This is a genomic window from Neisseria sp. 27098_8_158, from assembly GCF_041433145.1.
GTDB classification, from domain to species: domain Bacteria; phylum Pseudomonadota; class Gammaproteobacteria; order Burkholderiales; family Neisseriaceae; genus Neisseria; species Neisseria subflava_E.
Genome location: NZ_JAPWAZ010000001.1, coordinates 1 through 918,142, shown reverse-complemented (window position 1 = coordinate 918,142; position 918,142 = coordinate 1). Strand labels below are relative to the sequence as shown.

Annotated in this window: 850 protein-coding genes, 25 tRNA genes, 2 other RNA genes and 15 pseudogenes (1 of these 892 cut by a window edge); 435 read left to right on the top strand and 457 right to left on the bottom strand. The window is 48.5% G+C overall.

Annotated features, from left to right (window positions below; genetic code table 11):
* The 7 genes from recN to O3681_RS04430 form a co-directional block, all read left to right on the top strand.
* A protein-coding gene (gene recN / locus O3681_RS04460) for a DNA repair protein RecN (protein ID WP_371459377.1) crosses the window boundary here: on the top strand, positions 1 to 1,609 show its 3' portion. The gene continues 53 nt to the left of window position 1, outside the view; the window shows 1,609 of its 1,662 coding nt (coding positions 54-1,662); the start codon falls outside the window, past its left edge; its stop codon occupies positions 1,607 to 1,609.
* A 115-nt stretch (positions 1,610 to 1,724) separates the two neighbouring features.
* Positions 1,725 to 2,681, top strand: a complete 957-nt coding sequence (gene gshB / locus O3681_RS04455) for a glutathione synthase (RefSeq protein WP_107723527.1) — start codon at positions 1,725 to 1,727, stop codon at positions 2,679 to 2,681.
* A 68-nt stretch (positions 2,682 to 2,749) separates the two neighbouring features.
* The gene (locus O3681_RS04450; RefSeq protein WP_107723526.1) at positions 2,750 to 3,133 is read left to right on the top strand and encodes a diacylglycerol kinase; all 384 of its coding nucleotides are present in this window, start codon (positions 2,750 to 2,752) and stop codon (positions 3,131 to 3,133) included.
* A gap of 131 nt (positions 3,134 to 3,264) precedes the next feature.
* Entirely contained in the window at positions 3,265 to 3,747 is a 483-nt protein-coding gene (locus tag O3681_RS04445; protein WP_049348010.1) for a copper chaperone PCu(A)C, read from the top strand.
* A 126-nt stretch (positions 3,748 to 3,873) separates the two neighbouring features.
* Positions 3,874 to 4,977, top strand: a complete 1,104-nt coding sequence (gene mnmA, locus O3681_RS04440) for a tRNA 2-thiouridine(34) synthase MnmA (RefSeq protein ID WP_107723525.1) — start codon at positions 3,874 to 3,876, stop codon at positions 4,975 to 4,977.
* Between the two features lie 93 nt (positions 4,978 to 5,070).
* Entirely contained in the window at positions 5,071 to 6,726 is a 1,656-nt protein-coding gene (locus O3681_RS04435; protein ID WP_107723524.1) for an AMP-binding protein, read from the top strand.
* A gap of 120 nt (positions 6,727 to 6,846) precedes the next feature.
* Positions 6,847 to 8,481: a CTP synthase gene (locus O3681_RS04430; protein WP_107723523.1), complete on the top strand. Its 1,635-nt coding sequence runs from the start codon at positions 6,847 to 6,849 to the stop codon at positions 8,479 to 8,481.
* A gap of 63 nt (positions 8,482 to 8,544) precedes the next feature.
* Here the strand turns inward: O3681_RS04430 and O3681_RS04425 are convergent, their stop codons facing one another.
* Complete coding sequence (locus O3681_RS04425; protein WP_371459376.1) at positions 8,545 to 9,291, bottom strand: carbonic anhydrase; 747 nt, start codon at positions 9,289 to 9,291, stop codon at positions 8,545 to 8,547.
* A gap of 388 nt (positions 9,292 to 9,679) precedes the next feature.
* Here O3681_RS04425 and O3681_RS04420 point away from each other — a divergent pair, with 388 nt between their 5' ends.
* Entirely contained in the window at positions 9,680 to 10,795 is a 1,116-nt protein-coding gene (locus O3681_RS04420; RefSeq protein WP_371459375.1) for a porin, read from the top strand.
* 62 nt (positions 10,796 to 10,857) lie between these two features.
* Here the strand turns inward: O3681_RS04420 and O3681_RS04415 are convergent, their stop codons facing one another.
* On the bottom strand, positions 10,858 to 11,469 hold the full coding sequence (locus tag O3681_RS04415) for a CNP1-like family protein (protein ID WP_371459475.1): 612 nt from the start codon (positions 11,467 to 11,469) through the stop codon (positions 10,858 to 10,860).
* 108 nt (positions 11,470 to 11,577) lie between these two features.
* Between O3681_RS04415 and O3681_RS04410 the strand changes: the two genes are divergently transcribed.
* From O3681_RS04410 to pyrC, 3 genes are all read left to right on the top strand, one after another.
* Positions 11,578 to 11,802 (top strand): sulfurtransferase TusA family protein, encoded by a 225-nt coding sequence (locus tag O3681_RS04410; protein ID WP_371459374.1) that lies wholly within the window; start codon positions 11,578 to 11,580, stop codon positions 11,800 to 11,802.
* A gap of 12 nt (positions 11,803 to 11,814) precedes the next feature.
* Positions 11,815 to 12,408, top strand: a complete 594-nt coding sequence (locus O3681_RS04405) for a hypothetical protein (RefSeq protein ID WP_371459373.1) — start codon at positions 11,815 to 11,817, stop codon at positions 12,406 to 12,408.
* Positions 12,409 to 12,505: 97 nt separating this feature from the next.
* A complete protein-coding gene (gene pyrC, locus O3681_RS04400; RefSeq protein ID WP_371459372.1) occupies positions 12,506 to 13,540 on the top strand; it encodes a dihydroorotase in 1,035 nt (344 codons plus the stop codon).
* A gap of 131 nt (positions 13,541 to 13,671) precedes the next feature.
* Here pyrC and O3681_RS04395 read toward each other — a convergent pair whose 3' ends face one another.
* Positions 13,672 to 14,235: an RBBP9/YdeN family alpha/beta hydrolase gene (locus O3681_RS04395; RefSeq protein ID WP_371459371.1), complete on the bottom strand. Its 564-nt coding sequence runs from the start codon at positions 14,233 to 14,235 to the stop codon at positions 13,672 to 13,674.
* 232 nt (positions 14,236 to 14,467) lie between these two features.
* A complete protein-coding gene (gene cysD / locus O3681_RS04390; RefSeq protein WP_107723672.1) occupies positions 14,468 to 15,400 on the bottom strand; it encodes a sulfate adenylyltransferase subunit CysD in 933 nt (310 codons plus the stop codon).
* 199 nt (positions 15,401 to 15,599) lie between these two features.
* Here cysD and O3681_RS04385 point away from each other — a divergent pair, with 199 nt between their 5' ends.
* Positions 15,600 to 16,226 (top strand): hemolysin III family protein, encoded by a 627-nt coding sequence (locus O3681_RS04385; RefSeq protein WP_049350640.1) that lies wholly within the window; start codon positions 15,600 to 15,602, stop codon positions 16,224 to 16,226.
* Between the two features lie 58 nt (positions 16,227 to 16,284).
* On the opposite strand, the gene O3681_RS04380 is transcribed toward O3681_RS04385, so the two are convergent.
* Entirely contained in the window at positions 16,285 to 17,715 is a 1,431-nt protein-coding gene (locus O3681_RS04380) for an alanine/glycine:cation symporter family protein (protein ID WP_371459370.1), read from the bottom strand.
* Positions 17,716 to 18,079: 364 nt separating this feature from the next.
* On the opposite strand from O3681_RS04380, the gene O3681_RS04375 reads away from it, so the two are divergent.
* Entirely contained in the window at positions 18,080 to 18,808 is a 729-nt protein-coding gene (locus O3681_RS04375; protein ID WP_003745951.1) for a YebC/PmpR family DNA-binding transcriptional regulator, read from the top strand.
* Between the two features lie 60 nt (positions 18,809 to 18,868).
* Here O3681_RS04375 and O3681_RS04370 read toward each other — a convergent pair whose 3' ends face one another.
* The 4 genes from O3681_RS04370 to tgt all read right to left on the bottom strand — a co-directional run bounded on the left by O3681_RS04370 (position 18,869) and on the right by tgt (position 22,296).
* Complete coding sequence (locus tag O3681_RS04370; protein ID WP_039864291.1) at positions 18,869 to 19,360, bottom strand: disulfide bond formation protein B; 492 nt, start codon at positions 19,358 to 19,360, stop codon at positions 18,869 to 18,871.
* A 205-nt stretch (positions 19,361 to 19,565) separates the two neighbouring features.
* Positions 19,566 to 19,964 (bottom strand): cytochrome c, encoded by a 399-nt coding sequence (locus O3681_RS04365; protein WP_371459369.1) that lies wholly within the window; start codon positions 19,962 to 19,964, stop codon positions 19,566 to 19,568.
* Between the two features lie 120 nt (positions 19,965 to 20,084).
* Positions 20,085 to 21,095 carry a ferrochelatase gene (gene hemH / locus O3681_RS04360; RefSeq protein ID WP_371459368.1) on the bottom strand — a complete coding sequence of 337 codons (1,011 nt, stop codon included), beginning with the start codon at positions 21,093 to 21,095 and terminating at the stop codon, positions 20,085 to 20,087.
* Between the two features lie 85 nt (positions 21,096 to 21,180).
* Positions 21,181 to 22,296 carry a tRNA guanosine(34) transglycosylase Tgt gene (gene tgt / locus O3681_RS04355; RefSeq protein WP_371459367.1) on the bottom strand — a complete coding sequence of 372 codons (1,116 nt, stop codon included), beginning with the start codon at positions 22,294 to 22,296 and terminating at the stop codon, positions 21,181 to 21,183.
* Positions 22,297 to 22,533: 237 nt separating this feature from the next.
* Between tgt and O3681_RS04350 the strand changes: the two genes are divergently transcribed.
* From O3681_RS04350 to accD, 11 genes are all read left to right on the top strand, one after another.
* Positions 22,534 to 22,610: transfer RNA gene (locus O3681_RS04350), tRNA-Val, on the top strand.
* Positions 22,611 to 22,662: 52 nt separating this feature from the next.
* Entirely contained in the window at positions 22,663 to 24,576 is a 1,914-nt protein-coding gene (gene thrS, locus O3681_RS04345) for a threonine--tRNA ligase (protein WP_070838676.1), read from the top strand.
* Between the two features lie 17 nt (positions 24,577 to 24,593).
* The gene (infC, locus tag O3681_RS04340) at positions 24,594 to 25,115 is read left to right on the top strand and encodes a translation initiation factor IF-3 (protein WP_079453755.1); all 522 of its coding nucleotides are present in this window, start codon (positions 24,594 to 24,596) and stop codon (positions 25,113 to 25,115) included.
* A gap of 143 nt (positions 25,116 to 25,258) precedes the next feature.
* On the top strand, positions 25,259 to 25,456 hold the full coding sequence (gene rpmI, locus O3681_RS04335; RefSeq protein ID WP_003675505.1) for a 50S ribosomal protein L35: 198 nt from the start codon (positions 25,259 to 25,261) through the stop codon (positions 25,454 to 25,456).
* 12 nt (positions 25,457 to 25,468) lie between these two features.
* The gene (rplT, locus tag O3681_RS04330) at positions 25,469 to 25,828 is read left to right on the top strand and encodes a 50S ribosomal protein L20 (protein WP_003675502.1); all 360 of its coding nucleotides are present in this window, start codon (positions 25,469 to 25,471) and stop codon (positions 25,826 to 25,828) included.
* Between the two features lie 248 nt (positions 25,829 to 26,076).
* Entirely contained in the window at positions 26,077 to 27,066 is a 990-nt protein-coding gene (gene pheS / locus O3681_RS04325; RefSeq protein ID WP_371459366.1) for a phenylalanine--tRNA ligase subunit alpha, read from the top strand.
* Between the two features lie 104 nt (positions 27,067 to 27,170).
* Complete coding sequence (gene pheT, locus O3681_RS04320; protein ID WP_371459365.1) at positions 27,171 to 29,534, top strand: phenylalanine--tRNA ligase subunit beta; 2,364 nt, start codon at positions 27,171 to 27,173, stop codon at positions 29,532 to 29,534.
* A 114-nt stretch (positions 29,535 to 29,648) separates the two neighbouring features.
* Entirely contained in the window at positions 29,649 to 29,951 is a 303-nt protein-coding gene (locus tag O3681_RS04315) for an integration host factor subunit alpha (protein WP_003680933.1), read from the top strand.
* A complete protein-coding gene (locus tag O3681_RS04310) occupies positions 29,935 to 30,282 on the top strand; it encodes a hypothetical protein (RefSeq protein WP_070645014.1) in 348 nt (115 codons plus the stop codon). The genes O3681_RS04315 and O3681_RS04310 overlap by 17 nt, the downstream gene beginning before the upstream one ends.
* Before the next feature lie 326 nt (positions 30,283 to 30,608).
* Positions 30,609 to 31,394 carry a tryptophan synthase subunit alpha gene (trpA, locus tag O3681_RS04305; RefSeq protein WP_128580875.1) on the top strand — a complete coding sequence of 262 codons (786 nt, stop codon included), beginning with the start codon at positions 30,609 to 30,611 and terminating at the stop codon, positions 31,392 to 31,394.
* Positions 31,395 to 31,469: 75 nt separating this feature from the next.
* Positions 31,470 to 32,336 carry an acetyl-CoA carboxylase, carboxyltransferase subunit beta gene (gene accD / locus O3681_RS04300; RefSeq protein ID WP_049331298.1) on the top strand — a complete coding sequence of 289 codons (867 nt, stop codon included), beginning with the start codon at positions 31,470 to 31,472 and terminating at the stop codon, positions 32,334 to 32,336.
* Between the two features lie 63 nt (positions 32,337 to 32,399).
* Here the strand turns inward: accD and O3681_RS04295 are convergent, their stop codons facing one another.
* The 6 genes from O3681_RS04295 to O3681_RS04270 all read right to left on the bottom strand — a co-directional run bounded on the left by O3681_RS04295 (position 32,400) and on the right by O3681_RS04270 (position 38,808).
* Positions 32,400 to 32,846: a GatB/YqeY domain-containing protein gene (locus O3681_RS04295; RefSeq protein ID WP_371459364.1), complete on the bottom strand. Its 447-nt coding sequence runs from the start codon at positions 32,844 to 32,846 to the stop codon at positions 32,400 to 32,402.
* 98 nt (positions 32,847 to 32,944) lie between these two features.
* Complete coding sequence (rpsU, locus tag O3681_RS04290) at positions 32,945 to 33,157, bottom strand: 30S ribosomal protein S21 (RefSeq protein ID WP_003680926.1); 213 nt, start codon at positions 33,155 to 33,157, stop codon at positions 32,945 to 32,947.
* Positions 33,158 to 33,434: 277 nt separating this feature from the next.
* Complete coding sequence (locus O3681_RS04285) at positions 33,435 to 35,282, bottom strand: transglycosylase SLT domain-containing protein (protein ID WP_371459363.1); 1,848 nt, start codon at positions 35,280 to 35,282, stop codon at positions 33,435 to 33,437.
* 178 nt (positions 35,283 to 35,460) lie between these two features.
* Positions 35,461 to 35,928 (bottom strand): FxsA family protein, encoded by a 468-nt coding sequence (locus tag O3681_RS04280; protein ID WP_199903851.1) that lies wholly within the window; start codon positions 35,926 to 35,928, stop codon positions 35,461 to 35,463.
* A gap of 167 nt (positions 35,929 to 36,095) precedes the next feature.
* Positions 36,096 to 37,613 carry a polyamine aminopropyltransferase gene (locus O3681_RS04275; RefSeq protein ID WP_308881585.1) on the bottom strand — a complete coding sequence of 506 codons (1,518 nt, stop codon included), beginning with the start codon at positions 37,611 to 37,613 and terminating at the stop codon, positions 36,096 to 36,098.
* Positions 37,614 to 37,737: 124 nt separating this feature from the next.
* Entirely contained in the window at positions 37,738 to 38,808 is a 1,071-nt protein-coding gene (locus tag O3681_RS04270; RefSeq protein WP_070826500.1) for a porin, read from the bottom strand.
* Between the two features lie 327 nt (positions 38,809 to 39,135).
* Between O3681_RS04270 and O3681_RS04265 the strand changes: the two genes are divergently transcribed.
* The 5 genes from O3681_RS04265 (at position 39,136) to O3681_RS04245 (ending at position 46,388) form a co-directional block, all read left to right on the top strand.
* On the top strand, positions 39,136 to 40,755 hold the full coding sequence (locus tag O3681_RS04265; RefSeq protein WP_070585784.1) for an ABC transporter substrate-binding protein: 1,620 nt from the start codon (positions 39,136 to 39,138) through the stop codon (positions 40,753 to 40,755).
* 73 nt (positions 40,756 to 40,828) lie between these two features.
* Positions 40,829 to 42,625 (top strand): aminopeptidase P family protein, encoded by a 1,797-nt coding sequence (locus O3681_RS04260; RefSeq protein ID WP_070585783.1) that lies wholly within the window; start codon positions 40,829 to 40,831, stop codon positions 42,623 to 42,625.
* A 232-nt stretch (positions 42,626 to 42,857) separates the two neighbouring features.
* On the top strand, positions 42,858 to 43,778 hold the full coding sequence (oppB, locus tag O3681_RS04255) for an oligopeptide ABC transporter permease OppB (protein WP_036490316.1): 921 nt from the start codon (positions 42,858 to 42,860) through the stop codon (positions 43,776 to 43,778).
* 72 nt (positions 43,779 to 43,850) lie between these two features.
* On the top strand, positions 43,851 to 44,759 hold the full coding sequence (gene oppC / locus O3681_RS04250) for an oligopeptide ABC transporter permease OppC (protein ID WP_003683112.1): 909 nt from the start codon (positions 43,851 to 43,853) through the stop codon (positions 44,757 to 44,759).
* Between the two features lie 24 nt (positions 44,760 to 44,783).
* Positions 44,784 to 46,388, top strand: coding sequence for an ABC transporter ATP-binding protein (locus tag O3681_RS04245; protein WP_371459362.1), 1,605 nt, complete (start codon positions 44,784 to 44,786; stop codon positions 46,386 to 46,388).
* An 84-nt stretch (positions 46,389 to 46,472) separates the two neighbouring features.
* Here the strand turns inward: O3681_RS04245 and O3681_RS04240 are convergent, their stop codons facing one another.
* The 3 genes from O3681_RS04240 to yaaA all read right to left on the bottom strand — a co-directional run bounded on the left by O3681_RS04240 (position 46,473) and on the right by yaaA (position 49,354).
* Positions 46,473 to 47,750 (bottom strand): O-acetylhomoserine aminocarboxypropyltransferase/cysteine synthase family protein, encoded by a 1,278-nt coding sequence (locus O3681_RS04240; protein WP_107723499.1) that lies wholly within the window; start codon positions 47,748 to 47,750, stop codon positions 46,473 to 46,475.
* A gap of 654 nt (positions 47,751 to 48,404) precedes the next feature.
* Positions 48,405 to 48,495, bottom strand: a tRNA-Ser gene (locus tag O3681_RS04235).
* Between the two features lie 79 nt (positions 48,496 to 48,574).
* Positions 48,575 to 49,354 (bottom strand): peroxide stress protein YaaA, encoded by a 780-nt coding sequence (yaaA, locus tag O3681_RS04230; protein ID WP_063068245.1) that lies wholly within the window; start codon positions 49,352 to 49,354, stop codon positions 48,575 to 48,577.
* Positions 49,355 to 49,524: 170 nt separating this feature from the next.
* Here yaaA and O3681_RS04225 point away from each other — a divergent pair, with 170 nt between their 5' ends.
* A complete protein-coding gene (locus tag O3681_RS04225) occupies positions 49,525 to 49,914 on the top strand; it encodes a RidA family protein (protein ID WP_063076412.1) in 390 nt (129 codons plus the stop codon).
* A 70-nt stretch (positions 49,915 to 49,984) separates the two neighbouring features.
* Positions 49,985 to 50,815 (top strand): symmetrical bis(5'-nucleosyl)-tetraphosphatase, encoded by an 831-nt coding sequence (locus O3681_RS04220; RefSeq protein WP_371459361.1) that lies wholly within the window; start codon positions 49,985 to 49,987, stop codon positions 50,813 to 50,815.
* Between the two features lie 53 nt (positions 50,816 to 50,868).
* Here the strand turns inward: O3681_RS04220 and O3681_RS04215 are convergent, their stop codons facing one another.
* Both O3681_RS04215 and O3681_RS04210 read right to left on the bottom strand, forming a co-directional pair.
* Positions 50,869 to 52,242 (bottom strand): FAD-binding oxidoreductase, encoded by a 1,374-nt coding sequence (locus O3681_RS04215; RefSeq protein WP_371459360.1) that lies wholly within the window; start codon positions 52,240 to 52,242, stop codon positions 50,869 to 50,871.
* Positions 52,243 to 52,337: 95 nt separating this feature from the next.
* Positions 52,338 to 52,592: a hypothetical protein gene (locus O3681_RS04210; protein ID WP_049335545.1), complete on the bottom strand. Its 255-nt coding sequence runs from the start codon at positions 52,590 to 52,592 to the stop codon at positions 52,338 to 52,340.
* A 509-nt stretch (positions 52,593 to 53,101) separates the two neighbouring features.
* On the opposite strand from O3681_RS04210, the gene O3681_RS04205 reads away from it, so the two are divergent.
* From O3681_RS04205 to O3681_RS04190, 4 genes are all read left to right on the top strand, one after another.
* Positions 53,102 to 53,584 (top strand): peptidylprolyl isomerase, encoded by a 483-nt coding sequence (locus O3681_RS04205; RefSeq protein ID WP_003683125.1) that lies wholly within the window; start codon positions 53,102 to 53,104, stop codon positions 53,582 to 53,584.
* Positions 53,585 to 53,801: 217 nt separating this feature from the next.
* Positions 53,802 to 58,088 carry a 1,4-alpha-glucan branching protein GlgB gene (gene glgB, locus O3681_RS04200; RefSeq protein ID WP_371459359.1) on the top strand — a complete coding sequence of 1,429 codons (4,287 nt, stop codon included), beginning with the start codon at positions 53,802 to 53,804 and terminating at the stop codon, positions 58,086 to 58,088.
* Between the two features lie 145 nt (positions 58,089 to 58,233).
* Positions 58,234 to 60,219, top strand: a complete 1,986-nt coding sequence (gene glgX, locus O3681_RS04195; protein WP_371459358.1) for a glycogen debranching protein GlgX — start codon at positions 58,234 to 58,236, stop codon at positions 60,217 to 60,219.
* Positions 60,220 to 60,533: 314 nt separating this feature from the next.
* Positions 60,534 to 63,014 carry a glycogen/starch/alpha-glucan phosphorylase gene (locus O3681_RS04190; protein WP_371459357.1) on the top strand — a complete coding sequence of 827 codons (2,481 nt, stop codon included), beginning with the start codon at positions 60,534 to 60,536 and terminating at the stop codon, positions 63,012 to 63,014.
* A gap of 153 nt (positions 63,015 to 63,167) precedes the next feature.
* Here the strand turns inward: O3681_RS04190 and ribBA are convergent, their stop codons facing one another.
* Positions 63,168 to 64,508: a bifunctional 3,4-dihydroxy-2-butanone-4-phosphate synthase/GTP cyclohydrolase II gene (gene ribBA / locus O3681_RS04185; RefSeq protein ID WP_371459356.1), complete on the bottom strand. Its 1,341-nt coding sequence runs from the start codon at positions 64,506 to 64,508 to the stop codon at positions 63,168 to 63,170.
* Between the two features lie 198 nt (positions 64,509 to 64,706).
* On the opposite strand from ribBA, the gene O3681_RS04180 reads away from it, so the two are divergent.
* On the top strand, positions 64,707 to 65,309 hold the full coding sequence (locus tag O3681_RS04180) for a DUF4230 domain-containing protein (protein ID WP_070826490.1): 603 nt from the start codon (positions 64,707 to 64,709) through the stop codon (positions 65,307 to 65,309).
* Positions 65,310 to 65,374: 65 nt separating this feature from the next.
* On the opposite strand, the gene O3681_RS04175 is transcribed toward O3681_RS04180, so the two are convergent.
* Both O3681_RS04175 and tsaE read right to left on the bottom strand, forming a co-directional pair.
* On the bottom strand, positions 65,375 to 66,622 hold the full coding sequence (locus O3681_RS04175; protein ID WP_371459355.1) for an N-acetylmuramoyl-L-alanine amidase: 1,248 nt from the start codon (positions 66,620 to 66,622) through the stop codon (positions 65,375 to 65,377).
* Positions 66,610 to 67,080 carry a tRNA (adenosine(37)-N6)-threonylcarbamoyltransferase complex ATPase subunit type 1 TsaE gene (tsaE, locus tag O3681_RS04170; protein ID WP_371459354.1) on the bottom strand — a complete coding sequence of 157 codons (471 nt, stop codon included), beginning with the start codon at positions 67,078 to 67,080 and terminating at the stop codon, positions 66,610 to 66,612. The genes O3681_RS04175 and tsaE overlap by 13 nt, the downstream gene beginning before the upstream one ends.
* Before the next feature lie 171 nt (positions 67,081 to 67,251).
* Between tsaE and pheA the strand changes: the two genes are divergently transcribed.
* From pheA to O3681_RS04145, 5 genes and pseudogenes are all read left to right on the top strand, one after another.
* Positions 67,252 to 68,340, top strand: a complete 1,089-nt coding sequence (gene pheA, locus O3681_RS04165; protein ID WP_049323519.1) for a prephenate dehydratase — start codon at positions 67,252 to 67,254, stop codon at positions 68,338 to 68,340.
* A 396-nt stretch (positions 68,341 to 68,736) separates the two neighbouring features.
* Positions 68,737 to 69,417: pseudogene (locus O3681_RS04160) on the top strand (RNA ligase RtcB family protein); the annotation flags it as partial.
* A 66-nt stretch (positions 69,418 to 69,483) separates the two neighbouring features.
* Positions 69,484 to 69,756 (top strand): GNAT family N-acetyltransferase, encoded by a 273-nt coding sequence (locus O3681_RS04155; protein WP_371459353.1) that lies wholly within the window; start codon positions 69,484 to 69,486, stop codon positions 69,754 to 69,756.
* Between the two features lie 88 nt (positions 69,757 to 69,844).
* Positions 69,845 to 70,042 carry a hypothetical protein gene (locus tag O3681_RS04150; RefSeq protein ID WP_371459352.1) on the top strand — a complete coding sequence of 66 codons (198 nt, stop codon included), beginning with the start codon at positions 69,845 to 69,847 and terminating at the stop codon, positions 70,040 to 70,042.
* Complete coding sequence (locus O3681_RS04145; RefSeq protein WP_371459351.1) at positions 69,976 to 70,182, top strand: hypothetical protein; 207 nt, start codon at positions 69,976 to 69,978, stop codon at positions 70,180 to 70,182. Before O3681_RS04150 ends, O3681_RS04145 begins: the two co-directional genes overlap by 67 nt.
* An 85-nt stretch (positions 70,183 to 70,267) precedes the next feature.
* On the opposite strand, the gene O3681_RS04140 is transcribed toward O3681_RS04145, so the two are convergent.
* From O3681_RS04140 to O3681_RS04115, 6 genes are all read right to left on the bottom strand, one after another.
* Positions 70,268 to 71,497, bottom strand: a complete 1,230-nt coding sequence (locus tag O3681_RS04140) for an HlyD family type I secretion periplasmic adaptor subunit (protein WP_101755394.1) — start codon at positions 71,495 to 71,497, stop codon at positions 70,268 to 70,270.
* 91 nt (positions 71,498 to 71,588) lie between these two features.
* Positions 71,589 to 73,799 carry a type I secretion system permease/ATPase gene (locus O3681_RS04135; RefSeq protein ID WP_371459350.1) on the bottom strand — a complete coding sequence of 737 codons (2,211 nt, stop codon included), beginning with the start codon at positions 73,797 to 73,799 and terminating at the stop codon, positions 71,589 to 71,591.
* A gap of 43 nt (positions 73,800 to 73,842) precedes the next feature.
* Complete coding sequence (locus O3681_RS04130; RefSeq protein WP_371459349.1) at positions 73,843 to 75,111, bottom strand: TolC family protein; 1,269 nt, start codon at positions 75,109 to 75,111, stop codon at positions 73,843 to 73,845.
* A 264-nt stretch (positions 75,112 to 75,375) separates the two neighbouring features.
* The gene (locus O3681_RS04125; RefSeq protein ID WP_371459348.1) at positions 75,376 to 76,635 is read right to left on the bottom strand and encodes an RsmB/NOP family class I SAM-dependent RNA methyltransferase; all 1,260 of its coding nucleotides are present in this window, start codon (positions 76,633 to 76,635) and stop codon (positions 75,376 to 75,378) included.
* 36 nt (positions 76,636 to 76,671) lie between these two features.
* Complete coding sequence (locus O3681_RS04120) at positions 76,672 to 77,541, bottom strand: DUF1853 family protein (RefSeq protein WP_371459347.1); 870 nt, start codon at positions 77,539 to 77,541, stop codon at positions 76,672 to 76,674.
* A gap of 39 nt (positions 77,542 to 77,580) precedes the next feature.
* The gene (locus tag O3681_RS04115) at positions 77,581 to 78,396 is read right to left on the bottom strand and encodes an RNA methyltransferase (RefSeq protein WP_371459346.1); all 816 of its coding nucleotides are present in this window, start codon (positions 78,394 to 78,396) and stop codon (positions 77,581 to 77,583) included.
* A 175-nt stretch (positions 78,397 to 78,571) separates the two neighbouring features.
* On the opposite strand from O3681_RS04115, the gene O3681_RS04110 reads away from it, so the two are divergent.
* The 6 genes from O3681_RS04110 to O3681_RS04085 all read left to right on the top strand — a co-directional run bounded on the left by O3681_RS04110 (position 78,572) and on the right by O3681_RS04085 (position 83,270).
* Entirely contained in the window at positions 78,572 to 79,357 is a 786-nt protein-coding gene (locus O3681_RS04110) for an inositol monophosphatase family protein (protein WP_070461469.1), read from the top strand.
* Between the two features lie 263 nt (positions 79,358 to 79,620).
* Positions 79,621 to 80,424, top strand: a complete 804-nt coding sequence (proB, locus tag O3681_RS04105) for a glutamate 5-kinase (protein WP_371459345.1) — start codon at positions 79,621 to 79,623, stop codon at positions 80,422 to 80,424.
* A 9-nt stretch (positions 80,425 to 80,433) separates the two neighbouring features.
* Positions 80,434 to 81,684 carry a glutamate-5-semialdehyde dehydrogenase gene (locus tag O3681_RS04100; RefSeq protein ID WP_371459344.1) on the top strand — a complete coding sequence of 417 codons (1,251 nt, stop codon included), beginning with the start codon at positions 80,434 to 80,436 and terminating at the stop codon, positions 81,682 to 81,684.
* 86 nt (positions 81,685 to 81,770) lie between these two features.
* Positions 81,771 to 82,082: a Grx4 family monothiol glutaredoxin gene (gene grxD, locus O3681_RS04095; protein ID WP_003681608.1), complete on the top strand. Its 312-nt coding sequence runs from the start codon at positions 81,771 to 81,773 to the stop codon at positions 82,080 to 82,082.
* Between the two features lie 146 nt (positions 82,083 to 82,228).
* Entirely contained in the window at positions 82,229 to 82,855 is a 627-nt protein-coding gene (gene upp, locus O3681_RS04090; RefSeq protein WP_003746048.1) for a uracil phosphoribosyltransferase, read from the top strand.
* 97 nt (positions 82,856 to 82,952) lie between these two features.
* The gene (locus tag O3681_RS04085; RefSeq protein ID WP_188213688.1) at positions 82,953 to 83,270 is read left to right on the top strand and encodes a DUF2322 family protein; all 318 of its coding nucleotides are present in this window, start codon (positions 82,953 to 82,955) and stop codon (positions 83,268 to 83,270) included.
* A 61-nt stretch (positions 83,271 to 83,331) separates the two neighbouring features.
* On the opposite strand, the gene trxA is transcribed toward O3681_RS04085, so the two are convergent.
* The 9 genes from trxA to O3681_RS04040 all read right to left on the bottom strand — a co-directional run bounded on the left by trxA (position 83,332) and on the right by O3681_RS04040 (position 91,574).
* Positions 83,332 to 83,664 carry a thioredoxin TrxA gene (gene trxA / locus O3681_RS04080; RefSeq protein ID WP_004520846.1) on the bottom strand — a complete coding sequence of 111 codons (333 nt, stop codon included), beginning with the start codon at positions 83,662 to 83,664 and terminating at the stop codon, positions 83,332 to 83,334.
* A 126-nt stretch (positions 83,665 to 83,790) separates the two neighbouring features.
* Positions 83,791 to 85,356 carry an ABC transporter ATP-binding protein gene (locus O3681_RS04075; RefSeq protein WP_371459343.1) on the bottom strand — a complete coding sequence of 522 codons (1,566 nt, stop codon included), beginning with the start codon at positions 85,354 to 85,356 and terminating at the stop codon, positions 83,791 to 83,793.
* 81 nt (positions 85,357 to 85,437) lie between these two features.
* Positions 85,438 to 86,991 carry a fatty acid--CoA ligase gene (locus O3681_RS04070; protein WP_371459342.1) on the bottom strand — a complete coding sequence of 518 codons (1,554 nt, stop codon included), beginning with the start codon at positions 86,989 to 86,991 and terminating at the stop codon, positions 85,438 to 85,440.
* A gap of 319 nt (positions 86,992 to 87,310) precedes the next feature.
* Positions 87,311 to 88,096 (bottom strand): TatD family hydrolase, encoded by a 786-nt coding sequence (locus O3681_RS04065; RefSeq protein ID WP_107723477.1) that lies wholly within the window; start codon positions 88,094 to 88,096, stop codon positions 87,311 to 87,313.
* A gap of 4 nt (positions 88,097 to 88,100) precedes the next feature.
* Positions 88,101 to 88,454, bottom strand: coding sequence for a PilZ domain-containing protein (locus O3681_RS04060; RefSeq protein ID WP_003682949.1), 354 nt, complete (start codon positions 88,452 to 88,454; stop codon positions 88,101 to 88,103).
* 10 nt (positions 88,455 to 88,464) lie between these two features.
* Positions 88,465 to 89,445, bottom strand: a complete 981-nt coding sequence (locus O3681_RS04055) for a DNA polymerase III subunit delta' (protein ID WP_107723476.1) — start codon at positions 89,443 to 89,445, stop codon at positions 88,465 to 88,467.
* Between the two features lie 322 nt (positions 89,446 to 89,767).
* Positions 89,768 to 91,084, bottom strand: a complete 1,317-nt coding sequence (locus O3681_RS04050) for an MFS transporter (protein WP_107723475.1) — start codon at positions 91,082 to 91,084, stop codon at positions 89,768 to 89,770.
* A complete protein-coding gene (gene ccoS, locus O3681_RS04045; RefSeq protein ID WP_003681462.1) occupies positions 91,081 to 91,269 on the bottom strand; it encodes a cbb3-type cytochrome oxidase assembly protein CcoS in 189 nt (62 codons plus the stop codon). Before ccoS ends, O3681_RS04050 begins: the two co-directional genes overlap by 4 nt.
* Positions 91,269 to 91,574 (bottom strand): hypothetical protein, encoded by a 306-nt coding sequence (locus O3681_RS04040; RefSeq protein ID WP_371459341.1) that lies wholly within the window; start codon positions 91,572 to 91,574, stop codon positions 91,269 to 91,271. Before O3681_RS04040 ends, ccoS begins: the two co-directional genes overlap by 1 nt.
* A 235-nt stretch (positions 91,575 to 91,809) precedes the next feature.
* Here O3681_RS04040 and O3681_RS04035 point away from each other — a divergent pair, with 235 nt between their 5' ends.
* Entirely contained in the window at positions 91,810 to 93,006 is a 1,197-nt protein-coding gene (locus O3681_RS04035) for an acetate kinase (protein ID WP_371459340.1), read from the top strand.
* A gap of 169 nt (positions 93,007 to 93,175) precedes the next feature.
* On the opposite strand, the gene O3681_RS04030 is transcribed toward O3681_RS04035, so the two are convergent.
* The 3 genes from O3681_RS04030 to O3681_RS04020 all read right to left on the bottom strand — a co-directional run bounded on the left by O3681_RS04030 (position 93,176) and on the right by O3681_RS04020 (position 98,192).
* The gene (locus O3681_RS04030; protein WP_036490205.1) at positions 93,176 to 94,441 is read right to left on the bottom strand and encodes a histidine-type phosphatase; all 1,266 of its coding nucleotides are present in this window, start codon (positions 94,439 to 94,441) and stop codon (positions 93,176 to 93,178) included.
* 141 nt (positions 94,442 to 94,582) lie between these two features.
* Entirely contained in the window at positions 94,583 to 97,345 is a 2,763-nt protein-coding gene (locus O3681_RS04025) for a TonB-dependent receptor domain-containing protein (protein ID WP_371459339.1), read from the bottom strand.
* Between the two features lie 385 nt (positions 97,346 to 97,730).
* Positions 97,731 to 98,192, bottom strand: a complete 462-nt coding sequence (locus tag O3681_RS04020) for a cytochrome c (protein WP_107810825.1) — start codon at positions 98,190 to 98,192, stop codon at positions 97,731 to 97,733.
* Positions 98,193 to 98,324: 132 nt separating this feature from the next.
* On the opposite strand from O3681_RS04020, the gene O3681_RS04015 reads away from it, so the two are divergent.
* From O3681_RS04015 to O3681_RS03990, 6 genes are all read left to right on the top strand, one after another.
* Positions 98,325 to 99,149, top strand: a complete 825-nt coding sequence (locus O3681_RS04015; RefSeq protein ID WP_070633432.1) for an SDR family oxidoreductase — start codon at positions 98,325 to 98,327, stop codon at positions 99,147 to 99,149.
* A gap of 113 nt (positions 99,150 to 99,262) precedes the next feature.
* Positions 99,263 to 99,736, top strand: a complete 474-nt coding sequence (locus O3681_RS04010) for a Fur family transcriptional regulator (RefSeq protein ID WP_049329244.1) — start codon at positions 99,263 to 99,265, stop codon at positions 99,734 to 99,736.
* Entirely contained in the window at positions 99,724 to 100,653 is a 930-nt protein-coding gene (locus O3681_RS04005) for a GTP-binding protein (RefSeq protein WP_371459338.1), read from the top strand. Before O3681_RS04010 ends, O3681_RS04005 begins: the two co-directional genes overlap by 13 nt.
* Before the next feature lie 98 nt (positions 100,654 to 100,751).
* Positions 100,752 to 101,807 (top strand): ABC transporter permease subunit, encoded by a 1,056-nt coding sequence (locus tag O3681_RS04000; protein ID WP_300481710.1) that lies wholly within the window; start codon positions 100,752 to 100,754, stop codon positions 101,805 to 101,807.
* 36 nt (positions 101,808 to 101,843) lie between these two features.
* Positions 101,844 to 102,884, top strand: a complete 1,041-nt coding sequence (locus O3681_RS03995; protein WP_371459337.1) for an ABC transporter permease — start codon at positions 101,844 to 101,846, stop codon at positions 102,882 to 102,884.
* A 112-nt stretch (positions 102,885 to 102,996) separates the two neighbouring features.
* Positions 102,997 to 103,677 (top strand): sulfite exporter TauE/SafE family protein, encoded by a 681-nt coding sequence (locus tag O3681_RS03990; protein ID WP_371459336.1) that lies wholly within the window; start codon positions 102,997 to 102,999, stop codon positions 103,675 to 103,677.
* Between the two features lie 85 nt (positions 103,678 to 103,762).
* Here O3681_RS03990 and O3681_RS03985 read toward each other — a convergent pair whose 3' ends face one another.
* The 3 genes from O3681_RS03985 to xseA all read right to left on the bottom strand — a co-directional run bounded on the left by O3681_RS03985 (position 103,763) and on the right by xseA (position 106,826).
* Positions 103,763 to 104,572 (bottom strand): sulfite exporter TauE/SafE family protein, encoded by an 810-nt coding sequence (locus O3681_RS03985; protein WP_371459335.1) that lies wholly within the window; start codon positions 104,570 to 104,572, stop codon positions 103,763 to 103,765.
* 1 nt (position 104,573) lies between these two features.
* On the bottom strand, positions 104,574 to 105,353 hold the full coding sequence (pssA, locus tag O3681_RS03980; protein WP_371459334.1) for a CDP-diacylglycerol--serine O-phosphatidyltransferase: 780 nt from the start codon (positions 105,351 to 105,353) through the stop codon (positions 104,574 to 104,576).
* A gap of 123 nt (positions 105,354 to 105,476) precedes the next feature.
* On the bottom strand, positions 105,477 to 106,826 hold the full coding sequence (gene xseA / locus O3681_RS03975; protein WP_371459333.1) for an exodeoxyribonuclease VII large subunit: 1,350 nt from the start codon (positions 106,824 to 106,826) through the stop codon (positions 105,477 to 105,479).
* A gap of 181 nt (positions 106,827 to 107,007) precedes the next feature.
* Here xseA and lpxK point away from each other — a divergent pair, with 181 nt between their 5' ends.
* From lpxK to adk, 7 genes are all read left to right on the top strand, one after another.
* On the top strand, positions 107,008 to 108,018 hold the full coding sequence (gene lpxK / locus O3681_RS03970) for a tetraacyldisaccharide 4'-kinase (protein WP_371459474.1): 1,011 nt from the start codon (positions 107,008 to 107,010) through the stop codon (positions 108,016 to 108,018).
* 64 nt (positions 108,019 to 108,082) lie between these two features.
* Positions 108,083 to 108,748 carry a hypothetical protein gene (locus tag O3681_RS03965; protein WP_296185476.1) on the top strand — a complete coding sequence of 222 codons (666 nt, stop codon included), beginning with the start codon at positions 108,083 to 108,085 and terminating at the stop codon, positions 108,746 to 108,748.
* A gap of 48 nt (positions 108,749 to 108,796) precedes the next feature.
* Entirely contained in the window at positions 108,797 to 109,372 is a 576-nt protein-coding gene (locus O3681_RS03960) for a DUF2059 domain-containing protein (protein ID WP_371459332.1), read from the top strand.
* 94 nt (positions 109,373 to 109,466) lie between these two features.
* Positions 109,467 to 109,649 carry a Trm112 family protein gene (locus O3681_RS03955; protein ID WP_002221286.1) on the top strand — a complete coding sequence of 61 codons (183 nt, stop codon included), beginning with the start codon at positions 109,467 to 109,469 and terminating at the stop codon, positions 109,647 to 109,649.
* A complete protein-coding gene (kdsB, locus tag O3681_RS03950) occupies positions 109,646 to 110,404 on the top strand; it encodes a 3-deoxy-manno-octulosonate cytidylyltransferase (RefSeq protein WP_070644928.1) in 759 nt (252 codons plus the stop codon). Before O3681_RS03955 ends, kdsB begins: the two co-directional genes overlap by 4 nt.
* Positions 110,405 to 110,425: 21 nt before the next feature.
* Positions 110,426 to 110,944 (top strand): 3-deoxy-manno-octulosonate cytidylyltransferase, encoded by a 519-nt coding sequence (locus O3681_RS03945; RefSeq protein WP_296186879.1) that lies wholly within the window; start codon positions 110,426 to 110,428, stop codon positions 110,942 to 110,944.
* A 71-nt stretch (positions 110,945 to 111,015) separates the two neighbouring features.
* Positions 111,016 to 111,663, top strand: coding sequence for an adenylate kinase (gene adk / locus O3681_RS03940; RefSeq protein WP_003746105.1), 648 nt, complete (start codon positions 111,016 to 111,018; stop codon positions 111,661 to 111,663).
* 74 nt (positions 111,664 to 111,737) lie between these two features.
* Here adk and O3681_RS03935 read toward each other — a convergent pair whose 3' ends face one another.
* Positions 111,738 to 112,100: a hypothetical protein gene (locus tag O3681_RS03935; protein WP_063076449.1), complete on the bottom strand. Its 363-nt coding sequence runs from the start codon at positions 112,098 to 112,100 to the stop codon at positions 111,738 to 111,740.
* A 110-nt stretch (positions 112,101 to 112,210) separates the two neighbouring features.
* Between O3681_RS03935 and O3681_RS03930 the strand changes: the two genes are divergently transcribed.
* The 4 genes from O3681_RS03930 to rfaD all read left to right on the top strand — a co-directional run bounded on the left by O3681_RS03930 (position 112,211) and on the right by rfaD (position 115,476).
* Complete coding sequence (locus O3681_RS03930) at positions 112,211 to 112,471, top strand: helix-turn-helix domain-containing protein (protein ID WP_070644922.1); 261 nt, start codon at positions 112,211 to 112,213, stop codon at positions 112,469 to 112,471.
* A gap of 101 nt (positions 112,472 to 112,572) precedes the next feature.
* Positions 112,573 to 113,313: an orotidine-5'-phosphate decarboxylase gene (gene pyrF / locus O3681_RS03925; protein WP_107867646.1), complete on the top strand. Its 741-nt coding sequence runs from the start codon at positions 112,573 to 112,575 to the stop codon at positions 113,311 to 113,313.
* A gap of 55 nt (positions 113,314 to 113,368) precedes the next feature.
* The gene (gene rfaE1 / locus O3681_RS03920) at positions 113,369 to 114,331 is read left to right on the top strand and encodes a D-glycero-beta-D-manno-heptose-7-phosphate kinase (RefSeq protein WP_107867645.1); all 963 of its coding nucleotides are present in this window, start codon (positions 113,369 to 113,371) and stop codon (positions 114,329 to 114,331) included.
* 140 nt (positions 114,332 to 114,471) lie between these two features.
* Positions 114,472 to 115,476 (top strand): ADP-glyceromanno-heptose 6-epimerase, encoded by a 1,005-nt coding sequence (gene rfaD, locus O3681_RS03915; RefSeq protein WP_371459331.1) that lies wholly within the window; start codon positions 114,472 to 114,474, stop codon positions 115,474 to 115,476.
* Positions 115,477 to 115,705: 229 nt separating this feature from the next.
* Here rfaD and O3681_RS03910 read toward each other — a convergent pair.
* The 11 genes and pseudogenes from O3681_RS03910 to ccoG all read right to left on the bottom strand — a co-directional run.
* Positions 115,706 to 116,001: pseudogene (locus tag O3681_RS03910) on the bottom strand (transposase); the annotation flags it as partial.
* 146 nt (positions 116,002 to 116,147) lie between these two features.
* Positions 116,148 to 116,237 (bottom strand) — tRNA-Leu (locus O3681_RS03905).
* 21 nt (positions 116,238 to 116,258) lie between these two features.
* Positions 116,259 to 116,336 (bottom strand) — tRNA-Cys (locus tag O3681_RS03900).
* Between the two features lie 10 nt (positions 116,337 to 116,346).
* Positions 116,347 to 116,420 (bottom strand) — tRNA-Cys (locus O3681_RS03895).
* A 31-nt stretch (positions 116,421 to 116,451) separates the two neighbouring features.
* A tRNA-Gly gene (locus O3681_RS03890) sits at positions 116,452 to 116,527 on the bottom strand.
* 21 nt (positions 116,528 to 116,548) lie between these two features.
* Positions 116,549 to 116,624: transfer RNA gene (locus O3681_RS03885), tRNA-Gly, on the bottom strand.
* A gap of 24 nt (positions 116,625 to 116,648) precedes the next feature.
* Positions 116,649 to 116,724, bottom strand: a tRNA-Gly gene (locus O3681_RS03880).
* A gap of 34 nt (positions 116,725 to 116,758) precedes the next feature.
* A tRNA-Gly gene (locus tag O3681_RS03875) sits at positions 116,759 to 116,834 on the bottom strand.
* A 93-nt stretch (positions 116,835 to 116,927) separates the two neighbouring features.
* Positions 116,928 to 117,488, bottom strand: a complete 561-nt coding sequence (pgsA, locus tag O3681_RS03870; protein ID WP_254324997.1) for a CDP-diacylglycerol--glycerol-3-phosphate 3-phosphatidyltransferase — start codon at positions 117,486 to 117,488, stop codon at positions 116,928 to 116,930.
* Positions 117,489 to 118,164: 676 nt separating this feature from the next.
* Complete coding sequence (locus O3681_RS03865) at positions 118,165 to 118,731, bottom strand: FixH family protein (protein ID WP_371459330.1); 567 nt, start codon at positions 118,729 to 118,731, stop codon at positions 118,165 to 118,167.
* Between the two features lie 3 nt (positions 118,732 to 118,734).
* A complete protein-coding gene (gene ccoG / locus O3681_RS03860) occupies positions 118,735 to 120,219 on the bottom strand; it encodes a cytochrome c oxidase accessory protein CcoG (RefSeq protein WP_371459329.1) in 1,485 nt (494 codons plus the stop codon).
* Between the two features lie 444 nt (positions 120,220 to 120,663).
* Here ccoG and tkt point away from each other — a divergent pair, with 444 nt between their 5' ends.
* The gene (gene tkt, locus O3681_RS03855) at positions 120,664 to 122,643 is read left to right on the top strand and encodes a transketolase (protein ID WP_371459328.1); all 1,980 of its coding nucleotides are present in this window, start codon (positions 120,664 to 120,666) and stop codon (positions 122,641 to 122,643) included.
* A gap of 196 nt (positions 122,644 to 122,839) precedes the next feature.
* On the opposite strand, the gene O3681_RS03850 is transcribed toward tkt, so the two are convergent.
* Positions 122,840 to 123,847, bottom strand: a complete 1,008-nt coding sequence (locus O3681_RS03850; protein ID WP_107723456.1) for an IS5 family transposase — start codon at positions 123,845 to 123,847, stop codon at positions 122,840 to 122,842.
* Positions 123,848 to 124,000: 153 nt separating this feature from the next.
* Positions 124,001 to 124,171, bottom strand: coding sequence for a YegP family protein (locus O3681_RS03845; protein WP_107723455.1), 171 nt, complete (start codon positions 124,169 to 124,171; stop codon positions 124,001 to 124,003).
* Between the two features lie 12 nt (positions 124,172 to 124,183).
* Here O3681_RS03845 and O3681_RS03840 point away from each other — a divergent pair, with 12 nt between their 5' ends.
* A complete protein-coding gene (locus O3681_RS03840; protein ID WP_107723454.1) occupies positions 124,184 to 124,402 on the top strand; it encodes a hypothetical protein in 219 nt (72 codons plus the stop codon).
* Positions 124,403 to 124,568: 166 nt separating this feature from the next.
* Here the strand turns inward: O3681_RS03840 and clpA are convergent, their stop codons facing one another.
* Positions 124,569 to 126,848, bottom strand: coding sequence for an ATP-dependent Clp protease ATP-binding subunit ClpA (gene clpA / locus O3681_RS03835; RefSeq protein WP_371459327.1), 2,280 nt, complete (start codon positions 126,846 to 126,848; stop codon positions 124,569 to 124,571).
* Positions 126,849 to 126,851: 3 nt separating this feature from the next.
* A complete protein-coding gene (gene clpS, locus O3681_RS03830) occupies positions 126,852 to 127,163 on the bottom strand; it encodes an ATP-dependent Clp protease adapter ClpS (protein WP_003679561.1) in 312 nt (103 codons plus the stop codon).
* Positions 127,164 to 127,420: 257 nt separating this feature from the next.
* Between clpS and O3681_RS03825 the strand changes: the two genes are divergently transcribed.
* The 4 genes from O3681_RS03825 to O3681_RS03810 all read left to right on the top strand — a co-directional run bounded on the left by O3681_RS03825 (position 127,421) and on the right by O3681_RS03810 (position 128,958).
* Entirely contained in the window at positions 127,421 to 127,624 is a 204-nt protein-coding gene (locus O3681_RS03825; protein ID WP_003682902.1) for a cold-shock protein, read from the top strand.
* A 75-nt stretch (positions 127,625 to 127,699) separates the two neighbouring features.
* The gene (locus O3681_RS03820; RefSeq protein ID WP_003679564.1) at positions 127,700 to 127,915 is read left to right on the top strand and encodes a hypothetical protein; all 216 of its coding nucleotides are present in this window, start codon (positions 127,700 to 127,702) and stop codon (positions 127,913 to 127,915) included.
* An 84-nt stretch (positions 127,916 to 127,999) separates the two neighbouring features.
* Positions 128,000 to 128,446 carry an SsrA-binding protein SmpB gene (gene smpB, locus O3681_RS03815; protein ID WP_003679566.1) on the top strand — a complete coding sequence of 149 codons (447 nt, stop codon included), beginning with the start codon at positions 128,000 to 128,002 and terminating at the stop codon, positions 128,444 to 128,446.
* A 71-nt stretch (positions 128,447 to 128,517) separates the two neighbouring features.
* Positions 128,518 to 128,958 (top strand): hypothetical protein, encoded by a 441-nt coding sequence (locus tag O3681_RS03810; RefSeq protein WP_371459326.1) that lies wholly within the window; start codon positions 128,518 to 128,520, stop codon positions 128,956 to 128,958.
* Positions 128,959 to 129,030: 72 nt separating this feature from the next.
* On the opposite strand, the gene O3681_RS03805 is transcribed toward O3681_RS03810, so the two are convergent.
* The 6 genes from O3681_RS03805 to O3681_RS03780 form a co-directional block, all read right to left on the bottom strand.
* On the bottom strand, positions 129,031 to 129,516 hold the full coding sequence (locus O3681_RS03805; RefSeq protein ID WP_070849676.1) for a DUF4189 domain-containing protein: 486 nt from the start codon (positions 129,514 to 129,516) through the stop codon (positions 129,031 to 129,033).
* A gap of 171 nt (positions 129,517 to 129,687) precedes the next feature.
* The gene (trxB, locus tag O3681_RS03800) at positions 129,688 to 130,638 is read right to left on the bottom strand and encodes a thioredoxin-disulfide reductase (protein ID WP_371459325.1); all 951 of its coding nucleotides are present in this window, start codon (positions 130,636 to 130,638) and stop codon (positions 129,688 to 129,690) included.
* 108 nt (positions 130,639 to 130,746) lie between these two features.
* Complete coding sequence (locus tag O3681_RS03795; protein WP_371459324.1) at positions 130,747 to 132,042, bottom strand: NAD(P)/FAD-dependent oxidoreductase; 1,296 nt, start codon at positions 132,040 to 132,042, stop codon at positions 130,747 to 130,749.
* Positions 132,043 to 132,190: 148 nt separating this feature from the next.
* Positions 132,191 to 133,078, bottom strand: coding sequence for an ABC transporter permease subunit (locus O3681_RS03790; protein WP_003679574.1), 888 nt, complete (start codon positions 133,076 to 133,078; stop codon positions 132,191 to 132,193).
* Complete coding sequence (locus O3681_RS03785; RefSeq protein WP_049335897.1) at positions 133,078 to 134,043, bottom strand: ABC transporter permease subunit; 966 nt, start codon at positions 134,041 to 134,043, stop codon at positions 133,078 to 133,080. The genes O3681_RS03790 and O3681_RS03785 overlap by 1 nt, the downstream gene beginning before the upstream one ends.
* A 15-nt stretch (positions 134,044 to 134,058) precedes the next feature.
* The gene (locus tag O3681_RS03780; protein WP_063076462.1) at positions 134,059 to 135,183 is read right to left on the bottom strand and encodes an ABC transporter ATP-binding protein; all 1,125 of its coding nucleotides are present in this window, start codon (positions 135,181 to 135,183) and stop codon (positions 134,059 to 134,061) included.
* A 476-nt stretch (positions 135,184 to 135,659) separates the two neighbouring features.
* Between O3681_RS03780 and radC the strand changes: the two genes are divergently transcribed.
* Positions 135,660 to 136,334, top strand: coding sequence for a DNA repair protein RadC (gene radC / locus O3681_RS03775; RefSeq protein ID WP_371459323.1), 675 nt, complete (start codon positions 135,660 to 135,662; stop codon positions 136,332 to 136,334).
* A 59-nt stretch (positions 136,335 to 136,393) separates the two neighbouring features.
* On the opposite strand, the gene O3681_RS03770 is transcribed toward radC, so the two are convergent.
* The 4 genes from O3681_RS03770 to O3681_RS03755 all read right to left on the bottom strand — a co-directional run bounded on the left by O3681_RS03770 (position 136,394) and on the right by O3681_RS03755 (position 141,222).
* A complete protein-coding gene (locus O3681_RS03770; protein WP_371459322.1) occupies positions 136,394 to 136,666 on the bottom strand; it encodes an NF038104 family lipoprotein in 273 nt (90 codons plus the stop codon).
* Positions 136,654 to 136,986, bottom strand: coding sequence for a hypothetical protein (locus tag O3681_RS03765; protein ID WP_003685466.1), 333 nt, complete (start codon positions 136,984 to 136,986; stop codon positions 136,654 to 136,656). The genes O3681_RS03770 and O3681_RS03765 overlap by 13 nt, the downstream gene beginning before the upstream one ends.
* 147 nt (positions 136,987 to 137,133) lie before the next feature.
* Positions 137,134 to 137,829, bottom strand: coding sequence for an aquaporin Z (gene aqpZ, locus O3681_RS03760; RefSeq protein ID WP_371459321.1), 696 nt, complete (start codon positions 137,827 to 137,829; stop codon positions 137,134 to 137,136).
* A gap of 339 nt (positions 137,830 to 138,168) precedes the next feature.
* A complete protein-coding gene (locus O3681_RS03755; protein WP_371459320.1) occupies positions 138,169 to 141,222 on the bottom strand; it encodes a DNA translocase FtsK in 3,054 nt (1,017 codons plus the stop codon).
* Between the two features lie 164 nt (positions 141,223 to 141,386).
* Here O3681_RS03755 and O3681_RS03750 point away from each other — a divergent pair, with 164 nt between their 5' ends.
* Positions 141,387 to 142,064: an energy-coupling factor ABC transporter permease gene (locus tag O3681_RS03750; RefSeq protein WP_371459473.1), complete on the top strand. Its 678-nt coding sequence runs from the start codon at positions 141,387 to 141,389 to the stop codon at positions 142,062 to 142,064.
* Positions 142,065 to 142,144: 80 nt separating this feature from the next.
* Positions 142,145 to 142,504 carry a CrcB family protein gene (locus tag O3681_RS03745; RefSeq protein ID WP_371459319.1) on the top strand — a complete coding sequence of 120 codons (360 nt, stop codon included), beginning with the start codon at positions 142,145 to 142,147 and terminating at the stop codon, positions 142,502 to 142,504.
* A 77-nt stretch (positions 142,505 to 142,581) separates the two neighbouring features.
* On the opposite strand, the gene O3681_RS03740 is transcribed toward O3681_RS03745, so the two are convergent.
* From O3681_RS03740 to ppx, 5 genes are all read right to left on the bottom strand, one after another.
* Positions 142,582 to 143,271 (bottom strand): suppressor of fused domain protein, encoded by a 690-nt coding sequence (locus tag O3681_RS03740; RefSeq protein WP_371459318.1) that lies wholly within the window; start codon positions 143,269 to 143,271, stop codon positions 142,582 to 142,584.
* 112 nt (positions 143,272 to 143,383) lie between these two features.
* Positions 143,384 to 144,010 carry an NAD(P)H-hydrate epimerase gene (locus O3681_RS03735; protein WP_371459317.1) on the bottom strand — a complete coding sequence of 209 codons (627 nt, stop codon included), beginning with the start codon at positions 144,008 to 144,010 and terminating at the stop codon, positions 143,384 to 143,386.
* A 22-nt stretch (positions 144,011 to 144,032) separates the two neighbouring features.
* Positions 144,033 to 144,947, bottom strand: coding sequence for a tRNA pseudouridine(55) synthase TruB (gene truB, locus O3681_RS03730; RefSeq protein WP_371459316.1), 915 nt, complete (start codon positions 144,945 to 144,947; stop codon positions 144,033 to 144,035).
* Between the two features lie 67 nt (positions 144,948 to 145,014).
* Complete coding sequence (gene rbfA / locus O3681_RS03725; RefSeq protein ID WP_003685554.1) at positions 145,015 to 145,386, bottom strand: 30S ribosome-binding factor RbfA; 372 nt, start codon at positions 145,384 to 145,386, stop codon at positions 145,015 to 145,017.
* Between the two features lie 87 nt (positions 145,387 to 145,473).
* Positions 145,474 to 146,982 carry an exopolyphosphatase gene (gene ppx, locus O3681_RS03720; protein WP_004520779.1) on the bottom strand — a complete coding sequence of 503 codons (1,509 nt, stop codon included), beginning with the start codon at positions 146,980 to 146,982 and terminating at the stop codon, positions 145,474 to 145,476.
* A gap of 173 nt (positions 146,983 to 147,155) precedes the next feature.
* Here ppx and O3681_RS03715 point away from each other — a divergent pair, with 173 nt between their 5' ends.
* The 8 genes from O3681_RS03715 (at position 147,156) to O3681_RS03680 (ending at position 155,277) form a co-directional block, all read left to right on the top strand.
* Positions 147,156 to 147,779 carry a lytic transglycosylase domain-containing protein gene (locus O3681_RS03715; RefSeq protein WP_070583298.1) on the top strand — a complete coding sequence of 208 codons (624 nt, stop codon included), beginning with the start codon at positions 147,156 to 147,158 and terminating at the stop codon, positions 147,777 to 147,779.
* Between the two features lie 202 nt (positions 147,780 to 147,981).
* Positions 147,982 to 149,364, top strand: a complete 1,383-nt coding sequence (locus tag O3681_RS03710) for an MFS transporter (RefSeq protein WP_371459315.1) — start codon at positions 147,982 to 147,984, stop codon at positions 149,362 to 149,364.
* A gap of 1 nt (position 149,365) precedes the next feature.
* Complete coding sequence (locus tag O3681_RS03705; RefSeq protein ID WP_049332709.1) at positions 149,366 to 149,893, top strand: single-stranded DNA-binding protein; 528 nt, start codon at positions 149,366 to 149,368, stop codon at positions 149,891 to 149,893.
* A 149-nt stretch (positions 149,894 to 150,042) separates the two neighbouring features.
* Positions 150,043 to 151,317 carry a tyrosine-type recombinase/integrase gene (locus O3681_RS03700; protein WP_371459314.1) on the top strand — a complete coding sequence of 425 codons (1,275 nt, stop codon included), beginning with the start codon at positions 150,043 to 150,045 and terminating at the stop codon, positions 151,315 to 151,317.
* On the top strand, positions 151,304 to 152,032 hold the full coding sequence (locus O3681_RS03695; RefSeq protein ID WP_371459313.1) for an integrase: 729 nt from the start codon (positions 151,304 to 151,306) through the stop codon (positions 152,030 to 152,032). Before O3681_RS03700 ends, O3681_RS03695 begins: the two co-directional genes overlap by 14 nt.
* 77 nt (positions 152,033 to 152,109) lie before the next feature.
* A complete protein-coding gene (locus O3681_RS03690; RefSeq protein ID WP_371459312.1) occupies positions 152,110 to 152,823 on the top strand; it encodes a tyrosine-type recombinase/integrase in 714 nt (237 codons plus the stop codon).
* 2 nt (positions 152,824 to 152,825) lie between these two features.
* Positions 152,826 to 154,865, top strand: a complete 2,040-nt coding sequence (locus tag O3681_RS03685; protein ID WP_371459311.1) for an integrase — start codon at positions 152,826 to 152,828, stop codon at positions 154,863 to 154,865.
* Between the two features lies 1 nt (position 154,866).
* Positions 154,867 to 155,277 (top strand): hypothetical protein, encoded by a 411-nt coding sequence (locus O3681_RS03680; protein WP_188213594.1) that lies wholly within the window; start codon positions 154,867 to 154,869, stop codon positions 155,275 to 155,277.
* Positions 155,278 to 155,729: 452 nt separating this feature from the next.
* Here O3681_RS03680 and O3681_RS03675 read toward each other — a convergent pair whose 3' ends face one another.
* The 4 genes from O3681_RS03675 to O3681_RS03660 are packed head-to-tail and all read right to left on the bottom strand — an operon-like array spanning position 155,730 to position 160,126.
* A complete protein-coding gene (locus O3681_RS03675; RefSeq protein ID WP_371459310.1) occupies positions 155,730 to 156,734 on the bottom strand; it encodes a CBASS cGAMP-activated phospholipase in 1,005 nt (334 codons plus the stop codon).
* Positions 156,718 to 158,421 carry a ThiF family adenylyltransferase gene (locus O3681_RS03670; RefSeq protein WP_282822677.1) on the bottom strand — a complete coding sequence of 568 codons (1,704 nt, stop codon included), beginning with the start codon at positions 158,419 to 158,421 and terminating at the stop codon, positions 156,718 to 156,720. Before O3681_RS03670 ends, O3681_RS03675 begins: the two co-directional genes overlap by 17 nt.
* Positions 158,418 to 158,915, bottom strand: a complete 498-nt coding sequence (locus tag O3681_RS03665) for a Mov34/MPN/PAD-1 family protein (RefSeq protein WP_371459309.1) — start codon at positions 158,913 to 158,915, stop codon at positions 158,418 to 158,420. The genes O3681_RS03670 and O3681_RS03665 overlap by 4 nt, the downstream gene beginning before the upstream one ends.
* Complete coding sequence (locus O3681_RS03660; protein WP_188213364.1) at positions 158,915 to 160,126, bottom strand: cyclic GMP-AMP synthase DncV-like nucleotidyltransferase; 1,212 nt, start codon at positions 160,124 to 160,126, stop codon at positions 158,915 to 158,917. The genes O3681_RS03665 and O3681_RS03660 overlap by 1 nt, the downstream gene beginning before the upstream one ends.
* Before the next feature lie 676 nt (positions 160,127 to 160,802).
* Between O3681_RS03660 and O3681_RS03655 the strand changes: the two genes are divergently transcribed.
* Entirely contained in the window at positions 160,803 to 161,810 is a 1,008-nt protein-coding gene (locus tag O3681_RS03655) for an IS5 family transposase (RefSeq protein ID WP_371459308.1), read from the top strand.
* 41 nt (positions 161,811 to 161,851) lie between these two features.
* On the opposite strand, the gene O3681_RS03650 is transcribed toward O3681_RS03655, so the two are convergent.
* Positions 161,852 to 162,160 (bottom strand): hypothetical protein, encoded by a 309-nt coding sequence (locus tag O3681_RS03650; RefSeq protein ID WP_371459307.1) that lies wholly within the window; start codon positions 162,158 to 162,160, stop codon positions 161,852 to 161,854.
* Between the two features lie 163 nt (positions 162,161 to 162,323).
* Positions 162,324 to 162,728 carry a helix-turn-helix domain-containing protein gene (locus O3681_RS03645; protein ID WP_371459306.1) on the bottom strand — a complete coding sequence of 135 codons (405 nt, stop codon included), beginning with the start codon at positions 162,726 to 162,728 and terminating at the stop codon, positions 162,324 to 162,326.
* 121 nt (positions 162,729 to 162,849) lie between these two features.
* Here O3681_RS03645 and O3681_RS03640 point away from each other — a divergent pair, with 121 nt between their 5' ends.
* Genes O3681_RS03640 through O3681_RS03625 form a run of 4 tightly spaced genes read left to right on the top strand, consistent with a single transcriptional unit; the run spans position 162,850 to position 165,528 of the window.
* A complete protein-coding gene (locus O3681_RS03640) occupies positions 162,850 to 163,764 on the top strand; it encodes a hypothetical protein (protein WP_371459305.1) in 915 nt (304 codons plus the stop codon).
* Between the two features lie 14 nt (positions 163,765 to 163,778).
* The gene (locus O3681_RS03635) at positions 163,779 to 164,366 is read left to right on the top strand and encodes a hypothetical protein (protein ID WP_016686429.1); all 588 of its coding nucleotides are present in this window, start codon (positions 163,779 to 163,781) and stop codon (positions 164,364 to 164,366) included.
* Between the two features lie 13 nt (positions 164,367 to 164,379).
* Positions 164,380 to 164,778: a hypothetical protein gene (locus O3681_RS03630; RefSeq protein WP_016686428.1), complete on the top strand. Its 399-nt coding sequence runs from the start codon at positions 164,380 to 164,382 to the stop codon at positions 164,776 to 164,778.
* A 24-nt stretch (positions 164,779 to 164,802) separates the two neighbouring features.
* The gene (locus O3681_RS03625; RefSeq protein ID WP_371459304.1) at positions 164,803 to 165,528 is read left to right on the top strand and encodes a hypothetical protein; all 726 of its coding nucleotides are present in this window, start codon (positions 164,803 to 164,805) and stop codon (positions 165,526 to 165,528) included.
* Between the two features lie 512 nt (positions 165,529 to 166,040).
* Here the strand turns inward: O3681_RS03625 and O3681_RS03620 are convergent.
* The 6 genes from O3681_RS03620 to argB form a co-directional block, all read right to left on the bottom strand.
* The gene (locus tag O3681_RS03620) at positions 166,041 to 166,748 is read right to left on the bottom strand and encodes an SIMPL domain-containing protein (RefSeq protein WP_371459303.1); all 708 of its coding nucleotides are present in this window, start codon (positions 166,746 to 166,748) and stop codon (positions 166,041 to 166,043) included.
* 111 nt (positions 166,749 to 166,859) lie between these two features.
* Complete coding sequence (locus O3681_RS03615) at positions 166,860 to 167,351, bottom strand: DUF1841 family protein (protein WP_101755106.1); 492 nt, start codon at positions 167,349 to 167,351, stop codon at positions 166,860 to 166,862.
* Between the two features lie 101 nt (positions 167,352 to 167,452).
* The gene (gene ftsB, locus O3681_RS03610) at positions 167,453 to 167,728 is read right to left on the bottom strand and encodes a cell division protein FtsB (protein ID WP_003679613.1); all 276 of its coding nucleotides are present in this window, start codon (positions 167,726 to 167,728) and stop codon (positions 167,453 to 167,455) included.
* Positions 167,729 to 167,751: 23 nt separating this feature from the next.
* Positions 167,752 to 169,038 carry a phosphopyruvate hydratase gene (gene eno / locus O3681_RS03605; RefSeq protein WP_371459302.1) on the bottom strand — a complete coding sequence of 429 codons (1,287 nt, stop codon included), beginning with the start codon at positions 169,036 to 169,038 and terminating at the stop codon, positions 167,752 to 167,754.
* A gap of 40 nt (positions 169,039 to 169,078) precedes the next feature.
* The gene (locus O3681_RS03600) at positions 169,079 to 169,237 is read right to left on the bottom strand and encodes a hypothetical protein (protein WP_371459301.1); all 159 of its coding nucleotides are present in this window, start codon (positions 169,235 to 169,237) and stop codon (positions 169,079 to 169,081) included.
* A 62-nt stretch (positions 169,238 to 169,299) separates the two neighbouring features.
* Positions 169,300 to 170,187 (bottom strand): acetylglutamate kinase, encoded by an 888-nt coding sequence (gene argB, locus O3681_RS03595; RefSeq protein WP_371459300.1) that lies wholly within the window; start codon positions 170,185 to 170,187, stop codon positions 169,300 to 169,302.
* Positions 170,188 to 170,361: 174 nt separating this feature from the next.
* Between argB and O3681_RS03590 the strand changes: the two genes are divergently transcribed.
* Both O3681_RS03590 and lgt read left to right on the top strand, forming a co-directional pair.
* Positions 170,362 to 171,492: a M14-type cytosolic carboxypeptidase gene (locus O3681_RS03590; RefSeq protein WP_371459299.1), complete on the top strand. Its 1,131-nt coding sequence runs from the start codon at positions 170,362 to 170,364 to the stop codon at positions 171,490 to 171,492.
* 74 nt (positions 171,493 to 171,566) lie between these two features.
* Positions 171,567 to 172,427 (top strand): prolipoprotein diacylglyceryl transferase, encoded by an 861-nt coding sequence (lgt, locus tag O3681_RS03585; protein ID WP_371459298.1) that lies wholly within the window; start codon positions 171,567 to 171,569, stop codon positions 172,425 to 172,427.
* Positions 172,428 to 172,504: 77 nt separating this feature from the next.
* Here lgt and trkA read toward each other — a convergent pair whose 3' ends face one another.
* The 5 genes from trkA to O3681_RS03560 all read right to left on the bottom strand — a co-directional run bounded on the left by trkA (position 172,505) and on the right by O3681_RS03560 (position 179,198).
* On the bottom strand, positions 172,505 to 173,917 hold the full coding sequence (gene trkA, locus O3681_RS03580; protein WP_371459297.1) for a Trk system potassium transporter TrkA: 1,413 nt from the start codon (positions 173,915 to 173,917) through the stop codon (positions 172,505 to 172,507).
* Positions 173,918 to 174,017: 100 nt separating this feature from the next.
* Positions 174,018 to 175,469 (bottom strand): DASS family sodium-coupled anion symporter, encoded by a 1,452-nt coding sequence (locus O3681_RS03575; protein WP_371459296.1) that lies wholly within the window; start codon positions 175,467 to 175,469, stop codon positions 174,018 to 174,020.
* Between the two features lie 212 nt (positions 175,470 to 175,681).
* Positions 175,682 to 176,935 carry an NADH-quinone oxidoreductase subunit F gene (locus tag O3681_RS03570; RefSeq protein WP_128580939.1) on the bottom strand — a complete coding sequence of 418 codons (1,254 nt, stop codon included), beginning with the start codon at positions 176,933 to 176,935 and terminating at the stop codon, positions 175,682 to 175,684.
* Positions 176,932 to 178,560, bottom strand: coding sequence for an FAD-binding protein (locus O3681_RS03565; RefSeq protein ID WP_371459295.1), 1,629 nt, complete (start codon positions 178,558 to 178,560; stop codon positions 176,932 to 176,934). Before O3681_RS03565 ends, O3681_RS03570 begins: the two co-directional genes overlap by 4 nt.
* Entirely contained in the window at positions 178,560 to 179,198 is a 639-nt protein-coding gene (locus tag O3681_RS03560) for a 2Fe-2S iron-sulfur cluster-binding protein (protein WP_070608671.1), read from the bottom strand. Before O3681_RS03560 ends, O3681_RS03565 begins: the two co-directional genes overlap by 1 nt.
* A gap of 852 nt (positions 179,199 to 180,050) precedes the next feature.
* On the opposite strand from O3681_RS03560, the gene O3681_RS03555 reads away from it, so the two are divergent.
* Entirely contained in the window at positions 180,051 to 181,574 is a 1,524-nt protein-coding gene (locus O3681_RS03555) for a fumarate hydratase (RefSeq protein WP_003746217.1), read from the top strand.
* 154 nt (positions 181,575 to 181,728) lie between these two features.
* Positions 181,729 to 181,805 (top strand) — tRNA-Pro (locus O3681_RS03550).
* Positions 181,806 to 181,959: 154 nt separating this feature from the next.
* Here the strand turns inward: O3681_RS03550 and O3681_RS03545 are convergent.
* Both O3681_RS03545 and yciA read right to left on the bottom strand, forming a co-directional pair.
* Positions 181,960 to 182,751, bottom strand: coding sequence for a formate/nitrite transporter family protein (locus O3681_RS03545; RefSeq protein ID WP_371459294.1), 792 nt, complete (start codon positions 182,749 to 182,751; stop codon positions 181,960 to 181,962).
* A gap of 246 nt (positions 182,752 to 182,997) precedes the next feature.
* Positions 182,998 to 183,432 carry an acyl-CoA thioester hydrolase YciA gene (yciA, locus tag O3681_RS03540; protein WP_063076484.1) on the bottom strand — a complete coding sequence of 145 codons (435 nt, stop codon included), beginning with the start codon at positions 183,430 to 183,432 and terminating at the stop codon, positions 182,998 to 183,000.
* Positions 183,433 to 183,556: 124 nt separating this feature from the next.
* Between yciA and pip the strand changes: the two genes are divergently transcribed.
* The 4 genes and pseudogenes from pip to fghA (O3681_RS03520) all read left to right on the top strand — a co-directional run bounded on the left by pip (position 183,557) and on the right by fghA (O3681_RS03520) (position 186,935).
* On the top strand, positions 183,557 to 184,486 hold the full coding sequence (gene pip / locus O3681_RS03535) for a prolyl aminopeptidase (protein WP_371459293.1): 930 nt from the start codon (positions 183,557 to 183,559) through the stop codon (positions 184,484 to 184,486).
* A 122-nt stretch (positions 184,487 to 184,608) separates the two neighbouring features.
* Positions 184,609 to 184,869 (top strand): annotated as a pseudogene (locus O3681_RS03530) (CRISPR-associated helicase/endonuclease Cas3); the annotation flags it as partial.
* A gap of 120 nt (positions 184,870 to 184,989) precedes the next feature.
* On the top strand, positions 184,990 to 186,099 hold the full coding sequence (locus O3681_RS03525) for an S-(hydroxymethyl)glutathione dehydrogenase/class III alcohol dehydrogenase (protein ID WP_196794543.1): 1,110 nt from the start codon (positions 184,990 to 184,992) through the stop codon (positions 186,097 to 186,099).
* A gap of 8 nt (positions 186,100 to 186,107) precedes the next feature.
* Positions 186,108 to 186,935 carry an S-formylglutathione hydrolase gene (gene fghA, locus O3681_RS03520; RefSeq protein ID WP_371459292.1) on the top strand — a complete coding sequence of 276 codons (828 nt, stop codon included), beginning with the start codon at positions 186,108 to 186,110 and terminating at the stop codon, positions 186,933 to 186,935.
* A 188-nt stretch (positions 186,936 to 187,123) separates the two neighbouring features.
* Here fghA (O3681_RS03520) and rtcR read toward each other — a convergent pair whose 3' ends face one another.
* A complete protein-coding gene (gene rtcR / locus O3681_RS03515; RefSeq protein WP_371459291.1) occupies positions 187,124 to 188,752 on the bottom strand; it encodes an RNA repair transcriptional activator RtcR in 1,629 nt (542 codons plus the stop codon).
* Between the two features lie 1,118 nt (positions 188,753 to 189,870).
* On the opposite strand from rtcR, the gene O3681_RS03510 reads away from it, so the two are divergent.
* The 3 genes from O3681_RS03510 to O3681_RS03500 all read left to right on the top strand — a co-directional run bounded on the left by O3681_RS03510 (position 189,871) and on the right by O3681_RS03500 (position 193,664).
* Positions 189,871 to 191,445 carry an RNA-binding protein gene (locus O3681_RS03510; RefSeq protein WP_371459290.1) on the top strand — a complete coding sequence of 525 codons (1,575 nt, stop codon included), beginning with the start codon at positions 189,871 to 189,873 and terminating at the stop codon, positions 191,443 to 191,445.
* A gap of 88 nt (positions 191,446 to 191,533) precedes the next feature.
* The gene (locus O3681_RS03505) at positions 191,534 to 193,012 is read left to right on the top strand and encodes an RNA ligase (protein WP_371459289.1); all 1,479 of its coding nucleotides are present in this window, start codon (positions 191,534 to 191,536) and stop codon (positions 193,010 to 193,012) included.
* Between the two features lie 91 nt (positions 193,013 to 193,103).
* Positions 193,104 to 193,664 carry a hypothetical protein gene (locus O3681_RS03500; protein WP_371459288.1) on the top strand — a complete coding sequence of 187 codons (561 nt, stop codon included), beginning with the start codon at positions 193,104 to 193,106 and terminating at the stop codon, positions 193,662 to 193,664.
* 76 nt (positions 193,665 to 193,740) lie between these two features.
* On the opposite strand, the gene O3681_RS03495 is transcribed toward O3681_RS03500, so the two are convergent.
* Positions 193,741 to 194,184 carry an RpiB/LacA/LacB family sugar-phosphate isomerase gene (locus O3681_RS03495; RefSeq protein WP_371459287.1) on the bottom strand — a complete coding sequence of 148 codons (444 nt, stop codon included), beginning with the start codon at positions 194,182 to 194,184 and terminating at the stop codon, positions 193,741 to 193,743.
* A gap of 86 nt (positions 194,185 to 194,270) precedes the next feature.
* Here O3681_RS03495 and O3681_RS03490 point away from each other — a divergent pair, with 86 nt between their 5' ends.
* The 4 genes from O3681_RS03490 to cysI all read left to right on the top strand — a co-directional run bounded on the left by O3681_RS03490 (position 194,271) and on the right by cysI (position 198,070).
* Positions 194,271 to 194,924 (top strand): phosphoesterase, encoded by a 654-nt coding sequence (locus O3681_RS03490; protein ID WP_371459286.1) that lies wholly within the window; start codon positions 194,271 to 194,273, stop codon positions 194,922 to 194,924.
* Between the two features lie 136 nt (positions 194,925 to 195,060).
* Positions 195,061 to 195,525 (top strand): dihydroneopterin triphosphate diphosphatase, encoded by a 465-nt coding sequence (nudB, locus tag O3681_RS03485; protein ID WP_070838221.1) that lies wholly within the window; start codon positions 195,061 to 195,063, stop codon positions 195,523 to 195,525.
* 84 nt (positions 195,526 to 195,609) lie between these two features.
* Positions 195,610 to 196,143 carry an inorganic diphosphatase gene (locus tag O3681_RS03480; protein WP_371459285.1) on the top strand — a complete coding sequence of 178 codons (534 nt, stop codon included), beginning with the start codon at positions 195,610 to 195,612 and terminating at the stop codon, positions 196,141 to 196,143.
* Between the two features lie 169 nt (positions 196,144 to 196,312).
* Positions 196,313 to 198,070: an assimilatory sulfite reductase (NADPH) hemoprotein subunit gene (cysI, locus tag O3681_RS03475; protein ID WP_371459284.1), complete on the top strand. Its 1,758-nt coding sequence runs from the start codon at positions 196,313 to 196,315 to the stop codon at positions 198,068 to 198,070.
* A 127-nt stretch (positions 198,071 to 198,197) separates the two neighbouring features.
* On the opposite strand, the gene O3681_RS03470 is transcribed toward cysI, so the two are convergent.
* The 6 genes from O3681_RS03470 to O3681_RS03445 all read right to left on the bottom strand — a co-directional run bounded on the left by O3681_RS03470 (position 198,198) and on the right by O3681_RS03445 (position 203,463).
* Entirely contained in the window at positions 198,198 to 198,770 is a 573-nt protein-coding gene (locus O3681_RS03470; protein ID WP_371459283.1) for a hypothetical protein, read from the bottom strand.
* Positions 198,771 to 198,860: 90 nt separating this feature from the next.
* Positions 198,861 to 199,367, bottom strand: coding sequence for a hypothetical protein (locus O3681_RS03465; protein ID WP_003685697.1), 507 nt, complete (start codon positions 199,365 to 199,367; stop codon positions 198,861 to 198,863).
* A 449-nt stretch (positions 199,368 to 199,816) separates the two neighbouring features.
* On the bottom strand, positions 199,817 to 201,607 hold the full coding sequence (locus O3681_RS03460) for an assimilatory sulfite reductase (NADPH) flavoprotein subunit (protein WP_371459282.1): 1,791 nt from the start codon (positions 201,605 to 201,607) through the stop codon (positions 199,817 to 199,819).
* A gap of 198 nt (positions 201,608 to 201,805) precedes the next feature.
* Positions 201,806 to 202,129, bottom strand: coding sequence for a multidrug efflux SMR transporter (locus tag O3681_RS03455; protein ID WP_004520006.1), 324 nt, complete (start codon positions 202,127 to 202,129; stop codon positions 201,806 to 201,808).
* A gap of 27 nt (positions 202,130 to 202,156) precedes the next feature.
* Positions 202,157 to 203,026 carry an ABC transporter six-transmembrane domain-containing protein gene (locus O3681_RS03450; protein ID WP_371459281.1) on the bottom strand — a complete coding sequence of 290 codons (870 nt, stop codon included), beginning with the start codon at positions 203,024 to 203,026 and terminating at the stop codon, positions 202,157 to 202,159.
* An 11-nt stretch (positions 203,027 to 203,037) separates the two neighbouring features.
* Positions 203,038 to 203,463 (bottom strand): MarR family winged helix-turn-helix transcriptional regulator, encoded by a 426-nt coding sequence (locus tag O3681_RS03445; protein ID WP_371459280.1) that lies wholly within the window; start codon positions 203,461 to 203,463, stop codon positions 203,038 to 203,040.
* A gap of 182 nt (positions 203,464 to 203,645) precedes the next feature.
* On the opposite strand from O3681_RS03445, the gene yddG reads away from it, so the two are divergent.
* Positions 203,646 to 204,560 carry an aromatic amino acid DMT transporter YddG gene (yddG, locus tag O3681_RS03440; protein ID WP_049344252.1) on the top strand — a complete coding sequence of 305 codons (915 nt, stop codon included), beginning with the start codon at positions 203,646 to 203,648 and terminating at the stop codon, positions 204,558 to 204,560.
* A gap of 129 nt (positions 204,561 to 204,689) precedes the next feature.
* Positions 204,690 to 206,000, top strand: a complete 1,311-nt coding sequence (locus tag O3681_RS03435) for a sulfate adenylyltransferase subunit 1 (RefSeq protein WP_101755150.1) — start codon at positions 204,690 to 204,692, stop codon at positions 205,998 to 206,000.
* 71 nt (positions 206,001 to 206,071) lie between these two features.
* Here the strand turns inward: O3681_RS03435 and glyA are convergent, their stop codons facing one another.
* Positions 206,072 to 207,322 (bottom strand): serine hydroxymethyltransferase, encoded by a 1,251-nt coding sequence (gene glyA, locus O3681_RS03430; RefSeq protein WP_070714100.1) that lies wholly within the window; start codon positions 207,320 to 207,322, stop codon positions 206,072 to 206,074.
* Between the two features lie 133 nt (positions 207,323 to 207,455).
* A complete protein-coding gene (locus O3681_RS03425; RefSeq protein WP_128582513.1) occupies positions 207,456 to 207,830 on the bottom strand; it encodes a hypothetical protein in 375 nt (124 codons plus the stop codon).
* 221 nt (positions 207,831 to 208,051) lie between these two features.
* Here O3681_RS03425 and O3681_RS03420 point away from each other — a divergent pair, with 221 nt between their 5' ends.
* The gene (locus O3681_RS03420) at positions 208,052 to 208,270 is read left to right on the top strand and encodes a YdcH family protein (RefSeq protein WP_128582514.1); all 219 of its coding nucleotides are present in this window, start codon (positions 208,052 to 208,054) and stop codon (positions 208,268 to 208,270) included.
* Between the two features lie 224 nt (positions 208,271 to 208,494).
* On the top strand, positions 208,495 to 210,696 hold the full coding sequence (locus tag O3681_RS03415; RefSeq protein ID WP_371459279.1) for a FepA family TonB-dependent siderophore receptor: 2,202 nt from the start codon (positions 208,495 to 208,497) through the stop codon (positions 210,694 to 210,696).
* A 179-nt stretch (positions 210,697 to 210,875) separates the two neighbouring features.
* Here the strand turns inward: O3681_RS03415 and O3681_RS03410 are convergent, their stop codons facing one another.
* The 4 genes from O3681_RS03410 to O3681_RS03395 all read right to left on the bottom strand — a co-directional run bounded on the left by O3681_RS03410 (position 210,876) and on the right by O3681_RS03395 (position 213,810).
* Positions 210,876 to 211,538 carry an NAD(P)H-dependent oxidoreductase gene (locus O3681_RS03410; RefSeq protein WP_371459278.1) on the bottom strand — a complete coding sequence of 221 codons (663 nt, stop codon included), beginning with the start codon at positions 211,536 to 211,538 and terminating at the stop codon, positions 210,876 to 210,878.
* A 245-nt stretch (positions 211,539 to 211,783) separates the two neighbouring features.
* Positions 211,784 to 213,181 (bottom strand): aspartate ammonia-lyase, encoded by a 1,398-nt coding sequence (gene aspA / locus O3681_RS03405; protein ID WP_063068699.1) that lies wholly within the window; start codon positions 213,179 to 213,181, stop codon positions 211,784 to 211,786.
* Between the two features lie 89 nt (positions 213,182 to 213,270).
* Entirely contained in the window at positions 213,271 to 213,471 is a 201-nt protein-coding gene (locus O3681_RS03400) for a hypothetical protein (RefSeq protein WP_003746297.1), read from the bottom strand.
* Between the two features lie 192 nt (positions 213,472 to 213,663).
* On the bottom strand, positions 213,664 to 213,810 hold the full coding sequence (locus O3681_RS03395; RefSeq protein ID WP_049336812.1) for a hypothetical protein: 147 nt from the start codon (positions 213,808 to 213,810) through the stop codon (positions 213,664 to 213,666).
* 295 nt (positions 213,811 to 214,105) lie between these two features.
* On the opposite strand from O3681_RS03395, the gene O3681_RS03390 reads away from it, so the two are divergent.
* From O3681_RS03390 to O3681_RS03380, 3 genes are all read left to right on the top strand, one after another.
* The gene (locus O3681_RS03390) at positions 214,106 to 214,798 is read left to right on the top strand and encodes a VIT family protein (protein WP_371459277.1); all 693 of its coding nucleotides are present in this window, start codon (positions 214,106 to 214,108) and stop codon (positions 214,796 to 214,798) included.
* 130 nt (positions 214,799 to 214,928) lie between these two features.
* The gene (mfd, locus tag O3681_RS03385; protein WP_371459276.1) at positions 214,929 to 218,333 is read left to right on the top strand and encodes a transcription-repair coupling factor; all 3,405 of its coding nucleotides are present in this window, start codon (positions 214,929 to 214,931) and stop codon (positions 218,331 to 218,333) included.
* A gap of 211 nt (positions 218,334 to 218,544) precedes the next feature.
* Positions 218,545 to 218,886, top strand: coding sequence for a hypothetical protein (locus O3681_RS03380; RefSeq protein ID WP_070764988.1), 342 nt, complete (start codon positions 218,545 to 218,547; stop codon positions 218,884 to 218,886).
* An 80-nt stretch (positions 218,887 to 218,966) separates the two neighbouring features.
* Here the strand turns inward: O3681_RS03380 and O3681_RS03375 are convergent, their stop codons facing one another.
* The 10 genes and pseudogenes from O3681_RS03375 to O3681_RS03330 form a co-directional block, all read right to left on the bottom strand.
* Positions 218,967 to 221,063, bottom strand: a complete 2,097-nt coding sequence (locus O3681_RS03375) for a TonB-dependent receptor plug domain-containing protein (RefSeq protein ID WP_371459275.1) — start codon at positions 221,061 to 221,063, stop codon at positions 218,967 to 218,969.
* A gap of 317 nt (positions 221,064 to 221,380) precedes the next feature.
* On the bottom strand, positions 221,381 to 222,874 hold the full coding sequence (cls, locus tag O3681_RS03370) for a cardiolipin synthase (RefSeq protein WP_371459274.1): 1,494 nt from the start codon (positions 222,872 to 222,874) through the stop codon (positions 221,381 to 221,383).
* Between the two features lie 143 nt (positions 222,875 to 223,017).
* The gene (hemE, locus tag O3681_RS03365) at positions 223,018 to 224,079 is read right to left on the bottom strand and encodes a uroporphyrinogen decarboxylase (RefSeq protein ID WP_371459273.1); all 1,062 of its coding nucleotides are present in this window, start codon (positions 224,077 to 224,079) and stop codon (positions 223,018 to 223,020) included.
* 135 nt (positions 224,080 to 224,214) lie between these two features.
* Positions 224,215 to 225,438: a heme biosynthesis protein HemY gene (locus O3681_RS03360; RefSeq protein WP_371459272.1), complete on the bottom strand. Its 1,224-nt coding sequence runs from the start codon at positions 225,436 to 225,438 to the stop codon at positions 224,215 to 224,217.
* Positions 225,435 to 226,706, bottom strand: a complete 1,272-nt coding sequence (locus tag O3681_RS03355; RefSeq protein WP_371459472.1) for a uroporphyrinogen-III C-methyltransferase — start codon at positions 226,704 to 226,706, stop codon at positions 225,435 to 225,437. The genes O3681_RS03360 and O3681_RS03355 overlap by 4 nt, the downstream gene beginning before the upstream one ends.
* Before the next feature lie 216 nt (positions 226,707 to 226,922).
* A pseudogene (locus O3681_RS03350) lies at positions 226,923 to 227,558 on the bottom strand (uroporphyrinogen-III synthase); the annotation flags it as partial.
* 72 nt (positions 227,559 to 227,630) lie between these two features.
* On the bottom strand, positions 227,631 to 228,407 hold the full coding sequence (locus tag O3681_RS03345) for a ferredoxin--NADP reductase (protein ID WP_101755163.1): 777 nt from the start codon (positions 228,405 to 228,407) through the stop codon (positions 227,631 to 227,633).
* 85 nt (positions 228,408 to 228,492) lie between these two features.
* The gene (msbA, locus tag O3681_RS03340) at positions 228,493 to 230,259 is read right to left on the bottom strand and encodes a lipid A export permease/ATP-binding protein MsbA (RefSeq protein WP_371459271.1); all 1,767 of its coding nucleotides are present in this window, start codon (positions 230,257 to 230,259) and stop codon (positions 228,493 to 228,495) included.
* A gap of 228 nt (positions 230,260 to 230,487) precedes the next feature.
* Positions 230,488 to 231,897 (bottom strand): threonine synthase, encoded by a 1,410-nt coding sequence (thrC, locus tag O3681_RS03335; protein WP_371459270.1) that lies wholly within the window; start codon positions 231,895 to 231,897, stop codon positions 230,488 to 230,490.
* Between the two features lie 86 nt (positions 231,898 to 231,983).
* Complete coding sequence (locus O3681_RS03330) at positions 231,984 to 232,358, bottom strand: hypothetical protein (RefSeq protein ID WP_371459269.1); 375 nt, start codon at positions 232,356 to 232,358, stop codon at positions 231,984 to 231,986.
* Between the two features lie 151 nt (positions 232,359 to 232,509).
* Between O3681_RS03330 and O3681_RS03325 the strand changes: the two genes are divergently transcribed.
* The 3 genes from O3681_RS03325 (at position 232,510) to O3681_RS03315 (ending at position 235,627) form a co-directional block, all read left to right on the top strand.
* Positions 232,510 to 233,817 carry a replication-associated recombination protein A gene (locus O3681_RS03325; protein WP_371459268.1) on the top strand — a complete coding sequence of 436 codons (1,308 nt, stop codon included), beginning with the start codon at positions 232,510 to 232,512 and terminating at the stop codon, positions 233,815 to 233,817.
* Between the two features lie 101 nt (positions 233,818 to 233,918).
* Positions 233,919 to 235,220 (top strand): hemolysin family protein, encoded by a 1,302-nt coding sequence (locus O3681_RS03320; protein WP_003679774.1) that lies wholly within the window; start codon positions 233,919 to 233,921, stop codon positions 235,218 to 235,220.
* A gap of 59 nt (positions 235,221 to 235,279) precedes the next feature.
* The gene (locus O3681_RS03315) at positions 235,280 to 235,627 is read left to right on the top strand and encodes an RNA ligase family protein (protein ID WP_371459267.1); all 348 of its coding nucleotides are present in this window, start codon (positions 235,280 to 235,282) and stop codon (positions 235,625 to 235,627) included.
* A gap of 389 nt (positions 235,628 to 236,016) precedes the next feature.
* Here the strand turns inward: O3681_RS03315 and O3681_RS03310 are convergent, their stop codons facing one another.
* Positions 236,017 to 236,337: a hypothetical protein gene (locus tag O3681_RS03310; RefSeq protein ID WP_005697953.1), complete on the bottom strand. Its 321-nt coding sequence runs from the start codon at positions 236,335 to 236,337 to the stop codon at positions 236,017 to 236,019.
* 750 nt (positions 236,338 to 237,087) lie between these two features.
* Between O3681_RS03310 and O3681_RS03305 the strand changes: the two are divergent.
* Positions 237,088 to 237,354: pseudogene (locus tag O3681_RS03305) on the top strand (IS30 family transposase); the annotation flags it as partial.
* Between the two features lie 101 nt (positions 237,355 to 237,455).
* Here O3681_RS03305 and O3681_RS03300 read toward each other — a convergent pair.
* From O3681_RS03300 to O3681_RS03250, 11 genes are all read right to left on the bottom strand, one after another.
* Entirely contained in the window at positions 237,456 to 237,761 is a 306-nt protein-coding gene (locus O3681_RS03300) for a hypothetical protein (protein WP_049332487.1), read from the bottom strand.
* Positions 237,762 to 237,787: 26 nt separating this feature from the next.
* Positions 237,788 to 238,678, bottom strand: coding sequence for an NAD(+) kinase (locus O3681_RS03295; RefSeq protein WP_036491160.1), 891 nt, complete (start codon positions 238,676 to 238,678; stop codon positions 237,788 to 237,790).
* Positions 238,679 to 238,705: 27 nt separating this feature from the next.
* Positions 238,706 to 239,278 (bottom strand): SCP2 domain-containing protein, encoded by a 573-nt coding sequence (locus O3681_RS03290; RefSeq protein WP_003685523.1) that lies wholly within the window; start codon positions 239,276 to 239,278, stop codon positions 238,706 to 238,708.
* A gap of 50 nt (positions 239,279 to 239,328) precedes the next feature.
* Positions 239,329 to 240,102, bottom strand: a complete 774-nt coding sequence (locus O3681_RS03285; protein ID WP_107723394.1) for an NAD(P)-dependent oxidoreductase — start codon at positions 240,100 to 240,102, stop codon at positions 239,329 to 239,331.
* A gap of 89 nt (positions 240,103 to 240,191) precedes the next feature.
* Positions 240,192 to 240,833, bottom strand: coding sequence for a TetR/AcrR family transcriptional regulator (locus O3681_RS03280; protein WP_004519965.1), 642 nt, complete (start codon positions 240,831 to 240,833; stop codon positions 240,192 to 240,194).
* 18 nt (positions 240,834 to 240,851) lie between these two features.
* On the bottom strand, positions 240,852 to 241,892 hold the full coding sequence (gene murB, locus O3681_RS03275; protein WP_371459266.1) for a UDP-N-acetylmuramate dehydrogenase: 1,041 nt from the start codon (positions 241,890 to 241,892) through the stop codon (positions 240,852 to 240,854).
* 70 nt (positions 241,893 to 241,962) lie between these two features.
* Positions 241,963 to 243,342, bottom strand: coding sequence for an MATE family efflux transporter (locus O3681_RS03270; protein WP_371459265.1), 1,380 nt, complete (start codon positions 243,340 to 243,342; stop codon positions 241,963 to 241,965).
* A gap of 103 nt (positions 243,343 to 243,445) precedes the next feature.
* Positions 243,446 to 243,883 (bottom strand): thioesterase family protein, encoded by a 438-nt coding sequence (locus tag O3681_RS03265; protein ID WP_004519960.1) that lies wholly within the window; start codon positions 243,881 to 243,883, stop codon positions 243,446 to 243,448.
* A gap of 27 nt (positions 243,884 to 243,910) precedes the next feature.
* Positions 243,911 to 244,840, bottom strand: a complete 930-nt coding sequence (locus O3681_RS03260; protein ID WP_371459264.1) for a glycosyl transferase family 2 — start codon at positions 244,838 to 244,840, stop codon at positions 243,911 to 243,913.
* 4 nt (positions 244,841 to 244,844) lie between these two features.
* Positions 244,845 to 245,570, bottom strand: coding sequence for a glycosyltransferase family 2 protein (locus tag O3681_RS03255; RefSeq protein ID WP_371459263.1), 726 nt, complete (start codon positions 245,568 to 245,570; stop codon positions 244,845 to 244,847).
* A 146-nt stretch (positions 245,571 to 245,716) separates the two neighbouring features.
* On the bottom strand, positions 245,717 to 247,483 hold the full coding sequence (locus tag O3681_RS03250; protein WP_371459262.1) for an ABC transporter ATP-binding protein/permease: 1,767 nt from the start codon (positions 247,481 to 247,483) through the stop codon (positions 245,717 to 245,719).
* Positions 247,484 to 247,715: 232 nt separating this feature from the next.
* On the opposite strand from O3681_RS03250, the gene O3681_RS03245 reads away from it, so the two are divergent.
* From O3681_RS03245 to O3681_RS03235, 3 genes are all read left to right on the top strand, one after another.
* The gene (locus O3681_RS03245; RefSeq protein ID WP_371459261.1) at positions 247,716 to 249,938 is read left to right on the top strand and encodes a TonB-dependent receptor; all 2,223 of its coding nucleotides are present in this window, start codon (positions 247,716 to 247,718) and stop codon (positions 249,936 to 249,938) included.
* 199 nt (positions 249,939 to 250,137) lie between these two features.
* Entirely contained in the window at positions 250,138 to 250,701 is a 564-nt protein-coding gene (locus tag O3681_RS03240) for a peptidylprolyl isomerase (protein ID WP_188211575.1), read from the top strand.
* A 122-nt stretch (positions 250,702 to 250,823) separates the two neighbouring features.
* On the top strand, positions 250,824 to 251,681 hold the full coding sequence (locus O3681_RS03235; RefSeq protein WP_371459260.1) for a folate-binding protein YgfZ: 858 nt from the start codon (positions 250,824 to 250,826) through the stop codon (positions 251,679 to 251,681).
* Positions 251,682 to 251,978: 297 nt separating this feature from the next.
* Here O3681_RS03235 and O3681_RS03230 read toward each other — a convergent pair whose 3' ends face one another.
* Positions 251,979 to 253,787 (bottom strand): DUF262 domain-containing protein, encoded by a 1,809-nt coding sequence (locus O3681_RS03230; protein WP_049359650.1) that lies wholly within the window; start codon positions 253,785 to 253,787, stop codon positions 251,979 to 251,981.
* 129 nt (positions 253,788 to 253,916) lie between these two features.
* Complete coding sequence (gene alaS / locus O3681_RS03225) at positions 253,917 to 256,811, bottom strand: alanine--tRNA ligase (RefSeq protein ID WP_107768994.1); 2,895 nt, start codon at positions 256,809 to 256,811, stop codon at positions 253,917 to 253,919.
* 251 nt (positions 256,812 to 257,062) lie between these two features.
* Here alaS and O3681_RS03220 point away from each other — a divergent pair, with 251 nt between their 5' ends.
* Positions 257,063 to 258,193, top strand: a complete 1,131-nt coding sequence (locus O3681_RS03220; RefSeq protein ID WP_371459259.1) for a polyamine ABC transporter substrate-binding protein — start codon at positions 257,063 to 257,065, stop codon at positions 258,191 to 258,193.
* A gap of 166 nt (positions 258,194 to 258,359) precedes the next feature.
* On the opposite strand, the gene ubiE is transcribed toward O3681_RS03220, so the two are convergent.
* The 7 genes from ubiE to ilvD form a co-directional block, all read right to left on the bottom strand.
* Entirely contained in the window at positions 258,360 to 259,097 is a 738-nt protein-coding gene (gene ubiE / locus O3681_RS03215; protein ID WP_137040673.1) for a bifunctional demethylmenaquinone methyltransferase/2-methoxy-6-polyprenyl-1,4-benzoquinol methylase UbiE, read from the bottom strand.
* Positions 259,098 to 259,126: 29 nt separating this feature from the next.
* A complete protein-coding gene (locus O3681_RS03210; protein WP_371459258.1) occupies positions 259,127 to 259,429 on the bottom strand; it encodes a ribonuclease Z in 303 nt (100 codons plus the stop codon).
* A gap of 82 nt (positions 259,430 to 259,511) precedes the next feature.
* The gene (locus tag O3681_RS03205; RefSeq protein WP_150537749.1) at positions 259,512 to 259,943 is read right to left on the bottom strand and encodes a gamma-butyrobetaine hydroxylase-like domain-containing protein; all 432 of its coding nucleotides are present in this window, start codon (positions 259,941 to 259,943) and stop codon (positions 259,512 to 259,514) included.
* A gap of 1 nt (position 259,944) precedes the next feature.
* A complete protein-coding gene (locus O3681_RS03200; RefSeq protein WP_063068666.1) occupies positions 259,945 to 260,178 on the bottom strand; it encodes a hypothetical protein in 234 nt (77 codons plus the stop codon).
* A gap of 76 nt (positions 260,179 to 260,254) precedes the next feature.
* Positions 260,255 to 261,544, bottom strand: coding sequence for a CAP domain-containing protein (locus O3681_RS03195; RefSeq protein ID WP_371459257.1), 1,290 nt, complete (start codon positions 261,542 to 261,544; stop codon positions 260,255 to 260,257).
* 68 nt (positions 261,545 to 261,612) lie between these two features.
* Positions 261,613 to 261,744 (bottom strand): hypothetical protein, encoded by a 132-nt coding sequence (locus O3681_RS03190; RefSeq protein WP_256388404.1) that lies wholly within the window; start codon positions 261,742 to 261,744, stop codon positions 261,613 to 261,615.
* Positions 261,745 to 261,813: 69 nt separating this feature from the next.
* On the bottom strand, positions 261,814 to 263,673 hold the full coding sequence (ilvD, locus tag O3681_RS03185) for a dihydroxy-acid dehydratase (protein WP_003746398.1): 1,860 nt from the start codon (positions 263,671 to 263,673) through the stop codon (positions 261,814 to 261,816).
* Between the two features lie 279 nt (positions 263,674 to 263,952).
* On the opposite strand from ilvD, the gene O3681_RS03180 reads away from it, so the two are divergent.
* On the top strand, positions 263,953 to 264,516 hold the full coding sequence (locus tag O3681_RS03180; RefSeq protein WP_070585678.1) for a YceI family protein: 564 nt from the start codon (positions 263,953 to 263,955) through the stop codon (positions 264,514 to 264,516).
* 97 nt (positions 264,517 to 264,613) lie between these two features.
* Here the strand turns inward: O3681_RS03180 and O3681_RS03175 are convergent, their stop codons facing one another.
* Positions 264,614 to 265,561, bottom strand: coding sequence for a bile acid:sodium symporter family protein (locus O3681_RS03175; protein ID WP_063068664.1), 948 nt, complete (start codon positions 265,559 to 265,561; stop codon positions 264,614 to 264,616).
* A 149-nt stretch (positions 265,562 to 265,710) separates the two neighbouring features.
* Complete coding sequence (locus O3681_RS03170; RefSeq protein ID WP_371459256.1) at positions 265,711 to 266,592, bottom strand: NAD(P)H-hydrate dehydratase; 882 nt, start codon at positions 266,590 to 266,592, stop codon at positions 265,711 to 265,713.
* Positions 266,593 to 266,645: 53 nt separating this feature from the next.
* On the opposite strand from O3681_RS03170, the gene O3681_RS03165 reads away from it, so the two are divergent.
* A complete protein-coding gene (locus O3681_RS03165; protein WP_371459255.1) occupies positions 266,646 to 267,302 on the top strand; it encodes a cytochrome b/b6 domain-containing protein in 657 nt (218 codons plus the stop codon).
* Between the two features lie 92 nt (positions 267,303 to 267,394).
* On the opposite strand, the gene O3681_RS03160 is transcribed toward O3681_RS03165, so the two are convergent.
* The 9 genes from O3681_RS03160 to O3681_RS03120 all read right to left on the bottom strand — a co-directional run bounded on the left by O3681_RS03160 (position 267,395) and on the right by O3681_RS03120 (position 274,288).
* Positions 267,395 to 268,483: a methyltransferase gene (locus O3681_RS03160; protein WP_070615448.1), complete on the bottom strand. Its 1,089-nt coding sequence runs from the start codon at positions 268,481 to 268,483 to the stop codon at positions 267,395 to 267,397.
* A 36-nt stretch (positions 268,484 to 268,519) separates the two neighbouring features.
* Positions 268,520 to 270,223 (bottom strand): AMP-binding protein, encoded by a 1,704-nt coding sequence (locus O3681_RS03155; protein ID WP_371459254.1) that lies wholly within the window; start codon positions 270,221 to 270,223, stop codon positions 268,520 to 268,522.
* Positions 270,224 to 270,238: 15 nt separating this feature from the next.
* A complete protein-coding gene (locus tag O3681_RS03150) occupies positions 270,239 to 270,994 on the bottom strand; it encodes a hypothetical protein (protein ID WP_371459253.1) in 756 nt (251 codons plus the stop codon).
* A gap of 39 nt (positions 270,995 to 271,033) precedes the next feature.
* Entirely contained in the window at positions 271,034 to 271,573 is a 540-nt protein-coding gene (locus O3681_RS03145; protein ID WP_371459252.1) for a hypothetical protein, read from the bottom strand.
* Positions 271,574 to 271,694: 121 nt separating this feature from the next.
* Positions 271,695 to 272,135: a hypothetical protein gene (locus tag O3681_RS03140; protein ID WP_128582558.1), complete on the bottom strand. Its 441-nt coding sequence runs from the start codon at positions 272,133 to 272,135 to the stop codon at positions 271,695 to 271,697.
* Positions 272,136 to 272,253: 118 nt separating this feature from the next.
* Entirely contained in the window at positions 272,254 to 272,502 is a 249-nt protein-coding gene (locus O3681_RS03135) for an acyl carrier protein (RefSeq protein ID WP_003680823.1), read from the bottom strand.
* A 12-nt stretch (positions 272,503 to 272,514) separates the two neighbouring features.
* On the bottom strand, positions 272,515 to 272,775 hold the full coding sequence (locus O3681_RS03130; protein WP_003680822.1) for a phosphopantetheine-binding protein: 261 nt from the start codon (positions 272,773 to 272,775) through the stop codon (positions 272,515 to 272,517).
* Entirely contained in the window at positions 272,772 to 273,530 is a 759-nt protein-coding gene (locus tag O3681_RS03125; protein WP_049344240.1) for a 1-acyl-sn-glycerol-3-phosphate acyltransferase, read from the bottom strand. The genes O3681_RS03130 and O3681_RS03125 overlap by 4 nt, the downstream gene beginning before the upstream one ends.
* A complete protein-coding gene (locus O3681_RS03120) occupies positions 273,527 to 274,288 on the bottom strand; it encodes a beta-ketoacyl synthase chain length factor (protein WP_300482612.1) in 762 nt (253 codons plus the stop codon). The genes O3681_RS03125 and O3681_RS03120 overlap by 4 nt, the downstream gene beginning before the upstream one ends.
* A gap of 110 nt (positions 274,289 to 274,398) precedes the next feature.
* On the opposite strand from O3681_RS03120, the gene O3681_RS03115 reads away from it, so the two are divergent.
* The 3 genes from O3681_RS03115 to O3681_RS03105 all read left to right on the top strand — a co-directional run bounded on the left by O3681_RS03115 (position 274,399) and on the right by O3681_RS03105 (position 276,910).
* Entirely contained in the window at positions 274,399 to 274,887 is a 489-nt protein-coding gene (locus O3681_RS03115) for a thioester dehydrase (protein ID WP_204787863.1), read from the top strand.
* 65 nt (positions 274,888 to 274,952) lie between these two features.
* Positions 274,953 to 275,681, top strand: a complete 729-nt coding sequence (gene fabG / locus O3681_RS03110) for a 3-oxoacyl-ACP reductase FabG (RefSeq protein ID WP_300482616.1) — start codon at positions 274,953 to 274,955, stop codon at positions 275,679 to 275,681.
* Positions 275,675 to 276,910, top strand: coding sequence for a beta-ketoacyl-ACP synthase (locus O3681_RS03105; RefSeq protein ID WP_300482618.1), 1,236 nt, complete (start codon positions 275,675 to 275,677; stop codon positions 276,908 to 276,910). Before fabG ends, O3681_RS03105 begins: the two co-directional genes overlap by 7 nt.
* A gap of 94 nt (positions 276,911 to 277,004) precedes the next feature.
* On the opposite strand, the gene O3681_RS03100 is transcribed toward O3681_RS03105, so the two are convergent.
* The 6 genes from O3681_RS03100 to rluD all read right to left on the bottom strand — a co-directional run bounded on the left by O3681_RS03100 (position 277,005) and on the right by rluD (position 281,765).
* On the bottom strand, positions 277,005 to 277,529 hold the full coding sequence (locus tag O3681_RS03100; protein WP_070608830.1) for an RDD family protein: 525 nt from the start codon (positions 277,527 to 277,529) through the stop codon (positions 277,005 to 277,007).
* 91 nt (positions 277,530 to 277,620) lie between these two features.
* Positions 277,621 to 278,040 (bottom strand): hypothetical protein, encoded by a 420-nt coding sequence (locus tag O3681_RS03095; RefSeq protein WP_107723365.1) that lies wholly within the window; start codon positions 278,038 to 278,040, stop codon positions 277,621 to 277,623.
* A 146-nt stretch (positions 278,041 to 278,186) separates the two neighbouring features.
* A complete protein-coding gene (holA, locus tag O3681_RS03090) occupies positions 278,187 to 279,188 on the bottom strand; it encodes a DNA polymerase III subunit delta (RefSeq protein WP_107723364.1) in 1,002 nt (333 codons plus the stop codon).
* Positions 279,188 to 279,667, bottom strand: a complete 480-nt coding sequence (gene lptE, locus O3681_RS03085; protein WP_003680809.1) for an LPS assembly lipoprotein LptE — start codon at positions 279,665 to 279,667, stop codon at positions 279,188 to 279,190. Before lptE ends, holA begins: the two co-directional genes overlap by 1 nt.
* Before the next feature lie 120 nt (positions 279,668 to 279,787).
* The gene (gene pgeF, locus O3681_RS03080; protein ID WP_107696894.1) at positions 279,788 to 280,558 is read right to left on the bottom strand and encodes a peptidoglycan editing factor PgeF; all 771 of its coding nucleotides are present in this window, start codon (positions 280,556 to 280,558) and stop codon (positions 279,788 to 279,790) included.
* An 82-nt stretch (positions 280,559 to 280,640) separates the two neighbouring features.
* Complete coding sequence (rluD, locus tag O3681_RS03075) at positions 280,641 to 281,765, bottom strand: 23S rRNA pseudouridine(1911/1915/1917) synthase RluD (RefSeq protein WP_371459251.1); 1,125 nt, start codon at positions 281,763 to 281,765, stop codon at positions 280,641 to 280,643.
* On the opposite strand from rluD, the gene O3681_RS03070 reads away from it, so the two are divergent.
* From O3681_RS03070 to pflA, 5 genes are all read left to right on the top strand, one after another.
* Complete coding sequence (locus O3681_RS03070) at positions 281,764 to 282,567, top strand: outer membrane protein assembly factor BamD (protein WP_003680807.1); 804 nt, start codon at positions 281,764 to 281,766, stop codon at positions 282,565 to 282,567. The two genes, rluD and O3681_RS03070, sit on opposite strands and share 2 nt — an antisense overlap.
* A gap of 321 nt (positions 282,568 to 282,888) precedes the next feature.
* Complete coding sequence (locus O3681_RS03065) at positions 282,889 to 284,046, top strand: ATP phosphoribosyltransferase regulatory subunit (protein ID WP_049322192.1); 1,158 nt, start codon at positions 282,889 to 282,891, stop codon at positions 284,044 to 284,046.
* Positions 284,047 to 284,089: 43 nt separating this feature from the next.
* Entirely contained in the window at positions 284,090 to 285,388 is a 1,299-nt protein-coding gene (locus O3681_RS03060; RefSeq protein ID WP_199903848.1) for an adenylosuccinate synthase, read from the top strand.
* Between the two features lie 302 nt (positions 285,389 to 285,690).
* Positions 285,691 to 287,976, top strand: a complete 2,286-nt coding sequence (gene pflB, locus O3681_RS03055; RefSeq protein WP_107723360.1) for a formate C-acetyltransferase — start codon at positions 285,691 to 285,693, stop codon at positions 287,974 to 287,976.
* A 139-nt stretch (positions 287,977 to 288,115) separates the two neighbouring features.
* A complete protein-coding gene (pflA, locus tag O3681_RS03050) occupies positions 288,116 to 288,922 on the top strand; it encodes a pyruvate formate lyase 1-activating protein (protein WP_107723667.1) in 807 nt (268 codons plus the stop codon).
* 65 nt (positions 288,923 to 288,987) lie between these two features.
* Here the strand turns inward: pflA and O3681_RS03045 are convergent, their stop codons facing one another.
* Positions 288,988 to 290,700, bottom strand: coding sequence for a proline--tRNA ligase (locus O3681_RS03045; protein WP_107723666.1), 1,713 nt, complete (start codon positions 290,698 to 290,700; stop codon positions 288,988 to 288,990).
* A 496-nt stretch (positions 290,701 to 291,196) separates the two neighbouring features.
* Between O3681_RS03045 and fghA (O3681_RS03040) the strand changes: the two genes are divergently transcribed.
* Positions 291,197 to 292,045, top strand: a complete 849-nt coding sequence (gene fghA, locus O3681_RS03040; RefSeq protein WP_371459250.1) for an S-formylglutathione hydrolase — start codon at positions 291,197 to 291,199, stop codon at positions 292,043 to 292,045.
* A 92-nt stretch (positions 292,046 to 292,137) separates the two neighbouring features.
* Here the strand turns inward: fghA (O3681_RS03040) and recA are convergent, their stop codons facing one another.
* Together recA and aroA are read right to left on the bottom strand one after the other, a co-directional pair.
* Entirely contained in the window at positions 292,138 to 293,184 is a 1,047-nt protein-coding gene (gene recA / locus O3681_RS03035; protein WP_003680794.1) for a recombinase RecA, read from the bottom strand.
* A gap of 147 nt (positions 293,185 to 293,331) precedes the next feature.
* Positions 293,332 to 294,624, bottom strand: coding sequence for a 3-phosphoshikimate 1-carboxyvinyltransferase (gene aroA / locus O3681_RS03030; RefSeq protein WP_371459249.1), 1,293 nt, complete (start codon positions 294,622 to 294,624; stop codon positions 293,332 to 293,334).
* 299 nt (positions 294,625 to 294,923) lie between these two features.
* On the opposite strand from aroA, the gene cysG reads away from it, so the two are divergent.
* Entirely contained in the window at positions 294,924 to 296,321 is a 1,398-nt protein-coding gene (gene cysG, locus O3681_RS03025; protein ID WP_371459248.1) for a siroheme synthase CysG, read from the top strand.
* Between the two features lie 52 nt (positions 296,322 to 296,373).
* On the opposite strand, the gene O3681_RS03020 is transcribed toward cysG, so the two are convergent.
* A complete protein-coding gene (locus tag O3681_RS03020) occupies positions 296,374 to 296,979 on the bottom strand; it encodes a CoA pyrophosphatase (RefSeq protein WP_150537772.1) in 606 nt (201 codons plus the stop codon).
* A 175-nt stretch (positions 296,980 to 297,154) separates the two neighbouring features.
* Here O3681_RS03020 and O3681_RS03015 point away from each other — a divergent pair, with 175 nt between their 5' ends.
* The 8 genes from O3681_RS03015 to O3681_RS02980 all read left to right on the top strand — a co-directional run bounded on the left by O3681_RS03015 (position 297,155) and on the right by O3681_RS02980 (position 302,567).
* Positions 297,155 to 299,017 (top strand): tetratricopeptide repeat protein, encoded by a 1,863-nt coding sequence (locus tag O3681_RS03015; protein WP_371459247.1) that lies wholly within the window; start codon positions 297,155 to 297,157, stop codon positions 299,015 to 299,017.
* A gap of 56 nt (positions 299,018 to 299,073) precedes the next feature.
* A complete protein-coding gene (lolB, locus tag O3681_RS03010; protein ID WP_371459246.1) occupies positions 299,074 to 299,658 on the top strand; it encodes a lipoprotein insertase outer membrane protein LolB in 585 nt (194 codons plus the stop codon).
* Entirely contained in the window at positions 299,640 to 300,515 is an 876-nt protein-coding gene (gene ispE / locus O3681_RS03005) for a 4-(cytidine 5'-diphospho)-2-C-methyl-D-erythritol kinase (RefSeq protein WP_107723353.1), read from the top strand. Before lolB ends, ispE begins: the two co-directional genes overlap by 19 nt.
* 5 nt (positions 300,516 to 300,520) lie before the next feature.
* Positions 300,521 to 300,596 (top strand) — tRNA-Gln (locus O3681_RS03000).
* A 10-nt stretch (positions 300,597 to 300,606) separates the two neighbouring features.
* Positions 300,607 to 300,682 (top strand) — tRNA-Gln (locus O3681_RS02995).
* Between the two features lie 11 nt (positions 300,683 to 300,693).
* Positions 300,694 to 300,769, top strand: a tRNA-Gln gene (locus tag O3681_RS02990).
* Between the two features lie 176 nt (positions 300,770 to 300,945).
* Complete coding sequence (locus tag O3681_RS02985) at positions 300,946 to 301,929, top strand: ribose-phosphate pyrophosphokinase (protein WP_107723665.1); 984 nt, start codon at positions 300,946 to 300,948, stop codon at positions 301,927 to 301,929.
* A 65-nt stretch (positions 301,930 to 301,994) separates the two neighbouring features.
* Entirely contained in the window at positions 301,995 to 302,567 is a 573-nt protein-coding gene (locus tag O3681_RS02980) for a 50S ribosomal protein L25/general stress protein Ctc (protein WP_063075835.1), read from the top strand.
* A 107-nt stretch (positions 302,568 to 302,674) separates the two neighbouring features.
* On the opposite strand, the gene hscB is transcribed toward O3681_RS02980, so the two are convergent.
* On the bottom strand, positions 302,675 to 303,175 hold the full coding sequence (hscB, locus tag O3681_RS02975; RefSeq protein WP_070814220.1) for a Fe-S protein assembly co-chaperone HscB: 501 nt from the start codon (positions 303,173 to 303,175) through the stop codon (positions 302,675 to 302,677).
* Positions 303,176 to 303,254: 79 nt separating this feature from the next.
* On the opposite strand from hscB, the pseudogene O3681_RS02970 reads away from it, so the two are divergent.
* Positions 303,255 to 303,477 (top strand): annotated as a pseudogene (locus O3681_RS02970) (alternative ribosome-rescue factor A).
* Here the strand turns inward: O3681_RS02970 and iscA are convergent.
* The 7 genes from iscA to iscR form a co-directional block, all read right to left on the bottom strand.
* A complete protein-coding gene (iscA, locus tag O3681_RS02965; protein WP_049330777.1) occupies positions 303,437 to 303,757 on the bottom strand; it encodes an iron-sulfur cluster assembly protein IscA in 321 nt (106 codons plus the stop codon). The pseudogene O3681_RS02970 and the gene iscA sit on opposite strands and share 41 nt — an antisense overlap.
* A gap of 69 nt (positions 303,758 to 303,826) precedes the next feature.
* A complete protein-coding gene (locus tag O3681_RS02960; protein ID WP_371459245.1) occupies positions 303,827 to 304,072 on the bottom strand; it encodes a recombinase RecA in 246 nt (81 codons plus the stop codon).
* Between the two features lie 107 nt (positions 304,073 to 304,179).
* On the bottom strand, positions 304,180 to 304,566 hold the full coding sequence (gene iscU / locus O3681_RS02955; protein ID WP_371459244.1) for a Fe-S cluster assembly scaffold IscU: 387 nt from the start codon (positions 304,564 to 304,566) through the stop codon (positions 304,180 to 304,182).
* 68 nt (positions 304,567 to 304,634) lie between these two features.
* A complete protein-coding gene (locus O3681_RS02950) occupies positions 304,635 to 304,763 on the bottom strand; it encodes a hypothetical protein (protein WP_371459243.1) in 129 nt (42 codons plus the stop codon).
* Positions 304,764 to 304,878: 115 nt separating this feature from the next.
* Entirely contained in the window at positions 304,879 to 305,145 is a 267-nt protein-coding gene (locus O3681_RS02945) for a hypothetical protein (RefSeq protein WP_371459242.1), read from the bottom strand.
* A gap of 417 nt (positions 305,146 to 305,562) precedes the next feature.
* Positions 305,563 to 306,777 (bottom strand): IscS subfamily cysteine desulfurase, encoded by a 1,215-nt coding sequence (locus tag O3681_RS02940; RefSeq protein ID WP_371459241.1) that lies wholly within the window; start codon positions 306,775 to 306,777, stop codon positions 305,563 to 305,565.
* Positions 306,778 to 306,828: 51 nt separating this feature from the next.
* Complete coding sequence (gene iscR, locus O3681_RS02935; RefSeq protein WP_003680774.1) at positions 306,829 to 307,275, bottom strand: Fe-S cluster assembly transcriptional regulator IscR; 447 nt, start codon at positions 307,273 to 307,275, stop codon at positions 306,829 to 306,831.
* Between the two features lie 359 nt (positions 307,276 to 307,634).
* Between iscR and O3681_RS02930 the strand changes: the two genes are divergently transcribed.
* Positions 307,635 to 308,807, top strand: a complete 1,173-nt coding sequence (locus tag O3681_RS02930) for an L-lactate dehydrogenase (RefSeq protein WP_371459240.1) — start codon at positions 307,635 to 307,637, stop codon at positions 308,805 to 308,807.
* Between the two features lie 61 nt (positions 308,808 to 308,868).
* On the opposite strand, the gene dsbD is transcribed toward O3681_RS02930, so the two are convergent.
* Positions 308,869 to 310,674, bottom strand: a complete 1,806-nt coding sequence (gene dsbD, locus O3681_RS02925) for a protein-disulfide reductase DsbD (RefSeq protein WP_371459471.1) — start codon at positions 310,672 to 310,674, stop codon at positions 308,869 to 308,871.
* A gap of 218 nt (positions 310,675 to 310,892) precedes the next feature.
* Entirely contained in the window at positions 310,893 to 311,666 is a 774-nt protein-coding gene (folE2, locus tag O3681_RS02920; protein ID WP_004519889.1) for a GTP cyclohydrolase FolE2, read from the bottom strand.
* A 178-nt stretch (positions 311,667 to 311,844) separates the two neighbouring features.
* Here folE2 and O3681_RS02915 point away from each other — a divergent pair, with 178 nt between their 5' ends.
* From O3681_RS02915 to O3681_RS02900, 4 genes are all read left to right on the top strand, one after another.
* Positions 311,845 to 313,002: a PLP-dependent aspartate aminotransferase family protein gene (locus O3681_RS02915; protein WP_371459239.1), complete on the top strand. Its 1,158-nt coding sequence runs from the start codon at positions 311,845 to 311,847 to the stop codon at positions 313,000 to 313,002.
* Between the two features lie 70 nt (positions 313,003 to 313,072).
* Positions 313,073 to 313,516 (top strand): META domain-containing protein, encoded by a 444-nt coding sequence (locus tag O3681_RS02910; RefSeq protein WP_371459238.1) that lies wholly within the window; start codon positions 313,073 to 313,075, stop codon positions 313,514 to 313,516.
* Positions 313,517 to 313,614: 98 nt separating this feature from the next.
* The gene (locus O3681_RS02905; protein ID WP_107723348.1) at positions 313,615 to 314,394 is read left to right on the top strand and encodes a ferredoxin--NADP reductase; all 780 of its coding nucleotides are present in this window, start codon (positions 313,615 to 313,617) and stop codon (positions 314,392 to 314,394) included.
* A gap of 77 nt (positions 314,395 to 314,471) precedes the next feature.
* The gene (locus O3681_RS02900) at positions 314,472 to 315,479 is read left to right on the top strand and encodes an adenosine deaminase (protein WP_107723347.1); all 1,008 of its coding nucleotides are present in this window, start codon (positions 314,472 to 314,474) and stop codon (positions 315,477 to 315,479) included.
* Between the two features lie 49 nt (positions 315,480 to 315,528).
* Here the strand turns inward: O3681_RS02900 and bioB are convergent, their stop codons facing one another.
* The gene (bioB, locus tag O3681_RS02895) at positions 315,529 to 316,581 is read right to left on the bottom strand and encodes a biotin synthase BioB (protein WP_004519884.1); all 1,053 of its coding nucleotides are present in this window, start codon (positions 316,579 to 316,581) and stop codon (positions 315,529 to 315,531) included.
* Between the two features lie 217 nt (positions 316,582 to 316,798).
* Here bioB and miaA point away from each other — a divergent pair, with 217 nt between their 5' ends.
* Genes miaA through hpnC form a run of 3 tightly spaced genes read left to right on the top strand, consistent with a single transcriptional unit; the run spans position 316,799 to position 319,334 of the window.
* On the top strand, positions 316,799 to 317,740 hold the full coding sequence (gene miaA, locus O3681_RS02890; protein ID WP_371459237.1) for a tRNA (adenosine(37)-N6)-dimethylallyltransferase MiaA: 942 nt from the start codon (positions 316,799 to 316,801) through the stop codon (positions 317,738 to 317,740).
* Positions 317,741 to 317,743: 3 nt separating this feature from the next.
* Entirely contained in the window at positions 317,744 to 318,466 is a 723-nt protein-coding gene (gene tadA, locus O3681_RS02885) for a tRNA adenosine(34) deaminase TadA (RefSeq protein WP_371459236.1), read from the top strand.
* Between the two features lie 52 nt (positions 318,467 to 318,518).
* Positions 318,519 to 319,334: a squalene synthase HpnC gene (hpnC, locus tag O3681_RS02880; RefSeq protein WP_107723344.1), complete on the top strand. Its 816-nt coding sequence runs from the start codon at positions 318,519 to 318,521 to the stop codon at positions 319,332 to 319,334.
* 48 nt (positions 319,335 to 319,382) lie between these two features.
* Here the strand turns inward: hpnC and htpX are convergent, their stop codons facing one another.
* The 6 genes from htpX to surE all read right to left on the bottom strand — a co-directional run bounded on the left by htpX (position 319,383) and on the right by surE (position 325,451).
* Positions 319,383 to 320,222, bottom strand: a complete 840-nt coding sequence (htpX, locus tag O3681_RS02875) for a protease HtpX (protein ID WP_371459235.1) — start codon at positions 320,220 to 320,222, stop codon at positions 319,383 to 319,385.
* Between the two features lie 189 nt (positions 320,223 to 320,411).
* Positions 320,412 to 321,320 carry an oxygen-dependent coproporphyrinogen oxidase gene (gene hemF / locus O3681_RS02870; RefSeq protein ID WP_107723342.1) on the bottom strand — a complete coding sequence of 303 codons (909 nt, stop codon included), beginning with the start codon at positions 321,318 to 321,320 and terminating at the stop codon, positions 320,412 to 320,414.
* Positions 321,321 to 321,517: 197 nt separating this feature from the next.
* The gene (locus tag O3681_RS02865; protein WP_107723664.1) at positions 321,518 to 322,051 is read right to left on the bottom strand and encodes a C40 family peptidase; all 534 of its coding nucleotides are present in this window, start codon (positions 322,049 to 322,051) and stop codon (positions 321,518 to 321,520) included.
* 43 nt (positions 322,052 to 322,094) lie between these two features.
* Positions 322,095 to 323,618 (bottom strand): phospholipase D family protein, encoded by a 1,524-nt coding sequence (locus tag O3681_RS02860; RefSeq protein WP_371459234.1) that lies wholly within the window; start codon positions 323,616 to 323,618, stop codon positions 322,095 to 322,097.
* 78 nt (positions 323,619 to 323,696) lie between these two features.
* Positions 323,697 to 324,602, bottom strand: a complete 906-nt coding sequence (locus tag O3681_RS02855) for a peptidoglycan DD-metalloendopeptidase family protein (protein WP_107723340.1) — start codon at positions 324,600 to 324,602, stop codon at positions 323,697 to 323,699.
* Between the two features lie 93 nt (positions 324,603 to 324,695).
* Positions 324,696 to 325,451, bottom strand: a complete 756-nt coding sequence (gene surE / locus O3681_RS02850; RefSeq protein WP_003686460.1) for a 5'/3'-nucleotidase SurE — start codon at positions 325,449 to 325,451, stop codon at positions 324,696 to 324,698.
* A 98-nt stretch (positions 325,452 to 325,549) separates the two neighbouring features.
* Here surE and O3681_RS02845 point away from each other — a divergent pair, with 98 nt between their 5' ends.
* A complete protein-coding gene (locus tag O3681_RS02845; RefSeq protein ID WP_107723339.1) occupies positions 325,550 to 325,888 on the top strand; it encodes a hypothetical protein in 339 nt (112 codons plus the stop codon).
* A gap of 55 nt (positions 325,889 to 325,943) precedes the next feature.
* Here O3681_RS02845 and O3681_RS02840 read toward each other — a convergent pair whose 3' ends face one another.
* Both O3681_RS02840 and O3681_RS02835 read right to left on the bottom strand, forming a co-directional pair.
* Positions 325,944 to 326,312, bottom strand: coding sequence for a rhodanese-like domain-containing protein (locus O3681_RS02840; RefSeq protein ID WP_150537792.1), 369 nt, complete (start codon positions 326,310 to 326,312; stop codon positions 325,944 to 325,946).
* Between the two features lie 112 nt (positions 326,313 to 326,424).
* Positions 326,425 to 326,760, bottom strand: a complete 336-nt coding sequence (locus O3681_RS02835; RefSeq protein WP_003686488.1) for a carboxymuconolactone decarboxylase family protein — start codon at positions 326,758 to 326,760, stop codon at positions 326,425 to 326,427.
* A 128-nt stretch (positions 326,761 to 326,888) separates the two neighbouring features.
* Here O3681_RS02835 and O3681_RS02830 point away from each other — a divergent pair, with 128 nt between their 5' ends.
* The gene (locus O3681_RS02830; RefSeq protein WP_107723337.1) at positions 326,889 to 327,845 is read left to right on the top strand and encodes a cupin domain-containing protein; all 957 of its coding nucleotides are present in this window, start codon (positions 326,889 to 326,891) and stop codon (positions 327,843 to 327,845) included.
* Between the two features lie 101 nt (positions 327,846 to 327,946).
* Here the strand turns inward: O3681_RS02830 and typA are convergent, their stop codons facing one another.
* Positions 327,947 to 329,758, bottom strand: coding sequence for a translational GTPase TypA (gene typA / locus O3681_RS02825; protein WP_107723336.1), 1,812 nt, complete (start codon positions 329,756 to 329,758; stop codon positions 327,947 to 327,949).
* A 418-nt stretch (positions 329,759 to 330,176) separates the two neighbouring features.
* Between typA and bfr (O3681_RS02820) the strand changes: the two genes are divergently transcribed.
* Positions 330,177 to 330,641 carry a bacterioferritin gene (bfr, locus tag O3681_RS02820; protein WP_004520304.1) on the top strand — a complete coding sequence of 155 codons (465 nt, stop codon included), beginning with the start codon at positions 330,177 to 330,179 and terminating at the stop codon, positions 330,639 to 330,641.
* A 29-nt stretch (positions 330,642 to 330,670) separates the two neighbouring features.
* On the top strand, positions 330,671 to 331,144 hold the full coding sequence (bfr, locus tag O3681_RS02815) for a bacterioferritin (RefSeq protein ID WP_107696846.1): 474 nt from the start codon (positions 330,671 to 330,673) through the stop codon (positions 331,142 to 331,144).
* A gap of 121 nt (positions 331,145 to 331,265) precedes the next feature.
* Here bfr (O3681_RS02815) and O3681_RS02810 read toward each other — a convergent pair whose 3' ends face one another.
* Complete coding sequence (locus tag O3681_RS02810) at positions 331,266 to 332,381, bottom strand: methyltransferase (protein WP_371459233.1); 1,116 nt, start codon at positions 332,379 to 332,381, stop codon at positions 331,266 to 331,268.
* Between the two features lie 226 nt (positions 332,382 to 332,607).
* Here O3681_RS02810 and O3681_RS02805 point away from each other — a divergent pair, with 226 nt between their 5' ends.
* Entirely contained in the window at positions 332,608 to 334,401 is a 1,794-nt protein-coding gene (locus O3681_RS02805; protein ID WP_101755233.1) for a 2-isopropylmalate synthase, read from the top strand.
* Positions 334,402 to 334,603: 202 nt separating this feature from the next.
* Here O3681_RS02805 and O3681_RS02800 read toward each other — a convergent pair whose 3' ends face one another.
* The 6 genes from O3681_RS02800 to O3681_RS02775 form a co-directional block, all read right to left on the bottom strand.
* Entirely contained in the window at positions 334,604 to 335,611 is a 1,008-nt protein-coding gene (locus O3681_RS02800) for an IS5 family transposase (protein ID WP_371459232.1), read from the bottom strand.
* Positions 335,612 to 335,694: 83 nt separating this feature from the next.
* Entirely contained in the window at positions 335,695 to 336,027 is a 333-nt protein-coding gene (locus O3681_RS02795) for a hypothetical protein (protein WP_107723332.1), read from the bottom strand.
* Between the two features lie 97 nt (positions 336,028 to 336,124).
* Entirely contained in the window at positions 336,125 to 336,610 is a 486-nt protein-coding gene (gene purE, locus O3681_RS02790; RefSeq protein ID WP_003686478.1) for a 5-(carboxyamino)imidazole ribonucleotide mutase, read from the bottom strand.
* 80 nt (positions 336,611 to 336,690) lie between these two features.
* A complete protein-coding gene (locus O3681_RS02785) occupies positions 336,691 to 337,446 on the bottom strand; it encodes a tol-pal system YbgF family protein (protein WP_371459231.1) in 756 nt (251 codons plus the stop codon).
* A 14-nt stretch (positions 337,447 to 337,460) separates the two neighbouring features.
* Positions 337,461 to 338,129 (bottom strand): class I SAM-dependent methyltransferase, encoded by a 669-nt coding sequence (locus O3681_RS02780; RefSeq protein WP_371459230.1) that lies wholly within the window; start codon positions 338,127 to 338,129, stop codon positions 337,461 to 337,463.
* A gap of 11 nt (positions 338,130 to 338,140) precedes the next feature.
* Entirely contained in the window at positions 338,141 to 338,326 is a 186-nt protein-coding gene (locus O3681_RS02775) for a DUF3460 family protein (RefSeq protein ID WP_003680728.1), read from the bottom strand.
* Between the two features lie 215 nt (positions 338,327 to 338,541).
* Between O3681_RS02775 and O3681_RS02770 the strand changes: the two genes are divergently transcribed.
* Positions 338,542 to 339,894, top strand: coding sequence for a polynucleotide adenylyltransferase PcnB (locus O3681_RS02770; RefSeq protein WP_371459229.1), 1,353 nt, complete (start codon positions 338,542 to 338,544; stop codon positions 339,892 to 339,894).
* Between the two features lie 114 nt (positions 339,895 to 340,008).
* On the opposite strand, the gene rpoD is transcribed toward O3681_RS02770, so the two are convergent.
* Together rpoD and dnaG are read right to left on the bottom strand one after the other, a co-directional pair.
* The gene (rpoD, locus tag O3681_RS02765; RefSeq protein WP_371459228.1) at positions 340,009 to 341,961 is read right to left on the bottom strand and encodes an RNA polymerase sigma factor RpoD; all 1,953 of its coding nucleotides are present in this window, start codon (positions 341,959 to 341,961) and stop codon (positions 340,009 to 340,011) included.
* A 194-nt stretch (positions 341,962 to 342,155) separates the two neighbouring features.
* On the bottom strand, positions 342,156 to 343,928 hold the full coding sequence (dnaG, locus tag O3681_RS02760) for a DNA primase (protein WP_107723327.1): 1,773 nt from the start codon (positions 343,926 to 343,928) through the stop codon (positions 342,156 to 342,158).
* Positions 343,929 to 344,257: 329 nt separating this feature from the next.
* Between dnaG and O3681_RS02755 the strand changes: the two genes are divergently transcribed.
* Positions 344,258 to 345,694 carry an NAD-dependent succinate-semialdehyde dehydrogenase gene (locus tag O3681_RS02755; RefSeq protein WP_107723326.1) on the top strand — a complete coding sequence of 479 codons (1,437 nt, stop codon included), beginning with the start codon at positions 344,258 to 344,260 and terminating at the stop codon, positions 345,692 to 345,694.
* A 369-nt stretch (positions 345,695 to 346,063) separates the two neighbouring features.
* Positions 346,064 to 346,276 carry a hypothetical protein gene (locus O3681_RS02750; RefSeq protein ID WP_371459227.1) on the top strand — a complete coding sequence of 71 codons (213 nt, stop codon included), beginning with the start codon at positions 346,064 to 346,066 and terminating at the stop codon, positions 346,274 to 346,276.
* 75 nt (positions 346,277 to 346,351) lie between these two features.
* On the opposite strand, the gene O3681_RS02745 is transcribed toward O3681_RS02750, so the two are convergent.
* Together O3681_RS02745 and O3681_RS02740 are read right to left on the bottom strand one after the other, a co-directional pair.
* Positions 346,352 to 347,338 (bottom strand): malate dehydrogenase, encoded by a 987-nt coding sequence (locus tag O3681_RS02745; protein ID WP_107723325.1) that lies wholly within the window; start codon positions 347,336 to 347,338, stop codon positions 346,352 to 346,354.
* Positions 347,339 to 347,459: 121 nt separating this feature from the next.
* Positions 347,460 to 348,434: a PhoH family protein gene (locus tag O3681_RS02740; RefSeq protein ID WP_003746557.1), complete on the bottom strand. Its 975-nt coding sequence runs from the start codon at positions 348,432 to 348,434 to the stop codon at positions 347,460 to 347,462.
* Positions 348,435 to 348,536: 102 nt separating this feature from the next.
* Here O3681_RS02740 and O3681_RS02735 point away from each other — a divergent pair, with 102 nt between their 5' ends.
* From O3681_RS02735 to rlmB, 3 genes are all read left to right on the top strand, one after another.
* Positions 348,537 to 349,247: an AzlC family ABC transporter permease gene (locus tag O3681_RS02735; protein WP_371459226.1), complete on the top strand. Its 711-nt coding sequence runs from the start codon at positions 348,537 to 348,539 to the stop codon at positions 349,245 to 349,247.
* Positions 349,244 to 349,552: an AzlD family protein gene (locus O3681_RS02730; protein WP_371459225.1), complete on the top strand. Its 309-nt coding sequence runs from the start codon at positions 349,244 to 349,246 to the stop codon at positions 349,550 to 349,552. The genes O3681_RS02735 and O3681_RS02730 overlap by 4 nt, the downstream gene beginning before the upstream one ends.
* 62 nt (positions 349,553 to 349,614) lie before the next feature.
* The gene (gene rlmB / locus O3681_RS02725) at positions 349,615 to 350,364 is read left to right on the top strand and encodes a 23S rRNA (guanosine(2251)-2'-O)-methyltransferase RlmB (protein WP_004520319.1); all 750 of its coding nucleotides are present in this window, start codon (positions 349,615 to 349,617) and stop codon (positions 350,362 to 350,364) included.
* Positions 350,365 to 350,416: 52 nt separating this feature from the next.
* Here rlmB and O3681_RS02720 read toward each other — a convergent pair whose 3' ends face one another.
* The 3 genes from O3681_RS02720 to pdxH form a co-directional block, all read right to left on the bottom strand.
* Entirely contained in the window at positions 350,417 to 352,009 is a 1,593-nt protein-coding gene (locus O3681_RS02720; protein WP_371459224.1) for a von Willebrand factor type A domain-containing protein, read from the bottom strand.
* 251 nt (positions 352,010 to 352,260) lie between these two features.
* A complete protein-coding gene (locus tag O3681_RS02715; RefSeq protein WP_070838034.1) occupies positions 352,261 to 353,319 on the bottom strand; it encodes a pseudouridine synthase in 1,059 nt (352 codons plus the stop codon).
* Positions 353,320 to 353,478: 159 nt separating this feature from the next.
* On the bottom strand, positions 353,479 to 354,111 hold the full coding sequence (pdxH, locus tag O3681_RS02710; protein WP_049335246.1) for a pyridoxamine 5'-phosphate oxidase: 633 nt from the start codon (positions 354,109 to 354,111) through the stop codon (positions 353,479 to 353,481).
* 110 nt (positions 354,112 to 354,221) lie between these two features.
* Here pdxH and dut point away from each other — a divergent pair, with 110 nt between their 5' ends.
* The 3 genes from dut to guaA all read left to right on the top strand — a co-directional run bounded on the left by dut (position 354,222) and on the right by guaA (position 356,901).
* Positions 354,222 to 354,674, top strand: a complete 453-nt coding sequence (gene dut / locus O3681_RS02705; RefSeq protein ID WP_003680707.1) for a dUTP diphosphatase — start codon at positions 354,222 to 354,224, stop codon at positions 354,672 to 354,674.
* A gap of 186 nt (positions 354,675 to 354,860) precedes the next feature.
* A complete protein-coding gene (locus O3681_RS02700; RefSeq protein ID WP_371459223.1) occupies positions 354,861 to 355,187 on the top strand; it encodes a hypothetical protein in 327 nt (108 codons plus the stop codon).
* Between the two features lie 148 nt (positions 355,188 to 355,335).
* Positions 355,336 to 356,901: a glutamine-hydrolyzing GMP synthase gene (guaA, locus tag O3681_RS02695; RefSeq protein WP_003686344.1), complete on the top strand. Its 1,566-nt coding sequence runs from the start codon at positions 355,336 to 355,338 to the stop codon at positions 356,899 to 356,901.
* 71 nt (positions 356,902 to 356,972) lie between these two features.
* Here guaA and gloB read toward each other — a convergent pair whose 3' ends face one another.
* Entirely contained in the window at positions 356,973 to 357,722 is a 750-nt protein-coding gene (gene gloB / locus O3681_RS02690) for a hydroxyacylglutathione hydrolase (RefSeq protein ID WP_150540489.1), read from the bottom strand.
* A 23-nt stretch (positions 357,723 to 357,745) separates the two neighbouring features.
* On the bottom strand, positions 357,746 to 358,831 hold the full coding sequence (locus O3681_RS02685) for a DUF4238 domain-containing protein (protein WP_150540488.1): 1,086 nt from the start codon (positions 358,829 to 358,831) through the stop codon (positions 357,746 to 357,748).
* A 310-nt stretch (positions 358,832 to 359,141) separates the two neighbouring features.
* On the opposite strand from O3681_RS02685, the gene O3681_RS02680 reads away from it, so the two are divergent.
* The gene (locus O3681_RS02680) at positions 359,142 to 359,582 is read left to right on the top strand and encodes a DUF6530 family protein (RefSeq protein ID WP_150540487.1); all 441 of its coding nucleotides are present in this window, start codon (positions 359,142 to 359,144) and stop codon (positions 359,580 to 359,582) included.
* Between the two features lie 154 nt (positions 359,583 to 359,736).
* Here the strand turns inward: O3681_RS02680 and purL are convergent, their stop codons facing one another.
* The 5 genes from purL to O3681_RS02655 form a co-directional block, all read right to left on the bottom strand.
* Positions 359,737 to 363,633: a phosphoribosylformylglycinamidine synthase gene (gene purL, locus O3681_RS02675; protein WP_371459222.1), complete on the bottom strand. Its 3,897-nt coding sequence runs from the start codon at positions 363,631 to 363,633 to the stop codon at positions 359,737 to 359,739.
* A 309-nt stretch (positions 363,634 to 363,942) separates the two neighbouring features.
* Complete coding sequence (gene rep, locus O3681_RS02670) at positions 363,943 to 365,943, bottom strand: DNA helicase Rep (protein ID WP_371459221.1); 2,001 nt, start codon at positions 365,941 to 365,943, stop codon at positions 363,943 to 363,945.
* A gap of 92 nt (positions 365,944 to 366,035) precedes the next feature.
* The gene (locus O3681_RS02665) at positions 366,036 to 366,971 is read right to left on the bottom strand and encodes a dihydroorotate oxidase (RefSeq protein ID WP_371459220.1); all 936 of its coding nucleotides are present in this window, start codon (positions 366,969 to 366,971) and stop codon (positions 366,036 to 366,038) included.
* A gap of 226 nt (positions 366,972 to 367,197) precedes the next feature.
* Positions 367,198 to 368,379, bottom strand: coding sequence for an acetylornithine/succinyldiaminopimelate transaminase (locus O3681_RS02660; RefSeq protein WP_371459219.1), 1,182 nt, complete (start codon positions 368,377 to 368,379; stop codon positions 367,198 to 367,200).
* Between the two features lie 112 nt (positions 368,380 to 368,491).
* Complete coding sequence (locus O3681_RS02655) at positions 368,492 to 369,436, bottom strand: class I SAM-dependent methyltransferase (protein ID WP_371459218.1); 945 nt, start codon at positions 369,434 to 369,436, stop codon at positions 368,492 to 368,494.
* A 337-nt stretch (positions 369,437 to 369,773) separates the two neighbouring features.
* Here O3681_RS02655 and O3681_RS02650 point away from each other — a divergent pair, with 337 nt between their 5' ends.
* Entirely contained in the window at positions 369,774 to 371,183 is a 1,410-nt protein-coding gene (locus tag O3681_RS02650) for a DEAD/DEAH box helicase (RefSeq protein ID WP_371459217.1), read from the top strand.
* 128 nt (positions 371,184 to 371,311) lie between these two features.
* Here the strand turns inward: O3681_RS02650 and leuB are convergent, their stop codons facing one another.
* From leuB to leuC, 8 genes are all read right to left on the bottom strand, one after another.
* Positions 371,312 to 372,382, bottom strand: a complete 1,071-nt coding sequence (gene leuB / locus O3681_RS02645; protein ID WP_371459216.1) for a 3-isopropylmalate dehydrogenase — start codon at positions 372,380 to 372,382, stop codon at positions 371,312 to 371,314.
* 66 nt (positions 372,383 to 372,448) lie between these two features.
* The gene (locus O3681_RS02640; RefSeq protein ID WP_371459215.1) at positions 372,449 to 373,312 is read right to left on the bottom strand and encodes a DUF1444 family protein; all 864 of its coding nucleotides are present in this window, start codon (positions 373,310 to 373,312) and stop codon (positions 372,449 to 372,451) included.
* 37 nt (positions 373,313 to 373,349) lie between these two features.
* Positions 373,350 to 373,811 (bottom strand): YhcH/YjgK/YiaL family protein, encoded by a 462-nt coding sequence (locus tag O3681_RS02635; protein WP_371459214.1) that lies wholly within the window; start codon positions 373,809 to 373,811, stop codon positions 373,350 to 373,352.
* A gap of 169 nt (positions 373,812 to 373,980) precedes the next feature.
* Entirely contained in the window at positions 373,981 to 374,577 is a 597-nt protein-coding gene (locus O3681_RS02630; RefSeq protein ID WP_371459213.1) for a DUF2625 domain-containing protein, read from the bottom strand.
* Between the two features lie 68 nt (positions 374,578 to 374,645).
* Positions 374,646 to 375,287: a 3-isopropylmalate dehydratase small subunit gene (gene leuD / locus O3681_RS02625; protein ID WP_003677355.1), complete on the bottom strand. Its 642-nt coding sequence runs from the start codon at positions 375,285 to 375,287 to the stop codon at positions 374,646 to 374,648.
* A gap of 48 nt (positions 375,288 to 375,335) precedes the next feature.
* Positions 375,336 to 375,701: a VOC family protein gene (locus O3681_RS02620; protein ID WP_049331002.1), complete on the bottom strand. Its 366-nt coding sequence runs from the start codon at positions 375,699 to 375,701 to the stop codon at positions 375,336 to 375,338.
* Between the two features lie 103 nt (positions 375,702 to 375,804).
* Positions 375,805 to 376,059: a hypothetical protein gene (locus O3681_RS02615; RefSeq protein ID WP_049331004.1), complete on the bottom strand. Its 255-nt coding sequence runs from the start codon at positions 376,057 to 376,059 to the stop codon at positions 375,805 to 375,807.
* A 124-nt stretch (positions 376,060 to 376,183) separates the two neighbouring features.
* Complete coding sequence (gene leuC / locus O3681_RS02610; protein ID WP_049343582.1) at positions 376,184 to 377,593, bottom strand: 3-isopropylmalate dehydratase large subunit; 1,410 nt, start codon at positions 377,591 to 377,593, stop codon at positions 376,184 to 376,186.
* Positions 377,594 to 377,855: 262 nt separating this feature from the next.
* On the opposite strand from leuC, the gene gshA reads away from it, so the two are divergent.
* From gshA to O3681_RS02565, 9 genes are all read left to right on the top strand, one after another.
* Positions 377,856 to 379,214, top strand: coding sequence for a glutamate--cysteine ligase (gene gshA, locus O3681_RS02605; protein ID WP_371459212.1), 1,359 nt, complete (start codon positions 377,856 to 377,858; stop codon positions 379,212 to 379,214).
* 103 nt (positions 379,215 to 379,317) lie between these two features.
* Entirely contained in the window at positions 379,318 to 380,388 is a 1,071-nt protein-coding gene (corA, locus tag O3681_RS02600; RefSeq protein WP_063067852.1) for a magnesium/cobalt transporter CorA, read from the top strand.
* Positions 380,389 to 380,502: 114 nt separating this feature from the next.
* On the top strand, positions 380,503 to 380,985 hold the full coding sequence (locus O3681_RS02595) for an acyl-CoA thioesterase (RefSeq protein ID WP_003686444.1): 483 nt from the start codon (positions 380,503 to 380,505) through the stop codon (positions 380,983 to 380,985).
* Between the two features lie 127 nt (positions 380,986 to 381,112).
* Entirely contained in the window at positions 381,113 to 383,884 is a 2,772-nt protein-coding gene (gene gyrA, locus O3681_RS02590) for a DNA gyrase subunit A (RefSeq protein ID WP_371459211.1), read from the top strand.
* A gap of 64 nt (positions 383,885 to 383,948) precedes the next feature.
* Complete coding sequence (uvrC, locus tag O3681_RS02585; protein ID WP_371459210.1) at positions 383,949 to 385,790, top strand: excinuclease ABC subunit UvrC; 1,842 nt, start codon at positions 383,949 to 383,951, stop codon at positions 385,788 to 385,790.
* A gap of 195 nt (positions 385,791 to 385,985) precedes the next feature.
* Entirely contained in the window at positions 385,986 to 386,465 is a 480-nt protein-coding gene (locus O3681_RS02580) for a hypothetical protein (protein WP_371459209.1), read from the top strand.
* Between the two features lie 161 nt (positions 386,466 to 386,626).
* On the top strand, positions 386,627 to 386,980 hold the full coding sequence (locus tag O3681_RS02575) for a hypothetical protein (protein WP_371459208.1): 354 nt from the start codon (positions 386,627 to 386,629) through the stop codon (positions 386,978 to 386,980).
* Between the two features lie 84 nt (positions 386,981 to 387,064).
* Positions 387,065 to 387,814, top strand: coding sequence for a type I 3-dehydroquinate dehydratase (aroD, locus tag O3681_RS02570; protein WP_371459207.1), 750 nt, complete (start codon positions 387,065 to 387,067; stop codon positions 387,812 to 387,814).
* A 134-nt stretch (positions 387,815 to 387,948) separates the two neighbouring features.
* Positions 387,949 to 388,518 carry an acetate uptake transporter family protein gene (locus tag O3681_RS02565; protein WP_063067856.1) on the top strand — a complete coding sequence of 190 codons (570 nt, stop codon included), beginning with the start codon at positions 387,949 to 387,951 and terminating at the stop codon, positions 388,516 to 388,518.
* A 76-nt stretch (positions 388,519 to 388,594) separates the two neighbouring features.
* Here O3681_RS02565 and yfaE read toward each other — a convergent pair whose 3' ends face one another.
* The 3 genes from yfaE to nrdA all read right to left on the bottom strand — a co-directional run bounded on the left by yfaE (position 388,595) and on the right by nrdA (position 392,694).
* Positions 388,595 to 388,894 (bottom strand): class I ribonucleotide reductase maintenance protein YfaE, encoded by a 300-nt coding sequence (gene yfaE, locus O3681_RS02560; protein ID WP_070589115.1) that lies wholly within the window; start codon positions 388,892 to 388,894, stop codon positions 388,595 to 388,597.
* Between the two features lie 105 nt (positions 388,895 to 388,999).
* Entirely contained in the window at positions 389,000 to 390,133 is a 1,134-nt protein-coding gene (gene nrdB / locus O3681_RS02555; RefSeq protein ID WP_004520359.1) for a class Ia ribonucleoside-diphosphate reductase subunit beta, read from the bottom strand.
* 281 nt (positions 390,134 to 390,414) lie between these two features.
* Entirely contained in the window at positions 390,415 to 392,694 is a 2,280-nt protein-coding gene (gene nrdA, locus O3681_RS02550; RefSeq protein ID WP_371459206.1) for a class 1a ribonucleoside-diphosphate reductase subunit alpha, read from the bottom strand.
* A 391-nt stretch (positions 392,695 to 393,085) separates the two neighbouring features.
* Here nrdA and O3681_RS02545 point away from each other — a divergent pair, with 391 nt between their 5' ends.
* On the top strand, positions 393,086 to 393,418 hold the full coding sequence (locus O3681_RS02545; protein WP_107737144.1) for a stress response protein: 333 nt from the start codon (positions 393,086 to 393,088) through the stop codon (positions 393,416 to 393,418).
* A 51-nt stretch (positions 393,419 to 393,469) separates the two neighbouring features.
* On the opposite strand, the gene O3681_RS02540 is transcribed toward O3681_RS02545, so the two are convergent.
* Positions 393,470 to 394,204: an epoxyqueuosine reductase QueH gene (locus O3681_RS02540; protein WP_101756277.1), complete on the bottom strand. Its 735-nt coding sequence runs from the start codon at positions 394,202 to 394,204 to the stop codon at positions 393,470 to 393,472.
* A 99-nt stretch (positions 394,205 to 394,303) separates the two neighbouring features.
* Entirely contained in the window at positions 394,304 to 395,761 is a 1,458-nt protein-coding gene (locus O3681_RS02535; RefSeq protein ID WP_371459205.1) for a patatin-like phospholipase family protein, read from the bottom strand.
* 139 nt (positions 395,762 to 395,900) lie between these two features.
* Here O3681_RS02535 and recO point away from each other — a divergent pair, with 139 nt between their 5' ends.
* The 10 genes from recO (at position 395,901) to O3681_RS02485 (ending at position 407,886) form a co-directional block, all read left to right on the top strand.
* A complete protein-coding gene (gene recO, locus O3681_RS02530) occupies positions 395,901 to 396,644 on the top strand; it encodes a DNA repair protein RecO (RefSeq protein ID WP_371459204.1) in 744 nt (247 codons plus the stop codon).
* A gap of 68 nt (positions 396,645 to 396,712) precedes the next feature.
* Positions 396,713 to 397,441, top strand: coding sequence for a pyridoxine 5'-phosphate synthase (pdxJ, locus tag O3681_RS02525; RefSeq protein ID WP_371459203.1), 729 nt, complete (start codon positions 396,713 to 396,715; stop codon positions 397,439 to 397,441).
* A gap of 88 nt (positions 397,442 to 397,529) precedes the next feature.
* Entirely contained in the window at positions 397,530 to 397,907 is a 378-nt protein-coding gene (gene acpS / locus O3681_RS02520; protein ID WP_003686416.1) for a holo-ACP synthase, read from the top strand.
* Between the two features lie 153 nt (positions 397,908 to 398,060).
* A complete protein-coding gene (locus O3681_RS02515) occupies positions 398,061 to 398,864 on the top strand; it encodes an NUDIX domain-containing protein (RefSeq protein WP_308881247.1) in 804 nt (267 codons plus the stop codon).
* A gap of 1 nt (position 398,865) precedes the next feature.
* A complete protein-coding gene (locus O3681_RS02510) occupies positions 398,866 to 399,288 on the top strand; it encodes a hypothetical protein (protein WP_107723294.1) in 423 nt (140 codons plus the stop codon).
* 763 nt (positions 399,289 to 400,051) lie between these two features.
* Positions 400,052 to 400,927, top strand: coding sequence for a methylisocitrate lyase (prpB, locus tag O3681_RS02505; RefSeq protein WP_039862334.1), 876 nt, complete (start codon positions 400,052 to 400,054; stop codon positions 400,925 to 400,927).
* An 84-nt stretch (positions 400,928 to 401,011) separates the two neighbouring features.
* On the top strand, positions 401,012 to 402,166 hold the full coding sequence (gene prpC / locus O3681_RS02500) for a 2-methylcitrate synthase (protein ID WP_063075771.1): 1,155 nt from the start codon (positions 401,012 to 401,014) through the stop codon (positions 402,164 to 402,166).
* Positions 402,167 to 402,567: 401 nt separating this feature from the next.
* Positions 402,568 to 405,174: a Fe/S-dependent 2-methylisocitrate dehydratase AcnD gene (gene acnD, locus O3681_RS02495; RefSeq protein WP_371459202.1), complete on the top strand. Its 2,607-nt coding sequence runs from the start codon at positions 402,568 to 402,570 to the stop codon at positions 405,172 to 405,174.
* Positions 405,175 to 405,291: 117 nt separating this feature from the next.
* Positions 405,292 to 406,461: a 2-methylaconitate cis-trans isomerase PrpF gene (prpF, locus tag O3681_RS02490; RefSeq protein ID WP_107723292.1), complete on the top strand. Its 1,170-nt coding sequence runs from the start codon at positions 405,292 to 405,294 to the stop codon at positions 406,459 to 406,461.
* 213 nt (positions 406,462 to 406,674) lie between these two features.
* Positions 406,675 to 407,886: an acetate kinase gene (locus O3681_RS02485; protein WP_070461921.1), complete on the top strand. Its 1,212-nt coding sequence runs from the start codon at positions 406,675 to 406,677 to the stop codon at positions 407,884 to 407,886.
* 74 nt (positions 407,887 to 407,960) lie between these two features.
* Here the strand turns inward: O3681_RS02485 and purM are convergent, their stop codons facing one another.
* Positions 407,961 to 408,995 carry a phosphoribosylformylglycinamidine cyclo-ligase gene (gene purM, locus O3681_RS02480; protein WP_003686290.1) on the bottom strand — a complete coding sequence of 345 codons (1,035 nt, stop codon included), beginning with the start codon at positions 408,993 to 408,995 and terminating at the stop codon, positions 407,961 to 407,963.
* Positions 408,996 to 409,198: 203 nt separating this feature from the next.
* Here purM and O3681_RS02475 point away from each other — a divergent pair, with 203 nt between their 5' ends.
* Together O3681_RS02475 and O3681_RS02470 are read left to right on the top strand one after the other, a co-directional pair.
* Positions 409,199 to 410,269 (top strand): AI-2E family transporter, encoded by a 1,071-nt coding sequence (locus O3681_RS02475; protein WP_070625529.1) that lies wholly within the window; start codon positions 409,199 to 409,201, stop codon positions 410,267 to 410,269.
* Positions 410,270 to 410,335: 66 nt separating this feature from the next.
* Positions 410,336 to 411,052 carry an S-methyl-5'-thioinosine phosphorylase gene (locus O3681_RS02470; protein ID WP_107723291.1) on the top strand — a complete coding sequence of 239 codons (717 nt, stop codon included), beginning with the start codon at positions 410,336 to 410,338 and terminating at the stop codon, positions 411,050 to 411,052.
* Between the two features lie 46 nt (positions 411,053 to 411,098).
* Here O3681_RS02470 and O3681_RS02465 read toward each other — a convergent pair whose 3' ends face one another.
* From O3681_RS02465 to O3681_RS02455, 3 genes are all read right to left on the bottom strand, one after another.
* On the bottom strand, positions 411,099 to 411,593 hold the full coding sequence (locus tag O3681_RS02465; RefSeq protein ID WP_049328665.1) for a hypothetical protein: 495 nt from the start codon (positions 411,591 to 411,593) through the stop codon (positions 411,099 to 411,101).
* 145 nt (positions 411,594 to 411,738) lie between these two features.
* Positions 411,739 to 412,173, bottom strand: a complete 435-nt coding sequence (locus O3681_RS02460) for a hypothetical protein (RefSeq protein ID WP_107723289.1) — start codon at positions 412,171 to 412,173, stop codon at positions 411,739 to 411,741.
* Positions 412,166 to 413,473: a homoserine dehydrogenase gene (locus O3681_RS02455; protein WP_049330891.1), complete on the bottom strand. Its 1,308-nt coding sequence runs from the start codon at positions 413,471 to 413,473 to the stop codon at positions 412,166 to 412,168. The genes O3681_RS02460 and O3681_RS02455 overlap by 8 nt, the downstream gene beginning before the upstream one ends.
* Positions 413,474 to 413,678: 205 nt before the next feature.
* Here O3681_RS02455 and O3681_RS02450 point away from each other — a divergent pair, with 205 nt between their 5' ends.
* From O3681_RS02450 to O3681_RS02440, 3 genes and pseudogenes are all read left to right on the top strand, one after another.
* Positions 413,679 to 414,053 (top strand): Mth938-like domain-containing protein, encoded by a 375-nt coding sequence (locus O3681_RS02450; RefSeq protein WP_371459201.1) that lies wholly within the window; start codon positions 413,679 to 413,681, stop codon positions 414,051 to 414,053.
* 234 nt (positions 414,054 to 414,287) lie between these two features.
* Positions 414,288 to 414,572 (top strand): annotated as a pseudogene (locus O3681_RS02445) (transposase); the annotation flags it as partial.
* A 347-nt stretch (positions 414,573 to 414,919) separates the two neighbouring features.
* Positions 414,920 to 416,644 carry a monovalent cation:proton antiporter-2 (CPA2) family protein gene (locus O3681_RS02440; protein WP_371459200.1) on the top strand — a complete coding sequence of 575 codons (1,725 nt, stop codon included), beginning with the start codon at positions 414,920 to 414,922 and terminating at the stop codon, positions 416,642 to 416,644.
* Between the two features lie 15 nt (positions 416,645 to 416,659).
* Here O3681_RS02440 and O3681_RS02435 read toward each other — a convergent pair whose 3' ends face one another.
* A complete protein-coding gene (locus O3681_RS02435; RefSeq protein WP_150537849.1) occupies positions 416,660 to 416,884 on the bottom strand; it encodes a hypothetical protein in 225 nt (74 codons plus the stop codon).
* A gap of 122 nt (positions 416,885 to 417,006) precedes the next feature.
* Between O3681_RS02435 and O3681_RS02430 the strand changes: the two are divergent.
* Positions 417,007 to 417,816 (top strand): annotated as a pseudogene (locus tag O3681_RS02430) (IS5 family transposase); the annotation flags it as partial.
* Between the two features lie 575 nt (positions 417,817 to 418,391).
* Here the strand turns inward: O3681_RS02430 and O3681_RS02425 are convergent.
* The 11 genes from O3681_RS02425 to O3681_RS02375 all read right to left on the bottom strand — a co-directional run bounded on the left by O3681_RS02425 (position 418,392) and on the right by O3681_RS02375 (position 426,891).
* Positions 418,392 to 418,526, bottom strand: coding sequence for a zinc-binding dehydrogenase (locus O3681_RS02425; protein WP_234394578.1), 135 nt, complete (start codon positions 418,524 to 418,526; stop codon positions 418,392 to 418,394).
* Between the two features lie 96 nt (positions 418,527 to 418,622).
* Positions 418,623 to 419,090 (bottom strand): hypothetical protein, encoded by a 468-nt coding sequence (locus tag O3681_RS02420; protein ID WP_199903846.1) that lies wholly within the window; start codon positions 419,088 to 419,090, stop codon positions 418,623 to 418,625.
* A complete protein-coding gene (locus tag O3681_RS02415) occupies positions 419,065 to 419,262 on the bottom strand; it encodes an alcohol dehydrogenase catalytic domain-containing protein (protein ID WP_371459199.1) in 198 nt (65 codons plus the stop codon). Before O3681_RS02415 ends, O3681_RS02420 begins: the two co-directional genes overlap by 26 nt.
* Positions 419,263 to 419,309: 47 nt before the next feature.
* The gene (locus tag O3681_RS02410; RefSeq protein WP_049343866.1) at positions 419,310 to 420,827 is read right to left on the bottom strand and encodes an ABC transporter permease/substrate-binding protein; all 1,518 of its coding nucleotides are present in this window, start codon (positions 420,825 to 420,827) and stop codon (positions 419,310 to 419,312) included.
* Positions 420,828 to 420,928: 101 nt separating this feature from the next.
* A complete protein-coding gene (locus O3681_RS02405) occupies positions 420,929 to 421,753 on the bottom strand; it encodes an ABC transporter ATP-binding protein (protein ID WP_049343868.1) in 825 nt (274 codons plus the stop codon).
* Positions 421,743 to 422,603: an SDR family oxidoreductase gene (locus O3681_RS02400; protein WP_049343870.1), complete on the bottom strand. Its 861-nt coding sequence runs from the start codon at positions 422,601 to 422,603 to the stop codon at positions 421,743 to 421,745. The genes O3681_RS02405 and O3681_RS02400 overlap by 11 nt, the downstream gene beginning before the upstream one ends.
* A 798-nt stretch (positions 422,604 to 423,401) precedes the next feature.
* Entirely contained in the window at positions 423,402 to 424,616 is a 1,215-nt protein-coding gene (locus O3681_RS02395) for an NADH:flavin oxidoreductase/NADH oxidase family protein (protein ID WP_371459198.1), read from the bottom strand.
* A gap of 73 nt (positions 424,617 to 424,689) precedes the next feature.
* The gene (locus O3681_RS02390; protein WP_314460872.1) at positions 424,690 to 425,001 is read right to left on the bottom strand and encodes a metalloregulator ArsR/SmtB family transcription factor; all 312 of its coding nucleotides are present in this window, start codon (positions 424,999 to 425,001) and stop codon (positions 424,690 to 424,692) included.
* A 266-nt stretch (positions 425,002 to 425,267) separates the two neighbouring features.
* The gene (locus O3681_RS02385) at positions 425,268 to 425,603 is read right to left on the bottom strand and encodes a thioredoxin family protein (RefSeq protein WP_371459197.1); all 336 of its coding nucleotides are present in this window, start codon (positions 425,601 to 425,603) and stop codon (positions 425,268 to 425,270) included.
* A gap of 92 nt (positions 425,604 to 425,695) precedes the next feature.
* Entirely contained in the window at positions 425,696 to 426,196 is a 501-nt protein-coding gene (locus O3681_RS02380) for an OsmC family protein (RefSeq protein WP_371459196.1), read from the bottom strand.
* Between the two features lie 116 nt (positions 426,197 to 426,312).
* A complete protein-coding gene (locus tag O3681_RS02375) occupies positions 426,313 to 426,891 on the bottom strand; it encodes an NAD(P)H-dependent oxidoreductase (RefSeq protein WP_107723279.1) in 579 nt (192 codons plus the stop codon).
* Between the two features lie 177 nt (positions 426,892 to 427,068).
* Here O3681_RS02375 and O3681_RS02370 point away from each other — a divergent pair, with 177 nt between their 5' ends.
* Positions 427,069 to 427,959, top strand: coding sequence for a LysR family transcriptional regulator (locus O3681_RS02370; RefSeq protein ID WP_371459195.1), 891 nt, complete (start codon positions 427,069 to 427,071; stop codon positions 427,957 to 427,959).
* 69 nt (positions 427,960 to 428,028) lie between these two features.
* Here the strand turns inward: O3681_RS02370 and O3681_RS02365 are convergent, their stop codons facing one another.
* The 4 genes and pseudogenes from O3681_RS02365 to O3681_RS02350 form a co-directional block, all read right to left on the bottom strand.
* Entirely contained in the window at positions 428,029 to 429,666 is a 1,638-nt protein-coding gene (locus O3681_RS02365) for an NAD-dependent malic enzyme (protein WP_371459194.1), read from the bottom strand.
* A 355-nt stretch (positions 429,667 to 430,021) separates the two neighbouring features.
* A complete protein-coding gene (locus O3681_RS02360; RefSeq protein ID WP_283132710.1) occupies positions 430,022 to 431,005 on the bottom strand; it encodes an alpha/beta hydrolase-fold protein in 984 nt (327 codons plus the stop codon).
* A gap of 29 nt (positions 431,006 to 431,034) precedes the next feature.
* Complete coding sequence (locus tag O3681_RS02355; protein WP_371459193.1) at positions 431,035 to 431,481, bottom strand: sel1 repeat family protein; 447 nt, start codon at positions 431,479 to 431,481, stop codon at positions 431,035 to 431,037.
* Positions 431,482 to 431,745: 264 nt separating this feature from the next.
* Positions 431,746 to 431,853, bottom strand: a pseudogene (locus O3681_RS02350) (LysR family transcriptional regulator); the annotation flags it as partial.
* 86 nt (positions 431,854 to 431,939) lie between these two features.
* On the opposite strand from O3681_RS02350, the gene O3681_RS02345 reads away from it, so the two are divergent.
* Complete coding sequence (locus O3681_RS02345) at positions 431,940 to 432,641, top strand: glutathione S-transferase family protein (protein ID WP_070873804.1); 702 nt, start codon at positions 431,940 to 431,942, stop codon at positions 432,639 to 432,641.
* Positions 432,642 to 432,795: 154 nt separating this feature from the next.
* On the opposite strand, the gene O3681_RS02340 is transcribed toward O3681_RS02345, so the two are convergent.
* From O3681_RS02340 to O3681_RS02315, 6 genes are all read right to left on the bottom strand, one after another.
* Positions 432,796 to 433,413, bottom strand: coding sequence for an NAD(P)H-binding protein (locus O3681_RS02340; protein ID WP_371459192.1), 618 nt, complete (start codon positions 433,411 to 433,413; stop codon positions 432,796 to 432,798).
* A gap of 91 nt (positions 433,414 to 433,504) precedes the next feature.
* Positions 433,505 to 435,325 carry a heme anaerobic degradation radical SAM methyltransferase ChuW/HutW gene (gene hutW / locus O3681_RS02335; protein WP_371459191.1) on the bottom strand — a complete coding sequence of 607 codons (1,821 nt, stop codon included), beginning with the start codon at positions 435,323 to 435,325 and terminating at the stop codon, positions 433,505 to 433,507.
* Between the two features lie 274 nt (positions 435,326 to 435,599).
* The gene (locus tag O3681_RS02330) at positions 435,600 to 436,325 is read right to left on the bottom strand and encodes an ABC transporter ATP-binding protein (RefSeq protein WP_371459190.1); all 726 of its coding nucleotides are present in this window, start codon (positions 436,323 to 436,325) and stop codon (positions 435,600 to 435,602) included.
* Between the two features lie 46 nt (positions 436,326 to 436,371).
* Positions 436,372 to 437,313 (bottom strand): FecCD family ABC transporter permease, encoded by a 942-nt coding sequence (locus O3681_RS02325; RefSeq protein ID WP_371459189.1) that lies wholly within the window; start codon positions 437,311 to 437,313, stop codon positions 436,372 to 436,374.
* A gap of 142 nt (positions 437,314 to 437,455) precedes the next feature.
* Positions 437,456 to 438,247 carry a hemin ABC transporter substrate-binding protein gene (locus O3681_RS02320; RefSeq protein ID WP_371459188.1) on the bottom strand — a complete coding sequence of 264 codons (792 nt, stop codon included), beginning with the start codon at positions 438,245 to 438,247 and terminating at the stop codon, positions 437,456 to 437,458.
* 72 nt (positions 438,248 to 438,319) lie between these two features.
* Positions 438,320 to 440,518, bottom strand: a complete 2,199-nt coding sequence (locus tag O3681_RS02315) for a TonB-dependent hemoglobin/transferrin/lactoferrin family receptor (protein ID WP_371459187.1) — start codon at positions 440,516 to 440,518, stop codon at positions 438,320 to 438,322.
* Between the two features lie 597 nt (positions 440,519 to 441,115).
* Between O3681_RS02315 and O3681_RS02310 the strand changes: the two are divergent.
* Positions 441,116 to 444,215: pseudogene (locus tag O3681_RS02310) on the top strand (TonB-dependent receptor domain-containing protein).
* A gap of 218 nt (positions 444,216 to 444,433) precedes the next feature.
* Here the strand turns inward: O3681_RS02310 and nadC are convergent.
* Together nadC and O3681_RS02300 are read right to left on the bottom strand one after the other, a co-directional pair.
* Positions 444,434 to 445,315 (bottom strand): carboxylating nicotinate-nucleotide diphosphorylase, encoded by an 882-nt coding sequence (gene nadC / locus O3681_RS02305; RefSeq protein WP_371459186.1) that lies wholly within the window; start codon positions 445,313 to 445,315, stop codon positions 444,434 to 444,436.
* Positions 445,316 to 445,390: 75 nt separating this feature from the next.
* Positions 445,391 to 446,329 carry a hypothetical protein gene (locus O3681_RS02300; protein WP_314513084.1) on the bottom strand — a complete coding sequence of 313 codons (939 nt, stop codon included), beginning with the start codon at positions 446,327 to 446,329 and terminating at the stop codon, positions 445,391 to 445,393.
* Between the two features lie 155 nt (positions 446,330 to 446,484).
* Between O3681_RS02300 and nadA the strand changes: the two genes are divergently transcribed.
* Entirely contained in the window at positions 446,485 to 447,597 is a 1,113-nt protein-coding gene (nadA, locus tag O3681_RS02295; RefSeq protein WP_371459185.1) for a quinolinate synthase NadA, read from the top strand.
* A 206-nt stretch (positions 447,598 to 447,803) separates the two neighbouring features.
* A complete protein-coding gene (nadB, locus tag O3681_RS02290; protein ID WP_371459184.1) occupies positions 447,804 to 449,312 on the top strand; it encodes an L-aspartate oxidase in 1,509 nt (502 codons plus the stop codon).
* Positions 449,313 to 449,564: 252 nt separating this feature from the next.
* Here nadB and O3681_RS02285 read toward each other — a convergent pair whose 3' ends face one another.
* Together O3681_RS02285 and O3681_RS02280 are read right to left on the bottom strand one after the other, a co-directional pair.
* Positions 449,565 to 450,239, bottom strand: a complete 675-nt coding sequence (locus tag O3681_RS02285) for a hypothetical protein (RefSeq protein ID WP_371459183.1) — start codon at positions 450,237 to 450,239, stop codon at positions 449,565 to 449,567.
* A 222-nt stretch (positions 450,240 to 450,461) separates the two neighbouring features.
* Positions 450,462 to 451,121: a hypothetical protein gene (locus O3681_RS02280; protein ID WP_234394576.1), complete on the bottom strand. Its 660-nt coding sequence runs from the start codon at positions 451,119 to 451,121 to the stop codon at positions 450,462 to 450,464.
* 493 nt (positions 451,122 to 451,614) lie between these two features.
* Here O3681_RS02280 and O3681_RS02275 point away from each other — a divergent pair, with 493 nt between their 5' ends.
* On the top strand, positions 451,615 to 453,558 hold the full coding sequence (locus tag O3681_RS02275; RefSeq protein WP_371459182.1) for a PEP/pyruvate-binding domain-containing protein: 1,944 nt from the start codon (positions 451,615 to 451,617) through the stop codon (positions 453,556 to 453,558).
* Positions 453,559 to 453,649: 91 nt separating this feature from the next.
* Complete coding sequence (locus O3681_RS02270) at positions 453,650 to 454,282, top strand: histidine phosphatase family protein (RefSeq protein WP_314590755.1); 633 nt, start codon at positions 453,650 to 453,652, stop codon at positions 454,280 to 454,282.
* Between the two features lie 56 nt (positions 454,283 to 454,338).
* Here the strand turns inward: O3681_RS02270 and O3681_RS02265 are convergent, their stop codons facing one another.
* Positions 454,339 to 454,917: an NAD(P)H-dependent oxidoreductase gene (locus O3681_RS02265; RefSeq protein ID WP_254346425.1), complete on the bottom strand. Its 579-nt coding sequence runs from the start codon at positions 454,915 to 454,917 to the stop codon at positions 454,339 to 454,341.
* A gap of 344 nt (positions 454,918 to 455,261) precedes the next feature.
* Positions 455,262 to 455,522, bottom strand: coding sequence for a hypothetical protein (locus O3681_RS02260; RefSeq protein ID WP_371459181.1), 261 nt, complete (start codon positions 455,520 to 455,522; stop codon positions 455,262 to 455,264).
* Between the two features lie 40 nt (positions 455,523 to 455,562).
* Here O3681_RS02260 and O3681_RS02255 point away from each other — a divergent pair, with 40 nt between their 5' ends.
* Positions 455,563 to 455,766: a hypothetical protein gene (locus tag O3681_RS02255; protein ID WP_371459180.1), complete on the top strand. Its 204-nt coding sequence runs from the start codon at positions 455,563 to 455,565 to the stop codon at positions 455,764 to 455,766.
* A 57-nt stretch (positions 455,767 to 455,823) separates the two neighbouring features.
* Here O3681_RS02255 and O3681_RS02250 read toward each other — a convergent pair whose 3' ends face one another.
* The gene (locus O3681_RS02250; protein WP_371459179.1) at positions 455,824 to 456,675 is read right to left on the bottom strand and encodes an MBL fold metallo-hydrolase; all 852 of its coding nucleotides are present in this window, start codon (positions 456,673 to 456,675) and stop codon (positions 455,824 to 455,826) included.
* A gap of 97 nt (positions 456,676 to 456,772) precedes the next feature.
* Here O3681_RS02250 and O3681_RS02245 point away from each other — a divergent pair, with 97 nt between their 5' ends.
* From O3681_RS02245 to O3681_RS02235, 3 genes are all read left to right on the top strand, one after another.
* Complete coding sequence (locus O3681_RS02245) at positions 456,773 to 457,759, top strand: GlxA family transcriptional regulator (RefSeq protein ID WP_109428280.1); 987 nt, start codon at positions 456,773 to 456,775, stop codon at positions 457,757 to 457,759.
* 357 nt (positions 457,760 to 458,116) lie between these two features.
* Entirely contained in the window at positions 458,117 to 458,782 is a 666-nt protein-coding gene (locus O3681_RS02240; RefSeq protein ID WP_371459178.1) for a ferric reductase-like transmembrane domain-containing protein, read from the top strand.
* Entirely contained in the window at positions 458,685 to 459,002 is a 318-nt protein-coding gene (locus O3681_RS02235; protein ID WP_234394571.1) for an FAD-binding oxidoreductase, read from the top strand. Before O3681_RS02240 ends, O3681_RS02235 begins: the two co-directional genes overlap by 98 nt.
* A 366-nt stretch (positions 459,003 to 459,368) precedes the next feature.
* Here O3681_RS02235 and virB11 read toward each other — a convergent pair whose 3' ends face one another.
* The 8 genes from virB11 to O3681_RS02195 form a co-directional block, all read right to left on the bottom strand.
* Positions 459,369 to 460,388: a P-type DNA transfer ATPase VirB11 gene (virB11, locus tag O3681_RS02230; RefSeq protein ID WP_049329383.1), complete on the bottom strand. Its 1,020-nt coding sequence runs from the start codon at positions 460,386 to 460,388 to the stop codon at positions 459,369 to 459,371.
* Between the two features lie 71 nt (positions 460,389 to 460,459).
* The gene (locus tag O3681_RS02225; RefSeq protein WP_371459177.1) at positions 460,460 to 462,139 is read right to left on the bottom strand and encodes a type I secretion protein; all 1,680 of its coding nucleotides are present in this window, start codon (positions 462,137 to 462,139) and stop codon (positions 460,460 to 460,462) included.
* A gap of 18 nt (positions 462,140 to 462,157) precedes the next feature.
* The gene (locus O3681_RS02220; RefSeq protein ID WP_371459176.1) at positions 462,158 to 462,799 is read right to left on the bottom strand and encodes a hypothetical protein; all 642 of its coding nucleotides are present in this window, start codon (positions 462,797 to 462,799) and stop codon (positions 462,158 to 462,160) included.
* A gap of 63 nt (positions 462,800 to 462,862) precedes the next feature.
* Positions 462,863 to 464,554 carry a type IV secretory system conjugative DNA transfer family protein gene (locus tag O3681_RS02215; RefSeq protein WP_371459175.1) on the bottom strand — a complete coding sequence of 564 codons (1,692 nt, stop codon included), beginning with the start codon at positions 464,552 to 464,554 and terminating at the stop codon, positions 462,863 to 462,865.
* A 348-nt stretch (positions 464,555 to 464,902) separates the two neighbouring features.
* Positions 464,903 to 466,051, bottom strand: coding sequence for a TrbI/VirB10 family protein (locus O3681_RS02210; RefSeq protein ID WP_371459174.1), 1,149 nt, complete (start codon positions 466,049 to 466,051; stop codon positions 464,903 to 464,905).
* 2 nt (positions 466,052 to 466,053) lie between these two features.
* Positions 466,054 to 466,779 (bottom strand): TrbG/VirB9 family P-type conjugative transfer protein, encoded by a 726-nt coding sequence (locus tag O3681_RS02205; RefSeq protein ID WP_371459173.1) that lies wholly within the window; start codon positions 466,777 to 466,779, stop codon positions 466,054 to 466,056.
* Positions 466,779 to 467,681 (bottom strand): virB8 family protein, encoded by a 903-nt coding sequence (locus O3681_RS02200; RefSeq protein ID WP_107723252.1) that lies wholly within the window; start codon positions 467,679 to 467,681, stop codon positions 466,779 to 466,781. The genes O3681_RS02205 and O3681_RS02200 overlap by 1 nt, the downstream gene beginning before the upstream one ends.
* 11 nt (positions 467,682 to 467,692) lie before the next feature.
* Positions 467,693 to 468,157, bottom strand: a complete 465-nt coding sequence (locus O3681_RS02195) for a hypothetical protein (protein WP_063075750.1) — start codon at positions 468,155 to 468,157, stop codon at positions 467,693 to 467,695.
* Between the two features lie 100 nt (positions 468,158 to 468,257).
* On the opposite strand from O3681_RS02195, the gene O3681_RS02190 reads away from it, so the two are divergent.
* From O3681_RS02190 to O3681_RS02125, 14 genes are all read left to right on the top strand, one after another.
* On the top strand, positions 468,258 to 468,965 hold the full coding sequence (locus O3681_RS02190; RefSeq protein ID WP_371459172.1) for a lytic transglycosylase domain-containing protein: 708 nt from the start codon (positions 468,258 to 468,260) through the stop codon (positions 468,963 to 468,965).
* A 46-nt stretch (positions 468,966 to 469,011) separates the two neighbouring features.
* Positions 469,012 to 469,401, top strand: a complete 390-nt coding sequence (locus tag O3681_RS02185; protein ID WP_314512421.1) for a TrbC/VirB2 family protein — start codon at positions 469,012 to 469,014, stop codon at positions 469,399 to 469,401.
* 9 nt (positions 469,402 to 469,410) lie between these two features.
* A complete protein-coding gene (locus O3681_RS02180; RefSeq protein ID WP_036472428.1) occupies positions 469,411 to 469,716 on the top strand; it encodes a type IV secretion system protein VirB3 in 306 nt (101 codons plus the stop codon).
* Entirely contained in the window at positions 469,713 to 472,229 is a 2,517-nt protein-coding gene (locus O3681_RS02175) for a VirB4 family type IV secretion/conjugal transfer ATPase (protein ID WP_371459171.1), read from the top strand. Before O3681_RS02180 ends, O3681_RS02175 begins: the two co-directional genes overlap by 4 nt.
* Positions 472,230 to 472,363: 134 nt before the next feature.
* Positions 472,364 to 473,131 carry a hypothetical protein gene (locus O3681_RS02170; RefSeq protein ID WP_371459170.1) on the top strand — a complete coding sequence of 256 codons (768 nt, stop codon included), beginning with the start codon at positions 472,364 to 472,366 and terminating at the stop codon, positions 473,129 to 473,131.
* Positions 473,132 to 473,225: 94 nt separating this feature from the next.
* On the top strand, positions 473,226 to 474,359 hold the full coding sequence (locus tag O3681_RS02165) for a type IV secretion system protein (protein WP_371459169.1): 1,134 nt from the start codon (positions 473,226 to 473,228) through the stop codon (positions 474,357 to 474,359).
* 42 nt (positions 474,360 to 474,401) lie between these two features.
* Positions 474,402 to 474,911, top strand: a complete 510-nt coding sequence (locus tag O3681_RS02160; RefSeq protein WP_314512428.1) for a DUF4189 domain-containing protein — start codon at positions 474,402 to 474,404, stop codon at positions 474,909 to 474,911.
* 80 nt (positions 474,912 to 474,991) lie between these two features.
* On the top strand, positions 474,992 to 475,300 hold the full coding sequence (locus O3681_RS02155; RefSeq protein WP_314512430.1) for a TrbM/KikA/MpfK family conjugal transfer protein: 309 nt from the start codon (positions 474,992 to 474,994) through the stop codon (positions 475,298 to 475,300).
* Between the two features lie 45 nt (positions 475,301 to 475,345).
* Positions 475,346 to 475,909, top strand: coding sequence for a type IV secretion system protein (locus tag O3681_RS02150; RefSeq protein WP_371459470.1), 564 nt, complete (start codon positions 475,346 to 475,348; stop codon positions 475,907 to 475,909).
* Positions 475,910 to 475,988: 79 nt separating this feature from the next.
* On the top strand, positions 475,989 to 476,522 hold the full coding sequence (locus O3681_RS02145) for a DUF4189 domain-containing protein (RefSeq protein WP_371459168.1): 534 nt from the start codon (positions 475,989 to 475,991) through the stop codon (positions 476,520 to 476,522).
* Positions 476,523 to 476,602: 80 nt separating this feature from the next.
* Positions 476,603 to 476,911 carry a TrbM/KikA/MpfK family conjugal transfer protein gene (locus O3681_RS02140; protein ID WP_107723239.1) on the top strand — a complete coding sequence of 103 codons (309 nt, stop codon included), beginning with the start codon at positions 476,603 to 476,605 and terminating at the stop codon, positions 476,909 to 476,911.
* A 46-nt stretch (positions 476,912 to 476,957) separates the two neighbouring features.
* Positions 476,958 to 477,524: a type IV secretion system protein gene (locus O3681_RS02135; RefSeq protein WP_371459469.1), complete on the top strand. Its 567-nt coding sequence runs from the start codon at positions 476,958 to 476,960 to the stop codon at positions 477,522 to 477,524.
* Positions 477,525 to 477,599: 75 nt separating this feature from the next.
* Positions 477,600 to 478,121: a DUF4189 domain-containing protein gene (locus O3681_RS02130; protein WP_371459167.1), complete on the top strand. Its 522-nt coding sequence runs from the start codon at positions 477,600 to 477,602 to the stop codon at positions 478,119 to 478,121.
* Between the two features lie 78 nt (positions 478,122 to 478,199).
* On the top strand, positions 478,200 to 478,508 hold the full coding sequence (locus tag O3681_RS02125; protein WP_063075743.1) for a TrbM/KikA/MpfK family conjugal transfer protein: 309 nt from the start codon (positions 478,200 to 478,202) through the stop codon (positions 478,506 to 478,508).
* A gap of 262 nt (positions 478,509 to 478,770) precedes the next feature.
* Here the strand turns inward: O3681_RS02125 and ygiD are convergent, their stop codons facing one another.
* The gene (ygiD, locus tag O3681_RS02120; protein ID WP_371459166.1) at positions 478,771 to 479,556 is read right to left on the bottom strand and encodes a 4,5-DOPA dioxygenase extradiol; all 786 of its coding nucleotides are present in this window, start codon (positions 479,554 to 479,556) and stop codon (positions 478,771 to 478,773) included.
* Between the two features lie 238 nt (positions 479,557 to 479,794).
* On the opposite strand from ygiD, the gene O3681_RS02115 reads away from it, so the two are divergent.
* The 4 genes from O3681_RS02115 (at position 479,795) to O3681_RS02100 (ending at position 482,333) form a co-directional block, all read left to right on the top strand.
* Positions 479,795 to 480,313 (top strand): GbsR/MarR family transcriptional regulator, encoded by a 519-nt coding sequence (locus tag O3681_RS02115; RefSeq protein ID WP_295848586.1) that lies wholly within the window; start codon positions 479,795 to 479,797, stop codon positions 480,311 to 480,313.
* A gap of 262 nt (positions 480,314 to 480,575) precedes the next feature.
* On the top strand, positions 480,576 to 480,965 hold the full coding sequence (locus O3681_RS02110; protein WP_371459165.1) for a DoxX-like family protein: 390 nt from the start codon (positions 480,576 to 480,578) through the stop codon (positions 480,963 to 480,965).
* Entirely contained in the window at positions 480,962 to 481,444 is a 483-nt protein-coding gene (locus tag O3681_RS02105; RefSeq protein WP_063075737.1) for a DUF2269 domain-containing protein, read from the top strand. The genes O3681_RS02110 and O3681_RS02105 overlap by 4 nt, the downstream gene beginning before the upstream one ends.
* Before the next feature lie 40 nt (positions 481,445 to 481,484).
* A complete protein-coding gene (locus O3681_RS02100) occupies positions 481,485 to 482,333 on the top strand; it encodes an NAD-dependent epimerase/dehydratase family protein (RefSeq protein WP_371459164.1) in 849 nt (282 codons plus the stop codon).
* Between the two features lie 128 nt (positions 482,334 to 482,461).
* Here the strand turns inward: O3681_RS02100 and mobA are convergent, their stop codons facing one another.
* On the bottom strand, positions 482,462 to 483,043 hold the full coding sequence (mobA, locus tag O3681_RS02095) for a molybdenum cofactor guanylyltransferase MobA (RefSeq protein WP_107857051.1): 582 nt from the start codon (positions 483,041 to 483,043) through the stop codon (positions 482,462 to 482,464).
* Positions 483,044 to 483,303: 260 nt separating this feature from the next.
* Between mobA and O3681_RS02090 the strand changes: the two genes are divergently transcribed.
* The 3 genes from O3681_RS02090 to trmB all read left to right on the top strand — a co-directional run bounded on the left by O3681_RS02090 (position 483,304) and on the right by trmB (position 486,571).
* Complete coding sequence (locus tag O3681_RS02090; RefSeq protein WP_371459163.1) at positions 483,304 to 485,064, top strand: histidine kinase; 1,761 nt, start codon at positions 483,304 to 483,306, stop codon at positions 485,062 to 485,064.
* Positions 485,061 to 485,717 (top strand): response regulator transcription factor, encoded by a 657-nt coding sequence (locus O3681_RS02085; RefSeq protein WP_004520571.1) that lies wholly within the window; start codon positions 485,061 to 485,063, stop codon positions 485,715 to 485,717. The genes O3681_RS02090 and O3681_RS02085 overlap by 4 nt, the downstream gene beginning before the upstream one ends.
* 137 nt (positions 485,718 to 485,854) lie before the next feature.
* Positions 485,855 to 486,571 carry a tRNA (guanosine(46)-N7)-methyltransferase TrmB gene (gene trmB, locus O3681_RS02080; protein ID WP_371459162.1) on the top strand — a complete coding sequence of 239 codons (717 nt, stop codon included), beginning with the start codon at positions 485,855 to 485,857 and terminating at the stop codon, positions 486,569 to 486,571.
* 59 nt (positions 486,572 to 486,630) lie between these two features.
* On the opposite strand, the gene ilvA is transcribed toward trmB, so the two are convergent.
* Complete coding sequence (gene ilvA / locus O3681_RS02075; protein ID WP_371459161.1) at positions 486,631 to 488,154, bottom strand: threonine ammonia-lyase, biosynthetic; 1,524 nt, start codon at positions 488,152 to 488,154, stop codon at positions 486,631 to 486,633.
* A 205-nt stretch (positions 488,155 to 488,359) separates the two neighbouring features.
* Between ilvA and O3681_RS02070 the strand changes: the two genes are divergently transcribed.
* Positions 488,360 to 489,577 carry a D-alanyl-D-alanine carboxypeptidase family protein gene (locus O3681_RS02070; RefSeq protein ID WP_107723228.1) on the top strand — a complete coding sequence of 406 codons (1,218 nt, stop codon included), beginning with the start codon at positions 488,360 to 488,362 and terminating at the stop codon, positions 489,575 to 489,577.
* A gap of 89 nt (positions 489,578 to 489,666) precedes the next feature.
* Here the strand turns inward: O3681_RS02070 and O3681_RS02065 are convergent, their stop codons facing one another.
* Both O3681_RS02065 and O3681_RS02060 read right to left on the bottom strand, forming a co-directional pair.
* Positions 489,667 to 492,291, bottom strand: coding sequence for a type 1 secretion protein (locus O3681_RS02065; RefSeq protein WP_371459160.1), 2,625 nt, complete (start codon positions 492,289 to 492,291; stop codon positions 489,667 to 489,669).
* 183 nt (positions 492,292 to 492,474) lie between these two features.
* On the bottom strand, positions 492,475 to 494,103 hold the full coding sequence (locus tag O3681_RS02060; RefSeq protein ID WP_063069000.1) for an ABC-F family ATPase: 1,629 nt from the start codon (positions 494,101 to 494,103) through the stop codon (positions 492,475 to 492,477).
* Positions 494,104 to 494,288: 185 nt separating this feature from the next.
* Between O3681_RS02060 and O3681_RS02055 the strand changes: the two genes are divergently transcribed.
* The 5 genes from O3681_RS02055 (at position 494,289) to O3681_RS02035 (ending at position 497,957) form a co-directional block, all read left to right on the top strand.
* Positions 494,289 to 494,483, top strand: coding sequence for a hypothetical protein (locus O3681_RS02055; protein WP_371459159.1), 195 nt, complete (start codon positions 494,289 to 494,291; stop codon positions 494,481 to 494,483).
* A gap of 11 nt (positions 494,484 to 494,494) precedes the next feature.
* The gene (locus tag O3681_RS02050; protein ID WP_371459158.1) at positions 494,495 to 494,944 is read left to right on the top strand and encodes a DUF4124 domain-containing protein; all 450 of its coding nucleotides are present in this window, start codon (positions 494,495 to 494,497) and stop codon (positions 494,942 to 494,944) included.
* 161 nt (positions 494,945 to 495,105) lie between these two features.
* A complete protein-coding gene (gene cysT / locus O3681_RS02045; RefSeq protein ID WP_003683475.1) occupies positions 495,106 to 495,942 on the top strand; it encodes a sulfate ABC transporter permease subunit CysT in 837 nt (278 codons plus the stop codon).
* Between the two features lie 84 nt (positions 495,943 to 496,026).
* Positions 496,027 to 496,887, top strand: a complete 861-nt coding sequence (cysW, locus tag O3681_RS02040) for a sulfate ABC transporter permease subunit CysW (RefSeq protein ID WP_314592917.1) — start codon at positions 496,027 to 496,029, stop codon at positions 496,885 to 496,887.
* Positions 496,884 to 497,957 (top strand): sulfate/molybdate ABC transporter ATP-binding protein, encoded by a 1,074-nt coding sequence (locus O3681_RS02035; RefSeq protein WP_371459157.1) that lies wholly within the window; start codon positions 496,884 to 496,886, stop codon positions 497,955 to 497,957. The genes cysW and O3681_RS02035 overlap by 4 nt, the downstream gene beginning before the upstream one ends.
* 54 nt (positions 497,958 to 498,011) lie before the next feature.
* On the opposite strand, the gene ung is transcribed toward O3681_RS02035, so the two are convergent.
* Positions 498,012 to 498,671, bottom strand: a complete 660-nt coding sequence (gene ung / locus O3681_RS02030; RefSeq protein WP_049336116.1) for a uracil-DNA glycosylase — start codon at positions 498,669 to 498,671, stop codon at positions 498,012 to 498,014.
* A 125-nt stretch (positions 498,672 to 498,796) separates the two neighbouring features.
* Here ung and O3681_RS02025 point away from each other — a divergent pair, with 125 nt between their 5' ends.
* From O3681_RS02025 to O3681_RS02000, 6 genes are all read left to right on the top strand, one after another.
* A complete protein-coding gene (locus O3681_RS02025) occupies positions 498,797 to 499,222 on the top strand; it encodes an NfeD family protein (protein ID WP_371459156.1) in 426 nt (141 codons plus the stop codon).
* 9 nt (positions 499,223 to 499,231) lie between these two features.
* The gene (locus O3681_RS02020) at positions 499,232 to 500,194 is read left to right on the top strand and encodes an SPFH domain-containing protein (RefSeq protein WP_039863787.1); all 963 of its coding nucleotides are present in this window, start codon (positions 499,232 to 499,234) and stop codon (positions 500,192 to 500,194) included.
* Positions 500,195 to 500,269: 75 nt separating this feature from the next.
* Positions 500,270 to 501,532 (top strand): multifunctional CCA addition/repair protein, encoded by a 1,263-nt coding sequence (locus tag O3681_RS02015; protein WP_371459155.1) that lies wholly within the window; start codon positions 500,270 to 500,272, stop codon positions 501,530 to 501,532.
* Positions 501,532 to 502,170 (top strand): hypothetical protein, encoded by a 639-nt coding sequence (locus O3681_RS02010; protein WP_300483958.1) that lies wholly within the window; start codon positions 501,532 to 501,534, stop codon positions 502,168 to 502,170. The genes O3681_RS02015 and O3681_RS02010 overlap by 1 nt, the downstream gene beginning before the upstream one ends.
* Positions 502,171 to 502,232: 62 nt before the next feature.
* Positions 502,233 to 502,544, top strand: coding sequence for a hypothetical protein (locus O3681_RS02005; protein ID WP_263336149.1), 312 nt, complete (start codon positions 502,233 to 502,235; stop codon positions 502,542 to 502,544).
* Positions 502,545 to 502,711: 167 nt separating this feature from the next.
* Positions 502,712 to 503,929, top strand: coding sequence for a uracil-xanthine permease family protein (locus tag O3681_RS02000; protein ID WP_371459154.1), 1,218 nt, complete (start codon positions 502,712 to 502,714; stop codon positions 503,927 to 503,929).
* A 117-nt stretch (positions 503,930 to 504,046) separates the two neighbouring features.
* On the opposite strand, the gene ffs is transcribed toward O3681_RS02000, so the two are convergent.
* Positions 504,047 to 504,143: signal recognition particle sRNA small type (gene ffs / locus O3681_RS01995), an RNA gene on the bottom strand.
* Positions 504,144 to 504,403: 260 nt separating this feature from the next.
* On the opposite strand from ffs, the gene O3681_RS01990 reads away from it, so the two are divergent.
* A complete protein-coding gene (locus O3681_RS01990) occupies positions 504,404 to 508,237 on the top strand; it encodes a DUF3683 domain-containing protein (protein WP_371459153.1) in 3,834 nt (1,277 codons plus the stop codon).
* A 187-nt stretch (positions 508,238 to 508,424) separates the two neighbouring features.
* On the opposite strand, the gene O3681_RS01985 is transcribed toward O3681_RS01990, so the two are convergent.
* The 3 genes from O3681_RS01985 to O3681_RS01975 are packed head-to-tail and all read right to left on the bottom strand — an operon-like array spanning position 508,425 to position 511,353.
* Positions 508,425 to 509,879: a LutB/LldF family L-lactate oxidation iron-sulfur protein gene (locus O3681_RS01985; protein WP_371459152.1), complete on the bottom strand. Its 1,455-nt coding sequence runs from the start codon at positions 509,877 to 509,879 to the stop codon at positions 508,425 to 508,427.
* Positions 509,876 to 510,577 (bottom strand): lactate utilization protein C, encoded by a 702-nt coding sequence (locus O3681_RS01980; RefSeq protein WP_101755456.1) that lies wholly within the window; start codon positions 510,575 to 510,577, stop codon positions 509,876 to 509,878. Before O3681_RS01980 ends, O3681_RS01985 begins: the two co-directional genes overlap by 4 nt.
* Positions 510,574 to 511,353 (bottom strand): (Fe-S)-binding protein, encoded by a 780-nt coding sequence (locus tag O3681_RS01975; protein ID WP_371459151.1) that lies wholly within the window; start codon positions 511,351 to 511,353, stop codon positions 510,574 to 510,576. The genes O3681_RS01980 and O3681_RS01975 overlap by 4 nt, the downstream gene beginning before the upstream one ends.
* 667 nt (positions 511,354 to 512,020) lie before the next feature.
* Here O3681_RS01975 and O3681_RS01970 point away from each other — a divergent pair.
* From O3681_RS01970 to clpP, 11 genes and pseudogenes are all read left to right on the top strand, one after another.
* Entirely contained in the window at positions 512,021 to 513,931 is a 1,911-nt protein-coding gene (locus tag O3681_RS01970) for an alpha-amylase family protein (protein ID WP_371459150.1), read from the top strand.
* Between the two features lie 154 nt (positions 513,932 to 514,085).
* Positions 514,086 to 514,910 carry an amino acid ABC transporter substrate-binding protein gene (locus tag O3681_RS01965; protein WP_036490794.1) on the top strand — a complete coding sequence of 275 codons (825 nt, stop codon included), beginning with the start codon at positions 514,086 to 514,088 and terminating at the stop codon, positions 514,908 to 514,910.
* The gene (locus O3681_RS01960) at positions 514,900 to 515,616 is read left to right on the top strand and encodes an amino acid ABC transporter permease (protein WP_083306189.1); all 717 of its coding nucleotides are present in this window, start codon (positions 514,900 to 514,902) and stop codon (positions 515,614 to 515,616) included. The genes O3681_RS01965 and O3681_RS01960 overlap by 11 nt, the downstream gene beginning before the upstream one ends.
* Positions 515,617 to 515,625: 9 nt before the next feature.
* Positions 515,626 to 516,393, top strand: coding sequence for an amino acid ABC transporter ATP-binding protein (locus O3681_RS01955; protein WP_004520600.1), 768 nt, complete (start codon positions 515,626 to 515,628; stop codon positions 516,391 to 516,393).
* Between the two features lie 169 nt (positions 516,394 to 516,562).
* Positions 516,563 to 518,482: an ATP-binding cassette domain-containing protein gene (locus tag O3681_RS01950; protein WP_371459149.1), complete on the top strand. Its 1,920-nt coding sequence runs from the start codon at positions 516,563 to 516,565 to the stop codon at positions 518,480 to 518,482.
* Positions 518,483 to 518,529: 47 nt separating this feature from the next.
* The gene (locus tag O3681_RS01945; RefSeq protein ID WP_371459148.1) at positions 518,530 to 518,883 is read left to right on the top strand and encodes a nucleolar protein; all 354 of its coding nucleotides are present in this window, start codon (positions 518,530 to 518,532) and stop codon (positions 518,881 to 518,883) included.
* A 36-nt stretch (positions 518,884 to 518,919) separates the two neighbouring features.
* Positions 518,920 to 519,468, top strand: a complete 549-nt coding sequence (locus O3681_RS01940) for a hypothetical protein (protein WP_371459147.1) — start codon at positions 518,920 to 518,922, stop codon at positions 519,466 to 519,468.
* Between the two features lie 188 nt (positions 519,469 to 519,656).
* Positions 519,657 to 520,359: pseudogene (locus tag O3681_RS01935) on the top strand (DNA translocase FtsK 4TM domain-containing protein); the annotation flags it as partial.
* Positions 520,360 to 520,460: 101 nt separating this feature from the next.
* A pseudogene (locus O3681_RS01930) lies at positions 520,461 to 522,101 on the top strand (DNA translocase FtsK); the annotation flags it as partial.
* Positions 522,102 to 522,293: 192 nt separating this feature from the next.
* A complete protein-coding gene (gene tig, locus O3681_RS01925) occupies positions 522,294 to 523,604 on the top strand; it encodes a trigger factor (RefSeq protein WP_371459146.1) in 1,311 nt (436 codons plus the stop codon).
* Positions 523,605 to 523,693: 89 nt separating this feature from the next.
* Positions 523,694 to 524,314: an ATP-dependent Clp endopeptidase proteolytic subunit ClpP gene (gene clpP / locus O3681_RS01920; RefSeq protein ID WP_049333839.1), complete on the top strand. Its 621-nt coding sequence runs from the start codon at positions 523,694 to 523,696 to the stop codon at positions 524,312 to 524,314.
* Between the two features lie 67 nt (positions 524,315 to 524,381).
* Here the strand turns inward: clpP and O3681_RS01915 are convergent, their stop codons facing one another.
* Positions 524,382 to 526,370, bottom strand: coding sequence for a site-specific recombinase (locus tag O3681_RS01915; protein WP_371459145.1), 1,989 nt, complete (start codon positions 526,368 to 526,370; stop codon positions 524,382 to 524,384).
* Positions 526,371 to 526,599: 229 nt separating this feature from the next.
* Positions 526,600 to 529,173, bottom strand: coding sequence for an ATP-dependent chaperone ClpB (clpB, locus tag O3681_RS01910; RefSeq protein WP_371459144.1), 2,574 nt, complete (start codon positions 529,171 to 529,173; stop codon positions 526,600 to 526,602).
* A 257-nt stretch (positions 529,174 to 529,430) separates the two neighbouring features.
* Here clpB and trpS point away from each other — a divergent pair, with 257 nt between their 5' ends.
* The 3 genes from trpS to tpx all read left to right on the top strand — a co-directional run bounded on the left by trpS (position 529,431) and on the right by tpx (position 531,598).
* Entirely contained in the window at positions 529,431 to 530,441 is a 1,011-nt protein-coding gene (gene trpS / locus O3681_RS01905) for a tryptophan--tRNA ligase (RefSeq protein WP_070460726.1), read from the top strand.
* Between the two features lie 80 nt (positions 530,442 to 530,521).
* Complete coding sequence (locus tag O3681_RS01900) at positions 530,522 to 531,061, top strand: hypothetical protein (protein ID WP_308881154.1); 540 nt, start codon at positions 530,522 to 530,524, stop codon at positions 531,059 to 531,061.
* Positions 531,062 to 531,103: 42 nt separating this feature from the next.
* Positions 531,104 to 531,598: a thiol peroxidase gene (gene tpx, locus O3681_RS01895; RefSeq protein ID WP_371459143.1), complete on the top strand. Its 495-nt coding sequence runs from the start codon at positions 531,104 to 531,106 to the stop codon at positions 531,596 to 531,598.
* 110 nt (positions 531,599 to 531,708) lie between these two features.
* Here tpx and ftsH read toward each other — a convergent pair whose 3' ends face one another.
* On the bottom strand, positions 531,709 to 533,670 hold the full coding sequence (gene ftsH, locus O3681_RS01890) for an ATP-dependent zinc metalloprotease FtsH (RefSeq protein WP_371459142.1): 1,962 nt from the start codon (positions 533,668 to 533,670) through the stop codon (positions 531,709 to 531,711).
* Positions 533,671 to 533,740: 70 nt separating this feature from the next.
* Positions 533,741 to 534,361: a 23S rRNA (uridine(2552)-2'-O)-methyltransferase RlmE gene (gene rlmE / locus O3681_RS01885; protein WP_371459141.1), complete on the bottom strand. Its 621-nt coding sequence runs from the start codon at positions 534,359 to 534,361 to the stop codon at positions 533,741 to 533,743.
* A 111-nt stretch (positions 534,362 to 534,472) separates the two neighbouring features.
* On the opposite strand from rlmE, the gene yhbY reads away from it, so the two are divergent.
* From yhbY to mpl, 7 genes are all read left to right on the top strand, one after another.
* Entirely contained in the window at positions 534,473 to 534,760 is a 288-nt protein-coding gene (gene yhbY / locus O3681_RS01880) for a ribosome assembly RNA-binding protein YhbY (protein ID WP_070608313.1), read from the top strand.
* A gap of 224 nt (positions 534,761 to 534,984) precedes the next feature.
* Positions 534,985 to 536,412 carry a tetratricopeptide repeat protein gene (locus O3681_RS01875; protein ID WP_308881153.1) on the top strand — a complete coding sequence of 476 codons (1,428 nt, stop codon included), beginning with the start codon at positions 534,985 to 534,987 and terminating at the stop codon, positions 536,410 to 536,412.
* Positions 536,413 to 537,033: 621 nt separating this feature from the next.
* The gene (aceE, locus tag O3681_RS01870; RefSeq protein WP_371459140.1) at positions 537,034 to 539,697 is read left to right on the top strand and encodes a pyruvate dehydrogenase (acetyl-transferring), homodimeric type; all 2,664 of its coding nucleotides are present in this window, start codon (positions 537,034 to 537,036) and stop codon (positions 539,695 to 539,697) included.
* Positions 539,698 to 539,845: 148 nt separating this feature from the next.
* Complete coding sequence (gene aceF, locus O3681_RS01865; protein WP_371459139.1) at positions 539,846 to 541,459, top strand: dihydrolipoyllysine-residue acetyltransferase; 1,614 nt, start codon at positions 539,846 to 539,848, stop codon at positions 541,457 to 541,459.
* Positions 541,460 to 541,536: 77 nt separating this feature from the next.
* Positions 541,537 to 543,321: a dihydrolipoyl dehydrogenase gene (gene lpdA, locus O3681_RS01860; RefSeq protein WP_371459138.1), complete on the top strand. Its 1,785-nt coding sequence runs from the start codon at positions 541,537 to 541,539 to the stop codon at positions 543,319 to 543,321.
* An 89-nt stretch (positions 543,322 to 543,410) separates the two neighbouring features.
* Positions 543,411 to 543,749: a P-II family nitrogen regulator gene (locus O3681_RS01855; RefSeq protein WP_070647098.1), complete on the top strand. Its 339-nt coding sequence runs from the start codon at positions 543,411 to 543,413 to the stop codon at positions 543,747 to 543,749.
* A gap of 412 nt (positions 543,750 to 544,161) precedes the next feature.
* Positions 544,162 to 545,550 (top strand): UDP-N-acetylmuramate:L-alanyl-gamma-D-glutamyl-meso-diaminopimelate ligase, encoded by a 1,389-nt coding sequence (gene mpl / locus O3681_RS01850; protein ID WP_371459137.1) that lies wholly within the window; start codon positions 544,162 to 544,164, stop codon positions 545,548 to 545,550.
* A 143-nt stretch (positions 545,551 to 545,693) separates the two neighbouring features.
* Here the strand turns inward: mpl and O3681_RS01845 are convergent, their stop codons facing one another.
* The 6 genes from O3681_RS01845 to lon form a co-directional block, all read right to left on the bottom strand.
* Positions 545,694 to 548,624 carry a class I SAM-dependent DNA methyltransferase gene (locus O3681_RS01845; protein ID WP_371459136.1) on the bottom strand — a complete coding sequence of 977 codons (2,931 nt, stop codon included), beginning with the start codon at positions 548,622 to 548,624 and terminating at the stop codon, positions 545,694 to 545,696.
* Between the two features lie 118 nt (positions 548,625 to 548,742).
* Positions 548,743 to 548,871, bottom strand: coding sequence for a FeoB-associated Cys-rich membrane protein (locus tag O3681_RS01840; protein ID WP_082156001.1), 129 nt, complete (start codon positions 548,869 to 548,871; stop codon positions 548,743 to 548,745).
* Positions 548,868 to 550,736 (bottom strand): ferrous iron transporter B, encoded by a 1,869-nt coding sequence (locus O3681_RS01835; protein WP_371459468.1) that lies wholly within the window; start codon positions 550,734 to 550,736, stop codon positions 548,868 to 548,870. Before O3681_RS01835 ends, O3681_RS01840 begins: the two co-directional genes overlap by 4 nt.
* Positions 550,737 to 550,763: 27 nt before the next feature.
* The gene (locus O3681_RS01830) at positions 550,764 to 551,033 is read right to left on the bottom strand and encodes a FeoA family protein (protein WP_070591254.1); all 270 of its coding nucleotides are present in this window, start codon (positions 551,031 to 551,033) and stop codon (positions 550,764 to 550,766) included.
* A 351-nt stretch (positions 551,034 to 551,384) separates the two neighbouring features.
* On the bottom strand, positions 551,385 to 551,654 hold the full coding sequence (locus O3681_RS01825; protein ID WP_003683413.1) for an HU family DNA-binding protein: 270 nt from the start codon (positions 551,652 to 551,654) through the stop codon (positions 551,385 to 551,387).
* Positions 551,655 to 551,839: 185 nt separating this feature from the next.
* Entirely contained in the window at positions 551,840 to 554,299 is a 2,460-nt protein-coding gene (lon, locus tag O3681_RS01820) for an endopeptidase La (protein WP_371459135.1), read from the bottom strand.
* Between the two features lie 213 nt (positions 554,300 to 554,512).
* Here lon and O3681_RS01815 point away from each other — a divergent pair, with 213 nt between their 5' ends.
* From O3681_RS01815 to O3681_RS01785, 7 genes are all read left to right on the top strand, one after another.
* On the top strand, positions 554,513 to 554,788 hold the full coding sequence (locus O3681_RS01815) for a YbeD family protein (RefSeq protein ID WP_049328369.1): 276 nt from the start codon (positions 554,513 to 554,515) through the stop codon (positions 554,786 to 554,788).
* Positions 554,788 to 555,390 (top strand): lipoyl(octanoyl) transferase LipB, encoded by a 603-nt coding sequence (lipB, locus tag O3681_RS01810; protein WP_049352317.1) that lies wholly within the window; start codon positions 554,788 to 554,790, stop codon positions 555,388 to 555,390. Before O3681_RS01815 ends, lipB begins: the two co-directional genes overlap by 1 nt.
* A 129-nt stretch (positions 555,391 to 555,519) precedes the next feature.
* Positions 555,520 to 556,503: a lipoyl synthase gene (lipA, locus tag O3681_RS01805; RefSeq protein WP_003683323.1), complete on the top strand. Its 984-nt coding sequence runs from the start codon at positions 555,520 to 555,522 to the stop codon at positions 556,501 to 556,503.
* 325 nt (positions 556,504 to 556,828) lie between these two features.
* The gene (locus tag O3681_RS01800) at positions 556,829 to 557,482 is read left to right on the top strand and encodes a hypothetical protein (RefSeq protein ID WP_107723198.1); all 654 of its coding nucleotides are present in this window, start codon (positions 556,829 to 556,831) and stop codon (positions 557,480 to 557,482) included.
* Positions 557,479 to 558,738, top strand: a complete 1,260-nt coding sequence (locus O3681_RS01795; RefSeq protein ID WP_107723197.1) for a lipase — start codon at positions 557,479 to 557,481, stop codon at positions 558,736 to 558,738. The genes O3681_RS01800 and O3681_RS01795 overlap by 4 nt, the downstream gene beginning before the upstream one ends.
* Before the next feature lie 9 nt (positions 558,739 to 558,747).
* On the top strand, positions 558,748 to 559,272 hold the full coding sequence (locus tag O3681_RS01790) for a hypothetical protein (protein ID WP_107723196.1): 525 nt from the start codon (positions 558,748 to 558,750) through the stop codon (positions 559,270 to 559,272).
* Between the two features lie 302 nt (positions 559,273 to 559,574).
* On the top strand, positions 559,575 to 560,105 hold the full coding sequence (locus tag O3681_RS01785; RefSeq protein ID WP_107723195.1) for a hypothetical protein: 531 nt from the start codon (positions 559,575 to 559,577) through the stop codon (positions 560,103 to 560,105).
* A 193-nt stretch (positions 560,106 to 560,298) separates the two neighbouring features.
* Here O3681_RS01785 and hemB read toward each other — a convergent pair whose 3' ends face one another.
* The 5 genes from hemB to ybaK form a co-directional block, all read right to left on the bottom strand.
* Positions 560,299 to 561,300, bottom strand: a complete 1,002-nt coding sequence (gene hemB / locus O3681_RS01780; protein ID WP_107723194.1) for a porphobilinogen synthase — start codon at positions 561,298 to 561,300, stop codon at positions 560,299 to 560,301.
* Positions 561,301 to 561,332: 32 nt separating this feature from the next.
* Entirely contained in the window at positions 561,333 to 562,043 is a 711-nt protein-coding gene (locus O3681_RS01775) for a hypothetical protein (RefSeq protein ID WP_107723193.1), read from the bottom strand.
* Between the two features lie 160 nt (positions 562,044 to 562,203).
* Positions 562,204 to 563,076, bottom strand: a complete 873-nt coding sequence (locus O3681_RS01770; RefSeq protein WP_107723192.1) for a DMT family transporter — start codon at positions 563,074 to 563,076, stop codon at positions 562,204 to 562,206.
* 3 nt (positions 563,077 to 563,079) lie between these two features.
* The gene (locus tag O3681_RS01765; RefSeq protein ID WP_371459134.1) at positions 563,080 to 563,667 is read right to left on the bottom strand and encodes a DnaJ domain-containing protein; all 588 of its coding nucleotides are present in this window, start codon (positions 563,665 to 563,667) and stop codon (positions 563,080 to 563,082) included.
* Positions 563,668 to 563,682: 15 nt separating this feature from the next.
* The gene (gene ybaK, locus O3681_RS01760) at positions 563,683 to 564,168 is read right to left on the bottom strand and encodes a Cys-tRNA(Pro) deacylase (RefSeq protein ID WP_107723190.1); all 486 of its coding nucleotides are present in this window, start codon (positions 564,166 to 564,168) and stop codon (positions 563,683 to 563,685) included.
* Positions 564,169 to 564,267: 99 nt separating this feature from the next.
* Here ybaK and O3681_RS01755 point away from each other — a divergent pair, with 99 nt between their 5' ends.
* Both O3681_RS01755 and ttcA read left to right on the top strand, forming a co-directional pair.
* Positions 564,268 to 564,621, top strand: a complete 354-nt coding sequence (locus O3681_RS01755; RefSeq protein WP_003683286.1) for a RidA family protein — start codon at positions 564,268 to 564,270, stop codon at positions 564,619 to 564,621.
* 128 nt (positions 564,622 to 564,749) lie between these two features.
* On the top strand, positions 564,750 to 565,709 hold the full coding sequence (gene ttcA, locus O3681_RS01750; RefSeq protein WP_004519719.1) for a tRNA 2-thiocytidine(32) synthetase TtcA: 960 nt from the start codon (positions 564,750 to 564,752) through the stop codon (positions 565,707 to 565,709).
* 90 nt (positions 565,710 to 565,799) lie between these two features.
* Here the strand turns inward: ttcA and O3681_RS01745 are convergent, their stop codons facing one another.
* Positions 565,800 to 566,420 carry a TetR/AcrR family transcriptional regulator gene (locus O3681_RS01745; protein ID WP_371459133.1) on the bottom strand — a complete coding sequence of 207 codons (621 nt, stop codon included), beginning with the start codon at positions 566,418 to 566,420 and terminating at the stop codon, positions 565,800 to 565,802.
* A 396-nt stretch (positions 566,421 to 566,816) separates the two neighbouring features.
* Here O3681_RS01745 and O3681_RS01740 point away from each other — a divergent pair.
* The 4 genes and pseudogenes from O3681_RS01740 (at position 566,817) to O3681_RS01725 (ending at position 571,314) form a co-directional block, all read left to right on the top strand.
* A pseudogene (locus tag O3681_RS01740) lies at positions 566,817 to 568,851 on the top strand (TonB-dependent receptor).
* A 96-nt stretch (positions 568,852 to 568,947) separates the two neighbouring features.
* On the top strand, positions 568,948 to 569,346 hold the full coding sequence (locus O3681_RS01735) for an extensin (protein WP_107723187.1): 399 nt from the start codon (positions 568,948 to 568,950) through the stop codon (positions 569,344 to 569,346).
* 100 nt (positions 569,347 to 569,446) lie between these two features.
* Positions 569,447 to 570,682 (top strand): MFS transporter, encoded by a 1,236-nt coding sequence (locus O3681_RS01730; protein WP_371459132.1) that lies wholly within the window; start codon positions 569,447 to 569,449, stop codon positions 570,680 to 570,682.
* A 143-nt stretch (positions 570,683 to 570,825) separates the two neighbouring features.
* Positions 570,826 to 571,314, top strand: a complete 489-nt coding sequence (locus O3681_RS01725; RefSeq protein WP_049333782.1) for a DUF456 domain-containing protein — start codon at positions 570,826 to 570,828, stop codon at positions 571,312 to 571,314.
* Positions 571,315 to 571,374: 60 nt separating this feature from the next.
* On the opposite strand, the gene O3681_RS01720 is transcribed toward O3681_RS01725, so the two are convergent.
* The 6 genes from O3681_RS01720 to O3681_RS01695 all read right to left on the bottom strand — a co-directional run bounded on the left by O3681_RS01720 (position 571,375) and on the right by O3681_RS01695 (position 576,725).
* The gene (locus O3681_RS01720) at positions 571,375 to 572,034 is read right to left on the bottom strand and encodes a UPF0149 family protein (RefSeq protein WP_371459131.1); all 660 of its coding nucleotides are present in this window, start codon (positions 572,032 to 572,034) and stop codon (positions 571,375 to 571,377) included.
* A gap of 34 nt (positions 572,035 to 572,068) precedes the next feature.
* The gene (locus O3681_RS01715; RefSeq protein WP_107723658.1) at positions 572,069 to 572,860 is read right to left on the bottom strand and encodes an RNA methyltransferase; all 792 of its coding nucleotides are present in this window, start codon (positions 572,858 to 572,860) and stop codon (positions 572,069 to 572,071) included.
* A gap of 118 nt (positions 572,861 to 572,978) precedes the next feature.
* Positions 572,979 to 573,527: an RseA family anti-sigma factor gene (locus O3681_RS01710; protein WP_371459130.1), complete on the bottom strand. Its 549-nt coding sequence runs from the start codon at positions 573,525 to 573,527 to the stop codon at positions 572,979 to 572,981.
* A gap of 5 nt (positions 573,528 to 573,532) precedes the next feature.
* Positions 573,533 to 574,132 carry an RNA polymerase sigma factor RpoE gene (gene rpoE / locus O3681_RS01705; protein ID WP_004519728.1) on the bottom strand — a complete coding sequence of 200 codons (600 nt, stop codon included), beginning with the start codon at positions 574,130 to 574,132 and terminating at the stop codon, positions 573,533 to 573,535.
* Positions 574,133 to 574,342: 210 nt separating this feature from the next.
* Positions 574,343 to 575,677 carry a tRNA lysidine(34) synthetase TilS gene (gene tilS / locus O3681_RS01700; RefSeq protein WP_371459129.1) on the bottom strand — a complete coding sequence of 445 codons (1,335 nt, stop codon included), beginning with the start codon at positions 575,675 to 575,677 and terminating at the stop codon, positions 574,343 to 574,345.
* Positions 575,678 to 575,765: 88 nt separating this feature from the next.
* Positions 575,766 to 576,725 (bottom strand): acetyl-CoA carboxylase carboxyltransferase subunit alpha, encoded by a 960-nt coding sequence (locus tag O3681_RS01695; protein WP_049333774.1) that lies wholly within the window; start codon positions 576,723 to 576,725, stop codon positions 575,766 to 575,768.
* Between the two features lie 204 nt (positions 576,726 to 576,929).
* Here O3681_RS01695 and O3681_RS01690 point away from each other — a divergent pair, with 204 nt between their 5' ends.
* On the top strand, positions 576,930 to 577,331 hold the full coding sequence (locus O3681_RS01690; protein ID WP_003679090.1) for an RNA-binding S4 domain-containing protein: 402 nt from the start codon (positions 576,930 to 576,932) through the stop codon (positions 577,329 to 577,331).
* Positions 577,332 to 577,425: 94 nt separating this feature from the next.
* Here O3681_RS01690 and O3681_RS01685 read toward each other — a convergent pair whose 3' ends face one another.
* The 4 genes from O3681_RS01685 to O3681_RS01670 all read right to left on the bottom strand — a co-directional run bounded on the left by O3681_RS01685 (position 577,426) and on the right by O3681_RS01670 (position 582,543).
* Entirely contained in the window at positions 577,426 to 578,544 is a 1,119-nt protein-coding gene (locus O3681_RS01685) for a hypothetical protein (protein WP_371459128.1), read from the bottom strand.
* A 176-nt stretch (positions 578,545 to 578,720) separates the two neighbouring features.
* Positions 578,721 to 580,484: an exodeoxyribonuclease V subunit alpha gene (gene recD / locus O3681_RS01680; RefSeq protein WP_371459127.1), complete on the bottom strand. Its 1,764-nt coding sequence runs from the start codon at positions 580,482 to 580,484 to the stop codon at positions 578,721 to 578,723.
* A gap of 132 nt (positions 580,485 to 580,616) precedes the next feature.
* Positions 580,617 to 581,300 carry a lipoprotein-releasing ABC transporter ATP-binding protein LolD gene (lolD, locus tag O3681_RS01675; RefSeq protein WP_003679081.1) on the bottom strand — a complete coding sequence of 228 codons (684 nt, stop codon included), beginning with the start codon at positions 581,298 to 581,300 and terminating at the stop codon, positions 580,617 to 580,619.
* Positions 581,293 to 582,543 (bottom strand): lipoprotein-releasing ABC transporter permease subunit, encoded by a 1,251-nt coding sequence (locus O3681_RS01670; RefSeq protein WP_003746931.1) that lies wholly within the window; start codon positions 582,541 to 582,543, stop codon positions 581,293 to 581,295. Before O3681_RS01670 ends, lolD begins: the two co-directional genes overlap by 8 nt.
* Before the next feature lie 214 nt (positions 582,544 to 582,757).
* On the opposite strand from O3681_RS01670, the gene O3681_RS01665 reads away from it, so the two are divergent.
* The gene (locus O3681_RS01665) at positions 582,758 to 583,045 is read left to right on the top strand and encodes a hypothetical protein (RefSeq protein ID WP_003683377.1); all 288 of its coding nucleotides are present in this window, start codon (positions 582,758 to 582,760) and stop codon (positions 583,043 to 583,045) included.
* A 62-nt stretch (positions 583,046 to 583,107) separates the two neighbouring features.
* On the opposite strand, the gene recR is transcribed toward O3681_RS01665, so the two are convergent.
* The 4 genes from recR to rnr all read right to left on the bottom strand — a co-directional run bounded on the left by recR (position 583,108) and on the right by rnr (position 588,720).
* The gene (gene recR / locus O3681_RS01660; protein WP_254346308.1) at positions 583,108 to 583,713 is read right to left on the bottom strand and encodes a recombination mediator RecR; all 606 of its coding nucleotides are present in this window, start codon (positions 583,711 to 583,713) and stop codon (positions 583,108 to 583,110) included.
* A gap of 82 nt (positions 583,714 to 583,795) precedes the next feature.
* The gene (locus O3681_RS01655; protein WP_371459126.1) at positions 583,796 to 585,649 is read right to left on the bottom strand and encodes a SurA N-terminal domain-containing protein; all 1,854 of its coding nucleotides are present in this window, start codon (positions 585,647 to 585,649) and stop codon (positions 583,796 to 583,798) included.
* 146 nt (positions 585,650 to 585,795) lie between these two features.
* Positions 585,796 to 586,143: an ArsC family reductase gene (locus tag O3681_RS01650; protein WP_107723177.1), complete on the bottom strand. Its 348-nt coding sequence runs from the start codon at positions 586,141 to 586,143 to the stop codon at positions 585,796 to 585,798.
* Between the two features lie 81 nt (positions 586,144 to 586,224).
* A complete protein-coding gene (gene rnr / locus O3681_RS01645) occupies positions 586,225 to 588,720 on the bottom strand; it encodes a ribonuclease R (RefSeq protein WP_371459125.1) in 2,496 nt (831 codons plus the stop codon).
* A 79-nt stretch (positions 588,721 to 588,799) separates the two neighbouring features.
* Between rnr and O3681_RS01640 the strand changes: the two genes are divergently transcribed.
* The 3 genes from O3681_RS01640 (at position 588,800) to O3681_RS01630 (ending at position 589,163) form a co-directional block, all read left to right on the top strand.
* Positions 588,800 to 588,886 (top strand) — tRNA-Leu (locus O3681_RS01640).
* Between the two features lie 38 nt (positions 588,887 to 588,924).
* Positions 588,925 to 589,011: transfer RNA gene (locus O3681_RS01635), tRNA-Leu, on the top strand.
* Positions 589,012 to 589,072: 61 nt separating this feature from the next.
* Positions 589,073 to 589,163, top strand: a tRNA-Ser gene (locus O3681_RS01630).
* 179 nt (positions 589,164 to 589,342) lie between these two features.
* On the opposite strand, the gene O3681_RS01625 is transcribed toward O3681_RS01630, so the two are convergent.
* From O3681_RS01625 to dnaQ, 5 genes are all read right to left on the bottom strand, one after another.
* Positions 589,343 to 590,086, bottom strand: coding sequence for a thermonuclease family protein (locus O3681_RS01625; protein WP_371459124.1), 744 nt, complete (start codon positions 590,084 to 590,086; stop codon positions 589,343 to 589,345).
* 73 nt (positions 590,087 to 590,159) lie between these two features.
* Positions 590,160 to 590,831, bottom strand: a complete 672-nt coding sequence (rpiA, locus tag O3681_RS01620; protein ID WP_003679072.1) for a ribose-5-phosphate isomerase RpiA — start codon at positions 590,829 to 590,831, stop codon at positions 590,160 to 590,162.
* A 43-nt stretch (positions 590,832 to 590,874) separates the two neighbouring features.
* On the bottom strand, positions 590,875 to 591,354 hold the full coding sequence (ispF, locus tag O3681_RS01615; RefSeq protein WP_107723174.1) for a 2-C-methyl-D-erythritol 2,4-cyclodiphosphate synthase: 480 nt from the start codon (positions 591,352 to 591,354) through the stop codon (positions 590,875 to 590,877).
* Positions 591,355 to 591,386: 32 nt separating this feature from the next.
* Positions 591,387 to 592,073, bottom strand: a complete 687-nt coding sequence (gene ispD, locus O3681_RS01610) for a 2-C-methyl-D-erythritol 4-phosphate cytidylyltransferase (protein WP_371459123.1) — start codon at positions 592,071 to 592,073, stop codon at positions 591,387 to 591,389.
* Positions 592,070 to 592,807 carry a DNA polymerase III subunit epsilon gene (dnaQ, locus tag O3681_RS01605; RefSeq protein ID WP_107723172.1) on the bottom strand — a complete coding sequence of 246 codons (738 nt, stop codon included), beginning with the start codon at positions 592,805 to 592,807 and terminating at the stop codon, positions 592,070 to 592,072. Before dnaQ ends, ispD begins: the two co-directional genes overlap by 4 nt.
* Positions 592,808 to 593,149: 342 nt before the next feature.
* Here dnaQ and O3681_RS01600 point away from each other — a divergent pair, with 342 nt between their 5' ends.
* From O3681_RS01600 to O3681_RS01590, 3 genes are all read left to right on the top strand, one after another.
* A complete protein-coding gene (locus tag O3681_RS01600; RefSeq protein ID WP_003683363.1) occupies positions 593,150 to 593,626 on the top strand; it encodes a hypothetical protein in 477 nt (158 codons plus the stop codon).
* A 146-nt stretch (positions 593,627 to 593,772) separates the two neighbouring features.
* Complete coding sequence (locus O3681_RS01595; protein WP_107723171.1) at positions 593,773 to 594,456, top strand: 16S rRNA pseudouridine(516) synthase; 684 nt, start codon at positions 593,773 to 593,775, stop codon at positions 594,454 to 594,456.
* 781 nt (positions 594,457 to 595,237) lie between these two features.
* Positions 595,238 to 596,602, top strand: coding sequence for a sodium-dependent transporter (locus tag O3681_RS01590; RefSeq protein ID WP_371459122.1), 1,365 nt, complete (start codon positions 595,238 to 595,240; stop codon positions 596,600 to 596,602).
* A 58-nt stretch (positions 596,603 to 596,660) separates the two neighbouring features.
* On the opposite strand, the gene dld is transcribed toward O3681_RS01590, so the two are convergent.
* The 4 genes from dld to O3681_RS01570 form a co-directional block, all read right to left on the bottom strand.
* A complete protein-coding gene (dld, locus tag O3681_RS01585; protein ID WP_371459121.1) occupies positions 596,661 to 598,352 on the bottom strand; it encodes a D-lactate dehydrogenase in 1,692 nt (563 codons plus the stop codon).
* A 166-nt stretch (positions 598,353 to 598,518) separates the two neighbouring features.
* The gene (gene pnp / locus O3681_RS01580) at positions 598,519 to 600,642 is read right to left on the bottom strand and encodes a polyribonucleotide nucleotidyltransferase (RefSeq protein WP_371459120.1); all 2,124 of its coding nucleotides are present in this window, start codon (positions 600,640 to 600,642) and stop codon (positions 598,519 to 598,521) included.
* A gap of 233 nt (positions 600,643 to 600,875) precedes the next feature.
* On the bottom strand, positions 600,876 to 601,739 hold the full coding sequence (locus O3681_RS01575) for a phosphoribosylaminoimidazolesuccinocarboxamide synthase (RefSeq protein WP_107723167.1): 864 nt from the start codon (positions 601,737 to 601,739) through the stop codon (positions 600,876 to 600,878).
* A gap of 163 nt (positions 601,740 to 601,902) precedes the next feature.
* Positions 601,903 to 603,357 (bottom strand): calcium-binding protein, encoded by a 1,455-nt coding sequence (locus O3681_RS01570; RefSeq protein ID WP_371459119.1) that lies wholly within the window; start codon positions 603,355 to 603,357, stop codon positions 601,903 to 601,905.
* 444 nt (positions 603,358 to 603,801) lie between these two features.
* Between O3681_RS01570 and rfbD the strand changes: the two genes are divergently transcribed.
* The 4 genes from rfbD (at position 603,802) to O3681_RS01550 (ending at position 610,027) form a co-directional block, all read left to right on the top strand.
* Complete coding sequence (gene rfbD / locus O3681_RS01565; protein WP_371459118.1) at positions 603,802 to 604,665, top strand: dTDP-4-dehydrorhamnose reductase; 864 nt, start codon at positions 603,802 to 603,804, stop codon at positions 604,663 to 604,665.
* Positions 604,666 to 604,816: 151 nt separating this feature from the next.
* Positions 604,817 to 607,675, top strand: coding sequence for an excinuclease ABC subunit UvrA (gene uvrA, locus O3681_RS01560; RefSeq protein ID WP_371459117.1), 2,859 nt, complete (start codon positions 604,817 to 604,819; stop codon positions 607,673 to 607,675).
* Between the two features lie 9 nt (positions 607,676 to 607,684).
* A complete protein-coding gene (locus tag O3681_RS01555) occupies positions 607,685 to 609,076 on the top strand; it encodes an AAA family ATPase (RefSeq protein WP_371459116.1) in 1,392 nt (463 codons plus the stop codon).
* A 12-nt stretch (positions 609,077 to 609,088) separates the two neighbouring features.
* A complete protein-coding gene (locus O3681_RS01550; protein ID WP_371459115.1) occupies positions 609,089 to 610,027 on the top strand; it encodes a DUF4435 domain-containing protein in 939 nt (312 codons plus the stop codon).
* Between the two features lie 207 nt (positions 610,028 to 610,234).
* On the opposite strand, the gene nrdD is transcribed toward O3681_RS01550, so the two are convergent.
* The 4 genes from nrdD to O3681_RS01530 form a co-directional block, all read right to left on the bottom strand.
* On the bottom strand, positions 610,235 to 612,016 hold the full coding sequence (nrdD, locus tag O3681_RS01545; protein WP_371459114.1) for an anaerobic ribonucleoside-triphosphate reductase: 1,782 nt from the start codon (positions 612,014 to 612,016) through the stop codon (positions 610,235 to 610,237).
* Positions 612,017 to 612,133: 117 nt separating this feature from the next.
* Entirely contained in the window at positions 612,134 to 612,643 is a 510-nt protein-coding gene (nrdG, locus tag O3681_RS01540) for an anaerobic ribonucleoside-triphosphate reductase activating protein (protein ID WP_219088627.1), read from the bottom strand.
* A gap of 287 nt (positions 612,644 to 612,930) precedes the next feature.
* Positions 612,931 to 614,073: a class I SAM-dependent RNA methyltransferase gene (locus tag O3681_RS01535; RefSeq protein WP_219088630.1), complete on the bottom strand. Its 1,143-nt coding sequence runs from the start codon at positions 614,071 to 614,073 to the stop codon at positions 612,931 to 612,933.
* Positions 614,074 to 614,190: 117 nt separating this feature from the next.
* A complete protein-coding gene (locus tag O3681_RS01530; RefSeq protein WP_036490659.1) occupies positions 614,191 to 615,582 on the bottom strand; it encodes a nucleobase:cation symporter-2 family protein in 1,392 nt (463 codons plus the stop codon).
* A 336-nt stretch (positions 615,583 to 615,918) separates the two neighbouring features.
* On the opposite strand from O3681_RS01530, the gene dapA reads away from it, so the two are divergent.
* The 7 genes from dapA to O3681_RS01495 all read left to right on the top strand — a co-directional run bounded on the left by dapA (position 615,919) and on the right by O3681_RS01495 (position 621,328).
* A complete protein-coding gene (gene dapA, locus O3681_RS01525) occupies positions 615,919 to 616,794 on the top strand; it encodes a 4-hydroxy-tetrahydrodipicolinate synthase (RefSeq protein ID WP_049344778.1) in 876 nt (291 codons plus the stop codon).
* Between the two features lie 81 nt (positions 616,795 to 616,875).
* The gene (gene bamC, locus O3681_RS01520; protein ID WP_049344777.1) at positions 616,876 to 618,006 is read left to right on the top strand and encodes an outer membrane protein assembly factor BamC; all 1,131 of its coding nucleotides are present in this window, start codon (positions 616,876 to 616,878) and stop codon (positions 618,004 to 618,006) included.
* Between the two features lie 122 nt (positions 618,007 to 618,128).
* A complete protein-coding gene (locus tag O3681_RS01515; protein WP_049344841.1) occupies positions 618,129 to 618,359 on the top strand; it encodes an NGO_0222 family membrane protein in 231 nt (76 codons plus the stop codon).
* 9 nt (positions 618,360 to 618,368) lie between these two features.
* Positions 618,369 to 618,962 carry an RdgB/HAM1 family non-canonical purine NTP pyrophosphatase gene (gene rdgB / locus O3681_RS01510; RefSeq protein ID WP_049344776.1) on the top strand — a complete coding sequence of 198 codons (594 nt, stop codon included), beginning with the start codon at positions 618,369 to 618,371 and terminating at the stop codon, positions 618,960 to 618,962.
* 53 nt (positions 618,963 to 619,015) lie between these two features.
* Positions 619,016 to 619,378, top strand: coding sequence for a thioredoxin (locus tag O3681_RS01505; protein WP_049344775.1), 363 nt, complete (start codon positions 619,016 to 619,018; stop codon positions 619,376 to 619,378).
* Positions 619,379 to 619,474: 96 nt separating this feature from the next.
* A complete protein-coding gene (gene hemW / locus O3681_RS01500; protein WP_049344774.1) occupies positions 619,475 to 620,650 on the top strand; it encodes a radical SAM family heme chaperone HemW in 1,176 nt (391 codons plus the stop codon).
* Positions 620,651 to 620,785: 135 nt separating this feature from the next.
* Positions 620,786 to 621,328 (top strand): opacity family porin, encoded by a 543-nt coding sequence (locus tag O3681_RS01495; RefSeq protein ID WP_049344773.1) that lies wholly within the window; start codon positions 620,786 to 620,788, stop codon positions 621,326 to 621,328.
* 111 nt (positions 621,329 to 621,439) lie between these two features.
* On the opposite strand, the gene O3681_RS01490 is transcribed toward O3681_RS01495, so the two are convergent.
* The 7 genes from O3681_RS01490 to ruvB all read right to left on the bottom strand — a co-directional run bounded on the left by O3681_RS01490 (position 621,440) and on the right by ruvB (position 626,599).
* Positions 621,440 to 621,808 carry a VanZ family protein gene (locus O3681_RS01490; RefSeq protein ID WP_049344772.1) on the bottom strand — a complete coding sequence of 123 codons (369 nt, stop codon included), beginning with the start codon at positions 621,806 to 621,808 and terminating at the stop codon, positions 621,440 to 621,442.
* Positions 621,805 to 622,014: a hypothetical protein gene (locus O3681_RS01485; protein WP_049344771.1), complete on the bottom strand. Its 210-nt coding sequence runs from the start codon at positions 622,012 to 622,014 to the stop codon at positions 621,805 to 621,807. The genes O3681_RS01490 and O3681_RS01485 overlap by 4 nt, the downstream gene beginning before the upstream one ends.
* A 103-nt stretch (positions 622,015 to 622,117) precedes the next feature.
* Positions 622,118 to 622,696: an aminoacyl-tRNA hydrolase gene (gene pth / locus O3681_RS01480; protein ID WP_049344770.1), complete on the bottom strand. Its 579-nt coding sequence runs from the start codon at positions 622,694 to 622,696 to the stop codon at positions 622,118 to 622,120.
* Between the two features lie 60 nt (positions 622,697 to 622,756).
* On the bottom strand, positions 622,757 to 623,023 hold the full coding sequence (locus O3681_RS01475) for an RnfH family protein (RefSeq protein ID WP_049344769.1): 267 nt from the start codon (positions 623,021 to 623,023) through the stop codon (positions 622,757 to 622,759).
* The gene (locus tag O3681_RS01470; protein ID WP_371459113.1) at positions 623,016 to 623,447 is read right to left on the bottom strand and encodes a type II toxin-antitoxin system RatA family toxin; all 432 of its coding nucleotides are present in this window, start codon (positions 623,445 to 623,447) and stop codon (positions 623,016 to 623,018) included. Before O3681_RS01470 ends, O3681_RS01475 begins: the two co-directional genes overlap by 8 nt.
* Before the next feature lie 90 nt (positions 623,448 to 623,537).
* Positions 623,538 to 625,445 carry an ATP-binding cassette domain-containing protein gene (locus O3681_RS01465; RefSeq protein ID WP_371459112.1) on the bottom strand — a complete coding sequence of 636 codons (1,908 nt, stop codon included), beginning with the start codon at positions 625,443 to 625,445 and terminating at the stop codon, positions 623,538 to 623,540.
* Between the two features lie 122 nt (positions 625,446 to 625,567).
* Positions 625,568 to 626,599: a Holliday junction branch migration DNA helicase RuvB gene (ruvB, locus tag O3681_RS01460; protein ID WP_049344766.1), complete on the bottom strand. Its 1,032-nt coding sequence runs from the start codon at positions 626,597 to 626,599 to the stop codon at positions 625,568 to 625,570.
* A gap of 216 nt (positions 626,600 to 626,815) precedes the next feature.
* Here ruvB and cmk point away from each other — a divergent pair, with 216 nt between their 5' ends.
* The 10 genes from cmk to O3681_RS01410 all read left to right on the top strand — a co-directional run bounded on the left by cmk (position 626,816) and on the right by O3681_RS01410 (position 636,609).
* A complete protein-coding gene (gene cmk, locus O3681_RS01455; protein WP_049344765.1) occupies positions 626,816 to 627,475 on the top strand; it encodes a (d)CMP kinase in 660 nt (219 codons plus the stop codon).
* Between the two features lie 155 nt (positions 627,476 to 627,630).
* Complete coding sequence (rpsA, locus tag O3681_RS01450) at positions 627,631 to 629,316, top strand: 30S ribosomal protein S1 (protein ID WP_003678994.1); 1,686 nt, start codon at positions 627,631 to 627,633, stop codon at positions 629,314 to 629,316.
* 10 nt (positions 629,317 to 629,326) lie between these two features.
* The gene (locus O3681_RS01445) at positions 629,327 to 629,641 is read left to right on the top strand and encodes an integration host factor subunit beta (protein WP_003678992.1); all 315 of its coding nucleotides are present in this window, start codon (positions 629,327 to 629,329) and stop codon (positions 629,639 to 629,641) included.
* A 259-nt stretch (positions 629,642 to 629,900) separates the two neighbouring features.
* Complete coding sequence (gene zapE, locus O3681_RS01440; protein ID WP_371459111.1) at positions 629,901 to 631,037, top strand: cell division protein ZapE; 1,137 nt, start codon at positions 629,901 to 629,903, stop codon at positions 631,035 to 631,037.
* Positions 631,038 to 631,131: 94 nt separating this feature from the next.
* Positions 631,132 to 631,557, top strand: a complete 426-nt coding sequence (gene ndk / locus O3681_RS01435; protein WP_004519785.1) for a nucleoside-diphosphate kinase — start codon at positions 631,132 to 631,134, stop codon at positions 631,555 to 631,557.
* Positions 631,558 to 631,725: 168 nt separating this feature from the next.
* Positions 631,726 to 632,814: a 23S rRNA (adenine(2503)-C(2))-methyltransferase RlmN gene (gene rlmN, locus O3681_RS01430; protein WP_003683577.1), complete on the top strand. Its 1,089-nt coding sequence runs from the start codon at positions 631,726 to 631,728 to the stop codon at positions 632,812 to 632,814.
* Positions 632,815 to 632,822: 8 nt separating this feature from the next.
* Positions 632,823 to 633,578: a type IV pilus biogenesis/stability protein PilW gene (pilW, locus tag O3681_RS01425; protein ID WP_063075505.1), complete on the top strand. Its 756-nt coding sequence runs from the start codon at positions 632,823 to 632,825 to the stop codon at positions 633,576 to 633,578.
* A complete protein-coding gene (locus tag O3681_RS01420; protein WP_308881117.1) occupies positions 633,579 to 634,463 on the top strand; it encodes a RodZ domain-containing protein in 885 nt (294 codons plus the stop codon).
* A 1-nt stretch (position 634,464) separates the two neighbouring features.
* On the top strand, positions 634,465 to 635,730 hold the full coding sequence (gene ispG / locus O3681_RS01415) for a flavodoxin-dependent (E)-4-hydroxy-3-methylbut-2-enyl-diphosphate synthase (RefSeq protein WP_070734804.1): 1,266 nt from the start codon (positions 634,465 to 634,467) through the stop codon (positions 635,728 to 635,730).
* 33 nt (positions 635,731 to 635,763) lie between these two features.
* The gene (locus O3681_RS01410; protein ID WP_107723144.1) at positions 635,764 to 636,609 is read left to right on the top strand and encodes a DUF817 domain-containing protein; all 846 of its coding nucleotides are present in this window, start codon (positions 635,764 to 635,766) and stop codon (positions 636,607 to 636,609) included.
* A gap of 58 nt (positions 636,610 to 636,667) precedes the next feature.
* Here O3681_RS01410 and O3681_RS01405 read toward each other — a convergent pair whose 3' ends face one another.
* Together O3681_RS01405 and O3681_RS01400 are read right to left on the bottom strand one after the other, a co-directional pair.
* Positions 636,668 to 638,209, bottom strand: coding sequence for an OFA family MFS transporter (locus O3681_RS01405; protein WP_107723143.1), 1,542 nt, complete (start codon positions 638,207 to 638,209; stop codon positions 636,668 to 636,670).
* A gap of 223 nt (positions 638,210 to 638,432) precedes the next feature.
* Positions 638,433 to 639,014 carry a superoxide dismutase gene (locus tag O3681_RS01400; RefSeq protein WP_371459110.1) on the bottom strand — a complete coding sequence of 194 codons (582 nt, stop codon included), beginning with the start codon at positions 639,012 to 639,014 and terminating at the stop codon, positions 638,433 to 638,435.
* A 154-nt stretch (positions 639,015 to 639,168) separates the two neighbouring features.
* On the opposite strand from O3681_RS01400, the gene dnaB reads away from it, so the two are divergent.
* From dnaB to O3681_RS01370, 6 genes are all read left to right on the top strand, one after another.
* A complete protein-coding gene (gene dnaB / locus O3681_RS01395) occupies positions 639,169 to 640,575 on the top strand; it encodes a replicative DNA helicase (RefSeq protein WP_036490624.1) in 1,407 nt (468 codons plus the stop codon).
* 156 nt (positions 640,576 to 640,731) lie between these two features.
* Positions 640,732 to 641,400, top strand: coding sequence for a Tfp pilus assembly protein FimT/FimU (locus O3681_RS01390; protein ID WP_107723141.1), 669 nt, complete (start codon positions 640,732 to 640,734; stop codon positions 641,398 to 641,400).
* A 12-nt stretch (positions 641,401 to 641,412) separates the two neighbouring features.
* Positions 641,413 to 642,060 carry a type IV pilus modification protein PilV gene (gene pilV / locus O3681_RS01385; RefSeq protein WP_199903842.1) on the top strand — a complete coding sequence of 216 codons (648 nt, stop codon included), beginning with the start codon at positions 641,413 to 641,415 and terminating at the stop codon, positions 642,058 to 642,060.
* Between the two features lie 2 nt (positions 642,061 to 642,062).
* Positions 642,063 to 642,998, top strand: coding sequence for a PilW family protein (locus O3681_RS01380; protein WP_371459109.1), 936 nt, complete (start codon positions 642,063 to 642,065; stop codon positions 642,996 to 642,998).
* The gene (locus tag O3681_RS01375) at positions 642,977 to 643,522 is read left to right on the top strand and encodes a PilX N-terminal domain-containing pilus assembly protein (protein ID WP_371459108.1); all 546 of its coding nucleotides are present in this window, start codon (positions 642,977 to 642,979) and stop codon (positions 643,520 to 643,522) included. The genes O3681_RS01380 and O3681_RS01375 overlap by 22 nt, the downstream gene beginning before the upstream one ends.
* Before the next feature lie 4 nt (positions 643,523 to 643,526).
* Entirely contained in the window at positions 643,527 to 644,015 is a 489-nt protein-coding gene (locus O3681_RS01370; RefSeq protein ID WP_371459107.1) for a PilX family type IV pilin, read from the top strand.
* Positions 644,016 to 644,067: 52 nt separating this feature from the next.
* Here O3681_RS01370 and O3681_RS01365 read toward each other — a convergent pair whose 3' ends face one another.
* Complete coding sequence (locus tag O3681_RS01365) at positions 644,068 to 644,688, bottom strand: Smr/MutS family protein (RefSeq protein WP_107769429.1); 621 nt, start codon at positions 644,686 to 644,688, stop codon at positions 644,068 to 644,070.
* A gap of 136 nt (positions 644,689 to 644,824) precedes the next feature.
* On the opposite strand from O3681_RS01365, the gene O3681_RS01360 reads away from it, so the two are divergent.
* From O3681_RS01360 to mutL, 6 genes are all read left to right on the top strand, one after another.
* On the top strand, positions 644,825 to 645,202 hold the full coding sequence (locus tag O3681_RS01360) for a hypothetical protein (protein ID WP_107769431.1): 378 nt from the start codon (positions 644,825 to 644,827) through the stop codon (positions 645,200 to 645,202).
* 135 nt (positions 645,203 to 645,337) lie between these two features.
* Entirely contained in the window at positions 645,338 to 646,813 is a 1,476-nt protein-coding gene (trpE, locus tag O3681_RS01355; RefSeq protein ID WP_371459106.1) for an anthranilate synthase component I, read from the top strand.
* A 43-nt stretch (positions 646,814 to 646,856) separates the two neighbouring features.
* Positions 646,857 to 647,426: an RNA 2'-phosphotransferase gene (locus tag O3681_RS01350; RefSeq protein ID WP_371459105.1), complete on the top strand. Its 570-nt coding sequence runs from the start codon at positions 646,857 to 646,859 to the stop codon at positions 647,424 to 647,426.
* A gap of 83 nt (positions 647,427 to 647,509) precedes the next feature.
* Complete coding sequence (locus O3681_RS01345) at positions 647,510 to 648,646, top strand: 5-(carboxyamino)imidazole ribonucleotide synthase (RefSeq protein WP_371459104.1); 1,137 nt, start codon at positions 647,510 to 647,512, stop codon at positions 648,644 to 648,646.
* A 71-nt stretch (positions 648,647 to 648,717) separates the two neighbouring features.
* Positions 648,718 to 649,200, top strand: coding sequence for a GNAT family N-acetyltransferase (locus O3681_RS01340; RefSeq protein ID WP_003678948.1), 483 nt, complete (start codon positions 648,718 to 648,720; stop codon positions 649,198 to 649,200).
* Positions 649,201 to 649,237: 37 nt separating this feature from the next.
* The gene (mutL, locus tag O3681_RS01335) at positions 649,238 to 651,214 is read left to right on the top strand and encodes a DNA mismatch repair endonuclease MutL (RefSeq protein ID WP_371459103.1); all 1,977 of its coding nucleotides are present in this window, start codon (positions 649,238 to 649,240) and stop codon (positions 651,212 to 651,214) included.
* A gap of 57 nt (positions 651,215 to 651,271) precedes the next feature.
* Here mutL and kdsA read toward each other — a convergent pair whose 3' ends face one another.
* From kdsA to O3681_RS01320, 3 genes are all read right to left on the bottom strand, one after another.
* Complete coding sequence (gene kdsA / locus O3681_RS01330) at positions 651,272 to 652,114, bottom strand: 3-deoxy-8-phosphooctulonate synthase (RefSeq protein WP_101755537.1); 843 nt, start codon at positions 652,112 to 652,114, stop codon at positions 651,272 to 651,274.
* A gap of 74 nt (positions 652,115 to 652,188) precedes the next feature.
* The gene (panD, locus tag O3681_RS01325; RefSeq protein ID WP_254346241.1) at positions 652,189 to 652,572 is read right to left on the bottom strand and encodes an aspartate 1-decarboxylase; all 384 of its coding nucleotides are present in this window, start codon (positions 652,570 to 652,572) and stop codon (positions 652,189 to 652,191) included.
* 78 nt (positions 652,573 to 652,650) lie between these two features.
* The gene (locus O3681_RS01320; RefSeq protein WP_070460882.1) at positions 652,651 to 654,192 is read right to left on the bottom strand and encodes a YdgA family protein; all 1,542 of its coding nucleotides are present in this window, start codon (positions 654,190 to 654,192) and stop codon (positions 652,651 to 652,653) included.
* Positions 654,193 to 654,367: 175 nt separating this feature from the next.
* Between O3681_RS01320 and O3681_RS01315 the strand changes: the two genes are divergently transcribed.
* Together O3681_RS01315 and trpD are read left to right on the top strand one after the other, a co-directional pair.
* Positions 654,368 to 654,958, top strand: a complete 591-nt coding sequence (locus O3681_RS01315) for an aminodeoxychorismate/anthranilate synthase component II (protein ID WP_003683598.1) — start codon at positions 654,368 to 654,370, stop codon at positions 654,956 to 654,958.
* A gap of 88 nt (positions 654,959 to 655,046) precedes the next feature.
* Positions 655,047 to 656,078 (top strand): anthranilate phosphoribosyltransferase, encoded by a 1,032-nt coding sequence (gene trpD, locus O3681_RS01310; RefSeq protein WP_371459102.1) that lies wholly within the window; start codon positions 655,047 to 655,049, stop codon positions 656,076 to 656,078.
* 64 nt (positions 656,079 to 656,142) lie between these two features.
* On the opposite strand, the gene O3681_RS01305 is transcribed toward trpD, so the two are convergent.
* The 6 genes from O3681_RS01305 to O3681_RS01280 form a co-directional block, all read right to left on the bottom strand.
* Positions 656,143 to 656,457: a CsbD family protein gene (locus tag O3681_RS01305; protein WP_371459101.1), complete on the bottom strand. Its 315-nt coding sequence runs from the start codon at positions 656,455 to 656,457 to the stop codon at positions 656,143 to 656,145.
* A gap of 120 nt (positions 656,458 to 656,577) precedes the next feature.
* Positions 656,578 to 657,144 carry an SGNH/GDSL hydrolase family protein gene (locus tag O3681_RS01300; RefSeq protein WP_371459100.1) on the bottom strand — a complete coding sequence of 189 codons (567 nt, stop codon included), beginning with the start codon at positions 657,142 to 657,144 and terminating at the stop codon, positions 656,578 to 656,580.
* Between the two features lie 122 nt (positions 657,145 to 657,266).
* The gene (locus O3681_RS01295) at positions 657,267 to 657,524 is read right to left on the bottom strand and encodes a hypothetical protein (RefSeq protein WP_371459467.1); all 258 of its coding nucleotides are present in this window, start codon (positions 657,522 to 657,524) and stop codon (positions 657,267 to 657,269) included.
* Between the two features lie 89 nt (positions 657,525 to 657,613).
* The gene (locus tag O3681_RS01290; protein WP_371459099.1) at positions 657,614 to 658,096 is read right to left on the bottom strand and encodes a sel1 repeat family protein; all 483 of its coding nucleotides are present in this window, start codon (positions 658,094 to 658,096) and stop codon (positions 657,614 to 657,616) included.
* A 71-nt stretch (positions 658,097 to 658,167) separates the two neighbouring features.
* Positions 658,168 to 660,330, bottom strand: coding sequence for a heavy metal translocating P-type ATPase (locus O3681_RS01285; RefSeq protein WP_371459098.1), 2,163 nt, complete (start codon positions 660,328 to 660,330; stop codon positions 658,168 to 658,170).
* Between the two features lie 99 nt (positions 660,331 to 660,429).
* Complete coding sequence (locus O3681_RS01280; RefSeq protein WP_003674677.1) at positions 660,430 to 660,639, bottom strand: heavy-metal-associated domain-containing protein; 210 nt, start codon at positions 660,637 to 660,639, stop codon at positions 660,430 to 660,432.
* A gap of 147 nt (positions 660,640 to 660,786) precedes the next feature.
* Here O3681_RS01280 and cueR point away from each other — a divergent pair, with 147 nt between their 5' ends.
* A complete protein-coding gene (cueR, locus tag O3681_RS01275) occupies positions 660,787 to 661,179 on the top strand; it encodes a Cu(I)-responsive transcriptional regulator (protein WP_004519824.1) in 393 nt (130 codons plus the stop codon).
* A 246-nt stretch (positions 661,180 to 661,425) separates the two neighbouring features.
* Here the strand turns inward: cueR and O3681_RS01270 are convergent, their stop codons facing one another.
* The gene (locus tag O3681_RS01270) at positions 661,426 to 661,635 is read right to left on the bottom strand and encodes a heavy-metal-associated domain-containing protein (RefSeq protein WP_004519826.1); all 210 of its coding nucleotides are present in this window, start codon (positions 661,633 to 661,635) and stop codon (positions 661,426 to 661,428) included.
* A 144-nt stretch (positions 661,636 to 661,779) separates the two neighbouring features.
* Between O3681_RS01270 and O3681_RS01265 the strand changes: the two genes are divergently transcribed.
* The 3 genes from O3681_RS01265 to O3681_RS01255 all read left to right on the top strand — a co-directional run bounded on the left by O3681_RS01265 (position 661,780) and on the right by O3681_RS01255 (position 665,261).
* On the top strand, positions 661,780 to 662,952 hold the full coding sequence (locus tag O3681_RS01265; RefSeq protein ID WP_371459097.1) for a sugar transporter: 1,173 nt from the start codon (positions 661,780 to 661,782) through the stop codon (positions 662,950 to 662,952).
* A gap of 265 nt (positions 662,953 to 663,217) precedes the next feature.
* Entirely contained in the window at positions 663,218 to 664,633 is a 1,416-nt protein-coding gene (locus O3681_RS01260) for a DASS family sodium-coupled anion symporter (RefSeq protein ID WP_371459096.1), read from the top strand.
* 118 nt (positions 664,634 to 664,751) lie between these two features.
* Entirely contained in the window at positions 664,752 to 665,261 is a 510-nt protein-coding gene (locus O3681_RS01255; RefSeq protein ID WP_049329669.1) for a peptidylprolyl isomerase, read from the top strand.
* Positions 665,262 to 665,337: 76 nt separating this feature from the next.
* Here O3681_RS01255 and O3681_RS01250 read toward each other — a convergent pair whose 3' ends face one another.
* Positions 665,338 to 665,835: a YbhB/YbcL family Raf kinase inhibitor-like protein gene (locus O3681_RS01250; protein WP_371459466.1), complete on the bottom strand. Its 498-nt coding sequence runs from the start codon at positions 665,833 to 665,835 to the stop codon at positions 665,338 to 665,340.
* Between the two features lie 186 nt (positions 665,836 to 666,021).
* Between O3681_RS01250 and O3681_RS01245 the strand changes: the two genes are divergently transcribed.
* Positions 666,022 to 666,861 carry a neutral zinc metallopeptidase gene (locus tag O3681_RS01245; RefSeq protein WP_371459095.1) on the top strand — a complete coding sequence of 280 codons (840 nt, stop codon included), beginning with the start codon at positions 666,022 to 666,024 and terminating at the stop codon, positions 666,859 to 666,861.
* Between the two features lie 121 nt (positions 666,862 to 666,982).
* Complete coding sequence (locus O3681_RS01240; RefSeq protein WP_371459094.1) at positions 666,983 to 668,365, top strand: phosphomannomutase/phosphoglucomutase; 1,383 nt, start codon at positions 666,983 to 666,985, stop codon at positions 668,363 to 668,365.
* A 105-nt stretch (positions 668,366 to 668,470) separates the two neighbouring features.
* On the opposite strand, the gene rpe is transcribed toward O3681_RS01240, so the two are convergent.
* A complete protein-coding gene (gene rpe, locus O3681_RS01235) occupies positions 668,471 to 669,151 on the bottom strand; it encodes a ribulose-phosphate 3-epimerase (protein ID WP_003678905.1) in 681 nt (226 codons plus the stop codon).
* Positions 669,152 to 669,428: 277 nt separating this feature from the next.
* Between rpe and O3681_RS01230 the strand changes: the two genes are divergently transcribed.
* Complete coding sequence (locus O3681_RS01230) at positions 669,429 to 669,857, top strand: Spy/CpxP family protein refolding chaperone (RefSeq protein ID WP_293207000.1); 429 nt, start codon at positions 669,429 to 669,431, stop codon at positions 669,855 to 669,857.
* A gap of 66 nt (positions 669,858 to 669,923) precedes the next feature.
* Here the strand turns inward: O3681_RS01230 and O3681_RS01225 are convergent, their stop codons facing one another.
* On the bottom strand, positions 669,924 to 670,790 hold the full coding sequence (locus O3681_RS01225) for an ATP-binding protein (RefSeq protein ID WP_049329674.1): 867 nt from the start codon (positions 670,788 to 670,790) through the stop codon (positions 669,924 to 669,926).
* Between the two features lie 16 nt (positions 670,791 to 670,806).
* Positions 670,807 to 671,421, bottom strand: coding sequence for a riboflavin synthase (locus tag O3681_RS01220; RefSeq protein WP_003683409.1), 615 nt, complete (start codon positions 671,419 to 671,421; stop codon positions 670,807 to 670,809).
* Between the two features lie 125 nt (positions 671,422 to 671,546).
* Here O3681_RS01220 and O3681_RS01215 point away from each other — a divergent pair, with 125 nt between their 5' ends.
* From O3681_RS01215 to O3681_RS01205, 3 genes are all read left to right on the top strand, one after another.
* Complete coding sequence (locus O3681_RS01215; protein ID WP_371459093.1) at positions 671,547 to 672,392, top strand: 23S rRNA (adenine(2030)-N(6))-methyltransferase RlmJ; 846 nt, start codon at positions 671,547 to 671,549, stop codon at positions 672,390 to 672,392.
* Positions 672,393 to 672,522: 130 nt separating this feature from the next.
* Entirely contained in the window at positions 672,523 to 672,876 is a 354-nt protein-coding gene (locus O3681_RS01210) for a hypothetical protein (RefSeq protein WP_371459092.1), read from the top strand.
* A 67-nt stretch (positions 672,877 to 672,943) separates the two neighbouring features.
* Positions 672,944 to 673,918 carry a class 1 fructose-bisphosphatase gene (locus tag O3681_RS01205; protein WP_107723115.1) on the top strand — a complete coding sequence of 325 codons (975 nt, stop codon included), beginning with the start codon at positions 672,944 to 672,946 and terminating at the stop codon, positions 673,916 to 673,918.
* Between the two features lie 143 nt (positions 673,919 to 674,061).
* On the opposite strand, the gene waaF is transcribed toward O3681_RS01205, so the two are convergent.
* The gene (gene waaF, locus O3681_RS01200; RefSeq protein WP_107723114.1) at positions 674,062 to 675,081 is read right to left on the bottom strand and encodes a lipopolysaccharide heptosyltransferase II; all 1,020 of its coding nucleotides are present in this window, start codon (positions 675,079 to 675,081) and stop codon (positions 674,062 to 674,064) included.
* 273 nt (positions 675,082 to 675,354) lie between these two features.
* Entirely contained in the window at positions 675,355 to 676,818 is a 1,464-nt protein-coding gene (gene guaB / locus O3681_RS01195) for an IMP dehydrogenase (RefSeq protein ID WP_107723113.1), read from the bottom strand.
* Positions 676,819 to 677,007: 189 nt separating this feature from the next.
* Here guaB and O3681_RS01190 point away from each other — a divergent pair, with 189 nt between their 5' ends.
* A complete protein-coding gene (locus O3681_RS01190) occupies positions 677,008 to 677,433 on the top strand; it encodes a DUF4124 domain-containing protein (RefSeq protein WP_049322303.1) in 426 nt (141 codons plus the stop codon).
* A gap of 69 nt (positions 677,434 to 677,502) precedes the next feature.
* On the opposite strand, the gene O3681_RS01185 is transcribed toward O3681_RS01190, so the two are convergent.
* Both O3681_RS01185 and O3681_RS01180 read right to left on the bottom strand, forming a co-directional pair.
* Positions 677,503 to 678,831 carry an anaerobic C4-dicarboxylate transporter family protein gene (locus tag O3681_RS01185; protein ID WP_371459465.1) on the bottom strand — a complete coding sequence of 443 codons (1,329 nt, stop codon included), beginning with the start codon at positions 678,829 to 678,831 and terminating at the stop codon, positions 677,503 to 677,505.
* 222 nt (positions 678,832 to 679,053) lie between these two features.
* Positions 679,054 to 680,628 carry a glycosyltransferase gene (locus O3681_RS01180; protein WP_371459091.1) on the bottom strand — a complete coding sequence of 525 codons (1,575 nt, stop codon included), beginning with the start codon at positions 680,626 to 680,628 and terminating at the stop codon, positions 679,054 to 679,056.
* A gap of 83 nt (positions 680,629 to 680,711) precedes the next feature.
* Between O3681_RS01180 and O3681_RS01175 the strand changes: the two genes are divergently transcribed.
* The gene (locus tag O3681_RS01175; protein ID WP_107723110.1) at positions 680,712 to 681,677 is read left to right on the top strand and encodes a tRNA-dihydrouridine synthase; all 966 of its coding nucleotides are present in this window, start codon (positions 680,712 to 680,714) and stop codon (positions 681,675 to 681,677) included.
* A gap of 41 nt (positions 681,678 to 681,718) precedes the next feature.
* Here the strand turns inward: O3681_RS01175 and O3681_RS01170 are convergent, their stop codons facing one another.
* The 3 genes from O3681_RS01170 to O3681_RS01160 form a co-directional block, all read right to left on the bottom strand.
* Positions 681,719 to 682,444: a hypothetical protein gene (locus tag O3681_RS01170; RefSeq protein WP_107723109.1), complete on the bottom strand. Its 726-nt coding sequence runs from the start codon at positions 682,442 to 682,444 to the stop codon at positions 681,719 to 681,721.
* A 157-nt stretch (positions 682,445 to 682,601) separates the two neighbouring features.
* The gene (dnrN, locus tag O3681_RS01165) at positions 682,602 to 683,075 is read right to left on the bottom strand and encodes an iron-sulfur cluster repair protein DnrN (protein WP_107697094.1); all 474 of its coding nucleotides are present in this window, start codon (positions 683,073 to 683,075) and stop codon (positions 682,602 to 682,604) included.
* A gap of 182 nt (positions 683,076 to 683,257) precedes the next feature.
* Entirely contained in the window at positions 683,258 to 684,190 is a 933-nt protein-coding gene (locus O3681_RS01160; protein ID WP_107723108.1) for an AEC family transporter, read from the bottom strand.
* Between the two features lie 177 nt (positions 684,191 to 684,367).
* Here O3681_RS01160 and O3681_RS01155 point away from each other — a divergent pair, with 177 nt between their 5' ends.
* Positions 684,368 to 685,123: a GNAT family N-acetyltransferase gene (locus O3681_RS01155; RefSeq protein WP_070625413.1), complete on the top strand. Its 756-nt coding sequence runs from the start codon at positions 684,368 to 684,370 to the stop codon at positions 685,121 to 685,123.
* Positions 685,124 to 685,181: 58 nt separating this feature from the next.
* The gene (locus O3681_RS01150; RefSeq protein ID WP_049322297.1) at positions 685,182 to 685,931 is read left to right on the top strand and encodes a 1-acyl-sn-glycerol-3-phosphate acyltransferase; all 750 of its coding nucleotides are present in this window, start codon (positions 685,182 to 685,184) and stop codon (positions 685,929 to 685,931) included.
* Positions 685,932 to 685,984: 53 nt separating this feature from the next.
* Here the strand turns inward: O3681_RS01150 and gloA are convergent, their stop codons facing one another.
* The gene (gene gloA, locus O3681_RS01145) at positions 685,985 to 686,398 is read right to left on the bottom strand and encodes a lactoylglutathione lyase (RefSeq protein WP_308881047.1); all 414 of its coding nucleotides are present in this window, start codon (positions 686,396 to 686,398) and stop codon (positions 685,985 to 685,987) included.
* A 204-nt stretch (positions 686,399 to 686,602) separates the two neighbouring features.
* On the opposite strand from gloA, the gene O3681_RS01140 reads away from it, so the two are divergent.
* Together O3681_RS01140 and O3681_RS01135 are read left to right on the top strand one after the other, a co-directional pair.
* Complete coding sequence (locus O3681_RS01140; protein ID WP_070460028.1) at positions 686,603 to 687,703, top strand: conjugal transfer protein; 1,101 nt, start codon at positions 686,603 to 686,605, stop codon at positions 687,701 to 687,703.
* Between the two features lie 86 nt (positions 687,704 to 687,789).
* Complete coding sequence (locus O3681_RS01135; RefSeq protein WP_070460025.1) at positions 687,790 to 688,254, top strand: low molecular weight protein-tyrosine-phosphatase; 465 nt, start codon at positions 687,790 to 687,792, stop codon at positions 688,252 to 688,254.
* A 94-nt stretch (positions 688,255 to 688,348) separates the two neighbouring features.
* Here the strand turns inward: O3681_RS01135 and metW are convergent, their stop codons facing one another.
* Both metW and O3681_RS01125 read right to left on the bottom strand, forming a co-directional pair.
* Positions 688,349 to 688,930: a methionine biosynthesis protein MetW gene (gene metW, locus O3681_RS01130; protein ID WP_049322294.1), complete on the bottom strand. Its 582-nt coding sequence runs from the start codon at positions 688,928 to 688,930 to the stop codon at positions 688,349 to 688,351.
* A complete protein-coding gene (locus O3681_RS01125) occupies positions 688,927 to 690,066 on the bottom strand; it encodes a homoserine O-acetyltransferase (protein WP_003747142.1) in 1,140 nt (379 codons plus the stop codon). Before O3681_RS01125 ends, metW begins: the two co-directional genes overlap by 4 nt.
* A 116-nt stretch (positions 690,067 to 690,182) precedes the next feature.
* Here O3681_RS01125 and O3681_RS01120 point away from each other — a divergent pair, with 116 nt between their 5' ends.
* Complete coding sequence (locus O3681_RS01120; RefSeq protein WP_070460022.1) at positions 690,183 to 690,383, top strand: hypothetical protein; 201 nt, start codon at positions 690,183 to 690,185, stop codon at positions 690,381 to 690,383.
* Positions 690,384 to 690,451: 68 nt separating this feature from the next.
* Here the strand turns inward: O3681_RS01120 and nadE are convergent, their stop codons facing one another.
* Positions 690,452 to 691,240, bottom strand: coding sequence for an NAD(+) synthase (gene nadE / locus O3681_RS01115; protein ID WP_107723104.1), 789 nt, complete (start codon positions 691,238 to 691,240; stop codon positions 690,452 to 690,454).
* 102 nt (positions 691,241 to 691,342) lie between these two features.
* Between nadE and O3681_RS01110 the strand changes: the two genes are divergently transcribed.
* From O3681_RS01110 to efp, 3 genes are read left to right on the top strand one after another with little or no spacing between them, the layout of a single operon-like run.
* A complete protein-coding gene (locus O3681_RS01110) occupies positions 691,343 to 691,621 on the top strand; it encodes a hypothetical protein (protein WP_107723103.1) in 279 nt (92 codons plus the stop codon).
* A 31-nt stretch (positions 691,622 to 691,652) separates the two neighbouring features.
* Positions 691,653 to 692,810: an elongation factor P maturation arginine rhamnosyltransferase EarP gene (gene earP, locus O3681_RS01105; RefSeq protein ID WP_371459090.1), complete on the top strand. Its 1,158-nt coding sequence runs from the start codon at positions 691,653 to 691,655 to the stop codon at positions 692,808 to 692,810.
* Between the two features lie 42 nt (positions 692,811 to 692,852).
* On the top strand, positions 692,853 to 693,413 hold the full coding sequence (gene efp, locus O3681_RS01100; RefSeq protein ID WP_070608205.1) for an elongation factor P: 561 nt from the start codon (positions 692,853 to 692,855) through the stop codon (positions 693,411 to 693,413).
* A 59-nt stretch (positions 693,414 to 693,472) separates the two neighbouring features.
* On the opposite strand, the gene O3681_RS01095 is transcribed toward efp, so the two are convergent.
* Positions 693,473 to 694,072 (bottom strand): phospholipid-binding protein MlaC, encoded by a 600-nt coding sequence (locus O3681_RS01095; RefSeq protein ID WP_039862173.1) that lies wholly within the window; start codon positions 694,070 to 694,072, stop codon positions 693,473 to 693,475.
* Between the two features lie 165 nt (positions 694,073 to 694,237).
* Between O3681_RS01095 and O3681_RS01090 the strand changes: the two genes are divergently transcribed.
* The 13 genes from O3681_RS01090 to O3681_RS01030 all read left to right on the top strand — a co-directional run bounded on the left by O3681_RS01090 (position 694,238) and on the right by O3681_RS01030 (position 703,897).
* A complete protein-coding gene (locus O3681_RS01090) occupies positions 694,238 to 694,453 on the top strand; it encodes a 4-oxalocrotonate tautomerase family protein (protein ID WP_107723101.1) in 216 nt (71 codons plus the stop codon).
* Between the two features lie 84 nt (positions 694,454 to 694,537).
* On the top strand, positions 694,538 to 695,752 hold the full coding sequence (locus O3681_RS01085; RefSeq protein WP_107723100.1) for a pyridoxal phosphate-dependent aminotransferase: 1,215 nt from the start codon (positions 694,538 to 694,540) through the stop codon (positions 695,750 to 695,752).
* A gap of 112 nt (positions 695,753 to 695,864) precedes the next feature.
* Positions 695,865 to 696,227, top strand: a transfer-messenger RNA (tmRNA) gene (gene ssrA, locus O3681_RS01080).
* Positions 696,228 to 696,505: 278 nt separating this feature from the next.
* A complete protein-coding gene (locus O3681_RS01075; RefSeq protein ID WP_371459089.1) occupies positions 696,506 to 697,729 on the top strand; it encodes a tyrosine-type recombinase/integrase in 1,224 nt (407 codons plus the stop codon).
* Positions 697,730 to 697,760: 31 nt separating this feature from the next.
* Positions 697,761 to 698,129: a type II toxin-antitoxin system RelE/ParE family toxin gene (locus tag O3681_RS01070; RefSeq protein WP_107723098.1), complete on the top strand. Its 369-nt coding sequence runs from the start codon at positions 697,761 to 697,763 to the stop codon at positions 698,127 to 698,129.
* Positions 698,126 to 698,437, top strand: coding sequence for a helix-turn-helix domain-containing protein (locus tag O3681_RS01065; protein WP_371459088.1), 312 nt, complete (start codon positions 698,126 to 698,128; stop codon positions 698,435 to 698,437). The genes O3681_RS01070 and O3681_RS01065 overlap by 4 nt, the downstream gene beginning before the upstream one ends.
* Positions 698,438 to 698,575: 138 nt before the next feature.
* Positions 698,576 to 699,256 (top strand): hypothetical protein, encoded by a 681-nt coding sequence (locus tag O3681_RS01060; RefSeq protein WP_371459087.1) that lies wholly within the window; start codon positions 698,576 to 698,578, stop codon positions 699,254 to 699,256.
* A gap of 173 nt (positions 699,257 to 699,429) precedes the next feature.
* Positions 699,430 to 699,660: an AlpA family transcriptional regulator gene (locus O3681_RS01055; protein WP_049344708.1), complete on the top strand. Its 231-nt coding sequence runs from the start codon at positions 699,430 to 699,432 to the stop codon at positions 699,658 to 699,660.
* Between the two features lie 124 nt (positions 699,661 to 699,784).
* Positions 699,785 to 700,042 (top strand): helix-turn-helix domain-containing protein, encoded by a 258-nt coding sequence (locus tag O3681_RS01050; protein ID WP_371459086.1) that lies wholly within the window; start codon positions 699,785 to 699,787, stop codon positions 700,040 to 700,042.
* Between the two features lie 282 nt (positions 700,043 to 700,324).
* A complete protein-coding gene (locus tag O3681_RS01045; protein ID WP_371459085.1) occupies positions 700,325 to 700,651 on the top strand; it encodes a hypothetical protein in 327 nt (108 codons plus the stop codon).
* Positions 700,652 to 700,851: 200 nt separating this feature from the next.
* On the top strand, positions 700,852 to 701,067 hold the full coding sequence (locus tag O3681_RS01040; protein WP_049351938.1) for a hypothetical protein: 216 nt from the start codon (positions 700,852 to 700,854) through the stop codon (positions 701,065 to 701,067).
* Complete coding sequence (locus O3681_RS01035) at positions 701,064 to 702,164, top strand: primase-helicase zinc-binding domain-containing protein (protein ID WP_107722977.1); 1,101 nt, start codon at positions 701,064 to 701,066, stop codon at positions 702,162 to 702,164. Before O3681_RS01040 ends, O3681_RS01035 begins: the two co-directional genes overlap by 4 nt.
* Positions 702,161 to 703,897, top strand: a complete 1,737-nt coding sequence (locus O3681_RS01030; protein ID WP_371459084.1) for a DUF927 domain-containing protein — start codon at positions 702,161 to 702,163, stop codon at positions 703,895 to 703,897. The genes O3681_RS01035 and O3681_RS01030 overlap by 4 nt, the downstream gene beginning before the upstream one ends.
* A 1,179-nt stretch (positions 703,898 to 705,076) precedes the next feature.
* On the opposite strand, the gene O3681_RS01025 is transcribed toward O3681_RS01030, so the two are convergent.
* From O3681_RS01025 to hda, 5 genes are all read right to left on the bottom strand, one after another.
* Positions 705,077 to 705,862: an endonuclease/exonuclease/phosphatase family protein gene (locus O3681_RS01025; RefSeq protein ID WP_371459083.1), complete on the bottom strand. Its 786-nt coding sequence runs from the start codon at positions 705,860 to 705,862 to the stop codon at positions 705,077 to 705,079.
* Positions 705,863 to 706,118: 256 nt separating this feature from the next.
* The gene (locus O3681_RS01020; protein ID WP_107723092.1) at positions 706,119 to 706,718 is read right to left on the bottom strand and encodes a uracil-DNA glycosylase family protein; all 600 of its coding nucleotides are present in this window, start codon (positions 706,716 to 706,718) and stop codon (positions 706,119 to 706,121) included.
* Positions 706,719 to 706,737: 19 nt separating this feature from the next.
* Positions 706,738 to 707,052 (bottom strand): TonB family protein, encoded by a 315-nt coding sequence (locus tag O3681_RS01015; protein ID WP_371459082.1) that lies wholly within the window; start codon positions 707,050 to 707,052, stop codon positions 706,738 to 706,740.
* Positions 707,053 to 707,111: 59 nt separating this feature from the next.
* Positions 707,112 to 707,780, bottom strand: coding sequence for an HAD family hydrolase (locus tag O3681_RS01010; RefSeq protein WP_371459081.1), 669 nt, complete (start codon positions 707,778 to 707,780; stop codon positions 707,112 to 707,114).
* A complete protein-coding gene (gene hda / locus O3681_RS01005; protein WP_371459080.1) occupies positions 707,777 to 708,445 on the bottom strand; it encodes a DnaA regulatory inactivator Hda in 669 nt (222 codons plus the stop codon). Before hda ends, O3681_RS01010 begins: the two co-directional genes overlap by 4 nt.
* Positions 708,446 to 708,675: 230 nt before the next feature.
* On the opposite strand from hda, the gene O3681_RS01000 reads away from it, so the two are divergent.
* From O3681_RS01000 to O3681_RS00985, 4 genes are read left to right on the top strand one after another with little or no spacing between them, the layout of a single operon-like run.
* Complete coding sequence (locus tag O3681_RS01000) at positions 708,676 to 709,314, top strand: DedA family protein (protein ID WP_371459079.1); 639 nt, start codon at positions 708,676 to 708,678, stop codon at positions 709,312 to 709,314.
* A gap of 46 nt (positions 709,315 to 709,360) precedes the next feature.
* The gene (locus tag O3681_RS00995; protein ID WP_371459078.1) at positions 709,361 to 710,797 is read left to right on the top strand and encodes an MBOAT family protein; all 1,437 of its coding nucleotides are present in this window, start codon (positions 709,361 to 709,363) and stop codon (positions 710,795 to 710,797) included.
* Between the two features lie 10 nt (positions 710,798 to 710,807).
* On the top strand, positions 710,808 to 711,836 hold the full coding sequence (gene patB, locus O3681_RS00990; RefSeq protein ID WP_107723088.1) for a peptidoglycan O-acetyltransferase PatB: 1,029 nt from the start codon (positions 710,808 to 710,810) through the stop codon (positions 711,834 to 711,836).
* The gene (locus O3681_RS00985) at positions 711,833 to 712,945 is read left to right on the top strand and encodes an SGNH/GDSL hydrolase family protein (RefSeq protein WP_107723087.1); all 1,113 of its coding nucleotides are present in this window, start codon (positions 711,833 to 711,835) and stop codon (positions 712,943 to 712,945) included. The genes patB and O3681_RS00985 overlap by 4 nt, the downstream gene beginning before the upstream one ends.
* A gap of 107 nt (positions 712,946 to 713,052) precedes the next feature.
* Here O3681_RS00985 and O3681_RS00980 read toward each other — a convergent pair whose 3' ends face one another.
* Entirely contained in the window at positions 713,053 to 713,643 is a 591-nt protein-coding gene (locus O3681_RS00980; protein ID WP_107723086.1) for a LemA family protein, read from the bottom strand.
* Positions 713,644 to 713,784: 141 nt separating this feature from the next.
* Complete coding sequence (locus tag O3681_RS00975) at positions 713,785 to 714,873, bottom strand: metallophosphoesterase (RefSeq protein ID WP_308881040.1); 1,089 nt, start codon at positions 714,871 to 714,873, stop codon at positions 713,785 to 713,787.
* Between the two features lie 103 nt (positions 714,874 to 714,976).
* Between O3681_RS00975 and O3681_RS00970 the strand changes: the two genes are divergently transcribed.
* From O3681_RS00970 to recB, 4 genes are all read left to right on the top strand, one after another.
* The gene (locus O3681_RS00970; protein WP_371459077.1) at positions 714,977 to 715,885 is read left to right on the top strand and encodes a Dyp-type peroxidase; all 909 of its coding nucleotides are present in this window, start codon (positions 714,977 to 714,979) and stop codon (positions 715,883 to 715,885) included.
* Between the two features lie 210 nt (positions 715,886 to 716,095).
* Complete coding sequence (locus O3681_RS00965) at positions 716,096 to 717,763, top strand: ShlB/FhaC/HecB family hemolysin secretion/activation protein (protein WP_371459076.1); 1,668 nt, start codon at positions 716,096 to 716,098, stop codon at positions 717,761 to 717,763.
* A gap of 255 nt (positions 717,764 to 718,018) precedes the next feature.
* Entirely contained in the window at positions 718,019 to 721,777 is a 3,759-nt protein-coding gene (locus O3681_RS00960; protein WP_371459075.1) for a beta strand repeat-containing protein, read from the top strand.
* 144 nt (positions 721,778 to 721,921) lie between these two features.
* On the top strand, positions 721,922 to 725,578 hold the full coding sequence (gene recB, locus O3681_RS00955; protein ID WP_371459074.1) for an exodeoxyribonuclease V subunit beta: 3,657 nt from the start codon (positions 721,922 to 721,924) through the stop codon (positions 725,576 to 725,578).
* Between the two features lie 59 nt (positions 725,579 to 725,637).
* On the opposite strand, the gene O3681_RS00950 is transcribed toward recB, so the two are convergent.
* The 3 genes from O3681_RS00950 to O3681_RS00940 all read right to left on the bottom strand — a co-directional run bounded on the left by O3681_RS00950 (position 725,638) and on the right by O3681_RS00940 (position 728,664).
* Positions 725,638 to 726,369, bottom strand: coding sequence for a phosphoadenylyl-sulfate reductase (locus O3681_RS00950; protein ID WP_308881036.1), 732 nt, complete (start codon positions 726,367 to 726,369; stop codon positions 725,638 to 725,640).
* 115 nt (positions 726,370 to 726,484) lie between these two features.
* Positions 726,485 to 727,543 carry a DNA polymerase IV gene (gene dinB, locus O3681_RS00945; protein WP_371459073.1) on the bottom strand — a complete coding sequence of 353 codons (1,059 nt, stop codon included), beginning with the start codon at positions 727,541 to 727,543 and terminating at the stop codon, positions 726,485 to 726,487.
* Between the two features lie 77 nt (positions 727,544 to 727,620).
* Positions 727,621 to 728,664 (bottom strand): sulfate ABC transporter substrate-binding protein, encoded by a 1,044-nt coding sequence (locus tag O3681_RS00940; protein ID WP_371459464.1) that lies wholly within the window; start codon positions 728,662 to 728,664, stop codon positions 727,621 to 727,623.
* A 252-nt stretch (positions 728,665 to 728,916) separates the two neighbouring features.
* On the opposite strand from O3681_RS00940, the gene O3681_RS00935 reads away from it, so the two are divergent.
* On the top strand, positions 728,917 to 729,753 hold the full coding sequence (locus tag O3681_RS00935; protein WP_371459072.1) for a DUF4198 domain-containing protein: 837 nt from the start codon (positions 728,917 to 728,919) through the stop codon (positions 729,751 to 729,753).
* A 43-nt stretch (positions 729,754 to 729,796) separates the two neighbouring features.
* Here O3681_RS00935 and O3681_RS00930 read toward each other — a convergent pair whose 3' ends face one another.
* From O3681_RS00930 to O3681_RS00900, 7 genes are all read right to left on the bottom strand, one after another.
* A complete protein-coding gene (locus O3681_RS00930; RefSeq protein WP_371459071.1) occupies positions 729,797 to 730,648 on the bottom strand; it encodes a DUF5672 family protein in 852 nt (283 codons plus the stop codon).
* A 37-nt stretch (positions 730,649 to 730,685) separates the two neighbouring features.
* Positions 730,686 to 733,286 (bottom strand): DNA mismatch repair protein MutS, encoded by a 2,601-nt coding sequence (gene mutS, locus O3681_RS00925; RefSeq protein WP_371459070.1) that lies wholly within the window; start codon positions 733,284 to 733,286, stop codon positions 730,686 to 730,688.
* A gap of 98 nt (positions 733,287 to 733,384) precedes the next feature.
* Positions 733,385 to 734,323 (bottom strand): DUF4424 family protein, encoded by a 939-nt coding sequence (locus O3681_RS00920; protein ID WP_371459069.1) that lies wholly within the window; start codon positions 734,321 to 734,323, stop codon positions 733,385 to 733,387.
* Positions 734,324 to 734,391: 68 nt separating this feature from the next.
* A complete protein-coding gene (gene panC, locus O3681_RS00915; protein WP_371459068.1) occupies positions 734,392 to 735,228 on the bottom strand; it encodes a pantoate--beta-alanine ligase in 837 nt (278 codons plus the stop codon).
* A 119-nt stretch (positions 735,229 to 735,347) separates the two neighbouring features.
* Positions 735,348 to 736,139, bottom strand: coding sequence for a 3-methyl-2-oxobutanoate hydroxymethyltransferase (gene panB, locus O3681_RS00910; protein WP_049333454.1), 792 nt, complete (start codon positions 736,137 to 736,139; stop codon positions 735,348 to 735,350).
* Positions 736,140 to 736,267: 128 nt separating this feature from the next.
* Positions 736,268 to 736,343: transfer RNA gene (locus O3681_RS00905), tRNA-Thr, on the bottom strand.
* A 36-nt stretch (positions 736,344 to 736,379) separates the two neighbouring features.
* A tRNA-Thr gene (locus tag O3681_RS00900) sits at positions 736,380 to 736,455 on the bottom strand.
* A 216-nt stretch (positions 736,456 to 736,671) separates the two neighbouring features.
* Here O3681_RS00900 and O3681_RS00895 point away from each other — a divergent pair.
* Complete coding sequence (locus tag O3681_RS00895) at positions 736,672 to 737,466, top strand: polyamine aminopropyltransferase (RefSeq protein ID WP_070592056.1); 795 nt, start codon at positions 736,672 to 736,674, stop codon at positions 737,464 to 737,466.
* 39 nt (positions 737,467 to 737,505) lie between these two features.
* Positions 737,506 to 738,144: an alpha/beta hydrolase gene (locus tag O3681_RS00890; RefSeq protein ID WP_107723071.1), complete on the top strand. Its 639-nt coding sequence runs from the start codon at positions 737,506 to 737,508 to the stop codon at positions 738,142 to 738,144.
* A gap of 129 nt (positions 738,145 to 738,273) precedes the next feature.
* Here the strand turns inward: O3681_RS00890 and O3681_RS00885 are convergent, their stop codons facing one another.
* Both O3681_RS00885 and folB read right to left on the bottom strand, forming a co-directional pair.
* Positions 738,274 to 738,810 (bottom strand): NUDIX hydrolase, encoded by a 537-nt coding sequence (locus O3681_RS00885; protein ID WP_371459067.1) that lies wholly within the window; start codon positions 738,808 to 738,810, stop codon positions 738,274 to 738,276.
* 73 nt (positions 738,811 to 738,883) lie between these two features.
* Positions 738,884 to 739,234 (bottom strand): dihydroneopterin aldolase, encoded by a 351-nt coding sequence (folB, locus tag O3681_RS00880; protein WP_049329397.1) that lies wholly within the window; start codon positions 739,232 to 739,234, stop codon positions 738,884 to 738,886.
* A 57-nt stretch (positions 739,235 to 739,291) separates the two neighbouring features.
* Between folB and plsY the strand changes: the two genes are divergently transcribed.
* Entirely contained in the window at positions 739,292 to 739,903 is a 612-nt protein-coding gene (gene plsY / locus O3681_RS00875; RefSeq protein ID WP_371459066.1) for a glycerol-3-phosphate 1-O-acyltransferase PlsY, read from the top strand.
* 79 nt (positions 739,904 to 739,982) lie between these two features.
* Here the strand turns inward: plsY and greB are convergent, their stop codons facing one another.
* From greB to O3681_RS00815, 12 genes are all read right to left on the bottom strand, one after another.
* Entirely contained in the window at positions 739,983 to 740,474 is a 492-nt protein-coding gene (greB, locus tag O3681_RS00870) for a transcription elongation factor GreB (RefSeq protein WP_003685038.1), read from the bottom strand.
* A 74-nt stretch (positions 740,475 to 740,548) separates the two neighbouring features.
* Complete coding sequence (purF, locus tag O3681_RS00865) at positions 740,549 to 742,093, bottom strand: amidophosphoribosyltransferase (protein ID WP_107723069.1); 1,545 nt, start codon at positions 742,091 to 742,093, stop codon at positions 740,549 to 740,551.
* A gap of 152 nt (positions 742,094 to 742,245) precedes the next feature.
* Positions 742,246 to 742,779 (bottom strand): CvpA family protein, encoded by a 534-nt coding sequence (locus O3681_RS00860; protein WP_107723068.1) that lies wholly within the window; start codon positions 742,777 to 742,779, stop codon positions 742,246 to 742,248.
* Complete coding sequence (ftsN, locus tag O3681_RS00855; RefSeq protein WP_107723067.1) at positions 742,772 to 743,932, bottom strand: cell division protein FtsN; 1,161 nt, start codon at positions 743,930 to 743,932, stop codon at positions 742,772 to 742,774. Before ftsN ends, O3681_RS00860 begins: the two co-directional genes overlap by 8 nt.
* A gap of 13 nt (positions 743,933 to 743,945) precedes the next feature.
* The gene (gene folC, locus O3681_RS00850) at positions 743,946 to 745,229 is read right to left on the bottom strand and encodes a bifunctional tetrahydrofolate synthase/dihydrofolate synthase (RefSeq protein ID WP_371459065.1); all 1,284 of its coding nucleotides are present in this window, start codon (positions 745,227 to 745,229) and stop codon (positions 743,946 to 743,948) included.
* A 38-nt stretch (positions 745,230 to 745,267) separates the two neighbouring features.
* Positions 745,268 to 745,720 carry a protein YgfX gene (locus O3681_RS00845; protein ID WP_371459064.1) on the bottom strand — a complete coding sequence of 151 codons (453 nt, stop codon included), beginning with the start codon at positions 745,718 to 745,720 and terminating at the stop codon, positions 745,268 to 745,270.
* Between the two features lie 4 nt (positions 745,721 to 745,724).
* Positions 745,725 to 746,084 (bottom strand): hypothetical protein, encoded by a 360-nt coding sequence (locus O3681_RS00840; RefSeq protein ID WP_003747228.1) that lies wholly within the window; start codon positions 746,082 to 746,084, stop codon positions 745,725 to 745,727.
* 63 nt (positions 746,085 to 746,147) lie between these two features.
* A complete protein-coding gene (locus O3681_RS00835; protein ID WP_003747231.1) occupies positions 746,148 to 746,876 on the bottom strand; it encodes an amino acid ABC transporter ATP-binding protein in 729 nt (242 codons plus the stop codon).
* A gap of 26 nt (positions 746,877 to 746,902) precedes the next feature.
* Positions 746,903 to 747,199 carry a hypothetical protein gene (locus O3681_RS00830; RefSeq protein WP_371459063.1) on the bottom strand — a complete coding sequence of 99 codons (297 nt, stop codon included), beginning with the start codon at positions 747,197 to 747,199 and terminating at the stop codon, positions 746,903 to 746,905.
* Between the two features lie 7 nt (positions 747,200 to 747,206).
* A complete protein-coding gene (gene rsmA / locus O3681_RS00825) occupies positions 747,207 to 747,986 on the bottom strand; it encodes a 16S rRNA (adenine(1518)-N(6)/adenine(1519)-N(6))-dimethyltransferase RsmA (RefSeq protein WP_036490462.1) in 780 nt (259 codons plus the stop codon).
* An 88-nt stretch (positions 747,987 to 748,074) separates the two neighbouring features.
* Positions 748,075 to 748,674 carry a nucleoside triphosphate pyrophosphatase gene (locus O3681_RS00820; protein ID WP_371459062.1) on the bottom strand — a complete coding sequence of 200 codons (600 nt, stop codon included), beginning with the start codon at positions 748,672 to 748,674 and terminating at the stop codon, positions 748,075 to 748,077.
* Between the two features lie 14 nt (positions 748,675 to 748,688).
* Positions 748,689 to 749,228: a gamma carbonic anhydrase family protein gene (locus O3681_RS00815; protein WP_049350611.1), complete on the bottom strand. Its 540-nt coding sequence runs from the start codon at positions 749,226 to 749,228 to the stop codon at positions 748,689 to 748,691.
* 237 nt (positions 749,229 to 749,465) lie between these two features.
* Between O3681_RS00815 and O3681_RS00810 the strand changes: the two genes are divergently transcribed.
* Positions 749,466 to 750,344: a DMT family transporter gene (locus tag O3681_RS00810; RefSeq protein ID WP_371459061.1), complete on the top strand. Its 879-nt coding sequence runs from the start codon at positions 749,466 to 749,468 to the stop codon at positions 750,342 to 750,344.
* 54 nt (positions 750,345 to 750,398) lie between these two features.
* On the opposite strand, the gene lepB is transcribed toward O3681_RS00810, so the two are convergent.
* The 3 genes from lepB to O3681_RS00795 form a co-directional block, all read right to left on the bottom strand.
* A complete protein-coding gene (gene lepB / locus O3681_RS00805) occupies positions 750,399 to 751,418 on the bottom strand; it encodes a signal peptidase I (RefSeq protein WP_049322907.1) in 1,020 nt (339 codons plus the stop codon).
* Positions 751,418 to 753,211: a translation elongation factor 4 gene (gene lepA, locus O3681_RS00800; protein ID WP_107723059.1), complete on the bottom strand. Its 1,794-nt coding sequence runs from the start codon at positions 753,209 to 753,211 to the stop codon at positions 751,418 to 751,420. The genes lepB and lepA overlap by 1 nt, the downstream gene beginning before the upstream one ends.
* Before the next feature lie 132 nt (positions 753,212 to 753,343).
* On the bottom strand, positions 753,344 to 754,045 hold the full coding sequence (locus O3681_RS00795) for a 5'-methylthioadenosine/adenosylhomocysteine nucleosidase (protein ID WP_107723058.1): 702 nt from the start codon (positions 754,043 to 754,045) through the stop codon (positions 753,344 to 753,346).
* A gap of 207 nt (positions 754,046 to 754,252) precedes the next feature.
* Here O3681_RS00795 and O3681_RS00790 point away from each other — a divergent pair, with 207 nt between their 5' ends.
* Entirely contained in the window at positions 754,253 to 755,383 is a 1,131-nt protein-coding gene (locus O3681_RS00790; RefSeq protein ID WP_107723057.1) for a PilT/PilU family type 4a pilus ATPase, read from the top strand.
* A gap of 73 nt (positions 755,384 to 755,456) precedes the next feature.
* Here the strand turns inward: O3681_RS00790 and O3681_RS00785 are convergent, their stop codons facing one another.
* From O3681_RS00785 to O3681_RS00765, 5 genes are all read right to left on the bottom strand, one after another.
* On the bottom strand, positions 755,457 to 756,863 hold the full coding sequence (locus tag O3681_RS00785) for a dihydrolipoyl dehydrogenase (protein ID WP_107723056.1): 1,407 nt from the start codon (positions 756,861 to 756,863) through the stop codon (positions 755,457 to 755,459).
* 252 nt (positions 756,864 to 757,115) lie between these two features.
* Positions 757,116 to 757,853 (bottom strand): redoxin family protein, encoded by a 738-nt coding sequence (locus tag O3681_RS00780; RefSeq protein ID WP_004520136.1) that lies wholly within the window; start codon positions 757,851 to 757,853, stop codon positions 757,116 to 757,118.
* Positions 757,854 to 758,041: 188 nt separating this feature from the next.
* The gene (locus O3681_RS00775) at positions 758,042 to 758,827 is read right to left on the bottom strand and encodes a 1-acylglycerol-3-phosphate O-acyltransferase (protein ID WP_371459060.1); all 786 of its coding nucleotides are present in this window, start codon (positions 758,825 to 758,827) and stop codon (positions 758,042 to 758,044) included.
* A gap of 64 nt (positions 758,828 to 758,891) precedes the next feature.
* Positions 758,892 to 759,719 carry a bifunctional DNA-formamidopyrimidine glycosylase/DNA-(apurinic or apyrimidinic site) lyase gene (gene mutM, locus O3681_RS00770; protein ID WP_371459463.1) on the bottom strand — a complete coding sequence of 276 codons (828 nt, stop codon included), beginning with the start codon at positions 759,717 to 759,719 and terminating at the stop codon, positions 758,892 to 758,894.
* A gap of 43 nt (positions 759,720 to 759,762) precedes the next feature.
* Entirely contained in the window at positions 759,763 to 760,422 is a 660-nt protein-coding gene (locus O3681_RS00765; RefSeq protein ID WP_371459059.1) for a class I SAM-dependent methyltransferase, read from the bottom strand.
* Positions 760,423 to 760,578: 156 nt separating this feature from the next.
* Between O3681_RS00765 and O3681_RS00760 the strand changes: the two genes are divergently transcribed.
* Positions 760,579 to 762,687 (top strand): LysM peptidoglycan-binding domain-containing protein, encoded by a 2,109-nt coding sequence (locus tag O3681_RS00760; protein WP_371459058.1) that lies wholly within the window; start codon positions 760,579 to 760,581, stop codon positions 762,685 to 762,687.
* Positions 762,688 to 762,922: 235 nt separating this feature from the next.
* On the opposite strand, the gene O3681_RS00755 is transcribed toward O3681_RS00760, so the two are convergent.
* From O3681_RS00755 to gatC, 5 genes are all read right to left on the bottom strand, one after another.
* Complete coding sequence (locus O3681_RS00755; protein WP_371459057.1) at positions 762,923 to 763,927, bottom strand: FAD-binding oxidoreductase; 1,005 nt, start codon at positions 763,925 to 763,927, stop codon at positions 762,923 to 762,925.
* Between the two features lie 79 nt (positions 763,928 to 764,006).
* On the bottom strand, positions 764,007 to 765,437 hold the full coding sequence (gatB, locus tag O3681_RS00750) for an Asp-tRNA(Asn)/Glu-tRNA(Gln) amidotransferase subunit GatB (RefSeq protein ID WP_371459056.1): 1,431 nt from the start codon (positions 765,435 to 765,437) through the stop codon (positions 764,007 to 764,009).
* A 99-nt stretch (positions 765,438 to 765,536) separates the two neighbouring features.
* Positions 765,537 to 766,157, bottom strand: coding sequence for a trimeric intracellular cation channel family protein (locus tag O3681_RS00745; protein ID WP_049331484.1), 621 nt, complete (start codon positions 766,155 to 766,157; stop codon positions 765,537 to 765,539).
* A 97-nt stretch (positions 766,158 to 766,254) separates the two neighbouring features.
* Entirely contained in the window at positions 766,255 to 767,703 is a 1,449-nt protein-coding gene (gene gatA, locus O3681_RS00740; RefSeq protein ID WP_308881008.1) for an Asp-tRNA(Asn)/Glu-tRNA(Gln) amidotransferase subunit GatA, read from the bottom strand.
* A 150-nt stretch (positions 767,704 to 767,853) separates the two neighbouring features.
* Positions 767,854 to 768,144 carry an Asp-tRNA(Asn)/Glu-tRNA(Gln) amidotransferase subunit GatC gene (gatC, locus tag O3681_RS00735; protein WP_107723049.1) on the bottom strand — a complete coding sequence of 97 codons (291 nt, stop codon included), beginning with the start codon at positions 768,142 to 768,144 and terminating at the stop codon, positions 767,854 to 767,856.
* A gap of 224 nt (positions 768,145 to 768,368) precedes the next feature.
* Here gatC and O3681_RS00730 point away from each other — a divergent pair, with 224 nt between their 5' ends.
* From O3681_RS00730 to O3681_RS00700, 7 genes are all read left to right on the top strand, one after another.
* Positions 768,369 to 769,406, top strand: a complete 1,038-nt coding sequence (locus O3681_RS00730) for a rod shape-determining protein (protein WP_039862245.1) — start codon at positions 768,369 to 768,371, stop codon at positions 769,404 to 769,406.
* Between the two features lie 11 nt (positions 769,407 to 769,417).
* On the top strand, positions 769,418 to 770,260 hold the full coding sequence (mreC, locus tag O3681_RS00725) for a rod shape-determining protein MreC (protein ID WP_371459055.1): 843 nt from the start codon (positions 769,418 to 769,420) through the stop codon (positions 770,258 to 770,260).
* 4 nt (positions 770,261 to 770,264) lie between these two features.
* Entirely contained in the window at positions 770,265 to 770,765 is a 501-nt protein-coding gene (gene mreD / locus O3681_RS00720) for a rod shape-determining protein MreD (protein WP_049336486.1), read from the top strand.
* A 4-nt stretch (positions 770,766 to 770,769) separates the two neighbouring features.
* The gene (mrdA, locus tag O3681_RS00715; protein ID WP_107723046.1) at positions 770,770 to 772,818 is read left to right on the top strand and encodes a penicillin-binding protein 2; all 2,049 of its coding nucleotides are present in this window, start codon (positions 770,770 to 770,772) and stop codon (positions 772,816 to 772,818) included.
* On the top strand, positions 772,811 to 773,962 hold the full coding sequence (rodA, locus tag O3681_RS00710) for a rod shape-determining protein RodA (protein ID WP_107723045.1): 1,152 nt from the start codon (positions 772,811 to 772,813) through the stop codon (positions 773,960 to 773,962). Before mrdA ends, rodA begins: the two co-directional genes overlap by 8 nt.
* Before the next feature lies 1 nt (position 773,963).
* On the top strand, positions 773,964 to 774,623 hold the full coding sequence (locus O3681_RS00705; protein ID WP_107723044.1) for a MarC family protein: 660 nt from the start codon (positions 773,964 to 773,966) through the stop codon (positions 774,621 to 774,623).
* Between the two features lie 79 nt (positions 774,624 to 774,702).
* Positions 774,703 to 776,046, top strand: a complete 1,344-nt coding sequence (locus O3681_RS00700; RefSeq protein WP_371459054.1) for an aldehyde dehydrogenase family protein — start codon at positions 774,703 to 774,705, stop codon at positions 776,044 to 776,046.
* Between the two features lie 300 nt (positions 776,047 to 776,346).
* Here the strand turns inward: O3681_RS00700 and O3681_RS00695 are convergent, their stop codons facing one another.
* The 3 genes from O3681_RS00695 to mltG all read right to left on the bottom strand — a co-directional run bounded on the left by O3681_RS00695 (position 776,347) and on the right by mltG (position 779,579).
* Positions 776,347 to 777,627, bottom strand: coding sequence for a malic enzyme-like NAD(P)-binding protein (locus tag O3681_RS00695; RefSeq protein WP_371459053.1), 1,281 nt, complete (start codon positions 777,625 to 777,627; stop codon positions 776,347 to 776,349).
* Positions 777,628 to 777,890: 263 nt separating this feature from the next.
* Complete coding sequence (tmk, locus tag O3681_RS00690; RefSeq protein ID WP_371459052.1) at positions 777,891 to 778,517, bottom strand: dTMP kinase; 627 nt, start codon at positions 778,515 to 778,517, stop codon at positions 777,891 to 777,893.
* Positions 778,518 to 778,583: 66 nt separating this feature from the next.
* Positions 778,584 to 779,579: an endolytic transglycosylase MltG gene (gene mltG, locus O3681_RS00685; protein WP_371459051.1), complete on the bottom strand. Its 996-nt coding sequence runs from the start codon at positions 779,577 to 779,579 to the stop codon at positions 778,584 to 778,586.
* A 115-nt stretch (positions 779,580 to 779,694) separates the two neighbouring features.
* Here mltG and ampD point away from each other — a divergent pair, with 115 nt between their 5' ends.
* The 4 genes from ampD (at position 779,695) to galU (ending at position 785,290) form a co-directional block, all read left to right on the top strand.
* Positions 779,695 to 780,261 carry a 1,6-anhydro-N-acetylmuramyl-L-alanine amidase AmpD gene (ampD, locus tag O3681_RS00680; RefSeq protein ID WP_371459050.1) on the top strand — a complete coding sequence of 189 codons (567 nt, stop codon included), beginning with the start codon at positions 779,695 to 779,697 and terminating at the stop codon, positions 780,259 to 780,261.
* 177 nt (positions 780,262 to 780,438) lie between these two features.
* Positions 780,439 to 781,707 (top strand): cell division protein ZipA C-terminal FtsZ-binding domain-containing protein, encoded by a 1,269-nt coding sequence (locus O3681_RS00675; RefSeq protein WP_371459049.1) that lies wholly within the window; start codon positions 780,439 to 780,441, stop codon positions 781,705 to 781,707.
* A 139-nt stretch (positions 781,708 to 781,846) separates the two neighbouring features.
* Positions 781,847 to 784,315, top strand: coding sequence for an NAD-dependent DNA ligase LigA (gene ligA, locus O3681_RS00670; protein WP_371459048.1), 2,469 nt, complete (start codon positions 781,847 to 781,849; stop codon positions 784,313 to 784,315).
* 111 nt (positions 784,316 to 784,426) lie between these two features.
* On the top strand, positions 784,427 to 785,290 hold the full coding sequence (gene galU / locus O3681_RS00665; RefSeq protein WP_293192763.1) for a UTP--glucose-1-phosphate uridylyltransferase GalU: 864 nt from the start codon (positions 784,427 to 784,429) through the stop codon (positions 785,288 to 785,290).
* 54 nt (positions 785,291 to 785,344) lie between these two features.
* Here galU and O3681_RS00660 read toward each other — a convergent pair whose 3' ends face one another.
* Positions 785,345 to 786,841, bottom strand: coding sequence for a TrkH family potassium uptake protein (locus O3681_RS00660; RefSeq protein ID WP_371459047.1), 1,497 nt, complete (start codon positions 786,839 to 786,841; stop codon positions 785,345 to 785,347).
* A 172-nt stretch (positions 786,842 to 787,013) separates the two neighbouring features.
* On the opposite strand from O3681_RS00660, the gene O3681_RS00655 reads away from it, so the two are divergent.
* From O3681_RS00655 to O3681_RS00645, 3 genes are all read left to right on the top strand, one after another.
* The gene (locus tag O3681_RS00655; protein ID WP_371459046.1) at positions 787,014 to 787,289 is read left to right on the top strand and encodes a type B 50S ribosomal protein L31; all 276 of its coding nucleotides are present in this window, start codon (positions 787,014 to 787,016) and stop codon (positions 787,287 to 787,289) included.
* On the top strand, positions 787,289 to 787,414 hold the full coding sequence (gene ykgO / locus O3681_RS00650; RefSeq protein WP_003685279.1) for a type B 50S ribosomal protein L36: 126 nt from the start codon (positions 787,289 to 787,291) through the stop codon (positions 787,412 to 787,414). The genes O3681_RS00655 and ykgO overlap by 1 nt, the downstream gene beginning before the upstream one ends.
* A 241-nt stretch (positions 787,415 to 787,655) precedes the next feature.
* Complete coding sequence (locus O3681_RS00645; protein ID WP_063075394.1) at positions 787,656 to 788,063, top strand: MliC family protein; 408 nt, start codon at positions 787,656 to 787,658, stop codon at positions 788,061 to 788,063.
* A gap of 229 nt (positions 788,064 to 788,292) precedes the next feature.
* Here the strand turns inward: O3681_RS00645 and O3681_RS00640 are convergent, their stop codons facing one another.
* The 4 genes from O3681_RS00640 to O3681_RS00625 form a co-directional block, all read right to left on the bottom strand.
* On the bottom strand, positions 788,293 to 788,667 hold the full coding sequence (locus tag O3681_RS00640) for a DUF5071 domain-containing protein (RefSeq protein WP_371459045.1): 375 nt from the start codon (positions 788,665 to 788,667) through the stop codon (positions 788,293 to 788,295).
* A gap of 304 nt (positions 788,668 to 788,971) precedes the next feature.
* On the bottom strand, positions 788,972 to 791,764 hold the full coding sequence (ileS, locus tag O3681_RS00635; RefSeq protein WP_371459044.1) for an isoleucine--tRNA ligase: 2,793 nt from the start codon (positions 791,762 to 791,764) through the stop codon (positions 788,972 to 788,974).
* Positions 791,765 to 791,902: 138 nt separating this feature from the next.
* Positions 791,903 to 792,829 (bottom strand): bifunctional riboflavin kinase/FAD synthetase, encoded by a 927-nt coding sequence (gene ribF / locus O3681_RS00630; protein WP_070461603.1) that lies wholly within the window; start codon positions 792,827 to 792,829, stop codon positions 791,903 to 791,905.
* A gap of 123 nt (positions 792,830 to 792,952) precedes the next feature.
* Positions 792,953 to 793,342 (bottom strand): hypothetical protein, encoded by a 390-nt coding sequence (locus O3681_RS00625; RefSeq protein ID WP_049331430.1) that lies wholly within the window; start codon positions 793,340 to 793,342, stop codon positions 792,953 to 792,955.
* A 161-nt stretch (positions 793,343 to 793,503) separates the two neighbouring features.
* Between O3681_RS00625 and O3681_RS00620 the strand changes: the two genes are divergently transcribed.
* The 4 genes from O3681_RS00620 (at position 793,504) to dapC (ending at position 798,099) form a co-directional block, all read left to right on the top strand.
* A complete protein-coding gene (locus O3681_RS00620; protein WP_371459462.1) occupies positions 793,504 to 794,379 on the top strand; it encodes a YoaK family protein in 876 nt (291 codons plus the stop codon).
* Between the two features lie 217 nt (positions 794,380 to 794,596).
* Positions 794,597 to 795,277 (top strand): OmpA family protein, encoded by a 681-nt coding sequence (locus O3681_RS00615; protein ID WP_004520099.1) that lies wholly within the window; start codon positions 794,597 to 794,599, stop codon positions 795,275 to 795,277.
* A gap of 340 nt (positions 795,278 to 795,617) precedes the next feature.
* Positions 795,618 to 796,790: an NAD(P)H-dependent flavin oxidoreductase gene (locus O3681_RS00610; RefSeq protein ID WP_371459043.1), complete on the top strand. Its 1,173-nt coding sequence runs from the start codon at positions 795,618 to 795,620 to the stop codon at positions 796,788 to 796,790.
* 121 nt (positions 796,791 to 796,911) lie between these two features.
* Positions 796,912 to 798,099: a succinyldiaminopimelate transaminase gene (gene dapC, locus O3681_RS00605; protein ID WP_371459042.1), complete on the top strand. Its 1,188-nt coding sequence runs from the start codon at positions 796,912 to 796,914 to the stop codon at positions 798,097 to 798,099.
* Between the two features lie 63 nt (positions 798,100 to 798,162).
* Here the strand turns inward: dapC and O3681_RS00600 are convergent, their stop codons facing one another.
* The 7 genes from O3681_RS00600 to O3681_RS00570 form a co-directional block, all read right to left on the bottom strand.
* A complete protein-coding gene (locus O3681_RS00600) occupies positions 798,163 to 798,333 on the bottom strand; it encodes a rubredoxin (RefSeq protein ID WP_003747315.1) in 171 nt (56 codons plus the stop codon).
* Between the two features lie 84 nt (positions 798,334 to 798,417).
* A complete protein-coding gene (locus O3681_RS00595) occupies positions 798,418 to 799,509 on the bottom strand; it encodes an acyl-CoA dehydrogenase family protein (protein WP_371459041.1) in 1,092 nt (363 codons plus the stop codon).
* A gap of 123 nt (positions 799,510 to 799,632) precedes the next feature.
* Positions 799,633 to 800,181: a carboxymuconolactone decarboxylase family protein gene (locus tag O3681_RS00590; protein WP_063068843.1), complete on the bottom strand. Its 549-nt coding sequence runs from the start codon at positions 800,179 to 800,181 to the stop codon at positions 799,633 to 799,635.
* Between the two features lie 149 nt (positions 800,182 to 800,330).
* Positions 800,331 to 800,753: a YidB family protein gene (locus O3681_RS00585; RefSeq protein ID WP_371459040.1), complete on the bottom strand. Its 423-nt coding sequence runs from the start codon at positions 800,751 to 800,753 to the stop codon at positions 800,331 to 800,333.
* A gap of 164 nt (positions 800,754 to 800,917) precedes the next feature.
* Entirely contained in the window at positions 800,918 to 801,373 is a 456-nt protein-coding gene (gene ruvX, locus O3681_RS00580; RefSeq protein ID WP_107723027.1) for a Holliday junction resolvase RuvX, read from the bottom strand.
* The gene (locus O3681_RS00575) at positions 801,366 to 801,914 is read right to left on the bottom strand and encodes a YqgE/AlgH family protein (RefSeq protein WP_004520085.1); all 549 of its coding nucleotides are present in this window, start codon (positions 801,912 to 801,914) and stop codon (positions 801,366 to 801,368) included. The genes ruvX and O3681_RS00575 overlap by 8 nt, the downstream gene beginning before the upstream one ends.
* A gap of 27 nt (positions 801,915 to 801,941) precedes the next feature.
* Positions 801,942 to 802,487: a CreA family protein gene (locus O3681_RS00570; RefSeq protein ID WP_049328632.1), complete on the bottom strand. Its 546-nt coding sequence runs from the start codon at positions 802,485 to 802,487 to the stop codon at positions 801,942 to 801,944.
* 173 nt (positions 802,488 to 802,660) lie between these two features.
* Between O3681_RS00570 and O3681_RS00565 the strand changes: the two genes are divergently transcribed.
* The 4 genes from O3681_RS00565 to O3681_RS00550 all read left to right on the top strand — a co-directional run bounded on the left by O3681_RS00565 (position 802,661) and on the right by O3681_RS00550 (position 808,685).
* Complete coding sequence (locus O3681_RS00565) at positions 802,661 to 804,568, top strand: peptidoglycan DD-metalloendopeptidase family protein (RefSeq protein WP_371459039.1); 1,908 nt, start codon at positions 802,661 to 802,663, stop codon at positions 804,566 to 804,568.
* A gap of 215 nt (positions 804,569 to 804,783) precedes the next feature.
* Entirely contained in the window at positions 804,784 to 806,256 is a 1,473-nt protein-coding gene (locus tag O3681_RS00560; RefSeq protein WP_004520081.1) for a S41 family peptidase, read from the top strand.
* 95 nt (positions 806,257 to 806,351) lie between these two features.
* Positions 806,352 to 807,728 carry a DNA repair protein RadA gene (radA, locus tag O3681_RS00555; protein ID WP_371459038.1) on the top strand — a complete coding sequence of 459 codons (1,377 nt, stop codon included), beginning with the start codon at positions 806,352 to 806,354 and terminating at the stop codon, positions 807,726 to 807,728.
* A gap of 150 nt (positions 807,729 to 807,878) precedes the next feature.
* A complete protein-coding gene (locus O3681_RS00550; RefSeq protein WP_371459037.1) occupies positions 807,879 to 808,685 on the top strand; it encodes a DUF4198 domain-containing protein in 807 nt (268 codons plus the stop codon).
* 99 nt (positions 808,686 to 808,784) lie between these two features.
* Here O3681_RS00550 and O3681_RS00545 read toward each other — a convergent pair whose 3' ends face one another.
* The 3 genes from O3681_RS00545 to O3681_RS00535 all read right to left on the bottom strand — a co-directional run bounded on the left by O3681_RS00545 (position 808,785) and on the right by O3681_RS00535 (position 810,131).
* Positions 808,785 to 809,279 carry a hypothetical protein gene (locus O3681_RS00545; protein ID WP_128581150.1) on the bottom strand — a complete coding sequence of 165 codons (495 nt, stop codon included), beginning with the start codon at positions 809,277 to 809,279 and terminating at the stop codon, positions 808,785 to 808,787.
* Between the two features lie 117 nt (positions 809,280 to 809,396).
* On the bottom strand, positions 809,397 to 809,957 hold the full coding sequence (locus O3681_RS00540) for a pseudouridine synthase (protein ID WP_371459036.1): 561 nt from the start codon (positions 809,955 to 809,957) through the stop codon (positions 809,397 to 809,399).
* Positions 809,958 to 810,038: 81 nt separating this feature from the next.
* A tRNA-Ser gene (locus O3681_RS00535) sits at positions 810,039 to 810,131 on the bottom strand.
* Positions 810,132 to 810,330: 199 nt separating this feature from the next.
* Between O3681_RS00535 and O3681_RS00530 the strand changes: the two genes are divergently transcribed.
* The 8 genes from O3681_RS00530 (at position 810,331) to O3681_RS00495 (ending at position 820,168) form a co-directional block, all read left to right on the top strand.
* Positions 810,331 to 810,843, top strand: a complete 513-nt coding sequence (locus tag O3681_RS00530; RefSeq protein WP_223168965.1) for a hypothetical protein — start codon at positions 810,331 to 810,333, stop codon at positions 810,841 to 810,843.
* 52 nt (positions 810,844 to 810,895) lie between these two features.
* Positions 810,896 to 811,513, top strand: coding sequence for a 4'-phosphopantetheinyl transferase superfamily protein (locus tag O3681_RS00525; RefSeq protein WP_371459035.1), 618 nt, complete (start codon positions 810,896 to 810,898; stop codon positions 811,511 to 811,513).
* 93 nt (positions 811,514 to 811,606) lie between these two features.
* The gene (locus O3681_RS00520; RefSeq protein ID WP_371459034.1) at positions 811,607 to 813,925 is read left to right on the top strand and encodes an MMPL family transporter; all 2,319 of its coding nucleotides are present in this window, start codon (positions 811,607 to 811,609) and stop codon (positions 813,923 to 813,925) included.
* A 135-nt stretch (positions 813,926 to 814,060) separates the two neighbouring features.
* Entirely contained in the window at positions 814,061 to 815,299 is a 1,239-nt protein-coding gene (locus tag O3681_RS00515; RefSeq protein WP_371459033.1) for an NAD(P)/FAD-dependent oxidoreductase, read from the top strand.
* 97 nt (positions 815,300 to 815,396) lie between these two features.
* Entirely contained in the window at positions 815,397 to 815,915 is a 519-nt protein-coding gene (locus O3681_RS00510; RefSeq protein ID WP_283121906.1) for a hypothetical protein, read from the top strand.
* A 3-nt stretch (positions 815,916 to 815,918) separates the two neighbouring features.
* On the top strand, positions 815,919 to 817,121 hold the full coding sequence (locus O3681_RS00505) for a beta-ketoacyl-ACP synthase (RefSeq protein ID WP_371459032.1): 1,203 nt from the start codon (positions 815,919 to 815,921) through the stop codon (positions 817,119 to 817,121).
* A 172-nt stretch (positions 817,122 to 817,293) separates the two neighbouring features.
* Entirely contained in the window at positions 817,294 to 819,516 is a 2,223-nt protein-coding gene (locus O3681_RS00500; RefSeq protein ID WP_371459031.1) for an NADP-dependent isocitrate dehydrogenase, read from the top strand.
* A gap of 58 nt (positions 819,517 to 819,574) precedes the next feature.
* Positions 819,575 to 820,168 carry an outer membrane lipoprotein carrier protein LolA gene (locus tag O3681_RS00495; protein WP_371459030.1) on the top strand — a complete coding sequence of 198 codons (594 nt, stop codon included), beginning with the start codon at positions 819,575 to 819,577 and terminating at the stop codon, positions 820,166 to 820,168.
* A 55-nt stretch (positions 820,169 to 820,223) separates the two neighbouring features.
* Here O3681_RS00495 and ylqF read toward each other — a convergent pair whose 3' ends face one another.
* The 17 genes from ylqF to O3681_RS00410 all read right to left on the bottom strand — a co-directional run bounded on the left by ylqF (position 820,224) and on the right by O3681_RS00410 (position 834,585).
* Positions 820,224 to 821,165 carry a ribosome biogenesis GTPase YlqF gene (gene ylqF, locus O3681_RS00490; protein ID WP_371459029.1) on the bottom strand — a complete coding sequence of 314 codons (942 nt, stop codon included), beginning with the start codon at positions 821,163 to 821,165 and terminating at the stop codon, positions 820,224 to 820,226.
* A gap of 93 nt (positions 821,166 to 821,258) precedes the next feature.
* Entirely contained in the window at positions 821,259 to 821,495 is a 237-nt protein-coding gene (locus O3681_RS00485) for a lipoprotein (RefSeq protein WP_003684875.1), read from the bottom strand.
* 34 nt (positions 821,496 to 821,529) lie between these two features.
* On the bottom strand, positions 821,530 to 822,384 hold the full coding sequence (gene rapZ, locus O3681_RS00480; protein WP_314597451.1) for an RNase adapter RapZ: 855 nt from the start codon (positions 822,382 to 822,384) through the stop codon (positions 821,530 to 821,532).
* Positions 822,365 to 823,327 carry an HPr(Ser) kinase/phosphatase gene (gene hprK, locus O3681_RS00475; RefSeq protein WP_371459028.1) on the bottom strand — a complete coding sequence of 321 codons (963 nt, stop codon included), beginning with the start codon at positions 823,325 to 823,327 and terminating at the stop codon, positions 822,365 to 822,367. Before hprK ends, rapZ begins: the two co-directional genes overlap by 20 nt.
* 3 nt (positions 823,328 to 823,330) lie before the next feature.
* Positions 823,331 to 823,780, bottom strand: a complete 450-nt coding sequence (gene ptsN / locus O3681_RS00470; protein ID WP_039862228.1) for a PTS IIA-like nitrogen regulatory protein PtsN — start codon at positions 823,778 to 823,780, stop codon at positions 823,331 to 823,333.
* 269 nt (positions 823,781 to 824,049) lie between these two features.
* Positions 824,050 to 824,970: a 4-hydroxybenzoate octaprenyltransferase gene (ubiA, locus tag O3681_RS00465; RefSeq protein ID WP_107723013.1), complete on the bottom strand. Its 921-nt coding sequence runs from the start codon at positions 824,968 to 824,970 to the stop codon at positions 824,050 to 824,052.
* 173 nt (positions 824,971 to 825,143) lie between these two features.
* The gene (locus O3681_RS00460) at positions 825,144 to 825,638 is read right to left on the bottom strand and encodes a chorismate lyase (protein WP_107723012.1); all 495 of its coding nucleotides are present in this window, start codon (positions 825,636 to 825,638) and stop codon (positions 825,144 to 825,146) included.
* The gene (gene bioD / locus O3681_RS00455; protein WP_107723011.1) at positions 825,628 to 826,284 is read right to left on the bottom strand and encodes a dethiobiotin synthase; all 657 of its coding nucleotides are present in this window, start codon (positions 826,282 to 826,284) and stop codon (positions 825,628 to 825,630) included. Before bioD ends, O3681_RS00460 begins: the two co-directional genes overlap by 11 nt.
* Positions 826,281 to 827,570, bottom strand: a complete 1,290-nt coding sequence (bioA, locus tag O3681_RS00450) for an adenosylmethionine--8-amino-7-oxononanoate transaminase (protein WP_107723653.1) — start codon at positions 827,568 to 827,570, stop codon at positions 826,281 to 826,283. The genes bioD and bioA overlap by 4 nt, the downstream gene beginning before the upstream one ends.
* A 52-nt stretch (positions 827,571 to 827,622) precedes the next feature.
* Positions 827,623 to 828,528 carry a DMT family transporter gene (locus tag O3681_RS00445; RefSeq protein ID WP_107723010.1) on the bottom strand — a complete coding sequence of 302 codons (906 nt, stop codon included), beginning with the start codon at positions 828,526 to 828,528 and terminating at the stop codon, positions 827,623 to 827,625.
* Positions 828,529 to 828,721: 193 nt separating this feature from the next.
* On the bottom strand, positions 828,722 to 829,924 hold the full coding sequence (gene trpB / locus O3681_RS00440) for a tryptophan synthase subunit beta (RefSeq protein WP_308186805.1): 1,203 nt from the start codon (positions 829,922 to 829,924) through the stop codon (positions 828,722 to 828,724).
* A 111-nt stretch (positions 829,925 to 830,035) separates the two neighbouring features.
* Positions 830,036 to 830,446, bottom strand: a complete 411-nt coding sequence (locus O3681_RS00435; protein ID WP_371459027.1) for a hypothetical protein — start codon at positions 830,444 to 830,446, stop codon at positions 830,036 to 830,038.
* 4 nt (positions 830,447 to 830,450) lie between these two features.
* Positions 830,451 to 831,053: a DNA glycosylase gene (locus O3681_RS00430; protein ID WP_371459026.1), complete on the bottom strand. Its 603-nt coding sequence runs from the start codon at positions 831,051 to 831,053 to the stop codon at positions 830,451 to 830,453.
* A gap of 36 nt (positions 831,054 to 831,089) precedes the next feature.
* Positions 831,090 to 831,710 (bottom strand): phosphoribosylanthranilate isomerase, encoded by a 621-nt coding sequence (locus tag O3681_RS00425; RefSeq protein ID WP_107723008.1) that lies wholly within the window; start codon positions 831,708 to 831,710, stop codon positions 831,090 to 831,092.
* A gap of 316 nt (positions 831,711 to 832,026) precedes the next feature.
* The gene (locus tag O3681_RS00420; RefSeq protein WP_371459025.1) at positions 832,027 to 834,252 is read right to left on the bottom strand and encodes a DNA internalization-related competence protein ComEC/Rec2; all 2,226 of its coding nucleotides are present in this window, start codon (positions 834,250 to 834,252) and stop codon (positions 832,027 to 832,029) included.
* Between the two features lie 169 nt (positions 834,253 to 834,421).
* A tRNA-Glu gene (locus tag O3681_RS00415) sits at positions 834,422 to 834,496 on the bottom strand.
* Between the two features lie 12 nt (positions 834,497 to 834,508).
* A tRNA-Arg gene (locus O3681_RS00410) sits at positions 834,509 to 834,585 on the bottom strand.
* Between the two features lie 115 nt (positions 834,586 to 834,700).
* Here O3681_RS00410 and O3681_RS00405 point away from each other — a divergent pair.
* Both O3681_RS00405 and O3681_RS00400 read left to right on the top strand, forming a co-directional pair.
* The gene (locus O3681_RS00405; RefSeq protein ID WP_371459024.1) at positions 834,701 to 836,092 is read left to right on the top strand and encodes an exonuclease domain-containing protein; all 1,392 of its coding nucleotides are present in this window, start codon (positions 834,701 to 834,703) and stop codon (positions 836,090 to 836,092) included.
* A gap of 197 nt (positions 836,093 to 836,289) precedes the next feature.
* Complete coding sequence (locus O3681_RS00400; RefSeq protein WP_371459023.1) at positions 836,290 to 837,081, top strand: Cof-type HAD-IIB family hydrolase; 792 nt, start codon at positions 836,290 to 836,292, stop codon at positions 837,079 to 837,081.
* Between the two features lie 67 nt (positions 837,082 to 837,148).
* On the opposite strand, the gene O3681_RS00395 is transcribed toward O3681_RS00400, so the two are convergent.
* The 4 genes from O3681_RS00395 to O3681_RS00380 all read right to left on the bottom strand — a co-directional run bounded on the left by O3681_RS00395 (position 837,149) and on the right by O3681_RS00380 (position 840,248).
* A complete protein-coding gene (locus O3681_RS00395) occupies positions 837,149 to 837,355 on the bottom strand; it encodes a DUF2788 domain-containing protein (protein WP_003747401.1) in 207 nt (68 codons plus the stop codon).
* A 90-nt stretch (positions 837,356 to 837,445) separates the two neighbouring features.
* Positions 837,446 to 838,615 (bottom strand): O-succinylhomoserine sulfhydrylase, encoded by a 1,170-nt coding sequence (metZ, locus tag O3681_RS00390; protein ID WP_371459022.1) that lies wholly within the window; start codon positions 838,613 to 838,615, stop codon positions 837,446 to 837,448.
* A gap of 144 nt (positions 838,616 to 838,759) precedes the next feature.
* The gene (locus tag O3681_RS00385; RefSeq protein WP_371459021.1) at positions 838,760 to 839,320 is read right to left on the bottom strand and encodes a DUF3465 domain-containing protein; all 561 of its coding nucleotides are present in this window, start codon (positions 839,318 to 839,320) and stop codon (positions 838,760 to 838,762) included.
* Positions 839,321 to 839,441: 121 nt separating this feature from the next.
* The gene (locus tag O3681_RS00380; RefSeq protein WP_371459020.1) at positions 839,442 to 840,248 is read right to left on the bottom strand and encodes a hypothetical protein; all 807 of its coding nucleotides are present in this window, start codon (positions 840,246 to 840,248) and stop codon (positions 839,442 to 839,444) included.
* Between the two features lie 165 nt (positions 840,249 to 840,413).
* Between O3681_RS00380 and O3681_RS00375 the strand changes: the two genes are divergently transcribed.
* The 3 genes from O3681_RS00375 (at position 840,414) to O3681_RS00365 (ending at position 841,923) form a co-directional block, all read left to right on the top strand.
* Positions 840,414 to 840,665 (top strand): hypothetical protein, encoded by a 252-nt coding sequence (locus O3681_RS00375; RefSeq protein WP_070588139.1) that lies wholly within the window; start codon positions 840,414 to 840,416, stop codon positions 840,663 to 840,665.
* A 76-nt stretch (positions 840,666 to 840,741) separates the two neighbouring features.
* On the top strand, positions 840,742 to 841,554 hold the full coding sequence (locus O3681_RS00370) for a basic amino acid ABC transporter substrate-binding protein (RefSeq protein ID WP_070837467.1): 813 nt from the start codon (positions 840,742 to 840,744) through the stop codon (positions 841,552 to 841,554).
* Positions 841,555 to 841,683: 129 nt separating this feature from the next.
* The gene (locus O3681_RS00365; RefSeq protein ID WP_371459019.1) at positions 841,684 to 841,923 is read left to right on the top strand and encodes a DUF333 domain-containing protein; all 240 of its coding nucleotides are present in this window, start codon (positions 841,684 to 841,686) and stop codon (positions 841,921 to 841,923) included.
* 65 nt (positions 841,924 to 841,988) lie between these two features.
* Here O3681_RS00365 and serS read toward each other — a convergent pair whose 3' ends face one another.
* Positions 841,989 to 843,284 (bottom strand): serine--tRNA ligase, encoded by a 1,296-nt coding sequence (serS, locus tag O3681_RS00360; RefSeq protein WP_371459018.1) that lies wholly within the window; start codon positions 843,282 to 843,284, stop codon positions 841,989 to 841,991.
* Positions 843,285 to 843,408: 124 nt separating this feature from the next.
* Positions 843,409 to 843,484: transfer RNA gene (locus O3681_RS00355), tRNA-Glu, on the bottom strand.
* A 133-nt stretch (positions 843,485 to 843,617) separates the two neighbouring features.
* Here O3681_RS00355 and O3681_RS00350 point away from each other — a divergent pair.
* From O3681_RS00350 to dcd, 4 genes are all read left to right on the top strand, one after another.
* Positions 843,618 to 844,517 (top strand): recombination-associated protein RdgC, encoded by a 900-nt coding sequence (locus O3681_RS00350; protein ID WP_004521096.1) that lies wholly within the window; start codon positions 843,618 to 843,620, stop codon positions 844,515 to 844,517.
* A gap of 78 nt (positions 844,518 to 844,595) precedes the next feature.
* Positions 844,596 to 845,378, top strand: a complete 783-nt coding sequence (locus O3681_RS00345) for an ADP-ribosylglycohydrolase family protein (RefSeq protein ID WP_371459461.1) — start codon at positions 844,596 to 844,598, stop codon at positions 845,376 to 845,378.
* Positions 845,379 to 845,400: 22 nt separating this feature from the next.
* Positions 845,401 to 845,832, top strand: coding sequence for a hypothetical protein (locus tag O3681_RS00340; protein WP_371459017.1), 432 nt, complete (start codon positions 845,401 to 845,403; stop codon positions 845,830 to 845,832).
* 126 nt (positions 845,833 to 845,958) lie between these two features.
* On the top strand, positions 845,959 to 846,525 hold the full coding sequence (gene dcd / locus O3681_RS00335; protein WP_003680541.1) for a dCTP deaminase: 567 nt from the start codon (positions 845,959 to 845,961) through the stop codon (positions 846,523 to 846,525).
* Between the two features lie 55 nt (positions 846,526 to 846,580).
* Here dcd and O3681_RS00330 read toward each other — a convergent pair whose 3' ends face one another.
* The gene (locus O3681_RS00330; RefSeq protein ID WP_036491303.1) at positions 846,581 to 847,402 is read right to left on the bottom strand and encodes a pyruvate, water dikinase regulatory protein; all 822 of its coding nucleotides are present in this window, start codon (positions 847,400 to 847,402) and stop codon (positions 846,581 to 846,583) included.
* Positions 847,403 to 847,819: 417 nt separating this feature from the next.
* Between O3681_RS00330 and ppsA the strand changes: the two genes are divergently transcribed.
* From ppsA to O3681_RS00305, 5 genes are all read left to right on the top strand, one after another.
* Positions 847,820 to 850,204 (top strand): phosphoenolpyruvate synthase, encoded by a 2,385-nt coding sequence (gene ppsA, locus O3681_RS00325; protein ID WP_371459016.1) that lies wholly within the window; start codon positions 847,820 to 847,822, stop codon positions 850,202 to 850,204.
* 270 nt (positions 850,205 to 850,474) lie between these two features.
* A complete protein-coding gene (locus O3681_RS00320; protein ID WP_254323124.1) occupies positions 850,475 to 851,179 on the top strand; it encodes a peptidoglycan DD-metalloendopeptidase family protein in 705 nt (234 codons plus the stop codon).
* Positions 851,180 to 851,351: 172 nt separating this feature from the next.
* On the top strand, positions 851,352 to 851,834 hold the full coding sequence (locus O3681_RS00315) for a hypothetical protein (RefSeq protein ID WP_295861757.1): 483 nt from the start codon (positions 851,352 to 851,354) through the stop codon (positions 851,832 to 851,834).
* A 205-nt stretch (positions 851,835 to 852,039) separates the two neighbouring features.
* Positions 852,040 to 852,999 (top strand): DnaJ C-terminal domain-containing protein, encoded by a 960-nt coding sequence (locus O3681_RS00310; protein ID WP_295861760.1) that lies wholly within the window; start codon positions 852,040 to 852,042, stop codon positions 852,997 to 852,999.
* Between the two features lie 15 nt (positions 853,000 to 853,014).
* Positions 853,015 to 853,305, top strand: a complete 291-nt coding sequence (locus tag O3681_RS00305; protein WP_311458310.1) for a chaperone modulator CbpM — start codon at positions 853,015 to 853,017, stop codon at positions 853,303 to 853,305.
* A gap of 117 nt (positions 853,306 to 853,422) precedes the next feature.
* Here the strand turns inward: O3681_RS00305 and O3681_RS00300 are convergent, their stop codons facing one another.
* Both O3681_RS00300 and O3681_RS00295 read right to left on the bottom strand, forming a co-directional pair.
* Positions 853,423 to 853,617, bottom strand: coding sequence for a YbdD/YjiX family protein (locus O3681_RS00300; RefSeq protein ID WP_371459015.1), 195 nt, complete (start codon positions 853,615 to 853,617; stop codon positions 853,423 to 853,425).
* Complete coding sequence (locus tag O3681_RS00295; RefSeq protein ID WP_371459014.1) at positions 853,607 to 855,688, bottom strand: carbon starvation CstA family protein; 2,082 nt, start codon at positions 855,686 to 855,688, stop codon at positions 853,607 to 853,609. The genes O3681_RS00300 and O3681_RS00295 overlap by 11 nt, the downstream gene beginning before the upstream one ends.
* A gap of 330 nt (positions 855,689 to 856,018) precedes the next feature.
* Here O3681_RS00295 and O3681_RS00290 point away from each other — a divergent pair, with 330 nt between their 5' ends.
* On the top strand, positions 856,019 to 856,762 hold the full coding sequence (locus O3681_RS00290) for a pseudouridine synthase (protein WP_004520512.1): 744 nt from the start codon (positions 856,019 to 856,021) through the stop codon (positions 856,760 to 856,762).
* A 60-nt stretch (positions 856,763 to 856,822) separates the two neighbouring features.
* On the opposite strand, the gene alr is transcribed toward O3681_RS00290, so the two are convergent.
* A complete protein-coding gene (gene alr, locus O3681_RS00285; protein ID WP_371459013.1) occupies positions 856,823 to 857,881 on the bottom strand; it encodes an alanine racemase in 1,059 nt (352 codons plus the stop codon).
* Positions 857,882 to 858,096: 215 nt separating this feature from the next.
* On the opposite strand from alr, the gene O3681_RS00280 reads away from it, so the two are divergent.
* Together O3681_RS00280 and O3681_RS00275 are read left to right on the top strand one after the other, a co-directional pair.
* Positions 858,097 to 858,558 carry a winged helix-turn-helix transcriptional regulator gene (locus O3681_RS00280; RefSeq protein WP_079453694.1) on the top strand — a complete coding sequence of 154 codons (462 nt, stop codon included), beginning with the start codon at positions 858,097 to 858,099 and terminating at the stop codon, positions 858,556 to 858,558.
* 573 nt (positions 858,559 to 859,131) lie between these two features.
* Positions 859,132 to 860,469, top strand: a complete 1,338-nt coding sequence (locus tag O3681_RS00275) for a GTPase/DUF3482 domain-containing protein (RefSeq protein WP_371459012.1) — start codon at positions 859,132 to 859,134, stop codon at positions 860,467 to 860,469.
* A gap of 74 nt (positions 860,470 to 860,543) precedes the next feature.
* Here O3681_RS00275 and O3681_RS00270 read toward each other — a convergent pair whose 3' ends face one another.
* From O3681_RS00270 to O3681_RS00260, 3 genes are read right to left on the bottom strand one after another with little or no spacing between them, the layout of a single operon-like run.
* Complete coding sequence (locus O3681_RS00270; RefSeq protein WP_371459011.1) at positions 860,544 to 861,950, bottom strand: efflux transporter outer membrane subunit; 1,407 nt, start codon at positions 861,948 to 861,950, stop codon at positions 860,544 to 860,546.
* A 56-nt stretch (positions 861,951 to 862,006) separates the two neighbouring features.
* Positions 862,007 to 865,219, bottom strand: a complete 3,213-nt coding sequence (locus O3681_RS00265) for an efflux RND transporter permease subunit (protein WP_070503823.1) — start codon at positions 865,217 to 865,219, stop codon at positions 862,007 to 862,009.
* 11 nt (positions 865,220 to 865,230) lie between these two features.
* Complete coding sequence (locus tag O3681_RS00260; protein ID WP_107831883.1) at positions 865,231 to 866,499, bottom strand: efflux RND transporter periplasmic adaptor subunit; 1,269 nt, start codon at positions 866,497 to 866,499, stop codon at positions 865,231 to 865,233.
* Between the two features lie 225 nt (positions 866,500 to 866,724).
* Between O3681_RS00260 and O3681_RS00255 the strand changes: the two genes are divergently transcribed.
* Entirely contained in the window at positions 866,725 to 867,360 is a 636-nt protein-coding gene (locus O3681_RS00255; protein ID WP_070583340.1) for a TetR family transcriptional regulator, read from the top strand.
* Positions 867,361 to 867,425: 65 nt separating this feature from the next.
* On the opposite strand, the gene ettA is transcribed toward O3681_RS00255, so the two are convergent.
* Complete coding sequence (gene ettA, locus O3681_RS00250) at positions 867,426 to 869,102, bottom strand: energy-dependent translational throttle protein EttA (protein ID WP_070711984.1); 1,677 nt, start codon at positions 869,100 to 869,102, stop codon at positions 867,426 to 867,428.
* Positions 869,103 to 869,443: 341 nt separating this feature from the next.
* Here ettA and O3681_RS00245 point away from each other — a divergent pair, with 341 nt between their 5' ends.
* The 4 genes from O3681_RS00245 to O3681_RS00230 all read left to right on the top strand — a co-directional run bounded on the left by O3681_RS00245 (position 869,444) and on the right by O3681_RS00230 (position 874,062).
* Positions 869,444 to 870,796: an SLC45 family MFS transporter gene (locus O3681_RS00245; RefSeq protein ID WP_070588154.1), complete on the top strand. Its 1,353-nt coding sequence runs from the start codon at positions 869,444 to 869,446 to the stop codon at positions 870,794 to 870,796.
* 74 nt (positions 870,797 to 870,870) lie between these two features.
* Complete coding sequence (locus O3681_RS00240; RefSeq protein ID WP_371459010.1) at positions 870,871 to 873,129, top strand: glycoside hydrolase family 65 protein; 2,259 nt, start codon at positions 870,871 to 870,873, stop codon at positions 873,127 to 873,129.
* Between the two features lie 12 nt (positions 873,130 to 873,141).
* On the top strand, positions 873,142 to 873,807 hold the full coding sequence (gene pgmB, locus O3681_RS00235; protein WP_371459009.1) for a beta-phosphoglucomutase: 666 nt from the start codon (positions 873,142 to 873,144) through the stop codon (positions 873,805 to 873,807).
* 105 nt (positions 873,808 to 873,912) lie between these two features.
* Entirely contained in the window at positions 873,913 to 874,062 is a 150-nt protein-coding gene (locus tag O3681_RS00230) for a hypothetical protein (protein ID WP_157686114.1), read from the top strand.
* Between the two features lie 254 nt (positions 874,063 to 874,316).
* Here the strand turns inward: O3681_RS00230 and O3681_RS00225 are convergent, their stop codons facing one another.
* Genes O3681_RS00225 through O3681_RS00215 form a run of 3 tightly spaced genes read right to left on the bottom strand, consistent with a single transcriptional unit; the run spans position 874,317 to position 874,961 of the window.
* Complete coding sequence (locus O3681_RS00225; protein ID WP_157686115.1) at positions 874,317 to 874,454, bottom strand: hypothetical protein; 138 nt, start codon at positions 874,452 to 874,454, stop codon at positions 874,317 to 874,319.
* 2 nt (positions 874,455 to 874,456) lie between these two features.
* Entirely contained in the window at positions 874,457 to 874,675 is a 219-nt protein-coding gene (locus O3681_RS00220) for a hypothetical protein (RefSeq protein ID WP_157686116.1), read from the bottom strand.
* Entirely contained in the window at positions 874,647 to 874,961 is a 315-nt protein-coding gene (locus tag O3681_RS00215) for a hypothetical protein (protein ID WP_198341516.1), read from the bottom strand. Before O3681_RS00215 ends, O3681_RS00220 begins: the two co-directional genes overlap by 29 nt.
* A gap of 66 nt (positions 874,962 to 875,027) precedes the next feature.
* On the opposite strand from O3681_RS00215, the gene O3681_RS00210 reads away from it, so the two are divergent.
* Positions 875,028 to 875,279 carry a helix-turn-helix domain-containing protein gene (locus O3681_RS00210; RefSeq protein ID WP_063068896.1) on the top strand — a complete coding sequence of 84 codons (252 nt, stop codon included), beginning with the start codon at positions 875,028 to 875,030 and terminating at the stop codon, positions 875,277 to 875,279.
* A gap of 67 nt (positions 875,280 to 875,346) precedes the next feature.
* Here the strand turns inward: O3681_RS00210 and O3681_RS00205 are convergent.
* From O3681_RS00205 to O3681_RS00195, 3 genes and pseudogenes are all read right to left on the bottom strand, one after another.
* A pseudogene (locus tag O3681_RS00205) lies at positions 875,347 to 875,538 on the bottom strand (UvrB/UvrC motif-containing protein); the annotation flags it as partial.
* A gap of 11 nt (positions 875,539 to 875,549) precedes the next feature.
* Complete coding sequence (murI, locus tag O3681_RS00200) at positions 875,550 to 876,359, bottom strand: glutamate racemase (RefSeq protein WP_049331752.1); 810 nt, start codon at positions 876,357 to 876,359, stop codon at positions 875,550 to 875,552.
* A 61-nt stretch (positions 876,360 to 876,420) separates the two neighbouring features.
* Positions 876,421 to 877,650: a multidrug effflux MFS transporter gene (locus O3681_RS00195; protein WP_371459008.1), complete on the bottom strand. Its 1,230-nt coding sequence runs from the start codon at positions 877,648 to 877,650 to the stop codon at positions 876,421 to 876,423.
* A gap of 240 nt (positions 877,651 to 877,890) precedes the next feature.
* On the opposite strand from O3681_RS00195, the gene O3681_RS00190 reads away from it, so the two are divergent.
* Positions 877,891 to 879,420 (top strand): helicase HerA-like domain-containing protein, encoded by a 1,530-nt coding sequence (locus tag O3681_RS00190; protein WP_371459007.1) that lies wholly within the window; start codon positions 877,891 to 877,893, stop codon positions 879,418 to 879,420.
* Positions 879,421 to 879,487: 67 nt separating this feature from the next.
* Here the strand turns inward: O3681_RS00190 and O3681_RS00185 are convergent, their stop codons facing one another.
* From O3681_RS00185 to O3681_RS00175, 3 genes are all read right to left on the bottom strand, one after another.
* Positions 879,488 to 880,843: a PFL family protein gene (locus O3681_RS00185; RefSeq protein ID WP_036493871.1), complete on the bottom strand. Its 1,356-nt coding sequence runs from the start codon at positions 880,841 to 880,843 to the stop codon at positions 879,488 to 879,490.
* A gap of 15 nt (positions 880,844 to 880,858) precedes the next feature.
* Positions 880,859 to 881,131 carry an ACT domain-containing protein gene (locus tag O3681_RS00180; RefSeq protein ID WP_003680574.1) on the bottom strand — a complete coding sequence of 91 codons (273 nt, stop codon included), beginning with the start codon at positions 881,129 to 881,131 and terminating at the stop codon, positions 880,859 to 880,861.
* Between the two features lie 107 nt (positions 881,132 to 881,238).
* Positions 881,239 to 882,378 (bottom strand): polyamine ABC transporter substrate-binding protein, encoded by a 1,140-nt coding sequence (locus O3681_RS00175; protein ID WP_371459006.1) that lies wholly within the window; start codon positions 882,376 to 882,378, stop codon positions 881,239 to 881,241.
* A gap of 328 nt (positions 882,379 to 882,706) precedes the next feature.
* Here O3681_RS00175 and O3681_RS00170 point away from each other — a divergent pair, with 328 nt between their 5' ends.
* Together O3681_RS00170 and parE are read left to right on the top strand one after the other, a co-directional pair.
* Positions 882,707 to 883,243: an RNA pyrophosphohydrolase gene (locus tag O3681_RS00170; protein ID WP_004520487.1), complete on the top strand. Its 537-nt coding sequence runs from the start codon at positions 882,707 to 882,709 to the stop codon at positions 883,241 to 883,243.
* 68 nt (positions 883,244 to 883,311) lie between these two features.
* Positions 883,312 to 885,297 carry a DNA topoisomerase IV subunit B gene (gene parE / locus O3681_RS00165; protein ID WP_070583358.1) on the top strand — a complete coding sequence of 662 codons (1,986 nt, stop codon included), beginning with the start codon at positions 883,312 to 883,314 and terminating at the stop codon, positions 885,295 to 885,297.
* 190 nt (positions 885,298 to 885,487) lie between these two features.
* Here parE and O3681_RS00160 read toward each other — a convergent pair.
* The 4 genes from O3681_RS00160 to O3681_RS00145 form a co-directional block, all read right to left on the bottom strand.
* Positions 885,488 to 885,564 (bottom strand) — tRNA-Asp (locus O3681_RS00160).
* A 33-nt stretch (positions 885,565 to 885,597) separates the two neighbouring features.
* A tRNA-Val gene (locus O3681_RS00155) sits at positions 885,598 to 885,673 on the bottom strand.
* A gap of 125 nt (positions 885,674 to 885,798) precedes the next feature.
* On the bottom strand, positions 885,799 to 886,392 hold the full coding sequence (gene ribA, locus O3681_RS00150; RefSeq protein WP_293195736.1) for a GTP cyclohydrolase II: 594 nt from the start codon (positions 886,390 to 886,392) through the stop codon (positions 885,799 to 885,801).
* On the bottom strand, positions 886,385 to 887,050 hold the full coding sequence (locus O3681_RS00145) for a hypothetical protein (protein WP_070583857.1): 666 nt from the start codon (positions 887,048 to 887,050) through the stop codon (positions 886,385 to 886,387). Before O3681_RS00145 ends, ribA begins: the two co-directional genes overlap by 8 nt.
* Positions 887,051 to 887,211: 161 nt before the next feature.
* Here O3681_RS00145 and O3681_RS00140 point away from each other — a divergent pair.
* The 12 genes from O3681_RS00140 (at position 887,212) to O3681_RS00085 (ending at position 897,543) form a co-directional block, all read left to right on the top strand.
* Positions 887,212 to 887,296 (top strand) — tRNA-Leu (locus O3681_RS00140).
* Positions 887,297 to 887,493: 197 nt separating this feature from the next.
* On the top strand, positions 887,494 to 888,735 hold the full coding sequence (locus O3681_RS00135; protein WP_107722981.1) for an integrase arm-type DNA-binding domain-containing protein: 1,242 nt from the start codon (positions 887,494 to 887,496) through the stop codon (positions 888,733 to 888,735).
* Between the two features lie 206 nt (positions 888,736 to 888,941).
* Positions 888,942 to 889,709, top strand: a complete 768-nt coding sequence (locus tag O3681_RS00130; protein ID WP_003744163.1) for a hypothetical protein — start codon at positions 888,942 to 888,944, stop codon at positions 889,707 to 889,709.
* A 99-nt stretch (positions 889,710 to 889,808) separates the two neighbouring features.
* Positions 889,809 to 890,024, top strand: coding sequence for an AlpA family transcriptional regulator (locus O3681_RS00125; RefSeq protein WP_039856255.1), 216 nt, complete (start codon positions 889,809 to 889,811; stop codon positions 890,022 to 890,024).
* Between the two features lie 64 nt (positions 890,025 to 890,088).
* Entirely contained in the window at positions 890,089 to 890,328 is a 240-nt protein-coding gene (locus O3681_RS00120) for a helix-turn-helix domain-containing protein (protein ID WP_371459005.1), read from the top strand.
* A 16-nt stretch (positions 890,329 to 890,344) separates the two neighbouring features.
* On the top strand, positions 890,345 to 891,043 hold the full coding sequence (locus O3681_RS00115) for a hypothetical protein (RefSeq protein WP_371459004.1): 699 nt from the start codon (positions 890,345 to 890,347) through the stop codon (positions 891,041 to 891,043).
* Positions 891,044 to 891,111: 68 nt separating this feature from the next.
* Positions 891,112 to 891,654 carry a terminase small subunit gene (locus O3681_RS00110; RefSeq protein ID WP_003744172.1) on the top strand — a complete coding sequence of 181 codons (543 nt, stop codon included), beginning with the start codon at positions 891,112 to 891,114 and terminating at the stop codon, positions 891,652 to 891,654.
* 288 nt (positions 891,655 to 891,942) lie between these two features.
* On the top strand, positions 891,943 to 892,194 hold the full coding sequence (locus O3681_RS00105) for a hypothetical protein (protein ID WP_003744175.1): 252 nt from the start codon (positions 891,943 to 891,945) through the stop codon (positions 892,192 to 892,194).
* 134 nt (positions 892,195 to 892,328) lie between these two features.
* Entirely contained in the window at positions 892,329 to 892,544 is a 216-nt protein-coding gene (locus O3681_RS00100; protein ID WP_070866127.1) for a PTS sugar transporter subunit IID, read from the top strand.
* Positions 892,541 to 893,641, top strand: a complete 1,101-nt coding sequence (locus tag O3681_RS00095; protein WP_371459003.1) for a primase-helicase zinc-binding domain-containing protein — start codon at positions 892,541 to 892,543, stop codon at positions 893,639 to 893,641. The genes O3681_RS00100 and O3681_RS00095 overlap by 4 nt, the downstream gene beginning before the upstream one ends.
* Positions 893,638 to 895,383 (top strand): DUF927 domain-containing protein, encoded by a 1,746-nt coding sequence (locus tag O3681_RS00090; RefSeq protein WP_371459002.1) that lies wholly within the window; start codon positions 893,638 to 893,640, stop codon positions 895,381 to 895,383. Before O3681_RS00095 ends, O3681_RS00090 begins: the two co-directional genes overlap by 4 nt.
* An 819-nt stretch (positions 895,384 to 896,202) precedes the next feature.
* Complete coding sequence (locus O3681_RS00085) at positions 896,203 to 897,543, top strand: DUF2868 domain-containing protein (RefSeq protein ID WP_371459001.1); 1,341 nt, start codon at positions 896,203 to 896,205, stop codon at positions 897,541 to 897,543.
* A 73-nt stretch (positions 897,544 to 897,616) separates the two neighbouring features.
* Here O3681_RS00085 and O3681_RS00080 read toward each other — a convergent pair whose 3' ends face one another.
* The 3 genes from O3681_RS00080 to grpE form a co-directional block, all read right to left on the bottom strand.
* The gene (locus O3681_RS00080; protein ID WP_254346928.1) at positions 897,617 to 897,835 is read right to left on the bottom strand and encodes a hypothetical protein; all 219 of its coding nucleotides are present in this window, start codon (positions 897,833 to 897,835) and stop codon (positions 897,617 to 897,619) included.
* Positions 897,836 to 898,102: 267 nt separating this feature from the next.
* Entirely contained in the window at positions 898,103 to 900,031 is a 1,929-nt protein-coding gene (gene dnaK, locus O3681_RS00075) for a molecular chaperone DnaK (protein WP_049348822.1), read from the bottom strand.
* Between the two features lie 302 nt (positions 900,032 to 900,333).
* Complete coding sequence (gene grpE, locus O3681_RS00070; protein ID WP_070711972.1) at positions 900,334 to 900,894, bottom strand: nucleotide exchange factor GrpE; 561 nt, start codon at positions 900,892 to 900,894, stop codon at positions 900,334 to 900,336.
* A 150-nt stretch (positions 900,895 to 901,044) separates the two neighbouring features.
* Between grpE and cysE the strand changes: the two genes are divergently transcribed.
* The gene (cysE, locus tag O3681_RS00065; protein ID WP_070583842.1) at positions 901,045 to 901,863 is read left to right on the top strand and encodes a serine O-acetyltransferase; all 819 of its coding nucleotides are present in this window, start codon (positions 901,045 to 901,047) and stop codon (positions 901,861 to 901,863) included.
* A 73-nt stretch (positions 901,864 to 901,936) separates the two neighbouring features.
* Here the strand turns inward: cysE and O3681_RS00060 are convergent, their stop codons facing one another.
* Positions 901,937 to 902,527 (bottom strand): tyrosine-protein phosphatase, encoded by a 591-nt coding sequence (locus tag O3681_RS00060; RefSeq protein WP_308880930.1) that lies wholly within the window; start codon positions 902,525 to 902,527, stop codon positions 901,937 to 901,939.
* Positions 902,528 to 902,652: 125 nt separating this feature from the next.
* Here O3681_RS00060 and mnmC point away from each other — a divergent pair, with 125 nt between their 5' ends.
* On the top strand, positions 902,653 to 904,278 hold the full coding sequence (gene mnmC, locus O3681_RS00055) for an FAD-dependent 5-carboxymethylaminomethyl-2-thiouridine(34) oxidoreductase MnmC (protein ID WP_371459000.1): 1,626 nt from the start codon (positions 902,653 to 902,655) through the stop codon (positions 904,276 to 904,278).
* Positions 904,279 to 904,341: 63 nt separating this feature from the next.
* Here the strand turns inward: mnmC and O3681_RS00050 are convergent, their stop codons facing one another.
* Positions 904,342 to 906,714, bottom strand: coding sequence for a TonB-dependent hemoglobin/transferrin/lactoferrin family receptor (locus O3681_RS00050; RefSeq protein WP_070765037.1), 2,373 nt, complete (start codon positions 906,712 to 906,714; stop codon positions 904,342 to 904,344).
* 174 nt (positions 906,715 to 906,888) lie between these two features.
* Positions 906,889 to 907,512 (bottom strand): biliverdin-producing heme oxygenase, encoded by a 624-nt coding sequence (locus O3681_RS00045; RefSeq protein WP_049329094.1) that lies wholly within the window; start codon positions 907,510 to 907,512, stop codon positions 906,889 to 906,891.
* Positions 907,513 to 907,915: 403 nt separating this feature from the next.
* On the opposite strand from O3681_RS00045, the gene O3681_RS00040 reads away from it, so the two are divergent.
* From O3681_RS00040 to O3681_RS00030, 3 genes are read left to right on the top strand one after another with little or no spacing between them, the layout of a single operon-like run.
* Positions 907,916 to 909,226: a PqiA/YebS family transporter subunit gene (locus O3681_RS00040; protein ID WP_371458999.1), complete on the top strand. Its 1,311-nt coding sequence runs from the start codon at positions 907,916 to 907,918 to the stop codon at positions 909,224 to 909,226.
* Positions 909,223 to 910,884: an intermembrane transport protein PqiB gene (gene pqiB, locus O3681_RS00035; RefSeq protein ID WP_107722966.1), complete on the top strand. Its 1,662-nt coding sequence runs from the start codon at positions 909,223 to 909,225 to the stop codon at positions 910,882 to 910,884. Before O3681_RS00040 ends, pqiB begins: the two co-directional genes overlap by 4 nt.
* Entirely contained in the window at positions 910,884 to 911,402 is a 519-nt protein-coding gene (locus tag O3681_RS00030; RefSeq protein ID WP_107722965.1) for a membrane integrity-associated transporter subunit PqiC, read from the top strand. The genes pqiB and O3681_RS00030 overlap by 1 nt, the downstream gene beginning before the upstream one ends.
* A 56-nt stretch (positions 911,403 to 911,458) precedes the next feature.
* On the opposite strand, the gene O3681_RS00025 is transcribed toward O3681_RS00030, so the two are convergent.
* Positions 911,459 to 912,169: a GrxB family glutaredoxin gene (locus O3681_RS00025; protein ID WP_107722964.1), complete on the bottom strand. Its 711-nt coding sequence runs from the start codon at positions 912,167 to 912,169 to the stop codon at positions 911,459 to 911,461.
* 88 nt (positions 912,170 to 912,257) lie between these two features.
* Here O3681_RS00025 and O3681_RS00020 point away from each other — a divergent pair, with 88 nt between their 5' ends.
* The 4 genes and pseudogenes from O3681_RS00020 to O3681_RS00005 form a co-directional block, all read left to right on the top strand.
* The gene (locus tag O3681_RS00020; RefSeq protein WP_107722963.1) at positions 912,258 to 914,471 is read left to right on the top strand and encodes a bifunctional (p)ppGpp synthetase/guanosine-3',5'-bis(diphosphate) 3'-pyrophosphohydrolase; all 2,214 of its coding nucleotides are present in this window, start codon (positions 912,258 to 912,260) and stop codon (positions 914,469 to 914,471) included.
* A 198-nt stretch (positions 914,472 to 914,669) separates the two neighbouring features.
* Positions 914,670 to 915,464, top strand: a complete 795-nt coding sequence (locus tag O3681_RS00015; RefSeq protein ID WP_107722961.1) for a formate/nitrite transporter family protein — start codon at positions 914,670 to 914,672, stop codon at positions 915,462 to 915,464.
* Between the two features lie 451 nt (positions 915,465 to 915,915).
* The gene (putP, locus tag O3681_RS00010; RefSeq protein WP_070607607.1) at positions 915,916 to 917,442 is read left to right on the top strand and encodes a sodium/proline symporter PutP; all 1,527 of its coding nucleotides are present in this window, start codon (positions 915,916 to 915,918) and stop codon (positions 917,440 to 917,442) included.
* A gap of 230 nt (positions 917,443 to 917,672) precedes the next feature.
* Positions 917,673 to 918,142, top strand: a pseudogene (locus tag O3681_RS00005) (bifunctional proline dehydrogenase/L-glutamate gamma-semialdehyde dehydrogenase PutA); the annotation flags it as partial.

Below are 918,142 nucleotides of genomic sequence, written 5' to 3'. Positions count from 1 at the left end.
TGATTTTCAAAACGGCTTTACCGTATTGACGGGCGAGACCGGCGCAGGCAAATCGATTACTCTGGATGCGATTGGCCTGTTGTTGGGCGATAAAGCCGATTACAGCCAAGTGCGCAGCGGCGCCAAGGAAGCGCAGTTGTCGGCTTTGTTCGACATCAGCGGTTTGCCTGAGCTGAAAGCGCAGCTGCAGGAGCAAGGCCTTTTGGAAGAAGATGCCGAAGAACTCAGCATCCGCCGTATTATCGATGCCAAGGGTAAAAGCCGCAGTTATATCAATAATCAGGCAGCAACATTGGCGCAGCTGAAAGCCATCGGCGAGCAGTTAATCGATATTCACGGACAAAATGCCCATCATTCGCTGAATCAAGAGTCTGCGCAACGCGAGTTGTTGGATGCGTTCGCCGGCAGCAAAGAGCAGGCAGACACAGTCAAGCAGCTTTATCAAAATTGGGTCAATGCAAAAAAGGCACTGCAAGAAGCGCAAGAGCAGGCAGAAACCATGGCCATCGAGCGCGAGCGTTTGGAATGGCAGTTTAATGAATTAAACCAATTGGAGCTCAAACCCAACGAATGGGAAACCTTAAGCCAAAGCCACGACAGTCTGGCACATTCAGCCGAGTTGCTGCAAACTGCCGAGCAGGTGGGCGACAGCATAGACGGAGACAACGGCATCCAACGTCAAATCTACCAATGCCAAAAACTGCTGGGCAATCTGCAAAACATTGAGCCGCGCTTTGCCGAGAGCCTGAATATGTTGGCAAGTATTGAAGCAGAATTGGGTGAAATCAGTGCTAATATGCGCGATGTGGCCGGTCGCAGCGATATCGATCCTAATGAATTGGCCGCACAAGAAAGTCGCATGGGCGAATTGATGAGCATGGCGCGCAAATACCGTATTGAGCCGGAAGAGTTGCCGCAAAAGTTGGCAGAAATCGATGAGCGCCTGCAAAACCTGCACGCGGCTGCCGATTTGGAAGCCTTGGAAAATACAGTCGCACGCAATCTTGCCGAATACCATGAGGCCGCGCATATTCTCTCTGCCATGCGTCATCAGGCAGCCGGTCGTTTGGGCGAAGAGACCACCGAGCATATGCAACATTTGGCCATGAAAGGTGCACGTTTTGACATCGTCTTGTTGCCGTCTTCGCCGACCGCACATGGTCTGGAACAGGTGCAATTCCAAGTGGCGGCGAATAAAGGTAATCCGTCCCGACCTTTGAATAAAGTGGCTTCCGGTGGCGAATTGGCGCGTATCAGCTTGGCTTTGCAAGTGGTTGCCAGCCAATACACGCAAGTGCCGACATTGATTTTTGATGAAGTGGATACCGGTATTGGTGGCGGTGTTGCTGAAATGGTCGGTAAAGCTTTGCGTGCCTTAGGTAAAAAACATCAAGTCTTGGCGGTAACCCATCTTCCTCAAGTCGCCTCTTGCGGTGAAAACCATTGGCAGGTGCGCAAGCATAGCGAAGGCGAACAAACTGTCAGCGAAATCAGCGTCTTGAACCATCATCAGCGCATTGAGGAAATCGCGCGTATGCTGGGTGGCGAAATCATTACCGATACCACACGCAGCCATGCCGCCGAACTCTTGCATTTAGCAGCTGCCTAAAAGCCTCAAGGCCGTCTGAAAATAGGATTCAGACGGCCTTTACTATATTTTGCCACCTTTTCAGGCAGGCAGAATACAAGGTATGATTATATCGTCTGTTTACAAGGAAATTTTGATGAAAGTCCTGTTTATCGCCGATCCGATGGCAAGTTTTAAAACCTATAAAGACACTACTTACGCCATGATGCGTGAAATGGCAAAGCGCGGTTGGCAGCTTTTTCATACCTTGAGTGGAGAATTGTCCGTCCGTGAAGGCTGGGTAGTGGCTCAGGCAGCGGCATTTGAGTTTGTCGGTGCGAAGAACGATGACGATCATGAATGGTTTAAAGCAGAGGTAAAAGTTCAGACGGCCTTGAAAGACTTCGATGCGGTCATTATGCGCACTGATCCGCCGTTTGATATGCAATATCTGTACGCGACCCAGTTTTTGACGTTGGCAGAGCAGCAGGGGGCAAAAGTATTTAACAGCGGGCAGGCAATGCGCGATTTCAATGAAAAATTGGCGATTTTGAACTTCAGCCAGTTTACCGCGCCGACTTTGGTTACCACACGTTCCGCCGATGTCCGTGCCTTTTTGAAAGAACACGGCGACATCATCATCAAACCGTTGGACGGCATGGGCGGTATGGGCATTTTCCGCCTAACCGAATCCGACCCCAATATCGGCAGTATTTTGGAAACCCTGATGCAGCTTGATTCACGCACCATCATGGCGCAACGTTATATTCCTGAAATCGTACATGGCGACAAGCGCATTCTGATTATCGGTGGGGAAGTTGTTCCGTATGCTTTGGCGCGTATTCCGCAAAACGGCGAAACGCGCGGCAACTTGGCTGCCGGCGGCCGCGGCGTGGCACAGGAATTGAGCGAGCGCGACCGTGAGATTGCAGAAACCCTTGCGCCTGAATTGAAGCGTCGCGGTATTTTGCTTGCCGGTTTGGATGTCATCGGCAGCAACCTGACCGAAGTCAATGTAACCAGCCCGACCGGCTTCCAAGAAATCATGAAGCAAAAAGATTTCGACGTTGCCGCCATGTTTGCAGATGCCGTAGCATCTTGGGCAAAACAATAAACCCAAAGGCCGTCTGAAAATTGACCCGACCGTTTCTTTTCAGACGGCCTTTTTATGTTGAGAATATGATGGAACCATCTTCCTACGCATCTGAAAAAAAAGGTAAAAACGGCATTAAGCGCATCATCAATGCGTTTGGTTATTCCAAAGACGGACTGGCTGCCGCGTATCGTTATGAAAGCGCATTTCGCCAAGTTTTTTGGCTGAACCTGATTTTAATTTTTTTGGCTTTGTTCCTTGGTTTCGGCCCGGTCACCAAAATGGTGCTTGTTGTCGCATCGTTTATTTCATTGATTACCGAATTGTTTAATACCGCCGTCGAAGCAGCCGTTGACCATACTTCTACTGAAAAACACGAGCTGGCCAAGCGTGCCAAAGATGCCGGCTCGGCCGCGCAATTGATGGCTTTGTTCATGTTATTTATTGTTTGGATTATTGCATTAACTGCTTAAAAATGTGGTAATATGGTAATTCGTTAGGATTAGATAGTATTAATTAATCTATATCAAAGTTTTCAGACGGCCTTTGGTTGTAAGATGAAGACTGTATATCCCAGCCATTTGGCAAACACAAGGAGCAAAACATGAAAAAATTAATGGCAACCCTGATTCTGGCAGGCTTGGCAACTTCCGTATCTGCAGCCGGTATCCATATTGAAGACGGTTGGGCCCGTGCTACTGTCGAAGGTATGAAAATGGGTGGCGCATTCATGAAAATCCAAAACGATGAAGCCAAACAAGACTTCTTGGTAGGCGGCAGCAGCCCTGTTGCAGAACGCGTTGAAGTACACACCCATATTAACGACAACGGTGTTATGCGTATGCGCGAAGTTAAAGGCGGCGTGCCTTTGGCTGCAAAAGGCGTAACCGAGCTGAAACCAGGCAGCTACCACGTTATGTTCATGGGTCTGAAAAAACAATTGAAAGAAGGCGAAAAAGTGCCTGTAACCCTGAAATTCAAAAACGCCAAACCTCAAACTGTCGAGCTGGAAGTAAAAACCGCACCACAATCCGGTATGGATCACGGTCACGACCACGGTGCTCACGGTGGCGCGCATCAGCACTAATTGCTTGAATTTGCATATAAAGGCCGTCTGAAAGTCATTGGGCTTTCAGACGGCCTTTTCTGTCGTCAAATCAAAATGTGCTAAAATCACGCTTTAAAAAATGCATTTGAAACCCACATTCCGCTCATGAATACTACCAACACACCAGCAAACATCATCGTCGGCCTTTCCGGCGGCGTCGATTCATCCGTTACCGCGGCCCTGCTCAAACAGCAAGGCCATCAAATCAGCGGCGTGTTCATGCAGAACTGGGAAGATGACGACAACGACGAATATTGCAGCATCAAACAAGATTCCTTTGATGCCATTGCCGTTGCCGATATCATCGGCATCGACATCGACATCGTCAATTTTGCCGCGCAATATAAAGACAACGTATTTGCCTATTTTCTCAAAGAATACAGCGCAGGCCGCACGCCAAACCCGGATGTCTTGTGCAATGCCGAAATTAAATTCAAATGCTTTTTGGACTATGCCATAGAGCAGGGCGCCGATACCATTGCCACCGGACACTATGCCCGAAAAGAAGTTCGCAACGGCGTGCATTACCTGCTCAAAGGCTTGGATCAAAACAAAGACCAAAGCTATTTCCTATACCGCCTCAAGCCTTTCCAACTCGAGCGCGCGATTTTTCCATTAGGCGAGTTGGAGAAGCCTGAAGTCCGCCGTCTTGCCGAAGAATTCAAATTACCGACCGCAACCAAAAAAGACAGTACCGGCATTTGCTTTATCGGCGAACGCCCGTTCCGCGAATTTCTGCAAAAATACCTGCCGACCAATAATGGCAAAATGGTTACCCCTGAAGGCAAAGTAGTCGGCGAACACGTCGGCTTGATGTTTTACACGTTGGGCCAACGCAAAGGCTTGGGTATCGGCGGCGCAGGCGAACCATGGTTTGTTGCGGCCAAGGATTTGACCAAAAACGAACTGATTGTCGTCCAAGGCCATGACCATCCTTTGCTTTATACGCAAAGCCTGATTATGAACGATTTGAGTTTCACATTGCCCGAACGCCCGAAAGAAGGCCGCTATACCTGCAAAACGCGCTACCGTATGGCTGACGCGCCTTGTACGTTGCGTTATTTAGATGATGAAACCATCGAGCTTGTCTTTGACGAGCCGCAGTGGGCAGTAACCCCAGGCCAATCTGCGGTACTGTACGACGGCGATGTGTGCTTGGGCGGCGGTATCATCATGTCCACCGACAAGCCTGTCATTATTACTGCTTAATAAAAGGGCCGTCTGAAAACGAAGCGGCAGATTGAATAAAGCCTTTCAGACGGCCTTGATTTCAAAAAACGACTAAAACAAAGACTGATCAATATGGAAAAACTCTGGCTCAAAAGCTACGAACAAGGCGTAAACCCTGAAATCGATATTTCTCAATACAGCTCCATCAGCGACGTATTCCGTCAAAGTGTTGAGAAATTCTCGGATAAACCTGCTTTTCAAAACATGGGCAAAACGCTGACTTATGCCGAAGTGGGCAAGTTGGCGACTGATTTTGCGTCTTACCTGCAAAACGTATTGAAACTGCCGCGCGGTGAGCGTGTGGCAATTATGATGCCGAACGTTTTGCAATATCCGATTGCACTTTTCGGTATTTTGCAGGCAGGTTTGGTGGCAGTGAATACGAATCCGCTTTATACGCCGCGCGAGTTGGAGCATCAGTTGAAAGACAGCGGCGCGACAACGATTGTCGTGTTGGAGAACTTTGCCAATACGCTGGAGCTGGTGTTGCCGCGTACGCAAATCAAACATGTGATTGTCGCGTCGGTCGGCGAGATGTTCGGCATGATTAAAGGCGCGTTGATGAACTTTGTCATCCGCAAAGTAAAAAAAATGGTGCCGGAATACCGCATTCCCAATACCGTGACTTTTCAGACGGCCTTGAAGCAAGGTGCGGCAAATGCGTTCAAACCAGTCGAGTTGACGCGCGACGATACTGCCTTGCTGCAATATACAGGCGGTACAACCGGTTTGGCGAAAGGCGCCGTCCTCAGTCACGGCAATATCTGCGCCAATATGTTGCAGGCAAAAGAATGGATTAAAAACAGCCTGCACGAAGGCAAAGAAACGGTTATTGCCGCGTTGCCGCTTTATCATATCTTTGCCTTGACGGTAAACCTGATGATCTTTGCGAATACCGGTTCTAAAATCATCCTGATTACCAATCCGCGCGATATGAAGGGGTTTATCGGTGAATTGAAAAAAGAACCGATTAGCGTGTTCATCGGTGTGAATACCCTGTTTAATGCGATGGTTAACCGTCCGGATTTCGCCGAAGTCGATTTTTCCCGTTTGAAGCTGACTTTGGGCGGCGGTATGGCAACGCAAAAAGCCGTAGCGGAAAAATGGAAAAAAATCACCGGTACGCCGATTGTGGAAGCTTACGGTTTGACCGAAGCCAGCCCAGGCGTATGTTGCAATCCTTTGAATATCGAGGCTTACAGCGGCGGTATCGGTTTGCCGGTTCCTTCGACTGAAGTCGAATTACGTGATGCGGACGGCAAAGAAGTGCCTATCGGACAGCCGGGCGAATTGTGGGTACGCGGTCCGCAAGTGATGAAAGGCTATTGGAACCGTCCTGAAGAAACCGCCAAAGCAATCGATGCACGCGGCTTTTTAGAGACCGGTGACATTGCCGTGATGGATGAAAAAGGCTGGCTGAAGCTGGTGGACCGCAAAAAAGATTTGATTGTGGTATCCGGTTTCAATGTATATCCGAACGAAATCGAAGAAGTGGTGGCCAGCAACGACAAAGTCTTGGAAGTTGCCTGTATCGGCGTGGCAAGCGAGAAAACCGGCGAAGCGATTAAGGTCTTCGTCGTACGCAAAGATCCGTCTTTGACCAAGGAAGAACTGATCGATTTCTGCCGTAAAGAGCTGACTGCTTATAAAGTGCCGAAAGACATCGAATTCCGCGACGAGTTGCCAAAATCCAACGTTGGCAAAATCCTGCGCCGCGAGTTGCGCTGATATATAGAATATGATAAGGCCGTCTGAAAACGCTGTTTTCAGACGGCCTGAAGCTTTTGCCGTTTGCCAGAATATGCTGCTTCAAGTTAAAATCACACATTCCAACATGGGTATCACATCATGACTAAATTCATTTTCGTAACCGGCGGCGTTGTATCTTCTTTGGGTAAAGGTATCGCCGCCGCTTCTATTGCTACTATTCTCGAGTCGCGTGGCTTGAACGTGACCATGCTTAAGCTTGACCCGTATATCAACGTTGACCCGGGTACCATGAGCCCGTTTCAACACGGCGAAGTATTCGTAACCGATGACGGCGCGGAAACCGACCTCGACCTCGGTCACTATGAGCGTTTCATCAACGCCACCATGACCCGCCGCAACAGCTTCAGTACCGGCCAAGTCTATGAAAACGTGATTGCCAAAGAGCGTCGCGGCGACTATTTGGGCGGTACTGTACAAGTGATTCCGCACATTACCGATGAAATCAAACGCCGTATCCATGAAGGCGCGGCCGGTTATGATGTGGCGATTGTCGAAATCGGCGGTACAGTCGGCGATATCGAATCTTTGCCTTTCTTGGAAGCTATCCGCCAAATGCGCAGCCAGCTCGGCCGCAACAATACATTGTTTGCCCACCTGAGCTATGTGCCTTACATCGCCGCTGCCGGCGAAATCAAAACCAAACCGACCCAGCATACCGTTAAAGAAATGTTGAGCATCGGTTTGCAACCGGATATCCTGATCTGCCGTATGGACAGAGAAATGCCTGCGGACGAGCGCCGTAAGATTGCTTTGTTCTGTAACGTTGAAGAACGTGCCATCGTGGGCAGCTACGATGTGGACAGCATTTACGAATGCCCAGAAATGCTGCACAACCAAGGCATCGACAGCATCATTACCGAGCAGCTCCAACTGAATGTCAAACAAGCCGATTTGACCGAATGGAAGAAAATCGTTCACGCGATTCAAAATCCGAAACATACCGTCAAAATTGCGATGGTCGGTAAATACGTTGATTTGACCGAGTCCTACAAATCATTGATCGAAGCCCTGAAACACGCTGGTATTCACACTGAAACCGACGTACAAATTACCTTTGTCGACAGCGAAAGCATCGAGAAGGGCAATGGCGACGTTTCCATGCTCAAAGACATGGACGCGATTTTGGTGCCGGGTGGCTTCGGTTCACGCGGCGTAGAAGGCAAAATTGCCGCCGTACGCTATGCGCGTGAAAACAACGTACCATACTTGGGCATCTGCTTGGGCATGCAAATTGCCCTGATCGAATACGCCCGCGATGTTGCAGGCTTGAAAGGTGCGAACTCTACCGAGTTTGACTTGAAATGCGCCGCGCCTGTCGTTGCCCTGATTGACGAATGGCAAACTGCCGATGGCAGCGTAGAAACCCGTGACGAATCTGCCGATTTGGGCGGCACCATGCGTCTGGGTGCACAAGAAGTTGACCTCAAACCGGGCAGCCTTGCCGCAAAAATCTACGGCAGCGAACATATCCGCGAACGCCATCGCCACCGCTACGAAGTTAACAACAACTATGTTCCTCAGTTGGAAAAAGCCGGTTTGGTCATCGGCGGCGTATCCTCAGGCCGCGAGCGTTTGGTTGAAACCATCGAATTGCCAAATCATCCTTGGTTCTTCGCGTGTCAGTTCCATCCGGAATTTACTTCCAATCCGCGCAAAGGCCATCCTTTGTTCAGTGCGTTTGTGAAAGCCGCGTTGGGTAACAAAAAAGCCTGATTGATGTGATTGAAAAAGCACCCGTTATCCGGGTGCTTTTTTGTTTTCAGACGGCCTTAGAAGTTATTTGTCTTCATTGACTTCGCGGTCGTTCAAAGGTTGTACGGGACGGTTGTTTTCGCCGCCGATAATGTCGCGCATGGCTTTAAACTGCGCCGCATCTGCCTGAACCGGAGTTTTTAAGACAACCCAAGTCACGTTTTCGCTGCAAGGCGGCGTTGTCAGGGAGCCTTTCAGTTGGAAGGACTTGCTATCTTTAGGCAGCAGGGCTTGGATATTCAAGTTTTTCAACGTTACGGATTCGCCTGCTTTCAGTTTTTTAGCAGTGAGTGCAGACAAGGCAGGGTTGTTTTTGCCCGGTTTAAATACAGAGCCGATGACCGCCAAAGTACCGTCTTCGGCTTGATGGACGAAATGCGCTTCCATCGGGAAATGTTTGCCTTTGAAAGTATGTTCGCTCGGCGTATGGAAGTGGAATTGTTTGAAGGTATAGGTTTTACCGTTAATCACGATGGTTTGGGCCTTGCCTTGCGGCGTGGCTTGAAGGGTATGGCCGTTATTTTCTACTTTGTAATCGGCGACGTTGTAACGGTATGCCAGTTGTTTGCCTTTTACTGCTTTTGTTGCGGAGAAGTCCACTGGGGATTGCTGTTTGCCTGTTTTGCAAACAGCAAAGTCTTCACTCAAATCACCCCAGTGTGCAGCATCGTTTTCACCTGTGTAAGACCAATGTGCATGATGGGTTTCGGCGGATACCGTTGCAGTAGAGACAGCCATTAGCAAAGATAAAAAGAGATGTTTGTTCAACATAAAGGCTCCTATTTATTTACATTAGGTAAAAGGAAAAATTTATACCAAGTAAATTATTGATATAAAAAAACTTCTTCATAAGAAGAAAGTTAATGATAGTGGCAATTTGGGAATGTTGGGTTGATATATGGCAAACATTTATCAAGCAATCATTTTTGATTAAATAATTTCAATAGGAGGGTTGGTTGTCCTTGTCGTGACTTTGAATGGGAGAGGCCATCTGAAATTTCTTTCAGACGGCCTGTTTTATTTAAAAATGTTGTAAAAAGTCTAAACTCTAATGAATAAAAGTGTCTATCAAGATGAAAATAGTTGTTTGTAACGTTGGAAAACATTAATATTGCTAAACGTGTTTTCACGAGATTTTAACTTTGTTTTGGAGAGAATAATGAAAAAATCGATTATCGCTTTGGTTATTGCCGGTTTGCCGCTGGCTGCATCTGCAGAAGTGATTCTGTATGGTCAAATCAAAAGCAGCGTGACCGTCGGTCAGGTCAAAATCAAAGGTGACGCAGGTTCTGAAACCAGCTCTACCGCAACCAGCATCAATGACAATACCTCCCGTATCGGTTTCAAAGGCAGCGAGAACTTGGGCGGCGATTTGAAAGCCATCTGGCAAGTTGAACAAAAAACGGCCATTACCGGCGGTTCCCAAGGTTTTGCCACTCGTGATTCCTTCATCGGCCTGCAAGGTAACTTCGGTAAGATTCGCGCCGGTAAACTCAGCAATATGCTGAACGAAATGGACACCATCGATCCATGGATGTACAAAACCAATGCCGCAGGCTTGGGCATCTTTACCCGTACCGGCAACCGTAACGCCGCTGTACGCTACGACAGCCCGGATTTCGGTGGATTCAAATTCAACGTGTCTTACGCACCGCGCGATAACCGCAATCCTTCAGACAAATACACGCACACCAAACCGGCTAAAGACCAATACACCGGCGGAGTGAGCTTCTCTAAAAACGGCTTTACCGCCAATGCGGCTTACGGCCACTACAACGGCGCGTACACCGACAAATCAGGCAAAGTCAAAGCGGCGCAAATCGCCAAAGTCGAAACTTATTACGATAAAGACAATCTCTTTGTCGGCGGCGGCGTACACTATGCCAAAGGCCATGAGACAGGCAACGAATATTTAGGCTATTTCACCGATGGTTTTAATGAGTACAAGGGTAGTGACATTACTGTCGATTCAGGCAAATCTGAAGCCGTGAAAGTAGTTGATGCAGCGGTAACTGTCGGCTACAAATTCGGCAACGTGACCCCACGCATTACTTACGCACATGGCTGGCCTGCCAAGGGCGTGAACAGCGGCGAGAAATTGGTGGATAAATTCGACCAAGTCGTTGTCGGCGGCCAATACACCTTCAGCAAACGCACCGGCATCAATGCCCAACTGGCGTATCTGAAAGTCGGCAACAAAACCCGTCTAACTGCAGCCAACAAAGGCGGCATTGAACAAAAAGCCGCTTCTGTGGGCCTGTATCACAAATTCTAAGCCGTCTTGAAAGACAAGGCCGTCTGAAAATTTCAGACGGCCTTTTTGTTGATTAAAGTGGTTTATTTGTCGTGGTTGGTCAGCGTTGTACCGTGACGGCCGCCGCGTTCTTTCAAACGTTGTACCAAGCCTTCGACCGTTGTCGGCATACCGTCGATACAGAATGCCTGATACAGGGCAGTGTGCAGGGCATCGTTGCGGCTGAACGCATTGCCGATCAGCTTCCAATCGCCTTTGCGCGGCTCGATCCAGCGGTGGTTTACTGTGTCGCCGTAAGCGAATACTTTGTAAGACGAACGCTTGTCGTTGCTGTAAGTAAAGGACGTTCGGGCGCAATAGAGGCCTTCGACGGAGAGGTTGTCGTAGCCTTTGTCGGAGCGCACGTTCAAGACGTAGCGGATGCTGTTGTCAGGCGCAGGCATGATTTGCAGGCTGCTGAGCAGGATTTGGGGCTGCTTGCCGTAGGTTTCGTTGACATAGAGGTCGAACCAATCGCCCGATTGGGTATCGGGCAGGGACGGCAACTCGGCTTTGTGTTCTTTAAACTCGCGTGCGGCAACTTCTTCAGGGCTTTCCTGATAACGCGTGTTGGTCAGCGTATCCTTTTGGCTGAAACCCAAAGCAAATGCTTGAGTCGCGGCAAGGCTGAGAGCGAGAAGGGCAAAACGGCGCATAGACAGCTCCAAAGTGAAAAACGGCTTTATTTTATGGGCTTGCAGGGTGGGGTGCAAGTAAGTGCGGTATAATTGACGTTAATTCTGATTAATATGACGAGTTTCATCATGAATACACAAACTCTGGATGTCATCGGTTTGAAATGCCCGCTGCCGATTTTGCGTGCCAAAAAAGCTTTGGCGCAAATGCAGGAGGGCGAAATGCTGACCGTATTGGCCACCGATGGCGGCGCGCCCGGCGATTTTGAAGCGTTTTGCCGTCAGACCGGACATGTTTTGTTGGAATCGAGCGAGGCCGACGGCGTGTTCAAGCTGGTGTTGAAACACAAATAAAGGCCGTCTGAAATGTCTAAAGCCGTCGCGTTGTCTGCCGCTGTATTGGCCGTCTGCCTCAGTGCATGCGGCAATGAAGGCGTTTCGCCGCAGAACGCTGCCGATTATGCCCAAAATGTAACCGACTTGTTCCGCCAAAGCTGCGTGGCCGCAGACGGCGATACCGCCCTTGTCGGCGAGTTTGCCAATGCCAACAAACTGGTTTTATTGTCGAAAAAAGATATTGCCGATTTGCCTGCCGGAATGATGGATTTGGAGGCATTAAGCATTTGGAAGAAAACGGAAAACGGAGCAGATTATTATTTGAGCCTGACTGAAGACAGTTGTAGCGTGCGTACGGCTAAAGCTGACGACCATCTGATTTTCAAACAATTTTTGGCTTTGGCAGAAAATCCGCCGCAAGGTTTGAACGCTGAGTTGCGTGCCGATAATTTGGCAGAAACCCCGTTGCCTATGCGTCAGATTTCCTACGCATGGCGCGCGTCCGGCAGTCCGAAAGAAACCTTGCTGACCGTCAAAACAACGTCGTCCGAGCATTTTCCGGTACAGGCTGTTTTTTATTTGACCCATCATTCTTACGACAATAAGGCCGCTGTTTTACCTTAGACCGGCTGACGATTGAAACATCAAATTAATAGAAACTGTTACCGCCGAATAAAGGCCGTCTGAAACATTATCAAACCAAACCACTCGAAAGTAAGCTATGCAAACCTTGACCATCATCCGCCCCGACGATATGCACTTACACCTGCGCGACGGTGACGCGCTCAAAGCCGTTGCCCCGTACACCGCCCGACAAATGGGCCGTGCGGTTATCATGCCCAACCTGAAGCCGCCCGTTGTCAGCGTTGCCGATGCTCAAGCATATAAAGAGCGCATTATGGCCGCCCTGCCTGAAGGCAGCGCCTTCCAGCCGTTGATGACGCTTTATTTGACCGACAACGCCACTCCCGAACTCGTGCGCGAAGCCAAGGCTGCCGGTATCGTGGCTTTCAAACTCTATCCAGCAGGCGCGACCACCAATTCCGATTCCGGCGTGACCGACTTGTTTAAGCTGATTCCCGTGTTGGAAGAAATGGCGAAACAGGGTATTTTGTTCTTGGTTCACGGCGAAGTGACCGATGCTGAAATTGATATTTTCGACCGCGAGGCCGCCTTTATCGAGCGTGTGATGAAGCCGGTTTTGGCGCAAGTGCCGAATCTTAAAGTCGTGTTTGAACACATCACTACTGCCGAAGCAGCCCGACTGGTATTGGAAGCCGGCGATAATGTGGCTGCGTCCGTGACGCCGCAACACTTGCTGCTCAACCGCAATGACCTTTTGGTCGGCGGCGTGCGTCCTCATCATTTCTGCCTGCCTGTACTCAAACGTGAAACCCACCGTCAGGCTTTGGTTGCCGCCGTTACCGGCGATAAGGCGCACAAATTCTTTCTCGGCACGGACTCTGCGCCACATGCCAAAACTGCCAAAGAAAATGCTTGCGGTTGCGCCGGTATGTTCAGCGCGATGACCGCCATCGAGCTTTATGCCGAAGTGTTTGAGAAAGCTGGCGCGTTGGACAAACTGGAAGCCTTTGCTTCTAAAAACGGCCCGCGTTTCTACGGTCTGCCTGAAAATTCCGATACCATCACATTGCTCAAACAAACGCAAACCGTACCTGCCAGCGTACCTTACGGCGATGGCGAGCTTGTACCGATGAGGGCCGGCGGCGAGATCGAATGGACGGTGCAATATTAAATTTGCCGTCAAGGAGACAATAAAAAACAACCTGCTTGAAAGGACAGGTTGTTTTTTATTGTCGTTCAGACGGCCTGTTATGGGGAAGGGAGGCTCACTAGGCCGTCTGAAAATCGGATTATATTGTGTGTTTATTCGGTCAACATGGGTTTCAACGCTTCCCAAGCCTGCGGCAGTTGGGTAAAGCCGTCCGAAGCCATCAAATGGCCGCCTTCGGGAATATGGGTAACAGGGCTTTTGAGTTTGGCCGCCATGTCCAAAGTCAGTTCGGGCGGAACATGGGTGTCGTTGTCGGAAACCAGACAGTGTTTGGGCATGTCGATTTTGCGCAGGATGTCGAAATCGGGGGACGCTGCTTTAATGTAGGCATCGAGTGCGGGCAGGGGAGACAACGTATCGGCAAAACCTGCGGCAAGCAGCAGACCGCCGATTTTTTGCGGCTGTTGGCGGCTGAGGAAGTGAAGGAGGGTAATGCAACCGAGGCTGTGGCCGACTAGGAAGGTATGGGCATCGGGCTTGCCGATGTGCTGGTCAAGGGTAAACTGCCACGCGGTCGTGCTTGGTTTGTCGGGATTGGGCATGGCGAGGGAGATTGCTTGTGCGCCGGTGCTTTTGACTTGGGCGCAAAGCCAGTCAAACCAGTTGCCGTGCGGATTGCCTTCAAAGCCATGTACGATATAAACGCGTCGATTCATGTTTTTCCTCCTTCAGACGGCCTGAGACTTTTGTCTAAATCTCTGCCTGTAAGCGTTCATTATACCATGTTTGTTTATGTTTTATTGTTTGTCGCTTGGTAAGGATTTTTAATTAAGCTTTTGTTGTTAAATGATATTTGCAAGAATAATAAAGCAAACAACACGGCAGGGGCGGATGGCTTTGCCGTGTTGTTCGGGTTTGAAATATATATGGGCCGTCTGGAAAACCGGTTTAGAAATAGCCTTGTTTTTTGCGCTCTTCCATTGCCGCTTCCGATACGCGGTCGTCCATGCGTGTGGCACTTCGTTCGGAAATGGTCGCGGCGGCGGTTTCGGCAATGATGTCTTCGGGCGTGGCGGCGGTGCTGGCGACCGGGCAGGTGCAGGAAATATCGCCGACGGTACGGAAGCGGACATCGCGGATTTGGGCAACTTCGCCTTCGCGTTTGGGGGTTAACGGGGTAACGGGAACGAGCAGGCCGTTGCGTTCGACAACTTCGCGCTTATGGGTGTAATAAATCGGCGGCAGGGCGAGTTTTTCGCGTGCGATGTATTGCCAGATGTCCAATTCCGTCCAGTTGGAAATCGGGAAAACGCGCATGTTTTCGCCTTGGAACAGGCGCGTATTGTAGAGCGACCATAATTCAGGACGCTGGTTTTTAGGATCCCATTGGCCGAACTCGTCGCGGAAAGAGAAGATGCGTTCTTTGGCACGCGCTTTTTCTTCATCGCGGCGCGCGCCGCCCATCAGCGCATCAAAGCCTTGTTCTTCGATGGTTTCAACCAGTGTAACGGCTTGGGCGGCGTTGCGCGAATCGGTTTCGCGGCGCAAGACGACGCTACCTTTGCGGATGGACTCTTCTACGCTACCGACCACAAGTTGTACGCCGGTGCGTGCGACCGTGTCGTCGCGGAACCGGATGACTTCGGGATAGTTGTGGCCGGTATCGACGTGCAGAAGTTTGAACGGCAGTTTCAGCGGGCGGCCTTCGATTTGGAAGGCTTTGACGGCAAGCGCCAGCAATACGACGGAGTCTTTACCGCCGGAAAACAGCAGGGCCGGGTTTTGGGCGTTGGCAATCACTTCGCGGATGATATAGATAGACTCGGCTTCGAGCCAGTCGAGGTGGTGGTTTTGGATGGACATTTTTTCTCTCTTTGCAATCTTGGCGATAGTCGATACTTTAGTGAGGCCGTCTGAAAAAGGGAAAGAATGGTTTGTTTGTTGCAAAGATGTTTTTGTTATATTGCAAGGCCGTGTTTTTCAGACGGCCTCTACGCTTTAACTTATTTTTAACCTGATTTCTCTGACGAAGCGCCTGTCTTCGCGTACACTTTGGTCATTTCATAAATGAGAATGGTTTATGTATCACGGCGAGAGATTTAATGCGTACAGCCATTTGGCCGGTTTCTTATTGGCAGTGGCGGCCTTGGTGCTGATGCTGGTGAAAGCGGTGGAATCGGCGGACGGCTATCGGATTGCCGGTGCACTGACTTACGGAGTCTGCCTGCTGCTTCTGTATTTGGGCTCAACCTTATACCACAGCATTCCGCAGCCGAAAGCCAAGGCGATTTTGCAAAAAGTCGATCATTGCATGATTTATCTTTTGATTGCAGGCAGCTATACGCCGTTTACGCTGATTACCCTTCAGGGCGGCTGGGGCTGGTCACTTTTCGGCGTGTCTTGGGGATTGGCTTTGCTGGGCATTGTTCAGGAGCTGACGATTGGGCGCAAAAGCGAGAAGCGGCTGCTGTCGATGGTGATTTATGTGTTGATGGGCTGGCTGATTGTGGTGGCGGTGTGGCCGCTGATACAGTCGCTTTCGGCCGGCGGGTTGTTTTGGCTGGTGTTGGGCGGCGTATTGTATAGCGTGGGGATTTATTGGTTTATCAACGATACGAAAATCCGCCACGGCCACGGTATCTGGCACTTGTTTGTCTTGGCAGGCAGTTTGACGCAATTTATCAGCATTTATTTTTATGTGTTGTAGTTTCAGACGGCCTGAAATAAAAAACCTCTCAGTTTGACTGAGAGGTTTTTGTTTGTCGTTAACCTGGGTTTTTGTCGTGGAATTCGTGGAATTCATAGTTGTAGGTCAGCTCTTTGCCGGCTTTGGTTTGCGCCAGATAATCGTCGTAAACCGCACGGATTTCCTTACGCAGCAGGAAGAGGGCGATTAAGTTCGGCAAGACCATAAAGCCGTTGAACATATCGGACATACTCCAAACCAAATCCACTTTGCCCAATGTACCCAATACGATGGCCACCAAAACCAGTGCGCGGTAGATGCCCAAGTGTTTGCCGCGGAACAGGAAGCGGATATTGGATTCACCGAAGTAGTACCAGCCGATGATGGTGGTAAAGGCGAAGAAGGTCAGACAGACGGCGAGCAGTTGCGAACCGAAACCCGGGAAGGCTTTGTTAAAAGCCAGTTGGGTAACTGCCGCGCCGGTTTCGCCGGACAAGTTGGCGTCGGTCAGCAGGATAATCAACGCGGTTGCCGTGCAGACCATCAGCGTATCGATAAAGATACCGATAAACGCGGCCATACCTTGTTGCACAGGGTGTTTGACGTTGGCGGTCGCATGAGCGTGCGGGGTCGAACCCATACCGGCTTCATTGGAAAACAGGCCGCGTGCCACGCCGAAGCGGACTGCCTCGCGCATACCGATACCGGCCGCACCACCCAATACCGCTTCAGGATTGAAGGCGGCGACAAAGATACTGTGGAACATCGGGATGATGTGGTCGGAGAATTTGAACAAGATAATCACGGCACACAAGATGTAAATTACCGCCATAAACGGCACGACAAATTGCGCGATACCGGCAATGCGGTTGATGCCGCCGATGATGATCAGGCCGGCGAATACCGCCAAAGCAATGCCGACTGCCATCGGCGGAATATTGAAAGCCAAATTCATGGCCGAAGCGATGGAGTTGGATTGGGTCGCGTTACCGATGAAGCCCAGCGCGATAATCAAGGCGATGGAGAAAAAGCCGGACAGGAAACGCGCCGCACCACGGCCGATTTTTGGGGTCAGGCCGTGCGTAATGTAAAACGCAGGGCCGCCGATGTATTTGCCGTGGCTGACCACGCGGTATTTTTGCGCCAAAACGGCTTCTGCAAAAATGGTAGACATGCCCAAAATGGCAGACAACCACATCCAAAAAATGGCACCCGGGCCACCGGCGGTAATTGCAGTGGCTACACCGGCAACGTTACCGGTACCGATTTGCGCGGAAATCGCTACGGCAAGCGCTTGAAATTGAGACAGGGATTTGCCTTCGTGGTCTTTGTCTTTTTTACTGAACAAGCCGCCGAAAACGGATTTGAAACCCGTCCCTAATTTGGTAATTTGCGGTGCGCCCAAGTACAGGGTAAAAAACAGGCCGATGCCGATTAAGGCATAAATCAGCAGGTAGTCCCAAAGAACCAGATTGACTGCACCCACCAGAGCAGACAATATTTCTTCCATAATAAAACCTTTAATAAAAACAATAAAAATAAAATGATACGGGTAACTACTCCCACTCATTTTTCGCGTTTGGCAACATCGGCGAGCAGGCCGTTTTGCCATTCGATACTGGTTAAGTTGTTAACAATTTTGACCGGTTTTGTCATCATACCGTAAACCTTCGTGAATTAAAACGAAAAACTGACAAAGGGTTGCTGCAAATGTGCTTCTTTATTTAAAAAAGGTTTTTTTGTTTTAGACGGCCTGTTTTTGCAAATGTTTGGGCCGTCTGAATATTTTGGGTAAAGGCAACTTATGATAAAATGCACGCCTTACAAATGAAGCAAATTCCGCCTCAACGCGTGAAAAAACGAAAGGAATCAATATGGCAGGCCATAGTAAGTGGGCAAATATCCAACACAAAAAAGCCCGACAAGATGCCAAACGCGGCAAAATCTTTACCCGTCTGATTAAAGAAATTACCGTTGCTGCCCGCATGGGCGGCGGCGACCCCGGCGCAAACCCGCGCCTGCGCCTGGCTTTGGAAAAAGCTGCTGAAAACAATATGCCTAAAGACAACGTGCAACGTGCCATCGATAAAGGTACGGGCAATCTGGAAGGCGTGGAATACATCGAGTTGCGTTACGAAGGCTACGGTATTGGCGGCGCAGCTTTGATGGTGGACTGTCTGACCGACAACAAAACCCGTACCGTTGCCGATGTGCGCCATGCGTTCACTAAAAACGGCGGTAACTTGGGTACCGACGGCTGCGTAGCGTTCAACTTCGTTCATCAAGGCTATTTGGTGTTTGAACCAGGTGTTGACGAAGATGCGCTGATGGAAGCGGCTTTGGAAGCCGGTGCGGAAGACGTCATCACCAACGACGACGGTTCCATCGAAGTGATTACCGCGCCGAACGACTGGGCAGGCGTGAAAGCGGCATTGGAAGCCGCAGGCTACAAATCTGTTGACGGTGACGTTACCATGCGCGCCCAAAACGAAACCGAGCTGAGCGGCGAAGATGCGGTTAAGATGCAAAAACTGATTGACGCATTGGAAGATTTGGACGACGTACAAGACGTTTACACTTCTGCCGTGTTGAATCTGGACTAAACAGTTTAAAGAACAAAAGGCCGTCTGAAATTTCAGACGGCCTTTTTATATCGAAACCAATCAGATTTTTCTGGTTTTCAACCAAGCCCAAAGTAGCAGCAATACCACGAAGCTGAAATACAAAATACTCCAAACCGGCAGGGCGACGCCGAATAGATAGTCCGGCTCGGCGCAGTTGCCAAAGCCGCGGACGATGGGTTCAAACCAATCGAACAAAGGCCAGTCGCGCAGGCGGAAAGTCCAAGGTGCGCCACAAGAAGGGGCGGTGCCGGGCGGCAGGCTTTGCAGCCAAATTTGATAGGCGGCGACACCTGCGCCGTAAACGGCCGGAGCGGCAATCAACAATGCCGAGAGCGAGCGGGCAAATTTGGAAGATTGAGAACTGAATGCTGTAACAATGGCCAACAGCCCGACAGCCAATACGCACAAGCGTTGCAGGATGCACAATACGCACGGGTTCATGCCCAAAACGTATTGGGAAATAAAGGAGCCGCAGGCGGCAAATATGGAGAGGACGACTAGAAATAAAACAGTCTTGCGGAAAAAGTTCATAACATAAAACCTTTCAGACGGCCTGGACGCAAAACAGCCGCTAAATAATGTTTACTTTAACACAAAACGCATATGCTTTTTTTGATTTGACGGTTTTTTGCGTATGTTTGTTGATATTGCGTAACTATAAATGTAGAAACAAAAATGTGTTCCATATCGAAAAGGCCGTCTGAAATATTCAGACGGCCCTTAGGGGAGAGACGTTTTATTTTTTCCCGTGAGATTTTTTGACATCTGCTTCAGTAATCGTACCGCCGCCATTATTGAAGGCGTTCATGATGTAAGTGGCAACGGCGGCGACATCGGCATCGTTGATGGCGGTAGAAGGCATGAAGCCGTTGTAGGATTTGCCGTTCACTTTAATTGGGCCGTTGATGCCTTTGGTCATACTTTGCAACAGCACTTGCGGTTTTTTATTGATATAGTTGGACTGGAATAAAGGCGGGAACATGGCACCCCGGCCTTCACCTTTTTTGCCGTGGCAGGCGGCGCAGTTGGTTTCGTAAATCTTTTGTCCTTTGCTCATCAGCGTGGCATCGGTGGCAAAAGCGGTTGGGATGCTGAGTGCGGTCAGAAGGAGCAGGATAGGGCGGAGTGCAGTCATGATGTGTTCCTTTTTGAGTAGTATTTTTGATGGCTACACGCTTGGTTTGCGTTTGAATAACTTGATGATAACGCTAAAGGCCGTCTGAAAGTGGATTTTTCAGACGGCCTTTGGTTTAGGTCAAATCCAGCCTTGCAGATTGGCCCGACTTAATTGTGCAAGTGCGGCAATCCAGTCGGCGGAATCGTTGAGGCAGGGGATGTAACGGTATTCTTTGCCGCCTGCGGCGTGGAATTGTTCGCGTCCCATAATGGCGATTTCTTCCATGGTTTCAAGGCAATCGGCCAGGAAGCCGGGGCAGAATACGTCGAGTTTGGTTGTGCCTTGTTTCGGCAGCTGATCAAACAGGGCTTGCGTGCTGGGCTTGATCCATTGGGATTTGCCAAACTGGCTTTGGAAAGAAACGATGTATTCTTGTTCGGACAAGCCCAATGCCTGCGCCAACAGTTTGGCGGTGTGGTGGCACTCGTCAGGATAAGGGTCGCCGTCGTCGTGATGCTTTTGCGGAATGCCGTGGAAGCTCAACATTAGTTTTTCGCCGCGTCCGTTTTGGGCCCAATAGGCTTCAATATGCTGCTTCATGGCTTGAATATAGGCGGCATCGTCGTAATAACGGGAGACGGTGCGGACGCTCATTTGGTTGCGTTGCAGCAATAACTCTTGAAATACTTTATCCAAAGCCGCGCCGGTAGAAGAACCGGCATATTGCGGATAGAGCGGAATGACCAGCAATTTGCCCACGCCTTGGGCTTTGAGTTCCGCCAAAACATCGGCAACGCTTGGGTTGCCGTAAGTCATGGCATGACGGACGATGACATCGGGCAAATGTTTGGCCAGGGCTTCTGCTTGGCGGCGTGTGTAAACCTCAAGCGGTGAACCTTCTTTAAACCAAACTTTTTCATAGGCATGCGCGCTTTTTTTTGGGCGAAAAGTCAATACCAAGCCGCGCAATATCGGTTGCCATAAGAGCTTGGGCAGTTCGACAACACGTTGATCGGACAGGAATTCTTTCAAGTAAGGCTTGACTGCGGCAGCAGTGGGCGCGTCAGGCGTGCCGAGGTTGAGCAGTAGGACGGCGGTACGGTTTTGTGCGGTGTAGGCTAAGGGAGGTTCGGTATGGAAACGGGACATGATTGTGCTTTATTAATGAAGAATATTGAGGCCGTCTGAAAAGCAGTTTGAATTAAAACCTGATTTCAGACGGCCTTTAAAAGGATTAATCCACACCACGGGCGCGGTTTTCATGGAATTGCGCCTGCCAATCGGCAAATTTGCCTTGTTCGATGGCTTCGCGCATTTCGGCCATGATGACTTGGTAGAAGTGCAGATTGTGTATGGTGTTGAGTTGTGCGCCCAAGATTTCGCCGACACGGTGCAGATGGTGCAGGTAGGAGCGGCTGAAATTCTGACAGGCGTAGCAGGTGCAGCTTTCGTCAATCGGACGCTTGTCGAGTTTGTGTTTGGCGTTTTTGATTTTCAAATCGCCAAAACGGGTAAACAGCCAGCCGTTACGCGCATTGCGGGTAGGCATGACGCAGTCGAACATATCCACGCCGTGTGCCACGCCGTACACTAAGTCTTCAGGCGTACCGACGCCCATTAAATAATGAGGTTTGTGTTCCGGCAGGATAGGGCCGACGGCGCGCAACATACGGTACATTTCGGGCTTAGGTTCGCCAACAGACAAGCCGCCGATGGCCAAGCCGGGGAAATCGAGCTCTTCCAAGCCTTTCAGCGACTCTTCGCGCAAATCTTCATGCATCGCGCCTTGTACAATGCCAAACAGCGCATTCGGGTTTTTCAGGTCTTCAAAAGCCTTTTTGCTTCGTTCCGCCCAGCGCAGGCTCATTTGCAGCGATTTTTGCGCTTGGCTGTGCGTTGCTTCTCCAGGGGTGCATTCGTCCAACTGCATCACGATGTCGGAATTCAACACGGTTTGGATTTTCATCGACACTTCGGGTGAGAGGAACAGTTTGTCGCCGTTGATCGGGCTTTGGAATGTGCAGCCTTCTTCGGTCAGCTTGCGCATGTCGGACAACGAGAATACTTGGAAACCGCCCGAGTCGGTCAAAATCGGCTTATCCCAGCCGATAAATTCGTGCAGGCCGCCGAATTGTTCGATGACTTCCAAACCGGGGCGTAGCCACAGATGGTAAGTGTTGCCTAAAATGATTTGTGCTTTGATGTCATGCAGGTTTTGCGGGTTCATTGCTTTGACCGAACCGTAAGTGCCGACAGGCATAAATACCGGCGTTTCGATTTTGCCGTGGTTCAGTTCCAAAGTGCCGCGTCGGGCATGACCGTCTTTCTTGTGTAAGGTAAATTTAAGCATAGTAATAATAGATTGGACGTTCGCGTGTGTGCGAAATGAAAGGGCAGATTATAAAGGATTTTTCGTTGGTTGACGGCTGGATTTTATCTTTGTCAAAGCAATGCTTCAGACGGCCTGAATAATGGAGGAAATAAAAAATGAGGTATAAATCAAACAAAAATATTCAGGCCGTCTGAAAAGTATTTACAGATGCTTGCAAAAGGGAACACGCTTCGTTACAATAAGCGACTTAGATGAAGGCACATAGCTCAGTTGGTTAGAGCACCACCTTGACATGGTGGGGGTCGTTGGTTCGAGTCCAATTGTGCCTACCAAATTTCCATAACGGCTTTATGCCGTTATTTTTTAATGTTTTGGAGCTTTCTGATGTTGAACATTACCTTGCCGGACGGTTCGGTCCGCCAATATGAATCACCCGTTACCGTGGCGCAAATTGCAGCGTCTATCGGTGCAGGTCTGGCAAAGGCAACGGTAGCGGGCAAGGTTAACGGTAAATTGGTGGATGCTTGCGATCCGATTACCGAAGATGCCCACGTTCAAATCATTACGCCTAAAGACAAAGAAGGCGTGGAAATTATCCGCCACTCCTGCGCGCACTTGGTCGGTCATGCGGTCAAGCAGCTCTACCCAGATGCAAAAATGGTTATCGGCCCGGTGATTGAAGACGGGTTCTATTATGATATCGCAACTGAAAAACCATTTACGCCTGATGATGTGGCCGCTATCGAGGCGCGCATGAAAGAATTGATTGCACAAGACTATGACGTCATTAAAGTGATGACGCCCCGTGCAGAAACCATCAAAATTTTCCAAGATCGCGGCGAAGAGTACAAATTGCGTCTGATTGAAGACATGCCTGAAGTGGAAGCAATGGGTATGTATCATCATCAGGAATACGTCGATATGTGCCGCGGTCCTCACGTTCCCAATACCCGTTTCTTGAAAAACTTCAAGCTGACCAAACTGGCAGGCGCATACTGGCGCGGCGACAGCAATAATGAAATGTTGCAACGTATTTACGGTACGGCTTGGGCAAGTAAAGACGAATTGAAAGCCTATATCCAACGCATCGAGGAAGCAGAAAAACGCGACCACCGTAAGCTGGGTAAACAATTGGATTTGTTCCACCTGCAAGATGAAGCGCCGGGTATGGTGTTCTGGCATCCTAAAGGCTGGGCTTTGTGGCAGGTGATTGAGCAGCATATGCGCAAAGAGTTGAATGCTGCCGGTTATAAAGAGGTGAAAACGCCTCAGATTATGGATAAAACCTTCTGGGAAAAATCCGGCCACTGGGAAAACTATAAAGACAATATGTTCGTGACCAGTTCCGAAAAACGCGAATACGCGGTTAAACCGATGAACTGTCCGGGTCATGTGCAAATTTTCAATAACGGCTTGCGCTCATATCGCGATTTGCCAATGCGTTTGGCTGAGTTCGGTTCTTGCCACCGCAATGAACCAAGCGGTGCATTGCATGGTCTGATGCGTGTTCGCGGTTTTGTGCAGGATGATGCGCACATCTTCTGTACCGAAGATCAAATCGTTGATGAAGCACGTGCATTCAATGAATTGCTGGTTCGCATTTATAAACAATTCGGCTTCCATGATGTTGCTGTGAAGTTGTCCCTCCGTCCTGAACAACGTGCAGGTTCTGACGAAGTTTGGGATAAGGCCGAACAAGGTCTGCGTGATGCATTGACCGCTTGCGGCGTGGAGTGGGAAGAATTGCCTGGCGAAGGCGCATTCTATGGTCCTAAGATTGAATACCATGTTAAAGATGCCTTGGGTCGCTCTTGGCAGTGCGGTACCCTGCAATTGGACTTCGTATTGCCAGAACGTTTAAATGCCGAATATGTAACTGAAAACAACGACCGTGCGCGTCCTGTAATGTTGCACCGTGCTATTTTGGGTTCGTTGGAGCGCTTCATCGGTATTCTGATTGAAAACCATGCAGGTTCATTCCCATTGTGGCTTGCGCCGGTTCAAATGGTGATTATGAATATCACTGAAAACCAAGCAGATTATTGTCGCGAAGTGGCTGCCAAATTGCAGGCTGCAGGCTTCCGTGTCGAATTGGATTTGCGTAACGAAAAAATCGGTTACAAAATCCGCGACAACAGCCAATACCGTTTCCCTTATCAAATCGTTGTCGGTGATAAAGAGAAACAAGAAAACAAAGTTGCGGTACGCCGCAAAGCAGAAGACTTGGGTTCTTTGAATGTAGATGATTTTATTGCGCAATTGCAGCAAGAAATCACTGACGCCCTCGTCAATCATTAATTTTTATAGGAGTATTCATCATCGCTCAAGAACGCGAAGCACGAATCAATGGTGAAATTACCGCCAAAGAAGTGCGATTAATCAGTGAGTCAGGCGATCAGCTTGGTGTCGTTTCAGTTCGTGAAGCTCTGGCTATGGCCGAAGAGCAAGATGTCGATTTGGTAGAAATTTCCCCGACTGCCAAACCGCCTGTATGCAAACTGATGGATTACGGTAAATACAAATACCAACAAGCCAAGAAGCGCGACGAAGCCAAGAAAAACCAAAAGCAGGTACAAATTAAGGAAATTAAATTCCGTCCGGGTACAGATGAAGGCGACTATCAAATCAAGATGCGCAACATCAACCGCTTCCTTGCCGATGGTGACAAAGTCAAAGTAACATTGCGTTTCCGCGGTCGTGAAATGGCCCACCAACAATTGGGTGCCCAACTGCTTGAGCGCGTAAAAGAAGATTTGGCAGAAGTAGCGCAAATCGAGTCCTTCCCTAAAATGGAAGGTCGTCAAATGGTGATGATGATTGCGCCTAAGAAAAAATAAAGCTATAATCCGAGGCTTATTTCGATTGCCGCTCGAAATAAGGTTTAATTAGCGGCAAAAACCGTGGTATTTTGGGTTTCAAGAGTTTGAAATTTATTTCAAAACCCCCTTATACCTTATCTAATAACGAATGGAGTTTTCCAATGCCTAAAATGAAAACCAAGTCTAGCGCGAAAAAACGCTTTAAAGTACTGGGTAACGGTGGTGTAAAACGCGGTCATGCGTTCAAAAGTCACATCCTGACCAAAAAAACCACTAAAACTAAACGTCAATTGCGCGGCACCGCTATGGTGGATTCACGCGATTTGGCTTCTGTTGCTAAAATGTTGCCCTACGCTTAAGGAGTTTAGAATATGCCACGCGTAAAACGCGGTGTTACCGCTCGTGCTCGTCACCAAAAAGTCTTCGCGTTAGCCAAAGGCTACCGCGGTCGTCGTAAAAACGTTTACCGTGTTGCCAAACAAGCGGTAATGAAAGCCGGTCAATACGCATACCGTGACCGTCGCCAACGCAAACGTCAATTCCGTCAACTGTGGATCGTTCGTATCAATGCAGGTGCCCGTGAAAATGGTCTGTCTTACAGCAAATTCATGAACGGCCTGAAACGCGCTGCTATCGAAATCGACCGCAAAGTATTGGCTGATTTGGCTGTATTCGACAAAGCTGCATTTGCACAATTGGTTGAAAAAGCTAAAGCTGCTTTGGCTGCTTAATTCGATAAGATTATTTAAAAAGGAAGCTTATGCTTCCTTTTTTCTTTTTTGGAAGAAACTCTATGTAGTTGATTTTCTTTCTTTAAACTCTATTTTTTTATACTGATTTGCGATAAAATAGGCCCCTCTTATCAAACGGATTGGCCGCACTAATACAAAAGGCCGTCTGAACAGGTTTGCAATCAAACCCAACAGACGGCTTTGTTGTTTCAGACGGCCTGCCATCAACAAACAGACGATAAACTACTATGGAAAATGTAAACCGTATCGTTACAGAAGGTATTGCCGCTATTGAAGCCGCGCAAGACTTCAATGCCTTAGAACAAATTAAAGCACGCTATCTTGGTAAAACCGGCGAATTGACCGGACTTTTGAAAACTTTGGGTCAAATGTCTCCTGAAGAGCGTAAAACCATAGGCGCGCACATCAACGAATGCAAAAATCAGTTTCAGACGGCCTTTAATGCCAAACGCGATGCCCTGAATGAAGCCAAGCTGCAAGCCCAATTGGCTGCAGAAGCCTTGGATATTACTTTGCCGGGCCGTGCACAAGAGCATGGTGGTTTGCATCCAGTTACTTTAACTTTGCAACGTGTGGTTGAGCTGTTTCACGGTATGGGTTTCGAAGTGGCGGACGGCCCTGAAATTGAAGACGATTTCCACAATTTCCAAGCCTTGAATATTCCTGCAAATCACCCTGCGCGTGCAATGCAAGATACCTTCTACGTTGAAAACGGCGACGTTTTACGTACACACACTTCGCCTATTCAAATCCGCTATATGCTCGACAAAAAAGAGCCGCCTATCCGCATTATTGCTCCCGGCCGCGTTTACCGTGTGGACAGTGATGCCACTCACTCGCCTATGTTCCATCAGGCCGAAGGTTTGTGGGTGGAAGAGGGTGTCACTTTTGCCGATTTGAAAGCAGTGTTTACTGACTTTATCCGTCGCTTCTTTGAACGCGATGACTTGCAAGTACGTTTCCGTCCGTCTTTCTTCCCGTTCACCGAGCCTTCTGCCGAAATCGACATCATGGGCGAAAACGGCAAATGGTTGGAAGTCGGCGGTTGCGGTATGGTACATCCTAACGTATTGAAAAATGTCAATATCAACTCTGAAAAATATACAGGTTTCGCTTTCGGTATCGGTCTCGACCGCTTTGCCATGTTGCGCTACAACGTCAATGACCTGCGCTTGTTCTTCGATAACGATTTGAACTTCTTGAAGCAGTTTAAATAAATTTCAGATGGTCTTTTGATAGGCCGTCTGAAAAAGTGAATAGATATTACTGATTTCGTCTGATAAAAATTTGTTTCAGACGGCCTGATAGTAGAGAAAATAATATGCAATTTCCTTATTCATGGCTGAAAACCCAAGCCAATCCTGATCTTTCTGCCGATAAACTGGAACATCTTTTGACCATGGCCGGTTTGGAAGTGGAAGAAATCGATACTGCCGCCCCTGCTTTCAGTGGCGTGGTTGTTGCCGAAGTAAAATCCGTTGAGAAACATCCTGATGCAGACCGTTTGAACGTTACCCAAGTTGATGCCGGTACGGGCGAGTTGGTTCAGATTGTTTGTGGTGCGCCGAATGTCAAGCCGGGCATTAAAGTGCCGTGTTCGCTGCCGGGTGCCGTTTTGCCGGGCAATTTCAAAATTAAGCCGACTAAAATGCGCGGCGTACCATCAAACGGTATGCTGTGTTCGACCAATGAACTGGGTTTGCCTGATGATGGTGTGGACGGTCTGCACATTCTGCCTGAAGATGCGCCTGTCGGTACCAATATCCGCGAATACTTGGATTTGGACGATACGCTGTTTACGTTGAAAATTACGCCTAACCGCGCTGATTGCTTGAGTGTTAAGGGTATCGCGCGTGAGGTTTCTGCCTTGACTCAATGTGCGTTTACACCTGTTGAAATTCAGACGGCCTCTATCGGCAGTGAGAAAAAACAGGCTGTCCGTATTGATGCACCGGCCGACTGCGGCCGTTTTATCAGCCGCATTATTGAAAATGTCAATGCGAAAGCGGCTACTCCCGATTGGATGAAACAACGTTTGGAACGCAGCGGTATCCGCAGCATTTCCGCATTGGTGGACATTGGTAACTATGTGATGCTGGAAATCGGTCAGCCTATGCATGTTTTCGATGCTGACAAGCTGTCAGGCAGTTTGATTGTCCGCCGTGCTCAAAATGGCGAGACTTTGGCGTGTCTGAACGAGAAGACGGTTACTTTGGCTGACAATACACTGGTGGTTGCTGATGAAAAAGGTGCGTTGAGCTTGGCCGGCTTGATGGGCGGCGAAGCAAGCGCGGTTTCTGATGAGACACAAAATATTGTGTTGGAAGCTGCTTGGTTTGCTCCGGAGATTATTGCCGGTAAATCCCGTCAATACGGTTTTGGTTCGGATTCTTCTTTCCGTTTTGAACGTGGAGTGGATTACCGCTTGCAAGCTGATGCCATTGAGCGTGCTACCGAATTGGTGTTGCAGATTTGTGGTGGCGCGGCCGGTGAAATGGTTGAGGCACAAGGAAAATTGCCTGAGGCAAAACAGGTTGAATTGCGTTTAGGCCGTCTGAAAACGGTATTGGGCGTTGAAATCCCTGCCGAGCAAGTTGAAATTATCTTGCAACACTTGGGTTTGCAGCCTGAGAAAACCGAAGAAGGCTTCCGTGTCACTTCTCCTAGCTTCCGTTTCGATATCGAGATCGAAGCCGATTTGATTGAAGAAATCGGCCGCGTTTACGGTTATGAAAATATTCCCGACGACTATACTTCAGGCCGTCTGAAAATGTTGGCATTGCCTGAAACCAAACGCCCGCGTTTTGCGGTTTATAACGAAATGGCGGCTCGCGGTTACCGCGAAGTGGTCAGCTATGCGTTTGTGGATGAGCAATGGGAGCAAGACTTTGCTGCCAATACCAATCCTATCCGCCTGCAAAATCCGTTGGCGGCGCAGTATGCCGTCATGCGTTCTACGCTTATCGGCGGTTTGGTGGAAGTTTTACAAAATAATTTGAACCGTAAGCAAAACCGTGTACGCGTGTTTGAAATTGCCCGCGTGTTCAGCAAAGATTCGGCTGATCAATTTGTTCAAAACGAACGTATCGGCGGTTTGTGGTATGGCTCCGTGTTGCCTGAGCAATGGAGCGAGAAAACACGCAACGTAGATTTTTACGATATGAAAGCTGATGTTGAGAGTCTTTTGAAAAACAAGGAAGTATCCTTTGTGAAGACCGAACATCCGGCATTGCATCCTGGTCGTGCCGCCAATATCGTTTCAGACGGCCAAGTAGTTGGTTTTGTTGGCGAGTTGCATCCGAAATGGCTGCAAAAATATGATTTGCCACAAGCGCCGCTGGTGTTTGAAATCGATATGGATGCGGTATTGGGTCGTGAGAAAACCCGTTATCAGTCCGTCTCCAAATTCCAACCTGCGCGCCGAGATTTGGCATTTGTAATGCCTGAAGCTGTAACGCATGATGATTTGTTAAATGCCCTGAAAGCGGCGGCGAACAAGCTGGTTCAAGAAATCAGCGTGTTTGACGTTTACCGCGGTACGGGCGTGCCTGAAGGCATGAAGAGCGTTGCCGTCAAAATCATTTTGCAAGATATGGAAAACACGCTGACAGATGAAGTCATCGAGCCTTTGGTTGCGAAAATGATTAAAGCGGCAGCCGAAAAAGACGCACAGCTTCGCGCTTAACATAAGATAAAAGTTGTCGCCAAAAATCACCAATAATATTTGATTTTTTGGTGAAGACTTGATTTTTAAAAGAATTTTGGTAATAATTGCACCAGTTTGAATGAAGGTAAACACATGACACTAACTAAAGCAGAATTGGCTGATATTTTGGTCGACAAAGTCAGCAACGTCACCAAGAATGATGCCAAAGAAATCGTCGAGCTCTTTTTTGAAGAAATTCGCAGCACTTTGGCGCGTGGCGAAGAAATTAAAATTTCCGGTTTCGGCAATTTCCAATTGCGCGACAAACCTCAACGCCCGGGTCGTAACCCTAAAACAGGTGAAGAAGTGCCGATTACCGCACGCCGTGTAGTAACTTTCCATGCCAGCCAAAAACTCAAAGGCATGGTGGAGCATTACTATGACAAACAACAATAATCCGGTTATTCCTGCCAAGCGTTATTTTACGTTGGATGAAATGTGCCAATTGTTGCAAATCAGCCCGGCTCAGTTTGCTCAATGGCAACATGAAAATAATGTTGTGATTGGATACGGTGGCGATCGATATACGCGCTCAGATGTAGTTAAGTTATTGAAACTGAAAGATACGTTTGAACCGTACATCGATACGTTCAGCCGTGGCGCTTTGGATGCAAACGGCAATCCTGCCGCCAATGCGGAAGAAGTCCGTCATGGTCTGATGCAGATTTTGTCTGATTTGGAGCGTCATCTTGGTTCTGAGCAACAAAACCACCATGTCGAGCTGTAATCGATAAGAAAATTGTGATCAAAAGTGCGAAGGCATACAAAGATTTGCATAATTGATTCTAATAAAGGCTGTTTGAATGATTTTCAGACGGCCTTTATTGTTTTATATTGCTTTCAAAATATCAGAATCTTGATTGCAAATGATTCTATGAAATAGCCGTAAATGTTATACTTAGCCTCTTGTTTGCCGATTGGGAAGAAACAGTCATTAGATAATGCGGATAGATACCGCCTTTTCATGGCAGACTGAGGTTTTTAAAACAAATGTAACGGCAGAATAAACAGGCTGACGGACAACATTCAAATCGATGAAATGGATAGCAGAAAATGAGCAGAATCCAACAAACTTTCTCAGCGCTCAATGGCGCAAAAGCACTGATTCCTTATATTACGGTGGGTGATCCCAGCCTTGAGACAACCTTGGCATTGATGCACAGCCTGGTGGCTAATGGTGCTGATATTTTGGAACTGGGTGTGCCGTTTTCTGACCCTATGGCGGATGGTCCGACCATTCAGCGTGCGGCCGAAAGGGCGTTGGCAAATCATGTTTCTTTGCACGACGTATTGGAAACAGTACGTTTGTTCCGCCAAACCAATGATAAAACGCCGATTGTGTTAATGGGCTATTTGAACCCAGTACATAAAATGGGTTATCAAGCGTTTGCACAAGCGGCTGCCGACGCGGGCGTAGATGGCGTGTTGACTGTAGATTCCCCGGTAGAAACCATTACCCCGCTGCATGACTCTTTGAAAGCGCAAGGTATTGATTGTATTTTCCTTATTGCGCCGACAACAACTGAAGAGCGTATTCAAACGATTGCCAAAGTAGCCGGCGGGTTTGTGTATTATGTATCGCTCAAAGGTGTAACCGGTGCTGCAAGTTTGGATACTGAAGAAGTTTCGCGTAAAATAGAGCTTTTGCGCAAATACATCGATATTCCGATTGGTGTCGGCTTCGGCATCAATAATGCGGAGAGTGCGCGTAAAATTGGTGCGGTAGCGGATGCCGTTATTGTCGGCAGCCGTATCGTCAAAGAGATTGAAAGCCACGCAGGTAGCGAGGCCGAAGCGGTAGGCGTGTTGGTTAAAGAGTTGAAAGACGCGATTCGCTAATATTTTTTATTCCATTATTTCAGACGGCCTTACGTTCAACAGGCCGTCTGAATTCTGAATTCCAAGGAGTCATTCATGAGCTGGCTAGATAAAATTCTTCCTCCGAAAATTAAAAACCGAAGCAGTTCGTCCAGCGTCCCTGAAGGCCTGTGGCACAAATGTCCGTCTTGTTCGGCAACGGTTTATTCAACCGAGTTGAAGCAAAACAGCGAAGTCTGCCCGAAATGTAATCACCACAATCCGCTTTCTGCGCGCGAACGTTTGAATCTACTTTTGGATGAAGAAGGCCGTGAAGAGATTGCAGCCAATATTAAACCGACCGACCCGCTGAAATTCAAAGACAGCAAAAAATATCCCGACCGCCTCGCGGCTGCGCGTAAAGCAACCGGCGAAGACGATGCTTTAGTCGTTATGAAAGGCACCATGAACGGCCTGCCTGTCGTGGTGGCTGCATTTGAATTCCGTTTTATCGGCGGCTCTATGGGTTCGGTCGTGGGTGAGCGTTTCGTTCAGGGGGTACGTCGTGCCGTTGCAGATAATTGTTCGTTTATTTGCGTGGCGGCTTCCGGTGGTGCGCGTATGCAGGAAGGGATTAACTCTTTGATGCAGATGACGAAGACCAGCGCGGCTTTGCATTTGCTGACTGAAAAACGTCTGCCGTTTATTTCCGTATTGACTGACCCGACCATGGGCGGCGTATCTGCCAGCTTTGCCTTCTTGGGTGATGTGGTTTTGGCAGAACCGAATGCGCTGATTGGTTTTGCCGGTCCGCGCGTTATTGAGCAGACTGTACGCGAAACCCTGCCAGAAGGTTTCCAACGTGCAGAATTCTTATTGGAGAAGGGCGCAATCGACCAAATCGTCGATCGCCGTTCCATGAAAAAACGTATCAGCGATTTGATTACTTTGTTGCGTCATGAAGGTAAAGTAACTGCTGCTTGATTGGCACAATAAGAAAGGCCGTCTGAAAATAATATTTCAGACGGCCTTTTTGATTATTGAGGATTAAGCAGTCAATGCGGTTTTCAAAACCTTGTTGACTTCGCCCATGTCGGCTTTTCCGGCCAGGCGGGTCTTCAATACGCCCATGACTTTGCCCATATCTGCCATACCTGATGCACCGGTTTCTGCAATGGCTGCTTCAACGACAGTCTTGATTTCTTCTGCGGACATCATTTGCGGCAGGTAGCGGTTGAGGATTTCGATTTCCGCATTTTCTTTGTCAGCCAAATCTTGACGACCGGCTTCGGTGTAGATTTTGGCGCTGTCTTTGCGCTGTTTTACCATTTTGGTCAGGATAGAGATGACTTTTGCGTCATCGGCTTCAGTGCGCTCATCTACTTCAAATTGTTTGATGGCGGCATTAATCAGGCGGATGGTGCTTAAAGACACTTGGTCTTTGGCACGCATGGCGGTTTTCATGTCTTCGGTTAATTGTGTTTTTAGGCTCATAATGTTCTCACTTTATATAAAAAGATGCCGTCTGAAAAACAAAACACACCGCAAAGCTGCCCTTGCGGTGTGTTGTTTATCACAGGGCAGGCCTGTAATTAGTACATTTTAGGAGGCAGTTGTTGGCTGCGCAGACGTTTTTGCAGACGTTTGGCTGCAGCAGCTTTTTTGCGTTTGCGTTCGGTAGTTGGTTTTTCGTACGCTTCACGGGCGCGCAGTTCGGTCAACAGACCGGTTTTTTCTACGGCACGTTTGAAACGACGCATGGCAACTTCAAATGGTTCATTCTCTTTAACACGAATAGCAGGCATTTTATTTCCTTTAAATTTTGTTCAATCAAACCGTTTTAAGAAATAGAGGACGGTTTGTCATAATGGGGGAGTTGTTGTATCGCTGGTTTGCCTAGGGCAGGGCGGGATACGCGCCGTGATGTAAACATCACCTCCTAACAAGTCGGCTTTTGCCGTGCAAGTGACCTTTGCGGTCAGAAACAATCGGACGATTATCTTATAAACCCGATAGTCTGTCAAGGTTGTAGGCCGTCTGAACGTTTGATTCTGTCTCACTTTTCAGACGGCCTATCGGGTATTAATAACGGCCGGGAACCGTACCCATACGTTGTTTCAACGAAGTTTGCGGCTCATTGAACAATGACGCGTAATAAGTCGCGTTGGTCATGACTTTTTTCACGTAGTCGCGGGTTTCGGTGAATGGGATGGTCTCGGCGTAGATGGCACCTTCCAAAGGCGAAGAAGCCTGCCAGTTGCGGGCGCGGCCGGGGCCGGCATTGTAGCCTGCGGTGGCCATCACTTCGTTATTTTGCAGGCGGCGTTTGGCATCTGCCATGTACCAAGTACCCATGCGGATGTTGCCGTCCATGGTGTAGAGTTCGCTGCTGCTCATGCCGATTTTGCCGGCGATTTCGCGGGCGGTCGCAGGCATGACCTGCATCAGGCCTTGTGCGCCGACGCTGGATTGTGCGCCCATGACAAAGCGGCTTTCTTGGCGAATCAAACCGTAAACCCATGCCGGGTCAATACCAGCCTGTGCGGCATAGTGGACGGTTAGGTCTTTAAACGGAGAGAGGTAGCGCAGTTTGTAGTTGAGTTTGTGGTCGGTACGGTCTGCGCTGTTGATTGCCATGTCGTAGAACTGGTTGTCAAAAGCAACTTGTGCGGCAGTCAGCAGGTTATCTTCGTTGAAGTCGCGGGTGGCAAAACGCCATTCCGCCTGTGCCTGACGGCGCATTTTGGAATCGCCGTTGCTTTGGCTGTTTTTAAACAGAACCAATGCGCGTTTGATGGCACCGTCTTCGCTCATGCGGCGGACGTCTCTGGCATCGGCATCGGAAACGTTGTTGCGCGTATTGATGCGGCGGCCCAGTTCTTCACCTGCCATTACGGCGTAGAAATTGCGGCCGGAAGCGGCGGCTTTTTCGTACATTTCTTTGGCTTGGCTACTTTTGCCTTGTGCGACAAAGCTGCGGCCCAGCCAATATTGCCATGTCGGGTCTTTTTGCAGTTTTTCAGGCATATGCTGAATCACGCTTGCCAATTCGTCCCAACGTTGCAGGCGCAAAGCGGCGCGTGCGTACCATTCCAATTGTTCGTCGGTCAGTTGCTTGCGGTCGGAAACGCGGCCGTAGTAGCTCAAAGCGGTCGGCATATTTTGGCTTTGTGCATGGTAGTGGCCCAATACGCCCCATGCGAAGCTGCGTTGTTCGCGGCTGAGGCCTGATTCCATGTCGGACAGGGTAGCGGCGGCAGAAGCGGATTTGCGTGCATCTTTGCCGATCACGCTCAACAGGCTGTATTCGGTCGCACCTTGCGCGCCACCTTCAAACGGGCTGCCCAATGCTGCGGCGAGGTTGCGTGCATCTGTGGTTTGACTGTTGCTCAACAAGCCGCGCACGCGACGCCATGCGTCGTTGGTGTTCAGACGGCCTGAAGCTGCCGCGCTTTCAACCAAGCGGGTACAGCCGGCAGGCAGTTTGCCGGTGACGCGAACCAGCTCGGCGGCTTTGCTGTAATTGCCGCTGCTCAAATCGGCATAACATTGCACTTCTTGTGCGACGCCGGCGGCGTTCAATTTGCTAAATTCTTGACGGAACAAATCCCATTGGCCGCGCGCGCCCAAGGTTTTCAGCCATTCGTTGCGGACATTTTCAGCCATTGCGCTGTCGCTGGCTTGGGATAAAAATTGTTGTACCCAAGCATCGTCGCCGCGTTTGGCGGCATCGATGGCGCTTTGGTATTGGCTGTAATCGGACAGGACTTTGGACTCGCTGTCGGTGCGGCGTGAAGGAATAGAAGTAGATTTAGGCTGAACGACGGTTTCGGTTTTCGAAGCAGTCGGTGTGTTTTGGGTGGCGCACGCCGATAAAACAGCGGCGGTAATCAAGCTGAGGGAGAGAGGGGAAAGACGTTGAACGTTCATTGGATACCGTGTCGTTTTTAGAATCAAAATAACTGCTTATTTTAAATGATTTATGCGGAATAACCGAATTACAAACCGATATTTACATTTTCAAAGCCTGGAGATGACTAAGGCCGTCTGAAATATGAAACACTTTTGAGGTATTTTTATTTCAGACGGCCTTTTATGAAGGAAGTCGTCAATCGGGTTTGTGTTCGATATAGTCTTGCGGCTTGTCGGCTTTGCTGGTGCGCGTAACCGTATATTCGCCTTCGATAATGTCTTCATCCTCTTTGGCGGAGCTGTAAGTCTGACGGCTTTGGAAAGACTGCGTAGAAGAAGCGGTCGCGTTGCCTCTAAACGGAATCAGCAAGAGCAGGGCGACGGCGGTTGAAATAAAGCCGGGACTGAGCAGGAAAACCGCGGCAGCAGTATAGCGAATCGGCCACAGCATCTGATAGAGGGAAATGTTTTGGCCGCTGCGGACGGCTGCACCTGCGAGTAAAAGGCCTGAGATGCCGGTATGGCGCAGCATAAAGATACCGCTGATAAAGCTGAGAGCCATCACAAACAGCGTCCAGCCGCCACCTATCCAGTCGGCAACCCAGACGATGGACATGATTTCCAAAAAGATTAAAACCAAAAAACCGATTCCAAAATACTGCATAAGTGTTTGTTCCTTCATTCAACGGATAGTGTCGATTGTGTTCTATCTAGATAAAGATAAACCTTATTTTTTCAAGCAAATGCTGTGTGAAAAAGGGTAAACGGGCGATGAGGCTGTCTGAACGGAGATTAAAAGAAGACAGATGTTTCAGACGACTTTTAGATATTCTATCGCATCACATTGTTCCAATCGCTTTCAAAATAACTGACGAGGATTTGGTTGTTCAAATAATTTGCTTCCACCTTGCGCCTTGCCATATCAGGCGGAAAGCGAAACATTTCGGCAACGGTCTGGGCATTGAGATAGCGGGTGGGTACGTCGAATTTTTGCGGAATGGGGAAATTTTGGTCAAACCCTGCCAACACAAATCCCCATTCGCCAAAGGAAGGGACGTAGACATGATAGGGTGCGGTATTCAACTTGGCCGCTTCGAGGGTGGCAACGACCGACCAGTAGGCGTTAGGGGCGAAATAAGGCGAAGTCGATTGCACAACAATCTTGCCCTGCGGCTCAAGATGGCGGGCAACGAGGCGGTACATAGGGACGGAGTAGAGTTTGCCCAGCGAGAAATTGGACGGGTCGGGCAGGTCGATGATGATAACGTCGAATTTTTCAGACGACCCTTCCAGCCATTTGGCGGCATCGTCGTTGACGACGTGCATTTTGGGATGGGACAGCGAGCCTTGGTTGAGGGCGCTTAAGGTGGCGGAAGTTCTAAAAGTGGCGGTCATGTCGGGGTCGAGGTCAACCAAAGTAACATTTTTGACCTGCGGATATTTTAAGACTTCGCGTGCCGCCAATCCGTCGCCGCCACCGAGAATCAGGACGCGCTCGGCGTTGGGAACCATCTGCATGGCAGGCAGGACAAGTGCTTCATGGTAACGGGCTTCGTCGCGTGAGGAGAATTGCAGGTTGCCGTTGATATAGAGGCGGGTGTCGTTTTTCCAGCGGGTAACGACCAGCCGCTGGTAGGGTGAGTGGCTTTGATAGACGACGGGGTCGCCAAAATAGCTTTGTTCAGCTTTGAAGGAAATACGGTCGGCGTAGACGAAGATGATGGCGAGGATGGACAAGACAATCAGCGCACGCAGGCGGATGGCGCGGTAACGGGGCAGTTCGGCTTTGAAGACGCGCGCGGTCAGATAGGCGACGGCGGCGTTGAAGATGCCAAACAACAAGGCGGAACGCGCCATGCCGAGTTTGGGGGCGAGCAGGAGCGGAAATAATAAGGAGACGGCAAGTGCGCCCAAGTAGTCGAAGGTCAATACTTTGGAAACGAGTTCTTTAAATTCCGCACCTTTTTGGTTTAACACGCGCATAACCAAAGGGATTTCCATGCCGACAACCATGCCGACAATCAGTACAAAAGCGTAGAGCAGGGTGCGGAACGGGGCGGCGGATAAACCGAAGGCCACAAATAATGCCAGCGCGGAAATGCCGCCGATGATGCCGACCAGAAGTTCGATTTCGATGAAGCGGTGCAACACGTCTTTATCTTTGATGTATTGGGTCAGGTGGGCACCGATACCCATTGAAAACAGATAAAGCCCGATGACGGAGGAAAACTGCAAAATACTGTCGCCCAAAAGATAGCTTGCGAGAGCGGCGATGATGAGCTCGTAAGCGAGGCCGCAGCTGGCGACGATAAAAACGGAGATGATGAGGGTGCGGTGGGCGTTCATGATGACGTTTTTGTTGCTTGAGTGTGGGCAATGTAATGATTTTTAAGGTGGGCTGCAAGTTTAATTATAGGATGTAGAAAAGGCCGTCTGAACAAATTGTTTCAGACGGCCTTTAATCTGTCAGGCATTAATAGCGGTGTTTGAATACCATGCCCACTGCGTAAGAAGATTTTTTCGGCAAATCTTCTTCGTATTTCGGATTGACGTTTTCTTTCAACCAGCCGGCACCGAGTGTGGCGGTTGTCCGTTTGGAGAAGCTGTAATCGGTGCTGACGGCGACGTGTTTGTAGTCTTCGCCGACAGAGCTTTTACCGTAGGCAAAGCCGATTTGAGGTTTGAAATTTCCTACTTTGTATGAGCCGGACACCATAAATTCTTTGGTGTTGTTGATTTCTTTGTCGTAAGAACCGGCTACGTTGCCTGCCGCATCTTTCCATACGCCCCAGCAGCTGAAGCCGTCGCAAGTATTTTTGGCGTATTGGAATGCGGCATCGACGGAGATTTTGTCTTTGCTGTATCCGGCCATGAATGCATGGGCTTGGAAGTCTTTGGTTTCGGTTGGAGAGTCGTTGGGTGCGTATTCGGCAGCGTAGTGCGCGTTAAAGCCGTTGTTGGGGTGGTAGTAGTCCACGCCCCAGCCGAAGACCCAGTCGCCGTCACGTTTTTTGTCCGGATTCCAGTCATTGTTGTTGCGCGCGGCATTGGAACCGGGGGAAACGTTGAATTTGAATTGGAAACCGTTTTTCCAAGGCGACTCATAAGCCATGGAAACACGGCGTTGGCCGAAGCGAGAAATTTTGCCGAACTCCAAAATCGGGCTGTTGGTGTCGAACGGGTTCAGATAAATGCTGTTCATGGGCGTACTGATGTAACCCATTTTGACGGTGCCAAGGTTTTTGTAGCTGTTGAGAGCGACGTATGAGTCGGCAGTACCCCAACCGCCCCAGCGGTCGGAATCGAAGTAAATAAAGGAGCCAAGTTGCCATTTCAGCCATAAGTCGTTGTTGAGTCGTACTTCATCGGAGAGATAAAGACTGGAACTTTTATCGGAAATGGTTGTATTGGTGACGCCGGTTTTATTGTTGTGTTCGACCTCGGTCATGATGTAGATGGTGCCGCTCATTTTAGGTTCGGCATGGGCGGCACTTAGGGAAGAGCCGATGAGGGCAGTGGCAATAAAGTAAGATAACTTCTTCATTTGATTCTCCTTTTTATGTCTTTTTCTTGCTTATGGCGAAAGAGTTCGGATAATCTTATTTGACAAAACACAAAAAATCAATACATTTGTAACTTATCGTAGGATAAATTGAAAAATAGTTTTCAGTTACGTATTTTTGTGTTAATTTGCCGACAATCTTAGACGGCTATTATTATTTCGATGGAATATATGGTTTAAAACACTATTTTCATGGTTTGAAATAGATGATTTAACTATGCTGGAAAACTTCTAAATAAATGTAGTTGAGTGTAGTTTGAATAATCAGGCCGTCTGAAAAAGAAGAATACCCAAAAGAAGGAATGAAATATGGCCGGAAAAACCTATCCACTGTTGGCTGCATCATTGGCTGCCGTATTCGCATTGTCAGCGTGCAGCCGCGATGTTAAGCCTGCTCCTGAGTTTAAGCGTACCGATTATGAGCGCGTGGTGGTCAGCAACGGTGTCGAGCCGGGTACGCTGGATCCTCAGATGAGCGGTGATATGGCGGCCGGTGCGATTATCCGTCAGTTGATGGATGGTTTGGTCGGTACGGATGCCGAAGGCAAAACCATTCCTGCTTTGGCGGAAAAATGGGAGAGCGAGGGCGAGCGTGTTTGGACCTTCCATCTGCGTGATGCCAAATGGAGCAATGGCGATCCGATTACTGCCGAAGATTTTGTATACAGCTTTCGCCGTCTTGCCGATCCGGCCACCGGCGCACCTTTCGGCAGCTATTTGGTCGATGCCCAAGTGGAAAATGCGGAAGATATATTAAACGGCAAAGCCAAGCCTGAGACATTGGGCGTCAAGGCGTTGGACGCGAAGACCCTGCAATTTACGTTGATTGCGCCTGTACCTTATTTCCCTGATATGCTGATTCAGCAATTCACTTTTCCAGTTCACCGCGCCACTGTTGAAAAATACGGCAACAAGTGGACGCAGCCCGGTCATTATGTTTCCAGTGGCGCTTATCTGTTAAAGGATTGGAAAGTCAACAGCCACATCAATATGGAACGCAATCCCAATTATTACGATAAAGACAAAGTAGCCATTCCGAAGGCGGTTTTCTTGTCAGGTAGCGGTGAATACAACCGTTATCGCGCCAATGAAATTGACGTAACTTACGGCATTCCCAGCGATCAGGTCAAAGTGGCGGATATTGAGTTTCCCGGCCAAGTAAGACGTACAACTTCTTTGTGCAGCTGGTATTTGGAGCCGAACCACGAAGCGGCGCCGTTTAACGATCCGCGTGTCCGCAAGGCGCTCAATATGCTGACGCGCCGCGACATCGTCGTCAAAGTGGGCGGCCGTGGCGATACGCCTGCGTTCCAATTGACGCCGCCGCAAATGCAGGGCGTGATTCCTGTTTATCCGGAGTGGAAAGAGTGGACGCCTGAAAAACGCATCGAAACCGCGCGCAAACTGTTGAACGAAGCAGGCTACAACGATGACCATCCGCTTGAGTTCGATATTTTGTACAGCACCAGCGAAGCATCCAAAAAACAAATTACTGCCGTGCAGTCGGTGTGGAAGGCCGCCATTCCGTTTATCCGTCCGACTTTGTCCAACGAGGAATGGAAAACTTATTTGGATACGCGCGCACAAGGCAATTTCAAGGTTTCGTTCAGCGGCTGGTGTTCCGATTTCAACGATCCGGCGGGCATGCTCAATATCTTGAAATCCAACAACTCAAACAATGCATTCCGCTACAAAAGCGCGGCGTTTGATACATTTATGAACAATACGCTGAAAGATGGTGTCAGCAAGGAAGCGCGCAGCCAGCTCTATGCCGATGCGGAGAAGCAGCTTCAAGAAGACGCTGCACTGATTCCGCTGTATCATCAGGTTGAAGTGCGTATGGTCAAACCCGATATTATCGGCTATTCCGACAAAGACCCTTTGCGGAACTACACGGTCAAGAGCTGGTCGTTCGCACCGAAAAAATAGATATTATAGACAGCACAAGTTTTCAGACGGCCTTGATGACAGAGGCCGTCTGAAACAACAGGAGACATAACACATGAAATCTGTACAACAACGTTTGTCCGCTTTACGCGAAGCCATGAAAAAACATGGCGTGGACGCGTTTGTCATTCCTTCCGCCGATCCGCACCTTTCCGAATACCTGCCCGAGCATTGGCAGGCACGCCGTGATTTTTCCGGCTTTACCGGTTCGGCCGGCACTTTGGTGGTAACCGCCGATAAAGCAGGCGTGTGGACGGATAGCCGCTATTGGGAACAGGCAGGCCAACAGCTTGCGCCAAACGGCATCGAGCTGCAAAAAATGGGCGTTGATGCGCCTTATACCGAATGGTTGGCACAAAATCTGCCCGAGGGCGCAGTCGTCGGCGCGCCTGCCGATATGTTCGCACTCAGCGGCGAGCGCGGTTTGAAACAGGCACTTGCCGCTAAAAACATCCGCCTCGAATATCCTGAAACTTTGTTGGACGAAGTGTGGGACGACCGTCCTGCATTGCCGACTCCGGAAATCTACGTTCACCATCCCGACTACGTTTCTGAAACTGCGGCCGAAAAACTGGCCCGTATCCGTACGGCCATGAAAGAGCAGGGCGCAGATGCACATTTGGTTTCATCTTTGGACGACATCGCTTGGATTACCAATCTGCGCGGCGATGATGTGCCGTTCAACCCCGTGTTCTTGTCCCATCTGTTTATCAGCCAAGACAAAGCCGTATTGTTTACCGATGCAAGCCGTCTGAAAGCCGAATCTGCCGAAGCCTTGAAAGCGGCAGGTTTTGAAGTATTGCCTTATGCACAAGCAGCGGACTATTTGGCAGACGTTAAGGGCGCATTGCTGATTGATCCGAACAAAACTGCCGTCGGCACTTTGCGCCGCCTGCCTGAAGACGTTCGTTTGATTGAAGCCATCCACCCAAGCACATTCTTCAAATCGGTTAAATCCGATGCCGACATCGCCCATATCCGCAATACCATGGCGGAAGACGGCGCGGCATTGTGCGGCTTCTTTGCCGAGTTTGAACAAATCTTGGCAGACGGCGGCGAATTGAGCGAGCTGGACATCGATGGCATGCTCTACAAACACCGCAGCCAACGCCCCAGCTTTATTTCGCCAAGTTTCGACACCATCGCCGGCTACAATGCCAATGCCGCCTTGCCTCATTACAGCGCGACACCGGAAAATAACAGCAAAATCAAAGGCGACGGTATGCTGCTGATTGACTCCGGCGGCCAATACTGGGGCGGTACGACCGACATCACGCGCGTGGTGCCTGTCGGCAATCCGAGTGCGGCCATGAAACGCGATTACACTTTGGTGTTGAAAGCGCATATTTCTCTGGCGGAGACCATTTTCCCTGAAAACATCAAAGGCCCGATGATTGATGCTATCTGCCGCAAATCGCTCTGGCAGGCGCAATGCGATTACGGTCACGGTACAGGTCATGGTGTGGGCTATTTCCTCAATGTGCATGAAGGCCCGCAAAGCATTGCCGTTGCCGCCGTGCCGCAACCGCATCACGCGATGAAGTCAGGCATGCTGACTTCCAACGAGCCGGGTCTTTACCGTCCGGGCAAGTGGGGTATCCGTATCGAAAGCCTGGTAATCAACCGTCCGGTTGAAAACCCAGAGGAAACCGAGTTCGGAAAATTCCTGTATTTTGAAACCGTTACCCTCTGCCCAATCGATACGCGCCTGATTGATACCAAACTGATGACCGGCAGCGAAATCGAATGGCTGAACCAATATCACGCCGAAGTGCGCCGCCGTCTCGAGCCTTTGACAGAAGGCGCGGCCAAAGCATGGCTGATCGAACGCACCGAACCTTTGGCGCGTTAATGTGAAAGGCCGTCTGAAACGGCGGATACAAAGTTTCAGACGGCCTTATAACAATAATTATCTAAAAACTAAAAAACCTTACCCGACTCCGAATAAAAACAATAACCCGGTCGGAATAGAGAGAGAAACCGGCGCGGCGACGTTACAGACGCCTGCTGCCATTCATCCGATTTCCGCTTCAGGTCAGCTTTGTTTTCACGAGTCCGGTATGTTCAGACAGGACAGCCTGATTATGTTGAAATTCATCATCAAACGGATATGTGCTTCCATCCCGACCATGCTGGTGTTGATTACCGTATCGTTTTTCCTGATGCGGCTCGCACCGGGCAGCCCGTTCACAGGCGAACGCAATCTGCCGCCTGCGGTCATGGCCAACATCGAAGCCAAATACCACCTCAATGATCCGATGTACCTCCAATATTTCCACTACCTCAAGCAGTTGGCGCAGGGGGATTTGGGACCGTCGTTCAAATATAAAGATTTCAGCGTTAATGAGTTGCTTGCCCAATCCCTGCCGGTATCGGCAGAACTTGGCTTCTACGCCTTTTTGATTGCCGCTATCTTCGGCATGTTTATCGGCATTATCGCCGCCTTAAAACAAAACAGCTGGCTGGATTATGCGCTGATGAGCGGTGCGATGACCGGTATTGTCGTTCCCAGCTTTGTGATGGCGCCGGTATTGGTGCTGGTGTTTGCCGTCAGACTGCAATGGCTGCCTGCCGGCGGCTGGAACGATGGCGCACTGATGAATCTGATTTTGCCCGTTGTTACTTTGTCCATCGGTTATGTGTCCAGTATTGCGCGGATTACGCGCGGCGCGATGATCGAAGTATTGAACAGCCCCTTTATCCGCACAGCACGCGCCAAAGGCCTGCCCATGAGCCGCATCATCCTGCGCCATGCGCTGCGTCCCGCCATGCTGCCGATTGTTTCTTTCTTAGGTCCGGCATTCGTCGGCATCATTACCGGCTCCATTGTGATTGAAAACGTGTTCGGTATTCCCGGCGTCGGACAATTGTTTGTCAACGGCGCGCTCAACCGCGACTACGGCATGATTTTGGGTTTGACGATTTTGGTGGGCATTATGACTATTTTGTTCAACGCCATCCTCGATATTCTGTATGCCATTATTGACCCGAAAATCCGTTATTAATCCCATTTGCGCAAAGGCCGTCTGAAACGTTCAGACGGCCTGAAGAAAGAATAAAAAGCGAGAGAGAACATTATGTTATTCAAAAAGAAGCAGACTCAGGCCCTTGCAGAGGCAGCAGAATACGCCCAAGTACACGGCAAAAGCCTGTGGAGCGACGCATGGCGGCGTTTTAAACAGAACAAAGCGGCGGTGTACAGCATTATCATCCTGTTGCTGATCAGTATTTTTGTGATTGTGGCACCATGGATTGTCCGCTACACCTACGACTTCACCGACTGGGACAATATGCAGATTCCGCCGTCCTTTTCTACTCATCACTATCTGGGTACGGATTTGCTCGGCCGCGATTTGCTGTCGCGTGCGGCAACCGGCGGACGTATTTCCTTGCTGGTCGGTGTGGCCGGCGCATTGGTGGCCGTTGTCATCGGTACGCTTTATGGCGCGATTGCCGGCTTTATCGGCGGTAAGCTCGATTCGCTGATGATGCGCTTTTTGGAAATTTTGAACGCGTTTCCGTTTATGTTTTTCGTCATTCTGCTGACCACGTTCTTCGGCCGCAACCTGCTTTTGATTTTTGCCGCCGTGGGTTTGGTGTCTTGGTTGGACGTGGCACGTATCGTGCGCGGTCAAACCTTGAGCTTGAAGCATAAAGAGTTTGTCGAAGCGGCGCGTGTGAGCGGCGTGGCAAAACGTAAAATCGTAACGCGCCACATTATTCCGAATGTTTTGGGCGTGGTGATGGTGTATGCCTCATTGTTGGTGCCGGGCATGATTATGTTTGAATCCTTCTTGAGCTTCTTGGGCTTGGGCGTGCAAGAGCCGATGACCAGTTGGGGTTCGATGTTGCAAGAAGGTGCGATTTCGATGGAAGCTGCACCATGGCAGCTGCTCGTGCCGAGTTTCTTCTTGGTAACCACTTTGTTCTGTTTCAACTTTATCGGCGACGGCCTGCGCGATGCGCTCGACCCGAAAGACCGCTAAACCGCAACCAAAAGGATAATCAAAATGACAAAACAGTTACTGGTTGTAGAAAATCTGGACATCGATTTTGAGCTGCATGAGAAAACCGTTCATGCCGTGCGTAATGTCAGCTTTAAAGTGGCAGAGGGCGAAACATTGGCTTTGGTCGGCGAGTCCGGATCGGGCAAGTCCGTAACCTCCATGTCCGTTATGCGCCTGTTGCCTGAGAAATTTGCCCGCTACGGTAAAGATTCGCGCATTACTTTTGACGGCATTTCCATCTTGGATGCCGATGAGAAAACCCTGCGTGATTTGCGCGGCAACCGCATCAGCGTGATTTTCCAAGAGCCGATGACCTCGCTCAATCCGTTTATGCGTATCGGTGCGCAACTGATTGAAGCGGCGCGTGTACACAATAAAAAGCTCAGCAAAAAAGAAGCAGGGCAGAAGGCATTGGCATTGCTGGAGCGTGTAGGCATTAAAGAAGCCGAACGCCGCATGAAGCAGTATCCGCATGAGTTTTCTGGAGGTCAGCTGCAACGTATTATGATTGCCATGGCGCTTATTAATGAACCTGACCTGCTGATTGCCGATGAGCCGACCACTGCTTTGGATGTGACCATTCAAGCTGAGATTCTCGATTTGCTCCACGATTTGCAACAGCAAATGGGCATGGCGATTATCTTCATTACCCACGATTTGGGTTTGGCGGAACACTATTCCAAAACCGTCTGCGTCATGCGTAACGGCGAAATTGTCGAGCGCGGCAAAATCAAAGAAGTATTTGCCTATCCGAAGCACGAATATACCGCTGAACTCATCAATGCCATTCCTAAAGGCATGAAAGAGCCGGAAGAAACCAGCGCCGGTGTGTTAATCGATGCCGACAATGTCAATGTTTCTTTCGTATTGAAGCAAAACTTTTTCGGCAAACCGCTCAAAACTTTTGACGCCGTCAAAGGCATCAGCCTCAAAATTAAAGAAGGCGAAACATTGGGCGTCGTCGGCGAGTCCGGTTCCGGCAAATCCACGCTGGGTAAAGCCGTCATGCAGATGCTGCCTTATACCGGCCATATCTCCTTTGAAGGCAAAGACCTGAAAAACTATACCGCCGAAGAAGCACGCCGTCTGAAATCGCAACGGCAAATTGTGTTCCAAGATCCGTTCGGTTCGCTTTCCCCACGCCTGACCGTTGGCGAAATTATTGGCGAAGGTTTGACGGTTCATCATCCTGAAATGACCAAAAAAGAACGTATCCAGCGTGTTTTGGAAGTCATGAAGGAAGTGTCCCTGCCGCTTGACGCGCTCAACCGTTATCCGCATGAATTCTCCGGCGGCCAGCGTCAACGTATCGCTATTGCACGCGCCGTTATCCTGCGCCCGAAATTCATTCTTTTGGACGAGCCGACCTCTGCGCTTGACCGCTCCGTACAATCCAAAGTGGTCGAGCTTTTGCGCGATTTGCAGAAGAAATACGGCCTGACTTATATGTTCATCAGTCATGATTTGTCTGTTGTGCGTGCCGTCAGCGACAATGTGATTGTGATGAAGCAGGGGGAAATGGTTGAGTACGGCAGCGCGGATCAGATTTTCCACCATCCGCAAAACGATTACACCAAACGTTTGATTAACGCCGCATTTGATTTGTAGAAAAGGAAAAGGCCGTCTGAAAAGAAGTTTTCAGACGGCCTTTTTAAGCGGAGGCTTTTTTCATCTAATTAGCGCTGCTATTGCCTATGCCTGTGCGGCATCCAATGCCTGTGCCAAGTCGGCAAGCAAATCGTCGATATGCTCGATACCCACGCTCAGGCGTACCATGTCGGGGCTGACGCCTGCTGCGGCGAGTTCTGCATCGTCAAGCTGGCGGTGGGTCGTTGTGGCAGGATGGGTAGCCAGCGATTTGGCATCGCCGATATTTACCAAGCGCAGGAAGAGTTGCAGTGCGTCGATAAATTTTGCACCGGCTTCGCGTCCGCCTTTAATGCCGAAACTCAGCAAACCGGAGGCTTTGCCGCCGTAGTCGCGGTCAATCAGAGCTTTATACGGACTGTCGGGCAGGGCAGGATAGTTCACCCATTCGACCTGCGGATGTTTCTTTAAGAATTCGGCTACTTTTAGGGCGTTTTCGCAATGACGTTCCATACGCAGGGCTAGGGTTTCTAAACCTTGCAGCAGTAAAAATGCGCTGTGCGGAGACAGGGCGGCACCGGTATTGCGCAGCGGGACGACGCGGGCACGGGCGATGTAGGCGGCCGCACCAAAATGTTCGCAGTAGTTTACGCCGTGGTAAGACGGATCAGGCCGATTGAAGGTTTTTTCAAAACGCGGATTGCCTGCCCATTGGAATTTACCGCCATCAATAATGGCACCGCCAATCGTTGTGCCGTGGCCGCCGATGTATTTGGTCAGGGATTGGATAACGATGTCGGCGCCGTGTTCGATCGGGCGGAATAATGTGGGCGTAGCGACGGTATTATCTACCATTAAAGGCAGACCTTGAGCGTGTGCGGCTTGGGCGAATGCTGGAATATCGACAACATTGATGGCGGGATTGCCGATAGATTCGCAATACACCAGTTTGGTGCGGCTGTCGGTATTGGCGGCGATTTCTTCTGGCTTGGCCGGATCAATAAAGCGTACTTCTATGCCTTGGCGCGGCAGGCTGTGGGCAAAGAAATTGTATGTGCCGCCGTAGAGGGTTTTGGTTGCAATGATGTTGTCGCCTGCTTCAACCAGGGTTTGAACGGCATAGGTAATTGCAGCCATACCGCTGGCGACAGCCAATGCGGCGATACCGCCTTCCAAACGGGCAACGCGCTCTTCCAAAACGGCAGTGGTCGGATTCATCATACGGGTGTAGATATTGCCCGCTACATCAAGGTTGAACAAGTCTGCGCCGTGTTGCGTGTTGTCGAAAGTGTAGGAAGTGGTTTGGTAAATGGGGACAGCAGCGGATTTGGTAGTCGGTTCGGATTGATAGCCTGCATGCAGGGCAATGGTTTCCCGTTTCATTTAAATATCCTTGTAGCGATTAAATAATGATAAATAGAGGCCAGCAGATTAGGATTTGAAGGGCAAACTTTACATAACGGAAAAGTTCGGTATGTAGCAGCATACAGCCTTTCCTATAAGAAAGATTACCCTGAGCGACACGCAACTGACCCAAGAAGAACGATATCACATTCGAGACCTGTCCTACCACCATACCATCATCGAATGACACTCCATCACGACACCGTTTGCCGCAACCTCCTCCAATATAAAAGCAACGGCGGTACTCTGTGGCAACAGCTCGGAATATGCAGCAAATCCTACTGCAAATGATAAGGAAGCACACGGACCTGAGGAAAAATGTACAATCGCGTCGGCATAGGAAAAGCCCAGCATGGTTGAGCAAAAATTCCGCATTGGTAATGGGTCGGCTGATACCATTGATGGCAAAGATTAGAAAAGCGAAGACCTTTGCAAAAATCCCCCCCAAAATTCCTAAATGTCTAGGTAGGACTTTAGGGATTTGGGGGAGTTTTAAAGGGATTAGGCCGTCTGAAACTGTGTTATAGAAAGTTTCAGACGGCCTTTACGGGATTCTTTGGATTTGAAAATAAAAAAAGACTTGAATCATCAAGTCTCGCATTTCATTTTTACTAGATAAAAAAATATCAAGAATGGCGGAAGCGGTGAGATTCGAACTCACGGAGGGCTATCAACCCTCGACGGTTTTCAAGACCGTTGCATTAAACCGCTCTGCCACGCTTCCATTCTTGAAGCCGTAATATTAATGGAACTTACGGCCTTTGCCAAGAGGTATTTTAGAAAAAATATCTAGGATTCTGTTTTTATTTGGATTGTTCTTCACGCATGAATACCCATTCGGCTTCGTTTGAAGCTGCCTCATTGAATGAATAGCCCTCGTAGTCGAAATTTTTGAGCATTTCAGGCTCGGTAATGCCGTGTTCTGCCGCGTAGCGTACCATCAAACCGCGCGCACGTTTGGCGTAGAAGCTGATGATTTTGTATTTGCCGTTTTTCTCATCTTTAAAAATCGGTGTAATCAGGCGTGCGTTGAGTTTTTGGGTGTTGACGGATTTGAAATATTCTTGTGAGGCGAGGTTGATTAAAACGTCGCTGTCTGCCTGCTTCAGCGTTTGGTTGAGCAGGTCGGTAATTTTATCGCCCCAAAATTCGTAGAGGTTTTTGCCGTGCGAGTTGGCAAAGGCTGTGCCCATTTCCAAGCGGTAGGGCTGCATCAAGTCGAGCGGGCGCAGTACGCCATATAGGCCGGAAAGTAGGCGGACGTGTTGTTGCAGGTAGTCGATTTGTTCCGGTTTGAATGTATCGGCGGCGATACCTTCATAGACGTCACCGTTGAACATAAATACGGCTTGTTTGGCGTTTTCAGGCGTAAACGGCGTGTGCCATACGGCATTGCGTTCGGCATTGAGCAGGGCGATTTTGTCGGAAACATGCATCAGCTCGGCGATTTGTTGAGGGGCAAGCTGGCGCAACTCCTGCATCAGGATTTCTGCTTCGGGCAGAAGGTCGGGCTGGGTAAAGCTGCTGACGGGGGAAGGGTCTTTTTCGTTGAGGTTTTTGGCTGGGGATAAGACAAAAAACATGATAATTTCGGCTTTGAAATGAATAATGTGTGGGATTGTAGGTTTAAAATTGAGGAAGAACAAGACGGGCTAAACGCATTAATTGAATGCTTTTATTGAAACGTATTTCTGTTGAAAGTAAAATTCGAAGCTTCCACCTGATTCTGACATTTCTACTTGAGGAGAATATTATGTCTAAAACCATTATCTATACCGACAAAGCCCCTGCCGCGATTGGCGCATACAGCCAAGCAGTCCGCGCAGGCGATACGGTTTATATGAGCGGTCAGATTCCTTTGGATCCGGCTACGATGACTGTGGTCGGCAATGGCGACTTCCGCGCAGAAGCAGTGCAAGTATTTAAAAACCTGCAAGCCGTAGCCGAAGCGGCTGGCGGTTCTTTGAATGATATCGTCAAACTCAATGCTTATTTGACCGATTTGGCCAACTTTGCCGTGTTCAATGAAGTGATGGCTGAATTTATCGAACAACCTTTCCCAGCGCGCGCAGCAGTTGGTGTGGCCAGCCTGCCTAAAGGCGTTCAGGTTGAAGCAGAGGCAGTATTGGTTTTAAATGCATAATTGATGTTTTCAGACGGCCTGGGCTGGGCTTGAGGCCGTCTGAAAATAATAACAATGGAAAACAATAATAATGGCACATTACGCAATCGGAGACATTCAAGGCTGTTTTGACGAGCTGACTTTGTTGCTTGCCAAAATCGGCTTTAATCATGGTACGGATACCCTTTGGCTGGTTGGCGATATTGTCAATCGCGGCCCGAAGTCCTTGGAAACCCTGAAATTTGCCAAAGAGCATGACAGTAGCGTGCAAATGGTTTTGGGCAATCATGATTTACATCTTTTGGCAGTCGGTTGCGGTGAAGGAACACTCAAGCGCAGTGATACGGTTAAGCCGATTTTAACCCATACCGATAGTCATGCCATGCTGGACTGGCTGCGTCATCAGCCGCTTTTGGTGCGCGGCGATAGACATGTGATGGTGCATGCCGGTATTTTGCCGCAATGGTCGGTTGATAAGGCTGAAAGCCTTGCCCGTGAAGCTGAGGCTGAATTGCAAGGTAAAAAATACAGGAAATTTTTTAGCAAAATGTACGGCAACAAGCCGACCGAGTGGACAGACGATTTGACAGGCTATGAGCGCCTACGCATGATTATCAACGTCTTTACCCGTATGCGTGCGCTGACGTACAAAGGCGAATTGGATTACGAATATAAATCCACTTTGAAAAAAATGCCGCTTTACCTGCGCCCTTGGTTTAAAGCACCCGATAGGCAGAATTTGGATTATATTACCGTGTTCGGACATTGGTCGTCATTGGGCTATGTTAATACTGATCAGGTCATCGCTTTGGATACTGGCGCGTTGTGGGGCGGAGAGCTGACAGCGGTCAATTTGGATACCAATGAAGTGATACAGGTACCGTCCTTGGGCGGATTGGATTGGAAAACGGCATTGAAATAGTTTGGATAAGATAAAAGGCCGTCTGAAATGTTTCAGACGGCCTTTTGTATTGGTTAATCCAAAGAAGGCAGGAGTTTGTCCGGATTCATAATGCCATAAGGGTCAAGCTGATTTTTGATGGCATGCATCAGAATGAGTTCTGCCTGCGTACGCACGCGGGGCAGCCAATGTTTTTTGATAATGCCTACGCCGTGTTCGGCGGCAATCGTGCCGTGGCAGGCAAGGATGTTTTCATAAACAATGGTATTGACGTCATCTTCGTATTGGTAGGCTTCGTTGCTCAATATGTTGGGCAGGAATGTATTGTAATGCAGGCTGCCGTCGCCTAAATGTCCGAAGCAGACAATTTGTATGCCGGGAAAGCGGGTTTCCAGGGCAGGGGCGCATTGGCGGACAAAGGCGGCTACTTGGGCGATAGGGACGGCGATGTCGTGTTTGATGCTGGTGCCGAGTTTTCGTTGGGAAGCGGAAATATTTTCACGCAAGGTCCATAAGTCGGAGCGCTCTTGCTCGGATTGCGCCAAGATGCTGTTTTCCCATCCGTTTTGATAGAGAAATTCGGCAAGCTTTTCATCCAGTCCGGCATCGGGAACGGAATCTGCAAGTTCAATCAAAATATGCCATTCCGCATCAGCAGGCTTTTTGAGTTGGCTGAATTCCGAAGATAAATCGAGGGCAAAGCGGCTGATCAGCTCGAAGCTGGTCAAGCGCTCGGCAAAATGGCCTTGTACCGCAGTTAAAAGCGAGACGGCGGATTCAATATCGTCTAAACCTACCCATGCGGTTGCTTTGGTTTTGGGCTGGGCAAAGAGTTTGAGTGTGGCGGCGGTAATGATGCCCAATGTTCCTTCGCTGCCGATAAAAAGATGGCGCAAGTCGTAGCCGGTTGTGTTTTTGTGCAGGGGCTGAAGGTGGGAAACCAGTTCGCCGTTTGGTAAAACGACTTCCAAACCCAATACCAAATCACGCATGCTGCCGTAACGCAAGACATTTAAACCGCCGGCATTACAGGCGATATTGCCGCCGATTTGGCAAGAGCCTTCGCTGGCAAGGCTGAGTGGAAACAGTCGTCCGGCTTCGGCTGCCGCCTTTTGAGCATTTTGCAAAATCACGCCAGCTTCAACCGTCATGCTGTTGTCGGCAAGGTTGATATCGTGGATGCGGTTGAGCTTGGAGAGGTTGAGCAGTACGCCCTCGGTGGTTACCGTTGCGCCGCATAATCCGGTATTGCCGCCTTGCGGGGTTACCCGGATGCGGTTTTCAAAACAGAAACGCATGATTTTCTGCACGCTCTCAACAGAGTTCGGCTGTAAGACAATATCCGGCGAAGAAACAAAGCGGCGGCGTTGGTCGTTTAACAAGGCCGGAGTGGCTTCGATGATTTCAGAGGCGGAAAGAAACTCAGCAAAACGGTCGTGAAGGTGCATGGTAGTCAGGAGGAAAAGTCGGGAAGGGGAGTGTGAGGAATGTAAAAAAGCAGGATACGCAATGGTATCCTGCTTTTCTTATATTCAAAAGAATATTATTTAGCAGCTTCAGAAGCAGCAGAAGCAGCGGCTTCAGTAGCAGATGCAGCAGCTTCAGTAGCAGAAGCAGCGGCTTCAGTAGCTTCGGTAGCAGCAGAAGCGGTAGCTTCAGTAGCAGATGCAGCAGCTTCAGTAGCAGAAGCAGCGGCTTCGGAAGCAGCAGAAGCAGCAGTTTCAGCAGCTTTATCAGCACCGCCACAAGCGGCCAAAGCTAAAGACAATAAAGCAGCAGCGAACAGAGATTTTTTCATTTTTAAGAACCTTTTTTAAATCGATTTAAACTAAAAATAGCCGTCAAACGGCCTGTACAGTAGAAATTCATTGCTGAATTTTTTAATATTATGCCCCACGGGATAGGTCAATGCAACGTTGCGTAACCGTTTGTTGGCTAAAATCAATACGAAAATAGTGAAAATAATGTAAATCATATTGGCGTGCGAAAAATCATCTGAAAATATTCATTATTAATGAAGATTTTAAAAATACATTGTATTCAATGAGTTGTGTATTTTTATTTGTTATAGGTTTTAAGGGTTTGGAATGTTTTTGCGTTTAGGGAAATTTTTGTAATTTAGCAACTTTGTGTTGTGAAAAAGCAACTTTTGTGGATTGGAATCATTCAATTTTGTTTTTTATATGGACTTTTTCGGTTTTGTTGTATTCGCCAAAAGGATTTGTTTAAGGTAAACCGATTGTTTAGTTACAGCTGTGATAGAATAGCCTGAACTTGACTTTATAAATATTGATTAAGGACGACATGATGTCTATTGTTAAAAATTCCGTAGTTTCCCTGCATTATGAAATGTACGATGCAAACAACCAGTTGTTGGACAAAACCGAAGAGCCGATTGCTTACCTGCATGGGGGTTATGACGGTATTTTCCCTTTGGTGGAAGAAGCGTTGCACGGCAAAAATGTAGGCGATACCGTTGAAGTGGCTTTGTCGCCTGATGATGCTTTCGGCGAACAAGATCCTGAGCTGGTGCGCATTGAAGATGTAAGTGTGTTCCCTGTTGAAGTTGAAGTCGGCATGATGTTTGAAGCCGATGATCCTGAAACAGGCGATGTATTGATTTATCGTGTAACCGATGTTGCCGACGGTAAAGCCGTAGTAGACGGCAACCATCCTTTGGCCGGTATGAAAGTATTGTTCAAAGCGACCGTTGAAGGTGTGCGCGATGCGACTGAGGAAGAAATTGCCCACGGTCACGTACATGGCCCGCACGGTCATCACCACCACTAATCAGGCTTAAAGCATGATGAAGGCCGTCTGAAAAGGAATGAAATCCTCCTTTTCAGACGGCCTTTAAGTTTTTACAAGACAGATAAATAGGAAATTTTGGCGCAGGTCAAATCAAACAGGGAAATATGGATTTTGTTAGAGACTACAATGAATTACATGTAACGGTACAACAAAATCTGTATTAAGATTCAGATATTGGTAAAACAGGCAGAATGCAATGAGTGAAACATTGGAGCAGCAGGCTGTAGAGGCCGGTATTGATTTAGGCTACCACGACATCAACGGTACATATCATGCGACCAAACCTGAAGTTTTGGAATCGATCGTTGCTATTTTGGACAAAAGCAAACCGGATTCAGACGGCCTTTATCTGAATACGATGGTCGCGCATGAAAACGGTGAAGAATCTTTACAGATGCCGTCTAAATTTCATGGTGCGGAAGCGGTCGTATTGATTAATGAGGCGGATGAGTGCCAGACCTTGACTTTGTATCCGGGCGACAACGATACGCTTTGGATTAAGCTGCCCCAACTGACTTGCGGTTATTACACTTTATCGGCCGAGACCGACGGTAAATGTTGCCTTGTACGTCTGATTGTTGCGCCTGAATCGGTTTATCAACCCAAACTGCTTGCCAATGGCGGACGGATGAATGGTTTGACCATGCATTTGTACAGCCTGCGTTCCGAGCGCAACTGGGGCATAGGCGACTTTACCGATTTGCTGAACCTGATGAAATATGCTGCAGAGAAAAAGCTGGATTTTGTCGGTATCAACCCTTTGCATGCCTTGTTTACCAGCAAGCCTGCCTTTGCCAGCCCGTATAGCCCTTCTTCGCGCGAATGGCTCAATCCGATTTACTTGGATATCGAGAAAGTCGGGGCGTTTACTTATAACGAACAACTGAAAAACTGGTTGGCACAACCAAAAATCCGTCAGCGTATCGCCGCTTTGCGTGTTACGGAAACGGTGACTTATACGGCGGTTTGGGCATGTAAGCGTGATGCGCTGCAGATGGCGTTTAACGCGTTTGAACAAGATACTTGCGAGGCTGCGGTAAATGAACGTGCTGCATTTGAAGCATTTGTATTAGAAAAAGGCAAGGCTTTGCAGGGCTTCGGTTTGTTTGAGGCTTTGGACCAGTATTACAGCCGTCCCGGACAAGTGGGTTGGCAGTCATGGCCGTCTGAATTTCATCAACCTGATGGCGAAGCAGTAGAAAAATTTGCGCTTAGTCATGAGCGTGAAATCCGTTTTTATATGTGGCTGCAATGGCTTTGTGCGAAGCAGTTGCAAGAAGTCAACCAAGCCGCTGCCGAATACGGTGTCAAACTCGGTATTTACGGCGATTTGGCGGTCGGCGTGGCGCGAGGCAGCGCGGATACTTGGTTAAACCGTCAAGATTATTGTATGGACGTATCGGTCGGTGCGCCGCCCGATCCTTTGGGGCCGACAGGGCAGAATTGGAATTTGCCGCCGCTTAATCCGTCGATGTTGAAACATACGGGCTATGAAAAGTTTGCCCATCTGTTGCGCGAAAACATGCGCCTGTATGGCGTGTTGCGGATTGACCATGTGATGGCATTGTGTCGTTTGTGGTGGGTTTTAAACGATAAAACAGCAGATTTCGGCGCATATGTGCATTACGATGCCGAAGTGACTTTCGCCATTTTGGCATTGGAAAGCCAGCGCAACCGTTGCGTCATTATCGGCGAGGATTTGGGAACGGTACCCGATCAAGCGCGTTATCTGCTCAATCGCTATCAAGTGTTCTCCTACAAAGTGATGTATTTCAGCAAGGGCTGGAACGGTTTCCAATTACCTGAAGAATACCCCGAGCAGGCGATTACGGTCATCAGTACCCACGATGTTGCGCCTTTGGCAGGTTATTGGATAGGCAAAGATTTGGATACGATGTTCAAACTCGGTACTTTGCCTGATGTAGCCGCTTTTCAGACGGCCTTGGACGAGCGCGAACACGATAAAGCCGATTTGCTGGATAAATTGAAAGAAACCGGCTGTCTGGGTGCAGACGTACAAATGCCGGCAAAAGCCGATGAAATCTTGCTGGGGGCTTTGCATAAATACGGCGCATTGAGCCGCAGCAAACTTTACGCCGTACAACTGGAAAACCTGCTGGGCGTCATCGACAATCTGAATGTCCCGGGTGTAACCGAAGGCTATCCGAACTGGGCGCAAAAAATGCCGGTTTCTTTGGAAGATTTCCTACAACACCGCCTCATGGGCGGCCAACTTGCCATTATTGACGAGGTACGCATGAAAACAAACAGCCAAATCAAGGCTTATCATGAACTTGACCAAATCGAGCGCGATACGGTCGAAAGCCTGTTTCTTGCCACCCACAGCGATTTGTTCGCTTATCTGGGACGACACCGCCTTGCAGAGGGCGATGAAGTAGTACGCGTTTTGATTCCCGGCGCAGTAAGCGTGGATATCGTGAACCGCCGCAGCGGCGAACTCATCGTGCCGTCTGAAAAAATTGATGAACGCGGTTTCTTTGTGGCCGTTTTGCCTGATGATGCGCCCGATTACGCTTTGAGTATCCGTTATACCGAAGATTCCGAGCCAGTGATTGAAGAAGACCCTTATCATTTCAGCTCTGCGTTGCAAGACATGGATTCCTGGCTGTTGGCCGAAGGCAAACACCTGCGTCCTTATGAGACTTTAGGCGCACATTTTGCCGAGTTGGACGGCGTGAAGGGCGTACGCTTTGCCGTATGGGCGCCCAATGCGCAACGCGTTTCCGTCATCGGCGAATTTAATAACTGGGATGGCCGCCGCCATGTGATGCGTTTCCATCGCGACAACGGCATTTGGGACATCTTTATTCCTGCAGTCAAACTCAATGCCCTCTACAAATTTGAAATCCGCGATGCCAACGGTAATGTACGTGAAAAAGCCGACCCGTATGCTTTCGGTGCGGAACTGCGTCCAACCACGGCATCTATCGTGCGCGGCTTGCCTGACGAAGTGGAAGAACCTGCTTTCCGCGCCTGTGCCAACGCCATTGATGCGCCTATCAGCATTTATGAAGTGCATTTGGGCTCGTGGAAACGCAATCCGGAAAACAATTTTTGGCTGACTTATGAAGAGTTGGCCAAAGAGCTGGTGGCATACGTCAAAGACATGGGCTTTACCCATATCGAGTTTTTGCCTGTTTCCGAATATCCGTTTGACGGCTCATGGGGCTATCAGGCAACCGGTTTGTATGCGCCGACCAGCCGTTTCGGTTCGCCGGAAGAATTGCGTGCATTGATTAAAGCCGCGCACGATGAGGGTATTAGCGTGATCCTTGACTGGGTGGTCGGCCATTTCCCAACCGACGACCACGGCCTGGCCAAATTCGACGGCACCGCGCTGTACGAACACGCCGATCCGCGCGAAGGCTACCACCAAGACTGGAACACCTTGATTTACAACTTCGGTAGAAACGAAGTGAAAAACTTCCTGCAAGGCAATGCTTTGTATTGGATAGAACGTTTCGGCTTTGACGGTATCCGCGTTGATGCGGTTGCTTCGATGATTTACCGCAACTATTCGCGCAAAGACGGCGAGTGGATTCCGAACCAATACGGCGGCCATGAAAACCTCGAAGCCATCGCTTTCCTGCGTGATACCAACACCATGTTGAAAGAGGAAGTTCCGGCTGCGACTGAAATCGCCGAAGAATCTACTTCGTTCGCCAATGTGACCCGCCAAGAAGGTTTGAACTTCAGCTTCAAATGGAATATGGGCTGGATGAACGATACTTTGCGTTACATGATGGAAGACCCCATCAACCGTAAATATCACCACAACAAAATGACTTTCGGCATGATGTACCAGTACAGCGAAAACTTCGTCCTGCCGCTTTCACACGATGAAGTCGTGCATGGCAAACGCTCGCTGCTCGGACGTATGCCCGGCGACTGCTGGCAACAATTCGCCAACCTACGCGCCTACTACGGCTTTATGTACGGCTTCCCCGGCAAAAAACTTTTGTTTATGGGCAATGAGTTTGCACAAGGTCGCGAGTGGAACTACAACGAAGGCTTGGATTGGTTCCTGCTGGAGCAAGAGGGCGGCTGGCACAAAGGCGTACAAGACTTCGTGCGCGAATTGAACCATGTCTATAAAGACAACGCGCCGCTTTACCAATTAGACCAATGGCCTGAAGGCTTTGAGTGGCTGGTTGCCGATGACGGCGACAATTCCGTATTCGTCTTCGAGCGCCGCGACCGCGAAGGCAACCGCGTTATCGTCATCAGCAACTTCACGCCAGTAGTACGCGAAGGCTACCGCTTTGGTGTGAATTCTGCCGGCGAATACCGCGAAATCCTCAATTCAGACGACCTGCATTACAAAGGCAGTGGCGTTTCTGCCGGCGCAACGGTGGAGACAGAAGAAGTTTGGTCGCATGGCAAACCAAATTCCCTGTCTGTTACCGTACCGCCGTTGGCAACCGTTTACCTGTATCAGGCGGCGGTCAAAGACGAAGCGTAAATCAACTTTGAGGGTGGGCATCATGCCTGCCCAATCAGCTGAAAATTAAAAGATAGTGACATCAATATGACTCAAGGCCGTCTGAAAGATTTTCAGACGGCCTTATATTGGACACGAAACCAAATACATACCAAGGAATCATTCTATGTCTGCCAAATCATGGCATATCGAGGAAGGCAAGCCTTATCCCATGGGCGCGACCCTGACAAGCAAGGGCGCGAATTTCACCTTGTTTTCCATCAATGCCGAAAAGGTCGAATTGTGTCTGTTTGATAAGGATAAAGAAACCCGTTTGGAGATGCCTTCGCGGCGCGGTTCGGTATTTTACGGATTTGTGCCGGACGTTAAGGCAGGGCAGCGATACGGTTTTCGCGTGTATGGACGTGAAAACGCAGAATACGGCTCATGTTTTAATCCCAACAAATTGCTGATTGACCCGTATTCCAAAAAAATTGACGGCAAACCAAGCTACCGTACCGCCGAAGAAATGGCATGGTTCAGGCCGGAAGATGAACGCGACAATGCCGCCGTTGCGCCGAAAAGCGTCGTGATCGGACGCAGCCGATTTAATTGGGCTAAAGATTGCCGTCCGGAAATACCATGGGGTAAAACCGTTATTTATGAAGCCCATGTCAAAGGGTTTACCAAGCAGTTCCCCGATTTGAAATATGCAGCTACTTATAAAGCCTTGAGTGATAAACGGGTTTTGGCTTATTTGCAAGAGTTGGGGGTAACGACGGTCGAGCTGCTGCCGATTCATTATCATCTGGACGAATACCATCTTCAGCAGATGGGCTTGAGCAATTATTGGGGCTACAACACTTACTCCCATTTTGCCGTTGAGCCGTCTTATGCCGACAATCCCGAGCGTGCGGCGGCGGAGTTTAAACAAGCGGTCAAAGCCCTGCATCAGGCTGGTTTGGAAGTGATTTTGGATGTCGTGTACAACCACACGGCAGAGCAGGATGACAAAGGCCCGATGCTGTGTCAGCGCGGTATCGACAACACCTTATGGTATTGGCACACCTCTTACGGCAGCTATGAAAACTGGTCGGGTTGCGGCAATACGCTCAATATTGTCCGGAGAGACGTTACCCGTTGGGCGGCAGACAGCCTGCGCTATTGGGCGGAAGAGTTTCATATCGACGGCTTCCGTTTCGACTTGGGAACCGTATTGGGACGCGAACCCGATTTCCAATCGTATGGCCGTTTTTTCCAAGTCCTGTATCAAGACCCGGTTTTGGCCGGTTTGAAGCTGATTGTCGAAGCATGGGACATCGGCGAGGGCGGCTATCACTTGGGTAATTTCCCGCAACCTTTTGCCGAATGGAACGGCCGTTTCCGCGATGATATGCGCGCGTTTTGGTCATGGGAAAGCGGCAATTTGGGCGCATTTGCCGAACGTTTGGCCGGGTCGTCCGATATTTTCAACCACAGCGGCCGCCATCCATCTGCCAGCATCAACTTCATCACTGCACACGACGGCTTCACTCTGCGCGATTTGGTCAGCTATAACGAAAAACACAACGAAGCCAACGGTGAAAACAACCGCGACGGGCATAATGAAAACATCAGCTACAACCACGGCGTAGAAGGCGAAACCGATGATGAAGAGGTTTTGCTCAACCGCGAATACACCTCCAAAGCGTTGCTTGCCTCCTTATTTTTATCCAACGGTACGCCCATGCTGTTGGCCGGCGATGAGTTCGGCAACAGTCAGCAAGGCAACAACAACAGCTACTGCCAAGATAATCCGATTACATGGTTGGATTGGCAAAATGAGTCCCATGTATTGCAAAATTACACTCAAGAGTTGATACGTGTTCGCAGCCAAATCAAGCTGCTGACAGATGATTGTTGGTGGGAAAAAGAGCGTGTGCAATGGCTCAATGCCGATAGCAGCCCGATGACCGAATATTGTTGGCACAACAGGGGCAGCAAGGCGATTCAGATTGTTTTGGACGATGAATGGCTGCTGTTGGTCAATGCCAAACGTAGTCGTCAGTTATTTAACCTGCCTCAAGGCAATTGGAAAATTTCTTGCGTACCATCTGAGAAATTTAATTACGAAGAATCAGGAAAATGTGTTGTTGAGCATATGGGAATTTGGATTTTACATAAAACAAATTAAATGAGAATTAAACTATTGGTTGATTAACTCTTTGATATTTTGTCAGTATTTTCTGATTTGCAGCTTAGTAATATAAATTGAAAATGCCAATAAGATGATGAATGGTTTAATTGTTAATTGAATGTTTTATAAAGAAAAATATATCCTTTTTTTGAATCTTTCCGCTATAATCTCCTTGGTTTGTAACAAATCTACGCACCATTCCTTTCAGACGGCCTGTTGCCGTTGTCAGGCCGTCTGAAAACCGAGTTTCGTTGTTTTTAATAAAACCATCAGGCGCGTTGTCCAGTGCCTCACGCTAGAGAAAGGCTTCCATGGCTAAGAAAAAACTCCCCATCTCCGGTTACGATTATGTAATGCCTAAACCGGACGCCGAAACCATCCGCAAGTCCATCGTTTACAAGCTGATTTTCATCTTGGGCGTAGATCCGAAGGAGGCAACTTCACACCAATGGCTCAACGCCGCCATGCTTGCCGCGCGTGACCTGATTGCGGAAGATTTCCTCAAAACACGCCGCGCCCACATCGACAACAGCAAACGCATGGTTTATTACCTGTCTATGGAATTCCTGCTCGGCCGTTCATTTGTCAACGCGCTGATTAACGAAGGCGTTTACGCCGAATTTGAAGAAGCATTCAAGCAACTGGGCAAAGAATTTGCCGATGTCTGCGAACAAGAAGAAGATCCAGGTTTGGGTAACGGCGGTTTGGGCCGTCTGGCCGCCTGCTTCCTCGACTCTTTGGCAACCCTGCGCATTCCGGCCATGGGCTACGGTATCCGTTACCAATACGGTATGTTCAAACAAGAAATCGTGGATGGCCAACAAGTTGAAAAACCCGATTTGTGGCTCGACCAAGATTTGGCATGGCAATTTGCCCGTCCGAACAAACAATATTCCGTCCGTTTCGGCGGTCAAGTATTGAACTTGGGTGACAAAAAAGAATGGCAGCCAAGCGAAGAAATTTCTGCTTGGGCATACGATGAAATCATTCCGGGCTACGGTGGCGAATGTGCCAACCCATTGCGCTTGTGGACTGCACACGCAGGCAACCTGTTTGACCTTGCCGACTTCAACCGAGGCGACTATGCTTCTGCCGTTCGCGCACAAAACAGCGACGAAAACATCTCACGCGTCCTGTATCCGAACGACTCTACCGACTCCGGCCGCGAATTGCGCCTGAAGCAAGAATACTTCTTGGTTTCCGCTTCCGTTCAAGACATTGTCGCCCGCCACAAATGCCGTTTCCCAAGCATCCACACTTTGGCAGACGAAGTCGCCATCCACTTGAACGACACCCATCCGGTGCTCGCTATTCCAGAATTGATGCGTATCCTGATTGACGAAGAGGGCATTGCATGGACTGAAGCATGGAATATGTGCTGTAAGATTTTCTCTTACACCAACCACACATTGATGAGCGAAGCCTTGGAAACTTGGCAGGTTGACCTGATGGGCCGTCTGCTGCCGCGCCACTTGGACATCATCTTTGAGATCAACGCCTACTTCCTCAATGCCTTACGCGCCATCGGCAACTTCGACGATGACTTTGTCCGCCGCGTATCCATTATTGACGAAACCCACGGCCGTCGCGTCCGCATGGCATGGCTTGCCGTGATCGGTTCGCACAAAGTCAACGGCGTGGCCAAAATCCACTCCGATTTGATGACCACATCCATCTTCGCCGACTTTGCCAAAGTGTTCCCAGAACGCTTTACCAACGTAACCAACGGCGTAACCCCGCGCCGCTGGATCAACATCGCCAACCCGGGCCTGACCAAATTCTTGGACAAACATCTGGGCGACGAAGACTGGCGTCTGCATTTGGACAACTTGACCAAGCTCAACGACAAAGTGGACGATGCCTCCGTACAGGCAGAATTCGGCGAAGTGAAAAAAGCCGCCAAAGAGCGCCTTGCCAAATACATTGAAACCGAGCTGGGCATCAAAGTTAATACCGATGCACTTTTCGATATCCAAATCAAACGTATCCACGAGTACAAACGTCAAGCATTGAACGTGATGCACATCGTCGACCGCTACAACAAAATCCTGGAAAACCCAGATTTCGATTGGCAGCCGCGCGTGTTCATCTTTGCCGGTAAAGCCGCATCCGCTTATTACATGGCGAAGAAAATCATCCGACTGATTAATGACGTCGCCAAAGTTATCAACAACGACACCCGTATCCGCGACTTGATTAAAGTTGTGTTCATCCCGAACTACAGCGTCAGCCTCGCCCAAATCATCATCCCAGCCGCTGATTTGCACGAACAAATCTCACTGGCGGGTACAGAAGCATCCGGTACCAGCAACATGAAATTCGCCCTTAACGGCGCGCTCTGCATGGGTACACTGGACGGCGCGAACGTTGAGATTTTGGAAAAAGTCGGCGCGGACAACTGCTATATCTTTGGTAACACCGTCGAGCAAGTCGAAGAAATCCGCCGCAATGGTTACGACCCGTTGAGCTATATCGAGCGAGACAGCGATCTACGCCGCGTCGTCAACCAAATCAGCCAAGGCACTTTCTCTCCGGAAGAGCCAAACCGCTACAACGACGTGTTGCAACCATACGGCGACTTCTATCAACTGATGGCCGATTTCCGCAGCTACATCGACACGCAATACAAAGCGGACGAACACTACCGCAACGTATCCGCATGGCGCAAATCAGCCTTGATCAACATCGCCAACATGGGCTTCTTCTCATCCGACCGCTCCATCGCCGACTACTGCCGCGATATTTGGTACATCAAACCATTGAGCGAAAAAGAACTGCCCAGCAAAAATTAAGCGTTGAGCAGATAGCGAAAGCCGATACATCGGAAAGGTGTATCGGCTTTTTTATATTCGCAGTTTTTGAGTTGGATAACAAACTTAAAAGGCCGTCTGAAAACTTTCAGACGGCCTTTTGTTTCATTTGCTTTGAGAGTTAATCAAGCAAGATTATTTTTCAGCTTCTTCAAAGCCGACGACTTCGAGGCCGAAGCCGGTGAGGCCGGTGAAGGATGACGGCTGGCCGAGGACGCGCAGTTTTTTGACGTTGAGGCCGGCGAGGATTTGTGCGCCTATGCCGTAGCTTTTGCTGTCCCATTTGTAGGCTTGGTTGGCGCCTTTGGGTAGGGTGCGGTCGAGCAGGGTGGCGCCGTCTTCAGTGCGGTGCAGGAGGATGACTACGCCACTTTCGGCTTGTTGGATGCGCTCAAGGGCTTTGGGCAGCGACCATGAGTGGCGCGGGTTGGTTTGGATGAAGTCCATGACGCTGAAGGGTTCGTGGACGCGGACGAGGGTTTCTTCTTCGGTGGAAGGTGTGCCTTTGACGAGGGCGAGGTGGGTTTCGCCGGAGAGTTTGTCGACGTAAACGTGTTGTTGGAACTCGCCCCATGGGGTTTGTACGGGTGAGTTGCCCATGTCTTCAAGCAGGCTTTCGGTACGGCTGCGGTATTCGATGAGGTCGGTAATGGTGCCGATTTTGAGATTGTGTTCTTCGGCGAACTTCATCAGTTCGGGCATACGCGCCATGGTGCCGTCGTCGTTGATGATTTCGCAGATGACGGCGGCGGGAATCAGGCCGTTCATTTGTGCCAGATCGACGCCGGCTTCTGTGTGTCCGGCGCGGACGAGTACGCCGCCTTTTTGGGCGCGCAGTGGGAAGATGTGGCCGGGTTGGACGATGTCTTCGGGTTTGGCGGATGGGGAAACGGCAGTTTGAATGGTCAGGGCACGGTCGGCGGCGGAAATACCGGTGGTAATGCCGTGGGCGGCTTCGATGGAGACGGTAAAGTTGGTGCCGTATTGCGCGCCGTTTTTCTGGGTCATCATGGGCAGGCCGAGTTTTTCGACCATTTCGCCGTCCATCGGCAGGCAGACCAGGCCGCGTGCGTTTTTGATCATGAAGTTGATGGCTTCGGGGGTAACGAATTGGGCGGCCATCAGCAAGTCGCCTTCGTTTTCGCGGTCTTCGGCATCGGTGATGATGACCATTTTGCCGGCTTTGATGTCTGCTAGGATTTCGGGAATGGTGGAGATGTGGGACATGGTATTTCTTTCTTGGCTGATGGTGGGGGCGTGGCGGTCTTGGTGGTCTTGATCCAACCACATGTCAGGCATATTGGCTGTTTGCTCGATTTTTCGGGCTTTTTTCTCGCCGAAAGATTTGTTTTTCAACAGGGCGGACAGCTCGCCTTGGTTGATAGAGATGGCTTGGGCAAACTTGGTCTGCTGGCCGTTGTGGTGTTGTGTTATCCATTGCCGCAGGTTGTGGCGGCGCAGGTCGGTGGTATTCATGATGAGATGAAATTGAATTGTGTGTAATGGATTGTAGTCTTATCTTTACCAAAAGGCAAACTTTGTTTGTTGAGATTTTTTATTACTTTTTGGTAATGAAATTTATTGTTTCAGACGGCCTGGGTATAGCTTGAAATTGACGGTTTTGGGAGAATATGGGGAATGTTTTGATGATTATTTTAACGGGGGGTGTTTGAAATGAAAATGTTTGGGCGCGGATTGGTCGTGCTGGTGTTGTGTGCGTTGACGGCTGCAGGCGGCTGGTTTTATGCCCTGCATGGTCAGAACGAAGAACATCAGGTTTTGTCCCGCGAGGGGGTTTTGATGCAGATTAAGCAGATGAACCGCTTGGAAAGTACGGCATTTTATATCGATACGATTATCCGTACGGAGAAAAAAGGGGATTGGCGCAGGCTGTGGCAGGATTCGCAAAGCGGTATTTTTATTGTGCGCGGTAAGGTGTTGGCCGGTTTGGATTTGGACAAGTTAGGCGCGGACAATGTCAATATTGTGGACGACAAGGTCTTAATCAGCCTGCCGGCGGTGGAAATTTTGAGCGTGGATTTGGAAAATATCGAAGTGTACGATATTCAGACCGGCTCGTTTAATTTGCTGCCTATGGATAAGTCGGTATTTAAGACGGTGCAGGAAGAGGCGAAACGGCAGGTATTGCAAAGCGCGTGCAAAGCTGAGATTTTGGAACATGCCAACCGTCAGGCGCAAACACAGTTGGAAAACCTGTTTGCATTGACGCAGACGAAGGTGTCGGTGTATCCGGCTGCGGTAGGGAAGTGCGGTTAAATAGATTGCTTGAAAAGATAAGGCCGTCTGAAAAATTTTCAGACGGCCTTTGTTTCTTATAGCCATTATCCGCGTCGTAAAACGGCGGTATTGATGTATTTTTGAATACCGGTGGCAATGGCTTGGGCGCATTGCTGGCGGAATGATTCGCTGCCGAGCAGCCGCTCTTCGGTAGGGTTGGAGAGGAAGGCGGTTTCCACCAAAATGGACGGAACATCCGGCGCGCGGAGGACGGCGAAGTTGGCTTCGTCAACGCGACCTTTGTGTAGTTGGTTGAGTTTGCCCAATTCGGTCAAGACGGAATGGCCGAGCTTGCGGCTGTCGCGCAGGGTTGCGGTTTGGGTCATGTCCAAAATCGTGTTGTCGACGTTGCGGTTGCCGCTGGATTGTACACCGCCGATGGCGTCGGCGTTGTTTTGGGTTTGGGCAAGGAATTTTGCCGCCGAGCTGGTTGCGCCTTTGGTATTGAGCATATATACGCCGGTACCGCGAGCGGACGGGCTGGTAAAGGCATCGGCGTGGATGGACACGAATACGTCGGCATTGCGTGCACGGCCTTTGGCAACGCGTACGCCCAATGGGATAAAGATGTCTTCGTTGCGCGTCATGAATACGTTGTAACCCAAGGCTTCGAGGCGTTTTTTGGTTTCGCGTGCGATGGAGAGTACAACGTTTTTCTCTTTGAGGCCGCTCGGGCCGATTGCGCCGGGGTCTTCACCGCCATGACCGGGATCGATCATAATCACGGGACGGCGGTTGCTGCCGCTGCCACGATTGTTTTTAGGGGCAGGGGTGTCATATGCGATATTGGTATTTTGACGTTGTTTGGGAACATTGCCGTTGAGCAAGGCCATCATCGGGTCGTTGGCATCTGCGCCGTGCGGATAGAGGTCGATAACCAAGCGGTTTCTGAAGTTGCCGACGGGGGCGAGTGCAAAGACTTGCGGATGGGTGCTTTGTTTGAGGTCGATGACGATACGCACGGTATTGGGCGTATTTTGACCGGCACGAATGCTGCGGATAAAAGGGTCGTTAGACAGCACTTTGCTGGAAATACCTTGCAGGACGCTGTTAATTTCCGCACCTTGAATATCCACGACCAACCGGCTGGGGTTGTCCAACATAAAATGTTGGTATTTCATCGAGTGGTTGCTTTCAAGGGTAACGCGTGTGTAGGCGTGCGCCGGCCAAATGCGGACGGCAAGGAATTGCGCAGGAGAGGCCGGTTTGGCCAATGCAGCACCAACAGGTGTGAGGGTGAGAAATAGTCCTGTGCCTTGACGGAGAATGTGTCTTCTAGTTAATTTGACCATGATTCTAAACTTTTTCGGCCTTGGTTTGTGTGGGCGGAAAAGGTGCAGGTTCTGCCCTTATCGGTGTACGTCAATGTAATGGTAATGTCTGCCGGAGGCGTGAATTCTCCACCTTGCTGCGGCCATTCGATGAGGCAGATGCTGTCGGGCGCAAACAAATCGTCCAAACCGGCATCTTCCCATTCCTCGGGCATGGTAAAGCGGTAGAGGTCGAAATGGTGGAGGGTGAATGTATCCAGCGGATAAGATTCGACAATGGTGTAAGTCGGGCTTTTGACTGCGCCCGTATGTCCCAGTCCGCGCAAAATCCCGCGTGTCAGCGTGGTTTTGCCTGCACCCAGTCCACCTTCAAGATAGATGGTCAGCGGAGCGGAAAGCTGCTTGCCCCATTCTTCACCCAGTTTCAGGGTTGCTTCTTCATCGGGCAGAAAACGGGTGTACAGTCCGTTTGAGTGCATGGAATAGGCCTTGTCGTTCAAAAGGCTTAATTATGATGGAATTGGCGGCGTTTGCAAACCTGATAGACGATAAAGTTAGATAAAGATAGTGTTGAGGCCGTCTGAAAACGGAATTCAGACGGCCTTTAATGTTAAAATCAAAATATCCCTCACAAAATTGCGAGACAGCTTATGCCTTTATCCATAGACGAACAATTATTGCCGCACCGCAATGCCATCGACAGCATCGATGCGGAAATCCTCCGTTTGCTCAACGAGCGCGCCGGGCATGCGCATGCTATCGGCGAATTGAAAGGGACAGGCGCGGTGTACCGTCCTGAACGGGAAGTAGCCGTTTTGCGCCGGATTCAGGATTTGAACCGCGGCCCTTTGCCTGATGAATCAGTTACTCGGCTGTTTCGCGAGATTATGAGCGAATGTTTGGCGGTGGAGCGTCCGCTGACGATTGCCTATTTAGGTCCGAAGGGAACATTTACCCAGCAAGCTGCCATCAAACATTTCGGTCACGCCGCACACACTATGGCGTGTACCACCATCGACAACTGCTTTAAACAAGTTGAAACGCGTCAAGCCGATTATTTGGTGGCGCCGGTAGAAAATTCGACCGAGGGTTCGGTAGGCCGTACTTTGGACTTGCTGGCTGTAACTGCTTTGAAAGCCTGTGGCGAAGTGGTTGTCCGCATTCATCACAATCTGCTGCGTAAAGACAGCCACGAAATCGGCGGCATTACCAAAGTTTTCGCCCATGCTCAAGCCTTGGCGCAATGCAACGACTGGCTCGGCCGCAATCTGCCCAATGCCGAACGTATCGCCGTAGCCAGCAATGCCGAAGCAGCGCGTCTGGTTGCCGAATCTGACAGCCCGAATGTGGCCGCCATTGCCGGACGTATTGCCGCGGAAATTTATCAGTTGAGCTTTGCTGCCGAGTGTATCGAAGACGAACCGAACAACACCACGCGCTTCTTGGTGATGGGACATCAAGAAACCGGCCGCAGCGGCAATGACAAAACTTCTTTGGTTGTATCCGCCCCCAACCGTGCCGGTGCCGTTACTTCGTTGTTGCAACCTTTCACCGAGTTGGGCATTTCCATGACCAAATTTGAAAGCCGCCCAAGCAAATCGGTTTTGTGGGAATACCTGTTCTTCATCGATATCGAAGGCCACCAAAGCGATGAAAATGTCCAAAAAGCCTTGCAGCTTTTGGGCGAACGCGCTTCCTTCGTGAAAGTTGTCGGTTCTTATCCGACCGTTGTTTTGTAAGGATTATTAGGCATCGAAGGCCGTCTGAAAAGTTTTCAGACGGCCTAAATTATGTTCTCAATAATTGCCATTTATGCAACATCATTGGCAGATTGATGTCAGTAAGTTTGCATGATTGGAAATGAACACTCTATAATCCGAACGTTTTTAATATTTTCATGCAAAGAAAGGAGCAAGCCATGACATGCAATACTTCAATCCGCTCAATCACATTCTTTGCAGCCCAAGCGTCGGTCTGACTTTCGGATAACGCTTTCGCATTCCATGTCGCCCGCTTCGGGCTGCTTTCCCTACGATTATCGGCTAGAAACCAGGCCGTCTGAACATTTCGCAGACGGTGGATATTTATTGTCATCAGTTGCCGGTTTCTATCCGTTTTAAAGAAAGCATAAACACATGGGCAATTATCCCCATCATATTCAAATTATTGCCGATTCAAATACATGGATTGAAGGCAACGCTGTCGCACAGCTCGAAACCACCGCCCGATTACCGCATATGCTACGCGTTGCCGGAATGCCGGATTTACACGCAGGGCGCGGTTATCCGGTTGGCGCGGCATTTTTCAGCGACCGTCATTTTTATCCTGCCCTGATTGGGAATGACATCGGTTGCGGCATGGCGTTTTGGCAGACCAATTTACGCGCAGCCAAACTCAAACCGGCCAAACTCGCCAAACAGCTGGGCAATATTGATACGCCGTTGGATAAAGACGAACAGGTCGATTTATTAGGCGACGCTGTCGATATGCGCCAATTTTCAGACGGCCTTGCCGTAGGTACGATTGGCGGCGGCAACCATTTTGCCGAGTTGCAAACCGTTGATACCGTTTATCGCGCCGATTTGCTTCCGCTCGATTTTGATGAAAACCATCTGCAACTGTTGGTGCATAGCGGTTCGCGAGGATTGGGCCAGCAGATTTTGCAACGCCATATTGCCGCCTTCGGGCATCAAGGTTTGGCGGAAGAGGGCGAAGCGGCGGCAGCCTACCTTGCCGAACACCAAGCAGCCCTGGAATTTGCCAGCCTTAACCGCCGTTTGATTGCGGCCAGAATGCTCGACCGTTGGCGCGCAGACAGTATTTTTGATATTTGCTATTAAACTTCGTATACTATGGATAGAAACGTTAAGGAGGATATTTAAATGGAATTTATTCATGAAGGAAAAGCGTTTAGACATTATAATGTAGCTGGAGAAATGGATGCGGAAATCACATACGCTTCTAAAGGAGAAGGAGTGATTGAAGCGAATCATACATTTGTAGATTCAAGCATACGCGGACAAGGAGTAGGACGCCAATTAGTGGACAAATTAGCAGACTTCGCAAGAGGTGAAAACTTAAAAATTCACCCAACGTGTCCGTATGTTGTTGCTTTATTCGAAAAAAGTACTGAATACGACGATGTTAAAATATAAAAAAAGTACTAATTCATATAAATAAATATTTAAATTCACAGTTTTTTCATAAAAAGGAACATGCCTGCTTGATGTCCATCATAATTTTTTGGAACAAACCGAGATTAACGGCACAACCGGTTGGCTGCACCGAAAAGGCGCAACGCCCACCGATAAAGGCTTGATCATGATACCCGGCTCGCGCGGCGATTACAGCTATCTGGTCCGACCTGCCGAAGATTGCCAAATTTCGTTGAATACGTCGAGAGCGAACGCAGCCAGCACGCCAATAAAAAATTGGCGGTAATGCTCTTGGCGCAAAAGCTGGCGGAGCATCATGCCGGACAGGCAGGAAGTTTTGCGCAGGAGCAGCACGCGCAACTCTATCAAGTTGAGCGCGGCAATCCGAAAAGGACGTTTGTCGGAGCTATTTTTAAGGAGAAATAATTTATCTGCCGGAGTAAGTAGGCATTTAAAACATAAACTAAAGGCCGTCTGAAAACTTTCAGACGGCCTTTTATCGTTTTATCGATTAGCGTTCGCTCAACGCTTGTTTCATACGCGTAATCGGTTTGATCAGGTATTGGAAGATGGTTTTTTCACCGGTTTTGATGTCCACCGTTGCAACCATGCCCGGAATAATCGGCATAGGTTTGCCGTTTTTGTCTTTCAGTGAGTTGTTTTCGGTTTGGACGAGAACGCGGTAATAGACTTGGTTCGGGTCGAGTTTCAAGTCATTGGCGCGGTTTTGCATGGAGTTGCTGACGGTATCGGCGCCGACGAGGGTAACTTTGCCTTCCAAACCGCCGTAGATGGAGTAGTCGTAGGCACTGACTTTAACCAATGCAGGTTGGCCTGCGCGGATAAAGGCGATGTCTTGCGGACGGATATAGGCTTCGACCAGCAGTTTGTCGTCAACCGGGACGATTTGCATGATGTCTTCACCTGCGTTCACAACGCCGCCGATGGTGGTGACTTTTATGCCTTTGACGATGCCGCGCATAGGCGCGCGGATTTGCGAGCGTTCAACCGGGTCGGCACGCATGGCAACGTTTTCTTTGGATTGCGCCAGCTCGGATTCGGCTTGCAAGAGTTCGTTGTTGGCATCGGCTTTGTAGCGGTTGCGGCGTTCGGAGATTTGGGTGGCTAAGTCTGCGGAATCGCGGCGCATTCTTAAGAGTTCGACTTCGGAAACCACGCCTTCGGCAACCATGGGGGCAGTAATGGCGATTTCGCGGTCAAGCGCGGCCTTGCTTTGGGAGAGGCCGCTGACGGCGTCGGTCATGGCTTGACGGCGTGCTTTGTAGGCGGCGATTTCGCGACGGCGAAGCTCGGGACCCACGCTGTCAGGGAAGGAGAGCTTGGTACCGTAGGCTTCTGCTTTAAGGCGGGCAACAGTAGCTTCGAGGTTTTCGACTTTGGCTTCGCTTTCACGCAAAACGGCGGAGCTGCGCGTGTCGTCGAGTTTCATCAGAATCTGATCTTTCTCGACCATATCGCCTTCTTTAACCATGATTTCGGTTACGATGCCGGGGTCAAGGCTTTGAATCACTTGCTCACGGCTGCTGGGAATGATATTGCCGTTGCCGCGGGTCACTTCTTCGACCGGGCTGTTGTAGGCCCAAATAACGAAGACAACCAGGAAAATGAAGAAAAGGATGATGACCCAAAATTGACCGCTGTGTTTTTCTTTTTGAAGGGCGGCATTGAGGTCGTTGATGAGGTGTAGGTCTTTGGATTTGACGTTGTTTTCGCGGCTCATAATCGTGTATCTTTATTGTGTTTGGTGGATTTTAACCATTAGGGCAGGCCGTCTGAAAGGGTAAGTAGGTTTCAGACGACGGCCTTTTGCTTTATTGTGCTGCCGATTGAGGGGCTGTGGCAGCTTGTTGTTGCTGCTGTTTGACTGCAGCAGCTTGTTGTTGTTTGACGTTGGCTGCTTTGGCCTGTTCGTTTTGCATGAGTTTTTGCAATACCAGGTCACGCGGGCCGTCCATCACGACTTTACCATTGTCCATCACAATGATGCGGTTGACGATTTGCAGCACTTGCGGACGGTGGGTCACCAAAAGCATGGTGCGGTTGCGACCCCATTGGGCGATGGCATTGAGCGCCATGCGTTCGGTAGCCTGGTCCAAGCTGGTGGTCGGCTCGTCCAGCAAGACGACTTTCGGGTTACGCAAGGTCATACGCGCTAGGGCAATGATTTGTTTTTGACCGCCGGATAAGCCCAAACCGTCTTCACCCAAAGGCATATCCAAACCGCGCGGATGGTTGCGGATGATTTTGTCGAGGCCGAAGCGGTTGAGCGCGGTCAGTAAGTCTTGGTCGGTAGAGTAGCTGCCGGTACGCGCCAAGTCCATGTTTTCACGCAATGTGCCGAGGAACAGGCGTGGCGATTGGCTCAACAGCAGGACTTGATCGCGCAGGAAGTTGGGGTCAAGTTGGCGCATATCGACGCCGTCAAGGGTAACGTTGCCTTTTTCAGTGTCGTACAGACCGCTGGCCAGTTTGAGCATGGTGCTTTTACCGCTGCCGATACGGCCCAAAATACCGACTTTTTCGCCCGGTTTGATGGTCAGGCGCAAATCTTCGACGGCGCTGTTGTTGTCGGCTTGATATTTGAACGATACGTTTTCAAAGGTAATATTGCCTTGAACGTTGTCCAAAGTAATGTATTTGCGTTCCGGATTGCGCTCGATAGGACGGGTAACGATGTCGTTTACGCCTTTGAGGGCAAGTTTGGCCTGTTGGAAGCGGGTAGCCAAACCGGCGATTTGTGCCAATGGCGCCAAGGCGCGACCGGACAGAATTACGGAGGCAATCAATGCACCCATGGTGATGCGTTCCGCATGGTTGTCGGCATGAATCAGATAGGTACCGACGACGACCAAAAAGACGGTATTGAGCTGCTGCATGGCAACGGCGAAGTTGACCATGAAGTTGCTGGTGTCTTTGACTTTGATGGAAGAAGCGGAAGTTTTGGCGGTGTATTCGTCCCAACGTTGTTGCGCCCAAGATGTGGCGTTGTTGGTTTTCAGGGTTTCGATGCCTTCGATGGCTTCAACGGCAAGGCCGGAGCGTTGCGAACCTTCTTTCATTGATTCGTTGATGTGGCGAGAGAGTGGGCGTTGTACGACAAAACCGACAATCACGACAATTGGAATGATGGTTAGGGGAACGAGTGCCAGTTTGCCGCCGACCATGGAAATCACGAAGATAAACAGCAACAGGAAAGGCAAGTCGACAATAGTCAACAAGCTGGCACTGGTCATAAACTCGCGCACGGCTTCAAATTCGCGCAGGTTGCTGGCGTATGAACCGGAAGATGCAGGACGGTCTGCCAAACGTAATGCCATCACGCGGCGGAACAGGGCGGAGCTGATGATCAGGTCGGCCTTTTTACCGGCAATATCGGTCAAATGACCGCGAATCATCTTGGCGGCAAACTCAAACAGAATCGCCAAGACTACGCCGATGCTCAATACCCACAAGGTTTCATAGGCTTGGTTGGGAATCACGCGGTCGTACACGTTCATCACATACAGGGAGCTGACGAGCGCAAGGAAGTTGATGATGATGGTGGCCAAGATGACTTGGTAGTAGTAGCTGCGGAAACGCCAAATAACTTTCCAAAACCATGCTTTGGGCAAATGGTATTCAGGCAGCTCCGAGCGCATATCGGTAGCCATTTTGGGTTTGATAAACCAGCAGTAGCCCAAATACAGGCCGGAGAGCTGCTCATGGCTGAGTTCCTGTTCCAAACCGTCGACTTGGCGGATATGGTATTTGCGCTCTTGGCCGGAGCCTTCGATTTGGGTGATGACCGCTGCTTCTTCGTTGTGCAGGATAATCATGACCGGCACGGCGAGCGAGGGAATGTCTTCCAGATTGCGTTTGGATAAGGTGTTTTCAAAGCCGTGGCTGCGCAGGACTTCGACAAGTGAGTGATAGTTGACCTTGAGCTTTTTGTCGCGCACGACTTCGGCGGACAAAGCGGCTTCGGATACGGGCGCACCCAAAAGGCGGGTCACTAAAACGATGTGTTCAATGATGGCTTTCATATTTTTTCGCGTAATGTTTTTGGTTTAACCGGCGGATATGGCTTTATTTTTGTGCCAAACCGACCCAAGCGGAGATTTTGGCCTGGGTATTTAAATAGTCGAGCGCCGCATCGCGGAAATCGTTGCGGGCGGCAACGTAATCCTGTTCGATAGAGGATAACTCGCTGTATGCGCTCAAAACGTCGGTCAGCGTACGTCGGGCGATTTTAAACTGCAATTCGTACACTTTGATGACTTCTTTTTGGGCGGCGATGTGTTGCGCCGTCAGCGCGGTACGCTGTTCGCTTTCTTGCATATCGATGGCGGAAGTTTGAACGCGTTCGTTCATGTCGCGCAGGATTTGTTCGGACTTGGCCTCTGCGGCAATCAATGATTTGGCATTGCGTTCCACATTGTGTCGTGCGGCAATATCCAGCACATTCCATGCAACGTTTAAATAAAGCTGTCTGGTGTTGCGCGTTGCACTGCCTTCCAAATTGAGGGCGGGCAGGCGTTCGGCTTTGGAGGCGTCCAAATCGGCACGGACGCTGTCGCGCTCGGCTAATTGCGCCTGATAGGACGGATTGTTGTTGCGGTTGGGGTTGTTGAAGCGTTCGCTGATGGATTTTGCCGTGTCGTTTTTAAACGGATCTTCCAAATCGTTGGCAGTCAGCTGGCGCGAGGTATAGCGGGACAGGCGGCTCAGTGCCAAATCCATGGTGCGGCGTTGTTGGGCAATGATGTTTGCCACTTGTAGTTGGCGTGCGCGCGCTTCAATCAGCTCGGAACGGCGGCCGGCATCATATTTGACGATGGTTTCCAAGTCTTTTAAGAGGTTGTTGTGGCGCGCTAAAGTCTGCTCGTTGAGGATCAGGGTTTCTTTTGCACGCAATGCGCTCAGATAGAGGCGGCCGATATCGCTGCCCAGCTGCTCTTGGCTTTCGGTGTATTTGTGTTGATAGTATTCTTCGCGGCTGCGGTCGCGGCGGACGGCGGCTTCAATCGCACCCCATGAGTAGATGTTCACGCTGCCGCGCACGCCGATACCGTCATCCATGTCGTTGCTGTTGTATTTATTGTGTTGCGCCAGCACTTTCGTGCCGGTCAGGGTAACGACAGGATAATGGCGTGCGCGCGTGGCTTTGGTCGTGCTTTGTGCTGCTTCTTGAGTGGCTTTGGCTTCACGCACAATCGGGTCGCTGATTAAAGCGTCCCTGAGGATGTCTTGCAGGCTGTATGCAGAGGCCGTCTGAAACGGCAGCAGACAGCAGGCGACGGCAACGGCCGATGACAATAAACGGGGCTTTGTGGGGGAAGAATAAATATGCGACATGATTTTTAACCAAATGATTTATATATTATCGTTGTCTGTATCGGGTATCGCCTGAGGCATGACCGGGCGAATTTTGAACGAGAACACATACATTTACAAAGCATAAAGCATTTTTTCCACCTTTTCACAATATTCTGATGAAAGGTCGAGATACATGCCTTAAAGTATATTATTGCAGAGCGCGACTATCGTATCTAATGATTTTAATGAAAAAAATCTATGAAAAAGGCCGTCTGAAAGGATTTCAGACGGCCTTTTTCAACCTTAATCCTTACGTTGCAATACAGCGGCAAAGAAGCCGTCGGTTTGGTGTTCTTCGGAGTTGAGGCGCAGGTATTTTCCGGTATCCAAATCAACCTTCAGGCTTTGCAGCAGTTCGGCGCAGTTGACGAGTTCAAATTCGGGATGTTCGGATAGGAAACGTTCGACTTGCAGCTCGTTTTCTTCCGGCAACACGCTGCAGGTGGCGTACACCAAGCGGCCTTGCGGTTTCACCAGTTTGGAGGCGGCATCGAGGATGCTGTGTTGCTGTTCCAAAAGGTTGGCCACGGTCTCGGCGGATTGGCGGTATTTTAGGTCGGGATTGCGGCGTAAAGTACCCAAACCGGAGCAGGGCGCATCCACCAACACACGGTCGGCTTTGCCTGCCAGTCGGGCGATACGGGTATCGTGTTCGCTGCTGATGCGTTCGGGGTGGATATTGGTCAGTCCGGCGCGGGTCATGCGCGGTTTGAGGTTGGCAAGGCGTTTTTCGGCGATGTCGAAGGCGTAGATTCTGCCTTTGTTGGCCATTTGCGCGCCGACAGCCAAGGTTTTACCGCCGGCACCGGCACAGAAATCGACAATGATTTCGCCGCGTTTTGCACCCACCAATAAGGCAAGCAGCTGGCTGCCTTCGTCTTGGACTTCCAGCGTGCCGTCCAAAAACAGTTCGTGTTTGTTAAGCGCGATTTTGTTTTTCAGGCGGATGCCCCAAGGCGAATAAGGCGTTACCTCTGCATCGGCACTTTCGGCTTGTAATAATGGCAACACTTTATCTCGTTTGCCTTTCAAGGTATTGACGCGGATGTCGAGCGGGGCAGGTTGGTTGATGCTGCGGCCGAAGGCGAGGATTTCTTCTTCGCTCCAATGCTGTTGCAGTTGTTCCACCAGCCATTGCGGCAATTCTGCGGCGGTATTCAGACCGTCTGAAAACTCGGTTTTACGGGCTTTCAAATTGCCGAGAAACTCTGTTTCTTCTTCATCAAGCAGGTCTTTGATTTGGCTGATGTTGGTGCTTCTGCCGAGAACCAGTGCGGCGAGAGCGGCTTTGCGCGGCTGCGCGTGCGGACGGCGCAGGGCGGTACTGATTTTTTGATAGTGGCGCAACGCAGCAAAGGCGGTTTCGGCGATTTCGTGGCGGTCTTGGCGGCCGAGCTTTTTGTGTTCGCGGAAATAGGCGGAGAGGACGGCATCGGAAGGCTGTTTGAAAGTCAGCATTTCAGCCAAAACTTTGGCGGTATGGTCGAGTTGTGCGGCGTTCATAATGTAATGGGTTTCTCTTAAAGTTAGTAAATGGTTTCAGACGGCCTTCATGATGCGTTCGATTTCATGCCAAAAGCCGTCCGGCCGTAATTCCAAAACGGCAATCAAGCCTTGGTCGATACGGCGGATTTCAGTTTCGTTTAATGTTTCGGTTTCGGCAACACGCGCAGGTGCAAGATAGGCCATGCGGTCGAGCAGATGGTAGCGGACTTCTTGGCGTTCAACCCCGTATTCCGCCCAATCTTGAATATAGATGCCGCGCCAGCCGTATGGATTAAGCGGCGGCTCAAAAGCATGGAAACCTTGTGGAAAAAAGCCGATGCCACGCACGATGGAAGCAGGGAGCGGATTTTCCGGCAGGCCTTGTGTGGCTAAGGTCGCTTTGCCTTGCGGCGTATGCAGCAGCTGGGATTGCTGCACCAGTTTGGCGGCTTTGTCCGTCAGCGTATCTTTAGGATTGAGGCCGCGCAGGTTCTGCACTTGGTCTCCGCCGTAGTATTTACACGCCAGCTCGATATGGTAGGGCTGTTGGTTGAGGGAAACGACAAAATCAGCGGCGCCTAAAGTTTGGCCGTCTGAAAAAACGGGCAGATTGTATGCATGCAGTTTGGCGTGCGGCGCGTTGGTAAACCAGAAAACCAGCAGCTCTTCGGCATAAATGCCGAGACGGTGGCCGAACGGGGCGCGTTGGGCAAGGTAATCCGTCAGCGGAGCGGGATCGGCGTCCAATGCCAACAGGTAGCGGAAACCGTGTTCCCCCAATAGTTCGCGCACGCTCAATTCGCAACCGCTTTGCCACAAAGGCGGCGCAGTCAGCAGCGAGGCGAGGTCGCGGACAGGTTGGCTGGTGAGTTTCCACCATAATGCGTCTAGGGCGTAATTCATGCTTATCCGAATATCAGTCATGCCGTCTGAAAAGCTGGAAACGTTTTCAGACGGCCTTAATTAGTCTTTTTTATGGATACGGTGGCTGACGGTATTGAAAAAACCGCGCAGGATGTCGATGTCTTCGGTTTGCGTGTTGGCGCGTCCGAACAGGCTCTGCATACGGCGCATCAGGCGCTCGCCGTTGCGGCGGTTGAAAAAGCCGATGTCGTTCATCACGCTTTCCATGTGGGCGACCATGCCTTTGATTTGCTCGTGGGTCGCGGCGTGGTCTTCTTGTTGCAGGTGGGTCATGGGCAAATCGGTTTGGCTGAAGATTTCGTAGCACACGACCTGCACGGCTTGGGCGAGGTTGAGCGAGAAATAGTCGGGATTGCCGTTGATGGTCATCAGTCGGTTGCAGGCTTGGACTTCTTCGATGCTCAAGCCGAAAGTCTCGTTGCCGAAGACCAGCGCCACTTTCTCGCCGCGGTTGGCGGCCTGCAGTAATTCGGGCACCAAATCGCGCGGCGTTTGCAACGGCGCAGTAATTTCGCGGCGGCGGCTGGTCAGGGCGCAGGCGATGGTGGTGTCGGCAAGGGCTTCGTCCAAAGAGGCGGCAATGGTGGCATTTTCCAAAACGTCTGCCGCGCCGGAAGCGAGGATGAAACTTTCTTCCGGTAATGTAAACGATTGCGGATGCTCCGGATCGAACACGGGCGGATTTTCCGTCATCGGCGTTGCCATCAGATTGGGGGCGACGATGGTCAATTTGTGCAGGCCCATTGTTTTCATGGCGCGCGCGGCGGAGCCGATATTGGCAGGATGGCTGGTGCGCGTGAGGATGATGCGGATGTTGTCCAGATAAGCGGGCAGGGCGGGTTTTTCGGAAGTCATGTTTTGTTTTCTGTTTGTACGGGAATCAGGTATAATGCGCCATCTTTTTGTTTTCAGACGGCCTTTTTCCATGCCGTCTGAAATGTTCTTTAACAGCATCGGAAACGATTAACAGCCTCTTGTGTGCCATGTTCAGCGCATTAGGGCGTATTTTACCTGAATTAGGAAGAAAACCATGAATCCGTTTTTAAATACCGCTTTCAAAGCCGCCCGTAAAGCAGGGCAAATGATGATTCGCGCCGCCGGCAATCTGGATGCCGTCAAAGTAGACAGTAAAGCATTCAACGACTTCGTTTCCGATGTTGACCGCAGCTCCGAAATGATTTTGGTGGAAGCGCTCAAAGAAGCCTATCCGCATCACAAAATCACTTGCGAAGAAGGCGGCTCCCACGGTAAAGCCACCGCCGAGTACGAATGGATTATCGACCCGCTCGACGGCACAACCAACTTTCTCCACGGCCATCCTCAATACGCTATCTCTATGGCACTCCTGCACAAAGGCGTGTTGCAAGAAGCTTTGGTGTACGCACCTGAGCGCAACGACGTGTACATGGCATCCCGCGGCAAAGGCGCGTTGCTCAACGACCGCCGCATCCGCGTTTCCAACCGCATCGAATTGAACCGCTGCCTGATCGGTACCGGCTTCCCTGTTGTCGATCAAAGCATGATGGACAAGTATCTGGCGATTTTGAAAGATTTCTTGGCCAAAACCGCCGGTGGCCGTCGTGAAGGCGCGGCTTCTTTGGATTTGTGTGCCGTTGCGGCCGGCCGTTTGGACGGTTTCTTCGAGTTCAACCTCAAACCTTGGGATATTGCCGCCGGTGCATTGATTGTCCAAGAAGCAGGCGGTATCGTTACCGATATGTCCGGTAATGAGGGCTGGTTGGAAAGCGGCGACATCGTTGCGGCCAATCCTAAAGTATTGGCGCAAATGCTGAAAATTATTTCTGAACACCAATAAGCGTTTATAGGGAACAGTCTGTATTTATCGTGGCAGGCCATGTTCTCAACAATCGGTAAAAGGCCGTCTGAAACCTGAAATAGGGTTTCAGACGGCCTTTTGTTTTATTGTTAACGGATTCGGATAAGAGCTGAAAATACGGCTTTTAAAGGAAGCATTTTTAATTTTGTCTGTATTTTCTATTGCTTCGCAGTTATGATGTGGATTAGCTTGGCTGAAATAATGCCGCGTGCAATCATAAAAATAGAAAGCAGAGGAGAATAATGAAACGAGATTTTGAAGCAGTAAAACGCATTGTCATTAAGATTGGAACCAGTTCTTTGGTGTTGCCAAACGGCAAAATTAATTTGGTAAAAATCGACCAACTGGCCTTTGTCATTTCCAGCTTAGTTAGTAAGGGCAAAGAAATTGTGCTGGTGTCTTCCGGCGCGATGGGCTTTGGGCTGAATGTCCTCAATATGGAAAAACGTCCGGCGGAAATGGCGCAGCAGCAGGCTGTTTCCAGCGTCGGCCAAGTGGCCATGATGAGCCTTTATTCGCAGATTTTTTCCCATTATCGGATGACGGTATCGCAAATCCTGCTGACGCGTGATGTGGTCGAATATCCGGAAAGTTTGGCAAACGTTACCAATGCTTTTGAATCCCTGCTTTCCATCGGCGTCATCCCTATTGTCAATGAGAACGACGCGGTCAGCGTGGACGAGATGGACCATGCGACCAAGTTTGGCGATAACGACCGTTTGTCGGCAGTTGTAGCGAAAATCGTTAAAGCCGATTTGCTGATTATGTTGTCCGATATCAACGGTTTGTTTGATAAAAATCCGGCTGTTCACGCCGATGCTAAGCTGCGCAGCCATGTTACCGATATTACCGAAGAAATTATTGCTTCTGCCGGCGGCTCGGGCAGTAAGTTTGGTACGGGCGGCATGCTCAGTAAGATAAAGAGTGCGCAGATGATGTTTGAACATCACGGGCAGATGGTGTTGATGAACAGCGCCAATCCGCGCGATATTCTTCAGGTTTTAGATGGCGCGCCTATCGGAACGTGGTTTGCACAAGAGAAATAGGGAGGTTTGATGAGCTATATCGAACAGTTGGGCAAGAATGCCCAAAAAGCCAGTAAAACGTTAATTAGTTTGGGAAGCGTGGAAAAAAACAATCTGCTGCGTCAGGTTGCGGCGGCTTTGGTTGAACAGGCTGAGATGATTTTGGCGGAAAATACCCGCGATTTGGCCGCTGCAAAAGAAAACGGCATTTCGGACATTATGCTCGACAGGCTGCGCTTGAATCATGAACGCATTAAAGGCATTGCGGAAGGCGTTGAGCAGGTTGCCGATTTGCAGGACCCGATTGGGCAGGTTGTCCGCGGCTATACTAATCTGGACGGTTTGAAGATTGTTCAGAAACGTGTGCCTTTGGGCGTGGTTGCCATGATTTTTGAAAGCCGCCCGAATGTTTCGGTCGATGCGTTTTCTCTGGCCTTTAAAACCGGCAATGCCATTATTTTGCGCGGCGGTCGCGATGCCATCCATTCCAATACCGCATTGATTGCCGTCATCAGGCAGACTTTGGTACAAGCGGGAATGGATGCCGATGTGGTGCAGCTGGTTGAGGATACCAGTCATGCCGCTGCCGAGGAATTGATGCAGGCAGTCGATTATATTGATGTGCTGATTCCGCGCGGCGGCGCGCGCTTGATTCAGACGGTGAAAGAGAAATCGAAAGTTCCCGTCATTGAAACCGGAGTCGGTAATTGCCATATTTATGTAGATGACAGTGCCGATTTGGAGATGGCGGTCGATATCGTCGTGAATGCCAAAACGCAGCGCCCAAGCGTGTGTAATGCCGCTGAATCTTTGGTTGTTCATGAAAAGATAGCGGAGGCGTTTTTGCCCAAACTGGAAGAAGCCGTTGCCAAAGTGCATCCGGTCGAATTTAGAGCCGATCAGGAAGCACTGCGTATGTTTAAAAATGCTGTTTTGGCAACCGAGGAAGATTACAGTACCGAGTTTCTTGACTATATTATGTCGGTCAAAATAGTGAAAACAGTGGAAGAAGCCGTCGATTGGATTAACGGCCACACGACGCATCACTCGGAAGCGATTGTGACCCAAAGCATTGCCCATGCCGAGTTTTTCCAAGAAAGCATTGATGCGGCGGCGGTTTATGTCAATGCGTCCACTCGGTTTACCGATGGCTTTGTGTTCGGATTGGGCGCGGAAATCGGGATTTCCACCCAAAAAATGCACGCCCGCGGCCCGATGGGTTTGGAAGCGCTGACTTCGACCAAGTTCTACATCAACGGCAACGGTCAGATCCGACGTTGAGAAACGCCCCCCAATTCCATCAATTTGCGTATAATGGCGGGAAATTTGATTTTCCCCGAACAACCGATTTAGTAAAAGGAATACACATGTCCTCTATCCACGATCAAATCAAAGAAGTCGTAACCACCCACCGCGTCGTATTGTTCATGAAAGGCACGAAGCAATTCCCGCAATGCGGCTTCTCTTCCCGTGCCGTACAAATCCTGAATGCGGCAGGTTGCACCGACTATGTGACTGTCAACGTATTGGAAAACGATGCCGTACGCCAAGGCATTAAAGAATACAGCGATTGGCCGACCATTCCTCAACTGTACGTTAATGGCGAATTTGTCGGCGGTTCTGACATTTTGATGGAAATGTACGAAGCCGGCGAACTGCAAGAATTGCTGAAAGCTTAATTATCCACAATATTCCGTAATGTAAAATTGTTGACAAAGGCCGTCTGAAACCCTGATTCAGACGGCCTTTCGCGTGAATACGCACTTTGCGCGCCATGCGAAAAAAAGTATAATCCCTCTCCATCAACGCAATTCGGAAAATCAACATGAACGTTACCGTTATCAACCACCCTTTAGTCCGCCACAAACTCACGCTGATGCGTGAAGCGGATTGCAGCACTTACAAATTCCGCACGCTTACCACCGAGTTGGCACGTCTGATGGCATATGAGGCCAGCCGTGATTTTGAAATTGAAAAATACATTATTGACGGCTGGTGCGGCTCTATTGAAGGCGACCGCATCAAAGGCAAAACGCTGACCGTCGTCCCGATTTTGCGTGCCGGTTTGGGTATGCTAGACGGCGTACTCGACCTGATTCCGACTGCCAAAATCAGCGTTGTCGGCTTGCAGCGCGATGAAGAAACGCTAAAACCGGTTTCTTATTTTGAAAAATTTGTCGACAGCATGGACGAACGTCCCGCGCTGATTATCGACCCAATGTTGGCGACCGGCGGCTCTATGGTTGCCACCATCGACCTTTTGAAAGCCAAAGGTTGCCGTAACATCAAAGCATTGGTATTGGTTGCCGCACCGGAAGGCGTGAAAGCCGTCAACGAGGCGCATCCTGATGTAACCATCTACACTGCCGCGCTCGACAGCCACTTGAACGAACACGGCTACATCATCCCAGGCTTGGGCGATGCCGGCGATAAGATTTTCGGTACACGTTAATTGAAATGTTTAAGGCCGTCTGAAAAGTGTCAAACATCAACTTTCAGACGGCCTTGTTATATGGTTTGCTTTAAAACCCACATCAGAAAGGACAATCATGAGCTTCCAAGATAATCTGGCCACCATGCCTGCCATCGACCATTTGAGCGGCTTGGATATTCTCGATAAAGAGGGCAATGTGGTTCATCACATTCCCAATGCACCCGGCAAACAAGGCTCGCTCAAGCTTTACCATGCTTTGGCGCAAGAGTTTGACGGCAAGCTGGACGCAGCGGCGGCAGAACGCGGCTTGGCATGGTTTGCCGAGCATGTTGCCGATGCCGAAGCCAATCCGGGCAAACATCCGAATATTGATTTGCTGTTTAAAGTGAAGGCTGAAAATGCCAGCCTGATTTTGAAACCATTGGCTGCTTAATGAATACAAAAAAAGCCGTCTGAAAATTGTTTTCAGACGGCCTTTTTATATGCTTAAAGCCTTAAGCGATAGAAGCTTCAACGAATGCAGTCAGTTGGCCTTTAGCCAATGCGCCGACTTTGGTTGCAACGTTTTTGCCGTTTTTGAACACCATCAGGGTAGGGATGCCGCGAACGCCGAATTTGGCAGGAGTGACTTCATTTTCGTCGATATTGATTTTAACGACTTTCAGACGGCCTTGGAATTCGGAGGCAATGTCGTCCAAGATTGGGGCGATCATTCTGCAAGGGCCGCACCATGGTGCCCAGAAGTCCAGCAATACAGGTACGTCGGATTTCAAAACGTCTTGTTCGAAGCTGGCATCGCTGGCGTGGATAATCAATTCGCTGCTCATGTTTGTTTCCTTTTAAATCGGGATTAATGAATATGTTGTTCAGAATAGTGGCAGACAGGGAAAATTTCAAGTGCCGCCACTAGGTAATAGTTTTTTTGAAATGCGCCTATCGTAATCTTTAAAGATTCAGACGGCCTCTTGAACCATGTGGCCGGAGTGTGCAATCAAATGGCGCGTGTAGTCGCTGCTTGGATTGGCAAACACGTTTTCACATTCGCCTTCTTCAACGATTTTACCGTCTTTCAACACCATCACGCGGTGGGAAATGGCGCGGATGACGGCGAGGTCGTGGCTGATGATGATGAAGGCGAGGCCGTATTCTTTTTGCAGGCCGCTGAGCAATTCAAGGATTTGTTGTTGCCATTGGACATCAAGCGCGCTGGTTGGTTCGTCCAAAACGAGGATTTTCGGGCGGACAATGATGGCGCGGGCGATGGCGAGGCGTTGGCGCTGGCCGCCGGAGAATGCGTGCGGATAGCGTTCGAGTGCGTCTTCGGGCAGGCCGACTTGTTTGAGGACTTCTTGAACGCGGCGGCGCATTTCTTCGCGCGGCATTTCAGGTTCGTGAACGCGCAAGGCTTCGGAAACGGTATCAAAGACGTTCATGCGCGGATTGAATGCGCCGAACGGGTCTTGGAACACCATTTGGATTTCGCGGCGCAATTCGTGTCGCCATGGCTCGCCGTTGATGTTCAGGCTGCCTTCGGAATCGATAAGGTGCATAACGGCTTTTGCCAGCGTGGTTTTGCCGCAGCCACTTTCGCCGATAATGCCCAATGTTTCCCCCGATTTGAGATCGAAAGAAACGGGGTTGAGAATGATTTTGTCGCGTTTTTTAAACCAGCCGTCTGATTCTTTGACGGAAAAGGCGATTTGTTCGGCCTTAAGGACGGTGGCAGGGTTTTCAGGCAATGGAGCCACTCGGCGCGTTGTGCCGGCGTTGAGCAACATTTTGGTGTATTCGTGCTGCGGATTGGCGAAGACTTCGTTTGCTTTGCCGGTTTCGAGGATGCGGCCGTTACGCATAACGGCGACATCATCGGCAAAACGGCGCACAAGGTTCAAGTCGTGCGTAATGTAGAGCATGGTCATGCCGTGTTCTTCCTGCAGGCGTGAGAGCAGGTCGAGAATTTGGGCTTGAACGGCAACGTCTAAAGCAGTGGTCGGTTCGTCGGCAATCAGGAGCTTGGGCTGGGCTGATACGGCCATGGCAATCATGGCGCGTTGGCGTTGGCCACCGGAAAGTTGGAAAGGATAGGCCTGGGCTTTTTGCTCGGGCTGGTGGATGCCGGTTTCGTCCAGGAGTTCGATAGCGCGCGCCCATGCCTGTTTTTTATCCAAACCCAAATGCAGGGACAGGACTTCGGCGATTTGTTCGCCGACGCGCATGACAGGGTTGAGGGCGGTCATGGGTTCTTGAAACACCATGCCGATTTCGCGGCCGCGCAGTTTTTGCAGGGCGCGTTCGGGCTGGGTCAGCAGATCGGTTCCGCAATATTTCAGACGGCCTTCAAAGCTAACCATCGGATTCAGGCGCATAATGCCTTGCGACAATACGGTTTTGCCGCTGCCACTCTCGCCGACCAATGCCAGTTTGCGGCCGGGTTGCAAGGTCAGGTTGATATCGTGCAGGACTTGCTTGCTCGGAAAGGAGCCGTTTAGGTTTTCGATTTCGAGTATCGGTGTCGTCATGGTTGTGGCCGTCTGAAAAGTTTGTTGATGACAGGTTTTCAGACGGCCTGCATGAATCAAGGGGCCGTCTGAAACAGCGGTTTAGTCTTGAAACTGTTCTTTGAGTTTGCGTTTTAACACTTTGCCGGTCGCATTGCGCGGCAGCTCGTCTTGGAAGATGATTTGTTTGGGGATTTTAAAGTTTGCCAACAGGCCGCGCAGGTGGCTGCGGACTTCGGCTTCTTCCAGTTTCATGCCTTCTTTGAGTTGGATAAAGGCAATGATTTCTTCATCGGCGTATTGGTCTTTCACGCCGATTACGGCGGCGGCTTCCACGGCTTCGAGTTTGTAGATGGCTTCTTCGATTTCACGCGGATAGACGTTTTGGCCTTTGGAGATAATCAGGTCTTTTTTGCGGTCAACGATGAAGATGAAGCCGTCTTCGTCTATGGTGACGAAGTCGCCGGTTTTCAGCCAACCGTTGACGATGGTTTCATCTGTGGCGTCAGGCATATTGAGGTAGCCCTGCATGACTGAGCCGCCTTTGATGATGAGTTCGCCCACTTCGCCGCGCGGCACTTCGATCAATTCGTCATCGACGGCTTTCACGGTCAAACCGGGCAGGGCGACACCGACGCTGGCGGTTTTTTGGCGCTCAGGCGTATTGACAGCAACAACGGGCGAGCATTCGCTCAAGCCGTAGCCTTCCAGTAATTTGGCACGCGGGAATTTGGCTTTGAAGTCGTCAATGGTTTGTCCGGCCAGAGGCGCGCCGCCGCTGATAAACAGGCGGACGCGGTTGAACCATCTGAAATACCAAGGAATTTTGGCTTTGCTCATGGCGGTGTAAATAGCCGGTACGCCGAGGAAAATGGTAGCGCGTTTGAGCAAAACCTGTTTCAACACGTTGGAGAACGGGAAGACGGATTTGACCAAAATAATCGAGCAGGCTTTGTATATCGGCAGCAAAACCATGGCGGTCAGCGTAAAGCTGTGGAACATGGGCAAGAAAACGACGAAGCGGTCTTTGCTTGAAATTTGGAAAATTTGTTCGATGCCCGAAAGGTTGGAAAACAGGTTGCTGTAACTGATTAATGCGCCTTTTGGGTGGCCAGTTGTGCCGGATGTATAGATAATGTGCGCCAAATCGTTGACGGACGGCTGACGGCTCAGATTCGGCTTGCCGGGGAATGTACGCGCGGCATCGAAATAGCTGTCATCGCCACTGGCGGCGTTGGTTTCACCAATCCAGATGATTTTATTGACTTTGGTTTTGGTTTTGATGTTTTTGAGTTCTTTGGCCAACGGCGCGGAGGCGAACATAAAGCGTGCGCCGCAGTCATTGAGGATATAGGAAAATTCTTCGCTTTTCAAAAAGACGTTGAGTGGGACGGCTACCGCGCCGATGGAAGTAATGGCGAAATAGGCGGCAATAAATTCGGGAGAGTTGGAAACGACAAGGGCGACCCTGTCGCCATATTGTACGCCTTGGTGTTGCAGATAGGCGGCGACGGTTTCTACTTCGCGTTTGAGGGAGGAATAGCTGATTTTTTCTTTGTCGTTGAAAATGACCGTGCCTTTACCGTTTTTTTGGCAGGCTGCAGTCAGCATAGCGTAAAAATTAGGGTGGGTGTGCATTTCGGAGTTTGTGTCCATATTGTGTCGATTGATGTACGGTTTCGATGAACCGTTTATTTCGAAGGATAGGTTTTACATCCTATCGGTAAAATAAGCAAGAGGCCGTCTGAAAATACTTTCAGACGGCCTTGAGCTTTGCTGGGCTTAGGAAAGCAATATTTTGAATTTAAACTTATTTATTGTGTTGATGAGAATATTCGCATTCTTCAAAAGTCTGCCGTTCGGAAGATAGCGCAAGCCAATTGCGTTTCTGTCTCAAGCCATTTTGAGTTTACTGCCGTGTTTGAGGCAGAACCCGGATGACGGGTAGGCAGAGCAGATGATAGAAGCTCTAGGCTTAACCGTTGTTCAGACGGCCATCGGGTACTTTCTTAAACAGGCGATAGAAATTGTCGCTGGTGTTTTGTGCCAATGTTTCCAAGCTCTCGCCGCGCAGATTGGCTAAGAACTCAGCCGTATAGCGGACGTAGGACGGCTCGTTTTGTTTGCCGCGCTTGGGAACCGGCGCGAGGAAGGGCGCATCGGTTTCTACCAAGATTCTGTCGGCAGGGACGTATTTGGCGGCTTCCTGTATCAGCGGTGCATTTTTAAACGTTACAATGCCGGAGAAGGAGATATACATGCCCAAATCCAAAGCGACTTTGGCAAAGGCGACGTCTTCAGAGAAGCAGTGAATCACGCCGGAGTTGGTGTGGCACTCTTTCAAAATCCGCAATGTGTCTTCGGCTGCATCACGCGTGTGGACGATAACGGGCAGGCCGCTTTCGTTGGCGGCTTGGATATGGTCGGCAAAGCGTTGATGTTGCCATGACAAATCGCCTTTGCACCAGTAATAGTCCAAACCGGTTTCGCCAATACCGACGATTTTCGGATGTTTGGCCGCTTCTACCATTTCGGCAATGGTAAATTCTTCCGCTTCTTGGCTGTCGGGATGTATGCCGATGGTGCAGTAGATATGGTCATTTGCCTGAGCAATGTCGAAGACTTCGGCAAAACTTTGTTTGCTGACGCTGATGGCAAGCGCCTGTTTGACGCTTTGCGCTTCCATATTGGCAAAGACTTCGGGTAGGCGGTCTTTTAAGCCGTCAAAGTTGAGATGGCAATGTGAGTCGATTAAATACATGGTATTACAGGGTAAAAGTAGTGCGGTCGCTGCGCAGGCGCGGGCCAAGCTCGGCTTCGATCAGGTTTTTTGCCTGCAGGCAGCTTTCGTGTTCGGAGAATGCAAGACCTACGCCTTTAGGGCGGTGAGCCGAAGTGCGCGCCGGATTGATCCAAACGACTTTGGTTGGCAGGAAACGTTTGGGATAGTCGGCGATTTCTACGGCCAAGAGGATGTCTTCGCCTAGGGAGAATACGTCATCGGTCGGTACGAACAGTCCGCCGTGTTCTAAAAACGGCATATAGCAGTTGTACAACAGATTGGGGTCTTTGAGTTGCAAAGCCAACATCTTCGCCGGAATGTCTTTTTTATTCATCATTGATTACCTGTTAGGGTTTGTTTTGCCAAAAATCTAAATATTCGATAAGCAGATACTCAAGCTGCATTTTAACACTCAAGGTATGGTATCCGTAAGGGTTGAGCGCGTTCAGACGGCCCAATAGGGCAAACAGCTTGCGTGAATCGGTTTTAGAGGCCGTCTGAAGCAGGGCTTGGGCATGGTGCGGATAATAAAGCGGCGTCATGCTTTGTTGTGCCAAGCCGACATCCATCAGCCACTTTTGCAGCCAGTCGATGAAAACGGCCAGCGGTTGTTTTTGTTTGTCGAACGCGGCGGCGTAGTCGAGTATAGCCAACAGGCGCGGTGCAGCTAACAGCGTCAGCAACTCTTCACGCAATGCGTCCAATTCGGGAGTCGGTGTAAATAAAGGCGCGCCGCTGTGGAATGCCAACAAGGCTTCGGCATTTTCCACGCCCTGTTGACGCAGGTATGCCGCAGCCTGCTCATGGGTAGGCGAGGGCAGCACCATCTGGCGGCAACGGCTTTTGATGGTGGGCAGGAGTTTGTCGCGCGCATGGGTAACGAGCAGGAAAACGACGTGTTGCGGCGGTTCTTCCAAAGCTTTCAACAAACCGTTTGCCGCCTGTGTATTCATGCTTTCCGCCGGATGTACCAATACCACGCGCAGGCCGCCTCGGACAGCGGTCAGGTAAATGTTTTCCACAATATCGCGCACGGCATCGATTTTGATTTGCAGGAGTTTGCGTCCCGTTGCCTCGCCTTCGGGCATTTCCGGCGTGAGTTCGTAAAAGTCGGGATGCGTGTTTTGGCTGAACAAATGGCACGAAGCGCACTCGCCGCAGGGTTCATGGCCGGACTTGGGCGATTCGCACAGCAATGCCTGCGCGACAAAGCGGGCAAACTCGGTTTTGCCGGTATTTTCTTTGCCGGTAAACAGCCAAGCGTTAGGTCGGTTTTGCCAATGGGCGGCGAGCTGTTGCCATTGGGTTTCATGCCATGGATAAATCATATCGTTTGGGAACTATTAGGTAGGTAGTTATTATACTCTCAGGCCGTCTGAAAAAGGTTTCAGACGGCCTTTAATAAACTGCCTAAAAATTAATCAAATATATTTTTGCTTTGAAATATCAATTGTTAAGTTTACTTATTCACAGCCTTTGCACATGCTTATTTAGGGGAAATGTGCATTTTGTTTGGCGGTAAAGTTGTGCTTAAAATTTAGGCAGATGTGTTTTTTAATGTTAAATCAGACAGTAATCTGATTTATGCACAAACTGTCCACGCGATTGAACAGTGAAAATGTGCATGGTGGGGAGACATTTCAGACGGCCTTATTTGCTGATTTTCAACAAAGCGGTCAAATCCCCGATAAATTTCGGTTCCCGTTTGATGAGGTAAACAATCAACGGAATATTACCTACGGCAACAATCAAATACAGCAGCGTGATGCTGTCGAACAACATCAGCAAAACCGCGCTCAAAATGGCAGCCGACACCATAAACACGCCGTTGATGATGTTGTTGGCGGCAACAGCATGGGCGCGGAAGGTTTCGCTGCTGGCAGTTTGCAGCCAAGTGTAGAGCGGTACGGAGAAGAAGCCGCCGAAAAAGCCGATGGCCGACATCACGAGCATAATCGGATACGCCTTGGCTTGCGATAAAAACCAAATAATGCCGTTTAATTCGGTAAAGCGTTGGCCTTGGGTCAGCCACACCAGCAATAATCCACAGACCGTCAGCCCCAGAGTGCCGATGGTAACCAAGCCCAAAATCAGGCGCTCATGGCTGAGTTTGGCGCATAACACCGAGCCGATGGCGATACCGATGGAGAACAGCGCCAACATCAGGTTGAACACATTATCGTTGCCGCCCAAATGGATTTGCGTGAACGTCGGTAGTTGGGTGGTATAAACCGAGCCGATAAACCAAAACCATGAAATACCGATGATGGACGTGAATACGGGACGATTGGCCGCCGCTTCACGAATCAGTGAATTCGTGCCTTTGATGATGTTCCATTCGATTTTTGTGTCCGGCATTTTAGCGGGTACAGACGGCATAAACAGGCTGGTCATCGTACCGCCGATGGCGACCAATAACACCAAACTGCCGACAATATACGGCGGAACACCTGCGACTGCGGTGCCCAAAATTTGGCCGAGCAAAATGGCGATAAACGTACCCGATTCAATCAGGCTGTTGCCCATAATCAGCTCTTTGTCGTTGAGGTAATCGGGCAAAATGGCATATTTCAGAGGGCCGAACAAAGTCGATTGCGTACCCATGCAAAACAGGCAGATTAAAAGCAAAGGCGCGGATTGAATATAGAAGCCATATGCTGCCACTGCCATAATGATGATTTCCAACAGCTTGATCCAGCGCGCTAAAACGGCTTTATCGAATTTGTTGCTCAGCTGTCCTGACAGTGCGGAAAACAGGAAGTAGGGCAGAATAAACAGCATTGCGCCCAAATTCAGCATTTGGCTGGGCGGCAGAAAGTCGTTTTTACCCAAACCGTAAAAACTGATCATCACGAATAATGCGGTTTTGAACATATTATCGTTCAACGCGCCCAAAAACTGCGTCCCAAAGAGCGGCGCAAAACGGCGGGTCGTGTGGAAATTCAGATTGTCTTTTTTAAGGCTCATTGTTTGGATTCTTTGTCTTCGTCTTTTTCGATCAGTTTTTCAGTGGAGTCGTCATCCATCAAAATGCGGTGCGCAGGTCCTTCAAGGTCGTCAAATTGTCCGTTTTTACCCGACCACCAGAAAAACCAACCGATGATAAAGGCCAAAATAATGCTGATGGGGACAAGGATAAACATACTTTCCATTACATCGCTCCGGTCAAATCGGTCAGGATAAAGGTTTTACCGCTGATGGTCAGGTATTCGTTGCGCAACGCACCGATATTTTTATCTTCAAAAAACAATTCGATACGGTCTTTGACCACGCGCCAGTATTGTGGGATATCGGTTTGCTCAAAAGGCGACAATACCGCTGCTTCGGCTGCGTCTTCGCTTTGCAGCTTGATTGCGAAGCGTCCGCTTTGCGGCGGATTTTGCGATTCATCATCTGCCAACATAATAAAAAATCCGGCGTGTTCGCCGTCTTGAGTGTGGATACTGAAATAATGCATATCGGGAAATCTTCAAAACCGCCGTCATTTTTTCAGACGGCCTAAAATAAAATTCCGTCCATTTTACATCAAATATTAAGTCAAGCAGCCGATTACATTTTTTGTTAGAATACGACGTTTACTTTGTTAATCTGTTCAGACCGCTACCCACTACGTCCCACAAGGGGTGCAACCCAGCCGGAGCAGCAGTAAGGCCCCGACAAAAAATGCCGTCTGAAACCTCAAGGAGCATAAAATGACACAAAAATTAATCTTGGTTTTGAACTGCGGCAGCTCTTCTCTCAAAGGTGCCGTATTGGATAACGACAGCGGCGAAGTATTGCTGAGCTGCCTGGCAGAAAAACTCAATCTGCCTGATGCCTACATCACCTTTAAATTCAACGGCGAAAAACATAAAGTCGACCTGTCTGCCAAGCCTGACCACACCGGCGCAGTTGAAGCCCTGATGGAAGAACTCAAAGCCCACGGTCTCGACAGCCGCATCGGCGCCATCGGTCACCGCGTCGTCAGCGGCGGCGAACTGTACAGCGAATCCATCCTCGTTGACGACGAAGTTATCGCTGGCATCGAAAAATGTATCCCGCTCGCTCCCCTGCACAACCCTGCGCACCTCTTGGGTCTGCGTGCCGCACAAAGCATCTTCAAAGGTCTGCCTAACGTTGTCGTATTCGACACCGCCTTCCACCAAACCATGCCGGAACATGCCTACACCTACGCTATTCCACATGAACTGTATGAAAAATACGGCTTGCGTCGTTACGGCGCGCACGGTACCAGCTACCGCTACGTTTCCGATGAAACCGCCCGTTTCCTCGGCAAAGACAAAAAAGACCTGCGCATGGTGATTGCCCACTTGGGTAACGGCGCATCTATTACCGCCGTCGCCAACGGCGAATCACGCGATACCAGCATGGGCCTGACCCCGCTGGAAGGTTTGGTAATGGGTACCCGCAGCGGCGACATCGATCCCGCAGTGTTCAGCTTCTTGGCTGAAAATGCCAACATGACCATCGCCCAAATCACCGAAATGCTGAACAAAAAATCAGGTCTGCTCGGTATTTCAGGTTTGTCCAATGACTGCCGTACCATCGAAGAAGAAGCTGCCAACGGCCACGCAGGTGCCAAACTGGCTCTAGAAATCTTCATCTACCGCTTGGCTAAATACATTGGCAGCATGACAGTAGCGGCAGGCGGTTTGGACGCATTGGTCTTCACCGGCGGTATCGGTGAAAACTCCGACATCATCCGCGAACGCGTATTGGGTTACTTGGGCTTCCTCGGTCTGCACATTGACCAAGAAGCCAACCTGAAAGCCCGCTTCGGCAATGCCGGTGTGATTACCACTACCGACAGCAAAGCTGTTGCCGTTGTGATTCCTACCAATGAAGAATTGATGATTGCACACGATACTGCCCGTCTGAGCGGCCTGTAATCCGTCATTATTGAAAACCTGCCCGAAAGGGCAGGTGTATAGATGAAGAAAATTTTGAGAATATATTGAGAAAAGCCGGTAAACATTACGTTTGCCGGCTTTTCCGTTTGATCCACTCGCAGTTTCTGCGAATTCTCTTTTAAGTATTTTTCATAGGGTTGCATGAATGCTATTTCTTACCGTTCTTAATACCCTCACTCAACACCTGTTGAAAACGCTCGTAATCACAAAAGCCCTTTTCATCTTTTTCACAGCCTTTGAGCGTTAAAGCTGTTTGGTTTGGTGGTGTCGCTAAACTTAATGGCGTGGTGTTAATCAGCTGTTCGGTAGATTGATACACATAATCCAACTTAAATTTGAGCTTACCACTTGGTTTGTGCTTCCATACTTCAAATAGCAGCTTGCCACCGATTGGGATATTTTCCAATGAACCATCTAATTCATAAGGCTCAACACCTAATGCAGCCAGCAGAGCGACGATATTAGAATCGTGTCCAACCAATAAGTTAATTTTATTTTCGCTATTTAGCTGCTGCTGAATAAATGCCAATAACGGATATGATGCATTTTGTGCTAACGCTTCATTGTTTTTAAATAAAGTGCGGTAATATTCGTTTTTAATTTCGTTAATTGCGCGCCATTTTTCTTGGCTATCCACACGACCGTTTGCAATTTCAGAATCAGGCTTACCCACATAATGTGCGAGCAATAATGCACTGACAATTTTCTTCCCGGTGCTGATAGAACCAGTAATCTTGACCGACTTGCCGTCTTTGATACTGTATTCACCGACTTTTCCACCTAAATCACATTCGCCTTTTTGCAAGCAGTTTGGTGAATTTTTATAATCGATGATTTCACTCAATAGCGCATAATTTGGCGCTAATTTTTGCTGTAAAGCGGTTAAATCAACGTTATTTTTTGCAGATTCAATCAAAGCTTGGCTTGGATTGTGCGCCTGCGTGTTAAAAATTGGATCTTTTTCTGAACCAATTTCACCGTGATGTTGCAGTTGAACATTACAGCCTGCAAAAGCTCCCGCCACAATGGCCTGACCTGTTGCAATGGTGCGTTGCACTCCATTCGCATAAGCGAAAATACCTTCACCCGATGCACAACGATCTGTCGTTAATAATCCTTTATCCGCAAGCCATTGTCCTAAATATTGGCCGAAATAGGTTTCTAGCACTGTCCCTTTTGCCGTGAGATAACCAGATGGCACATCCCATTTTGCCCACGCATACGGGGAATATTTCGCCATTTCTTGCGGATCTTTTTCCACTGGTGAACGCAATCCGTGTCGGCTGAAAATCAATACTTTCTCTAATTCATAATCAGAACTTGAGGAAGTTTGACCATTTTCTGTTGCAAACGCACTACTTGCTAAAGCTGAGCCAAGCAAAAGTGCGGTGAATTTTAGGGTTATTTTTTTCATATTCGATACCTAATCATTTAATGTTGAAATTGAGCTATAAAAATTCAAGGCATATTTGGTGCCGTAAACTAACACCATAAATACTGCAACAATATTGACTACCGCTTAATCAGTGCAATATTAAGATACTGATAGATAGGTTTAGAACTTATAACTGATGGTAAACAGCAAAGTCCTGCCTCGTGCGTAGTTGTTCAAAACGGAGCGTGTCGTACCGCCATATTTGCCATTGCATAAACCGTTGGCATCGCATTCGACTTCCTCATCATCTAAACCGCCTTTTCTTTCAAATACGCTGAAATAGCGCTGGGTTGCGGCATCATTTGCGGCATCCAAAGGATCGACATAGCGTTTATTGAACGCATTTTGAATGTCAAAACGAAGGATAAGGTTTTTCTTCGGTTCATAATTGGCATAGAAATCAAAAATCATCGGCTGTCTGTTGATGCTTTCTGTTTTTTTGATCACCCTTCTGCCCATTTGATGTGAAGAGTAGGTATTAGCACCGGTTGTACCGTCAACAAATTCCTCCTCAGTCGTCGCCCGTGTACTTTTGCCGTAATAGCGCATAATGCCGCCGATGGTCAATTTATTGCCCAACCATCGGGACCCTAATTCAAAACGGCCATAATCTCGGGGCAGGCGGGAAATTTTGCTTAAGCCGTAGCCTTGTTTGATTTGGTCTTCTTTAGAAGAATTACGGGGAGATTCGCTGGCATCGCTATAGTTAGTCGGCTGGTTGGTTTTTTGATATGCGTAAGACAGGGTTGTAAAAAAGCGGCCGAAATCATAGTTCATTTCCACTTCCAAACCATTTTTATGGACAGGTTTGGCATAGTTTCGATGCTGGATGGAGTATTGCAGGCCGGTACTGGTTACCCAGCTGGGTGCTTTATCCAAATCCCACCATTTGCCATAAACATTGTGGATATAGTTGTTGATCCTGCTGCGATAGGCGACCAGTTTGAAACCCAATACATCGTCCGGCTTGAAAATCCCTTTTTTGAAGGTATTGAAGCCTATTTGGTAAGTATTGGCCTGTTCCGGCTTGAGGGCGGTATTAACGCCCGAATCGCCGATTTGTGAAAAATACATTTCTTGAATATTCGGCATTCTATGCGTACGCGAATAGCTGATAAACGGCATAAAGTAGTCGTTGACATTGATGTTTAATGCCACCGAATGGTTTACCGCATGCTTTTTACCGGATTTGGTATAAACCGGTTCGTAAAGGTCGCAGCTTGGCGTGCAATGCTGTTTATAAATTTCAGAATCTTCTCCAAATGCTTTTTTAAAGTCTTCTTGGGTATTGAAGTAGTCGGTATATTCGCCTTTGTAGCGGTAGTTGACCATATTGGCGCTGTAATTCAATTGATAAATGCCTTTTTTCAAGGAAGTATCAAAATAGAACGTATTGAATTTTTGCTGGCCTGAAGGTTGCAATATGGTTGATTTCTGAGGAAATATTCCTTTGTCGCCTTTGAAGCGGCCTAAAAAGCTGTACAGGCCGGCATCTTGATCGGGGCCGTCGTAAAAAAGGCTCAGCTCTTCTGGAAAGCGGTTTTTACTGTATTGGTTTTTAAAGAAATTGAAACCGACAGTAGCTTTTAAATCTGTTTTTTTGGGAAGTTTGAAAGAAAAGCTGTTGTTGATATCCAAAAGATTGGCTGTGTTTTTGGTTTCCAAATAATCAAGCAGCCCCCATCCTGAAAAACGTGAGTTTTTCGGATATTTTTGTTTTCCCAAATTATGGGCGGCCAACACGTTTAAATCGACATAATCGCCAATGTTTAAATTGTAATTGGCTTGGTAGTTGCGGTTTTCTACTTTGCGGCTGCCGATACGGTTGTTCATGGTACGAAGCTGAAGGTCCAGCTTGTTGTTGTCGTTTTCGTATTCCACTTTGACCAAATGGCTGTTTGAGCGTTGTTGCAGGCTGGTCGGGTCGATTGGAGTCAGGTCCCATTGCGGTGCTAAATTCTCTTTCCAGCTTCTTTCCAAGTCATCGACATAATCTCTTTGCAAAACTTCAGGATCGTTATATTTTTTGGAGAAAGGGTAGTCCCAATAGCTTTTACCGACCGCATTGCGTTTGGAAAAGTCACGAACCCAGAGATTTTGTTCGTGGTCGAATTTCAATAAGTTGCTCTCAAAATATTCTTGTTTTTTACGGTCCAAATATTCCTCGCCAAAATTGCCGATACGCTGACCGCCGCCGCCTACTTTATAGTTTTGCTCGACATTACGGTGGCTGTAACCATATAACGCACCAAGGCGTGCGCCACTGTCAAACCATTTTTGTACTGCTCCGGTTGCCATAAAGTTGCTTTTGGTGCTGTTTGTACCGGTCAATCCTTTGGTCAAGAGGCCGAAGGTATTGTTTCCGTGTACCACATCGTCCACCCGTAAAGTACGGAAATTGGCTGTACCGGATAAGGTATTGATGCCGTTGGCACCCGAGAAACTGCCTTTTGTTACATCGACGCCGGCAATAAAATTGGGATCCAGTGCCGTACCGAATTGCGAGGAGCTGCCGCTGCGTCCGGCATCGGCAGAAGTGGAATAGAAGGTTTGGGTGACGCCGTCAACCATCGTATTGACACGTCCCAAACCGCTATCGCCACGGATATTGACTGCTAATACCCCCGATCCCTTGTCTTGTTGGGTGAAAACGCCGGGCATGCTCCGAACGATGGTATCGATGTTTTCGCTGGATTGATAAACGCGTTCACGCGAACTTTTGGCTTGGCCTTCGGTAAAAACTTTTTTCTCTTTGGCAATGTGTTTGCCTTTGACTTGAATTTCATCAAGCTCTTGAGTTGAAACCTCTTCTTCTGCGTGTGCGATACTGGTTATAGCCAGTAAAGATAATGTTAGTAGATTTAATTTGAAATTCGGATTCATGATAGTTACCTCAGAAACGAAGTTGCTACTGTATAACATATTATTAAACTTTACAAATATTTTGATAATGGTTTTTATTTGTTAAAAAATAAAGTAAAATTTTGTTTTATAAGATAATCCAAGCGCATATGATGAATCCGGCTGAAAAGATAAAGTAGGTCTGAATTTGAATTGGGTTGGTCGAGAAGAAGGGAGATTTAATTGAATTTAAATAGCCGGAATAAGAAAATTTGATTGCGATATGTGAACTGGGCCGTTGGTTTCAAATGAAACCGGTAAAAAACATGAAATGCAAAATATAAAGTTAATATAGAAAGATTTGAAGTCAGTTGAAGAAAAGGCCGTCTGAAAATGATATTTCAGACGGCCTTTATTGTTTTAAGCCTTATTCCGGACCGCGGAATGTGTCGTGGCAGGATTTACAGCTTGCACCGGTTTCGCCGTAAGCGGCTTTGATTTCTTCCAATTTGCCGGTTTGTGCGGCGGCGTTGAGTTTCTCAACTGCAGCGGCAAATTTTTCTTCTTCGGCTTTGAAGGTTGCCGTGTCTGTCCAGATGGCAGGCAGGGCGCGGCCGTTGCCTTGAGGGTCGGATTCAAACAAGGTGAACGGTTTTTTGCTGTTTTCGGCGAAGGTTGCGGCGGCTTGTTTGAATTTTTCTACGTCGTAAGGCTCTTCGTCTTTGACCATTTTGCCCATGCGGGTAAACTCGGGCATCATGGATTTGAATGCGGCCGTACGATCTTCGGAAATCGGGCCTTTAGGCTGGGAAGGCGCGCCGCTGCCGCCGCAGGCGGAAAGCGTAAGCACCACTGTTGCCAAAGCAACAGGGAGAAAACGGGTTTTCATATGGAGTGTGTCCTATTGTAATGATATGATTATCGTTAAATTTAAAATCAGCCGGCCAAACGCTCAGGCCGTCTGATAAGGCGTTATCATACCTTAAACCCAAGTCTGAAACGAGTATAGAAAGGAAACGATATGGCAATTTTGATTACCGGGGCATCGGCAGGATTTGGCGCGGCAATGTGCCGTACTTTTGTTGCGGCAGGCTATCATGTCATTGGCGCGGCACGGCGCGAAGACAAATTGCAGCAGTTGGCAGAGGAATTGGGCGAGCAGTTTTACCCTTTGGAAATGGATGTTTCGCGCACTGAGTCGATTCAAAACGCTTTGAACAGCCTGCCCGAGCATTTATCCGAAATCGATTGCCTGATCAACAATGCAGGTTTGGCTTTGGGTTTGGATTCTGCCGATAAAGCCGATTTTGGCGATTGGGAAACCATGATTCAAACCAATATCATCGGTCTGACTTTTCTAACCCGCCAGATTTTGCCGCAGATGGTAGCGCGCAAACAGGGCTATATCATCAATTTGGGTTCGATTGCCGGCAGTTATGCTTATTCCGGCAGTAATGTCTATGGTGCAACTAAGGCTTTTGTGCGCCAATTCAGTATGAACCTGCGCGCCGAATTGGCGGATAAAAACATCCGCATTACCAATATCGAACCGGGTTTGTGCGGCGATACCGAGTTTTCCAATGTCCGTTTCAAAGGCGACGATCAGCGTGCGGCCGAGGTTTATGAGAATGTCGAGTTTATCCAGCCGCAAGATATTGCCGATACCGCGTTGTGGCTCTATCAGCGTCCGGCGCGGATGAACGTCAATTCCATCGAAATCATGCCGGTTGCCCAGACCTTTGCAGGCATGAAAGTTTACCGCGATGAGCCTGCTCCGGTGAAGGAAGAAACGTTTGAAAAACAAAGCATGTCTTTGTTTGGAAAAATTAAATCTTGGTTTAAGTAATCGGCATCAGGCCGTCTGAACGTTTCAGACGGCCTCTTTGTTATCTGAAATTGAACAAACACGTTATAATGTAATTTTTTATTAACAAGGCCGTCTGAAAGGCTGTTTCAGTTATGAACGCAATCAAACAAAAAATCTTAGAACAAGCGCAGCGCGATGGCGTGCAGGTAACCGCATTGCGCGAGCAAGTGCTTGATATTGTTTTGAAACAAAGCGGCGTGATTAAAGCCTACAACGTTCTGTCGCAGATGCAGCAGCAAAGCGAGGGCGTGGTTGCGCCGCCGACGGCCTACCGCGCCCTTGATTTTTGGGCGGAGCAGGGCGTTTTGCACAAAGTGGCGGCGGTCAACGGCTATATTCTGTGCAGCCATGCGCAGCACGAGTGCAACGACCATTGCCATGACCACGAAGAAGCCGAAGCGCATCACAGCGCGTTTATTTTGGTTTGTACCGAATGCGGTACGGCAGATGAGCAGACCTTGAGCCAAGAATGGGCGGCATTGCGTGCAGGCGTGGCCGAAACCGGTTTCTCATTAAAAGAAGAACATGTTGTTTTAACAGGAATTTGTAAAAAATGTCAGAAGTAAAAAAGACTAAAGTCCACCTGATTTCAGGCTTCCTCGGAACAGGCAAAACCACCGCCCTTAAAAGTTTGATGGCGCAAAAAGACCCGAATGAAAAATGGGTCATCATCGTCAACGAATTTGGCGAAATCGGCATTGACGGCGCCGTCTTGAGCGACAACGGCATTCCCGTGGCAGAAATCGCCGGCGGCTGTTTGTGCTGTACTGCCGGTGCGCAAATGGGTACGACCGTACAAAAAATGCTGCGCGATGCCCAACCCGACCGCTTGATGATTGAAGCCAGCGGCCTGGCGCACGCCGCCAGCGTTATCGACGAACTGAAAGCCAAGCCGCTCGACAGTATGTTGGAAATCGGCGCCGTCTTTACTGTTGTCGATCCGCGCCAGTTTATTAATCCCGATTACGCGCAACAGGCTTTGTATAAAGACCAAATCGGCATTTGCGACGTATTAGTTGCCAGCAAAACCGACTTGTGCACGCCGGAGCAGCTGGCTGAGTTTCACGATAAAGCATCCAAGCTGTTCCCGCCCAAAGCCAAAGTGGTTGAAGTACAAAATGCGCAACTCGACATCCAATGGCTTGATATTCCCGTTGTCGAAAAATCGCGCTACCGTCTCAAAGCCCTGCCGGATAACACCATGGGCTTCCAGTCCCAAGGTTTCACTTTCCCTGCCGGGCGTGATTTCGACGGCGAAAAACTGACTGATTTCTTCAACGACCTGCCTAAATTGACAGACGGTCTCGTGCGCGCCAAAGGCGTATTCCAAGTGCTCGGTACATGGGTATGGCTGAACTGGGTGGACGGTCAATGGGGCGCAAACCAAGTTTCGTGGCGCCGTGACTCGCGCTTTGAGCTGATTGCCAAATCGTTTGATGCAGATTTGATTGAGAAGAAATTGCAGGAGGCGTTGGAGAAGTAAATCATCGTCCAAACGCTTATTAATCCATTACTATATGCCGTCTGAAGTCAGCAGTTTCAGACGGCCTTCAAATCAAAAAAATAGAGGAACACTTAACCATGTGGCGTTATATCTTTCATCGTTTGCTTCTTTTGATTCCCACGTTGTTGGGGATTTTGGCGATTACTTTCGCCGTGATTCAGTTTGTTCCCGGCGGTCCGGTGGAGCAGATGGTTCAGCAGCTGACGCAGGGTGCGGTTGGCGGTGAGACGGCGGGGCGCAGTATTCCCGGAACTCTGGCCAAAAACGGCAACCGCATCAGTGCGGAAGATTTGGCCGCGCTGAATGCTTTATACGGTTTCGACAAGCCGCCTGTGACACGTTTTGTCGATATGGTATGGAAATTCGCCCGTTTCGATTTGGGCGAGAGCTTTTTCCACCATCAAACTGTATTTGAGCTGGTGAAAGAGAAAATGCCGGTATCGATGAGTTTGGGTTTGTGGACGTTTTTCCTGACTTATTTGATATGTATTCCGTTGGGTATTGCCAAGGCGGTCAGGGATGGCAGCCGATTTGATACGGTTACGGGTATGATCATTTTGGTTGGCTATACCGTACCGCCGTTTGTCTTGGGTTTGGTGTTGCTGGTGTTGTTTGGCGGCGGCAGCTTTTTTGCCTGGTTCCCGCAGGGCGGCTTGGTCGGCGATGATTTCGATACGCTCTCTTGGGCGGGTAAAGTCAAAGATTATTTGTGGCATATGGCTTTGCCGATTACCGCTTCGGTAGCAGGCAACTTGGCGGTGATGACCGTATTGACGAAAAACGTGTTCCTTGAAGAAATCCGCCGTCAATATGTTTATACCGCGCGAGCCAAGGGCTTGCCTGAGAAACAGATTCTGTGGAAGCATATTTTCCGTAACGCCATGATTCCTCTGATTACCGGTTTTCCGGCCGCATTTATTGGCGCATTCTTTACTGGAAGCCTGTTGATTGAAACGCTGTTCTCGCTGGATGGTTTGGGTTTGCTGTCTTACGAGGCAGTGATGAAACGTGATTATCCTGTTGTAATGGGTACGCTGTATGTGTTCACGCTGATGGGGTTGCTGGCTAAATTGGTGTCGGATATTTCTTATTCATGGGTCGATCCGCGCATTCACTTTGGCGGACAGAAATAAGGCCGTCTGAAAATATCTTCAATCCATTATTAAAGAATGTTTCGAACCATGAAAAAGAAAAAATCTACTTCAAACCCTACTTGGCAAGCCTTTAAGCAGCATAAGCGCGGTTGGTTGGCTTTGCGGATTTTGGCCGTTTTGTTTGTCGTCACTTTGCTTGCGCCTTTGTGGAGTAACGACAAACCTTTGTGGATACGTTATCAGGGCGAGTATTTCTTCCCCTTGGTAAACGAATACAACGAAACCACATTTGGCGGCGATTTCGATACGCCTGCGGATTATCTGGATCCGCTTATCCGCCACAACATTACTTCAGACGGCAATTTTGCCCTTTACCTGCCCAATCCTTACGATGCCGATACCTTAAACGATTTTGATACGGCACCCGATCCGGCCAAACCGTCCGAACGGCATATCTTGGGAACGGACGACCGCGGCCGCGACCTGTTGGCGCGCTTGGTTTACGGTTTCCGTGATTCGCTGCTGTTTGCCTTGGTGTTGACCGTGGTGACTACCGTGATTGGCGTGATTGCAGGAGCGGTGCAGGGTTATTTCGGCGGTAAAACCGACCTTCTGATGCAGCGTTTTATCGAGGTTTGGGGCGGTATGCCGGAGCTGTACCTCTTGATTATCCTGTCTTCGTTCTTTAATCCGGGGTTGTTGATTTTGCTGGTGTTGCTGTCGCTTTTCGGCTGGATGGGCTTGTCCGACTATGTCCGCGCCGAGTTTTTGAAAAACCGTCAGACCGATTACGTTTTGGCGGCGCGCGCGATGGGCGTGGGCAACCGTGAAATCATGTGGCGCCATATCCTGCCCAATAGCTTGACGCCGGTATTGGCTTTCCTGCCTTTCCGTATTTCCGGTGCGGTACTTGCCCTGACCAGTTTGGACTTCCTGGGCTTGGGCGTACCTGCTTCACAGGCAAGTTTGGGCGAGTTGCTGGCGCAAGGCAAAGACAACTTGGACGCGTGGTGGATCGGTCTGTCTGCCGTTGCTACGCTGACAGTGATGCTGCTTTTGCTGGTCATGATCGGCGAAGGTTTGCGTCAGGCATTTGACGTACGCGCACGCAGTTAATTGCTTTTCTAAAGCGTGAAGAGGGGGTGGGTGGAAAAGCCTGTCCTGCATTCTCAAGGCCGTCTGAAAAGTTTCAGACGGCCTCATCCATTCGTTTGAATCATTAAAAACCATGAATCAAGAAATCACATTTCTTACTCTTTTTCTGCTCGGTTTTTTTGGCGGAACGCATTGCGTCGGTATGTGCGGCGGATTGAGCAGCGCATTCGCTTTGCAGCTGCCGCCACATTTAAACCGAATCGGGCTGATTGTATTGTTGAATTTGGGGCGCATCAGCAGCTATGTCGTCATTGGCCTTCTGGTCGGCTTGGTCGGACAGGTCGGCATTTCCTTGGACGATACGCGCGCGGTTCAAAACGGTTTGTATATTGCCGCCAATGTCTTGCTACTTTTGCTCGGTCTGTATCTTGCCGGCATTTCGACTGCCGCAACCAAAATCGAAGGCATCGGCAAACCGATCTGGAAACGCCTGAATCCTTTGCTGAACAAATTGCTGCCGATTAAATCGGTGCCTGCCTGTTTCGGCGTGGGCGTGCTTTGGGGCTGGCTGCCTTGCGGCTTGGTGTACAGCGCGTCTTTGTATGCCTTGGGCAGCGGCAATGCCTTGCATGGCGGGCTGTATATGCTGGCGTTTGCATTGGGGACATTGCCGAACCTGCTCGCGATGGGCATATTTGCAGCGCAGTTGAAAACCTTTCTGCAAAAACGCATGGTTCGTTTGTTTGCCGGACTGTTGGTGGCAGGATGGGCGATATGGCGCTTGGCTGTATTTGCGATAGGGCAAATCGGGTAAGGTAAAAAGGTTTTATTTAGTTTGTTGCTTTGCAATCAAAAAGGCCGTCTGAAAGATTTTCAGACGGCCTTTTTATAAGAGAGATTTAATGTATCAAATTCCAAGTCATCTTGGCGGCAATCAGCAGCAACATAATACCGAAGGCGATTTTGAGTTTTCGGGCGGGCAGCTTGTGAGCTGTTTTTACGCCGAGCGGCGCAAAGAGGATGGTGGCAACGCTCAATATGGCCACGGCCGGAAGATAGATAAAGCCTGCCGCGCCTTCAGGCAGGTTGGCAACATGTAAACCGTTGGCAAAATAGCCGATGGTGCCGGCAACTGCAATCGGCCATGCCAGACCTGAAGATGTGCCGATGGCGCGGTGCGCCGAAAAGTTGCAATACAGCAGAAATGGGACGGATAAAGAACCGCCGCCGATACCGACCCAACTCGAAGCAGCCCCAAAAAGCGTGCCGACGGCTGTCAGGCCGGGGAGGGCAGGCAGGGTGCGTGAAGGTGTGGGTTTGGAGTCGCGTAGGGTTTTGAGTGCGATAAGGGTAAGAAATGCAATAAAGAAAACCTGCAAAGCCAGCGTCGGCATATATTTTGCCGTTACTGCGCCGAGGAAGACGCCGAGTATCATGCCCGGCGTCATCCGGCGGACGGTCGCCCAATCAATGGCGTGCTTTTTATGTTGGGCGTACATACTGGAGAAGGTGGTAAACACCATTACGGCAAAGGAAGTGCCGATGGCAAGATGCTGGGCATAGGGGTGGTCGCCTATGCCTTGCAGTTGCAACGCCCATAAGACAACGGGAACAATCAACGTGCCGCCGCCTACGCCGAACAGTCCGGCAATAAAGCCCGCTGCACTGCCAACGGCGAGCAGGGCAAGGATGATGTCCCAAGACCACATTTCAGACGGCCTTGTCGTGTTTGTGTGTTTTATGGCGTTTTTTAAACCAACGGATGATTGCCATCACATAACCGGACAGGCTGTAACCGAGGAAAAATAGGAAGAGGACGAGCGAAGGCTCCCAATTGATCAAAAGCAGAATCAATACGGCTAACACCATGCCCATAAACGGCACTTGGCGGCGGATATTGATTTCTTTGAAGCTCCAAAACGGAATCTGCACAATCATGGAAATGCCGGCAAACAGGGTGATACCCAATGCCCACCAATGCACGTTGAGGAAACGCTCGACGCTGTGGTTGACCCAAATCAGGCCGACAATCAACGCAGCGGCGGTCGGGCTTGGAACGCCGATAAACCAACGTTTATCGACTTTGCCGATAAGTGTGTTGAACAGTGCCAAACGCAGGGCGGCGCAGGCGCAGTAGATAAAGGCGACGGAATAGCCGATTTTGCCAAACTGCCAAAGTTGCCATTTGTAGGCAATCAGGGCAGGCGCCACGCCGAAACTGACCATATCGGCAAGGCTGTCGAGCTGTTCGCCGAACGCGCTTTGGCTGTTGGTCAGCCGCGCAACGCGTCCGTCCATGCCGTCGAGTAGCATGGAAAGGAAAACTGCAATCGCCGCCGTTTCATAACGTCCGTGCATGGACTGGGTAATGGCGAAGAAGGCGCAAAACAGTGCGGCGATGGTAAAGGAATTGGGCAGCAGGTAAATGCTGTTTTTGCGGATGGAGTTGCGTGGAGGAATCGGATTTTCTGTATTTTGTGAGTTGTCCATAATGTTTCCGTATATGCTGCGGGTGCAGATAAGGCATTATACCGCATTGGCAGGTTAAGGATTTTTAAAAGCCAGTCGTAGTTTCACTTCAATCGCATAAAGTTTCAGACGGCCTTTATTTTGTCAGTCAAACAACTCGCCCTGCGCCTGCTCTTTGGTCACGCGTACATCGGTTTCGCCGTCGGCAAAAGTGATGTGCAGTTTTTGACCTTGTTTCAACGTATCGACATTGCGGATGACTTGTCCGCGCGTGTTTTTGACGACGGAGAAACCTCGCTCCAAAATATGCTGTGGCGATACGGCTTCGAGTAATGCGGCTTGGGCGGTCAGGCTTTGACGGCGGTGGGCAAGCAGCTGGCGGAAGGAATGCGACAAGGCCGTCTGAAAGCGGTCGATGTTGTGTTTGTAAACGGAAACATCAGGATGGCAATGTTTCAGAGTTTGGGTTTGGCGTTCAAAACGGGCGGTGTGGGCGCGGAGGTTTTGCGTCATCGAGTAAGACAGCGTTTGAGCCAGTTTGCTGATTGAAGCGCGTTGCTCGTCAAGTTTTTGGCGCGGATGACGGATTTGCCGCGCCAACCAGTCGAGTTTTTGGCTGGCATCGAAATATCGTTGCTCCAAAACAGTTTTCAGACGGCCTTGCGCTTGGGCTAGACGATGTAGCGATTCTTGGCGGTTGGGGCTGACCAATTCTGCCGCGCCGGTCGGTGTCGGTGCGCGCACGTCGGCAACAAAGTCGGCGAGCGTGAAATCGGTTTCGTGTCCTACGCCGCTGACGACCGGAATCGCGCAGGCTTCAATGGCGCGCACGACCGGTTCTTCGTTAAACGCCCACAAGTCTTCAATGCTGCCGCCGCCGCGACAGACAATCAATACGTCACACTCGGCGCGTTGCGAAGCGGTTTTAATCGCTTGGGCAATTTGCAATTCGCTGCCTGTGCCTTGAACGGGCGTTGGATAAACGATAACGGGGATTTCGGGCGCGCGGCGGTTTAAGGTGGTTACAACATCGCGCAATGCCGCCGCCGCCAGACTGGTAACGATGCCAATACATTGCGGACGGGCAGGTAACGGTTTTTTGCGTTCCGCCGAAAACGCACCCTCCGCCTGCAACTGCGCTTTCAATCGTTCATAGGCTTCGTAAAGCTGCCCCAAACCTTTGAGCCACACCTCATTTACGGTAATTTGAAATTCGCCCCGCGCTTCATAAATACTGATTTTTCCTGATACCTCGATATGGTCGCCTTCTTTCAAAGGCTTCGCCAAGCGCATGGCCGCACCCTTAAACATCGCGCAACGCACCTGAGCGCGGCTGTCTTTGAGCGAGAAGTAATAATGTCCGCTGGCGGCACGGGTCAGGTTGGATACTTCACCAGCAATCCACAAGCCTGCAAGATGGTCTTCCAGCAAAGCTTTGGCAAGGGCGTTGAGTTCGGATACGGAAATGGAGGAGGGCGCGAAAAGTTCGGACATTGCGAAACAGGAAAAATTTGGGAAAGCTGAATTATAAGGGTTTTAGGACGATTCGTTGTATTCGTTTTTATGAAACTTGCGCCCTTTGTTTTAATATTATCAAAGGCGCATGTTCAGACGGCCTTGCCTGGGCGGGCTTGTGTTATATTATCGTTTGATTTTCGCTTCAAAAGCCGTGCGTATGCCCAAACTCCACCAAATTATCGAACGCCATTGGCAATCCCCTAATCCGTTTTTGTCTTTGCTGTTAAAACCATTGTCTAAGCTGTTTGCCAAAATTACGGCAAAACGGCGCGATGATTTTGTTTCAGGCCGTCTGGAAAGCGGAAAATTGCCAGTGCCTGTGGTGGTGGTCGGCAATATCCATGCAGGCGGAACGGGGAAAACGCCGATTGTTGCCGCGTTGGTATCGGGTTTGCAGGAAAAGGGCGTTAAGGTCGGCATCATCAGCCGAGGTTATGGGCGCAAGAGTAAGGCGGTTCATGTATTGAATACAGCCAGCAGCGCGGCAGATGCAGGCGACGAGCCTTTATTGCTGTTTCGTCAAACTGGTGCGCCGACGGCAGTAGGCAGCAGCCGTGCAGAAGCAGGCAAGGCATTGCTTGCGGTGCATCCGGAGCTTGAATTGATTGTAGCCGACGACGGCTTGCAACATTATGCCTTGCAACGCGATATGGAAATTGCCGTCTTCCCGGCGGCAGATACTGGACGCACCAATTTGGATTTACTGCCCAACGGCAGCTTGCGCGAACCTTTGTCTCGGTTGGCTTCCGTTGATGCGGTCGTCGTCAGTGGCGGAAGAGCAGATACGGCATTTAGGCCGTCTGAAAATATGTTTGCCAGCCATATTGAAACAGGGCAGATTTACCATTTGAATAGGCCGTCTGAAAAATTGGATTTGGCGGGCTTGGAAAATCAAACCGTCGCCGCCGTCGCCGGTATCGCCAAGCCGGAGCGTTTTTTCAATACGTTGCAAAGCATGAATATTGCTTTAAAACAAACCGTTGCCTTGCCTGATCACGCTGATATTACGGCAGCGGATTTGCCGGACGTAGATGTGGTGATTATCACGGAAAAGGATGCGGTCAAATTTTCAGACGGCCACGGCCTGAATCATGTGTGGGTCTTGCCTGTTTATGCGATAATTGAGCCGGACTTGGCGGCGTTCGTATCCGCGAATGTTTCAATCTAAATGCTTATAGATGTTTCACAGATGTTTTAAAGATGATCTTCAAACTACGCGATAGGAGTAAATCATGAAGTTAAAATATTTGTTGGTTGCTTGCGCAGCTTTATTTGTATCCACCCAAAGCCTGGCTGCTAAACCAAGTGATGAATCTGCAATGAAATGGTTGGAGATTCAAGGGATAAGTAGTAATTATAGCGAGAAAGTGCAACGTTCTTTGGAGATGGTGAATAAAGAGGACAATGAGCGCTTGTTAACGATGACACCCAAAGCGCAAAAAGTGCAGATGAAGGCGGTCATCAGCCGTTATATGAAAAATATGCAAGACGATTTGAGCCACCCTGAGTTGAAAAAACAATGGTTGGATGAAGAAAAGCGTGCCGTACAGAAAGTATTTACACAAGAAGAAGTCGATGTACTCAACAGCTTCTTCTCTTCCCCTCGGGGCAAGGGTATTTTGAAAAAAATCAATCATCTCAGACAGCATGGCGGAGATATTAACAATGTGCTGAGCCAAGCAGACGTGGATAGCATAGTAAAAGTATTTGAGCATGGGGCCGGTAAGTCTGCATTTGAAAAGATGGAACGTTTCGACAAATTGAATGATGAGATTGTTGAAAAGACAATGAGCAACAACTATATCAACGCAAGCAAGAAATATACGCCCGCTTTTAAATCTCAAACGCGTGAGATTTTGTGTAAGGGCAATAAACATTCTTCGGAATGTGCCAAATAATGTTCAGGCCGTCTGAAAATATTGATATTTATTAAGTAGGTAGAAAAAATGAAATTAAAAACTTTATTGTTGCCTTTTGCTGCTTTGGCCTTGTGTGCCAATGCGTTTGCCGCTACACCTAGCGATGAGTCGCTGGAGCGTTTGTATCAAGTACAGAAGATGGATACTCTGTTAGACCAGTCTTTCCAAAGCATGGAGAGCATTGTGCTTTCCGATCCGAATGCACAGAAATTTTTGAAAGATGCGCCGGAAGACAAACGTCCGCAGTTGGAGGCGGTATTGAAAAAGTATGCAAACCAATCAATTGCCGAAATCAATACGCCGCAAGTGCGCGCCCAATTGCGTAAAGCGACTTTAGACGGCATGAAGACGGTTTATACGCAGGAAGAAGTCAACGCATTGATTGGCTTTTACAGCACGGCGGTAGGTCAATCGATAATGGACAAAACGCCGCGCTATCTTGAGGCAACGGTGAAACCTATGATGGACATCCTTGCCGGCAAATACACCCAATCTAACCAAAGCGCAAACCTGAGGCGCGAAATCCGCCAAATCATGTGCGAAGGCAAAAATCCTGCCCAAGCCTGCGCCAAACAGCATAACAAACCGGCACGGAAAAAATAATGCCGCTTGAGGTCGTCTGAAAACGAGCGAAGCAAGTTTCGCCAAAACGAGCGAAGCGAGCTTCGCTAAAACCATCAAACCCGAAAGAAACCCCATGGAAAAAAAATTCTTAGACATCCTCGTCTGCCCCGTTACCAAAGGCAGGCTGGAATATCATCAGGACAAACAGGAATTGTGGAGCCGTCAGGCGAAGCTGGCTTATCCGATTAAAGACGGCATCCCTTATATGCTGGAAAACGAAGCACGAGCGTTGAGCGAAGAGGAACTGAAAGCATGACCGAATTTGTCGTATTGATTCCGGCGCGGCTGGATTCATCGCGCCTGCCCGGAAAAGCCTTGGCGGACATCCACGGCAAACCGATGGTTGTACGCGTTGCCGAACAAGCAGCAAAAAGTGAGGCTGCGCGTGTTGTCGTTGCCACCGACCATCCCGATATTCAGACGGCCTGTCAGGCGCATGGTGTCGAAGTGGTCATGACTTCCAATCAACACGAAAGCGGTACAACGCGCCTTGCCGAAGCGGCCAATACGCTGAAACTGCCGCAACATCTGATTGTCGTGAACGTACAAGGCGACGAACCTTTAATCGATCCCGAACTCATCAACCGTACGGCTGAAGTTTTGGTTGAAAACAATGTACAAATGGCAACTGCCGCCCACGAATTGCACGATTTTGACGAGTTTATGAATCCTAACGTCGTCAAAGTCATCCTCGATAAAAACCGCAACGCCATCTATTTCAGCCGCGCCCCGATTCCTTATCCGCGCGATGTGATGCGTGCCGAAAAACGCGAATTGCCTTCCGAAACAGCTGTTTTGCGCCATATCGGCATTTATGCCTATCGTGCAGGTTTCTTGCAACGCTATTCGGAAATGGATGTTTCTCCTTTGGAAACCATCGAATCGCTGGAACAGTTGCGCGTCCTGTGGCACGGTTATCCGATTGCTGTTGAAATCACCCAAGAAGCGCCTGCTGCAGGTGTGGATACGCAGGAAGATTTGGACAGAGTGCGTGTTGCGTTTAAAGCTTAAGGCCGTCTGAAAGGAAAAGACATGAATGATTTCCGCCATTTGAGCCGTGAAGAACAAAAATTGCTTGCCGACGTGGCGAAGCTGGTAAGAGAAGACGAGCAAGAATTCAACTATGACATGCTGAAAATAGAAGCGCCGGAGCAGGCCAGCGGCGAGTTTTGGTTCCGCATGGCAGAAATGCTCAGCACTTTGCCGCCCAACCAGTCGTTGGACTTGCGTATGAACGGCGGACGCTTGACCGTTGCCGTATCGATTTTGTCGGTATTGCTGCAAGACAATCCGGATGTTCCGCAGCTTTGGGCACAAAAAATCATTGCGCTCAACTATTTGGCTCATGGTCATCAAACCCGTGCAATCGGTCTGGCGCAGCAGCCTGACAAAGCGGCCGAAGCCAATGAGGAAGAATATTTGGCGAAAGCCTTATCGCAAAACTTGCTTTCCACTTTGAAAGATGCGATAGAGCGATTCCCCGAAGACTCATGGTTTATCGAAATGCGCGACGATGCATGGAAGCATTTCGGCCCGAAAGAGGCCGTCTGAAGTTTTGAACGATAAACACAAGCCGTGTAAAATTATCTGAACATTAAATCCGTCAACCAAAAGGACTCATCATGAAAGTATTATTGTTGGGCGCACCAGGCGCCGGCAAAGGCACACAGGCTCAATTCATCACTGCTGCATTCGGCATTCCTCAAATCTCTACCGGCGACATGCTCCGCGCTGCCATCAAAGCAGGCACTCCGCTGGGTTTGGAAGCAAAAAAAATCATTGATGAAGGCGGTTTGGTACGCGACGACATCATTATCGGCATGGTTAAAGAGCGCATTGCCCAAGACGACTGCAAAAACGGTTTCCTGTTTGACGGTTTCCCACGCACATTGGCACAAGCCGAAGCCATGGTTGAAGCTGGTGTGGATTTGGATGCCGTGGTTGAAATCGATGTACCTGACAGCGTGATTGTCGACCGCATGAGCGGCCGCCGTGTGCATTTGGCTTCCGGCCGTACTTACCACGTTACCTACAATCCGCCTAAAGTCGAAGGCAAAGACGACGTTACCGGCGAAGATTTGATTCAACGCGACGACGATAAAGAAGAAACCGTGAAAAAACGCCTTGCCGTTTACCACGAGCAAACCGAAGTTTTGGTTGATTTCTACAGCAAACTGGAAGGCGAACACGCGCCGAAATACATCAAAGTTGACGGCACCCAAGCAGTAGAAGCCGTGAAAGCCGAAGTATTGAAAGGTTTGGGCAAATAAGTTTTGCCAAAGTAAAATCATGAGGCCGTCTGAAAAATACTTTCAGACGGCCTTTTCATATTATTGTATGTGGATCAACTGAATTTTTGTTCCAGTTCTTTTGCAAGAGTCCATCCTGCTGCTTCAAGTAATGCAACAGAAATAGTTGGTGCAACAACGCTGCCTAAGCCTGGAATTAATTTTGACAATTCTTTTGCTATTGTTTTTATGGGTTGTTTTAACATGGTATTTTTAATTGCAGCTATAGCCATTGCCTTGGCAGCCGCTTCGGTCATATTACCACCAAAAACAGCACAAAGGCTTGTGCACATAGTAGTCATTGTAACCATATCTGTAGCGATACCAAGTCCTGGTACGGGTATGGCGTTGCCTGCGGCAGCAGCAATTGCATGAGAATGAATAATTTTATGGCATTTTGATTCTTGGTCCGGTGTCATGGTTTTCTCACAATAGGTAAAGTATAAAATCATTAAATACTACGTTATTCGTAGTAAATAATCAAGAAAAATATACGAAATTCGTAACTTTGATTTTTAGGATAGAAGTTATGAGTTTACAAGAAATTTTTACAAGGCGATTTAAGGAAGCGAGAAAAGCAAAAAATTTGACGCAGGAGAAGCTGGGACTGGCGATAGGATTAGATGAGTTTGTGGCGAGTACGCGTATTAATCGCTATGAGAAAGGAAATCATCAGCCTGATTTAAATACTTTGCAGAAAATTGCTGAAGTATTGGAAGTTCCACCAGCCTTTTTTTTCAGTGATGATGAATTTTCTGTAAAAATTTTAGATTTATATAAGAATAATTAAGGTGTGTTGTGATGAAGCCGTCTGAAAAAATATTTTCAGACGGCCTTTGTGTACAAAAGCTGTTAAAATCGAAGCTATAACCGTTTATCCGCAGGCATCTTATGAATCCCTTGATCTCCGACTTCCAAACTCAGCAACAACGTACTCCCGTCATCGTCGCCCTTGATTTTGCCAACGAAAAAGATACGCTCGGATTTGTCCGCAATCTTGACCCGGCATTGTGTCAAATCAAAATCGGCAAAGAGCTGTTTACCGCAACCGGCCGTAATTTGGCAGAAAGCTTAATCAATCAAGGTTTCAAACTTTTCCTCGATTTGAAATACCACGATATTCCCCATACAGTCGCTCAAGCGTGCAAAGTTGCCGCCGATATGGGCGTTTGGATGGTCGATATGCACGCCTCCGGTGGCCGCCGTATGATGGAAGCCGCAGCAGAAGCCGTTGCCGGATATCAAACCAAGCCGCTTTTGATCGGCGTAACCGTGTTGACCAGCATGGAACAAAGCGACTTGGCAGAAATCGGTTTGAACATCGCCCCTGAAGAACAAGTCATCCGCTTGGCGAAACTGGCGCAAAGTTCAGGCTTGGACGGCGTGGTATGTTCCGCTCAAGAAGCCGCACCATTGCGCCGCGAATTGGGACAGGATTTTGTCTTGGTAACACCGGGCATCCGCTTGGACGTTGCCGGCAATAATGACGACCAACGCCGTATTATGACACCGGCCGAAGCATTGGCTGCCGGTTCAACCTATTTGGTAATGGGTCGTCCGGTAACCAAAGCTGCCGATCCGGTAGCCGTATTGCGTGAAGTGAACCGCGTGGTAAACCTTGAAGCAAACTGATTTTCAGGCGACCTTACAGGTTGAGGCCATCTGAAAAAAACACAACGGAGGCAATATGTCCACCAAGTTCCAACAAGAAACCCTAAAATCACGTTTTGCACAAGCCAAAGTCCTTGTCGTCGGCGATGTGATGCTCGACCGCTATTGGTTTGGTGATGTGTCCCGTATTTCTCCTGAGGCCCCTGTGCCGGTGGCGAAAATTTCCCGTATCGACCAACGCGCGGGTGGGGCGGCGAACGTTGCGCGCAATATCGCCTCATTGGGCGGTAAAGTAGGGCTGTTGTCCGTGACCGGCGATGATGAAGCTGCAGATGCGTTGGACGCATTGATGATGCAAGACGGCGTTTCTTCCTATCTGATGCGCGATAAGCAAATTGCGACTACTGTCAAATTGCGCGTTGTTGCCCGCAACCAGCAGCTTATCCGACTTGACTTTGAAGAATCTCCTCATCGTGAGGTGTTGGAACAAATCAAGCATCAATATCGAGAAGTGTTGCCTGAATACGATGCCATTATTTTTTCAGATTACGGCAAGGGCGGTTTGTCGCATATTTCCGATATGATTGATTGGGCGAAACAGGCCGGTAAACCCGTTTTAATCGATCCTAAAGGCGATGATTACGAGAAATATGCCGGCGCTACGCTGATTACGCCTAACCGTGCAGAGTTGAAAGAAGTGGTGGGCAGCTGGAAAAACGAAAACGATTTGACCGAGAAAGCCCAAAATCTGCGCCGCCATCTCGACTTGACCGCTATTTTGCTAACCCGAAGCGAAGAGGGTATGACCCTGTTCAATGAGGGTGAGCCGATTTATCAGCCTACACGGGCCCAAGAAGTCTATGATGTATCCGGTGCGGGCGATACCGTTATTGCCGGAGTGGGCTTAGGGTTGGCCGCTGGTTATACCATGCCCGAAGCGATGCACCTTGCTAATACGGCAGCGGGCGTTGTCGTGGCGAAACTTGGTACGGCGGTTTGCTCGTTTTCAGAGTTGAATAAGGCATTGGAAGAGCAATAATGATTGTTTCAGACGGCCTTAAAATTCTAAATGTCGTCTGAAAATAGAGTTGGAATATAATCCAGACAGACAAGTTTTTATTTTCAGACGGCATGATTTCTTCAAGGCCGTCTGAAAAATCAAAATAAAGGAAATTCATTATGACCATTATCGTAACAGGCGCGGCCGGCTTTATCGGCAGCAACATCGTCAAAGCACTTAACCAGCGCGGTATTACCGACATTGTTGCCGTCGACAATTTGAGTAAAGGCGAAAAATTTAAAAACCTTGCCGAGTGTGAAATTGCCCACTATCTCGATAAACACGAATTTATCCGCCAAGTGCGCGGCCATCTTCTGCCTTACGACGATATCGAAGCCGTTTTCCATCAAGGCGCATGTTCCGATACCATGAATCATGACGGCCTTTACATGATGGACAATAACTACCAATACACGCTTGATCTCTTGGACTGGTGTCAGGATGAACGTATTCCGTTCCTTTATGCTTCCAGCGCTGCCGTATATGGCAAGGGCGAAATCTTCCGAGAAGAGCGCGAACTGGAAAAACCGCTCAATGTATATGGCTACTCTAAATTCTTGTTTGACCAAGTATTGCGCCGCCGCATGAAAGAAGGCCTGACCGCCCAAGTCGTCGGCTTCCGCTACTTCAATGTTTACGGACAACAGGAGCAACACAAAGGCCGTATGGCATCCGTCGCCTTCCATCATTTCCACCAATACCGCGAGCATGGTTATGTCAACCTATTCGGTGCCAATGATGGCTACGGCAATGGCGAGCAAACACGCGACTTTGTCAGCGTAGAAGACGTTGCCAAAGTTAACCTTTACTTCTTCGATCATCCCGAGCTTTCAGGCATCTTCAATCTCGGTACAGGTCGTAGCCAACAGTTTAACGAACTTGCCGCCGCCACCGTCAACGCCTGCCGTACAGCCGAAGGCAAGCCTGAAATGAGTTTGAAAGAGTTGGTTGAAGAAGAGCTTATTCGCTATATCCCATTCCCCGATGCACTTAAAGGCAAATATCAGAGCTTTACTCAAGCGGATATTACCAAGCTGCGCGAAGCCGGGTATAAAGAAGAATTTTTGGATGTAAAACAAGGCGTCAGCCGTTACGTTAAATGGATGCTGGAGAACTTGGTTTAAGTCCTTCTGATTTGAATGATAAGGCCGTCTGAAAAAGGATTTTCAGACGGCCTTATCATTTTGGGAAATTTTAAAATGAGACCTTTGCAAAATTCCTTTTCCTTCCAGCAGCCGAAATCCAAACATAGATTTTCGGCTGTTCTCGCTCCAAGTATCCACTGATTCTACTCAACCCCCCTCCCTCTTTATTCTCCCCGGATACCCGATAATCAGGTATCCGGGCCGCCTTTTAGGTAATAACAGGCGCACTTAGCCTGTTAGCCGCTTTCAACAGGTTTAAACACATTGCCTTCAGATGGCTTTGTGCACTCACTTTAATCAGACCGAAATAGGCTACCCGAGTGTAGCGGGACTTACGGTGCAGCGTACCGAAGCTTTGTTCGACCACATAACGGGTCTTCGATAGATGTCGGTTACGTTTGGTTTACGCTTCCATCAGCGGACGGTTACGGTGGGCTTTGCGCATAATGCCGTCCAGCAAACGATGATTACCAGATGCTACCGGTCTTCCTCATTGTCATAGCCTGAGACCTTTGCACGAGCTTGTCACATTTGACACAAATGGCGCAAGTTAGACACAAATAAGGCACAAACAAAAAAGACAGCCTTACAAATAAGCTGTCAATTAGAAATTTGGAATATTAGGTTTTTCAATGAATTCAGATATTTATTGGTGCCCGGAGCCGGAATCGAACCGGCACGGCCGGTTTAGGGCCGACGGATTTTAAGTCCGTTGTGTCTACCTATTTCACCACCCGGGCGTAGACAGTAAATTGAGAAATTGGAGGCGGGGGCGCGGATTTGAACCGGCCTATATAAGGGTTGCACCCCTTATAGCATAAACACTCTGCCACCCCGCCATGAAAGGGATGGAGGCGAGAGTCGGAATCGAACCGGCGTAGACGGATTTGCAATCCGCTGCATAACCACTTTGCTATCTCGCCAAAACTACGTTTGAGTGTTGTAGTATGAAACTGGAGCGGGAAACGAGTCTCGAACTCGCGACCTCAACCTTGGCAAGGTTGCGCTCTACCAACTGAGCTATTCCCGCGTATTCGGATGCATGATTTAATGGAGCGGGAAACGAGTCTCGAACTCGCGACCTCAACCTTGGCAAGGTTGCGCTCTACCAACTGAGCTATTCCCGCATTTGAGTGCATCTGAAATTAAACTGGAGCGGGAAACGAGTCTCGAACTCGCGACCTCAACCTTGGCAAGGTTGCGCTCTACCAACTGAGCTATTCCCGCATATTGAAAAAGAACAATCAACAAGTAATCAGTATGGAGCGGGAAACGAGTCTCGAACTCGCGACCTCAACCTTGGCAAGGTTGCGCTCTACCAACTGAGCTATTCCCGCTCTGATATTTGTTGCTTCGTATATCGAAGAAGACGCAATTATTATGGATTTAATCGCGTGCGTCAAGTGTTTTGTTTTTATTTTTTAAAAAATTTATTTGAATTCTTTCCATGCCATTTTCAGGTAGTAGCACATTGACCAGATGGTCAATAAAGATGCTATAAACATCAATATGTTACCAATGAGATAGAAAGGGTCGTTATATTTGTCCGTGCCGATAAGCAAAAGGAAGATGGCGATCATTTGGGCAGTGGTTTTGAATTTGCCGATAGTGGCCACTGCAACGCTGCCGCGTTTGCCCATTTGTGCCATCCATTCGCGCAAGGCGGAAATGGTAATTTCCCGGCCGATAATAATCATGGCGAAGATGGCGTATGTTCTGCCAAGGCTGACGAGCAGGAGCAGGGCAACGGCAACCATGAGCTTGTCGGCAACGGGGTCGAGGAATGCACCGAAGTCGGAGGTTTGTTTCCAGCGGCGTGCTAAAAAGCCGTCAAACCAGTCTGTAATAGCGGCAAGTGCAAAGATGATGGCGGCTGTCCAGTTGACGGTTTGTGGTTGAATCCATGTGTTCGGTAAATAGAATAGGATGGTGAACACGGGGATTAATAGGACGCGCATCCAGGTAAGTAAAATAGGTATGTTCCAAGGCATGGTTTGGGATCTTTTGGATGATGTGTCGGGTTGTTTATTATAGCTTATTTGTTCACTCTGCTTTTTGAAGTGTTGTTTTTTTGCCGACAAGTATCTTGGGCATAGATTTTTGTCGTGTGGGTTGTGAAGAAAATCTGCTAAGGCCGTCTGAAAAATAGGCTGTTGCGGGGTGTAAATGTTTTGGGGTAGAAAAGTAGCTGCGAAATAGTGGGCAATAAGGTCTGCCTGCTGTTCGATATTTAATTGGTTGATGTGGGGTAAGGGGATGGGGTAGGCGTAAGCTTTGCGTTTTCTGTATCCGCCTTTGAGCATGATGAATAGGCCGGAAAGCCAAACTTTGTGACCGCGCTGGTGTTGCCAGACATGTGTCAGCTCATGAATCAGCCAAATTTTGTAGGCTATGCCGGCTTGAGTGAAATCTTCGGGGCAGTGTTTACGCGGAAAGTATATGTTTCCATTGGGCGCAATGGCGGTATTGGCGTTGGGTATAAGTGGAATGCCGCGATATATTTTGATGCGGTGGAAGTTTATGCTGTCCGCAAAAACTTGTTTTGCCATACGGACTTCATTTTCGGTCAGTCTGCGCCAATCGGAAAAAATCATATTTGGAAGGGAATATAAAAGGGTATGAAGATTTCAGGCCGTCTGAAAGGTTTCAGACGGCCTGGGTCGGGATTTATTGTTCTGTTGAAGCGGCTTGTTTGCCGTTGTCGAACAATTTGTCCATAGGCGTCAAGTTGACTGCATTGCCTTGGCTGACTATCCATTTGTTTTCAACACGCCATACGCCTGAGGCATCTTCAACGCGTAAGTACCAATGATTGGTTGGGCGTAAAGGTTTAAAGACGGCTTCGTATTCCATGCGGCCGTTTTGTGGTTCGGCTGTTACGGCGCGCAGCTTGACGGTTTGGTCATCGGCTTTGCGCGTTGGGTGCATCAACAATAGGTTTAATGGCTGTTTGGTATCGAATTGTCCGCTGACGAATACTTTGGCGGCATTCATATCCGGACTGATTAAGACCTGCACCTGAATTTGCCGTTTAACGGCTTCTTCATCGCGTTGAAGTTGGATTTCGATGTGTTTGCCGTCTTTGTAGTAATCGTCAGACACCAAGTCTGTCGTGTGTTCTTTTGCGACGAAGAACATGGAAACGCTGGCGATAACGACGAAGATGGGGCCGGCCATCAGCACCCAGGGCCAAATATGTTTGTACCAAGGTTTGATTTTGGGTTGTGGGGACACCGTTTATTCTCCGATAAAGGTTGCTTTTTCTTCTAAAGTAGTCGGTTTGGAGTCGGCAGAGCTGGTCTCGCGATAGATAAAGGTAAATTCAATCGGATGGCTGCCTTTGTCAGCGTATTCGGGAATGGTAGATACCTGTACCGGGATGGTAACGGTTTCCCGCGGCGCAATTTTAATACCGTTTTCAGGCAGGCCGGTCAGCGCGATTTCATCAAAGCCTTTGACGGTTGCGGTCATCAGTTGTTCGTTTTCACTATTGTTGATAATGCGCAGGTTATAGGCATTTTCCAACCAGCCTTGGCTGTTTTCGCGAACCATGACGCCACGATCTTTCAGGATATCGACTTCAACCATTTTTCGGGTGGAAATGCCGACCAGGAAGGCGATGATGACCACCAGGAGTACTGCGCCATAACCAGCTACGCGTGGACGTTTCAAGCGTTTTTTGATGTCGCTTTCAGGGTATTCGTGTTCCAATGCGCCTTCAGTCGTATAACGGATCAAGCCGCGCTCGTAGCCCATTTTGTCCATGATTTCATCGCAGGCATCGATACACGCCGCGCAGCCGATACATTGGTATTGCAAACCGTCTCGGATGTCGATACCGACGGGGCAGACTTGCACGCACATGGTGCAGTTGATGCAATCGCCCAAGCCGCTGTCTTCTTTGTTGGCGGTTTTCTTGCGTGCGCCGCGCGGTTCGCCGCGTTCGGTATCGTAAGAAATAATCAGCGTGTCTTTGTCAAACATTGCACTTTGGAAACGTGCATACGGACACATATGCAGACACACTTTTTCGCGCATGATGTGGGCGAAGAAGAAAGTCATGAATCCGTAAAATGCTGCGGCAAACATTGCGCCGCCGCCTGCTGCTCCGGTGAATAAATCGGGAATAAATTGGCGGATCGGGATAAACCAGCCTGCAAAAGTGATACCTGTCCATGCGCAGACAAGGAAAATCAGCAGGTATTTGGTGGCCTTAATGCGAATTTTAGTAAAGTTCCAAGGCGATTTTTCCAGTTTTAGGCGTTTGTTTCTATCGCCTTCGACTAAGTTGTCAATCCACAGCATAATTTCGGTGTAAACCGTTTGCGGGCAAGAGTAGCCGCACCACAAACGACCGGCAATGGTTGTCCACCAAAACAATCCGAATGCGCAAATCATCAGCAGCAAGGCAAGGTAAATCAAATCGCCCATACCCAGCGACAGTCCGAAAATGAAGAAATGACGGTCAGGGATATTGAATAAAACCGCCTGACGGCCGCTCCAGTTGAACCATGGAATAACGTAAAATACAAACTGGGTCGCCAATACGGCGGCGATACGCAGTTTGGCAAAGCGTCCTTCTGCCTTTTTAGGATGGATGCGTTCGCCTTCGGGATGGATTTGAATCACGCTGGATTTGGGTTTGGAAGGTTTGGGCGCAGTGGCTTTTGCTGTTTTTTCTGTTGAGGGTGTGGTGTTTTCAGCTTGGTTTTCTGGTGACATTTCAGTGTTCCTTGATGAAGTGCACACAAGCCTGTTGTCATGGTAGTAGTTTGATGTGAATATTTTCAGACGGCCTTTCGCGTGCATACAAATCATAACATTTGACTCTATTCAAAGCAAAAGAGGGACTTCGTCTTAACGATGGATTCCTTGTGGCCGTTTGATGTAGGGCCGTCTGAAAAGGGCAGTATTCAAAGGTTTACGAATCAGCCTGTATGCAAACTTATAGTGATTTGCTATTTACACGATAAAAATATATAAAGCACTGTTTCAAAACGAAATAACAGTTAATATCATCTATCCTGTTCGTTTCGGGCAACCGAGTGGAAACAGGCCGTCTGACAAAGCGAATATCAAAAGCTATCCTTGAAAGCACGGCTGATTCAGGCGATAATCGGCACACCTTTTTTCATATTTCCAATCTTGTCCAAGGAAGGTCAAACCATGTCTCAACTGGCAAACGCAATCCGTTTCCTCTCAGTCGATGCCGTACAAAAAGCCAACTCAGGCCACCCGGGTGCGCCTATGGGTATGGCGGAAATGGCAGAAGTGTTGTGGACGAAGTTCCTCAATCATAATCCGGCTAACCCGAAATTCTACAACCGCGACCGTTTTGTCCTCTCCAATGGTCATGCTTCCATGATTCTTTACAGCCTGTTGCACCTGACCGGCTACAACGTTTCTATTGATGATCTGAAAAATTTCCGCCAACTGCACAGTAAAACCCCCGGCCATCCTGAATATGGCTACACCGACGGCGTGGAAACAACGACCGGCCCATTGGGACAAGGTATTGCCAACGCTGTGGGCATGGCTTTGGCCGAAAAAATCTTGGCTGCTGAATTCAATAAAGACAGTTTGAACATCGTTGACCACCACACCTACGTCTTCATGGGCGACGGTTGTATGATGGAAGGCGTATCGCATGAAGCCTGTTCGCTTGCCGGTACTTTGGGCTTGGGCAAACTGATTGTTTTATATGATGACAACAATATTTCCATCGACGGTAAAGTGGACGGTTGGTTTACCGAAAATATTCCGCAACGCTTTGAAAGCTACGGCTGGCATGTGATTCCAAATGTAAACGGTCATGATACTGATGCCATTCAGACGGCCATTGAAGCGGCCAAAGCCGAAACCGGCAAACCTTCCCTGGTTTGCTGCAAAACCTTAATCGGCAAAGGCAGTGCCAACAAAGAAGGCAGCCATAAAACCCACGGTGCGCCTTTGGGTGCGGACGAGATCGAAGCCACGCGCAAACATTTGGGTTGGGCTTATCCTGCGTTTGAAATCCCTCAAGAAATCTATGCTGCATGGGATGCAAAAGAAAAAGGCGCGAAACTTGAGGCCGAATGGAACGAGCTCTTTGCTCAATATCAAGCCAAATACCCTGCCGAAGCCGCAGAATTCGTGCGCCGCATGGATAAAAAACTGCCGGAAAACTTCGATGCTTACGTTCAAGCTGCATTGAAAGAAGTGTGTGCCAAAGCAGAAACCATCGCCACTCGTAAAGCCAGCCAAAACAGTATCGAAATCTTGGCAAAAGAGCTGCCTGAATTGGTGGGCGGTTCTGCCGACTTGACCCCGTCCAATCTGACTGACTGGTCAAACAGCGTTTCCGTTACCCGAGAACACGGTGGCAACTACATTCACTACGGCGTGCGCGAGTTCGGTATGGGCGCAATCATGAATGGCCTTGCCCTGCATGGCGGTGTTAAACCATTCGGCGCGACTTTCCTGATGTTCAGCGAATATGAGCGTAATGCCTTGCGCATGGCTTCGCTGATGAAAATCAACCCTGTATTTGTGTTTACCCACGATTCCATCGGTTTGGGTGAAGACGGTCCGACCCACCAACCTATCGAGCAAACTGCCACTCTGCGCCTGATTCCAAATATGGATGTATGGCGTCCATGTGATACCGTTGAATCTTTGGTAGCGTGGTCTGAAGCCGTTAAAGCGGCCGATCATCCGTCCAGCCTGATTTTCAGCCGTCAAAACCTGAAATTCCAAGCGCGTGATGAGCAACAACTGAACGACATCAAACGCGGTGCTTATGTAATCAGCGAAGCTCAAGGTAATGCGCAAGCTATTGTAATTGCTACCGGTTCTGAAGTTGAATTGGCTCTGGAAGCACAAAAAGTATTGGCAGAACAAGGTATCGCCGTACGTGTCGTTTCCATGCCGTCTACCAATGTATTCGACCGCCAAGACGCCGCCTATAAAGCCGCCGTTCTGCCGGAAGGTTTGCCACGCGTAGCCGTAGAAGCCGGACATGCCGACGGTTGGTATAAATACGTCGGTTTGAACGGCGCCGTGGTCGGTATCAACCGCTTCGGCGAGTCTGCACCTGCTGACTTGCTGTTCAAAGAATTCGGCTTTACCGTAGACAATGTGGTTGCCACTGTTAAATCCGTTTTGTAAATCAGATTTTTGATTGAGATAAAAAGGCCGTCTGAAATTCAGACGGCCTGAGACCTTTGCAAAATTCCTTTCCTCCCGACAGCCGAGATCCAAACAAAGATTTTCGGCTGTTTTTGTTTCAAATATCCACTGATTCTACCCAAATTCCCCCTTAATCCCCCTTGGATACCTGATTAATCAGGTATCCGGCCACCTTTTAGGCAGCAACAGGCGCACTTAGCCTGTTAGCCGCTTTCAACAGGTTCAAACACATCGCCTTCAGGTAGCTTTGTGCACTCACTTTAATCAGTCCGAAATAGGCTGCCCGCGCATAGCGGAATTTACGGTGCAGCGTACCGAAACTTTGTTCGACCACATAATGGGTCTTCGACAAATATCGGTTGCGTTTGGTTTGCGCTTCCGACAGCGGATGTTTGCGGTGAGCTTTGCGCATAATGCCGTCCTGCAGTCGATGCTCTTCCAGATGTTGCCGGTTTTCCTCACTGTCATAGCCTTTGTCGGCATAGACGGTCGTACCTTTGGATAATCCTTCCAATAAAGGCGACAGGTGTTTGCACTCATGGGTATTGGCGGGGGTAATGTGCAGTTTCTCGATATAGCCTTCCTCATCGGTACGGGTATGTTGTTTGTAACCGAGTCTGTATAACCCGTTTTTCTTTATCCAACGGGCATCGCTGTCTTTACTCGGTGCGGTTTGGCCACTGACTTGTCCTTCTTCATCGACTTCTATGGCCTGGCGCTGTTTGCTGCCGGCGGTCTGGATAATGGTGGCGTCAACGACGGCGGTGGATGCTTTCTCTACTTTTAAGCCTTTTTCGGTCAGTTGGCGGTTGATCAGTTCCAGCAGTTCGGACAGCGTGTCATCTTGCGCCAGCCAGTTGCGGTAGCGGCATAAGGTGCTGTAATCGGGGATGCTCAGTTCGTCAAAACGGCAAAACAGGTTGAAATCGATGCGGGTGATGAGGCTGTGTTCGAGTTCGGGATCGGAGAGGCTGTGCCATTGTCCGAGCAGGACGGCTTTGAACATGGACAACAGGAGATAGGCGGGACGGCCGCGGTGGTCTCGGAGGTAACGGGTTTTTTGACGATTCAGGTATTGTTCGATCGGCTGCCAATCAATCACCTGATCCAACTTCAATAGCGGGAAATGGTCGATGTGTTTGGCAATCATGGCTTGTGCGGTTTGCTGAAAGAAAGTACTCATGAGAAATCCCCTAAATGTCTTGGAAGGAATTTAGGGGATTTGGGGGAATTTTGCAAAGGTCTCAAATTATTAGATATTTTGCTATTTATGACCACTATTCGGCGACTGACAAAAAAGCCCGCGTAGGGCGCGGGCTTAGGGTAAAAGCGGATTTTATACCTCTTTTACAGGGGTAGCGGCGGTAGTGCTTTTCACCAAATCGACTGCGTGCTGGCAGTTTTGCTTGCTGGTGTAGCCTTGGCCCTGAGCGATGATTTCATGGTTGGCTGCTTTCAAATGCCAACGGTATTCGCCTTTTGCGTCTTTATAGATTTCAAAATACATAAGGTTTCTCCTATGAATGAGTACATGTTTTCTTACCGCTTTGACGGCAAGTCCTGGTCATTGAGCATTTGGGCGGACGGCCCTGAAGAAGCCCGGGCAAAATTTCGGGCTGCACGGGAAAATGCGCAGTATGACGGCGAAGTTGTAACAAAGATTTATACATTTGTAAATATTTCGTGGGTTAAGAAGTTGTACAGACGGATAAAATATTTAATGGGTATCAAAGAATGACCTACCGTGAATTAGTTGAACGTCAGTTGGCTGTGCGCCATGCCGATTTGGAATTGGGCTTAAGCCGCTCCCGCGAACAAGAATAGATGAGAATTGGATGTTAATTACAAAAAAGGTCGTCTGAAAACGGAAATTTCGTTTTCAGACGACCTTTTGCCTTTATCCGTCAAACCGCTGCTGCTTCAGGTTTGGCTTTGTTTTTCTTGAATTTCAACACGGCTTCTTCTTTTGCCGCATCCCAGTCTATCAGCACGAAGCCACCTTCGGCGAGTTTACCGAACAGGAGTTCGTCGGCGAGCGGTTTGCGGATTTTTTCCTGAATCAGGCGGTTCATCGGGCGTGCGCCCATTTGCGGGTCGAAACCTTTTTCCACCAGATATTTGCGCAAGGCTGGTGTGAATTCGGCTTCGACTTTTTTGTCGAGGAGCTGGTGTTCGAGCTGGAGCAGGAATTTGTCCACGACTTTGACAATGATGGGTTCGGACAAGGGCGCAAACGGGATAATCGCGTCCAAGCGGTTGCGGAACTCGGGCGTGAAGAGTTTGTTGATTGCCTGCATTTCGTCGCCGCGCTCGCGTTTGGCGGTAAAGCCGAGGCTGGGTCGGCTGAGGCTTTCCGCACCTGCGTTGGTGGTCATAATCAGGATGACGTTGCGGAAATCGGCACTCTTACCGTTGTTGTCGGTCAGTTTGCCTGCGTCCATGACTTGCAGGAGGACGTTGAAAATGTCGGGGTGGGCTTTTTCGATTTCGTCCAAGAGCAATACGCAATGCGGATGTTTGTTAGCGGCTTCGGTCAAAAGGCCGCCTTGTTCAAAACCGACGTAGCCCGGCGGCGCGCCGATGAGGCGCGATACGGCATGGCGTTCCATGTATTCGGACATATCAAAGCGTTGCAGCGGTACGCCCATCGAGTAGGCAAGCTGTTTGGCGACTTCGGTTTTGCCGACGCCGGTCGGGCCGGAGAAGAGGAAGCTGCCTATCGGTTTGTCGGGTAGGGCAAGGCCGGAGCGCGACATTTTGACGGCGGAAACCAGCGCATCGATGGCATTTTCCTGACCGTAAACCATGTTTTTCAAATCGCGGCCGAGGAATTGCAACACTTGTTTGTCGTCGTGCGACACAGTTTTTTCTGGAATCCGCGCGACTTTGGCGATGACGGTTTCGATTTGCGCTTTACCGATGACTTTTTTCTGTTTGGATTTGGGCAGAATCCGTTGTGCCGCGCCTGCTTCGTCCATTACGTCAATGGCTTTGTCAGGCAGGAAACGTTCGTTGATGTAGCGTGCGGAGAGTTCGGCGGCGGCTTCAAGTGCACCTTGCGTATAGCGGACTTGGTGGAAATCTTCAAACATCGGTTTCAAGCCGCGCAGGATTTGAACGGTTTCGGAAACGGTGGGTTCGACCACGTCAATTTTTTGGAAACGGCGACTTAAGGCGTGGTCTTTGTCGAAAATGGTGCGGTATTCGTCGTAAGTAGTCGCTCCGATACAGCGCAATGAGCCTTTCGCTAATGCGGGTTTGAGCAGATTGGACGCGTCCATCGTGCCTCCGCTGGTGCTGCCCGCGCCGATGATGGTGTGGATTTCGTCGATAAACAAAATAGCGTGCGGGATTTTTTCGAGCTGTTTCAAGACGGATTTGACCCGTGCTTCAAAGTCGCCGCGGTATTTCGTGCCCGCCAACAGCGAACCCATATCCAGCGCGTACACTTCGGCTTCTTTCAGCGTGTCGGGAATGTCGCCGTTGACGATTTGGTGTGCTAAACCTTCCGCCAGCGCGGTTTTGCCTACGCCAGCTTCGCCGACCAAAAGCGGATTGTTTTTGCGGCGGCGGCACAGGATTTGCACCAGCCTTTCCATTTCGTGTTTGCGACCAATCAAAGGGTCGATACGGCCGGCTTTGACTTCGGCGTTGAGGTTGACGGTGTAGTCAGAAAGAGAGCCGGTTCTCTGTTCCGCTTCTTCTCCATCGCGTTCCAGGCCGTCTGAATCATTGCCGTCTTCGTCATCGGGCGAGCCATGGGCAATGCAACGCAAGACTTCAAAGCGCGTAATGGATTGCAATTTGAGGAAATAAACGGCATGGCTTTCGGATTCGCTCATCATGGCAACCAAAATATCCAAAGGCTCTACTGCGGCTTTTCCGGCAGACTGAGTATGCACCATCGCCCGTTGGATGACGCGTTGGAAGCCCAATGTCGGCTGGGTTTCGACCGTATCCAGAAGATGATCGGGAATTTGCGGCGTATTTTCAGCAACGCTTGCCGCAAGCTGCTCAGACAGGACTTTTAAATCCGCACCACACAGTTTCAAGACGTTCGGCACAGCCGCATCTTCTTCTATCAGCACCAAAAGCAGGTGTTCCAAGCTGATAAACTCATAACGAGCGTTGCGTGCTTCACGGTAGAGCAGTTGCAGGATGTGTTCCAATTCGGATGAAAGCATGGTTTAAACCTCTTCGACTATACATTTGAGCGGATGCCCTTCAGCTTTGGCGCGTTCCATGACCTGATGTTGCTTGGTCTGGGCAATATCGCGCGTGTAGGTGCCGCACAGGCCTTTGCCTTCGTGGTGCACCAGCAACATGACGGCCACGGCCTGTTCCTGTGCAAGCATAAAGACTTCGGTCAGGATTTCGACGACAAATTCCATGGTGGTGTAATCGTCGTTCAATAAAAATACGCCGTAACGTTTCGGCGGCTGGGTGTTGATATCGCTGAGCAGGGTATCGGATTGGTGGTCGGTATTCGGATGGTTCATAAGCTTAGATTTCAGTTTTCAGACGGCCTGTTTTAGAGTGCAAACCGTTTTCTGTTGTATTTCGGCAATTTTTTTCTATTTTCCCACTTTTTTGAAAACATAGCTTGACGTTTTGTCTTAACAAATGTAAAAAGACGGTTAAGCAGAAGTTGGCACTCGACCGCGTATGCAATACGTGGGAGAAACGCTGAACGTTTTAGTTTGCTGTATGCCTTATTTTGCTGATTTTGTTAATTTTTAAGTATAGGAAGTTTCTAATGGCAACCGGTATCGTAAAATGGTTTAACGACGCTAAAGGTTTTGGTTTCATCACTCCTGATGAAGGTGGCGAAGATTTGTTCGCTCACTTCTCAGCGATCAACATGGATGGTTTCAAAACCCTGAAAGAAGGTCAACGCGTATCTTTCGACGTAACCACCGGCCCTAAAGGCAAACAAGCTGCTAACATTCAAGCTGCTTAATCAAATGCGCGGCGTAAGCCGTAAAATCATGGCGGGGTTTCCCGCCATTTTTTATGGGCGTTCGGGTCAAAAATTATGAATCAAAATTCATCTTATCAAAATGCTTTAAACCAGTTAGACGAGCTTATCCGTCATTTTCGCAGCGAAGGCGAAGTCAGCTGCGCCGTTGCCGAGCGTGAAGATCAAATCTTGATCCGCCTTGCCGATTTGAAACTGGATTTGCGCCCTGAAGATGAAAAAGCCATTGCCGATATAGACCGCTTTTACCGTCGCCATGTTTTAAGCGAATAAACGTTTCAAAACCGTTTGCCGTTTTATTTTTTAAGCATGCCTGATAAAATAGGCCGTCTGAAAAGTTTGTAAAGAATCAGCACAATGAGTATTGCCAATAATAAAAAAGCCTTTCACGATTTCTTTATCGAAGACCAAATCGAAGCCGGTATAGTATTGGAGGGATGGGAAGTCAAAGCCATCCGCGCTGCACGCGTGCAATTAAAAGAAAGCTATATCTACTGGAAAAAAGACGCATTCTATTTGGTGGGCTGCCACATTACCGCGTTGCCCACTGCCTCGACACACGTCAAACCTGACCCTGTCCGTCCGCGTAAGTTGTTGTTGAAACAATCGGAAATTAATAAGTTAATCGGCAAAACCGAACGCGCCGGTTATACGATTGTGCCCTTAAACCTGCATTACACCCGCGGTAGAATCAAAGTGGAAATCGGTTTGGCCAAGGGTAAGAAACAGCATGACAAACGCCAAAGCCTGAAAGAAGCGGATTGGAAGCGTGAGAAGCAGCGTTTGATGAAAAACGTACGTTGATTTTTTCAGACGGCCTTTTGATAAAGGCCGTCTGAATATTTATTGTTTGAAAATTTTAAAAAGGAAAACAGATGAAAACCATGATTTTAGTGGCGGCTTCAGCCGTATTGTTGCTGGGCGCGTGTTCCACTACAGAACAAAGAGTGTTGAAACCTGAAGAGCTGACCAGCATCAAACATGTCTGCATCATTCAAAATGCAAAAGTAAGGCCGCATGATTTGGATCGTGCTTTGTCTAAAGCTTTGGCAAAACGTGGCATTGGCAGCACTATTGTGACAGCGGATAACCGCGGCAAACTGTATGATTCTTCTTGCCCGTATAACCTGCGTTACAAAACCAAAGGCAATAATGAAATCTTGCGTAAAGGCGTATTTGTGTTGAGAAGCACCAAGTACGCGGTTTCAACTGTCAGCTACTCTTTAAATGATGAAAATCACTTCCGAACCAACCCTGATTTGGTGAAACAGGCTGAAGGCGTTGTGGCCAAATTGTTGGAAAAAAACAGCAAATAAAAGCCAGAATAAAAAACCGGCTTGCCGTGATATGGAGAATATCGGGCAAGCCGGTTTTATTTTCAGACGGCCTTAAATGGATTTGATTTTTTCCCAAAGGGTTTTGACCGTACCTTGATAGTAGGTTTCGGAAGTGCAATAGACTGTTTCTAAAGCACATTGTCCTTGTGAGCCGTATTTTTTGATGCACTGGTTCAAGGCAATTTGATGCACGGTTTTGAAACGTGGGGAGGTAATGGCCACTACGTTTTGAGCAGTCAATTTGCCCATGGCTTTAGGGTAGGCAACAGCGATACAGGTGTTGTGCAGAGGGACAACTGTTTTACAGCCTGTTGCTTGGCCTGCGCTGATACCGGCTAAGGCATCTTGGCCTTTGCAGAATGTTTCGAGTTCGGCTGTCGCATCCAATTGAGTGGCATTTTCTTTGGTGGTTTTGATTTGCAGCGCTTCATTGCTGTCGGCAGGATTTTGCCACATGGCCAGGTAGCCGTAAGTATCGGCAGCCAGGGCGGCAGGAGTCAGTGCGCAAAGGATAAGTGTCGTTAGTGTTTTTTTCATGTTTGTTCCCTGTTTGTTGGGTATTTGTTGTTATTATAAAGCAAAAGTACTTATTTGATATAAATTTGCTTTTAAAATGAATATTTGAGTGTGGCAGATAGATTATAGGCCGTCTGAAATTTCAGACGGCCTTTTGATTATGTTTTAAATAATAGGGCGTAGCTTAGATGCTTATACGCTGTGGCGGTCGAGCCAACGTTCGGCATCAAGCGCGGCTTGGCAGCCGGAAGCTGCGCTGGTGATGGCTTGACGGTAGGTATGATCTTTGACGTCGCCTGCTGCCCATACGCCTTCGATATTGGTTGCGCCGACATTGTCGCCGGTACCACCCTTGGTTTTCAGGTAGCCGGTTTCATCCATATCGAGTTGGCCTTTGAAAATATCGGTGTTGGGTTTGTGGCCGATGGCGATGAAAACACCTTTTACAGCGATTTCTTCAGTGCTGCCGTCATTGTGTTTCAGGCGTGCACCGGTAACGCCGCTTTCGTCGCCCAAGATTTCGTCAACCGAGCTGTTGAGCTTGAGGATGATTTTGCCTTCTTCGACCCGTTGCATCAGCTTGTCCACCATGATTTTTTCGGCACGGAAGCTGTCGCGGCGGTGAATCAGGGTAACGGTGTTGGCGATATTGGCAAGGTAGAGTGCTTCTCCTACAGCGGTATTGCCACCGCCGACTACGGCAACATCTCGTTTTTTGTAGAAGAAACCATCGCAAGTTGCACAGGCGGAAACGCCTTTGCCAGCAAAGGTTTCTTCGCTTGGCAAACCTAAATATTTGGCGGATGCGCCGGTGGCAACGATGAGCGCATCGCAGGTGTATTCGCCCATATCGCCTTTGAGGGTGAAAGGACGGTTTTGCAAATCAACGGTGTGAATTTGGTCGAAAATCATTTCAGTACCGAAGCGTTCGGCATGAGCTTGGAAACGGGCCATCAGTTCCGGACCTTGTACGCCTTCTGCGTCGGCAGGCCAGTTGTCCACTTCGGTGGTGGTCATCAATTGTCCGCCTTGCTCAACGCCTGTAATGATCACAGGGTTGAGGTTGGCACGGGCGGCATAGACGGCGGCAGTATAGCCGGCAGGGCCGGAGCCGAGGATGATGAGTTTATGATGGTTGCTCATGATGGTTTCCTTGCTGATAAATGATTGAATTTTGTCGTATCTAAGCTTTCAGATGGCCTGAATTTTACTTGAATCTGCCGCTGTCTGAAATATGTTTGTTGCTTGGGTTTAGTGGCTGTCTTTCCATTGATAGTATTTTGAGCCGAGGAAAGAGCCGAGTTTGCGTAGGAAAGGCTGGGTAATGATGTTGCTGTGGCGCAGTTGCTCAAAAGGTTTCAGACGGCCGTCGTCTCCCATAATGGCTTCAGCAATCGCCAAACCGGCGATGCCGGTAATCGCCATGCCGTGTCCGGAATAGCCTTGGGCGTAGAAAACGGTAGGGGCGAGGCGGCCGAAATGTGGGGCGAGGTTGCGTGTAATGTCGCATTCGCCGCCCCAAGAATGCTCGATTCTGACGTCGGTAAGTTGCGGGAAAACTTTCAGCATGTCTTGGCGGACGAGTTTGGTCATGCGGTCTGGATCGTCGATAAACTCGTTGTCCTTTCCGCCAAAGAGCAGGCGACCGTCGGCGCTGAGGCGGTAGTAGTCGAGGACGTGGCGGTTGTCGCAGATGGCCATATTGTTGCGGATCAGGTCTTTGGCACGCTCGCCCAGAGGCTCGGTGGCGATGATAAAGGTACTGACTGCAATGGCTTTTTGTTCCAATATTTTGAATTTCGGGTGTAAACCGGCATAAGTATTGACGGCATAAACGAGGTTTTTGCACTCAACGCTGCCATTGGGCGTATGAACCAGCCAGCCGTTATCGCATGGCTCGATACGTGTCATCGGGGATTGCTCAAAAAGTTGTGCGCCTGCATCGGCTGCCACTTTGGCAATGCCTAAGGTGTAATTAAGCGGGTGTAAGTGGCCGGATAAAGGATCAAATTGCGCGCCTTGATACATATCACTGGCAAGTTGCTGCTTCAGCGTGGCTTTATCCCAAAGCTGGTAATGGCTTGCGCCATAATGTTTTTGGGCGTGTTCGTGCCATTGTTGCAATTCTTCCCAATGCTGAGGACGGACGGCGACGGTAGTGTAGCCGCGTTGCCAATCGCATTGGATGTTGTGTTTTTGAATGCGCGAGTCAACCAGTTCAACGGCTTGCAGGGATTGCTGCCAGAACCATTGTGCCTGTTCCAAGCCGACTTGTTTTTCGATTTCTTCCATGCCGCAGGCAAAGTCGCTGATGACTTGTCCGCCGCTGCGACCTGATGCGCCGAAACCGATACGGGCGGCTTCAAGTACGATGACTTCATGGCCGTTTTCGGCAAGCGGTAGGGCGGTGCATAAGCCGGACAGACCGCCGCCGATAACGCAGGTTTCAGTTTTCAGATGGCCTTCAAGCGTCGGATAAGACGGATGGGGATTGGCCGTGCTGACATAGTAGGAAGGAAGGTATTCTTTGAAGCTGGGATTGATCATGATTCGAGCTTTAGGTTGGTTTTCACTTCATTGAAATTGGTTTTCAGACGGCCTTAAATGTGGGCTTAGATTCAGGCCGTCTGAAAGGATAAGATGCAGTTAATAAAACAGGCTGTTCCGACACTTTATCGGACAGCCTGTCTGCATATTAGGCGGCTTTCTCGGCTGCCAATTTTTCTTGGCGGTAGGCTTCGGCAGCCTCGCGTTCCCGTTTGGTTGCCTGACGCATCATCCAGTAGTTGACGACAATCACCAGCGTACCGATGATACCGATCAGGATGGTTGCCAAAACGTTCATCTGAGGGTCAAGACCGAGTTTGATTTTGGAGAAAATTACTTGCGGCAATGTCGATGAACCCGGGCCTGACAGGAAAGAGGTAATTACCAAGTCGTCCAAAGACAGGGTAATGCCCAAGAGGAAGCCGGAAGCAATCGCAGGGGCAATCAACGGCAGGGTAATCACGAAGAAAATCTTCAGCGGACGGGCACCCAAGTCCATAGCGGCTTCTTCCAAGGATTGGTCCAATTCCACCAAGCGCGAACGGATAACGACGGTAATGTACGCCATGCAAAGCGTGGTGTGGCCGAGGAAGATGGTGAAGAAGCCACGATCGAAGTAGAGCGATTGCAGCAATTCACTGCCTTGCAGGAACATTTGCACCTGAATAATCAACAGCAGCATGGACAAACCGGTAATCACGTCAGGCATCACCATAGGCGCGGAAATCATACCGGCAAACAGGGTGCTGCCTCGGAAGCGTTTGATACGCGCCATGGCGTAACCAGCTAATGTGCCGAGTGCTACGGCGGCAAGCGACGAAACGATGGCGATACGCAATGATAGCCAGGCCGCTTCCAAGATGGTGTCGTTTTCCATCAATGCGCCGTACCATTTGGTTGAAAAACCGCCCCAAACGGTAACCAGTTTGGATTCATTGAAAGAATAGATGACCAAAACCACCAGCGGAATATAGAGGAATGCCAGCGAGAGCAGGAGCATCAGTTTCAAGAACCAGGATAATTTGGTTTTCTGCATTATTTGCCTCCTTCTTCCAATTCGCGGTTTTCATAGTGTTGGAACAGGGCAATCGGTACAACCAACAGGGCAACCATGACGACGGCGACGGCAGAAGCCAGCGGCCAGTTGTTTTGGTCGAAGAATGCCTGCCACAATACTTTACCGATCATCAGGTTTTCAGAACCGCCCACCAATTCAGGAATCACAAATTCGCCGACAGCCGGTACGAAGACCAGCATAGAGCCTGCGATGATGCCTGTTTTGGATAAAGGCAGGGTAATGGTAAAGAACGATTTGATCGGACCTGCGCCCAAGTCGGAAGCGGCTTCGAGCAGACGGTTATCCAGTTTTACCAATTGTGTGTACAGCGGCAAAATCATAAACGGCAAATAGGCGTAAACCATCACCAAATTCAGCGAAAAAGCATTGTAGAACAGGTCTAAAGGCTCGCTGATGATTCCGTATTTGATTAAGAAATTGTTGATGATGCCGTTGTGACCCAATAAGCCCATCCATGCGTAAACACGCAACAGGAAAGAGGTCCAGAAAGGCAGCATGATTGCCAACAGCAGGCCGTTGCGCGCAGCCGGATTGGCGCGTGAAATGGCATAAGCGGTCGGATAACCAATCAACAGGCAGATGATGGTCGTCGTCAGCGCAGTCTTAATCGAAGACCAGTAGGTCATCAAATAGATATTGCTGTTTTCACTGTCGCCAAACGGATTGAGCGTATTCCAAAAGTTTTGGAAGATGTCGGCGTAGTTCTGATAGCTGATGGCAATGTTCAGACGGCCTAAGTCTTCATCAATCGTGGTCAACGGCGTAAATGGCGGAATGGCGATTTCTTGTTCGGCAAAGCTGATTTTCAATACGATGGCGAACGGAATCAGAAACAGCACCAAGAGCCAGATATACGGCACGGCAATCACTGCACGCTGTCCAGGACGGCGAAACAGTTTCTTTTTCAGTTTTTTAAGGTCCATTGCATTTCCCTCAAATTAACTGTACAGAGGCGTAGGTTGGTTTTCAGGCCAGCTGATATAGACAGTCTCGTCCCAAGTCGGCGGAGTAATGTTGCGCACATACCAATAAGGTGCGGGAACTTGGCTCTTAACGACACGGCCGTTGGCGAGTTTGATGTGGTAAATCGCAAAGCTGCCCAGGTAGGCAATCTCTTTGACTGTACCTTGGGCCCAGTTGTGCGCGCCTAAGTGTTCCGGTTTTTCTTTGTGTAAATCAATGTCTTCAGGGCGGATGCTGATCCAAATTTCATGGTCGTTCGGAACGCCCAAACCGTGGTCGATGCGGACGTGGTTTTCCAAGCCATCACATTTGACGATGGAGAAATCGGCGCGGTCGTCAATAACGACGCCGTCAAAAATATTGGTTTCACCGATAAATTCAGCGGTAAAGCGACTGTTAGGGTAGTCGTACACATCGCTAGGTGTGCCGACTTGGCGCAATTGGCCGTCGGACATAATGGCGATACGGGTAGCCATCGTCATCGCTTCTTCTTGGTCGTGGGTAACCATGATACAGGTTACGCCGACTTGTTCCAGCGTGTTGACCAATTCCAGTTGGGTTTGTTGGCGCAGTTTTTTATCGAGTGCACCCAAAGGTTCGTCAAGCAGCAGGATTTTCGGACGTTTTGCCAGGCTGCGCGCCAAAGCGATACGTTGTTGCTGGCCGCCGGAAAGTTGGTGCGGCTTGCGTTTGGCGTATTTGGTCATTTGCACCAGGCGCAGCATTTCTTCGACGCGGGCATCGATTTCGCCTTTAGGCATTTTGTCTTGTTTCAGACCGAAAGCAATGTTTTGCTCAACGCTCATGTGCGGGAACAGGGCATAGCTTTGGAACATCATGTTGATTGGGCGCTCGTACGGAGCAAGCTTAGTAATGTCTTGACCGTCGAGAATGATTTTGCCCTGATTTGGGCTTTCCATGCCTGCCAACATGCGCAGCAGTGTGGATTTGCCACTGCCTGAGCTGCCCAAAAGGGCGAAGATTTCGTGTTGATAGATGTCCAAGTCGATGTTATCGACAGCGTAATTGTCACCAAACTTTTTCACCAAGCCTTGGATTTGCAAATAAGGTTTGGCTGAAGACGCAGTGGTTGCGGTCATAATGGCAATACTCCAAAAAGAAAGACGAGTACCGGCAAAACGGATTTTCGAATGGGTGATAAAAAGCTGTTTGATTGCTGGCGGGAGTCGGACGGAGGCCGTCTGAAACTCTTGTAAAGCGCACGGGCAGCGTGGATAGAAAGCAGTTTAAGCCTCAGCTTTTGCTCTCGGCAAGCTCAATATTATATTAGCCTAAGCCTCATAGGGGCAATATGAAAATGCTTGTAGCGGCTGATTTGAAACAAATAGGAAAGGAAAGGCAGGCAGGGGAACAGGATAGCAAAAATGGGTAACGTTGTTTTTCTGCACAAAAGGGTTTAATTTATATTTAAATGTCTTAAAAAATAATTCAAGATAGAATAAAATACGCAAATTGCATTAATTTTAATAAAATCGTGCGGATTGCGTTTTATATCGGGCGAGGCGGTTTTACTCGGAATTAAAACTAAATCCGCTATATAAATAAAAGGGAAAACATGAGTATCAAAGAATGGCCCGAAGGGGAGCGGCCACGCGAGAAGCTCTTGGCGCACGGTGTGGCAGCGTTGAGTGATGCGGAGTTGCTGGCGATTTTGCTGCGTGTCGGGACGCGCGGTATGAGCGCGGTTGATTTAGCGCGTTATTTGTTGAGTGAGTTTGGCAGCTTGGGGAAGCTGATGAGTGCGGATGCCAAAACACTCGCTGCTTATAAGGGCATGGGCTTGGCGAGTTATACTCAATTTGCAGTGGTCAAAGAAATCGGGCGGCGGATTTTGGGTGAAGATTTGCAGGAGCAGATTGTTCTGTCAAACCCGCAATCGGTTGCGGATTATCTGCGCCTGCATCTTGGGCATGAAAAAATCGAGGTCAGCGTTGCTTTGCTGCTCAACCGTCAAAATCAATTGATTGCGGTACGGGAATTGTCGCGCGGTACGGTGGCGGAAAACACGGTTTATATCCGTGAAATCGTCAAATTGGCATTGGATGAATACGCCGACAGTTTGATTTTGGCACACAATCATCCGGGCGGTTCGGTAAGGCCGTCTGAATCTGATGTGCAGTTTACAGAGCGTTTGAAACAGGCTTTAAGTTTGGTCGATATTACGCTGTTGGACCATTTTATCGTGACGGCAAAAGAAACCTGCTCTTTGCGCGAACAGGGCTATATGTAAGGATGAATGTTCAGACGGCCTCAGTAAGATTGGTTACCTTACTGAGGCCGTCTGAAGGATTATTGCGTTACTTCATCGGATGATTCTTCTTTGTGGATGATTTCTTCCGATTTTGGCTTTTCTTTGCTCTTTTCTTTTTCTTTGTCCTTGTCTTTTTTACTGTCAGGAATGGCGGCATCAATCACAGCCCCTGTTCCTTTGACAACCAATTTCCCGGCAGTCAGGACGGTTGTAGCAGCCAAATCAACAGCTGCACCTACAACGCAGCCGTTAAGCGTCAGGCAAAGGGCAAGTGCCGGAAGCAGGCGTTTTGTGCATCTCAATGACTGCATCCGCAGTGTCCTTCGTGATGATGGCCGCATCCGAGTGCTTCTTGCCAAGCATCATCATCGCCGTCAAATTCTTCAACTTCGTCAAATTCGCCGTTTTCTACCATGCTTACCAGCTCTTCCAAGCTTTCTGCGCCTTCTACCCAAAAGCAGGGAATATCGGGTGGTGTGTCGGGGGCAAGCAGGGCGGCTTGTTGGTCGTGCCAAGCAATCCAATAGCCGTTTTGTGTTTGTACGAATACGGCATCGGGATGGATAGTTTCATTTTCGGTATTGACCAGCATTCTGTCAGCGATATCGGTTTGAAAAGGTAAGGTTTGCATGATGGTTTGAGAATGTGAGAAAAGAAAGTATTGTAACATGGCAAAAACAAACGCACCGTCTGAGTCAGGCGGTGCGTTTGTGTCTCGGCAACTTGGGTGCGGTCAGTTTAGAGTGTCGGCCGCACCGTGAATATCATTCCGTCAGGATTATTTGTCGTCGTTAGCCAAAACGAAGCGGTAAATAGCCGCGCCAACTGCTGCGCCGGCAATAGGAGCCAACCAGAACAACCACAGTTGTTCAACAGCCCAGCCGCCTTGGAACAAGGCAACGCCGGTAGAACGTGCAGGGTTGACGGAAGTATTGGTTACAGGAATGCTGATTAAGTGAATCAGGGTCAGACCCAGGCCGATGGCGATAGGGGCAAAGCCAGCCGGAGCCAGTTTGTCGGTAGAACCCATGATGATGATCAGGAAGAATGCGGTCAGTACGAATTCGATCAGCAAAGCAGCCATCATGTCGTAACCGTTAGGAGAGTGCTCGCCGAAACCGTTGCTGGCAAAGCCGGAAGCAACAGCATCAAAACCGGTTTTACCTGAAGCAATCAGATACAGAACGCCCGCAGCGGCAATCGCACCGATAACTTGGGATACGATGTAAGGCAACAGGTCTTTACCGTTGAAACGGCCGCCGATGAAAAGGCCGACGGAAACGGCAGGGTTGAAGTGGCCGCCGGAAATGTGGCCGACGGCGTAAGCCATGGTCAGTACGGTCAAACCGAATGCCAACGATACACCGGTGAAGCCAATGCCAAGCTCAGGGTAGGCTGCTGCCAAAACTGCGCTGCCGCAGCCGCCGAATACTAGCCAGAATGTGCCGAAAAATTCTGCAAAATATTTTTTCATTTGTTTTTCCTCGTAAAGGGTGGGGGTGTTGCCGAAGGCATGAATCATAATAATATTGCTTCTAATCGAAAAACGGATTTACCTGTTTTTTCCGGTCTTGACAAAAGGCCGTCTGAAAATGGTGACGAATAGATAGGGATATATCTTGCAGGTCGAATTTTGTTTATTGAGGCTGGGTTTATTTAATAGCGAGGCAAATGCCGTTAATGGAAAAGCCTTTGGTTTTGTAGATAATATTATTTACAGATTATTTATTTAATTGGAATCTCTGAACCCATTATCTGATTTAAAAAGGCCGTCTGAAAAGTTTTCAGGCGGCCTTTTATTGATGGAGATAAGTTAATCTAAATGCTCGCTGCTTTGCGCCAAGATGGTGCGGTTGCCGTTGTTTTCCGCCGGGGAAACAATACCATCGGCTTCCATTTGTTCAATCAGGCGGGCGGCGCGGTTGTAGCCGATGCGCAGTTGGCGTTGGATATTGGAAATGCTGGCCTTACGCGATTTCAAGACAACGGAAACGGCTTCGTCATACATGGGGTCGAGGTCGCTGTCGTTGCTGCGGCTGATGCCGGTAAAGTCTTCGGTGGAACCGTTGCTCAAAATATCGTCGATATAGTCGGGTGCGCCAAATTGTTTCAGGTATTCCACTACACGGTGAACTTCATTGTCGGAGGCGAATGCGCCGTGTACACGTTGCGGATAGTTGGTACCGGGTAGCTGGAACAGCATATCGCCTTGGCCGAGCAGGTTTTCCGCGCCCATTTGGTCAAGAATCGTGCGGCTGTCGATTTTGCTGGACACTTGGAAGGCAATGCGTGTCGGAATATTAGCTTTAATCAGGCCGGTAATGACATCCACGCTTGGGCGTTGGGTGGCAAGAATCAAATGGATGCCGGCTGCGCGTGCTTTTTGGGCGAGGCGGGCAATCAGTTCTTCAATTTTCTTACCGGCGGTCATCATCAGGTCGGCAAATTCATCTACGATGACTACGATAAACGGCAGTTTTTCCAATGGCTCAGGGTCTTCAGGCGTGAGGCTGAACGGGCTGCCGATTTTTTCGCCACGAGCGGCGGCTTCGGCAATTTTTTGGTTGAAGCCGGCAAGGTTGCGCACGCCCATAAAGCTCATCAGGCGGTAGCGTTTTTCCATTTCGTTGACGCACCAGTTCAGAGCGTTTGCAGCCAGTTTCATATCAGTCACGACAGGGGCGAGCAGGTGCGGAATACCTTCGTAAATGCTCAGCTCCAGCATTTTCGGGTCAATCATAATCATGCGTACGTCTTCCGGCGTTGCTTTGAAGAGCATGGACAGAATCATGGCATTCACGCCTACGGATTTACCCGAACCGGTCGTGCCGGCAACCAGCAGATGCGGCGCTTTGGCCAAGTCGGTGACGACAGGCTGGCCGGTAATATCTTGGCCGAGGGCGAGGGTCAGTTTGGATTTGGATTCGGTAAACGCAGGCGAATTGAAGATTTCGCTCAGGCGGATCATTTGGCGTTTCGGATTAGGCAATTCCAAGCCCATGCAGGTTTTGCCGGGGATGGTTTCCACCACGCGGATGGAAGCCACGCCAAGCGAGCGCGCCAAGTCTTTTTCAAGGTTCAAAACAGCACTGCCGCGCACGCCGACATCAGGCTCAATCTCGTAGCGCGTAATGACCGGGCCGGAATAGGAGTCCATCACTTTGACTTTAACTTTGAACTCGGCTAGTTTTTCTTCGATGGTAATGCTGTTTTCCAGCAGCTGTTCTTCAGTTTGCGAGGCGCTTGGGTCAAACTGCGGCGGCAGGAGCAGGGCAGTGGTCGGTAGAAGCGCATCGGTCAGTGTTGCCGAAGTTGGAATAGCTATGCTTGGCGTACTCTCTTGAACGCTTGGTTCTACGCTTTGAACAGGTGTTTCAACGACTGTCTGTGTATATTCAGACGGCCTTGCGATTGTTTCAACAGATTCAACGGGTTCAATGGTTTCAACCGCTTGAATAGCTTCTGCTTCCGGTTGTACAGGAGCTTCCGGCTCAGCATCGAATTCTGTTTCTTCGACGGCAGATTCACTGATTAAATAATCGCGGATACTGCGTTCAGGTTGGTTGCTGACATGCGCATTGACTTGCGAATCAAAAATCGGCACTTGGATTTTATGTTCAAAAGCAGGCGCTTCGGGAATATCAATCGGCGCAATCGAGGTTTGGAAAACAGGCGGCTCGGGAATATCGGTTTTAGCCATAGGGACAACCGGTACGGCAGGCGGCTCGACTACGGTTGCGTTTGGTGCGGCAGGTCGGGAGATATAAGGGGATTTTTTAACAGGTGCAGCCGTTTTCGGACGGGACGGCGTTGCCGGTGCGGCAGGTTGTGGTGCAACAGCTTCCGTAGCAGCTTGTTTACGCGCCCATCTTTCGGCGGCCGCTTCGGTATGGCGAACTTGACGGCGCAGGCTGGCAGGACGGCTGATTTGTCCCAAGTTGGCCAGAATTTCGTCATTTTCGATGGTGCGCGGAGAGTAGTCGCGCAATGGGGCGACGGCCGCGGCCAGTTTGTGGCGAGCGGCGGTACGGCGGGCAAGGTTGTCGTGAATATCTTCCGCTTGGATTTCAGAAGGAAAAGCCTGCATGGAAGTATAGGGGAGTATGGCTTCTTTTTCGGCAGTTCTTAAGGCCGTCTGAACGGTTTCGATATGCGGCGCATTGGCTTCTGCCACGCGGACATTATTGGCGCGCGCCAAGGCACGCTCGCGTGTGCGGCGTAAAATAGGGTCGTTGTAGTCGATGATTTCCATACCTGTCATCGGCAGGGATGAAGCACGCAGCAATGGGGTTTCGACTTCGTCTTTGTAAATCGGCGCATTTTTCTCAGCCAAATGCTCGTTCCATTCTTCAACCGCTGCTTCATGCAGGGAACGGGTGGCTTCTTCTAATGTGATTTCTTCAAAATTGCTGTTTTGCACCAAAGACGGGCTGTATTCGGGCGTTTCCATTTGTGCAAACGGCGTAATTTTAGGAATACGTTCCGGTTTGGCAGGTTTGCGGGTTTTAGGCGCAATTTTGATTTCTTCTTCGGTCGTTGCGATGTGTTCCGACTCTTCGGCAACTGGCTCTGCTGCGTGCTTTTCTTCTGTTTCGGCGCGTTGCATTTTATTGTGTTCGAGCGCGGAAAGCAGGCGGATGCGGGCGATTTTATGGTTGTCGGCAGTGCGTTTGTTCATGCTGAACAAACGTTTCAGGCTGTCCAGTTGGCCGGAAAAACCGACCGAGCTGTCTTCTTCGTTTATTTCTTGTTCATCGCCACTGAGTCGAGCCAATTCTTGGCGCCACTTTTGCTCTTGTTTCTGGCGCCACCAGAACAAGCCGGCTATGACAGCCAGCAGAATTAAAGCCAATATTGTCCAAAGCATGCGTCCATCCCCTTAATTAAACGGCAAAGTCCGTTATTCTAACGCTTTTTTCGGGTAAACAAAACCAGACGAAACAAGCTTTAACGGCAAAGGCAGACAGGATTGTCAAAGCTATGGCTTGAGACGCGTATAATAGGCCGTCTGAACATTTTGCGGATGAGATGATGATTTTTCAAAACGGATGGTTTCCCGTTGGTGTCGTGATGGCGGCATGGCCTGTGTTGCTGGTGATTTTTGCTTTGTGTGCAAAGCAGGCATGGGTGTCGGTATCGCAGCATCGTTCCGCTTTTTTGGTGGCTGCCGTGATGTTGCCGCTGGCTTGGAGTTTGAATGCCTCCCCGGAAAGCGGACAACTGGCCGGCATGAGCTATCATTTGCTTGCTTTAAACCTGACGGCTTTAATGCTGGGCACCTCTGCCGCTTTCTGCCTTGGCGTTTTGCTGTTTTTTCCGTATTTGTGGCTTTGGGGCGATTGGCATATGTTCCCCATCAACGCCTTGTCCGTATTGCTTCCGCCTTTGTTGGTAAACTTGGGTTTCCGCCATTGGGTGTCGCGTTTGCCTGCCAATATCTTTATCTTTATTTTTCTGAATGGTTTTTGGGCCGCGGCGGTCGGTATGGTGTTTACCGGCGTAATTTTGGTCGGTTTATTGGACTGGGCGGATGTGTTTGATACGGCGGTATTGTGGAAAACCGCGTTTCCTGTTTTCTTCTTAATCGCTTGGGCAGAGGCATTTTTGAGCGGTATTTCAACAGCCATTTTTATCGCGCTCAAGCCGCAATGGATTTGTACTTTTGATGATGGCAGATATTTGAAATCTGCGCCTAAGATTTGGCAATAAGATATGAAGGCATCTTTGTGGGGTTTTCAGACGGCCTCATGACCGGATGGCCTGTTTTTGAATTGAATTTTTAACGTGTTATGTTTGCTTATATTTTTCCCATTGTTTGCGGCGCTGCCGTCGGGGCTGTATTGCGTTGGCTGTTTGGCTTGGTGCTGGTGTCTTCGGCGCCTTTTTCTATTAGTACATTGGCGGCAAACTGGCTGGGAGCGTTGCTGATCGGCGTATTGGCAGAACTCTTAACTGATCCGCAATGGCGTTTGCTTTGGATTACCGGCTTTCTCGGCAGCTTGACCACATTTTCAGGTTTTTCAGTGGAGATGGTGGGTTTGATGCAGGCGCAACGTTGGAGTATGGCTTTGATGGCAACCTGTCTGCATATTTTCGGTTCGTTTGGTTTGACGGCGCTGGGGATTAAATTGGCGCAGATTTGGAAGTAAACTGCTGTTTTTTATTTGAAATATAAAGCCAAATGCCGTCTGAAAATCTGTTTTCAGACGGCATTTGGCTTTATCAATTAGGGTTGTACATAGCTTTTTGTACGCGCTAAATCGGTAATCAACAGCGGATTGTCTTTGCGCATCATATCGATCAGCTTTTGGCAACGTTTGGTTGTTGGATCTTGCCAGAGCCAGTCAAGCTCGGGCTGGGTAAGGCCGACTATCTGCAGAAATTGAACTTCGCCGTTTGGCGTTTTGATAGCGGGCAGCTTGGGGTCTGGTGCGAAGGCTACGCCGACGATGGCGGTTTCTGTATCCATTCGGATAGGGCCGTTAGTTGAAGTAAAGTGGTAGGCTTCAAACCAGTTGCCGCTTTCAAAAACGTAACGGCCAAGGTTATTCATCATATTGACTGCCCAATAAGGCTCGTGTTTGGTGTTGTAGTCGGAATCTGGATCCTGATCGTAAGGGGGAGTGCGGAAGGTAAATTCAAATCCCCATTTACTGTAATCTGCACCGGCAAGTTCTGGATTAAAGTAAAGTTCGCTCATGCCGTAGGAAACAATATGGCGATGGAAGGTTTGCTCTTCGCAATCAAAAATGTCGCTATTGTCCAGTGGATCGGTGCCTCCCAACCAATATTTGATTATAGGACCATAGGAGCGTGGTTTGACATCACCATAAAGTGCTTTAAGCGCAGTATCGATGGCTTCCCAGCCGACAGCCTGATCTTCTTTAAAAGTTTGGCGGTATTCTTGTTCGTTCATTGTCTGTTTCCGTGTTGTTGATGATTGGCTTGTAAATTAATTGGCGTATTTCTTTTAGAATGTGTTGTTTCTAAAAATAAAGCGATTTAAATATGACATCTTATTTGCTTTTTTAATCAATGCCAATAGGCAAACAGACGGTTTCTTGACAATAGATTTTGCCGGACTCGCTTAAATGCGCCGGTTTGTAGGCGGCAAAGGTGTAGGTCAGGTCTGCGCGGAATGTATCGGGATCGGCTTCGGCGGTGTCGCAGTTGAGGCCGGTGGGGATATCAAGGGCGACTTTCAGGCCGTCTGAATGATTGAGTTGGCGGCAGAGGGCGGCGATTTCGGTTGGAAGTGCGCCGCTGAAGCCTGTGCCGAATATGCCTTCGATAATGATGTCGTAACCGTTTTTTAGACGGCCTTCCAGTTCTTGTACGGATATCAATTCAATATGGGGCAAACCGTTGAGGCGTTCTCGATTGGTTTGAGCCAAGGGGGAGAGGTTTTCTCCGAGTGAAAACAGAATATCGATGTGCCAACCTTGCGCCTGCATATATCTTGCCATGACTAAGCCGTCGCCGCCGTTGTTGCCTTTGCCGCAAACGATCAGGGCGCATCCGGCTTGAGGGTGACGCTGCATGAGGTCTTGGGCGGCAGAGCTGCCGGCGTTTTCCATCAGTTGGTCGAAGCTCGTGCCTTTATCGACGGCTGCTTGCTCGCGTTCGCGCATTTGGGCGGCGGTATAGACTTTCATGATCGGCTCTCTTTGCAGGAAGTTATTGGTCGGCGGTATTCATCAGGCGCAAGGCTTTCAGACGGCCTATTTCTTTTTGATATTCCACCAGCCCGATAAATGTGCCGTCTCGGCTGTACACACGGATAGGCTGCTCGGCGGAAATGTCGTCGCTGAACTGAGGACGTTGGCCGTGTTTAAGCATGGTAACGGCGTAGTCGTTTAGCTCCAGTTTGGGGAAATGTTGCACCAAGACATCGCAAGGCAGCAGCAGGGCATCGCGTTCGGCTTCGTCCAGTTCTGCCAAGGCCTCGAGCGTGTGGCTTTGGGCAATGGTAAATCCGGCGGTTTCGGTACGGCGCAGGGCGGTCAGGTGTGCGAATGTGCCGATGTGTTTGGCGATGTCTTCGCTGAGGGTACGGATATAAGTGCCCTTGCTGCAGCGTACGTCTATCATGGCTTTGGGTGCATCAAATTCAGTGATATTAATGGAGTAAATCGTAATATCGCGCGCTTTGCGTTCGATAACGATGCCTTTGCGTGCGTATTCGTACAGCGGCTTGCCTTCGTGTTTGAGGGCGGAAAACATGGGTGGAACTTGGCGGATATCGCCCGTTAAGGCTTGGCAGGCCGTCTGAAATTCGGACAATGAAATATCGGCGCGTGCGGTGGCGATGATTTCGCCTTCGGCATCGCCCGTGCTGCTGGCTTCGCCCAATTTCAGCGTGGCTGTATAGGCTTTGTCGGCATCAATCAGATATTGGGCGAACTTGGTCGCTTCGCCGAAACAAACAGGCAAAAGCCCCGTGGCCAAAGGATCGAGTACGCCGGTATGCCCGGCTTTTTCGGCACGGAACAAGCGCCGCGCTTTTTGCAGGGCGGTGTTGCTGGAAAGGCCTTCAGGTTTGTCGAGGAGAAGAACGCCGTTGACCGGGCGTTTGGTGGGTTTATTGGTCATATTAATTAGGGAATATTAATGTTCAGGCCGTCTGAAAGGATTCAGACGGCCTGTGTGTTTTAATCAATCAGTCTTCAACCGGTTTTTCCGCCGCCACTTGGTCGATCAGGCTGGAAATGCTCATGCCACGTTCGAGTGATTCGTCGTATTTGAAGTGCAACTCGGGCGTTTTGAAGAGTTTGATGCGTTTGGCCAATTCGCTGCGCAAATGGCCTTTGGCGTGTTCCAAAGCTTCTTCGGTAATGTCACGTGTGCTGTCGTCGAGGACGGTATAGAACACGGTTGCGTGGCTGTAATCGCGGGTTACTTCGACTTCGTTGATGGTGATGAAGCCTGCGCGCGGATCTTTCAGGCCGGTTCGGACGAGTTCGGCAAGCTCGCGCATGATTTGTTCTTTGACACGGTCTTGGCGGGCGTAGCCGCGTTGGGGTTTTCTCATGGTTTTCCTTGATGTATGGCAGGCTGTCGTTTTCAGATGGCCTGCGGTTTGGATTTTGAAAAGCTGCCTATTATAACGGAGCGCGGTTTATTGTGCTTGAACCGAGAAAGGCATATCGATTTTTTGCCATTGCGCGCTTTCGTAGTCCAGCGCATCGGCGATGAGGGGGTGTTGCTCCAGCCATTGGGCGTTGATGCGCAAGATGAAGCTGTGGTTGTTTTCATCGATGCGAAGCTGGGTTTGCGGCGGCAAATCAAGCGGCAGGCGCGAACGGCAGAAGAGGGCGGCCAGGCGCAGGGATAATACGGCACACCACATGATTTCGTTGTTGCCGATAATGTCTGCCATTTTCTTGAGGTCGCCGCGATGGCCGATAACCAGTTGCGCCAAAATGGTTTGCTCTTTGCGTGAGAAGCCCGGCATATCGGCGTTTTCGAGAATGTAGGCGGAGTGTTTGTGATAACCGGTATGGGCAATATCCAAGCCGATTTCATGCAGACGGCCTGCGCGGCTGAGGTATTGGTTCCACAGGGCAAGCTCTTGAACGGTTACGTTTTTGGCGTGGCACAGGCTGTTCATAAAGGCTTGCGCGGTATCGGCAACGCGTTTGGCTTGGTTGAGGCTGACGTGGTAACGTTTTTGGAACTCTGCCGTTGTCTGTTCGCGCATATCGACATTGAGGCTGCGGCCGATTAAGTCGTAGAACACGCCGTCGCGGAGGGCGGCTTCGGTAACGGTCATTTTGGTCAGCGAGAGTTCTTCAAAAGCGGCCATCATCACGGCCAATCCGCCTGCAAAAACTTCGATGCGTTCAGGTTTGAGGTTTTCAAATTTGGCTTTTTTAACCGAACCGGCTTCGATAATCCTATCGGCAAGATAACGCATGCCTTGGGCGGTAATGTCGGCTTCTTGCGGCAATTCGGCTGCCAAAACGTCGCGTATGGATTTTGCCGAACCGGACGTGCCGATGGCGAAATCCCAGCCGGTACGCTTCATCATTTTGCTGATGCGCTGAATTTCGATACGCGCGGCGGAAACGGCGGCTTGGAAATCTTTGGCGGTCACTTTGTTTTGGAAGAAGCGCATGCTGTACGTTACGCAGCCTAAAGGCAGGCTTTCTGTGGTCAGCGGTTGCAAATCCGAGCCGATGACAAATTCGGTCGAGCCGCCGCCAATGTCGATAACCAGCATTTTGTCGCCTTTGGGCGGCAGGGTATGCACTACGCCGGTGTAAATCAGACGCGCTTCTTCACGGCCGGCGATGACTTCGATGGGGAAACCCAGCGCCGCTTCGGCACGGGGTAGGAATTGGGCAATGTTTTTGGCGACGCGGAAAGTATTGGTTGCCACCACGCGCACGTTTTCAGGTTGGAATCCGCGCAGGCGTTCGCCGAATTTTGCCAAACATTCCAAGGCTTGTTCTTGAGAGGCTTCGCTCAGGTTTTTTTGTTCGTCCAAGCCGGCGGCAAAGCGAACCATTTGTTTGAACGAGTCGATGACTTTCAGCTGGCCGTTGTTGTTTTCACAAATTTGCAGGCGGAAACTGTTGGAACCCAAGTCGACGGAGGCTAAAACGTTGGCGGGAGTGGTGGTCATAAAAAATACCGGTTGATTAGAAAAACCTAAATGTTACTTGAGGCGGTATCACTTGACAATAAAAGGAATACAGCTCTTTGATTCTGCTCATAGATGTATTTTATAATGCTGATTTTAAGCCAATATATCAAAGGCCGTCTGAACTTTTCAGACGGCCTAAAAAGAGAAAACACATGAAATCGGAAAACCAAGATTCCTTATTTTTATCGCGCCGCCGTCTATTGCAAGTCGGAGGAGCCATGCTTTTGACACCTGCGACCGCATGGGCGGGGGCGCAACGTGAAGAAACGCTGGCCGATGATGTGGCTTCCGTGATGCGCAGTTCGATCAATAGTGCCAGCCCTGCGCGGCTGGTGTTTGCCGATTCAAGGGAAGGGGAGCGTTGGTTGGCGGCGATGTCTTCCCGATTGGCACGCTTTATTCCCGATGAGGGCGAGCGCCGCCGTTTGTTGATTAATATCCAATATGAAAGCAGTCGCGCCGGACTCAACACCCAAGTGATTTTGGGTTTGATTGAAGTGGAAAGTGCGTTTCGCCAATATGCCATCAGCGGCGTGGGTGCGCGCGGTTTGATGCAAGTGATGCCGTTTTGGAAAAATTATATCGGCAATCCGTCGCACAATCTTTTCGACATCCGCACCAATCTGCGCTACGGCTGCACCATTCTTCGCCATTACAATAATATCGAAAAAGGCAATATTGTCCGCGCGTTGGCAAGGTTTAACGGCAGCCTGGGCAGTAACAAATATCCAAATGCCGTGTTAGGCGCGTGGCGAAATAGATGGCAGTGGGGTTGATTCTGGATAAATGGGATAGGGTAGATGTTGCGTGATGTTGGTTTTCAGTTGAAACCGTTTTATACCGAGGAAGTAGGTTTGCGATAAACAGCTTGCGATTTGACCCCATGCAATTCCTTTGAATCCTGTATAATCAGAAAATCTGTTAATTCACACTTTCAGACGGCCTTTCGTAAACTTAAGGCCGTCTGAAACATTATTTATGGCAAGAGATAACCGCATTCAAATGTTTCCGCACGAGTGGCGTGCCAGTACCACACTTTCCGGCGTTTACGCACTGCGTATGTTGGGGATGTTTTTGGTGTTGCCTGTTTTGGCGATGTATGCCGCTTCGTTGCCCGGCGCAGAAAACAATAAAGCGCTGGTCGGCATGGCAATGGGTATTTACGGGCTGACACAGGCTTTGCTGCAGCTGCCTTTGGGCATGGCTTCTGATAAGTTCGGCCGTAAAAAAGTGATTTATGCCGGCTTGATTGTGTTTGCGGCGGGTAGTTTTTTGGCCGCAGTTGCCGACAGTCTGCAGATGTTGGTTGCCGCGCGTGCCATTCAAGGCGCGGGTGCCGTCAGTGCGGCGGTAACGGCTTTGCTGGCGGATTTGACCCGTAATGAAGTGCGGACGCGTGCGATGGCGATGATCGGCCTGAGTATCGGCTTGACCTTCTCCGTCAGCCTGGTGCTTGCGCCGATGATTGCCAGCTTTATCGGCGTATCCGGTCTGTTTGCGCTGACCGGTATTTTGACTGTAATCAGTATCGGCGTAGTTGCCTGGATGACGCCTGATCCTGAAGTGTCAAAAATGCACGAAGACACGCAGGCGCAGCCTTCGCGTATGGGCGAGGTATTGAAAAACCGCCAACTGCTCAATCTCGACTTCGGTATTTTTGCCTTGCATGCGGCGCAAATGGCTTTATTTACCGCGTTGCCGTTTGCCATGACGCAGTTGGGTTTGGAAAAAATCCATCACTGGCAAGTCTATCTGCCGTCAACCATTACCGGCCTGATTATTATGGTGCCGCTGATTATCGTCGGCGAAACGCGCAACAAACTCAAACAAGTGTTTATCCTTGGTATCGTCTGCATTGCCGCGGCGCAAATCGGTTTGCTGTTTGGAATGCACTCGGTATGGTTTATTACCGCTTATCTGATTGTTTACTTTATTGGTTTCAATGTATTGGAAGCCAGCCTGCCGTCTATGGTATCGAAAATCGCTCCGTCCGATTTGAAAGGCACGGCGATGGGCGTGTATAACACCATGCAGTCGGTCGGCTTGTTTGTCGGCGGCGCAACCGGTGGTTTATTGTTCCAAAAATACGGTTTTGTAGGCGTATTTGCCTTTTGTAGCGTATTGATGTTGCTGTGGCTGGTATTGGCAGTCATTTCGCCGGCACCAAAACCTGTCAAAAACCTCAGCTATCCGCTTAACGCCGAATGGCAACAAAATCTGGATTTGCTCTACCAAAAATTGACCGAAATTGAAGGCGTTGAAAGCATCAGCTTTAGCGCAGACAAGCAAACCATTTATATCAAGGCCTTGCAAAAAGGATTCGACCAAGAGGCCGCCGAAAAAATCATCACAGGAGTGTAAAATGTCATTGAATAAAGTTATCCTCATCGGCCGCCTCGGCCGCGACCCGGAAGTCCGCTATATGCCCAACGGCGAGGCCGTCTGTAACTTCAGCGTTGCCACCAGCGAAACGTGGAACGATCGCAACGGTCAACGCGTAGAACGTACCGAATGGCACAACATCACCATGTACCGCAAACTTGCCGAAATCGCCGGTCAATACCTGCGTAAGGGCAGCCAAGTGTACCTGGAAGGCCGTATCCAAAGCCGCAAATACCAAGGCAAAGATGGCATCGAGCGCACCGCTTACGACATTATCGCCAACGAAATGAAAATGCTCGGCGGCCGCAACGACAACAGCGGCGGCGCACCATACGATGACGGCTACAACCAAGGCGGTCATTCAAGCCAAAGCAGTTACCAACAAGCGCCACAGCAGCAATACCAATCAGCCCCGGCGCAAGAACCCCCAGCCGCCCCAGCCCGTCGTCCTGCCCCGGCACAACCGACCGCTCCGGTTGATGATATCGACGACGATATTCCCTTCTGAATTCTATATACTTGAATTTTGTAAAAAATAAATCATTAAAACCCAGAGAAACCTTATATAGCAAGGTTTCTCTTTTTTTACATTAATTTTGACACAATATCTTTAATTTGATAGTATTTATATATGAAATTTTTGTAAATTAAATAGATATGTATAGACTAGAAACAGTCCTTTTTTCAAATGGAGAACGTTTTCCTCTATTGGTTAATGAGAAAACTGGTATTCCTGATTTTTATTCTACCTTATGGGTAACTGTAGAACTACGTAATCAATCCGCAGTAAACACAATTAGAAATAAACTGGGAACTATACAATGGATAATGAATTGGGAAAAACGGAATAATCTTGTTATTAGTAATCTAATTCATAACAAAGTACTCTTAACAGAAAGCCAATTAGAATCCCTTATTCGACATATGAGAATAAATGTAAAAAAGCAAAAGAATGTAATCAATACAAAAAAAAGTGTGTTAATGAAAGGCGGGAGTCAATTTATTGATATTTATTCTTCAGTATCTCTTAGTCATCAATATAATAGACTAACAACGCTTTCAGAATACATATTATTTCTATCTAAAGTAATTAATGTATCTAACGAATATATCGAAAAATTGACGAAACTAATTAAGTTAATTAAAGAGTCAAGACCTAAAAATCATAAACCATTATCCATAGAAAGTGAGCTACCTGATGGAGTGTTAGATGAGTTTATGTCTATTGCGAACTTTTCTAATCCTAATAATCCATTTCAAGATATTGGAATCAGAAAAAGAAACCATTTAATGTTTATCTTATTAAAGGAATTAGGGATTAGAAGAGGAGAACTATTATCAATTCAAATCCCTTTTATTGATATAGGAACAGTTAAATCCTCAATCACAATTAGACGAACGCATGATGATAAATTTGACACAAGAAAGAAACAAGCTGTAAGTAAAACGAAAGAGAGACGTCTTCCTATTTCGCAGAAAATAGCTCAACTTATTGATGATTACATTATGAATTATCGTTCTAAAATTCCACAGGCAAATACACATCCATATTTATTTGTTACTCATCGAAAAGGAAAAACTCAAGGATGTCCAATTAGTACAAGTTCTTTTGATAATGTTATTGTACCAGCAATGAAAAAAGTAGATCCTAAGTTCTCTATCATTCACCCACATATTTTCCGTCATGAATGGAACTTAGATTTTTCACGAAAGGTGGATGAAAATAATCAAAATGTAAATCATGATTCTTCTCATAAAGATTTTATTTCTCCCGAAAAAGAAGCAAAGATGAGACAACATCTTATGGGACATACATCAGAAAAATCCGGGAATGTTTATAATCAACGTTATATTAGAGAAAAAGCAAACAAAATATTATTAGATCTTCAAATTGAGTTCCAAAAAAAAGTTGATAATTATGAGTCAGAATAAACGTTTTAGACAGTCAAGAGATGGGTATGCATTTGATGAAAATGAAAACTTTTGGCGTATAGGCAAAGACAAAACAATTAACTTTTCTCAACCCATATTAAATATAAATAAAAAAACATTAGACGGGTTTAGAAAAACATTAGCAATATATGCCGAAAAATACTCAAGTTATCACGTATCTCACATGTATCAACAGTTTCAACGATTAGTAATTTCAACTAATTTAGAAATAATTAATGTGTCAATAATCTTGGATTGGAAAAATAAACTAGGAAAAGAGCATGAATGGTATTTAGGAGCATTAAAGGGTTTTTTACTGTCATGGCATGAGTATGGCTATTATGGAGTTGATAAATCTGTTGTGTCGTTGCTAGAAAGCTTTACGTTGACTGGAAATGATAAAGGTAAATCGGTCATAATGAGATGCCCTTATACAGGAGCATTTACCGAAAATGAAATTTTGGCTTTAATGGCTGAACTAGCTAGACTTTGGAGAGAAGATCTTATTTCATTTGAAACATACGCATATATTCACTTACTTCAAGCTACAGCTAGAAGACCCATTCAAATACGCCATTTAAAATTTGAAGACCTAAGAAAGGAAATCTCTCAAGGAACATGGAATTATTTTCTACATATCCCTAGTGCAAAAAAAGAGGAGGATTATTTAGAGAAACGCTTAAAAAACTTGCTATCACAGAGGACTTATATTTAATTCTCCTAAACTTTATAGAATATCAATATAAGAAATTGCTTAGTCTGGTTGATGAAACCTTTATTTCTGGTTATAAAATGAAATTACCAGTGTTTATTGATTGGAGTTGTTTGAAGAAGAATATCAAAAATAGGAATTTTGATCTTTCATTATTAAACAAAGATATTTTTCATTATTCAGCTTCTTCATTGGAGCAAAATACATTACGAAAATTCTGTATACATCAAAAAGCTGTTTCAGAGCGAACAGGTGAAATCATTCATGTTAATGCAAGACGTTTTCGTCATACAAGGGGAACGAATCTAGGAAGAAAAGGAGTTGGAGCAACGATTATAGCAGAACTCCTAGATCACACAGATACACAGAACGTCAAAGTCTATACTGAAAATACAGCTGATACAGTGCAATACATTGATCGTGTTATAGGTGCTGAAATGGGAAAACTCGCTCAAGCCTTTACAGGTAAAATTATTTCTAACTTAAATGAAAGTGAGAGAGGGTACGATCCAACATCTTTAATAACCAATAACGGAATAGATACGATAGGTGCTTGTGGAACAAATGATTTTTGTATAACTGGCTATGAAACTTGTTATTTATGTCCTAAGTTTAGACCACTCATTGATGGCCCTCATCAACAAATCTTAAATAAGTTGTATGAAGAAAAGGAAGAACGTTTAAAACAAACTAAAAGTATAGATTATGCATCATCCAAAGATCGTATTATTTTAGCTGTTGAATATGTTGTTCAAGCTTGCAATGATATGAAAAGAACTATGGGAAGCCACTGATTATGAACAATCTAATTTTCACTCCAAAAGATAATAATCCTAAATCTAATTTAGAGCAATTTATTAATTTCAGTAAAAATCAGCTTACTATCTTTGGAAATGATTGCTGGGAAAACAACCAATGGAAAACAACATTCAGCATTTATCCAGTTCAGGTTCGTTTTTCCACAGAAAGAATTAAATCTACAGCTTATAAATATGAGCCATTAGCTGCACCATTCATTGAATTTGCCAAAGCCTATATTCGTTATACTTATTCTCTAAATCCCATTCGTAATTTAGCCAGACATATTGAATCTTTACGTATAGTTGAAATGGCTCTCTATAATATTAAAGGAAAGGCTGACATACTTCAGCTTGATTATTTAGTTATTCATGAAGTAGAAAATATCGTATCAAAAAAATATAAAAAAGGTACGGAATCAGTCAATAAATTAGGTTATCAAATTCAAAAATTATTTGATTTTTGTAGAGAAAATCGAATTACTCCTCAACTACCTTTATGGGAAAATCCATATAAACGTCCTAGAGATTTGACTATATTGCTAGATGAAAAAGGAAAAGAATACCGTTCAAGTAAAATGCCAACTGATGAAGAAATGATGCTGGTTGCTAAACTCTTTCATGATGCTCCCAATTTAGACAAAGAAACTGAATATTATACAGCTGTTATGGCTCTACTTATGGTCGCTCCATCTCGTTGTTCTGAGTTGATGTCTTTATCTGTCAATTGCTTAGAATGGGAGGATGATAGCTTGGGAAATAAGCAATTAGGTATTCGATGGATACCAGCAAAAAATGGTAAAGAGGGATTAAAGTGGGTTCCTAGCTGTATGCAAGATATTGTTGTTGAAGCGGTTAAGCGTTTAACAAATATAAGCTCCTTGGCAAGAGAAGCAGCTAAATTTGCAGAAGAAAATCCTAATATATTGATGTTATTTGATAAAGATCTTGCAACAGCCCATTCTTTATACAAAAAGCATTTGACTAAAAGTCAAATTGCTGAAGTGTTAGATATTGATTCCAAAAATAGCTGTAATACTAAATGGTTTAAAAATTTAATAAGTGAAAACTATGGAATTATAACTTATGAGATACTAGGGAAATTTTTGTATAAGAAATACACATCAAAATTTAATAATTGGCCTTATGTTGATAAACATAAAAGCGTGAAGGTTTCTGAGGCTTTGTTATTATTCAGAGAAAATGAATTTCATGATGATTTTTCCCCTAAACGTTTTTCTTTTGTGTTACCAACAGTGAACCAAATTAATGATAGATTTTGCTATTCAGAAACTCGTCCTAAAACATCATTATGGGAAAAACATTGTATAGGTACATCTAAAGGAGAATTTATAAGATTGCCATCACACAATGCAAGACATTGGTTAAGCACAAAAGCTGAACGAGGTGGAATGGATGAGTTAACTTTAGCTAACTGGGCAGGAAGAGCTAGAGTTGCAGATAACAAAGCTTATGATCACAGAACAGAAGAAGAAAAAAGCGAGTTGGCTCGAGATTTACTCATTTCGGAGGATATTTCAATATTAGATAAAATTCATTTAAATCTTCCTGTTACCTATGAAGACTTAGGAAAAGACAGAATCGGAATAGCAACCGTAACAGAAATAGGCATTTGCGAACACGATTATGCGATGTCTCCATGTTCTCGTCACGGTGATTGTGAAACATGTAAAGAGCTTGTTTGTATTAAGGGTTTAGAGTCTTCTTTAGGAATTTTAAAACAGCGCGAGATTCAACTAACAGAGCAATTAAGTAAAGCGAAAGAACACCATAGAATAGGTGTTTTTGGAGCAGATCGTTGGATAAGTAACCTAGGATGGAGATTAACACATATAAAAACTAAAATTAAGTTCTTAGAAAATAGTGAAATCCCAAATGGATCATTATTAAGAATTCCTGATGAGTACGACCCTTCTCCAGTTAAATTAGCTTTACAGGAAAAGGGAATGGATATAGATCTTCAAAAGCCTGAAACAGCTAGATTAGACGATGATTTATATAGACTAATGGAGTTATAGTATGCCAAAAATTCTTGTTACAGAAGAAAATTTAGAAGATATCATCATGATGATTAAGACTTGGGAAGATAAACTAACATGGGATTTACTTTGTTCTAAAGTTTCAGAATTATTGAATATTAAAAGCATTGAAAGACAATCGCTAGCTAATTACCCAGATATACAGGAAGCATTTAGCAAACAAAAACAAAAGCTTAAAGAAAAGGCAAAAGCTAATCCAGAACCGAATGTAACAATGGATTATCTGCAAAAGCAAGTTAAGAATTTAAAAGCTCAAGTACAACGTTTGGAAGAAATTAATGAGCGATATAAACAGCAATTTATTGTATGGCAATATAATGCATATATGCATGGTATGACAGAAGATAAGCTAAATAAGCCACTTATTGCAGTTAATAGACAGCATCGGTAATCAAATGGTCTTTTTGCAAAAAATTATCCTTTTCTTCTTGGAATTCTATCCTCCAATGTTACTGACGTCAATTTAGTTAATTTCGGGGCTAACCATTCTAATGGGTCGTCCATTAAGGAATAAACCACGGGCACGAACACTAGGCTCAACAAAGTTGAGGCGATTAAACCGCAGAGAATGTTGTTACTGTCGGCGCTCTAAATGCCGCACCTGCACCGCAGGTAAACACAGCGCCATTCTTGCTACCATCGCAATAGTGGTCATTAAAATCGAGCAGACGCGTTCCAAGCCTGATTGAATTAAGGCTTGATAGCGTGTCAGTCCTTGTTAGCGTTGTTCAACCACGAAGAATTCCACTAGTAAAACGGAGTTTTTAGTTACAATGCTCATTAACATCAAAATTCCGATGACAGAGTGCGTTTAAAGTGGCTATAGTGTGAATATAAACTCGACTATTGGTTTTTATATTTCCCTTCATAAAATACAGGTGGAATAGCTATTTCATTAAAAAATTCCAAAGCCTCGGAGTTTCCAAGTGCAACTTTTGAGGACCGGCTAGCATTTCCTTTAAGGATTTGTTTTGCCTTATTGGTGGCATCATCTAATCCAACATAGGGGGCTGAGCTGTGAGTTAAGTTTTCATCAATAACAACAAAATTATCCTTAATTCTGTGTTTGACCAACTGATTCATAAATAATTGTTGAGAACTGAGCGTAATATCAATAATGTTAGGAGCGGCTTTTCTAATATCTCCTTCCCCCCAGTCGGTCCAGCCACCTTTTTTATTGGTCTTTGGATTGATGGTTTTCTTAGATGATAATGTACCAATAGACAAGATTCTGACTTGATTTATAGGGTGTTTAAAAAAGATTTCAGCTTCGTGTAATCCAACCAAACTTGGGCTATTGGCAAACAATCCACCATCAATATATTCATTTTCTCCAATACGATGGCGTTTAAAATAAGTTGGTGCTGCCGAAGTTGCTAATGCCACATCAACAATCTTCTGTCTCCAATCTTGCTTAAATTTATCGTGATGAGCTGTTTTAAATGTAACAGGGAAGCCCGTTGTATAATCCACAGCAGGAATAACTACCGGATGTTTTAAATCACCAATTAAAGCATCATCAAACCAGTCGACTAAAATATTTTTTAAAATGGCTGAATTATATTTTGCCTTAAATATGCCAATCCAAGATTGTTTCTTAAAAATTTCTTGACCTTTATTATCAAATATTTTGGCAATTTCTTCAGCAGGAATTTCATAAGCCAATGCCAGTGCAATAATGCCACCAATCGAGGTGCCTGTAATTAAATTAAAATAATTAGCAATGCAATCGCTTGAATTTTGAGATTTTAAATGGTTTTCCAATTCTTTTAAAACTTCGGCTGTATATAAACCACGATAACCACCGCCAGATAATGACAGTATTTTAAAATCAGATTGATTTTGCATGTTTTTCTCCACAATAAGGACAGTTTTCATCTGCCATAATTACCATATCATTAATTTTTTCATCTTGATATTCAGAGTTGTAACGAGTTTGGTAATTATTTTTGACCATATCAGTTTCTAGCCATTCTAATATCATATTAATACCTAATGAACTTGCCATCATTCCACCAGATACAGCATAGGGTGTAAATGCTGAACAAGCACCAAATCGTTGTTCTTTGTTTAAATCTCTAATTGGTAAAGTATTTTCAGACAGACCATTACCAGATGTTCCTAAGCATTGAATACAACCGCCTTGATGATTTTGTAATTTAGCATCACGCCAAAAGCCTTGTACACATTCGCCATTACCAAAAATCCATAAATGTAATAAATTGGGGCGAAATTTTAATGGAATTTGTTGCACCAATTCATTGAGATATTCTTGCACTTCGATACTGCCTGTAGCATCGATAATTAAATCTACTGGATTATCCACAAAATATTGAAAGCTATAATTACCAATATTATCAAACTTGGTATTTAATTGTTTTAGTTGATTAAAAGCTTGCTTTTGTGCATATCCTTTAAATGCTTTAGATTTACTTTCACCAATATATTCCATACCTAATAAATGTCGCCCAACATTATCAACACTAAAAATGTCATTATCAATGATAGTAAATTCATCATCAATACCAGCACCGATTTTGATTAAGGAATCTGCAATATATCCACCAACAGCCCCTAATCCAACTTGAAAAACCTTTTTACCCAATAAACCATTTTGTGATTTTGATGGCAAATTTCTTAAAATACTAGCTTTAAAATCAATTAAGTTCACCGTATAAAAAACTACCTTTTGAGTCAAATATTGCTTATCAAGAAAATTTTTTAATACTTTATGTTGGTAATCATTCCATTCAAATGACAAGCCCATTAACTTATTTTCCCAATTTATCAAAATATTAATTGGTTCTTTCTTGTGTTTTTTATTGATATGATTTAGGTGTTCTTCTAATTTTTTGTAAGCGCAACTATCCCATTTTTGTATAAAATCTAAAAATGACTGAACAGTAACTTTACCATTTTTAAACAACTCTGAAAAATTTGGATTGTTTGAGTCATTGGTTTGCAAAACAAAAATATCATTTTTATTTTTTACGTCTAAAAAATTATATTTCTCTTCATTTTTAATAATGTACCAAGAATGCTTTTTATCATTGGTCAAATTACTCAATACAATAATCACTCCCAAGAAATCTTCTGAGTATTCTTGAATATATTGGCTTTTATCCAGCAATTTAGCAAAAAAAATTATCAAATATTGCTCAATTGTTAAAATAAATTTACTAAGTTCATTTCTTTGTATGGTTTGACTGTTTTCCATAAAATAGCAAATATAATACAACTGATTATCTAAATAAGAGATTTGTCTTTTTTGTAAATGCGGGATAGGTTGGGTAATATGTGGAAAAGCTTCTTGCAAGAGCAATAGTTGCTTTTCTGTTATATAGATTTTAGGGAACTCTAACAATGTTGAATTAGGAAAAATCAAAAAATATTCAATTTTTGTATCTCCTACAAGAATTTCTTTTTTATAACAAATGCTTTCATGATTTAATTGGCTATGTTTTAAATCATGAAATGAAATTGGCTCATATTGGTGATAAGATAATTTTTCAATGATTTTATTGCGGTGACTCATCGTTTTTTTAACATTAATTTTAAAAATACATTATTAATACGAATGCTTAACCAATCGTTGCAATGGGCTTCACTACTACAAATCCAAAATAAGTGAATATTTTTATCATAGTAGCTATTTGGGGGCAGTTTATCCCAACTTTCCAAATCGGTTTGGGATGGTTTTGGATGGATTTCTGGGTGTGTATGCCATTCACCTAAATAATGCCATTGATAATTGGATTGTTTATTTAATTTTTTCAATAAATTAAAATTATAACCAGCTGATTTTTGTGTACGAATACATAAAAAACGACTGAGTTTATCAAATGGTGTAGGCGTAGTAATCGCTTTAACCCAAAAAGCATTTTCCCACACCAATCCAACAATCAGACCTAGAGATTCAGGCTGCCTACCTTGCAGCTTTTGCCGATAAGCAGTTAATTGAGAGATAATGTGGTTGTCTATACGCACAACAAAATCACCATCAACTGCTTGCCATTCTGTATAACCCATCAGCCTTGTCTTAATGGGACTTGTTGAGTGATGTTTGATTGCGCTAATGGTGGTGTATCAAAAATGGATTGTGGAGAAGTTTCAATCAAATTTTCATCTTGTGGTATTCTATCACCCCATTCATTTGTGATGAAATTTAAGACTTTGGTTTTATCCGAATTATTTAAACTTGCCATAAAACTTTGATAGAGTGCATCAGCATATTGGCTGGCTTTAACTCTTTCATACTCTTCCATACGGTTAAAATCTTCACTTTCGTGTTCTTCAATGTTTTCATAAACATTGTCATTCAAAGCATTTGGCAATTTTTCTAAAACTGATAATAGTGCTAAGTCATCACGATATTGGTAATATTTATAATGCTTGCAGGCGATAATCATCAATAAAATAGAGCTTGGCTGAAAAGATTTATCTGCAAATTGCCAATCACGCCACGCCTTTAAATAACGGCAAATTGCTCGCAATTGCTGACCGTTATTTTCCAAAGACTTTAATTTATCGGCAAACCATTTACGAATCAGTTCGCAGTCGCTTTCTTGCCAAGTACCATCTCGCCTTGCCATATGAATCATTCGAATATTTTTATCCATTAAAGATTCTTCAGCAAATGATCTGATATTAAAATCTTCAAATGCCCACTCAGAATAATTTAAACTTTCATCAATAGCAGTCGTAGTGCCCAACGACACTTGTAATTCATTACGTTCTTCTAAACTGTCAAACATATCATCAGGAACAGCATAAAGAGGAATGTCCATATGGGCATTACTTCTGATTTTAATGCGAATACATGATGATGGTGCAGAAGTATCTAACTGCCATTTGTGTTGATAACATAAATCTTCCATCATCAATTCTACTTGCTCAAAGTAATTTTGGGCTTGTTCACTTGCACCAGCATCAGGATTAAAGCCTTCAAATGCACGAACAGGCAAATATACCCCATAATCAAAATCCATTTCTTGATCCTGTTTGGCCGGCAAATTGCAAGTGCCATACGCCCACGATCCTTGAATGCGAAATTTTGGGGCAATATTAGCAATTCCTTGTTGCTCCAAAAATTCCTTGATTTTGGTCTTTAAGTGGCTTTTAACATCTTTTTTAACCTGATTAAAAAAGTTTAAGTCCTGTTCTGTTGGGGTAATCTTTTTCTTAAAACCAATCTTTTGGTCTACAAAGACACGATGAAGGTTGTTTGTATAATCGCTCATATTTCACCTCTAAATAAAATAACGTACTGTATATGGGGTTATCAGTAATAAATTTCAAGTCAATTTGACACTTGATTTATATTTTTGTAAAAAACACTGTTTTCCTAAGAGGTGTTTCCTTATCATTATTGAGTATTTAATAATGTTACTGTCGAATTATGTGAAGGCCAATGATCGTTTGTATTTCAAACTCAATAATTTCCTTGAAAAATAAGTAGATAGAATGGAACTTACCAAAAACAGCGAACTGATTAAACATTATCGCCTTGTGGAAGGTTTCCGCATCATGATTTCCAACTGAGAAGCGTTAAGTTTTTTTGTGTATAGGCGTGGCGATATGCCTACTATTCAGTGTAACACTCATGATTTTACTCCTAAAACAGGGCGTAACCGCAAGGCGTATTTATGCGGTGATTACTTATCTTTTAACCTTATCCATCAGACTAGACAATGCACCAAGATTAGTGGAAGCCTCTGTCGAAGCTGAAGGATATTGAGGAAAAAAAGGGGGAAATGTAAGGACGGCATAATCAACGCAATGACTTTATGAACAAATATTATCTGTTTAATATCTCATAGTAAGTCCATTGTGTAAAAATAAAATCTGAAATCTAGCCTTTTTATACTTTATTTTTACGTACTTATACCCAAACCTGAGAAATTTAGGGGATTTTCCATGACCACCTTCTTCCGGCAAACCGCCCAAGCCATGATTGCCAAACACATCGACCGTTTCCCACTATTGAAATTAGATCAGGTGATTGATTGGCAACCGATCGAACAATACCTAAATCGTCAAAGAACCCGTTACCTTCGAGACCACCGCGGCCACCCCGCCTATCCCCTGTTGTCCATGTTCAAAGCCATCCTGCTCGGACAATGGTACAGCCTCTCCGATCCGGAACTCGAACACAGCCTCATCACCCGCATTGATTTCAACCTGTTTTGCCGTTTTGACGAACTGAGCATCCCCGATTACAGCACCTTATGCCGCTACCGCAACTGGCTGGCGCAAGACAACACCCTGTCCGAACTGTTGGAACTGATTAACCGACAATTGACCGAAAAAGGCTTAAAAGTAGAGAAAGCATCCGCCGCCGTCGTTGACGCCACCATTATTCAGACCGCCGGCAGCAAACAACGCCAGGCCATAGAAGTCGATGAAGAAGGACAAGTCAGCGGCCAAACCACACCGAGTAAGGACAAAGATGCCCGTTGGACAAAGAAAAACGGCCTCTACAAACTCGGCTACAAACAACATACCCGTACCGATGAGGAAGGCTATATCGAGAAACTGCACATTACCCCCGCCAATGCCCATGAGTGCAAACACCTGTCGCCTTTGTTGGAAGGACTGCCCAAAGGTACGACCGTCTATGCCGACAAAGGCTATGACAGTGAGGAAAACCGGCAACATCTGGAAGAGTATCGGCTACAGGACGGCATTATGCGCAAAGCCCACCGCAAACATCCGCTGTCGGAAGCGCAAACCAAACGCAACCGATATTTGTCGAAGACCCGTTATGTAGTCGAACAAAGCTTCGGTACGTTACACCGTAAATTCCGCTATGCCCGGGCAGCCTATTTTGGTCTGCTCAAAGTGAGTGCGCAAAGCCATCTGAAGGCGATGTGTTTGAACCTGTTGAAAGCGGCCAACAGGCTAAGTGTGCCTGTTGCTGCCTAAAAGGTGGCCCGGATGCCTGATTATCAGGTATCTGGGGAGAATTAAGGGGGTATTTGGGTAAAATTAGGAGTGATTTGTGGCGAAAACAGCTGAAAACCTGTGTTTGGGGTTTTGGTTGTTGAGGGAAGGCTTTTTTGCAAAGGTCTCAGGCCGTCTGAAAAGCCGTTTCCCATGACGGCGCGCACAATCTCCGCTATCAGGGAAAACAGCGGCACCAGCGCGACAAACGCCGTGACCATGCCGATAGCAAAGAGTTTTTCCGACAGCTTTTCCAAAGGCTTCGCCCGCCGCACCGACACGGCAGGTCGTGCGGTGCGGGCTTGGCGGTTTTTCGTTTTGCGTTTGTTCACGGGCTGTCTCCGCTTTTGAGGATGTTGTCTATGGCCTGTTGCGGGTAGCTCATGGTTTTCCTTTAAACGGTTTTACGCGTCAATGTTCTGCGCGATCAGGGCGTTGTTTTCGATGAAGGCGTGGCGGGGTTCGACTTCGTCGCCCATCAAAACCGCCGGTTTCCTATCCGCGCCCGATTGTTCTAATCAGTTCGTTCAAACTGTCAAGCTGCTGCTTTTGCCAAGTGATCAGTTTTTCTTTTTCCATCAATATGGCCTGCAAATAGCCGTTTTGCTGCTTCAACTTTTCGATTTCGATCACATACCGCTCCTGCGATGCGTAATAGTTGGCGGAGTTGGTGCTGTTTTCCATATTCAGAAACACCAGATTTTTCTCAACCGTGAGCAGATCCACCACGTCCATGCCCAACACATCGGCGATTTTTTCCAGCTTGTCCATCTGCAAACCCACCTCCCCGCGCTCGATTTTCTCATAGCCGTTGACCGACATCTGCAACTGCTCGGCCATGTTTTCCTGCGAGAAGTTTTTCAACTCGCGAATCTTACGTACTTTTTCATGAACTTTCATCCAGCCTCCTTATTGGTTGGTATTGCCGATACTACGGGTTGGTGTTATCGGCATGGGTGGAAGTTTATCATACAGAGTTCCTGCACTATACGAAAAATTTTGTTAAAAGGTTTAATTTCAAATGGGAAAAATAAAATTGATCAGCGTTGCGGCAGCTTCTGTTTTTGCACTGAATGCGTGCGACATCGGCGGAGGTAAAGTTGCCTGTTCGAATGAAAATGGTATTCAGGTTCTGCGCAGTTTGGTTGGGGAAGAAATTGAAAAATCTTTAAAAAATCAAGGGTTGTTTGATTTGGCCAATATCAGAGCATCAATTGCCGCTTTGCCGATGAGTTTTGAGGAAATCCGCACCTCCAAAGAAGACCCAAACAGTACGAAAGTTTTTTGTCAGGCTACATTCCGCATCACACCATCAGTAGAAACTGTGAAAGATGCCGAAACGGTGTTGAAAATCCGTGGCAATGCAGACAGTTTGGAGAATTTCTTGGATTCGTACGCGTTTAAAAAATCTAAGCAGTCGGCTAACGGTTTTGAAGGCACGTTGTTGTACAACTTGCAGCCCAGCGATGATAAGAAAGTGATTTTTGCCGAAATTGAGGCAAATCAGGACAATGTAATTCAAGCACCAACCCAACTGCTTGCTTTGGCCATGTCTAAAAAACAGGCGCAGGAGGAAGAAGCCGAAGCCCAAAGACTACAACAGGAAGAAGAACAGGCTGCAAGAGAGGCTCAAGAGGCGGAATGGCAAAGGCAGGCAGAGTTGGCTGCGGCACAGGAAAAGGAAGCCGAAGCACGTGTTGCGCAGGCCAAGTCATTGGCGAAGCTGTCTGATGACAAACTGAATTTGGTTTGGAATGGTTTGGATAAGGAAGTAAGGCAGGAAATTTTACCGTTGCAAAGAGCGTGGCTTAAAGAACGCGAAAACAAATGTAAGGCCGAGTCGCTGAGTGAGGCTGATAAAAATGAACAGACTGTCCGTTTTCATCAGTGTTATGCGCGGATGACGGGTGAGCGTACTCAATTTTTATCAAACTGATTAAGGGGTATCATATGAAGAAATTATTGCTTTATTGTCTGGTATTGACGCTGACGGCTTGCGAATCTGTGCAACCTTACGTTAATGCTTATTTGGATGATTTGAATCAAAAGCTGCAACAGGGTACGGCAACCCAGCAAACCGTATCCCTGCTTAATTCTCCTTATTTTATTCAGGAAAAAACACAGGCCGATGTAAACCGACTGTTGGATAAAGCCCGGCCGGAAAAAGTGAGTTATTCGGATTGGAGGGGTATCAAACCCGTATTGAGCCGGCTTATCGGTTCTCTTGCCTGTAATGCGAGTTATCAGGATTTGAAGCAAGAAACCCATATTGATTTCAAATGGGTTGCTGATAACGATTATTATGGAGAGCAGGCAACCGTTCCAATTTTGGCTCTGGTTTTTTCTCGAAAAATCAATTCTGAGGAATATATTCAACAGGATTGTTACCATGTTGCTCAGATCCAAGTTGGAAATTATTCAGGATATGTAACTGATGCAACTGTTTATTTTGAAAGTGATAAAGGAAATGTTTTGAGTCATACTGTTAGATTAAGGTTGATTCCTGAAACGGAGCGTTGGATGTATATTGGATACTAATAAGGAGTTTGAAATGAAGAAATTTATTTTATCGGTTGTATTGGGTTGTATGAGTTTAAATGCAGGTGCCTTTGTTAAAAATAACAAAGTGGCAACGGAATTTTGCAGTAATCAAGCAATTGCGTTGATTAACTCTGATCCTAATATCGGGACATATATTGATTCCCAAAAGAATATTACGGTTTGGCTTGGAAAAATTGGGAAGAGTCAGCTAATGTATAAAGGTAAAATTTATGAAATAGGTGGGGAAGTTGTAAGTGGTGGCCATATTGATTGCGGATATAGCATGAAAGTGCAGAGAGGAAAGCGTAAAACCACAGGCTCTATGAATGTAGATTTTTGGAAAGAAGGTGGAAAAATAAAATTTGAGATTTATGAAAGCACAGATGATGTAACTCGTGGAAATGGATAGATATTTTGATACTAGGGGAATTAAATGAATATCAAACAAAACTATGACTGGCTGCGCGACTTTCACGGCTGCGACGGCGGCGACATCGGTTCTCCTGAGAAACCGTCTGTATGGGTATGCGGCATCGAATGGGGCGGCGGGCACACCGTTGAAAACCTGCGGCAGATTGCGGCAGAGCCGTACACAGGCGACACGGAGTTCGGTTATGGAGACTGGCAGGAATGCGTTGCCTATCCTTACAACATCAGCGTCTGCAAACTGTTGTGCGCCTTAAACGGCGGGCAGGTCGAGAATTACCGCAGCTTTGCCGAAGAAGTGCAGCCGTTTGTACACAAAGCGGATTCGGGCTATTTCAAAATGAACCTGTATCCGATTGCGTTTAAAAACACTGATGCCAGCCTTTGGCAGCAGGAGTTTTCCGAGATTACGGGTTTTGCCGACAAGCAGGAATACGTCAATTTCTGCAACAAATACCGCTTTGCCCAAATGAACCAATGGGCGGAACAATACCGCCCGCGCCTGATTATCGGATTCGGCACATCTTACGATAAGGAGTTTAACGTTGCGTTTTCAGACGGCCTTTCAGGTTTTCGTCAGGAAGAAATCGTCGGAAAAAAATTAAAATGGAAGCGCAATCAAAACGACACATTGCTGGCAGTATTGCCGTTCCCAAGCGGTTCTCACGGTTTGAACAGTAACGAATCTTTGCAGAAATTCGGTGAAAGACTGGCGGAGTTGCTGTTCCGTTAATTGAGCAAATTGATGAGTTATTTTTCGGAAAGTTGGATGACAACGAAGAACAATTTAAGCATTTTCTTGTTAGATTAAACAAAGAATAAGAATATTCTTTATGGAGTTGTCAATTTTGATAGCTCCATACTACATTTGAAACTCAAAAATAGAGCATAGCTATAGAACAGAAATTTATTCAAGAGAATTATTTACACCAAAGTATAGAAGCCCTCTGTTTTATTTTCAAAAAGTAAAACAGAGAACATAAATGGTTGGCTCTTGAAAGCAATGTGTAAAAATTTTACGTTAATATTGTAAAATATAATGATATAATTACTATGTTATCGGGGTTATTTTTACGTATTTTTAAGAAAATCATCAATATTTGATTGCAACAAATTGAAATAATTAGAGTTTTATTTTTTCATTCTTTCCTTATATAGAAACAACCATTCTAATTGTTGAGCAACACAAAGGCCGTCTGAAAAATATACTTTCAGACGGCCTTTAAAATGATTTCAAAGAAAATCCTACATTTGCACCGAACCGCTGACGGTCAGGCTGATTTCTTCTGAGCCTGGGGAGGCTGGTATGCCATCTTCTATTCCTGCAGCTACCTCTGCGACAGGGGCTGCCCGCAGCATTTTGGCGTGTGCAAAGTCGCCGCCGACTTGGCGGTTGCCGATATGGCCTAGGTTGAGTTTGACGATTTTGTAGCTGGAGAAGCCGAGCGTTTGGGCGAGGTTTTGGGCGCGGTCTTTGAAGCGCAGGATGACGGCTTTGCTCAGTTGGTCGACGGTTTCTTCACGTTTTTCTTTGGATACGGAAAACGAGGAGCTTTCCAAAACGGCAATATTGATGCTATCGGCAATCAGGCGGTTGAGTGCTTCAAAGTCTTTGCTTTCTACTTTGAAGTAGGCGTGTTCTTCCCAGCCGGTTTGGGTGCGTTTGCCGTTGGTGTATTGATAGCGAGGGGATCCGTTGCGCTCCATCAACTCGGCTTTAAATTTGCTGTTTTGGGAGATTTTGTTGAACTGGTTGAATTTTTTCATGAAGGCTTGGTTGACGGCTTGACGGTCTTTGCCTTCTGCGTTGACGCTGAAATGCGCGGTCATGGTATCCCGTGGCACTTCCATATTCGCGGATTCGGAAAATTCAACGATGTTGTAGTTGAGGCTTTCTGCTGCAACGGGCAGGGAGGCGGCTAGCAGTAGGGTGGTAAGGGTTGGGCGGAGCATTTTGTTTTCCTTGTAATGCGGATTTCAAAAAAGTAATTTAGCATGAAAGATGGAAATGTTGGCTTTGGCAAGCGTAAGGATTTGTCTGGGTTGAGGCCGTCTGAAAAGAAGTTACTTTGTATCCATCAAGCCGACTTCATGGGGATTGAGGCGGGCTTTTTCTTCTTGGCCTAAGCCGACCAATTTCCGCAAGCGGGTCATGTAGGCATTGACGTCAAGGCCCCGTCCGTAGCGTTGTGCTTCCCAGATGGTTTCTGCTAAGGCTTCCATCATATCGTGTTCGGCTTTGACCCAGTCGCCGTTGTAACGGGCGCAAAGTTGTTGGTGGATGGCACGGATGCCCGGGGGCTGGTCGATGGCGCTTTGCTCTTGTAGGGAAAGGTGTAGCGACATGTGCAGGAATGGGTTGCTTTCACCGTCTTCGGGCAGCCATTCTTTATCTAAATATTGTTCGATGTCTTCGAGATAGTGTCCGTATTCGGGATGGGCTTCGATGATGCGCAAAGCTTTTTGTTGCAGGCCGTCTAATTGGATCGGCGCGAGCCTGTGTTGCCAGACGTGGGCAAAGAATCGGCGGACATCGTGGGTGTTTACGTCATACATGATGGGTGTGATTTGATTTTGGGATATGTGATTATATAGCGATTGCGATAAAAAAGGTCGTCTGAAAAATATGTTTTCAGACGACCTTTGTTTTGCAGGGTTTAGCGGCGGTCGATGATTCGGTAATACACTTCGCCGTCTTGGACATAGCCCAATTCGACACGGGCAATTTCGGCAATGGCCTCTTGTCCGTGTGCTAAGTCTTCAACTTCCGCATTGAGGAAATTGTTGCGTAAAGTGAGCGTTTGGTTTTTTTCCTCCTGACGGACGAGCTGCTCCTGCAATTCTTCCGTATGTCCGACGCTGCCTTTACCAAACCAAAGGCTGTACTGACAGCACAAAAGTGCGAAGGTTAAAACAAAAGTTACCCACTTCATACAATCAATATCCTATATTCTGCTTATTTGCCCAGTTGGTAAAATGCGGCTTTGCCAGGGTAGTAAGCGGATTCGGCCAATTCTTCTTCAATGCGCAACAATTGGTTGTATTTCGCCATGCGGTCGGAGCGGGACAGGGAGCCGGTTTTGATTTGCATACAGTTGGTGGCAACTGCCAAGTCGGCAATGGTGCTGTCTTCGGTTTCGCCGGAACGGTGGCTCATTACGCTGGCGTAGCGGTTGCGTTTTGCCAAGTCGACGGCTTGCAGGGTTTCGCTCAATGTACCGATTTGGTTGACTTTGACCAGCAATGCGTTTGCCACGCCTTTTTCAATGCCTTCGGCCAAGATTTTTGGATTGGTTACGAACAAGTCGTCGCCGACCAATTGAACTTTTTTGCCCAATTTTTCGGTCAGCAGTTTCCAGCCTTCCCAGTCGTTTTCGTCCATGCCGTCTTCGATGGAAATGATTGGGAATTCGTTAACCAGGCCTTCCAAGTATTCGGCAAATTCTGCGCTGGTGTAAGAGCGGCCTTCGGCTTCCAAGTGGTATTTGCCGTCTTTGTAGAATTCGCTGGATGCGCAGTCCAGAGCGAACAATACGTCTTCACCTGCTTTGTAGCCGGCGGCTTCTGTGGCTTCCACCATCAGTTGCAGGGCTTCTTTGTGGCTGTTCAGGTTGGGTGCGAAACCACCTTCGTCGCCAACGGTAGTTGGGAAGCCTTTGCCGTCACACAGTTTTTTCAGTGCGTGGAAGATTTCGGCGCCGCAACGCAGAGCTTCGCGGAAAGATTTTGCTCCGACAGGCATGATCATGAATTCTTGGATGTTCAGGCTGTTGTTGGCATGTTCGCCGCCGTTGATAACGTTCATCATCGGAACCGGCAGAGCCATTGGGCCAGCGCCGCCCAAGTAACGATACAGCGGCAGGCCTGCATCTTCAGCGGCCGCGCGTGCTACGGCCATAGAAACGGCCAAAGTAGCATTGGCACCCAAGTTGCCTTTGTTTTCCGTACCGTCCAATTCGATCATGATTTGGTCGATATAAGATTGTTCGTTGGCATCGATACCGATGAGGGCTTGCGCGATTTGGTTGTTGACGTGGTCAACGGCTTTCAATACGCCTTTGCCCAAGTAACGGGATTTGTCGCCGTCACGCAGTTCCAAAGCTTCTTTTTGACCGGTTGATGCGCCGCTTGGTACGGCTGCGCGTCCCATGACGCCGGATTCCAACAATACGTCACACTCTACGGTAGGGTTGCCGCGGGAGTCCAAAATTTCGCGTGCAAAAATATCAACGATTGCGCTCATGAATATCTCCAAATAGGATGGTAAAAGAAAAGTAGCTTTGTTACGTTTCAGACGGCCTTAAGAATGATTGCCAAAGTCTGATGAATGCAGCCATTATACCGTCTTTGCCGGGCATGGCATCGGCGTCGGTATGAAACCGACTGTAAGTTTGTTTCACGTCAATATCGCTCAAACAAACATAAGCCGTATAGTGTAACATTTTTTACCCTTTTTAGGGTGAAAAGCTGATTAAATAAGGCATAAGGCCGTCTGAAAACAAGATTAGCCTTCGCCCAAAATCATCGAGCCTACACCGTCATCGGTCAGCACTTCCAAGAGTAGGGCGTTGGGAACGCGGCCGTCTATGATATGCGTGGCTTTGACGCCGCTTTTGGCGGCTTCGACGGCAGAGGCAATTTTAGGCAGCATACCGCCGTACAGCGTACCGTCTTCAATCAGTTCGTCAATGCGGCTTGGCGTCAGGGTGGTCAATAATTTTCCTTCTTTATCCAGTACGCCGGGGATATTGGTCATCATCAGTAGTTTTTCGGCTTGAAGTTTTTCCGCCAGTTTGCCGGCAACCAAGTCGGCATTGATGTTGAACGCTTCGCCGTTTTGACCTACACCGATGGGTGCGATGACCGGAATGCAGCCGCGTTCGACCAAACCTTCCACCAAACGGGTATCGATATCGGCCACGGTACCGACTTGGCCGATGTCCACGCCTTTTTGTTCGGGCGTGTCGATCAGGAGTTTTTCCGCTTTGATGAAGTGGTTGTCGCGGCCGGTAATGCCGACGGCGCGACCGCCGAAGGTGGTAATCATGGAAACGATTTCTTTATTGACGTGTCCACCCAAAACCATTTCCACAATGTCCATGGTTTCGCTGTCGGTCACGCGCATGCCTTGAACAAATTTTCCTTTTTTGCCGACTTTTTCCAACATCTCATTGATTTGCGGGCCGCCGCCGTGAACGATGACGGGATGAAGACCGATCAGTTTGAGCAGGACGACATCGCGTGCGAAGCCCTCTTTTAAGGCCGACTCGGTCATGGCGTTGCCGCCGTATTTGATGACGATGATGGAGCCGGAAAAACGGCGGATATAAGGTAAAGATTCGGCAAGGACGTGAGCCTTGATGGCAGGGGAGACAGATTGTTGCTGGGTCATGGTTTCAACCTTGTTTCATGATTTCGGCCTTTATCTTAATCCCAAAGGCCGTCTGAAACAATATTTCCAAGCGCTTGAAATCCTGTTAAATCAGTTAAATGGTTGAAACCAGCCTCATGCAAACGGTAAAATGACGGTTTGCTTCGGCCTCTTCGCCGATTACTAAGGATACCCATGATGAAAATCAGCACCCAATTCGATGCCGGTTCGGTTGTTGTCAAAGACTTGAGCAACCCTGCCGATATCCGTCTCGTCCTGCGTCCCGACAATGCTTCGGAGTTTGCCCAATGGTTTTACTTCCGTTTGCAGGGTGCGGCCTATCAAAACTGCGTGATGCATTTTGAAAATGCGGCAGACGCTGCGTATCCTTTGGGCTGGGAGGACTATCAGGCTTGCGCCTCGTACGACCGCCAAAATTGGTTCCGCGTGCCGACCAGCTACGAAAACGGCGTGTTGACCATCAACCATACGCCTTTGTCCAACAGCGTTTACTACGCTTATTTCGAGCCTTATTCCAACGAGCAGCATTTGAACCTTTTGGGCGATGCTCAGGGCAGCGGTTTGTGCCGTATCGACGATTTGGGTAGTACCGTTCAAGGCCGAGACATCAATCTTCTGACCATCGGCAACCAAGTCGAAAGCGACATGAAAGTCTGGATTATCGCCCGTCAGCATCCGGGTGAAACCATGGCGGAATGGTTTGTCGAAGGTTTGCTGGGCCGCCTGCTTGATCCGCAAGATCCGACCGCGCGCATGCTGCTTGACCGTGCGACTTTCTACATTGTGCCGAATATGAATCCGGACGGTTCGGTTTTGGGTAATCTGCGCACCAATGCCGCCGGTGCCAACCTCAACCGCGAATGGGAAAACCCGACTTTGGAGCGAAGCCCCGAAGTCTTTACCGTCCGCGAAAAAATGATGGAAACCGGCGTGGATTTGTTCTTGGATATTCACGGCGATGAAGGTCTGCCGTTTGTCTTTGTGGCCGGTACCGAAGGCGTGCCGAACTACAACGAGCGCATCGAAGCCTTGGAAGACCAATTCAAACTCGCGTTGCTCAATGCCAGCCCAGATTTCCAAGACGATTACGGCTATGACAAAGATGCGCCGGGTCAGTCAAACATGACTTTGGCGACCAACTGGGTCGGCAATCATTTCAACTGCCTTGCCTATACTTTGGAAATGCCGTTTAAAGACAATGCCAATCTGCCGGACGATGATTTCGGCTGGAACGGCCAACGCTCGCTGCGCTTGGGCGAGGCAATGTTATCTGCTATTTTGAATGTGGTTGACGATTTGCGTTAAACCATCCGACACCGCATACAGGCCGTCTGAAAGTTCAGGCTTTCAGACGGCCTTTGAGATAAGGAACACACATTATGATGATACATCCCCAGTTTGATCCGGTGCTGATCAGCATCGGCCCGCTTGCCATCCGTTGGTATGCCTTGAGCTATATTATCGGCTTTATCCTGTTTACGATTTTGGGCCGCCGCCGTATCGCGCAGGGCAATTCTGTGTTTACCAAAGAAACACTCGACGATTTCCTGACTTGGGGTATCTTGGGCGTGATCTTGGGCGGCCGTATCGGCTACGTTTTGTTTTATAAATTTTCCGACTATCTGGCCAACCCGTTGGATATTTTCAAAGTTTGGGAAGGCGGTATGTCGTTTCACGGCGGCTTCTTGGGCGTGGTCGTTGCCATGTGGCTGTTTGGCCGCAAGCATAACATCAGTATTTTAAAATTGATGGATACCGTTGCACCGCTCGTACCGCTGGGCTTGGCTTCCGGCCGTATCGGCAACTTTATCAACGGCGAACTTTGGGGACGCGTGACCGAACTCAATGCTTTCTGGGCAATGGGTTTCCCGCAAGCGCGTTACGAAGATGCGGAAGCTGCAGCGCACAATCCTTTGTGGGCCGAATGGCTGCAACAATACGGTATGCTGCCGCGCCACCCGTCTCAGCTTTACCAGTTTGCCCTTGAAGGCATTTGCCTGTTTGTCATCGTTTGGATTTTCTCGAAAAAACCGCGTCCGGCCGGTCAAACGGCGGCATTGTTCTTGGGCGGTTACGGTTTGTTCCGCTTTATTGCCGAATTTGCCCGCCAGCCTGACGACTATCTCGGACTGTTGACCTTGGGTTTGTCTATGGGTCAATGGTTGAGCGTGCCGATGATTGTATTGGGTGCGATTGGTTTTGTTTGGTTTGGCCGTAAAAACAGCGTTGCCAAAGCATAAATAAAACAATAAATAAAGGCCGTCTGAAAAGGTTTTCAGACGGCCTTTTTATCGCTTCAAGCAAACAGATTTCGGGTTTAACCGAAAAAGCCCATTTTAACTTGAATGAGTTTTTCCAACTCCGGCAGGACGCGGCGGCGTGAGACGAAGAAGATAATGTGGTCGCCGTCTTGGAGGATGGTTTCGGTGTGGTGTCCCATGATGACCTCGCCGGTTGCGCCGCGGACGATGGCGGCGATGTAGCAGTCGCTTGGCCATTTGATGCCGCTGATGCGGCGACCGACGATGGCGGAAGTGTTTTTGTCGCCGTGTACCACCACTTCAATAGCTTCGGCTGTACCGCGGCGCAAAGGATGGACGGCAACGACGTCGCCACGGCGGATGTGGGCGAGGATGGAGCCGATGGTAATCAGGTGGGGGGAAACGACGATATCGATTTTGTTGCCTTCGAGCAAATCGACGTAGCTTGAGCGGTTGACGATGGTGATTACGCGTTTGGCACCAAGGTTTTTCGCCAGCAGGCTGGACATGATGTTGTTTTCGTCGTCGTTGGTCAGCGCGCAGAAGACGTCGATTTCGTCGATGTATTCTTCGTCCAGCAGGGTTTCATCGGTGGCGGAACCTTGCAGGACGAGGGTGTTGTCCAGATTCTCGGCCAGCCATTCGGCGCGGTGGGGTTTGTATTCGATGATTTTGATGTCGTATTTGGATTCGAGCTGTTTGGCGAGGCGGTAGCCGATGTTACCGCCGCCGGCAATCATGATGCGGCGGGTACGCGCTTCTTTCGGACGCAATTCGCGCATGATGGCTTCAACGCTGTTGATGTCGGCAGCAAATAGGACTTCATCGCCTTCGATGATGACGGTTTGCGGCGTTGGGACGATCAGGCGGTTGTTGCGGTAGATGGCGCAGATTTGGCAGTCCGCACCTTCGAGCAGGTGTTGGTTGATATCGGCAATTTCACGCCCGATCAGCAAACCGCCTTTGCGTGCTTGAACAATTACCATGCGGACTTGGTCGTTGGCAAAGCTGAGTACTTGCAATGCGCTGGTGTAGCTGAGCAGTCCGACAAGTTGTTCGGTAACCAGTTGTTCGGGGCTGATGGTTTCCGTAATGCCGAAGATATTGAGGCTGCCTTCTTCGGGTTTGTCGCTGCCGGCAACCGGATATTCGAGGTATTCACTTGAGCGTACGCGTGCGATGCGACTGGGGATATTGAACAGGTCGGCGGCGATTTTGGAGGCAACGATGTTGGTTTCGTCACTGCGGGTCAGGGCAAGCAGGAGGTCGGAGTCAGCCGCACCTGCCTGTTCGAGGGTAAAGGGCGATGCGCCGTTGCCGACGATGGTTTGGACATCGAGGCGACTGCTGATACGGTTGAGCGCTTTTTCGTCGATGTCGATGATGGTAACGTCGTTGCTGGGAACAGAGGCGAGGTTTTGGGCGACGGTCGAGCCGACTTGGCCGCTGCCGAGAATAAGTATTTTCACGGTAATCGAGTGTGTTCGGTAAAAATGAAATTGTAACAAAAGGCCGTCTGAAATTGGAGTTTCAGACGGCCTGAATTTTCTTTCTTAATCAGCTAAAGAGTTACCAGTAGCCCAAGGCTTTCCACCATAAGATGCCGACAGTGCTGAAAATCAGGATTTCGACCACGCTCATGATGAAGCCGGCTTTCCACCATTCGGTCATGGTTACATAGTTGGAGCCGTAAATGACAGGTGCAGAACCGGTGGCGTAGTGGGTCAGCGACATCATGATGCCGGTAACGGCTGCCATAATCAGGGCAAACAGCATCGGTGGTGCGCCCAAGGCCAAGCCTGCGCCGTAGAATGCGCCGAACATGGCGGTAACGTGTGCCGTACCGCTGGCGAAAACGTAGTGGGCGTAGAGGTAGGCCAGCATCAACATGGCACAACCGGCTTCCCAACCCAAACCCATGTGGGCGATACCGCTTTGCATGGAGTCGGACAACCAACTGATGAGGCCCAGTTTGTTGAGGAAGTTTGCCATCATAACCAAGGCCGCAAACCAAACGATGGTATCCCACGCGCTTTTTTCTTTCAGCGCATCTTCCCAAGTCAGTACGCCGGTTAAAAGACACAGGCTCAAGCCGAGGAAGGTGGTGGCGGTAGCATCAACTTTCACACCGAACAGCATCTCGGGAATACCAGCCCACAACAGCAGCAGAACCAAGAAAATACCCAGCATGATTTTTTCTTCACGCTTCATCGGCCCCATGGCAGCCAAATGCTCTTTTGCCAATGCAGTGGCGTTAGGGGTTTGTTTGATTTCAGGCGGATACAGGAAGTACAGCACCAGCGGCATCAGTAGCATAGCAAGCAGGCCGGGTACGATCATTGCCAAGAACCAAGTACCCCAAGAGAGTTGGATTTGCGAATTGGTGGCTTTGGCAACCAATTCGACTACCAGCGGATTGGGTGCGGTGGCAGTGATAAAAATCAGACAGGTAATTACGTTGGAGTGGAAGTTGACCAGTGAAAGGTATTTACCGATTTTACCTTCCGTACCTTTTTCAGGGTCAGAGTCGAAGCTCAGGGCAATGGATTTCATAATCGGATGTACGATGGCACCGCCGCGCGCGGTGTTGCTCGGCGTTACTGGACCGATGACCAAGTCCGCCAAAGCCAAGCTGTAACCTACGCCCAGCGTGCGTTTGCCGAAAAGGGAGATCAGCAGGTAGCCGATACGCATCCCTAAGCCGGTTTTCAACAAACCGCGCGAGATGATGATGGCGATACCGATCATCCAGATGAGCGAGTTGTTGAGGCTGCTCAGAGCGTCTTTGGTTGCGTCGGCGGCTTTTTCGTTGGTCACACCGGTCAGTGCAACCAAGGTAATGCCCAAAATCGCCATTGCGCCGATAGGCATGGCTTTGCCGATGATGCCGGCGATGATGCCGACAAATAATGCCAAAAGATGCCATGCGTCAGGTGATACGCCTTGAGGAACGGGGATAACGAACCAGATAAGCAGCGTCAGCACAAGTGCGACCGCAGCAGGAATTGGCTTGAAGCCCATGTTGAATCTCCTAATTTGAGGATTGAAGTATTGGGAAATCGGTTTTCAGACGGCCTGAGTGTTGCTGAAGCCTGTCTGAACGTATTTTGGTAGGTTCGGAAGGTATTTTTCTTATTAGGTTTCTCTTCAATTTTGGGAAGAAGAGAAAGGGAGTCGGGTATCGTTTTTCAGACGGCCTTTACAGAACAGGCCGTCTGAAACCCTGTATCGGATTAATCCTGCTCCGCCGACAGGCCGTATTCTTCGGGGAAGGTACGCAGCGAGCTTTGCAACACGGTAACCGCGCCGTCAATCAAACCGCAACGGCCGCTTCGTGGCAGCAGTTGGCACAGGCTTTGTAAGGCGCGCAGGTCGTCGGGAGTGCCGATGCCGGTGTCCACGCGGTTGAGCAGGCGGGAAAGCTGGAATGTGCCGCCTTTGCAAGGTGGGCATTGACCGCATGAGTTGGAAGCGAAAAATTCCACATATTCGGCCACTTTACGCACCACGCTGGTGCCTTCGGAAATCACAATCATCGCGCCGGTACCGAGGCTGGATTTGCGTTCGCGTACGGAAACGAAGTCCAAAGGCACATCCAAATCTTTGACGGTCAAAAGCGTATTTGACGGGCCGCCGGTAAATACGGCTTTAAACGTACGGCCTTCAAGCATACCGCCGCCGTGATCGTAAATCAGTGATTGCAGGGTCGTGCCCATTGGCAGTTCGTACAGCCCCGGATTCAATACGTCGCCGGAGAGTGAGTAGAGTTTTGTGCCTGCGGCATCGCCCAAACCCAAAGATTTGTACCATTCCGCGCCTTTGGCAAGGATTTGCGGAATATTGGCGAAGGTTTCGGTATTGTTGATAAGGGTCGGCTCACCGTTGACACCGCTTTCGGCAGGGAAAGGCGGCTTGCGGCGAGGGAAGGGGAAACCGCCTTCCAGCCATGAAATCACGGCAGTTTCTTCGCCGCCGATGTAGCGGCCTGAAGTTTCAACCAGCTGCAAATCCAAAGATTTACCCAAGTAGTTTTCAATGCGGATAAACAAATCGCTGTTTTTCCATTGCTCGATGGCCGGTGTGATGGAAGCGATGGATTCGGTTTGATGCGGGTTGATGTACAAAATCGCTTTGTTGGCGCGGCAGGCAACGGCGGCAATCAGGACGCCTTCGATGACTTGGTGCGGCGTATTTGCCAATAGTACGCGGTCTTTAAATGTACCCGGTTCGTCTTCGTTGGCATTGCAGACAACGTATTTGTCGCCATTTTTGCTTTGGGCGGCAACGGCGGCCTCCCATTTGCGCCAAGTCGGGAAACCTGCACCGCCCATACCGCAAAGATTGGCATCTTGCAGTTTGGAAACAATGCTTTGAGGATCGGCAAGCGCGGCCAGCAGGCCTTCGCCGCCGCCGACTTTGCGCCAAGCGGCTAAATCTGCGCCGACTTGGCGGGAAGGATGCAGTAAGTTTTGATTAGCTTGATTCATGATTGTTGCTCCTGCAAACCGGCGTGTTCGCGCAAATCGAATTTGCCGTAGTCGGGATATAAAACGGGGGCTTTGATGTCGCTGGTCAGACCGGCGCGGGTCATTTCGCGTTGCAGGTCGTGGACGTGTCCGACACCGCCGCGTACTTTTTTCAGCGGCAGGCCGCAATTTGCCGCGGCTTTACCGGCACGGCGGCCGAAGCTGATGATGTCCAAAAGCGCGTTGCCCATCAGGCGGTTGCGGCCGTGAATGCCGCCGGTTACTTCTCCGGCGCAATAGAGGCCTTCGACGCAGGTTGCGCCGTCGCCGTTGATTTCGATACCGCCGTTCTGATAGTGCAGTGTCGGATGAATCATGACCGGTTCAACAGCAGGGTCAATGCCGCATTTGTGGGCAACGTGGCCGAGTGTTACCAAACGGTTCAATACGTCAGGGTCGTTAGCAATCAGGCGCGGTGTGTCGAGGAATACGCCGACTTGTCCGTCGCGTACCACGCCGCGGCCTTCGCGGCATTCGCGCAGAATCGCAGCGGCAACAACGTCGCGCGGTTGCAATTCGTCAACGAAACGTTCGCCCAAACCGTTGACCAGTTTGGTGCCTGCGGAGCGCACGGCTTCGGAAATCAGCGCGCCTGCCAAGTGTGGAGGGTGGGCAACGCCGGTTGGGTGGTATTGGAAAGAATCGACATCGCGCAGTTTGGCGCCGATACGGTAAGCCATTACCAGGCCGTCTGCAGTCGCGCCATAGTGGTTAGAAGTAGCGAAACCTTGCAAGTGCAAACGTCCGCTGCCGCCGGTTGCCAAGATCACGGCTTTGGCGTGAACCAATACCAAAGAGCGTTTTTCCAAATCGTACAAAATCGCGCCGACGCAGCGGCCGTGTTCGTCTGATAATAATTCGATGGCTGGGTGGCGGTTGAGCTGGGTAATGTTTTCGTCGAGCTCGACTGCCTCGCGCAGTACGCGCATCATTTCGAGGCCGGTAAAGTCGCGGTAGCTCAAAATACGCGGTACGGTCGTACCGCCTGCGCGTTTGCGGCTCAACATGCCGTTGCTGTCCGCGCCTTTGGCAAGGTCGAAAGTCATGCCCAAACCGATCAGCCAGCGGATGGCGGACGGCGCGTCGGTAACCATTTGCGCCACCAATTCTTTTTTGCCTGCGTTGTGGCCGCCTTTGATGGTGTCGTCAAAGTGTTGTTGCAGGCTGTCTTCCGCGCCGACCGCTGCCTGAATGCCGCCTTCGGCCATCACGGTATTGCTGTCGCCGATACGCAGCTTGTTCGCCATAATGACGCGTGCGCCTGCTTCAGTCGCAGACAATGCCACAGCCGCGCCTGCACCACCTCCACCAATGACCAATACGTCAGTGTTCAAGTGTTCTGCGCCTGATAAATTATAGTCGTCAATCAGAGGCTGACTGATTAAGAGTTTGGCCAAATCAGGATGGCAGTAATCGCCTTGGTTTGGGCCGATAGGCAGTTTCACACGGGCATTTGCCTGATAGTCAGGGTGAAATTGGCTCAGTAATTCGTTCTTTTCAGGTAAATCACCACGAAGCTCCAATGAGGACGCACGCAGGTTGGCAAGGGCAGTTTCGTAGTCTATACCTTGGATTTTGTTAACCATTACACTGACTCCTCTTCAAATTCGACTTTCATTTTGCCGCTGTCGATTTCGCGCAGGCGGCGCATCAAATCCACAGGGCGCAACGTACGCGCCGCTTTCATACGGCGGGCGAACAGGCCCAAGTGGTTTGGACGGATGTGTTCGGGGCAGGAGAGGGTGCAGAGGTTGCACATCACACATTGGTCAAAGGTCAGCGCAGCCGCGCCGAAATCGCCGGAAACTACCTGCGCCACGCCGTTTTCCACTTGCAAACCTTTAGGACAGGCACGATTACAGCCGCCGCAATGACGGCAGTTTTGCGCTTCAGGAAAGGCTTTGGCGGTATCGTCCAACCAGTTCCAGCCATCACCAATCTCGCCGACGTCGTAATATTGGATATGCTCGGGAATAAAGTAATCCAAGAAGCTGACCTGCATGCCTTCTTCAACTTTGGTTTCGCATGCCAGTGCAGTGGTGACTTCGCGCTCGCCTTCTTTACGAATCATACAGCGGCAGGAACCGCATACGCCTTGACCCATACAGCCGACATTGGCAGTAATCGCATTGCCTGAACGGGCATAGGCTTGGATGATTGACGAGTCGGCGGAAGCTTTGACTTCATGGCCGTCTATGGTCAGGGTTAACAAATTTTCACTCATGGTTTGTTCCTGTGAAATTGGAAGTTGGGATAGTGGCTATTTGATTAATTGTATTTTTATTACATATATTGTACGTGAGGAAATATCCAAGTCATTTACTCAGAAATTCTTTTAAAATCAATATTTATCTTTATGAGTCGAAGTGTATCAGAATTTAGTAGTTTTGAAGATAGGAGCAATCTAAGGTTTCATAGAGGAAAGATTGTAAACAAAATATGCCTATTATTTAGACAAAATTATTATTTTCATTTGATTTTAAAGGTAAAATAAAATTACTTTTTTAGTATAAATTTTAAAAAACTCGTCTATCTACTAGTAAAAATCATTATTATATATCAGATAATTTTGCATAGATTGTTGTATATATTGAATAATATTTAGGTATATAAGCAAGTTAAAAGATTGTTATAAAATTTCAGAAAATCAAACAAGTTTGATATCAGTCAAGAAGATTGAGGGAGAAAATGACACGGATTTTACAATTGTGTATTGTATTGGAGAATAAGAAAGGCCGTCTGAAATTTAGGTAGTTTCCTTTTAAATACAGGATACTAAATTTTTTCTCAGATACTTAAGGCAAGCATTTTCAGATGGCCTTGGAATAAGATTATCATTTAAAAATAATGTAATTTTATTTCTATGTAAGTGAGTGGTCAGTGGATATAGATTATCAATAACCAAGTGATTTAATGCGATATTAAATTCTATTTAAATCAATAAGGTATGAAAATGATATTGTCTGGGTCATTCATTTGAAAGCACTATTACATTATTGAAGGCCGTCTGAAAGAATCGGTCTCTTAAGAAATAAACAAACCCTCCCTACCATGACTCCCGAAAAGGAACACAATCATGACCGTCATCAAGCAAGAAGACTTTATCCAAAGTATTTTCGACGCTTTCCAATTCATCAGCTACTACCATCCTAAAGACTACATTCAGGCTTTATACAAGGCTTACCAAAAAGAAGAAAACCCTGCCGCCAAAGATGCGATGGCGCAGATTTTGGTCAATAGCCGTATGTGTGCTGAAGGCCATCGTCCGATTTGTCAGGATACTGGTATTGCGACCGTATTCTTGAAAGTGGGCATGGATGTACAGTGGGATGCCGAGATGAGCGTACAGGAAATGGTTAACGAAGGCGTACGCCGTGCATACACCTATCCTGACAACAAACTGCGCGCCTCTGTATTGGCCGACCCGGCTGGAAAACGTCAAAATACCAAAGACAATACCCCTGCCGTTGTACATATGGAAATCGTAAAAGGCGACAAAGTCGAAGTCACTTGCGCAGCCAAAGGCGGCGGTTCTGAAAACAAAACCAAAGTTGCCATGCTCAACCCTTCAGACAATATCGTTGATTGGGTATTGAAAACCGTTCCTCAAATGGGTGCCGGCTGGTGTCCTCCGGGCATCTTGGGTATCGGTATCGGCGGTACGCCTGAAAAAGCAGTGCTGATGGCCAAAGAAAGCCTGATGAGCCATATCGATATTCAGGAACTCAAAGAAAAAGCCGATTCAGGTGCAGAATTGTCTACAACCGAAGCCCTGCGTTTGGAACTCTACAAAAAAGTAAATGCCTTGGGTATCGGCGCACAAGGTTTGGGCGGTTTGAGCACCGTGCTGGATGTCAAAATCCTTGACTACCCAACCCACGCGGCTTCCAAACCGATTGCCATGATTCCAAACTGCGCGGCAACCCGCCACATCGAATTTGAATTGGATGGCTCAGGCCCGGCCAAACTGGAAGCCCCATCTTTGGAAGACTGGCCGGATCTGACTTACAGCCCTGACAACGGCAAACGTGTCGATGTCAACAATCTGACCAAAGAAGAAGTGGCTACATGGAAAACCGGTGACGTATTGTTGCTGAACGGTAAAATCCTGACCGGCCGCGATGCCGCGCACAAACGTTTGGTTGACATGCTCAACAAAGGCGAAGAATTGCCGGTAGATTTCACCAACAAACTGATTTACTACGTTGGCCCGGTTGATCCAGTCCGTGACGAAGTTGTTGGCCCGGCCGGTCCGACTACTTCCACCCGTATGGATAAATTTACCCGCCAAATGCTGGAACAAACCGGCCTCTTGGGTATGATCGGTAAATCCGAGCGCGGCGCAGCAACTTGCCAAGCCATTGCCGATAACAAAGCCGTTTACTTGATGGCTGTCGGCGGCGCGGCATATCTGGTTGCCAAAGCCATTAAAGCGTCTAAAGTCTTGGCGTTCCCAGAATTGGGCATGGAAGCGATTTACGAATTTGAAGTCAAAGACATGCCTGTTACCGTTGCGGTAGATAGTAACGGCGAATCGGTTCACGCCATTGCGCCAAAACAATGGCAGGCTAAAATCGGTATTATTCCGGTTGAAGCTTGATATTTGCCTGGATAATCAAAGGCCGTCTGAACGGTTTCAGACGGCCTTTTTTTGCTTACAAATAATTTAAATGTTTTCAAACGAGTAAATTTCCTTTTCTAAAAAGCACTTGTCAAAATCAGCGTTTGAAACTAAAATTCACAGCTTATCAAGTCGGAGTGTGGCGCAGTCTGGTAGCGCACTTGCATGGGGTGCAAGGGGTCGAAGGTTCGAATCCTTTCACTCCGACCAAAGAATTGGAAAGAGCCGTTTTAAAAACGGCTCTTTTTTCGTTTGGATGATTTATCTGAATAATGTGTCCAAATAGATTTTAAAACTTAATACCAATGCCGTCTGAAACAAAACCTGCTTTCTCAAAAGCAGGTTTTGTTGTTTATAAAGCAGGCTATTCGGCACTATCTTTCAGCGTATCTTTATAAGTATAAAGATAAGATGCGCCGACAAAGGATGCGCCACCGACGACATTGCCTAGGAATACGGGAATCATATTGAAGAAAAACTGCCCCCAAGTGATGTTTGCGCCTGCCAGAATACCCGCTGGGATAACGAACATATTGGCGACAAGGTGTTGGAAGCCGTTTAATACGAAAATCATGACGGGGAACCAAATGGCCAGCATTCGTCCGGTTGTGTTTTTAGCGGCAAAGTGCAGCCACGCGCCCATGCAGACCATCCAGTTACATGCGACCGCCGATACAAAAGCGCGGCCGAAATCCATATGGACTTTTGCTTCCGCCACAGCAATGGTTTTTTCTGCCACGCTGCCTTCAATCATACCGACATAGTATCCGAGGAAAAAAGCCATTGCCAGCGTGCCCACCAAATTGCCCATGCAAACGATAACCCAGTTGCGCAGCAGCATTTTGGAGGAAATCCGTCCGGCCAATCTGCCTAAAGACATGATCATCATGTTGCTGGTTACCAGCTCGCCGCCGCCAAGCAGGATACAAATCAAGGCGATTGGGAACACGGCGGCACCGAGTAAAGTTGCAACTCCGCCCCATTCATGTGGAATGCCACTGACTACTTTTAAATAGGCAAGATATCCGAAACCGATGTATCCGCCGGCCAAAATGCTCAAGATTACCAGTGTGGGGATGCTGGATTGTGCTTTGGCGCAGCTTTTGTCGAGAACAACCTGTAAAATTTCCTGTGGGTATAAATCGCGCGAAGCCATGATGTTCCTTAAAGTGGATTGAGGAGGAAACGCCATTTCAAAAGTGGCGCAAACTGTCGCGGTAAGGCAGTGTTATAGGGAGCCGGTATACGGTCTTTATCTTATCAATCAGTCTGAATTAAACCTAAAAAACAGATACTTCACCTTGCTTTAGCTCAAAAGAAATATTATTACATTTTGCTTCTGTATGAAAAAAGGCCGTCTGAACGTTGAGGTTTCAGACGGCCTTTTTTTGAATTTTTAAACTTACAAATGTGCCAGCTTTGCATTGCCTTCGCGAGGAATAGGGCGCGGATTGCCTTGTGAATCGATGGCGACGTAAGTGAACACGGCTTCGGTGACCAGTTGGCGGTCTTCCGTTACCATATCGTTCATCAAAGTCTTCACCCACACTTCGATTTTCAGTTGCAAAGAAGTATTGCCGACGCGGACGCAATGACCATAGCAGCATACAACGTTGCCGACCTTTACCGGTCTGATGAAATTCATTTCTTGAACGGCCACGGTTACAATGCGTCCCTGTGCGATTTCTGCCGCCAAAATACCGCCGCCCAAATCCATTTGCGACATAATCCAGCCGCCGAAGATATCCTGATTAGGATTGGTATCGCGCGGCATGGCTACCGTACGCAATAAAAGTTGTCCTTCGGGTGCCGCATGTGTTTGTTTGTTGTCAGCCATAAAAAATCCTGTCAAAAAAGTGCTATTTTACGCCATTTGTGGCGATAAACCTATGTAGGCCGTCTGAAAAATCAGAAGGCAAAGTGTTACAATCAACATATTCATCAGACAAAGGAGAAAGCTTATGCATCCGATTCAAGAACCACGAAATAGCGGCCTTTTGCGCGTATCCGACATTCACGAAATCTACTGGGAAGAATCAGGCAATCCTGATGGCCACCCCGTGATTTTCCTGCATGGCGGCCCCGGAGCAGGGGCGTCACCTGCCTGTCGCGGCTTTTTCAATCCAGAACATTTCCGCATCGTTATTATCGACCAACGCGGTTGCGGACGCTCCAAACCCTATGCCTGTATTGAAGACAACACCACATGGGATTTGGTTGCCGATATTGAAAAAGTACGTGAAATGCTCGGCATTCAAAAATGGCTGGTTTTCGGCGGCTCATGGGGCAGCACCTTGTCGCTGACTTATGCCGAAACCCATCCCGAGCGCGTCAGCGGCTTAGTTTTGCGCGGTATTTTCCTGTGCAGGCCGTCTGAAATGGCATGGTTGAACGAAGCAGGCGGCGTCAGCCAAATTTATCCGGCTCAATGGCAAAAATTCATTGCTCCCGTAGCCGAAAACAAACGCCAAGCCCTAATCCAAGCCTACCATGAAATGCTGTTCAGCGAAGATGAAGCCACGCGCCTCAAAGCGGCTAAATCATGGGCAGACTGGGAAAGCTACCTTATTCAGTTTGAACCTAAAGATGTAGATGAAGATCCGCAAGCCTCTCTTGCCATCGCAAGAATGGAAAACCATTACTTCGTGAACGAAGGCTGGTTACGGGGCGATAAAGCCATCTTGGCAAACATCGACAAAATCCGCCATATCCCAACCATCATAGTCCAAGGCCGCTACGACCTATGCACCCCAATGCAAAGCGCGTGGGAACTCTCGCAAGCCTTTCCTGAAGCAGAATTGAGAATCGTCCAAGCAGGTCACTCTTCTTTTGATCCTTCGCTTTCCGAGGCTTTAGTGAAAGCAGTGGAGGATATTAGAAGCAAGTTATAAAGGTTAATAAATGACAATGCCGTCTGAAAAAGTTTCAGACGGCATTTTTTCTATTTACATATTAAATTTAATATCATATTATCATTGCATCTGTATCAATTTGAATTTTTTAGAATTTCAATATGAAACCCTTAATTTACTACGCCCATTCCGCGCAAGATAAACTCGGTAATCTCTTACCTTACGAACACTGGCAAACCTTGCAAAGTCATTTGGTAAATGTGGGCGAAATGGCGGCGGAGTTTGCGCGAGTATTCGGGGCGCAGGAACAGGCCTGCCAGACGGGAAAGTTGCATGACTTAGGGAAATATTCGGAAGCCTTTAATCAACGATTGCATGGCGGCCCATCAGTCGATCATGCTACCGTTGTAGTCAAAATTGCAAAAATGCTTGCTTTAGAGTGGAGGTCAAAGTATAACCTGTTGTTATCTCACTTAGGCTAGATAACTTTATTAATGAATTAAAAGGCAAAAATAATGGAAACGAAACAAACCAATTCAACCATCAAATCTCGTGCTGCGGTAGCATTCGCTCCAAATCAACCCTTACAAATTGTAGAAATCGACGTAGAAATGCCGCGTAAAGGTGAGGTGTTAATCCGTAATACCCATACTGGCGTGTGCCATACTGATGCGTTTACGTTATCAGGAAGCGATCCAGAAGGCGTATTCCCTGTGGTGCTTGGGCATGAAGGTGCGGGTGTGGTCGTTGCTGTGGGCGAAGGTGTGTCAAGCGTAAAACCGGGTGATCATGTCATTCCTCTTTACACCGCTGAATGTGGCGAATGTGAGTTTTGCCGTTCAGGTAAAACTAACTTGTGCGTCTCAGTGCGTGATACACAAGGTAAAGGTTTAATGCCGGACGGCACAACGCGTTTTTCTTATCAAGGTCAGCCGATTTATCACTATATGGGCTGTTCGACTTTCAGTGAATACTCAGTTGTTGCCGAAGTTTCACTGGCAAAAATCAACCCGGAAGCCAACCATGAACATGTATGTTTGCTCGGCTGCGGCGTTACTACGGGTATTGGTGCGGTACATAACACGGCAAAAGTGCAAGAAGGCGACTCTGTGGCCGTGTTTGGCTTGGGGGCGATTGGTTTGGCTGTGGTGCAAGGTGCGCGTCAAGCCAAAGCCGGTCGTATTATTGCCATTGATACTAATCCTGCAAAATTCGAGTTGGCAAAACAGTTCGGTGCAACGGATTGTTTGAACCCGAACGATTACGATAAACCGATCAAAGATGTGTTGTTAGACATCAATAAATGGGGCATTGACCATACCTTTGAATGTATCGGCAACGTAAATGTAATGCGTCAAGCATTAGAAAGTGCACACCGAGGTTGGGGACAATCCATTATCATCGGCGTAGCGGGTGCAGGACAAGAAATTTCAACTCGTCCGTTCCAGTTGGTCACAGGTCGTGTTTGGAAAGGTACGGCATTTGGTGGCGTGAAAGGCCGCTCTGAACTGCCGAAAATGGTGGAAGATTCAATGAAAGGCGACATCGAGTTAGAACCGTTTGTAACCCACACAATGACGCTCGATCAAATTAATGAAGCCTTTGAGTTAATGCATGAAGGTAAATCGATCCGCGCTGTTATTCATTACTAAGGTACGCGATGAAACTGATTGAACAACATCAAATTTTTGGTGGTTCGCAACAAGTTTGGGCACACCATGCCCAAACGCTTCAGTGCGAAATGAAATTTGCCGTCTATTTGCCGGATAATCAGGAGAATCGACCGCTTGGTGTGATTTATTGGCTTTCCGGTTTGACTTGTACGGAACAAAATTTCATTACCAAATCAGGCTTTCAGCGTTATGCGGCAGAACATCAAGTAATTGTGGTTGCACCTGATACCAGCCCTCGCGGAGAGCAAGTACCGAACGATGCTGCTTACGATTTAGGGCAGGGTGCGGGTTTTTATCTTAATGCGACCGAGCAGCCTTGGGCGACGAATTATCAAATGTATGATTATATTTTGAATGAGTTGCCTAGTCTGATTGAGGAAAATTTTCCTACCAACGGCAAACGTTCGATTATGGGACATTCAATGGGCGGACATGGCGCATTGGTATTGGCATTGCGAAACCGAGAACGTTATCAAAGTGTTTCTGCCTTTTCGCCCATTTTGTCGCCAAGCCTTGTGCCTTGGGGGGAGAAAGCCTTTTCTGCCTATTTAGGAAAAGATCGCGAAAAATGGCAGCAATATGATGCCAACTCGCTCATCCAACAAGGCTATAAAGTGCAAGGTATGCGTATTGATCAGGGCTTGGAAGATGAGTTTTTGCCAACACAATTGCGTACCGAAGATTTTATCGAAACCTGTCGTGCGGCAAATCAACCAGCCGATGTGCGCTTCCACAAAGGCTACGATCATAGCTATTACTTCATCGCCAGTTTTATTGGTGAGCATATTGCCTATCATGCGGTGTTTTTGAAGTAAACCAAAGAAGTGATTCGTGAATCGACCAAACGTTGGTATGAATGTTAATTTTTTATGTTAACGAAAATAAAAAGGCATCAGATTGATGCCTTTTATTTTTATAAATAGTAATAAAAGTACTATTAAAATTATATATTTACTAGAATCAGCATAAGGAGGATTTTGCAAAATCTTCTTGCTCACTCTACTTAAATATCTCCCCATTCCAATCCGAATCGCTGTAAATATTTCCTCAATCGGTCGCTGTCATTGACTTTTGCCCTTTCTGTTCGGGAGACGTTGAACAATGCACGGCCGGCGGCGGCCATGTTGGGATGTTTGCGGCATTCGTCGATGACGTGTTGCAGTTGTAGTTTATCGAACAAATCCAATGTGTCCCAATTGACTTTATCAGGGTAGTCTTGTGTTTTTTCAGACGGCCTTTTATGTAAGAGGCCGTCTGAAAAGGGTTCTTCCGACCATAACCATTTGAGGCGTTCGATTTCGGCTTGAACTTGTTCTACCTGTATCCTGCCTTGCGGTGCGAGTGTGGCCAGGCGCATGATACTGGCTGCTAAATCGCGGAAGTTGCCGCGCCACGGTGCTTGGTTGGAGTGGGCGAAGTCGAGGTAGGTGGCCAGGGCTTCTTTGTTGAAGCGGGTGGTTCGGCCGAGTTCTTGCGAGGCTAGGGCGAGCTGGTGTTCGACGTTGGGCTCGATGTCTTCGCGACGGTTGGCGAGTGCAGGTAGTGGGTAATTCCAGATATTAATGCGGGCGAACAGGTCTTCGCGGAAGCGTCCGGCGCGGATTTCGTGGCGTAGGTCGCGATTGGTGCCGGCGATGAGTTGGAAGTCGCTTTTGACTTCGCTGTCGCTGCCGACGGGATAAAAGTGTTTCTCTTCAATGGCTTTGAGTAACATGGCTTGCTCGTCTAAGCCCAATTCTCCGATTTCATCTAAAAACAATACGCCGCCGTCGGCAGTTTTCAGATAACCTTCACGTTTTTCTGCGGCGCCGGTAAAGGCGCCTTTTTTGTGGCCGAACAGGGCAGATGCTGCGCCGTCGCCGCGAAGGGTGGCGCAGTTTACATCGACAAATGTGCCTTTAATCAGATGGCGTGCTTTTTTCAATTCAAAAATCCTGCGTGCCAGCATAGATTTGCCTGCACCTGTGGGGCCAGAAAGAAGAATGGGGGAAGGGGAGTTGAGTGCGACCTGTTCGATTTCGGCAATCATGCGGTTGAAGGCGGCGTTTTGGGTGGAAATACCGCTTTTCAGGTAGCGCACTGCGTCGTCGCGTACGGCGGCAAGGCGTTCGGCCAGTACGTCGTAACGAGCCAAGTCCAAATCAATGATTTCATAACTGCCGACATTGCCGTCCTCCATGCTGCGTCTTTGATTTTTGGGCGGAGCGGTTTGTAACAGAACGCCGGGGATTTGACGTGATTCCACCAATAAGAACAGGCAGATTTGGGCAACGTGTGTACCTGTGGTGATGTGGGTGAGATACGTTTCTTCTTCTGTATCAAATGGATAGCTTGCTGCCCAATCGTGCAGTTTGGTATAAACCTCGGAGAAATCCCACGGGTTTGCCAGCTCCATAGGTACGAGATTGACGACTGTGTGCGGCGATACTTGCTGAATATCGGCTTTTACATGATCCGCCAGTTCGCGGTATTTCTCCGCATAAAACAGCTCCATACGGTCGAGATGAAAATCTTGACGCTGGTTCATGGCGACGTTTGGCCGCCATTTCAACCAACGGCCCTGACCGAAACCGCTATCCAATACCGTACCGAGAAAGCTGACGGCGATTTGTTTTTTAGGGTTGGTATTCATGTTTCAGACGGCCTTTAAATTATTTTTTCTAAGACAAATTTGCCGTTTACTTAACCGCAGGCGTTTGTCCCAATCATCGAATCGCATCATATATCCTTTTATATTTTATTTTCTATATAACTATCTATAAATATATTTTTTAGTATTCTACGCTTCTTGCTAATAAAAGCCACTTTAAAATATATTTTCTTTATATTCAATAAATTAAAAATTATTTTTATAAAAATTTTATTCTTGGCACGCTGTTGGCTATGTTGTGAATGTAACGATACGGCAGATGCTTCGGGAAATACAGTTACCGGAGAAAAATTTTCCGTAAATTTAGCTGCTGTGTGGTTACAGGGCGAATGCCAACAAGACTACATTTGGATTAACAGGTTCGAATCCTGTCTCGTCTGATAGACGTTGAACGTCTTGTTTATTTAGTCGCCCACCCTTTTTCAATATGGCAGGCAAATGCCTAGGGAAACTACAACATGGATATCCTTGTGTCGCAGGTTCGAGTCCTGTCTCTGTTATCCAAAATAGCAGAGTAGCTCAGTTGGTAGAGTAAAGGCATGTTTCCCTTAAAAACTTGTTGCGTGCCATATTATTTTTACGGCAGCAGGCGGATGCCCGGAGAGGCAACATTAACCTTTCACGTTAAAACCGTTTCTTTTCATGTTTATCCACTACGCTGCCACTCATTCGAGGCCGTCTGAAATATTCAGGCGGGCTGATATAAAAACTGTTTTTGGTGCAAACGGCAAATGCCGGAGGAATTACAGCCTGCTAAGCTCGAGGTCGCGGGTTCGAGTCCCGTCTCTGCCGCCAACTATGGCAGAGTAGCTCAGTGGATAGAGCGCGTAAAAATTTCTTCACTCTTTGTTGCCCAATGTACCACCCCTTATGGGCGAATGCCATTAGGATTACATTCCTTGTTTGCTACAAACCCGAATGATCCTAGTAAATCTAGTCGCCCTACGGCAGTAGGCGGATGCCCGGAAGAGAATACATTAGCTTTCAGTTAAAAACGCTTCTCTTCATCTTTAGCCGCCACACTGCCACCCATTCAAGGCCGTCTGAAAAACAAAGCTAAAACAAGTTCAGACGGCCTCAAACCAACAATATGAAAGAAAATGAAAATGGCTAATACTACCTTGTTTCAATCGATTAAAAACCGTTTTACTAAAACCGATACCCATAATGAAGCCGGCGGCATCGCCTACACGTTGACACCTAAACAACAGCTTGCCCAGCTTGCCGCTACCGGTTGTCTGAACAATACCTACTATGCCGATGCCCAAAGTCAGCTTGACCAAGTATTGAAGTTGGCAGAAAGCCTGGATGCCGAGTTTATCGCCAAAACTGCCGTATATGCCCGTCAAAAAGGTTTTATGAAAGATATGCCTGCGCTGTTACTTGCCGTGTTGGCGCAAAAAGACGTGAACATGCTCGCCCGCGTATTCGACCAAGTGGCGGACAACGGTAAAATGTTGCGTAACTTCGCTCAAATCATCCGCAGCGGCGCAGTCGGTAGAAAATCTTTCGGCAACCGTCCGAAAAAGCTGATGCAGACTTGGCTTTTGACTGCCACCGAAAAACAACTGTTGAACGCCGCTGTCGGAAATTCGCCGTCGCTGGCAGACGTAGTCAAAATGGTGCACCCCAAACCGCGTGAAGCATGGCGTGCCGCATGGTTTGCCTGGCTGATCGGCAAACCGTACGACCGCGAAGCATTGCCGCCCATTACCCGCGCTTTTGAAGACTACAAACAAAGCCACCAAGGCGCATTGCCCAACGTTCCTTTCCAAATGCTCACTGCGTTGGAATTGAACAGCGGCGACTGGGCGCAAATCGCCCACAACGGCTCATGGCAGCAGGTTCGTCAAAACCTGAACACTTTCCTGCGCCACGAAGTGTTTGCTAAAAGCAAAAACATCAAAATGGTGGCAGAAAAACTGCGTGACGAAACCGCCATTGCCCGCGCCCGAGTCCTGCCTTACCAATTGCTGACCGCGTATCAGGCAACATCTAATCAAATGCCGTCTGAAATCCGTGAAGCCCTGCAAGATGCGATGGAAACCGCCGTACAAAACGTACCGGCCATCCAAGGCAAAGTCGTGGTTTGTCCGGACGTTTCCGGCTCTATGCACAGCTCGGTTACAGGCTATCGCGGCAGCGCGACCAGCAAAACCCGCTGCATCGACATTGCCGCGCTCGTGTCCGCCGCCATGTTGCGTACGAATCCGCAAGCTCGCGTGATACCGTTTGAACAAATCACGGTAAACGTGAAGCTCAATCCGCGCGACAGCATCATGACCAACGCCGAAAAACTCGCCAATATCGGCGGTGGCGGAACGGCATGCAGCGCACCGCTTGCCATGTTGAACCGTGAAAAAGCCGACGTGGATTTGGTCGTCATCGTGTCAGACAATGAAAGTTGGGCAGATGACAACCAAGGATGGGGCGCAACAACCAGCCTGCTGAAAGAGTGGGACATTCTGAAACGACGTTGTCCAGAAGCCAAACTCGTTTGTCTGGATATCCAGCCCTACACCAAGGCTCAAGCACGAAACCGTCACGATATCTTGAACATCGGCGGCTTCTCCGACCAAGTATTCTCGCTGATTGGTTCCTTTGCCGAACGAGGCATGGGTACAGATTTCTGGGTAGAAGAGATTGAGAAAACGCCGTTGGCAGCTGTGAACTGAAGCTGAGGCCGTCTGAAAAAAGGGTGAAAATATTTTTCAGACGGCCTATTTATTCAGGGTAAGCTGAGAAAAAGAATAAGGAAACAAAATGCAAAAATTTATCTTAATCCGTGGTCATCAAGGTTCGGGAAAATCGACGTTTGCCGAACAAAAAGCTGCCGAATTTAAAGCGCAGTATCCGGATGCGGAAGTTGTCCGTATTGAAAATGATTTGTTCATTACCAATGAATACGGTGAATATCGTTGGTCGGGTGAAGCGGTGGATAAGGCGCAGAAGCGCGGTAATGCCTTGATGACTGAAACCTTGAGACTTGGACGCCAAAATCCAAATCGAAATATTCTGATCATTAATTCCAATACCAACCAAAAAGCTTCGCGTTGTCGTCATTTATTGGATCAGGCGGAGAAAAGCGGTTTTGAAACAGAGGTCTACCGACTGCACAATTTCTATCCCAACCTACACGGTGTGAAAGAGCATGATGTGTTGGCGGCTTATATCAAGTTGAACCAAAACCGCGTGGCAAACGAAATCCACGTCGATGCCGTGCAGCCCGCCAGCGCGGAGCAGTTGGAAAAAATCGAACAGATGCAGGCTATCGAGCATAAGCCGCTGCTGTTTGATGAGGCGCAGCAAACCTTTGTGACCGATCATTATCTGCAACACGGCAGCCGTAACTTTACTGCCAAAGCATCCAAGCGTTATCCTGAATTGCGCGTGTTGAAATACGCACGCAGCGTGTTCTATAACAACCGCTTTGATGATGCTTTGCTGGAAATGCGCGGTTTGATTATCGACGCGAATAATCGAATCATCGTGCGCCCGTTTAAAAAAGTGTTCAATTATTCGGAACGTATTGCCAAAGGCAGCCGTTATCCAATCCGCTTCGGCGACGAGCAATTGGTGAATGCGGTGGTAAAAGTAAACGGCTTCCTTGGTTGCTGCACTTTCGTCTCGCTTTCAGACGACCATCCGTCCCACGGCGCGGCGTTTGACGGCAAAGTGCTGTATTCGACCACCGGCTCGCTTGATAGCGCGTTTGCCGACATGACCGCTGCACACTGCGCGCAATACGAAACCTTGTTCCGTGCATATCCGAACCATACTTTTTTGTTTGAAATCACAGACGCGAAAGACGTACACATCATCCGCGAAGAATTGGGCGAAACCTTAATCGGCTGCATCGATGTAGCGACAGGCCGTCAGTTTACTGAAGCGGAATTGGACGAAATCGGCAAACAATACGGCGTTCGCCGTCCTGAAATGCTGAAAAACATCACGTTCGGCGAGCTGAAAGGCCGTCTGAAAAATGTGGAACACGAAGGCTTTATGGTATTTGATGCGCAAAACGGCGAAATGTTGTTCAAACTCAAATCGCCGTATTACCTGATTTCTAAGTTTTTAGGACGAAGCAACGAGGGCAATATCGGCCGTAAACTCGACAAACGCCATGTTGATGAAGAATTTTATCCTTTAATCGACTACATCCACGAGCATTGCGAAGCGTTCAACGCCATGCCTGAACTGGATAAGATTGCGTTTATTCAAGCATTCTTAAGACAACTGTAAGGTCGTCTGAAAAACGCCGAACGCTTGTGATAATATGACGGCGGCGGATGCTTTGTGTCATCCGCCCCTCATTCTTGCAAAAGGAAAAACGATGAAAAAAACCAATATCGTCAAAAAATTGATGCTTGCCGCCGTAATGCTCCTGTTGGCGGCACAGGTGGCGCAAGCTGCGGAGATGGCGTTCTTCGGTGAACTGCCCAAAGACTTCAAAATCGGCTATCAAACCAAACAAAACGGCATGGCAATGGTCGAGCTCATACCGCAAAAGCAGACACTCGACAACTGGACAAAAATGATCACCCTGCAATCCATGGCAGGCGCAAACCTGGGTGCAGAGGGATTCCGGAACAATATGGCAAACTTATGGCAGAATGCCTGTCCGAAAAGCAGCTTCAATCCCATAACTGAAGGCGAAGCAAACGGCTATTCCGCCACAGTGTGGCAGCTTACCTGCGAATACAACCCGCAAACCGGCAAACCCGAATACACTTGGTTCAAGGCCATACAAGGCGATGACAGCCTGTATGTGACACAATATGCCTTCCGCTACGCGCCGAACAAGAAAGAAAAACACAACGCTTTGGATCAGTTGCGCAAATTTACCGTTTGCGACAGCAGCGAACAACATCTTTGCAGCGAAAGCGGAAAATAAGCGTTTAAACGTTTTCAGATGACCTTGATGGCAAGGATAACAAGGTCGTCTGTTTAAAACCAAAATAATAATGTGCTTACGCCCCACACTCGAATGCCTCGATTTCGCCAACCTTAGGCGCATAACCGCTGCTTGTGTCGTGGCGCAAATCCAACCAAATATCGACCAATGCCCAAGCGGCCGGCGCGGCAATCACGTTTTGCCCCATACATAAAACTTGCGCGTTATAGTTTTCCACCGAGCCGCGGACAGTAAGCAAATCATGTGCTGTCGCCGCTCGTATGCCGCGCACTTTATTGGCGGCAATTGCCGTGCCCACGCCGGTGCCGCAAATCAATAGCGCACGGTCGGCGCGTCCTGCCGCGACTTCTTCGGCTGCGGCAAACGAGAGTTGCGGATAGCTTCCTTCTGGCGAGGATAAATCGACCAAGTTGCTGACGCGCGGGTCGTTTTGCAGATGCGCTTTGAGCGCGTCTTTCAATATTGCGCCGTTGGCCGGCGCGGCAATAACCAAACGCATAAAAACTCCTTGAAGCACACAATAAACATTCCTCAGCATACGCCCGCGCGTGATACGATTCAAGCCTGCAACGCAGAAAGCACGGTATGAGCAAAACCTACTTCACATCAGACCTACATTTCTCACATAAAAACATCGCTAAATTCTGCCCGCAATTTCGACCGTTCGATAACGTGGAGCAGATGGATGAATTTTTAATCCAAACGTGGAATGAAACCGTTACGCCTGAAGATACGGTGTACAACTTGGGCGATTTTTCCTTTGCCCAAGACTACAAGCAAATAGAGCGCGTTTTGTCGCATTTGAACGGGCAACATCACTTGATTTACGGCAATCATGATCATGTGATTCGGCAGCATGCCGATTTTTTCCGCAGTCAGACCAAGCATGACGGCCATCCGCTGCTGTCGTCCATACGGCCGTATTTGAAACTCAAATCGCCGGAAATTAAGAATACGCTGGTTCTCTTTCACTATCCGATTCAGGAATGGGACGGCTGCTATCTGGGCTGGTATCACTTGTACGGCCATTTGCATGACAGGGTGGCGGCAATTAAAGGGCGTGCTTTAAATGTCGGCTTCGATTTGCACGGCCGCTTTTTGACGGCGCAAGACGTAGATAAGTTTTTGTGTGATTTGCCTAAAATTTCGTATTTTGGCGAAGTTGGCTTGAAAGCCAAGTCGCCGGAAGAAGCGGCAGAGCTGGTGTCTCGGAAACTGGCGCAGTTAAATCAGGTATAATTTCAGACGGCCTTTGCGGATTTCCGGCAAAGGCCGTCTGAATATCAATTTCCCATTTTGAGTGATACATGGAAAACCTTTTGGCTTACTTACTACAAAAAATCAGCCTACCCAATCAAACCGGCAAGGACAAGTCATGAGCGGTAAGCCTTTGAAGTATCCTGTTTCCGCTTTGGTCGTTTTGCATGATAAAGACGGCAATATCCTGCTGATTGAACGCACGGCGCCGCAAGGTTTTTGGCAGTCGGTTACCGGCAGCCTGGAAGAGGGCGAGCGTATCGAAGAAACCGCATGGCGCGAAGTGTGGGAAGAAACCGGTATTCGCCTTGCAGACGGCCAGCTGGAAAACTGGCACGACAGCACCGTTTATGAAATCTATCATCACTGGCGCCATCGCTATCCCAAAGGCGTGTTTGAAAACCGCGAACACATCTTCTCCGCCCAAATTCCGCGCGATACGCCCATCGTCCTGCAACCGGACGAACACGTTGCCTACGGCTGGTTTGGTGCGGAAGAAGCAGCGGAAAAAGTGTTTTCCCCTTCCAATAAACGCGCAATTTTAGAATTGGTCAAAAGGCTGAATGCCAAAAAGGCCGTCTGAATACGACAGTTTCACATTTTCAGACGGCCTTGGGTTTGTTATACTTTCGCCGTTTGACTCTCTTTAAAATCAAAGGAAACCATCATGGCAGACTTCAACAAAATCCTGACCCCGGGCGACGTGGACGGCGTCATCATCAACGTTGTCAACGAAATCCCTGCGGGCAGCAACCACAAAATCGAATGGAACCGCAAACTGGCCGCTTTCCAACTCGACCGCGTTGAACCGGCAATTTTCGCCAAACCGACCAACTACGGCTTCATTCCGCAAACTTTGGACGAAGACGGCGACGAATTGGACGTATTGCTGGTTACCGAGCAGCCTTTGGCAACCGGTATTTTCCTGGAAGCACGCGTTATCGGCGTGATGAAATTCGTTGACGATGGCGAAGTGGACGACAAAATCGTCTGCGTTCCGGCCGACGACCGCAACAACGGCAACGCCTACAAAACTTTGGCCGATTTGCCGCAACAACTGATCAAACAAATCGAGTTCCACTTCAACCACTACAAAGACCTGAAAAAAGCAGGTACTACTAAAGTTGAATCTTGGGGCGATGTAGAAGAAGCGAAACAAGTCATCAAAGAATCTATCGAACGTTGGAACAAACAAGCCTAATCGGTTTGTCCCGTCCAATATCAAGGCCGTCTGAAAGCAAAGTTCAGACGGCCTTTTTATGTTTCAAACCAATATAACAAAATCGTCTTTAAAACAAACAAACCATTCTTTCTCATTTTCAGACGGCCTCATTAAAGTAATGCCTATATCAAAAATAAGGAGTGCTTCAATGACTGCTACCACAACCGACCCACGTGCCAAGCTGCCCGAGACGCCTTTGTCCGGCAACGAAGCCTTAAAAGAGCGCAGCGATTATCTGCACGGTACGATTAAGGAAGAGTTGAAAGACGATTTTACCGGCGGCTTTACTGCCGACAACTTTCAGCTTATCCGCTTCCACGGCATGTACGAACAAGACAACCGCGATATCCGTGCCGAGCGTACCGAACAAAAACTTGAACCCTTAAAAAACATGATGTTACGTTGCCGTTTGCCCGGCGGCATCATTACGCCGAAGCAGTGGCTGGGTATCGACAAATTTGCCGGTGAAAATACGATTTACGGCTCTATCCGCCTGACTAACCGTCAAACTTTCCAATACCACGGCATTCTGAAAACCGATTTAAAACAGGCACATCAGGCATTGCACAAACTAGGTCTCGATTCCATTGCCACAGCCAGCGATGTCAACCGCAATGTGTTGTGTACCAGCAATCCTGTGCAAAGCACGTTGCATCAAGAAGCCTATGAATGGGCGGCGCGCATCAGTATGCACCTCCTGCCGCGTACCATGGCATATGCCGATGTCTGGCTGGACGGCGAAAAAGTGTTCTCGACCGAGCCGACCGAGCCGCGCAATAAAGAAATTGCCGACGATGTAGAGCCGATTTTGGGTAAAACCTATTTGCCGCGCAAATTCAAAACTGCCGTCGTAATTCCGCCCGATAATGATGTGGACATTCATTCCAATGACTTGGGTTTCGTGGCGATTGCAGAAAACGGCAAGTTGGTGGGCTTCAATGTATTGGTCGGCGGCGGCTTATCCAGTGAACACGGCAATACTAAAACCTATCCGAACACTTCTTACGAATTTGGTTTCGTTCCGCTTGAATACACCCTCAATGCTGCCGAAGCTGTCGTTAGTACCCAGCGCGACTGGGGCAACCGCAGCGATCGCAAAGCTGCCCGTACACGCTATACGCTGCAACGCGTGGGCGTGGATGTGTTCAAAGAAGAAGTCGAAAGACGCATGGGCATTAAGTTTGAACCCATCCGCCCTTACGAGTTTACCCATCGTGGCGACCATATCGGCTGGGTACAAGGGCATGAAGGCAACTGGCATTTGACTTTGTTTATTGAAAACGGCCGCCTGCTCGATTATCCCGGTAGACCATTGAAAACAGGCATCCGCGAAATTGCCAAAATCCATCCCGGTGACTTCCGTCTGACGGCCAATCAAAATCTGGTGGTCGCCAATGTACCGCCGGAATTAAAAGATACGATTGATAAAATCGCCAAAGAACATGGATTAATCAGCAAATCGATTACCATCCAGCGTGAGAACTCGATGGCCTGCGTTGCCTTGCCGACTTGTCCGCTGGCGATGGCGGAGGCTGAGCGTTTCCTACCGACATTCTCCGATAAAATCGACGCAATGTTCGCTAAATATGGTTTGGAAGACGAATACATCGTTTTGCGCGTAACCGGTTGTCCCAACGGTTGCGGTCGCGCCATGCTGGCGGAAATCGGTTTGGTCGGTAAAGCCGTCGGACGCTACAACCTCTACGCAGGTGGCAACCGCGAAGGCACCCGCATTCCGCGCCTGTTTAAAGAAAACATTACTGAACCTGAAATCCTTGAAATTGTCGAAGGCTGGGTGGCAGATTGGTCTCGAAACCGTTTAGATGATGAAGGTTTTGGCGATTTTGCCATCCGTACCGGCATCGTCAAACCTGTATTGGACGCTCCGCGAGACTTCTGGGCATAATGCATACAACCAGATCCGCAAGTCTACAATAAGAAAATAGAGAAAACCAAAGGCCGTCTGAAAATCAGATTTTCAGACGGCCTTTTATATTGTGCGTATTTATATTAAAGATGGAATATAAACCGAATCAGCGACGGCGGCCAAAGCCCCGACCCATACTTGGGCGGCGGTAGTTGGAAGGCTGACGCGCGGTTTCGCGGTAACGCTGTTGCTGTTGAGCGTTTTGTTGCTGGGCACGCAGGGTGCGCGTATTCAGCTGTTGGCTGGTGCGTCTGTTTGGACGTGCGGTTTGATAATAGTTGGCACGGGCTTGACGTGCAATCGGGCTGTTTTGATTGCTTGCCTGTGTGAATTTGTTGGCCAATGCGTTGCCGATAAATGCACCGGCTGCCGCGCCCACCAAGCTTTGCAGCAGCCAGCTGCCGGTGGATTGGTCGTAGATATATTGTTGGCCGTCTGTACCGGTTACCGGTTGGCCGTTGTTGCCGTTGGCTTGTGCCTCGGCAGGAATGGTGTCTTTCACGGCTTCAGGTGTGAGCTGGTAAACCGTATTGTCTTCTTGTTGGCCGTTTTGTTGTGCCAACTGTTGTTGCAATGCTTCGATTTGTTTTTGTTGCTGCTCAAGCTGCGCTTGGGTATTGTCTTTGCAGGCAGCGAGGACAAAAGTGGAAAGGGCGGCTAAGGCAATCAGTTTTTTCATTGTTTTTCCTGAGAGAGGTTTGTCTTTGCCGAGATTTCGGCGGTGTGTGTTCGCCTAATATTAAACCATTTCCCTGTTTTTCAAGTAGTTTTACAAAATAATATTGGAAAGTTGCGCTGCAAATGCACGGCTGTTGGCAGCCAAATTGCCCAGTGCAGGCATTTCGTGTTCGGTTTCGATAATCAGCAGGTTGGCAGGGCGGCGGGTGTGCAAGGACATTTGCATTTCAGCGGGAGAGAAGGGCATGTGATGGCGTTTGGCGAAAGCTTCGGCGCGTTTGTTGGCGGTTTTGAGCATAGGCAGCAGGGTAATATCCAAATGGAAACGGCGTACACCCAAAACCAAAATACGCGCTGCGAAGAAATCTGCTTCATCAGTAAAAACGTTGGGGCTGCTTTGATTGAAGTCGTGGCGCTCTGCGGCAATTAAAGTCGCGATGGTGCGCACTTGCGGAATCAGGGCTTCGCTGATGAGGCTGTCAGGTGAATCAGGCAAAGTGTGCATGTTGAGCATGCTGTGGTGGCTGTTGCTGTCAACGACCATGCGGCAGGTGTGTAACATTTGGGTTTGGCTGTGGATTTTAGTTGAGGCAGTCATGGCTGTATTCCTTATTTCTTAAAAATGGGTGGATTTAAGCGGCCATGGTGGGTATAAAAAAAGCCGCTCAAATGAGGCGGCTCTAATTTGCGTATTTTCAATTTGGTCTGTTTCAGACAAGCGCAAAAAAGTACCGCACGTTTGTGTGGTACCAATAGAAGAAAGTAGCAGAGCGTTGCGCGGTTTGCATGATGAAAATACGTCTTTAATGTATAAAAGAATGGAACGTAGTTTAAAACAAGAATGCCAGTAATTTCAATATCCAATCGACAAAACCCACCAATAAATCTACAAGTTGTTGTAATCCTTTCAATTTATTTTCTTTCGAGTGAGTCAAATTTGCACAATTATAATGCAAAACCGGGTGAATTGATAACAATCCGAGCAGGCTCTTTAAAAAGGCCGTCTGAAAACTGAATTTCAGACGGCCTTTATTTTTGTTTATCCAATCAATAAACGTCGCGTTGGTAGCGTTTGTCTTCGCGCAGGTCGTTGAGGTAGTCTTCGGCTTCGTCACGGCTGAGTTTGCCTTGGGTTTCGATGACTTCGATCAGGGCGTTTTCGACATCACGCGCCATGCGTGTAGCGTCGCCGCAGACGTAGATGTGTGCGCCTTGTTGCAGCCAGTTCCAAACTTCGGCGGCGCGTTCGGTGATTTTGTGTTGGACATAGACTTTGTGTTCGCCTTGGCGGCTCCATGCGAGGTCGGCGCGGGTGAGGAGGCCGTCTTTGCGCCAATCGCTCCATTCGAGTTGGTAGAGGAAGTCGTCGGCCAGGCGTTGGTTGCCGAAGAAGAGCCAGTTTTTGCCGCTGTCACCATTGGCTGCGCGTTGTTGCATAAAGGAGCGGAAGGGGGCGACGCCTGTGCCTGCGCCGATCATGATGATGGGTGTATCGCCGTTTTGCGGCAGGCGGAAGTTGGGGTTGGGTTCGACAAAGACGCGGACTTCGCTGCCTTCTTCGAGGCGTTCGCCCAAGTAGCCGGATGCTGCGCCGGTGTAGGTGTGGTCATGGTGGTCGAAACGGACGACGCCGATGGTGAGGTGGACTTCTTCGCCGACTTCATCTTGTGCGGAGGCGATGGAGTAAAGGCGCGGGGTTTGTGGGCGGAATAGGCTGTATAGGGTTTGTGCGTCCAGTGGGTGCGGATAGGCGGCAAATACGCCTACGGGCGGTGTGGCGGCGAGGTAGGCATCCAGTTGGGCTTTATCTGCAACTATGGTTTTGAGTTCCTCGTTGTTTGTTAATTCGGCGTATTGTTGGACGAATGCCGGTGTGTTTTGGGTGATGTCTGCGGATTCGGTCAGGGCAGTGCGGATGTCGGTTTCGCGGCCGTCTGAAAGTTGGACGGTTTCGTTGCCGTTCAGTTGGTTGAGGTCGAGGATTTCTTGAACGAGGTCGGCGGCATTCAGCGGCCATACGCCGAGCGCATCGCCTGCCTGATAATGCAAACCTGAGCCGCTGAGGTCGATTTCGATGTGTTCGACGTCTTTTTCTGCGTCGCGCGAGGTGATTTTTTGGCGCACGGATAGGGTGGCTGTGTAGGGGTTTTCTTTGGTGTAGATGGTGTCGTTGTTTGGTGTTGCTGATCCGTTTGGTGCGGCGGTTGTACTTGGGCTTGCTGCTTGGGCGGCTAATTCGGCTACTTTGGGTGCGACGGCGGCAATCCATGCGTCGGCATCGGCTTGGAATTCTAAGTCACAAATGCCCAAGTCGTTCAGACGGCCTGCGCCCAGTTCGGCAAATTTGGCATCAAAGTCTTTGCCTGCTTGGCAGAAGTTGGGATAGGAGGAATCGCCAAGACCCAAGACGGCAAAGGTCAGTTTGCTGAGGTCGGGTTTCTTTTTGCCGTAGATGAATTTGTACAGGGGTAGGGCTTCTTCGGGTGGTTCGCCTTCGCCTTGGGTGGAGGTAACTAAAAGCATGATGTCTTCGTCGGGCAGGGTTTTGCTTTTGAAATCGCCTGCGCTGCTGAGGCGGGCTTCTACGCCGGCGGCTTGAAGTTTGGCGTGTAGGGATTCGGCAACGCTGCGGGCATTGCCGGTTTGGGAAGCAGAGAGAACTAATACGCGGCGGCTGACTGTCGGAGCGGCTGTTTGCAGGGCAGATGGTTCGGCTACTACACCGGATACGCCTTGGCTTTGCGCCCAGCAATAGCCGGAGAGCCAGGCAAGTTGGGTGGGGGATAGTGTGGAGAGTTGGACGGAGAGTTCGGGTGGAAGCGGATTGGCTTGGCTCATTTGGATTCCTTTGTTGGACGGCTATAACCGATTGTTTGAATAATGGACAGTCGCCACTTTAAACAGGCCGTCTGAAAAAAGGAAAGAATGCTTGGTTTTAATTTAAGATGATTTCGTTATATTCGGGAAGGTATTGGGCCGTCTAAACATACCTGCATACCTGTTCAGACGGCCTTGGATTGGATAGAAACAAGATTTTCAGTTTCCGCTGGAGAGTTTCATCACTACGACGCCGGAGATGATGAGAAATGCGCCGAGCCAGCGGCCGAAGTTGGCGGCATCGTTGAAAAATACAACGCCCACTAAAAACGCCCCTGCCGCGCCTATGCCTGTCCAGACGGCGTAGGCTGTACCCATCGGAATACTTTTTTGGGCAAGGTAAAGGAAGTATCCGCTGCCGACGATGCAGGCAAGCGCGGCGGCAAAGCCATGCCAGCGGTAGCCTTCCTGTTGTGCCAGCTTCAAGCCCAATGGCCAGCCGATTTCCAACATACCGGCTAAGATTAAATAAAACCAACTCATAATATGTCCTGATAGTGTGTTAAGGTTTCAGACGGCCTTGGAAAGATTGTTTTCTTCCGAGAGTTCAACGCGTTGTCCGATATCTTTTAGATTGGAGTATTGTTCGACCAAGCGCGGTACGTCGTCCAAGCTCATTGCAAACATCCATAAATAAGTGCTGACGGAATAGATATGGCCGGCGCTGCCATAACCTTTAAGCGTCATGTGTATAAAGGCGAAGCCAAACAATACGCTCATCGCCATGCCGATACTGAGATAGCCTAAGGCTTCGCGGTTGGAAATTAGCACGCGTAGTTTGGCAACCCAGCCATAGTGGCGGTAGAGCTGATGCTCGTTGCCGTCGCGGATAAGGTGGTTGTCGCGTTCAAGCCGGTTGTTTAAACGGAAATATAGGTTTTCGCTGATGGCGGCAAAACGCGGCAGCAACCATAAAAACAGGGCAAGTATCGCGACAGCCAATACGCCTACCCAAAATTCCAATATCAGCAACATCATACATGCACCGAAGATGGAGACCAGCGAAGTAGCAGCGATGGGCAGGTGTTCTTCAAAAAAGCTGACAAACTCGCGCGATAGGGCGACGCGTGCGGTAATGGCGGAATGCGGTACTTCTCGTTTGCGCTGTTCCAATACAACGGGGACGGAGATTTCGGTATAGATTTGGGTAAACGTACGCGTATCTGCTGCTCGGCGGGCGGCGCCGACCAGCCACATCAATAAAACCACCACACCATACAACATTGCCTGCCAGACTTTGCCTTCCATAACGGCATTAATCGCCCAGCCGCCAAATACGGGATATACCAGCAAGAGCAGATTATCCAAGCCGACGAGAGAGAAGGTTGTGATGAGTTTGCGGCGGTGTGTTTTGCCGATGTGTTTCAACATTTTCCACATGGTTTCCCTCCTTATTTAGTATTGAGGGTTTGCGCCATTAATTCGGCCAATGCGTCCAAATCGGCAAACAGTCGGGCTGCACGTTTTTCACCGAAGGCGGTAAAAATTCGTTTGCTGAATTCCTGCATGTTTTGCACCAATGGTGCGGCAGATTCCTTGCCTTGCTCGGTCAGCGACAATAAGCGTTCGCGTTTGTCTTGTTCGCTTTCGTGAAATGTCAGCAAGCCTTGTTCCGCCAGCGTTTTGCATGTGCCGGAAACGGTTTGCTTGGGCAGGCTCCATTCTTCGCCTATGTATTTTTGAGTGCAGCTGCCTTCGGTGGCTAAGGTGTAGAGAACGGCGAAGGTATTGTAGTTGGTGTTTTGCTGTTTAATCCATTGGTCAAATGCGCTGTCTATGTGGCTAATGCGCATACCGAGTTGATCGAGCTGATTCATAAATTGGTCTCAATATTGACTAATTGGGTGCGGATTATAGTCATGTTTAGGACTAATCGCAAATAGAAGGCCGTCTGAAACAATCATTTTCAGACGGCCTTGAAACCGTTAAAATAATTAATGTAGAAACGATATTTTCAAACTACGATAAACCTAATAAAACCATCTTCAGCACATACGCCATGATTCATTTCTTATCTCAAAACATTTCATCTAAACAAGCCACTGCCATCGGGCTGCTTGCCGTTGCTTTGTGGAGCTTCGTTATTTCTCTGATACGCTCTTTGAGCCTGCATATGGGGGCAGTGGGCGGCGCGGCAATGATGTACACACTATCCACCGTATTGATTTGGCTGATTTTCGGCCGACCGCATTTGCGCAATTACAACCGCAGCTATCTGTTTTGGGCGAGTGTGTTTTTTGTCGGCTGCGAACTGTGTTTGTCGCTCTCGGTCGGTTTTGCGCAAAACGCGAGACAGGCGGTGGAAATCGGCATGGTGAATTATTTGTGGCCGACGTTTACCATCGTCGGAGCGGTATATTTCAACAAACAGCCGTCAAAATGGTGGATAGTCATCGGCTTTGTGCTGTCGTTTTTAGGGATTGCCACTGTACTGGGCGGCGATGTCGGTTTGTCGATTTCCGGCATTTACCACAATGTCCGTACCAATCCCGGCGGCTACATCATGGCATTTGCGGACGCAGTGTTTTGGGCGGCATATTGTACGCTGACGGCGCGTGTGAAAGCGGAAGGCAGCAGTGTCGGTTTTTTCTTTGCGTTGGTGTCGATACTGTTGTGGATAGAGTATTTTCTCAGCGGCGCGGATACGTTGAGTTTTGATTCCGTATCGCTCGGCTATGCCGTTGCCGCCGCGTCTTGTATGGGCTTGGGCTATGCAGTGTGGAATATCGGTATTTCGCGCGGCAATCTGACTGTATTGGCGGGCGCATCTTATTTCATTCCGGTATTGTCTGCAGTGGTGTCATCGTTTTTGATTAGTGCGCCTTTGTCCATGACGTTTTGGCAGGGTGCGGGAATGGTGTGTTTAGGATCGATTGTGTGTTGGTTGGCAACCCGGAGAAAACAGATGGTGTGAGGCAACATCCCATAGCTTTGCGATATAACGAAAACAGCTTTTTTAACAACCAAACATTCTTTCCCATTTTCAGACGGCCTGTTTAAAGTAGCAGTCAGTTTGAGAAATCACGAGAAATGGGAAAGAATCATGACTGCAGCTTCCGCTCCGCTTTTACGCTTCATTACCGCCGGCAGTGTCGATGACGGCAAATCCACCCTCATCGGCCGCCTGCTCTACGACAGCAAAACCTTACTGACCGACCAGCTTGACAAGCTCAACCGCGCTGCTGAAAACGGCGAAACGCCCGACTTCGCCAGCCTGACAGACGGCCTTGCCGCCGAGCGCGAACAAGGCATTACCATTGACGTGGCCTACCGTTATTTCGCCACGCCCAAACGCAAATTCATCATTGCCGATACGCCGGGACATGAGCAATACACGCGTAATATGGTTACCGGCGCATCGACTGCCGATGCCGCCATTATTTTGGTTGATGCCACACGTGTCGATTTTTCAGGTAATGAGCCTGTCCTCCTGCCGCAGACCAAACGCCACAGCGCGATTTTGAAGCTCTTGGGCTGCCCCAATATCATCGTCGCCGTCAACAAACTCGACCTGCTCGACTTTGACGAAGCCAAATATCAAGCCATTACCGAAGCCTACCGCAAACTGGCGGAACAAATCGGCCTCCAAGCACAAATCCACTTCCTGCCCATCAGCGCCTTGAAAGGCGACAATATCGTCAATGCAAGCAGTCAAACCCCGTGGTATCAAGGTTTGCCGCTTTTGCCTTTGCTTGAAAGCCTGCCTGTCAACCGTCAAAATGCCGCTGACCAAGCCGCGTACTTTCCCGTACAACGCGTGGCGCGCCAAGACGGCAGCAGCAGTGACGACTTCCGCGGCTATCAAGGCAGATTGGAAGCAGGCTGTCTGAAAGTGGGCGATGAAGTTAAAGTTTTGCCCAGCGGCCATGTTGCCAAAGTTGCCGAAATCTATAATGCAAACGGTAAAACCGAATCTGCCGAGGCAGGGGAAGTGTTGACTGTCGTTTTGGATACCGACATCGATATTTCACGCGGCAACAGCATTGTTTTAGCCGACAGCGCCATTGTTCCCGAACAACAATTTCAAGCCGCGCTTTGCTGGTTTGACGATATTCCGCTCAATCTGCGCCGCAAATATTTGCTGAAACACACTACCCAAACCACGCCCGTAAAAATCAGCGAAATTGCCTACGTTTGGGACGTGAACACCCTCAGCCGCGTCGAATCCGCCGAAACGCTCAAGCTCAACGATATCGGCAGCGTCAGTTTCAAAACCCAACAGCCTCTTGCCGCTGCCGCATACGAAGACAACCATGCACAAGGCGCGTTTATTTTGATTGACGAAGCCACCAACCATACTGTCGCAGCAGGCATGATACGCAAAGTCAGTGAAACAAACAGTTTTGAAATTTAAAAGAAAAGTTGCAATAAAAAAAGGCCGTCTGAAGTTTCAGACGGCCTGTTATTTTATCCAAGGCGAAATGCTTATGCGCCGTAAACCGGATATTTATTGCACAAAGCAGTCACTTGTTCGCGGACTTTGGCGAGGTTGGCTTCGTCTTCAGGATTGGCTAATACGTCAGCAACCAAGTTTGCCAATACGCGTGCGTCAGCTTCGTTAAAGCCGCGTGTGGTCATGGCGGCGGAGCCGATGCGGATACCGGAGGTAACAAATGGTTTTTCCGGATCGTTCGGGATGGCATTTTTGTTGACGGTGATGTGAGCTTTGCCCAAAGCGGCTTCGGCGGCTTTGCCGGTGATTTTCATCGGTTGCAGGTCAACGAGGAAAACGTGGCTTTCGGTACGGCCGGAAACGATGCGCAAACCGCGTTTAACCAACTCTTCCGCCATGGCGGCAGCATTGATTTTCACTTGTTTTGCGTATTGTTTGAACTCAGGTTGCAACGCTTCTTTAAACGCTACGGCTTTGGCGGCGATAACGTGCATCAACGGACCGCCTTGCAGGCTTGGGAAGATGGCGGAATTCAACGCTTTTTCGTGGGTATTGTCACGGCACAAAATCACACCGCCGCGAGGGCCGCGTAGGGTTTTGTGGGTGGTGGTGGTTACGAAGTCGCAGAATGGCACCGGGTTAGGATATTCGCCACCGGCAATCAGGCCGGCATAGTGCGCCATATCGACAAAGAGGTATGCACCGACTTTATCGGCGATTTCACGGAATTTTGCCCAGTCGATTTGCAACGCGTAGGCAGATGCACCGGCCACAATCATTTTAGGTTTATGTTCAAGAGCCAAGCGTTCTACTTCGGCATAATCGAGAACTTCGTTTTCATCCAAACCATAAGTAATGGCGTTGTAGAGTTTGCCGGAGATGTTAACGCTTGCACCGTGGGTCAAGTGGCCGCCGTGTGCCAGAGACATGCCCAAAATGGTGTCGCCCGGTTTCAAAACAGAAGCGTACACGGCTTGGTTGGCTTGGGAGCCGGAGTGCGGTTGGACATTGACATATTCTGCGCCGAACAACTCTTTAGCGCGGTCAATCGCCAATTGTTCGACAATATCAACGTATTCACAGCCGCCGTAATAGCGTTTGCCAGGATAGCCTTCAGCGTATTTGTTGGTCAATTGTGAACCTTGGGCTTCCATAACGGCACAGCTGACGTAGTTTTCAGAGGCGATCAGCTCGACGTGGTCTTGCTGGCGCTTGTCTTCTTGGGCGATGGCTGCTGCCAAATCGGGGTCATATTGTGCGAGGGTAACGCTTTTTGAAAACATGTTCTCGATTCCTTTGTGATGGGCTGAAAATATAGGATGGAGTGCTGCGAATTGGTTCAAGATGAACTATTTTTCTTGCATTGTCAACAATTGTGTCGGGCGTTTGGTTTCAGATGGCCTGAGATTGAAGGGTTTATTTGAAAATATCATCTTGTTTTAAATGAAAATCCATTTTTTCCAGAAGTGCGACCAAATCGGCTTCGGCTTGGGCGGCTTTAAGATTTTTTGCCAGTTCTACTAAGGCTACTGCATTTAATCGTTCTTTCTCCAGCCGTAGGGCTTCTTCGCTGAAGATTTTGATATTGTCTGCCGATTCGGCGGTATCTATTTTTTCAAATGGATAAAATGATTCTTCGTGCACGGCCAAACCGTCGGGTAAGGGGGCAGCATGGTTGAAATCGGCATCATTGACCGGCATCCATGAAGGATGGTTTTCAAGCAGGATAAATTGTCCGTCCATGCCGTTGATATGACGGAATAGGGTGGTTCGGCCATTATGTAAACGCATAAGCCCGATTGTATGCCCAAGTTGGTAAACCGTCTAGAAACCTGTTTTTTTCCATTGGGACAATGGCTAATGGTGATATTATTAATTTTGACATAAAACAGTTTCGGCTTAAAAAAGACTGGATAAAACGCCCGTGTTTGTTATAATGAAGCTAAAGATTAATTCGTCCTAGTTTTTGGCAGCAGTACTTTTTTATTTAATTAACAAGAGAGGAAAACAAAATGTTTCCAGAATATCGCGATCTGATTTCTAAACTGAAACAAGAGGATGCACACTTTGCCCGTTTGTTTGAGGAGCACAACGAGCTGGACGATAAAATCACCGGTTTGGTTAACAACCCTGTTACCAGCGGTGCCGAAGAGATTGAAGAGCTGAAAAAAGCCAAACTCAAACTCAAAGACGAATTGTATGCCCTTTTGCAAAAAGCAGCAGGCAAATAATTAAAAATTGAATAAGGCCGTCTGAACGGTATGATAGGAATCTTGGATTTCGTTTCATACTGGTTCAGACGGCCTTTTTAGTTGTTTGGTATTTGTTGTTTTTATTGGCGTAATTTAACTTTTAATTGTAAATCACTCTTAATTGCATTGAAAACTCTGTTAAGTTTATTTAAAATCCAAAATGATTTTAATTTTAAACAAACAAAACCAAGAGAAACAATGCAATGAAAACATTCACACTCGCCATTTTGCCTTTGGCGTTAATTAGTGCATTCTCACACGCAGCTGAAGAGAAAGCAGTTGAGCAGGCTGAAGTCGATACCGTTTACGTTACTGCCGAGAAGCAATTGCAGCAATCGCTTGGTGTATCGCGTATTTCTAAAGACGACATCGACAAACGCCCTGCAGCCAATGATATTTCCGAATTTGTCCGCACCATGCCCGGTGTCAATCTGACCGGCAATACGGCAACAGGTCAGCGTGGCAACAAACGCCAAATCGACTTGCGCGGGATGGGTCCTGAAAACACTTTGATTTTGATTGACGGCAAGCCGGTTAATTCGCGCCAGTCCGAACGTATCAGTATGCGCGGTGAACGCAATACGCGCGGCGACAGTAACTGGGTACCGGTTGAAGAAATCGAATCCATTACTGTTTTGCGCGGTCCGGCGGCAACACGTTATGGCTCGGGTGCGATGGGCGGCGTGGTCAATATTGTTACCAAAAAAGTGTCTAAAGAATTTAAAGGCCAAGTCAATCTTTACGCCAATCAACCGCAAGACAGCAAAGAGGGTGCAACCCGCCGTATCGGCTTCAATTTGAGCGGGCCGATTATCCAAGATACTTTGGGCTTCCGCATTTATGGCAACCTGAATAAAACGGATGCAGATGCTGCCGATATTAATGCCGGACACGGCAATGACAGCGCGGCCGGTGTTGAAGGTGTACGCAATAAAGACATCGCAGGCCGTCTGCAATGGAAAATCAGCCCTGCGCAAACGCTGATTTTAGACAGCAGTTATAGCCGTCAAGGCAATATCTACAACGGCGATACGCAAAACAGCAATCCGCGTTCTGCTTTAGTTAATTCTTTGGCCGACAGCAAAGCCGAAACCGCCCGCTTATATCGTTCTGCTTTCTCGCTTACTCATGATGGCGCATGGGAATGGGGCGATACCAAAAACGTGATCAGTTATGAGCGTACAGTCAACAGCCACTTGCCGGAAGGTTTGGCCGGTGGTCCTGAAGGCAGCTATACAGGCTTGGATTTTGTTCAAAGCCGTCTGAAAAACTTACGTTTCAGCAGCGAAGCGAATATTCCGTTTAAACTCGGTGTTGATAATGTATTGACGGTCGGTGCGGAATTTACCGACAGCAAATTGGATGATCCTGCTTCCAATACTCAGGGATTTAAAGACCAAGGTAAAACCGATGCGTTTAACGGTATCTCCGCAACGCGCGGCGGTAAGGCTTCGCAACGCAACTGGGCTGCCTACGTTGAAGACAATATTTCGTTGACCGACAAAACCCATCTGATTCCGGCCATCCGCTTCGACCACAACAGCGACAGCGGCAGCAACTGGAGTCCAGCTTTGAACTTCTCGCATCAAATCGGCGAAAACTGGTTGGTCAAAGGCGGTGTTGCCCGTGCGTACAAAGCGCCAAATTTGTATCAAACCAATCCTGACTTTATCCTGTACACACGCGGTCAGGGTTGTCCGCTTAATGCGCCGAACAGTGTCCGCTGCTACTACATGGGCAACAGCAATTTGAAACCTGAAACCAGCATCAATAAAGAGATTGGTCTTGAGTTCAACAAAAACGGCTGGCAGGCTTCCGCGACTTATTTCCATAATGCGTACCGCAATAAAATTGTGATTGGCGACCAGCTTATTGCCACCAGCAATATCGGCAACTGGCTCCTGCAATGGGAAAATACGCCGAAAGCGACTATTTCGGGTATCGAAGGCAACTTGGTGATTCCGTTGCATGACACACTCAAGTGGAGCAACAATTTCACTTACATGCACAAATCCGAAGATTATCAAGGCAATCCATTGTCTTTGGTGCCTAAACACACCATTAACAGCACGCTGTCTTGGACACCAAATGAACGTTTTGATGCTAACCTGACCTTTACCCATTACGGCCGTACTAAACCGCGCGGCGTAGCGATTAATAGACTGGAACGAGACGGTAATCTGCGTGCAGGGGTTACACCTTTAACTTCCGAACATAACCAAACGCAAGTCGGCTCTTACGGCATTTGGGGCATCAATGCCGGCTACAACTGGAACAAACGCGTGGCCGTCCGTGGCGGTGTCAGCAACCTGTTCAATAAAAAACTGTACCGCACAACTGCCGGCGCACAAACATACAACGAACATGGCCGTGCTTTCTACGGCAGTTTGAAAGTATCGTTTTAAGCAGTAGCGTATTAAACAAGGCCGTCTGAAACGTTGTGAAATGAAATCTAGGATTTCTGACACAGGGTTTCAGACGGCCTTTTATTTGGATTTTTAGCAGTCTTTGTTGTTACGGAATTTGCTTCTCTTTTAGAAAAAAATAAAAGGGCGGTATTCGCCGCCCTGAAAATCCAAACCGCTTATTCAACCCAAGTTACCATTTCTTCAATTGGTTTGCGTGCTTTTTTGGTAATTTCTTTGGCGCGATAGCCGAATGTTGCCGCTACGGATACGCCCCATTCGTTGGCATCAAACAGGCCTTCTGCCGCCAATACTTCATTCATTTTGTCGTAGTTGAAGCCTTCGATTGGGCAGGAATCGATGCCGATGGCGGCTGCGCCTGTGAGCATATTCGCCAAAGCAATATAGGTCTGCTTGCCGCTCCAGTCAAAGAGTGCGCGTTGGTCGTCGGCAATTTTAATGTCGGTTTCTTGGAAGCTTTTGTATCTTGCCAACGCTTTTTCCAGTTGCTCTCCTTTCAGGCCCCTGCGTTCGGCAACACTGCGGAAGAACGGGGTATCGTAACGGGCATTTTTCTTGGCAAGGATAATCACCAGATGGCTGCAGTCGTCCAGCTGGGATTGCATCCCCCAGCTGAAAGGCTTGATTTTCTCACGCAGGGCTTTGTTTTGAATCACCAAGAATTTCCATGGCTCGGAGCCGACAGAGCTGGGCGAGAGGCGGGCAAATTCTAAAATCGCTGCAAAATCTTCTTGGCTGATTTTTTTGTTGGGATCGTAATAACGGGTGGAGCAGCGATTTTCGAATACTTGCAGCATTTGTTCGCGTGTAATTTGATTCATCTGGTTTTCCTAATAAATGAAGATGTTATTCCAATATCCGGTTCCTTTTGAGGCATCATTACCGGCATAACCTTAATGAGGAAACAGGCTGGGGCAACACCATGTTAAATCAAACCTAACGGTCAGGCTATCTTTTAATTCTGAATTTCGCAAAAAAATTCGATAAAAATCAATATAAATACGAAAAGGCTGTCTGAAACTTTAAACGTTTGAAGTTTCAGACGGCCTTTGATTTTACATTCTGATTACAGATGAGGATTAATCAGGTTTTCTGGGGAGAGGATGCGGTTGAGTTCTTCTTCGCTCAACAGGCCGCGCTCCAGTACGACTTCGCGCACGCCTTTGCCGGTTTGGGCGCAGATTTTGCCGACCAAGTCGCCATTGCGGTGGCCGATGTATGGATTCAGATAAGTGACCAAACCGATGGAGTTGAAGACGTAGTGTTCGCAGATTTCGCGGTTGACCGTAATGCCTTTGACGCATTTGTCGGACAGGTTGACCGCGGCATTGCCTAAGAGGGAAATGGTTTCAAACATACATTGGGCGATGACCGGCTCCATAACGTTCAGCTGCAACTGACCTGCTTCGGCTGCGAAAGTGATGGTGGTGTCGTTGCCGATGACTTTGAAGCAGACTTGGTTGACGACTTCAGGAATCACTGGATTGACTTTGGCAGGCATGATGGAAGAACCGGCCTGCAATTCAGGCAGGTTGATTTCTTTCAAACCGGCTCGCGGACCGGAAGAGAGCAGGCGCAAGTCGTTACAGATTTTGGACAGTTTGACGGCTGTGCGTTTCAATGCACCGTGTACCATCACATATGCGCCGCAGTCGGAGGTCGCTTCGATCAGGTTTTCAGTCAGTTTGCAAGGCAGGCCGCTGACTTCGGAGAGTTTCTCAACGACCAAAGCCGCATAGCCTTTAGGCGTATTCACGCCTGTACCGATGGCGGTGGCGCCGAGGTTGACTTCAAGCAGCAGGGAGCGGGTGCGGTCGAGGTTGAGGATTTCTTCTTCCAACAACACTTGGAAAGACTGGAATTCTTGACCGGCAGTCATCGGCACCGCATCTTGAAGCTGGGTGCGGCCCATTTTCAAAACGTCTTTAAATTCTTCGGCTTTTGCGGCAAAGGCGTTTTTCAGGATAGCCAGTTTGTCGAGCAATTCGCCGATGCTGTAATACACGGCAAGGCGGAAGCCGGTAGGGTAGGCGTCGTTAGTGGATTGGCTGGCGTTGACATGATCCATTGGATTGACGATGTCGTAGTGGCCTTTTTCGTGACCCAAGACTTCCAGTGCGAGGTTGGCAATGACTTCGTTGGTATTCATGTTGACCGAAGTACCGGCGCCGCCTTGATAAACGTCGGACGGAAATTGGTCGAGGCAGCGGCCTTTGACCAATACTTCATCGCAGGCTTTTTCGATGGCTGCCGCGATTTCCGGCTTGATGGCACCCAATGCGCCGTTGGCTTGCGCGGTGGCTTTTTTAACCATGACCATGCTGCGGACAAATTGCGGTACGTCGGAAATTTTTTGTGTGGAAATTTTAAAGTTTTCAATGGCGCGCAAAGTATGGATGCCCCAATATACTTCAGCAGGGATCTCGCGGTCGCCCAGTAAATCGTGTTCGATTCGTACAGTCATTTCTCTTACCTTCTCGTATAGTTGTGTTGGTGTGCATTATGCGTTTGGAACATTAGCCCAGTTTGGCAAGATTGTCCAGTCGGTAAGGCTTAATCGTCAGGGTGAAAGCGTGCCGCTTCGCGCTCTTTTGCGGCTGTCTCTTTATCTTTCAATTTCGCGCCCAAGCCCAACATTTTTTCATATTCGGATTGCGGCGTGCCATCCTCTTCCATGCCGAATGCGCTGGCATTGACCCAAAGGGAAAGCAGGGAAACGATGAAGGCGAAAAAACCAACGATATACCAAAACATTTTTTTCTTCCTTGTGTGTCTGCGGGTGCAGATTGTTGTGGTTTGTAAAGATGTGAATGTAGCACAAACGCGGTTGGGTTTAAATTCTTCTCCCGCATCCTTTCATTGATTTACCTGTAATTGTTTAGAAAGGAAAAGGCCGTCTGAAAAGTAAGACTTTTCAGACGGCCTCGGAGGCTTTGTTGGGAAGATTTAGCCGCCGCATGCGCCGCAGCAACCACCTTCGCCATGACCGCCGCGTTTTTCTTCGTTGTTGATAACGGGCAGTTCGGTTTCTTCAGTTTGCTCTTTTTTATCTTCAGGCAAATCGTTTACTTTGATTTTGTTTTCTTCGGCCATGATACATCCTTTCAATGGATTGAGGAGTGGAAAGATTCATAAAGATAGCATCTTTAAGCGGATAAACCAAGCAGCACAAAACTGCCTTGTGATAATGCCATGACTTGGAACAATAAATTTGCTTGTAAAAGCGTTCAGGCCGTCTGAAAAAAATCCAAAGAAGAGTGTTGGTTTTTATGGTTTGAATGGCAGCAGAAAGATTTAAGAATGCTTGATCTGAAGGGATAAACTGACATGGATTTCAAAAAACAATACAATGTTATCATCTGGAAACCGCCAATTTATCGGAGCATATATGTATTCACACCACAGCGAACGCCATTTCAGCGACCGCAATAACTGGCTTCGGGCAAGCGTATTGGGTGCCAATGACGGCCTGATTTCTACTGCCTCGCTGTTGACGGGCGTAGCCGCAGCCGCGCCTGATTTCCAAACCCTGCTGTTGACGGGCGTTTCGGCGCTTATCGGGGGCGCGGTATCAATGGCGGCGGGGGAGTACGTTTCCGTGTCCAGCCAATCGGATACGGAAAAAGCCGATTTGCACAAAGAATGCTACGAATTGGCAAATAATCCTGATGCGGAGTTGGAAGAGCTGACGGAAATTTACCGCCGCCGCGGTTTGTCCGACCCGCTCGCCACAGAGGTGGCCAAAGCCTTGATGGAACACGATGCACTCGCCGCTCATGCACGTGACGAAATCGGCATTACCGAAACCTCTGCCGCCCAACCCATGCAGGCCGCGCTGGCTTCTGCTGCTTCATTTTGTGCCGGAGCGATTTTGCCTTTACTGGTCGCATTGACAGCTTCTACCGCCATTGTTCCGACCTTGGCAGTTTCCACTTTGTGCGGACTGGCAGGACTGGGCTATGCCTCCGCCAAACTCGGTGGCGCGCCTGTCATTCCCGCCGTTTTGCGCGTGTGTTTATGGGGCGTTGCGGCATTGGTGATAACCGGATTTATTGGAAAACTGGCGGGTGTGGCCGTCTGATTGTAAGGCCTTATATTCTTTTAAACCTGTATCCAGTAAAATTGAAAATCTATTTGATCGCTAAAGGCCGTCTGAAAATTTTTCAGACGGCCTATGGTGCTTGTATTTACTTATTACAAACTGTTTTGTCATGACCTATCCGATTCCCAAACCCCGTGAAAAATCCCGTTGGCTCAATCTGTCTCAAGGCTCGCTGCCCTTGGCTTTGGCGCGTTATCTGCCGCATAAGCAGCTTAAGGTTGTCTTGACCCAAGATGCGGAACAGGCGCTACGCCTTCAGACGGCCTGGCTGTTTTTCCGTCCGCACGATACGGCGGTGTTCCTGCCGGACTGGGAAACGCTGCCTTACGAGCGTTTTTCACCGCATCAGGATTTGGTGTCGGAGCGCTTGTCAGCATTGTGGCAGATTAAAAGCGGCACTGCGGATGTGTTGTTCGTGCCAGTTGCCACGGCGATGCAGAAGCTGCCGCCCGTGCCGTTTTTGGCAGGGCGCACGTTTTGGCTGAAAACAGGGCAGACTTTGGATATAGGCCGTCTGAAAAGCGATTTGGTGGATGCAGGTTATAACCATGTTTCCCATGTTGTCGCGGCGGGCGAGTTCGCTGTGCGCGGCGGTATTGTCGATTTGTTCCCGATGGGCAGCGAAATGCCATACCGCATCGATTTGTTTGACGATGAAATCGACAGCATCAAAACTTTCGATACCGAAACGCAACGCACCATTTCTCCCGTTTCCGAAATCCGCCTGCTGCCGGCGCACGAGTTCCCCACCGACAGCGAGGCGCAAAAGATTTTCCGCAGCCGCTTCCGCGAAGAAGTCGATGGCAATCCGAACGATGCGGCTGTGTACAAAGCCGTCAGCAACGGCCATTTCGGCGCGGGCGTGGAATATTATCTGCCGCTGTTTTTTGAAAACGAGCTGGAAACGCTGTTTGACTATATCGGCGAAGATGCGTTGTTTGTCTCTTTGGGCGACGTTCATGCCGAGGCAAACCGTTTTTGGAGCGACGTCAAATCGCGTTACGCCATGGCGCAGGGCGATGAAACCTATCCGCCTTTGCTTCCACAGCATTTGTATCTCTCTGCCGATGTCTTTGCAGGTCGTCTGAAAAATTATGGTCAGGTATTGCCGGATATTTTTGGTGATAAGCATACGTTGCCAAACTTGGCCGTCAACCGCCAATCCGACGAGCCGTTGCAGGCATTGAAGGATTTTCAGACGGCCTTTGACGGACGGATTTTGCTGTGCGCCGAAAGTTTGGGACGACGCGAAACCATGCTCGGTTTCTTGCAGCAAAACGGTTTGAAAGCCAAAAGTGTGTCTGATTGGCAAGGCTTCTTGTCGGCGCATGAGTCGCTGATGATTACAGTGGCGCCGTTAGCTTACGGGTTTAAATTAGAAGATCAAAACATTGCGGTTATTACCGAATCCGATCTTTATCAATATGTTGCCCGCTCGCGCAAACACCATCGTAAGAAACACGCCGCCGTTTCAGACGGCTTGTTGCGCGACCTTGCCGAAATCAATATCGGCGATCCTGTTGTACACGAAGAACACGGCATCGGCCGATATATGGGCTTGGTCACAATGGACTTGGGCGACGAAACCAACGAAATGATGTTGCTCGAATATGCGGGTGAAGCGCAGCTTTATGTGCCTGTTTCGCAGTTGCATTTAATCAGCCGCTACTCTGGTCAGGCGCATGAAAACGTTACTTTGCACAAGCTCGGCAGTGGCGCGTGGAACAAGGCGAAGCGCAAAGCCGCCGAAAAAGCGCGCGATACCGCCGCCGAGTTGCTCAACCTCTACGCCCAACGCGTCGCCCAATCGGGACACAAGTTTGAAATCAACGAGATGGACTATCAGGCGTTTGCCGACGGTTTTGGCTATGAAGAAACCGAAGACCAGGCCGCCGCCATTGCCGCAGTGATTAAAGATTTGACACAGGCGAAACCTATGGACCGCCTCGTGTGCGGCGATGTCGGCTTCGGCAAAACCGAAGTCGCCCTGCGCGCCGCGTTTGTGGCGGTGATGGGTGGCAAACAAGTTGCCGTACTCGCCCCGACCACGCTTCTGGTGGAGCAGCACGCGCAAAACTTCGCCGACCGCTTCGCCGATTTCCCTGTGAAAGTCGCCAGCCTTTCGCGTTTCAACAACAGTAAAGCCACCAAAGCCGCGCTGGAAGGCATGGCGGACGGCACGGTCGATATCGTTATCGGCACGCACAAACTGGTGCAGGACGAAATCAAATTCAAAAATTTAGGTTTAGTGATTATCGATGAAGAACACCGCTTCGGCGTGCGCCAAAAAGAGCAACTCAAACGCCTGCGCGCCAATGTCGATATCCTCACCATGACCGCCACGCCGATTCCGCGTACCCTCAGCATGGCGCTCGAAGGTCTGCGCGACTTCTCGCTGATTACTACCGCGCCCAGCCGCCGCCTCGCCGTCAAAACCTTTGTCAAACCCTTCAGCGAAGGCAGCGTGCGCGAAGCCGTATTGCGCGAACTCAAACGCGGCGGACAAGTGTTTTTCCTGCACAATGAAGTGGATACGATTGAAAATATGCGCGAGCGGCTCGAAACCCTGCTGCCTGAAGCCCGCATCGGCGTGGCACATGGACAACTGCGCGAGCGCGAGTTGGAACAAGTGATGCGCGACTTTTTACAGCAACGATTCAACGTGTTGCTCTGTTCTACCATCATCGAAACCGGCATTGACATCCCCAACGCCAACACCATCATCATCAACCGCGCCGACAAATTCGGGCTGGCACAACTGCACCAGCTGCGCGGACGCGTCGGCCGCAGCCACCACCAAGCCTACGCCTACCTGCTCACGCCCGAATACATCACCAAAGACGCAGAAAAACGCCTCGATGCCATCGCGGCGGCAGACGAACTCGGCGCGGGTTTCACCCTAGCCATGCAGGATTTGGAAATCCGCGGCGCAGGCGAAATCCTTGGCGAAGGACAATCCGGTGAAATGATACAGGTCGGCTTCACGCTCTACACCGAAATGCTCAAACAAGCCGTGCGCGACCTCAAAAAAGGCCGCCAGCCCGACCTCGACGCACCGCTGGGCATCACCACCGAAATCAAACTGCACAGCCCGGCATTATTGCCTGAAGACTACTGCTCCGACATTCACGAGCGCCTCGTCCTCTACAAACGCCTCGCCGTCTGCGAAACCGTGCAGCAAATCAACGCCATACATGAAGAACTGGTCGACCGCTTCGGTCTGCCCGAACAACCCGTCAAAACCCTCATCGAAAGCCACCACTTACGGCTTATGGCAAAAGAATTGGGTATCGATGCCATTGATGCGACCAGCGAAGCGGTAACGGTAACCTTTGGAAAAAACAACAATGTCGATCCAACCGAAATCATCCTGCTGATTCAAAACGACAAAAGATACCGCCTTGCCGGCGCGGATAAGCTGCGATTTACCGCAGAGATGGAAAATATCGAAGTGCGGATTAATACAGTGAAGAACGTATTGAAGACTTTGAAAGAAAGGGTGATGGTTAAGTAAGGAAGGAGGAAAAAAGGCCGTCTGAAAATTTTCAGACGGCCTTTTTATACTATTCCTACTTAATAAGTGTAGGTTGAATTGAGGACCAACAGAACTATTAAATTTATTGAAATCGTTAGGTTTATCAATCCAATCTACGCATTTAAGAATTTATAGTACTATCAGCTTCGGGAATCGAACCTAAAGTTGTTAAATCGATCAGGGAATTATTATGAAAATAAGGGCAATGATGCTGGGTATTGCAGGCTTGATATTATCCGGCTGCTTTTTCTCTAATGAAGAAATTAAGTTGGAAGATATTTGGAATTTTAAAATTACTGTCAATGAAGCTAAGGGGAATAGGCAGGTTCATTTGACAGGCTTATTAGGCAATAGTGCAATGGGTATTTCAGATATTAAAACAACTAGCCGCAACGATGAGCTGAATATTACTTTATTTCAAAAATTAGCAGGTTCGGAATATTCAGGAGTATTAGATAAAGAAATTCCTCTTGAAAGCAGTATTAAAAAGATTACATATGGTTCTGAACACAAGGTTATATGGCAAGATTAAAATCAATGAAAAGGCCGTCTGAAAACTGGATTTCAGACGGCCTTTTATTTTCTTATAACGTCATAACGTCGTTCGTATTATCAGAAACGATAGTTCACGCCCAAGGCAAACTCGCGGCCACGTTCGTAGAAGGGCACGCGTCCGTTGCCGTCGGGGAAGCGTTGGCTGTGTGAACGGTATTGCTTGTTGCCGATGTTGTTGACGGCGAAGTTGACGTTCAGGTTGTCTTTTTTCAGCGGCTGCCAGTTGGCGTAGATGTCGTGTACGCCGTAGCCTGATTTCTTGCCGTGTATCGTGCCTTGTCCGCGGGCGACGTCGGTGTATTTCACGCTTTGGGCGTAGCGGCCGCGCCAGCCGATTTCGAGTTTGGGGTTTTCAAACTGATAAGACAGGCCGGTCAGCCATTGGCGGCCGGTGTTCCAGAAGGTGAACGAGCTTTCGTGGTCTTCCGCTTGAATCGGGCTTTCGCCGTAGTACATTTCGCCGTTCAGACGGGGTTTGACGTAGGATACGCCGGCGCGCGCGGTCAGGCCGCCCCAGCGGTAGGATGCGTCAAGTTCGTAGCCGTAGGTTTTGAGCGTGCCGCCGTTGTAAATCTTGCCGCGTTCGGTGATGGAGGCGGTGTTGTTGTTGATTTTTGCCCAACGATAGACGATGAGGTCTTTGATGCGTTGGTGGAACACGCTGCCGCTGACGTTGAAGTTGTCGTTGCGCCATTTGAAGCCGAGTTCGGCACGGCGGGCAGTTTCAGCTTTGAGGTTGCTGTCCAAATCGGCGGCGGCGCCTGCGCGTTCGTTAGCCAACAAGGCTTCGTTCAGACGCGGCGCGCGGTTTGCCTGATTGAGGTTCGCCAAGAGGGAGAAGTTGTCGTTGATGTCCCAAATCGCGCTGATGCTGGGGTTGAGTTGTCCGTGCGACGCGCTTTGTTTGCTGGCGGCATTGTATTTGAAATGGTCGTAACGCAGGCCGGTGGTCAGGGTAACGGGGTGCAGGTTCCAAATACCTTCCGCGTACACGCCGTATTCGGCTTTTTTCTCTTTGTCGCGGTCATACAGGCCGAGAATCTTCAGCCATGCGCCTTTGTCGGAAGGCTCGGAGGTTTCGTGGCGGTAGTTGACGCCGTATTTCACCATGTGTCCGTCGCCGAAGGAGCTGGCGAGGTTCAGATTCGCGCCGGTCGCTTTGATTTTGCTTAGCTCAAGCTGACCGATAGGAACGCCGCCTTGCGCCGTGCCGGAAGCTTGGGCTTTTGGAGAAGGAGCGCCTTTAGGCGGTTTGGTGTCATCGGTATTGATTTGGAAGACGTTGGCGTCGATTTTGTCGATAAAGCCGACGTTACGGCCACGGTATTCCAGATTGTAGGTCTGCTCTTTTTGATAAGTGCCGTCCACGCCGATGTAGCTGTCAACGTTTTGGAACTCGGCTTTGTCGGTGCGGTTGCCTTTTTGGTATTCCTGACGGTAGGTCAGGCGGATGCCGTGGTCGTCGTTGAAATCGTAGCCGAGTTTGGTGAGGTAGCTGTGTTGTTTCAGACGACTGCCGAGGTTGACATTGCCGTTGCCATCTTTGTAGTCGCGGTTGTTGAGGAAGTTGCCTGCAAACAGGGCATCGAAGCCGTTTTGATAGCCGTAAACCGCTGCGCTGCCGGTTGAGCCTTTATTGCTGCTCAAGCCTGCGCCCAGTTTGAAACCGAAAGGTTTGCCGTCGGTTAGCAGGTCTTTTGCGTCAACCGTTGTTACGCGGATGATACCGCCGACCGCACCCAAACCCGCGCTTGCCGCGCCTGTGCCTTTTTCGACGTTGATGCTTTTTACCAAAGCGGGGTCAAGCTGGAAGCGGCTTTGGTGGTGGAAGATTTTAGTGGATTGGCTGGTGTTGTCGACTTCTAGGTTAATTTTATCTTCACCAACGCCGCGGATGCTGTAAAACTGCGCCACGCCGTTGCCGCCGCCGACATCCATACCGATTTGGTCTTTCATGACTTGTTTTAAATCGGTCGAAATTTCGCGGTCGAGCTGGTTGCGGGTTACACGAGTCGGTACGGCAGTACCGGTAACCTTAATTTCATTCAGCTCGGCAGTTTCTGCGGGTTGCAAATTTTCGGCATGAGCGAAGCTTGTTGATAATGCGAGTGTAATGATACTAAGGCGGAATACAGGAGAGGAGACCTTATTCATGATTTTTCCTAAGTAAAAAATTGACTGCTTATTCTAATTATTATAATAATGATTATCAAATTCTTAATGAATATTAATAAATATATTCTGTTTTATTCCAGTCTAAAATTAATAGGATTTTATAAAAATCAATTAGTTTATATTTTAGTTAAATTTAGTAAAGATTCTTTGGTTAAGAAAGGGGTTAAGTCTTACTTTTTCTGAGAGGGAGAAATGAGATAGCTTGAATATCTGTCAATAAAGAATTTTGTCTATCAGTGTTTTATTTAAAAAGGCCGTCTGAAAAGTATTTTTCAGACGGCCTAAATATTTATGTTTTACAGTAAAGGGCTCATCAGGCGGACGGCATTTTCCACGAGGCCGCGGAGTTTAGAGCGTTGTTGCCATGATTTGATGGCAATGTAGCTGCTGTTTTTAAGGTAGCTGCGTTGCAGGTGGCAGATTTGTTTGGTGGTATCGCGATCGTAGATGGCGAGGCTGATTTCGAGGTTGAGGAAGAAGCTGCGCATGTCCATATTGACCGTACCGAAGAGGGAGTAGTCTTCGTCTATGGTCAAGGTTTTGGCATGTAAAAGTCCATCTTCAAACATGGCGATTTTGACGCCGGCTTCCAGCAGCATAGGGTAGTAGGCGCGTGAGGCGTAGCGTACCATCAGTGAATCGACTTTAGCAGGCAGTATCAAGGTCACTTTGACGCCGCGTTTGGCGGCAACGGTTAACGCCATGAGAAGCGGCTCGTCGGGGACGAAGTAGGGGGTGGTAATTGTGATTTGTTTGGTAGCGGCATAGATGGTGCTGATGATGGTTTCGTAGATGACGAAGCTGCTTTGCTCGGGGGCGGATGGAATGATTTGGGCAACAATATCGCCTTGCTGCATTTTTTCAGGAAGGATTTGGGGCAGCAGGCTTTGGGCTTGATTGAGGTATGTTTGTACGTTTTGGAGGTTTTCATCGGTTTCGACGGCGAGGTCGGCGAAGAAGACGGCAGACAGTTCCAAAACCATAGGCCCTGTACAGCGCATCATGGCATCGACCCATTCTCCGACGCCAGAGTTTTGTTTGAAATAGCGCGGGTCGACAAGGTTGAAGCTGCCGGTGTAACCGATTTTGCTGTCGATAACGAGGATTTTGCGGTGGTTGCGCAGGTCGGTGCGCGTGAATAATGTACGCCAGATGCCGACAGGTAAGGAGGTATGTACTTCAACGCCTGCTTGGCGCAGTTTCTCTACCCAATCGCTTTCAAGAAAGCTCCTGCTGCCGACGGCATCAGCCAGTATGGAGCAGTCTACGCCTCTGGCTTTGGCGGCAAGAATTTCATTTAGAATTTCTTCAATGCGGCCTTTGGGTTCGATAATGTAAAAGGCCAACAGGCAGGAATGGGCTGCGGCGCGTATGTCGGCAAGCATACTGTCGATGATGGTATCGGTGGTCGAGAGCAGGCTCATGGCGTTGCCTTTGGTGGCACCCAGCCCCGTTCCTTTTTCGGCAACTTTACTGATGCCGTGGTAACGTGATTTGACTTGGTCGGCAATGTCGAGATAGATATCGGCTAGATGGGTGGCGGCAAAGTTGCGGTAGAAGCGGTTCATTTCGCCGGTACGTTTGGCGCGGGCCGTGCCGAGACGAGGCTCGCCGATAAGGATGTAGACGATGGTTCCGAATACGGGGAAAAGGAAGAGGATAATCAACCAGGCGAAGGTTGAGCCGATGTTTTTTTGTTTGTACAACACGCGCAGCATGCAGGCGAGTGCGGCGCAGGTGTGGGCGAAGATAAAAATCTCGGTCCAGGTGATGTCTTTTAAGAAATTCATATTCGGTAGGGATTGGTTGAATTTTTAAATTTGAAGGTTGGGGCTGACAAGCTTCAAATATTAAGTATATAGAAAAACCGTCTGAAAACAAATTTACACGATAATTGTGTTTTTTGTTTTCAGACGGCCTTTACGTTTTTTCTTTAACGGTGATACTGACGAGACAATTCGTGTACGGTATCGACCAAGATTTTGGCGTGTTCGGGGTCGGCGTGTTGGTTGATGCCGTGGCCGAGGTTGAATACATGGCCGCTGCCGTGTCCGTAGTCAGCAAGGATGCGCGCGACTTCGGTGCGGATAGATTCCGGTGTGCCGAAGAGGGCAAATGGGTCGAAGTTGCCTTGCAGGGCAACTTGTTCGCCGACGCGACGGCGTGCTTCGCTGATGTTGCAGGTCCAGTCCAAGCCTAATGCATCTGCGCCGATTTCTGCCATGCTTTCCAGCCATAAGCCGCCGCCTTTCGCAAATACGATAACAGGCACGCGGCGGCCTTCGCTTTCACGTTTGAGTCCGGCAACAATTTGTCGGATGTACTTCAGGCTGAATTCTTTAAACGCTGCATCGCTCAACACGCCGCCCCAAGTGTCGAAAATTTGTACGGCTTGTGCGCCGGCATCGATTTGGGCGTTGAGATAAGCGGTAACAGCTTGAGCATTGGTGTCGAGGATTTTATGCAGCAAATCAGGGCGCGAATACATCATAGTTTTGATGGTGCGGAATTCTTTGCTGCTGCCGCCTTCGACCATGTAGCAGGCGAGTGTGAACGGGCTGCCGGAGAAGCCGATGAGTGGCACGCGGCGGTCCAGTGCTTTACGGATGGAAGTTACGGCATCAAAGACGTATTGCAGTTTTTCCATGTCGGGAACTTGCAATTTGGCAATGTCGGCTTCGTGTTGCAAAGCGCGTTCAAATTTCGGGCCTTCGCCTTCGGCAAAGTACAGGCCCAAACCCATGGCATCTGGAACGGTCAGAATATCGGAAAACAGAATTGCCGCGTCCAGATCAAAACGTTCTAAAGGCTGGATGGTAACTTCGGTAGCCAGTTCGGTGTTTTTGCACAAATCGAGAAAGCTGCCTGCGCGTGCGCGTGTGGCTTTGTATTCAGGCAGATAGCGTCCGGCTTGGCGCATCATCCAGATGGGCGTGTATTCGACAGGCTGTTTGAGCAGGGCGCGGAGGAAAGTGTCGTTTTTCAGAGCAGTCATGATAAATAGGCTTTCTGATTTGGTGTGTTGGACAAAGTTCAGACGGCCTTAGATATGTATTGAGGCCGTCTGAAATGATTAAATGGTTGGTTCTGTTGTAGATTTCATACTATCGCTTAATGCGAAATCAGCACATCAATTGGGTTGAGGGAGTGCTGCCGGATGTTCTTCTTCGGCTACGCTTTCCAAAACCAGATTGCGTTGTTCTTGCGCTTTTTGTGGCTGGTCAGTTTCATCAAACACGCGGGCCAAGACCAAATGCGCAGATATGCTGGGTTGCAGGGCGATGCTGGCTTCGAGGTAGCCTTGGGCTTTGCCCCAAAGTTTGCGGCTGTAAGCCAGTTGGCCAAGATACATCAACAGTAGCGCATTGTCCGGTTGTTCCTGCAACCAAGAATCTGCCAAATCGATGGCTTTTTGCTGGTCGCGCTCGCTTAGGAAACGAACGGATTCGACAAATGCTTCCAAAAGCTCGGGCTGGCGGTTTTGCGGATAATGGGTTTTTACCCATTTGACCGCTTCGGCATACAAGCCCAAACGCTCGTATTTCTCGGCAATCGCGACGCACAATTCGCCAGATTTCACGTTTTCGGGAATCTGTTTTAAACAGGCTTTCAGACGGCCTGCATCGGTTACTTCGCTCAAGAGGCGGCGATATGCCCAGTTCTGATACTGTTCTGCTTCGTAATCGTTGATAGCGCCGGCTTTGACCAGTTTTTCCGCTTTTGCCAAGACATCTGAAGCATCGCCGTGATCAAAGGCATAACGCAATTGCAGGCGCACCAAGCGGCTTAAGTTGCTATTGATTTTGGCTGCAGCTTCAAGATTTTGTGCGGCAGTCGGATAATCGCGGCGGCCCAGTGCGGATTCAGCCAGCAAAAGATGACGGGAAAGCTGTTGTTTTTGTGGCAGGTGTTCGATTTCGTGTAGGTAGCGGTCGCGCAATTCGAAGTTTTCCATTTGGTCGGCTGCGTGCGCGCCCAACATCAAAGCCAGGGTGCGGTTGTCGCCTGCTTCTTTGTTTTGCAAGACTTTGGCGGCTTCTTGTTCGGCTTTTTCAAAACGACCTTCAAAATATGCCAGACCTGCGCTGTTCAAAGAGGCAGAAGCTTGACGGCCTTTGCGGGCAATGCCGAAGCGTTGCATACGTGCCGGAATGTTCAAGAGGCCGAACACGAATTTAATCAGGAAATACAAGACGAATACGCTCAACAGCAGGCCTAAAACAAAGGCATGCAGATTGATACGCAGCATGGTTTGCTCAACCACGACGTACACGTTACCGGTATAAATGCCGGAAGCCAACGCTAAACCGACGGCGGCGGCAAACAGAATGACAATCCAAACGACGGTTTTCATGCTTGCTCTCCTTTAATTTTGGCAGCAGGCTTGGTTTGGTTTTGTGGTTTGGCAGCTTCGGCGGCCGGTTCTTTTTTGTTTTCAGACGGCAATGCAGGTGCTTCTAAAGATTGAGGGGCAGAAGCGGCAGCCGGTGCGGCAGTTGTGGCTTGCTCGGTAGTTGCAGCCGGAGCGGAAGCGGTTTTCTCGGCAGCTTGGGTTTGCGTAGCTTCTTCGGTCGTCATTTGTGTACGCGAACCTTCTTGATAAGCGCGAACGGCGCTCAAGCTGGCTTTCAGGCTGTCGTCTGAAATCATGCGGACATCAAGGGCTTTGAGTTCGGCCAACTCTTTCAACCATGACTGCGTAGCAGGGGATTTGCTGTCAAAGTATTGTTTTACAGTTGCTTCAACGTTGTTCAAATCGCTTTGATACACTTCGCCGTTGTGTTGCAACAGGGCAATGCGCGCATCCAAAAGGCGCAGGCGCAGGTTTTCACGGATGAAGTAGGTTTGATCGGGTGAAATCAACATGGCGTCGTTGCTGTCCAGATGACGGACTTCAACCAAGCCTTTGAGGGCATTGAGGGATTTTTCCCATGTGTTTTCCCACCAAGTTCCTGAATTGGCGGCTTCGACAGGCGCGGCACCTGGTTTCAATACGCCGTCCAAAACCAAAGGCAGGCCTGAAATACCGGTTTCCAGACGGTCGATACGCAAGGCAGTGGCGGAAATATCGACATAAGGACGGTTTTTCAGCGCGGCCAAATCATTGCTGATGGCTTGCTTGATGGGGATAAGCTCAGGCTGTTCAAAACGGCTTAAGCGGCTGTCAATGTGTTCCAATACGCTGACCGCGCCTTGAAGGTTGCCTGACAGCATCAATTGTTGCGAAGCAGTGTTCAACATCGATTCGGCTTCGTCGACCAGCCAGTTGATGCGGCCTTTGAGTAACTCTTGATAAGCTTTCTGCATTTGCAGGATTTGCTCGCTATTGCTTTTTTGACCGTTGTTCAGGCGGTCTAACTCGGCCTGAATAGCGGTTTGGCGGTTGAGGTTGTCTTTTAAAAGGCTGGCGTTTTCAGATTCGCCCAAGGCCGCTTTGTCGATTTTTTGGTTGAATTCGAGCTCTTGGTTTTTTAAAACATTTTGACCCTGTACAAACAGGAATCCGCTCGCGCCTAGGCCTAGCAGTGCCAAGACGGTTGCACCTGCGGCCAAGGCTTTGCCGCCAGATTGTTTGATGATAACAGGGGCGTTGTTTTGTGGGAGATTGTTGGACTCGGGCATGCTCGCCTCCACTCGCTGAGGTTGGGTAGGTTTGATTTGTTCAGACGGCCTGGTGTTTTCAGAACGTTCAGGCGCCGGAGCTGCCGTATTGGCAACTTGTTGGGTATCTTTATTGTCTTCGACTGGGTTCACTGCTTGGCTCCTTTGTGGCATGGATGAAAGTGCAGCGGATAGAGAAGTGACGGTTTCTACATGTTTGGCACCGACGATGCGAAGCGCATCGGCAATGCGCGGATGATGGGTAAAGTATAGCAAGGATTCGAAGAATCGGGAAAATTGCGGCGGAATCTGATGGAAAAATTCGCGTGCAAGTTCGCCGGATGTAACGTAGGCGGCGGCGATGTCTTCGGTTTTAAAGTGCTGCCAATCGATGGCGTGTGGCCGTCTGAAATAGATTTCGGCGATGTCGATTTGGAAACCCAGTTCGGTCAGTTTGTCTGCTAGAAAATCACGGCCGCCATGACCTCGAATGATTAAAACTCGGGCATTGGGTGGCAGGTTTTTCCAAATAGGCATTCTCAAGACGGCTTCGCTGTCGTTGCCATCTTCGGGAGAGAATACGGGATAGGGGGAGAATTGTGCCAAAGTATGTTGGCTGGTTTGGCCGACGGTAATGTGTGCTCTGGGGCCGTCTGAAAAGTTCAAGTGCGGCGCTGCGGTTTCAATAGCGGTGGGGCTGACCCAAAACACGACATCGGCTTGCTTGAATTGTTCGGGAAGTTTTTTTAAAGCCGAACGATCCGCCTCTATTTCAATCGGACTCAATACCTGAGCCTGCCAACCGGCTGCATAGCAGGTTTGGATATCTTGTTGCGGACGGTTGGACGGACGGATAATGAGTAGAGTAGGCATAATGTGGGATAAATTATTAAGGTTTAGGCCGTCTGAAAGAAGGGTTTCAGACGGCCTGTTGCCGGGGATACGTTATTGATCGACGAATGCGCGCTCAATCAAGTAGTCGCCGCGAACGCCGGTTTTCGGAGAAACGGTCAGGCCGAATTCGTCCAAGACGTTGCAGGTGTCTTTCAACATGGCAGGGCTGCCGCACAGCATGGCGCGGTCGTCTTGCGGATTGATTTTAGGCAGGCCGATGTCTTCGAAGAGTTTGCCGCTGCGCATCAAATCGGTCAGACGGCCTTGGTGTACATATTCTTCGCGTGAAACGATTGGATAGTAAATCAGTTTTTCTTTAACCAAGTCGCCCAAGTATTCGTGTTCGGGCAATTCTTTAGTGAAGCGGTCGTAGTATGCCAAATCTTTTTTGTAGCGTACGCCGTGAACCAAGATGATTTTTTCGAATTGCTCGTAAATTTCAGGGTCTTTGGTAATGCTCAAGAAAGGGGCGATGCCGGTACCGGTGCTCAAGAGGTAGAGGTGTTTGCCCGGATTCAGGTCGCCGGCAACCAATGTACCGGTTGGTTTTTTACTGATGAGGACATCATCACCGACTTTAAGGTGTTGCAGGCGGCTGGTCAATGGGCCGTCTTGTACTTTAATACTGAAAAATTCCAGATGCTCTTCCCAGTTGGCGGAAGCCACGCTGTATGCGCGCATCAGCGGTTTGCCGTCTACCATCAGGCCGACCATGACGAACTGGCCGTTTTCAAAGCGCAAAGATTCGTCACGGGTACAGGTGAAAGTGAAGTAAGCGTCGGTCCAGTGGTGTACGGACAAGACTTTCTGGGTGTTGAATGCTGCCATTGATATTTCCTGTCGGATAAGGCCGTCTGAAAAGGATAAGTCGGGGCGGCCAAGGTTAATAAAAAGAATGGAATATTGTGTTCAGCTACTTGCTTGCCGGTTTGGCTGATTTTTCGCTGAGGCTGTGCAGGTCGGAATAGCGTCCGCCTGCGCTAATCAATTCATGATGAGTGCCTTGTTCTACGACATTGCCTTCATGCATGACAACGATGTTGTCGGCTTTTTCGATGGTCGAAAGTCGGTGGGCAATCACCAATGTGGTACGGTTTTGCATCAGGTTTTCCAATGCGGTTTGTACCAAACGTTCGGATTCATTATCCAATGCGCTGGTGGCTTCGTCCAAAATTAAAATCGGTGCGTTTTTCAAAAGTGCACGCGCAATGGCGAGGCGTTGACGTTGGCCGCCGGACAGTTTTAAACCGTTTTCGCCAACTTCAGTGTGCAAGCCTTGCGGCATTTTTTGGATAAATTCCCAAGCATTCGCGGCTTTTGCAGCATTGATAATTTCTTCTTCACTGAATTTGTCAGCTTGAGCATAGGCAATGTTTTCAGCAATCGTACCATTAAACAGGACAACGTTTTGGCTGACGAATGCCATGCGGCTGCGCAGGCTTTCGAGCGTATATTCATTGATGTTGACGCCGCCAATCAAAACCTTGCCTTCATCCGGATTAAGGAAGCGCGGCAACATATTGGCCAGGGTGGTTTTACCGCAACCCGATGCGCCGACTAATGCAGTCACTTTGCCTTGTGGGACAAGCAGGTTGATGTGGTTCAAGCTGTTGCGTTCGGCTTCAGGATAGCGGTGTACAACATCGCAAAATTCGATATCGCCAGGGTTTGGGCTGAGAATCTGTTTGCCTTCGTTACTTTCTTCAGGTTGATCCAAAAAGGTGAAGACACTTTCTGCCGCCGCTAAACCGCGTTGCAGGGACTGCATCACGCCGGTCATGCGTTTGATGGGGTCAAACATCATGATCATGCTGGACAAAAACGACATAAAATCGCCTGCACTGAAGCCGGAAAGCCCTGCTTGGCGTGCGGCTGCGTAAATAATCGCAGCCAGAGCAACCGAGGCCATTAATTGCGTAATGCCGGTACCGGCAGAGCTGGCGGAAACCTGTTTGAGCAGATTGCGGCGAACATCATTGGCAATACGGTCGAAGCGGCGGTTTTCATAATCTTGACCGCCGTAGATTTTTACAACGCGTTCACCATTAATGCTTTCGCCCAAGACCTGCATCAGCTGGCCAAGATAAATTTGGTTGTTGGCAGACAGTTTGCGCAGGCGTTTGCTGACTGTTTGGATACATACAGCGACGACCGGCAAAATAATAAAAGTAATCAGGGTCAAACGCCAGTTCAGATAAGTCAGCAAGCCCAATAGGCCGACTACGCTCACGCCGTCTTTAGCAATCACGGTAATGACGTTAAACCCTGCATCGGTAATTTGATTGACGTCGTTCAAGATACGAGACATCAAACGGCCGCCGGTATTGCTGCTGAAATACGAAGTCGGCAGATGCATCATTTTGTTGAACATCTCACCGCGCAAGCGCTGCACCAAGTGGCTGGACAGATACGTCGTGCAATATTCGTTGATGAAGTTAAACAGGCCGCGAACGAAAAACAGCGCCACAATTGCCAGCGGCAACCATGACATGCTTTTCATGTTTTTATCGACAAAACCTTCATTAATCAAAGGTTTGAGCAAGTAACCGAAAGCCGGCATCGTACCGGCGACAATCAGCATGGCCACTACGGAGACGATAAACATCTTCCAATAGCTTTTTAAATATCCAAGCAAACGCTTGTACAGCTCCCAGTTGGATGTGGCTTGTGTTGTCTGCATATCAATCCAGATTTAGAGCAAACATGCAATTCTAAACGAAAATATCTGTCATTACAATGTTTGCAATTGAAAGTCAAAAGGAGTTGGTATTGTTTTAACGCCTTGATTTTATATTAGGAACGACTGCGGTGTGGTGGGTTTGGCAATAATGTTACCCACTTCTCAAATATCGGTTGTGGCCGTCTGAAAAAGTTTCAGACGGCCTCTTCAGTCGTCAAGGACGGCCGGTTAAGCCAGGGCTTCCTTAATGATGTCTTTCACTGCCGTTGCATTATTAGGGACAACACGGACACGTTGCGGCAGGTTTTCCAAGCCTTCCAATGTGGCCGGACGAGGGATGGAAACTTCACCGACAGCCTCATGGATGGTGGCTTCAAATTTGGCAGCCAATGCGGTTTCAAGGCAGACAATGGTTTCGCCGGCTTCGCGTACTTCACGCGCTACTTTGATGCCATCGGCTGTATGCGGATCAATCAATTCACGGTCTTGTTTGTAAACCTGTTTGATGGTGGCAAGGCGGTTGGCATGGGTCGATTTGCCGGAAACAAAGCCATATTGTTGATGTACTTTGTTTAAGACAAATTCCAAATTAAAACCTTTGCCGGAGCCTACTTCAGCCCATAAGGTTTTGATTTCGTCTGCATCGCGATCCATCAGGTCAAACACAAAACGCTCGAAGTTGGAGGCTTTGGAAATATCCATAGATGGGCTGGAAGTGACGTGGGTGTGTTCACTGTTGCGTGGGCGGTATGCGCCGGTTTTGAAAAATTCGTCCAATACGTCGTTTTCATTGGTAGCGACAATCAACCGGTGGATGGGTAGGCCCATTTGACGGGCGATATGACCGGCGCAGACATTGCCGAAGTTGCCGCTTGGTACGCAGAAGCTGACTTTTTCGTCATTGCTCGAAGTGGCATTGAAATAACCGGCGAAGTAGTACACGACTTGGGCGACAATACGGCCCCAGTTAATAGAGTTGACTGTACCGATGTGGTATTTGGCTTTGAATTCGGCATCGTTTTGTACGGCTTTAACGATGTCTTGGCAGTCGTCAAACATACCTTCAACGGCGATGTTGTGGATGTTGGCATCTTGCAAGCTGAACATTTGCGCGCGTTGGAATGCGCTCATTTTGCCTTCCGGAGACAGCATGAAGACATTGACGCCTTTTTTACCGCGTAGGGCATATTCGGCGGCAGAGCCGGTGTCGCCACTGGTGGCGCCTAAGATATTGAGTTCTTTGCCTTCTTTGTTCAATACATATTCAAACGCATTGCCCAAGAATTGCATGGCCATGTCTTTGAATGCCAAAGTCGGGCCGTTGGACAGGGCTTGGATTTTGATTCCGTCTGAAAGTGTACGCACCGGAGTAATGGCTTTGGTGCCGAATACTTCTTCGGTGTAGGTGTGGTTGATGATGTCGCGTAAATCATCAGCAGGTATGTCGGTGGCAAACAGGCTCATGACTTCAAACGCCAGCTCAGGATAGCTGAGTGTGCGCCATTGGTCTAAAGTAGCACGGTCGATTTGAGGGTATTGCTCAGGCAGCATCAAACCGCCGTCAGGAGCCAAACCCATCAATAAAACTTCGCTGAATTGCTTGCGTGCGGTTGCACCGCGGGTGCTGATGTATTTCATGGTTTCTTCTCTATATATTTAAAATTCAAATAGAAAGTCAAAACGAATTCAGACGGCCTCGATATTAAAAAAGGCCGTCTGAACGATTATTTGTAGAGTCGTTTGAAGCAGGCGGTAACCGTTTTCGCGGTAACGGAAGCAATGGCCTGCTCGCGGGTTGCCGGACTCAATACCTGCATCATTTCGGTTGCAGTCAATTGATTTGGCGCTTCTTCGCTGGCGCAGCCACAGATTTTATTTTCCCATTCGGCTTGTTTTTCCGCACTCATGGCCAAAGTAATCACACGCCATTCGTTACGTTTGTTCAATTCGGTACGGCATTGGCTGTCTACCGCCATTTTCACTACGCTGCTGCCGATACCTGTACCGCTGCCCAAGCCGCCGAAAGATTCGCCACCGGTAGCGCATGCACCCAATAAGAAAGCTGATGTAACAGCTGCTAAAAGAGTTTTTGAAGTCATGATGTTTCCTGTAAGCAAGGCCGTCTGAAACGCCCGAAGAGTTCTCAAAATAGCATGTATTATACCGTAATGCGGCCCGATATGTGAGTTTGCGAAACTGCCGTATAATGCTAGCGAGTTTTCTTTTCAATCAGCCAGCACGAAAGCCACTATGTCCGACCTTTTTACCCGCCAACCCGAAGCCCCTTTAGCCGAACGCCTGCGCCCGCATTCTTTAGACGATGTCATCGGGCAACAGCATTTGATCGGCGAAGGCAAACCTTTGCGCGTGGCGGTTGAGGGAGGAAAGCCGCATTCTATGTTGCTGTGGGGGCCGCCGGGCGTAGGCAAAACCACGCTGGCACGGATTTTGGCGCAGAGTTTCAATGCCCAGTTTTTGCCGGTTTCCGCCGTATTTTCCGGCGTAAAAGACATACGCGAGGCAATCGAGAAAGCTGAAATTGCCTTGCAGCAAGGGCGTGCGACGATTTTGTTTGTTGACGAGGTACACCGCTTCAACAAAGCGCAGCAAGATGCATTTTTGCCTTATGTCGAAAGCGGCTTATTAACCTTTATCGGCGCTACCACGGAAAATCCGTCATTTGAAGTCAATCCGGCATTACTTAGCAGGGCGCAAGTTTATGTCTTGCAATCCTTGTCTTCAGACGACCTGAAGAAGCTGATTGCCAAAGTATTGTCTTTACCCGAATACCAAGAGTTTACGATTGAAGCGGATGCGCAAGAATTACTCGTGAATACCGCCGATGGCGATGCGCGAAGATTGTTGAATTTATTGGAACAACTTTTACGCGCCGCCGACACACGCCGTCTGAAAACCTTAACCGCCGAATTTCTCGCCGACAGCTTGGGGGCGCAAATCCGCCGTTTTGATAAGGGCGGTGAGAGTTTCTACAACCAAATTTCTGCGCTGCACAAATCCGTGCGCGGTTCGCATCCTAACGCGGCCTTGTATTGGTTCTGCCGTATGCTCGACGGCGGTACCGACCCGCGCTATCTTGCCCGCCGCATTGTCCGCATGGCATGGGAAGATATCGGCTTGGCCGATCCGCGTGCCTTAACGATTGCCAATGATGCCGCTGCCACATTCGAACGTTTAGGCTCGCCCGAAGGGGAGCTTGCTTTGGCTCAAGCCGTGTTGTATCTCGCCGCCGCCGCGAAATCCAACGCGGGCTACAAGGCATACAACCACATGCGCCGTTTCGTCAAAGAAAATGCCAGCGACGAAGTACCTGTCCACCTGCGCAATGCGCCGACCAAGTTGATGAAAGAATTGGGTTATGGACGCGAATATCGCTACGCCCATGACGAACCAAATGCCTACGCCGCCGGAGAAAGCTATATGCCCGACGGCTTGGACGAACCGGATTTCTATCAACCTGTCCCGCGCGGGCTGGAAATTAAAATTGGCGAAAAGCTGAAATGGCTGAAATCCTTGGATGAAGATGCGCTGGATGATTAAAACAATAAATGTACATAATACAAATCTAAGATCAAATTGAATTTTTCAGACGGCCTTTGTTGTTTGAATATTTTTAACCTATACCATACACACACTTTTTCATGAATATTTTTGAAGCCTTACTATTATTGTGCCTGCTGATTGTCATTAGCGCGTTTGTGTCCTGTTCCGAACTAGCGCTTGCTTCGGCACGCAAAATCAAATTGCAGGTCATGGCGAAAGACGGCGGCGATACGCGCGCGCTTGACGTAATCAATATGCAGCAGCAGCCGGGCAGTTTTATTACTGTCGTCCAAATCGGATTGAACGCCGTCGCCATTCTTGCCGGTATCGTTGGCGAGGCGGCAATACGTCCTTATTTTGGCAAACTTTTGGAGAATGCAGGCAGTTGGGGCAGCACAGTTGCCTCTTTGCTGACTTTCTCGCTGGTTACAGGCAGCTTTATTTTAATTGCCGACCTGATGCCCAAGCGTATGGCAATGACCCATCCTGAAGCGGTGGCGGTACGCATTGTCCGTCCAATGATGTTTTTGATTTTTATCTTAAAGCCCCTTGTCTGGGTTTTTGACGGATTGGCAAACGCAATATTCAAACTCTTCAAAATCTCAACCGTCCGTCAGGAGCAGCTTACCTCGGAAGATATTTATGCCGTCGTTGATGCCGGCGCGCAGGCTGGTGTATTGAAAGAACAAGAACACTATCTGATTGAAAACATTTTCGATATGCAGGAGCGCACGGTCACTTCCACCATGAGCACGCGCGAATATATCGCCTATTTCGATAAACACGACGACAGCGATACCGTGTTGGAAATGATGTCGGACAAACCGCACAACAAATTCCTCGTATGTGACGGCGACTTGGAACGCGTCATCGGCTATATCGAATCTCATACGCTGCTGACCTTGTTTTTAAAAGAAAAAGACGTCCGCCTGACCGACAAGCGCGTGTTGCGTAAAGCCTTGTTTATCCCCGACACATTGTCGCTTTATGATGTATTGGAGACCTTCAAAACTTCCGGCGAAGACTTCGCCGTAGTGGTGAACGAATACGCGCTGGTGGTTGGCGTGGTAACGCTGAAAGATGTGATGAGCATTGTGATGGGTGAGCTGGTCAATACCGAAGAAGAGCCGCAAATTATCCGCCGTACCGAAGATACATGGTTGGTAGATGGTGCCACGCCGCTTACTGATGTCATGCGCGCACTGGATATTGAAGAGTTTCCCAATTCGGAAAACTACGAAACCATCGCCGGCTTTATGATGTATTCCTTGCGCAAAATCCCGAAGCGCACCGATTTTTTGGTTTATGCCGGTTATAAGTTTGAAATCATCGATACCGAAAATTTGAAAATCGACCAACTTTTGGTTTCCAAACAAGGAAATATGGTGGGGAAAATGTAACGGGTTGCTGGGAACACTTGAAAAGAAAATTAAAAAATGAATAAAAAGGAAAAAATATTATGACGACAACTGAACCTCAAAAATACGCCCGCAGCCTGCACGCGCCCATCAGCCTCGGCACGACTTCAGACGACCGCTTTATGCCGCGCGGCTTTCTTTCATATTTTGCCGAGCTGCCGAAATTGGTTTTAACCGAAAAATTAGATGGGCAAAACAACTGCTTTGCCGCACACGGCCTCTATGCCCGTAGTCATGCTGCGCCTACCCAGCATCCTTGGGATAAACCTTTGCTGCAACGATGGCAGCAAATCAAAGATGATTTGGGCGATCTCGAACTTTTTGGCGAGAAGACGAAGTCATCCACCGCGACAATATGGCGTCGCATGGGTAGGGAAGGGGAAAAGTAAATATATAAGGTCGTCTGAAACTCAAAAATGCGGTTTCAGACGACCTTTGATTTAGGCCTATGCAGGCTGTAGTGTGGGCAACGGCAGTTTGGGCAAGCTCGCTTTCCATAGGCAAATTATGAACCAATATCCGAACATTGCCTCATGAGGGACACGATATTCAACGGGCAGTAAAATAATCTACGCCGACGACTGAGGAGAGTTCGAGCCGCCAAAATACTGCCTGTACTTCATAGACAGAAGGGTCGGGCAGAAGGGATAAATCGAAAATCCTCAACCAGCTTTTGAAAGCCAATGTCCGCTACGGCGGACTGCAAACAGGTAAAAATAGCTTTCCAGTTGCGAATAGGCAATCGAATGAATGCCATACATAATATAGATGTTTTAAATTATATATCCATTAACTCATAAGAAACATTTCCGGTTTCTAGTAACTCAATAAATACTCTTTTAATAAAATCAAAGTCTTCTATCACCGAACAAGCTGGATAGGGTTCTCCCTCAAAGTAAACCAATCCAGGAGTACCATTAAAGTCAGATTTTGTTCTAATTAGGAACTCCCCATCTTTTCCATACTCAATTAAAGTAAATAAATATCTTTCACCGTCACATTGAACTGATAATCCTGAGATTCCAACTTCTGGCTCTGGGATAAACTCTAACCCCGCAGCCCCCTCATTTAGTTCAATATTATTAAGTATAGATATCATTTTATCTTTATCAATAGAAGATACTCTCTCCCTATTAGATGCTATAATCCAGTCCTTTCCTCTTTGAAATCCACAGGTAAAAAATAAATTATTTGTCATTTTTTTTGGTTCCTTTATTGATCGTTGACCTTTAGACCAAACGTACACTTTAGGTAACTTAGTTCTATTATCTATTGCATGAACAGTAACAGATTTTAACCCAGCTTTTTCAGCAGCTGTAGCTATATCATTTTTACAATAATCACAAACATCCTTACCTTGAACATTAATGACCATACTTTTACCTTTAGTTACACCTCGGTCATAAGCCTGTTGAATAGCTCCTATTTCTGCATGAGCATTTTCCATATTACTATTTGGATAAGGCGAGCCGTTTTTTAAAGGCGGTTTCGCTGCCACATTTTCTGCAATTAGTGTCAGTTTATTTGGATCTGAAAATTTATCCGCCCTAGCCATCTGATTGGTATCAACATAAACCCTGCCATTAACATCCACTCTCGCAATGACATCAATCTTCTCAAGTTTTGTGCCTTGTGCTTTAAGCATTTCGTTTGATAGTTGCTCTTTTAATGGGATAGATTTAGCATTATTCTCCGCACCAGAAGAAATTTTAATCTTATGGTTTTCATATCCTTTTGTTTTCCCAACAATCGGCAATTTTTCGTTTGCATTGGCTCCTTTTGGCAACTTAGTTAAGGCTAGTCCCCCTAACCCCGCAGCTTCAGCAGCACCTTTTCCTATATTAGCTGCGAGTTCTACCAACACACCAAAATAACCAAAGCATTGAAAGCGGAGACTTATTTTTGCCGCCCTTACCATTCTTGGGAGAAAGGGCTGAATGAGAACACCAACGGACTCATCCGGCAATACTTCCCCAAACAAACCGATTTCCGCAACATCAGTAATCGGGAGATACGCAGGGTTCAAGATGAGTTGAACCACCGACCAAGAAAAACACTTGGCTACGAAACGCCAAGTGTTTTATTCTTGAATCTGTTCCAACCACTGATACACTAGTGTTGCACTTGAAATCCGAATCCAAGGCCGTCTGAAACAATCTAATGTTTCAGACGGCCTTTTTATGGAATCAGAAATTGCTAGAGCTAAGACTGAGACCTTTATTCGCAGCTCAAGTTTTTTGTTTTTTCGGCGAATGTATCCATGGCAATTTGGCACATGCGTTCACGTTGGCCTACGTCGGCGGCGGGCAGGATTTGGCGCAGGTATTTTGTGTTGTCGCGTTGGAACGATGCTTTATCGCCTGCTTTTTGGTAACACGCATCCGCTCGGGTAAAGTATTGCTGGCAGATTTTCGGCAATTCTTCAAAGGATAAAGGTTTGCTTTTGTGCATGCCGTGCGCGGAGACGGAGAGGGAGGAAAGGGCGCACAGCGCGATGATTAAGGTTTGGGAAATGGTTTTCATGATCAGCCTGTTTATTGAAGTGGTATTTAAATCAATTGTTCGCCCCAATGCAGCTTTTGGCGCAGGGTTTTAAAGTATTGGTAATCGGTGGGATGGAGGACGCGCAAGGGGTTGTGATAGCGGCGGATGATGATGCGGTCGAAGTTTTGCACGTCGATATGGGATTGTCCGTCAAAATGTGCGCGTGCGTCGCCGCTTTTGGTAATGAGGATTTCGATCACGCTGGTGTCGGAGATGGCAATCGGGCGGTTGGTCATGGATTGCGGGCAGATGGGCACGAGCGTGAAGGCGTGCAGACCGGCCTGCATGATGGGGCCGCCGGCGGCAAGCGCGTAGGCGGTCGAACCTGTCGGCGTGGAAATAATCAGGCCGTCCGAACGTTGGGTATAGACAAATTCTTGATTGATAAATACTTCAAATTCAATCATTTGGCCTGCGCCGCCACGAGACAGTACGGTGTCGTTGAGGGCGAGGGCGCGTTCGATGGTTTCGCCGTCACGAATGATGCTGGCTTCGATGAGGATGCGTTCTTCGGGCAGATATTTGCCTTCCAGTACGGGGCGGATGCCTTCAACCATGGTGTCGCGTGAGATTTGGGTAAGAAAGCCCAAGTGGCCTTGATTGATGCCGATGATGGGGACGGCGCGCGGGGCAACTTCGCGGGCGGCGGAGAGGAAGGTGCCGTCGCCGCCGAGCACAATGACGAGGTCGCAGTATTTGCCCAGCTGGGCTTTGTTTACGGTTTCGCAGTAGGCGGAATCTTGGATATAGACGCAGTGTTCTTCTACGCTCAATTCATCCAGATAGATGGTGAAGCCGTTTTCGCGCAGAAAAGAAACCAATGTGTGGACGGTATCTTGAATTTCGGGCGTATTGGGACGTGTAACGATACCGATGTTTTTAAATGGGCTTTTCATGATAGTAGGCCGTCTGAAATTAAGTGTCTAATCTATCCAGATATCGCGCTCGAGCCGGTCGAGGCGTTCGTTTAGGCGAGCAACGTCGTCACGCAGTTTGTCCACTTCTTCCAACCATGCGGCAAGCGTGGCTTGGTCGATAACAGGAGATTCGGGTTCGCGTGAGAAGTCGCTGATTTGTTCGGCAATGCTTTTGCCGATTTTTTTCATGGTGCGGCCGATATCGCCGGCGCGCGAGCTGATACTTTCTGCGGCCACATGACCGAATACACGCGCCAAATCGTCGCTTGGATAATAGCGCAGTCCACCCAAAATAGGAAGGACGGACATGCCCAATACCAAGTCGCCTTCGAGGCTGATGTCGCCCACTCCGGGCTGGCCGCCTTGGAGGATTTTTTGGATGGCGCTGTTGTGGAATGTGATGTTGGTGTCGGCGGTTTCGTTTGCGGTTTCAAGAAAACCTTGTTCGCTGATGCGTCCGGTCAGTCTGAAACCGGTCAGGCTGATGCAGATGATGCTGCCTGCAAATTCAGACAGCTCGCGCTGTTGCTCTGGATTTTGCTGTATCAGGTGGTTGATAAGGGGAAATAGGGCGGACATGGTTTACTCTAAATGCCGTCTGAAACGGATTAATGGGTTGAGTCGCAATTTTACAGGCTTAGCCCGTCTGCGCAAACGGTATTTACAATTTTGCCGTTGCTTTTGTCATCAACGATGAAATCAGGAGCCGGCAGGCCGAGTTTGGCCGCTTCGGCGGTATAAAATTCGGCCCGGCTTGGGTGGCGGGGTTCGACAATATTGCGGATACGCTTGCCGTCAGCTTGGCAGGCCGTCTGAAAAAGGACTTGGACGGCAAGATCCTTATGAAGAATATTGACGGGTTGATTGCCGCCTTGAATGCGTGTTTTTTGAACCAGCTTGGTAATGGGATGACGGTCGGCAGAATAAAGTCCGCCCAGTCGCAGTATGTCGATATGGGGGACGGTACTTTCAAGCAAGGCTTGCTCGACTGTGAGGATTTGACGGGCGGATTCGGTTTGCGGATCGGGCGGCGTGGTTTCATTGCATATGCGTGCTTGGTCGCCATACACGCTGGTGCTGCTGGTAAAGATGATGTGTTGTACCTTAGATTGCTCGGCAAGTTGAATCCATTTTTTCAGGGTATCGGCGTAATGGTTTAATGACGAAGGCGGAAGCAGGCAAAACCATGTCGGTTTGTTGATATGGTTTTGCCATAAGGTCGAACTGTGAAAAATATCGTTTTGGTTTAAATCGATAATGTCGAGTTCAATCGGCAGATTGATATCATCGGAAGTCAGATTGCGTTTGACGGCGGCTACCTGACTGCCTTGCTCATAACATTTTTGCGCCAGCGGCAGGCCGAGATAGCCTAAGCCGAGAATGGAAATATCGGGAAGGTGCATAAATAAAGCATCCGAAAATTAACAGGCCGCCTGAAAATAGCTTTAACTTGGTTAAAGCCACGTTTTCAGACGGCCTTTGTATGGAAAAATTAATGGTTGCTGCCGATTTTTTGGTCGAATTCGGCACGGTGTTCCGGCAGGAGGTAAGGGCGCAATAGGCTGAGTGTGCGGCTGATGCCTCGTACTTTGGAATCTTCGGTCAACTTGGCGCGGCCGCGCAGGGAGCTGTCGAAGTCGAACCAGTATTTTGTCACCATCCACATATTGACGGCGAGGTCGTTCATGGCGGTTTGGTCTGCGCTGATGATGTTCAGCCCGTTGAGCTGGGTCAGTAGGTTGACCAGCAGTGGGGAAACTTTGGCTTGGGTAAAGGTATTGTGTTCGCCCAATAATTCGGCACTGCGGGCAAGCAGGGTATTCACATCGCTGAAAAGGAAACGGTATTCCCACATCACATCATAAATACCGGCCATGTAGTTGATGGAGTCTTCCACATTAGACGGCAATACAGCTTCGTTAAGGTAGACAAGTAGGGCTTCGCTGTAACGTTTAAACAGTTGGACGATGATTTCGTCTTTGTTGCGGAAGTGGTAGTAGAGGTTGCCCGGGCTGATGCCCAAGTGGGCGGCAATGTGGTTGGTGCTGATATTGCGCTCGCCTTCTTCGTTGAACAAGGCGAGGCTGGCATTGATGATTCGTGTGTAAGTGTTGACTTTAGCAATGCGCGGCATGGGATACACTCCTTTGTTTTATAGGCTGTATGAAGTCGGCAGCCAGTTGGGTTCTGCGTGTAATTCTACCTGAAATTGAGTAAATACTGTATTACAAACATATTGTGCCAGCTGGTGGACATCTTGCGCGGATGCATTGTTTTTATTTACCAAAACCAAAGCCTGTCTGTCATGCACAGCCGCACCGCCGATCTGATGGCCTTTCAGACGGCATTGGTCAATCAGCCAGCCGGCCGCGAGTTTGACCGAACCGTCAGGCTGCGGATAGCGTGGCATATTGGGGTATTGCTGCAACAAATCGGCAGCTTTTTCAGCGCTGACAACAGGGTTTTTAAAGAAACTTCCGACATTGCCAAGCACGTTAGGATTAGGCAGTTTACTGTTGCGGATTGCACACACTGCATCGGAAACATCTTTAGCCGTTGCCTCGCGGTCTTGGCTTAGTTCGGCAACCGCTGCCGCCAAATCGCCATAGCCCAAGTTCGGCACAAAATGCTCTTTTAACGCGAATACAACCGAAACAATCACATAACGGCCTTTGCCTTCCTGTTTGAATAGGCTTTCACGATAGGCAAAGTCACAGTCGGCATTGGAAAGCTCGACAAAGGTGTCCGTATCCAAATCAAAGCAGCGTACGCTATGGATAACATCTTTCGCTTCAACACCATATGCACCGATGTTTTGTACCGGAGACGCGCCGACCGTGCCCGGAATCAGGCTGAGGTTTTCCAACCCGCTTAAACCCAGTCCAACCGTATGCAAAACAAAATCATGCCAAATTTCCCCGGCTTGAGCTTCGATATAAACCAGGCCGTCTGAACGCTCAATTTCGCGTATTCCCTTGTTTTCCATATGCACAACCAGACCGGCATAGTCCTCCATCAAAAGGATATTGCTGCCGCCGCCGAGCCATAAAACAGTATCTCGGTTGAACTCGGGTAGCCGGACGATGTCGCGCAACTCGTCGGCATGTTTGAGTGCAACAAATGCTTGGGCTTGGGCTTTCAGGCCGAAAGTGTTGTAAGGGATGAGGTCGGTTTGGTATTGGATGGGTTGCATGGGTTTAACTTTAAAAGAGGAATTCGTTGATTAAATAGCGTAATCATTGGAGAAAGGCTACTTATATTTTTCAGACGGCCTTATGTGATTTGACCATCTCTTTACTGCAAAGCTCCAGGCACCATACCAATGCGATGGCGGCAATCGTCAGTGAAACGGTCAGCGCGGTCCAGAAGCCGTAAATACCCATATCAACATGATAGGCGAGCAGGTAGCCGGGCAACAGGCCGCAACCCCAAAAAGCCACGGCATGGATGAACATCGGCATTTTGGTCACTTTATAGCCGCGCAGCGCATATGAAGCGATACATTGGGTAGCGTCTGCCAGTTGGAATAGGGAGGCGAAAAATAAAACGGTCGCGGCAATGCCTAATACTGCCGCATCGTTGGTATACATACCGGCCAACTGAAAGCGAAAGATGACCAAGAGCAGCGCGGTGCAGGCGGCAAGCATCCAGCCCAACACCAATGAAACGCCTGAAATATAACGCGCCCGCAAAAAATCGCGCCGCCCGAGCGAAAAGCCAACGCGTACCGTGCTTGCCGAGCCGACGCTTTGCGGAACCATATACAAAATGCCCGACAGGCTGATGACGACTTGTTGCGCGGCGACATAATCCTCGCCGAATGGCGCCACCAAAAAGACGATAAACGAAAATGCACTGGCTTCTAAAAAATAAGACAAGCCGATGGGGGCGCCGATTTTCCAAATCTGTTTGAAAGCCGTCAAATCGGGTTTGCCGATTTTTGCCGTCAAGCCAAACGGACGGAAGAATTTTTCTTTGGAGATATAAATCCACAAAGCCAATGCGCTGAACCAAAATACCGCCGCCGTTGCCACACCGCAACCTGCGCCGCCCAAAGCAGGCATACCGAATTTGCCGTAAACAAATACATAGTTCAGCGGCACATTCAACACAAATGCCGCAAAGCTGACCAACATAATCACGCGCGGACGGTTCAAGCTGGAGGCATAGGCGTGCAGGGCGCGGTGTATCATGGCGGCCGGCATTGCCAAGCTGGTGAAGAACATATATTGCGCCATCGTGTCTTCGACATAATCGTTCAATGTCAGCCAATGACGGAACGGCGTAATCATCGTCCACATCAACAGCATACCGAATACGCCCAAACACAAGCCAAACCAAATGCCCTGCATTCCTGTTTTGCCGACTTCTTCGGTTTTACCTGCACCGTACAGCTGGGCAATCATCGGGTTCAACGCCGCCATTACACCCATAAAAGTAATGTAAATCGTAGAAAACGCGCTGCTGCCCAAAGCCACCGCGGCCAAATCTTCCTTACCTGCGCCACCGGCCATCACCGTATCGACAAAACCAATACCCACTTGCGCCACTTGGGCCAACAGCATAGGCAGGGCGAGGGCGGTAAGCAGGCGGGTTTCTTTTAAGAAAACAGGAAAGGCAAAGCGGTTGAGGTTCAGTAGCATAAGTGTGTGTGGATTGAGGATAAAGGCCGTCTGAAACAGAAACGTAAAATTATAAAGGGTAATGCTGATAAGCAGGCAATATGTTGTTTAATCGATAAATTTTTCAGACGGCCTTAAATGTCGGATGTCTTTTTACTGCTTCCAACCAGCTGTCCGGCGTTTGAAACTGCATCAGGCCGTCTGAAAGCGACACCGCGGCTTGGGTAGTCGAAGCGCGGGTCAGTTTTTCATTGGTTTCAGCATCGTAAATGGTGTAATCGATACGCAGGCAGCTTTCGATTTCGACAATGTCCATATCAACGCGGATTTTTTGGCCGAAACGGGCAGGGCGGATGTATTTGAGGTTCATCTGCACAATCGGCCAGCTGTACCCTTGCCGTCCCATTTCGTTGTAGTCATAACCGATGGAAGACAGAAAAGCACAACGCGCGGTTTCAAGGTATTTGACATAGTTGCCGTGCCACACGATGTGCATGGCATCTACGTCAAAAAAAGGAACTTCGGTTTCAAAGCTGTGTTGGCAGTAGATGTGTTTTTTCATGGTTTAAAAGTGTAAGTGTGATTGGTTTCAGACGGCGTCTTCGCCCCAAAAATCATAAAAATTGAACCATTGTAGCGGATTTTGCGCACATTCTTGCGCCAAAATGTCGGCAAAACCCTGCATTGCGTCTTTGACGGCAGCCTCGCGGTTGCCGCGTTTCCAGCTGGAAGTATCGGTAAAGCGACGCAGTTTCAAATGATAGCGGCCGTTTTGTTTGACGCAAAACAGTGTATTTACCTGTGTTTTTAAAAGTGAAGCCAACAGCCATGCGCCTTGCGGCATAGGGGCGGTATGGCCTAAGAAATTAATGTCGGCGGTTTTCTCGCCGCGTACAGGCACGCGGTCGGCCGCGATGGCAATCCATTCGCCGTTTTCGATACGGCTGTTCAATTCCATCATCAGGGTGGTGTCCAAATCTGTTACTTGAATCAGACGGATATGATCTGCGCCGGCTTTTTGCAATGCCTCGTTAAATGCCTGTGCGTGTTTGCTGTGCACCAATACATTGAGTCTGAAATCTTTATGGTGCGACACCAGCGCACGGCAAACTTCGGTATTGCCCAAGTGCGAACAGGCAAAAATCTGGCCGCGTTCGTTGCGCTTGACTTGCGAATAGATGTCGTCCGGATCTTCAATCACCAAATCTTCATAACGGATTTTGCGTTGCCACACGGCAAAACGGTCGCAAACTGCTTCGCCAAATGCGATGAATTGTTTGAATACGCTGTGTTTCGGCAGGACGGTATGGGGAAAGGCCGTTTGAAGACGGGTTTGATAGCGTAAGACATGACGGCGCGGTTTGGGCGCGGTTGCATAAAAATACAGCACCACAAACCAAATGCACGGCCTCATGAAAAAAGCCGGCAGATAGCGCACCATCAATGTGGTCAGAGCGAGAAACAGGCGGCTGCCGCGTTCGGGCTGCGCCGCCCAATGGGTTTGTTTATTGTCGGTCATGGTTTCAGACGGCCTTTCCGAAAACTTTACCCAATCGGTGTTTCAACATACCGAAAAACAGCCGTGTGTGCATTTTGCTGATGCGGACATTGTCGGCAAAGGCGTCGAAGTGGGACACGCCGTCGGCGGCATATTGGACGGGCGTTTTAATCCAAACCGGTTTGACGTTGCGCCAGTACAGGCGGATAAGGATTTCCGTGTCGAAGTCCATGCGGTTGCCTACGGTTTCTTCGCGGACGACGGACAGCGCGGGTGCAAGCGGATAGAGGCGGAAGCCGCACATACCGTCTTTGATGTCGCATGACCAAGTGTGCAGCATATTCCAGAAATCGGTAATTTTGCGTCCGTAAAGCCGTGCTTTGGGCGCGTCATCGCCGTATTGCGGCCAGCCGCAAACAACGGCTTCGGGGTTTTGCTCTGCTGCGGCGAGGAGTTTGGGTGTGTCGCTCAAGCAGTGTTGGCCGTCTGCATCGACCTGCAAGACGTGGGTATAGCCATGTTCTTGAGCGTATTCTAAGCCGGTTTTGACCGCTGCGCCTTTGCCGCCGTTGATGGGGCGGTAAAGGACATCGATGCCGTCTGAAACCAAAGCCTGCAATACAGGTTTGCATTCTTCGCGTGAACCGTCGTCCACAATTAAAACGTTTAAACCAAAGCTACGCATGGTTTGGGCAACGTGGCTGATGGTGGTCGGATGGTTGTAATGTGGAATGAGGGCCAGGGTTTTCATAAATATTTTTTAGACGACGTTAACACAATGCAGAGTATAGCAAATAAACATGCCATGGCGTTTGAAAAGGCCGTCTGAAACGGCGAGGACAAAATCGTTTGATTTTGTTTTTCACTGTTTCAGACAGCCTTTTATATGCCATTAATTCAGCATTGTACATGACCGACATCGAGGCAAAAATCATGGAACTCGTTGAGCGTGCTGCGGTGGCCGATGCTGATGATGATGCTGTCGGGTAGTTTTTGCTTTAAGGCGCGGTAGAGCAGGGCTTCGGTCGGTTCGTCCAAGGCAGCGGTGGCTTCGTCAAGCAGGATAACTTTGGGCTGCGAGAGCAGGGCGCGGACGAAGGCGACGCGTTGCAGTTCGCCTGGGGAGAGTTTGTGCTGCCAGTCATCGGTTTTATCTAATTTATCGACCAGATAACCTAATCGACAAGTATTCATGGCTTCGGCTAACTCGGGATGCTGTTTGTCGATGTCGGGATAACAAATCGCATCGCGCAGGCTGCCTTGCGCTGTGTACGGGCGTTGCGGCAGGAAGAGGATGTCTTGATGCGGCGGATGGCTGACTTTACCGCTGCTGCCGAAAGGCCAAAGCCCTGCCAGCGTGCGCAGCAACGAAGTTTTGCCGCAACCGCTCGGGCCGCGTATCAGCAGGGAATTGCCGCTTTTGAGGTTAATATTGATACCGTCTAATAAAACTTCGCCGTTGTGACGGTATAGGGCAACGTTTTCTAAGATCAGGCCGTCTGAAACTTCGGTAAGGTCGGGTTGTCGTGCAGTGTGTTTTTCTTCCGTACTCAGCAAAAAGCCGTACAGACGTTCCAATCGGGCACGGTATGCGGTGAATTTGTTGTAGAACATCCGGAAGAAAGACAGCGCGTTTTGCAGTCGTGCGAAGGCCTGGACGGTCTGCTGGATGTCGCCGATTTTGATTTGTCCGGCAAACAGGCGCGGAGCTTGCAAAATAATGGGGAAGAGTTTGATGCCGTTAGTGAACATATCGTTAAAGCCGCTCAGGCAAACGCTTTGTCGCGCAATGCGCCAACGGTTGCGGATAATGGCTTTAAAACGGTCGGAAAGCTGGTCGTGTTCGTGTTTTTCGCCGCTGTAAAACGCCACGCTTTCGGCGTGGTCGCGCACGCGGATGAGGGAATAACGATAGTCGCCGTTGAGCTTTTCGTTTTCATAGTTGTAATGAATCAACGGGTTACCTATCCACATGGCGATAAAGGTCGCCAAAATCACAAACATATAGACAAACCAAACGATGCCGTGCGGAATGTCGAAGCCGAACACGGTCAGGATGCCTGCCAAGCCCCACAAAACAACGGCAAATTCCAGCGAGGTAACGACCGAATTGACCATGCCGCGCACAAATTCTATGGTCGAGGCGATGAAATCCTGCGCATCTTGTTGGATACGCTGGTCGATATTGTCCGGCGCATGACGGCGCATTTGCAGGAGGTAGTAGTTTTTGTCGGCAAGCCAGCGCGTTGTCAGCACTTCATTGAGCCGCTCCGACCATTTAATCGCCAAACCTTGATCGAGAAAGTCGTTGACGACGTTGTTAAACGCCCGTATCAACACCACGCCTGCATTCATTGCTGCAAACATCCAAAACGCGGAGGCGTTCAAATCCTGCATCGAGTCGTAAAGCCCTTTGGACATAAAGGTACTCAACACATTCAGCCGTACTTCGGTCAACAGCAGCGTAATCATCGCCGTAATCAGCAGCAAAACTTTGACGGTACTTTTCGGCGTCAGGCAAAGACGCAGGATATAGCTAAACTCGCGCCCGAAGCGTGTGTTGCGTGCAAAAAACAGAATGACCGCCGAGGCTGCGGCGACCATCAATAAGGTCTGCAATAGCCAAGACGGCGTGGAATAAAGCTCGATTTGCCATTTTTGCATGGAGTGTTCTCTGAAAGGATGTAAAGGCCGTCTGAAAGGACGGCAAATTTATTTGACTATGGTAACTGTAATAATAGTTTTCTGAACTGTTGTATTTTTTGTGTTTACAAACGGTTCTTATTTGTTTTTGTGGAAAGCGGAAATCTTATCAAATATAATCGCAAAACCAAATTACTTTGTAATTTTTTACTCGATATAAGAATTATTAATATTTCAAACCAGAAGGTATTTTATGAACAGCAAATTAGCCCTGATGCCGCTTGTGGTTGCAAGCGCATTCGCTTACGCCGCCGATGAAACGACACCCGAAACCCCCGTGCAACAGCAGTTGCAGGAAGTCAATGTCCGCGCTGACGCCAAACGCGTCAAAGCCGCCCGTTCTTATTCCATCGCCAGCGACGGCGACTTGCGCGACCGCGTGAACTTGGGCGTATTGGGCAAAGCCAACGCCTTTACCGCGCCGATTACCGTTGTCAACTACGACGAACAAGCCCTCAACAACACCGAAGCGCGTACTTTAGTGGATGCCGTAGCGAAAAAAGATGCTTCCGTATGGCAGTTCGGCGGCGAAAGCAACACGCTGACCGGCCTGTATTTCCGCGGTTATCAGCTTGATGCGCGCCAATTCAGCGTCAACGGTTTGGCAGGTATGTACGGCACGCAAGGCACGGCCAGCGTGCAAGTCGGTTCTGCGCAACTGATTAAAGGCGCCTCCACCGCCGTAAACGGCATGGACCCTGAAGGCGCGGTATCCGGTTCCGTCAATATCGAAACCAAAAAAGCCGCCGATGAAGGCAACCGCAAAATCGGTTTGGGCTGGTTCAGCAACAACCGTGCCCAAGGTACGTTCGATTTAGGTCAACGCTTCGGAGAAAACAAAGAATTCGGCGTGCGCGCCAACGGCAAACTGCGCCATGGCGACACTCCGCGTCACGGTTACAGCGAAGACAATAAAGAATTTGCATTGAATGCTGATTATCGCGGCGAAAAAGTGCGTGTGGCGTTCGATTCCATCTACGCCAAACGCAAAACCAACGGCGGCCGCGCGCGTATGCAGGACATTCAAAACGCCAACGGCCACTTGTTTGACGCACCTGAAGGCAAAGTGAATTTGGCGCCGAGCTGGCAGGCTCAAAACACGCGCGGTCAGACCAATATGCTGACTTTTGAATGGGATGCGTTTGAAAATGCCCAAATTACAGGCGGCATCGGCTACAACAATGCGCGCTATTATGGCAATTTCGCCTCTCCTACCGTTACAAGCAGCGGTTTAACCTACAATTCCGGTCGCGCGCGTTTGACCGACCAGCGTTTTAAAACGCTCAGTATGAATCTGACTGCACGCGGCGAATTTGAAACCGGTCCGGTAAGCCACAACTGGAGTACCGCATTTGACCGAATCGACCGCAAACGTACTACTTATCAAGGCGCACGCCAGACTCAAAACCGCGTTATTGATCCGAGCCTTGATATTCCGACTCAACTAGCGAAATTGGATTCCAACTTAGGCAGCGCGTGGAACCCAACCCCTTCATTGGATACCGTGATCAAAGTAAACAGTTTGGCGGTATCTGACACGCTTGGTTTTGCCGACAACAAATACCGCCTCACTTTAGGCGGGCGTTTCCAAGCCGTCGAGCAGAAAAACAAATTAAACGGCCGCAAAGCAGATGCGAACCGTTTCAGCCCGATGTTGATGGCGGCATGGGTTCCGCAGCCCGATTTGGTGGTTTACGGAAACTATATGGAAGATTTGGAGCCGTCCGACATCCGTACTGATGATGATGGTCATGTAACGATGGCAGATCCGCGCGTCAGCCGCCAATTTGAAGTCGGCGTACGCAAAAACTGGGGCGATTTCGTAACGACGCTGAACGCATTCCAAATCAAACGTCCGGGTTACTGGCGCGGTAACACGACTTCAGGAACTGATTTCGCAGCGCGCAAAAATGCAGGCTTGGTTTATAGCGGTTCGGAGCAAGGCATAGAACGCAGCCGCGGTATCGAGTTCAATACCTATGCCAACTTGTTGAATAAAACCCTGCGTCCGACTTTCGGTCTGATGTATCTGCAATCGACTGTAAAAGATTATCCGAATTTCGCCGACAATCTTGTTAACGGCGTACAAGTTGCCAACCCGCGCGTGATTGCCAAAGCAGGCGTTGAATGGGACACCCCGTTTGCTAAAGGCTTGACCCTGAACGGCAATGTTTCGTATTTCGGCAAGTCTTACCAAGACACGCAAAAACAATACGCCTTCCCATCCTATACCTTGGTTGACGTAGGCGCGCGCTACAAAACCAAGCTCGGCAAAAATACCCTGACCGTCAGCAGCTCGGTAGAAAACCTGTTCAACAAAAACTACTGGCAGGTACAGCGCGGCCAATATGACCGCAGCTTCGCCGTCGTCGGCATGCCGCGCACTTATTGGCTGAAAGCGGAGTTGGATTTCTAATCTGATTTCGGTTTGACCGTAATAGCAGGCCGTCTGAAAGGAAATGATAAAAAGCAAGAATTTGGTTTTTATCCCTTTTCAGACGGCCTAATTTGATTGCCTTATGTTTTTTGCTTGAAAAATCTTACATGTTTTTTATGGATTTCACGCGAAACAAGGTTAATATTCCATTTTCACAATACATTATTCGAGAAGACATATGAAAAAATCCATCAAACTGACCCTGTGCGCCCTCGCACTCTCACTTTCCGTGCAAGCGCAAGCGGTTACCCATGCCGTGATTGAAACCAATATGGGCAACATCCAACTGGAGCTGGATGAAGTCAAAGCGCCGAAAACTGTGGCAAACTTTGTCAATTACGCCAAAAAAGGTTTTTACGACAACACGATTTTCCACCGCGTTATCGACAATTTTATGATTCAAGGCGGCGGATTTACCGAGAATATGGTTCAAAAATCCACCGATAAAGCCATCAACAATGAAGCATACAACGGCTTGAAAAATAACGTCGGCACCATCGCCATGGCGCGTACCGGCGATCCGAATTCAGCAACCAGCCAGTTCTTTATCAATACGGCCGACAACGACTTTTTGAATTTCAAAAGCAAAACCCCTCAAGGCTACGGCTATGCCGTTTTCGGTAAAGTCACTTCCGGCATGGACGTGGTCCGTAAAATCAGCAAAGTGAAAACAGCGACACGCGGCTATCATCAAGACGTTCCAACCGAAGCCGTGATTATCCGTAAAGTCAGCATCAAATAATTTTGATTGTTTGAACCCAAACAACAGGCCGTCTGAAACATTCAGACGGCCTGAATTTATTTATTTGATAATAAGCGGCAATTTGGGCGATAATTCAGCATCTACAATTTAAGGAGTCGATTATGCAAACCCGCCTGCCTTTTTTCGGCGTTGTCCGCGTCAGCGGTGAAGACAGAGCTTCATTTCTTCATGGCCAATTATCCAACGATATTAATAATTTAGCTTCCGGTCAGGCATGTTATGCCACATACAATACGCCTAAAGGCCGTGTGTTGGCGAATATGTTGGTCATCAATCGCGGAGAAGATTTACTGTTGATCATGGCGCAAGATTTGACCGAAGCCATCGTCAAACGCCTGAGAATGTTTGTCTTGCGTGCAAAAGTCGTCTTCGAGCTGATGCCTGATTTAGCAGTCAGCGGCGAGTTGGCAGACAATGTAGAACCTCATCCTGCTGCCGAACCGCAACTGTCTTTCCCAGCTCAAATTCAAGAAAACACCGTAGAAATTGCCTTGCCGCACACAGGCCGTCTGAAAATTTCAGCAGCCGAAAACGCAGCCGAATATCAAGCAGGAGCCGAAAACGCGTGGAACCTGCACGAAATCCGCAGCGGCTATCCGTGGATTTGCGCCGCAACCAAAGAAGCGGCCGTTGCCCAAATGCTCAACCAACACGTCATCGGCGCAGTCCATTTCCGTAAAGGTTGCTACCCCGGCCAAGAAATCATCGCCCGCGCACAATACCGAGGCCAAGTCAAACGCGGACTGGCCGTATTAAGCGGCGATTCTTTAGAAGCCGCCGGTATTGCCGTCAAAGTCGGCGAGGAAGAAGCAGGCATTATTCTTAATACTGCACTCACAGAGCAAGGCAGCCTAAGCCTTGCCGTTATCAAGTTTTCCGCAGCAGAAGCAGCATTGACCGATGCAGACGGTAATGCTTTGAAACAGGAAGCACTGTTTTTTACGGTTGAGAAAGATTGATTGTTAGATGATTGAATAAAAAGCTTAAATATCAGCTTGAAATGAAAACAGAAAGGCCGTCTGAAATTCAGACGGCCTTTGATATTGAGTTTTGTTGGTACATGACCCAAGCTGCGTTTGCTGCTGACTGGATTACGGCATGGTTTGGAATCATTCGGTAGCAACAAAAACCGCGTGCGTGCGTACCGCACACACCCTACACCTTAATCTTAAGGTTTGCGTTGCCCGCAGGTAGGGTGTGGGGCGTAGCCACGCACGCGGTTGACAGGGGTGCGGGCTACGGCTTGCTTACCGTTGTTACAAGCTTTCGTAATAGCGGCGGATTTTCTCTGCCATCAGTTTGCGCCTTTGTTCCAGGAATTGTGCGTAAGATTCATGTGTCAATGTGCTGATGTTGTCCGGAATACAGTTGGCTGCAAGATTTGCCTGCAATGCCTCTCTGGATTTTATTGAGCTTAAAGACATTTTTTGTCCGTCAATATCGCTCAGGATTTTCTCCATGTAGGCAGAAGGCGCATCATCGCTTAATTTGATATTGGTTTGCTGCTCGGTAAAAACGTAATTTGCGACTTGGTTATAGTCACCTTTCTTATAGCCGTTAACAGACAAATAATTCTTGGGAAAGATATGGTGCTGATCGCCGCGCTGCTGCAAAAGGCTGTTCACGGTTACGCTATCAGATAAAAAGGCGTGATCGTTGTTTTTGCATTGTGCAGCGAGATAACAGAGATATGCCCCCGTTGTGCTGCTTGATGAATTCAAATCGTCTACAAGACGGTGCGTCCAAAAGCCTTCGTCCAATTCGCCCTGTTCAATCTGCCGCAGATAGTTTTCCAAACCGCGTTCTGCTATGAGTTTGCAGTCCCGTTCAATCACGGTTTCCGAAGAGCCGGAATAGCGGCCGGTGAGAACAGACATCACAAACCAGCGTTTGATTAAGTGTTGGATTTCGGCTTCGGGAAGTTTGTCGTTACGCAGTTTCAGATACAGCGCATAGGCAATATTCAGGCTGGTTTGTGAAGTAATCAGTTTTTTATTGATAAAACCGGCCGATTTAACCAGCATGCAAAAACGTTCGTAGCTGGTTTTGTCAAAACAGCTCTCCAAACCCCTGCGTAAATCGGCATAGCTTTGTTCGGCAATGTTTTCAACATTGGTGCGGTTTTCAAAATCGCGTCCGGACAATAAGGCAACCAGAGTACTGAATTTGCCGCGGCCAAAAGCATAGGTATAGGCTACGCGCAAGGCGTCTACATAATCGGGAACATATAAATCATCGGCGTAATTGGCAATCCATTTAATCTTGTTGAAGTCGTCTGATTGAGCGTATTCCGTATTATTTGTGCGCAGGGTGTCTGCAAAACTGCGGTCGCGCAGCATATGGCAGAAATAATCGATCATTTTCCGCAGGTCTTCACCGCCGTGCCGTTGGTCTGAAGCAATTTTGGACATGACAAAATCGGCATTGCTCAAGGACACGCCTTTTTGGTTGATACGGATAAAAATCTCGGTAACGGTATCAATGTCCAAATCGGGATTTAACTCAATAATGCCGATTTGGCTGTTTTTGATGGCTTTCAACGCATCAATCCGCTTTTCAACCTGCTCTTCATCTGCTTGCGGATTGGCGGCCAGATAGTCTTTTCTGATTTTGAAGGAGCTGGCGCTTTCACTCAAAATTTCTGAAATATCGTTAATCCAAATCGAATTCCGTTCAATGGCCGAATTGCATACTTCAAAAAATGACTCCCCTTCCTTTGCCAGCGGGTTATAGGCAATTTTGATTCGTTCTTTCTTATACTCTTTGTTCAAAACCTGCTGCCCGACTACGGCGGCAGTGAGTGCAGTAATCCGTTGTTGTCCATCAATCAGCACTTTTTTGCCTGCTGAAAGTGTACCGTCTTTCAAGCGTATATCGGGATTACGCCATGTAATGATGTAGCCGACGGGGTAGCCTTTATAGAGCGAATCAATCAGATCGCGCACTTTGCTGGCTGTCCATACGAAAGGCCGTTGAATTTCGGGAATGGCAATTTCTCCGGATTTAATCCAGCCCAACAGGTTTCCTACAGGTTGTTGAAGAACGGAATATTTGGATTCGGACATTTGGTTTTCTCCATAAGTTTAGGTAATAAGTAGCTTGGGTCATGACCCAAGCTACGGCAAACGAGGCTTTTCAGACTGCCTCTTTGCACAAAAGGCAGCCTGAATCCCTTTCAGGCTGCCTTTCTTACATCAAGCCAGCTTCGCACCAACCCAATCTTTCACGCTATTCAGCACTTCGGGCAGTTTCGCGACATCCGTGCCGCCGGCTTGCGCCAAGTCAGGACGGCCGCCGCCTTTGCCGCCGACTTGTTCGGCTGCAAATTTAACCAGATCGCCTGCTTTGACTTTAGCAGTCAACGGTTTGGATACGCCGGCGCATAGGGAGACTTTGCCGTCGTTGACTGCGGCGAGCAATACGATGGCTTGTTCTGATTTGCCGGTCAAGTCGGTCACGATTTCGCGCAGGGCGGCGGCATCGGCTTCGATTTGTGCGGCAACGAGTTTGGCTGAACCCAAGTCTTTTGCATCGTCCAAGAGTTTGGCGCCTGCATGGACGGCGAGTTCGGCTTTGGCGCGTGCCAATTCTTTTTCCAATGCTTTGGCGTGTGTTGCGCCTGCTTGGATTTTCGCCAGTACGTCTTTTTCGGTTTGGGCTTTGGTTTCGGCAATAATGTCTTTCACCAAACGCTCTTGTTCTTGCGCCCATTTGAGTGCGTTCAGGCCGGTGATGGCTTCGATACGGCGTACGCCTGCGGCAATACCGCCTTCGCTGATAATTTTGAAGAGGCCGATGTCGCCGGTGCGTGAAACGTGTGTACCGCCGCACAATTCGGTAGAGAAACCGCCCATTTGCAGTACGCGTACTTCGTCGCCGTATTTTTCGCCGAAGAGCATCATCGCGCCGGTTTTTTGGGCATCTTCCATGCTCATAATGGCTGCGTTGACGGCAACGTTGGCCAAAATGGCTTCGTTGACTCGGCGTTCTACTTCGGCGATTTCTTCGGCAGTGACCGCTTGAGGATGGGAAATGTCGAAACGGGTGGATTCGGCGGTAACCAAAGAGCCTTTTTGTTCAACGTGTTCGCCCAATACGTCGCGCAGGGCTTTGTGCATCAAGTGGGTCGCGCTGTGGTTGCGCATATTGGCATTGCGGATTTCGTCATCCACTTTGGCGGTAACGCTGTCGCCGACTTTCAGACGGCCTGAAGTCTGTACGCCGAATTGGCCGAATACGGCCGCTTTGATTTTTTGGGTATCGCGTACTTCAAAGCGGTTTTCGCCTGCGAAGATATAGCCGACGTCGCCGACTTGGCCGCCGGATTCTGCATAGAACGGGGTAAAGTCGATAACGACGGCACCTTCGTCGCCTTCGTTCAATTCGTTGACTTGCTCGCCGTTTTTGTAGAGGGCGAGGACTTTGGATTCGGTTTGGCGTTCGCTATAACCTTTAAACTCGGTGTCCTGACCTTCGTAAGGCAGTTGAGCGTTGGCTTTGAAGCTTTGTGCGGCGCGTGCGCGTGTGCGTTGGGCTTCCATCTCACGCTCGAAGCCTGCTTCGTCCAGTTCGATGCCCAGTTCGCGCGCCATGTCGGCGGTTAGGTCGTAGGGGAAACCGTAGGTGTCGTAGAGTTTGAAGATGTGTTCGCCGCCGATAACGAGTTTGCTGTTGGCGATGTTGTCCATCAAGTAGGTATTCAAGGCTTCGGCAAACGGTTTTTTCGCGTCGGGAATATGGGCGGTTTCCAAAGCAGCCTGCAAATCGATATACATGCCTTCGTTCAGGCTGCCTGAAACTCGAGGACGGATAACGATTTGCTTTTTGCTCGGAGCAACACGGGAAGCGGCGGTAAATTCCACACCATCTGCGGTTTTCAATGTCAGAGGTTTGCCTACACCGTCTTGCGGCAACAAGCTTTCCAGTTTCAGGAATTTCATGCCGTTGAGCACTTGGTTGAACAAGCCCATGCCTTTTTCCAGCGTTTCGCCGAAGCGGCTTTCTTCCGCGCGCAAGGCTTCCATAATCTGTGTCTGTTTCTCTTTCAACTCAGGATACGCGGCGCCCATTTCTTTCACCAAATCGGGCACGAGTTTGTAGAAAAACGCCTGTTTCTGGCCTAGTTTGTAACCGTGGCGCACGGCGCGGCGGATGATGCGGCGCAATACGTAGCCGCGGCCTTCGTTGGAAGGCAAGACACCGTCTGCAATCAGGAAGGAGCAGGATCGGATGTGGTCGGCGATGACTTTCAGGCTGGGTTCTTCCATGCTGAAAGCTGCGCCGGTTTCGCGGGCAACGGCTTTGAGCAGGTCTTGGAACAAGTCGATTTCGTAGTTGCTGTGAACATGCTGCATGACGGCGGCCATGCGCTCCAAGCCCATGCCGGTATCGACGGAAGGCTTAGGCAGTGGATTCATATTGCCTTGTTCGTCGCGGTTGAACTGCATAAATACGCAGTTCCAAATTTCAATCCAGCGGTCGCCGTCTTCTTCAGGGCTGCCCGGAATGCCGCCCCAGATTTCTTCGCCGTGGTCGTAGAAAATTTCGGAGCAAGGGCCGCAAGGGCCGGTGTCGCCCATTTGCCAGAAGTTGTCGGATGCGTATTTCGCACCTTTGTTGTCGCCGATGCGGACGATGCGTTCGGCAGGCATACCGATTTCGTTCAACCAGATGTTGTAGGCTTCGTCGTCTTCTGCGTAAACGGTCGCCAAGAGTTTGTCTTTAGGGATGTTCAACCATTCGGGGGAAGTCAGGAATTCCCAAGCGAAGTGGATGGCGTCGCGTTTGAAGTAGTCGCCGAAGGAGAAGTTACCCATCATTTCAAAGAAGGTGTGGTGACGGGCAGTGTAGCCGACGTTTTCCAAGTCGTTGTGTTTGCCGCCTGCGCGTACGCATTTTTGCGCGGTAGTGGCGCGGTTGTAGGGGCGTTTGTCGAAGCCGAGGAATACGTCTTTAAATTGGTTCATGCCTGCGTTGGTAAACAGCAGGGTCGGGTCGTCGTGTGGCACGAGCGAGGAGGAGCGGACGATGGTGTGGCCTTTAGATTCGAAAAATTTCAGGAATTTTTGGCGTAGTTCGGTGGTTTTCATAATGTCTCGATAAAATTTTGTACAAAGATTTCAGACGGCCCGGACGGCGCGTTGAGATTAAAAACGAATGGGCGTTATCTTACCGCAAAACCATATTTCAAGCTATCGGCAGAAAGGTTTTAAGTTGGCGGCAATCCGTCTTTCAGACGGCCTTAAGCGGGGCAATATCTTTTAACAATGAAGCCTATCCGCTCGGGCTTGCCTGCTTTATAATGCCTCTCTATTTTCAACCGGATACGCAAGGAATGATAATGACCAAACATCTGCCCCTCATCGTACTGACTACGCTGGCGCTGGCCGGCTGCGGCGGCTCGGACAAAACTTCTGCCGACAAGGCGGCTCAAACCGATAATCAAAAGGTATTGAGCATTTACAACTGGTCGGAATATGTTGATCCCGAGACGGTTGCCGCGTTTGAGAAAAAACACGGTATTGCAGTAACTTACGATGTATATGACAGCGATGAAACGCTGGAGAGCAAGGTGTTGACCGGCAAGTCGGGTTACGACATTGTGGGTCCTTCCAATGCGTTTGTCGGTAGGCAGATTAAGGCAGGTGCGTATCAGAAAATCGACAAATCCCTGATTCCCAACTATAAAAACCTCAATCCACAACTGATGAAGCTGATGGAAGGCGTTGATCCGAATCACGAATACGCCGTTCCATTTTATTGGGGGACTAATACTTTCGCCATCAATACCGAGCGTGTGAAAAAGGCTTTGGGCACGGATCAGCTGCCGGACAATCAATGGGATTTGGTGTTTAACCCCGAATACACGTCCAAACTCAAGCAATGCGGCATCAGCTATTTGGACAGTGCGGCGGAAATTTATCCTATGGTGTTGAACTATATGGGTAAAAATCCAAACAGTAGCGAAACGGCTGATATTAAGGCGGCTACGGAAGTCTTGAAGAAAAACCGTCCGTACATCAAGCGCTTTACCTCGTCCGGTTTTATCGATGATTTGGCGCGCGGCGATACTTGCGTAACGATTGGTTTTGGCGGCGATTTGAACATTGCTAAACGTCGTGCCGAAGAGGCGGGCGGCAAGGAAAAAATCCGTGTGATGATGCCGAAAGAAGGCGTGGGGATTTGGGTAGATTCGTTTGTGATTCCGAAAGATGCCAAACATGTGGCCAATGCCCATGCGTATATCAATGATTTCTTAGATCCTGAAGTTGCGGCGAAAAACGGCAATTTTGTTACTTATGCGCCGTCCAGCAAACCGGCTCAAGAGCTGATGGATGAAGAGTTTAGAAACGACAATACGATTTTCCCAACCGAGGAGGATTTGAAAAACAGCTTTATCATGGTACCTATCCAGCCGGCGGCATTGAAATTTATGGTCCGTCAATGGCAAAGCGTGAAAGCAGGGACATAAGCTGATTTAAACGTATTAAGGCCGTCTGAATGGTGTAACCGAAATCCTTGATTTCGTTTTACGGCTGTTCAGACGGCCTTTGGTTTGTGTCAGATTGGCTTGGGTAAGGTTTAAAAACAAAGGGCGTGTCTATCAATCACGCCCTTTGTGTTTGCTTCAGACGGCCTTAGAATTTCACGCCTTTATGCAGGGCAACGATGCCTGCGCTCATGTTGTGGTAATCCACGTTGTCGAAGCCTGCATCTAGCATCATTTGCTTCAAGGTTTCTTGGTCGGGGTGCATACGGATGGACTCGGCGAGGTATTGGTAGCTGTCGGCATCTTTGGCAATCAGTTTGCCCATAATCGGCAATAGTTTGAACGAGTAGAGGTCGTACACACCTTCCAAAGGTTTGTACACTTTGGAAAATTCCAATACCAGCAGGGTGCCGCCCGGTTTCAATACGCGGTACATTTCTTTCAGCGCGGCATCTTTGTGCGTCATGTTGCGCAGGCCGAATGCGACGGAAACCAGATTGAAATAGTTGTCGGGGAACGGCAATTTTTCAGCGTCTGCCAACGATACGGGCAGAATCATGCCTTCGTTGAGCAGGCGGTCGCGGCCGACCGTCAGCATGGAGGAGTTGATGTCTGTCAGCCAAACTTCGCCTTCTTTGCCCACACGTTTCGCCCAGCCTCGGGACAAATCGCCAGTACCACCGGCGATATCCAATACTTTGTCGCCTTTTTTCAGGCGGGCGGTATTGATGGTGAAATGTTTCCAAACACGGTGCAGACCGCCGGACATTACGTCATTCATAATGTCGTAGTTTTTTGCCACGGAGTGGAAGACTTCGGCAACTTTGCCTGCTTTTTCGTCTTCGTCAACGGTAGAGAAGCCGAAATGGGTTTTGTGGTCGCTCATAGTGTCTGCCTTCTTAAAATAATACGGATTCAGATATCGAATACGTCGAAATCGCCAATCACTTTCGACGCGGGAAATATTGTTTGTGCCTGTTGTTCTAGCATCAGGCGTTGTTCTTCTTCGGTATAACGTGCGCTGATGTGGGTCAGGTAAAGTTGTTTCACATTGGCTTGCAAAGCCAGCTTGGCGGCATCGGATGCGGTCGAATGGAACACTCGTTCCGCTGTCTCTTCATCGCCTGCGGCAAAGGTTGCTTTATGCACCAAAACGTCTGCGTTTTGTGCGGCGCGTACTGCTTGCGGACGGGCTTGGGTATCGCCGAAAATGGCCACTACCCGTCCTTTTTTGGCGGGGAGAGGAATGCTTTGCTGTCAATGATTCTGCCGTCGTCCAATGTTACGGTCTTGCCTTTTTTCAGACGGCCTTTCCGCCGCAACCGCCGCTACCGCAGGAATGTGTGCGTTTGGGTTTTAAATCTTCTGCACTTGGCGTTCTGGACGCGCCGGCTTTTTCGAGGCGGTCGAGATAGTCTTGCCAAAGCGCGTCTTGATTGTGCGCCAGTCGGTAGAGATAGTCCCAGTCGTAAAGGCCGCTGTCGTGGCCGTCTGAAAAAGTAATTTTCAATGCGTATTGGCCGACGGGGTCTAAATCGGTAATGCTGACTTCGGCTTTGCCTGTTTGCAAAACATCCTGACCTGGACCGTGTCCGCGCACTTCCGCGCTGGGCGAGTACACGCGCAGGTATTCGGCAGGAAGGCTTTTGGCACCGTCAACATAGACCAAAGTCAGTACGCGCCGCTCTTGCTGGAGGCGGATTTCTTGTGGGATTTTATCGGCTTGGGTCATGTCATGCTCCGTTCTTTTTACGCAAATAGGCAACGCGTACAGAAAAAATACCGCCAAGTACGGCAAACAACACGATTGCGTAGAGTGAAAGCCGTATCAGGCTTACTTGTGTGCCCGCCGTCAACCCCAAGGGCAGCAACATCACGGCAACGAACAGTAAAAACGCGGCCAACATGACGGCAATGCTGGCAAAGGCATAGCGGGTATTGGCTGCTGTTTGCGGATGTTTGGTCATGTTGGATAGCTTGCCGTAGGGTGGTGAGGCGGTATTTTATCAGCTTTTTGGTGCTTCATGCCGTCTGAAAACGGCTTTATTTCCATAAATAAAGTGTAATGGCGCGCCTGTCTTCGCCTTCGGGCATTAAGCGGATGCTGCTGCCTTTGCTTCCGTTGACACGGATAATGATGCCACCCGCCTGCCGCTCGATAATGTCGAGTTGGGTGTCGCGGTTCATGCGGTAGTTGTAGCGTTCGCATTGTTTTAAGCACCAAAAATCCTGCCAATGGATAAAATATTTTTGTCCGGACTCGATGGCCAGCGTTTCGCCGCCTTTGACGATGAAGTAAGGATAATCGGGTTTTTGTGTGCTGAATGTCCATTCGGTCGTTCGGTCTTTTCCGTTTTGACGGTATTCGAACACGGCACGGTAGTCGGTGTCGTATTCCAATGGCTGTAAAGGAAATAGCGCAAATTGGCGTTCGCTCAGGAGGCGGTTTGGGTCATTATCTTTATCTAAGATTTTGACGTCTCTGATTTCTTTTGTGTCCCGATACAGTTTGAACGAACGCATTTTGACCGGAGGCGATTGTTCTGAGAAGGCGATGCTGACCGGATTGCCGGTCATTTCATAATGCGGCATAGGGTCGGGACGTTCGCCGTGGAAAACCGGCGAAGCAAAGTTGCCTTGCGGATAGGTAATGTAAGGCCGGAGTTTGCGGTTGGAAATTTCATCCGCATAAACAATGGCATGACCATGACAGGCATCTTGATAAAACGAACGGCTGAGGTCGGATAGGGGGCGGTTTTTTTGGCAGAGGCTGTTGAATCTGCTGTCGCCTTGATTGATGCTCAACGCGATTTGTTTGCCTTGCGATTCAAATGCCGCACCGGCCTCGTCGATATTTTGATCGAGCAAGGAGAGACGGTGGTAAATCGCCGTCATCAGATTGTCCAGTTGATGTTGGGCAGGAAGGTGGTCGTTGATTTTTTCGTTTGGCGGATGCTGGCCGGTACTGACGTTTTCATGCACGCCTTTATAGGCATAACCGGCTTTGCGTGTGCGGTCTGATGGGCGTGGGCCTGTATAAAAGGGATTGCGCGTATTGTGTTCATCATGGCCATCGTCAGGGTTTTGCAGCAGATAGCGAGCATGATTACGCGCGGCGCGTTCGAGTGTGGCTGAGTGCGCCAGTGCGGGCAGATTGGCTGAGGAGCGGAGGAAGTTTAAATACGCCAAGGCGTCAAAATCGGCAACGGCAGTACGATTTTGCGGCGGTTGGGCATAGATGAGTTGGTCTTCGGAATAGCGATGGGTTTCGTAGTATTGGAATATGCCGAGGGAGATGGCAAAACCACCCAGCCAGTAAAGAATGTGTTTCATTATATGTACTGCGTTCAGACGGCCTTGAGCTACGGCTCTTTCCCCTTGAAACTCATGCCGTTAAATGATTATTTTGATAGCGGCTTGACTTGGAATGCTTCAGGATGGGATTTGAAATATTCGACAGCGATAAATCCGCCGCCAATAATAATCAAGAGGGCAATGGCCATGCCGATCATCGCTAAAATGAATTTGTCCATATGTGTCCGTTTGAATGAAGGCCGTCTGAAACACTTGAAAGCGTTCAGACGGCCTTAAAGTCAGGTTAATTAACGTTCGATTTGCGATACGTCGCGTACTGCGCCTTTGTCGGCGGAAGTCGCCATTGCGCCGTAGGCACGCAGGGCTGCGGAGACGTAGCGGTCGCGGTTTTCCGGTTTCCACGCTTTGCTGCCGCGTGCTTCCATTTCGGCGCGGCGTGCGGCAAGCTCTTCATCGGAAATGACAAGGTGGATGCTGCGGTTTGGAATGTCGATTTCGATGGTGTCGCCTTCGTGTACCAAACCGATTGCGCCGCCTTCTGCCGCTTCAGGCGAAGCGTGACCGATGGACAGGCCGGAAGTACCGCCGGAGAAGCGACCGTCGGTCAGCAGGGCGCAGGCTTTGCCCAAACCTTTGGATTTCAGGTAGGAAGTCGGGTACAGCATTTCTTGCATGCCCGGGCCGCCTTTAGGGCCTTCATAGCGGATGATGACGATATCGCCAGCCACGATTTGGTTGCCCAAAATACCTTCTACTGCGTCTTCTTGGCTTTCAAACACGCGGGCGCGGCCGGTAAATTTGAGGATGCTCTCGTCCACGCCTGCGGTTTTCACTACACAACCGCGCTCGGCGATATTGCCGAACAATACTGCCAAGCCGCCGTCTTGCGAGTAGGCATGCTCAACATCGCGGATACAGCCTTTTTCGCGGTCGAGGTCGAGGGTTTTCCACATACGGTTTTGCGAGAACGCCTGAGTAGTGCGCACGCCGCCGGGAGCCGCTTTGAAACGCTCGATAGCGTGGGTGTTTTCAGGATTAGTCACGTCCCATTTTTCAATTGCGTCTTTCAGCGTCGGCGCGTGGATGGTGTATACGTCGGTGTGCAGTTTGCCCGCTTTGTCCAATTCTTTCAGGATGGCGAAGATGCCGCCTGCGCGATGCACGTCTTCCATGTAGTAGTCGTGGTTGTTTGGCGCGGTTTTGCAGATGCAAGGTACAACGCGGCTCAGGCGGTCGATGTCTGCCATTTTGAAATCGACACCGGCTTCGTTGGCGACGGCCAACAGGTGCAAAATGGTATTGGTAGAGCCACCCATGGCGATGTCCATGGTCATGGCGTTTTCAAATGCTTTTTTGGTGGCAATGCTGCGTGGCAACACGGTTTCGTCGTCTTGCTCGTAGTAGCGTTTGGTGATTTCGACAATCATGCGGCCGGCTTCGAGGAATAATTCTTTGCGGCCTGCGTGGGTAGCCAGATAAGAACCGTTGCCCGGCAGGGAAAGGCCGAGTGCTTCGGTCAGACAGTTCATGGAGTTGGCAGTAAACATGCCGGAGCAGGAGCCGCAAGTCGGACAGGCGTTTTGCTCGACTTCTTCGACTTGTTTGTCGCTGATATTATCGTCTGCCGATTCGATCATGGCATCAATCAAGTCCAAACGGCGTTCGGGCTGAATATTGGCCACGCCGATAACTTTACCTGCTTCCATCGGGCCGCCGGAAACGAAGATGGTCGGAATGTTCAGGCGCATGGCGGCAATCAGCATACCCGGAGTGATTTTGTCGCAGTTGGAAATGCACACCAGCGCGTCGGCGCAGTGGGCGTTGACCATGTATTCGATGGAGTCGGCAATCAGGTCGCGGCTGGGCAGGGAGTAGAGCATGCCGCTGTGGCCCATGGCGATACCGTCGTCAATGGCGATGGTGTTGAATTCTTTGGCAATGCCGCCGGCTTTTTCGATTTCACGGGCAACCAGTTGGCCCATATTGTGCAGGTGCACATGGCCTGGGACGAATTGGGTGAAGGAATTGGCAATAGCGATAATCGGTTTGCCGAAGTCGGTTTCCATTACGCCGGTCGCACGCCACAATGCGCGCGCGCCTGCCATATTGCGGCCGTGGGTAGAGGTTTTGGAGCGGTATTCAGGCATTTTTGTTCCTTTGTTTTATGCTGAGGCCGTCTGAAATAGGCTGAATATTGTGGCGGCCCGTTGTAGAAATAACTCTGTATTTTATACCAATTACGAGCGATGAAGCACGCTATTTTGTAATAAAACTAAACTGTATTTGCTTCACCTGAATTTGTTGCTCATTCTTTCAGACAGCCTGAAGTTTTCTTAAGATGAAACGCTGTCTTTCTTAGTTGCAAAAGATGATGGCATCAAAAAGTGATATGATAGGGAACTTCTCACATTTCTAAGGATAAGACGATGAAAAAAATCATGTTTGCATTGTGTTCAGCCATGCTGGCTTCTGCTGCGTCTGCCGCTGTTTATAAAGTGGACGAATTCCATGCTAATGCCCGCTTTGCCATCGACCATTTCAACACCAGCACCAACGTTGGCGGTATTTATGGTTTGACCGGTAATTTGGAATTTGACCGTGCCAAACGCCAAGGCTCTATCGATATCGTATTGCCTTTGTCCAAACTGCAAACCGGTTCTGACCACTTTACCCAGCATTTGAAATCTGCCGATATTTTCAATGCAGACAAATACCCTGAAATCCGTTTTGTATCCACCAAATTCAATTTCAACGGCAAAAAACTGCTTTCCGTTGACGGCAACCTGACCATGAACGGCAAAACTGCGCCGGTGAAACTCAAAGCCGACAAATTCAACTGCTACCAAAGCCCGATGTTAAAAGCAGAAGTGTGTGGCGGCGACTTCAGCACCACCATCGACCGTACCAAATGGGGCTTGGATTATTTGGTAAGTGCCGGTATGAGCAAAAAAGTTAACATCAATATCCAAATCGAAGCAGCCAAACAATAATCCTGCTTGATTTTAAAATAAAGGCCGTCTGAACAGCTTAGGCAGAAATCGTTGATTTCGTTTATCCCTGTTCAGACGGCCTTATGATTAAAGACGTTTAGGATTCTTTATTTTTATCGGCTTTGGCTGCCCAATAAGTTGCCAGAAGCGAGCCGGAGATATTGTGCCACACGCTGAACAATGCGCTGGGAACGGCAACAACCGGCGCGGCGGCAAAGTGTGCGGCGGCAAGCGCGGCGCCTAAGCCTGAGTTTTGCATACCGACTTCGATGGCCAGCGTTTTTTGTGCATCATAAGGCAGGCCGGTCCATTTGGCGGCAAAGAAGCCGAGCAGATAACCGATGCCGTTGTGGAGTACGACAACCGCGAAAATCAGCAGGCCGCTTTCAATAATCTTGCCTTTGCTGGCGCCGACTACCGCGCCGATAATCAGCACGATGGCGGCAACGGAAACCAGCGGCAGTGCGTCGGTCAGTTTTTCAGTTTTGTTGCCCAAGACTTTATGGACAATCAAGCCCAAAACGATGGGGAACAAAACCATTTTGACGATGGACATCAACATACTGCCCGCTTGTATTTCCAGCATTTCACCGGCAAGCATCAGGAAGATGGCGGGGGTCAGCAATGGGGAAATCAGGGTGGAAACCGATGTAACGGCAACCGACAAAGCCACATTGCCGCGCGCCAGATAAGTCATTACATTGGAAGCCGTACCGCCCGGGCAGCAGCCGACCAAAATCACACCGACTGCGATTTCGGCAGGCAGGTTCAACAGCTTGGCCAGCAGATAGGCGGTTGCTGGCATGATGGCGAATTGTGCAATCACGCCGATGATGACGGCTTTGGGGCGTTTGAACAAAATGTCGAAGTCGGAAGGTTTGAGCGTCAAGCCCATACCGAACATGATGATGCCCAGAAGCCAAGGAATGTAAGGACCGACCCATTTGAAGGTTTCAGGTGCGGAAAAAGCGATGCCGGCAAAGAGCGCTGCCCAAAGGGAAAATGTTTTTCCAATAAAGTTGCTGATTTTGTTGAGGGTATTCATGATGATATGTTGTGAAGTTGTTTCTAAGGGAAACCAAGGATACACGCCTTAACCTTAATTTGCAAAATGGCTTAAAATAAATAAGGCCGTCTGAAAATAAGGATTGATTTTCAGACGGCCTGCAATTTGTATTTATGATATAGACAGTATTACTCTTTTGATAAAATATTGCGCAGCCATCGGGCGGCAGGTGCGATTTCTCCGGCGAGCATACCGGTTTCGATTTGGCCGCTGTGTTTGATGACATCGGCCGCCGCACCATGCAGCCATACGCCGGCGCAGGCGGCTTGGAATGCCGGAATGCCTTGTGCCAGCAGGCTGCCGATAATGCCGCTCAAGACATCGCCGCTGCCGGCGGTGGCCAAACCGGCATTGCCGCTGGTGTTGGTATAGGTCATGCCGTCAGTTGCGGCAACTAATGTATGATGGCCTTTCAATACGACAGTCGCGCCATATTTTTGGCTGATTTCGGTTACGGCTTTGGGTCTGTCGGTTTGAACTGATTGGGTATCGGTACCGAGTAGGCGGGCGGCTTCGGCCGGATGAGGTGTCAGGATGATATGTTTGTACGATTTGAGGCGTTCGGCCAATTCGGGAGAACGGGCCAGCAGTGTCAAGGCATCTGCATCGAGCAATAAAGGCTGGTCGTGGTGTGTAGACAGGATTTGGGGCAGAAGCTGCTCTGATAATCCGTCCAAGCCAAAGCCGCAGCCGATTATGCGTGCGCTGACATCGTTGCGCTCCATCAATTGGGTCGCAGTAGCGAGCATAATTTCAGGGCGTTCGGGAATAATGGCAAAAGGCAGCATGGCTTGGTTGAAGCCTGCCCAAACCTTGCCGCATCCTTGATACATCGCGGCTGTGGCTGCCAAAACCACCGCGCCGCTCATTCCCGTTGCGCCGCCGATAATGGCAAGTGTGCCGTATGTGCCTTTGTGCGATTCTTGGGCGCGGGGGCGGAATACGTCGGGAAATGCTAAGGCCGTCTGAAAAGCTTGAAGCGATTCAGGAAGCGTGTAGATGGGCTGCATGGCGTAACCTTCCAAGATAAGAAATTTAATTTTAAATCAGAAAGTAAAAGGTAATGAAGCAAAAAATAAAAGTTTGGGACGCACCTACGCGCCTGTTCCATTGGCTCTTGGTGTTATTAATGGGATTCATGTGGTACAGCGCAACCCAAGGCGGCGATATGCTGGTATGGCACTTGCGCGGCGGCTTGTTGATGCTGGCGTTGGTGGTTTTCCGCTTGTGCTGGGGGATATGGGGCAGCGATACGGCAAAATTCAGCCAATTTGTGCGTCCGTTTTCCGAAATCCGCCGCTACACGCAAGGCCAAATGTCTGAAAACGAATTGGTCGGCCACAATCCTTTGGGCGCGCTGATGGTCATCGCTTTATTGGCCGCCTTGGTTTTTCAGACGGCCACAGGCTTATTTGCCGCCGATGAAAATACGTTTACCAATTCCGGTTTTTTGAATCATTTGGTCAGCGAACACGCCGGTACGCTGGCGCGAAAAATCCATGTCAATTTCTTTAATGTGTTAGCTGTTTTGGCGGGCGTACATATTGCGGCTGTTTTGCTGTATCGCTTTGTGAAAAAACAGGATTTGATTACGCCGATGATGAGCGGCTTTAAAACCATTGATGCTAAGCAGCCTAAATTGGCCGGAATGGGACAACTGCTTGCCGCTTTGTTGGTGGCGATTGCTTTAGTGTGCGCAGTATGGATGTTGCGCAGCTGATGTTTTAAGGCGGACACCCAAAAACAAACCGACCCCGATAGCTGCAATGGCTGTTGGGGTCGGTTTCTTTATTAGGGTTTAAAAGATGATGTTCAGACGGCCTTAACGCAGCGCAAGATGCTATGTCCGCGGCCGATGCCGTCTGAAATTTCCGCTACTTTCAATCCGGCTTTTTCAACGCAACGGATCAGGTCTTCAGAGTGGAAGATTTTGCTGTTGCCGTTGGCCATGGCAGTGAAATACAGGCTGGTCATGGTCAGACAGTAGGCGGCGGTTTCGTAGCGTTGTCTGTCCCAGAAAGGCTCCATGATGTAGAGGCTGGTGTGTTCGCTCATGGATGCGGCGGCGCGTTGAAGAATGCTGGTGGCTTGTTCTTCGGTGAAACAGTCCAGGAATTGGCTCATCCAAATTGCGTCAAAACCGGTTGGGAACGGAATTTCAGGATCAAGCAGGTTGGCCGGATGGGCGTGGATACGGTCTGCGCCGTTTTTGCCTTTGGTCGCTTCGCGCATCAAGCCGATTTGTTGCGGCAGATCCATGATGGTTACTTCGACTTCGGCATTGTGGTTGACGCATTGCTCCGCCCAGCGGCCGGTATTGCCGCCGACATCGAGCAGTTTTTTAACCGGTTTGGCGAACACGGTGTTGAGCGCTTCGGCGAAGGAGTTGTCGGAATAATAATGGTCGAATGCAAACCATTTTTCTTGCGCGATGCTTGGCAATGAAGACAAGCCTTCGTAAATGGTCGGCCAGTCGCCGAATACTTTCAGGCCTTCGGGCTTACCGGTTTGCAGGGTTTTTTCCAAATCAAACATGCCTAGGTAGCAGATTTCCTGCGTGAAATCCATGTTGACGCGGGCCATTTTGTCTTTGAGGACAAACCAACCGGCCTTGCTGATGAAATAGCGGTTGTCGCGAGTCAAGACAGTGCCGATAGACAGTGAAGCTTCCAGCAGGACTTGTGCCGCGTAGTTGCTGATTTTTGCTTTTTCAGCGATTTCGGCTTGAGTGAGGCCGTCTGGATGGTCGTTCAGCAGGTCCAGAATGCCAAATTTTACCATCAGGCGGGAAACTTGGAACACAATCGGTGCAAAAGCGATTTCTTGAGCCAGACGTTGAGCCTCGCCTGCGGACTGGTGTTCGTGGGAATAGCGTTGTTCTAGGGCGGGGAAGAGTTGCATATTGTTGGTTTTCCACTAAAAAGTTAATAGGTATATTCAGACGGCCTCAAACACAATCCGTCCTGATGCACACGGATGCTCTCCGTTGTTGATTTTAAAGCTCAGTTTGTTTTTACCTTCATCGTATTTCAGCTCTACCGACACTTCATCGTGAGGACGGATAAACTGCTGATATTTTAGATTTTCGATGCGGATGATGCGCTGTTTGCCCCATGGCTTGGGCGCGATCAGGTTGCGCACCCACTGCAGCTCGACAACGCCGGGAACCAGCGGGAAGGTGGCAAAATGGCCGCTGAAATAAATCAAATCTAAAGGCACGCGGCCGATGAAGGTTTCGGTATTGGTTTCATCGTCAGATGATGTTTTCGACCAAACAGGCGAAGTTTGGGCTACGGTAAAGGCCGTCTGAAAATCCGCCGCTGCGATTTTGGCTTGGGCATTGCGTGGCAGGCTGTCGGTAAAACGCCAGTAGCGCGGCAGGGCGATGGTGTCCTGCGTGGCGGCTAGGTGGCGTTTGAGCGTATCGGCAACCGCAGCGCGGCCTTTCTCGCGCAAGGCAGCGATACCGTCTGCGTTCAATGCCGCCCATATGGCAATACGTTGGTGTTGCGGATGACGGCCGCAGTGGGCGTCGGCAATCCAAGGGTGTTGTAAAAGTTCGTGTTCGATTTGGGTCAGCGACACGCGTTTGTCCTCAAATTTAATAATACGGTCTTGGCGACCGAGTAACAGAAAACAGTCATCTTGAGGCTCGATCAAATCGGCTGTTTGACGGCGTTCGGGCGACCAAGGCGAAGAAGCCCACAGTGCGCCTTCTTCGTTTTGCCCGATTTCCACGCCTTCGAAAGGCTGCCATTCTTGGTGTTCGCAACGTGAAGCAATCACGCCGGTTTCGGTACTGCCATAGACTTCAAACGGACGGACGGCAGCCTGTTGCAGCAAATCCGCCGTGGCTGCGGGCAATGCGCCGCCGGCCGAGACAATGCCTGCAATTTTATGGCCGATACTTTGCCAGTTGCGGTTTTCTCCCAAGCGGTTGAGTACGGCCGGGCTGGCAATCCAAACCACTTTATCATGCGCGGCCGTGCTGGAAAGCAGGTTTTCCGGATAAACCGCCTGCTGCCGCTCCATAGTCCAACCCATTGTCAGCGCGAGTGCGAAGCGGAACGTGAAGCCGTAAAGGTGTTGCGGAATCACGCTGCCGATCACGGTTTCACCGTGTTGTCCAAATGGCAGCGTATTTGCCAAAGTCAGGGCTTCTGCCTGCATTTGCGCGGCGGTTTTCACAATAATCTGCGCTTCGCCGCTGGAGCCTGATGTTTTCAGCCATGCTTCGGCATGGTCGGGAATCAGATGGTTTTCAGGATAGGTGCTCAGCGCTTCCGATTCTGTTTGAGTCAATACATCAGGCAAGTGCCAAATGTTCAGGCCGTCTGAAGACAGTTTTTTATCTGTTGAATCCGTTAAAAACACGTCTGCCGTTTTGCCCCAATCCAAATTGTCTTGTGCCAAATTGGGCAACAATAAAACCTTTCCGCCAGAATACCATACTGCCAACACGGCACAGGCAAACAGCGCGGCATCGTCAAACCACAACGCGGCCGTTTGCGCGCCTGCCTGTTTCAGACGGCCTGACAGATGAAAAACCGTACGGTTGAAATCAGCACGCGTCCAATTCGGATGCGTGGCGATAAGGTCGTGTTGGGGCAGGTCGGGGGATAAGATTCGGGTTAGGTGCATGATGGTTCTAAGGTTTTATAATTTTGATATATTTGCCTTGGTATCTTCTTTGAGTTGTGCCAAGCATTCATCGTATTGTTTGTTTGTCGTTTGGCGTACCAATTCGTAATCATTTGCCTGCCACTCTTCCAATGAATGGCTTTCACTTCTTTTGAAGCAATGGAGTAAGCGATCGGTTTTGCCGTTTTGTCCGTCTAAAAAAAGGCTGACTTCATTGTTCAGAAAGAATCGGTCTCGTTTATTAAATTTTTCATAAACCAAATAGAAACGGCCCGGTTGGACAAATAGTTTTTTATTGGCACTATTGCCTTTAAATGACCGTTTTGCCGCCCAATTGCGAACTTTGGGGGAGAATTGTTCAAAAACAGGATTCGTAAAATTCGGTTTAATGGGCTTCCCGCTTAAACTGTGTTTGCCCAGCAGGTCAGGGCCTTCATATCCAATATGATTGCTGTTGCGGGCAAGAATCAGTAATGCAAAAGTTGCTGTAAATACGGCTGTTTGTGCAGCTCTTGCTTTTACCGTATTGGATTTCCGAATAATCATCAAATTCATGCTGCTGGTTGTAGTATCGTCAGAATAACGATTGTGTATTCGGTCAATGACGGTCAGGTTTCCCGAGCGCGTTTTGATGGTGTGGCTGGCAACTTCCGTATAATTTTTCTTGTATTCGGCTTCTGCCTTTTCTTCAGGAGATAAAGGCGTTTTAGATGTAGAAGAGCATGCGGTAAATGTGAAGGAAATCAGGGTGAGTAGGATAATTTTTTTCATTATGGTTATTCGTCTAATTGATGAAATATTTTTAATAGATTAAACCTTCAAAACCAATTTCCGATAAATCCACTCTCCGGCAAATAAGATTCCCATTAACACATACGACACAATGCCTGTATAAGCCGCCCACCAGTCGTAATATTGCAAGCCTGCCAAAATGGCGGCGGTTGCGCCGTTGAAGATAAAGAACACGCACCAGATTTGCGTAACGCGCCGAGTGTGGTGCACACCTTCGGGCGGCAGGTTGGGGTGTTGCAATCGGGCGAGGCGTTCGATGACGGTTTGTTTGGCAAACAGGCTGCCGCCGAAAACGGCAAGCATCAGCGCGTTGACGGCAACGGGATACCAATACATCGAGTCAGGCCGTCTGAAAACCAGTACCGCCGCAAAAAAAGCGGTAAGGATAATTGCCGTAATGCGTTGGGCTGCAGTTTGCGGCATGGCGGCGCGTATCAGCCATAACACACACATGGCCGCGGCAAGCCAGAAAAATGCGCCATTTTCCCTGCCGTAATACCATAAGAGCGGATAGGCGAGGCTGGCGAGGGTAAGCAGGAGTTTTCCTAGTATTTTCATGGGTGTTGTTATTTTTCAGGCGAGTTTCGTTGAGGGGTGTCGTCTGAAAATGTCGGTGTAAGGGCGTTTGGGTGGCAGAGGTTTTCAGAGGATCACCTTTGAGCATTTCTGCAATATTGGGTTATTCGTTTTCTTCCTTATTTTTGCTTTTGTTAAAGTCGTCATATTCTTTGTGCAGTTTAGAATATGTTGGATAAAGCTTGGCGATGCGGTTACGGTTTTCCGAGGTGCAGAATTTTGCAACCTCTTCGGGTTCATGAGATTTCGGATAGCGGGAAAACATTTCAGTCTGCTCTTGTTTGGTCATTTTTTTGACCGTTGGGCAGATAGGGGACATTGCTGATTTACTGTTGACAAATCCAGCCATAGTCCATGCCAGCATCCCGTTACGTTGAGTTTCCTCGTTCGTGTTTTTTTCACAAAATTCCATATCGTTATACATATCCAATGAATCATGAATGACTTGCATACACTCGGCATGTGTCATTTTTTTGATGAGAGAAATTTCAGCGTGAGCAGATAAGGCAGGGAGTAAGAGAATAAGAGGAATGAGTTTTTTCATGGTGTTAGCTGCACATTAATGAGTAAGCGATAACTGTGGCTGACGATGTCGTGATTGATTTTCAGACAGCCTTGCGGATTGACAAGGCCGTCTGAAAATATGCTGATTCAAAGCGGAATCAGGAATCTTGTTGTACTTTCAAAACCGCTTGAACCACGTCTTCTACGGTACGCACATTGCGGAAGTCTTCGGCTTGCAGTTTGCGGCCGGTTTCGCGTTTGATGTGGTCGATAAGGTCGATGGCGTCGATGCTGTCGATTTCCAAATCTTCGTAGAGGTTGGTTTCGGGTTTGATGCGTTCCGGTTCGATTTCAAACAGGTTAACCAGTGCATCGGTCAGCAGGGTGCGTACTTCTTGTTCGGTCATCTTTTCTCTCCCTTATGCTTGGCGGCTCTTGACGAACTCGGCCAAAGTTTTGACGTTGGCAAAGTTTTCGCGCAGGTTGTCGTTTTCACCGTCTAGCTGGAAGCCGAAGGTTTTTTGTACGGCCAAACCAAGTTCCAATGCATCAACCGAATCCAGACCCAGGCCGTCGTCGCCGAAAAGCGGATCTTCGCTGCCGATGTCGGCAACAGTAATGTCTTCCAAGCCCAAGCTGTCGATGATTAATTGTTTGATTTGGTTTTCTAAATTGCTCATGTGGTTTTCCTTGTAAAATAGTCTTGCAGGTATTCGTTTAAACGGCGTGCGGCGATGGGCAGGGGTTTTTCTGCCAGCCATTCTTCCGGCAGGATGTCGTCGCCGACGGTAATTTCATAATGAATTTTTTGTGGCGGGATTTTGTACCACGGCTGCCCCTTTTTAAAATTGGGCGGCGTCATCTTGATGCACACGGGCGTGATGACTGATGCACTGCGCAAACCGAGTGATACGGCGCCGCGGTGCATTTTAACCTGTCCGTCCCAACCTGTGCGGGTGCCTTCGGGAAAAATTAGTAGGCTTTGCCCGCTTTTGAACACGGCATCGATTTCTTCCAGCATTTCCATACTTTCATCGTTGGGGATGTAGCCTGAAGCGATAATCTGGCTTTTCATGCTGGGGTTGTGCAACAGGTCTTTTTTAACCAGTACGTTTGGCTCGGAATAGTGGCTGATCAGCAAGACGACATCCAAAAGCGAGGGATGGTTGGCAAGAATGAGCTGGCCGGGTCTGCCGAGTTTTTCCAAGCCGTTGAAGCGGACGCTCAATACGCCCGACCATTGCAGGTAGCCGACGAAGAAACGCCAAACTTTGCCTATCATGCGTCTTGCTTCAAGTTGACGTTTGATGTCGCCTTTGGTCGATTTGAGCGTATAGGGTAAAAGTGCGATTTTGAACAATACGCCTGCAACGCCGAAAAGGATGAAGCCGAAGAGTGTGGCAAAAAAGCGACGGAAATAGTCTAAAGTCTTCATGCGTTTTTCTGCCAGTGCCAGTTTCTACCGGCATAGTGTTGCGTGTGTTGTCGGCTGTCTGAAAGCAGGAAGCGTACCCATTCCAAGCTGCTCCAGTAGGGCTCGACTGTTGTATCGTTAGGGTTTTCAGACGGCCTTTCGGATGTGGTTTCCAAGCTTAAGGTATAGTCTTCGCCCTTTGTGATGACCAGTGCCAATGCATAGGCAAACGGCGCACGTGTAGCCAAGACGGGATAGTCCTCTGACAACGGATCATCGGCGACAATCACTAAAACGGACGGCGCGCCGTCTTGCAAAAGCGCGAATGCCTCGGTCAGCGCGGTTTCAAAGGAATCGGCGGCAACGGCCAACGCGGTATGTTCGCTCATGTCTTTGCGCAACATCGACCATTGCCCAATCGTTGCGTTGTGGACGGATAGGCCGAATGAGGTCGGCGACACGGTATGCGTGTTCAAAAGCTCTTGCCATAATTCAAAGCTGCGGTTGCTTTCGCCGTCGTGCGAAACGTAAACCGGTACGCTTTCGGGATATTGGTCGGCCAGATTCCATGCGGCATCACAAACCAAGCGTGCCGCTTTTCCCAAGCGGCGGCGTTGCATAGGCGGCAAAAAGGAGAGCGAGGGTTTGCACTCCGGCAGGGAGGCGGTATCGAGTTTTCCCTGCGCCCAGTCCTGCCATTGCTCCGGCGTACTGATTTTGCTGGAGGAGGCCTGCCATGCGGCGATATTGAAGCTGAAACGGCAAACGTTTTGAGGCATGATGTCTTTCAATGTTTTACATTTTCATACATTGTAATGAAATGGGTTAGTAAAAGCTAGGCTCTGTTATAATGCATATTGTAACGTAATTTATTCCCGGATGACATTTTATGCCTTCAATACCGAGTGCCCCGATTTATGATGTGGCTTCGCTGCTTCCGCACAGCGGACATATGGTTCTTATCGACTGTGTGAAAGAATTTGGCGATGACTACACGGTTTGCCGTGCGCCGGTTGGCGATAAGCATATTTTGCTGCAGGACGGTGTGTTGCCGTCTATGGCTTATATGGAATTGATGGCGCAGGGTATAGGCGCGTTTGCAGGCATTGAGGCTTTAAAGGCCGGAGAGCCTGTCCGTTTGGGTTTTTTATTGGGAACGCGCAAGCTGGATTTGTTTGCCGATTCCGTGCCTGTCGGTACTGAGCTGGAAGTTAGGGCGCATGTGTCCATTCAGGATTTGGGCGGTATGGGCGTATTTGATTGCGAGTTGCGCTGGACAGATGCGCCGGAAGATGTGAAGCCTCTGTTGCCGCCGGACGGTTTGCTGGCAAAAGCCTCTTTAAATGTGTACAGTCCGAAAGACGGTCAAATCATTTAAACCGTTTACAAGGCCGTCTGAAAAGACAAAGATTCAGACGGCCTGTCGATATAGTGAGAAAACGTATGAGTGAAACTATTTTAATTACAGGGTCTAATCGCGGTATCGGTAAAGCCGTCGCGCTTGGTTTAGCGCAGGACGGCTTTGATATTGTCGTCCACTGCCGCAGCCGCCGTGATGAAGCGGAAGCTGTAGCGGATGAAGTCCGTGCATTGGGTAGAAATGCGCGCGTGTTGCAGTTTGACGTGTCCGACCGCGAAGCCTGCCGAGAAATTCTGACTGCCGACATTGAGGCAAACAGCACGTATTACGGCGTGGTGTTGAATGCCGGCCTGACGCGCGACAATGCGTTTCCTGCGTTTACTGATGATGATTGGGACTTGGTGCTGCGTACCAATTTGGACGGTTTTTATAATGTGTTGCACCCTTTGACCATGCCGATGATCCGCCGCCGAAAAGCCGGACGGATTGTGTGCATGGCGTCGGTGTCCGGTTTGACGGGCAACCGCGGTCAGGTCAATTACAGCGCGTCCAAGGCGGGCTTAATTGGCGCGGCAAAAGCCTTGGCGGTTGAGTTGGCAAAACGTAAAATTACCGTCAACTGCGTGGCACCGGGCCTTATCGATACCGATATTATCGATGAGAACGTGCCTGTCGAAGAAATCTTAAAGGCCGTCCCTGCTGCGCGTATGGGATTGCCCGAGGAAGTGGCGCATGCGGTGCGCTTTTTAATGGATGAAAAAGCGGCGTACATTACGCGCCAAGTGATTGCTGTGAACGGAGGTTTGTGTTGAATACCAGAAGAGTCGTTGTAACAGGTATCGGCGGTATTACCGCTTTCGGCCGTGATTGGCAAAGTATTCAGACGGCCTTTAAAGCCGAAAAAAACGCAGTCAAACACATGGACTGGAGCGGACGCTTTCCTGAATTGGAAGCGCAACTGGGTGCGCCGATTGAAGGCTATTCCCCTCCAGAGCACTGGACGCGCAAGCAGCTTAGAAGCATGGGGCGCGTGTCGCATTTGTGTGTCGATGCGGCGGAACAAGCCTTGATGGATGCGGGTTTGCTGGGTGATGAAAGCATTACAGACGGTCGTATGGGCGTGGCGTGCGGTTCGTCTGTCGGCAGCACCAAAGACATTGGCGATATGGGCGAACTTTTGATAACAGGCACATCGCGCAATTTCAACGCCAATACTTATGTGCGCATGATGCCGCATACGACTGCCGCCAATATCGGCATTTTCTTCGGTTTGAAAGGCCGCATTATTCCGACTTCGAGCGCGTGTTCTTCCGGCAGCCAAGGCATTGGTTATGCCTACGAAGCGATTAAATACGGCCTGATTGATATGATGCTGGCCGGCGGCGGCGAAGAATTTTGTCCGTCCGAAGTTTATGTTTTCGATTCACTTTATGCCGCCAGCCGCCGTAACGGCGAGCCTGAGCTGACGCCGCGCCCTTACGACAACGCTCGAGACGGCTTGGTCATCGGCGAAGGCGCAGGCATTTTCGTATTGGAAGAATTGGAACACGCCCGTGCGCGCGGTGCGAAAATCTATGCCGAACTCGTCGGCTATGGTGCCAACAGCGACGGCAGCCATGTTACCCAGCCGCAAAAAGAAACTATGCAAAAATGTATGGAGCTTGCGCTGAAAGACGCCGGTATTACGCCTGATAAAGTCGGCTATGTCAGCGGCCACGGTACGGCGACCGAAAAAGGCGATATTGCCGAAACATTGGCGACTGAGGCAGTGTTTGGTTTTGTGCCGATGAGTTCGCAAAAAAGCTATCTCGGCCATACACTCGGCGCGTGCGGCGCATTGGAAGCCTGGTTTACCATTGAAATGATGAACAACGGCTGGTTTGCGCCGACCGTCAATTTGGAAAACATCGATCCGCGTTGCGGCAAGGTGGATTACATCCAAACGGGCGGACGTGAGATTCAAACCGATTATGTGGTCAGCAATAACTTTGCTTTTGGCGGCGTCAATACTTCGCTGGTGTTCAAACGTTGGCAAGAATAATCATTGCTTGATGTTATGATTAAAGGCCGTCTGAAACTTATCTGGAGTTTCAGACGGCCTTTATTTTATTTAGAGCTTGAGATGCTTGCGAATTTTATTCGTTTGTTTTCTTCTGATTTAAATCCACCAGCCTTGTTCCGGCCAAGAAGTCATAGAGGAACTGGCGGTCGGGATGGAACAGGGCAAAGCCCCATGGTAGGATGAGCCAAATAAGCGCGGCGCCGAATGCGCCTTTGGGCGGTATATTGAGCAGATGACGCAATCCGGCGTAGGCAAATAGGGGAATGAAGACAATAAAAATGCTAGCCCAAATAAAGCGCAGGCGCAGTTGCGGCAGGGGCGGCTGGGTATCGTTTTTATCGGCTAAGCCGATTTTCCATGTCTGCATGGCGAGGGTTTGGCCTTTTTTGTGCCAGTTGGCGCGGAAGTAGAGCCACCATGCGTAGAACAGAATCAGACAGGTTGTCAGCATGGACAGGCGCGTGGAAACGGGATTGAGAAAGATGGCGACAATGCCGGCTGCAAGGGCAGCAATGCTGGTCACGGCGCCGGTCAGCAGAAGTTCGTAAACCAGTGCGGCAAGGCGGCGTTTGAGAGGGGCAGTGGGAAGACGGGTCATAATGCGATGGAAACGGAAATGGGTTTGATGGAAATAAAAACAGGCCGTCTGAAACGGAGTGGGATGTTCAGACGGCCTGTTACTGTCGGGATTAGCGATGTGGACGTTTTTGACCGCGTGCCTGTTGGGCAGCCATTTGGTTCATTTCCTGACGGGTCGGACGTTTTTTGAAGATGGCGTGCGCTTCGTCAACGGAACATTTTTGCGACAGGCAAACCAAGGTAATCGCGTCTTTTTGATGTTGACCGCCACTGTGGTACATGCGGCGCAGGTTGGCTTCGTTGATACGGCCTTTTTCCGGATCGATGTCGAATTTTTTCAGGCGCTCGAGGAATTGGCGTTGCTGACGGCGTGAAGTCCAAACGAAACCGCCTGCAGCAGCGGCTACGATGATGACGGACAACAGGATGGCCAGCGGCCATGAATCGACGATCAGAACGATGATGAGGCTTAATACGGCAGTGGTCAGCAGGGCCAGACCGCCGATGCGAAGTTTGGTTTTATTATCCATATGGTTGGTGTTTCCTTGTTTTTTGCTGGAAGAGGCCGTCTGAAATGCGAGGTTCAGACGGCCTGAATTTAAGTTTACGCTATTTTACAGTATTTTCTGTTTTTGGGGCGTATTGCGTGCAAGTTTCTTGACGCGAGGCAACGGTTTCAAGCGGCCAACGAAGTAACGAGTTGTTTGAACTCGGTCCATGCATCGCCTTCTTCCGCGCCTTTGATGATGCGGTCGATTTTGGCGCAGGTTTTGAGCGCGTCGAGCAGGCGGTTGATGGAAATGCGTTTGGCCGCCATCGGTGCAAGGGTCTGCTTGTCGCCCCATAAGCGCAGGCTGTTGCGCAGGCTTTGGATGTTTTGGCCTTGCTTGAGTGCGGCAGTGAGGCGGATTAGGGTGCGGATGTCTTCGGCAACCGCCCACAACAGCAAAACCGGCTCTTCGCCTTCTTCTTCCAAACCGTCCAGCAAACGGGAAACGCGTAGGGCATCGCCTTTCATCCATGCGCCTGACAGTTGGAATACGTCGAAGCGGGCGACGGTAGCAACTGCGGCTTCTGCGTCGGCAATATTGATTAAATGGCCTTGAGGATGGAGCAGGGCGAGTTTTTCGATTTCCTGACGGGCGGCCAAAAGATTGCCTTCGACGCGCTCGGCAAAAAGGGCGAGTGCTTCAGGCTCGATATCCAAACCCTGCTGTTTAAGACGGCCCTGTATCCATTGCGGCAAAGCATGTGGCGCAACGGCTTTGGCTTCTAAGACGATGCCTTTGCCTGCCAATGCGGAAAACCATTTGGACTGGATTTGCGCTTTTTCAAGCTTGGGCAGTAGGATGAGCGTAACCGTATCTTCGGGCAGGCGTTCGGCGAAGGTTTGCAGGGCATCCCCTCCGTTTTTGCCGGGTTTGCCGTTGGGAATGTGGATTTCCAGCAGTTTCAAATCGGCAAACAAACCTGCGCTGCCGGCACTTTGCAACAGCTCGTTCCAGTCAAAATTGTTTTCGGCGGTATAGACTTCGCGGTTGAGATAACCTTGTTTTTTTGCGGCTGCGCGCAGCGTATCCAAAGCCTCGATGCGCAACAAATCCTCTTCGCCGTGGATGATGTACAACGGTTTGAGCGGCGTATCGGGGCGCAGGCTCTCAATGGGCGCGGCAGCCATTATTGCGCCTTCAGGAAAGTCAGGCGGCGGACGATTTGATCTGCAGCATCGATGCGCATTTCAGACCAAATGGTTTCTTCCTCTTCCTGTTTGCCCAAAACTTCGCTGTCGGCGTAGTCCATGGTGCGGTGAACCTTGACTTCCATCGGTTCGCCAACCGGCTCGCCGTTGCGGAAGGCTTGGGCTTTGACAGTCATGGCTAGCAGGTATTCATTGATTGCGGCGGCGCGGGTGATGGTGTAGATGTCACGGCGTTTTTGAAAGTCGACAACGCGCAGGGTGATTTGTGATTCGGCTTCGCTAACCGGATGGCCGTCGGCACGGCGTAAGGCATTTTCCAGCGCTTTTTGCATAACGGCTCCGCCTTCTACATGCCAGTTCTGATAAGGCAGCGGCTGAGAAGTCACACCAGTGCCTTTCAGGTGGAAACCGCAAGAGGCAAGCAAGAGGGCGAGTGCAGGCAATAGGATTTTTTTCATTGGATATTCCTTCGTTGAAACCGGTTACGGTATCGTCGGATTATAACGAATAATGTTTAGGCCGTCTGAAACTGTAAACGGAAAGTATTTCAGACGGCCTTGTCTTTGATGGCGAAAATCTTATTTTTCCAACCAAATCAGGCTGACCATGCGGCCGGTTTGCCCGTCGCGGCGGTAGGAGAAGAAAGTATCGCGTTCCAAGACGGTGCAATGGGTACCGCCATAAATCATGTTCACGCCTTCGCGGTGCAGAATTATGCGCGCCAAAGCGTAAATGTCGGCAAGGTATTTGCCGCCGCCGATGTCTTCAAACGCATCGACAGCTTCCGGCATAGGTGTGCAAAACGCATCAAATACATCTTGTCCCACCTCAAACGCATCAGGGCCGATGGCAGGCGCGAGATAGGCCATGATTTCCAGCGGCTCGACATTCATTGCCGCAATGGTGTTTTGCAAAACGCCGCCAGCCAAACCGCGCCAACCTGCATGAGCTGCCGCAACAACGGTCCCTACTTTGTCGCAAAACAAGACAGGCAGGCAATCGGCAGTCATTGAAGCGCAGGCGACCGTACCCGTCGTATCAACCGAGGCATCGGCGTCGGGCGTATTGCCTAACGCTTCAGCTGCGTTCACAACAATGGTGCTGTGGATTTGATTGAGGTAGGCAACGGGCAGGCCGACTTGTTCCTGTACGATTTCGCGGTTGCGGAGCACGGCTTCCAGATTGTCGCCGACGTGCGAACCGACATTCAGGCTACGGTACACACCTTCGCTGACACCGCCGTTGCGCGTGGTAATAAGCGTTTTAACATTGGCAGGGGCAGGCCAGTCGGCAGTCAAAAAGTTCTTGCCTTGCGGGGCGAGGTTTAGGGTATCTGTGATGGTTTTCATAATCTTTAAATCGCTGAAATATTGGAACGGATTGATTTCAGACGGCCTCAAATAATATTTTAGGCCGTCTGAAACTATGGGTTTAATCCCTTACATAAACGACTTCGACATCGTAGTCGTCTTCATTCCAATCATCATCATCGTCCATGCCGAATTTCTCTTGCCATTCTTCCTCGTTGCTTAGGGACGAATCCAAACCGGCTTCCAGACGCAGGACGGAGAGCAGGTGGTACATATCGTCAGGCATAGGCGCTTCAAAGGAAACGGTTTCGCCGGTTTTTGGGTGTACAAAGCTCAAGCGGTAGGCATGCAGGGCTTGGCGCGCGCCGAGGGCTTTGATGGCTTCTTTAACCGCATCGCTGCATGGATGGCGCAGGTTGCCGTAAACAGGATCGGCGGCCAGCGGATGGTTGGCTTCGCGCATATGAACGCGGATTTGGTGGGTGCGGCCGGTTTCGAGCGAGCATTCGATGTAGCTGTGCGCCAGATAACGTTCCAACACTTTGACGTGGGTAATGGCAGGTTTGCCGCCGAATTTGACGACTGCCATTTTCAGGCGGTTGTGCGGATCGCGGCCGATTTGGGTTTCGATTTTGCCGTCAAAAGGAACGATGCCGTTGGCAACGGCACGGTAAATGCGTTTGACTGTGCGCTCTTGAAGCTGTTGAACCAATGAGTTTTGCGCCGGCAGGGTCTTGGCGACCACCATCAGACCGCTGGTTTCTTTGTCCAAACGGTGTACGATGCCCGCACGAGGCACTTGGCTTAATTCCGTACAGTGCGCCAATAGGCCGTTGAGCAGGGTGCCGCTCCAGTTGCCTGCGGCAGGATGGACGACCAACCCAGCCGGTTTGTTGATGACGATGACGGTATCGTCTTCATAAATAATGTCCAAATCCATCGGTTCGGGCGTGAACGCGAGGTTTTCTTCGCTCGGACGTACCGTAACGGCAATCAATTCACCGCCTATCATTTTATCTTTGGGTTGAGCAGGCTTATCGTTTACAATGACTGCACCCTCTTTAATCCACGAACTCAGGCGGCTGCGCGAGTAGTCGGGCATGAGTTTGGCCAATACGGCATCCAGCCTTCCGCCCGCCATTTCGAGCGGAACGGTCAAATTAACACAACTTTCTGTTTCAGGGGATGACGGAAAGTCTAAATCATCGCTATAATCGGCTTCGTTATCAAAGGAAGTATTCTGCATGAAAAAAATTCTTTTAGTAGTTTCTTTAGGTTTGGCACTGAGTGCCTGCGCAAATAAAGGCACAATCGATAAAGACGCCCAAATTACTCAAGATTGGAGTGTGGAAAAGCTTTATGCCGAAGCGCAAGACGAATTGAACAGCAACAATTATACGCGAGCTGTCAAGTTATACGAAATTTTAGAATCCCGTTTTCCAAACGGCCGCTATGCCCAGCAGTCCCAGTTGGATACGGCGTATGCCTATTATAAAGACGATGAGCCGGAAAAAGCTTTGGCTGCCATTGCGCGCTTCCAACGCCATCATCCGCAACATCCGAATATGGACTACGCGCTGTACTTGAAAGGTTTGGTCCTGTTTAACGAAGACCAGTCTTTCTTGAATAAGCTGGCTTCCCAAGACTGGTCCGACCGCGACCCGAAAGCCAACCGCGATGCTTATCAGGCGTTTGCCGAGTTGGTGCAACGTTATCCAAACAGCAAATACGCTGCCGATGCAACCGAGCGTATGGCCAAGCTGGTGGACGCGTTGGGTGGTAACGAGATATCTGTGGCGCGTTATTACATGAAACGCGGTGCTTATGTCGCAGCGGCCAACCGTGCGCAAAAAATTGTCAGCCGTTACCAAAATACCCGTTACGTCGAAGAAGCTTTGGCGATGATGGAATTGGCGTATAAAAAACTGGACAAGCCACAACTGGCCGCTGATACACGTCGCGTTTTGGAAACCAACTTCCCGCAAAGCCCGTTCTTGCAACACGAATGGCGATCTGACGATATGCCTTGGTGGCGTTACTGGCGCTAAGCGTCGGGTTGTTCAGGCATGAATAAGGCCGTCTGAAAATGATGCAGCTATGCATTTGGTTTTCAGACGGCCTTTGTTTTTAATGTTTTTTACGGTCTCTGTAAACAGGGTGCAAAATTCGTTTTAATATGGTAAAGTCTGATTTTAATAACTCGACGGTTTGAAGCCGTTACTCAGGGGCTGTTTAAATTTAAAATCAGTTTTGTTGAAGCCGCATCAGATTTGCTATTGATGCATTCAGGAAAATTTCAGTCGTTAGGCTGATTTGGTTTTAAATTTAATCAGCCCTTTATGTTTACAAAAAAACAGAGGTAGATTCTCATGAAGTCTTGGCAGCTTCCTGAACACGTTGCCGACGTGTTACCGACCAATGCCCGACAACTGGAAAGCGCCCGTGAGCGGCTGTTGGCTTTGTTCCGCGTGCATGGTTATGAATTGGTGCAACCGCCATTGATGGAATACAGCCATTCCTTATTGACGCATATCGATGCCGGTTTGTCTTTGAAAACCATTTTGGTCGTTGATCAGCTTAGCGGCCGTCAGCTCGGTATCCGCGCGGATATTACGCCGCAGGTGGCGCGTATTGATGCCCACTTGCTTTCTGCCAACCAAGGCATCAACCGTTTATGCTATGCCGGTTCGGTGCTTCATGCGCGTCCTGACGGATTGCTCAATATGCGCGAACCTTTGCAGGCGGGTGCGGAAATGTACGGCTTGGAAGGCATTGAAGCGGATATCGAATTGATTGATTTGATGCTGAAAAGCATGAAGATCGCCGACATGGGCGAGGTCTTGCTTTCATTGGGCCATATTGGCGTATTCCGTGCTTTAGCAAATGCCGCGCATTTGGATGAGCAGCAATCGGCAATCCTGCTGTCATCGATGCAGGACAAAGATGCCGAAGCTGTCAGCCAGTTGGTCAAAGAGTGGAAACTTGACGGTATGTGGGCAAAAGCGTTTTCATTGTTGCCCCGATTGTATGGCGGTCGTGAAGTGCTGACTGTGGCTAGAGAGAAATTACCGGAATTGTCCGCAGTCAGTGCGGCCTTGGATGAATTGCAGGCAGTATGCGATGCGTTCCCAAATCAAAAAGTGCATATCGATTTGTCGGAATTGCGCGTTGATAATTACCACACCGGTTTGCTTTACGCGGCTTATGGTTCAAATCGTCATGATGCCGTGGCACGCGGCGGACGGTATGACGGATTGGGCGGATACTTCGGACGTGCGCGTCCTGCGGCCGGATTCAGTTTTGATTTGCGCAGCTTCATCGGCCGCCTTCCTGCTATCGGACGGGAATCCGTGGTGGCTGTCGATGTAAAGGACATGCCTGCGGCTCAAGAAGCGGTAGATGCTTTGCGCGAACAAGGACAATGTGTCGTTATCGATTACGGTATCGGCTATAACGGTTCGGAAGAGGTTACAGGCCGTCTGAAACAGGTAGACGGTGTTTGGAAAGTAATCGCTTTGAACGATTGAGTTTTATTTTGAAATTTTGTATCTGAAATAAGGTTAGATGGCTATGGCTAAAAATGTTGTCGTAATCGGTGCCCAATGGGGTGATGAAGGCAAAGGTAAGATTGTTGACTGGCTGGCGGAAGAAACCAGCGGTGTAGTACGTTTCCAAGGCGGCCACAATGCCGGCCATACTTTGGTCGTCGGTGGCAAAAAAACCATTTTGCGCCTGATTCCAAGCGGCATTTTGCACGAGACTTTGGACTGCTTCATCGGCTCAGGTGTTGTCGTTTCTCCTGAAGCATTGTTGGGTGAAATCGACGAATTGAACGCTGCCGGTGTGAAAAACGTCGAAGGCCGTCTGAAAATTGCGCCGACCTGCCCATTGATTCTGCCTTACCACATTGCGCTTGACCAAGCACGCGAAGCTTCCCGCGGTAAAAGCAAAATTGGTACAACCGGTCGCGGCATCGGTCCGGCCTATGAAGATAAAGTTGCCCGTCGCGCGATTCGCGTGGTGGACTTGTTGCACCCTGAAAAACTGGTTGAGAAACTGGAAGCTGTTTTGGCTTATTACAATGTCCAGTTGCAACACCTGCACAATGCCGAGCCGGTAAAAGTTGAAGACGTGATGGCGGTCATTGAAAAAGTTGCACCGCGCATTACGCCGATGATTACCGATGTTTCCCGTGTTTTGAACGAGAAAAACCGCAAAGGCGAAAGCCTGTTGTTTGAAGGCGCGCAAGGTACGTTGCTGGATATCGACTACGGTACTTATCCGTTTGTAACTTCCTCCAACTGCTTGGCTGGTGCCGCTTCTGCCGGTGCAGGCGTAGGTCCGCAAATGCTGGATTACGTTTTGGGTATCGTTAAAGCCTATACCACCCGTGTGGGTTCCGGTCCATTTCCGACTGAATTGTTTGACGAAGTGGGCGCAGGTTTGGCAGAGCGCGGCCATGAGTTCGGTTCTGTAACCGGTCGTGCGCGTCGTTGTGGCTGGTTTGACGCAGCTGCTCTGAAACGCTCTATTCAAGTTAACGGCATTTCTGGCATGTGCATTACCAAGCTGGACGTGATGGATGGTATTAAAAACATCAATATCTGTGTAGGTTATGAATTGCCTGATGGCAGCAAAACTGACATTCTGCCTTGCGGCTCCGATGCGGTAGAAACCTGCAAACCGATTTATGAAACCATGCCGGGTTGGAGCGAGTCGACTTTCGGTGTGAAAGAGTACGACAAGCTGCCTGAAAACGCTAAAGCTTATCTGAAACGTATTGAAGAAGTTTGCGGTGCGCCTGTGGCTATTGTTTCAACCGGTCCTGATCGTGAAGAAACCATCGTTCTGCACCATCCGTTTGCTTAATTGATGAAGTGAATAAAAGGCCGTCTGAATTTTCAGACGGCCTTTTATATAAAATGCAATAAAAATTCAGCCCTGAAGAACACCTGTCTTCAGGGCTGAATTTTGTATTTTACGCTGTTTTTAAGTACGAATGTTTGGAAAGTGAGATGTAGTGCTAAGTAACAATTATTCTCATTGACGTAAATCAAGAAAAACCAAATCTGTAATTTTATTTCATAAAAACCCCTGTAAATAAATGGGTATTGATGTTATCCTTTCAGAAAATTTACAGTCTATATTTTCAATAAAATTAGGAGCTTGATATGTCAAATGATGTTCAGCAACGTCCAGCCGCTTGGGAAGGTTTTGTCGGTGGTAACTGGGAAACCAACGTAGATGTCCGCGATTTTATTCAAAAAAACTACATGCCATATGAAGGCGATGCCTCTTTCTTGGCACCAGCAACCGAAGCCACAACCAAACTGTGGGCGGAAGTGATGGAAGGCATCAAGGTTGAAAACCGTACGCATGAGCCGTATAAAATCGACGCGCAAATCGTATCCGGTATTACCAGCCATGCTCCAGGCTATATCGACAAAGATTTGGAAACCATCGTCGGCCTGCAAACAGACGAGCCTTTGAAACGCTCTATCATGCCGTTTGGCGGTTTGAAAATGGTACAAGATGCGTGCAAAGTGTACAACGTTGAATTGAATCCTGAAGTCAGCGAAATTTTCACCAAATATCGCAAAACCCACAACCAAGGCGTATTTGACGTTTATACGCCCGACATCCGCCGCTGCCGTAAATCAGGTGTGATTACAGGCCTGCCGGATGCTTATGGCCGCGGCCGTATTATCGGCGACTACCGTCGTGTTGCATTGTACGGTATCGACTTCTTGATGAAAGACAAACTCAACCAGTTCAACTCACTGCAAGCCGATTTGGAAAACGGTGTGGACTTGGAAGAAGTGATCCGCCGTCGTGAAGAAATCAACGAACAATACAAAGCCTTGGGTCAAATGAAAGAAATGGCGGCTTCTTACGGCTACGACATTTCCGGCCCTGCAAAAAATGCACAAGAAGCCATCCAATGGACTTACTTTGCCTACCTCGCTGCCGTTAAATCTCAAAACGGCGCAGCGATGTCCTTCGGCCGTGTATCTTCATTCTTGGATATTTACATCGAACGCGACCTGAAAAACGGTGTGATTACCGAAACCCAAGCGCAAGAATTCATTGACCACTTGGTGATGAAACTGCGTATGGTCCGTTTCCTGCGTACGCCGGAATACGACCAACTCTTCTCCGGCGACCCGATTTGGGCAACCGAATCTATCGGCGGTATGGGTTTGGACGGCCGTACCTTGGTAACACGCACCAACTTCCGCGTGCTGCATACCCTGTACAACATGGGCCCGTCTCCTGAGCCAAACATCACTGTATTGTGGTCAGAACAACTGCCGCAAGGCTTTAAAGAATTCTGCGCCAAAGTATCCATCGATACTTCGTCCATCCAATACGAAAACGACGATTTGATGCGCCCTGACTTCAATAGCGACGACTACGCCATTGCCTGCTGCGTCAGCCCGATGGTGGTCGGCAAACAAATGCAGTTCTTCGGCGCACGTGCTAACTTGGCTAAAACTCTGCTGTACGCAATCAACGGCGGCGTGGACGAGAAATCTAAAGAGCAAGTTGGTCCGAAAACCGAGCCGATTATGGACGAAGTTTTGGACTACGACACTGTCTTTGAGCGCATGGACAAATTCATGGATTGGTTGGCAACCCAATACGTTACCGCGCTGAACATTATTCACTACATGCACGACAAATACAGCTACGAAGCCGCGTTGATGGCATTGCATGACCGTGATGTGATCCGTACGATGGCATGTGGTATCGCCGGTTTGTCTGTGGCTGCCGACTCATTGTCCGCCATTAAGTACGCCAAAGTGAAACCGATTCGCGATGAAAATGGCATTGCCGTCGACTTCGAAATCGAAGGCGAATACCCACAATTCGGTAACAACGACGACCGCGTTGATGATATCGCCTGCGATTTGGTTGAACGCTTCATGAAAAAAGTGGCAACCCACAAAACTTACCGCAACGCTACTCCGACTCAGTCTGTGTTGACCATTACTTCCAACGTTGTTTACGGTAAGAAAACCGGTAATACTCCGGACGGCCGCCGTGCAGGCGCTCCGTTTGGTCCGGGTGCAAATCCGATGCACGGCCGTGACGTCAACGGTGCAGTCGCTTCATTGACTTCCGTAGCCAAACTGCCATTTGAGTTTGCAAAAGACGGTATTTCTTATACCTTCTCCATTATTCCTGGCGCGTTGGGTAAAGACGAGCATTCTCGCGAACGCAACCTTGCCGGTTTGATGGACGGTTATTTTCACCATGAAGACGGTATTTTGGAAGGTGGTCAACACTTGAACGTCAACGTTTTGAATCGCGAGACTTTGGAAGATGCGATGCACAATCCGGAGAAATATCCGCAGTTGACCATTCGTGTGTCCGGTTATGCGGTTCGCTTCAACTCGTTGACCCGCGAACAACAGCTTGACGTGATTACCCGTACGTTCACAGAAACCATGTAATCCGGGTGGCGAAACAAACCAGAAGTTAAATTTGCATTTGGTTTGTTTTGAAACAAAGCTCCAAGGCCGTCTGAAATGTTCAGACGGCCTTTATTATCGTACAATTCACATCAGCAAAATTATTTTTGAGCCGAACATTATGTCCACGACTTTTGCCATCACTCCCGAGCCGGAACTGAAAAACCTTGGCCACCGTCACTATAACGGCAAAGGCATTATTCATTCGATTGAATCTTGCGGCGCTGTCGATGGTCCGGGTTTGCGCTACGTGCTCTTTTTGCAAGGTTGCCTGATGCGTTGTCTTTATTGCCATAATCGCGACACATGGGATCTCCATACCGAGCAGGCGCAGGAATTAGACGTGGCAACTGTGATGAAGCAGGTCATGACCTATCGTCATTATCTGCGTGCGACAGGCGGAGGCGTAACGGCAACAGGCGGCGAGCCGTTATTGCAATATGAGTTTGTACGCGATTGGTTTACGGCCTGTCGGGAACACGATATTCATACCTGTCTCGACAGCAATGGCTATGCTTTGCACTATGATTCGATTTTGGATGATTTGCTCGATCATACCAATTTGGTCATGCTCGACTTAAAACAAATCGATCCTGAAATTCATAAAGTGCTTGTCGGTATCCCTAATACCAAAACGCTGAAATTCGCGCGCTATCTTGCCGAACGCAATCAGCCGACGCGGATTCGTTATGTGGTTGTTCCAGGCTATACCGATGATGAGCGTTCAGCGCATTTATTGGGCGAGTTTATCGGTGATATGGATAATGTCGAAATGGTCGAGCTTTTGCCGTATCACGAATTGGGCGCACATAAATGGGCTTTGTGCGGCGATGAATACAAGTTAAAAGGGGTACATCCGCCGCCTAAAGAAACCATTTTGAAAATCAAAGAAATATTAGAGAGCTACGGAAAAAACATTATTTATTAAAACAGAAAAAGGCCGTCTGAAACGAAATAATCAGTTTCAGACGGCCTTTTCATTATTGAAAAGACTTAAGCGTTCAATGCGGCCAAAACCTTGGCGACAACTTCTGATACCGCAACGGCTTGAGCCTGATTGTCACGGCGCTCGGCATATTCGACATTGCCTTCTTTCAATGCGCGATCGCCGATCACGATGCGGTGAGGAATACCCAACAGCTCAGAGTCATTCAGCAATACGCCCGCACGTTCATCGCGGTCATCCAACAATACATCCGCACCGGCAGCCAAAAGCTCGGCATAGATTTTGTCAGCGGCTTCGCGCACGGCGTCTGATTTTTTGTAGTTCATCGGCACGATAACGACTTCAAACGGCGCCATTGCTTTGGTCCAAACAATGCCTTTTTCGTCGTTGTTTTGTTCGATGGCGGCGGCCACAACGCGGGTAATACCGATACCGTAGCAGCCCATTTCCATGATTTGGGATTTGCCGTTATTGTCCAAGAAGCTGACATTCATGGCTTGGGTATATTTGTCGCGCAATTGGAAGACATGGCCGACTTCAATACCGCGCGCCAGTTTCAGACGGCCTTGTTCGTCGGGGCTGATATCGCCTTCGATGACATTACGCAAATCGACAAATTCAGGCTCGTCAGCATCTCGGCCGAAGTTGAAGCCGGTATAGTGGTAGTCGTCTTCGTTCGCGCCGATAACCCAATCTGCGCCTTTTTCGGTAGCGAAATCCGCATAGACTTTACCGTTGAAGCTGACAGGGCCGAGAGAGCCACCGTTTGCGCCGAACTGTTCAATAATCGCGGCAGGGCTTGCCATGGTCAGTGGTGATTTCACGCCGGCCAGTTTTTCTGCCTTAATATCGTTAAATTCATGGTCGCCACGCAACAGCAACAGAACAAGTTCGCCTTCGTTTTCGCCTTCGACCACGATGGATTTAAGGGTTTGTTCAACCGGAATATTGAGGAATTCAACCAAAGACTCAATGGTTTTGACGTTTGGCGTATGTACTTTGGTCAACTCGGCCTGAGCAGCGGCGCGTTCGCCTTTAAGCGGCAAAGTCGGCGCCAGCTCGATATTGGCGGCGTAATCGGAAGTGTCGCTATATGCAATAACGTCTTCGCCGCTTTCAGCCAATACTTGGAATTCGTGAGAGCCGGTACCGCCGATGCTGCCGGTATCCGCGGCAACAGGACGGAATTCTAAACCCAAACGGGTGAAGATACGGCAATAAGCGTCGTACATATCTTGATAGGTCGTCTGAAGCGAGGCATAGTCGGCATGGAAGGAATAAGCATCTTTCATGACGAACTCGCGCGCGCGCATCACACCGAAGCGCGGACGTACTTCATCGCGGAATTTGGTTTGGATGTGGTAAAAGTTTTTTGGCAGTTGTTTGTAGCTGTTGACTTCTTTGCGCACGATGTCGGCAATGACTTCTTCGCAAGTCGGACCCATACAGAAATCGCGGTCATGACGGTCTTTCAGGCGCAGCAGTTCTTTACCATAAAATTCCCAGCGACCGGATTCCTGCCACAGTTCGGCAGGTTGTACCACCGGCATCAGCAGCTCCACGCTACCCGCGCGAGCCATTTCTTCACGCACGATATTTTCAACTTTGCGCAATACACGCAGACCCATTGGCATCCAAGTGTAAAGACCGGATGCGTTGGCTTTGATCAGGCCGGCACGAATCATCAGCTTGTGGCTGGCAAGTGCGGCTTCGGCAGGGGCTTCTTTAAGGGTAGAAATGAAGAACTGGGAGGCTTTCATGGCGTATTTTTCTTTCTTAAAAATAAGTGCGTATTGTAACTCAAAATGTATGGCTGCGTGTCTTTTGAATGGCACCTGATAAAATCGGCCGTTGTTTTACGCAGCTTTCGATTCGGGGTGATTTTTAGGGATGTCAACCCTAATTTATGCACAAAGCCGCATAACCTTGTTTTACCTATAAATTTTCACTGTATGATTATAGTAAAATCTTATAAATATAACTACTTGATTTTATTATGTTTTATTTGATTAAATTTTAGTCAATTTAAGACTTAGTTTGTTCCTAAAGAAAATTTTACGATTACCCAAAGCTTATCAACAGATTTATCCACAGAGATTGTGTATAGATTTTAAATGCTGTCGGCGTAATGATTTCGCATGATTGGCAAGCCTTGTTTAAAGCAGATTTAGTTACCTTAAAAAGATGGGGTAACAACACGATGGGCAGGTTTTGCGCTAACATTCTGCTTATTGTTGTTTCCTTACAAGGAATAAAATGAAAAATTCAGAATTGCATTTGCTGGAATGCAGAAAGATGTTTAACGGGCATCAGGAACGCTACCGCCATTTTTCTCAAACCTGCCGGACGGATATGGTATTTGATGTTTATCTACCGCCACAAGTCTTAAAAGGCTATTCCGCACCTGTTTTATATTTTCTTTCCGGCTTAAATAGTGATGGTTCTGAATTGGTTCAACAAAGCGGAATCCAACGTTTTGCAGCGCAATGGAATATTATTGTGGTTTTTCCGGATACCTCGCCACGCGGTCAGCATGTTGCCGACAGTGAAGAGCATTATCTTGGACAGGGCGCCGGATTTTATGTTAATGCAACTGAAGCACCTTGGGCGCAGCATTATCAAATGGAAAGCTATATCAGCGAAGAATTGCCTGATTTGATCGAGCATCATTTTCCGGTAACGCAAGAGCGAAGCATTGCAGGTTTCAGCATGGGTGGGCATGGCGCGCTGCATTTGGCTTTGAAGCATCCTGGCCGATATGCTGCGGTTTCTGCCTTTGCGCCTTTATGTCATCCTATCGATACGGAAGGCGGCAGGCAGGCGTTTTCAGCTTATTTGGGCCAAAACGTGGAAACATGGAAACGCTATGACAGTACAGAGCTGCTCCAGACGGCCTCGCATAAATTGCCTGTTTTGATTGATGTCGGCAGTGAAGATGCTTTGTATCCTGAAGTCCTGCAACCGGAAGGGTTTGTCCGCTCAGTACGCGAAAAAGGTTTCAATATCCAATATAAAGTACGCCCGGGCTATGGGCATGACTATTTCTTTATTGCCAGCTTTATCGATTCGCATATTGAGTTTCATGCTCAGGCATTGGGGCTTTAAGCAGTATTGAATAAAAGGCCGTCTGAAATCCGATTAATGGTCGGATTTCAGACGGCCTTTATTTGGTCTTTAACCTTTAATTTCAAACAGACTTATTCCTCAGGACGTTCGCCGTCGGTATCGTCCAATTTGCCTTCGGTAATATCGACATTGATACCGACTGCTGCACGGATTTTGGCATCGATTTCGTTGGCGATATCAGGGTTTTCTTTCAGCCAAACGCGTACATTGTCTTTACCTTGGCCGATTTTTGCGCCGTTGTAGCTGTACCATGCACCGGATTTCTCAACGATGTCATGTTTGACGCCCAAGTCGATCAATTCGCCTTCCCAGCTGATGCCTTCGCCGTAAAGAATGTCGAATTCGGCTTGACGGAATGGAGGGGCAACTTTGTTTTTGATGACTTTGACTTTGGTTTCGTTACCAATAACGTCATCGCCTTTTTTAATTTGACCGGTACGGCGGATGTCGAGGCGGACGGAGGCGTAGAATTTGAGCGCGTTACCGCCGGTCGTGGTTTCAGGGCTGCCGAACATCACGCCGATTTTCATACGGATTTGGTTAATGAAAACAACCAATGTATTGGTGCGTTTAATGTGGCCGGTCAGTTTGCGCAGGGCTTGGCTCATGAGGCGGGCTTGTAGGCCGACATGGCTGTCGCCCATTTCGCCTTCGATCTCGGCTTTAGGCACAAGTGCGGCTACGGAGTCGACAACAACCATATCGATACCGCCTGAGCGTACCAATGTATCACAGATTTCCAATGCCTGTTCGCCGGTATCCGGTTGGGAGAGATAGAGTTCTTCGACTTTTACACCGAGTTTGCGGGCGTAAATCGGGTCAAAAGCATGCTCGGCATCGATGAATGCACAGATGCCGCCATTTTTTTGGCATTGGGCAATGGCTTCGAGACAGAGTGTGGTTTTACCGGAGGATTCCGGGCCGAAAATTTCAACCACGCGGCCGCGGGGCAGACCGCCAACGCCGAGTGCCAAGTCCACGCCGAGGGAGCCGGTGGAAATAACATCAAGGTTTTCTTCCTGTTGGCTGCCGTCCATTTTCATGATGGAGCCTTTGCCGAAGTTTTTTTCGATTTGGGCAAGGGCGGCGGCTAAGGCTTTGCTTTTTTCGTCTGACATGTTTTCTCTCCGAAAGGAAATATGAATCGCTAAGAATTTATTTAGCTATTATCGCATAAATTAAGAAAAAGTATAGTTTTATTTTTATTTTTCAGACGGTCTGTGTTTTTTGTATGCAACAGGCCGTCTGAAACTTTGAATAATCAATCAGTTGGTCAATGATGCAAAAACTTGGAAATAGTCGGGGAAAGTTTTATGCGTACATTTCGGGTCGTTGATGATGATGGGAACGCCCAAAAGCGAAGCCAGCGAGAAACACATGGCCATGCGGTGGTCGTCGTAAGTATCGATGACGGCATTGGGGGTAAGTGTTTCGGGTGGCGTAATATGGATGGCTTCGGCTTCTTCAACGACTTCTGCACCCAGTTTGCTCAGTTCGGTTGCCATGGCGGCGATGCGGTCGGTTTCTTTGACGCGCCATGAGCCGATATTGCGCAGGGTGCAGGGCTGTTTGGTGGCCAGCGCAATGATGGCCAGAGTCATGGCTGCATCAGGAATATGGTTGGCATCCAAATCAAAAGCCTGAATCTTGCGCCCGGCAGGACGGGAAATTTCAACAAAATTTTCGCCCCAAATGATATCCGCACCGATTTTCTCCAATTCACGTGCAAAGGCAACGTCGCCCTGGATGCTGTGTGCGCCGATACCGGTTACGCGGATGGGTGTACCGGCAATCAGGCCTGCGCCTAAGAAATAAGATGCGCTGGAAGCATCGCCTTCTACATATAAATGTTCCGGCGCATGATATTTGGCACCGGCCGGGATTTTAAATACACGGTAGTCCTCATTGATGATGTTCACACCGAACTGGGCCATCAGCTTGAGCGTGATGTCGATATAAGGTTTGGAAATCAACTCGCCTACCATGTGGATTTCAAATGCTTGTCCGGTCAAGGGCAAAGCCATCAGCAGGGCGGTCAGGAATTGGCTGGAAACATTGCCTTTAATCGGAATAACGCGCTCGCCGTTGTCTTGGCGTTTGCCGATCTGAAGCGGCGGATAATTTTCATTGCCCAGATATTCTATGTCCGCACCTGCAATGCGCAGCGCATCCACCAAATCGCCAATGGGGCGTTCGTGCATACGCGGTACGCCATGCAGATGATAGTCGCCACCTAAAACGGCAAGCGCGGCAGTCAAGGGTCGGAATGCCGTACCGGCGTTGCCTAAAAACAAATCGGCGGTTTGGTTGGGAAAACGGCCGCCGGTGCCATGAACTTTCAGACGGCCTTCAGGTAAAGATTCAATTTGCACGCCGAGTTTGTCGAGTGCTTCAAGCATTCGGTCGGTGTCGTCGGATTTGAGCAAAGAATGGATTTCGCAAACGTTGTCGGAGAGTGCCGCCAATAGCAACGTGCGGTTGCTGATGCTTTTGGAACCGGGCAGGGCAACGGTGGAGGGCTTGAGTGTAGAAGCGGGCAGGCGGATGGATTCGGTCATGGCTGGACTAAGCTCGTATGAATTGTAAATAGACCGATATTATACGCAGGCAAAGGCCGTCTGAAAAATGAAGAAGGCGCAATTTATTTGTGAAAAAATGAATTTTTATATTGTTGCACTATCTCCTAATCGTTTATTTTGAAATTTTCTGCTTCTGTTTTGTGTTTGCCGCTATAACTTATTTTGTTGTGGCAGGTATATAACCAAACACCATAAGAAAATCAGAAACCATTCTTTCCTATTTTTTCAGACGGCCTTTAATATCGGCGGACAATCATTGATAAAGCAAGAACACGACCATGAGCCATTATCCTTTGTTTGCCGATTTGAGAGACCGTCCTGTTTTACTGGCAGGTGCGGGTAAGGTTGCCGAGCGCAAGGCGGAAAGCCTGTTATCTGCCGGAGCGCGCGTGCGCGTTGTTGCGGAAACTCTGAATTCGCAGTTTCAGCAATGGGCGGCTGAAGGGAAAATAGTTTGGCTGGGCGGCTTGTTTGAAGAAGCCATGTTGGACGAGGTGTATTTTGTTATTGCGGCGACGGATGACGACGTGTTTAACCACAGTGTTTTTGAAGCGGCGGAACGACGGGCAAAATTGTGTAATACGGTGGATACGGCGGACTTGTGTTCGTTTATCGTACCTGCCGTGGTGGATAGGGGACCGTTGAAGATCGCCATATCCAGCGGCGGTACTGCGCCTGTATTGGCGCGTAAATGGCGGCAGATTATTGAGACATTGATTCCGCTGCATACGGGCACGATGGCGCGTATTGCCGGCAAATGGCGCACAAAGGTTAAGCAAGCGCTGAATAATGTCGAACAACGCCGTTATTTTTGGGAGAAGTTGTTCGACAGCCGTTTCAGTATTTTTGCAGCTCAAAACAATATCGAAGCGGCAGAACGTGAATTGATCACGCAGTTGAATCGGGAAACGCCGTTTGGCGGCGAAGTGGTTTTGGTGGGCGCAGGGCCGGGTGATCCGGGCTTGCTGACTATACATGCTTTGCAGGCGATACAGGCTGCGGATACGGTGTTTTACGATGCTTTGGTATCGGATGATATTTTGGCGATGGTACGTAAAGATGCAGTGAAAATCAGCGTGGGCAAACGCGCCGGTGCGCACCATGTCCAGCAGGAAGAAACCAATCGTCTGTTGGTTGAACACGCTCAAAAAGGCGAGCGTGTGGTAAGGTTGAAAGGCGGCGATCCTTTTGTGTTCGGACGTGGTGGGGAGGAAGTGCAAACCCTGCATCAGGCCGGAATCGCCTACCGCATTGTGCCGGGCATTACTGCCGCGCTTGGAGCTACTGCTTACGCCGGTATTCCGTTAACACATCGCGATTGCGCCCAAAGTGCTTTATTTGTAACTGGCCACAGCAAACACGAGGGCAATCAGCCTGATTGGCAGACTTTGGCTTTAAGCCGCCAAACGTTGGTAATCTATATGGGTACGCTTAAAGCGGCTGAGATTGCGGAAAAGTTGATGGCTTATGGCAGGCAGCCTTCTACACCTGTTGCCGTGATTTCCAATGGGACTTTACCCAATCAAACCGTGCGGACAGGCCGTCTGAAAGATTTGGGCTTGCTGGCTGCCGAAGCAGAGCGTCCAGCTTTAATGGTGATTGGCGAAGTGGTTGCCCTGCGCGATGAGATGAAATGGTTTGGAGAATTTGTCGAATGCTATGAAGAAGCGGCGTAAAGAGGATTGATCAAATAAGGCCGTCTGAACATTGGTTTCAGACGGCCTTGCCTTATTTAGAAGCTTGGCAATATTGCTGATAACGTTCTGCCAGTCCATATAGGATGATTGCTGTCAGACCCCAAATGTCATAGTGTTGGAAAGGCAGGGCGGGGAGGGCGAGGGTTTGATTGTTGTGATGAAGATGACGGAATGTGTAGTTTTGCAGGTTTAAGGCGAAATCCAAAGGCAGATAAAAAATTTCAGCTACTTCATCGGGATTGGCTTTAGGGTTGACTGGCTGGGTGCAAATTGCCGGAACAGGCGTAACACGGTAGCTGGAAGGCGTGTCATAAAAGGGTAGCGGCGCAAAAGTCTGCCATGCGGTAATCGGAATGGCGGTTTCTTCATAAGCTTCTCTTAACGCCGTTGCCGTTAGGCTGTCGTCTTGGGTATCTTTGCGGCCGCCGGCAAAGGCGATTTGTCCAGTGTGCTGTCTTAAGGTTTCGGCCCTTTTGGTCAGTAAAATTTGCCACGCTCCTTCATGCAAGACAATGCCGACCAAAACGGCTGCTTCTTTGACTGTTTGGGCGGTAAATAATTGATTGCGCTCTGCTTGCATACGGCTGCTGAAGCGTGAAGCTTGAGTTAGGAAATGGATAAGGTGGTCGGTATTCATTTTTGGCGCTGATCGTTTTATGCAGATGAGGATTACACAAGGTTTACGGTTACCGTGTCAACAAAATAGGGTGCGTGTGTTACAGTTATGCCTGAATGATAAATAAAGCTTTGCGTCTGTTTTGCAAGTGCTTAGGCCGTCTGAAAATGCCGGCAGGTTCTCAAAAAGGATAGTTATGTTGTTTTCCCCATCCCGTATTCGAGTGGCAGCTACGGCTGTCATGATGTTGTTTGCTACACAAACTTTTGCCGCGCCCGGCGATTCAAATACAGTTTTTGAATCGGCTAAGATTATCAAAAAGAAAAGCCGTGCCGACCGTTTTTCTCCCGAAGAGCGTGAGCAGGAGCGGATACGTCTGTTGGGTATACAAAACCGCACCTCGCAGGTTTTCACTTTGTTAAATTCAGAACTGGCTCTGCAAAAGGGTGATGCCGCCTCTGCACTGTTTACTTATATTTTGACGTTGCATCGTACCAAATCTCCCGAAGTGGCCGAACGTGCTTTGGAGATGGCGGTCTCTTTAAACGCCTTTGAACAGGCTGAAGCCATTTACCAAAAATGGCGCGAAATCGAGCCGGAGCCTGGTGAAACACAAAAGCGTATGACTTGGTTGCGCAATTTGCTGCTGGGCAAAGCCGATAAGAATTTGAGCGGATTAGACAAGGTGATTGCCGGCGGTAGTGAAGACGAGCAAAAGCGCGTGTTCCTGCTTTTGGCACAAACCGCAGCCCAACAGCCGAATCTGACCAGCGATGCGGTCAAACAGGTGCATAAAACGGCCTTGAATTATAAAGACTTCCCTGAAGCGGCGATTGCGGATGCAATTTTTAGTGCAAAAGACGGTCAAAAGAAACATGCCATTGCCGCATTGCAACGTTTGGCCAAGTTGGACAATGAAATTCTGCCGCCGACTTTTGTTACCCTGCGTCTGATGGCGCAACGGCATCCTGATATTCTGGACGGCTTCTTCAAAGAGACAGACACCAAAACCTTATCTCCGATTTGGCAGGAGTTGGACATCGCCAATTTGATCGCCCATGGCCAAAATGATAAGGCTTTTAAGCGTTTGCAGACTTTGTTGGAAGAAAATCCTAACCCTGATTTGTATATTCAGGCCGCCTTATTGTCAGCCAGCAAGACAGAAAATATTTCTGCGGTAAACAGCTATCTGGAAAAGGCTTATAAAGCCGGCACGGAAGAGCAGCGCAGCCGTGCGGCGTTGATTGGCGCGGTTTCTTATAATGATGTTGAAGAATTAACCAAAGCCAAACAATGGCTGGATAAGGTAACGGCTACGGCTTATACGTTTGATAAAACCATTTTGGCTGCTTCCATCGAAGCCAAACAGGGCAACCATAAAGAGGCTTGGGCTTTGGTGCAACGCGCACAAAAAATGCCCGAGCAAAGAGGACGTTATTTTGAAGCCAGTGATTTGTTGAATACGGCTTTGTTCGTATTGTCTAAAAATACCAATCTTCAAGAATCGTTGAATGCTTTAAATAGCTTGGTAAGTTCTACCGAAAAATCCTTGAAAACCCAAGCTTCTCCTGAGCTGCTTGCCAATGTACTGTATCAACGTTCGATGGTTTATGAGAAGCTGAATCAGCCAGGCAAGGCGATTGCCGATTTACGCCGTGTGGTAGAGCTGTATCCGGATAATCCGCACGGTTGGAATGCTTTGGGCTATACCTTGTTGTCAAGCGGCAAGGATTTGGACGAGGCATTCAAAATGGTTCAGACGGCCTATCAAATGGAGCCGGAAAGCGCAGCCATTAATGATAGTGTAGGCTGGGCTTATTATCTTAAAGGCGATGCACAAACAGCTTTGCCGTATATCCAATATGCCTATGAAAAAGAACCTGAAGCCGAAGTTGCCGCGCATTTGGGCGAAGTCCTATGGACACTTGGCGACCAAAACAAGGCCAAAGAAATCTGGAATGACGGTTTGAAACGCGGAAGCAATCTCCGAGTATTAAAAGAGACAATGTCCAAATTCGGTATAACGCCCAGCAAACCGCATACTCAAAAACACAAATAAAACTCAAAGGCCGTCTGAAAAGTGTTTGATTTCAGACGGCCTATGAAGGAATATCCATGAATTTAAAACAAATATCATCGGTTGCAGCCTTATTGCTTTTAGCCGCTTGTGCGCAGCCAAACTTTCCTCAGCAAAACAGTTGGCAAGCAGCAGAGCAGGTGCAGGATTTTAGTGCGGATGGCCGATTGGCTGTCAAAGTGGAAGGAAAAGGCTCTTATGCCAATTTCAACTGGACTTATCAGAACGCGGTTCAAACCATTGATGTGAATACACCGTTGGGCAATACCGTAGGCCAGCTGTGTCAAGACAGCGAAGGCGTATTGGCAGTAGACAGTAAGGATAAGGTTTATCAGGCGGAAACGGCTGAGGAATTGAGCAGACAGCTTTTGGGCTTTGCTTTGCCGGTTCAATATTTGCATATTTGGGCAGATGGTAAACGCGTTGCCAATGCGCCATACAAAATTCTGCCTGATGGCCGTCTGGAGCAGTTTGACTGGACGATATCGCGTACTTTAAATAGTTCAGGACAGCCCAAAACGCTTCAACTTGAGAATGCCAAGTTTAATATCCGCTTGGTGTTCGATACAGTAAACCACTCTTTGGATAAGAATGGACAAACCCGATGCGCAGCACGCAAATAGAGGATGTCATGTCTGTTTCAGAGGAAATCCAAGCCTTTCCTGCGCCGGCTAAATTAAATTTGGATTTGAGGATTACCGGCCGCAGGAGCGACGGTTATCATAATTTGGAAAGTATTTTCTGTTTGATCGGTTTATATGATACCGTTCATCTGAAAATGCGTACCGATGGGCAAATTATTCTGCATACGCCGGTCGAAGGACTTGAGCCCGAACAGGACTTGACTTATCGGGCGGCTAAATTATTACTACCATATGCAAGCGTACCGAACGGCGTTGAAATCTGGTTGGATAAAGTGATTCCGACCGGCGGAGGTTTAGGCGGCGGCAGCTCCGATGCAGCCACAGTCTTAATGGTTTTAAACCAATGGTGGCAATGCGGTTTGAGCAGGCAGCAACTGATTGATTTAGGTGTAAGTCTTGGTGCGGATGTTCCTTTTTTTATTTTTGGAAGAAGTGCTTTTGCCAAAGGCGTAGGCGAGAAGCTGGCTGAAATAGATGTCCCTAAACAATGGTATGTTATCGTTAAGCCCCCCGTTCATGTGGCAACAGCTAAAATTTTTGCGCATGAAGGCTTGACACGGGATTCCAAACCCAGCATAATGCCGACTTTCCAATCGTTACAGCCGTTTCAAAATGATATGCAGGCGGTTGTGTTTCAGGAATATCCTGAAGTTTGGAAGGCTTATATTGAGTTATCCCAATATGGTCATGCATTAATGACTGGTTCCGGGGCTTGTTTGTTTATAGCAAGTAAATCTCATCAAAAAGCACATACAATTTACCAACAGGTTTCTCAATCATATGAAGCTTATTGTGTGGAAGGATTAGATGTTCATCCGCTGTATCATATGATTTAGTAAGTTGGGGAGTCGTCAAGCGGTTAAGACACTGGATTTTGATTCCAGCATGCGAAGGTTCGAATCCTTCCTCCCCAGCCAAACCCTTTGTTGGGGAGTCGTCAAGCGGTTAAGACACTGGATTTTGATTCCAGCATGCGAAGGTTCGAATCCTTCCTCCCCAGCCAACACCCTTTATTGGGGAGTCGTCAAGCGGTTAAGACACTGGATTTTGATTCCAGCATGCGAAGGTTCGAATCCTTCCTCCCCAGCCAAATAAAAGCGTGTAAGTTTTCTTACACGCTTTTTTACGCTCAGAGCGAAATAACGCTGAAAAACTTTTTTTTACCCGTCTTTACGCGTATAATCGCGTGATTAGTGTCTTAGACATAGGGCGAAGGGAAGCGTAATGTTTTCTGCGCGTAAATCAAATCTAGAATCAGGTGAAGATATGGCTGCTTATGACAGTTTAATGGTGTTTACCGGTAATGCAAATCCGGAATTGGCGCAACGTGTTGTCAAACATTTGGATATTTCACTCGGTGAAGCCACTGTTTCCAAATTCTCTGATGGCGAAGTAGCCATTGAATTGTTGGAAAATGTGCGTGGTCGCGATGTGTTTATTTTGCAACCTACCTGCGCGCCTACCAATGACAACCTGATGGAAATTTTGACTATGGCTGATGCACTCAAACGTGCTTCTGCTGGTCGTATTACTGCCGCGATTCCTTACTTTGGCTATGCGCGTCAAGATCGTCGTCCTCGCTCTGTTCGTGTACCGATTTCTGCTAAATTGGTAGCAAATATGTTGTACTCAGCAGGTATCGACCGCGTATTGACTGTTGACTTACATGCCGACCAAATTCAAGGTTTCTTCGATATTCCGGTAGATAATATTTACGCTACCCCGATTTTATTGAACGATATTAAACAACAGCGCATTGAGAACCTGACTGTTGTCAGCCCTGATATCGGTGGTGTTGTACGTGCACGTGCTGTTGCTAAATCTTTAAATGCTGATTTGGCTATTATCGACAAGCGTCGTCCTAAAGCCAATGTGGCTGAAGTGATGAACATCATTGGCGATATTCAAGGCCGTACTTGCTTGATCGTAGATGATATGATCGATACGGCAAACACCTTGTGTAAAGCGGCTGTTGCCCTGAAAGAGCGCGGTGCAGATCGTGTACTGGCATACGCCAGCCATGCAGTATTCTCCGGCGAAGCAGTGAATCGAATTGCTTCTTCTGAAATTGACCAAGTAGTTGTAACAGATACGATTCCGTTGTCTGAAGCAGCTAAAAAATGTGAACGCATCCGTCAAGTTACCATTGCCGGTTTGCTGGCTGAAACGGTACGCCGTATCAGCAATGAAGAATCCGTCTCATATCTTTTCAATGAAGATGTGATGACTGGCGGCATGTTGCTGCCATAACCCGATGTCGTCTTAAGCTGGTCGCGGCCGATGACGACGATTTTATCTAAATTGGAGTATTAAACATGACTTACGAAATTCAAGCCTCTGTTCGCGAAGCCCAAGGCACTGGTGCGAGCCGCCGCCTGCGTCGCGAAGGCCAAATCCCTGGCATTCTGTACGGTGAAGGTCAAGAGCCTGTTGCTATCGCTGTAGACCACAAAACTGTATTCTACGCATTGGAAAAAGAATCTTTCCATACTGCTTTGATTAAACTGTCTTTGAACGGTGAAACTAAAGACGTTATCGTGCGTGACTTCCAAATGCACCCATTCCGTCGTGAAGTTCAACACATCGACTTCCAAGCTGTAAAAGCTGACCAAGTTGTACGTATCCGTGTTCCTCTGCACATTGTTAACGCTGAAAACTCTCAAGCTGTTAAATTGCAAGGTGGTCGTGTATCTCTGTTGAACACTTCTGTTGAAGTAGTTGCTTTGCCTGCAAACATTCCTGCTTTCTTGGAACTGGATTGTGCATCCGTAGTTGCCGGCGACATTCTGCACTTGTCAGATATCAAATTGCCAGAAGGTGTTGAAAGCGTTTCTCTGAAACGTAACGAAAACCTGGCTGTTGCTACTGTTACCGGTAAAAAACGCTAATAGGTAGTTAAGATAAGAAAACCGTATCAGATAAATCTGATACGGTTTTTGTTTTACATATAAAATTATTTGCTATAAAACTTAGGTAAATGTAACAGCAATGTACTTTATAAGATTGAAGCAATCTCATTGCGAAGTTTATTAAGAAAGCGCCCATGCCGCACCCATTGTGCGGCTGATTCATAATCCTGTTGTTCAAATGCTTGTTGCAAATCTTGATATAGGTTGCTTTGTACTTCTTGGATTTCTTGATCCAGTGCCCGGATGGCATCATGGTTTTGTTCCATTTGAGCATCCATCAATGTTTCCCGCCATTCCATCTGCTGCATGAGGAATTCTGGTGAAAACGAAGTGTGTTCAGGTGCATCAGCATCGATATTTTGGCTTTTCAAGAGATAAGCAGCCCGATCAATAGGACTTTTTAATGTACGGTAGGCATCATTAATTGTAGAAGACATCATAACGGCTTGTTTCTGCTCAAAAGCTGAAGCAGAAGCAAATTTATCGGGATGAAATTGGGCAGCTAAAGCTCGATAGGTCTGTTCGAGTGCTTCGGTATCAATATTGAAAGATGGCTCAAGCTGGAAGAGGTTAAAGTATTGAGACATGATATTAAAGGAAAAAATCTAAAGAAGAGGATTGTTTTACGATATAATCCGGAAACTGTTTATACGAAAGGAAAACAATATGACCGGTAAGGTGCAACACAATAAAGGCAAAATACGAGACAATGCCTTAAAAGCCTTAGTCAAATCTGATTTGTTCCGACACAAAGTAGAACGAAAAAGAAAAGGCAAGGGTAGCTATAATAGGCAAGAAGCCAAAAAATGGCGGGATGGTTTTGATACTTTCCCGCCATTTTTTATATTTTAAACGTGGAAGCTCTCGCCGCAGCCGCAAGAGTCTTTGACATTCGGATTTTCAAATTTGAAACCTTCCTGCAAACCTTCTTTGGTGTAATCGACTTGCGTGCCGTCCAGATAAACCAAACTTTTCGGGTCGATATAAACGCGCGCGCCGTGTTCTTCAAAAATCAGGTCATCCTCGTTCACTTCATCGACAAATTCCAGGTTGTATGCCATGCCCGAGCAGCCGCTGGTTTTCACTCCCAAGCGCACGCCTAAGCCTTTGCCGCGTTTGGTCAGGTAGTTATTGATGTGTTTGGCTGCGTTTTCTGTGATGGTAATCATGCTTTTTTCCTCATTTCGCAATCATTTTCTGTTTTGCCTGCTTTTTTATTTCAGACGGCATCTTGATTATCAGGCCGTCTGAAAACGCTGTTTTGCCCACTCTATCGCGGCGGTAATGGCAGCTTTTGCCTGCGGACTGTTTTTCCAACAGGTCGAGCCGGTCAATTTTTCCCCTAGTTCCAAAACATCGTCCAAATCTGCCGCCGCCAGCTTGGCAACATCATCCAAACCCATTTGCTGCAAACGCTGCAATATGGTTTTACCTATGCCTTTGACAGCAAGTAGGGATTGGATTTCTTTATCGGTAAAAGGCATTTTGCTTCCTTTGATTTTGCAGGTACTGGCGCATTTATATGGCAGTTGGTGCCTATCAAGCCGATTTAGACATTAATGTCTGCAAACTAAGTATCTGGGAAACAAGATTATTTGTTTTCCTGACGTTTACGATAGTCGGCAACGGCTGCTTTTACCGCATCTTCAGCCAAGATGGAGCAGTGGATTTTAACTGGAGGCAATTCCAACTCTTCGGCAATTTCGCTGTTTTTGATTGCCAGTGCATCATCAAGGCTTTTGCCTTTGACCCACTCGGTAATCAGGCTGGAAGAAGCGATGGCAGAACCACAACCGTAAGTTTTGAATTTTGCATCTTCGATAATACCTTCATCGTTAACTTTGATTTGCAGGCGCATGACGTCGCCGCAGGCCGGCGCGCCGACCATGCCGGTGCCGATAGATTCGTCGTTTTTGTCGAAAGTGCCGACGTTGCGGGGGTTTTCATAGTGGTCGATTACTTTATCGCTGTATGCCATGATGTGATTTCCTTTGTGTTTTTAGTGGTGTAAATGGTTTGTTTACGAATATTCAGACGGCCTGAAGTTTAGATTTTGCACGCGCCGCCTTCGCAGCCGTCATCATTCTCTGAATCAACGCCGCCTTCTACGGTAACGTCGTCAAAATCTTCGAGCAGGTTGTCGAGATTGTCGAGGTCGAGTTCTTGTTCGTCCATGGGTTTGTATCCTTAATTAGAAGGTTGTGGCTTTTAGGTCGTTTGAAAAGGTTTTTTTTAAGGTTTCAGACATCCTTTTTAATGTCTAAGTTGATTGCCTATTACAGTTGTTTTATCAGCCATTTATAAAGGCACATTCTAAAATTGTTAGGGGTTTTCCGTTAACATTAATCGGTTTTAGTTTTGCTTGCAGGGTTTCGTATTCTTCTAAAATCAAACTGTATTTTCGAATAGGACGGTATTTTCCTTTTAACACCTTACGTGCCTGTTCCAAAGGTACATCCAACAATAAACGGGTGTAGCTGTAACCTGCGGTTTCTAATTGGAACGTCTGGCTGATATGAACCACAGGCAAGCCATAGTAAGTACCGCTGAGTTTCAAACGGGTTTGATCAAGAATAAACGGTTTCCATCTTCACTAAATTCCGCGCGGTGCAAAGTCATCGGAGGGTGCGCAAGATCGCGGTAAGCCTTTGGCAGCTTGACTCTATTGGGATAATTCAAACGCAGGTTTTGATATTTAGAGTCTTTATCGTTCCAGTCATAGCTTACATCACTAAATGGATCCAACAGGTTTTCCAAATGTTTATCGAATTGGCAGCCATTTTCAAATGATTTGAATATAGTTGACCAATCAGGTTGTGTATGTGCTGAAACCAGCGGGGCCGAGCATAGAATCAGACAAGAAAGTAAGTGGCGTATTTTATTTTTTATTATCGTCATTTTTAGTATTTTTCTTGATGAGGTCGTCTGAAAAGGTAAAGGCCTTGGGGATTTTTCAGACGACCTTTTCTCTTGATTAATGCGCCGCCCATTCAATCGAGTTCAAATCGATACCTTCTTTAAACATTTCCCACAGCGGCGACAGTTCGCGCAGTTTGCCGATTTTGGATTTGATCAGCTCTGCCGCGAATTGCACTTCTTCTTCGGTGGTCATGCGGCCGAAGGTGATGCGTAGGGAAGAGTGCGCTAATTCGTCATTGCGGCCGAGCGCGCGCAGGACATAGCTTGGCTCAAGGCTTGCGGAAGTACAGGCGGAGCCGCTGGATACGGCGAGTTCTTTCACTGCCATAATCAGGCTTTCGCCTTCGACGAAGTTGAAGCTGACGTTCAGGTTGTTTGGAGCGCGGTGTTCGAGGTCGCCGTTGATGTAGACTTCTTCGATGCCTTCGATACCTTTGAGGAAGATATCGCGCAGTTTCAGGTAGTGCGCAGTGTCTTGTGCTAATTCTTCTTTGGCGATGCGGAAGGCTTCGCCCATACCGACGATTTGATGGGTCGGCAATGTGCCGGAACGGAAACCGCGTTCGTGGCCGCCACCGTGCATTTGGGCTTCGAGGCGGACGCGTGGTTTACGGCGTACATACAGGGCACCGATGCCTTTAGGACCGTATACTTTGTGGCCGGACATAGACAGCAAATCCACTTTGGCTGCTTCAACGTCAACAGGCACTTTGCCGCATGCTTGTGCTGCATCAACGTGGAAAATGATTTTGCGTTCGCGACAGATTTCGCCGATGGCAGGAATATCTTGAACCACGCCGATTTCGTTGTTTACCCACATTACGGAAACGAGGATGGTGTCTTCGCGGATGGCGGCTTTCAGTACGTCTAAATCAACCAAACCGTTTTCTTGTACGTCCAGGTAAGTTACTTCGTAACCTTGGCGTTCGAGTTCGCGCATGGTATCGAGTACGGCTTTGTGCTCGGTTTTTACGGTGATGAGGTGGTTGCCTTTGGATTTGTAGAAGTGTGCCGCGCCTTTGATGGCGAGGTTGTTGGACTCGGTCGCACCGCTGGTAAAAACGATTTCTTTGGAGTCGGCGTTAATCAGGGCTGCGATGTCTGCGCGTGCTTTTTCCACGGCTTCTTCCGCTTCCCAGCCGAAGCTGTGGCTGTTGGAAGCTGGGTTGCCGAAAATATCGGACAGGTAGGGAATCATTTTTTCAGCAACGCGGCGGTCAACGGGAGTGGTGGCGGCGTAGTCGAGGTATACGGGGATTTTGACGGTCATGGTTTGCTCTTTCGTTTGGTCATCTGCCTGCGGTCTTTGCCGCAAGTCGGTTTAATGAATGTGTGTAAAGGTAACGACATGACTGCTGTCGCTGCAGTTTTTTTGTTCAATGATGCTTTGCAGCGTAACGCCGCTGAGGTAATCATTGATGGTTTTGTTTAAGTTTTCCCAAAGGTCGTGGGTCAGGCAGGGGGCGCCGTGGTTGCAGTTTGCTTTGCTGCCGCACTGCGTGGCATCCAGTCGGTCTTCAGCTGCGGAGATGATTTGTGCAATATTGATTTGCTCGGCGGGAGCGGCAAGGATGTAGCCTCCGCCGGGGCCGCGTAGGCTTTCAACCAATCCGGCACGGCGCAGCTTGCTGAATAATTGTTCGAGGTAGGAGAGCGATATGCTTTGTCGTTCGCTGATGGCACTGAGTTTGACAGCACCGGTTTGCGCATTCATCGCCAAATCTATCATGGCGGTTACTGCAAATCGCCCTTTGGTAGTCAGTCTCATGGTGTGGTTGCCTGTGTGGGCGTTTTTATTAGTGGAGGGAATTGTCTAATATCTGAGTGTTTCAGTCAAGTATGTGGCGGCTCGGTTTGATTGTTTGTTTAAATGGTGGCATTGGCTGATTTTTAAATCGGAAAATATTTTCTTTATTTTTCTGTAATTTGGACTTAAGGCCGTCTGAAAAAAGGCTATCAACCCTACAAATATCAGGGTTAAAATGTTTTGATTTAATATTGATACTGATATAGATTATCAAAATTATTCTTAAAATTTAGTTGTTTTGATGGAGTAAAATAATGAGGTGTTTGAAATGTTCAGACGGCCTTGACCATCCATCTTTACCTTAACAGAGGCAATCGACAATGAAATGTGATTTAAGCAAAATAACCTGTATCGAAGACTTGCGCCTTGTTGCCAAACGTAAAATGCCGCGTATGTTTTATGACTATATTGACTCAGGCTCTTGGACGGAAACTACTTATCGTGAAAACACTTCGGATTTCAAAGACATCCGTTTCCGCCAAAAGGTATTGGTTAATATGGAGGGACGCAGTCTCGAAACCAAAATGATTGGGCAGGATGTGAAAATGCCGGTAGCGGTTGCGCCGACAGGTTTCACAGGTATGGCGCATGCTGATGGGGAAATCTTGGCGGCGCGGGCGGCGGAAAAATTTGGTATTCCGTTTACGCTGTCAACCATGTCTATTTGTTCGATTGAAGATGTGGCTGAAAACACCAGCTCGCCGTTTTGGTTTCAGCTTTATGTGATGCGCGACCGCGAGTTTATGGAAAACCTGATTAAGCGTGCGAAGGATGCCAAATGTTCGGCTTTGGTATTGACAGCCGATTTGCAGGTTTTGGGTCAACGCCACAAAGACATTAAAAACGGCCTGTCTGCGCCGCCGAAACCAACCATCGCCAATTTAATCAATTTGGCGACCAAACCAGAATGGTGTATGAAAATGCTGAACACGGAACGCCGCACTTTCCGCAATATTGTCGGTCATGCGAAAAACGTGGGTGATTTGTCTTCGCTGTCTTCATGGACTTCCGAACAATTCGACCCGCGTCTGAGCTGGGACGATGTGGCGCGCATTAAAGATTTGTGGGGCGGCAAGCTGATTATCAAAGGCATTATGGAACCTGAAGATGCGGAAAAAGCAGCGAAAAGCGGCGCGGACGCATTGGTCGTTTCCAATCATGGCGGCCGTCAGCTTGACGATACTGTGTCTGCTATTAAGGCTTTACCTGATGTGGTCAGCGCGGTGGGCAGCGACATCGAGGTTTGGATGGACAGCGGCATCCGCAGCGGTCAGGATATTTTGAAGGCTTGGGCTTTGGGTGCGAAAGGTACAATGATTGGCCGGGCGTTCCTGTATGGTTTGGGTGCGTATGGTGAAGAAGGCGTAACCCGTGCGTTGGAAATCTTGTATAAAGAAATGGATATTTCCATGGCGTTTACCGGTCACCGCAATATTCAAGATGTGGATTCCAGCATTTTGCGTTCTACGCGTTGGGCTCAAGATGAATTTTAATTTTTAAACATAAGAAAAGGCCGTCTGAAAATCTGTTTTCAGACGGCCTTTTTATAGACGGCTATTTCTCGTTTTTGCGATACCATTCAATGAATGCATCGGGTTTGACAAAGCCTAATAAGGGTTCGCTATGACTGCCGTCGGCGTGGACCACAAACACGCCCGGAGGGCCGAAGAGGCCGTATTCTTTCAGTAAGGCCTGATGGTCGGGAGTGTTGGCGGTTACGTCGATTTGGAAGAAGCGCTGCATATCGACTGCTTCGTGTACCTGCGGTTGGTTGAGCGTGTAGGCGGCCATTTCTTTGCAGGATACGCACCAGTCGGCGTAGAAATCAATCAGCACGGGCTTGCTTGGATCGGCTTTCAAGGCGGCATCCATAGCGGTTTTGAGTTCGCCGACATCGGTAAACATTTTGCCGTGGTCGGTTTCTTGTCCGGCTTCGGATGGCGGAACCAGCGTTAGGAAGTGGTGCAGGGCGGTGGTTTGTTTATTAAAGCTTTGCCAGCCAAACCATGAGCCGCCAATCAGCAGTAAAAAGCCCAATACGGCGGCAACTGTTTTCAGACGGCCTTTTTGTTTGCCGGATTTCGCCAAAAGCATAAGGGCGGGAACAATCATCAGCAAGGTGTAGAGGCCGACTACTGCGAAATAAGGCAGATGCGGTGTGGCAAGGTATACGGCAACGGCCAGCAAGATGAAGCCGAATGCATATTTGATGCCGTTCATCCAGTCGCCTGCTTTAGGCAGGATATGGCCGCCGAATGTACCGATGATGATGAGCGGTACGCCGGTGCCGAGTGCCAAGACATAAAGCGCAAGGCCGCCTAATACGGCATCGCCGGTTTGTCCGATATAGCCCAAAGCAAATGCCAGCGGAGGCGCAACGCAAGGGCCGACAATCAGGGCGGACAAAATACCCATGATAAAGACGGAAACGATTTTGCCGCCGGAGAGTTTGTTGCTTTGGTTTTGGAAATAGGATTGGACAGAGTTGGGCAGCTGGATATTGAAGAGGCCGAACATAGACAGTGCCAGTATCACCATCAATGCGGCGGCAGCAAGCACAACCCAAGGCTGTTGCAGCCATACGGTCAACAGCGCGCCGGTCAAGCCGGCAATCACGCCGACTAAGGTATAGGTTAATGCCAAGCCTTGTACATACACCATCGACAAGGTGAACGCGCGACCTTTGCCGGCTTTTTTATCGCCCACGACAATACTGGAAACAATCGGCAGGAGCGGATACATACAGGCGGTAAAGCTTAAGCCCAAACCTGCGACAAAAAACGCCAACAGGTTGGCGTTTAAAGTATCCCAAGAGAGCTTGAAGCGGCTGCTGTCGGGATTGTTTGTACTGGGTTGCGTTGGCATTTGGCCGTCTGAAGAGGCGGACGGTTGCAAAAAGCGGTCTTTGGCAGAAACCGGCTCGTCGCTTTGCGGCTGGTAAACCCCGTTGCCTTTTACGTCAAACTCGGTATCCACAGGCGGATAACACACACCGGCTTCGGCACAGCCTTGATAAGTCAGCGTCAGTTTGTATTGCGGCGCGGCTTGTTTGTAAGGCAGGTCAACCTGTGCGGTATGGTGGTAAACCGTTTGTTTGCCGAAGAATTCGTCTTCTTTTTCTTCGCCTTTGCTGAATTTGGGTTCGGCCAAGACTTTGTCAGGATTGGTCGCTGCAACGATTTTGGACTGGTACATATAGTAGCCGTCAGCGATTTTGAACTGCACGCTGATGCCTTGGTCGGTTACATTGACTTGAGGTACAAAGGCTTGCTCGGGGGGCAGTAAATCATTGGCATCTACTGCGAATGCGAAGCTGCTCAAGCCTAAAAATGCAATGAGGAAATAAAGGAATTTTTTCATAATATCCACGGATATGCCGTTGAGAAACCGTCATTATAAATGATGGGGAAAACAATCGGCTTAATTTATGTTAAATATTGCGAGAGAAATCTAATGCTTTTGAATTATATCGAAATAGGGTTGCCCATATATGACCGATAGTCTCATGTTATCGTTCAATCTATGCCAAAGGCCGTCTGAAATGTTCAGACGGCCTTTGTTTCTATTCGGCTCGGCTTTTAAGGATAAGCGATATAAGCGTAAGCGGAATGGTTGTGTATCGATTCGAAGTTTTCGCTTTCGACGACGAATGATTCGATGCGTTTGTCTGCAATTAACACCGTGGCCACATCACGAACCATGTCTTCGACAAACTTCGGATTTTCGTATGCTTTTTCCGTTACATACTTTTCGTCAGGGCGTTTGAGCAAACCGTAGAGCTGGCAGCTTGCTTGTGCTTCAACGTAATCGATGATTTCTTCAATGCCTACATCCGCATTCGCAATCAGACTGACCGTCACATGCGAACGTTGGTTGTGCGCGCCGTATTGGGAAATTTCTTTGGAACACGGACACAATGAAGTAACCGGAACCATCACTTTCAGGCTGTGGCTGTATGTACCGTTTTTAATTTCGCCGGTCAGGGTAACATCATAGTCAAGCAGCGATTGGATGCCGGAGACAGGTGCACTTTTCTTGCGGAAAAATGGGAAGGTAACGCTGATTTTGCCGGAATGCGAATCTAGCAGGGCAACCATATCGGCGGTCAGCTTGTGCAGCGTATCGAAATCCAAAGCATCGGTTTGTTTTTCCATCAGAGCGACAAAGCGCGACATATGCGTGCCTTTTTGGTCGGCAGGCAGGAAAACCGTCATGGTCAGGCGGGCGACGGTGGATTGTTCACCCTCTTTGCTTTTGAGCGAGATTGGAAAGCGCAGGTCTTTGATGCCGACCTGATTAATCGGCAGGTTGCGTAAATCGCGGCTGGATTGCACGTCTGCAATGGCGTTCATGCGTGGTATGTCCTTCATGATAGGATTGTTGAGATGCGTGTGGAGGGAATCGGCTCGTGTCGGCCGATTTGCAAATGCGAGATTATATCACTTGCTTTATCCGCCTGCATTGATTGTTTCTATTTTTCAGATAGTGATAAAATCTTCGATTATTCACATCTATATAGGCAGAGACCAAATGAAATTCGCCACGAAAGCCATCCATTCCAGCTACGATTGCGACGAACACAACCGTGCGCTGATGCCGCCGATTTATCAAAACAGTATGTTTGCGTTGCACGAGATTGGCGAAAATGTGCCTTACCGCTACTCGCGCCTGAGCAACCCGACCCGTCAGGTCTTGGAAGACACTGTTGCCGATTTGGAGCATGGTGCGGCCGGTTTTGCGTTTTCCAGCGGCATGGCGGGGATTGATGCCGTGTGGCGCACTTTCCTGCGCCCGGGCGATACCATTGTCGCAGTCGCCGATATTTACGGCGGCGCTTATGATTTATTGGTCGATGTTTATCAAAAATGGGGTGTAAACGTTGTTTTTGCCGATTTGGGCAATCCGGATAATCTGGACGAGCTGCTCAAAGCACACAATGTCAAACTGGTTTGGCTGGAAACGCCGTCCAATCCGCTTTTGCGCTTGGTAGACATCAAAGCGCTTGCCGCAAAAGCCAAAGCGGCCGGTGCGCTGGTCGGCATCGACAACACCTTTGCCACGCCGTATCTGCAACAGCCGTTGGATATGGGTTGCGATTTTGTATTCCATTCCGCTACCAAATATTTGTGCGGCCATTCCGACGTATTGATGGGTGTAGTCGTTGCCAAAACCAAAGAGCTGGCGCAGCCTTTGCACGACATGATGGTTCATACCGGCGCGATTGCAGGTCCGATGGACTGCTGGCTGGTGTTGCGCGGTATTAAAACGTTGGCCTTGCGCATGAACGCCCATTGCCAAAACGCACTCGAAATCGCGCGCCGTTTGGAAGCCCATCCTGCCATTGAAAAAGTGTTCTATCCTGGCCTGCCGTCGCACGAACATTACGAACTCGCCCAAGCACAAATGCCCAAAGGCATCGGCGGCGTGGTTACGGTTTATCTCAAAAACGATACGCGTGAAGCGGCCAATAGCGTGATTAAAAACATGCAACTGGTCAAAATGGCTTCCAGCCTCGGCGGCGTGGAAAGTCTGGTCAACCATTGCTATTCCCAATCCCACAGCGGCGTGCCGCATGATGTGAAAATGGAAATGGGCATCAAAGTCGGCCTGCTGCGTTTCTCTGTCGGTATTGAAGACGTTGACGATATTTGGAACGATATTTCCAAAGCATTGGATACGACTTTGTAAATAAGGCTTAAAGGTCGTCTGAAGATGAATGGTTTTTCAGACGGCCTTTAGCAATAACAAAGGAATAGATATGAAAACATTATTCGGTGCATTGATGAGTATGGTAGTTTTGGCAGCTTGTACATCTCCTTCAGCATCTCAGCCTGAACAAGCCTCTAAAGCGCAGGTACAAACTCAACAAGCTGCGCAACCCACTTTAGCCGCCAAATGGCGTGTTGTTGCTTTCAATAAATTCACCGAAAAAGATTTGGCCGGTACTGATGCCTATCTGGATTTGAGCGAGATGCCTAAGGCGTATGGCAAGATGGGTTGCAACGGTATGATGTTCCAAGCCAATACGATTGGTTCGGACAAAATTGATTTTGGTCATATTGCGGTAAGCATGATGCTGTGTGAAGACATGAAGCTGGAAGATGCGTTTTTGCGCAAACAAAGCGTATGGAACTATCGTTTTGACGGTAAAGATTTGATTTTGGAACAAAAAGGCATCAGCATCCGTTTGCGCCGTGAATAATCTTAAAGGCCGTCTGAAAATAAATATTTCAGACGGCCTTTTGAATCTTTATAATAAGCCCTATTTGAAACTGATACCGAATATCAAGGAAACCTATTATGGCAGCTTCTCCAGAAGCCAAGTTTACCGAAGAAAAAGTCTTGTGGATCAAACACCATACGCCTAAGTTGATGACTTTTGCCATCAGCCGCCCTGAGTCCTACCGTTTTTCGGCAGGGCAGTTTTCTCGCCTTGGTTTCCGTGACGGCGAGGGCTTTATTTGGCGCGCGTATTCTGTCGTGTCTGCCGAATACGCCGATACGCTTGAGTATTTCGCGGTGTTAATCGAAGGCGGCCCGATGTCGGCGCGTTTTGCTGCAATGAAAGAGGGCGATACCATTTTGCTGGATAAAACGGCTACCGGTTTCCTCTTGCCCGAGCGTTTCCTCGATGGCAAAGATTTGGTCATGCTCTGCACGGGTTCAGGCATTGCGCCTTTCCTCTCCATTATCGAGCAGCCTGAAATTTGGCAGCGTTTCGACCGTTTGGTTTTGGCGCATTCCGTCTCTTACGCCGATGAGTTGATTTTCAACCAGCGCCTTGCCGATTTAAAAGAGCATCCGCTGATTGAAGAATATTTCCATAAATTCACTTTTGTTCCGGTTACCACGCGAGAGGAAACGGAAGGCGCATTGAGTGGCAAACGGATTCCTGAATTGCTGAAGAATGGCGGCTTGGAAGAAAAAGTCGGCTTCAAGTTCACCAAGGCCGATACGCGCTTTATGGTCTGTGGCAATCCGGCAATGGTCAAAGATACTTTCCAAGCCCTGATGGATTTGGGCTACGCTATGCACCGCAACCGCATCCCCGGCGAAATCATGATGGAAAATGGTTTTTAACAGGTAAATGGTCAAAGGCCGTCTGAAAGTTTCAGACGGCCTTCAATATTAAATATAAACCGAAAATCAGAGAAAATATGAATATCAAACAATTTATCCAAGCCCTGCCCAAAGCCGAGCTGCACGTCCATATCGAAGGGACGTTTGAGCCGGAATTGATGTTTGAAATCGCCAAGCGTAACCATATAGCGATTCCTTATGAAAATGTCGATGCGGTACGGCAGGCTTATGATTTTCACAATTTGCAGTCGTTTTTGGATATTTATTATGCCGGTGCCGGCGTATTGCTGCACGAGGCGGATTTTTACGATTTGACCCGTGCGTATCTTGAGCGTTGCCGCGAAGACAATGTCGTGCATACGGAAATATTTTTCGATCCGCAAACCCATACTGCGCGGGGCGTAGCGTTTGAAACCGTGATTAACGGCATTGTCCGCGCCTGCCGTGAAGCCGGACAGCAGTGGGGCATAAGTACGCGTTTGATTATGTGTTTTCTGCGTCATTTGTCGGAAGAAAGCGCATTTGAAACCTTAAATCAGGCTTTGCCTTATAAAGAACTCATCATCGGCGTAGGCTTGGATTCGAGCGAATTGGGGCATCCGCCGTCTAAGTTTGAGCGCGTGTTTGCACAGGCGCGGGCGGAGGGTTTGTTGACGGTGGCGCATGCCGGAGAAGAAGGCCCGCCGGAATATGTTTACGAGGCTTTGGACTTACTGCATGTCTGCCGTATCGATCATGGCGTACGGGCGGAAGAAGATGAGGCCTTGATGGCGCGTTTGATTAAAGAACAAATGCCGTTGACCGTTTGCCCATTGAGCAATTTGAAATTAAAAGTGTTCCCTGAGATGGCAAAACACAATTTGCGCCGTATGTTGCAACGCGGCGTGTTGGTAACCGTCAATTCGGACGATCCGGCGTATTTCGGCGGCTATATGAACCGCAATTTTGAAGCGCTTGCCGAGGCTTTGGATTTGAGTGCGGAAGAAATCAAAACCTTGTGCGCCAATTCGTTCCGCGCTTCGTTTTTGAGCGAGGCGGAAACGGAAGAATGGATACGGAAAATTGAAAGTTTTAATGTTGAATAACAATAAAAGGCCGTCTGAAAAAGTTTCAGACGGCCTTTTATCATGACAGTTAATAGTCGACTTTGATTTTAGGCGTTTCCTGCGCGGCTTTGTATTCTTCTTCCAATTCAAAGCGCAGCGGATACAAATTCAATTTTTCCATCAGCAGGCGGTCGCCGTCTTCGTCCGGATTGCCCGTAGTCAGCAGCTTGTCGCCGTAGAAAATCGAGTTTGCGCCAGCCATGAAACACATGGCCTGCATGGATTCAGGCATATTGCTGCGGCCAGCGGACAGGCGGACGTAGCTGTGCGGCATGGTAATGCGCGCGACGGCGATGGTGCGGACAAATTCCGTCCAGTCCAAATCTTCGGCATCGGCCAGCGGCGTGCCTTCTACTTTAACCAACTGGTTAATCGGCACGCTTTCGGGCTGAGGGTCTAGGTTGGCAAGGCTGGCAATCAGGCCGGCGCGTTCGGCACGGGTTTCGTTCATGCCGACGATGCCGCCGCAGCAGACTTTCAAACCGGCATTGCGGACTTTGCCCAAAGTATCCATGCGGTCTTCGTGTTTGCGGGTGTGGATGATGTCGTTGTAGCGTTCGGGGTCGGTGTCGAGGTTGTGGTTGTAGTAGTCCAGGCCGGCTTTTTTGAAGTCTTCAGCCATGCCGTCCTCGAGCATGCCGAATGTGCCGCATACTTCCATGCCCAAGCCTTTCACCGCGCTGATGATTTCGGAAACGACGGCCACGTCTTTGGGCTTAGGGCCGCGCCATGCCGCGCCCATGCAGAAACGGCTGGCGCCACGAGATTGGGCAATTTTGGCTTTTTCGACGATTTCGTCCACATCCATCATCTGCTCTTTGCCTAGATTGGTGTTGTGGTGTGCCGATTGCGGGCAGTAGGCGCAGTCTTCAGGGCAACCGCCGGTTTTGATGGAGAGCAGGGTGGAAAGCTGGATTTCGCGCGGGTTGAAGTTTTGGCGGTGGATTTCGGCGGCTTGGAAAACGAGGTCGAGGAAAGGCAGTCCAAACAAAGCCTCGACATCGCATTTTTTCCAATAACGTGCAGTCGGATGCGGCTTGCGCTCGGTTTGACGGCGCAAGGCTACGGGAGATACGGTCATAGTGTGTTCTTTCGTGTTTACAGCGACGCAGTGTCACTGACGGCTTGACTGACGGCGCAATGACGGCAGCAGCAGGTTTGAAATCAATATAAAAGGCCGTCTGTAACGGCGCAGCAAGTGTAACGCTTTTGATAATGTAGAGCAAATGTTTCAGACGGCCTGAAATATGGTCTGCCCGGGTTTGCTATAATCGCATTTTTAATTTTTCCGTTTTCTTATGAACGCGCCCAAAGCCTTCGCCGTACTCGGCCCGACCGCCGGCGGTAAAACCGCACTGGCCTTAAATATTGCCCAATCGTTGCCGGTGGAAATCATCAGTTTGGATTCCGCGCTGGTGTATCGCGGCATGGACATCGGTACGGCTAAGCCGACTGCCGAAGAGCTTGCCGCCGTACCGCATCATTTGATTGATATTATCTCGCCGCTGGAAAGTTACAGTGCGGCAGATTTTGTCGGCGACTGCGTGCGCTTGGTGAATGAAATACATGCGCGCGGTCGCTATCCGCTGATTGTCGGCGGCACGATGATGTATTTCCACGCGCTGACGGAAGGTTTGAACGATTTGCCCGGCGCGGATGCTGCGGTGCGCGCACAGCTTCAGGCAGAAAAAAACGAACATGGTCTGGCAGGCCTGTATCGCCGTTTGCAGGAAGTTGACCCGATTACGGCAGGCCGTCTGAAAGCCAATGACAGCCAGCGTATTGAGCGCGCTTTGGAAGTCTATCTTTTGACCGGCAAGCCTTTGAGCGAACATTTCACAGAGCAAAAGCAGGCCGTTCCTTTATTAGATTTATGCACGGCTGCCTTGATTCCCGAAGACCGCCATTTGTTACACCAGCAAATCGAAAAACGCTTTTTAAATATGCTGGAACACGGTTTCCTCAATGAAATGCACGCTTTACGCCGCAATTATCCGCAACTGCATGCGGATATGCCGTCTATGCGCTGTGTGGGCTACCGTCAGGCTTGGGATTATCTCGAAGGCGAAACCGATTATGACACCTTTGTCGAAAAAGGCATTGTCGCCACACGCCAGCTTGCCAAACGCCAGTTGACCTGGTTGCGGAAAATTCCTTTGGCGCATACGTTAGATCCTTACGCAGACAGCGATTATGTTCAGACGGCCTTAGCCTTGGCGCGTCAGCATTTTCAGGAATAATCCATGCTGACCACGCCACCACTTGCGCCTAAGACGTTGGCCACGCTAAAAGAATTGGGTATTTGTACACTGGAAGATTTACAGGAAATCGGCGCAGTCCGCGCATTTCTATTGCTGAAAGCGTCGGGTTTGACCGTAACCAAAAGCACCTTGTGGCAACTGGATGCGCTGGTTTCAGGTGTAGATGCCCGGCATATTTCTGAAGAGAAAAAGACGGAGCTGAGCGAGGCTTTGAAAAACCATCCACCTGTTGCCATTTTCCCTTCGCAAAGCGATATGGAAGCCTTTATGCGGCTGGCGATAGAACAGGCCAGACAATCGGCGGCCTTGGGCGAGGTGCCGGTTGGCGCAGTCATCGTATATCAAGGCGAAGCAATCGCTGCGGCACATAATACCTGCATTGGCGACCACAATGTCAGCCACCATGCCGAAATCAATGCGCTTTCCGCTGCCGGCAAAGCCTTACAAAACTACCGTTTGGAAGATTGTGACGTGTACATTACCTTAGAGCCTTGTTCCATGTGCGCATCTGCCTTGATACAGGCACGGGTCGGGCGCGTGATTTATGGTGCAGCCGAAGCTAAAACCGGTGCGGCAGGCAGCGTGGTCGATTTGTTTGCCGACAAACGTTTGAATAAGCATACCGCAATTTTAGGCGGCATATTGGCAGGAGAATGCCAAAGCGTATTGCAGGATTTCTTTGCGGCCAAACGTAAGGCCGTCTGAATTTCAGACGGCCTGTCAGCAAAAACATTTTATTTAAATTTTCGGATTCCCCATGTCAGTCAATCATTACGAAAACTTCCCTGTCGGCTCCATTGTGCTGCCGCGCCGTTTGCGCAAGCCGATTCACGCCGTTTACGCTTTTGCACGGACGGCGGACGATATTGCCGACGAAGGTAATGCCGAAGCAGCCGAACGCCTGCGCCAACTGGATGAGCTGAAGGCAGAGTTAGACCGCATTGCACAAGGCGGGAAACCGCAAACGGCATTGATGCAGCGTTTGTACAACGAAGCGATTGAGCCGTTTCAATTGCCGTTGCAGCCGTTTTATGATTTGCTGGCGGCGTTCAGTCAGGATGTGCTCAAAACCCGTTATGAAAACTTTGGCGAATTGATTGCCTATTGCCGCTTGTCCGCCAATCCGGTGGGGCGCATTATGCTGCATTTGTACGGGCAAACCGATGAAGTGAGCATGGCGCAAAGCGACGGCATTTGTACTGCCTTACAGCTGATTAATTTCTGGCAGGATGTGGCGGTAGATTGGCAGAAAGGTCGCGTGTACATCCCTCAGGAAGATTTGCAGAAGTTCAAAGTCAGCGAAGAGCAGATTGCGGCCGGCAAAGCCGACTTTGCTTTTCAACGACTGATGGCGCACGAGTGCCAACGTGCTTTTCAAATGCTGAAGGCCGGATCGCCGTTGGGCAAAACCCTCAAAGGACGAATCGGTTTTGAGCTGCGCATGATTATTGTCGGCGGTCAGTTGATTTTGCAGAAGCTGGACGGTTGCAAATATGATGTGTTTAACCAGCGGCCGCTGTTGGATAAGAAAGACTGGATGATTATCATCAAACGGGCTTTGATGAAGAAATAAAAAAAGGCCGTCTGAAATGGATGTTTCAGACGGCCTGATATTTTTCGATTAGCGGTTTTTCAAACGGCTGATGCGGTTATCCAAAGAAGGATGGGTACTGAACCAAGAGTCTTTGGCATCGCTGGCAATGCCCATTGCCGTCATGGTTTGCGGCAAATCGCTGGGGTTGCCTTTCAAGCGTTGCAGGGCGGCAATCATTTTCGGCGCGCCCACCAGTTTTGCAGCACCCGCATCGGCGCGGTATTCGCGTTGGCGGCTAAACCACATCACGATGATGCTGGCGAGGAAGCCGAATACGATCTGCAATACCATGCTGACCATGAAATATGTACCTTGCGACGTACTGCCGTCATTGTTGCGCGCCACCATGCTGGAAACAATACGCGCCAAGAAGACAACAAAAGTATTCACAATACCTTGAATCAGTGTCAGCGTTACCATATCGCCGTTGCCGACGTGTGCCATTTCATGCGCCAAAACGGCTTCGACTTCATCGCGGGTCATGTGGTCGAGCAGGCCGGTGCTGACAGCGATGAGCGAGCTGTTTTTGGTCGCGCCGGTTGCAAAGGCATTAGGATCTGGGGAGTCGTAAATGGCTACTTCGGGCGTTTTCAGATTCCATTGGCGGGCTTGCGCTTCAACAGTTGCCAACAGCCAAGCTTCTTCTTCGCTTTGGGGCTGGTCGATGACGACGGCGCCGACCGAATGTTTGGCGATGGTTTTCGACATCAGCAAAGAGACAATCGAGCCGCTGAAGCCGACTACTGCGGAATAAGCCAACAGGCTGCCGACTTGGTCGGTACTGTTGATACCCAAGATGGCCAAAATAATACGGATGACAACCAGAACTGCGATATTGGTTGCGATAAATAAGAAAATGCGTTTCACCGATTATTCCTTTTTAGTGTGGTTTGTGAGGTGATTTTTATATGGGCGCATTGTCTCAAAAACTCTATAGAGATGAAACAGCATGATAGGCAAAGGTATGCAAATTCAAAGCAATTGAAGCAAAGGCCGTCTGAAAAGGTAGTCTCAACCAGTGAGAATCGCTTTTCAGACGGCCTCTTATAGGTAAAACTATCTGCCGGCTTCTTCCAGCCAGTTGCGCGGTATAAGGAATTGATTGAGGCGTGCTTCGGGTGAACCTTCTTCCGGCACATATTGATACTCGAAGCGTACCAAAGGCGGCATGGACATCAAAATGCTTTCCGTACGGCCGCCGCTTTGCAGGCCGAACAGCGTGCCTCTGTCCCAAACCAAGTTAAACTCGACATAGCGTCCGCGACGGTAGAGTTGGAAATCTCGTTCACGTTCTCCATAAGGTGTGTTTTTGCGTTTGGCCACAATCGGCAGATACGCTGCGATATAGCCTTCCCCGACTGCCTTGATAAAGTTCAAGCAGGTATCGAAATCCCAACGGTTTAAATCGTCAAAAAACAGGCCGCCCACGCCGCGTGTTTCGTTACGGTGTTTCAAATAGAAATATTCGTCACACCATTGTTTGAATTCAGGATAAACCGATTCGCCAAATGGCGCGCATACGTCCCGCGCCACTGTGTGCCAATGCACAATATCTTCTTCAAAAGGATAAAACGGCGTCAAATCAAAGCCGCCGCCAAACCACCACACAGGCTCGGCATTTTCAGGATAGGCAATAAAAAAGCGCACATTGGCATGGCTGGTCGGGACATAAGGATTTTTCGGATGAATGACCAGCGACACACCCATGGCTTCAAACGCCGCGCCTGCCAATTCAGGACGATGGGCCGTGGCAGAAGCCGGCATTTTTGTTCCCTTTACATGCGAAAAATTCACACCGGCCTGCTCGAATACTGCGCCGTTTTTCAATACGCGGGTTTCGCCGATGCCCAGTTTCCCCGTCCATGCTTCATGCACAAATTTGGCTTCGCCATCTTCTTGCTCCAGCGCGGCGCAGATTTGGTTTTGCAGGGTTTTGAGGAGGGTGAGAACAGATTCTGTGTGCATGATATATCCTTGATGGTTTCGTACTTACAAAATGACAGGGCGAAAGATGATTTAAGCTTTTAAAACTGAGTGTTATTTTACTATTGCTTTGTTATGGGTAAATTTTTGCATGGGCTTATCTTGTAATCAAGCTTGACTCATCAGCAATAGATTGAAAGGTATCGATGATGTAGCGATACCTTTCAGACGGCCTTGATTTATTCAGTAAAAAAAGTATGCGCACCCAAATAGTTTTTGGCGTAAAACGGAGTGGAAAGTTTTTCAGTTTTGATGGTTTTGCCGCTGCTGGGGGCGTGGATGAATTCGCCGTTGCCGATGTAGAGGCCGACATGGGAATATTTGTGTGCGCCGCCGGTATTGAAAAAGACCAGATCGCCGGCTTTTAATTTGTCATCGGAAATTTTACGGCTGGCTGCGGCCATATCGCGCGCGGTGCGTGGCAGATTGACGTTGAGGGCGTTTTTATAGACGAATTGGATCATGCCGCTGCAGTCAAAGCCTGTGGCTGTGGTGCTGCCGCCCCATTTGTAGGGCGTGCCGATCAGGCCTAGGCTGTGAAGCATCAATTCCTGCGAACCTTGGGTGCGGTCGATATGGGAAATACGGACGGGTTGGACTTTTCTGGCGGTTGTTTGCGGCTTGTGGGATTTGTGTTTGCCGGTGGTGCCGCAAGAGGCCAACAATAGGCAGGTAGTACAAACAAATAGGGTTTTGCAGATGAGTCGAGACATGATGAATTCCTCCGGCCGCATGATTTATGTTTTCAGACGGCCTCTATAATAATCCTTCTATGGGCAGGATGGACAGGATTTTTGAAGTAACCCGTTTCCAGAATTTGGCTTCTGGTTCTTGTGCGTAAGTTCGTTTTTCGCTTGGGTCATACCAGTATAGTTTATTGTAATTGCCAAGCGTTACCTGATAGGCGTAGTTTGGGGTGGTCGTAACGAGGGTTCGCTGCATTTGGCCTGCGATTTCGGGGCTTTCGATGACAACACCCATTTCGGTATTGAGCCGTGCGGAGCGTGGGTCGAGGTTGAATGAGCCGATGAAAATTCGTTTCTCGTCCACGATGAATGTTTTGGCATGCAAGCTGGTGGCGGAGCTACCGGTCAAGCCGCGGTCTTTGGAGGTCGGAACGGCGTGGTTTGGCTGGAGCTCGTATAGTTTGACCCCGGCTTTAAGCAAGGGCTTGCGGTATTTGACGTAGCCGGAATGGACGGCGGCAACGTCGGTCGCCTGGAGGGAGTTGGTCAGGACGGTAACGTCTACGCCGTTGTGAATCAGCTTTTTTATGGCCTTAACGCCCGATTTTGTGGGTACAAAATAGGGCGAGACAAGGTAAACGCTTTTTTCGGGTTGCTTGAGGGCATCTTGCAGGCGTTCGGAAATAGGCGGTTTATGCCGGTCACGGTCTAAGCCTTTGGCCGGGTCGTCGCTGATCAAGCGTGTGCTGACGCTTTGCCATTCCATAAGGTTGCTCTGCATTTTTTGATAGAGGTTGGAGTGTTCAATGCTTTGACGGTAGCGTATAAGCGTTTGGTTTTTATCTTGGTCGGTGTAATCGAGTTCTGCCAATCCTTTTTGCAGGTTTCCTCGTTTGATGATGCTGGTCGCGTTGTAGGCGGAGTGGCTTGCCCAATAGCGGTCGAAGTCTTGGGACACTTCGGTTACGACGCGGCCTGTGGCGAGGATATCGAGGTCGGCAAAAATGGTATCGTCGTTAACCTTAAAATATTCGTCGCCGATATTGCGTCCGCCTAAAATGGTGGCACGGTTGTCGGCGGTAAACGATTTGTTGTGCATTCGGCGGTTAAGCCGCGGAAAGTCGGCAACGTAGCCGAGTGCACGCCATTTTCTGAAAATAAAGGGATTAAACAGACGAACTTCGATATTGGGATGATTGTCGAGTGCCAACAGGAGATCATCCATGCCGTTGGTGTTGTTGTCGTCCAGAAGCAAACGCACACGGACGCCGCGTTCGGCCGCGCGATGAATCAGGTTGAACAAAAGCTTGCCGGAGATGTCGTTGTGCCAGATATAGTACTGCAAATCAAGAGTATGGTCGGCGGATTCAATCAGGGCGGCACGGGCGACAAAGGCTTCATGGGCATCGTTCAGCAGATAGATATGGGAAATATCGGCCTTGGAGGGGGTAGAAGGAATACCTAAGGCACTGTCCAGTCGCGGCGTTGAAGGGATGTCAAGATAACTGCTTTGGGTGCGTTCGTCCAATGATGGCAAAAACGCGGCGCAACCGCCCAATAGCAGGGTATAAAGAAGAGGAAGATGAAATTTCATGGGAAACCGGTGCAAACAATCCCTACCTAAATGACATTTAGGCAGGGATTGAATTGAAATTAGGTTGCTTGAATCAGCTTAGAAGGCAACATAATTTGCCGGATTGACCGGTTTGCCGTTTTGACGGATTTCAAAGTGCAACTGGGTACGAGATGCATCGGTATTACCCATGTGCGCAATGGTTTGACCGCGTTTAACGGTTTGGTTTTCATTGACCAGCAGGCGTTGGTTGTGGCCGTATGCGCTCAAGAATGAGGAGTTGTGTTGGATGATGACCAAGTTGCCGTAACCACGCAAGCCTGAGCCTGCGTAAACGACTTTACCGTCTGCCGCTGCAACAACAGGCTGACCTTGCGTACCGGCGATATCCACACCTTTGTTGCTGCCGCCGAAGTTGGCGATAACGTTACCGGTAGTCGGACGCTGCCATGTGATGCCGCTGACGTTGCGGCTGCTGCCGGTAGACACGGTTGGTGTATTGGCAGGAGTGCTTGGAGTCGGAGCAGTAGTTGTTGGCGTAGAAGGTTTGCTTGCAGAAGCTGCAGGTGCAACGTAGCCTTCAGGTTTCACGCGCAGGGTTTGACCAATGCTGATGGTGTTGTCGGCCAAGTTATTCCATGCACGCAGATTGTCTTGGGTAATGTTGTAGCGTTTGGAGATGTTGTAAACGGTATCACCACGAACAACGGTATGTGTCGCTGCATTTATATCAACAGGCGCATAAGAAGGCGTGTAAGTGCCGGTGCTGCCGCTGTTGTACGTTGGAGCAGGTGTACTTGCCGGCGGAGTGTATGGAGCATCTGCCGCTGGGCTGGTGTTGGTATTGTAAGGCGCTGCACCGTAAGGATTGTCAGCGGTAGAGCTTGTTGTTGAACCACCGCTTTGTGTGCCGACGACTACAGGAGCCGGTTGTTGGCTGGCACAGGCTGCAAGTAATAAAACCAAAGCTGCCGATCCGGCATAAGATACACTTTTTTTCAACATGTTAATGACTTTCGTATTCGGGTAATTGTTCTCGTCGGGGCATATCATAATAAAAATATGCTTGTTTCTCAAGTGTTCGGCTGTTAGGGACTGTTAAGGCGCAGGGATTTCTGACCAAAAGGAAGCGGTTTGCTCCATTTGTCCGTAGGCAGTCAAATCGACTTGCAGGGGGGTAATCGTGATGAAGCCGGACGCGCATTCGCCAAAGTCGGTACCTTCTTCGCTGTCGGAAACATCGCCTACCGGCCCAATCCAATAAATTTGTTCGCCACGTGGATTATACATGGGAACAATGCTTTGTTCATGATGACGGCGGCCGAGCCGTGTAATTTTTATGCCTTGGATATCCTCAGGTGCGACGGCTGGGATATTGATATTCCATAAGATGGGTTCGGAAATAGGGCGTTTGAGAAAGTAGGAAAGCAGTATCCAAGCGGCTTTTTCCGCAGTTTCCCAATAACGGCCGCTGGAATCTGCGAGCGAGAAAGCAATAGCGGGAATGCCCATTAAATAGGCTTCCGTCGCAGCGGCAACCGTACCGGAATAAAGCGTATCGTCGCCCATGTTCGCGCCGTTGTTAATGCCGGATAAAACTAAGTCGGGTTTGAAATCGGCAAGGGCGTGTTGGCCGACATGAATACAGTCGGTGGGCGTACCATTCACATAGTAAAACCCGTTTTCCGCCTGTTTCAGTTGTAAAGGACGGTCTAAAGTCAGGGAATTGCTGACGCCGCTACGATCGCGTTCGGGCGCAACCACCCTGACATTGGCAAATTCTGCACACACTCTTGCCAAAACTGCCAAACCGGGCGCAAGATAACCATCGTCGTTTGAGATTAATATGTTCATGTGACAATATTGTGTCTATCGGTAAGATGGGCGGTATTGTACTGGTTTGCTTGAGCGATTGTCCACGAATCGGCAACGTTTGGGCGGAAAGGATAATAATGAAACATTATGAGTTAGACCCCAAAGCTTTATTGGGCGGCGTGATTGCTTCAGACGGCAATCAGGAGATTGTTCAGCTTTCACTGCAGAAGAATAATGAAATTCCGGCATATGAGGCGGATGCGATTATTTTGCTTTTGGTTTTAAACGGCAAAGCTGAAATCAAAACGGTGGACGAAGTTTTGCAAACCGAAGGCTTACAAGTTATCCGTTTTGAGCCGATGGAAGCACACAGCATTCGCGCCTTGGCCGATAACACCAATATTTTGGTTATCAAACAATTGATTCACGAAACCGGTCTCAGCAAACGTTTGAGATTTGGAAGTTGCTGTCTGTAATGGCAATAAAGGCCGTCTGAAAAGTTTCAGACGGCCTTTTTAAAATCAACTAGGTTTATTTCAAACCTTTTTTCACCAAGTCTTCATAACCGCCATGGTTGGTTACGTTGGTGTAGCCGGCTTTTTTCAGCTCAGTCAGCGCGGCTTCTGCACGGCGGCCGCTGCGGCAGTAGAGGTTGACCGGTGCGTTTTTATCCGGGCTAACGGATTTGATGCGGTCAACGATTTGATCGTGCGGAATATTGAGTGCACCTTGCAAATGGCCTTCTTTAAATTCTTCGGCAGAGCGGACATCAATCCAAACGCCTTTTGCTTTTGCAGGTTGTGCCGCGCTTTTTTCAACTTTTGGCATAGAGGCTGCGGAAGCGGCCAAAGGAGTGGCAATAGTGGCGGCAAAAAGTACGGCGGTCAGCAGTTTCTTCATGGTTCAATCTCCTATTAGACAGAAAACAATATGATAACTTTATCAGTTTAGCATTTCATCAGGCCGTCTGAAAGGGGAGTCGGCTTTCAGACGGCCTGATTTTACAAACCGATTAGCGTTGGGTTTCTACTGCTTCCAAAGCGCGTAAAGCGTAGGTATAAGCGGCACCAGCGTTCAGGGCGATAGCAGTGGCCAATGCGCCGGCGATTTCACTTTCGGTTGCCCCAGCTTTGGCTGCGGCGGCTGCATGCACGCTGATGCAGCTTTCGCAACGCGTGGTAATGGCAACGGCAATGGCGATCAGTTCGCGTGTTTTGGCATCCAGTGCTTCGGCAGCGGCTGCTTGATCCAGTGCGCCGTAGGCTTGCAGCATTTTAGGATGGTTTTTACCCAGTTCGCCGAATGCTTTTTTTACCAAGGCGGTATGTTCAGGCCAGTCTTTAAACATGATATGTCCTTTCTTAATGTGAGTGGATAAGATAAAAAATCCTATCCGTTTGTGTTTGGTGTGTGTATTATTGCAATAATTGGAAGAATAAAATCGTCAAAACATCTCATTTATTGGTAAAAAACACTATGGATATTTTGGATAGGCTGGTCGAATTGGCGCAGGTAAAAGGCAGTGTGGATGTTCAATGTCTTTTTCGGGGGGAGTGGTATGTGCGGCATGAGCCAAAGCGTGCGCATGGTTTGGTACATATCGTAACTGCCGGTTCAGGTTATATCCGAATTGATGGGGAGCAAGAGGCCAGGCTGCTGAGTGCGGGGGATGTCATTTTTTTCCCGCGCAGCGTAGGGCATACTTTGAGCAGCGACAGCAGTTGTGAAAATTTCAGTGTCAGCGTGCTGACGAGTAAAAAAGGCGCATTTAAAGTCAAGCAGAGTCATGCAGGAGGAGATGCGGCTTTGCATCTTTTCTGCGCGCGGTTTGAATATGAAGCTCAGGCGGATATTATGGCAGGGCTGCCTGACACAGTTTTGCTGAATATCAACGATCCTTCTTTACAGTATTTGGTGGCATTGTTGCAATATGAGAGCGGTCAGGCTTTGTCCGGCTCGGTAGCGGTTGTGAACGCATTGGCTTCGGTGTTGTTGGTATTTCTACTTCGAGCCAGCCTGGAGAAAAATGGGGAAGCGCAATTAAGCGGTTTACTGAATGGTTGGCAGGACAAACGTTTGCGGAATTTGCTTCAGGCAGTAGTGGATAAGCCGGAAGAGGAATGGAATATCGAGAAAATGACCGTGATTGCCAACTTATCTCGCGCCCAGTTGATGCGAGTATTTAAGCAGCAGACGGGAACAAGCCCGCACGCCTTTGTTAACAGTATTCGCTTGCAACATGGGGCATTATTATTGAAACAGACGGCGGATTCGGTTTTATCGGTTGCGCTCTCGGTCGGTTTTCAATCGGAAACGCATTTTGGCAAGGCATTTAAAAAGCAATATGGGATATCGCCGGGGCAATATCGTAAGAATGATCGCGCTGATGAAGCAGCAGTACAAGCGGAAGAAATGCCGATTTACTTTATTTAAACAGATGATAAAAGGCCGTCTGAAAGTGTAAAAATGAAATCTAGGATTTCTAAAACACTTTTCAGACGGCCTTAATTTTAAAATGCGTCAATCAAACAGAATCAGTCCAGTTTTTTGAAATGACGGCGACGTTCCAATTCGCTCAGGTAGCGTTTACGCAGGCGGATGGATTGTGGCGTGATTTCAACCAGTTCGTCATCGTCGATGAACTCAACTGCACCTTCCAAAGTCAATTTGATCGGCGTAGTCAGGCGTACGGCTTCATCTGTACCGCTGGCACGGACGTTGGTCAGTTTTTTACCTTTCAGAGGGTTTACCACCAAGTCGTTGTCACGGCTGTGGATACCGATAATCATACCTTCGTAGACTTTGTCGTTTGGAGAAACGAACATACGGCCGCGGTCTTCCAAGTTCCACAGGGCGTAAGCAACGGCTTCACCTTGCTCTTGAGAAACCAGTACGCCGTTGTGACGGCCGGGCATATCAGGTTTAACCGGAGCATAGTCGTCAAAAACGTGGCTCATCAAGCCGGTACCGCGGGTCAAGGTCATAAATTCACCTTGGAAACCGATCAGACCGCGTGCAGGAATGTGGTATTCCAGACGGGTACGGCCATTACCGTCGCTTTCCATATTGGTCAATTCGCCACGGCGACGGCCAAGTTCTTCCATGACCGCGCCTTGGTTTTCATCCGGCACATCCACCGTCAGATTTTCGTAAGGCTCGCATTTTTGACCGTCAATTTCACGGAATACCACGCGCGGTTTGCCGACTGCCAATTCAAAGCCTTCGCGGCGCATGTTTTCCAACAAAATGGTCAGGTGCAATTCGCCACGGCCGGAAACGCGGAATACATCAGCATCGGCTGTATCTTCAACACGCAGGGCAACGTTGGTCAGCAATTCTTTTTGCAGGCGGTCGCGGATTTGGCGGGAAGTCACGAATTTGCCTTCAGTACCGGCCAAAGGAGAAGTGTTAACCATAAAGTCCATGGTCAGGGTCGGCTCGTCCACGCTCAACATAGGCAAGCCTTTAGGATTGTCTTTGTCGGTAATGGTTACGCCGATGCCGATGTCTTCGATACCGGAAATAATCACGATGTCGCCGGCTTCAGCTTCTTCCAAAGGTACGCGTTCCAAGCCTTGGAAACCCAACAGTTGGTTGATACGGCCTTGGGCAACTTGTTCTTCATGATTCATGACGGCAACGACTTGGCCGGGTTTGATGCGGCCGTTCAGAATGCGGCCGATACCGAGGCGGCCGGTGTAGTTGTCGTAGTCCAGTTGGGAAATTTGCAGTTGCAGCGTTTCGTCCGCGCTGCCGCTTGGTGCAGGCGTGTGTTTCAAAATGGTCTCGAACAGAGGACGCATGTCGCTGCTCTCGTCGTTCTCATCTAGTTTGGCAAAGCCGGACAGGCCGGAAGCATAGACGATAGGGAAGTCCAATTGTTCGTCGGTTGCGCCCAAGTTGTCGAACAATTCGAATGTTTGGTCGATAACCCAGCTTGGACGGGCAGACGGTTTGTCGATTTTGTTGATAACAACGATAGGTTTCAGACCCAAAGCCAAGGCTTTTTTGGTCACGAAACGGGTTTGCGGCATAGGGCCTTCTTGTGCGTCAACCAACAGTACGACGCAGTCAACCATGCCCAATACACGTTCCACTTCGCCACCAAAATCGGCGTGTCCCGGGGTATCTACGATGTTGATATGGTAGCCTTCGTATTCGATGGCGGTATTTTTAGCGAGAATGGTAATGCCGCGTTCTTTTTCAAGATCGTTGCTGTCCATGACGCGTTCTTCTACTTGCTGGTTGGAACGGAATGTACCGGACTGGCGCAGCAATTGGTCAACTAATGTGGTTTTGCCATGGTCGACGTGGGCGATGATGGCAATATTGCGGATTTGTTTCATGATAATTTATAAGGTTTAGCTGGTTGCTTAAAAAAAAGATAACTGACAATTATAGCACGATTCGCAAGTGATGACGGAATGGGTGATTCAAAAAAATCAGGCAAAAGCAGTTGAGAATAATTCATAATTAAATTTGATTGATTTTGTTGGATTATTTGCTTTTATTTATGGTTAACGAATGTAAATGTTTTTGAATAATGCAATGGATTCTTAATACCAATGTCAAAAAATTGTTATTAAAAACAGGGGATTAATTTTTCAGACGGCCTTTTAGGCAGGTTAAATTTTTTGATAATTGTTTGTATTTTAAATAGAAAATTTGTCAAAAGTGCTACTTGTGCATACAATTACCTCATTCCATAACAACACACGAATCTTCATTCGTGATTATCAACTTTTAAAAGAAAGAGAAAGAATTATGCAAGGCAACCAAGCAGTTATTGATTACATGAACGAATTATTGTCTGGTGAGTTGGCTGCTCGCGACCAATATTTTATCCACTCTCGCCTGTACTCTGAATGGGGTTACACCAAACTGTTTGAACGTTTGAACCACGAGATGGAAGAAGAAACCACTCACGCCGAAGATTTCATCCGTCGTATCCTGATGTTGGGCGGCACTCCTAAAATGACCCGTGCCGAACTGAACATCGGTACTGACGTAATCTCTTGCCTGAAAGCAGACTTGAACACTGAATACGAAGTACGCGATGCGCTGAAAAAAGGCATCAAATTGTGCGAAGAAGCTCAAGACTACGTTACCCGCGATTTGATGATTGCCCAACTGAAAGACACTGAAGAAGATCACGCTCACTGGTTGGAACAACAACTGCGTCTGATCGAATTGGTCGGCGAAGGCAACTACTACCAAAGCCAACTGTAATCTAGCGTATAACGTATAAGGAGCTGAATATGAAAGGTAATATCTCAGTTATTCGCGAGCTGAACAAAAACTTAGGTTTGTTGCTGATTACCATTAACCAATACTTCCTGCATGCCCGTATTTTGAAAAACTGGGGCTTTGAAGAATTGGGCGAACACTTCTTCAAACAATCCATCCGCGAAATGAAATCCGCAGACGATTTGATCGAGCGTATTTTGTTCTTGGAAGGCCTGCCTAATCTGCAAGAATTGGGCAAACTGTTGATCGGTGAATCTACCGAAGAAATCATTGCTTGCGATCTGAAAAAAGAGTATGAAAAACATGATGCTCTGGTTGCAGCCATCGCTCTTGCAGAAGAGCAACAAGACTATGTCAGCCGTGATTTGTTGGAAAAACAAAAAGACATCAACGAAGAACACATCGACTGGCTTGAAACTCAGCAGGAATTGATTGGCAAAGTCGGTTTGCCAAACTACCTGCAAACAGCGGCGCAAGAGGACTAAAACACAAACCACTGCCAAATATAGCAGTCCCTGCTCCCATCAACGGCATATCTTTACAGATATGCCGTTTTCTTTTGTGGAAATGCTTAAAGGCCGTCTGAATGTTCAGACGGCCTTGATTTTATATCGCTTTCAAACGGTATAGATAAGTAGTTTCCTTGTTTCTGGCAAACGCCAAAGGATCGGATTCATCTATTGCTTTTTTGTGTTGAGGTTTGGTTTTCAGAATATCGACTACATTGAGTGAGGCCGTCTGAAAGCATTGGTTTAGAAAGTCTTTATCGCGCAAATGCAAGTGTTCTGCCAAATCTGAAATAATCAGCCAGGCTTCACCGTTTAGATTTAAGTGCTTGCGTACGCCATTGAGGAACGCAGTCAGCATGGCATGATTGGGGTCGTAAAGGGCAGTCTCAATAGCGGAGGTCGGTTTTGCCGGCAGCCAAGGCGGATTGCAGACGATAAGGTCGGCGCAACTTTTGGGAAATAAATCAATCGATTGGATGTTGACGGCTTTATCCAAGCCTAGGCGTTTGAGGTTTGCTATGGCGCAAGCAATTGCTTTGGGGTTGGTGTCTGTGGCAATGATGTCGGGTATGCCTCGTTTGGCCAAAATAGCGGCAATAACACCTGAGCCGGTGCCGATGTCAAAGGCCGTCTGAATATGGGGAGCGAGTGGGGCTTGTGTGATTAAATCCAAATACTCGCCGCGCAGTGGAGAGAATACGCCGAAAGGAACATGGATTTTTCCATCAAGCTGAGGAATGTCTATGCCTTTTTTGTGCCATTCGTGTGCACCGATAAAACCCAATAATTGATTCAGCGGCAAAAGAAACGGTTTGTCGTTTAGTGTGTCGTAAACATCGCACAAGGCGGCGTAGATGTCGGGTGCGCGTGCATTGTCCAGTTGAAAATTAGGTTGGATTTCGATGGCAAGCATATTGAGCAAACGGCTTTGTTGCGCCTGTTTCATACGGTGGGCATGAAAGGCTGTCTGAATATCGGCAGGTGCGCCTTTCTTTTTTTCAGACGGCCTGCGGATACGTTTTTTCATTGCAGATAAGACTTGCTTGGCATTGTGAAAATCGCCAGTCCAAACAGTTGCAGTTTGCGCGTGGGCATTTTTTAAGATTTCTGTTGCGCCTGCTTCTTGTATGTAAACCGCCTGCTTAGGCGGCTTTTGTGTGCTTTCGTTGCGCCATTCGATGTCGGAGCGGTTGGTAGGGATGGTATGGGGCATAATGTGTTTCAAATCGGGGAAATAGGGGATTAGTTTACTATATTTAGGATGTGTTCGGTTTGAGAGGAGCTTTTAATAGTCCAAATTAGACAAAATGTATAAAAATTTCTCAAGTTTTAAAATTTATACCAATATTTTGATAAAAATAGATTGTCGTTTTGTCTAAAATGAGTATAATGTAAAACCAGAACACAATAATCTTAATCAGATTTGGACAAGGAACATCATGCAATTAGACATTGACCGTTTGGTTGCCTATTTTGGCGGCGTAAACGCGCTGGCCGAAGCCCTGAAACAGCACGACCCGGAAAATGCTGCGACCACAGCGGCTATCTACAAATGGCGTACACGCGGTTCTCTGCCTTTGGCTCAGTTGCAAAAACTGACCGCTTTGGCGGAAGCGCAAGGCAGACCGCTTGATTTGAATGCTTTTTTACAAAAAAATGAATCTCTGGAGAGAACAGAAATGACACAGACCAATCGTGTAATTATTTTCGACACTACCATGCGCGACGGTGAGCAGTCCCCCGGTGCATCCATGACCAAAGAGGAGAAAATCCGTATTGCCCGCCAGTTAGAAAAGATGGGTGTCGATGTGATTGAGGCGGGTTTTGCCGCCGCCAGTCCGGGCGATTTTGAATCGGTTAATGCGATTGCCAAAATCATTACTAAATCTACAGTTTGCTCATTGGCGCGTGCCGTTGAAAACGATGTGCGCAAAGCAGGCGAAGCTGTTTCCCCTGCGCCGAATAAACGTATTCACACTTTTATCGCCACCAGCCCCATCCACATGGAGCACAAACTGAAAATGAAGCCGCAGCAGGTCATTGATGCGGCGGTCAAAGCGGTAAAAATTGCCAAAGAATACACTGATGATGTGGAATTTTCTGCCGAAGACGCAGTGCGTTCGGATTTGGACTTCCTTGCCAAAATTTTTACGGCGGTTATCGAAGCGGGGGCGACTACTATCAACATTCCCGATACTGTCGGCTACTCCATCCCTTCCGTGTGGTACGAGCGTATCAGCAACATCATCAAAAGCGTGCCCAACGGCGACAAAGTAGTCTGGTCGACCCACTGCCATAATGACTTGGGTATGGCGGTTGCCAACTCGCTGGCCGCTGTTCAGGCAGGCGTGCGTCAGGTGGAATGTACCATCAACGGCTTGGGCGAACGCGCGGGTAATGCCAGCCTTGAAGAAATCGTGATGGCGTTGAAAGTGCGTCATGATTTGTTCGGCTTGGAAACTGGCATCGATACCACGCAAATCGTGCCGGTATCCAAACTTGTGTCCACCATTACCGGCTATCCGATTCAGCCAAATAAAGCAGTAGTTGGTGCAAATGCCTTTGCACACGAATCAGGCATCCACCAAGACGGCGTGTTGAAACACCCTGAAACCTATGAAATCATGACTGCCGAATCAGTTGGCTGGTCAACCAACCGCCTGACTTTGGGTAAACTCTCCGGCCGTAATGCTTTCAAAACCAAGCTGGCAGATTTGGGTATTGAGTTGGAAAGCGAAGAGGCGTTGAATGCGGCATTTGCACGCTTCAAAGAGCTGGCGGATAAGAAACGCGAAATATTTGATGAAGACCTGCACGCTTTGGTGTCTGACGAAATGGGCAATATGAATACCGAAAGCTACAAATTCATTTCCCAAAAAATCAGCACTGAAACCGGCGAAGAACCGCGCGCCGATATTGTGTTCAGTATTCGCGGTGAAGAAAAACACGCTTCCGCTAGCGGCTCAGGCCCTGTTGATGCCATCTTCAAAGCCATTGAAAGCGTAGCACAAAGTGGCGCAACCTTGCAGATTTACTCTGTCAATGCGGTAACTCAAGGTACCGAAAGCCAAGGCGAAACTTCCGTCCGCCTGCAACGTGGCGATCGTGTGGTCAACGGTCAAGGCGCAGATACCGATGTGTTGGTGGCGACTGCCAAAGCCTATTTGTCTGCACTGAGCAAATTGGAATTCGGCCAAGCCAAGCCAAAAGCGCAAGGCAGAGGCATGATTTAACGCTTTGAACAAGTAAAAGGCCGTCTAAAAACGTTGTAATACGTTTTGGACGGCTTTTTTATTAGGCTGAGACCTTTGCAAAATAGCCCTTTTCTCAACAGCCGAAGTCCAAAACAGGATTTCGGCTGTTTTTCGTTCCAAATTCCCCTTTTTTTCTCTTCAGGTACCCGTGATACCTGATAATCAGGCATCCGGCCACCTTTTAGGCAGCAACAGGCGCACTTAGCCTGTTGGCGGCTTTCAAAAGGTTTAAACACATTGCCTTCAGATGGCTTTGTGCACTCACTTTGAGCAGCCCGAAATAGGCTGCCCGGGCGTAGCGGAATTTACGGTGCAGCGTACCGAAGCTTTGTTCGGCCACATAACGGGTCTTCGACAAATATCGGTTGCGTTTGGTTTGCGCTTCCGACAGCGGATGTTTGCGGTGGGCTTTGCGCATAATACCGTCCTGCAGCCGATGCTCTTCCAGATGTTGTCGGTTTTCCTCACTGTCATAGCCTTTGTCGGCATAGACGGTCGTGCCTTCGGCTATACCTTCCAACAAAGGCAACAGGTGTTTGCACTCATGGGTATTGGCGGGAGTGATGTGCAGTTTCTCGATATAGCCTTCCTCATCGGTACGGGTATGTTGTTTGTAACCGAGTCTGTATAACCCGTTTTTCTTTGTCCAGCGGGCATCTTTATCTTTACTCGGTGTGGTTTGGCCGCTGACTTGTCCTTTGTTATCGACTTCTATAGCCTGGCGCTGTTTGCTGCCGGCGGTCTGAATAATGGTGGCGTCAACGACAGCGGCGGATACTTTTTCTATTTTTAGGCCTTTTTCGGTCAGTTGGCGGTTGATCAGTTCCAGCAGTTCGGACAGCGTGTCATCTTGCGCCAGCCAGTTGCGGTAGCGGCATAAGGTGCTGTAATCGGGGATGCTCAGTTCGTCAAAACGGCAAAACAGGTTGAAATCGATGCGGGTGATGAGGCTGTGTTCGAGTTCGGGATCGGAGAGGCTGTGCCATTGTCCGAGCAGGACGGCTTTGAACATGGACAACAGGAGATAGGCGGGACGGCCGCGGTGGTCTCGAAGGTAACGGGTTCTTTGACAATTCAGGTATTGTTCGATCGGCTGCCAATCAATCACTTGATCCAACTTTAATAGTGGGAAACGGTCGATGTGTTTGGCGATCATGGCTTGTGCGGTTTGCTGGAAGAAGGTGCTCATGAGAAATTCCCTAAATGTCTTGGTGGGAATTTAGGGGATTTTGGGGAATTTTGCAAAGGTCTCAGGCTAAAGAACCAACTCGGTTATTGAAGTTTCAGCAGCCTATCTTGTTCGACGGACAATACGCCGTTTACCTTTTTGAAATAGGCAATGGCATCTTCAATCTTGGTCTTGGAAGATGGACGGATAGCAATACCGTGCAGGTTTTTGTATTCGTAAATCAAAGTTGCACCTGAGGTTTTTACTGCTTTTAGCAATGGCGCGGAACCGGTTTGGGCATCATAGAAGATAATCAGATTGCCGGTTGTATCTTGGGCTTGTTGCTGAGATGGAATGGCAGTTGATTGAGTAGGAATGCTTGGGCTTTGGCAGGCACAAAGCATGGTGGAGAGTAGGACGAATGCTAGGATTTTCATGGCATTAATTCAATTTGATAAAAGAAAAAAGGCCGTCTGAATAATCGTAAAACGAAATCAAAGTTTCTCTTTACAACTTTCAGCCGGCCTTAGTTCCTTATGCTTCAGGCAATTCCATGGCTAGAACGGTTTGTTCTTGTTTGGCACGGAAAGCCGCCAGTTTTTCAGCCAATTCAGGATTTTCGTTGGCCAAAAGTGAAATGGCAAACAGCGCTGCATTGGCCGCACCGGCTTCGCCAATGGCAAATGTGGCAACAGGAACGCCTTTGGGCATTTGTACAATCGAAAGCAGGGAGTCTTCGCCGCGCAGATATTTGCTGGGAACGGGAACACCCAAGACGGGCACCGTGGTTTTGGCAGCGACCATGCCTGGCAAATGCGCTGCGCCGCCCGCGCCGGCAATGATGGCTTTGATGCCGCGTTCGCGTGCGGTTTCTGCGTATTCAAACATCAAATCAGGCGTACGGTGTGCAGAGACGACACGTGCTTCGTATTCAACGCCGAATTCTTTGAGAAATTGTGCTGCCTGCTGCATCACCGGCCAATCGCTGTTGCTGCCCATAATAATGCCGACTTGGATCATGAGGAGTTCCTTTTGCTTGAATGGGTTAAGGGTAAAAAAATATTCAGACGACCTTGGGGATAACAAGGCCGTCTGAACGTTTATCTTTGTTTAAGACTGATGGAAGCGCGTTTTGCCGCCTCGCTGTTTGGGAAGCTTTGTATCAGTTTGCGCCATGTGCTGCGGGCGATGTCTTTTTGTTGCAGTTTGTATTGGCACTGGCCGATGCTGTACATGGCATCGGGAGCTTGCGGGCTGTTGCGGAATCGGTTGGCGTAGCGGTTGCCAATTTCGATAACGGATTCGCAGTTGCCCAGACGTTGTTGGCTTTGCAGGAGCAAATACATATTGCGGCGGGCAATTTCGCTGCCGTTGCCGCCGTCGGCTTCTTTCAAAATGGCCACAGCAGCGGAGAAGTTGTTGCGCTGATAGTATTTTTGCGCCTGATTATAAAGGCGCAGCTCGTTTTGTGCGGCTGAGTCTGTTTCAGACGGCGCGCCGCCGCCATTGGCCAAATAGTTCATTTTCAGCTTGCGGTCGTCCAATCGTTGGGCTTTAGGTTTGGAAGCCGAAGTAGTCGGACGTTTGATGTTTCGTTGTTGTTCCAGTGTTTGCAAGCGTTGATTTAATTCTTCAACCGTGCGTTCCAGTCGGGCGATTTGTATGCCCAAGTGGTCAATCTGGGTTTGTGCATCTAAGCGTGGATAGGGGATATTTTTTTCATGCAAAGGCTCACGCGGAATATCTGGCAGGACAAAGTTCGGATTGTCGGCAGGTTGGGGAGGATGGGAAACGGCGCATGATGCGGCCAATAGAGTAAGCGGTAAAAGAAACAGGGAACGTGATAATGTTTTCATCAGATTGTGTCATTTTATTTTTTTAGCAGCAGTGTCAAACCGTCGCCGATAGGCAGGGTAATGGGAATAATGCGTGTATCGTGTGGCAGATTTTGGTTGAAATGGCGCAAGATATCCAAGCTGGGCGGATCGTTTTCGGCAGCTTCATTCATGACGCGCCCGCCCAATAAGATATTGTCGATGGCAATCACGCCGCCACTCCGTACCAGTTGCAAACAGCGTTCGAAATATTTCGGCGTAGGCGGTTTGTCGGCATCGATAAGTGCCAAGTCGTAGCTTTCCGATTCGCCTTGAGCAATCAAATCGTCCAAAGTCAGCAAAGCCGGCTGCAGATGAAGCGAGATTTTATGCGCTATGCCTGCTGCCTGCCATGTTTCGCGGGCAATATCGGTAAAGGTTACATTGATGTCGCAAGCCGTGATTTTGCCATCTTCGGGTAGGGCGAGCGCCATGGCAGTGCTGCTGTAACCGGTAAAGACGCCAACTTCCAAATATTTTTTAGCATTCAATAACTTGGCCAACCATACCAACATGGCTGCCTGTTCTTGGGCGATGGCCATCTTCCCCAGACGATGTGATTGGGTACGCCTACGCAATGCGGTCAAAACGGGATGTTCGGATTGACCGATGCTGTTGAGGTAATGTTGTAATGCCGGATCGGTATTATGCGTGTTGGTCGTCATGCCGATACGGGTTAGTCTTGATAGTAGGTGTAGGGTTTTTTGTTGACTTTGGCCGCTTCAAACTCGGCCTGCTCTGTCGGGTTGAGGGTAACATCCCACAGCAAATGGCGGTTTTCGAGGCGTTGCGCTTCCATTTCGGGATTGTCTTCCATGAGTTTGTCGAGGAATTGGGTAGCTTCGGATTTGTAGTGGTACATGATGTTCTGCCTGAATCGTTGTCAGGCTGTCATTATAGCCGATATTTTTTGCCAATACGCTAATTAATCGAACTTCCATAAGGTATAATGGCACGTCTTTTTTAGGCCGTCTGAAGCCTTTGCTCAATGTTTTGCCCCTTCTGCGGCAGAATATTGTGCAAAGGCTTAAGCCAGACAAGTTTCAGACGGCCTTTTTATTGTGAAAAGAGCTGCTTATGTTAAAAAAATGGCTGCATAAGGTGTTGCCTAAAAAACACGTCAAGTCGTTGCCCGAAAAGGAGATTATTCCGCTTGAGCAACACGGTATCCATGCGGATATGTTGAGCTTTGCCGCTGAGAAAATTGCCAAACGCCTACATGAAGCCGGTTTTCAGGCTTATGTTGTAGGGGGAGCCGTTCGGGATTTGTTGCTCGGGGTTGAACCCAAAGATTTTGATATTGCAACTGATGCCACACCGGAGCAAATCCGTAAAATATTCCGCCGCAGCCGCATTATCGGCCGGCGCTTTCAAATCGTTCATGTGATGATTGGCCCTGAAACCATCGAAGTAACGACGTTTCGCGGTGGCGATAAGGTTCAGCAAAATGCGCAAGGCCGCATTATGAAGGACAATACTTACGGCAGCATTGAAGAAGATGCCATGCGCCGCGACTTTACCTGCAACGCGCTGTATTACGACCCGATTAAAGAGGAAATTTGGGATTTTCATGAAGGCGTGGCTGATGTTGCCGATAAGAAATTGGTGATGATAGGTAATCCTGCCGAACGCTATCAGGAAGATCCTGTCCGTATTCTTCGCGCCGTCCGTTTGTCTGGCAAGTTGGGCTTTGAAGTGGAAGAGCAAACGGCTTTGCCGATTGCCGAATATGCAGACCGTCTGAAAAATGAGCCTGTTGCTCGTCTTTTTGACGAAATTCTGAAAATTCTGTTTTCCGGTTATTCTCGTGCCTGTTTGAAAAGGCTAAACGAGTTGGGTATTCCCGAAGGCATCCATCCGCTTTTAGATGCCTTGAAAACTGCCGAAGCGGCTGAAAACCGTATGATTATGTTGGCCTTGAAAAATACCGACGAGCGTATTCGTGCGGATAAGTCCGTTTCCGTCGGTTTCGTATTGGCGGCGGTATTGTGGCCGACACTAAATGCTATGTGGCAACGAAATCTGAGCAATGGACAAAAACCTGTCCCTGCATTGATGGATGCGATGAACACCATGCGGGATACGGTGGAAAAAGGTTGGGGCGTGCCGCAACGATTTTCTGCAACCATGCGTGAAATTTGGCAATTTCAGCCGCAATTTGACAATATGCGCGGTGCACGCCCGTATCGCCTGCTATCACAAGCACGTTTCCGAGCCGCTTATGATTTCCTGATTTTGCGTAGCGAGGTTGGCGAGGTTGATAAAGAGATGGCTTCTTGGTGGACAACTTTCCAACATGCCGATGAGGACACCCGTCAGCAAATGACTGCGGCCAATGATCACAAACGTCAGAAACAAAGTGGATCAACTGATGGCAAACCCAAACGTCGCCGCCGTCGTCCGAAAAAGAAAACCACTGAGGCTGAATAAATTATCAAAATAAATTTAAGGCCGTCTGAAGCGATTAAATCTTTTGGGATTTGGTTTTCAGACGGCCTTCGTATTTCAAAAAAAACCGCAGGTCTTTCAACCTGCGGTTTGCTTTTATGATTTGTTTTCTTCGCTGTCGAGGAAGCTGCGGAGACGGTCGCTGCGGGTAGGGTGGCGCAGCTTGCGCAGGGCTTTGGCTTCGATTTGACGGATACGTTCACGGGTTACGTCAAATTGTTTGCCGACTTCTTCGAGCGTGTGGTCGGTATTCATATCGATACCGAAACGCATGCGTAACACTTTGGCTTCGCGCGGTGTCAGGCTTTCGAGGATTTCTTTGGTTACTTCGTGCAGGCTGGTGTACATCGCAGCTTCTGCCGGAGCAACGTTGTTGGCATCCTCGATGAAGTCGCCCAAGTGCGAATCGTCGTCATCGCCAATTGGTGTTTCCATGGAAATTGGCTCTTTGGCGATTTTCATGATTTTGCGGATTTTGTCTTCCGGCATTTCCATCAGCTCGGCCAGTTTGGCGGAATCAGGTTCTTCACCGGTTTCTTGCAGGTATTGGCGCGAGATACGGTTCATTTTGTTGATGGTTTCAATCATGTGAACCGGAATACGGATGGTACGCGCTTGGTCGGCGATGGAACGGGTAATCGCTTGACGGATCCACCATGTGGCATAAGTAGAGAACTTGTAGCCGCGACGGTATTCGAATTTGTCCACCGCTTTCATCAGACCGATATTGCCCTCTTGAATCAAATCAAGGAACTGCAAGCCGCGGTTGGTGTATTTTTTGGCAATGGAAATAACCAAACGCAAGTTGGCCTGAATCATTTCCTGTTTGGCTGCTGAGGTTTCTTTCTCGCTCAGCACCATGTTTTTGTTGATTTCTTTCAACTCTTCGATGGAAATGCGGGTTTCGGTTTCCATATTGGCCAGCTCGGCTTGTTTTTCTAGGATGGCGTGGCGGAAACGATCCAATGCGTTTGCCCATACATGGCCTTTGGCTACTTCTTTTTCAACCCATTCCAAATCGGTAATAGCAGGCAGGAAGTTTTCGATGAAGTAGTCGCGTTCCATACGTACGCGGTCGATACAGATATCGCGGATTTCGCGTTCGAGTTTGCGGATGTTTTCAACGCGACTGCGTAGGTTGCTGCTCAAATTTTCGATTTGACGTGTGGCAAAACGGACTTCTAACAGTTTGTTGGCAATGGCATCGCGGTGTTTCAGGTAGTTGGCGTGTTGGCTGCCGTGTTTTTCCAACTGCTTGATCATTTTGCCGTATTCACTCTCGATAAAGGCGAAGTGTTCCAAAACTTTTTGTTTCAGTTCGGCTAAATGGGCAGCGGATATGGCTTCAGAGTCGCTACCTGAATCGTCTTCATCTTCCTCGTCGCCATCTTCATCATTACTATCGGCTTCGTCTTCTACATCATCAGGCTTGGCATTTTCCAAATGACCTAAGCCCAATTCGTTCAACAAGACTTCATTAGGGTCGATAATGGCTTCAACGACTTCATCCACACGGATTTCGTCGTTGCGGACTTGTTCGATCAAAGCCAGAATTTCGGCAATAGAACCTGGGCAGGCGGAGATTGCCTGCACCATGTTTTTCAGTGCATTTTCGATTTTTTTGGCGATGATGATTTCGTCTTCGCGCGTCAATAGATCGACTTGACCCATTTCACGCATATACATACGCACAGGGTCGGTTGTGCGGCCGAATTCTGAATCTGCGCTGGAGAGTGCTGCTTCGGCTTCTTCAACGGCATCGTCGTCGGTCATGGCGGCGGCGTTGTCGCTCAAGAGGATGTCTTCAGCATCGGGGGCTTGCTCGGTTACTTGGATACCCAGGCCGGAAATCATGCTGACAATGTTGTCGATTTGTTCGGCATCGGACATATCGTCGGGCAGGGCATCGTTAATTTCAGAATAAGTGATGTAGCCGCGTTCTTTACCCATGATAATGAGTTGGCGCAGACGCGCGCGCTGCTCTTCGATACTCAAGGGACGGTTGTCGTCTTGGTCTTGGTATTCTTCGTAGTTTTGGTTTTTAGACATGGATTGCTCTCTAGGTTGATAGGATGCCGACGGTTTACGGTGATGTGGCCGTACCTGAAGGCGGAGCAGAGCTTTTTGTTGTGAAATCAGATTTCACTTTAATACTCTGAGGCCGTCTGAAAATATTACAGATGGAGTGTTCTGCGTGTCATGTTTCGCAGCGTGTGTTTAGATTGTTCAGACGGCCTGAGGGGTTAGTTTTGCTTTGCCGTCAAAAGCGACAGCAAAAGTCTTTTTTCATTTTCGGTCAAACCAGTTTGAATACTTTTTTGCTTTAAAGTTTCGATTTGACTGTATTTTAATTCATTTAACAACTTTTTCATGCCAATTTGGAAACTTTCGCAATCTTCTTCGTTATCCCCTTCCATTTCTTCAGAGTGAAGGGTCGATAAAAAGATTTGATTGACGGTTTCCTCATAGGGTGAACCGCGCATATATTCAAGCACTTGTGCAGTTGCAGGAGTTGTATCGTGATGCTTGATGGTTTCGGCCAAATTGGCAAGGCAGGCAAAATCGCCGCTTAAAGCAAGATAATCGGGCAGGTCTATATATGAAGCCCAAGCCGGATTTATCAAGAGGCTGCGTATCTGTCTTTGAACCAGCGTCAGCATGGTTGGCTGTTTGACAGAAATAGGCGGCAGTTTGTAACTTTTTTGTTTGACGTGCCGTTTTGGCGCTTCTTGTCCGAGTAATTGGGCGAGGTTGTCCGGGTCAATGCCTACGAGCTCGCTGAGTTTTTGTTTCAGAAGATAGCCCAATGCCGGCGCGGTAATCTGAGCCAAGAGCGGAGAACTGGTTTTGACCAATTCTGCTTTGCCTTCTTGCGTATTGAGGTTGAGGCCGTCTGAAAGATGTTCCCAAAAGTATTCCGATAGGGGCTTGCTTTGGTTTAACAAGGCATCTTCAAATTGCGTCTTGCCGTAGGCGCGGATGTAGCTGTCTGGGTCGTGTTCTTCAGGCAGGAATAGAAAATGCAGCGATTTATCGTCTTTTAATTGCGGCAACGCATTTTCCAGCGCGCGCCAAGCCGCTTTACGCCCCGCGCTGTCGCCATCAAAACAAAAATAAATACTGTCTGCCTGACGCATCAGGATTTTGACGTGTTCCGCCGTGGTTGCCGTACCCAAAGCCGCTACGCCGTAGCCGACGCCGAACTGCGCCAATGCGACCACGTCCATGTAGCCTTCGACTACCAAAATTCGTCCAGCCTCTTTTACGGCAGCACGCCCTTCATATAGCCCGTAAAGGTTTTTCCCTTTGTCAAACAAAGGCGTATCGGGCGAGTTCAGGTATTTGGGTTTGGAGTCGTCCAATACGCGACCGCCAAATCCGATAACCTGCCCACGCGGATTACGGATAGGGAACATAATCCGATGGCGAAAGCGGTCGTAATGTTTGCCTTCGTTATCAATGACCATGCCCGTATCTACCAACGCAGTATTCGGATAGGGTTGGAACACTTGTGCCAAAGGTTGCCAACCGTCAGGCGCATAGCCCAAACCATAATGCGCGATGACTTCCGCACTCAAGCCGCGTTTGTCCAAATAAGCCTTTGCTGCCGGATTGAATTTCAACTGTTGCGCATAAAAATCTGCTGCCGCTGCCGTCGTTTCTTCCAAAGTTTGTTGCTTTTTTTTACGTTCGGCACGGATTTCGGGATTGTCTTCCTGCCCGCGAACTTTAGGCACCGTCATACCGACGCGATCAGCCAAAAACTGCACCGCCTCCGGAAACGACAGCCCCTGATGTTCCATCACAAAACCAATCGCCGAACCATGAGCCCCGCAACTGAAGCAATGGTAAAACTGCTTGGTCGGGCTGACCGAAAACGAAGGCGTCTTTTCCTTGTGAAATGGACAGCAGGCCATATAGTTCGCCCCGCCTTTCTTCAGCGGAACCTGCTCGTCGATAATATCGACAATATCGACTTTGGACAAAAGCTCGTCAATGAAATCAGATGGAATCATGGTTCAGCAGAAGAGGATGGACGGAAAACATTTCAGACGGCCTTATAAACAGACAAAGGCCGTCTGAAAATGGAATTTTGGATGAGGGTTGAGATGAGTTTTGTATTATAGCAAATTGTTGTAATACATGTGTCTTATCCTTTTGAGGTAGAGTATTAATCATCGTATTTCATTCATTATTAAGATGGATATAATGTCGTTAAAGCAAAGGCTGTCTGTAAGATATTCAGGCGGCCTTTGCTGTTGGTTTATTTTTCGAATTAGTTGCGCTTTCATGGTATGAATATGATAATGAACACATATTCCAGATTTTAGAAAGCTAGTTTCTTATGAAAGATTTTGCCCGTTTGCTCAATCATCCCGATATTTCCTTTTCTCCGATTCCAGATGCCATTAAAGTTGATAACCCTGCAACAGGTGAGGCTTTGGGTTTTGTCCGTAAGACTGATTCAGACGACCTGAAGCTTTTGATTCAAAAGGCAGAGACGGCACAAAAATTATGGGCGGCAAAAACTGCGTTGGAGCGGGCCGATGTGTTGTGGCGCTGGTATTTTTTGATTAAAGAAAACAAAGAAGAACTGGCGCGTATCATGACGATGGAGCAGGGCAAAAGCCTGACTGAGGCGCGTGGTGAAATTGATTATGCGGCTTCGTTTGTGCGCTGGTTTGCTGAAGAAGCGCGGCGGATTGACGGCGATGTGCTGACAAGCGTGAAAACGTCGCAAAAAATGGTCGTGTTGAAACAGCCCGTCGGCGTTACAGCCGCGATTACGCCTTGGAACTTCCCGTCTGCGATGATTGCACGTAAGGCCGCACCTGCTTTGGCGGTGGGTTGCGCGATGATAGTCAAGCCCGCGTCGCTCACGCCACTGAGCGCGTATGCGCTGGCGCTACTGGCTTACGAAGCTGGCGTGCCACACGATTTGCTTCCCGTCGTCAGCGGTCGCGCTTCGGAAATCAGCCATGAATTTGCCACGAACCCGACCGTGCGCAAAATTAGTTTTACCGGTTCGACCGAAGTCGGCGCGAAAATTTTTGCCGACAGCGCGGCAGACATTAAAAAACTCAGTTTGGAACTGGGCGGCAACGCGCCGTTTATCGTGTTTGACGATGCCGATTTGGACAAAGCCGTCGAAGGCGCGCTGGCGAGCAAGTTCCGCAACAGCGGACAGACCTGCGTCTGCACCAACCGCGTTTACGCTCAATCCGGCATTTACGACGAATTTTGCCGCAAATTAAGTGAAAAAGTAGCCGCGCTCAAATTGGGCAACGGCTTGGAAGATGGCGTAAACCAAGGGCCGTTGATTGAGGAAAAAGCGGTCGAAAAAGTCGAGGAGCACATCGCCGACGCATTGGCTAAAGGCGCAAGTTGCCTGACCGGCGGCAAACGTAGCGCGTTGGGCGGAACGTTTTTTGAGCCGACTGTTTTAAGTGGTGTTACGGCACAAATGGCGGTAGCTCGCGAGGAAACCTTCGGGCCTTTGTGTCCGGTGTTCCGTTTTGAAACCGAAGCCGAAGTCATCGCGGCCGCCAACGATACGGAATACGGTTTGGCGGCCTACCTCTTCACTTCCGACACCGCCCGCCAATGGCGCGTCGGCGAAGCTTTGGAATACGGTATGGTCGGTATCAATACGGGCTTAATCAGCAATGAAGCGGCACCTTTTGGCGGCGTGAAACGCAGCGGTCTGGGACGCGAAGGCAGCAAATATGGCGCGGATGAATATTTGGAATTGAAATATTTGTGCATTGATGTAGCGGAATAAAGCTGCACAGTAAAGGCCGTCTGAAATTTGGTTTTCAGACGGCCTTTTTTAAACGCAGAAAAGGTATTGGATAATTTTCATATTATGAGAACGAGCGCTTTATAAAGAAGCAAAACCATAAGAAACAAAGTTGCAAAAGTTTTGTCACATGTATATAAAATTATTTTGATAATTTTTTTATGTTTTTAATCTTGCAAGGTGCTTATTTCGAGTTTCTAGCAGTGGTTTTTCTTTGAGTGATGGCAGCGGGAATTTTGGATAATACAACCGTGAGCAAGGAAGGATTGTTTTTTGCTCACATAGTGTGGCTCATATCGATAGCGTGGGAACTTTATCCAGGCTGCAATGTTTGAAAAAAAGGTGATGTGAATGTTGAAGAAATTTTTAATTCTGTTTTGCGTAGCTTTCACCGGCGCATGCAGTTCATTTGATGGGGATGGTTTGACAAATGGCTCATATTCTCAAGGAAAACATCTTGATCCGAATTGTGATCATTATGCTGTCGGCGGTAGTGGTGGCGGTTGTACACCGTCAGGTCAATGGCATATTAAAGATAAGCAAGGACAAAGAGTGCCATTCTAGCTTTTAAAAATGATTGTAGAATGGGCATTTAATTATTTAGGCCGTCTGAAATTTGGTTTTCAGACGGCCTTTGTTTTAGAGTAGATCCTGGATGGCTGAACGTTCTTCTTCCAATTCGGCCAGCGTGGCGGCAATACGTTTTTGGCTAAATTCGTCCGACAAATCTAAGCCTTGGACGATGCGGTAGCTGCCTTCGTCACAAATGACGGGGAAGCCGAAAATCAAACCTTCGGGAATGCCGTAAGAGCTGTCGGATGGAACGCCCATGGTTATCCATTTACCGCTGCTGCCGAGCAACCAGTCGCGCAGGTGGTAGATGGCGGCATTGGCGGCGGAAGCTGCGGATGATGAACCGCGTGCGGCGATAATGGCTGCACCGCGTCCGGCGATTTTTGGCATGAAGACTTCGGTGTTCCAGTCGGGTTCGGTAATCATGTCTTGGACGGACTCGCCGTTGCTGGTGGCGTAGCGGTAGTCGGCATACATGGTCGGGCTGTGGTTGCCCCAGACGCACATTTGCTCGATGGAAGTAATCGGGCGGTTGATTTTTTCGGCAATTTGGCTGACGGCGCGGTGATGGTCAAGACGCATCAGGGCGGTGAAATTTTCCGGCGGGATGTCGGGTGCGGATTTCATGGCGATGTAGGCGTTGGTATTGGCCGGATTGCCGACGACGAGGACTTTAACGTTGCGATGGGCAACTTTGTTCAACGCCTCGCCTTGTACTTTGAAAATTTCGCCATTGGCATGCAACAAGTCGGCACGTTCCATGCCTTGCGTGCGCGGACGTGCACCAATCAAGAGGGCGATGTCGGCATCTTTGAAGGCGACTTCGGGGTCGTCTGTGGCGAAGATGTCGGCAAGGAGCGGGAAGGCGCAATCCTGCATTTCCATAATCACGCCGCGCAATGCCTGTTGTGCCTGCGGCAAGTCGAGCAGCTGCAGGATAACGGGTTGGTCGCGTCCGAGCATGATGCCGCCGGCGATACGGAAGAGGGTGGCGTAGGCGATTTGGCCTGCCGCGCCGGTAACGGCGATTCGGACGGGTGGCTTGAGGGTCATATTTTTCCTTTTGAAGTCGTTGTTTTACTTGATTTTCGGATTATAGCAGTATTATGGGGAGAATGATGTAGTAAGGCCGTCTGAAATTTGATTTTCAGACGGCCTTAAGTGTTTGAAAAGATTATTCGTCGTTTTTCTTTTCAGCTTGTTCTTCTGCTGCTTCATAGGCTTCGACAATTTTCTGCACCAAAGGATGGCGGACAACGTCTTCGCTGGTGAAGGTGTGGAAATACAGGCCTTCTACGTCGCGCAGTTTTTCACGTGCATCTTTCAAGCCGGATTTGATGTTGCGCGGCAGGTCGATTTGGCTGATGTCGCCGGTAATGACTGCTTTGGCACCAAAGCCGATACGGGTCAGGAACATTTTCATTTGTTCGGGTGTGGTGTTTTGCGCTTCGTCCAAAATGACATACGCGCCATTTAAGGTGCGGCCGCGCATATAGGCCAGCGGCGCAATTTCAATCAAACCTTTTTCCATTAATTTGGTTACGCGGTCGAAGCCCATCAAATCATAAAGCGCATCGTAAAGCGGGCGCAGGTAGGGATCGACTTTTTGCGCCAAATCGCCCGGTAGAAAACCGAGTTTTTCGCCTGCTTCGACTGCAGGGCGCACCAAAACAATGCGTTCGATTTGGTGTTTTTCCATGGCATCGACTGCGGCGGCAACGGCAAGATAGGTTTTGCCCGTACCGGCAGGGCCTAAGCCGAACACGACATCGTGGTTGAGCAAGGCGCGGATATAGCCGTTTTGGCGCGGGGTGCGGCCGCCGATGCTGCCGCGTTTGGTGCGGAAATAGTATTGTTGGTCGTGGTGTTTTTCTTCGTGTTTTTCATCTGCGGTTTTGGCTTCAACGGCCGCAAGACTGATGGCGTTGTCGTCCAAGTCGCCTTTTTCTGCGGCTTCGGCAAGCGACAGCAAGGCACGACGGCCGGCGTGTGCCAGTTCGCCCATGAAGGTGAAATGTTCGAAGCGGCGGCTGATTTGGATATCAAGGGCTTTGCCTAAGGCTTCGAGATTGCTGTCGAGCGCGCCGCACAGGCGTTGCAACACGGTATTGTCAATTTCTTCAAACTGCAGATGGACGGTGTGGGTCATATTGGTTTCCGTAAATAAATCTAATTTTTCCGTATTATACCCTTGTTCAGACGGCCTGATTTATAATACGTCGCTTCTTTTTAATAAACCGTTTCAATCAAAATGAATCACACTGCTTCTCCTCAATCGGAATTTCTGCGCGGTATCAAAGAATGTTCCCCCATGCTGATCGGCTTGTTGCCGTGGGCGTTGATTTTGGGTATGCAGGGCGGGCAAAAGGGCATGAGCTGGCTGGAAATGCTGTTGATGACGGGTATGAACTTTGCCGGAGGTTCGGAATTTGCCGCAGTCAATTTGTGGGCAAATCCTTTGCCGATTCTGCTGATTGCAACAGTTACGTTTATGATTAATTCGCGCCATATCCTGATGGGTGCGGCGATTGCGCCGTATATGAGGGATATGCCGCTGAAAAAGGCAATGCCCGCGCTGTTTTTTATGTGTGATGAAAGTTGGGCGATGGCATTTGCTGAAATTCAAAAGCGTAAGGCGGCAGGTTTGCCTGCTTTCAATATGCCGTTTTATGCCGGCGTGTGCTTTATTTTGTATGTAACGTGGATTGGTTTTGCGGCGTTTGGCGCGGCAGTCGGTCCGATGTTCGGCGATGTGGCGGCATGGGGCTTCGGCATGGCGTTTCCTGCGGTGTTTTTGGTGTTGCTGCGCGGTATGTGGAAGAGCTTTGCGGCTTCGCGCCCTTGGTTTGTCAGCCTGATTGTGGCGTGCGTAACCTATTTGACCGTGGACGGCGCATGGTATGTTCCGGCTGGAGCGTTGTCGGGTTTGTTGGCGGCGTATTTGTGGGGAGAGCAAAAATGAAGGATTTGTTGTCGCTGCAATCGTTTTTGCTGTTTTTAAGTATGTTGGCCGTTACCTATTCAACCCGATTAATCGGCTTTTTTGCATTGCGCAACCGTACGTTGAGCCGTCGTGCGCAAGTGGTGATGGAGGCTGCACCGGGCTGCGTGTTGATTTCCGTGATTGCGCCTTATTTTGTATCGAACAAACCGCATGAGCTGATTGCCATTGCTTTGACGGTATTGGCCGCCAGCCGGTTTTCGATGTTGGTGACGGTATTAATCGGCGTTGGTACTTCGGGCATACTCGGTTATTTGATGAAATAAAAAATTTTCAGACGGCCTTACTTGTTATAATGGCCGTCTGAATTTTTTGATAAAGCAAAAACATGGCAAACCAACGACTCATCTATGGCTTTCACGCCGTCAATGCCCGTTTGTGGCAAAACCCGAAATCGATTACCGAACTCTATATCCAAGAGGGCAAATCCGATGCGCGCACCCGCGATGTATTGGATAAAGCGGCCTCTGAAAACGTGCGCGTGCATTTTGCCGATGCCGACCGCCTGAATGCCATCAGCAAAGGGGCGCGACATCAGGGCGTGGTCGGGTTTATCGATGCTTCCAAAAACCATGTTCACTTGGAAGATGTGTTGGAAAACCTGAGCGAACCGCCGTTTTTGCTGGTATTGGACGGCATTACCGATCCGCACAACCTCGGCGCGTGTCTGCGTACTGCCGATGCGATGGGCGTGCATGCCGTGATTGCGCCCAAAGACAAAAGTGCCGGCCTGAATGCGACCGTCAGCAAAGTTGCCTGTGGCGCGGCGGAAACCGTGCCGTATATTACCGTAACCAATCTTGCCCGTACTTTGCGTGAATTGAAAGAATACGGCATTTGGATTGTCGGCACGGACATGGGCGGCGACTCCGACCTTTACCACTGCGACCTGCCCGACAGCGTAGCTTGGGTAATGGGCAACGAAGGCGAAGGCATGCGCCGTCTGACGCGCGAACATTGCGATATGCTGGTATCGATTCCGATGTTTGGCACAGTTGAAAGTATGAATGTTTCCGTCAGCGCAGGCATGGTATTGAGCGAAACCCGCCGTCAACGCGTGTTGAAATCGGAAAAATAAAAAGTTTAATTAAAAGGCCGTCTGAATGTTTTTCAGACGGCCTTTTTCAGGTTTATTCTTTAACCAAAGGACCTGATTGCTTTTCGCTACCGGCGGCAATGCGAACTAATTGGAGAAATTCCGATTTCAGTTCAAACGGATCATCACCTTGGACTTGCTGTACCATTTTTTCAATGTCGCTCCAGCCAAGTTTGCCGTTGTATTCGCCGCCGCGCAGGGCTTGGGCATAGGAAGCTGCGGCAAGGGCGAGCAGGGTGTCTTTATCGGCTTGCTCCAGCGGTTTGCTACCAACGGGAATTGCGTGTTCCATCAGCTTGCTGTCTTTTTCCCCAGGCAGTTTGTAGCGTACTTTGACAAAGGCGTATTCGTTTTTACTGCCTTTGGCGGCCGGGGCTTTTTGATAGCGTGATTCGTTCAGCCAGCCGTTTTTGCCTGCCGGAATGATTTCATAAATGGCGGTCACGCTGTGGCCTGAGCCGATATCGCCCGCATCTACTTTGTCATTATTGAAGTCTTCATTGCGCAGGGTGCGGTTGGTGTAGCCGACCAAGCGGTATTCTTTGACGGTGGCAGGATTGAATTCGACTTGGATTTTGACATCTTGCGCAACGGTAGCCAGCGTGGAAGTCAGTTGTTGCTGTAGGACTTTTTTCGCTTCTTTTTCGTTGTCGATATAGCTGTAATTGCCGTCGCCTGCATCGGCAATTTGTTCCATCATGTCTTCGTTGTAATTGTCCGTACCGAAGCCTAGCGTACTGAGTGAAATACCGGTTTTACGTTTTTCAGCAACCATGGATTTGAGGGTTTCGGTATCAGATACGCCAACGTTAAAGTCGCCATCGGTCGCCAACAGGATACGGTTGATGCCGTTAGGTACAAAGGCTTTTTGCGCTTCTTCGTATGCCATGCGTAAAGCGGATTCGCCCGAAGTCGAGCCTGCGGCTTTCAGCTTGTCGATGGCCTTCAGGATGGTTTCTTTATCTGAACCTGATGTGGGCGGAAGCACCAGCTCTTCGCCTGATGAATAGGTAATCAGTGTAACCTTGTCCTGCGGGCGTAATTGTTGGGTCAAGATACGCAGCGTTTTTTGAACCAACGGAAGTTTATTTTCTTTATCCATACTGCCGGATACGTCCACGAGGAACACAAGATTGGCGGGCGGCAGGTCTTTCTTTGCCGTGTCTTGTGCCTGAATGCCGATTTTGATCAGCTTGGCTTCCGGTTGCCATGGAGAATCAATGGTTTCGGTGTGAACGGCAAATGGACGGTCGTCAGTAGGCAGTGGATAGTTATAAGGGAAGTAATTGACGATTTCCTCAATCCGTACAGCATCTTTAGGCGGCTGTTTGCCGCTGTTCAGAAATCGGCGGACGTTGGCGTAGCTGCCGGTATCGACATCGATGCTGAATGTGGAAACAGGTTCTTGAGCAACGGATTTAACCGGTTGATCGGGTTGGTCTTGGTAGCGTTCGGTGTTTTCTGTAAGAGACAGATTTTCTTCAGCAACGGCAGTAGCAGGCAATGCTGAGTCCGGTGCGCCATGAAGATTTTCGGTTGACGAGTCTGAACGGTCGAGCGGGCCGGAACACGCTGTCAAGGCTGCCAAAGTGATTATGGAAACGGTTTTCAGTAAGAAACGGGGCATGATTTAAGCTCCAGGGAAATATCACATGCTGATTATTAAAAGTGTTGATGGCAGTGTATTGGCAGAGTTAATGCTGGTGCTGAGTCACTTTTTTTGAATTTTAATGCGTAAATAGTGGGTTAAGTTTAAATCAGGACAAGGCGGAGCAATGCGGAACTGGTCTAAACTTAACCCACTATTTTTATGACTTTGGCAAGATTTTGTCGGGCTGAGATGATTTTGCAAAAGTCTGAGCCCCGATTTATCTTACATTAACTTTTCTTTCTGCGACGTTCGCCCGGCAGCAGCATATCTGCCCATTTGATGATGTTGGCAACTTCTGCCGGATTGAGCTCGTAGAACTGTCCGCGTTTGAGGCGGTTTGGCAGGCCGATGGGGCCGAAACCGACGCGGACGAGGCGGCTGACGGTCAGGCCTTGGCTTTCAAAAATGCGGCGTACTTCGCGGTTGCGGCCTTCTTTGATGACGACGTTGTACCATTTGTTTGCGCCTTCGCCGCCTTGTTCGTAGATGCGTTCGACTTTTGCCAAACCGTCTTCGAGCATCACGCCTTCTTCGGTCAGGACGCGCATTTGTTCGGTGGTCAACTCGCCCAATACGCGTACGGCGTATTCGCGCTCGACTTCAAAGCTGGGGTGGGCAAAGCGTTGGACCAGTTCACCTGAAGTGGTCAGAATCAAGAGGCCGCTGGTATTGATGTCCAAACGGCCGATGGCCACCCAGCGGCTGCTGGCTGCTTGCGGCAGGCGGTCGAAAATGCTGACTCGGCCTTGCGGGTCGTCGCGGGAAACGATTTCGCCTTCTTGTTTGTAGTAGAGGATGATGCGTGGCAGGCGGTCTGCCCATTTGAGTTTGATGATGCTGCCTTTGACGGTAACGTGGTCATCGGGGGTGACTTTGTCGCCCAGTTGGGCTACGCGGCCGTTGACCGTTACCCAGCCGTTGCTGATCCATTCTTCCATTTCGCGACGAGAGCCGACGCCGGAAGCGGCCAGGACTTTTTGCAGGCGCTCGGGTTCGAAGCGTGAAAGGTCGCTGCGGCGTTCTTTCAAATCGCGGGCGTGCTCCATGATTTTTTGGTTGGGGTTGCGGACCACCAGTTTTTTGGCTTTAGCAGCACGTTGTTTTGGCGCGGTATTTTGAGCTTTGGGGCCGTCTGAAACTTTTTGGCCGTAAGGTTTGCCTGATGTTTTGCGTTCGTCGTCTGGACGTTTTTTATTGGCAAAGGATTTGGCCGGTTTGGAAGGTTTTTTGGCGGTAGACGATACGCCGTCACGCCATTGGCGTTTGCTGGAAGGTTGTTTGGACATGATTTTTCCTAACTCGCTTGAAAAAGCGGTTCTTCTGCGGCAGTTGCGGCAGGGGTTGGATTGGGGGAAAAGGCCGTCTGAAAATCAGATTCAGACGGCCTGCTGATGAAAGGCTGTATTGTAACTCAACCAGTAAATTTTTGTTTGAAAATCCGAAAATTATGGCGAAAGGCGTTCGCGTATCCAGTTGCCGTCAACCAGGCGGTATTGGATGCGGTCGTGCAGGCGGCTCGGGCGGCCTTGCCAGAATTCGATGCGGTCGGGAATAACGAGGTATCCGCCCCAATGCGGCGGGCGGGGAACATGCAGGGGATGTTTGACACCGACGGCTGCGGCTTTGGCCACCAAAACGGCTTTGCTGGAAATCACTTCGCTTTGTTCGCTTGCCCATGCGCCGATACGGCTGGTGTAGGGGCGGCTTTCAAAATATTCGTCCGAAGCGGCGGCGTCGAGTTTTTCAATGCGTCCTTCAATGCGCACTTGGCGCTCGAGTTCCGGCCAGAAAAAGGTCATGGCGGCAAAGGGGTGTGCCGTATAGGAGCGGCCTTTACGGCTGTGGTAATTGGTAAAGAAAACAAAGCCTTTAGGATTGACTTCTTTTAGCAGCACCATGCGGCTGTTGGGTCTGCCGTCTTCACCCACGGCGGCAACGTTGACCGCGGTCGGCTCGTTGACTTCGGCGTGAATCGCTTCGTTCAGCCATTGCTCGAATTGGACAATCGGGTCGGCGTGGCATTCGGCTTCCGACAGTTCGCGTTTGCTGTAATCTTCGCGGATATTGTGCAGATCCATGATTTTTCTCCTTAGGTCTGACTGAATCATACTCCGTTTTTTCAGACGGCCTCAAGGGCATTGTGTATAATCGTAGCCCTTTCCAATATAGAACAATACGGAGTCCCGTCATGCAAACCGAAGTCGAACTGAAAATCTTAAATCCGAAAATGGCCGATTCCCTGCCTGCTTATGCAACGCCCGGTTCTGCCGGTTTGGACTTGCGTGCCTGCTTGGATGAAGCCGTCGTGTTGCAGCCGGGCGATGTGTATCTCGTGCCGACCGGTTTGGCGGTGCATTTGGCCAACCCTGCGTATGCAGCCGTTTTGTTGCCGCGTTCCGGTTTGGGTCATAAACACGGTATTGTTTTGGGCAATTTGGTCGGTTTGATTGACTCGGATTATCAAGGCGAATTGAAGGTTTCTCTGTGGAACCGTGGTAAAGAAGCGTTTACCATCGAGCCGATGGAGCGCATCGCGCAAATGGTGATTGTGCCGGTTGTCCAAGCTGCGTTTAAGGTTGTGGACGAGTTTGCCGCTAGCGAGCGCGGCGAAGGCGGATTCGGCAGCACCGGCAAAGCCTGATGATTTGAAAGGCCGTCTGAAACAGGATAAATTGAAATATTTGATTTCGGTTTGCCGTTGTTCAGACGGCCTTTTTGTTGTGCCAACCTTTGCATAATTACACACAAGATTGCATTTTTATATCTTGTCTGTATAACCGACGCACCCAATAATACAGGCCATCTGAAACCTTTACGGAGCGTTGTTATGTCCCGTCCCTCACTTTTTCTGCCTTTATTTTTGATTATCTTTGGTGCAGTTTGGTTTTTACGCGCCACGGATATTTTGCCTGCGACATCGACAATGATTGCCGGTGCATTAATTATTTTGGGCGTTGCCGTGTTAATTATGGACGGCATCAACAAACAGTCCATCGTCTCCGGCCCGATGCTGGTTTATATCGGTACAGCCATTTATCTGCACATGAGCTACTGGATTTACCTCTCGCCGTTATTGGCCATCGGCATGGTGGTGTTGGGTTGTCTGCTGTTGCTCTCGCGCAGCGATATGATTCCTGAGAAACACGCAAAATAGAAAGATGAGAGATTTGGGTTTTGCCCTATAAAGGCCGTCTGAACAATGGTATAATCCGCCGATTCAGACGGCCTTTTTTATTGTGGTTTAAATTTGAAATTTACCCTCCCGGCCGCACCGTTTTCTTACATTTTGCAAAGTTTCCGCCATGACCCAAGACAAAATCCTCATCCTCGACTTCGGCTCGCAAGTTACCCAGCTGATCGCCCGCCGCGTGCGCGAAGCCCACGTTTACTGCGAACTGCATTCTTTCGACATGCCTTTGGAAGAAATCAAAGCCTTCAATCCGAAAGGTATCATTCTCTCCGGCGGTCCTAATTCTGTTTACGAATCCGACTATCAAGCCGATACCGGTATTTTTGATTTGGGTATTCCGGTTTTGGGCATTTGTTACGGCATGCAATTTATGGCGCACCACTTGGGCGGCGAAGTTAGCCCGGGCAACCAACGCGAATTCGGTTATGCGCAAGTGAAAACCATCGACAGCGAGCTGACACGCGGCATTCAAGATGATGCGCCAAACACGCTCGACGTTTGGATGAGCCATGGCGATAAAGTTTCCAAACTGCCTACCGGCTTCTCTGTTATCGGAGATACGCCGTCTTGCCCGATTGCCATGATGGAAAACGCTGAGAAACAATTCTACGGCATCCAATTCCACCCTGAAGTGACCCACACCAAACAAGGCCGCGCGCTGTTGAACCGCTTTGTCTTGGATATTTGCGGCGCACAACCAAGCTGGACCATGCCGAACTACATCGAAGAAGCCGTTGCCAAAATCCGCGAACAAGTCGGCAGCGACGAAGTGATTTTAGGTTTGTCCGGCGGCGTGGACTCTTCCGTAGCGGCCGCGCTGATTCACCGCGCCATCGGCGACCAACTGACCTGCGTGTTTGTTGACCACGGTTTGTTGCGTTTGAACGAAGGTAAAATGGTGATGGACATGTTTGCCCGCAACTTGGGCGTACGCGTGATTCACGTTGATGCCGAAGAGCAGTTTTTGGCGAAACTTGCCGGCGTGACCGATCCGGAGAAAAAACGCAAAATCATCGGTGCGGAATTTATCGAAGTCTTTGACGCTGAGGAGAAAAAACTCACCAACGCCAAATGGTTGGCGCAAGGTACGATTTACCCTGACGTAATCGAATCTGCAGGTGCAAAAACCAAAAAAGCCCACGCCATCAAATCCCACCATAACGTCGGCGGCCTGCCTGAAAACATGAAGCTCAAGCTGCTTGAGCCTTTACGCGACTTGTTCAAAGACGAAGTGCGAGAATTGGGCGTTGCTTTGGGTCTGCCGCGTGAAATGGTGTACCGTCATCCGTTCCCGGGCCCGGGTTTGGGCGTGCGTATCTTGGGCGAAGTGAAAAAAGAATACGCCGACTTGCTCCGTCAGGCAGACGATATTTTCATTCAAGAATTGCGCAATACTACCGATGAAAACGGCACATCTTGGTACGACCTGACCAGCCAAGCCTTTGCCGTATTCCTGCCTGTGAAATCCGTCGGCGTGATGGGCGACGGCCGTACTTACGATTACGTCGTAGCTTTGCGTGCCGTGATTACCAGCGACTTTATGACTGCGCACTGGGCAGAACTGCCATACTCGCTGCTTGGCCGCGTGTCCAACCGCATCATCAACGAAGTCAAAGGCATCAACCGCGTGGTTTATGATGTCAGCGGTAAACCGCCTGCCACGATTGAATGGGAATAATCCCTAAATAATAAAGGCCGTCTGAACAGATATTGTTCAGACGGCCTTTATTATTTAGGGATTAAGCCCAATTAAAATTGATTTTTCAATTCACGCAAAGCGGCGAAGACTTCGAGTTCGCTGTTTAATTTTCGTCCGCTCAATTCTTCGGCGCGTGCCTGAACTTGGGGCAGGTGTACGCGGAAAAACGGATTGACTTTGCGTTCGTGCGCCAGGCTGACAGGCAGTGTCGGCGTGTGTTCGGCTGCGGCCAAGGCAGTCTGAATGTCGGTGTTGTCCGGCTCGATGTGCTGGGCAAAGCGCAGATTGGAGGCGGTATATTCGTGCGCCGGATAAAACAGCGTTTCTTCGGGCAGCTGGTTGAATCGGTGGAAGCTGTCGTAAAGCTGCTCGATTGTGCCGGTAAATACGCGGCCGCAACCGGCGGAGAACAAGGTATCGCCGCAGAAAACGTGCAGGCCGTCTGAATTTTCCAACAGATAGCTGATGTGGCGGTTGGTATGGCCAGGGGTCGCCCAAACGGTAACCAAGCCTTCGCCAAACGGGAACTGCGTACCTGCTGTGACGGTATGCGTCGCCACGTCGATGTCGCTTTCGCCATAGATTGGGGATTCTAAGAAGCCGTTGTGCAGCGCTTTTGCGCCGCCGATATGGTCATGATGGGGATGGGTAATCCATGTTTGTGCCAGCATCAAGTGGTTGTGCACAAGGAATTTTAAGACCGGCGTGGCATCGGACGGATCGACGCAGACGGCATGGTTGCCTTCTTGAATCATCCAGATGTAGTTGTCGTTTAGGGCTTGGATTGGTGTGATTTTCATATGCTTTCTTCTGGTTTGGGGTTTCAGACGGCCTCTAAATAATCTTTAATATTCGGGCTTTGGCCGAACACGGCTTCATGGGCTTGCTGGATGCACAATCGGTTGAACAGCAATCTTTGGGTTTGGTCGCCGTCGATAATCCGCACTTGGCCTTGCAGTTTGGGCGCATCGTGATGAAAGGTATTTTTAAACGCGTGCCAACGGTCGGTTTGCAGATGGACGATGGCAAACATATCGTGCGAAATATTGACGCCGACGCTCAATAGCTTGGCCGAGGCTTGCAGGCAGAAACTGCTGTCGCCAAACAGGCACAGCCCCGTGTTTTCCAGATAGCGGAACAATTCGATTTTCACTGCTTCGGGTTCGGCAAAGATATTGCAAAACAGCCGTTCAAACAACGACGGCTGCGCCACGCCTTCGCTCAACATACCGTAAAGCCCGCCCAGCCAATCGACATAGCCGAGAAAAGTGAAACGGTAGTCCTGCATAATGGCTTCGATGCGCTTGGGGTCGCGTTTGCTGATCAAGCGGACAAATTCAAAACCGACTTCCGGCAGCCGCGCCCGAAGTGTTTGGTGCAGGCGGTGGGCAAACAGATTTTTATGGTTGTGCGGATTGCGCAGAATACCGAGGAATTTCAGCCGCAATATCCGCCACAAGGCATCCGGTACTTTGACGGTATCGGCATTTGCCGTAGGTGTTTTCAGACGGCCTGCAGGCAGGGTGCGCAGATGGTCGCAGGCATCTTCGTAGCCGCTTTCATGACGGTTGAACCAGCTTTCCAGATTGTATTGGTTGGCGGAGTCTTCGACAAAGGTCAGCGTATAGAGGTTTTTCGCCGCCAAGTTGCCGATGATGTTGACGCTTATCGCTTCGCTGCGGTTTTGTTCTTTGCCGCGGGCTTTTTCGCCAGGATGGAACATGGACAAAGGCAGCTTGTAAACATTCTGATTCTGCGGGCTAACCTGCGGATTATGCGCATGCTGCCGCTGCTCGGTCTGGGCGACGAAGTGGTGTTCCTTCGTCGGATTCGCGGTCAATAGGGCGTAAGGCTTTTCGCCGCATTCGGGAAATTCGCAATCACTGAGGATAAAGGCTTGTCGAGTCATAATGTCGGGAAAGGCCGTCTGAATATGTCGATTATAGTTTAAAAGAGGGAATTATACAGAATGATGCTTCTGCTTGCAGAATACGCTAATAGGAATCCAAAAAACACTTCGCCGCCGTCATTCCAGCCTGCACGGGAATGACGGCGGTCAAGGTGTCCTGTCTCTCTTTAAACCACTATAAAAGCTCACCTGAAAAAAATAATTTAATATTTTTACTAACTTACTTACTAAGTAGGTTAGTAGGCGTTGTAGTAATAAAATTGCTTTAGTATAATACAAATTCATAAATTAACCTGCTATGGAGGCACTAATGGATATACCTACTCATTTGAACCACCGCCCTATTATTAAATGGGAAAACTATTCTAAAGTAGATGGACGTTTTGCAAATGATGAAGATGCACAAGGCTTATCAGTCGGCGTAGCGCAATGGAATAGTTCTGATGAGAACAAACCTGATATTTCGGTTAAAGTATGGCGACATACTGGTGAGAGATGGTCGCGCCAATCTGAAGAAATTCCACCACACCGCCTTGTTGATATGACTAGTTTGTTATGCTCAGCTTTGATGTATGTAAGAAACGATAAGTTATTAAGTGATGAATCTTTCAATATTACCAGGAGTCAGGACGCTATATTGTTAGAACAGCTAAAAGAAGGGTTACAAAAAGAAGAACCTTTTCTTGAATCTTCATTACTCCGTTTGGCCAAAATGTTAAAACAATTAGGCTATTGTGATAAATTGAAATAAGAAGAAGCCATGCTATTATCTCCGTACAGACAGAAATAACGGCAGTTAACGCAAAAGAATGAATAAAGGTCGTCTGAAAACGAATTATAGCAGAATCCGCTAAATCGTTTTCAGACGACCTTTTCTTTAAAGCCGAATCAAATCAGCCTGCCGGTTAACCCAAAGCCTTCCTTGTACCGGCAAAGAGGCGGTACCAGCCGGACAATTCCGTCCAGTCTTCCGGTTTCCAGCTCATTTGTGCGGCGCGGTACACGCGTTCCGGATGCGGCATCATGATGGTCACGCGGCCGTCGGCGTTGGTCACACCGGCGATGCCTTGTGGCGAGCCGTTAGGGTTGAGCGGATAAGTTTGGGTCACTTGGTTTTGTCCGTCGACATATTGCAGCGCGATGCCCAAATCGGCAGAAATGTTGCCGCCGTGAAGCGCGAAGTCGGCGTGGCCTTCGCCGTGGCTGACCACGACGGGCAGGCTGGAGCCTTGCATTTCGTTCAGAATCAGCGATGCGGATTTTGGAACATGAACCATACTCAGGCGCGCTTCAAACTGTTCGCTCAGGTTGCGTTTGAATTTAGGCCATGCCTCTGCGCCCGGGATAATCTCGGCAAGGTTGCTGACCATTTGACAGCCGTTGCACACGCCCAATGTCAGCGTGTTCGGATCGGCAAAGAAGGCGGCAAATTGGTCGCGCAGAGCAGGGTGGAACAGAATCGATTTCGCCCAGCCTTCGCCTGCACCGAGTACGTCGCCGTAGCTGAAGCCGCCGCACGCCGCCAGCATTTTGAAGTCGGCAAGGTGGACGCGGCCTGCCATCAGGTCGGACATATGCACGTCGTAGGCATCGAATCCGGCGCGGGTGAAGGCGGCGGCCATTTCGATTTGTCCGTTTACACCCTGTTCGCGCAGGATGGCGATTTTAGGTTTCTCGCCGCTGTTGATAAACGGCGCGGCGATGTCTTCGTTTACATCAAACTTCACGTCGGCAAACAATGCGCTGCGTTCGTTGTCGTCAATCAGGGCAAACTCGCTGTCGGCGCAGGCAGGGTTGTCGCGCAGGCGTTGGATGGCGTGGCTGGTTTCCTGCCATGCGCGTTGTAGGTCGGCGCGGTTTTGTTCCAATACGATGCCTGCTTGGTTACGGATAACGATTTTCTCGTCAGTACCGATGGTCGCAACGGTATGCAGTGCCAAATCAGCTTCTTTAAACAAGGCTTCTACGGCCGCTACATCTTGTTTGGCAATTTGAATCACTGCGCCCAGCTCTTCATTGAATAATGCGCAAATGCTGGCTTCGTTGGCATCGGCTTGGTTGGTAACCAGCGAGGTCAAATCCACATTGACGCCGATGCGGCCTGCAAACGCCATTTCTACCAAAGCGGCAAACAAGCCGCCGTCGCTGCGGTCATGGTACGCCAAGAGTTTGTCTTCGGCGACAAGCTGTTGAATCACGTTGTAAAACGCTTTCAGACGGCCTGTATCGTCTAAATCAGGCGCGTCGCCGGTCATATTGTTGTAAACCTGACCGAATGCAGAGCCGCCCATGCGCGCTTTGCCGTTGCCCAAGTCAACCAGCAGCAATACGCTGTCTTCGACGTTTTTTAATTCAGGCGTAACAGTCTTGCGTACGTCTTCCACCGGCGCAAACGCCGAAATAATCAGGCTTAAAGGCGAAACCACGGATTTTTGTGCGCCGTTATCCTGCCATACGGTTTTCATCGACAGGCTGTCTTTACCCACCGGAATGCTCAAATCCAATGCCTGACAGGCTTTGGAAACGGCTTCGACGGTGCGGTAGAGTTTTTCGTCTTCGCCTTCGTTACCGCACGCAGCCATCCAGTTGGCGGAGAGTTTGATGTTGCCGATGTCGCCGATATTGACCGCAGCGATGTTGGTGATGGCTTCGCCGACGCACATTCTGCCCGAAGCAGGCGCGTCAAACAGGGCGACGGTTGGTTTTTCGCCCATAGACATCGCTTCGCCGCGATAGGTATTGAAGCCCATCATGGTTACGGCGCAGTCGGCTACGGGGGTTTGGTATTTGCCGACCATTTGGTCGCGGTGGGTCATGCCGCCGACGCTGCGGTCGCCGATGGTAATCAGGAAGTTTTTGGCGGCTACGGTAGGCAGGCGCAAAACGCGGTAGGCGGCTTCGGTAATGTCAATATCGCCGGCGTTAAACGGTTTTTCAGACGGCGTAACTGTTTTGTCGGTACGCGTGGTTTTGGGCGGTTTGCCGAGCAAAACGTTCAACGGCAAATCGACAGGATTGTTGGAGAACAAGTCGTCGCGCACTTTCAAATGGCCGTCGTCGGTCGCCGTGCCGATTACGGCAAACGGGCAGCGTTCGCGTTCGCAGATGGCGCGGAAGGTCTCCAAATCTTTTTCCAAAATCGATAACACATAACGTTCTTGCGATTCGTTACACCAAATCTGCAACGGATTGAGGCCATGTTCTTCCAGCGGTACTTCACGCAGCTTGAATACCGCGCCGCGTCCGGCATCGTTGACGAGCTCGGGGAAGGCGTTGGACAAGCCGCCTGCGCCGACGTCGTGAATGGAGATAATCGGGTTCTTATCGCCGAGCTGCCAGCAGCGGTCGATCACTTCTTGCGCGCGACGTTCGATTTCGGGATTGCCGCGTTGGACGGAGTTGAAGTCCAAAGACGCATCGTTCGTGCCGGTATTCATGGAAGAAGCCGCGCCACCGCCTAAACCGATAAGCATACCCGGGCCGCCCAGTTGGATCAGCAATGCGCCTTCGGGGATTTCGTCTTTGTGTGTTTGCTGCGCCTGAATGCTGCCCAAGCCGCCGGCAATCATAATCGGTTTGTGATAGCCGCGAACCTGACCGTCGAACTTCTCTTCAAAAGTGCGGAAGTAGCCCAAGAGGTTCGGGCGGCCGAATTCGTTGTTGAATGCCGCGCCGCCGATCGGGCCTTCAATCATGATGTCTAAAGGAGAAGCAATATGGCCGGGTTTGCCGTAGGCTTGTTCCCAAGGCTGCTCCAGGCCCGGAATATTCAGGTTGGAGACGGTAAAGCCGGTCAAGCCTGCTTTCGGACGTGAGCCTTTGCCTGTTGCGCCTTCGTCGCGGATTTCGCCGCCCGCGCCCGTCGCCGCACCCGCAAACGGCGCGATGGCGGTCGGGTGGTTGTGTGTTTCCACCTTCATGATGATATGGGTGTCTTCTTCGTGGAAACGGTAGCCTTGGTTTTCCGCCGCATTCGGATAGAAACGCTCGACTTTTGCGCCTTCGATCACGGACGAATTGTCTTTATAGGCAACGACTGTGCCTTCGGGATGCGCATTGTGCGTATCGCGTATCATGCCGAAAAGGGATTTCGGCTGTTTTTCGCCGTTGAGGATGAAGTCGGCGTTGAAGATTTTGTGGCGGCAGTGTTCGCTGTTTGCCTGAGCGAACATCATCAATTCAACATCGGACGGATTGCGGTTTAAAACTTGGTAGTTTTCGACCAGATAATCGATTTCGTCGGCTGAAAGTGCCAAACCCATTTCGGTATTGGCTTTGACCAATGCCTCTTTACCGCCGCCCAATACATCTACGCTGGAGAAGGTTTCCGATTGGATGTGGTGGAACAGTTGCGCCGCTGCATCGATGTCGGTCAACACGCTTTCGGTCATGCGGTCGTGCAATAGGGCTGCCCATTGTTGTTTTTGCCCGTCGGTAAGCGCACCTTCCAACCATACGGCCATGCCGCGTTCAATACGCTCAATGCCTTCCAAACCGCAGTTTTCGGCGATATTGGTCGCCTTGGAAGCCCACGGCGAAATCGTACCCAAACGGGGCGTTACCAAAAATAAATGCAAGCCCTCGCGCGCTTTGGGCGTTTGTTCAACGCTTTGCGCTGCCAGTAAGGCTTGCAGTTTTTCGACTGTCGCGGCATCAAGTGCTTTTTCGCTACCGACAAAATACCAAAATTCGCTGCTTAATTTGACTTCGGGCAGGCCGAGTGCGGCTGCTTTTTGAAAGAGTTTTTCAACACGGAAATCGGAAAGGGCGGTTACACCGCGCAAGGGCAGAACAACAGACATGGATTCAGCTCACAAAATGCAGTTGGGGAATCCATTATTATACCTGAAAAATGCGATTTTGCTTGTGAATTTATACTTCAAGTGTTGACAATTTTTGCTTATAAATTGAAGGGAAATGGAGCAATCGTGTCGCTTGATTTTTTTATTTTGTACCTGATTATTCGATTATTTTTGTTTATTTTTGAAGAATCGGGAGGAATGGGAAATAGATGGGCATAAAGGTATAAAGTAAAAAATTATTTTATTGTTGACTTTGACATTTTGCTGACAATAAGGCCGTCTGAAAGGTTGCTTTCAGATGGCCTTGCTTTATCCTTTTCTTTTGTTTCCCAGCATATCCAGCAAACCCGCCAGATTGCTTTTCCCTTCTTCCTTGCTCACAATCGGCTCGCCGCCTTTGCGGCCTAAAATCTTGATGTCTTCCTGCGGCATTTCGTCTATGAAGCGGCTCGGCTCGGGGAACTGCCATGTGCCTTGCTTTTTGCGTTTGAGGCAGTGGGTCAGTGTAAGCTGGCGTTTGGCGCGGGTAATGCCGACGTACATCAGGCGGCGTTCTTCTTCGACATTGTCTTCTTCTATGCTGTCATTATGCGGCAAGATACCTTCTTCGCAACCGACAAGGAAAACGTAGGGGTATTCCAAACCTTTGGAAGCGTGCAGGGTGGAAAGTTTGACGGCATCGACTTCTTCTTCACTTTTGCCTTCCAAAAGCGTCATCAGGGCGATGGTTTGGGCAAGCTCGATGATGTTTTTGCCGTCTTGCTCGCCTTTGCGTTCCAGCCAGCCAGTCAGGTCGGTAACGTTGCGCCATTTGATTTCGCCTGCTTTGCCTTCTTCGTTTGCCAACAGGTGGTTTTCGTAGTCGATTTCTCTCAGCAGGTTATGGATAAGCTCGCCTGCTTCGCTGATTTCGGCTTTGGCGCGGTAGTTTTCAATCATATCCATGAAGGCTTGCAGGTGTTGGCGGTTGGTATTGTTCAACAGGGCAAGCGCTTCTTCGGTTTGCGCGGCTTCATATAGGCTGCATTCGTGTTCGTGCGCGTAGGTGTTGAGTTTGCCCAGCGTGACGTCGCCGATACCGCGTTTGGGCGTGGTCACGGCGCGCAGGAAGGCGGGATCGTCGTTGGGATTGGCAAGCAGGCGCAAATAGGACAAAACGTCTTTGATTTCGGCTTTGTCGAAAAAACTCTGCCCGCCGGAGAGTTGATAAGGAACGCGCGCGCTGCGCAAGGCTTCTTCAAAAATTCGCGCTTGATGGTTGCCACGGTATAACACGGCGAAATCGGCGTATTGGGTTTTGTCGCCGCCGACCAGCTTCTGCTTGACGATTTGGCTGACAACCCAGTCGGCTTCGTGCTGCTCGCTTTGACAGGCAACGACCTTGACGATTTCGCCTTCGCCGAACTGCGACCAAAGTTTTTTGGTGAACAGCTTGGGGTTGTTTTCAATCACTTTGTTGGCGATTTTAAGAATCCGCGCGGTGGAGCGGTAGTTTTGCTCCAGCTTGATGACTTTCATCTGTGGATAGTCTTCCTGCATTTTACGCAGGTTTTCCATGTTTGCGCCGCGCCATGCGTAGATGGACTGGTCGTCATCGCCGACAGCGGTAAACATGCCTTCCGCGCCGGTCAGAAGCTTCATCAGGGTGAATTGGCAGGTGTTAGTGTCTTGGCATTCATCAACCAGCAGATAACGCAGCCGCCGCTGCCATTTATTGCGCACTTCGCTGTTTTGCTGCAACAGCACGGCGGGCAGGCGGATTAAGTCGTCGAAGTCCACCGCCTGATAGCTTTGCAGGGTTTCCTGATAACTTGCATAGACGCGCGCTGTTTGTTGTTCCCACACATTAGAGGCCGTCTGAACGACATCTTCAGGCGTTTTTAGATCGTTTTTCCACAGGGAAATTTGGTGTTGCGCTTTGAATATGGCTTCTTTGCCCGTACCGCCCAAAAGCTCACCGATGATTTTGGCGCTGTCGGTAGAGTCGAGGATGGAAAAGTTTTTTTTGTAACCGATTTGGTTCGCCTCTTCGCGCAAAATCTTCATACCCAAAGAGTGGAACGTACAAATCGTCAGCCCGCGCGTTTGCGACTTGGGCAGCATTTTGGCAACGCGTTCCTGCATTTCCGTGGCGGCTTTATTGGTGAAGGTAATCGCGGCAACGGTATGCGGCAGATAGCCGACGTTGACAATCAAATGTTTGATTTTTTGCGTAATCACGCCGGTTTTACCGCTGCCTGCGCCGGCAAGGACGAGCAGGGGGCCGCCAAGATATTTGACCGCGGCTTGCTGTTGGGGGTTGAGTTTCATTGAAGGGGAAGACGGGTAATGTGGGGAGCACAATTATACAACAAGGCCGTCTGAAATTTTCAGACGGCCTTGGGCGTTTTTTAGAGTAAACCTTATGCAAAATATTTCAATTTGCCTTTGAAGTCTTCTATTTTTTCATAGCCTTTTTGCGCCATGATGGCTTTTAATTCAAGGGAAACCCGTTCAAAAATGTCTACGCCTTGCTGGTGTAGCGCCGTGCCGATCTGCACCATGCTTGCGCCGCACAAGATGTGTTCAAATGCATCACGGCCGCTGTAAACGCCGCCTGTTCCGATGACTTGGATAGACGGATCCAGTCTTTGATAGAACGCGTGGACATTGGCGAGCGCAGTCGGTTTGATGTATTCGCCGCCTATGCCGCCGAAGCCGTTTTTCGGGCGGATGACGACGGATTCGTCTTCAATATACATGCCGTTGCCGATGGAGTTGACACAGTTGACGAATTTTAGGGGATAGCGGTTGAACACTTTCGCTGCTTGATCGAAATGGGCAATATCAAAATACGGCGGCAGTTTGATGCCCAATGGCTTGTCGAAGTAGGTAAAGGCATTATCCAAAATTATCTCGGTTGTTTCAAAATCATAGGCGATTTGCGGTTTGCCGGCGACGTTTGGGCAGGATAGGTTGAGTTCGGTAATGCCGTTGAACCCGCTGTTTTGCACCTTTTCCAACAGGATATGTGTTTCGCCAGGCGACAGACCGACCAGTGATAGGATAAATGTCCGTTCCGGCTGAGACTCTTGAAGGGTAAGCAGGTAATCCAGATAGTAATCAATGCCTTGATTCGGCAAACCCATCGAATTGATGCTGCCGAGAGGCACGTCCCGATAACGCGGCTCGGGGTTGCCTTGACGAGGGGTAAGCGTTGCAGTCTTGGTAATGAAAGTGCCTGCCGAAGACTGTCTGACCGCTTCCAATTCCTCAACAGTCATACATGACACACCTGCCGCATTCATCAGACAGTTGTCAAAAGAAAAACCGGCAATTTGGGTTTTCAACGATACCATCTCCTGCTCCTTTTCTTCGTAAAATCAAATTGTTTGCAAAGCGTAACACGAAGAGGCGGTACGATTTTTAACAAACATCAAATGACAAAGCATGTAGGCGGATGTTGTTTTCAATATTGAAAAAAGGCCGTCTGAAAAACTCAAACGGTCTTTCAGACGGCCTTTACTATATGGCATCAATTAGGAATAAAAGCTGTCGGCTGATTTGGAAATTGGGTTTTAAAAATCAGGCCAACCATTCGGCCAAGGACGCTTCAAAACGTTTCAAGCCTTCGGCCATGTCTTCATCGTTCAGCAGCAGGCTGGGGGCGAAGCGCACCACATTGGCGCCGGCAACCAGTACCATCAATCCGTGTTTCAAAGCGGCGGCGGTGATTTCCGATGCCTTGCCTGCGTATTCGTCTGCCAACACGCAGCCGAGCAGTAGGCCCATGCCGCGGACTTCTTTAAATACGCCGGTCTTTTCGCCTATTTCACGCAAGGCCGTCTGAAGTTTTTGGCCTTGTTGCTGAACGTGTGCCAATGTTTCGGGCGCATTGATGATGTCAAATGCACGGCTGCCGACCGCACACGCCATCGGATTGCCGCCAAAGGTCGAGCCATGTGTTCCGGGGCCGAAGGTTGGGGCGATTTTATCGGTAGTCAGTATCGCGCCAATCGGGAAACCACAACCCAAGGCTTTGGCGGAGCTGATGATGTCGGGTGTAATGCCGTAATGCTCGTAGGCAAACAGTTTGCCTGTATGGCCCATGCCGGTTTGCACTTCGTCCAAAATGAGCAAGGCGCCGTGTTTGTCACATAAACGGCGTGCGGCTTGCAGGTATTCTTGGGTGGCAGGCAGGATGCCACTTTCACCTTGAATCGGCTCGATAATTACGGCACAGGTTTTGTCGCCGACGGCGGCTTCCAATGCGGCAATATCATTAAATGGAACATGGGTAATATCTGACGGCAGCGGCGCGTAGTCTTTGCTGTATTTGGGCTGGCCGCCGACGGATACGGTAAACAGGGTGCGGCCGTGGAAGCTGTTGAGGCAGGAGATGATTTCAGTTTTGTGTTCTTCAAAATGATCGCGACCGTATTTGCGCGCCAGTTTCAGCGCGGCTTCATTGGCTTCTGCGCCGGAATTGCAGAAAAACACTTTGTCGGCAAAGGTGTTTTCGACCAGTTTTTTGGCCAATTCTTGCGCCGGTTGGGTAGTGTAGATATTAGAAATGTGCCAGAGTTTTTGCGATTGTTCGGCCAAGGTTGCGACCAAATCGGGATGACAATGACCCAGCGCATTCACAGCAATACCGCCTGACAGGTCAATGTATTCTCGTCCTTCGGTATCCCAAACCCGGTTGCCGAGCGCGCGTTCCGGAATCATGGGGGCGAATGAGAAATTGGGCGTCAGGTAGTTTTGCATTTTCTTTTCCTTTTGATATTGTCAACAATCTCTTGAATTATGCGCCTATTAATTCAGAGATTCAATATGGCAATCAGGCCGTCTGAAAACTGGCTTTCAGACGGCCTGATGTTTATTTATGCTTGATTTCCCAGCATTGATGGATTTTTTTGTTGCGGAAATCGTCGGGAACGGACTGCTTGGAAATGTCTTTGACAGCGTATTGTTCCGATACAGAATCGTCTAACACAAAACTGCGCAGGTTGTTGGAGAAATACAGAATGCCGTCTGAAGCGAGCAGGCTCATTGCACCGTCAATTAGCTTTTTATGGTCGCGCTGGATGTCGAGGATGTCGAGCATCTTTTTGCTGTTGGAAAAGCTGGGCGGATCCATGACGATCAGGTCGAACTTTTTACCTTCGTCTGCGGCGTTTTGCAGGTATTGGAACACATCGGCACGGACGATTTTATGTTGTTCGGGGTCGATGCCGTTGAGTTCGAAATTGCGTTTTGCCCACTCGAGATAAGTGTTGGATAAATCGACGGTTTCGCTGGATACTGCGCCGCCGGTTGCGGCATAGACGGTAAAGCTGCCTGTGTAGGAAAACAGGTTGAGGAAGCGTTTGCCCGCTGCGGTGTCGCCGACTTTTTTGCGCGTGTTGCGGTGGTCGAGGAAGAGGCCGGTGTCGAGGTATTTGTCGAGGTTGACCCAAAACTTGCGGCCGTTTTCAGTAATGACGAAATCGTCGCCGGTTTTGCCAGTTTTTTCGTATTGCTGTAAACCTTTTTGGCGTTCGCGGCGTTTGAGGTGGATTTGTTCGGGCGCAAAACCGGTCACAAAACCAATAGCTTCCAATACATCGGCAAGCCATGCTTCGTATTCTTCAGGCTGCATCAGCCAGCCGGTATCGTATTCCTGAAGATGGATTTGGTCGCCGTAAACATCGACGGCAAAGGGAAATTGGGGAATATCGCGGTCGTAAATGCGCCAGGCTTCGATATTGTTGCGTTTGGCCCATTTCATAAGATGTTTGATGTTTTTGCCCAAGCGGTTGGCAAAGGGGGTAATGTCGGTCATGGTTTTCAGACGGCCTGAATAAGTATTGGGAAGGGGTTGGATTTTAACGCACTTGATGCCTTTTTGCTTGACTGTTATCCATAAAATCTATATTATCCGCCGTTCGCCTTTTGATACGAAGCCATCGTCATCCAACCTAAACCGCCGTTTCGGGCGCGTTTCTTTTATTGCTTGCATATTTGCAAAGCCTTTTCTGTGCAGGTTGTCGTCGATGTTAACCACAAGCAAGATGCTTGCGACAACCCTGTAACTTCACATTTCCCGTATCGTTACTTTCCTTTGCTTCAGGTCGTCTGAAATTGTTCAGGCGTGCGCGTTGTTGTCTCTTAGGATAGATATGTCTATTAAATTTGCCGATTTGAACCTTGATAAAAACATTTTGTCTGCCGTAAGCAGCGAGGGTTATGAAAGCCCGACCCCGATTCAGGCGCAAGCGATTCCGTTTGCTTTGGACGGCCGCGACATTATGGCTTCGGCACAAACCGGTTCAGGAAAAACCGCAGCCTTCCTGCTGCCGACTTTGCAAAAACTGACCAAGCGCAGCGAAAAACCGGGCAAAGGCCCGCGCGCTTTGGTATTGACCCCGACCCGCGAACTGGCGGCTCAAGTGGAAAAAAACGCGCTGGCGTATGCTAAAAATATGCGTTGGTTCCGTACTGTCAGCATTGTTGGCGGTGCATCTTTCGGCTATCAAACCCGTGCTCTGAGCAAACCGGTTGACCTGATTGTCGCCACTCCGGGCCGTCTGATGGACTTGATGCAGAGCGGCAAAGTTGATTTTGAACGTTTGGAAGTGCTGATTCTGGACGAAGCCGACCGTATGTTGGACATGGGCTTTATCGACGACATCGAAACCATCGTGGAAGCAACGCCGAGCGACCGTCAGACTTTGTTGTTCTCTGCCACTTGGGACGGCGCAGTGGGCAAACTGGCGCGCAAACTGACCAAAGACCCTGAAACCATCGAAGTTGAGCGTGTGGACGATCAAGGCAAAATCGAAGAGCAGCTGTTGTACTGCGACGATATGCGCCATAAAAACCGCCTGCTCGACCACATTTTGCGCGATGCCAATATCGACCAATGCGTGATCTTTACATCCACCAAAGCCATGACCGAAGTCATTGCGGATGAGTTGTACGAAAAAGGTTTTGCCGCCAACTGCCTGCACGGCGATATGCCGCAAGGCTGGCGTAACCGCACGCTGATGGACTTGCGCAAAGGCCGCTGCAAAATTTTGGTTGCCACCGACGTTGCCGCACGCGGTATCGACGTACCAACCATTACCCACGTTATCAACTACGACTTGCCGAAACAGGCTGAAGACTACGTTCACCGTATCGGCCGTACCGGCCGCGCAGGCCGCACCGGTATTGCGATTACTTTTGCCGAAGTGAACGAATACGTCAAAGTACACAAAATTGAAAAATACATCGGCCGTAAATTGCCTGAGCTGACCATCGAAGGCATGGAGCCGACACGCAAACGCAAATCTGCCGGCGCTAAACCGAAAGGCAAAGGCGGCTGGGGCGATCGTAAATCCGGCGGTTGGCGCGGTGATAAAAAACCGGCTAAAGAAGGTTTCGGCGGTAAAGCTCGCAGCGAAGGCCATAAAAAAGACGGTTTCAAGAAAGATGGCTTTAAGAAAGATGGTTTCAAAAAAGCTGACGGTTTCAAAAAAGGCAGCGAAGGCTTTAAAGGCAAGCGCAAGTCTAACGACAGCTTTGGCGGCAAACACAAAAGAGGTTGATTGCTTCAATCTTAAGGCCGTCTGAAATAAGACGAAAGGGCGTGTGAAGACACGCCCTTTTTTATGGTTTAAAGTTTTCGCATATAAAAAAGCGCGGGATTGATCCCACGCTTTTTTCAGACGGCCTCTTACAAAGCGGCCAATACGGCATCGCCCATTTCGGAGCAGGAAACCAGTTTGGTACCTTCTTCGTAAATGTCGCCGGTACGCAAGCCTTGTTGCAGTACTTTTTGTACGGCGTTTTCAACTTGTTGCGCGCGTACTTCGTCGTTCAGGCTGTAACGAAGCAACATGGCAAGAGACAATACGGTTGCCAGCGGATTGGCTTTGTTTTGACCGGCAATGTCGGGAGCAGAGCCATGGGATGGTTCGTACAGGCCTTTGCCGTTTTCGTCCAAAGAAGCGGAAGGCAGCATACCGATGGAACCGGTCAGCATGGAGGCTTCGTCGGAGAGGATATCGCCGAAGATGTTGCCGGTGGCAATCACATCAAATTGTTTGGGCGCACGCACGAGCTGCATGGCGGCGTTGTCGACGTACATATGGGAGAGCTCGACATCAGGGTATTCTTTGCCGATTTCTTCAAAGATTTCGCGCCACAGTTCGGTGGTTTCCAAAACGTTGGCTTTGCCTACGGAGCAGACTTTTTTGCTGCGTTTTTGGGCGGATTGGAAGGCAACGTGGGCAATACGGCGGATTTCGCTTTCGCTGTATTTCATGGTGTTATAACCTTCGCGTTCGCCGTTTTCCAAAACACGGATGCCGCGCGGCTCGCCAAAGTAAATATCGCCGGTCAGTTCGCGTACGATAAGGATGTCGAGGCCGGCTACGATTTCCGGTTTCAAAGTAGAAGCATTGGCTAGCTCTTTATACAAAATGGCAGGGCGCAAATTGGCAAACAGATTCAAGTCTTTACGGATGGCCAACAAGCCGCGCTCAGGGCGCAGCGGACGGTCGAGATTGTCGTATTGAGGAGAACCGACTGCACCAAGCAGTACCGCATCGGCTTTACGGCAAAGGTTTTGCGTGAATTCTGGATAAGGATGGCCGTATTCGTCATAGGCTTCGCCACCCAAAGGTGCGTATTCGTAGCTGACATCCAAACCTTGTTCGATAAGTTTGTCGAGTACACGGACGGTTTCTGCAACGATTTCAGGGCCGATGCCGTCGCCGCGCAAGATAGCGATATGTTTGGTCATTTCGGGTTTCCTTATGGGAAGGTTTTAGGTAAAGGACAGGTCGCCTGTTTTTCAGACGGCCTTAAATCAATTTGCTCTGAAAACGCTGATTGTACCATTATGGTACTGGTAAAGCTGGGTAGAAATCGCGTAGGCAGATTCTTCAAATGCTTGCAGTGCAATATTTGCCATCGCCTGCAAAGCCTCTTCATCGGATGGGCTGCAAACGAGCAGGGCGTTGCGTGCCGGGACTGCAAAAACGGGGTTGGCCGGCAGCATAGGATCATCTTTAAGTACTTCGTCCAAAAGCAAAATTAGGGAAGCATCATAGTCGTTGTCCAAATGAATTTGAGCCAATGACCAACCTTCGGCATGATGAATTTGGACACGTCCATTCATCCGTTGGCGCAAATTATCCATAGCGGTACGATACAAGGCGTCTTCATCTTCAATACCGGCCTCTTTCATATGTTCACGATTGAGCGTATGCATGGATTCTTCCGTATCCACCATATAAAGCAACATGATATCGCCGGCAATCGGTTTGTATACCAGGTAATCGTCAGGTTCGGCTTCGTCCGTATTTGTAATCAGTCTGGCATTTTCCAGATAAATCGTATTTTTAATCGTCGGAAGAATTTGTTGTGCTGAAACACTGGCATCAGTGTCTTGAATCTTATAGATAACCGCTAAATTGGCTGCAACAATAGCCTCCAAGGCCTCGGGATTTTGCAGATAACTTGTGTAATGGTTGCTCAAATATGTGCTGAACGATGCTTCATCGTCTTCGGAAAAATGGACAATGATAGGTGAAGACGCAATAGTTTCGCCCCAGTCGATTTCTGCCTCAAGATCCAATTCTTCTTGAATGCGACGGGCAAAGTATTCGACAAATTCCTGCCAAGTCATTAATTTAGGTTTGGAGCGGAACAACTTGCTGAAAAAAGACATATTGTGTCCTGATAAGGGGATAAGGCCGTCTGAAAAATTATAGACGCTCGGTTTCAACACGAATTTTAAAAACAACTTTGCGTATGTTCGCCCTGTCGCCGACCAATGGGGCATGCGCATCATTCGGGAAAAATAGCGCAAATTCGCCAGGCTCTAAGGTCAGCCAAGTCTCCGGCTCGCAGTTGAAAAACTCAATATCGCGCTTTTCATTGTAGCCTAAACCGTTTTTCAGATGGCCTCTGTCTATCCAGCCATATGTTTCACTGCCATCAATCGGCGTTTGAATATCAATGTGTTTTAAGTGCGCTTCAGGCTGGGCTTCTCTCTGCGTCCTCATCGGCTCGCTGCCGATAAAAATACGGATATTGGGATTTTCGCACGGCACTTGGCCGTCCGGCAGCTTGGTAAAATCTAGGGTTTGCAACAGATGGAAGGCCTCAGCAAAGTCGGGATGCAAGGCAGCGTAGCGGGTGGCATTATTTATGGTGTCGGTAATCATGGTGTGGTTAGGTAGAAATTAAACTTCAGGATGTGAAGAATACGTTTTAAGGACGCTTTATTGGGATTATGACAACAAGGCCGTTTGAAAGGGCTTTTTATGGAGTTGTGTTTTGCAGATTCAAAGTGGAAGCATAATGTTCAGCGATAGGAATACGCTTGCGGCTGACTTAGTTTATATCGCTGCCTTCTTCAGTCCATAAAAACGGAAAGAACGTGTAAACGCTGTCGCCATTCAAATCATGGATTTCTTCGCGCCAATTTTTCCAACGCAGGTTTTCGTAAAACAACTGTAAATCGCCGTTCAATGCCCAATTTAAGAAGTCGCCATAACCTTTACCGCAATCTTCCCATTCCAAGGTATCCGGTGGCAGGTAGAAAACATTACCTACTTTGCCATTTAATCCCCCGCCATTAATCGCAAAATAGCCTCCCGCAACATCATCGGCAAACAGATAATAGGGAGCAGGGCCTGCTGGCTCGGATTGTGTACGGCCTAGATTCCAACTTCCCAAACCACGAGGTAGCTTCGCGCTGCCGGAACCAAGTATTCGTAGCCAGCCGTCATCGATAATGATACCGCCGGTTTCATAAACGACAGCGCCCATAAACGAACGTATTGTTACTTGGGTTTTGACAAGTTCTTCCTGTGCCTTTTCAAGTGTACGAGGCAGAACTTCAACGCTGTTTGTCGCTTCCGCAAGCCACTCTTGAATCAATGGCCATGCAGGGTCTTGGGTTTGGATTAATTCGTCGAATGATCTCATGGACTATCCCAAAACATTCAGTAAAGGCCGTCTGAAACACTTAAATTTTTCAGACGGCCTTTTGTATATCAACCGTTAAACAGCCAAGGCTGGCTTTGGCGGCGTTTTTCTTCAAAGGCGTGAATTTCGTCAGCGTGTTGCAGGGTGAGGCCGATTTCGTCCAAGCCGTTTAAGAGGCAGTGTTTGCGGTGTTCGGTAATGTCGAATGTGAATGTTTCGCCGCTAGGGGTGGTCAGGGTTTGCTCGGCAAGGTCGATGGAGAGCTGATAGCCTTCGTTGGCTTCAACTTCTTTGAAAAGCTGGTCAACCTGTTCTTCTGTCAAAACGATAGGCAAAAGGCCGTTTTTGTAGCAGTTGTTGAAGAAAATATCGGCAAAGCTAGGAGCGATGACGGCGCGGAAGCCATAGTCGTCCAATGCCCAAGGGGCGTGTTCGCGTGAAGAGCCGCAACCGAAGTTTTTACGCGTCAACAGGATTTGTGCGCCTTGATAGCGTGGCTGGTTCAGGGAGAAATCCGGATTCAACGGGCGTTTGCTGTTGTCCATGCCCGGTTCGCCGTGGTCGAGGTAGCGCCATTCATCAAAGGCATTGGGGCCGAAGCCGCTGCGTTTGATGGATTTCAGAAATTGTTTGGGGATGATGGCATCGGTGTCGACGTTGCTGCGGTCGAGCGGGGCAACGATGGCGGTAATTTTGGTAAAGGCTTTCATGTCAGATTCTTATAGTAATAATGGGAAATTATTTTATGGCTATTCGGGTTAGCGTGTGCTGTGCAAACCGATTCGGTTGCCTTCTGTGTCTTCGATAAATGCTGCAAAGCCGTTGGCAATGCGGAATTTCTCTTGTAACAGTTTGCCGCCTGCTGCAACGGCTTTTTCTGCTGTTTCGGCGCAATCCGGGCAATTAAAGAAAATGGTTGTACCGCCGTGGCCGGGCTGGGCATTGCTGTCGTGCCAAATCATGCCTGCCGTACCGTGTTGCGTGTAATCGGCTGGAAAAATGATGAAACGGAATCCGTTGCCGCCAACGTCTTGTAGGGGCTTGCCGAATACGGATTCGTAAAAGGCTTTGGCGCGATCCAAATCATGAGCGTGAATACCAAACCAGCTTGACGGATTACTCATTGTTTCTTCCTTTGCTTGGAATTGTGAAAATGTCTGAACAAGTAATAAGGTATCAGGCCGTCTGAAACGGAGTCAGGAGCTTCAGACGGCCTGATTTACCGAATTATTCGGTAGCGGCTTCGATTTTTTCTCCAACATGGCTCATGCCGCGGCCTACTGCATTGCCGCCTTTTTTAACGGCTTCTTCAGTTTTATCGGCTACGCGTTCAGCGGTTTCTTTGGTTTTGTCGGCTACACGTTCTGCAGTTTCTTTGGTTTTGTCCCAATTGCGGTTGGTATCGTCTTTTGCGCCGGACCAAGTGCTGGAACAAGCTGACAGGATGAGGGCTGCGGCAGCTAATGCAAACAGTTTTTTCATACTAGATTCCTTTCAAGTTATCAATGATTAAGAAGGTTTTCAGACGTTTTGCGCAATAGGAAAACTTACTTGAGCAAGGTATTGTTTCAGACGACCTGATCAATAAAGGCCGTCTGAAAATACTTTAAGCCATAGTGCGGATGTCGGTAAAGTGGCCGGTCACTGCGGCTGCGGCTGCCATGGCAGGGCTGACGAGGTGGGTGCGTCCGCCGTTGCCTTGACGGCCTTCAAAGTTACGGTTGGAGGTGGAGGCACAACGTTGTCCCGGGGTCAGGCGGTCGGCATTCATGGCGAGGCACATAGAGCAGCCCGGTTCGCGCCATTCAAAACCGGCTTCGATAAATACTTCGTGCAAGCCTTCTTTTTCTGCCTGCTCTTTAACCAAACCGGAGCCAGGGACAATCAATACGCGTTGTACATTGTCCGCTTTTTTACGGCCTTTGGCGATAGCGGCGGCTTCGCGCAAGTCTTCGATACGGCTGTTGGTGCAAGAGCCGATAAAGACGATATCGACAGGAATTTCGTTTAATGGCGTACCGGCTTCCAAGCCCATGTATTCAAGGGCGCGTTCCATGCCGCTGCGTTTGACCGGATCGGCTTCTTCGGCAGGATTAGGCACTTTGCCGCTGATGTCCAAAACCATTTCAGGTGATGTTCCCCAGGTTACTTGAGGTTCGATGTCTTCGGCTTTGAAGTGGTATTCTTTATCGAATACTGCGCCTTCGTCAGACACCAGCGTGCGCCAGTACTCGACGGCTTTGTCCCACGCTTCGCCTTTAGGTGCGAAAGGTTTGCCTTTTACATAGTCGATGGTGGTTTGGTCGACGGCAACCATGCCTGAGCGCGCACCGGCTTCAATCGCCATATTGCACAAGGTCATGCGGCCTTCCATAGAAAGGCTGCGGATGGCTTCGCCGCCAAACTCAATGGCGTAGCCTGTACCACCGGCCGTACCGATTTGACCGATGATGTAAAGTGCCACGTCTTTGGCAGTAACGCCGGGTTTCAGACGGCCTTCAACGGAAATCAGCATGGATTTGGATTTTTTTGCGGTAATACATTGGGTTGCCATGGTGTGCTCGACTTCGGAAGTGCCGATACCGTGAGCCAATGCGCCGAATGCGCCGTGGGTAGAAGTGTGCGAGTCGCCGCAGACAACGGTCATGCCGGGCAGGGTAGCACCTTGCTCCGGGCCCATAACGTGCACAATGCCTTGGCCTTTATCCATAAACGGGAAGTAGGCGAGTGCGCCAAACTCTTTAATGTTTTTGTCCAAAGTATCGACTTGCAGCTTGGAAATCGGGTCTTGGATACCTTTGTCCCAGTCGCCGGTCGGGGTGTTGTGGTCGGCTGTGGAGACCACGCTGTCGATACGCCAGAGTTTGCGGCCGGCCATTTTCAAGCCTTCAAATGCTTGCGGGCTGGTTACTTCGTGAACCAGGTGGCGGTCGATGTAAAGCAGGACAGTGCCGTCTTCTTCTTCGCGGACGACGTGGCTGTTCCAAAGTTTATCGTAAAGGGTTTGTGCGCTCATGATGAGTATTCTTTGCTATTGGTAGGTATGAATGATGGTTTGCGTTTATGGGCGGATTTTAGGCTTTTTATAGGGGCTGCGCAATAGAAATTTGTCCAATTTTTAAAATTTGTTGCAAAGTTTCAAAAACATTTGTCAAAAATTAGACAAATTGTAGAATTGTTGACAAAAAGATTCATCTTATCTGAAAGAATGCTTGTCGAAATGCACTAAAAAGTTCTATCATTCTCACTCAACCCACACTTACCAAGAGGTATAGAGAATGAAATTACCGGTAATGGCTCCTGAGCATCTGACTCAATTACGGGAATTTGAGAAAAAAGTCCTTGCCAATCATGCCAAAATCGAAGCATGGTTCCGTTCGCATTGGAACGAACACCGTCCGCCATTTTATGGTTCGGTTGACATCCGTAATGCCGGTTACAAAATTTCATCTATCGATATGAACCTGTTTCCAGGCGGCTTCAATAATTTGAATCCCAACTTTATCCCGCTGGCGGCGGTTGCCGCGCAAGATGCGGTACAGCGCGCATGTAAAACGGCAAAATCCGTATTGATTATTCCTGAAAACCACACGCGCAACACATTCTATCTGCAAAACGTTTACGCACTCAGCGAGATTTTGCGTTCGGCAGGATACGAAGTGCGCTTGGGCAGCCTGAATCCGGAAGTGACTGAGCCAACCGAGTTTGAAACCGCATTAGGCGACAAAATTTTACTTGAGCCTTTATTGCGTACCCGTGAGCGTGTACATCTCGCAGACGGTTTTTCGCCTTGCGTTGTTTTGTTGAACAATGACTTGTCTGCGGGTGTTCCTAAAATCCTTAAAGACATCAGTCAAACCGTATTGCCTCCCTTGCACGGCGGCTGGACGACTCGCCGTAAAACCGAACATTTCGGCGCGTACAACCAAGTTGCAGCCGACTTTGCCAAGTTAATTGACATCGACGAATGGCAAATCAATCCTTATTTTGAAAAAATCAGTGGTTTGGACTTCCAAGAGCGTGAAGGCGAGGATGCGTTAGCGGAAGCAGTAGAACGTGTGCTGGCGAAAATTCAAGCCAAATACGACGAGTTGGGCATTACCGACCAGCCTTTCGTTATTGTGAAAGCCGACGCAGGTACTTATGGCATGGGCGTAATGAGCGTTAAATCTGCAGATGAAGTACGTGGATTGAACCGTAAAAACCGCAATAAAATGGCGAAAGTCAAAGAAGGTTTGGAAGTCAGCGAAGTCATTGTCCAAGAAGGTATTTATACCTACGAAACCATGGATGGCGCCGTGTGCGAACCCGTTGTGTATATGATGGACCGTTTCGTAATCGGTGGTTTTTTCCGTGTACACGAAGGCCGTGGTGCAGACGAAAACCTCAACGCCGGCGGTATGGTATTTGTGCCACTGTCCAACAGCATTCCCACCGGCAGTGGCGACAATTCCCAAGAAGCGCCCGAAGCCTGCAAGCGCGTATTTGAACAATGGGACTCGCTCGGCATGCCACGCTCCGAAAAAGACTGCGACGTGGACAACGAACACAACCGCCTCTACGTTTACGGCGTAATGGCGCGCCTGTCCTTGCTTGCTGCCGCATTGGAGCTGGAGAAAACCGCGCCTCAAGCCTAATAAAACGTTGATCGATATTGTCAGGCCGTCTGAAAATTAGTTTTCAGACGGCCTTTTCTGTCTGTACAATTCATTCTAACTAAAAAAAACATGATTTATTTTTATGAGCAAACCAGCCAATCCAGTTGAGACAACCGACAATCTGCAAGACCAAACCATGCAGCGCAGCAATACCGACAATGCGCCGCGTTCTGCCATCCACCAAACCTTATATTCCGCCGATACCTTTGTTCAGCATGATTATCTTGCCGGAAAGGCTTTGCCCGATATTGCACGCCCGCAAGAAGGCCAAATCAACTGGCTGCATTTTGTCGGCATCAACGATGCTACTTTGCTCAAACACGCGCTTGAGCCTTACGGCATCCATGAGCTGGTTATTGAAGACATTCTCAGCCGCAAGCAGCGTCCGAAAATCGAAGACTACGGCAGCTATGTTTTTACTGCCGCACAGGTTTACCACTATACCTCCACGGGCAAGCTCCATTCTGACCAAGTGTATGTGATTATCGGCAAAGATTTTGTGTTGTCTTTCCAACAAAAACCGTTGGGCTTGTTCAGCCATCTGCGCCGGCAGATGCACGAAAATCCGCACAATATTTTGAACAAAAATACAGCGTTTCTTGCTTATTGCCTGCTTGACCGTATTGTGGACGACTATTTCATCGTCCTGGAAGAGTACAACAACCGCGTCGAAGTCATAGACAAGTCCCTGTTTAAAAATGAAAACAGCGATATTCTCAGTAAGATCCACCGCCTCAAGCGCGATGCCGTCCGTCTGCGCCGTACACTTCTGCCATTACGCGATGTGTTTTACCAACTGGCCGTGCGCGGCGATTTTGCTATTTTCAAAGGCGAATCGACCGTCTATCTGCGCGACGTGTACGACCACAATATGCAGCTTATCGAATCGCTTGATGCCTCGCGTGATATGGTGTTGAGCATGATGGACATTTATCTTTCCTTCCAATCCAACCGTATGAACCAGCAAATGCGCGTGTTGACGGTTATTACCATTATCTTTATGCCGCTGACCGTCATCACCGGCATCTACGGCATGAACTTCGACAATATGCCCGAGCTGCATTGGCATTACGGCTATTTCATGGTTTTGGGTGTGATGCTGTGCATTATTATCGGACTGCTGATTTTCTTCTCACGTAGAAAATGGCTGTAAACAGGAAGGCAATGGGTTGAAATTCAACGATTAAAAACGGTAGAATGATTTTGCACACGTGCAGTCTGAAGTTTTCAGACAATTTTAAAATAAATATCAAAAGGAGAATAAACGATGAAACCGGAACGCCAACTACCTTCCCATGAACTGATCATGTCCGAGCTGATGATGCCTTATACGGCAAACTTTAGCGGCAATGTTCACGGCGGCGATCTTCTGCGCCTGCTCGACCAAGTGGCATATTCCTGCGCATGCCGTTACAGCGGAACCTATTGCGTTACTCTGTCTGTTGATAAAGTATTGTTTAAAGAGCCTATTCATGTCGGTGAGTTGGTAACCTTTTACGCCAGTATCAACTACACCGGCCGTACTTCTATGGAAGTCGGTATCCGTGTGGAGGCGCAAAACATCCACACAGGCGAAGTGCGTCATACCAACAGCTGCTACTTCACTATGGTTGCCGTTGAAGACGGTAAGCCGGTTCCTGTACCGCCTTTGGAAATCAATACACAGCGCCAACGCTGCCGTTATGAAAGGGCTAAAAAGCGTAAAGAATTGAGTCTGCAGGCTGCGAACGAAGATTCTGGCTGCAACTAAATTAAATTTATTAAATAATGAAGGCCGTCTGAAATCCTGTTTCAGACGGCCTTCACGCAAAAGCCATAAACCGCTTGTTTTGTGGTAGAATCAACAAGATTTTTGCCATACGAAATTACAGATAATCATGACCGACGCAACCATCCGCAACGACCATAAATTTGCACTTGAAACCCTGCCTGTCAGCCTTGAAGACGAAATGCGCAAGAGCTACCTCGATTACGCCATGAGCGTGATTGTGGGTCGAGCCCTGCCGGATGTCCGCGACGGTCTCAAGCCGGTACACCGCCGCGTGTTGTACGCGATGCACGAGTTGAAAAACAACTGGAATTCCGCCTATAAAAAATCGGCGCGTATCGTCGGCGACGTTATCGGTAAATACCACCCCCACGGCGATACAGCCGTTTACGATACCATCGTCCGTATGGCACAAGACTTCTCCATGCGTTATGTGCTGATCGACGGTCAGGGCAACTTTGGTTCTGTCGACGGCTTGGCTGCAGCAGCCATGCGTTATACCGAAATCCGCATGGAAAAAATTTCCCATGAAATGCTGGCGGATATCGAGGAAGAAACCGTTAATTTCGGCCCCAACTATGACGGTAGCGAACATGAGCCGCTGGTATTGCCGACCCGTTTCCCTGCGCTGCTAGTCAATGGTTCGTCCGGTATTGCCGTCGGTATGGCCACCAATATCCCGCCGCACAATTTGGGCGATACCATCAATGCCTGCCTGCGTTTGTTGGATGAGCCTGAAACTGAAATCGACGAGCTGATCAATATCATCCAAGCACCCGATTTCCCAACCGGCGCAACTATTTACGGCTTGAGCGGCGTGCGCGAAGGCTATAAAACCGGCCGTGGCCGTGTAGTGATGCGCGGTAAAACCCATATCGAGCCTATCGGTAAAAACGGCGAACGCGAAGCCATCGTTATCGATGAAATCCCATATCAAGTAAACAAAGCCAAACTGGTTGAGAAAATCGGCGAGTTGGTACGCGAAAAAACGCTGGAAGGCGTATCCGACCTGCGTGACGAGTCCGACAAATCCGGTATGCGTGTCGTGATCGAATTGAAACGCAATGAAAATGCCGAAGTCGTTTTGAACCAACTCTACAAACTGACCCAGCTGCAAGACAGCTTCGGTATCAACATGGTGGCCTTGGTTGACGGCCAGCCGCGCTTGCTGAACCTGAAACAAATCCTGTCCGAATTCCTGCGCCATCGTCGCGAAGTCGTTACCCGCCGTACCTTATTCCGCCTGAAAAAAGCGCGTCATGAAGGCCATATTGCCGAAGGTAAAGCAGTTGCTTTGTCCAATATCGACGAAATCATCCGTCTGATCAAAGAATCTGCCAATGCGCCGGAAGCCAAAGAAAAACTGCTGTCCCGCCCATGGCGCAGCAGCTTGGTTGAAGACATGCTCAGCCGTACCGATTTAGACCTGCACATGATGCGCCCTGAAGGCTTGCCTGAAAATTTGGGCCTGCACAGCCAAGGTTATTACCTGAGCGAATTGCAAGCTGATGCCATCCTGCGCATGAGCCTGCGTAACCTGACCGGCCTCGATCAGGAAGAAATTGTCGGTGAATATAAAAATCTGATGAGTAAAATCATTGATTTCGTAGATATTCTTTCCAAACCTGAGCGCGTTACCCAAATCATCCGCGAAGAATTGGCAGACATTAAAGCCAACTTCGGCGATGAGCGTCGCAGCGAAATCAATCCGTTTGGCGGCGATATTGCAGATGAAGACCTGATTCCGCAACGCGAAATGGTCGTTACCCTGACTCATAGCGGCTACATCAAAACCCAGCCGACTACCGATTATCAGGCGCAGCGTCGCGGCGGCCGCGGTAAACAGGCAGCGGCAACCAAAGACGAAGACTTTATCGAAACCTTGTTTGTTGCCAACACGCATGATTATTTGATGTGCTTCACCAATTTGGGTAAATGCCATTGGATTAAAGTGTACAAACTGCCGGAAGGCGGCCGCAACAGCCGAGGTCGTCCGATTAATAACGTTATCCAATTGGAAGAAGGTGAAAAAGTCAGCGCCATCTTGGCCGTCCGTGAGTTCCCGGAAGACCAATACGTCTTCTTCGCCACCGCACAAGGCATGGTGAAAAAAGTCCAGCTGTCTGCGTTTAAAAACGTCCGCAGCCAAGGCATTAAAGCCATCGCGCTTAAAGAAGGCGATTACTTGGTCGGCGCAGCGCAAACCGGCGGTGCGGACGACATTATGTTGTTCTCCAACTTGGGCAAAGCCATCCGCTTTAACGAATATTGGGAAAAATTGGGTAACGATGAAGCAGAAGATGCCGATATCGAAACCGAAAACGAGGATTCAGACAGCCTGGATGATGAAAATGCCGAGAATGCATTGCCAAGCGGCAAACACGGTGTCCGTCCGTCCGGTCGCGGTAGCGGCGGTTTGCGCGGTATGCGCCTGCCGGCCGATGGCAAGATTGTCAGCCTGATTACCTTCGCCCCTGAAGCCGAGCAAAGCGATTTGCAAGTATTGACCGCTACCGCCAACGGCTATGGCAAACGTACCCCGATTGCCGATTACAGCCGTAAAAACAAAGGCGGCCAAGGCAATATCGCTATCAATACCGGCGAGCGCAACGGCGATTTGGTTGCCGCAACTTTGGTCAGTGAAACCGACGACCTGATGCTGATTACCAGCGGCGGTGTCCTGATTCGTACCAAAGTTGAGCAAATCCGCGAGACCGGCCGCGCTGCCGCAGGCGTGCGTCTGATTAATTTGGATGAAGGCGAAACCTTGGTCAGCTTGGAGCGCGTGGCCGAAGAGGCTGAAGATGAAGCCGCTTTGGAAAGCGATGCAGCTGAAAACCAAGTGGTAGAAGCTGAAGATACTCCGTCTCAAGAATCTTAAACGTCAATGAAAAAGGCCGTCTGAAAAGTTTTCAGACGGCCTGCTTATTCCAAAAGAAAATCCCGTGAGCGCAACCGAACCGTTCAATTTACCTCTTTTTCTGAAAAATCTGCCCAATCTACCGGGCGTGTACCGTTTTTTTGACGAAGACAACAATGTTTTGTATGTCGGCAAAGCGGTCAATCTCAAGCGGCGCATTTCCAGCTATTTCCAAAAAAACGACCATTCGCCGCGCATCGCATTGATGGTAAAACAGGTTCACCATATCGAAACCACCATCACGCGTTCTGAAGCCGAAGCGCTGATTCTCGAAAACAACTTCATCAAAGCCTTGTCGCCGAAATACAATATTCTTTTCCGCGATGACAAAAGCTATCCTTATTTGATGCTCAGCGGCCATCAATATCCGCAAATGGCGTATTACCGCGGCACGCTGAAGAAACCAAATCAATATTTCGGCCCATATCCTAACAGCAACGCCGTGCGCGACAGCATTCAAGTGTTGCAAAAAGTCTTTATGCTGCGTACCTGCGAAGACAGCGTATTCGAGCATCGCGACCGTCCTTGTCTGCTCTACCAAATCAAACGCTGCACCGCGCCTTGTGTCGGCCACATCAGTGAAGAAGATTATCGTGACAGCGTGCGTGAAGCCGCGACTTTCCTCAATGGCAAAACCGACGAATTGACGCGTACCCTGCAACACAAAATGCAAACCGCCGCCGCCAATCTGCAATTTGAAGAAGCCGCCCGTTACCGCGATCAAATTCAAGCGCTCGGCATCATGCAGAGTAATCAGTTTATCGACAGCAAAAATCCGAACAATCCCAACGATATTGATTTGCTCGCGCTGGCGGTTTCAGACGGCCTGGTTTGCGTACACTGGGTCAGCATACGCGGCGGACGGCATGTCGGCGATAAAAGCTTTTTCCCTGACACCAAAAACGATCCCGAGCCAAACGGGCAAGATTACGCTGAAGCCTTCGTCGCCCAACACTATCTGGGCAAAAGCAAACCCGACATTATCATCAGCAACTTTCCCGTTCCCGATGCGCTGAAAGAGGCTTTGGAAGGCGAACACGGCAAGCAGATGCAATTTGTCACCAAAACCATAGGCGAACGCAAGGTCTGGCTGAAGATGGCGGAACAAAATGCGCAAATGGCGATTGCACAACGTCGCCTGCAACAAAGCAGCCAGCAACACCGTATTGACGAACTGGCAAAAATCCTCGGCATGGATTCAGACGGCCTCAACCGCCTTGAATGTTTCGATATCAGCCACACACAAGGCGAGGCCACTATTGCGTCCTGCGTTGTGTACGATGAGCAAAACATCCAGCCTTCGCAATACCGCCGCTACAACATCACGACCGCCAAGCCCGGCGACGACTACGCCGCCATGCGCGAAGTGTTGACGCGCCGTTACGGCAAAATGCAGGAAGCCGAAGCAAACGGCGAAAGCGTCAAATGGCCGGATGTCGTGTTGATTGACGGCGGCAAAGGGCAAATCGGCGTAGCCGTATCGGTATGGGAAGAACTCGGGCTGCACATACCTTTGGTAGGTATCGCCAAAGGCCCCGAGCGCAAAGCCGGTATGGAAGAACTCATTCTACCTTTTACCGGCGAAGTCTTCCGCCTGCCACCCAACAGCCCGGCCTTGCATTTATTGCAAACCGTACGCGATGAATCGCACCGCTTTGCGATTACAGGCCACCGCAAAAAACGCGACAAAGCACGCGTTACTTCCTCACTCAGCGAAATCCCCGGTATCGGCAGCAAACGCCGTCAAGCATTGCTTACCCGATTCGGCGGTCTGCGCGGCGTGATTGCGGCCAGCCGCGAGGACTTGGAAAAAGTGGAAGGCATCAGTAAAGCATTAGCGGAAACCATTTATGAGCATCTGCACTGAGCGATGAGACAAAAAGGATATCTAAAAAATTTTCAGACGACCTTTTACCTTATTGTGTTAATTTCAACTAGGGATTCCGGTTAATTCAGATAATACTTTGCGTTAGTTTTTGAAAAGGATATAATCCCATTTGCATTCTATCCGCTATTGTAATGAATGCAGTCAAACTATCTATTTAATTGTAGGAGAACGTTTATGAAAAAATATTTGGTCTTGTTGTTTGCAACAACACTAATGGTACCATCGCTTTCATTTGCTGACGGAAGTGATGCTGCTAAAATCAATTTAGTTAAAAAACTCTATAAGACTGATAAGCAAGGCTATGCTAATGGGGAAACATATTCTAAATATGCTGCGCCTGAGTTTAAAAATATCATAAAACAGGCTTACCGCATTATTGATGGTATCGAAAGAAGAACTGGCGATACTTGCGATATGGCAGAGCACTACGATCAAGGTTTTGGTAATGGAGATAGTAAAATCAGTAAGCTGAAAATTACCCCTTTATCTGGTAATCTTGTTCAAGTTACCTTTTCTGATGGTTCACTGAAAAACAACTTAAAATACGACATTAGTTGTACCAGCAATCGTTGTGTCATCAATGACATCATTAATGATGGAAGAAGTATTCGGAAGCAATACCAAAAAATTATTTCTAGTAAAAGTTGTGATTAAGTTATTTTAGTTAAGGTTGTCTGAAAATATTTTCAGACAACCTTTTTAAATCTTATTCTATATAGTACTGTGATTTTCCTCTCTTAAGAAAATATCAGATTTAAACTAAAATAAATAAGAAATTTAAAATATTTAATAAAAAACTTTATAAGGGTATTATTATGAAAAAACTATTTTTTATATTTTTTATATTAATGGCAACACAATTTGCTCAAGCAGAACAGAATAATTGCAACTCACTTAATAAAATAGCAGAAGCCAAGGGGGCAATTTACGCTCCAGTTCTTGGTAAAACTGTTATCAAACCAGGTAGGCTATATTTTCATTCTGCCCCGCATTCTTCTTGTAAATTAAAAGAAACCTTTATTATTAAAGGGGATCATGTTGTTGTTTATAAAAATTATAAAAATTACGACTATGCAATGTTTATTAATAACAGAACTGGTATTACTACACAGGGCTGGATTTTGGAGAATGCCCTAAAAACTACCGGTACGATGGGAGGGCGTTTATAATTCAACACAATCTAAAAATTTTTTACGAACTATTCTTCCTCAAGCTAATACTGCTTAAAGTATTAAATAAGATAAAGGAACAATATGAAACCTGTCATCATCAAAAATATCGAGATCGGAAAAGGCCTGCCTAAAATTGCCGTGCCACTGGTAGCTGCCAATACGCAGGAATTGGAGCAGGCTTTGCATGTATTGAAAGAGACGGCTGTTGACATTATTGAATTTCGTGCGGATTTTTTCCAAAAAGCGCTTGATGCCGATTTTATTGCCGAGCAATTAGGCATTGTTCGACAGGCTTTTCCTGACAAGCCTTTACTGTTTACGTTTAGAAGGGTGCAAGAGGGTGGCAACACGCCTTGTTCTGACGACTATTATTTTGAATTATTGGAAAAAATCATCCGTTCCAAACAAGCTGATATTATCGACATCGAGCTTTTTGCCGAGGAAAGCGGCGTAAAACAAGCCATAGCTTTGGCGCATGAGTATCAAACTGCCGCCTTACTTTGCAATCACGATTTCCAAGCCACGCCGTCTTTGGCAGACATTACAAGCCGTCTGAAAACAATGGCCGAGTGGGGCGCGGATATCTGCAAAATTGCCGTGATGCCGCAATCGCCGCAAGATGTATTGACCTTATTACAGGCAACATATGATGTTTCACAAATTATCGACCGCCCGATTATTACTATGTCTATGGGTAAAACCGGAGCCGTCAGCCGCTTGGCTGGCTCGACTTTCGGCTCGGCCGTTACCTTTGGTGCGGCACAAAAAACGTCGGCTCCCGGCCAAATTGATGCCAACGAATTGAGGAAAGTCTTGGCAATTTTGGGATAGTTTAATTATTAATATTAAAGGCCGTCTGAAAAATATTTTTCAGACGGCCTGATTTTTTTAAATTTATTTCTTTTAATTTTAAATAAAATAGGTAACAATGGGTTTCCTATTTTAATAACCAGAGGAGAAATAAAATGACTACTACTAAAGAAAACCTAGCGAACCCAGGTCCAGTAGGCCTGTGTGGCTTTGCATTGACAACTTGGTTGCTCAGTCTGATTAACGGCGGCTTTTTTACTGCTCAAGAGGGTGTCGGCTTAGTTTTGGGCATGGCTCTCGCCTTTGGTGGTATCGCCCAAGTTATTGCTGGTATGTTTGAGTTCAAGAAAGGCAATACGTTTGGCTTTACCGCTTTTATCAGCTATGGCGCATTCTGGTGGACATGGGCTTTGTTTACCATCTTTTTTAAAGGTGAAACAGCCCCGGCATTTATCGGTTGGTATCTCTGCGCATGGGGTATGTTTTCGCTAATGATGTTTGTGGCCACCTTGACCAAGCCTAAAGTATTGAGCGGTATTTTCTTTTGCTTGACACTGACTTTCTTTGCACTGGGTATTGGCGATGGCATGGAAAATCATAGCATTGTCCATATCGGCGGTTGCTTAGGCTTGGTAACTGCACTTGGTGCGTTCTACTTGGCAGCGGCAGAGGTCATCAACGAATCTTTTGGCCGTACTGTTTTGCCGGTTGGCGAGCGTAAATAAGGTTGCTTAAACAAAATGCCGTCTGAACGGTGGACATGAAATCAAAGATTTCGGCCACAATGTTCAGACGGCATTTTTATTTGTCTTCAAATAAATCGACATCAAATAAATCCGGCTCTTTGATGCGCTCCCGACAATCAAGCTTGATGTCTTCAGTAACCCGGCAGCAGCACGGCAAAATTTCTCCGGGCGCGACAAAAGCGAGCGGAAAATTATCATAAGAGACTTTTCCATCCAAGATTTTAATCCGGCATGAACCGCAATAACCGCTGCGACATTGGTATTCAACCTCATGTCCGGTGCGCTCCAAGCCCTCCAATAAGGTTTCGCCTTGTTGGAGTTGGAAGGTTTTGTCGTGTGTGCTGATGAGTGCCATATGATTTGTTTGGATTGGAAAGGCCGTCTGAAACGGTGTAAAGACGAAATCAAAGATTTCTGCCACACCGTTCAGACGGCCTTGATCATAAAACCGAATGTTCGATTACAGCTCGAAATCGCCCAAATCGTCGGCATTGACTTCCGAATCAATCTGACCAATCAGGTAAGAGGAAATTTCCACTTCCTGCGGCGCAACCTGTACATTGTCAGAAGACAGCCATGCGTTGATCCAAGGAATCGGATTTTGGGTCGCACCTTCAAATCCGGCAGGCAGGCCAACCGCCTGCATACGCAGATTGGTAATGTATTCAACGTATTGAGCCAAAATTTCTTTGTTCAGGCCAATCATTGAGCCGTCTTTAAACAGATAGGCCGCCCATTCTTTTTCCTGCTCGGCTGCTTTTTTGAAGAGGTTGAAACACTCGTCCTGCAATTCATTTGCAATTTCAGCCATTTCAGGATCATCGGCACCGGCACGCATCAGGTTGAGCATATGCTGGGTGCTGGTCAAATGCAGGGCTTCATCGCGGGCTATCAGCTTGATGATTTTGGCGTTGCCTTCCATCAATTCGCGCTCGGCAAAGGCGAACGAGCAGGCGAATGAAACGTAGAAGCGGATGGCTTCCAATACGTTGACGCACATCAGGCAGAGATAGAGCTTTTTCTTTAACTCACGCAAAGATACGGTAACAAGCTTGCCGCCGACATTGTGCGAACCTTCGCCCAACAGATTGTAATACTGAGTGTATTCAATCAAATCATCGTAATAGCAGGCAATGTCTTCAGCACGAGCGATGATGTATTTGTTTTGCACGATATCATCGAACACGACTGACGGATCATTCACGATATTGCGGATGATATGAGTGTAGCTGCGCGAGTGGATGGTTTCGCTGAAGCTCCACGTTTCAATCCACGTTTCCAGCTCGGGAATAGACACCAAAGGCAAGAACGCAACATTCGGGCTGCGGCCTTGGATCGAATCGAGCAGGGTTTGGTATTTCAGATTGCTGATGAAAATATGTTTTTCGTGTTCGGGCAGATTGGCGTAGTCGATACGGTCGCGCGACACGTCGATTTCTTCCGGACGCCAGAAGAAAGATAATTGTTTTTCGATCAGTTTTTCAAATACTTCGTATTTCTGCTGGTCATAACGGGCGACATTTACCGGCTGACCAAAAAACATCGGCTCTTTCAGCGCGTCGTTTTTGGTTTTGGAAAAGGTGCTGTATGACATAGTTAAATGTTCACAAGACATTTATTCTGAATCCTTGTCTTTAAAGGTTTTGACAGTTTGTAGGAAATTTTTATTACACAAAATATTTTTGACCTGTTTAACCGAATAAATTAATACAGTCGCAATTAAAAATGTTACGTCTTTATTACGCCCTAGACTATCAATAATCGAAGGAATATCCATAAAACTCATATGCTTATAATGAAGAATATCCTCCCCAAGAAGCCTAAACTTTAATTACAGACTTCTTGAAGAAGTTCTGTTAATAAAAATCCAGGTCCTTAAATCTTGCAAGCCCCACCAGCACAGCCGTCATCCTGAATATCAGCTTGTGTATCATCCGCGCCGTCGCGGGTGTTGTGGTAGTACAGGGTTTTGACACCGTATTTATAGGCGGTCAGCAGGTCTTTGAGCATTTGTTTCATGGAAACTTTGCTGCCTTCAAATTTGTTCGGGTCGTAGGCGGTATTGGCGGAAATCGATTGATCGACGAATTTTTGCATTACGCCGACGAGTTTCAGGTAGCCTTCGTTGCCGGGAAGCTGCCACAGGGTTTCGTAGGCATCTTTCAGGGTTTCAAATTCCGGTACGACTTGTTTCAAAATACCGTCTTTTGATGCTTTAACGCTGACCAGGCCGCGAGGAGGCTCGATGCCGTTGGTGGCGTTGGCAATTTGCGAACTGGTTTCAGACGGCATGAGTGCGGTCAGGGTAGAGTTGCGCAGGCCGTATTTGACGATGTCGGCGCGCAGGCTTTCCCAGTTGTAGTGCAAAGGCTCGCTGCACACGGCATCCAAGTCTTTTTTGTAGGTATCGATAGGCAGTTTGCCTTGCGAATAAACGGTTTGGCTGAATAGCGGGCATGCGCCGTATTCTTTGGCAAGGCTTACCGATGCTTTGAGCAGGTAATACTGCATGGCTTCAAAGGTGCGGTGGGTCAGGCCGAGGGCTGAATCGTCGCTGTAACGTACGCCGTTTTTCGCCAGATAGTAGGCGTAGTTGATGACGCCGATGCCGAGTGTGCGGCGGTTCATGGTTGCGGTGCGTGCGGCTGCAACCGGATAGTCTTGATAATCCAACAGAGCATCAAGTGCGCGTACGGTCAAATCGGCAAGCTCTTCCAGTTCGTCCAAGTTGTTCAATGCGCCCAAGTTGAAGGCGGATAAGGTACACAAGGCGATTTCGCCGTTCGGGTCGTTGATGTTGTCCAAAGGTTTGGTCGGCAGGGCGATTTCCATGCACAAGTTGGACTGATGAACAGGCGCAACGCGCGGATCAAACGGGCTGTGCGTGTTGCAGTGGTCAACGTTTTGGATGTAGATACGACCGGTACCGGCGCGCTCCTGCATCAGGGTGGAGAACAATTCTGTTGCCGGCAAAGTGCGTTTGCGGATGTTTGGGTCTTGCTCGTATTGAGTGTAGAGGCGCTCGAATTCGTCTTGGTCGGCGAAGAAGGCATCATATAAACCCGGAACTTCATTCGGCGAGAACAGGGTAATGTTGCCGCCTTTAATCAAACGGGTATACAGCAGGCGGTTGATTTGCACGCCGTAGTCCAGTTGGCGGATACGGTTGTCTTCTACGCCACGGTTGTTTTTCAATACCAACAGGCTTTCGGCTTCGATGTGCCACAATGGGTAGAACAAGGTTGCCGCTCCGCCGCGTACGCCGCCTTGTGAGCAGGATTTAACGGCCGCTTGGAACATTTTGAAGAATGGGATACAGCCGGTGTGTTGCGCTTCGCCGCCACGGATTTCACTGCCCAAGCCACGGATACGGCCGGCATTGATGCCGATGCCTGCGCGTTGGGAAACGTATTTCACAATCGCGCTGGTGGTGGCGTTGATGGAGTCGAGGCTGTCGTCGCATTCAATCAACACGCAGCTTGAGAATTGACGGGTAGGCGTACGCACGCCGCTCATGATAGGCGTAGGCAGCGATACTTTAAATGTGGAAACGGCGTCGTAAAAGCGTTTGACGTAATCCAAACGGGTCTCTTTCGGATATTTGCTGAAGAGACACATGGCCACCAAAATATATAAGAACTGAGGTGTTTCATAAATTTGGCGGGTAACGCGGTTTTGAACCAGATATTTGCCTTCCAGCTGTTTTACGGCAGCATAAGAGAAGGTCATGTCGCGGCTGTGGTCGATATAGGCATTCAGCTCGTCGAATTCTTCGCGGCTGTAATCTGCGATGATGTGGCGGTCATATTTGCCTGCTTCGGTCAGTTTTTTAACGTGATCGTAGAGGTGAGGCGGCTCGAATTCGCCATAAGCGATTTTACGCAGATGGAAAATGGCGAGGCGGGCAGCCAGATATTGATAATCGGGCGTATCTTGTGAGATTAGGTCGGCCGCGGCCTTGATGATGGTTTCATGGATATCGTCGGTACGGATACCGTTGTAAAACTGAATATGAGATTTGAGCTCGACTTGCGATACGGAGACGTTTTGTAAGCCTTCTGCCGCCCAAGTAACAACACGGTGGATTTTGTCTAAATTGATATCTTCCAAGCGTCCGTCGCGTTTGGTTACTTTAATATTCGTTGCTGCATTCATTGTTCAGTCTTCCCATTAAAAAACACAAGATACGGTATGTGATTGCTTTGAACGGCACAATATAATGTATTTTTCTTTGTTTAACTAGACTTGACAATGCGCTTTTTTCGGGGTGTGGATTAGGGGATGGGAGGCTTAAACTAGATTTTATGTGGCTTTGTGGCGATTTGGCATTATTTTGCGTTTGCATCACATTTGGCCAGACATTGGCTAGAGGCTTATGAAATAAAGAAATTTATATTCAGGTTTCGTCTAAATGGAAGGAGTGTTAAATTTTGCAAAGCAAGTAGTATGATGTAGTAATTAACCACATTTTTGTCATGTAAAAAATGGGCGTTTTGCCGGTGCCCTGGCGAAACATATAATGGAAAAACTATTTAGGAGGCGAATCATGTTAATGTTGAAAAATTTAGGTTCCGCACTGGCGGCGGTTGCCGTATTGAGCTTGGGTACTTATTCTGCCGAAGCGGCGGCCAAACCGTATGGCCATCATGTGAGCAAACACCAGCCAGCGAAGAAAAACAAATTGCATCCCGCTTGTAAGAGATACTTTGAGCGCCGTGCTGCTTGGTATCGCTATAAAGGCAACAAGGCCGAGTTGAGGGAAAACCGTAAAGCGGCAAAAGCGTTCCGCGGTTTGCCTTATGCCGAGCAAAAAATTCAATGCCAAGCTGCTTATCAGGCATTTGATGATTTTGATCACGGCAAATTCCGCCGCCGTTAATCGTCTGATTTGAACAAAGGCCGTCTGAATGTTTCAGACGGCCTTTGATATTTATTTCTCAACAATGATTTTGTTTTCGGCTTGAGGCTCGTATTGAGTGGATTCATCACCGTAATACAATACGCCCAGCTTGATGGGGATGCGGCCTTGCGATTTGCGGTGGGCATTGGAGTCGCGCAGGGAGTAGGCGCAACCGCAGTATTCTTGTTGGTAGAAATGCTCGCGCTTGCTGATTTCAATCATGCGTGCGCTGCCACCGCCTTTGCGCCAGTTGAAATCCCAATAAACCAAGTCATCGTACGGCTCGGCAGCGCGATGGCCGCAGCCGTTGATCTGTTTCATGTCTTTCCAGCGTGAAATGCCCAGTGAGCTGGTGAAAACATGAAAGCCGTTTTCATGGGCATATTGTGCCGCTTTTTCAAAACGCATATCGAAACACATGGTGCAGCGGATACCGCGTTCAGGTTCAAATTCCATGCCTTTGGCTTTGGCAAACCATTCTTTGCGGTCGTTTTCGTAGTCGTCGTCTTTATCGACAAAAGGGATGCCGAATTTGTCCGCAAAGCGCATATTTTCTTCTTTGCGCAACATATATTCTTTGTGCGGATGGATATTGGGGTTGTAAAAATAAATGGTGTAGTCGATGCCGCTGGCAAGCATGGCTTCCATCACTTCGCCGGAACATGGGGCGCAGCAGGAATGCAGCAGGACTTTTTTGTGGCCGCCGGGCGGAACGAGAATAGGGCGGTCAATATCGGTAACGATAGGCGTGGTTTTTTCGGTCATGGTTTTATTCTATTTTTGATATTTTTTTCAGACGGCCTTTATCTCTGAGGCCGTCTGAAGGGGTTGAAATCTATTTGTCTATTTTAACAGAGCAATACTTTATGGAACAGATTGTTTCTGTGTTTCTTTTTCGTTTAACGGTTTGAAATCTTTAGCGTCCGGCGGCGGTTCGGCAAAGATGGCGTCAGGATTGTGGTGCGCTGCAAATTCTGTCAGCAGGTTGCGGTAGTCCAACGATTGCTTCATTAGTTCGGCAGCGGCGGTACGCAGATTGTCCACGTCTTCCGGCGGCAGATAAAAACTAGTCGGAATGTTCAATACTTTTTCCCTTAACTCGGAAGGAGGGAGGTCTTTGAGGTTGAGGCTGACGAAGGAGAAGCTGATGCCGTCGGTTTGTTTGTCTTTATTCCACTGATCGACGAAGGCACGGAAACGGCGCAGGGATTCTTGCGAGTTTTGGTCAATGGGGATATTGACGATAGAGGAGACAACGTCGCGGAAACCAGGAACGGCCGCGGTTTTGTCCAAATTGCTACTGACTTGGTTTTGCGCATTGACGTTGATGACGACGATATGGCGGATGTTGTTTTGCAGGATTTTGTTTGTCAGGATTTTTTCCGGGTACATTTCCGTCATATCCAAAAGGCTGCGCATACCCAGATTGTCGGTCAGGCCGCCGTCTATCAGGTGGATGTAGGGTCGGTTTTTCCCGTCTGCGTATTTTTGGAAGCGCTCGTAAAATTCTTTTATGGTGCGGCTTTGTTGTCTGCCTGTTTCGCTGTCGTCTGCATCTTCGATTTTGATCGGCGGCGTGTAGTTGCAGCGTCCGCCGTTGTTGTTTAGGGTGATCGGTGCAAATACCATAGGCACGGAGCTTGAAGCTGCGACGGCGCGGGCAAGTCGCAAGTCGCCCAAGTCGATACACATCGGGTCGAAATATTCCTGCGTGAAATTGAAACGCTCGCCTATACCCATATCGGTGGCGGAAATGATGGCAAACGGGCCCTTGGCATTTTTTTCCAAATCGCGGAAAGTGGTTTTGCCGAAAAGGTAGTTTTCAAACTGCTCCTGCAACAGATCGCCGCGTCCGTATTCAGGTGAGGCCAGTCGGGGCAGATTGGACATGGAGAATGCCTGTTTGACGACTTGGCGTTGGAAGTTTTGATGCAGGAAGCGTTTGTAAAACAATGGGATAGTGTCTTCGCCTTTCAATGCGAAATAGGCGGCCAAAACCGAGCCGCCGGATACGCCGACGACGACATCGACGTTGGCCAGCAAGGATTTTCTCTTACCGCCGATGGTTACCTGCTGCTGATTGAGCTGTTCTAAAACGCCGTAACCCAACGCCGCCGCACGTGTTCCTCCGCCTGAAAACATGATGACAATCAAGGTATCGTCATCGTCTTCCCGCTGGAGTTTGCTGGTTTCAAAGCGGTAGCCTTGCTTAAAATCGACTGCATCAATACCGGCAACGGGTTGGTATTTCACCAAGGAGCAGGCGGATAACAGGGCGAGAGAAAGTATGGAAAGCGTGGATTTGAGCTGGAATTTCGGCATAAAGTCAACAAAATCGGAAAATTATTGAAAACGGATTATAAAGGTTTTCAGGCGTTGTTTACAGAAGCAGGCCTTTCAGACGGCCTTTTGTGTCGATTTTCCGTTATAATCGACACAATCTTTATCTTTCCAAACCCTTATGGCGCAACCAAACCGCATCAACCACGAACCTATCTTTCTGCTTGCTTCCGCCCCTTGGCGCGAGAGCAGCTTGTGGGTGGAGGCCTTCAGCCGCCGTTATGGGCGTGTGGCTTTATTGGCCAGAAGCGCACGCAAACGGCAGAGCGAATTGCGCGGCGTGTTGGTGCCGTTTGTGCCGGTAAGCGCGTCTTGGTATGGTTCGCAAGAGTTGAAGACCCTGCATCGCGCCGAATGGATAGGCGGCTGGCCGCAGCCGCAGGGCAGGGCTTTGTTCAGCGGATTGTATGTGAACGAGTTGATGCTGAAGTTGACCGTCCGCGAAGACCCGTTGCCCGAGCTTTACGATGTTTTAGCGGAAACCATGAAAACCATTTGCTGCGAGGCCAACCATATTGCCGCATTGCGCCGTTTTGAATGGACGCTGCTGATACGCTTGGGCTTTGCCCCCGATTTGTTCCATGACGGCAACGGTAAGGAAATCAACGGCGAAGAAACGTATTGGCTCACGCCGGAGGAGGCTGTGGTACCCTTGGCCGAGGCCGACCGCTTTCACGCGCTCAATAAAGGCGTTGCCGTATCGGGTGCGACGTTAATCGGTTTGAGGGAAGGCAGTTTCGTTCATCAGGAAAGTCTGGGGCAGGCTTTGAAAGTAACGCGGCTTTTGATTGACAATCTTCTGCCCGAGGGCATCAAGTCTCGGCAGGTTTTGCAGCAGTTGCAGCAGTTTGGTTTGGGCAGTTGAATTTTTCAGACGGCCTGTGAATATGAGCAGGCTCAGGCCGTCTGAAACTTTAAAGAAAGGACATTATTATGTTGTTAGGCGTAAACATCGACCATATTGCCACCGTCCGCAATGCGCGCGGTACGATTTATCCCAGCCCTGTTGAGGCGGCGCTGATTGCAGAAACCCACGGCGCAGATTTAATTACCATGCACTTGCGTGAAGACCGCCGCCATATTAAAGATGCGGACGTGTTCGCCGTTAAAAACGCTATCCGCACGCGCCTGAATTTGGAAATGGCGCTGACGGAAGAAATGCTGGAAAACGCGCTCAACGTCATGCCGGAAGATGTGTGCATCGTGCCTGAAAAACGCCAAGAAGTAACCACCGAGGGCGGTTTGGACGTATTGGCGCAACAGGATAAAGTGGCCAAGTTCACCAAAATCCTGACCGACGCAGGCATCCGCGTGTCCTTGTTTATCGATGCCGACAACGCGCAAATCCAAGCCGCTTATGATGTCGGCGCGCCCGTTATCGAGTTGCACACCGGTGCGTATGCCGATGCGCACAGTCACGCCGAGCAGATGAAACAATTCGAGCGCATTCAAAACGGTGCGCATTACGCCAGCGATTTGGGCTTGATCGTCAACGCCGGACACGGCCTAACCATTCACAACGTTACGCCGATTGCTCAAATTCTGGCCATCCGTGAGTTGAACATTGGCCATTCGCTGATTTCCCAAGCACTCTTCCTCGGCTTGCCAGAAGCTGTCCGCCAAATGAAGGAAATCATGTTCAGAGCCAGAATGCTGCCTTAACGGCATCAGTCATACCGACTAAGGCAATTGGCTTTGGCCGGTATCCACACTTTCAGACGGCCTGACTATTTAAACAAGGAGCAGACCCATGATTTACGGAATTGGTACAGACATTGTTTCCCTCAAACGCATTATCCGCCTGAACAAAAAATTCGGACTGGCATTTGCGCAACGCATTCTCAGCCCAGAAGAGCTGTTGGAGTTTCCGCAGGCAGGCAAACCGGTCAACTATCTTGCCAAACGCTTTGCCGCCAAAGAGGCTTTTGCCAAAGCCGTCGGGACGGGCATACGCGGCGTGGTGTCTTTCCGCAATATCGGTGTCGGGCATGATGCACTGGGCAAACCTGAATTGTTTTTTGCACCGGCTTTGACTAAATGGCTGGAGGAACAGGGTATCCGAAGCTGCCATCTCAGTATGAGCGATGAAGAAGATACCGTCATGGCTTTTGTCATTGCGGAAAAATAAGGCCGGATTTAAGTATTCTGAAATAAAGCATCTTTTTCAGACGGCCTGAAGGGTTTGGTATTTATTGAAGGTCGGGCGTATAAGCCCGACATCGTTTTTTTACGCATAAATCGGCAGGTGTCGCCGCCTGCCGCATATAAGAATAAGCTCATGATGACTGAAGACACACGTCCATTGGTGCAAGTGGTTGCCGGAATTTTGCTCGACCAAAACGGCCGCTACCTGCTCAGTTCCCGCCCCGAAGGAAAACCGTATGCCGGCTATTGGGAATTTGCCGGAGGCAAGGTTGAGGCAGGCGAAAGCGATTTTCAAGCCTTGCAACGCGAGTTTGAAGAAGAACTCGGTATCCGTATCCTTGCCGCTACGCCGTGGCTGACCAAAGTCCATTCCTACGAACACGCACATGTACGCCTGCATTTTTTATGGGTGGAAGCCGACCAATGGGCGGGAGAAATCCAATCGAGGGAAGGGCAGAAATGGGCATGGCAAAAGGCAGGGGATTTTACTGTTACGCCGATGTTGCCTGCCAATAGCGCATTATTACGTTCCCTATCCATTCCGCGCCAGCTTCAAGGCCGTCTGAAAAGCGGCTTGAGCGGTCAAAACAGCATGGGCGAATATCATGTTGTGCCGTATCAGTCGGCTCAGCATCAAACCGCATCTGCCGTATTGTTGAATTTTGCCGATTGGCAACAAGGCAAACCGATAGAAGCGCCCAGCGTGTGGCCAATCATTGAAAATGCCGAACAATGGCAGCAGGTGCAAAATGCCGATGCTGTCGTTTGGAAAGTAGCGAATGAAGCGGTAGCCAAGCAAGTTGTCGATATTTTGGCGCAAGGCGTGGCTATGCCGTTGATTGCGGCTGCTCCGGAAAGTATGGTTTCCATTTATCGTGAACAGTGGCAGAGCATGGGTGTGCATGCTGTTTTGATCGATAATGACATTGAGGCCGTCTGAAATGAGAAAAAATCAAAAACTACTGATTGCCGCTGTTTTACTGATTGTGTTTGCAGCGGCCAAACTGCTGCTTTTGGATTGGTGGCAGCGGCAACAGACAAAAGCGAATGTAGTCGAATGTAGTCTGACACAAGGCTGCGTCCTGCCTGACGGTTCAAAAGTGCGTGCGACTTCCATCAATACACACGAGCCGTTTGATATTGTGGTGGAGAATGTGCCGAAGAATACGGGCGCGGTCAGTATCAGTTTCAGTATGAAAAACATGGACATGGGTTTCAACCGCTACAACCTGACGCAACAATCGCCGCAAAGTTGGCAGGCTGCGCAAATCCGCTTGCCGTTTTGCGTCGAAGGCCGCCATGATTACACTGCCGACATTACCATTGGCAAACAGACTTTTCAGACGGCATTTAGTGCAGAGTAGTCATCATGCAAAGGCCGTCTGAAAATTTAAAGGCAAAAATTTTAATTTTTTCAGATGGCATCTTTAAAAGTTCTTTATAAATGAATCAATTATAAATTATTTTTAGACAGATTGTTTACAATTATTCTGACTATCAGCCAAAAACACAAAACGGACAGAAGCTAGGCCACACAAGGGTTTGATGTGGTACAGCCTGTCCGTTTTTTACATTTGTTGCAAAAAAATCGTTTATTAATAACTGAATTTTTTATAATTTTTTTGAAAAAAGTGTTTGACAAGACCGGTTTTATTTTTTAAATTTGTTTCCATAAATAAAAACTACATCGCACTACAAAGGAACATCATCATGAATCTGTATCAAACCACTCTCTCTTGTTATAGATTTTCTCCCGTCTCTGCCGCTCCCGTCGCCGCCAGCTTATTGGCAGTCCCGACGGTCTGAAGGCTCTCAACCCGAATCCAGTTTCCGTATTCCTACAAACGCTTCGGGTTTTAAAATATCTGTATCCCCAACAGCATTCATATACTAATTAATAAAAATTAAAAAACGTATACCTTCGCTTCAGCCTTATTGTATTTATTAGTTTTGATAACTATTTGTATTTATTGATTTTAAATTTTCAGATAGTTGATGATTGAAATTTTACAGGCCGTCTGAAAACAGTTTTTAGAACGATTGTTTCTTTTTAAACGGTTCATTTCAAGTTGTAAAAAACTGGACCGTCCGATTAATACTGAAAAAAGTCTATAAAGGAGAAATATGATGAGCCAACACTCTGCCGGAGCGCGTTTCCGTCAAGCCGTGAAAGAATCGAATCCTCTTGCCGTAGTCGGTTGCGTCAATGCTTACTTTGCACGATTGGCCACCCAAAGCGGTTTCAAGGCGATTTATCTGTCTGGCGGCGGCGTGGCAGCCTGCTCTTGCGGTATCCCTGATTTGGGTATTACCACAATGGAAGACGTGCTGATTGACGCACGACGCATTACGGACAACGTGGATACGCCTCTGCTGGTGGACATCGATGTGGGTTGGGGCGGTGCATTCAATATTGCCCGTACCATTCGCAACTTTGAACGCGCTGGTGTTGCAGCGGTTCACATCGAAGATCAGGTAGCGCAAAAACGCTGCGGCCACCGTCCGAACAAAGCCATCGTTTCTAAAGATGAAATGGTCGACCGTATCAAAGCTGCCGTAGATGCCCGCGTTGATGAGAACTTTGTGATTATGGCGCGTACCGATGCGCTGGCGGTAGAAGGTTTGGATGCCGCTATCGAACGCGCTCAGGCTTGTGTCGAAGCCGGTGCGGACATGATTTTCCCTGAAGCCATGACCGATTTGAAAATGTACCGCCAATTTGCAGATGCAGTGAAAGTACCTGTATTGGCCAACATTACCGAGTTTGGTTCCACTCCGCTTTATACCCAAAGCGAGCTGGCTGAAAACGGCGTGTCACTGGTGCTGTATCCACTGTCGTCATTCCGCGCAGCAAGCAAAGCCGCTCTGAATGTTTATGAAGCGATTATGCGCGATGGAACTCAGGCCGCAGTGGTTGACAGTATGCAAACCCGTGCCGAGCTGTACGAGCATCTGAACTATCATGCCTTCGAGCAAAAACTGGATAAATTGTTTCAAAAATAAGTAACCGCTTTCAGACGGCCTTTCAACAAATCCGCATCGGCCGTCTGAAAAATAAAACCCACAAAAATACAAAGGAGAAATACCATGACTGAAACTACTCAAACCCCGACTTTCAAACCTAAAAAATCCGTTGCGCTTTCTGGCGTTGCGGCCGGTAATACCGAATTGTGTACCGTTGGCCGTACCGGCAACGATTTGAGCTATCGCGGTTACGACATCTTGGATTTGGCACAAAAATGCGAGTTTGAAGAAGTTGCCCACCTGCTGATTCACGGTCATCTGCCCAACAAATTCGAGCTGGCCGCTTATAAAACCAAGCTCAAATCCATGCGCGGCCTGCCTATCCGTGTGATTAAAGTTTTGGAAAGCCTGCCTGCACATACCCATCCGATGGATGTGATGCGTACCGGCGTATCCATGCTGGGCTGCGTTCATCCTGAACGTGAAAGCCATCCGGAAAGTGAAGCGCGCGACATCGCCGACAAACTGATTGCCAGCCTCGGCAGCCTCCTGCTGTACTGGTATCAATATTCGCACAACGGCAAACGCATTGAAGTTGAAAGCGACGAAGAGACCATCGGCGGTCATTTCCTGCACCTGTTGCACGGCAAACGCCCAAGCGAATCACACATCAAAGCCATGCACGTTTCACTGATTCTGTATGCCGAACACGAGTTCAACGCTTCTACCTTCACTGCCCGCGTGATTGCCGGTACAGGCTCTGATATGTACTCCAGCATTACCGGTGCAATCGGCGCGTTGAAAGGTCCGAAACACGGCGGTGCGAACGAGGTGGCTTACGATATTCAAAAACGCTACCGCAATGCCGACGAAGCCGAAGCAGACATCCGCGAACGCATCGGCCGCAAAGAAATCGTGATCGGTTTCGGTCATCCGGTGTACACCATTTCCGACCCTCGCAACGTTGTCATTAAAGAAGTGGCACGCGGTTTGAGCAAAGAAACCGGCGATATGCGCCTCTTTGACATTGCCGAACGCTTGGAGAGCGTGATGTGGGAAGAGAAAAAAATGTTCCCGAATCTGGACTGGTTCTCCGCCGTTTCCTACCAAAAATTGGGCGTACCGACCGCTATGTTCACACCGCTGTTCGTAATTTCCCGTACAACCGGTTGGAGCGCACACGTTCTCGAGCAACGCAAAGACGGCAAAATCATCCGTCCGAGCGCAAACTACACAGGCCCTGAAGATTTGGCATTCGTGGAGATTGAAAACCGCTAATACGCGTAACAGCAGGGTGGGCCGCCAGCCCACCCCATCTCGAAATGCCGTTTGAAAACAATGAATAAATTAAGTTTTCGTTTTTCGACGGCCTAGTGCAGTATGCGAGAGAGAGAGCCGGCCGTTTGGAAAACATGCTGCTCTGCTGTCGTCATTCCCATACAGGCAGAAATTCAAAAGTTGAAATGTTCTGCTGTAAAGAGTGCTGAAAGATTTAAGTTTGGATTTCCGTCTATACGGGAATGATGGTAGCGGAGCAGCAATTTTTTTTCATACCGCGAATAGATTTCAGACAACAAGCAATAAAACAGAATTTATGGTTTCAGACGGCCTTAAGGTCCGAATCAACAGGCCGTCTGAAACCCCAAAACCAAAAAAAGAATAGATTTAGGAGAACCGACATGACTGCCAACCAACGCTACCGCAAAGCTTTGCCCGGTACGGATTTGGAATATTACGACGCGCGTCAGGCGTGTGAAGACATCAAACCAGGCTCTTACGACAAGCTGCCTTATACAAGCCGTATCTTGGCTGAGAACTTGGTCAACCGCGCAGACAAAGTCGACCTGCCTACACTGCAAAGCTGGCTGGGCCAACTGATTGAGGGAAAGCAGGAAATCGACTTCCCTTGGTATCCGGCGCGCGTGGTGTGTCACGATATTCTGGGTCAGACAGCGTTGGTGGATTTGGCGGGCCTGCGTGATGCAATTGCCGAAAAAGGCGGCGATCCTTCCAAAGTGAATCCGGTGGTGCAAACCCAGCTCATCGTCGACCACTCTTTGGCCGTTGAATGCGGCGGTTACGATCCTGATGCCTTCCGCAAAAACCGCGAAATCGAAGACAGACGTAACGAAGACCGTTTCCACTTCATCAACTGGACAAAAACCGCATTTGAAAATGTGGACGTGATTTCTGCGGGCAACGGCATTATGCACCAAATCAATTTGGAAAAAATGTCGCCGGTTGTCCAAGTCAAAAACGGCGTAGCATTCCCTGACACCTGCGTCGGTACTGACTCACATACGCCGCACGTCGATTCATTGGGCGTGATTTCCGTAGGTGTGGGTGGTTTGGAAGCCGAAACCGTAATGTTGGGCCGTGCCTCCATGATGCGTCTGCCTGATATTGTCGGCGTTGAGCTGACCGGCAAACGCCAGCCGGGCATTACTGCCACCGACATCGTGTTGGCACTGACCGAATTCTTGCGTAAAGAGCGCGTGGTTGGTGCATTTGTCGAATTCTTTGGCGAGGGCGCAAGAAGCCTGTCCATCGGCGACCGTGCCACCATTTCCAATATGACCCCTGAGTTCGGCGCGACTGCTGCGATGTTCGCTATTGATGAGCAAACCATTGATTATTTGAAACTGACCGGTCGCGACGATGCGCAAGTGAAATTGGTGGAAACCTACGCCAAAACCGCAGGCTTGTGGGCAGATGCCTTGAAAAACGCCGTTTATCCTCGCGTATTGAAATTTGATTTGAGCAGCGTAACGCGCAATATGGCAGGCCCAAGTAATCCGCATGCCCGTTTTGCGACCGCCGATTTGGCCAGCAAAGGCTTGGCTAAACCTTACGAAGAGCCTTCAGACGGCCAAATGCCTGACGGTGCAGTGATTATTGCCGCGATTACTTCATGTACCAATACTTCCAATCCGCGCAACGTTGTCGCCGCCGCGCTGTTGGCACGCAATGCCAACCGCCTCGGCTTGAAACGCAAACCTTGGGTGAAATCTTCGTTTGCCCCGGGTTCAAAAGTAGCCGAAATCTATTTGAAAGAAGCAGGCCTGCTGCCTGAAATGGAAAAACTCGGCTTCGGTATCGTTGCCTTCGCATGTACCACCTGTAACGGCATGAGCGGCGCGCTGGATCCGAAAATCCAGAAAGAAATCATCGACCGCGATTTGTACGCCACCGCTGTATTGTCAGGCAACCGCAACTTTGACGGCCGTATCCATCCGTATGCGAAACAGGCTTTCCTCGCTTCGCCTCCGTTGGTCGTTGCCTACGCGCTGGCAGGCAGCATCCGTTTCGATATTGAAAACGACGTACTAGGCGTTGCAGACGGCAAAGAAATCCGCCTGAAAGATATCTGGCCGACCGATGAAGAAATCGATGCCATCGTTGCCGAATATGTGAAACCGCAACAATTCCGCGACGTTTATATTCCGATGTTCGATACCGGCACAGCGCAAAAAGCACCAAGCCCGCTGTACGACTGGCGTCCAATGTCCACCTATATCCGCCGCCCACCTTACTGGGAAGGCGCACTGGCAGGGGAGCGCACATTGAGAGGCATGCGTCCGCTGGCGATTTTGCCCGACAACATCACCACCGACCACCTCTCGCCGTCCAATGCGATTTTGGCCAGCAGTGCCGCAGGCGAATATTTGGCGAAAATGGGTTTGCCTGAAGAAGACTTCAACTCTTATGCAACCCACCGCGGCGACCACTTGACCGCCCAACGCGCAACCTTCGCCAATCCGAAACTGTTTAACGAAATGGTGAGAAACGAAGACGGCAGCGTACGCCAAGGTTCGCTGGCACGCGTTGAACCAGAAGGTAAAACCATGCGCATGTGGGAAGCCATCGAAACCTATATGAACCGCAAACAGCCGCTCATCATCATTGCCGGTGCGGACTACGGTCAAGGCTCAAGCCGCGACTGGGCTGCAAAAGGCGTACGCCTCGCCGGCGTGGAAGCGATTGTTGCCGAAGGCTTCGAGCGTATCCACCGCACCAACTTGATCGGTATGGGCGTGTTGCCGCTGCAATTCAAACCGGGTACTAACCGCCACACCCTGAAACTGGACGGTACGGAAACCTACGACGTGGTCGGCGAACGCACACCGCGCTGCGACCTGACTCTCGTGATTCACCGTAAAAACGGCGAAACTGTCAAAGTTCCGGTTACCTGCCGCCTCGATACTGCAGAAGAAGTATTGGTATATGAAGCCGGTGGTGTGTTGCAACGTTTCGCACAAGACTTTTTAGAAGGAAATGCAGCGTAAGGTAAATCGGGCATGATCAAAATGTCCGGGCTACGCTCAAAAAGGTTTTCAGACGGCCTCGAATGTTTGAGAGGCCGTCTGAAAAAACCATACTAGAAATACAAAGGAGAACTCGAAATGCCGCAAATTAAAATTCCAGCCGTTTACTACCGCGGCGGTACATCTAAAGGCATTTTCTTCAAACGCACCGATCTGCCGGCAGCTGCGCAGGAAGCAGGCGAGGCACGCGACAAAATCCTCTTGCGCGTACTCGGCAGCCCCGACCCTTACGGCAAACAGATTGACGGTTTAGGCAATGCCAGTTCGTCCACCAGCAAAGCCGTAATTTTGGACAAATCCGAACGCGCCGATCACGATGTTGATTACTTGTTCGGACAAGTTTCCATCGACAAACCTTTTGTCGATTGGAGCGGCAACTGCGGCAATCTGACTGCCGCCGTGGGCGCATTTGCCATCGAGCAAGGCTTGGTCGATAAAGACAAAATCCCTTCAGACGGCCTGTGTACCGTCAAAATTTGGCAGAAAAACATCGGCAAAACCATTATTGCCCATGTACCGATGCAAAACGGCGCAGTTTTGGAAACAGGCGATTTTGAGCTTGACGGCGTAACGTTCCCGGCAGCCGAAGTACAAATCGAATTTCTTGATCCGGCCGACGGCGAAGGCAGTATGTTCCCAACCGGCAATTTGGTCGATGAAATTGATGTGCCGAATATAGGCCGTCTGAAAGCCACGCTTATCAATGCCGGTATTCCAACCATTTTCCTGAATGCCGCAGATTTGGGCTACACAGGCAAAGAGTTGCAAGACGACATCAACAACGATGCCGCAGCTCTGGAAAAATTTGAAACCATCCGTGCGTATGGCGCGCTGAAAATGGGCTTGATCAGCGACATATCCGAAGCCGCCACCCGCGCCCATACTCCGAAAGTCGCTTTTGTCGCCCCTGCGGCCGATTACACTGCTTCAAGCGGCAAAACCGTCAAAGCTGCCGACATTGATTTATTGGTACGCGCGTTGAGCATGGGCAAATTGCACCACGCCATGATGGGTACCGCTTCAGTTGCCATCGCTACCGCCGCCGCCGTGCCCGGTACGCTGGTCAACCTTGCAGCCGGAGGCGGAGCGCGTAAAGAAGTCCGTTTCGGCCATCCGTCAGGCACACTGCGTGTCGGTGCAGCCGCCGAATGTCAGGACGGACAATGGACGGCCACCAAAGCGGTCATGAGCCGTAGTGCACGCGTGATTATGGAAGGACAAGTCCGGGTGCCGGAAGATTGCTTTTAAGTTTTCAGACGGCCACGCTATTAAACAAGGCCGTCTGAAAACCAAATAAGCAGATTTTAGTCAGGTAGCGATACCTGCAATGAAGATTAGGGTTGGGCATAAAGCCTGACTAAACACCAAACCAAAGGCAATCTGGAAAGCTCTCAAATGTTTTTGCTCTTTTCAGACGGCCTGAAGCCAAAAAAACAATCAAAAATTCAAAGGAGAAACACCATGTCCAACCAACTCATTCTTGTTCTGAACTGCGGCAGCTCTTCACTCAAAGGTGCCGTTATCGACCGTAAAAACGGCAAAGTTCTCTTAAGCTGTCTCGGCGAACGTTTGGGTACGCCCGAAGCAGTCATTACGTTCAGCAAAGACGGCAAAAAATGCCAAACAGCTTTGACCGGCCGTAATGATCATGCCGGTGCCGTAGGTATGCTGTTGAAAGAGCTTGAAAAACACGGCCTGCACGACCGCATTAAAGCCATCGGCCACCGCATCGCCCACGGCGGCGAAAAATACAGCGAATCTGTTTTGATCGACCAAGCAGTAATGGACGAACTCAATGCCTGCATTCCGCTCGCTCCGTTGCACAATCCTGCCAATATCAACGGCATTTTGGCTGCGCAAGAGCATTTCCCGGGCCTGCCCAATGTCGGCGTGATGGATACTTCGTTCCACCAAACCATGCCGGAGCGTGCCTACACTTATGCCGTTCCGCGCGAATTGCGTAAAAAATACGCTTTCCGCCGCTACGGTTTCCACGGTACCAGCATGCGTTACGTTGCCCCTGAAGCCGCACGTATCTTGGGCAAACCGTTGGAAGACATCCGTATGATTATTGCCCACTTAGGCAACGGCGCATCCATTACCGCCATTAAAAACGGGAAATCCGTTGACACCAGTATGGGCTTCACGCCGATTGAAGGCTTGGTGATGGGTACCCGTTGCGGCGACATCGATCCGGGCGTATACAGCTATCTGACTTCACATGCCGGATTGGATGTTGCCCAAGTTGATGAAATGCTGAACAAAAAATCAGGCTTGCTCGGTATTTCCGAACTCTCCAATGACTGCCGTTCTTTGGAAATCGCTGCGGATGAAGGCCATGAAGGCGCACGTTTGGCTCTGGAAGTAATGACTTACCGCCTTGCCAAATATATTGCTTCTATGGCTGTGGCTTGTGGCGGCGTTGACGCACTCGTGTTCACCGGCGGTATCGGCGAAAACTCGCGTAATATCCGTGCCAAAACCGTTTCCTATCTTGATTTCTTGGGTCTGCACATCGACACCAAAGCCAATATGGACAAACGCTACGGCAACTCAGGTATCATCAGCCCGACAGGTTCTATGCCGGCTGTCTTGGTTGTTCCAACCAATGAAGAGCTGATGATTGCCCACGATACTGCTCAGTTGGCCGGCTTTTTGGAAGAAGTAGGCTAGGGCGAAGATTTTCCTAGATCATAAACAATAAAAAGTGCGGATTCATCATCCGCACTTTTTTAATTACATCTCAATCAAGCCACTTGGGTTTGATGTTCGTCACCGTTGCGCTCACGAACTGCGCCCAAACGGTAAACGGTTTCGCCTTGTTCGCTCAAGAATGCTTGTACTGCATCGGCATCTTCTTTTGCAATGATAACGACCATGCCGATACCGCAGTTGAATGTACGGTACATTTCTTGGGTTTCCACATTGCCTGCTTTTTGCAGCCATTGGAACAGTTTAGGCAATTCCCACGCTTTGGCATCGATTTGTGCGACGGTATTTTCAGGCAAAACGCGAGGTACGTTTTCGGTAATGCCGCCGCCGGTAATATGGGCCATGCCTTTAATGGTAAATTTTTCCAAAGCGGCAAGGATAGGTTTCACATACAGGCGGGTAGGGGCGATGATGGCTTCGCGCAAGGTTTTGCCGTTGTCGAATTCCGCGTCCAAATCGGGATTGTCGCGCTCGATGATTTTGCGTACCAAAGAGTAGCCGTTGGAGTGTGCTCCATTGGAAGCCAAGCCCAAAACAACGTCTCCGGCCTGAATGCTGCGGCCGTTAATCACGCGTTCTTTTTCAACAACGCCGACGGCAAAACCGGCCAAGTCGTATTCGCCTTCGGGATACATGCCCGGCATTTCGGCAGTTTCACCGCCAATCAAAGCGCAACCGGATTCTTCGCAGCCTTGGGCAATGCCTTTAATCACATCAGTCGCGCGGGCAACATCCAGCTTACCGCAAGCGAAATAGTCCAAGAAGAACAAAGGTTCCGCACCTTGAACCAAAATGTCGTTGACGCTCATGGCAACCAAATCGATGCCGACAGTATCGTGTTTATCCCAGTCGAATGCCAGTTTCAGCTTGGTGCCGACGCCATCCGTACCGGAAACCAATACCGGATTTTTGTATTTTTTGCCGATTTCAACCAAAGCGCCGAAACCGCCCAAATCACCCAACACTTCAGGGCGCATAGTACGCTTGGCAAAAGGTTTGATGTTTTCGACCAGTTGATCGCCTGCGTCGATATCCACGCCTGCGTCACGATAGCTCAAAGAAGTGCTCATTGGATTTCCTTATTCGGGTATGGGTAGATTGTCGGAGCGTATTTTATCTTAAATTGGAGGATTCAGGCTGAATTTTTTGGCATTATTGTCAACAATTTTTATTTTATCTTAATAGCCGTCACGCTTTCAGACGGCCTTTGTGAATCTGTTATACTGCTTATTTATTTTGAAAACCTTAAGCATCAACTGGGGAACACCTTTTTATGTATCAAAAGAAAGCGCGCGGCGCAAAACCGTGGATTATTATGGCTTGCGTTATCGCAGCCTTTATTTGGCTTTTATATGCCTTGGGCGATGTTTTGACGCCGTTTATTGTAGCCGCCGTTTTGGCCTATGTTTTGAATCCCTTGGTCGAGTGGCTTCAATTGAAGCGTATCCGCCGCGCGCCGGCCTCTATGATTATTATGGCACTGGCTTTGCTGATATTGCTGTCGTTGGTGCTGATTATCGTACCTATGTTGTTGAACCAGTTTAACAATCTGGCCGAACGCCTGCCGCAAATCGTGGGCTTTGTTCAAAACAAACTGCTGCCGTGGCTCAACAGCGTCAGTGGGGATTATATTCAAATCGATCAAGAATCAATCATCGCATGGTTGCAGTCGCATACTGATGAGTTGAGCAATACGCTCAAAGAATGGATTCCGACCTTGATGCGTCAAAGCGGCAACGTGATCAGCGGCGTCAGCAATTTGGTGTTGTTGCCTTTGTTGCTGTATTACTTCTTGTTGGATTGGAAACGCTGGTCTTCCGGAATCAGCAAACTGGTTCCACGCCGTTTTATCGAGACCTACACGCGTATCAGCGGCAATATGGATGAAGTTTTGGGCGAGTTTCTGCGCGGCCAGCTGATGGTTATGATGATCATGGGCTTGGTCTATGGCTTGGGCTTGATGCTGGTCGGTTTGGATTCCGGCTTTGCCATCGGTATGATTGCCGGTATTTTGGTATTTATTCCGTATTTGGGTGCATTTACCGGCCTTTTGCTGGCAACAGTTGCCGCGCTTTTGCAATATGGCTCATGGCAGGGCTTGTTGATGGTCTGGGCTGTATTCGGTGTCGGACAATTCTTGGAAAGCTTTTTCATTACGCCTAAAATCGTCGGCGACCGCATCGGTTTGTCTCCGTTCTGGGTGATTTTCTCGTTGATGGCTTTCGGACAACTGATGGGTTTTGTCGGTATGCTTGCCGGTCTGCCGCTTGCCGCCGTAACATTGGTTTTATTGCGTGAAGGCGCATCTGCCTATTTCGGCAGCCATTTCTACAAACATAAATAAATCGATAATATTAAGGCCGTCTGAAATCCAAGTTTCAGACGGCCATTGATAACAAAGGAAGTTTATATGTTAGCCATTATCGGCGGCAGCGGTTTGACCAAACTGCCGGAACTCGAAATTACTGAACGAAAAATCGTACGCACTCCATACGGCTTAACCAGCAGCCCTATTTTGTTCGGCAGGTTGGGGCGTTTGGATATTGTTTTTCTTGCCCGACACGGCTTCAGTCATACCATCGCGCCACATGAAATCAACTACCGCGCCAATATTTGGGCGTTACATTCTTTAGGCGTTGAAAACATCATTGCCATTTCTTCAGTCGTCGGTATCAATCCCGATTTTGAAAACGGCAGCTTGGTGTTGCCGGACGATTTGATCGACTATACCTATGGCCGTAAAGATACTTTTTTTGAAGGCCAAGAATGCCCGGTTGTCCATACCGATTTTTTCAACCCTTATTGCAATGAATTGCGACAAAAGTTGTTAAATATCACGAAAGCGCACAATGTGCCGATTTACGACTCCGCCATTTATGGTTGCCTGCAAGGCCCGCGCCGTCCGACCCGCGCAGAAATCGCCCGTTATCGACGTGACGGCGTAGATGTACTCGGTATGACCGGTATGCCCGAAGCCGTTTTGGCCAGGGAGTTAAAAATGGCCTATGCCCACTTTTGCAGCGTCAGCAGCATTGATTGCTTTGATAGCGGAGTAGGGACTGAGGGCTGTGATGAACAGACTTCTATGGCGATGACGAAAATCCGACAATTATTGAATGGTTTGTAACTAATAATGCCGTCTGAAATGATGTTTTCAGACGGCATTGTTTTATTTAAGAAGCTGTTTCACGCGCCCAATGGGGCAGGGAGGCTTTTTGTTTGCGGAACGAGGCAAGTTGCATGCCCCGACATTTTTCAAAAATCAATTCGACCCCGCTTTGCAGCTGTAAAATCAAATTGGTATGCGTTTCCGTTTTAATAAAATCGATATTGCGTTGTACCAAGCGTTGAATGACGGCATATACATCAAGGCAGCCATTTGCAAAAAACCACGGATTCAACTTTACCCAACGGCCGCCGCTTAATGCAGCATCAGGCTGAAAATCAGCACGAATCTGAGTCAGCCGATTGTCGGAGAAATGCAGTTCGATATCGCCATAAAGCCAAATATTCCAGCCTTTTTGTACCAACAAGCCTTTAGGGACGCAATCAGGCGCAGGAAACATCTGCAAAATAGACTCTGCCGATTGTCCGATTTCCAGATAGTCAAACCGGCCGGTATACAAAAAATCATAAATATCAACGGCAATAGGAAAGTGGTAACGCATGGTAACAACCATAGAAAAGCAATTAACCAAGCTATCTTAAACTTAAAATATAATGAAATCAATTCTTATTACTGTTTATTTAATATAGGAAAGGCCGTCTGAAATTCCAGACGGCCTTGTAGCTTTGATTTAAACCGATATTGGTTTACTCAGCCTTTAAATCAGCCACACATTGCCTATCGCGTGCCTCAAAAGCTTCAGCGCCACCCAAGAGTTTGAGTTGCTCCTCAGGGCTGATTTTGCCGAAGTTTCGGATTTGCTCGTCAGAGAGTTTGCTTAAGGGCTGATCCCACATGCAGACACAATAGTCTTGAGCCAATTTCTCGTTTTGCGCATCCAAACCTTTTGCCTTTAAATCAGCTTGCCATTTTTCAGCAAAAGGAATGTTTTTCACACAAGATTCCACCACATTTTGTTTCATCTGCGGCTTGTTCATGGCGCATTGTGAGAGCAGGGCAGTCAGAGCCAGCAAAGACAAAATAACCCATGCCCAAATACGGATGGTACGGATTTTTGCCTTGGCTTTCTTTCTGGCCGCCAGTTGCTCTTCAGACGGTCTTTCCGTTTGTTGCTCAGTCATGCAGGCTTTCCATGCGGATCATAGTGATCGGAGCATCCACGCAGCTCAGTGCCTCAATCGCTGCGATAGCGCGTTTGACATTGTGTTCCACTGTGGTGTGGGTCAGAATCACAATTTCGGCAGTACTTTGATTAATCACGCCTTTTTGAATCAGAGCCTCGATAGAAACATTTTCTTTGGCCAAGAGTGCGGCAATTTGACCCAACGTGCCCGGTTCGTCAGTTGCTTGAACGCGCAGATAATAGCTGCTGGTGATTTCATCCATAGGCAGAATATTTTGCGCTTGAACTTGTGAAGGTTGGAATGCCAAGTGAGGAACACGATGGTCAGTTTCCGCTTCAATCAGGCGGGCAATATCAATGATATCGGCAACTACGGCAGAAGCAGTCGGCAATGCGCCTGCACCTGCACCATAATACAAGGTTTCACCGACCATATCGGCATTGACGCGGACAGCATTCATCACGCCGTTAACGTTAGCCAGCAGACGGCTTTCAGGAATCAGAGTAGGGTGTACACGCAACTCGATGCCTTTGTCGGTTTTACGGGTAATACCCAACAATTTGATACGGTAGCCAAGCTCTTCAGCGTATTTGATATCGCGGCTGTCGAGTTTGCTGATGCCCTCCAGATAGCAGGCAGAAAAGTTCATCGGCGTACCAAATGCCAATGCGCTCATGATGGTGATTTTATGGCCGGCATCATGACCTTCGATATCAAAAGTAGGGTCGGCTTCCGCATAGCCCAAAGCCTGAGCTTCTTTCAATACGTCTGCAAACGCGCTGCCTTTTTCACGCATTTCAGTAAGGATGAAGTTGCTGGTACCATTAATAATGCCGGCGATGCTGCGGATTTGGTTTGCAGCTAAGCCTTCACGCAAAGCCTTGATAATAGGGATACCGCCGGCAACAGCAGCTTCAAACTGTACCATGACATTTTTTTCTTCTGCCAAAGGAAAAATTTCATTGCCGTATTCAGCCAGCAATTTTTTATTGGCAGTAACAATGTGTTTGCCGTTTTCAATCGCTTTCAATACCGCATCTTTGGCAATACCGGTGCCACCAAACAATTCAACAACAACATCAACATCTTGATGTTGAACCAGCTCAAACGGATCTTTGATAAAAGCAGCATTCGGGCAAATTTGTTTGGCTTTTTCTTCGCTCAAATCGCAAACAGCAGAAATACGGACTTCGCGTCCCAAACGACGACTGATTTCCGCAGCATTGTCCTGCAATACAGTAGCCGTACCGCCACCGACTGTACCCAAACCTAAAAGACCGATATTTACTGGCTTCATTGTGTCTCCTTTTGAGCCGATACTTTAAAATAATCACGAAAAACCAAGGCTTGTTATAATCGCTTGCAATCGTAAATTCAGAGCAAAGCATCAATGCACAAGGTCAAACGTTGAATCCTACCTGATATTGCTTGATTTTGCACCTTTTTTTGCAAGTTTCCCAAGGCTGTCTGAAAATCGTTCTACCATAAAAACAGGAATTGCCATGAAAATCACAGAAAACCATATCGATGAAGCCACATCATTTTTTTCATCCTCACAAGGCATATTGCAAATCGGAGAACAAACATATTCAGAACCCATTTGCTGGCAAGATGGCAAAGTAAGCATCATTCCTCAAACAACTATCGAAGAATTAAACGAACAAATTTTTATATCAGCAATTGAAACAGCAGAAAACCGTCCAGAAGTCATTATTATAGGTACAGGAGAAAAACAAAAATTTCTGCATCCCAAAATTGCTGCAGCCTTATCAGCCTACGGAATCGGCTTCGAATGCATGAACACAGCCTCAGCTTGCCGAACTTTAGTTTTGCTGCAAGGAGAAGGCCGAAGCACATGGGCTTGGTTGTGGCCATAATTTGTAGGCAAGGCTTTTACATCATACCAGTCTAAGTTCGCATAATTTATATTATGTTAAATTAATAATGCTAGTATTTTAGTCTATCAATTCCTGTTTTTCTCAATTCTACAATCACTTACAATATTCAAAAACAAAAAGGCCGTCTGAAAGGTTTTTCAGACGGCCCGAGACCTTTGCAAAATCCCCCCAAAAATCCCCTAAATTCCTACTAAGACATTCAGGGGATTTTCCATGACCACCTTCTTCCAGCAAACTGCCCAAGCCATGATCGCCAAACACATCGACCGTTTCCCACTATTGAAGTAGGATCAGATGATTGATTGGCAACCGATCGAACAATACCTGAATCGTCAAAGAACCCGTTACCTCCGAGACCACCGCGGTCGTCCCGCCTATCCCCTGTTGTCCATGTTCAAAGCCGTCCTGCTTGGACAATGGCACAGCCTCTCCGATCCCGAAATCGAACACAGCCTCACACTGCAAATGCTTGATCCCAAAATCGCCATTGAGTTTGACAGCGACCCCAAACGGGCACGCGCCAGCCGCCAAGCCGCGCTCAAAGATGCCGCCACACGTAAAATCTGGATAGCTGGCGCACATATGCCCTTCCCTGGCATCGGACACATCCGTGCCGAAAGCAACGGCAGCTATACTTGGGTGCCGGTGGAATATACCCCGATCGAAATCGACGGCAAAGTGCAATAAATTAACAAAAACCGACCGCACTTTTCTAAGAGGAAGCCGTCAAATGACGACTTTTTTGTGTTACGGAGATTTTTCTTTATAATACGAAAAATTTTTATGAATTAACAAAGGCAGGAATTATGGCGGTAGAAGCGGCTGACGGCGATTTATTGCACGTGGTGGAGTTATTGGGGGCGGCGGTAGTTGCCGTGCCGTTATTTAAACGTTTAGGTCTAGGCTCAATTCTGGGTTATTTGGCTGCGGGGCTGGTTATCGGACCCTTCGGATTAAAGCTCGTTACCGATTCCCACGCTATTTTGCATATTGCGGAATTCGGCGTGGTGATGTTTCTGTTTTTGATCGGGCTGGAAATGAAGCCGTCGCATTTATGGAAATTGCGTAATCAGATTTTCGGCTTGGGTACCCTGCAGGTGACTTTTTCCAGTCTGTTCCTTACCCAAATCGGGCTGGCTTACGGTTTTTCTTTAGTGATGTCGTTTATTTCGGCGGTAGGTTTTACACTCACCTCCACCGCAATGGTCATGCAGATTATGGACGAACGTCATGAAATCAGCACACCGCAAGGTCAGCGCATTGTCTCCATTTTGCTGTTTGAAGATTTGCTGATTGTGCCCATGCTGGCGATTGTAGCATTTCTAGCACCCGATAATCCCAATGCCGTTGCCGATGCCGTACCGCTATGGCAGAAAATCGGTGTTGCCGCGCTTTCTTTGGCAGCGTTGATTGCTACAGGTATTTGGCTGCTCAATCCGCTGTTTAAAATTCTGGCAAAATCCAAAGCACGCGAGGTGATGACTGCCGCCGCGCTGCTGGTGGTACTCGGTGCGGCTTATTTAATGGAGCTGGGCGGTCTGTCTATGGCGATGGGTGCGTTTCTGGCGGGAGTGCTGCTGTCGGAATCCGACTTCCGTCATCAGCTTGAAGCGGATATCGAACCGTTCCGAGGCCTTTTGCTCGGGCTGTTTTTCTTAGCTGTCGGGATGTCGCTGGATGTGGCAACGGTGCTCAATAACTGGAAGGTAATTCTTTCCGCCACTGTACTGATGATTATCTTGAAATGCCTTGCCATTTATGGAGTGGCGCGTTTTGCCAAAGCAAGCCATCACACCGCGATACACCGCGCCGTACTGATGTCGCAGGGCGGTGAATTCGCCTTCGTATTACTCGCCTCCGCTGCCGTACAACGGGTGATTAATGCGGAAGTGCTAGCGAATATGACGGCAATCGTGGTGCTCTCCATGATTATGACACCCTTCAGCGTTATGCTGTTCGACCGCTATTTCAAAGAATCCCGCGCAGCTGCGGCAGTGGACGATGTGGAAGAACATGCGGGCGAACTCAACGGCAACGTGCTGATTATCGGATTCGGGCGCATGGGGCAGGTGGTCAGCCAAATGCCGCTAGCCTACGGTGCCACCATTTCCATTCTGGACAACGATCCCGACATCATCAACGTCGCACGCGAATACGGTTTCAAAGTCTATTACGGCGAAGCCACCCGCGCCGACGTGCTGCATGCCAGCGGCGTGGAACACACCGACATCGTAGCGGTATGCGTGGACGACGGAGAAAGTGCGGTCAGAATTGTGGAAAATATTCATCATATCAACCCGAACGCCAAGGTGTTCGTGCGCGCCTGGGACAGACGCAATGCGCTGGCCCTAGTGAAAGCGGAAGCGGATTTCGTAGTGCGCGAAACCTTCTATTCTTCCATGAAAATGGGCGATGAAATCGTCAAGGCATTGGGTGCTAGCGTGCAGGAATTACGTGCCGTACACGACAAAGTACGCGACGCCGACAAAGAACGCTTCGCTTTGGAAATTGCCGGCAAGGAATTTGAAGGGCGCAGATTACTGTTGGGGAATATAAAGAAAAATTCGTAAAATAGAGCGCACTTTTTACGCCCGTTCGGAACGCAGGCGGTGTTGGCGGATGTTTTTCAGCAGGCGGAACAGTTCCGCCCACGCGGAGCGTTTCGGCTGTGGGGTGTTGCCTGTGCCGATGAGCTTCATTTGATAAGCATACGAGCCCAGTTCGAGAAAGCCGCCGAGCTTGCGATCGATGAATCCCAAGCCTGTGCGGACGGCGGGCAATTCCGCTTTTGCCAATCCGCCCGATAACATCCGTTGCGGCAAATCGGGAATGAGTGCAAATAGTATTTCAGACGGCCTTTTAAGGTTTCTACATCTATATTTTAGTCGGCGAACTGTTTTTTCATTCGTTCGCGTCGCTCTTGCGCTTCTACGGACAATGGCACAGCCTCTCCGATCCCGAACTGGAACACAGCCTCATCACCCGCATCGATTTCAACCTGTTTTGCCGTTTTGACGAACTGAGCATCCCCGATTACAGCACCTTATGCCGCTACCGCAACTGGCTGGCGCAAGACGACACCCTGTCCGAATTGCTGGAACTGATTAACCGCCAACTGACCGAAAAAGGCCTAAAAGTAGAGAAAGCATCCGCCGCCGTCATTGACGCCACCATTATTCAAACTGCCGGCGGCAAACAGCGTCAGGCCATAGAAGTCGATGAAGAAGGACAAGTCAGCGGTCAAACCACACCGAGTAAAGACAGCGATGCTCGCTGGACAAAGAAAAACGGCCTCTACAAACTCGGTTACAAACAACATACCCGCACCGATGAGGAAGGCTATATCGAGAAACTGCACATTACCCCCGCCAATGCCCATGAGTGCAAACACCTGTTGCCTTTGCTGGAAGGACTGCCCGAAGGTACGACCGTCTATGCCGACAAAGGCTACGACAGCAAGGAAAACCGGCAACATCTGGAAGAGCATCAGTTGTTGGACGGTATTATGCGCAAAGCCCACCGCAAACATCCGCTGTCGGAAGCACAAACCAAACGTAACCGATATTTGTCGAAGACCCGTTATGTGGTCGAACAAAGTTTCGGTACGCTGCACCGTAAATTCCGCTATGCGCGGGCAGCCTATTTTGGTCTGCTCAAAGTGAGTGCACAAAGCCATCTGAAGGCGATGTGTTTGAACCTGTTGAAAGCGGCCAACAGGCTAAGTGCGCCTGTTTGCGCCTAAAAGGCGGCTCGGATGCCTGATTATCAGGTATCCGGGGAGGATTAAGGGGGTATTTGGGTAAAATCAGGAGTGATTTGGGGCGAAAACAGCCGAAAACCTGTGTTTGGGTTTCGGCTGTTGGAGGAAGGGCTTTTTTGCAAAGGTCTCATGCTATGAGTTGAAGGTACTTGGTATCGTAATAAGTTCCCTACTCTACTACTCAATAATTAAAGTGGTAGAGTTACAGCCAAATTTCTCTTAAAACCTATTGATTTTATACTAAAAATTGGAGTACTATGAGCACACTCTCTAGAGTATCATTGATTCTCATTTGACATATAGGAACAATAAGCGGAATTTGTAGAAGAATAGGGAAAAGGAAATTAATTTATATTATGTTAAATTCATAATACTAGTATTTTAGCCTGCTAAGTCCTGTTTCTTCTAGTTGTACAATCACTTACATAATTCAAATATAAAAGGCCATCTGAAGAATTTCAGACGGCCTTCTCTTTATCAATATCCATGAAACCAATTCAGATCACAGTTTTATTCCAAAGCATGATTAAATTTCTTTGATAGAATTTTAGATAGCCCTATTCATTGACTACCACCACTTTCCCAAACCCGTCCGCGCTTTGCAAAAAACGGTGGGCTTCGGGAACTTGTTCCAATGTAAACACGCGTTCAATTAAGATTTTCACATTAAATTGCCAGATATAGTCAAACATCGCATCCAGCTTGGCTTGCGACACATTGCCCGAATGAAAGGCGGTGAGATAGCTGTTGTTTTTGAGTTCGATAATCGGATCAAAACCGTTTACGTATCATATATTACCTAGCTGCCCTGTATTGCAGACGATGCCGTATTCGTTGATGCGGGTGAAAGAATCACACAAAGTTGCCGGCCCGACCAATTCCAGAATTTTGTCATAGCTTTGGTCGGTTTGTAGTTTGCCATCGGCTTCAGTAATCACTTCGTCAAATCCGACTGCTTGCAGATGGGTAGCTTTGGCAGGATTACGCGTTGAACCGTGTAATACGATATGCGGAAACCGTACTTTAAGAAGCTTTGCAAAGGCTATGCCCACACCGCTGCTGGCACCACGCACCAATACACGATCTTGCGGCGCGATACGAAGCTGCTGTAATGAGCCGAACGCGGTGTAGTAAGTTTCGGGAATTGCGGCAAGGGTTGTCCAATCCAAATCGGTATGTTTGGGGTAAATTTGCTCGTTTGGCAGCAACACATATTCGGCGTAGCTGCCGTCAAAGGCGCGCCCCATTTCTCCCATAATAGAAGACAACCTTTTGTCCAACCTCCAGTGCAGGTGTGGAACTTTGCACCACTTCGCCTACACATTCAATGCCCAAGATGCACGGAAATTGGACAGACGGCGATTTACCTTCACGCGTGAAAATCTCGGAATGGTTGATGCAGAAGCCTTTGATTTTTACGGCTTTCATAATACCTCCCTAAGAATTTGATGCTTTCAGGTAGCCTACTGCCAATTTTACTTTCCTAACAACCCATTTTTCTCTAAATAATTCCGAGCCACGTTTTCCGCGCTTTCGCCTTGCACTTTCACGCGGTAGTTCATCTCGCTCATTTCCTCTTCGCTAATTTTTCCCGCCAGTCGGTTAAGTGCGGTCACAATTTGAGGATTTTTTTCAGCAAATTCTACTTTCATCAGCGGTGCGCCCTGATAGGCGGGGAACAGGGAAATATCATCTTTCAGCAAGCGCAATCGATATTTTTTCAATTCTGCATCAGTGGAAAAGGCTTCCACTAGGTTGATTTTGTCATTCAACAATGCCGTATAGCGTAAGGCAGGTTCCAAGCTAACAATATGTTTTAGCGTGATACCGGCTGCCTGCATGCCTTTATAGCCATCCGCTCGGTCGATAAATTCCAGTGAGAAACCTGCTCGGATATCGGGCGCTACCTGCTTCAAGTCGCTGATTGTCTTCAGTTGGTGCGATGCACCGTAGCTTTCTTTGACCGCCAACGCGTAAGTGTTCTGATAAGACATCGGTGGTAGAAACTCTAGCTGATATTGTTCCGCCAATAATTGTTTGCCCCGTTGATAGGTTTCATCTGGCGACAGATGGCGGTTCTTCTGTTCAGTTGGTACTTGTACTAAGGCTTCCAGCACTGTGCCGGTGAATTCAGGATAAATATCGATTTCGCCACTATTCAGTGCGCTAAACAGGAAAGTAGTTTTGCCAAAATTAGGTTTGACTGTGACTTTCACGTTCGAATTCTCACGTTCAATCAATAATTTATACATGTTAATCAGAATATCCGGCTCACTCCCCATTTTGCCTGCAACCACCACGTTTTTTGTGGCAGGTGTAAATGAAATCTGCGACAGACCGAGTGCACCGAAGCCCACCGCCAATGCAAGAATAATCGGCAACTTGTGTCGCGATTTCTGCAACAGCCCGATAATGCCGCTTACACCGACAGCCAATAACGCGGAGAGCAATGCACCGGTAAACGTCATTGTCATGTTGTTGCGGTCAATGCCGAGCAGAATCAGATTACCCAAGCCACCTGCGCCAATTAACGCCGCCAGAGTTGCCGTGCCGACAATCAGCACTGCCGCCGTGCGAATGCCCGAAATCATGGCAGGCAAAGCCATCGGTAGCTCAATCCGCCACAATGATTGCCAGCGCGATAGTCCGAATGCAGTGTATGCATCTTGAATCGATTGGTCGATTTGGGTCAGCCCCAAATAGGTATTTTGAAAAATCGGCAACAGCGCGTATAGCGTGAGCGCAATCAAGACGGGCGGCGAACCGATACCGACAAACGGAATCAGCAAACCCAGCAGCGCCAAAGACGGAATGGTTTGCAATATATTGGTAAACTGCAATACCGCTTCCGCTGCCCGCTGTCTGCGCGCAAACAACACGGCGGCAGGCACCGCAATCGCCACTGCCGCGAGCAAAGTCAGGCCGGAAAGCCATAAATGCGTAAGCAGCATTTGCCAGAGTTCTGCTGGGGTAACGTTTAGGGATGAGAACATAGTTTTAAATTTTATGTTTAGTACGTTGAATAATAGATGTTTATGTTTGCTTTACAGCAAGGTATTAGCGCCTTGAAAGAGGTTTCAGACGGCCTTCACCATCATAACACTGCCCTTCTCACAGCTTCCTGTCCCTGTTTATCCAACCGTAAGAATTGGTGGATGATGCGTTCGGCATCGGGGGCATCGGCGGTGGAAAACAGCGATTGCACATAATCATTTGCCGGCTGCTTTTTGATTTCTTCAGGTGTGCTGATTTGTACCAGTTTGCCGTTATGCATTACACCGATACGGCAAGCGAGTTTGGCGGCTTCCTGCATATCATGGGTAACGAAAACGATAGTAGTGCCAAATTTTTGGTGAATCATAGCAATTTGGTCTTGCAGCACGGTGCGCACCAGCGGGTCAAGTGCTGAAAACGGTTCGTCCATCAGCAGAACTTGGGGCTTGGCTGCAATGGCTCGCAAAATGCCGATGCGCTGCTGTTCACCGCCGGAAAGTTCGTGCGGATAGCGGTCGCGGTAGTGCGCAGGGTCAAGTTCCACCAGCTCCAATAATTCATTCACACGCGTTTTGCGTTCGGCTTTCGGCCAGCCCAGTACGTCAGGCATAAGTTCGATATTTTCCGCGACGGTCATGGTGGGAAAAAGCGCGATTTGCTGTAATACGTAACCAATTTGGTGGCGGAGCTGGCGGATGTCGTAGTCTTTAATCCGTTTCCCGTGCAGATAAACGTTGCCATCGGTCGGTTCAATTAGCGCGTTAATCATGCGTAAAGTGGTGGATTTGCCGCTGCCCGAGCCACCTACCAACACGAAAAATTCACCCTGATAAATGGTCAAATCCAAATCGCGCACAGCATATTTGCCGTTATAATGCTTGCCTGTGCCACGAAACTCGATAAATGGGACAAGATTATTTTGCATATTGTGTCTTTACTACGTCTTCAAAACTAAGCGGTGCTCGTCCCAACAACTGCGACAGGTCGTCTGAAACGGTAGCAAGCTCGCCTTTAGCAATGGCAGTGTAGGTAGAAACCCAGGCTTCAATCTGCCAATCGGGCGTGTCAGGATACTCAGCTTTGCGGCTGGCGAAGGCTTCTTCCACAGTTTCATTGTGGTAGCAGTGCGGTTTGCCGGTGATTTCGGTTAAGACGGCGGCTATTTCAGCAAAACTTAATGATTGGGAACCGGTCAGCGTGTAGATCTGATTATCATGGTGGTGGTTTCCGCATGCGATGTTGGCGATGATGTTTGCCGCTGCTTGGGCAACATCGCGCTGTGAAACGCAGGCAACGCGCCCGTTGTCGGCTGGGCCTGCGATGATGCCGTCTGCGTTAGCAATTGTTGCCATCATCTCACTGTAAAAATTGTCGCGCAGAAAGGTGTAGCGCATATTTGTTTGCCGGATTGCATTTTCGGTAACCGCATGAGTGCGCGCCAGCGTGAAGGTACTGTCCAACGCCGCTTGAGCAAAAGAGAGATAGACAATATGTTTCACGCCTGCTTCCGAAGCAGCCTGCACCAAAGTCAAATGCTCCTGTTCGCGCATCGGACTTTCGGCGGCAGACACCATAAACAGCACGTCCACCCCATTTAAAGCCTGCTTAGCAAGCTCCAAATCGCCATAGGCAAACCGCCGCGCCTCGCAGTTCGGCAGATCGGGTACTTTGGCGGGGTTGCGCAGTGGCAGAATAAGCGGTAGGTCGCGTGTACTGAGGTGTTGGGCGACCATGCCGCCGATGTTGCCGCTGGAACCAGTGATGGCTAGATTCATGTTGTTTTCCTTATAGAGATAGCTTTGCCGTTTACAGGGTTTCTGTAAAACCATGTGCATGCTGCTTTTTGGGTTTCAGGTAGACTGAATAGATTTAAGGGATGGTTTATTAATGGTTATTTTATTGTAGCAGTTTTCCTGCATACGATAAGCCACGAAAGACTCACTTGATTATTAAGCTGATATTAATAATTAGGTTAGGATATGTGGTCTTTCCGTTTTCAAGTCCCTTATGGCTTAAAACGGACCTCTTTTACTAGTTTTTAGAATTTAGGTGGCATTTACATTACCAAGTATTTGTACTGCATTTCTCTATTCTCAAAGAATTTAAAGAGCTTAGGGTATGTCCCCACGGCCCTATTCCGCTACTAAATAATTAAGTGATAGAGTTATAGCATAATTGAACTGACAAATTTCTTAAAACCTATTGATTTTATACTAAAAATTGTAGTACTATGAGCACACTCTCTAGAGTATCATTAATTCTCATTTGACATATAGGAACAAAACAGCGGAATTTGTAGAAGAATAGGGAAAAGGAAATTAATTTATATTATGTTAAATTATTATAAGTTATAATCATAATTTAGTAATTTAATTAGTATTTTTTAAATTCTTATTCTAAGTCACTTTCAAAGAACAGGATCTTTTGTATCGCTCAGTGGATATCTAAAATTCTAAAAACCATTTGAACTTAAAGATTCAAACGGTTTTTTAGTATCAATTTATTTATATTCCATGCTTCTATATACGGTTAAATTTTAAAATTTAATCCTCCTTCAAATCCAACCGCTTTCATCATAAAGCCCTGCCCGTACTCAAACCTGCCTTGCCATTTTCCCATAAAGTTTTCAGCAATACTTTCCACGCTGACAATTTGGGATCAGGCTGTTTGCCTTGTCCGATTAAATCCATTTGCGTCATGTACCAATTCATTTCCAGCATCGCGCCTGCTTTTTTATCAACCAACGCCACGCCTGTTTGGATGCGGTCGGTTTTCACGGTTTGGTAGGTGCCGTTTTGCATTTTTTTTGCTAAATCAGGCACTAAGGCAAACGGACGAGCGACACCGACCAAATCCAAATGGCCGCTGGATAAGGCGTCTTCCATGGCGTTTTGCGAACGGAAGCCGCCGGTGATAATCAGCGGAGCTTGGCTGACTGCACGGGCTTTTTCGGCGTAATCGATGAAGAAGGCTTCGCGTTTGCGGGTGCTGTCTTTAGCCGCGAGCATTTGCGGGCTTTCGTAGTTGCCACCGGAAACTTCAATAAAATCAATGCCCATTTTCGACAGTTTTTGTACCACCTGCACCGATTCGCTTTCGTCAAATCCGCCTTTTTGGAAATCTGCCGAATTGAGTTTTACTCCCACCAAGAAATCTTTGCACACGGCAGCGCGGATGGCGGTGTAGGTTTCCAAAAGGAAGCGCATACGGTTTTCCAAGCTGCCGCCCCACTGGTCTTGGCGGCGGTTGTGATGCGGCGAAAGGAATTGGCTGATGAGATAGCCGTGCGCAGCGTGAATTTGTACGCCTGAAAACCCTGCCTGTTCGGCAATTTTCGCGGTTTGTACGAATTGCTGAATCAGCCCGTTGATTTCATCGGCAGTCAATTCACGCGGCGGGTTGATAAAGCCGTCCATGCCCACCAACGGCACGGCGCTCGGCGCAAGCGGCGTTTTATTGACCACCGCAGGCGACTGTTTACCCGCATGGTTGATTTGCATGATGAGCAGCGTGTCGTTTTGCGTGCCTGCTTTCGCCCATTTTTTCAGCATCTCAAGGCTGCGGTCGTCTGAAATCACCACATCATTTATCGAACCTTTGCCGCTTTCGGCGACCATCACATTGCCCGTAACCAACACACCTGCACCGCCTTTTGCCCAAGTGTCGTAGAGGCGGACAAGTTTTTCAGACGGCTGGTCGTTTTGGGCAAGTTGCTCTTCCATGGCGGATTTGAAGATACGGTTTTTGGCGGTTTTGCCGTTTTGAAAAGTGAATGGCGTGAATAACATAATCGTTCCTTTAAGTTGATAAGTTTAAAAATGTAAACGTATTTGGGTAAAAATAAAGGGGCAACGGATAACCCTATTTTGAAAGCGGGCAATTTTGAGCCATTAAATCGGTAAGCTGTTTCAACCTCGCCACCGCATCCGCCATGGCAATACTGTAAAACCGCTCTTTGCCGACCTGCTCCACTGCCACCGCCCCAGCTTGCAGCATGATTTTCAAATGATGCGACACCGCAGGACGCGACAGATGCAGATGCTCGGTCAGTTCATTGACATTCATCTTGCCGTGTTCCCACAGCACGCGCAGGATTTGATGGCGGTTTTCATCGCTCAACACAGTAAAAATAGGAATGCACTCGCGCATTAAATTCATGGTTTGTTGCGGCATATTCGGTTTCTTGAGTTTATATGTTTAAAAATTTGAACGTATTTTAGAGAGAAAGATGGGGAATGTCAAAGGGAATTTTCAGAAGATGGTTTTAGTGTACAAATCACAGCGTTTCATCAATCATTATCTCAGTCTGCAAGCTGTTTCAGACGACCTTTTCGTAATAAAGAGCGGTCAAATTTTTAAGTGTTTTGCAAATCATCTTAAAAACTTGACCACTTGCATCATTATCAAGACCGCAGCCGTCTGAAACATTGATAGACCGGTTACTGATGTTCGCTTTCTGCTACTTTTGTCCATTTTGCCAATGTCTGCTTCATCTGTGCCTGAGGGATGAAGCGGGCCATCCGTTCTACTTCCTTGCCTTGATAAAACAGCAGCCATGCAGGTGCGGTCAGCACGTGGAAACGTCCAGCCATTTCGGGTATTTCAGCAATATCGGCTTTTACGGCATACACATTTCCTTCTAGCTCCAAAGCTGAGTCAAGCTGGGCAGCCACGACCGTACAAACACCGCAGATTGGGGCTTTGATGTACAGTGATACTAAAGGGTGTGTGGCGATGGCATGTTCGATGTCTTTCAGAGTGTGCAGTTGTTGCATGTCATGTCCTCCTTTGAGCGATTAAGCCCTTTTCTAGTTGTCCAGAAAAGGGGCTTTCAACGAAATGAAAACAAGAAAACGGTTTGAGTCGTCTAGATTTTTTCCACAACCACTTTTGCCCGCGCTTTCAGGCTGTTCAACACTGGCGAGGTGGCGGCGGAGCGGTCGGCGAAATTTTGCAGGGTAGGAAGGTCGGCGTCGGCTTTTACTTTTACGGTTAGCACCAGATTATCCAGTCCGCCGTAGCCATCTTCCATGCCGCACAGTTTGGCCATGTCGATACCGCCGCTTGCGGATATTTCAAACTGTTCCAGTTTCACGCCTGCTTGTGCTGCTTGCAACTCGAAACCTATGGCGCAGCAGCCTGCAGCAGCACCGATCAGGTATTCCATCGGACTTGGGGCGGCGTTTTCACCGCCCATGTTTTTCGGTTCGTCTGTGGTAAAGGCAGGGAAGCGGCGCACGGAGATTTCGTTCTTCGTGCCGGATACCCAGCGCGAATCGGCGCGTAATGCTGCCTTGCCTTTTGTATGGTCGTTTTCAACCGCTGCCATGGTAGTTCGGAAACGTTCGATATCTAACCCGTTAATCATGTTTTGTCCTTTCATATGATGAATTGCAGATGGTTTTTCGCTACACTATTTCGTACCAATTAGCGACTGACAAAATGGTGGGCAAAAGCCCACCACTTCAAGTTGATGTTTTATCATTAACCAAACACTTTTTTCAAATGTGCTTGGTAGTCTGCGAAGTATTGTTCTACTTGTGGATTTTTAACTACATCGTTACATGTAAATGTCGGTAGACGGGTCAAACCGATGAACTCGTTGAGTTTGTGGAAAGGCATGTACACAGCATCCACATCTTTGCCTTCAAAGAAGTCGCCTTCACGGGTGAACGCTTCAATCGGCGCATTCCAAGTAAGCGAAAGCATGTGTTTTTTGCCTTGCAACAAACCACCTGTACCGAAGCCTTCAGTTGGACTAACACGATGACGGCCATCACTGTGGTAAAGCTTGCCGTGTCCAGCGATAAATACTTCGTCTATGTATTTCTTCACTGTCCAAGGCTCGTGCATCCACCAAACAGGCATCTGCCAAATCACGGCATCCATCCACAAGAATTTTTCGATTTCTGCCTCAATATCATAGCCAGCATCAATCACAGTTTCTTTTACATTGTGTCCAAGTGCGGTCAAAACTTCTTTTGCTTTTTTGTGAAGCGTGTGGTTTAACTCACCATGAGAATGGCCGAAAGCTTTACCACCGTTTAATAATAAAATGTTCATTTTTACTCCTAGAATAAATAATTTATAAAAAAAGGATGTGATGTTTACGGATATTGTCTTCTGTTTACTCTCATGAAGTTGCAGTCATTTTATGATTTGTTTTTATTGAGATAAATAGGGTTTAGCTTTATGATGCAATGAATTAAATTCACTAATAAAAGAGAGTTTAAAGAGAAAATGCAGAACTTTAACGAGCTGAATTATTTTTTAACACTGGCGCAAACGCAGAGTTTTGTGAAGGCAGGACAGCTTTTGGGGATTTCTTCTTCGGCGTTGAGCCATAGCATGAAAAATTTAGAAACGCGGCTGAACCTGCGTCTGTTCAACCGCACTACACGCAATGTGTCGCTGACCGAAGCTGGGCAGCAGCTTTTCGACCAACTTTCTCCACTTTATCAAGCCATAAACCAAGAAGTCGATGCATTAAATGATTTTTTGAATACGCCATCGGGATTGATTCGCATCAATGCCCCTGTAATAGCAGCGGAAGCCGTGTTGTATCCAAAATTAAAGCCGATTTTGAACCAATACCCGAAAACCCGCTTGGAAATCGTGGTGGACGATCGTTGGGCAGATATTGTGAAAGAAGGATTTGATATGGGCGTTCGGTTAGGTAACAAGGTAGCGAAAGAGATGATTGCGGTACCAATTTCCGCACCGCTCAAAATGGTATTGGTTGCCTCGCCCGATTATTTGGCACAACACGGTTCACCGAAAAATATTGATGATCTGCAACAACACCGTCTTATCGGCATAAAACTCTCCGGTGAACACGGCACGGAGATACAGTGGGAATTCAAATACAAAACAGAGCTAATTACGTTCACGCCCAAATCGCAGTTTTCCACCAACAATCATCTGCGTCTGCAAGCCGTTTCAGACGGCCTTGGCATTGCGTGGATAGCACATATGAGCGTAGCGGATGCACTCAATTCGGGGCACCTGGTCGAGCTGTTGCCTGAGTATGCAATGACTTACGAACCGCTTTACCTCTATTACCCCAGCCGCCGCGGGCATTCCAATGTGTTTAAGCTGATTGTGGATGCGCTGCGGGTGGAGGTCGTCTGAAAATGTAAAAGCAGCCTGACTTCTTTGCATGGATTTCAGACTGCTTTTTGCTTTCAGGTAGCCTTATAGCTATTCATATACCGCCTGCCACATTGCGTCCTGCACCGCCTGTACCCAGTTTTCAGGCTGCTTGGTCGTTACACCGTCCTTGACCGCCTGTTTGGCAACAGCAACAGCAACAGTAGCAGACGATGCTCGCAGGTTATTCACCGATGGCAGGAGCGACGCGCCTTCGTCCTGCGGATTGACTTGCGAGGCGACTGCTTCAGCTGCAGCCAGCAGCATCCCGTCAGTAACGTGTTTCGCACCGGAAACGATAACTCCCAGCCCCAACCCTGGGTAAAGCATGGCGTTGTTAGCTTGACCGATTTCGTAGTTCACGCCTTTATACGGCACGGGTGGCACGGGGATGCCGACAGAAATGAGTGCTTTGCCATCCGACCATTTTATAGCCTCACTCGGCATCACTTCGATTTTCTCGGTCGGGTTAGATAACGGCAGCAGAATTGGGCGCTCTACGCCCGCACATAGGGCTTTGACTACGTCTTCAGTGAATGCGCCGTGATCGGTGGATGTGCCAATCAAGATAGTCGGTTTTACTTGTTTTACAACTTCGAGCAAGCCGATTTTACCGTCCGTTTTCGCCCAGTCAGTAACTTCAGTGGCAGGGCGGGCATATTCCTGCTGGTAATCAGGCAAGCCGTCCATGTCGTCAGTAACCAGTCCGTTGATGTCAATCAGCCATACGCGTTGTTTCGCTTCTTCGCGACTCAGGCCTTCGCGCTCCATCGCCGCACTGATTTGGTCGGCCATACCCGTACCTGCGGTGCCTGCACCGTACACCACCAACCGCTGTTCGGCAAAGGTCTGTTTGGTCACTTTTAGGCCAGAGAATACGGCAGACATCACAATCGCACCCGTTCCCTGCATATCGTCGTTGAAAATACGGTATTGTCGGCGGTTCTCCACCAAAATGCGGCGGGCATTGGACGGACCGAAGTCTTCAAAGTGCAAAAGCGCATTGGGGAACATTTCAGCAGCAGTTTTCAGGTAGTTTGCAATCAATGCGTCGTAGCGTTCACCACGCACGCGGGCATGGCGATTGCCCAAATAAGTGGGATCATTGAGCAGGGCTTCATTATCTGTACCCACATCTAGATTCACAGCAATGGTGCGGCTGGGATGAATGCCTGCAGCAGCAGTATAAACTGCCAGTTTGCCGACGGAAATATCCGTGCCGTTCACACCCCAGTCGCCGATACCCAAAATCTCTTCCGCATCGGAAACCACAATCAAATCTACATCATCTGCACCCAAGCCCAGCGTTTCAAACGATGCACGGATGTTTTCAGGATGGTTTACATCCAGATAGACAGCTCGCGAACGGCGGTAGTCGCGGCTCCATTTTTTAATTGCTTCGCCGACAGTGGGGTCGTAAACAACGGGTAGCATTTCGGCTAGATGGTCAATCAGGAGTTTGTAGTACAGTACTTCGTTGCGGTTGTGCAGTTGATCGAGAAAGATATATTTTTCAATATCTTTTTCATAGGATGAAAACTGGCGGTAAGCACGCGTGGCCTGTTGTTCGAGCGTTTCTACAACGACAGGTAGGCGGCCGGTCAGACCATATTTTGCTCGCTCTTCCAATGTGAAAGCGGTATCTTTGTTGGTGAAAGGGTTCTGTAGGATGGTGGGGATGTTGCTCATATTGTGTCTCCTGTGAAGATTAGGAAAAGCTCGTCCGAAAAATGGACTGTTATATTGTACTTAAAAAAATATGGATTAAAAGTTAATTTAACAACCTAGAAAGTCCTTAAAAGTTGATGATTAGCCTTTTAAAGACTACTAACAGACGTGTCACAATGAAACTGAATCTAAACCACACTGTTTCAGGCTACCTGAAACAGTGCAGGCTGCCATTGGTCTGATTTTTTGAATGCGTGCCTACGATGCTGCCCCCCTATCCTGTTTTTCAGACGGTTTTTTTCATAACAAAGAGCGGTCAGTTTTTTAGGTATTTTTGTAAATCATCTTCAAAATCTGACCGCTTGTATTTTTAAGATTATTTTCCTTTCTTCTGATTCATCAACCAATCACGGGCAGGTTCGAGTAAATAGGCGTAATCAAATGAGTACATATGCTCTGCACCTTTGTGGGTTGAGTTTTCCGGAATTACGGTATTTGGTGTGAAACGGATGAAGTTAATACGTTTGCCTTGGGCAAGCATTTGTTGGACTTTTGCGTCTTGTTCGGTCTGCGGTAATTTGGCAGAGAACTCAGTTTCGGCGTAGCTGACTTTATCTTGTTTCAGCATTTTTCCAACTTGAGCCATGCCTGCAGAGGCTTTTGGATCGGCAGCCGAAACGGTATAAATAAACTTCGCTTTCTCCAATGGTTTTAAAACATTGATATCCCATTGACTGCCAACAAACATAGACGCCGCAAAGAAGTTAGGCTCGATACTATTTAGGTAGAATGAAATCATACCGCCCATGGATTGACCCGTGGTATAAACACGATTGGCATCAATCGCTTTTTCGGCGATCAGATTTTTGACAAGGCGTAAGGTCATGGGGACTTCTTCAGTTGTTTCCCATTTATCGTTGACTGCCGTTTCGGTGTAAGACGGTACAAGGACAAAGGCTGGGTGTTTCGCCTGCGCTTCATCGGTTGCCCAGATAATGCCGCCGTAGCCTTGCATTAGTGGGGCTTTTACGCCTTTTCCTGCTGTGCTGGCATCTGCGATAAACATAACTAACGGATATTTGCGACCCGGCTCAAGATTTTTCGGGGTGTACAGGTTGTACTGCATTTCTTTGCCTGTTTTGGGATCTTTAAACGTTAACACTTCAAAACGTGGTGCAATTTGTTCACGCAAGGCAAGCAAGCGACTATCGTAGGATTTATCCGCGCCGCCGTATTGTTTGTCCCAAGCGGAATTTTGCGTGTTTTGAGTCGTCACTGCTTTTTCAGTCGCATTGGAGAGTGTATTGCAAGCGGCTAGCAACAAACTTGCGGCGATAATTGTTGCGGTTTTCTTCATCATGGAAACTCCTTAAATTTTGTGAGAAATCGTCAATGTGTTTTGATGCCTAAACGGTTCAACGCATCAATCGCTGGCAGGGAAATATGGTCGCCTCGTTTAGCAGACTCTTGATACCAATGCACGGCTTTGGTCATGTCTTTTGCCGTGCCGATACCGTTTTCGTAGCAATGACCAAGCCAGTATTGCCCGGTGATGTCGCCCGCTTCTGCCGCTTGCATGAAGTAGGCAAAAGCGTTTTTTGCATTCTTGGCGACACCTTTACCGTTTAGATACATCAGACCCAGATAACGCGGTGCTTTCATATGCCCAGCCCGTTGAGCTTGCTCAAAGTAGGGCATTGCATGTTGGTAATCCTGTTTTTGATACAGAGCGATGCCTTCGTCCAACAAGGCTTTCGCCTGCTCATTATGTTGTGGAACGGTAGAACAGGCGGCGAGAAGGGCTGTAGCGACGAACGCGGATAGTTTGGATTTCATAAATCACTCTCTGACATATATAGTAAATTGAAATAATAGTACAAAGTTTCATTTTAGACATTAAATAAAGTGCGGTCAGATTTCAAGGCTTTTTATTTATCCCTTCACCAAAACAATGCATTAAACAATCCAATACGGTGCGTACTTTTGCTGATTGGGTGCGATGTGCGGTGGTGGCGTAAAGGGTGCTGGTGGGGAGTTTGTGCAAATAATCTGGGGAAGCACAAATCAAGGTTTGCCATTGTGCCAATGGGTGCGAGATGCTGTCGGCGTGAGGCTGCGTGTGGTGCGGTTAAGCAATTTGACGCCGTAATAATTTTCCAGCTTGCGAATGACTTGACTGATTGCGCTGGCAGTCATGCACAAATTCGCCACATCCGGTATTTGTTGTGAATTTCCCTGCTGTTTGGACTATAGTAGAACCGTATTTGAATAACAAATAATGAAAGGAAAACAAAATGCTTAAATTATTTACTTTACCCGGTGAAGGTAAAATTCGCAGTCCATCACCTTTCGCCTGGAAAACCGAAGCGATGCTGCGTTTATCCGGCTTAGATTTCGAAAAAGAATATGTTGCCGATCTCAGCAAAATGCCTAAAGGCAAAGTTCCGGTATTGCAAGATGGCGAGAAGTTGATCCCTGATAGCTCTCTCATTCAGCGTTATCTAACCGAAACCTACGGCATTGATTTAGATAAACATTTAACGCCTGAACAAAAAGCGATTGCTGAAGCCTTTCGCCGTATGACAGAAGAACATTTATATTGGATGGTCGTATATAACCGTTTCGTCGATCCTCTCAGCAAACCATTTATGATGAAGGCAATGTTTGATGACATGCCGACCGAACAAGCCGAAGCGATTTTTGCTGTGTTACAGGAAAACGCGAAAAAAGAAATGCACGGACATGGTATCGGAAGACACACACAATCTGATATTTACGCCTTCGGAAAAGGAGATTTAGACGCCATTAGCAACTACTTAGGCACAAAACGCTACTTTTTCGGCGAAGAATTAACCTCCGTTGATGTGGCCATCGTGCCTGTTGTTGCAAACCTGATTCTTACCCCCATCGACACTGAAATTGCGCTATATGCAAGAACCAAAGCAAATTTAGTCGCCTATATTGAACGTTTCGATCGGGCAGTATTTGGAGAATAAAGCAAGAAATAAAAGGCCGTCTGAAATTTTTCAGACGGCCTTTTATTTATATCTCCCAGCCTTTTCTCAGCAAATCCTTTATTGTTTGATCGGCTGCTAATCAATTACCTACTCCAACTTTAACAATGGAAAGTGGACAATATATTCAATCCGGTTATGCCGCACCAACGCTATACGTTTCGCCCTTGCTGTCCGCTTGGCCGACAATGGTAGCAACGGCAGCAGCCAAGCCGTTGCGCGTCATGTATTTTTGTGGAATTTCTTGGGCATTTTGTGTCAAGGTATAGGCATTATCTTCGCCATCGGCAAGGCCGCAGGGGCGCAAGATGATCCAATTCAAACTGCTTTGTTTGAGATAGATTTCGGCTTCTGTTTTGGCTCGGACGGCTTCGCCGAGTGCCTGTTTGAACGGCTCGCTCATCATGTCCCATTGTTCGCCGCAGCCCATGCTGGTAATCAGTACAAAGCGGGCTTGCGGATTGGCGGCTTTCGTAGCGGCAATGATGTTGATATTGCCCAGCGCATCGCTGCGGATGCCCTCTTCGTTTTTGCCGCCGACAAAACTGATCACGGTATCGGGACGGTATTGTGCCAACGCTTTATCGAGTGCGTCGGCATCAAGCGCATCGGCGACGACGGTTTGAACATTGTGTTCGGCAAAAAAGCTGTCTTCAGACGGTCTTCTCAATACGGCGACGGTATCGGCTGAGTCAGTCAATGTGCGGATATAGGCGCGGCCGGACGGCCCGTTGGCTCCGAAGATGAGTTGCATGTTTGGGGTCCTTTGTATGGTAGGTGTTTATTGTTAGAAAATCCGCTCCTCTATGCAACAAGGAACGGATTTTCAGGCCGTCTGAAACCGTTTAAGCGGCATCAAACAGTTTGCGCATGGCTTCGATTTGGTGTTGTTTCAACTCGCCTGCTTCGTCGCGACCGACAAAAATTTTAAACATGGCGCCACCGTTGCGGTTGATAAAGTTGAGCGAGCAAGTGGCTTTACCCATGAACGGACGCTCCAAAAGGTAGATAGATGCGCAGTTTTCATAGTAGATGTGGCCGTGTACGCCGCCGTCGGTTTCAGGATGGTCAAAATTGTAGAAACCGCGGCCGACTTTGCCGTTTGGCAGTTTGCCGCTGACTTCAACGATGGCATCGGGGGTGTGGGCGATGAAGGTCACGGATTCATTCCATGCTGCGATGGCTTGGAGGATTTCGACTATGCGGCTGCCTTCGGTTTGGCGCACGTTCTCTTCTGGCAGACAGCGGATAACGTCTTCAAAACTGCATTGGTTTTGCGCTGCCAGCATTTCCAGCACTTGGCCGGGATTTTTTTCCAATGATTGGCGCAACATGGTTTGTTGTTCGGCTGAAAGTTTTTGCATGGTTTGATCCTTTTCTTGAGTCGGAAGAGTGAGCATGAGTTTGCGGATAAGGGTGGGCGACCAATAACGGCCGCTGGTATTCAAACGAATCAGGCCGTCTGAATCGGGTTCTTTAAAAAGCTGCATTTTCTGCCATTGGGCAATCAACTTTTGTGCTGCTTTGTTGCCGTCAAACAATAATGGATTCAGACGGCCTGTTTCAATATCGTGCTGGACTTTGCTGAGCAGTGCTTTATTTGGACTATGGCCGCTCATAAATGCGATGTTTTTCTCGCCTTTCGGCGTGGCGAGATAACTCTCCAAATCGCCCTGCACCTGATAGCTGAAACCGCCGAAGTTACCGCCTGCGCCGGAGCCGAACGCCAGACAGGGAATGTCGGATTTGATCAGGGTATTGTAGCGGTTGCGCTCGCCGCGGCCTGGATAGGCGAAGTGGCTGTTGCTGACCTGTTCCCAGCCTTTTTCCAGCAGTGTTTCAACCGTGTAGGCATATTGGTCTGCCTGAACATCGAAACCCGGCGGTGTCGGAAATGCGCCTTTTTCAATCATGCGGTTAATGGGCAGCATGGGATAAAGGTTGAACGCGTATGTATCCAGACCGGACAGAGGCAGCTCGGCGGCGCGGGCGATATCGTTTTGCCAAACTTCATCGGTTTGATTGGGCAGGCCGAACATCAAATCGGCCACAATCACGGCATCGAGTTCGCACAATTTTGCCAAATATTCAAATGCCTCGTCACCGCTGTGTTTGCGGCCGAGACGGCGGCGGATGGCGGTATTGAAAGTTTGTACGCCGATGGAAATGCGGTTGGCCCCTGTTTCGATGCAGGCCTGTGCTTTTTCCAAATCGAAATGGCTCATGCGCCCTTCGATGGTGAACTCGCAATCTTCGGCAAGCGGCAGATATTGGTAGCAGGCACAAATCAGGCGGATGAGGTCTTCCGTAAGCAACGCGGTCGGCGTGCCGCCCCCGAAATAAACAGCTCGGATTTTGCCCTTGCCTGTACGGACTTCGGCTTCAGCGGCCATTTCTTCGATAATTTTGTCGGTATACACGCTGCTTTGGCTGTCCTTCCACGCATTACGGTAGAAGCCGCAAAAAACGCAATGGTTGGCGCAAAATGGAATATGCAGATAAGCAAGCGCGTCCACATCGGTAGCATGGGGAAGCTTTTTCTTCCAAATGTTCTGCCACTGGGGACGCGGCATTGGAACACCGCCCCAAACAGGCATTAATGCCTGACGTTCGGGAAATGCCTTGGGCGCGGATTGTTTCGGAGTCCAAACAAGCTGCTGTACCATGATAATGATTAATAAAAATTATTAATAAGATTTATATATTAAATAACCATCATCATTTTCTTGTCAATATTTTTGCGTAATTAAAAATTAGTATTATTTTAAAATATTGTATTCTATAAATAATAAAATTTATTTCTATTTGATGAAAATCGGCATTTTACTTGTGAAATGCACAAAATTTGGTTCTTCAAGTCGGGAACATCCTCCCATCTCGTTTTATTTTTGAACGATAAAATAAATTTTCTTTATCGTTTTTCAGACGGCCTGTTGGCGCTCAGCTTCTGAAATAAAACCCTGCTTCATCTTCGCAACGGCGTATCTGCCAACCGTAAACCGATTCAAGCAAGTCGGGGCGCATCACTTCGCCCACCTTGCCTGATGCAACGACTTTTCCCTTATTCATCAGAATAATATGTTCCGCATAACGCGCGGCGAGGTTTAAATCGTGTAATACCATTATTGATGAGGCACGGTTTGAATGCCCGACCAAATACTGCATCAGGCGGTGTTGGTGGCGGATATCGAGATGGTTGCACGGTTCGTCCAAAAGCAAGACCGGCGCGTTTTGCAACAGGGCGCGGATGATGTTGGCGCGTTGTTGCTCGCCGCCTGAGAGCTTGCCAATGCGCTTATCTGCCAACGCCATCAAATCAAAATAATCGAGTAACTCGTCCGCCCACTCATGGTTCAGACGGCCTTTTTGTACGAATGACGCCAACGCAATGTATTCGCGTACGGTCATCGGCATGTTGTAACGGCCATGCTGCCCGACCCATGCCACCCTGCCCGCGCGGATTTGCGGCGCAACGGCCTCACCGAAAAGCGTGATTTCCCCCTGCCCTGTTTGCCCGATTAAGGCACGCAACAAAGTGGATTTGCCTGCACCATTTGGACCGATAATGACGGTCATGCCCGAAGGTATATTCAGTTGATCGATTTCAAGCAGGGTTTTGTCTTGGACGCGGACGGAAAGATTACAGATTTGAAATAAGGTGTGCATGGCAAAAGATATGGGGCAATGAAGTTTCAGACGGCCTGTTTAGGCATTAACGGCTTTTCAAAGGCTTGATAAACAAATACATAAAAAATGGTCCGCCCAATAAGGCAATCACGATACCGACCGGCAGATCGACAGGGTATGTCAGCCAGCGCGCCGCACCGTCCACCACCATCAAAAACACTGCGCCCAACCAAGCCGACAGCGCAATCAGTTTGCGGCGGCTGCCACCGACGGTTTGCGCCAGCACATTGGGGATCATCATGCCAAGAAAACCGATGATGCCCGAAAGCGATACCGCCGCCCCCGTCATCAATGCCGCGCCAATTACGGTTTGCACTCGCAATGCCGCAACTGATACACCCATACTGGCAGCTGTGTCTTCCCCCGTCATCAAAACGTCCAGCCGCCTGCCTGCGGACAGCAAAATCAGAAAACCGGGCAACATGACCGCGATTGCCGCGACAGGCGATGAGAAACCAGCTTCAGCAAGGCTGCCCGACAGCCATGTGGTCGCGCTGCGCAATACCAAATCGTCAGATAAAAACAAAATCATGCTGACCACCGCACCCGAAAACGCGCTCAACACAAACCCCAACACCAGCAATCCCAAAGTACCGCCGCCAAGCAGTTTGTGTACCGCCAAAATCAGCAGGCACACACCCAATGCACCAAGAAAAGCCGCCGCCGGTACACCCATCGCGCCGCCGCCCAAAGCCAATAACACAATCACGCCCAAGGCCGCCCCGCCCGATGTCCCGATCAAACTCGGATCGGCCAGCGGGTTCTCAAATAAAGCCTGCAATGCCGCCCCCGAAGCGGACAAACCGGCTCCGACCAAAAGTGCGGTATAGATGCGCGGTAAACGGATTTGGCGAACGGTTTCATCCATCGCCAACGGCGACTCCCATGCACCAAAGCCGATGCCGCAGCACAAATAAACGGCGGCGGCAGTAAGCAGCAGGCAGAGGGTAAGGGTATGCGGTTTCATGACATCATGCGGTTTAAGCGGATTGAGGGACGGTTTCAGACGGCATTTTTAAGACAACCGTTTTGCTTCCTCCTCAATAAGAAGGAACAAATCAAGGCCGTCTGAAAACAAAAATCAGACAGGTTTTTCAAAACAGGCGCGTTTATTTCGCCAAACCGTGCAAACGCTGAATCACTTGCGGCGTATCCAGCCCGTAACGGAACATATCGTTGGCCTTCCACAAATAAATCTTGCCGTTTTTCGCGGCAGGCGAGCCGGCGATTTCGGGGCGTGCGGCAAAGGTTTTGACGTTGCCTATCATGGCGGTGTTGTGGTCGGCAATAATGATGATGTCAGGTTTGGCCGCAATCCATGCCTCACGCGTCATCGGTTTGAGGCCGTCAATGGCGGCTGCGGCATTGATACCGCCGGCACGGCGGATGATTTCGTCGGCGGCAGTATTCTTGCCCGATACGATGCGCCCGTCGTAGCTGAAGAGGTAGCGTTTGCCGCTGGAAGGCTGCTGTTTCATATCCGCCTGCCACTTACTGGCCAACTTGTCCGCCTGCGCGCTTTTGCCGATAAGCTGACCAATGTTGCGGATACTTTGCGGATAGGCGGCGATGCTGTCATCGGGCGCAACATTGACGGCTTTAATGCCTGCTTTTTGCAGGTGGGCAAAAATATCGGCAGGCTGCGCCATCCATGAACCGATGGCGATGTTGGGTTTGGCGGCCACAATCGGTTCAACCGTCAGACGGCGATGAATGCCGATACTGGGCTTGTTTTTCAACGCCGGATTTTGAACGGTCTGATCGCGGCCGACGATTTCGTCCAATGCGCCGAGCGCGGCAACGATGTCTGCCGTATCGGGTGTCAACACGACGATGCGTTGCGCGTGTGCAGTGCCGGCCAACGAAATAAGCGCGGAAAGCAGGAGGAGTTTGAGTTTCATTGTTTTTCCTTGTCGCATGCTTTCAGACGGCCTGCTCGCTTTCTCAGGCCGTCTGAAAACGGTTGAATCACATTAGAACTTCAGTTGTACGGTTGCGGCGAAATTGCGGCCACTTTCAGTGTACAAGTCCATCACACTGGTACGGCTCATGCCGACAACGTCTGCGTGCTGCCAGTATTTTTTGTTGCCGACGTTGTAGATGTTTGCGCCGATTTCAAGGTTTTTAAACGGCTTGTACCACGCGCCGACATCCCATACGCCATAACCCGGCGCTTGGAAAACAGTGTCGCTGCTGACGCGGCTGTGTTTTTTCGACCAGCGCAGCTTGGTGCCGACACCCCATTTTTCCTGCGTGTAATCCAAACCCAAAACGCCGTTAAGCGGATAAGCGGAATCCAATGGTTTGCCGTCCTGCTGCTCACCTCGCATCCAAGCGATGCTGCCGGAGACTTGCCAGCCCGGCAGGAATTTGTAGGCGGCAGAAGCTTCGGCACCGTAGGTTTTGACGTGATCAAGGTTTTGATATTGGTACTGGATAATCGGGCGTCTGCCAACGGTGGAGGTGCCGATTTCAGTGCGGTTGATGAAGTTACGGTAACGGTTGTAGAACGCGGTGACTTGCGCACGGGCGCGTTCGTTTTTGAACTTCATCCCCAATTCAAAGCTGTTGGAGCGTTCGGATTTGAGTTTGGCATTGGGAATGACGGCATAGCCGTAGGTCGTATTGGTAAACGCCATGGTTGCGCTGTCAAACGGCGGCGTACGGAAGCCTTGGGAATAAGTGGCAAAACCGGTGAACTGCTCACCCATCGGCACGCTCAGGCGCAGGCTGGGCGTAAACGCGGAATCGCTAAAGCGCGTCGCCGTTCCGCTGGGATTGGCGTTGAGATAGGCTTGGTCGGTCGACGTGTTCAGCTTGTCTTTTTCGTAACGCAAGGCCGGGGTCAGGACGATGCCGTTGCCGAAGGTCAGGCTGTCTTGCGCGTAAACGCTGAACGTTTTGCGCTTGCTGTCGGGGAAGGTTTTATTCGGATAGGTGCTGCCTGCATAAACTTTGCTGACGGCGCCGGTCAGATTGTCCACTGTCAGGCTGTCGCGCGGACGGGCGGTCTCAGTGTGTTTGTATTCTGCGCCGGCAACGACGGTTTGTTTGACCGCGCCGTCAAATTCCCACACGCCGCGCCCGTTCAGCCCGCGTATGGTCTGATTGAAACCGTAGTCGGAATAACGGGTCGAGTTACCTAATTGGCGCGCGCCCATACGCGTAATACTCGCATCGACAGCATCGTCTTCCGTACGCAGTTTTTGCTGATAGGCAGTCAGGTTGGCTTCTTTCAGACGGCCTTCGCCAGCGTAGCGGTAGCCCGCTTCGATACGTTGACGGCGGATACGGTCGCGAGCATTGCTCTCAGATGTTGCGATGGTTACCGGCCCGTGCGATTGCGAACCCAAGCCGTTTGCCAATACGGTATCGTTGGCGTGGTAATACTGTTCGTACAAAGTTTCCAAGCGGTGGCGTTCGTTGCCGATATTGCCTTTCGCCAAGATATTGTAGGCATTGTTTTTCTGTGGATTGGTGGCAGTACGCGCAGTCGAGTAGCTGGTATCGCTGCCCATATTTTCGGTTTCATGACCTTGACGGCGCGTCAGCATCAGCAGACCTTCAGCGTTTTCATGGAAACCTGCCACAGTCGCAGTAACTCCATGGCTGCGGTCGCGGCTGCGGTAGCCGTGTTTCAAACCGAAATGCCCGCGTTTGCCCGCATCGACGAAATCACTCGGAGAAAGCGTCACCATGTTCACCACGCCGCCGAGCGCGTCGCTGCCGTACAGCGCGGAATAAGGGCCTTTGACAATATCGACCTGCTTAAGCGTGTCACTTTCGACCATATCGCGTCCCGAAATCGCGCCGTTGGAGCCGCCGCCTGCATAAGATTCGGGAATGCGCACGCCATCCACCATCATCAGAATGCGGTTGCCGTCTATGCCTCGGATATTGATACCGGCATGACCGCGGCGGTTGTTGTCTGACGGCACGCTGACGCCGGATTCATACATCACGATATCGTCCAAATTCTGCGCCGAGGCTTGATTCAAGGTTTTACGTCCGATAACCGACACATTCGGCGCCGCTTTATCCAAGGTTTGCGCATTACGGTCAGCCGTGACCACCACAGGCTCTATTTCTGCCTGAGCCACCGACATCTGAGCCGCATATAACTGTCCGGAAAAAACCGCCCCTATTACACAGGCAATCGCTTTCTTTTTCATTACACAACCTTATTATTTGAATAAAAATGGTTTGCATTTATAAAACAAATAGGCGGTTTTTGCAAGTTTAGATACCACAAGATAGCACTAAAAACCACTTCAAAAACGCAAAATATAGTATGACGTAGCTGGATAAATAATTCATGGATCAGAGGCAAAGTGCCCGACCGCGTCGGCATAGAAAACAGACCTGCCGTTGTCGACCAAAAATCCCGCATCGGCAATTAGGAGGCCGACACCATCATCGACAATGATCGAGAAGTACATCGCAGAGGAAAACATTTAGCCACGAAACGCCAAGTGTTTTATTCTTGAATCTGTTCCAACCACTGGTATTCGGATGTTGCATTTGGAATCCGAATCCAAGCCTGTCTGAAATATTCAAACAAGTTTTTATTTGTTCCTCTTATTTCTCACCCTTCTATTTACCTCAAACTCAAAAAACATTTCCATATTATTAAAAATTAGTTAGAATTTCATAAAATTATAAATAATAATCAAACTCATTTGTATTATTTTAGTCAGAGTGTAATCGCATCTATTTCCGGTCTGTCTTGTTCAGACGGCCTTACCAATCAAGTTATATGGATACATTCTATGCAACCGATCAAAGTCACCACCCTCTCCGCCTGCATCGCCGCCATTGGTTTCGTCCCTGCCGTTTATGCTGCAGATAATTCGACAGTTATTCTCGATACCATAACTGTCAAAGGCACACGCAATAAAGACGAAATCGGTAAAAACCGCGTCTATACCCGCGAAATCGTCAATCTTTACAAGAGCAAAAACGAAGTCGAAACCTTCAAGGGCAACACCGTATCCGACCTTTTAAGCGGTATGTCCGGCGTGTACAGCGGCGACGCGCGCAACAGCGGCGCGTTGGATCCCAATATACGCGGCGTACAGGGACAGGGACGGATTCCCGTTACCATTGACGGCACGGAGCAGGCAATTACCGTCTGGCGCGGCTACGCAGGCGCAAACAACCGCAACTACGTCGACCCCAACATCATCAGCAGCGTTTCCATCGAAAAAGGCCCTTCGTTCAGCCGCGATATGAAAAGCGGCATAGGCGGCTCCGTCGCCCTGAAAACCATTGATGCCGACGATATTGTCCCCGAAGGGCAGAAATACGGCTTTGAAGTGAAGGCGGAGGCTTCCAATAATTCCATCAAACAACGTGCCAATGTCTATGAAAAATCGGTCGATTATCGGACATTGGATGCGCCTGCTGTCGCACTTGGCGGTATTTGGCGGGCGATGTTGGATGATACCGACCGCGTCAATCAACGTTTCAGCGGACGCAATAGATTTGGGGAGGATAAAGCCTACCGCATTGCCGCCGCCACCAAGCAGGACAATTTCGATACCATGCTCGCCTATGCCTACCGCAGTAAAGGCAATTATTTTTCCGGCAAAAAAGGGGCGGAGCGCTACGGCTATATCGGTCCTTGGACAATGGAAACGGTAAATGAATTAAACAGACGGGTTGCAGATGCCGCTGCAAGAGGCGAAAAATTTTACGGTAGTGAAGCCATGCTGGGCGCACCCGATATTGCCCGTATCGGACTTTTTTATCATCCGGGCGGAGAGGTAACCAATACTTCGCTGGAAAATAAATCATGGCTGGGTAAAACCACCTTCCGCCTGCCGAACCGCCAAACGCTCAAATTCGGCCTGCGCCATACCGATTCCACTTTCGGCGAAATCATGCCTTCCCGCGTCATCGGCCCGATTTTCAGTACGCCCGACAATTTAAATAAAATTGCGGAGTGGCCGAGGGCATGGGTGAAACAGCGTTCCTACAATATCGACTATTCATGGAAGCCCGAAGGCAGCCGTTGGATAGATTTCGATGCGTCATTGTGGACGACCCGTACCAAATCCAAAACCAATACTGCAGGCGGTTCGCCCGGCGACGCCCTGTATGAAGACAGGGTGGACAATTTAATGATGTGGAAAACTGTGATGAGTCGCTGGAATACCTACAATGAAGAAACCAAGCGCATGTATGAGGCATTGGGTTACACGAAAAAACCGAATGTCGTCGAACAGCTTCCGAATACCAACGGACGCTTCAATACCATAGAGGGCAATGCCTACTATGCTAACAATACCCGTATCAGAAGAATTGAGCCATGACGGCTTGGACAAATACAGGGAGGAAATAGAAGCAAAGCAATTGGTTACCAATACCGAGCTGACAAGATTCGGCGAGCCGAGAAACGGTAGGTGCAGAGAATGGAATTTTGGTTTCAATTTCCGCTACCAGCCGATGAGCTGGCTGACTCTGACGGCAGGAGCGCGCTATACCAACTTCAAGATACAGGACGACAACGAGCGGTTGAAAACCGGATTTGACAAATACAACAATCCCTTACAAGTCAATCGAGGTCAGGTATTTCAGTTTACCCGTGTAGCAACCGAGCAGGAATATCGTGATTATCTGAATGCGGTTAACAATGACGAATTCAATGCGGCAAGAGACAGTATCGTAATAGATGATAGAGGGGTGGCAATATTAAATCTTACTCCCTTTCATGACGAAAACAGACCAAGGCTGGATAAGCTGAAATACTATTGGCTGAAAGACGACAAAGGTCGTCTGAATCCTGCCAATCATCCTTGGTTTGCTATTCCAGAGTTGCATAGTCAAGCTGTCAATCCTGCTTATGATCCAAGCAATCCCGACAGTCCGCGCGTAGTTCAAAAATATATACCTAATTATGACATTCTAAGAATGTATAGGGCTCCTATTACACCTAACGAACTGCAGCGTGCCCACAAACAGGGTGGCAGCGGATGGGCTCCTGCATTCTCAGCCGCCGTCAATTTTACCGATAATGCCCGAGCCTATCTGCGCTATACCGAATCCCTACGTTTCCCCAGCATATTTGAGGGGACTTATGGCTTCTCGACTGCTGCGGGTTCATTTGCACGAATGGGATACGGTTGGCAGCCCGAACACGCCAAAAACTGGGAAGTCGGCTACATTCATGATTTAACTGGACTGTTTCCCAAAATGAAAAATGCGGATTTCCGCATCAACTACTTCCGCAACAAAACCAAAAATATCATCGACAGGGACGAGAATTTTGAATTCGAGCAATTCGACAAACAAATCCGTACCGGCGTGGAGTTACAGGCACGCTTCGACAGCGGCAGGTTTTTTGGAGGAGTCGGCGTATTGCGTACGCTCAAAAACAAAGTTTGCGACAAATCTTTTTCCGTTTCCAGTGTACATGATTCCAGTTACTTGACTGGCGGCGGATTTATTCCCGCGCCCGAATGCAATTACGGCGGTTTGACCGATAACGGTTATCTTGCCAGTATGGTTCAACCGCGCTGGTCGATTGATGCTGATTTGGGCGGACGCTTCTTCCGCAACAAGCTGGAAAGCGGCATCCGCTTTCATTATCACAGCCGTGTGTATCAAAACCGCCGTACGGTATGGCAGGCATATTACGATCAATTAAACCGTATCAATGACTATAATCTTCAAGCGGATACAGATACCATGCGTTGGCAGCCTGTCGCCGTATGGGACGCCTATTTGCGCTACAAAATCGGCAAAAATCTGACCGCCGAGCTTGTGGGCAGCAACCTGACCAACCGCTACTACCTCGACCCGATGAGCCGCTCCTATATGCCCGCACCGGGCAGGACAATCCGTATTGGGATAACTGGAAAATGGTAATGATCAATTAATCATTTTGGGAGTAAAAAGCCGTCTGAACATTGGGTTTCAGACGGCTTTTTTCATGATGGCTTAGTTATGCCCTACTCTTTTATGTTATATGAAAGTTGAAGCTAACCTGCATAATTTTTATATTTTCTGCTTTGGAATCAAAAAGGCTGCTTGAAAATGAAACGTCTATATTTCAGACGGCCTTTGCTTTATAGCAGACTCGAAATTTAAGCCACGAAATCCAAACCTATGTCCAACGAGCGGCTGCTGTGGGTCAGATAGCCGAGGGCGATGCCGTCCACGCCGGTTTGTGCCACGCGCTTCAGGCGGTCGAAGCCGATGCCGCCCGATGCTTCGCAATAGACGGTGTGTGGGTGGGCGGTTTGCGTGTGACAGCGGTTTGCCGCTTCTTTCAAGGTTTCGTCATCCATGTTGTCCAGCAAAATCCGTTCTGCGCCCGCCACGATGGCTTCGTCCAGTTGTGCCAACCTGTCCACTTCGATTTCCACGCAGGTCAACGGTCCGACCGCCTGCTTTGCCTGCCGTACGGCTTCGGCGATACTGCCGCAGTAGGCAAGATGGTTGTCTTTGATGAGGATGGCGTCGTCCAAGCCCATGCGGTGGTTCACGCCGCCGCCTGCTCTGACGGCGTATTTTTGCAGGATGCGAAGCAGTGGGATGGTTTTGCGGCTGCACACGATGTCCACATTGTAACCGGTAACTTCGGCTACTGCGCGAGCGGTGGCGGTGGCGATGCCGCTCAAGTGTGTGAGGTAATTGAGCGCGGTGCGTTCAGCGGCAAGCAGCGCACGGGCGTTGCCTTCGACGGCGGCAAGCGTCTGACCTGCGAGGACCGCTTGCCCGTCTTGGATTTTGGCTTGGAAACGGACGGACGGATCCATCGTCTGAAAGGCGAGGCGCGCCAAGTCCATGCCTGCGATTATGCCGTCCTCACGACTGTTCAGGAAAAGTTTGGCAGTTTTATCGGGAGCGATGACAGCTGCGGACGTAATATCTCCTCGCCTGCCCAGATCTTCGCTCAAGGCTTGTTCTACCATGGGGCGCAACAGGGTATCGGGTAGAGGAAGAAGATTGTTTTCAGACGACATGAAGGTTCCTTTGTTGAAAAATATTGATATTTGCCTGATGGGGCAAAATTTAATTTGAGGCCGTCTGAAAATCAGTTAGCGGCTACCCAGCGGCAGTCCGATATCAGAAATCAGCTGATCGGGCAGGACATCGTCGCGGAATCGGTAAAGCTGTGCGGGACGGCCTTTACTGCCTGATACGCCGGTATCCGACGGCTCGATGAGGTTTTGCTGCTGAATCTGGCGGCGGAAGTTTTGCTTATGCAACAATCTGCCGCTGATGGCTTCGACGCTGTTTTGCAGTTGCAGCAGCGTGAATTCGGGCGGCATCAGTTCGAAAATCACGGGGCGGTATTTGATTTTGGCGCGCAGGCGGGACAGGGCGGTCGCCAGCACGCGGCGGTGGTCGTGGCGCATGGGCTGCCCCGTGAGCGCGAAGTCGAAGTTTGCCTGCGGCTCGGCGGCTTCCGCTATCAGGCCGCTTTCATACAACATTTCATAGCGTTGCAAAACGTATTCTTCCGACCAGTTTTCCGGTTCGACCCCCCAACACAAATGAATGCGCTTGAGCCGCTTTTGGCGGACTTCCTCCGTGTCCGCCGAGTTTGCCCAAATACGCAGGCGGCTGACAATGGTATCGCGCTGTCCGCCTTCGGTACGCAAATCTTCCCACGGAAAATAGCAGTAGCAGTCCTGCCATTTCGCATCGGGATGCAGGATGTTGTCGGCCACCTCGCGCACCAGTCCTAAATAGCTGACGTATAAGACAGGCAGGCCTTGTTCATTTTGGCGGCTCGTATCCACAAACGTGTAAAGCTGTTCTACATAGCCCATAGGCTGTGATGTCTGTTTGGCAACCCACATCCTGACCCCTGCTTGCAGGGAGTGGCGAAGCGGTGCAAGCAAGCCATTGGGTAATAGCTCTCCCTGGGCAACTGTCAAAACCCTCAAGCTGCCGTTTGTAATGGCGATTAGTACAGGAACAAGCTCGACGATACTTTGCGGATTGACCGCTGTTTCAGGATAGGCATCCATGCGTGGCTTTCATTCAAGAGAAAACCTTATTGTAAACCAAAGCGGTTTTCAGACGACCTTGCATATTATACTCAATTTGAGCATAATATAAAACTATTTCAAAATATAAACGGCAAACCTTTATGCCGTCTGAAAACCAGCTACAAGGAAACATCATGCAAACCGCCGCCCGCCGCTCGTTCGATTACGATATGCCACTCATCCAGACGCCGACTTCCGCCTGCCAAATCCGTCAGGCGTGGGCGAAGGTTGCCGACACACCCGACCGCGAGACGGCAGGCCGTCTGAAAGACGAAATCAAGGCTTTGCTGAAGGAAAAAAACGCGGTCTTGGTGGCGCATTATTATGTTGATCCGCTGATTCAGGATTTGGCTTTGGAGACGGGCGGATGCGTGGGCGATTCGTTGGAGATGGCACGCTTCGGCGCAGAACACGAAGCCGGTACATTGGTAGTGGCTGGCGTGCGCTTTATGGGCGAGAGCGCGAAAATCCTCTGCCCTGAAAAAACAGTGCTGATGCCTGATTTGGAAGCGGAATGTTCTTTGGATTTGGGTTGTCCCGAAGAAGCGTTTTCAGCGTTTTGCGACCAACACCCCGACCGTACGGTCGTAGTGTACGCCAACACTTCCGCCGCCGTAAAAGCGCGTGCCGACTGGGTGGTAACCTCTTCGGTGGCGTTGGAAATCGTGTCGTATCTGAAATCGCGCGGCGAGAAGCTGATTTGGGGACCCGACCGCCACCTTGGCGACTACATCCGCCGCGAAACGGGCGCGGATATGCTGCTGTGGCAGGGTTCGTGCATCGTCCACAACGAATTCAAGGGGCAGGAGCTGGCGGCGTTGAAAGCGGAACATTCCGACGCCGTGGTGCTGGTTCATCCCGAATCGCCGCAAAGCGTCATCGAACTGGGCGATGTGGTCGGCTCGACCAGCAAACTGCTCAAAGCCGCCGTATCGCGTCCTGAAAAAAAATTCATCGTGGCGACCGATTTAGGCATCCTGCACGAAATGCAAAAGCAGGCGCCCGACAAAGAATTTATCGCCGCCCCGACGGCGGGCAACGGCGGAAGCTGCAAAAGCTGCGCGTTCTGCCCGTGGATGGCGATGAATTCGCTGGGCGGCATCAAATACGCCCTGACAAGCGGACGTAACGAAATCCTGTTGGACAGAAAGCTGGGCGAAGCCGCCAAACTGCCTTTGCAGCGTATGCTCGACTTCGCGGCAGGGCTGAAGAAAAAAGATGTGTTCAACGGTATGGGCCCCGCCTGATTTGCCGTCCGCATTTATAGTGGATTAACAAAAATCAGGACAAGGCGACGAAGTCGCAGACAGTACAAATAGTACGGAATCGATTCACTTGGTGCTTGAGCACCTTAGAGAATCGTTCTCTTTGAGCTAAGGCGAGGCAACGCCGTACTGGTTTAAATTTAATCCACTATACCGTTTCAGACGACCTCTCAAACAAGGACAACACCATGCAAACCGATTGCGACGTATTGATTGCCGGAAACGGGCTGGCGGCACTGACGCTCGCCCTGTCGCTGCCTGAATCGTTCCGCATCGTCATTTTGTGCAAAAACCGGCTGGACGACACCGCCAGCCGTCATGCGCAAGGCGGGATTGCGGCGGCGTGGTCGGGAGAGGACGACATCGAAAAACACGTTGCCGATACTTTGGAAGCGGGCGCAGGTTTGTGCGACGAAGCCGCCGTCCGCACCATCCTGTCGCAGGGCAAACCGGCAATTGAATGGCTGCTGGCGCAGGGTGTGGCGTTCGACCAAAATAATAACGACCTGCACCTGACGCGCGAAGGCGGGCACACCTGCCGCCGAATCGCCCACGTCGCCGACTACACGGGCGAAGCAGTTATGCAGAGCCTGATTGCCCAAATACGCCGCCGCTCGAACATCCACGTTTGCGAGCGGCAGATGGCGTTGGATGTTCAAACCGAATCGGGCGCAGCGTGCGGACTGACCGTCCTCGACCGCCGAACGCAAGAAACCTACAGCATCCGTGCCAGCCATACCGTACTCGCAGGCGGCGGCCTCGGACAGATTTACGCCGCCACCACCACGCCGCCCGAATGCACGGGCGACGCCATCGCCATGGCGATACGCGCAGGCTGCGCAGTCGAAAACCTCGAATTTATCCAATTCCACCCCACAGGCTTGGCAAGGCCGTCTGAAAACGGCCGTACCTTCCTGATTTCCGAAGCCGTGCGCGGCGAAGGCGGCATCCTGACCAACCAATCGGGCGAACGGTTTATGCCGCATTACGACCGCCGCGCCGAACTCGCGCCGCGTGACATCGTTGCCCGCGCCATCGCCGCCGAAATCGCCAAGCAAACGCAAGACTTCGTCTCGCTCGACATCAGCCGCCAACCCGCAGCGTTCGTCCGCCAGCATTTCCCGTCCATCCATCGGCACTGCCTGTCCCAATGCGGCTTGGACATCACGCGCCAAGCCATCCCCGTCCGCCCCGTGCAACACTATACCTGCGGCGGCATCCAAACCGACCCCAGCGGCAGAACCTCCCTGCCACAGCTCTATGCCTTAGGCGAAACAGCCTGCACCGGCTTGCACGGAGCCAACCGCCTCGCCAGCAACTCCCTGCTCGAATGCGTCGTTACCGCCAGGCTTGCCGCCCAAGCCATCGCATACGGCCAAGCGTTCCAAATCGAACCATTCCAAAGGCCGTCTGAAAGCCCCTCCGCCGAAACAGACATCTTTTCAGACGGCCTCCAAAACGCATTCAGCCGCCCCACCCTGCAAGCGTTCAACCAACGCCATCTGGGCATCCTCCGCAACGATACCGACCTGCGCCGCGCCATCGCCCAACTGCAGCTTTGGAAGCAAAACCAAGCCGAGCCGCACACCGCGCCCGAATACGAAAACAGCAACCTACTCGAATGCAGCCTCGCCGTAGCCCAAGCCGCATACGCAAGGCGGCAGAACATCGGCGCGCATTTTAATAGTGATTGTTAAGGCTGATAGTGAAAACATTTCTCTAATAAATAACGTCATTGATTGAAAAAGCAAAGGTTCGCACATGATTAAGGAAAGATTGAAAAAAGTAGGAGAAACGGCGGAAACTAAAATATAGGGATTGACAGTATTTATAAGTGATAATAACTAATTGCAGAGAGAAAAAAGATAGAATTAATGAAAATAAGACCATCTAATCTGTTTTGAATAAGTAAAAACAAAGTTGGCACAATTCACTATCTTTGCCCTACTCTATTTCGTCAGGCTACAATTAGTGCTGACCCTTACCTTGGAAACTTGGGATTTGGCATAACCGATTGCGTATTCAAGGGCGCCTTTGGCGGAATTTCCTCGGGTAAAACGGATACTGTATCTAGTGCTTGTCTGCCACATAGTAATGTCGGCATCGTAAGCATAAAGATTCAGACGGCGCTGACCACGAATAAATTGGGTGTTCTTGGCATATTCGGGAATGTAACTGCGGTCAATAAGGCCGTCTGAAAAATCCATAGCCTTCACCGCTCCCGCAGCCAGCCATTGCAGATTTTTTATATTCGTAGTCGGTATGAGCCGCCTTTTTACAGCAGTTGCTTTTTCAGCCGACATCCCCGTTACGGCATCCTCTGTCAATATAGCTATATCGCCAACCTTAATACCAGAATCAAATTGGTTGCTCACAATTTTAACCATATCGGCAATATCCCCTTTTTCTGTCGGCATAATGGTTTTAACTGTTACCGTATTGTCAGTGGTATCGGCATGGACACCCATTACCAGTGCAGTATTGATAACGGTAAACTGAATAAGGTCAGTCGTATTGCTACCTTTCCGGGCATAAAACTTGATGATTTCGCTTTCACGATAAGTCAAATTGGTTGTTAAATCATAGGCAGCAGCCGTCAAATTACACCCAGAACCATGCCACATTTTTTGGGCCCTTCAATCTGAGACCACCTTCAAGCCATAACATTCTTTCGCCACCGACTACTAGTTCTTTACTGTTTTCTCTGTCGATGACGTCTCCCCCCCTATAAGCGACAACAATCTCATTGGTACAGACATCTAAACTAAGGTTTTATTAGAGAGTAACCACATGGTTTTCATAGGAATCTTGGGCAAGGTCGGCATGTTCTTGTTTGCTTAGTTGGATCATGGTTTAATTTCCTCTAAAGTAACGGTAATACTAAAAAAATCATTGACATTATGAGGTCCCGGTCCATAACCTTCCAAAGTATTTTCCCCAAAATCAGGGGCTATTCTTTCATCTGGTAAACCATCTTCATTTTTATCATACGGATACCCTCGCTTCCAATAATATTTGGTCAGTGTTTTTTCTTTTTCAAGATTTTCCATTACATCGCTGATATTGAATTCAGTTTCTTCCTTTTTACCAGTCGCCTTAAATGAAGCTCCAAAATTTTCAGGCTTCCACTGGCAGACACCTTCTCCGAAATAATCTTCATCCAGTACAGCATCAGCATAGAAGAGTACTTCGTATTCATCATGTCCGACCAAATTCATTTTGATTGGAATATTTTTTTCAGGAGATGCCTTCGCACCTGCCAACCGACTAATGGTATAAGAACAATTTCTTGCTGCATAACCAATATACATATCGTTTATAGGTTTCATCGGCCCCGGTGCATTATTAATCTTAACCTTGATCCTGTATGGTTGTTTCGGCTCGGGGTTCAATTTGAAACGTGCTTCTGTTTGTTCTTGGACACTCATATTATTTCTATCCGTACAAGCATTTAGGCTAAAAGTTGACAATAAAGCTGCAGATAGCAGCAGGATAAAAGGTTTCATCAGTAAAATCCTTATTCAATATCATGAGCAAATTAAATATTACTTTAAGATAACTTGATCAGGATACATTCATGTTCGTTGATTGTCTGATGCTTCAACGTATTTACACGTTACTCTAAATTGTGGTTTATAACAATATTCAGACATCTTAACTAAGATGATACTGATGGTAAATAGATAGTGATTAATGGGGAAAATACAGTCTGAATGGTAATATTTAAGAAATATTGGAAATTCTACTTTACCTTATCCTACTCATCGTTTTTTCTATTTCTTCTTCCTTCTTCTAAATTTCAATAACTTGTTTTAAAGTATTCAGGTCCATGAATATTTTAGGAGTGTTGACAATCTAAAAGACCGTCTGAAACGTAATTTCAGACGGCCTATTTAATATCAGATGATAAAACTGATTTATCCAGGCAACAAACAGTTTGATTTAGATTTTTACAATAGGTATATTTCTTTTCATCTGATTTGGATAACCGACAACATCATGAAACCTGCTTTTTGCCTCCCAATATTGTTTTTACTTTCAGCATGCCGTCCTGAAGCTGAGACAGTCGATACGGCTGCACCAACGGCGCGTAAGCCTTCTTATTACGAGTCTGAAAAGCGTCAAACTGCAGTCACTCCAGTTAAAACACAAGTTCCTGCGTTATCTGCAATCAAAAGCCAAGCCGATTTTGACTTACTTTCGCGTATCTATGAGCAAGGTAATGAATATGAAATTCCTCATATCCTCTTTCTCATCGATCGTGAAGACGACGGCCGTACCGACTACATCAATACTCCCAAATTTCGGCTGCACGAGCACTATCTGGCTACTATCTTGAAACCCATGCTGTCAAAATCTGAATTGAATCAACAATACCGTAGTCCTAATCGGCGTTATCTGTTTGGTACTATCAGTTGGCAGAATAGTACTCAGGAATATGTTTATGAGTTTTGGGAAGGAGATAAAATCACGCCTGAATTGTTGAAATTGGCGGCAGGCCGTCTGAAAGACAGTTTCTACGCTCCGTTGCGTTATAAAACCAATTCTTTATGGCAGGAAACCGTTGCTGAACAAAGCAAAGTTCCTTTTATTACACAAGAAAGTTTGATTAAGAATTTCCCCTATCTGCCTCTAAACCAAGGCAAAGCGATAGGCACATTACGCGTTATTGCCAAAGAAGATGATCTTTATAATGTTGGCGCCGACGATATTATTATTTTGAAAGAGGTTCCCCTAGAGCTGCCACCTGTGGCAGGGATTATCAGTGAGAAACCATCCACTGCACTATCGCATGTGAATGTATTGGCACGCGGCTGGGGGATTCCCAATATTTACCTTAAAGACGCAGAAAAAATCCTAGCCCCATATATTGGCCGTCGTATCGAATTTGAAGCGACTGCTAAGCAATACCGAATTGTCCAAAACAACCGGAACACTACCAGCAAAAGCTTTTCAGACGGCCTTACCCTGCCTCAACCTGATGTTTCCGATTACAGCCTTCGAGCTTTGGCAAACCTGCACCGTGATGACAGCCGTTACTGCGGCAGTAAGGCTGCCAACCTCGGCCATATCCGCGCCCATATTGCAGGCAGTAATGTACCTGACGGATTCTGCATTCCCTTTGCTTACTATCAAGCCATGATGGATAGACTGGGTATTAACGCGGCAACACTGATACAAATCGAAACGCAAAGTGGTGGAGACAACCGCAAGCGCCGCACTGCTTTACTCACACTGCAGAAAAAAATTACCGATGCCGAAATCCCATCGGAATGGAAACACAGATGGGCTGAACAATGGCGTAGTCAATTAAACAGCAAAGGCGTGTTTGTCCGCAGCTCCTCTAATTCCGAAGACCTGCCAAATTTCAGCGGCGCAGGGCTGTACACCACCGTGCCAAATGTGACCGATGAAAACGCGTTGGTCGAAGCGGTGAAGCAATCTTGGGCTTCCGTCTTCAATTACAGCACATACGAAGCCCGCCGTATTGCCGGACTGCCTCACGATAGCGTGAAAATGAGTGTCTTTGTGCAACAAAGCATCAATGCAGATCTCTCAGGCGTGTTGGTTACCATCAATCCCTATGATACTGCTCAGAAAAACAGCTCCTACATTGCCGCCAAACGCGGGTTGGGTATTCGTGTCGTTGAAGGCAAACGGGTAGCCGAACAGGTGGTCTATAACCGTCGCAATGATTCTGTACAACGTCTCAGCTCCTCTAATGAAACCACAGCGTTGCAACTGGATAAAAACGGTGGAGTACGGGAGGTGCCCGTAACCAGTGGCAACGTGATGAATCAAGAACAAATACGTCGCCTTGACCAAACCGGCCAACGAATCAAACAGCTATTTGCTAATGGCGAGCAGGATATCGAATGGGCGTTTGACAAGGGTAAGCTTGTTATCCTCCAGGCACGACCGTATCTAAACGGCACACGTTAAAGTAAAAAGGCCGTCTGAAATTATCGTTTCAGACGGCCTTTGCATCATAAGTTAGTTATACCCTATACTTCCCGTTCTCCAAGGAATTATGATGTCAAAACAGCTCACATTTTATTTTATTCGCCATGGCCGTACCCAATGGAACGAACAGGGGCTTTTGCAGGGATCCGGTAATTCACCACTGACCGAACAAGGGATTGCAGGAGCTCAGAAAACCGGGGCGGCGCTACAACAAGTAGAATTTACCGCTGCTTATTCCAGTATTTTACAACGCGCCATTGATACGGCTGGCCATATTATCGGTCAGCGTCCTATTCCTCTTTTTCAGCACTGTGGACTAAATGAGCAATCTTTTGGAAGTTGGGAAGGTATGCAGATCGCTGACCTGCGGAAGTTAACCGAATTCAGACAACTGACCAATGACCCGGCATCTTATAAAGCATTAAGCAATGGTGGCGAAACCTTTGAACAATTAGCAGTACGTGCAATGGCCGCCCTTTACGATATCATTAAAGTACATCAATCGGGAGCCAATATTTTAGTGGTATCGCATGGACATACCTTGCGGCTTTTATTATCCTTACTAGGCGGAGCGACTTGGGAAAACCATCGTGATGAGGGTAAATCCGTGTCATTGTTAAATACTTCGATCAGTATTGTGAAATACAATAGTGAAAGCGGTTTTCATATTGAGCAACTTAACGATGTAGCTCATTTACAATGATTACAACCATTAAACAATAATAAAAAGGTGGGCATTTTTACCCACCTTTTTTGCCATTAGCCGAACACTTTTTCCAAGTGTGCTTGGTAGTCTGCTAAGTATCGTGCTACTTGTGGATTTTTAATCACATCGTTACATAAGAATGTCGGCAGACGGGTCAAGCCGATGAATTCGTTGAGTTTGTGGAAGTGCATGTATAACGCATCCACACCTTTGCCTTCGAAAAAGTCTCCTTCACGAGTGAACGCTTCAATCGGGGCATTCCATGTAAGTGAAAGCATGTGTTTTTTGCCTTGCAACAAACCACCTGTGCCGTAGCCTTCGGTTGGATTGACACGATGGCGGCCATCACTGTGGTAAAGTTTGCCGTGTCCAGCGGTTAATACTTCGTCTATGTATTTTTTCACTGTCCAAGGTTCGTGCATCCACCAGCCCGGCATCTGCCAAATCACTGCATCCATCCATAAGAATTTTTCGATTTCTGCTTCAACATCATAGCCGGCATCAATCACGGTTTCTTTTACATTGTGTCCAAGTGCGGTCAAAATTTCTTTCGCTTTTTTGTGAAGCGTGTGGTTCAATTCGCCATGTGAATGCCCGAAATCTTTACCACCGTCTAATAATAAAATATTCATCTTCTGCTCCTACAACAAATAATTCTGAAAAATGAGGGCTTCAATTATGCCTTTTTACTGCATCTTTTAAAAGTACATTGGCTTGCACGCTTTTACAGACCATAAAGGGAAATTTATCATACCTATCATTAGCATTCATCATTCTTCTTCAACCAAACAAGCCTTTTCAATCAGCTCCCTAACCCAGCGATACGCAGGATCTTTATGTGTCCGTTCGTGCCAAATCAATGTTTTGGTGAAGCCTTGAATTTCAAGGGGGGGGGGGCTCAAAGCGTTTAAGATTGTTTAAATGAGTAATCAAGCGCTCAGGCACGACTGTCAATAAATCACTTTGCTCCAGCAATTCAGGCAAGACAATAAAGTTTTGTACCGATAGGCTGACATTTCTTTGTAGCCCCATCGCTTGCAGGGCTTGGTCGGTAACACCGCTGAAGCTGCTGCCATGATAGGTAGAAAATCAAGGCTTGCTCTAACTGGCAAAATTGCTCAAGGGTAAGTTCTGTTTGTTGGGCTATTGGGTGATCGTGGCGAACGGCACAAATATAGCGTTCGTCATACAAATTTTTTGCGTGAATATCCTGTGCTTGGAAGTCTAGTGTAACCACCGCAAAGTCAATTTACTGCTGTTCAAGCTGATTTTGTACGATGCTTTCATTAATCGCCAACACCACCACTTTAATTTTCGGCGCTTGGATTTTAGAAAGCCTGCCTAACAACCGCGTGCGTGTATTAACCGAAGAAAGCCAAATCGGCAAACTCGCCAAAGGCTTGGCAGAAACTGTGCCAAATCCAATGGTAAACGGCCATCAAGCATGGTTAGACGGTTTAACAAAAGCGGCGAAAAAATAAAACAACCTGCACTTTAAAAAGCAAAGTGCAGGCTGCTTTAGGGTAATGAGCCGTTTATCAATCCAGTTTCAGGATTTCTCCGTCTTCCGGAACGTTCACACGGCTTTCAATGCCTTGACCGCGTATAAATTTACGCATATCGGCGCGGCTGACGGCGGTATGATTCACGGTATCCATGTGTACGGTGATGATTTTGGCTTTAGGCATGACTTGGCTGGCTTTTAATACATCAGCCGTCCCCATAATAATGCCGTCTGAAATGCCTGAAATCAGCGCGTAGCCCGTGTTCATAATCAGATAATCGGGTTTGTAGCGGTTCAATGCTTTGTTTACATCTGCCGTCCACACAGTATCACCCATAATATAAGCGGTTTTGTGTCCGCTGCTTTGGAATACCACACCCATTGCATCACCTAAGATTTCGGCTAGCTGCGGGTTGGCATACATGGCTTCTGTACCATGTACGCCGCCGGTTTTGCTGATGGTTACGCCGTTGAAGACAGTGCTGCCGTTCAACACGCGTACATCAGTAAAGCCTTGGCTGCGGATTTTTGCCGCGTCGGCTTGGTGCTGCACATATACGGGCAGTTTTTTCGGAATGGAACGTGCGGCGGTTTCGTCCCAATGGTCTTCGTGGGTATGGGTAACGATGACTGCATCCACACCGTCCAAAATTTTATTCACGCTCATCGGCAGCCCGACCAGCGGCATTTTGGCTTGGTTATTGAACGTGCCGGCAAAGCCGTTCATGGAATGCTTGGGGGCAAAAAACGGGTCAATCAAAAACGTCTGCCCCGCATATTCGACCTTGGCGGTAGCGTTACGGATATGTTGGTATGAATCGTCTGCCCAAGCGGAAAAGGCTGTCGCGCCCAAAACAGTGGCAAGAATAAATTGCTTGAATTTCATGATGTTGCTCCTTAAAAAATCATGGAGCGTATTTTAAGCAGCAGGTGTATCGGCTAAAATAGGCAATATTGCCAACAAACGCAAGGATAGTGCCAAAATGTCGTCTGAAAACGAGCGTAACGAGTTTCGCCAAAATCAAGCTGTTCCCAAAATCGTGTTATATGCTCAATCGGGCATGAATGATTTTGTCTTCAACATTCCCTTTTCTGTTTTTCAGACGACCTATCGGGACAATCCGCTCTTTGACCTGAAAATCTGTTCCGATGACAGCAAAGACGTTATTACGGCACTGGGCGCAAGCATTCCCGTACACGGCGGCTTGGATTTGACGGAAGAAGCCGACATCATCGTCATCGCAGGCTGGCGCAATATTGAAGAAGCCCCGACACCCGAGTTGAGCGCGCATTTACAGAAAGCAGTACAACGTGGTGCACATATCACCGCCCTATGTTACGGCACTTACGCCCTTGCCTACACAGGACTTTTAGACGGCAGAACCGCCGCGACCCACTGGCTTGCCGAAGACGACTTTGTCCGCCGTTTCCCTAAAATTCATCTGGATACCAACCGCCTTTATGCGGAAGACGGCAACTTTTTAACATCGGCAGGTGCGGCGGGCGGGCTGGATTGTTGCCTGTACCTCATCCGCAAAATCCACGGTGCAACCGTTGCCAACGACCTTGCCCGTACCTTGGTTGCGGCACCACACCGCGAAGGCGGGCAGGCACAGTTTATCCACCGACCTGTCGAACGTCGTACTGCCGATGACAAAATCAATCACTTATTGGACGAACTGCGCCAAAACCTTGCGACCCCATACCGCTTGGACGATTTGGCAAAAAAATTAGCTGTTTCCCGCCGAACCTTTATCCGCCATTTTTCTCAAGCCACAGGCATGAATTTCGGTGAGTGGCTCACAACAGAGAGGCTATGGCAGGTGCAGGATTTATTGGAAAATACGGATTTGCCGATAGAACGCATCGCCGAACAAAGCGGCTTCGGCAGCGCGGCAAACCTACGTTTGCAGTTTAAAGCCAAGTTTAAAATCAATCCGAATGCCTGGCGGAAAGTATTTGGCAGATAGCTCTCGTTAGTCAATCCAAGATACCTGGGTGCAGGCTGCTTTGGAGGTCATCTGGAAACCCAAAAAGCAGCCTGTACTTTTCAGACGGCCTCAACAGGTAAACCCTTCCCGCCCTTACCCACACCAATAATTTCCATCTAATTTTCCCCACATACAATCCCCGCAAACGGCACAGGCCGCTTCATATTCCCATCCATAAGGAACAACCAAAATGAGAAATCTCAAACTGACCTTAGCCGTCTTTTTCGGCGGCATATTCGCTTTATGGCTGTTTGCCGCGCCATTTCCAGACAAGTGGGTGTATTTCCCATACGCAACCTATTATTACAGTTCACCAGTAGCATCAGCATACTGGCCATGAGTGCTTGTATGATTCTTGCAGTACATCCCAAAATGTTGGAAGGACTATTTGGCGGATTGGATAAAATGTACCGCCTGCATAAATGGTTGGGCATAATTGCCCTTTCAGGCAGTATCCTGCATTGGACCAGTAAGCAATTTCCCAAATGGCTGGTAAAACTCGGACTGTTTGACGGCAAAAAGCCGCCGCGCCCGCCGATGCAGGAAGTCTTGACTTTAAAAGATTGGTTGGTTACCCAGCGTCATTTTGCTGAAGAAGTGGGTGAGATTGCTTTTTACGTTGCAGTCGTCTTATTGGTTATCGCACTGATCCAACTTATTCCCTACCGTTGGTTTGCCAAACGTCACATCTTAATTGTCCCAGTCTATCTTGCACTTGTATGGCACACCATTGTATTGGCAAACTTTACTTACTGGGCTCAGCCACTTGGCTGGTTGCTGGCTACCGCCCTATTCTTCGGTAGTATTTGTTCGCTCCCCGCCCTCTTTAAACGCATTGGTAAACCGCAAACGGCAACAGTAACTGCCATGAACCAAAACGGCTCCCTTCTTTCACTTACCCTGAATGCGCAAAAATGGCAAGGCACCAGCCGGTCAATTCCTCTTTTTACCTGCACATGGAGAAAGCCACCCATTTACCATCGCTTCCAACTGGAATCCTGAAAATCAACAAATCAATCTTATTATCAAAGACTTGGGAGACTACACCCATCGTCTGCCTCAACGTTTGAACATCAGCGATACCATTCAAATTGATGGTGCATATGGCCGCTTCAATTTTTCAGATAAAAATGAACAAATTTGGGTGAGTAACAGTATTGGTTTTACGCCTTTCAAACGATTGACTGGTTCCATGCCGATAGAAATTTATCTGCAGAAATAATCGACCAATGGAAAGATTTAGCTCAACAAGCGAATGTTACGTTCTACTATATTCCTTCTGAAACTCAAAGATTGTCCACTGATCATATTGCACAAGGCGTTCAGAATAGTAAAACTCGCAGCCTATGGCTTTGTGGTAGTCATAATTGCAGGAAGTCTTAAGACACTCTCATTGCATCAAGAGCTGTTTGAATTCCGCTAAATGAACCTGATGGTTTTAAGTAGTAAAGCATTAAGGCCGTCTGAAAGATTTTCAGACGGCCTTTAAGCCACAACCTTAACAACATAAACCTACGGTTGCTTTTTATGTTTCACACATTCTGTATCATCCAAATGATATATTGCTTCAATTGCATCATGTTCAATATCAAGTTTTGATAGGATTAAAATCAATACCCGTAATATAACGTTGTCCAGCATGAGCTTTAATGTGCACAACAATATCAATGGTCTGTCTAAGCAGGTTTTTAATAACTTCAAACTCCAGACCACTTCCTTCTGGTGAAGCTTTTACCATTAATGCTAATTGATCCCATGTTTGTTCCGTGCTACCAGCATGGCAACTTGTAATAGATCCCGGGTGTCCAGATGCACAATTTCGAATAAAATAAAATGATTCGTCACCACGTAGCTCTGCTAGAATAATTCTATCTGGCTTCATACGCAGACAGGATTCCATACAACTTTTTGCCGTAATATTTGAACTACCTTGTCCACCTTTTGAGTAAAGTAAATGAACTACATTTTCATGAGGAATAAATAGCTCCCTAGCATCCTCAATGCTGATTAGTCGCTCACTTAAAGGAATGTGATTAACCAATGCTTTCATGAAAGTAGTCTTACCGCTACCAGTTGCACCTGAAACGACTATATTCTTTTTATATTCAACGGCTTTTTTAAAAAATTCTTCGTAGTTCCGATTGTTCTTCAGTTCTACTAATTCCTTATCTTGAGGAGATAATTCTCCATTTAACTCAATAATCTGACTAAAGAAACCATCTTTACTATACTGACTTAAGCTCTTTGTGTGTTTTGATGGCAAACGGATCGTAATTGAAGCTTTTCCTGCATCACAGGCAGGAGGAATCACAAATTGGGCACGTTGTCCTGTTGGGAATGTCAACGATACCATCGGCTCTGCCTCTGTAATTCGTTGACCAGTATTACTTTCATTAACAACAGCAGTACAGAACTGACGTGCCCTATCAAAGTTTAGCGTATTTACTTCTACCTTTTTCCAACCCTGAGAGGTTTCTAAAAATACCTCTCCTGGTCTATTAATACAAATCTCAGTCACATCAGGATCTTTTAAGAAAGAGGTAATTCCCAATACTTCATATTGATAATCTAAGAAATCTGCTGAAATTGTTGAGTTTAATTCATCCATATTTAAAATAAGTTTATTCAAAAATTTAATTACAATAATATTTGAACCTTAGCTGTATTTTTCATTTTAGCCTAAGAAATACTCAGCCCTCTGGCTTGTGTTAACTGCTTTTGTTGTGTTTCTAATTCAAATTGCTGAGTTGTTGCTTGTACTTTGATAATACTCTCCTCTATCGGAGTAACCGCAGCTTTCTGCATATCCACAGAAGCAGTTCTTAATTCAGGAGCCTTATCACCAATAAGAATATGTCCATTTTCTTTGATATTAATAAGAGATGCACCTCTCATTTTGTTTGCGTACCCTTCAGCAGCCAGCGCCATAGCAATATTATCTAGGCTTCTTTCATCGTAGATAATATCTTTTTTATTACAGAATTCAGTAAAAATTTTTTTACTCTGCTGATAGATATTTTGGGCATTTTGTGGGATTGCTTCCAAATTCAAAGGCTGATTAGTGTACATATCATCCCCATTGCTAGGAGCTGGAGTATGAGCCATGTTGGTATTCCGAGGTTGACGCAAAATCTTAATACCATCTATTCCCGTAGCAGAATGTACTCTAACAACATCATTATATTGGCCTGTTTTTTGGCCTGTTTTTTGTTCTTTTAAATGAATTCCTAAATCACCATTTTTGAAATTTTCAATTTTAAGACCATTTACATCTAATGTCCCTGTATTTCTATCCCATTCATATACCATTCTAGCACTACGGTAAACGAAACGGTTTGGTTGAGATAAATCACGTACACCACCCTGTAATATATGGCCATTTAATGACACTTCACCCTTGCCGTCTGAATCTCGGATAATATCTAAATTATCAGCACGATATTTGTCATGTCCTTTACCACCAAATAATTTATCTCTTCCGGAATTACCGGCTAAAACATCATTACCACTACCGCCTAATAAAATGTCATTTTGATTAGTACCTTTTAGAATATCATCACCGGCATCTCCATACATATATGCACCACTTTTTAAGAAAGTCTTAGATCTGCCTATTAATAAACTATCACGGCTATATGATCCATCAGCAACGACTTTATTGTTACCCTTATTTCCAAAAGTGTCATAATTTGCCATATGTTTAACAAATACTTGTTTATCTTCCGGCCTTAAGAATGCCTCAGAAAAGTCTTTGGCAAAATTGGTACGGGTATTCAGAAAGTAATAAATATCCTTTTCATAATAACTCAATTTAATCGATTCATTTTCTTCTGAATTTGGACGCATACCATACATATTTTGGCGAGCAATCAAATCCTTAACTTGCTCAAAAGATTTACCCTTGATATAAGGATAAAGATCACCGCTAATTTTAGTACTATAGGCACTTCCATTATTTCGCTCTTCATAAGCAATCATACGTGCTTCATTAAAGATTGCCTCTGCTTCTCCATAGCCTCGTGCTTGAGCATAAGCTTTAGCAGTATTATAATAACTCGCTGATTTAGCCTGATATTTACCCAATGCATGTCCTATTTCATGGGCTACTGCTGTGGCAGTAGTATACTTTGAACCTGGTAGAAAATAGATATTTCTATCTTTAGAGTTATAGTATGCATTACTCTTGCTATCTTTAGCTTCGAAAAAACCTTGTCCGTTACTGCTAAACTGATTAATTTGTCTAACCAGCTCATAATCTGCCTTTATCCTGTCCAATTCTGACATAGTGGAATTGAACCGTTTATTATGAAAACCTAATATTCTTAATTGAGTTTCTGCTTTTTCGTTTAATTTAGTCATTATATATTAGTCTCTGTATCAATAACCCATTGGACTCATTTCTGTATTACTATAAAAAGTAAATGCTGTAATTGCTCCAGAACCGTTGTTTGCTGCAATTATTTCACGACCATTTTCACGCCAGTAGTAATCAACCAGCTCTTTAATCGGGTCAGTTCCACGTCGTGGATAATAATCTCCATACTCAGGAGGCATTTCTTTCTCCTTAGGCTTTGGTAAAAAATCAGGAAATCTGTTTTCAGGAAAAATACTTATTTTTTCTTTGAAATATTGTTTGGTCGGTAAAATAATGAAACTGGTTTTATATGAGGTATGACGTACTGCCACATATAATCCAATAGGGGAAGTAAAATTTTCGAAATGATTATTAACATGTCCTTCAACAACTGGAATTTGCCAAATATCTTCTAATTCTAGCGCATACATTGCATACAGGCAGTCATCTTTAAAAGCCGTATCATACATCTGCTTGATTAGATCATCCCGATTTTCCACTTTGTGCAACATACTTCGGCAACGATTGCGCACTTGTTCCATAGTTATTTCTTTTTCTATATTCTGCATCTTGGAAGAATCCTTAATATTTTTATTACTAATCTGCGGAGTACAGGAAGTCATCAAGCATACAGTTAATATGGCTGTAATTGCCAATAGCTTCATATAAATTCCTTTTTAGTCATTTTGCAAATTTCATTTTCAGACGGCCTCGAACTTTCATTACTATTACCGTTTTCCTTTTAATGAGGCGACCTTTACTGACCCCATCAATCGTTTAGTAAATGTCCCATCTTGGTAATAACGGATTTTCCCCACTTGCGCCGGATGTGACATACCTTCGTAAAGGATAATTTCCTTATCTTGGCTCATTGCCTTTAACTCTTGCGGCAACATCAGTGCGCGGCGCTCTTCGCTTTCCGAGACACTACGTTCACGACCACGGCTGATATTTTTTCTTTTCACTGTAGTATAGCCCAACATTTCAGAGTATTCATTTGCATCCTGCTGTTCTCTAGGTGTATAGATGATTTGCAAAGCATGGTTAGTGATAATAGTACGTGCATATTCTTTGCCATAAACAGCATCCAGCTGGGCAACTGATTGTATAATCGGAAATAGGCGAATGTTGTAACCTGCCATATAGCTGACAGAATGAGCAATAATTTCAACTTTACCGATACTTGTGAATTCGTCCATTAACAACATACATTGGTGTTTTAAATCTGGATTATCCTGAGGTAGCTCTTTCGTATTTTGGTTGATAAGTTGAGAGAAAAAGAGGTTAACAATGACTCTTGATTCAGCAAGTTTGTTAGGAAGAATGCCGATATAAACAGTCATTTTCTTTTTACGTACGTCAGTCAACAGAAAATCATCAGCGGAAGTGGCGGCATCAATGACGGGATTAATCCATGGGTTGAGAGGTTCTTTAAACGTACCCATGATAGAACCAAAGGTTTCTTTTTCCTGAGAGATTAAACCGGAAAAAGCAGTTTTTGTAGCCTCGCTGAGATATGGTTGTTGTGATAAAGATGTAAAATACTCCTTGAGCTCTGTTCCATTACCTGATGAAAGGCGATATATTTTCCCTAATGTACAAGCTGGCTCATTTTCTTTGCCCTCCACAGAAAAGTCAGCCATTGCTTCATGCTCATCAAAACAATAAAGTGAAAACGCCAAAAACGCATTTCTTGCCTGCGCTACCCAGAACTTATCACGGCTATCTCCATCAGGATATAGCATTGCAGCTATCGACATTAAATCCGATACTCGCTGGTCAGGATCAGAAGAAACGTAGGTAAACGGATTCCAACGGTGTGTCCTTCCATCTTCGGCAAACGGGTTGAACAAATAGACTTCCTGACCTAATACTTCTTTGCGGTAGCCGCTAGTTAAATTGAAGTTCTCCTGTTTGATGTCCAAAACAACTACCGATCCTTTATAACTTAACAGGTTCGGAATAACGATACCGACACCTTTACCTGAACGTGTCGGCGCTGCCAACAATGCGAATTGCTGGCCATTGTAATGTAACAATTTGCCGTTGTATTTACCGACGACAATTGAAGTATCTGTTTGTTTGAAAAATCCTGCTTTTGTCAAATCAGCCATCCCTGCAAATCGTGCTTCCCCATGAAGACTTTGGGAGGCAGTGCGCCAAATAGGAATTAAACCAAGCAGGGCAATCAGAAAAGTAAAACCAAATCCAACAATTCCTGATGTTTTAATTTGCAGTGAATATTTAGCAACCTGAGGAATATCCAACGTATTATAGTATTTGAACCATGTTGTAAGTAGTAAGGGCGTTTTATCTAAGCCTAACCATTGCAGCAGGATAAAGCCTGAAAGGTAACAGCCTAATATGAAAGAAATTAATAGTAAAACTACCGTAATAATAGATTTGTTTTTTAGAGTCATTTCAATACCTGTAAGTCAAAGGAATAGATTGTTTTAGATTTCTAGTGAAGATATTAGTTTTCAGACAGCCTAAGGTAATAATGGAAAGCTCAGTTAGTTCTACTAATGTGTATTATGAAATTTATCACTCTCTTTTAGTACTATCCTTGGCAGTTTCACTGTATGTTTGAACTAAATATTTTTTGCTATTTTGATAATACTCATGCACACCGCTCTATACAAACTCTTAGGACTACAGTTGGTAATAGAACTATAGATAATAGTAGGACAAGAGGCTTCATCAGCAATTATTCTTTATGATAAACGCATAATAATTAGGCCGTCTGAAAAAACAGACGGCCCTTAAAATTACTGCATAACCGAACTGAAATCAATGTCCTGGGCAGTATAAATATTAATCAAGGTCCCTTGATTGATCGTTACTGTATTGGGACGAGCATTATTTCGCTCAAGTTGATTGATAGCCTGTTGCTTCAATGTATTGGCTGTATCACTCTGGTAAGGATTCGTGGTAGTTGATGTGTTGGTTGTAACCGTTTGTCCTTGTGGGCCATATTCAGTAGCAGCATATTTAAAAGCATCAGAAATCATACTAATCAATAAAGCTGATGCCAAACGTGATCCCCAATGAGACTTAAATTTACCAACATGGCCAGCTGCACCAAGATTATCTACTCCAGGAGATTCCAGTGTTACATCAACGCCTTCTGGTGTTATGATTCGATTCCAAATAACCTCCATTCGCGGACCAGTAGGATTACTGGAACCATATTGTCCCATTACTTTCGAACCTTTCGGTAACAAGAGATATTTTCCACTGGCAGAATATACAGGCTCAGTGATAATACAAGATGTAAATCCTTTTACTTCAGAAACAATTTTAGTTTCTAATACGCAGCGTAAATAAGTACCCTGTAAAAGTAATTTATCCCTGTTATGCATATAACGAACAGCATTAGCTTGAGCTATGCTTGCTCCCGACTCTTTCTGAGCAGCCTCCCCATCTTCAACAAATTTAGAATCCGTGTTGGCAGACATATCCACAGGCTGCACGGGAATATTAGGAATTATAGGCGGAGGGGTCTCTACTATCGGTGGAGATGATATTTCTATTGGTGGCTTAACAGATTCGGTAGTTTTAGAACTCTCTGGATCAGGCTTCTGCTCTTCCACTAAGTCAACTGGAGGTATCTCAGTAACTTGAGGCTCCGGAGCAGGTAAATCTGGTACAGTAACTACCTGAGGACGTTCTGGAGGGGGAGCTTCATCAGAACCACTAAATTGATGATAGGCAAATGCCCCTAGCCCAGCTAACCCAAAACCTGCAGCTACAATAAACGCAATAGCTTTTTTGTTGACTGTGCGATCAACAGGAGCATTTAGTTGAGGAGCATTCTCCTCAAGTCCCGCCAATTGTTCTTGTTCGTATTGGCTTGAATATAAATTTTGTGATGATTCACTATCTTTTTGATGTTCATTATTTAGCTTATCAGACATTCTTAATTCCTTTTTAATCCAACTACATCATTTCCATGTCTCAAAACTAAGAATGGATAAGTCCCATGGACAATAACTACATTACCTTCAACATTACTGTTTAAGACAAACTCAGCTCCTTTCTCTGATTTTCTGCCATAAACAGCAGGAAAATCACCTGTGAACTTGCCCTTATTCAAGTGGACATAGGTAAATCTGCCATCATCATAGACTTTTAAAGGAACTAGCCAACGAGATTTTTCATTTGCAGCCACATCATAATTAGTATTATAGATTTTAGAAGAATCATATTTCAGGCTATAACCAGCCAAAGTACTAGCACGAAGACTGAAATCCGTAGAATCGGGATATCTGAATTTAACTTGATAATTCACCCCTTTGTCTGAAGCTTCTGCTAAATTACCAACAACATTTTTCATAACCTTAAGCTCAAAAATATATTGGTGAGCCTGAGTACGAACAATAAGATTAGTATCAACTGCATCAGCCTTTGGACGCAGATAAAACACATTTTCTCTACGTACCAAATCCCATCCACCACTTAGGCCCGCACCAAAATCTTTAACCTTTTCACGAGAGTCAAGTTCAATTTGTGTGACTACGCCTTGTGCCGTATGAACGGGATAAGTTGTATTTTCTTGAAACGTATACTCTTGAATAGCTGCAGCATAGACGCTTCCTTGCAACAAACACGATGCTGCTGTTACTAAAAACATTTTTCTTAACATTATTGATTTCCACTTTCAACAGATATAGGAGAAGCATTAGGAACATCATTATCTACAGATGTAGGAGCTTCTAACTGGGGCTGAGGTACACTTTGTACTTGTTGCTGAGCTTGGCTTTCAGATGATGTTCCTGCTGAAAGATAATCTGAAGATAAATCTTGAACAGGTGATTCACTAGCATCAGGATCAACACGATAAGACAATACCTGGAATCCCAGGGGATTTTTTAACCTATACTTTTCATCCATCTTCAAATTGCTATTATAAGTATAGGTCAGAGTAGCAACATTGCTATCCATAAATCTTGATATGCCAGTACCCTTATTTAATAAAAATCTTTGGAATCTTACTGTTGCGCTAGCATCGCGACCATCGGCCTTTCCACTATTATTAAGGACGATACTCAAAATTTTAACGCGAATTGACTGAGCAGACCCATAAAGATTAAATGGGCTATTCGGGTTACTTTTATTCATCAGATTGCGATAGCTGTCAGATACCCCTGCAACCGACATAGAATAAACTGTAGCCCAGTCATTATCATAAATAATCTGACTATCAAAAGATTCTCTAGCAATAATAAAGTGGGAAATATTACTCTTATTTACTGCTTCATTTTTAGTAATATCTAAATTATTCCAATCGCCGGCTAGTTTAGCAACAGTAGCTTGTCCCGTATAGACATCAGCCATAACAAGATAAGGTTCTTTTTCTTTCAGCGGCAAAATATAAAATAATCCGCCAAGCAGACACAAAGAAGAGAAGGTAGAAATACCGGCAACAATCCATGCCCTTTTCTCACTTTTTTTGCGGATATCAACCAAGGTCGTTTCAAAATCCAAAGATCTTTTTACAGCCTTTTGGATATTGCCATCAGTAGTATTTTTACTTGATTTGAACATATGTTTCCATTTTAATCTTGAGTTTTTACATCAGCTTTTGCTGATCTCTCATGTTTTTTCTTTCCACTGTTTTTCACAGCAACATCCATTCTCTTATGCGCCATAATGACACCATTTTGCACATAGAAAACCATCCCTTTATCTTCATAAAGTTTAGATAATTCACTTAAGGCATTATCAAGATCGGTATTTCGTATTGTTGATACTTTCTTATACAAAGTAAAATCAAGCGTATAGTCATAAACAACAGGCATCTTTGCCTCTTCTCCCCAACGCTCCAACAAACCTTTTACAGTTGTATCAAGTCGTGTCACTTGATAAACATGAGGTTTGACAAGAGGAATCTCAGTTACCTGATCAGGTAGTTCATTTAATGGCTTCCATGAACTTGGGAAATCTGGAGCAGACTGATTTGCACAACCTGCCATTAGCGCGCCCACACTAGCAGACAGTAACAGCGTTCTTAAAAGAAACATACATAGTACCTTATAAAATAACTTAAGTTACAACCAAAGCATCTTAATTAAAAATGAAGAAAAGACAATTCATGTTTGGTTATTTTTATTGGTTAAAATCTTGTTAATTATTTTAATCTGTGCTAAATTTCACGTCAATACAAATTCATATTTTCATCTCAACATCATGTTTTTTTCCTGCGCCGACTTAGCTGTCCCGCATGATATTATGCATCATGTCGTGAGAGTTGAATCCTCAGGCAACCCATACGCTATAGGTGTTGTAGGCGGACGCTTACAAAGACAGCCTAAAAATTTGGCTGAAGCAGTTGCTACTGCTAAAATGTTGGAACAAAAAGGATTTAACTTCTCCTTAGGATTAGCTCAAGTTAACCGATACAATTTAAAAAAATACGGGTTGCATTCCTACGAACATGCATTCCAAGTGTGCCCAAACGTCAAGGCAGGTTCGCATATATTGCGAGAATGCTACAATCGTGCAAAAGACTGGGGTAAATCTTTCAGCTGTTATTATTCCGGTAACTTTGTAACCGGTTATAAACATGGATATGTGCAAAAAATTTTTTCATCTATGGGGAAAGGGAGAGCAATCCCACAAAATGCCATTCCAGTCATCAGCAATACTGTGAACACCCCTCGTCCTATGGGCCAAATACCAGCACAACAAGCTAACCGCCCAAATTTGACAGTTACCGCTAATCCACAATCATACTCGGCCACTGTCTCTAAAAGCCAACATTCCTTGCAAGATAATAGTACTGCACAAGCGAAAAGCAATACTTATAAAGATAGCGCAGCAGTCTTTTAGATAGTTTTTTTCCACATCAACCTGTAATAAACATAGGAAATTTCAAATGAAAAACACTCAGATTCAAAAAAAGTCCCGCTTTACCGCTGAAAACGTTGCTACAGCAGCATTTGTTGCTGCAGCATTTTTAGCACCGACTGTAGGTATGGCTGCTGATGATTTTACTTCAGCTTCTGGTGGTGCCTGTAAATTCATTAAAAACATCCATACCGTATTGAATTTAATGTCCGTTGCTGTTGTAACCATCGCCATTATTTTTGCCGGTTACCAAATTGCTTTTGCGCACAAACGCATTTCCGACGTCGCACCTATTTTAATTGGTGGTGTGTTGATTGGTGCGGCTGGTCAAATCGCAAAAATGCTGGTTGGTAATGCGGACTCCTGCTCTGCAGCTACAACTTCAGCAATGATGCAAGTATTGCAATTCTTCGCATAATTATTCATTATGCAAAAAAACATCGTTTTTCGAGGATGTACACGTCCGGCAACCTTTCTCGGCGTCCCCTATATACCTTTCTTTATAGGAGCTGGCTCAGGATTATTAATGGGAATGTACTTCAATTTGTTTTTTTTGCTAACCATCCCATTCATCATTCTGATTATGAGGCAGATGGCCAAGCGAGATGACATGATTTTTCGTTTTCTAGGCTTACGCCTGAAATTCAGGCTTAAAGCCAGAAATCGAGAAGAGTTTCCTGACACATGGTGCTTCTCGCCTAACGAGTACCGCAACAATCCTCCCAAACAATGACAACAACACGTCCGACAGATGCTTTTGTCTGTCGGACAATTCCAACACAAAAAACAAATAAAATGTTTACTCCTGACGCATCAATCAGTCAATTCGTATCCCTCTCCACTCATGTCTCTCCAACCATTGTCAAAACCACTGGTGGAGATTACCTGACAACATGGCATCTATCTGGCCTTCCCTTCGTAGGTCGTGAAGAATGGGAGCTTGAGCACAAGCACAATACATTTAACCGTCTGCTCCAATCCCTGCGTGCACCCGACTACGTAAATGTCGCCTTTTGGGTACATGACATTCGACGTCATCGTAGTATCGATTTACGTCCTGAATTTCAAGAGTCTTTCAACCAAAGCCTCTCTGATCGTTATTTCTCTCGACTCTCCCAAGAAAAGCTCATGAATAACGAGCTTTACTTGACCATGATCTATCGCCCAGTTGTTGATGGCAAAAAATTCGTTGATAAATCGGGTAATATCGATCGTCTCAAAGCCGAGCAGGAACAAGCTATTGGTACACTTAACGAATTAGCAACCAACCTTGAGGCTGTTCTCAAAGACTACCATCCATACCGACTTGGTATGTATGAAGGTAAAAACGGAACTGTATTCTCTGAAACCCTCGAACTTTTCGGTTACATCCTTAACCGCGTTAACGAGCCAGTTCCCGTACTACCAGCCCCAGTTTACAACTACTTACCCCTTAGTCGACATCTCTTTTCTTCCAAAACCGGCGACTATATCGTCCGTACTCCCGAGGGTAAAAACCACTACGGTGCCATACTCAACCTTAAAGAATATCCTGATGGCACCTACCCTGGGATACTGAATGGTCTCAAATATTTGGATGTTGAATACGTCATCACCCATAGCTTCAGCCCAATGAGCCGATACGATGCTATGAAAACCCTCGAGCGCACTCGTGGCATGATGATCTCTTCCGGCGACAAATCATTTACCCAAATTGCAGAACTCGACCATGCAATGGACCAGCTCGCATCTGGCAATTTTGTTCTTGGCGGCTACCATTTCAGCCTTGCTATTTACGCCGACAGCCAAGAGCAGCTTTCCCAAAACATTGCCGCTGCCCGAGCAGAGCTTTCCAACGCCGGTTTTGTAACGACTAAAGAAGACTTGGCCGTCTGCTCCGCATATTATGCCCAACTTCCGGGCAACTGGAACTACCGCACCCGCATTGCCAACCTCTCATCGTTAAATTTCTTGGGTCTTTGCCCCCTCCACAACTTTGCCACAGGCAAACGTGAGGGCAACCCGTGGGGGCAATGCGTTACCGTTCTTCAAACAACCAATGGTCAGCCCTACTACTTCAACTTCCATGCAACCCTTGAAGGTGAAGATTCCGAAGGTGAAAAAGCCATTGCCAACACCATGGTTATCGGTAAGTCCGGTACCGGTAAAACAGCACTTATCAACTTCCTCCTCAGCCAGGTACAAAAATACGATCCCAAACCCACTATCTTCTTCTTCGATAAAGACCGTGGTGCCGAGATCTTCGTCAGAGCTTGCGGCGGTGCTTATATGGCGCTGGAAAGCGGTCAGCCGACCGGCTTTAACCCCTTCCAATGCGAAAATACAGAGGCAAATGTCCAATTCCTCTGTGGCCTTATGAAGCAGTTAGGTGGCAAGGCGCACTATTCAGCAGCAGAAGACGACGATGTCCTGCGCGCCGTTCGAGCCATGCTTGATACCCCAATGGCACTGCGCAGTATTTCCAACTTCCAAAAATCGCTGCCCAATACCGGCGACGATTCCCTCTATGCCAATATCCGCAAATGGACTAGAGGAAACAGTCTCGGCTGGGTCTTTGATAACCCTCAGGACAAAATCGACTTCAGTGGTGCCAACATCATCGGCTTCGACTACACCGACGTGATTGAAAACCCACAGGTACGCGATCCAGTCATCGGTTATCTTATCCATCGAATGGAAGAGCTTATCGATGGTCGCCGCTTCATCTACATCATGGATGAATTCTGGAAAATCCTTGATGGCGAAGGCGGCTTGAAAGAGTTTGCCAAAAACAAACAAAAAACCATCCGTAAGCAAAACGGTATGGGTATCTTTGCCACCCAGTCTCCGGAAGACGCCCTCAAAAGCGATATTTCCGCCGCACTGATTGAGCAGACAGCTACCATGATACTGCTGCCAAATCCGAATGCAGATAAAAAAGACTACATTGATGGACTGAAGCTGACCGACTCAGAGTTCCAAGTGATTAAAAGCCTGGACGAGCGCAGCCGCTGCTTCTTGGTCAAACAGGGCCATGCTTCCGCAGTATGCCAGCTCAACCTGCGCGGATTTGACGATGAATTGGCAGTCATCTCCGCCAGTACCGACAACATCGACATCATGGACGGCATCATTAAGAAAACAGCTGAACGTTTAGGTGTCGGCATTGATGCGGTAAGACCGGAGGATTGGTTACAGACCTTCTACGATGAACGTAAGGGTTCTGGTAAGAAAGCAAGCGCCAATGTGATGCGCAACGCGGATTAGTCGTATAGACGAATAAACTCAAAGGTCGTCTGAAAGCAGCAAGTATTTCAGATGATCCTTACTGAAAAACAAAAAAACTTGGATACGTTTAAATAATTTAATTTAAGAAAGATTGTAAGCAAATGAAAAACACAATGAGAAAACTGGCAGCAGTTTTAGTGTGCGCAGGAATGCTGGGAAATACATCCGTAACGGCAACAGGTATTCCGGTATTTGATGGAGCAGCGATGACCAACGCGATACAGCAATTGATGAACTGGAAAGCTCGATTTGACAGTGTGTCTCGAGGATACTTAGACAATGTTAGTGGAGCAAATACAAATGTCAAACAATCTACTCAAGTAAAGAGTATGTTTGAACGACGCAAAAAAAAATGTAGAGCAATACAACGTGACAACCCTGCTTCAGGTACACTTTGTCTACAAATTACTAAACTGGAAGAAGAAAAGTACAACTTGTTAGTTACAATCGATGAAGAAATCAAAGGTGATTTCAAAAGAATCAACGGCAAAGTCTCCTCTCAAGGTAGAATGGCCAAAGAAAAAGACGCTCTTGGTGGTATATCGGGTATGCCTGGATTCAGTTTCTCAAATCAGGCAGGTAAGGCTGAGACTGCCGAAAATAACGTACAGATCCAAGTAAACGCCGTAATGGCTAAATATTATCAGTACAAAAATAATCTTGACACCCTAGATAAAGAGATTGAATACTACAACTCAATGCGCAAAATGCTGACCAAAGAACAGCTTACCGGCAGCAGTTTGAACAAAAACATCACTAAAGGAGTTACATACGGTAAACTGACTGAAGCTACGAATCGCTTTAGAAAAAAAGCAAAAGACGTAGTTGATGATAGAAAAGAAATCGAAAGCAAAACCAAACCGATTTATAAACCCAATTGAGTATAAGGCCGTCTGAACCGGATCGGTTTCAGACGGCCCAAACAAATCGATCATCTCATCGTTTTACAAAAATTAATCGAAAGCTCATCTCATTATGATGGATTTACTCCTTTATACCGGCATTCGCGACTATCTTTATGCGCGAATCGGCTACTTTACCGAAGTAGTCTTATCTAAAAACTTAAACCTCGCCCTTACAATGGTTTTGGCATTGCTGACATTATGGATTATGGTTCAGGGCTATCTGATCGTAACAGGTCGGAGTCAGGAAGGCCTCAAAGGATTTATTTTTAACCTTGGTAAAAACTATGTTGTTATTGCCATTGCACTTGGGGTCTCCTTAGGCAGTAGCTTTAGCGTCCGTGTATTGACTGATGATCTTGCCAATGGCATCAGTCAAGTTATGCATGGCAATAACGATTTCGGCAGCGAGTGTCTGACCGAACAGACCTCCTATATTACCGGCTGTAAAATCGACTTGAACCTGAAAACCACTCAACTTGTCCTATCCGGCCTTTCTGCCATTGATACCGCAGATGACGACCATCTGGAAGATAAGCTTTCCGAAGCCAAATGGTTTGCCGGGGTAGGTACGGCAGGTCCTGCCATCGTGGCGGGCACCATGCTCATCATGTACCGTATCGCGATTTCCCTGTTTGTCGGTTTCGCGCCTATCTTTATTTTGTGCCTCCTGTTCAAAAGAACCGCCCCGCTGTTCCAAAAATGGCTATACTTCGGATTAGCTACTATCTTCTCCAGCGTCTTGCTCGGCGTCATGGCGGAGATTTCCATGGACTTGGTGGGCCACTTATTCGGCGGCGCGGCAGCCGGCAAATTTGTGGCAACCGTCATCGGCGAAGGAGGCACAACCGGCATTATGGAAACCGTTACCCAGCAGCTGGGCTTGGGTTTGATGCTCTCCACCCTACTGATTACCGTACCGCCTATGGCAGGTATGTGGTTTAACGGTGTGATGGGTAGCTTCAGCGCCTACTCAGTTATCGGCAATGGAAATGGAAATCGCCAAGAAGTTCCGCCGCATTTGGATGGTGGGGCAAGTCAGCGGGCTAGCTACGATGTACAGAATAGAGTTACGAATAATGTTGAGAAGTTGGATGCAAATACTAATCAACACACATGGACAATGGGTGGAAGCCAGTCAGGAAGTACAACTACAGATGCAATGAAACTGGCTGAGCAACCTCGTAAGGGAGATAACAAATCCTAGTATTTCACGAATTAAAGATTTAAATAATAGATTGGAAATGAAATGAGAAAATTACTTTTTATGTTATTAGGGTTAATAAACCTTAATATCTGTGCCGCTAATCCTACCTACGATGCGACTAGAGGTGCATTGCAAAATGACCCTGGCTTATGTCAATACGGCTATAATCCCAACTGTGCATCATCTCGTCAACATCAACGAAATCAACCTACGGAAATTGTTCATATTAAAGTACCTTCAAAATACGGAGCATGGGCAATCAATCCTAAAACAGGTATATCAGGTGGCGCGCTCGATATGGATTCACTCGCTGCAGCAAAAAAACAAGCCATTAAAACCTGCGAACAAGGTGGAAAAAATAAACCGTGTAAAATTGGTGCTTGGGTTCGTAATGGCTGTATTGCAGCTGCCCAAAGAAAAGATGGTAGACTTTTTTTCGGTATAAACGACCCTGGTCTTGCTGAAGTGGAAGCATTGAGGAAATGCCAAGCTTCAGGTGGAATTCAATGTAAAATTACAACTCCCGAAGGTTGCTCTATGCCTAAATTCTAATAGACCCAAAGCCGTCTATTTTCAGATGGCTCTTGATATCCTCCTCTAATTACCAATTTAATTTTAACGAGTACGACACGATGAAACACTTATCCATTTTTGTTTTAACCGCGGCTATGCTGCCGTTTTCTGCCTCTGCCGTCAACGCTTCAGATATTGCCGGAAAACTGCTGACAGGCGATAAAAAATATGCCTGCGAGGCCATTACCTGCCTGACTTCTCCGGGTACGCCGCCTAAAGAATGCAACCCTGCACTGCACAGGTTCTATTCCATTCACCACAAATACGCGCAAGACACCATCAGCGCTCGCCGCCGCTTCCTCCAGCAGTGTCCTGCTTCCCGTGACAAAGAGATTGCCCCTATTATCGAAATAGTCGTACATCGATAATCTATCTACACAAAGGCCGTCTGAAATTCAGACGGCCTTTTGTAAATAGTTGGTTTCGCGCCCATCTTTATATTATGCCTCCTGTTTAAAAGAACCGCCCCGCTGTTCCAAAAATGGCTATACTTCGGATTGGCTACCATCTTCTCCAGCGTCTTGCTCGGCGTCATGGCGGAGATTTCCATGGACTTGGTGGGCCACTTATTTGGCGGCGCGGCAGCCGGAAAATTTGTGGCAACCGTCATTGGTGAAGGCGGCACTACCGGCATTATGGAAACCGTTACCCAGCAGCTGGGCTTGGGTCTGATGCTCTCTACCCTGCTGATTACCGTACCGCCTATGGCAGGCATGTGGTTTAACGGTATCATGGCATCCTACTCTGGATACAATGCAATGCAGGGTTGGGGAAACGGTCAGCCTGCTACGCCTCCGGGGATGAATAGCCAACAGCAAAAGATTAATCATAACATGCAGAATTTTTCTAGTAGCACTGATTCACAAGAAATCAATTCTAATCAAAATACGGTAAGGACAAATTATGATTCAGCATCCAACCAGCCTACTGATACTACCAAAGCTGCTAAACAATCCGATAAAGGGTTAGCCCGGTAAAGATGACAAAAGTATACTTTCTACTATTTGTTATTAAAAATGACGAAAGCTTTAAATAAAAAAATTAAGTGAGGCAATCATGAAAAAATTAGTTTTCATTCTCTTAGGTTTAGCAAGTTTAAATGTATTTGCTAATAGTTGTGGTGGAGAGTATCAGCCTGCAACTGGAACTTGTCGCATCATTGACAGCTCCGGTCGTCAGATTCTATATAACGTTGGCACACCTCAGTCTTATAATAATGGTTCTGTTGAAAATCAACCAACGGTTGTTAATATCAATGTTCCTTCAAAATACGGTGCTTGGGCAGTTAATGCAAAAACTGGTCTCTCAGCAGATGTTATTAATGCCCCATCTCTTGAAATTGCAAAAAAAGGTGCTATTAAGGCCTGTGAACAAGGGGGACGAAATGCACCTTGTAAAGTACTTGCTACAGTCAGGAACGGCTGTATCGCCGTTGCTCAAGGAAAATCTGGCAAAAAACTGAAAACATTCTATGGAACAGAACCCTCTATTGGTCAAGCAGAACCGACAGCCTTAAGGAAATGTCAGGCTTCGGGAGCTGTACAATGTAGAATTACTACGCCTGAGGGCTGCTCACTACCTAAATTCTAATAGACTCAAAGCCGTCTGTTGTTCAGACGGCCCTTGAAACCCTCCTCTATTTCTCATTCTATTTTAACGAGTACGACACGATGAAAAATTTATCCATTTTTGTTTTAACCGCAGCCCTGCTGCCGTTTTCTATGCCTGTAGTCAACGCTTCAGATATTGCCGGAAAACTGCTGACAGGCGATAAAAAATATGCCTGCGAGGCCATTACCTGCCTGACTTCTCCGGGTACGCCGCCTAAAGAATGCAACCCTGCACTGCACAGGTTCTATTCCATTCACCACAAATACGCGCAAGACACCATCAGCGCTCGCCGCCGCTTCCTCCAGCAGTGTCCTGCTTCCCGTGACAAAGAGATTGCCCCTATTATCGAAATAGTCGTACATCGATAATCTATCTACACAAAGGCCGTCTGATATTCAGACGGCCTTTGTGTAGATAGTCGTTTTCGCACCTATCTTTATTTTATGCCTCCTATTCAAAAGAACCGCCCCACTGTTCCAAAAATGGCTATACTTCGGATTAGCTACTATCTTCTCCAGCGTCTTGCTCGGCGTCATGGCGGAGATTTCCATGGACTTGGTGGGCCACTTATTCGGCGGCGCGGCAGCCGGAAAATTTGTGGCAACCGTCATCGGTGAAGGCGGCACTACCGGCATTATGGAAACCGTTACCCAGCAGCTGGGCTTGGGTCTGATGCTCTCTACCCTGCTGATTACCGTACCGCCTATGGCAGGCATGTGGTTTAACGGTATCATGGCATCCTACTCCGGATACAATGCAATTCAGGGCTGGGGAAACGGTCAGCCTGCTACGCCACCGGGGATGAATAGTCAACAGCAGCAGGCTAATTATGATGTTAAGAATATGGCTGGTAATACTGGCAATAATACTAAATACGAAACTGCTCAATCAAATCTATGGACAACTGGAGGCAGCCAGACAGAAAGTACATCTACTGATACCATGAAGCAACCTGGCCAATTCGACAAAAGAAGTAAATAAACCATCGTGAATAAACGAGCCTAGTATTTCTGCATTCAAAGATTAAATTTGAAAAAATAAAAGATTGGATTTGTAATGAAAAAATTGCTTTTAGTACTATTAGGGCTGTCTAGCATAAATATTTATGCCAACGGTTGTGGCGGAGAATATCAGCCTGCAACAGGGACTTGTCGGATTATCGACGGTTCAGGCCGACAAATTTTATATAATGTTGGTAAGCCTCAATCTTCAAATAGTGATTCTACACAAAATCAAACTAACGTTATTAATATCAAAGTTCCTTCAAAATATGGAGCATGGGCAATCAATCCTAAAACAGGTATATCAGGTGGAGCACTTGAGATGGATTCACTTGCCGCAGCAAAAAAAGCGGCTATTAAAACCTGTGAAAGAGGTGGAAAAAATAAACCGTGCAAAGTTGATGCTTGGGTTCGCAATGGCTGTATCGCCGTTGCTCAAGGAAAAGATGGTTCAGCTTTTTTTGGTATAACCTCTCCGGGCATGGCTGAAGCGGAAGCATTAAGGAACTGTCAAAAAAGTGGAGCTTTACAATGTAGAATTATTGCTACCGAAGGTTGCTCTATGCCTAAATTTTAATAGATAACGGCTGTTTTGCTGACTAGATGGCCTTTAATATCCGCTCTAATCCCTATTCTATTTAACGAGTACGACACGATGAAAAATTTATCTATTTTTGTTTTAACCGCAGCTCTATTGCCGTTTTCTGCCTCTGCCGTCAACGCTTCAGATATTGCCGGAAAACTGCTGACAGGCGATAAAAAATATGCCTGCGAGGCCATTACCTGCCTGACTTCTCCGGGTACGCCACCTAAAGAATGCAACCCTGCACTCCACAGATTCTATTCTATTCACCACAAATACGCGCAAGATACCATCAGCGCCCGCCGCCGCTTCCTCCAGCAGTGTCCTGCTTCTCGTGACAAAGAGATTGCACCTATTATCGAAATAGTCGTACATCGATAATCTATCGACACAAAGGCCGTCTGAAATTCAGACGGCCTTTTCTCTTTTCAAAATGATTAAAATTTTAAAACTCTTCAAAATACAACCTCATCTACTACTCAAATTATTTACATTCTAAACTTACAGACTTAATCTCATCTTTGCCGATTATAGGTTAAGGTTTTTATATAGACATAAAATGCCGTCTGAAACAACTTAGCACCATCTGCAACGTGAGTCGGACAAATAAAGAATGGTTTGTTTTGTTCTGATTTTTCCCTTTTTATCCCACTAAAACTGACGTCATGCTGAGCGAACCTGCAATCAGGTTATCGTTGAAAAACGTAATATCGTCTTGCGGTTCGCGTAATGCCATGATGTACAGCAGCGGTAAGTAATGATCCGGAGTTGGCACAGAAAGCTCGGCCTTTTCGCCTAGCTGCTCATAATGCACCAAAGTTTCATTATCTCGTATTGCAATTGCCTGATTGACCGTTTCGCGGAACGCAAACGCCCAGTCATACCCTGCACCGATTTGATCGATATGTTCCCAGCTTATCGCCCTCAGATTATGCACAATATTGCCGCTGCCGATAATCAGCACGCCTTGCTCGCGTAAAGCAGATAATTTTTTCGCCAAGTTGAAATGCCATTCCGCCGATTGCAAACGGTTAAGGCTCAGTTGCACTACGGGAATATCGGCATCGGGATAGAGAAATTTCAACACCGCCCATGCGCCATGATCAAAACCACGCGTTGGGTTCAACTCGACATTTTCCGGCTGTAATAATGACTTCACTTGCTCCGCCAACTCGGGCGAACCGGGCGCGGGATATTGCATTTGGCTGAGCTCTTCAGGAAAGCCGTAGAAATCGTAAATCATTTCAGGGTGTTTACCTGATGTCACCTGCAAACGGCTGCTGTACCAATGCGCTGAAATCATCAAAATGGCTTTTGGTTTGGCAAACTTTTGCGTAATTAGGCTGAAATTCTGATTGAACGGGTTCTCTGTATCTAATGCATTCATCGGGCTACCATGCCCAACAAACAATACAGGCATTTTTTTCATGTTCTGCTCTTCGTTATCTGATCCAGCAGATTGTACGGATAAATTTTTATTCAAAAAATACCGGTTTACGAACAATATCTTTTACTAATAGGAAATAATAGCTGACAAAGTTGGATGTACCATTGATGTATTTAGAAAAATGCATTAAAAGGCCGTCTGAACATTTTTACTTCATACGCCAAAATTTCTTCATTTCTGTATTGACAGAAATAAAAGATAAAAATAGAATACCATCACTATGAAACTGAATCCGACCACTGAAAAATTTATCCTCCATTGGGGTGAAATGGGTACCAAATGGGGGGTCAACCGTACCGTTGCACAAATCCACGCCCTGCTCTACATCTTGGGCAGGCCGATGAATGCCGAAGAAATTACCGAAACGCTCGGCGTAGCGCGCTCCAATGTCAGCAACAGTATTAAAGAGTTGCAAAACCTGAGATTGGTACATACCGTGCATATCTTGGGCGATAGGCGCGATCATTTTGAAACTTCGGATGATGTCTGGACTTTGTTCCGTACTATTGCAGAAGTGCGTATGCAGCGTGAAATCGAACCGACGCGGCAATTTTTGCAAAGCCTGATCGACAGCCCTGAATTTAGTCAGGAAAATGAAACTGCCAAGCAGCGAATCCGACAAACCCATGATTTCATCAGTACGCTGACCATGTGGGCAAATGAAATGCTGAAGCTTTCTACTTCAACCATGGTAAAAATTTTGAAAATAGGCGCTGGAATACAAAAATTTTTCCGATGATGGCAATGGACTTGTTCTCAATAAACATAGCCAATGCTATTTAGGATATGGAAACATGCTCATGGCAGCCTTGCATGGGCATGTTTATCTGAAGCTTGATATTCTTTGGTAGATTTTGAATCACTGGATATGGATTTCCCTCCTAAGGAAACAATCTAGAAACCTATCTAAAATTTTTTACCCTATAATTTCTCTTTTAACAGAAATTTTAGAAATAACAGACTAAAATATAAACAAACCAAAATGAAATTAGGAAACCAATATGTCCGGCAACACTACACACACAACTCCCGCCTACCTGCCTTACTCAATGGGGCTGCTATGGCTCTGGAGCGGTACCCAACCTCTGTTTTTCATGCCTGAAATGTCATTGGATTTGCTACATTCGGTCGGTATTCCCAATCCGTTGCAATGGCCTACATTAATCGCCGCTTCTCTGCTGGACATTGGTTTTGCTTTTTTATGCTTCAGCCGCCTTCGTTCCCATTCATCAGTATGGCTGCTGCAATTGATAACCGTCGCGGCATACAGCCTGATTATCGCCTTCGGGCTGCCCGAAATGTGGGCACATCCATTTGCGCCTTTGGTAAAAAACCTGCCGATTATGGCTACTTTATTTTTCTTGTATCAATCCGTAGGAGATAAAAAATGAACACTTATTTAATTGTTAAAACCCTGCACATCATCTCGGCTACCTTAATGGTCGGCACCGGTTTTGGTACAGCGTTTTACCTCTTTTGGGCAAACCGCAGCGGTTCAGTTGCCGCGCAGTCGGTCGTCTCACATTGGGTCATCAAAGCAGATTGGTGGTTTACAACTCCCGCCGTCATTTTCCAACCCCTGTCCGGCTTATGGATGCTGTATGAACGCGGCTACACTGTTGCCACTATGCTGGAACAAAATTGGGTATGGATGACGCTGGCCTTATACATCTTTTCAGGCATTTGCTGGCTGCCTGTTGTTTGGCTGCAAATCCGCATGGCCAAGATTGCAGAAAAAGCGCATAAAGAAAACGCAGACACTATTCCGGAGCCCTACTGGCGTTACGCCAGACGCTGGGAATTGCTCGGCTATCCTGCCTTTTGCGCCACTATTGTGATTTACTTCCTGATGGTGATGAAACCGATTTAAAGGTTTTCAGACGGCCTCAGTAACAACATAAAGAAAAACCATGAACATCATCATTTTCGGAGGCAGCGGCTTCATCGGTAGCCGTACCGCTCAAATCCTAAAAGAACAAGGTCACCAAGTTTGCACGCCCGACCGCCGCGCCTTCGACTTTCTTCATCCTGATGAAACCGCCGCACGCCGTTTATTGGAAGGGCAAGACGTCCTCATCAACTGCATTGGAATTATGAGCAGGCATGCAGAAATACTCGAAACCGTACACCACCATACCCCCAAACAGCTCGCCGTATGGGCAAAAGCAGCAGGCATAAAACGCTGGGTGCAACTATCCGCGCTGGGTGCCGATCCATCTCAATCCATCAACTTTGTCGGCAGCAAAGGACGTGGCGATGATGCCATTGCTCAAAACGGCATACCGATTGCCATAGCCAGACCATCCGTCGTTTACGGGCGAGGAGGAAGCAGTTGCGAGCTATTCATCAAACTAGCCTGCCTCCCTTTACTTCCCTTACCGGAAGCCGGTCGCTTTCATTTGCAGCCCGTACACCTTGCCGATGTTGCCGAAGGTTTGGCAAAACTTGCCGTCCAAGCCGTCCCAACCGACAATAACCATAGCATCATTAATATGACCGGTAGCAAAACGCTGACTTTGGCGGAATACCTGACCACCATCCGCCAAACCCTGCACCATAAACCGCCACAACGTATTCTGTCCGTTCCCCTACGCCTGCTTGAGCCAGCACTGCCGTTGGCAAACATCCTCAGCAACAGCATTATCAGCCGAGACAGCTTTTCCCTACTCAAGCAAGGCTCATGCGCCGACTATTCTGATTTTGCAGCTTTACTAGGCAGGGAACCATTGGCGGCAGAAAACTTTGCCGGTTGCCTATAATTCATTTAACTTTAAAATGACAAAACAAAGGCCGTCTGTTTGTTGTTCAGACGGCCTAAAGCTTTTATAAAATACTTTATTGCAAAACAATTCAGTTCATCAGAAGCTTATTGCTTCTACCTACCCAACTACAAAGGCTGGGCCAAATCGTTTTCCGTGTTGTAGCTGATAAAATCCTGCTCATGAGGGAAATGGACAACCCGCGCGCGCTGTTGTTGCAACCAGCCGCGTATGCTGCGCATTCCTGAATAAAGGTATGGCACGGTGCTTTGCAGGATTTGTGGCCGGATAAACATCACGCTGTAATGCGGTCTAGCCGGGGTTTCAACATAAAATGCATTGCACAACGGCGTGCGTTTGGCGATGGTCTCAAACTGGGAAACCAAGTTTTCAGGCAGGCGGGGCATATCGCAGGAGACGATAAGCAGCCAGTCTGCAGTAGCAATTTGCAAATCGTTGGCGGCGGTACACAAGGCGGCTAAAGGGCCGTAATGTTGCCATTGGCGTGCATCGGAGAAAACGTGCGCGCTGCGTTGGGCGTAGGATTCGAGATTGCGGTTGGCACTGATGGCGATATGACTGACTTGCGGGCGGATTTTTTCGATAACGTGGTCTATCAAGGCTTTGTTGTGCCATTGCACCAACCCTTTATCGACACCTCCCATCCGGCTTCCCTGCCCGCCGGCCAATATCAGTGCAAAAATTTTCATTTTGGTAGTCCTTTGCAAAGCAGAGTGTGTAAGTGTTATTCGCGATGTTGTATTTATGGAATAAGTTTTTAAGGCTTCAGGCCGTCTGAAACCTGATTTTGTGATTTAATTCACTTAAGATGAATTTTATCATAACATGATTTTACATTAAACCCCTGTTTTTTCTTATCATAACCATACAATTATTTTAGACAGGTTGTTTATAGGTCGAAAGAATGATATTTTTATAAGATTATCGGATTAGTCTTCCTGCGTGCTTTATGCGTTTATTCTCTGGATCTTCAGACGGCCTGAGCCTGTCCTCGCGTTTAAAACTACTGACTATGTTATGGGTCGGCTCGGCTTTTTTATCGATTGCCTTTACCCTGCTGCTTTCTTGGCGTTTGGAAAGCGCGGCTAAAACGATTGAAGATGCGGGCAGCTTGAAAATGCAGGTGTATCGCTTGGCTTATATGGCAAGCGTCCGTACGCCCAATGCTCAAATTGACAACCAAATCAAAGAATTTGAACGTACGCTGGCCAATGTAACGCAAAGCGATGCCATTCATCCGCTGATTCCGTCACGAATGCCGCTGGCTTACGATTTGATCCAATCGATGCTGTTAATTGATTGGGAATCCAACATCAAGCCTTCTTTGCAACATTACGAGCGGCCGACCCAAATCGGCTTATACCGTTTTGCCGGCAATATCGAGCTGTTTTTACAGGCGATGGAAAACGCCAACGAGCAAAATACTTTGTGGCTGCGCCGTTTTCAAATGGCGATGATGCTGATGATTTTAGTGGCTGCCGGCTTGATGATTGTTTGGCATTATTCGTGGATCATCCGGCCGCTGGAAAAATTGCGCGACGGGGTGGAAACCATCAGCGAAGGCCGTTTCGGGGTTCAAATCGATACAGACCAAATTCGTGAATTCGCCCAAGTCAGCAAGGGCTTCAACCAAATGAGCCGCCGTCTGAAAACGCTTTATACGGATTTAGAAGGACAGGTTGCCCAACAAACCCAAGATTTGGCCCGGCAAAACCGTGATTTGACCCTGCTCTACCAGACTACGCGCAACCTGCACCAAACCTTTACGCCGCAACAGGCGGCAGAAGAATTTTTAACTCAGATTCTGCCGGCATTTTCCGCTCTGGGCGGTACGGTATATCTTTCCGATGAAGAACGCAAACGCTCTGACTTGGCGGCAAGCGTCGGTGAAACTGAAGAAGGAAATCGTGTAGAATTTCCGATCGTTTATCAAGACGAACAACTCGGCGTACTGACCCTATATTTTTCAGACGGCCATATGCCTGATGAGCAAGACGAAAAACTGCTGCATACCTTAAGCGGACAGCTGGGCATTTCCATCGCCAGCAACCGCATGGAACAAGAGCGCCGCCTTCTTGCAGTTTTACAGGAGCGTAACTTGATTGCGCAAGGTTTGCATGACAGCATCGCGCAAGCTTTGACCTTTTTGAATTTGCAGGTACAAATGCTGGAAAGCGCGTTTGCTTCAGACCAACGCGAGCAGGCTGAAGAAAATATCGGCTTCATCAAAGACGGCGTGCAGGAATGCTACGAAGACGTACGCGAACTTTTGATGAATTTCCGCACCAAAATCAGTAATAAAGATTTTCCTGAAGCGGTAGAATCGCTGCTGGCGCGTTTTGAACGACAAACCAGTATTCCAGTTGATTTAAAATGGCAGGACGACGGGCAGGCTTTGAATTATGATGAGCATTTGCAAATCATCTTCATCTTGCAGGAAAGCCTGTCCAATATTCGGAAGCATGCGCGTGCGCAACATGTCAGCGTCGAAATTGCCAACCACGGCGATTTTGTCATGACAATTCGGGACGACGGCGCAGGCTTTAATAAAGAACACCTATCAAACCGGCCTTCAGGCGAACATGTCGGCTTGGGCATTATGCAGGAACGGGCCCAACGGATTAACGCAGAATTGGCCATTACATCGCAGATTGGGCAAGGTACGGCGGTTATGCTGACTTTGCCGCAACAAATGAGAACAGCATCATGACGATTAAAATTACCCTTATTGACGACCACACCCTATTTCGCAGCGGTATCAAGGCATTGCTTTCACGCCAGCCTGATTTTGAAGTCGTCGGCGAAGCTTCAGACGGCCTGGCCGGCGTAAAAATGGTTGAGCAGCTCAAGCCTGATGTAGTCTTGCTGGACTTGGATATGCCGGTTATGAACGGCCGCGAAGCATTGGCTCAAATTTTAAGTATCAATCCGCAGCTGACCGTCATCATGCTTACCGTTTCCGAAGACAGCGACGATTTGACCGAATGTATGCGTATGGGTGCAAAAGGCTTTTTGCTGAAAAACATCAATGCCGACTTCCTGTTGGAAAGCATCCGCAAAGCCGTTGATGGCGACAATGTCTTCTCCCCTGAAATGACCAGCCGCTTGGTGCAATCGCTGATTTCCCCTTCTCCTTCACGCTCCGACCACCTGCTGGCGCAGCTGACTCCGCGCGAAATGGAAATCTTGGGCTACCTTGCCGCCGGACACAGCAATAAAATCATTGCCCGCCATTTAAATTTGGCTGAGTCAACCGTCAAAGTGCATGTGCAGAACCTGTTGCGTAAGTTGAACCTAAGCAGCCGCGTTCAAGCAGCGGTTTATGCGGTGCAACACAAAGTACCGCAACCGGTATTGTCTTAATCAGGCCGTCTGAAACCTTCTTTTTAAAAGGTTTCGGGAAGAGCGTTTATTCGCTATAATCACGCCGATTTATATGCAGGGTTGTCTGATTCTTTCAGACGGCCTTTTTATTTGATTTCTCACTGATTTAAAACAATATGTCCGAAAACATTCCAGAAAATACACCCGAAAACACCGTTCCTGAAGAACACAAACGCAGCATCCGCAGTTTCGTCTTACGTCAAGGCCATATGACCACGGCCCAACAGCGCGCCATTGATACGATGTGGCCGCAATTTGGTGTGGACTTCCAAGAAGCTCCTTTGGACTTGAACCGCACTTTTGGACGGGACAATCCTAAAGTATTGGAAATCGGTTTCGGTATGGGCGTCGCGACAGTGGAAATCGCCAAATGTCTGCCCGATACCGACTTTTTAGCAATTGATGTTCACGGCCCGGGCGTCGGCAATATTTTGAAGCTGATTGAGGAAGAACACATTTCCAATATCCGTGTGATGCGTCATGATGCAGTGGAAGTAGTGGAAAAGATGCTGGAAGACGGTTCTTTAGACGGCATTCATATTTTCTTCCCTGACCCTTGGCACAAAAAACGCCACAATAAACGCCGCTTGGTACAAGTGCCGTTTGTTGAAAAGCTGCTGCCCAAACTCAAAAGTGGCGGCTATGTCCATATGGCGACCGACTGGGAAGAATACGCCGTGCAAATGCTGGAGGTTTTGAGCAGTTTTGACGCTTTGCAAAACACGGCTGCCGATTACGCCCCTACGCCCGATTATCGTCCTGAAACCAAATTTGAAGCCCGAGGCAAACGATTGGGTCATGGCGTTTGGGACTTGGTATTCCGTAAGAAATAAAGCCAAACATAAAACAAAAGGCCGTCTGAAAAATTTCAGACGGCCTTTTATCTTACTGATTAAGCCAAGAAAAGTTTATAAGCCGGATTATCGGTTTCTTCTTTATAAACATAACCCAAGCTCTCCAAAAAGTCGGCAAAGGCTTCATTGTCACTTTCAGGTACATCGATACCGACCAAAATACGGCCGTAGTCCGCACCATGATTGCGATAATGGAACAAAGTAATATTCCACTCGGCACGCATATGGTTCAAGAAACGGGACAACGCACCCGGGCGTTCAGGAAATTCAAAGCTGACCAAACGTTCGCTGGAAACTTTTTCCGTACGTCCTCCGACCATGTAACGGATATGGATTTTGGCGATTTCATCATTGGTCAGATCGACATTCGGCAAACCAGCATCAGCCAGTTGTTTACTGATGACGGCCAAGTCTTGCGCACCTGCAGTTTGCAAACCGACAAAAATATGAGCATTTTTGTCGTTGCCGTAGCGATAGTTGAACTCGGTAATATTCCGACTGCCCAAGACATTGATAAACTTGAGGAAGCTGCCTTTTTCTTCAGGAATGGTAACGGCGAAAATGCCTTCGTTACCCTCGCCCAGCTCACTGCGTTCAGAAACATGGCGCAGGCGGTGGAAGTTCATGTTGGCACCGCTGGTGACCGCAACCAAGTTTTGAGCTTGGATATTGTTTTTCGCAACGTAAGCCTTCAAGCCGGCAAGTGCCAATGCGCCCGCAGGCTCGGTAATGCTGCGCGTATCGTCAAAAATATCTTTAATCGCGCCGCACAACATATCCGTATTGACCGTAATAATTTCGTCCAACAGCTCTTTACACAGGCGGAAGGTTTCCTCGCCCACCACTTTAACCGCCGTGCCGTCTGAAAACAGGCCGACATCTTTCAAATGTACGATTTCCCCAGCCTCGACCGATTGCTTCATACAGCAAGAATCATCGGTTTGCACGCCAATCACTTTAATTTCAGGGCAAACTTGTTTGATAAACGCCGCTACACCCGCTGCCAAACCGCCGCCGCCAATCGGAACAAAAATCGCATTGATATTGCGGTGTTGACGGAGGATTTCCATGCCGATGGTTCCCTGACCGGCAATCACATCAGGATCATCAAACGGCGCGATATAAGTCAGTTTTTCCTTTTCTGCCAACTCCATCGCATAATCATAGGCATCGTTGTAAGATACGCCTTTCAATACCACTTCGCCACCTCGACTCTTGACCGCATCAATTTTGATTTTAGGCGTTGTTTCCGGCATCACAATGACGGCGCGGCAACCCAAATACTGCGCCGATAAAGCTACACCCTGCGCATGGTTACCCGCGCTGGCAGCAATCACGCCGCAATCCAAGGCTTCTTTCGGCAGCTTCGCCATTTTGTTGTACGCGCCGCGGATTTTGAACGAAAACACCGGCTGCAAATCTTCGCGCTTGAGCAAAACCTGATTGTTCAGACGGCCTGACAGACTGCGTGCCAAATCCAAAGGCGTTTCTACGGCTACATCATAAACGGAAGCGGTCAAAATACGGGTTAGATAATCAGAAAGAGGAAGGGAATGGTTCATGGTATTTTTAGTGTTCGGAAATAAATTGCAATTCGGTCAAATCGACCGGAGGAAAAAGTTAAAACCATACCCCTGAGGCCGTCTGAAGGCAAGAAAAATCTTAGCAAAGCCTAAATGAGACGGTATAATGTCCGCTTAATATCTATTTAATATGCCAAACTGTTTGCCTCATAACAGTATCCACTCATATTCAAATTTACAAACAATGATGAAAAAAACGCTACTTAGCTTAATTTTTGCTGCCCTCCTGAATACTCCTGCCCTCGCTGCTGACCCGGTTGCATCCGCACCTGCCGTACAAAGCGAGGCTCAAACGCAGCCGCTGCTGCACAGCATCAACAGCCCGACAACGCCGCCGGAAATCGCGGCAACCGCCTACATCGTTACCGACCTGCACAGCAAGCAAACCTTGGCATCCAACAATGCCGACACGCCTATCGAACCTGCCGCGTTGACGCAAATGATGACCGCCTATCTTGCCTTTAAAGCATTAGAAAACGGTACACTTGAAGCAAGCCAAATGCTGACCGTTTCCAATGCCGCATGGAAAGTCGAAGGTTCGCGCATGTTCCTTGATCCGAAAGTTCCTGTCAGCGTCAGCTCCTTGATTAAGGGTACAACCATCCAATCGGCCAACGATGCCGCCATTACCCTTGCCGAAGCCATTGGCAACGGCTCTATCGACGAATTCGTTAAACAAATGAATGAAGAAGCCAAACGCTTGGGCATGAAGCACACCCACTTCAACAACCCGACTGGTATTTCTTCTAACGGCCATGTTTCAACCGTTGGCGACCTTGCCATCTTGGCAGCCGCGCTCATTAATGACTATCCGAAATATTATCCTTTATTTGCAAATAAATCTTTCAAATACAATAATATCGAGCAGCCCAACCGCAATCTTCTGCTCTATCGCGACAGCAGTATCGACGGTTTGAAAACCGGCTATTCTGAAGGCGCAGGCTACCATCTCGCCGCTTCCAGCAAACGCAACAACCGCCGTATTGTTTCCATCCTTGCCGGTGCCGAATCTACCGAAGCGCGCGCCAGTGAAAGCAGCAAACTGCTCAACTGGGCGTTACAGGCATTTGATACACCCAAACTTTATAACGGCGGAGAAGTAATTTCCCAAGTCAAAGTTTACAAAGGCAGCACCAAAGCCGTAGACATCGGTTTCTTGGACGATGTTTACATTACCATCCCCCACGATACCGGCAAAAACGTCAAACCTATCTTAGAAACACTTCAGCCTGTCCTTGCCCCAATTGAAAAAGGCCAAGTATTGGGCAAACTGAAAGTCATGAAAGACGGCAAAGTCATTGCCGAAAAAGACGTCGTCGCCCTGACCGGCGTGGAAGAAGGCAGCTGGTTGCGCCGTATGTGGGACGCGATTGTGTTGTGGTTTAAAGGTTTATTCAGTTAATCCTCTTTCTATCACAACATAAATAAAGGCCGTCTGAAACCTATTTTCTAGATTTCAGACGGCCTTTATTCAGCCTAAAAGACAGCTAATTAGATAATTCCAGCGTTGGCGGTAGATGCTGTGTCATCATGAACATCAGCCGTATCGACAGACGAGTAGCTCATGCGCTCAGTATGCGTATTGACGGCTGACAAATTATTGATATTGCCGTTGCCTGACAACCTGCCCATCAACTCTTGCAAGCTCAATGTACCTTCATCGAAACGGAAAGTATCAATCACGGCATCGTTAGTGTTACCGGAAACGAATTGGTCATTGATGGTTATGCTGTCCCCTTCTGATCCCTTGATGGTAATTTTCCAATCGATATTACCTCGAACATCAGTAATGGCATCAATATGCAGGTTACTAACAGAGATATTTTGGCCAAATTGCAGTGCATTATGTTCGCCCACATTATCGGTAATCGTATCCTTACCTTCTCCAAGGCTGAAAACATAAGTATCGGCACCCTTGCCGCCTACCAAGTAATCGGTTCCTTGTCCGCCGAACAAAACGTCGTTACCATCGCCGCCATTCAAATAGTCATCGCCACTTTCTCCCCATAGGGTATCATTACCATTTCCCCCATAGACAGAGTCATTACCCATACCGCCATTGAGACGATCGTCTCCATCATAACCAGAAATGATGTCATTACCTGAATCGCCGTTAATCATATCATGGCCCCAACCGCCTCTGATACGGTCATTACCATCGCCGCCACTGATAGAATTGTTGCCATTTCCTGTAATAGTAATGATGTCATCACCTCCCCAGGCATAGATAGTGTCATTACCATTTTTACCATCAATTCTGTCAATACCACTCGTACCATCGATATGATCATCCGCTTGTGTACCTTTAATATTGGTTACAGTTACAGTTTCATATCCAGGAGTATTACCATGAATATATGATTTATCAATGACATAGCGTTTTTCTTCATAAACAGATGTTGTAACATGGTCTGCATCACTCGCTACTGTATTATTTCCACTAACTGCATCATTTGCATTAATAAAAACTGTAGTATCATTTATTGATGTATTAAGATCATCAGGTATGGTATTACGAATTGTTGTAATGTCTCGTTTCGACAAATTATCAATAATCGTGTTTCCTTCAATTCTAATATTATTTAGTTCTCCTCTTAGTGGCATATTATGAATCTTATCTTCATAGTCTCGGCCCTCTTCTAAATCGATAGCACCTTTAATACGACCATAAGCATCGGTATTAGTACCATTACTAACAAATAAATTATTATGAATGTTAATGCCTGGATCGTTAAGATCAAAATTATGGCCACTAAATACAGTATTAACTCGTACACCACTCCAATTAGCATTATCTTTGATAAGGTTATTGGCTACTTCATGACCTTTGCCACCAAAGATACCAATACCTGCCGCACGCCAGCCTAATTCAACGGTATTGTTTAAAAAGTGGTTATTTTCAGCAACATGGGCATTGGTATTCTCATGATGACTTGACCATGTCGCCAAGTTATCATCACCATTACCGCGGATATTGGAATTGATAACGGTGGAATTGCTGGTACCTTGTGCAAAGTTAACGCCGTCTGCCAAGTTATTACGAATAGTGGCATTGGAGATAGTCAAACCATCAGTGTAATTTAAAGGTTTGTTTTTAGAATAATCCCCAATCCATACACCTACTTCAAAATGTTCAATTTTGATATCGTGAATAGAAGAGCCAGTACCTAAAGTGCCGGATATCCCTTTGTAATTGGCTTTCTCATCATATCTTGAGTTCAGATTTGAATCCATAGAGAGATTGCCCAAATCTATATTGTTACTACCGGGTTCAAAAGTAATACCACCGCCACCGCTCGCATAACCCTTATCATCGTATTTAGCAGCTTCTGTATTCAAAAAATGTAACTTAGTATGCCATTGCCCTGCACCGGTAATCTTAATGCCATCAGGAACATAAAGAGAAATCGGTCGTGAAAAATCAAATTGACCTTCGGGGATATAAACAGTTTTATGTTCTGTATTTTTTGCAGCTTCTACTGCCTTCATAAATGCCTGGTAATCATCCGAGCCGTCATTGGCGACTGCGCCGAAATCAGTAATGCTGACACTGTTTTCAGGCTGTCTAATGGCATCCGGTGCCTTTTCCAAATCAACCAAGTCGATGCCTACAGGCGTGCTGTCGAGATTAGTGATAGTAACTGTATCTCCTTTATTGATATGGGCATCTTTAAATAATTGGCTGACTTCGTCAAATTGGAAGCGGGCAAGCCTATCTGCCGCGGGTGTATCATGAACTTTAACATCGCCATCCGGATGATATTTGTAGTTATCCAAATATTGCCAGTTGGATTTGGAAGATAAATCCAAAGTACCGATCACTGTATTATTGACTTTGACTTCTACTTTACCGCTTTCACCGTCTGGAACGGTATAACGGACGGTTGCCGCATTGGCATCTGCTTGCGCAATAAATGAAACAGACGCATTGGTCGGCAAATCGACATATGCCTGACCGCTTGCTTCACGGGCAGTTGCGCGATCTGCTTCTTTAGAAGAAGACTGGTTCTCAACGATACCGTTCTTCAACTTGCCTTGTTCTGCCTCATAAGTCGTATAGCCAAGTTTAGCACCATATTGAGAGGCATCGGGCACTGCTGTTTTAATGTTTACCATTTAATATATTCCTTCAAAAATGTCGTAATATTGAATTATTATTTTGCAAAAGGCTTTTATTAGTCATAATTTTGGCATAAAAGTTCAATATACTATTGTTTAATTTTGAAAAGAAAATGCCGTCTGAAAATATAGAAATTTTCAGACGGCATCTCAATGCCTTATTAGATTGTTGGTAAAGATTTAAGCCAAACCTTTTTTCTCAAGATAGCTTTCGTAATCGCCCAAGTAGTGTTCATATCCGCCTTTGCCATCCAATTCGATGATTTGGGTGGCCAGCGAAGATACAAACTGACGGTCGTGCGAGACGAAAATCAGCGTGCCGTTGTATTTTTCCAGCGCCATGTTCAAGGATTCGATGCTTTCCATGTCCATGTGGTTGGTGGGTTCGTCCATAACCAAGACATTGGGTTTCAACAGCAACAGTTTGCCGTAAAGCATACGGCCTTTTTCACCGCCGGAGAGAACCTTCACTTTTTTCACGACATCGTTGCTGCCGAAGAGCAAGCGGCCCAAAGTGCCGCGGATGACTTGCTCGTCATCGCCTTCCTGACCCCATTGGCGCATCCATTCGCTCAGGTCCATATCGACGTCGAAGTCGTTTTCATGGTCTTGCGGATAGTAGCCGACACTGGCTTTTTCCGCCCATTTGATGGTGCCTTCGTCCGGCAACAGGCCGTCTGAATATTCGGGGTTGTATGCGCCTGCCAAGAGTTTCAGCAAGGTAGATTTACCTGCGCCGTTCGGGCCGATAATGGCAAGGCGTTGACCGGCCTCAAGGATGAAGTTCAGGTTTTTAAACAACTGGGTTTCAAAACGTTTGGCCAGTTTTTCAACTTCCACAGCCTGACGGTGCAACTTGGCTTTTTCGTCGGCTTCAAAACGGATATATGGGTTTTGACGGGTAGAAGGTTTGACTTCGACCATCTCCGATTTGATTTTGTCTGCCTGTTTCAGACGGCTGGTTGCCTGACGGGCTTTGGATTTGTTGGCGGAGAAGCGTGCGACGAACTCTTGCAGCTCTTGCAGTTTCTCTTTGGCTTTGGCGTTGTCTTTCAGGGCGCGCTCACGCGATTGGGCGGAAGCGAGCATGTAGTCGTCGTAATTGCCCGGATAGATGGTGATGGTGTTGTAGTCCAAATCCGCCATGTGGGTGCAGACTTCGTTCAAAAAGTGACGGTCGTGCGAAATAATAATCATGGTGGAGTCGTATTGGTTCAACACGCCTTCCAACCAACGGATGGTATTAATGTCCAAGTTGTTGGTCGGTTCGTCCAAGAGCAATACATCTGGTTTGGAGAACAGGGCTTGCGCCAGCAATACGCGCAGCTTGAAGCCCGGGGCAACTTCTGCCATGGTCGCATTGTGCAAATCTTCGGAAATGCCCACGCCGCTCAACAATTCGGCAGCGCGCGCTTCGGCGGTATAGCCGTCATATTCGGCGAACTTGGCTTCCAGTTCGGCGGCTTTCATGTAGTCGTCTTCGGTGGCTTCAGGATTGGCGTAAATCGCATCACGCTCGGTCATCGCCGCCCACATTTCGGTATGACCCATCATCACTACGTCCAGCACGCGCATGTCTTCGTAGGCAAACTGGTCTTGGCGCAATTTACCCAAACGCACGCCGTTTTCAATCGCTACTTCGCCAGCAGTCTGCTCCAAATCGCCGCCGAGGATTTTCATGAAGGTGGATTTGCCTGAGCCGTTGGCGCCGATCAAGCCGTAACGGTTGCCTTCTCCGAATTTGACGGATACGTTTTCAAACAGCGGCTTTGCGCCGAACTGCATGGTGATGCCGTTGGTAGAAATCATTATTCGTAAAACCTTTATAAATAGAATGTTATAATCGGACGCGATTGTAGCATATTTTTGCAAAGACCTCAGGATTGAGGCCATGGCAAATGTGCCCAATTTCGATGCAAGATGAAAACAGGCAACGCTTCACGCAAAAATGCGTTGTAGTTAGCATTTCAGGCCGTCTGAAACGGAGAAACGATATGGAAACGCACAAAATCTATTACGCTGTGATTATTTTGGTATGTGCCGCCTCCATGCTGCTCAGCCCGTTTTTCTATATCCGCCGCACGCGCTCGGGCGCCGAATTGCGGCGCGCACCCAGACAGTGGAAGCCCATCCTCTTCGCCAACGTCATCATGATTGCGGCTTTGTTTATTTGGTGGAAATGGTTTTAAGGAAAAATGAAATGAACAAAATTTGGATCAGCACATTACTGCTCGCGTTGACAACTGCGGTTTCCGCCGCGCCTATTTTTGAATGTACCGATTCTGCCGGCCGCAAAGTCTATACCCAAGCCGGCGGTAAAAACTGCAAAGCCAGCAATATCGGCAAACCGTCCGTATATACTTCTGCGCCTGTTTCAACACCGACAACGCCGATTTCCCCAAGCAAAACCGAGCAAGCGGAAGAAGCTGTCGCCCCGGTCAATCCGGCTGACGTCGGCGCGGCCAAGCGTGCTTTAGATACCGCCAAGAAAAATTTGGAAGAAGGCAAAAAAGTGCGTTATGGCAATGAGCGTAACTACGCCCGTTATCTCGAACGGATCAACGGTTTGGAAAAAGCCGTCCGCTCGGCTCAGGAAAACTATGATGCGGCGCAACGCCAGCCCGCACCTCAAGATCCTGTTGCCTATTGATTACTTACCACACCAGCAAGGCCGTCTGAAATTTGATGTTCAGACGGCCTTTTCATCTTTTCAATATAACAAAATCGTCTTTATACCAAACAAAGCATTCTTTCCAGTTTTCAGACGGCCTTGTTAAAGTAAGCGTGTATTAAATTCTGACGGTTGCCATTATGTTGTTACTCAAAACGCCCTCTGTATTGCCGGGTTTCAAGCTCAGCCTAGGTTTGACGGTTTTATGCCTGTCGCTTTTGGTGGTTTTGCCGTTTGCGATGATGGCGGCCAAAGCGGCGGAAATCGGCTGGAGCGGATTTTGGAACACGATTACCGAACCCAATGTCTTAGCGGCCGTCTGGCTAAGTTTGCGGATGTCGTTTTATGCGATGTTGACCAATATCGTGTTCGGCACGTTGGTTGCTTGGGTATTGGTACGCTATGAATTTCCGGGCAAAGGGTTAGTAAACGCTTTGGTCGATTTGCCGTTTGCGCTGCCGACAGCAGTAACAGGCATTGCTTTGGCAACCCTATACGCCCCCAATGGCTGGATAGGCCGTTTTTTCGAGCCTTTAGGCATCAAAATCGCCTTTACACCCATCGGCATTTGGATTGCGCTGATTGTTGTCAGCCTGCCCTTTATCGTCCGCGCCGTGCAGCCGGTATTGGAAGAATTGTCGGGCGAGTATGAAGAAGCGGCGGCGACTTTAGGCGCAAGCCGTTGGACTACGTTCCGCCGCGTCCTTTTGCCTGAAATCACACCGGCCCTGTTGACCGGCGCAGGCATGATGTTTGCCCGCTCTACCGGCGAATACGGCTCGGTCATTTTTATCGCAGGCAATATTCCGATGGTGTCTGAAATCCTGCCCTTGATTATCACCGGTAAACTGGAGCAATACGATGCTCAGGGCGCGTCTGCCGTTGCTCTGTTTATGCTGATGATTTCGTTTGTCATCCTGCTGATTTTAAACATTATGCAATGGACTTTAAGCCGCCGCGCCGGAGCGAAGGTTTAACAAACAGCAGGCCGTCTGAAACATCAAGCAAACATTTTTCAGACGGCCTAAACGGATACAAGAATAAATAGAGACTTCACTAACATGAAAACCCATTCTACCAATCCAAACTTGAGCGAACCGCGTTGGCTGCGCGTATTGCTGACTGCTACCGCCTTGGGCTTTCTGCTGCTGATGCTGGTCGTACCTTTGGTTGCCGTATTCTACGAGGCCTTAAAAGGCGGTTGGGATTTATACCTACAATCCTTGACCGATCCCGAAGCATGGTCTGCCATCAAATTGACACTGATTACCGCGCTGATTGTCGTCCCCGTCAATGCCGTACTGGGCGTAGCGATGGCGTGGCTGCTGACCCGTTTTGACTTTCGCGGCAAGCAGTTGCTGACCACCCTGCTCGATTTGCCGTTTTCCGTATCGCCCGTAGTGGCCGGTTTGATGTTCGTCTTATTGTTCGGCGCGCACACGGCATTGGGCGGCTGGCTGGAAGCGCAAGGCATACAGATTATCTTCGCCATCCCCGGCATTATTCTGGCGACACTGTTCGTTACCTTCCCCTTTGTCGCGCGCGAAATCATCCCGCTGATGCAGGCGCAGGGCGACAGCGAAGAACAGGCCGCGCTGATACTCGGTGCAAGCGGCTGGCAGATGTTTTGGCGCGTTACCCTGCCCAACATCAAATGGGCGCTGCTCTACGGCATTATCCTTACCAACGCCCGCGCAATGGGCGAGTTCGGCGCGGTCAGCGTGGTATCGGGACACATACGCGGCGAGACCAACACCATCCCGCTTTTGGTCGAAATCTTCTACAACGAATACAACTTCACCGGCGCATTCGCCCTCTCCGGCGTATTGGCACTTTTAGCACTGGCGACGCTGGCGGTGCAAAACATCATCACAAAATTACAAGATAAAAAACTCGCCGCCGCCGAAAGGAACGCAGCATGAGCATCACCATCCAAAACCTAAACAAACACTTCGGCAGTTTCCACGCGCTGAAAAACATCAACCTCAACGTCCCCACCGGCAAACTCGTTTCCCTGCTCGGCCCTTCCGGCTGCGGCAAAACCACGCTCCTGCGTATCATCGCCGGATTGGAAAACGCCGACGGCGGCAATATCCTGTTTGACGGGCAAGACGTAACCGCCAAGCATGTGCGCGAGCGCAAAGTCGGCTTCGTGTTCCAACACTACGCCCTCTTCCGCCACATGAACGTGTTTGACAACGTCGCCTTCGGTTTGACCGTATTGCCCAAGTCCGAACGCCCGCCCAAAGAACAAATCCGCACCAAAGTCGAAGAATTGCTCAAACTCGTGCAGCTCTCCCACCTCGCCAAATCCTATCCGCACCAGCTCTCCGGCGGCCAACGCCAGCGCATCGCCCTCGCCCGCGCCCTCGCCGTCGAACCCAAACTCCTGCTTCTGGACGAACCCTTCGGCGCGCTGGATGCCAAAGTACGCAAAGAATTGCGTACCTGGCTGCGCGACATCCATCACAACCTAGGCGTAACCAGCATTCTGGTGACGCACGACCAAGAAGAAGCCCTTGAAGTTTCCGACGAAATCGTCGTCATGAACCACGGCAAAATCGAACAAACCGGCAGCGCCGAAGCCATTTACCGCAAACCCGAAAACGCCTTCGTTACCGAATTTCTCGGCGAAACCGACGCCTTCGAAGGCAGAATCGAAAAAGGCATCTGGCATTACAACGGCTTCGCGTGGAAATTGGACACGCACTACAAATGGCAGGAACAAACCGCTATCGGCTACATCCGTCCGCACGAATGGCAGCTTGCCGCCGAAAACGAAACCCCGATGATCCGCGCCAAAATCGAAAAAATCCACGCCGTCGGCGCATTGACGCATATTGTGGTAAAACACGACAAACAAGACGTGCATATCACGCTGGCAGGCAGCGATGCCGCGCGTTACCAAATCGCCGAAGGCAAAGAATTGAGGCTGATTCCGAAACAGGTTTATGTCTTTTCTCAAAACGAGCTGATTGAATATTCGATTTGAGACTAAAGCATAAGGCCGTCTGAAAATCTGCTTTCAGACGGCCTTTCATCTTATTTAAACCTGCCAATCAATCGGCTCTAAACCATGTGCCTGCAAATAAGCGTTTGCCTGCGAAAAATGTTTGCAGCCAAAAAAGCCGCGATATGCCGATAAAGGCGAAGGGTGCGGCGCGGTCAGCACCAAATGGCGATTGCGGTCGATAAACGCGCCTTTCTTCTGCGCATGGCTGCCCCACAGCATAAAGACTAAATGCTCGCGTTCCTTATCCAATTGTCGGATGACTTCATCGGTAAACGCCTCCCAGCCAAAAGTCGCATGGGAATGCGCTGAACCGGCACGGACAGTCAATACCGTGTTCAACAGCAACACGCCCTGTTCCGCCCAATGCTGCAAATAGCCGTGTTGCGGAATCTGAAAACCCTCAATATCCGTCGCCAACTCTTTATAAATATTGACCAGCGACGGTGGCACCGCAATTTCAGGCTGGACGGAAAACGCCAAACCATGCGCCTGACCCGCGCCGTGATACGGGTCTTGCCCCAAAATCACTACTTTTACATTTCCGAATTCAGTCGTCCGAAAGGCATTGAATACATCGCGCTCAGGCGGATAAACGGTTATCCCAGCCTGCCTTTCGTGGCGCACCTTCTCCAAAATCGTTTGAAAATACGCCTTTTCTTTTTCCGCACCAATCGCCTCATGCCAAGTTTGCATTATTCACCGCTCCGTATTTGAATGGACTTATTATAACTGAAATAATTTTCAACCTTAGCCTTTTCATTTTAAGCCATTGCCATTATGATAAGGATTATCAAAAGATTATTAAAAGGATATGCCGCATGACGATATGGTTTGTTGCCGCCGCCGTTGTTCTGATTGTCGAATTGTTTATCGGAACGGTCTATCTTTTGGTAGTCAGCGTAGCGCTGGCTGCCGCAGGAATCATGTACGGATTAAGCGGTCACTTCTCTGCTGCCGTTTTAACCGCCGCCATCATCAGCGCACTCGGTATCTGGCTGGTACACGGCCGTCTGAAAAACCGCTTGGCTCCCCAAGCGCTCAACGATGATTTGGATATTGGGCAAAACGTCCGCATCCTACGCCACCTGCATGACGATATTTACGAAGTCTCCTACCGCGGTACACATTGGCAGGCACAAGCCGAACGGCCTCAAGATACTTTTCAGACGGCCTCAAGCGCAGTCATTACTGCCAAAAACGGCAATCTGCTGATTATCCGCACACTCTCCCAACCATCATCATAAGGAAACATTATGGAATTTCTGCTCAGCCTCCCCGTCCTCATCCTCATCGTCGTTGTTGTTTTTGGTTTCAAATCCTTTATCGTTGTACCGCAGCAGGAAGTCTATGTGGTCGAACGATTAGGCCGTTTTCACAAAGCGCTGACTGCAGGTCTGAACATCCTTATCCCATTCATCGACCGTGTCGCCTATCGTCATTCGCTGAAAGAAGTTCCTTTGGATGTTCCCAGCCAAGTCTGTATTACCCGCGACAACACTCAGCTGACTGTGGACGGCATCATCTACTTCCAAGTTACCGATCCTAAACTCGCTTCATATGGTTCCAGCAACTACATCATGGCGATTACCCAGCTTGCGCAGACAACTTTGCGATCTGTCATCGGCCGCATGGAGTTGGATAAAACCTTTGAAGAACGCGACGAAATCAACAGCATTGTTGTTGCTGCTTTGGACGAAGCGGCAGGCGCATGGGGTGTGAAAGTCTTGCGTTACGAAATCAAAGACTTGGTTCCGCCGCAAGAAATCCTCCGCTCCATGCAGGCGCAAATTACTGCCGAACGTGAGAAACGCGCTCGCATTGCCGAATCCGAAGGCCGTAAAATCGAGCAGATCAACCTTGCCAGCGGTCAGCGCGAAGCAGAAATTCAACAATCCGAAGGTGAAGCGCAAGCCGCCATCAACGCGTCAAACGGTGAAAAAATCGCCCGCATCAACCGCGCACAAGGTGAAGCCGAAGCTCTGCGCCTGGTGGCAGAAGCGAACGCCGACGCCATCCGCAAAATCGCCGAGGCGGTTCGCTCAGAGGGCGGTGCTGAAGCCGTTAACCTGAAAGTTGCCGAACAATACGTTGCCGCCTTCAGCAATTTGGCTAAAGAAAGCAACACGCTGATTATGCCTGCCAACGTTGCCGACATCGGCAGCTTGGTCTCCGCCGGTTTGAAAATCATCGACGGCAACAAGCCTAAAGCCTCATAATAGCGTTCTGACTCAGGCCGTCTGAAAACCCAATACGGCTTTTCAGACGGCCTTTTTATATCGTTCGATTTTTATATGAATACACAAACCATCAAAACCTATCTTGTCGGCGGCGCTGTCCGCGACCATCTTTTAGGCCTGCCCGTCAAAGACCACGACTGGGTAGTCGTCGGTGCAGATGCGCAAACCATGCTGGCTCAGGGTTATCAGCCGGTTGGCAAGGATTTTCCCGTCTTTCTCCATCCGAACAGCCATGAGGAATACGCCCTCGCCCGTACCGAACGCAAAACCGCCAAAGGCTATGCCGGATTCAGCTTTCATGCCGATAAAGACGTTACGCTGGAACAAGACCTGATGCGTCGCGACCTGACCATCAATGCCATGGCTCAGGATTCAGACGGCACGATCATCGATCCTTTTGGCGGACAACAAGACTTGGCGGCCGGCATCCTGCGCCACGTTTCGCCTGCCTTTGCCGAAGACCCCGTGCGTATTTTGCGTATCGCCCGTTTTGCCGCGCGTTATGGGTTTCAAATTGCCGATGAAACCATGTCGCTGATGCGGCAAATGGTAGAAAACGGCGAAGCGGATGCCTTGGTTGCCGAACGCGTCTGGCAAGAATTGGCCAAAGGTTTGATGGAGAAAAACCCGCGCAAAATGATTGAAGTTTTACGCGAATGCGGCGCACTCAAAGTCTTGCTGCCCGAGCTTGACGCCCTTTTCGGCGTACCGCAACGCGCCGACTATCATCCCGAAATCGACAGCGGTATCCATACGCTGATGGTTGTACAACGGGCCGCCGAAATGAATCTATCCCTTGCCGAACGCTATGCCGCCCTATTACACGACTTAGGCAAGGCAAAAACACCGGCCGATATCCTGCCGAAACACTACGAACACGACATCAATGGTGTCGAACCCGTCCGCGAAGTCAATCAACGCCTGCGCGCGCCCAAACACTGCGCCGAGCTTGCCGAACTCGTCTGCCGCTGGCACATCATGCTCCATCAAGTCGGGCAGTTCAAAAGCAAAACCATTTTGAAGGTTTTGAAAAAAACCGATGCATTCCGCCGCCCAGAACGTTTTCAGACGGCCTTAAACGTCTGCGTGGCCGACAAACAAGGCCGTCTGAACTTTGAAGACACCCCCTATCCGCAACGCGAACACTGGCTGGCCTTACTTGAGGCCGCCAACCAAGTAGATGCAGGCAAAATCGCCGCCGAGTGCCGCGCACAAGGCAAGGCCCATTTAATTGCCGAACACATCGATCATGCCCGCTTGGCACAAATTACACCGCTGCAAAAAGCGTATCAGGCTGAAAAAATGGGAGGCTATTGATGGCATCTTCGCGTTATAAAATCGAGCGCATGCCCGACGGCATTGCCGTATCTGCGCGTGTTGTACATGATTCGCAGGAAATCGGTTTTACCGCGGTATTTCTTATGTTTTCCTTTGCTCTTACATGCATCGCGCCGTTTTACCTTGAAGAACACTATTTCAATAATTTAGAAGCCATTCTCATCCCTTTACTTTTTACTTTCTACTTAGTGGGTTCACTTGTTTATGGCCTTCTTTGGCAACTTTTCGTACGTGAAAATATCAAGATCCGTAACCATACGCTGTCTCATGGTTATACCTTGTTCTCCATTGGGCGTTGGCGTAGTTTCCCGTTGTCAGAAATCTCCGAATGGCATTCTCGTGACCATATTCCCAAAGCTCCTATTGCACAAGGAAGGAAACAGAGGTTGCCAAACGAAAACCTATACCAAAATGGTATGAAACGAAAAATTCACAATATCCCCAATATTTTACGTATCCAAAAATGTGTACAAGGTGCATGGTCTTTCGATTATCAGGGAAAAACCATACGTATCGGCGATTTTTTTGATAGCCGCGATTTTCAGGCAGTCAATATTGAATTGAACAGATTTATCCCCACATTCGCCAAAGCCCGTCAACTTAAAGACGCCCTTTGAAACAGCCGACACGATATCCGCTATAATCCGCACCTTAACCATCTTATTTCAACAATAAAATCATGACTATCCAGACCGATTTACTTCACGAAAAAATCAGCAATGAAGATTATCAACGCCTCATTGTCAAACACAGCGAATCTTTCAGCGACGGCGAAATCTGCCTATTGAATGAGATTTTGGAAAAATTTGAATTTGATGTCATACAGGAACAAGCATTGGCGCAAGCTGTGATGCAGCAGGTACGCTTCGATCCAAACGACTACCATATCGACAGCGACGATGAAGACACGACCGGTATCTGTCCGCACTGCATCAATCCGCCCATGCCACCCCTGCGCGATTATTTGGTTTGGCGCGAAACACGCGGCTGAAAATTTTCCTAATCGATTTTGATAAGTTATTAACCATTCGTTATCGAACAAGGCCGTCTGAACAGGTGTCATCGTTACATTTGTTCAGACGGCCTTTTGTAAATAAATGTTCATGACTAGGATAAATCAGTATAATCTGCGCCGTTTGAATTTTCTTCGGAGCTTTTATGAACCAGCTTAAAACGGCGGTAGCCGGTGCGCAGATTTTGTTTGTCGCATTCGGTGCCATGGTGCTTGTGCCGCTTCTAACGGGACTGAACCCGGCTTTAGCATTATTAGGCGCAGGCTTGGGTACTTTGTTGTTCCAATTGGTTACCAAACGTAAAGTGCCGATTTTCCTCGGCTCTTCTTTTGCCTTTATTGCACCGATTATCTACTCCATCAGCGAATGGGGTCTGCCTTCTACCATGTTCGGCCTGTTTGCGGCAGGTTTCATGTACTTTGTCTTTGCCGCATTGATCAGATGGCGCGGTCTGGATGCGGTACACAAGCTGTTGCCGCCCGTGGTTATCGGTCCGGTGATTATGGTAATCGGTTTGTCCGTGGCCGCTGCAGCAAGCAGCATGGCCATGGGTCAGGCAGATGGAAAACAGGTCATCGACTATATCGACTCGCTGATTCTGTCCGGCTTTACCTTTGCGGTAACCGTCATCGTTTCCGTATTCGGCAGCAAAATGATGAAGCTGATTCCGATTCTGATCGGCGTGGCTTCAGGCTATGTGTTGGCTTTGATCATGGGCTTGGTCGATACCAGCGCCATCATCAACGCTCCTTGGTTTGCCGTCCCTAATTTTGAAACGCCTCAAGTCAATTGGCAGGCTGCCTTGTTTATGTTGCCCGTCGCCATCGCCCCGGCTATCGAACACATCGGCGGCATTATGGCCATCGGTAATGTGACCGGCAAAAACTACACCAAAGATCCGGGCTTGGACAAAACCCTCGCCGGCGACGGCTTGGGCGTATGCGTGGCCGGTTTGATCGGCGGCCCTCCTGTAACCACTTACGGCGAAGTAACCGGCGCAGTGATGATTACCAAAAACAGCAACCCCGTTATCATGACTTGGGCGGCAATTTTTGCGATTTTCATGGCGTTTTTCGGTAAGTTCAACGCGTTTTTGGCTTCGATTCCTATGCCGGTTATGGGCGGCATTATGTTGCTGCTGTTCGGTACAATCGCCTCTTTGGGCATCAAAACATTGATTGATGCGAAAGTCGATTTGATGCAGCCGAAAAATCTGGTTATCGTCAGCTCCGTATTGACGACCGGTATCGGCGGCATGATTATCAAAGTAGGTACTTTGAGCTTCGCCGGTGTAGGTTTGTGCGCCGTATTGGCGATTATTCTGAACTGCGTTTTGCCCAATACAAAATCAGAAGAAGCATAAATAGCTGGTTTATAAACTCAAAGGCCGTCTGAAAATGAAATTTCAGACGGCCTTTTTATTACGCCTTATACAATGAAAAATGCCGGAGACTTAACTATCTCCGGCATTTTTGAATAAGGTGGCGAGCCGAACCCCCGGCACTGGCTCATCAGAGTGGGCTGCTGGCTTCCGCCCCTGACCCGGTGTTCCGAATTACCATGCGGGGAGACCCGCCATAGAAGAAACGCATTATAGCGGTTTTACAGAAAAACTCAAGCGATAAAATCTCTCAGGCTGTCTGAAAACCATTTACACGACAAGATTGTAAACAATATTACCTAGTTGCAAATCATTCCCATTGAAATGTTTATTGTCTTTTCCGTTGAAAAATATCGAAAATTACACTACATTAACACTTTACGCCATCAAGAAGAAATTGCATTTTTCAGACGGCCTTTAATATAAAAACATTACATCCATCAACGGAACACGACCATGACCACGACTACTGCCCCTCAGCGTATTCGAGAAATTCCCTATAACTATACTTCTTATACCGACCGCGAAATCGTCATCCGACTGTTGGGCGACGAAGCGTGGCAAATCCTGCAAGACCTGCGCGGTCAACGGAAAACAGGACGTTCGGCACGAATGCTGTTTGAAGTATTGGGCGATATTTGGGTGGTCGTGCGCAATCCGTATCTGGTCGATGACTTGTTGGAGCATCCGAAACGCCGCGCCGCGCTGGTACGCGAAATGCGCCACCGCTTAAATGAAATCCGCAAACGCCGCGACGACAATCAGCAAGTGGATATCTTGGTTGCCGCAGCAGAAAAAGCAGTGGAGCGTTTTGATAGCAATTTTGATGAAACCAGCCAAAAACGCCATCAGATTTTGGAACGCTTAAGCAAAATCACCAAACCACACAACATCATGTTTGACGGCTTGGCGCGGGTAACACACGTTACCGATGCAACCGACTGGCGCGTCGAATATCCGTTTGTCGTCGTCAATCCTGATACCGAGGCAGAGATTGCGCCTTTGGTGCGCGCCTTAATCGAATTGGACTTGGTCATTATCCCGCGCGGCGGCGGTACGGGTTATACCGGCGGCGCGGTACCTTTGGACGCAAACAGCGCAGTCATCAATACCGAAAAACTCGACAAGCATCGCGGCGTCGAATATGTTGAGCTGGCAGGATTGGACGGCAGACATCCGATTATCCATTGCGGCGCAGGCGTGGTAACCCGCCGAGTGGAAGAAACCGCGCATCACGCAGGTTTGGTGTTCGCCGTCGATCCGACTTCCGCCGATGCATCTTGCGTGGGCGGTAATGTGGCGATGAACGCAGGCGGTAAAAAAGCCGTGCTATGGGGTACTGCCTTGGACAACCTCGCCTACTGGAACATGGTCAACCCTCAAGGCGAATGGCTGCGTATCGAGCGCGTGCATCACAATTTTGGCAAAATCCACGACGAAGAAATCGCCGTGTTTGACGTACATACGCTGGATTCAGACGGCCGCAATATCGTCCATACCAAACGTTTGGAAATCCCCGGCCACAAATTCCGCAAAGTCGGTTTGGGCAAAGACGTTACCGACAAATTCTTGAGCGGCCTGCCCGGCGTACAAAAAGAAGGTACAGACGGCATCATCACCAGCGTTGCTTTCGTGTTACATAAAATGCCGAAATACACGCGCACCGTGTGTATGGAGTTTTTCGGTACGGTCGCCACTGCCACGCCGTCCATCGTTGAAATCCGCGACTTCCTGCTTGCCCACGACAGCGTGCGGCTGGCGGGTTTGGAACATTTAGACTGGCGTTACGTCCGTGCCGTCGGTTATGCCACCAAAGCGGCAGGCAAAGGCCGACCTAAAATGGTCTTGCTAGCAGACGTGGTTTCCGACGACGAAGCCGCCGTACAGGCAGCCGCCGAACACATCTGCGAACTCGCCCGTGCCCGCGACGGCGAAGGCTTTATCGCCATATCTCCCGAAGCCCGTAAAACCTTCTGGCTTGACCGCAGCCGCACTGCCGCCATCGCCAAACATACCAACGCCTTTAAAATCAACGAAGACGTGGTAATCCCACTTGAAAGGCTCGGTGAGTATTCAGACGGCATCGAGCGCATCAACATTGAGCTTTCCATCCAAAACAAACTCAAACTCTGTGCCGCCTTGGAGCAATATCTGTCCGGCAAACTCCCCATCGACAAAATGGGCACGGACTTGCCGACCGCCGAACTGTTGGGCGAACGCGGCAAACACGCCCTGGCCCACGTTTCCGCTGTCAAAGCGCGTTGGGAATGGTTACTGGATAACTTGGACGCTCCGCTTGTCGACTATAAGGCTCGCTATGGCGCAGCCGTCCACGCCACGCCCGAAGCCAAAGACAATGAAAGCTGCTTTATTGCCTTCCGCGATTTCCGCCTGCGCGTGTCTGTCAAAGCAGACGTAATGAAACCACTTTCTGAAATCTTCAGCGGCAAAACAGATACCAAAATTATCCAAGGCTTGGGCAAAATCCACGCCAAAACCGTACGTAGCCGCGTTTTTGTTGCCCTGCATATGCACGCCGGTGACGGTAACGTTCACACCAATATTCCGGTTAACTCAGACGATGCCGAAATGCTTCAGACGGCCTATCGTTCGGTCGAACGCATTATGAAAATCGCCCGTTCGCTCGGCGGCGTAATTTCCGGCGAACACGGCATCGGCATTACCAAGCTCGAATTTTTGACCGATGAAGATTTACAACCGTTTTGGAACTACAAAAACCAAGTCGATCCCAAACACACCTTCAACCGTCACAAACTGATGAAAGGCTCGGACCTGCGCAACGCCTATACGCCGTCCTTCGAGCTTTTGGGAGCGGAATCGCTGATTATGGAAAAATCAGACCTCGGCACCATCGCTGATTCCGTCAAAGACTGTCTGCGCTGCGGCAAATGTAAACCCGTTTGCTCTACTCACGTTCCGCGTGCCAACCTGCTGTACAGTCCCCGCAACAAAATCCTCGGCGTAGGCTTGCTGACCGAAGCCTTCTTATACGAAGAACAAACCCGTCGCGGCGTTTCCATCAAACATTTTGAAGAACTGATGGACATCGGCGACCACTGCACCGTGTGCCACCGCTGCGTTAAACCTTGCCCTGTCAACATCGACTTTGGCGACGTTACCGTAGCTATCCGCAACTACCTTGCCGATTCCGGCCATAAACGATTTGCGCCTGCGACTTCAATGGGCATGGCATTTTTGAACGCCACCGGCCCGAAAACCATCAAAGCACTACGTGCCGCCATGATACAGACCGGCTTCCCCGCGCAAAACTTTGCCTACAAAATCGGCAAGCTTCTTCCGATTGGCACGAAAAAGCAAAAAGCCGAACCGAAAGCCACCGTCGGTACCGCCTCAATCAAAGAACAGGTTATCCACTTCATCAACCGTCCTTTGCCCAAAAGCGTGCCCGCCAAAACTCCACGCTCCATGCTGGGTATAGAAGACGACAAGAGTATTCCTATCATCCGCAATCCGGCTTCTCCGGAAGATGCCGAAGCCGTGTTCTACTTCCCAGGTTGTGGCTCTGAGCGTCTGTTCAGCCAAATCGGACTCGCCGTTCAAGCCATGCTTTGGCATGTCGGCGTACAAACCGTCCTGCCGCCGGGCTATATGTGTTGCGGCTATCCGCAAGACGCAGGCGGCAATAAGGCTAAAGCCGAAGAAATGAGCACCAACAACCGCGTGGCTTTCCACCGTATGGCAAACACCCTCAACTACCTCGACATTAAAACCGTCGTCGTCAGTTGCGGTACCTGCTACGACCAACTGGAAAAATACCGTTTTGAAGAAATCTTCCCAGGCTGCCGTATCATCGACATCCATGAATATCTGCTTGAAAAAGGTGTGCAGCTAAACGGCGTACAAGGTCAGCAATACCTCTACCACGACCCTTGCCATACCCCGATCAAAACCATGAATGCCACCCAAATGGCCAGCAGCCTGATGGGACAGAAAGTCGTCTTAAGCGACCGCTGCTGCGGCGAGTCCGGTATGTTTGCCGTCAAACGACCCGACATCGCCACTCAGGTCAAGTTCCGCAAACAAGAGGAAATTGAGAAAAACCTCAAAGAGCTGCCTCAGGGCGAACCCGTCAAAATGCTTACCTCCTGCCCAGCCTGCCTGCAAGGCCTGAGCCGCTATGCCGATGACAACAATATGCCTGCCGACTACATAGTCATTGAAATGGCGAAACACATCCTTGGCGAAAACTGGCTGGATGAGTTTGTGAAAAAAGCCAATAACGGCGGTGTAGAAAAAGTATTGCTCTAAGGACTTAGATAAAAACTTTTGGCTGTAATAAAGGCCGTCTGAAAATCTTTCAGACGGCCTTTTTATTCAAAAGAATCAAAATACAATAATCAAATCAAATGCCTTTACAAATAGCGATGCTACACCAGCAGTATTCAATAAAAAATAAAACCTGAGGCTTTTATCCCCCAGGTTTTATTCTCAAGTCTTATGCTTTTTCTTGCTGACGTTTTCTTTCTGCCATCATCTCATGCAATGTTTGCTTGGCAGGTTTCATCGGAACATGGTTATTGGTCCAGCTTAACTGCTTGCTTGGCGTCAATGCACGGAATTTGGTAGCAGCCCAGCCGAATGCTCGATAAGCCTTACTGCCGCTGAAAATGCCGTTAAACGTACGCCACGCCATTTGCTCGCCGAAGGTATGTGATGCACCTTGACCACGGATAGGATGAGGAACGGCTTCTGTTGGCGAACGTTGTGCTTCAACACGCAGACGTTGCATTTGTTCGGTAATCGGAATGCGTACCGGGCAAACTTCGACACAGGCGCCACACATGGTACACGCAGTCGGCAGATCACGTGTCGCATCCAAACCTAACAAATGCGGAGAGATAATCTCGCCAATCGGACCAGGATAAGTCGTACCGTAAGCCGCGCCACCGATACGGGTATAAACCGGACAGTGGTTCATACACGCACCGCAACGGATACATTGCAAGGTACGGCGCATTTGATCTTCTGCATACGCTTGGCTACGGCCGTTATCAAGCAGTACCAAGTGCATTTCTTGAGGGCCGTCCAGCTCTTCGCTACGGCGAGGGCCGGTAATCATATTGAAATAAGTGGTAATGTTCTGACCGATGGCGGAGCGTGGCAGCAGGCTGTACAAAGGCGGAACATCCGACAGCTTCGCAACCACTTTTTCAATACCGGTAATGGCGATATGCACAGGCGGTACAGTGGTACTCAAGCGGCCGTTGCCTTCGTTTTCAACCAGACACAAAGTACCCGTTTCCGCAACGGCAAAGTTCACACCGCTCAAACCAACATCGGCAGTGCTGTAAATATCGCGCAATGCTTTACGGGCAAATCCGGTTAGCTGATCTACATCGTCTGTCAAAGGCGTGCCAAGGTTTTGATGGAAAAGCTCGCTAACCTGCTCTTTGGTCTTGTGAATGGCAGGCATCACGATATGGGTTGGTTTCTCGCCAGCCATTTGAACGATAAACTCGCCTAAGTCGCTCTCAATCGCTTTAATGCCTTGGTCTTGCAGATAATGGTTCAGCTCAATCTCTTCGCTGACCATAGATTTGCCTTTCACCATCAGCTTACCGTTTTTATCGGTAATGATGTTGTGAATGATTTGGCAGGCTTCGGCAGGTGTTTCCGCCCAGTGGACTTTAACGCCTAACTTGGTCAGGTTTTCTTCCAGTTGTTCCAATAATGCAGGCAATTTGGACAACGAACGTTGACGGACATGCTCACACAAATCACGCAGGCTTTGCAGCTCTTCTTCATCTGTCAAAACAGCTTTGCGCTTGGTCATCAGCATATCCATCGCCGTGCGCAAGCTTTTACGCAGGGGTTTGTCTTGCAAAGAAATCGCAGCGTTTTGCTTGAACGTTTCCGGCTTCATATGGAATTTAATGGTTTGGGAACTCATGCTTTTTCCTCCAAATCGGCAGGGGAAATATGATCAGGCAGAACGGCCAAAACCACCAAATCGCGCGGGCCGTGTGCACCATAGGCCAAAGTCAACTGAATATCGGCAGTCTTAGACGGGCCGGAAATCAAAATAACGTTGGTAGGCATGCCTTTTTCTACCAGTTTTTCGCCTTCAACAGCATTATGGAATTCGTTGTACATTTTGCTGGTGTCAAACAGGCAGAAATGCACAGGCGGAACCAAACTCAGGCTGCGCGGCTCGACAGGGCTGGACTCCAGCATAATCGTACCGGTACGGGCAATACCGCATTTAGAGCCGCTAAATCCAGCCTCAATATCGGCAAAAAATTCATTTTTCCAGTCGTCGATTTTTCGCTCAAAACCGCGCGGTTCAATATTGGTATCGGCCAAAGCTGCACGAGCCAGCTGACCATGTTCCGTTTCCAATGGAAGCAGAATGTTTTTCAAGCCTTTGCCTTCGGCTGCTTGGCAAAATACTTGCGGCCAGTTGGTTTTAGTAACCCAATAGATTTCAGTTTTGACGGCACGCATGGCAGCCGCCCAATGTTTCAAGCGTTCGACATCGTTTGCCCAAGAAACACCCATTTCACGGTAATAATCGAAAACCGGCGGCTCTTCCATCGGCAAGGCATCGGCTTTTTTCAATTTCGCTAAAATATTTTCGCGCGCGCTCATGCTTTACCTCCGGTACGTTCCAACAGGAAAGATGCAATATGTTTCGGACGTGGCATATTGGGTTCATCTTTGGCAATTTTGCCGCCGATATTCATCATACAGCCGCAATCCGCGCTGATGATTTCAGTTGCACCTGTTTCTTTTAAGGCTGCAACTTTGTCGGTTACCATCGCACCGGAAATATCGGCTTGTTTGACAGAGAATGTACCGCCAAAACCGCAGCATTCACTTTCATGGTCGTGAACGATACGTTCAACATTTTCCATGCCGTCAATCAGCTGCCAGCCTGACAAATGGACATTCATCTCGCGACGTGCCGCACAGGAAGTATGAACGGCCACTTTAACCGGCTCGCCTTTATCTTCAGGTTTGTAACCAATCGCCAGCAGGAAGTGGGTAAATTCAATGATACGATTGGCGCAATCAATGGCTTTTTGTTCGTACTCGGTGCCTTTGAACAAAGTCGGCCAGTGGTGTTTCATCATACCGCCGCAAGAACCAGAAGGCACGACAATAGGCCAATTTTCAGGGAATAAATCCAGTTGCGCTTTGGCAACATCAAAGGCTTCTTTAGGATGACCTGACGAATAGGCCGGTTGACCGCAGCAGCTTTGCTCCATCGGATAATGGATACGGATGCCCTGTTGTTCGATTAAAGTGATGGCATCCATGCCTGCTTCCGGCATGAAAAGGTCGAGAACGCAAGTACCGAAGAAATAAACATCGGTTGGCTTGCTGTCGAATACAGTGATTTGTGGTGGTTTGATTGCGCTCATTTTTTTGGAACGGGATAGCCCGTTTTCTTGTGTAAAAATAAGATGGGTACTTTAAGTAATTGCTTGTAATGGGTCAAGTCTAATTTTAAAAAATAATATTAAAAAAGCATGACAAACCAGACAGACACCTTTCCCTTATTAACTTGATAATCTACATAATAACCACTATCAATAAAGAAATTGATGGATTCATTTTTTAATAAATGAAACTCGTACATTCCTTCCCTCTTCAAAACACAATCACTGCCTCTTTATAGAATTTTGATTTACATCAGAAGTCGTGAATTTAATCGCTATGACACGTTTTTAGACGAAACAAGCAATCCGCTATGCTGTAAATATGTTTCAGACGGCCATATTGGAATAAAAAGATATCTAAGATAATAAAAATAAAAGTTTTTCTCACAAGACTCAGGCCGTCTGAAAGATAACCTCCTCAAAAGGCTTCTTGCCATCCGCTCAACCCTACTTTTAATCAAAATCAAACACTTGAAAAAACCTCTTCCTTAACCTTGAAAACCCTATGCACACTCAAGCACTTCCAGTATCATTGAGACAGTTTCTTGACGCAAAATTACAGTCTTAGCCGCCCACAATCGGCATGGATTTGCAAAAGAAGTGAAACCAAGCTTCAAAACAATTTCACCTTAACTTCGGAGTAGGCATTATGTTGACCCAGACTCAACAGGTTGATTTGACCTTGCATCACCTTAAAGAACGCACCCTATCGATTTATACCCCCGAACAGCGTGCAAGCATTGAGGCATCTGAAGACTGGAAACAGTTTGACAGACGGCTTGAAGAACACTTTCCCAAACTGATGCACGAGCTGGACAACGTTTACAACAACAACGAAGCCGTCCTCCCCATGCTGGAACAACTGATTGCCCAAGCATGGCAAAGCTATTCCCAACGCAACGCATCTTTAAAAGATATTGATATCACGCGCAAAAACGATCCTGACTGGATTTTGTCCAACAAACAGGTTGGCGGCGTGTGCTACGTCGATTTGTTCGCAGGCGATCTGCAAGGTTTGAAAGCCCAAATCCCTTATTTCCAAGAATTGGGTCTGACCTATCTGCACCTGATGCCCCTGTTTAAATGTCCCGAAGGCAAAAGCGACGGCGGCTATGCAGTCAGCAGCTACCGCGATGTCAATCCAGCTTTGGGCACAATAGACGACTTGCGCGATGTCATTGCCGCACTGCACGAAGCAGGCATTTCCGCCGTTGTCGATTTCATCTTCAACCACACTTCCAATGAACACGAATGGGCAAAACGCTGCGCCGCCGGTGATCCGCTCTACGACAATTTCTACTACATTTTTCCTGACCGTTGGATGCCCGACCAATACGACCGCACCCTGCGCGAAATCTTCCCCGACCAACACCCGGGCGGCTTTTCCCAACTGGAAGACGGACGCTGGGTATGGACGACGTTCAATTCCTTCCAATGGGACTTAAATTACAGCAATCCTTGGGTGTTCCGCGCTATGGCAGGAGAAATGATGTTCCTTGCCAACTTGGGCGTTGATATTCTGCGCATGGACGCCGTTGCCTTTATTTGGAAACAAATGGGCACAAGCTGCGAAAACCTGCCTCAGGCACACGCTCTGATTCGTGCGTTTAACTCCGTCATGCGTATTGCCGCCCCGGCCGTGTTCTTCAAATCCGAAGCCATTGTCCACCCCGACCAAGTTGTCCAATACATCAGCCAAGATGAATGCCAAATCGGCTACAACCCATTGCAAATGGCATTGTTGTGGAACACGCTTGCCACGCGCGAAGTCAACCTGCTCCATCAAGCACTGACCTACCGCCACAACCTGCCCGACCACACTGCATGGGTTAACTACGTCCGCAGCCATGACGACATCGGCTGGACATTTGCCGATGAGGACGCATGGCAGTTCGGCATCCACGGCTACGACCACCGACAATTCCTCAACCGCTTCTTCGTCAACCATTTTGACGGCAGCTTCGCGCGCGGCATCCCCTTCCAATACAACCCAAGCACTGGCGACTGCCGTGTCAGCGGTACAGCCGCAGCATTGGTTGGTTTGGCTCAAAATGACCCGTACGCCGTTGACCGCATCAAACTTTTGTACAGCATCGCTCTGAGTACCGGCGGTCTGCCGCTGATTTACTTGGGCGATGAAGTGGGTACGCTCAATGATGACGACTGGTCGCAAGACAGCAATAAGAGCGACGACAGCCGCTGGGCACACCGTCCTCGTTATAATGAGGAGTTGTACAAGCAACGCCATGACAGCTCGACCACTGCCGGTCAAATCTTCCAAGGTTTGCGCCATATGATTGCCATCCGCCAAAGCAATCCGCGCTTTAATGGCGGCAGATTGGTCACCTTCAACACCAACAACAAACACATCATCGGCTATATGCGCAACAACGCGCTTTTGGCATTCGGCAACTTCAGCGAACATCCGCAAACCATCAGTGCGCATACGCTGCAGGCCATGCCGTTTAAAGCACATGATTTAATCAGCGGCCAAACCGTTTCTCTGAATCAGGATTTGGTACTGCAACCCTATCAAGTCATGTGGCTTGAAATTGCATAAGCTGAATTTTTTATACATCATTGAAGGCCGCCTGAACAAATCAGCGTTCAGACGGCCTTTTAAGAAATAAGATGTATTTTGTATTTTGGGCAGTTTCGCTTAGAATGCATGCTTTAATACCAGATGACACACTGAAAATCAGGAGTAAAAATCCATGTTGAAAAAATTCGTACTCGGCACCATCGCTGCAGTAGTTTTGGCTGCTTGCGGCGGCGAAGGCAGCAACTCAGCTTCTTCCGCACCGGCCCAATCCGGCGCGGCCTCCGGCTCACTGATTGAGCGTATCAACAACAAAGGTACCATCACTGTCGGTACGGAAGGTACTTATGCACCCTTCACCTACCACGATAAAGACGGCAAATTGACCGGCTATGATGTCGAAGTAACCCGTGCAGTCGCCGACAAACTAGGCGTAAAAGTCGAATTTAAAGAAACACAATGGGACTCTATGATGGCAGGTTTGAAAGCCGGCCGTTTCGACGTGGTTGCCAACCAAGTCGGCCTGACCAGCCCTGAGCGTCAAGCAACTTTTGACAAATCCGAACCTTACAGCTGGAGCGGTGCCGTATTGGTTGCCCGTAAAGACAGCAACATCAAATCCATCGACGACATCAAAGGCGTCAAAACCGCACAATCCCTGACCAGTAACTATGGCGAAAAAGCCAAAGCAGCAGGAGCTGAACTCGTACCGGTAGATGGTTTGGCACAATCTCTGACCCTGATTGAACAAAAACGTGCCGATGCAACCCTGAACGACGAATTGGCGGTATTGGACTATCTGAAGAAAAATCCGAATGCCGGTGTAAAAATCGTTTGGTCTGCCCCGGCTGACGAAAAAGTCGGCTCCGGCTTGATTGTCAATAAAGGCAATGATGAAGCATTGGCTAAATTCAGCACAGCCATGACTGAACTGAAAGCCGACGGCACGCTGAAAAAACTGGGCGAACAATTCTTCGGAAAAGACATCAGTGTTAAATAATTTCCTTGCCTCTCTGCCGTTTATGACGGAAACACGCGCTGATATGCTCATCAGCGCGTTTTGGCCCATGGTTAAAGCCGGCTTCGCAGTGTCTTTGCCTTTGGCGATCGCTTCTTTCGTTATCGGCATGATTATTGCCGTAGCCGTTGCTTTGGTGAGAATCATGCCTTCCGGCGGCATTTTCCAAAAATGCTTGCTGAAGCTGGTGGAATTTTATATTTCCGTCATTCGCGGTACGCCGCTTTTGGTGCAGTTGGTCATCGTATTCTATGGTTTGCCTTCCGTCGGCATCTATATCGACCCGATTCCTGCCGCCATCATCGGCTTTTCGCTCAATGTCGGTGCATACGCTTCCGAAACCATACGCGCGGCAATTTTGTCCGTACCTAAAGGCCAATGGGAAGCAGGTTTCTCCATCGGTATGACCTATATGCAGACTTTCCGTCGCATTGTCGCACCGCAGGCATTCCGCGTTGCCGTACCGCCTTTGAGCAACGAGTTTATCGGCCTGTTCAAAAACACCTCGCTTGCCGCAGTGGTAACGGTAACCGAGCTTTTCCGTGTTGCCCAAGAGACAGCAAACCGTACTTATGACTTTTTGCCCGTTTATATCGAAGCCGCATTAGTTTATTGGTGTTTCTGCAAAGTGCTGTTTTTGATTCAGACGCGTTTGGAAAAACGTTTTGACCGTTATGTCGCCAAATAAGGAGTTGTCATGATTAAAATCCGCAATATCCATAAGACCTTTGGCGAAAATACCATTTTGCGCGGCATCGATTTGGATGTCGGCAAAGGACAAGTGGTGGTTATCTTAGGCCCGTCCGGCTCAGGCAAAACTACGTTTTTACGCTGTTTAAACGCTTTGGAAATGCCAGAACAAGGTCAGATCGAGTTTGACAATGCGCAGCCGTTAAGCATCGATTTTTCCAAAAAACCAAGCAAACACGATATTTTGGCACTGCGCCGCAAATCCGGCATGGTATTCCAACAATACAACCTCTTTCCGCACAAAACTGCGTTGGAAAACGTTATGGAAGGGCCGGTTGCCGTACAAGGCAAGCCTGTCGCCAAAGCGCGTGAAGAGGCTGTCAAATTGCTTAAAAAAGTCGGTTTGGGCGATAAGATCGACCTCTACCCCTACCAGCTTTCCGGCGGTCAACAGCAGCGTGTTGGTATTGCCCGAGCATTGGCGATTCAGCCTGAATTGATGCTGTTTGACGAACCGACTTCCGCGCTTGACCCTGAATTGGTGCAAGATGTTTTGGATACCATGAAGGAATTGGCACAAGAAGGCTGGACCATGGTTGTCGTTACGCATGAAATCAAATTTGCCTTGGAAGTGGCAACCACCGTTGTCGTGATGGACGGCGGCGTTATTGTGGAACAAGGCAGCCCGCAAGATTTGTTCAATCATCCCAAACATGAGCGGACACAAAAATTCCTGCGCCAAATCCGTGCGGACAATGCCGATCTTCAAATTTAATTGAAACGACAGACAATTTGAAAGCATTTCCGACCGTCATTTCATAAAGGCCGTCTGAATAAGTGAAATAGAAATCGTTGATTTCATTTTCATACTTGTTCAGACGGCCTTTTATATGTCTTTTCAGGTAAAATAACGCCTTTCGTTTTACACCCCCTTGCCTGCCATCATGATAGAAATCAAAAAACTCACCCTGCAACGCGGTTTAAAAGTCTTGCTCGATAAAGCCGATGCCGTAATCAACCCCGGCCAACGCGTTGGTTTAATCGGTAAAAACGGTACGGGAAAATCCAGCCTGTTTGCGCTGATAAAAGGTGAAATCACGCAAGATGGCGGCGAAATCCTTATTCCCAAAACATGGCGCCTTGCTTCCGTCTCTCAAGAAACGCCTGATTTAGATATTTCTGCTTTAGACTACGTTTTGCAAGGCGATGCCGAATTGCAGGCTTTTCAGACGGCCTTGGCTCAAGCAGAAGCGCAAAACGACGGCATGAAGCAAGCCGAATATCACGCCAAACTTGAAGAAATCGATGCCTATACCGCTCCGGCACGCGCGGCAAAATTGTTGAGTGGCTTGGGTTTTGCACAAGAAGAACATACGCGCCCCGTCAAATCCTTTTCCGGCGGCTGGCGTATGCGTCTTAACCTTGCCCAAGCACTGATTTGTCGTGCCGATTTGCTGCTTTTGGACGAACCGACCAACCACTTGGATTTAGAAACCGTATTGTGGCTGGAAAACCATATCGCCCCCCTTCCCTGTACGCAAATCATCATCTCCCATGACCGCGACTTCTTGAATGCCACCACAACGCACACCATCGAACTGTCGCAACAAAAACTGACCCAATACGGCGGCAATTACGATTTCTATCAAGCCGAACGCGCCCAACGTCTGGCGCAACAACAAGCCGCCCACGTCAAACAGCAGGCGCAAATCAAACATCTGCAATCCTTTATCGACCGTTTCAAAGCCAAAGCCACAAAGGCCGTACAAGCCCAAAGCCGCATGAAGGCATTAGCCAAACTCGAGCGCATCGCCCCTGCGCATTTGGATAGCGAGTTTTCCTTTGAGTTTGCCAATCCGACACACCTGCCTAATCCATTATTGAAACTCGACCATGCCGACTTAGGTTATGGCGACAATACCGTTTTGCACGATATCACCTTGTCTCTCGAAAGCGGCGCACGTTACGGCCTGTTGGGCGTTAACGGCAGCGGCAAATCCACATTTATCAAAGCATTGGCAGGAAAAATCGATTTACTTTCCGGCAGTATCGTCCGCTCCGAAAAGCTCAATATCGGCTATTTTGCCCAACATCAACTGGATACCTTACGCGCTGACCAAAGTCCGGTTTGGCATATCCAGCAGCTTTCACCCGAAGTTCGCGAACAGGAAATCCGCAACTTTTTAGGCGGTTTCAACTTCGTCGGCGATATGGCGGTTCAAAAGACCGAGCCCTTTTCCGGCGGGGAAAAAGCACGGCTCGCCCTTGCCATGATTATCTGGAAAAAACCTAATCTGCTGCTGCTTGACGAACCGACCAACCACCTAGACTTGGATATGCGCCACGCCCTGACACTTGCCCTGCAAAGTTTCCAAGGCGCATTGATTGTCGTTTCGCACGACCGCAGCCTGCTTGAAGCGACTACCGACAGCTTCCTCCTTATCGACAAAGGCCGTCTGAACAACTTCGACGGCGATTTGAACGACTACCGTCAATGGCGATTGGCACAAGAAAACGCTGCAGCAGCCCCCGCCGCTTCTGCACAAAGCCAAAGCCGCAAAGACACCAAGCGCATAGAAGCACAAATCCGTCAGGAAAAAGCCAAACGCAGCAAACCGATTCAGCAGAAAATCGACAAAGCCGAAAAAGAAATCGCACGATTGACTGATATTCAGACGGCCTGTGAAGCATTTTTGGCACAAGAATCTGCTTATTCAGAAGAAAATAAACCCAAATTGCAAGAGACACTCGCACAATTAACAGAAACTAAAGTAAAATTAACGCAACTGGAAGAAAACTGGCTGCAATGGCAGGAAGAGCTTGAGCAAATCCAAGTTGATGTCGAAGCCGAGTTTTCCCAATAAAAATAGAGCCATCAGGCCGTCTGAAATAAAACACAATACGGAAAAACATGACTTCAACCATCAAACAAGCCGGATACTTCCTCGTATCCTCTTTCTTCTTGGGCATTTCTCTTCACGCAGCCGCCGCAGTTTATTCCTGCGGCAACGGCAGCTATACTTCCGAACCCAACTCCTCCTGCGCACAGGCCGAATTGCCTAAAATCAGCGGCCATCAAGGCAGCGGTTACCACCTCAACATCCGCAGTCTCAATGCCTCTGATGAACGCGCAAGTGCAAAGCCTAAGAAAAAGGCACGCGCGGGAAAATCCGATAAACAAGAGAAAAAAGCCGACAAACCGAGCAAAAACAAAAACGGTACAAAAGCTAAAAAACAGCAGCCCATGCCGTCTGAACAAGAATAAAATGCTCAACTGCAACGAATCGGTCCTACCTGAATCATGAAAAAATATCTGCTTACCCTATCCCTGCTGCTTGCCGTTTTCAACAGCCAAGCCCACGCCGCAAAAATCTACACCTGCGAAGTCAACGGCTCGATTGTCTATACCTCGCGTCCAAGCGGCAACTGCCAGGCCGTCAACGATTTGCCGATTGTCGGCAAATACAGCAGCAGCCGATACGACGCCCCGGTCAGCGATGCGCCTACACTCAACGCGCCGACATCACAAACGGCTCCGGCAAAAAGCAAAAACACAGCGGCAAAATCCAACCACAAAGCAACGCCCAAACCCGCCCCTGTCCGCACCGCTTCTGAAACAGCTCCTCCTCCGGTTCCAAAATCCTCCGGCGTCAACAGCCGACGCTCTATTTTGGAAACCGAGTTATCCAATGAACGCGCAGCTTTGGCCGATGCCAAAAAGCAACTGAGCCAAGCGCGGACAGCCAAAGGTGGCAGCGTCAATCAACAGGCCATCAGTACGCTGCAAGGCGCTGTTTTGGATAGGGAGAAAAACATTCAAGCCCTACAACGCGAACTGGGCAGAATGTAAGTCTAAATCAATCAAAACATCAGGCCGTCTGAATAGGTGGAAACGAAATCCAAAATTTTCGTCACGCCAAACAGACGGCCTGAATCCCATAATGATTACGCCCGTTTCAATTTCTTGTGCCTAGTAAATACGGTATAATTTGCCCTTTACGCACATTACCTCCGGTCTTTTCAGACGGCCTTTATCTCATGACTGCAAAATCTTCTAAAACCCAAACAAAAAAACGCGTCTCTACCAAACCGGCAGCCAAACCGACCACACGCAAATCCACCAAAGCACAAACTCAAGCCGACAATAAAGTCTCCCAACGCCTCAAGGCCGCCAAAGAGCTGCAAAAAAACGAAGAAAAAAAAGCGCGTCCCGAGCATGTTGTCAACTTGATCAATGATGCTTTGTGGCTGTTTGGCTTGGTTATCACCATTTATCTGGCCATTTCTCTGGCCAGCTTCAGCATGGACGACCCCGCATGGTCGCGCAGCGTTCCCAAAAACAATGATGTCGCCAACCTCGGCGGCCTCTTTGGCTCCTATCTTTCCGATGTCGGATATTATTTATTCGGCTTATCGTTTTGGTGGTGGATAGCCGCCTCTTGCGTTTTCCTCTACAAAAATTTCCGCCCCATGAAAAAGCAGGAAAACCACAAGCCCTACAATCATGGCGTAGCCGCTTTGGCATTGTTTCTCCTGCTGGTGTGCAGCCCGATTATCGAACACTTCCTGTTTGACAACGCATTAAGCGAATCCCTTCCCGTTGGCGCCGGCGGCTTGGTCGGCTTACTTGCGGGCTCAGGCTTGGCTTGGCTGTTGGGCAAATCAGGCAGCCTGTTGATTATGCTGGTGATGTTGCTGTTGTCCATTTCCCTGCTGGCTCAGGTGTCATGGTTGGAAGTCATGGCCAAATCCGGCAGCCATATGGGCGGCCTGTTTGGCAGCCTAATGAAAAAACTGTCTCAATTCCAAAATAAAAAAGAAGATGTCCACTCCGAAGCTTTGGAAACCCAAAATACGCGCCGCATGGTTAAAGAGGCCAAAACCATTACCGCCACCCCGGTTGCTCCGTTGGCAGGCAGCAGCAGCAACCGCAAAACCGTTGCCGTATCCGTTGCGCCGCCCCCTAAAATCCAAACTTCCCTGTTTGACGATACCGAGCCTAAAAACAACGGCGAATACCACAAACCCAACATGAACCTGTTGCGTATGCCGTCTGAAGAACCGGTTGCCGTCAATCCGGATGAATTGCAACAGACCGCAGAATTAATTGAAGCCAAACTGGCTGAATTTGGCATTGGCGTACAGGTTGTTTCCGCCACTTCCGGCCCTGTGATTACCCGCTACGAAATCGAACCGGCACAAGGTGTCAAAGGCAGCCAAATTGTCGCCCTGTCCAAAGATTTGGCGCGCTCAATGTCTCTGCAAGCGGTACGTATCGTAGAAACCATTGCCGGTAAAAACACCATGGGCATTGAATTGCCCAATGAGAAACGCCAAGACGTGATGTTGAGTGAGATCCTCTCTTCTCCCGTGTTTACCGATGCCAAGTCCAAACTGACCGTTGCTTTGGGTAAAGATATTGCAGGTACGCCCGTTGTCGGCGACTTGGCAAAAATGCCGCATCTTTTGGTTGCAGGTATGACCGGCTCAGGTAAATCCGTCGGCGTGAACGGCATGATTATGTCCATGCTCTTCAAAGCCACGCCTGACGAGGTCCGCTTCATTATGATTGACCCGAAAATGCTGGAATTGAGCATTTACGACGGCATTCCGCACCTGCTCTGCCCGGTTGTGACTGATATGCGCGAGGCCGGACAAGCATTGAACTGGTGTGTTGCCGAAATGGAAAAACGCTATCGCCTGCTTTCCCATGCCGGCGTGCGCAATCTGGACGGTTTCAACCAAAAAGTCGAACAAGCCAAAGCAGCAGGCAAACCATTACTCAATCCGTTCAGCTTAAATCCTGATGATCCCGAGCCTCTGGAAAAACTGCCGTTGATTGTGGTCGTTATCGATGAGTTGGCTGACTTGATGATGACCGAACGCAAATCCGTTGAGCAGCAAATCGCACGCCTTGCCCAAAAAGCACGTGCTGCAGGCATTCACATGATTGTCGCCACCCAGCGTCCGAGTGTCGATGTGGTTACCGGCCTGATTAAAGCCAACATTCCAACACGAATGGCCTTTACCGTACAAAGCAAAATCGACAGCCGCACCATTCTTGACCAAATGGGTGCAGACGAATTGCTCAAATACGGCGACTCATTATTCCTGCAACCGGGCAGCGCAGAACCGACACGCCTGCAAGGTGCGTTTGTTTCCGATGATGAAGTGCATCAGGTCGTCAATTTCGTCAAAGAACAGGCTCCAACCAATTATGTGGAAGGCCTACTCAGTGGCGAAGCAGCCATCGAAACCACCAATATTGTCAATCCGAATGCAAACAGCGATGAGCTATTCGATCAAGCCGTTGCCTTCGTATTGGAAAGCCGGAAAACTTCCATTTCCGCACTGCAACGCCAATTACGCATCGGCTACAACCGTGCCGCCAATTTAGTAGATGCGCTTGAAAATGCCGGTGTTCTCTCTCCTGCAGACATCAACGGCAGCCGACGGATTCTGGCGCAAAAAGACCAGCTGTAAAAAACAACAATATCGAAACACAAAGGCCGTCTGAAAAGAATTTCCTACTTTTCAGACGGCCTTTTTATGTTATTCGTGAAACATTGTGTTATACTAAGCAGCTAAATTTTGACCTTATGCACGCTTCCGAAATTCTTCGGAATACTGAGCAGAAGGATAACCGTTTAAACACAACAAATTTAAGGGCTTACGATGAGCGTAACTGTTGAAACTTTAGAAAATCTGGAACGCAAAGTAGTATTGTCTCTGCCTTGGTCCAAAATCAACGCAGAAACTGAGAAAAAACTGAAACAAACCCAACGCCGCGCAAAAATTGACGGCTTCCGTCCGGGTAAAGCACCGTTCAAAATGATTGCCCAAATGTACGGCGCAAGCGCACAAAACGACGTTATCAACGAATTGGTACAACGCGAATTCTACGAAGTTGCCGTTGCTCAAGAATTGAAAGTTGCCGGTTACCCACGCTTTGAAGCCGTTGAAGAACAAGACGATCAAGAGTCTTTCAAAGTTGCCGCTATTTTTGAAGTTTTCCCTGAAGTAACTATTGGCGACCTGTCTGCCCAAGAAGTAGAAAAAGTTACTGCGACTGTTGGCGATGCCGAAGTTGACCAAACTGTAGAAATCCTGCGCAAACAACGTACCCGCTTCAACCATGTTGACCGCGAAGCCCAAAACGGCGACCGCGTCATCATCGACTTTGAAGGCAAAATCGACGGCGAACCTTTCGCTGGCGGCGCGTCTAAAAACTACGCTTTCGTATTGGGCGCAGGTCAAATGCTGCCTGAATTCGAAGCCGGTGTTGTCGGCATGAAAGCCGGTGAAAGCAAAGATGTTACCGTAAACTTCCCTGAAGACTACCACGGTAAAGATGTTGCCGGTAAATCTGCCGTATTCACCATCACGTTGAACAACGTTTCTGAAGCTACTTTGCCTGAAGTTGACGCTGACTTTGCTAAAGCTCTGGGTATTGAAGACGGCGACGTTGCCAAAATGCGCGAAGAAGTGAAGAAAAACGTTGGCCGCGAAGTTGAGCGCCGCATCGGTGAACAAACCAAAGAATCTGTAATGAATGCCCTGCTCAAAGCAGCCGATTTGCAAGTTCCTGTTGCTTTGGTCAACGAAGAAGCCGCCCGCTTGGCAAACGAAATGAAACAAAACTTCGTTAACCAAGGTATGGCTGACGCTGCAAACTTGGATCTGCCTTTGGATATGTTCAAAGAACAAGCAGAACGCCGCGTTTCTTTGGGTCTGATTTTGGCTAAATTGGTTGAAGAAAACAAACTTGAGCCAACTGAAGACCAAATCAAAGCCGTTGTTGCCAACTTCGCAGAAAGCTACGAAGATCCTCAAGAAGTTATCGACTGGTACTACGCAGAGCCTTCCCGCCTGCAAGGCCCGACTTCTTTGGCAGTAGAAAGCAACGTTGTTGATTTCGTTCTGAGCAAAGCTAAAGTAACTGAAAAAGCGCTGTCTTTTGACGAAGTAATGGGCGCACAAGCTTAATTGCTCCAAGGCCGTCTGAAACAGACAATCAAAAGCACCGAAGCGCTTTAAATGCTTTGGTGCTTTTCCATCATTAACAGGAGACAAAAATGTCCTTCGATTTCAATAATTACCTTGTCCCTACCGTTATCGAACAAAGCGGTCGCGGCGAGCGCGCATTCGACATCTACTCACGCCTTTTGAAAGAGCGCATCGTTTTCTTGATCGGCCCGGTGACAGACGAATCTGCCAATCTGGTTGTTGCGCAATTACTGTTCTTGGAAAGTGAAAACCCTGATAAAGATATCTTCTTCTATATCAACTCTCCGGGCGGTTCGGTTACTGCCGGTATGTCGATTTACGACACCATGAACTTCATCAAGCCTCATGTTTCTACTTTATGCTTGGGTCAAGCAGCAAGCATGGGCGCATTCTTGTTGTCCGCAGGCGAAAAAGGCAAACGCTTTGCCCTGCCAAACAGCCGCATCATGATTCACCAACCGCTCATCAGCGGCGGCTTGGCCGGTCAGGCTTCCGATATTGAAATTCACGCTAAAGAGCTGCTGAAAATCAAAGAGAAACTGAACCGCTTGCTTGCCAAACATTGTGATCGCGATTTGGCCGACTTGGAACGCGATACCGACCGCGACAATTATATGTCCGCCGATGAAGCTAAAGAATATGGTTTGATTGACCAAGTTTTGGAAAACCGCGAATCTCTACAAGCCTAATCTTTATAGTTTTTAAATCAAAAGGCCGTCTGAAAAGTATATATATTCAGACGGCCTTTCTTCAATCTTACTTTGTATTTTCTTTGTTATTCACTTGAACCGGATACAGCAAAATCAAAGGATTGGCTTTCACTTGACTCCAGAAGCTTTTCAGCAGATTACGCATACTGCCCAAACGCGTGCCGCGAGAACGGAGCGCAACAGCCAAAGCCAAAGAAAAGCTGACCACCAGATTCACCATGCCGATTGCCAATACGCTTGCCAAGCCGAGTATAAACGTGAATATATCTGCATGACCGCTAATCGCGGCATAACCCAAATTTGCCGAAGAAAACGCTACATGGCGAATATCCAGCGGCAAGCCGAAAAGATGGCCAAAATAGCCGGTCATACCTAAAAGCATACCGAAAATAAAATTGCCCATAAGCGAGCCGTAATGCTTATGAATATAAGCGGCCAGACGGCGGCGTGGCTGCGGGCGCATGATTTTTCGTAAAAAAGGATTAAACGGCAGACGCTGACGCAGGTTCAGATAATCGGAACGGTTGTCAAAGAAGCCGGCAATAATCCCCGAACAAAACAACCATACTCCGGCAATAGCAGCGTACCATAAGGTCGGCTGGGTAAAAATCTCAATAGATTTAAGCTGGTAGGCTGTAACCGCCTCGTTTAATAAAGGCTGACCATGCGTGTAGGCATAACCCCAAGCGATCCCCGCCGCCAACAATACGGCAATCGATACATTGCCAAACACGGCAACACTTTGCGAACGGCACACATCAATCAGCAATTTTGCCAATTTGTTGTCCACCGCTTTACTGCCTTCATTTGAGTCCACCTGCTCGGCAAAGCTCGCCGCCGTCATGGCAGGCTGCTTAGTCGCAACGGTGCAGTGCAGCATATGAATCAGCATAAAGCCTAAGCCGTAGTTAAGTCCGGCAAGAAATGAAGTAGTAAACTCGCCGAATCCCAAAGACGCAATATGGATTTTATTCAATGCCATCAAAGCAATAATTACGCCGCCTCCTGCTGCGGAATAAAACATTTTGAAATATTCGCTACGGTTGCGCGTAATGTAATGCTCACCATGATGACTTTTGTTTTCCGTAATACTGCGTGCCAGCATTCGGATACTGCTTTTACGCAAGTGGCTGGTGCTGTATTGCTCTACCGCCGCGTAAATCATCGCATTCATCAGATTGATGGTTAAGCGGGTACAGCTGCCGGTTTCGATTTGAATATTGGTCAACAGTTTCAGGCGGTCTATGGTTTGTTGCAGGCGCTCCAACAAGTGCGCCACTTTCACTGACGAACCAGACCCTGCTCCTGTACCACGACGACGCAGATACTCAATTTGCTTGTTGCACTGGTCAAACATGACCTCCAAGTGCGCCGTATCATAAGTTTCTTCACTGTGGCGATAGTGTTCTACCAATTTTGCAATTTCACGTTGCAAAGCAACAAATGCCGAATCCGCCTCCAATAAACGGGGGGCAATTCGTATTAAATCCGGCTCAATCGCTTCGGAAGCAATCCAAATAGACAGCATCTCCACTGCACGCAAACGGGCATCTGCCAACTGTCGGCTGGCCGTCTGAAGCAAAGCAGGATCCGCTTTGCCCTGCAACAACTCATACATACTCAACCATTGGCGCAAACTCAGGGTTTGCAACCATTTATCATCGTTTTTCGAATGAAAAAGATATAAAAATACTTCGCGCAGATTGGAAAAATCTTTATAAGACGGGCTGAAACGTTCGTAAATCCGTATGCCCATCTCCCGAGTAAAACTATGGCGCGAGAAAATACCCAGCTTAATCAGCGCAGGATAGATGTGAACTTTGGACAGCCAGGCATAGAAGCGCAGACTGAATTGACGGCATAAAGCATCGTCTTGTTTTAAAGTAGATAAAATCAAATCGAAACGTTCAGAAGCCTGTTTTTTGCCTCCTCGGCGCAAAAATTTGATTAATGCATTGAGAATAAGAACAAAGTCGGTATCGTTTAAGCGTTCCGACAAAATAATGTGAAGATTTTGATTAGTCAGTTTTTGCATTGTAGTATTATTACATAAAATGAGATATTTAGCAAGAACCTTGGCAAACAGGTCGGATTATATCGCATTCTTTATCAACCCATGGCACAAGATTTTCGATTAATATTCTCTAAAATTCAATGAATAATCAAATTACATAATAAATATATGATATGAATCAATAATTAGGAAAGGCCGTCTGAATTCTTTCAGACGGCCTTTTACAACAGCATACTACATTGTTTTAACCTTATGCAAACAAGAGCTTACCACCCTCTTCTTTAACATGGATTGTGCTATCAGGTGCATATTTGCCTTCAAGCAATGCTTTTGCCAACGGGTTTTCGATTTCTGACTGAATGGCGCGTTTGAGCGGACGGGCACCATATACAGGATCGAAACCGGCTTCGGCAATCAGATCCAAGGCAGCATCATCGACTTTCAGATGCAGATGTTGCGCCTCCAAACGTTTTTCCAAACCTTTAAGCTGGATTTTCGCAATGCTGCGGATATTAGCCTGATCCAAACCGTGGAACACGACGACTTCGTCAATACGGTTGATCATTTCAGGACGGAAATGTTCTTTCACATCCTCCATTACAACTTCTTTCACCGCTTCGTAGTCTTGAGTACCCATTTGTTGGATATGTTGGCTACCAATATTGGAAGTCATCACGATAACGGTATTTTTGAAGTCTACGGTACGGCCTTGTCCGTCGGTCAAGCGGCCGTCATCCAATACTTGCAGCAAGATGTTGAATACGTCCGGATGGGCTTTTTCCACTTCATCCAAAAGAATCACGCTGTACGGTTTGCGGCGGACTTGTTCGGTCAGGTAACCGCCCTCTTCGTAGCCAACATAGCCGGGAGGCGCACCGATTAAGCGGGCAACAGCATGTTTTTCCATGTATTCGGACATATCGATACGAATCAGATGATCTTCGCTGTCAAACAGGAAGCCTGCCAATGCCTTACACAATTCGGTCTTACCCACACCGGTCGGGCCTAAGAACAGGAAGCTGCCATAAGGTTTATTCGGATCGGCCAAACCGGAACGGCTGCGGCGGATAGCGTCAGACACAGCACGCACGGCTTCGTCTTGACCAACCACGCGGCGGTGCAATACTTCTTCCATCTTCAGCAGCTTATCGCGTTCACCTTCCATCATTTTTGACACAGGGATGCCGGTCATGCGCGATACGATTTCGGCCACTTCATCCGCACCGACTTCAGTACGGAAAAGTTTGTTTTGTTTTTTGCCGTCAGGATTGCTTTCTGCCGCTTGCAACTGTGCGCCCAATTTAGGCAACTCACCGTATTCAAGCTCAGATGCACGGGCAAAATCGCCTTGGCGTTTGGCTTGCTCAATTTTGACTTTGATGTCGTCCATCTGTTTCTTGATGTCGGCAGTGCTGGATGATGCCGCTTTTTCGGCTTTCCAGATTTCGTCCAAATCGGCGTATTCTTTTTGCAGGCCGTCGATTTCCTCGTCTATCAGTTCCAAACGTTTTTTGCTGGCGTCATCGCTTTCTTTGGCAACGTGCATTTTTTCCATTTTGAGCTGGATAATGCGGCGGTAGAGTTTATCCATCTGCTCAGGTTTGCTGTCCAGCTCCATTTTGATGCGGCTGGCTGCTTCGTCGATCAGATCAATCGCTTTATCAGGCAGGAAGCGGTCGGTAATATAACGGTCGCTCAACTCCGCTGCGGCAACGATAGCAGGGTCGGTAATATCGATACCGTGGTGGATTTCATAACGCTCTTGCAAACCGCGCAAAATAGCGATGGTATCCTCCACACTTGGCTCGCCAACCAATACTTTTTGGAAGCGGCGTTCGAGTGCCGCATCTTTTTCGATGTATTGACGGTATTCGTCCAAAGTAGTCGCACCGATACAGTGCAATTCGCCGCGTGCCAAAGCCGGTTTCAACATATTGCCCGCATCCATTGCGCCGTCGGTTTTACCTGCACCAACCAAGGTATGGATTTCGTCAATGAAAATCAGAGTGTTGCCATCGTCTTTAGCCAAGTCGTTCAACACGCCTTTCAAGCGTTCTTCAAATTCGCCACGGTATTTCGCGCCGGCAATCAAAGCCGCCAAGTCCAGAACCAAAAGGCGTTTGTTACGCAGGAATTCAGGCACTTCGCCGTTAACAATGCGTTGCGCCAAGCCTTCAACAATAGCGGTTTTACCTACACCCGGCTCACCAATCAGCACAGGGTTGTTTTTGGTACGGCGTTGCAATACCTGAATTGCACGACGAATTTCATCATCACGACCAATAACGGGGTCGAGCTTACCGTCTCGGGCGCGTTGAGTCAGGTCAAGTGTGTATTTTTTCAAAGCATCGCGTTGGTCCTCGGCATTCGCATCGTTCACGTTTTGTCCTCCTCGTACCGCATCAATCGCGGCATTGATATTTTGTTCGGTCGCACCGGCTTCTTTCAAAATTTTGCCGGTCACATCATTTTGCTGAACCAAAGCCAGCAGGAAAAGTTCGCTGGCGATATAGGCATCGCCGCGTTTGGTTGCAGCCTTGTCCATCAAGTTCAATACAGCTTGCAGCTCACGGCTAGGCATAATATTGCCACCTTGACCGGATACTTTTGGCAAGCTGCTCAAATGTTGCTGCAAACGTTGTTTCACTTGAGGCACATTCACACCTGCATGAGCCAGTAACGCAGCTGCACCACTGTTTTGATCGTCAAGCAACGCTTTTAAGATAAAGCCGGCCTCAAGGTAGCTGCTGTCCGCAGCCAAAGCCAAACTTTGACCTTCTTGCAGAGCTTGCTGAAATTTGGCAGTCAATTTATCAAATCTCATTTTAAGTTCCTCTTCAAATATATTTTGTTAGAGCCTATATAAGCGCAAATGTGGATAACTCAATAGCTATTTACTCCATTAACCAAAAATTTTTATTACCTTATTGTTTTATAAAGTTTTATTTTTATAATTTTATGTGCATAACTTTATTATCCAGTTACCCTTTACTCAAAAGGCCGTCTGAAAAATCAAGAATAATCAGGTATAATCGGCACCATATTTATTTTCAGACGGCCTTTGTGCCGAAGGATACTTTCATGAGCAAAAAACGAGTTTTAACAGGCGTTACCACAACAGGTATTCCACACTTGGGCAACTATGTCGGTGCCATCCGCCCGGCTATCCGCGCAGCGCAAGATTCCAATACTGAATCATTCCTCTTTTTGGCCGACTATCACGGCATCATCAAATGTCATGAGCCGGAAATGATTCATCAATCTACTCAAGCTGTTGCCGCCACATGGCTCGCCTGCGGACTCAATCCGGAACAGACCACTTTCTACCGTCAAAGCGACATTCCCGAAGTGATGGAGTTGAACTGGATTCTGACCTGTATCACTGCAAAAGGCCTGATGAACCGCGCCCACGCTTATAAAGCCGCAGTGCAGGCAAATACCGAAAACGGTCAGGAAGATCCGGATCATGGCGTGGAAATGGGCCTGTACAGCTACCCTATCCTCATGACTGCCGACATCCTTATGTTCAATGCCCATGAAGTACCAGTCGGTCGCGACCAAATACAACACGTTGAAATGGCTCGCGATATTGCCGGTCGCTTTAACCACCGCTTCCAAGAGCTCTTCACCCTGCCTGAAGTAAAAATCGACGAAAATGTCGAACTCTTGGTCGGCTTGGACGGACGTAAAATGTCCAAATCCTACGGCAATACCATTCCACTTTGGGAAAATGACAAGAAAACCCAAAAATCGGTTAACAAAATCATCACCAATATGAAAGAGCCCGGTGAACCGAAACAGCCTGATGAAAGTCCTCTGTTTGAAATCTACAAAGCCTTCTCCACGCCGTCTGAAACTGCCGAGTTCACGCAAATGCTGGCCGAAGGCCTTGCTTGGGGTGAAGCCAAGAAACTCTTGGGCGCAAAAATCAATGCCGAGCTCGCAAAACCGCGCGAGCGCTACAATGAATTGACAGCCAAACCCTCTCAAATTGAAGACATTTTGCAGGCCGGCGCACAAAAAGCACGCAAAGAAGCACGCGAATTGTTGGATAAAGTACGCGATGCAGTAGGTATTCGTCCGTTGAAATAATAGCAAGGCCGTCTGAATATTTCAGACGGCCATAATATCGTTTATCATTTGAAATATAATCGTTTTCTAGGGTTTCTCATATGAAAAAAACCTTTCCCCTTATCTTGCTCAGCCTTTCATTGGCTGCCTGCGGCGGTAAATCTGAAGATACTGCAGCCAATGATGCTGCTTCAGACAAAGCGCCCAAGCCTACCTTCAAAGTTAAATATATCGATGAACAAGCCATATCCGGTTTGGATTTGGGTACAGCACAAGAAGGCGAAACCAAAGAAGGCAAAAAACAACGTACCTACCCGATTAACGGCATAGAGGGTGGTGTCATTAATCTGATTGGCAAGCACCCTACCGACTTAGAAGTCATCAGCGGCCAATGCATGGAAAAAAATGAAAAAGGTGTTCCAGCCGGCTGGTCAGCCAACGGCGTCTGCCACACTGCCTTTGCAAAAATGGTGGACAATATTGCCCAAGACGGCAGCAAGCTGACTGACTATTTGATTTCACACGCTGCTTTACAGCCTTATACCGAAGGCAAAAGCGGTTATGCTGCCGTCCAAAACGGCCGCTATATTTTAGAAATTGACAGCGAAGGCATGTTCTATTTCCGTCGCCGTCATTACTAAAATCCTGCCTATCCTATTTTCCCCTGACACAAGGACTGAATCATGGCCCAAGTTACTTTCCAAGGCTCTCCTATTTCTACAAACGGCAATTTGCCTGCCATCGGCCAGGTTGCACCTGATTTCACATTGGTAGCAGCAGACCTATCTGAGAAATCATTGGCTGACTTTGCAGGCAAACGCAAAGTGCTGAATATTTTCCCCAGCATTGACACCGGCGTATGCGCCCAGTCCGTCCGCACTTTCAACAAACGTGCCTCGTCTTTGGATAATACCGTTATTTTGTGCATTTCTGCCGATTTACCGTTTGCACAAGCCCGTTTCTGCGGCGCAGAAGGTTTGGAAAATGTAGTGACACTTTCCACATTCCGCAGCAGCTTTTCTAACGATTACGGTGTTACACTGACAGAAAGCCCATTACGCGGCCTGACTGCCCGCACAGTGGTGGTTTTGAACGAGCAAAACCAAGTTCTCCACGCTGAGTTGGTTTCTGAAATTGCAAATGAGCCTGACTACGAAGCGGCTTTGGCTGTTTTGTAATTAACCAAATAAAATTAGGCCGTCTGAAAATTTTCAGACGGCCTGAGACCTTTAGCTTATCTTCAAAATAAAAACGGTAGCTTAAAAGCTACCGTTTTCTGTTTCAAGCCTTATACAGATTTATCTGTTTTGTCTGCTTCTACTGACTCAGTATTCTGAACCTCATTTTGCTCAACAGGTTCAGCAGCTTCAGCAACAGGCGCTTCAGACTCTTCTACTTTGTCATCACGGACATTGTGGCTGTAATCTTTAGGCGGACTAGGCTGTTTACCGGCCATAATTTCCAAAACTTGATCTCGATCGATGGTTTCCCAATCCATCAGTGCCTTGCACATAGTTTCCATCTTATCGCGATTTTCATCCAAGATTTTGTAAGCCACTTGGTATTGCTCATCTAAAATACGGCGGATTTCCGCATCGATATCTTGTTGGGTTTTCTCGGAAATATTTTGAGAACGGGTTACGCTACGACCCAAGAATACTTCACCTTCGTTCTCAGCATAAACCATCACACCCATTTTGTCGCTCATACCATAACGCGTTACCATCTCGCGTGCCATTTGAGTTGCACGCTCGAAGTCGTTAGATGCGCCGGTAGAAATACGGCCAATAAAAATATCTTCAGCAATACGGCCACCAAACAAGATTGAGAGCTGGCTCAGCATTTGGTCTTTGTACATACTGATGCGGTCACGCTCAGGCAGTTGCCAAGTCAAACCCAATGCACGGCCACGAGGCATAATCGTTACTTTGTGAACCGGATCGGTAAACGGCAGGCTTTCCGCTACGATTGCATGACCGGCCTCATGATAGGCTGTCGCACGTTTTTCATCTTCGTGCATTACCATACTGCGACGCTCCGGACCCATGTAGATTTTGTCTTTAGCATCTTCAAAGTCACTTTGATCGACTTTAACTTTATTACGACGACCGGCAAACAAAGCTGCTTCATTGACCAAGTTTGCCAAATCCGCACCTGAAAAACCAGGTGTACCGCGTGCTAAAGAAGTCAAATCTACGGATGCATCCAAAGGTACTTTTTTAGCGTGTACTTTCAAGATTTGCTCACGACCACGGATATCAGGCAATGGAACAACGACTTGACGGTCAAAACGGCCCGGACGCTGCAACGCAGGGTCAAGTACATCAGGACGGTTGGTTGCTGCGATCACAATAACAGTTTGGTTGCTTTCAAAACCATCCATTTCAACCAATAATTGGTTTAATGTTTGCTCACGCTCATCATTGCCACCGCCCAAACCGGCACCGCGCTGACGGCCGACAGCATCAATTTCATCGATAAAGATGATACATGGCGCGTTTTTCTTGGCCTGCTCGAACATATCGCGGACACGGCTCGCACCGACACCGACAAACATTTCTACGAAGTCAGAACCTGAGATACTGAAGAATGGCACCCCTGCCTCACCGGCAATAGCTTTAGCCAGCAATGTTTTACCCGTACCAGGGCTACCGGCCAACAAAATACCGCGCGGTACACGACCGCCTAAGCTTTGATAACGATTGGGGGCTTTTAAATAATCTACGATTTCTTGTACTTCTTCTTTTGCCTCATCACAACCGGCAACATCGGCAAAAGTCACTTTATTGGAATCTTTATCCAACAAACGCGCACGGCTCTTACCAAAAGAGAATGCGCCGCCTTTACCGCCACCGCCGCTTTGCATGCGCATGAAGTAGAACCATGCACCGATCAACAACAAAACAGGCAGCAGACTGTAAAACAGACTGGCCAGCATGCTTGGTTTTTCTTCCGGAGTCACTTTGACGCGTACTTTGTTGTCCAACAGTGTTTTAACTAAGTTGTCATCCAAAGGCGCATTGGTATAGAAGGCAGTTTTATCGGTGCGCTCACCTTTAATCAGATAGCCGCTGACAACAGATCCTTCAATATTGACATTGGATACTTCGCCACTATTAACTTGCTGAATAAATTGAGAATATTCGATTTGCTGTTTATCTTCCTGCTTATCGCTGAGCGCATTGAATGCTGCTAAAAGCATAGCACCACCCACTACCCAGACTAATATGTTTTTAATGGTATTCCCCACTGAACAGGCTCCATGGTTACAAAATAAATAAAATCAAGGGAAAGAATTTTAAAGCACCCACCCTACATTGTCAGCGTTTATTTTTACCTAATAGGTAAATCTCACTGGAACGATTGCGGGAAGCATCCGGCTTTCGGGTTTGTACACTGGCAAAAATTTCACGCATAGCCGCCGTATATTCCTGATAGCCCGCGCCTTGAAACACCTTCACCAAAAAACTGCCTCCGGGTTTCAAATGCTGCGAGGCAAAATCCAAAGCCAGTTCACACAAATAAAAACTGCGTGCCTGGTCTGTTACGGCATTGCCTGACATATTGGGTGCCATATCACAGATTACAAGGTCTAACGGACGATTATCCAATAAAGCTTCAAACTGCTCCAAAACGGCATCTTCCCTAAAGTCGCCCTGAATAAACGACACGCCTTCAATAGCATCCATCGGCAAAATATCCAAAGCAAAGACTGCCCCACTTTTACCGACCAGCTTGGCCGCAACCTGTGACCAACTTCCCGGCGCGCTGCCCAAATCCGCCAAAACCGTACCCGGCTTGATTAATTTATCTTTTTGATTGATTTCCAATAATTTATAAGCCGCCCTGGCACGATATCCGTCCTTTTGTGCCATATGGACATAATGATCATTGACGTGCTCATGCAGCCATGCTTTTGAAGATTTTGAGCGTACAGCCATCTTGATTTGAAATGCTTAAGTTAAAATCAGCATTGTACGTTATTTCCCCCGTAAATGTTCTAAATCGCGTACAATATAGCCATTATTCTTTTTAATTGGATACTTATTAATATGAGCGACAACAAATTAAGCACCAAAGAAATTTTGGCCTTGAAAGCCCAAGCACACCACCTCCACCCTGTCGTTATGGTTGGCCAACAAGGCTTGACCGACTCGGTCATCAAAGAAACCGATGCCGCATTGACAGCGCACGAATTGATTAAAGTCCGTGTTTTTGGCGATGATCGTGCTGAACGTATTGAAATTTGTGATGCACTATGTGAAACACTGGGTGCTCAACTGGTGCAACATATTGGCAAATTACTTGTTTTGTGGCGTAAAAAACCAGACAACGAATAATTTAAACCGAATAAACAGCAGAAGTATTTTCTCAACCCACTTTATCATATCCTTCTGTTGTATTTATACAGCATAAAATAAATTATTCCATTATTCTAAGTATAAAAATACAAATACGGTTGCCTGTTTTTGTAAATAACCTCAAAATTACAAAATCATAACGGCCGCATCCTGTCGGCCGATTATTTTATTCTTAATCCTTCACAAAATATAAAAGCAAACCGATGAATGCTCAACAATATGAAGAATCTTTTCTGCTAGCAGAAAAATTAATCACTCAAGACCCACCTGACTTTGCACGAGCCATCCCATTGCTCTGCGAAGCTGCAGAAGCCGGGCATATTGAGGCTGCATTTCAGCTGGCAGGATGCCTAATCGAACATCACGAAAATGCGCAAGATTTAGCAATTGCAGTTGAATATTTAAAGCAAGCTGCAAGAGCTGGTCATCCATACGCCCGCTATAATCTTCTCCAATTACAAGAAAATAATGGAATAGAAGTAGAAAAGCTCATCGCAGCCTATCAAGAGCTTGCCGAAGAAGGATTGGCTCCTGCCCAACTGCGCCTGATGCGTTTATATGCAGACAATGGTAATGACCAAGAAGCAGTCAAATGGGCATTGAAAGCTGCTGAGCAACAAAATCCTCAAGCACAATACTTCTTAGCCCAGCATTACCAATATTCCAGCTCTCCTGATTTGGAATATTCCCATAAACTTTATCAGCAATCCGCCGCACAGGGATTTATTGCGGCACACTGGCAACTCGGCCTTCAATACAAATTGGGGCAAGGTGTTGCACAAAACCCTGAAAAAGCAATCGAACATTTGCGTATTGCCGCCGATTACGACATTGTTCCAGCGCAAACTTCTCTTGCAGAACTCTTAGCTGTATCAAATCCTGCTGAAGCATTGGAATGGTTTGAAAAAGCTGCCGAACAAGGTGACAGCAATGCGCATGTAGCACTTGCCGAAATCTATCTTCTGGGTAAAAACACCGAACGAGACCCTCAAAAGGCCTATCAGCATGCTAAATTGGCTGCAGATCAAAATGACCCGGAAGGATTGCGTCTTTTAGGCGATATCCATCGCTACGGATTGGGACGAGCAGTTGATGCAGACACCGCGCGTCAATATTATCAACGCTCAGCTGATTTAGGTAATCTTGTCGCTTACCAAAAACTTCTGTCTGACAGCGCATTGAATAACCAGCAAAACTATGAGCTGACGAAAGAAATCGCCCTCCAACGTCAGGAAGCTGAACGTCTGTACAAGCTGGCATTTGCAGCGCACTATGGCTTAAAACGCCCACAGAATTACGCTGAAGCACTGGATCTATACCATCAATCCGCAGAACGTGGGCACAGTAAATCACAAACCAATCTTGGCATGATGTATTACAGCGGACAAGGCGTACCTGTCGATTATGCCCAAGCGGCAAAATGGTTTGAGGCGGCAGCCAAACAAAGGGATACAATGGCTCAATATAATCTTGCCTGTCTGTATTACCACGGCCTGGGTGTAGAGAAAGACATCAATAATGCATGTTTTTGGCTGCAAGAAGCCATCCAACATGGACATGAGCAGCAAGATGTTCTCAAAGAGCTTTTAGCTCAATGGAAGCAATTTGCTCAAAAATCCTCTGCAGTTTAAAGGCCGTCTGAAATTCTCAGACTACTAACAAATGACATGCCCAGCTATTCAACTAGCCTGTGCATGTCATTTTTTAATTTTCCCTTCCTCAATCATCGTCCTCTTAAAATTTCACTCTTTCTTAACCTCTTCCAAAATCTTCAGGCGGCCCATTCGCTTGTAAAAATAATACGGTCTGAATTTTCTTTTTCAAACTCAAAGTTTAAATTTAATTTTCGATTTTAGACAAATTTTGAAAATTAATTTTCGAATTCGAATTTATTCATCTAAACAACACAACAGAGACTTTTACCGTGTCTGTTTAATATTCTAATTTTAAAACCATCATAAGGGCACTTTTAAAAATCATCAATTCAACCTCTACCCTCCTATTAATATCAACAGCGCGATTTGCCAGTTTGCCCAATTACTGATAGCATTTGCAGGTTAGCCGGTTTGCAAAAAATTTTAATTTTTCAGAATTTTCATTGCTTCATATAACGTATTGAAAATATTTAAATAATTAAAATTTTTTCGAATTTGACTCTTGGAATTTTCGTTTATAAGCCGTATTTGTTCACAAACGAAAATATCGGAGTAATACTCCGTCATTGAAAAACACTCAACACAAGGATAGATATTATGTCCACCCAATTACACGATGTTGACCCAATTGAAACCAAAGAATGGTTAGACGCGTTAAGCTCTGTTTTAGAATATGAAGGCAGCGAACGCGCCCAGTATCTGCTGGAAAGTTTGGTCAAATACAGCCGTGACAAAGGCATCCGTATGCCTCACGGTACCACTACTCCATACTTGAACACCGTTTCCGTTGAAGACGAAAAAGGCATCCCCGGCGACCAAAACATCGAACACCGTATCCGTGCATTCGTTCGTTGGAACGCTGCCGCTATCGTTTTGCGCGCGGGTAAAAAAGATTTGGAATTGGGTGGACACATTGCATCTTTCCAATCTGCTGCGACCATGTACGAAGTCGGCTTCAACCACTTCTGGAAAGCCAAAGGTGAAGGCGAAGAAGGCGATTTGATATTCTTCCAAGGTCATGCTGCTCCTGGTATTTATGCACGTGCTTTCGTTGAAGGCCGTCTGACCGAAGACCAATTGAACAACTTCCGTCAAGAAGTTGCCGGTCATGGTCTGCCTTCTTACCCTCACCCTCACCTGTTGCCTGACTTCTGGCAATTCCCAACCGTATCTATGGGTCTGGGCCCATTGATGGCGATTTACCAAGCACGCTTCCTGAAATACTTGGAATCTCGCGGTCTGGCTAAAACCAAAGGCCGTAAAGTATGGGTATTCTGCGGCGACGGCGAAATGGATGAACCTGAAAGCCAAGGTGCTATTGCTCTGGCTTCACGCGAAGGCTTGGACAACTTGGTATTCGTCATCAACTGTAACCTGCAACGTTTGGACGGCCCAGTACGCGGTAACGGCAAAATCATTCAAGAGCTGGAAGGCAACTTTGCCGGCGCCGGCTGGAATGTTGTGAAAGTCATCTGGGGTCGTCGTTGGGACCGCCTCTTGGCAAAAGACAAAGATGGCATCCTGCGCAAACGTATGGAAGAGTGCTTGGACGGTGACTACCAAACTTACAAATCCAAAGACGGTGCATACGTTCGCGAACACTTCTTCAATACGCCTGAACTGAAAGCATTGGTCGCCGATATGACTGATGAACAAATTTGGGCATTGAACCGCGGCGGTCACGACCCTCAAAAAGTGTACAACGCTTACGACCGCGCAGCGAACCACGCCGACGGCAAACCTACTGTAATCTTGGCAAAAACCATTAAAGGTTACGGTATGGGCGCATCCGGTGAAGGTCAAAACGTTGCCCACCAAGCCAAAAAAATGGACAAAGCGTCTCTGAAACAATTCCGTGACCGCTTTGACATTCCTGTAACTGACGAGCAAATCGACAGTGGCGACCTGCCTTACCTGACTTTTGCTCCTGACAGCGAAGAGTACAAATACCTGCACGCACGTCGCGAATCTTTGGGTGGCTACCTGCCTCAACGCAAACCTACCCAAGAAGTTCTGGAAGTGCCTGAACTGTCAGCATTTGAGACTCAACTGAAATCCAGCGGCGACCGTGAATTCTCAACCACCATGGCTTTCGTCCGCATCCTGTCTACTTTGCTGAAAGACAAAAAAATCGGCAAACGCGTGGTGCCTATCGTTCCTGATGAAAGCCGTACGTTCGGTATGGAAGGTATGTTCCGCCAATACGGTATTTGGAACCCTAAAGGCCAACAATACACTCCTCAAGATAAAGACCAACTGATGTTCTATAAAGAGTCTGTTGACGGTCAAATCTTGCAAGAAGGTATTAACGAACCAGGTGCCATGGCTGACTGGATTGCTGCTGCGACCAGCTACGCAAACAACGACTTTGCCATGATTCCTTTCTACATCTACTACTCTATGTTCGGTTTCCAACGCGTTGGCGACTTAGCATGGGCAGCAGGCGATATGCATGCACGCGGCTTCCTGTTGGGTGGTACAGCCGGCCGTACAACACTGAATGGCGAAGGTTTGCAACACGAAGACGGCCACAGCCACATTCAAGCAGACTTGATTCCAAACTGTGTAACTTACGATCCAACATTCCAATATGAAGTAGCCGTTATCGTACACGATGGCTTGCGCCGCATGTATGTTAACCACGAAGACGTGTTCTACTACATCACCCTGATGAATGAAAACTACACCCATCCGGACATGCCTGAAGGCGTAGAACAAGACATCCTGAAAGGTATGTACTTGCTGAAAGCCGGCGGCAAAGGCGACAAAAAAGTCCAATTGATGGGTTCCGGTACCATCCTGCAAGAAGTCATTGCCGGTGCCGAATTGTTGAAAGTCGACTTCGGTGTAGAAGCAGACATCTGGTCTTGCCCATCATTCAACCAGCTGCACCGCGATGCCATCGAAGTGGAACGCTTCAACCGCCTGAATCCTTTGGAAACTGCAAAAGTACCGTTTGTTACTTCTCAACTTCAAGGTCATGACGGCCCGGTTATTGCCGCTACCGACTATATCCGCAGCTATGCCAACCGTATCCGTGCCTACATCCCTAACGACTACCACGTCTTGGGTACTGACGGCTTCGGTCGCTCTGACAGCCGTGCCAACCTGCGCAGCTTCTTCGAAGTTGACCGCTACAACGTTGCCGTTGCTGCATTGAGCGCATTGGCCGAACAAGGCAAAGTCAGCAAAGAAACCGTTCAACAAGCTATTGAAAAATATGGCATCAAAGCCGATGCAGCTCCTAGCTGGAAACGCTAATTGATGTTTCAGACGGCCTGTTTGCTTCATGCCAACATTAGGCCGTCTGAAAACCAAATGCTTGAATGGTTTGAACAGACAAACTGTACCGATGCCGTGTGAAACAGTTTTCAGACGGCATCAAACTGAAAATATTAAAGGAACTCAAATGAGTATCGTAGAAATCAAAGTCCCTGATATCGGCGGTCATGAAAACGTCGACATCATCGCTGTAGAAGTTAAAGCAGGCGACATCATTGCCGTTGACGACACCCTGATTACTTTAGAAACCGACAAAGCCACTATGGACGTACCTGCCGATGCAGCCGGTGTCGTGAAAGAAGTTAAAGTTAAAGTTGGCGATAAAATCTCTGAAGGCGGCGTTATTCTGACCGTTGAAACTGACGCCGCCGCTGCCGATGCAGCCCCGGCTCCTGCAGCTGAAGCTCCTGCAGCTCCCGCTTCCGCTCCTGCCGCAGCCCCTGCAGGCGGGGCAACTGTAAAAGTTGTTGTACCGGATATTGGCGGTCATACAGATGTAGACATTATTGCCGTTGAAATTAAAGTTGGCGACACTGTTGCCGTTGACGACACTCTGATTACTCTGGAGACCGACAAAGCCACTATGGACGTACCATGTACAGAAGCCGGTGTGGTTAAAGCCGTATTTGTAAAAGTTGGTGACAAAGTATCTGAAGGTTCTGCCATTATCGAAGTAGAAACCGCCGGTTCCGCCGCAGCTGCTCCTGCTCCTGCCGCTCAAGCTGCCGCACCTGCACCAGCCGCTGCTCCGGCTCCTGCTGCTCCCGCACCAGCTGCTACACCTGCTCCGGCTGCACCTGCAGCTGCCAAAATTGACGAAGCTGCATTTGCCAAAGCCCATGCAGGTCCTTCCGCACGTAAACTGGCGCGTGAATTGGGCGTGGACTTGGGTCAAGTCAAAGGTACCGGTCTGAAAGGCCGTATCATGGGCGAAGACGTTAAAGCCTTCGTTAAATCCGTTATGCAAAGCGGTGCTGGCAAACCTGCAGCTGCCTCTTTGGGCGGCGGTCTGGACTTGTTGCCATGGCCTAAAGTTGACTTCTCTAAATTCGGCAGCGTCGAAGTTAAAGAACTGTCTCGCATTAAGAAAATCTCCGGTCAAAACCTGTCTCGCAACTGGGTTGTGATTCCTCACGTTACCGTACACGAAGAAGCGGACATGACCGAATTGGAAGAATTCCGCAAACAACTGAACAAAGAATGGGAACGCGAAGGCGTGAAACTGTCTCCATTGGCCTTCATCATTAAAGCCTCTGTTGCTGCGCTGAAAGCCTTCCCTGAATTCAACGCCTCTCTGGATGGCGACAACCTGGTGCTGAAAAACTACTTCAACATCGGTTTTGCAGCCGACACGCCAAACGGCTTGGTTGTTCCAGTCATCAAAGATGTGGATCAAAAAGGCTTGAAACAAATCAGCCAAGAGCTGACTGAATTGTCTAAAAAAGCCCGCGAAGGCAAGCTCAAACCACAAGAAATGCAAGGCGCATGCTTTACTATTTCCAGCTTGGGCGGTATCGGCGGCACAGGCTTCACACCGATCGTGAATGCTCCTGAAGTTGCTATCTTGGGCGTGTGCAAATCCCAAATCAAACCGGTTTGGAACGGCAAAGAATTCGCTCCTCGCCTGATGTGCCCATTGAGCCTGTCCTTCGACCACCGCGTCATCGACGGTGCCGCCGGTATGCGCTTCACCGTATTCCTGGCTAACCTGTTGAAAGACTTCCGCCGCATTACTCTGTAATCCGAGCATTTTCAGACGGCCTTTTTACTCAGGCCGTCTGAAAAAAGAAGTCCGAACATCATTCAGAAAGATTAGACATGAGCTTAGTTGAATTGAAAGTGCCCGACATTGGCGGTCACGAAAATGTAGATATTATTGCGGTTGAAGTAAATGTGGGCGATACCATTGCTGTGGACGATACCCTGATTACTTTGGAAACCGATAAAGCGACTATGGACGTACCTGCCGAAGTTGCAGGCGTAGTCAAAGAAGTTAAAGTTAAAGTGGGCGACAAAATCTCTGAAGGCGGTTTGATTGTTGTCGTTGAGGCCGAAGGTGCAGCTGCTGCTCCTAAAGCCGAAGCGCCTACTGCTCCTGCACAAGAAGCCCCTAAAGCAGCCGCTCCTGCCCCTCAAGCTGCTCAATTCGGCGGATCTGCCGATGCCGAATACGACGTAGTCGTATTGGGTGGTGGCCCTGGCGGTTATTCTGCTGCATTTGCCGCTGCTGACGAAGGCTTGAAAGTTGCTATCGTTGAACGTTACAAAACTTTGGGCGGCGTTTGCTTGAACGTCGGCTGTATCCCTTCAAAAGCTCTGTTGCACAATGCTGCCGTTATCGATGAAGTACGCCACTTGGCTGCCAACGGTATCAAATACCCTGAGCCTGAACTCGATATCGACATGCTGCGCGGCTACAAAGACGGCGTGGTTTCCCGCTTGACTACCGGTTTGGCCGGTATGGCGAAAGGCCGCAAAGTAGACATTATCCAAGGTGATGGCCAATTCTTAGACCCGCACCACTTGGAAGTTTCGCTGACGACCAGCGAAGTGTACGAACAAGCGACTCCTACCGGCGAGAAAAAAATCGTTGCCTTCAAAAACTGTATCATTGCAGCAGGCAGCCGCGTAACCAAACTGCCTTTCATCCCTGAAGATCCACGCATCATCGATTCCAGCGGCGCTTTGGCTCTGAAAGAAGTACCGGGCAAACTGCTGATTATCGGCGGCGGTATTATCGGTCTCGAAATGGGTACGGTTTACAGCACTCTTGGTTCTCGCCTGGATGTGGTTGAAATGATGGACGGCCTGATGCAAGGCGCAGACCGCGACTTGGTTAAAGTATGGCAAAAACAAAACGAATACCGTTTTGACAACATCATGATTAACACCAAAACTGTTGCTGTTGAGCCTAAAGAAGACGGCGTTTACGTTACTTTTGAAGGCGCAAATGCGCCTAAAGAGCCACAACGTTACGATGCCGTACTCGTAGCTGCCGGTCGTGCACCAAACGGCAAACTCATCAGCGCTGAAAAAGCCGGTGTTGCCGTGACTGACCGTGGCTTCATCGAAGTGGACAAACAAATGCGCACCAATGTGCCGCACATCTACGCTATCGGCGATATCGTCGGTCAACCGATGTTGGCACACAAAGCCGTTCACGAAGGTCACGTTGCCGCTGAAAACTGTGCCGGCCACAAAGCCTACTTCGACGCGCGCGTTATTCCGGGCGTTGCCTACACTTCTCCTGAAGTGGCATGGGTTGGCGAAACCGAATTGTCTGCCAAAGCCTCCGGCCGCAAAATCACCAAAGCCAACTTCCCATGGGCTGCTTCCGGCCGTGCGATTGCCAACGGTTGCGACAATGGTTTCACTAAGCTGATTTTTGATGCTGAAACCGGCCGCATCATCGGTGGCGGTATCGTTGGCCCTAACGGCGGCGATATGATCGGCGAAGTCTGCTTGGCCATCGAAATGGGCTGTGATGCAGCCGATATCGGTAAAACCATCCACCCACACCCAACCCTGGGCGAATCCATCGGTATGGCTGCGGAAGTGGCATTGGGCGTATGTACCGACCTGCCTGCTCAGAAAAAGAAATAAGTTCACTCAAATAAAATTTGAACGAACTTGATGGAACAAAGGCCGTCTGAATGTTTCAGACGGCCTTTTCGCAAATAAGGAGACTCAATATGAAAAAAATCGAAGCTATTATCAAACCTTTCAAACTTGACGATGTACGCGAAACCCTGACTGAAATCGGCATTACCGGCATGACTGTCAGCGAAGTCAAAGGTTTCGGCCGCCAAAAAGGCCATACGGAAATTTATCGCGGCGCGGAATACGCGGTTGATTTCCTGCCCAAAGTAAAAATCGAATTGGTATTGGCTGACGATAAAGTCGATCAAGCTGTTGATGCCATCTTGGAAACCGCGCATTCCGGCAAAATCGGGGACGGTAAAATCTTCATTTATCCGGTTGAAGAAGCCATCCGTATCCGTACCGGAGAACGCTCAGAAGCAGCACTTTAATAGAAATCGCAAAACACAGGATACAAATGCCGTCTGAAAAAAGTCATGACTTGTTTTAATCAAGACTTATTTCTCAGACGGCATTATTTTAATAACAACAACCATCCATTTTCTAAAGTCTATCCAAATAAACCAGTTACCGAAAACCTCACGCTATCAAGCATGGAGGAGTTCGAGGCAATGCTTCACCTGACCTTCGTGAACAACTTTACCGTATCAAATAACTCTTTCCAAAGCAGGGCTAACCCCAATCCCATACTTGCAAAACCTCAATGCCCTCCTTTTAAAATCAAGTTCCTCGTATTTGTTTCCTATTCTTATTGTTGTCTAACTTTTCAGACGACCCCTTTCTTTATCCAAACTCCGTTATAATGACTGCTTTAAAATTAATTTATCCAAAGACAGTCTTATCATGAAACACATCCACATTATCGGTATCGGCGGCACATTTATGGGCGGCGTAGCGGCTATTGCCAAAGAAGCAGGTTTTAAAGTCAGCGGTTGCGACGCAAAGATGTATCCGCCGATGAGTACCCAGCTTGAAGCCTTGGGCATAGACGTACACGAAGGTTTTGATGCCGCTCAATTGGACAAATTTAAAGCCGATATTTACGTTATCGGTAATGTTGCCAAACGCGGCATGGATGTGATTGAAGCCATTTTGAATAAAGGCCTGCCTTACATTTCCGGCCCGCAATGGCTGGCTGAAAACGTATTACACCAGCACTGGGTACTCGGCGTAGCCGGAACACACGGCAAAACGACCACAGCCTCCATGCTGGCATGGGTCTTGGAATATGCTGGTCTCGCACCAGGCTTCCTGATTGGCGGCGTACCGGAAAACTTCAGCGTTTCCGCCCGTCTGCCGCAAACTCCGCGCCAAGACCCTAACTCAAAATCCCCATTCTTCGTTATCGAAGCCGACGAATACGATACCGCCTTTTTTGACAAACGCTCCAAATTCGTACACTACCGTCCGCGTACCGCCATTTTGAACAATCTGGAATTTGATCACGCCGATATTTTTGCCGATTTGGGCGCCATTCAAACCCAATTCCATCATTTGGTACGCACCGTGCCGTCTGAAGGCCTCATCGTCTGCAACGGCCAGCAGCAAAGCCTGCAAGATACTTTGGACAAAGGCTGCTGGACGCCCGTAGAAAAATTCGGTACCGAACAAGGCTGGCAGGTTGGGACCGTCCATGCCGACGGCTCGTTCGACGTACGCCATCATGGCGAAACAGTCGGACACGTCGCGTGGGAACTGATGGGCGAACACAACCGCATGAACGCACTCGCCGTTATCTCCGCTGCACGCCATGCCGGAGTCGATATTCAGACGGCCTGCGAAGCTTTAAGTGCATTTAAAAATGTCAAACGCCGTATGGAAATCAAAGGCACGGTAAACGGCATCACTGTTTACGACGACTTCGCCCACCACCCGACCGCCATCGAAACCACCATTGAAGGTCTGCGTCAACGTGTCGGTGATGCTCGCATCCTCGCCGTCCTCGAGCCTCGTTCCAATACCATGAAACTCGGTACCATGAAAGCCGCCCTGCCTGCAAGCTTAAACGATGCCGACCAAGTGTTCTGCTACGCCGGCGGCGTAGACTGGAACGTTGCCGAAGCCCTCGCGCCTTTAGGCAGCAAGCTGCATGTGGGCAAAGACTTCGATGCCTTTGTTGCCGAAATCGTGAAAAATACCGAAGCAGGGGACCATATTTTGGTCATGAGCAACGGCGGTTTCGGCGGAATACACGGAAAGCTGCTGGAAGCGTTGAAAAGAGGGTTTATTTAAAGTTTTGAATGATTGAGGCCGTCTGAAAACCGGAATTTGGTTTTCAGACGGCCTTTTGGTTGTGAAGTAATGAGATGGGGAAAAACCGATATTTCCGGCGAATCAGGCTTGGTTATAAACCAAGCCGGATTTGCCGTTTGCCTTTATTTGGATTTTTTGGGCGGCTTGGTGTTTTCGCTTTCTATTGCCTTTCGGTATAGATCAAACAGGAAGGCGACGCGTTCTGCCTCATCGTCGGTGTTTTTGCCTTTTTTGTAGCCGTAGGCTTTATCGACGGCTTTGTCGAGGGCGGCGTGGGCTTTGACGAGGTCGGGATAGCCTGCGTCGGGCGCGTAGAGTTCGGCGAGCGTAGGAGGAGGCAGATCGTTGGCAAGCGCATCGGCATGGTATTTCTCGCGAATGTCAAGGATGGCTTGGGCAGCAGCTTCGATGGCGGAACGGAGGGGATTGTTTTCAGACGGCCTTGGCGTTTTACCTTTTTTGCCCGAAGCTTCCTGACAGGCAGTTTCGTCATCATCAGGTTTACAGCAGCTTTCTGGGAAGGGAAAGTTGTTGTACACGACTGTATTAGAGTAGCGATAATCGCTTTTCAGACGGCCTGCAACGGTACGCATAAAGGCATTGTGCATGGTTGAGCAGAGGATGCCGAAGTGGAAAAGGCTGGCGTTTGGAAGGGTAAAATTTGCGTTGCTGTTTATCATAATATGAGAAACATAATCAATGGGTACGAAATGACGTCTTTCAGAAGAGGTACTCGGAATAATCAGATAATTGCCGTCTGAAGGCTGGCGGATTTCATCGAAAAGCCATGGGGTAGCCGCTTTTTTCTGCGTGGAGGCTTTACTGCTGGCTTCGCGCATGGCTTTGACCGCCTGAATACGGGCTTGAACTTGGGGCATCTGTTTCAGGTCGTGGTTGCGTTTGACGTCGGATACGCCGTGAAACCACAGGCACCAACGGGTTTTGCCGTTGAGGAATTCCTCGGCGCCGATAAAGGGGCGGATGTATTGTTTTGCCAAAGGTTCATCAGCAATTAAGGCTTCTTTTTCATCGGAGGAAAGGATAAGGTTGCCACCGTCGGTCGGCTTATTACCATAAAGCATTTCAATTTCTCCGCTGATTTGGATTTTGCGCTTGGCAATAATCAAATCGGGCGCATCAATCAGATAAGGATTGATGTTGGCTACGGCGTTTTTTACGGGTTCGCCTTTGATGTCGGGATAGTCGTAGAGGTATTTGGGCAGAGCGGGATTTGCCGAAGCGTTTGCGCCGCCGTTTTCAGACGACGTTTGCGGTTTGCGGCTGAAGCCGACGATGATGCAATGGACGGCGGCTTTGCCTGCGGCTTGGCTCGTCCATTGGAAGGTACGGTGGGCAAAGTTGATTTCGATGCCTTGGTTCAAAAGGCTGCCCCAAAGGATTTCGACCTGCTGGCCTTGGCAGATGGAATTGGTGGAGACAAATGCCGTCTGAACTTGGGGATTCTGCGCCATGATGCCGGCGGCTTTGACATACCAGTTGCAGACGTAATCCAACAGGCCGTAGCCTTTAATATGGCCGCAGATGCTTTCAAGGTCGTTTTTCTGCTCTTTGGTTTGGTAGGTCGAGCCGATAAAGGGCGGATTGCCGAAGATGTAGTCCGCCGCCTGCCAGGGTGTCCGAAGGCTGTTGGCGTGGATGATTTCGGCGGCATCTTCGAGCGGCAGCGTATGGCAGGCGACTTCGCCGTCGAAGCGGATTTGCGTGCGGATGTTGCATTGGTGGTTTTTGAGCCACATGGCAGTACGGGCGATAAGAACGGCAAATTCGTCTATTTCGATGCCGTGGAATTGTTTCAGACGGCATTGGACGGACGGGCTGTCGAATAAGCCGCCTGCTTTGTCTTTGAGGGCTTCGGCGATGATGTCGTCTTCAAGGGCGCGGATGCGGTCGTAGGCAACGATAAGGAAATTGCCGCAGCCGCAGGCCGGGTCGAGGAATTGCAGGTTTTGGATTTTTTGGTAGAAGGCGGCGAGCTTTTTGGCTTTGTCGCGTTTGAGGGCTTTGACGGCTTCAAATTCGGCGCGCAGGTTTTCTAAAAAAAGGCCGTTGATGACTTTGTCGATGTTGGCGGCTTCGGTGTAGTGTGCGCCCGCTTCGCGTCGCTCTTGCGCGTCCATGACGGATTGGAAGAGCGTGCCGAAGATTTCTGGACTGATGTTGCGCCAGTCGAAATTGCCGCAGTCGATTAAGGCGCGGTGCTGCTTGGCAGTGAAGTCGAAAGTGCGCAGGCGTTCTTTGAAAAGACCGCCGTTGACGTATTCGAAACCTTTAAATTTTTCGCTTTGGGTCTTGCTGCGCTTTTGGTCGGGTGTGTTGAGAAATTCAAAGAGTTGATTGAGCTTGTCGCCGAGCGTATCGGCCTCTTTGCAGCTTTCTAAAAAGTCTTGAAAGAGGTAGTTGCGCTGGAAAACAGCGCTGTCGTCGGCAAAAAAGAGGAAAAGCAGGCGCGTGATGAAGAGCCTGAGTTCGTGTTCTTCATAAATGCCTTCTTCCTGCAAGGCATCGTGTAGTCTGCCAATCGCCGTCGCCGCTTGAATGTTGGCTTCTTCTTGAATTTGGCGAACTTTGGCTTCGATGCCGAACATGAAGTCAAAAACGCCGCGCGTAATGTATTCGGGCAATGCTTCCAACGGAAATTGCCATTGGTTTTCTACGCCTTCTTTAGGCTCGCGACGATAAAGGTGGAAATGGGCAAAATCGCTGACGGCGTAATATTCAGGTAAGGCAGACGGCTTGGTGCGCTCGATTTCCTGCAAATAACGCTCCGCCTGTTCTTTGGCTTTGGCTAGGTTTTTGTTGGCGGATTTGTGTTCTGCCAGGAAGATGCCTTCCCAAAAGACATCGACAAATTGGGTGTTGTTGCTCGGGTCTTTAACGGCATATTCGAAGTGGACGACGTTTTTGCGGTCAATGCCGAAAATCGCAAAAAATTCATTCCAAAAGGTGTCTTTTTCACGGCGTTCATCGGTTTGGTTTTTATAGTGGTCGGCGAAATTTTGTGCAGCGCTTTGGAGTTGGAGCAAGGTTTTCATGACTTTATGGAATGAATGTATTGTGTAAATGGATGGGGCGTTATTATAACGGTTTGCGTTAAAAAGGTCGTCTGAAACCTCTTTTCAGACGACCTTTCTTCTTTCTGGTTATCAATATTTAACCGCAACCGCCGCATTTGCCGCAGCCGCTGCTGCAGTCGCGTTTTTTCGGTTTGAACACGAATTTTCGCAAGAGGAAGAATACGCAAGTGAGCATAATCAAGCCGACGATAATATATTGAGTCATGACGATAGTATCCTTGAAGAAAGTTGGTAAACCACGAATGCGGCAAAATAAGCCATCAGGAACAAATAGCCTGTAATCATAAGCATATTTTTCGTGGATTTGGTTTCGCGTTTAATTACGGCCAAAGTCGCGGCACACATCGGAGCATACACATACCAAGCCAAGAAGGCAAAGGCAGTAGGCAGGCCCCAGTTGTTGTGTATGATAGGAATCAGTGCGTTTTGTACCGCATCTTCAGACGATGCGCTGACGGCGTAAACGGTACCCAAAGCGGCAACGACCACTTCGCGCGCGGCAATACCCGGAATCATGGCGATACACATTTCCCAAGTAAAGCCTAAAGGTGCAAAAAACGGCTGAATAGCATGACCAAGCGTACCTGCCAAGCTGTAATCGATGGCTGCACCGGTCGCGCCAGCAGGCGGTTGCGGCCAGCTTACCAAGCCCCACAGAACCACGGCCAACGCAAAAATGATGGTACCCGCGCGTTTCAAGAAGGCTTTTACCCTATCCCACAAGCTGGTCATGATGTGTTTGAAGTTAGGCGTACGGAAAGTCGGCAATTCCATCAAAAGTGGGAATTGTTGCACATTGCCTTTCATCCGCGCCAAGCGTTTCATGATATACGCTGCCAATGCGGCCGACAGAATGCCTACGATATAAAGAATAAACAATGTCAGGCCTTGCAGGTTGAAAATCCCACCCACCGTACGGTCAGGAATGACGGCGGCGATAATCAGCGCATACACCGGCAAACGTGCGGAACAAGTCAGCAACGGCGCAACCGCGATGGTAACAAGGCGTTCGCGCGGGTCGTTAATGGTACGCGCCGACATCACGGCAGGAACGGCACAGGCAAAGCTGGACAAAAGGGGAATAAACGAACGGCCGGACAAACCGCTTTTTGCCATGATGTTATCCAGCAGGAAGGCTGCACGCGGCAGATAGCCTGAGTCTTCCAATAGCAGGATAAAGGCAAACAAAATCGTAATCTGAGGCAGGAACACCAACACGCTGCCCAAACCGGCAATGACGCCGTTGACCAGCAAATCGTTGAGGATGCCCGGTTCCATATTCGCGCCTATCCATTCTCCCAGTGCGGTAAAACCACCTTCAATGGCGTCCATAATCGGTGCCGCCCAAGTGTATACCGCTTGGAACACCATAAACAGGATCACCAGCAGCATAATCATGCCCCAGACGGGGTGCAGCACGATGTCGTCGAGTTTTTTGTGCCATGCGGGCAGCGTCATCTGGGTGCGTACCACTTGTGCCAAAATCGATTCGACTTCTTGATAAAGTTTGTCGCTATCCAGCGCATCGAGCGTGCGTTCGGCAGAGGCGGGGTTTGCGGGAAAAGAGCGTTTGCGCGGCAGCTTCGCCACGGCTTCGCGTACAGCCTGTACGCCCGACGCGCTCACTGCAACTGTTTCCAAAACAGGTGCATCCAACAACTCGCTCAGTTTGGCTGCGTCGATATTCAAGCCCCTTTTGCGGGCCACGTCGCTCAAATTCAGCGACACCACCATAGGCAGTCCCAGCGTTTTCAGTTCCAAAATCATGCGCAGGGTCATACGCAGGTTGGTCGCGTCGGCAACGGCAATAATGGCATCGGGCGGAATGCCCATCTTGCCTACCATTACATCTTTCGCCACCGCTTCGTCGGGGCTGGTCGTGCGTAGGCTGTATGTGCCCGGCAGGTCGATAATGCGGACGGCCTCGTCGTCGAGAAAGGCGCCCTCGCGCTTATCGACAGTTACGCCCGGATAATTGGCAACCTTGGCATGTGAGCCGGTCAAACCGTTGAACAAAACGGTTTTGCCGCAGTTTGGCGCGCCAATCAAGGCAAAATAGCTTAGTTCCATCATTTTTCCTTATTCTTTCAGACGGCCTTAAACGGCCTCAACGATACGACACATAATCTTCCCGGCCTCTTCCAACCGCAGGGAAAATTGGGATTGATTGCCCAAGCGTACTGCAAACGGTCCTCTTCCAAAACCGCCCACGGCAATCACTTGCAACGGCATTCCGCTGGAAAAACCCAAATCCGCAAGACGACGGGTTACCAAGGTATCCAAATCACCAAAAACAGGATTGGAAACGATGGAATCAATATGTACGACTGCGCCTTTTTTCAGGCGCGACAAAGGAACAGCAGACATAAGCCTCTCTTTTCTTTTTGTTTTAAAAATAGATTATTGAAAAAACGTGAGAAGTATGATGAATGTGTAGCACATTTGAAAGATTGTTTACGAATGGCTATTTGCCCCTTCTTTCGATAAGTGCGGTTTGTTTTGAATACTGTTATTGTTTCCCTTAATGATAAGGTATATCAATATAAAAATCAAATGTAACAAGATAAACTAAAAAGGCTAAAATCCTTTTATCATTAGGATTTCAGCCTTTTTATGCACTCAACAAACTAAAGGCCGTCTGAAAACTTTCAGATGGCCTTCAAAATAAAAAACCGAATCAAATCGGTTTTTTATTCCCATTCAGGGAAAGACTCTAAATTACAGAGCGTCTTTCAATGCTTTACCGGCACGGAATTTAGGAGTTTTAGCAGCAGCAATAGTCAAAGGCTCGCCAGTTTTAGGGTTGCGGCCTTGACGTTCAGCGCGTTCGCCGACGTAGAAAGTACCGAAACCGACCAGAGTAACAGTGTCGCCGTTTTTCAATGCGTTGGTTACGGCATTAGTAGTAGCATCCAAAGCTTTTTGCGCAGCAGATTTGGAAATGCCGGCTTCTTGAGCAATTGCTTCGATCAATTCAGACTTGTTCACAATTAGTCCCTTCCTATCGTAAAAAATGATGAAATGCCCGAATACTCGGGGCTTAAGCACTTTTAAAGCACATACGCACTTTATAGCAATTCTGAAATTATCATGTCAAGTAAAAGATGTGGAATTGCCCTATTTTTGTGGCATTCAGGGCAAAACCACATTTTTTGCAACATCAGACGGCCAACTTAATGCTTGGTTGCTTTTGTCCTTGACTTCGCCTTAGAAGTTTGCGGGGTCTCGGCAACCGTCAATTCAGCCGCCCATTGCTCAGGCTGAGTTTCCAAGCCCAAAGCCAACACTTCATCAATCCATTTGACCGGATGAATGGTCAGACCGGTTTTGACATTTTCAGGGATTTCTTCCAAATCTTTGACGTTGTCTTTTGGAATCAATACATGCTTGATCCCGCCGCGCAAAGCAGCCAGCAGTTTTTCTTTCAAACCGCCGATCGGCAAGACTTCTCCACGCAAAGTGATTTCGCCGGTCATCGCCACGTCTGCACGCACCGGAATTTTGGTAAAGGCAGAAACCATCGCCAAAGTCATGGCGATACCTGCGCTCGGACCGTCTTTCGGTGTCGCACCTTCAGGCACATGGACGTGAATGTCTTTTTTCTCGTAAAAATCAGGAGCCAGACCCACTGCTTCAGCACGGGAACGGACAACCGACCATGCGGCCGATACCGATTCTTTCATGACATCGCCCAGTTGGCCGGTACATTGAATCGTACCTTTGCCCGGCAATGCAACTGCCTCAACAGTCAACAACTCACCACCGACTTCCGTCCAAGCCAAACCAGTTACCTGACCGATACGGTTTTCGCTTTCGGCCACACCATAGTCGAAACGGCGTACGCCCAGATAATCATGCAAATTTTTCTCAGTAACTTTAATCGCTTTAGGCTTGGCCTTGCTTACTGTTTTGGATTTGGACGCTTTTTTCTTGTCCTCATTCAAGGTAACCTGCATTACCACTTTACGGCAAATTTTGGCAATTTCACGATCCAACGAGCGGACACCGGCCTCGCGGGTGTAGTAACGGATAATATCGCGCACCGCACTTTCATCAACCACCAACTCGCCCTCTTTTACACCATTGCGCTTCATTTGTTTCGGCACAAGGTATTGCATGGCGATATTGATTTTTTCGTCTTCCGTATAACCGGACAGACGGATAATTTCCATACGGTCAAGCAGCGGAGTCGGGATATTCAAGCTGTTTGAAGTGGCAATAAACATCACATCACTCAAATCATAATCGACTTCGGCATAGTGGTCAGCAAACTTGTTGTTTTGCTCAGGATCCAACACCTCAAGCAATGCACTGGCCGGATCGCCACGGAAATCGCTACCCATCTTGTCGATTTCATCAAGCAGGAATAATGGGTTTTTCACACCTGCTTTCGCCATATTTTGCAGGATTTTGCCCGGCATAGAGCCGATATAGGTACGGCGGTGACCGCGGATTTCACTTTCATCACGCACGCCGCCCAATGCCATACGCACATATTGTCGGCCTGTAGCTTTGGCAATCGATTCACCCAAGGAAGTTTTACCTACCCCCGGAGGGCCAACCAAACACAAAATCGGGCCTTTGAGCTTGTCCATACGTTTTTGAACGGCCAAATATTCCAAAATACGCTCTTTGACTTTTTCCAAACCATAATGGTCGGCATTCAAAATCAAATCAGCCTTGGCAATATCTTTGCTGACACGGGATTTTTTCTTCCACGGCAGCTCAAGCAAAGTATCGATATAGTTGCGCACGACGGTAGATTCCGCAGACATTGGCGGCATCATTTTCAGTTTTTTCAATTCAGACAGACATTTTTCTTCAGCCTCTTTGCTCATGCCTGCTTCTTTAATTTTGTTTTCCAACGCATCCAGTTCGCCGCGTTCGTCTTCTTCGCCCAATTCTTTCTGAATCGCTTTTACTTGCTCATTCAAGTAATACTCGCGTTGGGATTTTTCCATTTGACGTTTTACACGGCCACGAATACGCTTCTCAACCTGCATGATGTCGAGTTCGGCTTCCAACTGAGCCAGCAGAAATTCCAAACGCTCAACAATGCCGGCAGTCTCCAGCACATATTGACGCTGCTCCAATTTCAGCTGTAAATGCGCGGCAATGGTATCTGCAAGACGGCTGTTGTCATCGATACTACTGATGGTACTGATAACTTCGGCAGGGATTTTTTTGTTCAATTTCGCATATTGCTCAAATTGAGTCAGCAAGGTACGACGCAAGGCTTCAATTTCGGGATTGTCCTTGTCGCTGTTTTCATCAATCGCCTCAACATGGGATAAAAACAGTCCGCCTGTCTCGTCAACCGTCAATGCGCGCGCACGACGGATACCTTCTACCAACACTTTAACGGTGCCGTCAGGCAGCTTCAAAACCTGCAAAACTTGGGCAACCGTACCGGTCTGGTGCAAATCTTCAGCTTTAGGGTCTTCTGTATTAGGGTCAAGCTGGGCCAACAGGAAAACTGGATCATCATTGGCCATTGCCGCCTCAAGGGCCGCAATCGATTTAGGACGACCGACGAACAGCGGCAATACCATATGCGGATACACCACGACATCGCGTAAAGGCAAGGTAGCCAGCGCACTGTATTCCTCGAAATATTTGTCTTTTGTCGGCATAGTTAGAAATCTCAATCATTGTTAAATCAGAATGTAGCTCAAAATTGGGCTGAAGCGCTGCATTTCAAGACTTGAAAACAGCTTATCCGCACCTATTTTCGAAAACATCATTTTTAATAGCCCGATATGGACGTTTACGATAAAATATATCGGATTTCGGGCCGTCTGAAAACTTTTCAGACGGCCCGAGCAAACCAAACAAGGCAATAAACCATGACAGACTCAACTGAAAAAAAATCATTAATTGAATTCCCTTGCACCTTTCCTGTAAAAGTCATGGGCGCGGTTCATCCGGAATTTGAATCCGCCATCTTGGAAACTGTGCGCAAACATGCTCCCGATACCGAGCCGCACCACATTACTACGCGCCCAAGCAGCAAAGGCAACTACACCAGCGCAACCGTCAAAGTAAATGTCGACAACCAAGAGCAGCTCGACAATATCTACCGCGACCTGACTTCACACGAATTGGTAAAAGTGGTGCTGTAATGAAAATCGTGCACAAAGGCTTGGTCGATTACCTGCCGACTTTCGAAGCCATGAAGGCATTTAATGCCTCGCGTGACGAAAACACCGAAGACGAATTATGGGTGGTCGAACATCCGCCCGTATTCACCCAGGGCTTGGCCGGAAAACCCGAACACCTCCTCATCCGCGACGATATACCCGTTGTCCAAATTGACAGAGGTGGTCAAATTACTTATCACGGCCCCGGCCAACTGGTCGTCTATACGATGATCAATTTCAAACGCCGTAAGACCAGTGTGCGCCATATTGTTTCCGCACTTGAAAACAGCATCATCGCCACCTTGGCAGAATACGGCATCGAAGCAGCAGCCGATCCCAAACGCCCCGGCGTTTATGTCGGCGAGCGTAAAATCGCTTCCCTGGGCCTGCGTATCAAAGACGGCTCCGTTTACCACGGCTTGGCGCTTAACGTGAACATGGATTTAAGTCCGTTTACCCATATCAACCCCTGCGGTTATGCCGGTATGGAAATGACCCAAATTGCCGACTACGTCTCTCCGGCACCCAGTTTGGCAGAAGTTTCAGACAAACTGACCAAGCATTTACAAAAAGAGCTGGCATAAGGCCGTCTGAAAATATTCAGCTCCAACACCATCTTTTAACTACCCCTCTGAACCCACAAGCCCTTAGGCTATAAAGGCCGCAATCAGCTTTTCAGACGGCCTTTATAACGACAGAAAGAACACATCACCATGAGTGAAGAAGTAAAAAACGACCCAAAACGCGGCATCAAACTGAAAGGCGCAGATAAAACTGCACGCATTCCGATTAAAGTTGTTCCATTGGAACAAAAATTGAAAAAGCCCGAATGGATCCGTGCCAAATTACCGGGCAAGAAATTCTTTGAAATCAAAAACATTCTTCGCGAACAAAAAATGCATACTGTATGCGAAGAAGCATCTTGTCCAAATATCAGCGAATGCTTTACCAAGGGTACGGCCACATTCATGATTATGGGCGATATTTGTACCCGACGCTGCCCATTCTGTGACGTTGGCCATGGCCGCCCCAACATGTTGGATCCTGACGAGCCTAAACACTTGGCCGAATCCGTCAAGTCCATGAACCTGCGCTATGTCGTGATCACTTCCGTCGACCGTGACGACCTGCGTGATGGCGGCGCACAACATTTCGCCGACTGCATCAAAGCCATCCGCGAAACCAGCCCGAATACCAAAATCGAAATCCTTGTTCCCGATTTCCGCGGCCGTCTGGACATCGCACTGGAAATCTTGGCAGAAACACCGCCCGATGTGATGAACCACAACTTGGAAACCCATCCAAGCCTGTATAAAAAAGCCCGTCCGGGTGCCAACTACCAACACTCCCTCGAGCTTCTGCGCCGCTACAAAGAAATGATGCCACATATCCCGACCAAATCCGGCATCATGGTCGGCTTGGGCGAAACAGACGAGGACGTGCGCGAAATCATGCGCGATATGCGTGCCAACAATATCGAAATGATTACCATCGGCCAATATCTGCAACCTTCAGACGGCCACCTGCCCGTCTTGCGCTATGTAACGCCCGACCAATTCAAAGTTTTTGAAAAAGAAGCATATGAATTGGGCTTTACCAATGCCGCCATCGGCGCAATGGTTCGCTCCAGCTACCATGCAGACGAGCAAGCAGCAGAAGCTTTGCGTGAAACCCACGGCGGGTGTAGCCACCACTAAGACGTAGTAAATAGTTAATACCTTGATAAAACAGCCTTTTCCTATCAATAGCCCAAAACTTTGTTTGAGTGCCGGCTATTGATAGGAAAAGGCTGTTTTATCAAGGTATCAGCATTTTATCTATACTCGATGAACCTATCATTATAAACAAGTGTGTCTACAAAACAATAATTTCCCATCAAAGGCTTCTTAAAAATGCCTTCTCCTAACGATAAAGAAATGTCCAAAATGATTAATATGTTGATTCACTAGTTTATTCGTGTAAAATAAAAAGCCATCTGCACCAGTCTTCGGACTATCCTCTCTATTCTAATAGGACAACCTAATGAAACCGATGACCGTATTATTGACTGCAACCCTGCTTTCAATTTCCAGCATAAGTGCTTGTAGTAATTCGGAGAACAGTATGAGTATTCAACAAGAGACAGAAGCCAAATTTCATTTAAATCCTCAGCCTAAACAGGCATACCGCCTCAAAATTAAAATTAATGATGCTCCAGGCCCCTTAAAACTCATGGGAAAGATGGGTGTTGGCTATAAAGCTGAGGATTGTACATACATTATCAATAAAATTGAAGGAGCTCCCGCCCATCCTGAAAAAAATGTACAGTTTGATATCCATCAAATCAATGAGTTTGAATATGAATCCATTGTATATGCAGATGCTGTTTTAAATGAAGACTACTTTGGCGACGGAGTTTGTCATTGGAACCCTGAAGGATTTGGTTTTTCACTATCAGCAACGGGTAAACCGGAAGAAACTAGATTCAATTTTAGCGATATATTGGAAAAGCTACTGAGTAAAAAAACACTGACACAATATTACTGGAAATGGACATATCCCTTTTCAAAAAAAGAAGATGGTACTCTTTATACTGATTCTGTTCATTATGGCATAGTGTCACCTGAACTGTATGATGCAGAAAAACATAAAGAAATGTTCAGTATTACTGTCTCTCTGGAGGAAATTCAACCATGAGTAAAATTACTAGACAACAACATGCCGATTTGGCTGTAGATGCTTATATCACACGCTCCGTTACCAAAGGAAATGAAACTATTAGAATCGGAGGTAATGAATATAAAGTGGCTGCTGTATGGAATAATCCGAAAACTGGATATTATGGTGCTGTATATCAAGATGTCCGTACCAATGACTTTATCGCTGCCCATAGAGGAACCGCGATCAGTCTTAAGGATTTGAGTGATGGGTATACAGACTTAAAAATGGTTACCCGAAGTATGAATAATCAATCAGCCGATGCAGAAAAACTAACACGCATGGCTATTTCAAAAGCAGAAGAATTTCATAGTAAAAACCCATATCTACCCAAACCTTCTGTTACTCATACCGGACACTCACTCGGTGGGACACACGTTCAAATTCAAACATACCGCTTTGGCCATGAAGGAGTAACCTTTAATGCATATGGCGCTGTCCGTATGCATGGTGTACGACAGGGTAATGGTGATGTGATCAATTACGTTAAAGCCGCAGATGCCGTCTCTTCTGCTAATCCGCATTACGGCAAAGTTATCATTCTAGCCGAACAAGACGACCTTGCCCCATTAAAAAAATCTGGCTATAACAATAAAAGCAATACGTCTGCTTACCATGCGGTGACTGCAGCAGCAAGATCATATAAAGCTCACTCATCTGATCATTTTGTGGGTAAAGATTCGATCCTTTCTGAACATAATTACACTCGTGCTCGCCAACTAGCGGAAGCAAATAAATTTATGATTTCAGACTATCGAGGTGATGTAGCTACCGCAAAAACTTTATTTGCTGCAGCCAGTTTTGCGAATGCCAATCTTTTCGAAAAAATGAAAATCATACGTAACATGACAGAAAAATTTGATAGAGATCAGGAAAAGATTAAGGAGTTTATTAATAGTGCGCCTACTCCAAAATCTATATTCGATAGTCGGTCAATGCATCTTATGCAAGATAAGGGTAAACATCCTCATAGCGATAAAACTATTTATGCTGATGCAAATAAACTTGATCTTAGCAAACCTTTAGCTTCAAATGCTTCCTCTAAAGAATTCCGTGAATACGGTTTTGCAGCATTATTAGCAGACGACAAAACAATGCAACATTCGCTAGACAGTCTACTTGCTTCCAACATTAATCGAGGTTTACAACAAAATACGGAAAAAATGTTTCAGGAGCAGGAAAGTATGAGATTGGCTGAAGAGCAATCAAGGGCTTCAGGTATATCCCGAAGCTAAGGAAAGCATATGGATCTGGACCAAAAAATTGATTATCTGACTGATAATATTATTGCTTTAGCTGGGCAAACAGAAAAGCGGGCAAAAAATGCTGAACTATTAATTTCACAAGCATTCCAAGAATTGAATACAGCAACTACCGATTTGAACCGCTCAGCAGATACAATTAAGCAAACAGCCGCAGAAGAAGTACATCGTGGTTTAAATCAGTCAGTAGATAAATTTACCGAAAGGATGGAGACAAGTGGAAGATGGTTGCTCGAAAATTCTCGTGAAATTGAAAAACAGCAGCAGCAATCAGCTAAAAATTTAAAATATTTGGTAATAGCATCAATCACTCTATTTTGCCTAACTGCTCTATTATGTTTAGGTACAATAGTTTATTCTATTCAACTGGCTAATACCCAGATAAAACGTATAGAATGGGTTGAGGAAATTAATAAAGCTATTGATAATGGTAAACTGATGCGATGTGGAGAGGATGGAGGTATTTGCACCAGAATAAAAGGTAAGTCAATCCGATTGGATCAATAAGTCTATGCCTGGGCAAAAACTCTACCCAACAGCTGAGATCCAAATACAGGATTTCAGCTGTTTTTGTTCCAAATCTCCCCTTTATTTCCCCTTTTCCTCCTTGAATATTCGATAATTGGACATTCGGATCACCTTCTAGGCTACTTAGTCTGAAAAATCAGTAGGCTATTTTTCAGACGACCTTTATTTGGTCAAAATTACTATACAAGATTTTTTTAGATTTTCAAAAAATAAACCTTAGTCAGGCTCTAAAGAAAACTAAAAATTCAATCCACCGATATTTATAATGAATTGAGAAAAAAATGGGATTTATCCTTTTCCTCCTAATGGGTCTATGCTTAGTTGCAGCTGTCATTGCCTTTATCAGGCTTGCTGGATTCTACTCTAAGAAGCAGCTTGAAAAACAAGTTATTTTCTATGGTGTATTACTATCCATATTCCTACAGACCTTTATTTTTTTGAAATACGTCCGCATAAAAGAATATTGGGCATTTGATCCACTATTTACACAAATGAATTATCTATTTTTTAAACCATTTGTGCTTTCAATAGTTATCGTTCCTCTTGAGTTTGAGAAACTGTCCAAATTAAGCAAAATCGTCCTATCCGGCGTGATATGCGGTGCTGCTTTTTACTACTTGGCGTTCCCACCTTTCATGACATTACTGTATTTCATTATTGCTGTGGCTTTGGCTTTTACAAAAACTCAATATGCTCAATTTTTAAATAAGATTATTCTGATAAGCATCGTATCTTCATTAATACTGTCGTTCGTTACCATGCCGTTGCTTGAAAACGTATTGGAAGCCTTAAGTATCAGACGATATTATTAAAAACAAACCATAAATTTCAAAATTGCATAATTTGAAATTCAGTAACTTAGATTTCAATTAATCTATTAATAACTATACATTTTTCCGTATCAAGGCCGTCTGAAATATAATGATTGAGCCAATCTTAAGTAATACAAAAAAGCGACTAAACAGGATAAACACTGTTTGCCGCTTTTTGATTTATTTCTTTATTTTACTTCTTCAACAATTTTGCCGCTTCAATCGCATAGTAAGTTAAAATACCATCAGCACCGGCGCGTTTGAATGCCAACAGGCTTTCCAAAATGGTTTTTTCGCCATCCAGCCAACCGTTTTGAATGGCAGCCTGAAGCATGGCATATTCGCCGGAAACTTGGTAAGCATAAGTCGGTACGCCGAACTCGTCTTTAACTCGGCGGACAACATCCAGATACGGCAGACCCGGTTTTACCATTACCATGTCTGCGCCCTCTTGAATATCCAATGCTACTTCGTGCAAGGCTTCGTTAGTGTTTGCAGGATCCATTTGGTAGGTTTTCTTGTCTGCCTTACCCAAATTGCCGGAGCTGCCGACAGCATCGCGGAACGGGCCGTAGAATGCTGAAGCATATTTTGCCGAATACGCCATGATGCGCGCATGGATATGTCCGGCATCTTCTAAGGCTTCGCGGATGGCAAGAATACGTCCGTCCATCATGTCGGATGGGGCAATGACTTGTGCGCCTGCATCGGCATGACACAAAGCCTGTTTTACCAAAACTTCAATGGTTTCATCGTTGAGGACATAGCCATTTTCATCGGTTAAACCGTCTTGGCCGTGAATGGTATAGGGATCCAAGGCAACGTCGGTCATGATACCCAGCTCTGGGAATTTCTCGCGCAGGGTTCGTACCACTGTCGGCACCAAGCCTTCAGGGTTATAAGCTTCCTCCGCAAACTCGGTTTTGTTTTGCGTTACCACAGGAAACAAAGCCAGCATAGGAATGCCGAGCTTCAGTGCTTCTTCAGCGGTAAACAACAATTTGTCCAAACTTTGGCGTTTGACACCCGGCATGGATGGGACTGCCTCTTCCTGATTCTGGCCTTCCAATACAAAAACTGGATAGATTAAATCATCTGCCGTCAAAGTATGCTCGCGCATCAGACGACGTGAAAAATCGTCTTTACGCATACGGCGCATACGGGTGTTTGAGACATAACGCGGAGGGAAATTCATAACAATTGCCTTTCAATAATGAAGTCTTAAAATCAGTCTTCGACTTGACGTATGGCTTTGACCGAACGTTTGATTTCGCTGAGCGTACCGGTTTTATAACTATTACGTTCCTGCTCGGTCATGCCGTTTTGATCCAATTTGGCGATATTTTTCAATGCCTCGGCATATTGGCCGTCTGAAAGTTTTTCCTGTTTGATGCGCCAACGGTTGTTCACTTCGGAAGCCGTCCATAAGCCTACTTTGTTGTAGTAGAACAAAATGCTTGCCGCCAGCGTCTTCATATCGCTGTCGGGTTTGGCACTGCCGATACTGCGGCCGATACGGTTGTTTCGCTGATCGACTGCCTGGTCGGCAAGGTAACGGCTGAAGTAGTCGTCTTTACCTTCTCGCAACTCCATATCCGTCAGGCGCGCATTACCTGCTTTTTCGGCAATAATGCTGTCGAATTTAGAAGCAATCGCCGCCTGCCATAATGCTTGGCGTACGGCATTGACCTGTGTTCCCCTGCTGTCGCCGTTTGCTTTGTCGTCCAAACCTGTACGCTCGGCAAAGCGTGTGGCATTACTGGTCATATTGATTAAGCCTTCGTCTTCCATGCCGATAACTTGGGCAGCTACGGGATGGTTAAGCGCAAATTGTGCCATTTTACTGCGGCGGCTTTGATCTTCCTGATACGATTGGCAACCGGACAATACCAGCATGCCGAAAACGGCGTATTGAATGTGTTTTTTAATATGTTTCATGATGTAACTATCGATATTATTGTGTGAGTTCAACTTCTTTGTTTAACATAGAAACGCCCGTAAGCGCAAAATAATTCCCATACGGCCAAATCGGCGCATGAATGGCTATTTTATAATAAAAATAAGGCCGTCTGAAAATTTTCAGACGGCATAAGTATTTTTAACCTACCAAGCTTCGAATTTGCGGCCAATAAAACAGACAGGCTATCGAGCAAATAGCAATACTGATACCAGCTGCATTAATGCTGCTGATTTTTTCTTTAAACATTGCCGCACCAATCAGCGTACCCAAAACAATCACGCCAATATTCATACCGGCAAAAACCAAAGTCGGATTATCCTTCATGATTTGGTGTGCCGAAATGTAGGTAACAATATTCAAAAAATTCAGGCAGCCTAAAATCATACCGCCCAAGATGCCCTCTTTGGTCCATTTGCTTCCTTTGGCAAACAGGTAGCCAAACATCAAGATACCAGCCAAACAAAACGCCACCAGCAAATTACCGGCAAACGCGGTACCGCTTTTCGCCACTTGTTTGAACAAAATATCGATGACGCCGTAGCCGCACCAAACGCCCAAAAGCAGCATCACTTGCGTACTGAGGCCGCCGGATTTCTTGCCGCCATCGCTTTTCCAAAGTAAGAAAAACAGTGCCGTAAATGCCAATACCAAACCAATCAGACGGTCTTCAGTCAACTGCTCATGGAAAAGCATGAATGAAGCGACAATCGGCAGAAACAGCGATAAGCGTTGTGCTGCGTCTGATTTGACGATACCTGCCGCATCTACCGATTTGCCCATAATGACAAACACGGTTGGCAGCAAAATACCCAAGGCCGCAAAAAGCCACCACGTCGGTAAAAATACCTGCGGATTGCTCAAATCAGGCTTTAACACCAGCATGGTCAAAGTGACGGCAACGATATAGTTCACCGCCACCGCCTGCTCGATATTGATTTTTTGCTTGCGCGCCACTTTCAGCAATACGGACACCAACACGCTGCAAACGATACTTGCCAATAAATATGCCATGCTTTAAAACCATCCTTGAGTGGAGACGGGCTTATCTTCATTCAGTTTAATCAGTCCGATGACTACACGGTAAATAAACCAAATGGCAGTTACCAACAAAATCAGCCAACCAATTAAGATCAGTGTAGTAAAAGTTCCCAAAACCGTACCCACTAAAGACACCCAAAATGTCTTAATCAAATAATCGATATGACTGGCGTAAATACTGCCTTGAGCCTCATCGCGTTTAACATACGCCATAATCACACCGACAACGGGGGTAAACAAAATCAATAAGCCCACAGCATATGTAACATAAGCAATAAAAACATAGTTTTTTACGTCAGAGCTGGGCGTGTTGACCACATTTGTCGCTGTATCATTGAAGCTGTTGTCTTTAACTTCCTGACGTTCGTACTGCATAGCCGCATCATAAGCCAAACGTTTTTCCGGATGAGACAATACTTCAAACGCCTGTCCGATGGCTTTGAAACGCTCCGCATCTTTCTGAATATCCGGATTGGTCACCAATTTGCCATAAGCCTCGCGGATAACGTTGATATCAGCATCCTGAGACACACCCAAGATTTCGTATAAATTCACTTGTTCCATCTATATTCCCCTCCTTTACGCGTCCACTGCAACATGAACATCTTGCGGATTAAGCGTCCGCAGGTTTTCAGGCTTCATGCCTACGATAAACCCACGTTTTCCGCCATTGATAAAAATCTCGTCTAAAACCCAAATGCTTTCTTCCACATAAACCGGCAACGCGGTTTTCATACCGAACGGAGACGTCCCACCGACCAAATATCCTGTCCATTTCGCTGCCTGATCCGCCGTTGCCGGCTCGATGTGTTTCAAGCCCAGTTCGCGCGCCAGATTGCGGGTGGAAATATGTTTGTCGCCATGCATTAAAACAACCAAGCCTTTTTTATGCTCATCCTGCAAGACAATCGTTTTGATGACTTGATGCTCGGGCTTGCCCGTACATTCGGCAAAACGCGCTGTACCGCCATGTTCTTCATACGCATAAACATAAGGGACAAAATCGATTTTCTTACTGCGTAAAAAGCGCACTGCCTGCGTAACCGGATATTCTGCTTTACTCATGGGTTGTTTTCTGCCATCCTTTTCAGACGGCCCCTCTTAAATGTGGAACGTAAACAGTCGCAATGTTACCATACCTTCTTTTTGAAATCAGGAGACAACATGGACATCCGCTATCTTGGTGCAAGCAAACGCTATTCAGAAGCCGTCGTAGCCAACGGCTTGGTTTTCCTCTCCGGCATGGTTCCGGAAAATCCTGAAGCCGATGCCAAAGCGCAGACTGAAAATGTTTTGGCGCAAATCGATTCGTGGCTCGCGCAATGCCAATCCGATAAAGCCCATATTTTAGAAGCCACCATCTATCTGCCCGATATGAACGACTACGCCGCCATGAACGAAGCCTGGGATGCATGGACAGCCCCTGAACGCGCTCCGGCCCGCGCCTGCGTGGAAGCGAAACTGGCTTCGCCCGACTGGAAGGTTGAAATCAAAATCACCGCCCTTCAAATCAAATAAAACACAATCCTCAGGCCGTCTGAAAACGCAGCTTCAACCAAGTAAGCGCAGTTTTTCAGACGGCCTTTATTCTTTTGCGGTACAATACCGCCCTTAAATTTTTCTATTATTTCAAAGCACAAACAGCCATGTCCAAAAAAACCAAGCAAGAATTAGAAAACAACAAACTCAGCAAACGCCTGCGCCACGCCGTCGGCGATGCCATTAACGATTTCAACATGATCGAACCGGGCGACAAAATCATGGTCTGCCTTTCCGGCGGCAAAGACAGCTACGCCCTTTTAGACATTCTGCGCCAGCTTCAAGCCAGTGCGCCGATTGATTTTGAACTGGTCGCCGTCAATCTCGACCAAAAACAGCCGGGCTTCCCTGAAGAAGTATTGCCGACCTATCTCGAAAGCATCGGCGTTCCCTACAAAATCGTTGAAGAAGACACCTACTCCACCGTTAAACGCGTATTGGACGAAGGCAAAACGACTTGTTCGCTGTGCAGCCGCCTGCGCCGCGGCATCCTCTACCGCACCGCAAAAGAATTGGGCTGCACCAAAATCGCCTTGGGACACCACCGCGACGACATCCTCGCTACCATGTTCCTGAATATGTTTTACGGCGGCAAACTCAAAGCCATGCCGCCCAAGCTAGTGAGCGACAATGGCGAACACATTGTCATCCGTCCTCTGGCGTATGTCAAAGAGAAGGACTTGATCAAATACGCCGAGCTGAAGCAATTCCCAATTATTCCATGCAACCTCTGTGGCTCTCAGCCCAACCTGCAACGCCAAGTCATCGGCGACATGCTGCGCGATTGGGACAAACGCTTCCCCGGCCGTATCGAATCGATGTTCTCCGCCCTGCAAAACGTTGTTCCATCGCATTTGGCCGATACCGAACTCTTTGACTTTGTCGGCTTGGAACGCGGTCAGAGCCTGAAACATGGTGGCGACTTAGCGTTTGACAGCGAAAAAATGCCGGAACGTTTCTCCGACGGTAGCGAAGAAGACGAAAGCGAAATCAAAATCGAGCCGCAAAAAGCCGAACGCAAAGTCATCAATATTCTGGCAAACAAACCTAAAACCTGCGGTTTATAATTCCATTTAATTTTCAGACGGCCTTTCGGTAGCTATTTACCGAAAGGCCGTCTGAATATTCATATTTAAAATTTTTCTATTCTTTTTTATCTATTCTTTCCCTGACAAACCGTGCAGCAACAATCCCAATACGTCTTGCGGCAGCTTTTGCGGCGCGGCGGCATAAAGCGCGGTCAGTTGAGGATGGCGCATCAATATATCCGCCTGACGGATGAACAGGTCGATGAGTTCCACCGGCAAATCGGGCTGAATCAGGCGGCGTTGTTGCAGGGTGTGGAAGAAACCGCGCATAAAGGCGTATTTTTCTTCGTTCAATTCGTGGAAAAACCGCTCCAGCTCTAAATCGGTATTCTCTTCGATGTCGCGCAGGAAAACGGCGGAATAAAGCTCTTCAAATGATTGTTTTTGCAGGGAAAACACAGCCTCGGCAGCTTCGCGCAAGCTGCATTGCCGTTTAAGCAGATTTTCAAATTCGGCACGGACGTAGTTTTTCTGCTCGGTAACGATTGCCTGCAAGAGTGCGTTTTTACCGCTGTAATATTTGTAAAAAGTGACGCGGCTGACGGCGGCCTCGGTGCAGATTCCGCCCACGGATACGGCGGAAAAACCGTGTTCGCGGAACAGGCGGCGGGCGGTGTCGGCGATGGTTTGTTGTTTGCTGGCAGTCATGACGGTAAGAAGATTTTGATTTTGTTCATAAAGGTTTTTCATTAAAGTTATCCGCAAGTCGGATGCTTATCATATTTCCCCACGGCGGCAATGGCAATATGGCGGCTTTCAGACGACCTCTTTCCTTATCCCTCCGCTCCGCCCTACGAATGAGGGCTATCGGATGCTTAGCAGGCCAAATTCATGAAGATTACAGAATCTGCCTCCTCCAACCTTCTCCCCAAAATAGGAGAGGGATTTTTTTTGGTCGATTCACAAGATAAGAGGGAAGTAAAGTGAATGATAAACACTTGCATTCCTGTTTCTTATTTCTTATACTTTACATTAATAGTTTATTTTATGTAAATGTGTAAACACAAATATTTGCATACTGACGGAGCAATTGGATTACCTGATGTTCAATCCACCCCGTCGTATGCCGTCTGAAAGGATAAGGAAATGCAGAAACACACCCTCCGCCGCCTCCCCCTATTGATTGCCGCCGCTTTCGCCTCCGAATGGATTTATGCCGCCGATGCGGTACAAGATGCGGAACAAGTGCAGTTGGAAGAAGTCGTCGTCACCGGCGAACGCACCAACCGCAGCGGCTTTGAAACTGCCACGTCCAACCGCGTTTTCACCACGCCGAATATCGACCGCAGCGGCCACAATCTTTCCGTAACCGACCTACTCAAACAGACCGTGAACACGGTGGACTTGGGCAGCGGTAACGATTTACCGACCGTGCGCGGCGTGGACGGCTCCGGCCCCGCCGTCGGCGCGGTGGCGTTTTTTGCGGGCACGCGGCCGCGCCTGAACCTGTCCATAGACGGCCGCTCCGCCACTTACAATGAATACGCCTTCGGCACGCAGTCGCTGTGGGATATGCAGCAAGTGGAAGTCTTGCGCGGGCCGCAAAGCCATGTGCGCGGGCAGAACGCGGTGGCGGGCGCGGTGGTGATGCGATCCAAAGACCCGACCGACGAATGGGAAGGCGCGCTGCGCTTGGGTTTGGGCAACCAGAAAACGCGCAACATCGCCGGCGTAGTGTCCGGTCCGATTGTGAAAAACAACCTTGCCTTCCGCTTGAGCGCGGAACGGCAGCAGCGCGAAAGCTATGAGCCGTTCGTGTCCTATGAGCCGACCGGCAACCCGCGCCGCGTGGAAAACAACAACGTGCGCTTCAAACTCCTGCTCACGCCCGAAAACCATCCCGATTTTTACAGCCGCCTGACACTGAACCATATCCGTTCGCGCGCTCCGCAAAACGAAATCATGGGCAACACCGCCAGCCGCCGTTTTTTAAAAGAAAAACCCGTGTTCGTAACCGGCTCGACATCAGGCATCTGGGACGTATCGTGGCAGCTTAACGACTATCTAAAACTGGAAAACAAACTGGTTTACGGCCGCTACCACAACGAGCGGCTGCACCTGCCGATGACCGTCAGCCCGCAAGGCGTACCCGCCGAACTCAAAGGCCGCGAACTGCAATGGGAGCCGGTATTGCATTTTTCAAACAAAGGCCGTCTGAAAGGCCTTGCCGGGCTGCACTACTTCCGCAGCAAACAAGACGAATGGGTGGATATCCGCAGCGTCGGCGGCCGCAATACCTTTGACGACCGCAACAGCGTGCGCGCCCTGTTTGCCGAAACCACATACAGCCCCAGCGAAAAATGGGACATCACGGCCGCCGCCCGCATTGAAAAAGAAACGCACAAACGAAGCGGCGGTAGCGGCGCACTGCACCTTGATTTAGACAAAGGCCAGACCGTGTTCCTGCCCAAAATCGATATCGCCTTCAAACCCACCCAGCGGCATCAAAGCCGCGCGCGGCTACAACCCCGGCGGCGCGGGCATCACCTTCGGCCGCCCCGTCGTAACCTACACTTATGAACCCGAATATGTGAACAACTACGAGTGGTACACCCGCTGGTGCAGCGCAGACCGCCGCCTGCAACTCTCCGGCAACCTGTTTCTGAACCACTACCGCGACATGCAGCTTCCCTTCTATCTTGGCACCAACTCCGTCGTCATCCGCAACGCCAAAAAAGTTCATACCTACGGCGCGGAACTCGCCGCCGACTGGCAGGCGACCGACAGCCTGAAACTCACCACCGGACTGGGACTGCTCAACACCAAAATCAAAAGCTATCCCGACAGCGGCATCGAAGGCAACAAACTCGGCCGCGCGCCCAAATACACCGCCAACATCGGCGTGAAATACCTGAACGACAAAGGCTGGGAAGCCGGCGGCGACGTGCGCTTCTACGGCGGCTACTACTCCGCTGCCGACAATGCCGAATCAGGCAAAATCAGCGCATACAACCAAGTCAACCTCTACACCGCCTACAACTTCAAACAAGGCCGCGTCTCGCTCTACGCCGACAACGTGTTCAACCGCCGCCAACCCATATTCATTTCCAGCGCCGACCGCCAAGACGCGCTCTACCAACGCCCCAGAAGCGTAGGCGTGAGCGCGGAATGGAAGTTTTAAATGAAGCTGAAATGATGGAGGCCGTCTGAAAAAACATAGGTTGGACATTTATGCCCGACCTACCGTTTATTCCTCCAAAACACCCAAAGGAATCCCATGCACTACTTCACCCCCGCCAAAACCCTGCCCGAAGGCACCATCTACCTGACCGACCTGACCCACGTCGCCGACTTCGCCGACTGGCTGGCCGAATTCGAAACCCTGTTAAGCCAAAACTGCCGCTTCGCCACCGTCTGCACCCCGATGCGGCGGCAGGTGAGCGATGAACAGCGCATTGCCGATCGCAAAACCTACATCGAATGGATAAAGGCACATCGGCCGCAACTGTCCGAACGCTGCGCCGCCATGCTCCTTATCGAACCCAACGTGGCGCAGCTGGCGTTCTTCCGCGAACAATCGTCCAAACTCGGCCCCGCGCTGGGCGTGAACTACATCGTCGAAGCAGATGAAACAACCGCCCTGTTTCGCGCAGAAGAAGCATTGAAGGCCGTCTGAAAAGATACTAAACCTATTTAAATACAAATCAAGTATTGCCACCCAATATGTTCAGACGGCCTTGTCCCTTTATTTGCCTCATCTTCAAAAGAATCATGTGATGTCCGACAATCAGACTTCTCCAAACTCACGCGACTGGCTGCTGCTTATCGGCGGCAGCACTTACAAATTCACGCTAACCGGTTTTTATCTGGTCGCGCTGGTCGCTATTTTGAAAAATCACGGTTACAGCCTGAACCAACTGAGCTGGATTCATTTAATCGGCAGTATCGAAGCAGCGAAGGTATTGTTTGCCGCACTGATGGAGCGGCGGCCGGCGGGGCGGTTCGGGCGGTTTCGCAGCTGGCTGCTGGCGGCGACGCTGGGGCTTTCGGCAGTGTTCGGGCTGATGGCCTGTACCGACATAACGCAGAACTTCGCGCTGCTTTTGACCTGCTGCGTACTGCTCTCGGCGATGTCGGCGGTGTACGGCTGCGCGATGCTGGGTTTGTCGTGCATCGTCCTGCCGCACCGCGAACGCGGTTTCGGCGGCGTGATTCAGACGATGGCGGCGCGCGGTGGCAAGATGATCGGCGGTGCGCTGGTATTGTGGCTGTATCAGGAATACGGACAGACGGCGGCGGCCGGCTTTATGCTGGCGTTCAGCTTGCTGATGCTGCTGCAACTCTTGTACTACCGCGAGTCGGACAGCCCGACGGCGCAAGGCGGTTTGACGGCGTTAGCGGGGCGGCTGATTTCCTTTTGGCGGCAGCCTGAAACGGGCTGGCGGTGGCTGGTTTTGCTGTTTGCCGTTGCCGCACCATATGCGTTTATGGCGGCAACCTTTGTGCCCAAACTGGCAGATTTGGGCTTCAACCCGAAGCAGACGGGCGGGATTTTGGCGGTAGGTATTCCTGTTGCCTGCCTGATTGTAACGCCGCTGTCGGGCTGGTTTGCGCGCAATTATCCGCGCCGCAAACTCGTGTTCCTACTCTACGTGCTGCAACTGCCGCTTTTGGTGTCCATGACTGCCATCGATACGCTCGCCCGCGTCCACTCTTGGCTGCCCCCCGCGCAAATCATCGCCCTGAGCCTGAGCTACACGCTGCTGCTGCCGGTGATACTGGCGTTGGTGATGGACAAATCCGACCGCGCCACCGCCGTACTCGACAGCAGCCTGCAATTTTCCGTCGTCCTGCTCGGCAGTTACGCGGCCGGTTTTGCCGCCCTACGGCTGGCAAAGTCTATTGGTTATACAGATGCGTATTGGGTTGCAGTGTACTTGGCCGTATTGGTAGGCCTGCTTTTATATTTGAATAGAAATTTATTCAATCATTCGGATCGTGATTCACAATAATTCGCTTAGATATTTATTCATCGATTTTAATTGAGCGCGCCTCCGGATAATTTTTCATTTTATTGCACAATCTCTCATGAAAATATAACAAAACGTGCCCATAATACTGCCGTTATTACACTCTTAAATTCAAAAGGAACCTCATGACTGCTGTTCTCATCGTTCTCGGCTTGATCGCCATTGTTGTCGGTATTTTAGGCACTATTTATCCTGCCTTGCCCGGATTGGGTTTGATGTTTGGTGGTGCATGGCTGTTGGGTTATGCCGGCGATTATCAAGTGTTTGGCTCGGGTACGCTGACATTTTTGGCCATCGTTGCCGTATTCGGTACTGCGATGGACTATGTGGCGGGTGCGTTGGGTGCAAAATATACCGGCGCAAGTAAAACCGCGGTTTGGGGGGCATTTATCGGCGGCATCGTCGGCGCATTCTTCTCCATTCCCGGCTTGTTGCTCGGCCCGTTGACCGGTGCGGCCATCGGCGAATTTATCGCACGCAAAGACACTTGGCAGGCAGGCAAAGTCGGTATCGGTACGTTTATCGGCTTCATCATCGGCACAGTAGCCAAAATCGGCTGTGCCTTGACCATTGCACTGACCATCCTGTTTGTTTGGTTGGCCTCGTTGTTCTAAGACAAAACATTAAAGGCCGTCTGAATTTCAAGCATTCAGACGGCCTTTTTATTTCGCTATTTATTTACCGCAACAGGCTTTGTATTTTTTACCGCTGCCACAAGGGCAAGGATCGTTGCGCCCCACTTTTTCGCCTTCACGGCGTACGGTTTGAGGTTTATTGATGATGGCCTGCCAATACCAGTAAATATCAAGCAGGACATGCGGCAAATCAGATTCCAGCTGGGTCAACTCTTTTTCATTCAGATGTAAAATAACTTCGCCGTTTTCCTCTTCGTCGTAGATGCCCCCCAAAGCCATGATCGGATAGAACAAATCTTCAAACTCTTCCTGATCGACTGCTTCAAACCAATCGGTAGGCACAATATCCAATGCGTAAAGGTAGGCGTTACACCAAGTGTAAAAATCCGGATTGCCGGCTTCATCTTCATAAAACCACAAATCAGGCAGAATTTTTTCGTTGAGCTTCATGCGCATATCGGCGGCCATTGCCATCACCAAACGCTCGATTTCAGTGCGCTCTTTGGCATCAAACAAAGATTCTTCACCTAAAATCTCAGGCAGCCAGTTGGTCGGATTCAAAGCATCCGGACCGCTCAATAAAGCCATCATAAAACCTTGAACTTCATCACAACGCATGGTGTTGTGGGCTTCGGATTTGGCATCCAACAATTCCATCAAGCGGCTGCGTGCCGCTTCATCAAAAGTCAGTATTTGCATTTTTGTTCCTTAAAATAAAATCGTATTATTGTTTTCAGACGGCCTGAGCATGGATACGCTGCCGCATTTGTTCAAACAGACAAACCGTTGCTGCCATCGCGACATTCAGGGATTCGGTTTGCCCCAACATGGGAATTTTGACACAGGCATCGGCCTTCTCTTTTACCCTTTCGCTCACGCCGCTGCCTTCGTTGCCAAATACCCAAGCACAAGGTTGACTGAGGTTCATTTCATACAAACCGATATTGCGCCCGCCCAAGGCGGTTGCCCAAATTTGATGCTGATACGTTTCTATCCAAGCGGATAATTCCACTCGGCTGAAAATAGACAGCAGAAAATGCGCGCCCATCCCCGCTCGTAACACTTTAGGCGACCAGATATCCACGGAATCATTGCCGCACACAATTTGCTTGACTCCTGCCGCCGCCGCGCTGCGCAAAATTGTGCCTGCATTACCGGGGTCTTGTACCCGCTCCAATACCACACAATCGCCGTCTGAAGGTAAACCTGCCTGCTGCGGAATATCAATCCAAGTCATCACATCATCGGCATCGGTCAGGCTGGTGATTTTAGACAGTGCTTCGTTACCAACCCAAGTAATCAATCCCTCATCCAACTGCGCCGTCATGTCTTGAATTTCAGGATGTTGCTGTTTCTTTTCAGGCAGATAAACCTGTTTGGGCGTACCGCCGCTTTGCAAATAAGTTTGCAGCAGATGTACGCCTTCCAATACGGTTTCACCGCTTTCACGCCTTGCTTTGGCCTGCGTCAGCAGACGGAATAAATGTTTGAGCTGTTCGTTTTGAGCAGAGGTAATCAATTTCATGGAGCGCATTATAACTGTTTTGACTTCGTTGAAGCTATGCTTTCAGACGGCCTGACGGTTTTGCTACGAAAATAAAAAACCCTTGCAATGAAGCAAGGGTTTCACATAATTTCATTTTTTACTGTACAACAGTCTGCTGCTCATTTTGCTGCTCGGTACGGACAGTCGGACGGTTTTCAAGTTTACCGTCTTTTGCCGCATTCGGCACAACAGTCTCGCCAGGCTCTGAAGCTGCTTTATCACTAGGTGTACCGCTCACTGGAATGATATTTTGGGCAGGCTGAGTAATAGACTTCTCTGCAACCGGCAGAGTGTCACGAGAAGTTTGCGGCGTAAACTGCCATGCCGTCACAGCAATGGCACACACGCTGGCAACGGCTGCGAAGAATTTGAAGAAGCCGCTATTGGCCGCTTCACGCTGAGCATATTTTTCCTGTTTGCCTTCAGCTTCGGCTTGAGGCACTGTAAATGCTTTGCTTTGCATGCTTTCATCAGCCACCTTTACCGCCGCGCCCTGACGGATACAGTCGCCGATAATGTGGTACTCATGCCAAGCGCGCATGGCTTCTTCGTCTGCCAATACGGCATCCAGCATCTCATCAGTCAATGCTTCACCGTCCATCAATGCAGACACATACTCCAATGCTTTATTTGTTTTTTCGTTCATTTTTATTACCACCTTTGATCTTCAGAAGTATCCAACAGCGGCCGCAAATCTTTTGCAATCAGTTCACGCGCTCTGAAAATACGCGAACGTACAGTACCTATCGGACAATCCACTACCCGAGCTATTTCTTCATAAGACAAGCCATCCATTTCCCTAAGCGTAATGGCTTGACGCATATCGTCTGGCAGTTGCGCAATGCTTGCTTCGACGGTCTGCAAGATTTCCCGATTCATCATTTCAGCTTCCGGCGTATGGTAATCCGCAATCTGATCGGTTAAATCAAGAACATCTCCCTCCTCATTGGCTGCTTCCGAGCTGACAAAAAACTGGCGACCCGAAGTGGTCAGAAAATTCTTTGCCGTATTGATACCGATACGGTACAGCCACGTATAAAATGCACTCTCACCTCGAAAATTAACCAGCGCACGATAAGCCCTAATCATTGCCTCTTGGGTTACATCGTGCACTTCATGCTCATCCTGAATAAAACGGGAAATCAGTCTGTTTAGCCGACGCTGATACTTGGACATCAGCATCTCGAATGCCTTATGGTCACCTTTCTGCGCGCGCTCCACCAAAACTTGATCTATTTGGCGATCGTTCATACCCAACCTTTAATCGTTTTACTGCTTTAAACCAAAAAATAGTAAAGCGTGCTGTGCACAATAAAGACAGCATCGCTTTGAAATAGTTCCACAAGATTACATTTAATCGCAAAAGTTTATTCGTGCAGATGCTCTAACATAAGCTGTATTGCTTATTATATATACACTTAGCACAAGTAGTTAAATTACTAATACTTACTAAATTTACAGTTAGTCTCTTTGCTTTTCTGCTATATATTTGACCAACTTTTCATGAACAGGCAGATAGCCTTCCCCTATTTGAACATCGCTTCCCACCCGAAGATTAACAACAGCAAGGCACTTGTTGCCCATACTTAGGATAATCGGCCAATATTTACGGACGAGTGGCACAATATGACACTCTTGCAATAGTTTTTCGACTGATTTTTCCCTCTGTCCCGACTGAATCACATCACTTTTGGCCACACTTCTAAGTACCGCCGGCTTCTCCAACTCCTCTTCCGACAAACCTCCCTTAAACGGTAATAAAACAAAACTATTTTCGAGCAAAATATCTTTCAGACGGCCTTGAACTTCCCTGCCATTACACCAAGGCAGTTTTTGAAACTCACTTTCCTGACAAACAAACAGCTTGTCCCGATATGCGACCAGTTCTCCGTCTGACAAATTCAACTGCGCCTGATCTGCGGTTTCCAATACTCGGGCAAAATCGGCAATACTGTGATAAGACGGCAATGATTCCGTTTGCTTTCGCAAAAAATACCAAAGCAGCCGACGACGCAAAAGCGGCGTACATTGCCGCCACAGACTGATGCTGAATATTCCATTTGGACTGATGCGCTGGTATTCAGACTCAATCAATTCATCTAAAAGCTGCAAATCTTCCTGCAATAATCGAACATTGGCACAAATTTGCTGCTCAAAATTCGGAATACGCTGCTGCCATTGCGGCAAAGCCTGATTTCTCATCCAATTGCGTAAATAGCCGGAGTCTTCATTACTCTCGTCTTCAACAAAAGACAATCCCCATTGTTGCGCATACTCAGCCAATTCCTGACGGGAAAATGCCAAAAGCGGCCGCCAGATTTGGATCGCTTCATTTAAATCACGCCACACCGGCATGGCCGCCATACCGCGCAATCCGCCCCCACGTACAGCCGACAGCATAAATGTTTCGATTTGATCATTGCGGTGATGAGCCAAAACAATAATTTTCTTCAGACCGTCTGAAAATGCCTGATATCGGGCTGCCCTAGCCGCCGCCTCCAAACCTTTTCCTTGTTTTTCCACATTAACACGGCACACCCGCAAGGCAACACTCAGACGCTGACAATAATCCTGACAAAACTTAGCCCAATTGTCGGCATTGGTACTTAAACCATGATGAACATGGAGGGCACGCAAATCAAAATGGCGAAATTCGCGCATCCGATGCAAAAAATGCAATAGGACGACAGAATCCAATCCGCCACTCAAGCCAACTTCAACAACAGTATGGCTCGGCAAATCAGGAAAAGCTGCTTGAAAACTTTTAAATAGGGAATCAGGGGATAGTTGCGACATTTCAGACGGCCTGAAATTGTGAATTACTCAAAAATTGAACACAAAAAAAGCAAGCAGCGACATCTGCTTGCTTTTTCAACAGTCAAACTTATTTATCGGTAAATTTACCGTAAGCCATAATGCGGTCGAAACGGCGGGAAAGCAAGTCAGGCATGGTCATGCTTTGCGCTTCGCTTAATTGCTGTTCCAAAACGGTTTTAACGTTTTTCATCGTGGTTTCAAAATCACGGTGTGCGCCGCCCAAAGGCTCATCAATCACTTTATCGATGACGTCCAATTCTTGCAGGCGTTTGGCGGTAATACCCAATGCTTGCGCGGCATCTGCTGCTTTTTCAGCAGTTTTCCAAAGAATAGAGGCACAACCTTCGGGAGAAATCACAGAATAAGTCGAGTATTGCAGCATATTGACGTAGTCGCCGACAGCCACTGCCAACGCGCCACCCGAACCGCCTTCGCCAATAATGGTGCACAATACCGGCACATGCAGGCGGGTCAGTTCGTATAAATTACGGCCGATGGCTTCAGACTGGCCGCGTTCTTCCGCGCCAATGCCAGGATACGCACCCGGGGTATCGACAAAGGTCATGACCGGAATATTGAATTTTTCGGCAGTCTGCATCAAGCGCAGTGCTTTACGGTAACCCTCAGGACGCGGCATACCGAAATTACGGCGGATTTTTTCTTTGGTATCGCGGCCTTTTTGATGACCGATAACCATCACGCTTTGGCCGTTGAAACGCGCCAAACCGCCGACAATGGCATGATCGTCAGAATAATGGCGGTCGCCGTGCAACTCTTCAAAATCAGTAAAAATACCGTTGATGTAGTCCAAAGTATAAGGACGTTGCGGATGGCGGGACACTTGTGAAATTTGAGCCGGAGTCAGCTTGCTGAAAATCGACTTGGTCAACTCGCTGCTTTTCTTTTGCAGTCTGGCAATCTCGTCGGAAATATCAACGGCAGATTCATCTTGTACGAATCGCAACTCGTCGATTTTATTGGTTAATTCGGCGATGGGTTGTTCGAAGTCCAAAAAAACGGGTTTCATAAAACAAAGCTCTCGGTAACGGTTGCTGACATGATACGCTAATCAGACGTATTTGACAGCATTTCTCAAAGGGAAACTACCATCTTTTGCAATAAAAAATCTTTCAGACGGCCTTTAACAAAGAAATAGTATATCTGCACTAAACGAATGAAGTGCCGTATCTTATGATAAACTTCAATTCAGTTCAATCATTTCAAACAGGCTATGAAAAACGATCATGACAATTCGTCCATGCGCTTGGACAAATGGCTGTGGGCCGCGCGCTTTTTCAAGACCCGCGCGCTGGCACAAAAACATATTGAGCTGGGCAGGGTTTTGGTAAACGGCTCAAAGGTGAAAAACAGCAAAAATATCTCTGCCGGCGACACCATCGACATGACTTTGAACTCCCTACCCTACAAATTCAAAGTTGCCGCGCTCAATCATCAACGCCGCCCGGCACCGGAAGCGCGTTTACTCTACGAAGAAGACATGAAAACGGCTGCCGAACGCGAAGCTCAAAAACAGCTCGACCAGGCCAGCCGCATCAGTGCCGCTTATCCGGACGGACGCCCAACCAAACGCGACCGCCGCCAGCTTGACCGTATGAAGCGCGATAGCTGGTAAAACGTTTCATCCATTGTTTCAGACGGCCCTATATCCATGCCGTCTGAAAACCAAAAACAGGCAGAACATCCTGCCTGTTTTTTATTTGTGATGATTAAAATTTATATTCTAACTGACCACGAATAACGTTTACGTCCTGCTTATCTGTGCCGACGGTAGGCGTAACCTGTTTGCCGGCCAAATAGAAGCCTTTGAGTTTCCAGTTTTTCCAAGGAATATAGGTCGCACCGATTTGCACGCCTTGTACGTTTTTGCTGTAATCCTCAACAGAAGAGACACCGGACAATGAACCGACACGGCGGTAGTTCAAGAATACATCGTAAGAATTGCGGACGTTCCAGTCGGCCAATTTATAGCGTACTTCAGTGAACACGCCATCATTTTTAATTTTTTGTCCGGCATCATTATAGGCTTTGATATTGGACTTGCTGACTGCAGCCATCCAATGCCAATCATCATTAAACTTGATGTCCGTACCGATTTCTCCGAAGACCGCATTTTTCTTCGCACCGCGTACATCGATGTCTTTCATGTAGCTGACTGTTGCGCCGACGTTAATATTCTCATTTACAGGCAACACGCTTTGAACTGCGGCAAAATGTCTGCGGCGGCCGCCAATGCCCCATGCGTTGTCGTTCAGATTGCCAGTACGGCGGCCCGCATAGATTTTGGTAGGCAGGGTTTTATTGTCGAAGAAGATTTCACCACCAGTTACTTCGGTATCCCATACGCGGCCGTATGAAGAGAACGCACCAAATTTACCGACACGCGCTTTAATGTTGTTGTACAAAGTGCCTTCGGCATACAACTTATTCACCGGCACATCATGATCACCGTTGAACTTACCGGTTTCCAAATCGATATTCGGCTCGATTTGGGCAACCAATTTCCAGTCTTTGTACAGTTTCGCGCGTAACCAAAACTCCGCATTAAAGTTGGCATTGGTATCTTCAGGCGTCGGATTAATGCCGCTGTTGTTGGCATTGATGTCTTTGGTATCCGCACGTACGCGCAAGCCACCATTTACAGTCAACAAATCATTGAAAATGCTGATTTTATCGTCATCTTTGCGAATGATACTGCCGGAATTGACGTAATCGTTGGTCGTGGCCAAAGCCGCCGCATCACGTCCGCCATCAGCATTTTCTGCCAAAGAATAAGACGATGAAGCCAATAAAATATAGGTTGCAATCAGTTTGGTTTGAAATTTCATGCCGACTCTCCAAAAGAAGGTATTGAAAGTGAAGTATTCGATAAAGCGTACAAATTATGAATTTTGTATAAATTATTCATTTTATTTACTAATTATTTTTATCGTATGTAAATTAGTGTAATCAGTCAAGCAGATTTAAACGCTTTATCCTCTTTCAGACGGCCTCTTGATTCAAGTCAAACAGAATCCTGCTCATCAAGCTGTTCAAACTGCCATTCCAAGGCATCGGCCAATGCCGTCCTGCGTTTTTGATGGCATCCCACAGCCTGACATAATTCCTCCGCATTTCCCCAAAACACAAAACGTTCACGCGCACGGGTAATGGCTGTGTAAAGCAGAGCCTTATCCAAACCTCGGGCTTCTTCTTCGCTTTCCGTCGTTGCAGGCACTGACGGGGGCAACAGCCATACTTCCCGATATTCCGAACCTTGGCTCTTATGCACCGTCATGGCAAAAGCCGATTCAAAATCGGGCAAACGGCTGATGGCAATTTTTTTGAATCCATCTTTCTCAGGAAAATAGGCAGACAAGCCATTCAACGATTCTTCATCTTTCATAATCAGACCGATGTCGCCGTTAAACACTTCCAGCATGTAATCATTGTGCGTAATCATGATGATTTGTCCGGCAAACCAAGGCGTTTCGCCCGAAACTTTTCCTTGTCGTTGCAGGTATTCTTGATAAGCCTGATTCAAATCATCGGCATCCTGCCGCCAAGCCGCCAAAACCACCACATCGGCCGCATGACCATAGGCGAGTGCAACATTATTCTCTGCCACAGCCTGCCAATAATCCTGTTGCTTTTGATACAGCAAGGCGACCTGCTCTTTCAGACGGCCTGATTTCATTTCCAATTCTTTGGGGAACTTATCAAACTGTTCGACCGCAGTTTGCTTTTCCCCGGACACCACCGCCCTTGCCAAACAGCCGATACCGCTGTCTGCACCAAAACGGTGGCTGAACGTCAATTTGGCATTGTTTTGTGATAAAGCTTGTGGCCGCTCTTTAATCTCAAAGCCATGATTGGGCAGGTACACTTCCAGCTTTTCAGCGGTTTCTTTATCCAAAGCCGTCGGACGCGATAATGCTGCCAACACGGCTCCCAAGCCAACCGACGGCAACTGGTTTTCATCGCCAAGCAATACCAAACGACAGCCGGTCGGCGCGGCGCGTAATAAATCCAACACCAGCGGCAAATCCAACATCGACGCCTCATCCACCACCAAAACATCCAAAGCAAGCGGATATTCATGATTGAACGCAGGGCGCATTTGCGGCGGCCGCAGTTTCAACAAACGATGGACAGTCTGCCCTTCCAAGTTTTCCAAATGCGCTTTGACGCTCGGAGACAAATTAAAACCGTCCAAAGCACGCTGCAAAGCCCGTGCCATATGCGCAGCCGCTTTGCCCGTCGGTGCCGCCAACGCGATACGGGGCAGCTTCGTACTGTTATTGCAAATCAGACCTAAAAGCTTTGCGACGGTCGTCGTCTTACCCGTACCCGGCCCACCGGTAATCAGCATAAAGTTTTGCAGCAAGGCCAAAGCCGCAGCATCCCGTTGCTCTTTGCTATCTTTAGTATCAAACCAGTCGCTCAGGCTTTTTGAAGCCGCCATGAAATTCACTTCTTCCGCCTCGGCACTTGCCAGCCGTTTGATTTCAACAGCCAAATCATGCTCCAACTGCCACATCCGCCCTAAAAACAATTTCCGGTCTTGCAGGATAAGTGGTTTATCCGCATTACCGACCAAATTCGGCAAGTTGCTTAAGGCATCAACATCCGCTTTATCCAAGTAAATAAACGAATGCCCGTTTTGCAAGGCTGCAAACAGTCGAACCACATAAGGCTCAATAACGGATGCACCCTGTACTTCGTGGCGGCGGAAAAACGCTATGGCCGCATCTGCGGCAGAGGAAAGGATAGAGTCGGTCGGATTCATAGCTCAGGATTGATTGATACGGAAAAAAGAAAGGCCGTCTGAAAAACAGCGTTTCCATAAATGAAAACCTATTTTTCAGACGGCCTCTATTATACCGTTCAAAGCATAAAATATTTGCCTGAAATAATAACCTTATTGCAACACTTGCAGACTGCCGTCTTTCATGGTCATTACCCTGTCGAAACGCTCAGCCAGCTCGTCATCATGGGTCACCACAATCAGGCTGGTGTTCAATTCGCGTTTCAAATCCAGCATCATGTCCAGCACATTTTGCGCATTTTTACGGTCAAGGTTCCCTGTCGGCTCATCCGCCAACAGGCATTTCGGCTCATTGACCAAAGCACGTGCAATCGCCGCACGCTGACGCTCGCCGCCGGAAAGTTCGCTCGGACGGTGCAGCATACGCTTATCCAAGCCAACCTTTTTCAGCATCTTGACAGCCTTCTCCTCAGCCATCGCCTTGGGCATTTTGCCGATTAAAAGCGGCATCATGACATTTTCCAAAGCAGAAAACTCAGGCAATAAATGGTGGAACTGATACACAAAGCCCAAATAACGGTTGCGCAATTCGCCCAACTGTTTTTGGCTCAAACCGCCCAAATCCTGATCCATCAGTATCACCTTGCCTTCAGACGGCATATCCAAGCCACCAAGAAGGTGCAGCAATGTAGATTTACCGCTGCCTGACGAACCGATGATACTCACGCTTTCCGCTTCGGCAACTTCAAAATCCAAATGATTCAACACTTGTACATTCAATGCGCCGTCATTATAGCTTTTGCCAACGCCGATACATTTCAAAATTGTCTTACTCATAGCGCAAAGCCTCCGCAGGTTGGGTTTTTGCAGCACGCCAGCTCGGATACAGTGTGGCGATAAATGCCAAGCCAAGCGAAATGCAGGCAATAACGGCGACATCCTTCAAGTTCACATCGCTAGGCAGGTAATCGATGAAATAAACTTGAGAGTTAATCAAATGCACACCAAACAGGTCTTCAAAAAACGCGACAATCTTGCCGACATTCCAACCCAGTAATACACCGCATACCACGCCCACAAGCGTACCGAAGAACCCCGCAAATGCTCCCTGCACCAAGAAAATCTTCATGACGCCGCCCGGAGACAAACCCAAAGTGCGTAAAATAGCAATATCGGCTTGTTTTTCCGTTACTGCCATTACCAAGGAAGAGACGAGGTTAAACGCAGCAACCGCGATAATCAGTGTCAAAATGATGAACATCATGCGTTTTTCCAACTCAACGGCTTCAAAATAGCTGCGGTTGTTAAACGTCCAGTCGCGCACCCATACTTCATCTTTTTTAGCATCGGGAATCAACTTGGCAATGAAAGATGGTGCATTCTGAGGATCAGCCAATCGTAAACGCAGCCCACCGACATTTTCTCCCAGACGATACAAGACTTGCGCATCCTTGATATGCGTCATGGCCAATGTGTTATCGACTTCATAAACACCTGTTTTTACCACACCGACCACATTAAACTGCTTCAAGCGTGGCACTACGCCGGCAGGAGTAACATTTCCCTCCGGCGTAATCACAGTAACTTTACCGCCAAGCTCCGTACCCAATGCCTCAGCCAGCCCTTGGCCTAAAATAATATCAAATTCACCCGGCTTCAAATCGTCGAAACTGCCGGCCGGCATATCCTTGCCGTAATCAACGACATTTTTTTCTTCAGACGGCAAAATACCGCGTATTTGTACACCGCGCACTTCCCCAGCATTAGCAAGCAAAGCCTGATCGGAAACATAAGGCGCGCTGGCCAATACTTCCTTTTTGCCTTTTACAAATTCGCGCAAATTCTGCCAACCCGGCGCACTACCGACATCGTAATAGCCGATTTCCGCATGAGGCGCGACGTTCAACAATTGGCCGCGTATCTCTTTCTGAAATCCATTCATTACTGATAGCACCACAATCAGCGCCGTTACGCCCAAGGCGATACCGGCGATTGAAATCATGGTAATAAATGACATAAAGCCATTGCGTTTTTTCGCACGCAGATAGCGCAGGCCTATCCAAGTTTCTAAAGAAGCCATTCAAAAATGCCTCATTCGTTTGTCAAAAAAGGCTTATTGTACCGTAAAACCGACAGGTCGTCCGATTGCCCGACTGATGTAGCATTCAGGGATAAAGTGTATGTAAAACCATGTATCTTCCCGTAAATTCCGCCGAAAAACTTGCACAATCGGCCAATCGCCCTTATTCTGAAGCTGTGACACACTTTGTCACCATCAAAAAGGAAATACACTAATGAACAGCAAAAAATTCTTGGCCCTCGTATCCGTAGCTGTAGGTTTGTCATTCAGCTTCAATGCATATGCCGCCAAAGAAATCAAAATCAGTTCAAATAATACCGCTTACTCCGACGCCGATGTTCAAAAACTGGCAGCCACTGCTGTCGGCATGGGCGTAAAAGAACCTGTCAGCCTCAACAGCGGAAACGGTGTTGTTACCGTATCCGGCAGCAGCGCAACCAAATGCGCATTCAAAGTCGGTAACGGCGATACGCCTCAAATTCAAGGCGTCAGCTGCAAATAATCTGATTTAATCAATGAAAAGGCCGTCTGAAAGACTTTCAGACGGCCTTTTTATATTGGCATTTAAGATTGGATATTTCTTCTATCGTAAACAGCCTGCGCCAAAGTACCGGCATCCACATATTCCATCTCGCCGCCCAAAGGAATTCCCCTTGCCAATCGGCTGACTTTATAAGGAAGATTTTTAAACAATTCCGCCAATACATACGCTGTCGCATCGCCTTCGGCTGTGAAGTTGGTGGCAATGATAATTTCCTCAATATTACTCGCCTGCAAACGGGCAACCAGCTTATCTAATGCCACTGCCGAAATATCCATGCCCTGCGCCGGACTGACTTGCCCCATCAAAACAAAATACAGGCCATCATGGCAATTAGCCGCCTCCATACTGGAAACATCCGCCGGCATATGCACAATCATCAAGCGGCTTTTCTCACGTTTTTCGTCGGCGCAAATTTCACACAAATCGCCTTCGCAAAATGTATTACACATCCGACAATGCTGCACCTGTCTCAAGGCAAACTGCAAAGCATCCACCAACTCCTGCGCTTCTTCGCGTTTGTACTGTAAAAGCTGGTAAGCCATGCGTTGAGCGGATTTCGGGCCGACATTGGGCAGGATTTTTAATGCATTAATCAAGCGGACAAAGGCATCAGGATTTTTACTCATGATTTCAGACGGCCTTTAAAAAGATAGCTAAAAATAAGAAAACAGCCGGAATTCATCCGGCTGCCCTACTCTAATATTCTGCTTATTCGGCAGCATTATTAACTTGTTGTGCACCTTGCGTACGATCGATTTTCTTATCCAAATACTGGAGCAAGGCATCGAAAACATTGGCAGAAAGCTGCTGAACCAAAGCCTGTTTGGCAGCCGGAATCTGTGAATCGGCATTTTCAGGAGCAGAAACACTCTGAATTTCCATGATAACCGGCGCAGGCATACCTTCCAACAATGTATACGCAGGTTTGCCGCCGACAGGACGCGCTTTCAGCAAAGCCGCATAAGCCTCCGGAGACATGGTTTTACGTGCATCTTGCGCGCTCAATTGAGAAACAGGCGACCATTGAACATCGGCAGCTTTACCGGCTTTCAAAGCAGCCAAAGTTTCCTGGGCTTTTTTCTCTGCCAGTTTTGCGGCTTCAGAGCGCTGATATGCTGCACGGACAGTGTCTTTGACTTCCGCAAATGGTGCGATTTTCTCTTCGCGCACTTCTTTCGCACGAATGACCCAAACGGTTTCGTTGTTGATGGCAATGACTTCAGAATTGTGTTTTTTCTTCAGTACATCATCACTAAACGCGGCATTAATCAACGCTTCAGGCAAGCCGGCTTCTTTCGCGCCCGCTTTGGTCACCCATTCATCCAGGCTTTCTACTTTCAAACCTGAATTGGCAGCTGCTTTTGCCAAAGAAGATGGATCATTGAAGGTATCTTCACCCAGTTTTTCTTTAGCGGCATTAAAGGCAGAAGCCGCTTTTTTCAGTTTCAAGGCTGCTTCAATACGCGCTTTGGCTTGTTCCAAAGTCGGCTCAGCTTCGACATTCAAAACTTTAATGACGTGATAACCCAAAGACGATTTAACGGTATCGCTGACTTCGCCTTTGCCCAATGCAAATGCCGCTTTATCAAATTCAGGTCCAAAGCCGCTGCCACCGCTTTTGCTCAGGTAGCCCAAATTGCCGCCTTTATTGCTGCTGGACAAATCTTTGGAGTACTTGGCTGCCAGCTCAGCAAAAGCATCTGGATGCGCTTTGAGCTCTGCAGCCATTTTGTCTACTTCGGCTTTAATTTCCGCATTGCTTGCTTCATCTCCGTTAGGCATGACCGGAATGAAAATATGCGCAATTTCGGCTCTTGGCGACAAATCTACACTTTTGCTGTCGTAAGCTTTTTGTACTTCTTCCGCACTGACGGTTTGCTTATCAGCCAAATCTTTGATGTTCAAAGCCACATATTCCAGCTTAACGGCTTGAGGAATCAAGTAATCTTTTTTATGCGCTTCATAATACTTTTGCAAAGCCGCATCATCTACTTTTACTTGTGCCGCAAATGCTTCAGGGCTGAAAGTAAATGAACGGATGGTACGTGTTGCTTGAGTCAGGTTAATCAACTGACGCGCTTGCGCATCGCTGACCAAAGCACCGTTTTGCACCAAATTCAACAGATTTTGCAATTGGAACTGTTCGCGGATATCTTCAACAAACTGATCCTCTGTCATTTTGCGCTGATCCAAATACTTCTTGAGCAAATCCTGACTAAATTTGCCGGAAGCATCATGGAAATTCGGATCATCCACGATAACTTGCTTGATTTGTTCCTGAGACACAGCAATGCCCATCAGCTTGGCACCCTGCTTCAGGTAAGCACGTTGCAATAAAGATTGGAATATAGCATCACGCGAAGGCGCATTATTGCCGGCAGCCTGCTCATTCTGTATCGCAATCTGTAAAGCATGCTCGCTGACCTTCTCATCCCCGACTTTGACAATGTAATCAGAACCCGGCGAAGACAAGTTATTGGCACCGAATCCGATAAAGGTCAGACCGATGATACCTAAAACAATCTGGGCGGGTGTTTTATATTTTTCAACAATATGGAACATATTTATCCGAAAGAAAAGTTTGGCGCGGCAGCCGGAAAATGCTGCCGCAAAAATCTTAAAATCCTGAAAACAGGCTCAAAGCGCGTATTGTAACGTATTTTTTCGAGGCTTGCTTTTTTCAGACGGCCTAAAAATCTAAAAATACCTTATCCGAAAATTTCCTGATACGCTTCTACTGAAAATCCGACATGAACCTGTCCTTCTTTGACCAATACAGGCCGCTTGATGATGCTGGGATTTTCCACCATTAAAGCAATCGCACCTTCTTTTGTGGCGGCAGATTCTTGCGCATCTTTATCCAACTTGCGCCAAGTCGTGCCTCTTTTATTGAGCAAAATTTCCAAAGCTACCTGCTCCATCCAGCCATCAATCAATTCGGCAGTCGGGGCGTTTTTCTTAAAATCTACAAACTCAAACTCAATGCCGTTTTCCGCCAACCAACTGCGCGCTTTTTTAACCGTATCGCAATTGGGAATACCGTATAGTTTTATCATCTTATTTATCCTTGGTTTTATTCATAAAATCACAAATTCAGGCCGTCTGAAATTTTTCAGACGGCCTGAATTGAATGCAGCTTATTTCTTAGCAGCTTTCTTCACTTTAATCTTCACGCTTTTGCCTTGAGCATTATTTTTACCCCCTGCTTTGACGGAAGCTGTTTTCGCCTGCACTTTTTTCTTGCTTACGGCTTTAGGTTTGCTTGGCTTGGCCGGCTTGGAGGCAGGTTTACTTTTCACCTTGCTCTTCTTTGCCTTCACAGGAGCGGCCAACGCTTCATCAATTTCTTTAGCCGAAAGTTTACGCTTACGCTTTTCGACAGGTTTGTCAGCAGCTATCGGCTTGCTCACAGGTTTTGCTTTTCTACTGCCACGTTTCTTACCGACCGAACCGCCGCTGACTAAGGTCAAATCAATCTTACTGGTATCCAAATCGGCACGAGCGACTTTCACAGTGACCGTATCGCCCATGTTGAAACGGACACCGCTGCGTTCGCCCTCAATCGCCATAATTTCAGGACGGAAGTTGAAATAATCTTCTCCCAAATCGCTGATATGTACCAAGCCATCGATATGAATATCGTCCAACGTTACAAAAATACCGAAGCTGGTCATGCCCGAAATCTTGCCACTAAAGACTTCGCCGACTTTGTCGCGCATATAATAAGTTTTCAGCCAGTTTTCCACATCGCGGCTGGCATCATCTGCTCGGCGCTCACAGAAAGAGGTATGCACGCCCAAAGCCTGCCAGGTTTTATTAGGTTGGTAAGTTTGTCCGTTCAACACAGCCTTGATGGCACGATGGACCGTCAAATCAGGATAACGGCGGATAGGCGAAGTAAAGTGTGTATATGCGCTATAAGCCAGACCAAAATGACCGTCGCAATGCGGCTCATAAACCGCCTGCTGCATAGAACGCAACATCATCACTTGCAACAGCTCCGCGTCCGGACGGTTTTTAAATTGCTCGGCAAGCGCAGCATAGTCTTTCGGCGTCGGATTATCGCCGCCCCCCAAACTCAGCCCCAGTAAACCAAGCTGCTCGCGTAAAGTAGCCAGTTTTTCAGGAGTCGGGCCCAAGTGATTACGGAACAAAGCCGTATGTTTGTTTTTCAGCAAAAATTCTGCCGCGCAAACATTCGCTGCCAACATACATTCTTCAATCAGCTTGTGCGCATCGTTGCGGACGACGGGAACAATCTTGTCGATTTTACCGTTGTCATCAAAAATCATCTGAGTCTCAACGCTCTCAAACTCAACCGCGCCACGCTCAAAACGTTTTTTCTGTAAGATTTTAAATAACTGATACAGAGTATCAATTTGCTGCTTAAACGGATGATCCTGGCCGTCTGAAATCCAATCCCAAACTTGATTGTAAGTCAGTCGCGCATGAGAACGCATTACTGCCGGATAGAAACGGTATTCCTTGATATTGCCTGCATAGGTAATCACCATATCGCACACCATACACAGGCGTTCGACATCAGGATTGAGCGAGCAGATACCGTTGGACAACTTCTCCGGCAGCATCGGAATCACGCGGCGTGGGAAATACACGCTGGTACTGCGTTCCTGAGCATCTACATCAATTCCGTCATCAGGACGGACATAATGGCTGACATCGGCAATCGCTACCACCAAACGGTAATTGCGGCCGACTTTTTCAGCAAAAACCGCATCGTCAAAGTCCCGCGCAGTTTCGCCGTCAATGGTTACCAAAGGCAAATCGCGTAAATCCACGCGCCCTTTCAAGTCGGTTTTACGCACATGATCAGGAATTTTCTTCGCGGCTTTGACACATGCTTCGCTGAATTGATGAGGCAAATGGTGCTTGCGTACAGCGATTTCAATTTCCATACCGCTGTCGGCATAATCGCCCAACACTTCAATCAGCTTAGCCACTGCAGGACGATGCGCTTCAGGATACGTCTCAATTTCAGCCACAATCACTTGGCCGGATTGCGGTTTAAAGTTCGCCACACTTTCAGGCTCTAACACGATACTTTGGCTCAAACGCTTGTCTTCGGCATCCAAAATAGCCACACCGCGATCCATATAAAAACGGCCGACCACTTTAGACTGCGCACGCTCCACCACATCCAAAACCGTACCTTCACGACGGCCTCTGCGGTCGATACCAGCAGGACGCACGGTAACAATATCCCCATGCATCACGCCACGCATCTGACGCTCATACAAAACAAAATCGCCCTCGCCTGTCGGCGTTAGCGGCACGGCAAAACCAAAGCCGTCTTTATGCGCCTCGACACGGCATTTAACCAATGCCAATTTTTCTGCCGCACACACCGCGCCACGTCTGTTAATCAACACCTGACCATCACGCGCCATCGCTTTCAGACGGCGTTCGAAGAATTCATATTCATCTTCTGCAATCGACAATTCATGTGCCAAAGCTTCGATTTTGGTCGGCACACCTTTTTGTTCCAATAATTCAATAACCCATTCGCGGCTGGGCAACGGATGAGCGTAACGTTGTTTCTCCCGCTCCAAATACGGGTCTTTTTCTCGTAAATTTAAAGATTTAGTATTTTTGTTCATTTTGATAGTTGACATTCTTTTTTTAAAATATATAATAGCTGCTTCTTCGCAGTTCAGGTAGTCAACTCTACCTTAAATTGAAGAATAAAGCAAAGCCCAGGTGGCGGAATTGGTAGACGCGCTAGCTTCAGGTGCTAGTGTCCTCACGGGCGTGGAAGTTCGAGTCTTCTCCTGGGCACCAAATAATTTGGTGCTTCTTTGCTTAAGAAAATTTAAATTGCCCAGGTGGCGGAATTGGTAGACGCGCTAGCTTCAGGTGCTAGTATCCTCACGGGTGTGGAAGTTCGAGTCTTCTCCTGGGCACCACTGATAAATCAATCAGTCAAGTTTTACATTATTCTGATAACAAGTCAGGATAATAGTCCACAGAGAGGTGGATGAGTGGTTTAAGTCGCACGCCTGGAAAGCGTGTATACGTGAATAACGTATCGAGGGTTCGAATCCCTTCCTCTCTGCCAGATACTAAAGACACCAGCTAACGGTGTCTTTTTTCATATCCGCCCTTCTTAAAAATATTACACCACACTTTTATTTCTATTACCCTCTAATCATAAACCTGCCACTCATTCTTATCTTATACTAAACCTTAATGATTAAAGGCTGTCTGAAAGTTTTCAAACGGCCTCTTTCTTAAAACCTACCAAATCCCAAACCATTGTTTATCAGACTGCTTTTTATTACCGTTCTGCTGCTCGTGGTTTTGACGGCGAAATTGCCAAGGCGCTTGCGGATTATCTTTTTTCCATAAACCTTTACGTTTTTCCTTGGCTTGTTTTTGTGCGGCCGAATAGTCAGTGTAGGCAGTTTTACTTTGTTGTTTTTTGGCATAACTTTCATAATGCCATGCGGCGCCATCCCGTATCTGCATTAAATTCAAGTCAATCGTGCCGACTGATACTTGGGCAACTTCGCGCTGGTAGCGATCGGCTTCAAACACGCGGACTTTGGCTTTTTTATTCAATGCAGCATCAATCAGATTGTCTCGTGATTGCGTACCATAAGCCTGATTGATTTCTGGTGCATCGATATGGGCCATACGGATTTTATGTTTCCTGCCGTCGCTATCGATAATGTGCATGGTATCGCCATCATGGATTTTGATGATTTTTCCGTTGTATGTGTAGGATTGTCGCGATGACTTTTGTTTTTGTTCCGGTTTAGGTTTAGGTTTAGCTTCGGCTTTGGTGTCAGATGTGGCTTTGACGACATTTTTTCCCAGCCATTCATTGACCTTTTCCAAACCGATATTGTCGCCTTGTGCCAATGTTGCAGCAACGCTTACCCCGGTACGAATCAACTCGGTATCGCGTGAGCTGTAACCAAGCGCGCCCAACACGGATAAAACAACGGGCAACCATTTTATAATTTTACTGATTTGCATATTTTGCCAAATTGAAGGCCGTCTGAAAGACCTGATGCACTTTCAGACGGCCTTTAAAATTGATTAATCTCCATTAATCCTGACAAGGCAAGATGACTTTTGCACCTTCTGCCGTACCCAAAACCAACACATCGGCGGCATCGCGGGCAAAAATACCGTTTTCGAGTACGCCGGTGATTTTGTTGATTTCGTCTTCCATTTTCAGGGCTTGGTCGATATTGAGGCCGTGAACATCGACGATTTGGTTGCCATAGAAAGTAGTATAGCCGACACGCAACTCAGGTTGTCCGCCCATGGCAAGCAGTTTGCGCGACACCAGCGAACGGGCATTTTCAACGACTTCGACCGGCAATGGGAATTTTCCCAAACGGGAAACGTATTTGCTTTCATCAGCGATACAGACAAATTTATCGGATGCGCTGGCCACGATTTTTTCGTTCAAATGCGCACCGCCGCCACCTTTAATCATTTGCAGCGCGTGGTTGACTTCATCTGCGCCGTCAACATAAACCGCCAAACCCATCACTTCATTCAGTGAAACTTCTGGAATCTCGTATTTTGCCAAAAGCTCGCTGGATTTTTTAGAAGTAGATACGGCACCCTTGATTTTCTTACCGCTTTTACCCAAAGCTTCGATAAAAAAGTTGATGGTAGAGCCGGTACCGATACCGATGTATTCGTTTTCAGGAACAAATTCCACCGCTTTTTCGGCGGCAATGCGTTTAAGTTCGTCTTGAGTTGCCATATTGTCAGTCTTTCAGTTTGAATAATAAAGTAATTTTAAGCTCTTAGGCTTTAATCAGCAATACTGCCGCTTGTGCTTCAATGGCTTCCATACGTCCCAGATAGCCAAGTTTTTCGTTGGTTTTACCCTTGATGTTCACGCAGTTTTCAGGCAAACCCAAATCTGAGGCAATATTGGCGCGCATTGCCGGAATATGTGGCGCAAGTTTTGGCTTTTGCGCAATCACGGTCGTATCGACATTAACCACCTTCCAACCCAATGCCTGCACGCTTTGATAAGCCTCGCGCAACAGCACACGGCTGTCAGCATCTTTGAACTCGGCGGCAGTATCGGGAAAATGGCTGCCGATATCGCCCAAACCGGCCGCACCCAACAGAGCATCGGTAATCGCATGCAACAGCGCATCGGCATCTGAATGACCCAGCAAGCCTTTTTCAAACGGAATGTTTACGCCGCCGAGTATCAAATCTCGCCCTTCGACCAACTGATGGACATCGTAGCCCTGTCCGATACGGATATTCATGTTTGCTTCCTTAAATAATGGGTTTTGATTGTTCAGACGGCCTTGAGCAACAATCTGACAATGTATTCGTCTTGCGGCAGCGTCAATTTTAAATTACGCGTATCGCCCTGCACCAAGCGCGGCCGGATACCCAGTTTTTCAACTGCTGACGCTTCATCCGTAATCTCACTCAAATCATCAACCGATAAGGCGCGATTTAATAAGGCCGTCTGAAAAAGCTGCGGCGTTTGCGCCTGCCATAATCCTGCGCGTGCAACGGTTTCATCAATATGATGACTGCCGTCTGCCCGCTTGAGCGTATCGGCCACCGGTATGGCCAGAATACCGCCCTCATTGCTCTCTTCAGCCTCATCAAGCAAACGTGTTAATGCTTCAGCAGGCAAGCAACAGCGCGCGGCATCATGAACCAAGATATTGTCTTGTGCCTCGGCCAAACCTTGTTCTAATAAAGTAGATACGCCATTGCGTACCGATTCGGCACGACTTGCGCCGCCTACTCGAAAGACGCGTACTTTCTCAGACAGGGCAGTCTGAAAAACCGAATCTTCCGGCGAAAGAATAACGGCAATTAAATCTATGCGGGGGTGTTGCTCAAAGATTTCTATGGTATGTTGCAATACGGTTTTACCATTGATTTCAACATATTGTTTTGGTTTTCCTGCACCAAATCGCGCTCCCACACCGGCAGCAGGAATCAAAGCGATATTGCGGCGTATCATGCTGACGCTCCGGCATTGGCCTCATCAGGCGTTTCAACCTTGCGCCATACACACGCTTCTCCCAAATCGTCCAAATATTTTTCATGTGCGGCCAGCTCGTCCGCATTGGCTTTGATGACTTTCAACTGCGACGTACGTTTGGTTTCCGCAATAACGGTTTGTTTGACTTCGCCCTCTTCTTCCGACTCGCCGCCCATCAGGTCGAACTGCTGACGCGTCATGGCAAGATAGACTTCACCCAAAAGCTCACAGTCGATTAACGCGCCGTGCAAGACCCGTTTGCTGCGGTCAACGGAAAAGCGGTTACACAACGCATCCAAGCTTGCCTTTTGTCCCGGAAACATTTCACGTGCCATAGCCAGCGTGTCGGTCACTTTACAACCCAGTTCCTCAATAGAAGGCAAGCCCATGCGGCGGAATTCCATATTCAGGAAGCCGACGTCAAACTTGGCATTATGGATAATCAGCTCTGCACCACGTATAAAGTCAGCAATCTGTTTACCCACTTGGGCAAACGGCGGCGCATTCTTCGCTTCCAATACTTCAATCGTCAAACCATGCACCTTCGCCGCTTCCTCCGGCATATCGCGTTCGGGGTGGACATATAAATGAAGGTTGGAGTCGGTCATTTGGCGGTTGATCATTTCCAAGCCGGCAAATTCGACCAGACGGTCGCCGTTTTCAGGATAAAGACCCGTAGTTTCCGTATCGAGGATAATCTGACGTTGGCTCATGGTTGGTAGTTTCTGCAATTATCAAAACGTCCTGAATCATACTGAAGGCCGTCTGAAATGTATAGTCAGCAAAACTTTAGCTGCTTTTGAAATGCCTTTTTATAGCTGGATTTTTTCAGACGGCCTTTATTCTTTTTGCATTTAATGGCTATCTATTACTGCATTTTTAAGTAGAAAGCCTAATTTCTAAAAAAAATTTTTAAATTTAATTTCTTTAATAATTAATATCTTACTTATAAATTAAATAATAGGAACAATTATCATTTGCAAATTTAGAAAATCGCCGTATAATACAACCCATCGAAACAAAACAACCGCACAACAGAATGAAAGGAGAAGAAAATGCCCGAAAGTATTTTTAAGCAAGTCTCCCTTGACATTCTGAGACTGCACCAACAAGCCATCCGCTCTTTAATCGCCACCAAGTGTTGCGATGAGTGCGAAGTACACGACGCAGTATTCATTACTTTAGATGGCCGCTATTATGTTTGGCTCCCTTGCATGGGCAAATCGCCCCAATCAGAAACCGGCATCCTGCTGATTGAAGATGAAGACGGCAATACGCGTTTGAGCTGGGTTGCCGGTACACGCGAAGTCAAACAAAAAGACAGTCTGTACAACCGCGTTGTTTCCGCCCTGCAAAGAAAAATGCAGCGCACGAAAAACAAGTTTATCCAATCGGCAAACGCACGATTGCTTGAGCTAACGCCTCAGCAAGGCCGTCTGACGACAAACAGCAAAGATTTTTCGCTTTCACCACATGACTTGATGAAAGCACTTTATCCGGCAACACATCAAATAGGAGAATTTGCCCTGTAACAGTTTTTGGTAGTGGTTTGTGTTCCTTTTGCGCCCCTTAACATTTTAAAGGGGCGATTTTTTTGCCCCTACTTTTCAGACAGCCTCAAAACCGGTTTTCCAGTACAATAAAGGCCGTCTGAACATTTCCTACTTTTCAACCAACCATGCAACTGCTCAAATACATCCAATCGCAAGGCCTCGGCAGCCGCAAGCAATGCCAATGGCTGATAGACAATGACTGCATTGCCATTAACGGCGAAATTCATAATCGTGCCAAAGACAATATCGACCCGTCTCAAGTGCACACCCTGTCTGTTGACGGCGAAGAAATTGCCGCCGTCCCCATGCCCTATTTCTACATTCTGCTTCATAAACCTGCAGATTACGAAACTTCTCACAAACCCCAGCAATATCCAAGCATCTTCAGTCTGTTTCCCGACCACATGCGCAATATCGATATGCAGGCAGTCGGCCGCTTGGATGCAGACACAACCGGCATTATTCTTATTACCAACGACGGGCAATTTAACCATCGCGTTACCTCGCCCAAACACAAAGTTCCGAAGCTCTACCGTGTCACTTTGAAACATCCTGCCGACGATACCCTTTGCACTACGCTGAAAAACGGCGTTCTCCTGCATGACGATCATGAAACCGTCGCCGCAGTCGAAGCAGTATTAGCCGCCCCAACCACATTGATGATGACCATTACCGAGGGTAAATACCATCAGGTCAAACGCATGATTGCAGCCGCAGGCAACCGTGTCGAGCAGCTCCACCGTGAGAAATTCGGCGACTGGAATGTCGATGATTTGGCCGCGGGAGAATGGAAATTTATCCAAATCTAAAAAAGTTCTAAATTTTTTCGATAAATTTTTAAACAATATGGATTTTTTATTTATTTAAAATCAAACATCTAAATCTTATCATTTTTATTTAACAGAATTTAACACTGTAAAGACTGAACTATTGTATAATTCGCCTGTCTGAGTAACACTTGCTTCGAAAGAAGTGAGTAAGTGAGTAAGACGTTTTCCCCGTAATGTGTTTGGCCATCTATACTTTCCCCTTAGTATAGATGGTTTTTTTTATCTAAAATTTGGCAATCAAGCGGGCGTACTTTCAGACGGCCTTTCTCATCTAAAGAAGCCATCATTACTAAACCTCATCTCCCACTCATTACCTTGCCATTCCTCCTTTTCTCTTTCTCGTCTCTTCCGCATCAATCTGTACCATTCCAATTTCAGACAAATCGTTTTATAGAAAGAAAAACCATCGGCGACTATCCAAGCTAAGGTTACAGGATGTTATTAGACAACCTTAGAGAAATACCATCTTTGTTGCCGACATATTTGAAAGCACACCTTAGTGCTATCCAATCTCCTCACAACAACCCTTTCCCATATCCCACTTTTCAGACGGCCTTTATCATTACGGCTCTTTCAATCATTCGTATCGCTTCAGACAAATTCTCTGTTTGCAGGTTTCAATACCAAGCAAACCAGAGAAACCCACTAAAAATTCTTCATTACATAGTTTTTTTAACTAATTTTCTTTTCAGACTTTAGTCAAGATTCGTTAAATCTTTGCGGTAAAATGTTGTCTTTATTTTAATGCATCTGAGTATTTATGTCTTCCAATCAACCCCGTCAAACCTGGTCCAACCGTTTGACTTACATCCTTACCGTTGCCGGCGCGACTGTCGGCTTTGGTGCAACTTGGCGTTTCCCGTATTTGGTCGGTGAAAACGGCGGCGGTGCATATGTGTTTCTGTTCTGTATCGCCATGCTGGTCATCGGTATTCCGATGATTTTGGTGGAAAACGTCATCGGCCGCCGTAAAGGCGTGAACGCGCTGGATGCGTTTGGCGGCACAATGAATGGCAAACCCGTTGCCAAAGTTTGGAAATTGGTCGGCTGGATGGGCCTGCTCGGCGCATTCGGCATCATGGCCTATTACATGGTGCTCGGCGGCTGGGTTATCAGCTACATCATCAATATCATCGGCGGCAATTTGGACATTTCCAGTCCGGTTTCCGGAGAAGTCACCAAAAGCTTCTTTACCGAACACATCGAAAACAGCCCTTGGGAAATTGCGTTTTACACCTTCCTATTTGTGGTTGTGAACCAATGGATCTTGGTCAAAGGCGTGATCGGTGGTATTGAAAAAGCGGCAAAATACCTGATGCCTTTGCTGTTTTTATTCCTGATTGCCATGGTTGTGCGCAACGTTACCCTGCCGGGCGCAATGGAAGGCATCATCTTCTATCTGAAGCCTGACTTCAGCAAAATTACAGCCGAACTGTTCGTCTTCGTTTTGGGCCAAGTATTCTTCGCCTTAAGCTTGGGTTTCGGCGTGATGATTACGTTATCCAGCTATCTGGATAAAAACGAAAATCTGGTTCAGACGGCCGTGATTACCGCGATTACCAACACTTTGATTGCCGTGTTGGCCGGCTTTATGATTTTCCCTTCCCTCTTCAGCTTTGGCGTCGCCCCTAACTCCGGCCCGACGCTGGTGTTCCAAAGCCTGCCGATCGTGTTTTCCAATATGTGGGTAGGCCCGGTGTTTGCAGTGATTTTCTTCTCACTGCTTCTGATTGCCGCGCTGACGACTTCTCTGACGATTTATGAAGTGTTGATTACGACGATTCAGGAGAAAACCAAAATCCGCCGTACCGCCGCGATTACGATTGTCTTGGCCGCCATCTTCATCTTCGGCAACATTCCGTCTATTTTGAGCTACGGCCCATGGAAAGATATTTCCGTGTTTGGTAAAAACATTTTTGATGCCTTTGACTATATCAGCGGCAATATCCTGTTTATGCTGACCGCGCTCGGCTCCGCGCTGTTTGTCGGTTTCGTGATGAAGGATGAAGCGAAGGACGAATTGCTCTATAAAGGCAACCATACGACGGTCAATATTTGGTTTGCTTATGTGAAATACCTCGTGCCGTTGGTGATTCTGCTGATTTTCATCAGCAACCTGTTCTGATAAGCAAGCATATAAAAAGGCCGTCTGAAATATTCAGACGGCCTTTATTAACTATGCTTTATTCTGCCCAGTTTTTCTTCTTACTGGTTTTACCGATACCGGGGTTGAAGCTGTTGGTCGGGTCAAGTTTTTTATAGAACTGTTTCAGTTCAGGCTTGGCTTCATACAGATGACCGACGTTGTGCTCGGCAGGATATTGCGCGCCGCGTTGGTCAAGCAGATGGAGCATTTCATGTTCCAAAGCCATGCAGTCGTTGCCTTTTTTAATGATGTAGTCCTGATGGAACACATGACACATAAAATGTCCGTAATACAATTTATGGATGATTTTATTGTCGATTTCAGGCGGCAGTGTTTCAAACCAATCACGATCATCACGGCGCAAGGCGATATCGAGTGCAACCAAATCCTCTACTTCATCATCATGTACAGAACGATAGCGGATCGCGGCAGAAGCCACAGCAAAGCGATGCAGCATGGCCGCCTGCGTTTCTTCGGCATTACATTCGAAGAATGCGCCGCCATGAGTTGCAAAATATTCCTTCAAGAAAGCACGCGCTTCTTCTACGCCCTCGCCACCCATTTTTAAAATTAGGTGATGTTCATATTTATCCCGATAGTTGCGCATAGATTTCGGCAAGTGATCAGGCAAAATTTTACTGATCAGTTGCATGAATTTATCAGAGAAGTGTTTTGGTAAGAAACTTATCTTTTTGCTGAATCTATCCACACGGGCTTTCAGATCAAACAGTTTCGGAAGTTGGTGGGCACCGAACGTCTTAATGATATAAAACGTATCTTTACCATAAACGGCAGCAATATCAAAAGCATGACGATGGATATACTCTCCGGAAATAGGCAGGTTTTTAAACTCGCTCAAAGCGGCACGACGAATATCGGTCAGCTCATTAATATCATTGGTGCCGATATAGAACACGGCAGTTTGCTTTTCTTGAGGGAACGTATCCAGACGCACGGCAAATACCATCAGCTTGCCCGCGCAGCCTGAAGCCTCGTAATGGCGTGCAGGGTCGGCATTAAAACGGGCGGCAGTCGGTTCATTCACTTGGCGGACATGATCGCAGTATGCATGGTCATGCCCTTTGCCGGCATCTTGCGTAATGTCTTTTCGCTGATAATGGAAACCTTGCAAGTTGGTCAAAATTTCTTCAGGGGTTTCGCCCAAATCAATGCCCAAATGGTTGACCAGCTCCAGCTTGCCCTCTTCGTTGATTTGCGCAAACAGGGCCATTTCCGTATAAGCCGGACCACGCTGTACCAATGCACCGCCGGAGTTATTACATACGCCACCCAATACAGATGCGCCGATACAGGACGAACCAATTACAGAGTGCGGCTCACGGCCTAAAGGTTTCAGCAGCAGCTCCAATTGATTCAGGGTAGAACCGGGCAGGCAGACAACCTGTTCGTTATTGTTAATCGGCTGAATGATGTTCAGACGCATGGTATTTACAATCACGATATCGCGGTCGTAATCATTGCCGTCAGGAGTCGAGCCGCCGGTCAGGCCGGTATTGGCGGCCTGCGTAATCACGATAACATCAGCCTCAACACACGCCTGCAAGATTTGCCACATTTCCAAAACCGTACCCGGACGGACAACTGCCAGCGCCTTGCCCTCACCAAAACGGTAGCCTTGACGGTATTGTTCGGTTTTTGCCGGGTCTGTGATGATATATTTTTCGCCGACGGTTTGCGTCAGCCGACTGATTAATTGCGTAGCATTCATTGCATACTCCTTGAGAAATGAATATATTTATTAAATTACAAACATTGTAGTAATCCCTTTTATCAAAGTAAAGGCGAAACCTGTTTTTTTAAACTCATCTTTTAAATAAACAAAAGGCCGTCTGAAAATTCCAGACGGCCTTTTGTTTCAAGCTTGAATAATCAGATTATTCGGCTGCTTTCTCTTCGCGAGCAGGCGCTTCCAGCAAAGCTTTGATAGACAGACGTACGCGGCCGCGATCGTCCACTTCCAATGCTTTCACGTTCACAACCTGACCTACTTGCAGGTAGTCGCTGACATTGCGTACGCGCTCGTGGGCGATTTGGCTGATGTGTACCAAACCGTCTTTGCCCGGCATCACGCTGACAATCGCGCCAACGTTGTTGTCGAGGATTTTAACCACAGTACCTTCGTACACTTTGCCCACTTCCACTTCGGCAGTGATTTCTTCGATGCGTTTTTTCGCTGCATCACCTGCTTCTTGAGTAGTCGCAGCGATAGTGATGGTACCGTCTTCAGCGATATTGATTTCAGTACCGGTTTCGGCAGTAATCGAACGAATAGTTTCGCCGCCTTTACCAATCACATCACGGATTTTGTCTTGGTTGATTTTCATGGTGAACAAGCGTGGCGCGTGTGCAGACAGCTCTTGCGGGCCTGCAACGGCAGCTTTCATCTGATCCAAGATGTGCAAACGTGCTTCTTTGGCTTGAGCCAAAGCAATTTGCATGATTTCTTTGGTAATACCTTGGATTTTGATGTCCATTTGCAGCGCGGTCACACCTTCGGTTGTACCGGCTACTTTAAAGTCCATATCGCCCAAGTGGTCTTCGTCGCCCAAGATGTCGGTCAGGACGGCAAATTTGTTGTTGTCCAAAATCAGACCCATGGCGATACCGGCAACGTGTGCTTTCAAAGGCACACCGGCAGACAACAGGCTCAAGCAGCCACCGCAGACGGAGGCCATAGAGGAAGAGCCGTTGGATTCGGTAATTTCAGAAACTACGCGCATGGTGTAGCTGAAATCTTCAGGTTCTGGCAATACAGCCAACAACGCACGTTTAGCCAAGCGGCCGTGACCGATTTCACGACGTTTTGGCGCACCTACGCGACCTACTTCACCGGTAGAGTATGGAGGGAAGTTGTAGTGCAGCATGAAGCGGTCGGTATATTCGCCGGACAGCGCATCAATGATTTGCTCGTCGCGTGAAGTACCCAAAGTGGCAACCGCCAAAGCTTGGGTTTCGCCACGGGTAAACAGTGCAGAACCGTGAGTGCGCGGCAATACACCGGTTTGAATGTTCAACGGACGAACGGTGCGGGTGTCGCGACCGTCAATACGCGGTTGGCCGTCCAAAATTTGGCTGCGGACAACATCGGCTTCCAAGTGTTTGAAAATGCCTTTGATTTCGTTGGCTGCCAAAGTGTCGGTTTCTTCGGTAATCAACGCTTCTTTCACGGCATTCCAAGCTTCGTCCAATTTGGCAGAACGCGCTTGTTTTTGACGGATTTTGAACGCTTCTTTAATGGTTTCACCGGCAATTTCGCGTACTTTTGCAACCAATTCTTCATTGGTTTCAGGAGCTTTCCAATCCCAAACTTCCGGGTTGACTTCGTCGGCAAACTCATTGATGGCATTAATGGCCACTTGCATTTGATCGTGACCGTAAACAACTGCGCCCAACATCACTTCTTCAGACAAGATATCGGCTTCGGATTCCACCATCAACACGGCTTTAGAAGTACCGGCAACAACCAAGTCCAATTGTGATTTAGCCAATTCGGCTTTAGTCGGGTTCAAAACGTACATGCCGTTTACATAACCCACGCGTGCCGCACCAATCGGACCGGCAAACGGTACGCCGCTCAACACCAGCGCAGCAGACGCGCCCAGCATTGCAGGAATGTCAGAATCAATTTCAGGATCAACAGACACCACCATCGCTACGATTTGGATGTCGTGGTAGAAACCTTCAGGGAACAGAGGGCGGATCGGACGGTCGATCAGACGGCTGGTCAGGATTTCTTTTTCGCTTTGTTTGCCTTCGCGTTTGAAGAAACCGCCGGGGATTTTACCTGCTGCGTAAGTACGCTCGAGGTAATCGACAGTCAGAGGGAAGAAGTCTTGGCCTTCTTTCACTTCTTTGTTGGTAGTAACGGCAACCAAAACAACAGTATCGCCCATGGATACTTTAACGGCAGCGGCGGCTTGGCGAGCGATTTCGCCGGTTTCCAAAGTAACGGTTTGATTACCGTATTGGAAGGTCTTAACGTGTTTATTGAACATCATTGTTCCTTTCAAAATACCGCACTGCTAAAACACTAATAATGCACACTAAAATCCGAATGTGCATAGTTAGGGTTTCAGACCGTGCGGCAGGTTATAAACAAGCTTTCAGACGGCCTTTAAGGCGCTGAAAACAACTCTCGATTATAAAGGCAACCATCCTTAAAATCCAGTATTTATACAATAAAAAGGCCGTCTGAAACATATCTCTTTCAGACGGCCTTCAAACTTAAAAATCAATCCTGAGTCAGCAAAGTCAATGCTTCTTGATATTTTTCGACTGTTTTTTGAATCACATCGGCAGGCACTTTAGGCGCAGGCGCTTTTTTGTTCCAACCGCTTTGCTCCAGCCAATCGCGGACAAATTGTTTGTCAAAAGACGGCGGATTGGTGCCGACTTTGTATTGGTCTGCAGGCCAAAAACGGCTGGAGTCAGGCGTTAATACTTCGTCCATCAAAGTCAGCGTACCTTCTTCATCCAAACCAAATTCAAACTTGGTATCGCAAATAATAATGCCGCGAGATTTGGCATATTCGGCCGCTTCTGTATACAGCTGAATCGCTTTGGTGCGCACTTCCGCCGCCAATTCTTTTCCGATAATGCGTTCGCATTCTTCAAAGCTGATGTTTTCATCATGATCGCCAACCTCGGCTTTGGTTGATGGCGTAAAAATCACTTCAGGCAGTTGTTGCGCTTCCTGCATACCTTCAGGTAGTTGAATCCCGCAAACAGAACCTGTTTTTTGATAATCTTTCCAACCGCTGCCTGCCAGATAACCGCGCACAATAGCCTCTACTTTCACCGGAGTGAGTTTTTTAGCCACAACGGCGCGTTTTTCTAAAACTTTGGCTTCGTTTTCAGGCAAAACGTCGTAAACCGTATGGCCGGTAAAGTGGTTAGGCATGACATGAGCCAGTTTTTTAAACCAAAAATTGGAAATCTGCGTCAGAATCTCCCCTTTACCCGGAATCGGGTCATCCAAAATCACATCAAATGCAGACAGGCGGTCGGAAGCAACCATCAACATTCGCTTATCGTCAATTTCGTATAAATCGCGTACTTTGCCGGAGTAGATTTTTTTCAAGCTGATTTCAGACATTTTGGGTATCTCTTTGGTAGACAGAAGAATGCAGTATTTTAGCCCAATTTGGAATTTTTCGTCAGATTGTTTACAAAATAAAGGCCGTCTGAAACCTTATATTTTGGTTTCAGATGGCCTTAACCGTTGATTTCAGAGAAGAACCCTGAAAATCACCATCCTATCAGATTACAGAAGCTTGAGTCTGATCTTGGATTTGGTTCACAGCAGACAGAGAGTAGTAGTCGCCGTGGCCGGTTACTTGGTAAGTGCTACCGTCAGCAAACTTGAAGTTTTCAACTTTGTGATCGTTACCGGTGAACCAGTCATCGATGGTGATGCTATCGTTAGTACCGACAGAAACAGTCAGGTTAGCACCAGATTTGCTCAGCAATACGTCGGAAGCTGCAACGCCTTTACCGAACAACAGGGTGTCATTACCACTTTCTTCACGGATAGTGTCGTGACCGTAACCTTTGTCGAAGAAGTAAGTATCGTTACCGGTACCACCGATCAGGATGTCGTTGCCGACACCGCCGTCGAGGTAGTCGTTACCGTCTTTACCAACCAGGCAGTCGTCGCCGGCCAAACCATACAGATGGTTGTTGCCGCCGTTACCTTCGATGTTGTTGTTCAAAGAGTTACCAGTACCGTTCAGGTTTTGCATACCTTGCAAAATCAGGTTTTCAACGTGATCGGTCAGTGTGTAGTCAATAACGGTACGAACAGTATCGATACCGGCGTGTGCATTGCCGTACTCGATAACTTGGTCGTTGGCATTGTCAACGAAGTAAACGTCATTACCGTCGCCACCGCGCATGATGTCCGAGCCGGAACCACCGTTCAGGTAGTCGTTACCGGCACCACCTTGCAGGTAGTCTTTACCGTCTTCACCGTACAGAGAGTCACCGTCGGCATCACCGTAAATGGTGTCGTTACCGGCACCGGCGTAGATTACGTCTGTACCGTTACCACCGTAGATGATGTCTTCGCAAGCAGTACCATAAATGGTATCTTTAGCATCAGTACCGCGGATAACGTTGCCGTCTTTGCAGTCTTCAGCTCGGATGACATTACCTGGGTTTTTGTCTTCGTGACCGTATGAGTTGTTTTGGTTATGGTCGTCAACACAGTCTTTGCAGTCTGGCTCTGGCTTAGGCTCAGGTTTTGGTTCTGGCTTAGGCTCAGGTTTTGGCTCTGGCTTAGGTTCTGGTTTAGGCTCAGGTTTTGGTTCTGGCTTAGGCTCAGGTTTTGGTTGTGGTTTTGGTTCTGGTTGCGGTTCTGGCTGTGGCTCAGGCTTAGGCTCAGGTTTTGGTTGAGGCTTAGGCTGAGGTTTAGGTTGTGGTTTTGGACATGGGATCGGTTTGATTGGATCGCAGTTGTAAGGTGGGCAAACCGGAACACATTTGTAGTTAGGAGTTTTTGCCGGTGGGCAGAAAGCCGCAATAGCAGAAACCAGACCGGTTACCGCATTAACTACTGACACGCCGACGCTGGCAATGCTAGCGATACTGCCGATAGAAACAGAAGATTTTGCTGCAGGAGCGCAGTAGTAAGAAGAGTAGGAAGCCTTAGGCGCAGGAGCGCAGTAAGAACTAACCAGGGGTCTAGTATAATACCCCCCGTAACAGTATGCCATAATAATTACTCCCAAAATAGTTAATAAAGATATTGAGCTAGCGGAACGAGCAAATCCGCCCTTGCTCAATTATTATTTTAGTAATATTTTTCAAAATATTTACTCAAAAATATCAAACGGTAGAATTTGCCGATAAAAGGACGGAGTCTCGCCTGTTTTTAAATTCCATTATCCTAGCAACAATAAAAACATTAACATTGATTCACACTCTCTCAAACAGCATAGATCCTTTATCTATCTTGTTAAAAGCTGAACTTTAACTCTAGTTATAGTAAACAAACATAATACCAATAAGTGGTTATTATTATGGATAGATAATATCGACAATTTACCCAAATGCAGCCACCTCTGCATTTTGTTCTACGCCAATAATGTGAATTTGTCTTATTTACACTATAATGACACGAACACCTATTTAACAGCTATCAGAGGAGATATTCAACCATGCGTACTTTATTGACCGGAGCCAAAGGCCAGCTTGCCCGTTGTCTGCGCGACCGCCTGCCCGAAGATTGGGAACTGATTGCTACCGATTCTACTTCGCTGGACATTACCGATACCGAAGCCGTGCATCATATGATTAAAAACTTCCAACCAGATGCCATCGTTAATGCCGCAGCTTACACTGCCGTCGATAAAGCAGAAGAAAACGCAGAGGCTGCTTTTGCCGTCAACGCAACCGCTGTTCACAACCTTGCCGCAGCTGCTCGCGCTGCACATGCCCGCTTTATCCATATTTCTACTGATTATGTATTCGACGGCGAAGGCAAACGCCCTTACCGCGAAACCGACTACACCAATCCGCGCAGCACTTACGGTCAATCCAAAGTTGCAGGCGAGCTTTTGGCTTTAGCCGCGCATCCGGAAAGTACAATCGTCCGTACTTCATGGCTGTTTAGCGAATACGGCAGCAATTTCGTCAAGACCATGCTGCGCCTTGCTAAAGAACGTGACTCCCTCTCCATTGTTCACGACCAAACCGGTTGTCCGACTTATGCAGGCGACTTGGCTCATGCCATCATCAGTTTATTGCAACAGCCCACTTCCCCACGCGGCATCTTCCATTACTGTGGCAACAAATCGGCAACATGGTACGAATTTACCAAAGCCATCTTTCAGACGGCCCACCAATTAGACGACAGCTTCCGCATTCCGGAACTGAACGCAATTACCACTGATCAATACCCCCTGCCCACTCCGCGTCCGGCATACAGCATTATGGATTGCTCACGTCTAGAGACCGAATTCTGTATCAAACCGTCCGACTGGCAAAAAGCCCTGCGCGAAATTCTCCGCAAAATCGACTGATAAGCTGATCCATCTATATCAAAAGCCGTCTGAAAACATATTTTCAGACGGCCTCTTTGTTTCTTTTATATCAAATGCTTTATCTATCCAGTCTGTCATTTGAAAAGTGCTACAATAGCCGTTTATTTTATTTTTCAGACGGCCTGACAATATGTGCAATCATCATCCCAAACATTCACACGATAATGACACCATCCGCATCCGCGGCGCGCGTACACATAATTTGAAAAATGTCGATTTAGACATTCCGCGCCACAAGCTCGTGGTGGTAACAGGATTGTCAGGCAGCGGTAAATCATCGCTGGCGTTTGATACTTTGTATGCCGAAGGGCAACGCCGTTATGTTGAGAGCCTTTCCGCCTATGCCCGTCAGTTTTTACAGATGATGGACAAACCCGATGTCGATTTAATTGAAGGCTTATCGCCCGCGATTTCCATCGAGCAAAAATCCACCAGTCACAATCCGCGCTCCACCGTCGGCACGGTAACAGAAATCCACGATTACCTGCGTCTTTTGTATGCACGCGTCGGCACGCCGTATTGCCCCGAACACAATCTGCCGCTATCCAGTCAAACCGTATCACAGATGGTCGATGCCGTATTGAAACTGCCGGAAGACACGCGCGTGATGATTTTGGCGCCGGCAGTGCGCGAGCGTAAGGGCGAGTTTGTCGATTTCTTTGCCGACTTGCAGGCGCAGGGTTTTGCGCGTGTACGCGTGGACGGCGAAGTCTATCAGCTTGACGAAGTACCGAAGCTGGAAAAAAACATCAAGCACAACATTGACGTCGTCATCGACCGCGTGAAAGTGAAGGCGGACATCAAGCAGCGGCTGGCGGAAAGTTTTGAAACCGCATTGCGCCACGGCAACGAACGCGCACTGGCGATGGAAATGGACAGCGGCGAAGAGCATTGGTTCTCCGCGCGTTTTGCCTGCCCCGTGTGTTCGTACAGCCTGCCCGAATTAGAGCCGCGCCTGTTTTCCTTCAACAACCCGATGGGGTCCTGCCCGACTTGCGACGGTTTGGGCAACACTAACTTCTTCGATCCCGAAAAAGTGGTTGCCCATCCCGAATTATCCTTAGCCGCAGGCGCGATTGACGGCTGGGATAAGCGCAACCAATTCTATTTCCAAATGATTCAGTCGTTAGCACGCCATTATGAGTTTGATGCGGATGCAGCATGGGAAACACTGCCTGAAAAAGTCAAAAAAGTTGTCTTGCACGGTTCGGGCAAAGAAGTCATCGACTTCACCTACCTGTCCGAACGCGGCACCACCTTCAACCGCAGTCATGCCTTTGAAGGCATCATCCCCAATCTCGAACGCCGCTACCGCGAAACCGACAGCGAAACCGTGCGCGAAAAACTGCGCGAATACCAAAACCACCGCGCCTGCCCAAGCTGCGGCGGCGCACGTTTGCGTAAAGAAGCGCGATACGTTTACGTCAGTGGCGAGCCGTTGCACGAAATCTCCGCCTGGCCGCTGACCAAAACCCACCAATTTTTTGAAACGCTGGATTTGGACGGCAACAAAAAACAAATCGCCGAAAAAATCCTTAAAGAAATCACCGAACGCCTCGGCTTCCTGATTAACGTCGGGCTGGATTACCTGAATTTAAGCCGCTCCGCCGAAACCCTTTCCGGCGGCGAAGCCCAGCGCATCCGCCTCGCCAGCCAAATCGGCAGTGGTCTGACTGGCGTAATGTATGTGTTGGACGAACCCTCCATCGGCCTGCACCAGCGCGATAACGACCGCCTGCTCGCCACCCTCAAACGCCTGCGCGATTTGGGCAACAGCGTGATTGTGGTCGAACACGACGAAGACGCTATCCGCGAAGCCGATTTCGTCGTCGATATGGGCCCCGGCGCAGGCGAACATGGCGGCAACGTACTGATTGCCGACACCCCCGAAAACGTCGCCAAATGCGAAAACTCCGTTACCGGACAATACCTCAGCGGCAAAAGATCCATTGCCGTGCCGTCAGAACGCACGCCCGTCAATCCCGACCGAATGCTCGTCCTCAAAGGCGCGCGTGGCAACAACCTTAAAAACGTTACCCTCGAATTGCCGCTCGGTTTGATTACCTGCATCACCGGCGTATCCGGCAGCGGCAAATCCACCCTGATTAACGACACCCTCGCCAAAATCACCGCCCGCGAACTCAACCGCGCCCAAGAAGAACCCGCCCCATACGACGACATCCAAGGCCTCGAACACCTCGACAAAGTCATCAACGTCGACCAATCCCCCATCGGCCGCACCCCGCGCTCCAACCCCGCCACCTACACCGGCCTGTTCACCCCCATTCGCGAACTCTTCGCCGGCGTGCCCCTCTCGCGCGAACGCGGCTACAGCGTCGGCAGATTTTCCTTCAACGTCAAAGGCGGCCGCTGCGAAGCCTGCCAAGGCGACGGCGTGATTAAAGTCGAAATGCACTTCCTGCCCGACGTGTACGTCCCCTGCGAAGTCTGCCACGGCAAACGCTACAACCGTGAAACCCTCGAAATCCAATACAAAGGCAAAAACATCAGCCAAGTCCTCGACATGACCGTCGAAGAAGCCCGCGAATTTTTCGACGCCGTCCCCACCGTATCGCGCAAACTGCAAACCCTGATGGACGTAGGCCTAGGCTACATCCGCCTCGGCCAGTCCGCCACTACCCTCTCCGGCGGCGAAGCCCAACGCGTCAAACTTGCCCTCGAACTCTCCAAACGCGACACCGGCAGAACGCTCTACATCCTCGACGAACCCACCACCGGCCTGCACTTCGCCGACATCGCCCTGTTGCTGGAAGTCATCGGCCGTCTGAAAGGCAAAGGCAACTCGATAGTGATTATCGAGCATAATCTTGACGTTATAAAAACGGCTGATTATATTGTGGATTTAGGACCGGAAGGCGGTGATGGTGGAGGGAGAGTTATTGCGGAAGGTAGTCCAGAAGAAATAATATCTCAAACAGAGGTTAGTTATACCGCTAAATATCTAAAAACAATCTTAGAAAAATTTTAGGAAACTACAATGAATAAACAATCATCTATATTAAATCAATTTAAATTAAAAAATGTTCATGGATACAAAGACTTTCTGATCAATTTTCATGAGGATGTAACAGTTATTCTTGCTGAAAATGGGTTTGGTAAAACTACTATTCTAATGAGTTTATATTACTTTATCTCAGGTCAATTCTCAAAACTCTTACCACTTCCATTTACTGAACTTGAGTTACAATTCGAAGATGGTGAAATTATTAATTTTAATAAGCAGCAAGCATTAACTATTGAGCCTAAATTAAAAGATCGTTTAATCCGACGGAATTTAAGGTTTCCACCAGAAGATATTAATATATCGAAAAACATCGATAAATTAGCTGTTTTATATTTTTCAAAGCAATCCCAATTAATTAAAGAGGATGATTTCTTTAAATTTTTATACATGAATACCCCATGGAGTGATGATGAACTATATGAAAAATTAGCAAATATATTTGATCAAATGATACAAAATGAATATATCAGTAACATTCGAAAGAAGATTAGTGAGCGATTTACTGATATCGATATATTATTACTTACTACCTATCGACGGATTGAAGCAACCGAAGAAGATTTACAATTTAACAATACCTTAGATGATTTTGAATCCATTAATTATTTTAATAATATTCGTAAAAGAAGATTTATAGAAGATAATGACCAACTAATTAATTTTGGCTTGTCAGATGTGGAAAAGCAATTAAATATTCTTACTAACTCTATAAAAAAAGATTTATTACAATCATATCAATCTCTCAGCAACAATATTATTGATACATTATTAGATGATCGTCCTGAAATAGTTGAAATTACTGATGAGGATAAAAAAACTATCAAGCTTATGCTTGAAAGGCTAGGAAATTATACTGATGACAAAATAAAACAAATCTTAGATGCTATAGATAATAATAAACATAATAACCCTCTTATTTATCTATTTATCAAATTAATTGATAGTTATAAGAAATCTAAAGACCAAGAAAATGCAATTGAGAACTTTGTTAATCTAATAAATGACTATTTTAGAATGAGTGATTTTAATGATAAATTAATTAGATTTGATAAAACAAAACTAACTGTGGATGTATTCAATACTCACTTAGAAGAACCTATTCAATTAGGTTCTCTGAGTTCTGGTGAAAAACAAATTATCAGTATTTTTTCAAAATTAATTTTAAATTTAGATAAAAAATTTCTAATTCTTATTGATGAACCGGAGTTATCATTATCATTAGAATGGCAGCAAAGATTATTGCCTGATATGTTAAAGCAGAATTCCTGTAATCAAATTATTGCTATTACCCATTCTCCATTTATATTCGATAATGAGTTTGATGCTAATGCAACTACTATTGAAATTAAAATAAATGGCAAATAAATGGTATTTAAGATGAATAATAGAATTGATACAGTACGGAATAGTAGGACTAAGGCAGTTGCTTATTTTGCTAAATATTTGACAAAAAGAACATCTAAAAAAATTAGTTTTATATTTGAAGGGCAAGAGTGCCCCTCGTTCTACCTTCCATTTATAAAACAATACCACTTCACTGAGAATGATTTTTTTCATGCATTTGTAGAAGGGAGAGATAATGTAATATCTTTTCGTGAAATCCAACATAAAAATCCTACTACAAAAAATGACCATATTCTTTATTTTATAGATAAAGATTTTATAAAGCCAAGAATTAATGTAAAAAAATTAGACATATACATCACTGATAGATATTCTATAGAAAATTATTGTTGTGAATGGAATGTTATTAGTTCATTAATCCAACAAACCTTTGGCTTAAATTTATTATCTGAAGAAGATAATGACGTATTATTAGATATTAAAAAAATATTTACGGATTGTTTCGAAAACTATCTTACGCTTACACACAGGGTGCAAGAAATAATTTTTATTTGTCGCCATGAGAAAATTTCATGTACCTTATGTGATTTGAAAGAATTTATAGACTTTAAAAATAACTCACAATTTATTATATCAAAAAAAATTAATCAAGATATAGAAATATTCAATAAATTCAAAATATTGAATAACAACAATGAACATTATAGAATTAAAAATTCAAAATTTAGACAAAATTTTAGTAATTTAAACAAATATACTGAGTGGCGAGGAAAATATCATATACAATTCTTAACTAAATTCTTAGATTTCTTAGTCTTTGCTAGAGAACATGGGGTAACTCCATTTCAGAAAAGGAACAATACATCCACAATTATTCAAACAAAAAATATCATTTCTATTCTTAGTAATCATTGCAGCATTCCTTTATCATTAAAATTATTTCTTGAATCAAAATTTAATAATAAGCCGTAGCCTGCATACTCAACCCACTGCGTGCGTGGCTGCGCCACACACCCTACCTGCGAATCACACGGAACTTCAAAATATTAAAGTATCAAGCATTGTTGTTTAATTTAATTAAAATCATGAAGTTGAAAGAGTCAGCCTATCTAAACATACTAAAGGCCGTCTGAAATTTCAGACGGCCTTTACTTTTTTAAGTAATCCTTTTTTCAATGATTACGCCGCTTTACGGTGATAATGTCTGAGCGCATGCTCTTTGCGTCGTCCACTTGAGAAGGCGGATACGCGCTTCAGATAACCGATCACTCGGGTGCCGTAGTCGATGTCGTGGCTGCCGCAGGCAGAACAGGCGTGCAGAGTGCGTTTGTCAATATGGCCGCATTCGTTGCAGATGGTGATGCGCACGTTCACGCAGAAGTAGTTGCAGCCGGTTTGCGCAGCAATGTCCAAGAGGGAGCGGTAGCCGGATTCGGGCAAGGCTTCGTCGAGGTTTAGGTGCAGCGCGGAGCCGCCGTCGAGCCAGTCCACCAGTTCTTTGCCGTGCAGCAGGAATTTGTCGAGCGCGTTGATTTCTTCGTCTTCGACGACGTAGAAATAGGAGTTGTAGCATTCGCGGCTGACTTTGTAGCCGTCGGCTTTGTCCCATTTGGCGTTTTTCACGCCGAGGTTTTCAGCAGGGACAAACTCAGTGTTGAACTTCACGCCGTAGTGTTTGCTGGCGGCTTGGTTGGCTTCAAATATGGTTTTCAGACGGCCTTGGACGAAGTTGATGTAGTCGTCGTTGTAGCCGACTTTGATGCCTTGCGATTCGGCTGCTTCCGCCATGCCGTTGATGCCGATGGTGAGGAACTGTTTGTCCAGCGTGATGAAGCCTGCATCGTAAACGGGCAGCATGCCGGCAGCTTGGTATTCTTCCATCAGTTTGCGGTAGGCGTATTGGTATTTGTGGATTTTGGCCACTTCGGCGGCAAGGTCGCGCCCGTCTTGTTCCAACCGGTTCATGTTGATGGTGATGACGTTGATGGAACCGGTCGCCACGCCGCCTGCGCCGAGGGTATAGCTAAAAGTGCGGTCTTCAATGGCGTTGCGCAGACGGCAGCAGGAAGCCAACGAATCGGGGTTGTCGGAAAGATAAACGAAGAAGGAATTTCCTTCCGCCAATTCTTTCGCCATTTCGTCGGCGAACACGGTGTCTTTGCATTTGCCGCCATCGGTCAGCATCGCGGCGGTCACGACAGGGAAAGTCAAAACGGCTTTGGTGCGCTCCTGATTGAACCATTTGAGGAAGAAGTTTTGCAGCTTCGCCACGCTCGCCCACACCGGTTTGCTGAAATCGGGGAAGACGAAATCGCCGAACATCGCGTCGAAATAGTATTGATCGTAAACGGAAATATTCCAGAATACGCTCTGATAGCCTCGCGCGGCGGCGGGCTGGTTGATGCTGTACACCACCTGCTGCATGTGGTTGGCGATTTCTTTGCCGTGGGTTTCCAAATAATTGTCGCCGTAGTCTTTACGGGCGAAGTAGTCGAAATAAGTCAGAAATTCCACCGTCGCCACCGCGCCGGCAAACTGCGCGCTGATGGCAAACACAAGGTTGATAAACGAGCCGCAAAACGAAGCCAGATGCTGCGGCGCCTTAGATTCGCCGCCGAGTTTGCTTAAGCCGTCGAGCAGGAAAGGATACAGCGTAACCGACACACAGTAAGGCTTGAGGCTGGTTTCGTCATGCACATAAATCTCATGTGCCTCAATCTGCCGGATGTATTCGTCGGCGACGGATTGGTCGAAAATTTCGGCGATTTTGCGCGACACTTGGGCACGGTTAATCTGCACGAAAAAGTCTTTCATGATTTCCGCTTCCATCGTGGCGATGTTTTTTTGCGTTACGTTGGCATTGGCATCCATTTTCGAGCCGTCCGCCGCGTTTTGCGCGCTGATGTAGTCGCGCATGAATTGTAGTTTTCCGTTTAACTGTTCGGGATGCAGCCGAATCATGTTAATTCTCCTGTATGGTTTGGTTGATTTATCAAGTAATGACGGTCAGGCCGTCTGAAACATCGCTGTCAGCGAATACAATAAATTCAATTTAAATCAGTGCAATACAGCATTGAGCTAAATTGAAGCCACTGGAAAAACTTTGGGCGCGGGTTTGTCTTTGACAAACAAGCGGTTCAACACCTCGCCCGTACGCAAATCGATAAACTTCTGATTGGTGGTCGGGCTGTCCAAACCGCCCAGCTCCATCTGCCAACGGCCGGTTTTCAGATACGTCAGATAAGGCAGGATGCCGTCTGAAACCGTCTCCAGCTCCTCGCGATCCAAGCCAGTGTACAAACAGGCTTTCAAACCTTCCTGAGCAACAATAGCCAGCATTTTCTGTAAGGCTTTCGGTTGCCATTCCCCGCCCATAAACAACACGCAGCTAATTAGCCCGCGATAGCGTTTCAGACGGCCTTTTAAATAATCCTCGGTCAATTCCGTGCCAATACCCTCTTTCCATGTATCGGCACTGTGGCAACCTTTGCAACGCAACGGACAACCGGAAAACAGAAACGCCAGCGACACTTCACCCGGCACTTCCTGCCAGACAATTTGTTCAACTGTAAATTTCAAGCTACTCATTGCAATACTATAAAACACAATATATGGTGCAAATTAAAACACAAGACTACTAGATATGGTATTTTTATTTAACAATGTATTTTACCCATACAATAGATTTTTATTATTTATCTGATTGTCTATTACTATAAAATAGTAGTTTTAAGCCAATAAAAAGGCCGTCTGAACACGATTCAGACAGCCTGTAATTAAAAAAAGAAAAGCAAACTCCGTTATAACAAAGACAGTTTTAACAAATCAAAAAAGGCCGTCTGAAATCATCTTTCAGACAGCCTCAATTTCAGGTTTTAGCCCCGATTCGAGCCTTTAACCATATCCATCAAAAACAATCGGCAATCCAAGTTACCATTAAACAGCGGAATTTTACGCTTCGGAGAAAGGCGCATAAATTTCGGCATATCGCGATCGCCGGTAAACATCCCAGCCAGCCAGCCTGCGTAGTGCTGTTTCAACCATGTGCCCAGTTGCGGATAAAGAGCCTGTAAAGCCTGAATTTCGGCAAGGCGCACGCCATAAGGCGGATTGGAAATCATAATGCCGTGTTCGCCGTTTGGTCGAGCGTCTTGCGCATCTTGCACATCAAAACGGAGGAAATTATCCACTTCGGCGGCTTGAGCATTGGCCAATGCGGCGCGGATCATATAACGGTCGTTGTCGCTGCCGGAAATTGGCGCGGCTGCCGGTTTGATTTGTTTTTCAGCTTCACGGCGCAGGGCTTGCCATTTTTCTTTGTCGAAGTTTTGCAGTTTTTCAAAACCGAAACGGCGCATCAAACCCGGCGCACGGTGTGTCGCAATCCATGCAGCCTCAATGGCAATCGTACCGCTACCGCAAAACGGGTCTTGGAAAGGCTGCGTACCGTCATAGCCTGCCAAAAGCAGCAAACCTGCCGCCAAGTTTTCCCTCAATGGGGCTTCGCCGGTATCCTGACGATAGCCGCGTTTGAAGAGTGCTTCGCCGGAAGTATCGATAAAGATTTCCACATTGCGTTCATCGATAAAGGCATGGATGCGGATATCAGGATTGATTTTGCCCACGCTCGGACGCGCATCATAAATATCGCGGAAGGCATCGCAGACGGCATCTTTGATCTTCAAACCGACAAAATCCAAGCTTTTCACATTGGCGCGTTTGCCTTCAACTTTGACTTTAAAGGTCTGCTCCAGCTTAAACCAACCTGTCCAATGCAGATTTCGTGCCAGTTTATAGATATCGTGTTCGTTGCGATAACCGCCTTTGGTCAAACGCAGCAAAACACGGCTGGCAACGCGCGAATGCAGGTTGATGCGGTACACCTGCTCCATCGTGCCTTTACATGCCACACCGCCATCAACAGCGCGGATATCCTGGCATGCCATGCTTTCGAGTTCCTGCGTCAAAGGCGCTTCCAAACCGCGAGGACAAGTGATAAAAAGTGAATAAACCGTCATATAAAACCTTTCCGGGTAGAGCTATCCGAACCACTCGGATAACAAATAAAAACAATATTATAGCCGAAAAACCAAAAGGCCGTCTGAAACTTCAGACGGCCTTTGAATAAAGCTTGCTTAGTGATCCAAACTATCGGTTTCAACCTTAACCGCTTTATCGGTTTTATCCTCCGGCAAAACCAAGTTCAACAATACCGCCATAATACCGCCTGCGGAAATTGAGTTTTGGAACAATACAGGCAGGTTTTTGAACACTTCCGGCTCAAATGCCACGCCCAAACCCAAACCGACAGAAGTCGCCGCAATAACTGCTTCACGACGGCGAATACCGTGGCTGACCAGAATCCGCACACCGGCAATCGCAATCAGGCCAAACATCAACACCATCGCGCCACCCAAAACCGGACTCGGAATCGTGGTAAACGCGCGGCCGATAACGGGGAACAAGCCCAATAATACCAAAATTGCCGCAATATATTTGCCTACATGACGCGAAGCCACACCGGTCATTTGAATCACGCCGTTATTTTGCGCAAACGTGGTCAAAGGCAAAGAACCCAGTGCAGTCGCAATCACAGACACCAAACCATCCGCCAATACGCCGCCGCGCAGACGTTTGGTATATTCTTCACCCTCAATCGGCTGCTCGGAGACCATTGCTGTCGCCGTCAAATCGCCCACTGCCTCAAATACGCTCAACAAGAAAATCGCACCGGCAACGATAAACGCGTGCCAATCAAATGCGAAACCATATTTAAACGGAACAGGCAGGGTAATCAGCGGCAGGTTTTGCAGGGCGGAAAAATCTACTTTACCCAAAAACAGCGCAACAATATAACCAACAATCAAACCCACCGCGATGCCGCTCATACGCAGCAATGGATTTTTCAAGCAGTTGAAAACCAATACAATCAGCAACACCAGCGATGCCAAACCCAAGTTTTCCATCGAGCCGAACGTACCGTCTGCTTTCGCACCGAAGCCGCCGCCGAAATCGGTAATGCCCACATGCACCAAGCTCAAGCCGATCAACATGACGACCACGCCGCTTACAGTCGGTGTAATCACTTTTTTCAAATACGGCAAAAGCCAAGCGGAGAAGCACACCAAAAACGCGCCGACAAAGGACACGCCCAAAAGCGTTGAAATCATCACATCTTCAGTCAAGCCGCCCTCTTTCATACCGGTACCGAGTGCAATCATCACGGTAACAAAAGAGAAGTTAACCGACTGAATCGATAACATACCCGAACCGACCGGCCCGAAACGGTTGACCTGCAAATAAGTACCGACACCGGAAGCCACCATCGCCATCGACACCAAATAAGCCGTCATTTCAACCGGCAGCTCCAACGCCCCGCCGACAATCAGTGCCGGAGTAATCATCGGAACAAAAATCGCCAGAAGGTGCGTAACCGCACTCAACAACGCATTCCCAAACGGCGGCTTGTCTTCCAAACCATAAACCAAATCAAGCGATTCCGCCTGTTTTTCAGTCATTCCGGCCATGTTGAACCTTCTCTCAAGAATCGTTAAAAAATATTAAGATGCGTATTTTAACCAATTTGAAATGTATCAGCAAATTCAAAACCATCAGGCCGTCTGAAAGTTCCGCCCAGCCGTTTTCAGACGGCCTCAAACCGCCTTAACACATTTTAATTCTTGACATCATTTTTCTACCTAAAAACAAACAAACCAATGATTTAAAAATGTATTATTCATTAAGATAATGACAAGTCACCATTAAACAGCAAAGCCTCATAGCGGATATGTTTCACACAAACAACAAAGTAAGCTACAATCCGATGAATAATCCACCTACACTATAAAATTAAAGGTTTCCGTATGTTAAAAGGCAGTCTGGTTGCCCTGATTACCCCGATGAATCAAGACGGCAGCATCAACTACGAACAACTTCATGACTTAATCGACTGGCACATTGAAAACGGCACCGACGGCATCGTCGCAGTCGGCACCACCGGCGAGTCAGCCACTCTGCCTGTCGAAGAACATTTGGCCGTTATTGAAGCCACCGTCAAACACGTCAACAAGCGCATTCCCGTTATCGCCGGTACAGGCGCCAACAATACTGTCGAAGCCATCGCCCTTTCCAAAGCCGCCGAGCAAGCCGGTGCGGACTACACCTTATCTGTTGTTCCCTACTACAACAAACCTTCGCAAGAAGGCATTTACCAACATTTCAAAGCCATCGCCGAAGCCACTTCGATTCCGATGATTATCTATAATGTTCCCGGCCGTACCGTCGTCAGCATGAGCAACGACACTATTTTGCGTTTGGCCGAGATTCCGAATATCGTCGGCGTGAAAGAAGCCAGCGGCAATATCGGCAACAACATCGAATTGATCAACAGCGTTCCTGAAAGTTTTGCCGTTTTATCCGGTGATGACCCTACCGGCCTGCCTTTTATGCTGTGTGGTGGTCATGGCGTGGTAACCGTCGCAGCCAACGTTGCACCGAAACTCTTTGCCGACATGTGCCGAGCCGCCCTTGAGGGCGATATTGCGACCGCCCGTCGTCTAAACGAGCAACTTATCCCAATTTATAACACCATGTTCTGCGAGCCCAGCCCGGCCGCGCCCAAATGGGGCCTGAGCTTATTGGGCAAATGCGAACCCCATGTTCGTCTGCCTTTGGTAGCACTGACCGAAGCCGGTCAAGCCAAAGTCCGAGCCGCTCTGGAAAAATCAGGACAAATCTGATCCGGAAATAAGGCCGTCTGAATTCCAAACACCCTTTTCAGACGGCTTCCCTGTTAAGAACTTCATCCACAGGAAAACAAGATGACCTATATCAAACCCATCATAGTAGCCCTCGCCCTGATTAGCATGACTGCCTGTTCCGGCAGCAAAAAAGAACAACCCAAACTCGACTATCAGAGTCAATCACACCGCTTGGTCAAACTGGAAGTACCACCTGATTTGAACAACCCAGACCAAGGCAACCTCTATCAATTACCGGCAGGCAGCGGTGCCGTCCGCGCTAGCGACTTCAACAAACGCCGCACTCAGGCCGTACAACAACCTGCCAATGCAGAAGTTTTGAAATCCGTTAAAGGCGTACGCCTTGAGCGTGACGGCAACCAGCGCTGGTTGGTTGTCGATGGCAAATCGCCTCGCGAAATTTGGCCGTTGTTGAAAGTATTCTGGCAAGAAAACGGTTTCGACATCAAATCCGAAGAACCGGCCATCGGCCAAATGGAAACCGAGTGGGCTGAAAACCGAGCCAAAATCCCTCAAGACAGCCTGCGCCGTCTGTTGGACAAAGTCGGCTTGGGCGGCATCTACTCTACCAGCGAACGCGACAAGTTCATCATCCGCATCGAACAAGGCAAAAACGGTTCGACCGACATCTTCTTCGCCCACAAAGGCATGAAAGAAGTTTATGCCGACCGCAAAAAAGACACTACTATGTGGCAGCCAAGCGAGAGCGACCCTAACCTCGAAGCCGCATTCCTCGCCCGCTTTATGCAATACTTGGGCGTTGACGGCCAACAAGCCGAACAGGCTCTGACCCAAAGCGTTGCCGCCCGCAGCAATGCTTCTGAGTTAGCCCGTGTGGACAATGGCACTCTGTTGCTGGCAGGCGATTACGGCCGCAACTGGCGCCGTACCGCCCTTGCGCTTGACCGCATCGGCCTGACTGTTATCGGTCAAAATGCCGAACGCCGCGCCTTCTTGGTTCAACAAGCGCCAACCGAAGGCGAAGCAGTTGCCAATAAAAAACCAGGCCTGTTCAAACGCGTATTTGGCAAAGGCAAAGCAGAAGCACCAAAAACGTATCCTGAAATCATCGTGTATGTTGAGCCTATCAACAATGGCGCACGCCTCCATCTGTTGAACAAAGACGGCAGCCCATACAAAGGCAGCGATGCCTCCACATTGTTGAGCCGCCTGCACACAGAATTACGTTAATCCGTTATTCGACTTAAGGCCGTCTGAAATATTCAGACGGCCTTTTTAACGGATACGGCATGGTTTCAAATTCCCAATCTGACGTTATAATCAGAACATTTTTCCCCCTCCCCCAAGCTGCCATGACCCGACAAAAAGCCTATCTGCTCCTGACCGCCCTGTTTACCCTGATGTTTATCGTACTGATTCTGTTGGGCGCTTATCTTCTGAGCATTCACAGCAAACAATTTGCCGTTGCCGCCTTTCTGTTTGCCTTTGCCACCGTTTTTGCCCAAATCGGCAGCCTTGCCCTTTACATCCGCCACAAAGCACACGCACAAATGGCTCGTATGCAACAAACCGAAAACCATTAAGGAAAAACCATGTTTGAAAAAATCGTCCTTGCCAGTGGCAACTCAGGCAAACTCAAAGAATTTTCCCGCCTCTTCGCCGACTTAAACATCGAAGTCCTGCCACAATCGCAGTTCAATACGCCCGAATGTCCCGAGCCGTACCATACCTTTGTTGAAAATGCCCTGGCTAAAGCACGTCATGCCGCCAAATATAGCGGCTTACCGGCACTTGCCGACGATTCCGGCATCTGCACCAACGCCTTAAACGGCGCACCCGGCATTTTCTCCGCCCGTTATGCAGGCGAAAACCCCAAATCCGATGCCGCAAACAACGCCAAACTGTCTGCCGATCTTGCCGATAAAGACGATAAAAGCTGTTACTACGTCTGCGTGCTCGTCCTCGTCCGCCACGAAAACGACCCGCAACCCATCATCGCCGAAGGCATCTGGCACGGACAATGGCAGGCAGAAGCCGCAGGTACAAACGGCTTCGGCTACGACCCGCATTTCTATCTGGCCGAACATGGTTGCACCGCCGCCGAGCTTGGTCCTGAAATCAAAAATGCCGAAAGCCACCGCGCCCAAGCATTGCGTGAATTGTTAAGAAAAATTGAATCCTTATAAATCGATAACAGGCCGTCTGAAACCTTCAGACGGCTTACCTCACATTCACTCCCATGCCCAAGCCCACACCTGAAGAATTGGCAGCCTTTGCAAAACACGTTGCTGCCTTTATCCCGACTACGCCTGACGAACTTCTGCAACTTATTGACAGTCAAGAAACTGCTATCGTCTTTTTAGGCAAACCAAGCTGTTCATACTGTCGCCGTTTTGTTGCAAAACTGTTTACCGTTTCCTTAAACAAGCAGCTTACCATCCGCTTTACAGACAGCAGCAACAAAGCAGCTTTAAAAACTTTTCGTGAACAACACGGCATCAAAACTGTTCCCGCATTACTCAACATCTCACAAGGCAAAATAAAATTTGTCTGCAATTCCAAATTATCAGAAGAAGAAATAGAAGCTTTTTTGAGAGCTTAGACTTCGCATATTTCCTACTGATTACTTTCCCTGCCGACATTTCAGTTAAAATAACAGCCTAAAAATTTCAGACGGCCTTGAGCCTCAACACATACCATGACCCAAATTACTTTCCAACGCCCCGGCCAGCTAACCGCCCTGCCTCCTTTATCACTCTATATCCACATCCCGTGGTGCATCAAAAAATGCCCATATTGCGACTTTAATTCCCACAGTCTCAAAAACGGCCTGCCGGAAGAAGCCTATATCGATGCCCTATTAACCGACTTGCAGCTTGAATTGCCGAATATTTGGGGCAGACCGGTGGAAACCATATTCTTCGGCGGCGGTACACCCAGTCTGTTTCAAGCGGAGTCGATTGACCGTTTGTTAAGCGGCGTGCGTTCACTGTTGCGTTTGCAACCCGAAGCGGAAATTACTTTGGAAGCCAATCCGGGCACATTTGAAATTGAGAAGTTTCAAGGATTTAAAGACGCAGGTATTACGCGTCTGTCTATCGGCGTGCAGAGTTTTAACGACGATATGCTTGATCGATTGGGACGCGTTCACAATGGCAAAGAAGCCCTGACAGCTATTGATACTGCCTTGAAATTATTTGATAAAGTCAATATCGATTTGATGTATGCCCTGCCAAACCAAACGATTCAGACGGCCTTAAACGATGTGCAAACCGCTATTGCAACAGGCGTATCGCATATCAGCGCATATCATCTGACAATGGAACCGAACACGCCTTTCGGTCATACGCCGCCCAAAGGATTGCCGCAAGATGAAGCAGCATTGGATATTGAAGATGCCGTACACGGTGAATTGGAAGGCGCAGGCTTTATCCACTACGAAACTTCGGCTTTTGCAAAATCTGGTATGCAGTGTCGCCATAATTTGAACTACTGGCAGTTTGGCGATTACTTAGGCATAGGCGCGGGCGCACACGGCAAAATTTCCTATCCCGACCGTATCGAGCGAACTGTCCGCCGTCGTCATCCCAACGACTATCTTGCCGCCATGCAAAGCAATCCGCATGAAGCCGTTGAACGCAAAACCGTTGCTGCCGAAGACCTTCCATTCGAGTTCATGATGAATGCCCTGCGCCTAACCGACGGCGTACCTGTCGCAATGCTGCAAGAACGTACCGGCGTACCTACTGCAAAAATCATGGCTCAAATCGAAACCGCCAGACAAAAAGGCCTGCTTGAATCAGACCCGACCGTGTTCCGCTCGACCGAACAAGGCCGTTTGTTCTTAAACGATTTGTTACAGTGTTTTTTATAAGTGCGATTTTACAACAGCTGACACATTTTTAGATTTGCTTAATTTTCCACAAGAAAATACAATCAGAATAGTTGTTGGGAATGAACAATCCCGGCGATTATCCACTACTCCTAATCCTACATTAAGGACAAAACAATGAAAAAAGTTCTGGTAACACTGATTGCTCTTTCCCTACCTGCATTTGCATTGGCTGATGAAACCAAAGGTTTTTATGTTCAGGCTGATGCTGGTCATGCTACTGTAAAACTGGGTGGCGCATCAATTAAAGGCTTTAGCCCTCGTATTTCTGCAGGCTACGATTTCGGCGATTTCCGTGTTGCTGCCGACTATACGCATTATAAATCTGCAAAGATTAATGTACCTTCGGTATATGCTGAGGCTAAATATCACAGTGCCGGTGTATCTGCTATTTATGATTTTGACCTGCAAGCTCCTGTAAAACCTTATGTAGGTGTTCGCCTGGGTCTTAACCACTCTACTCATAAATATCAAACAGCCGAACAAACAGCTGAACGTAAGGATACTAAAATTGGCGTAGGTGCAATGGCTGGTGTAAGTTATGATGTAACTCAAAATGTAGCACTGGATGCAGGCTATCGCTATAACCACTGGAGCAAGATCAATAACGTTAAGCTCCATTCCCACGAAGTATCTGCTGGTGTACGCGTAAAATTCTAATATTTAAATACTTGGCATGAAGTAACGATTGCTTCATGCATCAAGTAACAAAAGGCCGTCTGAAACCTGTTTCTCAGGATTTTAGACGGCCTTTAAGTTGTTTAAATATGTCTAACTTTTTGCTGCTTTTACTTTTGCTGCAAACCACAGCGCCGCAGCCGTACCTGCCATATCGGCAATACCGTCCGCGATCGAACCCTGGCGCGTAGCAGTCAGAAATGCCTGAGCCAGCTCACTCCCTACTGCAAACAATAAAGCGGCAAGCAGAATGCCTTTATAGGGAATAGTCCTATTGTCTTGAATAAATATTTTTGTGCACAACCATGCCTGACCGAAAAACAGTCCGAAATGGCCGACTTTATCAAAATGGGGAAATGGTGGAGCGCTATTGCCGCCCTCTTTGAAAAGTAAGGCATAAATGGCGGCGGCAAACCAAATCAAGGCAGCGACAGTAAATTTGTTTAACGGCAAGGCTTTCATTTGTCGGCCTCTTCATCCAACCATGTTTGGCAGATATCTGCCAAGCGAACAAATTTCCCACCCCGCGCCTTCAAAATATCACGCCATTGTGCTACTTCTTCAGCATCCGGGGCATCTTCAATACTGCATTCGTAAAGGCAGAAATCTAATGTTTCGCCAACAATGCTTGGGGCTTCGGTTTGCATAAGACTGGTCAGTTCATTCATATTTACTGTTTCTTTAATTGGTTTATCGCTAGTCAGATCGCGCTGCCTGTTTTCAGGCCGTCTGAACATGATGTGCAAGGCTGCCCGTTTGATTCGGATACGCTTACTTACTGTGTAAAAAACGTGTTGCTTCTTCCCATTCACCATTCAACACAGCCGGCAATCCTTGCAAGGATTTGGCGATGGCGTCATCAATTTGCTGTCTGTGTTCCGCCGACGGTTTATTCAACACATAACCGACAACCAGATTACGGTCGCCAGGGTGATCAATACCCAAGCGCAGGCGGTAGAAATTGGGCGTACCCAAACGAGCCTGAATGTCTTTAAGGCCGTTGTGTCCGCCATTGCCGCCGCCAAGTTTGAATTTGATACGGCCGCATGGAATATCCAGCTCGTCATGGACCACCAAGATTTCCTCCGGCTTGATCTTGTAAAACTGAGCCAAAGCGGCTACTGCCTGACCGGAGCGGTTCATAAAAGTCATGGGTTTGAGCAGCCAGACATCGCCATCCGGCATAGTGGCGCGCGCCACTTCGCCGTAAAATTTCTTTTCGTCTTTAAAATTGACTTTCCATTTCCATGCCAGTTCGTCCAACAGCCAAAAGCCGACATTGTGGCGCGTTTGTTCGTATTCTTGGCCTGGATTGCCCAAACCGACGATTAATTTAATTTTCAAGCTCATTACTGTTCTTTCAGTTTGACAGGCCGTCTGAAAAAGTTTCAGACGGCCTTCGATTTATTCTTACCCTGCGCGTTTACGTCTCGCTTCTTTCGGATCAATCAACAATGGACGATAAACCTCAATCCGATCGCCATCGCGCAACACCGTCTCGTCTTTCACTGCCTTGCCGAAAATACCCAAAGGCGCTTGCTGCAAATCCAACTCTGGGAATTCTACCTCCAAACCGCTTTGCAGGGCGGCTTCGCGTACGGTTGTCCCTTCGGCAACGGTCATGCTCTTCAACACTTGCCTATCGGCCAGTCCGTAAACAATTTCAATCTCAAGCATAGCGACGGTCGGCCTCTTTAATAAAAGCATCCACCAGCGTACCGGCAAGATGGCCGAATACTGGAGAAATCATGGCAGAGAGTACGGCATTGGAGAAATCGTATTCTAATCTGAATTCGACTTTGCACATATCATCGCCCAAGTCGATAAATTTCCAAGTGCCGCGCAGGGTTTTAAACGGCCCTTCGAGCAAATCCATGCGGATTTCCTGCCCCGGGATATTGTGGTTGTGCGTCGCAAACGACTGCTTGACGCGCATATAGTCCATAAACAGGCGCGCTTTTAGCTCATTGCCTTTGCGTTCGATGACTTCGGTCTTGCTATACCACGGCAAAAATTTTGGATAGTCCTCAACTTTGTCCACCAGCTCAAACATTTCCTTAGAGCTATGCAGCACCAATACGTTTTTCTCGACTTTTTTCATGTTGGTTGTAGACCTTGTTTTTGAATATTCGGGGTTCAGACGGCATGATTTAGAAAAATATCTGCCCTACTTTGGGACAAAACTCCCAATTTAAACCGCTTCGCCATTTTGTTTCGCTTCCAGCCATTCCCAGCGTTCCAGCTTTTCCAAAAGCAGCATTTCAATTTCTTCAGCCCTGCTTTGTAACGCACCTGCTTTTTCGTAATCTTTGAAAATTTCAGGATCGGAAAGCTGAGTATTGATTTCAGCCTGCTCGGTTTCCAAAGCTGCGATTTCATCAGGCAGGGCATCAAGTTCGCGCTGTTCTTTATAGGAAAGTTTGACCGTGCGGTTGGCTTTGGGTTTGACTTTCTCAGGCTCGGCAACCGCTTTAGGCGCAGAGGCCGTCTGAATTTTATCTTCCCGCGATTTTGCGTCGATATAGTCCTGATAGCCGCCGATGTATTCTTTCAGACGGCCTTGTCCTTCGAAAACAATGCTTTGGGTAATCACATTATCCAAGAACATACGGTCATGCGAAACAAGGAATACCGTGCCTTGATAATCTCGCAGCAAGTCTTCGAGCAACTCTTGGGTATCAATGTCCAAGTCATTCGTTGGCTCGTCCAAAACCAAAATATTGGCAGGACGGGTAAAGAGTTTTGCCAACAGGAGGCGGTTGCGTTCACCGCCGGAGAGTGATGAAACGGGACTTTGTGCGCGGGCTGGATGGAACAGAAAATCTTCTAAATAGCTCATCACATGCTTTTTCTTGCCGCCGACCTCAACGTAATCATTGCCCTGCCCGAGCGTGTAAAACACAGTGTCGTTTTCATTCAACGCGCTACGGAATTGGTCGAAATAAGCAACTTCCTGTTTACTGCCGATGCGGATTCTGCCGTAGGTCGGCTGCAATTCGCCCAAAATCAGCTTAAGGAAGGTGGTTTTACCGATACCGTTTGGACCGATTAAGCCGATTTTGTCGCCGCGCTGCAAAATGGCGGAGAATCTGTCCATGATGACTTTGTCGCCATAGGCAAACGAAGCGTGTTCCAATTCGGCGATGATTTTGCCGCTTTTTTCGCCGCTGTCGAGCTTAAAGTTAACCTGCCCTTGTACGTTTCGGCGTTCGGCACGCTGGCGACGTAGCTCTTCCAAACGGCGCACACGGCCTTCATTACGGGTACGGCGCGCTTCGATGCCTTTGCGTATCCATGCTTCTTCCTGTGCGTGGAATTTGTCGAAGAGGCGGTTATGTTCCGCCTCGACTGCCAACTCTTGCGCTTTTTTCTCGCTGTATTTGGAGAACGAGCCAGGATAGGAGAGCAGAATGCCGCGGTCGAGTTCGACGATACGTGTGGCGATATTGTCCAGGAAACGGCGGTCGTGGGTAATCACGACCAAGCTGCCTTCAAACGCTTTGAGCAGGTTTTCCAACCAAATAATCGCGTCGATGTCCAAATGGTTGGTCGGTTCGTCCAGCAGCAATACGTCGGGCTTCTGCACCCAAGCCTGCGCCAAGGCGACACGCTTTTTCTGGCCGCCGGAAAGATTGCCGATTTTTTCATTTTCCGGCAAACCGAGTTCACCCAAAGTCTGCTTGACTGCCGCATCCAGTTTCCAGCCGTCCTTCGCTTCGATTTCAAGTTGCAATTCGTTGAGCTCTTTCAATAAAGCCTCACTCGAACCATTTTCCAACTCATGGCTGACATGATGATAACGGCGCAATAAATCGCGAATTTCGCCCAAACCTTCGGCAACGGTATCAAATACGGTTGCGTCCTTATCAAAAAAGGATTCCTGCGGTACATAAACGATTTTGAGATTGTTTTGAACAATAATCTGCCCGTCGTCGAGCTTCTGTACACCGGCGAGGATTTTCAGAAACGAAGACTTACCCGCACCGTTGCGGCCGATTAAACCGATTTTCTCGCCGCTGTCAAGTTGAAAAGAAGTTTTGTCGAGCAAGGCGACATGACCGACAGCAAAAGAAGCATTTTCTACGGATAAGATATTCATGGGGAAACTTCAAAAAAGAAAAGGGGAACATTTTAACCGATTATCGGCAGATATTTGCCGACAATCATATGAAATTGAAAGTATCAGGCCGTCTGAAAGCAGTTTTCAGACGGCCTTCATTATTATTCTTGAACCTTCAAGCCAAAATGCAGATAGGCTCGTTCGGTTGCTACGCGTCCGCGCGGTGTACGTTGCAAAAAGCCCTGCTGAATCAGATATGGTTCAATCACATCTTCGATGGTATCGGTCGATTCACCAATCGCAGCGGCCACGTTTTCCAACCCGACAGGACCGCCGCTGAACTTGTGCAAAATCGCCTCAAGGAATTTCCTGTCCATCACATCCAAACCTTGCCCGTCCACATCCAGCATACTCAAAGCCGCATCGGCAATTTCCGCATCAATGATGCCGTTGTTTTTCACATCGGCATAATCGCGTACACGTCGCAAAAGGCGGTTGGCAATACGCGGAGTGCCGCGGCTGCGCTTGGCCACTTCCATAGCGCCCTCGTCGCCCATATCCAACTGCAATAGTTGAGCAGAACGGGCAACAATAGTCGCCAAATCTTTATTCTGATAAAACTCCAATCGGGACACGATACCGAAACGGTCGCGTAAAGGGTTGGTCAGCATGCCGGCGCGGGTCGTCGCACCTACCAATGTAAACGGCGGCAAATCGATTTTGACCGAACGCGCGGCCGGTCCTTCGCCTATCATGATGTCCAACTGATAATCTTCAAGCGCAGGATAAAGGATTTCTTCAACCACGGGGCTTAAACGGTGGATTTCATCAATAAACAGTACATCATGAGGCTCGAGGTTGGTCAACAAGGCTGCAAGGTCGCCGGCACGTTCCAAAACCGGGCCGCTGGTTTGGCGCAAATTAACGCCTAACTCTTTGGCGATAATGTGTGCCAAAGTAGTTTTGCCCAAACCCGGAGGGCCAAACAGCAAAGTGTGGTCAAGCGCTTCGCCACGTTTTTTCGCCGCCTGAATAAAAATGGCCAACTGCTCTTTTGCCTTATCCTGCCCGATATAGTCGTTTAAAGTTTTCGGACGTAAAGCACGTTCAAGCAATTCCTCCTGAGCGGAAATATTTTGAGCAGTGATAATGCGCTGAGGTTGTGCAGAAGTAAGATTATCGGTTTGTAACATAATGTTTCTAAATTCTAAGACCGTTCCCGACCCGTTGTTTCAGACGGCCCGAACAATCAGATAAAGCGGTTAAATTATGATTTTGGCCATTATACCCGATAAGGCCGAGCCGCTTTCCCCTCAAATCTAAATCACACAAAAATTTTCGTTTTCAGACGGCCAAAGCAACGTATAATAAACGGTTAATTCAAATACCTATCGCATTCAGGAGAACACATGAGCCTCAAGCAAAAAGTCATCGCCATCGACGGCCCCAGCGCATCCGGCAAAGGGACAGTTGCCTCACGCGTAGCCGAAGCCTTGGGTTTTCTTTACCTCGACTCCGGTGCGCTTTACCGCCTGACCGCGCTTTACGCACAAAAACAAAATGTTGCCTGGACAGATGAAGATGCCGTCAGCACACTGGCAGAAACTTTGCCCGCACAATTTGAAGGCAGCGCCGTATTATTAAACGGCGAAGATGTATCCGAGCAAATCCGTACCGAAGCGATTGGCATGGGCGCATCTGCCGTCGCGCAGTTGCCTAAAGTGCGTGCCGCCCTTTTGCAACGCCAACGCGACTTCCTAACCGAAAAAGGCTTGGTCGCCGACGGCCGCGATATCGGCTCGGTTATTTTCCCTGATGCCGCATTAAAAATTTTCCTGACCGCAAGTGCCAATGTCCGCGCCCAACGTCGTGCCAAACAACTCGGTATCCCATGCGAAGGCGTTGCATTCGAGCGTATTTTGTCGGACATTGAAGCGCGTGACGAAGCAGACCGCCGCCGCCCTGTTGCTCCGTTGAAACAGCTTCCCGACGCCCTGCTTTTAGATACCGATAACCTTTCTATCGAAGAAGCTGTAAAAAAAGTGCTTGATTGGTATCATAAAGTTTAAAATTTGGAGTATAATCGCGAAGTTTTCATTTCAGACGGCCTGTTGACCCTAATAACAAGGCCGTCTGAAAACATTTCTCAACCTGCCGCGCCAAGGACGGCAGGTCATTTCAAACCTAACCCGCACCCCTTGGCGGTGTACCGAAAAGAGTATATATGACTATGGAAAATTTTGCCCAGCTGCTGGAAGAAAGCTTTACCCTGCAAGAGATGAACCCAGGTGAAGTGATTACTGCCGAAGTAGTCGGCATCGATCAAAACTTCGTTACCGTTAACGCAGGTCTGAAATCAGAATCTCTGATTGATGTTGCTGAATTCAAAAACGCTCAGGGCGAGATTGAAGTTAAAGTTGGCGATTTCGTTACCGTTACCATCGAATCTGTTGAAAACGGCTTCGGCGAAACCAAACTGTCCCGCGAAAAAGCCAAACGCGCTGCCGACTGGATCGCTTTGGAAGAAGCTATGGAAAACGGCGACATCCTGTCCGGCGTTATCAATGGCAAAGTCAAAGGTGGTCTGACTGTTATGATCAACAGCATCCGTGCATTCCTGCCGGGTTCTTTGGTTGACGTACGTCCTGTAAAAGACACTTCTCACTTCGAAGGCAAAGAAATTGAATTCAAAGTGATCAAACTGGACAAAAAACGCAACAACGTTGTTGTGTCCCGCCGCGCTGTTCTGGAAGCTACTTTGGGCGAAGAACGCAAAGCCTTGCTGGAAAACCTGCAAGAAGGTTCAGTTATCAAAGGTATCGTTAAAAACATCACCGATTACGGTGCATTCGTTGACTTGGGCGGCATCGACGGTCTGTTGCACATCACCGACTTGGCATGGCGCCGTGTGAAACACCCAAGCGAAGTTTTGGAAGTAGGTCAAGAAGTAGAAGCTAAAGTCCTGAAATTCGACCAAGACAAACAACGCGTTTCTCTGGGTATGAAACAACTGGGCGAAGATCCTTGGAGCGGCCTGACCCGTCGTTACCCACAAGGTACCCGCCTGTTCGGTAAAGTATCCAACCTGACCGACTACGGTGCGTTCGTTGAAATCGAACAAGGCATCGAAGGTTTGGTACACGTTTCTGAAATGGATTGGACCAACAAAAACGTACACCCAAGCAAAGTTGTTCAACTGGGTGACGAAGTTGAAGTAATGATCCTGGAAATCGACGAAGACCGCCGCCGTATCTCTTTGGGTATGAAACAATGCCAAGCTAACCCTTGGGAAGAGTTTGCCGCCAACCACAATAAAGGCGACAAAATCTCCGGCGCAGTTAAATCTATCACTGACTTCGGCGTATTCGTAGGCCTGCCTGGCGGCATCGACGGTCTGGTTCACTTGTCTGACCTGTCTTGGACTGAAGCCGGCGAAGAAGCTGTACGCAAATACAAAAAAGGCGAAGAAGTTGAAGCTGTTGTATTGGCAATCGATGTTGAAAAAGAACGCATCTCTTTGGGTATCAAACAACTGGAAGGTGATCCGTTCGGCAACTTCATCAGCGTAAACGACAAAGGTTCTTTGGTTAAAGGTTCTGTGAAATCTGTTGACGCCAAAGGTGCCGTAGTCGCTCTGTCTGAAGAAGTTGAAGGCTACCTGCCTGCTTCTGAATTCGCTGCTGACCGCGTTGAAGACCTGACTACCAAACTGAAAGAAGGCGACGAAGTTGAAGCCGTTATCGTTACCGTTGACCGCAAAAACCGCAGCATCCGTCTGTCTGTTAAAGCGAAAGACGCTAAAGAAAACCGCGAAGCGCTGAATTCAGTTAACGCTGCTGCAACTGCCAATGCCGGTACTACCAGCCTGGGCGACTTGCTGAAAGCCAAACTGTCCGGCGACCAAGAATAAGGTTGCAGACATGACGAAGTCTGAATTGATGGTTCGCCTCGCAGAAGTGTTTGCCGAAAAAAATGGCAACCAACTGCTGGCTAAAGATGTCGAATACAGTGTAAAAGTCTTGGTTGATACCATGACCCGCTCACTGGCTCGTGGACAACGTATCGAAATCCGCGGCTTCGGCAGCTTCGACTTGAACCACCGCCCTGCCCGTATCGGGCGCAACCCCAAAACCGGCGAACGCGTGGAAGTGCCAGAAAAGCATGTTCCTCACTTCAAACCGGGTAAAGAGTTGCGTGAGCGTGTAGACTTGGCATTGCAAGAAAGTGCTCATTAATACTTAGTAGCAAAACGCCGCAGAAATGCGGCGTTTTTTGTTTTTTCAAGAAATACCAAAGCCAGCTCTTTTTACGCATACCTTAATCGCACACTTTTCCAACTATATTGACAACAAAGCCTTTGCAAAAAACGCAGGCCGTCTGAAATCATTTATAATAGACCGACTATTCTGTAATGAAAACATCATTCCAACTACTGTCCAAACTATTGCGGATGATGTTTCGACTATCGCCAGTAAAGCATAATAAAGGTTACACATGAGCAATAGAGATCAACTATTCACACCACCTCCATTTGAAAACCACAGCCCATTGACTTGGTATCAAGCTGCAGCCGAACAGCCCAACTTTATCCGTGACGAAGCACAAGCACGAGCCATTGAATATTTGGATCGCTTGTGGACCGAGTTGATGATGTTCAAACGCAAACGCAACCGTTTTCTCGGCCGCAGCCTACGCTCCCCCCAAGTACCAAAAGGACTCTATTTTTATGGCGGCGTAGGACGCGGTAAAAGTTTCCTGATGGATGCTTTTTTTGGCTGCCTCCCTTATCGCCGTAAGCGCCGCGTGCATTTCCATGCCTTTATGGCCGAAATTCATCAACGACTGAAAGTCTTAAAAAGCGAAGCCAATCCCTTAAAAGCCGTTGCAACAGAAATTGCCAAAGAAACACGCGTATTATGTTTTGACGAGTTTCATGTCAGCGATATTGCAGATGCCATGATTCTAGGCCGTTTGCTGGAAAACCTGTTGAGTGAAGGTGTAGTCTTGGTAGCCACTTCCAACTACGCCCCATCCGAACTCTATCCTCAAGGCCAAAACCGCAGCAGTTTTCTGCCAACCATCGCCCTTATCGAGTCCAACCTGACCGTTTTAAATGTGGATGGCGGCGAAGATTACCGCTTGCGTACGCTGCGTCCTGCTGAAATTTTCTTTGTCCCAAATAATGAAGAAAATGAGCAAAAACTGGCTGCTTTATTTAAAGAAATGAGCGGAATCTCTGAATTAAACCCAAGCATCAGCATTATTCATGGACGGGAAATTCCTCATAAAGCCCAGTCAGAACGCGCCATCTGGTTTGATTTCCGTGCATTATGTTTCGGCCCGCGCTCACAAGCTGACTATTTGTATTTAGCCGAACATTACGAGATGGTTTTCCTTTCAGGATTAGAACGTCTAACCCCGCAAGAAAAAGCAGAAGCACGCCGTCTGACATGGTTAATTGACGTTTTATACGATTTCCGTGTGAAGCTGTGCGCCACTAGCGCAGTTGGCGTAAACGATATTTACGTTGAAGGCGATTTTGCCGAAGAATTTACCCGTACAGCCAGCCGTATGATCGAAATGCAATCTGAAGTCTATTTGGAACAACCACACCTGACTTTAAGCAAATAATGCCTTTCCCAAAAAGGGGCGAAATTTGGTAGAATACACTTCCCTCGCCTCTTGGCTACGGCAACTTACCTATTAATAAAAACAAGGACATAACATGGCCATCGAACGTACAATTTCCATCATCAAACCCGATGCGGTAGAAAAAAACGTCATCGGCAAGATTTACAGCCGCTTTGAAGAAAACGGCTTGCGCATTATTGCGGCGAAAATGAAACATCTCTCTGAGCGTGAAGCAAAAGAGTTTTATGCTGTACATAAAGATCGCCCTTTTTATGAAGACTTGGTTAAATTCATGACTCGCAATCCTGTTATGATTCAAGTATTGGAAGGTGAAAACGCCGTTGCCAAAAATCGCGAATTGATGGGCGCAACCAATCCAGCCGATGCAGCTCCGGGCACAATCCGTGCCGACTTTGCAGAATCTGTCAGTGTTAATGCCGTACATGGTTCTGACAGCGTTGAAAATGCTGCGATTGAAATTGCTTACTTCTTCAGCCAAAGCGAAATCTGCCCACGCTAAGAGTAAAAGCCTGTAGCCGCTTTACGGCCGTCCGATTTATATCGGACGGCAAAACTGCTTTGTATGTCCTACAAATTAAAGGCCGTCTGAAAACCCAAAGGCTTTTAAAGCAAAGCTGCCCAATAAGCCCCTTTGCTTTAAAAGCTTTACTGAGAAACATAAAAATACATGAAAACCAATCTACTGAATTACGATTTAAACGGACTGACGCAACACTTTGCCGAAATGGGCGAAAAGCCTTTTCGTGCCAAGCAGGTAATGCGTTGGATGCATCAAGCGGGTGCACAAAACTTTGAAGAAATGACTGACTTGGCCAAATCATTGCGTGCCAAGCTGAATGAACAAGCCACAATCGAAGTGCCCAAATTAATGATGGCACAAGAATCTACGGACGGTACACGCAAATGGTTGCTGGATGTCGGCACGGGCAACGGTGTAGAAACCGTCTTCATTCCCGAAGCTGAACGCGGTACTTTGTGCATCTCTTCCCAAGTAGGTTGCGCATTAGAATGCACCTTCTGCTCTACTGGACGACAAGGTTTCAACCGCAACCTGACTGCCGCTGAAATCATCGGTCAGCTTTGGTGGGCCAATAAAGCCATGGGCGTTACCCCTAAAAACGAACGCGTTATCTCCAACGTCGTGATGATGGGCATGGGCGAACCCATGGCAAACTTTGACAATGTTGTTACCGCGTTAAGCATTATGCTGGATGACCACGGCTACGGCCTGAGCCGCCGTCGCGTAACTGTTTCCACTTCGGGCATGGTTCCACAAATGGACAGACTGCGTGATGCAATGCCTGTTGCTTTAGCCGTGTCTTTACACGCATCCAACGATGAAGTGCGCGATCAAATTGTTCCACTCAACAAAAAATACCCGCTCAAAGAATTGATGGCGGCTTGTCAACGTTATCTGGTCAAAGCCCCCCGCGACTTTATTACCTTTGAATACGTTATGCTCGATGGCATCAACGATAAAGCACAACATGCGCGCGAATTGATTGAGTTGGTTAAAGACGTACCATGCAAATTCAATCTGATTCCGTTCAATCCTTTCCCCAATTCCGGCTACGAACGTTCTACCAATGAAAATATCCGTGTCTTCCGCGATATTCTGCAACAAGCCGGCTTTGTCGTTACTGTCCGCAAAACTCGCGGCGACGATATCGATGCCGCTTGCGGACAACTGGCCGGACAAGTACAAGATAAAACACGCCGCCAACAAAAATGGCAACAGATTTTGGTCGAACAATAAGGTTAATTATGAAAATCAAGTTCGGATTCGCTTTACTTACCGCACTGACTCTTTCTGCCTGCGCTTCCTCTTCCGGCCCAAGCCCTAAAGAACGTGCCATTCAGGTTTCTAATATCAAAACTCAACTGGCTGTGGAATATATGCGCGGCCAAAACTACCGCCAAGCTACTGAAAGTATCGAAGAGGCGCTTAAGTCCAATTCAAAAAATGACCTTGCTTGGTTGGTACGCGCCGAGATTTATCAGTATTTGAAAGTCAAAGACAAAGCTCAAGAAAGCTTTCTTAAAGCATTGTCTTTAAAACCTGATAGTGCAGAAGTTAACAACAACTACGGTTGGTTCTTGTGCAATCAAATGAATGCACCAGCCGAATCTTTGGCTTATTTTGATAAAGCACTGGCTGACCCAACCTACCCAAGCCCCTTTATTGCCAACATGAATAAAGGTATTTGCAGCGCAAGGTTAGGCCAATACTCTTTAGCCCAAGCTTATTTGGAAAGGTCTTTAGCAGCAAATCCGCAATTCTTCCCTGCTTTCAAAGAACTTGCCCGAACCAAAATGATGGCAGGCAATCTGAACGATGCCGACTATTATTTCCGCCAATACCAAAGCAAAGTTGATGTTCTGCAGGCTGACGATTTGCTTTTAGGCTGGCGTTTGGCTACCGCTTTGGGTAATAAACACGCCGCATACGAATATGAAGCCCAACTTAGGGCAAACTTCCCCTATTCAGACGAACTACAAACTGTCACAACAGGCCACTAAATGGAAAATAACGATAAAATCAACTACGACACACAAGCCGCCAAAACATTGGGGGATGAATTACGCAAACACAGAACTGATGCCAAAATCGATATTCAAGATGTTGCTTCACGTTTGAAACTGTCTACCGAACAAATTGATGCTTTGGAAAAAGGCGAATATTCAGGCTTTCCCGGTTTAGTCTTTGTTTCAGGCTATCTGCGTTCATATGCACGATTTCTGAAAATCGATGAACAAACCATCGCCAAACATTTACTCTCCATTACTCCGCAACTTGAAGACCATGTATACGCGGTAACACGCAGTGCCAACACAGGCTTAAGCTACAAAGACACTGAAAAGCAAGGCTTCCCCAAATGGATATTGGGAGTAACCGCATTGGCTTTGGCTGTAGGCGGTGTTTACTTTTGGCAAAGCAAATCCAGTTTTGAAAACGAGCAGGCAAATATTCAAAACAGCAAAGATGTTGCTGATACGATGAAAACGCCTGCCTTAAAAACGGATAATGTTGCCGTTAGCGAAATGACGGAAGACGGCAAAAAAGAAATCACCAATAAGCCTGAAACGGCCAATGATCAAGCAACCTCAGCAGCTTCCGCCGTCGTACAAGATGAGAAGCCTGCCGTCAAAGTTGAGAAAGACGAACTTTGGATTAAAGTCCAATACCGAAGCAATCTGATTATTACAGACAAAGATGGAAAAGTAGTATTCAGCCGTATCGTTCCGGCCGGAAGCGAACAACGTCTGAGAGGCGGCGCGCCTTACAATGTTTGGATCGGTATTGCAGCCGGCTCGGAAGCCAATTACGGCGGCACACCTATCGAACCTTTGAAATACCGTGTTGCCGGTGAAAAATCCGCCTCTTTTGTTGCAGGAAAAAACTAAAATGACCACACCTAAACGCCGTCAGACACATCAAGTCAAAATTGACCATCTCATCATCGGCTCCGATGCGCCCGTTGTTGTGCAATCTATGACCAATACCGACACCGCAGATGCAGAAGCAACCGCCCGACAGGTCAAAGAGTTGAGCGATGCCGGCTCAGAAATGGTCCGTATCACGGTTAATACTCCTGAAGCGGCTTCCAAAGTAGCCGAAATCCGCAGCCGCTTAGACGATATGGGCTACACCACGCCTTTGATTGGTGATTTCCATTTTAATGGCGAACGCTTATTGGCCGAATTTCCTGAGTGCGGCAAGGCCCTGTCTAAATACCGCATCAACCCTGGCAATGTCGGCAAAGGTGCAAAAGGCGATGAAAAATTTGCCTTTATGATTCGTACTGCCGCAGAAAACAATAAAGCTGTACGCATCGGTGTGAACTGGGGTTCGCTTGATCAAAGCCTTGCCAAGCGCATGATGGATGCCAACCTAGTTTCTGCTACACCGAAGCCGCCTGAAGAAATCATGAAAGAAGCTTTGATTGTTTCGGCGCTGGAGTCGGCAGAAAAAGCCGTAGCTTTGGGCTTGCCTGAAGACAAAATTATTTTGTCGTGCAAAGTCAGCGCCGTACAAGACTTGATTCAGGTTTACCGCGAATTAGGCAGCCGTTGCCGTTACCCACTGCATCTCGGTCTGACTGAGGCTGGCATGGGCAGCAAGGGCATTGTGGCTTCCACCGCAGCTCTGGCCGTATTGTTGCAAGAAGGCATCGGCGACACCATTCGAATTTCCCTTACGCCCGAACCCGGCTCCCCGCGCACACAAGAAGTCATTGTCGGTCAAGAAATCCTGCAAACCATGGGCTTGCGCTCCTTTACGCCAATGGTTACAGCCTGCCCCGGTTGCGGCCGTACCACCAGTACCGTATTCCAAGAGTTGGCTCAAGACGTACAAAACTATTTACGCCAAAAAATGGCTGTTTGGCGCACTGAATATCCAGGCGTTGAATCATTGAACGTTGCCGTAATGGGTTGCGTAGTCAATGGCCCGGGCGAAAGCAAGCTTGCCGATATCGGTATCAGCCTGCCAGGTACAGGCGAAACTCCGGTTGCGCCGGTTTATGTAGACGGCGAACGCAAAATTACCCTCAAAGGCGACAATATCGCTGCCGAGTTTTTACAAATTGTTGAAGATTATGTCAAAACCAACTACTGCGAAGGTGGCGCAAAACGTAAGCAAAACCGTGTCATTCCGATTCAGTCTGCCTAAAACATTATCAAGATAAAGAGGCCGTCTGAAAATATGTTGGGCAAACTGGATACTTGGCTGACTGAGCATCCTAAACGCGAGGATTTGCATGGTTGGCGACGCTTTATTGTTGAATTTTGGTTTTTCGGTTTGAAAGAAGCACGAGCCTGCTTATTTGCAGGCTTGTTTTTCATTGCCATGTTCCTCATTCCGAAAACAGGCTGGTTGGGAATTTCACGCTACGACCTGCTGCTGATTTTTGCCGTCTCCGTACAAGCAGCCATGCTGTATTTCAAGCTGGAAACTTGGGATGAAGTGAAATCGATTACGCTGTTTCACTTGGTGGGCTTTGCTTTAGAGTGGTTCAAGACTTCAGGCGATATCCAGTCTTGGAGCTATCCGGATGAGGCATACACCAAAATCGGCGGCGTACCACTGTTTGCGGGCTTTATGTATGCCGCAGTCGGCAGCTATATCATTCAAGCATGGCGGCTGTTTGACCTCAAAATCAAAAGCCATCCGCCATATTGGTTGGGTACTTTGTGCGCACTGGCGATTTATATCAATTTTTTCACCCATCACTATATCGGCGACTATCGCTGGTATCTTGCTGCTTTTGCTCTCGGCCTATACGCTCGGACAACGGTCTTATACACGCCCTATGACACCACTCGCAAAATGCCGCTCCTGCTCGCTTTTGTCCTGATCGGATTTTTCATTTGGCTGGCGGAAAATTTGGGAACCCTTTTCGGCGTTTGGCGCTATCCCAACCAAATCGGCGCATGGGCATCGGTACACATCAGCAAATGGAGTTCATGGGCTTTACTGGTGATGATGACTTTTACCATCGTTGCGAATTTAAAACACATCAAACATACCATCAGCGTATCGAAAGATTAGTTATTTAACATTTGAAAAGGCCGTCTGAAACTTTCAGACGGCCTTTAATTTTCAGTAATCAATTAAACAAACTTAAGGCTTTAACAAACACCATAATGACACCATAGCCCAAAGGAACGCAGACTAAAGCCCAACGCCACCATACACCGATACCGCCCGCTGATACTTTTTTGCTAATCAGATAGGCATCGGATACAGCGGTTTCATCATCGGGATTGCGGCTATGTGCCGCTACTTTAATGTTTTTCTCATGATGCTTTTCATGAACCGAACGAACACTCAAGTTACACAGCAAACCGACAATCAACAAACCCGCCATAATATACATGGTAATGCTATAAGCTTCAGCAGCCGGAACACCGCTTTCAATTTGACTTTGGCGGATATAGTTGACCAACACCGGGCCAATAACAGCCGCAGTTGACCATGCCAGCAAAATCCTGCCGTGTATTGCCCCGACTTGATAAGTGCCGAACAAATCTTTCAAATACGCCGGAATGGCTGCAAAACCGCCGCCATACATGGAAATGATGACGCAGAAACCAATAACAAACAAAGCCTTGTTACCGCTATCGCCAATAGACGGAATGGCAAAATACAACAGCGAGCCGAGTACAAAGAAAATAGTATAAGTATTTTTACGGCCAATTTTGTCGGACACACTGGACCACAAAAAACGGCCGCCCATATTAAACAGGCTCAACAGACTCACAAAACCTGCCGCCGCACCCGCACCAACGGCAGCCTGTTTACCGACAGAAGTTTCAGAAAACAGCTCCTGAATCATGACGGAAGCCTGTCCCAACACACCAATACCGGCCGTTACATTCAAACACAATACCCAAAACAAGAGCCAGAATTGCGGCGTTTTCATGGCTTGTGAAACATTGACATGATTACTGCTGACCAATTTGCTTTTGTTTTTCGGCGCAACATAACCTTTAGGTTTCCAGCCATCGGCAGGTACACGGATCGTAAACGCGCCGAACATCATCAACACCAAATAAAACAATCCTAAAACGACAAAAGCCTGCGCTACGCCAACTGAAGTTTCACTGGAGAAAAAATTCATCAGCGACACGGATAAAGGCGAGGCCAACATCGCGCCGCCACCAAAGCCCATAATCGCCAAGCCTGTCGCCATACCCGGTTTATCGGGAAACCATTTCATCAAAGTCGATACAGGCCCGATATAGCCCAAGCCCAAACCAACCCCACCAATCACACCGTTGCCCAAATAAAGCAAAAACAGATTGTGCGTATGAACGCCGATCGCCGATACAAAAAAGCCCAAGCTGAAGCAGCAGGCTGCAACAAACATCGCCTTACGCGGCCCAACGCGTTCCATCCAAGTACCGAACATAGCGGCAGATGCGCCCAACATCGCCAAGGCAATACTGAAAATCCAACCAACCGTGGTCAGCTTCCAATCTCCTGCAGCCGACTCAGTAATACCGATAAGCTTGGTCAGCGGCGCATTGAACACGGAATAAGCGTATATCTGCCCGATGGCAAGATGCACGGCCAAAGCGGCAGGCGGTACCAGCCAACGATTAAAGCCGGGTTTGGCAATGGTCGCCTCACGGTCTAGAAATTTCATAAAATCCTCTTGTCTATGTGTGTCAAACGCTGATTCCATATCATGCGGAACCAAAAAATTGTTGACAATATTTTAGCATAATCTCCCCTTTATCCTTTTTTCTGCTCCATGATAATTTTGCGCATCAAACAGAAAAAACATTCATCTAAACCATTTCTTCACACCCATATCGACAAAAAGGCCGTCTGAAAATTCTTCAGACGGCCTTTTCATTCATATCGTTTTATGCGGCGAAGCGTTTGGCAACTTCATCCCAGTTAACGATTTCCCAGAAACCTTTCAGGTAGTTAGGACGGCTGTTGCGGTAGTCGATGTAGTAAGCGTGTTCCCATACGTCGCAAGTCAACAGCGGAGTGTTTTCAGTAGTCAGCGGAGTACCTGCATTGGAAGTAGAAACCAGATCCAATTCACCGGCAGGCGTTTTCACCAACCATGCCCAACCTGAGCCGAAAGTACCAGCCGCGCAAGCATTGAACGCTTCTTGGAATTTCTCGAAGCTGCCCCATTTGGCGTCGATGGCCGCAGCCAATTCACCGGCAGGTTTGCCTTGACCTTTAGGGGTAAAGCCCAGCCAGTAGAAAGTGTGGTTCCAAGTTTGGGCAGCGTTGTTGAACATACCGCCGGAAGATTTTTTCACGATTTCTTCCAAAGGCATTTCTTCAAACTCAGTGTCTTTGATTTGATTGTTCAAATTGGTGATGTAAGTTTGATGGTGTTTGCCGTAGTGGAACTCCAAAGTCTCTTTGGTCAGATGGGGGTATAACGCATCCAGTTCATAAGGCAATTGTGGCAGCTTGTGTTCCATTTTTATGCTCCTAATTATTGATATTTATATTTTGGTAGTGTGTGTTGTCAAATCGACAACATTGCTATTTTACCTGCTTTAGCCTAAACAAACCAATTGAACTTACACTGCGCTATAATAGTGGATTGCAATTTTCCAGCCAGAGATGCCCGTCATGAGCAATTATTCCGATATGCCGTCTGAAGACCGTGAAATCAGCGCATTGTCACTGCCGCCACATTCCACCGAAGCGGAGCAATCCGTATTGGGCGGCCTGATGCTGGAAAATTCTGCTTGGGACCGTATTGCCGATGTCGTTTCCGGCGAAGATTTCTACCGCCACGAACACCGCCTGATTTTTCGTGCCATTGCCAACCTGATTAACGAAAGCCGCCCTGCCGACGTCATTACCGTTCAAGAAAGTTTGGAACGCAATGAAGAATTGGAAGCGGCAGGCGGATTCAACTATCTGATTACGCTGGCGCAAAACACACCATCCGCAGCCAATATCCGCCGCTACGCCGAAATCGTGCGCGAACGTTCCATCATGCGCCAGCTTGCCGAAGTCGGTACGGAAATTGCACGCAGCGCCTACAATCCGCAAGGGCGCGATGCAGGTCAACTTTTGGACGAGGCAGAAAACAAAGTATTCCAAATCGCCGAAAGTACCGCCAAATCCAAACAAGGCTTTCTTGAGATGCCCGATCTTTTGAAAGAAGTGGTCGAGCGCATCGATATGCTTTATTCGCGCGACAATCCTGATGAAGTAACCGGTATATCGACTGGTTTTATCGACCTCGACAAAAAAACATCAGGCCTTCAACCGGGCGATTTGATCATCGTCGCAGGCCGTCCTTCCATGGGTAAAACTGCCTTTTCCATCAACATTGCAGAACACGTTGCCGTAGAGGGCAAGCTGCCTGTCGCCGTATTTTCGATGGAGATGGGTGGTGCGCAGCTGGTTATGCGTATGCTGGGTTCGGTAGGACGTTTGGATCAAAGCGTTTTAAAAACCGGCAGATTGCAAGACGAACACTGGGGCCGTCTGAACGAGGCGGTCGTTAAACTCTCCGATGCACCCATGTATATCGATGAAACTCCGGGTTTGACCGCGCTCGAACTGCGCGCTCGCGCCCGCCGTCTTGCGCGCCAGTTCAACGGCAAATTGGGCTTGATCGTCATCGACTACCTGCAATTAATGTCAGGCTCCGGCCGTTCTGACAACCGCGCTTCCGAGCTTGGCGAAATTTCCCGCTCCCTCAAAGCATTGGCTAAAGAATTGCAAGTTCCCGTCATTGCCCTGTCGCAGTTGAGCCGTACAGTTGAGCAGCGTACCGACAAACGCCCGATGATGTCCGACTTGCGCGAGTCCGGCGCAATCGAACAAGATGCCGACTTGATTATGTTCATGTATCGTGATGAATACTACAACTCAGAATCACCCGCAAAAGGCTTGGCGGAATGTATTATCGGTAAACACCGTAACGGTCCCGTCGGGAAAGTATTCCTCACTTGGATGGGTCAATTTACCAAATTTGATAATGCTGCCTATGTTCCAGAATCCATGTTGATGGAAGATTGAGACAGATTGTCTGAAAAACTAACCGAATTTCATATTTCATTAGTCACGCATTACAAAATCGTTTAGAATTAATCTAATAAAAGCAAAAGCATTGCCACAGGCAAATGCAAAAGAGAAAACGTCAGTTACCCAACACATTACTACCAAAAATCACTCATGTATCAGACACAAAAAGGCTTCACCCTAATTGAGTTGCTGATCGTCATTACTATTGCAGCAGTAATGGCCGTCATCGCACTTCCCAATATGAATCAATGGATTGCCTCCAGACGTGCAGCATCGCAAGCAGAGCAAATTGCCAATCTGCTGCGCTTCGCGCGAAATGAGGCCGTCCGTCTCAATCTTCCCGTTTACATCTGCCCGGTCAAAATCAAATCCGATGGCTCGCCCAATAATGGTTGCGATTCCAAATATGCCGGTAATGGTATGTTGGCCTACGCCGATAAAAACGGAGATTCCAACTATAAAAACGATACAGTCGATTTATCCGTCCGCTCCATTATCCTTAATGGAGATACTGACAAAGTGGAATACAGCTTCAACTACATCCCTATCAGCAATGACCGTTCTGCCCTCTCGACCTCAGCTTCAAAAGAAGTCTGGTGGAGATTCCTACCAAATGGTACATTTGGCCATTCAACCGATGGAAAGAATTATCAATTTTCAGACGGCCACATCAAAATCAGCCTGACGGATAAATCCGCCGCCGATGCTGAAACCAAGAAAGCCCGTGCTACCGTACTTTTAATCAATGGTAATGGGCATGTCGAAATCTGTGCTAAAAACGATGAGCGCAAAATATGCGAATACTCTTCCAAAGAATAACAACGGTATCTTATGAACATTACTAATCCTACTCATCTCAGATCATTTAAAGGCCGTCTGAAAACAAGCTCAACAAGCTTTACCCCAAAACTTCAATCTGGTATGACCCTGATTGAAGTTTTGATTGCCATGTTTGTCCTTGCCATCGGTGTGCTCGCCCTTTTAGCTGTTCAATTACGTACCGTATCCAACGTGCGTGAGTCTGAAAATCAAACCACAGTTGCCCAAATTACGCAAAATCTGATTGAAGGCATGCTCATTAATCCGACGCTCTCTGAAGAAACCGATACTGCAGGGGAAAAAACCTCCCGTTATAAAAAATCCTATGATGCCTACCTAAAATCCGACTCTAAACAAACTGCGAAATTTGAAGCCAAAATGAACAAAACTCAACTTGCACAGGCTCAAATTGCACAGTTTAAAGCCGACTTAGACAAAGCCCTTCCCGAAGCCCAAGTCTTCTCGACCATCTGCAAAGATTCTTCCGGTGCAGAGCCGACTTACGAAAATGGGTTTAACGCAAAATGCGATGGCAAAGGCGACACAACCATCGTTAAAGTTTTATGGTTGCAAGATGTCGAAGAAGAAAATAGAGCAAAAAATCTCAACACATCGGGGCATCACGTTGTCTATACCTACCAATCACGCGTAAGAGACTAACAATGAACAATAAACGCTTACTCAATCATATTCCCAATAAAACCGCCATTCGCGGCTTCAGCATCCTTGAATTTCTGGTTGCCAGCCTGCTCAGCATGATCGTCTTAATGGCTGTCAGCTCCACCTACTTTACTGCACGCGGATTGAACAAATCTGCCAACACACGTATCGGTATCCAACAAGATTTGCGTAACACCGCCAATATGATCGTCCGTGATGCGCGTATGGCAGGCAATTTCGGCTGCTTCAATATGTCGAATTTTCCTGCCTCTGCAGTGATAGAAGACAAAAGCTTGGATGAATACACATTGAAAACAGCTGGTGTAAATAAGCTGTTACCAGTTAAAGAAATCAATAAATTAGGCTACGCAGGTTTTGCTCAAACCGGCAAAGCCCTGCTGTTTCAATATGGAATCGACAAAGCAAACCCTGCTGCAAAAACTGCTATTGTCAGCAGCTGTTTCGGCATTGCCAAACCTCAAACAGAAATTAAAGATTTAGATGCGGCAAAAACAGCTTTGAAAATTACCGACCCTGATCAAAATGGCAGTATCGCCATCATGAAACATGAAATGATTGCCTACGCTGTCGGTAAACTTGGTGAAGAGAGCGGTTTGTTCCGTTTCCAATTATCAAATGATGGTTCATGGAGTAATCCGCAGCTGTTGATTAAAGGCATTACAACCATGGATATCCACTATATCTATGCAGAATGTCATGATTCTGAAAATGCATCTGCCAGCGGAGTAAATACAGAATCATTTGATTACAAAAACGCATTGGATATCTCAGCTGAGGCTAAGTCTCCGGCTTCTATCCAAATCGTACTGAATAACGGCAGTATTGACCCATCGAAAGAACAAGACAATAAAGTTGATATCTACAATATTAATGCCACCATCCGCGGAGGAAATGTATGCGCCGACCGATCACTCTAATCAAACCTAACCGGCAGCAGGGCTATGCTTTGTTTATCGTTTTAATGATGATGGTCGTCATCGCCCTGCTCGTGGTCACAGCCACCCAGTCCTACAATACTGAACAGCGTATCAGCACCAATGATGCCGACCGCAAACTGGCAACCACCCTAGCCGAAGCGGCACTGCGTGAAGGTGAAAATCAAATTTTTGATATTGAAGGTAAAAAGACTACTTTTACCGCAAAATGTGAAAAAGGTTTATGTTCCACGCCAAACGTCAAATCCAATGGCGATTTTACTGAAGAAGGTAGCCCAACCGTAGATGCTTGGAAGCGCAAATGCGACAAAAACCTGTGTATTGACACCAATGGTACGGAATATCCTTTAGATAAAAAAAGCGGCATCGCAAACAATCCCCGCTACATCATCGAATATTTAAGTAAAACTACTGAAGGCCGAATCACCTACCGCGTTACCGCCAAAGCATGGGGTAAGAATGCCAATACCCAAGTCGTTCTTCAGTCTTACGTTGCCAGCAAATAATATAATGAATACCACCTCTACCAAACAACTAGGCTTTACGCTGGTTGAGATGATGATTGCCGTCACCATCTTAGCCATTCTGGGCATCATTGCCATTCCCTCTTACAACCGCTACATTGAACGCGGCCACCAATCACAAGCGCATGCCGAGTTAGTCGCCATCAATTCCGCTTTTAAAAACCAGATGGTTAAAAATCCAAAGTGGAAAACTGATGAGGTTAAAACTCAGTTGGATGACTTTATTTCCTCATATAAAGGCCATAAAGATTTGGCAGACAAATACAAATACTCTGCCGACATGATTAATGCCGACAAAAGTCGTGCCTATCGTTTGAAAGCTATTCCCACAAAAACAGGCTATACCCTTTCCGTTTGGATGGATAGTTTGGGCAATGCTTACAAATGCACTGATATTGATTCAGCCAATAATTTCAAAACCGCAATGACCAATGGAAAAGGTTGCGAATCGGTTTCCAAAAAGAAATCTTCTTAGTCTGACAAACATAAAAAAGCAGTGTCATCTTACTGACACTGCTTTTTATATTTTACTGCTTCCAATCATCGTCTCGGCGTTGACGCTTCAACAAAATCCTGACTGCGCCATCATTGCCTTGTCGAGGTTCGACATAAGCCAACACGTCAGGATGCTGCATCAACCAGCGGCGCGTCATATTTTTCAAAACCGGTTTATAGCCTGCAGAACCCAAGCCGCTGCCGTGGACAATCTCGCCGCAAACGCCGCGTTTTTTCGTAAACTCAATAAATTCGTTCAATACCTGCTGCGCTTCCTCCTGCGTATAGCCGTGCAAATCTACATCCGCCACCACGGGATAATGGCCGTTTCGCAAACGCATCAAATCATTTTTACCCTGCCCATTTTTACTGAACGAAGCCGGCGGTTCTTCCCAGCTGCCGCTGCCCACATAAAAATAATCTTCCTGCTCCAAAGTTGCCATTTCTTTAGGTCGCGGTTTGATAGGCGATTTATCGCAAGGCTGTTCATAATAGTTGCCGGCATTTTTCAAAGGCGTAACCTTGCCAACCGCCTTGCTGAAATCCACATCTTCTGCCTGCTTTTTAGCCTTCGCTTCCACTTCCCGCTCCGCAGCTTCCTTTTTCGCCTGTTTGCCCAAAGCCTTCAGCGTTTCTTGAAAGTTTGCCGTCATGGTTTGTCCTTTCCAAAAAATTGATTGCACACATTATAGCAAACCCGATTACAAGACCGTCTGAAAGACTCTTATCATCGCTTCTTGTTTAGGGTATAGTATTAACGCATTGCCAGTCTTACAAAAGAGAGAAAATATGTTTAAACGCCCGGAAGAAATCATCGTCTTGATACTTGCCCTATTATGGGTTGGACTCAGCTACTACTTTGCCGCCATCCTGATTTCAGATGCCTACACCATTCTCCTGATTACCGTACTAACTTTCGTTTGGGCGGCCATCTGTTTCTTTTTATGGCAACGCAACTTAAGCCGTCATATTTGGCCGCTGTTCCTCGGCAGCCTGGTTGCCTGCTGGTGGCCGTACTTCACTTGGCTTGCAAGCGATGTTCCCGAAGGCACATGGTATTCAGGCTGGACATTCAAATCCATTATCGCCCTGATTCCCGTTGTGGCCGCTTATATCTTCAAGTGGAAACGGAGCCGAAAAAACAAAATCTCCAATACCCTTGCCTGATACCTCACGCCGTCTTTTTCAGACGGCGTTTTCCATATCTGACATAACGCTCAGACTGTCAACAATTCCAATAAAATGCTATACTCTTCACACGATTTAACACCCTAAAACAGGCCGTCTGAAAGACTTATCAAGATGATCAGCAAACAAGAATACCAAGCCCAAGCCGCACAAGGTTACAACCGCATTCCACTCGTTCAAGAGCTGCTTGCCGACTTGGACACACCGCTCTCAATCTACCTCAAACTTGCCAACAAGCCTTTCACCTACCTGCTCGAATCCGTTGTCGGTGGAGAACGCTTCGGCCGCTATTCCTTTATCGGCCTGCCTTGCAACCACTATCTCAAAACTAGCGGCAAACATGTCGATGTGTATCAAAACGGCGAAATCGTCGAACAACACGACGGCAATCCCCTGCCCTTTATCGAAGCCTTTCACAACCGCTTCAAAACGCCCGAAATCCCAAGCCTGCCGCGCTTTACCGGCGGCCTGGTCGGCTACTTCGGTTATGAAACCATCTACAATTTCGAACATTTTGCCCACCGCCTGAAACATACGGCCAAAGCCGATCCGCTCGGTACGCCCGACATCCTCCTGATGCTCTCGCAAGAGCTTGCTGTAGTGGATAACCTAAGCGGCAAAATCTACCTGATTGTTTATGCCGATCCGTCTCAAGCCAACGGCTACGAACGCGCGCGCGAACGTCTTGAAGACATCCGTACCCAGTTACGCCAAAGTTGTGCCATCCCGCTTTCTCTCGGCAGCAAGCAGACGCAAGCAGTCAGCGAATTTGGAGAAGAACCTTTCAAAGCCTGCGTCAATAAAATCAAAGACTACATCTTTGCAGGCGACTGCATGCAGGTTGTCCCCAGCCAACGCATGAGCATGGAATTTACCGATAATCCGCTTGCCCTCTACCGCGCCCTGCGTACGCTGAACCCATCGCCGTATATGTTCTACTACGATTTCGGCGATTTCCATATTGTCGGCTCTTCGCCCGAAATCCTCGTCCGCCGCGAACGCGACGATGTCATCGTCCGTCCTATCGCCGGCACACGCCTGCGCGGCAAAACACCAGCCGAAGACCTCGCCAACGAGCAAGATTTGCTGAGCGATGCCAAAGAAATTGCCGAACACGTCATGTTGATTGACTTAGGACGCAACGACGTCGGCCGCATCAGTAAAACCGGCGAAGTCAAAGTTACCGACAAAATGGTGATTGAAAAATACTCCCATGTGATGCACATCGTCTCCAACGTCGAAGGCCGTCTGAAAGACGGCATGACCAATATGGACATCCTTGCCGCCACCTTCCCTGCAGGCACGCTTTCAGGCGCACCCAAAGTCCGCGCCATGGAAATCATCGAAGAAGTCGAGCCGAGCAAACGCGGCATCTACGGCGGCGCAGTCGGCGTATGGAGTTTCAACAACGACATGGACTTGGCCATTGCCATCCGCACCGCCGTAATTAAAAACAATACCCTCTTCGTCCAAAGCGGCGCAGGCGTAGTTGCCGACTCCGACCCAACTTCCGAATGGCAGGAAACGCAGAACAAAGCCCGCGCAGTAATCCGCGCAGCGCAAATGGTGCAAGAAGGGTTGGATAAATAATTTTCAGACGGCCTGCGCTCTGAAATGACTAAACAACAAGATTATGATACTAAAAGAAAAACAACTAAAATCCATCAGCAAATTCCTTAGCTTTATCTTACGTCATCATCCCGAGCAAATCGGCATTACTTTGGATAAAGACGGCTGGGTGGATATTGATACCCTGCTGACGCAGGTAAATCATCCCGAGCACGGCTTTACGGGTAATCCGCTGACCTACGAAGTATTGTTGGAAGTGGTCGAAAACAACGATAAAAAACGGTTTACCCTTTCTGAAGACGGCAAAAGCATCCGCGCAGCGCAAGGTCATTCGACGGCACAAGTTCAAGTTGAACACAAAGTGGCAACGCCTCCTCAGATTTTGTATCACGGTACGGCTGAGCGCTCTGTTCCGTCTATTTTGGAGCAAGGCCTGCATTCTGCCTCGCGCCATTTTGTCCATCTGTCTGCCGATGCCGCAACAGCCGTCAACGTCGGCTCCCGACACGGCAAGCCGGTTGTATTGACCATCGACACTGTCGCCATGCTTGAGGCAGGACATCAATTTTATTTGGCGGACAACGGCGTATGGTTAACTGAAACCGTTCCGCCGCAATTTATCGGCAAACTTTAAAACATCAGGCCGTCTGAAGCCGTAAAACCATGTTCAGACGGCCTGCGAACACCCTACCCAATTTCTTCATAAAGCGATTATCCATGAACACATCCCCCATCCTCCCTCCTGCTATGCTCGGCATTCTTGGCGGCGGACAATTAGGCAGAATGTTTACTGTTGCTGCCAAAACCATGGGCTACAAAGTAACTGTACTCGATCCCGACCCGAATGCGCCGGCTGCGGAATTTGCCGACCGCCATTTGTGCGCGCCGTTTGATGATGAAGCAGCTTTGGAAGAATTGGCAAAATGCGCGGCGGTTACGACTGAGTTTGAAAACGTCAATGCCGACGCGATGCGTTTTCTCGCCAAACACACCAATGTTTCCCCCAGCGGCGACTGCGTTGCCATCGCGCAAAACCGCATTCAGGAAAAGGCATGGATACGCAAAGCAGGCCTGCAAACCGCGCCGTATCAAGCAGTTTGCAAAGCCGAAGACATCACTGAAGAAAGCGTACAATTTCTGCCCGGCATCTTGAAAACTGCCACTTTGGGCTACGATGGTAAAGGCCAAATCCGTGTAAAAACATTGGATGAACTCAAAGTAGCGTTTGCCGAACACGGAGGCGTGGATTGCGTTTTAGAAAAAATGGTGGACTTGCGCGGCGAAATTTCCGTTATCGTATGCCGTCTGAACAATGACAACGTGCAAACTTTCGACCCTGCCGAAAACATTCACGAAAACGGCATCCTCGCCTACTCCATCGTCCCTGCGCAACTGAGTGCCGACATTCAGCAACAGGCGCGACAAATGGCGCAGCGTTTGGCCGATGAGTTAAACTATGTCGGCGTATTGGCAGTAGAAATGTTTGTTGTCGGCGACACGCATGAATTGGTCGTTAACGAAATCGCGCCGCGTCCGCACAACTCCGGCCACCATACCATCGACGCCTGCGCGGCAGACCAATTCCAGCAACAAGTCCTCCTGATGTGCAATCTGCCTCCGGCTGATACCAAATTGCTGAGTTCTTGCTGTATGGCGAATATTTTGGGTGACATTTGGAAGGAAGACGGCGGCGAACCCGAATGGCTGCCGCTGCAAAGCAACCCGAATGCACATCTGCATCTTTATGGTAAAAAAGCCGCGCGCAAAGGCCGAAAAATGGGCCACTTTACCATCTTGGCCAACGATGCAGACGATGCGTTCCAAACCGCACAAACCTTACATCAAAGCCTGTAACCTTACCCACTTTTTTCAGATGGCCTTTAATTGCCAAAGGCCGTCTGAAATCAATTTTTCGACCATCCGCCATGAGCCTTCTGACCATCCTCCGTCCGGCAACCGAAAAAGACTGCCAAGCCATACACAACGCCCATCTGCATGCCGTTCAATACGCCTGCATCCGCAGTTACGATGAAACCATTATGCACACATGGGAAAGTCTGCTCGATATCAACAGCTATTTGGAAACCATCTCCGATAAAAACAAAGCCTTGTGGGTGGTCGAATACAAAGGGCTGATTCAAGGCTTCTTCCAAGTCGATTTCAAAGAAGCGCAACTGGACGCCTTATACGTCCATCCGCTCTTCCACAATCTCGGCTTGGGCACGGCCCTACTCAGCCGCGCCGAAGAAATGGCCCGAAATGCAGGCCTCAGCTTTCTCAAACTGTATGCCTCGCTCAATTCCGTGCCCTTCTATCGCCTCAACCGCTACGAATCGCTCGGTACTGCCGTGTTGCAGCTGAACAAAACCGTCCGCGTCGAATGCGAATTGATGCGCAAATACCTATAATTTTCCCCTTCCGCCGTTGCTTTTTTGAAAGAAACCGATGTCCCGAATTGCCGCCCTGCCCGACCATCTTGTCAACCAAATCGCCGCCGGCGAAGTGGTCGAACGCCCTGCCAACGCCTTGAAAGAAATCGTTGAAAACAGTATCGATGCAGGCGCGACAGCGATTGATGTCGAGCTGGCCGGCGGCGGCATCCGCCTGATTCGCGTCAGCGACAACGGCAGCGGTATCCATCCGGACGACATCGAGCTTGCGCTCCACCGCCACGCCACCAGCAAAATCAAAACCTTAAACGATTTGGAACACGTTGCCAGCATGGGCTTTCGCGGTGAAGGCTTGGCCAGTATCGCCTCCGTCAGCCGCCTGACCCTGACCAGCCGTCAAGAAGACAGTTCGCACGCGACCCAAGTCAAAGCCGAAGACGGCAAACTCAGCAGCCCTACCGCCGCCGCCCACCCCGTCGGCACCACCATCGAAGCCGCCGAACTCTTCTTCAATACCCCTGCGCGGCGCAAGTTCCTCAAATCCGAAAACACCGAATACGCCCACTGCGCCACCATGCTCGAACGCCTTGCGCTGGCGCATCCGCACATCGCTTTCTCGCTCAAACGCGACGGCAAACAAGTGTTCAAGCTTCCTGCACAAAGCCTGCATGAACGTATCGCCGCCATTGTCGGCGATGATTTTCAGACGGCCTCATTGGAAATTGACAGCGGCAATGGCGCATTGAGGCTCTATGGTGCGATTGCCAAGCCGACTTTCGCCAAAGGCAAAACCGACAAACAATACTGCTTCGTCAACCATCGTTTTGTCCGCGACAAAGTCATGCTCCATGCCGTCAAGCAGGCATACCGCGACGTTTTGCACAACGCACTGACGCCTGCTTTCGTCCTCTTTCTCGACCTGCCGCCCGAAGCCGTAGATGTCAACGTCCACCCGACCAAAACAGAGATCCGCTTCCGCGACAGCCAGCAGGTGCACCAACTCGTGTTCCACACGCTCAACAAAGCCCTTGCTGACACGCGTGCCGACTTGACCGAAAGCGTCAGCAACGCAGGCGAAGTGCTGCATAACATTACCGGCGTTGTTTCCACCCCTATGCCGTCTGAAAACGACAGCGAAAATCTGTTTGATAACGCATCCAACTACCCGACAGGCAACAAACCCGATACGCGCAATACCTTTGGTTCATCAGGAAAAACTGCACCCATGCCTTACCAAGCCGCGCGTGCGCCGCAACAACGCAGCCTGTCCCTACGAGAAAGCCGCGCGGCCATGAATACTTATGCCGAGCTTTACAAAAAAACCGACGACATCGACCTTGAGTTGAGCCAATTCGAGCAGGCACGTTTCGGCAATATGCCGTCTGAAACGCCTACTCCCAAAACAGATACGCCGCTTTCAGACGGCCTTCCCTCCCAATCCGAATTACCGCCGCTCGGCTTTGCCATTGCCCAATTACTTGGCATCTACATTCTTGCCCAAGCCGAAGACAGCCTGTTGCTCATCGATATGCACGCTGCCGCCGAACGCATCAACTACGAGAAAATGAAACGCCAACGTCAGGAAAACGGCAACCTGCAAAGCCAGCGTCTGCTTATTCCCGTAACCTTTGCCGCGTCCCACGAAGAATGCGCCGCCCTTGCAGATCATGCCGAAACGCTGGCAGACTTCGGGCTGGAATTGTCCGACATGGGCAGCAATACCCTTGCCGTCCGCGCCGTCCCCGCTATGCTCGGCAAAGCGGACGTCGTTTCGCTGGCCAAAGATGTATTGGGCGAACTTGCCCAAGTCGGCAGCAGCCAAACCATCGAGGAACACGAAAACCACATCCTTGCCACCATGTCTTGCCACGGCTCAGTCCGCGCCGGCCGACAGCTGACTTTGCCCGAAATGAATGCGCTCCTGCGCGATATGGAAAACACGCCGCGCAGCAACCAATGCAACCACGGTCGTCCGACTTGGGTCAAACTGACTTTAAAAGAATTGGATGCGTTGTTTTTACGCGGACAGTAACGCTAATAAAAAGGCCGTCTGAAAATGCTTTCAGACGGCCTTTTAACTTATTTGCCCTTAGCGAATATCCATAGGTGCAAACGATTTTACGGTTTCATCGATTGCTTTAACACGGGTCAGGAAATCTTCCAGTTGCGCAAGCGGCAGTGCGCTTGGGCCATCGCATTTGGCTTGGTCGGGATTGGCATGGGATTCGAGGAACAAACCGGCCAATCGGGTTGCCATACCGGCAAGCGCCAAGTCCAATACTTGGGCGCGCCGGCCGCCTGATGCTGCGGCACCGGATTCGCGCGTTTGCAGGGAATGGGTTACATCAAAAATAACGGGCAGGTTGTGACACGTTTTTTTCATCACGCCAAAGCCGAGCATATCGACCACCAAGTTGTCGTAGCCGAAGTTTGCGCCGCGTTCGCACAAAATGATTTGCTCGTTGCCAGCTTCTTGGAATTTCTCAACGATGTTTTTCATTTGAGACGGGCTGAGGAATTGCGGCTTTTTGATGTTGATGACATTGCCGGTTTTCGCCATTGCCACCACCAAATCGGTTTGGCGTGCCAAGAAGGCTGGCAGCTGGATGACATCGCAGACTTCGGCGACCGGCTGGCATTGGTAAGGCTCGTGAACGTCGGTAATCACGGGAACGTTAAACTCGCGCTTCACCGCTTGAAAAATCTTCATGCCTTCATCCAAACCCACACCGCGGAAAGAGTGGATGGAAGAGCGGTTTGCCTTGTCGAAAGAGGCTTTGAACACGTAAGGGATGCCGAGTTTATTGGTTACTTTAACGTATTGCTCACAGGCTTTCAGCGTAGAGTCGAGGTCTTCAAGGACATTGATGCCGCCGAAAAGGGTAAAGGGCGCATCGTTGCTGACGGTGATGTTGTTGATTTGGATATTCACGGCAAAGCCTTTCAGATAAGTTGAATTTGGGAAACAGGCCGTCTGAAACGTTTCAGACGGCCTTTGTTTGAATATTACAACACGGTGTGCGGCGGTTCATAAGAAATCACGTCGCGGATTTTGTTGTTCTCATCGACGAGGACGACTTTCGGCTCATGCGCTGCAATTTCGGGTTCGGACAACATGACGTAAGACATGATAATCACGATGTCGCCTTTTTGAACCAAACGCGCGGCCGCGCCATTGAGGCACACGACGCCGCTGCCGCGTTCGCCGGGGATGGTGTAGGTTTCAAGACGTTCGCCGTTGTTATTGTTGACGATGGCGACTTTTTCGTTCACGCAAATACCTGCCGCATCCAGCAGGTCTTGGTCAACGGTAATGCTGCCGACGTAGTTGAGGTTGGCTTCGGTAACGGTGGCACGGTGGATTTTGCCGCCGAGCATGGTACGGAACATGGGTTTCCTTTTTGATTGTGGGTTGATTTGCGGTTTTAACTTCAGTGAAGCTAAAACCGCTGTTTGTGTGATTGAGGATTAGTTATTGGGAAAGTCTGATTCGTCAAACTCGGGTTCCGGGTCGCTTTGAAGGACTTTTCCGTTTAATTTCAACTCGCTGTTTTGCAGAGTCAGATGGGTTTTGACATTATCGTCTTCTAAGGTCAGATATTTCTCGCTTGCCATGCTTTTGATGGTGCTGTCCACCATCAGGCGCAAGGTCTCGTTGATATCGTCAATACTGGCACGGCCTGCGGCTTCATCTTCGGCATTGACGCTAAACAGGCTGCTTGCTTGGTTGACGGCGAGCTGCTCCAACAATTTTTTCGGTACGCTCATGTTGAAGTCAGCTTCGGTTTTCTTCAGCATATCGCCCAAATTGTTGAGGTCTTTGGCTGCCAAACCTTTAAACGCGAGTTTGCCACTGACATCGACATCGCCATGAGGCATGGTGAATTTGAAGGTTTTGACGTTTAAAACCGGATTGTTGGTAAACAGGCCCGAAGCCTCGTTTTTGGCCGTCTGAATCAAGGAAGCCTGAATTTCTTCTTCGCTCATTTTCTTCACGGACACTTCGGCAATTTTGTTTTTCAATGCCAGAAGTGATGCCGCATCCAAATGCTCGGCAGCGACATTGATATCCAGAGGGCCGTATTTGTCTTCGCCATAAGTCAGGCTTTCAAATTGGAAGCGGCCTTCGCTGTTGATGAATTTATCGACTTCGCCGGTTTGGGTATCGAAACGCAGTTTGCTGACTTCAATTTTAGACGGAGCAATCGTGCCGGTCGGATTGATGAATGCACCGATTTGCAGGTTGGTCACAAGGTTGACCAATTCGTTCAACTTAACGTTGTAATCGATGTTTTCTTTCCATTGCAACAGGAATTTATCCAGCGTAATGCTGCTCTTGCCCAAAGCAAGCTTGGTCAGGCCGTCTTCCGTCTCAGATTGGAAGCGCAGGTTTTCCAAAGACACATCGCCTTTATCGGCCAATTTGACTTGTAAAGACGGCGCAAGGTAATCGTGGCGATAGCTTTTGAAGCCTTGGCTGTAATCGGTATTGCCGCTAAAGCCTTTCCAGTTGAGCTTGATACCGGAGAGCTCTTCATAGTCGAAGGCGGGGATATTGAGGCTGAGTTTGCCGTCGCCGGAAAGGTAAACCGTATTGGTCATGGTCAACGGCGTTTGCTGGCCGAAGAAGCGGTCCAAAACTTTTTTGGTTTCCGGATGATATTGGAACTCGGTTTCCACGTGAGCGCGCGTACCGAAGCCGCCGGCAAACGGGCCGTGTGTCACATGGTTGATGACCGTAATCGGCTCTTGCAGGACGGTTTTCAAATTGTCCGGCAGGTATTTTTGCGTATTTTGAAGCAGGGTCGGTTTGAGGCGGATGACGGTCGTCTCGGTTGAACTGAACCAGCCGCGATCGTATTGGTGGGACTCAACGGTCAGGAAACCGGACTCCTGCAACAGCTTTTGTTGCTCGGTCAGGCTTTCTTCCGCTTTGACACCAAGATAATAAGGCGTGCCGAGCGCAGCGGCGACAACAACGGCGGCAGTCGGGATAAGATACTTTTTCATCACTTCAAACAGATTAGGTTCAAAGCGTAAAGCATAGCATTTTTTAGCTGTTTTGTCTTATCCGCCGTTTCAGACGGCCTTTAGGTAAAGATTGTGATATTATGCAAACATAAACGATTTTTACACTTTTGGCAGGCCTTATCCTGTCTGCCAAAATGTCATTAAAGGTTTGCAAATGCTTTTATTCATTGATAATTACGACAGCTTCACCTACAACATCGTCCAATACTTTGCCGAATTGGGGCAGGAAGTTTTGGTACGTTGCAACGATGAAATCACCATCGAAGAAATCGAAGCCCTGAAACCGCAATATCTGGTCATCGGCCCCGGCCCTTGCTCCCCTAAAGAAGCAGGCATTTCTGTTGCAGCCATGCAGCACTTTGCCGGCAGGCTGCCCGTCATGGGCGTGTGCCTCGGCCATCAAACCATGGGCGAAGCGTTCGGCGGCAATGTCGTGCGCGCGCAAACAATGATGCACGGCAAAGTCTCCCCTGTTTTCCATCACGGCACAGGCATGTTTAAAGACCTGCCCAATCCGGTCAACTGCACGCGCTACCACAGCCTGGCCATCGACCGCGCCACCCTGCCTGACTGCCTCGAAATTACCGCGTGGACGGAAGATGGCGAAATCATGGGCGTACGCCACAAAGAATATGCCGTCGAAGGCGTACAGTTCCACCCCGAAGCCCTGCTGACCGAACACGGCCACGATATGCTGAAAAACTTCTTGGAAGAATTCAAAGACTATCGTCCGCAAAAATCTTAATGAAAGGCCGTCTGAAAGGTGTTTGACAGTGTTCAAACCGCATTTTCAGACGGCCTGAATCACATCGGACACGAACAAAGGAAAAATCATGATTACCCCTCAACAAGCGATTGAACGCCTCATCAGCAATAACGAACTTTTCTACGATGAAATGACCGACCTCATGCGCCAAATCATGAGCGGCCAAGTTCCGCCCGAGCAAATCGCCGCCATCCTGACCGGCCTGCGGATTAAAGTTGAAACCGTTTCCGAGATTACCGCTGCAGCCAGCGTGATGCGTGAATTTGCCACTAAAGTGCCGCTGGAAAACGCCGATAACTTGGTCGATATTGTCGGCACAGGCGGCGATGGTGCCAAAACCTTCAATATTTCCACGACTTCTATGTTTGTCGCGGCTGCGGCAGGCGCGAAAGTCGCCAAACACGGCGGCCGCTCCGTTTCTTCATCGAGCGGCGCTGCCGATGTCATGGAACAAATGGGCGCCAACCTTAACCTCAACCCCGAACAGGTCGCCCAAAGCATTCAGCAAACCGGCATCGGCTTTATGTTCGCGCCCAACCATCACAGCGCCATGCGCTATGTTGCCCCTGTCCGCCGTTCGCTCGGTTTCCGCAGCATCTTTAATATCTTGGGCCCGCTGACCAATCCTGCCGGTGCGGCAAACCAACTCTTGGGCGTGTTCCACATCGACTTGTGCGGCATTCTTTCCCGGGTCTTGCAACAGCTTGGCTCTAAACATGTTTTGGTCGTGTGCGGCGAAGGCGGTTTGGATGAAATCACGCTGACCGGCAAAACCCGCGTTGCCGAACTGAAAGACGGCAAAATCACCGAATACGACATCAGCCCGGCCGATTTCGGCATGGAAATCCGCCGCAATTTGGACGAAATCAAAGTCGAAAACGCGCAAGAATCCCTGCAAAAAATGAATGAAGTGTTGGACGGCAAAGCCGCCGGTGCCGCACGCGATATCGTCGTCCTCAATGCCGCCGCCGCGCTCTATGCAGGAAATATGGTTGCTTCGCTGGCAGATGGCGTCAAAGCCGCTCAAGAAGCCATCGACTCCGGCAAAGCCAAAGCCAAAAAAGACGAGTTTATCGAATTTGGCAAACAGTTTGCCTAAACTTTAAAACCATAAACAAAGGCCGTCTGAAAAATCTTTCAGACGGCCTTTTATTCTTTAAATATTAAAATTTGCTTTTAATATCATTAATCAAGCCTTCGGCTTTTTCTTTGGCTTCTTCAGCCAAGTGTGCTACTTTCTCTTTGGCTTCATCGGCTAAAGCAGTTGCTTTTTCTTTAGCTTCTTCAAACAAATGCGAACCTTTTGCTTTACCTTCTTCTAAAGCGTCACTGGCTTTGCTTTCAATATCTGATGCTGCTTCTTTTACTTTGCCAACGCCTTGTTGAACCAAGCCCTCAGCTTCAAGTTTGGTATTGCTGGATACATCTCCAGCTACTTCTTTTACTTTACCGCTGATTTTATCTAATTCGCCGCTCATGGTCATACTCCTGGATTAAATGTTGATAAGATTAGTGCTATACTACCATATATCGGGAACTTTGCTTTAGCTTTAAAGGCCGTCTGAAAGCCAAAACATGACAAAACGAGTTAAGTTAGGTTAATCCATATGTTTCAATATCGCTTCGGCTACTGCCTTGCCTATCATCTTACTGCCGAACTCATTGAAATGAAGCCCGTCGCACAGCATCACATCAGTCAAGTCCTGCTCAAACATCAGGCTGTATAAATCATTGACAGCAAAACCATATTGCCTTGCTAAATCCTCAGCCACACGGTTATAGGCCTTCAAGTCGTCCAGATAACGGCGCGAGGGTTTGACGATATTGTGTACGCTTTCCAAAAAGGGCGTGCTGCTCGCCCAAATAATTCTTGCACCCGTCTGTTTCAGATAATCGAAAATTTGGGTCATGTTGTTGCGGTAGGTTTCTATATCGGCTACTGGCTCATTACAGCCTTGATTGTGGCGGATATCGTGCAAACCGCAGTTGATATGGATAATGTCTCCTGCAGTCGCGCCCTCTGTCCATTGCTCGATATGTTCTAACACATCATGCGACGAACGGCAGTTTTCCGATGGAGAAACAATATCCGCCTCAAACAAAGCGGCGCGTGTGTAAGGCTCCGATGCAAGCCGCACGGAATCGCCGATTAAGTAAACGGTCATTTTTGTTCTCCTCCCTTTATTTGAACCAACAGCAAGGCCGTCTGAAATATCACTTATATTATTATAAGAGTGCTATTTCAGACGGCCTTAACTTCAGTCAAGTTTTATTGTTAAATCATAAATTAACGCTGACTGTTTTTATAAAAATCAATTAATTGCTTAGCCTGCAACATCGGCAGCCCAAAACGGTCGCTCACGGCTTTCAAATCCTTCCATCCCTGACCGGTCAGATTTTGCCCAACCCATTTGAGGTTTTCCGGGTTGCTTTTGATTTTCTCAAAATACGCCTGCTTGCGTTTCCAGTTGCGCGACCACACCAGCAACATGGTAAAAATACATAAAACAATCAATACAATATTGGTAAACAACATCATGTCCATACGACATACTCCCGCTTGAGTCTCAAAATCAGAAAACATGGATTAAAGGCCGTCTGAAAAAAAGTCTTCAGACGGCCTCAGCGTGACGCTCAACGTTGCATTTCCAGCATCAATGCCTGACAAGCGGCTTCGTTTTCCAAAGCACAAGATTCACTCAGTTGGTTTAAACGGCTGTCGCGGTCTGATGTATTGCCTTGCGCCATCTCTGCTTTAGTTTCTTCAAAATTGGTACAGGCATTTTCATAACCGCCTTTACAGGCTCGCTCGTAGAGCTTGACCGCTGCGGCATAATCCATGCCCAAACCGCTGGACGGATTGAGATACAGATTACCCAAAACATTGCAGCCGCGCATATTGCCGCCATCGCAGGCTTTTTTCAGAAACGGATACGCATGAGCAGGCGCTTCAAGATAATCGCGCATCCAAATGGCCGCAGTGACGCAACTTTCCAGATTGTTCCGATTGCATTCCCGTATCAGCTTATCGTGCTGCTTCTCGCTGTAATCCTCAGCCTGCACGCTAAATGCAGTGGCAACCAATGCTAAACCAAACAATAAACGAAGTGTTTTCATCTGATTATTTCTCCAAAAATATTTGATGACAGGCCGTCTGAAAAAACAGTCTTCAGACAGCCTTTATATTATCACTCAATCTTCACCCGTTTCAGGCGCAAGGCGTTGCTCAACACGGAAACCGAGCTTGCTGCCATTGCCGCGCCTGCAATAACAGGGTTTAGGAAGCCGAGCGCGGCGAGCGGAACACCCAATATATTGTAGAAGAAGGCGAAAAACAGGTTTTGCTTGATATTTTTCAAGGTTGCCTGCGACACCAGCAGGGCATCGGCGAGTTGGTTGACCGAATGCTGCATCAGCGTGGCGGAGGCGGTGTGTTCGGCAACGTCCGCACCACCTTTCATGGCGAAGCTGACGTTGGCGGCGGCGAGCGCGGGGGCGTCGTTGATGCCGTCGCCGACCATCGCTACGGTTTTGCCGGCGGCTTTGAGCTTCTGCACTTCAGCAGCTTTATCGCGCGGACTCATATTACCGAAGGCGTGTGCGATGCCCAGTTGTTTGGCAACGTATTCGACCGTGCCTTGGTTGTCGCCGCTCATAATATAAACATCGATATTGTGTTTTTTCAGACGGCCTATAGCTTCGGCAGTATCGGCTTTCAGTGCGTCAGCAAGTGCGAATGCGCCGATAGGTTTGTTATCGACCGAGACTGCAACAATGCTTGCAATGTCCCAAACGCCGTCTGAAAACTTCGGCAAGGTCAGTTCGGCAAATTCGGCTTTGCCTGCTTTCACCAAACCCACGCCTTCCACTTCGGCGGTAATGCCTGCGCCGACAACGGTTTGCGCGTTTTGTGCGGCGGGAATGTCCAAACCGCGCGCTTGGGCGGCGGAAACGATGGCTCGGGCGAGCGGATGAGCGGCGTTTTGTTCGACGGCGGCGGCGATGCGGTACAAAGCGTCTTCGTCAAAGCCGCTGTCGGGAACGCAATAAACGGCGGCAACCTGCGGCTTGCCTTCGGTCAGCGTGCCGGTTTTGTCCAGCACGACGGCATCGACGTGGGCGGCTTCTTCCATTGCCGCCGCGTCTTTAAACCAAATACCGTGTTTCACCGCTTTGCCCATGCCGACCATAATCGCGGCAGGGGTTGCCAGACCGAGCGCGCACGGACAGGCAATCACCAAAACGGCAACGGCGTGCATCAGCGCAACCGTCCAATCACCTTTTACCAGCCAAGTGGCGATAAAAGTCAAAAGCGCGATGCCCACGACGGCAGGCACGAACACCGCCGCCGCTTTATCGGCCACACGCGCAATCGGTGCTTTGCTGCCTTGTGCTTCAGAAAGCGCGTTCATCATGTCGCCGAGCAAGGTTTGGCTGCCTAGCTGAGTGGCGCGGTACACCACGCTGCCTTCGGTCATCAGCGCGCCTGCCAACACTTTGCCGCCCGCCTTTTTCTCTTCGGGGTTGGATTCGCCGGTAAGATGGCTCTCATCCGCCCAGCCGCTGCCGCTTTCGATGATGCCGTCGGCAGCAATACGTTCGCCGTGGTTGGCGCGGATAAGGTCGCCGATTTGTACTTGGTCGATGGGCAGTTGTTTCCATTCGCCATCGCGTTGCACGTTGACTTGGGTCGGCGTGAGCTTGAGCAGCAAGCCCAAGCTGTTCAGGCTGGATTTTTTGGTGCGGTGTTCCAAAAATTTGCCCAGCGACACAAAACCGATCACCATCACGCCTACTTCAAAATACACGTGTGCCATGCCGTGCGCCGCGTGCGGGCTGAAAAACAGCATATAAACGGAATACAGGTAAATCGATACCGTGCCGATGGTAACCAGCACGTCCATGTTCGCCAACCCGCCCTTAATGCTTGCCCACGCGCTTTTGTAAAACGGGATGGCCAGCCAAAGCTGCACCACGCTTGCCAGCACAAACTGCCATACAGGCGGAATCATCCAATCGTGCCGCCCGATCATCATGCCTGCCATGCCGATTAAAAACGGAATATTAATGGCCAGCAAAAGCCACAGCCTCCAGCCGATATGGTGTTCTGCTTCAGGTTGCGGCAATGTATCTTCCGTTTTTTCCTTTGCGCCGTAACCGGTTTTCTCAATGATTTTGGCGATGTCGGCAGCGGAAGTTTTGCTGTCGTCAAACGTAACCTGCGCCTCCTCGCTGGCAAAGTTTACCCCTGCCGATTCGACAAAATCTTTTTTGTTCAACACTTTTTCAATGCGCGAAGCGCAGGCCTGACAGGTCATGCCTTCGATTTGGAAACGGACTTTTTGTTGCATGGTTTCTTCCTTCTGAATGTGGTTGGGCTACCTGAAAAAAGCGGAGCAGGGTTTTCAGGTAGCCTTTGGGGTGTTGCAGTCGATTTGTTGCGATTCGATTTACAAAGCCGCATCAAAGCCGCCGTCTTCCACCGCTTCTATCAGCGCGGCGGGGTTGGTTTGGGCGGGGTCGAATTCCACGACGGCGTTCTTGTTTTCCAGGCTCACTTCGGCCTTGTCCACGCCGTTTACGCCTTCGAGGATGCTGGTAACGCTTTTCACGCAACCGCCGCAGGTCATGCCTTCGATGTTTAATGTGATGGTTTGCATAGGGTTTCCTTTCTGTTGGAATGAGGCTGAGGTTTTAAAGCCCGTTGCAGCCAAAGCTTTCAGGTAACCTGAAATGATGGGTCTGCTCTTGCTTTCCCGCTAAGTGCCGCCACTATAAAGCTTTACCCGAAGTAAAGGTCAAGCATCATGATGAACATCAGCCAGGCCGCGGCCGAGAGCGGCCTTTCCGCCAAACAAATCCGCGACTACGAAAAGCACGGCCTAATCGCCCCGGCCGCGCGCAGCGAAGCGGGCTACCGCCGCTACGGACAGGCCGACCTTGTCCGGCTGCGCTTTATCCGCCATGCGCGGGAAGTGGGCTTTTCGCTGCCGCAGATCGGGCAGCTTTTGAGCCTGCAACACAACCCGCAGCGCACCAGCCGCGAAGTGAAAACGCTCACCGCGCGGCACATCGCCGAGCTGGAAGCCAAAATCGAACGCTTGCAGGGCATGGTGGCCGAGCTGCAACGTTGGCACGATGCCTGCGCGGGAGACGACTTCCCGGATTGTTCGATTTTGGCCGGGCTGGAGGAGAGTTAGGCGGCTTGGGCAGAATAGAAACAGGCTACCTGAAAAGTTTCAGGTAGCCTTAGTCGGCCGCTAACAGTTTGGTACAGGCCTCGTCGTAATACGGCAGCCACTTGCCGCCGCTTTGCTTCAGATATGCGCGAAAACTTTTGTTTACCCGTGTGGCGGTGTAATCCAAATAATGGCAAAAAGTAAGTTATCAAGAGACAGAGGCCGTCTGAAGCGTTTCAGACGGCCTTTTCAAAATACGCTTATCGGTTACAAAGCCACATCGTATCCGCCGTCTTCTACGGCATCAATCAGCGCATCGGTATCTGTCTTGCTTTCATCAAAAGTAATCACTGCATTTTTGTTTTCCAAGCTGACTTCTGCTTTTTCCACGCCTTCTACGCCTTCTAAAAGACGGGTTACGCTTTTCACGCAGCCGCCGCAGGTCATGCCGTCGATATTGAGGGTAACAGTTTGCATTTGTATTTCCTTTCATTCAAACAAATATAGTTGCCAAATACTTTACTCCTTACACAAACAGCTTGCAAATTCTTTATTAAGGCCGTCTGAAAACTGCAGATAGGCGTACAATAACGCCCTTTGCTTCATCAAACGGACATAATAATGACTTCAACATTCAAACAATGGGTTAGCGTATGCGCGCTGGCGGTGGGTGCATTTATTTTCAATACCACCGAATACATTCCGATTGCGCTTTTGAGCGACATCGGTCAGAGCTTTGGCAAACCGGCAACGGAAGTGGGCATGATGATTACGGTGTATGCATGGATTGTTGCGCTCCTATCGCTGCCGCTGATGCTGATGACGAAAAACATCGAACGGCGCAAATTATTGCTGATGCTGTTTGCACTGTTTGCGCTGTTTCACGCGCTGTCGTTCTTTTCTTGGAACTTCAACATCCTCTTGGTCAGCCGTATCGGGATTGCGCTGACACACGCGGTCTTTTGGTCGATTACGGCTTCTTTGGCGGTACGGCTTGCGCCCACGGGCAAAACCAATCAGGCTCTGGGCTTGCTCAGTACGGGTACGGTTTTGGCGATGGTTTTGGGTATTCCGCTGGGGCGCGTGGTCGGGCAATACTTCGGCTGGCAGCTCAGCTTCCTGCTGATCGGGGTCTGTGCTGCCGGCGTAATGCTGGTGTTGGCCAAAAACCTGCCTGCTTTACCCAGCCAAAATACCGGCTCTTTAAGCAGTCTGCCGAGTTTGTTTAGACGCCGCAACCTGATGTTGCTTTATGCCATGACGGTGTTGATTATTACGGCACACTTCACGGCATACAGCTATATCGAGCCTTTTGTATTGCAAGTTGGCGGATTTAAGGCAGAACAAGTCACCATCGTTTTGAGCCTGTACGGTTTGGCGGGCTTCGCCGCTTCTTATCTGTTTGGAAAATGGTTTGCCAAATCGCAACGTCTGTTTATGCTTGGCGCGGTGGCGGTCATCCTGCTCTCTGCCCTGCTGCTTCTGCCGTTTGCCTCTTTCCCTTATGCGGTGTACGCGCTGGTGTTTATTTGGGGCGTGGCCATCGTCATCGTCAGCTTGGGCATGGTGTCGAAAGTATTGTCGTTTGCTTCCGATGCGACAGATGTGGCCAACTCGATTTATTCAGGTTTGTACAATGTCGGTATCGGCGGCGGTGCGCTTTTGGGACATTATGTAACCGTCTGGTTCGGCCTTTCCAATATCGGCATTTCCGGAGCTTTGCTGGCGGCGACGGGTCTGGCCGTTTGCGGTTTGTTGTTTAAGGAACAAGACAATCTGACGCAAAACGTTTAAATCCATATAAATCAGGATGGTATTACTGACCCGGCCGTAATTTTGGCAGTTTTACCGATTTGTCCTGATGCTTATTAACCCACGATGGGTCTTCATTCCGCCGGATAAGCAGTTTTCTTGCTGCTTATCCGGTTTTCATTTCATTTTTAAAAAATAATTTACAATTTGTTTACACTACATCAAATTACAAATATACTGTCACCTATTAGGCCGTCTGAACGTTCGGCTGAAAAGAAAAACCAATCATGTTTCAGAGGAATACATCATGGACTTAAACGCCAAGGATAAGACTCAGCATCCTGAGAACGTCGAGCTTCTCAGTGCGCAGAAGCCGATTACCGACTTTAAAGGACTGCTGACGACCATTATCTCTGCTGTTGTCTGCTTCGGCATTTATTACATCCTGCCTTACAGCCCCGACGCCAATAAAGGCATCGCGCTGTTGATTTTCGTTGCCGCGCTTTGGTTTACCGAAGCCGTCCACATTACCGTTACCGCGCTGATGATCCCTATCCTTGCCGTTGTACTCGGCTTCCCGGATATGGACATCAAAAAAGCGATGGCAGGTTTCTCCGACCCGACGATTTATATCTTCTTCGGCGGCTTCGCGCTTGCAACCGCCCTGCACATGCAACGTCTCGACCGTAAAATTGCCGTCAGCCTGTTGCGCCTGTCCCGCGGCAATATGAAAGTTGCCGTGTTGATGCTGTTTGCCGTTACCGCCTTCCTGTCTATGTGGATCAGTAACACTGCAACTGCCGCAATGATGCTGCCTTTGGCAATGGGCATGATGAGCCACCTTGACCAAGAAAAAGAACGCAAAACCTATGTTTTCGTCCTGCTCGGTATCGCCTACTGCGCCAGTATCGGCGGCTTAGGTACCGTGGTCGGTTCGCCGCCGAACATGATTGCCGCCAAAGCGCTGAACTTAGACTTCGTCGGCTGGATGAAGCTCGGCCTGCCGATGATGCTGTTGATTCTGCCGCTGATGCTCTTCTCCATGTACGTCATCCTCAAACCTAATTTGAACGAACGCGTGGAAGTTAAAGAGGAGTCTATCCCTTGGACACTGCACCGCGTGATCGCATTGTTGATTTTCTTGGCAGCAGCCATCGCTTGGGTATTCAGCTCCAAAATCAAAGCCGCATTCGGCATTTCCAACCCTGATACCGTTATCGCCCTGATTGCCGCCGTTGCCGTCGTCGTATTCGGCGTGGCGCAATGGAAAGAAGTTGCCCGCAATACCGACTGGGGTGTATTGATGCTCTTCGGTGGCGGTATCAGCTTGAGCGCGTTGCTGCAATCCTCCGGCGCATCTGAAGCATTGGGTCAGCAAGTTGCTTCCACGTTCTCCCATTCTCCTGCATTGCTGGTGATTTTCGTGGTTGCGACCTTCATCATCTTCCTGACCGAGTTCACCAGTAACACCGCCTCCGCCGCCCTGCTTGTGCCTATTTTCGCCAGCATTGCCGCGCAAATGGGTCTGCCTGAACAAGTCTTGGTATTCGTCATCGGTGTCGGCGCATCTTGTGCCTTCATGTTGCCGGTTGCCACACCGCCTAACGCGATTGTGTTCGGTACAGGCTTAATCAAGCAACGCGAAATGATGAATGTCGGCTTATTGCTGAACATCCTCTGCGTGGTATTGGTTGCTCTGTGGGCTTATGCTGTACTGATGTAAACCATCGACCTAAACAACAAGGCCGTCTGAAAGAATATTTTTCAGACGGCCTTGAAGTTTGTCGTTCAGACACAATTTAACGAGTTATTCAAAACTGGATTCTAACGAAAGGAAACCCATGATTATCCTGCACACCAACAAAGGCGACATCAAAATCGAACTCGATTTCGACAAAGCCCCCGTTACTGCTAAAAACTTCGAGCAATACGTTAAAGACGGCTTCTACGACGGCGTAATCTTCCACCGCGTCATCAAAGGCTTCATGATTCAAGGCGGTGGCATGGATGAAAACATGAACGAAAAAGAAACCCGCGATCCGATTCAAAACGAAGCGTCCAACGGCCTGCCTAACGAGAAATACACCGTCGCCATGGCGCGGACTTCCGACCCTCATTCTGCCAGCGCGCAATTCTTCATCAACACTGCCGACAACGCTTTCCTGAACTTCCGTTCTAAAGAGCTGTACGGCAAAACCGTAGTCCAAGACTGGGGCTATGCCGTATTCGGTAAAGTCGTTGACGGTTTTGACGTTGTCGATGCCATCGAAGGCGTTTCTACCAAACGTCACGGCTACCACGACGACGTACCGAGCGAGCCTGTCATCATCACTAAAGCCGAAGTGGTTTAATTGATTTGATTTCCCATAAAAACAGCCTGTCCGAATTAAAAACGGACAGGCTGTTTTTCAATAATGATGCATACCGTCACACATCATAAGTACCGACCACGCATACCGAATCCAACACATGGCCCTGCATGGCAAAATGCAGCTCATTAAAGCGGAAACCGCGCGGCAAATCCAAAACGGTATCCAGCGCGTACACAATCAGTTCATAACGATGGCGGTTGTTCGGTGGTGCCATACCGCCGTAAAAAGAAGCCTCTTCGATTTCAAATTTACCCAACGCGCTTGCCCAAGTGTTCGCACCCTGTGTGAAATCTGTTGCAGAAATACTTTCATTTTCTGCCACGGAAGTACGTTTCAAATCCGAAATCAACCAATGCGTCCATACGAAACCCGATGCTGAAATGGCATCTTTGTCTTCCAACACCACGGCAAACGATTTTGTTCCTTCAGGCGCATCTTCAATTTCAAAAGGAATCGAATAAGAAGGCATACCGCTCGGGCTGAACTGGCTGCCGCGCTTGCCGTATTTGTCTTCAAATTCGCCGTTGACAATAGCTTTACTGCTGACTTTCATCTTATATCTCCCAATAGTAGGTTTATTCATTCTAACAAACACCAAGGCCGTCTGAAAGATACTGCCGTTTTCACTTTCCAGATGTCGCATTTTCAGACGGCCTCAAGCAATATTCACAATTCGATCAAACACATTTGACATTCCATAGTATAATCCGCCGCATGAAAACTACACAGGATACGCATTATGGATTGGAAAGGTCGTGAACAAAGCCAAAACGTCGAAGATCGCCGCGGAAGCCATGGCGGCGGTGGCGGCAAAACACCGGGCATACTCGGCATTATCGTGGTTTTGGTCGGCGCATATTACGGCGTGGATTTGAGCGGTTTGGTTGGCGGCTCATCTTCGATGGGCATTCCTACCCAGCAAGCTACCCGACTCGACAGCCAACAAGAAGCCGAGTTGAACGAACTGTCCCGCGTTGTCCTTGCCGATACGGAAAAAGCATGGAGCAAATATTTCCAACAACACGGCCAACGCTATACGCCGGCAACCATGGTGTTGTATGAAGGCGGTACGTCCACCGCCTGCGGTACGGGCCAATCTGCCATGGGTCCGTTTTACTGCCCGGGCGACCAAAAAGTTTATTTAGACTTGAGCTTCTACGAAGATATGCGCACCAAGCTCGAATCGGCCAGCGATGCCGCGTTTGCCTACGTTATTGCCCATGAAGTCGGCCATCACGTTCAAAACCTGCTCGGCATTCTGCCTAAAGTCCACAAAATGCAACAGCAAGTCGGCAAAAAAGAGGCCAATGCCCTTTCCGTCAAACTCGAATTGCAGGCCGACTGTTTCGCCGGTATTTGGGGACACTACGCCGTCAACAACAATATCTTCAAAGCCGAAGACATTCAAAAAGCGATGCTTGCCGCCGAATCCGTCGGCGACGACCGCTTGCAGAAACAGGCTCAGGGCTATGTCGTTCCCGACAGCTTTACCCATGGCTCGTCCGAAGAACGCATGACTTGGCTCAAGCGCGGTTTGGAAAGCGGCGACATCAACCAGTGCAACACTTTCAACAATTGATTCGTCCAAACAACACTGTTCTTTGATGTAACGACAAAAGGCCGTCTGAATTCTTCAGACGGCCTTTTAGCCGTGTTAAAATAACGCCTATTATTTTCCCTTAAATTCAAAGGAAATCCACATGGCAAATATCGCCCGCGACATTTTCAAAGCCTACGACATCCGGGGCATCGTCGGTAAAACCCTGACCGACGAAGCTGCCTACTTAATCGGTAAAGCTATTGCTACCAAAGCCTCCGAAAAAGGCATTACCCGCATCGCACTCGGTCGCGACGGCCGTTTGAGCGGTCCCGGCCTGATGGCACAAATTCAACGCGGTTTTACAGACAGCGGCATCGACGTCCTCAATGTCGGCATGGTTGCCACCCCTATGCTCTACTTCGCAGCCATCAACGAATGCGGCGGCAGCGGCGTAATGATTACCGGCAGCCACAATCCACCCGATTACAACGGTTTCAAAATGATGCTCGGCGGCGACACGCTCGCAGGCGAAGCCATTCAAGAACTTTTAGCTATTGTTGAAAAAGATGGTTTTGTTGCTGCCGACAAACAAGGCAGCGTAACCGAAAAAGACATCTCCGGCGAATACCACAACAACATCGTCGGCCACATCAAGCTCAAACGCCCGATGAAAATCGTGATTGACGCGGGCAACGGTGTCGGCGGTGCATTTGCAGGCAAACTCTACAAAGGTTTGGGCAATGAAATTACCGAACTTTTCTGCGAAGTGGACGGCAATTTCCCTAACCACCACCCCGACCCTTCCAAACCGAAAAACCTGCAAGACCTCATCGTCGAGCTTAAAAACAGCGATGCCGAAATCGGCTTGGCATTTGACGGCGATGCCGACCGCTTGGGCGTGGTTACCAAAGACGGCAACATTATCTATCCAGACAGCCAACTGATGCTTTTTGCGCAAGACGTGTTGAGCCGCAATCCTAAAGCCAAAGTGATTTTCGACGTCAAATCCACCCGTCTGCTTGCGCCTTGGATTAAAGAACACGGAGGCGAACCTGTGATGGAAAAAACCGGCCACAGCTTCATCAAATCCACCATGAAAAAAACCGGCGCACTGGTTGCCGGCGAAATGAGCGGCCACGTTTTCTTTAAAGAACGCTGGTACGGCTTCGACGACGGTATGTATGCCGGCGCACGCCTCTTGGAAATCCTGTCTGCCTTCGACAATCCGTCCGAAGTGTTGAACAAGCTGCCGCAAAGCATTTCCACTCCGGAACTCAACATCGACCTACCGGAAGGCAGCAACGGCCACAAAGTGATTGAAGAGCTGGCTGCCAATGCCAAGTTTGAAGGTGCGACCGAAATTATCACCATCGACGGCTTGCGCGTTGAATTCCCTGACGGCTTCGGCCTGATGCGTGCTTCCAATACCACGCCGATTTTGGTATTGCGTTTTGAAGCGGATACGCAAGAAGCGATTGAGCGTATTCAAAACCAATTCAAAGCAGTCATTGAAAGCAATCCAGCATTGAAATGGCCGCTATAAGGGTTTAGGCTAAAACAAAAGGCCGTCTGAAAATCATTTCAGACGGCCTTTTATATTAAACATTGATGATTCCAAAGTTTGGAAACCAAGAATATCCCGGCTTAGTTATCCGACTTGCGCCAACTGTTGACGCATTTCATCGATAACGGCTTTGTAATCCGGTTTGCCAAAAATTGCCGAGCCGGCCACAAACGTATCCGCACCTGCAGCCGCAATTTCAGCAATATTATCTGTTTTCACGCCGCCATCGACTTCCAAGGCGATATGGCGGCCGCTTTGCCGTTCATACTCATCCAACATCTCGCGCACTTTGCGGATTTTCACCAGCGTATTCGGGATAAAACTTTGTCCGCCGAAGCCCGGGTTGACCGACATCAGCAACACCATATCCAGTTTGTCCAAAACGTTTTCCAGAATATTGACCGGCGTAGCAGGATTCAATACCAAACCTGCCTGACAGCCGTATTCTTTAATCAAACCCAAGCTGCGGTCGACATGGCGGCTGGCTTCGGGATGAAAGGTAATGATATTGGCACCGGCTTTGGCAAACGCATGAATCAAATCGTCCACCGGCTCAACCATCAAATGTACATCGACCGGCACGGTTGCATACGGTTTCAAAGCCGCGCAAACCATAGGGCCGAAAGTCAGATTCGGCACATAATGATTGTCCATCACGTCAAAATGAATCAAATCCGCACCGGCGCGGATAACTTCGGCAACCTCTTCGCCCAAACGGGCAAAATCGGCAGACAAAATACTGGGGGCAATACGGTAGTCGGTCATGTTTATTCTCCTAAAGTGTGTTCCTTTGTCATTATCGCATTTTTAACCCTATGTTGTATGCTGCCGACAACATCTCTACCGTCATTTTTATGAATTTACATTTCATATACATTAATGAAACTTATAATCACATAGTAAGGCTTTGAAAATAAATTATTAGATTACATACATGTGCAAAAAAATCTAACATCATTAACAAAAGTTAACTGCATTGATACTGCCTTTCACACGCTTATCGGTTATATTTCCAAACCTGATGAAACATTAGGAAAACACCGTGTCTGTTGCACTTTCCCGCTATCCGACTTTTATTTTCTTAGCACTCGCCCTACTCTGTTCCAGTCTGCCTGCACATGCCGGTCCATTTCTGGCCACTTTGGACGACTTCCACCCGAATTGCGACATCCGACAGCTCAATTTATCCTCCGACCAACACGCCGCCCTGCGTCGCCTGCGTACCGACTTCAAACAAATCAACGATAAAGCCTACCGTAAAACCGTACGCTCCGACCGCAACCGCCGTCAAACCATCATCAAAATCCTCTCCGGCGACTCATTCGACTCAAACGCCGCCCGCGATTATGTTGAAAACCGCTACCTCTCCAGCATGGACTATGCGGTGGATGAAATGGAAATCCAATACCGCCTCTATCATCTGCTCAATCCGCGCCAGCGCCAGCAATGGTTGTCTTCATGCTTGCGCTGATGGATAAATAAAAATACAAGAAGGCCGTCTGAAACCATATTCAGACGGCCTTTGCTTTTTTCAGCCTTAATCCAGCACTCTTTCTTCCGGCAACCGACCTGCCCAGTCGCAGGCAAACTGCCATGCCGAACGACCCGAACGGCTGCCGCGCATTTGCGCCCATTGCAACGCGGCTTGGCGCGCCGTATCGTCAAAAGGCACATTGAAATCGTCCAACCAGTTGGCAACAGCGGTCAGATAATCGTTTTGGTCGAAAGGATAAAAACTCAGCCATAAGCCGAAGCGGTCGGAAAGGGAAATTTTCTCCTCAACAGCCTCTTTCTGATGAATTTCGCCGCGAATGCCCGTAGTACCGCCGTTTTCATCCATGTATTCTGGAATTAAATGACGACGGTTGGAAGTGGCATAAACCAAAACATTGGTGCAACGTTGCGACAGTCCACCGTCTAAAGCAGTTTTCAGGGCTTTATAGGTCTCATCGCCGGTTTCAAACGACAAATCATCGCAGAAAACGATAAACTTCTCAGGGCGCTCGGACAACAACGTCAACAAAGCCGGCAGACTGATCAAATCGCTTTTGTCCACTTCAATCAGTCGCAGGCCACGCTCAGCGTATTCGTGCAACAACGCTTTAACCAAGGAGGATTTCCCCGTACCGCGCGCGCCGGTCATCAAGACATTATTTGCCGGACGACCTGCCAAAAATTGCTCGGTATTGCGTTTCAGCCTGTCGGTTTGCGAACCGACTGCCGCCAATCTGCTCAAAGGAAACGTATGCGGACGTGGCAGGCTTTCCAAAATGCCTTTTTTGCCCACGCTGTGCCAACGGTAGGCCAAAGCGCGCCAGTCGGTTTTACCGGCTTCGTCAGGCAGGATTAAATCCAGACGGTTTAAAACGGAATTCGCTTTTTTCAAAAAATTGGATAATTTCATTTCGGCTTTCTTTTTTTCAGACGGCCTTTTGTGCCAATACACGCATCACGGTATCGACAACGGCTTGGGTTTGCGGATCGATTTCAATATTGATGAGGTCGCCTTCTTTGCGGCTGCCAAACAGGGTACGCTCCAAAGTCTCCGGAATCAGGTGTACACAAAATTCGCTGTCGCTGACTTCGCCTATGGTCAGGCTGCAACCGTCCAAACCGACAAAGCCTTTGGTCAGGATGTAGGGCTTGAGGTTTTCCGGCAGCTCAAACCAAACTGTACGGTTGAACTCGCTTGATTCAATTCGGGAAATTCGGGTAACCGCCATCACATGGCCGCTCATCACATGGCCGCCGATTTCATCACCAAACCGCGCCGCGCGTTCCAAATTGACACTGTCGCCGACTTTCAAGCTGCCGAGATTGGTTTTACGTAAGGTCTCGTCCATCAAATCAAAGCTAACTTTGTTGCCGTCGATTCGGGTAATGGTCAGGCAGCAGCCGTTGTTGGCGACAGAGGCGCCGGTTTGCAGATTGTCGGCGATTTCGGGGGGCAGCTCGACAGTGTGGGTACGAAAGTCGGGCGAAGGTTGGGCGATGTCTGTAATTTTGCCCATGCCTTGTACGATGCCTGTAAACATGATGTCTTCTTTCCGATGGTACGATAAGGCGGATATTGTAGCATTTTCCAGGCACAAAGGCCGTCTGAAAGCGGTGATGGAGATGGTTTGGGGTATAATCGGATTTTTATTTCCGCAGCCCGATCATGCTCAGCTACCGCCACGCCTTCCATGCCGGCAACCATGCCGATATGCTCAAGCACTTTACCCTCTTCCTCGTCCTCGAATATTTCAACCGCAAAGACAAGCCCTATTGGTATATCGATACGCATAGCGGTGCCGGTTTGTATGACTTGAGCGGCGATGAAGCGCAAAAAGTCGGCGAATACAAACAAGGCATTGCGCTCTTGGAACAAGCTGACAAGCTGCCTGCCGAATTGGCCGAATTTGTAGGCCGTCTGAAACAAATACTGCCGCAAGACAACCTTTACTGCGGCTCTCCTTGGCTGGCACAGGCGCTCACGCGCGACAGCGACAAAATGCGCCTCTTTGAGCTGCACCCTGCCGATTTTGTCCACTTGCAAAACAATATGCGCGAAGTCCGCCCTGCGCGTAAAGTGCAGGTCAGCCAAGCGGACGGTTATCAAGGCCTGATTTCACTCTTGCCTCCTCCGCCCCGCCGTGCCGCCGTCTTGATTGATCCGCCCTACGAAGAAAAACAAGACTACCGCCGTGTCGTCCAAGTCTTGAAAGATGCCTTGAAACGCTTTGAAACCGGCTGCTACATGGTTTGGTATCCCTGCCTGAGCCACGAAGAAAGCCGCAAACTGCCGGACGAACTCAAAAAAATCGTTCCCGACAATTATCTGCATGCCGAGCTTCATGTCCATACGCCGAGCAGCAACGGCTTCGGTATGCACGGCAGCGGCATGTTCGTCATCAACCCGCCCTATATGCTTGCCGAACAACTGCAAAACAATCTGCCCGAACTTGCCAAAATTTTGGCGCAAGATGCCGGCGCGCATTATGTATTAGAAAGCAAAACGAAATAAACGCTGCCGTCTAAATGCATATCCAAGAGCTTCAATTTTTCTGCCAGACCTGCTCAGACGGCCTTAACCCTTTATACTTAAGCCTTTTTCCACTACAATTCACAACATAACAATTAACGACCGTCCACTCATGAATATACGCACACCCCTAGCCTGCACGCTCCTACTTTGCGCGTGCAGCGAATCTGTAAAAAACGAATTTAAAGAAGAATTTACCCAAAGTTTCCGCACCGAATTTGTCCGCTCGGCAACCGAAGCCTGCGTAGAAAAAGCTTCCGGAAAAAGCCCGTTTGATTCCGCGACCACTAAAAAAATCTGCCGCTGCATCGGCGAAAAAACAGTCGACCAAATCAATCCTGAAGAAGCGACATCGCTTTTGGGCGGCAGCGACTCCATGAGCGACGAGCTGAAAAAACGCATCAAAGAAACCAGCATCGCCTGTACTAAAGAAGTTTTAGGCATGGCTGACAGCAAAACCAAATGAACACGCCGTTTTCAGACGGCCTGAAATTGAAAAATATTCGATTCAAACTTAGGAAAAGAGTGAAACCATGAAGACATTGAACCAATTCTTAGCCCACCACCTGCCCGAACACAAACTGCCGCAAGAGCTGGCCAGCGTATTGGAATCCGTAGCCGCCGCCTGTTTGGATATCAACGCCAAAGTCCGCCTCGGCGCGCTTTCCGGCGTTTTGGGTATGGCAGGTACCGGCAACATCCAAGGCGAAGACCAAAAGAAACTCGATGTCATCGCCAACAATATCATGATTGATGTTTTAAAAGCCAATGCCAACATCGCCGGTCTTGCCAGCGAAGAAGAAGACACCTATGTCGCCACGCACGAAAACGGCGGCTATTTGGTATTGTTTGATCCGCTGGACGGCTCTTCCAATATCGACGTCAACATCTCCGTCGGCACCATCTTCTCCATCTTGGCGAAACCTGAAGGTGCATTGACTACCGAGTCTTTCCTGCAAAAAGGCCGCGACCAAGTGGCCGCAGGTTATGTTTTATACGGTCCGCAAACCCAACTGGTACTGACTGTCGGTCACGGCGTGTTCGTCTTCACTCTGGACGATGCCAACCAATTCCTGCTGACCAAAGAAAATCCGCGTGTTCCAGAATCCACTAAAGAATTCGCCATCAATATGTCCAATCAAAGACATTGGTTCGCTCCTGTTCAACAATACATTGACGAACTACTGGCAGGCGAAACCGGCGTACGCGGCAAAAACTACAATATGCGCTGGGTAGCCAGCATGGTTGCCGAAATCCACCGCATCCTGATGCGCGGCGGCGTATTCATGTATCCGCAAGACAAACGCGACCCATCCAAACCGGGCAAACTGCGCCTGATGTACGAAGCCAACCCGATGAGCCTGATTATGGAACAAGCCGGCGGCGCATCAAACAACGCCATCGAAGCCATGCTCGACATCCAACCTACCGGCCTGCACCAACGTGTTGCCGTATTCATGGGCAGCCGCGAAGAAGTAGAATACGTTTATAATCTGCATCAAAAATAATCAGATGTATTGATTTCAAACCAAAAAAGGCCGTCTGAAATATGATTTTCAGACGGCCTTTTGTTAAAAAATAAAAGAAACGAAAGATTAAAAAGACAGACTCAAATCTGTCCTTTACTGTTTTCCATCTAACCTTTATTAGATTACGCCGAACGAGCCAGCGCTTCCGCTGCTTTTTGCACCATATCCGGCGTCAGCTTGTTCAAACAATCCGTATGCCCCAACGGACATTCACGTTTGAAACAAGGTGAACAATCCAAATTCAAGCTGACGATTTTTGCCTTTTGGCTGAGAGGCGGCGTATGGTCAGGGCTGGATGAGCCGTAAACCGCAACCAATTTCCGATCAAGCGCGGCCGCAAGGTGCATCAGACCGCTGTCGTTGCACACAACCGTATCGGCGCAAGACAACAAATCAATGGCTTCAGAAAGATTGGTTTTGCCACAAAGATTGGTGCAAAGGCCGTCTGAAAGTCGGTTGATTTCATCTGCAATATCAAAATCTTTTTGCGAACCAAACAGCCAAACCTGCCAACCCTCTGCCAAATATCGGCGACCGAGTTCGGCAAAATGACGCGCAGGCCAACGCTTGGCCGGGCCATACTCCGCACCGGGACAAAATGCCAAAATCGGCTTATCCGTCGCCAAACCATGTTTTGCCAAAGCGGCTTGACGGCTTTCGGGATCAATCTTAAAACACGGATTATCGGAATGCCCGTTAAAATCCGCTTGGGTCGGATGCGCCAGCGCAGTATAGCGGTCGACCATCAGGGGCAACGCGACCTTATCCAACTTGCGGATATCGTTCAGTAAAAAATAGCGCGACTCGCCGACGTAGCCCGTACGTTGCTTGATGCCCGTAGCCAAGGCAATAATGGCGGATTTGAGCGAACCGGGCAAAACAATCACTTGATCATAGCCTTCTTTTCCCAATTCGCGACCGATATGCCAGCGTTTTTTCAATTCCAACGCACCATGTCCAAACGGGTTTTCCATCACACGGCTAATTTCAGGCATACGCTCAAATACGGCCATCGACCATTTGGGCGCAAAAGCATCAATAGTGCAGCCGGGATGCAGCTCATGCAAACGGCGATAAAGCGGTTGGGTCATGACGCAGTCGCCAATCCAGCTTGGGGTAATAATCAGGATTTTTTTGGACATAATGAAATGTGTTTTTAATTTTGGCTTATTGTAATACGATTTTTAAAAGGCCGTCTGAAACTCGGTTTAATCTCTCAGTTCAAAACGTACTAGTTGATACATGTCATTTCAGCGCATGAAGCGTTCGTCTTCCCAATTATTCGGCAAATTCTGCAAATACCCAACCTGAAACACCAGGCTAAACGGCGGCAAACAATATTTGCTTCATTTTTAAAACCTTATAAAAACAGAAAGGCCGTCTGAAATATTTTCAGACGACCTTTTTATAGTGGGTTAACGATGGTAGTTAGGCGCTTCTTTAGTGATTTGTACGTCGTGAACGTGGGATTCGCTCATACCGGCAGAAGTGATTTCCACAAATTCTGCTTTCTCGTGCATTTCAGCAATATTGGCACAACCCAAGTAACCCATGCTGGAGCGCAGACCGCCGGTCAGCTGGTGGATGATGTTCACAATCGGGCCTTTGTAAGGAACGCGGCCTTCGATGCCTTCAGGAACATATTTGTCTGTGCTGTCGGTTTTGTCTTGGAAGTAGCGGTCGGCAGAACCTTGGCTCATCGCACCCAACGAACCCATGCCGCGGTAAGACTTGTAAGAGCGGCCTTGGTAGAGTTCGATTTCGCCCGGTGCTTCTTCCGTACCGGCAAACATACCGCCGAGCATGACGCTGTATGCACCTGCTGCCAGAGCTTTGGCAATATCGCCGGAGAAGCGGATACCGCCGTCGGCAATCAGGGGAACGCCTGTACCTTTCAGTGCTTCGGAAACATTGTGAATCGCAGTCAGTTGAGGCACGCCCACGCCTGCCACGATACGGGTCGTACAAATCGAGCCCGGGCCGATACCGACTTTAACGGCATCCGCACCTGCGGCCACCAAATCCAAAGCGGCTTTAGCAGTCGCGATGTTGCCGCCGATGACTTGGATGTGCGGATAGGTTTCTTTTACCCAGCGCACGCGATCGATAACGCCTTGGCTATGACCGTGGGCAGTATCGACCACAATCACGTCCACGCCTGCTTCTACCAATGCTTTGACTCGCTCTTCGGTATCGCCGCCGGTACCCACCGCGGCACCAACGCGCAGACGGCCTTCGGCATCTTTGTTGGCATTAGGGAATTCGGTTGTTTTCAGAATATCTTTAACTGTAATCAGACCTTTGAGTTCGTCTTGGTCGTTCAACACCAAAACGCGCTCAACTTTGTGCGCATGCATGATTTCGCGGGCTTCATCAATGCTGGTACCTTCGGGAACGGTAACCAAACGATCGCGGGGGGTCATGATGGCAGAAACCGGCAGATCGACACGGTTTTCAAAACGCAGGTCGCGGTTGGTCACGATACCGACCACTTTGCCGTTTTCAACAACAGGCAGACCGGACATTTTGCGTTTGCGTTGTGCGCGCATTTCCAAGACTTCGCGGATCAATGCGGTCGGCGCAACGGTAACGGGATCTTTCACCACGCCGCTCTCATGGCGCTTCACTTTGGAAACGGCACGCGCTTGCAACTCCGGCGTCATGTTTTTATGGATAATGCCGATGCCGCCTTCTTGAGCCATAGAGATGGCCAGACGCGCTTCGGTAACGGTATCCATTGCAGCAGAAAGTAGAGGGAGGTTGAGCGAGATATCGCGGGTGAGTTTGGTTTGAAGTTTGACATCTCGAGGCAGCACGTTTGAGTGCGCTGGAACCAACAAAACGTCGTCGAAAGTATAGGCTTTTTCTACAATACGCATGATGCTCGGTCTTTCAGTTTGTGCAAGATGCACGGCATTATATCACACCGGCTTGATGCTAACATTGGCAATACATGTTTTAACGTTATTTTTTTACATGATTTGATCCGCAGTACAAAAATATGCCAACGCATTGCAGTTTCAAGTAAAATAGGTCGGATGAGAACATCATTTACATAAGGGAAACCCATGAAATCTTCCGTACTCAAAACCTGTCTGATAGCAGCCCTTCTCTCTTCCGCCGCCCTGACCGGCGCGGCCGAGGTTTACACTTGGAAAGGCGCGTCGGGCAACAGCTATTCCGATACGCCAAACCGTCTGCAACCCAAGCGTTCCGGCGTGGTCAACATCCGCACACACAACGTCAAACCTGCCGTTGCGCCTGCTGTTGCGGCATCTGAGCCGGTTGCCGAGCAACCCAACGAACAGGTCGCGGAACAAAACAAACAAATCGAAGAGCGCAATAAAAAAATCGAAGAGCAAAACCGCCAAAACAAGCTGGAAAACTGCAAAATCGCCAAAATCAACCGCCAAGTCGCCGAAAGCGCACGCTTGGCCAATCGCGACAGCCTGATTAAGCAATACCAAAACGACGTCAATAAATACTGCAATTAAGCTCTCAAATAACAATATCAAAAAGGCCGTCTGAAATTTAATTTCAGACGGCCTTTATTTTTCACTCCATCAATAATACAGTTGAACCAACAACAAACCGATGGCTAAGCTGAATGCCATGCTCAACAGGCCCGGAATCATGAAGCTGTGGTTGAAGATAAATTTGCCGATTTTGGTTGAGCCGGTTGTATCAAAGTCGATAGCGGCAATAATCGGACCGTAGTTCGGAATGAAGAAATAGCCGTTTACCGCAACAAATGTACCGATGATGATGGGCGCTGGAATACCCAGTTTGATGGCGATTGGAAATAGCGTCGCCACTGTCGCGCCTTGGCTGTTGACCAATACCGACAAGACAAACAGGGCAAAGGCAAAGGTCCATGGTGCAGATTCAACCAAATGGCTGACGGTCGATTCCACTTCTGTTAAGTGGCCGTTCATCAAGGTATCGCCCAACCAAGCCACGCCAAACACCGCAATCACGGCTCGCATACCGGCATGGAATACCGAACCTCGGGTAATCGCATCGCCATTGGGTTTACACGCCAAAATAATCAGCGCAGAAGCAGACAACATCACAATTTCAATCGTATGCGCCATGCCCATAGGCTTGATCGCGCCATCGTGTTCAAAAGCCGGACGCAGCTCAGGCAGCGCACCCATTACTACCACCAGCAATGCCGCAGTCAAGAAAATACCGACCGACAATTTGGCTTTCGGCGAAATAGTGACATCGGTTTTTTGCTCCTCCACATCAATGTATTCTTTCACATAGTTCGGGTCTTTCAGCAAAGCCTGATAATGCGGATCGTCTTTCAATTCTTTGCCCAGTTTGTTTACAAACACGCAAGCCAAACCGATACCCAAAATCGTGGACGGAACGGTAACTTTCAACACGTCCGCCATCGTGATGTGTTGCGGCTCAAGCATGGTAACGCAGGCAACAACGGCGGCGGCAATCGGGCTGGCGACAATCGCAAATTGGGAAGCGATAACCGCCATCGTCAGCGGACGGGAAGGACGGATGCCATTGCGACGACTGACTTCGGCAATCACGGGCAAGACTGAGTAAGCCACATGGCCTGTACCTGCCAAGACGGTAAAGGTGTAAGTTACCGCCGGCGCGATAAAGGTGATGTATTTCGGATTGCGGTGCAACACGCGCGTGGCAATCTTAATCATATAGTCCAAACCGCCGCTGGCCTGCATGGCCGCCGCGGCAGACACTACCGCCATAATCATCAGCATCACATCAATCGGCGGGCTGGTCGGTTGAAGATGGAAACCAAAAGACAATACAGCCAAGCCGATACCGCCGAGCACGCCCAAACCAATACCGCCAACCTGCGCACCAATCAGGATACACAGCAGCACGACGGCAAACTGGATAAAAAACATAGTTGACATAACAACTCCCAAAATCCGGCCTTCGCCGAAATAAAATTACAAACGGTTGGATTATAGAGTAAACCCTCTTCCCTAACCATACTTTACCTAATTATACATACTGATCTACATCAAATAAATAATATTCTCATTTAAGCGCTAGGTTTTTAAAAATACAAAAGAGGCCGTCTGAAAATTTTCAGACGGCCTCTATGATTTAAAAAGATGATAAGGCTATTTTCCGGCTACTTCTTCATCTTTTATAAAATCCGATACGCCATGAACACAGCGGATTTTGCGTTCCGACAAAGTTGCCTCCAACAAGGCATCGTTTTGTGGCAAGGAATCGCGTTCTGCCTCATTGTGCCAGAGGTGATACGCAATGCCGGCAAATTTCAAATTATGGCGTTTCATCCCGTTATGATAGCAACGGGCGACAAATTCGCTGTCTTCCCTGCCCCAGCCGACAAAGCTATTGTCAAACCCGTTAACGGCAAGCGCATCGCTGCGGAAAAAGCCCATATTGCAAGTTTTGATACCTTTGTGTTTGCGGTTGCCTTTTCGGCCTGCCAATTTGGCCAAACAACGACAGCGCAGGGCTGATAGCCGTTTTTCTATCCCCGAGCTGAACATAGACAAAGCAGGCAAATCGCCTTCGTCCAAAATATCCTGCGTTTTATCCTCAGTCAAAATCACGCGAGAACCCTGTATCAGACGGCCTTTGCGGGCAATCTTCAAATGATCGGCGATAAAAGACGGATCCAAGATCATATCGCCGTCAATCAACACAATATAATCGCTTTTCGCCTGCGCCAGCGCACAGTTGCGCGATTCGGCGGCACGAAAGCCTCTATCCGGCTGCCATGAATGCTTAACGGGAATACTTGTCCTACGGCGGATAAAATCAACCACTTCGGCAGTTTCCTGCCTTGAGCCGTCATCCGCGACAATAATCTCATCCGGCAGACGGGTTTGCGATAAAGCCGATTTCAACACCAGCTCCAGAGCATCGGGACGATTATAGGTAGTGATGATGAGGGAGACGGTTATCGTGCGGTTGCGCTCGTAAAGTTTGACATATTTGTAATACGAACCTTGCGCGTTGGACACCGAAATCGTCAGCCCGTCCGCCCCATAGGCAAAACCGCGCTTAAGCAGATAGTTCTTCACAAACGATACGCCGCCATGCAGCAAAGCCTTAAACGGAGAACTGTCTTTCTTAAAGCGGTTTTCTTCCGCATACAGCGAGCTGTACTGCTGCATTTTTTGAATCAGCCCTTCGGCGTTTTCAAAAGAATAATGTTTCAGACGGCCATCGAGTTGTTTCATCTTGGCTTCCTGTGGCAACACCAAAGACTCATGCACCTGGCGGTCGGAAAAACGGGTAAATCTGCGATGATAAAGGCGCGGAATAATATCCGGATACCAGCCGCAGCCTTTAATCAAGCGGCCGTGGTAATGGTTCAAACGAGAAAGCGAAAAAATATGTTCCTTCTCATTTTCCAAAACGGCCGCACGAATGGCTTCGATTAAAACCTCATCCGCCACTTCATCGCTGTCTATGCTGAAAATCCAATCGTTTTGCGCCAGTCTGGCCGCCAGATTTTTCATCGGGCCAAACCCGATAAAGTCATGCTTGTAATAGCTGACATTGGGAAAACCTTTGGCAATTTCAAAAGTACGGTCGGTCGAGCCGTTGTCCAACAACAGGACTTCGTCAAAGTCTTTCAGCGCACTCAAAACTTCTGAAAGATAACGTTCTGAATTTTTTACCAACATGGCGGCGGTTGCCGGAATTGTGTGCATCATAAAAAGGCCGTCTGAAAAAGGAAGCTGTATTTTAACCGATATACCGCTACAATATGTCCTCCTTTTTTCAGACGGCCTGACTCATGCAGCTTATTCTTGCCCCCATGCAGGGGCTGGTGGACGATGTGATGCGCGACTTGTTGACGCGCATCGGCGGATTTGACGAATGCGTCAGCGAATTTGTCCGCATTACGCACACGGTCCACTCACGCGCCACTTGGCTTAAATATGTTCCCGAAATCGCCCATGCCAACCGCACGCCGGCCGGCACGCCCTGTACTGTCCAACTTTTGGGCAGCGATGCGGAAAACATGGCCGTCAATGCTTTGGAAGCCGTGCGTTTCGGTGCGGACAAAATCGACCTCAACTTCGGCTGCCCCGCGCCGACGGTCAACAAACACAAAGGCGGTGCAGTCTTACTCAAAGAGCCCGACTTGATTTACCACATCGTCCGCACCCTGCGCCAACGCCTTCCGCAACACATTCCGCTGACTGCCAAGATGCGGCTCGGTTATGAAGATAAAAGTCTGGCATTGGAATGTGCTTCCGCGATTGAAAACGGCGGCGCATGTGCATTAACCGTCCATGCGCGCACCAAAGTCGAAGGCTACGAACCGCCGGCACATTGGGAATGGGTGCGCAAAATCCGCGATGCAGTCAGTATTCCCGTTACTGCCAACGGCGATGTATTCAGCCTTCAAGACTATCTCGACATTAAAACCGTCAGCGGATGCGACAGCGTGATGCTCGGGCGCGGCGCAGTTATCCGTCCCGACTTGGCGCGGCAAATCAAGCAATATGAAAACGGCGAAACAGTCAAAGACACCGACTTTGCCGAAGTCTCCTCATGGATAGTCCAGTTCTTCGACTTGTGCCTTGCCAAAGAAGCCAACAACAAATATCCGGTTGCCCGTTTGAAACAGTGGCTGGGCATGATGAAAAAAGAGTTTGAACAAGCGCAGGTATTGTTTGACCGCATCCGCGCCGTCAAAGAAGCGGATGAAGTAAAACAGATTCTGCTGTCATTTGAACAAGAGATGCATTCATGATTCAAAAAGGCCGTCTGAATTTCAGACGGCCTTTAATATGATTACTGACAGATATAATCAGCCAACAGTCTGCCTTTTTCCGCACTGGCTGCATTGGCCATATTTACCTGTCTGGTCTCAGGGCCATTCTTGGATTTCAGGGCTTCGCCATATTTTCTGGCAAACTCTTTATTGGCACTGGTCACTCTTGACTCAGTGGAATCCAATATAAACCCGTCTTGCTCATATTTGCCTTGCGCAGTGATAATCAAGATATTTTCAGGCGAAGGATAATCCGGAAAATTAACATAGTTGGTAACCAGCTTGTAGGAAACACCTTTGCCGTGTTTCATATCCTGACAGATGCCGTTAGGCGCGGTAAAGACTGCATGGCCGATACGGCCGTGGCCGAAATCGTAAAAATCGATTCTCTTCGCAGAAGCCAATTGTTTTTTATCGTTGCCGTCATTTACATTTAATGACTTGCCGTTTACCAGAAACAGGGTTGGCAACAAGGGGCTGCCATGAGAGGCTTCCAAATTATATGCTTCGCCCAACAGCTTGCCCTGACGATACACAGTCAAGACAGGCTTTTTCAGACCATTTTCCGGATTGCCGGTTTTCTTAAAAGAAATCTTCTGAAGTACATTGCCAAATTCATAATAAGGTCGCGACTGCACGCCTGTTTTCGTATCCTGCAGGGCGCTCCAGCTGCCGTCCATCGTTTGGGCGCACGCAGTCAGAGCAACAAACAGAATACCCGATAGTAAAACTTTAGAATGTTTCATTCATAAACTCCTTCTCAAGTAAACAAAAGAACGGATGTGTGCCTTTACTACCTAATTTTGTTTCTTTATTAAAATTTTAGAACTATTATACTAACTTAGCAAGGGATTAAAGAACAGGCCGTCTGAACATTCAGACGGCCTTGATTAAGCTCAAATTTTAAGAAGCCAAAACGCGGTGGAACAAAATCTCATTTTCCAAATGGATATGGTCTTTCAAATCGTCCACCATCTCTTTGGCCAAAGTGTACAAACGGGTCCAGCTGCCGCAAGCGCCTTCGGGAAGCTCAAAATTATTGGTCAATTCTTCCAAGCGCGCGATGGCCTGATCGTGGTCTTCGTGTTCATGCATCATCACGCTGATGGGCATGGCTGCGCCGCGACCCACACCCTGATTAATCATCGGGAACAACATGCGTTCCTCTTTCATCATGTGCATCAACAGCTCGTTTTGCATATAGGCCAACAAATCAGGCACTTCGGCAGGGAAAGTGTCGGCATGAACCTGCGCCACTTTTTGCGCCAGCGGAACCAACTCTTCAAACTGGGCGCGGTGGACATTGTGGTAACGCTGCAAAATATGGTCAATGGTGGAATTGAAAGGTGCGGTTTCCCAAACGGTAAAGTCGGTCATGGCTGTGCTCCTTTAAAGATTGATATTGGATGAATGTTAGACATAAGGATACACGCTGCAAACGGCTTTGTATAGTTTTTTAATTGCTTAATTAATTGATAATAAAAGTTATTTTCAAATTTAAAATAACAAACAGGCCGCCTGAAACATAAGGCTAACGTTTCAGACAGCCTACCCTTTTCTTAAATAATCCAACGATATAACGCAATCATCACCGGCATAGTTACCACACAAAGTAAGGTCGTCAGCCCATAAATCGCGCTGGCTTTTTGGGCATTTTTGCCGTAAACAACCGCCATTTGGGTAACTGTCGAAGCGGCAGGCGAAGTCGTTGCCAAAAAGCTGATCAAAACAACCGTATCCGCATGCGCATCATGATGGGCAAAACCACAGACTTTGACGGCAAAAAGCAATAATATCGGAATCAAAATCAACCTTAAAAAAGCAACGAGATAAAGCCTCGGTGTCCACACAATCGAACGCAACGGCAAAGAGGCCAGCAGCATGCCCGCCACCAACATGGCAACTGGGCCAATCATACTGCCCACCGTCGCCAAAGTATTATCGACAATATGAGGCAGCTTGATTTGAAAGGCAAACATCAGCAGCCCGACCAACATGGATAAGATGTTGATATTGGTAAAAATGGTTTTCCAAGCCACATTGCCTCGACCGCAAATCAACAGGCGCAGATGCGTCCAAAACAAAAACGTCTGCACCATGATAAAACCGCTGGTGTAAATCACCCATTCCGGCCCAAAGACCGACATTACCAAAGGGATAATCAGGTTGCCCGAATTGCTGTACACCGTCGCTGCGTGTTCGAGCGCATCGAGTTTGAACAAGTGTTTAAACAACCTGCCCAAAACAATCAACACCACATGGAAAAACACTGCCAGCATGACGGAAAGCTTCAGCCCTTCGATAATCTGCGGCATATTGTCCATCTGAAAAGCATGAATCATGACGGACGGGCTGATCAGGTAAAGCGCGATGACCGAGAGCGTATAGCTGTTTTCCGATTTCAACAGCCCTGCCTTCACCAAGGCCACGCCCATCAAAACAATCAACGTCAGCTCGGTAATTTTTCCGGCAAGCAGGAAAGAGGTTTCCATAATAAAAAAGCGGCAAAAACATTGATTTTACGCTTCTACCGCTTGGCATGCCAAATTCAGACGGCCTGAAGCCTTTTTCCAACAACCCGACATAATTTGCCCTACCGCAAAGCAAATCAATATAAATCTGTCCGTATATCCGCTATAATCAGCCATTTTCTTCAAACAGGAAACATCATGTCCCCCAGCCGTTTCAATCAAACGGGCCCCAAAATCGGCCTGAGCGTACGCCTTGCAGAAACCCAAGCTGAAATCGAAGCCGCCCAAAGATTGCGCTATCAGGTTTTTGCCCAAGAACTGGGGGCGGAAATCGAAAGCGATGACGGCCGCGATGTCGATCCTTATGATGAGCATTGCCACCACCTGCTCGCGTTTGACGATGCAACCGGCGAGGTAATCGGCTGTTACCGCCTGATTACCGAAGAAACCGCAAAAAAAGTCGGCGGCTGGTACAGCGAGCATGAATTCGACCTTGAGCCTTTAAAAGATATCCTGCCGCAAACCGTCGAACTCGGCCGCGCCTGTACCCACCCGGACTACCGCAACGGCGGTTTGGTCATGCTGTTGTGGACCGGTTTGGTCAAATTCATGAAAGACGAAAACCTGCGCTTTATGATTGGTTGCGGCAGTATCGAAATGCGCGACGGCGGCAACGATGCGGCCGGTCTGTATCATGCTTTGAAAGACAAATACCTCGCTCCGGAACAATGGCGCGTCAAACCGCTCAACCCGCTCAAATGGGACAGCATCACGCCGTCTGAAAATCCGCCCGTACCTGCCCTGATCAAAGGCTATCTCAAAGCAGGCGCGTGGTTCTGCGGCGAGCCTTGCGTCGATGAAGCATTCAACTGCGCGGATGTGCTGATCATGATGGACATCAACCACCTTTCCGACCGCTACTTGCAGCGTTTTGCCCCTAAAACCGATTCATAATAAAAGGCCGTCTGAAACTTCAGACGGCCTGCCTAATCTTTATAAAAAAACACACACAATGACCGCCAAAATCCGTTTTATCTTCCGTCTTCTCTGCATTGCCGGCTGCCTTTTGTACGGCATGGCCGAAATGTTTTTTCTGTTTCCCTTTTACAGCAGCAAACGCAAACTGCGCGCGATTCAATTATGGTCGCTGCGCGTGCTCGCTTCCTGCGGCATGAAACTGCAAACTTTCGGCACGCCGCCGCAAGAAGGCCGCGGCCAAATGCTTATCAGCAACCATATTTCATGGTTAGACATTATGGCGGTCAACGGCGCATTTCCCGGCCGTTTCGTGGCTAAAGACGATGTGGCCAAATGGCCGGTGGTCGGTTATCTCGCCACGCAGGCACAAACGGTTTACGTCTCGCGCAACCGCGGCATCAAAGGCAACTCCGCCAAAATCGCAGGCGTGACCGAAGCACTGAAAAACGGCGATACTGTTACCATTTTCCCCGAAGGCACCAGTACCGAAGGCCGTGAAATCCTGCCGTTCAAACCCAGCTTTTTTCAGACGGCCTATGATGCAGGCGTACCGATTATTCCTGCACTCTGCCGCTATCCGAATCCGGACGGCAGCAGCCCCAATCCGCACACTGCCTACTACGGCGACATCAGCCTCTGGCAATCCATCTGCATGGTCATCAGCCAACCTTCCAGCACGGTCGAGCTGCATTTCCTCGATCCGATTGAAGCGGGAGAAGACCGCTACGCTACCGCGCTTCACGTACACGCCCTGTTGAGCGAAAAGCAAAAACAGTTGGGCTGATCAAACAAAAGGCCGTCTGAATGTTCAGACGGCCTTTTCCATTATCTTATGTCTTAAGATGAATATTGCACCGAATCGCTACCGCTTTTCTTTTGAATAAATTCAATTTTGTAGCCATCCGGATCTTCAACAAACGCAATCACAGTCGTGCCGTGTTTCATCGGGCCTGCTTCGCGTACCACTTTGCCGCCCATCTCTTTGACACGTTCACACGCCGCATAAGCATCATCGACTTCAATCGCGATATGGCCGTAAGCATTGCCCAAGTCATAAGACTCGGTATCCCAGTTGTGGGTCAGTTCCAAAACAGTATGGTCCGCCTCATCACCATAACCAACAAAAGCCAAAGTAAAACGGCCTTCAGGATAATCGCGGCGGCGCAGCAGTTGCATATTCAATACGTTTTGATAGAAATTCAAAGAGCGTTCGAGATTGCCGACACGCAGCATAGTATGAAGCAAGCGCATGATATTGTTCCTTTCTGAATTATGTTTGGTCATGGATTATAACACATCGGGCACCATCCTCTTCAGCCTCAAAATACCGACACTGAAACTGCATAAAAATGAAGCACACACCCTGCCGTCATTTGAATTTCATGTATTAACAAGCACACCGACTGACTAAATTGCTATAATCGCCACAATTACAACACAACACTTCAAACCGTCATGAAAACCTTTGTTCTTCCAGATACCCGCCCTTATCCGCAGAGCCCTATCAAAAACTACCTTCTTCTCAATGCCTATCAGCTGGCGCACAACTCCTCCTCCGCATCGCGCAAGCTTTCCGCCGGCCAACTGCAAACCGAAATCCGCACCATGCTCAGCCAAAACCATTACATCAACCTTTCATTGGCGATGACCATGGCCCCCGATGTCGGCACTTACACCAGCCTGATTCAAAGCGTGGGCGAAGTCCTGAAGGCAGAAAACGATAACGAAGCCCAATGGTTTGCCCTGCCTGTCGTTTTGGTCGCCGGTTGCAAAAAAGAACAAACCCTGCCGCTCACGCTGCCTACCGAAGCCCTCTTCGCCTGCCTGCAAAACTACCCTAATCTGCGCGCCCTCACGCAAAACACGCAATGGCTGCCCTACCTCGTCCAATCTACCGATTTGAGCAGCGTTACCCCGGGCGAATGGTTCCAAGCCAAGCAAAACGATGAAGCGGCAGGCGCATTCCTGCAAAAATTCGAATACAAACCATTGACGCTGCCCGAAGGTCAATCCGTCCATGTTGTTTACGCGCTGGGCTACGGCAATAAAGACATTCAGACGGCTTTGGGACTCAACCTGCAACAGGCAGGCCTGCCATTGATGCAGGTTTGGCAAGAGCATCTCGCCCTCGACGGCGTTACCCTCTTTACTAACCCGCTCTCGCCCAATACGCCGCTTGACGCGCTTACCGACGGCAGCCACACCCGCCAACGCATGGCCATGGACGTTTTTGCCACCAACGCCATCCGCGCCATCCGTATGCAAAGCCCGCGCGTCGGCGTTGTTGCCGCTGCAAAAGCGGACGGCAAACTCCAGTTCAGCTTCAACGCGACCGACAGCGCGTTTGAAATCGTTCCGCAGACCTTCACTTGGGAGCTGGCATCAACCGACAATATCGCTATCGTTCAGCAAAACTTCCTCGACCTGATGGCCGAATGCCGAATCGAGCACCTCTACCTGCTGCACGACCCATTGGGCGAAAACGAGAACATCCCTACTTATGCCCAAGCGTTGAAACTAGAAGGCCATAATCCTTTCTTCAGCAATGTAAACTAAATTGAAAATGCAACACGCCAAGGCCGTCTGAAAACGGTTTAGCGTGTTGCATTGATTTTCAAACCTTACCGCTCATTTTCACAAACATGAAAACCCACAAAATCCTTTTCGTCTGCCTCGGCAACATCTGCCGCTCCCCCATGGCCGAATACGTCCTGCGCCATCGCGCCCGCGAAGCAGGCATGGGCAATGCTGTCATTACTGCCAGCGTAGGCACATCAGGTTGGCACGACGGAGAAGACATGCACGAAGGCACGCGCCGCGCACTCAAGCAACACGGCATCGACCCGTCAGGCTTTACCAGCAGCAAAATCAAACCCAGCGATGCCGAGCATTTCGACTACATCATCGTGATGGACGACAACAACCTCAGAGAAACTGAAAAACAGCTCGGTTTTCACCCCGGCAAAATCTTCAAACTGACCGACCTTATCCCCGACTCAGGCTACAACCATGTTCCTGATCCGTGGTACACAGGCGACTTTGACGAAACCTACCGTCTGGTCGATGCCGGCAGTTTGGCCTTGTTGGAAAAATTGAAACAGGCTTAAACCGGCTGGAACAATAAAAGGCCGTCTGAACAGATATTTGCAAAAGCCATGCTTTCGTGATGACCTGTTCAGACGGCCTTTATTGATTGCCGTATCAACCCACGCGGTAAAACGCCAGGCTGCCCAATAAATTCGGCAGATGTTTGACCTGTCGGTTGCCCGTCATGACCGCACGCTCAAGCACACGGATTTTGTTTTTGGCACACAGTAAATCAAAATCTTTGAGGGTACACCAATGGATATTGGGCGTATCGTACCAATGATACGGCATCCGCTCGGAAACCGGCATATGGCCACCGACGGCGATTTGAAAGCGGTTGCGCCAGTAGCCGAAGTTAGGGAAGCTGACGATGGCCTGTTTGGCCACGCGCATCAGGCAGCGCAGGATTTTTTCCGTGTTCTGCATGGCTTGAATGGTTTGGCTCAAGACAATCACATCAAAACTTTGATCGCCAAATGCCGCCAAACCCTCTTCCAAGTCGGCCTGAATGACGTTTACACCGCGGGTCATGGCGGCAATCACGCTGTCGGTATCGATTTCAATGCCATAACCGGCACAGTTTTTATGCGCTACCAACGCGGCCAGTAGCTCGCCGTCGCCGCAACCTAAATCGAGTACGCGGCTGCCTTCGGGTATCCAATCGTAAATGAGTTGCAAATCGTCGCGCAGATTCATTGTTGGCAGTCCTTGTAAACGTTGTTCATGTAAGCGGTAACCGCGCGGATATAGGCTTCGTCTTCCATCAAGAAGGCATCGTGGCCGTGATTGGATTTGACTTCGATGTACTGCACGGATTTTTGCGCAGCGATTAATGCCTTGACCAATTCATGCGAACGTTGCGGCGAGAAGCGCCAGTCGGTGCTAAAGCTCGCGACAAAAAATTTGGCCTGCACATTCTCCACGGCTCGCGTGAGGTTGTGGCCATAATCGGCGGCCGGGTCGAAGTAGTCGAGTGCCTTGGTCATCAGCAGATAAGTGTTGGCATCAAAACGGCCGACAAACTTGTCGCCTTGATAGCGCAGATAAGATTCCACTTCAAATTCAACGCCGTAGCCGTACTGATAGCCGTCTGATTTTAAAATGCGGCCGAATTTTTTACCCAAACCGTCTTCGGCAAGATAGGTAATGTGCCCCATCATGCGCGCGATACGCAAACCGCGTGAAGGAACGGTATGATGGCTGCGGTAATTACCTTCGTGGAAATCGGGATCGGTCAAAATCGCCTGACGGGCAACATCGTTAAACGCGATGTTTTGGGTGGAAAGTTTGGGCGCAGAAGCGATAACGAGCGCGTGGGCAACGCGTTCGGGCAAAGAAATCGTCCATTGCAATGCCTGCATGCCGCCCAAGCTGCCGCCGACAACGGCCGCCCATTTTTGAATGCCGAGATAATCGGCAAGCATGGCTTGGGACTTCACCCAGTCTTTGACGGTTACAACCGGAAAATCCGCACCATATTCGCGGCCGGTTTCAGGATTCTCGGACAAAGGGCCGGTGCTGCCGTCGCAGCCGCCCAAGTTGTTCAAACCGACCACAAAAAAGCGTTCGGTATCGATAGGTTTGCCGGGGCCGACCATATTGTCCCACCAACCGGCGTATTTATCCTCCGCACTGTGCTTGCCGGCAACATGATGATTGCCTGATAAGGCGTGGCAGATAAGGACGGCATTGCTTTTGTCGGCATTGAGCGTGCCGTAGGTTTCAATCATCAGGTCGAAACGAGGTAAGGTTTTGCCGTTTTCCAGAGCAAGCGGTGTGTCAAACGGAATTTTCCGGGGCGTTACAATGCCCACTGAGGCATTTGTTGTCATTTGTAATTTCCAAGTGATGCGGCAAAAGGGGTATTATAACGTTTCGTTTTTGTTTTGTGCATGAGGCTTCAGACGGCCTGCCCTAATTAGAGGCAATATTTTTGGGAGGATGTGGAATGATAGGCAGGCTTTTGCGATTTTTTTTCTTTTGCGCCATCGCGGCATTGATTGTGAACCGTCTGTTCAGCCGCCAACAAAAGCGCACCATTCGGGAAATCGCCAAAATCAGCGCGTGGGTATTGCTGGGGGCGGCGGCGGCTACGCTGTTTTGGTATCTGATAATGCTGTTTTTCAAGCATATTCCCAATTCTTATTGAAATAAAATATAAAAGGCCGTCTGAAAACCTTAATCCAGCGTTTTCAGACGGCCTTTTGATATTCAAACTTAAAACAATTCTTCCGGAATCTTGCAAACCGGAATCGGATTGACTTTGTGCTGCATGGCTTTGTGCAATCGGGTATAGATTGCCAAAACTTCGCGCTGTCTGCCTTCAAAATCTTCAGGCTTGTGGCTGCTATACACGCTCATCGCCCATTCGAGTTCAGGATAAGATGCGCCCATTTGTTCTTCATCGGTACGTTCGGTATCCCAAAGTCCGTCCGTCGGTACGGCTTTTTGAATGTCTTCCGATACGTCCAGTTCGGCTGCTAGCGCGTACACTTGAGTTTTGGTCAAATCGGCAATCGGGCTGATGTCCACGCCGCCGTCGCCGTATTTGGTGAAGAAACCGACGCCGAAATCTTCAATTTTGTTGCCTGTCCCCGCCACCAGCAAACCATGCAGCTGGCCGTAATAATAAAGCGTCGTCATGCGCAGGCGGCTGCGTGCATTGGCAAGTGCCAGCTGTTTGTTGGGAAATTCGGTTTCACTGACGTCAACGGTATCGGCAAAAGTATCAAAAGTTTGGGTCAAATCAACGCTTTGCGCTTTTACATTCGGATAACGCTGTTTCAGACGGCCCATGTGTTCTTGCGCGCGGTTGACTTGGTCGGATTTCTGACGAATCGGCATTTCCAACAACAAAACCGACAAACCGGTTTGCGCGGCAAGTGTGGAAACCACGGCAGAATCGATGCCGCCGGATACGCCGACGACAAAACCTTTGGCACGCGCCTGCTCGGCGTAATCTTTGAGCCATTGAACAATATGGCGGATGATGGCTTGGGTTTGCATAGGGATAAATGTTCGCTTCAAATAAAACGAATGATAGCCTGATTTGCACTTGTCTGAAAGACGACAGGGTATAATGCCCTTTTTATTTCTTGCACGCACACCATGTCCAAACCCATCCTTCTGCGCTGGCTCATCATCTGCCTGATTCCGCTCGCCACCCTTTTGTGGTTTGCCCTCAACCCGCCCGAAGACAAAACGCAACACCTCATCAACGGCATCATCCTTGCTTGCGAAGCCACGTTCCTATTCAAGTTCGTCCTCGTTGACGTCATCAAACACCACCTCAAACAAGAGCCTGAATTGAAACGGCAAAGCATTTGGATGTTTATCCCGATTATTTTGCTGATTGTTTATTTGTTCCATTATTTCGGCGCATTCTGATATTTTCAGACGGCCTTGGGCATATTTTTCCATGAACACCACCCCACCTTATACCTGCTGGATTTTCTGCAACGTCATCGACAACTTCGGCGACATCGGCGTTTCATGGCGGCTGGCGCGTGTTTTGCAACGCGAACTCGGCTGGCAAGTGCATTTGTGGACAGACGACTTTCCGTCCCTTCAGGCACTCTGTCCTGACTTAGCCTCGATTCCCAATATCCATCAAGGCATCGGCATTCACGCTTGGCAAGCCGATCATGCCGAAGATACCGATACAGTCCCTACCCCCGACATCGTCATCGAAACCTTCGCCTGCGAACTGCCCGACAACGTTCAATCCATCATCCGCCGACACCGACTGCTTTGGCTCAATTGGGAATACCTCAGCGCGGAAGACAGCAACGAGAGGCTGCACTTAATGCCCTCGCCCCAAGCCGGCGGCATACAGAAATACTTTTGGTTTATGGGTTTCAGCGAAAAAAGCGGCGGCCTGCTGCGCGAATGCGATTACGCCGAATCTGCCGGATTTGATACGGAAGCCTTACGCCGACAACTCAAACTTCCCGCAAAAAATGCGCCCGAATGGCTACTTTTCGGCTATCAAAGCGATATTTGGGCAAAATGGCTGACCATGTGGCAACAGGCCTGCCAACCCATTACCTTGCTATTTGCAGGTACACAAATCATCGCCAGCCTGAAAAACAGCGGCCTAGTGCCGCAAAATGCCCTGCTTGAAGACGGCGATATGTATCAGAGCGAACACATTACCCTGATCAAAATCCCTTTTGTCCCCCAACAGGATTTCGACAAACTGCTCAACCTTGCCGACGGCGCTGTCATACGCGGTGAAGACAGCTTTGTTCGCGCCCAGCTCGCCGGAAAGCCTTTCTTTTGGCACATCTACCCGCAAGAAGAAAATATCCATCTCGACAAGCTGCACGCGTTTTGGGACAAAGCGCATCAGGTTTATCCGGATGTTGTCGCCACGGCACACCGTCGCCTTTCCGACGAACTCAACAACGGCGAAGCACTCAGCGACAGCCAACGCCTGCAGGCATGGCAAACCCTGACGGCACATCAAAACGAATGGCGGCAAAGCGCGGCAAAATGGAGGGACGGACTTTTTGCTCAAAAAAGTGCCGTTGAAAAACTTGCCGCCTTTATTTCAAAGCACAAAAAAATACGCTAAAATAGCGCGTTTTATTACAACCGATTTGATTGGAAAACTACAATGAAAACAGCACAAGAACTGCGCGCCGGCAACGTATTCATGGTTGGCAACGACCCTATGGTTGTTCAAAAAACCGAATATATCAAAGGTGGTCGCTCTTCCGCCAAAGTCAGCATGAAACTGAAAAACCTGCTGACCGGTGCCGCTTCTGAAAGCATTTACAAAGCCGACGACAAATTCGACGTCGTAATCTTGGCCCGCAAAAACTGTACTTACAGCTACTTTGCCGACCCAATGTACGTCTTCATGGACGAAGAATTCAACCAATACGAAATCGAAGCCGACAACATCGGCGACGCGTTGAAATTCATCGTTGACGGCATGGAAGACGTATGTGAAGTCACTTTCTACGAAGGCAACCCAATCTCCGTAGAATTGCCTACCATCATCGTTCGCGAAGTTGAATACACCGAGCCTGCCGTTAAAGGCGATACCTCCGGTAAAGTAATGAAAACCGCACGTCTGGTTGGCGGCACCGAAATCCAAGTGATGTCTTACATCGAAAACGGCGACAAAGTCGAAATCGATACCCGTACCGGCGAATTCCGCAAACGTGCTTAATCAGCCCGTAACACAAAAAGGCCGTCTGAACATTCAAACGGCCTTTTTATCAATCTACCTTATTGTTTCTTCAAGCCCTTGGCTGCAACAGTCGCAATCGTACCGTCAATGCCTTTGCTCTTAATCAGCTCGCCAAATTGGTTGCGGTATACCGTTACCAAGCTGGTACCGTCCACGCGGATGTTGTAAATCTTATACGCACCGCCACTTTGGTAAAGCTGGTAGGCCACTTCATACTTAGTGCCTTTTTTGGTCTGAATTTCTGAGAAAACGTCAAACTTATTGCCGTTTGCCGTCATCTTCGGCAACAGGCGCACATTCGCATCTGCCGCGCCAATTAACGCGGAATGCGAGTACATCGCAATGACCATGTCTTTGAATGCACGGATAAAATCGGTTTTCTGTTTAGCAGAAAATTCACGCCATGGCGCACCAACCGCCAAAGCCGAAATACGCTCATAATCCAGATAACGGTTGGCATACTGCTCAACCTGTTTCACACGTTGCGCCTCTGTCAAAGACGTGTTACGTGCAATTTTCAACACGGCATCAATGTTCTGCTGCATCTGTTTTTGCGCCGGATGCGTTTCCGCCGCCACATAAGGCGCGGCAATTACCATCGGTGCGGCCACAATCAAAGTCTGAAGAAAACGGTTCATGACGATATCCATCCAAAATAAAACCGCATTGTAAAAACAATCTATTCCAAAAAACTTAATTCTTTGTAAAAGCAGTCATGAGCAATGAAAAATCCTGCAATCAAATTTCAGACGGCCTGATAAAAATAAGATAACATGTGAACGCTATTTTAAAAGGAAAAAGCTATGCCCTATGTCAACATCAAAGTAACCGGCGGCAGCGAAGCCCCGAATGCAGAGCAAAAAGCCGAATTAATCCGAGGCGTCACCGAATTACTCACTCGCGTTCTCAACAAAAACCCTGAGACGACCGTCGTCGTCATCGACGAAATCGATATGGACAACTGGGGCATAGGCGGCAAAAGCGTGACGGTTCGCCGTTCCGAAGCGCGCAATAAGTAAGCCTTGGCCGTCTGAAGCTCTTTTAATTTACCCACAAAAAGAGTACATTTATCCCATTGTTAACAATTTTACGGAACACACATCATGGAGAAATTCCCTAAATCATCCAAACTGGATCACGTTTGCTACGATATTCGCGGCCCAGTTCACAAAAAAGCCCTGCAACTGGAAGAAGAAGGCAACAAAATCCTCAAACTCAATATCGGCAATCCGGCTCCGTTCGGCTTTGAAGCGCCTGATGAAATCTTGGTTGACGTCATCCGCAACCTGCCGACTTCACAAGGCTATTGCGACTCCAAAGGCCTTTACTCCGCACGCAAAGCCATCGTTCACTATTACCAAACCAAAGGACTGCTCGACGTTACCGTCAACGATGTTTACATCGGCAACGGCGTCTCCGAATTGATTACCATGTCCATGCAGGCGCTGCTCAACGACGGCGACGAAATCCTGATTCCTGCACCAGACTATCCTTTGTGGACCGCCGCCGCGACACTGGCAGGCGGTACCGTCCGCCATTATCTATGCGACGAAGAAAACAACTGGTTCCCCAACCTGGCCGATATAGAAGCCAAAATTACACCGAAAACCAAAGCCATCGTCATCATCAATCCCAACAACCCTACCGGCGCGGTGTACAGCAAAGAAATCCTGCTCGAAATCGCCGAATTAGCGCGCAAACACGGCCTGATTATTTTCGCCGACGAAATTTACGACAAAATTCTTTACGATGGTGCCGTACACCATCACATTGCCGCCCTCGCCCCCGACTTACTGACCATTACGTTTAACGGCCTCTCCAAAGCCTACCGCGTGGCCGGTTTCCGCCAAGGCTGGATGGTACTCAACGGCCCGAAACATCATGCCAAGGGCTATATCGAAGGCCTCGACATGCTCTCGTCTATGCGCCTTTGTGCCACCACACCCATGCAACACGCCATTCAGACGGCCTTGGGCGGATACCAAAGCATCAACGAATTCCTCCTCCCCGGCGGCCGCCTGCTCGAGCAACGCAACAAAGCATGGGAACTGGTCAACCAGATTCCGGGCATATCCTGCGTCAAACCCATGGGCGCATTGTATATGTTCCCCAAAATCGATACCGAAATGTACGGCATTCATGACGACATGAAATTCATCTACGACTTACTCGTGCGTGAAAAAGTCTTGTTCGTACAAGGCACAGGCTTTAACTGGATACGCCCCGACCACTTCCGTATCGTTACCCTGCCGCCCGTTCATCAAATCGAAGAAGCCATGGACAAACTCAAACGCTTCTTGCAAAACTACCATCAATAAACCTAAACAAAGAGGCCGTCTGAAAAAGCAAACCGCTGTTCAGACGGCCTTTTTAATCAAACAGCAACTTGGCAAAGCCTGTTGACATGCGTATAATCAACTTTTCCTATCTGGGGGCGATCTTGGTTTCGACGGGGGTTGCAAAGCAGATGCGGGCATACCGGGGTCTCAGATTTCCCGTTAAACACTGAATCAAAATAGTCGCAAACGACGAAACTTACGCACTGGCCGCTTAAGGCCTGCCGTTGCAGCAGTTGGTCAATGGGCTGTGTAGCGCAAGCTACCGCAACGTCATTCTACATTGACTGGTTTTCTGTCGGGTTACTTGGCAGGAAACGAGATTTAAGGTAACTGGTTCTCTGAAGGCCTGTTGGTCGGCATGATGGGAACGAGATTCTAAATAGACACAACTAAGTATGTAGAACGCTCTGTAGAGGACTTTCGGACGGGGGTTCGATTCCCCCCGCCTCCACCATACCCTATTTTCAGCAGTATCCTGTAATACGCATAAAGCCTTGAGCCATAACGGTTTCAAGGCTTTTTTATTACCTTGAATATGCTGGCGTATGCTTGAGTTTTCGCAATTTATAGGGTAACTTTTGGGGTAACTTTTCAGGAATTACCCAAAAAACAAGCCCGAAAAGTGGGCAAATTAGCCCTATTTTTTTAAACAAGTTACCCAAAAAATCCATAAAACCAATTATTAACAATGGCTTAATGAGTTTTTAAAAGTTACCCCAAACTGGATTAAAAATGCCTAAACAGACGCTGCCACTTACAGATAGCCAATGCAAAAAACTACAACCGCCGAATCAATTATCAGACGGCGGTGGGTTATATCTTCAAGCAAGGGGAAACGGCAAATACTGGCGTTTTCGTTACTACCGGCCAAGCGACAACAAACGCGATGAAATGCGACTGGGTGTCTATCCTGAAATCAGCTTAAAAGAAGCAAGAGAAAAACGCGAAGAATTGCGCGGGCTGATAGCCAAAGGAATAGACCCTAAGCTACACCAGCAAGACAAAGCACAGAGGCAGGCAGAGCAGCTAAAAAACACATTTGAGGCTATTGCGCGCAAATGGCACAGCGACCAAGTAGCAAAGCCGAATAAATGGAAGCCCGACCATGCACAAAGAGTTATCCGCAGCCTTGAGCTTCATATTTTCCCTGACCTTGCAACACGCAAAATAGACGAAATCATGCCGCTTGAGGTTTTAGGACTGTTACAGAGGCTGGAATCGGCGGGGAAATATGACACGGCACAGAAAGTTTATGACGTGGTAAATCAAGTTTTCAAATATGCCGTGAAACTTCGCTTGAGCCTATTCAATCCCGCCGCCGAATTGCGGGGAGAGCTGGCAAAGGTGGAGCAGAAACATTACCGCTTCATTAAAGACCCGCAAAGGATAGGCGAGATGTTACGAGCTTTTGACGGTTACGCTGGCTTTCCGCAAACACGCGCCCTATTACAGCTTTCCCCTTATGTATTTGCCCGCCCTTCCGAATTGCGTTTATTGCGCTGGTGTGAAATTGATTGGGAGGAGCAGCAATACTATAAAGACGGCGTAAACATGAAAAACAAGATAGACCATATTGTCCCCTTGAGCCGCCAAGCCTTAGCAATACTGGACGGCTTGAAACCTGTAACAGGGCATTATGAATATGTATTTTGTAACACCAGCAAAAAACAGCCCTTGAGCGAGGGAGCAATACGAAAAGCATTAGACCGTCTAGGATTCTTGGAAGAAACCACACAGCACGGCTTTAGACATACAGCCAGCACGATATTGAATGAGATGGGCTATAACGCTGATTGGGTGGAGCGGCAACTAGCCCACAAAGACCCCAACACGACAAGGGCAGCCTATAACCATGCGGAATATTTAGAACAGCGCGCTGATATGGTTCAAAAATGGGCTGATTATCTCGATGAATTGAAAGCACATTCAGGCGTATTGCAGGAAACGGCAGAATAAACTATCATCTTAAGCATTACGAAAGAAAACCATGCGGATATTTAGAAACCAGTGGATAACGAAATTTGCCAAGAAGCACAAAATCAGCGATTCCGAGCTGATAGAAGCGGTAGAGCGGGCAGATAAAGGAGTGATAGACGCAGATTTAGGCGGCGGTGTTATCAAGCAGCGCATAGCAAGGCAAGGGCAAGGCAGAAGCGGCGGTTATCGTAGCCTGATATTTTTCAGACGTGGGGAACGGGCGTTTTTCATGACTGCCTTTGCCAAGAACGACCGCGAAAACATCACGAACAAAGAACTTGCAGAATTAAAGAAAGCCGCCGCCATCATCTTGGCAATGACAGAGACCGACATAGAACAAGCCAAATCAAACGGCACTTTCACGGAGATACAGCCATGAAATACAAAAGCGACATTTTTGCGGCAATACATGAAACCATGCAGGGTTTGCACGACATCGGCATTATCGACAAAAAAACCATGCGCGATTTTGACAAATCATGCTTGACCGAAATCAAGCCGTTAAGCGGCGAAGACATTAAGGCAATCAGAGAGCGCGAAGCATTATCACAAGCCGCTTTTGCCATGTATCTAAACATCGGCAAAAACCAAGTTTCCGAATGGGAGCGGGGTATTAAAAAGCCGAGCGGCGCGGCTTTGAAGCTGCTTACTATCGTCAAGAACAAGGGAATTGAGGCGATTGCCTGATACCGGAAATAGAAAAGGAGCGGATATATTTCCGCCGCGAAGTACCACACAACGCCCCCCCTGTTGATTTTTGGGATAGGGCTACTCAATCCGTTTTAGTTTTATGCCGTCAGAAAAAGAACATGGAGTGAATAGAATATGGCAGACGTCTTAACCCTTGCAGATATGCCCGATTTGTCCGATTGGCGATTAGCCCCGTTATGGACATTGGAGCAAGCCGCCCTATTATGGGCAGGAATTAACCCCGCGTTTTTCACTTTTAGGGATATATGGCAGGAACACCCACGCAAACAGGCACGGGCAAAAATTGCATTACAGGCTTTTTCAGGCGGTATTGTTTTAAAAACCCTGACTGTCCAAGATTTGTATTTGCACGACGGAAATGGCGGGATTTATTGCACCAGCCAAAAAACTACCGTTTTTAGCATGAATGACATCGCACCAAACGACACAACCATTATGCAGGATGTGCTAATTAGTTGGGCATCGAAAGAACGTGTACTTAGTTTGAAGCAAACTATCCAAGCAGAAGAACAGGTAAGACGGGAAGCGGCCAAAGCAGAGGCAGAAAAACAGGAAATTAAAGCCTTGCCTTATTGTGTTGTCCCTGAATTTGAAACCCCAGAATTTGAAACCGCTTGCATAGCGATTAAAGAATTTTGGAACAAGCAGACGGTAGGGGTTGCACCCCCTAAAGCACTTATAGTTCAAGACTTTATCAAGGATACCTTTAAGAAAATAACAGGGGTTGAGCCCACACTGGCAGCAATCAAGCGTATTGACAGCCTGACACGCCCGCCATTATTCAAAAACCAGTAGGCGAGTAACCCCCAAACCCCTTATTAGTCATACATTACAGGACGGTTAAACCCCTTTCTTGAAAGGAGGGTTTAACCGTTTTTTTATTGCCTAACCCCCCTATGCTTTTTGCACAATGCCGCTAGCGAAACGCCAGCAACCCGCAGGCGTGATTAACCAAACGGAGGCAATAAATGCACATTATCAATATCGACAGCTTACCTGATACCGCGCAATTAACTATTGCAGAACTTGAGACCAGCCAAGCGAAAGGACGGCGCGGAATCACTCGCTTGAGTAGTAGCCAAATCAGACGACTGGAGGCAGCAGGACAATTCCCGCAATCACGCCAAATCACAGGCACGCGCAGCCGCTTTTATGTAGCAGGAGAAGTGAAGAAATGGCTTACAGAACAGGCAAGCTAATGAAAGGAGAACAGGAGTTTTCGTAACAGTACGCGCCCGCGCGCGCGATTGTAACTCAAGACCTGATTTTTGATAAATAAAACCGCCTGAACGGACATTCAGACGGCAGAAAGAAGAGTAGATTATGAAATTTGATTGTATCAATAACAAGCCCAAAACGCCAAGCCAAAGAGAGCGCGTTTTAGCCCGATTGAGAAAAGGGAGCGTTACTTCATGGGAGTTGGCACAGATGGGCATACTTGGCTATAACTCACGCATTATGGAGCTTCGCAGAGCGGGGCATGAAATCATAACCGTGATGGAAGAAGTGCAAAACCAATTCGGGGAGACCGTGAAACGCGGGCGGTTTTCTTTGCTGGTGTCAGAAAGGAGCAAGTCATAACACCATCTAACCCCGTAAAAAACCATTTGACAGATTGAGCTTTGGGAAGCAGAATTTAGTTTCTCTCTCAAATCGTATAGCCCAAATCAGCAGGGTAACGCTGATTTTTTATCGCCATTTTCTCTTATGGCGTTTGAAGCCTATTCACAGGCTTTGGACGGCATATCAAAGTTTATGGCGGTGTGTGGTAACGGCAACGTCCACGCCTGACTATACGCAGGAGAGAGCACCGCCCCCTATTTTGGGCATTTCTCAAATCTCGAACGTATAGGAGCATTTCAAATGCAATCTTGCACTTCTACCCAAATCCAAAACATTCAAAACCAAGCCCAAATGGTAACCATCCCTTTAGAGCTGGCAAACCGCATTATGGACGCGCTGTACTACGGCGGCGAATTTATCGCCAATACGGGCGCAATCATCGACACCATTTGCGACAACATGGCCGCCCATTCCGTCCGCAACGCCCCCATAAGTGCGAGCGGAAGCACGGCACGTCTTGCTACAGTCATTCAAACCCTAGTCCCCCATGCGGAAAACTTGGAATCTTTCGATTTGTCATCCGAGCTTGCGGGATACATTCAAACTGACCCCGTCCCAGCGCCCTGACGATTCAGACGGCTTGAAAGAATGGGCTGTTTACAGCGTAACCAAAGCAGATTAAGCCCACCTATTCCCTGAAATTTACCCGCCTTTATGCCGCCTATTTCAGACGGCATAGGGCAAACTTCGCCCTAGTGTTTTTATAACTAATTGATTTTATTAGATTCATGTTTTGAACCACTGGAGGCAGAGCAAAGGATAAAACCATGAAACAGACCAATAAATCCGACCGTTTCCGCCGGTATCTTAACCGCGCCTTGCTGGTGTTTTGGGTGTTGCTTTTGGCTTTGGTAGTCCGAGCCTGTAACCAGCCCGCCCACGCCGACACGGAGCAACTAGAGCAGGAAACGCCCGCAATATGGGAAACCGACCCGACCGCCGGAATTGTTTTAGAACCAGTATCAGAGGAGGCAGAGCAATGAAACCAACATACCAAGACATTAAAGCCGTCGCGCAATACCGCTGGCCGGAAATACACGCCGCATTAGGCATAGACCCGCGATACCTGAAAAACAAACACCAGCCCTGCCCCGCGTGTGGAGGGAAAGACCGTTTCAGATATGACGACAAGGACGGAAACGGCACATTCATTTGCAGCCATTACAACAACGGCGCGGGCGATGGTTTCGGCTTGGTAATGCACTTTTTCGGGTGTGATTTTCAGACGGCCTTAAAGCAGGTTTCAGGCATTTTAGGCATGGACAATGCAAACCCTTTGCCGATACCGCCAACACGCCCACAAGCGCAACCACGCCCCGAAAAAGACCAAATCGAGGAACTGGCCGCATTGTGGAGAAGCACAGAACCTATCCGCCCCGATTCCCCTGTTATCCAGTATTTGAAATCACGCGGTTTGGACATGGCGCATTTACCCGAAAACGTCCGTTTCCTACCTGAAAAAGACTATTGGACAACAGGCGAAGATAAGCCGCTGTTGCTTGGTAGTTTCCCCTGTATGGTTTGCGCTATCCGCGATATGGACGAAGAGCTACAAGGCTTACACCTAACCTATTTACAGCCTAGCTATGACAAGCCATGCGGAGAGGACGGACTACACGCCCCGCGCTACCAGAAACTGGCAATCAAAGGCCCTGTAACAGGCGAAACATTACCGGCCAAGAAAATGAGAAGCCGCAAGAAAGGCAGTATATCGGGGCAAGCCGTCCACCTGTTCCCGATTCCTGAAAATGGCCGTCTTGTCATTGCAGAGGGCATAGAAACCGCCCTTGCCGCCCGTGAATTGTACAAGGCTTACGATTGGGGCTTATGCGCGGCCTTGAGCGCAAACAGCTTGGCAAATTTTCACTTTTTGAACGGTATAAAAGAGATTGTGATTATTGCCGATAACGACACGCCCCGCCCCGTTGGTTACAGAGCCGCTTATGACTTGGCAATGCGAGCCATTAAGCAGGGAATCAAGGCGAGTATATGGCAAAGCAAAACGCCGGGCTATGACGCACTGGACGAACTGAACGAGAAAAAGCAATCAGACAATCATTCCGGAGGACAGACAGCATGAAAAATACCGAAACAGCTAAGCAGGAAAGCCCCAACGACTACAACCTTGAGAATATCGAGCCATTCCGCCCGCGCCCTCACTTTGAAATCGACAATCGGGGCGTATGGTGGGTAAACGTTAGAACCGACAAAGACGGAGATGTTATCGAAGCAGAGCCGCAATTCCTTTCCGACCCTATCGACATCATAGGCACGGGGCAAGACAATGACGGCGCGTATTATCGGATTATCAAGTTTAAAGACAAAATCACACGACGGCATAAGACCGCCGCCCTACCACAAGCAGAAATTGCCGATGGGAAATGCTGGGGGCGTTTGGGGTTTTACGGCTTATCCATTGAGAGCAACCCAACAAAAAGGCGAAAACTGGCAGACTATTTGCAGAAAGAGGGAAGCCAGACAGCCTTTACCATTACCGACCGCGCAGGCTGGCACGAAGACAGCTACATTATGCCCAGCGGGGAAACCATCACAGCGACCGACAAAGACCCCGCCATTATCTACAACGGCGACACCAGCCAAGCAAAGGCATATCAGCCAAACGGAGAGCTTACCGACTGGCAACAAAACATAGCCCGATATGCAGTAGGAAATAGCCGTTTGTGCCTTGCTTTGGGAGCTTCATTTGCCGCCCCGTTGCTTTCCCTGTTAAACGAAGAATCAGGCGGCTTTCACTTGATGGGTGATTCTTCAGACGGTAAAACCACAGCCGCAAAAGTAGCCTTGAGCGTATGGGGCAAACCATCAGGAAGCCTGTTGTCTTGGAGCGGTACGAAAATAGGCTTTTCCAACACAGCCGCCGCCCGTAATGATGGCTTGCTGGTGTTGGACGAAATAGGACAGGCAAGCCCGCACGTTATCGGCGATACTGTTTATAGCGTTATGAACGGTATCAACAAAGTGCAAGGCGCAAAACAAGGCGGAAACCGTGCTTTAAGCCGCTGGAAAGTGATGATGTTTTCCACTGGCGAAAAGACCCCCGATTCCATCTTGAAGCACCATAAGGGCGATTGGAACGCAGGACAAGCCGCCCGCTTGCCTAGTATCAGAGCAGCCGCGCAATATGGCATTTATGACACCTTGCACGGATTTGAAGATGGCGCATTGTTGAGTGAGCATATCGCCCAATCAGCCGAAAAATATCACGGAACGGCAGGAAGACTATTTATCCAACAGCTTTTAGACGACCTAGAACAAGCCAAACAGCAGGCAACGGAGCGCATGGCCGCATTTATGGCAACCATTCCCGAACTATCAGGACAGGCGCGAAGAGTAGCGAAACGCTTTGCGATTGCCGCCGCTGCTTTGGAACTTGCCGCCCCTGTTACCGGTTTGCCCGTAGGTGTAGGCATGGCAGGCGTGAAAAAATGCTTTGATGAATGGCTGGAAGCCAACGGAGCAGGAAAACACGAAGACCGCCGAATCATTGAGCAGGCAGAGGATTTTATCGCCCAGCACGCTTTAGGCACGCGGTTTATGGAATGGAGCGATAAAAGCACCAATAAAGACCATGCAGGATATAGGAAACAGGAGGGGGAAAAATTGGAATTATGGGTAATCCGCCGTGTCTTTGCCGATGAAATCGCCCAGAGTTTCGATGAAGCGAAAGTTTGCCGCGTATTAGCAGATAATGGATTATTGAAATATAACCACAAAAACAGAGGCTACCAACACCAGCGGAAAGGTAACGGCTGGTTTCATGTTTTAGCCACAAATATAGAACTGGACGACTAATCATTTGCATGAGGTTAATTCCAAAATACTAACTAAGCCCGCCATGACCAACACAGGCGGGCTTTTTTACGTCCAAACATTCAGGCAGACCTACCAAGAAAGCATAAAATCGACAGGAAGCCCCTAAATTTCAAAAATTAGGACTGTTTGACCCTTTCCCTATACCTACCTATACCCAATCAATGAAACACGCTTACAGCGCAATTTTAGCCTATTTACGCCATGACCAACAAAGACAGGCGAGGGGTAAATAATTTCAAGACCAATACGCGCGCGCGTAGTAATGCAGCCCCTTGAATTTTGCGAGCCCATAAAAAAGGAAAGAAGACCAAGACACGCGAAAAGATAAAACCATATGCGCGAGGTAAAATCACTTGTTACCTTTGTTACCACAAAACTTAACACTTATAACTATATGAATATAAATATAAAAACACAGAAAAAACGGTAACAAATGAACATAAATTTACTTGTTACCGATTTGTTACCACTTGTTACCCTTTTATATTCAAATGGTTACGCTTAAAAAATAGGAGCGGTAACAAATGGTAACAAGGTTAAAATATGTGTTTTGTTACCATGTAAGCCATGACTGGCAAGGCTTTCAGCCATTGGTAACAAGGTAACAAACGATTTTTGCGTTTTTTTGTATATATACGCTTTTTTTGTTTGGGCGCATGACTGACAGAGCCGATACAAACAAAAGCCGCCCGAGAGACAATATCGGACGGCTGGAAGAAGAAAGCAGAAAACACCCCACAAGCGCGGATAATTTCCAGTGTTACAATTCAACCATGTTTACAGCTTGGCAGAAATGCCACAAAATATTTTTGCCCCTGCCACCCAAACAGCTTAAACTGGCAATCTGACAAGGGGTAAATAGTGCAAAAAAATGCCCCTACCTTAAAGTTTTGGGGTAACTTTTGGGGTAACTTTTACCGCAAACAAGAACATGATTATATTTAAATCAATAAGTTAATCTCAAAGTACGATTGACCCCGCCTCCACCAGATTTAAAGCGCAAACTTTTGATTTAAAAAGGTTTGCGCTTTTTTATAAACTTAAACAGATCGTCTGAAACTTTTCAGACGGCCTGTTTTTGTCTCAAATATCTGAGTGAAAAAACTTTTTCTTTCGATACATTGCCAATAGTGCTTTGCTTTAAAAAAGATTTCAGCCTTACATTTTTCTATCGGATTTCATATTCATTTTACGATGCGGTCTAACCGTTACACTCAATGGAAGATGATCTGATAAATACTGCCAGTCTTTACTGTTGTGGATTTCAGAATCGATGACATCAAGATTGCGCGTGTAAATGCGGTCGAGACTGAGGATGGGCAGGCGCGAAGGGAAGGTTTTGGGGCGTTTGCCTGTATTATCGACAAATACTTCGTTCAAATCTAATGCCCTGCCCAGCTCATGGGCTGATTTCTGCCGCCAGTCATTGAAATCACCGGCGATAATCAAGGGGCTGTCAGGGTTGATATGGCGGTCAACATAGTTGCTGATGGCGCGGTATTGTTTAAGGCGGTCAGGCTCGCGCAGATTGAGGTGGACGCACAGACACACCAGCGGATCTTCCCAACCTTCGGGCACGACTTCGCAATGCAACAGGCCGCGCTGTTCGAGTTTATTGACGCTGATGTTGAGGTTGTTTTCCGTTTTCAGCGGTAGGCGGCTGAGAATGGCGTTGCCGTGGTGTCGTTTGGGATAGACGGCATTTTTGCCGTAGCTGCGATGATAATCGAGGCTGTCGCCGATGATGTCGTAATGCGGCGCATCGGGAAAGTCGGTACGGCGGCTTCTGTTGAGATGTTGTCCTTGGACTTCTTGTAAAAACAAAACGTCCGAACCCAATGCACCCAGCGCGTCAGCCATGCGGTTGACCTGCACTTTGCGGTTGAGCGCAGACATGCCTTTGTGCATATTGTAGGAAGTAATGGTAACTGGACGGGGAGACATGATGTGTGATGAAGCGGTTTATTTGTTTCAGTATAACACCGGAGCGTGTGGTTTTACGGCAATTTTGGTTATACTTGTTTAAAGAATAAAACGGCGTTTTGACAGGGAATTTCCCAATCAAAACGCCTTCCAAATAGAAGTGTACTCCACATTATCTCATCATTCAATTTAATAACAACCAATATTTATTCGACTACAACCAATCATTATCAAGCAATATGAACTACAAAAACAGTATAACTTGCATTAGACTCTTTTACATAGTAGGTTCATCAAACTTCTTGCGAATCATTTTGATATCATTTTTTACCAGATTCAGATATTGATTCTTTTTCATCCGCACATACGAAGGATGATAGGTCGGCATAATAAAATGGCAAATATCTTTCTCACATTTCCACTCACCTCTCAACTTAGTAATTCCAACTTTATCCAATACTGATTTGCATGCAGAATTACCAAGCAAAACTATTATCTTTGGTTCTATCAGTCTAATGAACTTCAAAATATACGGGCGGTAATATTCAATCACTTTAGTACTTGGCCGACCGAACTTTTTTCCATTTTTACCTGGTGGCATGCGAAACACCGCGTTAATAATATATATATCCTGGTCTAGTTTAAATTTCTCACTCTCCAACATCTCGTCTAGCAGAATACCAGCAGGACCTCTAAAAGGTTCTCCCTCTTCGTTTTCTATTGGTCCAGGAGCTTCACCGATAATTAACAACTTTGCTTTTGAATTTCCACGACTGATAACAAGCTTGTTACCCGTATATTCTAAGGGATCACCACGCATATTTTTAATTTCATCAATTAACCCTTCAATAAGATCCTCCTTTTCTTCAGATAACATCTAATGTCTCCATTCCAAGTCAGTTGTTGATTACTTCAACATTGGTTTCAAAAGTAACGGTATGTTGGTATTTGGATGCTGTTTTGCGTTTCGGATAAGGATATTTGGAAACGCTTTTCACTGCGCGTTCGTCCATTTCAGGATTGCCGCTGGATTGAATGATATTCACGCGGTCAACATCGCCGGCAGGAGTCGTGAAGACATCCATCAAAACGGTTTTAACGCTGCCATTTTGCGCTTTCATGGTTTCCAGGGTTTCGGTATCGGCTGCTTGTGCGGTACCGAATACAGCGGCAAACAACAGGGCTGAGGCGAGGAGTTTAGTCGTTTTCATGTTTTAGTCCTTATTAGGGTTGTGGTTAGGTTAAATATTTCAGACGGCCTGATTCGTCATTATTTGAAATTCAAAATCGGCCAACCTTTTGCTTTGGCTTCTTTTTCCAGCTCGGCATCCGGATTGACGGCGACAGGTTCGTTCACGATACGCAACAACGGCAAATCGTTTTTGGAGTCGCTGTAAAAATAAACCTTGCCGTAGCTTTCAAAGGTCTCGCCGCGCTCGGCAAGCCATTGGTTCAATCGGGTAATTTTACCTTCTTTCAGGCTGGGCGTACCGACATAGTTGCCGGTATATCGGCCGTCTTCGCCGGTTTCAAGCTGTGTGCCGATAACATTGTGAATACCGAAAAGATGGCAGATAGGGGTAATGATAAATTCGTTGGTCGAAGAAATAACCAACATTTCGTCGCCCGCCATTTGATGACTTTGCACCAGCATACGCTGCATCGGAGAAATATGCGGAACGATATATTCGGCCATAAACTCGCGATGAAACTCAGCCAATTCTTCCTTGCTGAAACGGGCTAAAGGCGCGAGATGGAATTTGAGGAAGGCATCGATATCAAGACAACCGTTTTGATAGTCTTGGTAAAACTTTTCATTTTTCGCCTCGGTTTCAGCCGCATCGACTATGCCTTTTTTAATCAGGTATTGCGGCCAGGAGTGATCCGAATCGGTATTGATCAAGGTATTGTCGAGGTCGAAAATGGCAAGGTTTTTCATTGGGTTTCCTGTTGTTTTAAAAGCTGGCGCAAAAGCGGCAAAGTAATGCGCTTGCCCATCATAACGGCGTAGTTGTCGAGGGTATCGAGCATTTGCATCAGGCTGTCCATATCGCGTCGCCAATGGTTCAGCAGGTATTCGAAGATTTCCGGATCGATGGTTACCTGACGGGCGGCCGCCATGCTGACGAGCGCATCGATTTTTTCCTGGTCGGACAACGGTTTGACTTCGTAAACCAAGCAATACGCCATGCGCGTGCGTAGGTCTTCACGGATAACGAGTTGTTGCGGCGTATATTCGGAACTCAAAAGCAAAAAGCCTTTGCCGCTGTTGCGGAAGCGGTTGAAGATGGCAAACAGTAAAGCCTGTTCTTCATTATTAAGCTTTTCGATTTGGTCAATGGCGAGATATTCTGCGTCCAGCGCGGCTTCTGTCAGCGGCGTGGCGGCGGCATCAATATAGAGGGCATTTCGTCCGGCATCAAGCGCCTGTGCGACCCATGCCTGCAAGAGATGGCTTTTGCCTGCGCCCTCTTCGCCCCACACATAGATAAATTGCCCATGTTTGTGCTGCAACACATACACCAGCTCGGCATTTTCTGTTCCCAGAAATTTATCGAAGCCGGGATAATCATGGCTGGCAAAATCGAAGATGAGCTGGTTCACAAAGGCGCACCGGTTAGGTTGAAATCGGCTTTATTTTACGTTGTTTTGCCATCCACCATCAAGGATAAAGGCCGTCTGAAGCCTATACCTGCAACATATCTGCACTTCTAAACATATCTTGACGCGCTCACGGCATTGGTTTTATTCCGCTTTGGTTTTACAATGTCGAACTTCTCGCCGAAACATTTGTCTGTTCTTTTTCAGACGGCCTTTTTATTTGGGGAACCCTAGTGATTTCTACCATTATCGATTTCATCCTCCATATCGACCAACACCTTGTCCACCTCTCCGCCCAATACGGCCCGTGGATTTACGCGATTTTGTTTGTTGTGATTTTCTGCGAAACCGGTTTGGTCGTAACGCCATTTTTACCCGGCGACTCGCTGCTGTTTGCTGCCGGCGGTATTGCGGCCATCGGCGGCATGAACATCCACGTCATGATATTGCTGCTCTTAGCGGCCGCCATTTTAGGCGATGCTGCCAACTTTATGATTGGCAAATATTTTGGACAAAAACTATTTGCCAATCCTGATTCCAAAATTTTCCGCCGTTCGTATTTGGAAAAAACCCATGCGTTCTATGAAAAACACGGCGGCAAAACCATCATCATTGCGCGCTTTGTGCCGATTGTGCGGACGTTTGCGCCATTTGTCGCAGGCATGGGCGATATGCACTATGGCACGTTTATCCGTTACAACATTATCGGCGCGATGTTGTGGGTATTGTCGTTTTCCTATGCAGGCTACTTCTTCGCCAATATCCCCGTCGTCAAAAACAATCTGGGCTTAGTTATGGCGGCAATCATCGTGATTTCGATTTTACCTGCGGTAGTCGAAGTCGTCCGTGCCAAACTTAACGCCAAAAAATAACAATCAATCGAAAAGTTTGAAAGTTTAAACACATCAAGGAATTGTCATGCCGTTGCTGTCTATTGAATTTGCGGTATTCTTTATCATATTTTTGCCGTTGTACTGGGCATTTGCACGTTTTCCGCAAGTTCAAAACGTTTTACTTTTGGTTGCCGGGCTGGGCTGGCTTTACCGTATCGACCCCATTTTTGCCGCGCTGATTTTGGTTTACTCTTCTGTGGTTTACCTGATCAGCGTGCTGATGTTTTCTGAAAACGAGAATATCCGCAAATTTTGGCTGGGGTGCGGTATTTCGGCGGCATTGACTGTTTTGTGTTTCTTCAAATATTTCGACTTTTTCCGCCCGATTATTCAGCAATATACAGGGCAAAGCGCCGTCATCGACATCCTTTTGCCTCTGGGCTTGTCTTATTACACTTTCCAATCGCTGGCTTACTTGGTGTATTGCTACCGCGAGCCTAAGGGAGACCGTTTTGAATGGCACGAGCTCCTGCTTCATCTGAGCTTCTTCCCCACCATCACATCCGGCCCGATTATCCGTGCGGCTGCTTTTAAAAGTATAGATGGCGAACAGGCGGGGGCATTGGTGCAAATCCGCACCAAACAGGCACGCCAGCTGATTTATCCGGCTTTGGCGGTCGGCCTGATTGTATTGGGCATTGCTAAAAAATGGTGGCTTGCCGGCGTATTGGCGGAAGGCTGGGTATCACCTGTTTTTGAAAATCCGGCCCAGTTCGACGGCTGGGGCGTGTTGTCTGCGATTTATGGCTACACCTTCCAACTCTTTTTCGACTTTTCCGGCTACTCGGATTTGGTCATCGGCTTGGCCATGCTACTCGGCTTCCAGCTGCCGAAAAACTTTGCCGCGCCGCTTCGCGCCATCAACATCCGCGACTTCTGGGACAGATGGCACATCAGCCTGTCCACTTGGATTCGCGACTATATCTATATCCCTTTGGGCGGCAGCAAAAAAGGCTTCGGACGCACCCAGCTCAATCTGATGATTGCCATGTTGCTTTCCGGCATTTGGCATGGCTACGGCTGGAGCTTTTTGATTTGGGGTGCGCTGCACGGTGCGGCGTTGGTGTTCCTTAACTGCGGCGATAAAATCGTCGGCCGCAATGCCTTAGGCCGTCTGAAAATCGGCAAACCGCTTGCCTGGCTGTTTACCTTCCATTTCGTTTGTTTCGCTTTTGTCGTCTTCAACAGCGCAACGCTTGCCGATACGGAAATGCTGTTCAGCGCCTTATTTGCCAATGATAAAGGTTGGAACGCGCCTCTGCCGACCGACCTCATGTTGCTGGGTGCATTTGCGATGATGCTTTTGCTATACCCGTATTTACTCCGCTTATTTGAAGCATCGATAAAAGGCTTGGACAAACTGCCTGCATGGCTGTGGTTTATCCCCATCACGCTTATCCTCGCACTGATTATCGTCTTCGCCCCGTCCGGCATTCCCGGCTTTATTTATGCCAACTTCTAAGGAGCAGAACATGAAACGCTTTATCTCCCTGTTTGTTTCGATTCTGCTCAGTGCGGTTGCACTGACGTGGTTTGCCCAAAACTCCATCAATGCCTATTGGCAGCAGACCTATCATGAAAACAGTCCGCTTGAGCCTTTATCCGAATATGCTTGGTGGCGTATCGGTGCGGATTGGCAACAAAAAGCCTACGAATTTTCAGACGGCCTGAAAGCCTCGCTGGAAACAGAAGACGCTTTAGCTTCGGAAGACTCTGGCATTGAAACAACAAGGCCGTCTGAAAATACGGAAAACATTGAAGTATCGGACAATCAAAAAGACTCTGCTGCTTCCGATGCGGCTAACAATACGGATACCGCCGCCAGCGAGCCAAGCAATCAGGCTGATCAGTCGGCAACGCAGGTCGTGTTGAAAAAAGGCAATAAAGTTTTCTTTGCCGGCGACTCGCTGATGCAGGGCGTTGCACCTTTCGTACAAAAGCACCTCAAGCAAGAATATGGCGTACAATCGGTCAACCTCAGCAAACAAAGCACCGGTTTGTCCTACCCCAACTTCTTCGACTGGCCGAAAACCATCGAACAAACTTTGCAAAAAGAACCCGACATCCGCGTTTTGGTTGTATTCTTAGGCCCTAACGACCCTTGGGATTTCCCGATGGGTAAAAAATACCTGAAGTTCGCCTCCCCCGAATGGGAGGCAGAATACCTCAACCGCGTCCGCCGTATTCTTGATGCAGCCTCCGCACATGATGTCCAAGTCATTTGGCTGGGCATTCCTTACATGAAAAAAGCCAAGCTCAACGAACAGATGCGCTACCTCGACAAAATCCTGTCGGGTACGGTGTCGCCTCAAGCCATTTGGCTGCCGACCGACAAACTGTTGAGCAATGGCGCAGAAGAATATGCCGACTCTGTCAAAGTAGATGGAAAAATCATCCGTTACCGCAGCAAGGACGGCATTCACTTTTCCGCAGAAGGCCAAAAACTACTGGCCGGAAAAATTATGGAAAAAATTAATTTTACACACGATATACAACCATGAAATTTAATAAAACCTTACTCCTCACGCTTCTCGCACTCCCTATTACCGCCTGCGCAACCAATGACGGCCTGTTAAGCAACTACGGCTCCAACCGTCCTGCCTGGCTGAACAAACTGCAACAGCTCAACCATACTTCAGACGGCAAATTCCGCATTATCCAAGTCGGCGACTCCCACACCGCCGGCGACTATTTCACCGACCGCCTGCGTCGCCGTTTGCAACAACAATGGGGCAACGGCGGTATCGGTTGGGTTTATCCTAATACCGTCAAAGGCCAGCGCATGGCAACCGTCCGTTACAGCGGCAGCGGTTGGAACACCATCAGCAGCCGCAAATCACACAGCGATTTTTCTTTCGGCGGGATTGAAGCACGCGCCGATGGCGGCAGCGTTACCTTAAGCGCAGCCGACGGCAGCATGGATATGCAACAAATCTCCATCTTCGGCAAACCAGTTTGGTCCGAACAAACCCTGACCGTCAACGGCCGAGAAATCCCTGCCACACAAAACGGTTGGCAACTGGTGCGTACCAATGCCTCCCTGCCGATGACCCTCAGCAGCAGCATGCCTTGGCAAATCGGTTTCATTAACATCGAACGCCCCGGACGCGGCGTAACCGTTTCCGCCATGGGCATCAACGGCGCACAGTTATCCCAATGGTCAAAATGGCGGCCGGGTATGTGGGAAGATTTGGCACAAACCAAAGCCGATTTAATCATTCTTGCCTACGGTACCAATGAAGCCTTTTCCGGCAACCTCGATATTTCTTCTACCGAGCGGACATGGCGCAATTACATCCGTCAAATCAAAAACACCCTGCCCAACGCAGGTATCCTGATCCTCGGTGCTCCGGAATCTTTGAAAACCGCCTACGGAAGCTGCGGCAACCGCCCTGTCTTGCTCAGCGAAGTACAACAAATGCAGCAACGCGTTGCCCGTGACGAAAAAATTATGTTCTGGTCTTGGCAGGATGCGATGGGCGGGGCATGCAGCATGAAAAACTGGATGGCTCAAGGCTTGGCAGCCAAAGACGGCGTTCACTTCTCTGCACAAGGTTATGAAACTGCAGCCGATAAACTTGCCGACAGCCTAATCCGCTTTGCCCAATAAATTGCAAAAGCCTAAGTACTTTTCATTAAGAGCACACAAAAGGCCGTCTGAAATTAATATTTCAGACGGCCTTTTGTTTATCGCTTATTTAGCAAACTGCTTAATTTTTAAGCCAACATATTGCTACTCATTCGTTGCGTTTGGTTTTCCGTAAAACGAACCAATCTTACCTGCTTGTCAAAGCCTAATGGCTTGGCGACAAGGCGGTTGGGCAATTTGTTCAAATGATGGTTGTAGCTTCCGGCTCTGCGGTTGTAAGTGCGGCGTGCCGATGCGACTTCCGCCTCTGCTGCATCCAGCATTTCCATCAAACCGGCCAATTTCTCATCAGGATACTGTTTCAAAAGGCCTTTGACGGCAGTTTGCAATTTTTTCAGCGCATGATTCAATGCTGTTTCGGCTTCACACAGATGTTTGATTTTGGACTCGGAAAATGTTTTGGCAGTTTGCGCCAATGCGGTTTCGACTTCGGCACACATCTGCTGAACGTTTTGATCCAATGCAATGCCCTGCTCTTGCAGGTGTTTGCTGTATGCATCCAATACATGACGGACAGCCTGATGTCGGCAGTCGAGCGCAATGCGCAAAGAGACAAAGGATTCGCGACAGTCTTTTTTGCGGTCTTTCAACTGTTGTTTGAAATACAATAAGACAGCGGCGATTGATACGAAGATAAGTGCAAGACTGATAATGCCCATAGTGAGTTCCCTAGTTATGATGCCACTCATATCGGTGGCTGATTTTATTAACATCGATTATAATCCAATTTCAATATTTTTCCCAATTTTCATAAAAAAGGCCGTCTGAAATTCAGACGGCCTGAAGTTTATATTTTTATTTCAATGCTTTGACTTGATGTCGATAACCCACACTTCTGATTGCGAACCCAAACGCAGGGGAATACCCCAGAAGCCGTAGCCTGAAGTGGTGAAGAAATGGCCGTTGCCGATTGCTTCATAACCATAAGCGAGACGATAAAGCGTACGGACGATAAGGTTGGCAGGTGCTACTTGGCCGTTGTGGACATGGCCGGAAACCTGCACATCAATCGGCAGCCGGGCATGGGTTTCGATTGAAGTAGGCCGGTGGTCCATCAATAAAACCGGTAATTGGGTATTTTGACCTTCTAAAAGCTGCTCCGCACTGGGACGCTTGCGATCCAAATCATCGCTCCGTCCTACCAGCAACACACCATTCACTTCCAAAACCTGATTGGCCAAAACCGTCAATCCTGCCGCTTCCAATTCATGTTTGATGCGCTTCTGATCGCGGAACCAGTCATGATTGCCCAAAGTGGCATAAACGCCCATCGGCGCAGTCAGCTTCTGCAAATGCGGTTTCATGTTTTCTTTCAGGTATGCATCGACGGTATCGTCCATCAAATCGCCCGGCAGCAACACCATGTCGACTTGTTCCTGCTTCATGATGTCCGTCAGCTTGTCCAATTGACGCGCGCCAAACAAAATTCCCAAGTGCAAATCACTGGCCACGCCGATACGCAGCGGCTTATCCATTTTCTTATTGATGAATACGGTTTGATAGCGGACAACGGGCGTATAGGCGTTATACATCCCAAAACCGAGCAAACCGGCCACAAACAAAGGCGCAAACAGCCGCAGGCTTCGAGAAAGCGGTTGGCGTGCCATAAAACGGCGCAGCAAAAGATACAGGATAAATGTCGCCAGCGCGGCATACATCACAAACAGCAAGATCACCATCCAAAACGCCACCATGCGGAACATCATATGCCCCAATTCCAGCAGCAAGCCGACCAACAAGCCGTTTGTAATGAAATAGGAAATACCCATCAGCCAACGTCTGCCGACTTTGCCAATCCAAGGCGCAAACAGCCATTGCAACGAACGCCCAAGCCCAAATGTAAACACTTGCAACAGAATGACGCTCACAAAAAACATCTTGCCAAACATGCCTTTCCGCCCTAAAAAATCAAAAGGCAGATTTTAGGCCGTCTGAAACTTTCAGTGTATAATCTACCGCGTAAAAACCCATAATATTTTGAAAGGAATCTTCATGAGCCACCCTCAATCAGCCATTATTCCTGATCACGCACAAGCCGGTATTTTTATCGAAGCAGACATTTCGGACGGCCGCAACGAAAACATCAAATCTGCCTGCCGCCTTTCTTTGGAATCCTTGGCCAAACTGAAAACCCGTTTTCCAAATGATATTTTGGGTTTGACCATTGCCTTCGGCAGCCGCGCATGGCAATCGTTCGGCCATACTGACGAAGGCAGTGAAATCAAACCTTTCCCTGAATTGGGCAACGGCCTCGCCCCCTCCACCCAACACGATCTCTATATCCACATTCAAGCCACCGAGCAAAAAGCCGCCTATGCCTTAGCTCAATCTGTTTTAGGCGCATTCGGCGACAGCATCCGCGTATCCACTGAAGAACACGGCCTGCGCCTGTATGAAGACCGCGGCTTGGACGGTTTTGTCGATGGTACGGAAAATCCGCAGGGCGATGACAATGTGCGCAATGTCGCCATTATTCCCGAAGGCAAGCCCGATGCCGGCGGCAGCTATGTTTTGCTGCAAAAATACCTGCACGATTTGAAAAAATGGGATGCCGTTCCTACTGCCGAACAAGAAGCCAGCGTGGGCCGCAGCAAAGAAACCAATGATGAATTCAGCGAAGATGTACGCCTGCCCGACTCCCATCTCGGCCGCGTCAATGTCAAAGAAAACGGCGTTGACCTAAAAATTGTCCGCCGCAGCCTACCCTTTGGCAAACTCAGTGGCGAACATGGTTTGATGTTCACATCCTATTGCAACACGCTGCACAATATTGAAGTTCAACTGCTCAATATGTTCGGCGATGCAGACGGTAAAACCGACTTACTGCTGAAATATTTGTCTAAAGCCGTATCAGGCGCTTACTACTACGCGCCTTCTGTCGAACGTTTGCAAAATCTTTAATGGCTCACAGGCCATCTGAAAAACCTGCCTTTTCAAAGGCAGGTTTTTGTTATTCAAATCCCATTAATATTTTTATGGTATTATCATAGAAATTTATCCCATTATTGCTTCATAAACCCTGATTGCAGACAAGGATAAAAACTGATACGCCCCAAGCAGCTATTTTCGATAAAATAAACCCAATTATTATCTCTATAAAATTACGACACCATGTATAAATCCCGCCTTCTTCCCCTGCCCGTATTGATTCTTTCCGCGCTAAACGCCTATGCGGCCAATACGCCGAATCCGCTTGATCAAATCGATAAAAACGTACCCAACCAATTCGACAAAGACTTCCGCGACAACCTCGATCAAATTCATTCGGTCGAAATCCAAAAACGCGAGCAGTCGGCATGGGATTTGCAGAAAAAGCAAGATAATGACGCAGTTGCACAAGAAGGGCCGTCTGAAAACAATACCGAATGCTTGGATTACACGGGTATTGAGCTTTCCGGTATTACCCTTATCGATTCCAAAAAGATTGAAGCCAAGTTACCCAAATGCATCAATCAAAACAACATCAACCAACTGAACCGGGACATCGTTGCCGAGTATATCGCTCAAGGCTATCCGCATACGCAAATCAAATTTGAAACCACGACTGAACGCGTCCTGAAATTGACAGTCATCGAAGGCAAAATCCGTGAGATTACCGGCGGCTCCCGTACGGTCAACGTTGACACCCTCTTCCCCGATCATCAAGGCAAACCGCTGAACATCCAATACCTCGACCAAGGTATTGAACAGGCAAACCATGTTGTCGGCAACAACGTCAGCATCGATGTTTATCCGCATGATGACGGCACCGCCTCCATCCAACTCAACAACGATGCCCAAAAACATTGGGGCGGCAGCGTCACCATCGACAATAAAGGCAGCAAACCCAATACCACGACACTGCGCGGCAGCCTGAATATCGGCAGCCCGTTGGGATTGAGCGACTCCCTTTATCTAAACGGCTACACCAATCTAAACAACCACGACAGCCATTACAGTCGAGGCGGCAGCCTGTTCTACCAAGCTCCTTATGGCGCATGGACATTCAGCACTTACGCTGCCGCGTCGCAATCGCAAAGCATCCTAACGCCCAGCGTAACGCGCTACGCCTACCGCTCCCAATCCAAAGCGGCAGGAATCAAAGCAGACCGAGTATTCTCACGCAGTCAAAAACACATTGCCTCCGCCTATGCCGGCATCGACTATGTGAAACAGACTGCAAAATTTGCCGACAGCAAACTGGAATTGCAAAGCCCTGAAATCTATTCGGCACAAGTCGGCCTGTCGCATACAGCCATCCTGCCAAACGGCATTTGGCTCAACAATATCGGCGTAGAACAAGGGTTTGCGAAAAATACCGAACATACGCCGTTCGACAAGCGCTATACCTCTGTATCCTTGCAAAGCAATTTGATTCAAAACCGTCCATTGGGTAAATGGATCGTGCGCAACCATCACCAAATCGATGCCCAATATAGCCCGCATGATTTGTTTGCCACCAAAGAAATGGACATCGTCGGTTATCAAAATGTACGCGGTTTCCGTTCGACTTCTTTGAGCGCAAACAGCGCAGTCCTGTTGAGCAATACCGTTTATTTCCGCCGCAATACGCCCCACGGTATCTATATCGAGCCTTATCTGGGTGCAGACATCGGCGTTGCCAAAAATAACAACGAAGGTTCGCAACGCGCCATGGGTGTGGTTGCAGGTTTGAATTTGGGCAAAGCGGACAAATGGCAGCTTTCTGCCGACTACGGCAAAGGTTTTGCACGCATGCCCAACCAATCAAACAGCGAAATACAGGATCATGTGACCGTTTCTTTACGCATTCCATTTTAAAGTTATGTAAATATATATCCTTTTATCCAATATATAAACCGCCCATCTTAACGTTATTAATTTTCTATTAATATCAATGAGATGAGCGGTTTTTATTTGCATTTGAAATAGTGCACACAAGGCCATACTGGTGGTATGATTGTAAAAAAATTCATAACAATGTTAATACATTCAAAAATTTCCTCAACAGAAATCCGATACCCGATATGGGATTTCTGATTCAATCTCCATCACGATAAATAAGGATTAAAATCCATGAAAATCGACACTTTATATCAGCCTAAGCTCTCAGCTTCCGGCAAAGTAACTGTCGCCGTGTGCTTTGCATTCCTGGGAAATGCAGCAGTAGCGGCCAATATCGAAGCCATCGGCCAAACTTCGGTACAGCAGCAGCACAATGTTGACATCGTCAACATTGCCGCACCGACGGCTCAAGGTCTTTCTCACAACCAATACAACAAGTACAACGTTTCCCAACACGGCGCCGTTTTGAATAACGCCCTGTCTGCCGGTAAATCCCAACTGGCCGGAAACCTGTCTGCCAACAAAAACTTCCAAGGTCAGGCCGCATCTGTGATCTTGAACGAAGTGGTCAGCAAAAACCCTTCTCTGATCTTAGGTCAGCAAGAGATCTTCGGTATTGCCGCTGACTATGTTTTGGCAAACCCTAACGGCATTACCCACAACGGCGGCAGCATCCTGAATGCCAATCGCGCATCCTTGGTTGTCGGTACGCCAACCGTTTCAGACGGCACGTTGAAATCTTTCCATATCAGCGACAATGGCAAACAGCTGCAAGTAAACGGCAATTTGAGCGGCAACCGCGTAGTTGACCTGCTCGCGCCGCAAGTTGTTGTCGGCAAATCAGCCAACGTTAATGCCGCCGACGCCATCAATGTTTCTTCAGGCAAAAGCAACTTCGACTACAAAACCGCACAAATCGAAGCATTAGACGCCGCTTCAAATGCGCCGGTGCTTGACGGTCATATCTTCGGCAGTATACGCGCCGGTACCATCCGCATCCACGCGACCGACAAACGCGCCAAACAAAACATTCAAAATGCCGCCATTACCGGCACACGCTACCTGAATATCGACAGCAAAGGCAACCTGAGCATCCAGTCTGCCAATCTGACCGCCGCACAAATGGAACTGTTTGCTCGCGATACCGACATCAAAGGCACGGTTACCAGCCATTCCGCCAATAAATCTTCCAGCGGCAAAGAAGCGCAAAATGTTCAGCACTTCCGTTCAGACCGCAACAAAACTGAAAACTTTACCGCCAGCAATATCAATGCATCCGAGTCATTGACTTTGAACAACAGCGGCAGCCTCAACCTGAGCGCAGCCAACATCAATGCCGGCGCGCTGACTGCTTCTGCCACAGGCAATATCAATTCTAACGCGGTAAAAACAACCAACCGTACAGAATCCGACCACACTCAAAGCAAAGGCCTTTGGTACAACAACAACCTGAGCTCCTCTACTGACGAAAGCCTGCATCAAACCAAAATCAATGCCGGTTCTGTCAATATTGCCACCACAGGCAAAGTCCAATTGGACGCGACCGAACTGAACTCGGCTGCTGATGCTCGCATTGCCGCCCAACAAGGCATCATATTGAGCAGCAACAGCGAAACCGACAGCAGCTCGACTTATGTCAGCTTCAAAAATGAAACTGCCGCCCTGAAAACCGGTATCGCTACAAAATCTTCCAAAAACTCTACCGCCCATCAAACCAAAATCTCCGCAGCCGGTGATATCGGTTTGATTTCCGAAGGAGATTTGAGCACTTACGGCGCAAGCATTGCGGCAAACGGCAATGTCGTTACCGATGTCAACAACATCAACTTGGGTACTCAAACCACCATCAACACCAACAACCTCGACGACCAGAAAAAATACTGGGGCGGCCTGTTCGGCGGTGAAAGCCAAGTTCAAAACAACCGTACCGAAAACCTGCACGGCAGCAGCATTACTGCCAACTCAAACGTAGTTTTGGGTGCAAAAAACGGCGTCAACGTTTACGGCAGTACCGTTGAAGGCCAAGCCGGTACATTCGTCAGCTCCAAAGCAGGCAATGTTGATATTAAAAACGCCACCAGCACCGACACTTCCGCACAAAGCGCGCGTAAAGGTACGATTTTCAATATCACGACCTCTAAAACCAGCAGCAACAGCAGCATTGAAAAAGTAACCGGTTCTACCCTGGTTTCCAATGCCGACCTGACCGTTGTTTCCAACAAAGACATCAATGTGATCGGCTCTGCATTGTTTGCGGCACAAAAACTGCAACTGTCTTCCGCAGGCGATTTGACCATTGATGCTGCCAAAGCGGTAGAAAACAAACAGGTCAACGAGTATTCCATCAAAGGCTACTCTGGCACCGAAACCAATAAAGAAAACGGCAGCGTGACTGCCAAAGCCGGTATCAAATTCACCGATACCCACACCGACACCCATTCTGTCGGCCTGAACGGCAGCATTTTGACCGGTAAAAACACCCAGTTGTCTTCCAACTCAAACGTTACCGTCAGCGGTAGCCAAGTCAACGGCGAAGAATCCGTCAACATTTCCGCAGCCAATGACGTCAATGTTGTTGCATCCAAAGGTAGCAACACTGTAACCGAATCCGGCCGCGTAACCGATTTGGGCGTATCTGCTACTGCATACGAAAAAAATAACGTTGCAGGCGTCGGCGTATCTGTCGGCATTACCAGCACCAAAACAGATGCGACTACCGTAACGAATACATCTCATGTATCCAACATCAACACCGGCGGCAACGCTACCATCACTGCAAACGGCAATATTAATCAAGAAGGTACCGTGATTAATGCGACTGGCAATGTGGTTGAAGCTGCCAAAAACGTTACCCATGAAGCGGCACACAGCGGTGCAAAATCCGATGTGAAACAAAACGGCGGCGGTTTGGTCGTTTCTGCCGGCATCAGCACCAACAAAGGCATCGGCGGTGAAATCACTGCACAAGGTCAAGGCAACTCTTCGACCCACAATGAATCCACTGCAACCGTAACCACCATCAACGCAGGCAATGCCATCGTTTTGGCAAATGACAAAGTGTCTGATGAAGGTACAAAATATGATGTTACCGGTGCGATCAATATTGATGCAGGTTCATACCACAACACTGCCGCCCACAACACCAGCAACAGCAGCAGCAAACAAGGCGGCGCTTCTTTGACTGTCGGCGCATACACCAAAGACGGTTCAAACGTAGATGTGAATGCCAACCTGAACGTCAACTACGCTGATGAAAACAAAAAAGAATCTACCGCCGTCAAAGGCGATATGAATGCGACCAATGTTGTCATCAACGCCAAAGACTCTGCTGAAATCGCATCCAACATTACTGCCAACAACAACGTCAACATTACCGCAGGCAACGGCGTAACCTTCACCGAGTCAGCCAATACTGCCTCCAACCAAGGTACAGCCGTCAATGTCGGTATCGGCGCTGGCGCGACAATCAATGTTGAAACCGGTGTTGCCGTTCCTCACGTCAATGGCTCTGTCGGCGTCAACAAAACCGATAACGCTTCTTCTACCGCCGCAGGCGCAAATGTAGCGGCCGGCAACGATATTAAAATCAATGCCAACAACGGCGACGTCAACCTGCACGGTACCAACTTGGTATCCAACAACTCCGTTGAATTAGAAGGCAACAAAGTCAATACTTCCGGCGCGATCAGCAGCGTTAACGAAAAAAATCTGACCGTCAATGTCAACGGCAGCTACGCTTCAGGCAAACCAAACGGCGGCATCAACGCCAAAGGTAAAAACGAAGCCACCGTAACCAATACGGCAAACACCATCCAAAGCGACAATGTTGTTATTACTACCGGCTCTCCAACCGGCTTGAGCGTCAACAATACGACCATCAACGGTAATAATGTTGCGTACTACTATGACGACAGTAAAGCTCCTGCGGCGAACCGTTATACCTACCGTCCTCGCCAACCAAGCTACGCCAGACGCCGTTTGCGCTACTAAGATGCGCTATTGAAGTCATTTAATAGCCATTAAGACATGCCGTCTGAAAACAGAAAGTTTTCAGACGGCATTTTTATCATCAATGCAAAACAACACACTATCTCTGTTATGATAATGCCTCGCTAATATTATTCCGTTCCTACCATGTCTTCCGCCCTTCCTTTTGACGCGCTCACACTTTCCATCGACGGCACCAACCTCATCGAAGCTTCTGCCGGTACGGGTAAAACCTACGGCATTGCCGCGCTCTTTACCCGACTGATTGTTTTAGAAAAAAAAGACATCGAGAAAATTCTGGTCGTTACCTTTACCAAAGCGGCGACGGCAGAACTGAAAACCCGTTTGCGCGCGCGTTTGGACGAAGTGTTGCAGGTTTTAAACGAAATCCAAACCTTGGGCGGCGAGCCGGAACATATTTCAGACGGCCTGAACAAATATTACGAAAAAGAGAAAAAATCTCCCGATAACTTTCTCAATCGCTTGATTCCTTTGGCTTTAGGCGAGCAAGGCGGACAAGAAAGCTGCCATCGCCTGATTCTCCGCCTAAAAGCCGCCCTGAGCCAGTTTGACAACGCATCGATTTACACCATCCACGGCTTCTGTCAGCGCGTCTTGCGCGATTATGCGTTTTTATGCGGCGCACCTTTGGATGTCGAGCTGTCGGACGACTCGCGCGAGAGGCTGCTGATTCCTGCGCAAGACTTTTGGCGGCAGAAAGTGGCAACCGATGCCACATTGGCACAATTGGTTTTTGACCGGAAATACACGCCCGAAGAAATGCTTGCCGAAATCAAAAGCTATACCGGCCGCCCCTATCTGAAATTCAGACGGCCTGAAGGCGATTTGAAAGAAGCCCAAGCCAACCTTCAAGAAACATGGGAAAAAATTTGCGCTCAGTTGGAAGACTTGGAAAAAGCGTTTTGGACAATCTTGCCCAAACTTAACGGCCAAACCTACAAAAGAAAAACCTTTGAAAATGTTTTTACCGATTTAAAAACAAACACTGAATCCAACCGTCTGCCCCGCCTGAGCAAAGAAACACTAAAAAAATTAAGCCTCTTCAGTATCGACACGCTCAACAGTAAACTGAAAAAAGAATATAAAGCCGATGCCGATGCGCCGGAAATTATTCAGCTGCAAGCCTTGGCCAATCTCGGTCGTGATTTGCAGGCAATGGAAAGCGCTGAAGAAGCGGTCTTCATCCGCCTGCAACTCGACCTCCTTTCCTACATCAACCGATCCATTGCCGAACAAAAAAAATCACGCCGCGAGCGTGTGTTTGACGATTTGCTGCTGGATGTCCATCAGGCATTGACCACCAATGAACACGGCAACGCGTTGGCAAAAGCGGCGGCGGCAAACTGGGAAATCGCGCTGATTGACGAATTCCAAGATACCGACCCGCTGCAATACGAAATTTTCCGCCAAATTTTTATCGAACAAGGCTGCCCGCTGTTTCTCGTTGGCGACCCCAAACAGGCGATTTACAGCTTTCGCGGTGCGGACATTTACGCCTATCTGCAAGCCGCGCAAGATGCGGACAGGCATTACACCCTCGCTGTTAACTACCGCAGCCATGCCAAGCTGATTAACGGCATCAGTGCCTTGTTCAAACAAAAAAAACACCCCTTCGTCTTGGAAAACATCGATTACAGCGATGTCTCCGCCAGCCGTGCCGAAAGCCGGTTGTCGCCACACCGCCCCGCCATCCAAGTACGCTGGCTCAATACGGACGATCAAACCGGCAAAGAGATTTTGCGCGGCCGTGCCGCCGAATATTGCGCCGATGAAATTGCCTTTGCGCTCAATGAAGCGGCCGAAGGCCGTCTGAATTTCAAAGGCCGCGCGCTGGAATCCGGCGATATTGCCGTCTTGGTGCGTACCAACAACGAAGCGGCGATGATTGCCGGTAAACTGAAACAGCGCCGTATCCAAAGCGTGTTGCTGTCGCGCCAGTCCGTTTTCGATTCCGCCGAGGCCGACTCGCTGTCCGCACTGATCGGCTTTTGGCTCAACCCAAGGCAAACCGACTGGCTGCGCTTTGTCTTGACCGGCGTTTTGTTCGGCTATACCGCCAAAGATATTTACGAACTCAACCACAACGAACACCAGCTGCTGAAATGGCTGGAGTCATCTGCCCAAGCCATGGAAAAATGGCGGAAAGGCGGCATTTTTGCCGCCGTGCAGCAGTTTGCCGCCCTACATGATATCGAAACACGCCTGCTCAAAGGCGGCAACGAACGCAGCCTGACCAACTACTATCAAATTCTGGAGCTTTTGGCCGAAGAAGACAGCCAAAGCCGCAACCCTGCCACCCTGCATAAATGGTTAAACGAACAAATCAGCCGTGCGCGCAGCGGCCATTTCCCGTCAGACGCGCAAACCATCCGTCTCGAAAGCGACGAAAAACTGGTCAAAATCGTTACCATGCACGCGTCGAAAGGTTTGCAATATCCTTTGGTGTACTGCCCCTTCGCGTGGGATACCAAAGACAATTCCAAAGAAAACTGGAAAATCCTGCATACTGAAAACCACGAAACCGAGCTGCTGGCCAAATCTCAAACCTCGGAAGCAGAACTAAGCCATCTTGCCGACGAAAAGACGGCAGAAGATTTGCGTCTGCTCTATGTTGCCCTTACCCGCGCCGAAGAACAGCTCAACATCTACGCCGCCGCCAACAAAAACTGTACGCCAAACAATCCTTTTGCCTATCTGCTCGAAGGTTTACCGGATGCCGGCCGCGAAAGCGTCAGCCAAAGCTATAAAAGCGCGACAGACGTTGTGGAAATGCTTAAAACCAACTGGCAACGCTTTATCAAAAACGCGCCTGAAAATACGGAGTTTGCCTTCACGGAAGAAGCCCCGCTAGAAACCGTCTACCAATACAGCCGCCAACAAGACCAAGCTTTGAGCGCTCATAGCATCAAACGCCGCGATTTTGACTTTATCCGCCACACCAGCTTTACCGGTTTGAGCAGACATACCAAGTCAACCGACGAACAACACGAGCCTTTGCAACCTGCCATCGACCCGGCAGAAAGCGCAGACCGTGCCATGCCGTCTGAAAACCTGCCTTCCCCGCTTTCAGACGGCCTCGATATCCACCATTTCCCCCGAGGCACCAATGCCGGCGTATGTTTGCATGAAATGTTGGAAAAACTCGACTTCGCCGCCTCTGCCGAGAGCCAATCCGAAATGATTGCCGAAGTTTTGCAACGCCACAGCTTTGAAGACAAATGGCTGCCGACGGTAAGTGCCATGCTCGACACCTGCCGCCTGACACCTTTAATCAACGAGAGCCTGTCGCAGATTCCGCCGACCCGACGCCTGCCCGAAATGGGGTTCATCCTGTACATGGACGATTTCAAACTGGACGACTTGCGCCGTTGGTTTGCCTCAAGCGAAGCAAACCTGCCGCCCGAATGCGTCCAAGCCGCGCAACTGCTTGATTTCCATGATTTGCAAGGCTATTTAAACGGCTTTATCGATATGGTTTGCCAAGATTCAGACGGCAATGTCGTTTTAATCGACTACAAATCCAACCATTTGGGCAACGATGCAAACGCGTACACGCAACAGGCGATGAACGAAGCCGTGGCGCATCATCACTACTACCTGCAAGCCCTGATCTACGCCGTTGCCATTGCGCGCTACTACGCGCTGCGCGGTAAACCGTTGCCCAAAATCGCCATCCGCTACCTCTTCCTGCGCGGCATGGACGGCTCGGAACAAGGCATTTGGAAATGGGACATCGATACCGCCTTGCTCTCTACTTTCGTTGAGCGGAAAACAAATTCCTGATAAATCATTTTGTTAAATCGTCAAAAAGGCCGTCTGAAACGTTTTCAGACGGCCTTTGATTATTTGTGCAAACCGCATTCCTTATTGTCTTTGCTTTCCCACCACCATCGCCCGGCACGGATATTTTCGCCCAGCTTGACCGGACGCGTGCAGGGTTCGCACCCAATACTGGGATAGCCCTGATGATAAAGCGCATTGAGCGGAACTTGGTGTTCGTGTGCATATGCCCAAACATCCTGCTCTTCCCAATCAAAAATAGGATTGAATTTGGCGATGTTGCGACCCGTATCCAGCTCTTCAAAATTCAATTCGCTGCGTGTTTCAGACTGGCTGCGGCGTTGTCCGGTCAGCCATGCGGGGGCATTGTGCAAAGCGCGGTTGAGCGGTTCGATTTTGCGGATATGGCAGCAACGGCGGCGCAACTCGACGCTGTCGTACATCGCGGTCGTGCCAAACTCCGCTTCAAATTCAACGGCGGTTTGTCGGTTGGGATAAAATACTTCCAATTCGGTTTGATAGCGCGCATTGGTTTCGGCAATCAGCGCGGCGGTTTCGGGATTGAGTTTGCCCGTATTGAGCGTGATGATGCGAATGGGCAGTTTCAGACGGCACACGGCATCGGTAATGACCATATCTTCAACCGCAAGGCTGGATGCGAACACGGCTTGCGGATAGCGTACGGCAATGTCTTGCAAACGGTGCTCCAAAGCGGCAGCCAACTCAGGCAGGCGGCGGCGTTCGGCATCATTGGTTTCAGGGATTTTCCAGAATTGTGGGCGGAATAAAGACATGGCTGGTTGTTCCTAATAATTTTCAGACGGCCTGTTGAAACGGCTGTCGATATGGTTATGGAACGATATTGTCCTGCGCCCTATCTTCAAACGGAAAGAATGCTTTTCTATTTCTTTATAACCAAAGCGTCTGCTGCTGGTTTTTCGGCAGCAAATGACTCACGCCGATACCGATCAGGCGGAAGGCGTCTTCGCGTTGCGGCGGTATGCGTTGCAACAAAGTATGCGCCGCCTGAAGCAGCGAAGCACTGTCGGGAAGGACGGAAGAATACGTCAGCGAACGCGTAATAATGCGGAAATCGTGGGTTTTGAGTTTGAGGGTAACGCCTTTGGCTTCGACGTTTTTGCGTTCGATTTGCCGCCAAAGGTCTTCGGCAAGGTGCGGCAAATGGCTTGAAGCCTGTTCCAAAGACAAATCTTCGGGCAAGGTGATTTCGGTTGAGATTTGCAGGCGTTCGCGTTCGGCTTTGACCGGTCGCTCGTCGATACCGCGTGCCAAATCGTAAAGGCGGTAGCCGTAGCGGCCGAAATGGTTTAAAAGTTCGCCGCGCTCAAAACGGCGCAAATCGCCGGCGGTTTGCATACCGAGGGCATTCATCTTTTTCAGCGTGACTTTGCCGACACCGGGAATCTTACCCAACGGCAGGCTCTCCAAAAACGCCATGATTTTTTGCGGCAGCAACACAAACTGCCCGTTCGGCTTGCGCCAGTCGGAAGCGATTTTGGCCAAAAACTTATTGGGCGCGATGCCTGCGGAGGCGGTCAAACCGGTTTCTTCAAAAATTTCGGCACGAATACGTTTGGCTACCTCGCTAGCGTACGGGATATTTTCAAAATTTCGGGTAACATCCAAATAGGCTTCGTCCAAAGACAAAGGCTCGATCAAATCGGTATAACGCCGAAACACGGCATGAATCTGCGCCGACACTTGGCGGTACAAATCGAAATGCGGCGGCACAAACACCGCCTGCGGACACAGCCTTTTCGCCGTCGCCACCGACATGGCCGAGTGCAAACCGAATTTGCGCGCCTCATAAGAAGCGGCACAAATAACCGACCGCGTACCGTCCCACGCCACAACAACGGGCAGCCCTTTCAGGTGTGGCTGCTCGCGCAGTTCTACCGAAGCGTAGAATGCGTCCATATCGATATGGATGATTTTGCGTTGAGACATGGGAAAAGATGGATAAGAAAAAGGCTTATTGTAACAAAAGGCCGTCTGAAGTTTCAGACGGCCTCTATGTTTAAGCCTTATTTTTTACTGGAAAGCTGATCAAACAATCCGCCGTCGGCAAAGAATTTTTTCATGATGTCCGACCAAGCGCCGAACTTCTCATTCGGATTGAAAGTTTCAATATCGGGGAAGTCGGCTTTGTGTTTGGCCAACACTTCGGCATTGCGCGGACGCAGATAAAGATTGGCGGCCAACTCTTGAGCCGGTTCGCTCCAGAGGTTTTTCAGGTAGGCTTCGGCAGCGGCGCGCGTGCCTTTTTTATCGACCACGCTGTCCACGACGGCAACCGGCGCTTCAGAAAGAATGGTATAGCTTGGATAGACGATTTCAAACTGGTCTTGGGTCAGCTTTTTGCTGACGTAGTTGGCCTCGTTTTCAAAGGTAACCAAGACATCGCCGATATTGCGTTGGCTGAAGGTCGTCGTTGCCGCACGGCCGCCGTTTTCAAATACAGGTGTGTTTTTCAGCAATGCAGCCACAAAATCTTTGGTTTTGCCCTCATCGCCGTTATTGACTTTCAAACCATAACCGTACGCACCCAAAAAGGCGTAGCGGCCGTTGCCGGTGGTTTTCGGGTTCGCCAAAACGATTTGCACGCCGTCTTTGGCCAAATCGCCCCAGTCTTGGATGTGTTTCGGATTACCTTTGCGCACCAAGAAAACGACGTTGCTGGTATAAGGCACGGCATTGTCCGGCAGACGGGTGTTCCAATCGGCTTTGACCAAACCTTTTTTCACCAAAAGCTCAATATCGGAAGTCTGGTTCATGGTCACCACATCGGCAGCCAAACCGTTGGCGACAGCCAAAGCCTGCTTGCTGGAGCCTCCGTGCGACTGTTGGACTTCAACCGCTGCACCGCCGTTTTTCGCAGCATATTCTTTGACAAACAAAGGATTGTATTCTTTATAAAAATCGCGGGCGACATCATAAGAGACGTTCAACAGCTTCACATTACCGCCCTTGCCTGCGGAAGCAGCATTGTCGGCAGATTGTTCGTTTTTGGGAGAGCAGGCACTCAACGCCAGCGCGGCGGTCAATGCGGCAAAAGAAAGGGTATGGATATTCATGGTCGGCTCCTATCAAAAGTATGGCGATACTTTATCGGGATCGGAGGCAAACGGGAAATAATGTTTGCTTTTGGGTTTATCAGTTTTGGTTATATAAACCGATGCCGTCTGAAATCAAAAAATAATTATTTATAACTATAAAATCTAAACCATATTATTTACAAAGTTAATAAAAAAGAGTACCGTTCGTATTCGCCGAATCGTTAGGCGTTTTGTTCAATAATAGAAAGATGGAGTGTAGAAACGATGAAACAATGGATGCTTTTAGGATTGCTGTGGTTGGGCGCAGTGGCACAGGCGCACGATGTTTGGGTGGCTGCACCGAAACATCAGCCTGCCGGCCAAATCCTGCATGCGGATTTGGGTTACAGCCACGACTTCCCCAATGTCGAAAAAATCGCCGACGACCGCGTGCATATTTTCAAACCGCTGCAATTGACCGGCAGCTCAAAGAAAACCGTTGATTTGGTAAATAAAGGCGAAAACTATCAATACGTTTCCAAAGTCGCCCTGCCCGCAGGCTCCTACTGGGTCAGCGCGACCTACAAACCGACTTTCTGGTCGAAAAACCAAGACGGCTGGAAACAGCAAACCTTGAAACAGCTGGCCGGTGCCACCTATTGCGAACAATCGCAAATGTTCGGCAAGAGTTTCGTCCATGTGGGCAACGGCGCAGTCGATGAAGCGGTATTGACCCGCCCTATCGGCCAAGAGCTGGAACTGGTTCCGCTGAAAAATCCGAACGAAGTCAAAGCCGGCGGTATTTTGCCGGTCAAAGTCCTGTACAAAGGCGAGCCTTTGGTTAAAGCCACCGTTACCGCCAGCTCGGACACTTTGGCCGAAATGGACTTGGAATCGACCCATGACCACCGCGAGCCTCAAGGCTTCTCCGGCAAAACCGATAAAAACGGCGTGGTCAATGTGATTATGCTGATTGACGGTTTGTGGAAAATCAAAGTGGTGAACGAGACCGATTACGGCGATAAAAGCGTATGTCAGAAAGACAATACTTACGCAACGCTGATTGTGCCTGTCGGTACCAAACGCGCGGCTGCACGCCATGCCCACCATCATCAACATTAACAGCCATTAAAAAAGGCCGTCTGAACTTTCAGACGGCCTTTTTTTATTCTAATTCATAACCCAAATTTCTAAAAAAACGGGAGTATGTTTCCAACTCATCACCATTTAATTGGGTAAAACGGATACGGTTGCAGCCGGTCAAGACCACACTTCCCATCCAGTGCGCCCCAAAGACGCGCTCTAAAGGGACATTCCTCATTTGATTGATAAACGGTACTTCTGAAGAAAATTGCGTAGCAATATTTGGAGGCGCGAATTTCAAACCCAAGTCCTGCAATGTATAACGGTGTTGCGCCGTCAAAAACATATCCTCGTGGTGCAGACGCACCAGCCATTCCATACCGGCAATTTTTCCGTCTTCCAGCGGCAAAGGCGGTCGGATTTCTACATTTAAACCCAGTTGTCGCGGCATGGTTAAAAGCCGTCTGCTGCGCAGGCTGAAACCGCCGTTCTGCGGCTCATCCAAATTCGGAGAAGTCTGAATCAGATGTTGTTTGGCCAAATATTGGTCGGTTCCCTTCAGGAAAAACTGCCCATCTGCTTCGGTTTCCAACAAAATCGGCAAAGGTGCGCCGATATAATCATATTCCCGATAGGCATCCTGCCAGTTTTGACCGTTCAACACCCAGCCGTCATTTTGAACAATCAAACAATAATCAGTATCGATGTAATACATCAGTTGGTACAAAACAAACAGATTGTATTCCAGATACCCGAATGGCCGGCAAGGTTGATGTCGGATATTCTCTGGCAAACCTTGCGGACAGCTCGGGCTGATCAGCAATCCACGGCTGCCGGGCAATTCGGCACAGCTGCGGGCAACGGCATACATCGTGCCCTCGGTATAAGAATCTGCACCGGTAATACCAACCACGGTAATGTCAGCAAAACTCATTAATATATTTCCCTGTTTCAGATGACCTTTGAGTTATTTACGACACCTTGTTGCAGATATCTTTCAAGCGATACAAGGCATCCAAGGCTTCGCGCGGCGTGAGGTTGTCGGGCTGAATTTGCGCTAACGCCTCAGCCAATTCATTGGTCTGCAAATTATCAACAGGCTCAACTTCTTGTTCTTTCCCTTCCTCATCTACCCCATTTTCAGACGGCATGGCGCTGAAAATATCCAGCTGCGGACGGTTGGCGGCGGCTTGGGCTTCGAGTTCGTCCAGATGTTTTTGGGCGGCTTTGAGGGCGCGGTTGGGCAGGCCGGCGAGTTTGGCGACGGCGATACCATAACTTTTGCTGGCGGGGCCGGGTTCGATGTGGTGGAGGAAGACGATGTCTTGTCCTTGTTCGAGCGCGGAAAGATGCATATTGACCGCCGTTGCGTGGGCTTCGGGCAGGCGGGTCAGCTCGAAATAGTGGGTGGCGAAGAGGCTGAAGGATTTGTTTTTTTGCAGCAGGTGTTCGGCGATGGCGTGCGCGAGGGCGAGGCCGTCAAAAGTCGAAGTTCCTCGACCGACTTCGTCCATAAGGACGAGGGATTGGTCGGTGGCGTGGTGGAGGATGTAGGCGGTTTCGCTCATTTCGACCATGAAGGTGGAGCGGTTGGAGGCGAGGTCGTCGGAGGCGCCGATGCGGGTGAAGATTTGGTCGATGGGTCCGATTTGGGCGGCGTCGGCAGGGACGAAGCTGCCGGTGTGCGCCATGAGGACGATGTGGGCGACTTGACGCATGTAGGTGGATTTGCCGCCCATGTTGGGGCCGGTCAGGAGCATGAGGCGGTGTTTGTGGTCGAGGCGGGTGTGGTTGGCGGTGAAGTGGCGCACTTGTTGCTCGACGACGGGATGGCGGCCGTTTTCGATATGGATGACGGGGTAGTCGGCGAACTCGGGGCAGACGAAGCCGCGTTCGGCGGCGGTGGCGGCAAAGGTGGAAAGTACGTCGAGGGCAGCGGCGGCTTTGGCGGCTTTTTGAAGCTGAGGCAGGGTCGTCTGAATGTCTTTGAGGAGGGCTTCAAACAGGCGTTTTTCCAATGCCAATGCCTGCTCTTGCGCGGTCAGGACTTTGTCTTCGAAGGTTTTGAGTTCGGGGGTGATGAAGCGTTCGGCGTTTTTGAGGGTCTGGCGGCGTTGGTAGTCGGCGGGGGCTTGTTCGGCCTGGACTTTGGATAGCTCGATGTAGAAGCCGTGGACACGGTTGAACTCGACTTTGAGGGTGGAGAGGCCGGTGCGTTCGCGTTCGCGCGCTTCGAGGTCGAGCAGGAATTCGTCGCCGTGGTTTTGGATGTGGCGCAGTTCGTCGAGTTCTGCGCAATAGCCTTGGTTGATGACGCCGCCGTCTTTAAGCCAGACGGCGGGTTCGGGCATTACGGCGGCTTTGAGGGTTTCGGCAACGGGCAGGGTTTCGGGGAAAACGGCTTTGAGGGTTTCCAACAGGCTGCTGCCCTCGGCGGATAATTCGATTTCGGATAGGGCAAACAGGCTGTCGCGCAGGGCGGCGAGGTCGCGCGGACGGGCGTTGCCGACGGCGATGCGGGCGGCGATGCGTTCGATGTCTGCGATGTTTTTCAGACGGCCTTGCAGGGTTTCGTATTGCGAACCCAGCGCGGCAACGGCTTCTTGGCGGGCGCGGATGTGGGCGCGGCTGCGTAAGGGATGGTGCAGCCAAAGTGCCAAGAGGCGGCTGCCCATGTGGGTGGCGCAGCCGTCGAGTATGGAAAACAGGGTCGGCGATTTTTTACCGGAGAGGGTTTGCGTGATTTCAAGATTGCGGCGCGTGGCGGCGTCCATGCCGATATATTGGCTGTCGGTTTCGAGCGAAATGCCGTCTAAGTGTTGCGGCATCAGGTTTTGCGTCAGGCGGATGTAGTTCAACAGCGCGCCCGCCGCGCCGACGGCGGCTTCGTGTTCCTTGCCGTCCAAACCGAAGCCGTGCAGGTCTTGACAGCCGAAATATTCGGTCAATAATTTCGCGCCCGCGTCGGCAGCAAACTGCCATGAGTTCAGGCGCGTAATGTTGGCAGAGGTTGCCTGAAAACCATTAGGTAGGCTTTTGCCTTCAGGCAACAGGATTTCCGCCGCCTGCAAACGCGCCAGCTCGTCGGCGAGTTTGTCCGCCGTCGTCAGCTTGGTTTTGAATTCGCCGCTTTGCAAAGATGCCCACGCGATGGCGACGTGTTTTTTATCCGCGTTCACCGCCGCGATGCGGTTGGTTTCCTTGTCTTCCAAAAACGCCGCGTCGGTCAGTGTGCCGGGCGTTACGATGCGCACGACTTTGCGCTCCACCGGTCCTTTACTTGCGCCGACTTCGCCCACCTGCTCGCACACCGCCACGCTTTTGCCCATCTTCACCAGCCGCGCCAAATACTGCTCCGCCGCATGAAACGGCACGCCCGCCATCTTAATCGGCACGCCGTCCATCTGCCCGCGCGTGGTCAGGGTGATGTCCAGTAGCTTCGCTGCTTCCACCGCGTCATCCAAAAACAACTCGTAAAAGTCGCCCATGCGGTAAAACACCAGCTTGTCGGCGTGTTGCGATTTGATGGCGAGATACTGCTGCATCATCGGGGAAACGGCGGATTTGCTCATGGGAAAGCCTTAAAAACGCAAAAGTGTTATTGTAACAAAAGGCCGTCTGAAAACCTAAAATAAGGTTTCAGACGGCCTTTTATGTATACCAAATAAAATTAGTTATAAACGAAAATAATGTCTAAGTTTTTCTTCGGCAGGAAATTTTCTTTGACTGCTTGGAAGCGGTTCGGCCCTACTTTGCGCAGGGATTTGTCCCAGCAGAGTGACAACACAGTATTCGGCTCGCGGTCTATGGTCAACGTGAATTTACCGATGGGTTTTGCCCAGTTGGCACCTGTGGTCAGGATATAGCCCAAATGGTGATAGACCTTTTCTTCTTTCACATTTTTAAAGTTGTTGAGGAAGTTTTCATCCATGCAGTACTCATCTATAAATGCTTTGCTGTCTTTGGCTTTGAGCGAAGGCAGGAAGCTGCCGCCGACCAGCGGGGTGTATTGGTGTTTGATTTCGGTGACGCTGCCGGCTTTGAAGGTTTGCTTCCAGCTGTAAACAATCTGCGCCGACCAATCGGGTAGTTCATCCGTCTGTTTGGGTAGCATGGATTGGACTTTGGCGGAGCGGCAGGCTCCGATTTTGCTGCCGATTTTTTCACCGTCTTGCTTTTTCGTCCAAGGGTGCATCAGTTCCTGATCGCTCAAACCGCATTTTTTCAAATCGGCGGTCACGTCCACCAGCGAGCCGTTACTCCGTTCAAAATAGGCACGGACGTGGGTTTGCGGGCGGACAGGTTTGCCGTCGGCGTAAATTCGGAAGCTGTCAACCAAGCCTTTGGTGTCGGCAAAGTCGTAATCGATGAAAGCAGGAACAATCGGCAAAGGGAAAAGGACGGTTTCGATAATGTCTTGCGAGGAGGTGTTTTTAAACCGGTAATGCACGCGAATCTGGTTTTCGCTGATGTACAAATCTTCGCTCTGCATATCGATATGCGGATTTTTCAGATATTTGATGCCGCTTGTGCTGACCGTACCCATACTGTCATTGGCATGAGCGGCCCCAGCCAGCAAAAGGAGCAAGATTAAAGCTTTTTGTTTCATGATTTAACCCCTTTGAAACAGGCCGTCTGAAAAACAGGTTTCAGACGGCCTTTACCAGCAGCTTGGTTTTAAGCCAAAGCCACTTCCAAATTATCAATCAGGCGCGTGGTACCCAGACGTGCGGCGGCAAGTACCACCAATTCTTTATCGCCAACATGAGCCACTGCCAAGCTGTGTGCATGGCGGATTTCAACGTAATCAACCACCCAGCCGGCATCGGTCAAACGGCGGATACATTCGGCCTCAAGCTGGGCGTAATTAAGATTGCCGTTTTTCAGGGCAGTGGCAATGTTTTGCAACTCTTGATAGAGGCGCGGCGCTTCTGCGCGCTCTGCCTCGCTCAAATATTGGTTGCGACTGGAAAGTGCCAGTCCGTCTGAAGCGCGACCGGTGTCGACCGGGACGATTTCGATATTGAAATTTAAGTCTTCGACAAAGCCTTTGATAATCGCCAGCTGCTGATAGTCTTTTTTACCGAAACAGGCGGTATTGGGTTGAACAATGTTGAACAACTTGGTTACAACAGTCGCAACGCCGCGGAAATGGCCCGGGCGGAATTTGCCGCACAATTCATTTTGCAGGTGCGGAGGCTCGACATTGAAACGCTGTTCCACATTCGGATACAGCTCTTTTTCATCAGGCGCAAATACGACGGCAACGCCCTCGCCTGCCAATTTGTCGGCATCTTGCTGCAAAGTGCGCGGATATTTGTCGAAATCTTCGCCCTGTCCGAATTGCAGGCGGTTGACAAAAATACTGACCACAACGTTATCGGCACGTTTTTTCGCTTCGCGCACCAGCGCAAGATGGCCTTCGTGCAGATTGCCCATGGTCGGCACAAATGCCACTTTTCCGGCAGTTTTGCGCCACTCGCGCAATTCTTTAATCGTATGAATAATTTGCATGGTTTGAAAAATCCTTTATCTTTTCCGCCGCTTCATCTACGGAAATCACGCGCCGATTATACGCTTTTATTCATCAAAAAGGCCGTCTGAAATAAGTTTCAGACGGCCTGTTTTTTATTTTATCCGGCAAACGTATGTTCGACAGATGGGAACGTTTTTGCTTTGACTTCGTCCACATAGGCTTTGACCGCAGCTTGAACGCTGTCTTTGCCCTGCATAAAGTTTTTCACGAATTTGGCGGTTTTACCGGGGAAAATGCCGAGCATATCGTGCATCACCAAAACCTGACCGTCGCAATCCACGCCTGCACCAATACCGATGGTCGGGCAAGAAACGGTTTCGGTTACTTTTTTCGCCAACTCTGCAGGAACGCATTCCATCAATACGATTGCCGCACCTGCCGCATCATGCGCTTTGGCGTCGTTGAGCAACGCTTCCGCCTTGTCGCCGCGGCCTTGAACTTTATAGCCGCCGAATGCAAACACGGATTGCGGGGTCAGGCCGATGTGGGCGCAAACAGGGATACCGCGCATTTGCAGAAATTCAGTGGTCTCCGCCATCCAGACACCGCCTTCGAGCTTGACCATATGCGCGCCGGCCGCCATCAACTCTGCCGCCGCCGCAAATGCCTGCTCTTTGCTCTGCTGATATGCGCCAAACGGCAAATCGCTGACAATCATGGCATTTTTAGTACCGCGAGCCACGCATTCAGTGTGGTAGCACATATCCTGCAAGCTCACCGGCAACGTGGACTGACGACCTTGCACCGCCATACCCAAAGAATCGCCGACCAGCAGTACATCTACGCCGGCATTGTCCATCAGCGCGGCAAAGCTGGATTCATAAGCGGTCAGCATGGCGATTTTTTCGCCCTCTGCTTTCATTTTTTGCAAAGTGTTTACGGTAATCATGGTGTTTTGTGTGTTCCGCCCGACGGGCAGCCCTTTGTTGTAATGGAAACGCGGTATTATAAGGTCTGCTTTTAAAATATCAAAGCATAAGCAAAAAGCCCGACTGCTTTCACAATCGGGCTTTTAATTGGTGCCGGCACCAAGAGTCGAACTCGGGACCCCCTGATTACAAGTCAGGTGCTCTACCAACTGAGCTATACCGGCTTACTGAAATGCCTTGCAGCACCATTAGTCTTTAACTGGTGCCGGCACCAAGAGTCGAACTCGGGACCCCCTGATTACAAGTCAGGTGCTCTACCAACTGAGCTATACCGGCAAGGAAGTCGGCATTATGCCGATAAGTTCCCATCTTGGCAAGCATTTTAAAACAAAGTTACTCACGAAATTATAAAAACCAATGATTTTAAAGAAAATTAAATAAATACCTTACCTCTCAATTCAACACGCTCAAAGGCCGTCTGAAAACCGCCCCAGCGCAAAATATCATGGTTTCTGTTAAAATAACGCCTTCTACATCTTTCCGTCTTTGCCCATGCCACCCCGCCATCCTTACCGCCGCCTGCGCCCAGCCAAATCCCATCTGCCCGAAGTCGGCATTTCCGAAGAAGGTAATATCCGTTCACTGCACTTGGGCAGCGACACCATTCAAAGCTCCATGAATGTCGATCATCCGTCCGAGCTGGTGTTGTCGTACAGCCGCGCCATGATGGGTTGGCTGCTGTTTGCAGAAACCCCGCCCAAACACATCACCCAAATCGGCTTGGGCGGCGGCTCGTTTGCTCGTTGGATAGACAGCTATCTGCCTCACACCAAGCAAACCGCCGTGGACATCAATCCGCAAGTCATCGCCGTAGCGCGCAGCCTGTTTGAATTGCCACACGAAGGTGAAAATTTTGAAATTATCGAGGCAGATGGCGCGGAATATATTAAAGTGTTCCGCCACAATACCGATGTAATTTTGGTAGATGGTTTTGACGGCGAACAGATTATCGATGCTTTGGTGGAAGAGCCCTTCTTCCAAGACTGCCGCAATGCCCTCTCTCCCGACGGCGTATTTGTCACCAACTGGTGGAGCGGCGACCAGCGTTACCAACGCTTTGTCGAACGCCTGCTCAACGTCTTTGACGGCCGCGTACTCGAGCTGCCTGCCGAAAGCCACGGCAACGTAGCGGTCATGGCATTCCAAAGCAGCCCTAAAGAACAAAATCTCGACAACCTAAAAAAACGCGCCGAAAAATTAAGCGAAAAATACGGCTTGGACTTCAAACGAATGCTTGCAGATTTGAAAGCCAACAATCAAAACAACGGCAAGAATTTTTATCTATAACCCGCTTCAGGCCGTCTGAAAACAAACAAGGACACACCCATGCTCAAACCCGACATCATTCAAATCCCCGGCCCGGCCGGTTTGCTGGAAACCATCTACCTGCCAAGCACACAAGAATCCGCCCGCGGCGTTGCCGTCATCAACCACCCAAATCCCCTGCAAGGCGGCACCAACACCAACAAAGTCATCCAAACCGCCGCCAAAGCCCTCAGCCAGCTCGGCTTCCATTGCTACCTGCCCAATTTGCGCGGCGTAGGCAATAGCCAAGGCGAACACGACTACGGCCGTGGCGAAACGCAAGACTGCATTGCCGTTATCGACTACGCCCGTGCGCAACATCCTGACGCGCCGCAATTCGTCCTGGCCGGTTTCTCATTCGGTGGCTACGTTTCCACATTTGCCGCACAAGCGCGCACGCCCGATTTACTGTTGCTGATGGGCGCCGCCGTCCATCACTACACCGACCGCCCGGAACCATCCAACGTTCCCGATATCGCCAAAACATTGATGATTCATGGCGCGGAAGACGAAGTCGTCGAAATCAACAAAGCCCTGACATGGGCAGAACCACAAGGCCTGCCTGTTGTGACCATTGCCGGTTCGTCCCATTTCTTCCACGGCAAACTCATCGTTTTACGCGATACAATCACACGGTTTGCACCGGCTTTATTAGGCTAAAATCCGGCTACAAAATAAAACAAGGCCGTCTGAAAGCTTTTTCAGACGGCCTTGTTTGTATGAAAACCTTATTATCAAATATCAGGCTCAAGTATTCAGAAATCTATCAAGGATTTTCTACTTAACATATCAATTCTGAGTCAACCAATACTGCAAACCAATCAAAGTCTTACCATCTTTGATTTCATCGTTTGCCAATGCATTGCGCACCTCTTCCTTGCTCATCAGGACGGTTTCTGTAATTTCATCCTCATCATTGCTCAACTCGCTGCCCAAACGCACGCCTTGCGCTTGGTAGAGATACATTTTTTCATCGCAAAAACCGACTGCAGTGTAAAAGGAGTGCAACAGTTTGACGCTGTCGGCGACATATGGCGTTTCTTCCGCCAACTCACGCAAAGCGCATTCGGCAGGATCTTCGTCCGCCACATCCAATTTACCCGCCGGCAATTCCAACGTCGCCTGATCGGCGGCATAACGCCATTGGCGCACCAAAACAACTTTGCCGTCTTCCGTTTCTGCCAATACACACGCAGCACCCGGATGACGGATCACAACCCGTTGGCTTTCATTGCCGTTGGGCAGGCTAACCCGATCGCGGCTGATGGTAACAAAAGAACCTTCGTAGATCGGCTCGCTGCTTAATTTAGTTTCTTTCAAATCCATTTTTTACCTCATTTCCAAATTATTAAATATTAAAGGCCGTCTGAAATCCTTTTTCAGACGGCATAGATAAGCCCTATTCCCGAGTGCGTTCAATCTCAATACCGACCTGCGCCACATCTGGCAAAATACCCGGTTTCACAATGCGGACGCGCACTTTGGCCGCACCAAAATCATTTAAAATTAATTGGGCGATATATTCCGCCAAAGTTTCCAGCAGTAAAAAATCCTGTTCGGCAAGGCTGCGGCGTACGACTTCGCATACTTCGCCATAATGGATGGTGTCGCCGATATCATCGCTCGTGCCGGTACGCTCGGGAACACTGATTTCCAAATCCAAAATCAAAGTCTGTTTACGCTCGCGTTCCCAATCATATACGCCGATTAAAGTATCGGCCTTCATGCCGTACAAAAAGATTTTATCCATTTGCCTGTCCGTTTTTTTGATAGAATAACCGTTCCCATTTTAAGTAAAGCACCCAAAATGTTCAATGTACTCGCCATTATTGCCGCCTATCTTATCGGCTCCCTGTCTTTTGCCGTCATCGTATCAAAATATTACGGCATGGACGATCCGCGCACTTACGGCTCCGGCAACCCCGGTGCCACCAACGTCTTGCGCAGCGGTAAGAAAAAAGCAGCCGCACTGACCCTGCTCGGCGATGCAGTAAAAGGCTTGGTTGCCGTCATCTTAGCACGCTGTCTGCAAGATGCTTTAAATTTGTCTGATGCAACGATAGCACTGGTTGCCATCGCCGCATTGGTCGGCCATATGTGGCCAATATTTTTCAATTTTAAAGGCGGCAAAGGCGTAGCCACCGCATTAGGCGTCTTGCTCGCCCTCTCCCCCGCAACCGCCTTGCTTTGCGCCTTGATTTGGCTGGTCATGGCATTCGGTTTCAAAGTCTCCTCCCTCGCCGCACTGGTCGCCACCGTCTGCTCACCCATCTTCGCCTTCTTCATGATGCCACACGCCTCTTGGGCATGGGCAACTGTATTCATTGCCGCATTGGTGTTATACCGCCATAAAAGCAATATTCAAAATCTGATTCAAGGAAAAGAAAGCAAAATCGGAGATAAAGCCGGAAAATCTTAAAAGCGTAGATATATTCAAATAAAAGGCCGTCTGAAAGTATATTTTTCAGACGGCCTTAATAGTTTTTACTCACTCATAATCAGTCAATCTTAATATATTCCACCGACAGAATCTCTATAACCTCACGTCCTTCCGGTGTATCCAAGACAACTTCATCCCCTTCACGTGCTTTTATCAGGCTGCGCGCCAAAGGGGAAATCCATGAGATTTTGTTTTTAGCGGTATCGATTTCATCTACGCCGACGATTTTGACGGTTTGTTCACGACCGTCTCCGCGCAGTAAGCCAACGGTGGCGCTGAAAAAAATCTGGTCCGTGGCTTCACGCGCTTCTGGATCGACGACGACAGCGGCTTCCAAGCGTTTGGTTAGGAAGCGGATACGGCGGTCGATTTCGCGCATACGGCGTTTACCGTAAAGATAGTCGCCATTTTCGCTGCGGTCGCCATTGCTTGCCGCCCAGTTAACGATTTGGACGATTTCCGGGCGTTCTTTGTTGACCAGATGATAAAGTTCGTCTTTCAATGCCTGCCAACCGGTAGGCGTGATGTAATTTTTGGTTTCGGTACTCATGATGTGTCTAAAACATAATTAAAGGCCGTCTGAACGTTGATTTTCAGACGGCCTTTATTGTAAGTCAATTTACTTTATTCTTCATCATCGCTATCGCTGATACTAATGCTGTGTTCCATTTTGCTTGGATGTACTTTCAAGCCGCCGCAACCTGATTTTTCGGCGGAGAGGCGGTTTAGGTATGCTTCGTCGATATCGCCGGTTTGATAAACACCGTTAAAGCATGAGGAATCAAAGGATTCAATTTTTGGATTGAGTGCTTTAACTACTGCTTCCAAGTCTTCTAAGTTTTGGAAGACGATGCCGTCTGCGCCAATCTCGGTTGCGATTTCTGCTGCGCTGCGGCCGTTTGCAATCAGTTCTTCACGGGTCGGCATATCGATACCGTACACATTTGGATAGCGCACTTCGGGAGCTGCAGAAGCAATGTAGACTTTGCGTGCACCTGCCGCGCGTACCATTTCAACGATTTCACGGCTGGTCGTACCGCGCACGATGGAGTCATCCACCAACAAAACGCTTTTGCCGTTAAACTCGGTTTCCATCGGGCTGAGTTTTTGGCGTACTGATTTTTTGCGTGTTGCTTGGCCGGGCATAATAAAGGTGCGGCCGATGTAGCGGTTTTTAATCAGACCTTCGCGGTAAGGTTTTTCGAGATGGACGGCAAGCTCCATCGCGCTGGGTCGGCTGGTATCGGGAATCGGCATCACGACATCGATATCATCGACAGGCAGCTCGTGTTTGATTTTTTCTGCCAAAGATACGCCCATATCCATACGGGACTGATAAACGGAAACGCCATCGATGACGGAGTCTGGGCGGGCAAAATAAACATATTCAAAAAGACAAGGGCTTAATTTGGCTTTATCGCTGCATTGACGGGAAATAATCGTGCCGTCAAAACCAATAAATACGGCTTCGCCCGGCTGGATATCGCGTTCCAAATCATAGGCAAGCGCGTTGAAAGCAACTGATTCAGAGGCAACGGCATACGATTTTTTACCGGATTCGTCAATTTGCGAACCCAAAACCAATGGACGGATACCGAAAGGATCCCGGAAAGCCAGCATACCATATCCGGCAATCATGGCCACTACGCCATACGCGCCGCGCACTAAGCGGTGTACTTCGGAAACGGCGTTGAAAATATTGTCGATGGTAAGTTGATAAGGGGCTGTATTTTTAGAAACTTCACGGCGTAATTCGTGCGCGAATACATTGAGTAGGACTTCAGAATCGGAGCTGGTATTAACGTGGCGCAGGTGTTTGTTGCATACGTTTTCATAGAGCTCTTCGGTATTGGTCAGATTACCATTGTGTGCTAAAACAATGCCGAATGGAGAGCTGACATAAAACGGCTGGGCTTCTGCGCTGCTGCCCGCATTGCCTGCAGTCGGATAGCGGACATGTGCAATGCCTGCATTACCGACCAAGTCGCGCATATTACGGGTACGGAACACTTCGCGCACCATGCCTTTGCCCTTGTGCATATGAAATATATTGCCTTCGGCAGTAACAATACCTGCTGCGTCCTGACCACGGTGTTGCAACATCTGCAAACCATCATACAACATCTGATTGACCGGCTCATGACTAACCAAACCTAATACACCACACATATCGTGCTTCTCCGAGTTTGAAGATTAAATGGGTAAGCTGTCATTATAAAATAATTTAGATGAGTTTGCTCGAATTGTTGACAATATGATGTCAAATTTACGCAAATAAAAACGGATTCAGACGACCCATAGGCCGTCTGAATCCGTCAAACTCAATCATCCAATTCTTCAACTTCAGCTGCTTTACCCGAAAGATGCGGCATTGCGGTATCTTTTCCAGGCAGATAAGGCATTGCAGCATCTGCAAGTGATTCAAAATACGGAATTGTGTGCGAACTTTGCCACTCTTCCGTTTTCGGCAAATCAGTGTGTGAAAAAATCATCACTGCCAGTGTCACCAAAATCACACCTTTCACTGCACCAAATACGCCTCCAAGCAAACGGTTGATGCTTCCCAAACCAACGGCAGACATCAAACTGCTTAACAGCGATCGTGCCAGTTTCTGCAACAGCCATGCCAGAAAAAACACAGCGGCAAAACCCATGGCAACCGCCAAAGAATGCGGCTCAACCGATTTAAAGACCACATCGGCAAACGGCACGGCGAGCGTTCTGGCTGCAATAAACGATACCACCCAGGCCACCATCGCTCCTGCTTCGGCAATAATACCCCGTGTCAACGAGATAATGATGCAGATGACGATAACGGCGGCAGCCAACAAATCGGCAACAGGCAAATTACTCACTGGTCACCTGACCGGCAATGCCATGTACACGCAATTTGTTCAAATCGCGCTCTGCATCGCGTGCATTTTTATAACTGGCTGATTTCACGCGATACACCTTACCTTTATCAGTCATCACTTCAGTAATGGTCGAGTCGATACCTGCGGCTTTCATTTTACGTTGCAGGCTTTGCGCACGTTCTTTTTCAGCATAACCAGCCTGAATGGCAGCTTTTTTCGCAGGTTTGGCTTCTGCTTTTTCTTTTTCAGCTTTAGGTTTGGCTTTTTCAGACGGCTTCTCGGCAGTTTTTACCTTATCGGCTTTTTCTGTTTTGGCCGTTTCTGGTTTAGCTTTTTCATTTTTTGGTTTTTCAACTTTAGCTTCTGCTTTCTTGGCAGGTTCGGCCTTGTCTTTTACGCTGTCTTTGCTGTTTTTGGCAGATTTACGCTCGGCAATGGCTTTCTCTGCTTTTTCCAATTGTGCCAATTTATTGCGTTCGGCAGCGGCTTCACGCTCTGCTTTTTCAGCACGCGCTTGAAGTACGCGTTTTTTAGCTGCCAATGCGTTTTCTTTCTCGGCAGTTTCCTGTTGGACTTGTGTTTTACGGGCAGCAGCACGTTGTTCAGCCTGACGTTGGCGGCGTTCTTCTGCTCGGCGTTCTTCGGCTCGGCGTTCGGCAGCTTCGCGTTTGGCAGCCTCGGCGCGTTGAATACGTTCGGACTCTTCCAAGCCTTTAATATTACCGTCATCCAAAGTATCGTTGATCAAAACCAACGGCTCGCCGACATCTTCGGGAGCAGATTCACGGTTTGGCTTCAATACTTCAACCGGTACATTGTCTTCTTCGTCGCCTGCATTTTGCGGTTTATTTGGTGCTTCTGCATCCGCATGGCGGGCAGCCTCTTCAGCAGCAGCAACATCCTCTTTATTCGGCTCTAAAACAACAGCCTTGCTCGGCTCGTCAGCCGTTTTGACTTGGCTCTGACCGACTGGCGCTTCTTTAAACGGTGAATTTTTATCGTCGCCGGAAGTCAGTGCCAGACCGAACAGCATACCCGATGCCACCACCAAGCCGGAGGCTAAGACCAAGCGACGGCGGTTGCGACGTTTGAGTTGTTCGTAACCGTCTAAATCGTATCCGTTTGGAGTTTCTTTTTGTTTATTGTCGGACATGATAATTTCCTCGTTAGTGTTCTTTCAAAACAGCCATTACATCGGCAACAGTATGGAATGAGCCGAAAACAACGATTCTATCATTTTCGGTTGCTTTAGCCAAAGCAGCGCGGTAGGCAGCAGCGACAGTTTCAAAAACATTTACATTGTCGATGCCGTGTTCAGCCAGTTTGGCCTGCAAAGCCTCTATCGTCATGCCGCGCGGTACATCTAAAGGCGCGATATTCCACTCGTCAAACTGGTCTTTAACGATTTCCAGCACGCCATCAATATCTTTGTCGGACAACATACTGAATACAGCAGTACGTTTTTGGGCAAAGGCAAGGTTAATCAGACTGCGGCGCAAAGCACGGGCTGCGTGCGGATTGTGGCCGACATCCAAAACCACCAGCGGACGGCCGGGCAAAACTTGGAAACGTCCAGGATTCTCAACCAACAGCAAACCGCGTTTAATCGCGCCGATATCAACCGGCAATTGTTCGTTCAAACATTCCAACACGGTCAATGCACATGCGGCATTAGACAACTGATAGGCACCGCGCAAAGCAGGAAACGGCAAGGAATTGCGGTTACGGCTTTGGCCGTCTGAAGATTGCGGATGGAAGCGGTAGTTCCACTGTACGCTTTCCATTGACGCAAAATCAAAATCTCGCTGAACCATCAACAGTTTTGCGCCAATTTCTTCTGCGTGTTTGACCAATGATTCAGGCGCAGGATTCTGACCGCATACGGCAGGTTTGCCGCTACGGAACACTCCGGCTTTTTCAAAACCGACCTGCTCGACAGTATCACCCAAAAATGCCTGATGGTCCAAATCCACGCTGGTAACAACCGAGCAGTCGCCATCGAATACGTTCACAGCATCCAATCGTCCGCCCAAACCAACTTCCAAAATCATTACGTCCGCATTTTCACGCATGAAAATATCGACAGACGCCAAAGCATTAAACTCAAAATACGTCAGCGAAATTTCGCCGCGCGCCGCTTCGATACGCTCAAATGAGGAAACAATCAATTCATCTGAAACCGGCTGAGTGTTGATGGCGATTCGTTCGTTGTAACGCAGAAGGTGTGGACTGGTCAGCGTACCGACTTTAAAACCGGCTTCTTTATAAATATGCGACAAATAGGCGCATACGGAACCCTTGCCATTTGTACCCGCCACCACGACGACAGGACATTGCGGCACCAAATTCATGCGTTTTTTCACTTCTCCCACGCGTTCCAAGCCCATATCGATAAGGCCGGAACTATGGGCAGTCTCCAAATGAGAAAGCCAGTCTTGTAATGTTTTCATTGTATTTATCGCTTCAAAAGGCCGTCTGAAACAGCCGTTTAATCCATATCTGCCGCAAGTTCTGCTTTGTCTTCTTTTTCCCGGCACCAGCGCGCCCACACTTTCAGACGGCGGTATGCATCACGGTCGGCCATATCGGGCAAGATGCAGTGTTTGACTATTTTTCCGTCAACATTCCATTGCAAAAACAAAGCATAAACCGTCAACATACTGCTGTCTTGCAAAACCGCGCTTCTACCCTCTTCTTCGCCATTCAAGTAAACCGTCGCACGGTATTGGCGGTCGATGATGATTTTTCTGACCGCATTTTGAGCGTGAAAATTAACGCTGTGCAATGCATAGGCAAAACTGCCGGTCAGCGCCGCCAAACCCAGCCACATCATCCAGCCGTAAAACTCGGCAAGACATAAGGCAACCGCCGAAAGGTGTAAGAAGACAATCAGAATTTTCAAAGAACGCGAGGGCTTTAAAGCCGTCTGAAAACTGCGCACGGCTTTACATCATATTGTCGAAAACAGGCGTAATGTTCAATTCCGCCTCTTCCATATCCAAAACCATATCGTGGATTTCGGTATCGAAAAATTCCCAAAAAGCCTTCAAGCTCATGTCTTGCGGCCATTTGCTTTTATCGATGTCCCAGCCGGCCAATTCGGCTTCAAAAATCTGCTGGTAGCGTTCGTCAAAATAGGAAATGACGGATTCGGGTTCGTCAAATTGCGGCACAAGGAATACGGAGCAGTTGGTGCGCAGTTGCTCGACGGTCAGATCGGGCATATTTTCATCGGCGGATTTCAGCCATTCCAAAAAACGGGCGGTCGGCTTCAGCACAACAGCAGTACGGTCAACAAAATACATTATTTTCAACTTTCAAAATCATTCAAACCGATCATGCCGTCTGAAATTTCAGACGGCCCGAGTTTAATGTGTCATTACCTGTTGCAGGAACTGTTTGGCACGCTCATGTTTCGGATTAGTAAAAAATTCTTCCGGCGTTTCATCTTCCAGAATCTGGCCTTTATCGACAAAAATCACACGGTCGGCGACTTCGCGCGCAAAACCCATTTCATGGGTCACACACATCATGGTCATGCCGCTTTCCGCCAAGTCTTTCATCACTTTCAATACTTCACCGACCATTTCAGGGTCAAGCGCGGAAGTCGGCTCGTCAAACAACATCACGCGCGGCTCCATCGCCAAACCGCGTGCAATCGCCACACGCTGTTGCTGACCGCCGGAAAGCTGGCCGGGCAGCGCGTCTTTTTTATGCGCCAAGCCGACACGTTCCAAAAGCTCCATCGCTTTCTTTTCTGCCTCTTCACGGCTTTGGTTTTTCACTTTCATCGGAGAAAGAATAATATTTTCCAAGACAGTCAAATGCGGATACAGATTGAACCCTTGGAACACAAAGCCCACTTCTTCGCGTACTTTGTTCAAATCGGTTTTCGGATCGGCAACATTGATGCCGTCCACCCAGATCTCGCCGCTTTCAATGCGCTCGAGTTGGTTTACCGTACGAATCAGCGTCGATTTGCCACTACCCGAAGGGCCGCATACAACGACCACTTCGCCTTGTTTGACTTCCAGATTCACGCCGTTGATAACGTGCAAATCTTTAAAATGTTTGTGTACATTTTTGAATTTAATCATTATTTCTTTCCAAACTGCCAAAATTTTCAGGGCTTGAGTTGCGCTTGCCGCTGCCAAAGCAAAGGAATAGCCGTTTCAAGCCAAAAACGGCAACTGACTATAGCGCCGGAGGTTCCGCCTTTATTGTACCGATTGACTTTAAATTGCTCTTCCCTATCGAGACGATACCCGGTCAGTACCCAAACTGCGCCGATAATTGCCGCTTCAAAACGGTGCCGCTTAGGCGGCATATCCTTACCGGAAAAATACTGCGCCAACTCGCGCCACAAATATGAATCACCCAGAAACCCCCATTGAATAGGAGGTTGCTTAAAAATTGCCATCACTGTTTCAGACGGCCTTTTGAACCAAATAATTGCTCAATTCCACATATTTCTCAGCGGCAATGTGTTCTGCCCTGTCCTGCGGATTAATGCCGACTGCCTGCAAGTCATCATCGCCGGCAAGTTCCTTCAAATTATTGCGTATGGTTTTACGGCGTTGATGGAAAGCCAGTTTCACCAGTTTGGCAAAATGTTCAAAATCTTCCGCTTTACCGATGCGGTGTTTCACCGGAATCATGCGCACGACGGCCGAATCCACCTTCGGCGCAGGATCAAAGGATTCAGGCGGTACTTCAATCAACATTTCCATATCGAAAAAATATTGCAGCATCACGCCCAGACGGCCATAGTCGTTGGTTTTCGGCTGCGCCACCATGCGTTCGACCACTTCTTTTTGCAGCATAAAGTGCATATCGATCACATCGTCGGCCACTTCGCTCAATCGGAACAAAAGCGGCGTAGAAATATTGTACGGCAGGTTGCCGACAATTTTTTTCTTGCCTTCAATGCTATTGAAATCAAACTGCAATACATCGCCTTCGTGTATCACCAATTTATCTGCAAACGGCAAGGTTTTCAGACGGCGTACGATGTCGCGGTCGATTTCGCAAACATGCAGGCGATTGAGTTTTTTCGCCAAAGGTTCAGTAATGGCGGCCAAGCCTGGGCCGATTTCAATCACGATATCATCGGGCTGCGGTCTGACCGCGTTGACAATATCGCTAATAATCCGCGTATCCTGCAAAAAATTCTGCCCGAAGCGTTTCCGGGCCTTATGTTCTTTCATATCTTTCTTCAAGCAAGCTGTTTAAGGCAGTATTGTAACTGAAACAGGTGTTTTTGTCGGCACGCTTTCAGACGGCATTTGCCTAATTTTAAGCAAACGGCGGCGCTTCCAAACCCAAAGATTTCAGTAGTTGCGCGGTCTCATAAACCGGCAAACCCATCACGCCCGTAAAACTGCCCTGCAAATGCTCGACAAATACGCCGCCCAAGCCCTGAATTCCATACGCACCGGCTTTGTCCATCGGCTCGCCGCTGGCAACATAGGCTGCAATCTCCTCAGCCGTCAACGTTTTAAAGCGCACTTCGCTCGTCTGCACCACATCATGACACACGCCTTGCCAGTAAACGCATACAGCCGTCAGCACTTGATGCGTCCGTCCGGACAAGCGTTCCAGCATATCGACCGCATCCGCCTCGGATTCCGGTTTTCCCAAAATAACCGCACCATCCGCCACCGTCGTATCCGCCGTCAATACAGCAAACTCAGGCTCTTGATCATGAGCAGCAAACCATTGCGTCACCGCTGCCTGATTTTTCTCGTAGGCCATACGGCGCACATACTCTACTGCGGCTTCGCCTTCTTTGGGGGTTTCATCAATATCCGCAGGAAGGCGACGTACCGTGAAACCCAAATTCTCCAAAATCTCACGACGGCGCGGACTGCCCGAAGCCAGATAAATTGCGTTCATTGTATTGGTTTTCCTTATTTTGAAATTTTATGCTGACCGGACAGGCGGACATAATGCGCGGATGAATACGTCAAAAATTCCTTTTCCTCATCCGTCAGCGGACGCACTTGTTTCACAGGCGAGCCAACGTATAAAAAACCGCTTTCCAAACGTTTGCGCGGCGGCACCAAACTGCCCGCGCCTATCATCACATCATCTTCGACAACCGTATCATCCAAAATAATCGAGCCCATGCCCACCAACACACGATTCCCAATTCGGCAGCCATGCAGCATAACCTTATGTCCAATCGTCACATCATCGCCGATAATCAAAGGCGAACCGTCAGGCTTCGCCGCATTCTTATGCGACACATGCAAAACGCTGCCGTCCTGCACATTGCTGCGCTTGCCGATAGAAATACTGTTCACATCGCCGCGCAATACAGCATAAGGCCAAATCGATACATCTTCCGCCAGCGACACTTCGCCAATCACTACCGAAGTCTCATCTACAAAACAAGACTCATCAACCGACGGCACATAATCCAAAAACGCACGAATAGGGTTTGCCATTTCCAATATCCTTTTCTCAAAACCAAAACTGATCAGACCGTCTGAAAACACGGCGTAAAACGATTTTATACTACAACAATACGAAATCAAGCCAGAAAATCATCAAAAGGCCGTCTGAAACAGTTTTCAGACGGCCTTTCATCATAAACCCTTTATCTTGGCTTACGGCTCTTTATCATTAGCGCTCCATCTACCTTTTATGGAATAATCGTCTTCATTTGATTGATGGAGAAGCCGATGGACACACGTTCGGGAAATTATGCAGCGCCCCTATTGGTCGTCGGCTGCGTCGTCTTCGGCTTGGGCAGCTTGATCGTCAAATTTGTCGATGTCGGCTCTTACGCCATCGCATTCTGGCGCTTGCTGATTGCCGCCCCTATATTCTTCCTGCTCGGGCGTTTTTTCAGACAAAAAATGCCCACGAAAAGAAAAACGGTCGGCTACGCAATCTTATCCGGCGTTTTCCTCGCATTCGACCTCGCTCTGTGGCATGAAAGCATTCACGCCGTAGGCCCCGGCATTTCCACCTTGCTCAACAGCCTGCAGATTTTCTTTTTAGCCGCCATCGGCTTCTTCTTTTATTCGGAACGTCTAAGCGCCCTGCAAATTTTAAGTTTGATATTGGCCACCATAGGCGTAGCCTTAATCGGCAGCCCAGAATTCGGTCATAACGACAATGCTGCATGGGGATTTGTCAGCGGCGTAGTGTCCGGTGGCATGCTGGCCCTGTCTATGGTTTTCGTACGCAAAACTCATGAGCAGGAAAAAGTCGGTTTGTTTCCGCTCATGATGATTTTAAGCTTCGGCGGCGCAATGGCGCTGATCATCCCATCTCTACTATTCGATACCGCCAATCTTTACCCTAAAACTTTAAACGATGCGATTCTAGTCTCAATCTACGGCATCGTCATGCAATGCTTCGCTTGGGCATTGATTGCTTACGCCATCCCGCTTTTATCCCTATCGCTGACCGGCCTACTACTGCTCTCCGAACCAGTTGCTGCCATGTTGATCGATTATTTCTGGCTGGATAAACCGATTAACACCGTCCAATGGATCGGTGCCACTTTGACTTTATTGGCGATTTATTTAGGTTCGTTAAAAGACAAAAAATAGATACAAAAAAGGCCGTCTGAAAAATTTCAGACGGCCTTTTAATCTGTTTATTGCTTATTGGATGCTGGTACCGATACGGCTGAGTTCGCCAAAGTTCATCCAAACGAAGAAGGCCTTCCCGACAATCAGTTTATCATCGACAAATCCCCAATAACGGGAGTCGGCACTGTTGTCGCGGTTGTCGCCCATCGCGAAATAACGGCCTTCGGGAACTTTACAGATAAAGCCATTGCCGTCTTCTGCGTATTCGCAATTTTCCAAACCGCTTGTTTCAAGCGAGTAATTGCTTTCAGGCATTACTTCGGAGGTATATTTGTTCAATACGGCAATAGATACGGAAGGCTGACCGGCCTCCTTGACCACGTCAAAGTTTTTGCCGTTCAAGGCCGTCTGAAAACGCTCAAGCGTATGAATCATAGATGGATCGGTATCATCTGCGTATTGATAATTGCCGTTTGGTTTTTCGGGAATAATTTCACCGTTAACAGTCAAAACCTTATCACGATATTCCACAACGTCGCCCGGAATACCGACGATACGTTTGATGTAATTCATCTCAGGCTGAAGTGGGTAATTGAACACCACGACATCGCCTCGTGCAATATTGCCAACAGGGATAATGACCTTATTCAAAATCGGCAGGCGGATACCGTAAGAGAATTTGTTCACCAAGATAAAATCGCCTTTGACCAAGCCCGGACGCATGGAGCTGGACGGAATTTGGAACGGTTCAGCAATAAAGCTGCGCAATACAAAGATAACCAAGATGATGGGAAAAAAGCCGCCCATGTAGTCGGTAAAATGTGCATTGTCTTCGCCGGTTTCACTTTTTTTCAGACGGCCTTTATGGATTGCCCAAACAATACCGGTGAACACGACAAACACCAGCAATACGGCGGTAAAGCTCATAAATTCGGACAAAATGCCGAATACGCCGACCATGCACAAGAGATAACTCCATTGCAGGCCGGAGCTCCATTCGCCGTTTTCCTGACGCTCTTTGCTGCTTTTGAAGTTGAGAACCAAGCCGGCCAGCAGTACAACGATTGCGCCTAAAGTCAGATTTATACTCATTATTTATCACTCACTTGCAGAATCGCCAAGAATGCGCTTTGCGGGATTTCCACATTGCCCACTTGTTTCATGCGGCGCTTACCTGCTTTTTGTTTTTCAAGAAGTTTTTTCTTACGCGTAATATCGCCGCCGTAACATTTCGCCAAAACGTTTTTACGCAGGGCTTTGACGTTTTCGCGGGCGATAATCTGGCTGCCGATGGCGGCTTGGACGGCGATGTCGAACATTTGGCGCGGAATCAGTTCGCGCATTTTTGATGCCAGCTCTCGACCGCGGTGAACGGCGCTTTGACGGTGCACAATCAGGCTCAATGCATCGACTTTTTCGCCGTTGACCATAATGTCGAGCTTAATCAAATCAGACGGTTGGAACTCTTTGAAATGGTAGTCCAACGAAGCATAGCCGCGCGAAGTCGATTTGAGCTTGTCGAAGAAATCCATTACGACTTCGTTCATCGGCAAATCATAAGTCAGCATGACTTGGCGGCCCATGTATTGCATATTGACCTGAACGCCGCGCTTTTGGTTACACAAAGTCATGACGTTGCCGACATATTCCTGCGGCACAAGAATGGTCGCAGTGATAATCGGCTCAAGAATGGTTTCGATAGTGCTAATTTCAGGCAGTTTGGACGGGTTTTCAACTTCGATTTTCTCGCCGTTTTTCAACACGACTTCATAAACCACTGTTGGCGCAGTGGTAATCAAGTCCATGTCGAACTCGCGCTCCAAACGTTCCTGAACGATTTCCAAGTGCAACAGGCCCAAGAAGCCGCAACGGAAGCCGAAGCCCAATGCTTGGGAAACCTCAGGCTCAAATTTCAACGAAGCATCGTTAAGCTGCAATTTTTCCAAAGCATCGCGCAAGGCTTCGTAGTCGTGGCTTTCTACGGGATAAAGTCCTGCAAATACTTGGCTTTGTACTTCTTGGAAGCCGGACAGCGGCTCAGAAGCAGGGTTGGCAACCAAAGTAACCGTATCGCCAACTTTCGCCTGTCCCAATTCTTTCACGCCGGTAATCAAAAAGCCTACTTCTCCGGCTTTGAGTCCTTGTTTTTGAACTGATTTTGGTGTAAATACGCCCAGCTGCTCAACCTGCGTTTCCGCCTTGGTGCTCATAAAGCGTACTTTGTCTTTCAGCTTGATGGTGCCGTTTTTCACACGAATCAACATGACCACGCCGACGTAGTTGTCAAACCACGAATCGACAATAACCGCTTGCAACGGCGCATTTTCATCGCCGGTCGGCGCAGGGATTTTGGCAACGATTTCTTCCAAAACATCTTCCACACCAATGCCGCTTTTTGCAGAACATTGCACTGCACCAATGGCATCAATACCGATAATGTCTTCGATTTCCTGCTCCACGCGCTCGGGTTCTGCGGCAGGCAAGTCGATTTTATTCAAAACAGGCACAACCTCCACGCCCAAATCAATCGCGGTATAGCAGTTCGCCACGGTTTGCGCTTCTACACCTTGAGACGCGTCAACCACCAAAAGCGCGCCTTCACAAGCCGACAGCGAACGTGATACTTCGTAAGAGAAGTCGACGTGTCCTGGAGTATCAATTAGATTGAGCTGATACACCTGCCCGTCACGTGCTTTATAGTTGAGTGCGGCGGTTTGCGCTTTAATAGTAATGCCGCGCTCTTTTTCGATGTCCATGGAATCGAGCACCTGCGTGCTCATTTCGCGCAAATCCAAACCGCCGCAGTATTGGATAAAACGGTCGGCAAGCGTCGATTTACCGTGGTCGATGTGGGCAATAATGGAGAAATTCCGTATGTTTTTCATATTGTTATTAAGATAAATGCAATTAAAGGCTGAAAGGCCGTCTGAAAAAACAGGGATTCGGTTTTCAGACGGCCTTAGAATAAGGTTGAATCGTTCCGTATTCTAACGGAAATTCAACGCTTTTGCATGATTTTATAGCGATTTGACAATCTCGGTCACCATCTTCGCCGAGCTGACGGCTGCCGTTTTCAAAAACTCTTCAAAGCTGATGTCCGCTTTCTCATCTGCCGAATCGGATACGGCACGAATAATCACAAACGGCACTTCCAACTGGTGACAGGTCTGCGCAATCGCCGCAGCTTCCATTTCTACTGCTTTGACTTCTGGGAAATGACTGCGAATTTCTGTGACACCTTCGCTGCTGTGTACAAAACGGTCGCCACTGACAATCAGACCTTGCGTTACGGCTGCACCTTCAAACACTTGAGCTGCCTTTTCTGCTTGGCGAATCAAGTTTTCATCCGATGCAAACACCGCAGGAAGTTGCGGTACTTGTCCCCAAACATAACCAAAAGCCGTTACATCAACATCATGATGCGCCATAGTTTCGCCGATGACCACATCGCCAACCTTCAGCCCTTTGCCCAAACCGCCTGCACTGCCGGTATTGATGACACAATCCGGTGCAAACTGATGAATGACCCAAGAAGTCGAAACCGCTGCATTAACCTTACCGATACCACTCAAAACCAATACCATGCGTTTTCCGGCCAATTCGCCTTCATATGCCGAGAATTTACCGAAGGACACATGCTTGACATTGGCCATGCTTTCACGCAAAAGCTCAATTTCCTGCTCCATTGCGCCGACCACGGCAATTGTTTGTACTGACATCTCGTTACCACCTTTCCATTCACTAATCGGGCAACATTATAACAGCAGAATTTAAAATCACAGGGATACTGAAAAATCTGCTATATTCCCAGCACGACACTCAATTTAAAACAGATAGCCACTCTAGTGGGCAAAACAGCAAATAATGATTGCTTCTGTTATAATTATTTTCAATAAAATAACTTAATATTAACTATCTGAATTCTTATGTTTGACGAAAATACTCCGGGCGCAAAAGAAGAATTGTTCGCTTGGCTACGCCATATGAGCAAATACAAAGGCTCCGACCTTTTCATTACCACCAACTTCCCGCCGGCCATGAAAGTGGACGGCAAAATCATACGGCTGACCGATGAGCCGTTAAGCGCTGAAAAATGTATGGAAATCGCTTTTTCGATTATGTCTTCCAAACAGATCGAAGAATTTTCTTCCACCAACGAATGCAACTTCGCCATCAGCCTGCCCGATACCAGCCGCTTCCGTGTCAATGCAATGGTTCAACGCGGTGCAACTGCTTTGGTATTCCGCTCCATTACCAGCAATATCCCTAAATTTGAAACGCTCAATCTGCCACCGATTCTGAAAGACATTGCCCTCAGAAAACGCGGCCTGATTATTTTTGTCGGCGGTACAGGTTCGGGCAAGTCCACTTCCCTCGCCTCCCTTATCGACTATCGAAACGAAAACAGCTTCGACCACATTATTACCATCGAAGACCCGATTGAGTTTATCCACCAACACAAAAACTGCATCATCACCCAACGTGAAATCGGTGTAGATACAGAAAATTGGCCGATTGCATTGAAAAATACCCTGCGCCAAGCACCGGATGTTATCTTGATTGGTGAAATCCGCGACCGCGAGACCATGGACTACGCCATTTCCTTCGCGGAAACCGGCCATTTGTGTATGGCGACACTGCACGCCAACAGTACCAACCAAGCGCTGGACCGCATCATCAACTTCTTCCCCGAAGAGCGCCGTAACCAGTTGCTAACCGATTTATCGCTCAACCTGCAAGCCTTTATTTCGCAACGCCTGATTCCCCGTGAAGGCGGACGGGGACGCGTAGCGGCTGTCGAGGTTTTGCTCAATTCGCCCATTATTGCCGACTTGATTCGAAAAGGTGAAGTCCACAACATCAAAGAAATGATGAAAAAATCAACCGGCATGGGCATGATTACTTTTGACCAAGCCTTATATGATTTGTATGAAAACGGCGATATCAGCTATCAAGACGCCATTAAAAATGCCGACTCCGCCCATGACTTGCGCTTAGACATTCAATTACGAAGCCGTCGTGCGCAAAATGCCGGTCCGGATTTAGAATTGATTTAACAACTTCACAGCATAAAAAAGGCCGTCTGAAACCTCATTATGAGTTTCAGACGGCCTTTATTCCATCAAATAATCAAGCCTGTTTCAATTTTGCATCGGCATCACGCAATGCAGTACGCAGACCTTCCTCGATAACCGGATGGTAGAACGGCATATCCAGCATTTGCGGAATCGTCATCTTCATTTGATGCGCCCAAGCCATCAAGTGTGCCAAATGTTCGGCAGCAGGGCCGACAACTTCCGCACCAATGAAACGGCCGGTCGCTTTCTCAGCATACAAACGCATATGACCTTTGTTTACCAACATAACGCGGCTGCGGCCTTGGTTTCGGAAGGAAACTTCGCCGATTACAAACTCATCAGGCTGATATTTCGCCGCAACTTGCGCGTATTTCAAGCCGATAGTGGCAATTTGCGGACTGGTGAATACCACGCCGATTACGCTACGGCGCAAGCCGCCCTCAATATTCGGGAAAATAGCGGCATTGTGACCGGCAATTTTGCCTTGGTCGGAAGCTTCATGCAGCAGAGGCAATTGATTGGACGCATCGCCGGCGATAAAGATATGCGGAATGCTGGTTTGCATGGTCAGCGGATCGGCAACAGGCACACCACGCGCATCTTTTTCGATATTCAGGTTTTCCAAACCGATATTGTCCACATTTGGACGGCGGCCGACGGCAGCCAAAGCATATTCGGCATGGAACACACCTTTTTCGCCATCTTGTTCCCAATGAACTTCAACATTGCCTTCTGCGTCCAATTTGACTTCGGTTTTGGCGTCCAAATGCAAAGTCAGCTCTTCGCCAAAAACAGCTTTGGCTTCTTCAGCAACAACAGGGTCGGAAATACCGCCGATGGCTCCGCCTACGCCGAAAATCTCAACTTTCACGCCCAAACGGTGCAAAGCCTGACCCAACTCTAAGCCGATAACGCCGGGGCCGAACACGGCTACGCTTTTAGGCAAAGTATCCCAAGAGAAAACATCATCGTTCACAATCAAGCGATCGCCCAAAACTTCCCACTGAGGGAAAATCACAGGGCGCGAACCTGTGGCAATCACAAAACTTTTTGCAGTAATTTGAGTGTGGTCATCGATTTGGACGGTGTGTTCGTCAACAAATTTTGCCGTACCCATAATGCGCTTGTCGGCAGGCCACTCTTCTACATCGCTGACTACAAAACCGACGAAACGGTCGCGTTCGGATTTAACGCGTTGCATGACTTCTTCGCCGTTGACGACGATGCTGTCTTTATCCAAATGCACGCCAAACGGATCGGTATGCAGAGCATGATGGCGCGCTTCCGCAGCTGCAATCAGCAATTTGGACGGCATACAGCCGACACGCGCACAAGTTGTTCCGAATACATTGTTTTCAATCAGGTAAACATTGTCTGTATGAAGTCGGGCATTGCGAAATGCACCCATACCGGCTGTACCGCCACCCAGTACTACCACATCTGCTTGAATTTTTTTCATATTTTATCCTTACTGTCTATATCCAAACCGATATTGCCATCAGGTTATCCGTTTTCAGACGGCCTAAACTTCATAAACTATCAAAATTTAAAAATCAATAGCAAATATCTAAATATCGATTTAAAACAATAATCTCAAATTCTACTTGTAAATATAGAGTTATTCAGAACGCCGATTTGCAAACGTCGTCTGAATAACTCTATATTTGGTCTTTCAGCCGGCCTTTTCAAGCCGTCTCAAGCATACAGGCAATTAGTTTTTAGCCAAGTAAGCTTCCAAGTCTTCGCTACCGCCGATGTATTTACCGCCGATGAATACTTGAGGAGCAGTCATCTTGCCGGTAATAGCGCGTACGGAAGTAACAGTTGCATCTTTGCCCAATACTATTTCTTCGTAAGACAAGCCTTTGTCTTGCAGAGCTTTTTTAGCTTTAGCACAGAACTGGCAGCCAGGTTTGGTGAAGATGGCAACAGACTCTTGAGCTTTCCAGTCAGGAGCAATGTATTTCAACATAGTGTCAGCGTCAGACACTTTGAAAGGATCGCCTGGTTCTTCAGGTTCGATAAACATTTTTTCAACCACGCCGTCGTTAACCAGCATGGAGTAACGCCAAGAGCGTTTACCGAAGCCCAAGTCTTCTTTGTCAACCAACATGCCCATGCCTTCAGTGAATTCACCGTTGCCATCAGGGATCATGTAGATGTTGTCGGCTTCTTCTTCAGCAGCCCAAGCGTTCATTACGAAAGTGTCGTTTACAGATACGCAGTAGATTGCGTCAACACCGTTTTCTTTGAACGCACCAAACAATTCGTTGTAGCGTGGCAGGTGAGAAGAAGAGCAAGTTGGAGTAAATGCGCCAGGCAGAGAGAACACGACTACTTTTTTGCCTTTGAACAAATCATCAGTAGAAACATCTTTCCAAGTGTCGCCAACGCGAGTGTGGAATACTACGGAAGGTACTTTTTGACCGGTACGATCTTGCAAAGCCATTTTTAAGCTCCTTAAAAATTCAGGTTTGAGAAATGAATCAATGCTTGCATTTTAATGCAGGCCTATCGATTTGTATAATTTATAGTTCAAATAATATTAATTACATCAAACTATCAATTCAATTAAACCGAAAACAGCTGTTCTTCTAAATGAAGGCTATCTGAAATAAAACAAGTGCCTGACTGAAATTATTTTTTAGGTAAGGGCTGAACGGGCGAATCCGAAGCCACAATTTCGCCGATGGCTGTTTCCGCAATATCCTTCAAAGCATAGCGGTCTTTATCCGGCATGTCTGTCGGTTTGTATTGGGGCGAGAAATCCAAACGGATACGGATTTTCTTCATAGAAACAATACGCCACAAAGACTGAAACAGGTTTACCTCCGCATAAGACGGCAAGTCCGTCCGTTGTCCTTCATCATCATAATAGCGTAAGGTTACCGCCTGAATCGGCGCTTTCGCATCAATAGCCGATTGAAACAGGGCTGCTTTAAACGGCAAAATACCCAAGCCGGAAGAAGTGCGCGCCTCGGGGAAGAAGCTGACATTCTGCCCTGCTTTCAATGCCGCACAAATCGCCTGATTAATCGGTTCGACATCACGGCGGGAATTGCGGTTAATAAACACCGTACCGGCATTTTTACCCATTTTCCCCAAAACCGGCCAATCGCTGATTTCCTTTTTTGCAATAAAACTGCTCGGATAAACGGCGCTCATGGCAAAAATATCCAACCAAGACACATGGTTAGCCACGACCAAAGTACCGCTCACATTTCCTTGAGGCGGTACGCCGATTTCCAATTCGATATCCAAAGCATCCAATGCACCTTTTCCCAAAACAACCACAGCGTGATTGCGTTCCTCTGCGTTGTTGCCATCGATGGCACGCAAATCCCGACCGGTTCTGAATAACCAAGCTGCCAAACGGCAAAGTCTGCCCAGTCGTTTAAAAAAAGGAGCTTTTTGTTTAGACATAAAATTTCTTCTGTATTGTGTTCATTATTTTCAGACGGCCTCTGACATTTAAGGCCGTCTGAAACTATTTCTGGCAATTTGGACAATAAAATGTTCCACGCTGCCCCAAAGTTTCTTTAAAAATCAGTCCGCCACATTGGACACAAGGCTCATTGTGGCGGCCATAGACCGTATATTCCTGCTGAAAGTAGCCGCTTTTACCATCGCTATTAACGAAGTCTCGCAGCGTACTGCCGCCCGTTTCAATCGCCCTTTGCAGAACCGCTTTAACGGTTTCCACCAATAATGCGCATTCTTTCTTGGCCAGCTTATTCGCCGGACGCAATGGCGAAATACCTGCCTTAAACAGACTTTCATTCGCATAAATATTGCCAACGCCAACCACCACCGCATTATCCATCAGCGCTAATTTGACTGCACGCTTTTGGGTTTTCAATTTCTGATACAGGTAATTTGCATCAAAATCGCCCGAGAGAGGCTCCGGTCCCAACTTTTCCAACAGTGGATGATGTTCGGCAATACCCTCATACCACAATACCGCACCAAATTTACGCGGGTCGTGATAACGCAATATGGTACCGTCATCAAATACAAAATCCAAATGATCGTGTTTATCCGGCGTGGCGATACGCTCATCATCAGCGGTAAAAATCCGCAAACTGCCGGACATACCCAAATGAATAAGTAAAATACCCGTTTCAAAAGTAATAATCAAATACTTCGCACGCCGACTGCATGCCAAAACTTTGCGCCCGGCCAAAATTTGCGCCAAGTTTGGATGGATAGGCCATCTCAATTTAAACTGGCGAATAATGACTTTTTCTATCTTCTTGCCATCAATATGCGGTGTGATTCCACGTAAAGTCGTTTCCACTTCAGGTAATTCAGGCATCATTATTCTCCAAATTCATCATTATATATAGGCCGTCTGAAAACTATTCGGCCAAGCGTGCCGTACTTAAAGCAACCGTATTGCCATCGAATGCAGTTTCCAATTCAGGCAAAGGATGGACACCAATCAAATGTTTCGTTAACACCATCCCATAAACCGCCGCACACTGAGGCCACCACCTATCCCCTGCCTTTTCCATAAACCTCCAAAACTTCAAAGCAGAAGGCGAATTCACAGCAGGCAGATAATCCATAAACTGCCCATATTCTATTTCAAAACCAATATCCGCAATTTTTCGTTTCAACTCAGCCAGAGCCAAGCATTGAGATTTCAAAGGCAGCTTTTCCCCATCAAACCAAGAGCTTAATCCCCACAAAGATTTAGGGTTGAACCCCGTCAAAATCAACCTGCCTTCAGGTTTTAATATCCTAAACGCCTCTTGCAACACCAAATCTGCAGATGAAACTTCCAAAAGATGAGGCATCAATAACACATCCACGGAATGCGTTTCAAATGCCAACATTTCAGCATCCATCCGCACATCGCGAGGCACTACAATCATATTTTCAGACGGCCTCTGCCATACACCGCCCAATTGAACCGCCACCTGCCTATTCAAATACTGCAAATGCCGTCTGAAAAAATCCGCCTCTTTTTGAGCAAGATATTGCCCCATTGGCGTTTGCATAAAAAAAACTTCCATTAAAGGCTCCCCTATGCATCCCGACTTGTGTGACAGAATTTTAACACCACGACCACATCACACAAGCAAATTCCCTGCTCGACTTGACGTTTAAATGCTGAAACGATACTATCAAAAAGACGAAATTTTATTATATATTTGATAACTTTATTTACTATGGCAAAACTAAAAACCATCGCTCTGACCGTTTCAAGCCTGTCGGCGGTTTCCGCCACAGCCTATGCGCAAAACGCTACGCCCAACCAAGTCGGCATGGCCATGATGCGCCTCAACTCCGCCCTGCTCGACCAAGCCAAAGCACAAACCTTTGGCTCCGGTAGCTTATGGGCATCGTTGCGTAAAGACTTCCGCATCAACGAAGTCAACACAGAACTGGTTCGCCGCCATGAAAACAAATTTGCTGCAAACAGTGCATATTTCGACCGCACCATCTCTCGCAGCAAACCTTATATGTACCATATTGCTAATGAAGTTAAAAAACGCAATATGCCCGCTGAAATCGCTTTGCTGCCTTTCATTGAAAGCGCATTCGTAACCAAAGCCAAATCACACGTCGGCGCATCCGGCCTGTGGCAATTTATGCCGGCTACCGGCCGCCACTTCGGCTTGGAAAAAACACCTTTGTATGACGGCCGCCACGATATTTACGCCGCTACCGATGCCGCATTGAACTACCTGCAATACCTGCACGGTATGTTCGGCGACTGGTCTTTGGCGCTTGCCGCTTACAACTGGGGCGAAGGTAATGTCGGACGCGCTGTCAACCGCGCCCGCGCGCAAGGTTTGGAACCGACATACGAAAATCTGCGTATGCCGAACGAAACACGCAACTACGTCCCCAAACTTTTGGCCGTACGTAATATCGTTGCCAATCCGCAAACTTTTGGCATGAATATCAGCGAAATCAGCAATCAGCCGTATTTCAAATCTGTCAGCATCGACAAACCTATTGATAACAGCACAATCGCTCGTTTTGCAAACATCAGCGAAAGCGAACTGTTGGCACTCAACCCAGGTTTCAATGCCCCGGTATTTATCCCTAAAAACAATCGTCGTCTGTTGTTGCCGGTTTCTGCGGTTTCCGCATTTGAGAAGAACTACCGCAATGCCAATCCAGATACCCTGATGTCTTGGGATATTTATACTTCTTTGGGTAACAAAAAGCTTAATGCCATTGCCAACGATACCGGCATGAGCGTAGCCGAACTCAAGCGCCTCAACGGCCTGAGCGGTAGCGCCATTTCTGAAGGCCGCAGCATTTTGGTGGCTAAAAACTCAGCTACCCAAAGTCAAGACATTATTAACTTTATCGACAAAGACAATACTCCGGATACTTACCAATCCAATATGCCGACTATGTCTCCGATTATTGCTTCCAGCGTAGCAGAACCGGTTAAAGTTGCTCAAACCACCGTGACCAATATTGTTGCTCCTGTTGTTCCACAGTCCAGCAAACCGGTTGACTTTATTGCACGCAGCAAAACTGAAAACGTTACTTCCGTAGTGGTAACAGAAACCAAAGCCCAACCTCAAGTTGCAAATGCGGAAGTGCCTGCTCCAGTTGCAGCCATGCCCCATGCGACTACCGAGACCATTGCTAAAAATGTTACAGAAGCGCCCAAATCAGCCATCCCTGCAGACTTGACCGCGCCGACTGTTGCCGCAAACGATGTAGTCCCTACTCCAGCAGTTGAATCTGTTGCTGTTGCTCCGGTTCAAGAAGAGCATGATGACCTGATGGCCTTGGTACAAAGCCGACCTGCAGAAGAACCTGCAGCGACTGTTGCTGAAGCGACTTCTGAAGCCAAACAAGTTCAAACTGTTGTGACTGCCGAAAGTGCTCGTGCCGCACGTATCGCAGCTAATACCGCTAAACAACAACAACGCATCAATGCGCGTCTTGCCCGTGTAAATGGCCAACAAAACACACAAACTGCAGCACTTGCAGCAGGCACACACCGTGTGGAAGATGGTGATACGTTGTTTAATATCTCCAAACGTTACAACTTGAGCGTAGCTGATTTGATTATTGCCAACAACATCAAAGGTAACAATATCAAAAAAGGCCAAATCCTCCGTGTTACAGCTGCTCCGGCAAAAGTCCGCAGCAACCCGATTCAAAACGTTTCCTACACTGTACGTAAAGGTGATACTTTGAACACCATTGCCAACCGTTTCAATGTTGATGTTAATGAGATCCGCCGTTGGAACCGCAATACCCGTACGGTGACCCCTGGTCAACGTTTGAAACTGATTGGTAGCTAATACTTGCTTCAAAACAAAGGTCGTCTGAAATATTCAGACGGCCTTTTTCTTTATGATAAATAATAAATTCAATTTTTGATAACAAAATAGTCATCTCTTCAAGACATAAACATCTATGCAATAACTACCACATAGAAAAAAGAGTATGCAAAAACACACTCTTTCTCAAACAAATTGCCATCAAATTTTACTCTTAACAGCTGCATTCAAACATATAAATCCTGTATAAACATCACTATGCCGGTGAAAAAGCATCACAGAAGAAGGCATCTTCCGGTAAAGCACATTTTTGAGTCAGCAAACTTTGCGCACTCTCCGTCATGGCTGGTGACCCGCAAGCATAAACTTCATATTGACTCAAATCAGGATAACTTTGTGCGGCAATATTTTGCACGTACCCATTCTCCCCTTTCCAATCGGAATCAGGCTTAGAAAGAACAGGCGAGAATTTCGCATTTTTCAGACGGCCTATTAATGCTTCTGCTTCTTCCAATGCGTACAAATCCTCCTGCTGACGTGCTCCCCAGTAAAAATGAACCTGACGTTCGCTATTCTGATAAATCAAATCAAGCAAGATACTGCGGATAGGTGCGTAACCTGTACCCGTTGCCAACAAAACAATCGGTTTATCGCTGTCCTTTTGCAAAGTAAACGCCCCCAATGGGCCTTTAACGCGGACAATGCCTTTCTCTTTGATTTTAGGCTCTGCACCAAAAATCATTTCTGAGCATACGCCGTTTTCACGTTTGCGGATATGCAATTCCAAAATGCCTTCTTGATCAGGCGAATTGGCAATTGAATAGCTGCGGCTGATATTGCCGGGAAGCAGTAAATCAATATATTGCCCGGCATAAAATGCAAATGGCGGCGCTTTAGGCAAAGCCAGTTTGAGCAAAGCAACATCGTGTTTGATTTCAATGTTTTCAATACGTGCCGGCAATGTGCGTACTGGCAAAGCATTTTGATTAAAACCCGGCACATTAATTTTGAGGTCGCTCTTCGCAGTGGTACAGCACAATAACACTTTACCCTGCGCTTTTTCTTCTTCACTGATGGCTTTATCAATATGCTTGCCCATTTCAAATTCGCCACTAATCAACTCGGCCTTACATTGCCCGCAGGCACCGCTTTTGCAAGAATGAGGCAAATTTAAATTCTGACGGGTTGCGGCAGCAAGAACAGTTTCGTTCTCATTCGCCGTAAATGTAGTTTGATCTGGTAAGGTAATGGTATGTGTCATGGTATTTAGAATAAATTTATTATCAAAAACAAAGGCCGTCTGAAAATAAAGCCTGTTTTCAGACGGCCTGTCCTATCTATCAAGCCAATTTGGCTTTAATCAACTCTTGAACCTGAGCCGGGTTGGCCTTGCCTTTACTTGCTTTCATTACTTGACCGACAATCGCATTCAAGGCTTTCTCATTACCGGAACGGAATTGCTCAATGGCTTTCGCATTGTTTGCCAACACTTCATCCACCATAGCTTCAATTGCGCCAGTATCGGTAATCTGTTGCAAACCATGTTTTTCGATGATTTCAGCAATATCTGCTTCAGGCTCAGCCCACATTGCTTCAAAAGCTTTTTTCGCCAATTTGCTGCTTAATGTTCCATCCGCAACTTTAGCAACCAACTCAGCAAGACGTGAAGCCGTAATCGGGCTTTCAGCTAATTCCAAACCTTCTTTGTTCAAGGTGGCGGCAAGCTCGCCATTCATCCAGTTCGCCGTTAATTTACCTTGGCCGCAGGCTTTGGCTGCTTCTTCAAAATAGGCAGCTTGGGCGCGGCTGGCAGTCAACAGGCGCGCATCATAGTCAGACACACCGTAATCGGCAACAAAACGCGCCGCCATTTCATGCGGCAATTCAGGCATTTGCTCTTTGGCTTTTTGCAATTGGCCGTCTGAAATAATGACCGGCAGCAAATCTGGATCTGGGAAATAGCGGTAATCGTGCGCATCTTCTTTCAAACGCATCACACGGGTTTCACCTTTTTCAGGGTCAAACAACATGGTTGCCTGCTGTACTTTACCGCCGTCTTCCAAAATTTCGATTTGCGCTTCCACTTCATAATTGATGGCTTGTTCCAAGAAGCGGAAAGAGTTGAGGTTTTTGATTTCACGGCGTGTACCGAACTCAGCCTGACCTTTTGGACGTACAGAAACGTTGGCATCGACGCGGAACGAGCCTTCCGCCATATTACCGTCACAAATATCCAGCCAAGTTACCAAACCGTGCAACGCTTTAGCATATGCCACAGCTTCGGCTGCAGAGCGCATTTCAGGCTCGGAGACAACTTCCAACAAAGGCGTACCGGCACGGTTTAAGTCGATACCGGTGGCACCGTTCAAACCCTCGTGCACGGATTTACCCGCATCTTCTTCCATGTGCGCACGGGTAACATTGATGGTTTTAACCTCATCGCCTACTACGATTTCCAGCTTGCCGTGCTCAACAATCGGCAAATCCAACTGGCTGATTTGATAACCTTTCGGCAAATCAGGATAAAAATAGTTTTTACGGTCGAACACGTTTTTCTGATTAATTTTCGCATCCAAAGCCAAACCGAGTTTGATGGCTTTTTCGACGACTTCGCGGTTCATTACCGGCAATACGCCCGGCAACGCACACTCAACCACGCTGGCGTGGGCATTAGGCTCGGCACCGAATGCAGTGGATGCGCCGCTGAAGATTTTGGATTGGGTGTTGAGTTGGACGTGGATTTCCAGTCCGATTACGGTTTCCCAAGTCATAAGGGTCTTTCTGTCGAAAAAAAGTTAATCGGTTAAATGAGTGATTCGTTTTTCAGACGGCCTGAATAAAAAACATAATAGGCCGTCTGTAAGATAAGTTTATTTCCTGCGGCGTTGGAAACCGGGCAGTTGCCAATGGAAACGGTATGCAGTCAGGCGAAACAACAATCCGCCAGCAAAGAGCAGGTTTAACGTAAAGATATTAATCCAGCCCAAATGCCCGAACAGATAAATCAGTCCGCCAATCAAAATGGCTACGCTGCCGTAAAGGTCGGTGCGCAAAATCATCGGCACATCATTGACCAAAATATCGCGCGCAATACCGCCACCAACGGCAGTCACAAAAGCCAAAGAAATAACGCCAAACAGATTAAGCTGCAAGGCCATACCGATTTGTGCACCGGTAATGCTGAACGCTGCCAAACCGATGGCATCGGCAATAATAAAAGCAGCGGCCAAATAGGTGCTGCGATAACGTTGCACCCTTATTAACCATGCGATGGCAAGCGTGGCAAACACAACAATCAGCGCATCGGTTTGCAAAAACACTTGCGGAATCCGGCCAACCAAGCCATCGCGTATCATGCCGCCGCCGACAGCCGTCAGTAACGCAGTAATGACGACACCGAGCACATCCAACCGCTTGTTGTAGCCGACCAAATAGCCTGAAATGGCAAACGCAGCTGTCCCAATGATTTGAATGAAGTCGGTGGCTGTCATGTTTTTAAATATCTACAATATGCAGCACCTCAATACATTCAGGCGCTTTTATATGGTTTATTTTCAGACGGCCTTGAATCATCAAGGCCCTAAAACATTATTCCGGCGCTTTGGTGTGCCAATCGCTGTTCAGCTGAACTTGATGTGCGGCACCCAAAATTTTGGCTTCGGAGAAATAGTTGCCGATAAATTGCACACCAACCGGCAGGCCGTTTGCGCTGAAACCGGCAGGCAGAGTCAGTGCAGGCAAACCGGCAAGATTCACGGCGATGGTGTAAATATCGGACAAGTACATTTGGACAGGGTCGTGGATGTCGCTACCGAGTTTCGGCGCGGCAGTCGGCGCAGTCGGCGCAAGAATAAAATCACATTGACCAAAGGCCGTCTGAAAATCATTGGCAACCAGACGACGCAGTTTTTGCGCTTTCAGATAATAAGCATCATAGTAACCATGACTCAATACATAAGTACCAATCATGATACGGCGTTTGACCTCGCTACCGAAACCTTCGGCACGAGTATTGCTGTACATTTCTTCCAAATCGCCAAATTGTGCTGCACGGTGGCCATAACGTACGCCATCGAAACGGGACAAGTTGGTACTTGCTTCCGCAGAGGCGAGAACGTAATAAGCAGGAATCGACAATGATGTTTGCGGCAGGGAAACTTCAACAGTCTCTGCGCCTTGGGCTTTGAGCAAATCGATAACGCTTTGTAAGGCCGTCTGAACATCGGCATCTGCGCCTTCGCCGAAATATTCTTTAGGCAAACCGATTTTCAAACCTTTGAGCGGCTTGTCCAAATCACGGGTGTAGTCTTCTTTGTCGCGCTCCAAACTGGTGGAATCGCGCTCGTCAAAGCTGGCCATGGCGTTCAACAAAATCGCACAGTCTTCGGCCGTTTGCGCCATAGGGCCGGCTTGGTCAAAGCTGGAAGCATAAGCAACCATACCGAAACGTGAAACCGTACCGTAAGTCGGCTTGATGCCGGTAATACCGCAATGCGACGCTGGCTGGCGGATAGAACCGCCGGTATCCGAACCCAAGGCAACAGGCGCCAAACGCGCTGCAATCACGGCAGCCGAACCGCCTGACGAACCACCGGGAACATGTTCAAGGTTCCACGGGTTTTTGGTTGCGCCGTAGAATGAAGTCTCATTGGTCGAACCCATGGCAAATTCGTCCATATTGGTACGGCCAAGAGTGACCATGCCGACATCCAACAGGTTTTGCACCACAGTGGCAGTATAAGGAGAAACAAAGTTATCCAACATTTTGGAGCTGCATGCACTGCGCCAACCTGTTTGGCAGAAAATATCTTTGTAAGCAACCGGTACACCGGTCAAAGCCGTTGCATTACCGGCTGCTATACGCACATCGGCTGCTTTGGCCTCAGCAAGGGTCTTATCTTGGTCGATGGTAACATAGCCGTTGATGGCAGGGTTTTTCGCAGCAATAGCGGCCAAATATTCGTTCGCCAATTCGACTGCGGAAATTTGTTTGGATTGCAGCAGGCTGCTGGCTTGTTTGAGCGTGTAAGCGGTCATTGTGCCGTACTTTCTATAAAACAGTTTTTGCTTTCAAAACAGATATTGAAAACATCCGTTTAAATCAATAAATCGGGCCGTCTGAACAGAATATCCTTTCAGACGGCCTTGCAATAGGGGCTTGCCGATAAGCAAAGGCCGTCTGAAACCTTATTCTTCAATCACTTGAGGAACGATATACAGGCGGTTGCGCACTTCTGGGGCAACAGCCTGATATTCGGCAGTGTGATCGGTTTCAGTCACTTTATCTTCGCGCAGGCGCAAAGCGGCTTCGTACGGATGCGCCATAGGTTCGATGCCGTCGGTATTGACGCTTTGCATGTTTTCAACCATGGCGAAAATGTCGTTCAACTCGGCAAGCGTTTTATTTTTTTCTTCGTCCGTTAAAGTGAGGCGCGAGAGTTTTGCGATTTTTTCCACATCATTTAAGCTTAAAGCCATAAAAAATCCTTGTCTGATAGCAATGCCTCTTGGGTTTGGGGTATCATTGCATTTCGTCTTCTATGAAGCGAAGAATTATAACCGAAAACCAAACAGGTTGGCATGGTGTTTTGATTCAGACGGCCTTTTAAGGGCGCATTTATCCGTCTAAAACCGTGTACCTGTTTTTCTTATTTTAAATAATGCTAAACACATCCGGGCTGGGCCGGAATTTCAGGAATCCTATGTTTCGTCTTTTATCTCGTTTCCTCTCTAATGATATTGCCATCGACTTGGGTACGGCCAACACGCTGATTTTTGTACGCGGCAAAGGGATTGTTTTGGATGAGCCGTCTATGGTTGCGATTCAATCCGGCGCAGGCAATAAAAGTAAAATTATGGCTGTGGGTACGGAAGCCAAAAAAATGCAGGGTCGTGCGCCGCGCAATATTGAAATCGTCCGCCCGATGAGAGACGGTGTAATTGCCGATTTTGTGATTACCGAGCGTATGCTGGGTATGTTGATTAAAAAAGCCACCGAAGGACGATCTTTGGTTCCGCCTCGTGTGGTTATCTGTGTTCCGGGCGGCTCTACCCAAGTGGAACGTAAAGCGATTTTGGACTCTGCGTTTGCTGCCGGCGCGGCAAGCGTACATTTGATTGAAGAACCGATGGCCGCCGCTTTGGGTGCGGGTTTACCGATTGAAGATGCTGCAGGTTCGATGATTGTCGATATCGGCGGCGGTACGACTGAAATCGGTATTCTTTCACTGGGCGGCATGGCCTATTCTGCTTCTGTCCGCGCAGCCGGCGATGAATTCGATAAAAGCATCATCCATTACCTGCGCCGTCATCGCGGTGTCTTGATTGGTGAAGCTACAGCCGAAGAATTGAAGAAACAAATCGGCTCGGCCTCGGGCTTTGAAACCGAAACAGCCATGCGCATTAAAGGCCGCGATCTGGCCGAAGGCACGCCTAAATCCTTGGCGGTTACTTCAAATGAAATTCGTGAAGCATTGAGTGAAACGGTAAATCAAATCATCCGTGCCGTCCGTCTGGCTTTGGAACAGGCTCCTCCCGAACTGGCCGGCGACATTGCCGACCGCGGCATTATGCTGACCGGCGGTGGTGCGCTTCTGCACGGTATTGATACCGTCTTAGCCGATGCAACCGGCCTGCCCGTCGGTATTGCCGATCAGCCTCTAAACTGCGTCGCCTATGGTGCCGGTAAGGCTTTGGACTATATCGGCAAATGGGATACCGTATTTACGGAAAACCCATAAGGTAAATGGTTATGGAACGCTCTTCTTTGCGCTTTGACGAGGCAAAAGGCCCTAAGCTGTTGCCTCGTTTTGTCGTTTATATCATGCTGGCTGCCGGCCTGATAGTGGCAGATTATCGCTTTTCATTGATGCAGCCTGTACGTGCAGCAGTAATGCCCATGCTCTATCCTGTTCAATGGTTGGCCAATCAACCTGTTCAACTTTATCAATATTTTGCCGACCTCTCCCAGTCCAAATCCGAGCTTTTGGAACAAAACCGCCAGCTTCTGGAAGAGAATGGCCGTCTGAAAATTGATTTGCAGCGGGATAAAGTCAATACCAATGAATTGCGCGAATTAAAAAAACTATACGGTTTGCAACAAAAAGGCATTCACAACGTTATCGGTGCGGAAGTCATTTCCAATGGCAAAGATCCGCTTTCCGAAAGACTGATTATCGGCAAGGGCAGTCAAGACGGCTTGAAAGTTGGCGATGCGGTCATCGATCAAAGTGGTTTGATCGGCCTGTTGACACAAGTCCACACACAAAGCGCGGAAATTGAACTGATCTCAAGCGGACAAAGCATTGTCCCCGTAGCCGTCAGCCGCACCGGTGAACGCAATTTGGCATACGGTAATGGCAGCGGTTTGGATTTACGCTATTTCCCAACCGGCTCGGACTTGAAATCTGGCGATGTTCTACTGACTTCCGGTTTGGACGGTACTTATCCGGCGGGGATTCCCGTTGCAACCGTCAGCAAGGTTGTTCGCGCATCGGGAACGCCTTATTACGATACGCAACTGACGCCTTTGGCCGCTTTACGCAGCAGCCGTTTTGTCTTGGTACTTTCTTCCGCCCCTTCTTCCCCACGCTGATTTCATGAACGATTTTGACGATTCTTACCGTGCAGTACCGCTGCACATCATGGCGGCCAGTCTCATTGTGATGATGATACTGGACTTTATGCCGTTTTCCTTTGACGGATTCTTCTGGCTGCCTGAAATGACGGCACTGATGTTACTGTATTGGGCATTGCACCAACCGCAACGCGCAGGCATGGGACTGGCTTTTGCCATCGGTCTGATTGTCGATGCAGCAACCGCCGCGACTTTGGGATTACATGCCCTGTCTTACGTCGTGATGACTTATTTCATCTTAAACCGCCGCCGCCAAATCATGCTTTACGGCCATATTATGCAATTGGCCGCTGTCTTGGCTGCGCTGCTTCTCAATCAGGCCGTCTTAACTGTTGCCCGTCTGTTCCTCAATCATCAGGTCATTACTTTGCAAGGCTTTGTTGCCCCATTTGTCGGCGCATTGCTTTGGCCGATACTCAGCCAGCTGATGCTGATTGTGACCCGTATTTACCGCTCCCACTGAAAAGATGAAACCAATTCTTCCACGCCGTCTTTCCGGTGGTCAACATACCAAAAAACCTTCTGCTCAGGCTGCACAAGCCGACGCTTTATTGCGCCTGCTCGTTGCTTTTGTCCTGATTGTCATCTTCTTTTCCATCTTGCTGGCGCGGTTCTTTTACTTGCAAGTGACTCAACACAATGAGTTTTCCGGTCAGGCATCGAGTAACCGCATCACCCTGATTCCAACTCCGCCCGTACGTGGCGAAATCGTCGATATCAACGGCGTTCCTTTGGCCAAAAACTATCCAGTCTTTTCGCTCGAAGTTATTCCCAGCCGCATCGAAGGTAAGATGGAAGATGTCATTGAAGCATTGAAAAAATACGTCGATATCACGCCGACAGATTTAAAACGCTTCAAAAAATACCGCGAAAGCTATCGAAAATTTGAAAATATCCCACTCAAGCTCAGGCTGACCGATGAAGAGGCAGCCCGTTTGTCCGTGCATCTGCGCGAATTCAAAGGCGTAGAGGTCAATTCACGCACATTTCGCGAATATCCTTACGGCAAGCTGACCTCCCATTTCTTAGGCTACATCGGCCGTATTAGCGATAAAGACAAAGAAATTCTGGAAGAAGAAGGCCTGACTGCCCTCTATCGCGGCAGTACGCATATCGGCAAATCAGGCTTGGAAAAATATTACGAACACCAGCTTCATGGCATCCCAGGCTATCAGGAAGTCGAAAAAGACGCTTACGGCAATATCGTCCGCATATTGAAAAATGTCCCGTCCAAAATGGGGCAAACCTTGCGCCTAGGCATGGATATCCGCATGCAGCAGGAAGCCGACCGCATCTTGGGCGACCGCCGTGGCGCATTGGTGGCCATCAATCCGCAAGACGGTACTGTTTTGGCATTTGTTTCCAAACCTTCCTTCGATCCCAACCTCTTTATTGATGGCATCGACAGCGACACTTGGAAAATGCTGAATGACGATTGGAAAAAGCCTTTGATCAACCGCGTTACCCAAGGCCTTTATCCGCCGGGTTCTACATTCAAACCCTTTATGGGCATGGCTTTGTTGGAAAGCGGAAAAATCACTCAAAACACCATCGTCCCCGCTCCCGGCGCATGGAGCATACCCGGCAGCCGCCATATCTTCCGCGACTCCGTCCGCAGCGGTCACGGCTCGGCCAACTTGAGCAAAGCCATTCAAGTATCCTCAGATACCTTCTTCTACCGTTTGGGTTACGAAATGGGTATCGATAAAGCCTCTCCGTATCTGGCGCAATTCGGTTTCGGCCAGAAAACCGGCATTGACCTGCCCAGCGAATACACAGGCGTTTTGCCCAGCCGCGAATGGAAAGCCAAACGCTTTGCCAAATCTTCCGACCCTACTGCCAAAGAATGGCGCGCCGGCGAGATGGTTTCCGTCAGTATCGGCCAAGGCTACAATGCCTACACGCCTTTGCAAATGGCACATGCGACAGCATCTCTGGCCAACAACGGTGTTGTCCATCAGCCGCATTTGGTCAAAGAAATATTGGATTTCGGCGCGCGCAAAATTACCCGTATCAACCCCAATCCTGAGCGTCAAATTCCGTTCAAAGCCGACAACTTCGAATACGTCAAACGCGCAATGGAAAAAGTATTGAAACCGGGTGGTACGGCGCACCGTATCGGTGGCGGACTCTCCTATACGATGGGCGGTAAAACCGGTACGGCCCAAGTCGTACAAATTAAACAAGGCGGCCGCTACAATGCCGCAGCCCTGCGTGAACAACACCGCGACCACGCATGGTTTATCTCGTTTGCGCCATTGGAAAAACCTGAAATCGCCATTGCCGTTATTTTGGAAAACGGCGGCTGGGGTGCGTATGCCGCGCCATTGGCCCGTGAAATGACTGATTTTTATATGCTTCACGTCAAGCCGCAACAGTTTTCAGATGGCCTTGAATCAGATTCGGCCAAAACCGAAACAACGGACAAACATCAGCCTATTACCAGCATTTTCCAATCTGCCTACGGACTGACGCCGACAAGCCCTGCCTCACAGCCGGAGGTTCATCATGAATAACACATCAGCGTGGAAAAATTTCAAATCCACCATTACAGCCCCGATTGACCCTTGGCTGTTTTTTGCCATGCTCGCCATCTACATCATGAGCCTGTTCCTGCTCTATTCTGCAGACGGGCAAGAGTTCGGCCAATTGGAAAACAAAACCATCCATACCGTTTTGGGCTTTGCCCTTTTATGGATTATTGCCGTATTCAAGCCGCAAACGGCTGCCAAAGTTGCCCTGCCTATTTACATTGTCGGCGTATTACTGTTGATTGGCGTCGAAGTCGCCGGCGTTACCGTCAACGGCTCGACCCGTTGGCTGAGTCTCGGCTTTACCCGTATCCAACCTTCCGAAATCATGAAAATCGGTATTCCCATGACTGTCGCGTGGTATTTCCAACGCTATGAAGGCCGTCTGAAATGGATACATTATATTGTCGCCCTCGTGCTGATTCTTGTTCCTGTCGCCCTAATTTTGAAGCAGCCCGACCTCGGTACAGCCGCGCTGATTATGGCTTCGGGCATTTTTGTCATCTTCTTTGCCGGATTGCCTTGGAAGGCCATTTTTGCCGCCATTATTGCCTTTGTGGCCGCTTTGCCGATCTTGTGGAACTACGGCATGCACGACTACCAGAAAACCCGCGTCCTCACCCTGCTCGACCCAACCAAAGACCCGTTGGGCGCAGGCTACCACATCATCCAATCCATGATTGCCATCGGCTCGGGTGGTGTATGGGGTAAAGGCTGGCTCAACGGTACGCAAACCCATTTGGACTATATTCCCGAATCAACGACTGACTTTATTTTCGCAGTATTCGGCGAAGAGTTCGGACTGATTGGCAATATCCTTTTACTGCTGGTTTACCTTATCATTCTGGCACGCGGATTGTGGATTGCCGCGCAAGCGCAATCCCTTTACAGCCGTACTCTAGCAGGCGCATTGACCATGACCTTTTTCTGCTACGCCTTTGTAAACATGGGCATGGTCAGCGGCATTTTGCCCGTCGTCGGCGTCCCCCTCCCCTTGGTCAGCTACGGCGGTACGGCTACGCTTTCCATCATGGTGGTACTCGCCCTGTTGATGGGTATTGCCAACGAACACAAAAACCGTCGCCGCCGTAATGCGGATAACGATGACCTAACTGAAAGCGAGGAATAATATGGAACTGGGTGTAGAAATCGGCAAGCTGCTTGTGGCATTTCTCGTGCTGATTAATCCTTTCAGCGCGCTCTCAATTTATCTTGATCTGACACAAAACCACAGCACCAAAGAAAAACGCAGAATTGCGCGTACTGCCGCACTAGCCGTTTTCATCGTGATTGTCGTCTTTGCGCTAGGCGGCGGTATCTTGTTGAAAGTACTCGGTATCAGCGTGGGCTCTTTCCAAGTCGGCGGCGGTATTCTGGTTTTGCTGATTGCCATCTCCTTAATGAACGGCAACGATAATCCTGCCAAACCCAAAATTGATTCCCATTCAGAAGAACATCAAAGTGCGCAACAAGTCCGCCGCAATGAAAAAGCCATTGCCGTCGTACCCATTGCCATTCCGATTACCATCGGCCCCGGTGGTATCTCTACCGTCATCATTTACTCCTCTGCCGCCAAAAATTACAGCGATATTGCCCTAATTATCATCTCCGGCTTTCTGGTCAGCCTGATTTGCTATCTCATCCTGATCGTTGCCGGGCGCATCAGTAAACGCTTGGGCACGACCGGCCTGACCATCCTCAACCGCATTATGGGCATGATGCTTGCTGCTATTTCCGTAGAGATTATTGTTGCCGGCTTAAAATCTATTTTTCCCCAACTGGTCGCTTGAAGTACAATTATCACAATAAAAGGCCGTCTGAAACATTTTCAGACGGCCTCATAAAAACATAAAAACAAAGGAGCCAACCATGTTTCACAGCACCCACGTTTTCACCGGAGAAACCATTTACAGCAGACCGGTGCAAAGCTATATCGAGTTCACCTACGAATTAAACCGCCTCCAAACCCTTCAGCAAACCTTCGCACAATCAAGCATTATCGAGCGTACCGCCCTCTTGCAGCAATTTGCCAACAGCCTCACCCAAAACCAAGAACGCCTCGCCGAAATGGTTTGCGAAGAAGTCGGCCGTTGCCTGCACGAATGTCGTGCCGAAATCAGCAAATCCATCGAGCTTATCCGCTACTACGTCCGCCTTGCCCCTGAACTACTTGCCCATAAAACCATCGCCACCCAAGCCAGCCTCAGCCAAGTCCGCTTCGAGCCTTTGGGCGTTGTTTTGGCAGTCATGCCGTGGAACTATCCTGTTTGGCAGATTTTACGATTTGCCATCCCTGCCCTATGTGCCGGCAATGCCTGCGCGGTCAAACCTGCGCCCAGTGTCGCCCGCGTCAGCGAAACCCTCTTCAGCCTCGTCCCCAAAGGTTTGCCGCTTATCGGCGCATGGTTAAACCATGAAGATACGCTTAAATCCATTGAAGATACCGATGCCATGGCATTTACCGGTTCAACCCATACCGGCCGCCTGCTGGCTGCTCACGCAGGCAAACATCTGAAAAAAACCGTCCTTGAACTAGGCGGCAGCAATCCGTTTATCATCCTGCCCGACGCCGATCTGCAACGCGCAGCCATCGATGCCTGCTATTCACGTTTCCGCGATGCCGGACAATCCTGCAATGCCGCCAAACGCATCATTGTTACCCAAGATATTGCCGATCAATTTATCCCGCTCTTCCTTGCCGAATGCACCAAACTGCAAACCGGCAACCCCAAAGATCCGAACACCACCCTTGCCCCGCTTCACCGTGAAGACTTGCGTCAAACCGTACACGAGCAGGTTCAAGATGCGGTTGCACACGGTGCGCAATGCTTGAGCGGCGGCTATATCCCTGATAGCGAAAGCTGGTTTTACCCTGCCACGGTATTGGATCAAGTCAATCCCAACTGCCGCGTTTGGCACGAAGAAATCTTCGGCCCGGTTGCCATGATCTTACGCGCCGACAATCCTGATCACGCCGTCGTACTTGCCAATGACACACCTTTCGGCCTCGGCGCCTGTATCTACACAGCCGACACGGCAAACGCATGGCAATACGCCGAAAAAATCCAAGCAGGCTCTGTCTTTATCAACCGCCACACCAGCAGCGACTTGCGCCTCCCCTTTGGCGGCGTCAAAGCTTCAGGCTACGGACGGGAGCTATCCGAATTCGGACTGTACGAATTCGTCAACGTCAAAACCTATTGGCAAAAATAAACCGTTTCATTAACTCAGGCCGTCTGAAAACCCAATTTCAGACGGCCTGATGTTGTCTAAAAAACTGGCAAAAATATTGTATTTAATCCCATAAAAATTCTGCAAAATCAAAATACTTCAAAAATAAGAAACCTATCTTAGAAAGCAATCCATATGCCCACGTCTCCGTTGAATCAGCAGCTTATCGTGTTTTTCATTCCAATTGCTGCATTAAGCCATTTCTAAAATACCCAGTAAACAAAAAGGCCGTCTGAAATACAACTTTCAGACGGCCTTTTCAATCAAATACTACTTACCGGATTACAATTTCAAACCGGCCAGTTTAGCAGCATACGCATCCAAATCGGCGATTGGACGGGTAGCCACGCCGCTTTCCATAGCTGCTTTAGCGGTAGCAGAAGCAACGCGCGGCAACAGGCGGGAGTCGAATGGAGTAGGAATCAGGTATTCCGCACCGAATTCAAATTTCTTACCGTAAGCAGCAATCACTTCTTCAGTTACCTCTTCCATTGCCAAGTCAGCCAAAGCGTATACGCAAGCGCGTTTCATGTCTTCGTTGATGGTGGTCGCGCCGACATCCAATGCGCCACGGAAGATGAATGGGAAGCACAATACGTTGTTCACTTGGTTCGGGAAGTCTGAACGGCCGGTACCGATGACCACATCCGGACGGGTTTCTTTTGCCAATGGAGGCAGGATTTCCGGATTCGGATTTGCCATGGCGAACACGATTGGTTTTTCGTTCATGGTGTTCAGCATTTCAGGCGTCAGCAGGTTTGCGCCGGACAGACCCAAGAAGATGTCTTTACCTTTAACGGCATCGGCCAATACGCGTTGGCCGTTATCTTCAATGGCGTAGAACTGTTTGGACTCGTCCATACGGTCTTTGTCTTCGCGGGTTTTGTAAATCACGCCTTTGGAGTCGCAGACAGTTACGTTTTCACGTTTCAGACCCAAATCCAGCAATTGGTTCAAGCAAGCAATCGCTGCGGCACCTGCGCCGGAGCACACCAAGGTCGCTTCCTCGATTTTACGGCCGGTATAACGCAAAGCGTTCAGTACAGCGGCAGCGGTAATGATGGCGGTACCGTGTTGGTCGTCGTGGAATACAGGGATTTTGCAACGTTTGCGCAATTCGCGTTCGATGTAGAAGCACTCAGGCGCTTTGATGTCTTCGAGGTTGATACCGCCGAAAGTCGGTTCCAAAGAAGCGATGATGTCTACCAGTTTTTGCGGGTCTTTTTCATCGATTTCGATATCGAATACGTCAACGCCGGCGAATTTTTTGAACAATACGCCTTTGCCTTCCATTACAGGTTTACCGGCCAATGCGCCGATGTTGCCCAAACCCAACACTGCGGTACCGTTGGAAATCACGGCAACCAAATTGCCTTTGGCAGTGTATTTATAGGCAGTTTGCGGATCGGCATGGATTTCCATACAAGGAGCGGCTACGCCCGGAGAGTACGCCAACGCCAAGTCTTTAGACGTAGCCAGAGATTTGGTTGGGGTAACGGAGATTTTGCCCGGCACGGGGAATTCGTGGAACTGCAGGGCGGCTTCTTTTAATGAATTTTCCATTTATCGATCCTGTTTGCGAGAGAGATTTTACAGCGAACAAGTCTGAAACAGGCTGCTTCAGACGTTTAAAATTTCTAAAGTCGGGTTGTTAACAGACCGGCTTTGTAAGGGACCGTAATTTTATCATGTTCTTTTGGTGGCGCATACCGATATTTATTACATTTGTTTTGATATTTCGTTTTATTTGGTTTTATGTCTAAAAACTTCTGTAATAATATTTCTTCGCCACACTACCCTTCTTTCAGACGGCATTTTATTTAAACTTAAACATTCAATCCAAAATGACTGTCTAGCGCGGTTTCAATCTGATTTTTTACCGCGTCCAGACTTTGTCTGCTGTCGATGACGGCATAGCGTTCCGGCTGTTCGTTAGCACGTTGCAGATATACTTCGCGTACCCGATTGAAAAACTCGGCTTCTTCTTGTTCAAAGCGATCTTTCTCACGCGTTTGGTTGATGCGCGCCATTGACACTTCCAAAGGCACATCCAACAGCAAGGTTAAATCTGGGCGGAAATCGCCCTGTACCCAATGCTCAAGCGTATCAATATCTTGCAGGGGAACGCCGCGTCCGCCGCCTTGATAGGCAAACGTTGCATCGGTAAAGCGGTCTGAAACCACATGCGTGCCGTTTTTCAGGGCAGGCAGAATGACTGTTTCCAAGTGTTGCTGTCTGGCTGCAAACATCAGCAGGGTTTCGGTACGCAGGCTGACTTGGGTGGCAGGATTGAGCAGGATTTCACGCAATGCTTCTCCGGCCGGAGTACCTCCCGGTTCCCGCGTAAACAATACGGGCAGTTTGTGTTTCTCAAACCATGCTTTCATTACGGCGAGGTTGGTGGATTTACCTGCGCCGTCTATGCCGTCAAGGGTAATAAATCTAGGTTTCATATGGATATCGTCAATTTAAAGGCCGTCTGAAACAGGATTATAAATGTTTCAGACGGCCTATTCGGTTTATTTCTTCAAAATATATTTGCGTACGGCAGCGTTGTGTTCAGAAAGGTTGTGGCTGAACTCGCTCAAGCCCGTACCATCCATTTTTGAGACGAAATACAGATATTTTTCATCAGACGGATGACCCGCCGCTTCAAGCGCGGCCTTGCCGGGAAGCGCAATCGGCGTCGGCGTCAAACCGCTGCGCGTATAGGTATTGTAAGGCGTATCGCGTTGCAGGTCGGCTTTGCGGATTCTGCCTTTATACGCATCGCCCATGCCATAGATAACGGTCGGGTCGGTTTGCAGGCGCATGCCGATATTCAGGCGGTTGACGAATACGGCGGCCACATGGGCGCGGTCGTCTTCGTGCGCGGTTTCTTTTTCAATCAGACTCGCCATAATCAGCATTTCGTACGGATTTTTATAAGGTAGGCCGCTTTGACGATCTTCCCATGCTTCTTGCAGGTTTTCCCGCATTTTACGGTAAGCGATTTTGTAAATTTGAAGATCGCTGCCGCCGGCATCAATTTCGTAACTATCCGGGAAAAACTGTCCTTCAGGATTGCTGCTCAAAGCATCGGGCGCTACTTCGGCCATCAGTTTTTCATCGCTCCAACCGCGCGTATCGTGGGCAATATCGGCAGTGTTGTCGATAATACGGCGCATTTGTGCAAACCGCGCGCCTTCCAAAATTTGCACGCTGACCGAGTCAGGACGGCCTTTTTTAATGCGTTTTAAAATGTCCCAAGCCGATACTTTGGCAGACAGGCGGTAAGAGCCGGCATTGAGTTGGTTGTGTACGCCCATCACATATGCGGCGGCTACCAGCACATAACGGTTATAAACAATGCCGTCTTGAGCCAGTTTACGGCTGACGGAAGAGATACCTTGATTCTTAGCAACGGTAATACGGTATGGTTTGCCGTTGTCTTTCGGAACAAACAACAATGCGGCAACCACGGCGGCAAATGCCGTCAAAAATACGGCCAGCCATTTCAACAATTTTTTCAGCATGGTAGGATTCTTGGTTTGTGAACGTGTCGGGCGACAGTATAACCGAAAACAAGCGCACCACGCCTGCCACCTTCCCCAACGTATGTTTTCCTATCCTGAAAGGCCGTCTGAAACCATGAATTCCCCTTCAAAAAACACTTGGCAAAACGGCCGTTGGCTGAATGCACGTCAAACTCATTCGCCCAATTTCAGCCCGCGAGAACCGGATGAAGACATCTCATTGGTTGTCCTCCATAATATTTCCCTTCCTCCTTTTGAGTACAACACAGGAGCAGTAGAAAAATTGTTTACCAACCAAATCAACCCTGACGAGCATCCTTTCTTCAGCATCATCCACACCTTGCGCGTTTCCAGCCATTTTTTCATCAGCCGTGAGGGCGAAACCGTCCAATTCGTTTCCTGCGACGACATGGCCTATCATGCCGGCGTATCGTCGTTTCAAGGCAGAGAAAAATGCAATGCTTTTTCCATCGGTATCGAATTGGAAGGCTGCGATTTCGAGCCTTTTACCGAAGCACAATACACCAGCCTGCAAGCCTTGCTGACCGCTATTTCCGAGCATTATCCGATTCAGGCCGTTACCGGTCATCAGGACATCGCGCTGGACAGGAAAACCGATCCCGGACATTTCTTTGATTGGCCTCGCCTTCAAAAAGCAGGTTTCCCCATCCGGCGCGGATAACTTTCAAACGGACTGAACGATGATTGGCAGACATAATGCTGTCACAACCGTCTATTTTCGTTATAATTCAGCTATTCATTCGGACGCATAAAGTCCGGCTCCAACGAACTGCCCGCGCAGCAAGATTCCGCACCCTGAAAAAGACGGAATGCTGCCTTTTTAAAAAGTGATTACTCCATGATTTTCATCGTCTTAGCCCTCGCCGCCCTTTTGGCGGTCATCGGTTACAACATGTACCAGGAAAACCAATACCGCAAACAAGTGCGCGAACAATTCGGCCATTCCGATAAGGATGCACTTTTGACCAGCAAAACCAAACACGTCCGCGACAGCAAAGAAACCGGCGGCCAAGGTTTGTTTATCAAGAAAAACAAAAAAACCGAAGAGGCATTGCGCAACCTCCAGGAACAAGATGAAATCTACGCGGCCAAAGCCAAACTGGCCCACCCTGCCCAGCTAAAAACCGACGTCGAGCTGACCATGGAAGACGACTTCTCCACAGAAGAAAAAGTCCAACACACCGTTATCGGCTTGAACAACGAAATTACCGTAAGCCCTGCCGAAGCCGCTTCTGCTCCAGTAGAAACCGCTGCCGAGCCTGTGGCACAAGTACCATTGATCAGCTTGGACGAATTGTCTCAAGTCGAGTTGCCTTGGTTTGACCCGCGCTTCGACTACATGGCCTACATCTCCCTGAAACAAGCCCAAGAATTGCACGCCCTGCCGCGTCTTTCCTCTACCCACCGCTTCCAAATCATCGGTTGCACCATGGACGACCATTTCCGTGTTGCAGAGCCGATTCCGGGCGTTTACTACCAAGGCTTCGTCATGGGCCTTCAGGCTGTCAGCCGCAACGGTTTGGCCGCGCGTGAAGAGCTGCAACACTTCGACCAACAGGTTGATGCTTTTGCCCAACTGATGAACGGCAAAGTTTTGCATACCGACTTGGATGCTTTCACCGAAGTCGCGCAAGCCCTCGACCAATTCTGTGCGCGTGTTGACCAAACCATCGCCATTCACTTGGTTTCCCATTCCAATATCAGCGGCGTAGAGTTGCGTGCCGCCGTGGAAGATACAGGCTTCAAACTGGGTGAAGACGGCGCGTTCCATTTCGGTGACAACAACAATCCTCAATTGTTCTCCATCCATACTTTGGACAACAAACCATTTACCAATTCACTGTTGGACAACCAAGCCTACCGCGGTTTCAGCATGCTTCTGGATATTCCGCATGTTCCTGCCGGCGAAAAAACTTTCGACAAATTCATGGACTTGGCAGTCAAACTCTCCGGCCAACTCAGCTTGGATTTGGTTAACGACCAAATGGAAGAAGTTTCCACCCAATGGCTTAAAGACGTACGCAACTACGTTTTGGCCCGTCAGGAAGAAATGCTTAAAGTCGGCATCAAACCCGGCAGCAAACAAGCCCTGCGCCTGTTCTCTTAAACTTCCCCAATCAAAAAGCGGATATGCAATGACGGCATATCCGCTTTTTTCAGGTAAAATCCCTTCGTCTTCAATATTTATCGATTTTCAGACGGCCTCTCTATCATCAGGCCGTCTGAAAACTCTATTTCGATTGCTCATGAATCCGACCGCACAACGTATCAAATACCTGACCGACCTCCTCAACCGCTACGCCTACGAATACTACACCCTAGATGCGCCCAGCGTACCCGATGCCGAATACGACAAATTGTTCCGCGAGCTTGAAGCATTGGAGCGAAACTACCCCGAGCTCAAACTGCCCGACAGCCCAACCCAGCGCGTCGGCGGCGAACCTCTGGCAGGCTTTGCCGAAGTGCGCCACGAAGTACCGATGCTGTCGCTGACCAACGCCTTCTCGCCACAAGATGAAAACGGCGTGTTCGACCATGCCGAAATGTATGCTTTCGATGAGCGCGTGCGTGGCGGTTTGAACGGAGAAAAACCGGAATACGTTATCGAACCTAAATTTGACGGTCTGGCCATCAGCCTGCTCTACCGCGACGGCGTATTGATTCAAGCAGCAACCCGTGGCGACGGCACCACAGGCGAAGACGTTACCCAAAACGTCAAAACCGTATCCAACATTCCCCTGCGCTTGCATGGAGAAAATATTCCCGAACTTATCGAAATACGCGGCGAAGTATTGATGCTCAAAGCCGATTTTGCCGCCTTAAACGCACGACAGGCTGAAAACGGACAAAAACCTTTCGCCAATCCGCGCAATGCCGCCGCCGGTAGTTTACGCCAACTCGATTCGCGCATTACAGCACAGCGCAAACTGCATTTCTTTCCCTATTCCATCGCCCGACAACAAGGCGGTTTTATCGCAGAAGAACACCTGCAAGAGCTGAGCTATTGTAAAGAACTCGGCTTCAGCCTGCCTGACGGTAATTTCGGCTGTTTCCCCAATATCGACAAAGTATTGGCGTTTTACGAGCAAATGCAGCAAAAACGCCCCACTCTACCATACGAAATCGACGGCATGGTGGTCAAAGTCAACAGTTTGGCGCAACAGCGCGAACTCGGCTTCATCTCACGCGCGCCGCGCTGGGCCATTGCCCACAAATTCCCTGCTGAAGAAGCATTGACCATTGTCGAAGCCATTGATGTACAAATCGGGCGCACCGGCGCAGTAACCCCCGTCGCCCGCCTGCAACCTGTATTCGTCGGCGGCGTTACCGTTACCAACGCCACCCTGCACAATCAGGACGAAGTATCTCGAAAAGACGTACGCGTTGGCGACACAGTTGTCGTACGCCGCGCCGGAGACGTGATTCCCGAGGTAGTGCGCGTGATTTTTGAACGCCGCCCAATGCAGGAGACCAATATTTCCGTTTCAGACGGCCTGCAAGACGATTTGTTTGCCGAAACACCTTCTAAAACACAAGCCGAACCTCTTCACAAACCCTACCGCTTGCCCACCCATTGCCCTATCTGCCGCAGCGAAATCGAACGTGAAGAAGGCGAAGCGGTTGCCCGATGCAGCGGCGGTATGCTTTGCCAAGCACAACGCGCGCAAGGTTTAATCCACTTCGCCTCACGCAAAGCCATGGACATCGATGGACTTGGTCAAAAACAAATCGAGCAGCTGGTAGCGCAAGATTTGGTTCGCCATTTCGCCGACCTCTACCGCCTCGATATTCCGACCCTGCAAAAAATGAAGGAAACAGCGGATAAAGCGTCAGCTAGTGAAGAAGAACCATCAAACAGTGAAATTGGAGACTTTGAAGGCGAGACCGGCAATACTCTGTTTGCCAAAAACAATAAAAAACAGCCGACCAAATGGGCAGAAAACATCCTTGCAGGCATAGAGGCCAGCAAAACGCCTGAACTTGCGCGCTTCCTTTTTGCCCTCGGCATCCGTCACGTCGGCGAACGCACCGCCAAAACGCTGGCACAGGCATTCGGCACACTGGAACACGTCCGCCATGCACCCGAACCCATCCTCGCCTGCCTGCCTGATATCGGCACGGTGGTTGCCCGCTCCATTGCCCACTTTTTCGCCCAAGAAGCCCAACAGGCGATGATAGACGAGCTGCTGGCTGTAGGTGTTGCCCCACAAAGCCAGGCTATCACTATCCCACCGTTGCGCCATGCCGAGCCGCAACGCTGGATTGCCCGCCTGCCCGATTTTAAAATCAGCGAAACCAAAGCGCTGGTCTTGTGGGAACTCGCCGGACAAAGCATAGAAGGTTTGCAAAGCGACAAAGCGTTACCTGCCGATTGGCAAACATGGCGCGGTAAACCGCAAAATGCAGCCCTGCTTGAAAATATGAAAACTTTCTTTGCTCAAACGCTGTCTAATCTTCAAGATGAAACTATTTCAGACGGCATTAATGAGGCCGTAGCAGGTAAAACCTTTGTATTAACAGGGACTTTACCCACACTCAAACGCGACCAAGCCCAAGCCATGATTGAGGCTGCAGGCGGTAAAGTTTCCGGCAGCGTATCCAAAAAAACCGACTACGTTGTCGCCGGAGAAGCCGCAGGCAGTAAATTAGAAAAAGCCCAAGCTTTGGGTGTGGCCATATTAACCGAAGAAGAATTACTGTCGTTGCTGGGATAAGACAGTATATACAGTCTTTTTCGAGCCGCCTGATACTTTATCATGTGGTATTATCGTTACACACAATTACACTTTCGGGGGCTAATCCCTCAGACAAAATAGGATACCAATATGAAACCCATTAAAAAATGCGTCTTCCCCGTTGCCGGTATGGGCACCCGTTTCTTGCCTGCGACCAAAGCCAGTCCCAAAGAAATGTTGCCTATTGTGGACAAACCTCTGATTCAATATGCAGTTGAAGAAGCGGTTGAAGCCGGCTGTACCGAAATGGTGTTTATCACCGGCCGTAACAAACGCAGCATCGAAGATCACTTCGACAAAGCATACGAGTTGGAAACCGAATTGGAATTGCGTCAAAAAGACAAGCTGTTAGCACACGTTCGCGATATCCTGCCTCCGAATATTACCTGCTTGTACATCCGTCAAACTGAAGCATTGGGTTTGGGGCATGCCGTGCTATGCGCTCAAGCTGCTGTTGGCGATGAACCTTTTGCCGTTATTTTGGCAGATGATTTGATTGATGCGCCTAAAGGTGCATTAAAACAAATGGTTGACGTGTATAACCAAAGCGGCAACAGCGTTTTAGGCGTTGAAACCATCGATCCTTCCCAAACCGGTTCTTACGGTATTGTCGAAGTCGAGCAGCTGAAAAACTATCAACGTATTATCAACATCGTTGAAAAACCCAAACCGGAAGAAGCGCCTTCCAACCTTGCTGTTGTCGGCCGCTACATCCTGACTCCGCGCATTTTTGACTTGTTGACCAACCTGCCCCGCGGTGCAGGTAACGAAATCCAACTGACAGACGGTATTGCGCGCTTGCTCGACCATGAGTTTGTGTTGGCTCATGCGTTTGATGGTAAACGCTATGACTGCGGCAGCAAATTGGGGTACCTTGAAGCAACCGTGGCTTATGGTTTGAACCACCCTGAAACTGGCGAACAATTCAAAGAATTGCTCAAACAATACGCTTAAGCCCAGCCATTATAAAAAGGCCGTCTGAAATTTCAGACGGCCTTTTTCTCACACTTATTTCTTCCAATATGCCGGAGTAAGCAAAATCAGAACGGTAAAAATCTCCAAACGTCCCAACAACATCACCGCCGTACACAGCCACTTCTGCACATCGCTCAGCGCAGCATAATTATGCGACGGACCAACTGCCCCCAAACCCGGCCCTGCATTAGTAATACAGGCAATGACTGCCGTAAAGGCGGATAAAAAGTCCAAACCTACCGCCATCAGTAAAAAACTGAATACGATGACCGTCATAAAGTAAATAAAGATGAACGACATGACGGTCAGCGCCATGCGATCCGGAATAGAACGGTTGTTGACCTTTACCGTACGAACCGCGCGTGGGTGCAGCAAAATCAACATTTCGCGCAAGCTGAATTTGAACAACACCAACGCACGCACGTTTTTAATACCGCCCCCCATAGAGCCTGAGCTTGCCAACACGTTCGAGAGAAAAAACATCCACAACGACACAATCAGCGGCCATTGGGCAAAGTCTGCATTGGAGAAACCGCTTGCCAATCCGATGGACACGAAGTTGAAGCTGACAAAGCGCAAAGCTTCGCCAAGGCTTTGGTACACGTCCTGCTGCCACAGATACAATGCCGAAATCAAAATACTGCCCGACAAAACCAGCAGCATGGTGCGGCATTCTTCATCCTTCCAATACACCTGCAAAGAGCGGTTGCCCAACGCAGTAAAGTGGCTCGCGAAATTGATACCACCCCATACAGTAAAAAACATCAACGTCCATTCGACTGCTACGGAATCAAAATAGGCAACGCTGTCATCATGTGTAGAAAAACCGCCCAAGGCCACTGCCGACATCGCATGGCACAAGGCATCAAACCAACCCATACCGGCAATATGTAAGGATACAAAAGCCGCAGCAGTTGTCAGCGCATAGGCAAACCATAGCCGTTTGGCCACTTGCGAAATGCGGGGCGCCATCTTACTTTCTTTATCCATACCCGGAATTTCCGCTTTGAAGAGCTGCGTCCCCCCCACGCCCAACATCGGCAAAATTGCCACAGCCAGCACGATAATACCCATACCGCCAAGCCAGTTAAGCATGTGCCGCCAAAAATTCACCGATGGTGCCAACGTATCCAAACCGGAAATCACTGTTGCCCCCGTTGTCGTCAGCCCCGACATCGCCTCAAAAAACGCATCGGTGAAACTCATGGACGGCATATAAAAATAAATCGGCATCGCCGCCACGACAGCAAAAGCCAGCCACAGCATCAATACCAGGGTAAATCCATCACGCGGCCGCAATTCACGGTTGAAACGCAGCGTCAAAACCCAAGTTACGCACGACACCAGCAATACGGTCAAAGCCGTATAGGCAAACACGAGAAACGCGCTGTCGTGATAAAAATACGACATCAGTGTCGGCACGGCCAACAGCAATGAAAACAACAGCCCCAGCTTGGACAATACATGGACAATCGGCATCACCTTGCTTACCGCACTGCCCAATCTGAAACCCTTATGTAGATACATCATATTCCTATCATCAGAAAACAAAATGTTTCAGACGGCCTCATAAAAAAGGCCGTCTGAAACCGCATATTTTATCAAAATGCCGCAATCCCGTGATAAAGAAAAACAAAAAAACACTTGCCTGCTCTTTTTCTAGGAGTATAATGTTATACCATAACATTTACTGGAGAAAAAAATGAAACCTGATATTCACCCAAACAACTATCGTACCGTCCTGTTTTACGACAGCGGCGCAGACCAAGGATGGCTCATCCGTTCATGCGCCAATACCCACGGAAAAACCATGGTTTGGAAAGACGGAGTAGAGTATCCCCTCTTTTCGCTTGATACTTCTTCCGCGTCCCACCCGGTGTACACAGGAAAACAACGCAATGTCAATATCGAAGGCCGCGCCAGCAAGTTCAACCAACGTTACCAATCCATGATGTCTTCCTTCAGAAAGGATAAATGATGCAAGTCCTCTCATCCCTAAAAACTGCAAAAAAACGACACCGCGACTGCCAAATTGTCCGTCGAAAAGGCAAAGTGTACGTTATTTGCAAGAGCAACCCCCGCTTTAAAGCACGCCAGCGTTAAGCGGCCCAACCCATATTTCAATGTAACTCTCTGAATTTTCCGCACTTTCGTTTACCTCTAGCGCAAGTGCGGCTTTTTTTCAAACGGCATTAATCATTCATATCAAAACTACAAAAAATCCTGCCATACTCCCAAAAACAGGAAGAAAAAGTAAATAATGGTTATCCCTATTGTGAAGCCATAAAGATATTTATAACATGCCGCTACATTCTTCCTTCAACACTGACCATAGGAGTCAAAAATGAAAGTAAAAGCCCTGCTTGCAATTGCCGCTGCCATGAGCCTCGCTGCCTGTGCCGCACCTGAAGCCCATCGCCATGACCATGGTCAACGTCATGAACACAATCATGCACACGAACATGGCCACCAACATCATGACATGCACAGCCATGGCCGTGTTCAATCATTCAGCTGCGAAAACGGCCTGTCTGTTCAAGTCCGCAACCTGAGCACCAACCAAGTCGAACTGCGTCTGGACGACAAAGTTGCCACCCTGTCTTCTGCCGTTGCAGGTTCAGGCGAACGCTATGTTGCCAACCAAGGCCTGTTCGGCAAAGGCGCTGAATGGCATCAAAAAGGCAGCGAAGCATTCTTCGGCTTCACTGACCCATACGGCAACAAAGTAGAAACTTCTTGCTCTGCCCGTTAATTTCTACTTAGCAATAGAATAGCTGAAGGCCGTCTGAAAACTTGTTTCAGACGGCCTTTTATATTGGATAAAACGAATAAGGAATATAGTTTCCGTTTAATGAGAAAATCCAAATATGAGGCTATTTGAAGGTTCAAAATACATCCATACCCCACGGATAAGTAAGACCCTTTGAAAGGCATCTTCTCCGACAATGCATTATTTCAAAATCATTAAATATATATCTACCTTAATTTAAAACTTTTTCCAAGATTTCTTTAAGGTTTTCATCATCTTCATCCAAAGTTAATTTTTCTGAAATATTATGAAGACAATGCTTCAAATCAATGGTTAAGGCTACTTGGTTTTGATAGGATAATTTTGGATAAAGTTCAAGTAAAACCCAATAAATGCATATACTATCATTTGAGTAAAAAATATTTGAAACGAATGGAAGTAATGTATCTTGTCGTTCTACAAAGATTTCGACAATTTCACTAAAAACAGGAAAGTTCGCATCTCCCAACCATCCAGAGAGCCACTCCCCCATCTCAATTAATTCCTCATCGTTGCAGTCCTTAATTTTTTTGCAAGCCTTGATGTCAAACTTATCTTTAGGGCGCATATGATACCTCATTGTTTTATTAAAGACTTACGAATACAGAATTGTAATGATTGATCTCAATTCTAGACAAATGATTATTCGTCATTCCTATATCCTCAACAAATTTTCTCTGAAGTAAGGGTTATTTTGTGCAATTAAACTCCTATCCCACAATAACTTGAAACCCTATCCTGTATTTTACCTAAATCACAAATCCCAATTACCCTTCAAAATCTATTTGCTCCACGAAACAGATTCAATAAACAAAGGCCGTCTGAAAACCTATTTCCAAAGTTTTCAGACGGCCTTTATTTAGACCAAACAATTAAGCGTAATGTCTGTCTTCGCCTTTACCGTCAACGTTGTCGGCACAACGTTTACAGATGGTTTCATGGCCTGCAACTGCGCCCACATCGTGGGTGTAGTGCCAGCAGCGTTCGCATTTTTCACCATCGCTGGCTTTAGCGGTCACAGCAAGTTCATCACCGACTTTCACTTCAGCTTTAGACACCAGCAAAGCAAAGCGTAATTCTTCGCCCAAAGTGTTCAGATAGTCGGCAATTTCTTCCGGAGCCGTAATTTCGGTTTCGGCTTGCAATGAAGAACCGACGGTTTTATCCGTACGCAGAGGCTCGATGGCGGCAGTTACGGCTTCGCGGGCTTCGCGGACTGCCGTCCATTTTTTCACCAGTTCGGCTTCGGCTTTTTCATTAATAGATGGGAATTCATGCCATGTATGGAAGAGGACGCTGTCTTCTTCTCCACCACCGATGATGTCCCATGCTTCCTCTCCGGTAAAGCACAAAATCGGAGCAATCAAGAGAACCAAACTGCGTGTGATGTGATACAGGGCAGTTTGCGCACTGCGGCGTGCATGGCTGTCTGCTTTGGTGGTATAGAGGCGGTCTTTCAGGATATCGAGGTAGAACGCGCCCAAGTCTTCAGAGCAGAAAGAAACAATATCTTTTACGGCAAAGTGAAAGGCGTAGCGAGGATAGAAGTCGCCTGCCAGACGCTCTTGCAGCTGACGCGCCAATACCACGGCGTAGCGGTCAATTTCCACCATGTCTGCCTGTTGCACGGCATCTTCAATAGGATTGAAGTCGCTGAGGTTGGCAAACAGGAAGCTCAAGGTGTTGCGGATACGGCGGTAGCTTTCAGTTACGCGCTTGAGGATTTCTTTGGAAATCGCCAATTCGCCGCTGTAATCGGTGGATGCCGCCCACAGACGCAAGATGTCTGCGCCGAATTCGTTGTAAACTTCTTGTGGTGCAACGACATTGCCAATGGATTTCGACATTTTGCGGCCGTTTTGGTCAACCACAAAACCGTGGGTCAACAGCTGTTTGTATGGTGCACGACCCATTGATGAGGCGCAACCGGTCAACATGGAGGATTGGAACCAGCCGCGGTGTTGGTCGCTGCCTTCGAGGTACAAGTCAGCCGGCCATTCCAATTCTTCGCGTTGTTTCAAGACGGAATAATGGGTCGAGCCTGAGTCGAACCACACGTCCATCGTGTCGGAAAGTTTGTCGTAATTTTCGCAATCTTCCGCGCTCAAGAGTTCGCTCTTATCAAGAGAGAACCACGCTTCGATGCCTTTTTCTTCGATTTTTTGGGCAACTTTTTCCAACAACTCGGCAGAGTTCGGATGCAATTCACCGGTCTCTTTGTGAACAAAGAAAGTCATCGGCGTGCCCCAATAGCGTTGGCGTGAAACCACCCAGTCAGGACGGCCTTCAATCATGGCTTCTAAACGCGCACGACCCCATGATGGGAAGAATTCGGTGTCATCAACGGCTTTGATGGCTTTGTCGCGCAGGGTTTTACCATCTGCACCTGCTTTGTCCATACCGACAAACCATTGACCTGTCGCGCGGTAAATCAACGGCGTTTTGTGACGCCAGCAGTGTGCGTAGCTGTGTTCGATTTTGCTGCTTGCCAAAAGGTTGCCGGTTTCTTCCAACCATTGCAGGATGACGGGATTGGCTTCCCAAACGCTCATGCCGGCAACACGCGGGGTTTCACTGATGTATTTGCCTTCGGCGTTGACAGGGTTGTAAAGCTCGATGCCGTATTTGTTGCAGACAGCGTAGTCTTCCAAACCATGAGCAGGCGCAGTATGCACCAAGCCGGTACCGGCATCGGTGGTCACATGGTCGCCGTTGAGCATGGGAATATCGCGCTCGAGGAACGGATGATTCATGTGCAGGTTTTCCAGCTTGTCGCCTGTGGTTTCTGCCAATACTTTCAGGTCGTCTGAAGCGAAGCCGTAGCGTTTGAGCGCGTCTTCTGCCAAATCTTTGGCCAATACCAATTTGCCTTTAGGCGTATCAATCAATTGATACACCACGTCTGCGCCAGCTGAAACAGCTTGGCTCGCAGGCAAAGTCCAAGGCGTGGTTGTCCAGATGACGGCAAACGCTTTGCCTTCGATACCGGACAAACCGAATGCGGCGGCAAGCGCGGCGGTGTCTTTAAACGGATAGGCAACGTCAATCGCAGGCGATACTTTGTCTTTATATTCCACTTCGGCTTCGGCCAATGAAGAGCCGCAGTCCAAGCAGAATTGAACAGGTTTCGCGCCACGGTAGAGATAGCCGGATTTGTAGATTTCGCCGAGCATACGAACGGTATCGGCTTCGGTTTTGAAATCCATGGTCAGGTAAGGATTGTCCCAGTCGCCCAGCACGCCCAAGCGGATAAAATCTTTTTTCTGACGTGCAATCTGTTCGGCAGCGTATTCGCGGCACAATTCGCGGAAACGGGCTTTAGGCATGTCTTTGCCGTGCAGTTTTTCCACCATCACTTCGATAGGCAAACCGTGGCAGTCCCAACCCGGTACATAAGGCGCGTCAAAACCGGCTTGGGTTTTGCTGCGGATAATGATGTCTTTGAGAATTTTATTGACGGCATGACCGATGTGGATGTCGCCGTTGGCATACGGAGGGCCGTCGTGCAGAATAAATTTCGGACGGTCTTTGGCGATTTCGCGCAGTTTTTGGTAGCGTTTTTGCTCGTACCAGCTTTTCAGCCATGCAGGCTCGCGCTTGGCGAGATTGCCGCGCATTGGAAATGGGCTCTCGAGCAGGTTTACGGTTTTACTGTAATCGGTCATTTTTTGATCTCTATTGTTGCGGTATTTCGGTTTCAGACGGCCTGATTGCTCATTTTGAAAAGAACAGGCCGTCTGAAAAAATTCAAAGGACTTATTGTAGCCCAATTGTCTTGATTTTATAAGCTTCTAGAAGCGTTTCTATGCTTCCCAAACCCTCGCATCTTCCATATCTTGCAAAATTTGGGTTTTCAATGCCTCGATACTCTCAAATTTTTTCTCATCACGCAGTTTGTGCAGGAAGCGGACGAAGATGCGTTGTCCGTACAAATCGCCGTTGAAATCGAACAGGTGGACTTCCAACTTTTGCGAACGATTGTTGCTGACAGTGGGGTTAAAACCAAAGCTGGCCACGCCTCGGCGCGTACCGAATGTGCCGTCTGCTTCAACGACAAATACGCCGCTTAGCGCATAATGATACGGGGGAAGCTGGACATTGGCGGTAGGCGCGTTGATGGTGCGGCCGAGTTTTTGTCCATGTTTGACCTTTCCGCTTAAAACGTAATCATGGCCCAACAGTCTTTTGGCGTATTCCAACTTGCCGTCTGAAAGGGCTTGGCGGACGGCGGTACTGCTGGTGCGGATGTCTTCAACGATAACAGACGGCGTGCGCTCGGTTTGCATATCGGGCTGTTGAGCCAAGAGTTCAAAACAGCCTTCACGGCCGGCACCGAAACGGAAATCGTCGCCAATCAACAAATAACGCGTGTTGAGCGTTTGGCGCAAAAGCTGGTCGATAAACGCTTGTGCGCTCATATCGGAGAAAGCTTGGTTGAAACGCAAGACCCAAACGGCATCCACACAGCCGGTTTCACGCAAAAGGCGCAATTTGGTACGCAGCGGGCTGATGCGGTAAGGCAGCTTTTTCCCGGCTTTGCGCGCAAAAAATTCTTTGGGCTGAGGCTCAAAAACAACAACGACAACAGGCAGACCGCGCTGGTCTGCCTCTCGTTTGAGTTTTTGTAGAATGTGTTTGTGCCCGAGGTGTACGCCGTCAAAGTTGCCGATGGTTACGGCGGCTCCTTGCGGAAATTTGGGCGCGTGTCGCTGTCCAAGCCAGATGTTCATGGGTGGTGGGTATTGTGTTTGAATAGGCGGCTATTGTAAACGTTATTGCCGTTTCAATAAACCTTAGGCCGTCTGAAACCAATAAATATATGCTTTCAGACGGCCCTAAAGTTTGTTAATACCTTACCACCACCAAGGATAACGGCCAAACGGATAGCCCCAATCATCGTAATAACGATAGTAGCGGGCTTCTCGTAGCTGTTCTTGGGAAATATAGTTTTGCCATGCCATTTTGTAGCAGGCTTGGAACATCGGATCGGAAACTTTGTCGATATATTTGAGTCGGAAAGCTTTTTGTTCCGCAGTTGCAGCACCGGGTTTACCTTCTTCGTCAAATTTGCGGCGGATCAGCGCGGCAGTCTCCTGATCGCATTGGGCGGCAAGATGCACTTGAAGATCCTGCTCATAGCGTTTCTGCGCTTGGGCGCGTGCGGCTTTTTGCTCAGGCGTAGTGGCGCAGGCGGCAAGTAATGCTGCAGCACCAATCAATAAGGTCAGGCGGATAGGATTCATCGGGTGTTTCCTTATACTCATGTATGGCTATTAATGTACGCCTTCATCTTGTAATGGGCAAGTGTGGCAACTTGGGGACACTTTATATTATTTGTTCTTGGCAGCAGGCAGTTGCATATAAAATACACCCAGTATAAATGCTCGCCCCTATCCTCAAATCAATGAACGACGACAAACGGCCCCACTCTTACCGACCGCGCCACCATAGGCAACACACGCCGCCATTTTGGCAGGCGGACCGTCCGTACCTGCACGAACACAATATTTCCGATGCCCGTTTCAGACGGCTGGGTTACATCATGGCCTTTCTTGCCGGCGCGATTAATGCCGGCGGCTTCTTCGCGTTCTCACGTTATACCTCCCACGTTACTGGCTCAATGTCGCTGTTGGCAGATGTTTTGTATCTTCAAGAGTGGAGTGTGGCCATTATTGCCACAATCAGCGTGTTGTGTTTTGTTGCCGGAGCCGCGCATTCGGGCTGGGTGATTTTGTGGACGCAGCAGATGCGTTTCCGTGGCAGCTTTGGGTTTTCCATGTGGCTGGAAGCAGTTTATCTGTTGATATTCGGTTGGTTCGGTATTGCCGCGATGGAATGGGATTTTGGCGGCTCTGATTTTATTATGCCGTCTTTAGCATTGTTTTTATTGTGTTTTATTATGGGCATGCACAATACGGTTATCACGCTTCTTTCCGGCGGCGCCATCCGCTCCACCCACATGACCGGCACGGCGACCGACTTGGGCATTGAAATTTCACGCGCGCTTTATTACTCCAAACAGCATCATCCGCGCCTGCCGCACGTCCGCGTCAACAAACCGAAAATGTGGCTTTTAAGCGGCTTGATGCTGTCGTTTTTGCTGGGCGGCGTGGTTGGCGCATGGGGTTATCATCTGGTCGGCCATCATTTCGCCCTGCCCGTTTCCGCCGTTTTATTCATACTGGGCGCAGGCTCGGTGGGATACGATGTCAAGGTCAGATTGAAATGGGCATTCGTCAACTGGTATCGCCGCAAAAAGAAAAAACGGAAGAAACTGTAAAAAACTTTGCTTGTTATTTCGCGGCAAAATGACCAAACTGTCAGAAAAATGCAGAAATGTTTCAGTATTATGTTAACTGGCAAATATTTGCGTAATATCGGGTTAAACCCATTCTTTTGCGTTTCGGATATTGGGTATCATAAATCCGTAATGACCCACGCGGTTTTTATTCATTTTTTCAGACGGCCCGGGCCGTCATCTAAAAAGAGGATACGACATGAAATTCTTGAAACCCCTGACTGTTATTGCCACAGCAATTCCTTTGGCGCTCACCGGCTGTGTAACTGATCCTGTTACCGGCCAACAATCCGCCAGCAAAACCGCCATGTACGGTTTGGGTGGTGCGGCTGTTTGCGGCATCGTTGGTGCGCTGACCCATGGTGGTAAAGGCGCGCGTAACTCCGCATTGGCTTGTGGTGCAGTAGGTGCCGGTATCGGCGGTTACATGGACTACCAAGAGAAAAAACTGCGTCAAAGCCTGGCCAACACCAACATCGAAGTTGAACGTCAAGGCAACCAAATCAAACTGGTTATGCCTGAAAACGTAACCTTCGCTACCGGCAGCGCTGCCCTGAGCGGCCATGCTCAAAGCGCCTTGTCTGCCGCTGCACAAACTTTGGTTCAATATCCTGACACGACTTTGACCATCAACGGCCACACCGACAACACCGGTAACGACGCCATCAACGAGCCATTGTCTCGCAACCGCGCCGAATCTGTTGCCACCTTCCTGCAATCCCGTGGCGTAAGCAGCACCCGTTTGAGCACTTTCGGTTACGGCTCCCGTCAACCAATCGCCTCCAACGCTACTGTTGAAGGCCGCGCACAAAACCGCCGCGTTGAAATCTTGATCAACCCTGACCAACGCGCTATCGATGCCGCTAAAAAACAAATGTAATCCGACATCCGTCTGATTCCCTTACTTAAGGCCGTCTGAAATTTCAGACGGCCTTTTTCTTTGTAGATTTTGTTTGCAATTTCTCCTCCTCAATCCAATCCACCATAAAATTTATTCCTTTATTAACAAGACTTTTCAATTTTTTCTTTAAAAAAACTGTATTAATACTCTAATTTTTACACTAACTTAGAGTATAATTCCTAAAATTTTAAAAACACGCCCCATGCCGTCTGAAAAACGGCGGCGAAAAACACACTTATTTATATACACATCAGCCCGTTATCCAGTCCATTTCATAGGATTTCAGACGGCACCATCCAGAATCTATGAAGGAGCATCCATGCAAAACAACTTTGACCCATTGACTATCCGTGGCAAATCACTGATTCCCGTCGTTCAAGGCGGTATGGGGGTAGGCGTTTCCGCATCAAAACTCTCCAGCGCGGTTGCGCGCGAAAACGGCGTAGGTACCATCGCCAGCGTCGATTTGCGCCACCTGCACGAAGATTTGCTGGCCGAATCAAAAATCGACTCCAGCGAAGAAAAATACACCCGCCTCAACTGCATCGCGCTTGACCGTGAAATCAAAAAAGCCAAAGCCGATTCAGAAGGCAAAGGCATGATTGCCGTCAACGTCATGAAAGCCGTAAAAGACCATGCCGCCTACGTCCGTCAAGCCTGCGAATCCGGCGCAGACGCGATTGTGATGGGCGCAGGTTTGCCTTTGGATTTGCCGGAAATGGCCGAGGGCTACCACAAAGATGTCGCCCTTTTCCCTATTTTGTCAGAGTCACGCGGTATCAATATCGTTTTGAAACGTTGGATGAAAAAAGGCATCTTGCCCGATGCCATCGTTATCGAACACCCAGCCCACGCAGCCGGCCACTTGGGTGCGGCAACCGTTGACGGCGTGAACGATGCCAAATTCGAGTTCAAACGCGTTATTGAAGAAACGTTTGAAGTATTCAAAAACTTGGGCTTGGAAAGCGAAAAAATCCCGTTGGTACTCGCCGGCGGCATGGCAAACTTTGAAAAAGTCAAAACAGCCTTGAAAAACTGGGGAGCGTCCGCCGTTCAAATCGGTACCGCGTTTGCCGTGACCGAAGAAGGCGATGCCCACATCAACTTCAAGAAAACGCTGGCCGGTGCGGAAACCGAAAAAGTGGTTGAATTCATGTCTGTTGCCGGTTTGCCTGCACGCGGCGTGCGCACCAAATTCCTCGACAACTACATCAAACGCGAGGCCAAATTGCAAGCCAATGCCAAAAACGATCCGCGCCGTTGCACACAAGGCCTGAACTGCCTGACCAGCTGCGGTTTGCGCGACGGTTTGGCCAAAGCCGGTCAATTCTGTATCGACATCCAACTTTCCGCGGCATTCCGCGGCGAAGTCGATAAAGGCCTGTTTTTCCGCGGTAAAGACCCATTGCCGTTTGGCAACGCCATCCGTACGGTTCAAGAAACCATTCATTATCTCTTGAACGGTTCCCTGCCCGTCGTCCCTGCCAAATAAACGCATCAATATTCAAAAGGCCGTCTGAAAAACATTTAAACCCTGTTTTCAGACGGCCTTTTTGTCCCAATCCATCTAAAAAATGCTAAGATTATTGCCTAATTTATCCGGCAGAAACATCATGAACCCATTATTAAACCATCTCAAACCCTATCCTTTCGCCCGCCTGCGTGAAGCCATGCAAGGCATTGATGCACCCGAAGGCGTAACGCCCATTCATCTGCAAATCGGCGAGCCGAAACATCCGACACCCAAAGTCATCACCGACGCGCTGACCGCCTCCCTGCACGAACTGGAAAAATATCCGCTGACCGCAGGCCTGCCCGAACTGCGCCAAGCCTGTGCCGAATGGGTGGCCCGCCGTTATGATGGTTTGAGCCTCAATCCCGACAATGAAATCCTGCCCGTATTGGGCAGCCGGGAAGCTTTATTCTCTTTTATCCAAACCGTTTTAAATCCGGCTTCAGACGGCCCCAAACCGGTCGTTATCAGCCCCAACCCGTTCTATCAAATTTACGAAGGCGCGACTATTTTGGGCGGTGGCGAAATCCATTTTGCCAACTGTCCTGCGCCCAGCTTCAATCCCGATTGGAGCAGCCTGTCCGAAGACGTATGGCAACGCACCAAAGTCCTGATTGTCTGCTCGCCTAACAACCCGAGCGGCAGCGTCCTGCAATTAGAAGACTGGAAAGAAATTTTTGATTTGCAAGACAAATACGGCTTCGTTATTGCCTCTGACGAATGCTATTCCGAAATCTATTTTGACGACAACAAACCGATCGGCGGCTTGCAGGCTGCGGCGCAATTAGGTCGCGGCACGCACAACATCGTGATGTTTACCAGCCTGTCCAAACGCTCCAACGTCCCCGGTTTGCGTTCAGGCTTTGTCGCAGGCGATGCTGAGTTACTCAAAAACTTCCTGCTCTACCGCACCTACCACGGCAGCGCGATGAGTATTCCCGTCCAACGCGCCAGCATTGCCGCTTGGAACGACGAAGAACACGTCATTGCCAACCGCCGCCTCTACCAAGAAAAATTCGACCGCGTCATTCCGATCTTGCAACAGGCATTCGATGTCAAACTGCCGGATGCGTCGTTCTACATTTGGTTGAAAGTTCCCGACGGCGACGACTTGGCATTTTCGCGCAATCTGTGGCAGAAAGCCGCTATCCAAGTGTTGCCCGGCCGCTTCCTCGCCCGCGATACCGAACAAGGTAATCCGGGAGAAGGCTACGTCCGCATCGCTTTGGTTGCTGATGTGGAAAGCTGCGTCAAAGCGGCTGAAACCATTGTTTCGCTCTACCGATGACGATTAAGCAAACAAAGGCCGTCTTAAGCTTCAGACGGCCTTTTTATTAAATAATCAGATAATTTATATGGTAAAGTCCAGAAGGTAGAAATCTTCTTTGCCTACGCCGCATTCAGGGCATTTCCAGTCGTCGGGGATGTCTTCGAACTTGGTACCTGCCGGCAGGCCGTGTTCGGGGTCGCCGACATCTTCATCGTAAATCCAGCCGCAAGGGCCGCACATATATTGAGCCATTTTGTATTCCTTCTATTTTAAAAGGCCGTCTGAAACCGTATTTTCAGACGGCCTTTTGTGTGTTTTATTGTTGATATTTTGAATTTATTGAGCTGCTTCCAAAGCGGCGATTTCTTTACGCAGGTGTTTGATGGCCGGTGTTACGATGGCGACGAACATGGCCTCGCGGACGCGGCGTTGCGCCGGGCTGCGCATCAGATAGCCTTTCGCACCTGCATGCAATGCGGCAGATTGAGTGGCGTTCAATGCCAATACGGCAGCCGCTTCACGCAGTTTCAAGGTTGCTAGCGTGTCAGGTTTATTGTTCCACGCATCATAGGCAAGACGTTCGGTTTCCGCCCATGCGCCGTCCAACGCGGCTTTCAATTCATCGTAGCTGTGGTCGAGGTAGCCGTTTACTTCCGCGTTCACCACATTAGCCATGCGGATAATGCCGAGCGCACCGTCAATCACACCGGCGCCGATACCCATTTGCAGCAAGATGAAACCGGCTTTAATGGTCGGGATATAAGACTGGAACTGCTCAGGCGTAGCAATCACATCTTCATCCGGAATAAACACGTCTTTAAAATTCAGGCTGTAAGTGCGCGTGCCTTCCAAACCGCAGAACTCAGGACAATCTTGCAAGGTAACGCCTTCCCATTGACCGCCGGTGATAAACATCACATAGCTGTCGCCTATTTGGGCGGTATTTGCCCAAATGTGGTCTTCGCCGATATTGGATACCCAAGGCAAAGCACCGTTGATTTTGTAGCCGCCTTCGACACGTTCGGCTTGCAGGTTGTGTTTTTCGATACCGGCAAGGTGTTTGACGGTATTGGACATGCCCGTACCGGCCAAAACTTTACCCTGCAGAATATCGGCCAAATATTTGTCTTTAACCGCTTGGTTGGGGGATTGATGCAGATACCACGCGCAAGCTGCCTGACACCATGCGCTGAACGAAGTCGCGCCGCATTCTTTACCGATTTCGCGCAATACGGCGATTTGCGTTGCCAAACCCAAACCGTTACCGCCCTCTTCAACCGTACCGGTCGCGGCAAAGCCGCCGATTTTGCCCAATTCCAGCATAAATTCTTTCGGATACAGGCCTTTGCGGTCGATGTCGTCCACCAATGGTTTCAGCTTGCTTTTAACGAGTGCGGCAACATTGTTCAGTAAAGCTTCGCGTGTCATGATTTTTCCTCTGAATAAGGTTTGAAGCGTAGATGGTTCTACTCATGAATTATTCTTGACAACAAGGATATCCTTGCTTGTTACTAAAAGGCCGTCTGAATTTTCAGACGGCCTTTGATGGGGTTAGGCAAATGCCTGCAATTCAGGGTTGATTTCGGTTTTGGCAAGGTTGTTGACGTAGTTGCACAAGGTTGCCAAAGCAACGCCCATAACTACTTCAACGGCTTGCTGTTGGTTGTAACCGGCATCGAAGAATGCTTTCAGCTCGTCGTCGGATACCGCGCCTTTTTTCGCCATAACGGCTTGGGTGAATGTCGCCAAAGCACTCAGTTTGGCATCGTCAAACTCACCCGCAGCCAATGCGCGTGCGGCTTTGATGGATTGTTCGGACAGCAGTTTTTTCAGGGTAGCCAGTTTGGTGTGGCCGGCAACGCAGAAGCCGCATTCGTTGGTACGCGCGGCAATGATTTGAATAACTTCGACTTCGCCGGCAGTCAGGCTGTTGGCACCATTCATTTTGCCAACTTCTTGATAAAACGCCAAAGCTTCAGGCGCATTGGCCAAAACGCCGATCAGGTTAGGAATAAAGCCGTTGTTTTTCAATACGGCTTCAATGCGTGGTTTAGCAGCTTCAGGAGCGGTTTCAACTGTGTGTATGGTCAAGCGGGACATGTGTATAACCTTCTTATCTGGTGAAATGAAGTGCCCATCATAAGCCATCCGCTTCCATCAGAAAAAGACTTATTGGTTATTTACCGCGAACCAAAAGTTATAAGGCCGTCTGAACGGATTCAGACGACCTTATCAAATGATTCAACTCATTATTTCATAAAGTTTTTCAGCAGCATAGAAGCAATGTCGTCCAAGCCGAAGCCATCCGCATCTTGAGCCGTGCCGTTAGGCGTGGCTTTATCGACCAAGTCAGGCAATACTTTGGCCAACAAATCGCCTGCTTGACCGGCATCCACGCCGAATTTTTGCGCGATTTGGTTTACCGTATCGCTGCCCAAAGCATTTTGCAGGTCGGTGCCGGACACAGGCAGATTGCTGGATTGGTTGGAAACCCAGCTGCTCAGGGTATCGCCCAAACCGCCTTGTTGCAGTTGGTTGATCAGGTTGCCCACGCCGCCTTGCTGTTTCACCAAATCCATCGCCATATCGGTCAGAGAACCTTGTGCGCCGTTTTCGCTGTTGCCACCTAACATTTGAGTAGCCGCATTCAAAAGATTGTCCATGAGTGCCATGACTTTTTCCTTGTATTTGTGTCTAAAAAAGAGAACGGAGTGTAGCAAAATTTGCACTGAAAAAAAATCAGGTTTAACCAAACTAAACTTCTTTTATCCCAAAGCCGTAACAAAACAAAGGCCGTCTGAAACCCAGTTTCAGACGGCCTTTATAATGAATAATGCTATTCTTCGCGGCCATTGAAATACTCGGCCGCGCCACCTTCAAAAAAACCTTGCAAAATCGCCTGCGCCGCTACTTGGTCAAGCACGGATTTTTGTTTTCGGCCAAATACTTGCGCTTCAGCAAGCAGGCTTTCCGCGTATAAGGAAGACATCCTTTCGTCCACCCAATAAACCGGCAAGTTAAAACGTCCGTGCAAACGGCGACCAAACTTGCGGCTCAAACGGGTCAGCTCATGCTCCGTGCCATCGGTATGCGTCGGCAGGCCGACCACAAAATACTTGGGCTGCCATTCTTTGACCAGCTTGGCAATGGCCTCGAATTTTTCATCATTACTGTTGCCGGTTACCGTCGCCAGCGGATGGGTCATGCCCAACTCGGCATCCCCCTGCGCCACGCCGATACGCGCCTCGCCGAAGTCAAAGGCCAAAACCGTGCCTTTTGTTGCATCAGGCATGGCCGACTCCTGAAACCAAGGCGTTCGGATTGATGCCTAATTTTTCAAAAGCGGCGGCATAACGGAGTTCGTAAGGCACATCAAAAAGAATATGCTCGTCCGCAGGCACGGTCAGCCAAACATTTTCCGCCAGCTCGCGTTCCAACTGCCCTTTGCCCCATTTTGAATAACCAATACTGATTAAAGCCTTGTCCACCGCACCTTCTTTAGACAAGTTTTCAATCACATCGCGCGAAGAAGTTAGCGCCACATTATCAGTTACCACCATGCTGTTTTGCCAACGGCCGATCGGCGTATGCACGACATAGCCACGCTCAATCTGAACCGGCCCGCCCATCATCACGTTTTCATGTTGCAGGCGCAACGGGATATTGCGGTCGGCGGCGGCGAAAATCATGTCCATGGTAATCGGCGAAGGTTTGTTGATGATGATGCCCAGCGCACCTTCTTCATCGTGTTCGCACACATAAATGACCGTATCCGTAAAAAACGGATCGTCCATATGAGGCATGGCAATCAGGAAATGGTTGGCTAAATTCATATTCTTTTAATCTATAAGCTGATTTTATTATTTTTGTCCGTCGGCAACCGGCGCATCCACCACGCACGCACCGTAAACCGCACCGCCTGCCGGTACCGGCGTATCGGTTTTCGCATGGGCAAAACACGATACCGCGCTCAAAGAGTTTTTCGGCGAACCTTGAACGATTTTATCGCTGTACACCAAATAAGCGAAAGACTTACGTTTCGGATCGTAGTAGCGGATAATCTGTTGGCTCTTAAATGCTATGCTGGCACTGCGTTTGAACACTTGTCGCGGTTTCAAAACCGCAGCCTCGTTATAACGGATGACTTCCGCACTTTGCACGCAGGAAACCGATGCGTCGCTGGCATCTTCTTCCAGATTGACCGTTTCTTTCAAACCGCCTTTTTTCGCATACGAAATATAGCAGGCAACCCCCTGCACATCAGGATCGTCAAAACCTTCCACTTCAATACGGTCGTTTTTACCCAGCATATGAAACACCGTACTGGCGCGTCCGATTTTATCGGTATTGTCACCGCAAGCCGCCAAAACCATGGCGCCCAACACTACTAATAAATATTTTTTCATAATATCCCGTCGATGCAGACTGTCAATTTCCAAGCAGACTAAAGCCCGTCCGCCTACTCTATCGTTACTATATAAGACCGTTCGTCCATATTGCAACCCGATATTATTTTCAGACGGCCTGACAGACAGTATAATCCGTCCTATTGTTCCTACTTTGATAGCAAGATCGAACCATGCGTTACAAACCCCTCATTCTCGCCCTGTTGCTCAGTTTCTCCCTGCCAACCTATGCTGCCAAAGACGCGCCGAAAGAAAAAGCGGCCGCCGTCAAAAAAGCTGCGCCCATAAAAAAAGAGAAAGAAGCCACTAAGGCAGATGTCAAAAAAGAAACCTCAAAAAAACAAGCGGTAAAAGAAAAAGAGGAAGACAAAAAAGCGGTTAGAGCCAAAGCTGCCAAAGAGAAGGAAACCGCCGACAAAAATGAACGCGCTTCAGCCAAAAACAAAACGGCTAAAGCCTCCGAAGCCGCTGCCGACAATAAAAAGGCCAACCGTAAAGCCGAAGAGCCTAAAGAAACAGCAAAAGACAAAAAAGCCGCAGCCGCAAAATCTGGCAAAGCCAAAGAACAAGACAAAAAAACTGCTGAAGATAAAAAAGACAGTAAAGCTAAAGAACCTGTAAAAAAAGCAGACCCTAAGGAAACCAAAGCCAAAGAGCCTGCTAAAAAAGCGGTTGAGGATAAAAAAGACGGCAAAAAAACCAAAGAGTCCGTAAAAAAAGCAGCCGAAGACAAAAAGGCCGAAGCCAAAGAACCTGCCAAAAAAGCTGTTGAAGACAAAAAAGACGCTAAAAAAGACACTAAAGCCAAAGAGCAAAACAAAAAAGACGAGCCTAAAGTTGAGCCTAAAGCCACTTCTTCAGCCGACAACGATTTCAAAGCAGCCGTAACAGCCGCCGCCAACGATATGGAAACTAAAAAATCCTTTGCCAAACGCAACGAGGGTTTCATTATCCATGTCAATGCCACGCTCAAACAGCTGCAACAAACACGCAACAACCTCTCCGGCATCAACCGCAAACAACGCGACGCATGGGAAAAATTCCAAAAACTCAATGCCGATGCCAACCAGTTGAAAGCTGAAGTATCCAACACGCGCGCCCAAATTTCGCGTTTTGTGTCCGGCAACTATAAAAACAGCCAGCCCAACGCGGTCGCCCTCTTCCTGAAAAACGCCGATGCCGGCCAAAAAACCCGCTTCCTGCGTTACACGCGTTATATCAACAACGCCAACGACCAAGTCATGAGAGACTTGGAAAAACAACAAAAAGAGCTGGCGGTGCAAGAGCAAAAAATCAACAATGAATTGGCTTACCTGAAAAAACTGCAAGCCAATATTCAAGCTTCATTGCGTCAACAAGGCGTAACCAATACCGCCGAACAAGCCGAAAGCCGCCGTCAAAACGCGCAAATGGCCAAAGAAGCGCAAAAGAAAATCAACCACAGAGAAAACGAGCAGCGCCTCAACAATCTCTTGAAAGATTTAGAAAAACGCAAAGCCGAGCAACGCAAAGCCGAAGCCGAAGCGCGTAAGAAAGCCGCCGAAGCCCGTTTGGCCGCCGCCGAAAAAGCCCGCAAAGAGCAGGCTGCCGCCCAACAAAAAGCCGAAGCCGAACGCGCCGCCATGTCCACGCTGACTGACGAAGACATGAAACTGCAAGCCCCGAACACCCAAGGCTTTACCGTCAGCAATGCCAACAGCTTCAGCCGTATGCAAGGCCGTCTGAAAAAACCGGTCAACGGCACATTGGCAGGCCTGTTCGGTCAAGACCGCGGCGATGGCGAAGTTTGGAAAGGCGTGTTCTACAATACCGTTCCGGCTCCGGTCAGCAGCATTGCCTCAGGCACGGTTACTTTTGCCGGCGAGCTTGAAGGCTACGGCAAAGTGGTCGTCCTCGACCACGGCGACGGCTATGTCAGCATTTACTCTGGTCTGAACGAAATCGACATCGCCCAAAACTACGCCGTCAATGCCGGCAGTAAGATTGGCACCAGCGGCACTTTGCCGTCGGGCGAAACCGGCCTTTACCTTGAAGTCCGCTACAACGGACAAGTCATGAATCCGCTTTCATGGATTAACTGATGTTTCAGACGGCCTGAGTGAATTTTCCCCTTCAGGCCGTCTGAATTTTCATCATAAACTACAATAAAACACGATTTTCACGCCTGTTCAGCACATTAAACAACAAACTTTTACCTTAAACTTATTGTTCCAAGCGTTTAAATCACATAAAGTCAACGGGTTCAGAGAAAACAAAAACCACTTTGCTTACCGTACACAAAAAGAAAGTCAAACGAATGTCAACAAAATCCACTTTGAAAAAAGTTGCAATCTACACTCTCGGCGCATTTAGCGGCATCGCCCTCAGTCTGAGTGTACAAAGTTTTGCCGCCGAAAAAGACAAAAAAGACAACGAAGCCCTGCCCGTGCAAACCATCCGCACCATGGCAGAAGTGTACGGTCAAATCAAAGCCAACTATTACCAAGACAAACCCGACGCCGAGCTCTTTGAAGGCGCAATGAAAGGCATGGTGTCCGATCTCGATCCACATTCCGAGTATATGGACAAAAAAGGCTATGCCGAAATGAAAGAGTCTACCAGCGGCGAATTCGGCGGCTTGGGCATGGAAATCGGACAAGAAGACGGCTTCGTCAAAGTCGTTGCCCCGATTGAAGACACTCCGGCAGAACGCGCCGGTGTGAAAAGCGGCGACTTTATCGTCAAAATCGACAATACCTCTACCCGCGGCCTGACCGTCAGCGAAGCCGTCAAAAAAATGCGCGGCAAACCGGGTACCAAAATCACCCTGACCCTTTCACGCAAAAATGCCGACAAACCCATCGTCGTCAACCTGACCCGCGCCATCATCAAAGTCAAAAGCGTACGCCATCACCTGCTTGAAAAAGACTACGGCTACATCCGCGTCTCCCAATTCCAAGAGCGCACCGTTGCCGCGCTCAACGAAGCCGCACAAGCCCTTGTCAAAGAAAACAAAGGCCCGCTCAAAGGCATCATCCTCGACTTGCGCGACGACCCGGGCGGCCTGCTCAACGGCGCAGTCGGCGTATCCGCAGCCTTCCTGCAACCTGACGTCACCGTTGTCAGCACCAAAGGCCGCAACAAAAAAGAAGGCATGGTACTCAAAGCAACTGCCGAAGACTACATCACCACCAGCGGCAAAGACCCGTTGGCTGGATTGCCTGCCGAGCTGAAAACCATTCCGATGACCGTCCTGATTAACGCAGGCTCGGCCTCCGCTTCCGAAATCGTTGCCGGCGCATTGCAAGACCACAAACGCGCCGTCGTCGTCGGCACACAAAGTTTCGGCAAAGGCTCAGTGCAAACCCTGATTCCGCTTTCCGGTGGCAGCGCAGTCAAATTGACCACCGCCCTTTACTACACGCCAAACGACCGCTCGATTCAGGCGCAAGGCATTGTTCCTGACGTTGAAGTCAAAGACAAAGACCGAGCCTTTGAAAGCCGCGAAGCCGATTTGGTCGGCCATATCGGCAATCCGCTGGGCGGCCAAGACGTCAACAGCAGCACTGAAACGCCTGCCAACGCAGAAACCAAAGCCGATAAAGACAAGTCCAAAAAAGACAAAGACGAAGACATCTCCAGCCGCCGCATTCCAAATCCGGCCAAAGACGATCAGCTCCGCAAAGCCTTGGACTTGGTGAAAAATCCAGCCGAATGGCAAAAATCTTTGGGCTTGGCAGCGAAAAAACCTGCACCGAAAAAAGATGCGGATAAAGACAGCAAAAAATAAACCTGTTATTTCTCAATAAAAAAGGTCGTCTGAAAACGATATGATTGTTTTCAGACGACCTTTTCACACATCAAATATTCCACAGGGAAAACACCATGGCAAAAGCCCCCAAAACCATCTACCAATGTTCCGAATGCGGCGGCACTTCCCCAAAATGGCAGGGTAAATGCCCGCATTGCGGCGAGTGGAACACGCTTCAGGAAAACCTTGCCGCGCCTGAGCCGAAAAACGCCCGCTTCCAATCTTGGGCGGCGGACACTTCGACCGTCCAATCTCTCTCCGCCGTTACCGCGACCGAAGTGCCGCGCAATCCAACTGGCATGGGCGAGCTTGACCGCGTATTGGGCGGCGGTTTGGTCGATGGTGCGGTCATCCTACTAGGCGGCGACCCCGGCATCGGCAAATCCACATTACTGTTGCAAACCATCGCCAAAATGGCGCAAAGCCGTAAAGTACTGTACGTTTCCGGCGAAGAATCTGCCCAACAGGTCGCCCTGCGCGCGCAACGTTTGGAACTGCCTACCGAAGGCGTAAACCTGCTTGCCGAAATCCGAATGGAAGCCATTCAGACGGCCTTAAAACAGCATCAGCCCGAAGTTGTCGTCATCGACTCCATCCAAACCATGTATTCCGACCAAATCACTTCCGCTCCCGGCTCCGTGTCGCAGGTGCGCGAGTGTGCCGCCCAACTGACGCGTATGGCGAAACAGATGGGCATCGCCATGATACTGGTCGGACACGTTACCAAAGACGGTGCGATTGCCGGCCCGCGCGTACTGGAACACATGGTCGATACCGTGCTGTATTTCGAGGGCGACCAACATTCCAACTACCGCATGATACGTGCCATCAAAAACCGTTTCGGCGCGGCAAACGAACTGGGCGTATTCGCCATGACCGAAAACGGTTTGAGAGGCGTATCCAACCCGTCCGCCATCTTCCTTGCCAGCTACCGCGACGACACGCCCGGTTCGTGCGTTTTGGTCACACAGGAAGGCAGCCGCCCGCTTTTGGTTGAAATTCAGGCATTGGTCGATGATGCGCACGGATTTACCCCCAAACGCCTCACCGTCGGCCTAGAACAAAACCGCCTCGCCATGCTGCTCGCCGTCCTCAACCGCCACGGCGGCATTGCCTGCTTCGACCAAGACGTGTTCCTCAACGCCGTCGGCGGCGTCAAAATCGGCGAACCCGCCGCCGACCTCGCTGTCATCCTCGCCATGCTCTCCAGCTTCCGCAACCGCCCCATGCCTGAAAAAACCGTTGTATTCGGCGAAATCGGCTTAAGCGGCGAAGTCCGCCCTGTTGCACGCGGACAAGAGCGGCTCAAAGAAGCGGAAAAACTCGGCTTCAAACGTGCCATCGTTCCCAAAGCCAATATGCCGCGCAATGCCAAAGAGTTTCCGAACCTGAAAATCTACGGCGTCAGCAGTTTGCAGGAAGCGATTGACGTTTGTCGTGACGGGGACTAAAACGTTTCAATAATCCGACTCAAAAAACAATTAGCTAAAAGGCCGTCTGAAAACTTTCAGACGGCCTCTCTTTAAATTTAAATAATTTTGTTATATTATAACGAACGCTTTATTCTATCTTTTCTACACATCGAAAATCGGAGAGAAATCTTGAAAAAAACTGCTTTGCTTATCGCATCCGCCTTCCTGTTTAGCACTGCCGCACACGCCCATCGCGTTTGGGTTGAAACCGCCCACACACATGGCGGCGAATACCTTGAAGCCGAATTGGGCTATGGCGAATTCCCTGAGCTTGAGCCCATCGCCAAAGACCGCCTGCACATTTTCAGCAAACCCATGCAGTTGGTGACTGAAAAAGGCAAAGAAAACATGATTCAAAAAGGCACATACAATTACCAATACCGCAGCAAACTGCCGGTCAAAGACGGCAGCTACTTGGTAACCGCCGAATACCAACCGACTTTCTGGTCAAAAAACAGCGCGGGCTGGAAGCAGGCAAGCATCAAAGAAATGCCTGATGCAAGCTATTGCGAACAAACCCGTATGTTCGGTAAAAACATCGTCAATGTCGGCCATGAAAGCGCAGATACCGCCATCATTACCAAGCAAGTCGGCCAACATTTGGAAATCGTACCTTTGGACAACCCAGCCAACGTCCACGTCGGCGAACGCTTCAAAGTCCGCGTCCTCTTCAATAGCGAGCCGCTGCCTAACGCCACCGTTACCGCCACATTTGACGGCTTCGACACCAGCGACCGCAGCAAAACCCATAAAACCGAAGCCCAAGCCTTCTCCGATACCACCGATGACAAAGGCGAAGTCAGCATCATTCCATTGCGCCAAGGCTTCTGGAAAGCCAGCGTAGAACACAAAGCCGATTTCCCTGATCAAAGCGTGTGCCAAAAACAGGCGAACTACACTACTTTGACTTTCCAAATCGGTCATTCACATCATTAATACCCAATAACAAAGGTCGTCTGAAAACCGTATTGCAGGGGTTTCAGACGACCTTTTTATCTATATTTTAAAATTAAGATATTTTTGAGAAATAAAATTTTAGTAATCTGTGTAAACAGTTAGGTTACCTGTTCTCCAATGTTCTGTATCCCATGATAGAACATCTGGTAAATCTCTATAAATAGCTCGCTGGTTGAATCTAGGCTGTCCGTCTTTTGTGAACCAATAATTTATTACTGTTGTTGATTTAGGCGGAGAAATTTTTTTCTTTTCGTTTAAAGAGGGTTGCCAGAAATAAATAATCAGTGCTTCAGCCATTTCAAGATAATAACGGCTCGCATTTGCTGGCACAACCACTGTTCCCAACCAAAATTCCTGTTCTCTTGTAATAAGTGGGAGTTTGTGATGATTCCTAAATCTTGAGGAGAAATTTCCTTCTGTAATGCCACAATATTGGATGGAATTATCACCTCTTTCATATTTTTGTTTGCCTGCCGCAAGATACAATCCATTTCTCAACTCTAGATTGTTAGTAATATCATCGTATGAATATGGACCTTTCCAATTAATAATCAGCGTAGTATGTTCTGACATTTCATAACCTCAGGCAGTGATTTTAAATTTCACAAAAATAAATAAATATTAAATATAAATAACAATATTTAATATTTTATCAGACAATTTAATGGATTAGTATTTTATTAATTTTAATCAAGGTTTATACGGCGCAAACTCCCATTGTCCAAGCCCCAAGCCCAAATCGAACACGTTCAGACGGCCTATTGCCACACGAACCAAGCGCAAACACGGAAAACCTGCTTTCGCCGTCATCCTTCGCACTTGGCGGTTTTTCCCTTCCGAAATTTTGATTTCCACCCAAAAATCAGGCACAGACTTGCGCACACGAATCGGCGGCACGCGCGGCCATAAAACATCCGCTTCTCCTTCTTCCAATACCCTGACTTCGGCCGGACGGGTGACAAAATCGCCCAAATCTACGCCACGGCGCAACAAATCCAATTTGGCTTCATCAGGAGAACCCTCCACCTGCGCCCAATAAGTTTTGACCTGCTTGAATTTCGGGTCGGCAATCTGCGCCTGCAAATGGCCATTATTGGTCAGCAGCAGCAAACCCTCGCTGTCCGTATCCAAACGTCCGGCCGGATAAAATCCCGGTTTCTCGACAAAATCCTTAAGGCATTGATGTTTTTCATGTGCAGAAAACTGGCAAATCACGCCATAAGGCTTGTTTAGAATAATCAAATCGTTCATTTCACACTTTCAGACGGCCTTGGATTTCAAGCAATTCCGGATAATAAAAAAGACACCGTATAAAACGGTGTCTTTCATATTTGGCGGAGTAAGAGGGATTCGAACCCTCGATGCAGGTTGACCCCACATGCTTCCTTAGCAGGGAAGTGCCTTCAGCCTCTCAGCCATTACTCCTAAGGAAGACCGCAATATACGCTTTCTGCCCTCCTTCGTCAAGCATTACCTCCCCAAACTTTCTTAACACCATGAAATCATTTAAATAAAAATATAATATTTTTTACATCATCCTATTTTTATACTTCTTTCATATATGTTAAAATGATTCTGTTTTCTGTAAACCTTTTTTCACACCCCTTATTACAAAGGAGTTCGTATGTTACGTTTTTCTGCTTTGGTTGCCGTATCCGCCCTGATGCTTGCCGCTTGCTCACAATCCGGCAATTCCCAACCATCTACTTCCTCCTCTCAAACTTCTACTCAAAAAACAACTGCCGCCGGCTCTGCCTGCCGCAGCATGGGTGAAGGCCATAAAGTCAATGGCAAAGGTCAAAACGACATTTATATGTGTAAAGTCGATGTAGCTTTGAACTCTGCCGAAGCTAAATCCGCTTTGGATCCTAGCATCCGCGTTCACTACGGCAGCACATCCGGCGCGACTTTGACTTCCCGTCAAATCTCCAACTCAGTCGGCAAAACCCCTGATGAAACCTGTCAACGCGCATTCTTGAGCGCAGTTAAACGCTTCCAAAGCACTGCACATCGCAAAAAAGCCAAATCCGTTCATCTGGTTAGCTACTTTGACAAAGTAACCAAAGGCGGTAACGAGTATGAATGCCACATCGCTACATTCAACAGCCGTGTGGTTTTGAAAGGCAGCTTCCACTAAGCAATGTCAAAAATGCCGGACTTCAATATGAAGTTTGGCATTTTTCTATTTTATGGATACGACACCCCTTCACTGCCTACTGGCCGATCCATCTTTTGCCGCCTGCTACGACCATGCGTCTCTAAACACAGCCGATTCACAACGTTTGGCTACCACGCCGCAACTGGCGCAGCGTCAAGACTGGCAAGTCAGCCGAGCGTTAAAACAGCAAACCGATTTACCGACTGTATCGCTGAGCCACAGTAAAGGCTTTGCCGCTTTATTGTGTGTGCCTCAGCCCTTAACAGCCGGTGTTGATATCGAATTTATCCGCCCGCGTGATTTTAAAGTGCTGTCGGCTTTGGTCTGCTCGCAGGAAGAACAAGACTATTTGGAAACGGCAAACTGGCCGTCTGAAACGTTTTACCGATTGTGGTGTTTCAAAGAAGCATTGATTAAAGCGGCAAATTTGGATTTTCCGTCAGACATGAAATCGGTCGGCTATGTTTTCGATTCAGGGCAACCCGTCGGTTTACGCACTGGAAAGCAAACCGATTGGTACGGCACAAGCGCGATTTTGGCGGATACGATGGCACTTGCCTGCGTTTGGAAGGGAAAAACCGTCGCCCTGCAATGGCAGTTTTTCGGCTCGCTCAAGCCCAATGATTTAACCGACCGGCAAACTATCTAACAACTGACAAACTAATAATAATCTGATTTAATTTACTGCACTTTTACTTATTCCACACACCAACAGCAGCATTTGCAAAAGGCCGTCTGAACGATGAATCTTCGCCTCCTAAACCGCCTCTATACTGCCCTTATCCTGTTTCTTACCCTGTTTTTGGTTTATGCCTTTGCTTCACAAACGCGTATCCAAACCGATTTGACCGCATTGTTGCCAAGCGAGCAGCAACCCGATGCCTTACTGACGGCCGCGGATAAAGCCGCAGAAGCGCAGCTCAATTCGCAAGTTATTTTGCTTGCAGGCAGTACCGATGCCGAAACTGCTTTTCAGACGGCCTCACAAATTGCCGACGCATGGCGCAAAAGCGGCGTATTTGAACAAGTCGACAGCAGTATGACGCCGAATTTGGACAAAGTGCGGGCGGATATGCAAAAACTGAGTTTGGCGGTTTTGCCGCAAGACGAAATACGCCTGCTGTTTGAGCAGCCGCAAACCTATTTTCAAGCGCGTGCAGAAGCCGCAGCCAATCCGTTTGCCGCCCCCTCACCTTTGTCTTTAGAACAAGACTGGTTGGGCTTCGGACGCTTTGTTGCCGACAAAGCCAATCCGCAAAGCCGTTTGCAGTGGGACATGGACAACGGCATGCTGTTTGCCGAAGACAAAGGCAAAACTTGGGTATTTTTGCGCGGACGGCTCGCCGGTGGCGATCAATTTTCCGGCAACGATGCCCTCTTGCCGCTGATGGCGCAAAGCCGTCAAATCGCTTCGGAAAACGGCGCGGAAACCTTAAGCGCAGGTGGCGCATTGTTCGCCGCCGTATCCAAAGCAGCCGCAGAAAAAGAAAGTCAGCTGATGAGCATGGTCGGACTTGGGCTGACCTTTGCGCTGCTTTTGTGGGTCTTCCGCAGCGGCCGGGTATTTTTGCTGTCCTTGCCGCTGGCAGCCGGTATGTTGACCGGATTGGCGGTCGCTTTATTGGTATTCAACGAAGTGCATATCCTGACCATCGTCATCGGCACCAGCTTGGTGGGTATGTTGGTGGATTTCCCGTTGCACTGGCTTGCTCCGTCGGTATTCGGGCCGTCTGAAAAGACCGTTTGGCAGGCTGAATCGGCAATGAAACATGTCTTACCGAGCTTTGCCGTCAGCCTGACGATTACCGTCTTGGGCTACGCGCTGCTGTGGTTCACCCCTTTGCCTGTATTGCGCCAAACCGCGGTATTTTCAGGATTCGCTTTATTTGGTGCGTTTGGTGCCACCGTTTTATGGCTGCCACCGCTGTTTCGCCGCTATCGAGCCAAAACCGTGCCTTTTGCCGCATTAACTGAAAAGCTCTATTCCTTGTCAGGCCGTCTGAAAAACCGCCTGCACAAACGCGGCTGGTTAATCGTAGGCGGAATTTTGCTGGCAGTCGGACTGTGGCGCAGCGACTGGCGTGACGACATCCGTCAATGGGTCAATATGCCGACCGCGATGTTGGCCGAGGTACAACAAATCGGCCAGTTGAGCGGCACGGATTTTGGCGGAAAATATTTGGTGGCCGAAGCACAAAGCGAAGATGCCCTATTGAAGAAAACCGCCGAACTCGGCCGCGCCCTGCAGCCCTTAATCGCGCAAGGCAAACTGTCCGGCATCCAATCGCCCGACCAATTCATCCTGCCGACAACGGAACAACAAAAACTACAAAACCGCCTGCGCGAATTGACCAAGTTGCCTGATAGCTGGAAACCGCTCACAGAAATCGGTATTCCGCGCAAAACCGTGCGCGATGCCCTGCTGCAAGCTGCCGATACGCAACCATTGTCGCTTTCAGACGGCCTGAATACCGATTTGGCAGAAGCTTGGCGTTCCTTATATTTGGGCGAAGTGGAACCAGGCCGTTTTGCTGCCGTCGTGCGTTTGAACGGCATGACTGATGAAGCTGCCGTACACGCCGTGGCGCAACATGTCCCCGGCGTACATTGGGCAGACAAGCGCGCCCACTTAAACGAGCTTTTCCACCACACACGCAATCAGGCCGCATGGTTGAAACTGGCTTCCTATGCGTTGGCATGGTTGCTCTTGTGGAAAATGTTTGGTTTCAAACGCGGCAGCAAAATCCTTGCCGTGCCGCTGGCCGCCGCCATCTGCACCGTTGCCGTACTCGGTTTGGCCGGGATTCCCGTCAGCCTGTTTGCCATGTTCGGCCTGCTTTTAGTGTCCGCCATCGGCGTGGACTATGCCGTCTATGCCGCCACTGCACATCACAGCGCGCCGGCAAAATTAGGCGGTATGCTGCTTGCCGCCGCGACGACAGCCATTTCCTTTGCCCTGCTCGCCATCAGCAGCACGCCCGCTGTTGCCGCGTTCGGCATGACGGTTACCATCGGCGTGGCATTCAATATTTGGCTGGCAGGCACATTGTTGAAAAATTAGACAAAAGATGAAGACGATTGAAATTAAGGCGATATTTTGTTTCAACTTCTATCGTCACGTTGTAAGAGGCCGTCTGAAAAACTTCAGACACTAGTTTAAACATTTTTTTATCATTAAAATCAAAGGTATTTTCAAATGTCCGTAGAATTTGACGTTGCCGTTATCGGCGCAGGCCCTTCAGGTTCGGTTGCTTCTGCTTTGCTGAACAAACAAGGCTTTAAAGTTTGCGTATTGGAAAAACAACATTTCCCGCGCTTTGTCATCGGCGAAAGCCTGTTGCCGCATTGCATGGAAATGTTGGAAGAAGCCGGTTTTGCCGATGCAGTGCATGCCGAGCCCAGCTTTCAATTTAAAGACGGCGCTGCGTTTTCATGGGGCAGCCGTTACACAGATTTCAACTTTACTGAAAAATTTTCAGACGGTCCCGGTACTATTTATCAAGTGCGCCGCGGCATCTTCGATAAAATCCTGATTGATGAAGCGGCAAAACAAGGCGTCGATGTCCGCTTCGGACATGGCGTAACCGCATTTGACAATAGTGGCGATATGGCACGTTTGAGCGTTGCAACCGATACAGGCGAAAACTATGAACTGACTGCCAAATTCGTTTTGGATGCCAGCGGTTACGGCCGTGTCCTGCCCCGCCTTTTGGACTTGGAAAGCCCGTCCGATCTGCCTCCGCGCCAAGCCCACTTCACGCATATCGACGATAACATCACCAGCCCGAAATTCGACCGCAACAAAATCCTGATCAACACGCATCCTGAACATCGCGATGTCTGGATTTGGCTGATTCCTTTCGGCGACAACCGCTGCTCCATCGGCGTTGTCGGCACACCCGACAAACTGGCCGGCGAATCAGAAGCCGTGTTGAAGAAATTTGTGTACGAATGCCCGATGCTGGCGGAAATTTTAGATAAAGCCGTTTGGGAAAACGACTTCCCGTTCCGCTCTATCCAAGGCTACTCTGCCAACGTAAAAACCTTATACGGCAAGCATTTCGCCCTTTTGGGCAACGCCGCCGAATTCCTCGACCCCGTCTTCTCCTCCGGCGTGACCATTGCCCTGCACTCTGCCAAACTGGCTGCCGATTTACTGGGCAAACAGCTCAAAGGCGAAACCGCTGATTGGCAAACCGAATTTGCCGATCAACTGATGATCGGCGTGAACGCATTCCGCACTTATGTAAACGGTTGGTACGATTTCCGCTTCCAAAATGCCATCTACGCGCCTAACCGCAGTCCTGAAATCAGCCGTATGATTTCATCTATTCTGGCAGGCTATGCTTGGGACACGAACAATCCATTCGTGGAAAAATCCGAGCAACGCTTGTCCACACTTGCCGCATTGGTGGGCGATTTGAAGGTAGAATAAGGATGAATGTCTTTCAGACGACCTAGACTGAAAACAGAACAGGCCGTCTGAAACTTCATCCACACCATTAAATATTTTGACCGATAGATAAAACCTTATGCGATTTATCCCTTTGCTTGCCGCACTGCTGCTTTCCGCATGTGCGACCTCGCTCCCCCATCCGCAAACGCTGCCGCCGCTTTCCAAAGAAGGTCAATGGTTCAAACTTGAGCAGACTAATGCGGCTGGGCAAACCGTTCAAACCAATCTCTTGGCAGTCGAGCCTCATTCAGACGGCATCCGCTTTGTCCAAACCGATGCACTGGGTGCGCCGGTATCGCGTCAATCGGTCAGCACCAAAGGCTGGAAAAATGACGGCTTTGTGATGCCAAATGCCAATTCGCGTCGACTGTTTGCCGCCCTGTTGCCGCTTTTGGCCGCCGAACAAGCCGCCACGCTTTACCCTGAAGCACGCCAACAAAATGCCACCCATCAAGGCTTCTGCCCTGACGGCAAAGGTGCGGTGTTCAGCTACCGCGAGCGTGATTTGTGGTGTGTCGCCCACCATTCCGAACAATTCCTTATCGGCTTCCCCGACCAAACTTTCTGGACGGTCAGCCCGATTGCAGAAGACTAATTCATGAATACTCCTGTTTATCTCAGCCGTCCGGCACTGACCAGCGCATTGGGCAGCGGCTTGCAAGTTCATGCCGATGCCTTACTCACGCCGTCTGAAAACACGCCCCTGACTTTTTCAGACCAATGGGTAAAAGGCAAAACGCATGCTTTCGGTGCGATCAAAGAAACCCTGATGCCTCTGCCCGACAGCATTCCCGAAGCGCATCGCAGCCGCAACAACCAGCTTATCCAGCACGCGCTTTCGCAAATAGACGGACTGATTCAGACGGCCATTGCCCGTTACGGCAAAGAAAGGATTGCTGTCGTGACCGGTACGTCCACCAGTGGTGCAGACGAAAATATCCCCTTGTTCCAACACGTTGTCCAAGGTGGTGAATGGACGGATGTTCCGTTCAAACAGCTGCAACACACCATGGCTTCGCCCTCCGAATTTATCGCCCAAGTTTACGGTTTGGACGGCTTGCGCTATACCGTCTCCACCGCCTGCACTTCCGGCGCACGCGCCCTCATCAGCGCAGCCCGGCTGCTTCGTGCCGGATTGTGTGATGCCGTAATTTGCGGCGGCGCAGATACGCTTTCTCCGCTGACGATTAATGGTTTTTCCTCTTTGGAAGTGCTTTCAGACGGCATCGCCAAGCCTTTTTCCGCCAACCGCAACGGCATCAATATCGGCGAAGCGGCCGCATTTTTCGTGATGACGCGCGATGCCGATTTTGACGGCGAAATGCAGTTGCTGGGCTACGGCGCAAGCAGCGATGCCTACCATATGTCTTCGCCCCGTCCCGACGGTTTGGGTGCAGCCCAATCTTTTCAGGCCGCTTTGGATAAAGCCGGCTTGAAAGCGGAAGACATCGGCTGGATCAATCTGCACGGCACCGGCACGCAGCATAACGACAGCATGGAAAGCCGAGCTGTTGCCGAAGTGTTTGGCAGCCACACCCTTTGCACGTCAACCAAGCCGTCCACCGGTCATACCTTGGGTGCAGCCGGTGCGATTGAAGCCGCATTTGCCTGGTTGATGGCCAACCGCCAATACAATCCGGAAGGCAAACTGCCGCCCCAACAATGGGACAACGTACCCGATTCCGAGCTGCCCAACATTGCTTTAACCGACAAAAACAGCCGCTGGCCGTCTGAAAAATGCATTGCCGCCAGCTCGTCATTTGCCTTCGGCGGAAGCAATGCCGTTTTGATTATCGGATAAGTCCTTATATTTAGGCTGTCTTTTCAGACGGCCTTTTTCTTTTCCGCAACTTAAAAAACAATAACATCAAAACAACAACCAAATCCGCCGAAATATGCCATAATAGGCTTAGCACATTTCTTCTCGCGATGTGCCCGAAAAGAAAAACTTAACCTACATAGAGAATAATCCCATGACTAAATCCACCATTATCTATACCTACACCGACGAAGCTCCTGCATTGGCCACTCAATCCCTGTTGCCAATCGTGCAGGCGTTTACCCGCTATGCCGATATTGATGTCAAAACCAGCGACATCTCTCTCTCCGGCCGTATTTTAGCGGCGTTTCCCGAATACCTGACCGAAGCGCAACGCGTACCTGATGCGCTTGCCGAATTGGGCGAACTGGTGAAACAACCCGATGCAAACGTGATCAAACTGCCGAACATCAGCGCGTCCGTACCTCAACTGACGGCCGCGATTAAAGAATTGCAGTCTAAAGGCTTTGCCGTTCCCGACTATCCTGCCGACCCTCAAACCGATGAAGAAAAAGCCGTACGCGAACGCTACGACCGCATCAAAGGCAGCGCGGTAAACCCTGTCCTGCGTGAAGGCAACTCCGACCGCCGCGCGCCTAAAGCAGTGAAAAACTTTGCGAAAAAACATCCGCACAGCATGGGCGCATGGACCAAAGATTCCAAAACCCATGTTGCCACCATGCAAAGCGGCGACTTTTTCCATAACGAACAATCCGTTACCGTACCCGATGCGACTTCCGTATCCATCGTGTTCACCGACAAACAAGGCAACAAAAAAGAGCTGCGCGAGCCTGTTGCCCTGAAAGCCGGCGAAATCATCGACGCGACCGTGATGAGCAAAAAAGCCCTGCTCGCCTTCCTTGCCGAACAAGTGAAAGACGCAAAAGCTAAAGGCGTATTGTTCTCGCTGCACATGAAAGCCACCATGATGAAAGTGTCCGACCCGATTATCTTCGGACACGCCGTCAAAGTATTCTTCGCGCCTGTATTTGAAAAATTCGGCGACAAACTGGCTGCCGCAGGCGTCAATGTCAACAACGGCTTCGGCAACCTGCTTGCCAATCTGGACAAACTGGATGCGGACACCCGCGCAGCCGTTGAAGCTGAAATCGCCGCCGTTTACGCCGCCAACCCTGATTTGGCTATGGTTGATTCCGACAAAGGCATCACCAACCTGCACGTTCCTAGCGATGTCATCGTCGATGCTTCTATGCCTGCGATGATTCGTAATTCCGGCCGTATGTGGGATAAAGACGGCAAAGCGCAAGACACCAAAGCCGTCATTCCGGACAGCAGCTATGCCGGCGTTTACCAAGCAACCATCGACTTCTGCCGCGAACACGGCGCGTTTGACCCGACAACCATGGGTACCGTTCCTAACGTCGGCCTGATGGCGCAAGCAGCCGAAGAATACGGTTCACACAACAAAACTTTCGAAATCGAAGCCGACGGCCAAGTTCAAGTCATTGATGCAGCAGGTAATGTCCTGATGCAACACGACGTTGAAGCCGGTGACATCTGGCGTATGTGCCAAACCAAAGACGCGCCCGTCAAAGACTGGGTACAACTCGCCGTCAACCGCGCCCGTCTGAGCAACACGCCAGCCGTGTTCTGGCTCGACGAAAACCGTCCGCACGATAAGAGCCTGCTCGCCAAGGTTAAAGCCTACCTTGCCGAACTGGATACCGACGGCCTCGACATCCGCGTCCTCGCTCCTGAAGAAGCCGCTAAATTCAGCTTAGGCCGTCTGAAAAACGGCGAAGACACCATCTCTGTAACCGGTAACGTCCTGCGCGACTACCTGACCGACTTGTTCCCAATTTTGGAACTGGGTACCAGCGCGAAAATGCTGTCTATCGTTCCATTGATGAATGGCGGCGGTATGTTTGAAACCGGCGCGGGCGGTTCTGCACCGAAACATGTTCAACAATTCCTCGAAGAAAACCACTTGCGTTGGGACTCTTTGGGCGAATTCCTCGCACTCGCCGTATCGTTTGAACATCTGGCACAAAAAACCGGCAACGCCAAAGCCCAAGTCCTCGCCGACACTTTGGATGCAGCCACCGAAAAACTGCTGTTGAACGACAAATCGCCTAAACGCAAAGCTGGCGAACTCGACAACCGCGGCAGCCATTTCTACCTCACCCTCTACTGGGCACAAGAATTGGCAGCGCAAGACAAAGATGCCGAACTGAAAGCCGCATTTGCTCCATTGGCAGCCGCTTTGACTGCCGACGAAGCCAAAATCGTTGAAGAACTCTCTGCCGTACAAGGCAAAGCGGTCGACATCGGCGGCTACTACGCAGCCAATCCTGAAAAAGCCGCACAAGCGATGCGTCCAAGCGCAACCTTTAATCAGGCCTTGTCAGCCTTATAATTAAAGTAACAAAAGGCCGTCTGAACTTTCAGACGGCCTCAAATCTTATGGAAGCACAATGAAAAAAACCATTCTTTCTCTTACTCTCCTCATCAGCGCTCCGGCTTTGTGGGCATTTTCCCCTGCCGAATTGGCACAAACCCTGCAAAAACCGCAAAACGTGCAAGGCAATTTTGTCCAACAACGCCAACTCAAATCCCTCAGCAAACCCATGACCACCAGCGGCAGCTTTACCCTTGTCCCACAAAAAGGCCTGCTCTGGAAAATGCAAAAACCATTTGAAACCACCCTACGCGTGCGTTCAGACGGCATCATGCAATGGAACGGCAGCCAATGGGTCAACCCAAATGCCAGCAAGCTCAACGGCCAAAGCCGCCAAATCAAACTCTTCCTCGACCTTTTGGGCGGCAATACCCAAGGTTTGGAAAAACAATTTGATTTGAAATTAAACGGCAACGAGAAAAAATGGACGTTGACCCTGACTCCGAAAACCACCATTACCCGTCAAATCTTCAACCGTATCGAAATCAACGGCGATACGCTGGTGCGTAAAATCGAATTGGACGAAAAGCAGGGCGACAAAACCACCATGCAGTTCAACCAAATCCAAACCGATAAAGCTCTGGACAGCTTCAGCCGTACTGCCCTCTAAATTGTCTATCCCAACAAAAGGCCGTCTGAAAATAGATTTCAGACGGCCTTTTGTATTAATCGGCTGAAGGCTGCTGCCCTTTTCGTTCCGCCTTTCTGGCTTCGCGAATGGCTTTGAGTTCGGCCTCTTTCTGTCTGGCTTTTTTCAGCCAAGCCTCCCATTGGTTTGGCGTTTCCAGCGTGATTCTGCCGATTTTGCCTTCTCGGAAATCGGTCAGGATATTTTCAGCGGCCTTTTGATAGTTGACCCGTCCGCCGCTCAAAACCGCTCCGCGCTTCTTGGCAATCCACTCCAGCCAAGAAGTATCGTCCCAATGGCTGCTTGGATCTTTGTCGGCTTGATAGCGCTCTTGCAACAGGGCCAGATAATGGCGGCGGAGGTAATCCAAAAGCTCAAGCGCCACCTCTTCTTCGTCCAGCGCGTTGCGTCCGACTGCACCGCCGGCCGCAAGGTTGTATCCGCCTTCTTCGACGATAATTCTTGGCCACAACATACCGGGGGTATCGTAAAGCCAGAAATCGTCGGCAAGGAAAAGGCGCTGTTCGGCTTTGGTAATACCGGGTTCGTTACCGGTTTTGGCAGATTTTTTGCCGATCATGCCGTTAATCAAGGTGGATTTGCCAACGTTTGGGATACCGCAAATCAGGACACGCAGCGGCTTCTCAATACCTTGACGATGCGGAATCATGGCGCGGCAGGCTTGGGTAATTTTGCCATGAGCGCCGGTTTCGGAAGAATCAAGCGCAATGGCGCGGGTATCTTGGCGGCTGTTGTAGTGTTCAAGCCAAACTTTGGTACGCTCGGGATCAGCAAGATCTTGCTTGTTTAAGATTTTGAGTTTTGGCTTGCCTTTGGACAACTGGGCAAGCAAGGGGTTTTCGCTGGAAGCAGGCATACGCGCGTCCAACATCTCAATCACCATATCAACGCTTTTAATGCGTTCGGCAATGGCTTTTTTTGCCTTGTTCATGTGGCCGGGAAACCATTGGATAGCCATGTCTTTTTATTCTTTCTATTCGTATCTGAGGCCGTCTGAAAAATCATTGTTTTTCAGACGGCCTCGGTATTGGGATAATCGGTCAATCAGGATTTAGAGGTTGCCATGCTCGTAGCTGTAATAACCTGCCTCATCCATACACTGCTCAAAAGTTTTGGATGTATTGCCACGTTTGGTTCCATTTTGAACTTGTGATTTGCAGGTATTGATTTGGCGAGAAACTTCAGCTTCGCTCGCTCCGGTACGGTGCCAACGGTAAGCAGTGACAGGCTCTGTCGCGCAGGCGGTCAAGATAAGCAGGGATAATGCAGTCAGACTGATTTTTTTCATGGTTTCTTCCTTTGAGGCCGTCTGAAACGGCAAGTTAGCGTCCTGCCAAGCTTTGAGCCTGACGATGGCGGACAAGGAGTTCGTAACGGCCCTTGAGGCGTTCGGCCAATTTTTCCACAACATAAACGGAGCGGTGCTGACCGCCGGTACAACCGATGGCAATCGTTACATAACTGCGGCTCTCTTGTTGCAAGCGCGGCAACCAGCGGCTAATAAAATGGTCGATGTCATCAACCATTTCTTGAGCCAACGGCTGCTGGCCCAAATAATCTTGAATAGGCTTATCCATGCCGGTAAAGGGGCGTAATTCCGGATCGTAATACGGATTGGGCAGGCTGCGCATATCAAACATAAAGTCGGCATTGTTGGGGACGCCGTATTTGAAACCAAAGGATTCAAGAATGACCAGCAAACCGACACGTTCAATATTGAGCCATTGTTGTACGGCATAACGCAGCTGCTGCGCATTCATTTTGGACGTATCGATGCAATATGCGATGTCTCTAAGTGGGAAGAGCCACTCGCGTTCTTTTTGCAGGCTTTCCAACAAAGTCAGGTTTTGACCGGACAAAGGGTGTCCGCGACGGGTTTCTGAGAAGCGACGAACCAAAACGCCCTCTTCTGCTTCAATAAAGAGGACTTCAACTTGATGCCCTTCATTACGCAAATATTGGATTTGCTCTTGCGCTTCCTGAATATTGATACCGGAACGGATATCAACGCTGACACCGAGTTTGGTTTCATCGGCACGTTCGATATGGAGCGAGACCAACGACGGAAGCATTTCCAAAGGAAGGTTATCGACACAGTAATAGCCCAAATCTTCAAGCTGCTTGAGGGCTACGGATTTTCCTGAGCCGGATAAGCCGCTAATCAGGACGATTTTCATGGTTTTGTTCGTTTTCTTTGAGTTGTGTTTGATGGCGTTCGAGGAATTCTTTGGTGCTGTCCTTACCGCGCAATTGAAGGATGTAATTGCGCACTGCAGCTTCAACCAATACTGCTAAGTTTCGACCGATTGCAACAGGCAGGGTAACGGAACGGATGCTGACGTTGAGGATAGATTCAGTTTCGGTACGGATGCTCAATCGATCGAGTTGTTTCATGTATCCGTCGTCGGCCGGAACCAAATTGATAATCAGCTGGAGGGTTTTTTTCGGACGGATGGAGGTTTCGCCAAAAATATGGCGGATATTGAGTATGCCCAAGCCGCGTACTTCGAGGAAATCACGCAGCATCGGCGGGCAACGACCTTCCAGCATTTCCGGACCGGTACGGAAAAGTTCGACTGCATCATCGGCAATCAGGCTGTGGCCGCGCGAAATCAGCTCCAATGCCAATTCACTCTTACCCAAGCCGGATTGCCCGGTAATGAGTACGCCCACTTCAAATACATCCAAAAATACGCCGTGCTTGATGGTGGAAGTCGCCAATGTACGTTGCAGATAAATCCGCAAAACGTCCATCAGGTGCGGACTTTCCTGTTTAGAAGTCAGCAAGGGGATACTGTTGGTATGGCAATAATCGCGCAATTTGGGCGAAACCGGCAAGCCGTTGGCGACGATAACCAAAGACATGGGGATGTCGAAAAGCTCGCCGAAATCATAGTTGAGTTCGCCCGATTCCAGACGGCGTAAATATTCGGCTTCGGCTACGCCGACAACTTGAATTTGGTTGGGATGGATAAAGTTTAAGTGGCCGACCAAGGCCAAGACGGGTTTATCGGCTTCGACACCGATACGGTTGTCCGCGCCGGAATTGCCGGCAGCCCAAGCAAGTTCGAGTTTGTGCTGATTGTCGGAAAACAGGCGGCGGACGGATATGCTGGGCATGAATTACTCTTCGGTCAGGAGTGTGCGTACTTCTTCGGCAGAAGTCGCGGCCATCAATGCTTCACGGATGGCTTTTTGAGAGAATCTGCCGGCCAGTTTGGACAAGACTTCCAAATGTTCGCCGGTAGCGTTTTCAGGCACAAGCAGGATGAAAATCAGGGAGACGGGTTTACCGTCAGGCGCATCAAAGGCAACCGGCTCTTTGGTGCGGATAAACGCACCGGTGGCTTTTTTCACGCATGCGTGACGACCGTGAGGAATCGCCACCCCCTGCCCCAAACCGGTCGAACCAAGTTTTTCACGGGCAAACAGGCAGTCGAACACATTGGTATTCGGTAATTCTGCTTCATTCTCCAGCAGCTGTGCAGCCTCTTCAAACAGACGCTTTTTGCTGCTGACTTCCAAATCCAAAACGATATGGGACAAAGGTAAAATTTCGCCGATCAGGCTCATGTGTATCTCTTTTAAATGTCGCAAAACAATGGGATTGTACCGATTGTCGGTGCAAATCTCAATCCTGAAGGCGTAATTTACACTCGCCCTGCTAACATTTTCCATGTTGTTTTTGATATTTTTTAACGAGCTAAAAATAATCCAACTGTTTGCTTATATTGAATTTAAAGTAAAAATTCTATCATTAGACAAACTATGATTCAAATAAAAAGGGGTATGTCCGGCATACCCCTTTTCCCTTCCTTTTCAGACGGCCTCAACCTAGTTTTTTAAAACAATTTGGAAACCAAAAACAACCAGAAATAATGGCAGACCAATCCGCAAAACCACGCCAAGCCGATGCGGTTGTTGGCCAAAAACGTTTGGAAGCACAACTGACGGTCGCGAGTACGGATGGCCGCATATTGTTGGCACTGCCAATACGCGGTTATCGGCAATACCAGCCAATACGGCCAAGTTGCGCCGATTTTGATACCCAACACTACCATCAATACCGTAAACCAAAAATGGCAAAGCATGGTTGCGCTAATGTCGTGTTCGCCAAATGTGATTGCCGAAGTTTTAATGCCGATTTTCAAATCATCTTCTTTGTCCGCCATGGCATAAATCGTGTCGTAAGCCAGCGTCCATAAGGCATTGGCGGTAAACATCAGCCATGCTTCGGGAGGCACTCGGCCTTGCACGGCGGCAAAGGCCATGGGAATGCCGAACGAAAATGCCAGCCCCAAATAAAACTGCGGCAATGGGAAAAAGCGTTTGGTAAAAGGATATGTAACGGCCAGGAACAAGGCCGGAAGGCTCATCAGCCAAGTAAAACGGTTGAGCGGTACCAAGCATAAAGCGGCCATCAGACACAGCATGACAGTCAAAAGCAGCGCTTCAGTTTTGGAAACCAAGCCTTTGGCAAACGGGCGGTTTTTGGTGCGCTCTACTGCACCGTCAAAATTGCGGTCGGCAAAGTCATTCACGACGCAACCTGCGCTGCGCATCAGAAATGTACCTGCGGTAAAGGCAATAAAAATATCCGCGTCGGGAACACCTTTAGACGCAATCCACAATGCCCAATAAGTCGGCCACAGCAAAAGCAGGGTGCCGATGGGTTTGTCGATGCGCATCAGTTTGGCGTATATCACCATCCGTCCGACAGCGTAACGCGGTAAAAATTGTAGGAAAAAGCGCCGTATGTTCATTGGTGTAATGTGTCGTTGTATATGTATTGATGCTGAATGAAAGGCATTTTAGAGCCTTAGCTCTTATTATAATTTATTGCCGTCTAAAATCAAACAAATCTTAACAATTTAATTTATTGTATTATAACAGAATTATGACAAACATCGGTAATCGGTTTTATTTTCAGACAGCCTTATCGGTATAAATCCATTAATTTCAATAAGAAATATTCTGTTAATTCCAATGTTTCGCCGTTCCAATCGAAATACGAGCGGCGCGCGGTAACAGGCCGTCTGAAAGATGGATGGTCGGAATCTTCAAAACGAAGAAACTCAAAATCCGAACGTTTCAACGGCAATGTACCGTCAAACAGGCGCTCGCCCAAAGGCTGCGTTCCGCAATCCAATAATTCTGTCCATAGACGACTATCCGGTCTGCACGCGCTTCTAGCTTGTATCACTGTTTCGCCGTCCAGTTTCAGCAAAACATCGCGCACAAAGATTTCGTCTCCGTTTTCTGCTCCCTTCGTCAAACCCAAATACACGGGCTCGACTGAAAAATCCTTGCCGGATGCGCGCAGAGCGGCGGTTAGCGAAGAAACAGTCAGTAGATGTTCGGCCTTAGACGGCAAAAGACTTGAAGCTTCGGCATGTGAACAAAGCGTGCCACGCGGTATATCAAGCTCCATCTGACACCCCTGTCTTGGCCAACTCCTGCCATTTGGCTTCGGGAAACTCATCTTTCAGACGGCCTTTAAGATATTCCAAAGTATCGCCGGCAACGGTTTCATCTTTGCTGTCGTGAATATGGTTGAAAATCAAGCTGTACAGGCTGATGCCGTATTGTTTGAGCGCGGTGAAGCTGAGCAGGGTGTGGTTGATACTGCCGAGCCGTCCGCTGGTAACGAGGATGACGGGATAATCTTGTTGCTGAATATAATCAATGGTTAATAGATTTTCCGTCAGCGGAACCATCAATCCACCCGCGCCTTCGACCAAGACGATTTCGTATTGCGTCGCCAACTCTTGAGTGGTGGTACGGATTTTGTCCAAATCCAAAGCCCTGCCGCCAAGACGGGCGGCGAGATGGGGCGAGGCGGGATAGCTGAAGATTTCGGGCATGGTCAGCCCTTGCTTGTCGGCTTCCTGCATGGGTATGCCCATGATTTTACGGTGGACGGCGATATCTTCAGCGATGTCTTGGCAACCAGTTTGCACAGGCTTTTGCGTGATTACGCTTTTGCCTTGCTGCAATAATTGTTTTGCCAACATGCCGGTGGCGACGGTTTTGCCAATGTCCGTATCAATGCCGCTGACGAAGTAAACGCCTTTCATTTGTTGTGTTCCTTCAAAATGTGCACGGTTTTGTCGGCAAGTTCGGTTAAGAGGCCGTCTGAAATAATGTAAGGCGGCATGAGGTACACCAGCCTGCCGAATGGACGCACCCAAATGCCCTGCATCACGCAATCCGCTTGAAAACGCGCCATATCCACACCTTTTTCCAGCTCGATCACCCCGATAGCACCCAAAACGCGCACGTCTTTCACGCCGCGAATGTCCCATGCAGCTTTCAAACGGCCTTTTAAGATGCTTTCGATGCGGCGGATATTTGCCTGCCAATCTTGGGACAAAAGCAGTTTGACCGAAGCGCAGGCAACGGCACACGCCAGCGGGTTTGCCATAAATGTCGGGCCGTGCATGAACACACCCGCTTCGCCGCGCGAAATTGTTTCGGTAACTTTTTGCGAAGTGATTGCCGCCGCCAGCGTCATATAGCCGCCGCTCAAGCCCTTGCCGATACACATAATATCCGGCACGACCTCCGCGTGTTCGCAGGCAAACATCTTGCCCGTGCGCCCGAATCCGGTGGCAATTTCGTCAAAAATCAACACGATATCAAATTCGTCGCATAAATCGCGCAATCCGCGAAGATATTGCGGATGATAAAAATACATGCCGCCCGCGCCCTGCACGACCGGTTCCAAAATAAAGGCGGCAATATCCGCATGATGTGCTTCAAACAAGGCGCGGACAGGCTGCAAATCCGCCCCGTCCCATTCATCGTCGAAACGGCTTTTCGGATTATCGACAAAATAACGCTGCGGCAGAGCGCTGCCGAAAATATGGTGCATCCCCGTTTCCGGATCGCAGACCGACATCGCGTTCCAAGTATCGCCGTGATACCCGCGCCGTACCGTCGTAATATTCTGCTTCGCGGTCAAACCCCGCGCCTGCTGGTATTGCACTGCCATCTTCAACGCGACTTCTACCGAAACCGAACCCGAATCCGCATAAAAAATACGGTCCAGCCCCTGCGGCAAAATCCCGACCAACAATTTGCCTAGCTCCACCGCAGGCTCATGCGTCAAACCGCCGAACATCACATGCGACATCTGCTTAATCTGTGCCTCAACTGCCTGATTCAAAACGGGATGATTGTAGCCGTGTATCGCACACCACCAAGACGACATCCCGTCAATCAGCCGCGTGCCGTCCGCCAATTCGATGTGTACACCTTCCGCTCGGCGCACCGGATAAACAGGCAATGGGTCGGTCATGGAAGTATAGGGATGGAGCAGATGGGTACGGTCGAAATCGAGCAGGGAGGAATGTTCAGACATGTTGAAAACAATGGTTTGATCAGTTTCATTATTATATAACATATTTACCTTTTCAGACGGCACGTCTTCCGTACTGCATCAACGCCAATCCGCTCACCGCCGCCAAACAGCCGACAACCAAGGAAACATGCAATGCCTCGCCCAAAAACCAAGCGGAACACAAAATGCCGAATACCGGCACCAAAGTGATGTACGCCGCCGCGCTGCCGGCACCCAAAGTCTTTACGCCTTCAAAATACCACGCATAGCTCAAGACCGTTGCCCCGACAGACAACCCAATCAAAGCAAACCAGCCCCTGCCGTCCATTTCGGCAAGCATACCAAACGGCAGGCCGTCTGAAATCAGCGCAGGCGGCAGCAACATCATTGCACCCAGCCAAGCGGTAGCCACGGTGACCGTCAGCGCATCAATCCCCTGCAACACCGCCCTACCTATCATCGTATAAGTAACCAAGCAGCAAAGGCTGAAAAACACCAGCACTTCGCCCCACCCTATGCCGCCGCCCGACAAAAATGCCGCAATCTCGCCATGCGTGACCGCCCATATCGAGCCTGCCACTGCCAACAACATGCCCGACACAATCTTGCCGTTGAGCTTCTCGCCAAACAGCAAAGCCGCAAAAAACATCGTCAACACAGGATTGAACGTGACCAACACCGTCGCCCTTGAAGCAGGAATCCGCTGCAAACCCAGCATAGACAACACAGTAAAACCAAATACGCCGAATGCCGCCGCCAGTGCCAATCCAAGCCATTGTTTGCGCGACAAAACTGCCAAAGTACGCAATCGATACCGTGCAAACAGCCAGCCCAAAAGCAAGATTGCCGCCGTCAAAAAGCGCAGCATACCGCCCGTTAAAGGCGGCAACGCCTGTCCCAGCATCCGCCCCATCGGCCAAGATGCGCCCCAAAACGCCGCCATGCCCAATAGTTTTAGATGGATTGCTAAATGTTTCATGGTGATGGATAACTTGAATAATCGGTTTAGAAAGCGTACAAGCTCGGTTTGGAAGGATAAATTTCCTTAGCCGCCGATACTTAATAGAGTTTGCGCGGATAAAATACTACGCTAATCATTACGGAAACAAAGGCCGTCTGAAAGACTGAAATCCAGCTTTTTCAGACGGCCTTTGCTGCTCAATCAATAAGGCTTACAACTCAATGCCTTTGAGTTTCGCCACGGTATTAATGTCTTTATCGCCACGACCAGAGAGGTTGACCAAAATCACTTGGTCTTTGCTCATTTTAGGCGCGTTTTTCACCGCCCAAGCAACGGCATGGCTGGACTCCAGCGCAGGAATAATGCCCTCAAAACGGCAGAGCAAATCAAAGGCTTCAAGTGCTTCGTCGTCTTTGGCAACGGTGTATTCCACACGGTTGATGTCGTTCAAATGGCTGTGTTCCGGGCCGATGCCTGGGTAGTCCAATCCTGCGGAAACAGAGTGCGTACCCAAAACTTGGCCGTTTTCGTCCTGCATCAAATAGCTGCGGAAACCGTGCAATACGCCGATAGGGGCTTTGCTGGTAATCGGTGCGGCGTGATCGGGCGTATCCACACCCAAACCGCCTGCTTCTACGCCGACCAAACGTACGTTTTCTTCTTCGATATAGGGATGGAACAAACCGATGGCGTTCGAGCCGCCGCCTACGCAGGCAACGGCAACATCAGGTTGGCGGCCGATGGCTTCCAACATTTGCTCTTTGGCTTCATTGCCGATCACGCATTGGAAATCGCGTACCATTTCAGGATACGGCGCAGGGCCTGCGGCAGTGCCGATGATGTAGAACGTATCATCCACACGCGCCACCCATTCGCGCATGGCTTCGTTCATCGCGTCTTTCAATGTACGGCTGCCGCTGTCAACACTGACCACGTTCGCACCAAGCAGCTTCATACGGAACACATTCGGCATTTGACGTTGGATGTCGTCTGCACCCATGTACACGTCGCAAGTCATGCCGAAGCGTGCGGCAACAGTTGCCGAAGCCACGCCGTGCTGACCCGCACCGGTTTCGGCAATCACGCGTTTTTTGCCCATGCGGCGGGCGAGCAGAGCCTGACCGATGGTGTTGTTGACTTTGTGCGCGCCGGTGTGGTTCAAATCTTCACGCTTCAGCCAGATTTGTGCGCCACCCAAATGCTCAGACAATCGCGCGGCATGGTAAACAGGGCTGGGACGGCCGACATAGTGTTTCAAATCATGGCGGAACTCTTCCCAAAATGAAGGATCTTCTTTCGCTGCTTTATAGGCTTCTGCCAATTCTTGCAAAGCAGGAATCAGGGTTTCGGAAACGTACAGGCCGCCGTGTTCGCCGAAAAAGCCGTTCTCGTCGGGAGCGTAATAATTTTTCATGGGATTTTTCCTTGTTCGTTTTATGGTTTCAGACGGCCTGATTCAGTACAAGGCCGTCTGAAAGTAAAATTGTCAGCAATTATAGCCGTTTTCCATTCATCTTGTCGGCAACTAATTGAATAATAATATCAGCAGACAAAATAGGAATAACAGCGTACAGCTCGATGTTGCAATCAATGCCGTACCTAACGGCGGCGCGATATGTTTTTCTTCGTTTTTGCTTCTCAGGCATAGTTTTAATGCCAACATCCCCAGCCACAGTGCCAGCAACCACCAACCTAGAAAGTTAAGCACAAGCAAAGCAATAATCAACTCATTGGTATTTATAGTGCTTATGTTCAAAAATATCCAATTAAGGCCGTTAACAGACATAATGACTGCAGATATTTGTATCACATACAAAAGCGTTCCGCCCAGCAATACCTTTATATGCCATTGTTTGGCCTTCAGCCACACTGAGACGACATTAAAAAGCCACCACAAAGCCATAAACGTCATTAAAGAAATTTCATAACGGTCCATCACCCTACTCCTGAAAAACAGTCAATCCAGCCGTTTCAAAAAAAGCCCGATATGCCGCCGCTTTTTTCGCCAAACTCAACGGATAGGCACGCGAAGTCGAAGGTAGGCGCGTCAGGGTCAACTCACGTCCAGCATAGGGGAACAGTACTGTTTCACCGGTCTTCGGCATTTTCATGCCGCTGCCTTGAATCTCCAACAAAACTTCGGTTGCCTTGCAGCCAGTGGTGCAAAGATGGCGGCACTCGGGCATTTGTGCCAATACTGCCGCTAAATCGACGGTTTCTATCACTTTTAAAAACTTATCCGAAGCATTACCATGTTCGCGTATTGCCTTCAACACGGTCGGACAGGATGCAATCCCCTTCTCACTCAAAAACGCTTTGATTTTATCGGCATCAAACGCCTTTTCGCCCTGCTTTTGAAAATGCGTCGCATCACCAAAAAACACCAACCCATACACACGCCACATATCGTTTTGAAAATTCGGATAATGAAACTGCATCGCGTGTTTTTCTTCTTTAGGCGGAAACGTCCCCATCATCATGACTGTTGCCTGCGGTGGCAACAAGGCTGCAAAGGGGTGGGACTCGACGATTGGCTCTTGCATATCTGTATTCCGGTTGTTTTTCATTCAAACAAAATTTCAGACGGCCTTTACTGCCTGAATAAACGCCGCCATTTTATCCCTGCTCTTAACCCCACCGGAGATTTCTACGCCGCCGGACACATCTACCGCCGCAGCGCCACTGATTTTTACCGCTTCGGCAACGTTTTCCGCAGTCAATCCTCCGGCAAGTATCCACGGTTTGCCGATATTGCCGTGCAACATGGTCCAATCGAAACTTTGTCCCGTACCGCCGTATTCGGTCGGATGATAAGCATCAAACAGCAAGGCGCGGGCATTCGGAAATTTGGCACAGGCCGTCTGAATATCGGCAGCTGACTGTACACGCACGGCCTTCAAATACGGGCGGTCAAACCGACGGCAAAAATCATCGTCTTCATCGCCGTGAAACTGAATCACATCTATCGGCACCTGACACAAAATCTTACGGATGGTTTGCTCGTTTTCATTCACAAACAAGGCCACCACCGATACAAACGGCGGCAGGTTTTTCACAACCGCCTGCGCCTGCTCAATATTCACTGCCCGTTTGCTCTTGGCGTAAAACACCAGCCCGATGGCATCCGCGCCCAATTCGGCCGCGGCCAGCGCGTCTTCAGGTCGGGTAATACCGCAAATTTTGGTGCGTATGGTGTTCATGGGGATTGCCTTTTTAAACAGATGGGTCGGATATTATATAGTTAACAAACACAAAGTTTAAGGCCGTCTGAACATGAAATATCAGGTTCAGACGGCCTTAAACTTTAAAACAACCATCAGCCGATATTACTAATAACTTTGTGATTATTCCCCTATTTCTAAACTGCCTATTTTTTCATCACGATTAATTTATTCTTTATTATCAAATATCAAACCAACCTATCCACAATTGGATTCACACAAAATTTGGATAACGCCCGTCAATAAAAAATATTAAGGCCGTCTGAAAAGTCTTTCAGACGGCCTTTTATCCTTTTTACTCAAACGGTTTCTTCTGCCAATAAAACTTATCCTTTTTCAAACGGCCTTGAAATATATCGCCCTGTCCCAAAGCAAACACCAACGCGCCTGACAAATCCGTTCTCAACAAAGTAATGCCGTGCGCGCGGACACGATTTTGTACGGCAACGGTCGGATGTTTGTAGGCATTGGCATAGCCGCTGGATGCCACGGCATATTGCGGCGAAACCGTATGCAGAAAGCTGCCCGACGAAGCCGTGCTGCTGCCGTGATGGCCCAATACCAACACTTGGCTATACAGCGCATTGCCGTATTTCTCAATCAAACCGGCCTCGCCCTTCACGCCTAAATCGCCGGTTATCAACAAGGCTTTGCCGTTTGCCACGACACGCAATACGCAGCTTTGGTCGTTATCTTCCTTGCCCGTATTTTCAGACGGCCTGAGCAACTCAAAATCTACGCCGTCCCATTGCCATTTGTCTTCTTGGCAAAACTCTGCATTCGGATAAAACTCAGGTTGTCCGGCAAGCAATTTATCGGTACCGACAGCCGCTACACTTTGAAAACCACCGTCATGATCAATATCATGGTGCGACAAAATCAGGCTGTCCAAACGGCGCACACCCATAGCATTCAAACTCGGCACAATACCTGTTTGCGCCACTTGCTCCGTTCCTGTATCAAACAAAAGATTGCGGTTGCGCGTTTGCACCAACACCGACAAACCTTGTCCTGCATCCATCACCGTAACTCTTGCCATCCCTTCCTCCAGCTTGGCAGGACGGTAAAACACAAAACCCAATAAAACCAGACATGCCCAAGGTTTCAAGCCCATTCCTTTGGGCAGCAATAACAGCAAAGCCGCCATCATCGCCAACACCAGCGAAGGCACAGGCGCCGCTGCGACGGCAAATTCAGGCGATACCGTAGCCAGCCATACCAAACCGCGTAAAGTATATTCCGCCAAAAATGCCGCTACCAACTGAACAAGTTCAAACGGAAAAACCGAACCCAGCAAAGCCAACGGCGTCAACACCCAAGAAAACCAAGGAATAGCCAGCGCATTAACCAACGGACTGAGCAAAGGTAACGAAGCAAACAAATAGCCCAGCAATACCACCGACAACACCGTTGCCGCCCATTGCCCCCGTACAGCCAAACGCCAGCCCGACTCTTTCAGACGACCTGATGAAGCCCAAATCAAAGCAGCAACCAAGCCGAAAGACAACCAAGTTCCCACGCCCAATACTGCCAACGGGTCCAACAGCAAAACAACGGCCAAGGCCTGCCACCACGCCGTCCAGCCCGAGCCGCCACTGCCGCGCCACCATGCCCACGCAAACGCAGCCAACATCAACACACTGCGTTGCGTCGGTACAGAAAAACCGGCCAAAAGCGCATAAAACAAAGCACCAGCAAAACCGCCAGCCAATATCCACACACGCGGTTTTGCCGGAATCCACGGCAAATAACGGAAAATTCGCTTAATCAGCCAGGCAAACAATACCGCCACCATCGTCACATGCAAGCCCGAAATGCTGACCAAGTGCGTCAACCCCAAAGGACGGAATGCCTGCCACAAAGGCGGCCGCAACGCCGATTGCTCGCCAATACTCAAAGCACGCATCAGCCCTATGCCGTCTGAAAACTCAGGATATTTGTCCGCCGTTCTCTGCCAACTCCGGCTTACCGCATCACGCATATCAGCCAAACCAAAACCACCACCTTGCCGCACGAGTTTCCTGTCGCGCCCCAAAGTACCCATGCCATCGATACCATTGGCCAAAGCCCATGTTTCACGGTTCAAACCGCGCACATTCACTTCACCGATTACCGGCCTTACCCGAGCCGATACAGACCACCTGCTGCCCACCACCCAATCGCGCCGCTGATAATCCGACAACATCAAATCAAAAACCTGCCCACGCTCATCCCAAGCCCTTGCCGCAAACTGCACGCGCCGACCATCATCACGCGGCATATCCGCCACTTCAACCATCAAAACTTTAGCCGCAGCCTCCCCCACAGGCCATTGACCAGCCAAAACCAGCCCAGTCCGCCACACACCAAACGCCATGCCCACGCAAACAGCCAGCACCAACCAAGCCACAGCAAATCTTCGACACAACGCAAGCGCGCCAATAATTACAGCCAACCAAACCCACCATGGCGGCACAAACGGCAACGCAAACGAAAGCACTACCCCAACCACCCAAGCAGGCAACACAAACCACCACGCCATGAACGTTTTCCCTTAAATTATGATTATTAGATATGTAATAATAAATGCTTTTAGTATATTATGACAAATACCAACCAGCGTTAACTGATAAAAAGAGAGGTTCAAATCATTTCAAAACTGATAGACGCAAAAAAGCGCAATCCGAAACAGATTGCGCTTTTTTATAAACTGGCACGCCCACGGGGAATCGAACCCCGGTTACCGCCGTGAAAGGGCGATGTCCTAACCGCTAGACGATGGGCGCGGAGATTTTCTGTGGCGCACCCGGAGCGATTCGAACGCCCGACCCTCTGGTTCGTAGCCAGATACTCTATCCAACTGAGCTACGGGTGCATCAAGAAAGATTTGAATTATAGAGAGTGGGCTGTTTCCTGTCAAGCGTTTTATTTGGAAAACTTGCAGACAGCGTGTAAAATGCGCATTTGCTATTGAATTTACAGAGAATAAAATGTCAGATTTCGCACGCTGGCCGCTCTTATCCGAAGCATTTTCCCGTTTGGGACGGCCTGTGGTCGTGGTGGATTTGGAGACGACCGGTGGAAATTTCTATCAAGACAGGATAACGGAAGTCGCCCTTGTTCGCTTTGAGCAAGGACGCGCCTCACATTACGAGCAATTGGTCAATCCTTGCCGCAGCATTCCCGAATTTGTTGCCAGGCTGACCGGAATTCATGATGAAACGGTAAAAAACGCGCCTGTCTTTGCCGATATTGCAGGCGATTTGTTGCCGCTGCTGCAAGGTGCAGTGGCTGTTGCCCACAACAGCCGCTTTGACTACACCTTCCTGCGCCACGAGTTTGCCCGTATCCATACTGACTTTGCCGCACCCTCGCTCTGTACGGTTCAACTGTCGCGCCGCCTCTATCCTGAGTTTTACAAACACAGCCTCGACAGCATTATCGAACGCACCGGCATTCAGACGGCCAACCGCCACCGCGCCATGACTGATGTTGCCGCATTGTGTGATTATCTCGAATTAAGTCTGGCAGAAAAAAATCATCAACAATGGGACGAATACGTCCGTGTATTGATGAATCCGAAAATGTTGCCCACTTGGCTGCCTGATTCGCTCGCCCAACAGCTCTATGCCCTGCCTGACAGTTACGGCGTATTGGTTTGGTTTGACCATTTCGGCAAAGCCCAAGCCATTGAAGCACACGAACGCGCATACAGTGAAACCGCTACCCTGCTGCACAGCAAAAAACTGCCGCCGCACATCAAAGCCGCAGCCTCCATCCGTTTTATTCCGGCAGTTGGACAGCTCCATACATTATGGCTCAAAGCCCAGACCATGCAGGAATACCAACTGATGCCGTCTGAAAAGTCCACATCGTTTTCTACCGTCCGCTTTATCGCGGACGAACACGGCAGCCTTCAAGCACGCATTGTCTTGTTAAATAGCGGTACCAGAAACTGGCGTCCTTACGGTTTGTTTGCCCACAAAAAAGCAGCCAAACGCGCCTTGACGCAATGGTCGCAAGAACACAGGCTCTGCCCGGATTCGCTCAATATTTTGCCGACCAGCTACGCAAAAGGCGAACCCTGCCCTGTCGAGGCCGTCGGAAAATGCAACAGCGACTGCCGCCAGCCAAACGGCATCAAACATCAAAACCAACGCATTACCGAGCTTGCCGCCCTACTCCCCGTAACCGATTGGGGTAAAGCGCACGAAATTGAAATTACCGAAACCGATCCCCTGACCGGAAACAGCATTACCCTGCTCTGCGCCGGCGGCGCGTTGGCATTGCCTGATGGAAGCTGGTATTTCGACAGCAGCCTGCCTATCGTGATTAAAAACAAATTCAGGCAAGACAAAGAAAATATCCGTTTGATTGCTTAAAACAAGGCCGTCTGAAAACCAAATTTTCAGACGGCCTATTGTGAATAACTTTCCGCTTTATTCTCAAAACAAAAACTGCCTAAATTTTAATCAGAACTTATTTTTATAATAGCAATCAAATACTAAACCCATTTATACACAAGCTGTTCACACAATTTTCAATGAAAGCTGTGTATACCCAGCCCAACGAGTAAACCATGAACAACCCTGAAATCATCTTCTTTGACATCGACGACACCCTCTACCGCAAATACACGGATACCTTACGTCCTTCGGTTGCCCAAGCCATGCGCGAATTGAAAGCCAAAGGTATTCTGACAGCGATTGCCACCGGCCGTCCGGAAGCCGCCATTCCCGCCAAAGTCAAAACCTTGATTCAAGAATGCGGTATCGATATGCTCGTTACCATCAACGGCCAATATATTTCCTTTCGCGGCGAACCCCTGCAAAGCTACCCTTTGGATATTGCCGACATCGAAACCGCCATCAACCTGCTTGAACAACACAAAATAGACTACGCCTTTGTCAACAACCAAGAAATTGCCGTTTCCTCCCATTCGCCGCGCGTTGCCGAAGGCTTATCGCATATCCTGCCCAACTTCCTGACGGACAAAGAATATTTCCGCAAACAACCTGTTTATCAAATGTTGGTCTTTGTGGATAAGGAAGAAGAAAAAATCCTGCAACCGCTGATCCAGCAACACGGCTTCAAAACCGTCCGCTGGCATGAATATGCTGTGGACCTGCTGTGCAAAGAAGGTTCAAAAGCACGCGGCATCGCCCATGCAGTGGAAAAACTGGGCATTGATATGAGCAAAGTAATGGCATTCGGCGACAGCTTCAACGACTTGGAAATGCTGTCAACCGTCGGCTTTGGCGTTGCCATGGGCAATGGCGAAGAAGCTGCCAAAGCTGCCGCACAATTCGTCTGCCCAAGTGTCGATGAAGACGGCGTACTGCGCGGCTTGCAAGAATTGGGCGTCATTTAAACCATCAAATCAAAAGGCCGTCTGAACATTTTCAGACGGCCTTGTACGTTTTCCAGCAAGGTAATGCTTACTTCGGCAATACCAAAAAGCTAATCAGCAATTCTTTAAATACGAATCCAAACACACCCAAGCCCAAAACCAAGAAGAGCATGGCAATGCCGAATTTGCCGGCTTTGGATTCTTTACCCAAGTTCCAAACGATAAAGCCCAAAAAGATAATCAGGCCGGTGAGGAGGATTTTCATTGCCCATGAGGCGAATTCTGCTTCAGACATTATTTTTTTTCCTTTTATTCTTAAGATGTGTGTTTAATTGCTTTCAGACGGCCTATTAAAATTTAAGGCCGTCTGAAATTTGTTTTTAGATTATTTGTTCAATGCTTGTTGCAAATCATCAATCAAATCGTCGATGTGTTCCAAACCGACAGAGAGACGGATCAAGCCCGGGCGGATATTGGCGGCGAGTTTTTCTTCAGGCTGCATCCGGCCGTGCGTGGTTGTCCACGGATGGGTGATGGTTGAACGCACATCGCCGAGGTTGGCAGTACGGGAGAAAAGCTCCACGCCGTCCACGACTTTCCATGCGGATTCTTGGTCGGCGACTTCAAAGCCGATGACGATGCCGCCACCGTTTTGTTGCTTGCGGATAAGCTCTGCCTGCGGATGGTCGGGCAAACCGGTGTAATATACGGCTTGGACTTGCGGCTGTTGTTGCAGCCATTGGGCGATTTTTAATGCATTGTCGAACTGTTTTTCCATACGCAGCGATAAGGTTTCTACACCGCTCAACAACTGCCATGCGTTAAACGGAGACATCGCCAAACCGCAAGAGTTGCAATATATGGCAACTTGCGTCATCAGCTCTTCCGAACCGGCCAATACGCCGCCCATCACGCGGCCGTGGCCGTCGATGGCTTTGGTTGCGGAAGAAACGGAAATATCCGCACCGTGTTTCAAAGGCTGAGAACCGACGGGCGATAAGAGGCTATTGTCCACCACCAAAAGCGCGCCGATGCTGTGCGCCAGTTCAGCCAGCGCTTCCAAATCGGCAACTCCGCCCAATGGGTTGGACGGAGTTTCCAAGAAAAACAGTTTGGTATTGGGCTTGATGGCCGCTTTCCATTCATCTACATCAACCGGCGACACATGGCTGACTTCAATGCCGAACTTGGTAACGATGTTGTTGATGAAACCGACGGTCGTGCCGAACAGGCTGCGGCTGGAAACAACGTGGTCGCCTGCTTGCAAGAAGGTAAAAAACGCTGCCTGAATTGCGGACATACCGGTCGAAGTGGCTACCGCGCGTTCTGCGCCTTCCAATGCGGCAATGCGTTTTTCAAAAGCGGCAGTAGTCGGATTGGCTGTACGGGTATAGGTAAAGCCTTTAATTTTTTTGGAAAACAAATCTGCCGCATGTTGCGCGCTTTCCCACATGAAGCTGCTGGTCAAAAACAGCGCCTGATTGTGTTCGCGATATTCGGTCTGCTCTTTGCCGCCCCGGATGGCCAGCGTTTGCGGATGAAGTTTTTTGTTCATTTATTCTCCAATCTACTGTGTATTCCAATGGACGGAACAATATTTTTCCGTCTGTTTAACTTGTTAACATTTTGCGCCGATTTCTACCATCTTTCAAGCCGAAGGCCGTGTTTCAGGCCGTCTGAAAAAACAGGAAAACCGTTTTTACTGATAAAGGCGGCCGTCGTGTTTCAACCAGCCGTCAGTATGCCGGCCTGACGGGTCATGGTGCGTCCAATGGATAACGCCGCCCTGCTCCGACCATTCATATTCTCCGTAAAACGCTACTTTATCGCCTTTTTTCAAACCCTTAATCTTATCGGCAAGGTCGATATTGTGGGCCACCAAAAGCGTCTGGCCGCTGGAGAGCTTCAAGATAAAACGTTGGTGGCGCGTACCTTTGTTGTCATCCGGCAGGGTTTTCCATACCGTGCCCTCGCCCTCAACCTGAATATCGCTTTGTTCGTTTTCAAACGCCTGTTTCAAAACCACTTCTGCCGATTGTTTGCCCGAACCGGTTTGCTGTTGAGCCGTATCGGCGTTTTCTCCGCCCGCATTGTTTTGTTTTTGAACGGTTTCTATTTTCTGCTGATGCTGCGATTGTAGCGGCTGCTTGTTTTGTATTTTGTTATAGGCAAATACGGCAACCAGAGCAATCAGCAATACAATGATTTTGTTTTTATTCATAACAATCTCAAAAAAAATGCCCGATTCTGCATCGGGCATATCAACTATTTAGAAAGGATATTTATCACGAAAACGTGAGCCGCCATTATACACGCTTCGCAAAATTTTAAGGGAAATTTATGCCAAAGGCCGTCTGAAACTTTTCAGACGGCCCGGATACTCAGCGGCGGTATTTCATTTCAACCTTCATATCGTCCAGAATACGTTTGACGTTGTGTTCCAATACATCTTCCACCAAACCCGGCGCCTGCTCGTTGAGCATTTGCTGCAACTGGTAAGTGAACACGGCCATTTGTTTTTGCACGGCAATCCGAATCATGCCGTTGACTGCATCGGCCACATGGGGGCGCAAACGTTTAATCAGACGCTCGGTCAAATCTTTTTCAGAAACGCAGAATACTTCCCGACGGCCAATCGCCTGCGGGTTCAAAACATTGATATGGACATTGACGGCCGGTTCTTTTTCAGGTTCAAGGCCGTCTGAAGCCGCCCCTTCAGCCGCTTGCGCATCATCATTTTCCAATTTTTCAGTTTCTTCTGCTTCAGCCACATCAAAATCTACGGCACCCGATTTCGGATTCAGTCTGACGGTGCGCGTCGATTCGATATGACGGTCTGAAGCCGCAGCCTGCAATGCCGATTGCGCGCTCAACCAGTTGTCCTGCAAGACCACCATCGCATCGGTTTCCACTGCTTCGCCATCTTCGGCAAGGGCGGTATTGTGTTCCAGCTGCCAGCGGTACAAATACTCCTGCAGCACTTTTTCGCGATTGTCGGCATCCAGTTTATATTCTTTTTTAGGCGCGGTTTTAGGCGCGACATCGACAGCCTCTTCCGATTTTTTGACCAATGGCGCATGGGTCGGCGCGGTATTGAATTGTCGTGCCTGACGCAATCTTTCCAAGCGTTTTTCCCAATTCAGGTCTTCTTCCTCGAGGGCTGTGGGGTCAAGACGGTTGTTTTCCATAATAATCTCGTTTTTTCATTTTTATTGTGAACCGCATTCAAACAAAAAACGCTTGAACTGCGGCCGATGGTTGGACATATCCGGCAAGCCGGCGCAAGCGTAACATTTTAATATTAATTCACTATATAATCACTATTTTATTTAATACACCCTCAAGGATACATCATGAGCAGCATCGAACAACGCCTCGAATACTTGGAAGAAGCCAACGACGTTTTGCGTATGCAAAACCACGTCCTCGCCACCGCACTCAAAGGCCTCATCCGCTCCCTGCCCTCCGACATGGCCAACGATGCCGTAGAATCCATCCAGCTTGCCTTTGAAGACGCGTTGGCGGAATTGAGCTACGAAGACAGCCCGCACACCGACCTCTTCCATGACGTAACCTACGCATTTTTCCGAGAAAAAGACCACTGATTTCGGCTAGTTTGTTCACAAAATTATGCTAAACTAAGATTTTATCCGTTAACATTTTATTAAGAAAGCACATATCATGAACATGAAAAAATGGCTGGCCACTGCCCTCGCTTGTTCCGCCCTTGCCCTGACTGCCTGCGGCGGTCAAAGCAACAATGCCTCTGCTCCTGCTGATAAAGTGTACCGCGTCGGCTCCAATGCCGAGTTTGCCCCATTCGAATCTTTGGATTCTGCCGGCAAAGTGGAAGGTTTTGACGTTGACTTGATGAATGCCATGGCCAAAGCCGGCAACTTCAAAGTCGAATTCAAACACCAGCCTTGGGAAAGCCTCTTCCCTTCTCTGAACAACGGCGATGTGGACATCGTTATGTCCGGCGTAACCATCACTGACGACCGCAAACAAAGCATGCTCTTCAGCGACCCATACTTTGAAATCACCCAAGTTGTCCTCGTTCCCAAAGGCAAAAAAGTAGCTTCCTCCGAAGACCTGAAAAACATGGCCAAAGTCGGCGTGGTAACCGGCTACACCGGCGACTTCTCCGTTTCCAAACTCTTGGGCAACGACAATCCGAAAATCGCCCGCTTTGAAAGCGTTCCCCTGATTATCAAAGAATTGGAAAACGGCGGTCTGGACTCCGTCGTCAGCGACAGCGCGGTCATTGCCAACTATGTGAAAAACAACCCGACCAAAGGCTTGGATTTCATCTCCCTGCCTGACTTCACCATCGAAAACTACGGCATCGCTGCACGCAAAGGCGACGAAGCCACCATCAAAATGTTGAACGATGCGCTGAAAAAAGTACGCGAAAGTGGCGAATACGACAAAATTTACGCCAAATACTTTGCTAAAGAAGGCGAAAAAACAGAAAAAGCCGAAGCAGCCAAATAATCCGGTTTAACTTCTTAAACTCAAGGCCGTCTGAAAACTTTTCAGACGGCCTTTAATCTGGTTAACGTCATTAAACGCAAGCCTCCCCTATAATCCGCTTGTTTTTATCCTTCAAATGAAAGACACGCCATGATCAAACCCCTTATCCTCAGCCTCGCTGCCGCCACTACTTTGGCTGCCTGCTCCGCTTCTGAAAAACAAGAATCCCCCAACGTCGGCGTGGCCAATCCGGCTTCTGAGTTCTGCGTCAAACAAGGCGGCAAATCCGAAATCAAAAAAGACAAAGACGGCAACGAATACGGCGTGTGCCACTTGCCTGACGGTACCGTTGTCGAAGAATGGGAATATTTCCGTCAACATAACAAATAATTGTTCAATCATAGAAAAGGCCGTCTGAACCCAAGTTTCAGACGGCCTTTTTATTTAAACAACGATTATTTTACTTCCAATTTGGTCACGCCGCCCATATACGGTTGCAACGCAGCAGGAACATTAATGCTGCCGTCGGCATTTTGATGGTTTTCCAAAACAGCCACCAAAGTACGGCCGACTGCCAAGCCTGAGCCGTTCAAAGTGTGTACCAAGCGGTTTTTGCCGTTTTCATCTTTGAAACGCGCTTTCATGCGGCGAGCTTGGAAATCTTCGCAGTTGGAGCAGCTGGAAATTTCGCGGTAGGTGTTTTGCGCAGGAACCCAGACTTCCAAGTCATACGTTTTGGTTGCGCCGAAGCCCATGTCGCCGGTACACAAAGTAATCACGCGGTAGGGCAGTTCCAACGCTTTCAAAATATTTTCAGCGTGTCCGACCATTTCTTCCAGCGCTTCGTATGATTTTTCCGGATGAACGATTTGCACCATTTCCACTTTGTCGAATTGATGTTGGCGAATCAAACCGCGCACGTCTTTGCCGTATGCGCCCGCTTCGGAGCGGAAACATGGGGAATGCGCAGTTAATTTCAACGGCAAATCACTGCCGGCCACGATGCTGTCGGCAACAGTATTGGTCAGCGTTACTTCAGCAGTCGGAATCAGATATTGCGTTTTCTTACTCTCATCACCGCCGCGGGTAACGTGGAACAAATCTTCTGCAAATTTAGGCAGTTGACCCGTACCTTGCAGGGTCAGGTCATCCACAATGTAAGGCGTGTAATGTTCGGTATAGCCGTGTTTCAGCGTGTGCGTATCCAGCATGAACTGAGCCAAAGCGCGATGCAGGCGGGCGATTTGGCCTTTCATGACGGTAAAGCGCGCGCCGGAAAGTTTCGCACCGCCTTCAAAATCCAAGCCCAAAGGCTCACCCAAATCAACATGGTCTTTGATTTCAAAGTCAAATTCGCGCGGCGTGCCAACTTTGCGAACTTCAACGTTTTCAGTTTCGTCTTTACCGACAGGAACACTCTCGTGCGGCAGGTTCGGAATGCTCAACAGCCAAGCATCCAATTCTTTCTGAACGGCATCCAAATCAGCGACAGCCTGCTCCAAATCCGCTTTGATTTGGGCAACCTGATCCATTGCAGCTTGAGCCTCTTCGTGTTTACCTTGGCCTTTCAACACGCCGATTTGTTTGGAAATACTGTTGCGCGAAGCCTGCAACTCTTCTGTTTTCACTTGAACGGCTTTGCGTTGCTCTTCCAAAGCGTTGAAACGCGCGGTATCAAACTCATAACCGCGTGCGGCCAAACGTTCTGCAACTGCGGCGGTATTGCTGCGGAGCAATTGGATGTCTAACATTGTTTTCTCTCGTTAAGATTCAGAATGGCATTATTGTAAACCAATTTAAAGATATTTTCACAGCGACAGGCCGTCTGAAAACAAAAAACGCCCCTGCAAAAGCAGGAGCGTTTTTTAAGAATCCTGGCACGCCCACGGGGATTCGAACCCCGGTTGCCGCCGTGAAAGGGCAGTGTCCTAGGCCTCTAGACGATGGGCGCGTAACCGAAGCGCGAACTATACAGAAAGCCTTTTCTTCTGTCAACGCCTTTACTGCATTTTTAAAGATACTGCCGATTTCCGTATGTTATTTTCCCTGTATAATGCCGGTTTTAATAAAAAGGAAAACTCGCCATGTGGTTTAAGCAAATCAGTTTTTATCCGCTCAACAAAGACAAGTTGCCCGAATTGGAAGTCCTTGCCGACAAATTGGCGCAATCCGAATTTGCCCATTGTCAGGGTTTGGACTGGTTTAGCGAAGGCTTTGCCACGCCGGTTTCCTTTTCGCCCGAGCTGGTTTTCCCTGCCGATTACACTTGGCGTGTGGCCCTGAAAAAAGAAGAAAAAGTCCTGCCTGCCGGCGTCATCCGCGATATTTTGGATGAAAAGGTTTTGGAAATCCAAAATAACGAAGCGCGTAATGTCGGCCGCAAGGAAAAACAAGAACTGAAAGAACAGATTACTGACGACCTGCTGCCCCGTGCCTTTACGCGCAGCAGCCGCACACAGGTGATTTTCGACACGCGCCACGGGTATCTTTTGGTCAACAATGCCGCATCTGCCAAAGCGGAAAATATCCTGACCAAACTGCGCGAAGCCTTGGGCGGCCTTGAAGCAGCCCTGCCCAACACCAAACAATCGCCCTCCTCCCTGATGACCAGCTGGCTGCTGCAAGGCCATTGCGAAGGCGGTTTTGAATTGGACAGCGATTGCGAACTCAAAGGCGTAGGCGATGTTGTTCCGGTCGTCAAAGTTTCCAAACAAGACCTGACCGCCGACGAAGTGGTACAACACGTCAAAAACGGCAAAACTGTTACCCAGCTTGGTTTGGTATGGCGAGAACAAATCGCGTTCATCCTTACCCAAGACTTTACGCTCAAACGCATCCAGTATCTGGACGTTTTGCAAGAAGAAGCGGAAAGCAACGGCGACGATGCCGCCAGCCTCGCCTTTGCCTCGCAAATCCTGATGACCGAAGCCATCAGCACCATGTTGGAAGAACTGGTTTCTTATTTGGGTGGCTGGCAAGAGTAATTTTTCAGACGGCCTTTTGATTGGGAAATATCAAAGGCCGTCTGAAATATAAATAGAAGTATCAGAAAGGATGTCATGATGTTGGGCGCAGTCATTGGCGATATTGCTGGATCACGATTCGAGTTTGACAACTACCGCCACACCGATTTCGATATTTTCAGCCCCGACAGCGATTTTACCGATGACACGATTTGCACTGTTGCCATTGCCGATTGGGTTTTACAAGGCTGCAACGATAATTTGGCCTCTATTTTACAAGGCTGGTGCAGGGCATATCCCTGTCCAAAAGGCGCATATGGCGGCCGCTTCTCACAATGGATAGAATGGAAAGATCCAGAACCTTATAATAGCTGGGGCAACGGCTCGGCCATGCGTGTTTCTGCCGTTGGTTGGGCATTTGCCACATTGGAAGAAACCCTGCATTTTGCTGAGCAATCCGCCATCGTAACGCACAACCACCTAGAAGGCATTAAAGGCGCGCAAGCCGTAGCCGCCGCCATCTTTTGGGCGCGTACCGGTATGGGCAAAGCGCAAATCAAAGAAAACATTACACGGCAATTCAGCTACGACTTGAGCCAAAGTTGCGACCAAATCCGCCCGCATTATCATTTCAACGAAAGCTGTCAGGAAACCGTACCTCAAGCGATTACCGCCTTTCTTGAAAGCGATGATTTTGAACACGCCATCCGACTGGCGGTTTCCCTAGGCGGAGACAGCGATACCTTGGCAGCCATTACCGGCAGTATTGCCGAAGCCTACTACGGTATCCCTGCGGCCATACGCGAACACGCTTTAGCCATATTGCCACGCCGTATTGCTGAAACCCTGCTGACTTTTGAATCTCAATATCAGGCCGTCTGAAACCGCCTGCAAAAAGGAATGAATGATGAAATACCTCGCCCTACTCCCTATCGCCTTCATGCTGGGTACGCCTGCCATTGCCGAAACCATCAATCCTTATCAGGAAAAAGGTTGCGTTTACGATGGCGATGTCGGCAAAGACGGCAAACCATCCGGCAAAGGCACATGGAAATGCCAAGACGGCCGCAGCTATGTCGGAGCCTTTAAAGACGGTAAATTTGACGGCAAAGGCGTATATACCATTTCCAGCAACAGCGAAACCTTTATCGAACCTTTCTCCTCCAACAGCGCCAAATTACGCAATATGACGCTGGAGGGCGTGTTCAAAAAAGGTAGGGCGCACGGAAACTTTACCGCCTCCCAAAACGGCACACCAGTCTTCATCATGAAATGCGAAGACGGTATGATTAAAGAAGTCAAACTGCCTAAGAAATCCGCTTCCAAAACCAAATAAACAGCCTTTCAGACGGCCTTATCCAGCTTTTAGGCCGTCTGAAACATCAATGAACAAGCCTGCTTATAAGGCTGTTGTGTTGATTTTAAAGAATTTCCAAACAACCCTTACCCCAGGACAACCACCATGAGCATTAAATCCGACAAATGGATACGCCGCATGGCCGAAGAACACGGCATGATTGAGCCGTTTGAGCCCAACCAAATCAAAGAGGCCAACGGTCAGCGCATCATCTCCTACGGCACGTCCAGCTACGGCTACGACATCCGTTGCGCCAATGAATTCAAAATCTTCACCAATATCAACAGCACCATCGTCGACCCGAAAAATTTCGACCCGAAAAACTTCGTAACCGTCGAAGACGACTGCTGCATCATTCCGCCCAACTCCTTTGCCCTGGCGCGCACAGTCGAATATTTCCGCATCCCGCGCAACGTCCTGACCGTCTGCTTGGGCAAGTCCACCTACGCACGCTGCGGCATCATCGTCAACGTTACCCCGTTCGAGCCGGAGTGGGAAGGCTACGTTACGCTTGAGTTTTCCAACACCACCCCCCTGCCTGCCAAAATCTATGCCGGCGAAGGCGTGGCTCAAGTCTTGTTCTTTGAAAGCGATGAAGTCTGCGAAACTTCATACAAAGACCGAAACGGTAAATACATGGGACAAACCGGTGTTACCTTGCCTAAGACTTAATATACAAAATAAAAAAAGGCCGTCTGAAGTTTCAGACGGCCTTTTATCATTTCATTTAGAAACGGCGTTTCAGCTTACAAGCCTGCAAGATATGAACGGCGAGTTCTTCCACTGATTTATCCGTTGTATTGGTAAACGGTACTCCGTGGCGTTTGAACATATTTTGCGCATCGGCAATCTCACTGCGGCAAGTATCGATTTTGGCATAGGTCGAATTAGGACGGCGTTCCTGACGGATTGCCTGCAAGCGTTCAGGCTGAATGGTCAAACCAAACAGCTTGTCTTTATAAGGCTTGACCATACGCGGCAAATCTGTGGATTCCAAATCATCAGGAATCAGCGGATAGTTGGCGGCACGGATACCGTATTGCAAGGCCAGATAGAGACAAGTCGGCGTTTTGCCCGAACGGGAAACCCCCATCAAAATCACATCCGCTTCCTGCAGGTTTTTATCGCTGACACCGTCATCATGATTCAGTGAAAAATTGACCGCCTCCATACGCGCATCATAGCGTTGGGTATTGCCGATACTGTGGTGCCCCTGCCGGGCGGCAACCGCCTCCGTATTGAGTTCCTTTTCCAAAAGACCGAGAAAGGTTTCAAAGAAATTAATATGGAACGCATTGGCTTTCTTGATGATTTCACGGATTTCGTCATTGACCACACTGACAAAAGCAATCGGGCGCACGCCGAATTTTTCAGCTGACTGGTTGACTTTGTCTACAACAGCACGTGCTTTTTCAGGCGTATCGATAAACGGATAGGTATGGCGTTTGAACTCAACATTGCCAAATTGGTTCAGCAAGGCTTCACCGATATTTTCAGCGGTCAGACCGGTTCGGTCGGAAATATAGAAGACTTGGCGTGGATCAGTCATAATGAATCCTCTTGAGGGTAACGTTTCAGACGGCAATCATAGCAGTTACAGCCTTTGCAATAAAGCAATTCCCGATAGATTACACAGGATTACAACAAATTTGAACAATTTTTAAATTGGCACAAAATTTTATTTTTTGCTATTTTGTAGAATTTTATTCTAAAATTGTAAAATAAATCTTGTTTATCAAATTTATTAACTTATTTTGTTTTCCATATTTAACAAGAAGATAACACGCAAAAACATGAATCTGATATTCACATTTCAGAAGGCTACACGCCTGAAAAGCACAATATCACAGACGAATTTGTGATTTTTAAAAAGATAAAACACATGACAGCCATCAAACGAATGGCTACAATAAGCAGGCGGATTTGTTTCTTTTTTAACATTTTTTGGATTGGATTGGACACACAAATGGCCGAAAACTACGTTATTTGGTTTGAAAACCTGCGTATGACTGACGTTGAGCGAGTGGGCGGTAAAAATGCCTCTTTGGGCGAAATGATCAGCCAACTGACTGAAAAAGGCGTGCGCGTTCCCGGCGGTTTTGCAACCACAGCCGAAGCTTATCGTGCTTTCCTGGCTCACAATGGTCTGAGCGAGCGTATTTCCGAAGCCCTGAAACACCTGGATGTTGAAGACGTTGCCGAGTTGGCGCGCGTGGGTAAAGAAATCCGTCAATGGATTTTGGATACCCCGTTCCCTGAGCAACTGGATGCTGAAATCGAAACAGCTTGGAACAAAATGGTTGCCGATGCCGGCGGTGCGGACATCTCCGTTGCCGTACGTTCTTCTGCAACAGCAGAAGACTTGCCGGACGCTTCTTTCGCCGGCCAACAAGAAACCTTCCTGAATATCAATGGTTTGGATAACGTTAAAGAAGCGATGCACCATGTATTCGCTTCCCTGTACAACGACCGTGCCATTTCTTACCGTGTCCACAAAGGCTTCGAACACGACATCGTTGCCCTTTCTGCCGGCGTACAACGCATGGTGCGCTCTGACAGCGGTGCCTCCGGTGTGATGTTCACCATCGATACCGAATCCGGTTACGACCAAGTCGTTTTCGTTACCTCTTCTTACGGCCTGGGCGAAAACGTCGTACAAGGCGCGGTAAACCCTGACGAATTCTATGTATTCAAACCTACTTTGAAAGCAGGCAAACCGGCTATCCTGCGCAAAACCATGGGTTCGAAACAAATCAAAATGATTTTTACCGACAAAGCCGAAGCCGGTAAATCTGTAACCAACGTTGATGTACCTGCAGAAGACCGTCAACGCTTCTCCATTACCGACGCCGAAGTAACCGAGTTGGCTCATTACGCGCTGACCATCGAAAAACACTACGGCCGCCCAATGGACATCGAATGGGGGCGCGATGGTTTGGATGGCAAACTCTACATCCTGCAAGCACGCCCTGAAACTGTAAAATCTCAAGAAGACGGCAGCCGCAACCTGCGCCGCTTCTCTATCAACGGCGAAAAAGTTGTCTTGTGCGAAGGCCGAGCTATCGGTCAAAAAGTTGGCCAAGGTAAAGTTCGCTTGGTGAAAGATGCTTCAGAGATGGATTCCGTTGAAGCAGGCGACGTACTCGTTACCGACATGACCGACCCGGATTGGGAACCGGTAATGAAACGTGCTTCTGCCATTGTTACCAACCGTGGTGGCCGTACCTGCCACGCAGCGATTATCGCGCGTGAATTGGGTATTCCGGCTGTTGTAGGTTGTGGCGATGCTACCGACCTGCTTTCAGACGGCCAAGAAGTTACCGTATCTTGTGCCGAAGGCGATACCGGCTTCATCTACTCCGGCCTGCTGGACGTACAAGTTACCGATGTTGCTTTGGACAACATGCCTAAAGCCCCTGTCAAAGTGATGATGAACGTTGGTAACCCTGAATTGGCATTCAGCTTCGCCAACCTGCCTAGCGAAGGCATCGGCTTGGCACGTATGGAATTCATCATCAACCGTCAAATCGGTATCCATCCTAAAGCCTTGTTGGAATTTGACAAACAAGACGACGAATTGAAAGCGGAAATTACCCGCCGCATCGCTGGCTACGCTTCTCCTGTCGACTTCTATGTCGATAAAATCGCAGAAGGTGTGGCAACTTTGGCTGCTTCGGTTTATCCACGCAAAACCATCGTCCGTATGTCTGACTTCAAATCCAACGAGTACGCTAACTTGGTAGGTGGCAGCATCTACGAACCGCACGAAGAAAACCCAATGTTGGGCTTCCGTGGTGCAGCGCGTTATGTTGCTGACAGCTTCAAAGACTGCTTCGCACTCGAGTGCAAAGCCTTGAAACGTGTCCGTGACGAAATGGGTTTGACCAACGTCGAAATCATGATTCCATTCGTCCGCACTTTGGGTGAAGCCGAAGCTGTTGTCAAAGCCCTGAAAGAAAACGGTTTGGAACGCGGCAAAAACGGCCTGCGCCTGATCATGATGTGCGAGTTGCCAAGCAACGCTGTATTGGCAGAACAATTCCTGCAATACTTCGACGGCTTCTCCATCGGCTCTAACGACATGACCCAGCTGACCCTCGGCCTCGACCGTGACAGCGGTTTGGTATCCGAATCCTTCGACGAACGCAATCCTGCCGTTAAAGTGATGTTGCACTTGGCAATCTCTGCCTGCCGCAAACAAAACAAATACGTCGGCATTTGCGGTCAAGGCCCGTCAGACCATCCGGACTTTGCCAAATGGCTGGTTCAAGAAGGTATCGAAAGCGTATCGCTCAACCCTGATACCGTGATTGAAACTTGGCTGTATTTGGCTAACGAATTGAACAAATAAGTTCGATGAGACCAAAATCCCCTGCCCATCTATCTCGGCAGGGGATTTTTATTGCCTTATTCAATGCCGTCTGAAAAAACTTTCACTTTCTTTTACCTTAATAAAAAAATCCTTTATCATCAAAATGATAAAAAAATATACCGCCATATCCACAAATTTTCAATGTTAATATACTGCCTTTCTGCATTTTACCCCATGCCTTTTGAGTGAACCTTTTTTCACTCTTCCTATCTATCATACACAGCATAACGATACATTTTGAAATATCCCATGAATACAAACTTTATTTCCACCTTTCAGACGGCCTTAAAACGTCTGGCACTCATCAGCGTCATTGCCATCTTGGCAGCCTGCGCCGGCAACAATACCTCTTCCAACCGTGCCGTACCTGACGGCTACTACAAAGTCCGCCCTGGCGATACCCTGACCCAAATCGCCAAACGCTACGGACAAAATGTCAACACGCTGGTTGCCTGGAATAATCTTCCTAACTCCTCACAAATCGAAGTCGGCCAAGTATTGCGCGTCCGCCGTCATGTTGCCCCACGCAGCACTGCAACGCAGCAACGCCAAACCACTGCCGTTACCCCGATCAACCGATTGAACCTGCAATGGCCGACCGATAACGCTTCATCCTCCATTATCCAACGCTACAACGGCACAACCAGCAAAGGCATAGATATTGCAGGCACACAAGGCCAACAAATCCGTTCCGCCGCAGCCGGTACCGTTATCTACGTTGGCGAAGAAGTCCGCGGCTACGGCAAGCTGATTTTGATCAGCCACAATGACTACACCATTACCGCCTACGCCCACAACGACACGCTTTTGGTACAAAAAGATCAAAAAGTCCAAGCAGGCCAAGTTATCGCCACCATGGGCAACAGCGATTCAGACAGCGTCAAACTGCATTTTGAAGTACGTCTAAACGGCAAAGCAGTCGATCCCCTGCCTTATTTGACCAGAACAAATTAATACCTCAATCAAAAGGCCGTCTGAAACAAAATTATTTCAGACGGCCTTTTGATTTGTCTTACCATAACACCCATCTCAACAAAGCATTGACCAAATTAACTTATGTTGATTGAGTGAAAACGCCATTATACAATGACAACTCTTTTTAACATTCTATTTTAGGTGCCCTACTATGTCTCCTAACCGCATCCTTGCAACCGCACTCTTGTTTGCATCTGCATTTGCCAGTGCAGATGTCCATATTGATGAAAGTATTCCTTACCGTCATGCAGAAGAAATCGATACCCGTATCGTTTCCGAGTGTTTACAAATTGGCAACGTCATGTCCAAATCTTTGCAAGAAACTGCAGCCAAAAGCAATGTAACTATTGTCCGTGACGGTAAAAAACAAGGAACATACGCAGATATCTCCATCACTTCCGCCATGAGCGCAGGCGTAGCCTTTGTCGGCCATGCCAAAAGTATTACAGCCGTTGCCACTTTGTATGTTGACGGCGAAGAAGTCAATAAAAAAACCTTCACCCGCAATTCTTCCGGTGGCATGCTTGGTGTTTATAAAAGCTCTTGTGCAGTCTTAAATCGCACTTCTAAAGTCTTAGGTTCAGATATTGCCCAATGGATTGTTAACGAACAAAAAAACGCTCAAGACAAATAAAACCCCAATTTGATAAAGGCCGTCTGAAATACCGTATTTCAGACGGCCTTTATATTTTCTATTTCTCTAGAAACAAAGAAATAAATTATCCATTAATCATTGTCAAAAATAGAGAATTTTATTTCTAACGCCCTTGATTTTAGAATACCTACCCTCAATTATTAATACCATAAGAATTTTGTATATTAACAGTCAAAGGAATAACATGGCAGAAAAAAACTATTATGAAATACTGGGCGTTGCCAAAGATGCGGATGAGGCCGAAATCAAAAAAGCCTACCGAAAACTGGTGCGCAAATACCACCCCGATGTCAGCAAAGAACCTGACGCAGCCGAACGTACGGTAGAAATCAACCATGCCTACGAAACGCTTTCCGACAAAGAAAAGCGGGCCGAATACGATGAAATGTTGGCTAATCCTTACGGACGCAGCACCAGAGGCAATCCGTTTGGTCAAGGAAGCAATCCGTTTGGCAATGGATTCAATGGTGGTGGCTTCCGCTATGAACGTTATGAAGGCGAGCCGTTCGGAGCGGGAGACTTCAATTTTGAAGATCTGTTTTCATCATTCCGCCAATCCCACACTCGTTCCGAGCAACCCTTCGGCCCAATAAAAGGCGAGGATCAACATGCTGAATTGAGTATTGATATTTACGCAGCGTATGTTGGCGCAGAACGTAGCATGACTTTGAATGTGCCGACTCTAGACGAACACGGACGTGCGGTTTATCAAAATAAAACCCTCAACGTCAAAATTCCCAAAGGTATTGCAGAAGGCCAACAAATCCGTTTGGCCGGTCAAGGTTTGCCGGGATACAACGGTGGGGAAAACGGTGACTTGTACTTAAAAATCAAGTTCCACGACCAACCTGATTTATATGTCAAAAACAGGAAAGACGTATATCAAACAATAGATGTCAAACCTTGGGAAGCAGTATTGGGCGGCAAAATCATCGTCCCTACCGCTTCAGGCCGCTTACAGGTCAATCTGCCTGCCAACAGCCAAAGCGGTAAAAGCATCCGCCTTAAAGGCAAAGGTATTCCTGCAAAAGAAGCCGGAGACCTTTATCTTAATATCCGCATTAATGTTCCGCCAGTAGAGAGCGAAGCCGACCGTGCCGCATGGGAAAAATTGGCCGAACACTTTGCCGCAAAACAAGCATAAGAGAAAGGATAAATTATGATTCAGTCCTCCGATATTACCCTTACTTTTGAAGAAATCGTTGCCGCCAGCCGCTGCCGTCGCGATTGGCTGTTGGAACTTATAGCAGAAGACATCATCAGCATCGATGGTACGCCCGAAAAAAGCACCTTCAGTGGTTTTCATCTTGCCCGCATCCGTCGCGCACAACGCTTAAGCCGTGATTTTGAGGCCGGCATTCCCGCATTGGGGCTGATTATGCGGCTGTTAGACGAGGTGGAAGAACTCAGAAAAATACAGCGTCCGCTGGTACTACTCGAAGAAGAGTAAATATCGACAAGTTGTTCGATTAAATATTGATGAGAAGAAAAAGTTTTTGATGTTTATTGATATTCTATAATGAAAGGCCGTCTGAAAATATTTTCAGACGGCCTTTTTATGCCTTAATTAACAACAGCGTCCGCCGTTGCTGCCGCAACGGCGTTTACGGCAGTAGTCTTGAAATTGCAGCTCAGTCATGACCGGTGCGTCGGGATTATGCCTGCGCTGACGGGCAACGTAGTTTTCATAATCTGGGACACCGGCCATCAAGTTCGCTGTCAATTTGATGGTTTTCCACCAAGAGGTAAGCTTATGCTTCACTTTGAGCCTCCGGCTGTTTACCGTCGCGGTACACTGCTGGAATTTCTTTAGCAGTTGGCCAGCCGACTTTACGGGCTTTCATGGCGGTACGGAAACCGTACACGGCGACAATCACCACAACAGACAAGAACAAAGCGGTCAGACCGGCATTGATTTGGTCGTTGAAGATGATTTGTGACATTTCGCCAATGTCTTTAGCTGGAGCGAGGACTTCGCCTGAAGCCAAGGCATCGCGGTATTTGCCTGCGTGAGCCAAGAAGCTGACGCGCGGATCGCTGTGGAACAGTTTTTGCAAACCGGCATAGCAGGTTACGAACAATACGCCGACAGCAGGAACCAAAGTTACCCAAACATAGCGGTCGCGTTTCATTTTCACCAAGACAACGGTACACATAATCAACGCTACGCCTGCAAGCATTTGGTTGGCGATACCGAACAACGGCCAGAGCGAGTTAATACCGCCCAGAGGGTCGGTTACGCCGGTATAGAGGAAGTAACCCCACAATGCCACGGCAAAGAATGTGGCAACCAAGTTGGCAGGGATAGAGTCGGTGTTACCGAATGGTTTGTAGAAGATACTGCCCAAGTCTTGAATCATGAAACGGGCAACGCGTGTACCGGCGTCAACTGCGGTCAGGATGAACAAGGCTTCAAACAGCAAGGCAAAGTGATACCAGAATGCCATCATGGCTTCACCCGGAATCAGACGGCTCATGATGTGTGCCATACCGACTGCAAGGGTTGGCGCACCGCCTGCACGGGACAGAATGGTGTTTTCGCCCACTTCTTTAGCAGTATGCAACAGAGTTGCGGCATCAACAGAGAAATTCAGTTTAGTGGTGATGACCTCGGCAGCTGTGTTGGCATCTGTACCAATCAGCGCGGCCGGGCTGTTCATCGCGAAGTACACGCCTGGATCAAGCGAAGCGGCGGCAGCCAGAGCCATAATAGCCACAAAGCTTTCCATAATCATGCCACCGTAACCGATCATGCGGACGTGGGTTTCGTTTTCCACCATTTTTGGGGTGGTACCGGAAGAAATCAGCGCATGGAAGCCTGAAACCGCACCACAAGCAATGGTAATAAACAAGAATGGGAACAATGCACCTGAGAATACCGGGCCTGAACCATCGATAAAGTGGGTAACTGCAGGCATTTGCAGAGTCGGGTTAACAATAACGATACCCAAAGCCAAAGCTGCAATCGTACCGATTTTCAGGAAGGTAGACAGATAGTCGCGCGGAGTCAGCAAGAGCCAAACCGGCAATACGGAAGCCACGAAACCGTAAATCATAATCGCCCAAGTCAGCTGAATGCCGTCAAGGTCGAACCAGTGACCAAAGGAGCTATGGGCAACATCTTCACCGTAAATCACGGCCAACATCAGCAAAATAAAGCCGACGATGGAAATCTCGCCAATTTTGCCCGGACGGATATAACGGGTGTAGATACCCATAAACAGGGCAATCGGCATAGTCGCTGCGATGGTGAACGTACCCCAAGGGCTGTGAACCAATGCTTTCACAACAATCAACGCCAACACCGCCATAATGATGACCATAATCATCAAAATACCGATGGATGCAATCACGCCGGGAACGGTACCGAGTTCTTGTTTCACGATATCGCCCAAAGACTTACCGTCACGGCGCATAGAAACAAACAGTACCATCATATCCTGTACGGCACCGGCAAATACCACGCCGAAGATAATCCACAAAGTACCGGGCAGATAACCCATTTGCGCTGCCAATACAGGACCAACCAAAGGGCCTGCGCCGGCAATAGCGGCAAAGTGGTGGCCGAACAGTACGCCTTTATGTGTGGGAACATAGTCCAAGCCGTCATTGTGGCGTTCTGCCGGAGTCAGACGGTTAGGATCAAGCTGCATCACACGGTTGGCAATGTAAAGACTGTAGAAACGGTAGGCAATGCAGTATACCGAAATGGCGGCCGTAACCATCCAAATCGCACTGACTTGCTCGCCACGGCTGAGAGCTAAAGTAGTAAAGGAGGCCAAGCCTACCAAAACCACAATGCCCCAGATCAAAAATGATTTGAGCGATTTCATTGATTTATCCTTAAAACGTGATGCACCAAGGCTTGCTTTAGCGACAAACTGCCTTAATGCGCTTCAGAAAGACCAGTCATTATAGTCTTCATGATTTCATGAGTGAAATGTCATTTCAACCCCAATTCGACTGAAAACAAAATGATTAGTTCGCCCGTAAGGTTAACACAAACAGACAATATACCCTTCATTTTTTACTTCAAAACTAAATATTCCTTAACATATAGCAAACGAAAGGCCGTCTGAAAACCCAAATCTTCAGTTTTCAGACGGCCTGACAAACGGTCAATGCTATAATCCGACATTCCCATTTCTCTATATTGCCATACCATGCAAAACAACGATTCCGAAACCATGCGCCTCTCCAAACGCATGGCGCAATTAGGCTTATGCTCGCGCCGCGAGGCAGACAGCTATATCGAGCAAGGCTGGGTCAAAGTCAACGGCCAAACCGCCGTACTCGGTCAAAAAGTCACCGAGCGCGACCGTATCGACCTCAACAAACAAGCCCATGAAAAACAAGCCGCGCGCGTAACCATCCTTCTGAACAAACCCGTCGGCTACGTCAGCGCGCAGGCAGAAAAAGGCTATAAATCCGCCGCCGAACTCATTACCGCCGAAAACCACTGGGAAGGCGACGACAGTCGTATCCCTTTCAGCGAAAAACACAAATTCGGCTTAGCCCCTGCCGGCCGCCTGGATATCGACTCCGTCGGATTATTGGTACTCACTCAGGACGGCCGCATTGCCAAACAACTGATTGGCGAAAACAGCAGCAGCGAAAAAGAATACCTCGTCCGCGTCCGCGGCAAACTGGACGACAAAGGCCTCGCCCTGCTCAACCACGGCTTGAGTTTGGACGGAGAAAAATTGCGTCCCGCCAAAGTCGAATGGCAAAACGAAGACCAGTTGCGCTTTATTTTGCGACAAGGCAAAAAACGCCAAATCCGCCGCATGTGCGAACTGGTCGGCCTGCGCGTCGTCGGTTTGAAACGCATCCGCATGGGCAAAGTCAAACTCGGCCGACTGCCGCCGGGCAAATGGCGTTATTTACGCGCTGACGAATCGTTTTAATTGCAGCTAATAAAAAAGGCCGTCTGAAAACATATTTCAGACGGCCTGATCTTTTACTGATTACTCAATATAAGTAAACTTCGCACGTTTGATATTGCAGAGGATTTCGTACGGAATCATACCGGCAACTTCAGAAACTTCATTGATATTAATCACATCGCCCCAAAGCTCGACTTCCGCGCCCAAGCCCTCTTTCGAGGCTTCCAGCTCAACCGTAATCATATCCATAGATACCCTGCCGATAATACGGCTGCGTTTGCCATCCACCGCCACAGGGGAATTAGTGGAAGCGCGACGCGGATAACCGTCGGCATAGCCGCAGGCAATCAAACCGACACGGGTAGATTTGCTGGTGTAGAACGTTGCGCCGTAACCAATCGGAGAATGCGGCTGCAACACACGCTCGCCGAAAACGCGGGAAGTCAGGCGCATAACCGGTTTCAAACGATCATCCACGCCACCGAAAGGCGAAATACCATATAAAGCCAGACCGGCGCGTCCCCAATCGCGGCGCGCTTCAGGCACGTTCAAAATCGCGGCGGAATTGGCCAAGCTCTCTTCACCTTCCAAACCTTCACACGCCAAATCAAACGCTTCAAGCTGCATTTCGGTCATGCCGTTTTCCGGCTCGTCCGCACAGGCAAAATGGCTGAATTTCACAATATTTTCAACCGATTCGGATTGTTTCAATGCAGTATGGGCCGCAGCGTAGTTATGCGGAAAGAAACCGGCACGGTGCATACCCGAGTCCATTTTCAGCCATACGGTCGTCGGACGTTGCCACTCATGATGCACAAACGCCTCCAACTGCCATTGGCTACCGATTGCCGGCCACAAATCATAACGGTCAACATCCGCATACTCCGCAGCCTCAAACACGCCTTCCAACAAAACAATCGGGTTTTTAATGCCGTTTTGACGCAATTCCACGCCTTCATCTACCGTTGCCACCGCAAAGCCGTCGGCAATATCCGCCAACGCGTGTGCACATCTGACCGCACCATGCCCGTAAGCATCGGCCTTAATCACAGCCAACAATTTATTGCCGTGCAACTCTTTGAGAAAACGATAATTTTGACGTAAATTATCCAAACGGATTTGCGCATTGAGCGGACGCATAATGTATTCCTCTTATCGGCATCCGTTTCAGACGGCCTGCCCCATTACTTTGAAGCAAATATTATAGGTCAAAAACTACACAGGATTCCATGAAATACACAAGAATAATCTATTCATAATTTAGACCTCATGCGCGCCTTTAGGCATTTATGCTTCTTCTCAGGCTGTTTTAAGGTTATGATTCAATCCAAATGAAAACGACAGACATCAAGGCCATGAAAGAACTCGACAAAACCGACTTAAAAATTCTCAAACTCCTGCAACAAAACGCACGTATCCCCATGACCGAATTGGCTGAAAAAGTCGGCCTCTCCACCACGCCGGTAACCGAACGCGTCCGCCGTTTGGAACGCGACAACCTTATCACCGGCTATCACGCCCATCTGAATCCTCATGCTTTAGGCCAAAGCCTCTTGGTCTTTGTCGAGCTGAAACTACGTTCCAAATCCGGCAATATTTTTGAAGACTTCAAACGCGAAGTGCTAAAAATTCCGCAAATTCTGGAATGCCACTTGGTCTCTGGCGAATACGACTACCTTATCAAAGTCCGCCTGCCCAATATGTCCGCCTATCGCGATATGCTCGGCAATATCCTGCTGCAACTGCCGGCTGCGTCCGAAAGCCGCAGCTATGTTGTCATGGAAGAAGTCAAAGAAGAAGTAGTATTAGACATCTAATTCTATTCAACACACAAAGGCCGTCTGAAAGATTACAACATTCAGACGGCCTTTATTTTAAATGAGCAAAAAAATGCACACATCCGACAGAATGTGTGCCAAGTCTACAAAGGAGAAATAGAGGAGAAACTATTAACTGACTACTCGAACCAGCTAACGAAACGAATTATGCAACAAGATATTCAACCGCGCAAGTATTTTTCTTGTAAAGTTTCTTAATTATTCAATTAACAGATTTTAAATGTAATCATGTTTCAATGCAGATAAAAAAATGCGCATACCGTTTCGATATGCGCCAAGTCTACAAAGGAGAAATAGAGGAGAAAAATCAAGCTGCATCAAGCAACTCAACGGCGCGAATTATCCTTGTCTTCTACCCTCCTGTCAACTGTTTCCCCATCTATTTTCAAGTATTTTGCTAAAAAACAACAAAGTCGCTATCCCCCTATTTTTCTTGCTATTTTCGCCCATATATAAAAAGAATTTAGGGCCGTCTGAAACATATATTGCCACTAAAGATAAACGGCTCCATACTCACACATTCATAGTCCATATCAACCCAACCCAAAGACCATGACCACCCCACTTTCCCTTGCCGTCGTCGGCCATACCAACACAGGCAAAACCTCGCTCTTACGTACGCTTTTGCGCGACAGCACCTTCGGTGAAGTAAAAAACGCGCCCTCTACCACACGCCATGTCGAAGAAGCCCTCATCAACGACGGCGACGACAGCTTGGTTTATCTCTACGACACCCCCGGCCTTGAAGATGCCGGCGGCGTGTTGGACTGGCTGGAAACCCACACATCCGCACGCGATGACGGTATTGAGCGCATTCAGCAATTCCTCAGCAATCATGAAGCGCATCACGAATTCAACCAAGAGGCCAAAGTGCTGCGCCAAGTCATGCAAAGCGATATGGCCATGTACGTCATCGATGCGCGGGAACCCGTCCTCGACAAATACAAAGACGAGCTGACTATTTTGTCTTGGTGCGCCAAGCCCATCATGCCCGTGTTCAACTTCACCCAAAATCAAGACCTGACCGCTTGGACCAATATGCTCGCCCGCAGAAACCTGCATGTTTACGCCGGTTTCGATACCGTTGCCTTCGACTTTGAAGGCGAAATCCGATTGTGGGACAACCTTGCCACCATGTTACCTAAGCGCGACATCCTCGACCGCCTCATCAATATGCGCCGTCGCGAGTGGCAACGGCTGGATACGGAAGCGCGCCGTGAAATTGCTGATTTTCTGCTGGATGCCGCCGCATTCACCCAAGAAATTGCCGAAAACGACGACCCTGCCCCGACTTTGGAAGTCATGCAATCGGAAATCCGCCAACTTGAGCGGCAAATGCAACAACGCCTGTTCACACTTTACCGCTTCTATCACGACGAAGTCGGCAGCGACAGCACATGGATGCCCAAAGCCTTCAAACAAGATCCGTTTGACAGCGAGTTGCTCAAACATTACGGCATCCGTACCGGTACCGGCGCAACCGCAGGCGCGCTCATCGGCTTAGGCTTAGACATTGCCACGCTTGGCGGCTCGCTTGGTTTGGGTACCGCCATCGGCGGACTGTTGGGCGGCATTTTGCCCAATGCCCAAGACATCACCGACAAAATCAACGGCCGACAAACCCTGCATACCGATCCGGAAACCCTTACCCTGCTCGCCGCACGCGCACTGGATTTGTTGCACGTCTTGCAAACGCGCGGCCATGCGGCTCAGTCGCATATCGAGCTAAAAGAACGCAAAGCGCCATGGAATGCGGCCAAATTGCCAAGCGAACTCAACAAAGCGCGTAGCAACCGCAAATGGTCTTCGCTCAACACACACCAGCCCGAAGCCAGCCGTAACGAACGCGCAGCCTATGCAGCCACTTTAAGCGAAAAATTAAAAGCTTAGAATTGCCGCATAACAAAAAGGCCGTCTGAAACCTAAATGTTTCAGACGGCCTTTTGATTTTAGAAGGAAAATACTTATTCAGCAGCTTTGGTTTCTCGTTTCAAACCGCCGCCAAGTGCTTTATACAAGTCGGCAAGGTTTTCCAGACGGGTCAGCTGATTGGCTAAAAGAGCAGTATCCGCGCTATAACTGCTGCGCTCGGCATCCAGTAAATCCAATGCGCTGGATACGCCATGTTTGTAGCGCAGGCTGATAAGGCGCAGGCTGTCGTTGTAGGCACGGCTTTGTTTGCTCAAAGCGGCATAGCTTTTATCCAGCTGTTCGCGTGCAACCAACGCATTGGAAACGTCTTTGAATGCGGATTGAACAGCGGCTTCATAAGCAACGATTTGTGCCTGTTGGCGCAGTTTGGCTACGTCAAGATTGGCTTTGTTTGTGCCCCAGTCAAAGATAGGCAATGTGATGGACGGTGCAAAAGCCCAAATACCTGTGCCGCTCTTAAACAGGCTGCTCAACTCGCCGGAAGCCGTACCGACCGAACCGGTCAGGCTGATGCGTGGGAAAAACGCCGCACGTGCCGCACCGATGTTGGCATTGGCTTGTTTGAGCGCGTGTTCAGCCGCACGGATATCCGGACGGTTGAGCAACACGTCCGAACTCAAACCGGCAGGCAGCTTGGTCATTTTGAACTGCTTGCTCAAAGGCAGACCGGCAGGCAAGTCTTCAGGCAAAGGTTGATTAATCAACATAGCCAAAGAATTGCGCGCTTGCTCGCGGTTTTTCACTGCAGATGCGTAATCGGCTTTGGCTGATTCGATCAGGGCTTCCTGTTGGCGCAAATCAACGGCGGAAATCACGCCGGCCTTATGGCGTAATTGCGAGAGCTTGTAAGTCGCTTCACGGGTTTGTAATACGCGTTGTGCCAATGCCATGGTTTCTTCGGCGTAGCGTTCGTTGAAGTAGGCTTTGGCAACGGTAGAAATCAGGGTCAGATGGGCGGCATCGCGGTTGGCAGCCACATTGAAATAACCTTGCAACGCGGCTTCACTGGTACTGCGGACACGGCCGAAGAGGTCAAGCTCATAAGAGGCTGCGCCCAAACCCACGCTGTATTGGCTGCTAACGCTGCCGCCACTCAAACTGCCTTGACGCGAACCCGTACCGCTGGCATTGACGGTTGGCAACAAATTATTACGCGCAATCATATATTGCTTGCGGTAGATTTCCGCATTCAGCGCGGCTGTACGCAAATCGGTATTGCGTTCCAATGCGATGTCGATTAGACGGTGAAGGCGCGGATCGGCAAAGTAATCTTGCCAACCCAATTCAGCGGCACGGATACCGTCGTCAACAGTATCGTATTTAAACGTATCGGCCACGGCAACTTGAGGCTGCTCATATTTCGGCATCATGGTACAGGCCGACAAAGCCACAGCGGCGGCAACGGCGGTCAGTACAGGTTTGAATGTAATCTTCTTCATTTTAGAATCCTTTAGCATTTTGAGGCCGTCTGAAAAGTTTTCAGACGGCCTTTGCTTTAATACTTGTCTGAATCGTGTTTACCGTCTTCAATCATGCCGGCTTCAGCGGCGTGTTTGGCGGCCATCTCATGCTCGTGTGCGGTTTCTTTAAAGAATTTGCGCACAACCACATAGAACAAAGGCACAAGGAACACAGACAGAATCGTACCGATCAACATACCCCAGACCACGGTCGTACCAATCGCACGTTGGCTGGCGGAGCTGGCACCGCTGGCAACATAAAGCGGTACCACGCCCAAGATGAAGGCGAACGAGGTCATGATAATCGGACGGAAACGCAGGTGTGCGGCGGCAAGCGCAGCTTCAAGCGCGCTCTTGCCTTGCGCTTGCAGGTCTTTGGCAAATTCGATAATCAAAATCGCGTTTTTCGCACTCAAACCCATCACCGTAACGAAACCGACTTGGAAGTAGATATCGTTGGCGTATGCCGGAATACTGCCCAGCAGCGCTTCAAACATGTTGCGGCCGGTCACGCCCAATGCCGCGCCAATCAAGCCCAACGGAATCACAAGGATAACCGCCAACGGGATAGACCAGCTTTCGTACAAAGCAGCCAATACCAAGAATACAGCGGCAGCGGCCAATGCGTACAACATGACTGTTTGCGAGCTACCTTTGGCCTCTTCACGAGACTGACCGCCCCATTCCAAACTGTAACCGCCGCCCATTTCATCAACCATTTGCTGTACCGCAGCCATGGCTTGACCGGAAGACACGCCATTAACAGGCGAGCCGGAAAGCTCCATTGCAGGATAACCATTGAAGCGGACGCTTTGTTCCATACCGTTTACCCAAGAAACAGTAGCAATGGTAGAAAGCGGTACGGCAACACCGGATTTATTCGGCACGGTCAAGTTCAGAATATCGGCAGGCTGCATACGGGCACTCGCATCAGCTTGTACCATCACGCGTTGCAGACGGCCTTGATTCGGGAAGTCGTTTACATAAAACGAACCCAAAGAAGAAGCCAAAGCAGTACGGATGTCAGAGAACGAAATACCTTGTGCAGCTGCGGCAGAGCGATTGATGTCGATTTTCAACTGCGGCGCATCTTCCAAACCGCTCGCACGAACGGTACTTGGGTTAAACAAACCGCTTTTGCGCATTTTGTCAATCAGCTCATTGCGCTTGGCCAACAATGCAGCATGGCCGCTGTTGTTACGGTCTTGCAGGTAAATCGTCAAGCCGGAGCCTGTACCCAATTCCATAATGGCAGGAGGCACAATCGCCAAACCGAAACCGTCTTTCAGCGTAGCCATCATCATGCCGGTCAACTTACCGGAAATAGAAGTCGCATCGCTGCCCGGAGCAGTACGTTCGCTCCAGTCTTTCAGAATGACAAAGCCCAAAGCCATGTTTTGGCCGGAACCGCTAAAACTAAAGCCGGAAACGGTAACAATGTTCTCGATCTCAGGTACAGATTTCGCCAGTTGAGTGATTTGAGCCAAAGTTGCATCGGTACGCTCTTTGGTCGCGCCGGCAGGCAGCTGTACGCTCAACATCAAGTTACCTTGGTCTTCAGTCGGCAAGAAGGAAGTCGGCAGACGCATAAACAGGAATACGCCCACAACAGTCAAACCGATATAGACAACCATCATGCGCAAAGTCTTGCGCAAGACTTTGGCTACCCAGCCTTCGTAGCCGTGTGTCCAGTTGTCGAATTTCTTGTTAAACCAACCGAAGAAACCTTTTTTCTCTTCGTGATGACCATTCTGAATCGGCTTGAGCATGGTGGCACACAATGCCGGAGTCAGCGTCAAAGCAAGGAATGCGGAGAAGCCGATCGATGCCACCATGGTCAGGGCAAACTGTTTGTAAATGTTACCGGTTGCACCGCTAAACATTGCCAGCGGCACAAATACGGACATCAACACGGCAGTAATACCGATCACCGCGCCGGAAATCTGACTCATCGCTTTTTTGGTTGCAGCCTTAGGCGACAGACCTTCACTCGCCATAATACGCTCAACGTTTTCAACGACCACAATCGCGTCATCGACCACAATACCGATCACCAATACCATCGCAAACATGGTCAATACGTTAATCGACATACCCATGTATGAGATAAAGGCAAAACCGCCCAACAGGGAAATCGGTACAACAATGGTCGGAATCAGCGTATAGCGGATGTTTTGCAGGAAGAGATACATCACTAAGAATACCAATACGATGGCTTCCAAAAGCGTATGGATCACTTTCTCAATCGAAATTTCCACAAATTTGGAAGTATCGTAAGGAACTTTCCAGCTCATGCCGTCTGGAAAATACTTCTGCAAAACTGCCATTTTTTCTTTCACGGCAGTCGCCGTTGCCAAAGCGTTACCGCTGTTGGACAGCATCACTGCCATACCGGTGGTATTCACGCCGTTCAAACGTGTGGAAGTAGAATAGTCCTGCATACCCAAGCTGACTTTGGCAACGTCTTTCAGATAGACATTAGAACCATCGGTATTGGATACCAAAATGATGTTGCCAAACTCTTCAGCAGTGCTCAGCTGACCTTGAGCCGTCACAGTTGCTGAAATGGTCTGACCTGCAGCCGCCGGCAAAGAGCCGATAGAGCCTGCAGAAATTTGGATATTTTGAGTAGCCAGTGCGTTGGTTACCGTTGCAAAAGACAGGTTGTAGTTTTGCAGTTTTTTCGGGTCAACCCAAATACGCATGGCGCGTTGCGCACCAAACAATTGTACCTGCCCTACGCCGTCGATACGCTGCAGTTCAGGAATGATATTGCGCTGGGCGTAATCGTTCATTTCCTCAATGGATTGCTTTTCAGAAGAAAGCATGACCACTTGCAAGAAGTTGGAACGCGCTTTAGATACGGTTACACCATATTGCTGTACGGTAGACGGCAATGTGGACAACACTTCCGACAATTTGTTCTGCACGTCTACCTGCGCCAAATCTTCATTGGTTTCCGGTGTAAACGTCAGACTGACGCTGCCGCTGCCGCTGGAATTGGCAGAAGTCGTCATATAGTCCAAACCTTCCACACCGTACATATTACGTTCGATAACGGCCAGTACGCTGTCTTCCATTACCTGAGCAGAAGCGCCCGGATAAGTAGCGCGCAAAGTAATGGTCGGTGCAGCAACGGACGGATATTGGGAAATCGGCAGTTTTTGAATACCGAAAATACCCGCTGCGATGATAAAAATCGCAATAACCCATGCAAAGATGGGGCGGTCAATAAAAAACTTAGACATTCACGCGTTCCTTATTTGGCTTCAGATGCAGCTTTAGCTTCAGGCTTGGCCTCGGATGCAGCCTGGCCGTCTGAAACTGCCGGTGTTGCTGCCGCAGCACTTGCAGGCGGAGTCCATTCTTTCGGCGTTACCTGTTTAGCACCCGACATAGCGGCAATGCTGATGCCTTCAACAATCACTTTGTCGCCGTCTTTCAGGCCGTCTGTAATCACCCAATTGCTACCTTGCTGTTGGGCAATGGTCACGACACGCGCTTCCATTTCGCTCTTGTCATTCACTACCATCACAGTATCTTGCGAACCGCGGGTAACTGCTTGTTGCGGCACTACAAATGCATTATCCACAGCCACTTGTTCCATCAATACGCGCACATACAAGCCCGGCATCAAGATATTTCTGTCGTTAGGAATGGCGGCGCGCAAGGTAATTTGACCGGTCGTTTTGTTGACAGTCGGATCTGCAAACAGCAGACGGCCTTTTTCAGGGTAAACCGTACCGTCGTCAAATTTGATATCCACTGCAATCGCGCCGTTTGCCGCCAACAATTTGCCTTCGGCAACCTGTTGACGCAGTTTCATGACCTCACTCGCAGATTGGGTAACGTTGACATACATCGGATTGGTTTGTTGGATGGTTGCCAAAACAGTGGTATCGCCGGAATTCAGCAGCGTACCTTCAGAAACTTTAGATTGACCGATAAAGCCGGAAATCGGCGCAGTAATGCGGGAGCGGTTCAGGCTGATACCGGCAGATTTGATAGCTGCTTGAGCGGATTTGACGCCTGCCTCTGCTGAACGCTTGGCCGTTACGGCTGCATCATATTCTTGTTGGCTGATGGCATCGGCGGCAACCAGCGGTTTATAGCGGGCTAAGTCGGCATTCGCTTTAGCCAAAGTAGCTTGCGCACTTGCCAACTGGGCGCGTGCGCTTTCTAAATTTGCTTCATAAGTTGAGCTGTCGATTTGGTACAAAGGCTGACCGGCTTGAACATAGCTGCCCTCTTGGAACAGGCGTTTTTGCAAAATACCGCCGACTTGGGCGCGAACTTCGGCAGTACGCAATGATTCCAGACGGCCCGGCAACTCGGTTGTCAATGCAACGGTTTCCGGATGCACAGTAACCACACGGACTTCAGGTGCAGGTTGTTTTTGCTGTTGCTGACTGCCTTGCGCCTGTTGGCCGGCTGCTTTTTCATCGCCTTTGCCGCAAGCGGAAAGTGCCAACGCAGTAGCTGCTGCAATTGCCGCGACACGCATCATTTTAGAAGCATAAAGAGCCATAATTTTCCTATCTCTATGATAAATAAGGGTTTGACTAATTAAAAATTGATTACTTTAATCTCATATTTCGCAAACAGAAATTGCCGCTTTTATGAAAAATAGGCTGATTATATAGTGTTGAGAAACACTATCAAGTATTGAATTAAATTATACATACATTCTTGCATGTTCAGAAGTAATTTTTTATAATCCGAACCATAAATTTACATTTCCTACAAAAAAACCATGAGAAGAACCAAAACCGAAGCTTTAAAAACCAAAGAATATCTCATGCTTGCCGCATTAGATACGTTTTATCAGAAAGGCATTGCCCGCACTTCGCTCAACGAAATCGCCCAAGCCGCAGGCGTAACGCGCGGCGCGCTGTATTGGCATTTCAAAAACAAAGAAGATTTGTTTGACGCCTTGTTCCAACGGATTTGCGACGACATCGAAAGCTGCATAAAAGAAGACTCGAACAACAATAACGAACAGGCTTGGTCAAGCTTCCGACTGACCCTGACCCGTTTTTTCGAGCGCCTGCAACACAACGAGCTTCGCTACAAATTCCACAGCATTTTGTTTTTAAAATGCGAACACACCGAGCAAAACGAGGCGGTCATTGCCATCGCTAAAAAACACCAATCATTATGGCGTGAAAAAATCGTTGCCGTCCTGACTGATGCGGTACAACAAAAAGCGTTGGCGGATAATTTGGATATCGATATGGCAGTCATCTTCATCAAGTCTTCATTAGACGGCTTGATTTGGCGCTGGCTTTCTTCAGGTCAAGGCTTCGATTTAGCACAAACTGCCCCACGCATGATTGAAATCATCATTGATACATTGGAAAACCATCCGCAATTAAGAAAACAATCATAAACATCAAAAATAAAAGGCCGTCTGAAACATTAAAAGTTTCAGACGGCCTTTTGGTTCAAACCTGCTTAACGTGTTACCGGTTTGTAACGGATACGTTTCGGTTTTGCGCCCTCTTCACCCAAACGGCGTTTCTTATCGGCTTCGTATTCCTGATAGTTGCCGTCAAAGAACACCCATTTAGAGTCGCCTTCACAAGCCAAGATATGCGTAGCGATACGGTCGAGGAACCAGCGGTCGTGCGAAATCACCATCACGCTGCCGGCAAATTCCAACAATGCGTCTTCCAACGCGCGCAGAGTTTCCACATCGAGATCGTTGGACGGTTCGTCCAACAGCAACACATTACCGCCGCTCAACAAAGTTTTTGCCAAGTGCAGACGGCCGCGTTCGCCGCCGGAAAGTTGCCCCGCAATTTTGCTTTGGTCGCTGCCTTTGAAGTTAAAGCGTCCCAAATATTGGCGGGCTGGAATTTCAAACTGACCAACCTGCAAAATATCGCGGCCTTCGGCGATGTTGTCGAACACGGTTTTGTCGTTTTGCAAACCTTCGCGGCTTTGGTCGATCAAGCTCATTTTCACGGTTTGACCGATTTTCACTTCGCCGGAATCAGGCTGCTCTTTGCCTGAAATCATTTTAAACAGCGTAGATTTACCCGCGCCGTTCGGACCGATGATGCCGACAATCGCGCCCGCAGGTACTTTAAAGCTCAAATCGTCAATCAGCACTTTATCGCCGAACGATTTGGAAACGTTCACAAATTCAATTACTTCGTTACCCAAACGTTCGGCAACAGGGATAAAGATTTCCTGAGTTTCGTTGCGTTTTTGGTATTCGTAGTTGCTCATTTCTTCAAAACGCGCCAGACGCGCTTTGGACTTGGCTTGGCGGCCTTTGGCATTTTGGCGTACCCATTCCAATTCCTGCTTCATCGCTTTCACGCGCGCAGCTTCGGATTTCGCCTCGTTTTCCAAACGTTTTTCTTTCTGCTCCAGCCAAGACGAGTAATTGCCTTTCCACGGAATGCCGTGTCCGCGGTCGAGTTCCAAAATCCATTCGGCGGCGTTGTCGAGGAAGTAGCGGTCGTGCGTTACCGCAACGACTGTACCGGGGAAGCGGACCAAGAATTGCTCCAGCCATTCGACAGATTCCGCGTCCAAGTGGTTGGTCGGCTCGTCAAGCAAAAGCATATCGGGCTTGCTCAACAAAAGTTTGCACAAAGCAACGCGACGTTTTTCACCGCCGGACAAATTGCCGATTTGGGCATCCCAATCAGGCAGGCGCAGCGCGTCGGCAGCGATTTCCAATTCGTGCTCTGCACCGCCGCCGGTAGACGAACCCGCCGCAATAATCGCTTCCAAGCGGCCTTGTTCTTCCGCCAACGCATCAAAATCCGCATCGGGATTGGCGTACTCGGCATACACTTCTTCCAAGCGTTTCTGCGCGGCAGCCACTTCGCCCAAACCGCTTTCCACTTCCTCGCGCACAGTTTTCTCAGGATCAAGCTCGGGCTCTTGCGGCAGGTAGCCGATTTTAATGCCGCCCATTGGCACGGCTTCGCCCTCAAATTCCTTATCCACACCCGCCATAATCCGCAGTACAGTAGATTTACCCGCACCGTTCAAACCGAGCAAACCGATTTTTGCACCGGGGAAAAATGAAAGGGAAATGTCTTTAATAATGGTTTTTTGCGGCGGTACAACCTTGCTCACGCGCAGCATAGAATAGACGTATTGTTGGGACATAGTTTTCTCGTTTCCGTCAAACAAATTTCAGACGGCCCATTTTAACCTATTGCCCCAATACTTGCTTGTTCAAATGCCGTCTGAAAATAGAAATAAGCATCAAAATATACACCGCACCGAACCGATACCCTTATTGCCCGACGGTATCAATGCCAAACCACAAAAAATTTGATTTAAGCCAGTTTATCCTTGAACTGGCATTGCCAATATCCGGCGCGCTTCATAAAATGCACCTAATATCCTTGAAAGTACGCACACAAACAATAACGACAGAGAACACCACACCAAGGAACCTTTCAGATTTCTCAATAAAAATACTTTTCAAAAAAAGGATTTACCTCATGTCGGAAAATACGCAAAAAACAGCAAAACAAGGTTTGCCGTCACTGGCAAAAAGTACGATTTGGATGCTGAGCTTCGGCTATCTCGGCGTTCAGACGGCCTTTACCCTGCAAAGCTCACAAATGAGCCGAATTTTTCAAACTTTAGGCGCCGACCCGCATAATTTGGGCTGGTTTTTCATTCTGCCGCCATTGGCCGGTATGTTGGTTCAACCGATTGTGGGCTACTACTCAGACCGCACTTGGATGCCGCGCTTGGGCGGCCGCCGTCTTCCCTATCTGCTTTACGGTACGCTGATTGCGGTTATCGTCATGATTCTGATGCCGAACTCGGGCAGCTTCGGTTTTGGCTACGCTTCTTTGGCGGCTTTGTCGTTTGGCGCGCTGATGATTGCGCTGTTGGACGTATCCTCCAATATGGCAATGCAGCCGTTTAAAATGATGGTCGGCGACATGGTCAACGAGGAGCAGAAAAGCTACGCCTACGGGATTCAAAGTTTCTTAGCGAATACGGGCGCGGTTGTGGCGGCGATTCTGCCGTTTGTGTTTGCGTATATCGGTTTGGCGAACACGGCCGAAAAAGGCGTCGTGCCGCAGACCGTGGTCGTAGCATTCTATGTGGGCGCAGCCTTACTGATTATTACCAGTGCGTTCACCATCTTCAAAGTCAAAGAGTATGATCCGGAAACCTACGCCCGCTACCACGGCATCGACGTAGCCGCAAATCAGGAAAAAGCCAACTGGTTCGAACTCTTAAAAACCGCACCTAAAGCGTTTTGGACAGTGACTTTGGTGCAATTCTTCTGTTGGTTCGCTTTCCAATATATGTGGACTTACTCGGCAGGCGCGATTGCAGAAAACGTTTGGCAGACAACCGATGCCTCCTCCGTAGGCTACCAAGAAGCAGGCAACTGGTACGGCGTTTTGGCGGCGGTACAATCCATTGCTGCCGTTATCTGCTCGTTTATTCTGGCAAAAGTACCGAATAAATACCATAAAGCCGGTTATTTCGGTTGCTTGGCTTTGGGTGCACTTGGTTTCTTCTCCGTTTTCTTCATCAGCAATCAATACGCGCTAGTGTTGTCTTATACCTTAATCGGTATTGCGTGGGCCGGTATCATTACCTATCCTTTGACGATTGTAACCAATGCCCTCTCCGGCAAACACATGGGTACTTATTTGGGTCTGTTTAACGGTTCTATCTGTATGCCTCAGATCGTCGCCTCTCTGCTGAGCTTTATCCTCTTCCCTATGCTGGGCAGCCATCAGGCAACCATGTTCTTGGTTGCAGGCGCAGTCTTGCTGCTGGGAGCCTTCTCAGTATGTCTGATTAAAGAGACCCACGGCGAATAATCCATCAACACCATCGGCAAAGGCCGTCTGAAACCTTTGCCGAACTTACAATTTTAATAACAGGAGCTTCATAAATGTATACAAGAATCATGGAAATCAGCCCTTGGACGCTGCGTTCGGCAAAACTGGAAAAAGAACACAAACGGCTGCAAGAGAGCCTGACCAGTTTGGGCAACGGCTATATGGGCATGCGCGGCAACTTTGAAGAAACCTACTCCGCCGACAGCCACTTAGGCACCTACATCGCCGGCGTGTGGTTTCCCGACAAAACCCGCGTTGGCTGGTGGAAAAACGGCTATCCCAAATATTTCGGCAAAGCCATCAACGCGCTTAATTTCAGCAAAGTCAAAATCTTTGTCGATGGACAAGAGGTGGACTTGGCGAAAAACGACGTTGCCGACTTCTCCGTCGAACTCGATATGCAACACGGCGTGTTGCGCCGCTCGTTCACCGTATTCGGCGTGCGTTTCGATGTGTGCAAATTCCTGTCCGTCGCGCAAAAAGAGCTGGCGGTTATCCGCTGGGAAGCCGTATCCGTTGACGGCAAAACCCACCAAGTCCGCATCGATTCCATCATCGACGCCGACGTGAAAAATGAAGACTCCAACTACGAAGAAAAATTCTGGCAGGTATTGGACAAAGGCGTTTCAGACGACCGCTCCCATATTGCCACCCAAACCGTCGCCAATCCCTTCGGCGTGGAACAATTCATCGTCAACGCCGAGCAAACCTTCGCCGGCAGCTTCAAAGCCCTCGGCGGCAGCCAAACCGACTGGCAGGTCTCTAATTCTTTTGAAGCCGAAGTCTGCAGCACGCCCGAAACCGTTGAAAAACGTGTGATTGTTACCACCAGCCGCGATTATCAGGGCTTGGAAGCGGTGAAAGCCGCAGGCCGCGCCTTATCGGAAAAAATCGCAGGCGTTGCGTTTGAAACCTTGCTGGACGCACACAAAGCAGGCTGGCTGCACCGTTGGGAAATCGCCGACGTGGTCATCGAAGGCAGCGACGAAGCGCAGCAAGGCATCCGTTTCAACCTGTTCCAACTGTTCTCCACCTACTACGGCGAAGACGCGCGCCTGAACATCGGCCCCAAAGGCTTTACCGGCGAAAAATACGGCGGCGCAACCTATTGGGATACCGAAGCCTACGCCGTGCCGCTGTACCTTGCACTGGCGGAACCCGAAGTTACCCGCAACCTGCTGCAATACCGCCGCAACCAACTGCCGCAAGCGCAGCACAACGCGCGCGAACAGGGCTTGGCGGGCGCACTCTATCCGATGGTGACGTTTACGGGTATCGAATGCCACAACGAATGGGAAATCACCTTCGAGGAAATCCACCGCAACGGCGCGATTCCTTACGCCATCTACAACTACACCAACTACACCGGCAACGAAAGCTATCTTGCCAAAGAAGGCTTGGAAGTCTTGGTCGAAGTGTCCCGCTTCTGGGCGGACCGCGTCCACTTCTCCAAACGCAACGGCAAATACATGATTCACGGCGTAACCGGCCCGAACGAATACGAAAACAACATCAACAACAACTGGTACACCAACACCCTCGCCGCATGGGTATTGGACTACACCCGCGAAGCCCTGGCGAAATACCCGCGTCCGGATTTGAACGTGAGTGCTGCCGAATTGGAAAAATGGGCGGACATCAGCGCCAACATGTACCGTCCTCATGACGAAGAACTCGGCGTATTCGTGCAGCACGACGGTTTCCTCGACAAAGATATCCGTCCCGTGTCCGCGCTTTCGCCCGATGATTTGCCGCTCAACCAGAAATGGTCGTGGGACAAAATCTTGCGTTCGCCTTTCATTAAACAGGCAGACGTCTTGCAAGGCATCTATTTCTTCGGCGACCGTTTCAATATGGACGAAAAACGCCGCAACTTCGACTTCTACGAACCGATGACCGTGCATGAAAGCTCGTTGTCTCCATGTATCCACTCCATCCTTGCCGCCGAACTGGGCAAAGAAGAAAAAGCCGTGGAAATGTACCAGCGCACCGCACGCCTGGACTTGGACAACTACAACAACGACACCGAAGACGGCCTGCACATTACTTCTATGACCGGCTCGTGGCTCGCCATCGTCCAAGGTTTCGCCCAAATGAAAACCTGGGGCGGCAAACTCAGCTTCGCACCATTCCTGCCGAGCGCATGGACAGGCTACGCCTTCCATATCAACTACCGCGGCCGTCTGATTAAAGTCGCCGTCGGCAAAGAAAACGTCGTCTTCACCCTGCTCAAAGGCGAGCCGCTCGATTTGCAGGTGTACGGCAAAGACATCACGCTCAACGGCAGCCACACTGTCGCGTTGGAAAAATAAGGAGGGCACAAAATGACTTTCACCGCTGTCCTATTTGACCTCGACGGCGTCATTACCGACACCGCCGAATACCACTACCGCGCATGGAAAAAGCTTGCCGAAGAACTAGGCATCAGCATCGACCGCAAGTTTAACGAGCAGCTCAAAGGCGTATCGCGCGACGATTCGCTCAAACGCATCCTCGCACACGGCGGTAAAACCGTCAGCGAAGCCGAGTTCGCCGAACTGACCCGCCGCAAAAACGACAACTACGTTGAGATGATTCAAGCAGTCAAACCCGAAGACGTGTACCCCGGCATTTTGCCCCTGCTGGAAACATTGAAAGCAAACGGCAAAAAAATCGCCCTCGCGTCCGCCAGTAAAAACGGCCCGTTCCTGCTCGAACGCATGGGGCTGACCCACTTCTTCGACGCCATTGCCGACCCTGCCGCCGTCGCGCATTCCAAACCCGCCCCCGACATCTTCCTCGCCGCCGCCGAGGGCGTGGGCGCGGACATCCGCCACTGCATCGGCATTGAAGACGCCGCCGCAGGTGTCGCCGCCATTAAAGCAGCCGGCGCCTTGCCCATCGGCGTGGGCAAAGCTGAAGACTTAGGCAGCGACATCGCGCTGGTGTCCGGCACCGCCGAGCTGACCTACGCCTACCTGCAAAACGTGTGGGCACAGTCGGGCAGGTAAAATACTAAGGAAGTAAAAAGGCCGTCTGAAAACTGGATTTCAGACGGCCTTTATTCTAAAAGTTTCCAGACGACGTTTGAGGTCTTCTGAAAGTTTGAAACAGTGGTGAGAACGACAGACAACGCGTGCGTGCGTACCGCACACACCCTACACCTCGGTTTTAAAGTTTGTGCCGCCGCAGGTAAAGTGTGTGGCACAGCCACGCACGCGGTTGGTGGAGATGCAGGCTACGGCTTGCTTGTGGATAGGTCATGATGGGAGGGTTCTTTTTAAAATGGATTTCGTTGGGTCTTGAACCAACAGGAAGAAAACAGCCTTTAAGCTATTATATTTGTTGTTTGGAATGAAACAAAGGTCGTCTGAAAATGGATTCACGGTTTTCAGACGACCTTTTTATTATGTGCCACTTGAGCAAAATGTAGGTTGGGTTGAAAATCCAACACTCTGTGAAATTTAACAGTTTTGTTGGGTCTTGACCCAACCTACGCTTGCTTGTTACGGCTTGTTAATCAGCACATACATCTGCACGGCGGCATACCGCAAGTATCACAATATTCGCTATCGTAATGCATATCACCGCAGTATTCGCAAGAGCCTTGATAACCACGCCAGTTTAAGAGTTTCGGATTGAATACACGATATTTCATGATTATTTCCTCCGTTTCTTATCACCTGATTGTTGGGCAGGTGTTCTATCACTGCCTATATTGTAGCGGTGGTCATGGCTACCATCAGCTTTGTTTTTACCATAACTAATTACGCCATTAACAACCCCCTTAGTGGCGGAACCAAGTAGTTTCTTTAAAAAACTCATTTGTAATTTTACCTTTATTGTTTCTTCAATCATCAAATAGCGAATATAATCCATAAGTTATTGCTCCAACTGCCAATGGAGCAGCGGCAACAATACCGATACCAACTGCCATACTTCCGCCACCGATAGTTGCCAATGTACCTGTTATGGCTGATGCACTCATTGTTGAAGCGGCAGCCCCTATGCCCGCAGCGGTACCCACACCTGAGACACTACCCGCAACTTTTGCATTTTCTTCAGACATAATAACCTTCCAAAACTTGTTATTTTTAACTAAACCGTCATGGCAATAATTCAACCATGATGTAGTTATCTTATACAATTTTTTTAAAAATATCAACTATAGTTGACTAATTTCTTCCTATCGTAAATTGTTTAAAATTCAGTATCTTTCCATACTGAATAAATGGACATAAACAATGAAATACATCCGTACCGTCTGATTTTTGCCCAAAATATGCGGAAGATACGTCGCTTGAAAGAAATTTCCCAAGAGGCTCTCGCTTTTGAAGCTCAAGTTAGCCGTGCATACATCTGCGAGGTTGAACGTGGAAACAGAGCTGTTTCTATTGATGTTATGGGGCGGATTGCAGACGCTTTGGAATTACCCTTAGAGCATCTCTTATCCAAGAATGCGATAAGCCATGTCGAAGAATAAAATATTTTAAACACAGTGCTTTTAATCATAAAAAATGACCAGTCGCACAAATGGCTGTTTTATTGTTTCATTCACTCCCAAACAACAACCCTTCCTTAATCCCCCTAATCCTATCCCTCAACACAGCCGCCTCTTCAAACTGCAAATCTCTAGCAGCCTGCTGCATGGCTCTTTCCAATTTCGCAATTTATTCCAAGGCATCTTCTTCATTGTGAATTTCGCCGACTTTAACCTTGTTCTTACCTTTCAGACGGCCTTTAATATCACCCATCAACCCAATGTTACCATCTCAATCTGTTCCATACTTCTACCCAAGAAGCGTTCGCCTATAGTGCGGAAACGCAGTGGGATGTCGCTGACGTAGAAGCGGTAATCCGGGTTGTCGTTTTCTGTATTCAGCAAACCTGCTTGCGCTAAGGCTTTGGCGGTGGCTTCGGCGGTGGTGATGGCGGAATCGACCAAGGTGACGTTTTGCGCTTCGCGGCCGATAAGCGGTTTGAGCAGTGGGAAATGGGTACAACCCAACACCAGCGTGTCGATGTCGTCGGCCAAGAGCGGCTTCAGGTATTCGCGCACGGTCAGGCGGGTGACTTCGTGATCGAGCCAGCCCTCTTCTACCAATGGCACAAGCAGGGGCGCGGCTTGTGTGCGCACCAGCGTGTCGTTGTTTTTCGAATGGATGGCGCGCGCGTAGGCATTGCTGTTGACGGTGGTATTGGTCGCGATAATGCCGATTCGGTTGTTTTTGGTGGTTTGCAAAGCGGCTTCCGCACCGGCTGAGATAACGTCCAATACGGGCATATTGCCTGCTTTTTGGCGGATTTTTTGTCCGGCAACGGCGGCGATGGTGTTGCACGCGATGACGAGTGCTTTGACATCGTTTTCCAGCAGGAAATCGACAATCTGCATGGCGAAGGTTTCAATGGTAGCGCGGGATTTGGTGCCGTAGGGAACGCGTGCGGTATCGCCGAAATAGATGATGTTTTCCATCGGCAGGCGTTCCATCAGGGCGCGGACGTTGGTCAAGCCGCCGACGCCGGAATCGAATACGCCGATGGGGCGTTGTTTGCTGGTACTCATGGTTAATTTCTTCACTATAAAGTTGAGGCCGTCTGAAACCGTTTTTCAGACGGCCTGAAGGTTAAACATATTCTTTTTTATCGTTTTCCATCCAAGCCTGATGCGAGCAAATCCACAACAGCACGATACCGCATATAGTCGAACTCAACATCATACCGGCCATCACCAAGGCAGAACCATTATGCAGCCAAGTCGTTGCCATGCCGACCGATGCGCCGATGAGGGATTGGAACACGCCTAAAACCGCATTTGCGCTGCCGCCCTCTGCGCTAAAATAGCTCATAAAGCAGGCCTGAGTGTTCGCACCGACCAAGCCTTGCGTACCAACTGAAAACATCACGCACAGCACCAAAGCCCACAAAGGCGGCAGAGACAGCGACAACACCAAAACCGTCATCAGCAGATTGGCGGCAAATTGGACGATAATGCCCCATTTGAGGATGTTTTGCGGATGCGTACCGGTTTTCAAACGCCATGCGGTAACGCGGTTAAACGACATCATGGTAATGATATTGAGCGCAAATATCCAAGCATATTGGTTTGGTGAAACATGATACAGTTGTTGGTACACGAACGACGATTCGGTCAAAAAGGCAAACATCGAACCGAAACTGAAAGCTTGGAAAAACAAATAGCCCATCGCGGCGCGCGTCCTCAAAACGCGTTTAAACCTGCCTGCCACCACGCCGAACACATCCATGCTGATTTTGCCTTTTTGGTGCGGCTTGGGCAGGAAATACCACATCAAACCCCAAAGCAGCAGCGAATAGCAGGCCAGAAAGCCGAAAATCATGCGCCAGCCGCCCAAATTCTGCAAGCCTGCACCAATCATTGGCGCCATCAGCGGCACAATCATCAGAATAATGCCGATTAAGGCAAACATCTGCGCGGCTTTGCGTCCGGAATAATAATCGCGCACCATCGCGCCGGAAATCACCACGGTCATCCCCGCGCCAAACGCCTGCACGGCACGCAAGTTCAGCAGCTGCTCGACATTATTCACCATCGTCAAACCGATAACGGCGGCAAAGTAAATGCTCAAGCCCACCAAGGCGACAGGTTTGCGGCCTTTAATATCCGAAATCGACCCACCAACTACCTGACCAAACGCCACGCCAAACATAAAAAAGCTCAGGCTTTGCTCGATGCGGTGGATGTCCGAACCCAGCGACTTCGCCATTTCGGGAATCGCAGGCAGATAGGCATCGACAGAAAACGGCATCAGCGCGACCAACATCGCCATCAGCACGGCCATGGTTTTTTCGCCCAAAGGGGCTTGTTGTGCAGTCATTCCGACTTTCGCTTTCGTAAAAAAATTCAAAAAACAAAGAAAACAACCGCCTTGTCAGACGGTTGCGGATTGGATGGAATTATAGCAGATTTCAACCTTGTCCAATCACTGCAAAAAAACCTTTGCAAAACTTAAGGCCGTCTGAAACTTTGCTTGGTTGAATCCCCTTGCCGCAAACGTTAAAATGCTTGTTTTTTAAGACAACAAATTGTTTCACATCACGGATTCTAAGGAATAATCATGACTACATTTCAAATTGCGCGTGCCGACGGGAAAACGCTCGAAATCCAAGGCAAAATGGCCAACCGCCACGGCTTGATCGCCGGCGCGACCGGTACGGGTAAAACCGTTACTCTGCGCCGCATGGCGGAAGCCTTCAGCAGCGAAGGCGTCCCTGTATTCTTGGTCGATGTCAAAGGCGATTTGTCGGGCATCGCGCAAGCGGGTACTGCCAGCGGCAAAGTGGGCGAACGCATCGCCGAGTTTAATTTGGGCGAACAATGGCTGCAAAATTTCCCCGTACGCTTTTGGGATGTTTACGGCGAAACCGGTATTCCCGTACGCGTAACCGTTTCAGAAATGGGCCCTATGCTTTTGGCCCGCCTGATGAATCTGAACGACACGCAAGAAGGCCTGCTCAACCTCGTGTTCAAAGTTGCCGATGACAGAGGCTGGCACATTTTGGACTTGAAAGACCTGCGCAGCATGCTGAAACACGTTTCCGACCACGCTTCGGAATACCGCACACAATACGGCAACGTCTCCGCCGCCAGTATTGGCGCGATTCAACGCCAACTGCTGACTTTGGAAAACGAAGGCGCAGAAAAATTCTTCGGAGAACCTTCCCTCAACCTGCAAGACTGGATGCAAACCGACAACGGCAAAGGCATCATCAATATCCTTAACTCCGAAAAACTGATGCGCTCGCCGCGTATGTACAGCGCGTTTTTGCTGTGGATGCTGGCAGAATTGTTTGAAACCCTGCCCGAAGTCGGCGATTTGGACAAACCGAAATTCGTGATGTTCTTCGACGAAGCGCATTTGATGTTCGACAATGCCGCCAATGCACTGGTCGAACAAATCGAACAAGTTGTGCGCCTGATCCGCTCCAAAGGCGTGGGCGTATATTTCGTCACCCAAAACCCGCTCGACTTACCCGATACCATTCTCGGCCAACTGGGTAACCGCGTACAACACGCCCTGCGTGCCTTTACACCGCGCGACCAAAAAGCAGTCAAAGCCGCTGCCGAAACCTTCCGCAGCAACCCCAACATCAAAGTTGCCGACGCGATTGCCGAACTCGGCGTCGGCGAAGCCCTCGTTTCCTTCCTTGATGAAAAAGGTATGCCCGAGCCGGTAGAACGCGCCCTCATTCTGCCGCCGCAATCCGCCCTGACCCCGCTTACCGCAGAGGAACGCAACCGCTTGTTCCAAAACGACGATTTGTATCCAACCTACAAAGACATGGTGGACAACTACTCCGCTTTTGAAGCATTGGCCGAAGCAGACAGCCAGGCTGCCGCTGAAAAAGAAGCCACAAATGCCGCCAAAGAGCAGGAAAAAGCGCAAAAAGCTGCAGAAAAAGAAGCTGCCAATGCCGATCCCGGCATCCTCGGCGGACTGATCGGCGGCTTGAGCGGCGGACGCAAAAAATCCGGCCAAGGTTTGGGCTACAACGTTGCCGACGCCATCGGCAGCCAAATCAACCGCCAAGTAACCAACGCCATTTCCCGCAGCGTGATGGGCATTATTAAAAATATGTTCAAATAATCAGCCTGAAAATATAAAAGGCCGTCTGAAAATCAATTTCAGACGGCCTTTTTATTCATCAACCCAATCAGTTTTTCATCGATTGAACCGGAGCCGGGATTCTGCCGCCTCGGTTGACGAACACTTCGCACGAACCTTCTTTGACCGGCATAACAGGCGCGTAGCCCAACAAGCCGCCGAACTCGACGCTGTCGCCGACGGTTTTGCCGGTTACCGGAATAATGCGCACGGCAGTGGTTTTGCTGTTGATCATGCCGATGGCGGCTTCGTCAGCAATGATGCCGGAAATGGTATGAGCAGGCGTATCGCCGGGAACGGCAATCATGTCCAAACCAACGGAGCAGACAGCGGTCATGGCTTCGAGTTTGTCCAGTGTCAGCACACCGGCTTCAGCAGCCGCAATCATGCCCTCGTCTTCCGAAACAGGGATAAACGCACCGCTCAAACCGCCGACCGCACTGGAAGCCATCATGCCGCCTTTTTTCACGGCATCATTCAGCAAGGCCAATGCCGCTGTCGTACCGTGCGTACCGCAGACGCTCAAACCCATCTCTTCAAGAATGCGTGCCACCGAGTCGCCGACGGCGGGGGTTGGTGCCAACGATAAATCGAGAATACCAAACGGGATATTCAGCATTTTTGAGGCTTCGCGGCCGATAAGTTCGCCCACGCGGGTAATTTTGAAAGCAGTTTTCTTCACTACTTCCGCAACTTCGGTCAACGTCGTTGCATCTGAATTTTCCAACGCGGCTTTTACGACACCCGGGCCGGAAACGCCGACATTGATAACGGCATCCGCTTCGCCCGAACCGTGAAACGCGCCCGCCATAAATGGGTTGTCTTCCACTGCATTGCAGAACACGACGATTTTGGCGCAGCCGAAACCTTCGGGCGTGATTTCAGCCGTGCGTTTGATGGTTTCGCCTGCCAGCTTAACTGCATCCATATTGATACCGGCACGCGTGCTGCCGATATTGATGGAGCTGCACACGATATCGGTAGTCTTCATCGCTTCGGGAATGGAACGAATCAACACCTCATCCGAAGGCGACATACCTTTTTGCACCAACGCGGAAAAGCCGCCAATAAAAGACACGCCTATCGCTTTGGCAGCCTTATCCAAAGTTTGCGCCACGCTGACGTAAGAATCAGCATGGGTGGCCGCGGCGATTTGGGCAATCGGCGTAACGGAAATGCGCTGATTCACAATCGGTACACCGTATTTGGCAGACAGATATTTTGCCGTTGCCACCAAGTCTTTGCCGACTGTGGTAATTTTGTTGTAAATGTTTTGGTTCAATACATTGATATCGCTGCTGATGCAGTCGTGCAAATCAATGCCGATGGTAATGGTGCGCACGTCAAAATTCTGGTCGGCCACCATTTTGACGGTTTCTAAAATCTCGCCGGATTGAATACTCATGGCTCTTCCTCCGACTTAAATACGGTGCATGGCTTGGAAAATTTCTTCGTTTTGCATACGGATATCAAGCGCAAGTTTTTTGCTCTCTTCCGCAAACAAATCCAAAACCTCTTGACGCGATTTGGTGCATTTTGAAGTATCCACCAAAATAATCATGGTAAAAAAATCATCCATCAGCTGTTGGCTGATGTTGAGAATATTGATTTGGTTTTCCGCTAAAATTTTGGAAACGTCGTACACAATGCCCACACGGTCTTTACCGATGACGGTGATGACTGAATTGTTCATAACGCTGTTTCTCCTCATAGGATATTTGAAAAGTGTTGACAATTATAACACTCAGGCCGTCTGAAAAACTGTTTCAGACGGCCTGAGTATTCAAATTTCAATTTTAATTATCGCCCTGCTTTTAAAGCCTGCCACAGGCGAACGCTGAGTTTGCTCGCATCGGTTGATTTGGGAGAGACAATGAAACTTTTTTCCATCAATTCTTTACTTGGGAAAATCGATTCGTCAGAGGTATATTTTTCATCCATCAAATCACGCGCCGGACGGCTGGCCGGAGCATAAGTCACATAGTTGCCGTTTTTGGCCGCTGTTTCCGGATTGAGCGTGTGATTGATGTATTTGTGTGCATTGGCCACATTTTGCGCATCACGCGGAATCATCAGCGAATCCACCCAAATACCGACGCCGCTTTTCGGCGCCAATACTTCGACTTCGACGCCGTTTCCGGCTTCTTTGGCACGGGTTTTGGCAATATTGAGGTCGCCGCCGTAGCCTACCGATACACAAAGATTACCGGCAGCCATATCGTCGATATAGCCCGACGAGGTAAAGCGTTTGATGTCGGGACGCACTTTTTTCATCATATCGACGGCGGCTTTGATGTCGTCAGGGTTTTCGCTGTTCGGATCTTTGCCCAAATAATGCAAAGCCAAAGGAATCTGCTCGATGGCGCTGTCGAAATAGCTGATGCCGCAGAATTTCAATTTTTGGGTGTATTCAGGGTTAAACACCAAATCCCATTCGTTTTCAGGCAGCTTATCCGTACCCAAAGCCTTTTGAACCTGCTGTTTGTTGATCGCCAGCGTATTGATGCCCCAGAAATAAGGGACGGCATATTCGTTGCCCGGATCGACGGTTTCCATCATTTTCAACAAATCGGGATCGATATTGGCGTAATTGGGAATTTGCGATTTGTCGATTTTTTGATACGCGCCGGCTTTAATCTGACGACCGACATTGGCAATAGAAGGCGCAACCAGGTCATAACCCGACTTGCCGGTCAGCAGCTTGGCTTCCAGCGCTTCGTTGCTATCGTAGTAATCGTAGCGGACGTTGATATTCGTATTTTTTTCAAACGCAGACAACGTGGCAGGATCGACATAATCCGACCAGTTGTAGATATTGAGTTTATCGGTTTGGGAAGAGGAAGTTTGAGATGCGGAAGATTCTGCGGCGGTTCCTTGTCCGCCGCTACACGCAGTCAAGACGAGGCTCAAGATTGCCGCCGCCATCAAAGATTTTTTCATGGTTTCAGACCTTTTGTTCGGGGGGTAAAAATATTGCAGCGGTGGCAGATGCCACTTACAAAAGGGAAACTGTGGGGGCGGCCGGCATGTGTCCTTTGCCCTTGATTCAGCAAGGTTTGCATTAAACGGCAAAAAGCTTTTGAATGCAAGACCTTAAAGCAGAAAAAATTCTCCCTTTTCAGACGGCCTGAAGCTATGGTTTTATTCATAAACAACATTTTTTCAGAAACGGTTTCATGCCGTCTGGAAAAAACTGTGGGCTTATTCAGACGGCCTCAAGATTTGTCAAAACCGCCCAATTTGTGGGAAAATTGCACGATTGAATTTAATGAAGGGCGACACCGTGTTAGACAGAGAAGGCTATCGCCCCAATGTCGGTATTATCCTGATTAACGAGCGTAACGAAGTCTTTTGGGGCAAACGCGTACGCGAACATTCATGGCAGTTTCCGCAAGGCGGCATCAAGCCGGGCGAAAGCCCTGAGACCGCCATGTACCGCGAATTGTACGAAGAAGTCGGCCTGTTGCCGCAACACATCAAAATCGTTGGCCGTACGCGCGACTGGTTGCGTTATGACGTTCCCAGCCACTGGGTGCGCCGCGAATGGCGCGGTTCGTATCGCGGACAAAAACAGATTTGGTATCTTTTGCGTTTGGTCGGCCGCGACAGCGACGTCAACCTCCGCGCCTGCCATCATCCTGAATTTGACGGCTGGCGCTGGCACCAATACTGGGCTCCGGTTGACGAAGTCATCGATTTCAAGCGCGGCGTGTATTTGGATGCATTGACCGAACTCTCCCGTTTCTTGCGCGGCATAGAAAGCTATGAAGACTTTATCCGGCGCAATCCAATAGAAAACCTATAACCCAAACGCTTTCAGGCCGTCTGAAAGCGTTGTTTTTCATCCTTTCAGACGGCCTTTACATTATTCCTATGGCTAAAAACAATCAATACAGCGAATCCAGCATTACCGTCCTCAAAGGCTTGGAGCCGGTCAAAGAACGTCCCGGCATGTACACCCGTACCGACAGCCCGACCCATATCTGTCAGGAAGTGATTGATAACGCGGCGGACGAGGCGTTGGGTGGTTTCGCTACTGAAATTGACGTACAAATTCATGAAGACGGTTCGCTTTCCGTCCGTGATAACGGCCGCGGCATTCCCGTCGGCCTGCACCCCGAAGAAGGCGTACCCGTAGTCGAACTCGTGTTTACCCGTCTGCACGCAGGCGGCAAGTTCAACAAAAAAGACGGCGGCAGCGCCTATGCCTTTTCAGGTGGTCTGCACGGTGTCGGCGTATCTGTTACTAACGCCCTTTCCACCCGCCTTGAAGTAACGGTCAAACGCGAAGGCAAAGTCCACCGCATCGTCTTTTCCGGTGGCGACGTCATTGAGCCATTGACTGAAGTGGGCAAATGCGCCGTCAAAGACAGCGGCACCGAAGTGCGCGTATGGCCGGACGGCAAATATTTTGAAAGTCCGAATTACAGCATTCCCGAACTCGAACGCCTGCTGCGCGCCAAAGCCGTCTTATTGCCAGGTGTACGCGTTTCCCTAACCCGTCCGGTTAAAGGCGAAGACGAAGCATACACCCAAACTTGGCACTACCCGGACGGCCTGAAAAGCTATCTGACCGACCTGATTGCCGATGCGCAAGAAGCTGTGCCTATCTTCTCTTGCGAAAACTACATTTCAGACGGCCACAACGGCGATTTCAGTATCGGCGAAGGTGCTGCGTTTGCCCTGACTTGGCTGGAAGAAGGCTCGTGTGCCAACGAAAGCTATGTCAACCTCATTCCCACCCCGCTAGGCGGCACGCACGAAGCAGGCTTGAAACAAGCCGTGTTCAACGCCGTCAACAATTTCATCAATCTGCACAACCTCCTACCGCGCGGCGTAAAAATACAAAGCGACGACGTGTTCGGCAAAACCGCCTTCGTCCTCTCCGCCCGTGTCCTCGACCCGCAGTTCCAAGGTCAGACCAAAGACAAACTGACCAACCGCGACGCGTTGAAACTCGTTGCCGCCGTATCGGGCGACCCTTTGGAATTGTGGCTGAACCAAAACGTGGACTTCGGCAAAAAAATCGCCGAACTCGCCATCCGTCAGGCACAGGCGCGGATGCGTTCGGTTAAGAAAATCGAAAAGAAAAAAGGCAGCGGCGTCGCCGTCCTGCCCGGCAAACTGACCGACTGCGAAAGCGAAGACATCCGCGAAAACGAACTCTTCCTCGTTGAAGGCGATTCCGCCGGCGGCTCCGCCAAACTCGCCCGCGACAAAGCCACGCAGGCCATCCTGCCCCTGCGTGGCAAAGTACTCAACAGCTTCGAAGTCCACCCCGACCAGCTTTTCGGCAACGCCGAAATCCACGACATTTCCGTCGCCATCGGCGTCGATCCGCACGGCATCAACGACAATCCCGATTTAAGCGGCCTGCGCTACGGCAAAATCGCCATCTTGTCCGATGCCGACGTGGACGGCTCTCATATTCAAGTTTTGCTGCTGACCCTGTTCTACCGCCACTTCCCGAAACTGGTCGACGACGGACACATCTACGTCGCCCAGCCGCCGCTGTTCCGCGTCGATGTCAACGCACAAGGCAAAAGCAAACCTGCCCGCAAATTCTACGCCCTCGACCAAAACGAACTCGACAGCATTTTGGAGCGATTACAAAAAGAAGGTGTTAAAGAAACTGCTTATTCCATCAGCCGTTTCAAAGGCTTGGGCGAGATGAACCCCGACCAGCTCAAAGACACCACCATGCACCCCGACACCCGCCGCCTGTTGCAGGTACAAATCCCCGAAGGCGCGGATGACGAAACACGCGACATCTTCGTCAAACTGATGGGCAAAGGCGAAGCCGCCGCCCGCCGCGCATGGATGGAAAAAGAGGGCGATACGGCAGAATTGGATATCTAATCTATTGTTTCAATAGACTAAAGGCCGTCTGAAACTTTAAAAATTTCAAACGGCCTTTTTTAAAATCATCAGAAATTAAGATTAAACAGTATTTCAATATCCTGTTACTTACCTGTTTCTATTTTCGCAACTTAATTGTGTCTTTAAGACAAATAAAAAAGCACTGATATAATCAGCGCTTTTTAAATAATGGCGCGGCGGACGGGGCTCGAACCCGCGACCCCCGGCGTGACAGGCCGGTACTCTAACCAACTGAGCTACCACCGCGCATCCACTGTCAAAGACAATGAAAAAGAAACTTGGTGGGTGATGACGGAGTCGAACCGCCGACATTCTGCTTGTAAGGCAGACGCTCTACCAACTGAGCTAATCACCCGATAAGCCGTCATTAAATCAAAAAATTAGGCCATGCGCAAGGTTTTTATTTAAATAAAAATATATCCCATTGAAAGAATATAGAATATTTTATTTAACCGCAAAAATTACCGTTATGCCTATCCATCAATCGAAAATCAAATGTCCCAATTTATCCGCTTTAGTATGCAGATAACGCTCATTTTCCACATTTTCGCCGACATGCAATGCAATCCGTTCGACCACATTAATACCGGAATCTTTCAACGTTTGGATTTTTTCAGGATTATTGGTCAACAATCTGACCTCACGAATATGCAGATAATCATAAATCTGCTTGGCTAAAGTGAAGTCGCGCGCATCAACAGGAAGGCCGAGCGCTACATTGGCTTCAACCGTATCCAAGCCCTGATCTTGCAGACGATAAGCACGGATTTTGTTTATCAAACCAATGCCCCTGCCTTCTTGGCGCAAATATACGATAACGCCACGCCCTTCTTTCTGAATGGCTTGCATCGCCGCTTGAAGCTGAGGGCCGCAATCACATTTCACTGAAAATAAAGCATCACCGGTCAAGCACTCAGAATGAATACGCGACAACACAGGCAGGCCGTCTGAAACATCACCCATCGTCAATGCGACATGTTCCTGACCGCTCTCTTCTTCAAAGCCGTGCATGGTAAATTCGCCCCATTCCGTAGGCAAACGGCATGACGCGACAAACTTCAACGCGTTACTCATTTTCCGCTTCCTCGCTTTCAGCCACACTCAACAGATTTTTCAAAGAATCCGACAGAGCCAAAGCAAGGGCAATCCAAGCCACCAATACTTCGTCAGGCGCGCCGTCTTTGATATCAAACTCAGCATGCACTACACCCAAAACCGCACCGCTGGGCATACAGACAGGAACAGAAATCTGACTCAAGCCGAGATGATTGCGTTCGGCCGACAATTCACCAATTTCCTGCCAATACGCCACATTCTGACAAACATTCATCCAACCGCTTTGCGCCGTACGCACAGCCAAAAAAGCCTGTCCGGCCTGCTCGTCGATTGGAATCACATTTTCCAACGGTACGCCCCAACGGCTCAGTCGAACCAGCGACAACGCGCCATCTTTCGGAAACGCTGTATAAACCGCTGCACTTTTCAAATGCTCGGTGCGCTCGGCAACCGAATCCAAAGCCATAAAAATCTGTTTCAGCAACAATTCATGTTCGGCATCAACATAATCTGCCAACTGCCAACCGTCTTCAGACGGCCACAAAATCGAACGCTCAACAGAAGCATTGCCCATTTTAATCACAGCCTGGGCAGTCAAATAAGCAACATGTATCTCATCCGCAGGCAACTTCAAACCTTGCGTCTGCAAAAAATCTTTAATCAATAAAGCAGGCATCTGCCCTTCCTCACCAATAGTAAAGTTGAGGCCGTCTGAAAACAAACCCTGCTTTCAGACGGCCGGAATAAATCATTATATAAGGGATAAACCGAAAAATTCAAGCAAACAAGACTTTGCGCCCCCATTAATCTTGTGTATAATCCACGGTTCAAATTAGTGCGGACGTGGCGAAATTGGTAGACGCACCAGATTTAGGTTCTGGCGCCGCGAGGTGTGAGAGTTCGAGTCTCTCCGTCCGCACCACCCAACCCCTTTTAGGGGCTTTTTTTTCGTCTAATCAAATCTAACATAGTAATCAAGATTCAATACTGGCAAGGCTTTCAGGCCAATATACCCCTTGCCAAGTGTCTAAATACCCCCAATACCATTTAATTGAGTAAAGCACAAAATGTGGGTATGATTCAGGGGACAGCCAAAACCACTGTAAAGCATACCCACAAATGCCACTAAACGACCGCCAAATCAAAGCCGCCAAACCGGCTGACACTGGAAAGAAAATCAAGTTATTTGACGGAAATAGCCTGTATCTTGAAGTTACACCAGCGGGCGGAAAAATATTCCGCATGAGATACCGTATAGATGGCAAAGAGAAAGATTTAACTATCGGGAAATATCCTACCGTTTCACTGGTAGAAGCCCGACAAGCCGCCGAAAACGCCCGCCGCATGATTGCACAAGGGCAAGACCCCAACAAAGCCAAGCAAGAAGCCAAAGCAGCCCGACAAGCCGCCTTGCTAAATACTTTTGAGCATTTAGCCAAGCAATGGTACGAGGACAATTTGCCCCGCTGGAAAGAACATCACGCCGAGCGGATCATGCGTTATTTGAAAAATGACGTTTTCCCAGTCATTGGAGAAATCCCCGTTAATGAAATCAAGGTAACCCATATCAAAAACTTGCTTGATGACATTATGGCAAGGGGCGTTACTGATACCGCCGACAAAATCAGGGGCTGGATAGGAGCAGTTTTTGACTATTCCGCCATGCTGGAAATATCAGAAAACAACCCCGCCCGCCTGTTGAAAAATCACATTCCCAACTTACCCACCAAACACAAACCCGCCCTGCCCCGTGAAGAATTGCCGGAGTTTTACCGCCGCCTGATACTGGCAAACAATATAGAGCGGCAAAACAAAATTGCCATCATGCTGATCATGCTGGTGTTTGTGAGAAATAACGAATTACGCGGCGGCCAGTGGGAAGAAGTGGACTTTAAAAACAAGCGTTGGATTATTCCCGCCGAAAGAATGAAGCACGAAAAGATGAAGCCAAAGCCCGCTTTATGTGTGCCTCTTTCTGATTGGGCAATAGAGCTACTTCAAGAGTTACACACGCTGACAGGGCATAGCCGGTTTATGTTTCCAAGTAGAACCAACGTAAACCGCCATATCAGTGAGAACACACTAGGAAAAATCATTAACGAGAAACTAGGCTATAAAGGCAAGGCCACGCCACACGGCTTCAGAGCAGTAGCAAGTAGTTTGCTTTATGAAAACAACTTCAACGGCGGCGCGATTGAAACACAGCTTGCCCACGTTGAAGAAAACAAGATAAAGGATTCATACGCCTACCAAGCCGATTATATGCCCCAGCGTATCGAGTTTATGCAATGGTATAGCGACTATTTACGGGAGCGATACAACCAGGCATTACAGATGATTCAAAAAGACAAGACGGGTTAAAAATTCCCTATGCGCGTGAGTAAATATACTGGTTACTCTGGTTACCACAAAACTTTACAAATATAACTATATGAATATAAATATAAATACAAAGAAAAAGCGGTAACCAGTTAACGTAAATTTACTGGTTACCAACTGGTTACCACTGGTTACCATTTTATACAAGTTTTATATTACAGAATATTTTTTAGTTTTAGAGGTATTACATGGTTTCTATCGCATATCCAAGAAACGTTGCAGCATATAGTCCAAAATATGCGGCTATATTCAATATCCGTAAAAACCCTGAATTTCATGACGCATTAGGAGTTTTTAGCTGGCAAGCCGAAAGGGTGCTAACTAGAGCATTTCAAAGATTTGAAATACTTGAGCATGGCATAACGCTATGGAGCCATAAGGAAACTTACAAGGTTTCTTTAGTTGAGGAGCAGGTTAATGACGCGTTAGAGAAGTATCAGGAAAAGTACGGAGACCCTATCGATTATTCAGAGTATTTTTATCCCGTGATAGAAGAGTTGCACTTTGGGCAAAGTCTGGAGATGCGCCTAGAAATGCAGTATTTCATCACGGCTAAGGCTATTTATGAGTATGTTTCAAACTTCAAAGACAAGCCATCGCAAGAAAACTTTAATCAATTTAGGACAATAGCAAACTTAATTACAACATCCATAGAGTTTATGTCTTTGGAGTTGAGAAAAGACCAAATCAGCATAGAGGCAATAACAGAAAATGCCCGAAAAGCAGGCAAAGCCAAGCAAAGCCATTATGAAAAAGCAGGAACGATAGCAGCCGTAAATCAGTTATTGGAGGAAGAAAAGGAAATGCTGAATCAATGGGGTGGGAAAGCTAAATTAATCCGCCTTATTTTTGAAAAAATTAATAACGATGAAATATCAGCCCCTGATGTTCCATCGGAAAAAGCAGTTAAACACTGGATAAAACAGTTTCAGGAAAATATGAAATCAACAAACTGATTTTAGGGAAGTCAACAAGCTGCTTACTTAACAGCCGCCCACATGGGCGGCTATATTTTTGCCTGTTATCTAATCAGACCGAAAGAAAGGCAAAAGCATATGAATAACACAGTATTGAGAGTAGACGATACCGCCCGCGCATTAGGTGTTTCACGGGCGACTATTTGGAATTGGGCAAACCCTAAGAGCCGTCATTACCGCCCTGATTTTCCCCGTCCGTTCAAAATTTCCGCCAATGCGACAGGTTGGCTTGCGAGCGAGATTGACGACTATATCGGCAAACTGGCAGCCAAACGCGAAGAGCAGGCAAATTGATTTATCAGGCGCAAAACAAATGCCGCCTGAACGAACATTCAGACGGCGGAAAGGATTATTAAGCATGAGCGGCTATTCTACCAACGGCAAGGCAAAAACGCCAAGTCAAAAAGAGCGCGTTTTATCTCGATTGAAACAGGGCAGCGTTACATCATGGGAGCTTACCCAAATGGGGATATTGGGCTACAACACGCGCATTATGGAGCTTCGCAGGGCGGGGCATGACATCGTTACCGTGATGGAAGAAGTAACAAACCAATTCGGGGAAACCGTGAAACGCGGTCGGTTCGTATTAATCAATTAAATCAGGAGCTTTAACTATGAATATCGAATATACAAAGACAACTTTTGCGACCCGTCAAAAGTTACTGAAAGAAGAAGAGGACAAATGCAGCGAACTGACCGCCCAAATTGAAGCGGCGGAAGCTGGTGTTACAGAAGCGCAGGCGGTAATCAATGAATTTGCAGGGCTACGAAACAGGCGCAAAGGCATATTTGCAAATTTGTTGAAAATGGGCAAACCCACAAACAGCGAAGAAGCCAAAGGGCTTGATTCAGAGATTGCCGCTAAACGTGAAGAAGCAGACCGCGCCGCCGATATGCTGGAAGCGCAAAAAGAACTGTTGGAAAGCCTTTTTGATGAACGCCGCCAACATCTGAACCGCATTTCAGAGCTTCGCAATTTATTGTCCGTTTCCCGTTATGAGATGTTTATCGCCGATATAGAAGAAACCCACTTGCCCGAATATTTGGAAGCCGCGCGCGCCTATGCCAATGCCGCCGCGAAATTGGTGGGAATCGGTAAAGCCGCCGTTGAGATGAAAACGAAGCTACAAGAAAACGGTTTGCGGGTTGATTGCCCGTCCTATGGACAATCCTTGCCAAATCGAATCATTGATTTACGTTTACCCGGCTTCTTCAACATGATGGACGGCACAGGCGGAGAAGAAAACGCTATTTTCGACATCTTGGAGGATATGGAGAAAGAAAAAGAAGCGGCTTTGGACAATTTGAAATAGCAACACTCAAACAGCCGCCCAAAGGCAGAAAAATCGCTATTGGGCGGCGTTCTGAAAGGATTAAGGACATGACCCCTAAACAAGAACAGTTTGCCCGTCTGTATGTGGAAACGGGCAATGCGAGCGAAGCATATCGGCAAGCCTACAACGCCGACAACATGAAGCCTGAAACGGTAACGAATGAAGCCTATAAGCTGCTTCAAGACCACGATATTTCCGCGATGGTGGACGGCTTAAAGGAAGAAGCGCGGCAACGACACGCGGTAACGGTGGACGACCTGTTGCACGAACTGGAGCAGGCACGGGCGGCAGCACTGGCAGCCCCTACCCCGCAAAGCAGCGCGGCGGTATCGGCAACGATGGGTAAGGCAAAAATGCTGGGCTTGCTGGTGGATAAGGCGGAAATCAAGGCAGAAGCGGAAATCAGCCAAGTAATACAGGAAGAGCGCAAATGCCCGCTAAGTCAGGAAGAAATGCAGCAAGTCATGAACGCTTTTTTCAATAAGCCGTACAGTGAAATTACGCTTGAAGACATCGTCGGAACCGCTGGAGAAGATACGGAGCGCATCGGGTATGTAATAACCATGATTATCGTGGGTAAAAAATTTTAGCCGCCTGATGCAAAAATCATTTGACAAATCGAGCCTTGAGAATCAGAATCTTGGTTCTCTCTCAAATACAGTTAGCCCAAATCAGCAGGGTAAACGCTGATTTTTTATCGCCAAAATTCTTTTACAGGCGTTTGCAATGTTATTAAACGTTAACATTTCAGACGACCTATCACGATTTATGGCGGTGTGTGGTAACGGTAACGTCCACGCCTGACTAACTGCAGGAGAGAGCACCGCCCCCCCCCTTATTCGGGCTTCTCAAATCTCAAACAGTTAGGAGCATTTCAAATGCAATCTTCAAATTCTATCCAAATCCAAGACGTTCAATCCGCATCAGAACAAGGCTTTTGCGCCGTCGTTCACGAACCGACCGCGTATTTAGCCGATATTGACGTTCATTCATGTACCGCCCGCCGTTTGGGTATCTATCCATCACACGCCGCCGCCGTTGCCGCCTGTCGGTCGTTTATTGCTTCGCTTTCAGACGACCTTAAGGCATGGGCTGCTTTCAGCGTAACGACAGCCGAACAAATCCGCTAAATCCCTGAAAAACACCCGCCTTTATGCCGCCCGTTTTGGACGGCATAGGGCAAACTTCGCCCTAGTGTTCCATAAGTATTTGATTTTTCGATGTTTGATATTTTTGGTGCGCTGGGGCATGGAGGACATGAAACATGAAACCGACTGATAAAAACGACCGTTTCCGCCGCTATTTCAACCGCGCTTTACTGGTGTTTGGGGTGTTGTTGACGGCTTTGGCAATCCGAGCCTGTAACCAGCCCGCCCATGCAGAAACAGAGCAGGCAATACAGACAACGCCGACCATATGGGAGACCGACCCGATGGCGGGGGTAGTTTTAGAACCTGTAACAGGGGAGGCAGAACAATGAAACCGACCTATCAAGACATCAAAGCCGCCGCGCAATACCGCTGGCAGGAAATTCACGCCGCCATCGGCATAGACCCGCGATGCCTGAAAAACAAACACCAGCCATGCCCCGCGTGTGGGGGTAAAGACCGTTTCAGATACGACGACAAGGACGGCAACGGTACATTCATTTGCAGCCATTACAACAATGGCGCGGGCGACGGTTTCGGCTTGGTCATGCACTATCTGAATTGCGATTTTGACGAAGCATTGCGCGCCGTAGCGGGCGTGTTGAACATGGGCGGGGCAAACCCCCTACCGATACCGTCCACACGCCCGCAGACGCAGCCACGCCCCGAAAAAGACCATATCGGCAAACTTGCCGCATTGTGGAACGGGGCAGAGCCGATAACCGCCGACTCCCCCGCCGTGCAGTATTTGAAATCACGCGGTTTGGACATGGCGCAATTACCTGAAAACATCCGTTTTTTGAGAGAGGCGGATTATTGGACGACGGGGGAGGACAAGCCGCTTTTCATCGGTCGCTTCGCCTGTATGGTTTGCGCCATCCGCGATACAGGCGGCGAGCTTCAAGGCTTGCACATGACCTATTTTCAGACGACCTATGACAAGCCATACGGAGAAGACGGGCTACACGCCCCGCATTATCGAAAGCTGGCAATCAAACACCCCGAAACGAGCGAAGCACTGCCCGCTAAGAAAATGCGAAACCGTAAGCAAGGCAGCATATCGGGGCAAGCCGTCCACCTGTTCCCGATTCCTGAAAATGGCCGTCTTGTCATTGCAGAGGGCATAGAAACCGCCCTTGCCGCCCGTGAATTGTACAAGGCTTACGATTGGGGCTTATGCGCGGCCTTGAGCGCAAACAGCTTGGCAAATTTTCACTTTTTGAACGGTATAAAAGAGATTGTGATTATTGCCGATAACGACACGCCCCGCCCCGTTGGTTACAGAGCCGCTTATGACTTGGCAATGCGAGCCATTAAGCAGGGAATCAAGGCGAGTATATGGCAAAGCAAAACGCCGGGCTATGACGCACTGGACGAACTGAACGAGAAAAAGCAATCAGACAATCATTCCGGAGGACAGACAGCATGAAAAATACCGAAACAGCGAAGCAGGAAAGCCCTAACGACTACAACCTTGAGAATATCGAGCTATTCCGCCCGCGCCCTCACTTTGAAATCGATAATCAGGGCGTATGGTGGGTAAACGTTAGAACCGATAAAGACGGCGATATTATCGAATCAGAGCCGCAATTCCTTTCCGACCCTATCGACATCATAGGCACGGGGCAAGACAATGACGGCGCGTATTATCGGATTATCAAGTTTAAAGACAAAATCACACGCCAACAAAAGACCGCCGCCCTACCACAAGCAGAAATCGGCACAGTTCAAGGCTGGCAGCGTTTGCAGAATTTCGGCCTAGTCATCATGAGCGGACGGGCAAAAAGGGAAAGACTGGCAGACTATTTGCAGAAAGAGGGAAGCCCGATAGCCTTTACCATTACCGACCGCGCCGGTTGGAACGGGGACGCCTACATACTGGCAGGCGGGGAAGCCGTTAATGCAGACGGCACAAACATTCTATACAACGGAGACACCAGCCAAAAAGACGGTTACACAGAAAAAGGCAGCCTCAAGGAATGGCAGGAGCAGGCAGCGCGATACGCAGAGAACAATAGCCGCCTATGCCTTGCTTTAGGTTTAAGCATGGCCGCGCCATTCTTGGCACTTTTGAACGAAGAAGGAGGCGGTTTCCATTTGGCGGGCGATTCCTCAAAAGGCAAAACAACCGCCGCGCGGCTTGCCTTGAGCGTATGGGGCGACCCTGAAACCACTAAAGGAAATTGGGATACTACCCCGCTTGGCTTGCAGAATTTAGCTTTAGCCCGCAATGATGGCTTGCTGGTGTTAGATGAAATCGGGCAATCAGCCGACCCGCGAAAAATCCCGCAAATGGTTTATAGCGTTATCAACGGCGTGTCAAAAACACAAGGCGCAAAAGATGGCGGCAACCGCCGGCAGAAAACATGGCGCAATCTGATACTTTCGACCGGCGAAATAAACCCAGAGAGCCTAATAGGAGACCGCGCCCAATGGAAAGCGGGTAATCATGTTAGGTTACCTGACATACAGGCAGAGGCAAGATATGGCATTTACGACACGTTGCACGGCTTTGCAGATGGCGCGAAACTGTCGGAGCATATCAACCAAGCCACAGCCAAGCAGCGAGGAACAGCAGGCCGCGCCCTTATCCGCCAAATCCTTAAAGACGGAAAAGAAGCCGCCGCCCAAGCCGTAGAAGCCAGCCGCGCCCAATTCCTTGAGACCTTGCCACCAATGGAGGGACAGGCGCGAAGAATCGCCCGCCGCTTCGCCCTTTTGGCCGCCGTCTTGGAATATGCCGCCCCTATTACCGGCATAAGACAAGGAGCAGGAGAGGCAGGAGTAAGGCAGTGTTTCAACGAATGGCTTGAAGAAAACGGCACAGGAAACCGCGAAGACCGCCGAATCATTGAACAAGTGATCGCCTTTATGGACGTTAACGCACTGTCAATGCGCTTTTCAGACTGGAACGCCCAAACAACAAACCAAAATCACGCAGGTTATCGGAAACAGGAGGGGAGCATAAATGAGTATTGGATAGTCCCCGTAACCTTTGAAAATGAAGTATGTAAGGGATATAGTCCGCGCAAAGCGTGTGAAGTCCTACATAATCACGAATGGTTAAAAAAAGCCGACAACGGCAGATGGCAACACCAGCGCAAACGTAACGGCAGTGCAAGCCGATTCTATGTTTTGATGGGAGAAGCCCCGCCCGACTTTGACGAATAACCAAGAGCAAGCCCGCTATTACCGACAATGGCGGGCTTTTTTACGTCCAAACATTCAGACAGACCAACCAAGAAAGCATAAAATCAACAGGAAGCCCCTAAATTTCAAAAATTAGGACTGTTTGACCCTTTCCCTATACCTAACTATACCCAATCAATGAAACACGCTTACAGCGCAATTTTAGCCTATTTACGCCATATCTACCCAAAAAGCAGGCAGTGGAATAAATAATTTCGACACCAATACGCGCGCGCGCGTAATAACGCAGTCCCTAGATTTTTGCAAGTCCATGAAAAGAAAGCAAAAGGCGGCGGGTAACCACTTAACCGGCACTGGTAACCAATGACAAGGGCATAACTGGTTACCGCATTATCGTTGATTTATAAAGGTTTTTAGGGGCTGGTAACCAGGTAACCAGAGTAACCAGTGCATTTTGTATATATATATAGCGGTTTAAATTTGAGAGAGAAGCCGCCGGCCTAATCACTCAAATAACAACACGCCCCAAAAAAAGTTATAATGACCGGCCTAAACTGCTAAATTATTTTTTTGACCTTTGCAAAATGTGGGAATATTTGTGGGTATATTTAGATTGCTTTATTATTTTTATAATATAAAACAATGAATTATGCCTTTAGTTTGTGTCCCTCCGTCACACTCAAAATAAGCAGCTTTCGGGCTGCTTTTTTTACATCTATTCCACTATATACCCTATTCAAAATCAAAACTGCTTTTAATTTTTTGACCTTTGCACAAAAAGGGGTTTATTTGGGGGTATAACAGACGTTTCCATTTTATCTTTCAGACGGCCTATCATTTATGTTGAATCCATCGCAAAAACTTGTCGAATTGGTTCGTATCCTTGAAGAACGTGCCTATATTTTTCCAGGAGATCCTGTGCAGGCGACGGAAGCGTTGCGACATATTGATGGCGGCAACGAGGAAAAACTGATACGCCGTGCCCAAATTATTGACCGAGACAAGCATTTGAAATATGTGTTGCAACAGGTGGAGACAGGCTCGTTTTGGCTTTGGATTGTTGCGGCGACATTGTTGTTTACAGTCGGTTTTTCCAGCACTTATCTTTTAATGGACAATCAGGGGCTGAACTTTTTTCTGGTATTGGCCGGGATTTTGGGCATGAATACAGTCATGCTGCTGGTGTGGCTGGCGACTTTATTCCTGCGTTTGAAAAATGTGCACTTTATCAGCAGTCCGACAACTTGGTTCCGAGGTAAAGACCCGGTCAATCAGGCAATTTTGCGGCTTTATGTGGATGAATGGCGCAAACCGCAAACGCGTTGGCTGATTGGCGCAACCTCACATAGTCTGTGGCTTTGTACGCTGTCGGGGATGTTGGTTTCTGTTTTGCTGCTGCTTTTGGTGCGTCAATATACGTTCAACTGGGAAAGTACGCTTTTAAGCAATACGGCATTGGTGAAAACGGTTGAGGCTTTGTCATGGCTGCCGGAACGTTTGGGCTTTCCTGTTCCTGACAGTCAGGCCGTAATTGCAGGCCGTCTGAACAATCATATCGAAGATGCGCGCGCTTGGGCGGGTTTACTCATCGGCAGCATTGTCTGCTATGGCATTCTGCCGCGCTTGATTGCTTGGCTGGCTTGCAAGATTACTTTAAAAACCCTTCGCGAACGTTTGGATTTGAATCAGCCCTACTATCAAAACATCCTCCGCGCATGGCAAACGAAGATTGTCGATGCCGATGATTTTCAGGAAAACATCGTTCCCGTTTCGTCTAAAATTACGCTGAACAATGCGCCCAAATGGGCAGTTACACTGGAAACGGAATGGCCTGAGCCGCTTTGGTTTTCTGGCGTTTTAGCGCAAGAATGGATAGACAAAGGCGTAGTCGCCGGCAGAAAAGATTTGGAACAATTGGAAGCCGAATTGAAACAAACTCCGGCGCAACTTCTCATCGGCGTACGCACGCAAACTGTTCCCGACCGCGGCATTTTGCGTCAAATCAGCCACTTGGCCGAAGCCACGGATGGCGGTGTTATCATTCAGCTTTTGAATCAAGACAGTTTCTCTGAAGATTTGGATACCAAACTGGATTATTGGCGCGATGCGCTGGCAGAAAGAAACATTGCCTGGCTGGAGCCGACCCGTTTGGCACAAGAAAAACGGCAAAGCGCTATTTGACAGATAAACCGAAGGCCGTCTGAAAACTGATGTTTGGGTTTCAGACGGCCTTATATATTGTTGAGGATTCATCTTAATGATGTTCGTGGCGATGCTCTTGATGATGTTTAGGCTTGGCTGCGTGGTGTTTGGCTTTAGGTGCAGGTTTTTTCATTTTTTGCGGTTTGGCTTTTTTGTGCATACGCTCTTGTTTCGGATGCATTTCGTGTTTGCCGTGTGCAGAAGCGACTGGTGCCAAGACCAAACCGGCAGCGGCAACCATCAAAGAGGTCATTTGAATCAGTTTTTTCATATTTATCTTCCTTCAAGAGGTTGATTTGAGGTAAAAATAAACATTTATTCGCACTCAAGCGATGGACAAATATTAATGGCTTTGACTGCCAGCTGCTGTCAGCATTCGGCGAAATCTGTTCAAAATTCGGCAATAGAAGTATGGCAACACGATAATGTAGCAAGGCTTTGAAAGTTTACCGTCAATTTTGACAAAGCATCTTTACACATTTCCTAAACGACAAAAAGCGCGAACCTTACGATTCGCGCTTTTTTCAGACGGCATCAATTATTTTTTGTCGTCTTTTACTTCTTCAAAGTCGGCATCTACAACGTCGTCGTCTTTCTTAGCAGAAGACTCGGCTTGTGCACCCTCACCTGCTTGTGCTTCGGCTTGCGCTTGAGCGTAAACCATTTCGCCCAGTTTTTGGCTGGCTGTACCCAAAGCTTCGGCTTTGGCGTCGATGGCGGCTTTGTCGTCGCCTTTAACTGCTTCTTCAGCTTCTTTCAACGCAGCTTCGATTTTTTCTTTCTCGGCAGCGTCGAGTTTGTCGCCGTAGTCGGCCAAAGATTTTTTCACGGAGTGAATCAGGGCTTCGGCTTGGTTGCGTGAAGCGACCAATTCAGTCAGTTTTTTATCTTCTTCAGCGTTGGCTTCGGCGTCTTTCACCATGCGTTCGATTTCTTCTTCGCTCAAACCGGAAGAACCTTGGATGGTGATGTTGGCGGCTTTGCCGGTGCCTTTGTCTTTGGCAGAAACGTGCAAGATACCGTTGGCGTCGATGTCGAAAGTAACTTCAATTTGTGGCATACCGCGTGGTGCAGGTGCGATGTCGGTCAAGTTGAACTGACCCAAAGACTTGTTGGCAGAAGCACGTTCGCGTTCGCCTTGCAGTACATGAATGGTTACTGCGCTTTGGTTGTCTTCGGCAGTAGAGAACACTTGAGACGCTTTAGTCGGAATAGTAGTGTTCTTTTGAATCAGCTTGGTCATCACGCCGCCCATGGTTTCGATACCCAAGGACAGAGGGGTTACGTCCAGCAGCAATACGTCGCTGCGGCCGCCGCTCAATACTTCGCCTTGAATTGCTGCACCTACGGCAACGGCTTCGTCAGGGTTCACGTCTTTGCGAGGCTCTTTGCCGAAGAAGTCTCGAACGGCTTCTTGTACTTTCGGCATACGGGACTGACCGCCGACCAAAATCACGTCGTCGATGTCGCTGGTGCTCAAGCCGGCATCTTTCAATGCGATTTTGCAAGGCTCGATAGAACGTTGGATCAAATCTTCAACCAGGCTTTCGAATTTGGCACGGGTAATTTTCATGGCCAAGTGTTTCGGACCGGTTGCGTCCATAGTAATGTACGGCAGGTTGATTTCGGTTTGCTGACCGCTGGACAATTCGATTTTGGCTTTCTCGGCAGCTTCTTTCAGGCGTTGCAGAGCCATGACGTCTTGTTTCAAATCAATGCCTTGTTCTTTTTTGAACTCGTCAATGATGTAGTCGATCAAGCGTTGGTCGAAGTCTTCGCCGCCCAAGAAGGTGTCGCCGTTGGTTGCCAATACTTCGAATTGTTTGTCGCCGTCGATGTTGGCGATTTCGATGATGGAAATATCGAAAGTACCGCCACCCAAGTCATACACGGCAATTTTACGGTCTTTGCTGTCGCCTTTGTCCATACCGAATGCCAAAGCGGCTGCGGTCGGTTCGTTGATGATGCGTTTTACTTCCAAACCTGCGATACGGCCTGCGTCTTTAGTTGCTTGACGTTGGCTGTCGTTGAAGTAGGCAGGAACGGTAATCACGGCTTCGGTTACTTTTTCACCCAAGTAAGCCTCGGCTGCTTCTTTCATTTTACGCAAAACTTCTGCGGAAATTTGAGGAGGAGACAGCTCTTTGCCTTGTGCTTTTACCCATGCGTCGCCGTTGTTGGCTTTGATGATTTCAAAAGGCATGGATTCGATGTCGCGTTGTACTTCTTTGTCTTCAAATTTGTGGCCGATCAAACGTTTGGCGGCGTAAATAGTGTTTTTAGCGTTGGTTACCGCTTGGCGTTTTGCTGGCGCGCCGACGAGGATTTCGCCGCCGTCCAAATAAGCGATAACGGAAGGAGTGGTGCGTGCGCCTTCTGCGTTTTCGATTACTTTGGTTTGACCGTTTTCAGAAATGGCCAAACAAGAGTTGGTTGTACCTAAGTCAATACCGATTACTTTTGCCATATTATGTTGCTCCTAAATAAACTTTTCTTAATTAATAATCCTGTGGAACATTTCGTTCCGATGGCTTGTAAATAAGGTTGCTTCATTTTTTTTTCAAGGCTTAATTTGAATTTTTTTTTAAATTAAATTCAAGTGCTTGATTTATTTATCCACAAGCCGTTTATTCTTTTTTCAGATGGCCGGCTTTAATTTTCCGATTCTGGTTTATCGGAATGATTTTCCAATAGCGGAACATCAGGATTTGAAACCGGATAAGGCCGTCTGAAGATCTTATGCTTGATAAACTTTATCAAGCGGTGCCTTCAATCTTCTTTTTTCGCCACAACAACCATCGCAGGACGCAGTACGCGATCGGCCAATGTATAGCCTTTTTTCATCACGCTGACGATGGTATTCGGCTCTTGCTCGCTGACGACTGCCTGCATCGCTTGATGTTGGTGTGGATCAAGTTTGTCGCCCGGTTGCGGGTTGATTTCTTTAATATGTGTGGCATCAAATGCTTTTTGCAGCTCGTTCAAAGTCATTTGCACACCCATTTTCAGCGCATCGAAATTGCCGCTTTGGTCCAGCAGCGCCATTTCGAGATAATCTTTAACCGGCAACATTTCTGCTGCAAATTTTTGTCCGGCGAATTTATGGGTATCGGCGATTTCCTGCTGATGGCGGCGGCGCAGGTTTTGCTCGTTTGCCAAACCGCGCAGCTCACTGTCTTTGAGTTGACCTTCCAACTCGGTGACACGCGCCTGCAGATCTTCGTAAGTCGGTTCTGCTTGTTTGGTTTCAACGGTTTCGGCAGTTTCTACGGCTGCCGCTTCTTCTGCTTCGTGTTGATGTTGTTCGTTATGCTCCGTCATTTCTGACATCCTTTTAGCGTGTTGATATTCGATATTTCATATATAAGGCCGTCTGAAAAAACTTCAAGCATTTGAACGTCGATTATCAAATGCCTTGTTAAAAGACGTTGGAAAACGGTAAGATAGCCATCTGATTTTATTCTTCAGACGGCCTCAAATATGAAAAAAGACCATTTGAATTCAACCGATTTTAATCTGTGGCACACCATCCGCGAAGAAACCGAAGCGGCCGCCGCGGCCGAGCCGATGCTGGCAAGCTTCCTGCACCAAACCGTGTTACGCCACGATTCGCTCGATTCGGTTCTTGCCTACCATCTTTCCAGCAAGCTCGGCAGCCCGATTATGGATGTGCGTGCGCTGTTTGAAATTTATCAACAAGCTTTGAGCGTGGACACCCGTATCAGCAAATGCGTCGAGGCCGACTTGAAAGCCATTTATGAGCGCGACCCAGCTTGTGACGAATATTCGCTGCCGCTGTTGTATTTCAAAGGTTTTCACGCCGTACAGGCGCACCGTATCAACCACTGGCTCTATCAAAACGGCCGTAAAACGCTGGCGTATTTCCTGCAAAACCGCATGTCGGAAGTCTTCGGTGTTGACATTCACCCTGCCGCCCGTTTCGGTCACGGTTTGATGCTCGACCATGCCACTGGTTTTGTGGCCGGCGAAACCGCCGTCTTAGGCAACAACATTTCCATCCTCCACGGCGTAACGCTGGGCGGTTCGGGCAAAGAAAGCGGCGACCGCCACCCGAAAATCGGCAATGGCGTAATGATTGGTGCGAACGCTTCGATTTTAGGCAACATCCGTATCGGCGAAAATGCCAAAATCGGCGCAGGCAGCGTGGTGGTTGCCGACGTACCGTCTTCGATTACCGTTGTCGGCGTACCGGCCAAACCGGTCGGCCGCTCTTCCAAAACTCCGTCTGCCGATATGGATCAAAGCATTCAATTATCATCTACGGATTTTGTGATTTAAGCAATCTGCCATTTAAAAGGCCGTCTGAAAGATTTGTTCTTTCAGACGGCCTTTTATCATTTAAATCCTAGTGTTAACCGCGTTTGCGCAAGGCTTCCAAGTGCGTTTTAACCTGCTTGACTTTCTCTTCGGTAAACAGGTTGGCAATGTTTTTCCAAATGCTGTGATAACCGTAAGGACCATGTTGCATTTCGGCTTTTGCTTCTTCCACCGGCCAGCCTTGATAAATGATGCGGTACATTCCGGCAATCAAACCGGTACGGTCCGCGCCGTGATAACAATGGATAAGCACTGCGCCGTTTTGCTGTTGTTTTTCAATCAAGTATAGGATTTCCGCAATCTCTTTCGGCTTGATGCTCCATGACAGCAACGGACGATTTAGCAAGGTCAAACCATGCTCTTTCAAATGGTCGTCATCGTTGCGGTCGAAAAAGCGCAAGTTGATCACGCTTTGAATGCCCAGCTTGACGATGGCTTCGCCATCTTCGGAAACAGGCTGCTCGCTGCGGTAAAGCTTGTCGTCGATGCGATAAAGGTTGGCATCGTGTTTGACAGGCGTTGCCCAGCGTTCGGACTGAACGGCTTTGCTGCCATTATCCGGCGACGCGGACGAGCAAGCGATGGGCAAGCCGGAAGCGAGAAGGCACAATAAAAGACGGCGCATAAAATTCCTGTATGAAAATCAATTGAAAATCAAAATATCATGCGATTCTATCAAAACCCGTTCGGATATTCTATCCGAGCAAACCGCGTTACAATAAAGCCTCTTTTTTCAGACGGCCTTTCATCATGACCTGCCTTGCTTGGAACACCACGCCTTCCCTTGCTACCCTTTGCCGCGGCATCGAACAACATACCGCGCCGCTTTATTTGATTGTCTGCCTGCCTGAAAACCATATTCCCGATTTTCCATTATCGAATCATCCCTCCGAGCTTGAAGGCCGTCTGAATAACCGCCTCGTTCAAGCCATGAAATGCCTTCAGTTCAACAGCGTCAATGTTTTAGAAAACCTATTGCCTGATGTACATCTCTGGCTGGTTCCGCCACACCGCGCCGACCGCTTACACGAACATTTCCATCATATCGAATGGCAAACCGAAGCCATACCCCAATCCGCCCCAACTCCCCTAAAACCTTGGTTCAGACGGCCTGAACATCAAGCCGTGCCCGAACACGTACTGATTATAGGCGCAGGCATTGCCGGCGCGGCAACCGCGCGCAAACTAGCGGAGCACGGCATACGCGTTACGGTTTTGGAGGCAGGCAAAGCGGCACAGGCAGGCAGCGGCAACCGCCAAGGCTTGCTCTACGCCAAAATCTCGCCACACGATACCGAACAAACCGAGCTGCTGCTGACAGGCTACGGCTACACGCGCCGATTGTTGGAAGACTTGCTGCCTAATTCCGACGTATGGGGCGGTGACGGCGTATTGCATTTGAATTTTGACGACAGCGAACGCAAACGCAATCAGGCCTTGGGTTTGCAACACCAGCATAAACACCTCTACCGCAGCGTATCTACCGAAGAGGCTGCGTCCATCGCAGGCATAAACGTATTTTCAGACGGCCTTTACTGGCCGCAAGGTGTATGGCTGAATCCACCCACTGTCGTGCATGCCTTATTGAATCATCCGCTGATTGAGTTGCACGAACACTCGCCGCTGACCGCAGTATCGCATGACGGCACACAATGGACGGCACACACGCCAAACGCGCATTTCAATGCCAGCCATATCGTTTACTGTATGGGCGCGCATAGCCCGACTGCCGCCGACACCAACGTCTCCGCCCTGCCTTTCCGCCAAATCCGCGGTCAAACCGGTGTTGTGTCCGCCAGCCCGTTTTCACAAAAACTGCGTTGCGCCATTTCCGGCAAAAGCTACATCAGTCCGAGCTGGCAAGGCCGCCACTGCTACGGCGCGACATTTATCCTCAATAGCAACAATGAAACTTGGTATCCGCACGAAGAAACCGAAAACCGCGCCGCCCTTCAACAACTCAATCCGCCATTGGCACAATCCCTGTTTGAGCAAGATTCGTTTTCAGACGGCCTTCAAGACACACAAGGCCATGCCGCCCTACGTTGCGACAGCCTCGACCACTTGCCCGTTGTCGGCGCACTCGGCGACATCGCCACCATGCAGTCCGCCTACGCCAAACTGGCATTGGACAAAAACTACCGCCTCGACAATATCCCCTGCCCTTACCTGCCCAATGCCTACATCAATACGGCACACGGCACGCGCGGACTGGCGACAGCCCCCATCTGCGCCGCCGCCATTGCAGCCGAAATACTTGGTTTGCCGCATCCGCTATCGCAAAGACTGAGAACCGCGCTACACCCCAACCGCGCCATCATCCGCGCGATTGTTCGGCAGCAGCCGTTGTTATCCGATTTAAGGATTTCGCTGTAAATAAAAAAGGCCGTCTGAAAGTCATCAAAACTTTCAGACGGCCTTTAGCTATCCGTTAACTGCTTAGAATTTCCATTCCAAAGACACGGCATAGTTGCGACCTGGGGCACGGTAGCGATCTAAGCCTTTGCCATCGCGGTCAACGCCGTTGGTGGTGCTGTAGCTGTACAGACCGCGCAGGGAGTCCCAAGTGGTGTATTTGCGGTTGAATACATTGTACACGCCGGCACGCAAAGTCAGGTTTTTAGCCGGTTTGTAGAAGCCGTACATATCAAACACATAAGCCGATTTGTTCAGCCATGGATAATCCACTACTTTTTCTTGCAAAGGCGTACCCCAACCGGTGTTTTCAAACACGGTATATTGAGCGTCTTTGGCTTTTTTCGCACCCAAATAAGTCAGGCGGGAGAACACACCCCATTTTTCGCTCGGGCTTTCGTAATCGACACCGGCAATCACTTTCAGAGGCTGAGTGGACAGCAGGCTGTTGTTGCCTGACAGTTTGCTCTTCGCGTAACCGACAGAACCAAACAATTTCCAGCCTTCAGGTACAAAAGAAACCACTTGACCTAAATTCAGACGGCCTGTCAGCTCAAGACCACGGATTCGGGCCTTGTCGATGTTTTGCATCTGCCATTCCAGTTTTTCGGAATAAGGATTGCTACAAATACCATAGTAGTAATTCATCTGAGTACAGCCGACATCGCCGCTGGTGGTCAGCTTCTGCTCTTCAGACAAGAAGTTGCGGTAATTGCTTTGATACAGGTTGGCATCCAAAGTACCTTTTTCGCTGCGGCCTTGCAGAGAAAGGGTATGGGTGGTGCTGCGCTCGGCTTTCAGATTCGGATTAGGCAACCAGGTACCTGAGCCGTGGTTGTAAGTGAAATACACTTCAGACGCATTCGGCACGCGGAAACCGGAAGTTACATCGTAACCCAAACGCCATGTCTGACTCAGCTGTGCAGCCAAGCCGACAAAACCGCTCCAGCCTTTATAAGTGTTGGCTGCAGGTGGTGTTTTGTCACAAGCATGACACTCGGCATTCAGTTGCTGCGGCGTCATTTTGGTGTAGTCGTAACGGATACCTGCGCGGCTGCTGAACACATCGTTCCATTGGATTTGGTCAGACAGCGAGAAACCGTAGTTGTTGGTTTTCACTGGATGCTGAATCGTGCTGGACGTGCGTAAAATACGGCCGCTGAAGTAGTAGTCGTCGCGGTTTAAGTTTTCAAACTCACGCTGGCTGGCGAAAGTTTTAAACGACAAGCGATGTTGGCCGCCTATTTGCAATGGTTGGCTGTCCATACGCAATGTAATGCGTTTGAAGGTTGTATCCATGCTGCGGTTGTAGATTTCGTCCAAATCCTTCTGATTGTAGTTGCGCGTCCAGGTAGAATAATCCATCGGGAACGAGCCTTTGTTGTTAACCGCCGCTACTTTGGTTTTCTGATAATCGAAGTCCGCTTTCAACAACGACAACCAATTCGAATCGGGCGTCCACTCGTAAAACAGGTTAGCATTGCGCCGTCTGTTTACGTCATCGGCTTCGCGCCAAGAAGAAGCGGTCAGGTTATAAGACTCTTCGATCGTGTAATTGTGGCCCTGCTGACCGTTGAGAGATGCGCCGATACGATGGTTGTCGTTGATTTGATAAGCAATCTTACCCAAGAAGCTATGGTATTTGTGTTTGGACGGATCAGGAATACCACGCGCAGAACCACGGATATTCGCTCCGCTGCCGGCGCCCTCTACCGGATAACCACGCTCGCCCGCGCTTTCAGTCTCATGACCGCGACGTTGCGAATACAGCAAAGCGGCATCCACGCGGTCGTTGTTCAAACCGAACCCAAGTGTATTTGTCCATTCGCGGTTGCGGCTGCTGTAACCGTTTTTCATCATCACGCCGAACTGACGCTCAGGCAACAGCAAATCATGACCTTGCAGGGTTTGGTAATTTACGCCGCCACCCAATGCACCGCTACCGGTATTGAAAGAGTCTGCGCCCTTCACGATTTCGATGTTGCGCACGAGTTCGGGGTCGATAGACAGACGCGAGCTGTTGAAGTTGCCATAACGGGCATACAGCGAGTTTTCTTCGGAATCAGGCAGGTTTACGCCGTCAATGCTGACGCCGACACGGTTGCCTTCCACGCCGCGTACGGCAAAGCCTTTTTGATGGCGGCCACTGTCGCTCAAGCCAACGTCGGTGGAATAACGTACCAAGTCTTTGTTGTCACGTACCATTTCTTGTTGGATACGGCCAAGGTTGACACGTTCCACGGCTGCAGGCGCATTGCGCTGACCTTTAACGCGGACTTCTTTTATCTCTGCTTTAACGGGTGTGGTTTCAGTTGCAGCTTCATCTGCTGCCAAGACTGGATTGCCGAAAATACTGCCGACCAGCGCGGCAATAGGGAGCATTTGTAATGGTTTCATATTATCAACTCAAGATGTAATGGATTGTTCATCCATCAGTTAATGCATAAAAAATTTCTGATAATCATTAATGATTAATAAGACAGCAACCCGTTCAAACAAAACTTTGTTGTGTAATTAAAGGTCCCTGCAAACATCTACGCTGAGACCTTGTCTGTTTGATTTAATTATTTTTTAGAGTCTGTGCGGCGTCATACCTTCAGGCGCTTCCGCACCTTCCGGCAAACCGAAGGTTTCACGCAGAATCACTTTATAGAATTCAAAAGCTTCGCGCGCGCCTTGAATGGCTTCCGCCTCGGCTTCCGGAGTCAAGTTCAAAGCATTCAGATGCTCGACAAAAGCGCGCCAGTGTTTGCCGCGGCCGTTCGGATGAGGAGCCAGGTGGCGTGCGCCGAATTCGCCAGTGTATTCGAGTTTTTGAGCGTGTTTGAACAAGAATGCCGCGCCCAAATTAGAACCTTCGGCGCAATACAGCCAGCCGATGGCTTTATTACCGGTTTCGTGTGGCAATTCTTTGTCAAATTTGTAAGGCTCTTCGCCCAAGTCTTTCAAGTCTTGAGTCACGGCATCATAACGCGCCATGTATTCAAGCTCTGGAATGGCTTTGTTCAATTCGGCATCTTTATAGATGTGATCGACAGCCTTGTGGAAAACAGATTGAAGTTTCAAGAATTTGATGTAGTTTTCTTTGCTGGAAAAAGGTTGAACGGACATAACCAAGTTATCAACGCTGTCGTGCGTTGTCGTGGTTTGCTCTTTCAAGCGTTTGGCGAAAGTCAGCTCTTGTGTTTCACTCATGATGTTTCCTTTGAATTAAAAGACTAATGGTTTCAGACGGCCTTTATGGTTAAAAATCCGTCTAATTTGAAAAGAATTGTTTTAAAAACAAAGAAGATAATTTTTAGCCTACTTCAGGTTCGTTGACCGTGTACCTTCCACAAATCTACAAGGATTATCGTGTTTTTAAATATTGAGAATATATCTTATTTTTAATATAATAACAATAAACCAAACTAAGACCTATTAATAAAATTTAACAGCCCATAGCAATAACCTTCTAAACCCTTTTCAAACTTTTCAGACGGCCCAAACCTTATTAAGCAGCCGCCATTCAATCAAATATCGACCTAAATTTGGGCTATCCTTCTGTTTTCCTTTATAATGCAACACTCTTTGCACCTTCTTTATCCCCTGCCGAACCATGAAACGGATTCCTGCCTACCATCGCTGGTGGCGCTACAAGTCTTATCTTCCTGATGCGACGCTGCCTGCACATACGGTGGAATGCCCGGATTGCGGCTGCCGTATGGATATTCCGCGCCTGCGTCAGGGACAGGAAGCGCATTGTCCGGTGTGCAACCATGAAATTGTGGAGGTGGAAAACAATCCGTATATCGCGCCGATTGCCTATGCGCTGACAACCTTGATTCTGATGGCGTTCGCGTACAATATGGTGTATATCCGCGTGGATTTGTTCGGCGTGACATCGATTTTGTCGTTGCCGCAAATGATGCGGCTTTTGATTTCGCTGGATTACGGTTTTCTGGCGGAAGTGATGTTTATCCTCACCTTTGGTGCGCCTTTACTGTTTTTACTGCTCTGCCTGTATGTTTATACGGCTTTGATACGCGAAAAGGCCTACCCTGCGCTGCGCTTTGCAACGCGTGTATTGGTGCGGCTGCGTCATTGGATTATGGTGGATGTGTTTTTCATTTCCACTTTGGTGGCGTATATCAAGCTCTCGTCCGTTGCCACAGTGGAATTCGGCTCAGCGTTTTATCTGATGTTTCCGTTGTCAGTCATGCTGATTCGGACTTCGGTATCGATTCCGCAGCATTGGGTTTATTATAAGATTCACCGTTTAACCGGCGGCCATGCGGTTCAGACGGCCGCTGAAGACAAAATCTGTTGCAGCCGCTGCCTGTATTTCCGCGATAAAGACGAGCAGCCTTGCGGCGTATGCGGTGCAGACTTATACCGCCGCCGCCCGAAAAGCCTGAGCATTTCGCTGGCGTTTTTAATGGCGGCGTTTATCCTGTATTTCCCCGCCAACATCCTGCCGATTATGATTTCGTCCAATCCAACGGCTTTGGAGATCAACACGATTTTCAACGGCATTGTTTATATGTGGAACGACGGCGACCGATTGATTGCCGTGATTATCTTCAGTGCCAGTATTATGGTGCCGGTTTTGAAGATTATTGCGATGGCGGTTTTGATTTATTCCGCATACTTCAAGCCTGTGATGAGCGCGGACAAGATGTCGGTTTTGTATCGGATTACCGAATCCATCGGCCGCTGGTCGATGATTGATATTTTTGTGATTATTATTTTGATGAGTTCGTTCCACACCAATATGGCGCGCGTCGTGCCGGGTGGCGCGGCGATTTACTTCTGCCTGGTCGTTATTTTGACCATGCTTTCGGCCTATTATTTCGATCCCCGTCTGATTTGGGACAAGCAACAGCAGCTTTCAGACGGCCTTGATTCTGACCAGACCTTAACACAATGAAAAAACACGATTCTTCACCCAATTACCACGCCCCGGCGCGTGTCAAGAAAACCAATGTCTTCACGTCTATCGTGTGGCTGATTCCGCTGATTGCGCTGATTGCCGGCGGCTGGCTTTTGATTAAAGACATCCGCAACCGCGGCCCTGTCGTTACGCTGTTGATGGACAGCGCTGAAGGCATCGAAGTCAACAACACCGTTATTAAGGTGTTGAACGTCGATGTCGGACGCGTTACCCGCATCAAATTGCGCGACGACCAAAAAGGCGTGGAAGTTACTGCCCAACTCAGTGCCGACGCCAAAGACCTTATCCGCAGCGATACCCAATTTTGGGTGGTCAAACCGCGTATCGACCAAAGCGGCGTTACCGGCTTGGGAACCTTGCTTTCCGGCTCATATATTGCATTTACACCGGGTAAAAGCCAAGAAACCAAAGATGTATTTGTCGTCCAAGACATTCCGCCGATTGCCGCCATCGGTCAAAGCGGCCTGCGCCTGAATTTGATCGGCAAAAACGACCGCATCCTCAACGTCAGCAGCCCGGTTTTATATGAAAACTTTATGGTCGGCCAAGTAGAAAGCGCGCATTTCGACCCGTCCGACCAAAGCGTGCATTACACCATCTTCATCCAAAGCCCCAACGACAAACTGATTAATTCCGCCAGCCGTTTCTGGCTAGAAAGCGGCATTAATATCGAAACCACAGGCAGCGGTGTCAAACTTAACTCCGCCCCTCTGCCTGCCCTGCTGTCCGGCGCAATTTCCTTTGACTCGCCCAAAACAAGCGACAGCAAAAACGTCAAAAGCGAAGACAGCTTCACGCTTTACGACAGTCGGAGCGAAGTCGCCAACCTGCCTGACGACCGCTCGCTGTATTACACCGCATTTTTCAAACAATCCGTACGCGGCCTGACTGCTGGTTCGCCTGTTGAATACAAAGGCCTGAATGTCGGCGTGGTTTCCGACGTCCCTTATTTCGACCGCAACGATAGCCTGCATTTGTTTGAAAACGGTTGGATTCCCGTACGCATCCGCATCGAGCCTTCCCGTTTGGAAATCAATGCCGACGAACAAAGCAAAGAACATTGGAAACAACAATTTCAGACGGCCTTAAACAAAGGCCTGACCGCCACCATCTCCAGCAACAACCTGCTGACTGGCAGCAAAATGATTGAGTTGAACGATCAGCCTTCCTCCTCGCCTAAGCTGCGACCGCATACCGTTTATGCAGGCGATACCGTTATTGCAACCCAAGGCGGCGGTTTGGACGATTTGCAGGCAAAAGTGGCCGACTTGTTAGACAAGTTCAATAACCTGCCATTGGATAAAACCGTTGCCGGCTTGAACGGTTCGCTTGCTGAACTCAAGTCCACACTCAAATCTGCCAATGCAGCCCTAAGCTCTATCGACAAACTGGTCGGCAAACCGCAGACACAAAACATTCCGAACGAGTTGAACCAAACCCTGAAAGAGTTGCGTCAAACCCTGCAAGGCGTATCGCCTCAATCGCCTATCTACGGCGACGTACAAAATACGCTGCAAAGTTTGGACAAAACCTTAAAAGACGTTCAACCCGTGATTAATACTTTGAAAGAAAAACCCAATGCGCTGATTTTCAACAGCAGCAGCAAAGACCCTATCCCGAAAGGAAGCCGATAATGCGCCTCTTCCCGATTGCCATCGCCCTGACGCTTGCCGCCTGCGGCACTGCGCAAAGCACACAATATTTCGTCCTGCCCGACAGCCAGTACATCCGTCCGACAGCACAAGGCAACGAAATCGCGGTCAAAGTCAACCTTTCCGAACCGCTTGCCAACGGCGGCCTCGTTTACCAAATCGATGCCTATCATGTGAATCTGGCGAAAAACCACCTTTGGGCGGCACCGCTCGATGGCGCATTGGCGGCAAACCTCAGCAACAAGCTCAACCGCCTCAATCCGCATCGCACCTTTGTGCCTGCTTCACGCAGCCAAAGCAGCCAAACCCTGAAAGTCTATATCGAAGCCTTCCAAGGCAGCTATCAGGGGCAGACCACCATCAGCGGTTATGCACAATGGCCGGACGGACGCAGCAAACCGTTTAACGCCGTCACGCCGCAACAAGGCGACGGCTATACCGCCATGCTCGAATCGTTGGAAAACGGTTTGTCACAGGTTGCCGATACGATTGCCTATTAGACCAAAAGGCCGTCTGAAAAACTTTCAGACGGCCTTTTTCATATTTCAAACATTCATTACAACGCGCGGTCAAAATACAAAGCTACGCCGGAACGCTCGCTCATCGCCAACAAATAATCCATCAATTTTTGCGGCCATTGAATACCGCGCACAACAGTCAGGTTGCGCAAAATAGGGAACGTCAGGATATCTTCCAAACTGATTTCACCGCCCAAGCCCTTGCCTTCGCACACCAGCGCTTCCAGCTCTGCCAAATCTTGATGCAGACGCTCCAGATATTGCGCCGTTTTGTTCAGATTAGTCTCGAAATTGCCGATACTTTTCTCTTTTTTGTCGATAAAATATTTTTTCGCTTCATCGGTCTCAAATTCAGGCAGGCCGATTTTGACCATGCGCGGCTGTACCAGTTTGTTATTGTATTCACCCACTTTATCCAACCAAGCCTGCACTTCTGGACGAACTTCTTCTTTCAGACGGCCTTGATCGATGTAACGGACAATATCCAAACTCTCGCCCATAAACGAACCGTCTTCTTTTTGCAAAATCGGTACTTGTTTTGAGCCAATCATGCCAATCGGCGTAGCTTCGTCATCGTTTGCTAAAACGACCTCTTCCACCGCCACATCGCGCAAGCCAAAAATCATCCGCGCACGGACGCAAAACGGGCAATGGTCGTAAATATACAGTTTCATCGAAATGCTCCTTAAAATTTCAAAACGGTTAACCATAACACCCAAGGCCGTCTGAAACAAGGCTTCCTGAAACATAGTGCCACATTCGCATACAAATCTAGGGCTATCGGCAATAAACTGTTACAATGGCAACGTTTTTATCAAAAAGAAAAAAACGCACGCCATGACCACTATTCGCCAAACGCCCCAAACATCGAGTGCAACGCTGGAAGGCCTCCTCGCTTGGTTCGACGGCTATGTTGCCGCGCTGCCCGATTCCGATAAAAACCTGATTCAGACGGCCTTTGACTTAGCTAAAGAACATTACCCCGCCGATGCACTAACGACTTACGGCGAGCCATTGCTGGAACATTTCCTCGGCTCGATGCAAATCGTCAGCGAACTTGACTTATTGCCCGATGCCGTGGCGGCTACGATTTTGTCCGACATCGGCAAATACGTTCCCACTTGGCAAGAATTGGTTGCCGAACGCTGCAACAGCACCGTTTGCGAGCTGGTCAAAGGCGTAGACGAAGTACAAAAACTGACCCAATTCGCACGCGTGGACAGCCTCGCCACGCCGGAAGAACGCGCCCAACAAGCCGAAACCATGCGTAAAATGCTGTTGGCAATGGTTACCGACATCCGCGTCGTCCTGATCAAACTGGCGATGCGCACGCGCACCCTCCAATTCTTAAGCAACGTTCCCGATAATCCTGAAAAGCGCGCCGTTGCCAAAGAAACCCTCGACATTTTTGCCCCGCTCGCCAACCGCTTGGGCGTGTGGCAACTCAAATGGCAGCTCGAAGATTTGGGCTTCCGCCATCAAGAGCCGGAAAAATACCGCGAAATCGCCCTGCTTTTGGACGAAAAACGCACCGAACGCCTCGAATACATCGAAAACTTCCTCAATATCCTGCGTACGGAACTGACAAAATACAATATTCATTTTGAAGTTGCCGGAAGACCGAAGCACATCTACTCCATTTACAAAAAAATGGTGAAGAAAAAGCTCACTTTCGACGGCCTGTTCGACATCCGTGCCGTACGGATTTTGGTGGACACCATTCCCGAGTGTTACACCACGCTGGGCATTGTCCACAGCCTCTGGCAGCCGATTCCGGGCGAGTTCGACGACTATATTGCCAACCCGAAAGGCAACGGCTATAAAAGTTTGCACACCGTCATCGTCGGCCCGGAAGACAAAGGCGTGGAAGTCCAAATCCGCACCTTCGACATGCACCAATTCAACGAATTTGGTGTTGCCGCCCACTGGCGTTATAAAGAAGGTGGCAAGGGTGATTCCGCCTATGAACAGAAAATCGCTTGGTTGCGCCAACTCCTAGACTGGCGCGAAAACATGGCCGAAAGCGGCAAAGAAGACCTTGCCGCCGCCTTCAAAACCGAACTTTTCAACGACACGATTTACGTTTTGACCCCGCACGGCAAAGTCCTCTCCCTGCCTACGGGCGCCACCCCGATTGACTTTGCCTACGCCCTGCACAGCAGCGTGGGCGACCGTTGCCGCGGTGCAAAAGTTGAAGGACAAATCGTACCGCTGTCAACGCCGTTGGAAAACGGTCAACGCGTTGAAATCATTACCGCCAAAGAGGGGAACCCTTCCGTCAACTGGCTCTATGAAGGCTGGGTCAAATCCAACCGCGCCATCAGTAAAATCCGTGCCTACATCCGCCAGCAAAATGCGGATACCGTGCGCGAAGAAGGCCGCGCCCAGTTGGACAAACAGTTGTCAAAAATCTTCCCCAAACCCAATCTGCAAGCATTGGCGGAAAAACTCGGCTTCAAAAAAACCGATGAACTTTATACAGCCATCGGTCAGGGTGAAGTTTCCAACCGCGCCATCCACAAAGCCTGCGGCGCTCTGAATGAGCCGCCTCCTGTACCGATTGATGAAACCAATATCGTCAAACAGTCTAAAATCAAAAAAGGTGGCAAAAACGGCATTTTGATTGACGGCGAAGACGGCCTGATGACCACGCTTGCCAAATGCTGCAAACCGGCACCTCCGGACGATATTGTGGGCTTTGTTACCCGCGACCGCGGCATTTCCGTTCACCGCTGCACCTGCCCTTCTTTCCGCCACCTTGCCGAGCAGGCGCCGGAAAAAGTGTTGAACGCAAGCTGGGCAGCCCTGCAAGAAGGACAAGTGTTTGCCGTCGATGTTGAAATCCGCGCCCAAGACCGCTCCGGTTTGCTTCGCGACGTTTCGGATGCGCTGGCGCGTCATAAACTTAACGTTACCGCGGTGCAAACCCAATCGCGCGATTTGGAAGCCAGCATGCGCTTTACCCTTGAAGTCCGCCAAGTCAACGACCTGCCGCGCGTATTAGCCAGTCTGGGCGACATCAAAGGCGTTTTAAGCGTAACGCGCTTATAATTCCCATTCCCCCATCTAAAGGCCGTCTGAAAGTATTGCTTTCAGACGGCCTTTCACACATCAACTGCCAATATATAACCTACGCTTCTATCCTTACAATCAGCCGTTATTTCCTGTCCGCCATATTCTCAGGCAAACTCGCCATCCGTATGATAAAGAAAGATATTTTTATTCTTATATTAACCTTAAGGAAACTTCATGGACACACGAGACCTGTTCCCTCATGAAATTTTGCAGGACGCCATCGGCAAAAGTTGCGCCAAATCTGAATTCAGCATCAAGATGTTGGTGATTTTGAGTTTTTTAGGCGGCGGCTATGTCGGCTTCGGCTATCTTGCCTGCCTGCGCGTCATCAGCGGCATTCCGGCTGAATGGAACGGCCTGGCCGCCCTTTTGGGCGCGTCCGTATTCCCGATTGCGCTGATTTGTATCTTAATCGGCGGCGGCGAGCTGGCAACAGGCAATATGATGATTATGGCTTTGGGCAGATTGACCGGCCGCGTCAGCACCTACAAACTGGTACGCAACTGGCTCATCGTCAGCTTGGGCAATCTGGCAGGCGCCGTTGCCATGGCCTATTTCCTCGGCCACTACGTCGGCCTGGCAGAAGGAGCGGCTACGGCTAAAACCATTGCCATCGCCGAAGCCAAAGTTAATATGGACTTTGGCCGTGCATTCGTTTCCGCTATCGCATGTAACTGGATGGTGTGCATGGGTATTTGGTTCTATTTCGGCTCACGCCATACTTCAGGCCGCATTTTGGCAACTTGGTTTCCGGTAATGATCTTCGTGTTAATCGGCTTTCAACATTTTGTTGCCAATATGTTCATCATTCCGGCCGGCATTTGGGCGGGCGCAAACGTCAGCTGGGGTCAATTTTTCTACAACATGATTCCCGTTTTCTTAGGCAACGTCCTGGGCGGATCATCCTTTGTCGCAGCCTCTTATCTCTTTGCTTACAAACACTTACTAAAAGACGATTTTTCTATTTAATGTAGTCTTTTTTCTAAAAACCCCGTATCTGCCCGACACAGATACGGGGGTTCTACACAGGGCCGTCTGAAAGTCCAAGTCGTTTAATTACTTTTTCTCTTTAATCCCCCAAAAACATCAGGAAAGATAGTTTCACACACTTTCCTTCGTCATCATCAGTAAAAATTTATATATTTTTATGTTTTTAAATGACTTAGCCAAAAAGCGGCATCAATTTCGAATAAAGGCTGAGTTCTTCGCTTTGCAAAAGCAACTTTTTGCGGTATGCTGGTTTAAATTATTTACAATTTAATGCATTAAGATTTCGTATTTTATTGTATTTGAAAATAATTTATCCTGTCTCTCTCGCAAAAAACAGGATTTTTAAGCTGTATTTTTATTAGAAAAAAGTTTGGGTATGAATTGCTTGCAATTTCAAACCCGTTTTAAAAGTTAGATGAGGAATAAGTACATGAATCCCATGTATATCACTTTCGCGATCTATTTGGTCGCCGTATTACTGATCGGCCTCGCCGCCTATTTTTCAACACGAAACTTCGACGACTACATTCTCGGCGGCCGCAGCTTAGGTCCGTTCGTGACCGCGATGTCTGCCGGTGCTTCCGATATGTCAGGTTGGCTTTTGATGGGCTTGCCAGGTGCCATTTACCTGAGCGGTTTGAATGAAGCTTGGATTGCCATTGGTCTGATTGTGGGTGCATACCTCAACTGGCTGTTGGTTGCAGGCCGTCTGCGCGTACATACCGAATACGCCAACAACGCGCTGACGCTTCCTGATTACTTCTTCCACCGCTTCGGTGCCGGCGGTCACTTGATGAAAGTGGTTTCTGCACTGATTATCTTGTTCTTCTTCACTATTTACTGTGCTTCAGGCATCGTAGCCGGTGCTACCCTGTTCCAAAGCCTGTTCCACGGTATGTCTTACACTCAAGCCATGTGGCTGGGTGCCGGCGCGACCATCGCCTACACTTTCTTGGGCGGTTTCTTGGCAGTAAGCTGGACCGATACCCTGCAAGCTTCTTTGATGATTTTTGCATTGGTACTGACTCCTGTCATGGTGTACTTGGGTTTGGGCGGTGCAGATCAAATGAACGCTGCCATCCAACAAGTTGCCGCTTCTACCGGTAAGGAATACGGCAGCCTGTTTGCCGGTACTACTTTTATCGGCATTATCTCTACCGCCGCTTGGGGCTTGGGCTATTTCGGCCAACCACACATTTTGGCCCGTTTCATGGCTGCTGAAAGCGCTAAATCTCTGGTTTCTGCACGCCGTATCGGTATGACTTGGATGATTCTGTGTATGGCCGGTGCTGTGGCTGTCGGCTACTTCGGTATCGCTTACTTCGGCGCCAACCCTGCCCACGTTGATGAAATGAACGGCAACCACGAACGTATCTTCATCGCTTTGGCTACCCTGCTCTTCAACCCTTGGATTGCCGGTATCATCTTGAGCGCGATTCTTGCCGCCGTAATGTCCACCCTGTCTTGCCAATTGTTGGTTTGCTCCAGCGCGATTACCGAAGACTTCTATAAAGGCTTCCTGCGTAAAAACGCCCAACAAGCTGAATTGGTATGGATTGGCCGCGTAATGGTATTGGCTATCGCAGTGATTTCCATCCTGATTGCTTCTGACCCTGAAAGCAAAGTATTGGGCTTGGTAGCTTACGCATGGGCAGGCTTTGGTGCCGCATTCGGCCCGGTTGTTATCCTGTCTGTACTGTGGAAACGCATTACTGCCTACGGCGCACTCTCCGGCATGATTGCAGGCGCGCTGACTGTGGTTGTTTGGGCTGAGTGGATCAAAAAACCTGCTTTGGCCGCACAAGAAACAGGCTTCTCTACCGTATATGAAATCGTTCCAGGCTTTATCGCTTGTACCCTCGTGATTGTTTTGGTATCTCTGATGGACAAACAACCGTCACGCGAATTGCAAGAACGTTTCGAAAAAGCAGACGCAGAATACCGCGCCTCTAAATAAGACGTTTTCAGACGGCCTGCATGATTCAGTGCAGGCCGTCTGTCTGTGTTATGAAATAAACTGTTTCAAAATAATCTGAGCCTTGTCAGAAAAAACAGCAATTTATGCGGATGCATCTTGTATCCGCATCATAATTTTATTACGATATTACTATCCTTCAGAATGCTTGTTTTAGCAGTCTTAATTCAGGCCGTCTGAAACCATGAAAAAACCTTTGGAGAACATAAATAATGTTTAACTTCGCTTTTCCAACACAAACTCCTCTGCGTCAAGCTGTAACTGATGCCTACCGCCGTGATGAAATCGAGGCCGTTCAGGATATGTTGCAACGTGCACAGATGACCGACGAAGAACGCAATGCCGCCTCCGAGCTTGCCCGTCGTTTGGTTACCCAAGTCCGTGCCAGCCGTACCAAAGCCAGCGGTGTAGATGCTTTGATGCACGAATTCTCTCTCTCCAGTGAAGAAGGTGTTGCACTGATGTGTCTGGCTGAAGCCCTGCTGCGCATTCCGGACAATGCCACCCGTGACCGCCTGATTGCCGACAAAATCTCTGAAGGCAACTGGAAAAGCCACTTGAACAACAGCCCTTCCCTCTTCGTTAACGCGGCCGCATGGGGTCTGCTGATTACCGGCAAACTGACCGCGACAAACGACAAACAGATGAGTTCCGCATTGAGCCGTCTGATCAGCAAAGGCGG

What these genes read in the sequence shown, in the direction of transcription:
- gshB (WP_107723527.1), top strand. Translation starts at nt 1,725, where the DNA reads ATGAAAGTCCTGTTTATCGCCGATCCGATGGCAAGTTTTAAAACCTAT.
- O3681_RS04450 (WP_107723526.1), top strand. Translation starts at nt 2,750, where the DNA reads ATGGAACCATCTTCCTACGCATCTGAAAAAAAAGGTAAAAACGGCATT.
- O3681_RS04445 (WP_049348010.1), top strand. Translation starts at nt 3,265, where the DNA reads ATGAAAAAATTAATGGCAACCCTGATTCTGGCAGGCTTGGCAACTTCC.
- mnmA (WP_107723525.1), top strand. Translation starts at nt 3,874, where the DNA reads ATGAATACTACCAACACACCAGCAAACATCATCGTCGGCCTTTCCGGC.
- O3681_RS04435 (WP_107723524.1), top strand. Translation starts at nt 5,071, where the DNA reads ATGGAAAAACTCTGGCTCAAAAGCTACGAACAAGGCGTAAACCCTGAA.
- O3681_RS04430 (WP_107723523.1), top strand. Translation starts at nt 6,847, where the DNA reads ATGACTAAATTCATTTTCGTAACCGGCGGCGTTGTATCTTCTTTGGGT.
- O3681_RS04425 (WP_371459376.1), bottom strand. Translation starts at nt 9,291, where the DNA reads ATGTTGAACAAACATCTCTTTTTATCTTTGCTAATGGCTGTCTCTACT.
- O3681_RS04420 (WP_371459375.1), top strand. Translation starts at nt 9,680, where the DNA reads ATGAAAAAATCGATTATCGCTTTGGTTATTGCCGGTTTGCCGCTGGCT.
- O3681_RS04415 (WP_371459475.1), bottom strand. Translation starts at nt 11,469, where the DNA reads ATGCGCCGTTTTGCCCTTCTCGCTCTCAGCCTTGCCGCGACTCAAGCA.
- O3681_RS04410 (WP_371459374.1), top strand. Translation starts at nt 11,578, where the DNA reads ATGAATACACAAACTCTGGATGTCATCGGTTTGAAATGCCCGCTGCCG.
- O3681_RS04405 (WP_371459373.1), top strand. Translation starts at nt 11,815, where the DNA reads ATGTCTAAAGCCGTCGCGTTGTCTGCCGCTGTATTGGCCGTCTGCCTC.
- pyrC (WP_371459372.1), top strand. Translation starts at nt 12,506, where the DNA reads ATGCAAACCTTGACCATCATCCGCCCCGACGATATGCACTTACACCTG.
- O3681_RS04395 (WP_371459371.1), bottom strand. Translation starts at nt 14,235, where the DNA reads ATGAATCGACGCGTTTATATCGTACATGGCTTTGAAGGCAATCCGCAC.
- O3681_RS04385 (WP_049350640.1), top strand. Translation starts at nt 15,600, where the DNA reads ATGTATCACGGCGAGAGATTTAATGCGTACAGCCATTTGGCCGGTTTC.
- O3681_RS04380 (WP_371459370.1), bottom strand. Translation starts at nt 17,715, where the DNA reads ATGGAAGAAATATTGTCTGCTCTGGTGGGTGCAGTCAATCTGGTTCTT.
- O3681_RS04375 (WP_003745951.1), top strand. Translation starts at nt 18,080, where the DNA reads ATGGCAGGCCATAGTAAGTGGGCAAATATCCAACACAAAAAAGCCCGA.
- O3681_RS04370 (WP_039864291.1), bottom strand. Translation starts at nt 19,360, where the DNA reads ATGAACTTTTTCCGCAAGACTGTTTTATTTCTAGTCGTCCTCTCCATA.
- O3681_RS04365 (WP_371459369.1), bottom strand. Translation starts at nt 19,964, where the DNA reads ATGACTGCACTCCGCCCTATCCTGCTCCTTCTGACCGCACTCAGCATC.
- hemH (WP_371459368.1), bottom strand. Translation starts at nt 21,095, where the DNA reads ATGTCCCGTTTCCATACCGAACCTCCCTTAGCCTACACCGCACAAAAC.
- tgt (WP_371459367.1), bottom strand. Translation starts at nt 22,296, where the DNA reads ATGCTTAAATTTACCTTACACAAGAAAGACGGTCATGCCCGACGCGGC.
- thrS (WP_070838676.1), top strand. Translation starts at nt 22,663, where the DNA reads ATGTTGAACATTACCTTGCCGGACGGTTCGGTCCGCCAATATGAATCA.
- rpmI (WP_003675505.1), top strand. Translation starts at nt 25,259, where the DNA reads ATGCCTAAAATGAAAACCAAGTCTAGCGCGAAAAAACGCTTTAAAGTA.
- rplT (WP_003675502.1), top strand. Translation starts at nt 25,469, where the DNA reads ATGCCACGCGTAAAACGCGGTGTTACCGCTCGTGCTCGTCACCAAAAA.
- pheS (WP_371459366.1), top strand. Translation starts at nt 26,077, where the DNA reads ATGGAAAATGTAAACCGTATCGTTACAGAAGGTATTGCCGCTATTGAA.
- pheT (WP_371459365.1), top strand. Translation starts at nt 27,171, where the DNA reads ATGCAATTTCCTTATTCATGGCTGAAAACCCAAGCCAATCCTGATCTT.
- O3681_RS04315 (WP_003680933.1), top strand. Translation starts at nt 29,649, where the DNA reads ATGACACTAACTAAAGCAGAATTGGCTGATATTTTGGTCGACAAAGTC.
- O3681_RS04310 (WP_070645014.1), top strand. Translation starts at nt 29,935, where the DNA reads ATGACAAACAACAATAATCCGGTTATTCCTGCCAAGCGTTATTTTACG.
- trpA (WP_128580875.1), top strand. Translation starts at nt 30,609, where the DNA reads ATGAGCAGAATCCAACAAACTTTCTCAGCGCTCAATGGCGCAAAAGCA.
- accD (WP_049331298.1), top strand. Translation starts at nt 31,470, where the DNA reads ATGAGCTGGCTAGATAAAATTCTTCCTCCGAAAATTAAAAACCGAAGC.
- O3681_RS04295 (WP_371459364.1), bottom strand. Translation starts at nt 32,846, where the DNA reads ATGAGCCTAAAAACACAATTAACCGAAGACATGAAAACCGCCATGCGT.
- rpsU (WP_003680926.1), bottom strand. Translation starts at nt 33,157, where the DNA reads ATGCCTGCTATTCGTGTTAAAGAGAATGAACCATTTGAAGTTGCCATG.
- O3681_RS04285 (WP_371459363.1), bottom strand. Translation starts at nt 35,282, where the DNA reads ATGAACGTTCAACGTCTTTCCCCTCTCTCCCTCAGCTTGATTACCGCC.
- O3681_RS04280 (WP_199903851.1), bottom strand. Translation starts at nt 35,928, where the DNA reads ATGCAGTATTTTGGAATCGGTTTTTTGGTTTTAATCTTTTTGGAAATC.
- O3681_RS04270 (WP_070826500.1), bottom strand. Translation starts at nt 38,808, where the DNA reads ATGAAGAAGTTATCTTACTTTATTGCCACTGCCCTCATCGGCTCTTCC.
- O3681_RS04265 (WP_070585784.1), top strand. Translation starts at nt 39,136, where the DNA reads ATGGCCGGAAAAACCTATCCACTGTTGGCTGCATCATTGGCTGCCGTA.
- O3681_RS04260 (WP_070585783.1), top strand. Translation starts at nt 40,829, where the DNA reads ATGAAATCTGTACAACAACGTTTGTCCGCTTTACGCGAAGCCATGAAA.
- oppB (WP_036490316.1), top strand. Translation starts at nt 42,858, where the DNA reads ATGTTGAAATTCATCATCAAACGGATATGTGCTTCCATCCCGACCATG.
- oppC (WP_003683112.1), top strand. Translation starts at nt 43,851, where the DNA reads ATGTTATTCAAAAAGAAGCAGACTCAGGCCCTTGCAGAGGCAGCAGAA.
- O3681_RS04245 (WP_371459362.1), top strand. Translation starts at nt 44,784, where the DNA reads ATGACAAAACAGTTACTGGTTGTAGAAAATCTGGACATCGATTTTGAG.
- O3681_RS04240 (WP_107723499.1), bottom strand. Translation starts at nt 47,750, where the DNA reads ATGAAACGGGAAACCATTGCCCTGCATGCAGGCTATCAATCCGAACCG.
- yaaA (WP_063068245.1), bottom strand. Translation starts at nt 49,354, where the DNA reads ATGTTTTTTGTCTTATCCCCAGCCAAAAACCTCAACGAAAAAGACCCT.
- O3681_RS04225 (WP_063076412.1), top strand. Translation starts at nt 49,525, where the DNA reads ATGTCTAAAACCATTATCTATACCGACAAAGCCCCTGCCGCGATTGGC.
- O3681_RS04220 (WP_371459361.1), top strand. Translation starts at nt 49,985, where the DNA reads ATGGCACATTACGCAATCGGAGACATTCAAGGCTGTTTTGACGAGCTG.
- O3681_RS04215 (WP_371459360.1), bottom strand. Translation starts at nt 52,242, where the DNA reads ATGCACCTTCACGACCGTTTTGCTGAGTTTCTTTCCGCCTCTGAAATC.
- O3681_RS04210 (WP_049335545.1), bottom strand. Translation starts at nt 52,592, where the DNA reads ATGAAAAAATCTCTGTTCGCTGCTGCTTTATTGTCTTTAGCTTTGGCC.
- O3681_RS04205 (WP_003683125.1), top strand. Translation starts at nt 53,102, where the DNA reads ATGTCTATTGTTAAAAATTCCGTAGTTTCCCTGCATTATGAAATGTAC.
- glgB (WP_371459359.1), top strand. Translation starts at nt 53,802, where the DNA reads ATGAGTGAAACATTGGAGCAGCAGGCTGTAGAGGCCGGTATTGATTTA.
- glgX (WP_371459358.1), top strand. Translation starts at nt 58,234, where the DNA reads ATGTCTGCCAAATCATGGCATATCGAGGAAGGCAAGCCTTATCCCATG.
- O3681_RS04190 (WP_371459357.1), top strand. Translation starts at nt 60,534, where the DNA reads ATGGCTAAGAAAAAACTCCCCATCTCCGGTTACGATTATGTAATGCCT.
- ribBA (WP_371459356.1), bottom strand. Translation starts at nt 64,508, where the DNA reads ATGAATACCACCGACCTGCGCCGCCACAACCTGCGGCAATGGATAACA.
- O3681_RS04180 (WP_070826490.1), top strand. Translation starts at nt 64,707, where the DNA reads ATGAAAATGTTTGGGCGCGGATTGGTCGTGCTGGTGTTGTGTGCGTTG.
- O3681_RS04175 (WP_371459355.1), bottom strand. Translation starts at nt 66,622, where the DNA reads ATGGTCAAATTAACTAGAAGACACATTCTCCGTCAAGGCACAGGACTA.
- tsaE (WP_371459354.1), bottom strand. Translation starts at nt 67,080, where the DNA reads ATGCACTCAAACGGACTGTACACCCGTTTTCTGCCCGATGAAGAAGCA.
- pheA (WP_049323519.1), top strand. Translation starts at nt 67,252, where the DNA reads ATGCCTTTATCCATAGACGAACAATTATTGCCGCACCGCAATGCCATC.
- O3681_RS04155 (WP_371459353.1), top strand. Translation starts at nt 69,484, where the DNA reads ATGGAATTTATTCATGAAGGAAAAGCGTTTAGACATTATAATGTAGCT.
- O3681_RS04140 (WP_101755394.1), bottom strand. Translation starts at nt 71,497, where the DNA reads ATGAGCCGCGAAAACAACGTCAAATCCAAAGACCTACACCTCATCAAC.
- O3681_RS04135 (WP_371459350.1), bottom strand. Translation starts at nt 73,799, where the DNA reads ATGAAAGCCATCATTGAACACATCGTTTTAGTGACCCGCCTTTTGGGT.
- O3681_RS04130 (WP_371459349.1), bottom strand. Translation starts at nt 75,111, where the DNA reads ATGTCGCATATTTATTCTTCCCCCACAAAGCCCCGTTTATTGTCATCG.
- O3681_RS04125 (WP_371459348.1), bottom strand. Translation starts at nt 76,635, where the DNA reads ATGAACGCCGCACAACTCGACCATACCGCCAAAGTTTTGGCTGAAATG.
- O3681_RS04120 (WP_371459347.1), bottom strand. Translation starts at nt 77,541, where the DNA reads ATGACTGATATTCGGATAAGCATGAATTACGCCCTAGACGCATTATGG.
- O3681_RS04115 (WP_371459346.1), bottom strand. Translation starts at nt 78,396, where the DNA reads ATGACTTCCGAAAAACCCGCCCTGCCCGCTTATCTGGACAACATCCGC.
- O3681_RS04110 (WP_070461469.1), top strand. Translation starts at nt 78,572, where the DNA reads ATGAATCCGTTTTTAAATACCGCTTTCAAAGCCGCCCGTAAAGCAGGG.
- proB (WP_371459345.1), top strand. Translation starts at nt 79,621, where the DNA reads ATGAAACGAGATTTTGAAGCAGTAAAACGCATTGTCATTAAGATTGGA.
- O3681_RS04100 (WP_371459344.1), top strand. Translation starts at nt 80,434, where the DNA reads ATGAGCTATATCGAACAGTTGGGCAAGAATGCCCAAAAAGCCAGTAAA.
- grxD (WP_003681608.1), top strand. Translation starts at nt 81,771, where the DNA reads ATGTCCTCTATCCACGATCAAATCAAAGAAGTCGTAACCACCCACCGC.
- upp (WP_003746048.1), top strand. Translation starts at nt 82,229, where the DNA reads ATGAACGTTACCGTTATCAACCACCCTTTAGTCCGCCACAAACTCACG.
- O3681_RS04085 (WP_188213688.1), top strand. Translation starts at nt 82,953, where the DNA reads ATGAGCTTCCAAGATAATCTGGCCACCATGCCTGCCATCGACCATTTG.
- trxA (WP_004520846.1), bottom strand. Translation starts at nt 83,664, where the DNA reads ATGAGCAGCGAATTGATTATCCACGCCAGCGATGCCAGCTTCGAACAA.
- O3681_RS04075 (WP_371459343.1), bottom strand. Translation starts at nt 85,356, where the DNA reads ATGACGACACCGATACTCGAAATCGAAAACCTAAACGGCTCCTTTCCG.
- O3681_RS04070 (WP_371459342.1), bottom strand. Translation starts at nt 86,991, where the DNA reads ATGGACACAAACTCCGAAATGCACACCCACCCTAATTTTTACGCTATG.
- O3681_RS04065 (WP_107723477.1), bottom strand. Translation starts at nt 88,096, where the DNA reads ATGTATTTAATCGACTCACATTGCCATCTCAACTTTGACGGCTTAAAA.
- O3681_RS04060 (WP_003682949.1), bottom strand. Translation starts at nt 88,454, where the DNA reads ATGATGAATAAAAAAGACATTCCGGCGAAGATGTTGGCTTTGCAACTC.
- O3681_RS04055 (WP_107723476.1), bottom strand. Translation starts at nt 89,445, where the DNA reads ATGATTTATCCATGGCATGAAACCCAATGGCAACAGCTCGCCGCCCAT.
- O3681_RS04050 (WP_107723475.1), bottom strand. Translation starts at nt 91,084, where the DNA reads ATGAGCCTTAAAAAAGACAATCTGAATTTCCACACGACCCGCCGTTTT.
- ccoS (WP_003681462.1), bottom strand. Translation starts at nt 91,269, where the DNA reads ATGGAAAGTATGTTTATCCTTGTCCCCATCAGCATTATTTTGGCCTTT.
- O3681_RS04040 (WP_371459341.1), bottom strand. Translation starts at nt 91,574, where the DNA reads ATGCATTATTTCAGTATCCACACTCAAGACGGCGAACACGCCGGATTT.
- O3681_RS04035 (WP_371459340.1), top strand. Translation starts at nt 91,810, where the DNA reads ATGACACAAAAATTAATCTTGGTTTTGAACTGCGGCAGCTCTTCTCTC.
- O3681_RS04030 (WP_036490205.1), bottom strand. Translation starts at nt 94,441, where the DNA reads ATGAAAAAAATAACCCTAAAATTCACCGCACTTTTGCTTGGCTCAGCT.
- O3681_RS04025 (WP_371459339.1), bottom strand. Translation starts at nt 97,345, where the DNA reads ATGAATCCGAATTTCAAATTAAATCTACTAACATTATCTTTACTGGCT.
- O3681_RS04020 (WP_107810825.1), bottom strand. Translation starts at nt 98,192, where the DNA reads ATGAAAACCCGTTTTCTCCCTGTTGCTTTGGCAACAGTGGTGCTTACG.
- O3681_RS04015 (WP_070633432.1), top strand. Translation starts at nt 98,325, where the DNA reads ATGGCAATTTTGATTACCGGGGCATCGGCAGGATTTGGCGCGGCAATG.
- O3681_RS04010 (WP_049329244.1), top strand. Translation starts at nt 99,263, where the DNA reads ATGAACGCAATCAAACAAAAAATCTTAGAACAAGCGCAGCGCGATGGC.
- O3681_RS04005 (WP_371459338.1), top strand. Translation starts at nt 99,724, where the DNA reads ATGTCAGAAGTAAAAAAGACTAAAGTCCACCTGATTTCAGGCTTCCTC.
- O3681_RS04000 (WP_300481710.1), top strand. Translation starts at nt 100,752, where the DNA reads ATGTGGCGTTATATCTTTCATCGTTTGCTTCTTTTGATTCCCACGTTG.
- O3681_RS03995 (WP_371459337.1), top strand. Translation starts at nt 101,844, where the DNA reads ATGTTTCGAACCATGAAAAAGAAAAAATCTACTTCAAACCCTACTTGG.
- O3681_RS03990 (WP_371459336.1), top strand. Translation starts at nt 102,997, where the DNA reads ATGAATCAAGAAATCACATTTCTTACTCTTTTTCTGCTCGGTTTTTTT.
- O3681_RS03985 (WP_371459335.1), bottom strand. Translation starts at nt 104,572, where the DNA reads ATGTGGTCTTGGGACATCATCCTTGCCCTGCTCGCCGTTGGCAGTGCA.
- pssA (WP_371459334.1), bottom strand. Translation starts at nt 105,353, where the DNA reads ATGGACAACTCACAAAATACAGAAAATCCGATTCCTCCACGCAACTCC.
- xseA (WP_371459333.1), bottom strand. Translation starts at nt 106,826, where the DNA reads ATGTCCGAACTTTTCGCGCCCTCCTCCATTTCCGTATCCGAACTCAAC.
- lpxK (WP_371459474.1), top strand. Translation starts at nt 107,008, where the DNA reads ATGCCCAAACTCCACCAAATTATCGAACGCCATTGGCAATCCCCTAAT.
- O3681_RS03965 (WP_296185476.1), top strand. Translation starts at nt 108,083, where the DNA reads ATGAAGTTAAAATATTTGTTGGTTGCTTGCGCAGCTTTATTTGTATCC.
- O3681_RS03960 (WP_371459332.1), top strand. Translation starts at nt 108,797, where the DNA reads ATGAAATTAAAAACTTTATTGTTGCCTTTTGCTGCTTTGGCCTTGTGT.
- O3681_RS03955 (WP_002221286.1), top strand. Translation starts at nt 109,467, where the DNA reads ATGGAAAAAAAATTCTTAGACATCCTCGTCTGCCCCGTTACCAAAGGC.
- kdsB (WP_070644928.1), top strand. Translation starts at nt 109,646, where the DNA reads ATGACCGAATTTGTCGTATTGATTCCGGCGCGGCTGGATTCATCGCGC.
- O3681_RS03945 (WP_296186879.1), top strand. Translation starts at nt 110,426, where the DNA reads ATGAATGATTTCCGCCATTTGAGCCGTGAAGAACAAAAATTGCTTGCC.
- adk (WP_003746105.1), top strand. Translation starts at nt 111,016, where the DNA reads ATGAAAGTATTATTGTTGGGCGCACCAGGCGCCGGCAAAGGCACACAG.
- O3681_RS03935 (WP_063076449.1), bottom strand. Translation starts at nt 112,100, where the DNA reads ATGACACCGGACCAAGAATCAAAATGCCATAAAATTATTCATTCTCAT.
- O3681_RS03930 (WP_070644922.1), top strand. Translation starts at nt 112,211, where the DNA reads ATGAGTTTACAAGAAATTTTTACAAGGCGATTTAAGGAAGCGAGAAAA.
- pyrF (WP_107867646.1), top strand. Translation starts at nt 112,573, where the DNA reads ATGAATCCCTTGATCTCCGACTTCCAAACTCAGCAACAACGTACTCCC.
- rfaE1 (WP_107867645.1), top strand. Translation starts at nt 113,369, where the DNA reads ATGTCCACCAAGTTCCAACAAGAAACCCTAAAATCACGTTTTGCACAA.
- rfaD (WP_371459331.1), top strand. Translation starts at nt 114,472, where the DNA reads ATGACCATTATCGTAACAGGCGCGGCCGGCTTTATCGGCAGCAACATC.
- pgsA (WP_254324997.1), bottom strand. Translation starts at nt 117,488, where the DNA reads ATGCCTTGGAACATACCTATTTTACTTACCTGGATGCGCGTCCTATTA.
- ccoG (WP_371459329.1), bottom strand. Translation starts at nt 120,219, where the DNA reads ATGTCACCAGAAAACCAAGCTGAAAACACCACACCCTCAACAGAAAAA.
- tkt (WP_371459328.1), top strand. Translation starts at nt 120,664, where the DNA reads ATGTCTCAACTGGCAAACGCAATCCGTTTCCTCTCAGTCGATGCCGTA.
- O3681_RS03850 (WP_107723456.1), bottom strand. Translation starts at nt 123,847, where the DNA reads ATGAGTACTTTCTTTCAGCAAACCGCACAAGCCATGATTGCCAAACAC.
- O3681_RS03845 (WP_107723455.1), bottom strand. Translation starts at nt 124,171, where the DNA reads ATGTATTTTGAAATCTATAAAGACGCAAAAGGCGAATACCGTTGGCAT.
- O3681_RS03840 (WP_107723454.1), top strand. Translation starts at nt 124,184, where the DNA reads ATGAATGAGTACATGTTTTCTTACCGCTTTGACGGCAAGTCCTGGTCA.
- clpA (WP_371459327.1), bottom strand. Translation starts at nt 126,848, where the DNA reads ATGCTTTCATCCGAATTGGAACACATCCTGCAACTGCTCTACCGTGAA.
- clpS (WP_003679561.1), bottom strand. Translation starts at nt 127,163, where the DNA reads ATGAACCATCCGAATACCGACCACCAATCCGATACCCTGCTCAGCGAT.
- O3681_RS03825 (WP_003682902.1), top strand. Translation starts at nt 127,421, where the DNA reads ATGGCAACCGGTATCGTAAAATGGTTTAACGACGCTAAAGGTTTTGGT.
- O3681_RS03820 (WP_003679564.1), top strand. Translation starts at nt 127,700, where the DNA reads ATGAATCAAAATTCATCTTATCAAAATGCTTTAAACCAGTTAGACGAG.
- smpB (WP_003679566.1), top strand. Translation starts at nt 128,000, where the DNA reads ATGAGTATTGCCAATAATAAAAAAGCCTTTCACGATTTCTTTATCGAA.
- O3681_RS03810 (WP_371459326.1), top strand. Translation starts at nt 128,518, where the DNA reads ATGAAAACCATGATTTTAGTGGCGGCTTCAGCCGTATTGTTGCTGGGC.
- O3681_RS03805 (WP_070849676.1), bottom strand. Translation starts at nt 129,516, where the DNA reads ATGAAAAAAACACTAACGACACTTATCCTTTGCGCACTGACTCCTGCC.
- trxB (WP_371459325.1), bottom strand. Translation starts at nt 130,638, where the DNA reads ATGAGCAACCATCATAAACTCATCATCCTCGGCTCCGGCCCTGCCGGC.
- O3681_RS03795 (WP_371459324.1), bottom strand. Translation starts at nt 132,042, where the DNA reads ATGATCAATCCCAGCTTCAAAGAATACCTTCCTTCCTACTATGTCAGC.
- O3681_RS03790 (WP_003679574.1), bottom strand. Translation starts at nt 133,078, where the DNA reads ATGCAGAAAACCAAATTATCCTGGTTCTTGAAACTGATGCTCCTGCTC.
- O3681_RS03785 (WP_049335897.1), bottom strand. Translation starts at nt 134,043, where the DNA reads ATGGACCTTAAAAAACTGAAAAAGAAACTGTTTCGCCGTCCTGGACAG.
- O3681_RS03780 (WP_063076462.1), bottom strand. Translation starts at nt 135,183, where the DNA reads ATGACCGCAACCACTGCGTCTTCAGCCAAACCTTATTTGCAAATCCAA.
- radC (WP_371459323.1), top strand. Translation starts at nt 135,660, where the DNA reads ATGAGTATCAAAGAATGGCCCGAAGGGGAGCGGCCACGCGAGAAGCTC.
- O3681_RS03770 (WP_371459322.1), bottom strand. Translation starts at nt 136,666, where the DNA reads ATGCAGTCATTGAGATGCACAAAACGCCTGCTTCCGGCACTTGCCCTT.
- O3681_RS03765 (WP_003685466.1), bottom strand. Translation starts at nt 136,986, where the DNA reads ATGCAAACCTTACCTTTTCAAACCGATATCGCTGACAGAATGCTGGTC.
- aqpZ (WP_371459321.1), bottom strand. Translation starts at nt 137,829, where the DNA reads ATGAAAAAATATTTTGCAGAATTTTTCGGCACATTCTGGCTAGTATTC.
- O3681_RS03755 (WP_371459320.1), bottom strand. Translation starts at nt 141,222, where the DNA reads ATGCTTTGGACAATATTGGCTTTAATTCTGCTGGCTGTCATAGCCGGC.
- O3681_RS03750 (WP_371459473.1), top strand. Translation starts at nt 141,387, where the DNA reads ATGATTTTTCAAAACGGATGGTTTCCCGTTGGTGTCGTGATGGCGGCA.
- O3681_RS03745 (WP_371459319.1), top strand. Translation starts at nt 142,145, where the DNA reads ATGTTTGCTTATATTTTTCCCATTGTTTGCGGCGCTGCCGTCGGGGCT.
- O3681_RS03740 (WP_371459318.1), bottom strand. Translation starts at nt 143,271, where the DNA reads ATGAACGAACAAGAATACCGCCAAACTTTTAAAGAAGATCAGGCTGTC.
- O3681_RS03735 (WP_371459317.1), bottom strand. Translation starts at nt 144,010, where the DNA reads ATGAAAGTCTATACCGCCGCCCAAATGCGCGAACGCGAGCAAGCAGCC.
- truB (WP_371459316.1), bottom strand. Translation starts at nt 144,947, where the DNA reads ATGACCAATAAACCCACCAAACGCCCGGTCAACGGCGTTCTTCTCCTC.
- rbfA (WP_003685554.1), bottom strand. Translation starts at nt 145,386, where the DNA reads ATGAGAAAACCCCAACGCGGCTACGCCCGCCAAGACCGTGTCAAAGAA.
- ppx (WP_004520779.1), bottom strand. Translation starts at nt 146,982, where the DNA reads ATGACCACCACTCCCGCCAACGTTTTAGCCTCCGTCGACTTGGGTTCC.
- O3681_RS03715 (WP_070583298.1), top strand. Translation starts at nt 147,156, where the DNA reads ATGAAATCGGAAAACCAAGATTCCTTATTTTTATCGCGCCGCCGTCTA.
- O3681_RS03710 (WP_371459315.1), top strand. Translation starts at nt 147,982, where the DNA reads ATGGCAAGAGATAACCGCATTCAAATGTTTCCGCACGAGTGGCGTGCC.
- O3681_RS03705 (WP_049332709.1), top strand. Translation starts at nt 149,366, where the DNA reads ATGTCATTGAATAAAGTTATCCTCATCGGCCGCCTCGGCCGCGACCCG.
- O3681_RS03700 (WP_371459314.1), top strand. Translation starts at nt 150,043, where the DNA reads ATGTATAGACTAGAAACAGTCCTTTTTTCAAATGGAGAACGTTTTCCT.
- O3681_RS03695 (WP_371459313.1), top strand. Translation starts at nt 151,304, where the DNA reads ATGAGTCAGAATAAACGTTTTAGACAGTCAAGAGATGGGTATGCATTT.
- O3681_RS03690 (WP_371459312.1), top strand. Translation starts at nt 152,110, where the DNA reads ATGAAATTACCAGTGTTTATTGATTGGAGTTGTTTGAAGAAGAATATC.
- O3681_RS03685 (WP_371459311.1), top strand. Translation starts at nt 152,826, where the DNA reads ATGAACAATCTAATTTTCACTCCAAAAGATAATAATCCTAAATCTAAT.
- O3681_RS03680 (WP_188213594.1), top strand. Translation starts at nt 154,867, where the DNA reads ATGCCAAAAATTCTTGTTACAGAAGAAAATTTAGAAGATATCATCATG.
- O3681_RS03675 (WP_371459310.1), bottom strand. Translation starts at nt 156,734, where the DNA reads ATGCAAAATCAATCTGATTTTAAAATACTGTCATTATCTGGCGGTGGT.
- O3681_RS03670 (WP_282822677.1), bottom strand. Translation starts at nt 158,421, where the DNA reads ATGAGTCACCGCAATAAAATCATTGAAAAATTATCTTATCACCAATAT.
- O3681_RS03665 (WP_371459309.1), bottom strand. Translation starts at nt 158,915, where the DNA reads ATGGGTTATACAGAATGGCAAGCAGTTGATGGTGATTTTGTTGTGCGT.
- O3681_RS03660 (WP_188213364.1), bottom strand. Translation starts at nt 160,126, where the DNA reads ATGAGCGATTATACAAACAACCTTCATCGTGTCTTTGTAGACCAAAAG.
- O3681_RS03655 (WP_371459308.1), top strand. Translation starts at nt 160,803, where the DNA reads ATGACCACCTTCTTCCGGCAAACCGCCCAAGCCATGATTGCCAAACAC.
- O3681_RS03645 (WP_371459306.1), bottom strand. Translation starts at nt 162,728, where the DNA reads ATGAAAGTTCATGAAAAAGTACGTAAGATTCGCGAGTTGAAAAACTTC.
- O3681_RS03640 (WP_371459305.1), top strand. Translation starts at nt 162,850, where the DNA reads ATGGGAAAAATAAAATTGATCAGCGTTGCGGCAGCTTCTGTTTTTGCA.
- O3681_RS03635 (WP_016686429.1), top strand. Translation starts at nt 163,779, where the DNA reads ATGAAGAAATTATTGCTTTATTGTCTGGTATTGACGCTGACGGCTTGC.
- O3681_RS03630 (WP_016686428.1), top strand. Translation starts at nt 164,380, where the DNA reads ATGAAGAAATTTATTTTATCGGTTGTATTGGGTTGTATGAGTTTAAAT.
- O3681_RS03625 (WP_371459304.1), top strand. Translation starts at nt 164,803, where the DNA reads ATGAATATCAAACAAAACTATGACTGGCTGCGCGACTTTCACGGCTGC.
- O3681_RS03620 (WP_371459303.1), bottom strand. Translation starts at nt 166,748, where the DNA reads ATGCTCCGCCCAACCCTTACCACCCTACTGCTAGCCGCCTCCCTGCCC.
- O3681_RS03615 (WP_101755106.1), bottom strand. Translation starts at nt 167,351, where the DNA reads ATGTATGACGTAAACACCCACGATGTCCGCCGATTCTTTGCCCACGTC.
- ftsB (WP_003679613.1), bottom strand. Translation starts at nt 167,728, where the DNA reads ATGAAGTGGGTAACTTTTGTTTTAACCTTCGCACTTTTGTGCTGTCAG.
- eno (WP_371459302.1), bottom strand. Translation starts at nt 169,038, where the DNA reads ATGAGCGCAATCGTTGATATTTTTGCACGCGAAATTTTGGACTCCCGC.
- O3681_RS03600 (WP_371459301.1), bottom strand. Translation starts at nt 169,237, where the DNA reads ATGTTACACTATACGGCTTATGTTTGTTTGAGCGATATTGACGTGAAA.
- argB (WP_371459300.1), bottom strand. Translation starts at nt 170,187, where the DNA reads ATGACCCAGCAACAATCTGTCTCCCCTGCCATCAAGGCTCACGTCCTT.
- O3681_RS03590 (WP_371459299.1), top strand. Translation starts at nt 170,362, where the DNA reads ATGATGAAAATCAGCACCCAATTCGATGCCGGTTCGGTTGTTGTCAAA.
- lgt (WP_371459298.1), top strand. Translation starts at nt 171,567, where the DNA reads ATGATGATACATCCCCAGTTTGATCCGGTGCTGATCAGCATCGGCCCG.
- O3681_RS03575 (WP_371459296.1), bottom strand. Translation starts at nt 175,469, where the DNA reads ATGGGCTTCAAGCCAATTCCTGCTGCGGTCGCACTTGTGCTGACGCTG.
- O3681_RS03570 (WP_128580939.1), bottom strand. Translation starts at nt 176,935, where the DNA reads ATGAATCAAGCTAATCAAAACTTACTGCATCCTTCCCGCCAAGTCGGC.
- O3681_RS03565 (WP_371459295.1), bottom strand. Translation starts at nt 178,560, where the DNA reads ATGGTTAACAAAATCCAAGGTATAGACTACGAAACTGCCCTTGCCAAC.
- O3681_RS03560 (WP_070608671.1), bottom strand. Translation starts at nt 179,198, where the DNA reads ATGAGTGAAAATTTGTTAACCCTGACCATAGACGGCCATGAAGTCAAA.
- O3681_RS03555 (WP_003746217.1), top strand. Translation starts at nt 180,051, where the DNA reads ATGACCGTCATCAAGCAAGAAGACTTTATCCAAAGTATTTTCGACGCT.
- O3681_RS03545 (WP_371459294.1), bottom strand. Translation starts at nt 182,751, where the DNA reads ATGGCTTCGCGCGATTTATACCCACAGGAAATTTTACAGGTTGTTCTC.
- yciA (WP_063076484.1), bottom strand. Translation starts at nt 183,432, where the DNA reads ATGGCTGACAACAAACAAACACATGCGGCACCCGAAGGACAACTTTTA.
- pip (WP_371459293.1), top strand. Translation starts at nt 183,557, where the DNA reads ATGCATCCGATTCAAGAACCACGAAATAGCGGCCTTTTGCGCGTATCC.
- fghA (WP_371459292.1), top strand. Translation starts at nt 186,108, where the DNA reads ATGAAACTGATTGAACAACATCAAATTTTTGGTGGTTCGCAACAAGTT.
- rtcR (WP_371459291.1), bottom strand. Translation starts at nt 188,752, where the DNA reads ATGAATACCAACCCTAAAAAACAAATCGCCGTCAGCTTTCTCGGTACG.
- O3681_RS03510 (WP_371459290.1), top strand. Translation starts at nt 189,871, where the DNA reads ATGAAAATGGCTAATACTACCTTGTTTCAATCGATTAAAAACCGTTTT.
- O3681_RS03505 (WP_371459289.1), top strand. Translation starts at nt 191,534, where the DNA reads ATGCAAAAATTTATCTTAATCCGTGGTCATCAAGGTTCGGGAAAATCG.
- O3681_RS03500 (WP_371459288.1), top strand. Translation starts at nt 193,104, where the DNA reads ATGAAAAAAACCAATATCGTCAAAAAATTGATGCTTGCCGCCGTAATG.
- O3681_RS03495 (WP_371459287.1), bottom strand. Translation starts at nt 194,184, where the DNA reads ATGCGTTTGGTTATTGCCGCGCCGGCCAACGGCGCAATATTGAAAGAC.
- O3681_RS03490 (WP_371459286.1), top strand. Translation starts at nt 194,271, where the DNA reads ATGAGCAAAACCTACTTCACATCAGACCTACATTTCTCACATAAAAAC.
- nudB (WP_070838221.1), top strand. Translation starts at nt 195,061, where the DNA reads ATGAGCGGTAAGCCTTTGAAGTATCCTGTTTCCGCTTTGGTCGTTTTG.
- O3681_RS03480 (WP_371459285.1), top strand. Translation starts at nt 195,610, where the DNA reads ATGGCAGACTTCAACAAAATCCTGACCCCGGGCGACGTGGACGGCGTC.
- cysI (WP_371459284.1), top strand. Translation starts at nt 196,313, where the DNA reads ATGACTGCTACCACAACCGACCCACGTGCCAAGCTGCCCGAGACGCCT.
- O3681_RS03470 (WP_371459283.1), bottom strand. Translation starts at nt 198,770, where the DNA reads ATGAAAAAACTGATTGCCTTAGCCGCCCTTTCCACTTTTGTCCTCGCT.
- O3681_RS03465 (WP_003685697.1), bottom strand. Translation starts at nt 199,367, where the DNA reads ATGACTGCCTCAACTAAAATCCACAGCCAAACCCAAATGTTACACACC.
- O3681_RS03460 (WP_371459282.1), bottom strand. Translation starts at nt 201,607, where the DNA reads ATGAGCCAAGCCAATCCGCTTCCACCCGAACTCTCCGTCCAACTCTCC.
- O3681_RS03455 (WP_004520006.1), bottom strand. Translation starts at nt 202,129, where the DNA reads ATGAGTTGGTTTTATTTAATCTTAGCCGGTATGTTGGAAATCGGCTGG.
- O3681_RS03450 (WP_371459281.1), bottom strand. Translation starts at nt 203,026, where the DNA reads ATGTGGAAAATGTTGAAACACATCGGCAAAACACACCGCCGCAAACTC.
- O3681_RS03445 (WP_371459280.1), bottom strand. Translation starts at nt 203,463, where the DNA reads ATGAATCAGCTCGATCAACTCGGTATGCGCATTAGCCACATAGACAGC.
- yddG (WP_049344252.1), top strand. Translation starts at nt 203,646, where the DNA reads ATGATTCATTTCTTATCTCAAAACATTTCATCTAAACAAGCCACTGCC.
- O3681_RS03435 (WP_101755150.1), top strand. Translation starts at nt 204,690, where the DNA reads ATGACTGCAGCTTCCGCTCCGCTTTTACGCTTCATTACCGCCGGCAGT.
- glyA (WP_070714100.1), bottom strand. Translation starts at nt 207,322, where the DNA reads ATGTTTTCAAAAAGCGTTACCCTCGCACAATATGACCCCGATTTGGCA.
- O3681_RS03425 (WP_128582513.1), bottom strand. Translation starts at nt 207,830, where the DNA reads ATGCGTTTACATAATGGCCGAACCACCCTATTCCGTCATATCAACGGC.
- O3681_RS03420 (WP_128582514.1), top strand. Translation starts at nt 208,052, where the DNA reads ATGTTTCCAGAATATCGCGATCTGATTTCTAAACTGAAACAAGAGGAT.
- O3681_RS03415 (WP_371459279.1), top strand. Translation starts at nt 208,495, where the DNA reads ATGAAAACATTCACACTCGCCATTTTGCCTTTGGCGTTAATTAGTGCA.
- O3681_RS03410 (WP_371459278.1), bottom strand. Translation starts at nt 211,538, where the DNA reads ATGAATCAAATTACACGCGAACAAATGCTGCAAGTATTCGAAAATCGC.
- aspA (WP_063068699.1), bottom strand. Translation starts at nt 213,181, where the DNA reads ATGACTGTACGAATCGAACACGATTTACTGGGCGACCGCGAGATCCCT.
- O3681_RS03400 (WP_003746297.1), bottom strand. Translation starts at nt 213,471, where the DNA reads ATGTTTTGGTATATCGTTGGTTTTTTCGCCTTCATCGTTTCCCTGCTT.
- O3681_RS03395 (WP_049336812.1), bottom strand. Translation starts at nt 213,810, where the DNA reads ATGGCCGAAGAAAACAAAATCAAAGTAAACGATTTGCCTGAAGATAAA.
- O3681_RS03390 (WP_371459277.1), top strand. Translation starts at nt 214,106, where the DNA reads ATGTATTCACACCACAGCGAACGCCATTTCAGCGACCGCAATAACTGG.
- mfd (WP_371459276.1), top strand. Translation starts at nt 214,929, where the DNA reads ATGACCTATCCGATTCCCAAACCCCGTGAAAAATCCCGTTGGCTCAAT.
- O3681_RS03380 (WP_070764988.1), top strand. Translation starts at nt 218,545, where the DNA reads ATGAAAATAAGGGCAATGATGCTGGGTATTGCAGGCTTGATATTATCC.
- O3681_RS03375 (WP_371459275.1), bottom strand. Translation starts at nt 221,063, where the DNA reads ATGAATAAGGTCTCCTCTCCTGTATTCCGCCTTAGTATCATTACACTC.
- cls (WP_371459274.1), bottom strand. Translation starts at nt 222,874, where the DNA reads ATGAATTTCTTAAAAGACATCACCTGGACCGAGATTTTTATCTTCGCC.
- hemE (WP_371459273.1), bottom strand. Translation starts at nt 224,079, where the DNA reads ATGACTGCTCTGAAAAACGACACTTTCCTCCGCGCCCTGCTCAAACAG.
- O3681_RS03360 (WP_371459272.1), bottom strand. Translation starts at nt 225,438, where the DNA reads ATGAAAACCGTCGTTTGGATTGTCATTCTGTTTGCCGCCGCCGTCGGT.
- O3681_RS03355 (WP_371459472.1), bottom strand. Translation starts at nt 226,706, where the DNA reads ATGCCCGAGTCCAACAATCTCCCACAAAACAACGCCCCTGTTATCATC.
- O3681_RS03345 (WP_101755163.1), bottom strand. Translation starts at nt 228,407, where the DNA reads ATGGCAGCATTCAACACCCAGAAAGTCTTGTCCGTACACCACTGGACC.
- msbA (WP_371459271.1), bottom strand. Translation starts at nt 230,259, where the DNA reads ATGCAGACAACACAAGCCACATCCAACTGGGAGCTGTACAAGCGTTTG.
- thrC (WP_371459270.1), bottom strand. Translation starts at nt 231,897, where the DNA reads ATGAAATACATCAGCACCCGCGGTGCAACCGCACGCAAGCAATTCAGC.
- O3681_RS03330 (WP_371459269.1), bottom strand. Translation starts at nt 232,358, where the DNA reads ATGACTTCAAAAACTCTTTTAGCAGCTGTTACATCAGCTTTCTTATTG.
- O3681_RS03325 (WP_371459268.1), top strand. Translation starts at nt 232,510, where the DNA reads ATGTCCGACCTTTTTACCCGCCAACCCGAAGCCCCTTTAGCCGAACGC.
- O3681_RS03320 (WP_003679774.1), top strand. Translation starts at nt 233,919, where the DNA reads ATGAATATTTTTGAAGCCTTACTATTATTGTGCCTGCTGATTGTCATT.
- O3681_RS03315 (WP_371459267.1), top strand. Translation starts at nt 235,280, where the DNA reads ATGACGACAACTGAACCTCAAAAATACGCCCGCAGCCTGCACGCGCCC.
- O3681_RS03310 (WP_005697953.1), bottom strand. Translation starts at nt 236,337, where the DNA reads ATGATATCTATACTTAATAATATTGAACTAAATGAGGGGGCTGCGGGG.
- O3681_RS03300 (WP_049332487.1), bottom strand. Translation starts at nt 237,761, where the DNA reads ATGAAAACCATTTCCCAAACCTTAATCATCGCGCTGTGCGCCCTTTCC.
- O3681_RS03295 (WP_036491160.1), bottom strand. Translation starts at nt 238,678, where the DNA reads ATGAAAAGCCCATTTAAAAACATCGGTATCGTTACACGTCCCAATACG.
- O3681_RS03290 (WP_003685523.1), bottom strand. Translation starts at nt 239,278, where the DNA reads ATGTCCGCCCTATTTCCCCTTATCAACCACCTGATACAGCAAAATCCA.
- O3681_RS03285 (WP_107723394.1), bottom strand. Translation starts at nt 240,102, where the DNA reads ATGCACCTTCCCGATATTTCCATTCTCGGCTTAGGCTATCTCGGCCTG.
- O3681_RS03280 (WP_004519965.1), bottom strand. Translation starts at nt 240,833, where the DNA reads ATGCCGCGCATTGCTAAAGTCAACACTTACACACGAATCATCAATGCC.
- murB (WP_371459266.1), bottom strand. Translation starts at nt 241,892, where the DNA reads ATGCAACCCATCCAATACCAAACCGACCTCATCCCTTACAACACTTTC.
- O3681_RS03270 (WP_371459265.1), bottom strand. Translation starts at nt 243,342, where the DNA reads ATGCTACTGAACCTCAACCGCTTTGCCTTTCCTGTTTTCTTAAAAGAA.
- O3681_RS03265 (WP_004519960.1), bottom strand. Translation starts at nt 243,883, where the DNA reads ATGAAAAAACACATCTACTGCCAACACAGCTTTGAAACCGAAGTTCCT.
- O3681_RS03260 (WP_371459264.1), bottom strand. Translation starts at nt 244,840, where the DNA reads ATGACCGACAATAAACAAACCCATTGGGCGGCGCAGCCCGAACGCGGC.
- O3681_RS03255 (WP_371459263.1), bottom strand. Translation starts at nt 245,570, where the DNA reads ATGAAAACCCTGGCCCTCATTCCACATTACAACCATCCGACCACCATC.
- O3681_RS03250 (WP_371459262.1), bottom strand. Translation starts at nt 247,483, where the DNA reads ATGCAAAAATGGCAAATCGAGCTTTATTCCACGCCGTCTTGGCTATTG.
- O3681_RS03245 (WP_371459261.1), top strand. Translation starts at nt 247,716, where the DNA reads ATGAACAGCAAATTAGCCCTGATGCCGCTTGTGGTTGCAAGCGCATTC.
- O3681_RS03240 (WP_188211575.1), top strand. Translation starts at nt 250,138, where the DNA reads ATGAAAAAATCCATCAAACTGACCCTGTGCGCCCTCGCACTCTCACTT.
- O3681_RS03235 (WP_371459260.1), top strand. Translation starts at nt 250,824, where the DNA reads ATGCAAACCCGCCTGCCTTTTTTCGGCGTTGTCCGCGTCAGCGGTGAA.
- O3681_RS03230 (WP_049359650.1), bottom strand. Translation starts at nt 253,787, where the DNA reads ATGTCCGAATCCAAATATTCCGTTCTTCAACAACCTGTAGGAAACCTG.
- alaS (WP_107768994.1), bottom strand. Translation starts at nt 256,811, where the DNA reads ATGAAAACCACCGAACTACGCCAAAAATTCCTGAAATTTTTCGAATCT.
- O3681_RS03220 (WP_371459259.1), top strand. Translation starts at nt 257,063, where the DNA reads ATGACCAAACATCTGCCCCTCATCGTACTGACTACGCTGGCGCTGGCC.
- ubiE (WP_137040673.1), bottom strand. Translation starts at nt 259,097, where the DNA reads ATGAGCGACCACAAAACCCATTTCGGCTTCTCTACCGTTGACGAAGAC.
- O3681_RS03205 (WP_150537749.1), bottom strand. Translation starts at nt 259,943, where the DNA reads ATGACCCAAGCCGATAAAATCCCACAAGAAATCCGCCTCCAGCAAGAG.
- O3681_RS03200 (WP_063068666.1), bottom strand. Translation starts at nt 260,178, where the DNA reads ATGACCAAACATCCGCAAACAGCAGCCAATACCCGCTATGCCTTTGCC.
- O3681_RS03195 (WP_371459257.1), bottom strand. Translation starts at nt 261,544, where the DNA reads ATGAAACACATTCTTTACTGGCTGGGTGGTTTTGCCATCTCCCTCGGC.
- O3681_RS03190 (WP_256388404.1), bottom strand. Translation starts at nt 261,744, where the DNA reads ATGGACAAATTCATTTTAGCGATGATCGGCATGGCCATTGCCCTCTTG.
- ilvD (WP_003746398.1), bottom strand. Translation starts at nt 263,673, where the DNA reads ATGCCTGAATACCGCTCCAAAACCTCTACCCACGGCCGCAATATGGCA.
- O3681_RS03180 (WP_070585678.1), top strand. Translation starts at nt 263,953, where the DNA reads ATGAAAAAAATCATGTTTGCATTGTGTTCAGCCATGCTGGCTTCTGCT.
- O3681_RS03175 (WP_063068664.1), bottom strand. Translation starts at nt 265,561, where the DNA reads ATGAATACCCTCAACAAAATCAGCAACTTTATTGGAAAAACATTTTCC.
- O3681_RS03170 (WP_371459256.1), bottom strand. Translation starts at nt 266,592, where the DNA reads ATGCAGCCCATCTACACGCTTCCTGAATCGCTTCAAGCTTTTCAGACG.
- O3681_RS03165 (WP_371459255.1), top strand. Translation starts at nt 266,646, where the DNA reads ATGAAGCAAAAAATAAAAGTTTGGGACGCACCTACGCGCCTGTTCCAT.
- O3681_RS03160 (WP_070615448.1), bottom strand. Translation starts at nt 268,483, where the DNA reads ATGCAACTCTTCCCCGCCCTAGAACAACGCTATTCCCACGAACACCAG.
- O3681_RS03155 (WP_371459254.1), bottom strand. Translation starts at nt 270,223, where the DNA reads ATGCACCTAACCCGAATCTTATCCCCCGACCTGCCCCAACACGACCTT.
- O3681_RS03150 (WP_371459253.1), bottom strand. Translation starts at nt 270,994, where the DNA reads ATGAAAAAAATTATCCTACTCACCCTGATTTCCTTCACATTTACCGCA.
- O3681_RS03145 (WP_371459252.1), bottom strand. Translation starts at nt 271,573, where the DNA reads ATGAAAATACTAGGAAAACTCCTGCTTACCCTCGCCAGCCTCGCCTAT.
- O3681_RS03140 (WP_128582558.1), bottom strand. Translation starts at nt 272,135, where the DNA reads ATGAAAAAACTCATTCCTCTTATTCTCTTACTCCCTGCCTTATCTGCT.
- O3681_RS03135 (WP_003680823.1), bottom strand. Translation starts at nt 272,502, where the DNA reads ATGACCGAACAAGAAGTACGCACCCTGCTGACCGATGCACTGGTTAAC.
- O3681_RS03130 (WP_003680822.1), bottom strand. Translation starts at nt 272,775, where the DNA reads ATGAGCAATTTAGAAAACCAAATCAAACAATTAATCATCGACAGCTTG.
- O3681_RS03125 (WP_049344240.1), bottom strand. Translation starts at nt 273,530, where the DNA reads ATGAAGACTTTAGACTATTTCCGTCGCTTTTTTGCCACACTCTTCGGC.
- O3681_RS03120 (WP_300482612.1), bottom strand. Translation starts at nt 274,288, where the DNA reads ATGCCTCAAAACGTTTGCCGTTTCAGCTTCAATATCGCCGCATGGCAG.
- O3681_RS03115 (WP_204787863.1), top strand. Translation starts at nt 274,399, where the DNA reads ATGCCTTCAATACCGAGTGCCCCGATTTATGATGTGGCTTCGCTGCTT.
- fabG (WP_300482616.1), top strand. Translation starts at nt 274,953, where the DNA reads ATGAGTGAAACTATTTTAATTACAGGGTCTAATCGCGGTATCGGTAAA.
- O3681_RS03100 (WP_070608830.1), bottom strand. Translation starts at nt 277,529, where the DNA reads ATGACCCGTCTTCCCACTGCCCCTCTCAAACGCCGCCTTGCCGCACTG.
- O3681_RS03095 (WP_107723365.1), bottom strand. Translation starts at nt 278,040, where the DNA reads ATGGATAATAAAACCAAACTTCGCATCGGCGGTCTGGCCCTGCTGACC.
- holA (WP_107723364.1), bottom strand. Translation starts at nt 279,188, where the DNA reads ATGGCTGCCGCGCCCATTGAGAGCCTGCGCCCCGATACGCCGCTCAAA.
- lptE (WP_003680809.1), bottom strand. Translation starts at nt 279,667, where the DNA reads ATGAAAAAAATCCTATTGCCTGCACTCGCCCTCTTGCTTGCCTCTTGC.
- pgeF (WP_107696894.1), bottom strand. Translation starts at nt 280,558, where the DNA reads ATGAAAACCATCACAGATACCCTAAACCTCGCCCCGCAAGGCAAGAAC.
- O3681_RS03070 (WP_003680807.1), top strand. Translation starts at nt 281,764, where the DNA reads ATGAAAAAAATTCTTTTAGTAGTTTCTTTAGGTTTGGCACTGAGTGCC.
- rluD (WP_371459251.1), bottom strand. Translation starts at nt 281,765, where the DNA reads ATGCAGAATACTTCCTTTGATAACGAAGCCGATTATAGCGATGATTTA.
- O3681_RS03065 (WP_049322192.1), top strand. Translation starts at nt 282,889, where the DNA reads ATGAAGTCTTGGCAGCTTCCTGAACACGTTGCCGACGTGTTACCGACC.
- O3681_RS03060 (WP_199903848.1), top strand. Translation starts at nt 284,090, where the DNA reads ATGGCTAAAAATGTTGTCGTAATCGGTGCCCAATGGGGTGATGAAGGC.
- pflB (WP_107723360.1), top strand. Translation starts at nt 285,691, where the DNA reads ATGTCAAATGATGTTCAGCAACGTCCAGCCGCTTGGGAAGGTTTTGTC.
- pflA (WP_107723667.1), top strand. Translation starts at nt 288,116, where the DNA reads ATGTCCACGACTTTTGCCATCACTCCCGAGCCGGAACTGAAAAACCTT.
- O3681_RS03045 (WP_107723666.1), bottom strand. Translation starts at nt 290,700, where the DNA reads ATGAAAGCCTCCCAGTTCTTCATTTCTACCCTTAAAGAAGCCCCTGCC.
- fghA (WP_371459250.1), top strand. Translation starts at nt 291,197, where the DNA reads ATGAAAAATTCAGAATTGCATTTGCTGGAATGCAGAAAGATGTTTAAC.
- recA (WP_003680794.1), bottom strand. Translation starts at nt 293,184, where the DNA reads ATGTCAGACGAAAAAAGCAAAGCCTTAGCCGCCGCCCTTGCCCAAATC.
- aroA (WP_371459249.1), bottom strand. Translation starts at nt 294,624, where the DNA reads ATGACCGAATCCATCCGCCTGCCCGCTTCTACACTCAAGCCCTCCACC.
- cysG (WP_371459248.1), top strand. Translation starts at nt 294,924, where the DNA reads ATGAGCCATTATCCTTTGTTTGCCGATTTGAGAGACCGTCCTGTTTTA.
- O3681_RS03020 (WP_150537772.1), bottom strand. Translation starts at nt 296,979, where the DNA reads ATGAATACCGACCACCTTATCCATTTCCTAACTCAAGCTTCACGCTTC.
- O3681_RS03015 (WP_371459247.1), top strand. Translation starts at nt 297,155, where the DNA reads ATGTTGTTTTCCCCATCCCGTATTCGAGTGGCAGCTACGGCTGTCATG.
- lolB (WP_371459246.1), top strand. Translation starts at nt 299,074, where the DNA reads ATGAATTTAAAACAAATATCATCGGTTGCAGCCTTATTGCTTTTAGCC.
- ispE (WP_107723353.1), top strand. Translation starts at nt 299,640, where the DNA reads ATGCGCAGCACGCAAATAGAGGATGTCATGTCTGTTTCAGAGGAAATC.
- O3681_RS02985 (WP_107723665.1), top strand. Translation starts at nt 300,946, where the DNA reads ATGGCTGCTTATGACAGTTTAATGGTGTTTACCGGTAATGCAAATCCG.
- O3681_RS02980 (WP_063075835.1), top strand. Translation starts at nt 301,995, where the DNA reads ATGACTTACGAAATTCAAGCCTCTGTTCGCGAAGCCCAAGGCACTGGT.
- hscB (WP_070814220.1), bottom strand. Translation starts at nt 303,175, where the DNA reads ATGTCTCAATACTTTAACCTCTTCCAGCTTGAGCCATCTTTCAATATT.
- iscA (WP_049330777.1), bottom strand. Translation starts at nt 303,757, where the DNA reads ATGATTACCATCACAGAAAACGCAGCCAAACACATCAATAACTACCTG.
- O3681_RS02960 (WP_371459245.1), bottom strand. Translation starts at nt 304,072, where the DNA reads ATGCCTTTTACCGATAAAGAAATCCAATCCCTACTTGCTGTCAAAGGC.
- iscU (WP_371459244.1), bottom strand. Translation starts at nt 304,566, where the DNA reads ATGGCATACAGCGATAAAGTAATCGACCACTATGAAAACCCCCGCAAC.
- O3681_RS02950 (WP_371459243.1), bottom strand. Translation starts at nt 304,763, where the DNA reads ATGGACGAACAAGAACTCGACCTCGACAATCTCGACAACCTGCTCGAA.
- O3681_RS02940 (WP_371459241.1), bottom strand. Translation starts at nt 306,777, where the DNA reads ATGACCGTCAAAATCCCCGTATACCTCGACTACGCCGCCACCACTCCC.
- iscR (WP_003680774.1), bottom strand. Translation starts at nt 307,275, where the DNA reads ATGAGACTGACTACCAAAGGGCGATTTGCAGTAACCGCCATGATAGAT.
- O3681_RS02930 (WP_371459240.1), top strand. Translation starts at nt 307,635, where the DNA reads ATGAAATGTGATTTAAGCAAAATAACCTGTATCGAAGACTTGCGCCTT.
- dsbD (WP_371459471.1), bottom strand. Translation starts at nt 310,674, where the DNA reads ATGAAAAAATTCCTTTATTTCCTCATTGCATTTTTAGGCTTGAGCAGC.
- folE2 (WP_004519889.1), bottom strand. Translation starts at nt 311,666, where the DNA reads ATGAACGCCATTGCAGACGTGCAATCCAGCCGCGATTTACGCAACCTG.
- O3681_RS02915 (WP_371459239.1), top strand. Translation starts at nt 311,845, where the DNA reads ATGAAATTCGCCACGAAAGCCATCCATTCCAGCTACGATTGCGACGAA.
- O3681_RS02910 (WP_371459238.1), top strand. Translation starts at nt 313,073, where the DNA reads ATGAAAACATTATTCGGTGCATTGATGAGTATGGTAGTTTTGGCAGCT.
- O3681_RS02905 (WP_107723348.1), top strand. Translation starts at nt 313,615, where the DNA reads ATGGCAGCTTCTCCAGAAGCCAAGTTTACCGAAGAAAAAGTCTTGTGG.
- O3681_RS02900 (WP_107723347.1), top strand. Translation starts at nt 314,472, where the DNA reads ATGAATATCAAACAATTTATCCAAGCCCTGCCCAAAGCCGAGCTGCAC.
- bioB (WP_004519884.1), bottom strand. Translation starts at nt 316,581, where the DNA reads ATGACCGTATCTCCCGTAGCCTTGCGCCGTCAAACCGAGCGCAAGCCG.
- miaA (WP_371459237.1), top strand. Translation starts at nt 316,799, where the DNA reads ATGAACGCGCCCAAAGCCTTCGCCGTACTCGGCCCGACCGCCGGCGGT.
- tadA (WP_371459236.1), top strand. Translation starts at nt 317,744, where the DNA reads ATGCTGACCACGCCACCACTTGCGCCTAAGACGTTGGCCACGCTAAAA.
- hpnC (WP_107723344.1), top strand. Translation starts at nt 318,519, where the DNA reads ATGTCAGTCAATCATTACGAAAACTTCCCTGTCGGCTCCATTGTGCTG.
- hemF (WP_107723342.1), bottom strand. Translation starts at nt 321,320, where the DNA reads ATGCACACAGAATCTGTTCTCACCCTCCTCAAAACCCTGCAAAACCAA.
- O3681_RS02865 (WP_107723664.1), bottom strand. Translation starts at nt 322,051, where the DNA reads ATGTCTCGACTCATCTGCAAAACCCTATTTGTTTGTACTACCTGCCTA.
- O3681_RS02860 (WP_371459234.1), bottom strand. Translation starts at nt 323,618, where the DNA reads ATGAAATTTCATCTTCCTCTTCTTTATACCCTGCTATTGGGCGGTTGC.
- O3681_RS02855 (WP_107723340.1), bottom strand. Translation starts at nt 324,602, where the DNA reads ATGTTGAAAAAAAGTGTATCTTATGCCGGATCGGCAGCTTTGGTTTTA.
- surE (WP_003686460.1), bottom strand. Translation starts at nt 325,451, where the DNA reads ATGAACATATTAATCTCAAACGACGATGGTTATCTTGCGCCCGGTTTG.
- O3681_RS02845 (WP_107723339.1), top strand. Translation starts at nt 325,550, where the DNA reads ATGAAACATTATGAGTTAGACCCCAAAGCTTTATTGGGCGGCGTGATT.
- O3681_RS02840 (WP_150537792.1), bottom strand. Translation starts at nt 326,312, where the DNA reads ATGAAGAAACTGCTGACCGCCGTACTTTTTGCCGCCACTATTGCCACT.
- O3681_RS02835 (WP_003686488.1), bottom strand. Translation starts at nt 326,760, where the DNA reads ATGTTTAAAGACTGGCCTGAACATACCGCCTTGGTAAAAAAAGCATTC.
- O3681_RS02830 (WP_107723337.1), top strand. Translation starts at nt 326,889, where the DNA reads ATGGATATTTTGGATAGGCTGGTCGAATTGGCGCAGGTAAAAGGCAGT.
- typA (WP_107723336.1), bottom strand. Translation starts at nt 329,758, where the DNA reads ATGAAACAAATCCGCAATATTGCCATCATCGCCCACGTCGACCATGGC.
- bfr (WP_004520304.1), top strand. Translation starts at nt 330,177, where the DNA reads ATGCAAGGCAACCAAGCAGTTATTGATTACATGAACGAATTATTGTCT.
- bfr (WP_107696846.1), top strand. Translation starts at nt 330,671, where the DNA reads ATGAAAGGTAATATCTCAGTTATTCGCGAGCTGAACAAAAACTTAGGT.
- O3681_RS02810 (WP_371459233.1), bottom strand. Translation starts at nt 332,381, where the DNA reads ATGCCCCATACCATCCCTACCAACCGCTCCGACATCGAATGGCGCAAC.
- O3681_RS02805 (WP_101755233.1), top strand. Translation starts at nt 332,608, where the DNA reads ATGCAATTAGACATTGACCGTTTGGTTGCCTATTTTGGCGGCGTAAAC.
- O3681_RS02800 (WP_371459232.1), bottom strand. Translation starts at nt 335,611, where the DNA reads ATGAGCACCTTCTTCCAGCAAACCGCACAAGCCATGATCGCCAAACAC.
- O3681_RS02795 (WP_107723332.1), bottom strand. Translation starts at nt 336,027, where the DNA reads ATGAAAATCCTAGCATTCGTCCTACTCTCCACCATGCTTTGTGCCTGC.
- purE (WP_003686478.1), bottom strand. Translation starts at nt 336,610, where the DNA reads ATGATCCAAGTCGGCATTATTATGGGCAGCAACAGCGATTGGCCGGTG.
- O3681_RS02785 (WP_371459231.1), bottom strand. Translation starts at nt 337,446, where the DNA reads ATGAAAACATTATCACGTTCCCTGTTTCTTTTACCGCTTACTCTATTG.
- O3681_RS02780 (WP_371459230.1), bottom strand. Translation starts at nt 338,129, where the DNA reads ATGACGACCAACACGCATAATACCGATCCGGCATTACAACATTACCTC.
- O3681_RS02775 (WP_003680728.1), bottom strand. Translation starts at nt 338,326, where the DNA reads ATGTACCACTACAAATCCGAAGCTACCCAATTCCTCGACAAACTCATG.
- O3681_RS02770 (WP_371459229.1), top strand. Translation starts at nt 338,542, where the DNA reads ATGTTAAAAAAATGGCTGCATAAGGTGTTGCCTAAAAAACACGTCAAG.
- rpoD (WP_371459228.1), bottom strand. Translation starts at nt 341,961, where the DNA reads ATGTCTAAAAACCAAAACTACGAAGAATACCAAGACCAAGACGACAAC.
- dnaG (WP_107723327.1), bottom strand. Translation starts at nt 343,928, where the DNA reads ATGATTCCATCTGATTTCATTGACGAGCTTTTGTCCAAAGTCGATATT.
- O3681_RS02755 (WP_107723326.1), top strand. Translation starts at nt 344,258, where the DNA reads ATGAAAGATTTTGCCCGTTTGCTCAATCATCCCGATATTTCCTTTTCT.
- O3681_RS02750 (WP_371459227.1), top strand. Translation starts at nt 346,064, where the DNA reads ATGTTGAAGAAATTTTTAATTCTGTTTTGCGTAGCTTTCACCGGCGCA.
- O3681_RS02745 (WP_107723325.1), bottom strand. Translation starts at nt 347,338, where the DNA reads ATGACCCTCAAGCCACCCGTCCGAATCGCCGTTACCGGCGCGGCAGGC.
- O3681_RS02740 (WP_003746557.1), bottom strand. Translation starts at nt 348,434, where the DNA reads ATGACCCACACCGTCCATCTGCAGTTTGAAGAAATTGACAATACCGTG.
- O3681_RS02735 (WP_371459226.1), top strand. Translation starts at nt 348,537, where the DNA reads ATGAATCACACTGCTTCTCCTCAATCGGAATTTCTGCGCGGTATCAAA.
- O3681_RS02730 (WP_371459225.1), top strand. Translation starts at nt 349,244, where the DNA reads ATGAAGGATTTGTTGTCGCTGCAATCGTTTTTGCTGTTTTTAAGTATG.
- rlmB (WP_004520319.1), top strand. Translation starts at nt 349,615, where the DNA reads ATGGCAAACCAACGACTCATCTATGGCTTTCACGCCGTCAATGCCCGT.
- O3681_RS02720 (WP_371459224.1), bottom strand. Translation starts at nt 352,009, where the DNA reads ATGCCCCGTTTCTTACTGAAAACCGTTTCCATAATCACTTTGGCAGCC.
- O3681_RS02715 (WP_070838034.1), bottom strand. Translation starts at nt 353,319, where the DNA reads ATGTCCAAACAACCTTCCAGCAAACGCCAATGGCGTGACGGCGTATCG.
- pdxH (WP_049335246.1), bottom strand. Translation starts at nt 354,111, where the DNA reads ATGGATCTGCACAATATCCGCGAAGATTACAGCAAACGCGAACTGTCG.
- dut (WP_003680707.1), top strand. Translation starts at nt 354,222, where the DNA reads ATGCAAACCGAAGTCGAACTGAAAATCTTAAATCCGAAAATGGCCGAT.
- O3681_RS02700 (WP_371459223.1), top strand. Translation starts at nt 354,861, where the DNA reads ATGTCCCGTCCCTCACTTTTTCTGCCTTTATTTTTGATTATCTTTGGT.
- guaA (WP_003686344.1), top strand. Translation starts at nt 355,336, where the DNA reads ATGACCCAAGACAAAATCCTCATCCTCGACTTCGGCTCGCAAGTTACC.
- gloB (WP_150540489.1), bottom strand. Translation starts at nt 357,722, where the DNA reads ATGAAAATCACACCAATCCAAGCCCTAAACGACAACTACATCTGGATG.
- O3681_RS02685 (WP_150540488.1), bottom strand. Translation starts at nt 358,831, where the DNA reads ATGACTCGACAAGCCTTTATCCTCAGTGATTGCGAATTTCCCGAATGC.
- O3681_RS02680 (WP_150540487.1), top strand. Translation starts at nt 359,142, where the DNA reads ATGGATATACCTACTCATTTGAACCACCGCCCTATTATTAAATGGGAA.
- purL (WP_371459222.1), bottom strand. Translation starts at nt 363,633, where the DNA reads ATGTCTGTTGTTCTGCCCTTGCGCGGTGTAACCGCCCTTTCCGATTTC.
- rep (WP_371459221.1), bottom strand. Translation starts at nt 365,943, where the DNA reads ATGAAACTCAACCCCCAACAGCAAGCCGCGGTCAAATATCTTGGCGGC.
- O3681_RS02665 (WP_371459220.1), bottom strand. Translation starts at nt 366,971, where the DNA reads ATGGTATCGTTGAAAACCCAAATTGCCGGTTTTTCTTTTGACAACTGT.
- O3681_RS02660 (WP_371459219.1), bottom strand. Translation starts at nt 368,379, where the DNA reads ATGCAAAACTACCTGACGCCCAATTTCTCATTCGCCCCCATGATTCCG.
- O3681_RS02655 (WP_371459218.1), bottom strand. Translation starts at nt 369,436, where the DNA reads ATGACCGACATTACCCCCTTTGCCAACCGCTTGGGCAAAAACATCAAA.
- O3681_RS02650 (WP_371459217.1), top strand. Translation starts at nt 369,774, where the DNA reads ATGTCTATTAAATTTGCCGATTTGAACCTTGATAAAAACATTTTGTCT.
- leuB (WP_371459216.1), bottom strand. Translation starts at nt 372,382, where the DNA reads ATGACCAAACATATCGCTATCTTGCGCGGCGACGGCATCGGCCCTGAA.
- O3681_RS02640 (WP_371459215.1), bottom strand. Translation starts at nt 373,312, where the DNA reads ATGTCTTTTTTCAGCAAGTTGTTCCGCTCCAAACCTAAATTAATGACT.
- O3681_RS02635 (WP_371459214.1), bottom strand. Translation starts at nt 373,811, where the DNA reads ATGATTACCGACACCATAAATAATGCCACCCGCTACGCTGCCTTGCAT.
- O3681_RS02630 (WP_371459213.1), bottom strand. Translation starts at nt 374,577, where the DNA reads ATGAGATCATTCGACGAATTAATCCAAACCCAAGACCCTGCATGGCCA.
- leuD (WP_003677355.1), bottom strand. Translation starts at nt 375,287, where the DNA reads ATGAAAGCCTTTACCAAAATTACCGCCATCGTTGCCCCGCTCGACCGC.
- O3681_RS02620 (WP_049331002.1), bottom strand. Translation starts at nt 375,701, where the DNA reads ATGAGTAATCCGTCAAGCTGGTTTGGTATTCACGCTCATGATTTGGAT.
- O3681_RS02615 (WP_049331004.1), bottom strand. Translation starts at nt 376,059, where the DNA reads ATGAAAAAACTGTTTGCATTAGCTGCCGCAGCCCTCATCCTGTCAGCT.
- leuC (WP_049343582.1), bottom strand. Translation starts at nt 377,593, where the DNA reads ATGAGCGCACAAACCCTTTACGATAAACTTTGGAACAGCCACGTCGTC.
- gshA (WP_371459212.1), top strand. Translation starts at nt 377,856, where the DNA reads ATGAAATTACCGGTAATGGCTCCTGAGCATCTGACTCAATTACGGGAA.
- corA (WP_063067852.1), top strand. Translation starts at nt 379,318, where the DNA reads ATGAGCAAACCAGCCAATCCAGTTGAGACAACCGACAATCTGCAAGAC.
- O3681_RS02595 (WP_003686444.1), top strand. Translation starts at nt 380,503, where the DNA reads ATGAAACCGGAACGCCAACTACCTTCCCATGAACTGATCATGTCCGAG.
- gyrA (WP_371459211.1), top strand. Translation starts at nt 381,113, where the DNA reads ATGACCGACGCAACCATCCGCAACGACCATAAATTTGCACTTGAAACC.
- O3681_RS02580 (WP_371459209.1), top strand. Translation starts at nt 385,986, where the DNA reads ATGAAAAAATATTTGGTCTTGTTGTTTGCAACAACACTAATGGTACCA.
- O3681_RS02575 (WP_371459208.1), top strand. Translation starts at nt 386,627, where the DNA reads ATGAAAAAACTATTTTTTATATTTTTTATATTAATGGCAACACAATTT.
- aroD (WP_371459207.1), top strand. Translation starts at nt 387,065, where the DNA reads ATGAAACCTGTCATCATCAAAAATATCGAGATCGGAAAAGGCCTGCCT.
- O3681_RS02565 (WP_063067856.1), top strand. Translation starts at nt 387,949, where the DNA reads ATGACTACTACTAAAGAAAACCTAGCGAACCCAGGTCCAGTAGGCCTG.
- yfaE (WP_070589115.1), bottom strand. Translation starts at nt 388,894, where the DNA reads ATGGCACTCATCAGCACACACGACAAAACCTTCCAACTCCAACAAGGC.
- nrdB (WP_004520359.1), bottom strand. Translation starts at nt 390,133, where the DNA reads ATGTCATACAGCACCTTTTCCAAAACCAAAAACGACGCGCTGAAAGAG.
- nrdA (WP_371459206.1), bottom strand. Translation starts at nt 392,694, where the DNA reads ATGAATGCAGCAACGAATATTAAAGTAACCAAACGCGACGGACGCTTG.
- O3681_RS02545 (WP_107737144.1), top strand. Translation starts at nt 393,086, where the DNA reads ATGTTAATGTTGAAAAATTTAGGTTCCGCACTGGCGGCGGTTGCCGTA.
- O3681_RS02540 (WP_101756277.1), bottom strand. Translation starts at nt 394,204, where the DNA reads ATGACCGAAAAAACCACGCCTATCGTTACCGATATTGACCGCCCTATT.
- O3681_RS02535 (WP_371459205.1), bottom strand. Translation starts at nt 395,761, where the DNA reads ATGCCGAAATTCCAGCTCAAATCCACGCTTTCCATACTTTCTCTCGCC.
- recO (WP_371459204.1), top strand. Translation starts at nt 395,901, where the DNA reads ATGGCGCAACCAAACCGCATCAACCACGAACCTATCTTTCTGCTTGCT.
- pdxJ (WP_371459203.1), top strand. Translation starts at nt 396,713, where the DNA reads ATGTTGTTAGGCGTAAACATCGACCATATTGCCACCGTCCGCAATGCG.
- acpS (WP_003686416.1), top strand. Translation starts at nt 397,530, where the DNA reads ATGATTTACGGAATTGGTACAGACATTGTTTCCCTCAAACGCATTATC.
- O3681_RS02515 (WP_308881247.1), top strand. Translation starts at nt 398,061, where the DNA reads ATGACTGAAGACACACGTCCATTGGTGCAAGTGGTTGCCGGAATTTTG.
- O3681_RS02510 (WP_107723294.1), top strand. Translation starts at nt 398,866, where the DNA reads ATGAGAAAAAATCAAAAACTACTGATTGCCGCTGTTTTACTGATTGTG.
- prpB (WP_039862334.1), top strand. Translation starts at nt 400,052, where the DNA reads ATGAGCCAACACTCTGCCGGAGCGCGTTTCCGTCAAGCCGTGAAAGAA.
- prpC (WP_063075771.1), top strand. Translation starts at nt 401,012, where the DNA reads ATGACTGAAACTACTCAAACCCCGACTTTCAAACCTAAAAAATCCGTT.
- acnD (WP_371459202.1), top strand. Translation starts at nt 402,568, where the DNA reads ATGACTGCCAACCAACGCTACCGCAAAGCTTTGCCCGGTACGGATTTG.
- prpF (WP_107723292.1), top strand. Translation starts at nt 405,292, where the DNA reads ATGCCGCAAATTAAAATTCCAGCCGTTTACTACCGCGGCGGTACATCT.
- O3681_RS02485 (WP_070461921.1), top strand. Translation starts at nt 406,675, where the DNA reads ATGTCCAACCAACTCATTCTTGTTCTGAACTGCGGCAGCTCTTCACTC.
- purM (WP_003686290.1), bottom strand. Translation starts at nt 408,995, where the DNA reads ATGAGCACTTCTTTGAGCTATCGTGACGCAGGCGTGGATATCGACGCA.
- O3681_RS02475 (WP_070625529.1), top strand. Translation starts at nt 409,199, where the DNA reads ATGTATCAAAAGAAAGCGCGCGGCGCAAAACCGTGGATTATTATGGCT.
- O3681_RS02470 (WP_107723291.1), top strand. Translation starts at nt 410,336, where the DNA reads ATGTTAGCCATTATCGGCGGCAGCGGTTTGACCAAACTGCCGGAACTC.
- O3681_RS02465 (WP_049328665.1), bottom strand. Translation starts at nt 411,593, where the DNA reads ATGCGTTACCACTTTCCTATTGCCGTTGATATTTATGATTTTTTGTAT.
- O3681_RS02460 (WP_107723289.1), bottom strand. Translation starts at nt 412,173, where the DNA reads ATGACTGAGCAACAAACGGAAAGACCGTCTGAAGAGCAACTGGCGGCC.
- O3681_RS02455 (WP_049330891.1), bottom strand. Translation starts at nt 413,473, where the DNA reads ATGAAGCCAGTAAATATCGGTCTTTTAGGTTTGGGTACAGTCGGTGGC.
- O3681_RS02450 (WP_371459201.1), top strand. Translation starts at nt 413,679, where the DNA reads ATGAAAATCACAGAAAACCATATCGATGAAGCCACATCATTTTTTTCA.
- O3681_RS02435 (WP_150537849.1), bottom strand. Translation starts at nt 416,884, where the DNA reads ATGTTATCGGGCGGATTGGCAAAAGCGGAATTGCCCGCCGTCCGCACA.
- O3681_RS02425 (WP_234394578.1), bottom strand. Translation starts at nt 418,526, where the DNA reads ATGTTTGACTATATCTGGCAATTTAATGTGAAAATCTTAATTGAACGC.
- O3681_RS02420 (WP_199903846.1), bottom strand. Translation starts at nt 419,090, where the DNA reads ATGGGAGAAATGGGGCGCGCCTTTGACGGCAGCTACGCCGAATATGTG.
- O3681_RS02415 (WP_371459199.1), bottom strand. Translation starts at nt 419,262, where the DNA reads ATGAAAGCCGTAAAAATCAAAGGCTTCTGCATCAACCATTCCGAGATT.
- O3681_RS02410 (WP_049343866.1), bottom strand. Translation starts at nt 420,827, where the DNA reads ATGTTCTCATCCCTAAACGTTACCCCAGCAGAACTCTGGCAAATGCTG.
- O3681_RS02405 (WP_049343868.1), bottom strand. Translation starts at nt 421,753, where the DNA reads ATGCAAAATAATCTTGTCCCATTTATCGAGTTTCGTGGCACAGGCAAG.
- O3681_RS02400 (WP_049343870.1), bottom strand. Translation starts at nt 422,603, where the DNA reads ATGAATCTAGCCATCACTGGTTCCAGCGGCAACATCGGCGGCATGGTC.
- O3681_RS02395 (WP_371459198.1), bottom strand. Translation starts at nt 424,616, where the DNA reads ATGTTATTCACGCCATTCACTTTTCAAAACGGCAAAACCGCCAAAAAC.
- O3681_RS02390 (WP_314460872.1), bottom strand. Translation starts at nt 425,001, where the DNA reads ATGCCGCAACAAACCATGAATTTAATGCGCGAGTGCATTCCTATTTTT.
- O3681_RS02385 (WP_371459197.1), bottom strand. Translation starts at nt 425,603, where the DNA reads ATGCAACAACTGCACACTCTGAAAGACATCGAACATGCCATCGCCACA.
- O3681_RS02380 (WP_371459196.1), bottom strand. Translation starts at nt 426,196, where the DNA reads ATGATTAACGGGTTAGATATCGAACGTTTCCGAACTACCATGGCAGCG.
- O3681_RS02375 (WP_107723279.1), bottom strand. Translation starts at nt 426,891, where the DNA reads ATGAACATTTTATTATTAAACGGTGGTAAAGCTTTCGGCCATTCTCAT.
- O3681_RS02370 (WP_371459195.1), top strand. Translation starts at nt 427,069, where the DNA reads ATGCAGAACTTTAACGAGCTGAATTATTTTTTAACACTGGCGCAAACG.
- O3681_RS02365 (WP_371459194.1), bottom strand. Translation starts at nt 429,666, where the DNA reads ATGAGCAACATCCCCACCATCCTACAGAACCCTTTCACCAACAAAGAT.
- O3681_RS02360 (WP_283132710.1), bottom strand. Translation starts at nt 431,005, where the DNA reads ATGATGAAGAAAACCGCAACAATTATCGCCGCAAGTTTGTTGCTAGCC.
- O3681_RS02355 (WP_371459193.1), bottom strand. Translation starts at nt 431,481, where the DNA reads ATGAAATCCAAACTATCCGCGTTCGTCGCTACAGCCCTTCTCGCCGCC.
- O3681_RS02345 (WP_070873804.1), top strand. Translation starts at nt 431,940, where the DNA reads ATGCTTAAATTATTTACTTTACCCGGTGAAGGTAAAATTCGCAGTCCA.
- O3681_RS02340 (WP_371459192.1), bottom strand. Translation starts at nt 433,413, where the DNA reads ATGCAACTCATCTTCGGAGCCAACGGGCCGTCCGGCCGCGCCTATATC.
- hutW (WP_371459191.1), bottom strand. Translation starts at nt 435,325, where the DNA reads ATGGTACAGCAGCTTGTTTGGACTCCGAAACAATCCGCGCCCAAGGCA.
- O3681_RS02330 (WP_371459190.1), bottom strand. Translation starts at nt 436,325, where the DNA reads ATGCACACCTTATTTCAAATCTGTAATCTTTCCGTCCGCGTCCAAGAC.
- O3681_RS02325 (WP_371459189.1), bottom strand. Translation starts at nt 437,313, where the DNA reads ATGAAACCGCATACCCTTACCCTCTGCCTGCTGCTTACTGCCGCCGCC.
- O3681_RS02320 (WP_371459188.1), bottom strand. Translation starts at nt 438,247, where the DNA reads ATGAAACTCAAACTCCTCCTGCTTTCCGCGCTTATTTCGTTGGCCGGC.
- O3681_RS02315 (WP_371459187.1), bottom strand. Translation starts at nt 440,518, where the DNA reads ATGAAAAAGAAAGCGATTGCCTGTGTAATAGGGGCGGTTTTTTCCGGA.
- nadC (WP_371459186.1), bottom strand. Translation starts at nt 445,315, where the DNA reads ATGTCGTCTGAAAACAATCTTCTTCCTCTACCCGATACCCTGTTGCGC.
- O3681_RS02300 (WP_314513084.1), bottom strand. Translation starts at nt 446,329, where the DNA reads ATGGATGCCTATCCTGAAACAGCGGTCAATCCGCAAAGTATCGTCGAG.
- nadA (WP_371459185.1), top strand. Translation starts at nt 446,485, where the DNA reads ATGCAAACCGCCGCCCGCCGCTCGTTCGATTACGATATGCCACTCATC.
- nadB (WP_371459184.1), top strand. Translation starts at nt 447,804, where the DNA reads ATGCAAACCGATTGCGACGTATTGATTGCCGGAAACGGGCTGGCGGCA.
- O3681_RS02285 (WP_371459183.1), bottom strand. Translation starts at nt 450,239, where the DNA reads ATGTGGCATGGTTCTGGGTGTAATTTGACGGCTGCTGCCTATGATTTA.
- O3681_RS02280 (WP_234394576.1), bottom strand. Translation starts at nt 451,121, where the DNA reads ATGAAACCTTTTATCCTGCTGCTATCTGCAGCTTTATTGTCAACTTTT.
- O3681_RS02275 (WP_371459182.1), top strand. Translation starts at nt 451,615, where the DNA reads ATGAAACCTGCTTTTTGCCTCCCAATATTGTTTTTACTTTCAGCATGC.
- O3681_RS02270 (WP_314590755.1), top strand. Translation starts at nt 453,650, where the DNA reads ATGTCAAAACAGCTCACATTTTATTTTATTCGCCATGGCCGTACCCAA.
- O3681_RS02265 (WP_254346425.1), bottom strand. Translation starts at nt 454,917, where the DNA reads ATGAATATTTTATTATTAGACGGTGGTAAAGATTTCGGGCATTCACAT.
- O3681_RS02255 (WP_371459180.1), top strand. Translation starts at nt 455,563, where the DNA reads ATGCTTTCATTAATCGCCAACACCACCACTTTAATTTTCGGCGCTTGG.
- O3681_RS02250 (WP_371459179.1), bottom strand. Translation starts at nt 456,675, where the DNA reads ATGAAATTCAAGCAATTTATTCTTGCCACTGTTTTGGGCGCGACAGCC.
- O3681_RS02245 (WP_109428280.1), top strand. Translation starts at nt 456,773, where the DNA reads ATGTCGTCTGAAAACGAGCGTAACGAGTTTCGCCAAAATCAAGCTGTT.
- O3681_RS02240 (WP_371459178.1), top strand. Translation starts at nt 458,117, where the DNA reads ATGAGTGCTTGTATGATTCTTGCAGTACATCCCAAAATGTTGGAAGGA.
- O3681_RS02235 (WP_234394571.1), top strand. Translation starts at nt 458,685, where the DNA reads ATGCGCAAAAATGGCAAGGCACCAGCCGGTCAATTCCTCTTTTTACCT.
- virB11 (WP_049329383.1), bottom strand. Translation starts at nt 460,388, where the DNA reads ATGGATGAATTAAACTCAACAATTTCAGCAGATTTCTTAGATTATCAA.
- O3681_RS02225 (WP_371459177.1), bottom strand. Translation starts at nt 462,139, where the DNA reads ATGACTAAATTAAACGAAAAAGCAGAAACTCAATTAAGAATATTAGGT.
- O3681_RS02220 (WP_371459176.1), bottom strand. Translation starts at nt 462,799, where the DNA reads ATGAAGCTATTGGCAATTACAGCCATATTAACTGTATGCTTGATGACT.
- O3681_RS02215 (WP_371459175.1), bottom strand. Translation starts at nt 464,554, where the DNA reads ATGACTCTAAAAAACAAATCTATTATTACGGTAGTTTTACTATTAATT.
- O3681_RS02210 (WP_371459174.1), bottom strand. Translation starts at nt 466,051, where the DNA reads ATGTCTGATAAGCTAAATAATGAACATCAAAAAGATAGTGAATCATCA.
- O3681_RS02205 (WP_371459173.1), bottom strand. Translation starts at nt 466,779, where the DNA reads ATGTTAAGAAAAATGTTTTTAGTAACAGCAGCATCGTGTTTGTTGCAA.
- O3681_RS02200 (WP_107723252.1), bottom strand. Translation starts at nt 467,681, where the DNA reads ATGTTCAAATCAAGTAAAAATACTACTGATGGCAATATCCAAAAGGCT.
- O3681_RS02195 (WP_063075750.1), bottom strand. Translation starts at nt 468,157, where the DNA reads ATGTTTCTTTTAAGAACGCTGTTACTGTCTGCTAGTGTGGGCGCGCTA.
- O3681_RS02185 (WP_314512421.1), top strand. Translation starts at nt 469,012, where the DNA reads ATGAAAAACACTCAGATTCAAAAAAAGTCCCGCTTTACCGCTGAAAAC.
- O3681_RS02180 (WP_036472428.1), top strand. Translation starts at nt 469,411, where the DNA reads ATGCAAAAAAACATCGTTTTTCGAGGATGTACACGTCCGGCAACCTTT.
- O3681_RS02175 (WP_371459171.1), top strand. Translation starts at nt 469,713, where the DNA reads ATGACAACAACACGTCCGACAGATGCTTTTGTCTGTCGGACAATTCCA.
- O3681_RS02170 (WP_371459170.1), top strand. Translation starts at nt 472,364, where the DNA reads ATGAGAAAACTGGCAGCAGTTTTAGTGTGCGCAGGAATGCTGGGAAAT.
- O3681_RS02165 (WP_371459169.1), top strand. Translation starts at nt 473,226, where the DNA reads ATGATGGATTTACTCCTTTATACCGGCATTCGCGACTATCTTTATGCG.
- O3681_RS02160 (WP_314512428.1), top strand. Translation starts at nt 474,402, where the DNA reads ATGAGAAAATTACTTTTTATGTTATTAGGGTTAATAAACCTTAATATC.
- O3681_RS02155 (WP_314512430.1), top strand. Translation starts at nt 474,992, where the DNA reads ATGAAACACTTATCCATTTTTGTTTTAACCGCGGCTATGCTGCCGTTT.
- O3681_RS02145 (WP_371459168.1), top strand. Translation starts at nt 475,989, where the DNA reads ATGAAAAAATTAGTTTTCATTCTCTTAGGTTTAGCAAGTTTAAATGTA.
- O3681_RS02140 (WP_107723239.1), top strand. Translation starts at nt 476,603, where the DNA reads ATGAAAAATTTATCCATTTTTGTTTTAACCGCAGCCCTGCTGCCGTTT.
- O3681_RS02130 (WP_371459167.1), top strand. Translation starts at nt 477,600, where the DNA reads ATGAAAAAATTGCTTTTAGTACTATTAGGGCTGTCTAGCATAAATATT.
- O3681_RS02125 (WP_063075743.1), top strand. Translation starts at nt 478,200, where the DNA reads ATGAAAAATTTATCTATTTTTGTTTTAACCGCAGCTCTATTGCCGTTT.
- ygiD (WP_371459166.1), bottom strand. Translation starts at nt 479,556, where the DNA reads ATGAAAAAAATGCCTGTATTGTTTGTTGGGCATGGTAGCCCGATGAAT.
- O3681_RS02115 (WP_295848586.1), top strand. Translation starts at nt 479,795, where the DNA reads ATGAAACTGAATCCGACCACTGAAAAATTTATCCTCCATTGGGGTGAA.
- O3681_RS02110 (WP_371459165.1), top strand. Translation starts at nt 480,576, where the DNA reads ATGTCCGGCAACACTACACACACAACTCCCGCCTACCTGCCTTACTCA.
- O3681_RS02105 (WP_063075737.1), top strand. Translation starts at nt 480,962, where the DNA reads ATGAACACTTATTTAATTGTTAAAACCCTGCACATCATCTCGGCTACC.
- O3681_RS02100 (WP_371459164.1), top strand. Translation starts at nt 481,485, where the DNA reads ATGAACATCATCATTTTCGGAGGCAGCGGCTTCATCGGTAGCCGTACC.
- mobA (WP_107857051.1), bottom strand. Translation starts at nt 483,043, where the DNA reads ATGAAAATTTTTGCACTGATATTGGCCGGCGGGCAGGGAAGCCGGATG.
- O3681_RS02090 (WP_371459163.1), top strand. Translation starts at nt 483,304, where the DNA reads ATGCGTTTATTCTCTGGATCTTCAGACGGCCTGAGCCTGTCCTCGCGT.
- O3681_RS02085 (WP_004520571.1), top strand. Translation starts at nt 485,061, where the DNA reads ATGACGATTAAAATTACCCTTATTGACGACCACACCCTATTTCGCAGC.
- trmB (WP_371459162.1), top strand. Translation starts at nt 485,855, where the DNA reads ATGTCCGAAAACATTCCAGAAAATACACCCGAAAACACCGTTCCTGAA.
- ilvA (WP_371459161.1), bottom strand. Translation starts at nt 488,154, where the DNA reads ATGAACCATTCCCTTCCTCTTTCTGATTATCTAACCCGTATTTTGACC.
- O3681_RS02070 (WP_107723228.1), top strand. Translation starts at nt 488,360, where the DNA reads ATGATGAAAAAAACGCTACTTAGCTTAATTTTTGCTGCCCTCCTGAAT.
- O3681_RS02065 (WP_371459160.1), bottom strand. Translation starts at nt 492,291, where the DNA reads ATGGTAAACATTAAAACAGCAGTGCCCGATGCCTCTCAATATGGTGCT.
- O3681_RS02060 (WP_063069000.1), bottom strand. Translation starts at nt 494,103, where the DNA reads ATGATTTCTACCAACGGCATCACCATGCAGTTCGGCGCAAAGCCGCTG.
- O3681_RS02055 (WP_371459159.1), top strand. Translation starts at nt 494,289, where the DNA reads ATGGAAACGCACAAAATCTATTACGCTGTGATTATTTTGGTATGTGCC.
- O3681_RS02050 (WP_371459158.1), top strand. Translation starts at nt 494,495, where the DNA reads ATGAACAAAATTTGGATCAGCACATTACTGCTCGCGTTGACAACTGCG.
- cysT (WP_003683475.1), top strand. Translation starts at nt 495,106, where the DNA reads ATGTTGTTACTCAAAACGCCCTCTGTATTGCCGGGTTTCAAGCTCAGC.
- cysW (WP_314592917.1), top strand. Translation starts at nt 496,027, where the DNA reads ATGAAAACCCATTCTACCAATCCAAACTTGAGCGAACCGCGTTGGCTG.
- O3681_RS02035 (WP_371459157.1), top strand. Translation starts at nt 496,884, where the DNA reads ATGAGCATCACCATCCAAAACCTAAACAAACACTTCGGCAGTTTCCAC.
- ung (WP_049336116.1), bottom strand. Translation starts at nt 498,671, where the DNA reads ATGCAAACTTGGCATGAGGCGATTGGTGCGGAAAAAGAAAAGGCGTAT.
- O3681_RS02025 (WP_371459156.1), top strand. Translation starts at nt 498,797, where the DNA reads ATGACGATATGGTTTGTTGCCGCCGCCGTTGTTCTGATTGTCGAATTG.
- O3681_RS02020 (WP_039863787.1), top strand. Translation starts at nt 499,232, where the DNA reads ATGGAATTTCTGCTCAGCCTCCCCGTCCTCATCCTCATCGTCGTTGTT.
- O3681_RS02015 (WP_371459155.1), top strand. Translation starts at nt 500,270, where the DNA reads ATGAATACACAAACCATCAAAACCTATCTTGTCGGCGGCGCTGTCCGC.
- O3681_RS02010 (WP_300483958.1), top strand. Translation starts at nt 501,532, where the DNA reads ATGGCATCTTCGCGTTATAAAATCGAGCGCATGCCCGACGGCATTGCC.
- O3681_RS02005 (WP_263336149.1), top strand. Translation starts at nt 502,233, where the DNA reads ATGACTATCCAGACCGATTTACTTCACGAAAAAATCAGCAATGAAGAT.
- O3681_RS02000 (WP_371459154.1), top strand. Translation starts at nt 502,712, where the DNA reads ATGAACCAGCTTAAAACGGCGGTAGCCGGTGCGCAGATTTTGTTTGTC.
- O3681_RS01990 (WP_371459153.1), top strand. Translation starts at nt 504,404, where the DNA reads ATGACCACGACTACTGCCCCTCAGCGTATTCGAGAAATTCCCTATAAC.
- O3681_RS01985 (WP_371459152.1), bottom strand. Translation starts at nt 509,879, where the DNA reads ATGAGTTCCCAAACCATTAAATTCCATATGAAGCCGGAAACGTTCAAG.
- O3681_RS01980 (WP_101755456.1), bottom strand. Translation starts at nt 510,577, where the DNA reads ATGAGCGCGCGCGAAAATATTTTAGCGAAATTGAAAAAAGCCGATGCC.
- O3681_RS01975 (WP_371459151.1), bottom strand. Translation starts at nt 511,353, where the DNA reads ATGAGCGCAATCAAACCACCACAAATCACTGTATTCGACAGCAAGCCA.
- O3681_RS01970 (WP_371459150.1), top strand. Translation starts at nt 512,021, where the DNA reads ATGTTGACCCAGACTCAACAGGTTGATTTGACCTTGCATCACCTTAAA.
- O3681_RS01965 (WP_036490794.1), top strand. Translation starts at nt 514,086, where the DNA reads ATGTTGAAAAAATTCGTACTCGGCACCATCGCTGCAGTAGTTTTGGCT.
- O3681_RS01955 (WP_004520600.1), top strand. Translation starts at nt 515,626, where the DNA reads ATGATTAAAATCCGCAATATCCATAAGACCTTTGGCGAAAATACCATT.
- O3681_RS01950 (WP_371459149.1), top strand. Translation starts at nt 516,563, where the DNA reads ATGATAGAAATCAAAAAACTCACCCTGCAACGCGGTTTAAAAGTCTTG.
- O3681_RS01945 (WP_371459148.1), top strand. Translation starts at nt 518,530, where the DNA reads ATGACTTCAACCATCAAACAAGCCGGATACTTCCTCGTATCCTCTTTC.
- O3681_RS01940 (WP_371459147.1), top strand. Translation starts at nt 518,920, where the DNA reads ATGAAAAAATATCTGCTTACCCTATCCCTGCTGCTTGCCGTTTTCAAC.
- tig (WP_371459146.1), top strand. Translation starts at nt 522,294, where the DNA reads ATGAGCGTAACTGTTGAAACTTTAGAAAATCTGGAACGCAAAGTAGTA.
- clpP (WP_049333839.1), top strand. Translation starts at nt 523,694, where the DNA reads ATGTCCTTCGATTTCAATAATTACCTTGTCCCTACCGTTATCGAACAA.
- O3681_RS01915 (WP_371459145.1), bottom strand. Translation starts at nt 526,370, where the DNA reads ATGCAAAAACTGACTAATCAAAATCTTCACATTATTTTGTCGGAACGC.
- clpB (WP_371459144.1), bottom strand. Translation starts at nt 529,173, where the DNA reads ATGAGATTTGATAAATTGACTGCCAAATTTCAGCAAGCTCTGCAAGAA.
- trpS (WP_070460726.1), top strand. Translation starts at nt 529,431, where the DNA reads ATGAGCAAAAAACGAGTTTTAACAGGCGTTACCACAACAGGTATTCCA.
- O3681_RS01900 (WP_308881154.1), top strand. Translation starts at nt 530,522, where the DNA reads ATGAAAAAAACCTTTCCCCTTATCTTGCTCAGCCTTTCATTGGCTGCC.
- tpx (WP_371459143.1), top strand. Translation starts at nt 531,104, where the DNA reads ATGGCCCAAGTTACTTTCCAAGGCTCTCCTATTTCTACAAACGGCAAT.
- rlmE (WP_371459141.1), bottom strand. Translation starts at nt 534,361, where the DNA reads ATGGCTGTACGCTCAAAATCTTCAAAAGCATGGCTGCATGAGCACGTC.
- yhbY (WP_070608313.1), top strand. Translation starts at nt 534,473, where the DNA reads ATGAGCGACAACAAATTAAGCACCAAAGAAATTTTGGCCTTGAAAGCC.
- O3681_RS01875 (WP_308881153.1), top strand. Translation starts at nt 534,985, where the DNA reads ATGAATGCTCAACAATATGAAGAATCTTTTCTGCTAGCAGAAAAATTA.
- aceE (WP_371459140.1), top strand. Translation starts at nt 537,034, where the DNA reads ATGTCCACCCAATTACACGATGTTGACCCAATTGAAACCAAAGAATGG.
- aceF (WP_371459139.1), top strand. Translation starts at nt 539,846, where the DNA reads ATGAGTATCGTAGAAATCAAAGTCCCTGATATCGGCGGTCATGAAAAC.
- lpdA (WP_371459138.1), top strand. Translation starts at nt 541,537, where the DNA reads ATGAGCTTAGTTGAATTGAAAGTGCCCGACATTGGCGGTCACGAAAAT.
- O3681_RS01855 (WP_070647098.1), top strand. Translation starts at nt 543,411, where the DNA reads ATGAAAAAAATCGAAGCTATTATCAAACCTTTCAAACTTGACGATGTA.
- mpl (WP_371459137.1), top strand. Translation starts at nt 544,162, where the DNA reads ATGAAACACATCCACATTATCGGTATCGGCGGCACATTTATGGGCGGC.
- O3681_RS01845 (WP_371459136.1), bottom strand. Translation starts at nt 548,624, where the DNA reads ATGAAAACCTTGCTCCAACTCCAAAGCGCTGCACAAAATTTCGCCGAC.
- O3681_RS01840 (WP_082156001.1), bottom strand. Translation starts at nt 548,871, where the DNA reads ATGACTCAATATATTATCGTCGGCTTGATTATGCTCACTTGCGTATTC.
- O3681_RS01835 (WP_371459468.1), bottom strand. Translation starts at nt 550,736, where the DNA reads ATGGAACTAAGCTATTTTGCCTTGATTGGCGCGCCAAACTGCGGCAAA.
- O3681_RS01830 (WP_070591254.1), bottom strand. Translation starts at nt 551,033, where the DNA reads ATGTCTGCTGTTCCTTTGTCGCGCCTGAAAAAAGGCGCAGTCGTACAT.
- lon (WP_371459135.1), bottom strand. Translation starts at nt 554,299, where the DNA reads ATGCCGACAAAAGACAAATATTTCGAGGAATACAGTGCGCTGGCTACC.
- O3681_RS01815 (WP_049328369.1), top strand. Translation starts at nt 554,513, where the DNA reads ATGACAGACTCAACTGAAAAAAAATCATTAATTGAATTCCCTTGCACC.
- lipB (WP_049352317.1), top strand. Translation starts at nt 554,788, where the DNA reads ATGAAAATCGTGCACAAAGGCTTGGTCGATTACCTGCCGACTTTCGAA.
- lipA (WP_003683323.1), top strand. Translation starts at nt 555,520, where the DNA reads ATGAGTGAAGAAGTAAAAAACGACCCAAAACGCGGCATCAAACTGAAA.
- O3681_RS01800 (WP_107723198.1), top strand. Translation starts at nt 556,829, where the DNA reads ATGAAACCGATGACCGTATTATTGACTGCAACCCTGCTTTCAATTTCC.
- O3681_RS01795 (WP_107723197.1), top strand. Translation starts at nt 557,479, where the DNA reads ATGAGTAAAATTACTAGACAACAACATGCCGATTTGGCTGTAGATGCT.
- O3681_RS01790 (WP_107723196.1), top strand. Translation starts at nt 558,748, where the DNA reads ATGGATCTGGACCAAAAAATTGATTATCTGACTGATAATATTATTGCT.
- O3681_RS01785 (WP_107723195.1), top strand. Translation starts at nt 559,575, where the DNA reads ATGGGATTTATCCTTTTCCTCCTAATGGGTCTATGCTTAGTTGCAGCT.
- hemB (WP_107723194.1), bottom strand. Translation starts at nt 561,300, where the DNA reads ATGAATTTCCCTCCGCGTTATGTCTCAAACACCCGTATGCGCCGTATG.
- O3681_RS01775 (WP_107723193.1), bottom strand. Translation starts at nt 562,043, where the DNA reads ATGAAACATATTAAAAAACACATTCAATACGCCGTTTTCGGCATGCTG.
- O3681_RS01770 (WP_107723192.1), bottom strand. Translation starts at nt 563,076, where the DNA reads ATGGCATATTTATTGGCAAGTATCGTTTGCAGCGTGTTGGTGTCCGTA.
- O3681_RS01765 (WP_371459134.1), bottom strand. Translation starts at nt 563,667, where the DNA reads ATGGAACAAGTGAATTTATACGAAATCTTGGGTGTGTCTCAGGATGCT.
- ybaK (WP_107723190.1), bottom strand. Translation starts at nt 564,168, where the DNA reads ATGAGTAAAGCAGAATATCCGGTTACGCAGGCAGTGCGCTTTTTACGC.
- O3681_RS01755 (WP_003683286.1), top strand. Translation starts at nt 564,268, where the DNA reads ATGGACATCCGCTATCTTGGTGCAAGCAAACGCTATTCAGAAGCCGTC.
- ttcA (WP_004519719.1), top strand. Translation starts at nt 564,750, where the DNA reads ATGTCCAAAAAAACCAAGCAAGAATTAGAAAACAACAAACTCAGCAAA.
- O3681_RS01745 (WP_371459133.1), bottom strand. Translation starts at nt 566,420, where the DNA reads ATGAAAAACCTTTATGAACAAAATCAAAATCTTCTTACCGTCATGACT.
- O3681_RS01735 (WP_107723187.1), top strand. Translation starts at nt 568,948, where the DNA reads ATGCACTACTTCACCCCCGCCAAAACCCTGCCCGAAGGCACCATCTAC.
- O3681_RS01730 (WP_371459132.1), top strand. Translation starts at nt 569,447, where the DNA reads ATGTCCGACAATCAGACTTCTCCAAACTCACGCGACTGGCTGCTGCTT.
- O3681_RS01725 (WP_049333782.1), top strand. Translation starts at nt 570,826, where the DNA reads ATGACTGCTGTTCTCATCGTTCTCGGCTTGATCGCCATTGTTGTCGGT.
- O3681_RS01720 (WP_371459131.1), bottom strand. Translation starts at nt 572,034, where the DNA reads ATGCAAATACTGACTTTTGATGAAGCGGCACGCAGCCGCTTGATGGAA.
- O3681_RS01715 (WP_107723658.1), bottom strand. Translation starts at nt 572,860, where the DNA reads ATGAAATTGATTACCTCTGCTCAAAACGAACAGCTCAAACATTTATTC.
- O3681_RS01710 (WP_371459130.1), bottom strand. Translation starts at nt 573,527, where the DNA reads ATGAACGAAAAAACAAATAAAGCATTGGAGTATGTGTCTGCATTGATG.
- rpoE (WP_004519728.1), bottom strand. Translation starts at nt 574,132, where the DNA reads ATGAACGATCGCCAAATAGATCAAGTTTTGGTGGAGCGCGCGCAGAAA.
- tilS (WP_371459129.1), bottom strand. Translation starts at nt 575,677, where the DNA reads ATGTCGCAACTATCCCCTGATTCCCTATTTAAAAGTTTTCAAGCAGCT.
- O3681_RS01695 (WP_049333774.1), bottom strand. Translation starts at nt 576,725, where the DNA reads ATGAAACCCGTTTTTTTGGACTTCGAACAACCCATCGCCGAATTAACC.
- O3681_RS01690 (WP_003679090.1), top strand. Translation starts at nt 576,930, where the DNA reads ATGAAAAACGATCATGACAATTCGTCCATGCGCTTGGACAAATGGCTG.
- O3681_RS01685 (WP_371459128.1), bottom strand. Translation starts at nt 578,544, where the DNA reads ATGAAATTTCAAACCAAACTGATTGCAACCTATATTTTATTGGCTTCA.
- recD (WP_371459127.1), bottom strand. Translation starts at nt 580,484, where the DNA reads ATGAATCCGACCGACTCTATCCTTTCCTCTGCCGCAGATGCGGCCATA.
- lolD (WP_003679081.1), bottom strand. Translation starts at nt 581,300, where the DNA reads ATGAGTAAGACAATTTTGAAATGTATCGGCGTTGGCAAAAGCTATAAT.
- O3681_RS01670 (WP_003746931.1), bottom strand. Translation starts at nt 582,543, where the DNA reads ATGGCTTCTTTAGAAACTTGGATAGGCCTGCGCTATCTGCGTGCGAAA.
- O3681_RS01665 (WP_003683377.1), top strand. Translation starts at nt 582,758, where the DNA reads ATGAACAGCAAAAAATTCTTGGCCCTCGTATCCGTAGCTGTAGGTTTG.
- recR (WP_254346308.1), bottom strand. Translation starts at nt 583,713, where the DNA reads ATGAGTAAAAATCCTGATGCCTTTGTCCGCTTGATTAATGCATTAAAA.
- O3681_RS01655 (WP_371459126.1), bottom strand. Translation starts at nt 585,649, where the DNA reads ATGTTCCATATTGTTGAAAAATATAAAACACCCGCCCAGATTGTTTTA.
- O3681_RS01650 (WP_107723177.1), bottom strand. Translation starts at nt 586,143, where the DNA reads ATGATAAAACTATACGGTATTCCCAATTGCGATACGGTTAAAAAAGCG.
- rnr (WP_371459125.1), bottom strand. Translation starts at nt 588,720, where the DNA reads ATGTCAACTATCAAAATGAACAAAAATACTAAATCTTTAAATTTACGA.
- O3681_RS01625 (WP_371459124.1), bottom strand. Translation starts at nt 590,086, where the DNA reads ATGCAAATCAGTAAAATTATAAAATGGTTGCCCGTTGTTTTATCCGTG.
- rpiA (WP_003679072.1), bottom strand. Translation starts at nt 590,831, where the DNA reads ATGGCAACTCAAGACGAACTTAAACGCATTGCCGCCGAAAAAGCGGTG.
- ispF (WP_107723174.1), bottom strand. Translation starts at nt 591,354, where the DNA reads ATGAATATCCGTATCGGACAGGGCTACGATGTCCATCAGTTGGTCGAA.
- ispD (WP_371459123.1), bottom strand. Translation starts at nt 592,073, where the DNA reads ATGATACGCCGCAATATCGCTTTGATTCCTGCTGCCGGTGTGGGAGCG.
- dnaQ (WP_107723172.1), bottom strand. Translation starts at nt 592,807, where the DNA reads ATGAGCCAACGTCAGATTATCCTCGATACGGAAACTACGGGTCTTTAT.
- O3681_RS01600 (WP_003683363.1), top strand. Translation starts at nt 593,150, where the DNA reads ATGCCCGAAAGTATTTTTAAGCAAGTCTCCCTTGACATTCTGAGACTG.
- O3681_RS01595 (WP_107723171.1), top strand. Translation starts at nt 593,773, where the DNA reads ATGCAACTGCTCAAATACATCCAATCGCAAGGCCTCGGCAGCCGCAAG.
- O3681_RS01590 (WP_371459122.1), top strand. Translation starts at nt 595,238, where the DNA reads ATGTCTTCCAATCAACCCCGTCAAACCTGGTCCAACCGTTTGACTTAC.
- dld (WP_371459121.1), bottom strand. Translation starts at nt 598,352, where the DNA reads ATGAATGCTACGCAATTAATCAGTCGGCTGACGCAAACCGTCGGCGAA.
- pnp (WP_371459120.1), bottom strand. Translation starts at nt 600,642, where the DNA reads ATGATGTTCAATAAACACGTTAAGACCTTCCAATACGGTAATCAAACC.
- O3681_RS01575 (WP_107723167.1), bottom strand. Translation starts at nt 601,739, where the DNA reads ATGTCTGAAATCAGCTTGAAAAAAATCTACTCCGGCAAAGTACGCGAT.
- O3681_RS01570 (WP_371459119.1), bottom strand. Translation starts at nt 603,357, where the DNA reads ATGGCATACTGTTACGGGGGGTATTATACTAGACCCCTGGTTAGTTCT.
- rfbD (WP_371459118.1), top strand. Translation starts at nt 603,802, where the DNA reads ATGCGTACTTTATTGACCGGAGCCAAAGGCCAGCTTGCCCGTTGTCTG.
- uvrA (WP_371459117.1), top strand. Translation starts at nt 604,817, where the DNA reads ATGTGCAATCATCATCCCAAACATTCACACGATAATGACACCATCCGC.
- O3681_RS01555 (WP_371459116.1), top strand. Translation starts at nt 607,685, where the DNA reads ATGAATAAACAATCATCTATATTAAATCAATTTAAATTAAAAAATGTT.
- O3681_RS01550 (WP_371459115.1), top strand. Translation starts at nt 609,089, where the DNA reads ATGAATAATAGAATTGATACAGTACGGAATAGTAGGACTAAGGCAGTT.
- nrdD (WP_371459114.1), bottom strand. Translation starts at nt 612,016, where the DNA reads ATGATTCGGCTGCATCCCGAACAGTTAAACGGAAAACTACAATTCATG.
- nrdG (WP_219088627.1), bottom strand. Translation starts at nt 612,643, where the DNA reads ATGAGTAGCTTGAAATTTACAGTTGAACAAATTGTCTGGCAGGAAGTG.
- O3681_RS01535 (WP_219088630.1), bottom strand. Translation starts at nt 614,073, where the DNA reads ATGACGGTTTATTCACTTTTTATCACTTGTCCTCGCGGTTTGGAAGCG.
- O3681_RS01530 (WP_036490659.1), bottom strand. Translation starts at nt 615,582, where the DNA reads ATGGCCGGAATGACTGAAAAACAGGCGGAATCGCTTGATTTGGTTTAT.
- dapA (WP_049344778.1), top strand. Translation starts at nt 615,919, where the DNA reads ATGTTAAAAGGCAGTCTGGTTGCCCTGATTACCCCGATGAATCAAGAC.
- bamC (WP_049344777.1), top strand. Translation starts at nt 616,876, where the DNA reads ATGACCTATATCAAACCCATCATAGTAGCCCTCGCCCTGATTAGCATG.
- O3681_RS01515 (WP_049344841.1), top strand. Translation starts at nt 618,129, where the DNA reads ATGACCCGACAAAAAGCCTATCTGCTCCTGACCGCCCTGTTTACCCTG.
- rdgB (WP_049344776.1), top strand. Translation starts at nt 618,369, where the DNA reads ATGTTTGAAAAAATCGTCCTTGCCAGTGGCAACTCAGGCAAACTCAAA.
- O3681_RS01505 (WP_049344775.1), top strand. Translation starts at nt 619,016, where the DNA reads ATGCCCAAGCCCACACCTGAAGAATTGGCAGCCTTTGCAAAACACGTT.
- hemW (WP_049344774.1), top strand. Translation starts at nt 619,475, where the DNA reads ATGACCCAAATTACTTTCCAACGCCCCGGCCAGCTAACCGCCCTGCCT.
- O3681_RS01495 (WP_049344773.1), top strand. Translation starts at nt 620,786, where the DNA reads ATGAAAAAAGTTCTGGTAACACTGATTGCTCTTTCCCTACCTGCATTT.
- O3681_RS01490 (WP_049344772.1), bottom strand. Translation starts at nt 621,808, where the DNA reads ATGAAAGCCTTGCCGTTAAACAAATTTACTGTCGCTGCCTTGATTTGG.
- O3681_RS01485 (WP_049344771.1), bottom strand. Translation starts at nt 622,014, where the DNA reads ATGAATGAACTGACCAGTCTTATGCAAACCGAAGCCCCAAGCATTGTT.
- pth (WP_049344770.1), bottom strand. Translation starts at nt 622,696, where the DNA reads ATGAGCTTGAAAATTAAATTAATCGTCGGTTTGGGCAATCCAGGCCAA.
- O3681_RS01475 (WP_049344769.1), bottom strand. Translation starts at nt 623,023, where the DNA reads ATGCTTGAGATTGAAATTGTTTACGGACTGGCCGATAGGCAAGTGTTG.
- O3681_RS01470 (WP_371459113.1), bottom strand. Translation starts at nt 623,447, where the DNA reads ATGAAAAAAGTCGAGAAAAACGTATTGGTGCTGCATAGCTCTAAGGAA.
- O3681_RS01465 (WP_371459112.1), bottom strand. Translation starts at nt 625,445, where the DNA reads ATGAATATCTTATCCGTAGAAAATGCTTCTTTTGCTGTCGGTCATGTC.
- ruvB (WP_049344766.1), bottom strand. Translation starts at nt 626,599, where the DNA reads ATGTTACAAACCGATAATCTTACTTCTGCACAACCTCAGCGCATTATC.
- cmk (WP_049344765.1), top strand. Translation starts at nt 626,816, where the DNA reads ATGAGCCTCAAGCAAAAAGTCATCGCCATCGACGGCCCCAGCGCATCC.
- rpsA (WP_003678994.1), top strand. Translation starts at nt 627,631, where the DNA reads ATGACTATGGAAAATTTTGCCCAGCTGCTGGAAGAAAGCTTTACCCTG.
- O3681_RS01445 (WP_003678992.1), top strand. Translation starts at nt 629,327, where the DNA reads ATGACGAAGTCTGAATTGATGGTTCGCCTCGCAGAAGTGTTTGCCGAA.
- zapE (WP_371459111.1), top strand. Translation starts at nt 629,901, where the DNA reads ATGAGCAATAGAGATCAACTATTCACACCACCTCCATTTGAAAACCAC.
- ndk (WP_004519785.1), top strand. Translation starts at nt 631,132, where the DNA reads ATGGCCATCGAACGTACAATTTCCATCATCAAACCCGATGCGGTAGAA.
- rlmN (WP_003683577.1), top strand. Translation starts at nt 631,726, where the DNA reads ATGAAAACCAATCTACTGAATTACGATTTAAACGGACTGACGCAACAC.
- pilW (WP_063075505.1), top strand. Translation starts at nt 632,823, where the DNA reads ATGAAAATCAAGTTCGGATTCGCTTTACTTACCGCACTGACTCTTTCT.
- O3681_RS01420 (WP_308881117.1), top strand. Translation starts at nt 633,579, where the DNA reads ATGGAAAATAACGATAAAATCAACTACGACACACAAGCCGCCAAAACA.
- ispG (WP_070734804.1), top strand. Translation starts at nt 634,465, where the DNA reads ATGACCACACCTAAACGCCGTCAGACACATCAAGTCAAAATTGACCAT.
- O3681_RS01410 (WP_107723144.1), top strand. Translation starts at nt 635,764, where the DNA reads ATGTTGGGCAAACTGGATACTTGGCTGACTGAGCATCCTAAACGCGAG.
- O3681_RS01405 (WP_107723143.1), bottom strand. Translation starts at nt 638,209, where the DNA reads ATGAAATTTCTAGACCGTGAGGCGACCATTGCCAAACCCGGCTTTAAT.
- O3681_RS01400 (WP_371459110.1), bottom strand. Translation starts at nt 639,014, where the DNA reads ATGGAACACAAGCTGCCACAATTGCCTTATGAACTGGATGCGTTATAC.
- dnaB (WP_036490624.1), top strand. Translation starts at nt 639,169, where the DNA reads ATGAGCAATTATTCCGATATGCCGTCTGAAGACCGTGAAATCAGCGCA.
- O3681_RS01390 (WP_107723141.1), top strand. Translation starts at nt 640,732, where the DNA reads ATGTATCAGACACAAAAAGGCTTCACCCTAATTGAGTTGCTGATCGTC.
- pilV (WP_199903842.1), top strand. Translation starts at nt 641,413, where the DNA reads ATGAACATTACTAATCCTACTCATCTCAGATCATTTAAAGGCCGTCTG.
- O3681_RS01380 (WP_371459109.1), top strand. Translation starts at nt 642,063, where the DNA reads ATGAACAATAAACGCTTACTCAATCATATTCCCAATAAAACCGCCATT.
- O3681_RS01375 (WP_371459108.1), top strand. Translation starts at nt 642,977, where the DNA reads ATGCGCCGACCGATCACTCTAATCAAACCTAACCGGCAGCAGGGCTAT.
- O3681_RS01370 (WP_371459107.1), top strand. Translation starts at nt 643,527, where the DNA reads ATGAATACCACCTCTACCAAACAACTAGGCTTTACGCTGGTTGAGATG.
- O3681_RS01365 (WP_107769429.1), bottom strand. Translation starts at nt 644,688, where the DNA reads ATGACGGCAAACTTTCAAGAAACGCTGAAGGCTTTGGGCAAACAGGCG.
- O3681_RS01360 (WP_107769431.1), top strand. Translation starts at nt 644,825, where the DNA reads ATGTTTAAACGCCCGGAAGAAATCATCGTCTTGATACTTGCCCTATTA.
- trpE (WP_371459106.1), top strand. Translation starts at nt 645,338, where the DNA reads ATGATCAGCAAACAAGAATACCAAGCCCAAGCCGCACAAGGTTACAAC.
- O3681_RS01350 (WP_371459105.1), top strand. Translation starts at nt 646,857, where the DNA reads ATGATACTAAAAGAAAAACAACTAAAATCCATCAGCAAATTCCTTAGC.
- O3681_RS01345 (WP_371459104.1), top strand. Translation starts at nt 647,510, where the DNA reads ATGAACACATCCCCCATCCTCCCTCCTGCTATGCTCGGCATTCTTGGC.
- O3681_RS01340 (WP_003678948.1), top strand. Translation starts at nt 648,718, where the DNA reads ATGAGCCTTCTGACCATCCTCCGTCCGGCAACCGAAAAAGACTGCCAA.
- mutL (WP_371459103.1), top strand. Translation starts at nt 649,238, where the DNA reads ATGTCCCGAATTGCCGCCCTGCCCGACCATCTTGTCAACCAAATCGCC.
- panD (WP_254346241.1), bottom strand. Translation starts at nt 652,572, where the DNA reads ATGTTCCGTACCATGCTCGGCGGCAAAATCCACCGTGCCACCGTTACC.
- O3681_RS01320 (WP_070460882.1), bottom strand. Translation starts at nt 654,192, where the DNA reads ATGAAAAAGTATCTTATCCCGACTGCCGCCGTTGTTGTCGCCGCTGCG.
- O3681_RS01315 (WP_003683598.1), top strand. Translation starts at nt 654,368, where the DNA reads ATGCTTTTATTCATTGATAATTACGACAGCTTCACCTACAACATCGTC.
- trpD (WP_371459102.1), top strand. Translation starts at nt 655,047, where the DNA reads ATGATTACCCCTCAACAAGCGATTGAACGCCTCATCAGCAATAACGAA.
- O3681_RS01305 (WP_371459101.1), bottom strand. Translation starts at nt 656,457, where the DNA reads ATGAGCGGCGAATTAGATAAAATCAGCGGTAAAGTAAAAGAAGTAGCT.
- O3681_RS01300 (WP_371459100.1), bottom strand. Translation starts at nt 657,144, where the DNA reads ATGACCGTTTACTTAATCGGCGATTCCGTGCGGCTTGCATCGGAGCCT.
- O3681_RS01295 (WP_371459467.1), bottom strand. Translation starts at nt 657,524, where the DNA reads ATGGACATGATGTTGTTTACCAATATTGTATTGATTGTTTTATGTATT.
- O3681_RS01290 (WP_371459099.1), bottom strand. Translation starts at nt 658,096, where the DNA reads ATGAAAACACTTCGTTTATTGTTTGGTTTAGCATTGGTTGCCACTGCA.
- O3681_RS01285 (WP_371459098.1), bottom strand. Translation starts at nt 660,330, where the DNA reads ATGCAACAAAAAGTCCGTTTCCAAATCGAAGGCATGACCTGTCAGGCC.
- O3681_RS01280 (WP_003674677.1), bottom strand. Translation starts at nt 660,639, where the DNA reads ATGCAAACCATCACATTAAACATCGAAGGCATGACCTGCGGCGGTTGC.
- cueR (WP_004519824.1), top strand. Translation starts at nt 660,787, where the DNA reads ATGATGAACATCAGCCAGGCCGCGGCCGAGAGCGGCCTTTCCGCCAAA.
- O3681_RS01270 (WP_004519826.1), bottom strand. Translation starts at nt 661,635, where the DNA reads ATGCAAACTGTTACCCTCAATATCGACGGCATGACCTGCGGCGGCTGC.
- O3681_RS01265 (WP_371459097.1), top strand. Translation starts at nt 661,780, where the DNA reads ATGACTTCAACATTCAAACAATGGGTTAGCGTATGCGCGCTGGCGGTG.
- O3681_RS01260 (WP_371459096.1), top strand. Translation starts at nt 663,218, where the DNA reads ATGGACTTAAACGCCAAGGATAAGACTCAGCATCCTGAGAACGTCGAG.
- O3681_RS01255 (WP_049329669.1), top strand. Translation starts at nt 664,752, where the DNA reads ATGATTATCCTGCACACCAACAAAGGCGACATCAAAATCGAACTCGAT.
- O3681_RS01250 (WP_371459466.1), bottom strand. Translation starts at nt 665,835, where the DNA reads ATGAAAGTCAGCAGTAAAGCTATTGTCAACGGCGAATTTGAAGACAAA.
- O3681_RS01245 (WP_371459095.1), top strand. Translation starts at nt 666,022, where the DNA reads ATGGATTGGAAAGGTCGTGAACAAAGCCAAAACGTCGAAGATCGCCGC.
- O3681_RS01240 (WP_371459094.1), top strand. Translation starts at nt 666,983, where the DNA reads ATGGCAAATATCGCCCGCGACATTTTCAAAGCCTACGACATCCGGGGC.
- rpe (WP_003678905.1), bottom strand. Translation starts at nt 669,151, where the DNA reads ATGACCGACTACCGTATTGCCCCCAGTATTTTGTCTGCCGATTTTGCC.
- O3681_RS01225 (WP_049329674.1), bottom strand. Translation starts at nt 670,790, where the DNA reads ATGAAATTATCCAATTTTTTGAAAAAAGCGAATTCCGTTTTAAACCGT.
- O3681_RS01220 (WP_003683409.1), bottom strand. Translation starts at nt 671,421, where the DNA reads ATGTTTACAGGCATCGTACAAGGCATGGGCAAAATTACAGACATCGCC.
- O3681_RS01215 (WP_371459093.1), top strand. Translation starts at nt 671,547, where the DNA reads ATGCTCAGCTACCGCCACGCCTTCCATGCCGGCAACCATGCCGATATG.
- O3681_RS01210 (WP_371459092.1), top strand. Translation starts at nt 672,523, where the DNA reads ATGAATATACGCACACCCCTAGCCTGCACGCTCCTACTTTGCGCGTGC.
- O3681_RS01205 (WP_107723115.1), top strand. Translation starts at nt 672,944, where the DNA reads ATGAAGACATTGAACCAATTCTTAGCCCACCACCTGCCCGAACACAAA.
- waaF (WP_107723114.1), bottom strand. Translation starts at nt 675,081, where the DNA reads ATGTCCAAAAAAATCCTGATTATTACCCCAAGCTGGATTGGCGACTGC.
- guaB (WP_107723113.1), bottom strand. Translation starts at nt 676,818, where the DNA reads ATGCGTATTGTAGAAAAAGCCTATACTTTCGACGACGTTTTGTTGGTT.
- O3681_RS01190 (WP_049322303.1), top strand. Translation starts at nt 677,008, where the DNA reads ATGAAATCTTCCGTACTCAAAACCTGTCTGATAGCAGCCCTTCTCTCT.
- O3681_RS01185 (WP_371459465.1), bottom strand. Translation starts at nt 678,831, where the DNA reads ATGTTTTTTATCCAGTTTGCCGTCGTGCTGCTGTGTATCCTGATTGGT.
- O3681_RS01180 (WP_371459091.1), bottom strand. Translation starts at nt 680,628, where the DNA reads ATGATGCACACAATTCCGGCAACCGCCGCCATGTTGGTAAAAAATTCA.
- O3681_RS01175 (WP_107723110.1), top strand. Translation starts at nt 680,712, where the DNA reads ATGCAGCTTATTCTTGCCCCCATGCAGGGGCTGGTGGACGATGTGATG.
- O3681_RS01170 (WP_107723109.1), bottom strand. Translation starts at nt 682,444, where the DNA reads ATGAAACATTCTAAAGTTTTACTATCGGGTATTCTGTTTGTTGCTCTG.
- dnrN (WP_107697094.1), bottom strand. Translation starts at nt 683,075, where the DNA reads ATGACCGACTTTACCGTTTGGGAAACCGCACCTTTCAATTCCACCATT.
- O3681_RS01160 (WP_107723108.1), bottom strand. Translation starts at nt 684,190, where the DNA reads ATGGAAACCTCTTTCCTGCTTGCCGGAAAAATTACCGAGCTGACGTTG.
- O3681_RS01155 (WP_070625413.1), top strand. Translation starts at nt 684,368, where the DNA reads ATGTCCCCCAGCCGTTTCAATCAAACGGGCCCCAAAATCGGCCTGAGC.
- O3681_RS01150 (WP_049322297.1), top strand. Translation starts at nt 685,182, where the DNA reads ATGACCGCCAAAATCCGTTTTATCTTCCGTCTTCTCTGCATTGCCGGC.
- gloA (WP_308881047.1), bottom strand. Translation starts at nt 686,398, where the DNA reads ATGCGCTTGCTTCATACTATGCTGCGTGTCGGCAATCTCGAACGCTCT.
- O3681_RS01140 (WP_070460028.1), top strand. Translation starts at nt 686,603, where the DNA reads ATGAAAACCTTTGTTCTTCCAGATACCCGCCCTTATCCGCAGAGCCCT.
- O3681_RS01135 (WP_070460025.1), top strand. Translation starts at nt 687,790, where the DNA reads ATGAAAACCCACAAAATCCTTTTCGTCTGCCTCGGCAACATCTGCCGC.
- metW (WP_049322294.1), bottom strand. Translation starts at nt 688,930, where the DNA reads ATGAATCTGCGCGACGATTTGCAACTCATTTACGATTGGATACCCGAA.
- O3681_RS01125 (WP_003747142.1), bottom strand. Translation starts at nt 690,066, where the DNA reads ATGACAACAAATGCCTCAGTGGGCATTGTAACGCCCCGGAAAATTCCG.
- O3681_RS01120 (WP_070460022.1), top strand. Translation starts at nt 690,183, where the DNA reads ATGATAGGCAGGCTTTTGCGATTTTTTTTCTTTTGCGCCATCGCGGCA.
- nadE (WP_107723104.1), bottom strand. Translation starts at nt 691,240, where the DNA reads ATGCAAACCCAAGCCATCATCCGCCATATTGTTCAATGGCTCAAAGAT.
- O3681_RS01110 (WP_107723103.1), top strand. Translation starts at nt 691,343, where the DNA reads ATGTCCAAACCCATCCTTCTGCGCTGGCTCATCATCTGCCTGATTCCG.
- earP (WP_371459090.1), top strand. Translation starts at nt 691,653, where the DNA reads ATGAACACCACCCCACCTTATACCTGCTGGATTTTCTGCAACGTCATC.
- efp (WP_070608205.1), top strand. Translation starts at nt 692,853, where the DNA reads ATGAAAACAGCACAAGAACTGCGCGCCGGCAACGTATTCATGGTTGGC.
- O3681_RS01095 (WP_039862173.1), bottom strand. Translation starts at nt 694,072, where the DNA reads ATGAACCGTTTTCTTCAGACTTTGATTGTGGCCGCACCGATGGTAATT.
- O3681_RS01090 (WP_107723101.1), top strand. Translation starts at nt 694,238, where the DNA reads ATGCCCTATGTCAACATCAAAGTAACCGGCGGCAGCGAAGCCCCGAAT.
- O3681_RS01085 (WP_107723100.1), top strand. Translation starts at nt 694,538, where the DNA reads ATGGAGAAATTCCCTAAATCATCCAAACTGGATCACGTTTGCTACGAT.
- O3681_RS01075 (WP_371459089.1), top strand. Translation starts at nt 696,506, where the DNA reads ATGCCTAAACAGACGCTGCCACTTACAGATAGCCAATGCAAAAAACTA.
- O3681_RS01070 (WP_107723098.1), top strand. Translation starts at nt 697,761, where the DNA reads ATGCGGATATTTAGAAACCAGTGGATAACGAAATTTGCCAAGAAGCAC.
- O3681_RS01065 (WP_371459088.1), top strand. Translation starts at nt 698,126, where the DNA reads ATGAAATACAAAAGCGACATTTTTGCGGCAATACATGAAACCATGCAG.
- O3681_RS01060 (WP_371459087.1), top strand. Translation starts at nt 698,576, where the DNA reads ATGGCAGACGTCTTAACCCTTGCAGATATGCCCGATTTGTCCGATTGG.
- O3681_RS01055 (WP_049344708.1), top strand. Translation starts at nt 699,430, where the DNA reads ATGCACATTATCAATATCGACAGCTTACCTGATACCGCGCAATTAACT.
- O3681_RS01050 (WP_371459086.1), top strand. Translation starts at nt 699,785, where the DNA reads ATGAAATTTGATTGTATCAATAACAAGCCCAAAACGCCAAGCCAAAGA.
- O3681_RS01045 (WP_371459085.1), top strand. Translation starts at nt 700,325, where the DNA reads ATGCAATCTTGCACTTCTACCCAAATCCAAAACATTCAAAACCAAGCC.
- O3681_RS01040 (WP_049351938.1), top strand. Translation starts at nt 700,852, where the DNA reads ATGAAACAGACCAATAAATCCGACCGTTTCCGCCGGTATCTTAACCGC.
- O3681_RS01035 (WP_107722977.1), top strand. Translation starts at nt 701,064, where the DNA reads ATGAAACCAACATACCAAGACATTAAAGCCGTCGCGCAATACCGCTGG.
- O3681_RS01030 (WP_371459084.1), top strand. Translation starts at nt 702,161, where the DNA reads ATGAAAAATACCGAAACAGCTAAGCAGGAAAGCCCCAACGACTACAAC.
- O3681_RS01025 (WP_371459083.1), bottom strand. Translation starts at nt 705,862, where the DNA reads ATGTCTCCCCGTCCAGTTACCATTACTTCCTACAATATGCACAAAGGC.
- O3681_RS01020 (WP_107723092.1), bottom strand. Translation starts at nt 706,718, where the DNA reads ATGTTATCTGAAGAAAAGGAGGATCTTATTGAAGGGTTAATTGATGAA.
- O3681_RS01015 (WP_371459082.1), bottom strand. Translation starts at nt 707,052, where the DNA reads ATGAAAACGACTAAACTCCTCGCCTCAGCCCTGTTGTTTGCCGCTGTA.
- O3681_RS01010 (WP_371459081.1), bottom strand. Translation starts at nt 707,780, where the DNA reads ATGAAAAACCTTGCCATTTTCGACCTCGACAATACCTTGATCAATACC.
- O3681_RS00995 (WP_371459078.1), top strand. Translation starts at nt 709,361, where the DNA reads ATGCCGTTGCTGTCTATTGAATTTGCGGTATTCTTTATCATATTTTTG.
- patB (WP_107723088.1), top strand. Translation starts at nt 710,808, where the DNA reads ATGAAACGCTTTATCTCCCTGTTTGTTTCGATTCTGCTCAGTGCGGTT.
- O3681_RS00985 (WP_107723087.1), top strand. Translation starts at nt 711,833, where the DNA reads ATGAAATTTAATAAAACCTTACTCCTCACGCTTCTCGCACTCCCTATT.
- O3681_RS00980 (WP_107723086.1), bottom strand. Translation starts at nt 713,643, where the DNA reads ATGGGCATTATCAGTCTTGCACTTATCTTCGTATCAATCGCCGCTGTC.
- O3681_RS00975 (WP_308881040.1), bottom strand. Translation starts at nt 714,873, where the DNA reads ATGTTTGGCAAGATGTTTTTTGTGAGCGTCATTCTGTTGCAAGTGTTT.
- O3681_RS00970 (WP_371459077.1), top strand. Translation starts at nt 714,977, where the DNA reads ATGAGCCACCCTCAATCAGCCATTATTCCTGATCACGCACAAGCCGGT.
- O3681_RS00965 (WP_371459076.1), top strand. Translation starts at nt 716,096, where the DNA reads ATGTATAAATCCCGCCTTCTTCCCCTGCCCGTATTGATTCTTTCCGCG.
- O3681_RS00960 (WP_371459075.1), top strand. Translation starts at nt 718,019, where the DNA reads ATGAAAATCGACACTTTATATCAGCCTAAGCTCTCAGCTTCCGGCAAA.
- recB (WP_371459074.1), top strand. Translation starts at nt 721,922, where the DNA reads ATGTCTTCCGCCCTTCCTTTTGACGCGCTCACACTTTCCATCGACGGC.
- O3681_RS00950 (WP_308881036.1), bottom strand. Translation starts at nt 726,369, where the DNA reads ATGTCTTTATTCCGCCCACAATTCTGGAAAATCCCTGAAACCAATGAT.
- dinB (WP_371459073.1), bottom strand. Translation starts at nt 727,543, where the DNA reads ATGTCTCAACGCAAAATCATCCATATCGATATGGACGCATTCTACGCT.
- O3681_RS00935 (WP_371459072.1), top strand. Translation starts at nt 728,917, where the DNA reads ATGAAACAATGGATGCTTTTAGGATTGCTGTGGTTGGGCGCAGTGGCA.
- O3681_RS00930 (WP_371459071.1), bottom strand. Translation starts at nt 730,648, where the DNA reads ATGAGTTTTGCTGACATTACCGTGGTTGGTATTACCGGTGCAGATTCT.
- mutS (WP_371459070.1), bottom strand. Translation starts at nt 733,286, where the DNA reads ATGAGCAAATCCGCCGTTTCCCCGATGATGCAGCAGTATCTCGCCATC.
- O3681_RS00920 (WP_371459069.1), bottom strand. Translation starts at nt 734,323, where the DNA reads ATGAAACAAAAAGCTTTAATCTTGCTCCTTTTGCTGGCTGGGGCCGCT.
- panC (WP_371459068.1), bottom strand. Translation starts at nt 735,228, where the DNA reads ATGCAAATTATTCATACGATTAAAGAATTGCGCGAGTGGCGCAAAACT.
- panB (WP_049333454.1), bottom strand. Translation starts at nt 736,139, where the DNA reads ATGATTACCGTAAACACTTTGCAAAAAATGAAAGCAGAGGGCGAAAAA.
- O3681_RS00895 (WP_070592056.1), top strand. Translation starts at nt 736,672, where the DNA reads ATGCCACCCCGCCATCCTTACCGCCGCCTGCGCCCAGCCAAATCCCAT.
- O3681_RS00890 (WP_107723071.1), top strand. Translation starts at nt 737,506, where the DNA reads ATGCTCAAACCCGACATCATTCAAATCCCCGGCCCGGCCGGTTTGCTG.
- O3681_RS00885 (WP_371459067.1), bottom strand. Translation starts at nt 738,810, where the DNA reads ATGGATTTGAAAGAAACTAAATTAAGCAGCGAGCCGATCTACGAAGGT.
- folB (WP_049329397.1), bottom strand. Translation starts at nt 739,234, where the DNA reads ATGGATAAAATCTTTTTGTACGGCATGAAGGCCGATACTTTAATCGGC.
- plsY (WP_371459066.1), top strand. Translation starts at nt 739,292, where the DNA reads ATGTTCAATGTACTCGCCATTATTGCCGCCTATCTTATCGGCTCCCTG.
- greB (WP_003685038.1), bottom strand. Translation starts at nt 740,474, where the DNA reads ATGAGTACCGAAACCAAAAATTACATCACGCCTACCGGTTGGCAGGCA.
- purF (WP_107723069.1), bottom strand. Translation starts at nt 742,093, where the DNA reads ATGTGTGGTGTATTAGGTTTGGTTAGTCATGAGCCGGTCAATCAGATG.
- ftsN (WP_107723067.1), bottom strand. Translation starts at nt 743,932, where the DNA reads ATGTCCGACAATAAACAAAAAGAAACTCCAAACGGATACGATTTAGAC.
- folC (WP_371459065.1), bottom strand. Translation starts at nt 745,229, where the DNA reads ATGAAAACATTACAAGACTGGCTTTCTCATTTGGAGACTGCCCATAGT.
- O3681_RS00840 (WP_003747228.1), bottom strand. Translation starts at nt 746,084, where the DNA reads ATGTATTTTGTTGACCGTACTGCTGTTGTGCTGAAGCCGACCGCCCGT.
- O3681_RS00835 (WP_003747231.1), bottom strand. Translation starts at nt 746,876, where the DNA reads ATGATTAAATTCAAAAATGTACACAAACATTTTAAAGATTTGCACGTT.
- O3681_RS00830 (WP_371459063.1), bottom strand. Translation starts at nt 747,199, where the DNA reads ATGGCAATTTTTAAGCAACCTCCTATTCAATGGGGGTTTCTGGGTGAT.
- rsmA (WP_036490462.1), bottom strand. Translation starts at nt 747,986, where the DNA reads ATGAAAGAACATAAGGCCCGGAAACGCTTCGGGCAGAATTTTTTGCAG.
- O3681_RS00820 (WP_371459062.1), bottom strand. Translation starts at nt 748,674, where the DNA reads ATGAACGCAATTTATCTGGCTTCGGGCAGTCCGCGCCGTCGTGAGATT.
- O3681_RS00815 (WP_049350611.1), bottom strand. Translation starts at nt 749,228, where the DNA reads ATGGCAAACCCTATTCGTGCGTTTTTGGATTATGTGCCGTCGGTTGAT.
- O3681_RS00810 (WP_371459061.1), top strand. Translation starts at nt 749,466, where the DNA reads ATGGACACACGTTCGGGAAATTATGCAGCGCCCCTATTGGTCGTCGGC.
- lepB (WP_049322907.1), bottom strand. Translation starts at nt 751,418, where the DNA reads ATGAGTATAAATCTGACTTTAGGCGCAATCGTTGTACTGCTGGCCGGC.
- lepA (WP_107723059.1), bottom strand. Translation starts at nt 753,211, where the DNA reads ATGAAAAACATACGGAATTTCTCCATTATTGCCCACATCGACCACGGT.
- O3681_RS00795 (WP_107723058.1), bottom strand. Translation starts at nt 754,045, where the DNA reads ATGTCAGTACAAACAATTGCCGTGGTCGGCGCAATGGAGCAGGAAATT.
- O3681_RS00790 (WP_107723057.1), top strand. Translation starts at nt 754,253, where the DNA reads ATGTTTGACGAAAATACTCCGGGCGCAAAAGAAGAATTGTTCGCTTGG.
- O3681_RS00785 (WP_107723056.1), bottom strand. Translation starts at nt 756,863, where the DNA reads ATGAAAAAAATTCAAGCAGATGTGGTAGTACTGGGTGGCGGTACAGCC.
- O3681_RS00780 (WP_004520136.1), bottom strand. Translation starts at nt 757,853, where the DNA reads ATGGCTTTGCAAGATCGTACCGGTCAAAAAGTACCTTCCGTAGTATTC.
- O3681_RS00775 (WP_371459060.1), bottom strand. Translation starts at nt 758,827, where the DNA reads ATGTCTAAACAAAAAGCTCCTTTTTTTAAACGACTGGGCAGACTTTGC.
- mutM (WP_371459463.1), bottom strand. Translation starts at nt 759,719, where the DNA reads ATGCCTGAATTACCTGAAGTGGAAACGACTTTACGTGGAATCACACCG.
- O3681_RS00765 (WP_371459059.1), bottom strand. Translation starts at nt 760,422, where the DNA reads ATGGAAGTTTTTTTTATGCAAACGCCAATGGGGCAATATCTTGCTCAA.
- O3681_RS00760 (WP_371459058.1), top strand. Translation starts at nt 760,579, where the DNA reads ATGGCAAAACTAAAAACCATCGCTCTGACCGTTTCAAGCCTGTCGGCG.
- O3681_RS00755 (WP_371459057.1), bottom strand. Translation starts at nt 763,927, where the DNA reads ATGACACATACCATTACCTTACCAGATCAAACTACATTTACGGCGAAT.
- gatB (WP_371459056.1), bottom strand. Translation starts at nt 765,437, where the DNA reads ATGACTTGGGAAACCGTAATCGGACTGGAAATCCACGTCCAACTCAAC.
- O3681_RS00745 (WP_049331484.1), bottom strand. Translation starts at nt 766,157, where the DNA reads ATGACAGCCACCGACTTCATTCAAATCATTGGGACAGCTGCGTTTGCC.
- gatA (WP_308881008.1), bottom strand. Translation starts at nt 767,703, where the DNA reads ATGACCGCTTACACGCTCAAACAAGCCAGCAGCCTGCTGCAATCCAAA.
- gatC (WP_107723049.1), bottom strand. Translation starts at nt 768,144, where the DNA reads ATGGCTTTAAGCTTAAATGATGTGGAAAAAATCGCAAAACTCTCGCGC.
- O3681_RS00730 (WP_039862245.1), top strand. Translation starts at nt 768,369, where the DNA reads ATGTTTCGTCTTTTATCTCGTTTCCTCTCTAATGATATTGCCATCGAC.
- mreC (WP_371459055.1), top strand. Translation starts at nt 769,418, where the DNA reads ATGGAACGCTCTTCTTTGCGCTTTGACGAGGCAAAAGGCCCTAAGCTG.
- mreD (WP_049336486.1), top strand. Translation starts at nt 770,265, where the DNA reads ATGAACGATTTTGACGATTCTTACCGTGCAGTACCGCTGCACATCATG.
- mrdA (WP_107723046.1), top strand. Translation starts at nt 770,770, where the DNA reads ATGAAACCAATTCTTCCACGCCGTCTTTCCGGTGGTCAACATACCAAA.
- rodA (WP_107723045.1), top strand. Translation starts at nt 772,811, where the DNA reads ATGAATAACACATCAGCGTGGAAAAATTTCAAATCCACCATTACAGCC.
- O3681_RS00705 (WP_107723044.1), top strand. Translation starts at nt 773,964, where the DNA reads ATGGAACTGGGTGTAGAAATCGGCAAGCTGCTTGTGGCATTTCTCGTG.
- O3681_RS00700 (WP_371459054.1), top strand. Translation starts at nt 774,703, where the DNA reads ATGTTTCACAGCACCCACGTTTTCACCGGAGAAACCATTTACAGCAGA.
- O3681_RS00695 (WP_371459053.1), bottom strand. Translation starts at nt 777,627, where the DNA reads ATGGAAAATTCATTAAAAGAAGCCGCCCTGCAGTTCCACGAATTCCCC.
- tmk (WP_371459052.1), bottom strand. Translation starts at nt 778,517, where the DNA reads ATGAAACCTAGATTTATTACCCTTGACGGCATAGACGGCGCAGGTAAA.
- mltG (WP_371459051.1), bottom strand. Translation starts at nt 779,579, where the DNA reads ATGCTGAAAAAATTGTTGAAATGGCTGGCCGTATTTTTGACGGCATTT.
- ampD (WP_371459050.1), top strand. Translation starts at nt 779,695, where the DNA reads ATGAATTCCCCTTCAAAAAACACTTGGCAAAACGGCCGTTGGCTGAAT.
- O3681_RS00675 (WP_371459049.1), top strand. Translation starts at nt 780,439, where the DNA reads ATGATTTTCATCGTCTTAGCCCTCGCCGCCCTTTTGGCGGTCATCGGT.
- ligA (WP_371459048.1), top strand. Translation starts at nt 781,847, where the DNA reads ATGAATCCGACCGCACAACGTATCAAATACCTGACCGACCTCCTCAAC.
- galU (WP_293192763.1), top strand. Translation starts at nt 784,427, where the DNA reads ATGAAACCCATTAAAAAATGCGTCTTCCCCGTTGCCGGTATGGGCACC.
- O3681_RS00660 (WP_371459047.1), bottom strand. Translation starts at nt 786,841, where the DNA reads ATGATGTATCTACATAAGGGTTTCAGATTGGGCAGTGCGGTAAGCAAG.
- O3681_RS00655 (WP_371459046.1), top strand. Translation starts at nt 787,014, where the DNA reads ATGAAACCTGATATTCACCCAAACAACTATCGTACCGTCCTGTTTTAC.
- ykgO (WP_003685279.1), top strand. Translation starts at nt 787,289, where the DNA reads ATGCAAGTCCTCTCATCCCTAAAAACTGCAAAAAAACGACACCGCGAC.
- O3681_RS00645 (WP_063075394.1), top strand. Translation starts at nt 787,656, where the DNA reads ATGAAAGTAAAAGCCCTGCTTGCAATTGCCGCTGCCATGAGCCTCGCT.
- O3681_RS00640 (WP_371459045.1), bottom strand. Translation starts at nt 788,667, where the DNA reads ATGCGCCCTAAAGATAAGTTTGACATCAAGGCTTGCAAAAAAATTAAG.
- ileS (WP_371459044.1), bottom strand. Translation starts at nt 791,764, where the DNA reads ATGACCGATTACAGTAAAACCGTAAACCTGCTCGAGAGCCCATTTCCA.
- ribF (WP_070461603.1), bottom strand. Translation starts at nt 792,829, where the DNA reads ATGAACATCTGGCTTGGACAGCGACACGCGCCCAAATTTCCGCAAGGA.
- O3681_RS00625 (WP_049331430.1), bottom strand. Translation starts at nt 793,342, where the DNA reads ATGAATCCTATCCGCCTGACCTTATTGATTGGTGCTGCAGCATTACTT.
- O3681_RS00620 (WP_371459462.1), top strand. Translation starts at nt 793,504, where the DNA reads ATGAACGACGACAAACGGCCCCACTCTTACCGACCGCGCCACCATAGG.
- O3681_RS00615 (WP_004520099.1), top strand. Translation starts at nt 794,597, where the DNA reads ATGAAATTCTTGAAACCCCTGACTGTTATTGCCACAGCAATTCCTTTG.
- O3681_RS00610 (WP_371459043.1), top strand. Translation starts at nt 795,618, where the DNA reads ATGCAAAACAACTTTGACCCATTGACTATCCGTGGCAAATCACTGATT.
- dapC (WP_371459042.1), top strand. Translation starts at nt 796,912, where the DNA reads ATGAACCCATTATTAAACCATCTCAAACCCTATCCTTTCGCCCGCCTG.
- O3681_RS00600 (WP_003747315.1), bottom strand. Translation starts at nt 798,333, where the DNA reads ATGGCTCAATATATGTGCGGCCCTTGCGGCTGGATTTACGATGAAGAT.
- O3681_RS00595 (WP_371459041.1), bottom strand. Translation starts at nt 799,509, where the DNA reads ATGACACGCGAAGCTTTACTGAACAATGTTGCCGCACTCGTTAAAAGC.
- O3681_RS00590 (WP_063068843.1), bottom strand. Translation starts at nt 800,181, where the DNA reads ATGTCCCGCTTGACCATACACACAGTTGAAACCGCTCCTGAAGCTGCT.
- O3681_RS00585 (WP_371459040.1), bottom strand. Translation starts at nt 800,753, where the DNA reads ATGGCACTCATGGACAATCTTTTGAATGCGGCTACTCAAATGTTAGGT.
- ruvX (WP_107723027.1), bottom strand. Translation starts at nt 801,373, where the DNA reads ATGCCTGATGCAACAAAAGGCACGGTTTTGGCCTTTGACTTCGGCGAG.
- O3681_RS00575 (WP_004520085.1), bottom strand. Translation starts at nt 801,914, where the DNA reads ATGAATTTAGCCAACCATTTCCTGATTGCCATGCCTCATATGGACGAT.
- O3681_RS00570 (WP_049328632.1), bottom strand. Translation starts at nt 802,487, where the DNA reads ATGAAAAAATATTTATTAGTAGTGTTGGGCGCCATGGTTTTGGCGGCT.
- O3681_RS00565 (WP_371459039.1), top strand. Translation starts at nt 802,661, where the DNA reads ATGCGTTACAAACCCCTCATTCTCGCCCTGTTGCTCAGTTTCTCCCTG.
- O3681_RS00560 (WP_004520081.1), top strand. Translation starts at nt 804,784, where the DNA reads ATGTCAACAAAATCCACTTTGAAAAAAGTTGCAATCTACACTCTCGGC.
- radA (WP_371459038.1), top strand. Translation starts at nt 806,352, where the DNA reads ATGGCAAAAGCCCCCAAAACCATCTACCAATGTTCCGAATGCGGCGGC.
- O3681_RS00545 (WP_128581150.1), bottom strand. Translation starts at nt 809,279, where the DNA reads ATGTCAGAACATACTACGCTGATTATTAATTGGAAAGGTCCATATTCA.
- O3681_RS00540 (WP_371459036.1), bottom strand. Translation starts at nt 809,957, where the DNA reads ATGAACGATTTGATTATTCTAAACAAGCCTTATGGCGTGATTTGCCAG.
- O3681_RS00530 (WP_223168965.1), top strand. Translation starts at nt 810,331, where the DNA reads ATGTTACGTTTTTCTGCTTTGGTTGCCGTATCCGCCCTGATGCTTGCC.
- O3681_RS00525 (WP_371459035.1), top strand. Translation starts at nt 810,896, where the DNA reads ATGGATACGACACCCCTTCACTGCCTACTGGCCGATCCATCTTTTGCC.
- O3681_RS00520 (WP_371459034.1), top strand. Translation starts at nt 811,607, where the DNA reads ATGAATCTTCGCCTCCTAAACCGCCTCTATACTGCCCTTATCCTGTTT.
- O3681_RS00515 (WP_371459033.1), top strand. Translation starts at nt 814,061, where the DNA reads ATGTCCGTAGAATTTGACGTTGCCGTTATCGGCGCAGGCCCTTCAGGT.
- O3681_RS00510 (WP_283121906.1), top strand. Translation starts at nt 815,397, where the DNA reads ATGCGATTTATCCCTTTGCTTGCCGCACTGCTGCTTTCCGCATGTGCG.
- O3681_RS00505 (WP_371459032.1), top strand. Translation starts at nt 815,919, where the DNA reads ATGAATACTCCTGTTTATCTCAGCCGTCCGGCACTGACCAGCGCATTG.
- O3681_RS00500 (WP_371459031.1), top strand. Translation starts at nt 817,294, where the DNA reads ATGACTAAATCCACCATTATCTATACCTACACCGACGAAGCTCCTGCA.
- O3681_RS00495 (WP_371459030.1), top strand. Translation starts at nt 819,575, where the DNA reads ATGAAAAAAACCATTCTTTCTCTTACTCTCCTCATCAGCGCTCCGGCT.
- ylqF (WP_371459029.1), bottom strand. Translation starts at nt 821,165, where the DNA reads ATGGCTATCCAATGGTTTCCCGGCCACATGAACAAGGCAAAAAAAGCC.
- O3681_RS00485 (WP_003684875.1), bottom strand. Translation starts at nt 821,495, where the DNA reads ATGAAAAAAATCAGTCTGACTGCATTATCCCTGCTTATCTTGACCGCC.
- rapZ (WP_314597451.1), bottom strand. Translation starts at nt 822,384, where the DNA reads ATGAAAATCGTCCTGATTAGCGGCTTATCCGGCTCAGGAAAATCCGTA.
- hprK (WP_371459028.1), bottom strand. Translation starts at nt 823,327, where the DNA reads ATGCCCAGCATATCCGTCCGCCGCCTGTTTTCCGACAATCAGCACAAA.
- ptsN (WP_039862228.1), bottom strand. Translation starts at nt 823,780, where the DNA reads ATGAGCCTGATCGGCGAAATTTTACCTTTGTCCCATATCGTTTTGGAT.
- ubiA (WP_107723013.1), bottom strand. Translation starts at nt 824,970, where the DNA reads ATGAACATACGGCGCTTTTTCCTACAATTTTTACCGCGTTACGCTGTC.
- O3681_RS00460 (WP_107723012.1), bottom strand. Translation starts at nt 825,638, where the DNA reads ATGGAGCTTGATATACCGCGTGGCACGCTTTGTTCACATGCCGAAGCT.
- bioD (WP_107723011.1), bottom strand. Translation starts at nt 826,284, where the DNA reads ATGAAAGGCGTTTACTTCGTCAGCGGCATTGATACGGACATTGGCAAA.
- bioA (WP_107723653.1), bottom strand. Translation starts at nt 827,570, where the DNA reads ATGTCTGAACATTCCTCCCTGCTCGATTTCGACCGTACCCATCTGCTC.
- O3681_RS00445 (WP_107723010.1), bottom strand. Translation starts at nt 828,528, where the DNA reads ATGAAACATTTAGCAATCCATCTAAAACTATTGGGCATGGCGGCGTTT.
- trpB (WP_308186805.1), bottom strand. Translation starts at nt 829,924, where the DNA reads ATGAAAAATTATTACGCTCCCGACGAGAACGGCTTTTTCGGCGAACAC.
- O3681_RS00435 (WP_371459027.1), bottom strand. Translation starts at nt 830,446, where the DNA reads ATGGACCGTTATGAAATTTCTTTAATGACGTTTATGGCTTTGTGGTGG.
- O3681_RS00430 (WP_371459026.1), bottom strand. Translation starts at nt 831,053, where the DNA reads ATGCAAGAGCCAATCGTCGAGTCCCACCCCTTTGCAGCCTTGTTGCCA.
- O3681_RS00425 (WP_107723008.1), bottom strand. Translation starts at nt 831,710, where the DNA reads ATGAACACCATACGCACCAAAATTTGCGGTATTACCCGACCTGAAGAC.
- O3681_RS00420 (WP_371459025.1), bottom strand. Translation starts at nt 834,252, where the DNA reads ATGGCGTGGTGGTTTGTGTTGCCTGCTTGGGTGGTTGGGGTAGTGCTT.
- O3681_RS00405 (WP_371459024.1), top strand. Translation starts at nt 834,701, where the DNA reads ATGTCAGATTTCGCACGCTGGCCGCTCTTATCCGAAGCATTTTCCCGT.
- O3681_RS00400 (WP_371459023.1), top strand. Translation starts at nt 836,290, where the DNA reads ATGAACAACCCTGAAATCATCTTCTTTGACATCGACGACACCCTCTAC.
- O3681_RS00395 (WP_003747401.1), bottom strand. Translation starts at nt 837,355, where the DNA reads ATGTCTGAAGCAGAATTCGCCTCATGGGCAATGAAAATCCTCCTCACC.
- metZ (WP_371459022.1), bottom strand. Translation starts at nt 838,615, where the DNA reads ATGAACAAAAAACTTCATCCGCAAACGCTGGCCATCCGGGGCGGCAAA.
- O3681_RS00385 (WP_371459021.1), bottom strand. Translation starts at nt 839,320, where the DNA reads ATGCCCGATGCAGAATCGGGCATTTTTTTTGAGATTGTTATGAATAAA.
- O3681_RS00380 (WP_371459020.1), bottom strand. Translation starts at nt 840,248, where the DNA reads ATGGAAAACAACCGTCTTGACCCCACAGCCCTCGAGGAAGAAGACCTG.
- O3681_RS00375 (WP_070588139.1), top strand. Translation starts at nt 840,414, where the DNA reads ATGAGCAGCATCGAACAACGCCTCGAATACTTGGAAGAAGCCAACGAC.
- O3681_RS00370 (WP_070837467.1), top strand. Translation starts at nt 840,742, where the DNA reads ATGAACATGAAAAAATGGCTGGCCACTGCCCTCGCTTGTTCCGCCCTT.
- O3681_RS00365 (WP_371459019.1), top strand. Translation starts at nt 841,684, where the DNA reads ATGATCAAACCCCTTATCCTCAGCCTCGCTGCCGCCACTACTTTGGCT.
- serS (WP_371459018.1), bottom strand. Translation starts at nt 843,284, where the DNA reads ATGTTAGACATCCAATTGCTCCGCAGCAATACCGCCGCAGTTGCAGAA.
- O3681_RS00350 (WP_004521096.1), top strand. Translation starts at nt 843,618, where the DNA reads ATGTGGTTTAAGCAAATCAGTTTTTATCCGCTCAACAAAGACAAGTTG.
- O3681_RS00345 (WP_371459461.1), top strand. Translation starts at nt 844,596, where the DNA reads ATGTTGGGCGCAGTCATTGGCGATATTGCTGGATCACGATTCGAGTTT.
- O3681_RS00340 (WP_371459017.1), top strand. Translation starts at nt 845,401, where the DNA reads ATGATGAAATACCTCGCCCTACTCCCTATCGCCTTCATGCTGGGTACG.
- dcd (WP_003680541.1), top strand. Translation starts at nt 845,959, where the DNA reads ATGAGCATTAAATCCGACAAATGGATACGCCGCATGGCCGAAGAACAC.
- O3681_RS00330 (WP_036491303.1), bottom strand. Translation starts at nt 847,402, where the DNA reads ATGACTGATCCACGCCAAGTCTTCTATATTTCCGACCGAACCGGTCTG.
- ppsA (WP_371459016.1), top strand. Translation starts at nt 847,820, where the DNA reads ATGGCCGAAAACTACGTTATTTGGTTTGAAAACCTGCGTATGACTGAC.
- O3681_RS00320 (WP_254323124.1), top strand. Translation starts at nt 850,475, where the DNA reads ATGAATACAAACTTTATTTCCACCTTTCAGACGGCCTTAAAACGTCTG.
- O3681_RS00315 (WP_295861757.1), top strand. Translation starts at nt 851,352, where the DNA reads ATGTCTCCTAACCGCATCCTTGCAACCGCACTCTTGTTTGCATCTGCA.
- O3681_RS00310 (WP_295861760.1), top strand. Translation starts at nt 852,040, where the DNA reads ATGGCAGAAAAAAACTATTATGAAATACTGGGCGTTGCCAAAGATGCG.
- O3681_RS00305 (WP_311458310.1), top strand. Translation starts at nt 853,015, where the DNA reads ATGATTCAGTCCTCCGATATTACCCTTACTTTTGAAGAAATCGTTGCC.
- O3681_RS00295 (WP_371459014.1), bottom strand. Translation starts at nt 855,688, where the DNA reads ATGAAATCGCTCAAATCATTTTTGATCTGGGGCATTGTGGTTTTGGTA.
- O3681_RS00290 (WP_004520512.1), top strand. Translation starts at nt 856,019, where the DNA reads ATGCAAAACAACGATTCCGAAACCATGCGCCTCTCCAAACGCATGGCG.
- alr (WP_371459013.1), bottom strand. Translation starts at nt 857,881, where the DNA reads ATGCGTCCGCTCAATGCGCAAATCCGTTTGGATAATTTACGTCAAAAT.
- O3681_RS00280 (WP_079453694.1), top strand. Translation starts at nt 858,097, where the DNA reads ATGAAAGAACTCGACAAAACCGACTTAAAAATTCTCAAACTCCTGCAA.
- O3681_RS00275 (WP_371459012.1), top strand. Translation starts at nt 859,132, where the DNA reads ATGACCACCCCACTTTCCCTTGCCGTCGTCGGCCATACCAACACAGGC.
- O3681_RS00270 (WP_371459011.1), bottom strand. Translation starts at nt 861,950, where the DNA reads ATGAAGAAGATTACATTCAAACCTGTACTGACCGCCGTTGCCGCCGCT.
- O3681_RS00265 (WP_070503823.1), bottom strand. Translation starts at nt 865,219, where the DNA reads ATGTCTAAGTTTTTTATTGACCGCCCCATCTTTGCATGGGTTATTGCG.
- O3681_RS00260 (WP_107831883.1), bottom strand. Translation starts at nt 866,499, where the DNA reads ATGGCTCTTTATGCTTCTAAAATGATGCGTGTCGCGGCAATTGCAGCA.
- O3681_RS00255 (WP_070583340.1), top strand. Translation starts at nt 866,725, where the DNA reads ATGAGAAGAACCAAAACCGAAGCTTTAAAAACCAAAGAATATCTCATG.
- ettA (WP_070711984.1), bottom strand. Translation starts at nt 869,102, where the DNA reads ATGTCCCAACAATACGTCTATTCTATGCTGCGCGTGAGCAAGGTTGTA.
- O3681_RS00245 (WP_070588154.1), top strand. Translation starts at nt 869,444, where the DNA reads ATGTCGGAAAATACGCAAAAAACAGCAAAACAAGGTTTGCCGTCACTG.
- O3681_RS00240 (WP_371459010.1), top strand. Translation starts at nt 870,871, where the DNA reads ATGTATACAAGAATCATGGAAATCAGCCCTTGGACGCTGCGTTCGGCA.
- pgmB (WP_371459009.1), top strand. Translation starts at nt 873,142, where the DNA reads ATGACTTTCACCGCTGTCCTATTTGACCTCGACGGCGTCATTACCGAC.
- O3681_RS00225 (WP_157686115.1), bottom strand. Translation starts at nt 874,454, where the DNA reads ATGAAATATCGTGTATTCAATCCGAAACTCTTAAACTGGCGTGGTTAT.
- O3681_RS00220 (WP_157686116.1), bottom strand. Translation starts at nt 874,675, where the DNA reads ATGGATTATATTCGCTATTTGATGATTGAAGAAACAATAAAGGTAAAA.
- O3681_RS00210 (WP_063068896.1), top strand. Translation starts at nt 875,028, where the DNA reads ATGGACATAAACAATGAAATACATCCGTACCGTCTGATTTTTGCCCAA.
- murI (WP_049331752.1), bottom strand. Translation starts at nt 876,359, where the DNA reads ATGAGTACCAGCAAACAACGCCCCATCGGCGTATTCGATTCCGGCGTC.
- O3681_RS00195 (WP_371459008.1), bottom strand. Translation starts at nt 877,650, where the DNA reads ATGACTGCACAACAAGCCCCTTTGGGCGAAAAAACCATGGCCGTGCTG.
- O3681_RS00190 (WP_371459007.1), top strand. Translation starts at nt 877,891, where the DNA reads ATGACTACATTTCAAATTGCGCGTGCCGACGGGAAAACGCTCGAAATC.
- O3681_RS00185 (WP_036493871.1), bottom strand. Translation starts at nt 880,843, where the DNA reads ATGAGTATTCAATCCGGCGAGATTTTAGAAACCGTCAAAATGGTGGCC.
- O3681_RS00180 (WP_003680574.1), bottom strand. Translation starts at nt 881,131, where the DNA reads ATGAACAATTCAGTCATCACCGTCATCGGTAAAGACCGTGTGGGCATT.
- O3681_RS00175 (WP_371459006.1), bottom strand. Translation starts at nt 882,378, where the DNA reads ATGAAAAAATCTTTGATGGCGGCGGCAATCTTGAGCCTCGTCTTGACT.
- O3681_RS00170 (WP_004520487.1), top strand. Translation starts at nt 882,707, where the DNA reads ATGAAGGGCGACACCGTGTTAGACAGAGAAGGCTATCGCCCCAATGTC.
- parE (WP_070583358.1), top strand. Translation starts at nt 883,312, where the DNA reads ATGGCTAAAAACAATCAATACAGCGAATCCAGCATTACCGTCCTCAAA.
- ribA (WP_293195736.1), bottom strand. Translation starts at nt 886,392, where the DNA reads ATGAGTAACGCGTTGAAGTTTGTCGCGTCATGCCGTTTGCCTACGGAA.
- O3681_RS00145 (WP_070583857.1), bottom strand. Translation starts at nt 887,050, where the DNA reads ATGCCTGCTTTATTGATTAAAGATTTTTTGCAGACGCAAGGTTTGAAG.
- O3681_RS00135 (WP_107722981.1), top strand. Translation starts at nt 887,494, where the DNA reads ATGCCACTAAACGACCGCCAAATCAAAGCCGCCAAACCGGCTGACACT.
- O3681_RS00130 (WP_003744163.1), top strand. Translation starts at nt 888,942, where the DNA reads ATGGTTTCTATCGCATATCCAAGAAACGTTGCAGCATATAGTCCAAAA.
- O3681_RS00125 (WP_039856255.1), top strand. Translation starts at nt 889,809, where the DNA reads ATGAATAACACAGTATTGAGAGTAGACGATACCGCCCGCGCATTAGGT.
- O3681_RS00120 (WP_371459005.1), top strand. Translation starts at nt 890,089, where the DNA reads ATGAGCGGCTATTCTACCAACGGCAAGGCAAAAACGCCAAGTCAAAAA.
- O3681_RS00115 (WP_371459004.1), top strand. Translation starts at nt 890,345, where the DNA reads ATGAATATCGAATATACAAAGACAACTTTTGCGACCCGTCAAAAGTTA.
- O3681_RS00110 (WP_003744172.1), top strand. Translation starts at nt 891,112, where the DNA reads ATGACCCCTAAACAAGAACAGTTTGCCCGTCTGTATGTGGAAACGGGC.
- O3681_RS00105 (WP_003744175.1), top strand. Translation starts at nt 891,943, where the DNA reads ATGCAATCTTCAAATTCTATCCAAATCCAAGACGTTCAATCCGCATCA.
- O3681_RS00100 (WP_070866127.1), top strand. Translation starts at nt 892,329, where the DNA reads ATGAAACCGACTGATAAAAACGACCGTTTCCGCCGCTATTTCAACCGC.
- O3681_RS00095 (WP_371459003.1), top strand. Translation starts at nt 892,541, where the DNA reads ATGAAACCGACCTATCAAGACATCAAAGCCGCCGCGCAATACCGCTGG.
- O3681_RS00090 (WP_371459002.1), top strand. Translation starts at nt 893,638, where the DNA reads ATGAAAAATACCGAAACAGCGAAGCAGGAAAGCCCTAACGACTACAAC.
- O3681_RS00085 (WP_371459001.1), top strand. Translation starts at nt 896,203, where the DNA reads ATGTTGAATCCATCGCAAAAACTTGTCGAATTGGTTCGTATCCTTGAA.
- O3681_RS00080 (WP_254346928.1), bottom strand. Translation starts at nt 897,835, where the DNA reads ATGAAAAAACTGATTCAAATGACCTCTTTGATGGTTGCCGCTGCCGGT.
- dnaK (WP_049348822.1), bottom strand. Translation starts at nt 900,031, where the DNA reads ATGGCAAAAGTAATCGGTATTGACTTAGGTACAACCAACTCTTGTTTG.
- grpE (WP_070711972.1), bottom strand. Translation starts at nt 900,894, where the DNA reads ATGTCAGAAATGACGGAGCATAACGAACAACATCAACACGAAGCAGAA.
- cysE (WP_070583842.1), top strand. Translation starts at nt 901,045, where the DNA reads ATGAAAAAAGACCATTTGAATTCAACCGATTTTAATCTGTGGCACACC.
- O3681_RS00060 (WP_308880930.1), bottom strand. Translation starts at nt 902,527, where the DNA reads ATGCGCCGTCTTTTATTGTGCCTTCTCGCTTCCGGCTTGCCCATCGCT.
- mnmC (WP_371459000.1), top strand. Translation starts at nt 902,653, where the DNA reads ATGACCTGCCTTGCTTGGAACACCACGCCTTCCCTTGCTACCCTTTGC.
- O3681_RS00050 (WP_070765037.1), bottom strand. Translation starts at nt 906,714, where the DNA reads ATGAAACCATTACAAATGCTCCCTATTGCCGCGCTGGTCGGCAGTATT.
- O3681_RS00045 (WP_049329094.1), bottom strand. Translation starts at nt 907,512, where the DNA reads ATGAGTGAAACACAAGAGCTGACTTTCGCCAAACGCTTGAAAGAGCAA.
- O3681_RS00040 (WP_371458999.1), top strand. Translation starts at nt 907,916, where the DNA reads ATGAAACGGATTCCTGCCTACCATCGCTGGTGGCGCTACAAGTCTTAT.
- pqiB (WP_107722966.1), top strand. Translation starts at nt 909,223, where the DNA reads ATGAAAAAACACGATTCTTCACCCAATTACCACGCCCCGGCGCGTGTC.
- O3681_RS00030 (WP_107722965.1), top strand. Translation starts at nt 910,884, where the DNA reads ATGCGCCTCTTCCCGATTGCCATCGCCCTGACGCTTGCCGCCTGCGGC.
- O3681_RS00025 (WP_107722964.1), bottom strand. Translation starts at nt 912,169, where the DNA reads ATGTTTCAGGAAGCCTTGTTTCAGACGGCCTTGGGTGTTATGGTTAAC.
- O3681_RS00020 (WP_107722963.1), top strand. Translation starts at nt 912,258, where the DNA reads ATGACCACTATTCGCCAAACGCCCCAAACATCGAGTGCAACGCTGGAA.
- O3681_RS00015 (WP_107722961.1), top strand. Translation starts at nt 914,670, where the DNA reads ATGGACACACGAGACCTGTTCCCTCATGAAATTTTGCAGGACGCCATC.
- putP (WP_070607607.1), top strand. Translation starts at nt 915,916, where the DNA reads ATGAATCCCATGTATATCACTTTCGCGATCTATTTGGTCGCCGTATTA.